The sequence below is a fragment of the Hymenobacter aerilatus genome, assembly GCF_022921095.1.
Taxonomy (GTDB): Bacteria; Bacteroidota; Bacteroidia; order Cytophagales; family Hymenobacteraceae; genus Hymenobacter; species Hymenobacter aerilatus.
Genome location: NZ_CP095053.1, coordinates 3,428,252 through 4,350,997 on the forward strand (window position 1 = coordinate 3,428,252; position 922,746 = coordinate 4,350,997).

The following is a 922,746-nucleotide window of genomic DNA, read 5'->3' on the forward strand; positions in this document are numbered from 1 at the left end:
GAGCACGTGGCGAAAGTGCTGTTGCTGCTGGGCGTCGAGGCCCTGGCAGGGCTCGTCGAAGAGGTAGAGGGGCGGGTTGCGCACCAGGGCGCGGGCCAGCAGGCACAGGCGCTGCACGCTGGTGGCCACTTGGCGGAAGGGCGTGGCGGCGTGTTGCTCCAGGCCCAACAGACGCAGCCAGCGGCGGGCAATGGCAGCCTTATCGGGTTGGCTGGGACGGAGCAGGCCGAGCGTTTCGTAGAAGCCCGATTCGATGATGTGCAGGCAGCTTTGCCGGGCCGGAAAGTACTGGAACAGCTCCGGCGACACAAACCCAATCTGGCGCTTGATGTCCCAGATACTCTCGCCGCTGCCGCGGCGCCGGTCGAAGAGGGTAATGCGCTGGCGGTAGGCCTGGGGGTTGTCGCCGTTGAGTAGGCTGAGCAGGGTACTTTTGCCGGCGCCGTTGGGGCCGGTCAAGGCCCACCGCTCGCCGGGCTTCACTTCCCAATTGATGTGGTCGAGCACGGTTTTGTCGCCGTAGCGGATGGTCACGTCGTCGAGGCGCAAGATGGTTTGGAACTGTGAGGGCGGCGTGAGGGCCAGCAGGGCGCGTAGTTCGGCTTCATCTAGGGTAGGCAAACCAAGGGCGGAGAACTGATCGGGATGAAAATCGGCCTTTTCCACAGTTGCCGCTACCCTACCCGCTTGCAGTACCGCCACGTGCGTGATGCCCGCAGGCACTTCGTGCGGGCTCGTTGCCATTACTACTGTGATGCCCGAAGCCATGATAGCCGTCAGCAGCTCATCGAAGGCGGCGCGGGTTTGCACGTCGAGGCCGGTGAGGGGCATATCAAGTAGCAGCAGCGCGGGGTTGCGGAGCAGAGCAGCGGCCAGCAGCAGGCGGCGGGTTTCGCCGTTGGAGAGCTTGATGAGACGCTGTGTCTGCAAGTGCGTCAGGTGCAGCAGCACTACTACCCGCTCGTAGGTCCAGTGGGGGGCGGCCGCGGCCAGCGGCACGGCTCGCAGGTAGTCTTCTACGGTGGGCACGCTGTCGGTATCGGTGGCGTTGAAGCGCTGCTGGTAGTAGATTTCAGTGATGTTGGCCAGCGTGCGGAAGTTAGGCCGGGCAGGCACGAAGCTGACCAAGCGACGCCAGGTGAAGAGCGGGTCGTGAGTAGCGGTGGCGCGTGCCCGGGCCAGGGCTTCGAGCTGCGGGTAGGTGGCACGGCCGCCGGTGATGGTGAAGTGGCCGGCCAGGGCAGTGAGCAGGGCACTCTTGCCGGCCCCACTTTCGCCCACCAGTGCCCAGTGCTGACCGGGCTCTATCCGGAAGCTCAGCTCTTTGAAAAGTAGTTGGTTGAGGTAACGAACGGTGACATTTTCGAGGGCAAGCAAGGGTTCAGACATCAGCAAATACGGCAGCTACCAGATTGTTTTGAGTTGCCAGCTTACGTAGGCCCGCCAAGATTTCCTAATGCAATATCAGCGGCGCTACAATGGCCACCACCCTGTCGCAATTACCTTGCGTACATGAACGCCTACCCTACCCTGACCACGGAGCGCCTGCTGCTACGCCAGCCGCAGGCCCACGATATTGCGAGCATTGTGCAGCTGGCCAACGAGCCCGCCGTGGCCAACATGACGCTGAACATTCCACATCCGTACGCAGAAACAGATGCCATCTATTGGCTGAATGCCGCCAACCAGGGCTTTGCCAGCGGGTTGCACTGGATATTTGCCATGGAGCTACGCCAAGCCGGGCAATTCATCGGAGGCATCGGCCTCACCATCGAGCCGCGCTTCCACCGGGCCGAGGTGGGCTATTGGGTAGGAAAGCCCTTTTGGAACCACGGCTTCGCCACAGAAGCGCTGCGGGCTGTGCTGGCTTTTGGCTTCGAAACGCTGGAGCTACATAAAATATTCGCCACGCATCTGGTTGGTAATCTGGCGTCGGGCAGAGTGATGCAGCACGTTGGCATGCAGTGGGAAGCCGAGCTGCACCAGCACGTGCGCAAAAAAGGGCAATATTTCGATCTGATGCAATACCAACTCACACGCCCGGCTTATCTGGCATCACCCGCCGGTCCGACGCCGTAGGCGTCCGACCAGTATCGTAGAACGAGCCGCCTGCCACGAGCCTCTGCAACAGCAGCACGAAGCCTGTTCAGCCTCAGCAACGATACCGGTCGGACGCCTACGGCGTCGGACCGGCGGGCGACCCATGTACAAAACTATCAGAACTCGAAGCCTGCCGTGAGCTGCACGCCTTCGTACTTGAATTCCTCCACGCTGGAGCGCTGGCCTAATCCTATGTGGTTGAAGCCGCGCAGGTAGCGGGCCGTGAGGCTCAAGTGGTCTGTGAACTGCACGGCCACGCCGGCCGTACTCAGGATACTGCGTTCCTCCGTGTCGTGGGTGGTGTTGGTGGTGGTGCCAGCCGCGGTTTGCTCCGCCCGAATTAGCAGGTCGAATTGGGGGCCGGCTAGCACCCACAGGCGCGACAGCACCTGGTAGCGCACCGTGAGGGGTAGGGAAAGATAGGCGAAATTGTACTGGCTATCGGTGTTCTTATTGGCGCCGCGTATTTGGGCCAACAGGTAGTCTTGCTCCAACGCCCACTTGCGGCCCAGTGGCACGCGCATGGTCAGGCCCGCTACGGCACCCACCCGGTAGCTGGCTGCTACCGGCGCGGCAGGCCGGGGGTAGCCCCGGTTGAAATTCATATTCATCAGATTCGCCCCTGCTTTCACTCCAAACAGCACCGGCCGCCTTTCCTCATCAGCAGGCGGGGCCAGCGCTTGCTTGCCAGGGCGATGAGAAGCTAGACCAGTGGCCGGCCGGGCCATCAGTAGGGTAGGCAGACCACACAACCCGGCAAGGAGTAGCACGTGTTTCATGCAAAAAAGCAGCCTGAAAGCTGCCTCAACCGAAGCGCCAGCTGTGTGGTCTAAAGATAGATGCTCAACGCTGTTTTTTGCGAATACCGTGATTACGTATTCGTGAAATTATTCAAAATCGTCAGACCATCAGGCGGCTCGCAGCTCAGGTATGACGGCCTGACGATTTTTCGCTTTTCAGTCAGACGACTTTACCGCCTAGCTCGGCTCGTCGCCAAATTTCTCGTTGCGGCCGCTGGTGTCGGGCTGGCCGGTGAGGGCGCCTTTGGCCATCTGAAACAGGCTATTGACTTTGCCGCCGGGCTTGTCCCAGTACTCGGCCTGATGAAAATTAACCTTGAGCAGAGTGATATTCGGGTCGTCTTTGCCTTTAGGGAACCAAGCTTTCAGGCCATCGTTCCAAAGAGCATCGATTTTGGCTTTGTCCTTTTTCACCTCGGCGGTGCCGGCTAGGCTCACGTAGGTTTCGGCGGGTTCGTCGGAGTAGCTGATGCCCACGCGGTTGTTGGCCTGGATTTCTTCTACTTTGCGCGAGTCTTCGTAGGTGAAAAACCACAGCGTGCCGTCGTCGTCGAGGCCGTGCGTGTACATGGGGCGGCTATGAAAGTCGCCGTCGGCCTCCTGCGTGGTGAGGATGGCGTAGCGAATATCCTTGATTTTATCCTTGAGTGTGTCCAGCTCCTGAGGTCGGATGGCAGTTGACATAACAGAACAGTGGTTGGTGGAAGGTTTAGGGTAGAACGACCACCACTGCCGCGGGTTGAGCAACTGGCAGTATTCAACAACATTCTGTACATCAAGCACAGTTGTACTACTGAACAGGGGCTTCTTTTTGATGCCGCCACAGCCAACCACTAGCGCCCAGCATTACCAGTAGTCCTACCCCCATTGTACTTAACATCACCTTGAGAGAAACCGGATACAGCAGGCTACTACCCGCGATGGTAACTACACCCAGCCACCACAGCACTTCGGCACTGGCGAGCCCGGTGCGAAGCGGTAGTTGGTGCAGCGCGGCCGGGTTGGCGGGTGGGTAGAGCAGGAACTTCAGGCGCGAATAGTCGTGTAGCAGCAGGCCCAGCGTGAGCACCAGAAACCCCGTGACTAGGTAGGGTGTACCTACCCAGTGCTGCGACCAAGTCAGAAAGATGATGTTCAGCCACATGGGCACCAGCATCACCGCACCTAGCAAAGCAAAGCGGCCCGTGAGCAGTAGCAGGCCAATGAATAATTGCGCCACCCCGATGAACCGGGCAAAGATTTCCAGGCTGTGCTGGGCCAGGAACGCGTGGTCCATAGGCGGCCCCATCAGCCCCGGAATGTGGTTGTCGGAGAGCTTGTAGAGGCCGCCGCCTAGCATGAGCGCACCCAGCAGCAGGCGTGCCCCCACCACGTAGAGTCGCCGCAACCAGCCTCCTACCCCCAGCGCCACCGCTGTAGCTACAAGGGGTAGGAGAATGCAAAGGGCGTAGAAAACAGTTGGTGTCACGCGAGTAGAATTGTGCTGTTAATGACGCGCCAGGGTTTGCAGCGCCGAGGCGGGCAGCGTGGCGTGGGTACTGTCAGAAAACTGGTAGCGCAAGTCCGGAATGGTGAAGGCATCCAGCACAAAGGCGCTACGATGGCGGAAATCCAGCCGCGCCGCGCTAATAGTGTTGCTTTTGGTGACGTGCACCTCAGCAGTGCTACCCGGCGTGGCACCGGCCAGCACGCGCAGCTGCCCGAGCTGGTTCTGCGCCAGCTCCACCGAAGCATTTTGGTCGGCGGCAACGAGCAAACTGTCTTGACGGAAACCTTTCACCTGCACGGCAGCCGAAGGCATATCTGGGTTTAGGGGCGTTGCCGGAGGCGCTTGAGCTACCCCGGCCGCAGAGGAGTTGACGAGTAGCGTAGCCAGGCGAGGGCAGCTCACGACGACCAGATTTGGTGTCCAATGGCTGCGTTCGTTGCGGCGCTTGGCGAGGTCGATAATGCGCAGACGGTGTCCGGTTTGCACTATTTGCACCGAGTCGGCTTGGTTGTGTTGCCGCACGGCAAACGGACCGGCTTCAATCTTGACCGTTAAGCGACTGCCCGGTGCTAGTTCTACCTCATCAAAATCGCGTAGTGTCAAGGCACTATAGTCGCGGTAGGGGTTGCGGAACTCGCCGCGGTTGTATTCGGCGCGCAGGGCTACGTTGTAGGTAGCCAGCGAGACTACCAAAATCAGGACTCCGACAAGTAATAGTTTGGTGCTGGTTTTCATGGCTAAGAAGGTAGGATGGCGGCTTGCTCTTGCTGAAACCGGGCGTAGCGCTCCTGCACTTCTTCCAGGCTGATGTCGAGCAACGACACCGTTTTGAAAAACTCGGGCAGCTCCTGTTGCAGAAACCGCTCCTTGCGCAGGGCCTTTACCTGCTGCGCAGCCTCGGGGGCCACAAAAAAGCCCAGGCCGCGCTTGTTATAAATCACCTCCTGCTGTTGCAGCAAATCGTAGGTCCGCATCACCGTATTGGGGTTTACTTGTAGGTCGCCGGCCAGCTCGCGCACCGACGGAATCTTCTCGTCGGCCTGCCACTTGCCCAGCAGAATATAGTCGCTCACGTACCCGGCTATTTGCAGGTAGATGGCCTCATTGTCCTTGAATTCCATATCGATTTCCTCCTGATTACACCTGCTTTTCCCGCAGTCGGGCGTAGGCTGCTGCCCAGAAAAGCCCCGTCAGCACTGCAAATACCAGCCCTACCCATTGCGTTTGATTGTCGGGCAACCCTACCGTGTAAAACGAGTGCGGAGTACTGAAACGCAGGTCATTGAATGGGAAGCTCAGCGCCAACTCCTGCCCAAAAACCGTTTTCAATACCTGGAAGTTGAGCACCGTCAGGACTCCCAACATTCCGAAAAAGACAAAAGCGGTTTTCACAAAGTGTGCCTTCTCAAAAGCAATAGCGCCTACCAACGTCACGGCATGCAACGCCGCGTAGATATAAAAAGCGGAGTAGGGTCGGTGCTCAGCCGAAAACAGCCCCACAGCCTCATGGTAATTCTCTTGGGTATTGAACAGCAACAGCACAATGCCATTTGCCAGATAAAACACCGGCACATACACCAACACAAACAGAACAAAGGAGTACAACCAGCCCACCAAGTATTTCTCCAGGGTAGACGCGGGCAGGCAAAAGGCAGCAATAGCGCGGTTTTTGGAACCGAATTGCTGAAATATCGTGCTGGTAAAGAACGTACCCGCGCCCAGCAGAAACACCACGAAGAATATCGTTTGCACGTCGGCGTTCATAGAGCCGCCTTGTAGGAGGCTCAGCGCCAGCATGAGCACCAATATTCCCCCAAATAGCACGGCCGCGCCCATCAGGTACTCGCGTAGGTGCTCGGCGGTGTGTTTGCGAAACAGCCGCCCAAATCGTTGAAAGCTAAACAGGTTGTGCATAGGAAGGCTGTTTCAGGAATGGCAGAAGGGTAGAGCTGCCACTGGTGGCGGCGTTGAATAGCAGTTCCAGATCTACCCGGCTGTAGGCGCCGGTAGCGTTGGGCACAATGGCTTGCCGGCCGCGCACCGAGTCTTCGGCGTAGAGCACAGGCGTGGTATCGGCGGCGGGTAGGGTAGCAAAGGTGAGCTGCTCTGTTAGCTGCTCGAGGTTGTGGTTGAGGGCAATCCGGCCGTCGTGCAGCACCACCACCGTGTCGATGAGGCTGTCTAGGTCGCGCACCTGGTGGGTGGAGATAATCATGCAGCGCTCCTCCGTAAGGGCCGAGGCCATGATGCGCCGGAACTGGGCTTTGGATGGAATATCGAGGCCGTTGGTGGGCTCGTCCATCACTAGCAAGCCCGTGTTGGTGGCCAGGGCAAAAGCAATCATGAACTTCTTCTGTTGCCCGAAAGACAGCTTGCTGAGCACGGCATGGGCCGGCACCTCAAACTCGTGCAGGTAGCGCGTCAGCTCCTCGGGCCGAAAGCGGGGGTAGAAGCCAGCCGTGTTGGCCACAAACTGCGCCGCCGTGAGGGCCGGCACATACAGTTCCTCGGCCAGAAAATACACCTCCTCCAGCATCGAGGGTAGGCGCCGCTGCGCCGACACGCCGTCGATCAGGCACTGCCCCGCCTGTGGGAAGGCCAGCCCTACTATATTCTTAAGCAGCGTGGACTTACCCGCGCCATTCTTTCCCAACAAGCCATATATATGGCCTCTGGAAAGCGAGAGCTGCAAGTTGTGCAGCAACGGGGAGTGCCGGCGGTAGCCGAAACTCATGTTTTGGATTTCTACCATACCTATTGCCTTAGTGTATTACTTAACTAGTACACTACAAACATAGTCGTATTTCTATTTGATAAGCAACGATTCGTAGTTTTTATTTTTTCCGCAGCACAGCAGCACTCCATCAGGCACCAAAGCCTTCGCACTCGCTCAGCGGTGCCGAGTGAGCCCTACGCTTGAAGGGCTGCGCCCCGAATCTGTCCCCGTCGCTTGGCAACGCTATTCTACTATCAGGCAGACGTGCGTAGCAGAGCTGCTCAGGCGTGGTGCTCACCCGCCCTAGCCGAGGGAGTGCAGAAACACGGAAGCCCGTTGCACACTTCACGCAACGGGCTTTCTATCAAGAGCAATCCTTTATTTTGATTGCAGACTGCCGAACGCGCCGGGCAAGCCGTTTTTATCGGGCTGAAACTCCAGGGAGATGGAGTTCATGCAGTAACGCTTGTGTGAGGGTGGCGGGCCGTCGTTGAAGAGGTGGCCTAGGTGGGCATCGCAGCGGCCGCAGAGCACTTCTACGCGCTCCATACCATGCGTGTGGTCGGCTTGGTAGCGCACGCTCTTGGGGCGCAGCGTCTGGAAAAAGCTGGGCCAGCCGCACTCACTGGCAAACTTAGCATCGGAGCGAAACAGGGCGTTGCCGCAGGCCGCGCAGTAGTAGCTGCCTTTGCCGGTGGTGTTCCAGTACTGCCCCGTAAAGGCCCGCTCGGTGGCTTTGTTGCGGGCCACCTCGTAGAGTGCCGGCGACAACACCTTTTTCCACTGCGCATCACTCACATGCAGGTGCGCGGTATCGGTGCGGGAGTAGTAAGGGTTAGCGGGGCGCGTCACGGGTGGGGACACTTTAGCTTTTGCGGGTGCAGCCTGCCCGAAAGTAGGCAGGCTACCTACGCTCAGCAGAGCAAGTAGAAAAAAGCGAATCAACATGCAGGCAATAAAAAAAGAGGGAAACTTATCATACGTAACTGCCTCCCGGAGCGGATGCACCTACCCTTACTCAACAGCGCATTGTGGCGCCCCGTTCCGCAGCAGGGCGGTGCTGGCTTACCCAGGTCCCTACCCTAGTTAACCGAAAAATTAACTCGCACTCCCCTACCCCCGTTTGTACTACCAAACCGCAACGTATGGCAAACCCCGATCAGCCCTCCTACCCGCATCTACCCTTGTCGCTCAGCGACCGGCTGGCCCTGGAGCGTACTCGCCTGGCCAACGAGCGCACCTTGCTAGCCTACCTACGCACGGGCATGGCGCTGATTATTGGGGGTTTATCGTTGATGAATTTCTTCCGGGACTACATATACATCTGGATTGGGGCGGCCTTTGTGCCGTTGGGGGTAGCCGTGGTAGTAGGCGGCTGGTCGCGCTATCGGTTCAAGCGGCAACGCATTCACGCCAACATGCTCACGGCTCTAACGCGCCTCTAGTGCTGCGGCTGGGTAGCCCGCACCACCCGCGCCGTGACCGACAACTGTCCCACGTGGCGCATGGTATGCTCGGCAGCGTGCGTCAGCAACCCCGTTACGGTGGAGGGCAGCCCCGCCCGCCCTACCCCCCGGTACTCGGGCAGCGTAGCTTCGTCGGTGGCGCGCAGCTGGTGCAGGGCGCGGTCTACCTGCCGGGCAAAGGCGGCTACCAGCGCGGCGGGAGTAAGCGGGGTGTTGGGGTCGTCGTGGCCCTCGGCGGCCAGAGCAGCTAGCTGGGCTGGCGCGAGGGTCTCGGCGCGGGCGTAGGTGAAGATGCGGTCGAGCACGCCGGTGAGGTGCTGCAAATGGAAGCCCACGGAGGCCACGCCAGCTGGCCGCTGCCATAGCAGGACTGCCGGAAAATCAGCTAACAACTCTTGTATTTCCTCGCGGGCTTGCAGCAGCGCGTGCGCTACGGGTTGGAGTAGTGGTGGCACTTCGGGCAGAGGACCGCGCAACCATACTTCTGGAGTATCAGGCATTTGGGTGAAAGGTATAGAGGAGATAAGCCGCCGAAGCAGTAGCGTGGCCGGACACGCAGTGGCGACGTCTAGTATAACCCGATAATGGTTTTAGTTGTTGGAGCTAGTATCTTGGCAGGGGACGAAAAAATCTTTCTTCGTTGCAATCGATACCGGTAACGTTACCAACGAATTAGTCGAAAAAAAGCTGTTGGAAGCTGATTTTTTCTGTGTTCATTTGGACCCACCGGTTCCCACCACCACGGCCGATGACTATCAACCACTTGGCTCGTGGCGCCCCGGTTTCGTTACGATAGTCCACCCTTTTTCGATCTGATTTTTCACGCAATTCCGCGCCTCTGTTTCTTTTCTACTTTCTATGCCCCCCATCATTTCGCCCCAGGTTGAGTTCAATGCCCTGCTTGCGCAGGTAAAGCAGTACACACCCGAAATTTTCGACCAACAAGGTCAATTTCTGAACCTGCTGGAAGGCAAATGGCAGGAGCCGGGCAAACCACGCTCATTTGTATCGCCCATTGATGGCACGGTGCTGGGTAGCCTACCTATGCTGGAGCGCGCCACCGCGCTGCGCGCCGTAGAGTTTGCCCGCGGCGAGTTTGCCGCCTGGGCCGCCATCGACCTTGATGAGCGCCGCCGTCGCGTGCAGGACTGCCTCGACCAACTGCGCAATCATGTTGAGCTGATTGCCAAGCTGCTGATGTGGGAAATCGGCAAAACCTACAAGCTGGGCTTCACCGACATCGACCGGTGCATCGACGGGGTGCAGTGGTACAACGACAACATCGAGCAGATGCTGGGCCGCCGCAAGCCGTTGGGCCTGGTCAGCAACATTGCCAGCTGGAACTACCCCATGTCGGTGCTGCTGCACGCGGTGCTGGTACAGGTGCTGTGCGGCAACTCCGTTATTGCCAAAACGCCTACCGATGGCGGTTTCATCTCCCTGAGCTTCACCTTTGCCATTGCCCGCCGCTGCGGTTTGCCCGTCACGTTGGTGAGCGGCCCCGGCGGCGAGCTGAGCGACGTATTGGTGAAAGATCATCACATTGACTGCCTCAGCTTTGTGGGCGGACGCTACAACGGCCGCAACATCGCCGATGCCCTTGATGAGCACCAGAAGCGCTATATGCTGGAAATGGAAGGCGTGAACACCTACGGCATCTGGGACTACTCCGACTGGGACACGCTGGCCAGCCAACTGCGCAAGGGCTACGATTACGGCAAGCAGCGCTGCACGGCCTACGTGCGCTTTGTGGTGGAGCGCCGCTTGTTCCCGCGCTTCCTGGAAACGTACTGGAACGTGATGCAGTCCCTGAAAATCGGCAACCCCACGGTGGTGCAAAACGCCAACGACCCGCTGCCCGAACTGGCCTTTGGCCCCGTTATCAACGCTGGACAGGCCACCGAACTGGACCGCCTCTACCAGGATGCGCTGAAAACCGGTGCTACTCCCCTGCTGGAAGGTCACCTGCCCGACGAGCTGTTCTTGCCCGGTCAGGACCGCTCGGCCTACCGCGCGCCGCGCGCCCTCGTAAACCTGCCCCGCCAGAGCGAGCTGTACTTCAAGGAGCCCTTCGGCCCCATTGATACCATTGTGCTGGTAGACCGCCAGGAAGAGCTAGTAGGCGAAATGAACATCTCTAACGGCGCTCTGGTAGCGGCAGTGGCCTCCGACGATGAGCGGCTGGCCCAACGCACCGCCAAAGAAATCCGTGCCTTTAAGGTAGGCATCAACCAACTCCGCTCCCGCGGCGACCGGGAAGAGGTGTTTGGTGGCCTGGGCGAGTCGTGGCGCGGGGCCTTTGTGGGCGGCAAGCTGCTGGTAGAAGCCGTAACCGAAGGCGCTTCCGACCAGGCCCTGTACGGCAATTTCGACGACGCCATTCTGCTCCCCGACAATCCGTAGTTGGCTAGTCTATCACTCCAACCATACAAAAGTGCCCTGGCCAACTGGTCAGGGCGCTTTTGTTATGTAGCTGGGTAGGCGGCTCACTGCCTGCTACTGCCCACCAAAGCGCACTACCTTGTTCACATAGTCGATGGTAGTGGGCTGCTGGCGGAACATGGGGTAGCCTAGCAACCCATCCAGCGTTACTTGATCGGGCTTCTGGTTAAGGTGGCTGATGGAAGAGAAAACGGTTGGCTGATTTCGAAAGGTAGGGCCCTGCACCAGTTGCAGCTTGCGCAGCTCGCCACTCGTAACGGAACGGGCCTTTTGGTCGGTGCCGGCCAATTGCACGGTTTCACTGTTGCGCAGCTGCGAGGCAAATGCCGCGGCGTAACGAACGTCCAGCAGATTCTGCTGGGCTCCGCAGTCGAGGGCCAGGCGCAGGGTTTCGCCCGCCACGCGCGCCTCTACCACCGGCAGATGCCCGCGCATGACAAAGGGTAGACCTTCGGTCGACTTATCGGGGGTAGGCTTGCGTAGCGTAACCGTCTGCGCCGCGTAGTCCAGCGTCACGGCGTACTGGCTGAGGAGGTTGTAGCCGATGAGCCCCAGCAGCTCCGACACGCCCGCCCGACGCGCCAGATCGGTTAGGTCGAGCGTGGGCACGTCGCGGTTGTGGAAAGAGATGCCCTGCCAGTTGAAATTGGTGGCGTGGTAGTAGTCGAAGCTGGCGCCGGTTCCGTTCACGCCGCGCAGTTGGCTGGCTACTACTGTACTCCCGCTAGCAGAGGAGCCAAAGCGCATCTTGTTCAGCAGCAAGGCCGGCGCCCCCGAATCGAGGAAAAAGTCGCCCCGCTGGCCGTCTACTTCGGCCGTCACAAGTAGTAGCCCGTTTTGGATGCGCATGGGCATCACCACTTCGGCTGGCGTCGTCAGATCCTGCACACTGAGTCGGGTATCAACCTTCTTGGCTTCTGCTTGTAACAGATTTATTTCCAACAGCTTGTTGGCTGGCGTCACCAGCACATCGTATTCCTTTTCAGCACCATTTTGGGTGAGGGCAAACACGTAGCGGGTATTGGCTCCTTCGGTGCTTTGCCGTACCAGCCGGGGCGTTGCCGCGTCTTTAAAGCGGGGTAGCATCTGCGCCAGCACTTGCGCTGTGTAGGCAGCGGGCAGGTGGCTCACCCGCGTTTCGGCCAGCAGGTAGGGCTGCACCACCGCCACCGACTGCGCCTGCATAGCGGCCACCAGCTTATCAAGTGGCTCACTGCCGGTTACGGCCTGTGCCCAAGCCGGCAGCCGGAGGCTCAGCAGAAGACAAAAGCTGCAAAAGAATGTACGCATACAGGCTTGGGTGAAGATTGATACCTTTTTCGTAGATGTGCCTCCCCTTGCCGGGGTTGCTTGGTAGGGTTACGGCGTGTGGCGGTAGTAGACGTAACGTTGCTTGTTTGGCTTCTTGCTTGTATTTTCCCTGTCTTACTCCGCCGCTAACCTATTACCTTGCACGGAGTTTCTTGCAAAGCGTTTGCAGGCAAGCCGGAAAGCACGAGTTGTTATGTTGGAAATTTCGCAACGCGGGCAGCAGATGCCCATGTCACCCTACCGCAAGCTCACACCCTACGCCGATGCGGCGAAGCAGCGGGGTACGGGCGTGTATCACCTCAATATCGGGCAGCCCGATATTGAAACGCCCCCCGCCATGCTGGCCGCCGTACGCGAAGCCGAGATTAAAGTGCTGGAGTACAGCCCCAGCGCGGGCAGCGGCAGCTACCGCCAAAAGCTGGCGGCCTACTACCAACGCAACCACATTCCGGTGCAGCCCGAAGATATTCTGGTGACGGCGGGCGGCAGCGAGGCCATCTTCTTCGCCTTTATGAGCTGCCTCAATCCGGAGGATGAAGTTGTGATTCCGGAGCCGTTCTACGGGGCCTATATTTCCTTTGCCATTGCCACCGATGTGCGCATTGTGCCCGTGGTATCTACCCTCGATGAAGGCTTCGCCCTACCCCCCATCGAGGCGTTTGAGCGGGTGATTACGCCGCGCACCAAGGCCATTATGGTCTGCAACCCCAGCAACCCGACGGGCTACGTATACTCTGAGGCAGAGCTCCTGCAGCTGCTAGACCTGTGCCGGCGCCACAACCTGTTTTTCTTGTCCGACGAGGCCTACCGCGAGTATTGCTACGAGGGCTTTGCCACCAGCGCCCTGCAACTGCCCGGCGCCGAGCAGCACGTGGTGATGGTAGACACTATCTCGAAGCGCTACAGCGCCTGCGGAGCGCGGCTGGGCGCGCTCGTGACGAAAAACCCCGACGTGCAGGCCGCCGCCCTCAAGTTTGCCCAGATGCGCGTGAGTGCGCCCGCCTTGGCCCAACTGATGGGCGAAGCCGCCGCCGAGCTACCCGAGTCCTACTTCGAGCACACCAAAGCCGAGTACCGCGCCCGCCGCGACCTGATGGTACGCCGCCTGCGCGCCATGCCCGGCGTGACCTGCCCTACCCCTGGCGGTGCCTTCTACGTGATGGCCCGCCTACCTGTGGATGATGCCGGCACGTTTGGCCGCTGGTTGCTGGAAGAGTTCAGCTACCAGGGTCATACCGTGATGGTGTCGCCGGCGGCGGGCTTCTACGTAACGCCCGGCCTGGGTCGCGACGAGGTACGCCTGGCCTACGTGCTGAACCTGGAAAAGCTTGATGCGGCCCTGGATTGCCTGGAGCAGGGCTTGGCCGCCTACCCTGGCCGGCTGGTGCAACCCATAGGTGACGCAACGCCCGCGCTGGAAGCTCGTCCGTAGGGTAGTTTATTTTCTCCACTTCCCTACCCTGCTGCTATGCCCGCCTCCTCGCATAAACCGTATTCGTTGGCGCTGCGCCTGTGGCACTGGGGCAACGCGGCCGTTATTTCAGGCCTGCTCACCACCATTCTGTTCTTATTCGTCATCATCAAGACCAAAGAGGTAGGCCCGATTTTTCAGGAGATGCTGGCCAAGGACGGGCTGGACGTGACGCAGCAGCAGGCGCGGGCGCTACGCAAAGTAGTGAGCAGCCGCATCTGGGACTGGCACATCACCTTGGGCCTGGTGCTAACGGGGTTGCTGGTATTTCGGGTGGCGCTGGAGTGGCTGCAGCCGGAAGCGCAGCGTTTTTCTACTCGCTTGCGCCGCGCCCGTGCCCACTTCCAGCGCCAGGGAGCCGACGTGCGCGACGCCCGCCACTCGTTGCTGGTAAAGTGGTCCTACCTTGTTTTTTACTTGCTACTAGTAGTGATGGTGGGCACCGGCTTGGTGCTCGTGTACGCCGATGACGCGGCCTTTCTGCATGACCTCGAGCACACCTGCAAAGAGATTCACGAGGTTAACATGTACCTGGTTATTGCCTTCGTGGTAGTGCACATGGCGGGAGTAGTGTGGGCCGAAGCGACCCGTAACCGTGGCATCGTGTCGGATATGATTAATGGGGGCAACCGGGTAGAATAGCCAACCTATCGAAGAATGAGTAGCTTACAGTATCTATTCAACAACCTGATGCTCTATGCTTTATCAACCTCCTGGCTTTGTTCTATTCTTCTTATTCGGCTTCGACCTTGCCGCGCTGGCGCTCCTGTATTTTCTGGTTCGGTCGTCGGCACGCTGGGAGCGGGTGTTGCTGTATGGCTCGGCCGTACTGCTCATACTGTTCTCCTCATTCCTGAAGCTGCTGTATTCCGAGCCGGCCCCTCTTGCTTCAACTCCTAGCGATCTGCAAGTTGAGAATAGGCTAAGCAGTTCGTTTCAGACTTTCTACTATCTAGACGAGGGCAAAAACGGACATCTAGAAGCCTACTGGAAGGAACATATGCTGGGCCGCCACAAAACCCGCATGTTGGAGATGGAAGGCTTCCGGGGGCTGCTTCTTGCCAAGAAAATAGATGGACAGTGGCAGTATCAGCGCGTTTTGCCGAGCCATTTAACAGCGGTGCTCGACTCCGCGCATTTCCACCCCGATACCTCCGGCCGCGTTGCGCGCGCCGTTTGGGGCTATTTCGGCGTCGAGCTTAGTATCTACCTATCAGAGTTGCTAACGCTGGCTGCACTCTTTCTCCTGGTGTATCGCCTACCCGCCGCTTTTCGCAAGCAGCCGGATATCCCGTATATCAATGTGGTACTTACCTGATACTAGGTTTGGCTCCTGTCTTTTCCTCTCACAACGAGTGAGAACATCGTCACTGCGAGTTAACACAGGAGCGTGCAAGGCTATGGTACGCTTATTGTCTAAAGCAGAGGGTCTTAATCTCCTGCTCCATGCTTGCCTCCGAAATTCATTTCCGCGCTGCTCTCCATGAGGAGCGTTTTGCCCTGGCCGCCGTTCTGCTCTCCCAGGCAGTAGAGTCCCGTGCTTCCAAGCCATTCTCATTGGTGCAAGTAATGCACTTGCAGCGAGCCTGCCAGCTACTGCTCGCGCACCGCGAAGGGCACACCGCCGACAGCCTGTTGCAGGCAGCAGAAGACTACATGTACCACCTGTCTCCTATCCCCCAACGCACCCCGGAGCTGGTGCAGCACTAGCCCCTCCCCCACTAAAAAACGCCAGCCTCTTGCGAAGCTGGCGTTTTGCTTTTCACACAAATTCTTGACTACAAGGTCTGCAAATCAATCACGAAGCGGTAGTGCACGTCGCCTTTCACCATGCGCTCGTAAGCTTCATTGATGTCTTTCATCGGAATCATTTCAATGTCGGACATGATGTTGTGCTCGGCGCAGAAGTCCAGCATTTCCTGGGTTTCCTGAATGCCACCGATAAGCGAGCCGGCAATGCGGCGGCGCTTGGCAATGAGATTGAACGCGTGGATTTCGGGCGCTTCTGGCGGCACACCCAGCAGCACCATCGTGCCATCGAGACGCAGGGCAGCCAGGTAGGGTGTCAGGTCTATTTTGGCCGATACGGTGTTGATGATCAGGTCGAAGTAGTTGCCGGCAGCTTTCATGGCTTCCGGGTCTTTCGACACCACAAATTTGTGGGCACCCAGCTCGCGGGCATCTTTTTCTTTCGATGGCGAGGTGCTGAATACGGTTACTTCGGCCCCCATGGCGGCGGCTAGTTTCACAGCCATATGGCCCAGGCCGCCCAGACCTACTACGCCTACCCGGTCGCCGGCTTTCACTTTCCACTGGCGCAGGGGCGAGTAGGTAGTGATGCCTGCACACAGCAGTGGCGCCACGCGGGCCAAGTCTAGCTTTTCAGACACATGCAGTACAAACTCCTCACGCACCACAATGTGGCTGGCGTAGCCGCCGTAGGTAGGCGCACCGGTTTCCCGCTCGCGACCGTTGTAAGTGCCCGTGAAGCCTTCTTCGCAGTATTGCTCCACACCTTCGTCGCAGCTGGAGCAGTGCTGGCAGGAGTCGACCATACACCCTACACCGGCTAGGTCGCCTTGTTTGAATTGTTTTACGTGGCTACCTACCTCCACTACACGGCCCACAATTTCGTGGCCGGGTACCATGGGGAAGATCGAACCACCCCATTCGTCGCGGGCCTGGTGCACATCGGAGTGGCACACACCGCAGTACAGGATTTCAATGAGGACATCGTGGGCGCCTACCTCGCGGCGCTCGAAGGAAAAGGGCGCAAGAGGAGCGTTGGCCGCTTCGGCGGCGTATGCTTTGGTTTGGTTCATGAGAGGGGTATAAGAACGGATAATGAAGTTTATTAAACCGATCTGGCGCCCAAAAGTTTTAATTGCTAGCAATTTAATTTTCAGCAATCAAAAGACACAAACAACTTTCTCAGATGTCGGGCAGAGCTAAAGACTCTACACGGTAGCTTCTACTGGCGTGGGCTGCGTGGTGGGCCACGGCTCTTTGCCGTTCACTAATCCTTCTACCTGTTCTCGCATCCTTTTCAGCGACTCGCGGGCAAAGCGACGCTGCAACATGCGCCCAAACAGTCGGAAGCCTACCCAATAGATGGGGTTACGGATGCTGCCCAGTTGCGAGTAGGCGTGCACGTGAAATATTACCTCGCCCGTTGTCAGATTCTTGTGCACGGTGAATTCAATCTGACCACGCTCAAAATGGCCTTCCAGTGTGCGGTAGTTGTAGCCCCACACCTGTTCTTGTTGGCCGTCGGCAGTGGTGCGCTGCTCGTCTACTATTCCCCCGATGCGCACGCCAAACCAAAACGTGAAGAACAGGAACCGTGCCCGCAGCACCATAATGCGCTGGTCGAGCTCTGAGTCGGGCGGGAAGATGCCGGTGATGAGGTCGGGCGGCGGGAAGGAGTAGCGGCGCAGCACCACCCGAGCTGCCTCCCAGCTACCGTGCTCTTCGGGGGCGCCAGGTTGCTCGGCCAGCAAATCCTGCTGGTAATCGTCGATGCGCCAGCCGCTTTCGGCGGTGTACTCGTTGCTGCGCTCGGGGTCGAAGTTGTATTTGGCGTCTTTGTAGGCAGCTAGTCGGGCCTGTTGCTGTTCCCAGAGCGGTGGCGTGGTCTTAGGCATGAGCAGACTGGCTGGAGCCTTTTTCAATGGTTTCTACCTGCACGCTACCCAGGGTAGCGCCGCCGCTGGCCTCGGCTACCCGCTCGCAGAAGATGCGCCAGGTTTGCTCCTGCACACGCTTGCCGGCGCCCAGCTTATCGTACATGAATGCCACCAACCCATCCCGACTACGTGCCCAAGACCGAATTTCGAAGCGTAGGGCGTCGGCGCGGTCGGGGTGCGGGAGCAGGCTGAAGCGGATGTGCCCAGCCTCAGGGTGACCATCGAGGGTAGCAAACTCGAAGGAAGTAGGCGTCACCTCCGTCACGCGCACTTGCCCATTCCAGGGGCCGAGAATTTTGATGGAGAATTCGTCGTCTACGGCCAAGCTGTGCTGTTCGCCAGCGGTTTTCTCGAAATCGGCCAGCAAATCGGGCGAGAAGTGGGCCACATCACACTGAATCTGCTGCATCAGCGCGGCAGCCGTGTGGCGCGGCCGCACAATATCGATATGGTAGCGCCGCTCCAGAAAAGGGCCGCTACCGGTATGGGCAGGTTGTTCGGGTTTAGCCATCTGTGTTGAAGTTGCGAGTTAATTCATCTAAACGCAGCGCAGGCCCACAGGTTGACGCCGTTTGCGACAGACAACTCTTCTACCGGTTCGTAGTACATGGTAGTCTACCCCTTCTTTTCTATCATGTACCGCCCTTACCACCCACCCGCCGACCCAGTTATTGTGCGCGACCTCACGCAGCAGCAAAATGACCTGCGCCAGCGCGTGCGCCTGGAACCCCTGCCCGCCGCGCCGCGCCTCATTGCTGGCTGCGACTCATCGTTTCCTACCCCCGATACTATCCTATCAGTGTTTGTGGTGCTCACGTTTCCGGAGCTGCAACTCGTCGAGAAAATTTACCATCACGATACCGTGACGCTGCCCTATGTACCAGGCTTTCTGGCCTTCCGCGAAGCGCCCAACCTGCTGCGCGTGTACGAAAAGCTGCAACACAAGCCCGATGTAATCATGGTGGATGGCCATGGCATTGCGCACCCGCGCCGCATGGGCATTGCCACCCAGCTGGGCGTGCTGCTCGATGTGCCTACCTTCGGCGTGGCTAAGCAAAAGCTGACGGGCAACTACGAGGAACCGGCCCTGGAGAAAGGCAGTATCACGCCCCTCGCTGACAAAGCCGGCGAGCTAATCGGGCAGGTATTGCGCTCCAAGGACAAGATCAAGCCTTTGTTTGTCAGCCCCGGCCACCGTTGCGACCAAGCCACCGCCCTGCAATTGACGCTGGCCTGCCTGCGCGGCTACAAACTACCCGAACCTACCCGCCTAGCCGACCATTGGGCAGAGCAATTCAAGAAGGAATTGTAAAAACTAACCGTCTGTCATCCTGAGCAGAGCGAAGGACCTTCTTACGCAGGAACGAGTCGTTGGTACGCTTGTCGTTCACGCGTGAGAAGGTCCTTCGCTCTGCTCAGGATGACAGACGATTGGGAATACCCCACGAAAGTGTCGCCAACGACTCCCCCGCAGCGTCCGGCAGCCCCAGCAGCCGCGCTACCGTTGCGTATACCACCCGCGGGCTACCCGCCTCGGCCATGATGCCGCGCTGGATAGATGCCTGCGTTGACTTCGACAGCTTCTCACCGTCAGCACCGGGTAGCAGGGCGTGGTGAGCAAACTGCACGTGCCCAAATGCGGCGGTGCATTTAGCCTGACTAGCCAGCCACAATTGCGCGGCCGTGCTGGGTAGTAGGTCTAGCCCACGCACGATGAGGGTAGTACCGAGACGTATATCGTCTACCACCGAGGCAATCTGGTAGGCGGCCACACCGTCTTTTTTGCGCACTACAAAATCGCCTATATCGGCGGCTAGCGGCACGGCTACTTGCGGCTGCCATAAATCCTGGAATTCAATGGTAAGGCCGTTGGGCACGTGGGCGCGCCAGGCGGTTTCGGGCGTATCCAAGGGTAGTCGCTGGGCCTGGCAGGTGGCGTCTGGGTGCTGGCCGCCAGCGCGTTGGATGTCGGTGCGGGAGCAGCGGCAAGCGTAGAGCAAGTCGGGCACTTGGCGCAGTTCGTCCAGCAATTGCTGGTATTCTCCCAGATGATGCAGCTGGGAAAAATTTGTCTCGAAATCCTCGGGGCCGCTGGGGCCATGGTCGTAGTCGAGGCCGAGCCACTCGATGGTTTGGAAGATGTTGTCGAGGTAGGCGGGGCGCAGGCGTTGGCGGTCCAGGTCATCGATGCGCAGATGCAGGGTGCCGCCAGCGCGGCGCGTGAGCAGCCACGTCAGCACAAAATTCACGGCATTGCCTAGGTGTAGGTAGCCGCTAGGGGTAGGCGCCAGGCGGGAGACGATGGGAGCAGTGATAGAGGATAGATTCATTGATAAATTATGTCATCCTGAACGCAGTGAAGGACCTTCTCACGCGTGAACGACTATCGTAACAACGACTTGTTCTTGCGTGAGAAGGTCCTTCACTGCGTTCAGGATGACAGACTTTTTTACTGTCTACTAACCCTACTGCTTACCGGCCACCGGGAGGGCAGTTGTCCTTCAGAAACTTGGTGTAGGTAGCGGCCAAGTGTTGGCTGGTGCCTTCACCCTCGGAGATGCTGTGCGTGCGGTTGGGGTAGCTCATCAGCTGAAATACCTTGCCGTGACGCACCAGTTCGTTGATCATCTGCTCGGCGTTGTTGTAGTGCACGTTGTCGTCGCCGGTACCGTGGATGAGCAGCAGGTTACCGCGCAGTTTGCTGGCGTGGGCCAACGGCGAGTTATCCACGAAGTAGTGCTTGTCTTCGGGCAGCAAGCCCATGTAGCGCTCCTGGTAGATGTTGTCGTAGTTCAGCTGATTGTCCACGGCGGCAATGCTAATGCCGGTTTTGTAGATCTGCGGGTACTGAAACAGCAGGCTGAGGGTAGACGAGCCGCCACCGCTCCAGCCCCACACCGCTACGCGGCTGGTATCCACCCAGTTGTTTTTCAGCACTTCCTTCGCACCCAGTGCTTGGTCGCGAATATTGAGGCTACCAATATTGTGGTAGATAGCCTTGCGGAACTCCCTACCACGCGGGGCGGGTGCGCCGCGGTTTTCCAATGAGGCGTAGATGTAGCCGTCGTCGGCCATGCTACCTTGGTAGAGGCGGTTGAAGCCGGTGCCGAAACGGTCGGTCACGGTCTGGCTGGCTGGCTCGCCGTACACGTAGAACACGATGGGGTATTTCTTCTTAGGGTCGAAGTTGGAGGGCTTCACCATCCAGCCGTCCAGGGTCACGCCATCCGCGGTTTTCACTTGGAAAAACTCTGCTTTCGGTAGCTTGATGCTTTTTGCTTGGGCGGGTACGTCGCCGCCGTTTAAGCGCTGGTGAGCGGGTAGGCTCACCACATCCGACACCGGAAATACCGTGGTACTGGAGTAGTTGTGCAAGGCAATTTTGCCGTTGGGCGAGATGTCGTAGCCGTGGGTACCTGCCAGGTTTTGGGGCGTCACGCGCTCCGCTTTGCCGCCTTTCAGGGGCATTTTGTAGAGGTACTGCTGAGTGGCATTGGTGGGCGAGGCCATGAAGTAGATAGTGCCCGTAGGCTCACTAATCTGCTCAATGCTAATTACATCGTAGTCGCCTTTGGTCAGCAGCTTTTCCTTACCCTTGCGGTCTACTGTGTAGAGGTGGCGCCAGCCGTCCTTCTCGCTGCTCCACACAAAGCTCTTGCCGCCGTCAATCCAGTTCCAGCCCACGGCACCGTCTTTGGCATCAATCCAGGCCTTGTCGGTTTCAGAATAGATGGGCTTGGCCGCGCCGGTGCTGGCATTCACCAGCATCAGCTTGCTTTCGTTCTGGCGGCGGTTCAGCTGCTGCAAAATCAGCTCGCCGCTGCCCGACCACTCCATGCGCGGAATGTAGTGCTGCACGGCATCGCCGGGCACTTCCATCCACTTGGTTTCGCCGCCATTCACGGCTACCACGCCAATGCGGCAGCGGCTGGGGTCTTCGCCTACCACGGGGTACTCTACGGGCACATTGAAGGGGTAGAGCGCGTCGGTGGTGTTCAGCATCAGGTAGTTGGGCGTCTTGCGGGCGTCCAGCTGCCAGTAGGCAATGTGCTGGCCATCGGGCGACCAACGGAAACCGTCGCGGCAGTCCAGCTCCTCCTCATACACCCAGTCGAAGGTGCCGTTGATGAGCTTGTCGGTGCCGTCGGTAGTGAGGGCCTTGCTGGTGCCGCTGGCTACGTCTTCCACGTACACGTTGTGGCCGCTTACATAGGCCACTTTCGAGCCATCGGGCGAGAACTTGGCAAACATCAACGACGACGCAGGCTTGTCTTTGCCTACCTGCTTCAGCGTCTTGGCCGTTTGGTCATACACCCAATAATCGCCGCGGGTGTCGTAGCGCCACACTTTTTTGGTGTTGGTGTTGATGAGCACCTTCTGGCCATTGTCGGAGAAGGCAAAGCGGCGTACGCCAATGGGCGCCTGCTGGCCGGCGGGCGTCAGCATTTGCTTGCTCACAAGGGTCACTTTTTTGGACGGGTCGCGCAGATCGAGCTGCACAATTTCGCCGTCTTGGGCGCGCATGTAGCCGTAGCCGTCTTTGGTCCACTGGGTGCCGGGGCCTACCTGCGCCAACGTGGCGGGGGCCGCAGCCAACAAAAGCAACGCGGCCACACCGGCGCTGCGTACTGCGTGTTGAATCATTCGGGGTGTTGAGAATTTTTGAGGGGTGGAAATTAGGCTTTTTCGGCGGGAAGGCGGTAGCTGGTTTGGCGCTGCTGATACTTGGCCAGCGCTAGTGCTTACCATCGCAGGGTCGTAGGGAAGTAAAGTAAGGTTGCACGCAACTTTCATGTACCTACATAGGTTATACATACAAAGTACTATCTTGCATTCCCCTTCGACTTCATACTTTCTTTTCCTGTGAAACACGCCCCCACTACCTACCCCGTGCATGAGCTAATTCGCCAGCGCTGGAGCCCTCGTTCGTTTGCCAGTCAGCCCGTAGCGCACGACACGCTGCAACAGGTTTTTGAAGCAGCTACCTGGTCGGCTAGTGCCCTCAATGCGCAGCCCTGGCGCTATATCTACGCGCACCACGCCGATCAGGAGAACTTCCAGAAAATGGTAGACTGCCTGCTGCCCGGCAATCAGCCCTGGGCCAAAAATGCGCCCGTGCTCATCCTAGCACTCGCCAACACGCAGTTTGATAACGGTCAGCCCAATGGCGCGGCCCTCCATGACCTAGGCATGGCCAACGCCACACTATCTATTGAGGCTACGGCGCAGGGCTTATACACGCACTTTATGGGTGGTTTCGATCATGCTCGCACCAAGGAAGCTTTCCAGCTACCCGACACGCTGCAACCCGTTGCCTTTATTGCCCTGGGCTACCTCGGCGACGCAGAGCTGCTGGAAGAGCCCTTCCTGAGCCGTGAGAAAGCAGCTCGCCAGCGCAAGCCTGTTTCTGAAATTGCTTTCAAAGGCTCCCTACCCGCCTAGCGCCATGCCCCACCGGCTCACCCACGCCCACGACCGGGGTCTGAAAGACATCGGCTGGCTGCAAAGCAATTTCTCACTTAGCTTCGGCCCCTACGCCAACCCTGAGCGGGCAGGCTTTGGGTTGCTGCGCGTGTTCAACGATGATTTTGTAGCACCTGGCAATGGCTTCGGGCTGCACGCCCACGCCAACATGGAAATCATCAGTATTATGCTGGCCGGGCGCATGAACCACATCGACTCGATGGGCTACCGCGAGGAGGTAGGCGCCGATTGGGTGCAGATTATGAGTGCCGGCTCTGGCCTGCGCCACGAGGAGCACAACGTGGGCGACGACACAGTGAACTTCCTGCAAATCTGGATTGAGCCGAAGCTGCAAAACGTGACGCCGCGCTACCAGCGCCGCCACTTCCCCGCCGAAAAGCGTCGCAACCAGCTCACCACCGTGGTCAGCAACGAGGAAGGCACGGCGCACTGCTGGATCAACCAAAATGCAAAGCTCTCCTTGGGCTTCTACGATGCCGGTCAGCAGGTCTCTTACTCGCTCAACCCGCTGAATAAGTGCGTGTTTATCTTTGTAATAGAAGGCACCTTAACTGTAAACGGCCAAGCCGTGGCCCAGCGCGAAAGCCTGGGGCTGTGGGAAACCAGCGAGGTGCAGATTAATTGCGAAACAGAAAGTAAGTTTATCGTGATTGAAGCGCCGATTAACCACTAAAAGCTAAAAAACTAGTTCCCCTCCTTTTTTCAAGGAGGGCTAGGGGTGGTTCTATTCGTTGAACGATACTAGCATTAGTTTCTAGTTCTAGCAAGACCACCCCTAGTCCCTCCTTGAAAATAGGGGAGCTAGTTTTTTAGCTTTACCTCCCCAACGTACGCAGGGCCAGTAGGCATAGCGCTACCGAGCCGGAAACTTTGATAGCACCGCGCAGCACCATGCCTTCTATTTCGGCTAGGGGCACGCGCACTACCTCAATGTTTTCGGTAGGGTCGAGGTGCTGCTCGGCTACGTGGTGGGCGTTGCGGGCCAGGTAGAAATAGATGCGGTTGGTGTCTTTGGTGGGGTTGTCGATGACTTCGGAAAGCAGCTCTAGGTCGCCGGCGTAGCCGGTTTCCTCTACCAGCTCGCGGGCAGCGGCTTGCAGGTGCTCGGTTTCGTGGGCATCTACTACCCCGCCGGGCAGCTCCAGCAAAATCTCGGCGGCGGCGTGCTTGTACTGGCGCACAAACAGCACTTCATTGTCCGTAGTCAGCGGAAAAATCAGCACCACGTTGGGGCGCACGCTCACAAAGTAGTCGTCGAGCACGTGGCCGTTGGGCAGCTCCACATGGTCGCGGCGGAGCGTGTACCATTTGTGCTCAAAGACGAGTTCCGATTGCAGGGTTTTCCAGGGGGTAATGTTGATAGGCATAGAAAGTAAAATGTCCAAGGGCGCAAGGTAGCGCCGCCCGGCCATTCGTCGCTGCCCCGGTCCGACGCCTGCGGCGTCGGACCGGCAGACGTTAGAGCACTTGGTACGTCACCGTCAGGTAGTACAGCCCGCCCACGCTGGGGCCGCCCAGGAAAGAATAGTAGTATTTGTTCAGCATGTTGGTAGCACCCAGTTTAAAATTGAGTTGGGGCTTGGGTAGGGCGTAGCTTACTTGTGCATCGAGGCTGCTGAAGGCGGGCACGTAGCCGTTTACCAGGAAGGTTTGGGAGTAGTATCGGTCTTGCCAGTGGTAGTTCAGCCCGAAGCCGAAATGGTGGTAGGCATCTGGGTTGCCCAGGCTTAGGTTATAGGCCCAGCGTGGGGTATTGAAGCCGTCTTCCAGGCCGTCGCTGTTGGTGGTGCGGTCGAGGCGGGCGTAGGTGGCATTGGCGCCGGCTTGGTAGCCCTCCAGAAACGAGTAGCGTATACCGGCGCTACCACCGTAGTTATACACTTGGCTTTTGGAGTTGGTCCAGAGGCGGTAGCGGCTCTGGCTAGCGCGGGCGCTCAGGGCGGTGGCAATGGCGTTTAGGTTGTTGCCGGTGGCCGTGATGACCTCACCGGTGCCAGTGATGGGTACGTAAGCTTCTACCTGGGCAATGAAGTCGCGGTAGGCGTTGTAGTAGAAATCCACGTCCACCAGCAGCCTACCCTCTGGCAGCAGCGCCGTCTTGTAGCCCAGTTCCAACGACTTAATGTATTCGGGCTTGAGGTAGGTGTAGGTGTTCGGCTCCAGCAAACCTTGGTTTTGCGTAATGGCCTGAGAGCGGCTCAACCCGCCGGTGTTCACACCCCGCGTCACGGCGGCGTTGAACGCGTCAATGCTGGTGCGTAGATAGCTGTTCTCAAACACCCCATTCGACATCACTCGCAGGCCACCCACGCGCTGCACCTGCCCGCTGTTCACGTTGGAAAAGCCTTCAAACAAGCTCGGGAAGCGGTAGCCACTCTGGTAGCTCAGCCGGAAGTTGTGGCGCTGGGTAGGCGAGTATACGGCCGTGAAGCGCGGGTTGAAGCGGGTAGAAAAGTAATCGTTTTTGTCGGCGCGGCCGGTGGCGGTGAGGCGGACTTTATCCTGCCACAAGTGCGCGCCTACCTGCACAAAGCCGCCCGTTTTAGAGTAGGTTAGGTTGTCCTGAAGTGGGTCTTTGCCAGGATTGGGGTTGCGGAAGTAGTTGCCGTCGGGCACTACCACGTAGGTGCGGTGGTCGGCGCCGGCTAGTAGGTCCAGCCACTGCGGAAAGCTGCCGCGGGGCCGGCGACGCAGAGCTTCTGCCACATTCACCTGGCCCTCGGCATGAATCAGGTCGGACTGCACGCGCAGGGCCGCACCCCGGTCCCAGTTGTTGATGTTTTGGAGTTGGCGTAGACGGTCCTGGAACGCGGGCGTGCCGGGCTGTAGCCTACCCGCATCGGCGGCGGCGCGGGCTGTGGCGTGAGCCTGGGCTACGGTTTGGCCGGCTTGGGTAGCGGCGTTCCAGGCGGCGGTGTATTCGCGGTTCCACATGGCGTCGGGCTTGAAGCTACGCTCCAGGTTTTCGCCCATGGAGCGCAGGTTGTAGCTCCGGCCGGTATTCTCGCGGGTGAGGTAGGCGCGGGCCTGCACCACTGGGCTGTTCAGCGAAATTCCGTGCTGCTGCACGCGGTAGTCTTGCAGCCGAAAGCGGTTGGAACGCTGGTAAATGTTGTCGAGGCTGCTGAAGCGGTAGGTATAGGCCAGTTCGGTGCGACTGTTCAGCTTGTAGTGCAGTGCGCCATCTGTTTTGATGGTTTGCAGCGTGTAATCGGTCACGTCCTGCTCCCGGTAGCCGGTGCGCGCCACTTGGTAGGTTTTGCCGCCCAGCGTCAGGTTCGAGCGGTCCGACGACTCGTTGCCGTAGCTGCTCACAGGATCTTTGGCCGGATTATCAGCCCCAAACAGGCCCGTAGTCGCATTGCCATTGGGGTTGATGTCGGTGTAGTTGTCGGCCACCCAGTCGTAGCCGCGCAGGTAGGTGGCGTTTAGCTTAAAGGCCAGCTTATCAACCAGCAGCACCTTGGCGTAGCGCAGGCTGGTTTCGGTGTAGGGGTGCACGCCGGTACTCCGGTCGTTGAGGTGGTTGAGGCCGGTTTTTTGCTGCACGCTCAATCCTTCGGAAGTAAACGGGTTGCGGGTCGCGAAATTCGCCAGACCGTTAATAGCGTTCAGCCCGTACAACGCCGCCGCCGTGCCGGGCACGATTTCCACGCTTTGAATATCCAAATCGCTCGGCCCCATGGCGTTGCCAATGGGCGCGCCCAGATGCGGAGCCTGGTTGTCCATGCCATCCACCAGTTGCACAAAGCGCACGTTGGTGGTGTTCGTGAAGCCGCGGGCATTTATCACCTTGAAACCCAGGCTGGGCGTAATCACCTGCACGCCCTTCACGTGTTCAATGGCATCAAAAAACGACGGTGCGGGCGTGAGGCGTAGCTCCCGCAGTCCCAGCTTTTCCACCGTCACCGGCGACTTCAGGATGCTCTCCTGCACTTTGGAAGCTGCTACCACCACATCGTGTAGTACAATGGGTGCCTTGCGGGCGGTATCGGCCGGGGCGGGGGTAGGGCGCACTTGCTGGGCTAGCACCACGCCTGGTGCCACCAGCAACAGACTGAGGCAAACCATACGACGGCGGGAAGTAGGCTGAAGGGGGTAGCCGTTTGGGTGCATAGAACAGCGTTATATTTTGTTGAATATAACGCTTAAATCGGGTAGATGTTTAGCACTTCAGCGCTTCCGCGGTATTCTTGTGCCATAATCAGCCTATGCCTCTTGCCCCCTTACCCTAGCAGCCGCTCGGTTTCCTGCTGAATAAATTCCTGAAAACGCACCTGCGCGGCGCTGAACACTTCCAGCACCTGCCGGCCGGCCGGCGTGAGCACGGTGCCGCCGCCGTGCGAGCCGCCGGTTTGCGTGCTCACCAGCGGCGTGTTCACCTGCGCATTCATAGAATTTACCAGGTCCCAGGCTTTCTTGTAGGACATGCCCATGGCCTGCGCGGCTTTGGAAATAGAACCCGTTTCGGCAATGTGGCCCAATAGCTCCAGCCGACCAATGCCCAAGAACCGGTCGGCGGGGCCTTGCAGCCACAGGCGGCCGTCTAGGCGGAAGCTTTCGGGGGTAAGTAGCAGCTCTTTCATGGCCTGAACATACGTGCATTACGCCGACATTGCCCGTTTGGCCTTGCTTCCTGCTCAGGCTAGCGGCTCAGGCAGAAGCCCTTCCGCAAAAAGAAGTAGGGAGTGGCGCCGTGGTTTTCTATCTTTACCAAGCCTATAGTGTCTGCAAGGGCTTCTTTGGCCGGTGGCTTCGCCACTGACTTCTCTTCCTTTCCTGCTTTTCAATTTGCTATGAAATTGCACCTACTCACTACCCTGGTTTTGGCGTGTGGCACGCTGACGGTGGCGGCCCAGGAGGCCTCTTACCAGCTACCTCCCAAGGCCATTGTGGATCTGGTGGAGGCCCCGCCCACGCCCCGCGTTAGTTTTTCCTCCAATGGGCAGTGGATGCTGATGATGAGCGTGCAGGACATGCCCACCATCGACGAGTTGTCGCAGCCGGAGCTGCGCATTGCGGGCCTGCGCCTAAACCCGCGCACCAATGGCCCCAGCCGCGTGAGCTACTCTACCAGCCTGCGCCTCAAGCGCCTACCCGATGGCAAGGAGTTGCTGGTACAGGGCCTACCCAAAACGGCCCGCATCAGCGAGGTAGGCTGGTCGCCGGACAACACCAAACTAGCTTTCACCAACACCACCGACAAGCACGTGGAGTTGTGGCTAGTGGATGTAGCTGCCGCCTCGGCCCGCCTAGTGCCCAACCTGTTTCTGAACAGTGCCTTCGGCGACTCCTACACCTGGACGCCCGATAGCAAGTCGCTGCTGGCCACGGCGGTAGTAGGCGGCCGGGGCGAGATACCCGCTTCCAACGTGGCCCCTACCGGCCCTACCGTGCAGGAAAATGCAGGCCGAAAAGCGGCAGCCCGTACCTACCAAGACCTACTGAAAAACCCCGCCGATGAACGTCTGTTTGACTACTACGCCACGGCGCAGGTAGTGAAGGTGGACGTAAGTGGTCGGATGCAGCCATTGGGCTCACCGGGCGTTATCGAGTCGGCCAGGCCCTCACCCGATGGCCGCTTTGTGCTGGTGAAAACCCGGCATCGCCCCTATTCCTACACCTTGCCCGTGAGCAGCTTTCCGCAGCGGGTAGATGTGCTGAATATTGACGGTACGCTGGCCAAAAACCTCGTGGATTTGCCCCTGGCCGACAACGTACCCATTGCTTTCGATGCCGTGCCCGTTGGGCCGCGGGGCCACAACTGGCGCGCCGATGCGCCGGCTACCCTGTATTGGGCCGAGGCTCAGGACGGCGGCAATCTTAAGAAAGACGTGCCAGTACACGACAAAGTGTTTATGCTGGCGGCGCCTTTCGATGGCACCACGCAGCTACTGGCCGAGCTACCCCTGCGCTACCGCGGCATCCAGTGGGGTACCAACACGCTGGCTCTGGCCAACGGCTACCGCTGGGCCGACCGCAAGGAAATGACTTGGGTAGTGAACCCCAGCGCGCCGGCTACCGCCCCCACGGTGCTGTTCGACCATTCCTCGCAAGACACCTACCACGACCCTGGCTCGCCGGCCCAACACCGCAATGCAGCCGGCTACCCGGTGCTGTTTACGGGTAAAAACAGTGACGTTATTTACCTGATGGGCCAAGGAGCATCGCCGGAGGGCGACCGGCCCTTTGTGGATGCTCTGAACCTCAAAACCCGCAAGACGGAACGCTGGTGGCGCTCAGCGGCGCCCTACTACGAGGTGCCCGTGGCCATGCTAAGCGCCGACCGCCACGAGTTTGTCACCCGGCGCGAATCGGCCACGCAGCCAGCCAACTATTACCTGCGTCAGAACAGTCGCCTAACGCCGCTCACCAGCTTCCCCAATCCGTACGCGGCCATTGGCTCTCTGAAAAAGCAGGTGCTGCAATACAAGCGCCCCGATGGGGTAGCCCTCACAGCCAACCTCTACCTGCCACCTAACTACAAAAAAGAAGATGGCCCCCTGCCTACCCTCATGGAGGCCTACCCCCGCGAGTACAAAGACAAGAACGACGCCGGTCAGGTGAGCGGCTCGCCCTACACGTTCACGCGGTTCGGGTGGTCGTCGCCGGTGTTTTGGGTGACGCAGGGCTACGCCGTGATGCAGGGCGTGAGCATTCCGATTGTGGGTGAGGGCACCAAGGAGCCCAACGACACCTATACCGAGCAGCTGGTGGCCTCGGCCAAAGCCGCCATCGACGAGGGCGCCCGCCTGGGCGTGGTAGACCCCAAGCGCGTGGCTGTGATGGGCCACAGCTACGGCGCCTTTATGACGGCCAATCTGCTGGCGCACTCCAACTTATTCAGGGCGGGCATTGCGCGCAGCGGGGCATACAATCGCACCCTCACGCCCTTCGGTTTCCAGGCCGAGGAGCGCACCTTCTGGCAGGCACCGCAGGTGTACCAAGCCATGTCGCCCTTCAACTACGCCGACAGAATCAAGACGCCGATTCTGTTGATTCACGGCGAGGCCGACAACAACTCCGGCACTTTCCCGCTGCAAAGCGAGCGGTTCTATAATGCCCTGAAAGGCCACGGCGCCACCGTGCGCTATGTGGTCCTACCCTACGAAGCCCACAGCTACGCCGCCCGCGAAAACATCCTGCACATGTTGTGGGAGATGAATAGCTGGCTGGATAAGTACGTGAAAAGCCCCGCCCCTGCGTCATCATCTACTCAAAACACGGGCGACGTGGGCGCAACCAACGGGAAATAGATTCCGCGGCTGACGTACCCGAACGTCATTTCGACCATTCTGCGCATCGAGCAGAGAAGAGAAATTTCGTGTACTGACATTTGAACGTCATGCGGAGCTTGTCGAAGCATCTCTACCGCTTTGTCTGATAGTAGTCAGATGACGCACGGTAGGGATACTTCGACAAGCTCCGCATGACGTTCTGCTTTATTGGCGTTATGTTCTTTTATACCGCTTACCTCCATCTGCATGCAGCTTTCGGCCCTATACACGCTTCTTTTCCTCGAAACCCTATCTTGCAGCCACTAACCTACCCTATTCCCTTGTCCATGAAAAAATATTTGCTGCCCGTCTGCTTGCTTTTGTTGAGCAGTCCACTATTCGCCCAAAAAACCGCAACCGCTAAGAAGCCCAAGACCAGCAACACGCAGCAAAAGCCTGATCAGCGGGCCGGCAATCCTATCTTCCCCGGCTGGTATGCCGACCCGGAAGGCGCTATTTTTCAGAAGCAATATTGGGTCTACCCTACCTACTCAGCGAAGTATAAAGAGCAGGTTTTCTTCGATGCCTTTTCCTCGCCCGACCTCGTGACGTGGACCAAGCACCACGCCATCTTGGACACTGCCCGCGTAAAATGGGCTAAAATGGCCATGTGGGCGCCCGCCATCATCGAAAAAGATAAGCGCTACTATCTGTTTTTTGGGGCCAACGACATCCAGAACGACCAGGAGCGCGGTGGCATTGGCGTGGCCGTGGCCGATAAGCCAGGCGGACCCTACAAAGACTACCTGGGCAAGCCTCTGGTAGACAAGTTTTACAATGGCGCCCAGCCTATCGATCAGTTTGTGTTCAAAGATCCCAAAGACGGGCAGCATTACCTGATTTATGGCGGCTGGAAGCATTGCAATATCGCCAAGCTGAAGAACGACTTCACGGGGTTTGTGCCGTTTGAGGACGGCACCACGTTCCGCGAAATCACGCCCCAGCAGTATGTAGAGGGCCCATTTATGTTTGTGCGCAACAACAAGTACTACTTTATGTGGTCGGAGGGCGGCTGGACCGGCCCCAACTACTCGGTGGCCTACGCCGTAGCCGATTCGCCATTCGGGCCGTTTCAACGGGTAGGCAAGATTTTGCAGCAAGACCCCAGCATTGCCACCGGCGCAGGGCACCATTCCGTGATGCAGGTACCAGGCAAGGATGAATGGTACATCGTGTACCACCGCCGCCCACTGGGCGAAACCGACGGCAACCACCGCGTCACCTGCATCGACCGCATGGAATTCAACGCCGATGGCACCATCAAACCCGTGCAAATGACCAATACCAGCGTGTCGGCTAAGCTCCTCCGTTAACAACGCAACCGGGCCGCAGGCGAGGTCGTTAAAGGCTCTAGAAACACAATTTTCTAACCTGACTTGAACGACCATGAAATTCTTCAAATTCTTCCTTGCTAGCCTGCTGGTATTTGCTCTGTTAGGCACTACTATTTCCACCGCGCAAGCGCAAGACAAGCCTAAGAAAGGCTGGAGTAAAAAAGCCAAAGGTGCCGCTATCGGCGGTGGTGCGGGCGTAGTAGGCGGTGCCCTGCTGGGCGGTACCAAAGGCGCTATTATCGGCGGTGCTGCTGGCACGGTAGCCGGTGGTGCCGTGGGTCGCAACAAAGACAAGAAGAAAGACCCCGCTCGCTACCGCAAGTACAAAAACAACTAAGCTGAGCTTACGCTCCACAAAACGCCCCGACTACCTAGCGTAATTGGGGCGTTTTGATTTGTCATCATATTAAATTGTCTATCATCCTAAGCGCAGCGAAGGACCTTATCACATTAGCACGACAATCGTCAAAAAGACTTATTCACACGTGAGAAGGTCCTTCGCTGCGCTCAGGATGACAGACGATTTTGTAAAGTCTAATAATATCACTGCGTCACCCAAGTCACCTTTTCGGCGATGGGCTTGCGGGTACTGCGGGCGGTGGCGCCTTCCTTGGGGTAGCCAAGCCAGAAGATACCTAGCAGACGGTCGGCTGGCTCTAGGCCGAAGAAGGGCTTGGCCTCTTCAATGTAGGTGACACCACCGCTACCCCAAAAGCCAGCCAGGCCGTAGGCAGTAGCCGTAAGATGCAGGTTTTGCACGGCGCATGCTACGGCCTCTACCTCTTCTACCTCGGGCACTTCGTCGGTTCGTTTCAAACCAATGGCAATGGCGTGCGACGACAGCAGCGGCATCTGCGCCAGCTTTTCGTACTTGGCCTGCTGAAATTTCTCGCCGGCGTGCCGCTTGTAGGTTTCGCTCTGGAAGGTAGCCAGCCGTTGCAAGCCCGCCCCGCTGAACACCACAAAACGCCAGGGCTCAGTACGTTTGTGGGTAGGCGCCCAGTTGGCGTTTTCGAGTAGTTGCTGGATGATTTCGTCGGGAATGATGCGACCCGGCGCGAACTGGACGGGTTGCAGGCTGCGCCGCTCGTGCACCAAGCGGTTGATTTGCTCAACATCAAAAGGGAAGTCGGAAGCTTCTGCCATTGGATTACGGGGTTGTTTACAGGTAAAGTCGTTGCTTTGGTCAGATGTTTCGGGCAGATTTTCGTTAGAATACCTTCCACTACCCTTCTTTTCTAATGCACCTTTTTGTTTATACCCCACTCACCGAGCCCGAGCGGCAGCGCCTCCTCGACCAACTTCCCGCCGATATTCACGCCGTATTCCGCTCTCTATTAGACAAGTCGGAAGAAGCTGCTGCCTTCCAGAAAGCCGAGCTACTGTTGGGCAACCCACCGCCCGAGTGGTTCGCGGAGCACGAGCCCACCAACCTGCAGTTCTGGCAAATAGACTCGGCAGGCTTTGAGCGTTACCAAGCCCTGCGCCCCACCTACCCCGTGGCCAACATGGGCGACTACTTTGCCTGGCCCTGCGCCGAGACGATGGTAGCCGGGTTGCTGGCGCACTACCGCCATCTACCCGAGCTGCTAGCCCTACAAGGCCGCCAGGAGTGGCACCGTGGCTCCTGGCAGGGCCGCCTGGGGCTATTGCGCGAGAAGCGCGTGATTATCCTGGGCTCGGGTACCATTGGGCAGGCGGTGCAACAGCAGCTTACCGGCTTCAATTGCCACGTGCAACTGCTGGCCCGCACCGATCCACGTGCGCAGCTGCACTCCAAGGAGGAATTGCGCGCCGCCCTACCTGACACCGATATTGTGGTGAATTGCCTACCTGGCAGTGCCGACGGTTTCTTCTCGGCTTATCTTATTGAGGCCATGCCCCCGCACAGCGTATATGCCAGCGTGGGCCGCGGCAACACCACCGACGAGCCCGCCCTCATTGCCGCGCTGCGCGCCAACCGTCTCGCTGGCGCCGTGCTGGACGTAACGGCCCAGGAGCCCCTACCCGCCGACAGCCCCCTTTGGACCCTGCCCCACGTCATCCTGACCCAGCACACCGGCGGCAACCAACCCGGCGAAAACGACGCCAAGGTGGACCAGTTCCTGCGCAACCTGCATCGGTTTCAACGGAAAGAAGAGCTGGAAAACCCGGTGGACGTGTCGAAAGGGTATTAGTGTCTGCTACGCAACATTCTAGGCGGCGGTGTAACGGATGATGGTCACACCGTGCAGATGATTCAGACCCAAGCACGGCCACGTGCAAAGGCCATACACCGCCCCTAGTAATATCCTGGCTAAGTGAGAGCGGACTTTCGCGTCCGTTTTTACGGGTTTCGCTGAGTCGTCCGCTGCTACCTTCGAGCATACGCCTGAAGCCACATGAAGCGGTATTAAGGCGACGAAGCTGGTGGATTAAGTGCAACATAGCGCCTCACCCCCGGCCCCGCTCTTGTGTTGGAAAAGGGCCGGGAGGCAAGGTACCCCTCCACGCAACGCCTACCCTACCCAGGTGTCTCTACCTTGCCCACTACTAACCCTTCCGTCTTGCGCCCTACCCCCCTCGCCTCCTGCCGCTTGATTCTGCTACTACTTGTGCTGCTGGGAGGGGTAGGAACGATGCCAACGGGCTGGGCACAACCGGCGCTGTCCCTTATTCCGCGGCCGGTGCAGGCGACTACTACCGGGCAGGTGTTCGTACTCAGCCGGCACACGGCGTTGCAGGTAGGCCCTGGCCTATCGGCTGAGCCGGCTACCCGCTTTCGGCAGTACGTGCAGCAGATGAGCAGAGTGGAAATAGGGCTGAAGTCGACAAAGCGTCGCACCGACGTGTTGGTGCTGCAACTAGATAGCACCGCCGTGCCGCAACCCGAAGGCTACAAGCTGACGATAGATTCGCGCCGTGTGACGGTAACCGGCCACGACGAAGCGGGCGTGTTCTACGGCTTGCAGACGCTGAGCCAACTGGTACCGCCTGGTAAGGCCGACCGCGTAGCGCTGCCAGGCTGCACCATCACCGACTACCCCCGCTTTGCCTACCGTGGCATGCACCTCGACGTGAGCCGTCACCTGTTTCCGGTTGACACCCTTAAGAAGTGGCTGGATGTGCTGGCGTTTTACAAGATCAACACGTTTCACTGGCACCTCACCGACGATCAGGGCTGGCGCATCGAAATCAAGAAGTACCCACGCCTGCAAACCGTAGCGGCCTTTCGCGACGAAACCCTGATCGGACATAAGCGCGACCTACCCCACCGTTTCGACGGGCAACGCTACGGCGGCTATTACTCCCAGGAAGAGGTGCGCGACCTGGTGCGCTACGCCGCCCAGCGCCACATCACCATCATTCCCGAAATTGAACTGCCAGGTCACGCCTCGGCGGCGCTGACGGCCTACCCCGAGTTGGGCTGCACGGGTGGCCCCTACCATACTGCTACCTTCTGGGGCGTGTTCGACGACGTGTATTGCGCCGGCAACGAGGCCACGTTTGCGTTTCTCACCGATGTACTCGATGAGGTAGCGGCGCTGTTTCCGGGCCAGTACCTGCACATTGGTGGCGACGAATGCCCCAAAACTCGCTGGAAGGTTTGCCCCAAGTGCCAGCGCCGCATACAAGAGGAGCATCTGCGCGATGAGCGAGAATTGCAGAGCTACTTCGTGCGGCGCATCAGTCGGCATTTGGCTACATTGAATAAGCGCCTGCTGGGCTGGGACGAAATCCTGGAGGGCGGCCTACCCCCTGCGGCTACGGTAATGAGCTGGACCGGCGAGCAAGGCGGCATAGAGGCCGCGCGCCTGGGCCACGACGTGGTGATGACGCCCGAAAAACAGGTATACCTCGATTACTTCCAAACCCTCTACCCCACCGACTCGCTGGCGGCCGGCGGCTACACGCCTCTGCGCCGACTCTACCGCTACGAGCCCGTACCGGCCGAGCTGACGCCCGCCCAGGCCCGCCACGTGCGGGGCGTGCAGGCCAACGTCTGGACCGAGTACATGCCCACGGCCGGCAAATTGGAGTACATGGTATTTCCGCGCCTATTGGCCTTGTCCGAAATTGCGTGGTCGCCACGGGCAGAACGTGACTACCCCGCGTTTTTGCAGCGTGTGCGCACCCACGACCCCGTACTGCGCCGTCGGGGCGTAGCGCCCTCGCGCACCTACGACTGGGTGAACGACTCGCTTTGGGCCGGTCCACGAAACCTACCCCAGCTACAACTACGCACCACTGCCCCTACTGGCGTGCTGCACTTCACCACCGATGGCAGTGCGCCTACCCCACAAAGCCCGGTGTACCAAGCGCCGCTGTCCATCGACAGGAGCTGTGTGGTGCAGGCAGCTGTGTTTGAGGGGGATACCCTGGTGCAGCCCATCTACCGCCGGGAGTTTACCATCAGCCTCGCCACTGGCAAGCCCGTCACGCTGGCCCACCCGCCAGCGGGTAGCTACCACCAGGGTCGTTCGCTGTGGGGCATGGTGGATGGGGCGGCGGGCAGCCCCCGCTACAACGAGGGGCAGTGGTACGGCTTTAGCGGCACCGACCTAGAGGCGACCCTAGATCTGGGCGCTGTGCAGCAGATTCGTACCTTGGGCACCCACGTGCTCAACTACCACTGGCAGAAAATGTGGCCCCCTACCGCGTTGGTTTTCGCTGTCTCTACTGATGGCGTGCACTACCGCGAGGTGTACCGGCAAACCGCGTTTCCTGCGAACGGCATCAACCTGGTGCGCGCTACTATTGCGCCGGTGTCGGCGCGCTATGTGCGCGTGACGGCTCGCAACCAAGGCGTTGTTCCGGCCGGGGAGTACGGGGCAGGCGGGAAGGCCTGGCTGCTGGTAGACGAGTTGTATGTAAACTAAGACTGCATGACCATCACGATTGTTCTGCTCTGCATTGTAGGCCTGGTGCTGCTGATTGCCCTCGGCAAAATCAACGCCTTTGTAGCTTTTCTGCTGATTTCGGTGGTGGCTGGTGTGCTGCTGGGCATGCCCCTGGCTGACATTCCCAAGTCCATTGAGAAGGGCATGGGCGACACGCTGGGCTCGTTGGTGATTATTCTGTGCTTTGGGGCTATGCTGGGCAAACTGCTAGCCGAAAGCGGAGCCGCTGAGAAGCTGGCCGCCGCCCTCATGCAGGCCTTCGGCCCGCGCTATATCCAATGGGCTATGGTGGTGGCCGGTTTCGTGATTGGCATTCCGCTGTTCTACGGCATCGGCTTTGTATTGCTCGTGCCGCTCATTTTTTCGGTGGCGTATCAGTACAAGCTGCCCGCCATCTACATTGGCTTGCCCATGCTGTCGGCTTTGTCGGTCACGCACGGCTTCCTACCCCCGCACCCTTCGCCTACGGCCCTGGTGGTGCAGTTTGATGCCAACATGGGGCAGACTCTGCTCTACGGCTTGGCCGTGGCTATTCCGACCATCATCATTGCCGGGCCGCTGTTTGCCCGCACGCTCACCGGTATTGTGTCGCGGCCGTTGCAGGCGTTTGCCGCCACGACACCCGCCGCCAACCCGCCCGGCACGGCCAACAGCTTTTTCACGGCCCTGCTGCCGGTGCTGCTGCTGATGCTGGCCGCCGGCTACCCCTTCCTCACCGGCCTACCCTTCCAGCGCGTAATGGCCCTGTTGGGGCAACCATCCATCGTGATGCTGCTGGCTGTAGCCTACGCCACCTACTCACTGGGGCTGAAGCAGGGCCGCACCATGCCGCAAATTATGGCCATCTACGCCGATGCGGTGAAGGACATCAGCATGATCTTACTCATCATTGGGGCCTCCGGGGCACTCAAGCAGGTGCTCACCGATAGCGGCGCCAGCCTAGCCATTGCCGAGCAGCTGCAGCACGTAGCCCTACCCCCGTTGGTGCTGGGCTGGCTGATGGCGGCCATCATTCGGGCGTGCGTAGGCTCGGCCACCGTGGCGGGTCTCACTACGGCCGGCCTCATTGCCCCGCTGCTCCAGCAAACCCATACCAACCCCAACCTGATGGTGCTGGCCGTGGGCGCGGGCAGCCTGATGTTCTCCCACGTCAACGACTCGGGCTTCTGGCTGTTTAAGGAATACTTCAACGTGAGCGTAAAAGACACGCTCCGCTCCTGGTCGGTGATGGAAGCCCTGGTGGGCGGCTTGGGCCTGGTAGGCGTGTTGTTGCTGGACCTGTTCGTGTAGAAACAACCACACCTATTAGTCCTCTTGTTTGCACGACATTTAACACTTAAAACTCAACATTTCTCTGATGTCAACTCCTTCCGAAAACTTCGCTGCCACTGGTCTAAACCTGCCACCCGCTCCTACCCCGCTAGGTGTGTACAAGCCCTACCTCATCGATGGAAAGTACCTCTATGTATCGGGTCACGGACCGGTGCAGGATGATAAGAGCCTGATTATCGGCCGCATCGGCGACGCCCTGGATATGGAGCAGGGCAAGCTGGCCGCCCAGCAAGTGGGCCTCACCATTCTCTCTACCATCGCCACGCACCTAGGCAGCCTGGATAAGGTGAAGCGCGTGATAAAGGTATTGGGCATGGTGAATTGCACCCCTGATTTTGAGCGTCACCCCTACATCATCAACGGGTGCAGCGAGCTATTTGCGAAGGTGTGGGGCCCCGAAAACGGCATCGGCGTGCGCAGCGCCGTGGGCTTCGGCTCGCTGCCGGATAATATTCCGGTGGAAATTGAAGCGCTGTTCGAACTGGCATAAGCGCCTTCGAGGACCCCACTCCCTACCTCCTCCCCCAAGAGAGGGTAGGGAGTGAGATAACCGCCTACCGTCATTTCCCTACCCTTCCTCATTATGGAAAAGGAAGAAAACTGGTTCACCCTCCAAAATGCCGACCAGCTGGATACGCCCGCGCTGGTGGTGTACCCAGAGCGAGTGCGCCGCAACCTGGCCCAGCTCACAGCCTCCATCGACGATTTAGCCCGGCTACGGCCCCACATCAAAACGCACAAAAGCGCGGAGGCGGTACAGCTGACGTTGGCCGCTGGCATCCGTAAGTTTAAGTGTGCGACCATCGCCGAAGCCGAGCTGCTGGGCCAGTGCCTGGCTCCCGATGTGCTACTGGCCTACCAGCCTATAGGACCCAAGGCGCACCGCTTCGTAGAGCTGGTGCAGCGCTACCCCCACACCACATTTTCCTGCCTAGTTGACCACTACGCAGCAGCCGAGCAGCTCAACGCCCTGGCTGCCGCAAGCGGGCTGCACATCGCCGTATTCCTGGACCTGAACGTGGGAATGAACCGCACGGGTATCGACCCGACGGCGGCATTGGCGTTGTATCAGCAGTGCGCTGCCCTACCCCATTTGCACGTGCTGGGCCTGCATGCCTACGACGGCCATATTCACGAATCCGACCTTGCCGAACGCACGGCCCGCTGTCACACGGCGTTTGCCCCAGTGGAGAAGCTGATCGAGCAGCTACGGGCAACGGGTTTGCAACCAGTAGTGGTAGTAGGTGGCACGCCTACCTACCCCATCCATGCGGCGCGGACGGGGGTAGAGTGCAGCCCCGGCACGTTTATTTACTGGGACGGAGGCTACGGCAGCGCCTTCACCGAGCAGCCGTTTGAACCGGCAGCCTTGGTGCTCACGCGAGTTATTTCACTACCTACCCCTACTACCTTGTGCGTGGATTTGGGGCACAAAGCAGTAGCTTCCGAAAGTACACTAGACAAACGCGTGACCTTTCTAAACGCCCCCCAACTGCAGCCCATTGGGCACAGCGAGGAACACTTGGTACTGGAGGCTGGGCCCGGCCACGGCTTCCGGGTAGGCGACCTGCTCTACGGCTTGCCTCATCACATTTGTCCCACCGTGGCGCTTCACGCGCAAGCGTATACCATCGACAACCATCTGGCTACGGGTACGTGGCCTACCGCGGCCCGCAACCGCACTCTAACCATCTAAACGTATGCTGCTAGTAGACGCTCACCTGGATTTGAGCATGAACGCGCTGGAGTGGAACCGCGACCTAACTCAGCCCGTGGCAACCCTCAACGCCCGCGAGGCCGGCCTCACCGACAAGCCCGACCGCGGCAATGCCGTGGTGAGCCTACCCGAGCTGCGCCGGGGCCACATTGGGCTGGTGGTGGCCACCCAGATTGCCCGCTTCGTGGCTCCCAACAATCCCCTACCCGGCTGGCACTCGCCGGCTCAGGCCTGGGCCCAAACCCAGGGCCAGCTAGCCTGGTACCAAGCCATGGAGGCGGCTGGCGAGATGGTGCAGGTGCACGACCTCCCTACCTTGGAACGGCACTTGGCCCTGTGGGCTGATGATTCACCCGTTGATACAAAACCCATCGGCTACATCCTCAGCCTGGAAGGAGCTGACTCTCTCATCAGCGTAGACTACCTGGAGCAGGCCCATCGTGCTGGTCTGCGGGCCGTGGGGCCGGCTCACTACGGTCCCGGCCGCTACGCCCAGGGCACCGATGCCACCGGCCACATGGGGCCGGCCGGTCACGCACTGCTGCGCGAGATGGAACGGCTCAACATTATTCTGGACGCCACGCACCTCTGCGACGATAGTTTCTGGGAAGCCCTCGACCACTTCAACGGCCCGGTGTGGGCCAGCCACAACAACTGCCGCGCCTTGGTAAATCATAACCGTCAGTACAGCGACGAGCAACTGAAAGCCTTGATAGCCCGCGGCGCTGTGATTGGCGGCGCCTTAGATGCCTGGATGATGGTGCCCAACTGGGTGCGGGGCGAGTCGACGCCCGTGGGCATGGGCTGCAACCTGGAGGTGGTAGTCGACCACCTGGACCACATCTGCCAACTGGCCGGCAATGCCTTACACATCGGCATCGGTTCCGACTTGGATGGTGCTTTCGGCCGCGAGCAATGCCCTTACGATTTGGAAACAATTGCCGACTTGCAACGCCTACCCGACCTACTCACCAAGCGTGGCTACTCCCACCAGGACATCGAGAACATCATGCACGGCAACTGGCTGCGGTTTCTGCGACAGGCGTGGGCCTAGCATAGAAACGGAGATATGCCAACCCTGCGACCGGCCAGGCAGTACACAGAGGTACTTGGCCACTCCGGCCGGAACGCCTTTCTCCCTGCATGATGCAAGAAATCCGCACGTTTTCCGCTCCCTCTGAAGATATGTTGTGGCAGCAAGTAGCCGCCGATATGAGCCAACAACCCGATTTGCTGGAGTATCGGGCCCGCCTAGTGCTACCCGATTTTGAAGCGGTGCTGTACCTGGACATCGATCTGGGTGGCGGTTTTGAGGGTGGATTTGCTACTACCAGCCTCGTGGCGATGGTGCCACCCACTACTACCCTGCGCTTTGCCCTGCACGAGCAAGACTGGGTACACGAAATCGGGAAGCTGTTCGGGATGGAAGATGCCCAATTGGGCTACCCCGAAATCGATGATGCCTTCATCGTGAAGACCAACGATGCGCCCCAACTAGCGCAGTTGCTGGCCGCGCCGGAAGCGCGCATCACGCTGGTGCGCCACCCCAAGGCTCGCATCACCCTGGCCCCCACCGACGAAGACGAGCCGCCCTACCCCGGCGCGCTGGTGCTGCGCTTCGAGCAGGACGAGGCCATTACGGACCCAACAACGCTACGCGATATTCACTGGCTGCTGCACACGCTGGCCCGCCCCGCAGGCCCGGTTACGTTCTAGAGTTGAAGCATTACCTCTTCGGTGCCATCCTATACTTTAAATTGTCATCCTGAGCGCAGCGAAGGACCTTCTCACGTGAGAAGGTCCTTCGCTGCGCTCAGGATGACAACGATTTTATACCTCCCCTACCATGTTCAAAATCCCGAAAGACCCCGAACTACCGGCCTGGGTGTTTCTGGCGTTGCGACTAGGTTCGCTACTGTTGGTAGCCATGGTAGCGTGGCTGGTGTGGAAGTGCAGTTAACCTCACCCACCAATAAGCTGCTGCATCTGCCGGGCGTTGCCAATAGCCGACGCGTCGATGTCGTTGTTGAAGTAGAGGTAGGCTTCTCGCACGTGCGGCGCGGCTTGGATTTCGTCCTCCACGCGTTGCAGAAACGCCTCGGGGTAGGGCGACTTATACAGCTCCGGCACCCCATGAAAGCGGTAGTACACGAGCCCGGTGTTCGTCACCACTTCATCGGGCAGTTCGGGGTGGCTCTGGCCTACGAAGGCAATGTTATTTCGGGCTAGTGCTTGGTACACGTGCCCCATCCACCAACTGGGGTGCCGAAACTCCACTACGTTTTGGAAGGTCGAATCTAGACTATCAAGGATGCGCTCCAGACGTTCTTCGGAATAGCTTAGCCGCGGCGGCAGCTGAAACAGTACGGGGCCTAGCTTTTCGCGCAGCCCTTCCTGGGCCGTGCCGTAGAAATCGGCGAGTAGCTGTGCGGTGTCGTGAAACTGCTTGTAGTGCGTAATCAGGCGGGGCGCTTTCACCGAAAATCGGAACTCGGGCGGGCTCTGCTGGTACCAGCTTTCCATGAACGACAGCTGCGGAAAGCGGTAAAATGTCACGTTCAGTTCCAACGTGCGGAAGTGCTGACTGTAGAACTCGAACCAGCGCCGTTGCGGGAACTTGTCGGGGTAGAATACGCCTTTCCAGTGTCGATAGTGGTAGCCAGAACAGCCAACGTGCCAAGTAAGCATACGCAGAGAAAGAAGTGCCTGGTGTAGCATACGCAAGCCAGCGGGCCATCGGCGAAAGCCAACAGATCATTATCTTGATGCCCCGTGCAGCTTACTTGCCACTGAGCCGTTGCACGATTTTTTGCCTTCGGGGTCACCCAATGCCGGTTCTTTCTTTTAGCTGCTACTCTATGAAACACCTTACTACCTCACTGGCTGCGCTCCTGCTTAGCACATCCGCGTACGCCCAATACAGTCAGACTGCCATCAAAACCTTACCCTACCCTCAGACCAAAAAGGTCGATACCGAAACGACCTACTTCGGCACCAACGTGGCCGACCCCTACCGCTGGCTCGAAGACGACCAGGCCGCCGACACCAAAGCCTGGGTGCAGGCCGAAAACAAAGTAACGCAGAACTTTCTAGGCCAGATTCCTTACCGCGAGGCCATCAACAAGCGCCTCGAAACGCTGTGGAATTATGAGAAATACGGCGCGCCGTTCAAGGAAGGCAAATACACGTATTTCTCGAAAAACACGGGCCTGCAAAGCCAGTCGGTGCTGTACCGGCAAATAGGTAATGGCGCGCCCGAAGTGTTCTTGGACCCCAACCAATTCTCGAAAGACGGCACCACGTCGCTGGCTGGTCTCAACTTCAGCAAAGACGGCAGCCTGGCCGCCTACCAGATTTCGGAGGGCGGCTCCGACTGGCGCAAGGTCATCGTGCTGAAAACCGCTGATAAAGCCATTGTAGGCGATACGCTGAAGGATGTGAAGTTCTCGGGCCTAGCCTGGAAAGGCAACGACGGCTTCTACTACAGCAGCTACGACAAGCCCAAGGAGGGTAGCCAGCTGGCTGGCCTCACGCAGTACCACAAGCTCTACTACCACAAGCTAGGCACGCCACAGAGCCAAGACAAGCTCATCTTTGGCGGCGATAAAACGCCCCGCCGCTACATCGGCGCCTACCTCACCGAGGACGAGCGTTTCCTGGTTATCACGGCGGCCAACACCACCACCGGAAACGAGTTATATGTACAGGACCTGAGCAAAGCGGGAAGCGCCATTGTGCCCGTAGTAGCTGACGAGAAAAACCAGAACAGCATTGTGGAAAACGTGGGCAGCAAGCTCTACATCCACACCAACCTGAACGCACCCAACTTCCGACTGGTGACCGTGGACGCGGCCAAGCCTACTTCTGCCAACTGGAAAGACCTGATTGCGGAGACGAAGAACGTGCTGGACATTTCCACCGTGGGCGGCAAACTCTTCGCGCACTACCTCAAAGACGCTACCTCGCTGATTGAGCAGTACGACCTCAATGGCAAGAAAGAACACGCCATCGACCTACCCTCGGTAGGCTCGGCGGGCGGCTTCGGCGGCAAGCGCGAGGAGAAGGAAACGTACTACACGTTCACGTCCTACATCTACCCGCCTACCATCTTCAAGTACGACATTGCCACCGGAAAATCGACGGTCTACAAGAAGCCGAACGTGCAGTTCGACCCCACCAAGTACGAGTCGAAGCAGGTGTTTTACCCTTCCAAGGATGGCACGAAGGTTCCGATGATTATCACCTATAAAAAGGGCACGGTGATGAACGGCAAGAACCCTACCCTGCTCTACGCCTACGGTGGCTTTGGCGTAAACCTGACGCCGGCCTTTAGCACATCCAACATTTTGCTGCTCGAAAACGGCGGCATCTACGCTGTACCCAACCTGCGCGGCGGTGGCGAGTACGGTGAGACCTGGCACCTGGCTGGCACCAAGCTCAACAAGCAAAACGTGTTCGACGACTTTATTGCCGCCGCCGAGTACCTGATGCAGAACAAGTACACGTCGAAGGACTACCTCGCCATTTCGGGCGGTTCTAACGGCGGCTTGCTTGTAGGGGCCGTGATGACGCAGCGCCCCGACCTGTGCAAAGTGGCTTTCCCGGCGGTAGGCGTGCTGGATATGCTGCGCTACAACAAGTTCACGGCCGGCGCCGGCTGGGCCTACGACTACGGCACCGCCGAAGACTCGAAAGAGATGTTTGAGTACCTCTACAAGTACTCGCCCTACCATGCTCTGAAGCCAGCGTCCTACCCCGCCACCATGGTCACCACCGCCGACCACGACGACCGGGTAGTACCCGCGCACTCATTTAAGTTTGCCTCGCGCTTGCAGGAAATGCAGAAAGGCTCGGCCCCGGTGCTCATCCGCATCGAGACGAAAGCCGGCCACGGCGCCGGCCGCTCCACGGCCCAGGTCATCAGCGAGCAGACCGATAAGTGGGCGTTCATGTTCTACAACATGGGCGTGCCGTACAAGGGCGCGCAGTAAGCACTCATCAAAAGCCAAAGAGGCAACCCTACCGTGGTAGGGCTGCCTCTTTGGCTTTTATGCTTGATACTAGAAAGCAATGTAAGTCGTAGTCGTTTTTGTTGTAGAAGTTACATCAAGTCGCCTTACAACGGTAGTCGTACGAAGTTGCATTGTCGTGGATGTCAGCTGAAGTAATTCTGCTTTTTCTGTATGATCGGTGCCATTCAATTTTCCTGAAACAGTCAATTCTGTTTCATCAGCATTCAACGACCATGTGAATATCTGTGTCTGAGGATCTGTTGTGGAACACTTTGTAGCTCCCTCGTCAGCAACTATAGTTTTATCTATGTTATACTTTGCAAAATTGTCTTTTTGGCAGCTTGTGAGTCTTGTATAGCCATCGAAACCAGTTGCTATAGGTGATATTCCCTCGGCAGTTACCGTTCCCGTTGCTGATATAGCTGTAATACGCCAGTTTTTAGCTGTCAGCATTGTCTCTTTCGCCGTAAGCTTGGATGTGGGTGCTGCTTGATCAGCATCTTCTTTGGTGCAGCCAACCATTAATAAGGCTGCGCACAGCCCGATTGTGTACGCGTAAAATTTAGTCATGAACTAAAAGGAATTGTATAAAATGAAATCACATGGTGTGCATAAGCCAATATGTTGCCGTAAAATTGTATATTTTTAATAAATATAACCTGAACCTGTTTCTTACATATAGTATCTTTGGTTAACCCTATTTACTACAACATCCGAATTAGGAATTTGGTCGATTAGGCTAAAACACCTACATCAGACTGTATCGATTCGCTACCTGCACTCCCTACCTTTTGCCGCGCTACGGGCTGCACAAATCGCCCACTCCGTAGTTCCTGCCGCAGCTGCCATAGTTCCTCGTGTAGTGCCGCAATCCGTGCCGGCCACTTCGGCGTCGCAATCATCCGTATCGCGTTCGATGAAAAACGTGGCCAGGGTAGCCGTGAAGTAGCCGAACACCGTGAAGCCGTACAGCGCCAGCAAGAAGCACAACGCGCGGCCTTCGGGCGTGCGGGGCCAGTAGTCGCTGCCCAGGCTGATGAGCACCATGGCCGTCCACCACAGCGCCTCGGGGTAGGTGGTGAGGCCGCCGGGCTCTTGGTTTTCGAAGGCGTACATGCCGGCCGCGCCCAGTAGCAGCACCACTACCGTTACACCCAGCACATATCCTACCCCGCGCTGCCCGAAGCTGCTCGACAACGCCCGCATCCCTCGGTTCAGGGAGCCCACTACCTTCACCAGCCGCAGCCCGCGCACCGCCCGTGCCGCCCGAAACACCCGCGCCAGCCGAAACAGCCGCAGCGCCGGCGCCAGCAGTGAAATCAGCGTGATGACGTTATTTTTCAGAAACGGCAGCTTCTGGGGAGCCAGCGTGAACTTGAGCAGGAAATCCAGGATGAACACCACCCAGATGCCGTTGCTCAGGATTTGCAAGGCGGGTGTGAGGCCCCAGATCAACTCAACCCCCAGCAGCACCAACTACACAAAGCCCAGCACCAGCATGGGCGTTTCCTGCCAGTCCGTTATTTGCGCCAGTAGCTCGTGGCGCTCCTGTTGCAACTGTTCCTTTTCGGTGGGAGGGGTAGGCATGCGAATGCCAATGGTGTGCGTCTATTCCATACGCGGCGAGGTAGAGGGAGTTGGTTTGCTAATAGCCACCTCACCGTGTAGCAGCCAGTCGCCGCGAGCGAACTACAGAAAGTGGCAGGGCGCTGCTTTTAGATAGAACCAGACGCCTGCTCCAGCGTCATCCGCCAAGGCATTATGATGTCTTAAATAAATTTTTACGCATCAACTTTGAAATACAAAGTTCTTTCACATCCTTTGTATCGCACATCGCTACGGAGCCTCTCTCAAGCGTGGCATCCTGAATAACAGTATGTTTCACTTCTAATTTCATCACTACAACTCATCTTCTTATGTCACTCTCCAAAAGCCTTCTTCTCGTTGCCTTGGCTACCGGGCTGCTCCTGCTGATTCCGTTAGTAGCGATGCAGTACACTGCCGAGGTAAACTGGACCTTCTCCGACTTTGTGTTTGGCGCCGTGGTGTTATTTGGAGCGGGCTCCACGTTCGTCTTAATTGCCCGAATGGGCAGCAACGGCACGTACCGGGTGGCTGCCGGCGTGGGGGTGGTAGCGGGGCTACTACTGGTGTGGGCCAATGCAGCTGTGGGCTTAGTAGGAAGCGAGGATAACCCCGCCAATCTGCTCTACGGCGGCGTGCTAGCCGTTGCCCTACTTGGGGCTTTCGTTGCACGGTTCCGCCCATTGGGCATGTCCAACGCCATGTTTGCGGCGGCGCTTACCTATGTGCTCGTCACGGCCATTGCGCTGTTTGTATGGACACCCTCGGGTGAGGCGGCCGAACCGCAAGTACGCCTACTGAATGTGCTGGTCGCCAACGGCGTGTTTGCCGCTATCTGGGCCGTTGCGGGCGTGCTGTTCCGCCGCGCCAGTGCCGTGGGTTCCGCTCCGAACCGGCAATTGGCTTAGCCCACGTGCTCTACCCTACCTCCTCCTTCGTTTAGCACTACCCATATGGCTCTCAGTAACCGTACTTTTCCGCTAACCCTAGCCGCTCTGTGTCTGTTGTCTATCCCCTTCGTGGTAGCTCAGTTTAACAATGGAGTCGTATGGACTTTGGCTAACTTCATCATTGCTGGCATCCTGCTACTAGGCGCAGGTCTTTTGTATCTCTTGGTTGCAAGCACAGCCCGCAATGGCACTTACCGGCTAGCGGCTGGGGTAGCGGTGGCGGCAACGTTCCTGCTCGTGTGGGGCAATTTGGCCGTGGGGTTTATTGGGAATGAGAACAACCCCGCTAACCTACTGTACATCGGCGTGCTGGCCGTTGGTTTCATTGGGGCCGTTGTAGCGCAGCTCCAGCCACTGGGTATGGCCAAGGCTATATTTGCCGCAGCTCTTACCCAATTTGCCGTTCCGTTTGTGGCCCTATCCATCTGGCGGCCAGAGCTTACCCTAGGGGTCTTGTGGGTGATTGTGCTGAATACATTGTTTGCTGGAATTTGGGTAATGTCGGGGTGGCTGTTTCGGCGAGCTGGAGCCATTGGTACTAGGACAAACTAGATGGTGGATGTTTGGTAACTGTCCCGCGTGCCCGCCACTGAAGGAACTACAGCTTCTTTGTAGCTTGCGACTATTTCTGCCAAGGTTTATCTTCAAGCATATTTGTGGTTACTAGTATACTAAAATTATTTAGCTCATTAATACTTAATGGCTTTGCACATTATAATCTCAATAATCGAATTGAATATTTTAAGCTTAGGTTGAGGTGGCATAACCCTCCTGAAGTCAAGCGTGTAGTTGATAAACCAATATATATACGTCAGACATTCGTTTTGTCACTGAAGACTAGCTTAAATAGAAGGGCGATTTTTAAGAACAGGTTTGATAATGAGAATCTTAAATATGTTATCATTGATGGCTTCACTGGACTCGATGCTTATATATTCCCAAATGCAATTAGTGTAAGGTCAAAACAATACCTTTCTAAAGGCAGTATTGGCTGTTGGCTTGGGCACTATTCAATCTGGATGGAAGCAGCTAACCAAAAACTTGAGTATTCAATGATATTTGAAGATGATGTAATTCTTACTAAGGATTTCAATAATTTATTAAGCTGCGCATTCGATAAAGTTCCATCTGACTTTGACATATTATTTCTAAACTCTGGAAACAACTATCCTCATAACAAACGTTTTATTGTAAATGAACTTTTTTTTACTCCTTATCAAATTAGGAATGGAGCCTATGGTTACATTATTAGTTATAACGGAGCAATAAAGCTTTTAAATATGATACCAACCGTACAAGTAACACGAGGCGGAGTTGATTCGGCTATTGGGGTATTAATCAGGAATAAGAGGATAACAGCTTACCATCTTAATGAGCCGCTCTGCTGGGTTGATTTTTCATTTATTAGTAGTATCAAGTAAAATTAATGGAAAATTTCTTCACAAGTGAATCTATCGCCTTGTTGGCATTAGGCCTAATTATCGTTGGGATTATTAAATTTATTTATTATTACAAAGCATTCAATATTGCAATTTTAAGGTATATAGAATCATCGGAAATACTGGTGTTATTCGCTGATAATATTTCAATAGCAGCTGCAGTAGTCTTACTTCTTTTACCACCGTATATGTACTCTATATTACCTTATGTACAAAGTGAGGCAAATGTTAACTATTCTTTTACTGAAAGGTTGAGCAACTATTGGAGTGTGCTTTCAACACACTTTATTTATCAATCTATAATAGCTACAGCAGGCATTATATTCACTTTTATTCGCAAAAGAATAACAAAATATGAACGTTGGACTTATCTCCCTTTGTCAGTATTTATTATCTTCATTCTACCTTTATTAACCATTGAAGCTGGTTATTGGGCTATTCCTGTTATAAAGCCTGCTAACGTTGTTATGCTTGGACTTGTATCTAATTTCATTGTTCTGATACTCCTTGCTACTCACAATGAAATATATAAGGTAAAAAAACGAGGATTTTTTAACAAAATGTCGTTTGAGTTTGAAGATAATACAGTTATTCCTAACGATGCGTACTTTGTAGGCAAGGTAAAATCTTTTATTTTCTTTTATAACCCTATCAATAATGAATCAATTACTTACTCTACAAGCAAACTAAAATGCGTAAAATATAAACCAAATTAAACGAAGACTTTTCACAGGATTAAGACTAGCATTGACAAAAAGGCATATTTTATATTTGATTGATTAATCAATTCAGACAAAACGTCAGACAAAATCCCCTAGCACCTCGTTTGCTATGTTCTGCGTAGAACTTCCTAACCCGAAGCACCTACTAAGACTCTAGCAATCATGAACTTTAATAACTATACCATCAAGGCGCAGGAGGCCGTGCAAAAGGCCACCGAGATTGCCGGCGCCAACCAGCAGCAGGCCATTGAGACGGGGCACTTGCTGCAGGGAATTCTGCAATCGGATGAGAACGTGGTAGGTTTCCTAACCAAGAAGTTGGGTGCCAACCAAAACCTGCTGACCCAACGCCTGGATGCCATTGTGAATGGCTACCCTAAGGTGAGCGGAGGCTCGCCCTACCTCGCCAACGATGCCAACGCGGCATTGCAGCGGGCTACGGGCTTTTTGAAAGAATTCGGCGACGAATACGTGTCGATTGAACATATGCTGCTGGGTATCCTGGGTGGCAAAGACAGCACGGCCACGTTGCTGAAAGATGCGGGCTTCACGGAGAAAAACCTGAAGGCTGCTATTAAAGAACTGCGCGGAGGCCGCACCGTGAACAGCCAGTCGGCCGAGGACCAGTACCAAAGCCTGAACCGCTACGCCATCAACCTGAACGAGCGGGTGCGCACCGGCAACATGGACCCGGTGATTGGCCGCGACGAGGAAATTCGGCGGGTGCTGCAGATTCTGTCGCGCCGCACCAAGAACAACCCGGTGCTGCTCGGTGAGCCGGGTGTTGGCAAGACCGCCATTGTGGAGGGTCTGGCCCAACGCATCGTGGCCGGCGACGTGCCCGAAAACCTTCAGGACAAAACCATCATGTCGCTCGACATGGGCCTGCTCATTGCGGGCGCCAAGTACAAGGGCGAGTTTGAGGAGCGCCTGAAAGCCGTTATCAAGGAAGTGACTGACTCGGAAGGCCAGATTGTGCTATTCATCGACGAGATGCACACCTTGATTGGCGCTGGCGCGGGTGGCGACTCCGCCATGGACGCCGCTAACTTATTGAAGCCTGCCTTGGCTCGCGGTGAACTGCATGCTATTGGCGCCACTACCCTCGCCGAGTACCAGAAGTACATCGAGAAGGACAAAGCTTTGGAGCGGCGCTTTCAGGCCGTGACGGTAGACGAGCCCACGGTGCCGGATGCCATCAGCATCATGCGTGGTATCAAGGAGAAGTACGAGCTGCACCACGGCGTGCGCATCACCGACGATGCCGTGATTGCCGCCGTGGAGCTGTCGAACCGCTACATCACCGACCGTTTCCTACCCGACAAGGCCATCGACCTGATGGACGAGGCAGCCGCCAAGCTGCGCATTGAGCTAAACTCGATGCCGGTGGAGCTGGACGAGGTGCAGCGCCGCATCATGCAGCTGGAAATTGAGCGGGAGGCCATCCGGCGCGAGGAAAACCACGACCGCGAAGCCGTGCTCAACAAAGAACTGGCCGACCTCGGCGAGCAGCGCGACTCGTTGAAAGCTCGTTGGGAATCGGAGAAATCGGTACTCACGGACATCCAGACGCAGAAAGAGAACATCGAGCGCTTTAAGGTAGAAGCCGAGCAAGCCGAGCGCCAGGGTGACTATGGCCGCGTGGCGGAGCTACGCTACGGCAAAATCCAGGAAGCTGAAGCCACGCTAAAAACCTTGCAAGAGCAAGCCAACGCCAACAAAGACGGTGGTTCGATGCTGCAAGAGGTAGTGACTAGTGAGGACATTGCCGAGGTAGTAGCCAAGTGGACCGGCATTCCGGTGAGCAAGATGCTCGCCAGCGACCGGGAGAAACTCTTGCACCTGGAAGGTGAGCTAGGCCGCCGCGTAGCGGGTCAGACCGAAGCTATTGCAGCTATTTCGGATGCCGTGCGCCGCTCGCGGGCTGGCTTGCAGGACCCACGTCGCCCGATTGGCTCGTTCATCTTCCTGGGTACGACGGGGGTAGGGAAAACCGAGCTGGCAAAGGCTCTGGCTGAGTACTTGTTCAACGACGAAAACGCCATGGTGCGCATCGACATGAGCGAGTTTCAGGAGCGCCACGCCGTATCGCGTCTCATTGGGGCACCTCCCGGCTACGTGGGCTATGATGAGGGTGGTCAGCTGACCGAAGCCGTGCGCCGCAAGCCCTACTCCGTAGTGCTGCTCGACGAGATTGAGAAGGCGCACCCCGACGTGTTCAACATCTTGCTGCAAGTGCTCGACGATGGCCGCCTCACCGACAACAAAGGCCGGGTGGCGAACTTCAAGAACACCATCATCATCATGACTTCGAACACGGGGGCCGATATCATCCAGCGCAATTTCAAGGAGCTGAATGAGTACAACGCTGAGGAAGTGCTCGACCGCACCCGTGAGGAGGTAGTCGACCGCCTAAAGCAGCACATGCGTCCCGAGTTCCTGAACCGGATTGACGAAATCATCATGTTCGAGCCGCTGAAGCGTAAGGAAATCCGCAAGATTGTGGACATCCAGTTCAAGCAGATTCAGCAGCGCTTGGAAGAAGCTGGTATCCGCCTGGAAGCCACCGACGAGGTGCTTGACTACCTGGGCGAGGCCGGGTTCGACCCGCAGTTCGGCGCCCGCCCGCTCAAGCGCGTGCTCCAGCGTCAGATCCTGAACGAGCTGTCGAAGGAAATCCTCGGCGGCCAGGTGTCGAAGGATTCGGTAGTAGAAGCTGTGCTGGAAGATGGTCACATCCGCTTCGTGAACGTGGAGCTGCCGACTGTGGAGTAAGCTGGTTTCGACTGTAAGTAGAAAGCCCCGTCGGCACTGTGCCGATGGGGCTTTTGCTCTATTATTTGAAGTGCTTCGATTTCAAACGCTTCTTAACATATGGTGGTAGAATGCCTGATTTCTCATACAGCGCCACTACCTGCTCTTCTTTCGCATAGCTGAAACGCGTGAGCTTGCCTACGCCAATACTCACTGGTATCCCTCCAAGTATTGCTGCCCCGATGATTGTTCCGCCAGTAGAACTACTGAAGGCAGCCGAATTATTATTGGTTGCCACAGAAGCAACACGACCAGCGAGTATAGCGCCAGCTGCCGCCCATATCCAGCCACCAGTCTGGTGTTTGCTAAATACACGTTGCACGGCGCGTATGGTATCAGAGTGGGAGAATGTAGCAGGTGGTGCTACTGGTACACTGGTCGATTGCGCGTATAATTCACCGCCAAATAGCAGCATGCTACTTACAGCGAGTACCCGTTTAGTCATTGCGTGATAGATATAGAGTAAGACGGATTAAAGCTAGTCAAACGACAATGCCCTTATTTCTATTTCAATACTTCACATCATAAATGCGTTGGTAAAAGCCGTACTGGAAGACGACCACATCCAGCTCGTGAACATGGAGCTGTCTACTGTTGGTAGGCGATTTCAGCATAGATGAAAAAGCCCCGCCAGAACAATGCCAGCGGGGCTTTTGCTTACGACTTGAAGTGCTTCGTCTTTAGCCGCTTGCTGATGTAACGTGGCAGTACGCCTGTGTTTTGATACAGCGATAGTACCTGTTCTTCTTTCGCGTTGCTGAAACGCACCAACTTACTGATGCCAATGCCAGCTGGTACCCCTCCACCTACAACTAGACCGGTGATTGTCTGACTAGCAGGGGTAGGAAGAGGATCAGAGCTATTGCTAATTGCTGCAGACGCGACGCGGCCGGCAAGTATGGCCCCAGCAGTCGTCCATATCCAGCCACCAGCCCGATGTTTGCTGAATATGCGCTGTACAGCTTGTACAGTGTCAGCGCGGGAGAAGTTGGTCGTGCGCAATTCAGCTTTTTCAGCCGATTGAGCCTGTATTTTACCGCTAAGTAGCAGCATACAGCTAATAACAAGTACACGTTTGGTCATGGAGTAATAGGAATAGATAAGTGAACCTGCTAAAGCTAATAAAACCTATTGATTCTTCTATTACTCCAATAATTTGAATAGCAAGAGGATGTCCGTTACACAGCTACCGCACCTGGGCCTGCGGGTGGCGCTGGTCGTATTCCATCTGTTCGCGGAGCAACATTCGCATTTGGGCTGCCTCCTCGAAATGTACCGGCTTCAAACGCCGCCGATACTTGGCGGGTATTGGCTGCCCAGCGGCATAGGCTTGGTCTACTGCTAGTAAATGCTTCTTATTATACGTATTTGCGTGCAGGATAAAGCCCACTATCGTACCGGCCAGAATAGGCACGCCCAGCGGTGGCGCAATGGCTTTCTCGGCTGTTACCTGCTGGCCATAGCTGTCGGTAGTGGAGATGGGTAGGGACAAGGACACGCCCACGATAAAGGGAATAGTATACACATACCCACCCCGCCGCTGCCGCCGAAACATGGAAAGCAGGGCGCCCGTTGTGTCGGCTTCGGCACCGGTTGGCTGGTAGCGTGGCAGGTACCAGCCATTAAATAGCAACACCGCTCCCGAGTCGGCAGGAGACTGGTGGCGAGGCAGCGGAGACCCAGAAGTTACTGACTGGGCCTGCAAGGTGCTGGCACAAAGCATTGCCAGCCCCAACATGAGAATCAATCGCATACGCTAAGCAGCTTTGTATTTAACAGCTTTATAGGGCACCAGAACCTGCTTAAAAAATCGCGGCTTAAGGCGGTGACGCACATTTGCGGGTAGCGGCTTGCCAGCCCGCACATCTGCAATAAGAGCCGCTTGCTTCGCAGCGCTAAAACGGGCCAGCTTGCTCGCACCATAGGCATCAAACAGCAACATGATGCCTATGCCAGCCGCTATACCACCTGTACTAGCCCCATCGTTTACCACCGCCGTGCCATAGGAGCCAGAAACTGTCTTTTTCTGACTGGCAGCCGTCAGCACCCGGATGCCGCCCAGGGTACTCCCGGTAATCCAACTGATGCCGCCTACCCGTCGGCGCGAGTATAGGGTAGTGAGGGCATGCACGGTATCTTCGGCGGCAGCCATCGGACCATCGGCAGCGGGAATCACATCGTTGAAGGGACGACCGGACAGAGGCAGTTCTTCAGAGGCTGGTGCGGCTGGCTTTTCGATGGGGGGTAGGGTCTCCGTTTGGGCGTAAGCCGCACTGGCGCTCAATAGCCAAAAAGCAATAAGGGGTAGCTGTAACTTCATGAGGTAGAGTTTAGTAGGAAATAAAGCCAAGCAACCTACTACAACTTTAGCGCAGAAAAAACACAGTTAGGCTATTTTAAAGATAGGAGGCTACTTTTTCCACGTAAAAGTCCAAGAGTAGCCTAATCAATGGGACGTTGTACTACCTGCCCGTATCGCTTGGATCGTCCTGCTCCTTACCTCACAGAAGCACAACTGTAGCGCTCATAAGTAGTGGGTTACTTGGGTTGCGGCAAGCCCAGCCGTAGCAACTTTCGGCTAATGCGGGGAGTAGAACAGGGGAATGGAAGTAGCCCTACCCTGTGTTGTTGCGCTTCCTATGCCCAGCTGTTTCAGCCCGTTAGCCCAACTGCTCTATCGTTCTGAAACGCCACTAGCACATCACAGAAGCAGGCTGGATTATGCTGACGGCGCATGGCCGATTGCCAACGATAAGCTGACTACATGGAAAACATAGACATCTGGGGTGGTGTGGAGTGCACCTGCCGACGAGTGGGCGACGCGTACTCCGATCAGCTTACGCGTAGCGGCCACCGCAACCGGATTTCGGATCTGGACCGGTTTGCGGAGTTGGGTTTGCGCACCTTGCGCTACCCGGTTTTGTGGGAGCATGTGGCGCCTACCAGCCTGGACCAACTTGATTGGCGCTGGCCCGACGAGCGCCTCACGCGGCTGCAACAACTGGAGATAGAGCCAATTGTGGGCCTGGTGCATCATGGTAGCGGGCCGCGCTATACCGCCCTCGATCAGCCGGGTTTTGCTACGGGCTTGGCTCATTATGCCGGCTTGGTGGCCGAGCGCTACCCGTGGGTACGCTACTACACACCCGTCAACGAACCTCTGACTACAGCCCGCTTCAGTGGCCTCTACGGGTTGTGGTACCCGCACGGCACCCACGACAATGTATTTGTGCGGCTGCTTTACCATCAGGTGTTGGCTACAAAGCTGGCTATGCAGGCCATCCGACGGGTGAATCCCGCGGCGCAGCTTGTGCAGACCGAAGACCTGGGCCAAACACACCACACCCCTACCCTGGCCGCGCAAGCCGAGTTTGAGAACCACCGCCGCTGGCTGAGTTTTGATTTGCTTAGTGGCACCGTTACACCCACGCATCCGCTGTGGTCGTATCTGCGCCACCACGGCCTGAGCGAAGCGGAACTGAGTGTTTTTCAGGAGTCGCCACTACCGCCCGATATTCTGGGCATCAACTACTACGCTACCAGTGAGCGGTTTCTGGATGAGCGAGTAGAGCAATATCCGGGACACGGCGTCATACCGGCTACCGATAACCATCCGGCGTATGTGGATGTGGAGGCCGTGCGCGTACCCGATGCCGAAATGACGGGGCTGGAAGAGCTGCTGCGCCAGGCCTGGACGCGCTACCGTCGCCCGCTGGCCATCACCGAATTGCACCTGGGTTGCACCCGCGAAGAGCAGATGCGCTGGCTTCAGCAAGCCTGGGAGTCTGCCAACCACCTGCGCCGCACGGGCGTGGACGTGCGCGGCCTGACGGTGTGGTCGCTGCTGGGCGCCTTTGATTGGGACAACCTGCTCACCCACGATGGGGCTTCGTATGAAAGCGGCGTTTTTGATGTGCGCAGAGGAGAGCCCCGGCCCACAGCACTTTTCAAGATGGTACGTAACCTCATCCGGCACGGCCACCACCACCACCCCGTTTTGCAAAGCCCGGGATGGTGGCAGCGCCCCATCCGTTTCTATTCAGCTGCTTGAATTCACCTACTATGGACAACCTTGATATATCAGCGGCGATGCCACCCCTACTCATTACGGGTGGCAACGGCACGCTGGGCCACGCTTTCCGCCTGATCTGTGGGATTCGGGGGCTGGCCACTATCAGCTTGGGTAGGGCTGAACTAGATATTACGGATGCCGAAGCCATTGCGGCAGCTTTGCGGCAGTACGAGCCTTGGGCTGTGGTGAATGCGGCCGGTTACGTGCGGGTAGATGCCGCCGAAACCGAGAGCAGGCAGTGCTACCAAGAAAACACGCTGGGCCCTACCCTGCTAGCGCAGGCCTGCGCTGCCCAGCATGTGCCGCTGCTTACCTTTTCTTCCGATCTGGTCTTTGATGGAAAGCAGCGCCGTGCTTACCTCGAACACGACCCCGCTCGCCCCCTCAACGTGTATGGGCATAGCAAGCTGCAAGCCGAGCAAGCCGTACTAGCGCATCACTCCAAGGCGTTAGTGGTACGCTCCAGTGCTTTTTTCGGGGCCTGGGACGAGCACAACTTTGTGCACCACGCCCTGACGGCTGCCCGGCTGGGCCAGCCTTTTGCGGCCGCCGCCGATGTGGTAGTTTCCCCTACCTACGTGCCCGATTTGGTGAACACTGCTTTGGATTTGCTACTGGATGAAGAGCGTGGCATCTGGCACTTAGCCAACGACGGTACCTGCACCTGGGCCGAGCTAGCGCGCCTAGCCATCGAAACTGCAGGTTTGGACTCAGGTGGCGTAGTATCCCAGCCGGCGGCCTCGTTTGGGTGGGCTGCCACGCGTCCGAATTTTAGTGCTCTAGGCAGTCAGCAGGGCATGCTGCTGCCCAGCTTGGAAAGCGGATTGCACCGCTACCTGGCCGACGAGCAGCTAGTACGCTCGACCCATCCACCGGCTTACCTAGTAGCTTAAGACACTATGTTGTGCCCTACCGCAACTTACTTCGGCTACAACATCACTACACCAGTGGAACTTGCCGTACCTTTTGGTTCTGTATCACCTCGTAAAGAAAATACGCGTTTTCCCGACGGGGGAATCCGTGTTTCTGACGCCACCCACGGCTTTTTGCACCGTACACTAAATTGAGTCTATCCTTACGGCAATCCGTATCGACGGACTGGGGCGTGGGCTGGGGCGCAGGGCGTTGTTACCACCCCCACATGTTGTGGCACGCTCCCATGCACTTATAATTGGTGGGAGCGTGCCTATGGCATATCGCCCTTCTTTAAGAAACTATTGGCGTTACTACTGAACGGTGTAGAGACGCAAGGTTGCGTCTCTACACTCTACACTGTTTCGGCTACCTCGTTAGCTAACGCAAACAGCCTCTAAATAATCGACGTTATGCTTCCGCCCATTTGTAGCGGCGCTCCTTCCACTCGATGGGGTGCGGCAATACTGTGTAGACCAGTACGGCTAGCGACATAAGTGGCAGGTAGAATTCATAGAGCAACAGCACCGGCAGCCGCTCGCGGTGCCCCGCCTGCCGGAGTGTGATAGTCAGAAACAGCGTCTGGCAAACCACCTTCGCAGCCCATATGCTTCCGATGGCAGCAAGCGGCAACAGGCCCGGCCAGCCAAGTACCGTGTAAAACAAAGCGTAGGACCCAAACAAGACACTGAGCTGCCAGGGTAGGTGCGCGGAGCCCTTCATCCAACGTTTGCGTTGGCGGAGCAGGTGCCGCACAGTAGGTTGCGCCACCGATATACCCAGCGCAGTGGGCACCACCAGATTGCGAAACTGCCACCCCTGCGCCACTACCCGCTCAAACAGTTGCAGGTCTTCGCTGATGCTGAAAGCCAGGGCCTCGTAGCCCCCAATGGATTCGTAGGCCGCACGGCGCACCAGCATATTGTTGCCAACTGCCGTTACGGGCACTCCCCAATCGGTGAGTAGGCGAATCAGGTTGAGTCCGAACAGCCAGTCGAGCCCCTGCAAGCGCCCAAACAGCGAGCCGCCCGCCGTGGTAATGCCCGTGACGATGCCCACGGCCGGGGTAGTGGCGGCTAGCATGGTGTGCACCCATTCGGGCGAAAGGGCCATATCGGCATCGGTAATCAGGAAATAGTCGGCGGTAGCGGCGCGGCAGAGGTGGGCCAGCACGTTGCTTTTACCACGGGCTGTACCCAGGCGACGCCGGATGGATAGCAGCCGAAACTGCGGCTTATCAGCAACGAAACGCTGCACTACCACCCGCGTTTCGTCGGTAGAAGCGTCGTCGCCAATCAGGATTTCCAGTAGTTCCGTGGGGTAGTTTAGGGCCGCCAGTGCCTGTAGGCACCGCTCAATGGAGGCTTCCTCGTTGCGTGCTGCCACCAGAATACTCACGCGCGGGTAGCGCTTTGGTAGGTGGTGGGTAGGGCGGGGCCACAACAGCACGAGCAGCACCAGCACATACAATCCGAAGAATGCGCCGAAGAACAAGGGTGCAAAAGTCATAGTTATTCTGTCTCGTCACGTCAATAATTCGCTCTCTTACCTGTATATAAGCCAGGCGGAACCTGGCTTGCTTCTGCACTGCTTTCACAGCACGTCCAGGCTTCGCGACTACTTGCTATACGCCTTGGCTGCAGCGTACTACTACCCATAAAACCCGTAATTTAACCCGAGTAAACAGGGATTTTACCCTACGTATTTCCCGCGTTTTCCTTCCTTCGCGTCTTTCTACCCTTGCTGTCAACGAGCATCCTTGCTCCTACCCTCCGCCTGCGTGTAACTCGCAGGGAGTATACGCAAGTACATCGGCAGCTACAGGAGGTTTTGATTTGGGGAGGCTGTAGCCCCCATCCCATTGCTCAGCTATATGCCAACGGCCGTATATGCGCTAGTTTGTTAGCTTTGCCAGATGTCGTCCGTCTTCCAGACCTACTTCCAGCTCGGGTTTTTCCACATCTTCAACCTGCAGGCCTACGACCATCTGGTGTTCCTGCTGGCCTTGTGTGCGCCGTATGTACTCAGCGACTGGCGGCGGGTAGTGGCGCTGGTCACGAGTTTCACGGTGGGCCACAGCATCACGCTGGCCCTAGCTACCCTGAACGTGGTACAGTACAGCCCAGCGCTGATTGAGAAGCTGATTCCGGTGACGATTCTTATCACCTGCATCGTCAACATTGTGCAAGCTGGCCGGGCCAATACCCGCCCCATCAGTGCCCCTACCCGGCGCGAGCCGCTGGTCCTTACCCTGCCCAACCTGCTGGCAGCTAGCTTTGGATTAATTCACGGGCTGGGGTTTTCGAGCTACCTGCGGGAGCTGTTGGGCAAGCAAAGCAAGCCGGTGCTGGAGCTGCTCAGCTTCAACCTGGGCGTGGAGGTAGGACAACTGCTGATTGTGGGCCTTATTCTGCTGCTGGGCTTCCTAGTGCTGCGCGGCTTCGACGCCGTGCGCCGTGATTGGGTACTAATTACCAGCGGGGCCGCCCTAGGCATTGCCCTTGTGCTGCTAATAGGGTAGGCGCTTTGGCCGTGCAACGCTCGGTAGCTGCCTTTTGTCTTTACGGGCGCAGCTACGCGTGCTTTTGAGTATATTTGTTTCCCCTCCTTTTTTCTTGTTTCCTTCCTGATTTTCATGCTGAAACACTACCTGCTTCTGACGGCTGGCGTAGCGATGCTGACGGCAACCGCCCCGGCTCTGGCCCAGAGCACCAACTCTGGCACCGATAAGTTTGCCCAGCTTGGCCCCGAGTTGCCGACGCCTAACGAGTACCGCACGGCCAGCGGTGCCCCCGGTCACGCCTACTGGCAGCAGCGCGCCGACTACAACATTCGGGTGAAGCTGGACGACGAGAAGCAGGCCATTACGGGCTCCGAGGACATCACCTATACCAACCTCTCGCCCGACGAGCTGCCCTACCTCTGGGTGCAGCTCGACCAGAACATCATGGACAAAAACTCCATGACCACGTCCACCCAAACCAGCCAGTTGCAGACGCGCATGCCATTCCAGGCCCTCGACTACATCGAGCGGTCGGACTTTGATGGCGGGTTCAAGATTGAGTCGGTGAAGATGAAGGGCACAGCGCTGAAGCACACCATCAATCATACGATGATGCGCATCGACCTGCCTACCCCTTTGAAGCCTAAGCAGTCGGTGACGTTCAGCATTGCCTGGCACTACAACATCAACGACCAGCTGAAAATCAACCAGCGCTCGGGCTACGAGTTTTTCCCCAAAGACGGCAACTACCTCTACGAAATTGCGCAGTTCTATCCCCGTATGGCCGTATACTCGGACTTTCAGGGCTGGCAGAACAAGCAGTTCCTGGGCGCGGGCGAGTTTGCCCTACCCTTCGGCGACTATCGCGTGAGCATCACCGCGCCTTCTGACCACGTTGTGGGCTCTACCGGCACACTGCAAAACCCCAATGAGGTACTGACCAGCAAGCAACGTCAGCGCTTGGCTAGCGCCCAGGGTGCCAGCAAGCCCGTGCTGATTGTGACGCAGGCCGAAGCCGAGCAAGCCGAAAAAGGCAAGCCCAAAGGCACCAAAACCTGGACCTACGTCGCCAAAAACGTGCGTGACTTCGCCTGGGCGTCGTCGCGGAAGTTTATCTGGGATGCCATGGGCATCAAACAGGACGGCAAGAACGTGCTGTGCATGAGCTACTACCCCAAGGAGGGAAATCCGCTGTGGGGCCAGTACTCCACGGAGGTAGTGGCGCATACCATCAAGACCTACTCTAAGTTCACGATTCCTTACGAGTACCCCGTAGCTATTTCGGTGCACGGGCCGGTGGGCGGCATGGAATACCCTATGCTTTGCTTCAACGGTGGCCGGCCCGAGGCTGATGGCACGTACTCGGCAGAGCGGAAATACGGGATGATTTCGGTGATTATCCACGAAGTGGGCCACAACTTCTTCCCGATGATTGTGAACAGCGACGAGCGCCAGTGGACGTGGATGGACGAGGGCTTGAACACCTTTTGCCAGTACCTCACCGAGCAGGAGTGGGAACGTAATTATCCCTCGCGCCGCGGTGAGCCGCGCAACATGGTCGACTACATGAAGTCGGACCCAAGCGTGCAGACGCCCATTATGTCGAACTCCGAATCGGTGCTGCAACTCGGCAACAACGCCTACGGCAAGCCCGCTACGGCCCTGAACGTGCTGCGCGAGACGGTGATGGGTCGTGAGTTGTTCGATTACGCCTTCAAGCAGTACGCTACCCGTTGGGCCTATAAGCACCCCGAGCCTGCCGACTTCTTCCGCACCATGGAAGACGCCTCGGCCGTGGACCTCGACTGGTTCTGGCGCGGCTGGTTCTACACCAACGACCACACTGATATCAGCATCGAAGGCGTGAAGTCCTACACCGTTGACTCGAAGAACCCCGAGGTAGAAAATGCTCTGAAGCGTCAGCAGATCAACGCTGCGCCCAAGAGCATTTCGGACATGCGCAACCTCCAGGACATCCCCAAAACACTGGTGGACAAGAAGCCCGAGCTGAAGGACTTCTACAACAACTATGACCCGCTGAACACCACCGCCGCCGACAAGCAGCGCTACCAGCAGTACGTGAAGGCGCTGAAGCCCGAGCAGCAGCAGCGCCTCAGCCAGGGCCTCAACTTCTACGAGGTAGACCTTAAGAATATTGGTGGCCTGGTGATGCCTGTGATTGTGGAAATGACTTACGCCGATGGCAAGAAGGAAATCGTAAACATTCCGGCCGAAATCTGGCGCAAGAACAACGCGCACGTGACGAAGGTGTTTGTGACCGAGAAGCCCGTGACGGCCTTCGTGCTGGACCCCTACCAGCAAACCGCCGATACCGACCTCTCGAACAACGCCTACCCTCGCCAGGTAGCACCCTCACGCTTCGAGCTGTTTGAGTACCAGCAGCGCCAGCAGCAGAACCCTATGCAACAGCAAGTATCGATGCAGCAGAAGGAAGACAAGCCAACGAACACCAGCGCCGGCGGCACGAACTAATCTGTACCATTTTCACGTACCACAGAGAGCCGGGCCCCTGCGTCCGGCTCTTTTCGTATCTTAAAATATCGAAAACGCTGCCCCCCGTAGCATACTACTAAATAATCTCTCATGGGACTACTCGACGGCCTCCTCGGCAACGCTTCCGAAAAAGACGCGCAGGAACTACAGCAGCAACTCAACCGCATCCTGGCTTCCGGCGAGCGGATTGAGCATGCCTATGCCGTCATTCGCGACCAGATTATCTTCACCAACAAGCGTTTGCTTCTGGTAGACAAGCAGGGCATGACGGGCAAGAAACAAGAGTTTCTGAGCGTGCCCTACCGCAGCATCGAGCGATTCTCGATGGAAACGGTGGGGCATTTCGACCTCGAGTCGGAACTGAATATCTGGGTGCGCGGGCAAGTTGAGCCTATCCGCAAAACCTTCCGTAACGACAAGAGCGTGTACGACATCTACCGCGCCCTGGCCGACTACGCACTGTAGCGGACGACACCGCGCTGCCTAGGCAACCTCACCACACGTACGTGCCCGCCGCCCCTGCCTCCAGGGTAAGACTTACAAGTTTGCCTTTGTAGCGAATACTGAACGTCTGCGGCGTTTTCTGGTCATTTTGTACCAGTACTACAATTTGGCCGGCAGGGGTGCGGAATGCCACATTGGGCAGCGTGCCTGTTGCCGTGGAGGCAATACGCACCGAGCCCGGCCGCACAAACTTGCTTGCATGGGCTACCACGTAATAGGCCACATTGCGCTGCACCTGGTTGCCATCGAGCGTGAGGGCACCCAGGCACTCGGTGCAGCCGCCCGGCGTGTGAGGGTTCTGCTGAGGGTCGGCCGCCAAGTTCCATTCCAGCACCGTTTTGGCCCAATTGCGGGTAGCGCCAATCATCAGCGTTTTCATGTGCCAGCCTAGGTTATCCTCGAACTTCGACTTCGCCCCTACCCACTGCTCAGTGAAGTAGATGTTCTTATCGGGGTAGGCCTCGTGCACCTTCGATAGCGCCTCTATGGGACCCGCATAGAGATGAAAAGCCGACCCATCGACGTACTTGCGCGCCTCGGGGTCGTTGAGGATGGCGAGGGGGTAGTCGGGGCGGTCGGCGTTGTGGTCATACACAATGATTTTCGTGTCGATTTTCGCGGCTATGAAAGCCGGCCCCAGGCTGTTCTTGATGAACTCAGCCTGTTGCTCGGCCAGCATCAGCAGGCTGGGGTTGTTGCCGGGGTGCAAGGGCTCATTCTGCACCGTAATGGCATCTATACGAATTCCTTCGGCCTTCATGTCCTGCACGTACTTCACAAAATACTGCGCGTAGGCATTGTAGAACGCTGGTTTTAGGGAGCCGCCTTTGCTGTTACCATTGGTCTTCATCCAGGTAGGCGGCGACCAGGGGGAGCCCAGGATTTTGATGTTGGGGTTGATGGCCAGAATCTCTTTCAGCGCCGGAATCAACTCCTTACGGTCAGGGTCGAGACTGAACTTGGTGAGTTGCGGGTCAGTCTGACCTTCCGGCATGTCATCGTAGCTGAACACCACCGGGTCGAGGTCTGATGCGCCGATGCTCACGCGCAAGTAGCTCACCCCAATGCTGCCCGCGGCTTTTGGGTCAAATAACTCTTTCAGCAAAGCTGTTCGCTCGGCCTGGCCCATCTGCAGCAGCAGGGTAGCGCTACCCCCCGTAAGGCAGTAGCCAAAGCCGTCGATGGTCTGAAATTGCTGGCTGTCGTCAATCTCAATTACAGAAGCACTAGCCTCAGTGCCAGCTACAAACTCCAGCGTAGTTGGCTGGCGCTGAAACAGCTTGGTTTGATCGGGCGTGGTGACCCACTGCACTACACTAGCGCCGCTGCCGATGCTGGTAGTAAAAGACTGCTGGCAACTGGTGGCGCTCATCAGCAAGGCCGCGCTCAGCGCTACCAGTTGCCATATCTTCTGGAAGTGAAGCTGCATACAAGAATAAAGAACAGAGCCGTATACCAATGACTTGGCGCTTTGTGCGCACAGTAGTTTGCTAGATAATGATTTTACGATTCCATCCAGTAAAAAAGCTCCGTGGCTATACTGTGTGCCACGGAGCTTATCCTGGTGTCGCTATTTGGCTATCGGTGCCTGCAAGGCGGGCGGGGTAGGATTGTATTGTGGCGTGGCATTGAGGTGCTCAGCCGCCGATTGGCCGCTGTGCTTTTTGTAATCGCGTCGTTTGTAAGGCCGAATGATGAGACGTAGCGCCTTATCGGAGCTGAAGTAGCTGATGGCCCAGCTAATAAGTGTCACGACCTTGTTGCGGAAGCCTACTAGCGTCATCAGGTGCACAAATAGCCAGGTCAGCCATCCGAAGAAGCCCCCAAAATGGATGTTTTTAGGCAGGTCGACCACTGCCCGGTTGCGTCCCACAATGGCCATGGTACCTTTGTTGGTGTAGTCGAAGGGCTGGAGCGACTCGTTTTTCAGGCGGCGGCCTAGGTTGGCAGCCAGTTGCTCGGCCTGCTGAATGGCCACTGGTGCTAGCATGGGGTAGCCCTTGGGCATAGCATCCGTCACCATGTTGGCCACGTCGCCGATAGCGTAGATGTTGGTGGTGCCCATCACCAGGTTGTAATGGTCCACGTTGATGCGCTTATTGCGGGTCACTTGGTGCTCCGAGAGGCCGGGTAGGGCAGCACCGTTCACGCCCGCTGCCCAAATCAGGTTTTCTGTCCGGATAAAATCAGTATCGGAGAGGTAGGCTTTGCCGTCCTCAAACCGCTTGGCCGAAGTATTTAATCGAATATGAATACCCATGTCATCCAGGTACTTATGCGCCGTCTGCTGCGCTTCCTTCGACATGGGTCCCAGCACGGCCCCACCTGCCTCAATGAGGTAGATTTCCATCTGTTTCAGATCCAGCTCGGGGTAGTCCTGGGGGAGCACGTCTTTGCGCATTTCGGCCAGCGAGCCGGCAATTTCCACGCCCGTAAGACCAGCACCCACAATCACCACGTTCAGCAGCGCCTGCCGCTTTTCGGGGTTTTCTTCCAGTACGGCACGCTCGAAGTTCTGAAACAGGAAGCTGCGCAGATTCAGAGCGTTCGGCACGCTTTTGATCTGCATCCCGTTTTTCTCGATGGTGTCGAGGCCAAAGAAATTGGTGACCGAGCCCGTAGCCAGCACTAGGTAGTCGTAGCTGATTTCCCCAATATCGGTGACGATGGTATTGCGGTCCAGCTCCACACGCTGCACATCGGCCAGGCGGTAGAAGAAGTTTTGCTGGCCCGCAAAAATCTTCCGGATGGGGTAGGCAATGCTGTCGGCCTCCAGCGCGCCAGTGGCTACCTGGTAGAGCAGCGGCTGAAAATTATGGTAGTTGTTGCGGTCTACTACCACCACCTGCACGGGCTGGTCGGCTAGTTCTTTGGCCAAACGCAGTCCTCCAAAACCACATCCTACAATTACGACGCGCGGCAGCGACGAGGTAGGCAAATTCGTGTTCATACAGTAAATCGTAGGGGCGCGTGGCACGCGCCCAGCGTTGCAAAATTTGGTTGCGCACACTGCGCCTACCAGCCATCAACTCGCTGGTACGCATCTCCTAACATTTGGACGATGCTTGGGTTAAAAAATCGGTGTATTTCAACTAGAAACTAAACGAAAACGCCCTTTCTCCTACTGCGGAAAAAGGACGTTCTACTTAGGCTATCTAACGTGCGAAAGCCTAATAATCCTCACCGGCTTTCTTCTTGAATTCACCGCTCTTCACTTGGTTGATTAGCTGCAACCAGCTGAAGGGGTTCAGCAGCGGGTTGTTGGTATACGGCGTAGCGCCCATACCCATCCGGCGCTGCTGGTCGTACTGCTGCATCTGCATGGTTTGGCGGTAGTTCGACATACTGGAGGTAGGCATGGCGGTAAATAGCCGGCGCATCACTTCGGGACTTAGGTTGGCAGCAGCCGAAGAGCCTTTTTCATCGGGTAGGCGTAGGGCCAGGAAGGCTTCTTTAAATGCCTTCTCGGTAGCATATGGGAATATGCGCACCTCTGGCAGCACGGTAGCATCTTCCTTCAACTGGATAATTACGGAGTAGCTCTGCCGCGGATAATCGGGTGGAATCACCACCCATTGGTTGCCGTAGCCCAGCGCCCGAATCACGATGCTGTCGCCGGCCAGCACGGGCAGCGAGAAGTAGCCGTACTCGTTGGTGAGGGTGCCCCTACCCGCCTTGGGCACAAATATGGCCGCACCCGGCACGCCCAGCAGCGAGTCGCCGGTGGCAATGATGCCGGAGAACTGCACCACCCGCCGCTGGCCCTGGGCCTGCGCAGCAGATCCTGACAATAGCAGGAGCAGCACCATTGCTACCCCGGCAAAAGCGGTACGGAAAGAGAAAGAAACAGACATATAATGAATTACAGACTACAAGTATACGGCAGATTGAAGGTAGGCGCCCGGATTGACGTAAATTTGTCGTACCGCTCCTTACCCCCTTCCTTCCAATTCAAACAAAAGATGCGCCTAAAACACTTCACCGTTGCATTAGGATTACCCATTTTTAAAGCATTTGGCGACGAAAGTCGACTTCGCATCCTGCATTTGCTGTGGCGTAATCAGGAAATGTGTATTTCTGACCTAGAACAGGTGCTGGATTTCACCCAAACCAAAACCTCCCGCCAATTATTGTATCTGAAAAATGCCGGGATGGTCAACTTTCGTCGGCTCGACAACTGGGTATTTTACTATATCAAAGATGAGGTAGGCGACGTGGTGCAGCAGCTCCTGGGCTACCTGGAACGCGATGCTCAACTGCGCAACGACCAGGAAACCTACCAAACACTGTGGTCGAACCGGGAGTTGGCGGCGTATAAGCTGCAAAACCGCCGCTGGAAAGGCGAAGCAGAGGTTAAATAATGAGTGCTGAAGTGTGAGTAGTGAAATGGTGAAGCAGTGAACTTCTACCTCTTTCTCCATCACGCCAACTTATCAGACGCCCCAACCGTTTGCACTTCACTACTCACCATCTCACCACTCCCGTGTACGCCCACCATATTTTCGTTTGCACCAACCAGAAAAGCGGCGTCGGCGACGACGTGGCCAAGACGTTTAAAAAAGAGCTGAAAAAGCAGGACCTCAAGAAACTGCTTAGTGGTGGTAAAAAGCGAAAAAACCGCGTGCAAACCACCGGCTGCCTCGACGTGTGCAAGCACTGCAAGAAAGGCAACGGTGCGGCGGTGGTGTTCTACCCCGAAAACATCTGGTACGGCGACGTGCACCCCAAAGACGTAGCCGATATTGTAGCCGAGCACCTTGGCGAGGGCCGGCCTGTGCAACGCCTGCGGCTGGAGTAGTTCACTCTTGTACGCGTCCTCTCTGCTATTCAATTTTAATTGCCTACCCCACTTGAAAACGTATCGCCACCTGTTTTTCGACCTCGACCACACGCTTTGGGATTTCGAAACAAATTCCGAAGAGGTGCTTCGGTTTCAGTACGACGACCATCGGCTGGCGCGCTACGGCTTCACGGTAGAGCAGTTTATGGCGTATTACAGCGAGGTGAACCACGCACTGTGGCGTATGTACCAGGGCAATAAGATCACGCAGCAGCAACTGCGCACCACCCGTTTTGCGCGCACGCTCACCAAGCTGGGCGTGCCCGAGGCTGAGGTACCAGCTGATATTTCGGACCAATACACCTCTCTCCTACCCCACAAAACGGCCGTCTTCCCCTATACTTTTGAGGTGCTGAACTACCTGCAAGCCAAGGGCTACACACTGCACCTGCTCACCAACGGTTTCCGGGAAATACAGTACGTAAAGCTGAATGCAGCCCACCTGACGGATTATTTTCGGGAAATTGTCACCTCCGAGTGCAGCGGCTGCTTGAAGCCCGATGGCCGTATGTACCAGCACGCCCTGGACCGCGCCGGCACTACCGCCGCCGACAGCCTCATGATTGGCGACAACCTGGAATGCGACGTGCTGGGCGCCGCCAACGCCGGCCTCGACCAAGTGTATTTCAACCCTGCAAAGCGCCGCCACTTCGCGCAGACGACGTATGAAATTGCGTGTTTGAGTGAGTTGAAGGAGATTTTGTAAAACCAGAACTGTGTGTCATCCTGAGCGCAGCGAGGGACCTTCACATCCGAACGACACGCGTACTAACGACTCGTTTAACCGGTACCAGGTCCTTCACGCTGCTCAGAATGACAGACGGTTTTGGTTTTAGCTACCTTTGCCCTAGCCTACCTCGGCCAAAAACCGAAAAACATTATCGAAAAATCACCCGCTATGGCCAACGCCTTTTTCAACGTTCCTACCCCCATCAATGAGCCTGTGAAGGGCTACGCGCCTAACTCGCCCGAGCGCATCGAGCTACTGAAGATGCTGAAGGAGCTGAAGCAACAGGAGCGCGACATTCCGATGCACATTGGCGGTCAAGAAGTTCGTACGGGGAAAACCCTACCCATCAACCCGCCTCACGACCACCAGCACACGTTGGGCTTTTTCCACGAGGGCGACGCTTCGCACGTGCAGCAGGCCATTGACGCCGCCTTGGCTGCCCGCGAGCAGTGGGCTGCCCTACCCTGGGAGCAGCGTGCCGCCATTTTCCTGAAAGCCTCCGATTTGCTGGCTGGCCCCTACCGGGCGCGTATCAACGCGGCTACTATGCTGGGCCAAAGCAAGAATGCGTTTCAAGCTGAAATTGACGCCGCTTGTGAGCTGATCGACTTTTTCCGCTTCAACGTGCACTACATGCAGGAGCTATACCGGCAGCAGCCGGAGTCGGCGCCGGGTATGTGGAACCGCTTGGAGCACCGCTCGCTGGAAGGCTTCGTGTTTGCCCTCACGCCGTTCAACTTCACTTCTATTGCCGGTAACCTTCCTACCTCGGCAGCCATGATGGGCAACGTGGTGGTGTGGAAACCAGCTTACACGCAAATCTACTCGGCGCAGGTGCTGATGGAGCTGTTCAAGGAAGCCGGTGTGCCCGATGGCGTTATCAACCTGATTTATGTGGACGGTCCCGTGGCCGGCAACGTCATTTTCAATCACCGCGACTTTGCCGGTATTCACTTCACCGGTTCCACGGGTGTGTTCCAGACCATCTGGAAAACCATTGGTGAGAACATTCCGAAGTACCGCAGCTTCCCGCGCATTGTGGGCGAAACCGGTGGCAAGGACTTCATTGTGGCACACCCATCGGCCCATGCCAAAGCCGTAGCCACGGCCATTACGCGTGGGGCGTTTGAGTATCAGGGGCAGAAGTGCTCGGCCGCGTCGCGGGTGTACCTACCCTCCAACTTGGCCGACGAAATCCTGGGTTATGTGAAGGAAGACCTGGCTTCGTTTAAAATGGGTGATGTGGAAGACTTCTCCAACTTCATCAACGCCGTTATCAGCGAGGTGTCGTTTGATAAGCTCGCCAAATACATCGACGGTGCCAAGGCCGATGCCGACGCCGAAATTGTGGCTGGTGGCGGCTACGACAAGTCGAAGGGCTACTTTGTGGAGCCTACCGTCATCGTGACCAAAGACCCGCAGTACGTAACCATGCGCACCGAGCTGTTTGGCCCGGTAGTGACGGTATACGTCTACGACGCCGACCAATTCGAGCAGACGCTGGAACTGGTGGACTCTACCTCACCTTACGCTCTCACCGGCGCCATCTTCTCGCAGGACCGCTACGCCATCGACCTGGCCTCGAAGAAGCTGGTGAATGCCGCCGGCAACTTCTACATCAACGATAAGCCCACCGGCGCCGTGGTAGGCCAGCAACCCTTCGGCGGTGCCCGCGCTAGCGGTACCAACGACAAAGCCGGCTCTATCCTGAACCTGCTGCGCTGGGTGTCGCCGCGCGCCATCAAGGAAACCTTCGTACCCGTGACGGATTACCGTTACCCTTTCCTGGGCTCGGAGCCGCAAGAGGATCTGAACCGCGACAAGGGTCTGTAGAAAAAGCTTCTGTCTTTAGGCCTTCATAAAAAAGCCGCTTCAGTATCCTGAAGCGGCTTTTTTATGTTACTCTTTTTCAAACCCTTCTCCCGGAAGAGGCTTATCCGTGGTGGAAAGCTGAATGTTAAGTGATCCGTAAATATCACCTACCCTGATACGTAGTGCCAATTCAAGTAACTCCAGAAATTCATCGTGAATGAGTACCCGATGCGTCCAGAGAGCCTCTGCGGAAGCGCGTTGGTACCACTCTACAGCCTGATACTCCTGCGAAATCAGCAAGTAGTGCCGCAACGAATCGAGCCGCTGGTACCGCAGCATCTTCCAGATTCGGTCACGCTCGGCAGTAGAAGGCGACAGAACCTCCGCCAGCAGCAATGGGTGGTGCATTTGCCGTTCGGCAGCTATATCGCCGGGATGACAGGTCACCATCACATCGGGATACGTATAGTACAGTCCTTGCGACACTGCCAACTGCACGCTTTCAGCAAACACTCGGCAGCCGCGTGGTTGTGCACCTGCCCGTAACAACATCACTAGGTTTAATACCAATTCGTTATGATTGGCTGTGCCTCCTGCCATCGCAAACACCTCTCCGCGGTAATACTCATGGCGCATTTCTGATTGCTCCTCCAATGCGAGATATTCTTCCACTGAATAAAAACGCGAGGCGGATTGCTGCTGTTCCATCAAAATAGCGTGTGGTAATACTTCCAAATATACCCCTTTCCACCCTCGTCCTATTCATCTTTGTTCCAAACTACCGAAACCCTACCTTTGCTACCTACTGCCCTTTTGCAGGGTCTACTTTTTAGTCCATGACTATGCTTCTCGCTGTAAACACCATCAACTACCAGCCGGTCGACTATTTGCCGATGCTGGTTCAGTTTATCCTGGCTATTGCCTTCGTAGCCTTTGCCATGGTAGTATCGCACCTGGTAGGTCCTAAACGCCACAGCAAGGTGAAAGACGCCTCCTGGGAATGTGGCATTGAATCGGTAGGAAACGCCCGCACGCCTATTTCGGTGAAGTACTTCCTCACGGCCATTCTGTTTGTGCTGTTCGACGTGGAAGTTATTTTCATGTACCCCTGGGCTGTGAACTTCCGCAAGCTGGGAACCTTCGGTTTCATTGAGATGGTAGTGTACCTGGCTTTGGTGATGGCAGGCTTCGCCTACGTGATTCGGAAAGGCATCCTGAAATGGAGCGAAATCCCTACGGCACAGCCAAACTATAAATAAGCCGTTGGTGTTGGCTTTTTGGGTATATCTCCCTCACGAACTGACTTTCACGCATGGATACTAGAGTTCCCGAAATCAAAACCGTTCCGGCTCCTGAAGGCATTGAAGGCGCTGGTTTCTTTGCTACTTCCCTGGAAAAGGTAGTGGGCATTGCCCGCGCTAATTCCCTGTGGCCCCTCCCCTTTGCTACCTCCTGCTGCGGCATCGAGTTTATGGCTACCATGGGCGCCCACTACGATATTTCCCGCTTCGGCTCCGAGCGGCCCAGCTTTTCGCCACGCCAGGCCGATTTGCTGATGGTGATGGGCACCATTGCCAAAAAGATGGCCCCTATTGTGAAGCAGGTGTATGAGCAGATGGCCGAGCCTCGTTGGGTGCTGGCCATGGGCGCCTGCGCATCATCGGGCGGCATTTTTGATACTTACTCTGTGCTGCAGGGCATCGACCGTATCATTCCGGTTGACGTGTATGTACCCGGCTGCCCACCTCGCCCAGAGCAAGTGCTCGACGGCCTGATGCGCGTGCAGGATCTAGCCAAGAATGAGTCGCTGCGCCGCCGCAACTCGCCCGAGTATCAGGCGCTGCTGGCATCGTATAATATTAAATAAACTGTTCGCTACTGGCCGTTCGCTGTTAGCCTTTCCGGAGGTCGCGGCGAAAAGGGTAGTAGCGAACAGCCAATAGCTAACAGCTACACTATGGCTGACCCCATTGAAGAATCTGCCGCTGCTCAAGCCACTGCCGTTGCGCAGGAAGACCCCAACAAGCTCACTAACGCAAAGATTCTTGCGCGCCTGCAAGAACTCTTCGGCGCTGAGACCTTCACTGATGTGGAGGAGCCGTATGGGTTGCTGACGGCTACTACCACCCGCGAGCGGATTCACGAGATTATTCAGACGCTGGCTGGCGAGCAGGATTTGAAGATGCATTTTCTGACTACTATGTGTGGCGTGCACTTTCCTGAGAGCGAAGGCAAGGAGCTCAGCATGGTGTATCACCTGCACAGCCTAGTGAACAACGTGCGACTGCGGCTGAAAATCTTCTTTCCTATTGCTGATCCCGTGGTGCCTACCCTTACCGATGTATATGCTACAGCCAATTGGATGGAGCGGGAGGCGTACGATTTCTACGGCATTATCTTCCAGGGGCATCCGAACCTTATCCGCATTTTGAATGTGGAGGATATGGACTACCACCCTATGCGGCGCGAATACCCGCTGGAGGATGGTACCCGAGAAGACAAAACTGACCTGTTCTTTGGTCGCTAACTCATAAGTATTCCCCCACCCTATAATGGCCCCGTCTGGCTCCCCCTCTCCCCAAGGAGAGGGGGCCGGGGGGTGAGGTAACAATGGCAGTAAACGACACGCTCGACGGCACACATAAGATTATAGAAGAGGCACGTGACCAGAATTTTGGTATGAACGTGCCGATGCTAAATGACTTCAGCCAGGAGCTGACGACCCTAAACCTAGGGCCAACACACCCGGCTACGCACGGTATTTTTCAGAACATCCTGCAAATGGATGGAGAGCGGATTGTATCGGGTGTGCCTACCATCGGCTACATTCACCGGGCATTTGAGAAAATTGCCGAGCGTCGGCCGTTCTATCAGATTACGCCCCTAACGGACCGTATGAACTACTGCTCGTCGCCCATCAACAACATGGGCTGGCACATGACGGTAGAGAAGCTATTGGGTGTGACGGTACCCAAGCGCGCCCAATACATGCGCGTGATCATGATGGAGCTGGCCCGCATTGCCGACCACTTAGTGTGCAATGGCATTCTGGGGGTGGATACGGGTGCATTCACCGGTTTCCTTTATGTATTCGAGGAGCGCGAAAACATCTACGAAATTTACGAGGAAGTCTGCGGCTCGCGCCTGACCACCAACATGGGTCGGGTAGGCGGCATGGAGCGCGACTTCTCCGATGTAGCCATTCAGAAGCTGCGCACGTGGCTGAAGCGCTTCCCCGATGTGATGCGCGAGTTCGAAAAGCTGTTCAACCGCAACCGCATTTTCATGGACCGTACCATTGATGTGGGCGGCATCACGGCGGAAAAAGCGTTAAATTACGGCTTTACCGGTCCCAACCTGCGCGCTACCGGCGTCGACTACGATGTGCGGGTAATGAACCCTTACTCTTCCTACGACGATTTTGATTTTGAAATTCCGGTAGGAACCAAGGGCGACACCTATGACCGCTACCTAGTGCGCAATGCCGAAATCTGGCAGAGCCTGCGCATTATCGAGCAAGCCTTGGAAAACCTACCTGAGGGTCCCTTCCACGCCGACGCACCGCACTACTACTTGCCTCCCAAACAGGCTGTCTATAAAAACATGGAGGCGCTCATCTATCACTTCAAGATCATCATGGGTGAGATTGAAGCGCCTGTGGGTGAAGTGTATCACTCCGTGGAGGGTGGCAATGGGGAGTTGGGTTTCTATCTGATTTCGGATGGGGGCCGCACGCCGTACCGCCTGCACTTCCGGCGCCCTTGCTTCATTTATTACCAGGCTTATCCCGAAATGGTGGTGGGCCAGTCGCTCTCCGACGCCATCCTCACGCTGTCGTCGATGAACGTAATTGCCGGCGAGCTAGACGCCTAGTATGCCGTTGAATCTGACTGATATGGAACCTACGAACGCCCCTGCCAAGCCTCAGTTTTCGGCGGCTGCTCAGGACGAAATCAAGCGCATCATCACGCATTACCCCGAGGACCGCAAGAAATCGGCACTACTCCCGGTATTGCACATTGCCCAGGCTGAGTTTGGCGGTTGGGTAAGCCCCGAGGTACAAACACTGGTGGCCGAAACGCTGGACCTCAAGCCTATCGAGGTGTATGAGGTAGCCACGTTTTACACTATGTTCAACCTAAAGCCAGTAGGGAAGCACGTGCTCGAAATTTGCCGCACGGGTCCCTGCATGCTGCGTGGTTCCGATGAGCTGACTGCTCACTTGGAGCGCCTGACCGGCGCCAAGGTAGGCGGCGAGACCTCGCCCGATGGCTTATTCACCTTGAAAGAAGTGGAATGTCTGGCCGCCTGCGGCTTTGCCCCCATTGTACAAGTCCGCGAGAAATATTACGAGCAACTCGACACGCCCGAAAACGTGGACGCTATGCTCACGGAGCTGCGCAATATGGTGCATCGCCCCATCCTTCCTTGGGAAGCACTGGCGCAGAATTAATCGGGCAGGAAAATTAGACGATTGGCGAATAGCTACTAGCGCACAGTATCATGGGACGCAAACTGCTGACTGAACATATTAACGTTGAAGGCATTGACACCTTTGAGGTATACCGCAAACACGGCGGCTACCGCTCGGTAGAGAAGGCTCTAAAGACGATGACTCCCGATGAGGTAGTAGAGGAAGTGAAGAAGTCGGGCCTGCGTGGGCGCGGCGGCGCTGGCTTTCCTACCGGCATGAAATGGAGCTTTTTGGCCAAGCCAGAAGGCATTCCGCGCCACTTGGTATGCAATGCTGACGAATCGGAGCCGGGCACATTCAAGGACCGTCACCTGATGTCGAAGCTGCCGCATTTGCTTATCGAGGGTATGATTACGAGTAGCTACGCGCTGGGGGCCAACACCAGCTACATCTACATTCGCGGCGAGCTGTTGTACGTACTGCGCATCCTAGAAAAAGCTATTTCAGAGGCATACGCCAATGGTTTCCTGGGCAAAAACATTCTCGGCTCGGGCTACGACCTGGATTTACACGTGCACCCTGGTGGCGGCGCCTACATTTGCGGTGAGGAAACTGCACTACTCGAGTCGCTGGAGGGCAAGCGGGGCAACCCGCGCAATAAGCCGCCGTTCCCGGCTGTGCAGGGCCTATACGCTCGCCCTACGGTAGTAAACAACGTAGAGTCGATTGCGGCGGTGGTACCCATCATCAACGACGGCGGCGACGAATATGCCAAGCTAGGGGTAGGCAAGAGCACCGGCACCAAGCTATTCTCGGCCTGCGGCCACCTCAATAAGCCCGGCATCTACGAAATAGAGTTGGGCGTGCCAGTCGAAGAATTCATTTACTCGGATGAATACTGCGGTGGCATCTGGAAAGGTAGGGAGCTAAAAGCGGTGGTAGCCGGTGGCTCATCCGTACCCATCCTACCCAAAGAGCTGATCCTGAAAACCGCAGCCGGTGAAAACCGCCTGATGACCTACGAATCCCTCTCCGACGGTGGTTTCGTAACGGGCACTATGCTGGGTTCGGGTGGCTTCATCGCCATGGACGAAACCACCTGCATCGTGCGCAATACCTGGAGCTTCTCGCGGTTCTACCACCACGAAAGCTGCGGCCAATGCTCGCCTTGCCGCGAAGGCACAGGCTGGATGGAGAAAGTGCTGCACCGCCTGGAGCACGGTCACGGCCACATGGAAGACATTGACCTACTCGTGAGTGTAGCCAAGCAGATTGAAGGCAACACCATTTGCCCGCTCGGCGAAGCCGCTGCATGGCCGGTAGCCGCCGCCGTGCGTCACTTCCGCGACGAGTTTGAGTGGCACGTGACGCACGCCAAAGAAGCCGCCCGCCCCGGCGCGGTGTACCCTGGTAAAGCAGTGCTGGCTTAACTGTCATGCTGACGAAGGAAGCATCTTATCGTGGCTGCTTTCGTCAAATTCACTAAACTATTGCGGCGCTGATGTGATAAGGTCCTTCGCCCCGCTCAGGATGACAAACAAATGGCTAAAATAACCTTCGACGGCATTGAGATTGAGGTTCCCGATGGAACCACAATCATGAATGCGGCTCGTACCGTGGGCGGTAGCATTGTGCCACCGGCCATGTGCTACTACACGCCGCTGAAAGGCTCGGGCGGCAAGTGCCGTGCCTGCCTAGTGAAAGTAACGGCTGGCTCTACCAAAGACCCGCGTCCCATGCCCAAGCTGGTGCCTTCGTGCATTACGTCGGTACAGGACGGCATGGTAGTCGAAAATACTGTGAATCAGCAGGTGCTGGATGTGCGCAAGGGCATTGTGGAGATGCTGCTCATCAACCACCCCCTCGATTGCCCCGTGTGCGACCAGGCAGGTGAGTGCGATTTGCAAAACTTTGCTTTTGAGCACGGCGTGAGCACTACGCGCTATACTGAGGAGCGCCGTACGTTCGACAAAATCGACATTGGGCCGCTGATTCAGCTGCACATGACGCGTTGCATCTTGTGCTACCGCTGCGTGTACACCGCCAACCAAGTAGCCGGCGACCGGGTACACGGCGTGCTGGGCCGCGGCGACGCCGCTGAAATTGGCACCTACATCGAAAACATCATCGATCAGGACTTCTCCGGTAACGTTATCGACGTGTGCCCAGTAGGCGCCCTCACCGACAAAACATGGCGCTTTAAGTCGCGCGTGTGGTTTACGAAGCCCGTGAATGCCCACCGCGACTGCCCCAAATGCTCAGGCAATGTGCTGCTGTGGTACAAAGGCAAAGATGTGCTACGCATAACCGCTCGTAAAGATGAGTATGGAGAGGTGAAGGAGTGGATCTGCAACGAGTGCCGCTTCGAGAAGAAAGAAACCTCGGACTGGACTATTGAAGGCCCTGCTCACATCGACCGCTCTTCCGTGATTTCGGCTAACCATTACGAGCTGCCAGTGCTTAACCATTCCGTAGTAGCCGACCTACCCGAAAGTACCCAGCGCGAGTTGGAGAAAAATCCACCGCTGAAATTAGGATCGTAAATTGAGCTGTTAGCTCTCTGTGCTTCACTATTAAAACAACAGCTAGCAGCTAACAGCTGATAGCTATCAGCTAAAAAGAATGCTAGAACTTCCTGCCCTCGGCTGGCAATCCATCGTCATCTTCGTAGTCTTTGCGCTGTCGTTGTTGATTGCTACGTATTGTACCTACGCCGAACGCGTAATTGCGGCCTTTCTGCAAGACCGGGTAGGCCCGGACCGTGCCGGCCCCTACGGCTTGCTTCAGCCGTTGGCCGATGCCGTGAAGATGTTCACCAAGGAAGAATTTTTCCCCAGTGGTGCCAATACGGCACTATTCATCTTTGGCCCTTGCCTGGCCATGATTACGGCGCTGATGTCGTCGGCAGTTATTCCGTTTGGCAACGTGCTGGAGTTCGGTTCCAACTACTTCTTTCTGCAAGGCATCGAGGTGAATATCGGGATGCTGTGGGTATTTGGCGTAGTGTCGCTGGGCGTGTACGGTATCATGATTGGTGGCTGGGCTTCCAACAACAAGTTTTCGTTGCTGGGCGCCATCCGGGCGGCTTCGCAGAATATCAGCTACGAGCTGGCCATGGGCATGTCGCTGATTGCGGTGCTGATGATTTCGGGTACTCTGTCGCTGCGCGAAATCACCTTGCAGCAGTCGGTAGCTGGCGAGTGGCATTTCTGGAATATCGTGAAGCAGCCCTTGGGCTTTATCATTTTCCTGGTGTGTGCTTTCGCTGAAACCAACCGTACGCCCTTTGACTTGCCCGAGTGCGAAACCGAGCTGGTAGGGGGCTACCACACCGAGTATTCGTCGATGAAACTGGGTCTGTATCTATTTTCTGAATACGTGAACATCTTCGTGGCCTCAGCCGTGATGAGCGTGCTGTACTTCGGTGGTTTCAATTTTCCTTTCCAGTACGAGCTGCGCGACTGGTTGGTGAGCAACCAAGACTGGACATTGGCCGGCGCGCAAAACCTGATTACCATTCTGGGTACCGTACTGCTATTCGGAAAGATTTTCGGTTTCATCTTTTTCTTCATGTGGGTGCGCTGGACCCTACCCCGCTTCCGCTACGACCAGCTGATGCGCCTGGGCTGGACCATTCTTATCCCCCTATCCATTTTCAACATCCTACTCACGGGCGGATTGATTTCGTTTGGTATCATTCAGTAGGTTTTTGATCCGATTTTATGCAACCCCTTAGCAATAGAGCCAAGCAAGTCGACAAAAAGCCCATGACGCTGGCCGAGCGGGCTTACCTGCCGGCTATCTTTCAGGGCCTGAGCATCACGATGCGGCACTTCTTCATGAAGAAGCCTACCATTCGCTACCCCGAGGAGCAGCGGCCATTTTCGCCGGTGTTCCGTGGCCTGCACGTGCTAAAGCGCGACGAACAGGGTAGGGAGCGATGCACTGCCTGTGGCCTGTGCGCCGTGGCCTGCCCTGCCGAAGCTATTACGATGGTAGCCGGCGAGCGGAAAAAGGGCGAAGAAGGCCTGTATCGCGAGGAGAAATACGCCGTCAGCTACGAAATTAATATGCTACGGTGCATATTCTGCGGCCTTTGCGAAGAAGCCTGCCCCAAAGCAGCCGTCTACCTGCAAGCCGATAAAATGGCTCCACCCCGCTTCGAGCGCGATGAGTTCATTTATGGTAAAAACCGCTTGGTAGAGCCTGTTTCACCAGACAACCGCTCGAAGCGGGGCATCCAGCTCACCGAGGAGCAAGCCCAGCAGCTACGTGCTAAAATGGACGCTCAGCTGGCGTAAGTACGACAACTCCCCTCCTCATCTGAGGAGGGGTTGTTCAACCTTTCGGTTGAATTGGGGCGGTTGATTCGATGCTGATGTTGTCTATATAGCACCACCCGTTTCATACCACCCAAATCACTTCTAGTATCTTGTCTTAGCTTTGCCCTATGTCCCCACTTTTTCTCTTCCTGTCGTTTCTGGCGTTGCTGAGCGCGCTGGGCGTGGTTATCGCCAAGAATCCCGTGCACAGCGTGTTGTTCCTGATCCTGACGTTCTTTGCCTTGTCGGGGCACTACCTGATTCTGAACGCGCAGTTTCTGGCAGCCGTGAACATCATCGTGTATGCGGGTGCTATTATGGTGCTGTTCCTGTTCGTGATTATGTTTCTGAACCTGAACGCTGAAACAGAGCCTAAAAAGCCTTTGCTGGCACAGATAGCCGCCGTCATTGCGGGTGGCTCTTTACTGCTCGTGCTGGTGGCTGCGCTTCGCAACGTAGAGCCAGTAGGCTACGATGCTGCTACCTTCGACTCGCAGATTGGTATGGTGGACCGCCTTGGCCTGATCTTGTACGATCAGTACTTACTGCCTTTCGAATTGGCTTCTATCCTGTTCCTAGCTGCTATGGTAGGCGCTGTGATGCTGGGCAAACGCGAAACGGGCGAGCGGAATTTCTAAGTTTGTTTTCAACAAAAGCAAAAGCGGCAGCTGAAATTTCAGCTGCCGCTTTTGCTTTTATACTTCCGTTTGGGTGGCCATCGGCTCCTCACCAAACTTGCGGCGCATCCAGGCCGGGCCACAAGCACTCTGCATTTTCTGCCGAAATTTTTCCTGTTCCTCAGGTGTCATAGTCGCCATGCGGCCGGCAATCTTTTGTTTCCAGGCATTGCGGCGGCGCGCCCAGCCAGCACCGCCCCTACCCCATCCGCCAAACAGAACGCGCGAGAGCAACAGCAGGCCCAAGCCTTGCCAGAAACTGATGACCGGCCCATTGAATAGTTCGGGCACCAGTTTGTTCCACAGAATCATAAAGAACTGACCGACTATTGCAAGAAATACGACGGCGAAGAGCAGGAATTTTAGGCCGCGTAGCAGCCAGGAAGAGCGGTTCATTGTTGAAATACTAATGAGTTGATTGGCTGCTGTGCAGCCATGTTCTTGTAATGTAGAAAAACCCGAACGTTAATTCGTGAACAGTTCGGTATACAGTTTTTGCAGGCGCTTGCGTAGGTGTTGCACGGCGTAGTGCTTGCGCGAAATCAGAGTTTTGAGCGGCACACCGGTCTCTTCCTCCATCTCACGAAAGCTTTTCTCTTCCAGCTCGTGCCAGATGAACACCTGACGCTGGGCCGGCGGTAGTTCCTCCAAAGCAGCAGCCAGGGCTTCCATAAGTGTTTCGCGGAGCAGGCGGTTTTCAGGCGCGTCGTCGGGGGCGGGTAGGATGTCGGCTAGTAGTAGCGAGTCATCGTCTTCGGTGCCCGTGGCGTGCAGTTCCTCTTCCAGCGAAGCGGTTTTCTTACGACGGTACAGATCGGTGATGCGGTTGCGCGCCACCCGAAACAGCCATGCTGCGGCTTGCTCTACGGGCTTCAGCAGCCGGTAGCTTTCCACTAGCTCGGCAAAAACATCCTGCAGCACGTCTTCGGCCTCGGCCTCGTCGGGAATACGACGGCGGATGAAGGCCAGCAGCCGGGTCCGCTGTTCGCGTACGGCTTGCTGAATCTGCCGGTCCTGGTGGCCTGCATCCATGTAGGCATTATCGAGCATGAGGGGTAGCGTTTCCATTCTGCTACGGCAGACGGATCAAGCTCAAAAATACTTCAACAGCACGCTACATTTTCTTTAGAATAAGAACAGATGCAGTAGTAATTGGCTGCTTCTCTCCTACCGGGAAGCAGGATCATTGACAGCGGGTAGGTTAGACTGGTTCCAAATCACGTTTTACCGTAGGGCTTTTCCATTTTTCCGATACCTTTGCCACTTATACTGTACAGCCCCCGTCGGCCAACCCCACCGCATGGACCAGACCATTCCGGAAGTAATCCGCACCGTACCGCTTCAGTACTACGTGTTTTTCGCCACGGCCCTGTTTGCCATCGGAGTTACGGGCGTACTGATCCGGCGCAATGCCATCATCATTTTCATGTGCGTAGAGCTGATGCTGAACGCCGTGAATATCCTCCTAACGGCCTTTTCTGCTTACCGCGCCGATGCCAACGGACAGGTGTTCGTGTTCTTCATTATGGCCGTAGCCGCCGCCGAAGTATCGGTAGGGCTAGGCATCATTGTGATGATCTACCGCAACTTCCAGAGTACCGACGTCAACCTGCTCAGCCGACTAAAGTTTTAAGCCTTAATGGCTATATGGTTAATTGGCTAAATGGCTAGTCGTGCTGATTCTTTATTGAACGACAACCATTGAGCCATTCAGCCATTCAACCATACACCACATGCAAGAAACTGTACTACCCGCTCACGGAGCCCCGCACGCCACCTTGCTGTACGTGCTGATTCCGCTGCTGCCGTTTCTGGGATTTCTACTCAATGGCCTGATGAACCGGCGTTTGTCGGGCACGGCAGCTGGGGCGCTGGGCAGCCTCACAGTGCTAGGCTCGTTTCTGATTTCGTGCTACCTGCTTGCCACCTTTGAATACCAGTACACGGTGCCGCTGTTCGATTGGATTTCGGTGGGCTCGATGCAGATTCCGTTTTCCTACCAAGTCGATCAGCTAAGCCTGATTATGCTGTTGCTGGTGACAGGGGTAGGCTTCCTGATCCACGTGTACAGCATCGGCTACATGCACCACGACGAGAACGTGGGCAAGTTTTTCGCTTTCCTGAACCTCTTTGTGTTCTCGATGCTGGTGCTAGTATTGGGCAGCAACTTCGTGATTTTGTTTGTGGGCTGGGAAGGCGTGGGGTTGTGTTCCTACCTGCTCATCGGTTTCTGGAACAAGGAAACCGCCAACAACAACGCCGCCAAGAAAGCCTTCATCATCAACCGGGTAGGCGACCTGGGCTTCCTGCTCGGCATCTTCCTGATTTATCTAACCTTCAACTCGGTACAGTACGCCGAGGTTTTCCAGAAAGCCAGCCTAGGGCAGTTTGGTCCCTACTCGGTGGCAGTAGTTACAACCATCACGCTGCTGCTGTTTGTGGGCGCAGCCGGTAAGTCGGCCCAGATTCCGCTCTACACCTGGCTACCCGACGCCATGGCCGGCCCTACCCCCGTTTCGGCCCTTATCCACGCCGCAACCATGGTAACGGCGGGTATCTATATGGTGCTGCGCGCCAACGTGCTGTTCACGCTGGCTCCCGAAACGCTGGAGATTATAGCAGTCATTGGGGCCGCTACGGCGCTGTTTGCGGCCACCATCGGGCTGGCGCAAAACGATATCAAGAAGGTACTGGCTTACTCCACGGTGTCGCAGTTGGGCTACATGTTCCTGGCGCTGGGCGTGATGGGCTACTCTACCTCGCTGTTCCACGTGCTCACGCACGCGTTTTTCAAGGCGCTGCTGTTCCTAGGTGCTGGTTCTGTGATTCACGCCATGAGCAACGAGCAGGACATTCGCCGTATGGGTGGTTTGCGCAAAGCCCTACCCATCACCTTCGCTACCTTCCTCATCGGATGCCTGGCTATTTCGGGTATTCCGCCGTTTTCGGGTTTCTTCTCGAAAGATGAAATCCTAAGCCATGTGTACGAGCACAGCAAGGTGCTGTACGCCGTAGGCTTGTTCACGGCTTTCCTGACGGCTTTCTACATGTTCCGTCTGCTATTCCTCACATTCTTTGGTGAGTTCCGCGGCACGGAAGAGCAGAAGCACCACCTGCACGAGTCGCCCGCCAACATGACGCTACCGCTGATTGTACTGGCTATCTTGGCAGCCGTGGGCGGTTTCATGGGGGCGCCCATGCTGCTCGGCGGCAAGCACTACCTCGCTGACTACCTCGCCCCTATCTTCACTTACTCCCAGCGTCTCAATCCCGCCGCGTTCGGCCAGGAGCCTGACCACAACAACGAGTTGATGCTGATTGGCCTATCGGTAGCGGCAGCTGTGCTGGGCATTGTGCTGGCCTACGTGCAGTACGTGAGCCGTGGCGCCCGCCCCGCCGAGGACGATGCCCAGCGCTCGGCCCCCGAGAGTCTGGTCTACCACAAATACTACATCGACGAACTGTACAATGCTCTGTTTGTGCGGCCCATCATGTGGCTCTCGCGTGGCCTTTACCGCTTCGTAGAGCAAAGCATCATCGACCCCATCGTGAACGGTTTTGGTCGCATCACCCTCGGCGGCAGCCAACTGCTACGCTACGTGCAAACCGGCTCGGTGGAAACCTATCTGATACTAATGGTAATCGGAATTGTGCTGGTACTAGTGCTGAATTTCGCGCGCTTCTAGCCTGCTCATCTACGAGTACTATCACGTAGCTTTTTTCGCTTCGCATAGTAGTAAACTACCGACTTACCGCTCCTTATTTCCGAGCGCCCCAAGAACAATCTGATTAGCTAATGCTCACCGTCTTTCTCCTACTCTGGCCCGTGGCGGCTGCTCTACTGCTGCACTTCTTTAAAGGGGGCGCGGCTCGCGTGGTAGCCCTGGGCGCGGCGCTGGTTGAACTGGCAGCAGCCATTTTTGCGGCTGTTATCTCGCGTGGCAACGTCAGTGGGCAGTTCGATGTCAACTACCCATGGGTAGCCTCGGCTGGCATCAACTTCCACGTGGGCATGGATGGCCTGAGCGTGCTGCTGGTGCTACTCACAGCATTCCTGGTGCCCGTGATTCTGCTGGCCGCCTTCCGCCGCGAGTACGAAAATCCCTCGTCGCTGTATGCGCTGGTGCTGTTTATGCAAACCGGCCTGATCGGTGTATTCGTGTCGCTGGATGCGTTCCTGTTCTACTTCTTCTGGGAAGTGGCACTCATTCCAATCTACTTCATTGCCGGCGTATGGGGCGGCGAGCGGCGCGTGCAGGTCACGTTCAAGTTCTTCCTCTACACCATCATCGGCTCGCTATTTATGCTGGCGGGCTTCGTGTACCTCTATTTCCAAACTGGTCCGGCCGCGTCGGGACTGGCGCAGCATACGTCGGAACTATCGGCTTTCTACAACCTGAACCTGAGCAGCAGCGAGCAGTCGTGGCTGTTCTGGCTGATTTTCGCGGCCTTCGCCGTAAAGATGCCCATCTTCCCTTTCCACACCTGGCAACCCGATACGTATACGGAGTCGCCCACCGTGGCTACTATGCTGCTTTCGGGCATCATGCTGAAAATGGGTGTGTACGGCGTAATTCGCTGGCTCCTACCCATCGTACCCTACGGCGTGAGCCAGTGGCAGCCGCTGGTACTCATCTTGTCGGTTATTGGGATTGTATATGGTGCCATCATTGCCATTCGCCAGCAAGACATCAAACGTCTGATTGCTTATTCCTCGTTTTCGCACGTGGGTCTGATGGCAGCGGGCATATTCTCGCTCACTCAAACAGGGATGCAGGGCGCTGTAATTCAGATGCTGGCGCACGGCGTGAACGTAGTTGGGTTGTTCTTCGCGGTTGACGTGATTGAGCGCCGCACCGGCACCCGCAACATTGCCGACCTGGGCGGCCTCACACGCCATACACCGCTGCTCACCGTTACCTTCCTAGTGATGCTGCTGGGTTCGGCGGCCCTACCCCTCACCAGCGGCTTTGTGGGCGAGTTCCTACTGCTGGCCGGCGTATATGAGTACAATGCCTGGCTAAGCGCAGTAGCAGGTCTCACCGTCATTTTTGCGGCGGTGTACCTACTGCGTATGTTCCAACGCGTAATGCTGGGCCCAGATTCAAGCTTCACCACTACTATCACCGACCTCACAGGTGCCGAACTGGCCGTGATGGTGCCGCTGGTGGTGCTGGTGTTTTGGATTGGCTTGTTCCCCAATACCTTCCTGCACATCTCGGAGCCAGCGGTGATGCAACTGCTGAATGTCGTGAAACGATAGGTACTTTTTGGCTGCTGGCCACTCGCTGTTAGCTGGTAGCTAACCGTGCAACGACAAAAGCTAGCAGCCAACAGCTAATAGCTAATAGCTTCTCATCCTATGATTTCTCTCGTTATACTTTCCGTTTTTGGTATCATCAACCTGTTTTTGGGCTTTCTGCGCTCAAACAAGTTGCTGTTGCCCCTGGCGATGCTGGTGCTGGCCATTGTATTTGGGGTCAATGCCTACGACTGGAGCTTGGGTACGCAAAGCTTCTTCAGCGAAATGCTGGTGGTAGACCGCTATGCGGTAGCCTTCACGGGCATCGTGGTCCTCACTACGCTGCTGCTCCTACCCTTCTCCGAGAAATACGTGCGCGAGGGCGAAGCCAACCTGGCTGAGTACTACTCGCTGCTGCTGTTTGCACTGGTAGGCGCCATTATGATGGTGGCTTACAACAACATGCTGATGCTATTTATCGGCATTGAGATTCTGAGCATCTCCATGTACGTGGTGGCTGGGGCCGACAAGCGCAGCGCCCGCTCCAACGAAGCAGCGCTCAAATACTTCCTGATGGGGGCCTTCGCCACGGGTATCCTGCTATTCGGGGTAGCCTTGGTGTACGGTGCCACGGGTACGTTCTACCTCTCCGAGCTGGGCGCGGCCGTTGCTAATCCGGCCAACGCGGAGTTTGCACCGCTGCTCTACATCGGTATTCTGTTGGTCATCATCGGCATCAGCTTTAAAGTAGGCGCGGCGCCCTTCCACTTCTGGACCCCCGATGTATACGAGGGCAGCCCTACCTTCTTCACGGCCTACATGAGCACGGTGGTGAAGACAGCTGGCTTTGCGGCATTCTTCAAACTGTTGTTCGTTGGTTTTGGTGGAGCACAGTCGTTTTGGTTGCCTACGGTGCTGGCCATTACCATCCTCACGCTGCTGGTTGGCAACCTGGGTGCAGTGGCGCAAACCAGCGTGAAGCGCATGCTGGCCTATTCCAGCATTTCGCACGCCGGCTACCTGTTTATTGCGCTAGTAGCATTCGACCAGAGCTTATCGGCCAACGGTATTTTCTTCTACTCGCTGGCCTACTCAGTGGCTACGGTATCGGCTTTCGCAGTGCTGAAGCTGGTGGCCGATCAGCGCCAGCGGGAGGACTACGACGGGTTGGGCGGCTTGTACCGTACCAATCCGCTGCTGGCTGGGTGCCTCACTTTATCCATGCTGTCATTGGCGGGTATTCCGCTTACGGGAGGCTTCTTCGGTAAATTCTTTGTGTTTTCGGCTGCTGTTAACCAGGGCTATATTGGGCTGGTGGTGTTTGCCGTCGTGATGTCGATGATTAGTATTTACTACTACCTGCGGCCCGTTATTGCGGCCTACCTGCGGCCGTTGCCAGAGAATGCGCAGCCCGTGCAGGTTAGCAGCCTGCAGTCGGTGATGCTGGTGGTGCTGGCGCTGCTCACGGTGGTGCTCGGCGTATTGCCTGGCTTGGTAAGCGGGTTGTTGTAGTATTATAAGAGCACAAAAAACCGGCTGTCATCCTGAGCAGCGCGAAGGACCTTCTCACGTGTGAACGACTGACGTAACAACGACTCGTTCTACCGTGAGAAGGTCCTTCGCGCTGCTCAGGATGACAGCCGGTTTTTTGTGCTTACGCCACTTGCATTTTCACGTCGGGCCAGGGCATATGGGTAAGCTGCACCGTCGACCATAGCTCCCGTTGCCCATTGAGGTGCAACAGCACGCGGGCCGTGGTTTCCACGTCTTTCTGACAATAGGTAACGATGCGCGCCAGGTTCTTTTCTCGCCAGTACACCTCCCCTACCTGCGAGCCGTCGATATCATCTTTGGGTGATGGAATATTGAAGGCACCAGCCAATAAGGCCAGCGACGTGTACCCTTTGTTGTCGCCAAACTTCCACATGTCCATCGTATCGAGCAGGTGAGGCAGGTCCCAAGGCTTATAGCCGGCAATGTCGAGCATGGGGGGTAGGGAGATGCCGCAGATGACCATGCGGCGGCCTAAGTAGGCGTAATCAAACTCGCGGCCATTGTGGGCGCACAGGAAATAGCCATCGGGCGAAGCGCCGGGGAAACGGCTGCGCAGGTCGCCGAAGGGTTTGTGGCGGTCCAGCAAGTCAGCAAAGCCTTTCAGCACCACGCATTCGTCATCGTCGGCGAAGGACTTCACCCGAAACTCCAGTGTTTCATCGGGCAGCATCCGGAAGAAGCCTACTGAGATGCACACGATTTTGCCAAACTCAGCGTATAGCCCGGCGTTGCCAAATAATTCACTGGTTGTTTTGCCCTCCGTAATTTCGCGCTGGTGCCTCTTGCCACAAAACGTATCCCATAACGCTTGCCGCTCGGTGCTTAGCTTGCTGTGACAATCTTCGCAAGGAACCGTTTCTATATCAACAAGAAAGACCTTTGTCAGGTCGACGTGACGGAGGGCATTCATACCAGCCGGAAATTATTGGGTAGGGAGACTACTGCCGAAGATAGGAGTTTCGGGCTGATCCATCCCAAAATGTCCATTACCCTAGTGTCTTCTCTTGTTGGCGGTACACGGCGTAGGAGTACCCATAAGTGATGACCACCGAAGTTAGAATGAAAGTGACCAACAGAATATTAGCGACTCTAGCAGATACTATCACTGTAGCCACCATTGCTATCATTCCTGACCAGAAAAACAACCGCCCGCCCAGCCGGTGGGTTTTCTCCCATATCGCAGGAAATTCCAGTGCCCACGGCGTCCGGATGCCCACAAAGTAGTTGGGCCGAACTGTTGTGAGATAGTTGCCGAGCAGTGCGAAGAAAATGCTTAGTGCCAGCGCTCCTCCTTTTCCCATCATTGTACCAGGATGCAGGGCTGCGTATAAGCTCATGCAGACGAATACGCTCAAACCAGCTACCAAAGTCAGGCGGAGTTTCTGAAAGTTAGTAGCAACGCTATCTACGCGCCGCTTTGGGTCAAAGCGTGGCAACCACGTCAGCAGCAGATAGATGCCAAGCGGCATTGCTGCACACAGCCACCACATCGATTCCTTGGCGGTAAAGCCATTTGGCAACCCGTTTATATCGAAGTGGGTAGGGATTTGCGCGGGCAACTCGCTCCATACCACTACCAGATAAATAGTAGGCAATAGCAGTAATACCAACGTCAGCAAATGCCAGAAGGAAAGGTTTGTTTTCATAGAAGAGTTAGGATAGTATGTAGCAATGACAAGAACAGATTATGCTTTAAACTGCATCAGCCACCCGATAATCTCATCAAACACCGTCATGTTCAGCGTATAGGTCACGAACTGGCCCTGCTTGTCGCTGGTGACGAGGTCGGCTTGGCGGAGGAGGTCGAGGTGGTGGCTGATGGTGGGCTTGGAGAAATGGAAAGCCTCAGCAATGTCGCCGGCCGTACGGGGACCTTCGCGGAGCAGCTCCAGAATGGCGCGGCGGGTAGGGTCATTAAGAGCTTTGAAAAGAGCGTTCAAGTAGCAGTTTTATATTTAGACAAATATCTAAATATAAAATCGGAAGCATAGCCTTTTAAGAAAAAGTTTCTTGTAGTCTGACGCATTGTACTGCGTACGGACAATGTTCGGGTTTGCACGCCCCTACCCTGAATCCATGTGAGGCCGTAGCGGTTTCGTACTCAAGCTGCTGCTACCACATCGATTACATCCAGCTGCATATCAAGTATAAAATACTATATAAATACATTTTAATTTCTTTTTAATGCCTTGTAATCAATAAGTTAAACGCATTATCGCGCTAAACCAATCTGAACAGCAAAAGGTACCGTAAGGCTGGAGTAGTACTATAAACCCTAGCACAATGAAACATTCCTTTCTCAAAAACCTTGGTACACTGGCGCTTCTAGTTGGCCTATCGGGCGCTTTCACGTCCTGCAACGACGACTCAGACGACCCTAACGTCAATAAAATTGACCTCGGCTTTCAGGCACTTACCGACAACAACCAGCTATTGTCGCTGAATGCCAATGATGCTGACGAATCGCCTACCCCAGTTACCATCACGGGCCTGCAAAGCGGCGAGAAAATCATGAGCATCGACTATCGCCCCGCCACCGGCCAACTATATGGGTTAGGTAGCACCAGTCGCCTCTACGTCATCAACCCTGCTACCGGCGCAGCGCGCGCCATAGGTAGTGGGCCGTTTACGCCGGCTATTAACGGCACGATGGCCAGCATCGATTTTAACCCTACTGTAGACCGCCTGCGTTTGGTAACGAACACCGGCCAGAATCTGCGCTTGAATCCTGAAACTGGTGGCGTAGCGGCAACCGACGGTGCTATCAACGGAGTAACCAACGCGGCTATTTCGGCTGTAGCCTACACCAACTCGGTGTCGGGAGCCAGCGAAACGGTGCTCTACGACATTGACCCAGCCACGGATCGGCTGTACCGTCAAGACCCGCCCAACAACGGCACGCTGGTAGCCATCGGCGACCTGGGCGTGAACGTGACGGGCATGAGCGGCTTTGACATTGCAGCCGGCACTAACGATGCTTTTGCCGCTCTGACAGTCGACAACCGTTCGGGTCTGTATAAGATTGACCTGACTTCGGGACGCGCTACGCGCTACGACGACTTTGACGATGACAACAACATCATCGGGCTGGCTATTCCTACCCAAGCGGTGGCTTATGGTGTAGATGCCAACAACAATTTTATCACTTTTAACCCTGCCAGCCCCCAAACGCAGGTGTCGAAACCGATTACAGGCGTGCAGAGTGGCGAGCAGATTGTGGGCATAGACATGCGTCCTGCTAACGGTCAACTCTACGGCTTGGGTAGCACCAACCGACTGTATACCATCAATATGTCGTCGGGGGCAGCTGCGGTAGTAGGTACGGTACTCCTACCACTCACCGGTACAGAGTTCGGTTTTGACTTCAATCCAACTGTAGACCGCATCCGCATTGTGAGCAATACAGGCGTAAATCTGCGCGTGAATCCAGCCGATGGTGTAGCTACAGTAGACGGTGTACTGAACCCAGGCACGCCCAGCATAACGGCTGCTGCTTATACCAACAACTTTGCTGGCGCTACGACCACGGTGCTATATACCATTGATTCAAATACTGACCAACTTCATCGCCAAGAGCCACCCAACAACGGTACGCAGGTACCAGTGGGCGCGCTGGGTGTGAACACCACCGGCGTGAACGGCTTTGACATTGGTGGCACCAGCGGCACTGGTTTCGCTGTGCTGACGGTAGGCACCAGCGCCAGCGTGTACACCATCAACCTGACCAGCGGTGCCGCCACCAAAGGCGCCGACCTCCCTACCCCCCTACGGGCTATGGCTGTGGGCTTGGGCTTCTAAGCTAGACACCCATATAGAAAAGGGGCGCCTGAAGTATCAGGCGCCCCTTTTCTATTATAAGGTAACCCCTACTTCCCCGTTACCACATCCGTCTTAATACTCAACTCCTTCAGCTGCGCCTGCGAAATCTCGGAAGGCGAATCAATCATCACATCCCTACCCGAGTTGTTTTTGGGGAAGGCGATGAAGTCGCGGATAGAATCGGCGCCGCCGAAGAGGCTGCAGAGGCGGTCGAAGCCGAAAGCAATGCCACCGTGGGGCGGGGCGCCGTACTCGAAGGCGTCGAGCAGGAAGCCGAACTGCGCTTGCGCTTCCTCGGGGCTGAAACCGAGTAAGGAGAACATCTGAGCCTGCACGGCGCGGTCGTGGATACGGATGGATCCTCCTCCTACCTCTACCCCGTTGATGACCATATCGTAGGCGTTGGCGCGGGCCTGGCCGATGGTTTCGGGGTTGTTGAGCAGGGTCATGTCCTCAGGCTTAGGCGAGGTAAAGGGGTGGTGCATGGCGAAGTAGCGGCCTTCTTCTTCGATGTATTCGAGCAACGGGAAATCGACTACCCACAGCGCCGAGAAAGTATCTTTATCGCGCAGGCCGAGGCGCTGGCCCATTTCTAGGCGCAGCTCGCTTAGAGCCTTGCGGGTTTTGTCGGCAGGGCCGGCCAAGATCAGCAGCAAATCACCTTCGTTGGCGTTGAAGGCCGCTTTCCACTTTTGCAGCTCTTCCTGCGAGTAGAACTTATCTACCGACGACTTCACGTTGCCGCCGGCTTCTACGCGGGCGTATACCAAGCCGGTAGCACCTAGCTGGGGGCGCTTCACGAATTCCGTCAGCTCGTCTACCTGCTTGCGGGTGTAGGCGGCGCAGCTCATGGCGTTGATGCCCACCACCAACTCGGCATTGTCGAACACCGGGAAGCCCTGGCCTTTCACCACGTCATTCAGCTCTACAAACTTCATCTCGAAGCGCGTGTCGGGCTTGTCGTTGCCGTAGTAGCGCATGGCATCGGCATAGTCCATGCGGGGCAGTTTGCCAATTTCTAGGCCTTTCACCTCTTTGAAGAGGTATTGCACTAGGCCTTCGAAAGTATTCAGGATGTCTTCCTGCTCTACAAATGCCATTTCGCAGTCGATCTGCGTGAACTCGGGCTGACGGTCGGCGCGCAGGTCTTCGTCGCGGAAGCACTTCACAATCTGGAAGTAGCGGTCGAAGCCCGACACCATCAGGAGCTGCTTGAAGGTTTGGGGCGACTGGGGTAGGGCGTAGAACTCGCCGGGGTTCATGCGCGAGGGCACCACAAAGTCGCGGGCGCCTTCGGGCGTGCTTTTGATAAGCACGGGGGTTTCTACCTCGATGAAGTTTTGCGCATCGAGGTAGCGGCGCACGGCCTGGGCCATGCGGTGGCGCAGCATCAGGTTCTGGCGTACGGGCGTGCGGCGCAGGTCCAAGTAACGGTACTTCATGCGCAGGTCGTCGCCGCCGTCGGTGTCGTCTTCGATGAGGAAGGGCGGCAGCTTAGCCGGGTTCAACACCTCCAGGCTCTCCACCCGAATTTCGATGTCGCCGGTGGGCATCTTGTCGTTTTTGGAGTAGCGCTCGGCCACCTTGCCCGTCACCTGAATCACGAACTCGCGGCCCAACTCACGGGCGGCTTCGCGCAGCGTTTCGGCTTCCTGGCCTTCTTCCAGCGTGAGCTGGGTGATGCCGTACCGGTCGCGCAAATCAATCCAGAAAATGCCGCCTTTGTCGCGGGTGCGCTGCACCCAGCCCACGAGTGTTACAGTTTGACCAGCATTTTCGAGGCGAAGCTCGCCATTGGTGTGCGTACGAAGCATGAGTTCAAGTCGATAGTTTCGGAATACGAAGGTAGGAAGGTAGCGCGGAAAAGGTGATATGAAGTTGCGGCATCGTCATTTCAACCAGCAGAGAAATCTTGCGTGTTGATGTGAGGTAGCAACTCTCATGCTGCGCACGGTCGAAGCATCTCGCCCGCTTCGTTGCTGGCAGCGCATTACTACTAAGCGAGATGCTTCGACTGCGCTCAGCATAACCTTCAACGTCAGCACACGAGTTTTTTCCGTGGGTCGATGAGTGCATTTAAATATCCTTCACCCAAAGCAACTTCCATAGTGTTTTTCCTATCTTATCCGCAGCATCCCTATTCCTTACCAATCAGAAAACAGAGCCATGGAGCTTGTTATCGAGAACTTATCCAAAACGTACGGCAACGGCGTGCGCGCCTTGCAAAACGTGTCGTTGCGCATCCCAACGGGCATGTTTGGCCTGCTAGGCCCGAACGGCGCCGGCAAATCGTCGTTGATGCGCACCATTGCTACCCTGCAAGAGGCCGACAGCGGCAGCATCCAGCTGGGCGACATTGACGTGTTGCGCGACAAAGACGCTGTGCGGCGGGTGCTGGGCTATTTGCCACAGGAGTTTGGCGTATACCCGAAAATTTCGGCCGAAGAGCTGCTCGACCATTTTGCCGTACTCAAAGGTCTGAGCGACAGCAAGCAACGGCGTGAGATAGTGCATGGCCTGCTCCAGCGCACCAACCTCTACGAAGTGCGCAAGAAGAACCTGGGCGGCTACTCCGGCGGTATGAAGCAGCGCTTTGGTATTGCGCAGGCGCTACTGGGCAACCCGCGCCTAATTATCGTGGATGAGCCCACGGCTGGCCTAGACCCCGCCGAGCGCAACCGTTTTCATAACCTGCTAGCCGAAATCGGGGAGAACATCATTGTGATTCTGAGCACGCACATTGTGTCCGACGTGAGCGACCTGTGCCGCAACATGGCCATCATCAACAAAGGCCAGGTGCTGCTCACCGGCGACCCGCTGCTGGTGATGCAGGAACTCACCGGCCAGCTCTGGCGCCGCACCATTGATAAGGAGCAACTGCCCGCTCTGCAACAGGAGCAGCAGGTGATTTCGACGCGCCTGTTTGCCGGCCGCACCATCGTGCACGTGGTCAGCGACGCGCAGCCAGGGCCAGACTACGAAGGCATCACCCCTACCCTGGAAGATGTGTACTTCGCCCGCATCGCGCAGGCCGAACGGAAGGTAGCCGTGGCAGAGAGCTAAACACTAGCTTCCCTCCTTCTTTAAGGAGGAAAGCTAGCTCCTAGCTTTCTTTCTAGTCACTCTCCTTTCGACTTTCCTCTTCCATGTTTCTCGCTATTCTCAAGTTTGAACTCTGGTACCGGCTCCGACGGCCGGCTACGTATATTTATTTTGCTATCCTACTCGCTATCAGTTTACTACTGATGCTGATGACGGGCGGTTTCTTTGAAGGCGTCACGGCTTCGGTGGGCAACAGCAAGGTGTACATCAACTCGCCGTTTGCGCTGAACGGCTTGATTAGTGTACTCACCATTGTGCCGGGTGTGCTGATTATCTCGGCCATGTTTGGGCCGGCTGTGCTGCGCGATTTCGACAGCCGCATGCACCCGCTGCTTTACACGGCGCCTATTAGCAAGGCCGGCTATTTGGGCGGACGCTTCTTCGGAACGCTGCTCGTTACGTTGTTGGTACTCAGCGGCATTGGGGTAGGCCTGTGGATTGGCACGCTGTTTCCGGGCATCAACCCGACCAAGGTAGGACCGTCGCAGGTGGGTGCCTACCTGATGCCCTACCTCACGTTTGTGCTGCCGAATACGTTGTTTGCCGGGGCCATTTTCTTTGTGCTGGCTACCCTCACGCGGCAGGCGCTGAGCACCTACGTGGGCAGCATCGTGTTTCTGGTGCTCTACTTCACGGCCCAAAGTCAGCTCTCCGACCTCGACAACAAAACCCTGGCGTCCCTACTCGACCCCATGGGCAACGGGGCGCTGTCCCTGCTCACGAAGTACTGGACGCCCGCCGAGAAAAACACCCGCCTAATTGCGCCTACCGGGCTACTGGGCCTCAACCGCCTGCTATGGTTGGGCGTGGGGCTGCTGCTGGTGGCATTTTGCTACCTGCGGTTCCGATTTGGGCAAAGCGTAGACACAGTACGCTTGCGCCGTCTGCGGCCCGAAGAGGTGGGCCAAGCGGTGCAGCCGGTGGGCACACTGGTACTACCCCAGGTGCAGCAGGATTTCGGCACCAGCCAGCACCTGCGGCAGTGGGCCCGCCTGACGTGGCAGGAGCTGCGCGACGTGCTGCGCAGTCCTTACTTTATTGCTATTGTGGTGGCGGGCTTGGCGTTTCTACTCGCCTCGGCCCTGCAAATCGGCAAGATCTACGACACTCAGACGTACCCTGTAACGGGCCAGGTAATCGAGATTTTATCGGGCTCGTTTACGCTGTTTCTGCTGGCTATCATTACCTTCTACGCCGGGGAACTGGTGTGGCGCGAGCGGGATGCCCACATGAATCAGCTCTACGACGCCCTACCCATTCCGAACTGGGTGCCGCTGGCCTCGAAGCTGGTAGCGCTGCTACTCGTGCCGGTGGTATTGCTGGTGGTGGTGCTGGTGTTTGGGGTGCTCACGCAGCTTTCGTATGGCTATTATAACCTGGAAATTGGGCTGTACCTGCGCTGGCTGTTTGGGCTGAAGCTGCTAGACTACTGGCTGCTGGTGGTGCTAGCGGTGGTGGTGCAAGTTGTTGTCAACAACAAGTACCTGGGCCACCTCGTGATGATACTCTACTATATGTTCGTGGCCTTTGTTGCCGGGCAGGTAGGGCTAGAGCACAACCTGCTGCTCTACGGCTCCGACCCCGGCGTGCGTTACTCGGCGCTTAATGGATTTGGGCATTTCATTGGGCCGTACTTCTGGTTTAAAAGCTACTGGGCGGCGCTAGCCGTGGCCCTGGCGGTGGGGGCCAACTTGCTATGGGTGCGCGGCACCGAAACCACCTGGGCTACCCGGCAGCAGCTTGCGCAACGGCGTTTCAGCACTCCGGCCAAAGTCACGCTCACACTGGCGCTGCTGGCGTTTGTGGGGCTGGGCGCGTGGATTTTCTACAACACCAACGTGCTCAATAAGTACCGCACCGGCAAGCAAGACGAACAAGACCGCGTAGCTTATGAAAAGCAGTACAAGCGCCTCCAGCGCCTACCCCAGCCGCGCATTGTGGCCGTGAACGTGCAGGTCGATTTGTTTCCGGAGCGACAAGAGGCACGAGCGCACGGGCAATATTGGGTGCTCAACAAAACCCAGCAGCCTATTGACTCAGTGGTGCTGGATGTACTGAACACGGCCCGCATCCGGAAGCTGCAAGCCGGCCCCGGCGCCCGCAACGTACTGGCCGACTCTATCCAGGGCCTCTACGTGCAGCGCCTACCCCGCCCCCTGGCTCCCGGCGACTCCCTCCCCCTCTCTTTCGACCTGTACTACGCCGCGCCGGGCTTCGAGAATAGCACGCGCCGCACCAACATTGTAGAGAATGGCACCTTTATCAATAGTGGCATGATGCCCCACCTGGGCTACAGCGAAGGCAACGAGCTAAGCGAGGAAGGCGCCCGCAAAAAGTACGGCCTCCAGCCTAAGCCGCGCATGCGCGCGCTGGGCGACACGGCCGCCCGCCAGAACACATACATTGCCCACGATGCCGACTGGGTGCGCTTCACAGCTACCGTCAGCACCACGCCCGACCAGATTGCACTGTCACCGGGCTACCTCCAAAAGGAGTGGCAGGAAGGCGGCCGCCGCTACTTCCGCTACGCTATGGACGCGCCGATTCTGAATTTCTACTCGTTTCAGTCGGCGCGCTATGCGGTGCGCCGGGCCAAGTGGAACAACGTGGACATTGCCATCTATTACCAGCCTGGCCACGAGTACAACCTCGACCGCATGATTCGGGGTGTGAAGGATGGCTTGGCCTATTATTCCAAAAACTTCAGCCCCTACCAGCACCGGCAGGTGCGCATTGTGGAGTTTCCGGGGTACAGCAGCTTCGCGCAGTCGTTTCCCAACACTATTCCGTTTTCGGAGGGCATCGGCTTCATTGCCAAAGTGGATACCACCAACCCCGACGACGTGGACTACCCCTACTACGTGACGGCCCACGAGGTAGCGCACCAGTGGTGGGCGCACCAGGTAATCGGGGCCGATGCGCAAGGCTCGACGCTGATGGTGGAAACGCTGGCCCAGTATTCGGCTCTCATGGTGATGAAGCAGAAGTACGGCGAGGCCATGATGCGCAAGTTTCTGAAGTACGAAATGGACAGCTACTTGGGCGGCCGCGCCCAAGAGCGCATTGCCGAGCAGCCGCTGTATAAAGTAGAAAATCAGCAGTATATCCATTACCGCAAAGGCTCGGTGGTGATGTACGCCCTGGCCGACTACATTGGCGAGGACAAGGTAAACCAAGCGCTTTCCGACTACATCAAGGAGGTGCAGTACCAGGAGCCGCCCTACACCACCTCGCTAGATTTGGTGCGCCACCTGCGCCAAGTCACGCCCGATTCGTTGCAGTACCTCATCACGGATATGTTCGAGCGCATCACGCTGTATGAGAACCGCGCCGATTCTGTGACGGCTCGCAAGCTGCCTAACGGCCAGTACCGCGTAGACATGGTATTGAGTGCCAAGAAAGTATACGCTGACAGCCTTGGCAACGAAACGCCCGCGAAGAACATGGATGACCTGATTGATGTGGGCGTGCTGGCCCGCAAGAAAATCAACGGCCAATGGCAAGACGTGACGCTCTACCGTCAGAAGCGCCGCTTCCGCCCCGGCACGACCCGCATCAGTGTGACGGTACCTGAGAAGCCCGCCAAAGCCGGCATCGACCCTTATAACCTATTGATTGACAGAACGCCGAGCGATAATCTGAAGGATGTGACGGTTGAGAAGTAGGGGAAGCGTTTGTTTTTCTGTCATCCTGAACGCAGTGAAGGACCTTATCACGCGAGAACGAGTCGTTGTTACTCAAGTCGTTTACATGTGATAAGGTTCTTCACTGCGTTCAGGATGACAGGCGGACGGTAACAGCTGGGTAATAACAAATAATGCTTGGATAAACCACATTTGGCCCAACTTCTGCAAGTAGCCGGGAAACGACTTTGTTTTCCCGGCTACTTCTGTTTTTCCCTACCCATGAAACGCTCCGCCTTTCTGTCTCTCGCCGTTGCCTTCCTCACTATTTCAGCTGCCCAGGCTCAAACTCCCACCAAAGTCAAAACCAAGACGAAGGCCGAAAACGGCACCGTCGTCAAAGCGAAAACCGACGTGGAGCCCATCGTGCTCGATGGCCCTATCAAGCGCGTGGAGACTCTATCGGGCATTGATATATTCCCTACCTCTGACGGGCAAACGATTATGCTCAGCTTCACGCAGCAGTTCACCAAGCCCGGTACGCTGGTGATGACCAACTACCGGAATCAGCCTATTTACACCACAGCTCTCGATCCGCAGAACAACACAGGGCAGCCGGTGTCGCTGGGTCGTATTCCGGCGGGTACGTACCTAGTGGAGGCCAAAACCGGCAACTACGTCTACTGGAAGAAGGTGCGCGTGAAGTATCCTACCCTGGCAACTACCAAAAAACGGCGCTAACAGAAACGGCGCGGCACTAGTGCCGCGCCGTTTCTGTTCTTACCCTACTTTTGTCTTCATATGATGCAAGCAACTCGTTTTCTTGGCCGTCTGGCTCCCCTACTCTTTCTCGTGGTACTTACGGCCTTCGTTTCGCCGCCCAAGCTGCGCAAAACCACCATCGCCAAGAACCTGACGGTAGGCGTGCCCGACACGTTCGCGCCTCTCCCCGACGACGGTATTGCAGCTAAGTTTCCGGCCCAGCGCCGCCCTTTGGGCGCGTTCAGCAACCCCAGCGGCCGCGTCGATTTCAGCGTGACACAGAAGCCTACCTCCTTCAGCAACCGCGACTACGCCCTGCTGGTGAAGATTTACAAGGCCAGCATTCAGAATATGTACTCCAAGGTGCAGTTCCTGGCTGAGGATATCCGCACCATCAACAAGCGCGATTTTGTGGTGCTGGAGTTTGTCTCGACGGTGAACGACACGCGCCGGGGTAGCAACATGGCGCCCATTCGGCGCTACCAACTGGTGCAATACGCCATTGAGGGCGACCAACAGTACATCTTCACCTTCACCGCTCCCGCCGACGAGCAGGCCCAGTGGCAACCCACCGCCCGCGAGGTGATGGAAAGTGTGGCCTTGAAGTAACCTTTTTCCCGCAGACAGCGCACAAAAAAGCCACTCCTTTTCAGGAGTGGCTTTTTTGATGTGTGCATCAGAATGAGAGAAACTATGCAGCAGCTTCTACTTGCTTGGCAAACTGTACGCTGATAACCAGCTTGATATCTTCGCCTACTACAATGCTGCCGGCTTCGGTTACGCCGTCCCAGGTCAGGCCAAACTCTTTGCGGTTGATTTTGCCGGTTACATCAAAGCCAGCTTTCAGGTTGCCGTAGAAGTCGGTGGCGGTGCCGCCGTGCTCTACGTCCAGCGTTACGGGCTTGGTTACGTCTTTCACCGTGAGGTTGCCTTGCAGCTTATACGTGTCGTTGCTGGCTTTTTTGAAGGAAGTCGACTCGAACTTGATGTTCGGATACTGCGCAGCATTGAAGAAGTCCTCGGCCTTCAGGTGCTGGTCGCGAGCCTCCTGGTTGGTATCGATGCTGTTTACGTCGAGCGTGAAGTTGATTTTGGCATCCTCGAACGTGTCGCCTTCGGTTACCGCCGAACCTTCGAACTTCTTGAAGTTGCCAGTCACGGTAGAGATAACCAAGTGCTTTACTTTGAACTGCACTTCAGAGTGCATGGGATCGAGGGTCCAGTTGGTCGTAGCCATAATAAGAGGGATGAGAATGTGGATTGCGATGTTGACGCAACAAATGTAGGTACATATTTCAACAAATCAATGTACCTACATATATTTTTTTTCTTTTTGCTCTGCGCACCGGTTTTACTTTTGACGCCATGACGCTTTCCCTGCTCAACGACGACCACTACATGCGCGAGGCACTCAAGCAAGCCCGCTATGCCTTAGCCGAGGATGAAATCCCGATTGGCGCGGTGGTGGTGCTAGAGCGCCAGATCATTGCCCGCGCCTACAACCAAACCGAGAAGCTACGCGATGTGACGGCTCACGCCGAAATGCTAGCCCTCACGGCCGCCGCCAACCACGTAGGCAATAAGTATCTGGCCGATTGTACGCTCTATGTGACGGTGGAGCCTTGCGTGATGTGTGCCGGCGCCACGGCCTGGGCGCAGGTACGGCGCGTGGTGTACGGCGCCGACGAACCCAAAGTAGGCTACCGCCGGCACGGTCACCTATTGCACCCCCGCGCCGAAGTAGTAAGCGGCGTACTGGCCGAGGAAAGCAGCCAGCTGCTACGCGAATTCTTCGCTCGCAAGCGTAAATCTTAATCGCACTATATTTGACCGCGCTAGTAGTGCCGGGGGTCTTTTTTTGTAACCCCCTACCCTATCTGGCGGTTATGATAGTGGAAAGCCGCTCGGCCTTCCGCATTTTTTCACACCCAATCCTACTCCTATGGCTTTTGAACTGCCCGCACTACCCTACGCCTACGACGCGCTGGAGCCTTCTTTCGATGCGCAGACGATGGAAATCCACCATACTAAGCACCATCAGGCCTACGTAACCAACCTGAACAACGCCATTGCTGGCACCGAACTGGAAGGCAAGTCGCTGGAAGACCTGATGCAGAACATTGCTACGGCTCCTATCGCGGTGCGCAACAACGGCGGCGGCCACTGGAACCACTCGCTGTTCTGGACCATCCTGTCGCCCAACGGTGGCGGTGAGCCCACGGGTGCTGTAGCTGAGGCTATCAACAAGGCATTTGGCAGCTACGAGAAATTCAAGGAAGAATTCACTAAAGCTGCTACTACCCGCTTCGGCTCGGGCTGGGCGTGGCTGTGCAAGCAGGCCGATGGCTCGCTGCAAATCTGCTCTACCCCCAACCAGGACAACCCCCTGATGCCCGACACCGGCTGCAACGGCACTCCCATCCTGGGCCTCGACGTGTGGGAGCACTCCTACTACCTGAAGTACCAAAACAAGCGCCCCGACTACATCGCGGCCTTCTACAACCTCATCAACTGGGATGAAGTGAACAAGCGCTTCTCGGCTGCTAGCTAAGTAGTAGCCTGGTTAGTTATTCTATAAAAAAGCCCTTTTGCGTAATGCAAAAGGGCTTTTTTCTTTTCCTACCTATGTCGTGCCCATTATTAGGAGACTGTGCAGGTAGGGTCATTGTAGGTTAGCTTTGAAAGTAGCAGAGCTACCTCGTTCTCGGCATCTGGCAGGCCTTGCTGCCGCCATAGCTCCACGCCTTGCCGCACCAGCACGCACGCGGGCAGCTGCTGGGCATGGAAGCTGTGCACCACCGCCGGATGCGTGGCTTCGTCGATTTTGAGCACCCGAATAGCCGGGCTGAGTTGCTGCTGCAACTGCTCCAGAGCCACCCGAATTCGGTGCTGCTGCCGACTATCGTTGGTAGTGATTGGGAGCAGCACCAGCAGCACGGCAGTGTCGGTGGTGTGCGGCGGCGGAGAGAGTTGAGAAACGAACGTCACGGCAGAATGCTAGATACTGCCGTAAAATTGCGTCTACCGTCTACCCTTTCTCCTGAGGGTGGTCAGCTGGTCACCTGATATTTGTCATGCAGCTTCCACCCAATTTATGCTGAACTTTGACCTGCTGAACATTGACCCAAATAGCATATAGCAGGACATTATTTCGGCTAGTGGCCGAAATAATGTCCTGCTGAAATAACGACCTTGTAGCAATACAACTGCCTACCCTAGCCCACCTTCCTACCCTATGCTATCAACCTCCTTTACACCTATTCTGACGGATATTCTGTTCAACCAGGCCAAGGAATTCGTGGGAGTATATGACGTGGCGCTCGGCTGGTTTGTGCAGGTTAATCCGGCGGGGATACACTTGTTGGGCTACCCCTCGGAGCAGGCTCTGCTAACTGCCTCAGACTCTTCTCAGCCGCTGGCTGCCGTAGACTGGCAGCACTTACAGGAAATAGCTCAGCGGCAAGGCCACTACGAAATAGAAGCAGAAATCAGCCGTCTGCAGGGCACTTCGTTCTGGGCGCGTATTGAGCTAACGGCTTTCATCTCTGAGCAAAAGCCCTACCTATTGGTGCGCCTCATGGAGCAAAGCCGCTTGCATCAGGCCGAGCGCGAACTGGCCCAGAGTGTGCGCCGCTTCGAGGCGGTGGTAGCCAACGCCACCATCGGGATTATCATGTGCAATCGGGCGGGCGAAATCGTGTCGGCCAATCGTACTTCCCATCAGCTGTTTGGGTATCCGGAGGATGAACTGCTGGGCCAGCCCATTGAGGTGCTGGTGCCCCACTCCGTAGCCCACCGACACGAGCAGTTGCGCCATTCTTTCAACGCCCAGCCCTCGGTGCGGGCGATGGGCGCCCACCGCGGCGACCTGCTGGCCCGCCGCAAAGACGGCAGCGAGTTCCCTACCGAAATCAGCCTCAGCTACTTCTACCTGGATGAGGAGCTGTACGTAGTGTCCTACATCGTCGACATCACCTTTAAAAAGAATGCCGAGCGCGAGCTGATTGCCCAGCGCCAGTACGTGGAGCGCCTGAACACGGAGCTAGAGCAGAAGGTAGCCGACCGCACCCACGCCCTACTAAACACGTTGGAGCAGCTAGAGCAACGTACCGACGAGCTGACCCGCGCCCTGGCCGCCGAGCAGGAGCTGGGCGAGCTGAAGTCACGCTTCGTAAGCATGGCTTCGCACGAGTTCCGCACCCCGCTCACGGCCGTACTCACCTCGGCTACCCTCATCGAGAAATACCCCCACACTGACCAGCAGGACAAGCGCCAAAAGCACTTGCAGCGCATTCGCGGCTCGGTGCGCCACCTCAACGATATTCTGGAAGAATTTCTGTCGGTGGGCCGCATTGAGGAAGGTAGGATTGAGGCCAAACCAGTGCGCCTGCTGCTCGACGCCCTCCTCACCGAAACCATTCAGGACGTGCAAGGATTGCTGAAAGCCGGCCAAACCGTGCAGACCGAGTTGCACTGCGCCCAACCCATTTGGCTGGATACGTCGCTGCTCCGCAAGATTCTGGTGAATCTGCTTTCCAATGCCATTAAGTATTCCGGCGAAAACTCGGTGGTGACGGTGCAGGCCGTCTGCGTGGGGAACCAGCTCACGCTCACGGTGCAGGACCAGGGCATGGGCATTTCGCAGGAAGACCAGGAACACTTATTCGAGCGGTTTTTTCGCGCCCGCAACGTCACCAACCTGCCCGGCACTGGGCTGGGGCTCTACATTGTGGCCAGCTACCTACAGCTGCTGGGCGGCACCATTGCCCTGCACAGCGAGCTGCACGTGGGCACCACAGTCACGCTTACTATTCCCTATGAAAACCATTCTGCTGATTGAGGACAACGAGGCACTACGCGAAAACACGGCCGAGATTCTGGAGCTGGCGGGCTACGCCGTTGTCACGGCCGAAAACGGCAAGGTAGGCGTAGAACAGGCCCTAGCTACCAAGCCCGATCTGGTGATTTGCGACATTATGATGCCCGTGCTGGATGGCTACGGAGTGCTGCATATCTTCAACCAGAATCCGCAGCTTTCGGGTGTGCCATTCATCTTCCTGACCGCCAAAACCGAGCGTACCGACCTGCGCCGTGGCATGGAGCTTGGCGCCGACGACTACCTCACCAAGCCCTTCGACGAAACCGAGCTGCTGAGCGCCATCACAAGCCGCCTGAACCGCTTTCAGCACCTCAAAGCCGAGTACAACCTACAAGCCGAGGGCCTGACCGAGTTCCTGAACGATGCTCAGGCGGTAGGCAACCTGGAAAGCCTGTCGGCCGACCGGCGCGTGCACACCGTGCGCCGCAAGCAGGATATTTACGTGGAAGGCGACGAGCCTATTCGGCTGTATTTCCTGAAAGCGGGTAGAGTGAAAACGGTAAAAACCACCAACGCGGGCAAGGAGCTGATTACGGGCCTCTACCACCCCGGCGACTTTTTCGGCTACCTGTCCCTACTCACGCAAACCGCCTACGATGACTCGGCCGTAGCCCTCGACGATGCCGAACTGGTGTATATCCCGAAGCACGACTTTCTGCAACTGCTCACCCGCAATGCCGAGGTAGGGCAGCAATTTATTCGCCTGCTGGCCGGACGCGTGAGCGAGCGAGAACAGCAGTTGCTGGACATGGCCTACAACTCCATCCGCCGCCGCGTGGCCGACACGCTGCTGCACCTGCACGAGCAAACCACCGACAGTGCCCCGCTCATCCAACTCTCCCGCGACGACATGGCCGCCATGGTCGGTACCGCTTCTGAGTCGCTGATTCGGACCCTAAGCGAGTTCCGCCAATCCGGCTATGTGGACCTGACGCCCCAAGGCATTAGGGTAGTGCAGCCCGACAAGCTGCGGACGGCCAATTGGTAACCAACGCGCACCCCTGACAGGCGCTTAAAGCTCTGCCAGGGGTGCGTCTTTTTATTGCCAATTAACTGGTTATAAGCTTACGCCACCGGTCAGTTCGAGGCGCTGGCCGTTGAGCCACTTCGCGTCTTCGGTGCACAGGAAAGCCACTACCCCGCCTACGTCGTCGGGCAGGCCTGGCCGGCCGAGGGCAGTCATCTGGGTCACGTACGCCCGTATTTCTGGCGTGTCGGTCATGGCCCCGCCCCCGAAGATGGCCCCCGGTGCTACCACGTTCACGGCAATGCCCCGCGCGCCTAGCTCTACGGCCATATATCGCGTGAGCACATCCACCGCGCCCTTCATAATAGCATACGCCGATGCGCCAGGGTAGGAAATACGCGTGGTGGCCGACGACATATTGATGATGCGCCCGCCATCCTGGAGCAACGGCAGCGCCTTCTGCGTGAGGAAGAATACGCCTTTAAGGTGAATATTCAGCATCTCATCAAACTGCGCCTCCGTGGTATCGGCAAAGGGAGTTTGCAGGCTGGTGCCAGCGTTGTTGATGAGAAAATCAAAGCGCGTAGTGCCGAAAGTGGCCTGCAAGGTCTCCGGCAATTGCGCGAAGAAAGCGTCGAAGCTGCTGACGTCGGCGGTGTTGAGTTGCAGGGCCACGGCCTTGCGGCCCAGTGCTTCTATTTCGGCTACCACGGCGGCCGCGTCGGCTTGCTGGCTGTGGTAGGTGAGCAGTACGTCGATGCCTTTTTGCGCCAGGCTCAGCGCAATGTTTTTGCCTAAGCCCCGGCTGCCGCCGGTTACCAAAGCTATTTTGGAAGTTGTCATCTGATGGAGTTGACGTGTTGAATAGAACACGACAAAGGTCCGGCAGCCACCCCTACCCCAACTTGCGCAAGGCAATCTATTTTATGTAGAAATCAAACTACTTCCAAGCCTCGGAACGCGCCGGGCGTTACCAATGTGTGGCGCTTAAAGAAATGGGAGAAGTGAGCCACGTCGGTAAAGCCTAGGCTATCCGCAATTTCTGCCATCGTCCAGTGCGTTTGCCGCAGCAGGGTTTGCGCCTCCTGCGCAATGCGCGTCCCGAGCAAGTCGGTGGTGGTGCGGCCGGTGGTTTCCTTCAGTACTTTGTTGAGGTGGTTGACGTGCACGGCCAGGTGGTCGGCGTAGTCTTTGGCTGTGCGCAGGCGGAGTTGCTGCTGCGGCGTTTCGAGCGGAAACTGCCGTTCCAGCAGCTCCGCAAACAACGAGGAGAGGCGAGCCGCCGCACTATGCACGGGGTGCAGCGCGGTGGCCGGTTGCAGCTTCTGCCCCAGATGAATCAGTTCAAGCACGTAGGTGCGCAGCAGGTCGTACTTATAAGCGTAATCGGAAGCCATTTCCTCCTCCATTCGCTGGAAAACCGACTGCACGCGGGCCCCTACCTCCTCCGACAGTTGGAAAACGGGGTAGCCTTCTGCTTTGAAAAGCGGCAGCTCTTCGAGCACTACCCCGCTTTTGGCCGGCAGCAGAAACTCCGGCGTGAACACGCAGAAATACCCGCTTTGTCTTTCTTCTGGCAACCAGTAGTGCGGCGTTTGGGGGGCAGAGAAAAACAAGGTGGACTGCTCCAGATCGAAGCTTTTGTCGGGATAGTCTACCCGACTGCGCCCGGTAAGCAGGCTGATCTTGTAAAAGGACCGACAGGCATACGGCACCGCGGGTTTTTCGCGCGCGGGCTGCCATAGTTCGTCTAGGTTAAACACGTTGAAGTGCCCTACCTCCTGCTGAATGCCGCTGGGTAGCAGTGCATTTAGGTCGGAGCCGGTGCAGGTGGTAAGTTCCTGGTAAAACTCGGTGAGCAGAGGAGAATGCATAGCTGACTGCCTTTGTATAAATCAAAGGTACTGCTATTTAAAGGCAACTACGCTAACCCTTTGCAACCCCTCATCCTGACTGCGCGCTGGGCTACAGAATCGACAGCGAGTTGTACTGCCGAATGCGGTACTCAAATACAGTGGCAATACTCAGCGCCCGTTGCTTGGCTTCGTCGGCCTTCGGGCCAGCGAAATGCTCGTCTACCGTGGCACGAAACAGCGTGAGCCAGCGCTGAAAATGCGTGGCATCGACGGGCAGTGGCAGGTGCTTGGGAAACGGCCGGCCGCGGTAGCGCCCGGTGCCCAGCAGCAGGCTGCTCCAGAAGTCGTACATGGTGGGCAGATGGGTAGCCCAATTCACGTGCGCCACGCCGTTGAAAATGGGCGCCAGTAGCTCATCCTGGTTTACTTTATCATAGAAGCTGTCGATGAGCAACTTGATATCGGCTTCGGTGTGAATATCGGCTAGAGTGGGCATGGCGCGAGAAAAAACGAGTTGAGGCCAAGGGTAGGCGCACAACTCTCCTACCTCTTACAAAGTTCTTAAAAAACTAAGCAGCGTGCGTGGTTGGCGCTTGTACTCAAACATCCGCGCGATTTCCTGCGCTTTGGCCTTGGCAGCCTCAGCAATGGGTCCGTTGAAGTTATCTTCTACGGCGGCTAAAAACAGCTGCCGCCACCGCTGGAAATACTCGCCCGTGTTGGGTAGCACCAAGCCGCCGGGAAAGGGCCAGCCATCGGCGCCACCGGTGTTCAGCAGCACCCTTTTCCAGAAGGCCTGCATGGTGAACAGTGGCTGCGGCCAGTGCACCTGCGCATCGGCCTGGAAGATGGGGCCGAGCAGCTCGTCGAGCCCTACCTTTTCGTAGAAAGTGTTGATGAGCGTGGTGATGTCGGCTTCGGTGCGGATGTCGGGAAGGGTTTGCATAGCCATGAGGGTAGGGAATAAGGTGAATCCGTTGTGGCCGCCTGCAAGCGTCCAACCGGCAGGCGTCAGCCACAAACCAAAGGTCAGCGAGTAAGCCAGTTGCTCCCATGACCTTACTCATCTCCTACCCTGACGTTTGTCATCTGCAAAGCACAGCCGAAGCAGGACCTTTGGTTTTCTTCTGCCTGACTCGCTTTGCGCATGAATGCTGTTGCCCCCGAAGTCCCTACCCACGTTGCCTGCACCCATTGCGGCGATGAATGCTCCAACGACGCTATCCTACTCGATAAGCAGCCGTTTTGCTGTGCCGGCTGCAAGGCCGTGTACGAGTTGCTGCAAACCAACAACCTGTGCGCCTACTATGCCCTCAACGAGCGGCCCGGCCAGAAGGTAAAAACGCTGGAGCTGCCCGGCCGTTTCGACTACCTCGATTCGGAAGCCGTACAGGCGCAGCTACTCACGTTTCGGTCGGATACGCTGGCCCGGCTCACGCTCACGGTTCCACAGATGCACTGCGCCTCGTGTATCTGGCTGCTGGAGAAGCTCTACCAACTGAATCCGGGTATTCTGGAGTCGCGGGTGAATTTTCTGCGCAAGGAAATCAGTATCAGTTATCAACCTGAAAGAACATCGCTGAAAGAGGTAGTGAAGCTGCTCACGGCCGTGGGCTACGAGCCGCAGATCACGCTGGCCGAGCTGGGCGCCCAGCCTCATCACCACAACCGGCGGCTGTACTACCAACTCGGGCTGGCGGGCTTCTGCTTCGGCAATGTGATGCTGCTGGCTTTTCCCGACTACTTCAGCTTCACGGAGCAATTGCAGGGCGAGTTTGGGCGGTTTTTCGGCTACATCAGCCTGCTGCTGAGCTTGCCGGTGCTGCTGTATAGTGCGCGGGGCTTCTTCCAGTCGGCGTGGCAGGGTGTGCGGCAGCGCTACATCAACCTCGATTTCCCGATCAGCCTGGGTCTGAGCGCGTTGTTTTTGACCAGCGTATTCGATATTCTGACGCAACGCGGCCCCGGCTACCTCGATTCGTTTACGGGCCTGGTGTTCTTTATGCTGATTGGCAAATGGGTGCAGCAGCGCACCTACGACGCCCTGCGCTTCGACCGTGACTTCACCTCCTACTTCCCCGTGGCCGTCACGTTATTGACTCCTATTGGCGAGCAGTCAGTATCGGTGAAGGAACTGAAGGTAGGGCAGCGCATCCTGGTGCGCCACCAGGAGGTAATTCCCGCCGATGCCATGCTGATGCGCGGCACAGGGCAGATCGACTACTCCTTTGTATCGGGCGAGAGCGTGCCGGTGGCGAAGGTGGCGGGCGAGGTGGTGTATGCCGGCGGCCGCCAAACCGGCGAGGCGGTGGAGTTGGAAGTAGTGCGCGAAGTGTCGCAGGGCTACCTCACCCAGCTCTGGAACAATCCTGCCTTTCAGAAAACCGAGAAGCAAACGCTGGAAACCTACGCCAACACGGTGGGCCGCTACTTTGTGGCCGCGACGTTGCTGCTGGCCGCCGGCGCCGTAGCGTATTGGTACCCACGCGACCCGCAAATGGCGCTACGGGCGTTTACTTCGGTGCTGGTCATTGCCTGTCCCTGCGCCCTGTCGCTGGCTACGCCGTTTGCCCTGGGCGCGGCACTACGCACGTTTGGGCGGTTGAAGTTCTACCTCAAAAACTCGGGTGTGGTCGAAACACTAGGCCGCGTCGATACCATCGTGTTTGATAAAACCGGCACGCTCACTGAGGTAAAACGCTCGACGGTAGAGTACCTCGGCCGGCCGCTGACCACCACTGAAACGCAGCTGGTAGCGGCTGTAGTGCGCCAATCGACGCACCCGCTAAGTCAGCGCCTGGCGCGGGAGCTGAGTCCGGCAAGCTATGCCGTTCACAACTTCACCGAACTCCCCGGCCAGGGGGTGAGCGGGGTAGTAAACGGCGTGCAAGTGAAGATAGGCTCGGCGGCTTTCGCCGGCGACCAGCGCCGTGCACCGGAGGCGGCCGAAGAAGTTGACCAGCTTCAATCCCGCGTGTACGTGGCCCTGAATGGGGAACCGCTGGGCTGCTACGTGTTCCGCAACGTGTACCGCGACGACCTCCAACCCATCCTCGCCGACCTCAGCCAGCGTTACCACTTGGCGGTGCTGTCCGGCGATAATAGCACCGAGCGCGACCGGCTGCGCGAACTGTTCGGGCCGAAGGCGGAGTTGCGCTTCCACCAGTCGCCCCAAGACAAGCTCGACTACGTGGCCGCCCTGCGTCAGCAAGGTAGGCGCGTGCTCATGGTAGGCGACGGATTGAACGACGCCGGCGCCCTGCAACAAGCCGACGCCGGCATTGCCCTCACCGATACCCTCACCAATTTCTCCCCCGCCTGCGACGCCATTCTGGACGCCAGCAGCTTCGGCCGTTTCGCCACGTTTCTGCGCTTTTCGCAGGACTGCCTGCAAATCGTGCTGGCCACGTTCGTGCTATCGTTCTGCTACAACGGCATCGGGCTGGGGCTGGCGGTGCAGGGCAAGTTTACGCCCATCGTCTCGGCCATTCTGATGCCCATCAGCTCCTTGAGCGTGATGATCTTTTCGACGCTGCTAGTGCGCTACGCAGCCTACAAACGCACATTATGAACATCATTTTCATTCTGATTGGCGTCAGCCTTACGGTGGCGCTCACGTTCCTGGGTGCCTTCCTGTGGGCCGTGCGCTCGGGACAGTACGACGACGACTACACGCCCTCGGTGCGGGTGTTGTTTGAGGAAGAGGCGGAGTAACCCCTACCCCTGGCAGGGGCTTGAAGTCCCGTCAGGGGTAGGGCAACAACCATCAAGTACCGTTGCTTTTTTCTTACGGCACAGTATCAATGGCCTTTTGGAGGAAGTACGCCATATTAGGATGGTACTGTGCGTGAAACACTACTTTTCCTTCCCGATCCAATACCAGATTTGTAGGGTAAGATTTGATACCGTATCCCTGTGCTACGTAGCGCCCAGCTGGAATTAAGGCATAGTCGTAAGGGTACTGCTGCACGAAGTCTTGGATATCAGCACGCTCGTCTAGCGCAACGGCCAAGAACACAACATCTTCTCGGCCAGCATATTGTTTTACTAGTGTATTGAGTTCGGGAATCTCCATCCGACAGGGGCCGCAACGGATAAACCAGAAGTTCAACACCACAATTTTTCCCTTTAGCTCTTTGCTATCAAACTTATGCCCGTTCACATCGCGCAGTTTGAAGGGCGCGATGGTGTGGCCAGTCATGAAGAAAGGGCTTTCCTGTGGGGCCGGCAGTTGCGACAGATATTGCTCGCGCTCGGCAGGCGTGCGCTGCACTACCACAAACACCGGGCTGGTAGGCGAGAAATCGGGGGCTGTTTTGAGTGTGTAGTCGCCCGTGCCTACCATCTGGCGCCACACCACATAGGGTAACAACGAGCCGCTGGCGTTCTTCACCACCGACTGCTCGTTGATCTGAATCCGATTTTGCACTGGCGGGGGTTGTGGGGTTGTTTGCGCGTGTGCATTACTAATTGCAAGGCTTGCCACAAAGCCCGCAGCACTTAGAAGCTGCTTCATAGTGATAAGTAAAGAATGATAATAGGGCCTCAAGCTAAGAAGATAGCAGCTACTTGTAGCTGATGGGGCTGTGTCTTTTTTGTTACCGTTGCTGCAGCACCGGTAATGGCCTACCTAACATCAATCACCCCCGCACCTGACATTCGTCATCCCTTCTGGGTCAGCCATACAGGACCTTTGGAGTAGTAAATCACTCACTACTCCACGTTATGGAAGTCGAACAGAAACCGCTTACGACAGCCCCGGCCGCGCCGCCCCAAGTGGTGCCGGGTTTCGTGAAGACGGTCGACACCTTTTTTTACGACAACAAGATTGTCCGTGATTTTGGCATGGCCACCGTGTTTTGGGGCGTGGCCGGCATGCTGATTGGGGTAATTATCGCCTTCCAACTGGCCCGACCCGAGGTGAACATGGGCACGCCCTACACCACCTTCGGGCGGGTGCGGCCGCTGCACACCAACGCCGTGATTTTCGCCTTCGTCGGCAACGGCATTTTCATGGGCGTGTACTACTCGTTGCAGCGCCTGTGCAAGACCCGGATGTATTCCGACGTGCTCAGCAAAATCCACTTCTGGGGCTGGCAGCTCGTAATTCTATCGGCCCTCGTTTCCCTACCCCTGGGCCTTACCACCAGCAAGGAATACGCCGAGCTGGAGTGGCCCATCGACATCCTGATTACGGTGATATGGGTGGTGTTTGGCTGGAACATGTTCGGCACCATTGCCCGGCGGCGCGAGCGGCACCTGTACGTGGCCATCTGGTTCTACATTGCCACGCTGCTCACGGTAGCGGTGCTGCACATCGTCAACTCGATGGAGGTGCCCGTGAGCTTCATGAAAAGCTACTCGGCCTACGCCGGGGTGCAAGATGCTCTGGTACAATGGTGGTACGGCCACAACGCGGTGGCTTTCTTCCTGACCACGCCCTACCTGGGCCTGATGTACTACTTCCTACCCAAGGCAGCCAATCGGCCGGTGTATAGCTACCGCCTGAGTATCATTCACTTCTGGTCGCTGATCTTCATCTATATCTGGGCCGGACCGCACCACTTGCTCTACACCGCCCTACCCGACTGGGCACAGTCGCTGGGCGTGGTCTTCAGCATCATGCTGATTGCGCCAAGCTGGGGCGGCATGATCAACGGCCTGCTGACCCTGCGCGGCACCTGGGACAAGGTACGCGAGGAGCCGGTGCTGAAGTTCATGGTGGTAGCCATCACGGCCTACGGTATGGCCACGTTTGAAGGGCCGATGCTGTCGCTGAAAAACGTGAATGCCATTGCCCACTTCACCGACTGGATTGTGGCGCACGTGCACGTAGGTGCGCTGGGCTGGAACGGCTTCCTGACCTTCGCGGTGCTCTACTGGTTGTGGCCGCGCCTCTACAAAACCGAGCTGTATTCCAAGAAACTCGCCAACACGCACTTCTGGCTGGGCACGCTGGGCATCCTGTTCTACGCCCTACCCATGTACTGGGCCGGCTTCACGCAGGGCCTGATGTGGAAGCAGTTCAACAATGAAGGGCTGCTGCAATACCCCAACTTTCTGGAAACGGTGCTCCAGATTGTGCCCATGTACTACCTGCGCGGTATTGGCGGGGTGCTTTACCTCAGCGGCGTGTTGTTGATGGTGTTCAACCTAGTAAAAACGGCTAAATCGGGCCAACTGTTGTCCAACGAGAAGGCCCAGGCCGCGCCCCTTACCCCGCTCTACCTCACCAACAACGCAGCCGACCAGCACACCGACGGCTACTGGCACCGTTGGATTGAGCGCCGGCCCACCCAAATGGCCATCTGGGCCACGGTGGCCATTGCCATCGGCGGCGCAATTGAGATGATTCCGACGTTCCTGGTGAAATCGAACGTGCCTACCATTGCTTCGGTGAAGCCCTACACGGCGCTCGAACTCGAAGGCCGCGACATCTACATCCGCGAAGGCTGCTCCAACTGTCACACCCAGATGGTGAGGCCGTTCCGCTCCGAAACCGAGCGCTACGGCGAGTACAGCAAAGCCGGCGAGTTTGTGTACGACCGCCCCTTCCTGTGGGGTAGCAAGCGCACCGGCCCCGACCTGCACCGCGTGGGCCAGAAGTACCCACACTCCTGGCACTACAACCACATGATGGACCCCACCAGCATGTCGCCCGGCTCCATTATGCCGCCCTACCCCTGGCTGCTCGAAGATGATATCGACTACTCGCACACCGCCGACAAAATCCGGGTGCTGCGCAAGTTCGATACGCCCTACCCTGCGGGCTTCGAGGATGTGGCCGTGGCCGATGCCCGCAAGCAAGCCGATGGCATTGCCCGCGAGCTGAAGAAGGAGGAAATCGAGGTGAAGTCAGACAAGGAAATCGTGGCCCTGATTGCCTACCTCCAGCGCCTGGGCACCGACATCAAGGTGAACCCGCAGCAGGCCGCCGCTTCGGCGCAGTCCAACGCGGCTGAGATATCCCATTAGCCTTCAGCTTCCCTACCCCTATTGTCATGGATAAGAACGTTTTGCGCGCCATTGCGGGCGTGGAAATCTACCCGATTATCTCCTTCGTCATCTTCTTCCTCTTCTTTCTGGGGCTGCTGGCCTACGTGTTCGTCGTGAACCGCCAGCACGTGCATTCAATGAAAAACCTGCCGCTGTTCGGCGGCGAGGATGAAACCTCTTCAACCACTTTTAATTCCAACCTGCCATGCTAACCAAGCGCACTCTCCTCCTGACTTTGACAGGCCTTCTCACTGGCTATGCCGCTGCTGCCCAATCTGCTACACCTACTACGGCCGGACCTCAACCCACCGACGTCCTGAGCTGGCTGGCCTGGGGCCTGGCAGCCGTGGTGCTCCTTTTTGGAATGATGACTGCTAGCTCGCTGGCCTCGGCTGTTGCTTACTCGGTGCAGGAGAAGGATACGCCGGAAGAAGCCACTTCAACAATTTCTGAGGCTACTCCGGTCGCTACTACAGTGACGTCGGTAGCGCCTACCCCCACCCTTCCCGTTGAGCAGAAAGTTGCCGCATGAGCCTACCGCGAAGAACTCTGTACGGCGCCAGCGCCGGTGTACTCGCCCTGCTAGGCAGCTACCCGGTGTTGGCCCAAACGGCGGAGGCGCCAGCTACGGCACCTACCTCCGGCGCTTCTGATAGCAAGATGCTGCTGTTCTGGTTTCTGGTGAGCACCTTGGCACTGGTCGTGCTGCTAGGCTTGCTGCTAGTCACGGCCTTGGTCGTGAAGCTGCGGCCCCAACTGCGCCGGGTATACGATATGCCTACCGTGCGCCACAGCTGGAGCGGCAAGGTACTGGGCCTGCTTGTGGGCGACCCGGTACTAGTAACCGGCACCGTGCGCGACGAAGTCATTGCCAATCACGACTACGACGGCATCCACGAGTTCGACAACGACCTGCCGCCGTGGTGGAAATACGGCTTCGTGGTTAGCATCATTTTCGCCGTGGCCTACTTCACCTACTTCCACGTAGCCGAAGCCGGCCAGCTAAGCCACGCTGAGTACGAAACGGAGATGCAACAGGCGGCCCTACTCGTATCGGCCGGCTCCGATGACCCCAACCAGCTCACGACCTACCAGGCCCTACTCGCGCCCGCCGACCTGGGCGAGGGCAAGACCATCTTCACTCAAAACTGCGCCGCCTGTCACGGGGCCAGCGGCGAAGGCAAAGTAGGCCCCAACCTGACGGATGACTACTGGCTGCACGGCGGCGAAATCAACCACGTGTACCGCACCGTCAAGTTTGGGGTGCAGGGCAAAGGCATGATAGCCTGGAAGGGCAAACTCTCGGCCAAGCAACTGCTGCAAGTGTCCTCCTACGTGGTGTCGCTGCAAGGCACCAACCCACCCAACGCCAAAGAGCCCCAGGGCGAAATCGACCCCACGGCTAAGAAGCTGGCACCGAATAGGTAACGGGCGGCGAACCTCACCCCCCAGCCCCCTCTCCTCGGGGAGAGGGGGAGCCAGACAACAACGTGCTGTGAGCCATCTTATTCACTCGTTATTGCTCCTCGAGTGGTGCTCTCGGCTCCCCCTCTCCCCGAGGAGAGGGGGCCGGGGGGTGAGGTGCGCGTCTGCAACCTGAATCCCATGAAAACTCCCACCTCAACCGAAAGCTTCCGCGACTCCATTGCTACGGTGGATGCTGAGGGCAAGCGCGTCTGGCTTTACCCGAAGCAGCCGAAGGGCGCCCTCTACCGTGCCCGCACCTGGATCAGCTACGGGCTGCTGGCCCTACTCTTCGCCGGTCCCTGGCTGCGTATCAACGGCTTGCCGGTACTCCTGCTGAACCTGCCGGCGCGGAAGTTTATCATCTTCGGGCAGATCTTCTGGCCACAGGATTTTTTTATTCTGCTGCTGGCGATGATGACGTTTGTGGTGTTCGTGATTCTGTTCACGGTAGTATATGGGCGGGTGTTTTGCGGCTGGGTTTGTCCGCAGACCATCTTCATGGAAATGGTGTTCCGCCGCATCGAATACTTCTTTGAGGGCGATGCGCCCCAGCAAAAGGCGCTCGACAAAGCCGAGTGGAACTGGAACAAAACGTGGCGCAAAACCGGCAAGCATGCGGTTTACCTTCTGATTTCCTTCCTGATTGCCAACACGTTCCTGGCCTATATCATTGGCAGCGAAGAGTTGGTGAAGATCATCACCGATACACCTGCTGAACACTTGGGTGGCCTTACCTCCATGGTACTGTTTACGGGGGTGTTCTACGCGGTATTTGCCCGGTTCCGGGAGCAGGTGTGCACCATTGCCTGCCCCTACGGCCGCTTGCAGGGCGTGATGCTCGATAAAGACAGCCTAGTGGTCGCCTACGATTACCAGCGCGGCGAGCCCCGCGAGAAGATGCGCAAAAACAAAGTGCGGACCGCTGGCGACTGCATCGACTGCCACCAGTGCGTGCAGGTGTGCCCCACGGGCATCGACATTCGCAACGGCGCCCAGCAGCTCGAATGCACCAACTGCACGGCCTGCATCGACGCCTGCAACAACATCATGGCGATGGTGAACCTGCCGCCGAATCTGATTCGGCACGCTTCGGAAAACAACATCGCCACCGGCACTAAATTCCGGGTCACGGGCCGCATCAAAGCGCTGTCGGCGGTGCTCACGGTGCTGCTGGTGGTGATGACGGGCCTGCTGGTGTCGCGGGCCAATGTGGCAGCCACGGTACTGCGCACGCCGGGCCAGCTGTTCCAGAAAACCGACCACGGCACCATCACCAACCTCTACAACATCTCGGTCATCAACAAAACCAACCAGCCCTACCCTATCGAGCTACGGATTCTGGAGCCAGCTAACGGCAACATCTCACTCGTGGGCACCGATGGCCTGAAGCTGCCGGCCCAAGGCATTACGGAGGGCGTGTTTTTCGCTGAGCTACCCGCCAGCGAACTGCACACCACCAGCTCCAAGATTCGCATTGGGGTGTTCAGCGGCGGCAAGCTGATTACGGAAGAGAACACCAAATTCCTGGCCCCGCCTCAGTAAAGCCGCCTACCCGGTCGGACGGCTGCGCCGTCCGACCGGGTGCCGCCTGATGCTGTAGGACAAGCTTCGTGCGGACGTTGCAGATGCCAAACCACGCGGCGCAATCGTCAGCGCACGGCAACCGGTCGGACGGCTGCGCCGTCGGACCGGAACCATTAACCCAACCACCCCATGACAACAACTCCCACCCGCACGCTCTGGCCCTACGCCATCATCACGGCTTTTCTGCTGTTCGGCAGCTACATCGGCTACATGGTGAGCCAGACGATGCGCACCACCGTGGACTTAGTGAGCCCCAACTACTACCAGCAGGAGCTGGCCTACCAGAAACGCATGGAATCGGTGGCCCACGTGGCGGCACTGCCCGTGGCTGTTACCGTAACGCACGATGCGGCGGTTTCGCAGCTCCAGTTGCAGCTGCCGCCCTCGTTTATTGGCAAGCGCCTCGAAGGACAACTGCACTTCTTCCGCCCTTCTGATCTGCAACTGGATTTCACCCTACCCCTGCAACCTGGCTCAGACCTGGCCCAACGCATCAGCACCCAGAAAATGGCCAGCGGCTTCTGGCGCGTCCGCATAGATTTCACCGCGGATGGACAGGCGTATTTTGTGGAGAAGGATTTGACGATTTAGGGCTTAATACAGCCATTAATACTATCGCCCCACTGTAGCCTTCTAATTAAGAAGGCTACAGTGGGGCGGCTTTTTGTATTCGCTTACTACACGTTGCGGTAGCTTCTGCTGGCTGGGCTACGCGTCTCGGCCGTTTTTTATGGCGCAGAGTACGCAGACCTCCTGAGCCGATTGGCAGCCGATACCCTAGCCTCTCTAGTCGCGTTGCAGGTGCTTCATGATGGCAATCACGTCTTCTTCGCCCAGGGCGGGCTCGGCCCGCTGGAAGGTGTCGTGGACTACTTCGCCCAGAGGCGTGTTTAGTCCTTCGGCTTTCGCCAGGCGCAGGTCTTTGGCCAGGTGCTTCAGGGCAAAGGCGGCCTGGTAGTTTTCGGCCAGTATCGCTTCGCCTTTGATCTTGGAGAAAACATTGCCCATAGCGCCATTGGCAATAATGGTCTGCATATCCTCGAGTTTCAGGCCGTGCTGCTGGGCAAACAGGAAGGTTTCGGCCAGTCCCTGCGTGTAGAAGCCCAACAGCGTATTGATAGCAAGCTTGGCGCGGTTGCCGCTGCCGGTAGGGCCGAGGTGAAGTGCCAGCTTGCCCAGGTGCTCAAACAGCGGCTGCGCTTGTTGAAACGCCGGCTCGTCGCCGCCTACCATAATCACTAGTTGGCCGGTTTCCGCCTGTTTCACACTGCCAGAAACCGGCGCATCGAGGTAGGTGTGGCCTTTTTGTTGGCTGAGGTTCGCCATTTCTTCGCTGATGCCGGGCGACACGGTACTCATGTTGATGAGTAGCTTACCATTCGTTTGGGCTTGTAGCAGTCCGTCGGGGCCGGTGAACAGGTCGCGCACAGCCTGGTCGTCCGACACCATCATGAACACCACGTCGGCCTGCTGCACCAAAGCAGCCGGCGAATCGGCCGTGGTGGCCCCGGCGGCGCGCAGGGCTTCTTCTTTGTCTTTGTTGCGGTTATATACGGCCACCGGGTAGCCGTCCTCCAGCAGTCGGCCCGACATAGGGTTGCCCATATTACCGAGGCCAATCCAGCCGAGTTGAGGTTGTGCGTTCATAGGTAGGAATTAAGTGATGTAGAGTGGGATGCGGTATCTATACCACGAAGGGCAGAATTGGTTCGTTTTGCAGGCGAGCCTCATCCAAGCAAAAGTCACCCCGCCACCTGATTTTTATCATGCCGACGGCGGCGGTTTATGGCCTACTTGCTTCCCAATTCGAACACGCGCTTTTCGCCGATGCTCTGGGCAGGTTTCATCTTTGGTCTTTTGGGTAGTTTCCACTGCGTGGGCATGTGCGGCGCCATTGCGCTGGCCCTACCCGGCCAGCTGGATGCGGCCGAGGCTCACTGGCGCTACGTGGGTGGGCGGCTGCTCTATCATCTCGGCCGCGTTACCACCTACACGCTGCTGGGCGTGGCGGTGGGCGCGGTGGGGCAGTCGCTACGGCTGGCGGGGTGGCAACAGGGCCTTTCCATTGCATCGGGCCTGCTAATTCTGCTGCTGGTAGCGGTGCCCGAGCGCCACACTAGTCGCCTTGCCGCCGCTCTCTACCTCGACCGCCCCCTGGCTTACCTGAAACAAACGCTGGCCCGCTTCTTCCGCCGGCAGGAGTTGTCGGCGCTGTACGTTACGGGTATGCTGAACGGCTTGCTGCCCTGCGGCCTGGTGTATCTGGCGCTGGCTGGCACGCTGAGCGCGCCGGGGGTAGGCGGCGCGGCCGCTTACATGCTGCTATTTGGGTTGGGCACGCTGCCCCTGATGCTGGGCCTGTCGCTCACGGGGCGACTAGTGCCGCTGGGTTGGCGCATCCGCATGCGACAGGCCGTGCCCTATGTGGCCACGGTGCTGGCCGTGCTGTTCATCCTGCGTGGGCTGGGGCTAGGGGTTCCCTACCTCAGTCCGCAGCTGGTGCACGCCGCTCCTACCGCGCATGCTGCTCAGCCTAGTACAACACACTACTGTCATTGATTAGCTATAGCTGTGCGCTATTGGCTGATAGCTTTTCAATCACCAGACTACAACCTTCAACGCTATCAGCCAATAGCGCACAGCTAAATAAAGAGCCCATGAAAACCATCCTCGTCCCTCTTGACCTCACAGCGGCCTCGGAGCACGCATTGTTGTATGCCAATAAGCTGGCCGTGCGCTGGCCGGCCGAAATCGTGCTGCTCTACTGCCACCACGGCCCTACCCCCACCACCGAGGAGATACAGGTGCTGGAGCAACGGCTGCGCACGCTGGCCGAGCGGCTGCGCTACCAGCAGCTCACGCGCCAGGATGGGCGCCGCATCCGCTACCACTATCGGGTGTTGGCGGGCTGCCTGCACGACCACGCCCAGGCCGAAGTAACCCGTTGCGCAGCCGATTTGCTGGTGATGAGCTTGGAGCACATCGACTGCGGCCGCCCCGATGTGGCCGGCAACCACGCCGCTGCTATCATCGACCTCGTGACGTGCCCCGTGCTGGTGGTGCCGCCCGGCCGCCGACCTTTGCCGAGCAGCGCCGTTTTCTCAGCTGATTTCGACAAGCTGGGTACCAACCTCCTACCCCGCTTGTCGGCGCTGGCGAAGGCATTTCCGGCGCCGTTGCAGCTGGTGCAGTTCTACTCGCCTCTGCACCGCCCCGACCGGATGCGCCTGAAGCGCGCCCTGGAAAAAGCCCGCCCCCAGCTCACCTGGCCCGACATTACCACGCACCTGCTCGAAGACGACGACCAGCTGGAAGGCACCAGCGAGTTTTGCGCCCGCACCCAGGCCCAGCTGCTCGTTGTGGCACCTACCAGCAGCGCCTTGCTTCGCCGCCTGTTTGATGCCTGCTATACCACTACTCGCGCCTACCACACGCAGATTCCGGTATTGGTACTGCGCCAGCCCCAGCCTACCACAGTGTGCTGTGAGCGGTGCGCCCGGCAGGCTGAGCGCGAAGCCGTCCAACAAGCTCTGGCTGTTCACTAGCCCACTGCTTGTTCCTACCTCTTACAGGGCTTTAAGCCCCTTTCAGGAGCAACTGGCTGGTTACCATCTTCTTCAACAAAGTCATTCTTCACCTCACTCATAACGCTCCTTTCGTTATGCCTACTGTCCTCACCGCCACTGACTCTTTCACTCGCGCTGCCGCCGAAATATGGATGCGGGGCTTTCAGCAGCGACTGTGTCGTCAACTGGAAACCACCGATGGTGGCACTACCTTCCAAACCGATGCCTGGGAGCACGAGGGTGGTGGCGGTGGCCTGTCGAACGTCATCCAGCACGGGGCAGTGCTGGAGAAAGGCGGGGTGAACTTCTCGGCGGTATGGGGCGAGATGAGCGAACCAGCCGCCCGCAATTTGCTCATGCCCAACCCCGAGTATTTTGCCACGGGTGTATCGGTAGTGCTGCACCCGCGTAGCCCCATGGTGCCCATTGCCCACATGAACGTGCGCTATTTCGAGGCTGGCAACGGCGAAGCCTGGTTTGGCGGGGGCATCGATCTGACGCCTATCTATGTAGTGGAGGAGCAGGCACGCTGGTTTCACCAGCAGCTCCAGGCTGTGTGCCAGCGTCACGACCCAACCTACTACCCCCGCTTCAAGCAGTGGGCCGACGACTACTTCTACCTACCCCACCGCCAAGAAACGCGCGGCGTGGGCGGTATTTTCTTCGACCGCCTCACGGTAGGGAAAGACGGCTCGTTCGAGGACCTGTTTGCCTTCGTGCAGGACGTGGGCGACGCTTTCGGCCCCATCTATACCGAGTTGATGCGCCAGAATCGCACCCTACCCTACAACGCCCCCGAAAAGCAATGGCAGCTTATCCGCCGCGGCCGCTACGCCGAGTTCAACCTGGCCATCGACCGGGGCACCAAGTTCGGCCTCGAAACCGGCGGCCGTACCGAGAGCATCCTTATGAGCCTACCCCCAGAGTGCGAGTGGCATTACAACCAACGCCCCGCGCCCGACTCGCCAGAGGCGGCTACCCTAGCGTGGCTGCGCAAAGGGGTGGAGTGGGTGTAGTAAGGTGGTAAGTTAAAAAAGGCCTGTCATCCTGAGCTTGCGAAGGACCTTCTCACGCGAGAACAGGTCGTTGTTGCGAAAATCGTTCACACGTGAGAAGGTCCTTCGCAAGCTCAGGATGACAGACGCTTTTGCTATTCACAACTTCACAAACTAACCATTTCACAAACTCACCCTTTCCCCACTCCATCATTTCCTCACTCCTAAGTATCTTTATGGGTTAATTTCATTCGCTGCGCTTTAAAATAGACCTGCATGAGTACTAAGCTGCGTCTTATCATCCTGAGCTTTTTACAGTTCTTTATCTGGGGCTCGTGGCTGATAACCATCGGAGCCTATTGGTTTCAAACCAAACAATGGTCGGGGGCGCAGTTCGGCGCTATCTTCTCTACTATGGGCATTGCCTCCATTTTTATGCCCTCGCTGATGGGCATTGTGGCGGATAAGTACATTAATGCGGAGAAGCTGTACGGCGTGTTGCACCTGCTGGGCGGGGCCGTACTCTTCACTATTCCGTGGGTTACAGACCCCGGCATGTTCTTCTGGGTGATTCTGCTGAACATGATTTTCTACATGCCTACCCTGTCGCTGTCCATTGCCGTGTCGTACTCGGTGCTGAAGCGCGAGGGGCTGGATGTGGTGAAAGACTACCCTCCTATTCGGGTGTGGGGCACTATCGGTTTCATCGTGGCCATGTGGACGGTGAGCTTGCTGGGCTTCGAGAAATCGGCTAACCAGTTCTACGTGGCGGCCGGCGCAGCGCTGCTGCTGGGGTTGTACGCTTTCACCCTACCTAAGTGCCCACCCACAGCCCAGGATGCGCCCAGTCGCTCTTTGGTAGAAATACTGGGCTTGAAGTCGTTTGCCCTGCTGCGCGACACCAAGATGGCAACCTTCTTCCTGTTTGCCTTGCTGCTGGGTGCGGCCTTACAGCTCACCAACGCCTACGGCGACACCTTCCTGCATGATTTCGACCAAGTACCGGCCTATCAGAACACGCTCACGGTACGCTACCCGGCTATCATCATGTCGATTTCGCAGATTTCGGAAACGCTGTTTATCCTGGCTATTCCCTTCTTTTTGCGGCGTTTTGGCATCAAGCAGGTGATGTTCTTCAGCATGATTGCCTGGGTACTGCGCTTCGGGCTGTTTGCCTACGGCAACCCCGGCTCAGGCCTTTGGATGATCATCCTGTCGTGTATTGTCTACGGCATGGCCTTTGACTTCTTCAACATCTCCGGCTCCTTGTTCGTGGAAACGCAAACGGCTCCAAGTATCCGAGCTAGTGCGCAAGGTTTGTTTATGATGATGACCAACGGCTTTGGGGCCGTGCTGGGCAGTTCCATCAGTGGCATCGTGATTCAGAAGTACTTTACCGCAGCCGATGGCACTAAAGACTGGCACAGCATCTGGATAACATTTGCGCTCTATGCGCTGGTTATTGCCGTGCTGTTTGTGCTGCTTTTCAAGCATAAACACGACCCGCAGGCAGTTGGAAATGAATATTCTGAGCCGGCAGTAGCAGCATAACATCGTTCTTCTTTTATCTCTTGCTCATTTATGGCCTCTACTCCGTCCTTGACGGTTAACCGTGACCTTTCCTCCAGCTTCGATAATTACGGCGATTTTATACCTACTGCCTGGTTTTACGCGCGCTATTACGAGCTACCTCACCGTGAGGTATATCAGCTAGCTAAAACGGAAGACCGACAGGCTATACTTGATGCCCTTACCTCAACAGAAGACCAATCTGCTGTATGCGAAACAGTGGTTATCTCAATGGACGTAGAGAGCATTAATAGTTCCCCTACCTGGATTTATTATGGGTTGTCTTTAGGAACGCATCTACTGCTCTATTTTGAGCGGCACGGTCCTTATGGTGACCAAGGAGCACAGCTTTTTTATTCAGCTAGTACTGATGATATTCTGCTGAACAAAGTACGTTCGCTCCTCACTGCTCACTTAGCAGATGAAAAAGCAGAACGAAAACGCATTCAGGTATTCAGGCTGAGTGGTAAAGCTTTAGACTTCTCGCCCCTACCCCTTAAAATTCCTGAGCTCGATCTTACCGCCAACTATAACGACGACTTGCTGCCCGCACACGAGGCCATTGTGAAGCGTTTGCAGAAGCCTGACGATAAAGGACTCGTTATTCTGCATGGCCCACCTGGCACTGGCAAAACCAGCTACATCCGGCACTTATGCAGCCTCACTGATAAGCCCAAGCTATTCATCCCGCCCAATCTGGCATTGCGCATTGCCGATCCAGAGTTTATCAATCTATTACACGATAACACCAATTCCATTCTGCTCATCGAGGATGCTGAGGAACTACTAACCAAACGCGACGCCACTGGCAGTAACGCTGTGAGCAATTTGCTTAATCTTAGCGATGGGTTACTATCGGATGGCTTTCATATCCAGATCATTTGCACTTTCAACGCCGACCTAGCCTGCATTGATAAGGCACTGCTGCGCAAGGGTAGGCTTATTGCCTCCTACGCCTTCGAGGCGCTGGCGCAACCCAAGGCTCAGGCGCTGGCTACCTCACTCGGTCAAACTACGCCCGTAACGGAGCCTATGACGCTGGCTGATATCTACAACCGGGAAGATGAGACGTTTGTCAGCGAGCCAAAAGTAACTGGTCGCATTGGCTTCGGGAGCAACAGATAACTGCTCGACAGTATAAAATAAGTTTATTTTTAGCCTAAAAGTAGTCCATCAAAAAAACCCGCATTACAACCTGTAATGCGGGTTTTTAGTGTTGCTGCGCGAGTGAGCTTAGAATTGCTCGTCGGCAGGGAAATAGAAGTCGCCTTCGATCTGAGCGTTTTCGTCGGAGTCCGAACCGTGTACGGCGTTGGCTTCGATGCTCTTAGCGTACTTTTTCCGGATGGTGCCTTCCTCAGCGTTGGCGGGGTTGGTAGCACCAATCAGCGTGCGGAAATCAGCCACAGCGTTGTCTTTTTCCAGGATAGCCGCCACAATGGGGCCCGACGACATATACTTCACCAGATCCTGGTAGAAGGGACGCTCCTTATGTACTTCGTAGAATTTGCCGGCGCGCTCGGGCGTCAGCTGTACTTTCTTCAGGGCCACAATGCGGAAGCCACCGGCTTCAATCATTTGCAGGATGCCACCAATGTGGTTGTCCTGCACGGCATCGGGCTTAATCATGGTGAACGTGCGGTTGGTTGCCATACGATTCAGGGTCAAAGGGTAAGGGTAGGAAAGTAGAAAACCGCCACGGCGGTTTGTGGGCGCAAAAGTAGAAGTATCTAGCGAGAGTTGCGGAGCTGCACCGAATAAATCCTGCGGGGCACCTTTTACGTAGCGGCGGCGTTTGACCGTATCCGACACGCTCAGGCGCTCCTATTTTGAGAGTCGGGCGGGCCGTTTCGTTGCAATTCCGGAATTTTTCCGACTTTTGCCGCCTTGTTTACGTCGTAAAATACCGACTTTCAGCCATCTAGTAGTAGGCAATGTCCACAATTACCGCCCTGCAAGAGCTGCTCGCGCAACCCCGGCAGATTTTCATTACGACCCATCATAAACCCGACGCCGACGCCCTAGGCTCGTCGCTGGCCATGATGGGGTATCTTCGCAAGAAAGGCCACCACGTCACGGTGGTTACGCCTTCCGACTACCCCGATTTCCTGGCTTGGATGCCCGGCAACGAGGATGTCATCATCTACGAGCGGGACCAGAACGACGCCCAGGTGCGCGACCTTATCAACAAAGCGGAGGTGATTTTCTGTCTGGATTTCTCCTGTCTTAACCGCATTGCGGAGATGGGCGAGTACATCCGGCACGCGCCCGGCACCAAGGTGCTCATCGACCATCACCAGGAGCCCGAGAACTTCGCCGATCTGGATTTTTCTAATTCCAGCGCGGCAGCAGCTTCGGAGCTGGTGTTTGAGGTAATCCGCGACCTAGGCGACCAAGATTTGATTGACGTGGGTATTGGCGAGTGCCTGTATGCGGGTATCATGACCGATACGGGCTCGTTCCGCCACCCCAGCACTTCGCGCAATGTGCACCTGATTATTGCCGAGTTGCTCGACGCTGGCATCGACCTTTCGGCCGTACACCGCCGCATCTACGACTCGCACTCCGAAATGCGCCTGCGCTTCCTGGGCTTTGTGCTAAAGGACAAGCTCACGGTGCTGCGCGAGTACAACACGGCCTACATTGCCATCACGCAGGACGAGCTACGCCAGTACCAGTCTAAAACCGGCGACACAGAAGGCCTCGTCAACTTTGCCTTGAGCATCGAAGGGGTAGTATTCGCTGCCATTCTCATTGATCGGGGCTCAGCTGTGAAGATTTCCTTCCGCTCAGTGGGCGATTTTTCGGTCAGCAACTTCTCACGCCAGCATTTTGGGGGTGGCGGCCACCATAATGCTGCCGGTGGCGTCAGCTACGACTCGCTCGATAACACCGTGCAGCGCTTCATCGACTTATTGCCGCAGTATCAGGCTCAACTAGTGACGGCTCCTTTAGTAGTTGCGCCCCGTTCGGCGTAACTTGCCCGAAATTCTCTTTTCTAACTCTACCTTACTCAATGCTTTCTCAACGCATTTCTTTGAGTCTGGCCCTGGCGGCCGGCTTTCTGGGCCTCGCCTCCTGCAACAAGGGCGGTGGCGATTTTCAGAAGACCAAGTCTGGTATCGAATACAAAATCTTCAAGAAGGTAGGCAACAAGTACGAGCCCCGCGAAGTAGCCGTTACCGGCGACCCTACCTACAAAGAGCGCATTGGCAAGATCATGGGCTTACACATTGAGTACCGTACTGCCAAAGACTCGGTGCTGATGAGCTCGCGCGTGCAGCGCATGGGCATCCCCGCACCGTTCCCGCTGGACTCGGTGCAGCAGAAAGGTGCTGAGGCCGAAGCCTTTGCTATGCTACAGCCCGGCGACTCGGCCGTATTCAAGTTCAACGCCGACACGCTGGCGATGAAGAACTCGGGCCGTCCGGCCCCGCCTTTCATCAAGAAGCAGGGCAACACCATTACGATGCTGGTGAAGGCCGAGAAGGTGCAGACTCGCGACGAGGCCATGGCCGACCAGCAGAAGCAGATGATGGATGCGCAAGTGAAAATGCAGGCGCACGCCAAAGAGCAGTTGAAAAAGGATGATGTAATTCTTCAGGAATACATCAAGAAGAACAACCTCACGGCCGAGCGCGACACTTCGGGCGTGTACTATGTTATTACGCAGCGCGGCAGCGGTGCCAAGCCCAGCACAGGTCAGACCGTATCGGTGCAGTACCGCGGCACGTTGCTCAACGGCAAAGAGTTTGACTCTTCTGCTAAGGGCAACGGTGGCAAACCGATTGAGTTTCCGTTGGGAGTAGGCCAGGTAATTCCGGGCTGGGACAAGGGCATTGCCCTGCTGCCCAAGGGTACCAAAGCTGTATTGCTGATTCCCTCGTCGCTGGCCTACGGGCAGCGCGGCGCAGGTGCCGACATCCCCGCCGATGCGCCGTTGCGCTTCGATGTGGAGTTGGTAGATGTGAAGCAACAATAGGTAAATAACCGCCGCCGGATGCAACCCGGCGGCGGTTATTTTTCTCTTACTGGTATGATGACTACATTTTCTTTCTTCCGCGCCTCGCGCTTTGTACTCGGCTTGCTGGTGTTGCTGCTGAGCGTTTCGTCTTGTTTGAATAACAACAATGACAACGACGATTATCTGGCTGATTTGGAACGCCAGGCTGCCCAAGCCAAGATAGACGACGAAGCCACCATTCAGAAGTATCTGGCTGACAACAAGATCAAAAAGTTCGACAAGCGCACTTCGGGTTTGTATTTTGTGCAGGACAGCACGGCCCTAGGCACCGGCGACATGCCAAAGGCTGGCCAAACCGTATCGGTACGCTATACAGGCTACTTCTTCAGCACGCCGCCCAAGGCATTCGATGCTTCTGGCTCTACCCCCTTCCAATTCACGATCGGCATCGGCCGGGTAATTGCAGGCTGGGATGAAGGCATTGCGCTGATGCGCAAAGGCAGTAAGGCTACCCTGCTTGTGCCGTCGGCGCTGGCTTACGGGGTGTTTGGTTACTCTACTATCCCGCCAAATACGCCGCTGCGCTTCGAGGTAGAGCTGATTGATATCAAATAAGCCCCTACCCCACTCATTTATTTTGTTTTTCCAGATGATACGACATTTCCTGCATCGGTTGTTGTTCTGTGGTGCGCTGCTGGCCTCTGCCGGCAGCGCTACGGTGCTTTCCGGCTGCAACACCACGCCCAGCTACCTCAAACAATACGAAGAGCACCGCGAGCAGCAGAAGACGCTGGATGATGCTTCGATTATGAAGTATCTCACGGACAACAACATCAAAAACTACACCCGCACCGAATCGGGTTTGTATTTGGTGCCAGTTACGGACGCTCCCGCCGGTGCAACCACGATTGAAAAAGGCCAACGGGTAGAAACGCAGTACATCGGCAAGTTTATCAACGACGGGGTGCTGGGCACTACTTTCGACAGCTCTTACGATAACCGTACGCCTTGCCAGTGCTTTCAGGTGGTGGCCGGTGATGGCAGCGTAATTAAAGGTTGGGATGAGGCATTGCTGCTCATGAAGCCCGGCGACCGGAAGCTCTTGCTGATTCCTTCTGGATTAGCCTATGGGTTCAACGATGGTACCAGTGCGCCTCCGGCCAACATTGGTCCCGACCGGGTACTACAGTTTGATATGATTGTAACCAAGCGCATCAACTAGCAGCGCATGGTAGCACGGTGTTGGTGGGGCTATTGGTTGTGCCTAAGTCTGTTTTTTAGCGTTCAAGCCGTTGCAGCCCAAGCGCCACTGGCTGATACAGTACGAACTGCTAGCGGCTTGCGTTACCTGATTACAACTCCCGGTGCCGGCCTTACCCCTCAACCTGGCAATAAGCTGGTAGTGGAATACTCTGGCTTTTTGCCCAACGGCAAAGTGTTCGATTCTTCGGCGGTAGATGGGCATCCGTTGCGCCTGCGGGTAGGGCGCGGCGAGGTCATCAGGGGTTGGGATGAGGTGCTTTTATTATTACCCGCTGGCACCCGTGCCCGCGTTTGGATTCCGGCCGCGCTGGCCTACGGTGCCAAAGGAGCCCGCGACCCCGACGACGATACCCGTTACCTCATCCCGCCCAACACTGACTTGGTGTTTGACCTGACAGTGGTGAAGGTGCGGTAACGTAAACCTGTCCTCCTGAACGCAGTGAAGGACCTTTTCACGGCAGAACGACTGACGTAATAACGACTCGTTCTACCGTGATAAGGTCCTTCACTGCGTTCAGGAGGACAGGTAGTTTTTACTCACTACTTACCATTTCACTATTTTACCGTTTACTCCGCCAGCACTTCCGATAGCACAGCCAGGGAGCGGACGTCGCCTAGGTGCTCGATGTGGAGCTGATAGTAGCGAATAAGCAAGTTGAGCAACTCACGGCGCACCCGGCCGTTGGGTACGGAAGCATTTGTAGGGTCGTGCAGTAGCTCATCGAAATACTGGTCGAACTCCTGGAAGCGCAGAGCAGTGGGCGTGCTGGTGCCACCACTGGTAGCCGGTGCTGCCGAGGCAAACGCTACCTGCGTGGTAATCTCCTGCCCCGACTCTATCCCAAATCCTAGGTAGGAAGCTAAGCGCAGCAGAAAAATAAGGGCAAAGTTTTCGTAGCCAGTCTGTTGCTCATCAAAAGCCAGCAGGGCATCGTGTAAGAAATGAAACAGTGGCTCGTTTTCCTCCTCCTCCTGCACTACCCGCCCCACAATTTCCGATAGTACTAAGGCCACGCTGCTCTTTTGCACCTCGAACGGAATGCTACGGTAGGGCTCGGCGCAGCGGTATTCCGAAAGGCGCGTGAGGCCTCCCTGGCGTGAGGTATAGGCTACCAAATCCAGCAACGTGAAAGGCTGAAACAGCGCAATGCGCCCAGGCGGCTTGGCCTTACGCACCCCATTCACTACATACGACTGCAGCCCCAATCGCTCGGTGTATACCCGCGCAATGATGGACGTTTCGCGGTAGCGTAGGTAATTTAGAACGATACCGCGGGTTTTGATGAGCATGGGTTTGTTACTTAAGAAGTATGAATTAGAAAAATAGGAATTGAGTGGTGCGACGCGAAAAGCTGTACACTTTATTCCTACTTCATATTCTTATTTGAACACGTGAGCATCTAAAGAAGGTCCTACTTCCTAATTCTCTACCACTGCAATTTTACTGATACAGCCGTTTTTGCCGTCGGCATCAGATGAGAGGACCAAGTACACACCGGACTGCACACGGCGGTTGTTGCTGTCGAGTAGGTTCCAGGTGACAGTGCCGCCGTTGGCGCGGGTTTGGTAGACAAGGGCACCAGTTACGTCCGTTATTTTCACAATGGCATCGTTCACCAAACCCGAAATGCCTACCTCACCCGTGAAGCTGGTGCGCACGGGATTGGGGGTCACCTTCGCGCAGTCGGGCTTGCCTTCTGTCACGGTGGCCGAGCCGCGGTATGTTACCAGACCCGCATCAGTCGCCACGAATACCTCGCCGGTGCGGTCGTTCACCGACACGTCGTTGATGTGATTGGAAGGCAGCGGGCTGTTGGCGGTAGTAAAGTGCAATAGCGCCTCGTCGGCATCGGCGTTGAACAACCACAAGCCATTATCGGCCGTGCCGAACCACTTGCGGTTGGCCCCATCCGTGGCAATGCACAGCACCGTTTGGCCGCGCAAGACCGGAAAGCCAATATCCGTCTCACCTTTGCGCAGCAACGGCACCCGAAAAGTTGCGCTGGGGTCGAAGCCTTGATTGGGGTCGTCGAAGACGGCTACGCCTACCTCCTGGCTGCTGCCGCTGGCCACCCATATGGCGCCCCGCCGATCCTTCACCACATCGTAGAGGTTAATCAGACCCGGCGTAGAATTATCGGGAGCAGTAGCACTCGTGAAATAGCGCACGGCGCCGGTAGCAGGGTCATAGGCCACCAAGCCCTGTCCGCCCTGGCGGGCTTGTGTGGCCCAGGCCACGTTGTTGTCGTCGAGGGCGAGGCGGTCGAGGTTTTCGGAGCCGGAGAAGTAGGGTAGCGTGCGCCAGGCGTTGTTGGTAGGGCTGAAGACAAACAGGCCCGAAGTGTTGGTGCGCTGGTGGCGGTTCACTACCCACACGTCGCCATTACCGTCCTGGACCACGTCTGTGATGCGGGCGTAATTCGGATTGGCAATGGCGCTCAGAATCGGGCTGTTGCCGTTGGTGGGGTTGAACAACCGGAAGTTGCCCGCGCCTTTCCACTCCAGGAGGCCCTGCCCGTAGCTGCCCACGTAAAGGGTGCCGTTGGTGGTGCGTACGCCGCGGGTGAGGTCTTTGGGGTTGGGGTACTGTGCGGGGTCGGGTAAGCTAGCCGAGGTGATATTGGTCCAGCGGCCATCTTGGTACTCGTAGAAACCTGCGTATAGCTCATTTTGCAGGTAGCGGTCTTGGTAGCCCCCGCTAAATACATCGGTGACGCCGCTACGGGCATCACTATACACACTAAAACTAAGAACAGTGGCCGGAGCATTGGTTACGAAGCTTTCGGCCTGTTGCCCATCGGCAGCCAGCCGGACGAGGCCATTGCGGTAATCGGCCACAAAATAAGCGCCATCCCGCGCCCGCACCACTGCCCTTGGCCCCTGAATGGCACTGGCGGATAAGGCGCGTACCTGCCCGGCAGCAGTCAGTACGCTCACCTTTTGGTTATCCGTAATCAGCAGGCCAGCCGCCGAAGACGCGAGTTGGTAGAACGCCCCGGCGCTGGTACCCGCCACAGCCTCCCAGCTTTGGCTGGCTGGCAGGAAGCGGTAGAGTTGGTCGCCATTGACGCCGGCGTATACCGTACCAGCCTGCGTAGCCAGCGTGCGGTAAGGGTCGCCGGCGCGCGCAGGTAGAACCGCCGTCCAGGCACGATAATCGAGCAGATTGGCTGCCAACGAACCACGCAGAATCCCACCAGAGGTAGCGGCCAGCAGGTAGCCATTGGCTATGGCAGTGGCATATACCTGCACGGCCGCCCCACCGGCGCCAATGTTGGTGTAGGTTTCGCGCACTTCCAACCGCGTCATATCCAGCACCAGCAGCCCGAAGCTGCACGATAGGTAGGCCAGCCGGTTGTTGAAGGAAACGCCGTAAATGGCCTTAACGCCCGTAATTTGCTTGCGCAGAATATCGGTCAGATTCTGAATGGAACCATCTGGTTGCAACACATCGAGGTTGCCATTGGCGTAGACCACCAGCGTCTGGCGCGTTAAGGAGTCGTAGGCCACGGTTTGCACATTCACGTCGTGCAGACCGTCGCGGCGCGAGAGTAGGGCTGTGGTATTCAGCTCCTTATCATAGTAAAAAAAGGCATCTTCGGCGGCTACGTACACACGGCTGCCAGCATCAGCCAAGGCCTTGGCGCGGTTGATGGGCAGGTGCAGCTGCCAGTCGCCATACCCCACACCCGACTGTGCCCACGCGGGCGGCAGACTCGTGAGCAACAGCAGTATACAACACAGGGTGGGTAAGAGGTGGCGCATACGGAACAAGGTACACACTACGCCTTTAGCTTGTAGCTATCAGCCGTGAGCTTTTCTATCGGTCGGCCAACTACCTTTCCTGCCGGGCAGTTGGGCGAGGTACCACAGGCGTTTTCTCCTGCATACCGGCCTGAAAACACGGCCGGCAGCGTGCCTCATAGGAATCAGTTTCTCCCAGCAGCACCTGCGCCTCCGATGCGGCAATGCGAAAAGAATAGGCTGCCACCTCACCGCAGCACACGCACACGGCGTTTACTTTGGTCACAAACTCGGCCACGGCCATCAGGGCCGGCATGGGGCCAAAGGGCTTGCCGGTGTAGTCCATGTCGAGACCAGCCACAATCACACGGGTGCCCTGGTTGGCCAGCTGGTTGCACACATCTACCAGCGAGGCATCGAAAAACTGCGCTTCGTCAATACCTACTACGTCGCAGCCGCTGGCGAGCAGCAGCATTTCCTCGGGTAGCTGCACGGGTGTGGAGCGGATACTGGTGGCGTTATGCGACACCACGTCGTGCTCGTGGTAGCGGGTATCGAGGGATGGCTTGAAGATTTCGACCCGCTGACGGGCAATTTTGGCGCGATTGAGCCGGCGGATCAGCTCCTCGGTTTTACCCGAAAACATGGAGCCCGCCACTACTTCGATCCAGCCCCGGTGCGGTGCTTCGCGGCCATTGCCAACGCGAGGTTCGATGAACACAGTGGGTAGGGAGTGACTGAGTGATTGATTGACTGAGTGCGTTTGCCCAGAGGCAAAGGGTCAAATTTACAACTTTGGCCGGCAGGGGCAACAGGGTAGGGAGGTGTGAGGGTAGGATGACATACTTCCTACCTTCCTACCTTCCTACCCTCCTACCCTCCTACCCTTCTCCATACTGCACGTGCGGAAGCTTAGTGGCTTCGGGCACGCGCCCAGCTACCTCGCCGGCGGGGAGGCGGGTTTGGCAAGTGAGGCGTTCGTGGTTGAGTAGACGGCCGGCGCGCCGGTAACGCAATTCTGCGTCCGTAGGTGGCGTTAGTAGTTCCAGCCCCTTCGTCACTTGGATACGGCAGCTGGTGCACCGCCCACGGCCCCCGCAGGCGTGCATCCAGTCGTGACCGGCAGCGTGTAGCGCGGCCAGCAACGTAGCGTCGGCCGGTACCGGCACGGCCGCGTCGAATAGATTTTGCACGGTCAGAATGGGCATCTTTCCCTAAATTGCCATTGAATAAGGCTTTCAATGAAGGATAACTATAGCTCCGCGAAACGCGAACAATACGGCTGCCGCCTGGCGGCGCACCTGTGCAACCAGCACTTCCTTGCCCAGCCCGACGCCACCCTGGACGGTCCCGCCGTGCTGCAATTTACGCCTATCCGGCAGATCAATCTGTTTGTGGTACAGCAGCTCCTGGGGCAGTGGACCCAGGAAATGGCCCGGCTGCGCAGTCCCTACTTTGATTTTGAGGCGGCCGATGTACGGCAGGCCCTTACACAGTTCATGAACGTTTTGTCGCGGCGCATTAAGTTGAGCCGGGCCACGTTCGAGCCATTGCTGGCTACGGCCGTGAGCGATACGCTGGGCATTGCCACCGATGCAGAGCAGATTTTTGAGGGTAAAATCTTGGGCACTACCCCCAGCGTAACGGTGGAGCAACTGCGCGACGCGCTGCGCTACATTGATGTAGACAAGGCGTGGTTCCAGACGTTTATCGACTCGCTGGTGACGGGTGCGCCGCTGGAGCGCAGCTTTGTGCTGGAGCGGTTTCGGCAGTACCAGCAGGCCAACCATGCCCGGCAGCGCCCTCTAGATAAGCTGGTGGAGGAGCTAAGCAACCTGCTACCCCTCACGGCCGCCGACTTGCGCGAGGACGGTCCTGTGGCGGAAGCCCCGGCCCGGCCCGTTACCCCTGTCCCTATGCCGGTTGCCCCTGTTGCCCCTACCCCCGCGCCGGCTGTCACCCCGCCGGTAGCCCCCCCAGCCCTGCCTACCCTGACAGGTGCAACCGAGGGGCCGGCCGGCCGCCTCTACGACAAACTCAAGAGCGAGCAGCCGGCACCAGCTAGCCTGAGTGCCACGCTGCGCCCCGAACGCGGCGCAGCCACGCTAGCCGAAAAACCCACCAAAGTGGAATCGTTGCGCGAGGCTATTTCCATCAACCAGCGGTTCAGCTTCATCAACGAGCTATTCAGCGGGGAAAACATGGAATACCACGCGGCTATTCAGCACCTCGATACCTTACCCGATGCCGACGCGGCCAAGCGCTACGTGACCGAGACGCTGGCCAAATCGCACGACTGGACTCGCAAAGAAGAACACGTGGGCCGCTTGCTGAAGCTCATTGACCGCAAGTTTGCCTAACAATGTGCTGTTAATGCCCCACTGTGTAGCAAGGCCTGGTTGATTTCCGCATGGACAACCGGGCCTTTTTTGTGTACACCTGCGTGAGGGTCCAACGCCCCTAACACGAGTGGCCACTATGCTTAGCACTTTATATGGCGAAGACACTGGTGCCGACGTAGGGGCGGGCTGCTTATGTTTCGCACGTGCTTGCGCCACGGGGCCTCGCCGCACGCGACACTGCCGGCTAGTACAGTGGTATTGCTCAGCCATCGGGTGCTATAACCTCTACCCTGGACCATCATTACACTCCGCTTCTACCGCTGTCACTTACCGAACCAGGTCCTGCTTGCGGTAGGCATCAATGGCCAGCAGAATAAACAGCAGGATGGTAAACGACCAGAGCGAAGAACCCCCATAGCTGAAAAACGGCAGCGGAATGCCTACTACCGGTGCCAGCCCAATGGTCATCCCGATGTTCACGGCGAAGTGAAAGAAGATGATGCTGGCCACGCAGTAGCCGTAGGTACGCCCGAACACCGATTTTTGCCGTTCGGCTACGTACACAATGCGCCATAGCAGCGTCATGAACAGCACGATGGTGACGATAGAACCAAGCCAGCCCCACTCCTCGCCTACGGTGCAGAAAATGAAGTCGGTGCTTTGGGCGGGCACAAAGTCAAACTTGGTTTGCGTGCCTTGCAAAAAGCCCTTGCCCACTACCCCACCCGAGCCAATGGCAATTTTGGCCTGCGTCACGTTCCAGCCTACCCCCAACGGGTCGGCCGAGGGATTGATCAATACCTCAATACGCTTGCGCTGGTGGTCCTGCAACATAGAATTGAAGAAGAAATCAACACCGAATACCATTCCGATTACCACCAGCCACACACCTATTGAGAGCGGCAGATGGTGGCGCAATACCCGATTGTTGAATACCAATACCAGCACCAACAACACCGTAAAAAACCCGATCAGCCAGAGCTTGGGTACCAATAGCGCCAGAATGAGAATAGCGCCACCTGCCACTAGCAACAGCAAAATCAGCGGCGACATACCTTCCCGAAAGTAGGCCAGCAGAAATGCCCCGAATACCAGAGCCTGGCCGGTTTCGTTTGCTGCAATGATGAGCAACGGGGGTAGGAGCGTAAGGAAGGCCAAGGCCAACTGGTCGCGGAAGTTCTGGTGGCGCAGGTTGATGCCCGCCATGTAGCGCGATACGGCCAGGGCCGTGATAAACTTGGCAAATTCGGCGGGTTGCAGGCGCACGGGTCCTAGCTCCAACCACGAGCGGGAGCCCGCGATAGGCCGCGCAACAAAGGGCGTGATAATCAAAAGCAGAATCATGCCCGCGTAGAGCGCGTAGGCAAAGGTGTCGTAGGCTTTGTAGTCGATGACGAGCAGGACCACAATCATGAGCACGGCCGTCCCGATCCACAAAATCTGCTTGAACCAGTTGAAGTTCATCAGCTCCCCAAAGCTCAGACCAAAGACGTGGGTAGGCGCATCGGGCGAGTAGCTGGCCGCATACACGTTCAACCACCCCACGAACACCATCAGCAGATAGATGCCTACGGTAACCCAATCAATGCTGCGGGAATAACGAGCGGGGGTTTTCAATTAGAAAGTAAGAATTAAGAATGCCTTGATGTTGTGTCATGCTGAGCAGAGTCGAAGCATCTCTACCACATGGTGATTCTAATCAGCCGGAACTACTCACCGTCGAGATACTCCGCTGCGCTCAGCATAGTATTCTACCTATACTAATGGTGGCGTTTCACGAAACGGTCGGCGGAGCCAGGTAGCCACTCTTCCCATTTCTTGCGCACTACTTTGCCGCGCAGGTAGCGCTCCACCATCAGCGAGGCGAGAGGAGCCGCCGAAGAACCACCGAAACCAGCATTTTCAATAAACACAGCAATGGCAATCTTGGGGTCTTCTACCGGGGCAAAAGCTGCAAAGGTAGCATGGTCGGCACCGTGGCGGTTTTGTACAGTACCGGTTTTGCCGGCCATAGAAATACCGAACTGCTCCAGGCTAGCTAGGTTGGCGGTGCCACCCCTACCCACCACCATCTGCATCCCCGGGATAATCTGCTCGAAATAGCGCGAATGTACGCTGGTGGTGTGGCGCTCCTGAAATTGGGGTAGTGGCCCGCTCTGCCCAATGCTGCGCACGAAATGCGGTGTGTAATAATAGCCTCGGTTGGCAATGATGGCCATGATGTTGGCCATTTGCAGGCTCGTTACCTGCACCTCGCCTTGCCCAATACTCAACGAATACACCGTTTTGTAGGTCCAGCGGTGGTGGCCGTAGCGCTTGTCGTAGTATTCGGGCGACGGGATTAAGCCTTTTTTCTCGCCCATCAAATCCACGCCCAGCTTTTCGCCTAGTCCAAAGCTTTGCACGCTGCGCTTCCACTCGGCCAGCCCCAGCCGCGAGTCCTCAAACCGATTGCGCGAGCGGCCACGCAGCACCATGGCCTGCATCACTTGGTAGAAATAGGGGTTGCAGCTTTGCTTGATGGCAATGCTCACGTTGCTGGGGTACTCGTGGTTGTGCGTGCAGCGTACCAGGCGCTGGTTGCAGGGAAAACCGGTGTTGGCCGATACGGCGCCCGACTGCATAGCCACTAGCTCGTTTACTAGCTTAAATACCGAGCCCGGCGAGTAAATAGCTGTGAGGGGCCGGTCGATGAGGGGGCGCTCGGGGTTGTTGAGCAGCTCCATGTAGCGGTTGCCCAGGCCCTTGCCTGTGAGCATGGCCGGATCGTAGGCCGGCGCCGACACGAACGCCAAAATCTCGCCGGTTTTGGGGTCGATGGCGACTACCGTACCGCGTTTGCCAGCCATCAGCATCTCGCCGTACTGCTGCAAGTCAATGTCGATGCCAGTATGCAGATCCTGACCGGCCACGGAGAGCGTGTCGAACTCACCGCCCCGGAAGGCGCCTTTCTCAATACCGCGTACGTTCACCATGCGGTATTGCACGCCCCGGCGCCCCATCAGCTCCTTCTCGTAGAACGACTCTAAGCCGCTAATGCCCAGAAAATCGGTAGGACGGTACTTGGCGTATTTTTCTCTGTCTACCCAAGTGGCAGGGATAGGCCCCACGTAGCCCAGGGCATGAGCCATGCTCTGGGTACCATAGGCGCGGGCCATGCGCGCCTCAATGCGAAAGCCCGGAAAATCAATCAGGTTGTCCTGAATGGCAGCCAACTCAGAAGTGCTTAGGTTTTGCACCAGCGGTGAGGCCTTCACGCGCGAGTATTTTTTGGCAGCCAGCAGGCCGGCGCGCAGGTCTTCTATGGGCAGTTGCAGCAGCTGGCAAAAGCGCGCCGTGTCCAGCTGTTTCACCTCGCGGGGCACCACCAGCAAGTCGTACACTGGCGTATTCTGCACCAGCAGTTTGCCGTTGCGGTCGTAAACCAGGCCTCGGTAGGGAATCTTCACGATGCGCTGCAACGTGTTGCGGTCAGCGGCCAGCTTGTAGCTGCCATCCAGCACCTGAATGTAAAAGAGCCGACCCGCGAACAGCATTGCCACGGCCAGAAAAATGGCCTGCACCACGTATTTGCGTCCTTCTAGATATTGCAAAGCAAAGAAAATCTGAATATTAGACTACACCAATGCATAGTGTAGCGGCACCGCAAAGATACAAACCATTAGGCGGTAAGAATCAGTTAAACTGTGCAACTGCACAGATGAGTTACCCGCCTACCCCAAACAAACGGAGCAAACCAAGCCAGTCAGCAGATAGTTTCTCGCTTCGACGCCACGGACGGCAGATGGAGCATATTCACTCCTCCTATCCTAGCGCGAGCGACGACGGGTGGGGAAGAATACCAGTTGCACAATCAGCATCACCAGCGTAGTGTAGAGGGTGCTGACCAGGATTTTGGCCATGGTGAAGCCCAGCGACAGAAAGCTGCCCAGCTCCAGCAGAAAGAAGGCCACGTGGTGTAAGGCTATCAGCAGTATTAGATAGACCATCATCCACTGCCAGCCCATCTGGTGAATATTCACCGAGTCGGCAGCGTCGTAGCCGTCGCGGGGGGTAAGCAGGCGCAATACCCACGGCCGTAGATAGGCCGTAAAAACAGCTGAGGCGGTGTATAGTCCACCTGTATCCTGAAACACATCCACTGTGAAGCCCAGCACAAACCCCAACAGTAGCTGTACCACAATGGGCGTTTCGATGGGTAGGAACAGTAAAAAGCCTAGGTAGAAGAAGTTCCAGCCCAGGTCGAACAGCACGAAGTTGCTGTTGTTGAGCAACAGCACATACAGCCCCACGAAGAGCGTGAAGCGCACCAGCTGCCACCCAATGGTTCCAACTATGCTCATGGCCGCTTCCCTCCTCCTACTACAGTGCCCGTGTGCGTTTCCAGCGTGTCGCGCTCGGCCTGGGGCCGGCTGCGCACCACGTACACATAGGTCAGGTTAGAGAAATTGACCGACAGCCGTACCCGCACCGTCCAGAAGTTCTTGTCGGGCTCCTTCGTAAACGTGTCGATAGTACCTACCATCACCCCTTCCGGAAAAGTAGCGTTGTAGCCGGAGGTAATTACCGTGTCGCCGCGCACCAGCTTGTTTTGGCGCGGAATGTAGTCAAGCAAAGCGTGGGTAGGGTCGTCGCCCTGCCATTTGATACTGCCAAACGTACCATCACGCTGAATCTTAGCCGAAATGGCCGTTTTAGAGTGCAGCAATGACGTGATGCGGGCATAGTGCTCGCTCACCGACTGCACCCTACCCACTACCCCAGCTGCCGCCAGCACGCCCATGCCCGGCCGCACTTGGTCGGCCGTTCCCACATTCAGTGTCAAGTAGTTATCCACGTCGCGCAGGCTATTATTCACTACCCTTGCGGGAATCAGGGGGTAGCTAGGGTCGTTGTTGGTGAGGGCCTGGTTGCCTAGCACCAGCGAATCGGGGCGGCCTGTGCGCAGCAGACGCACTTGCGAGAGGCTGTCGCGGCGGATGGGTAGGCTGTCGGCCACGCGCCTACCCAGGTCCGACAGGTAGAGGCGCTGGCGCAGGGCCGCGTTTTCGGCCGCCAGGCTCTGGTTCACCTCGGCCAGCTCAAAGTATTCCGATACGCGGGTGCGCCACTCCAGCAGCTGCCCGGCATAAGCATTGGCTGAGTTGAAAAACGCCGCCCGCTGGTAGGCGCTGTTTCGAATCAGCAAGTAGATACTCAATACCTCCAGCAGCGCAAACACGAGGATACCCCGGTAGCGAAACAAAAAGGCAAAGAGGTTTCTCATTGTTGAATTAGGAATTAAGAATTAAGAATTAGGAATTGTAGCCTGATGCAAAGCTCTACCATCATTCCTAATTCATAATTTCTAATTCTTAATTAAGTAAGCAGTACGCTCTTAAAAGCCTGAATATTCTTGATGGCGGCGCCGGTACCGCGCACCACGGCGCGTAACGGGTCTTCGGCAATGTGAATGGGCAACTTAGTCTTGGCAGCCAGACGCTTATCGAGGCCGCGCAACAGGGCGCCACCGCCGGTGAGGTGAATGCCGTTTTCGTAGATATCGGCCGACAGCTCGGGCGGAGAGATTTCCAGCGCCTTCAATACAGCTTCCTCAATCTTGGCTACCGACTTATCGAGGGCAATGGCAATTTCCGAGGAAGTCACTTTGATGACCTTCGGAATACCTGTCATCAGGTCGCGGCCGCGCACTTCAAAGTCGGCGGGCGTGTTTTCCAGCTCGGTTAGGGCGGCGCCTACCTCAATCTTGATGCGCTCGGCCGAGCGCTCACCAATCAGCAGGTTGTGCTGGCGGCGCATATAGTCCAGAATGTCCTGGTTGAACACGTCGCCGGCTGTTTTGATCGACTGGTCGCATACAATGCCCGACAGCGCAATGACGGCCACTTCAGTGGTGCCGCCTCCAATATCGATGATCATGGAGCCAATGGGCTGTTCTACATCAATCCCGATACCAATAGCGGCAGCCATGGGTTCCTGAATCATCCAAACCTCCTTGGCGCCGGCGTGCTCGGCCGAGTCGCGCACGGCGCGCTTCTCTACCTCCGTGATGCCCGAGGGGATGCAAATCACCATGCGGTGCGAGGGTTGAAATAGACGCGTGCGGGTGTCAATCATCTTGATCAACCCCTTGATCATTTCCTCGGCGGCGTGGAAATCGGCAATTACACCGTCTTTCAACGGTCTGATAGTCTTTATGTTATCATGGGTCTTCTCGTGCATTTGCTGCGCCTGCCGACCCACGGCAATTACTTTATTGGTAGTCCGATCTTTGGCAATGATACTAGGCTCATCCACCACCACTTTATCATTATGAATGATGAGTGTGTTGGCCGTGCCCAGGTCCATGGCGATGTCGCTGGTCAGAAAATTGAAGAAACCCATTGCGTGACGGCAAGTAGATGAAACCGGGCGGCTTGCACCGGAAAAAGTGGGGCAAAAGTACAGAAGTTTCTGCGAAGCCCTACTATACGTGGTGCATTGCCTTACTGCATGCCCACTCGATTAATTCATTTTTATACTCGAATTCTTCTACGCACGCAGCCCCTACCCCCGCGGGGGTAGGGGCTGTGCCTACCTGGTTCAGCAAGCTGAACCGCGAGCTATGGTGCCTAGTGTTTGAAGTGACGCACGCCGGTCATGACCATGGCCATACCCAGCTGGTTGCAGGCCGCAATGCTATCTTGGTCTTTGATAGAGCCGCCGGGTTGCACCACCGCCCGAATGCCGGCTGAGCCGGCAATTTCCACGCAATCGGGGAAGGGGAAGAACGCATCGGAGGCCATCACGGCGCCTTGCAGGTCGAAGCCGAACGCGTGCGCTTTTTCGATGGCTTGCTTGAGAGCGTCTACGCGGGAGGTTTGTCCTACCCCGGAGGCCAGCAGTTGCCCAGCACGGGCCAGCACAATGGTGTTGCTCTTGGTGTGCTTGCACACTTTCAGGGCAAATTCCAAGGCTTCAGTTTCCTCAGGGGTAGGCGCCGAGTCGGTAACGGTTTTGAAGTCGTCGGCAGTTTCGATGGCGCGGTCGAAGTCCTGCTCAATCACACCATTCAGCAAGGTTTTCACCTGCTTCTGCGGGAAATCAACAGGCTTCTGGCGCAGCAGAATGCGGTTTTTCTTGCTTTGCAGCACCGTAAGGGCTGCCGCATCGAACTCGGGCGCAATCAGCACCTCGAAGAACAGCTTGTTCAGCTCCTGGGCCGTGGCTTCATCCACGGGTTTATTCACGATAATCACGCCACCAAACGCCGAAATCGGGTCGCAGGCCAAGGCGTTGAGGTAGGCCGTGTGCAGGGTATCGGCCTGGGCCACGCCGCAAGCGTTGGTGTGTTTGAGAATAGCGCAGGCAGGTTTCCCCAGCTGAAATTCCTGCATCAACAGTACGGCCGCGTCTACGTCTACCAGGTTGTTGTAGCTGAGCTGCTTGCCGTGCAGTTGATCAAATAGCGCATCCAAGTCGCCGCGGAACGTGCCAGCCTGATGCGGGTTTTCGCCGTAGCGCAGGGGCGTAGCGGGTTGGTTACTAGTTGCTGGTTGCTGGTTGCTGGTTCCGTTTTGCGCGAAGTAGTTGAAAATGGCCGTATCGTAGTGCGAGGTAGCCGCAAATGCGGCGGCGGCGTACTGGCGACGGTCTTCAAGGTCGGTACCGCCGTTTTTCTCCGTCAGCAGTTGCGTCACGGCTTCGTACTGGTCGCGGCTGCTTACTACCAGCACGTCGCGGAAGTTTTTGGCGGCGGCGCGCAACAGCGAAATGCCGCCAATGTCAATTTTCTCGATAATATCCTGTTCGGGTGCTCCCGAGGCCACCGTTTCCTCAAAGGGGTAGAGGTCAACTACTACCAAGTCGATGGGCGGAATCTGATGCTGCTCAGCTTCCTGCAAGTCGCTGGTCTCGTGGCGGCGGTGCAGGATGCCACCGAACACCTTAGGGTGCAGGGTTTTCACGCGGCCACCAAACACCGCCGGGAAGCCCGTCAGGCTCTCCACAGCCGTTACGTCGGCGCCCTGCTCCTCGATGAACTGCTGGGTGCCCCCCGTAGAGTAGATGGTCACGCCGTGCTGCTTGAGCAAGGCCACCAGTGGCTCCAGGCGGTCTTTGTAATAGACAGAAACGAGAGCGGAACGAATCGGCTGCGACATGGTAAGGTTGGTTGCGGACTGTATGAATGACGCCACGAAGGTAGCCACGGCAAGCGGGCACCCCGGCCCTGCGTGTGTTACGGAATTGTTAAGCAAATGATAACACCTTCGTAATCAACAGCAAATTTGCTTCATCAATGTATTTCAGCGCCTTCATTGCTTTCCACACAACACCCCGGATTCAAATACAGTACATGTTCTCTACCACGCTATTCCTGTTGCATGTCTGCTTCCCTACCCTCTCCTACTATCCAAGCAACCACGCCGGCCGAAGACGCCGCTGCCCAACTAGCCCCACGCCTAGCTGCTCAGGCATCTGCCTCCGATCAGGAAGGCAGCTTTCCAGAACAGGAATTTGACTGGCTACACGCGGCGAGTTTACTCACGGCTCCCCTACCGATCCACCTGGGTGGTCAGGATCTGGCAGCGGCTTCACAAACGCCTTCTTTGCTGCGCACACTACGACACATTGGCCGCGGCAATCTAGCGGTAGGGCGCGTCTACGAAGGTCACACCAACGCCTTGCAGCTAGCCCAACGCTTTGGCCGCACGGAGCAAGTAGCACGTTGGGCCGAGGACGCAGCAGCCGGGCATTTGTTTGGGGTTTGGAACACGCAAGCGCACGACGGCGTGCAACTGGAACCGCTTCCCGATGGCCGCTACCGCTTGCGGGGTAGCAAGACTTTCGGATCGGGCGCCGGCCACGTCACGCGCCCGTTGCTCACCGGCGCCCTACCCGATGGCGGTTGGCAAATGCTGATCTTGCCGGCCGATGTGCAAGTGCCGCAGCTAGATAAATCGTTTTGGCAGCCGCTGGGCATGCGGGCATCGGCTAGTTTTCGGGTCGATTTTACAGGGCTAGAGGTAGGCGCCGACGACCTGCTGGGCCAGCCCGGTGACTACTACCGACAGCCGTGGTTTAGTGGGGGCGCCATCCGGTTTGCGGCCGTGCAGCTAGGCGGGGCCGAGGCGGTATTCGACGAAACCCGTCTCTTTCTGCAAAAGACCGGGCGTACCGAAGACCCCTATCAGCGCCAGCGCCTGGGCGAGCTGGCTATCCTCATTGAAAGCGGTCAGCACTGGCTGCGCGCTGCTGCCGAACACGCCATGCGCCCCCAGGCCACCGAAGACGCCGACACCACCGTGGCCTACGCCAACATGGTACGCACAGCCATCGAAGAAATTTGCTTGCGCACACTTCAGTTGGCCGAGCGGTGCGTGGGTGCCCGCGGCCTGCTGCGCCCCGAGCCCTTCGAGCGCCTGCACCGCGACCTGACGCATTATCTGCGCCAGCCTGCTCCCGATGCGGCCCTGGCCGATGCGGGCCGCTTCGCACTGGCTTCTACCTCGCCAGCTTATACACTATGGCATGACTGAGTTTTCGTTTGACTTGTTGCCGGTACGACCGGCTGACTTTGCCCCTACCCTAGGCCCAACAGTAGTGGTAGCCCCCCACCCCGATGATGAGTCGTTGGGGTGCGGCGGGCTGCTGGCGCTCCTGCGGCGGGCAGATGTGCCAGTGCATGCCGTGCTAGTGAGTGATGGCACGATGTCGCACCCTCATTCAGTGAAGTTTCCGCCCGCGGCCCGGCAGGCACTGCGCGAAATGGAGCTGCGCGAGGCGCTTACGCTACTGGGGGTCGATACAGACGACCTATTGCTTCTGGGCCTACCCGATAGCGCCGTGCCCGGACCCGAGCAGCAGGGTTTTGCGGAGGCAGTGGCTACCCTACGCGCCTACCTCCAACGTGTGCAGCCAGCTACGGTACTGGTACCCTGGCGCCGCGACCCTCACCCCGACCACCGGGCTACCAGTCAGTTGGTGGCAGCGGCCATAGAGGGCCTACCCATTCAAAGGGTAGAGTATGTGGTGTGGGCGTGGGAGCGTGCTGCCCTAGAAGATCTGCCGCAGCCGGGCGAAGCCATAGGCTGGCGCCTGGATATTGACTCTGTGCTACCTCAAAAACAGGTAGCCATTGCGGCCCACCGTTCCCAACTTGCCCCTGGTATCATCGACGATGACCCTACTGGCTTTTTGCTATCGGAGCAGATGCTGGCCCATTTTGCGCAGCCTTTTGAAGTGTATCTTGAATCATGACGCTTCCCGCAGAGGTTCCACGAGTTCTATCATCTCTACTTAACAAGCTTCCGCGAGCATTATCATCCTACCGCTATGAATCCCAATCAGCCGAATACGCTCCCCCCCGCCTACTTCGATGATGTGTACCGGGCCAACGCCGATCCGTGGCAGTTTGAAACTAGCCCCTACGAGCGGGAGAAATACGCTACCACGCTGGCTGCCCTACCTCGCCCGCACTACGAGCGTGCCTTTGAAATTGGCTGTTCGCTGGGCGTACTCACGGAGCAGTTGGCGCCGCGGTGCGGACATCTGCTGGCCATAGATGTAGCAGATGCCCCACTGGAACGTGCCCGGCAGCGGTGTGCGCAGTTGCCGCAAGTGGAGCTCCGGCTGATGCGGATACCAGAAGAATTCCCGCAGGGACATTTCGACTTAATTCTGGTATCAGAAGTAGGCTATTATTGGTCGCCCGAGGACTTAGCCCGCGCTACTAATCTATTACTAGAAGCCCTACCCTCCGGCGGGCAATTACTACTAGTACATTGGACACCTCCTGTGCACGACTACCCCCTCACTGGCGACGAGGTGCACGAGTTTTTTCTGCAAAAAGCCGAAGCCACTGGCCCCTTACGCCACGTGCACGGCCAGCGCCAGGAAACCTACCGGCTGGATTTGCTGGAGAAGCGGTAGAGCAGCTACGCAGGTAGCGTGCTCTCCACTGCTGCCAGTGGGGTGTATTGTTTCAACAATGCCCGCAACTCAGCCACCGCTACCGACAGCGCCACCGGCGGCCACCGTTGTACCCATTGCCGACGGGCAGCCTGTTCCTGCTGCACGCGCTGCCACAAAGCACCAAATGTAGCTGCTTGCTCTATGGCCCGCCGCAACGCCTGTTTGGTAAGACCAAGCACACTGGCTACCCTGCCACTGACAGCGTGCAGAGCGGGACTAAGCACAGCCCCTGTTATGTGACCATCGGCTTTGATTGTTTGCCAGAGCTGCCGCAGTTGCCGACGGGCCTGCCATTGCGTGGCTAGTTGCGGGCCGCTAGCCACCAATGGTTCCCGTAATTGCTCACTCAGGGCAGCCCATTCCCGCAATTGCCACGACAGCCCCACCGCCACGCGCCCTTCCTGCCTGGCCGAGGTGATAACCCGCACGTCGGGGCTGTGCCGCACACGCAAATCATGATAACATAGCGCTTGGTATAGCGCTTCGTCCTCCAAGTAGGGAACTACAGGTAGGCCCCCTACCTGCTCGTAGGCCGAAACAGTCAGAGCAAAGCTGGCCCCAAAGTGCTGGTGATGGCGTGGCCAAGCATCCGCTGGGCTAGGGTCAATCAAGTGTTCTAGCTGCGCCGCCAGCAGGCGGTAGGCCGCATCACGCAAGTGGTAGCGTCGCACCGGGCAGTTGCGCTGTGCCGACGCTTCAGTCAGAATACGCCCACCTACAGCATCGGCACCCGCAGCTATTTCGCCCGCAATGTCAGTCAGCCAAGTAGGCGTCACACGAGTATCGGCGTCGGTGCTGGCAATAATGCCGTGCTGACGCCCTACACTGCGTAGGCGGCGGGAAGCCTCATCCATCAGTAAGCGACGTGCCTTCCCCACATTGGCCTCGGCGGGCGGTAGGGTGCGTTCTACCACGTGCAACACCAGTTGCGGATATACCAGTGCCATTTGCCTGGCCACGTGTGCGGTGGCATCCTGGCAATTGTTTGCCAATACGATTACCTCATAGCTGTACGGAGATAAAGCCTTCCCCTGCTTGTCTACTTGTGCGGCCAGTGCAGCCAGCGTAGCAGGTAGGTTTTCGGCTTCATCTTTAGCCGGAATAATAACGGAGCAAAGCAGTTCGGGCCGGGGGGGAATTACCACCAAGCTACTATCGGATAGCAGTGGTGCAGCGGCTGCTTCGCAAGCCGCATGGAAGCGCGAGGGTAGGACAGATGCCATGGCTTCCCTCTACGCGAATTGTTCGGCTAGGGCTACAAACCAAAGCGGCTTTCCTATTGGTAGGAAAGCCGCTTTGGTTTGTAGCCCTGAACTTGTTACTAATTAGGTGTTATTAGACCGTTAGTCACAGTTTCGGATTGTGGAATAGGCCACACATAGTTCGGGCTAGAAGGTGGGATGGCTGGCACTGAGCTTTTCGCAGGAATTGTAGCGTTTAGACGCATAATATCAATATTCCGAATGCCCTCACCTAAAAACTCTATTCGACGTTCTAACAGTACCGCGCCTACGGCTGCATCTGTTGAAGCAAAAGAGGTATAGGCTGCGCCTTTAGAGCGTGTGCGCACCGCATTTAGTAGCGCTAAGGCACGAGCATCTGCGGGGCCATTGTTGCGGAATAATGCTTCCGACAGGCTTAACAACACTTCTGCATAACGCATCACGGGCGCCTTATCTATATAAGGCGTACCACCGCGGTACTTGGCTAAGTAGGTATTACCTCCACTTGTAAGAAAAAAACCTACCCGGCGGTCATCAGTAGCGGAGAGGGCGGTGGTATTAGCTAGAATTCCGGTAGGATTCAAATAATATTCGCCGCCACCAGTAGGCCCACCAGGATTCTGCGGAGGCAAATAATAGAAACCTAGCTGGTTCTGAGTGCCCGGAGTATTTTGTGCTGTGAAAGGAAAGGACAGAATGCTTTCAGCGTTTTCAGTGCTAAATACAGCGGCAATTGAAGCATTCAAGCTGTGCGGTACACCGCTAGAAGCGGTGAAGGGTGCCGCAGTTGGAACAATTTTATTAGCCTCTGTAACAACGTTGCTGTACTGCCCCATCGTCAGATACACCCGCGTTTTCAGCGCGATAGCTGTATTTCGGTGCGCCCGCGTTGAGTTTGTGGCTAGATCAGCAGTTGCAGTGCCGTAAGTAAGTGGCAAATTCTGCTCAGCGAAAGTCAGATCGGATAGAATCTGCGCGTATACCTCAGCTACTGTGCTACGAGCCAAATCATTGCCGCCGGCACCAGTTTCGGCTTGCAGTCGTAGCGGCAATCCTGGACGACTTCCCGCGCCATCGATATACGGGCGGGCGTATAATTGTAGCAGAGAGTAATAACTCAATGCTCGTACAAAGCGTGCTTCAGCCTGGTATTGAGGCACTGTTACAGTAGCGAAATCAGCAGGAAAAACGGGCGCCACATATTTAGCTGTATTTGCCTCAAGGCCAACTAAAAAAACATTCGCTTGGTTGATAGTCTGATAAGCAATTCCCCACAGACTAATTACGTCGTTTGAGGAAGTTTCTGTCAGAGTATGATTCCAAACCTGAGCTGCTGTAACACTATTGGACGTACGGTTGATAAAATCGTCCGCACGCACATCACCATATACTTGGTAACGCCCCCCTAAGAAGCTACCTGACTTAGCATATGCGTACAGATTATTGATCTGCAATCTAATACGAGTTGGTGTATCAAATACTACTAAATCCGAAATAGCAGTTTTGGGTACAGGGTTTAGTTGTTCGTCAACATTACAGGAGGCCACTCCTATTGCTAGAAGCAACGTGCCTAATGTTACTGTAACTGTATTTGTTAGTGAAATCTTCATCAGAAAGCTGTGTTTAGAAACCAATGTTGAAGCCGACAGTATAGGTACGAGCCTGACCTACCGAGTTGCGGTCAACGCCAGCACCCGTATTGCTAGCACCGTTCGACGAAATCTCAGGGTCGATACCCGAATACTTCGTGAGCAGCGCGGCGTTCTGCACTTGCGCGTAAACGCGAGCACTTGCAATACCTATCCTATTAGCTAGAGTTGAGTTAAGTGAGTAACCCAGAGTTACATTACGCAGACGAGCGAAATCACCTTTCTCCACATTAGACGACATGATTAGCCCTGAACCGTTCGATATGTTGTCGCCATATACAACTCGCGGCCATTTAGCATTAGCGTTTTCATTGGTCCAGCGGTCCAGAATATCGGTTTCATTATTCCAGAAGCGCTGATCATGCAAACCTGCTTTAGTACCATTGTAGATATAATTCCCACCTGAGTACTGAATAAAGAAGTTTAGGTCGAATTGTTTGAATCGGAACGTATTATCAATACCACCATACCAAGTTGGTAGTACTGGGCCGTAAAAAACACCATCTGTTACTTGGTTCGGAGCAGTAGTGGCCTGACCATCTAAGGTAGTCCAGCCTGAACCTAAGTGATCATATTGGACTACCGTACCATTCGCTTTTTGGATCATTCGACGTCCATTGGCGGGATTCACACCTAATGATGGAATTGCTAGAATTTCGCCCACCGAACCACCTACCCGTGTGAAGTTCACGGTTTCTAAGCCAGATGTAGCCGTAGGAATCTGCTGGCCTTCTGTTACCAGAGCCAGTACTTCATTGCGCTGTGTTGTTATGTTGCCGCTTACTACCCAACTGAAATCCTGCTTTTGAAATACATTGGCTTTCAAATTGAATTCTATGCCTTGATTACGCATCGAGCCAATGTTAGCGTCGATAGAGTTACCAGGAACTCCTTTTGAGGGAGACAGTGGTACAGCCAGAATTAATCCATCAACGGTGTTACGATAATAAGAGAAGTCACCAGTTAGTTTATCTTGTAACAAACCGAAGGAGAAACCAACATCCAATTTTTTACTTGTTTCCCAAGTCAAATCTCTGTTACCAGCATTGCTATAGCCTAGTGTAGCATTTGAACCATACAATCCTGAACTGTACAGAGAAAGGGTAGTGAAGTCTCCGACGCCTTGACTATTACCAACCTCACCGTAGCTACCCGTAAACTTCAGGAAGCTCACTGCATTTGCTAACCCTGAATTTTTCCAGAAGTTTTCTTCTGTAATAATGTAACCCAGACCACCACCATAGAAGTTACCCCATTTTTCATTGCCCCATGCCGAGTAACCATCACGACGCGCATTAAATGAAAGCAGGTATTTTTTTCCAAAGTCATAGCTCAAGCGACCGAAGTATGATAGCAAGTAGTTCTCTCCTTGCGCAATACCAGCTACAGAAATATTGGTAAAGTTGCCTAGGTAGGTATCAAAGAAGCTATCGGCTACTTGCGTACGTTGGGCTCCCCAACGCTCCACATTTGTTTTCTGTTGCTCTCCACCTAAAAGCAAGGACACATTGTGGTCACCGAAGGACCGGTCGTACTGGGCTGTGTTTTGCCAGTTCCAGCGTTTGTTCGTACGATAGTAATTAGTAGCATTACCACCCGTACTGAAACCATCACCTGCCAGCGCGGTATAGAATAACTTATCCTCAAACCCTAGGTTATCGATACCATAATTTGTACGTACGTTCAAGCCCTTCAAAATTTCCCAGTTAGCATATACGCTACCCTGTATTTGGTTGCTCTCTGACGTAAAGTAATTGTAATTCAAATCAACTACAGGGTTAAAGTAACTTGGTACTAGAGCGGAATTTGGTGGAGCCGGATTAATGTTAGCGCCTGGTCCTACGTTAGCACCATTTATGGCGGGGCTACCATCAGCATTATATGCTGGAATGTTTGGTGGTAACACCAGTGGTGCACGGCCCAGGCCAGCTACGCTAAAAGCAGATCCAGAAAGAGAACCTGAGTTGGGGGCGCTATTGTAATTATTGGAATAGCCAATGCGGGCACCAACTGTAAAGTTTTTGTATACTTTATGATCAACATTCACACGTGCGGAGGTACGCTTAAAATCATTGTTTTCCAGCATGCCTTTCTGCTTCGTATAACCGACCGAAGCGTAAAAACTAGTTTTTTCTGTACCTCCGGAGAAATTAATTGTATTGGACGTGGAAAAGCCCGTACGATAGATGTAATCGTACCATTTCGTATCTATTAGATTGCCATTGGCATCATAAGATGGCCGAAAACCTTCTGTTTGGACTGGAGGTGGTGTTCTGCCAGCGGCAAGCGCAGCTTCAAGTTGATTTGCATTCAAGTTGCGTACTGCCTCATTCTTAATTGTCATGTAGTCCTCGGCACCCAATACGTCGTATAGACGTACTGGCTTTGTCCAGCCAGACCAAGAGTCGAGTGATACTTTGCTTTGGCCCTTTTTGCCGCGCTTAGTGGTCACGAGGATAACACCACCGGCAGCACGCGAACCGTAGATGGCTGCTGCGGCTGCATCCTTCAGTACCTCAATGCTTTCAATATCATTTGGGTTGATATTGCTTAGCGGGTTGTTGGGGGCGTTGGTAGCCGAGTTATCACCACTGTATGTAGGAATACCATCGATTACATACAAAGGCGACGAACTGAGCGAAATAGAGTTTACACCCCGAATCCGCACTACTGGTGGGTTGTTTAACACCCCATTAGGCGTAGTGATGTTCACGCCGGGCGCTTTGCCCTGCATAGCCTGCTCGAAGCTCTGCACCGGACGTTGGGCTACATCAGAACCAGAAATAGTAGCTACAGAGCCCGTCAGTTCGCGCCGAAGCTGCGTGCCATATCCCACTACCACTACTTCATCGAGACCTGTAGTATTGGCTGCCAGTGTTACATTAATGGTAGACTGCCCACCAATAGCGACTTCCTTGCTATCATATCCAATGAAAGAATATACTAGTGTGTTCGCAGCGGCCGGTATAGATAGGGAGTATCCGCCTTCAGCGTCAGTAGAGGTGCCTTGACCACCTCCTTTTACTACAACGGTGACACCCGGCAATGCCGCGCCATCCGAGCCTAGTACTTTACCGGTAATAGTCCGCACTTGCGCCCACAGATCATGGGTTGACAATACGAATACGGTAAGTAGAAACAAGAGTAGTGTTTTCCTCATGTGTACTTGTGTGAGTGGTTAAGAGTATTTCAATGGATGCGTCTAATAAACAACATAATCCTAACATCACAATAGATTAACAAACATTTTTCCTATACAAAAGCTAAATATTTATAAATCTGTTCTACAAACTATACAATTACTATCTCCCTTTATAATGCATATAAAGGCTATTTTAATGATAGTAATCCACTTTCACAAGCATATTCAGTCAATAGTGTACAATTAATTTATCAACCTTTTCAGTTGCACAATACGAAGTATTTCGTAAAACAAGTCTTAAAAAGAATAGCGCCTTTCCACTAGATGGAAAGACGCTATATGCTTATATTCAAATAATAGGTTTTTCTTAAAAAGCTTCTCCAACGGCGAAGATGATACCGGAGTTACCGCCCGAGCCTACCCCATAATCGAGGCGGATATTTAGCCGGTCGCGGCGGTTGAAGCGGAAGCGTGCCCCTACCCCACCAGCTAGTTTCGTACCATCGAAGCTGTAATCTTTCAGGTTGTAGCCTACCTGACCGGCGGCAATGAATGCGGCGATATCGAAGCGCCAGAAGAGCTTTTGGCGGATTTCGGCCTGCGCTGTGGTAAACTGACGGTCGCGGAAGCGAGCTTCGTAGATGCCACGCATCAGGTAAGCATTATTATAGATAGCTCCACCCAAGGTAGCACCCATACCACCTAGCTCTCGGAAAGGCACATCACCGGAATGGTACTGGCCTACAAACTGCAAAGCCAGAATGGTATTGTTGGATCCAAACAGAGGGTTGAAGTGGCGCGCATCGATCTGGTAGCGGGTAAAGCGGTAGTCGCTGCCTAATGCGCCGCCGTTGAACAAGATGTGTGCATCTACAAAGTTGCCGCGGTACGTGGCCAGTACATTGTCGCGGCCATCGTAGAGCAAAGCAGGTCCTACCCCAGAGCTGATGGTGCCGTTGCGCTGTTCGCCTAGCCCCCGAAAGTTTTCACCAGCGCCTAGCTGCGCATACACAGGCGGTACGCTCTGATACTTTTCTGCCTCACGAAGCTCCACATCACCTAAGTTAGTGAGGCGGTAGCGGACACCTACGAATAGGTTGGGAGCAGCCTTCGCCAGGGCTTTTTCGTCAAACACAAACAGCGGGTACTGAATACTTACCTTATCGCTTTTGCGCGTATTGTTACCAATACCGAAGTAGTCGAAGCGTAGATCATAGTAGCTTAGCTCACCTGAGAAGTAGAACTTCTCGTCGGGGGTAAAGATGGTGTGTGTGAGCTGAATGGTGGTTTGCTTTTTCTGGCTGAACCATGCAATAAGCCGCACATTCGACTTACGCACAGTAGTATCGGTACCGAAGCGCCATATTGGTAGAATAGCAGCTCCCACGGCAAAACCCGTCTCCTGCTGATAGAATGCAATAGGCACCGGAATGAAACTTGGCTTATCGCTGGGGCTGAAATCCAGCTTACGCGTAGGCACACGGCGGGGCGTTAGCAGAGACGTAGCGGGCTGGCGGTCGGCCAATAGGCCCAGGGTAGGCGCCGGCGCTGCCGCGGGTTCCGCTGCTGAGGCCAGGAGGGTAGTAGGGGGCGACGCCACTACAGAATAGGGCGCCGTAGATTGAGCGGCCGCAGACAGAGCCAGTCCGGATAAGACCAGCGGCAAGTAGAGAAAGCGCATAAAAATGCCAGGCAGAAAAAGGTGGAAGTCAGGAAGTCTGGTGGCCCAAAAGCACGGCGCCCCACAACGCATCTGACTAAGATTTCTGCACTAACGCAACAGAGCCTGCTACGGTTTTAGGCAATAGCCGATAACGGAATAGATAGCACGCCGGCCAGCATAATCCACTTGCACCACGCGCTGAGCTGCGCAAAATGTCGCCGACGGTCGGCGCGCCGCAGCCGGTACCCCATTCCAAGCATAGGCAACAGGCAAAATACTACCAGCCAGCCTCCTAGCCACAAGTACCCCGTACGAAACGCTTCCAACGCCACCCCACCGGTCAGGAGTAGCAAGCACAGCAGAAACGCTCCAGCTACCCATTTCGCCCGGCTTACGCCCCACAGAATAGGTAGGGTGCGGCAGTCGTGCTGCGCATCGCCGCGCATATCTTCCACGTCTTTCACTATCTCGCGCACCATTGTGAGCAAGAAAGCCGCCAGCGCATAGCCCCACGGACCCGATTGCCCTGTACGAGCCTGCAGCTCGGGTAAGAGCACCAAGGCCGCTGTGAGCGTGGCAATGCTGGCGTTTCCAGCCAGCGCCACTCGCTTAAACCGCACCGAGTAGCCCCATAGCAACAGCGCCGACCCCACGTGCACCAGCCCCAGCAACGGCGACAGTACCCCCGCCACCACAATGCCGATGCCCGACAGAATGAGGTGGGCCATCATGGCGTGGCGCCGGTTGATGAGGCGGCCGATAACGAGCTGGCCGGGCCTGTTCACAGCATCAATCTTCACATCGTAATAGTCGTTAATGATGTAGCCGGCCGCCGACACACATAGCGTAGCCAGCACCAGCAACGCAAACGGCGACGCTACTACTACCCGCCAGGAGGCTGTGGGTAGCAGCGTTGCCCGCACTAGCAGCAGGCATAATCCCATCAGCAACAAGTTGGGCAACCTGATTAGGCGGGCTAATTGCCGGCTCCTTTCAACCCAAGACAGGTTCCCAGCGGGTGTTGATGGTTCCATAAAAGATACACGGTGAGTCATGAAAACACAGAACCGATACTAAAGTAATCTATTGTAAATCAGCAGTATAATTTCAAAACAAAGCTGTGCAGGAAGTATGCCGTCGTCCTATCTACTACTTGCCCGGTTTACGGTACTGGTATAGCGCAGGCAGGGGTATTGGCCTCTGCAGAAATGATACACTCCACCTTCTTTTATCTCCTGCGCAGGTTTATTTATCACTTCTTTCTATGCATAAAAAGAAAGCCTCTCCGACTGTGGAGAGGCTTCTTTACTAAGGTAAGATGCCAGTGGATCGGGTGACCCTACAGTTTCTTTACATTCACGGCGTTTACGCCTTTGCGACCTTCCTGGGTATCAAATTCCACGCGGTCGTTCTGTTGAATCTGGCCCCCGTTAAGGCCGGTAATGTGGACGAAGAAATCTTCCTTCGTGCCGTCTTCCGTAATGAAGCCGTAGCCCTTCGACTCATTAAAGAATTTTACGGTTCCTGTTTTCATGAAAAAAAGCAAATGGGGTGAATGGATGAGCGGGTAAAGTTAGAGGGATTTCGCAAAAACGCAACCCCTCTACTACGCGTCCTTTCAAAAAGATAGCGCTTTTACGATAAAGGCTCATAGCCACCCCTTTTGTGCCTACCAGGTGCCCTGGCTTTTCATGGTTGCCTCCAGCAACTCCCGCACAGCCCCGCGGCCACCGGCGCGCTGGCTCACATAATTGCTGATGGCAAGAACATCCGGGGTAGCGTCGGCGGGGCAGGCGGCTACGGCGCAGCGGCGCATGGTTTCCACGTCGGGCACATCGTCGCCCATATAGGCAATATGGGTAGGGTCGATGCGGTGCAGGTTGATGTAGGAGTTGAAGATCTTCATCTTGTCATCTACCCCTAGGTAAATGTCATATACATCCAACGACTCCAACCGACGCCGCACGCCTTCTTCCTCGCGGCCCGAAATTACCACCACACGGTACCCTTTGCGCAACGCATGCCGGATGGCGTAGCCGTCGTGAATGTGAAAGGCCCGGGCCTGCTCGCCCGAGCTCAGAGCCAACATGGTTCCGTCGGTCATCACCCCATCCACATCCAACACAAACATCCGAATGGCAGTCAGATCAGGCGTATTCGTTATTTCCATAAGGTGAAATGGTGAGATGGTGAGATGGTGAGATAGTGCGGTATTCCTCCTACCCTATCTGAACAGCTAGCGCTGACGGAGAGGCCAGAACGATAATCGCACCATTTCACTATCTCACCATTTCACTACTTTATTGATTATCGCGCCACTCGTAGACCCACTTGGCTTGAATTTGCTCTAAGTGGCCTTCGTTGGCTTGTTCGCGGGTGCCCTCGAAGTTGGGCAGGGACAGTACCCAGTCGATAAGTTCGGTGAAGCGGATGCGATAGATCTTCGCCTCCGTGAAATCGTCGCCGAACTTCTCGTAGAGGGCCATGGCCACGTCTTCGTGGTCGCTCCACTTCATGGGTGGCTCAAAATGATTCATTTTGGAAGTATTGAGTGTTGAGTTTAAGTATTGGATTTTAAGTGATACTGAAATGAGCCATTTGCAAACAACTCAACATGCACCGCTTAAAACTCAACACTTCATTAGTGCCCCAGGAAATTTTGGGTAGGAATCAGGACCTCCAGCTCGTCGGTAGCGGCTTGCACCACGCACTGGCAAGCCAGGCGCGAGTTGATGCGGGGGTTGATGGCACGGTCGATGAAGTCCTCTTCTTTGTCCGAAATTTCGGGTAGAGAATCTTCGCCGCGCTGCACGTACACGTGGCACGTGCTGCACCCGCATACGCCACCGCAGTTGTGCTGCAGCTGTACGCCATTGTTGAGGGCCACGTCCAGTACCGACTCGCCCTCAACGGCTACGTGGGTCTGATCGGGCTGCCCGTCCTGAAACTTGAAATGTATATTGACGACTTTCACGGGAAGTGGCTAGGTAATTAGCAAAGAGGGGCAAAGGTACGGATGCCTCCCCCCGAATCAAAACCAGCCGGCTGCCGGCCTGCTTGCTGCTCCTGAATGCTGCGGGATACGGCTGCATACACTTCCTGCCACGTAGGGTGGGCGTGCAAAGCGGCCTGGTGCCGGGCAAGGGTAGGCGCATCGTGCCGGGCCGCTGGGCCGGTTTGCACCGTGAAGGGGGGGTAGGCTAAGGCTTTCTCTACCGTCTCGCGCACCAGGGGCGCCACCAGCTCGAACGGCAACCCAGCCTCCTGCAGCAGCGCATGACTGATGCCGAGCACGTGATTGGTGAAATTGCCGGCAAACACAGCCGCCGTGTGCAGCAACAGGCGCTGCTCGGTGCTGAGCAACCGCACGTCCTGGCTCAAGGTATGCGCCAACGCCAGTAGCGTGGCTTGGCTGGCGTCGTCGGCAGCTTCTATGCAGAGGGGCAGCGTGACCCATTCTACCATCCGGCCGGGGCTGAATGTTTGCAGGGGGTAGAACACGCCTCCACGCAAGTGGGGGTAGGGCGCAAACACCGCTAAGGGCAACGCCCCGGCTGTGTGCGCTACCAGCGCATGAGCCGGCAGTTGCAGCTGGGCCAGCAGTGGCTCTACAGCGGCATCGGGCACGGCTAGCAGCACCACTTCCACTTCTAGCTGGCGCAAATCGGTGGTGGTGGTAGAGTGGGCACCGGACAGTTGCTCGGCCAGCACCGTGGCGCTGGCTGCCGTGCGGCTCCACACAGCACTAACTATATGACCGGCCCGCAACAAGGCTGGTCCTAGTTGGGTGGCTACCCGACCAGCACCCACTAAGCAAATACGCATGTAGAAATGAGTTTAAAATGGTAAGTCGTTGTCAGCTATAGACAACTGCACCCAGCAGCGCGACGACGTAACGTCGCAATATTTCTGCTGATGATACTATCTTAAGCATAGAAAGCACGTAGTGTTTACTGCTTTGTTTTCCGGTAGCCGTTCGGGCTGCTGTAACTTCCTCTTACACTGGCCTCAATACAAACGCTTTTTTACTGAAACACTTTCTACATGCAACACTTATACACTACCCCGGCAACGCGCCCCGCGCGGCGTGGACTGGGGCGCCTGCTGGGGCTGTGCGCGCTGGCGCTTGGCTTGCAGCTGCCTGCTCAGGCCCAGCTTGCCTATAATCAGTATACCAGTGAAAATGTAGCCGGTACGTACACAGACTTGGGTAGCGCGGGTACGGCTATTGCCACTGCCAACACCGACGATGCCAACTCGACGGCCCAGAATATTGGCTTCAGCTTTCGGTATAATGAGCAAAATTTCACGCAGTTTGTACTGAACACCAACGGCTACCTGCGCCTGGGTAGCGCGGCGCCTTCTACCACGTATTTTTTCAGCGACCCGGATAATTTCAGGGGTGGCCCGCTGGACAGCAACAATGCAGCCGACGTGAACCTGCTCCTACCCTTCAACGAGGACCTGACGGCGGGCACCAGCCCTACGGAGTACCGTGTAGCTACCACGGGCACGGCCCCTAACCGGGTGTGTACCATTCAGTGGAAAAATGTGAGCGATAAAGCTCGCGGCAGTAATGCCAGCCAGTACGCCAACCTGTCGTTTCAGGTGAAGCTCTACGAAACCAGCAACACCATTGAGTTTGTGTATGGCCCGGCCACAGGCGGCTCTACACCAGTACCGTACAAAACCGTTGCTATTGGCATCAAAGGGAACAACGCTGCAGGCAGCAATAGCGCAGCCGACGTGCTATCGCTCTACAAAGAAGCTAGTACACCCTGGGCGCAGGCACAGTTTGTGGGATACGTTACCTTGTTCGATATTGTGAATACAGTGGTGCCTACTGCGGGCCGTACTTTCCGCTTCAACACACCGAAAGCCAACGACGCAGCGGTAACGTCCGTTTTCACCTATGGGCAGATTTCGGCACAGGCAACGCCCCATGTTCCGCAGGCTCTGGTATTAAATACGGGTACGAATACGTTGGCCAGCGTGTCCGTCACGCTGACCGTAAGTGGCGCTACTACCTTTACGGCCACCAGGACGGTCACCAATCTACCGAAGGGAGAAGTGGCGCTAGTAACCTTCCCCTCCTACCCTGTGCCTACCAGCGGCACCAATAACCTCACGGTGAGCATCGGCAACGACGCCATCAATGGCAACAACCAGCAGTCTGTTTCGCAGGTTATCACCACCAATACGCTGGGCTACCAAACGCCCAACCAGCCCTCGGAAGCATCGTTCATAGACGCTGGCGCCAATAGTGAGATTGCCTCTAAGTACCGCATCAACCAATCGACGACGGTAAGTCAGGTGAAACTGAACTTCGCACAGGCTAATGTTGCCTACCCTTACCAGGTAGTGCTTTACGACACACTGGGTGTAGGCGGCGGCCCCGGCAATGTGTTATATACTTCCACCACGCAAACGCGCCCAACAGCCGCTGGTCCTGTTACGGTTGCCATTCCGAATACAGTGGTCAACTCGTCGTTCTTTGTAGCGGTGCGCGCCACGCAAGGGCCCCTGGGCCTGGGCGCACAGATAGAAGAACCATTCGTGCGACCCACTACCTTTTATGTCACTGCACCAAGTATAGGAATTACTACGTGGGAACCGCTTGAAGAAGATGAAGACTTCTATTATCTGCGGCCGGCCATTGATGTAGTATTCGGCGCTGTACCACCCTGTCAGACGCCTGTTAATCTCCGGTTTGCTAATGTCACGACTACTTCAGCTAATCTTACCTTTACGGCTTCGGCTAGCACAGGACCGTATGTAGCTGAATACGGCCCCGTAGGTTTCACACCAGGCTCAGGCACTACGGCTGCCAGTGCTACCTCACCTATCTCGCTCACGGGCCTTGCCGCCGCCACTATATATGATGTATATATCAGTAAAAACTGCGGCGGCACAGCCGGCACCAGCGCCCGCTACGGCCCCCTGAAGCTGACTACCGCCTGTCAAACTGGCTCCGGCACGATACCCTATGCGGAGACGTTTGACCAACTAGCTACTATACCTTGTAATATTTCCGTACTAGATGCTAACCAAGATGGTTTCAGCTGGAGATTGGTGGGTATTACGGGCGGCTCCAACGCTGTATTGTACGAATATAACTCTAAGAATACCTCTATTGGAGCCGATGACTGGATTTTCACGCGGGCACTGCCACTTGTAGCTGGACAGCCGTACACGGCTGGGTTCCGGTATTTTGTTGGTACGTTCAACAATACGGTGTTTCCGGAAGGGTTGGAAATCAAATACGGTACGGCTCCCAATCCGGCAGCCATGACCAATACTGTTTATTCCAATACAAACCTCACGGCAACTACCTTCACTACCCAAACCAGCCAGCCCATTGTGCCGGCCACCAGCGGGCAGTACTACATTGGGTTTCATGCCATCAGCGCTCCGAACTCCTTCTATCTAGTGTTGGATGATCTGACGGTGACAGGACAAGCAACCCTACCCGTAAACCAAGCCCTTTCGCGCGCTATTGAGGCCTACCCTAATCCCACTACGGGCTTGATACGGCTGAACCTGAGCGCTAGCAACGCCCGCCAACGGAGCGCTACCGTGTTCAACACGCTGGGCCAGGTAGTACTCACGCGCCCGCTCAATACGGCTGCTGAGCAGCAACTCGACCTCTCTACTCTTAGCAACGGCCTCTACACAGTGCAGCTACAGTTAGACAATGATCTAGTGGTGAAGCGGGTAAGCGTGCAGAAATAAAGTCGAATTATTGCTGTCTTTCCCTACAAAAGGACGGTCCGAAGGGACTGTCCTTTTGCATATCTACCTCATGCTGATAACGAAAAACAGAACATTGTTTCTGCCGCAGAAAGAGCATTTTGCAGTAGCGCTTTCCGCTTGAGGAGCGTTACCTTTTCGAAGAAATTCGGCATCTTGACAAGGTGTTTCCTTTGCCTACACGCGCTTTTTTACCTCTCATTCCTACTTCTATGACGCAACCTTACTCTACAGATACACGCAGAACTCGCAAGCGACACTGGGCACTGGCTGCTCTGCTAGCGCTGGGCGCCACCAGTGTGCACGCACAAAGCTTTACTTACCGAAGTGCAAGCATCCAGAGCCTGATAGGCACTTATACCGACTTGGGTACCGCCGGCACCGTCATCACCACGGATAATACAGACGATGCAAACTCCGCTGTTCAGACTATTGGGTTCACTTTCAACTACAACGGGCAAAGCTTCACGCAGTTTGTACTGAACACAAATGGCTATCTGAAGCTGGGCAGCGAGGCTCCTTCGGCGGCTCTCTATTTTGATGGCTCGCAAGTGACAACGGGTGGCCCGTTTAACAGCACCGCTGCTACCGACGTGAACCTGCTGGTGCCCTTCAACACCGACTGGCTGGGCACACCCACTACCGAGTACCGGGTAGCCGTGACAGGCACCGCGCCTAACCGCGTATGCACTGTGCAGTGGAAAGACGTGAAGGACAAGGCCCGCGCTACTACGGCCACCGGCACAACTGTACTGGACGAGCAATTCGCTACGGTTTCGTTTCAGGTGAAACTGTACGAAACGACAAATAACATCGAGTTCACTTACGGCAATGCCACCGCCGGCGCCGGTACGGACGCTGCTAAATATGGTGCCGTTGGGGTGAAAGGCTCCAGCAATGCCAACGGGCAGCTCATCACACTCGTGAAGGGCTCGACCACCGCTTGGCTGAATGCTTCGCCGCAAGACGCTAATTATCCGGTGGCAAACAGCAATGGCTTCAATTTTCGCAAGACCGTTTTGCCAGCTACAGGCGCTACGTTCCGCTTCCGGCCTACCCCGCCAAATGACGCTGCGGTGGTAGCCATTCATACCCTGAGCCAGTTACCCATTCCCAGCGCTACGCCTCATGTGATGCAGGCCGTCGTCCAGAATCTGGGCTTGAACACCCTCACAAATGTACCGGTGACGGTAGCAGTGACGGGCGCCAACACCTTCAGCAACACCAAGACGGTGGCTTCTTTGCTACCAGGCCAAACTACCATAGTTGCGTTTGATGCCTTTACACCCACGGTTACTGGTACTAATACCGTGACCGTGACCCTTCCCGCTGACGGTATTATCGATAATAATACCTTGACCACTACACAAGCAGTAAACAACACAACGTATTCTTATGCTACGGCCGGGCCGGCTGCACTAAGCCTCGGTGGACTCGTAACAACCCCACAAGCGTTCTTGGCCCGCTATACGGCCAGCACACCGCGGTTACTAACCAGCGTCAATATTGACCTGGAGGGTGGCGCCAGCGCAGTAGGACGTAACGTATACGCCATCGTAACGGATAAAGCCGGCCGAGTGCTCGGACGTTCGGATGCGTACACTATTGCAACGAGCGACATTGGCAAGTACCACGCGTTTGCCCTTACCGCCCCTGTAGTGGTAGGTACTCAGACCACGGAGTTTCTGGTGGGCTTGGTTCAACAGTCACTGGCTGCATCGGCCACAGACACGTATTTCCCGCTAGGTGTGCAACGTGAAACGCCTACACGCCGTGCTACCTTCTTCCGGTTGACTCTGGGTGACAATTCAGCGCCTGCTGATCTGGCTATCAATAACTATGGCAAGTTTATGATTGAGGCGGTGACTACGGCAGCCACTTGCCTACCCCCCACCGCTTTGGCAGCCACAGCTACTGCACCTACCGCAGCCAGCGTTAGTTTCACGCCGCCAGCCGGCGTTAGCAATTTCAGTGTTGTGTACGGTCCTACGGGTTTTGACCCAGCTACTACGGCAGGAACTACGGTATCAGCAACAGCATCTCCTGTTGCTCTCACGGGTCTTACGCCGTCTACGGCTTATCAGGTGTACATACGCAGTGCATGCAGTGCCACCGACCAAAGTGTAGTTGTTGGCCCGGTGGCTTTCACTACGCCTTGCACGCCTCCGGCCCCATTGGCAGCATTTCCTTATAACCAAAACTTTGATGGTGTAACGGCTCCCGCCCTACCCTGCGGCTTTACGGTAGTCGATGCCAATACGGATGGTTTCACCTGGACCAACGGTACTGCTGCTGCCCGCAGTCCGGCTAACGCCCTCACGTACAACTTTAACAACCAGAGCCTGACCACGGCCGCCGACGACTGGGTGTTCACGCCGGCACTGTCGCTCACAGCAGCGCAGCAGTATTTGTTGTCGTTCTACTACCGGGTGGGTAGCGCCACCACGCCCGAGCGCCTGGAAATAAAGGTAGGCAACGCGCCTACCGTGGCCGGCATGACAACCACGATTTACACCAACAACAACCTCACGGCCACTGCTTTCACGCAGGCAACGGCCCAACCCATCCGGGTGGCAACGGATGGCACGTATTACGTGGGCATGCACGTGACCAGCGCCGCCAACTCGTTCCGTTTGTCGATTGATGACGTGACACTTACGGCCGGCCCCCTGGCGGTCAATCAAGCCTTGTCGCAGGCTGTAGCAGCCTACCCCAACCCGACTACTGGCCTACTAAACGTAGACCTGCGCAGCAGCAAGGCACGTCAGGCCTACGCTACCGTGGTTAATGCTTTGGGCCAGACAGTCATGACCCGCATGCTTTCCACCAAACAGCCTGACCAACTAGACTTAGCTACCCTGGCTGCCGGCATCTACACCTTGAAGCTGGAGCTAGACGGCGAAACTGCTGTAAAGCGCATCAGCGTACAGAAATAGGTTGCTTGTTACTTACAGTAAAAAAGCCGGGCTGCCTTGAAAGCAGCCCGGCTTTTTTGTGTCGGGTTTAGGTTTGCATTACGCCACCTGCCGTGGGCGCTGTACGGGCCGTGCCCGCAGCGGCTTAGCCTCGTCGTCGGTGGCCGGTAAAACGGCGCTGGTGTCGCGGCGGCGCTTCACGAAGGCCATTCCAAAGCCCAGCGCCATCAGTAGCGTGCCACTCCACAACAGGTTGATGAAGGGCTTCTCCATAGCTTTCAGGATGATGTAGTCCTTTTGCGCCGTGCTTACACCAAAAGTAAACTTACCGGCTGTGGGGTCCACATTCAGGAAGGAGAGGCGCAGGCCCAGGTCTTCCGACTGATCGGGTACACGGCCTACCATGCGGTTGCGCACCACAAACATGGGGTGAATATGATACTGACGCTTCTCACCATACACAATAAAGTCGCCCTGAATAGCCAAATCACCCTCTTTCAGGCCCAGTCCAGCCGTTTGATGGGCGGGCTCCACGGCGCGCAGCACCGCAAAGTAGTCGTTGAGGTAGATGGTGTCGCCTACGCTCAATACGTGCTCTGTTACCTCGCTCCAGTCGGGGCCGGTGGCAGGAGGGGTAGCACTTACGTGCGAGTAGATGTCGTGGTCCCAGAACTTCTTGATGTCGGGAGAAGCTAGCAGGCCGCCCATATCCTCGTTGGCCTGAGCACGCGGGAACAGTTCAAAGGTTTTACCTGTCTTCTTGTTCTTGTACTCGACGCGATAGTAGGTGTTCTCGGGCACAATTTCCAACGTGTCGCCAGCCTTATAATACACCGTATTGGCGCGCTTGATGTTGCCACGAGCTACTACCTTGTACTCATCATCGGTACGGAACAGCAGCTCTTTGTTGACGTAGCCGGGCACGCCGGGCACATCAAAATACTGACCGGTGTAGCTCACCTCATACGGCCCCATAGGCGCCGACTCGTTGCGCCACAACAGTACGTTGTCGCGGTTCAGCTCATCGGTAAACTCCTTGGAGTACACCAACCCCGACACGTTGCCGGAAATGATAGTAGAGTAGCCCGCGGAAGCCAGAATACCCAGCAGCATCAGGGCTACCCCGATGTGTGCTACCCCACCGCCCGAGAGGCTTACCTTGCGGCGCATCAGCGTAAGGACCATGCTCAGGTTGGCCAGCACGCCAAACAGCGCTGTGGTGAGCAGCACAATATATACGGCCGAAATTTCCAGCTTATTGTAGCGCACCAGTAAGATAGCCAGCGCGGCACCCAGCAGCGTGAGTATGCCGGGAACGGTGAGCGAGTTGGTAAGACTTTCTTTGTCGTTTTTCTGCCACCACATCACCTGCGCCAGCCCCGACAGGAAGGCCACGCCTACCCCCATCCACAGTTGAATTTTGGTGTAGTGGCCAATCTGGTCGGCAGGCAGGGCAAGGTTAGACTTGATGCCGATGAAACCCAGGAAAGCATTGTATACCGGAATGCTGGTGGTCACCAGCACCTGAAACGCCCCCAGACACAACACCGTGGCACCCACAAACACCCACAACTCAGGGTTATAAGTGGTCAGTTCCTTCTCCGAAACCGGAATAGAGCGCCAGCGTGCTACCAGCAGCACCACCGACAGCACAGCAAAAACGCCCAGGTAAATCAGCAACTGGCCCGACAGACCTAAATCAGTAAAGGAGTGTACAGAAGCATTGCCCAGCACCCCGCTACGCGTCAGGAAAGTAGCGTACAGCACCAGCACAAACGTGGCAATGACAAGCGCAAACGAGGTGCGCAAACCAGTTTTGCCGCGCTTCCACAGGATGAGGCCGTGCAAGGAGGCCACCAGCACCAGCCACGGAATGTACACGGCATTTTCCACGGGGTCCCAGTTCCAGTAACCGCCAAAGTTTAGGGTTTCATAAGCCCAATAGGCGCCCATCATCACCCCTACCCCTAGTACCAGGCCACCTACCAGCGTCCAACGGATAGCAGGCTGCACCCAAGCAGTCAACTCACGCTTCCAGAGGGCAGCAATGGCGTAGGCGAAAGGCACCAGCGTGAGGGCAAAGCCCAAGAACAGCGTGGGCGGGTGAATAACCATCCAGTAGTTCTGGAGCAAAGCGTTCAGACCGGTGCCATCCTGCGGAATAAAATTGGGGTCGGTTTTGAAAACCGGAATATCGAGGAAGTCGCGCAGCAGAATGAATGGTGAAGAGCCAATCTTCACGTCGCCTATCACTACCCCCAGAATCATGGAAACCAGGAACAGCTGCACGCCCGCAAACACGGCCATCACCGGCGCTTCCCATTTCTTGCTGTACTGAATGATGAAGATACCCAACACTACCTGCCAGAAAATCCAGAGCAGAAACGAGCCCTCCTGGCCTTCCCAGAAACAGGAAATCATGTAGTACACCGGCAGGTGGTTGCTGCTGTGGCTCCAGGCGTAGTAGTACTCGTAGTGGTGCCCGTGAATGATGGCAAACAGGCTGGCAATAACCGCCAGCACCGCCGCTCCGTGCACAAAAAAGGCACCGCGAGCCAACCGCTGCCAGCCCAGATCGGCAGCGCCCAGGGGTTGATCTTTGGCCGCCATATAGTAGGAATAAGCCGCCACGCAGGCCGCCGCAAACGCTACAATGACACTTGCGTGTCCTAGGTCGCCGATGAACGTGTTTAGCATAAACTATGTGTTGAAAAGACTTGCTTTGCTGTGTAGTGGTCGAAAGAATGCCCTACTTCCTTTTTCCGGTGGTAGACAAATGCTTCAAGCGGGCTTGATGCTGCCGTCGCTGCCACTGTACCATGGTTCGTGAGTCGCGCTGCCGGCTGGTGGCCTGCCTGCTAGTACTTGTGGGCATCCGCTGCACATAGGCCACCCATTGCTGTTGCAACAGCGTGGGCGGGGCGTTGTTGGGAGCTTCAGCTACTACCTGGTAGAGGTAGCGACCGGGAGCCGTAAGCGTGTCGGTGTAAGAGTAGCTTTGGTCGCTGGTGCCGTAAGTAGTGCGGCCCACCTCCAGTGTGGCCAGCGGCTGACTGCGAAACTGAGCCGCCTCGCGGCGCACCACCCGAAAACGGTTGACGCTGCCCAGAGAGTCGGGTAGGGTCCAGTGTAGTTGTACAACCTTGGCATCAGTAGGCGCTACACTACTCAACGGAGGCTCGTCGGCAGCGGGGCGGCCCTGCGGCCGTTCGCTGACAGCCAGGGCAAACTGGCAAAAGTCTTTCAGGTAGCCATCTACTTCTAGCAAGTAGGGCTGCCCAGCCTGCAAGCTGTCCAACGTCACAAACACATCATCCTGACTGCCCAGTGAGGTACAGGATAGCACCCGGTAGGTAGCAGGCTGGCAGGGTTTGCCCGTGAGTACTACCAGCTGCACGCCCCGCGTATCGCGGCACTGCTGCCCGCCAATATTGACGTAATAACGCCCCGAAACCAATGGAGTGAACTCAAACCATTGGTCGTTGTGATACTCAATGCACTTGCCCGTCAGCTGCTTATCCACGCAGGCCCACTGTACTGTGCAGCCCGTTGTGGTAGAAGTTATCTGCTCGTTGAGGCGTAGCACACGGCGCTGCTCAATGTCGTCGTTGGGTACCTGTGCTTTCGTACTCAATGATTGCGAAATAAGAAGTAAGAATGCCACGTGAAAACGCAGCACACACGGCCGAAAGCGAGTTTTCGCTATCATCTCCCCGTATGCTGCATTCCATGCATCACTCATGCTTACTTCGCAATTACTTAATTAACAGATGCTGTGGCGCCTTGGATATCCTTCTCCACGTATTTCGAGGGGCACTTCAGCAGAATTTTATCGGCCACGAACACGTCGTTGCGCATGGCACCGGTAATCACCACCTGCTCCGACTTGTCGAAATCCTGGGGTTTGGGGTTGAAATACACCACGCGCTGAGCCACCCGATTGGTATCCACCAGGGTGAAAGCAAAGTAGTTAGGATCGAGGGTAGGGTTATACTCCAGGCCCATAATCTGCTGCCCGCTGCGGGGCAGGCGACCCACCACGTGCACTTTGGTGGTTTTGCCCTCGGCGGCTAGCTCGCGGGCCTCCTTAAACGAAACGTACTGGCTGACATCGGCAGAGGTGGTCATCAGAATACCGATGGCGGCGGCAATAACAGCCAGAATGAGAATGTGCGATTTCTTCATGGGTGAAAAAAGCGGAAGACGCGTTGCTACCAAAAACCGACAGCAACGGTGAAACAAGAAAATCGGGTGGAAAAGTCCACAACAAGCAAAAAGCGTGAGCTTAAATCTGTTGCCTGCGGCAAAAGTACGCACGCAATCGGCAACTATTGTTGGCGAGTGCTCGTACCGGGGCGCTTAGTCGCGTACTTCCTTCTCCAGACGACCGATTTTGCGGTCCAGCGAAATCAAAAAAAACAGCAGTCCGGCCAGTACCACGGTAATGACGGCCACTACCACGTAAATTTTGCCACTCTGGCGCAGAGCATCGGCCATTTCCGGCTCGTCGGCGGTTTGCGCGGCGGCGTGTAGTACCGGCAGCAGCAGCGCAATAAGCAGCGAAACCATCCGCATCCCCCTACCCTTCTTCATCCATCCAAGACCCCAAGGTCTTAAGCTCCCAAAACCCTTATTAAGCAAGCTGTTTGTCATATACTTTTTGTTTGAGAAAGGCCACACGGCTAGCGAGTTGCGCCAACCAAAATCCCAGCAGGGTCCAGCCAATCACGGCGGGGTAGAACACCAGACGCATGTTGCTGTCCAGGTCGTACTTGGCAAACGCCGGGTTGCCGCCCGCACCGGGGTGCAGCGAGGCCGTGAGGCGCGGCAGGATGAAGAATAGCGGCATAGCCGCCGCAAAAGCGAAGATGTTGTAGATGGCCGAAATGCGGGCGCGCTGCTGCTCATCTTGGAAAGACGAACGCAACACCAGGTAGGCGCCATAAATCAGCATGGCAATGGCGGCCCCGTTAAGCTTGGGGTCGTTGGTCCACCAGGCACCCCAGGTATACTTGGCCCAGATGCTGCCCGTAGCCAGCCCCACAAAGCCCATGTAAATACCCGTTTTGGCAGCCTCATTCGAGAGGATATCCAACTGTGGGGTAGGCGTGCGCAGGTAGCGCACGGAGTAATACACCGAAGCCGCGAGCACTGCCGTCATCCCAAACCACATGGGCACGTGGAAGTAGAGGTTGCGAATGCTCTCGTTGAGAATCGCCAGCCGGGGCACCGGCAATAGCAGCCCCGCCACCGCCACGTATAGCAGCAGTAGCACAGCCAGGCCTTTCCACCAATTATTTTTCATAAGCTATTTACTGCCACGCACGAGGGTGGTAGTCTTTAGTGAACGAAAAGAAATAGCATACAATTTCCTGCTATACCACATTAATTCTACATGAAAAGGTATGCCTGCTACGAGCGCCACAGAAAGGGAAAGAGCAGGTAGGAAACCGCACCCACTATCATATTGAGCGCCACCAACGTGAGCAGGGAGCTACTACTGGCCTCAAACTCCAACCCATCCAGCGCATTTTTGGAAACTTTGATGAGCAATAGCAACATCGGAATCATCAACGGGAAACCCAAGATGGCCATCAGCGTGTGGCTGTTGGTGGCTTTGGCCGCAATACCCGATACCAGCGTGAGCGTGGAGGCAAAGCCGATAGCCCCGAGTGCCATATTTAGCAGAAACAGAGGCACATCCTGCACGGGGTTGCCTAGCACCAGCGCATATAGCGCAAACCCTACCCCACCCAAGCCCAGCAGCAGCAGCACGTTGTAGCCAATCTTAGCCAGAATCACGGCCTGTGGGCGTACCAGCGCGTAGTAGTAGAGCTGCCGGCCACGGCTTTCCTGCAAAAAGCCTTTTGCTACGGCATTCACGGCCGTAAATAGCAGGATAATCCAGAACAATGCATTCCAGGCCGGCGCAGGCAGCTCGCCCCCGCGCAGCGCAAAGCTGATATAGCACACAAACACGGTGCTACCCACATACAGCAGCATACCGCTGAGGGTAGCACGCTGCCGCCATTCCAGACGAAAGTCTTTCTGCATCAGATAGCCAATCTCACGAACGAGCTGCATGGGAAGCGGGGTAGGAAGCGGACTACAAAGATACAGCACGCAAGTTTAGGATGAGGTGCTATGAAACAACTTCGATTGGCAAGGCTACCCAAAAACAACAGCCGCCGCGATGTATCGCGGCGGCTGTTCTGCTAGTAGCTTCTAAGTGCGGAGACGTTAGAAGTCGTACCCCAGCGTGAAGTAGAACTTCGGCCCGGTGCGGTTGTAGTCTTCCTGTCCCCAGGCAATATCTGCTTTGCCGTAGAAGCCCAGGATGGTAGTCCGAATGCCGCCGCCGTAGCCAATCAGCAAGGGGTTGCCGAAGGTGGTAACCGTGCCGGAGAAGGCGTTGCCGCTTCCGCCAAACTCCTGTGTATTATAGGAGTTGTTGGTATTGAAAGGATTGACGCCGGAATAAGCTGAGCCCCCATCTACAAAGCCGGTGAGTTGCAAATTGCGGAAGAAGCCGGAGTAAATCGGCTTGTTGGAGAGATACTGAATGATGGGCACGCGCAGCTCAGTGTTGAACAGGATGTATTTCGGACCGTTGCGCTTGCTGTAGTTGAAGCCCCGGAGGTTGGTCACGAACTGCTGGTAGAACAGTTGGGTAGGGTCGTAGTTGGACGAGGCTACAGTCGAAGGTTGAAGGCGCTGGGTTTGGGGCAGCGCCGGGTCGTTTTCGAACTTGTTGTTTAGCCAGTTGTCCATGCCACCCAGACGGTATACCGACTGTGCTGGCCCGAAGAATTGCCCATGACTCACGCGGGTAGCCCAAATGATAGACCGGTGGATTTTCTGATAGTGCCGTAAGTCTACATATAGGTTACTCAGGTTCAAATCATTGTTGTCCAGGCTAGACAGCTTCTGGTAGCCCACCTTCATGCGGGTGCCTTGCAGCATGTTTACGCCGGTTGCAATGGCATTATCAAAGATCAGTTCGCCATTGAAGCCTACGTAGCTCCGGGCAACGTCCTGCTCACCCGGCAAATCATCTAACGATAAGCGGCTGATATTCACGTAGCTAGGACCACCGCGCACGCTCAGATTGTGCGTGAGAGGGTAGGCAATGGTAGGCGCAATTTCGTGCCGGCCATAGCGCGTCAGGTAATTCGACCGATCTGGCACGTACAGGAAATAGGCCTGCTTTTGGTACCGAATGCTCCAGTCGTAGCGGTGCGTCAGGTTGGTGTACTCCGCGTACATATTACTGGTTTTCAAGTCAGTAAGCGCGAAAATACTAGCCCGAATCCGGTGGTTCTCAAACAGATCCGACATGTTGACCTGCCCTACCAAGCCGAAACCCAGCAGCGGATCCACGTACAGCGACGACACCACATTATCGATGCTGAAGCGGTTGTCGTAGCGATAGGGACCATTGACAGCCAGCGCGTTGGCTGGCTGCGGGGTTGGTGCAGCCGTTAGGGCCCTGGTGGTAGCCGAGGGCGTGCGCCGTGGCTGATTGGGATTCGTGCGGGCCGTCGACATTGGAATGTCTTCGTCGAATTTATAGTCGTTGACGTTCACCTGCTGGGTACGGCGGGGCGCAGTGGTAGCCGGGGTAGCGGCTACCGGCGCTGCGGTCCGGTTCGTGGTGTCGGGTGCAGCAGCAGGAGGTGTCACCGCTAAGGTAGAGTCAGGGGTAGCGGGTACCGGGGCCGGCTCTCGCACCACAGCCGGCGTTGCGGGTCGCCGCACGGGGGGTGCTAGTTTGGGACGCGAGCGGTCTTCCAGCGTTTCCTGGCGGGCCGTTTTGAAGAGCTTCACGCCCTCGGGCAGCGGGTAATTAGGGTAGAGAAATACCGCATCGCGGGCGCGGTCGGTCGTAACAAAGCCCAACGCGTTGGTGGTAGCGTTGTAGTCGAAGCTGCGGATGTCTACTGGGAAGCTGGTAACAGCTGCGCGCTGTCGTGTGGTTAAGTTGAACCGGTACACACTCCGAATCCCACTTTCCTCACCTAAATACATGATTTCCGAATCGGAAATAACGCGGGGCGTGCTCTCGTTTGAAATAGTGCTTACCAGCGACTCCATCGGCCGCGGCCGGCCGTCGAGATGGTACAGGAAAAGGTCGTAGTTGTTGACCACGGAGCTAAAATCGCCCCGCGCCGTGCCGGTGCTGTCAAGCCAGCGGTTGGAGCTGAACACGATGCCCTGCCCATTGGGTAGGAACACCGGCTCTACGTCGTCGAACACATCGTCGGTCAGCTTTTCGGGCCGGCGGCTACCAGCACGTAGCAGGTAGAGGTCGTTTTGGCCATCGCGGGCTGCACTGAATACGAGCGATTTACCATCGGGCGAGTATGCCAGGCTCATCACCTGCGTAAACTGCCGGAAGATAGACTCATCCTTCCGTCGGAAAGGTAGGGCGTCGAGCAGGCGCTCCAAGGTGTTAGCGAAGCCGCTGCCGCCGGCTTGCCGTAGGCGCAGGGTCATGTAGCCTTTGTCCATCTCAGCCACGGCCACTTGGTTGTTGCCGCGCCACGCCAGCACTGGCAAGCGCGTTTCCACCTGTTGGTCGGGCGTGCGGTAGCCGTTGCGGTGAATGACGTCGCGGTGCGAGCCATCGCGGTTCACTACCATCACGCGGTAGCGGCCGCCTTCGTTAGCCACATAGGCCAGACGCTGGCCATTGGGGCTGAGCACCGGCTGCGAATAGATAATGCTCTTGCGGTTGTTGCGCGAGGTCAGCTGTGCCTGCTCATTCAACGGCACAAACGCCGTTTGGGGCTGGGCGTTTAGCTGGCGGTAGTATTGCAGCCAGTCGCGTAGGAAAATCTTGTACGGCACATTCAGCGACGAGCTGATACCTACCTCCACATCGCGCGTGATGCGCGTGAGGTTCAGAATGTTCTGAATGGTGGTGTAGCCGTAGCGCTCCGCAATGTAGTTCCAGATGCTTTGGCCAGCTAGCTGCGGGTTGCGCAGAAAAAACGGCGCCGTGCGCGTGCCCTCGTATTGCTGGGTCATGTCGCGCATGTAGTTGTCCATCTCCACGCTCCAGCCCTCGGCCGCATAAGCCGAGGCCCCACCGATAAACCAGTCGGGCAGTTGCAGCAGGTAGGTGCTTTGCAGCACTTCCTTCAACGAGCCGCCGTACATCATATCATTGAGCAGCACGCGTGTTACCTGGTAGCTTACATCGCGCTTAAACTGCGTTTGCTGGCCCTGGTAGGCAATCTGCACCTTGGTCATGCGCAGCAAGGAAGTCTCTCCGCCCATCTGGTACTTGTCCTGATCCAGCCCAATGTTGCTCTGCCGCAGGTCGCCCACGGAGTTATAGAGCATGATGGTGGTTTTGGAATAGGGGTAGTAGCCAATGAGGGAAGTGATGCGCTGCAACTCCTTCTCGGCGTACTCGGCGGCGCGGCGGGCCGCAATTTCGCCCCCAGCGTAGTAATAGATATTGAAGTTCTGCGTGCTCAATTGCAGCCAGTCAAACTTCTTGTATTGCAGACGCACCCTTCCAAACGGCTCCTGCGCGGTTTGCGCCACAGCAGCGGAGGGGGCCACCCAGAAAGAACCCGATAACAGCAGCACAATAAGTCCCAGCAACCGGCCTACCCGGCGGGGTAACAGTAAGGAGTAGTGCTTCATATAGGAACCAGAAAGAAGAGTTCAGGAAGAGATAATAGTGGCCGACGAAGCGGCTGTATACAACGCGTGATATCGGGAAATATTGACCTCTGGCCATAGGGCAGAAGCACTATTTTCGAGGTGGTTGGCCAGTTGGGCAGCCAGCCCCGGCGCTAGGAGTACGCCTTTGGAACCGAAACCGTTAAATATACTCAAAATAGGCTGTTCTGGATGCCGGCCCAGCAAGGGTTTTCGGTCTCGTACGGCGGGGCGCACGCCGGCCCGCTGCGCCGTAATGGTGAAGGGTAGCGTGGTCATCTCCTGCAAGCGCTGGCTCAGCTCGGCGGTGGCTTCCGGCGTGATGCCTTCTGCAAACGGCGGCCAGCGGTAGGTAGCCCCTACCCGAAACTGCCCATCACCCAGCGGCACCACGTAGGCGCCTTTGTTGAGCACCTGCTCTTCGGGCAAATCGGGACAAGCCACGTCCAGCACTTCCCCCTGATTGGGTGTGAGTGGCAGCCAGCTAAAATACGGATTTTGGGTAGCCCCTACCCCCTCGCAGCACACCACTTGCCGGGCACGTACCTGACCGGGTGCGTATGTCGCACCGTCAGCATCAAACACCACTTGCGACCAGTCGAAAACCTCCTGCCGCAGCTGACCGTGCGCCTGCGCTTCCTGAGCCAGCGCAGTCAGTAGCTCGCGCAGCCGCACGTAGCCGCCATGCTGAATCTGAATACCGCCAAACTCCTGCCGCACGCCCGGCAAGGGGGGTAGGGCGCCGGTTACCTCCGCCACGTAGTGCCGCCAGGGTGCGTCGGCGCTGCGGGTCACCACCGTGTTCTGCTCCGCCACCGATGAAAACAGCTTTTGGATAGGCGTTTGGATGAAAAACGTTGCACCGTAGTGCTGCTCCATTGCCTGGTAAAAAGCAGTGGCCGCGGGTAGCAACTCATCTATCTTCCAGGCCAGCGCGAAACGCTTGCCAGCCACGGGGTTAATCAGTCCGGCTGCTACGTTGGAGGCCGAGTTAGGGTGGCCGGGGTCGTAGACCAGCACCGTGCGGCCGCGCTGGCGCAGAGCGTGGGCCAGGGTAGCCCCCGCCAGGCCGTGCCCAATCAGCAGGTAGTCGTAGGTTGTCATGCGGGGGTAAAGTAACGCGAAAATGCCGGCGTTGGGCGTGGGTAGCTGCCCACAACAAGCCGCGGCAGGCTTCGGTTCGCGCCAACTCTCGTAACTTACCTCCCCAATTTCATCCAGCAGCCGCTGGTTTCTTTTTCTTTGCTTTATGCTAGTTGCCGGCTTCACGTTTAATACCTTTTCGGAGAATACCTACCTGCTCATTGATGAGGCCACGCGCCAGTGCGCCATCGTAGACCCCGGCTGCTACGACCGCGCCGAACAGCAGGCCCTGCGCGAGTACATCGAGACCGAAAAGTTACAGGTGGTCCTGCTGCTGAATACGCACGCCCACATCGACCACGTGCTAGGCAATCAGTTCGTCATCGACACCTATAACGTACCCTACCTGCTGCACGAAGCCGATTTGCCGGTGCTGCACGCCGTCCCTACCTACGCGTCCAATTACGGCTTCCCGGCCTACTCACCTGCCGAGCCCACGGGTAAGCTCACGCCCGGCGAGGTTGTGCGCATCGGCGAAACCGAGTTGGAAGTACGCTTCGCACCGGGCCACGCGCCCGGTCACGTGGTATTTTACCACGCCCCTACCCATACCGTCATTGGCGGCGACGTACTGTTTCGGGGCAGCATTGGCCGCACCGATTTGCCCGGCGGCAACCACGCTACACTTCTGCACAGCATCCGCACGCAGTTGTTCACCCTACCCGATGAAACCGTGGTATACCCCGGCCACGGCCCCGCCACTACCATTGGCGACGAGCGCCAGTCCAATCCGTTTTTGAAATAAAGGGCTTGTTTTAAACGTCATTTCGAACGCAGTGAGAAATCTCGCGTGCTGATGTAGGGTAGTAATTACTATCAAGCGAGATTTCTCACTGCGTTCGAAATGACGTTTAAAACAAGGCTCCCAGACTCTCTACCCCTTATATGAAAAGACATATTCCTAACGCGGTTACCTGTCTCAACCTGTTTTCTGGCTGCTTAGCGGTTAGCCAGATTTTTGCCGGACGGTTGGATCTGGCGGCTTATTTTGTAGCCCTGGCGGCGGCGTTTGACTTTGCCGATGGTCTGTTGGCCCGCGCTCTGCACGTGTCGTCGCCGATTGGCAAAGACCTAGACTCGCTGGCCGATATGGTATCGTTTGGGGTAGTACCGGGCGCCATGCTGATGCAGCTGCTAGTACGCGGCGGCACCGACCTTCCCGACTGGCTCCCTTACCTGGGCTTTGTAGTAACGGTGTTTTCGGCGCTGCGCCTGGCCAAGTTCAATAACGACACTCGCCAGAGCGACTCGTTTATTGGCCTTCCTACCCCGGCGTGCACGCTGGTAGTAGCCTCTCTTCCCCTCATCCTGCTTGACGACCGGTTCAACCTGGCCCACCTGATTCTGAATCCGTGGGTGCTGTTGGTGCTTACGGCTATCTTGTCGGGCTTGCTGGTAGCTGAGCTGCCGCTTTTTGCGCTTAAGTTCAAGCACTTCGGGTGGGCGGGTAATGCGCTACGGTTCGTATTTTTAGGGCTAGCAGTGGTGCTGTTGTTTTTGCTGCAAGCGGCCGCTGTGCCGCTCATTATTCTGCTGTACGTTTTACTGTCCATAGCACGGCCGGCGCGAAGCTGAACCCAATAGTGCTATTGTATACTACATCTAGAGCTATTGCTGCTATTCTTCTTGCCTCGCTTACGCTCCTACTGAACCGAGCGGGTAAACGGCGTGTTTCACGTCCACTTTTAGTTTACTGCTACTCCAGCTGCTCCTGATTTGATTCGAACCTCTATGCGCTTGCTTCCTTCGCTTTTGCTCGCGTGCTTACTGGTACTGGGTGCGCTGGTGCCGGTCCGGGCGCAGACGGTTGTTTCGCGACAGATTACTTGGGAAGGTTACACTACGCTCACCAGCCCCAACGGACAGGAGCGCCGCGTGCCTACCTTCCGCGGTGCCGCATACGAGCCGGGTGCACGGGCAGGGCTGTATACCTTGCGCATTAATGGTCGCGTGAGCGAAGGGCAGGTAGAAAATGCGGTATATGAGCCTTTCACTGCCGCCGATGCGCGCGTTTTTGAAGGTGCGACCTTTCCTACTGCCCCTACCCTACGCTTCGGCACGGCCAACCGGCAGCCCATCACATTTGTGGAGTTGCCCGCTGTGCGTCGCAATGCGCAGTCGGGCCAGGTAGAAAAGCTGGTTTCATTTGATTACCGTTATATAACGGGAGTCACGGCCAATCGGCCGGCGCGCACGCAGCGCACTCATGCTGCTGCCTCTGTGCTGCGCCAAGGCACTTGGTACAAAATAGGTGTGCCAGAAGGTGGGGTATATAAACTCGATAAAGCCCTGCTGACCGCCATGAGTATTAATGCGCAGAACACCGATCCACGCCGGATTCAGGTGTTCGGCAACGCAGCCGGCGGCATGCTGCCTCAGCTCAACGGCGCCCCGCGTCCCGCCGATCTGGAGGAGCTGGCGCTAGGCTTTGTGGGTAACACCGACGCCGTATTTGACGACAACGAGTACCTGACGTTTTACTCCCGCGGCCCGCACGTGTGGGAGCGTGACCCCGCGGCTCCTACCCCACGATTCCGCCATGTACAGCATCTCTACACCGATACTGCGTATTATTTCGTGACGGTAGGCACCAGCGCGGGGCGGCGCCTCACTACAGCCCCTACTGCGGCCGCACCTACGGCTACCATCACCACCTTCGCCCACCGCGACTATTACGAGCGTGACATCGTGAATATTCAGAAATCAGGGCGGCAGTGGTTGGGTGAGCCACTTGAAAGGGGTACAATGGAAGTGTCATTTGCGGTGCCCAACGCGGTGCCGGGCGCCGTGGTGCAGCTTACTTCGTCGGTGGCTGCTTCCAGCAGCACTGTAAGCACCGTGCAGCTGGCCCTCAACGGGCAGAATGCCGGTGCGCAGTCGGTGTTGGGTCGCTCGGCGTCTTCCTACCCCGAGCGCGCCAATACGGCCCTTACCACACTAACTGCCACACCTGCTTCCTTAGCTACCGATACCCGCGTGCGGTACACGTTCAGCAGCGGAGACGCTAATGCCCGCGCCTGGCTCGATTACCTTGAGTTGAACACCCAGCGCCAGCTGCGCTATGTAGGCGGCCGTCAACTCGACTTTCGTTCCTTCAGCAACATCGCACCGCAGGCCGTCAGCCGCTTCACCTTAGACAATGCTGGCAGCGCCACAGTATGGGAAGTAACGCATCCAGCACGCCCCGTGGCCTACCCCCTCAGCAACGGCAGCTTTGCGGTACCCACCGACTCCCTGCGGGAGTTTGTGGCCTGGCAAGAAGCTGACTTGTACACACCGCGCTTGTTTGGCCGTGTAGGCAACCAAAATCTGCACGCCCTCAACCTAGATGGCAAGACTGATCTGGTGATTGTTACGCACCCGTTGTTCGTGAGCGAAGCTGAACGCCTGGCGGCACACCGCCGCACCCACGATGGCCTCACGGTGCAAGTGGTTACTACCTCACAGGTCTACAACGAGTATAGCGCCGGTGGGCAGGACATCACCGCCATCCGCGACCTGATGAAGCAGTTCTACGACCGCGCCCCCAGTGGCAAGCACCTCTTTCTGCTGCTGTTTGGCGATGCCTCGTTCGACTATAAATCTGACCCGACCAATGACCTTACCAAGGTTCCTACCTGGTGGAAGTCGCGCTATTACCTCGAGCCCCGCACGTTAGCTGTTACCAACAGCACGCCCGATCAGGCCAACCAGAACTACGTGCCGGTATACGAGTCGCGCGAGTCCTTTGCTATTGTGTCGCCCCGTAGTGGGCAGCAGGGCGTCACCTTTTCCACCGACGACTACTTTGGCTTACTTGATGATGACGAGGGTGAGCTAAACGAGAGTTACTCGGCCACCGACGAGCTAATGGACATTGGCGTAGGACGCCTGCCGGTGCGGGTGTCTTCTGGTACCAATACGGCGGCTCTCACTGTAAGCAAGCTGATTCGGTACGACGACCCCACGACGTACGGCAAATGGCGCAATCGCCTCACCTTCGTGGCCGACGATGGCGACTACAACCTGCACACGCTGTATTCAGCCGAGCCTTTGGCAAATGCGCTGGTTGCCAACCAGCCAGCTTACAACGTGCACAAGGTCTACCTCGACATGTACCTGCAGATTTCAGCTTCGGCCGGGCAACGCTCACCGGCGTGTGTGCAGGCCATTGATCAGTCGTTGGAGCAAGGCACCCTCATCATGAACTACAGCGGCCACGGTGGTCCTGAAGGGTGGGCTGACGAGCAAATTCTAACCCGTGCATCCATCCAAGCGCTCCAGAACCGTCAGCGCTTAGCCTTCCTGCTCACCGCTACCTGCGACTTCAGCACCTACGACGACCCCGACCGCACTTCGGCCGGCGAAGAAATGCTGACCAACGTTGAAGGTGGTGCCGTGGGTCTGCTGACTACTACTCGCCTAGTATTCTCCAACAACAACCAGGCGCTGGCCGAATCCTTCTACGCAGCGGCCTTCACGCCCATCAACGGCGCCCTACCCCGCATGGGCGACATCATGGCCGAGACAAAGAACAACAGTGTCCGCTCAGTCTACAACCGAAATTTCTCTTTTTTGGGCGACCCGTCCGGCCGCCTCGCCTACCCCGAGCAAACCGTGACTTTGCGCAGCATTAACGGCCATGCTTTCACTACTACCCCTTCCGACACACTCAAATCTCTCTCGCGGGTGCAGCTAGTGGGTGATGTACGGGCGGGCGGTGCCATCAATGCCAGCTTTAACGGCACCACGCGCGTAACGGTGTACGAAAAGCCCGAAACCATCCGCACGCTCGGCAGCGACCCTACCGATGGCCCGCAGCCCATTCAAGTACAAGAAAACATCCTGTACGACGGGCAAGCAACAGTGCGCAATGGTCAGTTCTCTGTGCGCTTTGTGGTTCCGAAGGATATCAATTATAATTTCGGTCTCGGCAAAATCAGTTTCTACGCCGCCGACTCTGTACGCCGCGTAGATGCCCACGGCGCTACCCGCACGGTAATAGGTGGCCTCGATGCCACCGCCGCTTTGGATACTATCCCACCTACCATTCGGCTGTTCATGGACAATGAGTCGTTTGTGTTTGGTGGCCTCACGGGCACCTCGCCTACCCTATTGGCCCACCTTGCCGACTCCAGCGGCATCAACACGGCCGGCTCTGGCATTGGTCACGAAATTACGGCTACCCTTGATGGCGACGCCAGCAAGCTGGTTATTCTCAACGATTTCTACACAGCTGACGTCGACAAATTTCAGTCCGGCAAAGTGCGATACCTGTTCAAAGAGTTAAGCACAGGTCCGCACGTGCTACGTCTCAAGGCCTGGGATACGTTCAACAACTCCGGTGAAAAGGAAATCGAATTCATTGCTGCTAGCACCGAAAAACTGGCTTTGCAACACGTCCTCAACTACCCTAATCCATTTTCCCAAAACACTACCTTCCATTTCGACCACAACCGTGCCGGCGATGAGCTGGACATTCAAGTACAGATTTTTACGGTATCAGGGAAGTTGGTGCGTACTTTGCGAACCACCGTGTTTGGTAGCGAGTCGCACTTAGCCGCCCTCTCGTGGGATGGCCGCGACGAATATAATGACCAACTTGCACGTGGTGTATACGTGTACCGCGTAAGCGTACGTTCTATGCGCGACCGTGCTACTGCTTCAAAATTTGAGAAGCTCGTTATCCTAAATTAAGTTTTTCTCCACGCTGTTTTCACTTCCTTACCGGCTCACTTCTCCTCTTCTGTATGTCACTTAAGTCTAAGACGCCGTTGCGCTTCTTTTTCCTGTCGGGTTTGCTGGGCTTGGCAGGTACAGCTACTGCCCAGTTAAATCCCAATAAGACGATTACAACGGCTGTTCCGGTCCTGACCCTGAGCCCCGATTCACGCTCCGCCGCGCTAGGTGATGCTGGCGTAGCCCTCAGCCCCGACGCCAACTCTGCTTATTATAATGCTGGTAAGTTGGGTTTCGTACCCTTCAACTACAGCATTTCCCCTTCCTACTCACCATGGCTGCGCGGCATTACCGACGATATGGGGATTGCGCACCTTTCTGGTTACGCGCGTCTTAACCCACGAGCCGCTATATCCGGCTCCCTGTCCTATTTCGATTTGGGCCAAGTACAGTTCCGTGATTCGAACAATGGTGACCTGGGCAATTATAACCCGAAAGAGTATGCCGTTTCAGTTGCATATGGTCAAAAGCTAAGCGACAATTTCGGCGTGGGTATTGCGGCCCGCTTTATTCGCTCTAACCTCACCGGTGATGGTTTCGATGCTCGTCCGGCCAATGCTGCCGCCGTCGACCTAGGCGCTTACTACAATAAAGACCTGACAATTGGTGCAGGCCAGTATAACTTGGGCCTTGGTGCTGCCATCAGCAACATTGGCAATAAAATCACTTACACCAATGCCACCCAAGCAGACTTTCTACCTACTAATCTGAAGCTAGGCGCCGCTATAACCCGCGAGTTGGACGCGTACAACAAAATTACATTCACTGTTGACGCTAATAAACTGCTAGTACCATCGCCCTACTACATTCAAGGCGATACAACTACAGCACTAGGCCAACCTAGCATAGGCAAGCGCATCAACCAAGTAAACGCCGACCGTCGCGCTAAAGGGGTAATAGGTGGCATGCTCAGCTCGTTCTCGGATGCCCCTGGTGGTTTTAAGGAAGAACTACAAGAAATCCGTCTTTCCGCTGGTGTCGAGTATTGGTACAACGATTTGCTGGCTGCTCGTGTAGGGTATATGTACGAAAATGAGGAAAAAGGCAACCGGAAATACTTGAGCTTCGGCTTAGGCATCCGCTACCAGGTTTTTGGCGTAGATGGTGCCTACCTTGTGCCAAACAGTCGCCAAAACCCACTTGCTCAAACTATTCGCATATCCTTACACTTTAACTTCAATAAGGCCGAAGAAGCTTTCGGCCCATCCAACAACTAATCCGCTTTCATGCTCGACCGTACCGTCGCTCCTTCCGTTCAGCCGCTGGCCAGTGTCACACTGCCCGCGGCTGACGTGCTTTCGCTCCCCAACGGTGCTCGTTTGCACGTACTGCGCAACAGCGCCCAGCCCGTCGTACGGCTGCAAATCGTTTTTCCAGCTGGTAAGTGGTACGAATCTGGTCCAAGTATTTCGCTGCTGGCAGCCCGCATGTTACTAGAAGGTACTCGCACCCGTACCGCTCGCCAGATAGCCGACACAATAGCTTTTTATGGTGCCTCCCTAGAATGTGAGCAGGGGTTTGATCGTGCCACGCTCACATTGTATTGTCTCACCCGCCACCTCGAACAACTACTACCCCTTGTACTGGATGTAGCAACAGAAGCGGCGTTTCCCGAACCTGAATTTAACCTACTCAAGACACGCACTATCCAAAATGTGCGTGTTGAGCGGCAAAAGAACAGCTATTTAGCGGCAGAACGCTTTTCTCGCAACTTATATGGCAGTGCATATCCGTACGGCACTGCATTCGATGGGGAATTGTTTCAGCAAACTTCGGTAGAAGCCGTTCGGGCATTTTATCAGACCGCCTATCGCATGCCAGAGGCTGAGTTATTTCTCTGCGGCGACATAAACGACGCTCAGCAACAACTAATTGTCAATCTATTCGGGAAAATTCCAGCGCAAGCAGATGCACCTATCTCATCTGCACCTGTATCGCCCGTGTCCGCTCCGTTGCAAGATCAAGTAGTTGTAGCTGACAGTTTGCAGTCATCGCTGCGAATTGGACGTCTTTGGGTTCCACCTACACATCCAGACTATCACTCTCTGCAGGTTCTGGTGAAAGTATTAGGCGGTTATTTCGGCTCGCGCTTGATGAAGAATATCCGAGAGGATAAGGGGTTCACATATGGCATTCATGCTAGTATTAGCCTTAGGGAGCACGCCTCTAGTCTTGTTATTGGCACTGACGTAAACGCAGCTAGCACCAAAGCTGCTATTCGGGAAGTACACCATGAGCTTACTCAATTGCAACAAGAACTTATTCCTAAAGAAGAGTTACAAACAGTGATGAACTACATGATTGGTAAGTTTGCCAATGAGCTAAGCACCGTCTTTGAGCAATGCGATAAGTATAAAGCATTAGTCTTTCTTAATCTGCCAACCACATACTACACAGATTTCCTCGCTGCCGTTAACACAGCAAGCAGCATCCAGTTACATATTTTGGCTCAACAATACTTATCTCCCGAAAACATGGTTGAGGTAATAGCAGGACCAGAGCAGTAAGAAGGAATCCGTACCAATAAGAAAGGCCACAAGAAAATTCTCGTGGCCTTTCTTATTGGTACGGATTCCTAAATCGGAGTATAGCTCATCACTATGTCTACTCATAAACAAACAGCCCTTTTGAGCCCTACAGATACTCAGGACTAGCACGTCCACAGGGAGAGGTAACATTAAGCACGCCGCACGCAGGGAGAGAGGATAATCACGGGTGGTAGAGCAGCGATGGGCTGAAATGCGGGAGGCCCCGGCCGCATCCTGTCAGTCAGGACGCGGGCCGGGGCCTCGCGACAGTAAATAAAGTTGGCGGCGACCTACTCTCCCGCCGGTGAAGGCAGTACCATGGGCGCTCCGGGGCTTAACGACTCTGTTCGGAATGGGAAGAGGTGAACACCCGGGCTACAGCCACCATTGCTGGTGTGGTTGGCTCGTGTTCAGTGAGCACAACAACAAAATCGTTGACGCAGGTAACGGGTAAGAAGAAAACAGGTGAGCTTGCTTTGCAGAAGCGCTCGAGTCATTAGTACGCCTCAGCTTCGCTATTTCTAGCCTTAGACCTGGCGCCTATCCACGTGGTCGTCTACCACGACTCTTCTATTGGGAGATCTCATCTTCAGGTGAGTTTCGCACTTAGATGCTTTCAGCGCTTATCTCATCCCAGCGTCGCTACCCGGCGCTGCAGCTGGCGCCACAACCGGTGCACGAGCGGCTGGTCCATCCCGGTCCTCTCGTACTAAAGACAGGTCCTGTCAAATCTCCAACGCCCACCACAGATAGGGACCGAACTGTCTCACGACGTTCTGAACCCAGCTCGCGTGCCACTTTAATCGGCGAACAGCCGAACCCTTGGGACCTTCTCCAGCCCCAGGACGTGACGAGCCGACATCGAGGTGCCAAACCTCCCCGTCGATATGAGCTCTTGGGGGAGATCAGCCTGTTATCCCCGGCGTACCTTTTATCCTTTGAGCGATGGCCCTTCCATGCGGAACCACCGGATCACTATATCCGTCTTTCGACCCTGCTCGGCTTGTAGGCCTCACAGTCAAGCCCGCTTCTACTATTGCGCTCTACAGCCGGTTACCAAGCGGCCTGAGCGGACCTTTGAAAGCCTCCGATACTCTTTTGGAGGCGACCACCCCAGTCAAACTACCCACCAGCCACTGTTTCCGTTTCCAGATTAGGCACCGACGAACACAAGGGTGGTATTTCAACGTTGACTCCCCGATACCTAGCGATACCGGTTCACAGTCTCCCACCTATCCTACACATGTGTTAGCCAGCGTCAATGGCAAGCTATAGTAAAGGTGCACGGGGTCTTTCCGTCCCGTGGCGGGTACTCGGCATCTTCACCGAGACTACAATTTCACCGAGCTCACGGCTGAGACAGCGCCCAGATCGTTACACCATTCGTGCAGGTCGGAACTTACCCGACAAGGAATTTCGCTACCTTAGGACCGTTATAGTTACGGCCGCCGTTTACCGGGGCTTCGATTCAGACCTTCGCCTTGCGACTAAGTCCCCCTCTTAACCTTCCGGCACCGGGCAGGTGTCAGGCCTTATACTTCCGCTTACGCGTTCGCAAAGCCATGTGTTTTTGTTAAACAGTCGCCTGGGCCTTTTCACTGCGGCTTCTTGCATTGCTGCAAGGAAGCGTCCCTTCTCCCGAAGTTACAGGACCATTTTGCCGAGTTCCTTGGCCGTGATTCACTCGAGCCCCTCAGGATGCTCTCCTTGACTACCTGTGTCGGTTTGCGGTACGGGTTATCTTACAGTAAACGCTTAGTAGGTTTTCTTGGCAGTCTGATTAGGATGACTATCCCGTTGGCCGAAGCCGCCAGGTACTATCATGTTTCGGCAAAGTCGGCGGATTTACCTACCAACCCTATACCTACGCACTTTAACGGGCACTTCCGTCCGCCCGCGCATCTTTCACTCCTGCGTCACTACATCACTCCATAAAATAAGTGCTGGAATATCAACCAGCTGTCCATCGACGTAGCCTCTCGGCGTAGCCTTAGGTCCCGACTAACCCTGCTCCGATTAGCGTTGAGCAGGAAACCTTAGTCTATCGGGGGGCGGGTTTCGCACCCGCCTTATCGTTACTCATGCCTACATTTGCTTTTCTAGCTGCTCCAGCAACCCTGACAGGTCACCTTCACCGCGGCTAGAATGCTCCCCTACCACTTGCACATAATGCAAATCCATCGCTTCGGTACCGGACTTGATGCCCGCGTATTATCGATGCCCTCTCGCTCGACCAGTGAGCTGTTACGCACTCTTTAAAGGAATGGCTGCTTCCAAGCCAACCTCCTGGCTGTCAAAGCAAGTGGACCTCCTTTGTTCAACTTAGTCCGAATTTAGGGACCTTAGCGGATGGTCTGGGTTCTTTCCCTCTCGGCCGGGGACCTTAGCACCCCAGGCCTCACTGCCGGTTATATTACGTGGCATTCGGAGTTCGTCAGGATTCGGTAGGCTGTGACACCCCCTAGTCCTATCGGTAGCTCTACCTCCACGTAACTCTACACCGACGCTGTACCTAAATACATTTCGGGGAGTACGAGCTATTTCTCAGTTTGATTGGCCTTTCACCCCTACCCTCAGGTCATCCAAATCCTTTTCAACGGAAACTGGTTCGGTCCTCCAGTTGGTGTTACCCAACCTTCAACCTGCCCAAGGGTAGATCACAAAGTTTCGCGTCTACCCCCTCTGACTCTGCGCCCTATTCAGACTCGCTTTCGCTGCGGCTCCGTGCCTTCAGACACTTAACCTTGCCAGAGAGGAGTAACTCGTAGGCTCATTATGCAAAAGGCACGCTATCAGGGAACGAATCCCCTCTAACTGCTTGTAAGCACACGGTTTCAGGTTCTTTTCACTCCGGTATTCCCGGTTCTTTTCACCTTTCCCTCACGGTACTAGTTCACTATCGGTCTCTCAGGAGTATGTAGCCTTAGCGGATGGTGCCGCTGGATTCAGACAGGGTTTCTCCGGCCCCGCCCTACTCAGGAATCTTCTACCGTGAATTACCAGCTCGCCTACGGGATTCTCACCCTCTCTGATCGACTTTCCCACGTCGTTCGGCTAAAGTAACTCAATCGGATGTTGAAGTCCTACAACCCCGCGCTGGCCGTAACCAACCCGGTTTGGGCTCCTCCCCGTTCGCTCGCCACTACTAGGGGAATCATATGTTATTTTCTGTTCCTGCGGGTACTTAGATGTTTCAGTTCCCCGCGTTTGCCCCTATACTACTAAAAGTATAGGCCCTAGCACTGCATGCTAGTGGGTTGCCCCATTCGGAAATCCACGGATCAATTGGTATGTGCCCATCCCCGTAGCTTATCGCAGCTTATCACGTCCTTCATCGCCTCTGAGAGCCTAGGCATCCCCCGTGTGCCCTTTGTTACTTCTGTAACAACTACCTAAAAGGTAGTTGAGCTCCGGTCAGATATGCACTTGGCACATTGACTTTCTTTTTCTTCTTACTCGTTACACTACGTCAAAGAACGTCTGACTTCCTATTGAAGTCAATGTAGTAGCCGTCTGTTACCAGCGCGGATACTTGTTTAGTATACTCTCGCCACAACGCTTCCATTTGAAGCTATTGCTTATTGGTGGAGAATAACGGATTCGAACCGTTGACCCCCTGCGTGCAAGGCAGGTGCTCTAGCCAGCTGAGCTAATCCCCCATTCCGTCACTCAGCAGGTACATCCCGCTGCGGCAGTGGGCCTGCCTGGACTCGAACCAGGGACCTCTACATTATCAGTGTAGCGCTCTAACCACCTGAGCTACAAGCCCGGGTCGACTCGATCAGTCGAATCCGAAATACTTTTGAACGGCAGGAAAGACAAATGGTGTGTACAAGCGCACCAGACGCGTAGTAACTCAGTCACCGAGTCAGATCTGCTCCAGAAAGGAGGTGATCCAGCCGCACCTTCCGGTACGGCTACCTTGTTACGACTTAGCCCCAGTTACTTGTTCTACCCTAACTGGCTTCTGTGACGAGCACCAGCTTCAGGTCTACCAAACTTCCATGGCTTGACGGGCGGTGTGTACAAGGCCCGGGAACGTATTCACCGCGTCATTGCTGATACGCGATTACTAGTGATTCCAGCTTCACGGAGTCGAGTTGCAGACTCCGATCCGAACTGAGAACGGTTTTTCGAGATTGGCATCATATCGCTATGTAGCAACCCGTTGTACCGCCCATTGTAGCACGTGTGTAGCCCTAGGCGTAAGGGCCATGATGACCTGACGTCGTCCCCGCCTTCCTCACTGCTTGCGCAGGCAGTCTGTTTAGAGTCCCCGGCATAATCCGCTGGCAACTAAACATAGGGGTTGCGCTCGTTGCGGGACTTAACCCAACACCTCACGGCACGAGCTGACGACGGCCATGCAGCACCTTGCTTTGTGTCCCGAAGGAAAGGCTCATCTCTGAACCGGTCACGCGCATTCTAGCCTAGGTAAGGTTCCTCGCGTATCATCGAATTAAACCACATGCTCCACCACTTGTGCGGGCCCCCGTCAATTCCTTTGAGTTTCACTCTTGCGAGCGTACTCCCCAGGTGGGATACTTAACGCTTTCGCTAAGCCAGTAACACTCTATCGCTACCAGCGAGTATCCATCGTTTACGGCGTGGACTACCAGGGTATCTAATCCTGTTCGCTCCCCACGCTTTCGTGCCTCAGCGTCAGTGCCAGCCTAGTCAGCTGCCTACGCAATCGGGGTTCTAGATGCTATCTATGCATTTCACCGCTACAGCATCTATTCCGCCAACCTCGTCTGGACTCAAGCCCGCCAGTATCCAGGGCAGTTCCACTGTTGAGCAGTGGGCTTTCACCCCGGACTTAACGGGCCGCCTACGCACCCTTTAAACCCAATAAATCCGGACAACGCTCGCACCCTCCGTATTACCGCGGCTGCTGGCACGGAGTTAGCCGGTGCTTATTCCTCAGGTACCGTCAGTTGAGGACGCATCCCCTTTTTCTTCCCTGAGAAAAGCCGTTTACAACCCAGAAGGCCTTCATCCGGCACGCGGCATGGCTGGGTCAGCCTCTCGGCCATTGCCCAATATTCCCTACTGCTGCCTCCCGTAGGAGTCTGGCCCGTATCTCAGTGCCAGTGTGGGGGATCAGCCTCTCAGCTCCCCTAGTCATCGTCGCCATGGTGAGCCGTTACCTCGCCATCTAGCTAATGACACGCAACCCCATCCGAAACCAATAAATCTTTAACCACTAGCCGATGCCAGCTTATGGTCTTATGCGGTATTAATCCGCCTTTCGGCGGGCTATCCCCCAGTTTCGGGTAGGTTGGTTACGCGTTACGCACCCGTGCGCCACTAACGGTATTGCTACCGTCCGTTCGACTTGCATGTATTAGGCCTGCCGCTAGCGTTCATCCTGAGCCAGGATCAAACTCTCCATTGTATAAATACTTTAAGCTTACCCGCAGGTAAACCGATGTCAAGTGCTGATCCGACTCGCTTTGTGACGAGTTGTCTTTCGTCTGTTACGCTTGTCGTGAGCCGCTCGAAAGCGGCCCTTACCATTTGTCTTTTCCTGTCATTCAAAGAACGTGTGCCTCACCCTGTTGGTGAAACCGTGTGCCACCTAAACCGTGGCTCCTGTTTTCCGTTTCTCTCGAAGCGGGCTGCAAAGGTAAGCAGCTTTTCGCTAGAAGCAAGCTTTTTGCAAAACTTTTTTTCTGGCCGGCTTTCTTCGTTACCCCTTCCGGTTGAAGCGGGCTGCAAAGGTAAGCAACTTTTCTCTCGTTGCAACTACTCGGTGAAAACTTTTTTTTCAGTGTCCTCGTAGCAACCGCTTCCGGGTGAAGCGGGGTGCAAAAGTAAGAAGCTTTTCTGATGAAGCAAGCTTTTTGAAAAGCTTTTTTTTGCCACCCAGCTCCAAGAGCCAAGGCACTACCGCAAAAGCTATCGACTCGCTTGTCAGCTTCCCCACCGCGTTTCGGTTTGGGAGTGCAAAAGTGGGGCTTGTCTCGCAACTTTCCAAATACGTTTGCCTCTTTTTCTCGATGCATAAATGCATTTGCTTCCATCGCGCTGGTTAGTAACTCATTATTCTATTCCGATAGTTCATTCATATTCATTTTTTTCAGCTGCTATCATGCTGGATTAATAGGTGCGATGCTTTTCGTACGAGTAGATTGTTTGACCAAGCTGTTGTAAAAAGGGTAATCCGACAGATGTATACTCATAAGTACCATCGTTTAGAACACCGTTTTTGTTTACATATACAAGTGCGCTTAGCATAAACTCGACATGTGCTGTAGTATCTATAAAGTATGCGACGTCGGCCAAATAACCGTGCGACATACCTACTACATTATATATACGTAAGCCTACTTGGCTGGGAATTTTAGCTTGTCGGCCATAGAAGAGATACTTCTTGTAGGCATCGAAAAAGCTAGAGGCTGTGTAAAGGTTGTAATGAGAGTCGTGCGGCGTACTATATAAGTACTGCCGAATAAAAGCGTAATCGTTGGGTGTTAGGATGAATCGCTGTGATGCAGGCACTGCATCTGGAAATAGAATAGCCTTCAGTATAGCTGTCGCATCCTGTAAAGACAAAAGATTGGCGGTAGTGAAATCGTAAGGATGCTGAATGAGGCGTCCACCACTTTGGTAAGCTCTACCCTTACTAATACGGCCTAATGGAAAAGAGAAAGAGCACCGATTTACGACAGCTGGCTGATGATAGATAATCTGACCGGTGGTGGTATTATAAAAATCGATTGGGTTAGTGTGACGATTAGCCGCTGTATCGCAAGGGGCGAAACGGCGGGTGATGCGGGCAGAAGGGTAACCTAGCTGCCAGAGCCGTTCATTGAGTTGTTGCTGCCCTAAAAATTCATAGAGCCGGTTGTAAGCGTTATTGTCGCTCACCAGCAACATGCGCTTTATGTAATTTCCTACCGTATTCACTCGGTCGGAATCGGCAGAGGGATGGTAGGGAGCAGCCGTTTGGCAACGGTAGGCAACGCTAGTTGCCATTGGACTGTGGCGCGTAAGATCAGGCTGATGTAAACGGTTAATCTTTTCGAGAGCCAACGCGGCCGTTGGCAACTTTACAAGGCTGGCAGGATTGAAATACTGCTTATCGCTGAGACGAAATGTGTGCTGCGTAAAACGAGGCTGATTTTGATTGTCGCGGTCAATCTGGGTGTACAGTATTTGCACCTCATATGCATCAGCATGTTGGAGCACAGGTTGCAACAAAGGATTGGTGTGTAGCAGACTATCCAGCAACGGACTATCTGGCGACGATAAGGATATGGACGCTTGTACCGCCACTGATGACGTATCCCCTACCCTACCCTCCGAGTTGCCAACAGCCAGCATGGCTAGTAGCAAGCAGATGCCGTTACTACTTAGTATTATGTTGCGGGAGCTACTCATACCAGATTACTTACTCCACTACGGCAGTTTGGCGTTGGGCAAGCAGTAGATTGGAATCGTTTTGCCGCCAATTATAGCCTGTTCCAAAAGGTAGAGGGCGCGGAGCATGCACCGAATCAGAGTAGGCGGCTGTCAGCTCGGGCTGATAATGTCGCGCAAATAGGTTGATAGGGCGCTTATAGGTGCCGTAATACGTAAACTGCCACTCCGCGGGACGGAAATACTTCATGGCAATACCCGAGTCATCTTGCAGTACGAAGTTGCTACGCGTCAAAACCAGATTACGCACTTTGCTGAAGTAAGCTTTGTGCATAAGATAGGTGGCCGACTTCACATAAGTGGTCAGTGGCCCAAGGCTACGCACGTATTGTAATGCCGCTGCTTTGGTATTTCCTACCTTCCAGTCGCTGAGATCGGCCGAGAAATAATAAACTTGCTGCTCTTGCCCAGCTTTGTTGCGCATCGTCAGCTCGACACCAGGAATGATTTTAGGGCCAGGATGATGTATAGTAGCCGTATCTGCTTCCGTAAGCTGACCTTGCGTATCGAGCTGCACATAACGCACTTGCTTTACCAGATGCTCTGTGCGCGTAGCAAAGAGTAGAAGCAACGGCAAAGCGCCATCCAACTCCACTGACTGCAGATTAACAGCCATATCGTTGGTCCGGAAAAAGCTGAAATTCAATACAGACCAGAGAGAGGCTTTGATAGCCGGAAATAGTGAGGGATTTTCGAGGGTAGCGCGCGCAGGGATGGTGCCAACTGGCTCTAATCCTACAAGCACATATTTCTGACTATTCGGAAATACGGTGACAACGTTGAGTAGATCAGGACCACTGAATGGATAGAAAATAGTAGTGCTACGCTTTCGCACAGAATCTAGCTCTGTGGCCGCCCATTGCTGAATTTTTTCGGTTCGGGTTTGGTGGTATTTAGCCCAGCTTTGCGCTTGATTAGCGGCAAAAGCCTGCCAAACAGGTTGCGTCGTAAGGGGTTGCAGGTCGCTACCCTGGCTGACATGCTGACCAGCAAGGTAGGCCGCCACATTTTGCACAGCAGTAGTATCGGGGGCTGGTGGTGAAGTGGGGGTAGTGGCAACCGTATCGGCAACGGGAGGAGGCGCGGTAACCGTGGGCGCCGCTTGCTCGGGGGCAAATGATTTTTGCTCAGAACACGCTGCTGCCAGAAAACACAACGACACAACGAAAGGAACTACGCGAATACGCATGGGATGCTAGTAGAGAAAGTCAAAGACAAGTAGTCGGCAAGTTATTCGCCTACGCTGACTTTGAATAAAGAAAGCACAGCCATGCTGTGAGTTCTCAGCGGCTATGCAATTCTATACATTAGGCAGAAGCTGTAGACTGCCGGCGACTGAGGAAGTACACCCCTACCCCACCGAGGAGCGTTAGAAGGCCATAGAGTGACTCAGTAGGCTGGTCGCGCAGCAGAAATAATAATGTCCAGCCACTAAGTAGCAAGAATAGCAGGGGTGTGAAGGGGTAGCCCCAGGCCCTATAAGGGCGTAGCAGAGTGGGTTGCCGCCAGCGTAGCACAAACAGCCCTAGCACCGTGAGGAATGTGAACAGATTGAGTACAAAGCCAGCATAGACAAGTATCTGCTGGAAGCTGGATAGCAGGATAAACAGTAACGTAAGACTTGTTTGTAGCAGCATAGCCCGCACTGGTACTCCGGCCTTGCTTACGGTTGCTAATCCACGCAAACCGGCCAAGTCTTCTCCCATCACCTGCACAATGCGGGATCCGGCAAAAATCATGGAGCTGATGGTAGAAACCAACAGGACAGCAATAAGGCCACCCATGAGCCGACCGCCATTCGTACCGAACAACTGGGTGGCCACTACAAACCCTACCTCTACTTGCCCCTCCAGCTTAGCAAGTGGCGTAACGTAGAGGAATACGAAATTCAATGCTATATATAATAAGAGTACGATACTAGTACCTGTTAGCAGGATGCGGGGCAAGTTGCGCTGGGGCTGCGCGACCTCACCGGTTAAGTATACCGCCGCATTCCAGCCAGAATACGCGTACGACACATAAATAAGTGATACAGCAAAAGCAGGGCTTAGCAGCAGACGCCAGTCGCTGGGTTGGGGCACAAAGTGAATGGGCTGGGGCTCCGCTACTGCTACCCCTACCCCCACAAACGCCACGAGCACCACCACCTTCACTACCGTTACGAAGACTTGCAACCGACTGCCGGCCCGCGTGCTGATGGCATGTACCGCCGTGAGCAGCAGTACTACTGCTATCGATAAGGCTTTGGGCGATATATTAGGCCACACGCCGGCCGCGTAGCTACCCAGCGCCATAGCTGCTAGAGCAGTAGGCGCCGCGAAGCCTACCGTAGCCGATGCCCACCCTGACAGAAAGCCAAGGAGTGGATGATAAATACGGGACAGATAATGGTATTCGCCACCCGACCGGGGTAGGGCAGCAGCCAGCTCGCCGTAACTGAGCGCTCCGCACAACGCAATTAACCCGCCTATGGCCCATAGCGCTAGGAGCACAAAGCCACTTTGAATATTTACTACCTGAAAGCCCAGACTAGTAAAAACGCCTGTGCCTACCATATTGGCTACTACAATAGCAATACCGGTAGTAAAGTTAATTTTATAGGAAGACGGGGTAGAAGAAGTCATTAGCAGAATGTCCTGCCTAAAGATGCAGAATTAAAAAGCCCGCGCTGTCGGGCGTGACAGGCGGGCTTGCAAGAGTACGAGGAAAGAAAGGGGGCTGTTGCTACGCCACCACTTTCGGGCGCTTGTAAAGAGGTACGGTGCTGCACGGTTCGCCATACATAATGCTGCTGGCTACGGGCAATAGTCGTTGCATAATGGCTACGTAGGCATATGTGGGCACTTCCTTCTCGCCGCAGCCTTTGATTACCAATTTGGCGTCGCGGTAGTCCTCGGGATTAACGGTAGCAATAGCTGCCTGAAAGAGCGACTGTTCTAGCGCAGCCAAATCGCCAAACACGTAGTGATGGGCGTGGCCTTGCAGCTTCGCAGCCAGCACCATGTAGGCCCAAGTAGGCACAATGGCATCAGCCGAACAAATGATGGCCACGTTTTTCCCATCGTACTGCGACCAATCGTGGTTTTTTACGAACTCGCGAAAGTCCTTCTCGCGCAGCATCAAGCCGTGGAACAGGTTGTCTTTGATATCGTAGACTACCCGCTCGCCGGGGTGCAGCAACTCTTCCAGATTGAAGGTAACCAAGCCACTCTGGGCCACGCGGTTGATAATTTCTTCCATGCTAGTGCGCCAGAGCTACACTCTGGGTTTGGGCGTTGTGGTATAAACTTCTTTTAAGTAGAACGGCTCGTAGTACGCTACATCCCGAAACTCCTGCCGCTGGTAGGCTTCGTGAGCCAGCACCCCCACCGCAATAGCCGACGGCTGCACACCGGTCAGAAACTGCACCTGGGAGCTGGCCTCTACCAAAGGTTGGAATTTGCTAGCGCCGCTACCAAAACATAACAACTGATGGTGGGCTAATTGTTCGGCGAAGCTGTGCTCGTCGAGGATGAGGGGGGTAGGCGCTAGGACCGTTTCGGCTGTGTGCATGTAAAGCGCTGTGTATACTTCCATGCGGCGGGCATCCAGCATCGGGCAAAACAGATAGCACTCGGGCTGCGCCGTGGTGGCAGCTACTTGCACAGCTAGGGCTTGCAAGGTACTCACGGCCAGCAGAGGTATATCGAGGGCGAAGCACAACCCTTTGGCAGCGGCCGCTCCAATACGCAGGCCCGTGTAGGAGCCAGGCCCATCAGACACAGCCACAGCGGCTAAGTCGCGCAGGGAGTGTCCGGTATTTTCTAGGAGCTGATTGGTCAGCACGCTCACGTGCGAGGAGTGCGACTTTTCCAACCGCAGCTCCGACTGGCCTACCAACTCACCGGCACGGTGTAAGGCCACAGAACAAATGGGCGAAGAGGTTTCGAGGGAAAGAATAAGCGCGGACATACTGCAAAGGTAGGGCAGATGACCGGCCTGCACTATAGGCAGTGGACAAAGCCACCCACTGGTGTGGTGGTATCGATTTCCCTGCTACCACATGCAACCTAAAACTACCAAAAAAAAGAGGCCCGCTACCTACCTCGTTGGCAAGCGGCGGAGCCTCTTTAGTATTGATTATTTATTTCCCGCTCTTCTTCGCATCTGGGCGAGTTTTGCTTTCTGGGGTGCCGGGTTTTAGCAGAGCCTGGTAACGAGGCTGGTCGTTGAGGACGTTCATCGCCATCAGGATATCAGGGTCATCGTCGAAAGTAGCCTCAATCTGGCCTTTCTGAAAGTAGTAGCGCGACACGATTTCCTGCTCCAGCATCTCTTTGATTTCGGGCTTGAAGCGCACCAAGTCGTTGGCTTTATTGGTGGATACCTTCTTGCGCATGGCCTCCAACTCAGCTTTTATATCATCGTAGTGCTTCTCGGCTTTGGCTTGCTTGGTGAGGGTAGCCAGGCTTTTCTCCATATCGGTGGAATAATTGATATCCTTGGCCGACACGTACTGCACAAACTTTTGGTAGTCCGCATCCGACATCTTGAATTGTCGCGCCGCGGCAATAGTTGGGTGCTCGGCGCGGTAGCGCGTAGCATAATCAAAAAGGTAGCCCTTCTGAATTAGTACCCGTGAAATATCGGCAAGAGGTTTGTCTTCCACAGCTACATCGGGAGCCACGCCGCCGCCATCGTACACCACCCGGCCGGCCTGAGTTTTAAAGGCCGTGCGCAAAGAGTCGGGCACTTTGCCCAACGTGCCATCGTCGGCGCGGTGCGAGTAGTCGATTTCCTGAATGCAGCGGCCGCTGGGAATGTAGTACTTGGCGGTCGTCACCTTCAGCTGCGAATTGTAGCTGAGCGGGCGCGTGGCCTGCACCAAGCCCTTGCCAAACGTACGCTCCCCTACCAGCACGGCACGGTCATAGTCCTGCAACGTACCCGACACGATTTCCGAAGCCGAGGCCGAGCGGTTACTGGTGATGACTACGATTGGAATTTGCGTGTCCAGGGGCTGATCCAGCGCTTTATAAGTTTTATTCCAATCGGTCACCTTGCCTTTGGTGCTCACTATATCGAGGCCGCGGTCTACGAATAGATTTGAGATGTTCACGGCTTCGTTGAGCAGCCCGCCAGGATTATCGCGGATATCGAACACAAGTTTTTTGGCGCCCATCTCTTTGAGCTTGGTGACAGCTGTACGCACCTCACGGCTGGCATCTACTGTAAATCCGGAAAGTTGGAAATAGCCAATGTCGTTGGAAAGCATGCCGTAGTAGGGCACGTTTTCCACCTGTATCCGGTCACGGGTGATGCTGATTTCGGCAGGCTGCTCCTGGCCGTAGCGCGTCACAATTAGCTTCACGACCGACTGCGCTTGCCCTTTCAGCAGCTTGCTGATATCACCATTTGACTTCTTATCGACGTTGACGCCGTTGATGGTCAGGATTTCGTCACCGGGCAGGAGGCCAGCCTTTTGGGCCGGGAAGCCTTCGTAAGCAGCTTGCACTACCGTTTTGCCATTACGCTTTACTACTACGGCGCCAATGCCGCCATACTGCCCGCTCACCATCGTCCGAAAATCCTCGATATCGTCTTCCGGAATGTAGTTTGTATACGGGTCCAGCGACTTCAGCATGGCGTCAATACCCGTTTTCACCACCTTCGCAGGCGTAATCTCGTCCACGTAATAGGTATTCACCTCTTTGAACAGCGTGGCGAAGATGTCCAGATTCTTGGCTATTTCGAAATAACGCTCATTGTCGGGGGCGCGGAAAGCCGCCAGAGACAGAGCACCGCTCAGGGCCAAGCCCGCAGTATATCGTTTGCGCATAGGGTAGTAGCAGCGAAGATAGAAGACCTACGTACCCTACCCTACCGGTGCGGCAGTCGGGTGCGCGTCGCTCAGCAAACGCTCTAGCCCTGAAATTAATTTTTTTTCGACCAGCGCGAAAGGCTTTTTTTCTTTGCCGGTATAGATAATAGCTAGCCGATCCACTAAATGGCCGCCCTCAGCCTCCAGGAGTCGGTATTTGTTTAAACGATAGGCCTCGCGCAATAAGCGCTTGAGGTAGTTGCGGTCCACGGCGCGCTTGAAGCTGCGCTTGCTTACACTCACCAACACTTGAGGTGGGCCGGCCGTGGGCGCAGCAGCAGGCAGCCACACCAACCGGAGGGGGTATAAACCAAAAGAAGAACCCCGGTCGAAAAGCTCTTCAATGAGCTTTTTACGACACAGATGTTCTTCTTTCGGAAATCGGTAGGAACGCACGTCCGGCTTTGTAGTATTCATCGGCGGCGTGGGCCGGCTTCAGCCGGCAGCGGCTTAGCGCTTATGACGACCTTCGTCAGATACGGTCAGGCGCTTGCGGCCTTTGGCACGACGACGGGCCAGCACGTTGCGGCCGTTAGCGGTTTCCATGCGCGAACGGAAACCGTGCTTGTTACGACGCTTGCGCTGCGAGGGCTGAAAAGTACGTTTCATGATATGGGTAAGTGACTCAATGACAGGTGTAAGGCCGGCAAAGGTACAAGGTTGATTTGTAAAAGGCAATGCCCAACCGCTTTTTCTACCAAATCATCACCTTTCCAATGCTAAAATCCGTAGAATTTACCCATCTGTTTATCCTGCTATTTCCTGCAGATAAGCGTAGTTTTACAACCATATTCCGCTCTTAGCACGTGGGGCTGCCTGCATGATTCACTACTACCTTTCCTTTGAAAATCCGCTGACATCCTACCTCCAGGTGCAACTTACGCTGGAAGTACCTACTGATGCGTCCCAACCGCTGGAATTGCAGCTGCCAGCCTGGCGACCGGGCCGTTATGAGTTGCAGAATTTTGCCCAAAAGATCCAGCGCGTAGAAGTGGAAGACGCGCAGTCGGGCGAGGCCCTACCCTACCGCAAAACCACTAAGGACCGCTGGACGGTAGCCAACACGGCCGGCCGCACGGTGCGGGTGCGCTATAACTTCTACGCCCACCAAATGGACGCCGGTGGCTCCTGGCTCGACGAAAGCCAGCTCTACCTAAACCCAGTGCAGGCGTTGCTCTACGCAGAAGGGCGCCAACAGGAGCCCTGCCAGCTTCAGCTGGCTCTACCCACTGCCTGGCATATTGCTTGTGGCCTACCCCAGAGCGCGCCCAATACGCTAACGGCCGAGTCGTTCGACCAACTGGTTGATGCGCCACTGATTGCCAGCCCTACCCTGTTGCAACGTACCTACGAGGTGCAGGGTATTCCGTTCCATATCTGGATTCAGGGTGCATGCGTGCCCAACTGGCAGCAGATTATCAAGGATTTTGAGGCTTTCACGGAAGAGAATCTGGCCGTGTTTGGCGATGATTTTCCGGTGAGCGACTATCATTTCCTCAACCAGATCCTACCCTATAAGCACTACCACGGCGTGGAGCACCACAACTCCACCGTGATTACGCTGGGACCGGCAGAACTGCTCATGACGCCGGGCTTATACAAGGAATTGCTGGGCGTGAGCTGCCACGAGTTGTTCCATACTTGGAACGTGAAGAGCATCCGGCCGGCCGAGATGCAGCCCTACGATTTCACCAAGGAAAACTACTTCCGCACCTGCTACATTGCTGAGGGAGTCACTACCTACTACGGCGACTATCTACTTGCCCGGTCTGGCGTGTTTTCGGCGGCGCAGTACTTCATGGAGTTAAACGGCGTGCTGCACAAGCACTTCGACAATTACGGCCATCAGAATCTGTCGTTGGCCGATGCGTCGATGGACTTGTGGCTGGACGGCTATAAGCCCGGTGCACCCGACCGCAAAGTGTCGGTGTATCACAAGGGCGCGCTGGTGGCCCTGCTGCTTGACCTCACTTTGCGGCAACTAAGCCAACACCAACGCAGCCTAGATGATGTGATGCGGCGCCTCTATGAAGATTTCGGCAAAACTGGGGTAGGCTACACAGAGGAAGACTACCAGCGCGTGGTGCGCGAGGTAGCTGGCCGCGATATGCAAGCGTATTTCGACAAGTTCGTGTACGGCACTGCCCCGCTAGAAGAGTCCCTCAACAAGGCTCTGCGCTTTGTGGGCTGCACACTGCGTATGGTTGAAAACGGCTCTGTATCAGAAGGCTTATTTGGTTTCAGAACCGCAGTTCGCAACGAGCACACCGAAGTTACCGACATCCTACCCGGCACTCCGGCTGCCAGCGCCCTAGCCCTGGAGGACGAAGTAGTGGCGGTGAATGGTCGTCGGGTGTCGCAGAACCTACAAACGCTGCTGAGCACCGGCACCGGGCGCTACGAGCTGGCTGTGTTCCGGCAACATGAACTACGTACCGTTACGCTGATGACCGACGGCACCGAATTGTACTGGGCGAAAAGAATGGTCGAGAAATTGCCTGATGCAACGGCTGAGCAACGCGCCAGCTTCCGGCAGTGGCTGAAACAGGAATTTTAAGTCCGTTGAGCTGAATTGAGTAGTACCATGAGTTGGCTGCGGGCCTTTTTGTTAGTAGGGCCGTTTGTATTGAGCACTGCCTGTACCCTTATGCCACGCCAGGAGCGAGGGCATCCGGCTACGCCGTTTCCTTTACCTACGTCGGGCCCCTACGCCCAGCCGGTACTACGCCAGCCTAGTATCTACAAACGCGCTTACCTAGACACGCTGATTTTACCAGCGGGACGAGTGCTTACGCTTTATCCTGCCCAGCGCCCTACCTATGATGGTTTGCCTACGCCCGCCTGGCTGCGCCCTACCCCTTCGGCTGCTGACGAAGAGCTGGACCTGACTGCCGAGGAGCGGGCCCGTCTGCGCACTGCCGGCCGTACTGCCCAGCGCGTGGGCCGTACGCTCTGGCTACGCCCTAGTGCCGCACCGCCTGTGCGCTTCGTCGATAATCCGGTGGAAAGCGAGGATAACGTTGCCTACGAATACGTGGCGGCTATTCCGGCCATTCATCAGTGGCTAGTTTCGGTACATCTCTATGAGGGTGGCTATTTTCTACTGGTGGACCAGCGCACGGGCCGCCGTACAGAAGTATGGAGCCCCCCTTCTATTTCGCCCGATGGGCTACATTTCGTGTGCGGCAACTCCGATGTACTTGCTCACTACGACCCCAGCGGTCTACAATTGTGGGCTGCGGATGGGCCACGCTTGCGCAAATTGTGGGAGCGGCAAGTGGAATGGGGCGTGTCAGGTCCGCGTTGGCTCGACAACCGTACAATTCTTTTTGAGCAGGATTACCTGGAAAAAGGCGATGTAGAAACTCGTTTGGTACGGCTCACAATAATGCCTTAGCGATACAATAAGACACAAAAAAGCTCCGTATTGCTACGGAGCTTTTATTACGTTCAGCTAAGCGAGCTAGCTTTTATCACTCCCATTGCCAGCCTTGCTATTGCCGTCTACTGACATCGGCTTATTATTCTGCGGGTTTCTACGAATCGGAGTTGTTTTTTTGGGGTCAGCTGTGGCCTTGCCATCCGTTGTGTTGCCTTGTTGCGACACATACGTCTTATCCAGGTTTTGCACCATTGTAGTTGTGCTATTGGTATTAGGACGCGGGTCGATATTGGTCTTATCTGTTTCAGCCAGTTGGGCAGCAGCTATTTCGCTCTTTTTCATCGTCGTAATGCTTTAGGGTGGATTACTCCTATGTTTTACCCCTTGCAGGAAGAAAGAGTTGCCGAAAAGTTACCCTACAAAAAAGGCCGGCACTGCATGAAGCGGTGCCAGCCTTCTAATTTAGAAGCAAAAGCAATTACTCTACTACCGATACGGCTGGTACATTTACCAAGTCAGCAAATTGCTGCTCGCGGGCTTCAATTTCCTCCTGCGTCAGGTTCAGCAAACGTTCTGTACCAAACTTTTCTACGCAAAACGAAGCCATGGCCGAGCCGTGAATGACGGCGCGCTTCATGTTGTCGAAGCTGATGTCGTCGGTAGCGGCGAGGTAGCCGATGAAGCCGCCCGCGAAGGTGTCGCCAGCACCAGTGGGGTCAAAGACTTCCTCCAGGGGTAGGGCCGGCGCGTAAAACATCTGCGCCTTGTTCCCTTTCTTGCAGAATAGCAGCGCGCCATGCTCGCCTTTCTTGATAATCAAGGTTTTAGGCCCCATACCCATAATCACCTTGGCAGCTTTCACCAACGAATATTCGCCGGAAAGCTGGCGGGCCTCTTCGTCGTTGATGCTAAGCACGTCCACCATCTCAATGGTCGTTTTCAACTCTTCCAGCGCCACATCCATCCAGAAATTCATAGTGTCCATCACAATCAGCTTAGGCCGATTGACGAGGCGTTGAATCACGAGGCGTTGAATCTGGGGCGTCAGGTTGCCCAGCATCAGGTATTTGCAGTCTTGGTAAGAGTCGGGTAGCACGGGGTCGAAATCGGCCAGTACGTTCAGTTCCGTCGCCAGCGTCTCGCGCGAGTTGAGGTCGGTAGAATACTTGCCCGACCAGAAAAACGACTTCTCGCCTTGCTTGATCTGCAGACCTTCGGTGTCGGCACCATGCTCTTCGAGCAACAGAATATCCGACTGTGGAAAATCATCGCCCACTACGGCTACCAGCTTCACGGGCTTCACCGAGTAGCTAGCCGACAAGCAAGCGTACGTGGCGGCGCCACCAATGATTTTGTCGGTTTTGCCGAAGGGCGTTTCCAGGGCATCGAAAGCCACCGTACCGATAACAACCAGACTCATAAGCAGAGAGGATTAAAAGTGATTCATGCGAAAATATGCCCCTGAAACGATGCAATTCATAAAAAAAGTCCCCGAAAAAAAATTTCCGGGGACTTTCTGCAAAAACGGTGGGTAAATAATGGGGCTCGAACCCACGACCTTCGGAATCACAATCCGACGCTCTAACCAGCTGAGCTATATCTACCGTGTTGGGTATTGATGCCACAAAAGTAGCAGGTTGATCGAAACTTTCAATCACTTGACGAGATTTTTTAAACAAGTTTTTCCTAACTATTTGTTGCTCTGACAGCAGCGTTGCCTTTTCAAGCAGCGTCTCGCCCAGCTATTCCACGTACCTTTGTGGTTCGTTTATTCATACTACCATGTCCGACACGCCCCACACGCCGCTCACCTTCGCCGATTTCAAGCTGAACAAACAGTTGCTGAATGCTGTGGCCGAGGCAGGCTTTACGGACCCTACCCCCGTGCAGGAGCAAACCATTCCGCTGCTGCTGGCTGGGCACGATGTGCTGGGCATTGCCCAAACGGGCACTGGCAAAACAGCTGCGTTCGGCTTGCCGCTACTCATGAAAGTGAAGTACGCACAGGGCACCTACCCGCGTGCGCTGGTGCTAGCCCCTACCCGCGAGCTGGCTATCCAACTAGAAAAGCACCTTGTGCAGCTGGCCACCCACACCGATCTACGCATTTTTGCCATCTACGGCGGGTTGGGACCCAAAACGCAGATTGAGACCATTGCCCAAGGTGTGGATATTCTGATTGCTACCCCCGGCCGCCTGCTGGAGCTATACCTGAAGGGCGACTTGATGCTGAAAGACCTGAAAACCCTGGTACTCGACGAGGCTGATAAGATGATGGACATGGGCTTCATGCCCCAGATCCGGCGAATTCTGGAGGTGATTCCGCGCAAGCGCCAGAACGTGCTGTTCTCGGCCACTATGCCTGATAAGGTGACCACGCTGAGCGAGGAGTTCCTAGAATTTCCAGTACGCGTGGAGGTGACCCCGCCTGCCCAGCCTGCCCAGACCGTGACGCAGGTGCTTTATGAAGTGCCCAACCTGCTTACCAAAATTAACCTACTCGACCACCTGCTGCGCGACGAGGAGACGTTCAGCCGCGTGATGATTTTTACGCGCACCAAAACCCACGCCGACAACGTGGCCAGCTTCTTAGAGCGCAAAGTTGCACCGGGACAAGTACGCGCCATCCACGGCAACAAAGGCCAGAACGCCCGTCTCAACAGTATGGATGCCTTCCGAGCCGGAGAGGCGCGCTTCCTGGTGGCTACCGACGTAGCGGCCCGCGGCATTGATGTGCCGCTGGTGAGCCACGTTATCAACTTCGACGTGCCGCTGAACTACGATGACTACGTGCACCGCATTGGCCGCACAGGTAGGGCGCAGCATACGGGCGCGGCCCTCACCTTCGCCAATGAGGCCGAAATGCACCACATTGAGCAGATTGAAGCGCTCATCAAGCAAACCATTCCACTCTTACCCCTTCCTGCGGAGGTAAAGGTGATGGAGACGCCTTTTGAGGAGCAGCAAAATATGAACCGCGAGATGGATGAGCGTCGCCGCCGCGAGGACCCTACCTTCCAGGGAGCGTTTCATGAGCGCAAGGAGTGGGTAAAGCCCGGCGTGACTATTGACAAGCGTACGGGCAAGGCTTATGTAGAAGGACCCAACCGCAGCCAGAAAGGCCGAAAGGTAAACCCTTCGAAAGGCAAATCATCAGCCCCAACCGTGAAGGCCGTGAAAGCCGCTAAAGCACGGGCGCGGGGTAAGCGGAAATAAATGGAGAGGTTGTGAATAACCCCACAGCTGTCATCCTGAGTGCAGCGAAGGACCCTATCACGTGTGAACGACAAGCGTATCAACGACCCGTTCAACGAACATAAGGTCCTTCACTGCGCTCAGGATGACAGCTGTGGGGTTATTCACAACCTCTATTTCGGAGCGAGGTGCTGAAATATTTCCAAGTGACTGAAGCGCACAGCTACCATCGTGAAAGCGGCGCCCCAGAGCAGTGCGCTCCAAAACATGTGCAGCATAATGCGCCAGCGGGGCACGTGCAATTGCGTGGCAATGACGGTACCTCCTACCGGACTAAACAAGATAGGCGTAAGGAAAGCAATGCCCGGCATGCCGAAACGCTTGTAAATACGCACTACCCCTCGGCTGCGTCGACTGAATAGTGGCTTGCCCTTGGCAGTGCGTCGGGCCCGCAAATGCATAGCCCACATCCGTCCTAGCCCCGAAATCAGGAGGACACTAGTCATCATGCCCGCCACTGATAACCCCCAACACAAGGCCCACGACAAGCCCGCCAGCACCCCCGCAATGGGTGCTGCTACAAACTTGACCATGCCGAGCAAGAAAACAGAAGCGTATTTGAGGAGAGCAGGAAGCACGTGACAAGCTCGAATGCAAACGATAAAAAACGTGACACAAGCTGTCTGGGCAGCCGGTATCATAACGATATGCAGCCGGTCAGGTTCAGTTACGCCCCGTTAAACTTTCAAAATTCGGGCCGTAGATTCACTTCTGCTCTGCGTTATTACAGCTTACTGCCGTACGATAGGTCGCCAGCATCACCGAGGCCGGGCACAATGTACGCCTGTTCATTGAGACCCTCGTCTACGGCTGCGACCCACAGCGTAGCCTCCGGAATTTCACGGGTTACATAGTCAACGCCTTCGGGCGACGCAATAACGGCAGCAATGTGCACCTGCCGGGGCGTACCAAAGCGCAGCATCGCCCGGTAGGTTTGCACTAACGATTTGCCCGAGGCCAGCATGGGGTCAGCCAAAATCAGGACCCGCTCATCTAAGTCTGGCGCCGAAAGGTAGTCGACTTGTACCTGCACTTGCGCCGTACCTTCGATGCGATAGGCTGCCGCAAACGCAGAGGGCGACTGATCGAAATAATTCAGGAAGCCTTGGTGAAAGGGTAGGCCGGCGCGCAATACGGTAGCTAGCACCGGAAAATCCTGAAGCAGCTTTCCATTGGTTTCGCTTAGGGGCGTCGTGATTACCTGATCGGTATAACTGAGTTGAGAGCTGATGCGGTAGGCAATGATTTCGCCCAGGCGCTGCAGGTTCCGGCGGAAGCGCAACGAATCACGCTGCTTGCTTACATCGCGTAGCTCGGCCAGAAAATGGTTAGCCACGGAGGGCTCGGCACATACAATGCGTACACGCTCGGGAGCGTAGGGCGTGGGGGTAGTGTTCAGCGCATCCATTGCAGATACCAGGGTCGGGAAGTTAAGGTGAAAGTGCCGTAAGGTACGGGCTGGGCGCCGAAGTTGGCAAAAAACCGGGCAATGGATGGGATGACGCTTCCTTCAAAATCCAGTACTAAACCGGGTGTACCAGCATGTTGCGCTATTACATGGCTCAGCAGCAAAGTAGGCGCCGATAGTTGTCGTCCATGCGGCGAGGCGGCTGCAAACAGGTAAATCAGGCTATTACGCTCCCTGATGAATAATGACGCTGCCAGGAGCTCGGCATCCGGCTCTGGCGCCCGAACCTCATATAGCAGCGCCTGTCCGCGTTGCTGAGCGGCCTCAATCAGCCGCCGCAACCGCATATAGTGCCGAGCAGAAAGCCCGGCTGCCGGTCCTTTTGTCTGCTTAAATAAGGAAATCAGAGGCTCAAAAGCTGTAACCGCTTGTACCACTAAGGGCGTCGGACGCGCCTGGTTTTGACGCAGACGGCGCTGAGTGCTGGGGTCATATGCCCGTAGCAAATTAGGAAAGGTGGGAGTTAGTGAAAGATGATAGGTTACTCGCTGGCCCAATTTGTAAGCAGAAGCGGTGGATAAGAGCGAGTTATCCACATTTAGCTGTTGATAACCCGGTGTATATTGTCCACTTATCAACAAAAGATACTTATCAATGTCTCTGTACCGGCTGGTGGCAGTTGTCAACAAGCCAAGTTGCTGGGTGAAAACAGGTTGAATCAACTCTTTACCCCACGGCCGATGCTTATAGGGCAATGGCAACACCGAACGGTATTCTCCGGTTGGGCCTACTTCTACCACAGCGTCCCAATGGCCCACCACGATATGCAACCACCACGCGTAGGCGTAGGGTAGGGCTGGCCGAGCCTCGTGTACACAGATGTCCCAGGCAGCAAGATCTAAAGCAGCAAAAGGCAGGTAGCGGAGCGACACGTGAAGAAGTGACAGCGTATGGCAATTTATTTGATGAACCTACGTGTTCGTAGCTGGCAAACAAAAATCCACCTATTTTTCCTACCCAAGCAGGCCTGTTTTTTGTCGGCTACTCCGCCCTACCCCAACCACAAACTACGTAGGTTTGTACTGACCGCCAAACGCGCTGCGGCTGCTATTCCTGCTTCTATGACCCATCGTTTACTACTGCTGGCTTTCCTGAGCCTATTTGCGGGCCGCACACTGGCTCAGACTACAGACTCAACTACCACCTCTAGCCCTACCTGGCTGATATACGATCAATCGGCACCCAAGCCAGCGCCGCCACACCAATCCGGCCAGGGCACTACCTATGTGCCACTCGACCATGATGTATACCGTCTCATCGACCGATATGCTATTAAATACGGTCCTGACTCGTTGAACGACCCGCATACTTCCGTGCGGCCCTACACCCGTGCCAGTGTGGCTCGTCTGGGCCAACGGATGCTACTCGACAGTATGGCAGCTGGTACGTTTTCCCGCGCCGACCGCTTCAACGCACGCTATTTGCTGCGCGACAACTGGCCCTACACGGTGGAACTATTAGCGCAGAATACCAGTCGCAAGCCTATTCTCAAGCACTTCTACCGCAACACCACTGATCTGTTTCACGTCGAGAAGCCGGACTTCACGCTGCGTATTAGTCCGGTGGCCTACCTTTCGGCGGGGCGCGACTCGCGGCTGGGTGGCTTGCGCTACCTCAACACCCGCGGTATTCAGGTAGAAGGGACCATCGATAAGCGCCTGGGCTTTTATACCTTCCTGGCCGACAATCAGATGGCCGTGCCCGGCTACGTGCAGGACCGCATTCAGCGCGACGACATTGTGCCGCATGAGGGCTACTGGAAGTTTTTCAAAACCGTGGGCGGCTCGCAATACGATTTCCTGTCGGCGCGGGGCTATATCACCTATGCAGCCAGCAAGCACATTAACGTTCAGTTTGGGCACGACCGCAACTTCATTGGCAATGGCTACCGTTCGCTGATTTTATCCGATTACACTTCGCCCTACCTCTTTTTGAAGCTGAATACGCGCATCTGGAAGTTCAACTACCAGAACCTGTTTACAGAAATGACCGCGCAGCGCCAAAATGCCGACACCTTGTATCAGAAGAAGTACATGGTGCTACACCACCTGAGCCTGGATGTGACCCCCAACTTCAATATTGGCGTGTTTGAGTCGGAGGTGCTGGGGCGGCGGCGCGGCCGCTTCGAGCTACAATACCTGAACCCGATTATTTTTTACCGCGCTATAGAGCAGCAGCTTGGCTCCCAGGACAACGCCTTGCTGGGCCTGGATTTCAAATGGAACATCAAACGTCGCTACCAGCTCTACGGGCAGTTTGTGTTAGATGAGCTGCGGGTAGGCGAATTGCTGAGTGGTGATGGATGGTGGGGCAACAAGCAAGCCATTCAGCTGGGGGCCAAGTACCTGGATGTAGCTGGTATTCAGAATTTTGATTTGCAGGGCGAGTTCAACTACGTGCGGCCCTATATGTACCAGCACGAAGACATCTACCGCAATTACCAGCACTACAATCAGCCCTTGGCTCATCCTATGGGGGCCAACCTGTACGAATTCATTGGTATTGCCAGCTACCAGCCCTCACGCCTACCCCGCCTGAATCTGGTGGGCAAAGCCTTCTACTCGGTACAGGGCCTTGATATTCCGCCCGTGCCTAACTACCCTCTCACGGGCGGCACCAACAACTACGGCGGCAATGTGCTCTACCCTTATGGCGAACGTCCTCTGAACGGCGATGGTACCACCCGCCAGTACGGCTTCCAGGTAGGCGACGGTAACCGCAGCAAACTTCTACACCTCGATCTGACGGCTAGCTACCAATTGCGTCAAAATCTCTGGCTCGATGCCAAGCAGATTGTCCGCCACCGCAGCTCGCAGTATGCACTTCCGGCCGATGGCACAGAAAGCTACACCTCAGTGTCGTTGCGCTGGAATATCGCGCAACGCCTGCACGAGTTTTGATGCGCTAGCGCATCGTACTAGAACGTCATTTCGAGCGAAAGGAGAAATCCTGCGTGCTGATGCTAGATACTGTTCTACGTCAGCACGCGGGATTTCTCCTTTCGCTCGAAATGACGTTCCTTGACGGTTCATCACTCTAAACTATATGCGGCATAACTCGCCTACCCTGCTGCTCTATTGTCCTGTAACTCAGCAGGAGCTAGACGCTATAGCCGCCGCTCATTGGCTGGCGCTTCCGGTGGGCCTGTTGCGGCAGCCTGCTTTCTACTTCACACCAGAAGAAGCAACTGCCGCCTTTCTCGCACAGGCCAGCGCTACGGAAGTTGGCTACTTGGTGCGTTTTGCCAGTGACGCAGACTACGCGGCAGAATTCCCGACGCACTCTCCCAAAGGCGGCCCTTCCTCTATGCGAGTTCCTGCTGAGGAGATGGTGGAATTCAATTACCACATTATGGGCCAGATCGAGGTAGTCGGCTTTTTAAGCGACTAGGCTTCTACCCTTCTTACCCCGCCCGAATGCCCTACCTTTGCGGATCTTATGAAGATTTACCTCCGCATTCTGCAATACGCGCGTCCCTACGCCGATTTCCTACCTCTGTACATGGTGTACACGGTGCTGAACATTTTCTTCGGCATCGCCAACTTCGCCATGCTGGTGCCTCTGCTCAATGTGCTGTTTGATACCACACACACGATGGAGGTGCCCACCGCACTACCTGCTTTTTCCTTCACGCTGGAATATATAAAGGAGGTCTTCAACTTCTATTTTTCGCACGTGCTGGCTGCTGAAGGCAGGTTGGGTGCCTTGGCGTTTGCCTGCGGCGTAGTGGTGCTGTCGGTGCTGCTGAGCAACCTTTTTCGCTACCTCAGCCTGCGCATTTTAGCGAGGGTGCGGGCGCGTGTCATTCGCACCCTGCGGGCCGATTTGTACCAGCACGTGACGACGCTTCAGCTCGGCTACTTTTCGCAGGAGCGCAAGGGCGACCTGATGTCGCGCTTCACCAACGACGTGCAGGAGGTGGAAAACTCGGTGGTGAATACGGTAACAGCCGTGCTCCAGGAACCGCTGAAGATTATTGCCTACTTCGCGGTACTGTTTGCCATGTCCGTAAAGCTGACCCTGTTTACGCTGGTGTTGCTGCCTATTTCGGGCGGGCTGATTTCGGGGGTAGCCAAGCGGCTGAAACGCCAGGCGCAACAAAGCCAGAGCACGCTAGGCACCATGCTTTCCGTGATTGACGAGATGTTGGGCGGTGTGCGCGTCATCAAAGCCTTCAATGCGGAGGGGTATATGCAGGAGAAATTTCGGGAGCAGAACGACTTGTACGCCCGCACGGCCCGCCGCATTGACAATACCCGCGACCTGGCCTCGCCATTTTCCGAGTTTGCCGGTGTATCGGTGGTAGCGGGCCTGCTGTACTATGGCGGTACGCTGGTGCTGGGCGGCCAGTCCGACCTGTCGGCGTCGGTGTTCATCACCTATATTATTCTGTTTTCGCAGGTACTGGTGCCGGCCAAAGCCCTGTCGTCGGCATTCAGCAACATTCAGCGCGGGTTGGTAGCCGGCGAGCGGGTACTGCGGGTGATTGACACCGCGCCTACCATTCAGGATCAGCCCAATGCAGCTATCCTACCCAGCTTCCAGCACCAGATTGAGCTGCGCGACGTGCAGTTCGGCTACGGTGAGCAGTCGGTATTGCAAGACATCAACCTGACCATTGGCAAGGGCAAGACTGTGGCGCTGGTAGGCCCATCGGGCGGCGGCAAAAGCACGTTGGCCGACCTCCTACCTCGCTTCTACGACGTGACGGGCGGCCGTATTCTGATAGACGGCCACGACGTGCGCGATGTGACCATTCACTCCCTGCGCGACCAAATGGGCATTGTGACCCAAGAGAGTATTCTGTTCAACGATACTATCTTCAACAACATTCGCTTCAACACCCAGGCCACCGAAGCCGAGGTGATAGAGGCTGCCAAAATTGCCAACGCCCACGACTTTATTACGGCCACAGCCAACGGGTACCAGACTGTCATTGGCGACCGGGGCGCGCGCCTCTCAGGCGGACAGCGCCAGCGCCTGAGCATTGCACGGGCTATTTTGCGTAATCCGCCCATCCTTATTCTGGATGAGGCCACGTCGGCCCTAGATACGGAGTCGGAGAAGCTGGTGCAGGAGGCCCTCACGCGCCTGATGCAAAGCCGCACGTCGCTGGTCATTGCCCACCGCCTCAGCACTGTGCAGCACGCCGACGAGATTATTGTGCTGCAAAACGGCCGCATTGTGGAGCGTGGCACGCACCAGGAGCTACTCCAGCAAAATGCAGGGCTGTATCAGCGCCTCAACCAGTTGCAGGGTAGCGGCGCGCTGGTGTAACGCCCCAACGCAAGGCATACTCGTTGCGTTATATAGAAGCTGATAAGTATAGAAGTCGCGCTCTGCACCCGAAAAATTTTATATTTCGCGTCAGAAGCTGCACTGTACGCTTTTCTACCATGGTTCCACGCTCTGCCTTACTTCCTATATGCTCTTTCTGAAACGCCTGACTACCATTCTGGTAATGATTTATCTGCTGCTGGCGCTGCTCTTTATTTTCAGCCCGGCCGCCCGCGACACGTTTGCTTCGTCAATTGGTTTAGGCACTGAGCCCTCGGCTTTCTACTATACCTTATTTGTAACGGGCGTTGTGTTGCTGGCTGCACTGCTGCTTGTAGAAAACATTGACAGCGTGCTGTTGCGCCGCAGCGTGACGCAGCAGGAAGGCAAAATCAACGAACTGAAGGCTCGGCTCTACGACCACCAGATAGAGCAGCGCGAGCGGGATTTTCAGCAACGGCCAGGCACGGTGCCCGGTACCACCACTTACCCCGATACGCCCCTGACTCCTACCCCGCCGGCTTCTACGGGTCCTGCTGGTTCTATTCCACGGCGAACAACGGTGTATCCGTCCGACGAGCCGACGCCCGGCACCGATAATTCGCCAACCCGTTAATTTCACGACGTGACCAATACTCCACTATCCGACCTCATCCGGGCTGAACTGACCAGCGCCCGCGACCTGCTGGACCGCTTCTTGACCGATTCAGCCAACCTTGCGGCCATTGAGCAAGCTGCCCGCCTGATGGCCGACGCCCTTCAGCACGGCGGCAAAATCCTGACCTGCGGCAATGGCGGTTCCCTTTGCGATGCCCAGCATTTGGCCGAGGAGCTATCCGGCCGTTACCGCGCCGACCGACCCGCTCTGGCTGCCATTGCCCTTACCGAAGCCTCGCACATGACCTGCGTAGCCAACGACTACGGCTTCGACCATGTGTTTAGTCGCTTCGTGGAAGCATTAGGCAGGCCCAACGATGTACTTGTGGCTATCAGCACCAGCGGCAACTCGCCCAATATCCTGCGCGCCGCCGAAGCCGCCAAGGCCGCTGGCTTAAGCGTAGTGGGCCTCACGGGCAGAGACGGTGGCAAGCTGGCTACCCTCTGCGACGTGGAAATCCGCGCCCCCCACACCGGCTACGCCGACCGGATTCAGGAAGTCCACATCAAGGCCATTCATATCATGATTATGCTGATTGAGCAGTTGGTATTTGGGAAGTAACGGGAGAGTACTCTTTAGCAACGCACTATAACACTACGGCACGTTTTTCGACAACACAAACGCCAGCTCTACGGGGCTGGCGTTTGTGTTGTCAACCTTATTTTTCTCCTATTCCCAATGCTTACCAAAACCTACGGCTCGGCCGTGCAGGGTGTAAATGCTACTACTATCACCATTGAAGTTGTTGTATCACAAGGCACTAATTTTTACGTAGTTGGCCTACCCGACAATGCTATCAAAGAAAGTCAGCAGCGGGTAGAGGCGGCTTTGAAGTTTCGGGGGTATCGGATGCCACGCACCAAGGTGGTCGTGAACATGGCGCCGGCTGATATTCGCAAAGAAGGCTCGGCGTATGACTTACCCATTGCGCTGGGCATTCTGCACGCATCGCAGCAGCTTACCACAGAGCAGTTAGGCGAGTACATCATCATGGGCGAGCTAGCGCTGGATGGTGGCTTGCGGCCTATTCGAGGTGTATTGCCCATTGCCATTCAGGCGCGCAAGGAAGGTTTTAAGGGTATTATTCTACCCAAGGAGAATGCGCAGGAGGCGGCCATCGTCAATAACTTGGATGTGATTCCCGTGGAGACCATGCAAGAGGCCATCGACTTCTTCGAGGGTAGGCAGACCATTGAGCCAGTGCAGATGGATACGCGTCACGTGTTTCAGCACGAGGCCAACCGCTACGCCGCCGACTTTGCCGACGTGCAAGGCCAGGAAAATATCAAACGGGCGCTAGAAATTGCGGCGGCCGGCGGCCACAACGTCATCATGATTGGGCCGCCCGGCGCGGGCAAAACCATGCTGGCCAAGCGCCTACCCAGCATCCTACCCCCACTGAACATGCATGAGGCGCTGGAAACCACCAAGATTCACTCGGTGGCGGGCAAGCTGGGCAGCAATGCCTCGCTGCTGACGACGCGGCCGTTTCGCAGCCCGCATCACACGATTTCAGACGTGGCGCTGGTAGGCGGGGGCGGCAACCCGCAACCAGGTGAGATTTCACTTTCACACAACGGGGTGCTGTTTCTGGACGAGTTGCCGGAGTTTAAGCGCACGGTGCTGGAGGTGATGCGCCAGCCTTTGGAGGAACGCCGCGTAACTATTTCCCGCGCTAAAGTCAGCATCGATTTTCCAGCCAACTTCATGTTGATTGCCAGCATGAACCCGTGCCCGTGCGGCTACTACAATCACCCCGAAAAGGAATGTGTGTGCGGCCCCGGCGTGGTGCAGCGCTACCTCAACAAAGTCAGCGGTCCGCTGCTCGACCGCATCGACCTGCACGTAGAAGTAACGCCCGTGACGTTTGACCAGATGACAGAAACACGTAGGGCCGAGAGCAGCGAAGGTATTCAGCGGCGGGTAGAGAAGGCCCGGCAGGTACAGGCCGTGCGGTTTGCGGAGTTCCCCGAAATTCACTCCAATGCCATGATGCCTTCGCAAATGGTGAAGGACATCTGCCAGATCGACCCGGCCGGCCGCACGCTTCTCAAAACCGCCATGGAGCGCCTCGGCCTCTCGGCCCGCGCCTACGACCGCATCCTGAAAGTAGCCCGCACCATTGCCGACTTGGCCGCCGCTGACGCCATCGGCCTCGACCACTTGGCCGAAGCCATCCAATACCGCAGCCTAGACCGGGAAGGCTGGGCGGGGTAGATGTGAAATTACGAGATGGTGAAATGACGAATGCAAAAGTGTGCGTCATCCTGAGCGCAGCGAAGGACCTTCTCACGGCAGAACGAGTCGTTGTTACACCGGTCGTTCTAGCGTGAGAAGGTCCTTCGCTGCGCTCAGGATGGCACACTTTGTCTTACTCACCACTTTACCACTTCACGAACTCACAACTTCACCATTCGTCACCATCTTTGTACCGCCATGTACAAAGCCTTCCTTAAGCCTGCGCTCTTTCAGCTCGATGCGGAGCGGGCACACCATTTCATCTTCGATAACCTGAAGCGCGCCTACCGGCTGCCGGGCACGGCGTCCCTGCTGCGCGGGTTGTACAACTTTCAGCATCCGGGCTTGGAGCGAGAGGTTTTTGGGTTGAAGTTCCGGAACCCGGTAGGGTTGGCGGCAGGGCTCGATAAAAACGCTGTGCTGACAGACGAGCTGGCAGCGCTGGGTTTTGGCTTCGTAGAAATTGGGACTGTAACGCCGCGGCCGCAACCAGGCAACCCTACGCCACGCTTGTTTCGACTGCCACAGGATGAAGCGCTGGTCAACCGCATGGGTTTCAACAACGAAGGCGCAACGGCAGCAGCCCAGCGGCTACGACAGCGGCGAAACCGGCAGGCCATCATTGGCGGCAACATTGGCAAGAACAAGGACACGCCCAACGAGCAGGCCGCTCAGGACTACGTAGCCTGCGTGGAAGCATTGCACGAGGTAGTCGACTATTTTGTGGTGAATGTGTCGTCGCCGAATACGCCGGGGCTGCGGCAATTGCAGGAGCGCGAGCCACTGATTCAGTTGCTGCAGCAGGTGCAGGAGCGCAACCGTGCCCTACCCCAGCCCCGCCCGTTGCTGCTCAAAATCGCGCCCGACCTCACCGACTCGCAGCTTGACGACATCCTGCTCATTGCCCGCGAAACCAGCCTGAGTGGCTTGGTGGCCACTAACACCACCATCAGCCGCGCCGATTTGCGCACCAACGCCACCCATGTGGATAGCCTGGGCGCGGGCGGCCTGAGCGGCAAGCCACTGCGCCAGCGCGCCACCGAAGTGATTCGCTACCTGCACCAGCGCACCAATGGCGGCCTACCCATCATTGGGGCGGGCGGCATCCACTCGCCGCAGGATGCGCAGGAAAAGCTGGCTGCTGGCGCTACGCTGGTACAGCTTTACACGGGTTTCATCTATGAGGGTCCAGCCTTGATAGGGCGCATCAATCGGGCGCTGGTGTAAGAGCACCCTGCAACGCACCCCTACCCTCCGCGCAACGCTTCCACCCGTGCGGCCCAGTGCTGGCGGGCAAACTGCTGCTTGTAGCGACGCTGCACCCACACCATAGGTGGCACAATCAGCAGGGTAGGCCACAGAAAGTTAACGGGCCACGGAATAAATGTGAGGCTAGTGGCCGAAAAAGCAGACACAGCCGCAATATAGGCGCCCACAAATCCCGAAATATGGTTGAGCAGCCATTGTCCTGGCGCGGGCGGTGCTACTCGCACATACGACCACAACTGCCGCCCGGTCAGCATCACGCCAATAGCCCCAAACACGATGGATGGCACTACGCCGCCCAGCACGCCGTACAGTAATGTGCCGCCAAATACCAGCAAGCCGGCCCCTACCCCCAGCCAGTCGAGCAGGGTAGGGCGCTGGCCGTGACCCAGCTGTTTGAGGTAGAGCGAACGGTAGCCAAAGCACGCCAGGTAGAGACTGAAAATACCAGTCAGCAACAAAAAGGTGAGTCCTTTGACGCTGGCCAGTACCAAGGCCGTGAGGCCCGCTACTACCATGGCCCAGAAAAACACCTGCCCCCAACGCCGGTGCGCTGGTCCGCCCTTACGCACCCACATAGCCACGGGGGCCACAAAAAAACCCGTAAATCCGGCCGCGATGTGTAGCCAGCGCGTGAGGAGCAGCAACGTTTCCATGGTGATACACTCTGAAGTGGTGAGCAATAAGCGAAAGGTAGCCGCTTATAGCACCGCCCGCCAGCGCACGTTACTCAACTGTTGGCTGAACCGGATGAAGTGTTGCGTAGCACTACCCACTTACAACTTCACGCCTACCCGTAGCTCCAGGGCGTCGGCGGCGGCACGGTGTACTTTCAGGTCTACATTACCAAAGACGCGCTTGGTAAAGTGGTATTTCAACCCCAGCCGCTCGTAGTAGTAGGGGTTGGATTTGTAGGGATTGTAAATGTACACGCCCAAGTGCGAGACAAACGCCAAGCGCCCAAATAGCAGCTCGTGGCCTACGTATATACCCGCCTTGCGTATGTCGGGCAGGTTACTGCCCGCTCGGGCCGTGTCGCGTTGCGCAGCCCGCAACGACTGATCTTGGAAGCCCTCTAGACCCAGCATCAGGTTACTTTTGCGATTGAGGCGCCGGCCTACGGCTACCGTGGCCGAGAAGGCGGAATAGCGCCGATTGGTCCACTGGTCTGTTTCGCGCAGCTGCTTAGACGCGTAGCTGGCACTCAGGTTCACGAAATAATGCCCTATATCGTCTGGCTTGGCGACCATGGCATCGGGTTGAGGCCGAAAATTTCGCAGTTGATGGTAGTTGACCCCCAACACCACGGAGGGTAGGTTGATGCCCCGGTTGGGCTTGGTAGTGGCCCCGTTGGAGTAATGGTTGAATGCTACTCCTAGCAGCAGCCCCAGGTGGTCAGTCAGCGCCACATCATACTCCACTCGCGCTTGTAGCGTAGCAGTCAGGCGCGACCCAATCATAATATTTTTATTGTTGGTGTAACGGTCGTAGCTGGTGGTGAAGTAACCCAAACCAGTACCCAGTCGGAAGTTCAGCTCCTGCCGGGCGGTGCGCCAGATGGCCTTATTGATGTAGCTAGTGGCGGCAAAAGATTGGCCCAGCATGGGGTTGTGGTAGTCGTAGTACACCAACGCCAATCCTATTTTGGGGTAGCGGTACCAGGCGTGCCAGGGGGCAGTGCCAGTGGTCTGCCGCTGTATATTCACCTCCACTCCCGTGGGGTGCGACACGGCCAAATGTGCCACGGCCGGCGTATGCGCCATAACGAAACTTCCCTGCGCGTAGGCCCCCACCACGTAGGGCGCCATCGGCTCTACCTGCTGTGCCCGCACCCCGATAGCGCACCCTAGCAGCATTACTAAACACCCCCAGTTTTGCCCTACCCACCGAGAACCAGGCGGCGAAGCACGCTGCAAATACCGAGAATTATTCAACCACTCCTCTGAGAAACGCTTACGATATGAGCGCGAAGGCAAATAGCTGATTAGCCATCTTTTAACTAGAAACAAACTCATGAATACTTTTTTATTGCAGCTCGCTACATACTAAATAGTAGCCAACGGCTGTAACCTTCCCTACCCTTAAAGCAGTATGAGGCCCTAAAATTAGTTGATTAGTTGTCAAGCAGTTTGACCACTATACGCTCAGGCCTTAAATCTGACTTCCCATGAAAAAAATCGCACTTCTTTCGCTTGCCTTGGTATCGGCTGCTTCAGTAGCCCAGGCGCAATCTGGTCCTCGTCTCGGTATCCGGGTAGGTGGTACGCTGGCAAACATCAACGGCAAAAACCGTCTCGACGTAGGCGGCAACCAGGGTGACTCTAACTTCAAGCTGGGCTACAACGCCGGTATTTCCTACCAAATTCCACTGAGCAGCGACGGTTTCTGGACACTGGCTCCTGAGTTGTTGTACAACCGTAAGGGTTTCGAAAACAGCTACGAATCGAAAAATGCTAGCAGCTTTGCTGGCAACACAGATATTGATCCTGCTCGCCGGGCAAATCTGGAAAAATTCAAATACGAGAACAAGCGTACGCTAGCCTACATCGAGCTGCCAATCCCCGTGCGGATCAACACTGCTCCCGGTGGTTCGGGCCTATATTTTGAACTTGGTCCACAAGTAGGCTACATGGTGACGTCGGAGCAGCGTGTGACCAAAGAGTATAAGTACACAAGCACCAGCAACACAAGCGACTTCAAAGACAAAGGTCCTAAGAATACAGCGAAGGAAGATCTGCAGAGCTTTGACATTGGCGCGTTGGCCGGTGTTGGCTATCAGACAGCCGGTGGCTTCAGCCTGGGTGTGCGCTACACGCAGGGTATCAAATCGATGCTGAATGACCAAAAGGCTTTCAACCAGTCGTTTACTGCACAAGTTGGCTACCTAGTGCCTTGGGGCAAATAGGCTCCGATAAATAAAAAAAAGAGTCAAGCACTTCTCCACAAGGTGCTTGACTCTTTTTTTATTGAATTACCCCACCCATTTACCCGCATTTTCGTTTACTAACCCAACTGGCTCATGCCTGGTAAGCTGAGCCATACCACCTACCTTTTTTCATAAAAACCATGAAAAAGTCTTTTATTATTGCTGGTTCACTGGCTATTGCAGCGGCGTTTGGAGCCCAGGAGTCGCGGGCACAGGGCGTGCGTGTGGGCGTGAAAGCCGGTGCCAACCTTTCTAACCTAGCGGGCGACGTTACCAACGAAGACCGTTTCGAAAACAAGTTTGGCTTTGTGGGCGGCGTGATGTTGAACGCCCCCCTTATTGCCGATGGATTTCTGTCTATCCAGCCGGAGCTGCTGTACTCGCAGAAGGGCTATAAGAACAACAGCTCGTCGGTATTTGGCACCTACAAGTATGAAGGTCGTGCCAACTACAACTACCTCGATCTGCCCGTGCTGGTTAAAATCAAAGCGGGTGGCTTTTTCGTAGAGGCTGGTCCGCAGTTCAACTACCTTCTCAACCGCAACGACAAAACGGTACGCACCAACAACGTAACGGGCACGCGCGCCGACTACAACTCCGGTGACTACGACCTGAGCAACGTGAACCGCTTTGAAGTAGGCTACGCCGCTGGCTTGGGCTTTCAGTCTGAAAACGGCTTGATTTTGGACCTGCGCTACAACGGCTCGTTCACGGATTTCACTAAGGATGGCTACCAGGGCAACGACCTGCGCAACGCCCGCAACTCCTTGTTCCAATTATCACTGGGCTACCTGATTACCTCGCGGTAAGCAACTCCTGCCCCTCTCTTTTCAGATGCCTACACTGCTTTGCCGGTGTGGGCATTTTATTTTTATATGAATAATACGTGAAGTAAGGCAAGACTATTGCTATGCTGCGGCGGCGCAACATCGCGCATTACTTATATTATTTTTTACTCTTTTCAGTATGAAAAAAGTTCTATTATCTGTTCTTGTAGCGGCTGGCCTTTCCACTACCGCTGCTCATGCACAAGGCGTGCGGTTGGGTGTGAAAGCCGGCGCTAGCCTCACTAGTTTTACCGGTAAAGACGTAGAAGGCCTAGATTACAAATTTGGCTTCCACGGTGGTGGGGTAGCCGAATTAGGGCTGACCGATAACTTTGCTATTCAACCGGAAGTACTATTCTCGATGAAAGGCACCAAGGCCAGCGAAATGGACGAATTGCGCATCAACCAAAGCTACATTGATGTTCCCGTACTGCTGAAGTTGAAAGCTGATGGATTCTTCTTTGAATTAGGCCCACAAGTTGGTTTTCTAGTGGGCTCAAAACTGAAAGTTGATGAGGTTTCGGTAGATGCCAAAGAATCTTTCAAGAAAGTTGACCTTGGTTATGCAGCAGGCTTAGGCTATCAGGCGGCTAGTGGCCCTATGATTGGTCTGCGCTACAACGGGGGAATTAGCAACGTAGGCAAAGACTCGTTCGATATTGAGGATGGTAAAGTGCGCAACAGCGCTTTCCAACTCTATGTAGGCTATATGTTCGGCGGCAAGTAAAACCGACTGTTACAAACAAAGAAGCCCGGTTCCTACCTCTGGAATCGGGCTTCTTTATTACCTGCATGCGTTACTTCGCCTTTTCCAGCGCCGCGTAGTTCTGGTAGAACAGCGGAATGGTTTCGATACCCTTCAGGAAGTTGAACACGCCGTAGTGCTCGTTGGGCGAGTGAATGGCGTCCGAATCCAGCCCAAAGCCAAACAGCACCGAATCGATACCCAGCTCCGATTTGAACATGGCCACAATAGGGATAGAGCCGCCGCCGCGGGTAGGCACCGGGCGCTTGCCGAAGGTAGTTTCCATGGCCTGCGCGGCCGCCTGGTAGGCTACCGAGTCGGTGGGCGTTACAACAGGTTCGCCGCCGTGGTGCGGGCGCACCTGCACCGTTACGCCTTCGGGAGCAATACTCTCGAAATGCCGCTGAAACAGGGCCGTAATTTCATCGGAAGTCTGGTTAGGCACCAGGCGCATTGAGATTTTGGCGAAGGCTTTGGAGGCAATGACGGTTTTGGCGCCCTCACCGGTGTAGCCACCCCAAATGCCATTCACATCGAGGGTAGGCCGAATGCCAGTGCGTTCTACAGTGGTATAGCCGGCCTCGCCGTAGGTGGCGGGTAGGCCAATGCTTTGTTTGAATTCCTCGTCGGAGTGGGGCACGCGGTTTAGCTCGGCGCGTTCCTCAGCGCTCAGCATAGCCACGTTGTCGTAGAAGCCAGGGATGGTAATGTGATTGTCCTCATCGTGCAGAGAGGCAATCATCTTGCACAGCACATTGATGGGGTTGGCCACGGCGCCGCCGTAGAGGCCGGAGTGCAGGTCGCGGTTGGGGCCGGTCACTTCCACCTCGTGGTAGCTCAGGCCGCGCAGCCCTACCTCAATGCTGGGCAGGTCGTTGGCCAAGATGCCTGTATCCGAAATCAGAATGACATCGGCCTTCAGTTTTTCTTTGTTGTTCTTAACGAAGATAGCCAGGTTGTTGGAGCCGATTTCCTCTTCGCCTTCAATCATAAACTTCACATTGCAGGGCACGCCACCCTGCTGCTGCATCACCTCGAAGGCCTTCACGTGCATGTACACCTGGCCTTTGTCGTCGCAGGCACCACGGGCGTAGATTTTCTCATCCTTAATCACCGGCTCAAACGGCGGCGAGTCCCACAGCTCGTAGGGGTCGGCGGGCTGCACGTCGTAGTGGCCGTAGACCAGCACGGTGGGTAGGGCGGGGTCTAGCAGCTTCTCGCCGTAGACGATGGGGTTGCCAGCGGTCTGGCATAGCTCCACGTTATCCACGCCGATTTCTTCTAAGCGCTGTTTCAGGAAATCGGCGGCTTGTAGCACATCGCCGTGAAACTTGGGGTCGGCGGAAACGCTGGGGATACGGAGCCAGTCGATGAGCTCGTGAATGAAACGATTTTGGTTTTCTTGGAGGTAGTTAGCCATATCGTATGGGTAGGGGCGCCTTGCAGGCGCCCGACGTTGGAAAATCAGTTGGCAGTGCGAAAGTAGGCAAGTTCGGCAAGGGACTTCTTATCCGTTGGTTGTTTGTAGTTTGATTTGAATACCATTTAGGGCCGACTAGGCCCCAAAGCTTTCCTATTTTTGCGGTTGCACGTAAGATACCAGAGTTGCTTACGCGTTGCCGGCCACCAAGCTGCACGCTCTTTATATCTATCTGTTTGCGTATGTCTGTTATTGCTCCGCTTGCCTGCGTCATTATCGACGACAACGAAATCAACCGTTTTACACTGGAGCGCGCCGTGCAGCGACACGACCAGCTGACGCTGGCCGCGTCTTTCCCGGACGCCGTGGAGGCGCTGACCTACCTGCGGGCCGGCAACCCAGTGGATGTGCTGCTGCTCGACATTGAAATGCCCCACATCAGCGGGCTGGAGCTGGTGAAGCTGCTGCCCGACCCCAAGCCTGCCGTGATTCTGGTGACCACGCACGCCACCTTTGCCGTGGATGCCTTCGAGCTGCGTGTGCTTGATTACTTGGTAAAGCCCGTCAACTACGCCCGCTTCTGCCAAGCCATCGACCGCGTCACAGAACAGTACCGCGCCGCGCCGCCCGCTTCCCCTACCCCCGCCGCGCCCACCATACCCACTGACCTCTCAGCCCAAGGCACCGATTTGTTTGTGAAGACCAACGGCCGACTGCTACGCATCAATTTTGAGGACGTGCTGTTTATCGAGGCGCTGTCGACATACGTGGTACTAGTGACTGACAAGCAAAAGCACATTGTGGGCGGCACACTCAAAAATATGGAAGAGCGCCTACCCTTCCGTCATTTCGTGCGTGTGCACCGCTCCTACATTGTGAACCTGCACCGCGTAGAAGCGCTGGAAGACAATATGCTGAAGCTCGGAACGCACGAAGTACCCGTGAGCCGCGCCTACCAGGACGAGCTTGTGCAGCGGCTGCAAGCACTGTGAGCATCGCTGTTTCCTCTACAAGGGTTGCTGGGACGATGTAAAGACGCAAGGATGCGTTCTCTGCATTAGGTAATAAACTGATGCCAGTAGCTCTTAAGCGACAGTTGCCATTTCGGCGGCCAGCTCACTCACTACCTGCTCCACCTGCCGCACCAGCTGCTGCACAGCGGCAACCCGACACATTTGATCATCATCACCCGGCCGGGGCGGGTCTATCAGCAGTTGTAGAGGCTGCGCAATGCTCGCTACCCCAAACTGAATAAGATTGGGCTTGATGTGGTGTACTAGCCTAGCCACTTCCGCCCAGTGCTCGGCGGCGGCAGCAGTCTGCATCTGGTGCAGGCTGGGCGGTATGTGCAGCAGAAAGGAGCGCACCATGCGCTGCACAAAGGTTTTTTCACCATCGGCCAACTCATATATCTGCGCTAGGTTATAAGGAGCAGACGGTAGTTGCAGTAGCGCAACCAACTTGTGGTAAAACTCCTCTTCCTTGAAAGGCTTGGTGAGACAGTCATTGATGCCAGCTTTAAGGTAGCGGTCTAGGTCGGAGCGGAAAGCGTTGGCGGTGAGAGCCAGCACCGGCACTTGCGCCCGCGTCGGGTCGGGGTGCCGCCGAATGTGCGCCGTAGCTTCGGCCCCGCTCATGCCCGGCATCTGAATATCCATCAGCACGGCATCGTATTGATTTTCTGCGTGCAGGCGTAACGCCGTGGGGCCGTCTTCGGCCTCGTCTACCACCCCACCCCACCCTTGCAACAGCCGGCGCACCACTTCACGGTTGATACCGTTGTCTTCTACCACCAGCACGCGACGGTTGCGCAGCGCCCCGGTATCCGTCAGCACTGGGCGCGGCGTAGTTTCGACGCCCTTGGCGCGCGGCAGCGTCACAGTGAACTGAAAGGTACTGCCACTTTCTACCTGGCTTTCTACCTGCATGGTGCCGCCCATCTGCTCCACCAATGCCCTCGCAATGCCCAGCCCCAGTCCCGTGCCGCCGTAGCGCCGGGCCGTGTCGGTACCTGCCTGCACAAAGTCCTCGAAGATATGGTCGAGCTTGTTCTCGGGAATGCCAATACCCGTGTCCGTGACGCGAAAGCCGGCAGTCAGGTGCGTATCGGTTTGGCTAAGCAGGTAGCCTCCCACAGAAATACTACCACCGGCCGGCGTGAACTTGATGGCGTTGGAAACTAGGTTGATCAGTACCTGATTGAGTCGGTAGGCGTCGCCCATCACGCGCGGTAGGGGTTCGCGCTGAAGCAGCAGGGTAGCATGAAACAGCAAGCCTTTCTCGGTGGCCTGCACGGCCAGCGGCTGCAGCGCCACTTCCATCGATTCCCGCAGATCAAACGACATCTGCTCTAGTTCCAGGCGCGCCGAGCTGATCTTGGTCATGTCCAGCACTTCGTTCAGCACCGCCAGCAAATGCTCGCCCGAAGTCTGAATGATGCGTAGTAGCTCCTGCTGGTCCTGGTCGAGCGGCGTTTTGGTGAGTTGGCGCGCCATGCCCAGCACCCCGTTCATAGGTGTACGGATTTCGTGGCTAAGATTAGCCAGAAAAGCTTCTTTGGCCTGCGCTGAGGCTTCCGCTTTTTCTTTGCTACGGCGCAATTCGGCCGTGGCCTGCATCTGCTCCGTCACATCAAGGGCGCACAGCAGCACGTAGGGCGTCTGGCCCGGCGGGTCGAGGCGCTGGGCGCGGTACAGCAGCTGCCGGGGCGGCTTGCCGGCAACGGGTAGCAGAGGTAATTGCCCCGATACCGGTTGGCCCGGCCTGCCTACCTGCCCCAGGTACATGGGCAACTCGGTGGTGGGCACTACCTCACTCAGTAGCTGATCGACCAGGCTAGCCATAGGCCGTTGCACCAGCAGGGCAAACGCCAGATTGCAGAACAGCAACTGCCCATGCAGATCGTGTGCGGCCACGGGAGCCGGCAGGTCATAGAGCAGTTGATTGGTGCCGGGCGCAGTAGCTCTATTGCCTATGGCGACGGTTTCGGCTAAGCGCCGCTCTGCGGCAGTGGCCCGTTCGTTGGCGGCTTGCAGCGCTTGTTCCAGCGCCGCAATACGCGCCGCGGCCTCGGCAGGGGCTAGCACAGGCTCAGAGGTAAACGTCATAGAAAATCCGGCAGAAAAAGCGTGACCTCAACCAGAATAGTCCCTTGCAGAGTTCCGGCCGACCTGGAGCAGGCGCCGGAAATCTACGAAGCAATCATCTTTCAAACGCGAAGCCGAACCGTGGCCGCTGCGTTTCATTCACTCTAATATCAGGGCTATTCACTACAAAAAGCGGCCCATTCGGCGGAAATACCAGCGGCCGGTCAATATCCGCAGTACTCTTGTATGGTCAACAGCGCAACAAAGCCAACACGACCCGCTACTTACACTGCTTGATATTCTGACTCTCACTTTTTCTACGAAACAAGCTTACCTATCACCCCTCCTCCCCTCACTCTCATGGCATACTCTACCTCCTCCCCCGCTGGCCAAACTGTACAAGAAATCATCAACTCGCTGCCCGGCCTGATGGCTGTGGCCGTAGTAGATGTGCAATCGGGCATGGCGCTGGCCTCGCACTCCAACACACCCAGCCTGAACCCCGAAACAGCCGCTGCCTACAACACCGAAGTGGTGAAGCAGAAGCAAAAAGCCATGGCTGCTCTGAAGCTAGCCGGCGAGAAGATCGAAGACATTCTGATGACGCTCAGCAATCAGCTGCATTTGATTAGGCTGGCCGAGGATGGCAAGAAATTCATCTACTTGGTTGTAAACGCCCGCGACACAAACCTGGCTATTGCCCGCGACGTGATGCGCCAAGGTGCCGAGCTGCTGAAGTAGGTTCAAGCTAGCACAGCCTTCTGTCTCAACCGAAGCCGGCCCGGCGGCGGCCTACCCTGGGGTAGGCCGCCGCCGGGCCGGCTTCGGTTTATCACCCATTTATTTCTTATCCCAGGGCATAGGCACGCGGCTTTCGGTGCCGGCACGCAGGCGGCCGATGTTGGCCCGGTGCGTGTAGATCAGCAGCGCCGCCAGCACAAACCCGAACCACAGCAGCAGTTGGTTGTCGGGCCGAAACCCGGGTAGTAGCTGCAACACGGCAAACGCCACACCCGCCGTCATCGACGACAACGACACATAGCGCGTGAGCAGCAGCATGGTGATGAATACCAGAATGCATATGCCTACCGTGGCGGGAGCAATGGCCAGCATCACGCCCAAAATAGTAGCCACGCCCTTTCCTCCTCGAAATTGCGCAAATACTGGGTAGATGTGCCCCAGCACGGCTAGCACCCCGCAGGCCAACTGGAAGTAGAGCAGCTGCCCCGGCGCAATGGCTTGCTGACTTACCAGCCACGCGGCCAGGGAGGTAGCCAGCCATCCTTTCAGCACATCCACGGCCATCACAAAAGAGCCTGCCTTTTTGCCCAGCACTCGAAACGTGTTGGTAGCGCCCGAGTTGCCGGAGCCGTGCTCCCGAATGTCGAGGTGGTAGAAGCTGCGCCCTACCCACAACGCCGTAGGGATAGATCCAAGCAGATAGGCACCCAGCAGCGCGCCCAGTATGTAGAGAAAGTGCATAAGGAAGGGGGTAGGAAGTCGGCCAAAGATACAGGCTTTGGTAAGGTTGCCTATTCCCTAATAGTTTCTAGCTGCAGATGACAGGGAATCGAAATCACCTGACACGAAACAGCCCTACCCTGGTAGCTAGGGTAGGGCTGCTTGCTTAGTCTTCGCCGAAGGGGTCGTTGGCAGCGCGTTTCTTTTTCTTCTTTTTAGTGTCGTCCGCCGTAGGCTCGTCAGGCTTGGCTTCGGCGGCGGTTTCCTTTTTCTTCTTGTCTTTCTTCGATTCCTCAGCAGGCGGAGCATCGGCAGTTGTTGCCTCGGTTGCTACCTCTTCTTTGACCTTTTTCTTCCTTTTACCAGTCTCCTCTGCTGGGGCCTCCTCGGCAGGCTGGTTGCCATCGGTGGCTACTTCCTCCTGACCCTTCTTCTTTTTCTTCTTCTTGCCGGGGTCTTCCGCGAAGTCTAAGTTGCCAGTAGTACCCGACGACTGCACCACCTTGCGCTTACCGGCTTCGCCCAGATAGTCTTTGCGGAAATGCGCCAGGAAGCTTTCTACCTCCATATCATCGCCCAGGAAGAAGCCGTAGGAGGTAGCCGTATTGTAGTCGCCCTTGGCTTTCTGCCCAACCAATTCGTCGTATGAGCCGTGCTGGGCTTTGGTAAGGAGCAGGTTGTTGGAGTATTTGAGGTAGTACCAGGTTTGTGGCTCTGCTTCGAGGTATAGCTCTACAACGTCGCCGTTCTCATCCTTGCGAATTTCCACGTAGCCGTCAATCAGCACGTTCAAATCCTTACTCATGATATTGGCCACCCCAATCTTACCAACCGAGTACCACGCCCGCTGCTTTTCCGACCATACCAGGTTCACCTTATTCAGCAGAATGGTATACGTAAACTTGTTGGATACTTTCAGCAGCGACGCATTATTACCCTTGCGCGTATCGAAAGCCACGGCTGCACTGTTGCCAGCAAACTCCCCTATTTTGTATAGGTCCTCTCGGGAGCCATCCAGAGCCTGGGGCGCGAATTTGGCGTTTTTGGCAATATCGTCGGCCATGGCCTGCACAGCCTTGTCGGGCATGTTGATATCGAAGCCCAACATGGTATTCAACTGGTAGATGCCACTGTCAGGCTTAGCATAGCCTAACCCAGCGGCTACAAGCGTGTAATCCTTGTTAGAGTTAATCAGATTCAGCTTACCCCGGAAATTCATGGCCGTTGTGGTATCGTTGAAGGTCAGCATGTCGCCTTCGTACATATCCGTAGCGGCTGGATCGTGGCGACTGATCGTAAAGTCACGCTTCTTGCTATTGTAGCGCAGGTCACCATCCACCGCAAACAGGTTCAGGTCGTCGGCACTAGGCTTCGCCGCCACAAAGAGCGGGTAGATTTTAGAAGAGCCACTGGACATAAACAACCCGGTGAACATGGGCGTACCATCCTCCGTCTTGGGTTCATTGAGGTGAATACGTACATCTTTCGGGTCGATACTATCCTTCACCGCAAACCAGTCGGAGGCGCCGGGCGTCTGGCTGAACTGCAAGCGGGCCTGCCCGTCAAACGTGAAGCCTGGCTGCTGCGAGTTCATAATCATGCTGCCCCGGTAGGCAATACGCGGCGCCAACAAAAACTTATCGGATGCCTGAATACCACCCACGGCAATTGTTGGTGGTGAAGCCGGACCGGTGTTCAGCGCATTCTTATTGCTGCGTAGCTTACCCAGCACACCACCCGTTTTGGCCGTAGTAGCCAGCGTCCCGCGCATAGCGGTAGAGTCGGAGTGGAAATTAGAGAACTTGATAGCAAACGAGTCGGCAGCAGTCTGGTACTTGAACATGGCATTGCCGCTGAATGCCGTGCGCGACTGAATGGTGATAGCGCCCTGATACAGATTGTGGTATTTGGCCAGCGTGTCCATCACAATACCCGCGTTCTGAAACGGCCGCATCTGCGCGTTGGCCAGGATATACACTTTGCTCGAGTCGGGCGTAATCCAGGCATCGGCAGAAGCAATGCGGGGCACCCCGCCGGCCACCAGGCGGTAGCGGCTCAAGTCGTAGCTACCCGTGTTGGCCCGGAACTTCAAGCCGTTTTGCTCGGGCTTAGTGGAGTAGAAGTAGGAGCGCGACGAGTCGGCGCCGGGTGCCACGCGCATCTGCACCAGCTTTTTCTGAAAGTCCCAGCGGCCGCCACTCAGCGTCGTGCGATAGTCAGAATAAGGTAGTTCGATGCTGGCCTTGCTACCCTCCTCACGGGTGAAATCGGCAAAGCCTTTTTGCAAGTCGTACTCGAAGGCTACCTCATTGGCAACCAGCGCCGGCTTGTTCGGCTCTGCCGATTTAATACTCAACGTTGACCGTTTGCCGGTGTAGTTCTTGGTTTTGAAGGCTAATTGTGGCGAGCGGATAAATGACTGGGGGCCGTCGAGGCCACCGTTGCCGTAGAGCCCCCCAGGCGTGAGTGTAGCCGTACCCTGAAACTTATAATTACCATCGTAGAAGCGCATGGCATCACCTGCCCCCTGCGTACTCAAATACATGGAGTCGCGCAGTACGGCCCACTTCATTTGGTAGCCGGGTTGTAGTGTTACTTTGGCAAACTCTACCCCCTTTAGCGGCCCCGGCGTAATTGTACCGGTCTTGCCTACCGTCACCACTGAGTCTTTATAGAAGATAAACTGGTCGCTACTGAAGTCGCCGGTCAGGTATTTAATGTTACCCTTTGCCAGCAACCCACGGTTGCTCATGTTCACCTTGTTAAACAGCACACCCTTGCCACCATAGAGCGGGAAACCTTCTTTTGGCACGTCGTAAGTGAAGCCCAGCGCACCGTCTTCCTGCAAGCTCAGCTTGGTCTTGAAATCGGGCATGATGCCGCCCGAGTGAAACGTGCCCGTGAACCCGACTGCCGAGCGGTTTCGGTTATTGAGCGAATCAATACGGAAGGGCGGAATATCGAAGTACATGGTACTATCATAAGCGCCCCCCAATACGTCGGGGTTATTGAAGAACACGGCTGCGCCGGTGCTGGCGTCGAAAGCAGGGTAGGCGCCCAGCTTCTTGCGGCCCGACTTGTTGTCGGGGCTATTGATGTATAGCTTACCCGCTGACTCGCCCTTTTGGTTGGCAATGCTGAAATCGCGCACACGGGCCTTCATCACCGAGCCTTTGGCACCTTTGCCCTTCACGATAATGGAGTCAATCTTGGTCAGGTCGATGTAAAAGCCGTCGTAGTCGAATTTGAACTGCTGCCCCTTGAACACAAAGGCCGAGGCCACTACTGTACCATTAAACACCACCCCCCGGTTTTTCTGGATGCGGATAATCGAGGAGTCCGGCTTCACATATACCGTTACGGAGTCGTCGGAGAAGTTGAAACGCTCCACCCCGCGCACCAGCAAATCGTTGGTTTTCAGGTTTAGGGTAGCGTTGTTGCCCTTCGGCGCCAACGACTTAATGGCGAGGTGGTCGTAGTCCTTCTTATTGCGGGCCGAGTTTACGTAGTGCGTGGCTTTGGGCAGCACCACAATTTCGTCGGTTTCGGGGCGCCAGCGTACGTAGCTGTCGCGGGCTAGGCCGGCGGCGGCGGTGCGCACGTTGGGCTCCTTAATATTCAGCTCCTGCGCAATTTCCTGCACCGTAATCAACTTCTGATTGTTGTGGCGCTGGCTGTAGCCGACCACCATCTGCAAGGGGTGCAGCTTGTTGATGGCTTTAATTTGTTGGTAGCGCGTATTGGTATAAAACTCACGAGACTCGAAATCGGCCGTCACCTGGTTTTTGGCCGTCAGCATCGAGAAGTTGATGTCGGGCGAATTCAGCGGCCACGTCACCAGCTCTGTTCCGATTTCCATTTGGTGGTAGGAATCGTAGTACGGAGTATTTTTGTAAAGCCCTTCCTCACGGGTGAGTTGCAGCAGTTGGCGCGACTTCGAGAACTTCATCTTCACGCCAGGGTGGGTGAGCGAATCGGTTTTATCCTCAAAAATGGTAACTGCTGCCCGCGCCGCCGAAATCAGCGTGTCGCCCAGCACGTAGGCTTTCGAGGCCGCCCGAAACTTTGGCTTGCCATCGGCATCCACCAGAATGTGCGACAAGCTACCGTCCAGCGAGGCCGACAACATGCGCGAACCTGCCAAAGAGAAACCGCCGTAGTAACGGATGTTCTGGCCCAGGTCTTTCACGCGGGCATCGTTGGTAAGGGAGATAAAGCGTGGGTAGCCGGTTTCGGTAGCGCCCGGCTTTTTCTTGATCAGCTTATAGGACAAAGCGCCCAAAATGGGCTCCTCCAGCACAGCGGCGTATGTGAAGCGTACCGGCTCGGCTTTAAACTCGGGCTTGTTGATATCGAAATCGTACGGCCCCAGCACGGCAGTAGCCGGGCTGTTGTTCACCGTCCAGGCAAACTCGCCGTTGCCGCCCACAAAGTGGTGATTCGATGACATCACCGCGCCGCTGGTTTTGCGCAGCACCACCGAGTCGCCCCCGCTGGCCATATACAGGTCCACGTCCTTCAGCACCAAGGCTGGCCCTTTGGTACTCGGCGCCATGTACGAGTCGAATACGTAGGGAGTGGCAGATGAAATTTCGGGCTCGGGTTCAGGCTCTGGGGCAGGCGTAGCTTGAGTTGGAGTAGGCTTGGCCGTGGCAGCCGGCTTGGCGGGCGCCTTTTTTTTGACGGGGGTGCCCCAGCCGTCGTCGGAATCGCCCCAGCCGCTGCCGTCGCTGCTGCTCCACAGGTCGCTGGTGTCCCAGCCGCTGCTCACTTTCTTTTTGGGAGCCGGCTTTGCCGCAAGTTTGGCTGCTGGCTTGGCCGCGGCTTTGGCAGGAGCGGCTGGCTTGGCCGCGGCTTTGGCAGGAGCGGCCGGCTTGGCGGGCTCTGGCTTGGGTGCTACGGGCTTGGGGGTAGGGCGAAGCGTTTCGGCAAAGGCCGGCATATCGCTCTCATTGTAGGCAAAGCTGAATGAGCCGCCATCGGCGCGCAGTGTGCTGTAGCGTGAGTGGTAGAGGTAGCGGGTTTCAACGAACTGCGTGGTGGCCACCAGGAATTTTTCCGCGTCGCGGGGGTCATCCTTGTCTACAGTTTTCGTCAGCACGTCCAGCAGCTCGTCGGTTTGCTGGTCGGAGAAACTTTGTTTGGTTTTGGCTGCTACTAGCAGGTCATACAGCGTTTCGAGGTGAGGGCGCGGCTTAAATTTTTTGGCCAGCATCTGCTGCGACAACGCCACTACCTTGCCTTGCTGCGTGGCCGTGAGACGGTTGCTGGCCCACAGCTCCTGCAAGCGGGCAGCCGAAGCTTTGGCCGCCGCATTGTTGGTCGAAGCCATCATCACCTGCACATCCTGCATGAACTGCGCCGGGTCGGAGGAGAGCTTGCCTACAAATCGCGGCGCTGCCGTAGCTGCTCCTGCAGCCGGGCGGGTTTGCTGCGCCCAGGCCGGAAAGCTCACGCCCACCATCACCGCACAAAGCCAGCCAAGAACCTGTTTTTTCATACTGATACCGTCAAAACCCACTAAACAGGCTACAATTTCGTAAAAATTGCCGAAACCCAGTTATTCTTCGTTCTATTTGACTGATAGGCTAATCCCTGCTTCTTAGCCTCCTCTTGAATCTTGGATAAATCCTCTTCATAGAATCCGCTGAATATAATGGGGCAACCAGCCGGCAGCAGGGCAGCGTAGGCGTGCATATCTTCCAGCAGTACGTTGCGGTTGATATTAGCCAGGATAATGTCGAATGGGGCCTCGCCTGTCAGCACCTCTACCCCGCCCAGGCGACATTCGGCCTCGGGAAAGCCATTGTCCTGCACATTGTCGCGGGCGTTTTCTACGGTCCAGGGCTCCACATCCACAGCCAGAATTTCGCGGGCGCCCAGCATACCGGCCATAATGGCGAGGATGCCTGTGCCGCAGCCCATATCCAGCACACGCTTGCCCTGATGGTCTACCGTCAGCTGGTTTTCAATCATCAGCGCGGTGGTTTCGTGGTGACCGGTGCCGAAAGACATACGCGGCATAATCACAATGTCATAGTCTACGCCATCGGGCTTGGGGTGGAACGGTGCCCGGACCGATACCTTATCGGCAATGATGAGGGGCTGAAAGTTCTTCTCCCACTCGGCATTCCAGTTTTGGCGGGTAATAACGCGGTGGTCGTACTCGATGACGTCGGTACCCTGGTAGCGACTCATGATTTCGGCTACGTCGTCGGGGTTGAACACGTCTTCGGTGGTGTAGGCGCAAAAGCCTTCGTCGTTGTCTTCAAACGTATCGAAGCCTACCTCGCTTAGCTCGGCAACCAGAATGTCGGCCAGCTCGCGGGGGGCCTGAACGCGTACTTCTACAAAATCCATAGTGTGGGGAAAGAATGGGCGGAGGCAAAAAAAATGCCGCCCGTGTTGGTTCGGGCGGCAAGTTCGCAGGAAAATCTGCGGTGGTTGGTGGAGTGCGCCCTACTGCGGCCGGCAGCCAGCATAAGAACGCACGTCGGTATAGTGAATTGTAAAGTCGGCCAGATTCCGGTTTTCCGTTACAAAAATGCGGTAGTCGGCAAAGTCGCGGGCATCGGTGAAGGCCCATAGCCCGGCTTGGTCGGCAAAGAGCTTGTTGTCTTCTTTGTACACCATTAGGTTAGTAAAAGCCGTTTCTGGCTCTACATACACTGTGGCAAAACACTGGTTGCGACGGCGCGGATCGGTTTCGAGAAAGATGGAGCCGTAGATACGGCAGGGGTCCACGCTGCCCAAGGTTACTACCCTGGTGGGCGCGGCAAATGGCACCCGTGCGGTGGGTGGTGCGAGTGTCAGAAAACCAGCAAAGAAAAGTTCAGCAAGCATCATCACAGAGCAGACAACAACCTAGCCGGCTTTGGTTTCATCCTTTATTATCGTGTCATCCTGAGCGGAGCGAAGGACCTTCTCACGCTAGAACTATAATCAATCGTATCAACGACTCGTTCTAGCGTGAGAAGGTCCTTCGCTCCGCTCAGGATGACACTATAATTAAATCGACAGCCTATACCTTAAAACGACTTGATAATCTCCGTGAAGTCGCGGGACTTGAGGGAAGCACCGCCGATGAGGCCGCCGTCTACGTCGGGCTGGGAAAATAGCTCGCGGGCGTTTTGAGCGTTGGCTGAGCCACCATAGAGAATGGTAGTGTTGTCAGCTGCCTCGGCGTCGTAGGCACGGGCAATCTGCTCGCGGATGAAAGCGTGTACTTCCTGCGCTTGGGCGCTGGTGGCAGTTTTGCCGGTGCCAATGGCCCAGATAGGCTCATAGGCAATAACTACCTGGGCAAACTCCTCATTGGAGAGGTGAAACAAACCGTCTTTCAGCTGCTTACTGATGAAGTCGAAGGTTTCCTCGGCCTCGCGAGTCTCCAACGACTCGCCGATGCAGAAAATCGGTTTCAAGCCGGCGGCCAAAGCAGCTTTCAGCTTTTGCGAGAGCAGAAAATCGTCTTCCCGGAAATACTGACGCCGCTCGGAGTGGCCCAGAATCACATACTCTGCTCCTACTGATTGCAGCATCTTGCCCGACACTTCGCCGGTATAGGCGCCGCTTTCCTTGTCGGAGCAGTTTTGAGCGCCCAGGTGGAAGTTGCTACCCTCGGGCAGTTGCTTACCTACACTATACAGAAAGGGAAATGGCGGGCAGATCACCACTTGCACTTGCGAGCCGGTCACCTCATCGGCTACCATGTTGGTGATTTCAGAAACCAGGGCCAAGCCATCCTGGAGCGTGAGGTTCATTTTCCAGTTGCCGGCAACAATGTTTTGGCGCATAGCGAAAGAGCGTAGAGTTGAGGATTTCGTCTGCAAGTTAGGAGTTGTGCGTTGCCGGCAGCCAGTTGCGAGTTGCAAATTGCTAGGAAAAGCACCTGCCTCGGCTGCAATGTGGGTTCATAGCCCTACCGCCACTTGTAACCGCCGCCGCGACAGTATCAGGCCGCCCACCGCTACCACCACGGCGCCGCCCCAGGCCACCCACATCAACTCGGGGTAGGCACTTTGCCGGGCCACGCCAATGGCTACCAGCGCCCACGCCACTACCAACGGAAATGCCGCCTCCCGAAACGAATAGGCCACCAACAACCCCAGCGCTACCACCACGGCCAGCAGTAGTGCCGTAAGCAGCACGCGCACATTTTCTTCGCCGTGCCAGCCCCAACTCCATAGGCCCAGCGTCACGTTGATGACCGTTGCCACCGAAATCCACCCCAGAAACAGCGCGAAGGGTAGGCTGCTGAGCGCGGGACTTTCGCCGGCCAGTACCAGCCTCCGTGCCCTACCGTATACCAGTATCAGGCTGAGTAGAATACCCAGCATGACCAACGCACTCAGAGCCAGCCGCTCGTAGGCAAATACGACCAACCACAGCCCCGTGAGCAGATTGGCCAGCGTAAGGGGTAGGGCCACCGCGTCGGGGAGTGGGTTGCGACGCTGGGCCGGCAACAGCTGCCACGCGGCATACAGTAGCAGACTCAAAAAAATCAGGCCCCAGATGCTGAATGCGTAGCCCGCTGGGGTGAGCAAGGTAGGATACTTGCCAGACACTGCGCCGTTGGTCTGCCCATTGAACGGGTAGGCCTGCGACACATAATTGAGGGCAATATTGCCCACGATGCTGGCCGCGGATATCCACCGCCACTGGCGGCCTGGCAGCACAGCATCAGGGGAGGAAAAGGGGGTAGAAAGTGCAGGCATGGTGCAAGACGGAATATGAGTGAGTAGCCGTCCGGCCCTGCTGGTGCCGGACCTACCAGCACTTATTCTTTGGGTAGCTGCGGTTTGGTTTGGTCGGTGGATAGTGTGGCCGAGGCCAGCGCGTCGGTTTTTGCTTTGATCAGGAGCGCCTGAATCTGCTCCAGTACGTTCTCGTCCTCCAGCTTTTCGATGAAGGCAATCAGCTCTTTCTTTTTGTGGACTGGTATCATAGCAGATGCAGATTTAAGGTATTCGGCAAAAGGGTAATGGAGGCTATACGCAAACGCCCCGAATGGTTGTCCATTCGGGGCGGGTAGGGTGCAAGTGAGGCGCTGATTACTACAGTTTCTCGGCCAGGAAACGTGCTGTGGAGTTGGTATCTTTCAGCTTTAGCATTTCCTCGGGCGTACCCTCAAACAGAAGATGGCCGCCGTTGATACCACCCTCGGGGCCAAGGTCAATAATCCAGTCGGCACACTTGATGATGTCCATATTGTGCTCGATGATGAGGACCGAATTGCCCTGTTCCACCAGCGCGTTCAGGGCCGTCATCAGCTTGCTGATGTCGTGGAAGTGCAGGCCAGTGCTGGGCTCGTCGAAGATGAACAGAATCTTGTCCTGTTGCAGGGTAGCACCTTTGGTCAGGAATGAAGCCAGCTTCACGCGCTGGGCCTCGCCGCCGGACAGCGTGTTGGCCGATTGCCCCAATCTAATGTAGCCCAGCCCTACCTCGTAGAGTGGCCGTAGGCGCTCCACAATCTTGGGCTGGTCGGCGAAGAACGTTACAGCGTCTTCCACCGTCATTTCCAAGATTTCATCGATGCCTTTCTCCTTGTACTTAATTTCCAGAATGTCCTGCTTGAACTTATGGCCATTGCAGGCTTCACAGGTCAGGTAGATATCCGCCATGAACTGCATTTCAATCTTCACCTGGCCCTCTCCCTGGCACACCTCGCAACGTCCACCTTCCACGTTGAACGAGAAGTGTGAAGGTTTCAGACCGCGAGCCTTCGCTAGTGGCTGCTCGGCAAATAGCGAGCGAATAGCATCGTAGGCTTTCACGTAGGTCACTGGGTTGGAGCGGCTGCTCTTGCCAATGGGGTTCTGATCCACAAACTCCACGTGCGACACCTGTCCCTGCACGCCTAGCAGGCGGTCGAATTTGCCAGTGGCCTCGCCCGCACCGCCGCCGAGCTGCTTAAGCACGGCCGGCGCCAGGATGCGCCGAATCAGCGTGGACTTGCCCGAGCCCGACACGCCCGTTACCACGGTCATCACGTTCAGCGGGAATTTCACATCGAGGTTTTTCAGGTTGTTTTCGCGGGCGCCAGTAACTTCTAGGGCGTTGCGCCACGGCCGCCGCGTGCGGGGCACAGGTACTTCCAACTGGCCACTGAGGTAGCGGCCGGTGTAGGAAGCCTCGTCCTGCAACAGCTCATCGTAGCTACCCTGGAACACCAGTGTGCCACCGCCCGAGCCAGCCTCCGGCCCGATGTCGATGATCTGGTCGGCCTGCTCCATCATCTTGTCTTCGTGCTCCACTACCACCACTGTATTGCCGAGCTGCTGCAAGGAGCGCAGCACGCCAATAAGCTGCTCGGCATCCTTGGGGTGCAAGCCAATGCTAGGTTCGTCCAGAATATACATGGAGCCCACCAGCGCCGAGCCCAACGAAGTAGCCAGCGAAATACGCTGCGATTCGCCACCCGACAGCGTGCTGCTAAGGCGGTTGAGCGTGAGGTAGCCCAACCCTACCCTATTCAGGTAGCTCAGGCGATTGGTCACTTCCGTTACCAGGCGCTCAGCTACCTTGGCCTCGTGCTCGGTCAGGTTGAGGTTGTTGAAGAACTCCACTGCCTCCGAGATGGGTAGGAGCACTAGGTCGGTGATGCTGCGGCCGTCGATTTTGACGTACTGCGCATCGTGACGCAGGCGCGTGCCGCGGCAGTCGGGGCAGGTGGTACGGCCTCGGTAGCGACTCTGCAGCACACGGTACTGAATTTTGTGCGTCTGCTCCGACACCCATTTAAAGTACTTGTCGAGGCCATCGAAGTACTTGTTGCCTTTCCAGAGCAACTGCTTTTCGGCCTCACTCAGCTCATTGTAGGGCCGGTGAATGGGGAAATCGAAGCGGATGCCGTTTTTCAGCAAGGGCTTCAGCCACTCGCTTTGTTTGTCGGTACGCCAGGGCGCAATGGCCCCTTCGTATACCGTCAACGACTTATCTGGAATCACCAAATCCTCGTCAATGCCCAGCACCGAGCCGAAACCCTCGCAGGTTTTGCAGGCGCCATAGGGGTTGTTGAAGGAGAAGAAATTGACATTTGGCTCCTCGAACACGATGCCATCCAGCTCAAACTTGTCCGAAAACGTGCGCCGCTCGTTGTCGAGCTGCACAATACATGCGCCATGCCCCTCGAAGAAAGCCGTCTGCACCGAGTCAGAAAGGCGGAATTGCAAATCTTCGTCGCCAGGCCGAATCACGGCGCGGTCAATCATGATGTACACGTCGCCCTTCACCTCGGGCTTGCCCTCACCAATGAGGTCCTCGATGAACTCGGTTTCGCCGTTTACTACCACCCGCGAGTAGCCTTTTTGCAGCAGCAAATCCAGCTCCTTACTCATGGGCCTACCCTCTTCCGAGGGGAGTAACGGGGCCAGCAGCATCATGCGCGTACCGTCGGGTAGGGAGAACAGGGAATCGACCACGTCGGCCACGGTATCTTTGCGCACCTGCTCGCCGCTTACGGGCGAGTATGTGCGCCCTACCCTGGCAAAAAGCAGTTTGAGGTAGTCGTACACCTCGGTGCTGGTGCCCACCGTGGAGCGGTTGTTCTTGATGCTGACCTTCTGCTCGATGGCAATGGCCGGCGAAATGCCACGGATGTAATCCACATCGGGCTTGTCCATGCGGCCCAGAAACTGGCGGGCGTAGCTGCTCAGGCTCTCCACGTACATGCGCTGTCCCTCGGCATACAGGGTGTCAAACGCCAACGACGACTTGCCCGAGCCCGACAAACCCGTGACGACGATAAACTTATTGCGCGGCAGCGCCACGCTGAGATTTTTGAGGTTATGCACCCGCGCATTCTTAATCAGAATAAAGTCGCGTGGGTCGAGTTGGTCAATAGGGTCCGCCGCGGGGGCGGCTACTTGCAAGGAGTCTTGGGCCATAGAGCGGTAAACAGCCAGTACCGGGGGTTTGGTTTCCGGTGGAGTAGGGAGTTTACGAAGGTACGGACAGGCCGCCTTAGATGCTTCGCGCAACGGCTCGCGGGCTACTCTTTTGTCGAAGTGCGTTGTTGGTTAAAAATGATTTAGCGAAGTTGCAACCGCGCAAATCAAAGATTAGCAATAGTGCAAAATATAAATTCGTATAAAGACAAAGCAAGATCACATATTATCATCAACGATAATTAGAAGCACGCATATAAATATTTTTTCATTATACGATCATTTAGCTCAGCAGCACTAGTTGAATACTACAGTAAAATCCGAATAATGAAAAATTATACGCTCGGTAAAAAACCACATTATAAAATACTAGATGGCCTTCGAGGCGTAGCAGCTATTATCGTTGTGTTCTTTCACCTCGCCGAACCACTTGCTACTGGCCACCTCGATAATATTGTAAATCACGGGTATCTGGCAGTTGATTTTTTCTTTCTTCTATCTGGCTTTGTACTTGGCTACGCCTACGATGACCGATGGACTACCTTAACCTTTGGCGGTTTTCTTCGCCGCCGAGTAGAACGGCTGCAGCCACTTGTCATTTTAGGCATGACGCTGGGTGCCCTTACTTTTTACTTTACCGATTCAACTATATGGCCGCACATCCATACCGTTCCGGTATGGAAACTACTCGTAGTTATGTTGATAGGCTATACCCTACTACCCCTTCCGCTTTCGATGGATATACGCGGCTGGGAAGAAATGCACCCGCTCAATAGTGTTGGCTGGTCGTTGTTTTTCGAATACGTAGCCAATATTCTTTACGCGCTAGGGCTAAGAAAATTATCGAATAAGGCCTTGGCTTGCTTTGTAGCAGTAGCCGGAGCAGCGCTTGTACACTTAGCTGTTACAAGTCCAAACGGTGACGTTGCCGGTGGCTGGACGCTCAATGTCGAACACATGCGTATCGGGCTGACACGGGTACTATTTCCGTTTTTCGCGGGGTTACTTTTATCACGAGTAGCACGGTTCATTCCTATCACAAATGCTTTTTTCTGGTGTAGCTTATTGGTTGCAGCTATTTTGTTTATGCCGAGAATAGGTGGTGCAGAACACCTTTGGCTGAATGGTTTATATGAATCTTTTTGCATTATTATTCTCTTTCCGCTGGTCATTTATATGGGCGCCAGTGGCGTGGTTCATAACCAGCTAGAAAATAAAATTTGCAAGTTCCTTGGTGATCTTTCCTACCCTTTATATATGACGCATTATGTGCTTGTATATTTTTATGTAGCCTGGGTGAGTAATCATAAAGGAATTACATTGCAACAAGCCTGGCCCTATGCTTTGCTCACGTTTTTGGGAGCCGTTGTACTGGCTTATGCAAGCTTGAAATTATACGATGAGCCAATTAGAAACTGGTTACGAAGAAAATGGAGGCCGAGAGAATACCCACTAAGCGCCGCGAGTTCAGCACAGCCCACCCACTAGCGTAGATACCAGCTACGCCGCGCTAAACTCGCGCTACGGAAGATTCGTTGTTGACTGAAACGCTGCCATGAACTCTTCCAACAACCCCTTCCCACCCAACACCTTCCGCCGCCAGGACGAAACGCCGGACGCCAATTTCTACCACTTCCCGCGCTTCGTGACGCATATTGATGAGGGCGCCATTGCGGCCGTCACGCAGCTGTACCGCGAGTATCTGCCGGCCGGCGGCGCGGTGCTGGATTTGATGAGCAGCTGGATCAGCCACTTGCCTGAGGAGGTAGCGTATGGGCGCGTGGTAGGACTGGGCATGAACGAGCAGGAGTTGCGCGCCAACCCGCGCCTGAGCAGCTACGTGGTGCAGGACCTTAACCACGCCCCTACCCTCCCCTTCGTCGACAACGAGTTCGACGGTGCCAGCATCTGCGTGTCTATCGACTACCTCACGCAGCCCGTGGCAGTGCTGCGCGAACTGGCCCGCGTGCTACGCCGCGAAGCGCCGCTGGTTATTACGTTTTCCAACCGCTGCTTCCCCAGCAAATCCATTGCCGCCTGGCACGCCCTCGACGACCGTGGCCACCTGCAGCTGGTAGCGCAGTACCTCCAAGCCTCAGGCGGTTGGCACCAAGTAGAGCTGCTCGACCGCAGCCCCAATGGCTACCAGTCTGATCCGCTTTTTGCGGTGGTAGGGCGCGTGGCCCTTTGATCTGTCGTTTTGAGCGAGCCGAGAAATCTGGGTGAACTTATTTGCTCTCAGATTTCTCGCTCCGCTCGGAATGCCATCGAAGCTCTTTAAGAAGTAGATCAGAACGTCCTGCTGAGCTGGTCGAAGCATCTCGCGTGCTGACGACAGATAGTATCTACCATCAACACGCGAGATGTTTCGACCAGCTTAGCAGGACGTTCAGTCTCCTGACTTCCTATAATAGCCTCATCTTCCAGTCCATCTTGCTTCCAGCTTTTTAGTGCCAAAAAGTGTACTTCTAAGCCGGCCCTGTTTGCGGGGTTTGGCAGGGTATTTACTAGAATACGCTTGCTGGGAATCAGGCCCAATGGCACGCTAAGCAGCAACAACCGCCTACGCACACATCAGGCTGCAGCGCACCAAAACGCAACTTTTTGGTCTTTGTGGGCGCTATTTTGGGAGGTATCACTGTTATAGAGAAGGTACTGAGGAGTAACACGACGGCTCTTAGGTAGGCTTTCCTTCTTACCTTTTTCCTTTTTGAACACCCTGCGGGGCTCTTACTTACTGTATGCGTTTTTCTTCTTTTGGTAGTCTACTGGTTGCCTTACTCGGCGCCTATTCGGCTTTTGGGCAGCGGCCCACGTCCAATCTTTCTGGCCAATGGAACGGCAATCTGCGCATCCCTACCGGGGCCACGCTGCAGTTGCAAATGAACGTGCAGGACCAGGGTGGCCGCCGCACGGCTACCCTCGATATTCCTACCCAGAACGCGCAGAACATTGCCGTAGACCGGGTAGAAACCAAAGGCGACAGCCTGCTCCTCACGGTGTCGGCCATCCGGGCGCGCTTTGCCGGGCAGGTAGCACCCGATGGGCGCCTGCTACGCGGTTTCTGGCGCCAGAACAACGCCAAGCTGCCCCTCACGTTTCAGCGTACTTCTACTGCTGCGGCTCCAACTGCTGCTGGCCCCTCCGCTAAGCGTGGAGGCAAAGCGGGTAGGCCACAGGAGCCGCAGGCACCGTTTTCGTATCAGGCCGAGGAAGTGCGCTTCACGAACAAAAGCGCTGGCGTTACATTGGCCGGCACGCTTACCCTGCCGCCCGGCAAAGGACCGTTTCCGGCGGCCGTGCTACTCACCGGCTCCGGCCCTCAAGACCGCGACGAAGCCGTGTTCGGCCACAAGCCTTTCCTCGTGCTGGCTGACTACCTTACCCAGCAAGGCATTGCCGTACTGCGCTTCGATGACCGGGGGGTAGGCAAATCGACCGGCAACGCCACCACCACTACCCTCACCGATTACACCCAGGATGCGGAGGCAGCCATGGCCTTTCTGCGCAGCCGGCCCGATATCAACGCCAAAAAAGTAGGCCTGGTTGGGCACAGCGAGGGCGGCACTGCCGGCGTGCGGGCGGCCAGCCAAGCCCAGCCACCAGCCTTTTTGGTGCTGTTGGGTATGGCCGGCGTACCGGGCAGCGAGGCAGTGGTACAGCAGGCTTTGGCCAATGCTCGCCTAAAAACCAAAGACCCCAAAATCCTAGCTGGCGTAGAGCAGCGCCAGCGTGCCCTCATTGCTATCAGTCAGCGCGTGGCCGATGCCCAGCAAGCACAGCAACAAATGATAGCCGTACTGATGCCTGATATTTCTCTACCCGCGGAGCAAATGAACCAGCTCCGCGCCGCCGCTGCCGGCCAAGCAGCCGCCATGACGACCCCCGCGTTCCGGGCCCTGCTGAGCGATAATCCTGCCCAGACGCTGCGCACCGTGAAATGCCCGGTGCTGGCCCTAGGCGGCGCCAAGGACATGCAGGTAATTTCCAGTACCAACCTCCCTGCTATTGAAAAAAGCCTCAAGAGCAGTGGCAACCGCGACGTAACCACGCGGGAACTGCCTGGCCTCAATCACATGTTCCAGACCGCCCCCACCGGTGCTATTTCCGAATACAGCCAGATTGAGGAAACCTTCTCGCCAACGGCTATGCAGGCCATTAGCACCTGGATTCTGTCCCGTACAAAGTAAGTACAGGAATAGCGAAAAGCCCTCGCGCCAGAACAGGTGCGGGGGCTTTGCATTTATATGTGATTTTAATTTCCTGGTAGAGGTAGGCAAAACGGACGTCCAATCAACAGATCACTACTTTTTTAGGTAGGGTTTCAGTTGCTTGGTCCAGATGGCGTAGCCAGCGGGCGTCATGTGCAGACTATCAGCTAGGTATAGCTCTGGGCGTGGGCGGCCGTTTTTGCCGAGCATGGCAGGGCCGAAATCCACGAAGCGCAGGTGCTGCGGGTGGCGGTCGATGTAAGCTTTGATTTTGGCGTTGGCCTGCTGCATCTGCGGGTAGAGATTCCAGCGCGACGGGCTCGGCTTGATGGCCAGATACACCAGCTCCACACCGGGCAGGTCGCGGCGCATGCGGCTCTCAAAGGCCAGAAAGGCCTGGTATACTTCGTCTACTGTATTGCCCGCGTTGATGTCATTGTCGCCTTCATACAGTACCACCTGCTTGGGCTTGTACTGTAGCACGAGCTGATTGAAGTAGTGTACTGCATCTGGGAAGCGCGACCCACCGAAGCCCCGGTTGAGCACTGGGTAGTCAGCAAAATCACGCTTCAGCGTTTCCCATTTGCGTACCGACGAGCTACCAGTGAAGACGATGGGTGCCGCAGGCGGCTTTTGCAGACTATCCTGCCGGGCAAAGTCCTTGATTTCGCCTACCCACTGCCCAAAGTTGAGCGGTGCAGCCCGGCGCGGTGTCTGCGCCCACGCCACAACAGGCAAGCATACGACAAGTAGTAACAACAAACAACGGGAGCGGGTGGAAAGCATACAGTACAGCAAACAGAGGGATGAAAAATGAATACAAGGGCCAACATACGCAGATACGCGCATACATGGTGAAGCTGTTTAAGAAGTCGGAAGACTGAACCGACATACCAGATGTATAGAAACGCATCGTGTCGTCAGCGCCACCTATGGTTCAGCGCCGAGACGCCGAGAGATATGCTATTGACACGGTTTGGCGAACTGCTAGTGAGATGCTGTTCACCTCTGTACCTACATCGAGTAAATAGCTTCTCTGGTAGCTTCTGTCCGTTGCCTGGTCGGAATAGACCAAGTGCGCGCCTATATAGGTGGCACGTTGGCAAGATTCTAGCATTTATCACTTTTTCAAACATGATACGCCTCTGTCGCTCCTATTCGACAGTTGCTTTTTCACTTTATGCCCAAAGCTTTACGTTTCGCGGTCTTTCTACTTCTGTTTTTACCGTATGCCTTACGGGCAGCCGACACCCCTTTGAACGGCCAATGGCAAGGTCCTCTTACTGTGCCGGGCGGCTCCCTGGACCTATTAATTACACTGGTACCACTTTCCAATGGCTCCTACTATGGCGCGCTGGATGTGCCCAAGCAGAAAATCAGCCGCATGCCCGTGGAGGTAGAGCTGAAGGGTAGCGACATCACTCTGAAAATTGACCAAGCAGGCAGCAGTTTTACGGGGCAAGTGTTGGAAGGCGGCCGGGTACTGAAAGGTACTTGGAAGCAGCCCGGCCTCACGGCGCCGCTTACGCTGGAACGCCGTGCCATGCCTACCGCCTCGGCCGCTGCCCTCACCCGCCTAACTCCGCCCTACCGCGAAGAAAACATCAAGTTTAATAACTCAGCGGCCAACGTGAGCTTGAGCGGCACCCTCACGGTGCCAGCCGGCCCGGGGCCGTTCCCGGCCGTGGTATTAGTATCAGACAGTGGCCCGCAGGAACGCGACGCGGCAGTGCAGGACTACCGCATGTTTGGTATGCTGGCCGACTACCTCACCCGCCGCGGCGTGGCCGTGCTGCGTTTCGACGACCGGGGGGTAGGGCAGTCGGGTGGCCGCTACTTCACGACGACCACCGCCGATTTGGTAACTGATGCACAGGCGGCTATGCAATACCTGCGGGCGCATAAGCTCATCAACCATCGTGAAATTGGCCTGATTGGGCACGGCGAAGGGGCCAACGTGTCGTTGCTGGCCGCCACGCAGCCACAGCCGCCTACCTTTGTAGTGGCCCTGGCCGGCTACGGGCAGCCGGGCCGCGAGGTGCTGCTGCACCAGCAATTGGAAATTATGCGCCTCATTGGGGCCGACCAGACTCAGGTGAAAGCGGCCATTGAGTTATACGAGCGCATGGTGACGATTATTCGGCAGACGCCCAACGACAACCAAGCCCGCGGCAAAGTGGCTGGTACGCTACGCCTCAACAACACCAACATTGACCCGACCATGGCCCGTGCCCGCGCCATTCAGCTCACCTCGCCCTGGTCACGCTACTTCCTCGACTTCGACCCGCTCCGTTCCTTACCCGACGTGCGCTGCCCTGTGCTGGCCCTCAACGGCGCCGACGATTTGCAGGTAGGCGCGGCTACCAACCTGCCACTGCTGCAAAAAGGTCTCAAAAACAACCGCGACGTGACGGTAAAAAAGCTTCTCGGCGTCAACCACCTGTTTCAACCCGATCCGCAGGACTGGCCTCTCGTAAATGGTCAGCAGCAGCCTAACTTCTCGCCCAAGGCATTGGATACCATTCGGGAATGGATAGTTAAACGCACCACCGCCGCACCCTCGGCTGCCGCTCCGGAGAAGCCAGCTGCTAGCAAAACCAAGGGCAGCACGGCCGGTAAGTAATGCGGTCTACTCGGCTGGTGCGGGGGTAGGCGCTGGGGTTAGGTCGAGGCGACGGAGCTTGTCAGCTTTGAAGGCCGTTACCAGCACCACCACAATCGTCATGCCCCCGCCGAAAACTACCGAGCGCACCACGCCCAGCAGCCGCGCCATCGCGCCCGACTCAAACGAGCCGATTTCGTTGCTGGAGCCTATAAAGATATTGTTGACCGCCGACACCCTACCCTTCATATACTCCGGCGTGAAGGTATGCACCAGCGTCTGCCGCACAATCACGGATACGGAATCGAATACGCCCGTCATAAACAGCAGAAACAACGACAGCCAGATGTTAGTGGACAAAGCAAAGCCGATGGTGGCGACGCCAAAGCCCGCCACGGCCCACAGCAGCTTGCGCCCAGCTTTTTGGTGTAATGGGAAATACGTGAGCACCGCCGCCATCAGCACCGAGCCGATGGCCGGGGCTGCCTCCAGGTGACCAAGCCCGTCGGCACCTACCTTCAGAATATCTACGGCAAACACCGGCAGCAGCGCCACGGCTCCACCAAATAGCACCGCAAACAAATCCAGCGACAGCGCAGCCAGCACCAGCTGATTGCCCCAGATAAAGCGCAGGCCACTCAGCACGCTTTCCTGCAATGTTAGCTTGTTGCCCTCCAAAGGGGGTAGGGGCCGCGAGGCAATCAGCGAGAACTGCGCCAACGCCAGTACCAATAGCCCTGAGGCTACGGCGTAGGAATTGGCCACACCCAAATGAGCGATAAGATACCCCCCGATGGCCGGCCCCAGCACCGCCGCCCCCTGGTAGGTGGTGCTGTTCCAGGTGATGGCATTGGAGAGCCGCTCGCGGCTGGGTAGCAGCTGGGGCATAAAGGAAAACAAGGCCGGCCCCAAGAAGCCACGCGCAATACCGCTCACAAATATCACCGCGTACAGGGGCAAGGTACGGAGCGAGCCAGGCGCCAGAAAATTCAGTCCCCAGGGCGAAGCAAAAAACCAAAGCGCCAGCGCGCACAGCACCAGCACGGCTACCCCAGCCACTATAATGTTCTTGCGCCGCACCGAGTCGGCCACGTGCCCTGCATAAAGTGACACCCCAATGCTGGGAATGGCCTCCGAAAGCCCAATTAATCCCAGCGCCAGCGGGTCGTTGGTGATTTTGAAAATCTGCCAGCTCACTACTAGGCCCTGCACACGGGTAGCGATGGTATAACAGATACGAGCCGAAATCAGCCGGCGAAAATCCGGAATCCGCAGCGCGGCATATGGGTCGTGGAGGGGTGCCGACATGCAAGCAAATCAAGGGGAAACAAGCAACGAATATCAAAAGTAACCCGAAACCCTGGCAGCCTCCTTCCTGGTCAATAGCGGCTGCCCCTTTTGCGCTATCTTTTTTAACATTTTCTACTATATATAAATCATAATATTATCTGATCACCTTTATACATTAGAACGAGCGCAGAGTACTATCTCATCTTTTTCGGGTGCTCCATGTGTGAATCAATTAGTTGGATAATCGCGCTTTACGCGCTTTCAAGCGCCACTATGATTGGATAGCTCGATCATGAACATAATTTTTTATAAAACTTAAAATATTTGATATACTATATAAAATATTAAGGTTTCATAATACACAAAAAAATATTCGGCTAGCAGAGTTCAAGCGTTGCGTTTGGTACAACCATTCTTTACATTTGATCTTCATCCGTTGCTCATTTTAAGCGCTGCTTTCTTAACACTCATCCGGTAACCCCCCTCTATGGCCTGAAGCTCTACGTTCCCTAACTCGTAGCCTTTATGGAAACCATGCAGCCGAGCGATTCCGCTCTTATATCCCTTTACATTACCGGTAAAGAATCAGCTTTCGAAATTTTATTGGAACGGCATAAAAGCCGGGTGTTTACCACGATTATGCTGATCGTGCGCGATGAAGATGTGGCCGATGACTTGGTGCAAGACACCTTCATTAAGGCCATTCATACGATGAAAAGCGGGCGTTACAACGAAGAAGGGAAGTTTTCTTCCTGGATCTGCCGTATCGCGCATAACCTGGCCATCGACTTCTTCCGGCGCGAAAAACGTAGCCCTTTATTGAACCTGGATACAACAAGCCATGCCTTCAATTCGTTAAGCCTTGCGGAAGAGGGCGCGGAAGCGCAGCTCACCCGCGAGGAGACGTACGCCCGGCTTCGGGAGTTGATTCAGGACCTGCCAGCGGCCCAGAAGGAAGTGCTCGTTATGCGTCATTACGGCGACATGAGCTTCCAGGAAATAGCCAATGCCACGGGAGTCAGCATCAACACCGCACTGGGTCGTATGCGCTACGCGCTGATCAACCTGCGGAAGAAGATGGCCGCGCAACCCGTGTTCTATGATCAAAACCTTTACACAAGAGAAGCTGCTCCAGTACGTGTACAACGAGCTGCCAGCGAATGAACAACACGCCTTAGAGCAAGCGCTCCAGCACGACCCCGAGCTAGCCGCCCAGTGCGCCGACCTCCTCTCAACGCTACGTGCCCTCACGGCGGCGCGCAAGGCGCCCAGCGATGCTGCCACGCAAAACATTCTGCGCTACTCGCGCACATTTCCGCACTCTTCCTAAAGGCTACCCCACCGAGCTACGTTTAGTTGCTGCATTTTAAAGCAGGACTGGACGTAGCTCGGCGCGGTTATGTACTTTTGACCGATGTTTTTCACCGGTCCATCTTTCTATGCGCAAGCCTGAGCGGTATCGTCGCTTTCTGGAGTATTTCACTACGCACTTTCCGGCTCCTCAAACGGAGCTACACTACGCGAATCCGTACGAGCTGATTGTAGCCGTGGTCTTGAGCGCACAGTGTACCGACAAGCGCGTCAATCAAGTGATGCCGGCGCTGCTTCAGCAATTTCCTACCCCGGCGCATCTGGCAGCAGCTTCGGCAGAAGACGTTTTCCCATTCATCCGCAGCGTTTCCTACCCCAACAACAAGGCGAAGCACCTGGCGGGCCTAGGCCGGATGCTTGTGGCTGATTTTGGGGGCGAAGTACCCAGTACCATTGAAGAGCTACAGCGCCTACCGGGGGTAGGACGCAAAACGGCCAACGTGGTAGTATCGGTGATATACAACCAGCCCGCTATGGCCGTGGATACGCACGTGTTCCGGGTATCGCACCGGCTGGGGCTCGTGAGCCGCACGGCTACTACACCGCTAGCTGTGGAGAAGGAACTGGTGAAGTACATTCCGGAGGAGCTAATTCCGAAAGCGCATCACTGGCTGATTTTGCACGGCCGCTACATCTGCGTCGCTCGCTCACCGAAGTGCAGCAGCTGCCCGCTCACCGATTTTTGCCAGTATTATGCTACGCAAGTAGCACCCGCAGCTGGTACTACAAAAACTACTTCAGCGCTGAAATCTCCTAGTAAATCTGCTCTTTAGTACAACTTAGTCTAAAACTAGTATCTGGTAGCACAAACACCCATTAGGGTTGTTTCGCGCTCTGTTCCAGAATGTTCTGCATAGCTGAGGCTAATTCTTGACGGTCGAAATATTGCGGTGCTACCCGTTGTCCGGCTTGACCAGCCGCTGAGATGATACTAGGTTCTGCAAGTAGCTTGGCTATATGTGTGGCCAAGGCCGCAGCATCACCGGCTGGCACATACCAGCCGCAACCCTCTGTTTCTACCAACTCTTTCGTCCATCCGGGATTTGTGACGATTACCGGCGTGCCTACCGCCAAGCTGTCGTAGAGCTTAGCCGGCGAATTAGCATCTAATACCGGTAGCCCCAAGAAGGATACTATCGATACATCGGCCAATCGAAACCACGTGAATACGGCATGGCGGGGTTGGGGCGGCACCAGCCGAATAGCGGCGCAACGCGCCGCCGCGGCATGCACTAGTGGCTCATCGTAGCCGTGTCCCATAAACAGCCACACTAAATCCGGATGATTAGGAGCCAATTGCTCGGCCGCCGCCAGCAGGGTAGGAATATCGTTGGCCCTCCCAAAGGTACCAGCGTACAGCACTACCCGTCGGTTTTGCCACTTGTTTGCCTGCCGAAGTGCGGCTACAGCTTCGTCGGTGGCCAGGGCAGCCAGATCCAGGTCGGTACCATTGAGGATAGTCGTTATTTTCTCCTGGCTAAACTGCCAGCCCTTGCCTTTCGCTAATCCTACCCCAGCGACGTAGCTGCTCATATCTGGCGAAAGCGTTACAATGTGCTGCGCTGAGCGGTACAGATTACGTTCTAAAGCGTACAGCCGCCGTTGCGCCCATTGGTTAGGCACCGCGTCCATGGCAATTGGAAAAGTGGGCCATAGATCCTGCACCTCAAATACCCACGGTACTCCCCGCAACCGCGCTACCTGCGCAGCGGCCCATGCAGCTGTTAGCGGAGTTGATATTCCCCAGATAACGTCGGGTTTATCGATGCGCAGCCCTTCGCGGATGGCGTAGGCGGCGTAGCGCCCAAAGGATAGCAACCGTTGCCCTACCCCCATCTTGTTCTCATATGCCACTGCTGCCGTGCGCACCTCTACCCCTTCTGGTAACCAAGGGTAGCGATGCGTGAGGCGCAGTCGTTCCCAGGTGTTCGTCGTAATCAGTGTGATGCGGTGCGTACGCGCCAAATGAGCCAGCAACGTGTAGTGCCGGCTGGTAGCCGGACAGTCGGGGTTGGTGTGGTGCTGGCTGAATACGGCGATGTGCAAGAGGAATATTGAGTTTTAAGTGTTGACTGAGTTGATTTCATACTTCAGCACGCCTTCTTCACCTTATCACAAGATAGACCAACATCAAAACTTCACAGTTTTTCTATTTCCTCTTCGGCTTATAGTGCGAGTCGTTGAGGATACGCTGGGCGTCGCGTTGGGCCATAAGCTGCGGCAGCGTTGTTTCGGGGTGCTGCTCCATGTATTTGCGCACAATCTGCCAGCCTACCCACACGCCCAAGCGGCCGGGAGCAGTCTTATCGATTTCGGGCGTACTAGGCCGCTCGCCGATATATTTTTTAATTACAAACGGGTCAGCCGTATACAGTAGATTCTTTTCGATGAAGTGTGCCCAAATCTTCCCTTCGTTGAACTGTACGCCAGCCAACTCCTTATTCGTATAGCCGATCAGCAACGAATCGGGCATGCAGGGCAGCATCTTTTCGGCAAAATAGAGGCTTTTACCAAACTGCACCATATCGCGCAGCATGGTATGGTTGCCGGTCAGGCCACGATTGTACTTACTGGAAATAGTAAGAGCCAGCGCCGGCAGCACGTGCGTGGGCGTATAGCGCCGGTTGATATAGGCCGGCACATCGGCGCGGTAGGAGGCAGTTGGCCCCACAAAAAAGTCCAGACTGAGCACAATCAGACTGTCGTTAGCAAACAGTGCATCCTTGCTTGGTTCCTTACCCAGGCCGCTCACAAACGTCTTCACTGGCGGCACCCGAAAACTGGGGTAGTAATAGCGCACGTGCTGAAACAGACCACGTAGTTCCTGTTGCAAGCTGTCCGTATTTTGAAATGCCGCTTCCGTCTCTCGTCCTAGCTTTTGCAGGCCGACATTGGTGGCCAACTGTGTCATGGTTTGCGTCAGCTGCTCCGCTTCGTAGCGCCCTGCCAACAAATACTGGCGTGCGAACAAAGGATGCTGCTCTATGAAGCGCTGGGCTTCGGCCGGGTTTTTGATTTGAAAAAACGGTTTTTCCAGCCGCTCTAGCTGCACTGGTGCCTCCACTTTGGCTATGTCAGGATTCTGCTCGCAGTCGGCACCAGTGGAGCAGGCCGTAAGCAATAGCCAGCCCAACAGGGCTGCTACTACAGAACGTATCGGAATTAGGTTGTCCATCACACGTATATTTGAGGCGAAAATAGCCAAAAGCAAACGCTGCGCCGTTTGCTTCTTTTCTTACTGCCGATAGTTCGGCCCGCTTTATGAAAAAACTTCTGCTTGCTCTGGGTGCCACCCTTCTCACTATCAGCGCAGCTTCGGCTCAGGTTGAAATTGGTCTGAAGATTTCACCCTCTATCACCAGCTTGCGCGCCGATTCGCCCCGTAACGGCACAGGAGCCACCGGTTTCAAAAATGAAAAATCGAAGCTGGGCTTTGGCGGTGGCGTTATCATCGACTATTTCTTTGGCCAGAACTATGCGTTCAGTTCCGGTTTGTTTTTAACTGGCAAGGGAGGCACCGTGTCTTATTATGATACAGCCCTAGGACGCCGTCAAGAGCAAAAGATAGGCGTACAGTATTTGGAAGTGCCCGTTTCGCTAAAGCTTTTCACCAACGATATTTCTGAGGGTACCAAAGTGTACTTTCAGGTAGGTGGCACACTGGCCGGCGCCATAGCCGCGCGCATCAACGGTGAAAAGTATTACACTGACCCTGGCATCAGCAATGCCGAAACTCGGGCCAGCAAACACGTCATTATTCCTGATGTAGGACTATTAGGCGGCGCTGGAGTAGAGTATCTATTGGGCCAGAGCACCCGCCTGATAGCCGGTATCTCCTACCACCACGGCATCGTTAATATCGACCGGTATTTTGATAACACCCGCAAATTCAGCAACGTAACACTGAAAAACAGTGAAGTAGCGTTGGATCTAGGTATCAAGTTTTAAGTTGCGCGTTAAATGCGTCTGCATTCTACGCCTGCGGAGGACCTTATGCTAGTTGAACAAGTCGTTGTTGTGTAAGTCGCTCTGCCGTAAGTAGGTTCTTCACGAGTTCAGGAGGGCAAACCCATTTAAAGGCGCCACTGAAAAGCCCGCCCTACTCCCTCGGAGTAAGGCGGGCTTTCTTCTTATTCAGGGGAGATTTTCGCAGAAAAATCAGTCCGTTATTTCCACTTCGCGGTCTTGCATCCGGCTCATGGCCGCCGCGGCCGAGTGCAGCTCGATGTCCTCGCCGTGCTCGTCTTCGATGCGGTAGTCGGTGAGGCCCAGACTAGTGTCTTTCATCACCTTCACCCACTTATAGTATTTCAAGTACCACTTCATCTGCCTCGATACCAAACCTTTGGTATAGTAGGCATGCAGGAAGGGATGTACGTAGAGCGTAATTCCCGACTGATTTTGCGTCAGCAGCAAATCATCTATGCTGTTGTCGATTTCGTCGGTAACCAAGATAGAGGCCGATATTTTGCCGGTGCCGCCGCAGGTAGGGCACACCTCACCCGTGACGATAGCCTCAGCAGGACGTACCCGCTGTCGCGTGATTTGCAGCAGCCCAAACTTGGTAATGGGTAGAATGGTGAACCGTGCTTTGTCGTGCTTCATCACGTCGCGCACAGCGTCTTCTACCTTCTTACGGCTCTCCGGCGACTTCATATCAATAAAGTCGACGACGATAATACCGCCCATGTCGCGCAGGCGTAGCTGCCGGGCTACTTCTTTAGCAGCCAGCATGTTAATCATGAGAGCCGTAGCCTCCTGGTCGCCTTCCTGGTTGCTTTTGTTGCCCGAGTTCACGTCGATAACGTGCAGGGCCTCGGTGTGTTCAATCACCAGGTAGCCTCCCCCAGGCACCGATACCGTTTTACCAAACAGCGTCTTCAACTGCTTTTCGATGTTGTGCTGCTCAAACACTTTCACCTTACCGGTGTGGAGCTTGAGCAGCCCTAGCTTATCGGGAGCAATTTTCTGGAGGTAGCCACGCATCTCGTCGTGCAAGGCCGGCGAGTCGACGATGATAGAATCGAACGACTCGTTGAGCATGTCGCGCAGCATAGAGCTGCTCCGGCCCAGCTCACCCAAAATCTTATCGTTCGGCTTTGCCTTACGAAGCGTTTGGAAGAGCTGCTCCCAATTATCGATCATGCTTTGCATGTCCTTATCCAGCTCGGCCACTTCGCGCCCTTCAGCTACGGTGCGGATGATTACCCCGAAATTATCGGGCTTAATGGACTGGATAAGGCGCTTGAGCCGGTCGCGCTCTGTGCGGCTCACAATTTTCTTGGAAACGCTGATAACGTTGGAAAACGGCACCAGCACTAGGTAGCGACCTGCCATCGAAATATCGGTAGACAGGCGCGGCCCTTTGGTAGAAATAGGCTCCTTCACGATCTGCACCAGCAGCTGCTGGCCTTTCTTGAGCGTGTCGGCTACCTTTCCTACCTTATCAAGTGGCCCCTCAAACTGAAACGTTTTGAGCGGCCCAACGGTAATTTTCTGCGATTGTACGCCTTTCACCCATTTATTTAGCGACAGGAAATTTTCTCCCAAGTCGCCGTAGTGCAGAAAAGCGTCTTTTTGATACCCGATATCAATGAACGCGGCGTTCAGACCGGGCATAACTTTCTTGACCGTACCCAGGAAGATGTCGCCAACAGAATAGTTGGTATCGTTGCGGTCGAAGTGGTATTCGAGCAACCGCTTATCCTGAAGTAGAGCAATTCGTTCTCCCTCCTGAGTAGAATTAATGATTAATTCGTTACTCAATGGATTAGGTTAGTTAAGCAACTCCCTGACTGGCGGACCCTTGCACCACCCGAAACCCGCAAAGGGAAGCCAATGCGCACGGCACCAGCTTCCCTTTCAAGCCACGGGGAAAGTATACGGCTAACCACTCTCGGGGAATTTATATGAGAGATAGACGGATGCTTCTTATAGCAGAAACAGCCGACAGCAGACCCCGGAAGGCTTACTTCTTCTTATGACGATTCTTGCGCAGACGCTTCTTCCGCTTGTGGGTGGCAATCTTATGACGCTTTCTCTTTTTACCGCAGGGCATGAGTTGATGGGTTAAGGGTTAAAACTTGAATTATGTGTACTTTAGGAAACCTCGTACCAGCCGAGGGACGGCAAAGGTACGGATTTCATTTTGTAGCTCCTTTATTGTAATTTCTGCAGCTGTTCGGCTACTGAGGCAGCCAGACCAGGGTCGCTGCTGAGGCTCTTTGCCTTGGCAAACGCTGCTTTAGCCTCTTCTTTGGCGCCGGTTTGCGCCAAGGCAACGCCCAGGTAAAACTGCCCTTCCACGTTGTTGGGATGAGCAGCCGTTAGCTCCCGGAAGCGCTCCACGGCTTTATCGTACTGATTACTCTGCATGGAGAGCAGTCCGAGGTTGTAAAGCGCTTTTTCGTTTTTGGGGTCGGTAGCAATTACCTCCCGCAACAACGTGACGCCCTGCACGGGGTTGTCGCTGGCCATATAGGCCATGCCTAAATTGGTTTTGGCATTCAGGTTATCGGGATTATTCTTAAGCACCCGCTCGTACAACTCCCGTGATTTGGCACCCAGCATCTTGCCCCGCTCAGCGGTAGCAGCAAAGCTGAACGCCTCGAAATACTCGTCGGCAGCGCGCTGCCAGGCCTGCTCACCGGGGCGGGCTACTGCTACCTGTTCGTAATAGTAGCCAGCGCTATCAAATTTCTCAACGGCCTTATACTGCTTAGCCAGATCGGTAGCTAGGCGCAGCTTGGTATTGCGGTCGGTGGTAGCATTGTATTGCACCAGCAAACCGTTGATGCTGCTGCGCTGCTGCGCCGTGAGGGCCATGTGTGGCTGCTCGGGAGTAGCACCGGCCGGCCGGCCGTCGGCTTCTACCGACGCTGTAGAAGGTGCCGCAGCACCCTGGTCACGGTTGGCCGTGCGGGCGGCTGTTTGAGCCGTCAGTTCGCTTTTGCCCTGTTTGGGCTTTACAATCACTTTCGGCAACAGAAATAAGGCGATAACCAGGGCAACGGCTACGGCAACAACGGTGAGCTGGTGAGACGATTTTGCTTGGGCCATGCAGAAAAAGCAGGCCGTCGGGTAGTTGCCCAGAAAGGGCGCCCGACGGCTCCGCTACAATAGTACAACAGAAAGTTAGGCGTTAGCCGTTTCTTTGATTTTCTTGCTGTTTTTGATTTTACCGATGAATGTTTTCGACGGCTTGAAGCTCGGAATAAAGTGCTCGTCGATGATGATCGAGGTATTTTTTGAGATGTTACGGGCCACTTTCTTTGCCCGTTTTTTGTTTACGAAGCTACCGAAGCCGCGCACGTAGATGTTGTTGCCTTCGGCCATCGAATCCTTAACTACTTTAAAGAAGGCTTCAACGGTTGCGGACACGTCTGCTTTCTCAATGCCAGTTTTGTCGGCAATTTCGGCGATTACTTCTGCTTTAGTCACGCTGGTAAGTGTACTATGGGGTGAAAAAATGTACTGGGCAAGTTCCCGATTCAACACGTAAGCCTTTGCCCATTAGGCTGTTCGCTTCCGAATTGGGGCCACAAAGGTAGGTTGCTTTTTTGGTTTTCCAATTTTTTTCCCACAATCCCGGCCTCTGTCCTATTCTTTGACAAGTCTTTCTGACTCACTGCTTTGAACAACGTTCCTCCCGCTTCTGTTCATTCTACTTTTGCAACCGCCCTGCTTAGCTGGTACCCACGCCACCGTCGTGACCTGCCTTGGCGCCACACTCGCAACCCGTATGCCATTTGGCTATCGGAGGTGATTTTGCAGCAAACCCGCGTGAAGCAGGGCCTGCCCTACTACCTCGATTTTATTAGTTCCTACCCTACTGTGCATGACCTTGCAGCGGCACCAGAAGACGAGGTGCTGCGCCACTGGCAGGGTCTAGGCTATTACTCCCGTGCCCGCAACATGCACCACACGGCCCAGCAGGTGGTGCGCGAGTACGGTGGCCAATTCCCAACTACTTATGCTGAGTTGTTGAAACTACGCGGGGTAGGCCAATACACAGCCGCTGCCATTGCGTCCTTTGCTTTCGATGAGAAGGTAGCGGTGCTGGACGGCAATGTGTTTCGGGTACTGAGCCGTGTATTTGGGCTCACAGAAGATATTGCGGCACCAGCCAGCCGCAAAGTGTTTCAGCAACTCGCCGATACGCTGATTCCGGCCGACGCGCCGGCAGAGTTCAACCAAGCTATTATGGAATTTGGGGCTATACAGTGCACCCCTGTGAAACCAGACTGCCTGTTTTGCCCATTGCAGGCGCAATGCTATGCCTTCCAGCACGGTATGGTAGCGGAGTTGCCCATTAAGAGCAAAGCCAAAGCAGCCCGCACACGCTATTTTCACTACTTGGTGTTGCGCCACGCCGATACGGTCTATATGCGCAAGCGCACAGGCAAAGACATCTGGCAAGGGCTGTATGATTTCGCCCTGACAGAAACGGATTCAGATGAGCTGGCGGCTGTGGAAGTACTACGACAGGTAGAAGCTTTAGGTGGTACGGTTGCGTCAGATAGAGCTGAAGAACCTTCAGCGACCTACCGCCATGTGCTCAGCCATCAAAAGCTAGAAGCTCGATTTTATCCCGTACGATTAGAAGCAGCCCTACCCGTTGAGGCACTGCAGAAACTGGGATTGGCGGCTTTTAACGCTGCCGAAATAGAGGCCTTACCAAAGCCAATTCTTATCACTAACTACATTAGCAAAAAGTGAATTATTTAAGCTAAAAAACTTGGAATATGTATTTTTATCTATTATCTTTAGATCAGTAAAGAATATGTCACACAGAACGAAAAAGTAACACTATGGCAGGCATCAACAAAGTCATCCTGATTGGCAACTTGGGCAAAGACCCGGAGATTCGGCATCTGGAAGGCGGCGTCAGCGTCGCGAACTTCACCCTAGCCACCAACGACTATTACAAAGACAAGCAAGGCAACCGCGTGGAGCGCACCGAGTGGCACAACATCACAGCGTGGCGCGGATTGGCCGAGATGGCGGAGAAATACTTGAAAAAAGGCCAGCAAGTGTATGTAGAAGGCAAGCTTCGCACGCGCCAATACCAAGACAAGGACAATCAGACGCGCTACATCACCGAGATTGTAGCCGATGAGCTAACCATGCTGGGCGGCCGCCCACAGGGTGATGATACTACCCCCGCGGCGGAGCAATCCGCCGCGGCTACGGTCACATTCCGGCAAGAGCCGGAGCTTGACCAATTGCCGTTTTAATCTTTTGCCCTACCCGGCTTTTATGAGCCTCGGCACGCTGCCGGGGCTTTTTGCGTTTTATAGAGGCGACTGGCAACCGCCCATCGTTGCTGACATTGTTTAGGAGCAGCAGAATGCCCAATAGCTACCAACATTATCTAAAACTAGCAAACAACAGGAGGCCGCAATATGCCTCTACCGCCTTATCTACTACCTTTACTACGTGAACTCTGCCTTGCTTTGTATGCCCGTTTCCGCTTCCCTACGTGGCCTTGGTGCCGCGCTGAGCTTTTTGCTGCTGGCAACCGGCTGCTCGTCGGCACCCGATTACACCCCGAAGCCTAAAGGCTACAACCGCATCGACTTGCCACCCCACAGCTACCAGCAGCTGGCACCGGGGCACCCGTATACATTTCAATATTCGCGGCAGGCAAAGATTCTGCGTGACTCGTCCTACCTGGCACAGCCACACTGGCTGAATATTTATTACCCCCAGCTGCATGCCAACGTGCAGATTACGTACGCCGACCTTAAGGGCAACCGCCAGCTCTATAATAAGCTGCTGGAAGACGCCCGCAAGCTCACCAGCAAGCACGAAATCAAGGCAACGGCCATTGATGAAAACACAATGCAAACGCCAAACGGTATGCGCGTCTCGGTGTTTGAGTTACAGGGTGAGGTACCTAGCCAGTTTCAGTTTTATACTACCGACAGTACCCGGCACTTCTTCCGGGGTGCACTGTATTTCCGTACAGCTACCGCCAACGACTCGCTGGCGCCAGTGATTGAATACGTGAAGCAGGATGTAGTGAAGCTACTAAATACATTAAAGTATCAGTAAGTTGGCTGTCAGCGACTAACTGTTGCTGTTAGCTTTCTGCACCTTTTTTTGAAACGAATAGCTAACAGCCAACGGCTAACAGCTAGTAGATGAGTAATTTCTTTCAGACTAAAATAGAGTACCTGCGGGGCGTGGGCCTGCAACGAGCGCAACTGCTGCAGAAGGAGTTGGGCATCTTCACCTACGGCGACCTGATTCAGCGCTACCCCTTCCGCTACCTCGACCGCACGCAGTTTTACAACATCGTGGACCTGCACGACGACCTACCTTTTGTGCAGGTGAAAGGCATTTTGCGCAACCGTGAGGTAGTGGGTGAAGGCCCCAAAAAACGCATGGTAGCCAAAGTGGCCGACGAAAGCGGCGAGTTGGAGCTGGTGTGGTTTAAGGGAGTGAACTACCTGGAGAAGATTATTAAGAATCACCAGGAGTACATTGTGTTTGGTAAGCCCACCATGTTCAACGGTCGGCCGCAGATGGCCCACCCGGAACTAGAGGAAGTGACGGAGCAGAAGGCCGGGCAGAGCTTTTTGCAGCCGGTATACAACACCACCGAGAAGCTCAAAAACTACCACCGCATCGATAGTAAAGCTATTATGCGTATGGTGGCTGATTTGCTGAAGCTGGCCCTACCCCAGGTAACGGAAACCCTGTCGCCCTACCTTATTCAACAATATGGCCTAATGAGCAAGGCCAATGCGTTGCAGCAGATTCACTTTCCGCAGAGCACAGAGCTGTTACAAGCTGCTCGTTTTCGCCTGAAGTTTGAAGAGCTGTTCTACGTACAGTTGAAACTTCTGCGCCAGCGCGACCAGCGCAAGGTGGAGCTAGCCGGGCAGATCTTTAAGGAGGTGCCATCGCTGGTACATTTCTATAAGAACGTGATGCCTTTTGACCTCACCGGCGCACAAAAGCGGGTTATTCACGATATTTATAAGGATTTTTGCTCGGGCAAGCAGATGAACCGCCTACTACAAGGTGACGTGGGCTCGGGCAAAACCATTGTGGCATTTATCTCCATGCTGATGGCCGCCGACAACGGCGCCCAAAGTTGCCTGATGGCGCCCACTGAAATTCTGGCCGACCAGCACTATACTGGCCTGAAAGTGTACGCCGATATGCTGGGCCTGAAAATTGGCCTGTTGACGGGTAGCACGCGCACGGCCGCGCGACGGGTGCTGCACGAGCAGCTACGCTCGGGCGAGATGCACATGCTGGTAGGCACCCACGCGCTGCTAGAGGATGTGGTGCAGTTCCGCAACCTGGGCCTCACCATCATGGATGAGCAGCACCGTTTTGGGGTAGCGCAACGCTCGAAGCTATGGCAGAAGAATCCGCACGTGATTCCGCACGTGCTGGTGATGACGGCCACGCCCATCCCGCGTACGCTGGCCATGACGCTCTACGGCGACCTGGACGTGTCGGTGATTGACGAGCTGCCGGCTGGTCGCAAGCCTATTATTACAGTGCACCGCTACGACGCCAACCGCCTGAAAGTCTTTCAATTCCTACGCGACCAGATCAACCTGGGCAGGCAGGTATACATTGTGTACCCGCTGATTGAGGAAAGCGAAGCCATGGCCGACTATAAAGACCTGATGGACGGCTACGAAAGCATTGAGCGGGCTTTTCCGGAGTTTCAAATCAGCATTGTACACGGCCGCATGACCGCCGGCGAGAAGGACGCCGAAATGCAACGCTTTGTGGAGCGCAAAACTCAAATTATGGTAGCCACCACCGTGATAGAGGTAGGTGTGAACGTACCGAATGCCTCGGTGATGGTGATTGAAAGCACCGAACGATTTGGCCTCTCGCAGCTACACCAGCTGCGCGGCCGGGTAGGGCGCGGCGCCGACCAAAGCTATTGCATTCTGATGTCGGGCTACAAGCTCAGCAAGGAGTCGCGCACTCGCATTGAAACCATGGTGCGTACCAACAACGGTTTCGAAATTGCCGACATCGACCTGAAGCTGCGCGGCCCCGGCGACCTGATGGGTACCCAACAAAGCGGCGTGCTTGACCTCCTGATTGCCGATTTGGCGAAGGATGCCCGAATCTTAACAGAAAGTCGGGCTGCTGCCAATCAACTACTCCAGGAGGACCCTACCCTACAATTGCCCCAAAATCAGAATATCCGGCACCATATTGAGTCGCTGCCAGCTACGGCTGTCAATTGGAGTCGTATCAGCTAGACTCCTTTGGTGCGACTATGACACCAAAAAAAAGACGGCCTAAGGGGCCGTCTCAGAAGCACTATTTATTGATTGACTACCTCATTGGTAGTGAAATACGCGGGAGTAATCCGCCACGGTTGCTGGTTAGCCTGCACACTCACTACGCGGGGGTATAGTTGACGCGTGAAGAAAGAAATGGGCTGGGTAGAAGTTGCTTCTAAAGCTAACGAATCGGGGGCGATAGTAATAACCGCTTCGGGAGACTGTTGTTTCACTAGCTTACCAGCTACCAGCAATCCCGAGAGCAACAATGATTTTACTAAGAACTTCATAAAGGAAAGGTATTTGCAGTCTGTATGGCACAAAGTTGAGGCCAACCTTTGTATACCACCTGTTTTTTGTATTTACCCAATTCTACTTTCCTGTATAGCGCCGCTCATTGCCATCTTTTGCGCTACACATTTTGCCTCTTACTTGCTGTATCCGAGTGCAAAGTAAAGGCATTTTCAACAAACAGCAGTTAAACAAACCATTAAGCTTCTGTGAAAGTTAGGCTTCTCGCAAGCCTATTTTTACTAATCCGGCTCATATACGTAGACATCTGATTATTGATCATTTTTGCGCGTCATTTTTTTCCAATGACGTCTTGTTCTTTCCTTAACTCTCTTTCTCTGTGCGATTTACTTTTTTATCATCGACCATCTTGTTAAGTGTGATTTTGCTGACACCGAGGGTAGGGCAAGCACAGAAAACGAAAGCGGTATCGTTTGCATACCTACCCGAACAGTCATACGATCGGTACAATCAGCGTGTACCTCAAAAGACCCTTTCGCAACCAGACGGCGGTTTTGTGATTTTAGCACATAAATCAGTTGCCGGCTATGCAGTCGAGCGATACGATGGCGAGTTGAAACGCGTGTGGAGCACCGATTTACCCCTCACAGCTGAAGAAAGCATCGAAGGATTTGCGCAAAGCAGCCAACAGGCTACCGTAGTCGTATACCGCAAAACCAGCGCGGCCCAGCAGCTTATAGCCTATTCGCTCGACCTGAAAACCGGGCAGAAAAGCGCGGGAAAGAAGCTGACAGAAGCCGGCCTGCGCGACCGGCGGCCGGGAGTAGCCTTTTCTCCGGATGGCACCCATACAGTAGCATGGCGCTACCTCACCCGCGACCAGCAGATTAAGGCTATCCAGGCGGCTGTGTATGACATGCAATTAATGCAAGTGAAGGAGCGCACATACGATTTTCACGACCAGGGCGCTTTTTTTTCCACTACTGTGAGCGTGGGCAATGATGGCGCACAGTACGTCACGCTCCTCAGCGACGAGATGAAAAAGCTAAGTGTACGGCGTTACCTCAATACCAGCACCGAAGTGAAAGTGATGTCGGTGGCCCTGGGTGGCGTGTTTGGCGGGCAGGAAGTGATGGTGTTCGACGCAAAGTTTAGTCTACAAGCCAACAACACATTATATGCCGCTGCTATTTGCACGGAGCGCAAAACGGGGCTTTATCATAGTCTAAAGGCGGTAAAATTTGATTTCACCGGAGAGGGCGATATGAAGTTTGCGCCGGAAGTAAAATTCTCACCCGAGTACTTAGCTGAAACAAACAAAGCTACGCAAGGCACCAGCAAGCGTTTAGAAGATATATACTTGGCGCAATTGCTACTGAATGAGGACAAACAGTTGGTTATTATCGCGCAGAAGCAATACGAGGAAGGCGGCGAGAACTCACCGATTCATTCGCGGGAATTGCACCTGTTTGGCTACAATGAGTTTTTGGCACCGCGCTGGCATACCATTATAAACAAAAGCCAGGTAGCCCCGCCCGCTGAGGCATTCACCAGCATTGGCTTCCGGGCCGCCGTATTCGGTCCCGACCTGCAACTCCTAACAGAGGAAACTATCAAAGGAAAGTCTGATCTGTACGTGCGCCACGTTGATATGACAACTGGCGTAGTACAAGACCCCAAAGGATTAGGCCTGAAAGTAGCCAACGACCAAAATCTGGCCTATGTGAAGGATTTCACCACTTGGGCCGATGCCAAAACCATTATCGGCGTGAGCCGCCCTAGCAAGAAATCCGCTGCGCTGATGTTGAATAAAATTGTGGTGAAGTAAGTCTGAGCTACGGATTCGCTCGGATGCCACGGATTTTGTGGATAATTCGTTAGGCGTTTTCATCTTGTACCGAAAACAAAGAAGGCGGCCCATCTGGGCCGCCTTCTTTGTTTTTTCAATCGTCCACAAAATCCGTGGCATCCGACAAATCCGAGCGGATCCGTGGTTCAGATATTAATATACGTATTCGTTGGCTTCAATCAGCTTGGCGGCAATGCGGCGGCGGGCTTCTTTAGCGTTGAAAAGGTCTACTTTGGTGAAGCGCTTGAGGCCCAGTGACAGGAGGCGTTGCTCATCGCCCTCTACCATAGAGGCAATGGCATCTTTCCCAGCTTTGTTCACAATGTCCACCGCATCGGCTAAGTAAACGCGGGCAATGTCGATTTGCGTAGCCAGAGCCTCTTCGCCTTTCTCGGCGGCTTCTTTCTCTACCCGCAGCAGGGTGCTTTCGGCCACATAGGTCTTGATGGCCATATCGGCAATGTTCATCAGAATTTCCTGCTCCTTAGCCAGCGAGTTCATATACTTCTGCACGGCTGTGCCGGCCACCATCAGAATAGCTTTTTTCAGCTTCTGAATGGTCTTTTTCTCGGCAGCAAACAGGCCAGTTTCCTCTTCTACGTTGAAGTCGGGAATAGCCATCAGTTCATTTTGTACGTCCTGGGCCGGACCCATCAAATCCAGCTCGCCCTTCATGGCCTTCTTCAAAATCATGTCTACGGAGAGCAAGCGGTTGATTTCGTTAGTGCCCTCAAAGATGCGGTTGATGCGCGAGTCGCGGTAGGCGCGGTCCATGGGGTAGTCGGCTGAGAAGCCGTAGCCGCCGTAGATCTGCACGCCTTCATCTGTCACAAAGTCTAGCACTTCCGAGCCTTCTACCTTCAGCATAGCGCACTCCACGGCAAACTCACGGGCGGCGCCCAGCAGTGCCTCATTGGCACCCTGACCCTGCGCCAACAGTTCCTGCTCGGTGCGATAGATATCCATGCCGGCGCGGTATATAGCCGATTCTACGGCGTATATGCGCACGGCCTGCTCAGCCAGTTTCTGCCGGATGGCGCCAAACTTAGAAATCGGCAGGTTGAACTGCACACGCTCATTGGCATACTTCACGCTCAAGGTAGCGGCCATTTTGCAAGCGCCCAGGCATGCCGCTGCCAGCTTGATGCGGCCAATGTTCAGAATGTTGAAGGCAATGAGGTGGCCTTTGCCAATCTCGCCCAACACGTTTTCCTTGGGAACCTTCACATCTGACAAGAACACCTGTCGGGTAGACGAGCCTTTGATACCCATCTTATGCTCCTCGTTGCCGAAGGTGAGACCGGGCGTGTCGCGCTCCACAATGAAGCCGGTGAATTTTTCGCCATCGATTTTGGCAAACACGATGAATACGTGTGCAAAACCGGCGTTGGTGATCCACATTTTCTGACCGTTGAGCACATAATGCTCCCCATCTTCGGTCAGCACAGCTTTGGTTTTCGCACCCAGCGCATCGGAGCCAGAGCCGGGTTCGGTGAGGCAGTATGCCCCTACCCACTCGCCGGTCGTTAGCTTTGGAATGTATTTCTGCTTCTGCTCCTCGGTCCCGAAATACAGAATTGGCAGCATGCCGATGCCCGTGTGCGCCGCAAACGCCACCGGAAACGAGTGGCCGCCCCCTACCCCTTCCGTCACCAGCAGGGCCGTGTTGAAGTCCATGTCGTAGCCGCCGTACTGCTCGGGAATGCTCACCCCAAACAGGCCCAGCTCCCCGGCTTTCTTCATCAGGTCTTCCATCAGGCCTTCCTCATGATTGTCGAGGCGTTCTAGCAGGGGCTGCACCTCGCTGGCAATAAAGTCCAGGCAGGTTTGGTGCATCATGCGCTGCTCTTCCGAGAATTCAGCGGGCGTGAAAACGTCTTGGGCGTTGGTTTCTTTGATAATGAATTCGCCGCCTTTGAGGGATTTCTGCGTTACTTCCATGGTCGGGTGCGGTATGTTCGTGGTGAGTGAAAATTCAGATAAAGTTAATACAAGTAGTCGGCATGCAGCGTATTTATACGTGTATGTGGTCTACTCCCTGGTTGTATCGAAAGGTACAAAAATTTGTTATGCTTGCCGAGTAATTAACGAAAAGAAAACCCCGATTGGTTCGGGGTTTCTATTGTCATTCCGAGCAGCGCGAGAAATCTGAGTAAACACTGCTAATAGTCTGATTCAGATTCCTCGTTTCACTCGGCATAACAAACTACTTCAGCAGCTCATAAATACCTGCCACGCCCTGGCCGCCGCCTACGCAGGCTGTCACCATACCGTACTTCTGGCCGCGTTTGCGCAGCTCATCGAATAACTGAATAGACAGTTTGGCGCCGGAGCAGCCTAGTGGGTGGCCTAATGCAATAGCGCCGCCGTTCACGTTCAGCTTGTTGGGGTCGATACCCAGCTCGCGTTGCACGGCGATGCTCTGGGAAGCGAAGGCTTCGTTTAGTTCAATCAAGTCGATGTCTTCGAGCTTCATACCAGCTTGCTTGAGCACTTTCGGTACGGCTTTTACAGGGCCCATGCCCATGATGCGCGGATCTATCCCTTCGGTGGCGTAGTTCACCATACGGGCTACAGGCTCTAGGTTCAGCTCTTTCACCATGCGCTCCGACATCACTAGCACGAAAGCTGCGCCGTCAGAAGTCTGTGACGAGTTGCCGGCCGTGACGGTGCCGCCCTGGGCAAACACTGGCCGTAGCTTAGCTAGCGCTTCCAGAGAAGTATCGGCCCGCGGCCCCTCGTCGGTATCTACCACATAGGAGCGGGTTTTCTTCTTGCCACTGGCTGCATCCACGTAGGTTTCCTCTACCGTGATGGGCACAATCTGGTCTTTAAACTTGCCTTCTTCCAAAGCTTTGAGAGCCTTTTGATGCGAGTTGTAGGCAAACTGATCCTGGTCTTCGCGAGAGATGCCGTAGTCCTTGGCCACGGCTTCGGCCGTGAGGCCCATACCCATGTAATAATCAGGGTGGGCTTTGGCTAGCTTGTAATTAGGCACCGTTTTCCAGCCTACGGTGGGCACCAAGCTCATACTTTCTGCCCCACCGGCCACGATGCAATCGGCCATACCGGCGGCAATTTTGCCCACGGCCATAGCAATGGTTTCTACACCAGAGCCGCAGTAGCGGTTCACAATAAGGCCCGACACATTGAGGGGTAGGGAAAGCAAAGAAATCAGACGCCCCATTTGCAACCCCTGCTCGGCCTCGGGCACGGCATTGCCTACTATTACATCATCAATGCGAGTAGGGTCGAGGGCAGGCACAGAGGCAACGAGGTGCTTGATGACGTCGGCGGCGAGGTCATCGGTACGAGTGAAGCGGAAGCCGCCGCGCGGGGCCTTGCCCACGGCGGTTCTATATCCAGCAACTATATAGGCTTGTTGAGACATGGTAGTTTCTTTTGTCATCCTGAGCGCGGCGAAGGACCTTATCACGCCCGCGCCGCTGGGAATATGAGTGCCGACGAAAGCAGCCGTGATAAGGTGCTTCCTCCGTCCGCATGACAAACGATTAGTTTCTGAGTGGCTTGCCCGTCGTCAGAATCGACTGAATTCGTTCTAGCGTTTTCCGCTCGCCAGTCAGGCTTAGGAAGGCTTCACGCTCCAGGTCTAGCAGGTACTGCTCGCTCACTTCGGTAGGCGCCGACAGGTCGCCGCCACACATCACATAGGCCAGCTTGTCAGCTATTTTCTGATCGTGGGCCGAGATATAGTTGCCCTCTTTCATGGCAAACACGCCGGTGTTGAACATTGCCAGCGCGCCACGACCGTGTACTTTAATGTTGGTTTTGGGTACGGGCTGGGTGTAACCGGCATCGGCCATTTCGAGGGCGGCGGCTTTGGCTTGCGCAATCACACGGTTGCTGTTCACCACAATTTCATCGCCGCGGCGTAGAAAGCCTAGGTCGAAGGCTTCAGCGGCGGAGGTAGAAACCTTGGCCGTGCTGATGGTCATGTAGGTGTTGCGCAGCAGGTTGTATTCCGGCTCGCCTTCCTCGTATTTAGCGGCGGTCCGCAGGGTCATTTCTTTTGTGCCACCCCCGCCGGGAATTAGCCCTACCCCAAATTCTACGAGACCCATGTAGGTTTCGGCGGCGGCTACTACTTTGTCGCAGTGCAGGTTCAGCTCGCAGCCGCCACCCAATGCTAGGCCGTGGGGCGTGCCCACCACCGGAATGCTGCTGTAACGCATGCGCATCATCGCCTGCTGGAACTGCGCAATCATCAGATTCAGCTCGTCGTAGTCCTGCTCCAGGGCAAACATGTACACGAGCCCCAGGTTGGCGCCGGCCGAAAAGTTGGGTGCGTCGTTGCCGACTACCAAGCCGCGGTAGCCTTTCTCGGCCATGTCCACGCCCTTCAGCAGGCCCTGAATCACATCGGAGCCCATGGCGTTCATCTTCGAGTGGAACTCCACGTTCAGGATACCGTCTCCGAGGTCGAGGACCGAGGCACCGGCGTTTTTCCACAGCACTTTACCAGCAGCCCGCAGGTTGTCAAGAATGATAAAGTTCTCTACCCCCGGAATAGGCTGGTAGGATTTCGATTCAAGGTCGTAATACTGGCGCGTGCCCTTCTCGTCTACTTTATAAAAGGTAGTATGGCCGGCGGACAGCATCTCGCCTACCCACGGCGCCATGGTTTTGCCTTGGGCCTCGGCTAGCTCTACGCCTTTCTGCACGCCCAGCGCGTCCCAGGTTTCAAACGGCCCTAGCTCCCAGCCGAAGCCAGCACGCAAGGCGTCGTCAATCTTGTAGAGGGCGTCCGTAATTTCGGGGATGCGGTTGCTGACGTAGGCAAACAGCCCGGCAAACGACTTGCGGTAAAACTCGCCGGCTTTGTCTTTGCCGCCTACCAGTACCTTGAAGCGGTCAGCAAGCCTTTCGATGGGCTTGGTGGCCTCTAGGGTGGCAAACTTAATTTTCTGGCTTGGCTTGTACTCCAACGTGTTCAGGTCGAGGGCCAAGATTTCGGTTTTGCCGCCCGCACCTTTGGTTTTCTTGTAAAAACCCTGACCCGTTTTGTCGCCCAGCCACTTGTTCTCGCTCATTTTCTGCACGAAGTCGGGCAGCGTGAACACCGCTTTGGCTTCGTCATGGGGTAGGCTCTGGCCGAGGCCCTTGGCTACGTTCACGGTAGTATCGAGCCCTACCACATCGGAAGTGCGGAAGGTAGCCGACTTGGCGTGACCAATCACGGGGCCGGTCAGCTTGTCTATCTCTTCCACCGTCAGGCCCAACTCCTGCATCACATGCATGGCATCGAGCAGACCGAATACGCCTACCCGGTTGGCAATGAAGCCGGGTGTGTCTTTAGCCAATACCACGGTTTTACCCAAGTACAGGTCACCGTAGTGTTGCAGAAAATCCACCACGTCCGGCTTGGTATCAGGGGTCGGGATGATTTCAAGCAGCTTGAGGTAGCGCGGCGGGTTGAAGAAGTGCGTGCCGCAGAAATGCTGCCTGAAGTCCTCGGAGCGACCTTCGGCCAGCAGGTGAATCGGGATGCCGGAAGTGTTGCTCGTAATCAGCGTGCCAGGCTTACGAAACTGCTCTACCCGCTCATACACGCTCTTTTTGATGTCGAGCCGTTCTACAACTACCTCAATCGTCCAGTCGCAGCCGGCAATGTCTTTCAGGTTATCCTCAAAGTTGCCGGTCTTGATCTTCGACACATCCTGCTTGCGGTAGAGCGGCGAAGGGTTGGCCTTCACGGCAGCTTCTAGTGCGCTATTCACAATGCGGTTGCGCACGTGGGGCTTATCCAGCGTCAGCCCTTTTTTCTCCTCATCGGGGGTCAATTCTTTCGGCGCGATGTCGAGTAGCAGCACCTGCACACCAATATTGGCAAAGTGGCAGGCAATGCGCGAACCCATCACGCCGGAGCCCAGCACCGCTACTTTCTTGATATTTCTATTCATAAGTAGGTGAGTAGAGGCGCCTTGCAGACGCCCATGAAGTAGAGTATGTAGTTGCAAACGAATAGCCCAACAAGGGACTCTCTAAGCAGGCATTTCCTTGCGCGATGGTTTCACCATAAAGTCATCGAAAAGCGTTTTGCCCTCGATCATCCCCGTAATCTGCCCTATTACCTTAAAGAACACATCGAGTTGGTTTTGCGGAATCTGCTCGCGCACTTTCTGGTTGAAGTGACGTACGGTTTGGCGGGAGATTTCCTTACCGCGCAGGCCCTCTTCGGTCAGAAAAATGCGCACCGAGCGCTTGTCGTGGGCATCAGCCTGTTTGTAGATCAGGCCCTTTTCTTCCATGCTGCGCAGAATGCGCGTAAGCGAGCGGGTTTCCAGACCCAGTAGCGGCGCTATCTTGGTAGCGGGCGTGCCGTTTTCCTGATCGATGTTCAGCAGCACAAAGCCGATGCTTGTAGTGATATCATGCTTAGCGGCCTGCGCATTGTACATGCGCGAAATGGCGTGCCAGGCTACTTTGATGTTATAATCGACGGTTTCTTCCGGTTTCATGGGCAAGGTGAAGTCTGGTAAACATACGATTATTTGTTATGCTTGCATACTAAGTGAGGGCAAAAAATTTGACAGAGTAGGGAGGCAAGTACCCCCTACCCTGCCAAGTCTATCGCTTCTCGTTGAACTCGTAGATGCTTTCGATTACATCCTTCATGTTCTCGGAAATCACCTTGCGCTTCAGCTTCATGGTAGGTGTCATCTCGCCGGTTTCTACCGACCACTGCCTGGGCACCAGCACAATTTTCTTGACCTGCTCCCAGTGTGCAAAATCGTTGTTGTAGCCGTGTATGAGGTTGTTGTAGAGCTTGATTACTTTCTCGTTCTGCACAGCGTCCGCTAGCGAACCAATCTCTACGCCATTCTTCTTTCCCCAGCTTTTCAGCTCATCCATGGCCGGCACTACCAGGGCAGAGGGAAATTTGCGGCCGTCGCCTACCACCATAATCTGCTCCACCAGCGGCGACTCCTTCACCTTGCTCTCAATCACCTGCGGGGCAACATACTTGCCGCCCGAGGTCTTGAACATCTCTTTCTTACGGTCTGTGATTTTGAGGAAACGATTCTGCACAAACTCCCCAATGTCGCCGGTGTGGAACCAGCTGTCGGCGTCGATGGCCTCGGCGGTTTTTTCGGGCTGGTTATAGTAGCCCTTCATCACAGAGGCCGAGCGGGTCAAAATCTCGCCGTCGGGCGCAATTTTCACCTCAATGTTGTCGATGAGTGGCCCTACCGTGCCAATCAGGTTGTTCTCGGGCTCAAAGCCTCCAACGGCAATAACGGGCGAGGTTTCGGTGAGGCCGTAGCCCTCCATCACCCGAATGCCACCGGCCCAAAATACCCGCGCCAGGCGTGGCTGCAAGGCACCACCACCGCTCACAATACAGCGCAGATTACCGCCCAGCGCCTCGCGCCACTTGTTGAAAATGAACTTGTTGGCCAGCGCCAACTGCGTATTATATAGGAACCCCTGGTCTTTCTGGGTATCGTATTTCAGGCCCAGATCTAAGGCCCAGAAAAACAGCTTCTTGCTGACACCTTCCAGCGTGTGGCCTTTCGCTACTATCTTCTCATACACCTTCTCCAGCAAACGAGGCACGGTAGTGAAGATTTCAGGCTTCACCTCACGCAGGTTGTCGGCAATGGTTTCCATGCTTTCGGCGTAGTAGATGCTCACGCCGTGCGTCATGTAAAGGTAGGTCACCATGCGCTCGAAAATGTGGCAGAGGGGTAGGAAGCTCAGGGCCTTATCCTTAGGCCCTACCGGCACAAAGGGCGCAGCACTGCGCAGGTTGCTGAGCAGGTTGTCGTGGCTGAGCATTACCCCTTTGGGCTTACCCGTGGTGCCAGAGGTATAGATAAGCGTGAGCAAATCATCGGGTTGCACGGCGGCTTTTAGCGGCTCCAGGTCGGCGGGGTTGCCCTCCCTACCCATATCCAGCAGCTCCGAAAAGTGCCGGGCACCGTCAATCTTATCGAAGCTGAAAATATGGTCGTGGGCGATGTTCATGCCTTCGGTGGCAGCCAGTACCTTCTCGTGCAGCTTCTCATCCGACACCAGCACGGCCTTCACATCGGCGTCGCTGAAAATATGCTTGTAGTCCTCTATCGTGATGCTGGGATACATAGGCACCACCACCGCACCAATCTGCGAGATGCCGGAGTCGGCCAGCATCCACTCGGGCCGGTTCATGGCAATAAGGGCCACTTTATCATCTTTCTTTAAGCCCAGCTTCACCAACCCCAGGCTCACTAAGTTGATCTGATCAATGGCTTCCTGGGTACTCATTTTTTGCCAGCTGCCGTCGCGCTTAGCGGCCATGCAATCGGCTTTGGGAAATTTTGCCTGCTGAGCAGGTAGAATATCAAATGTGCGACGAATGTCCATAAAGAGAGCAGAAGGATGGGAAATGCTGCTTAAATAACCGGATTTTTCATAGAAAAGCTATGGGCTAGCAGATTGGCTGTAGGCTAACTTGCTGACCACCTACTTTCTACTACGCAAAAAGCCCTTGGGTAGTGCCTTTTGCGTAATTTTGGGCCTCTACGCTTTGCTTGCACTCATGAATCTGGGTATTTTTTTTGATCCGCTTCGGGAAGAGGTGGTGGCCCCACCGGCTGCCCCTACGGCCCTGGCGGCGTACATCACCCCGTTTGTGCACACGTTTCCCGATTGGCGCTCGGCCGACCTGGCCCTTATCGGTCTCGACGACTGGCGCGGCACCGCCGCCGGGGCGCCTACCCACCACGGCGCCGATGCCGTGCGGCAGCGCTTCTACCACTTGCAGCGCGGCGTGCGGCCAGCCAAGTTGGTAGACTTAGGCAATCTGCGGCCTGGCCTCACGCTGGAAGACACCTACCTGCGCCTACGCGAAATAGTGGCAGCTCTGCTAGAGCACAATACGGTAGCCATCCTGCTCGGCGGTGGACCCGATCTGGACTACGGGCAGTTTCTGGCCTACGAAACGCTGGACCGTCCCATCAGCTTTGCCTCCGTAGATGCCCGCGTAGACATGGCCGAGTACGACTGCGCCCCGGCCGAGGAGGCCCACCTGCGGCGCATGATCATTCACGAGCCCAACTTCCTGTTCAACTTTGCGCAGCTAGGGCACCAGCAATACCTGGTGGCGCCCGACGTGCTAGCGGCCCTGGAAAAACTGCACTTTGAAACGATGCGCTTGGGAGCCATCCGTACTGATGTGCGCCAGGCCGAGCCCCTGCTCCGCCAAGCCGATTTCGTGACGTTTGACGTGGCCGCACTCCGCTGGACCGAGGCGCCGGGCTACTACCCTGCCAATTCCTTCGGGCTTAGCAGCGAAGAAGCTGCGCAGCTGTCTTGGTATGCCGGCCACAACGATCAGCTTACATCCTTCGGCCTTTACGGCTACCGCCCCGACCACGACACGCACGGCCTGGCGGCTGGCACGCTGGCTACTATGCTGTGGTATTTTGTGGAGGGCTTCTACCACCGTTGGGGCGAAATGGATTTTCAGAGCCGACGCTTTATTCGATATGCAGTGGGACTGCCTGGCACACCGGCCAAGCTGGTGTTCTACAAAGCCAAACGCACCGAAAAATGGTGGCTGGAAGTGGAAAGCCTAGCCGATAGCGACATCAAGCGCATTGTGCCATGCAGTTACGACGACTACATCCGCGCCGCCCAAGGCGACCTACCCAACCGCTGGATTCTGACGCAGGCGCTACTGGGATAGTGGTTGCCGCAGGGAGGTTTAGCTAGTTCGCTAGTTATTTGCTGTATCTATGAGCGAAACGCACGCAAACTCATCTGCCCAAGATAGCCTACCCTTGCCGGTAGACACATTGTTGCCTACCTACACGCGCGCCCAACTAGCCCTGCGCAATGGGCAAGACCGGGACGAAATATGGGTGGCCTACCAGGGCAACATCTACGATGTGAGCCGCTCCCGGCTATGGCGGCGCGGCAACCACTACGAGCATTGGGCCGGTCAAGACCTCACCCGTGAGCTAGACCATGACGCCCCCCATACGCCCAACGTATTCGACAATTTTCCGATTATTGGCCGGTTGGCGGTCAGTGCTTCTCCGAAGAAGTAAGCTGATTGTACACCCATAATTGTTGCATTCCCTACCCTGTTTCTTACCGCATGAAGGCATTTATCTTCGATTTGAACGGCACCATGATTCATGATATGGAGTACCATACCAAGGCGTGGCGCCACATTTTCAACCACGAGCTGGGCGGCAATTTCACCTGGGACGAAGTGAAGCCGCAGATGTACGGCAAGAACGGCGAGGTGCTGGTACGCATGTTCGGGCCGGACCGCTTCACTGCCGAGGAAATCGAGGAACTGTCGGTAGCGAAGGAGCAGCGATACCAAGACGAGTTTCGGCCGTACTTGCAGCTGCTGCCGGGGTTGGCGGAGTTTCTGGAGCGCGCCTACCAGCTGGATATTCCGGTGGCCATTGGGTCGGCGGCTATTCCGTTCAATATTGATTTTGTGCTGGATACGCTGGATATCCGGCGCTATTTCCGCGCTATCGTCAGCGCCGACGATGTGACGCTGAGCAAGCCGCACCCCGAAACCTTCCTGAAAGCCGCTGCTGAGTTAGGCGTCGAGCCCACCGATTGCATAGTGTTTGAGGACGTGCCCAAAGGCGCCGAAGCCGCCCACACTGCCGGCATGGATACCGTGATTCTCACCACTACGCACCAGCCGCACGAGTTTACGCACTTGCCCAACGTGCTGCACTTTGCCGAAGACTTTACTGATACCTTTATCCGTCAGTTACTCTAACCTCCTTCGCCCCTACCCCATGAGCACCACCGAAAGCGCCTCCCTGTTCAATAATCTCGAAACGCTGTCGACCCACGAGCTACTGGCTGGTATGAACAGCGTAGACCAAACCGTACCGCAGGCCGTAGCAAAAGCCCTACCCCAACTAGAGGCATTAGTAGAAGCCACCGTGGCGCGGCTACAACAGGGCGGCCGGTTGTTCTACATCGGGGCGGGTACCAGCGGGCGGCTGGGCGTGGTTGATGCCTCGGAGTGCCCGCCTACCTTCGGCGTGCCGCACGGGCTGGTAGTGGGCATCATTGCTGGCGGCGACACCGCCATTCGCAAAGCCGTAGAAAACGCCGAAGACGACGCCCAGCAAGCCTGGCGCGACCTACAAGCCCACAATATCACCGACAAAGACATCGTGGTGGGCATTGCCGCCTCGGGCCGTACGCCCTACGTGATTGGCGGTCTGCAACGGGCCCGGCAGCACGGACTGGCCACGGGCTGCATTGTGTGCAATGCGAGTTCTGCGGTAGCGGCCGCAGCCGAGTTTCCGGTAGAAGTAGTAACCGGACCGGAGTTCGTGACGGGCAGCACCCGCCTGAAAGCCGGCACCGGTCAAAAGCTGGCGCTCAACATGCTCACTACCGCTACCTTCATTCGGCTGGGTAGGGTGAAGGGCAACAAGATGGTAGACATGCAGCTCTCCAATGCCAAGCTGGTAGACCGCGGCGAACGGATGCTGATGGACGAGCTAGGTATCGAGCAGGATGAAGCCGCTCAGTTACTAAAGAAGCACGGCTCGGTGCGGGCAGCACTAGAGGCGCGCGGGTAGGGACTATAATTGAGCAGTTACTACTCCACTCCGAACACTTCAATTCGGTCTTGCGTTAGGTAACGGCGGCCTACGCATGTAAGGCCGGTTGTTGTACCTCTAGCTATACCTGCGTGCATACCATCGAGCCACACTACGCCTGGATCGACCAGTACTCGGCTTCTGAAGACCCTCGCTCCCCCCTCCACGGCGCCGAGAACAGCCTCGACAGCTACGTGAATACCATCTACGGCTATTACATTCATCCGCAGTGGGACAGCTTTGGGTCGGATACCCTGTTTATCAAGATTTTATTTGTTGACTACGAGCAGCAGTCGGCCATTCTGGAGTTTATCGGAGAATGGAATGATGCCATTGAAAACGACATCATGCAGCTCAAGCGGGAAATCATCGACCCGCTGCTACACGAAGGCATTGCCCGTTTTGTGCTCGTAGGCGAAAACGTATTCAACTTCCACGGATCCGATGATTCGTACTACGAGGAATGGTTTGAGGATGTAGAAGACGGTTGGATTGCCGGCGTTAACTTCCAGGAGCACGTCTCGCGCGAAATGCGCCAGTACAACCTCGATAGCTATATCAACTTTGGTGGCCAGCTCGACGAGCTACCGTGGCGCACGTATTCACCCAAAAAGCTTTTCAAAGTCATAGACGGCCTGTTGCAGCGTCGCCTGGGGTAGGCACTATTTGCTCTTGCGCCACAAACAAAAAGGCCTCCCGGTGTGGGAGGCCTTTTTGTTATATCAGACGTTGCTGAAATTACTGAGCAGTCGTGCCAGTGGTAGCAGGAGCAGTAGTAGTAGGAGCGTCGGTAGCGTCAGCTGCATCTTCCATGTTGTCAGCCTTAGCGTCGGCCGAGTCACGTACTGCGTCAGCTTGCTCTTCCATAGCGTCAGCTTTGGCTTCGCCAGCAGCTTCTACGTTGTCAGCAGCTTGCTCAGTAGCGTCTTCTTTTTTGCTGTCGCAAGAAGCGAACGAGAACGAAGCGGCAGCCAGAGCGAGGAACAGAACTTTTTTCATGATGGGGGTAAGTTGAAAAATGAAATTTCAGGTTTGGTGAGTTTCGCGGGTTCCAGCCGAGCCGGAGGCGAAATTCGGGGGTTTATACCTACATCAGCAGAAGGTAACCCGACCTACCCAAAAAAATTTCAGTTTTTTTCTGCTTTACTTCTTCCGGAACACAATACCAATCGGAACGCCTTGAAAACCAAAGTTTTCACGCAGCCTATTTTCCAAGTAACGCGTGTACGATTCCTTCACATACTGCGGTAGGTTGCAGAAAAACGCAAATACCGGGTTGTGGGTAGGCAACTGTGTCACGTACTTTATACGTACCATTTTGCCCTTAGTGGCGGGCGGCGGCGACTTTTCAATCTCGCGCAGCATCACCTCGTTGAGCTGGGAGGTAGGGATTTTGTGCATCTTATTCTCGTACACCTGAATGGCCGTTTCGATGGCCTTGTGCACGCGCTGCTTATTCAGCACCGAGATGAATACGATGGGTGGGTAGGCAATCGGCGCAATCTTCTCGCGGATTTTCTCCTCGAATTCCTTGGCGGTGTTGGTTTCTTTGTCCTCGATGAGGTCCCATTTGTTCACCAGAATCACGATGCCTTTGCGGTTCTTGTCGGCCAGGGAGATGATGTTCACGTCCTGCGCCTCAATGCCACGGGTAGCATCCAGCATCACCACACACACATCCGACTCCTCCATGGCCCGAATGGCGCGCAACACAGAGTAAAACTCCACGTCCTCCTTCACCTTGGTTTTGCGGCGCAACCCGGCCGTATCTACCAGGATAAACTCGTTGCCAAACGCGTTGTAGCGCGCCGAAATAGAGTCGCGGGTGGTGCCAGCAATATCCGTCACGATGCTGCGGTCGGTGCCTAGCAGCAGGTTCACAAACGACGATTTGCCAGCATTAGGGCGACCTACTACGGCAATTTTAGGCACGCCGGCATCGGGCTCTTCCTCACCTTCTTCCTCGAAGTGGCTTACTACCGCATCCAGCAAGTCGCCGGTGCCAGAGCCGCTTTGCGAGCTGACGGAATAGATTTCGCCGTCACCCATACCCAGGGCGTAGAACTCGCCAGCGGCGTGGGCGCGGGCGTTGGTATCGGCCTTGTTAGCCACCAGATAAATCGGCTTTTGGCCCTGGTAGCGGCGCAGTACGTTGGCAAACTCCTCGTCTAGCGGGTGCAGACCAGCGTCTACGTCCACCATAAACAGCACCACGTCGGCCTCATCAATAGCCAGCTTTACCTGCTTATTGATTTCCTCCTCGAATACGTCCTCGGAGTTGTGCACGTAGCCACCGGTGTCAATCACAGTGTAGTACTTGCCAATCCAGTCGCCGTAGCCGTAGTGCCGGTCGCGCGTTACGCCCGACTCGTTGTCCATGATGGCTTTGCGCTGCCCCACCAAGCGGTTGAACAGCGTGGACTTGCCCACGTTGGGGCGGCCCACAATTGCAATGGTATTTTTCATTTGTCTGACTCCAGCCGCCAGCCCGACCAGTTTTGGCAGTGCCCGGAGTAGTTAAGTAGGTTGATGTGGTCGGAGTTGTTTTAGGGAGGGTAGGGAGGTGTGAGGGTAGAAAGTGATGTTTCGTAAACTTCTACCCTTACACCTCCCTACCTATCCTACTATTGATAGCCGAACCGGCTCAACGCTTTGGGGTCAGTGCGCCAGTTTTCGTTGACTTTCACGTGAATTTCGAGGAACACTTTTTTCAGGAAAAACTTCTCCATTTCCTCCCGTGCCCAGGTGCCTACCTTCTTTAGGGCCTCGCCGCCTTTGCCGATAATAATACCCTTCTGACTGCTACGCTCCACGTAAATCGTGGCGCGCATCCGGATAATATCGTCCTCTTCCTTGAACTCCTCGATGCCTACCTCGCAGGAGTAGGGCACCTCTTTTTTGTAGAGCTTGAAGATTTTCTCCCGAATCATTTCGGCGGCAAAAAAGCGCTCCGGCTTATCAGTTAGCTCGTCTTTGGGGTAGTAAGGCGGGTGAATCGGCAGCTTCTCTAGAATCAGATCGAGCAGCTCGCCGGTCCCGAATTTCTCCAGCGCCGAGATAGGTAGCACGCGGGTGGCATTGGGTAGGTGCTCCTGCCAATACGCTACCTTCGCCTCTACCTCAGCCTGATCGGCCTGGTCGATTTTATTGACCAGCAAAAAGATAGGCGTATCCTGCATTTTGCGCAGACGCTCCACCACTGGTTCTTCATCGTGCTTCTCGTAAATATCCGTCACGAACAGTACCACGTCGGCGTCTTCCAGCGACGAGTACACGAACGACATCATGGCGCTGTGCAGCTCGTACTTGGGCTGTATGATGCCGGGCGTATCGGAGTACACCAACTGGAAATCGTCGCCGTTGAGAATGCCCAGGATGCGGTGGCGCGTGGTCTGGGCCTTGCTGGTCACAATGCTGAGCCGCTCACCCAGCAGCGCGTTCATCAGCGTGGACTTGCCCACGTTGGGCTTGCCGATGATGCTCACGAAGCCGGCGCGGTGCGGTTTTGGTTCGGTATTCACGGGTTGTCAGGGAATTAGCCCGCAAAGGTACGATTTTTCGGGCGGCTTCGGAAGCTTGGTCAAATAAGTAGTCCTTCCTCTATGGCCTGCCTACCTTTGCCCAGATGCCACTTACCACTCTCCTCTTCGACCTCGACGATACGTTGTTCGACCACGCCGGTACGGCCCGCGCTGCCCTGCAAGCCAGCACAGTACAGTTTTCTAGTCTCGCCACTGTGCCATTGGACGACCTGTATGCACGTTACAGCGAACTGCTGGAGGAAATGCACCCACGTGTTTTGGCCGGTGAGATACACTACCTTGATGCCCGCCGCCTGCGGTTTCAGCAGCTACTGGCGCCCTACCACGTGCTAGACTCCGAAACTGCCACTGAAGAATTTGTTGGGCTTCATTATGACCACTACCGCCGCCTGCGCCGACCAGTAGCTGGCGCTGTGGCACTGCTTGAGGCCCTAAAGCCGCGCTATCAGATTGGTATTATCACCAATAACCGCACTGCCGAGCAGCAGGATAAACTGGCTTTCTTGGGACTGACGAACCTTGTAGATGCCCTCATCACCTCCGAGGATGTGGGTGTGCCCAAGCCCGACCCGCGCATTTTTCAAGCAGCGCTGGAGCGACTGCACGCCCTACCCGAAGAAACCGTGCTGGTAGGCGACAACTGGACTGCCGATGTACTGGGCGCACGGGCCGTGGGCATCCGGCCGGTATGGCTGAAACGATTCGGCACTTCTAGCCCCGATCCTACCGTAGCCGTACTAACAGGACTAGAGCCGCTGCCGGAGGTGCTGCGCGTGCTGGAAAGCACCGTGCCTTAGCAACGGACATGGGAGCGTAAGCACAGCTAGAGAATCCAGCGAAAAATCCTGGTTTCCCTGCAAACCTCCCGGCCCCTACCTTTGTCTTGCTACGGATTAGCCGTTTCCTACTCATGCCTACCCCCGCCACTTCCAAACGCCGTGTTGGCGTCCTGCTCGTCAACCTCGGCACGCCCGACTCGCCTCGCACCCCCGACGTGCGCCGCTACCTCAACGAGTTCCTCACCGATGGCCGCGTGATTGATATGCCAGCCGCCGTACGCTACCCTCTTTTTCAGGGGCTGGTAGTACCGTTGCGGGCGCCCAAATCAGCCAAGATTTACCAGCAGCTCTGGGATACGGAGCGCGGCTCGCCCCTGCTCTACCATGGCCTGGATCTGCAAAAGCTGGTACAGGAGCAACTCGGCTCCGACTACGTGGTGGCCTTTGGGATGCGCTACCAGAATCCTAGCATCGAAAAGGCGCTGGAGGAGCTGCGCGACGCCGCTGTAGAACGCATTATTGTGCTACCCTTGTTTCCGCAGTACGCCGCGGCCAGCACCGGCTCAGTGCAGGAAAAGGTGATGGAGATTGTGAGCAAGTGGTGGATTGTGCCCAGCGTAAACTTCATCAGCACGTTTACCGATGACCCCGGCTTTATCGGCACTTTCGTGACGCTGGGTAAAGCTGAAATGGACAAGCACGACTACGACCACGTGCTGTTCAGCTACCATGGTATTCCGGAGCGTCATGTGCTGAAGGGTAGCTTCAAAGGCTACTGCCAGCTGGGCAAGTGCTGCAACACGTATAATAAGAACAACCGCTACTGCTACCGGGCGCAGTGCTTCGAGACCTCGCGCCTGCTAGCCAAAGGCCTCGGCCTGCGCGACGACCAATACACGGTAGCCTTCCAGAGCCGCCTGCAAAGCCGCCTGCGCGACCCATGGCTGCAACCCTACTCCGACGAAGTGCTGAAGGAATTCCCAAAAAAAGGCATTCAAAACGTGCTGGCATTCTCTCCCGCTTTCGTAGCCGACTGCCTGGAAACCACTATTGAGGTAGGCGTGGAGTTCAAGGAACTGTTTGAAGAAGCCGGTGGCAAGCACTGGCAGTTGGTACCTTCCCTAAACTCGCACCCCCAGTGGGTAGAAGGCGTGGTGAACATGATTCAGCAGAATTAAGGACACCCTATTTACTACCACTCCAAGAACCTTTTCCACTCTCGTTAGTTATATCCGACCTGCTACGTATAGCGGGTCGGATATTTTTTTATTTGTGTTTTTCGGCGCTGTGTCTTTACCTTTGTGCCACCAATTCTTTCCCTTTAAAGGATTGTTTTTATACAGAGGCGTGGAGAGACAGGCTCGACGAAACGCCGGCAACCTCCGCTTATCGCGGAACGGTGCCAAGTCCTGACCATATAAAAACAAACAACCGTGGTCCATTCCAACAACTTCCGCACCCTTGCTTCTCCTACCCTCTCCGGCCGTGTAGCCGCTTGTATGGGTATGATGTGCTGTGCCTGTTGTTGTTGAAACGACCGGGAACTCGTTCCCTTTAACCTGAGTCTGACTGCCCGAAGTGCCCCCGGCACGGCCCCGACTCGCAATCCGTACCGTGCGTAAGCAGCCAACGCTGCCGCCGGCTACCCTTCCGCGGCCTCGTCCGCACTTCTCCTTTAGATTTTCTTCGTTTATGGCTACTTCCCTCGAATCGCGGGTTTCTGACCTACGCCAGCAGTTTGCTATCCAGGATGCATTGGATATCCTACGCACTGCGGTAGAAGAGGCTCCCGGCAAAGTCACTTTCTCCACTTCTTTCGGGATTGAAGATCAGATTATTACGCATCTGATTTTTGCACACGACCTGCCCATTGAGGTATTCACGCTGGATACAGGCCGCAATTTTCAGGAGACCTATTCCACCTGGAGCAAAACCATTCTGAAATATCAGAAGCCTATCAAAGCTTACGCTCCGCAGACGGCCAGCGTGCAGGCGCTGGTAGAGGCCAAAGGCCCCAACAGCTTCTACGAGAGCATTGAGAACCGCAAGGAATGCTGCGGTATCCGCAAGATAGAACCCCTAAATCGGGCGCTGGAAGGCCAGCAAATCTGGATTACTGGCATCCGGGCCGAGCAGTCGCAGAACCGCCAGACCATGGAGCCGGTAGAGTGGGACGAGCCGCATCAGCTTGTCAAAATACACCCCCTGTTCAATTGGACCTGGGAGCAGTGCTGGGCGTTTGCCAAAGACAACGGCGTACCTACCAACCCACTGCATCAGCAGGGCTTTGTGAGCATTGGCTGTGCCCCGTGCACCCGCGCTATTAAGCCGGGTGAGGACTTCCGGGCCGGGCGCTGGTGGTGGGAAAACGCTGATGCCAAGGAGTGCGGCCTACACGCCACCCACAATGGCCCCGACCCGGTGGTGGAACAGGTGCCGGCGTAGAAGGATAGTAGAACGCCATGCTCCGATAAGCTCAGCATGGCGTTCTACTACCCCGCGCCCATATCACAAACAACGGAATACAGACAACTCATTCATATGCCTACCCTTGATTACCTGGACCGGCTCGAAGCCGAAGCCATTCACATTCTGCGCGAAGTAGCAGGCCAGTTTGAGCGGCCGGCCCTGTTGTTTTCGGGCGGCAAAGATTCGATTGTGCTTACCCGTTTGGCTGAAAAAGCGTTCCGGCCGGGCAAGTTTCCGTTTCCGTTGGTACACGTAGACACAGGCCACAACTTTCCTGAGGTGCTGGCCTTCCGCGACGCGCTGGCTGCGCAACTCGGCGAAAAGCTGGTGGTACGCAAGGTAGAAGACACCATTAAGCAAAAGGGCTTGCAAGACCCAACCGGCAAATACCCCAGCCGCAACCCGCTGCAAACCTACACGTTGCTGGATGTGATTGAAGAGTTTGAGTTTGATGCTTGTATCGGCGGGGCGCGCCGCGACGAGGAGAAGGCCCGCGCCAAGGAGCGCATCTTTTCCGTGCGCGACGACTTTGGCCAGTGGGACCCCAAGCGCCAGCGCCCCGAGTTGTGGAACATCTATAACGGCAAGATTCAGAAGGGCGAGAACGTGCGCGTGTTCCCTATTTCCAACTGGACTGAGTTGGACGTGTGGAACTACATCCGCCGCGAGAACATTGCCCTACCCGAAATCTACTTTGCCCACGAGCGCCAGTGCGTGGTGCTACCCGGCGGGCAGCTATTGGGTCTCACAGAGCACCTGCACCTCGATGCCGACGATGAGATTGTGAGCCGCCAGGTGCGCTTCCGTACCGTGGGCGACGCTACCTGCACGGCTGCCGTGGCCAGCGACGCCAGCACCGTGGAAGACATCATTGCCGACATCATCCAGGCCAAAGTGAGCGAGCGGGGCGCTACCCGCCTCGACGATACCATCTCGGAAACCGGCATGGAAGACCGCAAACGCAACGGCTATTTCTAAATGGTGAAGTTGTGAAGGGTGAAGTTGTGCATTGCATATACACTTCATCCACACGACAAACTCACAATTTCACAACCTCACCATTTCACCATCTCATCTCATGGATTTACTTCGATTTATTACGTGCGGCAGTGTAGACGACGGCAAAAGCACGCTGATTGGCCGGTTGCTATACGATTCTGATTCGGTGTCGCTGGATATTCTGGCGGCGCTGGAAAGCCGTGGCGCGGCCCAAGGCAACGTAGACTTAGCGTTGCTAACCGATGGTTTGAAAGCCGAGCGCGAGCAGGGCATCACCATTGATGTAGCCTATAAATATTTCACCACGCCGCGCCGCAAGTTCATCATCACCGATGCGCCTGGCCACGTGCAGTACACTCGCAACATGGTGACCGGCGCCAGCAACGCCGACCTGGCTATTGTACTGGTAGACGCCCGCCACGGTGTGATTGAGCAAACGCGTCGCCACAGCATCATTGCAGCGCTGCTGGGCATCAAGCACTTTGTGCTGGCCGTGAACAAAATGGACCTAGTGGGCTACGACGAGCAGGTATTCCGCAAGATTGTAGCCGATTATCAGGACATCACCAAGCTGTTGAAGCTGACCGACGTAACGCCGATTCCGATGAGCGCCTTGCAGGGCGACAACATCGTGCGGCGCTCGGAACACATGACGTGGTACACCGGCCCCAATCTATTGGAGCACCTCGAGGCCGTACCTGGCGCCGAGGAAACCAAGGCCGAGCCCCGCTTCCAGGTACAGTATGTGGTGCGCCCTCAAACCGCCGAGCTGCCCGACTACCGCGGCTACGCTGGCCAGATCCAGAGCGGCACCTACCGCCGTGGCGACAAGGTGCAGGTGCTACCCTCCGGTCTGGCATCGACCATTAAAGCCATTGAAATCAACCAGCAAGAGGTAGAACAAGCCGTGGCTCCGCAGGGCGTGATTATTCGCCTAGCCGATGACGTAGATATCAGCCGCGGCGACACGATTGTACCGGTGCAGCATGTACCGCACCTCACGCGCGAGCTAGAAGCCACGCTGTGCTGGATGGCCGAAACGCCGTTGCGTGCCGGCCGGCGCTTCTTGCTCCAGCACCATGCGGCCCTGGTGAAAGCCTCGCTGCCTACCATCCTCTACCGCCTCGATGTGCAGAGCCTTACGCACCTGGGCGCCGAGGAAGCTCGCCTGAACGACATTGTGCGGGTGCGCCTGAAAACTGCTGTGCCCCTGGCCGCCGACATCTACCGCGACAATCGGCAGTCGGGCTCTTTTGTGTTGGTAGACGAGCAAACCGGCAATACTGTAGCGGCTGGCCTTATTGAAGCTGTTGACCCGGACTATTTCACTGTGGCCGAACCCGGTGCCGTGGCGTTTTCTATTTAGTAGAGGTGCGGTGCACACGCCCGTCGTTGCAAACCTGTCTCTGACACCTACCGCGTAAAGGGCGACTACAAGCCGCCCCTACCTCGCCCTATCTCATTCTCTCAACCCATGCCTACCCTCCCTACCCCTCGCCTGACTGTAGTAGGCGCCGGCCCCGGCGACCCGGAGCTGCTGACGCTAAAGGGCGCCCGCGTACTGGCCGAGGCCGACGTGGTGCTCTACGACGCGCTGGCCAACGACGAATTGCTGGCCTATGCCCCCACTGCCTTACAAATCTTTGTGGGCAAGCGACGGGGAAAGCGCGCCTACTCGCAGGATGAAATCAACGCCCTCATTGTAGCGCAAGCCCGTCAGCACGGCCACGTGGTGCGCCTGAAAGGTGGTGACCCGTTTGTGTTTGGGCGAGGCCGGGAGGAAATGCTGTATGCTGAGGCGCACGGCTTGGCCACGGCCTACGTGCCCGGTATTAGCAGCGCCGTAGCGGCGGCGGGTAGCCTGGGCATCCCGGTTACGCACCGGGGGCTAAGTGAGGGCTTTCGGGTACTTACGGCCACTACATCTAGTGGGGAGCTGTCGGGCGAGGTACTGGAGGCGGCACGGGCCAACGCTACCACAGTGATTCTGATGGGATTGAGCCGGCTGGAAGAAATTATGCAACTGTTTGCCCGGTACGGGGCCGCCCAACGGCCGGCGGCCGTGGTGCAGAATGGCACCCTGCCCAATGCCCGCCTCGTGGTGGGTACGGTGGCTACCCTGGCCACACAAGCTGCCGCGGCTGGCATTGGCGCACCAGCTATTATCGTGGTAGGCGATGTGGTGACACTGGCCACCGCCCAGGCTACGCCCCAGCAGGCGGCCACTATTCTTTATCAATACGCTCAAGTAGCCTAAGGGCTTTCTGCATGTCAACTCCAACCAACTCCCTACCCTTCGGCCTCGACCCGGCCAGCCTCGACCAGCAAAGCGCCACCCTGAAGCCGGAGCAGTTGCTGTGGCTGAGCGGCTACTTCTATGGTCGCTACGCTGCCGCTGGTGCTGCGCCCGCAGGTGCGCAAACGGCAATGGCTCCGGCAGCCGTACAGGCCGCGCCGGCTGCGCTGCCACCCATCACCATTCTGTATGGCTCCCAAACCGGCAACGCCAAGAAAGTGGCGCAACTGGCCCTGGAGGCTGCCACAGCGAAGGGGCTGCAAGCCGTGGTGAAAGACATGAACGACTACGCCCCACGCCAACTGGCGCAGGAAAAGCTGTTGTTGGTGGTCGTGAGCACGCAGGGTGAAGGCGAACCACCCATTTCGGCGGAGGAGCTACACCGCTTTCTACTCGGCAAGCGGGCTCCCCAACTGCCTGAGCTGCGCTACGCCGTATTGGCCCTCGGCGACCAGAGCTATCTGCAATACTGCCAGACCGGCAAGGAGTTCGATGCCCGTTTGACGGAGCTAGGCGGCCAACGCCTGCTGGATCGGGTAGATGTGGACGTGGCGTTCCTACCCCCCTCGAAACAGTGGATTGAGGAAGTACTGACGAACATTGCCGCAGAAGCTGCGCCGGCAGCCAGCACGTCGGCCGCTGCGGTCGTAACGGGTGGCGCACCCGCACCTACGGCCCCGGTATACTCGCACGATCATCCGTTTGAGGCTCGGGTGCTGGAAAGCATTCAACTCAATGGCCGCGGCTCGACCAAGGAGACCTACCACCTGGAGCTGGATCTGACCGATTCGGGCTTGGTTTACCAGCCCGGCGATGCGCTGGCCGTAGTTCCCATCAACGAACCGCCGCTGGTAGAGCACACGCTTCGTGCTGCCGGCCTGGGCGAAGGTGACACCGTGCAACTCGATGGCAAGACCCTACCCTTGAGCACAGTCCTTACCGAGCACCGCGAGCTGTCTACCCTCACACGCGACGTGCTGGAGCGCTACGCCTCCCTCACCGAGCGTACCGAACTGCGTGAACTGCTGGCCGATAAAACCAAGCTGCAACCCTACCTCTACGGCCGCGATGTGGCCGACTTATTAGCCGAATATCCCACGGAACTATCGGCCCAGACGCTGGTAGACACGCTGCGGCCGCTGCCTACCCGCGCCTACTCCATTGCCAGCAGCCTGCTGGCCCACCCCGATGAGGTGCACCTTACGGTAGGTGCTGTGCGCTACGAGGCTTTCGGGCGCAACAAGCAAGGCGCCTGCTCTACCTTCCTGGCCGACCGCGTGCAGCCCGACGATATCGTGCGCGTGTTTGTGGAGCAGAATGAGTACTTCAAGCTGCCCCAAGACCAGGCTACCGATATCATCATGATAGGAGCCGGCACAGGCGTGGCGCCGTTCCGGGCCTTCGTAGAGGAACGTGTAGAGCTGGGCGCTACCGGCCGCAACTGGCTGCTGTTCGGCAACCCGCACTTCACTACCGATTTTCTGTACCAGACGGAGTGGCAGCAATACCTGAAAAAAGGTGGTCTGAGCAAGCTGGATGTGGCCTTCTCCCGCGACCAGGCCGAGAAGCTCTACGTGCAGCACCGCCTGCTCCAAAACTCTCGCCAGGTGTATGAGTGGCTGGAAAACGGCGCCCACTTCTACGTGTGCGGCGACAAAGCCCGCCTTGGCAATGCCTTGCAACTGGCCCTCACGGAGGTAGTGCAGCGCGAGTCGGGGCTCAACCAAGAAGCCGCCACCGACTACGTGCGCAACCTGCGTAAGCAGCGCCGCTACCTGGAAGACGTGTACTAAACTATTAACATCATCATTCTCAATGCATTGCTATCCTCGAAGCTGCTGTTGTTGTAGGTAGCCGTGGCTCTCTTGGCCGCGGCCCCATCTCCCCGACCAGTACCCCCACCCCTTCCTTCTTCTTTGCACTTCATAAGACAGCGCACGCATTGTCATGAGACAACTATATCCTTTTTTCTGGCTTTTCAGCTTCTTGCTTTTAACTGCCCGAGCGGCCGTGGCGCAAGACCCCATCATTGCAGTGAGCGGCAACGTGCGCGACAACACCCATCAGGCTCTACCTGGCGTCACCATCAGCGTGAAGGGCGGTAGCGTGGGCACACAAAGCGACGCCGATGGCAATTTCATTTTAAAAGAGCGGTTGCGTTTCCCCTTCACGCTGGTGTTTAGCGCCATTGGCTACGATACACGAGAAGTGGAAGTGGCCCGCGCCAGCAGCCGCCTGCAAGTGTCGTTGGAGTCGAAAAACATGCTGATGAACGAGGTGGTGGTATCGGCTTCTAGGGTAGAGGAAAGCCGGCTTCGCTCGCCGGTGGCTATTGAAAAACTCGACATTCGGGCCATCAAGGAAACGCCCGCGCCCAGCTTCTACGATGCCCTAGAAAACGTGAAGGGCGTGCAGATGACCACCAGCAGCCTCACGTTTAAAGTGCCTAACACGCGCGGCTTCAACATTCCGAACAACTTCCGCTTTATGCAGCTAGTGGATGGTGTGGATATGCAGGCGGCTACCCTGGGTGTGCCTTTGGGCAACGCCATTGGTCCCACCGAGCTGGACATTGCCAGCGTGGAAATTACGCCGGGCGCCGCCTCGGCCCTCTACGGGATGAACGCCATCAACGGTATGGCCAACCTCACTACCAAAAACCCCTTCACCTACCAGGGCTTGAGCGTGTATCAGAAGTTGGGCGTGAACCATGTAGATGGCATCGACCGCGACCCGAGTGTGCTAACTGAGTCGGCGGTACGGTGGGCGCAGGTGGTAGGCCCTAGCCAGCGCTGGGCGTACAAGGTGAACCTGTCCTACCTGCGCGGTACTGACTGGCTGGCCAACACCCAGACTGACCAGAACCCTCAGACAGCTTCCTCAGCTAACCCACGCTTTCCGGAGCTGAGCGGTGCCAATAACCCCGCCGCCGACCTCTGGAACCGCTACGGCGACGACAACGCTGGCAACGTGTCCATCACGATTCCCTACAACGGCCGCAACGAAACTTTCAACGTGCGCCGCTCGGGCTACTACGAGCGGGACTTGGTGAATCCCATTGTGCGCAACATTAAGGCCGACGCCAGCCTGCACTACAAGCTAACAGATAAGCTGGAGTTGAGCTACGGCTACCGGTTTGGGTTGATGGACGGCGTGTTTCAGCGCGGCAACAAGATTCAGCTGGATGGCGTGACGGTGCAAAACCATAAGCTAGAGCTGCGCGGCCAGGATTTTACGGCCCGCGCCTACATGCTGATTGAGAATACTGGCGACTCTTACAACCTTAATCCGCTGGCGCTGAATCTGGATTTGCAGAACGGCTCCAATGCCGTGTGGGGCCGTCGGTTTCAGACTGCGCTACAAAGCCAGATCGGCGAAGGCGCCAGCCTTGCCGACGCCATGCGCCAGGCCCGCGTAGTGGCCGATGCTGGCCGCGCCGTGCCGGGCACCGCCGCGTTCAACGACCTCAAAAACCAGATTGTGCACACCAACAACTGGGACAGCGGCGTGAACGTACCGGGCGCTCCTATTCCGGGTGGTGCGGCTCTTACGCAGCGCAGCCACACCTATCACGCCGAGGGCATCTGGAACCTAGGGCAACGTGTCAAGTTTGCCGACGTGATTGTGGGCGCTGATGCACGGGTATACGCCGTAATTCCAGACGGCAACAACTTCGTGGATTTTGGCCGCCCGATTAACGAGCGTACCCAGCCCGGCGGTGACAATCAGTACTACCGGAAGGTAGGGGGCTTTGCGCAGGCTACTAAACTCTTCTTTGCTGACCGCTTAAAACTTACGGGCTCTTTGCGCCTCGACTATAACCCCGAGTTCAACCCGAAGCTGAACCCACGGATTGCGGCTGTCTACACGGCCGCCGAGAAGCATAGTTTCCGGGCGTCGTACCAGAACGGCTGGCGCTTCCCGAGCTTGTTTGAGGCACTGTCGTTTGTGAACAATGGTAACGTGCGGCGGGTAGGCGGCTTAGCCCGCGTGAACGAGGGGCTGAACTACCTCGGCAATTCTTACACGCTGGCGTCCATCTCTACCTTCAATGCGGCGGTAAATGCTTACGTAGCCGCCAACGCAGGTGCCACTGCCTCGCAGGCCGCACTGCGCCCCGAAATCCGTAGCCTCCTGACTGTTGGCAACCTACCCACCGAACAACCCGAGCAAATCAACGCCTACGAGGTAGGCTACCGCAGCGTACTGTTCGACAACCGCTTGTCGATTGACGCAGATGCCTACTACAACATCTACTCGGGTTTCCTAGGGCAAGTAGAAGTGAGCGTACCCAAAGACGCCGATGGCAACCAGGTGCAGGTAGGCTCCGACGATGCAGTACTGGCTGCCCTGAACAGCAATCGTGCAGCGCGGCAAGACCGCTACCGCGTGTATACCAACGCCCGCAACAAGTATCACAGCTACGGCTCTACCTTGGGCCTGACGTATAATTTCTACCAGAAATTCTCGATTGGCGGCAACGTCAACTTCAACAACCTGTCGGCCAACGACGAAGCCGACATCTTCGTGACGGGCTTCAACACCCCCAAATGGGCGACCAACGTTACCTTCGGCAACCGCGAGATTGTGCGCAATGTGGGCTTCAACGTAGTGTGGCGCCGGCAAACCAGTTTCCTGTGGGAAAGCCCCCTGGCCAATGGCCGGGTGCCCGCCTACCAGACGGTAGACGCGCAAGTAAACGTGCGCGTGCCGAACCTGAAGACCACCATTAAGGTTGGAGGAGCAAACGTCTTCAACAACCGATATATCCAGTACGCTGCGGGTCCTACCATCGGGGGCTATATTACGTGGCCCTAACGTTTGACAATACTGTGCTGCGCTAGTGCCAGCCTTCCTAAACGATTCCATCATGGCTGACCAACCAAAATTATCTGACGTTGAACGTATTAAGACTGCCAGCAACTACCTGCGCGGCACGCTTAAAGAAAGTTTGGCTGACCCCATCACCGGCGCTATTGCCCCCGACGATACCCAGCTCATCAAGTTCCACGGCTCCTACCAGCAAACCGACCGCGACCTAGAAAGCGAGCGGAAGCGCCAGAAACTGGAGCCGCTGTACTCGTTCATGATTCGGGTGCGGGTGCCGGGTGGCGTAGCTACCCCGGAGCAGTGGCAGCGCATGGATGCCCTGTCGGATGCTTACGGTAGCGGGGCCCTCAAGCTCACCACGCGCCAGACGTTTCAGCTGCATGGCATCCTGAAGCGCGATTTGCGGGCTACCATTCAGGAGTTCAACGATGTGCTGATGGACAGCATTGCGGGCTGCGGCGACGTAAACCGCAACGTGATGTGCGCTGCCAACCCGCACGAGTCGGCCCTGCACAAGGACGTGCACGCGGTGGCGGCGGCCATTAGTGCCCACCTTACGCCCCGCACTACCGCTTATTGGGACTTGTGGCTAGATGGTGAAAAGCGTTACTCGAGCTTGGTGAACGATGGCGAGAAGGAAGACTTCGAGCCGATTTATGGCGCTACTTACTTGCCGCGCAAGTTCAAGATTGCACTGGCTGTGCCGCCCCAAAACGACACCGACATCTTCTCCAACGACATTGCCCTGACGGCCATTGCCGAAAACGGTGTGCTGCAAGGCTTCAACGTGGCCATTGGTGGCGGCATGGGCATGACTTTCGGGATGCCCGAAACCTACCCTCGCCTGGCCGACCTCATCGGCTTCGTGCCCACCGATAAGGTAATAGATGTGTGTGAGAAGGTAGTCACCATTCAGCGCGACTGGGGCAACCGCGAGAACCGCAAGTTCTCCCGTCTCAAATACACCATCGACCGGGTAGGGCTGCCCGCGTTCCTGACCGAGCTGCGTCTGCGCCTAGGCTACGAGCTAGAAGAAGCGCGCCCCTACCAGTTCACCGGCTCCGGCGACTCGTTTGGCTGGAGCCAAGGCGAAGATGGCAAGGAGCACCTGACGCTATTTGTGGAAGGTGGCCGCGTGACCAATAAAAACGGTGTGGAGCTGAAAACCGCCCTGCGCGAAATTTCGGCTTTTCATACCGGCGAGTTCCGCCTAACGGGCAACCAAAACCTAGTCATTGCCAACATCGACCCCAAGCATCGCCAGCGCGTGCAACAGGTCTTAGAAAATCGGGGGGCCTGGGCCCAAACCCAGCAGCAAACTGCCCTGCGCCTTGGCTCGCTGGCCTGCGTGGCTCTGAACACTTGCTCCCTCGCCTTTGCTGAGGCCGAGCGCTACCTTCCCCACTTGCTCGACCGCCTCGATACCGTTATTCAGGCCAATGGCCTCAGCGACGAGGGTATTCTGATTCGGATGACGGGCTGCCCCAACGGCTGCGCCCGCCCCTACCTCGGCGAGATTGGGTTGGTGGGCCGCTCCATTGGGCGCTACAACCTCTACCTCGGCGCCGACCACTCTGGCCAGCGCATGAACAAGCTCTACAAGGAAATGCTGGATGAGGAAGGCATCGTGGCTGAGCTAACCCCACTGCTGGAGGCCTATGCACAAGACCGTGAGCCCCAAGAAAAATTTGGCGACTTTGTGATTCGCCAGGGCCACGTGGCTGCTACCGTTCAGGGTCTGGACTTCCACGCTTAACTCAGTGGCAAGTTATGAGTGGCTGGCCACTCATAACTTGCCACTCACACCTGACAACTCATTCCATGGAATCTCGCCATGCTACTTATACGCCTACCGAACCGGCCCCGCCAACGGGTACGACGTGGTGGCGCCGTTTGGCACTGGGAGCATTAGCAGCCGGTGTGCTCCTGCTGCTGCTGCATTTTGCTGCTACTTATTTTGCTCAGCAATCGGTCTGGGCCTTTCTGAGCACGTCCAAAACCTTCTACATCTTTGTAGCCATTGGCTTTGGGGCGCAGCTGATTGATGGGCTACTGGGCATGGGCTACGGGGTAGTCACGGCCATCAGTCTGATGTCGATGAATCTGAATCCGGCGGCCGTGAGTGCCAGCATTCATACGGCCGAGATGTTTGCCAGCGGCGCATCGGGTTTCAGCCACTACCGGGCCGGCAACGTCAACCGCCGTTTGTTTAAAGCCCTATTGATTCCGGGTATTCTGGGCTCGGTGAGCGGGGCATTGCTCCTTACCTACTTCGGCGAGCATTACGCCAACTACATCAAACCGGTACTGGCTGTATATCTGCTGTTACTGGGCATTCGCATCATCAGCAAAGCCTTCAAACAGGCCACTGAACGCCGAAAAAAGGTAAAACACGCGGGTTGGCTAGCAGGCGCCGGTGGTTTCCTCGATTCGTTCGGCGGTGGCGGCTGGGGTCCCCTGGTTACGAGCACCCTCATTGCCAATGGCCGCACGCCACAATACGTTATCGGCTCGGTGAGCCTCACAGAGTTCTTCGTGACGTTTGCCAGCGCCCTGACCTTCTTTGCTACCCTAGGCGTCACGCATTGGCAGATTGTGCTGGGCCTGATTGTGGGCGGCGTCACGGCAGCGCCCTTCGCAGCCCGCTTGGCCGGCCGCATCCCCATCCGCGGCATGTTTATCGGGGTAGGGCTCATGGTCATCTTCTGGAGCCTCTGGACCCTGAGGAAGCTGATCTTTTAAGAATAGTGAAATGGTGAGTTGAAAGTATCTGTCATCCTGAGCACAGCGAAGGACCTTCTCACGCATGAACGAGTCGTTGTTACGATAGTCGTTCTGCCGTGAGAAGGTCCTTCGCTGTGCTCAGGATGACAGCTGCTTTTATTACTTCACAACACTACTATTCTTACCTCGGCCGACGATTGGCATAAAACTGCTCGTCGTTGTAAGAAGGCTGATCGTAAAAATTGCCGCTGGTATTCTGTGGCAAGGCCAGTTTCAGACTACGCAGCATAGCTTCTTCGTATTCGCGCGTAATCTGGATTTCGGTGTAGGGCGGATAGTCCAGTACACTTTCCAGGGTCAACGATGGTACAAATACATTATCGGCGTCCTCGTCAATAGCGGCTGCTCCAATGGGCAACAGAATGTGCCGCTCCCATTTGTCAACCTGCAACGAGGTATCCAGTTCCACATCGAGGTAGCGCACTTTCAGGGTTTCTACTTCTACTATCAACTCGTACACGTCGCCAAACTTTTTGCCGTCGCCGCCGCGCACCGACCAGCCGCGCACGTCGGGGTTGCCATCGGCTACTTCAAACTCGGTTAGGTCGCGCAGGCGACGTAGATGCATATGTTGGCCCGAGGGCACGGGCGCAGCGGTAGTTTCCATATGTGTGGAAGATTTCGGTTAGTTGCTTCGGCCTACGAAGTGGGTCCGCCCATCGTTTTCATCAGCTGTGCAGCGTGCCTGAAAAAGTTCTGCACCCACTCGCGTTCCTGCACCGTGCCTGTGCGGCCGCTAAACTGGCTGGCTTGCAGGCTCAGGTCGTTGGCGGCAAACTCCTCGTTGGGGTAGGCTTTTTGCTGCATCGCCTTCAGCAGCGAAGCCACCGCCAGAAAGCCCGGCCGCAAGCTGGTACCCTCCTCATCGATGCGGGCGGTAGCGCTGGTAAGCTGGTCGCGCTGCTCATTCACATTGGGGTCCCGAAACTCGGCGCGGTCGGCCATGCGCACCAGCGTTGCCGTGAACCGACGCAAGCCCTCCCGTGCATACTCAGGCTGCGCAGGATCGGTGGCTGCGTAGGCCTCCAGTTCCTCAGGGGTAGGCGGCAGTTCATCGGCTGCTGCCATATCGGCCACGGCCTGCCCGTCGGCAGCCGGCATAGCTTTGCTGGCGTTCAGGTCGGTAGGGGTAGAAGCACCGTCGCTGACTACTGGCGGCAGCGGAGGTGTCTCGGCGGTATCATTCCGGAAAACAAAGTAGCCAGCCACTGCCAGCGCCAGTGCCACCAAAATAACTATCAGCCAAGGGCTGGGAGAAGATTTCTTGCGTTGAATATTGATTTCAGCCATAAAAGCAAGTAGCTAAACGGAGGGTAGTGGTACAGCGTGGAGGTACTGCATACGGAATGGCGCGGAGTTAGTATGTTTAGTTCGCTCATCTTCTCCCTACCCCCTGTGCAACCTACCGATTTTGTAGCCGAGCTCCGCGCCCGGGAAGTACTAACAGAAGCCCAAGCCGAAGCCATCTACGAGTATGAGCGTACTCGCCCGTTTTCTTTGCACTACGAGCTACGCACCTTGCTCTACCTGGGTATTGTGCTGCTCACCGGTGGCCTGGGCGTTTTGCTGTACCAACACGCCGACGACATCAGCCACAGCCTTATTGTAGCCGCCCTGGTGTTGCTGATGGCCGGCAGTTTCGGCTACGCGGCGCGGCATCAGCCGCCCTTCACGTGGCAGCAGGCCCCTACCCCCAGCGTACTGCCCGATTATCTGCTGCTTCTAGGATGCCTGTTATTTCTCTCGCTGGAGGGCTACTTGCAGGCCAAGTATACTTTTTTTAGCAACCGCTACGGGCTGGCTACGCTGCTGCCGGCCCTGCTGTTCCTCCCCCTCGCCTACCGCTTCGACCATCGGGGCGTGCTCTCGATGGCCATCACGGCATTGGCAGCATGGGTAGGGCTGAGCGTAGCGCCGCTGTCGGTTTTCAGCAATCAGTTTCTCACGGCTGCTATTTGCCGGGCTGCTATTGGCTTGGGTATGTTCTTGCTGCTGGTTGCTTGGCAAAGCGAAAAGCGCCGCCTCAAGCCGCATTTTGCCTACACCTATTTGCTATTGGGTAGCAACTTATTGCTGGCGTCCGCCACGGCCGCCATGTCTCAGGAGCTGTTGCGGCCACTGGTGTTGCTGTTCCTGCTTATTCTAGGGGTTTGCGCTTATCTGTTCCTCTACGCCCGCCGCACGCATTCCTACCTTTTTATGCTGCTGAGCGTGGGGTATGGCTACGTAGCCGTTACGTATGGTTTGTTCTCGCTGCTAGAGTATACTCATGGTGATATTGTAGGCCTCTTTATATTTTATATCATCTGCTCCGTAGCCGGTATCGTCTGGTTTTTGGCTAACATTCAGAAAATAGTAGGTACTGATGATCGGCAAAGCCTATAACCCGACTTGGGCGCGCAACGAAGTTCTCCGCACCGACGTCCGGCGCTGGCACCAGGCAGGACTCCTGACGCTGCCGCAGCTGGAAGCAATCCAGCAGTCCTATCCGCTGAATTTCTACCGTCCGCCGCTCTATCTCCGTCTCTTGCTGTTTGTGCTGACGGTAGTAGCGTGGCTGTTGGCAGCCGGATTGGGATTCTTCTTTTTCCTAGGCCCACTAGCCCAGGCATCAAGAATCGATTTGCCTGAGACGATTATTATCGGGGTAGGCTTTGAGTTATACGCGCTTGGGAGTTGGCTGATTTTGGAGAATTTCATTCGCGCTAACCAGCTGTATCGTGCGGGCCACGATGTAGCACTGTTGTACATGACGCTTGGCTGTGCCAGTGCGGCCATGTTTTGCCTCCTGAGCCCTCTCCTACCTAGCTCCAACCTGCTGGCGCTGACTTCACCCCTCCTACCCTTGTTTCTGCTACCCGTCCTGGGTATCCTACTGGTAGCCATCATCCGCTACGCCGATGCGCTGGTAACCGCCGCGGCCTATGGGGTAGTATTGGCGCTCTTGGCCAATGCACTGCTGCGTTTTGAGGCAGGTCGGCTCCTGTTGCCGTTTGCCGTGATGTTGTTGTCGGTGGGCTTGTACCAGTTAGGCCAGCGCCTCGCTCGCCGTACCGACTACCTTTACTATCAATACTGTTTTCTCACCTTGAAGACGCTGGCGCTGGTCACCTTCTATCTTGGGGGTAATTATATGGTAGTGCGCGAAGGCAATGCCGCTATCAGCGGGGACTTAGTTTCCCAACAAATACCTTTTGCTTGGGTCTTTTATCTTTCTACAGCACTTATTCCGCTATACTATATCTACCACGGTCTGCGCCGTCCCGACCGGGTATGGCTCCTGACAGGCTTGGTGGCCGTGGCTTTTTCGGGCTATACCGTGCGTTTCTACCACTCGGTACTACCACCCGAGGTAGCCAGTACATTACTTGGGGCGGCGTTGGTGGCTCTCACTGGAGCGCTGCTTCGCTACCTGCGCACCCCGCGTCATGGTCTCACGGCTGCAGCCGACACGGCCCACTACTCCGGTCTCAACCTAGAAGCCCTCGTTACTGCCGAAACTGCTGCCCGCCAGGGCCACACACCAGCCTCCCACTTCGGGTTCGGGGGTGGCCAATCTGGTGGCGGCGGCGCTACTGGTCAGTTCTAGGTGAGGTAGACAAGAGTACAGACTGCTGCTCACGGAGTATCAGCCCATCGCAACCCAACAAGCAACGCGCTACCCTATAGGCTGTTTTTGATACATCTTTGCCAGCTGCTCCACGGCGTAGTCTACTTCCTCGGGCGTATTATACTTGCTCATGGAGAAACGGATGGCCCCCCGGTCTGGGTCGCAGCCCATAGCGGTGAGTACATGCGAGCCGGCATTGGCCCCGCTGGTACACGCCGAGCCGCCCGACACCGATACGCGGTTGATATCGAGGTTGAACAGCAGCATCTCATTTAGCTCCGAGGGTGGTAGGCTCACGTTCAACACCGTATACAAGCTTCGGTCGGCTTCTGCCGAGTGGCCATTGAACTGCACGTCTTCAATACCGGCTCGCAACTTTTCAATGAAACGGTCTTTCAGGCCCTGTATGTGCTGCTGGTGTGCGGCCATGTCGCGGTAAGCAATTTCCAACGCCTTTGCCAAGCCCACAATGCCGTATACGTTCTCGGTACCCGCCCGCACGTTCCGCTCCTGCGAACCACCGTGGATAAGCGGCGTCACCTGCAATTCCGGATTGCGATACACAAAGCCTACCCCCTTCGGTCCATGAAACTTATGGGCTGACCCAACCAGGAAATGCGGCTTCAGCTGCTGTACATCGTGGCGGTAGTGTCCCATCGTTTGCACCGTATCGGTGTGAAATACGGCGTGGTGCTGACGGCAGATGTCGGAAATAGTCTTTACATCGTTGAGGTTACCAACTTCGTTGTTGCCGTGCATCAGGCTCACCAGTGTGCGGGGCTGTCCGGCCAGTAGCTCTTCCAGATGCGCCAGATCCAGCGTCCCCTGCTCATCGTGCCGCACGTAGTGCAGCATAATCGCGCCCGATTTTTCCAGCGCCTGCAACGGATGCAGTACCGCATGGTGTTCCAGCGGCGACGTAACGGCCCGCGTCAGGCCCAGTGTGTGAATGCTCCCAAAGATGGCATAATTGTCTGCCTCCGTTCCGCCCGACGTGAACGTAATTTCGGCCGGCGCGGCATTAATCAGGTGAGCAATGGTTTTGCGGGCATTTTCCAACACTGCTCGCACCTTGCGCCCGTGGCCGTGAATACTGCTGGGGTTGCCGTAGAACTCACGCATAAATGGCAGCATAGCCTCCAGCACCTCCGGGTCGAGCGGCGTGGTTGCAGCGTTATCAAAATACACAGTGGTAGGGGTAGCAGAAGCAGGCACCATGGTAGCAAAGAGGTTACAAGACAACCGCGCGTGGCACGCGCGGCCAAAACAAACGGGTATACAAAAATAAAGGATTCCGGCGCGCCCCCCGGAATCCTTTGCTCATACAGCCATACAGTTAGCTGTTGCTATAATGTGCCAGCAGGCGGCAACACAACAACAAAACAGACCGATAACTTGCATGTGATTTTTTAGAAAAAGGCTACGCTTTTTGAGAGATGATTTCCTTGATGTCGCCAATAATCTTATTGGCCAAGTGGTCGGCAGTAGCGTTTGATGCCGATTCGGCGTAGATGCGGATAATGGGCTCTGTGTTTGATTTGCGCAAATGCACCCACTCCTTTTCAAATTCTATTTTCACCCCATCAATCGTATTGATAGGATGCTGGGCGTAGCGCTGCTGCATTTGCACCAGCACCTGATCCGTATCAATGTCCGGCGTCAGCTCAATCTTGTTTTTTGAGATGAAGTAATTAGGGTAGGACGCCCGCAGCCGGGTCATGGTCACATCCGTTTTGGCCAGGTGCGTCAGAAACAGTGCAATGCCAACCAGCGCGTCGCGGCCGTAGTGCAGCTCGGGCAAGATGATGCCCCCGTTGCCTTCACCACCAATCAGCGCGTTGGTTTCTTTCATCTTGTTCACCACGTTCACCTCACCCACGGCAGCTGCGGCATAGGTACCACCGTGCTTCTCCGTTACGTCACGCAGGGCACGGGTACTGCTCAGATTACTTACGGTATTACCACCACCATTTTCTTGGAGCAGATAATCGGCCACGGCTACCAGCGTGTACTCCTCACCAAACATTTCACCGTTTTCGCATACCAGCGCCAGCCGATCCACATCGGGGTCCACCACAATGCCCAAATCGAAGCCACCGTGCGACAGCACTTTCGCAATATCACGCAGGTTTTCGGGTAAAGGCTCCGGATTATGGGCAAAGTCGCCGGTAGGCTCACAAAATAGCTTTTCCACTTTTTCCACCCCCAGCGCTGCCAGCAGTTGTGGCACGGCAATACCACCCGTCGAGTTTACGGCGTCTACTATCACCCGAAAGTTTTTAGCTCGAATTGCCTCCACATCTACCAGCGGCAGGGCCAGCACGGCATCAATGTGCACTTGCAGAAATGTATCATCGGTGCTATAGCTACCCAGTTTGGTAACGGGCGCAAAGTCAAACGCTTCCGCATCAGCCAGGGCCAGCACCTGCTGCCCTTCTGTGTCCGAAATAAACTCCCCCTTAGAGTTTAACAGCTTTAGCGCGTTCCACTGCTTGGGGTTGTGCGAAGCCGTAAGGATAATACCGCCACCTGCTTGTTTAGCGGGCACCGCCATTTCCACAGTAGGTGTCGTACTCAGGCCTAGGTCAATCACATCAATTCCTAGTCCTTGTAAAGTAGCCGTCACCAGCTTGCTCACCATATCGCCTGAAAGGCGGGCGTCACGACCGATTACAATACTATTCTGAGAAGAGTTAGCCAAGACCCAGGTGCCGAAAGCAGCAGCGTATTTAACTACGTCGAGGGGCGTCAGGCCTTCGCTGGGAGCCCCACCAATGGTGCCCCGAATACCTGAAATAGATTTGATAAGTGCCACGAGTACGGGTTTGTTTTTAAAGAGCGCAAAAGTAGAGAATCATGGCTGCTTTCCCTAGGATAGGCAAGTGATGCACTAAACTCTACATAGGAATAAGAGGAGCCTGCCCTAGGGTGAGCATCCGTTGCTCGTATGGCAACGAAGCAGAATGTCTTTGTATATTTGGCTGAATGGATACTACTTCTTCCTCTGCTCGTGCAGCTCAGTTGGCTGCCTTTGGCCGTCTGCTCGACGTGCTTGACCGCTTGCGCGCCGAGTGTCCTTGGGATCGTAAGCAAACAATGCAAACGCTGCGGCACCTCACGATAGAAGAAACCTACGAACTAAGCGACGCGATTTTGCGCAACGATCTACCTGACGTACGCAAGGAACTGGGCGATGTGATGCTCCACTTGGTTTTTTATGCCAAAATAGCTTCGGAAACAGGCCAGTTCGATATTGCTGATGTATTGAATGCTCAGTGCGAAAAGCTTATTTTCCGCCATCCTCATATCTACGGCGATACCAAAGCCGATACAGAAGACGAAGTGAAGCGCAACTGGGAACAGCTGAAGCTTCAGGAGAAAGGCAATACATCGGTACTGGGTGGCGTTCCGGTATCTCTTCCTGCTTTAGTGAAAGCAATGCGTATTCAGGAGAAAGCCCGCGGCGCTGGCTTCGACTGGGAGCATCCTGAGCAGGTTTGGGAAAAGGTGCAGGAAGAATTACAAGAATTTGGTGAAGAATATTCGGCACCTAATATCTCTGACACGTCTCGCCAGGAGCGTGCTACTCAAGAGTTTGGCGACTTATTGTTCTCGCTGGTCAATTTTGCCCGGTTTGCTGGCATAAACCCTGAGGAGGCATTGGAACGTACCAACCGAAAGTTTATCCAGCGCTTCCAGTTTTTGGAAACCGCCGCAGCTCAAGACGGCCATCGGCTAGCTGATTTAACGTTACCTGAGATGGACGTTTATTGGGAGACAGCCAAAAAAGCTCTATCTTTTGCTGCTAATTCTGCAAACCAAGAATAGATTTTTTTAAGCCTGAAGGCTTTTTAGACCGTTTAAACGCATTTTTCTTTTGGCTACCCATTGCTTTTTCATTAGGTTTGCCAAGGCTATGTTGCCCTTACAAGAAGGATAACAGGCACGGTCAATCACTTTGCTTCTCCTTCTCAATTTTTGGGCCAACTACTTGAACGAACGGCACTTTTACTACATTTCTAAACTGTCCCAAACGTTTTACATTTTTCAACCTTTCACCAACCTCCCCTAATTTTCCGGAACAATGGAACAAAAGAATGCCACGAACAAGAACGTGCGGCCTGCCGCTCCCGCTGCCCCTAAGGGTGAATCGAAAGGCGGCTCTGCGTTCGCCGCCATCGTTATCCCGCTGGCTTTTGTAGTTGCTATCGTTATTTACAAATTCGTTTTTGGTAACCCCGCTAACTTCCAAGGCGGTAATAACGAGAACCTACCATTGCCCGGTAACTACATGGGCACGATATACGCCGGCGGTCCTATTGTACCAGTGCTGATCACCCTGCTCATCCTGGTTATTACCTTCTCTATTGAGCGTTTCCTCACCATCAACAAAGCAAAAGGCACTAAGAGCATTGAGAGCTTTGTGCGTTCAATCCGCCAGAAGCTGAATGTGAATGACATTGCAGGTGCTCTTGCAGTATGCGACCAGCAGAAAGGCTCTGTAGCCAACGTAGTGAAGTCTGGCCTGTTGAAATACCAGGAAATGGCTCGCGAGCGTGGCATGGATAAAGACCAGAAAGTTCTGTCGATTCAGAAAGAAATCGAAGAATCTACGGCTTTGGAACTGCCTATGCTGGAGAAAAACCTAGTTATCATCTCGACTATTGCTTCGGTTGCTACCCTGGTAGGTCTGCTCGGTACGGTATTCGGTATGATCCGCGCCTTCGCCGCTCTGGCAAACGCTGGTGCTCCTGACACCGCTGCCCTGTCGACGGGTATCTCGGAAGCCTTGATTAACACGGCTCTGGGTATCGGTACCTCGGCTATTGCCATCATTGCTTACAACTACTTCACCAGCCAAATCGACGTTCTTACCTACAGCATTGATGAAGCTGGCTTCAGCATTATTCAAACGTTTGCTTCGCAGCACGGCGAAACGGAAACTTATCCTGCCTAAGTTGCGGTTTACGCACTAAAGCATAGTTTCTCAACGTTTTGAATTTCGCTAACTAACGCTTTCAGCAATGCCTAAAGTAAAACCTCACAGAACGTCCCCCTCGTTGGATATGACTCCGATGGTGGACTTGGCATTCCTGCTGGTGACTTTCTTCATGCTCACGTCTAAGTTTGCGCCGCAAGAAGACGTAGTAGTAGATACCCCTGCTTCCATCTCCGAAATTCGCTTGCCCGAGAGCCACGTAATGGTTATCTCGATTGACAAAGACAAGCGCGTGTTCTTCGGGCTAGACGATGCAAAAGTGAAAGAGGATCTGCTTACTAGCGTAGGTGCAAAATACAGTGTGGGCTTCACGGCGGAGCAAGCCAAAAAATTCACTGGTCTGGCGAGTTTTGGAGTACCCGTGCAGCAGTTGCCTAGCCTGCTAACTCTCTCTACCGAGGAGCGGCAGAAGGCATCGCAACCCGGTATTCCTATCGACTCGGTGAACAACCAGTTGATTGAGTGGGTTACTGCTGCCCAGCGCGCCGAGTACAAGGCTTTTGGTAAGCCAGCGTACATTGCCATTCGTGGCGACGGTTCTGCTGACGTACCGACCGTGAAGAGAGTCATCAAGATTCTGCAGGATAAGGATATCAACCGTTTCAACCTGATTACCGACTTGGAAGGTAAGCCGGTAGCTGGAAACTAACCGACCTTAGAAACATGGCAGAAATACAACAACAAGCCGACTCCGGCGGAGGTGGGAAGAAGCGGGCCAAAAAGATGTCGACCAAAATCGACATGACCCCGATGGTAGATTTGGCCTTTCTCCTGCTCACCTTCTTCATGCTCACTTCCACGTTCAGCAAACCTACCGTAATGGAGCTGAACATGCCTGTAAAGCCTAAAAACGAACAGGAGCAAACGGAATTGAAGGCATCTGATGCTTTCACTGTACTGCTCGGTGCGGATAACAAGCTTTATTACTACGATGGTCTGCTGGACAATAATGTGAAACCAGACATTAAGTCCTCGGATTATAGCGCAGATGGCATCCGCAAGATCCTGTTTGATCGTAAGCAGCGTAACCCGAACGTGGTAGTGATGATCAAACCAGATGACAACTCCTCCTATAAAAACATGGTGGATATTCTGGATGAGATGAACATTACGGGGCAGAAAAAATATGCTCTGATGGATATTTCGAAAAACGATCAGGACTTAATTAAAGGCTCAGGGTTATGATGGATAACGCACAACTGGCCAAAGCTTCTCTCAATGATATCGTCTTTGAGGGTCGTAACAAGGCCTATGGAGCCTACGTGCTCCGCAGCTTGTATAACAAGCACGTTACCCGGGCTCTGCTGATTGCCGTTGCTTTCTTCGCACTCGTTGTGAGCATTCCAACCATTGCGAATCTGCTAAAGCCTGAAGAGGAGATAGTGGAAGCACCGAAGAATCTGCAGACTGTAGAGTTGATGGCACCGCCACCACTCGATCCGACTACACCGCCACCACCGCCACCGCCACCGCCACCACCGCAGGCTCCCCCACCCCCACCACCAGTGGTTTCGACTATCAAGTTTACTCCTCCTGTTGTGAAACGCGACGAGGAAGTACGTAAGGTAGAAGAGGTGCCAGACGTAGATAAGCTGTCGACGGCGGCTATTTCGACGGAGACGGTTAAAGGTACTACGGATGTGCCCCCACCACCAGACCTAAACGGTATCGAAGGTGGTACTGGCAAAGAGCCAGTAAAAGAGGTAATCGACACTAAGGTATACAACTACGTGGAGCAGATGCCAGAGCCTCCAGGAGGCATGAACGCACTGCTGCAGTACATCGGGAAAAACATCAAGTATCCCGCTATGGCACTGCGAAACCAGGTAGAAGGCAAGGTGTTCGTAAACTTCGTAGTAGGTCCAGATGGCTCTATCTCTGGAGTAAAAATTCAAAAAGGCATTGGTGCCGGTTGCGACGAAGAAGCAATGCGGGTTATCAGCGGCCTACCCAAATGGACCCCGGGTAAACAGAACGGTCGGAACGTAAGCGTATCCTTTACTGTACCTGTAACCTTCGCTATCAAGTAAGCATTAATTGCTTTTTATAGCATCCAAACAACAGAAACCCCGGACCAAGCAATGCTTGGTCCGGGGTTTCTGTTTTACAGCCTCTCCGCAGGCTATTGCACCTTCATTACGCTGCATGGTTGCTAATACAACTGCATTGCGACTAGGCTGTGTAAACATCAATAAAAAGGACATTATGCCTAATCTGACGTCTTAGAAACTTTAAAATCCTTTTCATTACTGTCCACAGGCCCTAGTTCAGCCAAAATAAAAACTCACTATATACCATTTACAAAATAATTACCGTTGGTAAGATGAAAGCAGAGGCGTACTAGCCTATTGGCTGTAGCCTGCTTGGGTAATGCGCATTACGGATATGGTTTCACTGTTTAACCCCTCTGCCCATGAATACCCTACACCTCCCTACCGCCACCTTAGACGATATTGTCTTTGAAGGTCGTAACAAAGCCTACGGAGCTTTTGTCCTTCGTAGGCTCTATCATCAGCACCTCACACGGGCAGCGCTAATTGCCTTCTCGCTGTTTTTATTGCTGGTGAGTGTCCCGCTGCTTGTGAATAAGCTATGGCCAACCGTAAGTGCAGATATACTTCCACCAAGCGCAAGTAAGCCGATTAATGAGCTCATCAATGTAGTCCTACCCCCACCTACTGAGCAACCCGAGGTAGCAGCAGCGCCACCCGCACCAGTTATAGTGACGACTATACGCGAAACAGTACCCACTCGTGTTGTACCCGACGACCAGGTGAAGGTAGAACCTCTAAAAGAAACCTCTCCCACTACGCTTACCGATGGTATACTCGGTGAAGTTGAGCGCCCGGGCGTACTGGGAGGCAGTGCCACCGGTGAGATAAACGCCACCGGAAACGCTACCATTGGGAATAACGATTCGGGCAGAACAGCAGCTGCTCCTCCGGCTCAACCATTTGAATACGCCGAGGTGATGCCAGAATTTGCCGGCGGCCCCGATGCGTTGCGTAAATTCATGCAAAAGAATTTACGCTACCCTACCCAAGCGCTATCCAACAATATTGCCGGTAAGGTCTACGTCTCGTTTGTTGTGAATACCGATGGGTCTATCACAAACGTGGAGATTGCAAAAGGCCTAGGCTATGGCACAGATGAAGAAGCTATGCGGGTGATACGCAAAATGCCAGCCTGGACGCCTGGCCGACAGAATAGCCGTTCTGTGCCCGTGCGCTATACTATGCCGATTACTTTCCGTTACGAGTAATCATATTTTCCTATATACTAGCAATCAGAAACAGCCAACGGAGTTTCCGTTGGCTGTTTTTTGGTATGAGGTGGTACGCTTTCCCTGTACTATCATGTATAATGCGAACAAAACACCTCCTCTTTAACGTTAAAATATAAAATCTTCTTTCCTTAATACTTTCGTACATGCATCGCCCTACCACGGAAGAGCGGCTGGGCCGCTCCACTTCTTCTTCGTCTCTCACCCGATACTTTTTACTATTGATGGCCGTTATCTACTTCGGCCTTGGCATTTACTTAGTAGCGGCACCCAATGGCGCCTTCAATCTACCGTTAGGCCCCCGTCGAATACTGGGTGGAGTATTCATATTTTACGGAATTATTAGATTTGTTCGGATTTATCGTCAGCACTTTCAAAAAACCTATGATCATGATGCGCGCTAGTCGGTGGGTGCTGGGGAGTATAGTGGCTCTTGCTGGTATGACTGCAAGCTGCAATCGGCCTAATGACAAAGGCGAACTGGAAGTAAATGATACCCCTACTTCTGGCAAGCTGACCATTAGCGTAGATGAGACGTTTGAGCCTATTGTAAAAGCTGAAACGGATACATTTCAGGAACTTTACAAGTATGCTAAGGTTACATCCAGCTATAAGCCTGAGCAAGATGTAGTGCAGGATTTGTTGGCTAATCGGTCGCGCGTGGTGGTTTTGTCACGTGAGTTAACTGCTGATGAGCGGGCTACCCTAGGCAAGGACAAGATCATCCCGGAAGAAGTGCGGGTAGGCACGGATGGGCTAGCGATTATTCTGCACCCTTCCAACCCGGACACTCTATTGACGATGGACCAACTGCGGGACATTTTTACAGGTAAAACTACCCGCTGGGACCAGGTCAGTGGTAAAAAGACATTGAATGCTATTAATGTAGTATTTGACGCCAACCGCTCAAGCACTACCCGATTTGTGCAGGACTCTATTACCCGAGGCGCTGCGCTTACTTCAAAGATTTATGCTTCCAAATCGAACCCTGCTCTAATCGACTACGTTGCTAGTCATCCTAACGCCATTGGAGTAATCGGCGCCAATTGGATCAGCGACCGGGACGACAAAACTGTAGAGGCCTTTTTGGATAAAATTCGGGTGGCAGCTATTGCTCCGAAAGTATCAGCTAATCCTGATGACTATCTGCAACCCTACCAAGCCTACCTAGCGCTGAAAACGTATCCTTTACGGCGCAATTTGTACATCATCAGTCGGGATGCCCGCACTGGTCTGGGCAAAGGGCTGGTTGCTTTTGTAGCGGGCTCTAAAGGCCAGCTGATTATTCTGAAATCCGGCCTAGTACCAGCTATTGGGCAAACCCGAATTGTTAATACCGCAGCTCAGTAGTTGCGCATTCTTTCGCTCTTTCACCAAATTTTTGATTTATGACTCTCAAGCCCTGGAAGCTTTCCCTCCTCGCTGCTTTGTCGGTATACGGCTCGTCTGCCGTTGCCCAAAATGTCCAGAGCGCGCAGAAAGCTATTGAACTTGAGCGCTACGGTCAGGCTCGTGCCGATCTGTTGCGCCAGCCACAGTCCGTTGAAGCAAATTACGAGCTTGGTCGTTTGTACCAGTTCCGCGATATGCCGGACTCGGCTGCTTACTATTTCAACAAAGGTGCAAACGACCCCAAGTCGGCACTATCGATGGTAGCAGCTGGCCGGGCCGCTCTAGCGCAAGGCAAAACCGCGGAAGCCGAAGCCCATTTTGATGAGGCTGTTAAGAAAACCAAGAGCAAGGACGCCGATGTTCTGACCAAAATTGCGCAAGCATATGCTGAGTCGGATGAGAAGAATATCACCAAGGCGCTGACGTACGTAGAGGCTGCGCACAAAGCCAACAAGGAAAAAGATTCGCCCGCGCTGATGGTAGCCCGTGGTGACATCTACCTGAAAACGGCTGAAGGTGGTGGTAACGCCTCGGGTAGCTACTCGCGCGCGTTGCTGGCCGACCCGAACAATGTGCAGGCATACTATCGTCAGGGCCAGCTGAACGTGCGTGCTCGTAACTACAACGAGGCGCGTACTGCTTTCGAAAAGGCCATCAGCCTCGACCCGAACTATGCACCGGCCTACCGCGACTTGGCCGAGACATACTATTATGCTGGTCAGTATAAACTGGCGCTAGAGACGTTTCAGAAGTATATCGACCGCGCTGAGCGTACTCCCCAAACCAATGCAACGTATGCGGCTTTCCTATTCCTGACGAAGGAATATCCTAAAACCATTGAGGAAGCCCGGAAAGTACTGGCCGTGGACCCCAACAATGTGGCCATGAACCGCTTGGTCGCTTACTCGCTTTACGAGGATAAGAAAAACGATGAGGCCATAGCAGCTATGCAGAAATACATGTCATTGGTACCAGCCAACAAGCTGATTGCTGACGACTATGTATACCTGGGCAAAATGCAGGCAGCTGCAGGCAAGTATGATGAGGGTATTGCCTCTATCAAGAAGGGTATTGAAATGGACCCACAGAAAGCCGGCGACCTACAGAACGACTTGGCTCAGGCCTATCTGACCAAGAAGGACTACCCCATGGCAGTGGCTACCTATAGAACCAAAATTGCTAATCAGATCAAGGCAAATGGTAGCGCTGAGTTGACGGACCAAATTCGTTTGGCCAACGCATATGAGTACAACAAGCAGTATCAGCAAGCGGATAGCCTGTATGCTGGCGTACTGACTGCCCGTCCTGAGTATGCTGCTGGTTATTTGATGCGTGCCCGTGTAAACTCCAACCTCGACCCCAACTCGACGGAAGGGAAGGCTAAGCCGTACTATGAAAAGTTTTTGGAGATGATGAAGGCTAACCCTGAGGATGCCGCTCGTTACAAAAACGAGGTGCTGACAGCCAACAAATATCTGGGCTACTATTATTTCCAGAAAGGCGATAAAGCAACTTCGCTACCCTACTGGCAGGCTGCCTTAGCTCTTGACCCGAATGATAACCAAGCCAAAACTGCTGTGAACAGCATTTCGGGTACTAAAACTGCTCGTAAGTAGTTCTTAGATTATCAGAATACGTAAAAAGGCCCGCTATCAAGCTTGATAGCGGGCCTTTTTTGTTTGATTGACTACTTTCCTACCCCTCAGCACTAGCATACTCGTCCCAGGCAGCTAATACCGCTGCAAAATCGGCGGGCAGTTCAACCTCAAACTGCATCGGGGCACCAGTGACAGGATGCACGAACCCAAGCGATTTGGCGTGTAATGCCTGGCGAGGCATCAAACTAAAGGCCTTCTCGACAAAGGCCTTGTATGCTCCCGTACGCTGCCCATAGAGCACCTTGTCGCCACCATAGGTGGCATCCGAGAACAATGGGTGACCAATGTGCTTCATGTGCGCTCGAATCTGGTGCGTACGACCTGTTTCGAGGTTGCATTGGAGCAAGGCCACGTGCTGGTAGGTGCGCAGCACTTTATAATGCGTCACGGCGTGCTTGCCTTGCTCTCCCTCGGGGTAGACAGCCTGTACCTTACGATCTTTTAAGCTACGTCCTATATGGCCCGTAATTGTTCCTGCCGGCTCTTTGGGCACACCCCACACCAATGCCAGATAGGTGCGCTCAATCGTATGGTGAAAAAACTGCTGCGACAAGTGCGTCATAGCCCATTCTGACTTGCCAATCACCAGCAAGCCCGATGTATCCTTGTCGATGCGGTGCACCAGGCCCGGTCTGATTTCGCCGTTGCGGCCGGTAGGTAGGTTGTGCAGGTGGTAGGCCAAGCCATTCACCAACGTACCGTTCCAGTTGCCAAACGCCGGGTGCACTACCAAACCAGCTGGTTTATTCACGAGCAGCAACGATTCGTCCTCGTAGCGGATATCCAGCTCCATGGGTTCAGGCACTACCTTAAACTCACGTGGCGGCTCAGGCAGCGTTACCGTCACCACATCCAAGGGCTTTACGCGGTAGTTGGCTTTGGCCGGTTTGTCGTTCACCTGCACTGCTTCCGCCTTGATAGCATTCTGGATGCGAGTGCGCGATGTACTAGGTAGGCGGTTGAGCAGAAACTTATCCAACCGCAGGAGCTCCTGTCCTTTATCGGCTCGGATGCGGTGGTGTTCGTAGAGTTCATCTCCCCCTTCCGCTTCATCATCGGGCGGAATGGGTAGGGCGTCGTCGGGCGAGGGTAGCATACTGTAAAGGTAGGGGCATACAACAGAAAAGCCGGAACCCATGGGTTCCGGCTTTTCTGTTGTCCCGCTAAAGCGGATAGTATTACTTCTTCTTCTTGCTTGGGGTAGCAGGTGCAGCAGCGGACTTAGGCGCAGCGGCAGCAGGGGTAGGAACAGCAGAAGCGGCTGGTGCAGCACCCGGAGCAGGCGGTGTAATACCCATTTTCTTCAATACGATATCCGAGATATTACCGTCTTCGGGGCCATGCAGTAATACAGGGCTGTCACCGTCCGAGTTCAGTACATACGTGTAACCTTGCTCCTTAGCAACATCGTCGATTGCCTTTTGCAGCTTATCGAGAGCGGGCTTCAGCAGAGTCTGCTGACGCTGCTGTAAACTCTGGTCAGCATTACGCTGAAACTCCTGAATAGACTGCTGGATATTTTGCAGCTCCTTTTCTTTATCAGCGCGCACGACATCAGACATAGTGCTAGCACCCTTCTGATACGCTTCGCCCTTAGTCTGGTACTCAGTGTACTTTGTTTTCAACTGTGCTTCGAGCTGACCGCTATACGTTTTCAGCTGAGACTCAATTTGCTTGCTTTCGGGCATTTGAGCCAACACATAGGATACGCTAGTGTAGCCAATCTTGAGGGGAGCCTGGGCCAGCGCGGAAGTAGCCGTAGCAACGGTAAGCACAACGGCAGCCAGGGCGAGGCGAATCTTGTTCATGGTGATCATTAAAGGGGAAAAATCAGTGATGGAGTAGGGCAAAGGTAAGAATTTCAATTTTTTGGCTAAGGCCGGCCACTTGGCCTTGTTCGGGTAGGAGCGGCTTGCGGTGCGCTAGGCTCCGTATCGGGGCTACCGGCGGGTGTTTGTGGGGGCGTTACAGTACGCGTAGCACCGGGCTGTGCCGGTTGATTACGGTCGGAAGAAGCCAAACCTAATTCCTCCAAAACAAATTCCGTGTAGTCGTGCACGGGATTGGTGTAGAGCATGGTCAGGTCGCCAGATTTATCAAAAACAATAGCCAATTGCTTCTTCTTCGCTACTTTTTCTATTGCCTCAAACACTTGATCTTGCACAGGGCGAGTTAGTTCCTGGCGCTTTTTAAACAGTTGACCCTCGTAGCCAAAAATCTTGTTTTGGTAGGCCCGCACATCCTGTTCTTTCTTAGTAATCTCGTCCTGGCGCTTCTTTTTCTGCGCCTCAGTCAAGAGTACTTCTTCGGCGCGGTACGTGCGGTACATCTTATCCAAGTCCTGCTTCTGCGCTTCAATATCCTTCTGCCAGTTCTGCGATAAGGTATTGAGCTCCTGCTGCGCCTGGGCGTAAGCGGGCATCTTGCCCATCACAAACTCGGAATCAACATAGCCAAACTTTTGGGCCAGCGCAGCTGGCGCCAGCAATAGCACCAGCGTCAGTACCAGCAAACTATACCGAAGTGCTTTCATATAAGATGAGGTGATTAGCGAATTTGCTGACCAATGATGAAGTGAAAGCGACCTTTCGGGCCAGTACCAGGATTGGTAAGGGTAGCCGGAACCGTATCGAAACCATAGCCGTAGTCGAAGCCAAGCAAACCGAACGCCGACATAAACACGCGGGCGCCTATACCTGCTGAACGGTACAGCTTATAAGGGTTGTACTGCGAATAAGTATTGAACGCGTTACCAGCCTCCGCAAAGCCCAGAACATAAACCGTAGCGGCCGGGTTCAACGACACTGGATAACGCATTTCCATTACAAACTTATTGTAGGCTATACCACCGTTATCAGCTTGTTGTGCCGTCGGAATGGCCTCTTGGTCGTTCGGGTCAGCGTAGCCCCGCAGACCGATGTATTCGGTACCCACAATGAAGTTGGCGGCCCCACCATAACCCAGGCCCGAACCACCCAGTTTAAAGCGCTCGAATGGCCCCAAGGCGCGGTTGCTGTTGTATGCCCCTAGGAAACCGAAGTGAGCACGCGAGTTGAGAACCAACTTGCCTACTAGTGGCGTGAACCACGAGGCATCGAACATCCACTTATGGTATTCCAACCATTGCGTGGAGTTGGGGTGCGCTCCAGGGAATAAGGAATACGGCGGCGTCAGCGACAACGACAGTGACAGCGAAGAGCCGCGCCGCGTGTACGTCGGATTGTCGATGCTATTGCGGGCTAATGTGGTGTTAAATACAAAGTTATTGGCATCACCTGTCGTCAGCTCCGACACTGCACTGTTCCGAATGTTCAGCGGATAGTTTTGAAACTTATACTGCGTTATCGAAATCGAATTACTGAGCGTAAAGTAATCATCCGGGAAGCGCAGGCGTCGGCCCAAGGCTATCGAAGCGCTGTTCGACTTGATAAATTGCCCGGTGGTAGGGTCAAAGCTGGTGCCGAAACGTGAAATCGTCTTGTTCAAGCTGAACGAGAACGAATTGGGCTTACGACCACCCAGCCACGGTTCCGTGAAAGAGAATGAATACGCCTGGTATTGCAGACCGTTGGCTTGCACGTTGAGTGCTAAGCGTTGACCATCGCCAGCCGGCACGGGCCGCCAGTTGCTAAGCGTACCAGCCTTGCGCAGCGAGAAGTTATTAAATACCAAACCTACTGTACCAATAAAGCCTGCATAGCCACCCCAGCCACCCGACAAGGTGATTTGGTCAGAGGGCTTTTCTGCCACTGTGTAATTGATATCTACAGTACCATCCGCCGGATTGGGTACAGGGTTCATCCCTACCTTCTCTGGGTCAAAATAGCCCAGACCAGACAGCCGTTGCTGCGTACGAATCAGCAATTCACGGTTGAATTTATCGCCCGGCAAGGTTTGAATTTCTCGCCGAATGACGTGGTCACTGGTTTTGGTGTTACCGGCAATGTTGATGTCTTTCACCCGCGCCTGCACACCTTCATTAATACGCATCTCGATATCAATCGAGTCACCCTCAATCTTCGTTTCTACCGGCTCGATGCTGAAAAACAAGTAGCCGTCGTTCATGTAGAGTGAGGTGATATCCTGACCAGTTGGGTTATAGTTTAGGCGTTTGTCCAGCGTTTCTTTGCTGTACGCGCTACCCTCCTTGATGCCCAGCACCGAAGCTAACGTCTTATCATCGTAGAGATAGTTGCCGCTCCAAGTAATGTTGCGGAAGTAGTATTTAGGACCTTCATCTACTGTGATACGTAGCGCCAGCCCATCATCCTTCCGAATCAGTGTATCCGAGACAATAATGGCGTCACGATAGCCCTGAGCGTTGTAGAAATCGAGCAGTTTCTGCTTGTCTTCCTCATACTCTGTCCGCTGAAATTTGCCAGAGGTCAGTAGCTTGTAAGGCTTCTTCTCCTTTGTCTTCTTGAGCTTACCCTTCAGCTTCCGGTCCGAGAAAGCCTCGTTCCCTTCAAAGGCAATATCACGCACTCTTATCTTATCGCCTTTATCCACGTTAATTACCAATACCACGCTGTTCGACAGAGCCGAATCGGGCCGTTGCGTGATATTTACCTTCACATCAAGGTAGCTCTTATTGGTGTAGAACTTCTTAACCTGCGTGCGTGTGTTGTTGAGCAAGGCATCTGTTACTACCTTTCCGCGAATCAGCTTGATCTTATTCTTTAGCTCATCCGCCTGACCTTTACCAATACCCGTAAACTCAAAGCGCGATAAGCGGGGCCGTTCCTTCAGATTAAAATCAAGGAAAATCTTGTTGCCTTCAATCTTCGTGGTCGACACACTCACGTCGCCTAGGATGCCCTGATCCCACAGTTTGCGAATAGCCTTACCAATTTCTTCGCCTGGAATGGCAATTGGGTCACCTATTTTTAAACCTGTCAGTGCAATCAGCGTATTGTTATCCAAGTAACGTGCTCCGCTCACTGTAATACCACCCAGCACGAAGTGTTCTGCTCCATCATTAGGAGGGGCAGTTTGTGCCTGTGCAGGAGTGCCAACCGCAGCACCGCCGAACAACACTAATAGCACAGCTAGCCAGCGAAGCTGGTTGAAAAAAGAAGTCATTCGAAGAAATTACGAAACGGTTAACTGCTCACTGGTTTTCCCAAAACGCCTTTCGCGGCGCTGATATTCGCGGATAGCCTCATAAAAGTGCTCTCTCCGAAAATCCGGCCAAAGCAAATCTGTTATATATAACTCAGTATAAGCTAGTTGCCATAGCAAAAAATTGCTGATGCGTTGCTCTCCACTTGTCCGGATTAGTAGTTCCGGATCCGGCATTGTGGCGGTACTCAGATACCCGGTGATAGTTTGTTCTGTTACCTCTGCAGCACTAAGCTTGCCAGCTGCTACATCGGCACCCAGGCGGCGAGTGGCCTGTACTAAGTCCCACCGACCACTGTAGCTTAACGCCAAGACCAACGTGGTACGTTCGCCCTTTTGCGTTAGCTCGATGGCTTCAGCCAGTTCTTTTTGGCAGCTTCTAGGCAGGCTATCCAGCTGACCGATTGCTTGCAGCCTTACCCCATTTTTCAACAGAGTGGGCGTTTCCTGCCGAATGGTATGTACTAGCAGTTGCATCAGGGCTGTTACCTCATGCGCCGGACGCGCCCAGTTTTCGGTGGAAAACGCATAAAGCGTTAGAAATCGTATGCCTAACTCTGCAGCGGCTTCTACCGTTTCGCGCACAGCTGTAATGGCACTCTGATGCCCAAAGATGCGTAAGCCACCTTTTTTTTTGGCCCAGCGGCCGTTGCCATCCATAATGACGGCAACGTGAGCGGGTAATCTCTGAAGGTCAATTTCGGACCGAGCGGTCATTGTTGTTCTTTGCGTATAGGAGGCTGCAAGTTACGCAAATGGTTGCATACCCTCCCTTTACAATTAGATGCCCGGTCTTATACCCTATTTATTTACTGCCCTTCAGGACAGCGAATCTTGTAGAATGTGTAAGAAAGGCTGATACCATTATAGAAATACCAATCCTGCGTATGCCGGTTGATTAACAAATCGCGCTCAGAGCTGGCATTAAGCTGCGTGTTTTTCGTGCTCAGGTGATCTAGATTATCCGTAAAGGTCTTACGAGCACCAACCTCTGCGCCTAAATTCCACCGCGGTGAAATAGCATATTTTATCCCTACCCCGGCCGGAATAGCAAAGCCCAGCATTGACCCGCTCCTGTCTATTACTGGTGCCAACGACGCATTAGCTGTGCTGACGCGGGTATTGGCATAAAATCCAGCAATACCGGCGAATAAATAAGGGGTGAAGTGAATTTTATCTTTTCGATTATGGTAGTCGAAAAAATTATACTCCACTATGGCAGAAGCTTCCAATAAGCCCCCTTTTAGTCCGGCTTGCCTGTATCCAGGCAAAGGCAGTGGCGCGTCATTGTCGCCTTTTTGGTTGATATCGTCGGCACGCAGCATACCATAAGTAAGGCCTCCTCGCAGCGTAACCGGATTGGTAATGTCTTTTCGGTAAAAAGCGGTTATGGCCGGTCGATTGTTGCGGAATTGATATGATGTAGCAACTTCACCGCGGTAGACGGCGCCACCGACGCCAATACCCAACTCACTAGTATTCTGGGCCGCGGCGGTAGCGGCAAAAAAAACGCTCCCTACCGGTATACCACAGGTAAGGAGCGTTTTGAAGAGGTGCGATTTAAACATTTAGGCGGGCTGTGTCAAAAGTAGCCAGCCTAAGTTGCATAGGCTAGCGGAATTTGGGGTTCTTTACGCGAGGAGCAAGAATGTAGTTGACGGTAACCCCTAAGGTAGTATACCAATCGTTCCCATCCTTACCACGGCGAGCGTCATCCGCGGTGAAGCCAGGAAAATCATTCGTACCATTTCGGATACTGTTCGTAATACCGTACCCGAAGTATTGAGCAGCACCAGGAGCTAAGGTGCTAGGATCTGCGTATGTGCCGCTCACATCATCTAGGTAGTCGGTAAAAGTCTTGCGGGTGATTAACTCCAGCCCAATATCAAAGCTTTTATTTATCCGGTAACGAACACCACCACCAAATGGTATAGCAAACTGCGTAAGACTGTAGTCTACACCTTCCGTTTGCAATGGTTGTAGGTTCACGTAGTTTCCATTGGCATCGGCGCCTTTTGGATTATGGCGAAATACAGCAACACCAGCTGTGAGGTAGGGAACAAAGTCGGGGCGCTTCAGGTAGTTGTTGCGGTTCTCGATCAAATCGAAAACTGCCATACCGGATAGTTCCACAATATCATTGCGGAAATTCATGTTCCGGTTGTAGCGGTAGCGCGATTCGGCGCCGTTTGGATCAGCCGTTTTGGAGTCATCACCGGAAATACGACCATAGCTTAAGGCAGCCTTCCCGGAAAAACGCGGGGAGAAGCGCCGCATATAGTATATGCCAACGTTCGGGCGCGTAGCTGCGGCACGGAAGCTGGGTAGGCTGGTTTTCGGTACAATGTCACCGAAATAGTTCATCGCATTCAGGCTTAGCCCAATGGAGTTATATTGCTTCCGCTTGCTGAACTGTTGCGCGTTGGCTTGGGTAGCTACCAGCCCCATGAGCAGTAGTGAAGCCAGCGTGTGAGTGAAGAGTTGCTTCATAAGTAAGCGAAAGTTATGATATGCAGGTCCAGAAGAAATGTGACAAAACCGTTAGGGCGCAGTTGTAATCAACAACAAAAGTAGAGGTTACGAGGAACTTAAAAAACAAAAATAATTATTTATCAATGTTTCAGACCGGAATGCCAGCTGGGTTACGGCGGTCTAACCCCCAGTTCAACTTACTACGCAAAGTGCTCAAAAAGTTAACGTGGTTCAGCTTTACCAAATGCGCGTTGAAGGTTTCGCGGCGCACGGCTATCTGAATGCCAGCATCGACGGTGACGGAGCGTGAATCCAGCGAGAGTAGAAAGTTGTTGCTACGCCCTTCTATCTCAAATGAAATCACGCTCTCATCGGGTACGATGAGTGGCCGAACATTCAGGTTGTGCGGACATACGGGAGCAATGACAAAATTGTTGGTTTGTGGCAACATAACCGGCCCCCACAGCTCAGTGAATATCCCGTAGAACCAGTCGGCGTCGACACAATCAGGCCATCGGCCCAATAGGAATTTAAGTATTCGCCATCGATGTATGTGTGCACCACAATCATAGATGAAGTGTCGCGCTTCAAAATAGAAAACTCGTTGAGCCCAAAATTGATGCCACTAAAGACTTCGGGGTCAGTGTCTACCCTGATCAGGCTACGCTCTTCGATGATGAAATGACCTTTGAATAGCGCATCTAAAGCCTGCGCAATTCGCTCGGGATTGATGGTGGCCAAGAAGCCTAGTCGCCCAGTATTGATACCTAGAATCGGAATTTCTAGGCTACCTACGTAAGTTAAAGTGTCAAGTAAGGTGCCGTCGCCCCCGATGCTGAGGACAAACTGCACGCCCTGCAGAGAATCGCCACGCTGAAAACACGTTGTATTACCGGGTATCTGCAGGTGTTCGCGCAGGTAGTCGCAAAATCGTGTTTCAATCAGTACCTCAGCCTGACGATCGGCTAGATCATTAAGCAATGCCTGCAAATATGGTGCGGCTTCATCATTGAACGGTTTACCTAGAATAGCAATTTTCATAGATGATGCTCATTTGTGAACATCCCTACCCTGCTTTATCAAATAGGAAAGGATGTACGGAAGAAAAAGCCGGTTTCGCCCCGACCATTGAGAGTATACTCTGCTGTGAATACCCAGTCGTAGTACGTTACCAGATGCAGCCCGATGCCTGCTGATGCTAGCAGTTGATTGGGTAGCTGGTTCTGAAAACGCTCTGCCACGGCAGCGCGCCCTAGTACGTAACCCGCGTCGGTAAAGGTATTCAAATAAAAAACCAGCGGAATGCTGTTGACTTTCGGATTGGCGATACCGTGGAGGCGTAGGCGGCCTAAATCGAGTAGGCGATACGATAGCCCCTGCCGAGCCAAGCCGTAATACCGCCCGTCTATTACGTAGGCGTCGTAGCCTCGCACCAAGGACTCGTAGCCGAAAGCGTGATTGTCGGGGTAGGCAATGCGCTGGGCAAACCGGGCGCGTGCTTGTACGCCCACGCTGTAGTAAAACCCATGCCCCAGCGACAGGTAGCGAGCGTACGTACCATACAGGGTAGTGATGCTGGGACTACCCGAGCGCAGGAATACCCGTTGGCTGGCCATCAGCTGCACGAAGCGGCCCGTAAGAGGGTAGGCAAAGGTGTTACGCTGATTCAGAGTAGTGCTCAGCGTAAAGTCGAGATAATCACGGCGGTTGCTACCCAAATAATAGTTAGGGTTAAGCTGCGTCACCTCTAGCGCCACATGTTCGTGGTGATACGACACATCGAAAGCTGACAGGCGTTGCACGGTGTGGCGCCAGCGCAACCCGGCCAGAAAATACTGCCGCTGTAAGGCGAAACCATTCTCCGCGCGGTAGTTTACCAGGCGGTCCTGCACCGTGGCATAGTCCAGAGCGCGGCTTTGGTAATAGGAGGCGGCTAGGCCTAGCCCCAACCGACGACGCCTGCCGTAACCGGGGGCCTCATAAAACAGTTCGTATTTGCGATTGAAGCCTAATTGCAAATTGGCTATCAATTGCTCGTTGCGGCCCCGAAAGTTATTACGAGTAAGATGAATACCGTAGTCTACCCGGCGCCAACGGTCGGGACGGTTGGCCCACGACCGGAAGTTACGGTCGGCCAGCGAAAAAATGGGTACCGGAAATGTATACCACCGCTCTTGCATGCCAAACAGCACAGTGATGCTACCATCTCGGCATACCATCTGCAGGGCCACCTCATGGAAAAGCTGCAGATTATAGATGCGTCGTCGATTGGCCTCGAGGCGCTTCCCTAGGTTATTTACAGACAGCGAGTCGCCCTCCCGAAAATCCAGCTCGGCGCGTAGAATACGCTCTTTGGTCTTGGCGTTGCCCACAAACAGCACCTGCTCTACCCGCACCCGTGTATAGCCAGGGCATTGTGCCCGGAGCGTACTATCGCTACCTATGGTAGCCCGGGTAGTATCGGGTAGGGAGCTGGCAGGGGCTGGTACTGGTAGCCAACTCAATAGAAGGGCAAGTAAGCAAGCCAGCAACTGTTGTTGAGGTAAAAAGTCGGAGAAGGGGCTATGTAGCCAGCAGGTAATAGCATTTGCCACTGCCAAGCCACTGGGTGCGGCTCCACATCAACAATCAGGCCGCCGGGTGCTCGTCAGGGGTAGCGCAAGCTACTGCCTTTTTTGCGGCTATGCTTTGCCCTGGCTACAAGCTCAAATATTTCAACAGCGCATCGTAGCGCTCTTGGTCTTCCGGCACTGTGTCTTCGGCCCCGCTGAACTGCGCTGTAATCACAAAGCCAAACCGCTCAAGCGTAGCCACGATGCGTTGAATCTGGGGCGTATTGAGCTTCAGCGTAAGCCGAATCTTGTAGCTATCCTCTTCATCCTGCGCCACGTGGGCGCTGAGAATTTTGGCGTTGTTTTCCTCTACATAGCGACTGATCTGCGACAAGGAGTAGTCGCGCTCATTCATCGACAGCACCAGAATACCGCCGCGCCCAGCTACATCGAGGCTTTGCCCGAAGGCGGCCAGCACATCACTAATGGTGACAACGCCTAGGTACTCGCGCTGGTCGTTGAGCACGGGCACGAGTTGAATCTTATGTTGTACGGCTGCTTCCATGATATTATAGAAATGCTGGTGGCGCTGCACGTAGGCGGTAGCATAGCCCAAGGGTAGGACAGCCAGCTGATGTGCAGGATGCTCGTAATTGGTTACGTCGCTGTCGGTTACCAAGCCTATATAGTGGCGGCCATCCAAAACGGGCAGCTGGCTCACATGGAATTCTTCCAACCACTTGGCGGCTTTCCCAGCGGTATCCGACACCTTGAGCGGCGGAATCATTTGATTTAGTAAGTCTTCGGCTGTCATCGAAAGCATCGGCGGGAAGAACTGATCAGAGGTAGGGAAAGCAACGCGGGCAGTAAACGGAACGGCCGGGCATTCTCTTATTTCTGAAGCCCGGCCGTTCGTTTTGGTATAATACGTAATTAATCGACAGGTTGGGGTTGGGTTCGATAGAGAAATTGGCGAAGTAGCTGATTAAATGCTGCTGGGCGCTCCATCATAGGAGCGTGGCCGCAGTGGTCGAGGAAGCGTAGCTCCGCCTGGGGTAGTAGCCGGTAGAACTCGTGCGCCACCATGGGTGGCGTGATGGTATCGTTCAGCCCCCATACCAGCAGCACCGGCATTTGAATATTATGCAGTTCCTTGCTTAGGTTGTGGCGCTGCGCTGACCGCGCAATACTAATGATGCGCAGGCACTTCGCGTTGGAGTTTGTGACGTTGAATACTTCATCTACCAGTTCCTTGGTGGCAATGGTGGGGTCGTAGAAGGTGTAAGCTACCCGCTGCTGCACGAAGTCATAATTGCCACGTTTGGGGAAAGAGCTGCCCATCGAATCCTCGAACAGGCCACTGCTACCTGTAAGCACCAACCGCCCCACGCGGGTAGGGTTATGCAGCGTGTAGACTAGCGCCACGTGCCCCCCCAGCGAGTTGCCGAGCAACGTCATGGGCTCCGTTAGGCCCAGTTCGGCCAGGAAATCCTCTACAAAGTTCACCAGGCCCGGCACGCCGGCCTTCAGCAGGGGCATGTCGTAGATGGGGAGTAGGGGAATGATGACGCGGTAGTCGTTGCGGAAGCCGTCTACCACGTCGTGCCAGTTGCTGAGCGCACCGAATAGGCCGTGCAGCAACAGCAGAACCTCGCCGCTCCCTTCGTCAATGTATTGAAAATGATTACGTTCCTTGATCTGCAGCTCCATCGTCTCAAAGGATAGTGTAGTCGGTAAGTGGAACTTCTACCCCACCGTTCTTTGCAATGATACAATACTTGACCCAATTGCGAAGCATGGCGCCGCCGTGGGTGGTCAGCAGAGCCTCGGGATGAAACTGCACGCCGCGAATGGGCAACGTAGCATGGCGAAAGGCCATTAGCTCCTGAGTAGAGTCTGTGGTATGGGCCAATGGTTGCAAGGCAGGTGGTAAGTCCCGCAGCACCAACGAGTGGTAGCGCGTGACAGCTACTTGTGCGGGCAAACCCATTTGCAGGGGTTCTGCCTCCCCTACCCACCGCACCTCAGACACCTTGCCGTGCATGGGCCGGGTGGCTCGTCCCAGCTTCGCCCCGAAGAACTCGCCCAGCGCTTGGTGGCCCAGGCACACGCCCAGCATGGGCATGTGCTGGTGGTAGAATTCGATAACGGCCGGCATCACACCGGCCGCTGCCGGTACGCCCGGCCCCGGCGACAACACGATGCCCTCGAAGTCGAGCTGCCGGATGGCAGCCAGCGGCACGTCGTTGCGCACTACCTGCACCTCGGCCCCGGCCTGGCACAGGTAGTCGCGCAGGGTGTAGGTGAAGGAATCGAAGTTGTCGAGCAGCAGCAGGCGCATCCGGTGAAGTGGTGAGCTTGTGAATTTGTAAAAAACAGGCGCTTGTTAGCTGCTATGCTATTTTACAACTTCACAAACTCACAATTTTACCTTTTAACCTAAAACACGCCCCGAAGTTTTGCCAGCAGGGTACCGGCGAAGGGCATCACCCATGCTACCACTTGCAAAGCCAGTGGCGTAGCGCGTTGCACCACGGGTAGTACCTGTGAATCGTCCACGAGTTGGGGCGAGAGCAGAGAGATGCCCGAGAGCGAAAGTCCGTAGATCAGCAAGCTCAGACCTAGCAACCACTTCAGCAGGCCGGCTACGCCGCCTAGTAGGTGGTCGAGCATGCCTAAAGGTGTCAAATGTACGGCCGTTCGGATGAAACCACCCAGCAGGTGCACGCCCCACATGATGAGCACAAACACCAGCAGAAACGCTACCAGTGGCAACATGCCGAAAGCCTCACCCACATAGTGACGCACCAGCGGAATCACATCGTGCAGCAGGGCCAAGCCGCCAATTACGCCCAGCACAAAGGCCAGTAGCGAAACCGCCTCCAGCACCAATCCGCGCCGGAAGCCCTTCACGGCCCCTACCCCCAACGGAATTAGCAGCAGAATATCAAGGCCAGACATGGGAGTGGAATGGTGAAGTGGTGAAATTGTGATTTTTAAAAAGCGCGTGTCATCCTGAGCTTGCGAAGGACCTTCTCACGCATGAACGAGTCGTTGTTGCGCTTGTCGTTCACGCGTGAGAAGGTCCTTCGCAAGCTCAGGATGACAGACACTCAAAATGACAGATGCTTGCCTATTCACAAACTCACCACTTCACAACTTTAAAAATTTGTATTGTTAAGCAGGTGGCCGACGGTTTGGGAAATCAGGCGGCCATCGGCTTGGCCGGACAGCTCGCGGGCCGCAATGCCCATCACCTTGCCTAGGTCGGAGGGTCCGGTGGCGCCCACACGCTGGATGATTTCGGTGAGGCGGCCTACCAGCTCCGCTTCGGAAAGCTGTTGGGGCAGGTACTCTTCAATGATAGCCAACTCAGCCAGTTCGTTTTCTTCCAGATCGGAGCGGAACTGCTTCTGGTAGGTGTCGGCGGCTTCGCGGCGCTGCTTGGCAGATTTGGTGAGCAGCTTGATTTCGTCGGCCGGGGTGAGGGCCGCGCCGTGGGCGCCCTCGGCGGTTTCGGCCAGCAAAATCTGAGATTTGATGCTGCGCAGCGTGGTTAGGCGCACTTTGTCTTTGGCCAGCATGGCCTTTTTAATATCGGCGTCGATGGTTTCTTTCAGAGCCATTTTTTGGGAGGAATAAGGAATGACAGTGGGTGAGGTAGCGGCCAGACGAATCCGTGGACCGCTACGCGGGCAAAACGTAACTTTGGCCGGTTACGATGGGTTGTATACTCGTATTTCTTCTTTTTTCTGATGACGAAGCTAAGCGTAAACATAAATAAAATCGCCACGCTGCGGAATGCGCGGGGCCACAACCGTCCCGACTTGCTCCAGGCTGCCCGTGATTGTGAGCGGTTTGGCGCCGAGGGCATCACCGTACACCCGCGCCCCGACGAGCGCCACGTGCGCTACCAGGACGTGCGCGACCTAAAGCACGTAGTAACGACGGAACTGAACGTGGAGGGCAATCCTACCCCCGATTTTCTGGATCTGGTGCGCGAGGTGCGCCCCGAGCAAGTGACACTGGTTCCTGATGCGCCCGATGCCATTACCTCCAACGCTGGCTGGGACACCATCAAGCACCAAGCCTACCTGATTGGGGTAGTGCAGGAGCTGAAGGCGCTAGGCTGCCGCGTCAGCATTTTCCTCGACCCCGATCCGGCTATGGTGAAGGCCGCCGTGGACACCGGCACCGACCGCATTGAGCTGTATACCGAAGCCTACGCCAGCGGTTACGCCACTAATCCTGCCGCCGCCCTAGCGCCCTACCGCCAAGCCGCCGAACTGGCCCAGGAGCTGGGCCTAGGCCTCAACGCTGGCCACGACCTCGACCTCGATAATCTTGCCTATCTCCACCAACACCTACCTGGCCTAGCCGAAGTCAGCATTGGCCACGCCCTCATCTGCGACGCGCTGTATCTGGGCCTGGAGAATACGATTCAGCTGTACCGACGGCAGTTAAACAAGTAAGAATGAATAATTAGAGTTGAAAAGCGGACCTCATAGCAAGCCGTTTTCATTCGCTCCTACCCTTTTAATTATTCATTCTTACTTATTTAATCGAAAGCATGCCCCGCCTCGCCCTACCCGACTTTTTGCAACTACCCGAAGACCTACCTATTCTGGATGCGCGGGCGCCTACTGAGTTTGCCCAGGGGCACATTCCGGGGGCGGTGAGCTTTCCGTTGTTTTCGGATGAGGAGCGGGCGCGCATTGGCACCACCTACAAGCAGATCAACCAGGAGCGTGCCGTGCTGCTGGGGCTGGATTTGTTTGGGCCGAAGATGAGCCAGATGGTGAAGCAGGCGCAGAAAATAGCGCCCGGCCGGGCCGTGCGCTTGCACTGCTGGCGGGGCGGCATGCGCAGCGGGGCCGTGCAATGGCTCTTGGAGCTGGCTGGTTTTCGGGTAGAGCTGCTTGATAAAGGCTACAAGGACTACCGCCGCTGGGCCTTGGCGCAGTTCACGGAGTCCCGACCGTTGCGCGTACTGGGCGGCCTCACGGGCTCCGGCAAAACCGACGTGCTACAGCAGCTAGCCGCCCGCGGTGAGGCTACGCTAGATTTGGAAGGCGTAGCGCACCACAAGGGCTCGGCGTTTGGCAGTATCGGACAGCCCGCCCAGCCTACCCAAGAGCAGTTCGAAAACGACTTAGCCCTGTTGGTAGCCGCCCTACCCCCTACCCTACCTGCCTGGGTAGAGGATGAGAGCCGCACCATCGGCGGCGTGCATATTCCGCCACCGTTGTTCACTCAACTGCAGGAAGCGCCGTTGGTGGTGCTAGAAATTCCGAGGGCGGTACGGGTACGCAAGTTGGCCGAAGAATACGGCCGCCACGATGCCGGCGCGCTGGCTACTGCTGTGCTGCGCATTCGCAAGCGGCTGGGCGGGCTGGCTACTAAAGAAGCCCTGGCCGCCATCGGCGACGACGACATGGAGAAGATGGTGAGCTTGGTGCTGGATTATTATGATAAAACTTACAGCTACGGGCTGGAAGGTAGAAAATTTACGCGCGTTGTTTCTGATACTTGCGACCCAGTGGTGAATGCGGAGCTGGTGCTGGCGGCTACGAAACTAATGTAAGGTTATGCATAACATCTATTCACGCAGCAGAATAGTTTACGTATGTGCGTTGTTACTATTAGCAGGTTGTTCATTCCCGCTCCTTGCATTCATCCGAAACACTAGCAATCATCCCGTTGTCATTTACTTAAGTAAATCAGACGATAGGGAGTTGCAAGCCTCTTATCTGCAATATGCGCCGCATCTGTATAACCCCTCTTACAGGATAGTGCGACAGTTAACAGATACGCTCGTCACGCAGCAGCAAGACAAGAAGCTCGTTTTTACGTTGCCCGCCCATTCTACTTGTCTGCTAAACGTCAGTGGCTTCACAATGTACAACGCTCAACTTAGCTTAAAAATGCAGCGGATTGATGGCAGCATATTACAACTGAGTAACTCTGATTTAACACAAAAAGCGCATTATAAGTCATGGGGAGGTCATCGGATATGGCTCGACCTGCAATAATGACCAATAATCTTATGAATACTCCTGAACCCACCCCCGACCAAATTCGTCTTACCCAATACAGCCACGGCGCGGGCTGCGGCTGCAAGATTGCGCCTGCCGTGCTCGACCAGATCCTGCACACCACCATTGCCCAGCCCCACGACGATAAGCTACTAGTAGGCAACGGCTCCCGCGACGACGCGGCCGTATACGACATTGGCAACGGGCAGGCGCTCATCAGCACCACCGATTTTTTCATGCCCATCGTGGATGATGCCTACGATTTTGGGCGCATTGCCTCGGCCAACGCCATTTCCGATGTGTATGCCATGGGTGGGCGGCCGGTGCTAGCCATTGCCGTGCTGGGCTGGCCCGTAGAAAAGCTGGTGCCCGAAGTAGCCCAGCGTGTGATGGAAGGCAGCCGCAGCATTTGCCGCGAGGCGGGCATCCCACTAGCCGGCGGCCACAGCATCGACTCGCCGGAGCCGATTTTCGGTCTGGCCGTCACTGGCATGGTGGATATTGCGCAGCTTAAGCGCAACGATACCGCCACCGCTGGCTGCGAGTTGTACCTTACCAAGCCCCTGGGGGTAGGGATGCTGACCACCGCGCAGAAAAAGGGTATTCTGCGCGACGAAGACGCCCACCTGGCGCCACAGTCGATGATGCAGCTCAACAACATAGGGGCGGAGCTGGGTCAGCTGGAGACCGTACGCGCCATGACCGATGTAACGGGGTTCGGCCTACTAGGACACCTCGCTGAGGTATGCGAGGGTAGCAACCTAACCGCCGAAATCGATTTTGCGCAAGTGCCGCTGCTAGCCGCTGCCGAGCCCTACCGACAACAGGGCGCTGTACCCGGCGGCACCAGTCGCAACTGGGCCAGCTACGGCCATAAGGTAGGCCCGCTTACCGACGAGCAGCGTCAGTGGCTTTGCGACCCGCAAACCTCGGGCGGTTTGCTGGTGTGCGTATCGCCGGAGGGTAGGGAAAAAGCCCAGGCAGTTTTTCAACGGCATGGCCTGCACCTCGCGCCGTTTGGCACGCTACGCCCCCACGCATCGGATGAACCGTGGATAACTGTTCGGTAGATGAGTCGCTTTCTGACCTTTTTGCGGCCGCTACTAGAAGCTACCTTTGCCATTCTGGTGATGGTGGTAGGCTTACGGTTTATCACGAGTTTTTTCAGCCAGAATAGCAAGGTTTATCAGCCTACCTTCTTACGGCAGTTTTACCTACTGTTCTGGCCGTTGCTATGCCTGTGCGTAGGGCTACCCTTCCTGATGTCCTTTTTCTACCTGGGCACACTATCGGTGGTAGAGGTGGTGCTGGCGGTAGCGCTGGGAGCCGTTATACTAGGCTTTTCGGTGCCGTCGCTGGTGCTGCACGCACAATATTACGCTCGCAACTTCAGCACCACACTGGTATTCGATGCCAAGCAAAACCGGCTAGAAGTATACGAGCAGCGGGTGCGTATTCCCTTCAGCCGTACCGATCTGGTGCGAGTGGAGTACGTGACCTGCGTATCGCGGCACGTGTTCTGGAATAAATACGAGTATGTGCGTCTGCACCTGGCCAGCGGCGAGGCGCTTACTATTACCTCTATTCTGACCGATTTACCGCCACTGGCCGAGTTTCTACGCAACACACATTTGGAGCAGCGTCGGCAGTGGTTTTGCTTTTTGTGAAATAAAAACGAATTTTAATTCTATCGTTTTGTTTACCGGCAATCCACTGCTCCGCTGATGAAAGACTCGGCCAGGATTGCTGGCTTCCATCTATTTCTATCCCTACGCTGTGTCATTCTCCGGTTCACTCAAGCAACTATGGCTCTGCCTGTTGCTAGTTAGTGCCACCGGAGTTTCGGTTGCCCGTGCCCAGGACTCGCTGGCCGTGCAGCGCATGCATCGGCTATTGGCCATTCTGCCGCCTGATACCAACCGCGTGCGTCTCCTGGATTCGCTGTGCGTGCAACACTACAACAACGCCCCGGAGCAAGGTATCGTCTACGGCCGTCAAGCCCTTGCATTGGCCCGGCAGCTGCACGACCGGCGGGGGCAGCTGATGAGCCTGCTTAGCCTGGGCGTGTGCTACAACAACCTCAGCGACAGCCAATACGCTCTCACGCTCTATAAGCAGGCTATGTCGTTGGCCCGGCGGTTCAATTCTTACGACAACATTGTGCGCAGCTACTGCCACATGGCCAGCGTGCATTCGGCCCGTGGCGATACGGCCACTATGTGGCGCCTGTACCGGCCAGCACTGGCGCTGGCCTACCACAAGGGTGTGCAACACGCTACTCAGATTGCGTTGTTTGGCGACGTAGGCGTACTGCTATTAGCAATGCACCGCAACCAGCAGGCATTGCGCTACCTACACCGTGCCCTCCTGATGGCCCGCCGCAGCAAAGATGTGCTGGCGCAGGCGCAGTATACGGCCAATTTGGGCACATACTATCAATCGATAGCGCAGTATGCGACAGCCGAAGGACTACTGCACAACGCCGTGGGCCTAGCTCAGCAACAACACAACTCCAAAGTGGAGACCAGCACTTTGCTGCAACTAAGCCACGTGCTATTAGCTCGTCAGCGCCCCGCCGAGGCAGAGGTTCATGCCGCACGTGCGTTGGAGCTGGCGCGCGCGCACCGCCAATTTTCCTACCTGCTCGATGCGTATGGCACGCTGGCTAAGATTGAGGCGGCGCGGGGCAACTTTGCCCAGGGCTATGCCTGGCAGCAGCGCTACCTACTGCTCAACGACACCATCAACAACCACGACCGGTTGGTGGCGCTAGCAGCGCTACAGCAGCGCTACGAAACCCAGGATAAGGAACAGCAGATTGCTCGCCTCACCGCCAACGAGGAATTGCAGCGCCTACTCAATCGGCAACTCATTATCACCATCGTCATTCTGGCTGCTGGCCTGGCCGCTTTCACTTTTATTTACTTACAGCTACGCCGCAGCAGGGCTGCGCTTTCCAGCAACCACCAGGCTTTACAGGAAACCACGGCAGAATTGCAGCGTATGGCGGCCTCCAAAGACCGTCTCTACTCCATTGTAGCGCACGATTTGCGCGGGCCGGTAACTTCCCTTGCAGGCGTCACAAAATTGATTGAGTTCTATCTCAACAACGGCGACGAGGCCGGCTTACGTCGCCTGCCTACCCTGGTGCATCAAACTACAAGCAGCATCAACCACCTGCTCGACAACTTATTGAGCTGGGCCGTGAACCAGAACGGAGAATTGACCTTCCGGCCGGAGACGCTGCCCGTGACTGAGCTATTTGCCGAAATTGTGGAGCTCTACCAGACCACTGCACAGGCCAAGCAAATTCAATTGCTAACCAACGTTCCCTCTCAGCTCACGCTATATGCCGACTACAACATGACGCGTACCATTTTGCGCAACGTGCTGAGCAATGCGCTGCGGTTTGCGCCGGTGGGTAGCATCGTGCGGCTGGGCGCCTACCCCGTGGCCGGCTCTACAGCTGTGGTGCTTACCTGTACGGATAATGGTCCTGGCATGCCAGCCGACCAGGTAGCCACTCTGCTGCACCCGAACTCCGTGGCGCAGCCTACCCATTGGCAACGGCGCGAGGGCACCGGACTGGGCCTAGTATTGTGCCGTGCCTTTGTGGCCCGGCAACACGGCCACTTGCGTATTCATAGTGCGCAGGGACAGGGCACAACCATTGAAATTGAGCTGCCCAGCGCTATTCTGGAGCCGTTGCCGACGTAATACCTAGCTTCTTCCGACCTTTACGGGCACTATGCAACTACACTACCGCGAACTGGGCCAGGGCGAGCGCACCCTGGTTATTCTGCACGGCCTCTTTGGCACCCTCGATAACTGGCAAACGCTGGCCCGGCGTTGGGCCGAGCACTACCGCGTAGTACTGGTAGATTTGCGCAACCACGGCCGCTCGCCGCACGCGCCCGAGCATACCTACGAGCTGATGAGCGAAGACGTGCGTAAGCTATTCGAGCAGCTACAGCTCCCCGCCGACCGCACTACCCTGATGGGCCACAGCATGGGCGGCAAAGTTACCATGCGCTTCGCCCTCGACCACCCCGATTACCTGGCGCAGGCCGTGGTGGTAGATATTGCACCTGCTTTTTCGGATATGCGCCATCAGGATGATATTCTGGCTGGTCTGCACGCGGTTGATTTCACCACCTGCACTTCCCGCCAAGCGGCCGATGAAGCACTGGCTCAGCATATTCCGCAGCCCGATGTCCGGCAGTTTCTGCTTAAAAACCTCTACCGCCGCGAGGACAACTCCTTCGCCTGGCGTCCTAACTTGGCTGTATTAGATGCCGAAATGGCACAGATTGGCGAGGAAATCACGAGCGATACGCCTTTCCTGAAGCCTACCCTGTTCATCAACGGAGGCCGCTCCAATTATATCACGCCTGAGGACAAGCTGCACGGCATTCCGGCCCTGTTTCCAAATAGCCACATTGCCACCATTCCCAACGCCGGCCACTGGGTGCACGCCGAGGAACCTGATCAGGTATTTGAGTTGGTAGAGGCCTTTGTGAAGCAAGGAGGGTAGGCAAGGGTAGGCAGGCTGAACCACGTATAGGTACTCACAGTAGCTATAAGCCCCCACCTTGCCTATGCATTCGGCCCCTCGTACCGCACTCTGTTTTACTTTTTAATTCTCAACTTTCCCTTGACTTCCGGTACGCTCTACCTCCTCCCTACCGTGCTGGCCGACGATACGGCCACGCAGGTGTTGCCGGCTCAGGTGCCCGCGCAGATTGCTGCGCTGCGGTATTTTCTAGTCGAAAATGCCCGCACGGCGCGGCGCTTCATCAAGCAGGTAGCACCCGAGCAGATTATTGAGGATCTGCGCCTCACGGTGATTGACAAAGACAGTACGGAAGCACAGATTCAGGCAGCACTGGCACCGGTGGCGGCAGGCCAGGATGCAGGTGTGCTCTCCGAAGCAGGTTGCCCCGGCGTAGCCGACCCTGGAGCCGAGCTGGCCCGGCGGGCGCACCAATTAGGCATTCGGGTGGTGCCACTGGTAGGCCCCAGCAGCCTGCTACTGGGGCTGATGGCCTCTGGCATGAATGGGCAGAGCTTCACTTTTCACGGCTACTTACCCATCGACCGGGGCCGGCGTGCCGCCGCCGTAAAGCAGCTGGAGCGTGTAGCCCTGGCCCAGCATCAAACCCAGCTCTTCATCGAAACGCCCTACCGCAACATGCAGCTTCTGGAAGATTTACTACAGCAGTTGCAGCCCTCTACCCGCCTGTGCATTGCGGCCAGCCTCACAGCACCCAACGAATACGTGCGCACCGATACGGTAGCTGGCTGGAAGAAGCACGGCTTTCCCGAGATTCATAAGCAGCCCGCGGTATTTTTGGTGGGGAGGTAGGGGTGAAATGGTGAAGTTATAAATAACCCAATGGCTGTCATCCTGAGCGCAGCGAAGGACCTTATGACGGTAAGAACGGGGTCGTTATGACGCCTGTCGTTCACACGTCATAAGATCCTTCACTGCGCTCAGGATGACAGCCATTGGGTTATTTATAACTTCACCAATTACGATCCCAACTGATACACTAGCAGCGAAGCCCCGTAAGCTAGGCCCGTCATGTATACAGCTTGCAGGATGGGCCACTTCCAGCCTTTGGTTTCGCGGTAGGTAACGGCCAGCGTGCTCATGCACTGCATAGCAAATACGTAGAATACCAGCAGTGACAAGGCGCGTACAGGCGTAAAAAATGGTTGGCCTTGGCTGTCGCGGGCGGTGGCAAGCTTCTGCTGAATGGTGCGCGTGTCGGCATCCTGCCCTACGCTATAGATAGTGGAGATGGTGCCCACAAACACTTCACGGGCCGCGAAGGATGTAATCAGCGAAATCCCGATTTTCCAGTCGAAGCCCAGCGGGCGGATGCCGGGCTCCAACAGGTGCCCGATTGTACCCGCATAGGAACTTTCGAGCTTAGCCGAAGCCACCGCGTTTTCAGTTTCTTCGGCGGAGAGCTGTTGCTGAGTGGCTACTGCGCGTGCCTGTTCCTCTGCCTGGGCCAGTTGGTCGCCGGGGCCATAAGAGGCCAGCACCCACAGGATAACAGAAATAGCAACAATCACCTTACCCGCCTGAAACACAAAGGTTTTCACCTTCTCCACAATGGTGATGCCCACGTTTTTCCAACGCGGCCAGCGGTACACCGGAAACTCCATAATAAAGTAGCTCCGCTCACGGGTTTTGAGCAGAAACTTCATGGCCAATGCCGACAGAATAGCCGCAAAAAATCCTAGCAGGTACAAACCCATGAGAGCAATACCCCGCAGGTTGAAAATGCCCAGCACCGGCACATCGGGTACCACCAACCCAATGAGCACGGTGTATACCGGAATACGCGCCGAGCACGACATCAGCGGCGTGACGAAAATGGTGATGATGCGGTCTTTCCAGTTCTCGATGGTGCGGGCGCTCATAATAGCCGGCACGGCGCATGCCACTCCCGAAATCAGCGGTACCACGCTTTTGCCGTTTAGCCCGAACTTGCGCATGATGCGGTCCATCATGAACGTGACGCGGGCCATGTAGCCAGTTTCTTCGAGTACGGCAATGAAGGCAAATAGCAGCGCAATCTGCGGAATGAAGATCAACACACCGCCCAGGCCAGCCAATACGCCCTCGGTGAGCAAGCTGATAAGCGGCCCCTCAAAGTTGGTTTGCACCAGTTGGTTGATCCAGGCTACCCCCTCGTCAATTAGCTCCATGGGGTAGCTGGCCCAGGCAAACACAGCCTGAAACATCAGGAACAACACACCGAAGAAAATGAGGTAGCCCCACACTTTATGCGTCAGCACCCGGTCGATGCGGTTGCTGTAAGGCTCAGCCTCCTCAGTGCGCGTCACCTCTACCACGTTCAGTAGCAGCTCGTTGATGCGGGCGTAGCGGTCAATGGTTTCCTGGGCTTGCTGCGCGGTAGGCTCGAAACCGTACTGTTGCACCAGCTCCCCAATGTAGGCCTGCTCGTCGGCAGTCAGGAAATTGATGCGCTGGTACTGGTGCGCGTAGTGCAGCGCCAGATAATCATTGTGCAGATTGAAATAATAGCGAATCTGCCGGATCATGGGCAGCAGCTCCTCACTAGGCTCGTAGAAACGCACGGTAGGAGCGGCTAACTGCTGGCCCATCACAATCTTGAGAGCGGCCACGCCAATACCTTTGCGGGCATTCATGGGGATGACGGGTACGCCTACTTCCTGCTGCAACGCCGCCACATCTATCTTAATACCGTGCTGCTCGGCTGTATCCATCATGTTGAGGGCCAGCACAGCGGGCAGGCCCAAATCGGCTAGCTGACTGAACAACAACAGATTGCGCCGCAAATTGCTGGCATCGGCCGTTACCACCACAAAGTCTGGATATTGGGCCGAGGTTCTATCGTAGAGCAGGTCGGTAATTACCCGCTCATCGAGGCTTTTGGGGTAGAGCGAGTACGTGCCCGGCAGGTCAATGATTTCGGCGCGCAACAGGGGCGTAATTTGCGCTACGCCGGTTTTGCGGTCCACCGTTACTCCCGGAAAGTTCCCTACCTTTTGGTTGAGGCCGGTGAGCTGATTGAACAAAGACGATTTGCCGGAGTTGGGGTTTCCAATCAGCGCAATGCGCGTGAGAGTGCCCGGCAGCCTCGGCGAAGCTGCCTCCAATGTAGTTGCCGACACGCCGGCACCCGCTCGTGTTATCGTAACATCAACGCTACCCATCTACCTACCTATTCGTACTAATCCCGCAACATGATGGTGGCGGCCTCGCTCATGCGCAGCGACAAGGTATAGTCACCATTGCCGAGCACCAATGTAACGGGACACCCCAGCGGCGCCTTACTATTCAGACGCACTTCTGTGCCCGGAATGCAACCCATTTCCAACAGTTTCAGAGCCATTTCGGGGTCATTCAGGCAGCAGATAGTACCAGATTCACCCAAGCGCAGATCTTTCACGCTGCGGGCGGTGGAGGTGGGAGCAGAAGTAGAAGGCACGGGCACGGCGGTAATTTCTATTTAGATTCTATTCAAACAAAGGTACCACCCTTTTATGTTTCAGCCAAAGGCTAGATTTATACTAAAAGTTGGTGCCATTATATCCTTTATACGCGCAGTATCACTATTCCAAAATCAAATTGCATAATTATGAATATAATAAGATTATCCGACGATTACGGCACGATTTTTTGTAGTTTTGGAGTATACAAGCGTACTATATTATGCTCAAACGACTACTCCCTCTCCTCGCTTTTGCTCTCTTCCTGCCCGCACTGAGCTTTGCTCAGGACCAAGCGGCAGGGCAGTTCCGAATTTCCGGTCGTGTTGTCGACAAGGAGACAAAGGAGCCTATTCCTTTCGCGTCTTTAGGACTCAAGGAAGAACAAACCGGTGCACTCACCAATGAGTTCGGTTTTTTCCAGATGGCCGCGCCCGAAAAGGCGCAGCAAGACTCACTGATTATTCTGGCGCTGGGTTACTACCGCAAAGCTGTTGCCATAAAACGCGGTGTAAACGTGCCTGACATGATTGTGGAGATGCCCCGCCGCGTGGTGGAGCTGGCCAACGTAACGGTGAAAGGCGCTAAAGTGAAAGACTTGTCGCTGGGGTCGCGCAATAACACGCCCGGCGAAGGCATGATCCAGGGGATGCCCGGCAGCCAGTACGCCTTCTTTGTGAAGAACGATAAGAACAAAAAGCTCGGCAACGTGCGCTCGGTGTCGTTCTACATCGGAGAAAATGGTTTCCCCCGTGAGCCGTTCCGCGTGCGCATCTACCGCGCCGATGGCAACTACAACTCCCCGAACAGCGACCTGCTCACTGAAAACGTGGTGGTATCGGCGCCCAAGGGTGGCGAGTGGTACACCATAGACCTCACTACCTATAATATTGAGGCACCCACGGAAGGCTTCTTCGTGGCGATGGAGTGGATTGTGAGCGGTGACAAGTTTTATACTACCAACTTCATGGACACTTACACGCCCTATGGCCAGATTCTGCGTCCTACCTTCGAGTTCAAAGAAAGCCGCACCTGGAGCTATACCATGGGCAAAGGTTGGAGCCTGCTGACCCTGGCCAGCAACGGCCAACGCTACAATGCCATGATTCGGGCGGAGGTAGACATGCTAAAGGATTAGAGATTTATACTACCTACATACGAAAAGAGCCCGCGCTGCATAGCACGGGCTCTTTTCGTATGTAGTAACAAGCTTTACTTCAGTACCGCGATTTCAACGCGGCGGTTTTCCTGGCGACCGGCAGCCGTTGCGTTGGAAGCTACGGGAGCTTTTTCGCCCATCGGCTCTAAACTGATGCGGTCAGCCTTCATCTGGCCGTTCTTCACCAGCCAGTCTTTGACGGCCGCGGCACGTTGGGCGCTCAATTCACGGTTGTAATTTTTGTCACCGCGCGAGTCGGCAAAGCCCAGAATCCGGACATCCTTACCGGCATAGCGACGACCAATCGACGCGCTGATTTCAGATAGTGCACGGGTAGCCGACGGCTTTACGACTGCTTTGTCTGTATCGAAAAGAATTTTCTCTTCTAAGCCATACACACTGTAGCGCTCATCACCGCGCACAGTAATTTCGGGTAGGTCAATCTCTTCGAGTTTGGTATCAGCCAGCTTTGCCTTGGTCATATCCCAGGCATTTTCGATGGCGTTGCCGGTTTTAGTGGCTGCATTCTCAATGGCGTTGCCAGCAGAATCAGCCATTGCGCCCGGTGTTTCCCCATTGCGGTAAACTACCGCCGTGTCGGCGGTGGCTTCCTGCGGCTCATCCTTGGCTTCCGGTTTTTTCAGGTCATTACACGAGGCCAGCAGAGCTGTAGCAGCAAACAGGCTGAGAAATTGCTTTTTCATTGTGGAGGTAAGGGATAGTGTGAAGCCTGTTTACGGTGAATATAGAAGTAGGTCTATTTCAATATCTACCCTAGGCAAACTTCTTACTCCGTTACAAACACACGCTTCACCCGCTCACTCACGTTGGTTAGCAGCTCGTAGGGAATAGTGCCGATGTGCGCAGCCAGCTCCGTGAGGGGTAGTCCTTCGCCGAAAAGCACAGCCGCATCGCCGGCCTGGGCGCCGGCAATGCCCGTCACGTCTACCATACACATATCCATACACACATTCCCGATGAGCGAGGCACGCTGCCCGCGCACCAGCACCTCCCCTACCCCGTTGCCGAAGCGCCGGTCGTAACCATCGGCGTAGCCAATGGCTAGGGTTGCAATGCGCCGGTCATGGTCGGCGGCTTGGCCGCGGCGGCCGTAGCCCACGGTTTCGCCGGCAGGTAGGGTTTTGATCTGGGAGATGGTCGTGCGCAGCGTGCTGACCGGGCGCAGGGCGTCGGGCTGCTGGCCGGTGGCTTCTACCCCGTATAGCCCAATGCCCAGCCGCACCATATCGAAATGCGCCTCTGGAAACCTAATAATGCCGGCTGAGTTGAGTGCGTGCTTGAGAATGGAGTAGCCCAACGCGGCTTCGAGGCGGGGCGTCATGCGTTGAAAGGCGGCAAGCTGGCGCTGGGAAAAATCGTTGTGCTGCGCTTCGTCGGCGCCGGCCAGGTGGGTGAGGGCGCTGGCCACGCGTAGGAAAGCGGCATTGCGTTGCAGCACCTGGCACAGCTCGTCCAGGTCTTCCTCGCCGAACCCCAGGCGGCGCATACCCGTGTCGAGCTTGAGGTGAATGGCGGGTAGGGGCTGCTCCTGCGCCGCCCGCAGGTATTCGCGTAGGCGCTCAAAGGAATATATTTCCGGCTCCAGGTGGTACTGACGCAGCTTTTGAAAGCTATCGGGCGAGGGATTCATCACCATCAGGGGTAGGCTAATGCCATGCTCGCGCAGGTCTACGCCTTCGTCGGTGTAGGCTACGGCGAGGTGGTCGGCCCGATGAAACTGAAGCAGGTTGGCTACCTCGTAGCTGCCGCTACCGTAGGCAAAGGCCTTCACCATCACCATCAGCTTGGTATCGGCGGCGAGGCGCTGGCGGTAGAAGTTGAGGTTGTGCACCAATGCATCGAGATTCACTTCCAGCACCGTACCGTGAATCTTCTGCTGAAACGCCGCAACAATACGCTCGAAGCCGTAGCGCCGGGCACCCTTCACCAGAATAGTTTCATGGTGAAAGTCATCAGCCTGAAAGCCCGCTAGAAAGGCTTCCGTATCGGGATAGAATTCCTGCTCGGCGCTGCTGAATACGCCCTGGTGTGCACTAAGTTCCGGCCCAATGCCCACCAGCCGCTCTACGCCGTGGGTGGTTAGCTGCCGGGCCACACGTCCATACAACTCATCAGCTTTCAGACCAGATTCTAGGACATCGGACAGGATGAGGGTGCGGCGTCCCCGGCGTGGCTGACGGGCCAGCATATCCAGGGCCAGCGTGAGGCCGGCCAGGTCGTTGTTGTAAGTATCGTCGAGCACGTAGCAGTCGTTGAGGGCCTGCTTCATTTCCAGGCGCATGGCCACGGGCTGCAAACGGTCTAAGCGGCGCTGAATCTCGGACGCGGGCACCTGCCGCCACAATAGCACCGTGAGGCAGTGCAGGACGTTTTCTACCGAAGGTTCGTCGGCGAAGGGTAGGGTGAAGGTATGCTCCTGCAACAGGGGCCGCTGCATAGCCAGGCGCACGGTGGTGCGGTCGGCGGCCGATTCCAGTAGCGTGACGGCTACATTCGCCTCATAGGGGTGAAATCGGCTCCAGCAAAACCGCCGCACAGCGCTAGGCAGCTGCTGGGCGGCGGCGTGCACCAGCTCCTGGTCACGACAGTAAAACAGCATATCTGCATCGGCAAACAACTGCATCTTCTCCGCTACTTTTTGCTCGGGCGAGGCAAAGCCCGCATCGTGAGCCGTACCGAGGGTGGTGAAGATGCCTAGCGTAGGTTGAATTACGCGGGCTAGCCGCGCCATCTCACCCGGCTCCGAAATACCCGCTTCGAAGATGCCCAACGTGTGCGTGGGGTTCAGTTCCCACACGCTCAGCGGCACGCCCACTTGCGAATTGTAGCTGCGCGGACTCTTGCATACCAGCTCATCGGGGCTAAGCAATTGGGCCAGCCATTCCTTCACAATGGTTTTGCCATTAGACCCCGTGATGCCGAAAACGGGTAGGCGAAACTGCCGTCGGTGGGCCGCCGCCACAGCTTGCAGGGCCACCAGACTGTCGGGCACCAGCAGTACGCCAGCCTCTGGCAGGGCTGGCAGGTGGTCGGGCTGATCGACTACAAACAGGCGCACGCCGCGCTGGTAAGCATCGGCGAGGTAGCGGTGGCCGTCGTGCTGGATGCCGCGCAAGGCAAAGAATACGCCGCCCGCCTGCGCATCGGCTCGGCGGCTATCCAGCAGCAAGTGCTGTACGGGAGCGGGCGTGAGGGGAGCCTGGAGGAGGGTGCCGCCCGTGAGAGCAGGTAGATTGAGGAACTGAAGCATAGCGAGCAATACAACCGCTACAAAGGTAGAACGGTTGCGGGTGGCCGGGGTGCGGCGGCGTATCTTTGCAGCTATTCTCCTCCATATGAAAACCTCCCGCTACTACGTAGCCGCCCTCGCTGCTTTTCTGATCTGGGGCTTCTTTCCCCTACCCCTACGCCAGCTCACGGTATACCCAAGCGGACAGATTCTGCTGTTTCGCGTGTTGCTCTCCGTCGTGTTATTGCTGGTGCTGCACGCCGTGGGGCGCGTGGGCGTAGTGCGTGCTACCCTGCGGCAGTACCGGTCGGCCTCGCGGACAGAGCAGTGGCGCGTGGCGGGCGGCACGGTGATAGGCGGCCTACTGCTGATGAGCAACTGGCTGCTGTTCATCTACGTCATCAACCAGGTGAGCGTGCAGGCAGGCTCGTTTGCCTACCTCATCTGCCCCATTTTATTGTCGTTGCTGGGGTTTCTGCTGCTACGCGAACGGCTGCGGCTGCCGCAGTGGCTGGCCGTGGGCCTGAGCGCTTTAAGTTGCACCCTACTCATTACCGGCGACGTACGCTCCCTGCTGATGAGTTTGGTGGTGGCGGTTACCTATGCGCTCTACCTCATCACCCAGCGCATCGTACAGGGCTACGACCGGCTGGTCTTATTGACTATTCAGCTGCTATTATCGACCGTCGTTCTTTTACCCGCCGCGCCCCTACTCGGCGCCGACCTTGCCGCCGGCTTTGCCGATACGCACTTGCTAATCTTCGCCGGTATTCTGAGCGTAGGTTTCACCATTCTACCTCTATTTCTGAACCTCTACGCGCTCAATGGCCTCACTTCCGGCACGGTAGGCATCATGATGTACCTGAACCCGGTGGTGAGCTTTGTGCTGGCGTTCTGGTATTTCGGAGAGCAGCCCCGGCCGGTGGAGCTGTGGGCGTACGCGGTTATTTTAGTGTCAATTGTGCTGTATAATGTGCGAGGCAGGACATCTCAGCAAGTCGATGCCGTACCTTCACAGGGCTAAAACCCAAGCCCAATCCGCACGCCCGTCCCTACCCTTTTGCCCGATTGCAGAGCCGTGTACCCGTCGATGCGCAGGATGTTGAAGATGTGCTCGATGCCCACACCCAGCTCCAGGTAGTGTCCGGCGGCGCGAGTGTGCAAGTAGTTCACCGAGGCAACTTCCTGCCACTTCAGGCGGCGCAGCAGCGGGACTTTGTTGAGGAAGAAACCGTTGAAATGCTGGTTGTAGTGCGCCTCTAGGTAGGCGCGGCGGGTACTGTACTGGTAGTAATCAAGCAACTGAAACTGGGAAAAATTGCCTGTGAGGATGGTCTGGTTGCCGGCAAAATGGCGGTAGTCCATGAACTGCAAGCGCGGTGAGCCGAGGTAGCCGCCGCCCGCCACGTCGTAGGTGCCGGTGCCCAATAACCCCATCTGAATACTCTGCCGGATACCTGCCGCCAGGCGCGTGTAGCGCACATCAGACCCAAACACGGAGGGCACGCCCTGCAAAAACGTGAAGCGGAACTGCGGCTTGCGGGTGTAGAGGTTCACCTTGCCATCGGGGCGCGAGAGGTAACGCTGGCCGGGTTGGTAGGTGGCGGTCAGCTCCAGCGTGAGGGCCTGGCTCCGGCCAAAGCCCGTATCCACCAGCTCGGCGTTGGCAGGCGTGTTAGGCGTGAAAGCGCGGCCGGGCACGTCGATGAGCAGATTGTAAGTATTGTTGAATAGCTCGCGCCGGTCGTAGTAGTTCACGGCGCCGCGCACAGTCAGGCCGTTGGTAATTTCGGTGAGGTAGGCCACCTCGGCTCCGCGCCGCTGGTAGAGCTTGGCGTAGTTGCGGTTGCGCAATAGCGTATAGGCCGAGTTGATGAAGGGCGTGAGTTGGGTGTTTTCGGCAAAGTTCTCCACTGTGCGTCCTACCGAAATGGTCAGACGGCGCAGCACCACAGGGTCCAACTGCCAGTCGATTTGCGCCGAGGGGCTCAGCAGCTTCCCAGCAAAACCATAGCGTAGCACGGGTGTGAACTGGAAGCGCCGCCGGTCGTCGGTGTCTTGCGTGTAGGTGGCTTCGGCGTTGGCTACCACGCCCTCTACCGTGTTGTATTGCAAGATATTGAACACGGGCCGCACATACAGCCGCCGCTTGGCAAACGTGTTGTTGTGCGTATAACCGCTGAGCAATAGTTTCCCTACCCCCAGCTCGTTGCGCTTGCGGTCCAAGGAGTCCTGGTAGGGTCGCGAATTGCGCACTACCTCAGTGCTGTCTTTCACATGGTAGTCGAGCTGCTCTTCTGCGGTGAGCGGCACCGGGCGCGCCTCGTTCCAAAAAGCAGAGTCGCGGTTGGTGGCGCCGGCCTCTACCCGCTGAATCTCGCCCCGGCGCAGGGGCTCCACAATACCCAGCGCGGTGTTGATGGAATCGGCGTTGCCGCGGCGCAGCTGCCGCTTCACCTTCTGGTTGAGGCCGCGCAGGGTAGGGCGCTGCTTGCGTACGTCGGCCACGGTTTCGCGCTCCACGGGCGCGTTGGCCACCGGCTCCGGGGCGGGTGGCGCGGCCACTTGCTGGGGCGTGGAGTAGGTAGGTACCACGCTGTAGTTCGACAGCACCGCCGTGGCGTTGGCGCTACCCTTAAACCCAAACGCCTCGAAGGTAGCCGTAGCTTTCTGCGACTGAATCACCCACACGCCCGACGCACCCGGTGCAGGCATAAACTGCTGCTCCAGGTGCACGTGGTCAACGTATTCCAGCTGGGCACTCTTGTTGAGGTCGAGCGACACAGAGTAGAGCCGCCACGTGCCGTCAATGAGATAAATAAAGCCCGAAAATGCTGGGTCGGCACGGCGGCGTGGCTTGACGCGGATTTTATGAATCAGCAAATCGCCCTGCTGGGTAGAGCCTACCAGCTCATACTGGTAGAACAGCATAGCGTTGGAGGCAATCGGCGACACAAAGCCGCGCTGTGAAAAGCTACTTTTCAGCAGGTTGCTGTAGAAATTCAGTCCCTTGCCGGCGCTGGCAATATTGAAGCTCACGCGCTTGGAATCGCCACTCACTCTACTCGACAGCATCTTTTCCTGGATGACGTTGGGCTGGCGAAAGGTGATGTCGGAAATAGTTTCGGAGAGGTAGAAGATGCCCGGCTTGATGTCCGGACCGATCTTCACGAGTCCCAGCACCTTGCCTGGTACATCAGAGAGGCGGCCTAGGGCTTTCACGTAGAGGCGTGCGCGGTAGGCGGCCACCTCCCGCTCGTGGTAGCGCCGCCAGTTGATGGCCTGCTGCACTAGGGCATAGGCCGGGTCGCGGTCGGAGGCGCGCACCACTACCTCGTTGAGCTGGTAGTTTTCGGGGATGAGCTGCACGTTGAGCACCGTGGCGGTGTCGCCACCGGCTACACGTATGGTTTGCAGGCGCGGCTTAAAGCCCACGTACTGAAATACCAGCTCGTACTGGCCCGGCTCCAGGCGCAGTTGGTAGCGGCCCTGCTCGTTGGTGGCGGTGCTGGTGGTCGTGGCGCGCACGGCTACGTTAGCAAAGGCCAGGGGTTGGTTTTGCGCGTCAGTCACAAGGCCACGCACAATGCCTGCCCGCGCCGACAACTCACTCACAATCAATAAAACAAGTAGCAGGTAGCGCATCAACTTTTGCAATAAACACGGGAACTGTGAAGATAGAGGGATTTTACCCGGCAAAGGTTGCCTGCCGTTCCCGCGCTGCCCGTTTACGTGTCAGGCCATTGTTACGTCGGAACGCGGTCCGTACTATCCTCGTTATCTTACCAATTCTTATTCTTCTGCATGTATCAACCCGATAAGAAACCGAAAACCTATACGCCCGGCGAGGCGCTGCACAAGATTGCTGCCTTTTGCGCTTACCAAGAGCGTACCTTCAAAGAAACTGAAAGCAAGCTGCGCAGTTACGGCCTAACTGAAGATGAGGCCGGCGAAATCATCATCCGTCTCAGCCGCGAAAACCTGCTCGATGAAGAACGCTACGCCCGCAGCTACGTGCGTGGCCACTACCGCCAGAAGAAGTGGGGCCGCCGCCGCATCACGCAGGAGTTGAAGCAGAAAGGCTTATCTGACTACTGCATCAAAGCGGGACTCAAGGAAATCGATGGCGACGAGTACTACCAGAATCTCACCGATTTACTGGAGAAAAAAGACGCCCAAGAAAAAGAGCCGAATCCGCGTAAGCGTCGCCTCAAGTTCACGCAATACCTTACGCTGAAAGGCTACGAATCAGACTTGATCCGTATGGCGCTGGACGACTTAGGTGCGGCTACGGACGAGGACGAGTAAGGTCGGGCGTCATGCTACGCTCAGCATCAACTCTCTCTACCCTACCGCCGAACGGGCGCTTGCGGTGGAGCTGTTTGCTGCGTGAGCACCACGCGCCGCCCTGTGAGGGTTTCCAGCATAGGCCGCAGAATCTGCTGAGCGTTCTGCTGGGTTTGAGCTAGAATACCCGATTGCAATGCGGCACGGCGCACATTGGTTTCGGCGTATTTGTAGGCCGCATCTACCAACTCGGCATCCTGGAAATAGCCGTTTTCGACAGAATACACTTTGCTCTTGGTATGATCTATCTGCCAGGTGCAAAGCTGCGCCGGGGGTAGGGCCACCCGCACAATGGAGTCGCCAATGAACACTACATCTTGTGAGCGCACCTTTTGCAAATCGAGGCAGCCGATAGCATTGCCGGCTACGATAAGCGCTACTTTGGCATTGGGCAGAAAGCGGGAATACTCTTTTTTGTACTCCACTACATCTTTGAACTGATAGCGCACCAGCTCCAAGCGGCCTAGTCCCTCAATCTTTTCCAGCACTGTGTTGTGCGTCACGGTGATTTTGGGCTCCATCTCCAGCGGGTTCTTGCCCCAGTCGGAAAGGGTAGGCCGTATCTTTTCCCACAGAAACCAACCCAACGCCAGCAAAAACAACAACGGCAACAGGCGACGAAACAAACGAATCATGCGGGAGCGAATTTATAACTACGGTTGCGCTAGTAACGCGAATTCTGGCAGAAAGGTCCAGAATAGCGCGTAAAGCAGCTTGGCAGATTGCGCCCACAGCCCACTATAAAAGGTAGTTGTCAGCTCAGCAAACCGATGACTCCCTACCCTACCTCCGGCCACCACGCACTACGGTGCGCAAACCGTTGCCGAAAGCCCTGCCAGCCCTGCAACCCGCCCGTATGCACGGCTACCACCGTACTGCCCGGCGCGAAATAGTCCTGCGTCAGTAAATCCAGCACCGCATAGAGCAGCTTGCCGGTATACACAGGGTCGAGCAGCACCCCATGCCGCGCCTGAAACTGCTGGATGAACGCCATTAGCTCGGCAGAGTAAGCGGCGTAGCCCCCCAGATGGTAGGCGGTTTGCAGCTGCCAGTTGGTATACGTAGTGCCCGCGCTGGCAAGCGTCAGGGCTTCGATGTCCGCCCGCAGGAAATCCGCGTTTTTCAGCACAGCTACCCCCACGGCTTGCCGCGTGCCGGCCAGGCCAGTAAGTAGTCCTGCGAGGGTGCCGCCTGTACCGCAGGCCACGCAGAGGTAGTCGAAATCCGTCTCAGCGGCCAGCTCCGTTACCAATTCGGCGCAGCCAGGTAGCGCTAGTGTATTGGAGCCACCTTCGGGGACTACGTAGGCTGGGCCTACCTCGTGCAGCAGTTCGGCCACTACCGCCGGCTCGGTTTTACGCCGATACGTGGCGCGGTCGAGGTAGCGGAGCTGCATGCCGTGGGCCTGCGCCTGTGCCAAGGTAGGGTTCAGGGGGAGCGTTGGCTCGCCGCGCACTACTCCTACCGTTCGGAAACCATGCAGTGGTCCGGCCGCCGCCACGGCGGCCATGTGGTTGGAGTAGGCGCCGCCAAAAGTCAGCAGCGTATCGTGCCCGAGGCGGCGGGCTTCCAGTAGGTTATACTTGAGCTTGCGCCACTTATTGCCGGGTAGGGCCGGGTGCGTCAGGTCGTCGCGCAGCAGCAACAGCCGAATGTTGCGCTGGGCTGCGGCTGGCTCCAGGAGTTCCTGGAGAAGAAGAGGCGAAGTATAAGCGTCTGTCATCCTGAGCTTGCGAAAGACCTTCTCACGTTAGCACGAGTCGTTATTTCGCCTGTCGTTCTGTAGTGAGAAGGTGCTTCGCAAGCTCAGGATGACAGCCATGTTTTCACTCACATTCTCACGATTTTACCATTTCTACGCCATCAGCAAATCATCCGATACCGCATCAGGCACAGGTTGGCGGCGCACGGCGTACACAACACCGCCAACTACCAATACTAGTAGCAGGATGGATGAAATCAGCGAGATGGTATTGCCAATAGAATATTCGCTTGGCTCGAATTTAAACTCGATGGTGTGCTGACCTGCCGGCACCTGCATGGCACGCAGCACGTAATTGGCGCGCACGTAGGGTGCAGGCTTGCCGTCAATAAACGCGTCCCAGCCATCCTTGTAATAGATTTCGGAGAAGACCACGAAGCCCGGCTGAGTAGCGTTGTAGGTGTATTTTAGCTCGTCGGGCGAGTAGGCGGTGAGCTTGATAGTAGAGCCTGCCGTGAGGTAGGATTTTTCTGCCAGCGGGAATTTGCTCACATCTACCACGGCCGTAGTGGCCGGATTGAAGCTGCTAAGGGCGTTAATTTCCTGGTCCGGTGACTGCACTTTCTCGATGTCGCTCACAAACCAAGCGTTGCCCAGCGCGGCGGGGTTGCGCTGCACCTGCTCCGTTTGCCCGGCTTGCTGCGGCGGCATAATGATGTAGCGCGTGTTCAGCATGTTGAGCACCTGAATGTTGTTGCGCGCAATCTGCCACTCATACAAATCCTGGTAGCGGCGCAGCTTGGCGCCGTGGTAGCCCCCAATGCTCTTATGGAAATACGATGTATTGGCCTCTTGGAAAGGCGCTTGCAAGTTGAACACCCGATAGCTCAGGTCTTTGTCTTGCAAAATTTGTTGATCGGCGGTGGTAGGAATGAACTGCTGGGCCACGGTACCACGCTGGAAATTGCCGTCGTTGAGGTAGCGCTTATCGGCACCCCACAGGTCGATGAGGGTGAGCACGCCCACCAGTGCTGCCGCTACCGTAGCCGTGATTTTGCGCTGCAAGAATAGCCACAGTGCCCCGCCCGCAAAGGCGATGAATAGGATGGAGCGCAATACATCGGTGTGCATCAGCGAGGCGCGGTCCTGGCGTAAAGCATCCAGCGGGAAGCCTTGCTGCTGCAATTGCGCATCGATAGGCGCCGAAAAGTCTAGTCCCAGTCCTACCAGGTAGGCTAGTACGCACAAGCCAATGGTGCCACCCACGGCATAGAGGAGCTTGCGCTTGAGGTCGGCAGTTTCGGGCGTGTCTGCCGTGGGTTGTGGCAAGCCGGGGCGGGTGGCCGCTGAGGCTGCCACGCGGGCGCGCAGCACCCGAGCCAGCGCCAGCACGGCTAGCAGCGGCATCGCCAGTTGGGCAATTACCAGGGCCATACTCACCGAGCGGAACTTGTTGTAGGCCGGGAAGTAGTCGAACATCAGGTTATTGAACGTCTCGAAGTTCTTTCCCCAGGCCAGCACAATGGATACAATGGTAGCTACCAGCAGCCAAGTGCGCGTGCGGCGGTCGGCCACAAACAGGCCCAGCACAAACAGCATGCACACAATGGCACCCACGTACACTGGTCCACTGGTGATGGGCTGAGCGCCCCAATAGAGCGGTAGTTGCTGCAAATATTCGCGCAACTGCACGGGAGGCACACCCAGGCCGCTCAGAGCTTGGGCCGTAGCCGAGCTTTCGCTCAGTGAGCCTGACGAAGCGCCACCGTAGTAATTGGGAATCAGCAGAGTAATGGTTTCGCCTACCCCGTAACTCCACCCAAAGGCATAGTCACGGTCGAGGCCGGAGCCACTGGGGGCATCCTCACCCGCGGTGGCCTGGCCGGGCGCAGTGGGCGGCGCCTTCGTCAGCTCCGATTTGCCACGAATGGAATATTTGCCATACTCGGCCGTGGTGTAGAGGCGGCCGAAGCTGACGCCTACCGCCAGCAGGGCCGCCGCGCCCAGCAGGGCCGTGCGAGTCAGGAAGTCTTTTAGGCGGTTTTCCTTCACAGCAGCTATCAGCTCTACAATGCCAAACACCAGCACCAGTAGCAACAGATAGTAAGTAATTTGCAGGTGGTTGGAGCGCACATTCATGGTCAGGCCCAGCGCAAACAGCCCGGCGCCCAGCCACTTGTTGCGCCGAAACGCTACCAACAAGCCCGCTAGCACCAGCGGCGCGTAGGCCAGCGCCAGCGACTTGGTGTTGTGGCCAGCGGCTAGAATAATCAGGTTGTAGCTGGTAAAACCCAGCGCAATGGCCCCTACCGTGGCCACCAAGGGCCGCACGCCCAACGCTATAAACAGCACGTAGCCGCAGAGCAGCGTCAGGAACAGGTTGGCCACTACCGCCGGCAGGCCCAGCGTAAATACCTGGTGCAGGTAGATGGATAGGTCGCCGGGAAAACGGGTGCTGATGAGGTAGGTAGGCATCCCCGAGAACATGGAGTTCGTCCAGAGTGCCTCTTTGCCTGTCACCTCGCGGTACTGCGCCGCCTCGTGGGCACCGCCCTGAAACTGCACAATGTCGTGCTGCGCTAGGCTCTTGCCTTCAAACAAAATTGGGGCGAAGTACACGGCTACCAGAGCCAGAAAGAACACCACCGCCAGCAAGTGCGGCAGTACGCGGCGCCACAACGGCGCGGGAGCGGGAGAAACAGTAGTCATCCGAGGAAGAAAGAAGCCTGATGCGCCCGCCCGGCCCCCCGGCCCGGCGAAGCAGCCCCGAAGGTAGAATGTTTATTTCATTTAATACGAACCGTGCCCCCGCCAACAACCGGTTTTCGGTTGCCAGCGGGGGCACGCGGCTACATATCAGCTAAGGGGCTAGTCAGCTACTTCACTTCTTCAAAATCAACGTATTCGCCGCCTTTAAACTCTTTGTCGCCTGCTTTGGTGGCTTTCGGCGGCACGTAATCGACGCGTACCTGGCCGGGCGCGGGTGGGGGCGACGACGGCCGGGGCTGCCCGAATGGGGCTTGCTGGCCAAACGCGTCGCCGTAGCGGCGGGCTTGCTTTTGCAGGAAGCGGCCCACTACGAAGCGCAGCACCAGCGGCACTACATAACGAACCAGGAAAAAGAAAATGAAGAGGAAAAGCAGGAATTTGCCCATCAATACAAAAACACCCGGCTATGCCGCCGTGGGGGTAGGTTGAAAGTAAAAATCGGCCGTGACGGCGCTGTTGAGCTGCGCCGCCGAGCACGGTACCAATTCCAAACGCTCGGAGAGCACAAATGGTTTATAGCCCAGGCCCGCCAGCACGGCTACCACCCTCTGGCGGTTTTCCAGGCCGTTTAGCTCCGTTTGAATTAAGGGCTGAAAACGGCGCAGCGTGGCTTGCAAATGCGTAAAAACTTCTGATTCAAACCCCTCGACATCACATTTCACAAAGTCGAGGCGAGTGAGGTCGCGCAGTAGCTCGTCGGGTACGCGCATGGGTACCTCATAGGTGCGGGCATAGTGCTCGTGAGGGTTGCTGCTGGCTACCTTGGTCATGCCGTGGTGCAGCAGGCCGTGGCGCTCGGGCGTACCCATCTGCACCATCTGGTTTTGCCCGCCCAGGGCGTAGGGTAGCAGCGTGAGGTTATCGAACCCGCTCAGCCGCACGTTGTCTTTCCAGATGGCTTGAAAATCGGGAATGGGTTCCACAGCCAGCACCCTACCCTCTGGACCCACTAGCCGCGACAGGGCCACAGAGTAGTAGCCCAAGTTGGCGCCGATATCCAGGCATACAAAGCCGGGCTTGATGAGTTGTTGCAGGAAAAACAACTCTGGGTACTTCTTCCTACCCCACCCTGCGCCCACCAGCCGCAGGTACACGCGGCTTACCAGACGAATGTAGCGCTCGAAGCCCAGCGCCCGCACCAGCAGTTTACGGAGTTGTTTCATCACGCCGCAAACGTAAGAAATGTTGAGGGGTGAATTCTATATGTGGAATGTTGTGCAACGAAGTCACCCGCTATTCAGCACTTTTTGCACTCCACCACCGCGATACTCCAGCGGCTACTACCCCGCCTACCAGGTACCACACTACCGTCATAGCTTTGGTTTGGGGCGTGCGGTTGCTGGGGGCTTTGCCCAAACCCAGCGGGCCGGGCAGCACCACGCCGCCTACCCCTGCGGCTGCACCCAGTGCTATACCACGCCACCACGTGCCCTCGCCCCTACCCACCAGGCTGTAATAGAGTCCGTTGCTAAGCAAGTCGCCGGCTAAGGTGAGGTAGTAAGCCGATTCTTCGTCGGGCTGGGGGGCATCGGCTTTACGCAGGAGTTTGCGTAGCCCTCGTTCGCCGAGCACGTCCATGCGCGGCGCATCGGCGGGACGCAGGTGGCGCACGGTTTCGTGTAGCACGTTTACGGCTACTGCGCCGGCCAGGCCGCTACCGAGCGCCTGTAGTAGAGCAGAAGATTTGCTTGTATTCATATGCGTGAGAAATCAGACAGGGTATTGGCTACCACTGAGTAGGGCAGCACAGGTATCTTTCCAACGCCAAACCACAACCCGGGGTTATGCGCGCTTTTTCTCAGCAGCAACTATATTTTTTACCTTTATGAGTTGCGTATTTTCTTGACGTGTGGCTATCTTTGCAGCCCTTGGCAGCGCCGGCTGTCTTGGATAATGCCTTCTTAGCTCAGTTGGTAGAGCAGCTCATTCGTAATGAGCAGGTCGCAGGTTCGAGTCCCGTAGAAGGCTCTTAACGCACAGCGCCCCGATGAAACTCTTCATCGGGGCGCTGTTTTTTTTGTGCGTGAGGCACGTGTTATTCTAGTATGGTGTCGCCGGCCAGGCCACTACGGTAGCTGGTTACTGGTTGGAATTGCTCGTCAATTTCCGTGCGGTTGGCGCTACCCCAGGGGCGGGCGCTCGTAACGGCATCGTACGACGAATCGTCGGAATTGGCGCTGTTGTTTTTAGCGCGCCACGACAGCCAGCCAATACCGCCCAGCAGCAAGGCACTGCCCACTACCTTTTGCGTGGTACTCAGGCTGCTTACTTGGTCTACTGCTTTGTTGCTCCACTCTTTCACCTGTTGCGGAAGCTGATTGACGCCCTCAATCCAAGAATTGCGTGGGCGAGCAGCGAGGTTTGGGTTGAGGTCCAGGTCCTGCGCTGGGTTGGAGTCGTCGTGGCGGTAGCTGCCGGGGTCGGTGTGGCTGCTGGCGCCCGTAGATACTACGCCGGCCGAAATGCCCGAGGTAGGAGAAGTGGAGTTGGTGCTATGAATAGGCTGCTGATTGCGGGTTTTGTTTGCCATGATTGAAACAGAGCTTAAAGACAGATAAAAGAAGCGCGCAACGGCTCGGCCGCTACACGGACAGCGAATTTGCGCTGCCTTCTTTTTTCGTAAAAGCCTTGTGTTTAGTTGCATCAGCAGGCCGATTAGCTTCGGCAGTTGGCTTACCTTGCCTGTATACAACGCCGGGCATCTACCCTCATGCCTCGCCGGCACCCTTGTGAGAATGCGCGCGCGATGGCACAGGGCGGCCATTGGCGTAAAGGTGCGCCTCTTGGTCGCCGGCCAGGCGTGCTTCCGCCTCGAAAGGGATATTGTAGTAGCCGTAGCGCAGCCAGTCGCGCAGGTAGCGGCGCAAAAAGCCTACCCTACCATACTGCTGGTATTGCCGGATGTGACACATCTCGTGCGCTACCCAGCGCGGGTCGCGCATAAACTCCTCTTTCGTGGCCCCACTCAAGTGAATGGTACCTCCCAAAACCATGGCGACACTGCGTGATTTGAGTACTACGCGGGCGATGCGCGCAAAAGGAGAATTTTCGATGATAGGCGCTATTCTCATGTGTAAAATTTAGGCCGCACTATACGGCACACTCCAGCCTGTGGTTTCCCGATTTGTATAATTTATCATGCCAATCATTGCACTAAATACATAAAATAGAAATAAAATCTGGTCTTTATTTGGATAGCTAGTGTATCACGGTTTAGCTTTAAAAATCTGGTACCCTACCAATAGTGGGATTTTGCCAGGTTCATCACTCCTTTTTGCTTCCTTATTTTTTGCCTTACGGCACTGTTTTTATCGAAGTACCTTTTTTCTGCTAGTGTGCCTTTCTTATCGGCCACGGCCTTTCGCCACCCCTACGACGGACAATGAACAACAGAATACTGTATTGCCTCGCCGCTGCCTCGATGGCGCTTTCCTTTTTCTTTGAGCATACTCCCGAAACAAGCACTTCGGCTCCTATCATAGCCCAAGCTTCGCTTCTCCCCGATTTTTCTGGTTTTGCAGATGGCACCGCGCTGCCTGTTTTTGCCAACGATTCTGTGGCCTATGCTCACTACGAGCAAAAGCTCGGCGTGGCACTCGACCACACCGAAGACAAAGATCTACTGGAAACCGTGCTCGACTGGTTGGGCACGCCCTACCGCTACGGCAGCAATAGCAAGCGCGGTACCGATTGCTCGGGCTTCGTTACGCGGGTGTTCAAGGAAGTATACGGTATTACACTGCAACGCAGTTCGCGCTCCATGTTCCAGAACGTGAAGCATGTGGCGAAAGACGAAATGCAGCCCGGCGACCTGGTATTCTTCCGTCGTGGACCGGGCCAACCCATCTACCATGTGGGCATCTACCTCAACGACAGCAAGTTTGCCCATTCTGCTACTAATGGCGGTGTAATGGTAAGCTCACTGAAGCAAGCTTATTATCAGCGCAATTTTTACGCTGCCGGCCGGGTAGCTCTCAACTAGGGTATTGGCTTTTCCTGCTGCCTTTCTACAGCCCCGTTCTCACGAACGGGGCTTTTTTTTACCTTCGTTTCAGCTACAACTATTTCTGATTGATCTAGTATGTAGCATCGGTAGCGGTTGCGAATAGCCGTTGCCCTGTATTTTCTCCTACTCTCCTACCCTATGGCTACGAAAGCACCCAAAGGCGAACATGTTGCCTCCTCTCCCTTCTTCAAGAAGTTTCTGGGCAAAGCCGAAGAATACCTGAATAAGCCCCTGCGCATCAAACAGCTCTTGAACGATGCGTACCACAAAGCCCGCGAGAAAAATGAGTTGGGCAACCTGGCTCACGAAGCCTGGGAAACCGTGCAAACGCTGATCCGGCTGGTGCGCTCGGCCAGCTCGGGCGAGTACACCGGCCTGCCCACATCTTCCATCCTGGCGGCTGTAGCGGTGCTCATCTACTTCCTAAGCCCCATCGACGTAATTCCCGATTTCATTCCGGTGATTGGGCTGCTTGACGACGTGGCCCTGATAGCCTGGTTTACCTCCACACTCAAAGAACAGCTCGACAAGTTTGCGGAGTGGGAGAAAACCCAGCCAGTAGTGGTAGAAGACAGCCCGGCCGCAACGGGTTTCAGCGCTACCGTAGACAGTACTGCCCGTGTGCAAACGCCGGCTCAGGCCGCGCCCGCTGCTGCCCACGCGCCAGCACAGGAAGCTCCCGAGTCGGCCAAAAAGGCGGGTACAACAGACCTGAGCAACGACGATACCGCCCCGCACCTCCATACACAGACCGATGTAGCGGCGACTACCACCAGTAGCAGCCGCCAACCCAACACGGCTACCCCCGACACGGGAGGCAATGTTCGATAAGTAGGGTTTCCCTACCCTATCAGCCCGAAGGCCCGCCACACAGTTGTGTGGCGGGCCTTCGGGCATTTAGTTGAACGCTTATCAGTCTAAGCGGCCTGGTTAGCTGCTTCGGGCGTGTGCTCGGCTACGTAGGTCACAAAGTCGCTCACGGTCGTAAGAGGTACTTCATCGGGAATGACAATGTGGAAGCTCTGCTCCAAAGCCAGAATGATGTTGACCACATCCAGTTGGTCGAGGCCCAGCTCGTGGTTGAGGCGACTGCGCAGCCGAACGGGACGCATAGGACGGCGCTGGCTGACAATACGCAACACTTGTTGCTCAATAGATTTAACGGCTGGGGTAGAGGTAGGTAGCATAAAAAAAGAGAAAGAAACACCGCAGTTCCAGCAACCGGCAGCGGTCGGGGCCGTTTCTTACCGGCCGTTACCTGTTGGAGCAGGCAACGGCCAGTAAGGTTGGTTACGCTGGCGTGAAATTACTGTGAAATAATGATTATGCTTCAGCCAGCACTGGTGGCCGGGCGGCCCGCACCTCCTCGGCATCGGCTGGGGCCTCGCGTGGGGCATCGGGGTCGATGCCCGTAATCTTGGCCCGCAGCTGCTCGTTGAGCAAGTACATTACCGGGACTACCAAAAGAGTGATAATGGTTGCAAATACCAACCCGAAAATTATCGTCCACGCCAGCGGCCCCCAGAATACTACCGACTCACCACCGATAAAGAAGTTGGGGTGCCCAGAGTTGAATAGCTCGTAGAAGTCAACGTTTAGGCCAATAGCCAATGGAATCAGACCCAGCGTAGCAGCCGTAGCCGTCAGAATTACGGGGTTGAGGCGAGTGCGGCCGGCCGTGGCAATGGCCTCACGCAATGGCATACCCTGCGAGCGGAGCATATCGGTAAACTCCACCAACAGAATCCCGTTTTTCACCACGATGCCCGCCAGGGCAATAACCCCTACCCCCGTCATCACGATGCTGACATTCATGCCCGTGATGGCCAGGCCCAGCATTACCCCAATGATGGAGAAGATAACCTCCGTCAGGATGATAATGGGCTTGCTCACGGAGTTGAACTGCGTTACGAGCACCAAGAAAATCAAGCCAATGGCCCCGATGGCGGCCACGCCCAAGAAGTTCGAGGTTTCCTGCGTGTCTTCCTGGGCCCCGCCCATCTTGATGGTGTAGCCGGGCGGCGTTGGGTACGCCCGCAGCGCTTGTTCAATCTGCTGCACCACCGTAACGGGGGCGTAGCCGTTGAGCACGTTGGAAGAAATGGTAATCACGCGCTTGGTGTCTTTGCGCTTGATACCGCCGTAAGTACTACCGTACTTCACGTCGGCCACCGCCGACATGGGCACCTGGCGGATGGCACCGGTAGCGTCGCGGAAGGTGAGTGGCGAGTTCAGGATAGCATCTACGTCGTCGCGGTAGGGCTTGGCGTAGCGTACCTGAATCGGATATTCATCGTCGGAGGTCTTGAATTTGCTGGCCTCGAAGCCGTAAATAGCCGTGCGCACCTCCGAGCCAATCTGGGCCGTGCTGATGCCCTCGCGGTTGGCACGGGTCCGGTTGATGTTGACGGCAATTTCGGGGTTGCGGTCTTCCAGGTTGGAGCGCAGCTGCTCCACGCCACCAATGTTCAGTGAATCGACATAGCGGGTTACTTTTTTGGAGAGCTTGGCCAGAGTCGGGTAGTCGTCGCCGGCTACTTCAATAGCAATGGCTTTGCCCACGGGCGGACCGCTGGCTTCCTGGTCCACCGAGATTTCGGCGCCGGGAATTCCTTTCACCACTTCCCGGATTTTATCCATGTAGGTGCTGGTGGCCGGACCAGTCCGGTCGCTGGTTTCCTTGAAAGCCACGGCAATCTTGGCCAGATTCGACTGCGACACGCCCGTAGCGGTAGCCTCGCCGGGGTCGTTGGCCCCAATGGCTACGTTGGTAATCACCGATTCCACGTCGTGGTTTTCGCGACCAATCACGCCATAAATGCGTTTTTCCAGCATGCGGGCCACAGAGTCGGTTACCTCTACCCGCGTACCCACCGGCATTTTCAGGTAGGTGTAGATAAATTTCGGGTCGCCCGAGGGAAAGAAGTCAATTTTGGGTGAGCGGGCACCTAGTGCCATAAAGGCTACCACGAAGAGCACTACCATCGACAGCATGATGGTGATGGGCCAGCCAATTGCCCAGTGCACCAGCCGCTCGTAGCCATGCTGGAAACGGGGCAGCACTTTGGTCTGGAAGCCCGCTATCAGGTGCACGAACACGAACTTATCGAGGAAGCACAACGCGATAATGGTCACGAACAGGTTGCCCACAAACGTAGAGCCCGCGAAGTAGCCAATCAAAGCAATCAGCAACAGCACGCCCATACCAATCAGGAAATTGCGCGTGAGCTTGGGCTTGCGGTCTTCGGCGTGGTGGTCTTCTCGCTCCATAAACGACACGGCAAACACCGGGTTCATGATGAAGGCTACCACCAGCGACGACATCAGCGTCAGGATCAGCGTAACGGGTAGGTAGAACATGAACGAGCCCACAATGCCGGGCCAGAACATAAGCGGCACGAAGGGTGCTACCGTTGTGAGCGTACCGGCCAGCACAGGTATAAACACCTCACCAGCAGCATACTTGGCCGCTTGCGCCGTAGTTAGCTCGGGGTGCTCATGTAGCAGTCGGTGGGTGTTCTCAATTACCACAATGGCATCGTCGACCACAATACCCAGCGCCAGCAGGAAGGCGAAGAGCACAATCATGTTGAGCGAGAAATCGAAGGTCGGCAGCAGCACGAAAGCCAGGAACATCGACAGCGGCACCGACAGCCCCACGAACAGGGCATTGGTGGTGCCCATGAAGAACATCAGAATCACCGTCACCAGCAGGAAGCCGATGATGATGGTATTGATCAGGTCGTGGAGCGTAACGCGGGTATCGTTGGAGGTGTCGCCCGTTACGGTGATAGTCAGCTCCTTGGGCAGCGTTTCCTCGGCTTCTTCGATGATCTGCTTGATCTTATCGGAGGCGTCAATCAGGTTTTCACCCTGGCGCTTCACCACGTTTAGCGTGATGGCAGTTTTGCCATCGAGGCGGGCATATGACTCCCGGTCCTTGAAGGCATCCTGCACGGTGGCAATGTCGCCGAGGCGCACGGCCGCACCGTTCAGGTTTTTCACCTGAATGTTGGCAATATCAGCGGCATTGGCGTACTGACCAGCTACCCGCACGGCGCGTTTCTGGTCACCCACATCCACCGAGCCACCCGAAATGGTGATATTCTCGCGGGCAATGGCATTGCTGATATCCGTAAAGCTCAGGCGGGAAGCACGCAGGCGGTTCAGGTCCACATCCACGTTCACTTGCTGCTCCAGCGCGCCCACAATATCTACCCGCGTAATTTCGGGTAGGGCCTCAATCTGGTCCTGAAAGTCATCCGCATATTTTTTCAACTGGCTGAGGGGTAGGTTGCCTGCCAGGTTGATGTTCATAATGGGTAACTCGGAGATGTTTACCTCCTGCACAGTAGGCTCGGAAGGCAAGTCGTTGGGCAGTTCGGAGCGGGCTTTGTCCACGGCATCCTTGATGAGCTGCTTGGCATACTGCACATCCACGCCAGAGTTAAACTCCACGTCCACAATGGCGTAGTCCTGGTTGGAGGTGGAGTTGATTTTCTTCACCCCGTTCACCGACTTGATTTCCTTTTCCAACTGGCGCGTCACCAGGTTTTCGATATCCGCCGGCGACGTGCCGGGGTAAATCGTGGCCACGATGATGCGCGGAATCACGATGTCCGGAAACTTCTCCTTGCCGAGCTTGATGTACGCAAACACCCCTGCAATGCACAGGATCAAGGTGATGATGTAAATGCTCGTCTTATTGTTGATGGACCAACTGGTAGGCCCAAACTCTTTTTCTATATCCTGCATACTGGTAGGCGTAAGGGCGGCTGGCCGCTCATCATTATTTATTCGCACGTATCCATTCTACCGACCTTCGTTTTGCGATAGGCGGCTGCAAGCCGGCCCTACAGTGAAACGACCTGGCCTTCATTTAAATTCTGATACCCCGCCGATACTACTTGGTCGTTGGGTTTCAGGCCGGTGGTCACTTCTACTTTGCCGTTGTACGTAGCGCCGGTTTCGATAATGCGCTTGGCAGCTATTTTCTGCTGGCCTTTGTTTTCTACCACGTACACGTAGCTATTCTGCTCATCACGCTGCACCAGGTCTACGGGTAGTACAGTGGCGTTCTGGCGGTTGTAGTTCTGAATGCGCACGGTAGCCACCATGTTGGGACGCAGCTTCACGGCAGCCGAGCCATTCAGGCGCAGCTCAATGGTGAAGGTGCGGCTGGTGGGGTTGATGATGCTGCTCACCGTGCGTACCGTGGCGGCAATATTCTCCTCGCCCATGTCGGGAATGCTCACTAGGGCCTTGTCGCCGGGCTTGATGCTATTGGAATAGGCTTCCGATATATCGGCCACAATCTTGCCGCTGGAACCGCTTACCAGGCGTACTACCGGGGTGCCAGGCCCCGACGACTCCCCTACCTTGGCCGGCACATCATCGACGGTGCCCGCAAAGGGCGCGCGCACGTTGTACTGGTCGCGCTGGCGCTGCTGGGTAGAGAGGTTATTTTTCAGCGCGTCGTAGTTGCTTTTGGCCTGCAGGTATTGAATTTCAGTCCCAATTTCCTGGTCCCAGAGGCGCTTTTGCTTTTCGTAGAGCACACGGGCCAGCTCCAAGCGGGTGCGCAGCTCGGCAATTCCGGCTTCCAACACGGCCGCATCCAGGGTAGCCAGCACCTGGCCTTTGCTTACCCGGTCGCCGCGCTGCACGCGGATGTTGGTGATGGTGCCCGGTGCCCGCGGCGACACGTTGGCATTCTCGTCAAAATCAGCCCTACCCTGCACTTCCAGGTAGCTGGCAAAGCTCTCGGGCTGCACATTCAGTACCGATACCGGCACGGCCTGGGCAGCAACATTGGCTTCCTTGGTGCCGGCTTTGGCTTCCAGGTCGGCAATCTTGGCTTGGGTAGCGGCTTGTTCTTTTTTGAGTTCCGCCAACTGGGCGGCCGGATCTTTATCGCCCTGACCGCAAGAAGCGGTAAGCAAGCTGATAGCTAATAGCTGGTAGCTGATAGCTTTGAAAGAGGAACGTTTCATATGAACTGAGGAGAGTATCTGGGAGAAGAGCTAATAGCTAGTAGCCATCAGCTAACAGCTTTGGTATAACTTATTTCGTGTACAGCGTGCCGCTGGCTTTGTCGTAATCGACTTTGGCTACCAGCGCATCGTAGAGCGCCGAGTAATAGTTGGTTTGAGCTTGGCGCAGGTCGGTTTCGGCCGTAATCAGCTCCACGTTGGAGCCTACCCCCTCCTGAAACTTGACTTTGGCTACCCGTGCTACTTCCGTAGCCAGCTCCAGGTTGGCGCGCTGGTTGGTCAGCACATCCAGATCGTTTTGCAGCGTTGTCTGGCTCTGGGTGCGTTGCAGGTCGATGCTCTGCTGCAGGGTAGTAAAGCCGGTGTTGATTTGTTTCAGCGTCAGCTTGGCCGACTGTACCTGATACTTCTTACGAAAACCGTCGAATACCGGGATTTGCAGCTGCAAGCCCACGTTGCCAAAGGCAAACCAGTTCTGGTTGGGGAAGTTCGTAACGGGGTCTATTGAATTAGGACCACGCAGCTCTAGCAGCGTTGGCAGCGAGCGAGCGGACCCCAGGAAGCCGTATGCCCCTACCAAGTTGAGGGTAGGCAGGTAACCAGCTTTCTGATTGCGCACGTCCAGCGCAGCCAGGTCGCGCTGGGTTTCCAGCACCGAGTATTCGATGCGGTTTTGATAATTGAACTCAGCATTGGCCTGAGCCAGGCTCTGCTTGAGGCGCTCGGCATCCAGCACGGCGGTGCTTAGCGAGTCGGTGAGCTGCACGGGCTGACGCTGGTCGAGGCCCATCTGAAACTTCAGCAGCGCTACGCTCAACTCAATCAGGCGCTCAGCGTTTTGCTGCTCAATGCGCAGATTGTTGCGCTGCACTTGCAGGCGCTGCACATCCAGCTTTTCCGCAAAGCCGGCTTCAAACGTCTTCTGCGTTTGAAACAGCAACGTATCCAGGCGCGCTACGTTACGCGACAGTAGCTCCAGCCGCTGTCCGGCTACCAACGTGCTGTAGTAGGCTTTCGACACCTGCTCTACCACGTCGATTTCGCTCTGCTTGGTTTGCTTCACCGAGAGCTGCTGGTACACCTTAGCTGCTTTCAGCCCCAAAAGGTAGGAGCCATTGAACAACTGCTGCGAGGCCGAAGCTGAGGCATTGCCTTGGTATTGAAAACCCAGCGCCAGCGCAATAGGAGGCTGGGGTACTGGCTTATCATAGGCAGGTTGCAGCGTTACAGCTTGGCCGCCTTGCGCCGCAGTTATGTCACTGGGGGTGAGAGTAGCACCAGCTAATTCTCCTCGCCCCCCACCAATAGCACCGAAGTCAACCAAGGAGCGTTGTAGCTTGTAGTTGTCTGTCACGGAAGCTGCAACGTTTATCTGCGGCAGCCCCTGAGACTTCACCTGTCCTACCTGCGCGGCGGCCAGCTCCTGGTCTATGCGCGAGGACTGAAGCGTAGATTTGTTTTTAACAGCATAATCGATGGCCTGGGGCAGTGACAGGGCCATGGGCGCACTAGTAGCTACGGGCTGGCCAGTAGCCGGCGTTTGGGCGAGCATCTCATGCAGGCTCAGGAAACCCAGCACTGCAAGTAGCAGTAGTAGGCGGCAGATGTTTTTCATATAGGAAAAAAGCGAGAGGACAAGATGAAAAGGCTATTCGGCCTCTGTTACCTGGCGGTATTGGTTGATAAGTCGATGACCTTTCAGGGAGGAAATACCCAGTAGAAAATGCTCCAGGCATACCGTGTGCAGCTGAATCAGCTCAAACTGCCGGTGCGGAAAAATATCGGAGTTGAAACACAAGTCTATTTCAGCCAGGCGCAGGCGCCCCAGCACGTCTAGGTCCAGATCCGGGCGGTACACGCCTTCGGCCATGCCACGCTTCAGGTTGTCAATTACTTTCTGCAGCATAAAGGTTTTTTTATGCTCCTCGAATAGTGCCCAGGCCTGCGGATGATACTTCTGCAAATCATAGAAGATACTGGGGTGCAAGTCACTCAGAAACTGTCGGTGCCACTGCATCAGCTGAAACATTTCTTCCAGTGCATTAGCAGCATCACCGAAAGGCGCTTCGCAGGATGCCTCCTCTATCAAATGCTGCTGAATGGACGTGTGCACAATCTCATCCTTGTTGCTGAACCACTTATACAAGGTCTTTTTCGACATGGCCAAGTGGTTGGCAATGTCATCCATCGACACGCTTCGGATACCGTTGCGCATAAACAAGTCCCTAGCAGCGTGCAATATTCTGTCTTTCGTCTCCGTACTCACGCCACAAAGATACAAGGGAAACTTTAATTGATTCCAAAGTTTCCATTCATTTTTTCAGATACTTTTTCACCGCCTGTGCAGACGCGCAGCCTTATAGAATACTTTAGCCTCCTCGCACTTTTTTTCTGTCCGGCGCTGACGTCGTCAGAGTCTGGCATGGGCCGTATCTTGGGCCTTCATTTTCCATTCCCTGCATTTCCTATGAAAATCCGAACTGGCTTCGGCTACGACGTTCATCAGCTCCGCGAGGGCCTACCCTTCTGGCTCGGCGGCATTCAGGTGCCGCACACGCACGGCGCGCTGGGCCACTCCGACGCCGACGTGCTCATTCACGTCATCTGCGATGCGCTACTGGGCGCGGCCAACCTGCGCGACATTGGCTTTCACTTCCCCGACACCGACCCGCAGTACAAAGGCATCGACAGCAAGCGGCTGCTGGCTGAGGTAGTGCGCCTGTTACGCGAGAAAAACTACCAGATCAGCAATATTGATTCTACCATCTGCCTAGAAGCGCCCAAGGTGAACCCGCACATCCCGGAGATGCAGCGCGTGCTGGCCGAGGTACTGGGCATCAGCGCAGACGATATCAGCATTAAGGCCACCACCACCGAAAAGCTGGGCTTTGTGGGCCGCCGCGAAGGCGTGGCTGCTTACGCTTCGGTGCTAATTGTACAGGCATAAGCTTAGCTACAGGAACGCCTGAACACCATTTTGACTCTACCCACCTAGCTTCAACACCCTTTAGAATGAACAAACCCTCTCTCCTAACCCTGCTGTTGGCAGCGTGCTGCACTACAGCCAGCCTGGCGCAGCAGCCCAAGAAAGTTAAAGTAAAGCACAAACGCGGCGCCCAAACGGAGGCGCCTACCACCCCGCCGCAGCAGTCAGCACCACAGGCAGTGCTACCCACCGGCTCTGACCTGGCCGCTACCTACGCCCAGACCATTACACAGGAAGACCTGCGCAAGCACCTGAGCATTCTTGCCTCGGATGAATACGAAGGCCGCGAAACCGGCGAGAAGGGCCAGAAAATGGCCGCCGAATACATTGCCAACCGCTTCAAGGAATTAGGTCTGAAAGGTCCAGTGCAGGGCTCCGACAATCCCTACCTTCAGCATTTTACGATGGAGCGCAGCATGTGGGCCGACGGTGCTACCCTGAAAGTAGCCGGCCAGACCTACCAGTGGCTCCAGGATTTCTACGGCATGGGGGCATCGCCCTTCCAGCAGGAAACCATGGTGCAGCCGGTATTTGTGGGCTACGGCATCGAGCAGGACGGCTACTCCGACTACACAGGTCTCGACGTGAAAGGCAAGGACCTAATTATTCTGATTGGGGAGCCAACCAACGCTCAGAACCAGCCACTGTTAGGCAAAGATGGCAACCCCAGCAAATGGGGTACCGACTACCGGGCCAAGGCGGCCCTAGCCATCCAGAAAGGTGCGCGTAGCGTGTTTTTTGTGGATTTCAATCCCAACAGCAACTTTCAGAAACTAGCTAGCCGCATGTCGGGCCGCATCAGCCAGCCCAGTATTGCGTTCAAGGAAGCCCAGAAAACGCCGCGTACCACCATGTTCTTTGTGTCGCCGCAGGTGGGGTACAAGATGCTGGGCACTACGGCTGCGGCTGTTACCAAGTATCAGCAGAGCGTAACCAAGGCCGGCAAGCCGGTGGTAGCACCGTTTAAACCCGCTAAATTCGCGATTAAGGCCCCCCGCAAAACAGAGGACTTCACCACCGAAAACGTGCTGGGCTACCTCGAAGGCACCGATAAAAAGGACGAACTAGTGGTGCTTTCGGCGCACTACGACCACATCGGCATCATCGACGGCCAGGTGCATAACGGCGCCGACGACGACGGCTCAGGCACGGTATCGGTACTGGAAATGGCTGAGGCTTTCACGAAAGCTAAAGCTGATGGGCACGGCCCGCGTCGCAGCATTCTGTTCCTGACCGTAACGGGCGAAGAAAAAGGCCTGTTAGGCTCGGAATACTACACCGACCACCCCGTGTTCCCGCTGGAAAGCACGGTGGCTGACTTGAACACTGATATGGTAGGCCGCACCGATAAGGAACACGAAGGCCAGCCTACATACGTGTACGTGATTGGCTCAGACAAACTGTCGTCGGAGCTGCACACCATTTTGCAGGAAGAAAACCAGAAGCACGACAACATCAACCTAGACTTCCGCTTCAACGACCCCAACGACCCCAACCGCTTCTACTACCGCTCTGACCACTATAACTTCGCTAAGCACAAGGTTCCGGTGGCGTTTTTCTTCAACGGCGTGCACGACGACTACCACGGTGCTGGCGATGAGGTAGATAAAATTGAATTTCAGAAAATGGAGCCCCGCGCCCGCCTGGTGTTCTACACCGCCTGGAATCTGGTCAATCGGGACAAGCGGATTGTAGTAGACTCTAACAAGCCGTAGGTTTCATTCGTTGGATACCCGTCCTCCTGTGCCTAAGAAGGACCTTCTCACGCTGAACGATACTCGTAGCACGACTCGTTCTGGCGTGAGGAGGTCCTTCTTAAGCACAAGAGGACAGACGTTTTTCCCTTTGCTTTTCCGCATATGAAGTTCAATCAATTCCTGACCGATTCGGAGTCGAAGGCCTTTGACCTGGAGCACCGCCGTAAGATTCGCTTCAACATTGGCAAGTACAACGCCGCCGTGCAAACCGGCTTGGGGTTCTACAACGACCATGAACTGGCGCGGGAACGAGCATCCTACCTCAAGGCCAAGGTGATGAACCACCTCGACGAGTACTTGCTGGAGTTCGAGCGCAACTTCACGGCGCGAGGCGGCAAGGTGATTTGGGCGCAGGATGCCGCCGACGCGCTCCGGGAAATAGGTAAGATTATGGCGCGGCGCAAAGCCCGCACGGTGGTGAAAGCCAAAAGCATGACCACGGAGGAAATCCATTTGAACGATTTCCTCGGCAAAAACGGCATCGACTCGCTGGAAACCGATTTGGGTGAGTACATCGTGCAGCTGAACGGTGAGCGTCCCTACCACATCGTGACGCCGGCCATGCACCTAAGCAAAAAGGACATTGCCGATATTTTCGTGAAGCACCTGGGCATTGCCCCCACCGACGACGCTCAGCAACTGGTACTCACGGCCCGCCACCTGCTGCGCGACAAATACACCACGGCTGAGGTAGGCGTGACGGGTGGCAACTTCCTGATTGCGGATACCGGCGCTATTGCAGTCACCGAAAACGAAGGCAACGCCCGCCTCTCGGCCACGTTTCCGCGCACCCACATTGCCATTGTGGGCATCGAGAAGATGATTCCAAAGTTGCAGGACCTGGACTTGTTCTGGCCTTTGCTTAGTACCAGTGGCACCGGTCAACAGGTGACAGTGTACAACACCATTTACACCGGACCGCGCCAGCCCCTGGAAAAAGACGGCCCCGAGGAAATGTACGTGGTGCTGCTCGACAATGGCCGCACCAACCTACTGGCCCAGCCCGATAAGCGCGAGGCCCTGCACTGCATCCGCTGCGGCGCCTGCCTGAATGTGTGCCCTGTATATAAAAATATTGGCGGCCACACCTACGAGGCTACCTATTCTGGTCCCATCGGCTCGGTAATTACGCCCCACCTGAGTGGCCTAGCCGAGAACAAGCACCTGAGCTATGCGTCGTCGTTGTGCGGGGCCTGCACGTCGGTGTGCCCGGTGAAAATCAACATCCACAATCTGCTGCTCAAAAACCGCCAGCAAAGCGTGCAGCAGGGTCTGGCCGACTCGGAAGAACAGCGCGCCATTTACTTCTGGAAGCTGACGATGCTCAACCGTCGCCTGCTCAATTTGCTACCTGCCCGCGCCAAGAACTGGGCCCTGTTCCGGATGCTGACACTAGTAGGCTGGAATAAGCGCCGCGAGGCGCTGGAAGTAGCGCCCAAGTCCTTCAATAAGCTCTGGAAGGAGCGGCGGTAGTATTTCGCTACTTCAAACGGGTGGTAACTATCGTCGACAGCCCCTTTTGATCCGCAATTAAGTGGCGGATCAGAGGGGCCTGTTGCTTTTATATAAAAGCATTTCAGCATCTGGGTGCAGTCTAATTATCTAGCACCTCGGATAAAAAAATGGGTGAGTGTCGGCGCGACAATAACCCAAATTGATATGCTAAGCTCGAATCTGCTCTGTCATAGCTGGAGAATTAAAAGATTATACTATTCCCTTTTTATATAATAAAATTTATAATATAATACTAATTATTATTTTAATATTTATATTTATGCTGTACATTTCCTACAGCTTATAAAAGGCATATAGCATATGGATAATCATACGTTTTTGTCCGAGCACAACAACGACCGCATTCCTTCGCATCCCCCCCGCATAGCACCCGTAAGCAGTGAGGTGAAGCGTTTCCAATGGTCGGTTATGATTCCTGTGTACAATTGTATCGACTACTTACCTCATACAATTAACAGCGTGCTTGCCCAGGACATGGGACAAGATGCTATGCAAATCGAGGTAATTGACGATTGTAGCAGTGATGGGAACGTAGAGGAGTTGGTATATCAATTATCGAAAGGCAGAATTAAGTACTATCGACATAGTAAAAACGTTGGAAGCTTACGAAACTTCGAAACGTGTATTACTAGAGCGCAAGGTAATTGGGTACATATTTTACACGGGGATGATGTAATTAAGCCCAATTTCTATCAGGAAATACATTCTTTGTTTACTCTTTTTCCCGAAGCAGGTGCAGCCTTTACCAATAGCCACTTTATAGATGAGAAAGGAGAGGTATTGTGTGATAAAGTTCCTCTGTCTAAAGAGCCACGCATTTTAACCGATTTTCTATTTGACAATGCTAAATATCAACATCTCGATCCTCCTTGCATTGTAGTAAAGAGGAAAGTATATGAGCAGATAGGAAGCTTCTACGCCGTACAATATGGTGAAGATTGGGAAATGTGGACGAGAATTGCCGCAAACTTTCCAGTAGCGTATTCGCCAAAATGCTTGGCCGCCTACCGTGCGTTACAAAACGAGAACATCACATCAAAAGCATTTGCGTCTTGTAGAAATATTACAGACACAATTAAAGTAATTGATATTATACAATCTTATTTGCCTGATGACAAGAAGCATGAGTGCAAGCAAGTAGCGCTGGATCGAGCTTCAATTTATATCGCCCATATGGCTAATAGTATATATTTAAATGATAAGCATACTGCTTTTCTCCAATTAAAAGGCGCATTAGGAATAAGCAGAAACTCAAAAACTATATATTTGGCAGCTAAATTATATTTTAAACATATTATTAATTATAGATTCATAAATAAACATATAATTAACAAGAAGAAAGTAGCGCACAAGCTTAGAATATTAAAACATACCTTCTTCAATAAAGCTACATCACTTTAGCAGGAAACAGTACACTATCATCACGTAATATGGTGGTTTAGATCAAGGTGATATCAAACCTAACTCTATTTGAAAAGGCATCTTTTCAATAGTAAAATGAGGTGCTTTCACTTTGAGTAAGAAGACACTATCACTTCGCTTTGAACCACCAATTTATACCATAACTCGTCATGCTATATGTAGCTAGGCCGGTCAACTCATGCAGCGCTTGGGACTGCTGCATGAGTTGACCGATCCTAGTATGCATCAAATAATGATGACCACTACCTCCCCCACCAAACCGCCCAAGTAGTAGGTAGTTGCGCCTGAGGCACCTACCACCTATCTTGTTTTAGTAGCCACCCACGGCCATAGCTAACGAGGCTTTCGCTCAACGAAAGCGCAGTCAATGGCCCTACTGCTCTTTTTAGTTGTAAAGCTGGTGTTGTTCTCGCAGCGTAGCAAGCCCATGTTTATACGTTTGATTGGCTACTGGTAGTAGTTTTTGAGCCTATCCTGTGCTCCTACGTGCTCGGTATTTAGCACGAAATCCACCATTCATTAGCTTTCATCGTGCCTTGTAGTTGCGTCGTCTTAGATGCAGGCTCATCCTTAGCACTCCAAGCAAACACCGGTGGAGCGTAAAAAGAAGTTTACGCAGATCAAAAGCTAGTGAGCCAGCAGCGGTTTAGAATATAATAATAGACATAGCACTTGCCGATTTATTGGAGGTTTGACACTTTTAGTGGTAATTACCCAGTTGCTTTGCAAGCGGTTATCAGCAAACCTGAGTTCTTTTACTTTACCCGGCCCTAGCTATATAATAACGCCAGTACGATTATCAAAAACAAATATGTCCACAAAAACCAATACTAAGTGGGATTGGGAAATCAGCGGTAAGAGTAGCTGGTGGGGAAACAGTTTCAAGGAGTTGTGGCTGTATCGGCACTTGGCCATAGGATTTGTACGCCGGGATTTCTTGCTGATTTATCAGCAAACCGTGTTGGGGCCACTGTGGGTACTGCTGCAGCCTATTCTTACCCTGTTCACGTATGTGCTGGTTTTTGGTAAGGTAGTCGGTATTTCTACGGGCGGGCTGCCACCAGTGCTCTTCTACTTAGCAGGTATTGTGCTCTGGAATTTATTTAATGACACCTTTTTGGGAATCGCCTCCACATTCCGGGAGAATGCCCAATTGTTCAGCAAAGTGTATTTTCCGCGGCTGATTGTACCCTTTGCACGTCTGAGTGGGTACCTATTGCATTTTAGTATTCAGTTTGGGCTACTTCTATTGGTATTGCTTTATTATTTAATTTTTCAATCTATTACCCTACCCCCTGTAAGCGACTTAGTACTGGTACCGGTTTGCATTGTCCTGACCGGGCTCTTAAGTCTTGGACTTGGCCTGCTGTTTTCTATCATAACTGCCAAGTATCGGGACATCAGCTATATCATTAGCATGGTTATTCGTTTATTCATGTTCCTGACTCCTGTTATTTATCCAGTAAGTTACGTCTCCGAAAAATGGCGCTGGTTGGTCGAATTAAATCCATTGACTCCCCTTTTTGAGTTATTTCGTTTGGCTTTACTCGGAGAGGGATTGATTACAATTACACAGTTTGTGTACAGCAGCATTTTTACGCTTGCAGTGCTTTTTATTTCTCTACTTATTTTCAATAAACAAAGCGATAAGCTTATCGACATTATTTAAGAGGCATGACTGAAACTGTTATACAGGTTGAGAATTTATCGAAATTGTACCGACTTGGCGCAATCGGTACAGGCTATTTTCTACAGGACATCCAGCGCTGGTGGACGACTAACATACGCAAGAAGCACGACCCGTTTTTTGGTATCGATGCCAACAACCCTACTTCCAGCCGCAATGGTCTATGGGCGCTGCACGATGTTTCGTTTGAGGTGAAGCGAGGCGAAGTGCTCGGTATAGTGGGGCGCAACGGGGCCGGCAAATCCACGCTGCTCAAGATTATTTCGCGCATCATTCGACCCACGCAGGGTGTTATTCGGGGTAAGGGGAGGGTGAGCAGCCTGCTGGAGGTAGGCACGGGCTTCAACCTGGAGCTGACGGGGCGGGAGAATATTTTCCTCAGTGGCTACATACTGGGCATGACGAAGGCAGAAATCCGCTCTAAGTTTGATGAGATAGTGGCCTTTGCTAACCTGGAACAGTTTCTGGATACACCCGTAAAACGCTATTCTTCAGGTATGTATGTGCGTCTGGCGTTTGCCGTGGCTGCCCACCTCGAACCCGATATTCTGATTCTGGATGAGGTGCTGGCCGTAGGCGACGCTGAGTTTCAGAAGAAGTGCCTGGGAAAAATGAATGAGGTGTCCCGCAACGAAGGCCGCACGATTCTCTTTGTGAGCCACAATCTGCAAGCCATTCTCAACATCTGCGACACGGGGCTGTGGTTGGAGAAAGGCAAAGTGAAGCAACTGGGGGCCATTTCCCAGGTAGCCAATAGCTACCTGACCGATGCCCAGCAGTTTAAATTCAGCCAGCAGTGGCAAACACCCAACGAGGGCCCTGGCAATGAGCTCATCCGCTTCAAGAAGGTAGAGCTGGTGCCCCAACTGCCACACCCGGATGCCCCGCTGGATATCCGCACTCCTCTTACCGTGAAGTTTCAGTTTTGGAACCTCAGCGGTGAGGCGCACCTCAGCACCAATCTGGTGCTGTTCTCCTACGGGGGCGAATGCATTTTCGACCTGGCCTCGCCCAATGTTCTGTGTCAGGAGGGCGTGGTGGAGGGCGAATGCACCATTCCTGGCAACTTCCTGAACGACGGCTCCTACTTCATCTCGCTCTACGTGGTGAAAGACACGGCTACCCCGCTCTACACCTATGAGGAGTGCTTGTCGTTCGATCTGGAAGACTACCGGGGCGATATTCGCTGGTATGGCAAGTGGTGGGGAGCCGTGCGGCCCATTTTCCCGTTCCGTCTGGCGCAGGCTGAACCTGTGCTCTATTAGGCTTACCCCTCTCTACCTACCGAAGCCATTCGCTATTGTATTATCCCTACCCTACCTGCTTGGTGAATGAGTTCCTACCTTCCGCCGTGTTGCCTGTGGTTTCGGTGATAATCCCGTGCTACAACCAGGCGCACTTTCTGGGCAAAGCCCTGGCCAGCGTGCAGCAGCAAAGCTACCCCGCCGTCGAGATTGTGCTCGTCGACGACGGCTCCACCGACGCCACCCGCGCCGTGGCCCTGGCCCACGCGCCGGCCCTGCGCTACGTCTACCAAGACAACCAGGGCCTGTCGGCGGCACGCAACACGGGCATACGCCACAGCACGGGCACGTACCTGGTCTTTCTCGATGCCGACGACTGGCTCTACCCCCAGGCCCTGGCCCTGAACGTGGCCTACCTGCAACAAAATCCCCACGCTGCCTTCGTCTCCGGTGCATTTATGTGCGTGTTCACAGGCGAAAACATCATCAGTTTAGTGAAGCGCACCATCGACGCCGACCACTACCTACATCTGCTGCGCGGCAACTACCTGGGTATGCCCGCCGTGGCGCTTTACCAACGATGGGTGTTCGATGATTTTCTGTACGACACGGAGCTGAATATTTGCAGCGACTACGATTTATGCTTGCGCGTGGCGCGGCATCATCCTGTATTGCACCACACACAGCCCGTAGCCGCGTATCGCCAGCACACCACCAATATGTCGGGCAATGTTGTTCCGATGCTGAACGCCGTGCTGCAAACGCTATATCAGCATAAATCCCAGCTACGCACGCCGGCAGAGAAGCGCGCTTATCGAGACGGCATTCGACAGTGGAAAAAATACTATGCTACTAATGTATATAACCGGTTGCGCGCCCGGCAACTGGCTCTATCGGTTCCTGTAGTGCAAACTTTGCTAAAGCATCATCCTGCCTCCCTATTAAAGTTTTTTATTGCTACCATCTACCGGCCCACGCTAGCACCCAGTCCACACAGCTAGTTTACCCGCTTTTTTCGCATACTTCGTCACTTTCCTGCCCTGCCTCTATGTATGCTGCCCCGGCCACCTTCGCCGCGTTGCCTGTGGTTTCGGTGATAATTCCGTGCTACAACCAGGCGCACTTTCTGGGCAAGGCCCTGGCCAGCGTGCAGCAGCAGAGCTACCCCGCCGTCGAGATTGTGCTCGTCGACGACGGCTCCACCGACGCCACCCGCGCCGTGGCCCTGGCCCACGCGCCGGCCCTGCGCTACGTCTACCAAGACAACCAGGGCCTGTCGGCGGCACGCAACACGGGCATACGCCACAGCACGGGCACGTACCTGGTCTTTCTCGATGCCGACGACTGGCTCTACCCCCAGGCCCTGGCCCTGAACGTGGCCTACCTGCAGCAGCATCCCCACGCTGCCTTCGTCTCCGGCGCGTTCACGCGCGTATTTGTCGACGAAAGCCGCCTGCAATACGAGGCCAAGCCCATTGAGGCCGACCACTACCTGCACCTGCTGCGCGGCAATTACATTGGCATGATTGCCTCGGTGTTGTACCAACGCTGGGTGTTTGAGGAAGTCCTGTATGACCCTACCCTCCGGAATTGTGAGGACTACGATATCTATCTGCGCGTGGCCCGCCGCCATCCTGTGCTGCACCATACGGCATTTATTGCGGCCTACCGCTTGCATACCACCAACATGTCGGGCAACATACCAGCCATGCTGGAAGGTATCTTGAAGGTGCGCACTGCGCAACAACCCCTACTTACCTCTGCCCAGGAAAAGGCCGCTTATGCCTATGGCAACAAGTTTCTTCGGAATTTTTATTGTCTGGAACTACTCATCAAGGCCAACATCAAGAAGCAACCTCTCGGCGCGGCAGAAATAACCATGCTTCGCCGGGGCAACAAACTATTCTACCTACGCTATTTAAAGCACCGTATGAAATCGACATTACGCCAAAAAGCCAGTAAATTCAAGAATAAGCTGTTGGGCAGAAAAATCACCCCTGCTATTGGCGATATACAGTTCGGCGATTTTGATACCCTTACTCCGTTCAGCAATTCGTTTGCCTATGATCGGGGAGGGCCGGTAGACCGCTACTACATCGAAAACTTCCTGCAAAAAGAGGCCACGCATATTACCGGGCGCGTGCTGGAAATTGGCGACAACGAGTACACCATGCGCTTCGGTAAAGGCCAGGTCACGCAAAGTGATATTCTGCACGTAGATGCTTCCAACCCATTGGCTACGTTTGTAGGCGACTTGTGCGATGCGCCGCAACTACCCGATGCGGCGTTTGACTGCATTATTCTGACGCAGACCTTGCAGCTTATTTACGACTGCCGCGCCGCCCTGGCTACGTGCGAGCGAATCCTGAAACCCAACGGCGTGCTCCTGCTAACGGTGCCGGGCATCACGCCCCTGGCCGATATTACCTGGAATGAGTTCTGGTACTGGTCTTTCACTAACAAAGCCGTCCGGCAACTGCTGCAAGACACGTTTCCGACGGCCGAAAAAGAAGTTACCTCGTTTGGTAACGTCATGTCGGCGGGGGCTTTCCTGTATGGGGTAGGGCTGCCGGAACTGCCTAAGGACAAGCTGGATTACCACGACCCCAGCTATCAGTTGATTACGGCGGCTAGGGTAGTGAAGCAGTAGGCACATGGCACCATGGCACCGCTACAATCCGTTCCGCTGGCTTCGTAAGCAAGCCGTCATTCTGATGTACCACCGGATAGCTACCCCTACCCTAGACCCGTGGCAACTCGCTGTATCACCTGCTGCTTTTGAGCAGCACCTGCGCGTGCTACGGGCTCACGCGCACGTAGTGCCCCTCGCGGAGCTAGTCGATAGAATCAACGGAAATAAGCTGGACAAAAACTACGTAGCCATTACGTTTGATGATGGCTACATCGACAATTACGAAACAGCACTACCCTTACTGGAGCACTACGCACTGCCTGCTACCTTTTTTATCACCCACAAAAATATCGACACGTTTGCTGAATTCTGGTGGGACGAGCTGGCTGGTCTTCTTCTAGAAAGCCCTACCCTACCAAACAAGATTACGTTGCCTGGTGCAGAAACTACTTTTCACTTCGATCTAGGAAACGATACTTTGCTCACGGCGGAAAAACGTGCGCAGTACCGCACGTACCTTGCCTGTGCGCCAGTTGATGCGCGCACGCAGCTTTATTTGAAGCTGTGGGAATACCTTAGTCCACTGCCCGACGCGCAGCAACAGGCTACTTTGGCTGCCATCAGGCAATGGGCGGGGGTAGGGCCGTTGCGTAGAGCAGCCTATCGAAGCGTAACGGCACGTGAACTGCAGCATCTCAGCGTCAATCCGCTGGTCACGATTGGAGCGCACACGTCATCACACCCGGCCCTGACGTGTCACTCGGCGCAATACCAAGAGCACGAGATAAGCAGCAACAAGCAGTTTCTGGAGCAGCTACTGCAGCAACCGATACAGTTATTCGCCTACCCTTCGGGCAACTTCAACGCGACGACCACCGCACTTGTCCAGCAACTAGGCTTCTCGGCAGCTTTTACTACGCGAGCCGAAAGCATCACCCCGCAGACAGCCTTGGGCACGTTGGGGCGCTTTCAGGTGAATGAGCAGACCGGTGAGGAATTTCGCCAGGCACTGGTGCATTGGTTCGACTCCTGAGCAGGGTAGGAAAGCTGGCCTACCCTTCGTCTTCGTCCGGCAAAATCTGCACGTCTTGCACCAGCACCATACGCTCTATTTCGCGGCCGCGGGTGGTGTTGGCCAGCCCGCCCAGGGCCGTTTCTTTGTAGCGAGTTTCCATGCTTTGCCCTACCTCGCCCAGCGCCGCTACGCACTGATCCACGGGAATAACGGGGTCAACGCCCGCAATGGCAATCTGGGCCGAGCTGAAGGCAATGGCCGCCGCCGACGCGTTGCGCACCACGCAGGGCACTTCTACCAAGCCCGCCACTGGGTCGCACACCAAACCCAGCATGCATTGAATGGTGATGGCCACTGCCGCAAATACCTCGGTCACCGAGCCGCCCAGGCAGTATACAATGGCGCCGGAGCCCATAGCCGCTGCGCTACCCGTCTCAGCCTGACAGCCGCCAACGGCTCCGGCCAACGAGGCATTTTGCTCGATAATGAGGGCTATGCCCGCTGCCACTAGCAGCCCTTCCAGAATCTTTCGGTCGTCTAATTGATGCTGCTCTTGCAGGGTAACCAGCACGCCCGGCAAGATACCTGAGGCGCCGGCCGTGGGCGCCGCCACCACTCTACCCATGCACGAGTTTACTTCCTTGGCACCCAGCGCTCTAGTCACCAGCTGCTTGAACTCGGGCGAGAGTACCGTAACGGGCGAGGCGGCAATCTTACGGGCACCGTTGTTGACCATGCCCGAGCGCGACACCATGTTCTGTGTCAGGCCGGTCTGCACGGCGTCGCGCATCACATCGTAGGCCCGTTGCAGGCCGGGCCAAATGTCGGCTTCGGCGCGGCTTTTTTGCTCTACTTCATAGGCCAGTACGGGTTGGTAGAGAGGCTCGCCAGTTGCATCGCAGTGCGCCTGCCAGCTGGCAAAATCAGTGAATAGGAGCGACATATGTTGGAACTGACGGGTGGGGAATAGCTAAGATCTGAAACTAGGCAAGCAGCGGCATTTTTCCGGCCGTCGCATACAACCTGCCCTACAAAATTCAGCAGAATTTTTCACCAAAAACAGAGAGCAGCCGGGTTTTGCGGCTGCTCTCTGGGTAGGGCAAGAAGTGCAGCAGTTAAGCGGCTGTTTCCTTGGCTTCTACCAGCTTAATGGCGGCTGAGTTGATGCACAGGCGCAGGCCGCTTGGGGCTGGGCCATCGGGGAAAACGTGACCCTGGTGCGCATCGCACACATTACACAGCACTTCCACGCGCACCATACCGTAGCTAGTGTCTTTCTTATACTTAATAGCGTTTTCTTCTACAGGCTGGGTGAAGCTGGGCCAGCCTGTACCCGACTCGAATTTAGTGCGCGAGTCGTAGAGCGGAGTGCCGCAGCACACGCAGGCATACAGGCCGGCTTCGTGAGCCTCGCAGTACTCGCCGGTGAAGGCGCGCTCGGTGCCGTGCTCGCGGGTTACGTGGTATTGCTCGGGCGTAAGTTGCTCGCGCCATTCGGCATTGGTTTTCTCCACGCGCCGGGGTGGGGTAGGGCTTCCGTGGTTAGCCAGCCGGATAACGTCGTTCCAGGTTTGCATATGGGTTGGTTTTGAAGTTCAGGACGGAATGTACAGGTGAAAACGCGGAAGGTAGGCGCGAAGTTTAGTTTCGGCCCGCCACGGTGCCTTTTTGTGCGTAAGACGCAGGATAGCCTTTTTGCCCTGCTTTCTTCCTCCTTCGCCTCATGAAAATTCTTAGCGCCGATCAAACCCACGCCGCCGACCAGGCTACCATCAAAACCGACCGTATTTCCTCCCTCGATCTGATGGAACGCGCCGCCACTGCGCTAGCCGACTGGCTGATGAATCGCCTTTCTCCCAGTGAAGCGGGCGAAGCACACGTGCTGTGTGGCCCCGGCAACAACGGCGGCGACGGGCTGGTGCTGGCGCGTCTGCTCCACCTGGCCGGCTACGCCGTGCGCGTATGGCTTCTGCCTGCTGACAAGCGCTCCGCCGACTGCCAGGCCAACCTCGACCGCCTCCCCGCTAATATACCACAAGCCGAAGTAGCCGAAGACGCCCTCCCTACCCTACCCGATGGCACCTTGGTGGTAGATGCTCTGTTTGGCACTGGCCTCAGCCGACCTTTGGAGGGCGTGGCCGCGGCGCTGGTCCGCCACCTCCACAAAGCCAAGGCACGGGTACTGGCGGTGGATATTCCCTCTGGCCTGTTCACCGACGCGCCTCAACCCGCCGACAGCGTAATTGTCCGCGCCTACCATACCGTTAGCTTCGAGCTGCCTAAGCTGGCCTTCCTCCTACCCCACAACGCCGAGTACGTGGGCCAGTGGCATCTGGTCCCCATTGGTCTCGATGCAAAGTTTCTTGCCAAGGCAAAGGTCGAGCACTACTTTGTAGATGCCGCTTTTGTGGCGGGCAAGCTACCGCGCCGCGCTATGTTTTCGCACAAGGGAATGTACGGTCACGCCCTACTACTGGCGGGTAGCAACGGTAAGATGGGGGCCTGCGTGCTAGCTACGCGCGCCTGCCTGCGCAGCGGGGTAGGGCTGCTCACGGTGCGCACACCTGGCATCGGCTACGATGTGCTGCAAACCACGGCGCCCGAAGCCATGGCATTAGTTGACCCTAATCAGGACCACCTCACCGAGCTGCCCGCACTGAAATCGTACGACGCCGTGGGCATGGGGCCAGGCATGGGGCAGGAAGATGCAACGCGGGTTGTGCTCGAACAATTGCTGCGCGAAGCTGGCGAGCAGCAACTGGCCTTGGTACTAGATGCCGATGCCCTCAACCTACTCGGCACCCACCGCGAGCTGCTCGATTTACTTCCCCCCGACACGGTGCTGACGCCTCATCCCAAGGAGTTTGAGCGCCTCACGGAACCCGCCCGCGACGACTACCACCGCTTGGAGCTGCTTCGCAACTTCTGCCAGAAATACCGCTGTTACTGTGTGCTGAAAGGCGCCTACACCTGCCTGGGTACACCAGATGGCCCCTTGTATTTTAATAGTACTGGCAGCCCCGGCATGGCCAGCGGCGGCTCCGGCGACGCTCTTACAGGCGTACTCACCGCCTTGCGCGCTCAAAGCAAGCACCTCAGCCCACTTGATGCTTGCCTACTAAGTATCTATGCCCACGGCCGTGCCGGCACCCTGGCCGCCGAGGCGCTGGGCGAAGCCAGCAGCCTTGCCCACGACCTCATCGAAAAGCTAGGTCTCGCTTTCCAAGAGCTAACCGCACCGGAGGAGTGGTGAAATAGTGGGTAGTGAGTAAAAGGAGCATCTGTCATCCTGAGCGGAGCGAAGGACCTTATATCAGTTGAACATGTATTGTAAAAACGACTTGTTCTTCCGTAATAAGGTCCTTCGCTCCGCTCAGGATGACAGATGCTCTTTTTACTTCATAACTATCAACACTACACAACTTCACCCTCTCACATCGCCCAGTACACCGCCAGGAAATACACAATCATAACACCGTCAGTGAGCAGAGCGAAGTAATAGTCCGGACGAGTTTCGTCGGCGTACCAGATGACGGCGGCGGCCAGAGCGGCGGGTAGCAGCAGCAGCAACCCTTGGTAGAGGGTGAGGTTGTGTGGCAGCAGCACGCACGATATCAGCAACGCCGCCAATGCCACCCACTTGGTAGCGCGCACGCCGAATACGCCCGGAAAGGTGTACGTACCCGTTAGGCGGTCTTTGGTGTAGTCGCGAATGTCGAATACAAAGGCTAGCGCAAGAATCAGGAAAAAGCGACGGGCGAAGAGTAGTTGCAATTCGGGGGTGCTCAGCGGCACACCCAGGTACAGCGCCGGCACCCATACCGTTACGGCGGCCCATACATAAGCAATCAGAAACACCTTCAGCAGGGGTAGGTCGCGAAGGGCACGCCAACGCCCCCGCACCCGCACCAAGGGTAGGGAATATAGAACCGAAATCAGCGCCAGATGGCTTAGAAAGCCGGTCAGATGCAACCAGCCATCGTACCAAAACAGGGCTCCTGCTCCGACCAATGCTACCAGGGCCAGCCCGAACAGCTCACGCCGGTGTTGTCTCATCCACAGCTTGCGCTCCGACAACACTAGCTTCTGACTGTATTTGTAGGGTAATACGCTGTCGAGATTATACAGGAAGAGGGTGGCCGCGAAAATCAGCCCTGCCAGCCGAGGCGGGATGTGCACCCGCCAAAACAAAAACGACGCCCACGTAAGCGCCACAGCAGCCAAGGCTAGCCACGTGCTGCTGTAGAGCAGCGCATTAGTAGCGCGCTTCAGCGCGGTAGGCCAGGTAGGCGCGTGGGTAGTGGGAGAATCGCGCATGCGGAGAAAACAAGGAGCCAACGGCAAGATACACCGTCTCGGTGTGAGCAAGGTAGGGCCGTTGCATATAACAAGAAACCCACCGGTGGACCGGTGGGTTTTGCAATTTCAGCGTAAGCAGCGAAAGCTAGGCGCTAGGCGAAGTTTCGGCTACAGCGCCTTCTTTGTTGAAAGTAGTATTGTACAGTTCAATGCTTTCCTCAATAATACGGTAAGCCTGCTCGCGGCCCATAAAGCGCTCTACGGTCACGTGTTTGTGCTCTAGGGCTTTGTAATCCTCAAAGAAACGCTGCATTTCCAGCAGCGTGTGGGGCGGCAGGTCTTCTAGTTCATTGAAGTGGTTTACAGAAATATCGTGGGCGGCTACGGCAATGATTTTGTCATCTTCCTCGTCACCGTCAATCATCTGCATCACGCCAATTACTTTGGCTTCTACTACGCACATAGGCACTAGGTCTACGGAGCACAGCACCAGAATATCCAGCGGATCTTTGTCGTCGCAGTACGTCTGCGGAATGAAACCGTAAGCGGCGGGGTAGTGTACAGCCGAGAACAGCACACGGTCCAGCTTTAGCAAGCCGCTGTCTTTGTCCAGCTCATACTTTGCCTTTGAGCCTTTCGGGATTTCGATGATGCCGTTTATTAGCTGCGGAGCATTTTCGCCACGCGATACGTCGTGCCAGGGGTTAAACTTAGCCATTGAGGGTAAAAAGTCTTGTTGTAAGAGGTTGTTCGGTAAAAAGTACGCAAGTAGTGACAGACGTTTTCACAAGCCTAGGGCTTGTGTGCGGGGCTAGCCTTCCCAAGATAGCTTTATACGGCACCAAAACGAAAACCGTCACTACTTTTCTGCAAGCAGCTACCAGCTGAGCACTTCCCGCAGCGGCTGACCAGTGCAGCCATCGGGCTCCTGAATGTGTAGAAAACGCGCAATGGTAGGCGCAATATCGGGTATTACGGCTGCGGCCGACGACTTGCCACGCCGCACGTGCCAGCCCCAGAACAGCAGCGGCACGTGCGTGTCGTAGGCTGAGGCCGAGCCGTGGGTAGTGCCTTTACTGGGTTTGGGGTAAGACGATGATTCCAGCCAGCCTGGCTCCAGCACCACCAGCACGTCGCCAGAGCGCTTCGGAAAATAGCCATTTTCCAGGTACATCAGCATGCCGCTTTCCCAGTGCGACTTCTGCACGTCGTCGGCCGTGATAGCGCGCGTAACGCCCGCAAACTGTAGCATGATGCTGGCTACCTCGTCCTGCATCAGGCGCAAGTCCAGCTTTTTCTGGGCAATAAGCGGCCGGTTGAGGTACACTTGCTGGTTTTCGTAGGTAAGTACCCAATTGCCGGCGCCGTGCCGGCGCACCAACTCGTGCTGTACCGAGTCGCGCATAAACTTGGGCCCTACCGAGCCGGCAGGCACTCGCTTATCAATTAGGTATTCGGGCGAGTGCGCCGCGCCGTGGTCGGCCGTCAGAAACACCAGGGTGTTGCCTTTGCCCAAGGTTTTGTCGAGGTAGGTTAGCAGGCGGGCAATATCCTGGTCCAGACGCAGGTAGGTATCCTCAGCCTCTATTGAGTTCGGCCCAAACTGGTGCCCCACATAATCGGTAGACGAAAAACTGACCGGCATGAAATCCGTAATGCCGCGCTGTCCTAGCTGTTCGGCACGCACGGCTTCCATCGCCAGCTCAGCTACCAGCGTGTTGCCAAAGGGGGTAGAGCGCACCACGTCTAAGTTTGTAACAGGCACTGGCTCCCCTGCATCACGCAATTTAGTGGCCACCGATGCATCGGGTAAGCCGCTCAGTTGGGGCAGGTTGTGCGGAAATACCGGCTTGGCTTCTCCCCTAAAAGCACCTTCCCACGGCATGTCGTCGGGTGTACTTTCGGTATACTGCTCAATGGGTAAGAGCGTCTGCCACGGTTTGCTCAGGTATTGTGCCGGCAGCTTGCGGTCGTTAAAGGCCTTTACCCACTCGGGTAGGCTATTCTGATAGAAGGTGCTTGAAATGAAGGAGCCGGTTTTACCATCGTACCAGTACGCCGCGTTGGCCGTGTGTCCGCCTGGTAGCACAGAGCCGCGGTCTTTGATGCACACGGCAATGGTTTTGTTGTGAAAGTTGGTAGCCAGCCGCAGCTCATCGGTAATAGTCGTCGTCAGCATGTGGCGCGGCGACTGTTGCCCCACGCCCCCCGTGCCGCCTACTGCCTCCACAGTTTTGTCTTCGGTCACGTAAGTGTTTTTGCCTGCTTCACGCTCGTACCAATCGTTGCCAATAATACCGTGCACGGAGGGCGTAGTACCGGTATAAATGCTGGCATGGCCCGGCCCGGTATAGGTAGGCACGTAGTTGTAGTGTGTGTTTTCGTAGCTGAAGCCTTCGCCCAGCAAGCGCCGGAATCCGTCTTTGCGGTACTTGTCCCAGTAGCGGTAGAGGTAGTCGTAGCGCATCTGGTCTACCACAATGCCCACTACCAGCTTCGGACGCTCTAATTTTTGAGAAGATTTCTTTTGGGCTGCGGCTGGTAGCGCCAACGCGGCTGCCAGCAGCAAAGACAGACTTTTTTTCAAATCACAAAGCACAATGCAGGTGCCACGGCACCACGGTTTATGCGGGTAAAGATAGACCCTGCGCCGCAAAATGTTGCTTTGCCCAGTCAAAAGTGGACTGTTTGCGTAAGTCAATCCACGTTATATTTTGATTACCTCCTTCCTACCCTACCGTATGGCTACTGCTTCCGACTACGCGCTCATCTTCGATATGGATGGCGTGCTGGTGAATAATACCGACATCCAAGCCCATGCTTTTCAAATGCTCTTCCGTGATCTGGGCTTGACTACTAACGCTCACCAACTACTCCTACGCCTGAACGGTATGCCCGCTGGCGCCATTCTGCAGTCGGTTTTCCGGCACGCTGTACCCGAGGAAGACATTGAGCGCTACACCAACCAACGCGAATTTCTTTATCGCACGCTGTATTGGGACGACCGCCAAGAAGTACCTGGCCTCACCCCATTTTTGCAAGCAGCCCGCGCTATGGGGTTTCGCATTGCGCTCGGCACAGGCTCCGGCAACGACACTATTGGCTACATCATCGACCACCTCGACCTGCGTCGTTATTTCGACGAGGTCATCACGAAAGACGATGTTGATCGAGGCAAACCTCACGGCGACACATATTCCGTGGCGGCTGAGAAGGTAGGCATACCTCCTGAGCGCTGTTTGGTGTTTGAAGATGCGATTATGGGAGAGCAAGCTGCCTACAAAGCTGGTATGCGCTGCCTTTGTCTCAGCACCAGCATCCCCGCCGACAAATTCCAGGCACCGATCCGAGTCATTCAGGACTTCACAGAAATTACGCCTGCTGATGTATTGAAGCTGCTGGATCAGAATACACCTGTGCCTACCCCCAGCAAGGAGCTAGCCAGCCGCCAGTACGCCCAAGATGCGTAAGCTGGCATTATGAATGTAGTGCAGAATGACAACCCTTTAGTATTTAGAAAGAAAAAAGGCCTGCTTCCATTCTGGAAACAGGCCTTTTTGTATTCATTGCAAAGTTGCTTACCCAGCGGCCAGCGCCTCGGCACCACCCACGATTTCGAGAATCTCGGTGGTAATGGCCGCCTGACGCGTCCGGTTGTAGGTTAGCTTCAACGACTTCAGCAGTTCGCCAGCATTATCGGTGGCTTTGTCCATGGCCGTCATGCGGGCACCGTGTTCCGAAGCGTTGCTTTCCAACACAGCTTTGTAGAGCTGAATCTTCAACGATTGCGGAATCAATGTCTGCACAATTTCTTCCTTCGATGGCTCGAAGATATAATCCACGTTGGAGGTAGCCACTTCCTCAGCAGCTTCGGCAGGCACCAACGGTAGCAATTGCTCCGTGCGGACAATCTGCGTGGCCACATTCCGGAACTCGTTGTACACCATCACTACCTGATCGAAGTCACCGTTACGGAAACCGTCCATGGCTTGCTCTGCCGCTACCCGCACCGTGTCGAACGACAGCTGCGTGAAGACGTGGCCGTAGCTGCCCAGCGTGGGTAGGCGACGGCCGAAGTAATCCTGCGCTTTCCGGCCAATGGCCATTACAGTTACGTTGCCAGCAGCGGCCTGCGCGGCGTACTGCTCCCGTAACAGTGCATTCACACCTTTGAAGATGTTGCTGTTGAACGCGCCAGCCAAACCACGGTCGGAGGTGACGGCAATAACCAATACACGGCGAACCTCACGTTGCTCTGCGTACTCGCTCACCATTTCGCCGCCGGTCAGGCCTGTCAGATTCGCCAGAATACCGTTGAGGCGCTGCGCATAAGGACGCATCCGCAAAATGTTATCCTGCGCCCGGCGCAGCTTAGCAGCCGCCACCATTTTCATGGCTTTGGTAATCTGCTGCGTACTCTGCACCGATACGATGCGGTTGCGGACTTCTTTTAAGCTAGCCATTTTGTTAAAATAAGTTGTCAGTTGCTAGTTGTCGGTTGTCAGTTTGGATAAGCTTTCGCCTTGTCCTGACAACTGACAACCAACAACTGACAGCTAGATAATTACTTCGAAGCGTATACCGCTGACAAGTCGCGGGCTACCTGACGGATAGCGTTGGTTACGCTGTCGTCCAGTTTGCCAGCTTTCAGGGCTTGCAGGGCCTCAGGATGACGGGTGGTCATTACCTGTACGAACTCCTTTTCGAACTCACGCACCTTGTTCACGGGCACTTGGTCAAGCAGACCGTTGGTAGCAGCGTAGATAACGGCTACCTGATCTTCCACGCGCTGGGGAGAGAATTGCGGCTGCTTCAGGATTTCGAGGTTGCGACGGCCGCGTTCAATGGTAAGCTTGGTCGAAGCATCAAGGTCAGAGCCGAACTTGGCAAAGGCTTCCAGTTCGCGGAACTGCGCCTGGTCCAGCTTCAGCGTACCGGCTACCTTCTTCATCGACTTGATCTGGGCGTTACCCCCTACCCGCGACACCGAAATACCTACGTTGATAGCCGGGCGCACACCCGAGTTGAACAAGTTGGTCTCGAGGAAAATCTGGCCGTCCGTAATCGAAATTACGTTGGTCGGGATGTACGCCGAAACGTCACCAGCCTGCGTTTCAATGAGCGGCAGGGCCGTCAGCGAGCCACCACCTTTGGCGATGTGCTTGATGCTTTCGGGTAGGTCGTTCATATCGCGGGCAATCACGTCGGAAGCGTTGATCTTCGCGGCCCGCTCCAGCAAGCGGCTGTGCAGATAGAATACGTCACCAGGGTAAGCCTCGCGTCCGGGAGGACGACGGAGCAGCAGCGACACCTCACGGTAAGCTACAGCCTGCTTCGACAAGTCATCGTACACTACCAGGGCCGGACGGCCCGTATCGCGAAAGAACTCGCCGATGGCAGCACCCGTGAAGGGAGCGTAGAACTGCATAGGAGCCGGATCCGAAGCCGAAGCCGATACTACTACCGTGTAATCCATAGCGCCGCCACGTTGCAGGGCGTTTACTACCTGGGCTACCGTAGAAGCTTTCTGACCTACAGCTACGTAGATGCAGAATACCGGCTCGCCGCGGTCGTAGAACTCGCGTTGGTTCAGGATGGTGTCAATAGCTACCGTCGACTTACCCGTCTGACGGTCACCAATGATCAGCTCGCGCTGACCGCGGCCAATCGGAATCATGGCGTCGATGGCCTTGATACCGGTTTGCAGCGGCTCGTTTACGGGCTGACGGTAGATAACACCAGGAGCTTTGCGCTCCAGTGGCATCTCGTAGGTTTCACCTGTGATAGGACCGCGGCCGTCGATGGGCTGGCCCAGCGTGTTTACCACACGGCCAATGATGCCCTCACCTACCTGGATAGCAGCAATCTTATTGGTACGGCGCACCGTAGCACCTTCCCGGATATTGGAGTAGTCGCCGAGCATTACGGCACCTACGTTGTCCTCTTCCAGGTTCAGCACTAGGGCTTGCAGGCCGTTTTCAAATTCAAGTAGCTCCCCCGACTGGGCTTTGCCCAGCCCGTAGATGCGGGCTACACCGTCGCCTACCTGAAGCACCGTGCCTACCTCTTCGAGTTCAGCTTCGGTCTTAAAGTTCGACAATTGCTCCCGCAGAATAGCGGATACTTCATCCGGACGTACTTCTGCCATGACTTATAGTTGGGATTGGTAGGGGTTCTTAGAAAATTCGGTCCGCAATTTTTGCAGGCGGTAGCGTACGGAATCGTCGATGAGTTGGTCGCCTACCCGCAGCACGAAGCCGCCGATAAGGGCCGGGTCTACTTTTTCCGTTAGCTGCACCTCTTGCGAGCCGGTTTGCTGTTGCACCAGCGTATTCATGCGGGTGCGCAGTTCAGCTGTGAGCGGAGTAGCCGTAATTACCTCGGCCACTTGCACGCTTTTCAATACATTATACTGCTTAATGAATTCTGGCCCGATGAACTCCAGCGCGCTTTCGCGATTTTTCTGGGTTATAATGGACAGAAACTTCATTGTCAGATCCGAGACTTTGCTCCCAAATACAGCTTTTAGGATAGCCAGTTTCTTATCGTGATTCACGATAGGGTTGCGAAGCAACAGGCGCAAGTCGCGGCTCTCGTCCAGCGTCTGGCTGAACAGGTCCATATCAGCCTTCACGGCTGCCAGATTACCCTGCTCTTCTGCCAGATCCAGCAGCGACTTAGCGTATCGGGAAGCAACTCGTTGTTCAGACATTTTTTTTAGCTGATAGCTGATGGCTGATGGCTAGTAACTCCTGTCGTGCTTGTAAAAGCCAACAGCTAACTGCCATTAGCAAACAGCTTAGTTAAGCTTTACTTCTTTCAGGTAAGAATCCACTAGCTGCTGCTGGGCGGGGGCGTCGGTCAGTTCGCGGCGCAGAATACGCTCAGCCACGTCGATGGACAGCTGAGCAGCAGTGTTCTTCACCTCGGCCAGCGCCATATTCTTTTCCTGTTGGATAGCTTCGCGGGCTTGCGTAATCATACGGTTGCCTTCCTCCGTTGCCTTATTCTTGGCTTCCTCAATGTGCTGGGTAGCAACAGCCGAGGCTTCTTTCAGAATACGGTCGCGCTCCAAGCGGGCTTCAGCCAGCAGCTTTTCATTGCTAGCTTTCAACTGCTGCATTTCCAGCTTGGCCTGGTCGGCCATGCGCAGCGCGTTTTCGATAGAGGTTTCGCGCTCCTTCAGCGAGCTGAGGATGGGGCGCCAGGCAAACTTGGCGAGCAAGAACAGTACGATGAGGAAAATCACCGTCTGCCAGAAAATCAGGCCTAATTCGGGGGTTACGAGATTCATGGGAGGGTCGTCAGTCAGCGATACATCGTACTGCGTAAGCAAAAAACAGGTAGGTAGGTGCAGTAAGAAAGAAGCGGCATCTTACGCAATGCCACCTTCCTATAACTCCCTACCTGAAAGCTGAATCAGCCCGCTACGCCGTGCGCCGAAGCGAAGCGCAGCGGGCTGCTCCATCTACTGCTCTACCTTATTGGGGCGACAGGTTGAGGGAAATCAGCAGGCAAACTACCACTGCGAACAGGGCCAGACCTTCAATCAGGGCGGCTACAATCAGCATAGCAGTTTGGATCTTGCCCGAAGCCTCCGGCTGACGGCCGATGGCTTCCATTGCCTGACCACCAATACGGCCAATACCCAGACCAGCGCCCAGGGCTACCAGACCAGCACCGATACCGGCACCGAATACAGCCAGACCAACCGAATTGGCAACCTGCAACAACAAAGAGAGAAGCATAATAAAAGAGGTTTGTGGGGAGTGTGAAAACAAAAAAAACAGAGTCGTGAAACTTTAGTGAGCGGCCGTGGGAGCCACATGGTCGCCCTCCATCTGGTAGTCCGCCTCATCATGATGATGCTCTTCCACTGCACCGCCGATGTACATGGCGGTGAGCAGTGTAAAGATGTAGGCTTGCAGGATAGCTACCAGTAGTTCCAGAATATTGATAAACAGGCCGAAGGCCAACGAAGCAGGGCTGATAGCCAAGCTGCGGAAGATGAAAATCAAGCTAATGAAGCTCAGCGTTACGATGTGGCCGGCCGTCATGTTGGCAAACAAACGAACCATCAACGAGAAGGGCTTCACAATCACACCAATCAACTCCACCGGAATCATGATGATCAGCAGCGGCTTGGGTACACCGGGGGTAGCGAAAATGTGCGCCCAGTAGTTTTTATTGCTGCTGAACAAGGTGATGAGCAGCGTCATGGCAGCCAGTGTGAACGTCACGGCAATGTTGCCGGTGAGGTTGGCGGCGCCCGGCGTGAGGCCCAGCAGGTTGTTGAACCAGATGAAGAAGAACACTGTGAGCAGGTAGGGCATGTACTTCTCGTACTTCGGCCCAATAGACTTCTTGGCTACCTCATCACGAATAAAAATGATGATGGGCTCGAAGAATGATTGCAACCCGCGGGGCGCTTGCCCGTGGCGCTTCTTGAAGCCGTTGCCGACGCTGATAAATAGAATCAGCATAAGTACGCTGCTCAACAATAGAGCAAAAGCGTTTTTCGTTAAGGAGAAATCGTACACCTTGCTGCCGTCCTCGGCTACCAGATGCTCGTGCTCCAGCTTCAGGCCGTTGTAGGTTTCACCTTCAGCCAAGTGTTTCGACGAAAACACCTCTACTCCTTTGCCGGATTGGTAGGCAATGATGGGAAGATAGGTAGTGAAATGGTCGTTGTCGGTAGAGAACCAATGCCACTCGTGCGAGTCACCAATGTGGTGCAGAATCATCTCGCCTGGCTTGAAGGCTTCCGAGTCCGAAGCCTCCGTCATGGTGTCGGCTGTGTGCTGCGCGAAGACGGGAAGCGAAAGAATGCAGAAAAGAGCTATAAATAAACGCTTCATTCAGAAAGGCTTAGTGTCGTGTTCACAAAAACTTCATGTAATAGTTACACCCCGTTTTGAAAACGGGCGCAAGTTACTCAGAACAGTCCACACTTCAAATCCGGCAAAGAGAAAATAGAGGATAAAAAAGGCACCTAGGAAGGTCCACCGTGCGTCTCCTTCACGGGCGCCACCCCGGTAGAGATACAGCACAACCAAACCTAACGACAAAAGCAGCCGCAAAATCATGGAGCCAAAATAAGCTGCCATGAAGTTATCGGGGCTGATTTGTACCAGTCGTTGGGTAATCCAGTATGTAATGATGGTAATCAGAACGAAGAAACCAAAGATATATCCTGCTAAGGGGTGCACTAGGGTGGTACCATACTGCGTGTGCAATGCATAGAGCACGGCGCCGATGAGCAAAGAGAAGATCAACAGCTGACGAAAAAACTGTAGCATATATTTTTTGTAAGCGACAGAAGCGCTATTTATCCTGAGTAACGGACCGAATTACTTGGTACATGGCGCTAATTACTCCAACAAGCACAAAAGCCACAGTCCACCACGGTTTCTTGGTGTTTAAGTAGTCGTCCAGCTTTATTCCGATGAATGTGAACACCCCAATAATACCCAGCATTTGAAACCCCAGCCCAGAATATTTGGCTAGTGCACGCAAGCGGCTGTCGCTATCGGAATCAGGCTCGGGAGGGGTAGGAACGGCCATAGAAAAGGCGTTGGGGGTGCGAAAGTATTGATTTTCGGCGTACTACCTGTTTCCTTACGGAAACTCCTGCCAGCGCGTCGGCCCATCGGCGCGGAAAATCCCGTAATTTTACCTGTCTGACGGCGTTGTGTGGAAAGTACGTGCAGTATAGCCGAACAAATTGGCTGATAGCGCACGTTTTAATTGCTCTGTACCGCGTCATTCTGCCTGTGCCTTTGACCACTCTGCTACCTTTCCGTCTGCCCACTGCCTTGGTTGGCTGCTTGCTATCGGGCGCACTACTCACGGCCTGTTCTTCCGAGAACCGCTCGCTGGTGGGCCATGCCTACGACAACGTAGTGGCCCGCGACAACGCGTATTTTCTGGCGCGGGAAAAGATGCGTGCCGTGGAGGCAGATCTGTACAAGGCTCGCGTGAATGACTACAACCACGTGCTGTCGTTGTTTCCTACCCCCGACGAAGCTACAGCCACGCGCCTGGCCGCTGACCTCGACGACATCATTAAGAAGGCCTCCCTACCCATCCAGCACCGCCCCGGCAGCGACTGGACCGACGATGCCTACCTGCTGGTGGGCAAAGCGCGCTTTTATAAGATGGAGTTTGAGGATGCGGTGAAAACGTTCCGCTTCATCAATACCACCAGTCCGGACATCAATACGCGACACGCAGCCCTGATTTGGCTGATGCGCTCCTTTTTGGCAATGAAGGAGTATGAAAGTGCCGCCGCCGTTTCGTCGGTTCTAGAGCGGGAAGAAGGTACACCGGCGAATGCCAAAGACCTGTTTCTGACCCGCGCCGATTATTACTTGGCGATGAACGAGCCACAACGGGCTATCGATAACCTGGAGCGGGCGGTACCTCTGGTTGAGCCAAAGAACGAGCAGTCGCGCACGCGTTACATTCTGGCCCAACTCTATCAGCAGGCAGGCGAAAACAAAAAGTCCTATGCTGAGCTGAATCAGATTTTAAAGCGCAACCCGCCCTACGAGCTGGATTTCTACTCCAAACTGTTGCTGGGCCAGGTATCGGAGTTGGAACAAGAAGATCGGACGCGGCTGGATAAATACTTTGCCAAGCTCCTCCGCAATCCTAATAACAAGGAGTATCGGGATAAGATCTACTACGAGATGGCGCGCCTCAATTACCGGCAGCAGCGCTACCCCGAGGCCTTGGCACTTTTACAGCAATCGGCTAGGGCTGGGGGTAGCAACCGGGCACAGAAGGGCTACACGCAGTTGCTCGCTGGGCGTATTTATTACGACAACCTGCAGAAATACCGTGCTGCCGCGGCCTACTATGATAGTGCTGTGCAGGCCATGCCCCGCGAAGTACCCGAATATGCCGTGACGGCTGAACGCAGCGAAGTGCTGCAACAGTTTGCCCAACAGATTACTATCGTAGAAACGCAGGACAGCCTGCAAGCCTTGGCCAAGCTTTCGCCGGCGGATCTCGACACTCGCCTAAATGTCTACGCCCAAGCGGAGCTGGACACGCGGCGCGAGGCAGAAGTACGCGCCAAACGGGCAGCGGAAGCACAGAACAGACTGCAAACAGCTACTGGCCTTAGTCCTGAGCGGTCTGGCAATGTAGGCACCGACCCTGATTTATTTGCCAGTACTAGCACTGGCGCGGGCTGGTATTTCGACAACCCTACTTCCATGAGTACTGCCCGTGCCGATTTCTTGCGGAAGTGGGGCAACCGACCATTGCAAGACAACTGGCGCATTGTAACGCAAGCCAGCAACGCTCCTGTGAATGACCAAAACGGGGGCGCACCGGCTGCAGCAGTAGTTGCGGGCACCGCTACCGTTGTGAATGGTGCTCAATTGGGCGCAGCACCAACAGCCGCGCCTACCCCAGAAGCTCAGTTGCAAACGCTGGTAACGCAATACCGCCAGAGCATTCCGCTCACCGAGCCGCAATTGCAAACCTCACAGTTGCAGGTAGAGGAAGCTTTGTTCGCGCTGGGAGCCATTTACCGCTTGCAGTTGCAGGAGCCCACTAGCGCTATCGAAACTTACGAACAACTACTAACACGCTTCCCAACTACCAAGCACGCACCCGAGGCATACTACAGCCTATATCTATTATATAAAGATCAGAAAGACCAAAAGGCCGAGGTATACGCGAAGAAGCTGCAGGCGCAGTTCCCCAATTCATCGTATGCCAAGTTGGTAGCAGATCCGGAATATTTGCGGCGTGTATCTGTCACCAATGAGAAAATGGGGGTGCAGCTAGACTCCGCATTTGCGCAGTATAAGCGGCAAGCTTTCGTGCAAGCGTCAGCTACTCTAGCTCAGGCCCGCAAACAGTATCCCGACACCGACCTCAACGACCGGGCAGCTTACCTGAACACGTTGCTCACCATCCGGACTCAAACGCCACCTACCGCCAAAGCAGCGGTGGAAAAGTTCATCAAGGATTACCCGGAAAGTCCGCTGGTAAGTGAAGCTACTACTTTGCAGGCATCGTATCAGAAGTATGAGGCGGGACAGCTACCGGGCGCACTAGCCAGCACCGACAAGCCAATTGTTTCTAATTTCAGGCCTGGCGAGGTAGATACCAGACCACGAGCGTACTACCAGGCCAAAGTACCCGTGGCGCCGGTAGAGGTGTACCGACCAGAGCGCCCGGCACCTACACCAGCGCCTGCGACAGTGCCTACCTCAGCTGCTACTCCTGCCTTACCAACTGGTACCTCCAATCCTGTACCAGCCCCGTCATCATCAGTACCTACGCCAGTCCCCGGTCAAGCATCTACCCCAGGTACTGTGGCGCCTCCTACTGCCGGCACTACTCCTGCGACTACGGCAGCAGAGCCGGTCAAACCGGCTACCCCCTATAGTGTTGCCCCTGCTTCTACGCACGCTATAGCATTGGTTTTTTCAGCCGATGCTACCCTACTCTCGGAGCTACCCAAACAGCTAGAGGCGTACAACGGCCGTTTCTACCGCGCCAAAAATCTAGTGGTGCAGTCTGAAGCACTGGGCAATGCACAGGTATTGGTGGTTGTGAACAGCTTGCCTACCCTGAAGGAAGCTCAGAGCTACGCACTTAAACTACGCGGCCCGCAGTCCCCCTTAAGCAAGTTGCGCGGCGCAGGCTACCAGACTGTTGTGATTAGCACAGAAAACCTGCCACTGCTGCGCCAAACCAAGAACCTGGATGAATACCAGCAGTTTTACGACAACAATTTCCGCTAATTTTGAATGAAGTTTTACAGGAAGCGCTCCGTTAATCTGTTGCCGTTTTCCATCTGTAAATCAGCTATTTGAAAAGCTTGTGATTTACTTTTTAATGCTTCATTATTAATTCCTAATTCTGTTTCTCCCATGGCCTACCCTGCCACGAAGAATAAACCATCCTCGCGCAAACCCCAACGGAGCCACCGCTTTCAGGGCATTACCCGGACGCTGTGGGTACTGTTTGGGGGCGGGCTGGCGTTGTTTGTTCTGTACGTTTGGGCTGTCAGCGTCAATTTCCTGAACCTGTTTGGGCGCATGCCTAACCTGAAAACGCTGGAAAACCCTAGAAGCGAACTGGCCTCCGAAATCTACTCGGCCGATGGCGCGCTGATGGGCAAGTATTTCCGCGAAAACCGCACTCCCGCCGAATACAAAGACCTACCCCAGAATCTGATTGACGCCCTCATTGCTACTGAAGATGTACGCTTTGAGGCCCATTCAGGTATCGACCTGAAAGCCATGGGCCGTGTGGCAAGCGGTATTCTCACGGGTAGCAAAGGCGGCGGCGGCTCTACCCTTACACAGCAATTGGCCAAGCTTCTGTTTCGCACCCGCGAGGATTTGAACGATGGTCTGTTGAACGACACGAAGGGCCTGCGCGTGCTTATTGTGAAAACGAAGGAGTGGATTATGGCCGTGCGCCTGGAGCGCAACTACACCAAGCGCGAAATCCTGCGCATGTACCTCAACCAAGCTGAATTTGGCTCGAATGCTTTCGGGATTAACGTAGCGGCAAAAACCTTTTTCAATAAGAAGCCCAAGGATTTGAAATTGGAAGAGTCGGCTTTGCTGGCGGGCTTGGTGAACGGGCCTTCTTGGTTTAATCCGGTGCGCAACCCAGAGCGCTCCAAGCGCCGGCGAGACTGGGTGCTCGGTCAGATGCAAAAGTATGGTTACATCTCAGAGCCTGAGTATTCGAAGGCCGTGGCCACCAACATCAAGCTGAACTACAGCGTTGAGAATCAGAACAAAGGCATTGCGCCGTATTTCCGTACGGAGCTGGGCAAGCAGCTCTTGCAGTGGGCCCGCGAAACCGACCACGACCTGTACGCCGATGGCCTGAAAATTTATACGACTATCGACTCGCGTATGCAGAAATACGCTGAGCAGGCCGTGGCCGAACACATGACGCAGCAGCAGAAGCTGTTTGACCGAGTGTGGAAAGGCCAGCAGCCCTGGCGCGATGAGAACGGCCGCATCATTCCAAACTTCCTGCAAACTGCTATCAAACGCACTGGCCGCTACCGCTCGCTCAATAACCGCTTTGAGGGCAACAAGGATTCCATCAACTACTACCTGCGTAAGAAGTACAAGATGACGGTCTTTACATGGCAGGGTGAAAAGGAAGTAACCATGTCGCCGATGGACTCGCTGGCGTATTACAAGCGTTTCCTACAGACCGGCTTTATGGCCATGAACCCGCTGAACGGGCAGATCCGGGCGTGGGTGGGCGGCAACGATTTCCGCTATTTCAAGTACGACCACGTGAAGCAGGGTATGCGCCAGCCAGGCTCTACCTTCAAGCCCTTCGTGTATCTGGCAGCCATCGACCAGGGCTACTCACCCTGCTACCAAGTGGCCGACGTACCCGTTACTTTCCCTGCCGAGGCTGGACGTCCCGCTTACACGCCTAGGAACTTTGAAGGCAAATACTCTGGCCAGATGTATACCATTCGGCAGGCACTGGCGCGGTCGATGAACTCTATTACCGCTTTCTTGGTGCAGAAGGTAGGCCCACAGACAGTGGTAGAATACGCCAAACGACTAGGCATTACGTCTCCCATCGAAGCAGTGCCAGCCGTGGGTTTTGGATCTAGCGATGTGAGCGTATTTGAGTTGTGCGGCGCCTACGGCACGTTCGTCAACAAGGGTGTGTGGACAGCTCCTATGATGGTAACGCGGATTGAGGACAAGAATGGCAACACGCTGATTGAGTTTGTGCCCCAAACCCGTACGCCCATCAGTGAAGAAACCGCCTACCTGATGACGTATATGCTACAGTCCTCTACCACGGAGCGCGGTGGCACTAGCACCATCCTGAAAACTGGCTTCAAATTTCCCTACGAAATGGGCGCTAAAACCGGCACCACCAGTAACTATTCCGATGGTTGGTTTATGGGTATTACGCCCGATTTGGTGTGTGGTATGTGGGTAGGCGGCGAGGACCGCAGCATCCACTTCCGCTCTGGCCGCGATGGCCAGGGCGCCCGCATGGCCCTACCCCTCTATGGCTTGTTTATGAAGAAGGTGTATGCCGATAACAAGAATATCGGCATCAGCACCGGCCCATTTCCGAAACCAGCTAAGCCGTTAACGGTAGAAATTGATTGCAGCCGTTACTATGGTGCCGGTCAGCGCGATACGATTCCGGATGACCAGAAGCTTAATCAGGTGAAACTGGAAGATATTCGCAATCAGGATATCTAAGGTATATAGGTCAGGGAATGTGTCATCCTGAGCAGTGCGAAGGACCTTATCACGTGTGAACAACGGGTGTAACAACGACTCGTTTTACCTTGGTAAAGTCCTTCGCTCTGCTAAGGATGGCACATTTTTGCATTTCTAACACCTGCGCACTAACCACCGCTTATTTAGTAGAAATACTACGCTGCGGAAATTCCTCACTGAACCTCTGTGTTCTACCTCTGCGTATTTCCGCAAAGAACTCATTTGTCTATTCTATGGCCGCCAACGCCCACCTGCAAGAACAAATCCGCCACTTGCCGCATCGTCCTGGTATCTACAAATACTTTGATGACGAGGGCATTATCTATGTTGGCAAAGCAGTGGACATCCGTAAGCGGGTGAGCAGCTATTTTACCAAGCAGGACCACAACAAGAAAACGCAGCAGCTGGTCAAAAACATCAAGCGCATTGAGTTCACGATTGTGGACAATGAGTCGGAGGCGTTTTTGCTGGAAAACAATCTCATCAAACAGCATCAGCCCAAATACAATATTCTGCTGAAGGACGGCAAGACATATCCCTACCTGCTACTGACCAATGAGCGGTTTCCGCGCCTCATCCCTACCCGCAACAAGAAGCCAGGCGATGGTCGCTACTATGGTCCATATGCCAACTTGACGGCCATGAACGTGGTGCTAGAGTTGATTAGGGCGCTCTACCCGCTGCGCACTTGCACTTATAACTTGTCGCCCCAGAATATAGAGGCTGGCAAATTTAAAGTTTGCTTGGAGTATCACTTGGGCAACTGCAAAGGCCCCTGCGAAGGCTTGCAGGACGAGGAAACGTACAACCAATACATCGCGCAGATCCGAAATATTCTCAGCGGCAACCTGACAGTAGCACGTGCCTATTTCCGCGAAAAGATGACGGCGGCGGCGCAAGAACAGCAGTATGAGTTGGCGCACCAGTTCAAGCAGAAGTTAGATAAGCTTGAAGAATTTCAGGCCAAATCGACGGTAGTAAATGCGTCCTTGTCAAACATCGACGTATTCAGCATTGCCTCCAACGAAAAGTCGGCGTTTATCAACTACCTCAAGGTGATGAACGGCTCCATTATTCTGACGCAATCATTGGAGGTCGTGAAGAAGCTGGATGAGTCGGATGCAGATATTCTGGCACCGTTAGTTATGCAGATGCGTGAGGAGTTCGAGAGCCAATCCAAAGAAATCCTAACCAACGTTCCCCTTCCCGATTTGCCTCTACCTGGCGTATCAGTAGCGCAGCCCCAAATTGGCGACAAGCGCAAACTGTTGGAGCTTAGCATCAAAAACGTGCTCTATCTGCGTAAGGAAAAGGAAAGCATGAACGATCGTTCGAAAGATCTGAACGAGGTGCGCATCATGGAAACTATCAAGAAGGATTTACGTCTCACGGAGCTACCCAAGCACATCGAATGCTTCGACAACTCCAACTTTCAGGGCGATAATCCGGTGGCAGCCATGGTATGCTTTCGCAATGCCAAGCCCAGCAAGAAAGACTACCGTCATTACCACATCAAAACGGTAGTTGGCCCCAACGACTTCGATTCGATGTATGAAGTCGTAACGCGTCGCTACCGCCGTTTAGTAGACGAAGGCGCCAGCCTACCCCAGCTCGTCATTGTAGACGGTGGTAAAGGTCAGCTTAGTATGGCTGTTAAAGCCTTGAAAGACCTGAATCTGTGGGGGCAGATGGCCGTCATCGGTATTGCTAAGCGCTTAGAGGAAATCTATGTCCCCAACGACCCCCTACCCCTATACATTGATAAGAAGAGCGAGTCATTGCGCTTATTTCAACGCATGCGCGACGAGGTACACCGCTTCGGCATCACCTTCCACCGCAGCCGCCGTGACGCTGCTACCCTCAAGACAGAGCTTACCGACGTAAAGGGCCTGGGGCCAATTACAGCAGACAAGCTACTTTCAAAATTTAAATCTGTTAAAAAGATTAAAGAACTCACTGAAAATGAACTAATAGCAGAGGTAGGAAAAGCTAAGACTAAAGTATTGCTTACTTATTTCGCAGCGCAGGAATCTGCTACGTCAGAATAGCTTCTTTAATTGATGTATCATATATACGCAAAAAGCCCCAACCAGCAACTGGTTAGGGCTTTCACATAGTCAACTGCTTAATTATGAAATCTGCGTAATCCGTTAGAATACGAGCTAATTCGTGGCCCTAGAAGCTCCACAGGTTATACTCATACTCGATTAGGTCAGCTGCGGCTTGCTGCGAGGCCAGAATACCTTGCTGCTGCCCACCGTAGATTTCGTCGAGGCGCGCATTGTTTGGGTTCGACACACGCACGATGTACGAGTTGAACAACCATAACTCAAACGCGTCAGCTAGGTTCTTGTGTTGGGCGTCGTTCTGGGGATTAAACCAGATGGCACTAGCAGGATTGTTACGGAATACTCGCACCAAGTCACTATACTTGAACGTACCAATTGGCTTCTCGATTCCCGATGCGTTGGAAGGCAGTGTAGATGGAACTACTAGTGTAATAGACTTGATGTCATGATACATCCGCGACCGTTTCTTATCGAAGATCATATCTTCCCTTAACTCCATTTGGTATAGGTCTTTGGGACGATACTCGTAGCTGGGTGGAGCAGCAGGTTTTGGTGGGGCAGCAGCTACCTTTTTGGTAGTTTTCGCGCCCTTTTTAGTGCTCTTCTTAGCGGGAGCACCCCAACCATCACCACTAGCGCTTCCCCAACCGTCGTCGCTTCCACCACCTAAATCAGCATCTGTGAAGCCAGCAGCTTTCTCAGCATCCGTGAGACCTTGCGTTTCTTCTACGTAAGAAGCATTTGCCTGTACTTGAGCTGGTGTTAACGTACGAGTTAAGGAATCGTTGGCATATGCTTGTAGTTCACCACGCTTCACTGCATCTAAGATAACCCGGCTAATTTCCTTACCCTCGGCAAACATCGGCTTGTTCTGCTTCTCCCGCAGGTCGACAGCGCGCCAGATAGTTTTGCTGAACATGATATCCGAATTCGGAATCGGACGGTACGAGCCATTGCTGCTCGCGGTAGTAGCTTGTTCCTGTGCCGAAGCTGCTACCGACAGCGTGAGGCCTGCTGCCAGGGCAGCCAAGGAGAGAATCTTGTTCATACCGTAGTAATCAGTAAATCGCCGCGTTTCGTTCAGTTAGCAAACGCTTAGATGAGCGGAATATTGAACTGCTTGCCCATATTCACTTCTTCCTGCTGGCCTTGGAAGTTCATGCGCTTCACTTCTTTCACCTGAATATAGAGACGGTCACCTGGCTTAGCGGTATTCACCACATCACTTAGGTTAGCATCGGGGCCACTGATAGTACGAGAAGGCATTACAGGGCGAGGACCACGTACCAGTGTTACTTCGTAGCTAGTCACCCGATAACGAGCATCTTCAGGTAAGAAGTTGGCGAAGCTGGCATCTGGAATAGCACGTAGCGACAGGTTACGCACAGCAGTGATAGGGGTACCCTGCTTTTCATTAGCTTCACGGCCACCGACCACGCATTTGATATCAGGTTTCGGAACTGGGCGCACTTGGAAAATTTGCGAGCCGATAGCATTGCCGCTGCTGCTCACATTCAGAGTAACTTCACGCGAGTTAGGCACCAACATCACTTCACCGGTTTTGGAGCCGGGGATGGCCGAAGCGCCTGAAGCTGAGAAGCTAGGCTTGTATTGAGCACCCAGAGCAGGTACTTGCACGCTCAGCTTATTACCGCATTTGAAGTACAATGCCTGTACCGAAGCCGACTGAATCTGCATTACCGGCTTGGTTACGGTATAAGGAACCGTTACCTTAAAGGTGGTATCGCGGCCATTCTGCTTGAAGCGAATCGCACCTGACCAGCTTTTCTTGGCGTTACCAGCAGCATCGAAGCCACCAGGCGTAGCCGTGAACTCAATCTTACCACGGCCGTTGGCATCCACTGATAAAGGCGAACCGTTCAGGGTCATGCTCGGCTTCAGACCCGAAGCCGAAGCCGTCAAGAACATCTCTGCCTTATACTTGGTGCCGGCAGCTACCGTATTTGACTCAGCACTAGCGAACGCACCTACTTTGTCGAATACGATGGTAGTACCACCCACTTTAGCAGCCTGTGCGGCCAACGCATCCGACTCGTACTTCAATACTTCAGCTTCTTTCTGCGAAAGCACGGCTAGTGCAGCCACGAGAGGAGTCTTTTCGAAGTTTAGTTCGGCGAAGTCTTTAGTCTTCTGAGCTGGGTCGGCAGCTGTCAAAGGATCTTCCTTGGCGTCTAGCGCCAATGGGGTAGCACCAGGTACAAAACCTTTGATGTAGTTAGCGTACTCATTCAGTTTGCCTTTCAAAGGATATGCCAAACCATTTTTATTCTGGCCCAACATGGTGTTTGCTACCTTATCGTTCGCATCCATGTTGTTGTACGAGTTCTGGCCCTTCTTATTTTCAGTGGCCGTCACTAGCTTATCACGAATATCGTTCAAATAAGCTACCATTGCCTTGCTACGCTCCCGAATCTCTTCGCTTTGCTTCAGCACAGCTAAGTCGCTGGCTTGGTTGCGGTTTTTCTCAACCTGCGCCTGAATGCCTTTTACAGCATTACCGTTTGCCTTTTCTACCTTTTGGTTGATGCCAAACAATGCATCATCCAAGAATTTAAATTTCAGCAGAATTGCTGAGTCTACTTGCAGAGCCAGAAGAGCAGTCAGTACCAAGTACATCATGCCGATCATCTTCTGCCGTGGGGTTTCTTTTCCTCCCGCCATCTTGTCTTCCTAGTAAATATATAGTGGGGACAGAATCTCTTATGTGGTTCTAGTTACCAAATTAGCTGGTAGCACGCATGGCGTTCAACATGTTGCCGTACACGCGGTTCAGCGAGGTCAGATTGGTAGTTAGACCGCTGATTTCCTGCTTGAACTGCTCGGTTTCTTTACCTGCTTCGGTCAGGTTTTCCATTGCTTGGCTCAGGGTGCCGTAGAACTTGTTCATCGACTTCAGGTGCGTATTAGCATCCTGCAGTTCCATTTCGTACACTGCATTCAGAGCGCCCAGGTTCTTGGTTACGTTCTGTACTTGTGCGTGGTATTCTTTTGCGTCCGAGGTAGCATCGGCCATAGCAGTCATTGCCTGGGCAGTGTTAGCATATGCTTCATTGATGCGCTCCAGTGACTGCGCAGCGCCACGTACTTTAGTGGTATACTCTTCAGTAGCGTTAGTAGCGTCGCCCAGCGTCGACAATTGTTGCGTGGTAGTGCTCAAGCGGTTCAGACCAGCACCCAGCGAGCTAATAGCTTCGGGAGTTACGTTAGCATCCTTCAGCATATCGTCCAGTTTGCGGGTTAGGCCAGTGCTGCCGTTGTCGGCAATAGCGTTGGTCCGGAAGCTAGCGTTGCCAGTAGAGGGGTCATACCCTTCGCTCAGTTCGGGATAAACGAGCGACCAGTCTACCTCTTTCGGATTGGGTTGGAATGCACTTAAAAAGAAGATAATTGCCTCAGTGCCCAGACCTACAATCAGCATCTCGTTAGCGCCGGGTAAGTGTAGAATTTTGAATAGTGCACCAATGATTACGACTGCAGCTCCAATACCGTAGATTTTCGGCATTACACTGTCGAAGAAAAAGTTACCTTTTGCTGCCATTGTTGAAAAGAAGATTGGAAATGATGAGGGTTGGTGAGGTTAATGCGTTGGCCACCTGGCCTGATTAATTGAAAGCAAAGTTTGAATTAGCGGGAGTTGCGGCCGATTTGGATCATGGCGCAACGGAAACCAATGTAGGAGCGAGCAGAATCTTGGTATTCGAAATTACGGGTACCTGTTTCGAGGAAATAAGCAATGTCTTTCCAGGAACCACCACGTACTACTTTGCGGGGCTCGTTATCGTCGGGGTTGGTAGGGTTCATATCCCATACTACTGGTACTGAGGCTTCCATGTAGGCATCATCGCACCATTCGGCTACGTTACCCGACATATCATACAGGCCAAAGTCGTTAGGGAAGAAAGCTCCTACTGGCGAAGTGTAAGCATACCCGTCAGAAGCGTAGTCACCACGACCGGGCTTGAAATTAGCTAGCATACAGCCGTGTGAGTTGCGTAGGTAAGGACCACCCCAAGGATAGGTAGCGAGGTCGCGCCCACCGCGAGCTGCATATTCCCACTCAGCCTCGGAGGGCAAGCGGAAGTTAGGGGTAGGCGCTAAACCAGCCTCTTCATTGGCAGCGTTTTTATTCTTGGTGCGCCAGTTGCAGAAATACTTGGCGGCAAACCAGTCTACCCCTACCACTGGGTAATCGTCGAACGCTGGGTGAGTGTAGTAGTACTCCATCAGCGGATCACCCATATGGTAAGTGAAGTCGCGCACCCATACAGTGGTATCGGGATACAGCTCCGTCATCACGTACTCTTCGCCCAACACGTCAATAGAGTCCTGACGGATAGCGTTCATGAATTGACGGTACTCATTGTTGGTGATTTCTGTCTCGTCCATGTAGAAGCCGGCAATAGTTACCTGCTTGTTCATGTTCACCATGGAAGCTGAGATGTCTTGATCGGTTTGGCCCATGTGGAATGTACCACCGGGGCAAGGCACCATGCCAAAAGGGACCTCTTGCGGGTTGTATTCGGGACGGTCCTCCGCCCCCACCAGGTCGCCCTGCGGTCCTTTGCCAAAGCCACAGCCCCCCAGAAACAATGCCGAAAAGGCAACCAGAGGTAGTAGAAGTAACTTGTTCATGAGGTAGGTGTAGAAAAGGCTGATTGGGCGGCAATACCCAAGGATTACAATTTTATGGAATGGCAAATTTACTCTCTGAAGTGTACGCGCACAAGCCTTTCCTCTGGCGCGTCGGGAAGACCGCAAGAAGATGCAACATTCGGTGAAACAGGCGGATAGCTCCTCATGGTTCCCTACGATTGTCCTCTTCGTCTTTCTTACTCACCTAAACCGCGAAAACCCTGCCAGATATGGAGGCTAAAAACTATAACGAGGCGTACGGACTGCTGGACGCGTAAAAATTCCGGGTTTAGGTAAACGGTAGGATAGCATAAGCTCAACAGAACTCAAAGCCCTTGCATCTTGGTTAAATGCAACAAGGTCATAAGCTAGTCCAACGCGTGCAGCGTTGTCTTTTCCAAAACTGAATCCTACCAAGCCAGTAATGGATTCATCATAGCGGTAGCCTAGACCAGCCCAATACCGGTCATTGACAGTAGCACGAACTCCAGCTTCGTAAGAATTATTCTTGAAATTAAATTTATTGCTGTCGCCGAACTTACCTGGTAGCACCATTTTCATCAGTACGGTGGGCGTCACTACAACGGATGAAGATGCCTCAATATTGTAGCCTGCCGTCAGGTACGAATGGTTTTCATTCAGATACTGCGCCGTTTCAGAAAGAGGCGCGGTAGGGTCTATAGGTTGCGCTAAATAGCGGTAACCATTTGCCCGTAGCAAGTTATTTACACTTATACCAGCATAAAATTTAGGTGCCTCATACCAAACTCCTGCACCTATGTCAAATTTAGCGTCAGAACCTTCGACAGGAACACGTGGGTCGTTCGGGTCGACGGGACGATAACCGCCTTGGCTTACGTGGTTGTAAATGCCCTGAATGCCTATTCCTAATCTGGCTTCGCCAATTTTGAAATGCTTGGAATAGGAAAGCTGTGCGTTGGTAGTTTTCAGTACTGCCACTACATCGCGATATACTTGAAAACCAATACCTCCACCTATAGCAGGCACTGGCAACGAAGCAGAAAGCAAATAGGTTTGGGGGGAACCACCATCATCGAAACTGCCACTATAGCCGAGGTATTGATAACGGCCCAGCGCGGTGATTTCACCTTGCCCTTTAATGCCTGCATACGCAGGATTTAGGTAGAGACCAACGAACGGGTAATGCGTGAAATTGGGCTGTTGCTGGGCAAAGGCGGTACCAACGCAGGTGAACAGGAAACCGGCAAGTAAAATTCGCTTCATATAGCAACAGGTTTGACGGAGCGTATGCCTTATACCGGCTACGCGGGTACGTTTTCAAATGTAGAAAAAAAACTCGGTCGCATCCTTGCGCTAAAACGCTTCATTAGCGGATTAAGTGTCTACCCACCTTTATGTTTTTACTTGCTTAAATACACCTACAGCCCTGATACGGTTACTGATTTTTGTTGATAAAAGAAAAACCCCTTTCCCCACAACTAATTGCTGGGAAAGGGGTATATGCTGCAATTTTTACTGGTCTTCTACCTGCCGTTTTTAAGCGCGGCTGCAGCCTCGGCGTTCCGGCGGATGTATTCTTCAATAGCCCCCGTCATGGATGGCGCATTAGGCATAGGAGCTTCGATATCTAGCTCTAGGCCTGCGTCGCGCACAGCTTTGGCAGTGGTAGGGCCAAATGCCGCAATACGTGTGCCGTCCTGCACGAAATCAGGGAAGTTGACGAAAAGCGAGCTAATACCTGAGGGGCTAAAAAAGGCCAAGCAGTCATATTTCACGTCGCTCAGGTCTGATAAGTCACTGGCAACGGTGCGGTAGATTACTGCTTCCGTGAACTTGTAGTTATTAGCCCGCATGAACTCCGGAATATCGTCCTTGCGAATATCAGAGCACGGATACAGGAATTTTTCGCTCTTGTGCTTTTTGATAACTTCAAACAGATCAGATGCTGTCCGAAGCCCTACAAACAGCTTCCGTTTACGCAGCACAATATACTTCTGCAGATAGTTGGCCGTTTGCTCCGAAATGCAGAAATACTTCATTTCGGCAGGCATCTCAATTTTGGCTTCCTGGCAGATTCGGAAGAAATGGTCGACAGCGTTACGGCTGGTGAAAATAATAGCCGTGTGGTCGAGAATATTTACCTTTTCCTTGCGAAAGTCTTTATATGAGACTGGATCAACTTGGATGAACTCACGGAAATCAACTTTGATACCGTACTTCTCCGCAATGGTAAAATAGGGTGATATATCCCCGGTGGGCTTAGGCTGCGTAACGAGGATGCTAGCAATGCTTTTGGCATGCCGGCCCGTTCCCGGTTGATCTTTGCTTTCGGCCATAGGTAATCGAGTAAATCTAGCGTAATCGCAGGGTATGAAAGTGCTTCAAACCCGCAAGAGCGCGGTATCAGTAAGTAAAAACGATTATTTTAAGCAGAATGATGAGGGGAATCACTTCTGTGGCGCAAAGGTACGAAAACAAATGCAGATTCAGTAACGAAGCCCGACGGTGCAAGGTGCGAGCTATCCGAAATACAGACCCTAGTAAAAGCAAGGAAACCACCCCATTAGACACCCACAATACTGTTTCAGGCAAGGTCTGATTAAGTCCTAAATAGAGCAGCATAACAAGCGGAAGAAACAATCCCATAAAGAGAATCGTGCGAATAAATTCCCGATACTGGACTACCACCAATGCCGTTACATCAAAGATGTAACCCATCAGTTCAAGAAAAATGTATTTTCCTAATACGAAGGCGGCAATCAGGCTGGTATAAAACAATACTCTCAGTACAATAGCAGACTCGGGTACAGCGAATAAGCGCCGTAGAATTACGATGCTTTGAATATTGGTATGAATGGCAACAAGCAGCAGTGCAAAGGACAGCGAGAATATCAGAACAAGTAGGATGTTGAGCCATGTGATAGTAGGCTTCACCAAAAAATCGGGTTCATTGTTGCCGCGGCGCCATAACTGCTCAAATTGGTAGATGCGGGCGAAGCCTGGCTGATAAGACGCCCGTAGTCCTCCATACAGCAGCCCAATTAGCAGCAGAAAGCCAATGAATACTGTTTGCCCTTGGTGCCCTCGGGGCCGCGGAAGCGCTCTGGCTATTGTGGAGGGCGATTTGCCAGGAGCAGCTGATACATCTGGAGTAGCATTCGCAAACGATGACAAATTAGGCACTGCATCGGCGTGCCACACGCACAGGAGGCGCTGACCAGCCGGTGCCGAAGGAGGTAGGAACGTAGCCAGATCCAGCGTGTAGGATGCAGCAGCCGGAGATTTGAAAATCAGTTGATTGTCTAGAAACAAGCACTCATCCTGACGCGCTACAAACGTGATAGGTAGGGGCCGGCCAGGACGCAGGTTTACCCACTGGTAGTAAGCGTGCGCTGGCGCGTGGTAGCCAGGCAGATACAGCGTCAGCCGGTTACGGGACGCGCTATAAATCAGCCAATCATTCGATAAGCCATTTTTAGCGGATGGTGGCAACGGCCGGTACTCAGCTGCACTAGCAATTGTAGGCGAGGTCAGCCAATAAAGTAGCCACACCATTACCCAACGCCACGAACCATATGTGGTAACGGGTTGATTGCGCCTCATATTACTCAGCAAACTCAGTGTTTTACTACGATTGCGATGCCACCCGGCGCTGCACGCCCCGCCGACTGTGATACACACCCAAGAAAACACTTAGCAGTACCGAAAAAGCTACCAAAGCAGCAATCAACAGCGTATTGCCTAGAGTAGCGAAATTGATGACGAACAGAATGACTACTACGTTGAGTAGTCCTAGCAACAACACTGTGCTAATCTGTTGAAAGCCCATGGCTAGGATTCGGTGGTGAATGTGGTTTTTATCGGGAGAGAAAGGCGAGCGACCTGCTAGCATCCGGATAATGAACACCCGTAGGGTATCAAACAACGGCACAAATAGAATGCCTACCGCCACCGACGGCGACGAGGCTCCGAACGGCTGCCCTGTGGTAGCTCCCATCTCTACAAACTGAATGGTGAGCACCGACACGATAAATCCACATACCAACGAGCCAGTGTCGCCCATGAAGATGCTGGCACGGTGAAAGTTGTAGCGCAGAAAACCTACAATCCCCCCAATCAGACAGATAGCCACGTAGGCGTAGTTGCCATAAGAAGGACCGCCGTAGCGCAGAAAATAGTAACCAAACGTAGCGGAGATGATGCTCACAATGGTACCGGCTAAACCATCAAGACCATCGATAAGATTAATAGCATTCGTAATACCTACAATGGCGACGAAGGTAATGGCGTAGCTTACCCCCATAGGCAACTCATGAATGCCTAAGATGCCTTGGAAACTAGTGATGCGAATTTCTATATCGGGCATCACCATGATGATACCAGTTGCCAGCAGCTGACCAATAAACTTTTTGGTAACGGAGATAGTCACCAAATCGTCCTTCAACCCTACAAAGAACAGCACAATACAGCCCGCTAGTAGTTGCTGAATGCCATTTTCGAGGGGTGCGAAGATGGTAAGCGCCGACATAAAGCCTGCGAAAATGGCTACTCCGCCCAAGCGAGGCGTAAGCGACTCGTGCACGGTACGCACGTTAGGCGTGTCGAGCATATTCTTCAGGTGAGCGATGTAGATAATGGACGGCACGGCAAACAGCGCCACCAAAAACGACCACAGAGCCGACAGTACCAGTTTTACTCCGAGAACGGGCATCGTAGTGTCAAAATCAAATTGAAAGGGGTAGGATAAGGCACAAGGAGCACACTAGCTATGTAGTACGCCCTCTTGTTCAAGCAGCGCAATATGTGTCAGATTGGCGGGCACAATAGAATCGGGAACGAAGATGAATTTCTTATCGAAAATCTGCGCCCCCCGGTAGTAGCTGAGCCAATATTGGTTGTTGAGGTGAAAAAGAGCCGGATCAATAGGTTCGATGGGAACGGCGCTGCGGGGCCCTACCTCCGGCAAGGCATGACGCAGGGTAGAGGTGCGTACTGGCTCGCCCTGTGCAGTGGTGCCATAACCGTTGGAGCTGACGATAACGTTGCTGAGCGGAAAGGAATTGTAGTTCAGCAAATACACGAGCCAGCCGGGCTTGCCGTCTTCTACGGCCGCTTCCTGCTTGGGCACAACAGCAATAGAGACGCCTTCTACCGGTTCAAAGAGAATATCTTCTTTCATAATACAGACTGAAGTAAATAAGGAGGATTCTCTGGCTCAGTTATTCTTCCGTTGGCGTAGCCCTTAGCAAGGCCATCAAATGAGGCACCAGCCGGGCCGCTACTTCAGTCAGCGGCACAGCGCGCCCCAACTCCTGCTGCAACGACGCAACGGCTTTATCATCGATGCCGCAGGGAATGATATGGCTGAAATAGCTGAGGTCCGTGTTGACGTTGAGCGCAAAGCCGTGCATGGTCACCCAGCGGCTGCACTTCACGCCCATTGCGCAGATTTTTCGGGGGTTGGGTGCACCTTCCTTCCAGTCGAGCCACACGCCGGTGAGGCCGGCAATACGCCCCGCCGAAACGCCAAAATCGGCCAGTGTGAGGATAACAGCTTCTTCCAGTACGCGCAGGTAGCGGTGAATGTCGGTGAAGAAGTTGTCGAGGTCGAGGATGGGGTAGCCCACCAGTTGGCCAGGGCCGTGGTAAGTGATGTCGCCACCGCGGTTGATGCGGTGGAAGGTAGCGCCGTGGTGCGCCAGACCGGCCTCGTTGAGCAGAAGGTGCTCGGGCTTGCCACTCTTCCCTAAGGTATACACGTGCGGATGCTCGCACAGCAACAGGTAGTTAGGGGTAGGCACAGGAGATTCACCTCGCTCGATGGCGTCGCGGTTTTGCTTTTTGCGTTCCAGCGTATCGGCTAGCACACTCTCTTGGTACGCCCAGGCTGCCTCATACGGCTGCACACCCAGATCACGTACTTGCAGGGCACGATTTTGCTGGGGTGTAGCAGCGGGTGCGGCAATGGGCAATAAAGTGTCCGGAACCGACGCGATGCAAGAAGTAAGCACTGTATCCATCCTGATAAAAAATATGGTGTACAAAAAGTAAGCTGCGCCGGCTCCTTGTTGCACCCTTTCGGCTTGTCAATAACAGTCAACTGCAACTCTGACAATGGGTAGGCACGCAAACCACTTCAAAGGTACTAGATTTAGCACCAACCCATCCGCGCTTCTCCCTACCCACTTATGCTTCTCCCCGCACACCAACTTGGCCAAGACAGCGAAGACGCTGCTGCTGCGTACCTCACGGCGCAGGGATACACCATTGTGCAGCGTAATTACCGCTACCGCCGCGCCGAAATCGACTTGATTGCCCGGCTAGAATCTGCGTTGCTGGTATTTGTAGAAGTGAAGGCCCGCTCTACCACACAGTTTGGCTACCCCGAGGCCTTCGTGACGGAGCGCAAGCGGCAACTATTTCGCTTAGCGGCTGAACAGGTACAGGAGGAATTGGACTGGCACGGCGACATTCGCTTCGACGTATTAGCCGTGACACCCGTAGCCGCCGGCTTTCGGATAGAGCACTTTGAAGACGCGTTTTATTGAGGGTAGGCCCTACCCCCCTATTTCCGGCGAGTACTGCCTGGGCGGCGACGGTCTACGGGGTCGGCGCTGGCGTCGGCGGTACCGCGCTTGTCGTAGCCTTTTTCTTTGTCGAAGACGAGCACGCCGTTGCGGTTGTATTCCATCACCAGCTCCGGCGTGGCTACCTCCGGCTCATAGCCCGATTCGCCATAGGCATACACATAGTGGCGACGGTCCTTCAGATTGCGAAAGCCCCAGTAGTTAACCCACAGGCCTACCTTTTTACCATTCTCAAACTGGCCGTCCCACTCGCGTTGGCCATTTTCGTTGTAGCGTACGTAGTCGCCTTCCAGCTCCCCGTTCACGTAGGGAATCACTTCTTTCAGTTGCTTGTGCTCGGCGTCGTAATAAGAAATAACGGCGTCGCGGGGGAAACCCATTTCGTAGTGCACTTTGTCGCGCAGGATGTTGTCGGCGGTGGTTTGCTCCCAGCGCAAATGGCGCGTACCCACGGCAAAAAAGCCCGTTTCTATCACCTTACCGCCTTGTAGCTTCTTGTACGGGCCATGCAGCACCAAACTCTTTGGGTCTAGCTCGCCAGGACCAGCTTTGTAAATACGGTGCTTACCTGCATCGTAGATATAGCGACCAGGCGCGTAGAGATTGGGCTGCTGAAAATTTTTCAGGTAGTAGAATATCTCCACCACCTGCTTTTTCCCCTTCGGCCCCGACTTCGCATAGCCCTTTTTAATGGGCTGACCCATGAAGATGTTTTTCTTCTTTTTAGGTTTGCGCTGTTCCGCTTTGGCTTTCGCCTTGGCTGCCTTCTCCTGCTCTTTGCTCAGGGCGGCTACGCGCTTGTTGGTGAGCGAAGGCGCGCTGGCCGTGTCATTGGCAGTAGTCAGAGAATCGGTGGTAGCCAGCAGGGTAGCCGCGTCGGGCTGACTGCTAAACGAGACGGTTTTGCGGGTACAGGCCTCCGTCAACGGCAGCAACAGGGCCAAAAGTCCGACAAAGGGTAAACGGGTACTACGCATGCAAACAGGGTAGGAAAGGTAGCCAAAGAATATCCCAGCCAAACGTAAAGATACACCGCTTTGGTGCCCGGCGGTGAGTAATGAAGTTGTGAAATGGTGAGTAGTCAGACGCCGTTGGGCATAAGCTACTTGCACACTATACTCATGTATTTCACACAAAACAAAAAGCCCGCCGACCTTATGACAGGCAGCGGGCTTTTGTACTGTTTAAGACTTCTCAGACTTTCTTATACTGAGCAATCACGATTATTCGGCCGTTAGGAGCTCAGCACTGCGTTTCACGAAAGCCGTCAATGCTTCACCTTTCAGCATACCTTGGCTGAGTAGGGCCAGATCGAAGGCTTGCTTAGCGAGTTTCTGGCCAGCTTCACCTTCTTGTGCTAGCACGCGCTGAGCCACGGGGTGGTTGGCATTCACGCTCACGGTGTAGCTGTCGGGTAGGGAACCGAACATCTGCATGCCTCCACCGCCGCCCACACGTTGCATATCTTTCATACGACGCATAAACTCGGGCACCGTCACAATCACCGGCGCATCCTGCGGCGACAGGGCTTCTACCTGCACCTGCATGTGCTCGTTGTTGATGGCGGCTTTGTACACCTCTGTCAGCTTGGTTTTGTCGTCGTCGCTGAGCACGCTTTCGGTCGTCTCATCCTTCTCGATGAGCTTGCCTACCGTGTCGGCGTCCACACGCTTAAAGGTTACTTTCTCCAGCTTCTGCTCCAGCTGCCCGATAAAGTGCGGGTCGAGCACGGCATTCAGCTTCAGCACCGAGTAGCCACGGTCCAGGGCTGCTTGCACGTAGCCGTGCTGGGCCTCTGGGTCGGTGGTGTACAGGATAACCGTTTGGTCGTTCTTGTCCTTCTGGTTGGCCTGAATGTGCTCCTGGTACTCGTTCAGCGTATAGTACTTGTCGGTAGTGTCCTGCACCAGCACAATGTCCTTGGCGCGGTCGTAGAACTTCTCATCCGACAGCATGCCGTACTTCACGAACAAGCCGATATCCGACCACTTCTGCTCGTAGCCAGCGCGGTCTTTGCGGAACAGCTCGGCCAGCTTGTCGGCTACCTTTTTAGTGATGTAGGTGTTGATCTTTTTCACCGCCGCATCGGCTTGCAGGAAGGAGCGCGACACGTTCAGGGGAATGTCCGGCGAGTCAATCACGCCGTGCAGCAGCATCAGGAACTCGGGCACCACGTCCTTCACCTCGTCGGTAATGAACACTTGGCGCGAGTAGAGCTGAATCTTGTTGCGCTGCAATTGCAGCTCGTCCTTGATTTTGGGGAAATACAGGATACCCGTCAGGTTGAAGGGGTAATCCACGTTCAGGTGAATCCAGAACAGCGGCGGCTCCGAGAAGGGGTACAGCTCCTGGTAGAACTTGGTGTAGTCCTCGTCGGTCAGCTCCGAGGGCTGCTTGGTCCAAATAGGCGCCGTTTGGTTGATTACCTCACCCTCGAACTCAATCGGGATGGGTAGGAACTTGCAGTACTTGTTGAGGATGGCTTTTAGACGAGCTTCTTCCAGAAACTCATCCGAGTCCTCGGCCACGTGCAGCACTACGTCGGTGCCACGCTCGGCTTTTTCGTGCTCCCCGGTGGGCTCGTCCAACGTAAACTCGGTGCTACCATCGCAAGTCCAATGGGCAGTCAGTGTGTCGTCTTTATACGACTTCGACCAGATTTCTACCTCCTTGGCGACCATAAACGCCGAGTAGAACCCCAGACCAAACTGCCCGATGATCTGGTCTTTGGTGGCGGCATCCTTCTCCTTGTATTGCTCCACAAATTCGGTGGCGCCGGAGAAGGCAATCTGGTTGATGTACTTCTTAATTTCCTCGGCCGTCATGCCAATGCCGCGGTCGGAGATGGTGATTTTGCGGGCTTCCTTGTCCACCGTCACGCGTACTTTCAACTCGCCTAGCTCTCCTTTGAACTCGCCCAGTTGGGCTAGGCTCTTGAGCTTTTGGGTGGCGTCCACGGCATTGCTCACCAGCTCGCGCAGGAAGATTTCGTGGTCGGAGTACAGGAATTTCTTGATGATGGGGAAGATATTCTCGGTGTGAATCGAGATGCTACCTTTCTCTTGCATAACGGGAGTATTAGAGTGGACAGACGAATTCAGGCGCCAGGCGGCGCAACAGTTGGCTGTCCTCAAAAGATATTCCACGAGTCTTCTGGCTGCCAGTTTGACAGCGCTTGACGCCGTCCTACCCCCAATCTCCGCCTATACGGCGGCCAGCCACTCCTGCTGTAGCTGCGTTGCGCAGTCCTCATCCATCAGCGACAGCCAATCCAGCGCGGCCAGCACATCCGAGAAATACTGCATATCGCAACGCCCCGCGGGTAGGGTATCAGCCACCAGGTTTTCCAGCACCAACTGATTGTGTAAGGTAGAAGGAAGCAGTACAGCCAGCGCCTGAATATGCAACCGCCGATACTGAGGCAGCCAACTTTCGCTGAGCCAGTGCTGGTGCATGGGGCTTACAGTCGGCAGGCTGCTGACATCGGCCAGCCAGCGGAAGGGCTGCAGCTCGTCGGAAAGCTGCAACAACTGCTCAAACGCTTCCCGGAGTGCTGTATCGTCGGGCTCGCCGGTCCATTTCCACCACAGCAGCCGTAGGCTGACATCGAAGAGCACCGTAATAGAGGGGAACCGATAAATCATTGGGCTATTCCGGCAAAATCACATTGCGGAATAGTTAAACTTACTGTTGTGCTTGCGAAAAGGATTCGTGTTTTCGACCGTCGGAAAGCTTAGCCCGGCGAATGGATTATTTCAGGCGTTACACTCCTTCGTCAGTTACACGAACAGCATTTCCGGTATATCGTTGGCAACAGAAGGTGGAGAGCCCGCCGGGCGCAGTAGTCCTGAGAGCAAATGCAGCATCTTTTTCATAGCAGTAGCGTGTAAACAGGTTGACTACTACAAAGATGCAGCGCTAGTACTACCGCATTATTATGAGCATGTTATGCTTAGATAATGCTTACCGTGCGATGCTGAGGGTGCCGTGTTAGGGCGATTCCATTCCTGCTGTATCGCTGGCAATAACGACGACTCCCCAGTAACCCAATCGAGCGCGTCTTTCGTTTCGGAGAAAAACTGAATGTCAAACCGGATGAGCGCCTGCCCCATCCATAGGATGCTGTCTACTACCATCTGGTTGTAGAGACTACGAGGCGGCATTACCAAGGCCACTTGCTGCAGTGACTGGTCTGTCATTTTTGGAAACCAAGTCAAACTGATCCAAGCCTGCTCCATGATGCTGATATCTGGCAGGTCGTGCAGGTCTAACAGAAGATGTGTGACTGCGTGCTTTTCTGTTAATTCTAATATACGCGATAAGCCCTGCCGAAAATGCTGCAAGGAGTGTCCAGGCCTCCATTGAGCACGCAGCAACCGCAGCTCATCGGTATACTGGATAAACATATAATCTAAATCATATAGCATGATGTGAACAAAGATATGTTTTTTTCTATTAATATATGAATTATACAAAATAAATTTATTCAGTTCTGATTTGTAGAGACGTATTCCACAAATAAAACAAACTTATACGCCATCCAAAAAGCTACTAATCACTCTAAAAAAAGCTTATTTATCGACAATAAAGAGGGCTAAGCTTTTCATAACGATTACCTAGTCCCATACTAAGACTGATACCCACTACAAATAGTTCAATAACTGTTATTAGATAATTTAATTGAACTATTATAATAAATCACTACAATAAAACATGCCATTTAAGCAATGCATGACTTTCTACTACTTTTGAGAGAATAAGACGCTGCCCTACGAAAGTCAAAAGGACATAGGTATCCTCGTAAGCGTTGTCTTTTGCTGCTGTACATGACACGCTACTATCTACTATTTGTCGGCCTTCTTGCCCACAACGCCATTGCTCAAACCCTGCCGGTAGCACCCACTCCCCGCGCTACAACAGGCTCATTCGTTACGGGGCGCGTCGTAGACGCCGACACGCACGAAGCCCTACCTGGCGTGACGGTGTTGTTTCAGGATTTGCGTCAGGCAACTGCCACTGGCCCCGACGGCACTTTTCGCTTTACTACTCTACCCCGCGGGCGGTTTCTGGTGCAGGTACGCTCCTTGGGTTACACTACCCTGGTGCGCACCATCGATACAGGCAGCGGCCAGCCGCTGGAACTGGCCCTCACGCCGGCTACCACCGAGATAGGGCAAGTGGTAGTGACAGGCGTATCGGCGGCTACGGAAATGCGCCGCTCGCCTATTCCTACTACTATTATCAGCAACAAGGAGCTGAGCCAGCGGGCCAGTACCAACGCTGTAGATGCGCTGGCCCATACGCCCGGCGTGGCCCAGATTACTACCGGGCCAGCCATTAGCAAGCCCATTATTCGGGGGCTGGGAGCCAACCGTGTAATTACGCTGAACAACGGCGCCAAGCAGGAGGGGCAGCAATGGGGCGACGAGCACGGCATCGAAATCGACCAGTATTCGGTAGACCGGGTAGAGATTATAAAAGGTCCCGGCTCGCTGCTCTACGGCTCCGATGGTATGGCGGGCGTTATCAACTTCCTACCCGCCGACCCCGTGGAGGAGGGCAAAATACTGGGTTCGGTATCGGCCAACTACCAGACCAATAACCACCTACAAGGCTATTCGGTGATGAACGCCGGCAACCGCAACGGCCTGAACTGGTTGGTACGCGGCACGGGCAAGATTGCCGGCGCCTACCGAAACTCTTACGACGGCCGGGTATTTAATTCCGGGTTTCGGGAGCTGGATGCCAATGGCTATGTGGGACTGAATAAGAATTGGGGCTTCTCGCACCTCACGTTCAACTCCTTTAACCAAGAGCTAGGCCTCACCGAAGGCGACCGGGACGAAACTACCGGCCGCTTCCTGAAAGATGTGGGGGTAGGCGGCGATGCTGTGGTGGCCGTACCCGTTAGCAGTAGCGACTTGCGCGGCTACGACCTATCGGTGCCGCGCCAACGGGTGAATCACCTGCGCATTGGTACCGACAACAACTTTATCCTAGGCCAGAGCCGCCTGACGTTGAACGTGGGCTGGCAGCAAAACCTGCGCCGCGAGTTCGGCGACGTGCTGGTGCCCGACGAGCCTGAGCTATACTTTCAGCTGCACACCGTAGACTACGCCGCGCGCTATTTCTTACCCGAAACAAACGGATGGAACACGACGCTGGGGGTGAGCGGGCAGGTGCAGCAAAACCACAATAAAGACGTAGAGTTTTTGATTCCGGCCTACCGGCTGTTCGATGGCGGCGTGTTTGGCGTCACCAAGAAAACTATCGGCAAGCTCGACCTGAGCGGCGGTCTGCGCTACGATGTCCGGCGCATCAAGGCCGATGCGCTCTACCTGAACGCCGACGAGCAGCCCGTACCGGCCGATACCCCTGGCGCCGAAAACAAGTTTGGCCGCTTCACCAGCACCTTTCGCAATGTATCGGGTAGCGCGGGTGGGGCCTTCAATGCTACCGACGACCTGACCTTGAAGGCTAATGCGTCGCGTGGGTTTCGGGCGCCCAATATTGCCGAGCTGGGCTCCAATGGGCAGCATGAGGGCACCATTCGCTACGAGGTTGGAGAGCCGAACCTGCGGGCCGAGGTGAGTACGCAGCTAGATGCCGGTGTGAGCTACACTACGCAGCACATCAGCCTGAATGTGGATGCGTTTCATAACCGCATCAACCACTACATTTTTCCCAGCCGCTTGGCCACTGCTTCAGGAGCCGATTCTATTGCTGTAACTGGCGACCCAGTATTTCGGTACGGGCAGGGAGATGCTCGGCTGGTAGGTGGCGAGGTCAGCCTTGACATTCATCCCCACCCACTGGACTGGCTGCATTTCGAAAACACCTTTTCGATGGTGCGGGCCACTCAACTACACCAGCCCGACAGCACGCGCTACCTACCTTTCATCCCGGCCAACCGGTTTCAATCGGAGCTGCGAGTGAACTTCCGGAAAGTAGGCCAAAGTCAACATTTGGCTAATTTGTACGCCAGCTTTCTGGTAGAGCACACCTTTGCGCAGGACCGGTTTTACTCGGCCTACTCCACCGAAACCCGCACGCCGGGCTACACCCTCTGCAACGCTAGCTTGGGCGCCGACGTGCGCAATGCCAAAGCGCAAACGCTGTTCAGCCTCTACCTGGCTGCCAATAACCTGTTTGACGTGGGCTACCAGAGCCACCTGAGCCGCTTGAAGTACGCCGACGTCAACAACGTGACCGGCCGGCGCGGCGTATTCAACATGGGCCGCAACGTGAGCGTGAAGCTGGTAGTACCACTGGCGTTCAACTAAGTGGCCGAGTAATTCCTAACCCGCTTGTCATCCTGAGCGGAGCGAAGGACCTTTTCATGTGAGAACGACTGACGTCACACCGTCTTGTTCACACGTGAGAAGGTCCTTCGCAAGCTCAGGATGACAGACGGTTTTTTCTCCTCCCGCATGGCACACCACCACGACCATTCGCACGACCATAGCCATAGCCACGGCGGCCACAGCCACGGCATTCCGGCCGATGGCAATTTTGGAAAAGCGTTTGGGTGGGGCATTGGGCTGAACCTGGTATTTGTGGCGGCAGAGGCCGCTAGCGGCTTCTGGGGCAACTCGGCGGCGTTGCTTTCCGATGCTGGCCACAACCTCTCCGATGTGCTCAGTCTGGCGCTGGCTTGGGGTGCGGCGCTGCTGGCCAAGCGGCAGGCCTCGGCACGCTATACCTATGGGTACAAGAGCGCTACCATTCAAGCCGCGCTGGTAAATGCTGCCCTGCTATATGCCGCGCTGGGCTTTATCCTGTGGGAAACCATCGACCACCTGCGCCACCCCGAGCCAGTAGATAGCAAGCTGGTGATGTTGATGGCCGGTGCGGGCATCATCGTAAACGGCTTCACGGCCTGGCTGTTCAGCAGCGGGCAAAAGGGCGACGTGAACATACGTGGCGCCTACCTACACATGCTCACCGACGCCCTGGTATCGGTAGGAGTAGTAATAGGCGGGGCACTAGTGTACTTCACCAACTGGCTTTGGCTCGACCCGGTTATCAGCTTCCTGATTCTGGGCATCATCGCCTACGGCTCGTGGGGGTTGCTGCGCGAAACGGTGCAGCTCAGCCTGCAAGCCGTACCCGATGGCATCGAGCTGCCCGCCGTGCGGCAGTTCTTACTAGATCAGCCGGGCGTGACGCAGGTGCACGACCTGCACGTGTGGCCCCTCAGCACTCAGGAAACGGCCCTTACGGCGCACCTAGTACGCCCTGCTACCGGCCAGGACAATCAGTTTCTAAGCTATTTACAGACGGAGCTGTGGGAGCATTTCAACATCGGCCACATCACGGTGCAGCTGGAAGACACCACGCCCGTGCCGCACGAGGACAGCTGCCACGGCTGCGAGGCGGCGCAGCAATCAGTCGCGGCGGCAGGATAGGTTGCGGCGGGTAGGCGGAACTGCTTACATTGTTGCGGTCAACCTTTTCCTACCCATGCACTCCCCTACCCCCTCTCCCAAAACGGCTTCTTTGTTTAGTGCCGTTGTTATCGTGGCCTCACTGGGCTACTTCGTGGATATCTACGACCTCGTGCTCTTCAGCATAATTCGGGTGCAAAGCTTGAATGGCATTGGCATCACCGAGGCCAACGCCGTGACGGAGCAGGGCCAGTATCTGCTGAGTATGCAAATGGGCGGCATGCTGCTGGGCGGCGTGCTCTGGGGCGTGCTAGGCGACAAACGAGGGCGGCTGTCGGTGTTGTTTGGCTCCATCCTCATGTACTCCCTGGCCAACATTGCCAACGGCTTCGTGCAGACCATCGACCAATACGCTTGGCTGCGCCTGATTGCGGGGGTAGGACTGGCCGGAGAGCTGGGCGCCGGCATCACGCTGGTAACCGAGAGCCTACCCAAAGAAAAGCGCGGCTACGGCACTATGATAGTGGCTTCGGTAGGCGTGTCGGGCGCGATGGTGGCCTATTGGATAGGCGCAGCTTTTGGCTGGCGCAACGCCTACTTTATTGGTGGCGGGCTAGGGCTGGCCTTGCTGGCCCTGCGGGTAGGCGTGTTTGAGTCGGGTATGTTTGAGCAAGCCAAGCGCGAAGGCGTAGAGCGCGGCAATTTCCTGGCCCTGTTCAGCAACGGGGAGCGTTTCGGGCGCTACTTGCGCTGTCTGTTTCTGGGCGTGCCGTTCTGGTTTCTGATTGGCATCCTCATCACGCTGGCCCCAGAGTTTGGGCGAGAGTTTAAGCTGACAGGCCCCGTTACAGGCGGTCTGGGTGTGTTCTGGTGCTACTTCGGCCTCACGCTGGGCGACTTTACCAGCGGTGGCCTCAGCCAATTATTGCGGAGTCGCAACCGCACCTTGCAAGCCTTCATTGCGGCCAGCGCCGTGATGGTGGGCGTGTATTTGTTTGGCCTGCGTGGGGCCTCGCCTACCCTCTTCTACGGGGTCTGCTTTCTGATTGGCTTCGCGGGCGGATTTTGGGCGCTGTTTGTGACGGTGGCGGCCGAGCAGTTTGGCACCAACCTGCGCTCCACTGTGGCTACCACGGCGCCCAACTTTGCCCGCGGCGCCATCGTGCTCATCAACCCGGCGTTTCTAGCACTGCAGCCGAGCCTGGGTATTGTGGGCGCGGCTTTAATAATTGGCGCCGTTACGTTGTCGCTGGCGTTTTTCGGGGCAGCTACCCTACCCGAGAGCTACGGCAAAGACTTGGACTATGTGGAATAAATAAATTGAGCGCCGTTCAACTGGGCACGACCAATGCCGTATAAGGCGGTATCATCATCCCTCTGACAATGAAAAAGATATTTGGCCTTTTGGCAATAGCTGGCGCCGCGTTTTTCGCTACCCCAGCCCAGGCACAAACCACCACCGATGTGCAAACGCAGCAGCAACGTACGACTGATGCGAAAGCGGCGCTGCGCGAACAAAAGCAACAATCGGCGGCCAGCCGCGATGCGTTGCGTGAGAGCAAGCACGAGATGCAAAATCAGCGAAACGCCATGAAAGCGCAAAAAGCGCAGATGAAAGAACAACAGTTGGTTGCGAAGCAGGCTAAGCAACAAGAGAAAATGGCCCGTCAGCAGGCACACGCCGAAAAACAGGCGCTAAGCGAGCAGAAAAAAGCGGCGCGTGCCGAGAAGAAAGCCTCTTCTATGTAGCAGGCGGCTTTTTCCCGCGTTTCTCCGTAAAGAAAGCTCCGGCCCAGTGGTCGGAGCTTTTTCTTTTATTTTCTATCTATCTCCTACCCCTGCCTTCGTCCATGGCTGCCTCTCCTACTAAAAACACGGTTATGTATTATCCCTGGCATCACTTTGTGCTGTTGCCGGCGGCTTTCATTCTGGCAGCCTATGGCGTGCGGCGCTATGTGGATGTGGCCGGCAACGACTCGGAGGATTCGCGGTTATGGTTTACGGTGGCGGCGCTGGCGGTGGTAGGGCTGGGCGTGTTGCTGATGCTGCGCCAGCACTATGCCATCACGCTGCAGGACCGAATTATCCGGCTGGAGCTGCGCCAGCAGTATTTTGAGGCTACGGGCCAGAGCCTGCGGCCGCTGGAAAGCCAACTCACCCTACCCCAGATCCTGAGCTTGCGCTTTGCCGGTGACGCCGAGCTGCCGGGACTGGTGCAAGCTGCCGTGCGGGAGAAACTGTCGCCCAAGGATATTCAAGCTCGCATTCAGGATTTTCACTTCGACCACATGCGGATTTGAGTGGTAGCTTTGCCACTATGTTTTTACTTTCTCTCACCTATCTGGTTCCTTTTGAGGAGATAGAGCCACTGATGGCCCCGCACATGACGTGGGTAGACACGCACTATCAAAACGGTACTTTCTTGCTTTCGGGCCGCAAAGTGCCACGCACGGGGGGCATACTCCTCGCTCGCGCCGCCAGTCGGGAAGCCATAGAAGCCATTGTAGCTGCCGACCCGTTTACGCAGGCCGACGCCGTACGCTACGACATCATTGAATTTACCCCTACCCGCGTGGCGCCCGGCGCCAACGAGGCGTGGCTGGATTAACTTTTTACTTTTCCCGAATGATTTTATACAACGTAACTAGCAGCGTAGACCCCGAAGTAGCTGAGGAGTGGATGGAGTACGTCCGCGATGTGCATATGCCAGAGGTAATGGCCACGGGCTTCTTTGTGAAGCACCAGCTCTGCCGCCTGCTCAACGAAGAAAACGACGGCTATACCTACGCCGCCCAGTACTACGCCCTCGACTTAGAGCAACTCGAGACCTTCCAAGAAGCCTTTGCACCTGGCCTCAACGCTACCCTGGAAACCCGCTTCCCCGGTCAGTTCATCTCCTTCCGCACAGTGCTGGAGGTCATTAACTAAGGAGTAACTGAGTGGGAGAGTGACTGATAGGGCATTGCAAAACCGCGTGTCATCCTGAGCATTCCGCGCATCAAACGGCAGCGAAGGACCTTCTCACGGTAGAACGAGTCGTTGGTACGTCGGTCGTTCTACCGTGAGAAGGTCCTTCGCTGCCGTTTGATGCGCGGAATGCTCAGGATGACACGCGGTTCTGCAATGCCCTACTCACTCACTTTCAGCCACTATTGCCACTCCCGTAGCTGCTCGGCTGATAGATTACCGTTGAACCATTCGGGGTCGAGGTGGGCGCCTAGCTTTTGGTAGAAGCCAATGGCGGGCTCGTTCCAGTTGAGGACCTGCCACTTCATGCGTTGGGCGCCAGTGTCGCGAGCTTCGGCAACTACGGCGCCAAACAGCGCCCTACCTAGGCCCGTACCGCGGGCGGCTTCGGTCACTACCAAGTCTTCCAAGAATAGCATCTTGCCTTTCCAGGTAGAGTAGGCTGTGTAGTAGAGCGCTATACCGAGCAACTCGTGGGCGGTGTTTTCTGCCACGAAAAATTTAAAAATCGGCTCCGGGCCGAAGCCGTCGCGCTGCATATCGGCCAGCGTATTGGTGACTTCCTGCGGGGCACGCTCGTATTCAGCTAGCTCCCGAATCAGGGCCAGCACTTGCGGTAAATCGGCTTCTACGCCCCGCCGAATGGTGATAGAGGACGGAATAGACATTGGAGAAAATGGTGAAGGGTGAAAACGGCAACGCCCGGTCTGGCAAGAGGCCATAACCGGGCGTTGGCACAGGCCAAGCGGCGCGAATTACATCTGCGGCTGCATTTTCTTGATGTCCTCCGTCGCATTGGCCGCGTTGATTTCGCGGGTTGCGGGGTTTTCGGGGGCTTTTTTGCCGCCCGTAGTATCGGGCTCGGGTGGCAGCGGGGGTAGGGGCTCTACGGCCACGTTATCTTCTCTCTTATAATCGGGGTTGCTGCACGAGGCAATCGACAGCAGCGAGGCACCGGCCAGCAGACCGATCAGGAGCGTATTCTTCATAGTAAACCGAAATGACACAGGCATTGACGTTTGGTGGCGCAAGATACGGTGAGATGGTGAGACAGTGAAATAGTGAGTTTGACGTTCTGTCATCCTGAGCATTCCGCGCATTGAGCGGCGACGAAAGACCTTATACCAATTGAACGAGTCGTTGTGACGTTTATCGTTCATACGTAAGAAGGTCCTCCAAGCTCAGAATGGCACACGTTTTTTACTTCACACCCTCACTATCTTACTTCCCATACGGATTTACACCCATGTTTTGGTAAGCAAAGGTCCAAATGTCGGTCCATTCGTCTATTTGAAGCTGAGTGCTCTTGCCCGCGCCATGGCCAGCATTGGTGTCTACCCGGATAAGCTGCGGATTGGAGCCGGCATCAGCGGCTTGCAATGCAGCGGCAAACTTGTAGGAGTGCGCGGGCACTACCCGGTCGTCGTGGTCGGCGGTGGTAATGAGGGTAGCGGGGTAGTTGGTACCGGCCTTCAGATTGTGCAGAGGCGAGAATTTATATAGGTTCTGGAACTGGTTGTAGTTGTCGGAGGTGCCATACTCAGGTATCCAGTTCCAGCCGATGGTGAATTTCTGGTAGCGCAGCATATCCATCACGCCTACCGCCGGGAAGGCCACACGGGCTACGTCGGGGCGCTGGGTCATAGTGGCGCCTACCAGTAGGCCGCCATTGGAGCCGCCCGCAATGGCCAGGTGCGCCGGGTTGGTATAGCCCTGAATAGTTAGGTATTCGGCCGCCGCAATAAAGTCATCGAACACGTTCTGCTTGTGGGGAGTCATGCCAGCCTGGTGCCATTCCTCGCCGTACTCGCCCCCGCCGCGCAGGTTCACCACAGCCAGAATACCACCGTTTTCCAGCCACAGCATCCGGGCCATGTTGAAGGAGGGCGTGAGGGAGACGTTGAAGCCGCCATAGCCATAGAGGTAGGTAGGCACCTGACCGTTCAGCTTCACCCCCTTTTTGTGTACAACAAACATCGGAATCTTAGTGCCATCCTTGGAGGCGTAAAACACCTGCGTGGTCACGTAATCGGCCGGATTCACCTTGGCAGTTGGCGCCTGATATACGGTGCTGGTATTGGAGGCCAAGTCGTACTTGTAGATGGTAGTAGGGTAGGCAAACGACATGAAAGCGTAGTACACTTCTTTGTCGGTGCGGTGCCCCTCGAAGCCGGTGGCAGTGCCCAATGCGGGCAGTTCTACCTCGTGCAAGGCTTTGCCCTGCTCATCATACACCTTCACGGCGCTGCTGGCATCTTTCAGGTAGGTAGCAATCAGCCGGCCGCCAGCTTGGCTCACACTTTCCAGCTTTTGCTCGGCTTCGGGCAGTACGTCTTTCCAGTTGGCAGCCTGCGGCCGTCGGGGGTCTACCAGTACCAGGCGGTAGCGCGGCGCCTTGTAGTTAGTACGTACCAATAGCTTGCCTCCCTTAGTACCTACCACGTTGTTGTGGTAGGAGTAGCTGGTAACTAAGGAGGTAAACTTCGTGGCTTGCTTAGAGTCGGTGAGGTCGCGCACCAGCAGGCGGTTGCCGGGCGCCTTGCCGTTGGTGAGGTGCAGCACAGCAAACCGCGCATCATCGGTAGTGGTGAGGTAGCGGAAGCCCAGCGGCATCCGGCGGTCCTCATATATCAGCTTATCTTGGCTCTGCTTGCTGCCCAGCTTGTGGTAGTATACCTGCTGAAACTGATTCTGACCCGCCAAGCGGCTGCCGTTGGCTTTCGGCGCCTCATAGCGGCTGTAGTAGAACCCATCCTTGGCCCAGGCTGCCCCCGATACCTTCACCCAATTGATTTCGTCGGGCAGCGTTTTGCGCGTTTTCAGGTCAACCACACGGATTTTGTGCCAATCGGATCCTGCCCCGGAAGTAGCGTAGGCTAGGTAACGGTGGTCAGGCGAGAAGTAGGTGCCGGCCAGCGCCGTGGTACCGTCGTCGGAGAGCTTGTTGGGGTCGAGCAGCACTGTGGCCTCGCCGCCCTTTACGGGCTGCATATACAGCACAGCTTGGTTTTGCAGGCCGTCGTTTTTGGTGAAGTACAGGTAGTCGCCTTCCCGCTGCGGCACACCGTGACGCTCGTAGTTCCACATAGCCGTCAGCCGCTCTCGGATCTGACCCCGAAATGGAATCTTGCTGAAATACTCCGCCGTCACCTGGTTTTCGGCTGCTACCCACTCCTTGGTTTCGGGTGCGTCGGCGTCTTCCAACCAACGGTAGGGGTCGGGCACGGGTGTGCCGTGGTAGTCGTCTATCCGCTCGCCCTGCGGGGCCGTGGGGTACTGCACCGGAATACGGGGCGCCGTCTTCGCATTGGCGGCCTTCGGACTAGCCGCCATAAAGCCTCCCTGCGGCTCCGATGAGCGACAGGCGGCAACAGCAAGCAATGTACTGAGCGAGAGGGTAAATTTATTCATGAAGACTCGCGTGAGGAGAAGGCAACGAATACATCAACCGAATGCATTTCAATCTTGTTATAGTGAAATCACTATTCACAAAATCTTATACACTAGCCAACGTCTACCGGCTGCTTCGCATCCTCCCTACCTTCGGAATCACTTGAATCAAAAAGCGTTTGTTATCGCCCTCACGGCGCCCAGCGTAGCGACCGGTACCATAGAAACCGCTGCCACCAATCACCAGTTCAATGCTGCGGTCCTGGGTGAAGTCGAGGCCGTTTTGCTTCCAGAAGTTGAGTAGGCTCAGGGCGCGTCGGTAGCTGAGCTGGTAGGTCAGTTGCTCCTCACGGGCGTTGCGTGGGTCGCCTTGGGGGTAGCGGGCGGCCATGCCTTCCACAATCACGAGGTAGCGCACAGGTTGTTCGGTTTTGATGCTCTTAAGCAACGTGCGCAACGTGCGGCCCGCTTGTAGCAAAGCCGGCTTATAGCGCTCCTCAATCACATCCTGTCCCGCTCTAAACTGCACTGGCACCAGCAGTTCGTGGCGCTCATTGGCGGGGTCGTACTTGAAATACTTACCCTCCAGTTGCTGCAACGACTGCTTGATCTTGTTGATCTCCTCTAACTCTTCAGCTTTAGCTTTTAGCTCGCCGTTAGCCTGCTTCAATTCCCCTTCACGGTCCTTGAATAGCTTGAAGCTGTACACAAACAGCACTAGCATCACCACAAACAACGACGTCATCAGGTCCACGTAACTGGGCCAGAAGAAGTCAGAAGATTGTTGACGGTTTGACGAATTATTCATTACACCGGCCGCACGCCTCCAAATAGCTTATCCATAAACCGCTGCCAACGGTTCTTAGAAGTGGCCTTCACCAATACCGTATTCAGTGCTGACAGCTCCGCAAGCAACTTGGCGTCTACTTGCGAGTCGATTTCTATTTTGCGCAGTAGCTCGCGTTGGGTAGCCGTCACATCGCGGAACAGGGCTTGCTGGTTGGCTTGCACGTCTTTCAGTGGGTCGAGCTGCTTGAGGATGCGCTCGAACACGTTGTCTTGGTTGAGGCGGCGGAAGTAGTCGCCCCATTTTTCGTAGGCTTGCTGGGCGTCGCGCTCGTGTTGGGCGAGGCGCTGCTGCATGAGGTCGGTGAGGCGCAGGGTAGCCGCGTCGAAGTATTGTTCGGTTCGGGCAGCCAAGTTGTCCATTTCCTTCTGGTGGCGGCTGAAGAACTCTAGCTGATGCTGCACCACGTTGTTTTGCTGCCCAATGTACTGCCCCACATTATTGATGCCGCGCTCAAAGCCCGTGAGACGATCTAGAATACTGCTTACTTGCTGGGCGGTGGCGGCACCGTCGGCCAGCATCTTATTCAGTTGCTGCTGGTAGCCCGTAAACTGCCCAAACAACTCCGCCGACTCGCGCACTTTATCAAACACGGCAATATTGGCCCGCGCCATTTCGTCGTATCCAATCTTGTCCAGCGCCTCCAGAAAGCGGCTCTGCACCTGAATATTGTTGGTGAGCTTGTCCATGATGGGCTCAAACAGCGTCACCTTGCCTACAAAATCTTGGTTGAAAGCGTCCAGCACGCCTTTCAGTGTGCTCAAGCTACTCGACATATCATCATGCAGAATAGGGAGTAGGCGGGCTTGTAGGAACGTATAGTACTGGTTCTGATTCTGATCGAGCAGTTGCCGGGCGCGGCGCACTACCTGGTTGCCGAGCAGCGTGAGCAGCAAGCCCACAAAAGAGCCCGTCATGGCAATGAGTACGCCAGTGAGGAAAGGCGTCAGGGCGTTATCGTCTGACACGCCATTGCGGGCAATGCCTATCAGGCCGAGAATCACGCCGAGAAAGGTACCCAGCAGACCGAGGTAGAGCGGGGTAGCCACGTTAGCCTGGGTAGCGTTGTCGAGCACCTGGGCCTGACGGGCGGCAATATCCTTGAGAATGTCGAAGTTAGCCGCAGCACCTTTGTTGTGATAAAGGTAGGCGTTGGTATCACGCAGAATATCTGTGAATTCCGGTGAAGCCGTGTCCGCCTTGATCATGTCGACGGGGTAGGCGCCGTCGGGTGCGTCGGCAGCGTAGTCGGGCAGGTCACGGCCGTCGGGAAGCAGCAGACGGCGCTCCAGGCGCAACGTATGCCGCTCGGGGTAGAGCTGCCCAAGCCGGGTAGCTTGGGCTTTAGTTGATAGAAACGTGCGGATTTGCAAACCCACTACTACCAACACCACCGCTATTTCAAGGATAATTTCGAGCATGAAGAAAGGAAGAAGCAACGAATAGCTAAAGCTATAAACAATCTGTCATCCTGAGCGCAACGCAGTGAAGCGAAGGACCTTCTCACGTTGAACGACCGTTATAAAAACAACTTGTCGAACGTAAGAAGGTCCTTCGCTTCACTGCGTTGCGCTCAGGATGACAGCCAAACCTATTTACTCGAAATGCACAACGGCCTTTTGCTCAATCTGCCAGGCGCCACCTTGTTTGCGCAGCGTACCCGGCTCGTCGTTGATAATGTACGACACGGGGCCACCCGGCTGAGGATAGCGGCAGGCATCGCGCAACGAGTATTGGGCGCTCTGGATGGCATATGCGTGCACACTGGGGTCGGGGTTTACCTGGAAGGTAGCCGTGTCCGGTTTGTTGGCATCGAGCGTGATTTCGTAGATGCTATCGTGCTGCGGATCTTCCTGTAAGTCGTACTCATTGAAGGTGCCATTTACGGGTACTTTAGCGTAGACGTAACGCACCGAAGCTGGCGCTGCCGCCACCGACGCATACGACTCCGGGGCGGGAAGCTGCACCGGCGGTACTAGACTATCAAACTCATCACGCGACGCAGCCGACGGCGGACCAGCCGGAATTGGCGTTTCCAGGTGCGGGGCCGCGGGCGGCGAGTAGGCCGAGGGTGCGGAGGCTATGTTTTCAAACGATGAGGCAGCAGGCGCGGGGGCTTCTGTGGTAGTGGTAGGCGCTGGTGTAGGTGGCGCAAGCGCAGGCGTTGCAGGCTTCCCAGGGTTGAAACCCTGGGCTACGAAACGGTTATCAGCGACTGGTGGCCGCTCAGTTGGTGGCGGCGTTTTTTCAGGCACCGCTGCATAGCCCAGGGTTTCAACCCTGGGACTTTCGGGGCTTTCGGAACTCTCGGGACCAGCTTGCCCTAGCTCCTCCGCTACGCGTTGCTGCACTATGCGTTCTATTTCAGCGCGCAGCTCCGGCGTGAGACGCTTGGAAGAAAACGTACCACCGGACGACGTAGACACACTCTGCCCAGCTGATTTCAGCTTTTCCAACTCGTCGCGGTGTCGGTCCATGCGGGCGTTTAGGTCGCGCATGCTGCTGCGCAACAGCCAGAACAGTACCAGGCTCAACAGAGCCACAATGAACGCAATGGGCGCAAATAAGCTGCTCATAACACCTTCTTTATTGCCCGTGGGAGCGGGCGTGGCATAGTTAGGATTCTCTTCGGGGCCAGCATCGGCAGGCGCAGCGGCAGTGGCTTCGTCGGTGCTGGTGTCGGGTGTAGCTTCTGCGTTGAGGCTGCTTACATCGCCAGGCGGGGTGCCGTTTTCTACGTAGCTGGTCAGCGACGCGGCCAGGGCATCCACGGCCTGCATGCGGGCCGGGCTACCCTTCCGGCTCGGCGAAGCCTTCAGCTTGTTGATGATTTCATCCCTCAGCTTTTGCAGGCGTGACTTGTCCGAGCCCAGGCCTTTGTACATAGTCCCCCTACCCTCCAGCGGCTGGTAGAGTAAGCTATACACCTTCTGGCTGTCGGCCTTGATGCTGTTTTCCAGCTGCTTCAGCGAGCCGCCACAGTTCATCTTGCTCTTGAGGTTAGGCCGGCCGGTGTCGTCGTACACAAATTTTATCGCTGCACACCAGATTTGCGCCTTCTGTTCATCTAGGGTAGGTTGGCCGAGTTGAGTTTGGGCGTGGGTGAGAGCGGCAGAAAGAAATAGGCCAGTGAGTAGGACAGCAATACGGCGGGAGAAAGTCATAGGCTAAAGGAGGTAAAGAGATTAAAGCTAGAGCTAAACTGGTTTCCTTGCTTTGGTGAGGGAAACCGGTTTAGCTCTAGCTTCTAGCTTGGGTTCTGAAGTTCCCGACTCAAGTTATACAGCGCTTGCTTCAAGGGGTAGAAAAACAGCGTTTCCGGCAGCGTCTCATCTTGGCTCAACTGGCGGTCTAGCTGGTGCAGGCCGAGGCTGAGGCTGTCGTCGATTTCGCGCAGGAGCAGATCTTCCACTCGCTTGCGGTCCACATCCACGCCTACCTCGCGCATCAACGGAGCAACTTCGTCGCCCTCCAATACCAACTTCAGGAATTTGCGCACGTTGTCGAGCACATTCGACTTTAGGTCGGCATCTACCTGCGGTAGCTTCAAGCGTTGTTCGTCGATGTCGGCACCTTGGTCGGCGCCGTTGAGTTTCACGGTGCGCACCGCGTCGAAATCGGCGCGGCTGGAGCTGCTTTCTTCGAAGAGCACACCACCGTTGGTGGTGGCTTCCTTGGGGTTATCGGCCAGAATCACGCGGAAATTTTGAGGCGGTTCCTGACCGGTTACGCCCTTGAATACGGCTTTCGTAATCTTTTCGATGGCTGCTAAGCTGCTGCCACCAGCCAGCAGACGCAGGTAGAGGCTACCCTTGCCGGAGAAGCAGATGTAACGTGGCGTTTTGAGGTTGAGCTGCTGCGTTAGCTGCGCCACGTGGTAGATAATGGACGTGTAGTGCAGGTAGAACAGCACCCGCAGTTGCCGTCCTTTGCCCAGACCGAGGCTCTGCGAGAAGCGCAACTTATCGTCGTAGGCGAAGAGTAGGCTAGTCACGTCGGCCGAGCCAAAATCGGGGTTTTGCAGGGCGGCGCGCAGGTAGCCTTTGTACTCCTGATTTTCCTCCGAGTCGGGTAGGCTTTCCACGTGCTGCACACCCAGGCGGAGCAGACCGTTTTGCTTGGGCGCACCCTGCACGCGGGCGTAGCCGTCGCCCCACAGGTCATCGCCGGCAAAGCGGAACGACGAGCTGAACGCCGGGCGCTGGTCGGCAAACACCAGCAAATCGGTGGTGCCGCCACCAATGTCAATGTTCACTACGTTCTCGTCGCGGTTGGGCACTACCTGGTTGGTAGCCGTGAGGTAGTAGTAAGGCGCTACTGATTCGGAAACGAACTGCGTATTGCGCCGACTGTGGAAAACTTGTTGAAAAGCCTCGTCCCACACTTGCTGGAACTGGTTGCGCAGGAAGGCATCGAAGCTAAGCGGTGCAAACCACACCACGCGCGTATCTTCCAAAATACCCCCGTGCAGCGCTGCTTTGTGGCGCATCAAGAGCAAAATCTCTTTGAAAAACGCCGCAATGCGTGATACGCCCTGCGGGTCCAACTCCGCTGACCACTTCAAGTTCGTCACAAAACGGTTCTGCGGCGGCTGACCAGTCTCGGTGTTGATGCTGAAACCAATATTAATGTTGCTCAGCACTTTACTCGGCTCGTTGGCGTAGGTGTTCGTCTCGCACACGGCCGTCCGAATCGGGAATTCATACACCGACTGCTGCTCGCCGATGATGCTTGGCACAAACTCGCGGTTCTGAATCAGCGGCACATCGAACAATTGGCCAGGGCCGCGCATGTAGCGCTGATAGGCCGAGTAGCCGGTGTCGGGCAGCGGAGCATTCAGTAGCTCTACCTGCACATCCTGTTCGCTGATGATAAACGGCCGCGGATGCGCCGACGGTCCATCGGCGTAGGCCACGTGCGTGTTGCTCGTACCAAAATCGACAGCGAAGGTGAAGCGGCGCGTGCCACGGTCTACCTCGCGCCAACGCGGCACGATAAGGCCACGGGCCGGCTCGCCGTTCAGCACGGCCGGTGGGCAAGTCAGCTCGGCTAGGTCGAAGTGCGTGCCGGTAATTTCGTAGTACGTGCTGCCGGCTGTAGACACGCTTTTCTGCGTCCGCTCGAAGCGGGTAGCGCGCTTCGAAGCGCCTTGTTCGCTGATGCCCGCGCCGTCCACGAAGAACTTCAAGTCGTAGCGACGGCTCACCATGGTAGGCGAGTTGTCGGCATCTACTAGCATCACCTTGTAAAAATCGTTGTACTCGGGCTGCGAGCGGTGCTTGTAGAATGGGAACACGCCCAGCCCGATGTTGGCTTTCACGATGCGGCCCTTCTCTAAAATTTCCCTACCCTGCGCATCCTTGGGGTTCTGCGGATTGGGGTAGTAGCTGCGCTCGAAGGTGATGAAGCGTCCCGCCTGCACCGGAATCCTCAGCTGCACGCGCACGTGGTTCAGATCGATGGTGAAGGTAAGCAGCTCGGCCAGCTCGTTTTCAGTGAAGTACTCGAAAAACGTTTGCCGGAGCGGCAGCAAGTACGGAAACCGTGCCCTACCCTGCGTATCGGCGCCGTACTGAAACGACACTTTGCCAGTATGGAAGCGTTGGGTATTCAGCTCGTAGGGCAGTTCCACCAAGGCGTCTTCTAGGAAGTCGCCTACCGTGAGGTAGGGATATTTGAAGCCTTTGCCGGGTAGCACGCGGTTTTCCAGCGCTAGCTCGTCGAGGTAGGGCACCACGGTGCGGTCGTCCCAGGGCTGGCCGTTGAGGTAGTTGGCGCCGGGCATAGTCAGATTGGGCCGCAGCACCAAGGGGCGCGGGCCGTTTCCCACCGCTGCCCGCGTCGGCTGAATAAACAAGTCAGAGCTCGTCACGGCCGACTGGTCGGCGCGGCCGGGTAGCGGCACGTTCTTCACCCCCGCCGGATTTCCCTGAATATCCGCTAACGACGGATACTTAGCGGCAAACTGCTGTGCCGTATGCTCGCCCTGCATCTGCATCTGGTTGATGCGCCCACGGTCCAGAGCAGCGTACACTGCGCCGGCAAAGTCGCGCCGCTGCAGTTGCGGGTAGGCTAGAAACAGCTCGTACACAAACTCCTGAAACTGCGGCGAGCGGTCGGGCAGCAGCACAATGTTGTGGTCGAAGTAGTGGCCGCGGGCCTGGGCGCGTTCCAGCTCCAACGGCTGCGTGCCGGGCGCGGTGAAGAACAGCGTCAGCGGCGAGGTACCACCCAGTAGGCGCGGTCCGCCTGGCAGCTCTGGCGACTCGTAGAACACCAAATACATGTCCGAAAAGTCGCGGAACCGCTCGTCTTGCAGGAACAGCTGCAAGGTTTCGCCGAGTAGGCGCGTACCTTCGTCGACGCGCATGCGCTGCACTTCGGCCGCCGCGTTCCAGCGTCGCAGCGTGATTTTGCGCCCGGCCTGGGTGTAGAGGTGGTAGTTGTAGAGCAGCTCAAACAGGTCCCAGAAGTGCGTCACCAGCTCGTGGTACACCGATTTGGGGTTGCGCTGCCCCTCCCGGGCCACGAAATCAAACGCGGCCTCAAACAGGTGCATCCGCGCAAATGGCGTCGGGATGGACACGGCCACGTTGCGGGCTTTGCTCCCCGTCGGGTCCGTCACGGTATTGATTTCGGTGCTGGTGATGGGCGCGGTTTTCTGCCAGCCTTGGATTTGCTGGGAGCCGTTGTTGTGCAGGCGAAGGACTTTGGGCATAGTAGGACCCCACTATCTAGCTTTTCAAAAGAAGCCAGACATACGTGGGTTTAGCTAGAATTAATACTTACTAGAAACTACGATTAGTATCTAGAAAACTAGAAGCTAGTTCCCCTCCTTAGTTAAGGAGGGGCTAGGGGTGGTTACAGTCGTTGCTTTCTCCGTCATCCTAAGCTTGCGAAGGACCTTATCATGTCTAGATTACTACCGAACGACAATCGTTCTTACTTGATAAGGTTCTTCGCTGTGCTCAGGATGACAGGGGAAACAAGTAAACAACATCAGCAACGACACCAACCACCCCAGTTCAGCCTTTCGGCTGAACGTCCCCTCCTTAGCTAAGGAGGGGAGTCTCATTCTGACTTACACTACTTTCACCTTCTCCTCAAACCCCTTCTCCGTCACATCATAAAACAGCGCCAGCAGTTTGCGGAAGTTATCCGGCTCGGCGTTGCTCTTGGAAGCGTCGTTGAGTTTGTTGAGGAAGTAGTTGTGGCTAAGGCCTTTGTTGAAGAACTCACTCCACTTCTTCTCTACTGGTTTACCGAGAATCATGGCGTTGAAGTCGTCGGTACTGAGGTCGAAGGGGCGGAAGGCGCGGCGGTTTTGGGCCAGCTCTTTCAACCACTCATCTACCCCAAACTCGGGGCTGTGGAGGAAGGTGTTCAGCTCCTTGAAGATGGGCTCGTTACGCAGGGCGTAGTCCAGGTTCAGGGTATCGAAGTAGGGCGCCTTGTCGGTGGGCAGATGCTGCTTGTGGTAGCGCGTGAAGTAGAGCAACTGCGTGAGGCGCTCGGCCACGATTTCGCGGGTTTCGGTAGGCAAGTGCGCAAACTGGATTTCCGGCGCGTCGCTTTCCAAGCCATACTCGTGGAAATGCGGGCCGGAGCGCAGCTCAGCCGTGGGGTAGCGCATAAAGTCCACGATGCTCAGAGCCGCCAGCAACTCAATGAGGTGCGCTTTGTTGCGCTGCTGGGTGCCACCGGGCTGGTTTTCGTAAGGCGTATCGGGCGTATCGGCGAGGTAGTAAAGGGCGTCGAGGCCTTGCAGGTTGTGCTCGTAGTAGCTAAGCGCCGCCTTGGTTTTCGTCAGGAAGTTGTTGGACTCTATGATGGCGTTGTCCTCCGATTGCAGGGCGAAGTAGGGCATCACCGTCACGGCGCCGGTGGGCGCGTCGCGCAGGTAGCGGGCGTTACTCAGGCGCGTGTTGTTGTCTTTCAGATTCTTGAGTAGCAGTGGGAATCCCGCCGCGCCCGTGCCGCCAAAGATGCTCGACACAAAAAACACCCGGTCGCCCTCCTGAAAGTTATCAGCGAAGTAGCGGATTTCCGGCGACTCTACCACTTTGTTTAGTACTACCGAGCCCACGTTAGGCGAGCCACGGAAACCAATCGTCAGCGGGCTTTCCAGATTGTCCTGCGTAAACAGCAGCTCCACCAGCGCCTTCGAATCGACGGACAACTGATCATAGTGCAGATACTGACGGAAGCTCTGGTTGATGCCACCAAAATCAAACACAAACGTGTCCTTCACCGACCCATTCACATCCTGCGAAATGCTGCTGAGCGTGCTAATGTTGGTGCGGAAAAATCCCTCATCACGCTGACCTAAACTATTGTAAATCTGCTGATAGCTTTTTAGCAAAGCCACCGTGCGGTTCATATCGCCATTGTGCGCGTCGGGGTCGATGATGATGGGCACTACCCGGTCGCAATTGGGTAGCTCTACCCCCGCCGCCAGCAGCATCGTGAGCGAGCGAATGACGCGGGAGCCCGTACCGCCAATACCAAATAAAAAGAGTTTAGCCATAATCATGAAAGTCGTTGAACGAAACTCCCCTCCTTAGTTAAGGAGGGGACGTTGCCGCTTTAGCGGCAACTGGGGTGGTTGGCGCCGTTGCTGATGTTGTTTACTTGTTTCCCCTGTCATCCTGAGCGCAGCGAAGGACCTTATCACGTTAGGTCAACAGTCGAACGGCAATCGTTCTTCCTTGATAAGGTCCTTTGCTCAGCTCAGGATGACAGGAGCAACAACCCCTAACCCCTCCTCAAAAGAGGGAAGCTGGTTTTCTATCTAAAACGGCGTTGTACTCGCATTGCGCGAGCCACCTTTCAGAATAACAGAGAACAGGAAAAACCACAGCAGCCCGTAGAACGCGTTGAACGTGGCCAGCCAATAGATATAGGAGTGCGACGCCACCGCCTGCGCATTGGTCTGCCAGATGACTACCCCGAAAGCAATCAGCGCATTCAGAACCAGGAACAGCACCCAGTTACCGGTTTTATTGAACGTGGCCACGCCCATCGCGCGGTTGATGAGGTAGTAGAAAATCAGCACCAGCGCCAGCGATACGCCTATGTTAATAAGACCAATGTTGGGGAAAATCACGTCACGGTAAACGGGAATTTCCGAGGGCGGCTGCGGTGTGCCGATGAGTTCGTAGAGGAAGCGGAAGAGGCTTTTCATAGAGTAGCGCGAAGCCTATTTGTGTTTCGTTGAATGATAAGGGTAAAAGCGGCACAGCAGTCAGTAACGCCGCGCGAAGCCCGAGCTTCGCGGTACGGAGCCCTACTCGCCGGGTTGTAAGGTAAACGGAATCGTGAATACGGGCGCTTCGGCTTGCTCGTCGCTCGTTACGGCGGCCACGCCGTCGAGGAGGCTGCTGAGGGCAAAGGTTTTGGCGCCTACTTGGTTGATGTTACTGTCGTTTGGGGTGGTCCACTGCCCTACCCAGGCCGGGCGGCGGTGGTTAAGCAAGAGCTGCAATGGGCGGGCGGCGCGGGGTTGCCGCGTGAGGCGCACCTTTACGAAGTGTGAATACTGGTTTTCGGGGCCGCTGCTGCCTTGGGTTTGTGCATTGGCGGCAAATACGTCGGCCACTTTCGCATCCGTATCTTGCCCAACGAGTTGCAGGTTTTGCTTGAGGTAGGCCACGTCGCGGTAGGCGGCAGGTAGGGTGTTTAGATCCAGGCCTACCACAAACTCCACCGGCTGCGCTGCCGAGGCTTCCTGCACCGCTACCGTGTGGTAGCTAGCGCCAGCCGCGCGCTTGCTGGCGCCAGCATCACCGTAGTACCACGCCCCTTTGTTCTGGAAGCGGCTGAGCAGGGATGAAGCGGGGGTAGGATAATTCACCCCGAAATGCGCCTGCTGCCCCGGTTGCTTCGTGAGCAGCGTCGCGTCAAACTGCCGCACAGCATCGGCCGGGCCGACTATCCAGATATAGTAGGGAATCGGTGTGTCGCAGCAATTATTGATGCGCTTGGCACCGGTTTTCAGCGCGGGGTAGAATGCCCCTTTAAAATCAGAGGTGAAACCGTAGACCGACACAGCTAAGTCAGGGTGGCCGGTACTGTTCAGGGCATCGGTGATGTCGGTTTTGACATAGGCTTGGTCGCCGGTGCGGGGCGGAGCGTAGATGAAGTCCGAAATCAGCACGCTTACGGCGCCCGGCTGGTAGTAGTGACTCACCAATGTATCCAGAATGGCCGGGATGCTCGTGCTGCTGGCCGCCTCCCGGATACCGCCGCGCACGGTCTGGGACAGTTGCTGGTAGGAGTCGCGGTAGGGCTTCTCCTTGATGCGGTAGAAGTTTTTTTGCCGCACCGCCGAGCTGCGGTTCAAGTCGGACAGGAACTGTGCTACGTGCTGCTGAAACTGTGTATTCTGCGCATCGGCGCCGGTTTTGGGCATAAAGCCTTCCATCGAGCCTGATACTTCCAGAAACACGTTGGCCTGCGCCAGCGGCTGGGTAGGGGCCGGAGCAGACGATTCGGCGGCGGCTGGTGCTTCGGAAGTAGCCGGCTTTTCAGCAGTGACCGGGACTTTGGCGCTACTGTCGCTTTTCATGTCCTCGCGAGAGTAACAGCCGGCGAGCAGCAGCGTGGCGCCTAGCAGCGCTGGGAGTAAGCGGGGAGGGAGAGGTAGGTGCATCGAACCAAGGTAAAGACTGTCGGCCGAAGCCGCAACCTTGCGTACTGCCACAGCTAGCAGCAGGTTGTGTAGGAACGATGTGCAGGGCAGAAAATTTTACAGTGCCTACGTGCTCATTTCTACATCATCCCAGTCGGCTGCCCGGTTGAATATCCATTCAAGGGCTTTACGCCGTTCGTATACGATACCTTCCTGCACCACTGCCTCGCGGCCGTGCAGCCGCTCGTCCACGCAGTACCAATGCAAGCGGTAATGAAAATCCAGCATCTGGTAGAGTTTCTCTGGGGGCCGTAATGATTGCAGTTGCGCCAGCTTTTGGTTATCCTCTCCCTGTTCCAAGTTCGGCAGCAAGGAGGCCATATGGTCGCCTACCCACTCGGTTGGCGAAAGGTCGTCAATCATCCCAGTGGCCCACATCATGGCCCACAGACTTTCCAGGCTCCAGCGTAGATTGATGAGTTCTTGCTGGGCCAGATCGTCGTTATCTTTTGTTAACAGTTCTTCTTCCTCAGCCGAAAGGAATACTTCCAACCCGTGCCTTTGTATCCACTCCCGAATAACGGCGATAGGTGCTTCAAAGGAGATGTTAATGAGTGCATTCAGCACACTCATGCGGCCTTTCACCTCCTCTATGTCGCGCAGCGCTGGCTGGTCTAGGTATGGTAGCCAATCGTTGATGCGCCCGCCTAAGGCTATTACCTGTGCTTCTGAAAGCAATTTGGTTTGCTCCTGAAATTCTTCTTGCATAAGAAATAGAAGAGAGTGTGCCTTTAGCTTACGTAATGGCTGGGCTAACTGTAGTCAATCTCCGTATTGTCCCCAATGTTCAAACTATGGTTCACGCCCCGAAACGACGAGTCGCTGCCCACGATGCAGTCGTGCATGACGGCTTGGCGTAGCTCGCTGTATGACCCAATAATGGAGTCGCTGAGGACGGTGTGCTGAATGATGGTTTTGTCGCCGATGGCCACGTTGGGGCCAATGATGGAATTGGAAATCTGACAGTCCTTACCGATGCTAACGGGCGGGATGATGATGGTATTGGCAAACTCGGGGTACTCGCGGCGGCGCATGGCATCGGGACGACGCAGCAGACGGGCGTTGGCTTCGAGCAGGGTGTCTTTGCGGCCGCAGTCAAACCAGCTGTCTACCGTAGCAGTCGTCATCTCCTCGCCCTGCTGAATCATCAGCATCAGCGCATCCGTGAGCTGAAACTCGTCGTAAGTACGCAGGTTTTCGTCGATCAGGCGCTCCAGGGCCACGGCCAGCACCTCGGGATGGGCCAGCTTATAGAGCCCTACCATGGCGTAGTTCGACTTGGGGATACGGGGCTTTTCTACCACCTTCAGCACGCGGCCGCCAGGACCGGTTTCCACCAGACCAAACATAGAGGGCGTTTTCACCTCCTGCACGGCCAGCACCGAGCCAGGGTCTTGCAGAATGGCTTTCAGGTCGACGTCTACAATGGTGTCGCCGAGCAGGATCAGCACGCCGTCAGTGTCGTGGCGGAACTGCTCGCGGGCCAGCCACAGAGCGTGGGCAATGCCCTCGCGGGGGTCTTGCACCACAAACTCGGCGCGCAACTCGGGGTGGTAGCGGCGCACATAGTGCTTGATTTTCTCGCCCAAGTAGCCAATTACAAACACAAACTCTTCGACGCCCGCGGCCACTACCCGGTCAATAATATGCCCTAAAATGGGCGTACCGGCCACCGGCACCAGCGACTTAGGCTGCGTGTGCGTGTGCGGACGAAGGCGCGAACCAATACCAGCAACAGGAATTACGGCTTTCATGTAGATGGGAAAAAAGCGTGCAGTTCGCAAATTAGCGAACTGAATGGTAGCACAGCGCGGCAACTGCTAAGAACCGAATGCGTACGTTGCACCAACTTACGGTTCGTGAGGCAAACCGCTGCCCCCTACCCTAGGTTTCACGTTTCAGTTGTCTCTCCTTTTTTTCATCTTACCCCCTACCCTCTATGAAACGCCTTTTAATTTACCTCTTCGGCCTGGTGGTGCTGCTCTCGCAGTCGTCGTGCGGCTACAATAGCATGGTTGAGAAAGACCAGGCTGTGAAAACACAATGGGCGCAAGTGCAGAACAGCTACCAACGCCGCGCCGACCTAATTCCTAACCTGGTAAACACCGTAAAAGGTGCTGCTAACTTTGAAAAATCAACTCTGACCGACGTAGTAAACGCCCGTGCCAAGGCTACTAGCGTGCAAGTGTCAGCTGATAATCTCACACCTGAGAAGCTGAAGCAATTCCAGGAAGCCCAGAGCCAAGTAAGTGCCGGGTTAGGTAGGCTGCTTGCAGTATCAGAAAACTACCCCGATTTAAAAGCTAATGCCAACTTTCAGGAATTGCAGGCGCAGATTGAGGGTACTGAAAACCGCATCAATGTGGAGCGCAACAAGTTTAATACAGTAACCCAGGACTATAACACCTACATCCGCTCTTTCCCGCAGAACCTGTTTGCAGGGCTGTTTAAGTTCAGCGAAAAACCGTATTTCGAAGCTGACGCTGCTTCGCAAAAAGCGCCTACCGTACAATTTTAGATTGGTTTTTAGTTTTTTGGAATTGGTTTTTGGTGACGATGTGCTTCGACGCCAACAACCAAAAACCAATACCCATAAACCACTGCCATGACCACCCCACTCACCGCGGAGCAGGAAGCCAGCCTGATTGCCGCCATTCAGCAGGCCGAGCGCACCACCTCGGGCGAAATCCGGGTACATCTAGAAGACACCTGCCCTACCCCCGAGCCGCTTGATAGGGCCGCGCAGGTGTTTGCCGAACTGGGCATGCACAAAACGGCTCAGCGCAACGGTGTGCTGTTTTATCTGGCCTGGAAAACCCGGCAGTTTGCCGTTATCGGCGACGCGGGCATTAACGCCACCGTGCCCGACGATTTTTGGGAAACCACCAAGGAGGCCGTGCTGGAACAGTTTCGGGGCAAGCATTTGGCGGCGGGGCTGGCCCGCGGTATTCAGCTGGTAGGCGAGCAGCTGCACCGCTATTTCCCGTATGACGCCGCCACCGACCAAAACGAGCTGGACGATTCCATCTCGTATGGTTCTTCTACCTCGCCACCGCACGCATGACCTATCCTACCCCTACGCTATTTCTTTCGCGTGTATCGGCCGCCGTTGCGCTGCTGCTCCTACTGTGCAGCTGGCTGCCGGCCGCGGCTCAGACCATTCCGCCGCGCCCCAATCCGCCGCGGCTGGTAAATGACTTGGCCGGTATGATGAGCGCCGATGAGGTAGCCAGCCTGGAACGCAAGCTGGTGGCCTACGACGACAGCACTTCCTCGCAGATTGCTGTGGTAACGGTGCCCAACCTCGACGGCGACGACATTGCCAATTACGCCCAGCAGCTCTACGAAAGCTGGGGCATTGGCCGCAAGGGCAAAGACAATGGTATTTTGGTGCTGGTGGCCGCCCAGGAGCGTCGCGCCCGCATCCAGACCGGCTATGGCCTGGAAGGCGCCGTGCCCGACGCCCTGGCCAAGCGCATCATCAGCAATACCATTGTGCCCGCCTTCAAGCAGGAGCGCTACTACGAGGGCCTCAACACCGCCACCGACGAGCTAATTGCTCTGGCCAAAGGTGAGTATAAAGCCGACCCCAAAGAGCAGCGCCGCAACCGCGACTCGTCGGGCTCGGGCTTTCCGTTTTGGCTGATCATCCTGGCCCTAGTGCTGTTCTGGTTCCTGAGCCGGCGCGGTGGCGGCGGGGGTAGGGGCGGCCGACGCAACCGCGGCAGCGGCGGCATGTTCATCCCGCCCGTCATCTTCGGCGACTTCTCCGGCGGCCGCGGCACTTTTGGCGGAGGCGGTGGTGGCTTCGGGGGCGGCGGCTTTGGCGGTTTCGGCGGTGGCAGCTCCGGCGGCGGCGGCGCCAGCGGCAACTGGTGAGTAGTGAAATAGTGAGATGGTGAGTTTGACGTTCTGCTGGCGCTACTGGCGTAATCTGTGAAGAAAGTGCGGCCAGAACGTCAAACTCACCATTTCATCATCTCACTATTTCACCATATAAAACGGCCTTAACAGGCGCACCACATCCAGCGCGTCTGCCAGCGCCTCGTGTGCTACGGTATCGTCCTCAAACTTTGCGCGGGCCTTGCAGATTTGCATAGTAGGCAGGCGCGTGTCTTTGTGCCAGTTGAGGTAAAACGCGGCCGGGTCGAGGGTAGCGGGCTCCGTGCGCACCAGCGTGCCGTAGCCGGGTAGGCGGCGCAGAAACGGCACGTCGAACACCGCCACGTTTTTGCCGGCAATAGTGAAGGTGACGCAGTTTTTCTTGTCGGTTTTGAAGCCTTGCGCCAGCAGAAACTCGCGCAGTTGCGGCAGTAGCTCCTCGGGCATGCACAGTTCGGGGTTGGGCTCTTTGCGGGCTAGCTCTTCCAACAGCCGGGCGTTTAGGGCCAGCGCGCCGGCCGAGCCCACATACTCGGGGTGGCGCACCACCCGCCGGAAGCTGGGCAGTTCGGCCAGGGGTAACAGGTGTTTGGTGTCTTCTACTACGGCGGCCAGCTCCAGAATCTGGTGCCGTTCGAAGTTGCCGCCGGTGGTTTCGAGGTCGAGGGAGACGTAGCGCATGGTAGGCGCTTACGGGTAGGGTAGGCAGCGCGTTGGTTTCGCAGTGCCTTCATCCTAACTCCGCCTGCCTACGTACCTTTGCTTTACTATGACCGACACCGCCGCCCCCGCCAAAAAGCTTTTCTTACTCGACGCCTTCGCCCTGATTTACCGCGCCCATTTTGCCTTCAGCAAAAACCCGCGTGTAAACTCCAAAGGTCTGAATACGGGCGCCATCTTGGGCTTCACCAACACGCTGGTGGAGGTGCTGCAAAAGGAGCGGCCTACCCATATAGGCGTGGCGTTTGACGCGGCCAAGAAGACCTTCCGGCACGAGCAGTTTGCCGACTATAAGGCGCAGCGCCAGGCCATGCCCGAAGACATCGGCTTGGCTATTCCGTATATCAAGCAGATTATCAAGGCCTTTCACATTCCAATCCTGATGGTGGAAGGCTACGAGGCCGACGACGTGATTGGCACGCTAGCCCAGCGGGCTGAAGCTCAGGGCTTTGGCGAGGTGTATATGATGACGCCCGACAAGGACTATTGCCAGTTGGTGACGGACTGCGTGAAAATCTACCGCCCCGCGTTTATGGGCAACGCCGCCGAGGTGCTCGATGTGGCCCATGTGCTCCAGCGCTTCGAGATTGAGCGGGTAGAGCAGGTGATTGACATTCTGGGCTTGCAGGGAGACGCATCGGACAATATTCCGGGTATTCCGGGCATTGGTGAAAAAAACCGCTAAGAAGCTGATTCAGGAGTTTGGCTCAGTGGAAAACCTGATTGCTAACGTGGACAAGCTCAAGGGCAAGCAGCAGGAAAATGTGCGCAACTTTGCTGAGCAGGGCCTGATGAGCAAGGAGCTGGCCACCATTCATGTGAATGCACCCATCGAGTTTGAGGCCGAAAAGCTGGTGCTGGACAAGCCCGATGAAGACGAGCTACGTCGTTTGTTTGATGAACTGGAATTCCGGCAGCTGTCGGCACGCGTACTCAGTGGCCCTACCCCAGCCACCTCTACCCCGCCACCCAGCCGCGGTGCACGCCGTCCTGCCGTACCGGCTGCCCAGCAGTCGTTGTTTGATGGGCCCGGCATTACGGCCAGCAGCGCCGAGCTGGCCGAGCTAGAGCCCACCAGTCCGCGCCGTACCCTGGCCGACGTACCTCACCACTACCACCTCATCGATACGCCCGAAGCGCGTAAGTCGCTGCTCAAGCACCTGCTACAGCAGAAAGAAGTCAGCTTTGATACCGAAACCACTGGCCTCGATACCATGACGGCGCGGCTGGTCGGGCTGTCGTTTTGCTGGCTGCCGGGCGAGGCCTACTATGTACCGGTGCCTCACGCCGATGCTGTGGCTGCGCAGGCGCTGGTAGACGAGTTCTGTCCCTTCTTCGAGGCCGAGCATATCCTGAAAATTGGTCAGAACATCAAGTATGACCTCACCATCCTCAAGCACTACGGCGTCGAGATTCGCGGGCAGCTGTTTGATACCATGCTGGCGCATTACCTGCTGGAGCCCGACATGCGCCACAACATGGATGTGCTGGCCGAAACCTACCTGCACTACACGCCAGTTAGCATTACGGAGCTGATCGGTCCCAAGGGTAGGAACCAGAAGACCATGGCCGACCTGCCACCCGCCGAGGTGTCGGACTACGCTTGCGAAGACGCTGACGTGACGTTGCAGCTTAAGCACGTGTTCGAGCCCAAGCTGCAGGCACTCAACCAGCTTAACCTGCTGAACGAGGTGGAAAATCCGCTGGTGCCGGTGCTGGCTGCCATTGAGTATGAAGGCGTGAAAATTGACTCACACGCCATGGGCGAGTACTCGGCTGAACTGCAAGGCTACATCACGGAGCTGGAGCAGCAGATTTTTGTGGCGGCCGGTGAGGAGTTCAACATTGGCTCGCCCAAGCAGTTGGGCGAGGTGCTGTTTGACCGAATGGGCCTGGGCGGCAACAAAATCAAGAAGACTAAAACCGGCCAATACGCTACCGGCGAGGAAATATTAAGCCAGTTGGCTGCCGAAGCGCCTATTGCGGGCCTCATCCTGGAGCACCGCCAGCTCACCAAGCTGCGCTCCACTTATGTGGAGGCCCTACCCCAGCTGGTATGCGAGCTGGATGGGCGCGTGCACACCTCCTTCAATCAGGCCGTAACAGCCACCGGCCGCCTCAGCAGTACCAACCCCAACCTGCAGAACATTCCTATCCGTACCGAGAAGGGTAGGGAAATCCGAAAGGCCTTTGTGCCCCGCGACGCCAACCATGTGCTACTCGCTGCTGACTATTCGCAGATTGAGCTGCGCATCATGGCCGATTTTTCGGGTGATAAGACCATGATTGAGGCTTTCCGCCTGGGACAGGATATCCATGCCAGCACGGCCAGCAAAGTGTTTGGGGTAGGGCTGAACGAGGTAGACGGCGAGATGCGCCGCAAAGCCAAGACTGTCAACTTCGGCATCATCTACGGCATATCGGCCTTCGGCCTGGCCCAGCGCCTAAGCATTTCGCGCAAGGAAGCCACCGATATCATTGATGCCTATTTTCAGGAATTCCCGGCCGTGAAGCAGTTCATGGACGACAGCATCAATAAGGCCCGCGAGTTGGAATATGCCGAAACTCTCCTGGGTCGCCGTCGCTACCTGCGCGACATCAACTCGCGCAACGCCACTTTGCGCGGCTACACAGAGCGCAACGCCATCAACGCCCCCATCCAAGGCACCGCGGCCGACATCATCAAAAAGGCCATGATCGACATTCACCACTGGCTGGTGGACCAGAAACTCGGTACGCGCATGATCCTGCAAGTACACGACGAACTAGTGTTCGATGTACCAAAAGAGGAATTGGCTGTTGTGACCCCTAAGGTTCAAGAACTAATGGCTACGGCCCTGCTACTACCCCACGGTGTCCCATTAGAAGTGGAAGCCGGCACGGGCAGCAACTGGTTGCAGGCGCATTAAGAGCACCTATTTACCAAAAGTAGAATGCAGTGTTTTAGCTTCCGTAATCGTTTGCAGAAGCCGAAATAATGCCATGTATTCGGTATATACTATCTAAATTTCGCAAAAAGATTATATTTCTTTGCGAAATTGAATAATATTGTTGTTTTTTGTAAATATTTCTCCTCCACAAAGTAGCATTAGATGCTGCTCTCACGCTTTTGCTTGCCGTTCGCTGCGCAGTTCTGTTGATCGGCTAACAAAAATGCTAGCCCTCCGGCTATAAAATTCCCAATTAGAAACACTCTTTTTTCCCGGTACGGTCATCGACAACATGATTATCACACTATTCAGCAACAGGGCGTACCTGCGTTTATTGTCTTTTATAGCTGTACTGATTGCCGTCAGTGGCTGTGCAGCTGACCGTAATTTGGTGTATTTCAGCAACCTGAAAAACTCTGATGAGTTTCAGGTTCCAGTCACGAGTGTAGTCTCTCCTAAGATTCAGCCTGACGACCTGTTGTCCATTACTGTTAGCAGCCTGAATCCAGAGTCGAATGTCTTATTCAATAATGGCGTGATTCCTTCTACTAGCGGCAATCTTCCCGCTACTCCTACCCGCATAGACAATGGCTACTTAGTGGACGCTAATAATAATATTAATTTTCCTGTACTAGGATTAATTAAGCTCGGCGGCCTCACTAAAGAAGAAGCTACCACCAAATTAACCGATGCCATTCGGATACACGTCAAAAATCCTATCGTAAATATCCGCTTCCTAAATTTTAAGATTACAGTAATCGGTGAAGTTACGCGCCCAGCTAGTTTCACTATCCCAACAGAGCGCATTAATATTTTAGAAGCGCTAGGCTTGGCCGGCGATATGACAGCCTACGGAAAGCGAGAAAATGTGCTGATCATTCGCGAAAAGGATGGCTTGCGCACTACTACGCGCGTGAATCTGAACGATAAAAATATATTGAGCTCGCCTTATTTTTATCTGCAACAGAATGATATCGTTTATGTAGAACCGGACAAGGCAAAGGCGCTTCAAGTCAGCACTAGAACCTATTATTTACCTATTGTTTTAACTGCTATTTCTGTTATAAGTATTCTGTTCACTGCACTTAAATAATTCTTACTTTGATGAATACCAAGGAGCTATTTCCACTGCAGGTTGAGCAGCCCGAGGCGAAGAGCCTAAAGAATATTTTGTCGTATTATCTAAGGTACTGGTACCTTTTTGCTTTCGGTATTGCATTAGCATTGGGCGTTGCTTTCGCCTATCTCCGATATTATGCGATTCCCCGCTATCAGATTACAAGCACCGTATTGGTGAAGGATGATGATGGTGGCGGAACAGCTATGTCCAGCGGGGCTATCGATCTTAACGTTTTCAGATCTTCTAAAAATCTGAACAACGAAATAGAAATTCTAAAGTCTGCGGACCTCATGCACCGTGTAGTGAAGGAGTTGGACTTAGGTACCACTTACTACGTGGAGGGCAGATTCCGAAATGATGAATTGTATAATAGTGGTAATCCTATTCGCACAATTGTCAGCAAGTTGGACACCAATATTGTCAACAAAGACATTTATTTGGTTGCAAAGTCAAACATTGAATATCAGCTATTCGACAATAATGATGAACAGGGTATTACCTACCGTTTTGGCCAGTTAATCCATAAGCCCTATGGTTCTTTCACAATTGTTGCTAACAATAATACCTTATTGAAAGAATATTTAAATAAAAAGATAATTATAGGATTGCACGATACACGCGACGTAGCCGAAAATTTCAGTAGTGGCTTAACAGTATCTCCTATAAAGGAAGATGCTACTGTGCTACGCATTGGTATCACAGATGCTATTCCTTCAAGAGGAGTTGATATTGTAAATAAGCTGGTTCAAGTATATAACAAAGAGGCCCTAGAGGACCGGAATATAACGGCAACAAATACCATTGCTTTTCTGGACGACCGGTTGAAATATATCACCGGTGAGCTATCGGATGTAGAGAAGAGCGTTGCGCAATACAAAAGCTCTAATGAGCTAACCGACGTGACAACGCAGGCCTCTAACTATGTAGAGCAAGCGAGTGATTATAACAAGCGCTTATCTGACTGGGCTATTCAAATTGATATTTTAGAATCAATTGAGAGCTATCTGAAGCAGAACAAGGGTCAATATAAGATGGTGCCTAGTACGCTCGGCATTCAAGATGAGACGCTGTTGGGCCTGATCAACAAGTTCAACGAATTACAATTAGAACGTGAACGTATGTTGCGCACTACGGAAGTAGATAATCCGCTTGTGCAAAACTTCAATGAGCAATTGAATAATCTGCGGGCTAATATTCTTGAGAACTTAGGTAATATAAAGAGAAGCCTCGTTATTACCAGCAACAGTTTAAAAGCCAGTTCTGGTCAATTTAAATCAAGAATCCAACGTGTTCCTAAAGTAGAAAGGGAATTGCAAGAGATAAACCGTCAACAAGAGACTAAGCAAAAGCTCTACCTATTCTTATTACAGAGAAGAGAGGAAGCTGCTATATCGCTGGCCTCTACTGTTTCCAACTCAAGGATAATTGATACGGCTACTAGCACTAATTATCCCATCAGCCCCAGTAAACAGATTATTTATCTGACCGCTTTGCTGCTAGGCGCTCTTGTACCTTTTGGCATCCTGTATACCAAGGATTTGCTGAACGACAAAATTCGCACGCAGCAGGATGTAGAGCGTTTAACAAACACGCCTATTCTGGGAGAATTAGCGCATAATTCGTCTGGTACTCTTGTCGTAACTAGAGAGAACAAATCAGCTTTGGCTGAGATGTTCCGATTAATTCGCTCTAACCTCAGCTTCGCGGCTGGCAACGCCGAGAATGGAAAAGTTATCCTAGTAACGTCCAGCATGAGTGGCGAAGGAAAAACATTCTTCACCATCAACTTAGGCGCCTCGCTTGTATTGGCAGGCAAGCGTACGCTGCTGATAGAATTAGATCTACGCAATCCTAGTTTATTATTCGAGCTAGGTGAAAAAGTTACGACAGGCTTAACGGATTATATTCAGTCAAACGAGGTACGCATTCAGGACATTATCCGTCCTATTAATAGTATTCCCGATCTAGATATAATTGGAGCCGGTACCAGTTTGGCTGCAAACCCAGCTGAGCTAATGATGTCTGATAAGCTCCAGTATTTAATCAGTGAGTTAAAAGATATGTACGACCACATAATTATTGACACAGCTCCTATTGGTCGGGTTTCGGATGCTTTTAGCTTGCGCACATTGGTTAATCAAACCATTTATGTAGTGCGTTACAACTACACTGATAAGAGACAAATAAATATAATATCGAACATCTTCAATAATAATTTATTACCCAATCCAATGATTGTGTTGAATGATGCTAAAAAATCAAATGAATATGGCTACGGACATGGCTATGGTTATGAAGTTAAGAAGAAAAGAACTCTGCTCACCAAGTAGAGCCTTACACCCTTAAACCCATAATTTCAGCATGGTACGTATTACCATCGTTATTCCTACCTACAAACGGCCAAAGTTTTTGGCGGAGGCTGTCAACACCTGTATACAGCAGACGTATCCTCCGCACGCTATACTAATTGGGGATGACTCGCCTGACACCGTAACGCAGGATGTAGTAGAGGCTTTGCAGGCCACCACTACTATTCCTATTCACTATATCCATCATCAGCCCCCATTACGGCAGGCGGGCAACGTGAATGCCTTGATGCAGCGTGTAGAAAGCGAAAAGCTTATGCTGCTGCATGATGACGACGCGTTGCTGCCTACCGCGCTTGAAACATTGGCAGCCGAGTTTGAGCGCGACCCGACCATTGAGGTAGCGTATGGGCAGCAATACATCATTACAGACGACGGAGAAATTTCCTACCCCCGATCTGTCTTATTTAATGAGGCGTTCTACCGCACGCCTCCGTATGCCGGCTCTACCCTTACCTCATTGGAGGCGGGCATGGTTCAGCAGTTTCCTAACAACGCGTATGTGATGAACACCGAGCTGGCCCAACGGGTAGGGTACCGGGAGGTAGGTGACGTATGCGATTTTGACTTTGGCTTTCGGGTTGGACAAACAGGTGCGAAAATTCACTTTGTGCCAACATACACAGCCAAATACCGCATCTCAAACTCTGCTGTTTCTACCGGCAAACAAAATGATGCTGGTCTGGCTTCCTACCTAATGGTGAAGGAAGTGCCGGTTCCAGCGCAATCGGCACAGCTAAAAAAGAAGTGGCTGAAAAGCCGAGCTGCCGTAGCTGTAGGACAAGCCATTGCCAATAAGCGTTTCAAAACGGCTATTCGCATCTATTTCAGCGAAGATCACCTGAGCAAAATTCCTACCCTGGGTGGTATCAAGCGGTTGCTGAACATTCTTTTGCTTGGGCATCTGCCCATCTAAATTTCCGCTTTCGCACCTACTGCATGAAAGTACTTACACAACGTATCCAAACCAGTTCAAAAGCGGCCAAGCTACTCGAATGGGGAAAGCTAGTGACCGTTATGGGCTCAGCGCAAATTGCATTACAGGCACTGGGATTTGTTGGGGGCATTTTGGTAATACGTCTTCTCCCCACGCAGGAGTATGCATTGTACACGCTCGCTAATACAATGCTTGGTACGATGGTTCTGTTGGCCGACGGAGGTATTTCTACCGGCGTGATGGCCCAAGGAGGCCAGGTATGGCAAGACCGTGAACGGCTAGGAGTTGTGTTGGCGACTGGCATGGACTTACGTCGCAAGTTTGCCATAATCAGCTTGTTAGTCGCAACACCTGCTTTAATCTATTTGTTGCGACACCAGAATGCAAGTTGGCTATTAACTATTTTATTAACGCTGTCGTTAATCCCAGCCTTTTTTACAGCACTCTCTGGCACTCTGTGGGAAATCGCTCCAAAACTGCATCAACGCATTGGCTTGTTGCAATCAATTCAAGTAGGGGCCTCAATAGGAAGGCTTATTCTATTAGGAGCTAGTCTCTTTCTCTTCCCATGGTCATACATTGCAGTATTAGCAGCTGGTATACCTCAGATATGGGCTAATTTTCGATTGCGTAAGCTAGCCCATACTCTTGCTGCACCTAATCAGCCCATTGACCCTGTTATCAGACAAGACATTCTGAACAAGGTTAAGCGCCTGTTACCTGATGCTATCTACTATTGTTTTTCTGCTCAATTCGCAGTTTGGGTAATGTCGATTTTCGGCTCCACTACAGCAGTTGCTTCTTTAGGAGCATTGGGCCGATTGGCTGTAGCCTTGAGCTTATTCACAGCAATGTTCTCCGCATTAGTCTTGCCGCGTTTTGCTCGTTTGCCATACGATAGTGCTTTATTAATGCGTCAATTCAGTCGCATTATCACAGGTATGCTTTTGCTATGCGCAGCTATAGTTGGCGGGGTCTGGCTATTCTCTACACCCATCCTATGGGTATTGGGCAGGCAATACGCTAATCTGGAAAGCGAGATTGTGCTTATGATGATTGGCAAATGCATCGGGTTGGTAGCTTATTCAGCATTTTCGCTTTGCACAAGCAAAGGCTGGGTTATCAATCCTATAGTGTCTATTTCGCTTAGTATGGCATCTATTGTCTGTGGTGCCTTCTTCGTTGATGTGACCTCTCTACGCGGCATTTTCATACTTGACATTTTCGTGGCCGCTGTGCAACTGATCATGCACCTCGTGTACGGCTACTTGCAATTTCACAGTGCAAAACCTGTTTCTGAGCTTTCAGAAATAGAGTAAACATTACTTACTGATCTCCTTGTTGCAGCCTTCCTGGTTAGCGTATGAAAGACAAAAAAACCAAGTTGCTTATTGTCGGGGCCACACAGGGCGGTTATGGTGGTATCGAGGCTTTCATGATAGCAATGGCTGAAGCCGCTGCGGCATGGCCTGAATTTGACGTTCGGCTATGCTTCAAAATCGTGAAAGGCGCCACTTTCAAAGATGACCTTCGAGCACTAGCTGAGAATGTTTGCTCGCAGGTGTATTATGTAGAACGTGGTTCGAAAGAGCTAGGAGCGTTGGTATCGTGGGCTGATGTATTGCATGTTCAAAATATGCCACCCGACATTGTACTTCCCGCGAAATTATTAGGTAAAAAAATCTTTCTAACCGTTCATAATCGACGCATTCCAACGGCCAGTCTACATAATGCTATCTGGGCTTTCACTATTAAGTTAGCGAAGCAGCGTTGGTATAACTCTAACTTTGTATGGGGAACTTGGGAGCCGAATACTAAATCAGCTAATAGCGCATGTGTTCCTACTGTATGCCGCCTACCGCATCTGCAATACCCCATTAATCAACGCCGTGGCTTCCTGTTTGTGGGACGCTGGATTAATCACAAAGGATTGGAAGAAATCTTGCATGCTTATGCACAATGTAATTTTGATCCAGCCGAATGGCCGCTCACTATATTAGGTGACGGCCCACTGAAACCTACAGTATTAGCGCTTCAACAAGAGTTGAACCTGCCACAAATCCATATGCCTGGTTTTGTAGATGATAATAGCAAGCAACATTATTTAGCATCTGCCCGCTGGTTGTTAGCTCCGGCCCGTACCCAGGAAGATATGGGTCTAACACCGATTGAAGCACGTAGTGTTGGCGTACCTGCTATCGTCACACGTGATGGAGGATTACCGGAGTCAGGTGGACCAGCAGCTCTGCTCGCTGAACCTGGTGATATTGCAGGTTTAGCTGATTGCATGCGACAAGCAGCTGCTATGACAATTACCGAATACACAGAGCGGAGCATGCTCAGCCTTGATTCACTTGCCAATTATTTAAAACCCATGGAATTCTACAGGAATGCTTTCCGCAACTAGTAGTTTTCAATGACTGAAACTCCTTTAAAAGCTCGCTTTTAAACTAATGTGTGCTTACTAAGCTGATTGTGAAACCAACAATAATATATGTCAGGTTGGCTCCATTTTACAAAAAGCAACATCATAAAGGACACACTTTAATGTTTGTTTGGTTGGATGCGTTCGCCAATATCTTTCCTGTCATAGGCGAGCTTTGAACTTTGCGTTTAAACTCTATGCCAGCAAGATTAATAGAACGTCTACAGTACAGCACTAGTGATAATAGCTTGTAGCTAAAATTTCACTAAACATACTGTATCTGCATAGCAGCAAGCAATACATAGTTCTTATCTATTCTGTCGTCAATAAATAGCAGAATCACCAGCATCTACTCTCTTCTTCGTCATGAAATTTGTACTCCTGCATCCTACTGGCAACCGTAATGTGAGAGCAGTGATGACCGCAATGTACGAGGCTGACATGCTTGCGGAATTTGCTACTACTTTGGCTGTTAATCCAACTGCTACATGGCTAAAAATGCTTCCAGAGCGTTTACGTCAAGAATGGTTGCGCCGGACCTTTCCAATACCTGATAATTTCATTCGCTCCTATCCAATTCGAGAGGTAGCGCGTATGCTGCTGCCTCGGTTAGGCATGCATACTTATGTACAGCACGAACGTGGCTGGGCTAGTGTAGATGCGGTATACCAAAATCTAGATCAAGAAGTAGCAACGCGCTTACCTCGTCTGCAAAAACAGGGGGCTTCGGCCGTGTACGGATACGAAGATGGTGCGCTAGCTACTTTCACCAAAGCCAAAGCTTTGGGGATGCAATGCGTGTACGACTTACCCATTGCATACTGGGAGACTGGTCGCCGACTTATGTTAGAAGAAGCCGAGCGATTACCAAAATGGGCACCGACCCTCGGTGGGGGGATACAAGACTCACCCGCCAAGCTGGAACGCAAGACGAAGGAATTAGAACTTGCTGATATGGTAGTAGGCCCAGGTAAGTTTGTAATGGACTCCCTCCCGACATGGGCACGTACGAAGCATATGGTTATGTCGCCTTTTGGATCACCTGTTAGCACAACGCGTTCATCAGCCCAGGCCTCCCCTACTAAACGTCCGTTGCGCGTACTGTTTGTAGGGGCTTTAGGTCAGCGCAAAGGACTAGGTGATTTGTTTGCAGCCGTTCGGATGCTGAATTGCCCTGATTTGGAATTAGTTGTTTTAGGCACTCCCTTAGCTCCTATGGAATTCTATCGTGGTGAGTTACCTACCTTCACATATGAAGCTGGCCGTCCTCACGACCAAGTACTCAGCCTCATGCGCTCCTGCGATGTCTTCTGTCTACCTTCTATTGTAGAGGGTAGAGCCTTAGTAATGCAAGAAGCTATGAGTCAAGGGTTACCACTTATCATAACACCCAATACAGGCGGTGAAGATCTGGTGAAAGAAGGGGAAACAGGTTTTCTGGTACCTATTCGTTCTCCTCAAGCCATTGCCGAAAAACTACAGTGGTTTCTCGATAACCGAGCACAACTACCTCGCATGATTCAGCAAGTGCAAGCGCACGCAGCTAGCTATACTTGGCAGCAATACGGCACAGATGTACTGAATGGTATTTTACACATGGCTTAGGCATATTTTATTACTAGTACTAAGCATATGGCAGCACTCCCTATCTTACCCTATCGATTGACATCATCGGTTGCTTCGGTTTCCAATGCTACTGCTGTTGATCCAAATCGTCGTATCAAGCAAGGGATATGGCTGTATTTCTTATTACTCATTTTTGAAGGCGGCCTACGAAAATGGGTGCTGCCAGGCCTTGCTACCCCCCTACTTATTGTGCGGGACCCTGTTGCAATCTGGCTGATATTTGCAACATGGCGCAGGGGTTTACTACCTGCTAACATTTACCAAACTGCCGTTATAATCGTTGGTATTGCAGCAACTTTCACAGCCCTGCTGCTTGGCCACGGTAGCTTGGCTGTAGCCTTATATGGAGCACGCATCCTGCTTTTCCATTTCCCTGTGATGTTTGTCATCGGCAGAATCTTCAACAGGGCCGACGTGGTGCAGATGGGTAAAGCACTCATTTGGATTTCCATTCCCATGGCGGTGCTCATTACCATGCAGTTCTACAGTCCACAATCGGCACTGGTGAACCGTGGGGTAGGCGGCGACATGGCCGGCGGTGGTTTCGATGGTGCCATGGGTTTCTTCCGTCCACCGGGCACCTTCTCCTTTACTAACGGCGTCCACCTGTTTTTCGGCTTGGCAGCTTGCTTTGTCTGCTACTTCTGGATCAATAACGAAAACGTAAATAAGTTGGCCCTGATTGCCGCTACGGTAGGGCTGCTGGCTGCTATTCCTTTTTCTATCAGCCGCAGCCTGCTGATGTATGTGGCTGTGGCTTTTATGTTCGGCGCCATCGGTATGGTGCGCAAACCCGAATACGCTGGTCGAATTATTATCATGATTCTACTGGGTGTAGCCCTAATGGCTGTTCTGAGCCAATTAAGCTTTCTGCAGACACCTATCAAAGCCTTCACCTCCCGCTTTGAAAACGCAAGTGATGCAGAAGGCGGTTTGAAAGGATCGTTAGGTACACGCTACTTGGGTGGCATGGCAGAAGCCGTAGCAAGCTCCTCGCAGCAACCCTTTTTCGGCTATGGTCTAGGCATGGGTACCAATGCTGGTACTAAGCTGCTCACTGGCGACACCGTAGGCTACCTCATCTCTGAAGGTGAGTGGGGTAGGCTTATCGGCGAAATGGGGCCGCTGATGGGGCTGACCATCATTTTTATCCGGTTGAGCTTGTGCGTGAAGATTGCAGTGGCCGCCTACCGTCGCCTCACTCAAAATGACCTATTGCCCTGGATTTTACTAGGGTATACTCTTCTTATTATTCCTCAAGGACAATGGGCTCAGCCCACTACCTTGGGCTTTTCTACCCTGATAGGAGGACTCATTTTGGCGGCTATGCGGCCCGGTGCCCGAGTAGCACCGGTGCTGCGCCCACCTCTTTCCGCTGCTCAGGCCGCTTAACGTATGCGTATAATTTTACTCGGTAATTACCCGCCCGACGGCCAGGAAAGTATGGAGCGCTTTGCGCAGATGATGCAGCAAGGCCTGCATCAGGCAGCGGTGCAGACGGAGCTGTGGCGACCCATTCCGGTCTTTGGTGCCGGCGCCGGCTCTACCACTTCAGGCTTTCGGAAGTGGCTCGGCTATTTGGATAAGTGGATTGTCTTTCCGCTGGTAATCCGTTGGCGTTTGCGGCAGCAGAAACTACAGCAGAGCGACGTCTACTTTCACATCTGCGACCATTCCAACGCGCCTTATCTCGCCCATTTGCCAGCAGCACGGGCGGGCATCACCTGCCACGATGTACTGGCTATTCGGGGTGGACTGGGCCACAGCGATGCCTATGTACCTGCTTCTCGTTTCGGACGTATTCTACAGCAGTGGATTTTTGGGCGGCTGCGGCGTGCCCAGCGTCTCGCCGCTGTCTCGCAGCTTACCCTCGATCAGCTGCTGGAGCTAGATGGCCGCGCCGTTGCGCAGAAGCCCGCCAAGTGGCAGGTCATTCATAATGCATTCAATGCACCGTTTACTGCCCTACCCCCAGCCGAGGCAACTCCGTTGGTGCACCAAGCCGGTATTCCGGACGGGCAGCCTTTTTTGCTGCATGTAGGCTCTGGCCTAGCCCGCAAAAACCGCGGGCTACTGCTCAAAATGGCGCACGCGCTGGGCACCCGCTGGTCGGGGCTTATTTGCTTTGCCGGCGAAGCTCCCGACGAAGCGCTGCTGTCGCAAGCAGCCGCACTAGGCCTTTCCCAGCGCGTGGTGGCCGTAGCGCGGCCCGATCATCAGACGCTGGTAGCGTTGTATAGCGCTTGCGCCGCGTTCATTTTTCCGTCGTATTCGGAAGGCTTTGGCTGGCCCGTTATTGAAGCCCAGGCCTGTGGTGCCCCAATTATTGCCAGCAATATTGCTCCTATGCCCGAGGTGAGTGGGGGTGCTGCGCTGCATGCCTCACCCGACGATGCCGTCGCCTTTGCCGAGGCATTTCTTACGTTGCAGGATCCTGCAACACGCCATGATCTAGTGCAACGCGGCTTTGCGAATTGCGCCCGTTTCGAACCCGCCCACATGACGGACGCTTACCTGCGCCTCTACGATTTGGCTTAGTACCTCCCTAACCCCCTGCTGTTTTGCTGCTCAAAATCCTTTCTTTTCTCCTACCCTGGTCCCTTCGGCGCCGGGCATTGATACGGTGGTTTGGTTACGATATTCATCCTACTGCCCGCCTGGGCTACGCATGGGTGTTTCCTACCAAGCTGATCATGGCCGAAAAGAGTCGTATCGACCACTTCACGGTAGCTATTCACCTGGATTTGGTACAGCTGGATGCTGAAGCTACTATTGGCCGCAGCAACTGGATTACCGGCTTCCCATCAGATAGCGACTCGCCTCATTTTCGCCACCAAGCTTCTACCCGGCGGGCTGAGCTGCGACTAGGCAAGGCCTCGGCAGTTACCAAAAACCATCACTTAGACTGTACCAACAGCCTCACCATTGGCGCTTTTGCTACGGTAGCGGGATACAACTCGCAGTTTCTGACACACTCGATTAATGTGCTGGATAATCGGCAAGACAGTGCCCCCATTCATATCGGCGCCTACACGTTCGTGGGTACCAATGTGGTGGTGCTGGGCGGCGCCGTCCTACCCGACTACTGCGTGTTGGGTGCCAAGTCGTTGCTAAATAAAGCACACACCGCCGAGTGGACGCTCTACGGCGGAGTGCCAGCCCGCGCTGTGAGCGAGCTACCCCGCACCGCGGCCTATTTCAACCGTTCCGAAGGCTTTGTGTATTAAGCCTACTTTCCGCTTCGCCTCACTTGCCTCTGCTGCATGAATATTCTCTTCGTTGTTCCTTCGTATAAGCCTGCTTACACCTACGGTGGCCCTATTGTGGTTATTGCCTTGTTGGCTGAGGCATTGGTTCGGCTTGGGCACACTGTAACAGTGTATACTACCACTGCCAATGGCAAAGAGGAACTGGCTGTGCCCGTTGGACAGCCGGTGAGTGTGGATGGCGTGCAGGTGTACTATTTCAAGCGCGTAACCGGCGACCATACCCATGCCTCGCCAGCCTTGTGGCAACACCTATATAAGAAGGTTCGCACCTTTGATGTGGTGCACATGCATTCCTGGTGGAACCTGCTCATTATCGGGGCGGCCTGGGTATGCCGCTTACGCGGGGTGACGCCGGTATTGTCGCCCCACGGCATGTTCAGCAATTACATTCTGGACACCAACAACGCGGGCAAGAAGAAGTGGCTACACCGGCTGCTGGGCAAACGCCTATTGCAGGGCACGTTCCTGCACGTTTCTACCCTTATGGAGTGGCAGGAGTCGCACCGCGTGATTCCTAACTGGCCAGGTGCCATCATCCCCAACCCCGTTACGCTGGCACAGCAGGAACATCCCCGCAAGCAGCCTTCTTCGGAGCTGGTGATTGGCTTTCTGTCGCGCCTTGACCCTAAGAAAGGACTGGATGTGTTGCTACGGGCCCTGAGCAACGTGACGTTCCCCTTCCGCCTGCGCGTGGCCGGTGACGGCGACCCGGCCTATGTACAGTCGCTAAAGGAGTTAGCCAGTTCGCTGGGCCTAGCCGAACGAGTGGAATGGGTAGGGTGGAAAAAAGGCGAAGACAAATTTGCTTACCTGGCTGGGGTAGACCTGTTTGCCCTCACTTCGCACAGCGAGAATTTCGCCATTGTGGTCATTGAGGCGCTAGCCGTGGGTACTCCTGTGATGGTGAGCGACCAAGTAGGCCTGCACAGCTTCGTGGCCGAACATCAATATGGCTGGGTAACGTCAATGGATCTATCCACTATTTCCCGTACGCTCACTACTATCGCGCACGATGCCACGGCCAGGGCCCGCATTACAGCCACGGCGCCGGCCGCCATCCGGGCAGCATACGACGATGCCCACCTCGCCCAGCAATACGTGGACCTCTACCAGAAGGTAGCCCTCTAACTCTCTCCCCGCTGATGAACGCTATTACGGTTATTCTACTAACCCACAACGAAGAAAAGCACATTGCGCGCTGCCTCAAGAGTCTAGCGCCTATTGCAGCGGCAGTATTCGTTATCGACAGCTTTTCCACCGACCGCACCTGTGATATTGCCCGTGAAATGGGCGCCCAAGTATTTCAGAACCCGTGGGTGAACTACAGCACCCAGTTCAACTGGGCTCTGCAAAACTGCCCCATCCAGACGCCCTGGACCATGCGCATGGACTGCGACGAGTATCTGCTACCCGAGCTCATCACAGAGATTCAGCAGAAGATTCCTGTTGCGCGCCCCGAGGTAGGCGGCTTCATCATCAAGCGGCGCGTGTATTTTATGGACCGCTGGATCAAGCATGGTGGTTTCTACCCGCATCGGCTGCTGCGCATCTGGCGCACCAATACGGCTACCCTCGAGGACCGTTGGATGGATGAGCACGTGGTGCTGGAAGCTGGTACTACAGAGGCCCTCACGCATGATATGGTAGATCATAACCTAAATGATCTGACATGGTGGATCAACAAGCACAACCACTACGCTACCCGCGAAATGCTGGATTTGCTTGCTATCCACAACAAGACCACTTCGGCCCAGAACGTAGACGTTTCTCTCAGCGGCGAGCAGTATTCCCGCAAGCGTTGGGTGAAAGAGAAGCTGTACAGCCGGATTCCACTGTTTGCAGGACCTTTCTTTTATTTCCTGTACCGCTACTTTCTACTGCTGGGCTTTCTAGACGGGAAGCCGGGTCTTATCTGGCACTTTCTGCAAGGCTTCTGGTACCGCTTCTTGGTCGATGCCAAACTGTATGAACATCGGCTACGCGCGCCCAAATCATAGTTCCTACCCTAGCCTTACCTCTGCATGACAACGACTGATCTATCCACCTTCAGCGTAGGCACCTACCGGGCTGGCCCAACTTGGAAGGTAGCACTGTGGTATCCTATCAACTACTTCATTTTCGACACTGCTATACCGTGGCCATATAGTATAAAATCGGCATTGCTCCGCTTGTTTGGGGCGCAGGTAGGCGAAGGACTCGTAATTAAGCCTAACGTGCGCATTAAGAATCCCTGGCGCTTGCGTATTGGACACCACTGCTGGATCGGCGAGTCGGTATGGATCGATAATCTAGCCAACGTTACCATTGGCAACCACGTCAGCATTTCGCAGGGAGCTTTACTGCTCACCGGTAATCACGATTACACGCGTAGTAGTTTCCCCTATCGTCTCGGCCCTATCACGCTGGAAGATGGTAGCTGGGTAGGCGCCCGGTCGGTGGTCTGCCCTGGTGTTACCTGTTATTCCCACGCTATTCTAACGGTCAATTCTGTTGCCACACGCTCGTTGGATGCGTGGGGTATTTATGCTGGCAATCCGGCCTCTTTCATTCGACAGCGCGTGATGCAACAATAAGCACATATCTTTTCTACAAAATTTTGCACGGCCCGGTCGCAACACAACCTATTAGGTGTTGCGACCGGGCCGTGCAGCTTTATCAACTACTCTCACAGGGCCATTTCGGGGGCTTTATTTAATGGGGTATGAAACCTATTTATCAGAGATTAATCAAATAGACCTCGCTTTCCAGAAATTGTAACAAAATATCTACATGTGTTTATGCTAATAGGCGCATATAGCCTAATTAATTAGAATATAGAAGACATTAAAATTATTAAAATTGAATAAAAACATGTGTACGCACATTATTATCAGTTGCTATCGCAGGTAAATATTCTTCATAATATTATATTTTTTGTTACAAACTCACATTGAAATTATACTCATAACAAACTATCCGTCAGTATATTTGCCTAAACCAATCAATCTCAAAAATAAACAATATTCAATGTTTAGGAGATTTACGCCACTTGCGTTTCACGCATTTTTATTAGCATTATTTATAGCTAATAAATCAGCCGCTCAGACTAAAATACAATTTGCGTTAGGACAAAATTCTATTACCAGTGCTGGAGCTTATGCACCAGATGGTACTTTAATTCGAACCTTGTGGAGTGCTGTTCCGTATCCAGCCGGCAATCAAACCGCTTTCTGGGACGGGAAAGATGACAATGGTCAAACTGTGGCCAAAGGCTCGTATGAAATACGAGTGCTGTCGCACAATATGCAGTATCGGTGGGATGGTGCAATTGGCAACACTTCGTTGGCGCAATCCGGACCGCGCGTATTTCAAGGCTATTTGCCTATCCGCGACATTGCCGTTACGGATACAGCGGCTTATTATGTTACGGGCTTTAATGAGGGACAAAGTAACTTACACCGCTTCTCACATAACAATACAAGAAGCCAATACAATTTAGGTAGGGTAGATGGCTTTACTGCATTCACTCTATTAGATACTGACGGTACCAATCTATACATGGCCAACAATGAAGGTGGTGTGTATGATGGTGGCCGTGTTTCGTTTGTATATGCTCGCCGAATCAGCGACAATACAGAAGTACGCTTTGCTGCTGGAAGGGAAATACGATTGAATGCTAATGCTACCAACCAATACTATCCTAGCGTATTAGACTTAGATGCAACCAGCCCCTCTTTTTCTCCCTCGGGCGTTACAGTTTTATCCAATGCAGCAACTGGTTTGGCTGTTCAGAAGAAAGGGCAAATTTTAGCTGTAGCACACCGCAACCAGCATGTTATCCGTCTATTCGATAAAACCAGTGGACAATTACTACGAACTATCAATATTGCTTACCCCGGATCTCTGAGTATGACCCCTACCGGTGATTTGTGGGCAGTGGCGGGTAACAATGTAGTCCGGTATACTAATCTGAGCAGTAATCCTACTGTAGCAACTACCATCACAGGTCTAAACAAGCCTTTGGCCATTGCCACAGACCCCAGCAACGATGATATCGTATTAATTGCAGATGGAGGTACAAGCCAACAAGTGAAGGCTTTTTCCGCCAATGGTGGCATGCTTTGGACTTATGGCCAGGCTGGAGGATATCTGCTGAATGGAAACGAGGTACGCAATGACAAACTGTGGTTTCATCATTCGATGCTAGGAGAAACCACTTTCATTACTGTATTACCAGACCACTCCTTTTGGGTTGGTGACATTGCCAATAGTCGTTGCTTACATATCTCAGCTGCTCGTACATACCAAGAGCAGATCATGTACCAGCCTCACTCCTACGCTACCTCAGTTGATGCAAATAACCCTTCGCGGGTTTTCAACGAGTTTTTAGAGTTCAAGGTTGACTACAGCAAGCCAATAGGTGAATCATGGACCTTAATAAGAAATTGGCGGGCAGGCTTATCAACTGATTACGTCGGGTTCTTTCAAGGTGTTCGACAGGTAGCTACGCTTTCTAATGGCCGTACGTATGCCCTGCTTCGCAACGTAAAGCAGGACTTTATTGAGCTAGCCGAATTAACGGGCATCAAGCTACGCCCTACAGGCATCCGACCGGCTCGCACAACTGATGAGGCTGCCAGCCTCATGCCCGATGGCTCCCTCAATCTCGCTCCTTTCAATCCGCGCCCAGGCACTACTGTTACTTGGTATACTCGCCCATTAAGCGGTTTCGACGGGGCCAATAACCCACAATGGGCTACCCCAATAGCGTTAGCCAGCGCTCCGGCAGGCTCTACCGATCCAGTATCACGCACGGGTGGTATTGGCGATATTGCTACTCCTGTTACTTCTTCCAAAGTCGTGGTATCGCTCGATTATTCGAAAAATAATGGCTGGCACCTGGGTGGTTTATTGCAAGGAAGCAATAAGTGGTTGTGGAAGGCCAGCCCTACAGGGCCCTTGAATGGCAAAGGCAACTACGACATTGGCAACGGTGTGCAGTATGGTGGTAACACGGTATTATCTACTGGCCGTCATATCTTGTATGGCTACCATGGTGAGTTCTGGAATAATGCGCAAGCAGGCCAGTTTATGCACTTCTACGATAATGGTCTCTTTGTTGGTCAGTTCGGCGAAACCACCAAAAACCATGATTCTCGTGAAGGAATAATTGCCGGAGCAGCAGGCAATGCTGTTTCTCCAGATTTGGCATCCGTAAATGGAGAAACTTACTTGTGGGTAAACGATGAAGGTGGTCATGGCCCACAACGGTGGCACTTGGTTGGTACCGGCACGGTACTAGAGGCCAAAGGCACAGGAGAAGTAGGAGGTACCATTATAGTAACAGCACCTTCCGCTACCTTCCCTCAACAGCTAACAGCCACACCAAGCGAATCGAGATTACAGCTGAGCTGGCAGCCAGTACCTGGCGCCACTAGCTATACCGTATCTTATTCCACTACTCCCGGTGGGCCTTATAATACCGTTTCCCGCATTGGTAGCACTGGCTACACGCTTCCAAACCTGACAAACGGTATTCCTTATTATGTATCGGTGGCAGCACAACTAGCCTCAGGTGCTGGGCCATCTTCAGCAGAAGTAATGGCCACGCCACTTGCCGCAAACGCAACTGTGCAAGCTGTTGGTCATCAGGCCAGCAACAATACCGAGTTTGTGGTAGATCCTTCGGCGCCTAGCAAGAACAATCCTTCTTTGCAATTACAGGCACCTCTTCGATATGCCTCGGAGCCATTGGCTTTCAGCAAGGTAGGCCGTAAAGGCTACATACTTTTCAATTGGAATAGCGATGGTAGCGACAACACCAATGTGCAGGCTCCTTTCAAAATAAATAAGGGAACCGGCTGGCGGGTAGATAGCTACCTTAAATTCCAGTTCCGGGTGAATGGCGCTTTGGGCAAAGACGCCGGCTTATACAGCAGCCCCGCAGGCAAAATCACCATTGATGTAGCAGATAACGAGTGGCACTACGCTACAGTATTCTGCCCCGCTCGTTTCGACGACGCCCGTAGTTTTTCTGTATCACTGACCCCGGTTTCCCAAAGTGGCCCTGCTGCAACCTACACGGTTAAAGAAACTATGGGACAAAACCACGTTTTCCAATTCCGCTTTAAGGGGGCCATGGTACTAACCGTTGATAACGGTCAAACTGGAGCTATTGGCATTGTGCAGGCCATTTTCCTGGATAATGATACAATAGCCGCTGCTGTGCCTATCCCTGTGACAGCGCCAGTAGCTACACCAACTCCTCCACAGCTCACCAGCTTCACTCTGGTAAATGCCGATAACGCCCAAGACATCAAAACACTGACTACCGGCGAGACATTAGACTTAACAGCCTTGCCTACTAAAAACCTGGCTATCAGAGCCAACACGAGTTCCTCTACGGTAGGTAGCGTTGCCTTCAAGCTTACAGGAGGCCTTGCAAAAGAGATGACAGATAATGCAGCAGTCTATACTTTGTTTGGCGACGACAATGGACGCTACACGCCTTGGGTTCCGCAGGTAGGCACCTACTCGCTCACGGCTACGGCCTACTCGGCTGGGCAGGCCAGCGGCACAGCCAGCGCGCCCCTCGCCGTTAGCTTCAGTGTCGTGAACAAGGTGGCCGCTCCGGTTACAGCACCTGCTCCTACCCCTGCGCAACAGGTTGTGAGCTTCACCCTAGTGAATGCCGACAACTCGCAGGATATTAAGACGTTCATAAATGGCGAAACAATCAATCTAAGCACGCTACCTACTAGGAATCTGGCTATTCGGGCCAATACCAACCCGGTTACGGTGGGTAGTGTAGTGCTTAGGATGAGTGGTACATTGAGCAAGCAGGTAACGGAAAATATTCCTTTTTACACCTTATTTGGCGACAACAACGGGCGCTATACGCCCTGGGTTCCGCAGGTAGGCACCTACTCGCTCACGGCTACGGCCTACTCGGCCGGGCAGGCCGGCGGCTCAGCCAGCGCGCCTCTCGCCGTTAGCTTTACGCTTACAAATACGGTGGCCAGACCTACCCAAGGCCTCACAGCCATCAGTGTTCCTACTACGAACACAGATGCTGCGGTATATCGTATCAATGCTGGTGGAAAGCAATTATCCACTGATCGGGGTGTGTTTATGGCCGATAAATACTACACGTCTTCTCCTAGCAATACGGCTAACGTCAAGGGAAAGATTGCCGGCACCAACAACCACGAGCTGTATCAAACGGAACGCTATGGTACTAACGGCACCTTCCGGTACGCCCTCCCTGTAGCCAACGGACAATATACCGTCGTGCTACACTTCGCTGAAACCTTTTGGTCGGAAGCCAGCAAGCGTGTGTTCGATGTGACGTTGGAAGGGAAAAAGGTGCTTGACGATTATGACATTTACCGTAAAGTAGGTCGCTTTGCTATGAAGACTGAGAGCTTCACAACTACGGTAAAAGACGGCTCACTCAACATCGATTTTAGTTCCTTGAAATCGGACGGTGGTTCAGATCAGCCACAGGTATGCGCCATTGAGGTGCTATCGGCTAGCACTACCCTAACGGCCACTGCTAGCACGCAATATGCTGTGGCCGCCGAGCCCGCTTCGGCTGCTACACCGGTTTTGACTGCCATTTCACTTTCGGCCTACCCTAATCCTACCCCTGATGGACAAGTGACTGTTACCCTAGCTGAGCCGCAGACCGGCGACGTATGGTATACCTTGTTTTCGGCCACGGGCAGCGCTGTATCGGGAGGCAAAGCTTCGTTGGGTGCCTTCGGCAGCGAGCTGAAGCTGGACCTGGGCCGCGGTATGAAGCTACCAGGTACGTACTACCTCTGGTTGCAAAGCAAAACCTGGCAGTCGCGCTTCAAGATTGTGCGTCAGTAACGCTCTGTATTTCCCCCACATACACTCTACAGAGAATATGTGGGGGAAGTAGAAACAGTTCGGGCCTGCTAGTGGTATTGAGTGTAGTATGCACGAACCAACTTCTTCCTTCGATACTGTTGTAATAGGCGCGGGCCCGGTAGGGCTGGCGTGTGCTCTTGAAATACAGCGCCGGGGCTTCACCGTGTGCGTAGTGGATAAGGGTGCCTTAGTTAACTCCCTGGTAGGCTACCCCAACCAGATGGAGTTCTTCTCTACCCCAGAGCTGCTGGAAATTGGAGGCTACCCCATGCCTACCAATCACTACAAGCCACTTCGCGAAGACGCCCTCGATTACTACCGCCGGGTAGCTCAGGCCGAAAAGCTGACACTGCGACTATACGAGCGCGTGGTACGGTTAGAAGGCGAAGCGAACCACTACGAAGTAGTGACCACCAAGGGACGCATTGCTACCCGGTTTGTAGTGGTGGCCACCGGTTTTTTCGATGTGCCGGTAAAGATGAACGTGCCGGGCGAGGACCTGCCCAACGTCAGCCACTACTACAAGGAGCCGTACACGCACGTGGATCAGCGAGTGGTGGTGGTAGGCGCTAAGAACTCCTCGGCCAAAGCGGCTTTGCAGTTGCTGCGCGCCGGTGCACACGTAACGCTGGTGGTGCGTAGCGCCGAATTGTCGCCCTCGGTGAAGTACTGGATACGGCCGGACCTGGAGAATCGTATCAAGGAGGGGCGCATCAAGGCTTACTTCAACTCAACCATTCAGGAAATCCGGCCTACCGAAGTAAATTTGGCCACGCCGGAGGGCTTGGTTACCCTACCCACCGATTTCACCTACGCCCTCACCGGCTACCGTCCCGACTACTCCTTACTGGCGGCCTTAGGCATTACCACGCAGGATGATGCGGCGCGTACGCCTACCCATGATCAGGAGACGTTTGAAACCAACCGGTCCGGCGTCTATATAGCCGGCACCGTATGTGGCGGCCTGAACACCAGCCGCTGGTTTATTGAGAATGGCCGCTACCATGCGGCTGTTATTGCGGCTCACCTGGCCGGTGAAGCAGCTCCCGCCACGCCACAGATTATCCAGCCAGTGCAGTTGTCGAAGTAGCCGCACCATCCAGCTAAAAAAGCCGGTTCCAGCAATCTGGAACCGGCTTTTTTAGTTGCTACGCGCTGTTGTTAGTTAGGGAACCGAACACCCCGATAATCCAGCGGATTTAGCTGAGGTACGCTTGCGTTATACTTCGCATTGATGACTTTAATCATCTCATTGGCCACAATGGCATAGCCGCGGGGCGTGAGATGCACGCCATCCAGCGAGAATAGGTTGCCACTCACAAATCCAGTTGTATTCTGCACACCATTCACCACAATGCCGCCAGCTGCCACCCGGGCAAAGAAAGCGTTAATGTCGAGTAGGGCCAGGTTTTTCTCGTTGGCTTTTACCGCTATGGCGTTGTTGAACGCTGTTGTAGCTGTACGAACCAAACCCTGTTCTACATCATCCAGCACGAAAAGACTAGGGATAGGGTTGGCGGCACTCGTTCCAAACGTTGCGGTGGTGTCGATACCATAGGCGGCCAGGAAGAGTGGGAAACCAGCAGCAGGCTGGCCGCTTTGACTGTAGACAAACCGCCAGGCCCGTCCCGTACGTTGGTTGATCAGGCGGACGTAGGGTGACGAAAGTAGTGTAAACAACTGCCGCCCGGTACCGGCAGCATCCCGTATGTCGGTGGTTGCAATTTGTTTGCGGTTAGAAGAAGTTGGGCCACCAAACGCAGAACCTGTTTGGATGATCAGACCCGGCACACTCGCCGCTGTCAGCGTGGCTTTCAATACTGGCCCTACCGTCGTAAAGAACGGTACAGTAGTTACATCAGGAATATTAACTACGAGCCCTTTCGCGCCATTAGCGGTTAGGGCATTCACGAGTTTATTGTTTTTATCCGTGAAATCAGTTGTGGCTGTGATGTTGCTAGCCGCGCCGCCCGCCGTAGCATAGCCCAACACATCGTTGTTACCTAGCCAGTTGGTGAAGAAGGTAGGATTAGAAGCAGCTGCTCGCGCTAAGTATGTCTGCGTAGCCTGTGCATCGGGAGTGATTCGCTCAAAATACGGATTACCCTGCGTGCTACCATATCCGGCCGTTTCGATATCTGAAAGGCGAATACCGGGCACACCCAAGTTATTAACCGGGTCGGTGTATTTGGTGTAAAGTGGGCGTGCGGCAGTGGCGCCGGAACGCAGGGCCAAGTTAGTGGTCACGTTGCCCGTAACCGGGGTTCCGTCACTGGCGAAACCCGTTATGCGCAGATAACCCGACCCGTTTTCCTGGCCCGCGGCGAACAGCGGCTGCGCGAAGTCGCCGCCGCCAACTGCCCGGAACTGTTGAGCCAGCATAGAGGGGTAGGAATTCTGCTGACCTTCCAGGTACAGGCCTCCATCGGCAAAACCAGCCGTGAGGGAGTTGCCTACGGCAATGTAGCGGGAGAAGTCGGCGGTGCCGGCGCTGGTTTTTACTTCATCTTCCAGGTCGGGCTGGCAGGCAGAGAGGCTAAGCCCTAGTAGCGCCAGAAACGGCACTACTTTACGAAAAGTAATTGTATACATGGGTTGAAAGCGGGGGATGGGAAATTAGAAAGTGTAGTTCAGGCCCAGGCCCGGAATCACGATATTGGTTTTGTAAGTGCCCGCTACCCGGTCGGTGGTGCCGTTGTTGAGCAAGTCGGCTTGGGTTTCGGTCCGCTTCAGGATGCGGATAAACTGCCCCGACAGGTCCAGGCTGAACTTACCGAAGGCATAAGAGGCGCCTACGGTGCCACTCACACGGTCATTGTCGGGCGTCTCGGGGGTTACGTAGCCGTCGGGTACGGGCGTCATGTCATACGAGCCGCCGGCACGTACCGTCAGGCCGCTGGTGAGTTTATACTGGCCACCTAGGCGGAACGTCAGGGCATCTTCGTAATTGCGCTTGGAAACGCTGGTAGTTTGCCCGTTGATCTGCTGGTCGAAATCGAAGCGTAGCTCGCGGTACTTGCTCCACTGTACAAAGTTGACATCGAAGCCGATGGTCAGGTTTTCATTGGGCATCACGCCAATACCCACCGAGGTGGTAGCAGGCAGCGGCAGGGTAGCGCCAAACTTGGTAGCCTGAAAGCGCGACTGGAACGCCGTCGGGATGTTAGAGAACGTCACGTCGCCGTCGTTGTCTACTACAGCGTCTAGTTTGGAGCGGTGGCTGATACCAATGCTCAGCTTATCGGAAGGCTTGTAGTAGATGCCCGCGTTGAAGCCCAGCTTGGTTTTGGCTTTGCCATCCAGCTCCACGTGACCATAGGAGTCGGGTAGGGCGATGTCGCGCTGGAGGTTTACGGCGCCGTAAGCCAGCACCACTAGGCCAGCGCCCACGCTCAGCTCGTCGGTAATGGCGTAGCTGAAGGTAGGCTGCACGAAGACAGATTTCAGATCAATATCCGTGAGGGCGGTGCGCCCTTCCCAACCGTTGGCATATTGCAGCTTGCTGCCGAAAGGCGTATACACGGCAATACCCGCCCGAAATTTACCCTCGGCTGGGCCGAAGCCCGCATACAGGCTGAAGGGCGTTACCACGCTGTTGCGCAGCTCGCGTTGCATGTTGCTCCCCTCTGCCACGAAAGCGCTACGGGCAAGCGTTATGTTACCGCCTAGCTGCACGCCCCGCTCCCGCACCATGGCCAGTGCGCCAGGGTTGTAGAACATAGCGGCCTGGTCTAGCGACAGGCCTACCCCTACGCCGCCCATACCATTGTTTTTGATACCAGCCAGCGTTACCTGGTAGCCACCGGCCACAGCACTGCCAGTACCAGCAAGCAGCGCACCACTCACGAGGAGTAAAGATTTAAGCTTCATAGAGGAATAAAAAGGTGAGATTTTAAGGGAAGCAGAGACGAGATTCAACGCAATTAAATGTAGAAAGAAAACTCGGATAAAGTATGCTTGCCGAGTAGTTTACGTTTTGTCGCAATCGTTTCCACTATTGGGCTGCAAAGCAACAAAAAGCCTACCGTTCTTGCTATACTTTCCTGACCTCGCTTGCGCGTATATCAAGGACTTGTCCCTGCACTAGTACATGCACATGCAGGTTGAGCATACTCACGGGCTCGCCCTGCTCAATCTGCTCCAGGTTGTGGCTGTGCAGGTGCTGGCCATCTAGCACCACTACTTGACCGTACCCAAACACTTCGGCCTGTTGCCCCTGGCGTATAATGATGCCCGTCTCCTCACCTACGCCCAGGCCCAGACAATGGGCGTGCGCAAGCAGAGCATGCGCCAAGCGCCCAAACCGACTACGCTCCACAAAATGCTGATCAATAAGCAGGTGCGGTAGCAGCCCCAGTCCCGGCAGCACCTCAATACCGCCCTTGCGCAGCGCCCGCCACCCTTGCCCTCCTACCAGCATGTAGGCGGGTAGGGCTGCCGCCCCGGCGCTGGTGCCCGCCACCAGAAATGCGGCATCCGTCTGGAAACGGTGGCGCAATACACGCAGGAATTCGGTATCGGCCAGAAAATCGGTGATGCGCTCCTGGTCGCCGCCCGTGAAGAACACCAGCGCCGCCTGGTGCAGGCGGCGCAGGGTAGCGGGGTGGTCGGCGGGGTGGTGCTCGTCGATGGCCAGATGGTGTACCTGCTGGCAGCCCAGCTCGCGCAAGGCTTGCTCATAGGCTGCCGCTGTAGCGGCTACATCCCGCGAGGCTGTGGTAATGATTTCGACGGGTAGCGCCGGCGAAGGCAGCAGGGCGCACAACTGGACCAACAGAACGTCATCGTCGCCTCCACCAAAGGCAACGATGGTTCCGAGCGGAAAGTCAGATGGAAGCATTCAGGGCGGATAGAGAAGGCCTACAAGTAGTAGGCAACAAAATAAAATAAAGCGTCGCCCACCGGCAGCAACAGGACCAACCCGTCTGTATTGCTGCGGCAAGCTGCCGGGAAGTACGCGAAGCACCGGCCGAAGGACGTACGATTCGTAAAAAAATCGGTATCGATGCTGCCAAACGCCACAGTTAACCGGCCGTATTCTTCTACTTTTGCGCGTTCAAGTGTACCAAATGTCGTTGCCTAGCGAAAAACACCTCCCGTAGTTATTGTATGAATCAGCACCCGACCACCGAGTTCATCACGTCCCTGATTCAGGAGGGCGAGTTTTTCAAACTCAAGGAAGTATTAAAAAAGTTTGAGCCGGGCGAGGTAGTAGAGCTGATTGAGGAGGAAGAAGAGCGCGAACAGCTAATTATCTTTCGCTTGCTGCCCTTGCAGTTGGCCACGCAGGTATTTGAGTACCTCGACCTGGATATTCAGCGGCACTTTCTGGCCAACTTGGCGCAGGACAAGGTTACGGACATCCTCAACGAGATGTCGCCCGACGACCGCACAGCCCTACTGGAGTTCCTACCCGATGAGCTGGTGCGGGAGCTAATTCAGACGCTCTCGGAGCCGGAGCGCCGGGTGACGCTGGAACTGCTGGGCTACCCTGAGTACTCGGTAGGCCGCCTAATGACGCCCGATTACATTGCCATTCGCGAGAACTGGACTGTGCAGCAGGTGCTCGACTACATTCGCCGCCACGGTGGGCAGTCGGAAACGCTGAGCGTGCTGTACGTGACCGACAGCCGCGGCCGACTTATCGACGATATCCGCATCCGGGAGTTTCTGCTGGCCGATCCGCAAACCCGCGTGAACGAGCTGATGGACAACCGCTTCGTGCATCTGCAAACCATGCAGGACCAGGAAGAAGCCATTGAGGTGTTCCGGCGCAACGACCGCGTGGCCCTACCTGTGGTGAACAGCGACGGTATTCTCTACGGCATCGTGACCATCGACGATATTCTGGACATTCGGGAAGAGGAAGATACCGAGGACATCCAGAAGCTGGGCGGTTCCGAAGCCCTGGACGAGCCCTACCTCACCATCTCGCTCACCAAGATGATTCAGAAGCGGGCCGGCTGGCTGGTGGTGCTGTTTTTGGGTGAGATGCTGACGGCCACGGCCATGGGCTTCTTTGAAGGTGAGATTGAGAAGGCGGTGGTACTGGCGCTGTTTGTGCCGCTCATTATTTCCAGCGGCGGCAATGCTGGCTCACAAGCTACCTCGCTCATTATCCGAGCCATGTCGCTGGGCGAGCTGACGGTGGGTGAATGGTGGAAGGTGATGCGCCGGGAGTTGCTTTCGGGCGCGTTGCTGGGCGGTATTCTGGGCGCGGTGGGCTTCCTGCGTATCCTGATCTGGCAGCAAACCGGCTTCTATGATTATGGCTCGCACTGGTTTCTGGTGGGCTGTACAGTAGGGCTGTCGTTGGTAGGCATTGTGCTGTGGGGGTCGTTGTCGGGCTCCATGCTGCCGCTGCTGCTCAAGAAGCTAGGCTTCGACCCGGCCACATCCTCAGCACCGTTTGTGGCGACGTTGGTCGACGTGACGGGGCTGATTATCTACTTTTCGGTGGCTACGCTGTTCCTGAGCGGCACGCTGTTGTAAGGCAGTGTAGAGACGGCTTGCAGACGCCATCGGTGACAGAGTATGCGTCCCAAGGATTTCCCTACCTTGGCAACCTATGCGTATACCTCTGCTATTCTGCCTGTTACTGTCGGTCGCCTGCCATACCACAGACCCGCCTATTACGGACACGCAAACAACCGGCTGGCAGCCCATTCTCACCGAAAACCGCCGCTTTGTATACGCAGCCCGCTGGTACGCACCGGGCGCTACCACAGCCACGCTGGATACAGTGGTGCTGACGGCCTTAGGGAAACCATTGCCTGAGTATACTCCTCAAATGGCATATGACTGGACGTTCCGGCATTTAGATACCACAACGACTTCCACGCAAAAGGAAAGGGTAGGCGCCTTTGACAGATCCGATAAATTTTGGCTGCACCCGCCACGCCGTGCGCAGTACCGCATTCTGGAGCTAAATCCTTTTCCGGATATTGAGCTTCCAGCCAAGCCAGATAAGACATGGCTTTGGACTGTATTCCCACCTGATATATATGCAGATTCGGCGTGGGTGGTATGGAAGGGTGTATTGACAGTCAATCACCGCTACCAAGTTATTGACTCCACTCAGCTCTCTACCCCCCTTGGCCGCCTACCCTGCTACCACGTGCAAGCCATTGGCACCTGCAAACTGGGAACTACTGCCCTAGAATCGTATTTCAACCCTACGTACGGCTTTGTCCGCCTGAACTACCGGAATATCGACAGTAGCCGCTTAGAGTTGCAAATGGTATCTGTCACCTCGCGGCCCGTTTTAGACAAAGCCATGTTTTTGGGGTCTTCTTTATAGCTTATTACCTGTTTGCTGTGGTTGCACGCACAATTTCCTACCTGTACCGAGCCTGCTGCTACGCTACCCTATTGCTGCTGCTAAGCGGCTGCGCCGCTGTAGGCCGCATTGCACAATTGGAAGATGGCTGGTACCACGTGCCCCACCTGGGCGGTAACGATTCGCTGGCGCAGCAGCTCCAGCAAGCACCTAACGGCTTGGTGTATGTGGAGCAACATGCAGACACTCTGCTGCTTTCGCCCTACTCCAAGCAGCCTACGCCCATCACGTACCGATACAAGCTGCTGCCCAACCACCACACGCTGCTGCTCGGCCGCCACTTCGACCTCGACGTGTTTACGCTGCCCGTGAAGGCCCGCTTGCCGCGGGCTGGCGTGCCGGTGCAGCTCAACACTACCTTCAACGCGGCCTTGTACGTGGGTCGCCGGCTCGACTTTTACTACCTCCACAACCACCTGCGCACCCCTTGGCAGCAAACGCCGCGCATTCGGGCCACGGGACTGGGTTACGGACTGTTTTTCGGCATGGGCTCCACAATCATCACCAGCGACGTGACCCGCCAGCGCCCTGGCCCCGAATACGAAGGCTTTGTACTGCACGCCGGCGCTGCTACCATCTACGACGCCCGTATTTTCAACATCGGTCTAGCCATGGGGTTCGACAACCTGCTAGGCCCTGACCGTACATACTGGATTTACCAACGGCGGCCTTGGCTTGGGCTGCTGTTTGGTTTAGACTTGAATTAATGGATACATCTTTTTTTACTAATTTATTTAGCAAATAAATAACTCTAACCTTCTTTATCCCATTTTCGTTAGTAGTGTATATCTCCTAAATACTGCACTCATGAAAATTCCTGTCGAAAAAGGCCAAGACAAAGGTTTCCTACCCGATGGCCGTTATAGGGTTGAAATAACTGACATCGAAGAAGGCACCAGTGAACACCAAAACGTACCCTACTTCGCTGCCCGCCTCGAAAATGAGCAAGGATTCGTTACCCAACGCTTCTATACCTCTCAAGCCGGCATGCCTATTTTACTGAGCTTCTGCGAGGCAGCCGGTGTGCATCCCGAAGAGGGCAAGGACATTGATACCAAGCAGCTGATTGGTAAGAAACTATCAGTAGAAGTATCGGACCACTCCTACGCCGACCCTGCCACTGGCAACGAGCGCACCATCAAGCAGGCTACCGGCTTCCGGACAGCCTAAGCGGCATCACCAAGTAACTATTGAAAGCCAACGGCTTCCTCAAAAATCGAGGCGGCGGTTGGCTTTTTTGTCGCTGTGGCGTTTCTTCTCTTCCAAGCGTTTGCGCACGGCACCAGCACTGGGGCGCGAGGCTTTGCGCGCCTTGGGTTGCTGCAAGTCCTCCCGCAGCAGCGCGTAGAACTTGCGTAGTGCGTGTTCTTTGTTGCGCAGCTGGCTACGGTCTTCCTGCGCTACCACCAGCAAGTAGCCGTCGGTGGTGATGCGACCGGCCAGCTTTTCCTGCAAGCGTAGCTTTTGCTCGTCGGTGAGCAGGCGCGAGGTGGCCAGGTGAAACCGCAGCTCCACCCGCGACTCTACCTTGTTCACGTTTTGACCGCCGGGGCCGCTGCTGCGGCTGGTTTGCACCTGCAGTTCGGGCCAGAAATAATCGGCGGGGGGTAGGGGCATTAGGAAGCAGATGAGGGTAGGGAAGATAGCTAAAGTCCTGAACTAGTGTCTACGCAAAAATACCCTGCCAGCGACAAGCCAGCAGGGTATTTTGTATTGAAATCAGAGGAATATTAATGCGCAGTCGCGGCGGGCACTTTGCGCACCAGCCCCGTGATACCGCCACGTTGCAAGCGCTTGCGCACGGCATCGGCTGTGGCCCAATCGGCAAACTCGCCTACCACTACCCGGTTCAGCGAGCGGCTAGCTACGGTTTCGGTGGCAACCGTAACGGACAGTTGCTGGTCTACGGCCAGAATTCTGGCTTGCATGGCAGCCGCGTTGCGCGCATCGCCAAACGTACCCGCTTGTACCACATAGGTTGGTTTTAGCACTACCGGAGCAGTCTCGGCGGGCACTTCCACAGCTACTTCCACTGTTTCCAGGGGCGTGCTCAGCGCCAGCGAATCGTCTTCTACCAGAGCGGCAAGGTCGGCGGGGGCATCAATGGGACCCAGGGGCGTAGTATCGGGCACTACCTCCGCCACTACATCAGCCGAGCCGTGGGTGATAACGCCCAGGGGTCGGGCCGCTACTTCGGCCAGATCCAGAATGCGGGCGTGGCGGAATGGGCCGCGGTCAGTTACGCGCACCACCACGGCCTGGCCGTTATCGGGGTTCGTTACGCGCAAGCGGGTGCCGAAGGGTAGGGTCTTGTGGGCGCAGGTGTACTTATGACGGTCGAACCGCTCGCCGCTGCTGGTGCGGCGGCCTTGGTGCTCCCGGCCGTACCAAGAGGCGCGGCCACGCAGCACGGCAGTGCGGTGAGAGGTAGCAGTCAGAGCTTTATCGTCGTCGCTGAGGCGGGTGGCCTGGGTGGTCTGCGGCAGTGCCAGAAGCACGGCAAAGAGTACTGCCAGAAGAGAACCAGAAACACGCTGTCGGAGAGGCAACTTCATTCAAACACGAATTGGTGAATCTGACAAATCTATAGGCCCTTAGCCAAATCAATCCTTCATAAGCTACTCTCTCTGCGAATGCATCTACCTATTAATTGCATTTTTTGAATAAAATTTGCATTAAAATAATTTGATGTTTGCATAGCTAAACCAAGCTAAAACCGCCATTTGTGTTTAGTTAAGACGACTTTTGGCGTATTATAGGACAAAATAAAGAAGACAGGAGAAATAAGATTATCCGGTTCCAAAAAAAATATGATCTTCGCTTGTCCCATCTCGTATATAGCAGGTTGCAAAAGTCCAAACTATTGCGTATACCGCACGTCTGGGCAGACTTCGTTGTTCTCTGTGTGCTTCTATGGATTTTGGCCGCCTTTCTGATCTGCGCTACGTTGACTTTTCGTTGCCACCCGACCATCCTGCTACTGCCGCTGTGTTGGCCCGAACCACGGCTACCCCGGTATCTCCCGCGGTATATGTGGGCTGCCCTATCTGGACCAACAAGGCATGGCTGGGCTCCTACTTCCCAGCCGGCATCAAGGATGCGGACTACCTGCACTATTATGCCCGGCAGTTCAATAGCATTGAGCTGAATACTACCCACTACCGCATTCCCGACGCGCCTACCGTGCGGCGCTGGCGCGATGCGGTACCACCAAGTTTTCGCTTCTGCCCCAAGCTGCCCCAAAGCATCAGCCACGACCGCGCCCTATACAATGCTGATGACCTTACGCTGTCGTTTTGCCGCAGTATAGGCGAGTTGGGCGAGCGGCTGGGCTGGGCCTTTCTGCAACTGTCGCCGCACTTTGGGCCTGAGAACCTACCCCGCCTGGAACGCTACCTGCTTGATTTTCCGGCAGAAATTCCGCTGGCCGTGGAGCTACGCCACCCCGCCTGGTTTGCCCATGCGGAGCTGTTTGCTACCGTATCGGCTATGCTGGAAGCGCTGGGCAAAACATTGGTGCTGAGCGATGTGGCCGGCCGCCGCGACGTGCTGCATATGCGCCTGACCACGCCCACGGCTTTCATTCGTCTCAACGGCCACGGCCTGGTGCCTAGCGACTACCAACGCGCCGACGCCTGGGCCGAGCGCCTGGCCGCGTGGCTCGGCACTGGCCTGCAAACGGCTTACGTGTTCATTCACCAGAAAGACATCATGCACTCGCCCCTCTGGACGCAGCACTTCCTACAGCGCTTGCAGCAACTCACGGGCATAGCCGTAGAACCACCCCGCGTGATTCCGCAGCCGGTGCAGGGGAGCTTGTTTTAGAAATGACAACAGCAACAAAAAAACCCTGACGGGGCTTAGAGTGCTGTCAGGATTTTATAAAGGAAACTTTCTTGATTAATGCGCGAGGCTAATGCGGGCGTTCAGTTCCGCGATGAGGCCGGGCAGGCGCTTTCTGCTTTCGGTACGAGTGGTATAGTCATAGGTGTATTTGATATTGTTATTTCCTACCCCAATGCCTATCCCACCATCAAATAAACCCCAGCTGCCTATCCGGCGTTGCATGCCCCATTGTGCCATAATACCGGAGTAGTCGTATCCGTAGTGGCGCCGTGTATCCACTATATCATACGACTTGTAGCTATACCAGTCGTTGGTGAGTTGCAGGGCCAGATAGTTGCCCACAAAAGACCCGTGTGCACGGCCGCGCTGCTCTCGCTTCGCTTGATTATAGTAATCGGGCTCCAAGATCCGTATTGATGCCACGTAGCTGCGCAAATGGCCTATCTCTATCCCAGCTGTAGCCGCGGCCACCTACCCAAAACAGTGGAGACAGATTACCATAAACAGAAAACTTAGGCATAAGCTGATGCTCCACTCCTAATGTAATCGGCAATGCTAGCCCACCATAATTGCTGTATTCAGACTTACGGCTTATGCCCGTACCTAGCTTAAAGAGCGTGTTAGGTAGCCACGTATCAGAGGGGGTGGGCGTAGCGGCCACTGGTGGGGTACTATCCGTTTCGGTTTGCGCAAACGCGATGCCCGGCAGTAGCAGAACAGCAGTTGCGGCTACTTTTAGGATTATCTTCATAAGATACTATATATAAGGTAGAGAAAAGACGCAGATAACTAGCAAAGCATCAAGAATACGAATACGTTGGCTCGAGTCCTAAAAAAAGTTTGCCACGGCTGATACGAAAATCCGTACTTGTGCGTGATACACCGTCTACGCCACTGTTTATGCTCTTCTCCCGCGCTACCCGGCTACTGCTGGGCATTGCCTTTTGCGGCCTTGCGCTGCCTACCCGTGCTCAACTCGCTGCCCCTACCCCTACCGACGAATTGCACTGCCTGATGCAGCCCCTCGACCCCGCACGCCGGGCCGGGCAGGCCAGTTTAGTAGTAGAAGGCGAAGTGCTTGACTCGAAAGGTTTTTGGGATGCCGCTCACCAACACATCTACACGGCCCACCGGGTGCGGGTGTACCAGGTGTTTAAAGGCGCGGCGGCCTCTGAAATTACGGTGGTAACAGAAGGCGGAACTGTGGACCTCGACCAGCAACGCCTCACGAACACCCTCACCCTCAGTGCAGGCCAGCAGGGAGTACTTTTTCTGTACCCGGCGCCGTTTGCGGGGCTGGACGCCGTAGCGGGCACCGCCTGGGCGGCGTATGGCAGCGAGCAGGGCTTCATTCAGTACGACTTGGCCACGGCCACCGCTACTGAATCGTTTCGCTCCTACCCTACCCTCGACGATACATTCTACGCTTCCCTGACCAACCTGACTGGGCAGGCCCGGCGTGTGGTACAAGCCAACCCCGCTCTGACCACCGCCCGGCGGCGCGTCGGCACGGCCGCCCGCGGACAAGCGCCGGTTATTGCGGCACTGTCGCCGCTGACGACTACTGCCGGCACCGAGTCGGTGCTGACGATTACGGGCACCGGTTTTGGCGCCACACGGGGCACAGGCTTCGTGGAGTTCAGAAATGCTGATGACGGCGGCGCCACCTTCACACGGCCCTTGGATACGGATTACGTTTCCTGGAGCAATACCAGCATTCAGGTGCGGGTGCCTTCCTACAGCGCCGATGAGCACCCAGCTGGCACCGGCCAGGTGCGCGTGACCAGCAGCAACCAGACAACTGCCACCAGCACCCAGGTGCTCACGGTGGTATACGCCATCAGCAACGTGCAGGAAACCATCGGCAAGCTCACCTACCGCCCCGGACACATCAACCAGAACGACAACGGCGGCTACACCTTTCGCTTCGACCCAAACTTTGCGGCGAATGCCGCCGCATCGGCGGCTTGGCAGCGGGCGTTGGAGAACTGGCGCTGCTCCTCAGGCATCAACTGGCAGGTAGGCGACAACCGCACCACCAACGGCGTGGCCGACGACGGGCAGAATTCCGTGGGCTTCGACCAGTCCAGCGGCACTACCTCTGGCGCTACCCTACCCGTGAATGTACTGGGGCGCACTACCAGCTACTACAGCGGCTGCCGCAACGCCAATGGCAGCATTGTGTTCTACGTGCGCGAGATTGACATGCTATTTTCCAACTCGGCAACGTGGCAGTTTGGTCCTACCGCACCTAGCGCCCAGCAGATTGACTTTGAGACGGTAGCCGTGCACGAGTTAGGCCACGCCCAGCAGCTTTCTCACCTCATTCGGCCATCTGCCGTAATGCACTACGCTGTGTCGCGCGGGCAGGTGAGCCGTACCCTGAGCACCGTGAGCGACATTGCCGGCGGGCGCCTGGTGTTACGCACTAGCAGCTTCCCCCGGACCAGCTGCGATGAGCCTGCCATGCTACCCGCCCCGCTCACCCGCTTCAGCGCTACCGGCCCCATTCTCACCTGGACCACCCGCGACGAGTGTTTTGTGCAGGAGTTTGTGGTGGAGCGCACCGGCGCTGATACCACGGCCCGCAACTGGCAAACCCTAGCCACCATTGCCGCCGGTGCAGCCGGTAACAACTACGGCTATGCCGATGCCCAAGCGCCCACCAGCAGCCTGCTCTACTACCGCCTACGCATACGCCGTCCCGATGGGACGTTGGACACGACTACGCCCATTGCTACCACCTCCGATGCCTCGGCCCTCACCGGCCTGGCGCTCTACCCCAATCCGTTGAGCAGCGGCCCCCTGCAGTTTCAATACAATACTGGCACAGCTACTACCTTGCGGCTATACGTCTATGATGCGCTTGGGCGATATATCCAGGGTAGGGCCGTTTCATTGCAAACTGGCCTCAACTTGTTTTCGCTGGGCGTAGACGGCCTGCACCCCGGCTGGTACGCCGTGCGTTGGACCGATGAAACCGGCCGCAAAGGCACCGTGCGCTTTATTCGGCTGTAAAACAGTTATACACGGACAAAAAACGTCTGTCATCCTGAGCACAGCGAAGGACCTTATCACGTGAGAACGAGTCGTTGCTACGATGGCCGTTCCACTGGCATAAGGTCCTTCGCTGTGCTCAGGATAACAGACGTTTTTCCGCCTACTTATAAGCTCAACTCACAACCTATTTCTCGAGCAGCATGGCGCCGTAGGAGTAGCCGCCGCCGAACACCGTAATAACTACCCGGTCGCCCTGTTGGAGATTGGGCCAGGTATCGGCCAAGCCGATGGCGGCGCCGGCGCAGCCCGTGTTGCCCAGAAACTGAATATTGGATACGGCCCGGTCTTCGGGGAGACCTAGCTGCTCCAGCACGTTGCGCGTGATGCGCAGGTTGGCCTGGTGCGGAATCAGGTAACGCACATCATCAACGCCCAGCGTGTTGCGCTCCAACAGCTGTGTGGTTACGCGGGCCATGTACTGGCAGGCGTGGATGAATACGTCCTTACCGAAGGGCATCACAATGCCTTTTTCCACCGGCTTCAAGGTCACGGCGGTACTGGCTTTGCCGCGGGTAGCGGCACCACCGGTTACCACATCCACAATGCGAATGTCGTCTGGGCTGAGGCGCTCTTTGCTGATAAGCAGGGTAGCGGCGCCATCACCCCAGAGGTGGCCCGCCATGGTGTCCTGCTCGTTGTTGTAGGCGGTGTTGTGTTCCGATACTACCACGAGGGCGCGCGAGGCTTTACCCATTGCAAAGTAGCCTTCCACGATTTCCACCGCGTTCAGCAGCGAAGAGCAGGCTGAAGAAATACTCACCGTCGGAATATCATCGACGCCCACGGCTATCTGCACGGCGTGCGCTACCGTGAAGATGGTGTCGTGGGGTGTGTAGGTGGCACCCACAATAAGGTCGAGGCCCTGTGCGAAATCCGGGGCAGCGGCCAGGGCGCGTTCAGTAGCCGCCACAGCCATGGTGTTGGTGTTTTCGCCGGGGGCCGCTTTGCGTCGCTCCCGAATGCCAGTGCGCTCAATGATCCACTCATCCGACAGCCCGTTGAGTTGAGTGAAATGCTCGTTGGTTACTACTTGCGTCGGTAGATACGTGGCTACCTGATGAATATACACGGGAAAGGAACTAGGGGAAGCAAGAAAATAAAGAAGGGGCCACGCATCACATCAGCGCCAGAACAGCGTTTCGCCGAAGCGGCCCGTACTTTGCAGGCGCCGCCCCACCAAACGCCACTCCCTGGGCGGAGTTCACGCTTTGCCGTTACAAGATTATGACTTTTCCCGCTTTCCCCCCGCGTATTGCCCTAATTCTATTCATGCTACTGCTAGGAGTGGCCCCAGTGGCGCGGGCACAGAAATACCGCACAGCGGCCGGTGTGCGCCTAGGCGCCGGCAACTATGGCCTTACCGTGCAGCAAAAAGTGTTTGAGAAGACAACACTGGAAGGGCTAGGCCTGGTAGGCAGCCGCGAAGTGAGTGCCACGTTGCTAGCCGAGCGTCATTTTGGCATCCTGGGTCCCAGCCTCAACTACTACCTGGGCGCGGGTGGCCACGTGGGCACGCACAAAGACGATGGCGCCTTTGGCGGTATCGATGCCATTGTGGGGCTGGAGTACAAGCTTCCTATCACCCGCTTAGTACTGTCCGCCGATTTCAAGCCTAGCGTAGAGTTCGGCTCCAGTGACTGGGCGCGTTTTCCCACGGCTATTTCGGTGCGCTATATTTTGATCAAGGAAAAGAAAACCGGCTTCCTCAATAATCTGTTCGGCGGCGACAACGACCGAAAGAAGAAGAAAAACAAACAGAAAAGCGACACTCGCCGCGGCCTGTTCGATTTTTAGTGGGCTAATACAAAGATAAAGACCGTCATACTGCGTTACGCTCAGCATGACGGTCTTTCTATTCCCCTACCCTTAGCTGCGGTGCACGCGGCCGCTGCCAGCCACGGAGCTGCTTACCTGCGGATTGCCACTCACGTACACGCTGCCCGAGCCGGCAATGCGGGCGTCCAGCGTTTTGGATGCATATACACGGGCGTTGCCGGAACCTGCAATGCGCACGCCACAGGTTTCGGCGCGCAGCTTGGTGGCCTGGATGCTGCCCGAGCCGCTGATGCTCACATTGGTGTCCGTACTAACGCCGGCCACGTTCACATTGCCGGAGCCCGAGATAGAAATATCGGTTTTGTCGGCCTGCATTTCGGGTAGCTCGATGTTGCCCGAGCCGCTGACGGACAACGCCAGCACGTGACTTTGCACATCGGTGAGGGCTTTGATGCTACCCGAGCCGCTCACGGCCAGCGCGTTGATGTCAGGCATGGTGATGTAGACGGTGATTTTGCCCTGATAGTCGCGGCCGCGGAAGTTGCTTTCTGGCTTGCGCCGGATGCGCAGACGCTTACCTTCCACTATGGTTTCGAGACGGGCCACGTCCTCCGTGCTACCCTCTACTTCCACCTTCTGGGGGCTACCCTGGCGCAGAATCACGTTGGCTGAGCCGCCCAACCCAATTTCAGAAAAAGCGCCTACCTGCCGCGTTTCGCGGGTATCGGCTAGCACCGATTGAGAAAAGAACAGAGCACATACAAACAGGCAAAAACCGATCAGCGTTTTCATGGGAGTGCGTTTAGTGGTGAGGTGTACTGTGGTAGATGTCAGAACACACGCGACAGTTGCCTGGCTTTCTTATAAATCCAGAGCGAACGTACCCTAGCCTAATTGCTACTGTTCCTACTCTCTAAAACGCCACGTGCGCACGCACAGCCAGCACGTGCACTGGGCCCCGGTCTCGGTTGTAGGCTGGGTGGAGCACAAACTGGTAATCGGGGCTAATGGTGGCGTGCTGGCGCGTGAAGTTGAAGCTGTAGTATGCCTCGCCGATGTACTCGGGACGGTAGTTGAGCCGGCCGTCGCCGATGATAAAGCCGTAGCCACCGGCCGCCAGATACTCGCGGTGCGGCTGCGAAAGGCCGTTGGCGAGCACGGCCACACCCAGACGGTCGTCGGGACGGTGCCAGCGAGAGCCAGCACTTACGGCCCCCAACGAAGCCGACCGGTCAATTTCGGTGAAAGCCCAGGTTTCGCGGCGGCCGTCGTTGTAGCTCACACGGGCAAACAGGCCCAGGTCGTCGCTGATGTGCTGCTCGGCGTTCAGCCCCACACCAGTTTTGGTGCGGCCAGCTTGGCGGGTTTGGGCAATGTCTACATCAGGCCGTTGCGTGGCCGTGCGGTAGTCGCCCATACCGGCCACCGTGCGGAAACCCAGCAGGCGCACCGTACCCACGTGGCCGCGCAGGTTGTAGATATGCGTCAGTTCTAGGGTTTCGGAGTGCGCCCGGCCGTAGTGAAAGTTGAGGGTAGGGCCGTTGGCCTCGGTGGGCGTAAGAGCAGAAGCTGCCCGAATAGCCAACTCTGGCGTCACGTATTCCAATACGCCGCTGATGGTGTAGCCACGCGTGTTGGCGGGGTAGTCCCAGGCGCCGGCGCTCATCAAGGCCCAATTAAAGAACTGCGTGCGCGGGTCATGCGAGTAGCTATTTTGGTCGAAGTAATCGGACAGACTGAACTTACCCACATTCAGCGCCAGGAAGTGGTCGGGCACGGGACCGGCCACCTGGTTGGGGCCGTCGTCGTTCACGGTCTGCGAGGTACCTTGCCGGGAGTCGCTCAGGGCCCACACCTGCCGGAAAAACAGTCGCGCCACATAGAGCTTGGGCGCGGGGTCGCCGATGCGGAAGGTTTCGCCGTTGGTGAAGCCCGCAATGCCCCGCGCCGCGCTCAGGCCACTACCACCCGCCAACTCCGGATTGAAGTAGATACTGGCACCCTTCCACAGTCGTCGGCCAATAAAAGCCGTGCTGGTAAGCGACGTTTTGGCTTTCTCGCGCGGTTGCAGGCTGAACTCGCCGGTGTAGGGTGCCGCAAAGTTGGCGTGCCACTGCGTAATCACGGTTTGCTGAAAGTGCAGGCTCCAGCCCGAGCGCTGGGTAGAATCGGGTGCGGGGCGGGCGTCGGGACCTATGGGCGGGGCAGCCGGCACGGTGCTAGTAGCTGGTGTGGTAGACTGACCAGGTACGGTTTGCGCTTGGCTAACAAAGGGCACACAAACAAGCGCCAACAACGGCAAGCGGAGCGAGGTACGCATCGGAAACGGACTATTGGGAGAAGAAAAAGTCTGCGAAGCAGCAGGCCGCTGGGTGTGGAACGCGTGAATTTTGGGCGGTATTCCCGTGCCTACCGTATCGGGGTTATGTCCCACCAGCCTGGGATAATAACTGGTATCAAAACCTACTTCACTCTCATCGTGTCCCTCCCTACCCTGTTGCTGCTTAACGTGGCCCTCACGGCCTACCTCACTGGCGTTATCTGGACGGTGCAGCTAGTCGTCTACCCTGCTTTTGCTGAGGTGGCGCCGGAGCGGTTTGCGGCATTTCACCGGCGGCACTCCACTCGCATTAGCTGGGTAGTGATGGGGCCGATGGTGGCCGAACTGGGGTTGGCCGCATGGCTAGCGTGGCAGGGGCGGACTACCCTAGGCGTGACAGGCTGGGTAGGGCTGGCGCTGGTGGTAGCCATTTGGGCGGCTACCTTTTTCGTGTCGGTGCCATTCCATGAGCGACTAGGGCAGCATGGATACAATTACGTAGCCATTGACGGACTAACCCGTACCAACTGGCTGCGCACGGTGCTGTGGACCGTACGGCTGCTGTTACTGGGGTGGCTGCTAGCCGAGTGGTTGCGTTAGGTGGCTGTGCGGCGGGATTTATCGCGTCACTTCCCTACCTTCCGCTGCCTAACTCGCCTGCTATGGTTTTCCGCTGGATCAAGTTTGCCGTTGCCTTCGTCCTCACCGTCGCCCTCACGTGGGTGCTGCATACCAGCCACGGCACGGTGCCGCCGTTTGGCAAATTTCTGAGCCCATATGTGGGCTTCTGGCGCGACGGCGAAACGGCTGCCGACTTTCCCAAGCGGCAGGAGCTGGCCCTACCCGCTCTGCAACAGCCCGTGCAAGTGCGCTTCGACGACCAGCGCGTGGCCCACGTGTTTGCCCAGAACGACCACGACCTGTACTACACGCAGGGCTACCTCACGGCCCGCGACCGACTCTGGCAAATGGACTTCATGACCCACGTAGCAGCCGGACGATTGTCGGAGATTGTGGGGCCGGAGCGCCTAGAGATGGACCGCTTTTTCCGGCGCATGGGCATGGTCTACGGCGCGCAACGCTCCCTCGACTCCATGATGGTAGACCCGCGCACCCGGCTGGCCCTCACGGCCTACTCCGATGGCGTGAATGCGTACATCACCTCCCTCAGCCCCAAAGACTACCCCTTCGAATACAAGCTCTTGAACTACGCGCCCGAGCCGTGGGAGCCCCTGAAAAGTGCGCTGTTGCTCAAGCTGATGGCCTTTGACCTGAGCGGCCGCTCCGACGATTTGCGCCTGAGCAACGCCCTGGGCAAGTACGGGCCGGAGGTGGTGAAAGACCTGTTTCCGGACTACCCGCGGCTGGAAGACCCAATTGTGCCGGTGGGCTCGCCGCGCACTTTTACGCCGGTGCCGCCCCCCCCTACCCCGGCTGGGTTTGAAGCGGCCATGTCGGGGAAGGTGCCGCAGAACGAGCCGGCGCCGGATTTGGGCTCCAACAACTTTGCGGTAGGTGCGGGCAAGTCGGCTACGGGCTACCCTATCCTGGCCAACGACCCGCACTTGCAATTAAATTTGCCCAGCATTTGGTACCAGATGCAACTGTCGGCGCCGGGTTTGAACGTGTACGGCGTGTCGATTCCGGGGGCGCCTACCCTTATCATCGGCTTTAACCAGGATGTGGCATGGGGCGTGACCAATACCGGCGCCGATGTGATGGACTGGTACCAAATCAAGTTCAAAGATGCCACCAAGCGCGAATATCAATACGCCGGGCGCTGGTTGCCGGTGCGGCGCGTAGTAGAGCGCCTCAAGATAAAAGGCCAGCCCGACCGCCTCGATACGGTGCTCTACACCCGCCACGGCCCCATTGTGTACGACCACGACGAGAAGCCCTTCTCGCCCCAAACGCCCGTACACCACGCCCTGCGCTGGACCGCGCACGACGGTGCCAATGAGGTGCTGACCTTCTACCTGCTCAATCGCGCCCACGCCTACCCCGACTACCTGGCGGCCCTCACGCACTATGGCTCGCCGGCTCAGAATTTCATTTTCGCCAGCAACCAGAAGGATATTGCCATCCGGCCCAACGGTCGTTTTCCGCTGAAGTGGAACGACCAGGGCAAGTTTATTCTGGATGGTACCGACTCGGCTTACGATTGGCACGGCTGGATTCCGGCCGCGCAGAATCCGTTGTCGCACAACCCGAAGCGGGGGTTTGTGTCGTCGGCCAACCAGACGCCGGTAGGGCCGGAGTATCCCTACTACCTGGGTTGGCAATTTTCGCTCTGGGACCGGGGGCACCGCATCAACGAGCGGCTAGCCCGCATGCGGCGCGCCACCCCCGACAGCCTGCGCCTGTTGCAGCTCGACAATTTCGGTATCAATGCCCAACTGATGCTGCCACGAATGCTGGCGTTGGTGGCGCCTACCCAGCTGAAACCCGCGGAGCAGCGCGTGTACCAAGAGTTGCAACGCTGGCGCTACAACTATGACCCCGACGAGCTGGGACCGAGCATCTACGAACTGTGGTACAACCAGCTTATCAAGCGCATTTGGGAGGATGATTTCGGCAAGCAAACCGGCCTGGAGATGCGCTACCCTAACCGCGACCGGACCAACACGCTTATTCTGCACCAGCCCAACTCGCCGTGGATCGACGATAAGCTGACGCCCGAAAAGGAAACCCTACCCGACCTGGCGTTGCAATCGTTGCGCTGGGCCACCGACTCGCTCACGCGCAAGTTTGGCCCCCTGAACGACGACTGGCACTGGGCCAACCAAAAGAGCACCGACATCTTGCACCTGGCCCAACTCCCCGGCTTCGGCCACCTAGATTTGAACGTGGGCGGCGGCGTGGGCATCGTGAATGCTATTACGGAGCGCAATGGCCCTTCGTGGCGCATGGTGGTGGCCCTGGGGCCACAGCCCAAAGCTTACGGCTTGTTTCCCGGGGGGCAAAGCGGCAACCCTGGCTCCCGCTACTACGACAACATGATTGCCCCCTGGGTGCAAGGCGAGCTGCCAGAGCTAGTGTTCTTGCAAAAACCCAACGAACGCAACGAACGAATCCGCGCCGCCTGGAAACTGACAACGAAATAAGATGGCTCTCTTTCTCCTGATTTTAGTAGTGGCCGCCGTGGCGCAGGTTTTCCTACCCTGGTGGTGCATTGTGCCCGTAGCCTTCTTGCTGGCAATGCTGGTAGGGCGCACGGGTGGCAAAGCCTTTCTGGCGGGTTTTTTTGGGGTAGGATTGGGTTGGCTGATATTGGCTATCTGGCTGAATGGGCAGAACAATAGCGTACTGGCGCGGCGCGTGGCTGAACTGCTACCCCTCAGCGGCAGTATCGCGCTGCTGCTGCTCGTAACGCTGGTAGTGGGCGGGCTGATAGGCGGCCTGGCGGCGCTATCGGGGTGCTGGTTACGGCAGGCCACATGGCCACTAAAGCCGCAGGCATCACCGGCTCCTACTGCAGAAGCAACATAGCAAAACCTAAATTTTTCTGTGGTTTCAGGCTTTACATCGCTCGCTTCAAAATCAAACGGATTTCCGCCGCTTAGCGCCGTTCATCAAACACCTGAAACTCGGCAATAGAAGGTTGGTGGTCGTAGCCTTCTATGTTCATGCGAACCTTACTACCCCACACCCGCCCGAAGCGGTGGAGCTTGATGCGGTTGCCATTGGTGCCCTTGAAAAGCGGCTGCCACGCCACGCCGTTCCAATACTCCAGTGCGTAGTTGGTGATGTTGGGCTTCTCCTCAGCCACTACAATCGTATTGAAGCCACGCTGGTTTTTGAAGTCGATTTCGTACCACGGTTGCTTCACCATTTTGTTGGATTGCCAACTGGAATGGTAGTCGTCGTCGTTGGCGAAGTCCATAATGTTCATGTCGTCGCTCCAACTGGAGTTCGCCGCTGCATTTTTAGCTAGGTTGCTGGCAATAATAGGCGGCTCTAGTGCCGACAGCTTGGTGGTAGGCCCTGTATTTTTCCAGAGCTTCCCAATTTCCTTTAGCCCCGCCAAGGCATTGTCGTCTATCAAACCGTCGCGGTTGGGTGCCACGTTCAGGATAAAGTTGCAGCTGTTTTCGTTCAAGGGCACCAGCGTTTCCTGCACCAGTTTGGCGGGGTCACGCACGGGTACGGTAGGGAAGTTGGTCTTCCAGAACCACGAGCTGTTGATGGGTAGGCACGCCAAGGACGGCATGCGCTTGCTGTCGGGCGACAAGCGTTGGCCGGCGCCCATTTCATAGGTTTTAATGTCGGTGTAGTACAGGCCCTCGGCCGGGTATTTGGCGCCATTCAGATCCATCACTAGGCACTCGGGCTGTAGGGATTTCACCAGTGTGTAAATATCCTCAAATGGCACATCGTCGTAAGAAATGCGCGACCAGGGCGCGTCCCAGCCGTCAATAATTAGCGCATCTATCTTGCCGTAGTTGGTCAGCAGCTCCGTAAGCTGTGTTTTGATCATGGCGATGTGGGCAGGAGTAATCTGATTGGGTCGCAGCTTGTGGTGGGTGTCCAGAATAGAGTAGTAGAGCATCACCTTCAACCCATTGGCCCGAAACGCATCGGCAAACTGTTTCACCACGTCCTTCTTGTACGGGCTCTGCATCACGTTGTAGTCGGTGCTTTTGGTGTCCCAGATGCAGAAGCCGCTGTGGTGTTTGGTGGTGAGGCAGCCGTAGCTCATGTTGGCCGATTTGGCCGCCTTTGCCCATTGCGTAGCGTTGAGTTTTTTCGGGTTGAACAGCGCCGGCGAAGCCTCCGGATCAGGCCAATCCTGATCCATGTAGGTCGGGATGTTGAAGTGAATGAACATACCAAAACGCAGATCCACGAACTGCTGCTGCAACTGCCCTAGATTGGGGGCACTGTTTCCGGGCGTAGCTGGCTGCGCACTAAGCAGCGCTGGCCCAACCAGACTTAACAATAGAAATACGGCAAGCAGGCAGGGGCGAAAGCGCATGATGAATAGCGTTAGGTAGAGAGAAAGGGACCGATAGGTGAGCGACTAGGTTACCGAAAAGAGTACTAACGGCAGGTCTGGGTTGCGCCGGCCTGGCACATGGCTTCTGGTTACTTCGGGTTCTTCACATTAGCCTCCTGCACATCGGACACCCATGGTTGCTGAATACCCCAGCTTTTGTTCGGGTTGTCGCTGGCCACAAACACCAAGGTACCGCCCGCCGACAGCTCTTGGTGCGTGAGCCAGTTGCGCTCTAAGGGTTTGCCGTTCAAGCGCGCGCTCTGAATGTAGCGGCGGGTAGGCGCGTAGTTTTCTACCTGCATGGTTAGCTGCTTTTTAGCCGCCATTTGCAGCTTCATTTCTCGAAACAACGGCAGGTTGAGGTAGTACACGGGCTGGCCCACGCAGGCAGGCATCAGGCCGCAGGCCGTCAGCACGTACCACGCCGACATGGCGCCCGCGTCGTCGTCCATGGTGCGGAGGTAGGCCTTGGGCTGGTTCTGGTAGATGCGGCCCACGTAGGGATCTATGCCGCGGCTGTTGTCGTTGAAGTAGTGCTGCACCACCGTATCGACGGCCAGCTGGTGCATGAGCGCCTGCGACTGCCAGGGCTGCCGGGTGGCGTTGTAGAGGGTAGGCGCTTGCAGGTCGGTTTCGTTGGCGTGGTTGTAGTAGTCGCCGCCGAAGAACGTATCGAGTTGCTGACGAAACTCCGCCTCGCCGCCTACCATCTCCTGCAAGCCTTTAATATCATAGGGCACGTTCCAGCGATACTGCCAGATGGTGCCTTGGTACATGCCGCGCGCGGGTAGGCGGTCTACGTCGGGGCGGGTCATATCCAGAAAATCTTTCTTCCAATACTGTTTGTATTCCAAAGCTTTGCGCCGGTACTGGGCGCTCAGGGTTTTGTCTTTCAGAATACCCAGGATTTCGCTCAGCGCCCACGCGTCGTACGACGACTCCAGGGCTTTATCGGGATGCGCGTAGTCGAGGCGGTCTACTTCGCGGATCAGCGAGTCGCGGATGCCGCGCAGGTCTACCCGGTAGCCTTTGCGCACGGCGTCCAGCAGCACCACAATGGCGTGCTCCGTACGCACGGTAGGCGAGGGCTCGTGCTGGGTGGCAAAGTCCTTCTTGCCGTAGCGATACAAGCCAGCTAACGACGTGGCTACGTCCTGGAACTCGGTGGGGTAGGCCAACGAAAACAACGGCAGCTGCGTGTGGTAGTTGTCCCAAATAGCCCACCCGTTGTACACCGGCCGCTTCGATTTCTGCACCGAGCCATCAGTAGCCCGGTAGCGCCCATCCAGCTCCGACACCACGTACGGCGACTGCAACGTGCGGTAGAGCAAGGAGTAAAACAGCTTTTCGCGGTCGGCATCACCTTGCACCTGCACGCGGGTGAGCAGCGCATTCCAAGCCTGGCTGGCGGCGCGGCGCACCTCCGCAAACGACGCCTGTGCCTGCTGCTGCACCGTACTCCGGGCATCGTTTACGCTCACCGAAGAAAAAGCCACGCGCACCTCCACTTCGGTGGCGCCGGTGCCGGGTAGGCGGGCTATCAGCTGATGCTCTTTAGTGGTTTCCCATTGCACGGGTTGGTTGATTTCGAGGTAGTAGTAGAGCCGGTATTTGCCCGCGCCGCAGGTAGTACCAGCCTCAATCCAGCCGGTGAGGGTAGCGTTTTGGGTGGTGTGTTCTTCCTGCTTGAAACCGTTGGCGAAGGAGTGTGCCAAGTTGAAGAACAACCCGTGGGCCGCACCGGCCGGGAAGTGGTAGCGGTGCAGACCAAAGCGCTGCCCTACCGTCAACTCAGCCCCTACCCCATTGCCAAACGTGACGCCGTAGTAGCCGGGCTCCGCTTGTTCCGTCTTTTTCAGAAGCTGGGTTTGTGCCGGATCGGCACCCAAAAAGGGCTTCACCAGCAGGTTGCCGCCCGCGCCCTGGCACCCTACCCCCTCAAACCGCGTGTGCGTGAACCCCAGGAAGGTGCGAGCCAGGTGCTCGTAGCCGGTGTGCAGATTGGGGTAGGTCTGCGGCCCCAGGCTCAGCATAGAAAATGGGTAGGAAGCTGCTGGCGACAATTGCCCGTGGTCGCCGGATGAACCCAGAAAAACATTGACCTGCTCGGTTGGCTTTTGCGCCAATACTGGCAGAGAGGAAAGAGCGAAAAAGAGCCAAAATAGGTGCTTCATGCGGGAAAATTACGCGATACAGGGTTATATACTGGTTGTCAGCTTATGGATCGAGTGGGTCGAACGGGTTGGGCTGGCGGGCCTCGGGCACCGGCAGGTAGCTGTTTTCTGTATCGGAGAGGCGTTGTAGGTCGCGGTAGGGCACATAGCCCAGCTCGCGGCGGCAGCGCTCGGCCATGTTCAGGATGTAGCGGCTCTGGCTGGCGTCGGTGACGGTCAGCACGGGCTTATCCGTGGGGAAGCCAAAGGCATAGAGCATCCGGCTAACGTTGCGCAGATTGGTTGTGGTGTGGCGGGCATGGGGCTCGATGAACACCGCCGCATCGGGCAGCCCCAGCGTTCCGACCATGTATTTCTTCATCTCCACGGCCTCGCAGAAGGGCGTCTTGTTGGGGTGCACATGCCCGCCCGACACCACCACAAACGGCGCCTGCCCCGCCCGGTAGCGCGCCGCCGCCATGCGGCACCGCAGCACACTCATCGAATCCAGCGCTACGCCGGGCTGCTCGGGCCCCATGCCCGGCACCAAGATCATGGTGTAGGGGAAACGTGCCCACTCGGTGCCGGCCACGGCGGCACGAGGAGCGGCGTTGAGGCCCGCGCCAAGCGGCTCATAGCGGGCGGCTTCGTCGCGGCCGTTCAGGCGTAGGGCGGCCAACGCAGCGCGTAGAGGCACCTCGTAAAACGAAGCGGGCGGGCGGCGTTTCTGCAACGGTAGTAGCTGTTGCTGTAGCGCCTGGGCAAACGCAGCATCCTGCCTCGGAAAGCTGATGGAGTCGATGACGGGGTAGCGCGGGCGCATGCTGGCCACGTACACCCGCAACGTGCGGTTGAGGCCCTGCGCGGCATCTTGCCAAGCCAGGCGCAACGCGGCCGTATCGAGTTGGGCGGCGTAGAGCGGGTAGCCTCCACCGGAACCAAGCAACGGCTGCACCGCCGCTTTAAACGCCTTATTGGCTAGGTATAAACGCTGTAGCTCCTGCCCGATAGCGCGAATCTCCCGCGACTTCCATACCAGCGAATCGACGTAGCGCTGCACATTGGCGGGGCGCACCGTGAGCAGCGGGTAGCTGCGTTGGGCCTGCCGTTGCGCCACGCGCTGCAACATCTTATCGGCTTGTACTATTTTTCGCAGGGGTGATTTTGCCTCCAGCAAGGCCAGCAGCGGGTAGGTTTTCGCCACAAGTACCGAGTCGGTACGCTGGGCTGGCGGCGGTGCCTGGCCGTGGCCGAAGTGGTTGAGCAGCATCAGCAGTAGCAAGGCAGAAGGTAGTCGCCACATCATCAAGAACCGTTTTTAAGTTGCGTTTCACGCCTTTCTTAGTAAGCTAAAACGTCATGCAGGGAGCTTCCCTGCATGACGTTTTAGCTTACATCAAAGATGCTTAGTTATACCCTGGATTCTGCGTCAGCTGCCCTTTGCTCAGGTTAATTTGCGACTGCGGAATAGGCCAGTATTCGTGCGTGCCTTTGATGAAGCGCGCCGTGGACATAAACGTGCGGCGGGTTTTCTCGCGGTTGAAGTGGTCGTTCATCACCTGATCGGCAATGCCCCAGCGCACCAGATCGAAGAAGCGGTGACCTTCCAGCGCCAGCTCTAGGCGGCGCTCAGTGCGTACGGCCTGGCGGGCAATGGCCGGGTCGGTCCAGGGAGCGGTGTACTCGGCCACGTTATAGGTAGCAGCGGGTGTACCGTTGGCGCTCAGTACTTTGTCATTGTTGGCCCGCCGCCGAATCTGGTTTACAATGGCGCGGGCGCCTTCCAAGTTGCCGGTTTCCACCTGGGCTTCGGCCTTCAGCAGCAGCACATCAGCTAGCCGGATGATGTCGTAGTTCAAGGCGCTCACCCACGGAAACTGGTTGAGGTAGAACGTGGAGCGGGAACTCACCATGCGCTTCTTGAAGCTGAACACGCCGTAGGTACCCGCGTCGCGGGCCCAGCTGGCAGCATACGGCGCCAGGTCCAGAAACTGAATACCGGGCCGGGCCACGGCGTGGTCGAGGCGCGGGTCTACAGAGTCAGTAGCGCCCACGTCCGACTTATCGGTTTGGGGTAGGCCGGCCGCGGTAGTTTTGAAGGCATTCACCAAGTCCTGGCTCGGCATATCGAAGCCGTACACGGGGTAGTAAGGGCCGCCGGGGTTCAGGAGGCGCTCATCCAGACTGCCCCGGAAATTGCTAGGCGTACCATCGCGGATGGAGCGCTCGATGGCAAACAGGCTCTCCGGGCCGTGCTCTTTGGTGGGGTCAAAGTTGTCGTGGTAGTTGTCGTTGAGGCGGTAGCGGCCCGAGGCCAACACCGCGTCAGCAGAGGCAATCACCTTAGGATAGTCTTTGGTGAAGGCGTAGAGCTTGGCCAGGTAGGCTGTAGCAGCGCCTTTGGTTGCGCGGCCCAGGTCGGTTTGTGTGGCGGGCAGGTTGGTTTGGGCCAGCAGGAAGTCGTTTTCGATGTTCTTCCACAGCTGCGCGTCCGAGAGGTTGTTCGGAATGTCATATTCCGTAATCTCCCGCGCCGTTTCGTCTACCCAGGGTATGCGGTTATAGATCTTTTTCAGATCGAAATAGTAGTGGCCGCGCAGCAGGTGCAGCTCACCCAGCCGAATCTTTTTCAGGTCTTCGCTCATGCCCGCAAACCCATTCACGGCCCGAATGGCGCGGTTGGCGCGGGCAATGCCCTCGTAGCAGGCACGCCACTTCCGGTCCACATCAATGATGTTGGAGTTCGTGAGGAAAATCTCCATCAGGTGCATGCCGTTCTGGTCGCCTACCCCGCCGCCGCCTTTGTAGGCGTCGTCCGACACCACATCGCCAAACGTCCAGTTGGTACCGGGCGAGTTGAAGGCATTGTTAGCGTCGTCAATCTGTCCGCCCAGCGGTGCGTAGGCAGCCGTGATGAGGGCTTCCACCGCGGCCAGATTGTTCAGGTCCGTAGAGGAAAGGCTGGCCCGAGGCTGTTCGTCCAGGAAATCTTTATTGCAGCTAGCCAGCGAAGTTGCCAGGGCCAGCAGGAGTACTTTATTTTTCATGACAAAGGAAAGGAGCGTGGAAGGTTAGAACCGGGCGTTGATGCCGAACAGCACCCCACGGGGCTGCGGGTAGTAGCCACGGTCCACGTTCTGGTCGAGGTTGCGGTCCACGGCGCTGTAGTTTTGCAGATTCACCTCGGGGTCCATGCCCGTGTATTTGGTGATGGTGAAGAGGTTCTGCGCCTGCACGTACACCCGCACGCTGCTGGCCCGAATGGCCGAGGTCCAGGCAGCTGGGATGGTGTAGCCCAGCTGAATGTTTTTCAGGCGAGCGTAGGAGCCATTCTCAACGAAGTAGGTAGAAGGCCGTAGCTCGTCGTTGGAGTTGGTTTTGCTGAGTTGGGGCAGCGAAGCTCCGGGGTTCTCGGGCGTCCAGGAGTCCAGGATGCGCGTGCTTTTGTTGAAGGGGTCGAAGGCAAAATCAGTGTTGTACTTGCTGAAGTTGTAAATATCGATGCCCTGCACCCCTTGGATGAAGAAGCTCAGATCGAGGTTTTTGTACGCAGCGTTGAAGTTGATGCCATAGGTCAAGTCAGGCTGAGGCTTGCCAATCTGCTGTTGGTCCTGCTCGTTCACGGTGCCGTCGCCGTTCAGGTCCTGGTAGCGCCAGCGGCCCACGGCTTTGCCGCGCTGGGCCGGCGCCGCGTCTACCTCGGCCTGGTTCTGGAAGATGCCATCCACCACGTAGCCGTAGAAATACGCCACCGGCTTGCCTACCTCCGTGCGCGAGAGCGACAGGCCCCGCGTGAGGTTGTTGCTCACGTAGCCCGGAATGAAGAGGTTGCCCTCGCCCAACGACAGCACCTTGTTGCGTATCACCGACCCGTTGGCCGACACGCCCCAATGAAAGTCCTTGCTGGCATCGCTCTGGTAGCTGGCCTGGAACTCCAGGCCACGGTTGCGAATGCGGCCGGCGTTTTCGTAGGGCACCAGCACCTCACCCGCCAGGGCCGGGCGCGGCACACGCACCAGCACATCTTTGGTTACTTTATCGAAGAAGTCAACGCCGAAATTCAAACGGTTGCCCAGCACACCGAAGTCCAGTCCAATATCGGTTTGAGTGGAAGTTTCCCACTTCAGGTTGGGGTTGCCAATGGCGCGGGCCGTGTAGCCGGTTTGCACCGTACCGTTGCTACCCGTGATGGGGTAATTGGTGTTGGTAGGGCTGATGCCGTAGATATCGAAGGCCGGGTAGTTACCGATTTCTTGGTTGCCGCTCTGCCCCCACGAGGCGCGCAGCTTCAGGTTGCTCAGCCAGTTCACGTCTTTCAAGAACGCCTCCTCCGACAAGCGCCAGCCCGCCGAGAAAGCCGGGAATACGGCGTAGCGGTTGTTGCTGGGGAAGCGGCTGGAGCCGTCGCGGCGCACCGAGGCCGAGGCCAGGTACTTGCCGGCAAAGTTATAGTCGAGGCGGCCGAACTGCGAGAACAAGGCCCAGGCCGAGCCGGTGCCGCTGTTGGTTTGCAGGCCCTGGCCCGCATCGAGGTAGCGGAAGTTGGGGTCGCTGATCAGGAAGTTTTCCCGGTAGGCCGCAAAGCCTTCGTTGGTATTCTGGATGGCTTCCGTACCCACCACCGCGGCCAGATTATGCTTTCCAAAGTCGCGGCTGTAGCGCGCAATGTTGGTCCACGTCCAGTTGATGGTATAGGCGTTGTTGACGTTCAGGTTGGCAATGGGGTTGTTGGCGATGCCCTCGGTGTAGCTCGGCGAAAAGCCCCGGAAGTTGCTCGACAGGTAGTCGATGCCGATGGACGAGCGCACGAACAGGTTGTTGAGTACTTCCAGCTCGGCGTAGGCGTTGCCCAGGGCGCGCAGGTTACGGGTGGCGTTGTCGCGGTTGTTGTAGAGGGCGCGCAGCGGGTTGCCGGCGTCGCCCAGGCCCGCAGCCGGACCGGCAAAGTTGCCGTTCTCGTCGCGCACGGGCACAATGGAGGGTAGGCGGTATGCGTCGTAGATGATGCCGCCATTCACAGCGTTGGAACCCGCCTGCACCGAGCGGGAGTAACTAGCCGTGAAGTTCTCCCCTACCTTCAGCCGCTTCAGCACCGTGTATTCGGTGTTTACGCGTAGCGACACGCGTTTGAAACCCGTGTAATCCAGGATACCATCCTGCCCAAAGTAAGTGAGGTTGATGGCATGGCGGCTGGTTTCGCTCCCGCCCGACAAGCCCAGCGAGTAGTTCTGGATAGGCGCCGTGCGGAAGATGGTTTTAAACCAGTTGGTGCCGGCCACGTTGGCTCGAACATCGGGGTTGCGCTGCAAAAACTCGGGCAACACGGGTTGCGCGCCATTGCCATACTGCGGGTGGGTAGGCGTTTGGCCGCTGTTGCGCTGGGCATCGAACTCCAGCTGCGCCAACTGGGTAGGCGACACCATGTTGGGCAGGTTGTACACCGATTGCAGCCCGTAGTAAGAATCGAAAGTCAGTTGCGTCTTGCCCGATTTGCCTTGCTTGGTGATGATAACCACGACGCCGTTGGAAGCCCGCGCCCCGTAGATAGCTGTAGAAGAAGCATCCTTCAACACCTGCAACGACTCAATATCATTGGGGTTCAGTTGGTTGATACCGTTCTTAGTAGGCACACCGTCGATGATATACAGCGGGTCGCTGTCGCCGAGCGTGCCCAGTCCGCGCACCCGCACCACGGCACCGCCGCCAGGTGCGCCATCGGTACTTACCTGCACGCCGGCCACCTGGCCTTGCAGCAGCTTTTCGGGGCTGGCCACGGGGAAGTTCCTTACCCGATCCAGTGGCAGCACGCCCACGGCGCCGGTTACGTCTTTGGCTTCCTGCGTGGTGTAGCCTACTACTACTACCTGATCCAGCGCGGTGGTGCTTTCGCGCATCGTTATGGCCAGGGTAGTCTGGTCGCCTACGCGCACTTCCTGGTTTTCGTAGCCAATAAAGGAGAACACCAGCGTGGGCTGTCCTACCTCATCGGGAATAGTGAGCTGGAAGTTACCCGTGGCATCCGTCACGGTACCTTGCGTGGTACCTTTCAAGGAGATAGACACACCCGGCAAGGCTTGCCCATTGGTGTCCTTCACCTGTCCTTGAATGGCGCGGGCCACCACGGCTGCGGGACGCACGGCATGGGTGGCAGTGAGCAGGATGGGCTTGGCCGTGGCGAGTGTGGTCCAGCTTAGCGCCAGCGCTACCCCGGTTAGGTAATAGGGCCGGCGGCGTCCGGCAAGTTTGGGTAGGGAGTGTTGCATGCAGGGAAAGGGTTTTGGTGGTGGAAGAAAGCAGCTGCGCAACCTGTAGGAAAGCGTGCGCCTACCTAGAATTGATAAATGCGCACCCAACATCAGTCTGCGAATAGCAGCTATAAGTTGCACGATTATATCCAGTAAGTGCGCCGCCGATTTGGTTGCTGGTTGGTTGCCACGTGTTGGCCACTACCGCACTACTGGCTGTAGACAGCCCGCTCTTGCGTGTTCACTTTGTCTCTACAGCTGCCTGGTTGGCTATTGGCGGCACAAAAAAAGCCTGTTTGGTTTTCGTTATTGTTCCCAGCATGTTACCAAACTATTACCATGACTTATAAGCGTAGTTCTGCTTCTAGCATGCTCGCATCAAGAAACTGTACAACTATTTGATATTCAAATCCTAAATTATTACTTGACGCTACACTATCTTTCGCCCGTATGAAGCAGAAAATACTACTCTTCCTGCTGCTTGGCCTGGGCTACCACGCCGCCGCCCAAACGGGCTGCACCGACCCGCGGGCCACCAACTTTGCTCCCGCCGCTACCCGCAACGACGGCTCTTGCCGCTACGCTGCCACTACGACTGCCCTACCCAGCCGCGCTACCCTACCCGCAGAGGTGAACGAAACCTCCGGCCTGGTGTACACTAATCAGCAGTTGTGGACGCTCAACGACAGCGGCAACGAGCCCGTGCTTTACCGTCTCGATGCGGCCACTGGCGCCGTACAGCAGCGCGTGCGCATCAGCAACTTCCCCAATGTAGACTGGGAAGACCTCATCGCCGATGACCGGTACCTGTACATCGGCGACTTCGGCAACAACGCCGGCAACCGGCGCGATTTGCGCGTGCTGCGCGTCCCAAAAGCGGCCATTGGTACGGCGTCCGAGGTAACGGTGGCGGCAGAGGCCATTGCGTTTTCCTACCCCCAGCAAACCAACTTTCAGCCCGTCGTCAATCAGCATAATTTCGATGCCGAGGCCTTTTTCGTCGCCAACGACTCGCTCCACATTTTCACGAAGAACTGGGCCGATCAGCAAACCAGCTACTATACCGTTCCGGCCGCACCGGGCACCTACGCGGCCCGCTACCGCGCTACCTTCAACGTGAATGGCCTCGTGACCGGGGCCGCGCTCAACACTGCGGGCACCGAGGCCGCCCTGCTGGGCTACACTACTACAGGCGCCGCATTTGTGTGGCTGCTGTTTGATTTTCCGGCGGGGCACGTGCTGCAAGGCAACAAGCGCCGCCTGGAGTTGCCATCGGCCTTGCTGGTAGGGCAGGTAGAAGCTCTTACGTTCACGGGCCGCTATTCGGTGCTGGTTTCTAATGAGCGCTTTCTCACGTTGCCACCCCGCCTGTATGCGCTCGGCCTCAGCGAGTGGCTGGCACCAGTGGCTACCACCAGCAGCCAGGTGGCCGGAGCGGCCCAATTTGCCTTGTACCCCAACCCGGCGCGCCACGTGCTGCGTGTACAAACGCTGGCCCTTACCCGCGAGGACGCCCAACTTACGCTGCATGACCCCAATGGCCGTCTTGTACTAACGACGAAACTGCACGCCCGCAATCAGACCCACGAGTTGAACCTCGCGCAGCTGGCGCCCGGCTTGTACTTCGCGCGCATCGTCTCGGCACACGCTACCTACTCGCAAACTATATTGATTGAGTAGCGGCTACCTACCCCCAGCTCACCTCGCTTGATGCGCGACATCCTCCAGGGGCAGGTTCTTAAAACAAAACGTCATCCCAACCAGTGGCCAGGATGACGCTTTTAGCAACAACTATTCTACCCCTTAATACTGCGCAATGAATGCGTACGCGGCCAGTGTGTAAGCCGCTGCGGCAGAGAAATGGTTAGCGCCTTCGATGGGGCGTAGCTCCACTTGGGTAGCGCCGCGGGCGCGCATAGCTTTGTAGGCGTCTTCAGAATTGAAAAACGGCACGTAGTCATCGGCGGTGCCGTGGAACAGGGCCACGGGGGCGGCGGGCTTCCAGTCGTAGATGTCGTTGTCGGTGAGGGTAGCGGCCAGGGGCGCGTCGTTGCCGCTGAGCACTGCGTCGCGGAAAGCGGTAGTAAAGAGCTGGCTGGGCAGCCCAGGCACAGCACTGAACTGATCGGCCTTGAGCTGCGCAGCGTAAGGTGCTTTATAATAGTAGTCGAACGGCCGGTTCAGCTTATACACCCGGTCGTAGGTGCTCAGCACCCACACATAAGTACTCAAGAAATTCAGGCGTTGGTTGCTACTGAGGATGTAGCGCGCAAAGGCCGATTTGTGGTAGGCACCCGCGCCCGGCGCGCTGGCCGTCACGGTAAACTCCTGGCTGTTTTTCTCCTCGATAAGCTTATGCAGGGCCATGGTGGCAAAGCCCCCCTCGGAATAGCCCACCAGGAAGTTTTTGTCGTTGCGCTGGATTTTCTGCTGGGCGCAGAACTCTCGCGCGGCTCGCAGCATATCCAACGAGGCAGAGGCCAAAGAAGCTGCATGCTCGTAGGGGTGCGGCAGATTTTTACTGGCCCCGTAGCCAATGTAATCAGGGGCCGCCACAATGTAGCCTGTAGAAGCCAGCACCGACACCGCCGAGTACACCTCGCTGCTGGGGCTGTAGTAAGAAGGCGCGTGGTCTTCGTCGGCGGGGCGTAGGGTGCCGTGCTGGTAGCTGAGCAGCGGCAGGGCCACGGGGGCCGTGGGCACCAGCAGCGCCCCGGAGGCCGTAACAGTCTGGCCATCGGTATTCTGGGTGGTGTAGGTGAGTCGGTATACCTTGATAGGGTACTTGGCCAACGCCCCCACCAGCGGCACCTGCGCCACACGCCCCGCCAGGGTTTGTACGCTATACTCACCAATGAGCTTGCTGCCAACCAGATGTGTGGCGGCAGCCGGGGCCTCGGGGGTGTCGGTGGAAGTGGTGGGGGTAGGCGAATCGGAATTACAGCTGGCGGCAGCACCAGCCCCTAGCACAACGCCGAGAAAACCAGTGAGCCACGCCAAACGGGTAGCAAGCTTAGGAAAACGCACGATAGAAATAGAATGAATGGAAGGTCATTGTATAACACCATGGCCGCCGAAAAATTCGATTTCACCGACTATCTGAATCACGGATTCGCTCGGATTTTTCGGATTAGTCGGATTTCGTGGACGAGCCTTTCCCAAGGGTGAAGCCCTGGGCTAATCAGTGGAAAGAAGCAGATAGCAATAAATAACGCTACGTAACCCAGGGCTTCAGCCCTGGGGAAGGTTGAATGATAATCGTCCACGAAATCCGACTAATCCGAAAAATCCGAGCGAATCCGTGATTCAGACAACATATCTAAAAAATTAGTTGTATAACTAAAATATTAGTTATACCTTCCTCTCCTTAACCACTGCTTATGGAAAATTTACCTGAACTCACCCGCGCTGAGGAGCAAGTCATGCAAGTGCTGTGGCAGCGGGGGCCGTCGTTTGTGAAGGACGTGCTGCCGGAACTGCCCGCGCCTACCCCGGCCTATACCACAGTGTCTACTATCATCCGCATTCTGGAGCAGAAGGGCTTTGTGGGGCACGAGGCCTTTGGGCGCACGCATCGCTACTACGCTCTGGTGGCGCAGGATGCCTACCGGCGCTTTTCGCTTACCAAGCTGCTGGGCGGCTATTTCGGTGGGTCGTTCAGCCGGTTGGTGAGCTTTTTTGCCCAGGAAGAAAACCTGGATGCCCGGCAACTCGATGAGCTGCTGCGCCACGCCCAGCAGGACCTACCCCCTACCCCAACCGACTCGCGCGATGACGACGACCCAACCACTTAACTGGCTTCTGCTGAGCACTCTCACGCTAGGCGTGCTGTGGCTGCTCTACCACGTAGCGTTGCGCCGCGAGCGGTGCTTTCAATACAACCGCACGCTGCTTCTGCTAGCTCCGCTGCTGGCAGTCTTGCTACCCTTGGCCCACCTGCCTGCGGCCTGGCTTCCAGCGGCCTCCACAGCCCAGACACCCCTGCGCCTGCTGTTGCCGGCCGTCACGGTAGGCGCTTCGGCTACCAGTGCCTCCGCTACGCCGCTGCTGTTTTGGGTGTTGCTACTATATGGTGCCGGTGTGGGTTTGCTGTTGGGTAGGCTGGGCTGGCAACTGCTGATGCTCTGGCGCTTCACGCGCACCCTACCCACCGAGCAGCATGCAGACTACACGTTGCGTCGCACCAGCGGCCTGCGCCCTACTGGTTCCTTTGGCCGGACTGTGTACTGGGACGATACCGCGCCACTTTCCGCCGCCGAGGCCGCCCAAGTGCTGCGCCACGAGCTGGTGCACGTGCGTCAGCGTCACACCCTCGACCGGCTCTGGCTGCGCGTGTGGCAGGCGCTACTTTGGCCCAACCTCTTTGTGCATCTGCTCCCCCGCGCCCTCGATCTCACCCACGAGTACCTCGCCGACGCCGCCGTGACACCCGCTACTTCTATGGAATACATCCGCCTGCTGGCCCGCCAAGCTACTGGCTGGCTAGGGCAGGCCCCTACCCTCGCGCATTCCTTTTTTTCATCTTCCACCTTAACCCGTATTGCCATGCTGAACCATTCGTCTATACCTCGCCGCTGGAAGCAGTGGCTCGCTCTGCCTGTGTGTGCTGCACTGTTGTTTGTAGTTGCTTGTGAGAAGAATACGCCGGCTGATGAGGCTGCGCTTTCACAGACTGCTACTCAGGCCTCTTCCATGCCAGTGCCCCCCCCGCCGCCACCGCCTATGATTGATGGGAAATATTTTACAATTGACTCAAAGGGTGATAAACTGTATCACTATGTCGAACAAATGCCAGAGCCACAAGGCGGTATAGGTGGCTTATTGAAATATATTGGCGAAAACATTCGGTATCCAGAAGCTGCTATAGCACAGCGCATAGAGGGCAAAGTATTTGTCAGCTTCACTGTCACCAAAGACGGCAGTATAGAAGATGTGCATCTTATGAAAGGGATTCAGCAAAAATTGACTGTCAAGCCAGTAAAGGGTGAGTCTCCCTTAGTCACTACTGTCACCACGCCACCTATGCTGGCGATGAATGAGGAGGCGTTGCGCGTCGTCAAAGAACTGCCTCGCTGGACACCCGGCAAGCAAGAAGGTAAGCCAGTAAATGTGTCCTTCACTATTCCAGTCACTTATGTTTTGGAGAAGTAATTAGTCGCCCGCTACCCTATCTGCGCACGCAGGGTAGCGGGCATTTTTCCTACCTCCCGGAACGTCCTTTCGGCCCGGCGCGTATCTTTAGCTTCCACATCACTTGAGGATTCGCGCGTCTGTGGCTTCTATTCGGCTTTTTCGTCTTTTGCCTACCCGCTGGTGCTGCGCGGTAGTGTTGTTACTACTCAGCGTTAGCTGCTCGTCGCCGCAGGAGAAGCGGCCGCAGCCTACCCCCGCCGAGCTGGCGCGTGCCCGGCAGCAGCAGTTGCACCAAGATTCGTTGCGGGCCGATTCCGTTGCCAAAGTACACGGCGAGTTGCCCGGCGCCATCCTGCCCGATTCGCGTATTGTGGCCTACTATGGCAACCCTCTGCACAAGCGCATGGGTATCTTAGGCGAGTATCCGGCCGATGAGATGCTGCGCCGCCTCGACGCCCAAATAGAAGAGTGGGAAGCCGCCGACCCCAAGCGCCCCGTGCGCCCAGCTTTGCACCTCACCGCCATTATCGCCCAGCGCGACTCCGGTGCTGATGGCAAGTACCGCGCCCCCCTACCCGACAGTACCATCCGGCGCATGATAGCGCTGGGCCAACAACAGCACGCCCTGGTGTTTCTGGATGTGCAAGTGGGCCTAAGCACCCTACCCGAAGAGCTACCCCGCCTGGCACCCTACCTGCGCCTACCCTTCGTGCACCTGGGCATCGACCCGGAGTTCTCGATGAAATCGGGCCGGCGGCCGGGCACGGAAGTAGGCGAGTTTGATGCCCAGGACGTGAACTATGCCCGCCGCTTTCTGGCTGATATCGTGAGCGAATACCAACTGCCGCCCAAAGTGCTGGTGGTGCACCGCTTCCGCCAGGATATGGTGACCAACTACCAGGACATTAAAACCGACCCGCGCGTGCAGATTGTGATGGACATGGACGGCTGGGGCACGCCCAAAATCAAGCGCGGCTCCTACCGCAAGTTCATCAAGCAGCAACCCGTGGAGTTTGCCGGCTTCAAGCTGTTCTACAAAAACGACCGGCGCCCCGGCTCCCGCCTCATGACCCCCGCCGAAGTAGCCGCCCTGGACCCAAAGCCGCTGTATATTCAGTATCAGTAAAGGGTGAAGTTGTGAGTTTGTGAAATGGTGAATTAAAAAAGGTTGTGTCATCCTGAACGCAGTGAAGGACCTTCTCACGCTAGAACGAGTCGTTGTTACGAGTATCGTTCACATGTGATAAGGTCCTTCACTGCGTTCAGGATGACACAACCTTTTCACTCCTACTCTACTGGCATAAAAAAGCCCTTACACCTGCATCAGTCTAAGGGCTTTTTTATGCCAATAGGGTTGCTCTTGCAAGACGAATGGCTTAGCTCGTCCGTAACCGGCGCGTCACGGCAACACCCTCAGCCACTTACCGAAGACACATATCCTTATTCCATGATTAATAGAATTTTTGTTAGTGAACTTCCTAGCTTTATGGCCCATAGCCCTATCATTTTACCTTAACTACTCGCTGTGCCTGCATTTATATCTCGCCCAATTTTACCTGCGTTCTTTGCTAGCTCCGGTTTACTACTTGCCTTAATTGGCTGCGGCTCCCGTCAGGAACGCGCCAACCCTGATGCTGCTTCTACGGCCAGCGTAGAACAAGTAACCTCTGCCCCACCACCCGTCGACTCGCTGCAACTAAAGCTGGAAGCCATGCGCCGCGACTCGCTCTGGGCCGACTCCGTGGCCCGCGTGAATGGGCAGCTGCCAGGCGCTATTCTGCCGGGGCACCGCATTGTGGCGTTCTACGGCAACATCCGGGCAAAAGGCATGGGCATTCTGGGCCGCGAGCCCAAGGAGCAAATGCTGCGCAAGTTCGACGGGGTGCTGAAGGAGTGGCAGGCCGCCGATACTACCCTACCCGTGATGCCGGCCCTGCATAGCGTGACCATCACGGCCCAGGGCGCGCCGGGCAAGGACGGTAAGTACCGCCTGATGAACTCCAAGGCCACCATCGAGGAAACCATGCGTTGGGCCAAGGAGCGCAACGCCATTCTGTTCCTGGATGTGCAGGTAGGCCTGAGCGACCTGGAGCACGAGCTGCCCAAGCTAGAGCCCTACCTCAAAGCCCCCACCGTGCACCTGGGCATCGACCCGGAGTTTGCCATGGCTACCAAGGGCGTGCGGCCGGGTAAGAAAATCGGCACCTACGATGCCAAGGATGTGAACTACGCCATCAAATTTCTCACGCGCATCGTGCGCGAAAACAAGCTGCCGCCCAAGATTCTGATGGTCCACCGCTTCACGCAGGGCATGCTCACGAACTACCAGAACATCAAGCTCGATCCGCACGTGCAGGTGGTGATGCATATGGATGGCTGGGGCAACCCCATCCTGAAAAAGGACTCTTACAAAGCCTACATCCAGAAGCAGCCCGTGCAGTACACCGGCTTCAAGCTCTTCTACGAGTACGACCCCCGCCCCGCTCCTCACCACATGATGACGCCTAAGGAGGTCCTAGCCGAGCTTACGCCGAAGCCACTGTACATTCAGTATCAATAAGTTTCGTTGAGCGACTGAGTGAGTTTGTAAAGTCGTGAAACAGAAAAAAGGCGTGTCATCCTGAGCAAAGCGAAGGACCTTCTGACAGTGGAACGAGTCGTTGTTACGATGGTCGTTCTTATTGTAATAAGGTCCTTCGCTTTGCTCAGGATGACACGCCTTTTTTTAACGCGTCCTCTTCAACGCGCCTTCTTCAAAATCCTCTCTTCACTACTCACTCGTTAGTGCGCTGCGTTCAGGTCTACTTTCTCGCCGGGCTTGGCGCGCTTGATGAACAGCACCAGAGGCACGCAGATGAGGAAGAAGCCGCCAATCATCAGGAAGATTTCGGCGTAGGTGATGATGGAGGTTTGCTTGATCAGGGTGCCTTCGAGGGCGGCGTAGGCCATTTGCTGGGCCTGTACCAGGTCGGCACCCTTGGCGCGGAAGTTGGCAATGAAGGCGTTCAGGCGGGTTGCCGTCTCGGGGTTGTACAGCGAGATGTGGGGCAGTAGCGCGTTGCGGTTCTGGAAAATAGCGCGTTCCAGATACGTACCTACCAAAGCTACCCCAAACGAGCCGCCTAGCTGCCGAATCATACCCGTAAGACCAGCCGCCTGCCCAGCATCCTTCCCGCTCAGACCCGCCAATGACATGGTGGTGATGGGTAGGAACAGCATGCTCAGGCCGAACCCACGCAGCATCAGCGGCCAGAAAAAGTCGCCCTCGCCGGCTGTGGGTGTGAGGCGCACACTCATCCAATAGGAGAAGATGAAGAAGACCAGGAAGCCCACCGGCAGGATAAACTTCTGCGAGATGCCCCGCTGAATCATTTTCCCCATCACAGGCATCATCAGACCCGATACAATGGCACCGGGCAACAGAATCAGGCCAGTCTGCTCAGCCGAAAAACCCAGAATGCGCTGGCAGAAAATGGGGAACACGAATACCGAGGCAAACAACCCGAAGCCCAGCACAAACGACAGAAACGCCCCAATAGAGAGGTTGCGGCTCTTGGTCAGCACGCGCAGATCCACGATGGGGTGCGTGGCCGTCATCTCGCGCACCACAAAGCCTACCAGGCCAACGATAGCCAGGACAGTACCTATCACGATGTAGGGAGTTTCAAACCACTCCTCCCGCTCGCCCTGCTCCAGCACCAGCTGCAAAGCCCCAATCCCGATAATCAACAGCGCAATACCTGCCCAGTCGATCTGGCGCAGGGGCCGCGGAATCGCATTCTTGATGCGCTCGGGGTCCCGGATGAACAGGATGGTGAAGATGCTGGCCAAGATGCCTACGGGTACGTTCACGTAGAAAATCCAGGGCCAGTCGTAGTTGTCTACAATCCAGCCACCCAGGGTAGGGCCGATGGTAGGGCCGATAATTACGCCCATGCCAAACAGCGCTTGGCCCAGGGCCAGCTCTTCGGGCGGAAACGTATCGACCAGGATAGCCTGCGAGGTAGCCATGAGGGCGCCGCCTCCTACTCCTTGAATGAAGCGGAAGGCCACCAGCTCCCAAATGTTGGTGCTCTGCCCGCAAGCCATGGAGGCAATGGTGAACAGAATAACGGAGGCGAGGTAGTAGTTTTTGCGCCCAAACTGCTCGGCCAGGAAGCCGGTCATCGGAATCACAATTACGTTGGCAATGGCGTAGCTTGCCACCACCCAGCTCACCTCCTGTTGCGTGGCCGAGAGGTTACCCATCATCTGGGTCAGGGCCACGTTCACGATACTGGTATCAATCAATTCCAGCAAGCAGCACATCACCACCGTAATGACAATGATCCACTTGGTAAATCCGGTTTCCATATATTGAAAGGGTAGGAAGGTAGGAGGGTATGGGGGTAGGAAGTAGAGATGGTACAGGAGAATTTAATATCTTCCTGTTTGAGGCTCAGGGAAAGCAACTATGTCATCTGGCAACCACTCCAACTTTGATTTTGCCGAGGAATTCCGGCAACGCACCAAATCCTTTGCCCTGCGAATAATGAAGTTGGTAGATCGGCTACCGGTTACACCTTCTTGCCGGGCAGCGGGTGCACAGCTGGTTCGATCGGGTACATCTGTTGCAGCTAATTACCGGGCAGCCTGTCGCGCCCGTTCCCACCGGGAATTTGTATCCAAACTGCACATTGCGCTCGAAGAAGCTGATGAATCCGTACTGTGGTTGGAGTTGTTGAATGAAGCAGGCAATCTGCCTGCGGGCAAACTAGATGAGTTGCTCCTAGAAGCAAAAGCTATATTGGCCATTATTGGCAAAGCCGAGAAAACCGCTCGGGATAAGAGTAAGGAAGGAGCAACAGAAAAAAGATTTTAGTCGCTAACCCTTCCTACCCTCTTACACCCATACCCTCCTACCCTATAAATCTATTTCACCGCTACCGTAGCAGTCACGCTCATGCCGGCGCGCAGGGGGTGTTCGGGGTCTACTTTATCGAGGGCGATTTTGACAGGTACGCGCTGCGTTACTTTCACAAAGTTGCCAGTCGAGTTGTCGGGGGGCAGCAGGGCGAAGCGGGCGCCCGTAGCCGCCGATAGTGACTCCACGTGGCCTTCAAACTCCTCGTTGGGGTAGGCATCTACCTCAATGTTCACCTTCTGGCCCACTTTCATGTTTTCCAGCTGGGTTTCCTTGAAGTTGGCTACCACCCAGGTACGGTCGCTGGCGACCAGGCCAAACAGCTGCTGGCCGGGTGCTACCACTTGGCCGGGCTGCACGTTCTTGCGGCTCACTACCCCATTGGCGGGCGCCGTGATGGTAGCGTAGCTCAGTTGCAGCTTGGCATTGTCGAGGTCGGCTTGGCGTTGCTTCACCACGGCTTGCGCCACGGCTACCTGCTGCTCGGCCGAGGCTACTTGCTGCCGGGCTACAGCTACCTGCTGCTCGGCGGTAGCGCGCTGGGCGGTAGTGGCTTGCAGGTTGGCTTGTACGGCATCATAATCGCTCTGCGGGATGATATCCTCCTTGCGCAGGAAGGTGCTGCGCTTCAGGTCTTTTTCGAGGCGGGCGCGGTTGGCCGAGCTTACCCCAATGGTAGCCTGGGCAGCGCGCACGTTGGCTTGCGCCGTGCCAATAGCCGTGCGAGCAGCCGTTACGTTGGCCTGAGCCGCAGCCAGAGCGGCCTCGGCGGCATTCACGCGCTGTTGGTAGTCGGCGGGGTCGAGGGTAACAACCACATCACCTTTTTTCACTACCTGGTTGTCGTCAATTTTCACGTCGAGCACGGGACCACCCACGCGCGGAATCACGGGGTACACGTCGCCCTCTACCTGGGCGTCGTCGGTTTCTTCGTGGGCCTGGCCAAACTGATAGCGCTGGTAGCCAAAATAGCCCCCCACCAGCAGTACCAATGCCAGAATGATAAAAATAATCGGGCGTCGCGAGCCGCTTTCCGGCTGCTCGCTGGTAGGCGTTACGACGGTGGCGTCTTGTTGAACAGAAGTTGCCATTAGAAAAGGGAGCTTAGAATGAGTAGTTGAATACGAGTTGGAAAAGGGTAGGCCGGGCTTTTAAGTAACTGGCCACCCCGGTATTTTTTAGGCCGATTGTCGGTATTCGTCAGCCTGACAGTTCTTTACGAGAAGCGTAGCGCAAGGTGCGGTACGCACGACGGCTTCGGCCGTGCTGCCCATCAAAAAGCGCGTGAGGCCGGTGCGGCCGTGCGCCCCAATCAGGATCAGGTCGGCGGGGTAGCGCCGGGCCTCCGCCACGATTTCCGTAGCCGCGTCGCCCTGCACAATGGTCGTGCTGACCGTTACGCCAGCCTGCTCCGCCTCTAGCCGGTAGCTGGCCAGTTGCAAGGCAATATCCAGGTCAAGCGGGCGCGACAACCCGGCCACGGGCAGCTCCGGCTGGGCCTCCAGCACGTGCAGCAGCCGCAGCTCGGCACCGGTGGCCGCCGCCAGCGTAGTAGCATACCGCACCAGCGGCGCCGAAGCAACCGAGAAATCAAGCGGACACAAAACAGTGGTGAGGGTCATCTGGTGGGATAGTGAGATGGTGAAATGGTGAGACAGTGAGATGGAGAGATAGTGAGTTTGACTTTCCGATGGCGCATATTGTGCAAGCAGCGCAGCCAGAACAGCAAACTCACCATCTCACTATTTCACCGCTTCCCAAATCTGCTCGCCAGTGGCACGGCGAAGCTGGTATTGGCCGATGGTGTAGTTGTAGATGGCTTGCAAGCGGGAGAGGCGCGACTGGGCCAGCTGCGTTTCAGCATCCAGCACGTCGAGGTTGTTGCCTACCCCGTAGCGGTAGCGCGATTTGGCGCGAGTGAGGGCGTCGGTGGCCTGTCCAATCTGCACCTGGGAGTTGTCGTAGCGGGCGGTGCTGGCCTGCATGTTGTTCACCGCTTGCAGCACATCGGCACGCACTTGCTCCTGCGTGTCCTGGGTGCGAGCCTGCGCCCCTTTCACGGCCGACTGCGCACCTACGCGCTGCGTTTTATTGCGGTTGCCATCGTAGATGGGCACGTTCAGCTGCGCGCCCAACACCGTATTGAAGCGCATCCGCTCGATATTAGGTAGAATGTACCCGTTTTTGGCGCCCGCCTGGCCCAGCACGTTCAGGCTGGGGCGGTTGCTGGCTTCCACTACGCGCTGCTGGGCAATGGCGGTTTGCTCGGCGTCTTTGGCCAGCTTCACTTCGGGGCGGTTTTCGGAACCGGCCGCCAAAGCCGCCGCCACGTCTACGGCCTGCGGGTTGTATTCGAAGCGGCCACGCACCGGCACTACCTCACTCTCGGGGCGGTGCAGCAGCCGGGCTAGCTGCACTTCCTGGTTTTGCAGTTGGTTTTGCAGATCAATTTTGGTGTTCTGCGCCTGCGCAATGCGCACTTTGGTGGTCGTCACGTCGAAGCTGGTGCTTACGCCTCCTTCCACGCGCTTTTCCATTTCGCGCTGGTGTTGCAGCAGCGAGGCAATCTGAGCATCCTGCACCCGAATCGCCTCACGGGCAAACAGAATACCGTAGTAGCTTTGGGCCGCTGAGAAAGCCAGGTCGCGCCGCGTAACGGCAATCTGGTCGGTAGCCGACGCAATGCGGCTTCTCGACAGATCAATGTTGGCGCGCGTGCGACCCATATCCAGTACCGTGTACTGAGCAGCCACGTGCACGTCGTAGTTGTTGTTGGGCGCAAATTGCAGCACCTGGCCATCGAAGGGCAGCTTCACTACCGGATCGATGCGGGTGTAGCTGGCGTTACCATTCACCACCGGTTTCAGGTAGGTGCGGGTTTCGGCCAGACTAGCCTGTGCCCGGTTCACTTCCTCCTGCAACGCATTGATGGAAGGGTTGGCATCCAGCACCGAGCGGATAGTGGTTTCCAGCGACAGTGAGTCGCCGGCAACAGCGGTAGATATAGGTACCTGCGCATAAGCGGCGCTACCTACCAGCAACCCTAAGGTTGTGAGGAACGGCGCGGCAAAGGTTGGTCGGAGATGCATAAGAAAACAGCGTATGGATGCTGCTCCCTATCCGAAAGATGTGCCAAGCCATTCTACCTTTCACAATGCCCTCCAAAAACTGCTTTATTTGCCCATAAACGGGATTTTTGCATAAAATATGCCGTGCCAATACGCAGATAAGCCACCTCTGTTTTCCCTATATTTCAGGAATACCTTATTTTTATTTCCTCATATATAAGGAAATGTCAGCCGTTATTTTGTTGTTGCTTCGGTTATTTCCCCCTCCATCATGCCCCAGCCCAACAGTCAGGATGAGTCGTTGCTGCTCTACCTCAACGATGCTATTGCTACCACGCGCAGCAAGGAAGCGCTGTTTCAGACCGTCACGGAAAAGCTGCGGCTGATTTTTCCGTTCGACGCTATTACCATCATCACCCTCGACAACGAGCAGCAGTATCGGCGCGTGTTTCTGCGCGACTACCTAGGTGAGATGCTACCTGCTGTGCCTCATGCCAGCAAGTCCATTCCGGGTTCGCCTATTGCCGAGTTTGTAAGCAGTTCTACCCAGCTCCGGCAATACGACCTATCGGAGCTGTTGCCACGCTACAACAACTACGAGCCGCTGGCTCAGATGTTGAAAAAAGGCCTACGCTACTTTACGGTGGTACCGCTGCGCACGGGCGGACGGCTGATTGGGCTGCTGTCGTTGGTGGCGCGGCGCCATCCTGCCTTCTCGCCCGAGGATGTTTCGCTGCTCGAAAAGATTGGCAGCCTGGTGGCAGTCGCCGTCAATAACACCCTGGCGTTTGAGGACGTGGCGCGGCGGGAACAGGAGAAAAGTATGCAGCTGGCGCTTACCAATGCCCTACTAACCATTAAGGAGCGGGGGGAGCTGTTTCAGCGTATTGCCACCGAAATAGACCGCGTGGTACCGTGCACCTACTTCGGTGTGCGCGTGCAGGAAGCCGATGGTCCGATTCAGGCATTTGCTGAGTTCATGAAGCAACCCGACGGCACCTTCCTCCCCACCGACCCTACCCGCTGGGACTACCTACCCGATTACGCTCAGCTGCAACAGCAAATTGCGCCGCTGTTCTCCAAGCCAGGCGTGTATGCCGGGGCTGAGTTTCAGGCCATGGCGGCGCGCTACCCGCTGCTACGCCACATTTGGGAGCAGCGCGGCACCCGTGCTATTTTATGCATGCCGCTTTGGGTGCGGGAAGATCTAAGCGCTACCCTCATCTTATCAACCAAACAACAGGAAGACTCGCTCTCGGAGGATGACTTGCAGCTGATTCGGCTGCTGGTGCCCCAACTCACGCTGGCCATCCAAAACGTGTTTGCCTTCGAGCAGATTGAGCACCTGCGCGCCCAGTTGGAGCGGGAGCGTACCTACCTCATCGACGAGATTAACACCACCGCCGCCGCTCGCTTTGCCGATTTTGTGGGCGGCAGCGAGGCCATGCAGGGCGTATTTCAGCGCATCATGCAGGTAGCCCCCACCGACTCTACTGTGTTGGTAACCGGCGAAACCGGCACCGGCAAGGAGCTGGTGGCGCGCGCCGTGCACCAACAGAGCCCGCGCCGGGCACGGGCGCTGGTGAAGGTGAACTGCGCCGCCCTACCCGCCCAGCTGATTGAGAGCGAGCTGTTTGGCCACGAAAAAGGCGCTTTCACGGGCGCCATAGACCGGCGCATCGGCAAGTTTGAGGTGGCCGACGGAGGGAGCATTTTTCTGGATGAGGTAGGCGAGCTGCCCTTGGATTTGCAAGCCAAACTGCTGCGGGTGTTGCAAGAAAAGGAGTTTGAGCGCCTGGGCGGCCAGCGGGTACTGAAAGCCGATGTGCGCGTGATTGCGGCTACCAACCGCATGCTGGAAGACGAGGTAGCCGCCGGCCGATTCCGCGCTGACCTTTACTACCGTCTCAATGTGTTTCCGGTGCGCCTACCCGCTCTGCGCGAGCGGCCTGAGGATATTGAGCCCCTGATGCGCCACTTTTTAGAGCGCTTCACCAAGCAGATGGGCAAGCCCGTGCGCGGCCTGCGCGAACAGGATTTGCGGGCCTTGCAGACGTACTCCTGGCCCGGCAACGTGCGCGAGTTGGAGCACGTGGTAGAGCAGGCCGTGATTGTATCCAGCGGGCCCTTTCTGGATTTTGGCGGCTTTGCAACGATCCTGCACCCCACCGCGCCCGATGCCGTGCCCCCACCCCCTGTCAGCGGCCAACCCCTCAAGACCCTGAAAGACCAGGAGCGCGACCATATCCTGGCGGCGCTGCACCACACCGGTGGCCGCGTGAGTGGCCCCAGCGGTGCGGCCATACTCCTCGACATCAACCCCAAAACCCTGGAAGCCCGCATGAAGAAGCTGGGCATTCGGCGCACGGTGGGGGTAGGGTAGGGCAGCGTGCCGCACACCTGTTTTGCCGATTATCCGTAGAAGAACTTCGCCTTTTCACCTGCTTTAGCCACAAGACGCATGCGTAAACCTTACTTCCCGCTGGGCGACTGGCGCCGCAACCTATTGCTGACGGCCGCTGCCGCTAGCCTGGGCCTGGCCCTGCCCGCTTGCTCCGGCAACACAGAATCGGACCGCGCCACCACCGAAACCGGCAGCTGGGACAATGCCGCCGACTCCTACTCCCAAGGCGTTATCACGGAGCTAACCGAGGTGCAGCCCGACAAGTGGCAGATTACCGCCGAGCGCCCGGCCGGCAAAGAAGAAGTAGCAGCTATTCTCAAGCACTTCGACGGAAAAGTAGACACCCTACAAGGCCAGGCCCTACAGCAGCAGATGCGCCAATACAGCCAGCAACACCCCGAAAACCAGACGGTGAGCAGCGGCGGCGGTGGCCTCATGAACATTCTGATGTGGAGTAGCTTGGGCTACATGGCCGGACGGTTTCTCACGCCTCAGCCCGCTGCGTACGCCAATCCTGGAGTGTTGCAGCAAAACCGGGGCTGGCGTAGCCAGGTAGCACGAGAGCGTGACCAGGGCCGCAGTTTTTTCGGGCGGGGCTTTAGCGGCACGCGCACGGCCATAGGCAACAGCGGCATTCGGCCCAGCAGCAGCGTAGTGCGCTCTACGGGTACCAGTGGGCGCAGCAACATACGCACAAGTGCCCCTTCGGGCCGGAGTTCTGGCTTTGGCAGCCGTGGCTACGGCGGCCGCGGGTTTGGTGGGTAGGCGAGCCGCTTCCCTCATTTCTCCCTGTTTCCTACCCTCTATATATGCCTACTATTCATACGGTGCCGCTTGCCGGTAACATTGCCCCTACCCTGCACGACTTAGGCTGGGACTGGGCCGTGGAAGACGTGTGCCAACACTACGTAGCGCAAGAAGCTGTGCAGCTCCCAGAGGAGCAGGCCGATGCCCTGCTAGAAGCCGCCGACACGCTCTACGACATGCTGGTGCAAGCCATACCCGACGAGCTGCCCGACGACTTTTTGCGGCGCCTAGCTATTCCGGAGGTGCTGTGGGGCGCCGTAAGGCACTCCTGGTCCGATGACCGTCACTGGCACCTCTACGGCCGCTTCGACCTGGCCCAAACGCCCGACGGCCCCAAACTCCTCGAGTTCAACGCCGATACGGCTACTAGCCTACCCGAGGCCGCCGTGGTGCAGTGGGCCAGCCTGGTAGCGGCTGGCCTCAGCGAGGAAGACCGCCAGGCCAATGGCTTGTTTGAGTGTTTGCAGAATCAGCTCACACACTGGCTGGAGCTGAACGACGACCTAACCCCTACCCTCCTGCTGGTGCACTTGCCGGGCAGTGAGGAAGATGCTGCCAATTGCGCCGTGGTAGCCGAGGCTGCGCTGGCCGCCGGTTTCGAGCTGGCCCACTCTTGCGAAGCCGATGCCATGACGGTTTCCGTAGCCGGTGCCGACCGTGGCGCCTGGGCCGAGGTAGAACCCGGCCAGTGGCAAAAGTTTGATTTCGTGTTTAAGCTGGTGCCCTGGGAAATCTTGGCTGAAGAAGAACCGGAGCTGACCACCGACCTCACCCAGATTATGCAGTCGCGGGATGTGGTGGTGGCCAACCCCGCCTATTCCCTCCTTTTCCAGAGTAAAGCGATGCTGGCTTGGCTGTGGCAGGAGTTTCCGCACCACCCGCTGCTGCTGGAAGCTTCGTTTGAGGAGCTAGCTGGCCACAGCGTGCGCAAGCCGGTATTTGGGCGCGAGGGGCAGAACGTAACGGAACTGAGCGCCGGCCAACCCGGCCAGACAATAGAAGGCGACTTCGCCCAGCAGCCCCAGATATACCAACGCTACGCCGCCCTACCCCAGGATGAGCAGGGACGCTACTATCAAGCAGGCGTGTTCTGGGCCGGCCAGGGCTGCGCCATCGGCTACCGCCGCGACACCGGTTTCATGACCAACCTTTCTGAGTTTGTGCCTCATGTATTAGTATAAGAAGCTAGTTGCGCTACTTAGTACAAAAGGGCCCTGACTCACATAGTCAGGGCCCTTTTGCTACTCGCCGGGGTAGTGCACGCCTAGCTGTTGCCGGATGTCATCGAGCGTTGCTATCAGCTTTTCGCTGAACGCCAGCGGCACTAATGGGCTTTCCGTGAGGCCCTGCGCTAGGCACTCCTGCACGTGCTGAGCTTCGTGGCGGTAGCCGTAGCCGGCCTCCTCGAAGTGGAAATCTTGTGGCTCCTCGCCGGTGCGGTGCAGCGTGATGCGCTGGGCGTGATGAAACTTGTGGTGGAGGTGCAGCTTGCCCTCGGTGCCGTAAATAGTGCAGGTAGTATCGGTGGTGGCGGCCAAGGTAGAGTAAAGGCTGGCTGTGGCCCCGCTAGGGTAGGCCAGCGCCATACTACACGTCAGGTCAACGCCCGTTTCGGTAAGGGCGCCTACGGCTTTCACCTGGGTAGGCTCGCCTAGAAAAAACTTGCTGAAGAACACCGGATAAATGCCAATATCCAGCAACGAACCGCCTGCCAGCCCTGGGTCAAACAAGCGACTGGCCGGATTATACTCGGCCGCAAAGCCAAAATCGGCTACTATGTGCACGGGGCGACCGATGGCGCCGGCCCCTACCAGCTCCAGAGCTTTATGAGTGGCGGGCATGAAGCGCGTCCAGAGAGCTTCCATCAGAAACACCTGCTTTTCGCGGGCCACGGCTACCATTTCGGCTACCTCGGCGGCATTGCGGGCAAAGGCTTTTTCGCAGAGCACGGCCACGCCGGCCCGCAGGCACAGCAGCGTGTGCGCGTGGTGCTCGGAGTGCGGGGTAGCCACGTACACGGCATCCAGATCGGGCAGTTGCACCAGTTCTTCGTAGCTACCGAAAGCGTGCGGCGCGTTGTATTGCGCGGCAAACTGTTGCGCTTTCTCTAAAGTGCGCGAGGCCACGGCGTGCAGACGGGCGCCCGGCACCAGGGCTAGGTCTTGGGCAAACTTGTGGGCAATCTTGCCAGGGCCAATGATGCCCCAATTCGTGTTTTTCATAAGATGCGGATTCGGGAACGATGCGCCCGCGTAGAAGTACGCAAACAGTATACAGAAGGTCTTGAGGAAGCAAGAAGGGTATTGCTAGCGGATATCAAAAAGCCCACTGCTCTTGTGTCACGTGTGCTTCCTGATTACTACAGTAAACTACATAGCCGAGCCCTCTCCCCTTTTCACCGGAAATCGGCCTTACTGGCAGCACCGCTTAGCCTACCCCCGCAAAGTTGCTCAACCCGTCCCATTGATCCAGCCGCAACCTTTCCTGTCAACTATTCCGTTAGCTTTACACACTTCACCACCATGCGGTAAGCTCCTGACTGCATTCACCCTATGTACACCCCACCGCCTTCGCACCACGAGCAGCGCCACGACGATGACGCAGCCTTGTGGCAGGCGTTTCGGGCGGGGCAGCAGGAGGCATTGGGAGCGTTGTTTGACCGATACGCCCAACAGCTCTTTGCCTACGGTCACCACCTGGCGCACGACGCGGAAGTGGTGAAAGATGCCATCCAAACCGTGTTTGTACACCTCTGGATACGGCGCGACCACCTGGGCGACGTCACAACGGTGAAGTTTTACCTCTACCGCAGCCTCAAAAACGAGCTACTGCGGGTAGCCGGCACGGCCCGTGCAGCAAAAGAGCGGGTTGTGGAAAACTACGAGCCTTCCATTGAGCAGACGTTGGTTGATACCGAGGAGGAGCACCAGCGCGCCGTGCGCCTGCGGCTGTCGTTGGCGCAGCTGTCGGGTAGGGAGAAAGAGATTATCAACCTGAAATACTTCAGCAACTTCAAGATTCGGGAAATTGCGACCATGCTGCAACTCAGCGAGCAAACCGTGGCGAATCTGTTGTCGCGGGCGCTCAAAAAGCTGCGGCAGTCGTTGCTGGTGAGTGTGCTGCTGTGGCTGCTGGGGTAGTAGGGTGTTTGCTATTTATTGTCATCCTCTTTTCCACCTGTCATCCTGAGCGCAGCGAAGACCTTGTCACGCATGAACGACTGTCATAGCAACGGCTCGTTCATGCGTGAGAAGGTCCTTCGCTGCGCTCAGGATGACATAGCTATTTTTTATTGCGATTATAATCATCTATAGATCGGATGTATAAATTAAAAATAACGCTCTAACAAAAAATATTTCTCGATAACGTAGTAGTAAACCTCTAATAGTCCCTCTTCTATATACTACCACCTACCCCCATGCCCGACTACCTACAGTTCTGCGCCGAAGAGTTTGCCCAAGACGAGTTTTTCGTTCGTTGGGTGCTGCGGCCCGATGCAGAGACGGAGGCGTTCTGGCAGCAGTGGCTCTCCACGTTTGCGTTCCGGCGCGATGAGGTAGAGGCGGCGCGCCAGTTAATATTGGGGCTGCACCAGTTGCCTCAGGCCAGGCTGTCGTCGGCGGAGAAGATGGCGTTGCGCCAGCGCATCTTTGCGGAGATAGAAACCGCGGGCACAGAAGCCAAAGAAGTTGCTGTGCCAGCCGCGCACCATCGGTGGCTGGTTCCTACCTGGCAATGGGTGGCGGCGGCCAGCGTGTTGCTGTTCCTGCTGGGGGTTGGGCAGTTGTGGCAGTTGCAGCAGCCTACTTCCGTACCGGGCTATCGGGCCCTGCTGGCGCAGGCCCGGCGCGACGTTGGCACCCTGCGCGACATCGACAACCCCTCGATGGCCACTCGCTTAGTATCGCTACCTGATGGCAGCTCCGTGCTACTAAGGCCGCACAGTAGGCTAGCGTTTCCGGCGCGTTTTGTGGGCGCTACCCGCCCGGTGTATCTGGAGGGGAGTGCCTTCTTTGAGGTAGCGAAAGACCCACAGAAGCCTTTTTTTGTGAACACCACCGCGCTGGTAACCAAGGTACTAGGCACCAGCTTCGAGGTACAGGCACCGGCCAAGTCGCCCCGCGTGGTGGTGACGGTGAAAACCGGGCGCGTATCGGTGTATCCGCAGGGTGGGGAGCAAGCCCAGCAGCAGGCCCGCACACCGCGGCTGGAAGGCCTAGTGCTGACGCCCAACCAGCAGGCTACCTACGGCCTTGCCGACCATCAGCTTACGCGCACGCTGCTGGCACAACCTGCCCTGGCGGGCGGCGCAGCCGCTGTATTTGAGTACGAGGAAACGCCTATCCGCGAAGTATTTGCGCAGCTGGAAGAGGCCTACGGCGTGTCCATTGTGTATGATAAGGCTGCCCTGGGCAACTGCCCGCTCACGGCGTCCTTCACCGACGAGCCTCTTTTTGAAAAGCTCCGCCTGATCTGCAAAGCAGTGCGTGTCCGCTACGAGGTACTGGACGCCCGGATTGTAGTGACGGGGCCGGGTTGCCAATAACACCGTTTCGCTTTTTCAGCCGCTCGCCCGCAAACGATTTCGGCTCTCCTATACCCACGGTTTCCTACCCTGCAACAGGGTAGTGGCTTCGCGTCTCTGTCCTACCCCTAACCTCCTACCCTATGCTTCCACTCCTACCGTACCCGATTTGGCAGCGAGGCGTTGCGCGGCTCTTGTGGCTGACCGTCCTCGTGGTGGTTTTCGGCGTTAGCCAAGCCGTGGCAGCGCCCCCTACCCGCCAGGACCCCGCCCAACGGCGCATTAGCGTGCAAGTCAGCAACCAGGCCCTGAAAACGGCCCTGCACCTGATTGGGCAGCAGGCCAGCGTGAAGTTTGTGTATAGCCCGCGCCTGATTGACTCGCAGCAGCGCGTGACGCTACGAGCCCACGAGCAGCCTCTCCCCCACGTGCTGCAACAGCTCCTCGTCCCCCTTCACCTCGATTTTGAGATTCTGCAAAAGCAGGTGGTCATCAGTCGGGCAGTGGCTACGGGCGCTGTGCCGCCGCCTACCCTGGAAGCGCGCAATGCCCGTCCCGTACCGCTTGAAACCACCATTACAGGCCGCGTGACGCAGGCCGATGGCCAGGGCCTACCCGGCGTGACGGTGGTAGTGAAGGGCACCACTAACGGCACCACCACCGACGCCAACGGCACCTTTACGCTCAGCCTCCCCGATGCCTCGGGTACGCTGGTGCTTTCGGCCATTGGCTTCATCTCGCAAGAAGTTGCCTTGCAGGGCCGTACGCAAGTGAGCGTGGTGCTGCAGACTGATGTGAAGTCGCTGGACGATGTGGTGGTGATTGGCTATACCACCCAGCGCAAGGCCGACCTCACGGGTGCCGTATCGCAGGTGAATCAGGCGGATATCAACGGCCTACCGGTAACGGGACCCGCCCAGATTTTGCAGGGTAAGGCGGCCGGCGTGGCCATTACGCAAGCCACCGGCGCACCCGGCGAAAACATTGCCGTGCGCATTCGGGGGGTAGGCACCATCAACGACAACGACCCGCTCTACATCATCGACGGGGTGCCCACTAAGACCGGCATCAACCAGATTTCGCCGAATGATATTGAGAGCATCAACATTTTGAAAGATGCTTCGTCGGCGGCCATCTACGGGGCGCGGGCTTCCAATGGTGTGGTGATTGTGACCACCAAGCGGGGCAAATCGGGCAAGCCACGCCTCACGGCCAGTGCCTACGCGGGCGTGCAAACGGCTTCTAACCTGATTACGATGGCCAACACCAGCCAGTACGTGGCGGCCTACAACGTGGCGGCGCAGAACGACGGCCGCGCGCCCATTCCCGCCGATGTGGCGGCTATCCTACCCAACGTGAACTGGCTGAAGGAAGTGCTGAAGCCAGCCAAGCAGTACAACGCCCAGCTCGACGTGAGCGGGGGCACCGAAACCTCGCAGTATATTGTATCGGGCAGCTATTTGAAGCAGGATGGCCTGATTGACAACTCGGCGTTTGACCGCTACAACCTGCGCACGGCGGTGAATACCACGCTGTCGAAGTTTGTGAAGATTGGTACCAACGCCAACCTCTCCTACAACAAAACCCGGCAGGTGGGCACCTCCGGCGACGGATTCGGCGACGGCAACCCCGGCGCCAGCATCGTACGCTTTGCCTTGTTCCGCACGCCCGGCACGCCGGTGCGCAACGCGCAGGGGCAGTTTGTAGATCTGCCTACCCTCCCCGACGGCACCCAGGCCACGGCTTTTCTGGGCGATGGCATCAACCCCGTAGCCCTGGCCGACGCCACGGACCGCAACTTCAACCGCTACTCGGCGCTGGGCAATGCCTACGTGGAGCTTACGCCCGTGAAGGGCCTGCGCATCCGCTCCGATTACGGCATCACGTTTCTGATTACCGACTACAAGCAGTTTTTCCGCACGTTCGGCATCGACCGGTCGTTCAACTCGCCGGCCCAACTAGCGCAGTCCAACACCAAGGAGTTCAACTACAACTGGACCAATACCGCCGTGTACGACCTACCGGTGGGCAAGAGCACCTTCAGCTTTTTGCTGGGCACGGAGGCTATCAAAAACAACGTGACGGCCATTTCGGCCTCGCGCCGCGGCTACGTGGATCAGTCGCCTACCTTCCAATACCTCGACAACGGCACGGGCATACAGCAGAACGGGGGCGGCGAGGCACGCTCGGCGCTGTTTTCGGGCTTTGCTCGCGTGAGCTACGACTACGATAGCCGCTACCTGGCCAGCTTCAACTTCCGCCGCGACGGCTCCTCGCAGTTCATTCCGGGTAGGCGGGCCGAGAGCTTCTATTCAGGTTCGTTGGGCTGGAACTTGGCTCAGGAGAGCTTCTTGCGCGATGTATCGGCGTTGTCGCTGCTGAAGCTGCGCGCCAGCGTGGGACAGTTGGGCAACTCGTCTATCGGCAATTATCCTTATGCCTCGCTAGTAGGCGGCAACTTTTACTATCCTTTCGGCGGGGTTTCTACCCAAGGGCTGAGCGTGGTGAGCAAGGGCAACCCCAACCTGCGGTGGGAAACCAGCACCCAGACCGACGTGGGCCTGGACATTGGCTTGTTGCAGGGCGCTTTGCAGCTGACGGTGGATTATTTCGTGAAGAATACCTCCAACGTGTTGCTTTTCCTACCCCAGCCCAGCAGCGCTGGCAACGGCGGCAACCCGGCCGTGAATGCCGGCAAAATTCGCAATCAGGGCTTCGAGCTGGAGTTGTTGTACCGCAACACCATCGGCAAGGACTGGAGCTACAACCTGAGCGGCAACCTGGCTACCCTACAAAACGAGGTGCGGACCCTGGGCGGCGCGCCGCCCATCGTGGGCGGCCGCATCGACAACAACTACTTTGCTACGCTCACGCAGGTGGGCCACCCCATCGGCGCCTTCTACCTGTTGCAGGCCGACGGCATTTTTCAGACGGCTGAGGAGGTGTTTACGCACGCCTACCAGGGCCCCGGCATCCAGCCTGGCGACGTGAAGTTCAAAGACATCAGCGGCCCTAACGGCGTGCCCGATGGCGTGATTGATGGCAACGACCGCACCTTCGTGGGTAGCCCCATCCCCAAGCTCACCTACGGCCTCACCGGCAACTTGCGCTACAAGAGCCTCGACCTAAGCCTATTCTTCCAGGGCGTGCACGGCAATAAGCTCTACAACCAGGTAAACACCGACATTGAAGGCTTTTACCGGGCCTTCAACCTGACGGAGCGGGCGGCCACCAACTATTGGACTGGCGCGGGCAGCACCAACGAGTTTCCGCGCTTGTCGTGGGTAGGGGCTTCCAACAACAAGCAGCCTTCCACGCGCTTTTTGGAAGACGGCTCCTACCTGCGCCTCAAGAACATTCAGCTAGGCTACACCTTCGGCGACAAGCTACTCTCGCCGCTGAAAGTATCGTCGGTGCGGCTGTACGTGAGCGCGCAGAACCTGCTGACCTTCACCAAGTACACCGGCCTCGACCCCGAGCAGGGCACCAACAGCAACTCCCTCGGCGACGGCGTGCGCGCCACCGGCATCGACTTCGGCACCTACCCCTCCGCCCGCACCTTCACGGTGGGGATTAACGCGGGGTTTTAGGTGGGTTGCCAGTTGCCAGTCGTGAGTAAAAAACGCATGTCATCCTGAGCTTGCGAAGGACCTTCTCACGCATAAACGAGTCGTTGTGAAGATGGTCGCGCAAACGTGAGAAGGTCCTTCGCAAGCTCAGGATGACAGACATAGCAGACAACTAGTAACTGCAAAGAACGCCTGGCTCCCCCTCTCCCCGAGGAGAGGGGGCCGGGGGGTGAGGCACCCCTCCCGCGCCACATAAACATACCGAAACCACCTTACCCTATGAAACGCAATCATATCATCATAAGCGCAGTAACTGCCCTCCTACTCACCACGGCTGGGTGCGACAATTTCTTGGACCAGCCGGTGCTGGGGCAGTACGAGGCAGGGCAGTTTTTCACGTCGGACACCAACACCATCCTGGCCGTGAATGCCGCCTACGTGCCGCTGTCGTTCCGCGATGCGGGCTCCAACACCATCTGGGTGCTGGGTGATGTGGCTTCCGACGACGCCGTGAAGGGTAGCAACCCCGGCGACCAGGCCGACTTCGAGAACATCGACCAATTCAACATCACCCCCATCAACTCAGCCGTGGAGGCGCAGTGGCGCCGCGACTACGACGGCATCTTTAAGTGCAACGTGGTGCTGGACGGCGTGCCCGAGAGCAATACGAGCATCAGTGCTGCTGTGCGCCAGCAGGCGCGGGGGCAGGCGCTGTTCCTGAGAGCGTATTATTACTTCGAGCTGACCAACCTCTACGGCGCCATTCCGCTACGCGTGAAGGTAGAAACGCCCGAGGAGCTGCAAAGCCCGGCCGTGCCACAGGCGCAGATCTACGCCCAGATAGAGGCCGATTGCCAAGCCGCCGCCGACGCCCTACCCACCTCCTGGACCGGCAACGACGTGGGCCGCGCTACCAAGGGCGCGGCGCTGGCCCTACTCACCAAGACCTATCTATTTCAGAAAAAATGGCCGCAGGCTGCTCAAACTGCCCAGGCTGTAGGTGCGCTAGGCTACAAATTGCAACCCGTGTTTGCCGATAACTTCCGGGCCGCCACCGACAACAATCAGGAAATCATTTTCTCGGTGCAGCACACCACCGGCCTCAGCCCCAACCAGGGCAGCGGCCTGAATCAGTGGTTTGCCCCGCGTCCGCAAAACGGCTACGGCTTTTTCCTGCCTACCCAAAGCCTAGTCGATAACTTCGAACGGACCTCAGGTGGGGTGGTAGACCCGCGCCTGGACTACACGCTGGGTAGGGCCGGGCAGTCGTTTTTCGGGGTGGCATTTGATGCCAGCTGGACTTCTACGGGCTACGTGTCAAAGAAGCATTTGCAGCCGCTGACGGAGGTTCCGGCCACCATCAAGGGTGACGGCGGCCTGAACTACCAGGCCCTACGCTACGCCGATGTGCTGCTGATGCAGGCCGAAGCTCTGAACGAATCGGGCAACAGCAGCGGGGCGCTGGCCGCCCTCAACCAGGTGCGCAAGCGCGCCCGCGAGAGCTACCTCTACGACACCTCCCTACCCAACGCGGGCACCGTACCTACTGGCCTGTTGCCCGACATCACCACTACTGACCAAGGCCAACTGCGCGAGCTGATTCGGCGGGAGCGGCGCTCGGAGCTGGCACTGGAGTTTCACCGCTTCTTCGACATCATTCGCTACGGCGAGACCTATGCGCGGCAGGCCCTTGCCGACCGGCCCAACTTCAGCTACGCCCGCAATCAGTTCTACCCCATTCCGCAGAGCGAGCGGGACACTAACCGCAACCTGGGCTTGTAGCCGCATCGCTGTCTTTTTCCTACCCTCTTTGTATCACTCGATTATGAAAAGGCACTTTCTTTTACTGCTCCTACCCTGGCTGCTGGGGGGCACCGCAGTGCTATCGGCCTGCTCCGATTCCGAAGACGACACGCCCCAGGTGGCCGCCGATACCAGCCGCCTGGCCGCCCTCATAGACTCCGTGACGGTGGGCTACAACGCCGCCACGGAAGGCAACAAGCCCGGCAATTACGCCACCGGCTCGAAAGCGCCCCTGAAAACGGCCTTGGACTTAGCTACTAGCACCCGCGGCAACGGCCAGTACACCCAGCTACAAATCGACAATGCCACGGCCAACCTGCGCCGCGCCGTGACTGCCTTCCGCAGTACGCTTATCCAGGACGTTTCGGTGGCCAACTTAGTGGCGCAGTGGAAGTTTGAGGGCAACGCCAACGACGCCACCGCCAACGGCCACAACGGTACTGTCAAAACCGGCCCTATCGGTCCTGGTACCGCCCCCGGCGACGGCGCTACCCTCCCCAAGCTGGTAGCCGACCGCTTCAACCGCGCCAACCAGGCCTACGAGTTCACCAACGGCGCCTACATTGAGGTGCCGTACGCAGCGGCCCTCAACCCACCGGCCATGACCATCAGCCTGTGGTGCAAGCGCTTCGATTCCAACGACGCCAATTATTTGTTGTCGCTGAACCGCTGGAATGGCTTCAAGTTTCAGCTGCAAGGGGCCGGCAAGCCCTTCCTGACGGCCACCACTACCACTGGCATCTTTGATCGGGACGCTGAATCGGGTATCGTGGCTGTGAACACCTGGACGCACGTGGTAACCAGCTACGTAGACGGCACCCTGAAATTCTACCTCGACGGCAAGCTGGTGAAAACTTGGACCAACACGCAAGGCCCAATGAAGACCATTCCCGAGCCCGTGAACCTGGCTATCGGGCAGCAGCTACCCAAAGAAGTGTACAACCGCGCCCCCACCGCGGGCCAGGCCGCGGGCTACTTCGAGTACTATGGCCCGGCCTTTTTCAAGGGGCAAATCGACGACATCCGCTTCTACAACCGCGCCCTGACGGATGCGGAGGTGACGTCTATTTATACGATTGAGAGTACGCTGTAACCTCACCCCCCGGCCCCCTCTCCTTGGGGAGAGGGGGAGCCAAACGAACTTCTTTTTCTTCCTAATACGATTCTACAAACACACCCCCCCGGCCCCCTCTCCCCGAGGAGAGGGGGCCGGGGGGGTGAGGTCCACCAACAGAACGATATGACATTCCGCCCCTACCCTCTCGCCCTGCTCCTGGCTGCCCTGGCCGGCTGCAACTCCGCCGACAAAGCTGATACCACGGCCACTCCTCCCACCAAACCCAAGGCGTGGAGCATGCTCAACTTCACGAAGGTAGACAGCGCCAACCCGATTATGGGGCCGAGTACGGTAGGCGTATTCACGGACCCGATTCTGATGCAGAAGGTACAGTGGGAAGAAAAAGACGTCTTTAACCCGGCCGTAGTGGTGCGCCATGATACCATTTACATGCTCTATCGGGCCGAGAACGTGGTGAAAGGCGCCGTGGGCAAAGCCTCGCGTATTGGCCTGGCTTCCAGTACCGACGGCATCCACTTCACGCGTCGCAAGGAGCCGGTGCTCTACCCCGACAATGATGAGCAGAAGAAATACGAGTGGCACGGCGGCACCGAAGACCCACGCGTGGTGGAAGACGCCAACGGCGTGTACTTCATGACCTATACTGCCTACGACGGCGACAAAGCCCGCCTGCACGTGGCTTCTTCGCCCGACCTGGTGCATTGGACCAAGTACGGCAACGCCTTCACCGGGGCCAAAAACGGCGAGTACGTACCCAAGTGGAGCAAATCGGGCGCTATTGTATCGCGCTACGAGCCGGATGGGCGCATTGTGGCCACCAAAATCAACGGCAAGTACTGGATGTACTGGGGCGATGCGCAAATCTGGGCAGCTACTTCCGACGACCTCATCCACTGGACACCCATCGAGATGGCGCCCGGCGAGAAGCCGCCCGTGCCTCTGCGCGCCCAGGCCCAAACGCTCCCCAACCTGAAGATTGTGCTGCCTACCCGCGAGGGCAAGTTCGACAGCGACCTGGTGGAATCGGGCCCACCTGCCATGCTCACCGATCAGGGCATCTTGTTGATCTACAACAGCCGCAACATTCCCGCCATCGGCGACAAATCCCTACCCGAAGGCACCTACACCGCCGCCCAGGCCCTGTTCGACAAGAACGACCCTACCAAGCTGCTGCTCCGCACCAACACGTATTTTATGCGCCCCGATAAGCCCTACGAAACCACTGGTCAGGTAAACCAGGTGGTATTTCTGGAAGGTCTGGCCCGTCTGCGCAACACCTGGTACCTCTACTACGGCACCGCCGATTCCAAAATTGCCGTAGCCACCCGCCCTGTGGACTGATGCCTTGGCTATTGGTTTTTGGTGGTTGGTTTTTAGGTAGAGGTTGGCAGTTGTCAGAATAAACCTAACTTCCTCACTGATAAGCCTCGTCTAACAGCTGAAAACGGTCAGCCAACATCCAAAAACAGCCACAAACTAATCCCTTCCCACCGCATGCAATCCACCGCTCCGGCTACTATTACAACCACTTCAGCCCCCTTCACCGAAAAACGCTACCTCGTCACGCTGGTGTTCGTCACCTCGCTGTTTCTGCTCTGGGGCGTAGCCATTACCATGGGCGACGTGCTGAACAAGCACTTCCAGAATGTCCTCAACGTGAGCAAGGCCGACTCGGGGTTGGTGCAGTTTTCCATTTTCGGGGCGTATGCCGTTATGGGCATTCCGGCGGGCTTGTTTATGAAGCGGTTTGGGTATAAGAATGGGGTGCTGCTGGGACTGGGGCTGTATGCGCTGGGCGCATTTCTGTTTGTACCGGCCGCCAATGCGCAGTCGTTCAACTTCTTCCGTGGGGCGCTGTTTGTGCTGGCGTGCGGCCTAGCTACTCTAGAGGCCGTGGCGCACCCCTTCATGGGCGCCCTCGGCCACCCCGTTACCAGCGACCAGCGCATCAACTTTGCGCAGTCGTTCAATGGGTTGGGGGCCGTGATTGGGCCGCTGCTGGGCAGTTTTTTCATTCTGAGTGGCGTACACGCCGACGGTGATTTGTCGTCGGTAAAAACGCTTTACCTTATTATTGGCAGCGTTATTCTGTTGATAGGGGTATGCTTTGCTTTTGTGCAGGTGCCTGCCTTGCAAGATGCGCACGCCGTTGAGGTAGTAGCCGAGCCAGAAGCTGGTTTCTACAGCGGCACGGCCGAGGAAGTACCGGAGGCTAAAGGGTTGCTGAATCGCCCGCATTTTGTGTGGGCCGTGGTGGCGCAGTTTTTCAACGTAGCAGCGCAAGGCGGCACCTGGGCCTTCTTCATCAACTACGGCGCCGAGAAAATGGGCCTAACTGATGCCGTAGCCTCGCGTTACTTCGCTCTGAGTATGGTAATGATGATGGTAGGGCGCTTCGTGGGCACGTTCCTGATGCGCTTCATCGCGCCTAACAAGTTGCTGGCTACGTTTGCTTTCGCCAACATTGTGCTGTGCCTGATCATTGCCCAAAGCTGGGGCTGGCCGTCGTTCATTGCCTTGCTGGGGCTGAACTTCTTCTTTAGCATCATGTTCCCCACCATCTTCTCGCTCGGCCTCAAAGACCTGGGCGCCAAAACCCAGCAAGGCTCTTCTTTCCTAGTGATGACAGTAGCTGGCGGTGCTATTTTCCCCTACCTCATGGGCAAAATTGCCAACGAAGATGTGGCCCACGCCTACTACCTACCCATCATTTGCTACTTCGTCATCTTCCTGTTCGGCGCCCGGTTGTATAAAGTGCGGTAGAGGTGAAAGTGTGGGAAGTGTTGTCGACCTCCACGCGGCGCCTCACCCCCCGGCCCCCTCTCCGAAAAAGGAGAGGGGGCCGGGGGGGGTGAGGCGCAACGGCCGCGCCGCGAGAACATAACGACTCCGAAAGCCGGGAGGCCCAACATCAGCGAACCGCCAGCCCCTCCGTAACGTTTTGCTTGTATCTTTTGCTTGCATGACGGCCGATCCTACCCCTCTTCCTTTCCTTCCCGAGCACCTCACCCACGCGCATGTGCTGGACGCCCTGCGCCACATCGAGCAGAATGGCTTGCGCCTGACGCCTGGCACCGTGTATGACTTGGTTTTTGAAAGTCGGCGCTACCCGCCGCGGGCCGTAGCGCAATTGGCCTACCGCTTGGCCAGCCAACAACCCGATGCCCGCTGGCCCCTGGCCAGTGGCACGCCCACCAACTCCCTGCTCGAGCGCCTCAACTTCACCATTGCCACCAAGCGCCCTACCCTGGCCAACTCTCCGCAGGATGGCAACGTGGCCGAGCAGGACCAGCTGCCTGCCAACCTCTACCCCGGCCGCCCCGCCGAAAAGCCTACCCCCGGCAAGCCCACTCCTGCCGATGCCCCTGCCACACCGGCTATAGCCGCCGAGCCGACTGCCTCCTACCCTACCGCGTCTGCGCCTCGGCCCTACGCTCGTGCACAGGCGTTGGCCGAGTTGTTTATTGATGAGGAGCAGTTGGATGCGGCACTGGCAGCCCTACGGCGGCGCAAGAACCTCCTGCTGCAAGGTCCGCCTGGCACGGGCAAAACGTTTCTGGCTCAGCGTTTGGCGTGGTTGGAGCTGGGCGCCGTAGACGAAAGCCGCATTGAACGAGTGCAGTTTCACCCGAGCTACAGCTATGAGGACTTTGTGCAGGGCTTCCGACCCGATGCGTCGGGTACGTTTCGGTTGCAGGATGGGGTGCTGGTAGACGTATGCCGCCGCGCTGCCGCCGTGCCCGACCAGCTCTTCTTTTTGCTGATTGACGAGCTGAACCGCGGCCACGTAGCCCGCATTTTTGGGGAGTTGCTGTTGCTGCTGGAAGCCGACAAGCGTGGCCCTGCTCACGCCGTGCGCCTACCCTACTCGCCTGCCGAAGCGCCCCGCTTTTTCGTACCCGAAAACCTCTACGTGATCGGCACCCTGAACACGGCTGACCGCTCACTCACGCCCCTCGACTACGCCCTGCGCCGCCGCTTTGCCTTCGTAGCGCTGGCCCCGGAGTTTGGGCCAAAGCTGCAAACCTTCCTACTGGAAAGAGGCCTGCCCACTGCGCTGGTAGAGCAACTAGCTGCTCGCCTGAATGCCCTCAACGAAACCATTGCCGATGACCCCGAACTGGGCGCGGACTTCCGCATTGGGCACAGCTACTTCTGCCAGCCGCCTGTTGGGACTGAAGCCAAAGTATGGTTTCAATTGATTGTGGAACAGGAAATTGGGCCGCTGCTGGAAGAGTACTGGCAGGAAGACCCCGCCAAAGCCGCTGCAGAATTGAAGCGGCTACTGACGAAGTGGTGAGTGAATAAAACGGGTGTCATCCTGAGCGCAGCGAAGGACCTTATGCTTACAGAATGACTGTCGTAGCAACGACCTGTTCTAAGGTGAGAAGGTCCTTCGCTGCGCTCAGGATGACACCCGTTTTATTCATTTACCACTTCACCATCTCACAACTTTACGACTTCACTTCTTCTCTATGATTCCGATTCACAACCTTTACTATCTGCTTTGCTACGCCTGGCACCGGCTGCCGGATCCAGCGGAGGCGCAGGCAGTGGAGGCACAGGAATTTCATAGGCCGCTTGCGCTGCTCACGCATTTGTTGCTGCACGCCACCCGGCGGCAGTTGCGACGTGGCCTGGCGGTGGGGTATACTGAGCAAGAAGCCGAACTGACAGAGCTGCGCGGGCGGGTGCAGCTGGCCCCTACCCTTGCCCGCGACCTGCTGCGGCGGGGCCGTGCTATGTGCACTTACGACGAGCTGAGCGCCAACACGCCGCTCAACCAGCTGCTGGCGGGCACGCTTGCGCAGCTAAGTCGCACTCGCACCCTACCCACCGCCATGCGCCAGCAGGTGCGGCAGGTGCTGGGGCGCTTTCCCGAGGCGGTGCGCCCTACCTCACCCACCGGCCATACCCTCAGCCTGCTACGGCGGCAGCGGTGGCCAGGACCACAGGCATTTCTGCTGCACCTTTGCGACTTGCTGCATCAGTGCGCCTTACCCGTACCCGATGAGAAGGGCCGCCACCGCTTCCGCGACTTTCGCCGCGACGAGGTGCTGATGGCGCGGCTGTTCGAGCAATTTGTGCGCAACTTCTACCGCCTGGAGCAGCGCCGCTACCGAGTGCGTTCCGAAACCATTGCTTGGCAGGCCGCCGCCGAGCAGCCCGAGCACCTCGACCTGCTTCCAGCCATGATAACGGATACCTCCTTGGAAGCCGCCGACCGCAAAATCATCCTTGATACGAAGTACTACGCTACGGCGCTACGCACCCGCCACAACCGCCAGCGGCTGATTGCGCCTCATCTGTACCAGCTGTATGCCTACCTCCAGAATCAACCAGCTGCACTAGGGCAGCAGTTGGAAGGCATACTGCTCTACCCCGCCGCCATGCAGGAAGTGGATGTACGCTATACTTTGGGCGGCCACCCCGTGCGCTTGGTCACCATAGATCTAGCTCAGCCATGGCCTGATATTGCGGCCGCGTTACAGGCATTGGTAGCTTAAGAAATTCGATAACAATAATTAGTCTAAATAAAATTAGGAAAATGATGGTGCCCAACTGAACTTTGCAGTCTAGTTAGCACCTTTTATGACCTCTCCTCTACCCTCTTCTCGCTTGGCAACGCACGCGGCGTTGTTCTTTTTTTTCTTGCTGCTGGGCCACTTGGCGCAGGCCCAAACGCTCCTCTCTGGCCGGGTAACCAATGCGGCCGGTGAGCCACTCTCGGGTGCCTCCGTTGGTGTGCAGGGCACCGCCCTGGGTACCGATACTGATACCAATGGCAATTATTCTCTCCCGCTCAGCCAGGGTGGCTCCTATGTGGTGGGCGTACGTCTGCTAGGCTACCTCAACCAGGAACACCGCGTAACGGTGAAAACCGGCGACAAGCAAACGCGCAACTTTATCCTGACCCCAGGCGACCAGCAGCTAGACGAAGTGACCGTGCAGGGCGACCGCACCAATCGGTTTTCCCGCAAATCGAGCGAGTATGTAGGCAAAATGCCGCTTTCGAACATCGAAAACCCGCAGGTATACGCCACCGTGGGCAAGGAGCTCTTGACGGAGCAGCTCGTGTTTTCCGTGGACGATGCTACCCGCAACGCGCCGGGTCTCCAGAAAATGTGGGAGGCCACGGGCCGCGGCGGCGACGGCGGCTCCTTCTATGCCGCACGGGGCTTCGTGACGCAAAGCCAGCTGCGCAACGGCGTGGCCGGCAATGTGACCGGCGACATCGACGCCGTGAACCTGGAAAAGCTGGAAGTTATCAAAGGCCCCTCGGCCACACTATTTGGCTCGGCCCTAACCTCGTACGGCGGTTTGCTGAACCGTGTAACGAAAAAACCGCTCGAAACCTTTGGCGGTGAGGTGAACGTGGCGGCCGGCTCGTATGGCTTCCACCGTGTGAGTGCCGACGTGAATCTAGTAGATCAGAACGTGCCCACCGATCAGCCTAAAACCTTCGGTTTTCGCCTGAACACGGCCTACACGTACGAGGACAACTTCCAAAATAAGGGCTACACTGGCTTCAACAAAAACTTCGCAGTAGCTCCCAGTCTGCAATGGCGCCCCTCCGACCGGCTGACGGTAAATCTCGACGCCGAAATCTACAAGGGTCGGGGTACGGGCAAGCAGTTCATCTTCATGTACTTCACGCCGGACGTGCTGGGCTTCAATCGGGCCGACAAGTCGCCGTTTGATTACCGCCAGTCGTACATGGGACCGGGCCTGATTCAGGACTCGCGCAGCACCAATCTGTTTGGGCAGGTGCAGTATAAGATTTCGCCTAGCTTCACGTCTACTACATACCTGACCAGCAGCAACAGCTACTCGAACGGCAACTCGGCGTACTTCTACCTGACGCCCTCTACCCCCGCTTTCCGCAACCGTCGCCCCGATCTGCCCGAAGCCGACAACTATCTGGTGCGGGCCGACCAATCGACAGATAACAGCCAGCGGCAGCTGTGGGAAGTGCAGCAGCTATTCAACGGTGACTTCCAGGTAGGCAATATGCGCAACCGCGTGGTGCTAGGCTTAGATTACCTGCGCATCAACTCGGACGTAAACTTTCTAGGTGGCAACTTCGACACAGTAGCGTTGTCCTCGCCGCGGCCGGTGCTGGATCAGTTCAACGGAACCAACATGAATGCCGTGTACGCTGCCGGTGGCGGTGGTCGCTACTTGATTACCACCAAATCGAACACGTACAGCGCATTCGTATCAGATGTACTGAACCTGACCGAACAGCTGAGCGTGCTGGCTGCTCTGCGCGTCGACCACGTTGACAACAAAGGCGGGCTGTACTACTCGCCGGTAGCAGCCTACAAGCAAACTACCTGGTCGCCCAAGTTTGGGCTGGTGTATCAGCCGGTGAAGGACCGGGTGAGCGTGTTTGCCAACTACCAGAACAGCTTCAACAACCTGGGCCTCTACCTGGCAGCCGATGGCAGCCGCCCGCTGGCCAAGCCGGAACGCGCCAACCAGTGGGAAGGCGGTGTGAAGCTGGATGCTGCTGCCGGCCGTCTCAGTGCCACGGTAAGCTACTACAACATTCGGGTGCAGGACCGACTACGGTTGTTGGGTTACTCCCCCACTACGTTCGAGGCCATTAATGCCCAGGACGCTACCCAGCGCAGCGAGGGCGTAGAAGTGAGCGTGGTGGCCAACCCGGTGCGCGGGCTGAACATAATCGGCGGCTTCGCCTATAACGACTCGAAGTTTGAGGATTCGCCAGAAGATGTGAACGGCCGCCGGCCCAACAACGCGTCTTCGCCTTATTTAGCGAATGCGTGGGTGAGCTACCGCCAGCCAGAAGGAGTTCTGAAGGGCTTGGGAGCTGGTTTTGGCGGCAACTACGCCAGCGAAAACAAAGTGCAGAACGCCGTGAACAACGTGTTTATCCTGCCTAGCTACACGGTATTCAACGCCTCTGTGTTCTACGACCAGCCGAAGTACCGCATTTCGGCCAAGGTAGACAACCTCACAGATAAGCAATACTGGACCGGTTACACCACCATGAACCCGCAACGGCTGCGGAGCATTATCGGCAGCATCGCGTATAAATTCTAACCCCAACACTCCCGCCTATGACGGTTAAGCAGCTCGTTGGCAAAGCACACCTCTGGCTCGGACTCGCGTCCGGGCTGGTTGTGTTTATAGTGAGTCTTACCGGCGCCATCTTTGTTTTCCAGGATGACATCCGGGACCTGACGGAGCCCTGGCGCAAGGTAGAGGCGCAGGCCACCCCCATGGCCCTACCCTCGCAGCTGCAAGCCGCCGCCTTGGCCCCACACCCCGGCCAAGCTACCCCGGCCGATACCTGGGTGACGTACTTCGGGCCGGAGCGCTCGGCTACCGTGTTCTTCACCGACAAAGCCGGCAACCCGATTCAGGTGTATCTGAACCCCTATACCGGCCAAGTACTGAAAGAACAGAACCTGCGCACACACTTCTTCAGCATTGTGCAGGAAATCCACATGCACCTGCTGCTGCCAGAGGCTATTGCCAAGTGGGTGGTAGGCGGCTCGGTCATCATCTTTGTGGTGATGCTGCTCACGGGCATTGTATTGTGGTGGCCCAAGCGCAAGCACGAGCGTAAGCAACGCTTCACCATCAAGTGGGGTGCCCGCTGGCGGCGCGTCAACTACGATTTGCACAACGTGTTGGGCTTTTATGCAGCTAGCATTGGGCTGGTGCTGGCGCTAACGGGCCTGGTTATGATTTTCCCCGGAATGCTGGAATCGGTGCAGGTGGCGGTGGATGGTGGCAAAAAAGCCCCGCCGGAAATTATGGCCACCCAGCTCGACACCCTGCAAACCGTGTCAGCTGCTACCCAACCCTTAACTGACATAGTGTACCATACTGCCCGCCGCCTGTCGCCTACTCACGAAATGATTCTGATTGCGCCAACCGGCACTGGCAAAACCCCAGCGTTCTGCTGGACCTACCGGAAGGCCCTGCACTACTACCACCGCGACGAGTACGCCCTGCACCCGATTTCGGGCAAGCTCCTGGACTCCCGCTTTCACGCTACCAAGAGCGCCGGCACCAAGCTTTCCGATATGAACTACGACTTGCACACGGGCCAAATTCTGGGGTTTGGGGGCAAGTTGGTGGCTTTTCTGGCTAGTTTGATTTCAGCCAGCCTACCCGTTACGGGTACTGTTATCTGGTGGGGTAGGCGCCACAAGAAAAGCCCGCATAAGCGCCCCGTGCGTGTGGCCGTAGGCTAGCTTGATTCTTTCTGGTGAACTATAAAAAAGTAACGCCGCAGCCTATAGGTTGCGGCGTTACTTTTTTGTGAAGATTAGATGAATATCGCGTGCAGCCCGGCCCGGCTACGTGCGTCCTTCTTGTGAAGTTTCACGATTTATTGGTAAACTTCCGATCAACCTATCACCAAAACCACAACCTGCTTGAAAAGACGTGACTTTGTGGGCTTAACCGGCCTGGCCACCGGTGCCCTGTTCCTACCCTCTATTCCGGGCTTTGGCAGCACGCTGGTAACGCCAGAGCGGCTGCTGGAAACCGTGGACGTGGCCGTAAAAAAACGCCTAGCCGACGCCGCCCTGAATGCTGCCAAATCGGCGGGGGCCAGCTACGCCGACGTACGCATCGGCCGCTACCTCAACCAGAGCGTGTTCACGCGCGAAAAGCAGGTGCAAAACATTGCCAGTGGTGAAAGCCAGGGCGCGGGCGTGCGGGTTATTGCCAATGGCACCTGGGGCTTTGCTGCTACCAACGACCTCTCGGAGGCTGGCCTGGCCAAGGCTGCCCAAACAGCTACGGCCATTGCCAAAGCCAACAGCAAGGTGCAGAAGGAGAAGGTGATTTTGGCTCCGCAGAAGGGCTTCGGCGAGGTCTCCTGGAAAACACCTATCGTGCAGAGCGCCTTCGAGGTACCCATTGCCCAGAAGGTAGACCTGCTGCTTTCAGCCAACGGCAAGGCACTGGAGGGCGGTGCGTCGTTTGTAAACTCGGCTCTGTTTCAGATCAACGAGCAGAAGTACTTTGCTTCTACTGACGGCTCCTACATCGACCAGGATATCCACCGCATCTGGCCTACCTTCACGGTATCGGCTGTGGACCGCAGCTCGGGCAAGTTCCGCTCGCGGCAGGCCCTGAGCGCGCCCATGGGCATGGGCTACGAGTACCTGGTACCCAAGGCCAAGGATAAGATTGCGGGGCCAGCCGGCTCGGGCCTGGTAGGCTACAAGATGAGCTACGATTTGCTGGAGGATATTACCGCTGCTACCCGCGAGGCCAAGCAAAAAATCATGGCCAAATCGGTAACACCGGGCAAGTACGACCTCGTGCTCGACCCCAACCACTTGGGCCTCACCATTCACGAGAGCATTGGCCACGCCACCGAGCTGGACCGCGTATTGGGCTACGAGGCCAACTACGCCGGTACCTCGTTCGCTACCCTCGACTGGAAAAAGCAAAACAAGCCCTACGGCTCGAAGGTGGTGAACATTGTGGCCGACAAAACGCAGCCCGGCTCGCTGGGTGCCGTGGGCTACGACGATGAGGGCGTGAAAGCCGGCCAGTGGGACATCATCAAGGATGGGATGCTGGTGGACTACCAGAAAATCCGCGACCAGGCGCACATCGTGGGCCAAGACCACTCCGACGGGTGCTGCTACGCGCAATCGTGGGAAGATGTGCAGTTCCAGCGCATGCCCAACGTGAGTTTGAAACCTGGTAAGGCCAAAATGAGCGTGGACGATATGGTGAAGAACGTGGACAAAGGCATCTACATTGCCGGCCGTGGCTCGTTCTCCATCGACCAGCAGCGCTACAACTTCCAGTTTGGCGGCACCGTGTTCTACGCCATCGAGAAGGGCAAAATCACGGGCATGCTGGAAGACGTGGCCTACCAGGCCAACACCCAGGAATTCTGGAACTCTTGCGCTGCCACCTGCGACCAGTCGGATTATCGCATGTTTGGCTCCTTCAACGACGGCAAAGGCCAACCTGCGCAAAGCTCGGCCGTGAGCCACGGCTCGGCTACTACCCGCTTCAACGGCGTGAACGTGATTAACACTGCCCGCAAAATTGGGTAGGGGCGCCTGCCTCTACCCTTTACCATTCGCAACATCAGCAACGATGGGCGCTTGCAAAGCGCCCCTACTTCACTTCATACATGGCAATTCTCTCCCAATCAGAAGCACAGGCCATTCTGACCAAAGTGCTCAGCTTCAGCAAGGCCGATGAGTGCGAGGCGTCGCTCTCGGGCAACGTCGGCGGCAACGTACGCACGGCGCGCAACACCATCAGCACCAGCGGTGCCTCCGACAACGTGTCGCTGGCCGTGGAGTCGCGCTTCGGCAAGCGCTCGGGCGTGGCTACCTGCAACCAGTTCGACGACGCTACCCTGCGTAGCTGCGTGCAACGTGCCGAGGAAATCGCACGGCTGGCCCCCGAAAGCCCCGAGTACATGCCCCTGCTCGGCCCGCAACAGTACGTGGCCGCTCCCGAGTCGTTCTCGCAACGCACAGCCGCCATCAACCCCGACTACCGTGCCACGCAGGTAGCCGCCGGTATGCAGATCTGCGACCAGCAAAAGCTGTCGTCGGCTGCCTTTCTAGAAGACTCGGCTGGATTCCGGGCCGTGCGCAACAGCAAGGGCCTGCAAGCCTACCAGCAGCGTAGCGGCGTAACGTATAGCGTGACGGTGCGCACGCCCGACGGCACTGGCTCGGGCTACGCCACCGCCGACTACAACGACGCCAGCAAGCTCGACACTAGCGCCCTCACGACCACAGCCGCCAAGAAAGCGGCTATGTCGCGCGAGGCGAAGGCCATTGAGCCCGGCAAGTACACTGTGATTATGGAGCCCGCCGCGCTGGTCGCCAATACCGATGCTTCGTTGCTGGCTGCGCTGATGGGTGCCCTCGATGCCCGCTCGGCCGACGAAGGTCGCTCGTTCCTGAGCAAAAAAGGCGGCGGCAACAAGAAAGGCGAAAAGCTCTTTGACGAGCGCGTGACCATCTACTCGGACCCTACCAACCCCGAAATTGCCGACCTCACCTTCTCCGGCGACGGCCGCCCACACCAGAAAACTACCTGGATTGAGAAGGGGGTAGTGAAGAACCTGTATACCTCGCGCTACTGGGCCCAGAAAGCCGGCATTCCAGATATTCCGCGCCCCAATGGCTGGATTATGGAAGGCGGCACGCAGAGCCTGGAAGACATGATTAAGGGCACGCAGAAAGGCATTCTGGTGACGCGCCTATGGTATATCCGCCCCGTAGACCCACAAACGCTGCTTTACACCGGCCTGACCCGCGACGGAACCTTCTACATCGAGAACGGCAAGATCAAGCACCCAGTGAAGAACTTCCGTTTCAACGAGTCGCCTATTATCATGCTGAACAACCTGGAGGCCATTGGCAAGCCCGTGCGCATGGGCGGCAACCTGGTGCCCCCGCTGAAAATTCGTGACTTCACCTTCACGAGCCTGTCGGACGCGGTGTAGGTGTAAGTGTTGAGTTGAACAGAGTGTCATGCTGAGCGCAGCGGAGCGAAGTCGAAGCATCTCTACCGCTTCGTTGCGAACAGCTGAAATTACTTACGGTAGAGATGCTTCGACTTCGCTCCGTCCCTTGCTCGATGCGCAACATACTCATCATGACAGACAAGTTAGGACGCGTGCACTTCCTACCCTTCCTTCTATCGCCTAACCCCTACCCCTTTGAAACGTCGTGATTTTGTGGGACTGACTGGCCTCGCGGCTGGCTCCCTTTTACTACCCAGCATCCCCGGTTTCGGCAGCGGCTTGTTGGTGTCACCGGAGCGCCTGCTGGAGCCCGGCCTAGACGTGGCGCTGAAAAAGCGCCTGGCCGATGTAGCGCTGAATGCCGCCAAATCGGCGGGGGCTACCTACGCCGACGTGCGCATTGGTCGCTACCTCAACCAAGGTATTTTCACCCGCGAAAAGCAGGTGCAGAACATTGCTAGCAGCGAAAGCCAAGGCGTTGGCGTGCGAGTTATTGCCAATGGCACCTGGGGCTTTGCCTCTACCAACCAGATAACCGACGAAGGCATTGCCAAAGCCGCGCAACTGGCCGTAGCCATCGCCAAGGCCAACAGCAAGGTGCAAAAGGAGCCCGTGAAGCTGGTGCCGCAGAAAGGCTACGGCACGGTGTCGTGGAAAACGCCCATCACGCAGAATGCTTTTGAGGTACCCATTGCCCAGAAGGTAGATTTGCTGATGGAAACCAACGCCAAGGCCCTGGCCGGCGGCGCGTCGTTTGTGAACTCAGCGCTGTTTCAGGTGAACGAGCAGAAGTATTTTGCTAGCACCGATGGCTCCTACATCGACCAGGATATTCACCGCATCTGGCCTACCTTCACTGTTACGGCCATCGACCGGGCTTCGGGCAAGTTCCGCTCGCGGCCTTCTATGAGTGCGTCGATGGGCCTGGGCTACGAGTATCTCACGCCCAGCGCCAAGGAGAAAATTGCCGGGCCAGCCGGCTCCGATGTAATTGGCTACAAGCAGCGCTACGACATTCTGGAAGACGTGACCAATGCCACCAAACAGGTGAAGCAGAAGCTCACGGCTAAGTCGGTGACGCCCGGCAAGTACGACCTCGTACTCGACCCCCACCACTTGGGCCTGACCATTCACGAATCGGTAGGGCACCCTTTGGAGCTGGACCGCGTGCTGGGCTACGAGGCCAACTATGCCGGCACCTCCTTTGCCGACCTCCAGTGGAAAGCCAAGAACATTCCGTACGGCTCGAAGGCCGTAAACATTGTGGCCGATAAGCTGCAACCGGGCTCGTTGGGTGCCGTGGGCTACGACGACGAAGGCGTGAAAACTAAGCGCTGGGACCTGATCAAAGAAGGCAAGCTGGTAGATTACCAGAAAATCCGCGACCAGGCGCACATAGTGGGCCAGAACGAGTCGGATGGGTGCTGCTACGCGCAGTCGTGGCAGGATGTGCAGTTCCAACGCATGCCCAACGTGAGTTTGAAACCCGGCAAGGCCAAGCTGAGCGTAGACGACATGGTGAAGGGTATCGACAAGGGCATTTACATTGCCGGCAACGGTTCGTTCTCCATCGACCAGCAGCGCTACAACTTTCAGTTCGGCGGCATTGTGTTCTACGCCATCGAGAAAGGTAAAATCACAGGCATGCTGGAAGACGTGGCCTACCAGGCCAACACCCAGGAGTTCTGGAATAGCTGCGCCGCCAGCTGCGACGAGTCGGACTACCGCCTCGTGGGCTTCTTCAACGATGGCAAAGGCCAGCCCTCGCAAAGCTCGGCTGTGAGCCACGGCTCGGCCACTACCCGCTTCAACGGCGTGAACGTGATTAACACCGCCCGCAAAATTGGGTAGAACTAAAAGCTAAAAAACTAGCTCCCCTCCTTTTCCAAGGAGGAGTTGGGGGTGGTCTAACTAGAGTTAGAAAACTAGAACTAGTATCGTTCTAACAACAGAAACCACCCCCAACCCCTCCTTGAAAAAAGGAGGGGAGCTAATTTTTTAACTTTTAGTTTTAATTATATTTAAATCCCTATATACCCCTCACAGCCTATGCGTCGTCGTGATTTTGTGGGGCTGACTGGTCTGGCGACCGGGGCCTTGTTCCTACCCTCGCTGCCTGGCTTCGGCGGCACACCCGTAGAGGTAGAGCGTCTGTTGGAAGGCGTAGACATAGCAGTGAAAAAACGTCTGGCCGACGCCGCGCTGAACGCGGCCAAATCGGCGGGGGCCAGCTACGCCGATGCACGGGTAGGGCGCTACCTGAATCAGTACGTGTTCACCCGCGAGAAGCAGGTGCAGAACATCGTGAACACCGAAAGCTATGGGGTAGGCGTGCGCGTGCTGGTGAACGGCGCCTGGGGCTTTGCGGCCACTAATAACGTGACAGAGGCCGCCGTAGCCCAAGCTGCCCGCGAAGCCGTAGCCATTGCCAAGGCCAACGCCAAAATTCAGAAAACGCCCGTGCAGCTGGCCCCGCAGCGTGGCTATGGCGAAGTGAGCTGGAAAACGCCCATAGAGCAAAACGCTTTCGAGGTACCGGTGAAGCAAAAGGCTGATTTCCTGCTGGCAGTAAATGCCAAGGCCATGGACAACGGCGCGAGCTACGTCAACTCGAACCTATTTCAGGTGAACGAGCAGAAGTACTTTGCCAGCACCGACGGTTCCTACATCGACCAGGACGTGCACCGCATCTGGCCTACCTTCGACGTGACGGTGATTGACCGCGCCTCGGGCAAGTTCCGCTCGCGCGACTCGCTAGGCACGTCTATGGGCATGGGCTACGAGTACCTCACACCTCGCGCCCAAGACAAGGTAGCCGGCCCAGCTGGCTCTGGCGTGATTGGCTACAAGCAGCGCTACGATATGCTGGAAGATGCCGCCTTGGCTGCCAAGCAGGCCAAGGCCAAGCTTACGGCTAAGAGCGTCGTACCAGGCAAGTACGACCTCGTGCTGGACCCGGACCATCTGGGCCTGACGATTCACGAGTCAGTAGGGCACCCCTTGGAGCTGGACCGCGTGCTGGGCTACGAGGCCAACTATGCCGGCACCTCTTTCGCTACTCTCGACAAGCTGAAATCGGGCAACTTCAAGTACGGCTCATCGGCGGTGAACATTGTAGCCGACAAGCTGCAACCCGGCTCACTGGGTGCTGTGGGCTACGACGATGAAGGCGTGAAAACCGGTGAGTGGGACCTGATAAAGGGCGGCGTGCTGGTGAACTACGAGAAAATCCGCGACCAGGCGGGGGTAGTCGGCCAAGACCACTCCGACGGCTGCTGCTACGCCGACTCCTGGAACAACGTGCAGTTCCAACGGATGCCTAACGTGAGTCTGCGCCCCAGCGCCAAGAAGATGAGCGTGGATGAGATGATTAAAGGCGTCGACAAAGGCATTTACATTGTGGGCGCCGGCTCCTACTCTATCGACCAGCAACGCTACAACTTTCAGTTTGGCGGCAAGTTGTTTTATGCCATTGAGAAGGGCAAAATCACGGGGCAGATTGAGGACGTGGCCTACCAGTCGAACACGCAGGAGTTCTGGAACAGCTGCGCCGCCACCTGCGACCAGTCGGACTACCGTTTCCTGGGCACCTTCTTCGACGGGAAAGGCCAACCGCCGCAGGTATCGGCTGTGAGCCACGGTTCCGCTACTACGCGGTTCAATGGCGTGAATGTGATTAATACGGCGCGGAAGATTTAACAATGTGTGCCTCACCCCCTAGCCCCCTCTCCGAAAAAGGAGAGGGGGACTAATTTCTAGTTTTCTAGAATTAAAAAAGCTAGAATCTAGTCTAAAGCTAGTTCCCCCTCTCCTGCTCGGAGAGGGGGCTAGGGGGTGAGGCGCCACCAGAACGACACAAACTACCATGGCAATCCTCTCCCAAGAACAAGCCCAGGCTATTCTGCAAAAAGTCCTCAGCTTCAGCACCGCCGATGAGTGCCAGGCCACGCTATCGGGTCGCTCGGCGGGCAACATCCGCTACGCCCGCAATGCTGTGAGTACGGCGGGTAAGTCCGATAACGTGTCGCTGGCCGTGGAGTCGCGGTTTGGCAAGCGTTCTGGCGTGGCTACCTGCAATCAGTTTGACGACGCTACCCTGAAACGCTGCGTGCAGCGGGCCGAGGAAACCGCCAAACTGGCCCCCGATGACCCCGAGTACATGCCCCTGCTCGGCCCGCAACAGTACCTCACGCCCAACGCCTTTGCCGCCAGCACCGCCGCCGATACGGCAGATGCCCGCGCGCAAGCCGCCGGCGACAGCATCGCGCTGTGCGAAGCGCGCAAGCTCACGGCCGCTGGCTTCCTGGAAAACAGCAGCAGCTTCCGGGCCCTGCGCAACAGCAAGGGCCTGCAAGCCTACCAACCCGATACCTACGTCGACTTTTCGGTGACGGTGCGCACAGCCGATGGCCTAGGCTCGGGCTATGCCGTAGCCGATTTTACGGACGTGAAGCAGTTCGACGCGAAGGTGCTGACGGAACGCGCGGCCAGTAAAGCGGCTGGCTCGGTAGGCGCCCGCGCCATCGAACCGGGTAAGTACACCGTGATTCTAGAGCCCGCCGCGCTGGTGTCGGACGAAGGTCTGCTCAACAACCTGATGTACTCGCTCGACGCCCGCTCGGCCGACGAAGGCCGCTCGTTCTTGAGCAAGAAAGGAGGCGGCACCAAGAAAGGCGAAAAGCTCTTCGATGAGCGCGTCACCATCTACACCGACCCCACCAACCCCGCCGCGCCCAGCGGCGTGTTCGACGGCGAAGGCCTCCCCGTGAAGCGCATCAACTGGATCAACAAGGGCAAGGTCGACAACCTATACTACTCGCGCTACTGGGCCCAGAAAAACAACGTGGCCCCTACCCCCTTTCCCGGCAACTTCATCATGGAGGGTGGCACGCAGAGCCTAGAGGAAATGATCAAAAGCACGCAGAAAGGCATCCTAGTAACGCGCCTGTGGTATATCCGCGGCGTAGACCCGCAGACGCTTCTCTTCACCGGCCTGACGCGCGACGGTACGTTCTACATCGAAAACGGCCAAGTGAAGTTTCCGGTGAAAAACCTGCGCTTCAACGAGTCGCCGGTGATTATGCTGAACAACTTGGAAACCATTGGTAAGCAGCAGCGCCTGGGCGGCAACCTCGTACCGCCGCTCAAGATTCGCGACTTCACCTTCACGAGCCTGTCGGACGCGGTGTAACGAAAAGCCCCGCACCCTACCCGGGGTGCGGGGCTTTTCTGAGGTAGGGGGTGTAGAGACCTTTACTTATCCTTCACGCCAAAAAGATACCCCAGCGAGAATTGAGCGACGCGGTTGTAGAGGCCACCTATACTTAGCTGCTGCCGGAACTGACGCTCGTCGGGGTCGCGGTTGATGTCGGTCAGGCCATAGTTGTAGCGCACATCCAGAAAAAAGCCCGACACAAACTCGACGCCTACGCCACCCACCGCACCCGCTTCCAGCTTTTGGAAGCTAGCACTACCACTGTCGCTGGCACCGAGCATGATACCCAGTTGTGGGCCCACATTTACGTACACATGCTTCCCAATGTACTGCCGCAGCAGCACCGGCACATTCAGGTAGCTAATGCGCCGGCTGGCCGTGTGGGGCTGCCCCGAGGTATTTCGTGTTCCGGTGGTCTTGACTCCCTGAAAGCTCAACTGCAACTCCGATTGCACAGCAAATCCCTGGCTACTAGGCTTGAACCGCACCACCGTACCAAACACAGGCCCCACGCAAGCACGTGGCTCGCTGTTGATGGTGCCCGACAGCGTAGCGCTATTTAGGCCTACCCTCAGGCCCAGGCGAGTACCACTTACCTGAGCGTGTGCGGTTGCACCTGCCAGACTGCACGCGCCCAGCACTATACTGGCTATATACTTACGCATCATCTTCAGAAAATGTAGAAACTAGCGCCCGCCGAAAGCATAGCCCACCGAAAACTCCAGCACGCGGTTGTGCAAGCCACCTATGCCGTAGGCCTCGCGTAGTTGCCGAACGTTCTCGTCTTTCACAATATCCGTGAGGCCGTAGTTGAGGCGGGCCGCCACCAGCAAGCCACTGGGCAGGTCGATGCCCACGCCACCGCAGAGGCCCAGGTCGCTTCTGTAGCTTTTGGCAACATCCATGTCCGATGTGGTGTAGTAGCTGCCGCTGCCGGAAGACGTGTAGCTGGTTTGCCCTTTCAAGCGGCCGCTCAATAGAATGCCTACCTGTGGCCCAAACTGCACGTTTACCACATTACCCAAGTATATCTTGGCCAGGATTGGCAGGTTGAGGTAGGCTAGGTTGGTTTTGTTGGTCAGGTCTACCGGTCCTACGGGAATAACGTTCTTTGAGCCTTGCGCTGAGTAAGTTAGCTCGGGCTGCACAGCAAACCGCGCCGATGGTTTCCAACGCAGGAAAGCGCCAATACTAGGGCCGGCTTTAAACTCCGTTTCCTGATTGAGGGTGCCGTCCAGCACGGCCATGTTCAACCCTACTTTTGCGCCTACCTGGGTAGTTGGTTGATTGTAGCTTCTGCGGTGCTGCGCCTGTACGGCTGTGCTACCCATCATCACTAACAATGCCAGCGTTGTAATACTTTTATTCATAAATAAAGGAAAGGGTAAAATGCGTGAAGTGGCGCTGTCAGCAACTTTTCCGCCAAAAAAGCCCTGTTTCCTTCATTTATCCTGGCTATAACGAAAGAAAGTCCCGCCGCACCAGCTAACACCGACACAACAAGACTTTCACTATTTAGAGAAACCACCTATAAGTATCTCTTCCCTACCCACCTAGCTGATAACTCACTGATGCTTGTGCTACTTGGTTCTTTAGGCTGCCGCCGTAGGTATCTGGCTCAAGCTTGCGGCTGATGGAAATGAAACCAGCTGAGTAGCGCAGACCTATTGCGAAACCACCTGGCAGCTTCACGCCTGCGCCGGCACACGCGCCCACATCGAACCGTTGATAATGGTCAGTAGCGGCTTGATCGAAATTGCTTGGGCCTTGATGATGGCCAATATTGAAAACAGATACTCTTCTCTCGTACCCTTTTTCGTGTGCGGCGAATAATAAACCTCCTTGCGGCCCCGTCTCTAAGTAAAACCTTCCTAACATCACTCTGGCCACCACGGGTACATTCAGGTAGTGCAGCGTAAGGCGATAGTCAGCGTAATAAGCATTGTCAGGAATAAGTCCATTGGATACCGTTAAGTCGGAAGCCTGACGACTGTATTGCAACTCCGGCACCAGCGACAAACGGCCGACTAACTTTTTCTCATAGAATACGCCTACCTGATAGCCTATCCGCCCCTTGGCATTAGTTTGGCCTTCATAATAGGTACGCGTCCTACCATTCTCTTTGGTAGCCAGCGTAGCGTAGTGCGCCCCAGCCTTTACGCCGAACTGGGCCTGCGCGGCGCTTGCTAGCAGTACGCCCGCAGCAAGGAATAGGAGTTGTTTCATATAGATGGATATGAGTGGTAAAAACAAACGAGCTGTCTCTTTGCAGAGACAGCCCGTTGCCTAAACGTTGCATATCCGTCGTTCTGAAGCTGCTAATGCCCGAGCTGCAACGCTACATAGCCTTGAAACACACGGTTTTTGAGGCGGGCGTCGTTCACGCCGGAAAGGTTGTCCACATCGTTTATGTCGTTGAGGCCAGCGTTGAAGCGGGCACCGATGAGTAGGGCCGAGAACTTCAGCCCTACCCCAGCGCACAGGCTGAAATCGCCGCGCTTGAAGTCGCCGGTGGCGCCGCGCTTGTAATCTTCGTAGGATGCGGCACCGCCTGTACCTTGCACGCGTTGGGTCCCATCTTTGGTCGCGTCAAGCAGGAACGAAAACTGCGGGCCGGCTTCCACAAATACGGGCCCTACGTGCACTTTCGCCAGCACCGGCACCGTGAAGTAGTGCATTTTGGTGTCGAAGTCTTCAAACTGGCTTTTAAAATTACCGCCCTGCGACGAGTACAGGAGCTCCGGCTGCACCGACAGCGGCCCGATCAGCTTGGCCTCGTAGAACACACCTGCATGGTAGGAAGTCTTGTAGTTAGTGCTTCCGTCGATGTTTTCACCGTTGAGCACAGATTGGTTGATGCCGGCTTTCACGCCGAGTTGGGCGTAGGCGCCGCTGCTCAGCAGCAGGCCAAACAGCAGGAAGAAGAACTGTTTCATGACTGGTAGAATGGGGTTGTCGCGTTTGTTAAGGTGAACTGCCCCTTTAAACGTTACTCAGGCCGCGCAGTATATCCCGCCGCCTATTATTTTGGCAGGCACCACCAGCTAGGGCGTACATTGCGGCTAGGGAATAGCATCTGTTGCAACAGACATTCGGTTTTTTTGCGTTTTTAGCAAAAACGGATGCCACCCTCTGCCTGTTTGTCGCGTCCTTTCCTTGGCTTCGGCTTCTTTACTTCTTAATTCTTACTTCTCCCTTGCCTACCCCTTTCACGTTCGTTCGGCTCAGCTACCACTCCGGCGACTGGGATGCCGTGGATGAGCGAATGCCCAGCAACTTGCTGCACTCGCTAGTACAGTACACCACAGTACCCGTAGACCAGAAGGAGAAAGTGGTGGCGCTGGACTCGCCAGAGCTGTTTCGCTACCCCTTTTGCTACCTCTCGGGGCACCGATTGGTGCAGTTCAGTGAAGCCGAGAAGAAGAACTTCACACAGTATGTGCGCAACGGCGGCTTCGTGTTTGTAGATGACTGCAACCACGACATCGATGGGCTATTTGCGCGCTCTTTTGAGGAGCAGATGCGTGTGTGCTTCGGGGCGGGCGCCCTCAAAAAGCTACCCAAGACGCACCCGATTTACTCGCAGTTCTTCAAGTTTCCGGATGGCCCACCGCCTACCGGCTTCGAGCTGAACGGCTGGGGCGACGACCTGGTGCACGACTACCTGAAAGGGGTAGAAACCAACGGCCGCCTGGGCGTGCTCTACTCCAACAAAGACTACGGTTGCGAATGGGACTACGACTTCCGGAATAAGCGCTTTCTGGCTGAGGACAACACCAAATTTGGCGTTAACATTCTACTGTATGCCCTTACGGCGTGACGGGTAGGGGCGCCTTTCAGGTACCACTCATGGAACGACGAGCTATATACTTTCTACTCCAACACAACCTCAGCAACGACGGGCGCCTACCGAGCGCCCCTATAATATGACCGAACAAGACGTAAAACGCCTGCTTGCCAAACTGCCGCCCCTGCGCGAGGAAATTGCCAAAGTCATTGTGGGGCAAACGCAGGTGCTGGATGAGGTGCTGGTGGCCCTGCTGGCCGGCGGCCACGCTCTGTTGGAAGGCGTGCCGGGCCTGGCCAAAACCCTGTTGGTGCGCACGCTAGCCTCGGCTACTGATTTGCCGTTCCGCCGCATTCAGTTCACGCCTGACCTGATGCCGACAGACATCCTTGGTACCGAGGTGCTGGAAGAGGACCACGGCACGGGGCATCGCTCGTTCAAGTTCAACGAAGGCCCCATTTTTGCTAGTTTGGTGCTGGCTGATGAAATCAACCGGACGCCGCCCAAGACGCAGGCGGCCCTGTTAGAAGCCATGCAGGAAGGCCACGTGACGTACGCCGGTCAGGAACACGCCCTACCCAAGCCGTTCTTTTTACTAGCCACGCAGAACCCCATCGAGCAGAGCGGCACCTATCCCCTGCCCGAGGCCCAGCTCGACCGTTTCCTGCTCTACATCCGCATAGGCTACCCTACCGAGCAGGAGGAATTGGCTGTGCTGAGTGGCACCACTGGCATCAATAAAGCCCAAGTGCAGCCCGTGCTGGGCGGCGATGATATTCGGCAGTTGCAGCAGCTGGTACGCCAGGTAAGTCTGAGTCCGGAGCTGCTGAGCTTCGTAAACCGATTGGTGCGCGCTACCCGTCCGGCCACCTCGGAGGTGAAGTTTATCCAGGATTATGGCCGTTGGGGTGCTGGTCCGCGTGCTGGGCAAGCCCTTATTCTGTGCGCTAAAGCCCGTGCGTTGTTGCAAGGCCGTTTCGCGGCTACCCTCGACGATATCAAAGCCCTGGCACCTGCTGTGCTGCGCCACCGCGTGCTGCTGAACTTCAACGCCGAAGCCGAGAATCTGACGCCGGATAATGCGGTGCAGGAGCTGCTGAAGGCCGTGGCGGTATGATTTCACCTGTCATCTTGAGCATAGCGCAGGATGGCATATAACATTTCAACTAAACCATGCTCAGCCCCGAACAACTCTACGCCCTGCGCAACCTCCCGCTGGCCGCCAAGCAGGTGGCCGAGGGCTTTTTGCACGGCCAGCACCTGAGCCGGCGACGGGGCGTGGGCATGGAGTTCAGCCAGTACCGCCCCTACCAGCCCGGCGACGACCTGCGCCGCTTGGACTGGCGCCTGGCCGCCCGCTCCGATCGTTACTACATCCGCGAATCGGAGGTGGATACCAGCCTCACGGTGCACCTGCTGCTGGACGCCACCGCCAGCATGAACCACCGCGACGACAACGGCCTCAGCAAGCTCGACTACGGCCGACTGCTGCTGGCGGCGCTGGCCTACCTGGCCGTGAACCAGGGCGATGCCGTGGCCCTCACCATCTTGCGCCCCGATGGCCTGCAACACCTGCCGCCCCGTGCTGACCCCAGGCAACTCACGCGCATTTTTCATACCCTCGAAAACGCGACTGCCACCGGGCGCTTTCCGGCGGCGGCCGAGCTGGCACCCCTTACGGCCCGGCGCCAACGCGCCCTCACCATCTGCGTGAGCGATTTGTATGAAGAAGATGGGGAGATTGACACGCTCCTGACGCGCCTGCGCACCACCAGTGGCGAGGTACTGCTGTTGCACCTACTGGCTCGCAACGAACTGGACTTCACGTACCGCGGCGCCGTGACTTTTGAAGATCTAGAAACCGGCCGCACGCTGCAACTCAACGCCGATCAGCAGCGCCGCACTTGGCAAGAACACCTGCACGGCTGGCTGCGCGAAGCCGCCACCCAGGCCCGGCGCCACGGCTTCGAGTATGCCCAACTCAGCACCGCTGAACCGCTGGACCGAGCTCTGCGCGAGTTTTTGAAGCGACGGTAATCATACGGGGCTTTCTTTTCTGACATCCACTTCGCCTATGCTTGCACTGCCACTATCAGCGTTTCACATATTGCACCCCACGGCCGGCTTGCTGGCGCTGTTGGGGTTGCTGGTGCCGCTGTTGGTCTACCTCTGGAACCGGCGTCCTGCCCAGGTGGTACAAGTAGGCAGCCTACGTTGGCTGGAAACGGCCGCCAACCGCCGTCTGCGCCGCCTGAAGCCCGAGCAGTTGCTGTTGTTCTTGTTGCGGGCCGCGCTGGTAGGCGTGCTGGCTTTGGCCGTGGCGGGCCTGAGCTGGCAGGAGCCCGCGCCACCCGTGCGAGGGCAAGTGTTACTAAGCCCTGACCTGCTGACCTCACCGGTCCTGGCCGCCGTGCGCCCCAGCATTGATTCGCTACGCCAGCAAGGCTACGAGCTGCGCCAACTGCGGCGCGGCTTTCCGCAGGTGCCTGCTCGTACCTGGGCGCGCCTGGCGTCGCCTACCCCTTCGCTCACCGATTCGCTCCGGGCACTGCTTCCGGCTGATAACCTGTGGATGCGCGCTCAGCAAGCCGCCGATTCTTTTCCAGTCCGACCTCTACGCGTGTTTTCAACGGCTGCACTGCGGCGGTTTGAGGGCCCACGTCCGGCATTACCTGCCAACTTACAATGGCAGCTGGTGCCTACCCCTGACTCGGCCCGTTGGCTCCAGGCCGCGGCGCTGGTCGGTACCGATAGCCTGCGCCTGCTACTAGGACGCAGCACCGAAGACGGCACCACCTTCCGCCGCCTGACGGTGCAGCGCCCCGCCAATGGTGCTGCTGTGCGAGTGGCAGGCCTAACGGGTATTTCTTATCAGACCACAGCCAACGGCGCCCAGCTGCGCACAGCAGATTCTACTATGGTGCCGGTGCGCACAACGCCGGTGCGCGTGTGGCTGCTCACGGATGCCACCTATGCGCCGGAGGCTTGCTACTGGCGGGCGGCAGTGCAAGCCGTATCCGTTGGGTTGGCGGCTCCGTTGCAGCTCACGGCTGCCACCCAAGTGCCCGCCGGGTCGCTGCCCGATGCTGTTATCTGGCTGAAAGACGCGGCGCTGCCTGCTGCCTGGCAACAGGCTACCACACCGGGTACGCAGGTGTGGCAGGTAGGGCGCGGTAGTGGCCGGGCTGTTAGTAGCACGTTTGTTCCTACTAATACGCAAACAGCCGTTGCTATTCAGCGCCTCGACTCGCTGACGACGGTAGCACGGGCTCAAACCATCTGGCAAGATGCCGCGGGCCGGCCGCTCCTTACCCGGCAAGCGCTGGGCGCAGGCACCTTGTATCACCTGCACACCCGACTGCATTCCAATTGGAGCGCACTAGGCGAAAGTCCGGCTTTGCCGGGGCTGCTACTGCCGCTGCTCCAGCCACCCGTAGCGCCTACCCACCTGCTGGCTCACGACCAGCGCACCCTCGACCCGCATGAGCTACTAACTACCGCTGCGCCGACTGCTATACCTGTTTCCGCTGCTTCCACTCCTCCACCCGCTACCGATCTACGGCCGTGGGTGGTGCTAGCGGCCCTGCTCCTGTTCGGGTTAGAGCGGGTCGTATCTCTGCGCGCTACCGGGCGTCTTTCCACTGCTACTGCTTCCGTATGAGCCCTTCCGTAACTTCTGTTGCCGCTGAGCCGGGCCTGTTGCGCCGCGTAGCCCGCTCGTATGCTGGGCGCCGCACGGTGCAGATTCTGCTACCCTTTTTGGCGGCCAGCGGCGCGGCGCTGGTAGCCACCGAGCGGTGGCCGCAGCTTGGCCCGGCCTTGCTAGTGCTGTTGGCTGTGGGCGTTATAGCACTGGTGGTGTGGTTGATACGCCTATGGCAATTCCGACCCGAGCTATTGGCCCGTCGTCTCGATCGGGAGTTTCCGGGACTGGAAGACAGCACCGGTCTGCTCCTACGCCCTACCTCCGACCTCAACCTACTAGAGCAGCTGCAACAGCAGCACGTAGCCGAGCGCCTGGATGTGCTGACGGCCGCTACCCCAGCCCTGCTGCCTACCCCCTGGCGCCCCTCATTGGTAATCAGCGGCCTGCTAGTGGCAATAGCCGGCGTGCTCTGGCTACTGCCAAAGCCAGCTATGCGGCCAGAAACCACGGTAGCCACGGCCCCCGCCGTACCCTTGCGGTTTGTGGGCAAGCCTGCACCCGCCAAAGCTCCGCGCATTCAGGAGCTGAAAGTGCTGGTGACGCCGCCCGCCTACACGCGGCGAGCGGCTTTTGCAGCGGCACAGCCATCGTTTCAGGCGCCGGCTGGGTCGCGGGTACGGTGGCGGGTGCGCGTGAGCCGGCGAGCCAGCGCGCCGGTGCTAGAGCTAGGCAAGCAACAGCTGACTCTCCGAGCTGTGCCCGACGATTCGCTGGCATTTGAGGCCGAACAGGTAGTGAATAGCTCGGCGCTCTACCGGCTGCGCTTTGTCGGGCAAACCTCTGAGGATTATGCTATTGATATTATCCCTGACCGGACGCCTACCCTCCAGCTCGTCACCCCTAAGCCTTATACCCTGGTTGAGTTTGGGCAGAAGCCGCAAGTGGGAGTGCGCGTGACCGTGCGCGACGACTACGGCCTAAGTCGGGCCCGCCTGGTGGCCACCATAGCCAAGGGCGAGGGCGAGGCCGTGAAGTTCAGGGAAGTTGCTACCGACCTCAGTGCCCAGTTGCGCGGTCAGCCTACCCAGCACCAGCTCACCTACACCCTGCAACTGCGCCAGTTGGGCCTCACCTACGGCGACGAGGTGTACTTCTACGTGCAGGCTTGGGACAACCACCAGCAAATGGCCCGCACCGATACCTACCTAGTGCAGTGGGAAGACACCACCGTGGATGCCTCTGGGGCAGATATTTCGCTGGGGGTGAATGTGGTGCCGGCCTACTTCCGCAGTCAGCGCCAAGTAATTATCGACACCGAAAAGCTACTATCGGAGCGCAAAGGACTGAATCAAACCACGTTTGCCGGCCGCGCCAACGAAATCGGGCACGACCAAAAGGTGCTGCGGATGCGCTACGGCAAGTTTATGGGCGAGGAGTTTGACGAAAGCATTGGCCAGGCCGACGCCATACCAGAAGGCGAAAAGGAAGAACACCACGAAGGCGACGGGCACGACCATGGCCATCAGCACGGCGCACCTTCCACGGATGCCAACCCCTCGTCGCTGGAAACCACGGCCGCCCTGATGGACCCATACATGCACAAGCACGACGACGCCGAAACCGCCGATTTTCTGGAGCCCGCCGTGAAAGCCAAGCTCAGCGTGGTACTCAGCCAGATGTGGGAGGCCGAGTTGCGCTTGCGCACCGCCCGCCCCGCCGAGGCCCTACCCTACGAGTACAAAGCCCTGCGCCTGCTGAAGGAAGTGCAGCAGCAAACCCGCGTCTACGTAAAGAAGGCCGGCTATACGCCGCCGCCCATGCCTGAGGCCACCGTGCGCCTCACCGGTGAGCTGGCGGGTGCCGCTACGCCCCAGCGCCGCGCCGATGTAGCCGCACCGGCTGCGCAGCCCGCCGTGCGGGCCGCCTTGGGCTTGCTGAGTCGCCTGCGCCGCGGCCAGCCCACCACCGCCGCCGATGCGGTCTTGCTCGACCGTGCCGGGCCGGTGCTGGCCCAGGCCGCTCTACAACACCCCGGTGCCTACCTCACCGCCCTGCGCGACCTGCGCCAACTGGGTGCGGCCCTGCGGGCTGGGCAGCCTGCCCCCTGCCCCGAGTGCCTACCCGTGGTGGAGCGTACCCTCACCGCCCTGCTACCTGCTCCCGCCCCCGCGCCTACCCCTGCACCTACCCCCGACCGCCTGGCCCGGCGCTATTTGCAAGCACTGGGGCAGCCGTAATGCGGCTTTTCACTTGGTTTGATTATTTGCCTTTACTTCTGCTCCTTGTCTGCTTTCACCTCTGAGTTTCTATTCTACGCGCTGCTATTCCTCTGCCTATTGCTGGCCGTTGGGCTGAGTGTGGCTGCCTGGCGCCGCCCCAACCGGCAACGGCTGGTCTTACGCCTGGTAGCGGGCCTCGTAGCCGCCGCTGCGCTGTGGCTGATAGCCTACCCGCCTACCCGCGCCGTGCCCGGTAGCCGTCAGCAGGCTATTTTGTTAATGCCTGGCTATCAGCCTGACTCGCTGCAAGCTGTGCTGCGCCAACTAGGCGAGGGCACGCAGCTGTGGCGCTACGGCGCAGCCCCTACCCCCGACACCCCTACCCTGCACAGCTTGGTAGCCCTGCGCGAGCAGTTACCCCACCTCCGGCAACTGCATGTGCTGGGCCGGGGCTTACCGTCCGATGCTGCCGTCGTAACCGACTCACTTCATTTAATCAGGCACGGCAGCGCGGCCACTACTGGTTTTCGGTCGGCGCAATGGCCGCGGCAGCTGGCACTAGGCAAAGAGTTGCAGGTGAATGGTTCGTTTGTGGCTGCCGGGGATAAAACGCCGGTATGGGTAGGACTAAGCGCCGCTGGCAAAACCCGCGACTCGGTGCAACTGAAAGGCGGCCGCGGCGCTTTTCGGCTTCGATATGCACCGAAAGCCACTGGCTTGGCGGAGTACGAGCTGTGGGTCCGCCGCGGGATGCAGCTGGTAGCCCATGAGCCAGTGCCCGTGGAGGTTACCACTGTTTCACCCCTGCGCGTGCTGCTGCTGACCACTACGCCCGGCTTCGAATTCAACTTCCTCAAAAACTATCTGGGCACGCAGCAGCACCGCGTGGCCCTGCGCACGCAAGTCAGCAAAGGCCTCACCCAAACGGCCTTTCTCAACCAACCTACCCACAACCTGAGCCGCCTCACGCCCGCCCTGCTGGCTCGCTACGATGTGGTAGTGGCCGACAACGGCACGCTCACTAGCCTAGCATCTGCCGAAGCCCAGGCCGTGCGCGTAGCTGTGCAAAACCAAGGAGTGGGGCTGCTTCTGCTGGCTGAGCCGGGCGCCCTACCCCGTGCCCTACCCGGCCGGGCTGCCTTTAGCCTGCTACCTCGCCCCACTGGCGCCGACCTTCCCCAGCCCGTGCGCTGGCCCAATGCGCCGTCCTCGTTGGCTGCTCCGCTCGCCGCCGAACTGCGGCTCCAGTCAGGCAGTGCCGCTCTAGCTACGGATGCTCGACAACGGCCCGTGGTGGGCGTAGCGCGGGTAGGGCTGGGGCATGTGGTAGTGAGTACGCTGGCTGCCACCTACCCTTGGCAGCTACAAACCACCGCCGCGGCCGGCTATGCCGCTTTCTGGAGCCGCTTGTTGGCTGCTGCGGCCCGGCCGGCGCCAGCCACAGCCCAGTGGCAGGTAGTAGAGACCTGGCCCCGCCCACACCAGCCCACTACCCTACGTCTGGAATCGACGACGCTACCGACTGCTCCCCCTATCGTGACTACGGCCCAACAGCCCGCTGTGCGCCTACCCCTGCAACAGGATACGCGCCTACCAGAGTGGGCTACAGGGCAGTTTTGGCCTGCCACAGCGGGTTGGCACCAAGTGCAAGGCCCTGGCACCACGCGGCAATGGTTCTACGTATTTGCGCCCACCGCCTGGCAGGCCGCCGAGCCCGAAGCCTATCTGGCGTCCACCACAGTTGCAACCGACAACCTACCACCTGCTACCACCCGGCAGCCATGGCCAGTGGGCTGGTTTGTGGCGCTCTTTGTGCTGGCAGCTGGCACACTCTGGCTAGAGGAAAAACTGTAGCACCCTACCTCCTGCCCAGCTGCTTTCCTGCGTAAATGCTACTTTTGCGCCTGCTTGGGTAGGCTACAACAAAAAGGTCCGTACCCTCCCGAAGGAAGATACGGACCTTTTGCATTGCCGGCGTTGTGGATACAACGCTAGCAAGAAATATAGGCTACTGAGCCGTTGTGGTAGTAGTCGACATGGTCGAGGTCGTGTCGGTCATCGGAGCACCTTCTTCCATCATAGCGGTGGTGTCGTTGCCCATCATGGGAGCCGTCTCGGTGGTCGTGGTTTCGGTAGTGGTAGTAGTTTCAGCGGGCTTCGACTCGCACGAAGCGAGGCCAGCAGCGAATACGATAGCTAGGGCAGATACTTTCAGAACGTTTTTCATTTTTGGGGTTGGGTTGATATTGTCATCTAAAAACGCTCTTAATACCTGCTTCAAAGAAAAGTAACCCAGTGGGAGAATATTTATTTTTGATGGGTTACGTTAGGAGCCCACTCCGTATTAAATCAAGAAGTATAGCGAATGGGTAAGGGACTTCCTTCCTACACCGATGCAGAGTTCGTGGCGGCCATCCGCCGGGGCGACGACCGGGCGCTGGCGCAGCTCTACCGCGTGCACCTCCCCATGATTCTTCACCTGGTACAGCAAAACAGCGGTACCGAGGATGAGGCCAAGGATGTGTACCAGGAGGGCGTAATGGTGTTCTACGAGAAGGTGCGCGACGGCTCTTTGGAGCTCAGCTGCCAGATCAAGACCTACCTCTACGCCGTGTGCCGCCGGTTGTGGCTGAAACGGCTGGCCGAGAAAAACCGCTTTGGCGGCAGCCTCACCGACCACGAGCCCTACCTCGAAACGGGGGCCGAGCAGGATTTGCTCGACGCCCAGGAACGCGACCGGCGGTTTGCCATGATGGGCGACGCGCTGGAACGCATCGGGGAGCCATGCCGTTCGTTACTCGAAGGCTTCTACCTGCTGGATAAGTCTATGCAGGAGCTTACGGCGGAGTTTGGCTACACCAATGCCGACAACGCCAAGAATCAGAAATATAAATGCCTGGTGCGTCTGAAAAAGTTGTTTTTCACTCATTATCAGGAGGAAGAATCATTTTAGCAGCGCTTACCTCGTGACCCCGGCGGACCTAACCCAGCCGCCTCCTGTATGAAAACTGAAGCTGATTACTACGCGCTATTTGAATCCTATCGGGCCGGCGAGTTGGCTGCGCCTGCGCGCCAGGAGTTGGAGCGCCGCCTTGCCGCCGACCCTAGCTTTGCCCAGCAGCTCACCGATTATGACTTGCTGAGCGGTACCCTGCGCGGCTACGGCGAGCGGCTGAGCACACGCCGCAAGCTGCAAGCCTTCCAGGCCACATTAGACGCCGAAGCCACCGCCGAAGAAACTTATCAAACCGGCAACCCGCTGATGCCAACGGTGCATATCTCGGGGGTAGAGCGCACCCTCCGCGAGTTCTGGGGTAGCCACCGGGCCACCATTGCCGTAGCCGCTTCAGTGGCCATTATGGCCGTATTCGGCACTTTGCTGGGTATTGAGTGGTGGAAGGCGGCCCAAAAGCCGGCTCCTACCTATGGCTATACCATGCTGCGCCGAGAGGTGGAGCGCATCAAGCGCACGCAGCGGGCTATGAACCGCGCCATCACCCAGATTGACGGGAACAAAGCAGAAGAAATAAATCCCGGCAAATTCAGCGGCACGGGCTTCGCGCTGTCGCCCAACGGCTACCTGGTCACCAGCTACCACGTGATCCAGGGCGCCGACTCGCTGCTGGTGGAGAGCCGCACGCACGAGCACTACCGCGCCGAGCCAGTCTTCACCGATGTGACCCGCGACCTGGCTATTCTGCGCATTGTAGACAAAGACTTCCGCGGTTTCGGTCGCCTGCCCTACTCCTTCAAGCGCACCACCGCCGACCTAGGCGAGCGGGTGTATACGCTGGGATACCCCCGCGAGGACCTCGTATTCAACGACGGCTCCCTGAGTGCCCGCTCTGGCTTCGAGGGCGACACGGGCTTCTACCAGATTTCGATTCCGGTGAATCCCGGCAACTCGGGCGGCCCGGTGCTGGATGATCGGGGCAACCTGATTGGCATCGTCAGCGGCAAGCAGTCGGATGTGCAGAGCGCGGCCTTTGCCACCAAGTCGTCCTACCTCACCCGCCTCGTCGATTCACTGCAAACGGCGGCCGTGGCGCACCCCATCACCCTACCCCGCGCCAATTTGCTGACCGGCTCTTCCCGCCCCCAGCAAATCCGGAAATTGCAGAACTACGTTTTTGTAGTGAAGGTGTACGAATAAAAAAGACCCCTCCAAGGTTTTGGAACCTCCGCCGTTCGGCGGAGCTTTTTTTTGCTATCCGCAGAAATCAGCAAAAAGAGGCAGCCTGCGCCCGCCTTTTCCCGTAGGAGTACCGGTAACGTCCTTCGGGGCACACCACTTGGTTTCCCGTCACTTTTCTCTCTACTCTTTCCTATGGCCAACGACATCCAATCTCTCGACAAAATTACGCCCGAAGACATCGCCCGCACGTTTGAAAGCGCCTACCACGTATTCCAGGGCGACCACGACCACATGGAGGACTTGTTCAAAAACGGCGCTTCCTTGCTTCAGAAATCAGCGCAGAAGTTCACGTCTACCCAATTGGTACTGGGCATTGCGGCCCTCGCCGGGGTAGCCATCTTCTTCATCAACCGCGCCGACAAGAACTAGTCGTTCTGCTCTTCGCAAATACAAAAAGCCCCGATTACAACACGTAATCGGGGCTTTTTGTATTAGAAGGGTACGCGCCTGGTTGGTTGTACTTCGCTCAATATGACCAATAACTCCTTGTCGCGCTACTCCTCGCGCAACTCGTAGCCACAGTGAAAGCAATGGTAGCGAATACCGCGCAACGAATAAATAAGGCGGGTGAAGAAGCGCGGGGCGGCCGGGGCGCCGGGGCGCACCTCAGCGGTGGCAATGTCGGGGGAGCCGCAACGGGCACAGGTAAGCACAGCGTCCTCCTGCGCATCCGGGTCGGGTAGGATGGTCATAGGTACGGTTTCTTCCAATAGCGCCGTGCGCGCCGCCTCGGCATCCTGCTGGCGCACGTGCAAGCGCACCCCACCCGAAATAGGACCATAGGGGCGGTTTTCGTTGCTTACAAAGCAAGGAATTTCTTCGGCGTCGAGGCGGCTCTTGGCTATGTGCGCGGCAATGGAATCCGGGAAGGAAGCCAGCAGAATGATGCGGTCGGCAGAAGGAACAACGGAAGACATAACAGGGAAATGCGAGGCGGCAGCAAATAACAGAAAAGCCAAGGAAGAAGCGTGCTTGATGTGCAACTACCCTACTTGGCTAAACAAAAAGCGCACCCGGAGAGTGCGCTTTTGTTTGCGTGTTATTCGCTAGCTCAGCTGTTGAACAGGGCCAGCGCTTTAATGAACGTCTGAGAAATGCCCCAGAGCAGGGGCACCCCTACAAACAGCCAGGACAAAACAAGAGAGCCACCGCTGGAAGTGGTTTCGGGGGTGGAGGTGTTGCGTGAATCCATATTAAGGTAGGAAGCAAAGGTGGGGACTAGACCGGCTTAGTGGCCGCCGGCTTCGATGGTAACAGGGCCTTTCTCGTAGTATTCTTCTTTTACGGGGCGCACGGCCAGGTTGGCCAGCAACCCTACTACCAGCACGCCAGCCATAGTGTAAAATACGTTTTGGTAGGCCGCAGCGCCTGTTAGGTTTTGCTCTTTGGCGTGCTCACTGAGCGTATGTACAATCAGTGGACCCAGTACCCCAGCCGTGCTCCAGGCCGTGAGCAAGCGCCCGTGAATGGCCCCTACCTGGTACTTACCGAACAGATCGGAAAGGTAGGCGGGCGCAGTAGCAAAGCCGCCTCCGTACATACTGATAATCACGCAGGCCGCCACCACGTACAGCGTCAGCAGCAGGCTCGCGCCCAGAGTCGGAATGAGGGCGTAGAGGATGATGCCCAGGATAAAGTAGATGGCGTAGGTGGTTTTGCGTCCTAGCTTATCAGAAGCCGACGACCAGAAAAAGCGACCGAGCAGGTTGAACAAGCTTAGGAGCCCTACAAAACCCGCCGCCGCGGCTGCCGTCACGCCCCGGCCTGCACCCATTGCCCCATCCGAGAAGGTGTTCTGAATCAGGGGTGAAGCGGTTTCGAGCACACCGATACCGGCCGTTACGTTGGTGAGCAGCACCACCCACAGCAACCAGAACTGCGGGGTTTTGATAGCGTTATCGGCCGATACGTTGCCGGTGGTTATCATGGCGTTGTGCTCAGTGCTCGGCACGTAGCCGGCCGGGGCCCAATCGTCGGCGGGCACCCGAATGGTCCACACGCCGAACTGCATGAACAGCAGGTAGATGATGCCCATTACAATGAAGGTAGGCGCCACGCCCTGCGGTGCCGAGCCTTTGAAATGGTCCATGAGGGCCACGGCCAGCGGGGAGCCAATCATGGCGCCGCCGCCAAAACCCATAATAGCCATACCCGTGGCCACGCCCTTGCGGTCCGGAAACCACTTAATCAGGGTGCTCACCGGCGAAATATAGCCGATACCCAGACCGATGCCACCCACAAAGCCGTAGCCGAAATACAGCAGTGCCAGCGAGTGCAAATGCACCCCCAGCGAGCCAATCAGGAAGCCGCCGCCGAAGCACAGGGAAGCGGCCATCATGGCTTTGCGTGGCCCTACCCTTTCCAACCATTTGCCGAATACGGCCGCCGAAAGACCCAGCAGCACAATGGCAATGGAAAAGGTCCAGCCGATCTGGCCGGGCGTCCAGTCGTCGGGGGCGGGGTTGGCGGGGTCGCCGCTGATGAGGGAGCCCAGCGGCTTGTTGAATACGCTGAAGGCATAGGCCTGCCCGATAGCCAGGTGAATAGCCAGCGCCGCCGGCGGAATCAGCCAGCGGTTGTAGCCCGGGCCCGCTATGGTGCGGCTGCGGTCCAGTAGAGAAGATTCTGCCATACGAGGGGTAGGAATTTGGGTGAGAAGGGGGAAGAGTACTGCAACCATTTCGCTTCCAATAGTCTGCTGAAATGGTACGCACCAGTAAATAGCTGCTTTTACGCGCCAAAATCAATTTGACACGACTATTTTTTGCTAAATACCTATAGCCCGTATTTCCACCGGCAGCTACTGTATAGCTGGCTTCCCAAACAGCCAACCTTTCAGGCCCTTGGCCCGTGTGCCGCGCACAAAATCCTGGATGCCCACTGCCATACGCGCAGCCATTTCCTGCTGAAACTTGGGGTCAATCAGGCGCCGCTCATCATCAGGATTAGAAACAAAGGCTGTTTCGACTAGGGCATTGGGGTATTCAGTGGGACCATTCAGGCCAAAGTTGAAGCTACCTACGTTGCCGGCCCCGCGCAGACCAGTACGGCGCATCTGCGCATACAGCGCCTCCGACAGCGGCCGAAATACCACGTAGCGGTAGTAGGTGCTGGTGCCCTGCGTGGCGGCGTTGCCCGAGGAGTTGACGTGAATACTCACCAGCAGATTGGGTCGCGCCCGCCGTAGCTGCCGCACCCGGTCACTGATTTCGAGGCTGGCGTCGTCGGTGCGCGTCATCACCACGCGGGCACCACGGCGCTCTAGCTCCCGTTGTAGCTGGCGGGCAATGGCCAGGGTCAGGTCTTTCTCGCGGGCGCCGGTGCTACCCGTAGCGCCCACGTTAGTGCCGCCATGGCCGGCATCCACGGCCACTACCAGCCCGCGCAGTCGTAGCTTGGCCGGCGGGCGGCGCACTTGTATTTCCAACGTATTGCCTTTGTAGCCAATGTGGTACCCCCAGCTTTGCGGATGCTTCAGAAGCAACACCATCCGAAACACATCGGGCGCCACTTGCTCGTAGTGCACGTCGCCGAGGGCTTGCAGGCCTTCGCGTTGGGTTATCCAGTTGGTATTAGAAGTAGCTCCAAAAACATCCACTTCCAGGCGGGCAGGGTTGGTGAGAAGCTGCGAGCGGTAGGGTAGGCGGGCCGTGAGGGGCACCCGTACATAGTCGAGCACCGAGTCGCCGCGCACGTCCCAGGAGCCGGTGAGCGAGGTAGGCACAAAGCCGCCGGGCGGCAGTAGCTGCACCTGGTCCTGCGGTATCCAGGCGGTTTGGGTTTCGGCTAGGCGCACGCGGTAGAGGTTGCCTACCCTGCCCGTGAGGTGCAGCACCACGGCCGAGTCGAGGTAGCCGATTTTGGCTCCGCCCAGTCGATCTTCGCCTAGGCCGTAGTTGAGGTAGGAAAGGTTGGAGGTGGTTTGAGCCAACTGCGGCTCGTTGGGGTTTAATAGCCGCACCCGGTTTTTGCTGCTGGCCGTGGCGCGGGTGCTATCGGTAGCCACCAGCTGAAAGGTGACAGGCCGGTTGGCCAGCGTGTCGCCGGGCTGCACCACGTACGTGGCCTGGTAGGTGCCGCGCTGGTTGGGAAGCTCTGTCAGGCGCTGGCCGCGGTAGAACGTAACGCGGCTGCCTGGCCTACCCTTGAGGCGCACTTGCAGCCGGTCGCCGGGTTGCAGCCATTGGTCAGCAGCGGGTACCAGGGTAGCGCTTTCAATCAGTTGTTGCGCCGGGGCCAGCAAGGGTAGCAACCAAAATAGGAATAGCGCGAAACGTGCAGAAAAGGAATGTAGCATGAGCGGTAAGCAACGGAATTTCAATAGAAAAGCCTCGTCATATGGCGAGGCTTTTAGTAGAGGTAGTTTGAGAGTTATTCCTCGCGTTATGTTGGAATAACCCACCGAACAAGTGTTCAAAATGACAGGCTCAACCTACTGCTTATTACCCACAGCCTTACCTAGATCCTTCACGTCGCGGCCGGTTTCCAGGGCTGTAAATTCAGTCTGCAGCGCCCGGATATGAATTTCGTCGCGGCCTTTTACATCCAAGCGCACGGCCCGCAGCTGTTCGTTCAGACGACGGTAGATGGCCGTGGCGTAGTCCCAGTCGCGCTGCGTCCAGGTGCGACGTTGGGCACGCACTTGCTGCAAAAACTGTTTGTAAGCCGGCTCAATGGTGGTAGCCGTCAGGGCACCTATATCTGTGTAGGTGCCCAGCAGTTGCGTGGTGAAGGTAGCCTCCGCGGCAGGGTCGAGGGGCTGGCGGTTGCGAACCCGCGCCGCAGAGTCGTAGCGGGCGGCGCGGCCAGCGGCGGCATTTATTTTATTACCGGCGCGGTTGGCTATAGTATCCAGCCGGTTCACGCCTTTTTCCAGAGCCGCCTGCCGCTCGCGGGGCGTACTGTCGCAGGCCGTTAGGAGGCTGAGGGGTAGGGCCACCAGGGCCATGGCTTTGCGTAGGGTACGGAGTAGCATCATGAGCGCGTGTACGCAGGTAAGTGGCCCCAAGTTGAGTGCAACAACGGCCGCGTCTGGCACTACTCGCGCAGCTTATCTACAGACAGCAGCACATACACCATTGGCACCAGACAACTGTGCTTTCAGGCCAGACTTCATTCGTTCCAAATTGTGCGGCACGCTCCTGGAAGCTCATCAGAAATTCAGCTGTCTAGTTGGTCGCGCAGGTCGCGTAGTTCTTCCTGCAAGCCGGGCCAGTGCGGGCACAGCACTTCGAGGCGGCGTAATACATGCAATGCACCCCGGTGGTGACCAAGTTGACGCAGAATCATGGCCCAGCCACTCAACGCTCCAAAATGACGTGGCTCACGGCGCAGGGTTTCCTCAATATCGGTGAGGGAAGCGCGGTACTCGCCCCGCATAAAGTAGGCGGTGGCGCGCTTGTTCCAGCCCTCGGCCCACTCGGGGCGGGCGGCAATCAACTCGCTGAAGTAGGCAATGGCCCGGGTATACTCCTCGGCGGCCAACGCCCGTATTCCTGCCTCTAGCTGCTTGTCCAGCTTCTGCTCACCGGTTGTCAGCCACAGCTGCCAGATGCCGTCGCGCAAGGCTTCAATCTCGGCTGGCGCCGTGGCCACGCGCAGCTGCGCAAATAACTCGTCGAGGGAGGTCAAAAGGTAAACTGGTGAGATGGTGAAATAGTGAGTTTGACGTTCAATGACCTTTGTACGGCATGCGCCGCCAGCACGTTAAACTCACCATTTCGCCATCTCACCAGTTCACCACTTAAAACAGCGCGGCGGCTACTTTGCGCACGGCCTCCGATTTGCCCATACTGTAGTAGTGCAGGCAAGGCACGCCGTGAGCCATCAGCTCGCGACTCTGGTTGATGCACCACTCGATGCCGATCTGACGGGCAGCGGCATTATCGGGGGCCAAGTGCACGGCCTCGCTCAGTTCCTCGGGGATGTTGAGGTAAAACGAGCGGGGTAGGGCCGTGAGCTGCCCTTTAGTGGTCAGGGGCTTCAGGCCTGGAATGATGGGCACGGTAATACCCGCCGCCCGGCAACGCTGCTCGAAGTTGAAGAACTGCTCGTTGTCGAAGAACATTTGCGTCACGATGTAATCGGCGCCGCGGTCTACCTTGTGCTTAAGGTAGCGAATGTCGGCGCCCGAGTTGGGCGACTCAAAGTGTTTTTCGGGGTAGCCCGCCGTACCGATGCAGAAGTTGGTGGCCGAGGTTTCATCCTGTTCCTCGTCCAGGTAGCCGCCTTTGTTCAGGTCGGCTACCTGCCCAATCAGGTCGCAGGCGTACGCGTGGCCATCGGGCTCGGGCTTAAACTGGCCTTCACTCTTGATCGGGTCGCCGCGCAGAGCCAGCACCGTGTCGATGCCCAGGAAGTGCAGGTCGATGAGGGCGTTTTCAGTTTCCTCCTTAGTGAAGCCCCCGCATATCAGGTGCGGCACGGTATCCACATCGAACCGGTTTTTGATGGCCGCGCAGATGCCTACTGTACCCGGCCGGCGGCGCACGGTGTGCTTTTCCAGCAAGCCGTTGGTGTGCTTGCGGTACACATACTCCTCGCGGTGATAGGTAACGTCGATAAATGGCGGCTTGAACTCCATCAGCGGCTCGATGTTGGAGAACAGAGTCTGAATATTTTCGCCCTTTTTGGGTGGTAGCACTTCAAAGGAGAAGAGCGTTTTGCCGGTGGCCTTCGCCAGGTGTTCGGTGACTTTCATGGGTAGCGACCCAACGGGCCCAGGGTTGAAACCCTAGACTACGAAGCGGGTAAATGAAGCGAAAGAAATAGGATGACACGCAGAGGCGCTGCGTAGCCCAGAGCTTCAGCCCTGGGACGTTGTGGAATTACAGCGCCGTGACCGGCACGGCGGTCGGGTCGTAGTTCAGGTTGGGGGCCAGCCAGCGTTCCAGGTCGGCTAGTGGCATGGCTTTGCGCTCGGCAATGTCTTCTACCTGGTCTTTGCCAATGCGGCCCAGACCGAAGTAGCGCGAGGCCGGGTGGGCATAGTACAAACCGCTTACCGACGAGGCCGGGTACATAGCCAAGTTTTCGGTGAGGTAAATGCCGGTTTTATTTTCCGCGTCGAGCAGCTCGAACAGCGTAATTTTCTCCGTGTGGTCGGGGCAGCCGGGGTAGCCGGGAGCGGGGCGCACACCACGGTACTGCTCCTTGATGAGGTCTTCGTTCGAGAGCTTTTCGTCGACGGCGTAGCCCCAGAACTCCTCCCGCACGCGCTGGTGTAGGCGCTCAGCAAAGGCCTCGGCCAGGCGGTCGGCCAAGGCTTTGATCATGATGCTGGAGTAGTCGTCGTGGTCTTTCTCGAACTGCTCCAATAGCTTTTCGATACCCAGGCCGGCCGTGACGGCAAAGCCGCCAATGTAATCCTGCCGGCCGGTTTCCAACGGGGCCACAAAGTCGGAGAAGGCCAGGTTGGGAATGCCAGGCCCTTTCTCGCCTTGTTGGCGTAGGGTGAAGAACTCCGTTTGCACCTGCTCCCGCGAGTCGTCCTGGAACACCTGAATGGTGTCGTAGCCGACGGTATTGGCCGGCCAGAAACCAAATACGGCGCGGGCCGTCAGCAGCTTTTCGTCAATGACTTTGCGCAATAACGCCTGCGCATCTTCAAACAGCTTGGTAGCGGCCTCGCCTAGCGTTTCATCTTCCAGAATGCGCGGATAGCGGCCCTTTAGCTCCCAGGTGTGGAAGAAGGGCGTCCAGTCGATATATTCGGCCAGCTCGGCCAAGTCGTAGTCCTCTAGCACCTTCGTTCCCAGGAAGGTAGGCTTGGTAATAGGCGTTTCGTCCCAATCGGCCTTAAAGCCGTTTTCGCGGGCCTGCTCGATGGTGAGGTAGTGCTTCTCGCGCTGACGGCCGGCGTAGTCGTGGCGCAGGGTGTCGTACTCGTCGCGCACGGTGCGGGCGTAGGTTTCCTTAGCCGAGCCCAGCAAGCCTGCCGCTACCCCCACCGAGCGCGAGGCGTCGTTGACGTGCACTACAGGTCCAGTATAGGCAGGCGCAATCTTCACGGCGGCGTGCAGGCGCGAGGTAGTAGCGCCGCCAATGAGCAGCGGCGTTTGCAGGCCGCGGCGTTCCATTTCCTGGGCCACGTACACCATTTCATCCAGACTCGGCGTAATCAGCCCGCTCAGACCGATGATGTCTACCTGGTGGGCGGCGGCTTCGTCCAGAATTTTTTCCAGTGGCACCATCACGCCTAGGTCCACAATGTCGAAGTTGTTGCAAGCCAGCACCACGCCCACAATGTTTTTGCCAATGTCGTGCACGTCGCCTTTCACCGTGGCTAGCAGTATTTTACCAGCGGTTTGCCGGTCGCCGCTTTGCTTGTCGGCCAGCAGGTAGGGCTCCAGGTAAGCCACGGCCTTCTTCATCACCCGAGCCGATTTCACGACCTGCGGCAAGAACATTTTGCCAGCGCCAAACAGGTCGCCTACCACGTTCATACCGGCCATCAAGGGGCCTTCAATCACCTCCAGCGGGCGCCCTACCTGCTGGCGCACTTCCTCGGTGTCTTGGTCGATGAACTCCGTGATGCCGCGCACCAGGGCATGCTGCAGACGCTCCTGCACCGGCAGGCTGCGCCAGGCGTCGACTACTACTTCTGCTTTGTCTTTTTGCTTCACCGTCTCGGCGAATTCCAGCAGGCGCTCGGTAGCATCGGGGCGGCGGTTGAGCAGTACGTCCTCCACCAGTTCTAGCAGGTCTTTAGGCACTTCATCGTACACCGCGAGCTGGTTGGGGTTCACGATGCCCATATCCAGCCCCGCCTGGATAGCATGGTAGAGAAAGGCCGCGTGCATGGCCTCGCGCACCACATCGTTGCCGCGGAAGGAGAAGCTGATGTTGCTGACGCCGCCACTGGTCAGCGCCCCCGGCAGGGTAGCCTTAATCCAACGCACCGCCTCAATAAAGTCGATGGCGTAGTTGCGGTGCTCCTCCATGCCGGTACCCACAATGAGGATGTTGGGGTCGAAAATAATGTCTTCGGCCGGGAAGCCGATGCTCATCAGTAGGTCGTAGCTGCGCTGGCAGATTTCCTTCCGGCGTTCCAGTGTATCGGCCTGGCCCTCCTCATCGAAGGCCATCACCACCACGGCCGCGCCGTATTGGCGCACCGTGTGGGCGTGGACAATAAATACCTCTTCGCCTTCTTTCAGGGAAATGGAGTTGACAATGCTCTTGCCCTGCACGCATTTCAGGCCAGCTTCCAGCACGTTCCACTTCGAGGAGTCAATCATCACCGGCACACGGGCAATGTCGGGCTCGGAGGCAATCAGGTTGAGGAACGTGGTCATGGCCTGCTCCGAGTCGAGCATGCCTTCGTCCATGTTCACGTCGATGACCTGCGCGCCGCCCTCTACCTGCTCGCGGGCCACGGCCAAGGCGGCTTCGTAGTTGCCGGTGCGAATGAGGCGGGCAAATGCGCGCGAGCCGGTCACGTTGCACCGCTCACCCACGTTCACAAATAAGCTCTGCTCGGTGATGCCAAACGGCTCCAAGCCGCTGAGGCGCGTAGCAGCCGGCACCTCGGGTAGGGTACGTGGCTTGTATTTGTCGGCCAATCGGGCCAGCTCGCCGATATGCTGGGGCGTGGTGCCGCAGCAACCGCCTACCACCGTCACGATGCCATCGGCGAGGTAGCTTTCCACCACGCCCGCAAACTCCTCAGCCGACTCATCGTAGCCCCCAAACGCGTTGGGTAGGCCGGCATTGGGGTAAGCGGAAATGTGCACGTCGGCAATGCGGCTCAGCTCTTTGATGTAGACTTTAAGCTGATCGGCGCCCAAGGCGCAGTTAAGGCCCACGCTGAGTAGGGGCAGGTGACGAATGGAGTTCCAAAACGCCTCTACCGTCTGGCCCGAGAGGGTGCGACCCGAGGCGTCGGTGATGGTACCGGAAATCATGACGGGCACCTGGCGGCCACCTTCGTCGAAAAACTTCTGCACGGCGTACAGGGCCGCTTTGGCGTTCAGCGTGTCGAAGATGGTTTCGATGAGCAGGGTATCGGAGCCGCCGTCTACCAGGCCGCGCACTTGCTCGAGGTAGGCGGTGGCCAGCTCGTCAAACGTCACGGCGCGGAAGCCGGGGCGGTTCACATCGGGCGAGAGGGAAGCGGTGCGGTTGGTAGGGCCAATGGCGCCGGCCACGAAGCGCGGCTTGCTGGGGTCTTGGGCCGTAAACTCGTCGGCTACCTCGCGGGCTAGCCGCGCCGATTCGTAGTTTAGCTCATATACCACATGTTCCAACGCATAGTCGGCCTGCGCGATGGTAGTGCCAGAGAAAGTGTTGGTTTCCACCATGTCAGCGCCGGCGGCAAAGTACTCGGCGTGAATACTTCGGATGATGTCGGGGCGCGTGAGCGAGAGCAAGTCGTTGTTGCCGCGCAGCGGGTGCGAGTGGTCAGCAAACCGTTCCCCCCGAAAATCCTCCTCCGTCAGCGTGTAGCGCTGAATCATGGTGCCCATGGCGCCATCTAAAATCAAGAGGCGGCGTTGAAGGATGTCGTAGAGCGGGGAGTCGGGGCAGGTCGTCTTCATGGATTTTCCGTCGGGAAAGCAGCGGGTACGAAAGCTTATCCAGAAAGAGAAAACCGCCGAAGCAGGTTCCTGTACTTATCTTCTTCCGCCCGACAAGCGGAGCGAAATGGGAGTTGGCACCTTGTAATATGTCAGGTTGCCAAGACGTCACAGGGCCCAATCCCTCGGTCTTTCTGGATAAGTAATACGCAAAGATACAGTGCAAAGCTCAGATTACAACCGCCATGGTTTTTCGGCTGGAGCAGTTGCCCAGAGCGAGCTTGGTAGATCGGGAATCTTGCTTGGTGGGCAGGACGCGGCACTCGGTTGAAAAAAACGTCGTGGCTCTTTTATCCGGAGCACTTTGCCGCATCAGCGGCCAGCTCATCCATCGGCTGTTACCCCGCTGATGCTTACAGTTATGACATTTACGAGGGTTTTGTTACTGCTTATCGGCTTCCTGCGCAGCAGCGTTTCGCTTGCACAGGTCGTTATGCCGCCCACTGTCGGCACAGGCTTGCAGGGGCAGTACTACGTTGGCCGGGAGTTTGACAAGCTGGTGCTCACTCGCCTCGATCCGACTATCGATTTCAATTGGAGTTACGGTCCGCCTACCCCCGGTCGGACGTCGGAGCGGTTCGTCTCGCCAGGACCGGGCGTGCCGGGGGAGGTGTTTTCGGCGCGCTGGACGGGCTACCTCTACGCGCCGGTTTCGGGTACCTACACCCTGCATATCACCACCGACGACGGTATGCGCGTGTGGCTGGGTAACCGCTTGCTGCTAGACGGCTGGCACGACCAATGGGTGACCACCTATGCCACCCGCATATGCCTTACGGCCGGCCGCTACTATCCTTTGCGGCTAGAGTACTACCAAGTGCATTTCGACACGCGGGCCCTGCTGGCCTGGCAAACGCCCCCACTCACTGCCCCTTCGGCCTGGGACAAGCTGCTAGCGGCTGTGGGACTGGACGACACCGACCCCGCGCCCATTCCGACCCGCTACCTCTACCCTCCCCGGCCGGCTGCTTCGCCCCGCCCTACCCCGCCAGCGCCGGTAGTCGCCGCTGCGCTTAGTGCGCTACCCTCCGCACCCGTACCCAAAGCGGCACGCGTGATTCCGCCCCGGCTAGCTCAACCCACTATGCGTCGTCGGTCAAGACCGCAGCCCCTGGCGGCGCTACGTCCCCAGACCACTACCACCGATACAGCTACGCCGCCTCCTACCCTACCCACGCTGCGCACCCTCACCAAAGGCGAAACGCTGACGCTGCCTAACCTCTACTTCACCCGCAGCACGGCCGCGCTGCTGCCAACTTCCTACCCTACCTTGAACACGCTGGCCCGCACACTACAGCAGCAACCTGCCCTGCGCCTGACCATCGCCGGCCACACCGACAATGTAGGAGACGCCCAACTCAACCAACGCCTTTCCGAACAGCGCGCCCGCGTGGTGCGCCGCTACCTGGTGCAGCAGGGCATCGACTCACTGCGGCTCGCGGCAGTGGGCTACGGCGGCACCCGCCCCGTAGCCGACAACCACGACCCGCGCCAACGGCCGCGCAACCGGCGGGTAGAGGTGATAGTGGAGTGAGGTCAATCATCAGCGCTTAGCCACGGCGGGCGCCGCTCCAACCTCCACGGCTTTCACATTGTCCATGTAGTGGCGGTCGATGAGCTTGTGGTAGGGGTCGAGGCCGGCTTTGGCGGGTTGCTTATCGACTACCAGCACCAGCTCGGTTTTGGGCTGGGTGAGGTGCACCTTGCGCAGGTACAGAGGTTGGCCGGTAGCGTCGTAGTGCTCAGTATCCGGGAGCTTGTCGGGGCCGAAGATGCCGACGTCGACCCAGTCGTTGAGCTTCACGGGCGTTTCGTTGCCAAGGCTGTCGGCGCGCATTTTGGCGGCTTCCAGGGTGAGGCGCACGGTGTAGCGGCCGTCGGGGCGCTTGGTGTAGGTGGCGTTTTCCACCCGATTCTCGAACAGTGTAATCGTCTCGAACATATCGTGCAGCAGGTACTGGAGCGAGTCGGGTGTGGCGCGGCGCAGGTAGCCCATAAAAGTGGCCGTGTTGGGGTAGGGCTTAGTCTGGTACCGGTTGGCCGTTAGATAGCGACGGATGGCGGCGTTCAGCGTGTCTTCGCCCAGGTAGTCCTGCAGGGCGTAGAACACCATGCCGCCCTTGTAGTAGTGAATGTAGGGCTGATTTTCGACCAGCATCAGCGGTAGCTCTTTCTTACGCTCGTCGCGGCGGCCTTTCAGGTAGCGGTCCAGCTCGCCGCGCATAATGCGCTGCATCTGAGCGCCCGTGAAGGCGTGTTTGCACGTCATCAGAGCTGAATACTCCGCCAACGACTCCGACAACATGCTACTACCCTGCACATTGCCGCCTACCACTTGGTGCCCCCACCACTGATGGCCCAGCTCGTGGTTGGTGATGAAATACACCATATCTGGCCTATTCTTATCACGCAGGTCTTCCACAAAACCGGCGCTTTCGGAGGTGGAAATGGTATTGGGAAACGACTGCGCAAACGCCTTGTAGCGCGGAAACTCCAGCACGCGTACCTGCCGAAATTGGTATGGACCAAACGCCTTGGTGTAGTAGGTGAGGCCCTGCTTGAGGGCGTCGGCCATGTGGGCCACATTGTAGGGGTGCTGCGCGTCGTGGTAGATTTCGATGGCTACCGGGCGGCCGGTGGTGGGGTCATGCCACTGGGCGCGGTGTACCTGGTAGCGGGCCGAGAGGATGTTGAACATATTGGACATGGGCGCATCCATCTGATAATGGAAGTAGCGCCGCCCATTGGCCAGCCACGTTTTTTGGAGGTAGCCGGGGGCCACGGCCGTTTGGTCGGGGTCGGTACTCACGGTGATGTCGAAGCGAGTGTAGTCAGCATCCAGGGTAAAGCCATGTTGCTGACGCCCTACGGCGTCGTTTAGCTTAGCAAAGCGCTCCTTAGGCTTGAGGTGGTTTCGCTCGCGTACGTCGTCGTCTTCCAACTCCAAGCGCGCATCATAGCCCAACGATACGCCGGTGCCATCGAGGAAGGTGCCGTTGGCCGTGAGGCGGTCTTCGGGCGAGATATTGGCCCAGCTGAACACGCCCGTATCCTGCGGGCGGCTGCTGAAACCACGGGCGGCATAGCGCATATCCAAGTGCAGTTGCAGCGAGTCGCCGGGGGCGAGGGGCTGGGCCAGGCGGTAGATGCGGAAGCCATTCTCGGGGTCGTCGAGCAGTACGGTGTTAGGGCGGCTCAGCGTGAGGTTTTTCTGCACGCTGTGGCTGTTGTCGTAGTTCACCAGCAGGGTGTCGAGGGGGCGGGCGGTGCGGTTAAGCAGCGTAAGGGCACCGCGCATGTGGTAGCCGCGGGGCGTGGCCGTGGGGTACAAATCGACCTGCAACTCGGTATTCACAATTTTGGGCTGGGCCACGCGGGCCAGGTGCTTGTACTTGGTTTCCCAACCCGCCCGCCGACCTTCTATCAGCTTGGTCGTCAAGTATTCATTCTGAAGGTTGGTATTCCAGAACACGTAGCCGCCTACCCCCAGCACGGCCGCCACCGCGGCCACTGCGCCCCAACGAGCTGCGGGCACTAGGCGCTGCCCAGCCAGTCGGCTGCGGTGGCGCACGCTGGTTTCGGTGCCGCGCACCCACAGCAGGTTGCACACCACGGCCAGCAGCACGGCCCAAGCCAGGTAGTAGAAATTCACCCAGAACAGCGGCCCCACGAAGTGGCCGTAGCCGTTCATGTCGGAGTAGGTGTAGGGCACGTAGCCGTCGTACTTCAGCATGACGTGGTGCAGGCCCAGGGCATCGGGGGCAATGTAGACGAAGACGTAGAACAAGATCATGAGCGTGTAGCCCACGTATTTGTTGTTGGCCACGGTTTGCACCACCATCGCCAGCACGCACAGTTCCACGATAAAAGCGAGCTGCAACACGAAATCCTGCGCGTACAAAAGCGGCTGCACGTGGTCGTAGCTCTTGTAGAGTTGAATGAGCACGCCCATCGTCACAATGACGCCGTAGAGCACCACCTGCACCAGCACCAGGGCCGCGAGCTTGCTGGCAAACGGCACCCAGTTGGGCATGGGTAGCACATCAAATACCTGATGCAGGCGCAACTCTCGCTCACGCCATACCACCTCGCCAGCATACAGCGTAATGATAATCAGGAAGAACAAATTAAAGTTGTTGTTCAACAGCGCCAGCACATCGTAGGTGACGGGGTAGTTGGCGCCATCGTTCTTCCAGCGGTAGTAGGCCCCAAACAAGATATTGACGACGCCGAACAGCACCAGCGCCAGGAAAGTCCGCGACTTTACCACGTTCAGGAATTGCACCTTCGTCAGTTGCCACCACTGCCACCAACTGGTGCCGGCCCCAAACACCTGCGGCGAACGGCGAATAACCACCTGCTGCAAGGCCGGCACTGGCTCCAGCGCGGTAGGTTTGCCCGAACTGGCCGGAGCACTCATCCGAAACGCCACAAACGACACCGCCAGCAGCGCCAGCCCTATCCCCGACCACAGTAGGCGGTTTTGCAGGAACTCGCCATGCAAGGGCACTAGCAGCGTGTTGCGCTCTGCAATAGTCCAGTACTTGGTTACCACGGCGCGCGTGTCTAGCCCAAACGGGTCGAGCAGGGCGGCTAGGTGCTCGTCTTTGTTTTGGGTGGTGAACAGCCCTGCGATGTTGTAGAGCAAGAACAGCACGATGCCGCCCAGGTATACTACCAACGCGTTGCGCGTGAGAGCATAAGCGGCAAAGAAGATGCAGCCGGCAAAAAAGGCATTCACGAAGGCGCCCCACAGCAGCGGCTGCCAGTAGGCCTCAAACCGGAAGGGACCGTATTTGGTGGGGTCGAGCCAGGGCATCATGGAGCCCAGTATAGCCCCTACCATCAGCCCGCTCATAATCAGCCAGATGATGAATAGGGAAGCCAGGAACTTACCGCTCAGGTAGCTGAATTTTCCCAGCGGCGTGGTGTAGAGCAGAGGTGAAATGCCGCTGTTCACGTCGCGGTACACGGGTGTGCCCACAATGGCCGCCGTGATAAACATGGCCAGCGTAGAGCCGCCCAGCATGAAGTTGGCCAGTGTATCGGGCGCGTTCTTGAAGATTTTGCCCCCGGTGCTCGGCCCAGCAAATGTTTCCTGCACCGACAAAAACACAAACGCAATGGCGAACAAAATACCGAAGTAGATGTAGGTGCTGGGCTGCCGCAGCCGGTAGCGCAGCTCAAAGAGAAGGACGTTGCGGAACATGATTTCTGAAGATTTCAACCATTAAATCCCATCTGTCATCCTGAGCATGTGGTGCATCAAGCCAGTGTCGAAGGACCTTCTCATGACAGGAAAGGCGTTGGCGCATCAATCTTTCATGCGTGAGAAGGTCCTTCGCAAGCTCAGGATGACAGATATATTCTTCTAAGCTCCTACCATCTCCTTCCGCGCCAAGCGGTGGAAATACACATCTTCCAGCGTGGCTTCTACCGGCGTGAACTCGCCGTTGATGGGCGTTTCGCTGAACACTCGCACCACGGGGCTGCCGGCTACCAGCTTGGTGGAAATAACCTCGTGGGTGGCGCGCAGCGTAGGTAGGGAGGCTTTTTCGGTGCGGGTGCGGTAGACTTTGCCCCGGATTTCGCCAATCACGTCGGTGGGGCGGCCGGTGGCGATTACCTCGCCGCTGGCGATGATGGCCATGTTAGAACACAGCTCCGTGACGTCCTCCACGATGTGCGTGCTCAGAATCACAATCACGTTGTCGCTGATTTCGGAGAGCAGGTCCAGGAAGCGGTTGCGCTCGGTGGGGTCGAGGCCGGCCGTGGGCTCATCTACAATGATGAGCTGGGGCGAACCGAGCAGGGCCACCGCAATGCCGAAGCGCTGCTTCATGCCGCCAGAATAGCCGCCCAGATTTTTCTTGCGCGCCGCCCACAGGTTGGTTTGCTGCAGCAGGCTTTCCACGGTTTGTTTGCGCTCTTGCGCGTCGCGGATGCCTTTGAGGCCGGCAAAATAGTCGAGCAGCACGTCGGCCGAGATGCTGGGGTAGAGGCCGAACTCCTGGGGCAGGTAGCCTAGCACCTGGCGCACGGCTTCTTTCTGCGTCAGCACGTCGAGGTTGCCTAGCCGGATACTGCCGCTATCGGGCTCTTGCAGGGTAGCAATAGTGCGCATCAAGGATGACTTGCCAGCCCCGTTTGGACCCAGTAAACCGAACATGCCGCTGGGGATGGTAAGCGAAACGTTGTGCAAGGCCCGCACGCCGTTGGCGTAGGTCTTGGATAGATTGGTAATCTGCAATTCCATAGGCGTTGGCTGTGAGTAAGGAGGGATGGGAAACAGCCAATCAATCTACATATAAATATCTGAAAATAAGAATCTTATAAACATTATGCAATCACTATACAAAAGATACAACAACGACTTTGTAGCGAAAAAAAGACTCCCCGGCAGGTACCGGGGAGCCTGTTGCTAGATAGCTCGTGGGGCTAGTCCTTCTTCACGCAGTTCGGGACGGTTTTGCCCTCTTTCTTCTTGGTGCCTTTCTGCTCGTAGCCTTTCCAGCACGGGTCTTTCTCGTCTTTCGACGCGGATGCTTCTTTCTCAGCCATGACGTTGGGATGTATAGGTGAAGTTCTTACGCTGAAGTAGATATCTATGTAGTACGCGGAGGCATGGCTCAGGTTTGAACAGCTTTTTGTGGGGGTAGGTGAGGCCGATGTCGCGGGGCTGTGCCCCGTGCCGACTATGCGCAGGCCTCTGGCCTGCACCCGTTCGCGCCGTAAGGGTATCCATCCTCAAATCGTCTGGCGGTGCAGGCCGGAGGCCTGCGTATAGTCGGCACGGGGCACAGCCCCGCGCCATTCCAGCATCGCACCTCCGCAGAAACAAAACATTCGTGTACAAACACAAGTTGTAGGCCGCAGCCCGGCTACACTGCTGGTTGCTCAACCTCTACATACATGAACCAAGATCAGCATTTGTTCACCCCCTTCATCGTGGGTGCTACGTCTCTCCCCAACCGCCTTGTGATGGCGCCCATGACGCGCAGCCGCGCCACCAACGCCGAGCACGTGCCCACCGATTCGGTAGTGGAGTACTACGTGCAACGCGCTTCGGCCGGCCTCATCATCACGGAAGGCTCACAGGTTTCGCCGCAAGGCGTGGGCTTCATCAACACACCCGGCATTTACTCCCAGGAGCAGGTAGCCGCCTGGAAAAAAGTAACCGACGCCGTGCACGCCGCTGGGGGCCGCATCTTCATTCAACTGTGGCATGTAGGCCGTATGTCGCACCCCTTCTTCCACAACGGCGAGCTGCCCGTAGCCCCATCGGCTATCAAGCCGGCAGGTGGTAAGGCCTTCACCGACAAAGGCATGGAAGACGTGCCCACGCCCCGTGCCCTGGAATTGAGCGAGATTCCCGGTGTGGTAGACCAGTTCCGTCAGGCTGCCCGCAATGCCAAAGCTGCTGGCTTTGACGGGGTCGAAATTCACGGTGCCAACGGCTACCTGCTCGACCAGTTTCTGCAAGACGGCAGCAACCAGCGCACCGACGAATATGGCGGCAGCCTGGAAAACCGCAGCCGCTTTGTGCTGGAAGTGGTGCAGGCCGTGGTAGACGAACTGGGTGCCGACAGTGTGGGCATCCGCTTCTCGCCCCAGGGCAGTACCAGCATCAGCGACTCTGATCCGGTAGCAACCTTCAGCTACGTAACTGAGCAGCTGAACAAGTTCAACCTGGCATACCTGCACGTGATTGAGGCGCTGCCCGGCCACCCCATGGCCCGCCCCGACCAGCCTGCTGTGGCCGCCAAGCTATACGAAATTTTCAATGGCGCCTTCATCCTGAATGGTGGCTACACCCAGGAAACCGCCGAGGAAGCCCTGGCCAACAACGAAGCCGACCTCATTGCCTTCGGTGTGCCCTTCATTGCCAACCCCGACCTGGTAGAACGATTCCAGCAGGGTGCCGCCCTCAACAACCCCGACCCCAGCACCTTCTACGTGCCCGGCGACAAGGGCTACATCGACTACCCTTCGCTGGAGAAAGCCCGCCAAGCAGCGCAGGATATCGAGCAAGACTAACGAGCACCTGTTACCAGCCTATAGCTGAATTGAAAACGCCTACTGCCATTGCAGTAGGCGTTTTTGTTTTGTTGACGGCCTATGATTATTGCCCCTTGTTTGCTTTGGGTGGGTAGTGCAGCCGGCAACCAATCCCAACAACTTTTTGGCCTCTTGCTGACCTTCGGTCCTACCCTGCGTATCCCTTACCAACCTAAACTATTCTGACAATGAGCACTGATCCGAACGAACCTCGTCCTACCAATAGCGAAATCAACCCCAAGCCTACCTCCTACCCTACCAGCGAAGAAGGCATGGATGTGAAGCCCGACTGGGATATGTCGAGCTATCATCCGGCCAATAAATTGGCCGGCAAAGTGGCCCTTATTACGGGCGGAGACTCCGGTATTGGCCGGGCCGTAGCGCTGGCCTTTGCCATGGAAGGCGCCGATGTGGCCGTTGTGTACCACACCAATGCCGAAGACGCCGAAGTAGTAGGCGAAGCCGTGCGCGCCCAGGGTCGCAAGTTTTTGTCGATCCAGTGCGACGTGCGCTCGGCCCAGGCCTGCCGCGACGCCGTGCGCCGCACTCACGCCGAGTTGGGCGGCTTCAATATTCTGGTAAACAACGCTGCTTACCAGATGGGCTACGAAACCTTTGAGACAATACCGGAGGAGAACATTCACATCACCTTCGATACCAACATCAAGGGCTACTTCTTCATGGCGCAGGCGGCTATTCCGTTCCTGAAAGAAGGCGACTCCATCATCAATACAGGTAGCATTGTAGGCTTGGTAGGCACGCCGCACCAGATCGACTACGCTTCTACCAAAGGCGCTATTCACACCTTCACCAAAAGCCTGGCGCAATACTTAGGCGAGAAGCAAATTCGGGTGAATGCGGTGCTACCTGGCCCCATCTGGACGCCCTTTATTCCCGGCGGTATGCTGAAGGAAGACCTGAAGACCTTCGGCGACTCTACTATGCTGGGCCGCCCTGGTCAGCCCGAGGAGTTGGCTCCGGCCTATGTGTATTTCGCTTCCACCGATGGCAGCTACTCCACTGGTAGCCTGCTAGAAGTAACCGGCGGTATGCCTAAGGGCGGCTGAGCCAACGTCAGCCACATAACTCAACCAGAAAAAAGCTTCCGCCGGCTACGCTGGTCGGAAGCTTTTTTCTGTTGGCAGTTTTCGCCGCACTGTCGACTCTTACGTATTCCAAACCCTACCCTTCCTACTTAACCTGAACTCCTATGAGCACCGAATTTCGTCCTACTTCTGATGACATGAAGGCTGAAAAACTGCCCTACCCGGCCAAACAGGCCGATATGAAGCAGCAGCCCGACTCCGACCTCTCCTACTACAAACCCGCTGGCAAGCTCGAGGGTAAAGTAGCCCTCATCACCGGGGCCGACTCCGGCATTGGCCGGGCCGTAGCGTTGGGCTTTGCCATGGAAGGCGCCGACGTTGCCATCCTCTACAACGAAAACGACGAGGACGCCGAGAAAACCCGCTCGATGGTGGAAGGCACCGGCCGCCGCTGCCTGGTGCTGAAATACGACGTGCGTGAGCCCGAAAACTGCCTCTCGGCCGTGCGCCGCACCCGCGACGAGCTGGGCGGTTTGAACATCTTGGTAAACAACGCCGCCTACCAGATGTCGCAGGAGAAGTTTGAGGACATTCCAGTAGAGCAGATCCGACGCACCTTCGAGACCAACATCATGGGCTATATTTTTATGGCCCAGGCCGCCGTACCGCACATGCAAAAAGACGACTGCATCATCAACACGGGTAGCATTGTGGGCCAAACCGGCAACAAGATTCTCATCGACTATGCTTCGTCGAAGGGTGCCATCCATGCCTTTACCAAGTCGCTGGCCTTGAGCCTGGGCGAAAAAGGTATTCGGGTGAATGCTGTGCTGCCTGGCCCCATCTGGACGCCCAACATCCCCGGCACCATGCCCGCTTCCGAAATCGACAAGTATGGCCACGAAGTGGCTTTGCAGCGCCCCGGCCAGCCTGAGGAGTTGGTAGGCGCCTACGTACTGCTGGCCTCGCAAGACGGCTCGTTTATGACGGGCGCTTTCATTCCCGTAACGGGTGGTAAAACTAGCAGCGACGAGTAGCTTTTTGTATGCGCTACCACGTAGCACGAGCCCAGGCAGTTGCCTGGGCTCGTGTTTTTTATGACGCTACGCGCGCCATATTTCTGTTGCTACATATATTTTTCTATTGTTTAGCTTAGAAAGGCAAACCCCTGTTCAGCTTTCCACCGTAGACAGTTGAGTTACGTGCACGGCCTTGTCTGGCCGACACCCTTCTCCTCTCCTATGGCTTCTCCTCACTATCCGGAAGGCACCGTGCGGGCCTTGCTGGCCACGGACCTCGTGACCGATGCTACCCGCAACGCCTTACAGGCCCGCCTCGACGCGCCACTCTACGAGCCACAGTACCTCGATGGGGCCACCTACGAGTTGCTGCGCGCGGTGGCGGCGCGCCTGTTTCCGCAGCCCGACCGCCCCGACAACCCCATTGAACTGGCCCCAGCCGTAGATAAGCGCCTGCTGGAAGGCGCTTCCGATGGCTGGCGCTACGACGCCCTGCCCCCCGACCGTGAGGCGTACCGTATGGGCTTGGGGGGCATCCGCGACAGCGCCGAAACCATGTTTGGCCAGCCTTTTTTATCGCTCAACGATGAGCAGAAAGACCAGGTACTTGCGGCCGTGCAGCAGGGTACTGCTCCTGGCCACGTGTGGCAGGAGCTACCGGCCGTGCGCTTCTTTGAAGAACTGCTGGCCGAACTCACCGAGAACTACTACGCCCACCCCTTGGCCCAGGAAGAAATAGGCTACGTGGGTATGGCCGACGTGCCCGGTTGGCACCACATTCAGCTCAACCAACTAGACCCCCGCGAACCGGAAGAGGTGAAATAGTGCGTTGGTGAGATGATGCTTATGCTGTTTTACCTGCACGACTTGCACACGTAGCGCCGCTAGCGTCAGCACGCCATTAAACGCACTATCTCACCAGCTCACTGTTCCCCATGTACCATATCACCATTTCACCACTATGCCCGAAGAAGAAGTAGCGGAAGAAGGTGTTTTGAATCCCCTCCAACCCGAGATTCAGGATCCGCTTCTCAAGGAAATAATCGAAGAAAACGACTTGCAGGCCGACCCCAGTCGCGACCCGCTAGAGCAGCCCGCTCCCCTACCCGACCCCGACGAGGTAGTAGACTGCGTGGTGATTGGCACTGGTGCAGGCGGCGCCCCGCTGCTGGCCCGCTTGGCCATGGCCGGCTTGAAGGTAGTGGCCCTAGAAGCCGGCCCCTGGCATGACCCGCGCAAGGATTTCGCCACCGACGAAAAAGCGCAGGCTTTTTTGTTCTGGAACGACGAGCGGCTGTCGGCTGGCCAAGATCCACTAGCATTCGGGCGCAATAACTCCGGCATCGGGGTAGGCGGTTCTACCCTGCACTATACCGCCTACACGCCTCGCGCCCAGGACGACGACTTCTACCTGCACCGCGACTTCGGGGTAGGCGTCGATTGGCCGTTTGGCTACGACGAGTTGGAGCCGTACTACGATGAGCTAGAGCAGTTTTTGGGCATTTCTGGCCCCGAAAACTATCCTTGGGGTCCTACCCGCAAGCATAAATACCCGCTGGCTCCGCTGCCGCTGAATGGCGCCGCCCAACTGATGCAGCGCGGGTGCGAGCAACTGGGCATCAAAACCTCGCCGGCGGCCAATGCGGCGTTGTCGGCGCGGTACTACCAGGAAGGAATTGGCTGGCGCGAGGCCTGCCAGAACCGGGGCTTCTGCCAGGCCGGGTGCAACATCGGCGCCAAGGCTAGCATGGACGTGACGTTCCTACCCCTGGCTGCCAATCACGGTGCCGACATTCGGCCAAACAGCTACGTAACGGAGATTGAGCGCGATGCCAGCGGTGCCGTTACGGGCGTGGTGTACGAGCAAAACGGCATTACGCTGCGCCAGAAATGTCGTAACCTGTTTTTGTGCGCGGGCGCTATCGAAACACCACGCCTGTTGCTGCTGAATGAGTTGGCGCTTACTAGCGGGCAGGTAGGGCGCAACTTCACGGCACATACCGGTGTGCAGGTGTGGGGCACGTTTCCGGAGGATGTACGGCCCTACAAAGGCATTCCTGGTGCGCTGATTTCAGAAGACACACACCGACCCAAAGATGCCGATTTTGTGGGCGGTTACCTCTTGCAAAGCATTGGCGTGATGCCCGTTACGTTTGCCTCGCAGGCGGCGCGGGCGCGCAAGCTCTGGGGCCAGGCCGGCCGCGACTACATGCGCAACTACAACCACATTGCCGGCATCAACATCCTGGGCGACTGCCTACCCCACGAGAGCAACTATATGGAGCTAGCGGAGGAAAAAGATGCGCGCGGCGTGGCTAAGCCACGCATTCATTTCACGGCCCAGGAAAACGAAAAGCGCATGACGGCCCACGCCGAGAACATCATGCGCCAGATCTGGGAAGCGGCCGGCGCCACCGACATCTGGGCCTTTCCGCGCTACGCCCACACCATTGGCACGGCGCGCATGGGCTTGAGTGGCGACGACGCCGTGGTGAATGCCGATGGCCGCGCCTTCGACGTACCCAACCTCTACATCTGCGATAATTCTGTGTTTCCGAGTGCGTTGAGCGTCAATCCGGCCCTCACCATTATGGCCTTGAGCCTACGCACCGCGGATAAATTTTTAGAGAAAGCCCGGTAGGGGCGCGTTGCACGCGCCCGTCGTTGAACGTCTGCGTTGAACGGCCCCGATTCACTGTTCAACCACGGGCGCGTGCAACGCGTCCCTACCCTTCCACGACGAGCGCCCGCACGGCGCCCCACCCTTTATGGCACAAGACTTTTTAAAGCTAATTAAGAAGCAATTCGGCGACGGCACGTACGAGGGCGACCAGTTTGGGGGCGCCAACGGCCGCGACGGCAGCGGCTTACCCACCAAATCGCCCCGCAACTTCATGTTCGCCACGGGCGTCGAGTGCTCCTACCCTACCATCGGCCACGGCAAAATTCGCCGCGACCTGCTCGAAGAAACCGACCACTATAACCGCTATAAGGAAGACCTAGCCCTGGTGAAGGAAATGGGTCTGAACGTGCTGCGCTACAACCTGCCGTACTACAAGATTCAGAAGGCTCCTGGCAAGTATGACTGGGAATTTGCCGATGCTGCCATGGCTGAAATCAAGCGCCTAGGCATCACGCCTATTCTGGACCTGATGCACTTTGGTGTGCCCGATTGGCTGGAAAACTTTCAGAACCCCGAGCTGCCCGTGCACTTTGCCGAGTATTGCGGGGCCGTAGCCCAGCGCTATCCTTGGGTGCGCTTTTACACGCCCGTCAATGAAATCTATGTGACGGCCCGCGCCAGCGCAAAAGATGGTATCTGGAACGAGCAATTGAAGTCGGACAAAGGGTTTGTGACGGCCATGAAGCACTTGGTGGCGGCCAGTATTATGGGCAACCATCAAATTGCCAAATACCGCCCCGATTGCGTGATTGTGCAGAGCGAATCGGCGGAATATGTGCACGAGATGCGCACGGTGGAAACCCCTGAAATTCGCCTTACCAATAAGTTGCGCTTTCTGTCGCTCGACCTACTCTACGCTCACACCATCGATGCCGAGGTGCTGCTGTATTGCCTCGACAACGGCATGACCCGCGAGGAGCTGAAGTGGTTTATGGCCGGTGAACCTCCCGGATACCAAATCATGGGCAACGACTACTACGGCCGCAACGAGAAGATTATCAAGCCCAACGGCGACCTGTGCTCGGCTGAGGACGTGCTGGGCTGGTATACCATGACCAAGCAGTACTACGAGCGGTACCGCAAGCCCGTATTCCATACTGAAACCAACACCTTTAATGCACAGGATGCCGAATGCTGGCTCTGGAAGCAATGGGTGAACGTGACGCGCATCCGTCAGGACGGTGTGCCAGTGGTGGGCTTCACGTGGTACTCCCTACTCGACCAGATTGATTGGGACATCTCGCTGGCCGAAAAACGTGGCTTTGTGAACCCCTGCGGCCTCTATGACCTCAACCGCAAAATCCGTCCTGTGGGCGAAAGCTACAAGATGCTACTCAAGGAATTCGGCCAGATTACGATGGTACCTCACGGCGAAATCTTCCAGGTGACAAAACGCCCGGCGGAGCTGAAGGTAGAGGTATAAGCCTGTCAGCCAGAGAGTGCGGGAGCAATGCTATTATTCACTCAACTGATGCAATGTCATGTTAGCATAGGCAGCTAGTATATTTGTGCATGACCTTGCAGCAGTTGGAATACATTGTGGCCCTCGACGCGCACCAGCAATTCGTACTGGCCGCCGACAAGTGTTTCGTGACGCAGCCTACCCTGAGCATGCAGGTGCAAAAGCTGGAAGAAGAGCTGGGTGTGCTGCTCTTTGACCGCACCCGCAAAGGGGTAGTGCCTACGGCCGTAGGCGCCAAAGTGATAGAAAAAGCCCGCGAAATTTTGCGCACTTCTCAACAATTGCGCGAGGTAGTGCAGGTGGAAAAGGGGGAGCTGGTAGGCGACTTGCGCCTGGGCATCATCCCTACCCTGGCGCCCTACCTGGTGCCGTTGTTTCTGGTGGAGCTAGTGGAGCGCCACCCCCAATTGCGCGTGCAGGTAGAGGAAATGCAGTCGGCCGACATTATGCAGCGGCTCAAGGAAAACCAGTTGGATGTGGGCTTGCTCGTGACGCCCCTCGACGACCGCCAGCTGCGGGAAATTCCGCTGTTGGAAGAGCCTTTTCTGGGTTACGTATCCGAAGGCCATAGCCTCTATCCACAGGCCACCATCTGTCCCACCGACTTGGGTGCACCAGGCCTCTGGCTGTTGCAGCAAGGCCACTGTTTCCGCCACCAAGTGCTCAATATCTGCTCGCCCTCGCCCGTAGCCGATAGTCAGCCGTTTGCCTACGAAAGCGGCTCCATCGAAACCCTGAAGGAGCTGGTGCGCCGCAACCACGGCTACACGCTGGTGCCGGAACTGTCGGTGCTAAGTGAACTGGACAACCCCATGGTGAAGCGCTTCGAAGCACCCGAGCCGGTACGTGAAATCAGCTTGGTGGTGCACCACGGCTTTGTGCGCCTACCCCTGCTGCACAGCCTGCGCGAGCTAATCCTGGCCAAGGTGCCCGCCCGCCTGCACGCAGGCCAGGCGGGCCGCAAGATCCGGTGGCGGTAGCGCATTCGCCTACCCTACTTCATCTTCACAAACAGCCATACCCCCAGCACCGATACGGCCAGTACCCCCGCTGCCGCTAGCATGGTGATGGCATCGCGCACGTTTTTGCCCAGGCTGCCCACTGCATGGTACTTGTGCAGGAAGGCGAAGCTTAGCCCTTCGTACCGGTCTGCGTTTTCCACCCGCGCTGCCAAGCGGCCGGTAGCTGGCTCCACGTACAGGGCGGTGTTGTGCGGCGTGTGGTAGGCTACTTTCACCACAGGTAAGCGCTTGTTGATGAAGCTATACTCACCCCCAAAGTGGTCTACCAACTCGGTTTCCGTGATGGGTGGCGCTGGCTGCCCATCGGCCTGCTGCATGAAGGCATTGGCCAGTGCCGTGGCGTACTGGGTAGGGGCATTGGGTAGCACCTCGCCAGTGGCGGCGCTGTAGTACGTAACAGATGGCGGCCGCACTGCTTCAATGGGCTGGCCGGTGCTGGCCGGGGTAGGGTGGCCCGCTTCGGCCGGCAGTTCCGTTACCTGATAGTACACCTGGCCGTGGAGCTCCGCCAGTGCCACGTTTTGCACCTGCGCCCAGTTCAAAGGGAGTTGCGTTAGATCGATTGGGAGTTGTGCGGCTGCCAGCATCGGTGCGTGCTGGAAGCGTAGGCGCTCATCGGGCCGTAGCTTCAAAAATGCGTGAAAAGCACCGCTACCGGCAAACGTGAACGTGACAAACGCCACGGCCAGCCCTACCACCCGGTGGTACTTGCGCAGCCAACCCACCGGGTTACTACCTGTGCGGGGCGTACGAAACTTACTCCACAGCAATCCATAAATTAGGAGGCCACTTAGGGTAGAAGCTATGATGATGCCCAGCAGCATCAGCATCACCACCACGCGCACTGTATTGTTAGTTAGCAGTTCCAGCCAGCTCCAACTGTGCAGCAAGCTAAAAAATTGCAGAAATGCTGCCCGGGTAGGATTGTTGAAAGTAGCTAGGCGAGCGGGCATCGTCTCCACATACACCGTGCTTACCCCGGCCCGCGCAAACGTCAGCTTCCAGACCGGCAGCAAGCGGTTGACGAACGGATAATCGAGGGTGAAGTGTGTGATGCGCTCCGCCGACACCAAGCGTGCGGTAGAGTCCTGCGTGAAGTAGCGGGCCAGTTGCTCGGCAAATTGCTGGTCGGCAGCGGCAGGTAGGGCGGCACCAGTGGTAGCGTTGAAGTAGCGGGGTACGGCCGTGGGGCTATCAGCTGTCAATACCTGGTAGGCCGGCTGCTGCTGCCAGCGCACCAAGCGCACAGTACGCAGGTGGGTGAGGTGGTGCTGGGCCAGCACCGCCGTAAGGGGTAGGACCGGGCGTGGGGCAGGCTGCGCGGGCAGCAACTCGTTGGCAATTTTAGGCCGCAGCCAGTTGCTCATCAGCGGGTGCAATAACCCGCTTAGCGTCCAGCAGATGACGGGCAGCAGCGTGAGCAACCCCAGGATGCGGTGCCAGCGGTACATATTGCGCTGGACGTAGCGGCGAACCGGCCCCGTGCGGACCGGCGCCGCTGGGCGTGGCGTGGTAGTTTCCATGGAAATAGGGTTGTAGCTGCCGCCGTTTCGGGCGGCAGTGCACAGGCGTTTATTTCTTACCGATGAAATTGTATTGCACCCCTACCGCCACCGTGCGGGGTGCGCCGGGCGTGTAGGTAGATCGGTCGGTGAGGGCGTTGCCGCGCGTGGCTGCCGTGGCGTAGCGCTCGTTGGTCACGTTCAGCACGTTCACGAACAGCTCCAGCGTTTCGCGCCAGCTATACCCTGCCCGCAGGTTGAGCACGCTCACGCCCTCAGCCCCAAACAGGCCCTTGTCGGCGTAGCGCACCGTGTTTACCTGGTTCTGGTACCAGGCACTGATGCGCTGATATTCAGCAGCCGCCCGCAGACCGGACAGCCACTGGGGCTTGTAGGTCAGCTCGGTATTGGCTACCCAGCGCGGCGCCTGGGGCATTTCTTTGCCGTTCACGTTCTGCACGACATCGGTAGCGCGGGTGCTCAGCACAAATTCCTCGTAGCGATGCACGGCATTGGTACCCCCAAATCGGAAAAACAGTTCTTTGGTCGGCTTGTACGTCAGGCTGTATTCTACGCCCCGGTGAAGGGTTTTGCCGGCGCTTTGGTAGTCGGTGGAGTTATCGGGCTGCCGAATATTGAGCAGCTCGTTGCGCCCATCCAGCTGATACAGGGCCACATCTACGTACACTTTCTCGTCGAGCAGCGAGGCCCACCCACCCACTTCGCGGTTGTAGAAGCGCGCGGGTTGCAGATTGTAGTAGAACTCGGCCGGAGCGCCGGCCGGTGTATTAGGTCGCCGGCGGAAGATGGCCGTCAGGCCAGGCGGCGAGAAGCCCTGCGAGTAGTTGGCGTACAAGCCCCTACCCTTGCCCAGATCGTAGGTGAGGCCCACCTTGGGGGTAGCCTGCTGGTACTGCTTCGAACCGCTAGACTGATCGAGGTAGTTGTCGTACCCAAATGCCAGCCGGTCGAAACGGCCGCCCACAGTGAGTTGCAGCGCCGGTAAGCTGGGCACGGGGTGCAGGTCGAGTTGGGCATACACGGCCGAGTTGCGCAGATCAGTATCGTAATCAGCAATCAGCAGATCGGGGCGGTCAGCGGTGACGGTATATTTCTCCACCGACTTTCTATCGGCCCGCAACTGCGCCGCTAGGTCAATCTGATGGGCATCGTATTGGGTAGGTGAGTAGTCGAAGCTAGCTCCGCCCAATAGCTTTGCCCCCAACCAGTTGAACTGCACACTATGCTGAGCAATGACGCCGTAACTCTTGAAAGCACTCACGTTCACTTCGCCCCGGGCCGTGGGGGCGCCACTAGTCCAACGGATACCGTAGCTGGGGTTTTGCCCAACACGGTTGTCGCGGAAATAGGTGGTTAGCGTGGTGGCGTTGCGGGAGTTCCACTGGTGCTCGGCTGTCAGGCGGGCACGCAGGGCGTAGGTGTTGCGGTACGTGAAATCGGAAGTGGAGCTGTATTCGCGCCGGTAGTACGCCACGCTATCCACCGCGCTACTGGTTTCCGAGTCGTAGTTGTTGTAGGAAACGGCGGCCGTCAGGCGCGTACGGTCGGTGAGCGTATACTCCAGCCGCCCGTTCACCGACTGCTTATCGTAGTCAGACTGCGTTTGCCAGCCGTTGCGCTGCCGGGCCAGGTAGCCGCTCACGTAGGCCCCCAGCTTGGGCGTGAGCATACCGCCGCCCCCAAACTGCACCCGTCGGTAACCATATTGGTCGCCTTGCACACCCACACTAAGAGTAGGCACGCTGGTAGGCCGCTTGGTGAGTAGGTTGATGGCCCCGCCCACGGCCTCTGGCCCGTAGAGCGAAGAGGCCGGCCCCTTCACCACCTCAATGGAGTTGATAGCCAACGGATTGGACTCCAGCAGCGCATTGTGGTTGAACACGCCCATGGGCCGCAGCGGAATCCCATCTTCCAAATACAGAAAGTAGGCACTGGTACCAAACGGCTGCCGGATGCCCATGCCGTGCTGCTCGTTGCCGTAGTTGAGCATCACCACACCAGGCACTTTGTTGATTAGCTCCGTGAGTAGGGTAGGCTTGGTGTCCTGAATAACGGTAGGAGCCAGTTTGCTGATGGCTACCGGCACATCGGTGCGGAGTTGGGCCTCACGGCTGGCTGTTACTACCACCGTTTGCAGGTCTTGCACGGCGGGCGTTAGGCCCACGCGCAGGGCTTTTTCATCGCCCGTCGGCGTGAGGGTGAGCGTTTGATACCCAATGGCCGACACCTGCACCTGCGCCGCGTCGGTGGTGAAGGAGAAAAAGCCGGTGGTGTTGGTGGTAGTCCCTACTTTGCCATCGGTGGTGCGTACGGTGGCGCCCACCAGGGGCTCTTTGGTGGCATCGTCGAACACACGCCCCGATAAGGTACGCTGCGCCAGAGCCACCTGGCTCACGAGCAGAGCCAGGGGTAACACAGAAAAAGCTTTCACAGAGAAAAGAATAGGCTGATGAATAGCCGCTCTCTGCCGGTGGCGCTACCTACAGGGGCACGCCAAAACCAGCTCAGGCCGAGCGGCCGGAACTCACGAAAAACGAGGAGTCATCAGCCCTTCTGCGGGCGGGTAGTCGGGACTGGGATGGTCCCAGCCGTAGGGCTGCACACGCAGTGCGGCGTAACGCAGAGCTACTCCAAACAGGGCGGGCGGCGTGAGTTGCACGGGCAGCACGGCCGTGCAAAACAGGGTGATTTCCTGAAAAGCCTGTTTCTCTCTTAGCGGTTGCTGCTTCTGCTCAGCAGCATCGGCGGCGCGTAGCTGCTTGGCTAGGTGGCATTTGCCATTGCACTGCAGTTGCGGCTTGTCGCGGTTGATGCACAATACCTGGGCTACGTAGTCGCGGTTCAGCCACCATTTTGCCACAATACCCAACCGCCCGGCACAGTGCACCGAAAGCGACATGAGCAGTAAAATGGCGATGGTTTGACGCATACAACGGCCCGGTTGAAGTACCGGCAGCACGGCGCAAAGGAACAAGCGAAACGCCGAAGCACCAAACAAAACAGTTTCTAGTTAGACCTAATGAAACTGTTTTCATTCGCGCGATGCGTTTGCTAGTCTCTCCTACCTTTGCTTATGCGTTCGTCCCGCCTACGTTTTTTCCTTGATTGGCTGCCGTGGCTGGTGCTAGCGGCCGTGGTCTGTATTCCGGCCCTGCGCGTGCCGGTGGTGGGCACTTTGCAACGCGGCTTGCTGGCTACCGGCATCATGCGCCCTACCCTGCCCGAAACGTCACCCGCTGCACCGGCTCAACCCACTACCGCTACGGGCGCCGTGCCCTACCCTGATGTGCCCCTACTCACGCTCGACGGCCGCCCTACCAACCTGCGTGCTTTGCGTGGCAAGGTGGTTTTTCTGAATTTGTGGGCCACGTGGTGCCCACCGTGCGTGGCCGAGTTGCCGAGCATTCAGGCACTGGCGGCACGGGTAGATACGCAGCGCGTAGCCTTTGCGCTGGTGTCGCTGGATCGGCAGCCACGCCGCGCGCAAGTGTTTGCGCGGCGGCAGGGACTTACGCTGCCCATCTACTTCCCGGCCGCTCCCCTACCCGCCCCGTTCGAGACAGACGCCATACCCGCCACTTTCGTGGTCACACCCGACGGCCGCGTGGATTTCCGCCACGAAGGCATGGCCGATTATGACTCCCCGAAAGTGAAGTCATACTTGGAGGGGCTAGCTCAACCGTAGCGACGTTACAAAAGCCAGCGCTTTGCACGTAGTTGTCGTACACAGGCGGAGTCGTCACACAGGCGGCTGCTAATCGTTGCGCAATGGCTCCCTCTTCTCATCCTACCCTTGTTTACCTGCATTATTGGGCAGGCAGCAGCCACGCCTGGCAGGGCGTAGCCGCTGCGCTCGGCCCCGAGTATCCTTCCCTGGCGCCCGACTTAGGTGGGTTTGGCGGATCACCTGCGCCAGCCGGCGGCTACTCTGTGGATGCCTACGCCGATTCAGTAGCCGCGTATATCAAAGACAAACAATTAACGCGCTACGTACTGGTGGGCCATAGCATGGGCGGCAAAATTGCGCTAGCGCTGGCAGCACGACAGCCCACTGGTCTGGCAGGCGTGGCGTTGTTGTCGCCCTCGCCACCTACCGCCGAGCCCATGACTGAGCAGGACCGCCAGGATAGCCTAAAGGCCTACGGCAAGCCTGCCGAGGCCGAAAAAACCTTTCATACCATCACAGCCCGGCCGCAGTCGCCGACCAACAAGGAGCTGATTATCCAGGACAACCTACGCAGCAGCAAGGGTGCCTGGGATGCCTGGCTGCTACACGGCAGCCGCGAGAATATTGCGGCCCGCATGTGCGACGTGCAGGTACCTTGCGCCATCATCGCCGGCGACCAGGACCAGATTATGTCGCCCTCGGTGCACGGCCTGGAAACCCTACCTCTGCTACCCGACGATACTCCCCTGGAAATCATTGGCGGCGCCGGTCACCTGCTTCCCTACGATGCCCCAGCGGAAGTAGCCGATTTACTGAGTGATTTCGTTTCGCGCCTACCTTTGCGGTAGACAGCACCAGCAGGACGGCCTTTTCCCTACCCTTACCTATCCCTCTTCATGCAGAACTTCACCTCCTTCGCCGATGCGGGCGACTACAAAGCCCTCCTCGCCAAGGCGCTCGAAATCAAGCAGAATCCATACGGCTATCAGCACATCGGTAAGAATAAGACCGTAGGGCTGATTTTCTTCAATCCCAGCCTACGCACCCGCCTGAGCAGCGTAAAAGCCGCCTACAACCTGGGCGCGCAAGCCTGGGTACTAAACGCCGGCGCCGACTCTTGGACGCTGGAAATGGCCGATGGCGCCGTGATGAACGGTGGCACCCAGGAGCATATTAAGGAGGCCATTGCCGTGATGAGTCAGTACTGCGATGTACTGGGCGTGCGCACCTTCCCTACCCTAAAGGACCGCGAGGAAGACTACAACGAGGTGGTGTTCAAGAAGATTATGCAGTATGCTACCGTGCCCGTGGTGAGCCTGGAAAGCGCTACGCTGCACCCCTTGCAGTCGTTTGCCGACCTGATTACCGTAGCCGAGCACAAGCAGAAGGAGCGCGTGAAAGTGGTCCTGACCTGGGCTCCGCACGTGCGCGCCCTACCTCAATGCGTACCCAATTCCTTTGCCGACTGGTTTTCGGAGATTGACTGGGTTGATTTCGTGATTACCCACCCCGAGGGCTACGAACTAGACCCCAAGTTCACAAAAGGCGCCCGTATCGAGTACGACCAACAGAAAGCCCTGGAAGGTGCCGACTTCGTGCAGGCCAAAAACTGGAGCAGCTACCAAAATTACGGTCAGGTCATCAGCAACGACCCCAGTTGGATGCTCACGCCCGAGCACATGGCCGGTACCAACGACGCCAAGTTCTTGCATTGCCTACCCGTGCGCCGCAACGTAGAAGTATCAGACGCTATCCTGGATTCACCCAACTCCTTGGTCATCCAAGAAGCCGGCAACCGCGTCTTCTCCATGCAAACCGTGTTGCACGAGTTATTGAAATAGCGAAGTGGTGAGTTTGTGAAGTTGTGAATGCAAAAATGCCTGTCATCCTGAGCTCCGCTCAGGATGACAGGCATTTTTGCATTCACAACTTCACAAACTCACCACTTCACCACCTACAGCGGATCGGCGGTTACTTTGAAACGAGAGTCAGCGCGGATGGTGATGTCGCGGGTAATGGCTTTGGCAATGGTGGCCTTGGTAGTCAGCGTGTAGCTATCGGCTTTGATGTAGCTGTCGAGCTTGGCTTTGGTTGGTGTGAGGGCGATGCTCTGCACACCCTTGGGCACATTGCTAAGCGAAGCCAGCAGAATTTGGTCGTTGCCATTGCCGGTGCTGATGTAGATTTCGATGCTGCGCAAAAAATCGAAGTTCTCGCTGTTTGGGTCGGCAATCGTAAGCGCAAGCCGGTCCAGGCTGACGTCCTTCACCAGATCAGCGCGGGTGTTATTGTTCTTAAACTTGGAGGACGACTGCGTGGGCACCGCCACCGGTGACAATGGGGCGGCTACCCCTACCGGAAAGCTGGACGCAATCTTGATGTTTTGACTATCATCAAAGTAGAAGGTCAACAGTTTGTCAATCTCCTTGCAGCCAACGACAAACAGACCTAGAAACAGGGTAGCGAGTAACAGGACTTTTTTCATGTAAGTTGAATTTTGTCCGGAACCTACGCAACCACTACGCCAAACAGATTGCCCGTTTCACCCCCGCCCGAAATTATTTTGGGCACTCCTCCCGGGTCAGCTGCTCATTGATGACAATGCCAGCTTTGGAGCCCTCAGCTGCTGCCATAATTGCCTGTTGCTGACCGGGCGTAAGGTCACCGGTAGCGTAAAGACCGGCTACGGATGTCTGCTGTTTTTTATCGACCCACACGGCACCTTTCTTAGTGAAGCGGCATCCCAGCTGCTCGGCAAATGGAGCGCGCTGGTGCTGGGGCGCATGCAGAAAGAGCGCATGGCATTCTAGCGGCTCACCCGTTTCAAATTCTACGCAACGCAGCATACCATCAGGCCTACCCACCAACTGGCGCACGCATTCCTCGCGCACGTCAATACCCTGTTGGCGCAGGCGCCGCCGGGCATTTTCGGTAAGGTGGCCCGGCCCGTCGGTGCACACCGTTATATGGCTCGACCACCGGCTGACCAGCAGCGCTAGCCCCGTAACAGTTTTGCCGCGGCCGTAGATAGCCAGCGGCTGGTTGCGCACTTCCCAGCCGTGGCAGTAAGGGCAGTGCAGCACGCCCCTACCCCAAAACTCGCGCATACCATCCAGAGGGGGCAACTCATCCTCCACACCCGTGGCTAGTATCACCTTGCGCGCCGTTGCCACGGTGGTGCGGTTGGCCTCAGTGTTAGCCTCTACCCGAAAATGGCCGTCTTCTTTCTTGATGGCCGTTACGCGCAGCTCGCGCACCTCCACCGAGTCGTAGGGCGTGAGCTGACTGCGGCCTATGCGCAACAGCTCCGTGGGGGCGGTGCAGTCGCGCGTGAAGAAGCCTTGCACGGCGGGCGAGGTCACGTTGCGCGGGGCGCCGGCATCACATACCAACACGCGGCGCATACTACGCCCCAGTATCAGCGCCGCACTCAGGCCGGCACTACCGGCACCCACAATCACCACATCATAGTCGGTAGAAGTTAGCAGCTGGCGGGCTGGGCGTACGGTGGCAATGGTTGGCTTCATGAAACAAATAAAATAACGCCTTGCTTTCCGGCAGCGCAATGGCGTTGGCATATCCGCAGGAGCGGACAACGCACAAAAAAGCTCTCCCAGCAGGAAGAGCTCTATGTACCGATGTTTCGGTTAATTAGTTTTTGAAGATACACGTAGCGCAGCCACTGCTTATTGGTTCCTATAGTAGCAGACTCGCGCCTAGCTGTTGACCGACAGTCCTACCCACAGCTAAAACAAAAGGCCTCTCCAGTCGGAGAGGCCTTTTGTTTTAGCAGAAGCGTTAGCCCAAGGCTTATTGCTTCACCAGACGCAGCACATGGCGCCCGTTGGTGCCTTGCACCAGTACCACGTACGTGCCTACTGGTAGCTGCTGCACGTCCAGCGACGACTCCAGGCCACCGCTCACCGAGTAGCTGGCTACCGTGCGGCCGGCCATGTCTACTACGCTTACCTGGTAGCTACCAGCTGCCAGACCGCGCAGATCCAGCGTAGTACGCGTGGTGGTGGGGTTCGGGTACAGGGTAGGCGCCTGGGCTACTACCTCGCCCGTGAACACCACCGTGCGTACTGGCGACAGCGACTCCGTACCGTCCTGGTCTACCTGACGCAGGCGGTAGTACACTGTGCCGGTGTGTGGCACTTTGGCATCTACCAGCCCGTACACATGGGCCTGGCTGGTGCTACCCTGTCCGGCCACCCGACCTACTGCCGTGAAAGCCGAGCCATCGAAAGAGCGCTCTACTACGAAGTAGGCGTTGTTCTTCTCCGAGGCTGTGCTCCAGCTCAGCACAGCGTTCTGCTGTACTCGCTGCACTGAGAAGGCCACCAACTCAACCGGCAGCGGATTCACTCCAATGCCGAAGGTTTCTACCACCGTGTTAGTACCACCATTCACATCCGTGGTGGTGATGCTCACGGAGTAGGTGCCGGACCGCAGCTTGGTACGGTCTGCCACGAACAGCTGACCAGTAGCAGGATTCAAACCGATACCCAGGGCATCCAACTGCGCAGCGGTCAGCGACGACGAACCCGCGACAACAGCATTGGTACCCGTCGAAGCCAAACCGTTGCTGGCACCGGCGAGCAGCGCGCCTGTGGTAGCGTTGTATACCAGTGCCGAGCCACCTGTAGCTGGCGTCACGTAGCGCGCGCCGTTGGTGTCGATGATATACGTCAGCACGTCACCGTTCTGGTAGGGGCCACTGCCGCCAATACCTTTGGTTGGCGTAGCCGCGTAGGCCGAGTTGACGTCGGAGCCTACCTGAATCGTGTACTGCGCTACGTTTGAGGTAGCAGGTACCGTGGCATTGTCAACAGCCGTGTAGCTGAAGATGGCATTGCCCACAAACCCGGTAGCGGGTAGGAAGCGCAGCTGGCTGGCCTGAGTAGCAGTCAGAACGGTTGCCGTTGTAACCGGCGTCACACCATCGGCCAGGTACAACGTACCTGTGGCGGCAGCCGGCAGTTCCGTTACCCGGTAGGTCAGCGTAGTATTGCCATCTGCATCAGCAGCTGCCAGCGGTGAGATAAACAGCGCCGAGGTAGCCGTGTTGCCTTCCGGCGACTGCAGACTGTTCACCACGTTGTAGGCCACCGGAGCACGGTTGGCAATTGTTGTCACGCTAGCCGAATTGTTGTTCGGGTTCGTGTCAATGCTCGAGGTCACAGCACCTGCTACTGTTACCGACGTGGCCGTAGCCGGCGTCGTGAACGATACGTAGTTGGTAACGGCATTGACCGATCCGGCAGCCAGCGAAGCAACCGTTGGGAAGGTAATAACGATGTTGCTACCCGACACAGTAGTGGTGCTACCAGCCGGGAACGTCAGGTCCGTTACCGTATTGGGTACCGTTACGGTCTGCACCACGGTGGTGGCAGGCGACGTGCCGAGGTTGGAAGTCGTCACGGCATAGGTCACTTTCGAGCCAGGCGCGGCCGATACCGGACCACTCACACTAGTCGTGGCATTCGCCTGCGACGTCACGTTCACTGTGGCCAGCGCCGTGTTGTTCGCGAGCACTCCATCAGAAGTTGCAGAGGTAACAGATGCCACTGCATTCACCGGACCCGAAGCCGGCGCCGCGAAGCTTACACTGTACGTACCAGGTACAGTAGCACCACTAGCAACAGATGTCACAGCGGGGAACGTTACGATGCCCGTTGTGCCGTTGTAGGTACCTGCACCAGCACTTACGTTGCTCAGACCAGGTATGAGCACAATCTGTGGTACCACATTGGTAGCCGTGCCGGTACCCGCATTGCTGAAGGTAGCCGTCAAAGTGGTGTTTGCACCGGCATTCACTGTTGCCGTAGCCGGCGTGAACGATACCACGCGCAGGTCAGCGGTGGTAGCGGTAGCGGCTGCTGGCGTAGTTGCTACGCTGGCGTAGTTGTTATCCAGGTTGGTATCGTAGCTGGTCGTTGTTACACGTGCTACGCCATTCAGCTGGGCCACATCGGGCATCACTACGGCTACCTCATTGGCAATGCTGCTACCGCTGGGCAGCGTGCTCATCGTTGGGAAGGTCACCAGACCTGTAGTGTTATCATATGTGCCCGTACCGGAGCCGGCCGGGAACGTTACGTTAGTTGCACCCAGGCCAGCGGGAAGTTGCAGCGTAGGCACTACACCAGTAGCGGCTGCCGCCCCATTGTTGGTGGTGCTTACTACGTAGAGCACCTGGTTGCCTACCACTGCCGAAGCTGGTGCCGTAGCGCTGACAATTACATCTGCAGCGGGTGTCACCGTAGTGGTTACCGTTGCCGTATTGTTGGCAATGGCCGTTTCGCTGGTGCTCGTGCTTACCGAAGCCACAGCGCTGAAGCTGGCCATGCTGCTTGGGGCCGAGAACGTGATGGTATTCGTCTGGCTGAAGCCCATCGACAGCGCATCAACGTAGCTGATTGTCAGAATACCCGTTGTAGCGTTGTAAACTGTTGAGCTAGCAGTTACATTATTCAGCATCACGTCGGTTAGACCAGCAGGCAACTGCACCCGCTCTACTACGTTGCTGGCTGGAGCCTGACCATTGTTGGCCGTTGTCACGGTATAGGTCAGCAGTTGTCCAGGCAGAGCCGAGGTAGGGCCAGCCAGAGTGGTAGCCACATCGGCAAGAGGCGTTACAGTTACTCTGGTCTGCGCTACGTTGTCGGAAGCTGTCAACTCAGGGCTGGTAGTAGTGACGGTAGCCGTTGCCAGCACTGTCCCTTGCTGCGGCGCGTTGAACGCTACAGTATACGTCTGGCTGGCACCCACTGCCAGGCTGCTTGTCAGCGCCGGGAACGTCAGTACACCTGTATTTGGATTATAGGTACCACCGCCCAGAGTGGTGAAGGTCAAGCCCGTGGGTAAAGACACGGTTTGCTGCACACCCGCCGCAGCGACCGGACCAGCATTGCTAGCTACAATGGTCAGATCGATGTTGCCACCAGGGGCTACGTTCGTGTTGGTAGCCGAAATAGACGTGTACACGTTGGTAGCAGGGCCGGTACCAGCCGTTACAGTCACCGTCGAGCCGGCAGCTGCACCGTTCAGCTGCGCTGTGTTGTTGTTCGTTCCTACCGTTGGCGAGTTCAGGTCGTTGGCATTGTTGCCACTCGGGCCCGAGGTAACAGTAGCTATTGGCGCTGCAAAACTGCTGGTAGGCGCTACGAAGCTAATCGTATTCACTTGCGTCTGACCAGGCATCAGCAAATCAATAACCGGGAAGGTCACCGTGGTGGTGTTGTTAGTTGAGCTGAAACTCACTGTACCACCATTCGAAGCATAGATGCCCGTTATATTACCAGGTAGCGTCACGGTCTGCTCCACGTTGGCCGCTGGCGACACCGAGTTGGGATTAGTGCCCGTAGCTACGTTGCGCGTTACCACGGTATAAGTTACCTCATTGCCGGCCGTTACGCTGGCAGGACCGGTAATAGCGGTCGTAGCATCGTAGCGGGGTACAACGGTCGTTGTCACTAGGGCCGTATTATCCGTCGTAGTCGTTTCCGTACCACCGTTGCCGCTGATGCTTGCCGTTACAGTCAACGGGTTGCTGCCCGGAGCCGGGAAAGCAACGGCTGTTGTCACCGAGCCAGTGTTGGCAGCCAGGTTGCCAATGTTCAGCGTCAGCAGGCCCGTATTTTGGTTGTAAGAGCCCGTCGGGAAGGTGATGACGCCATTGCTGAGCGTACCCGTGCTACCACCTACCGTGAAGCCAGTAGTGGCGAGACCCGCAGGCAATTGTACGGTTTCTGTTACGCCGGTAGCAGCTACCGACCCAGGGTTGCTCGATACTACGCTGTAGGTAGCTGTAGCGCCGGCATTCACCGAAGCTGGGCCCGTAACAGTCGTAGCCAGGTTGAAGGTCGTGCCTTTCACCTCTACCGAAATATACGCCGTGTTTGAGGGCACACCCGAGGTATTGTTCACAGTATACGGTACCGTAGCAATGCCTGTGAAACCAGCAGCAGGCGTAAACCGCACTTGGCCGTTGCTCAGGAACTGGAACGTGCCACCTGTTACCGTTACCGACGTAGTGCTGCCAGCAACTTGGCCGCTCAGGGCTACCGTGGCTGGGTCAATGCTGTTCTGGTCATTGTTCGTCACCGTCAGCGTCACGGCTGTACCAGGCGTGGTGGTAGCGAAGTCATTCACAGCAACCGGAGCGTTGATCAACGGAGCATTGCCCGAGAATTCGGAAGTACCCTGGTTACCATTAACAAGTGCTACTTGGGTAGCCGTAGCTGTCAGTCTAACTCCGTTAGCGGTCAGAGCAGTTTGCTGAGCAGCCGTCAGCGAGGAAAGCGGTACTGAGTAGGAGAAGCGGTTTTGGCCCGTTTCCGCACCCTGGTTGAACCCATTGATGTTGCCGCTATAGTTGTCGGTAGTGGCATCCAGGTCGTTGGTGCCTTCCGTACGAGTGAACAAGTAGGTTTGCCCCTGTCCAAAGTTAGTATTACCTACACCAGTCGATGTACCTACGTTGGCAATAAAGAATTCCAAGGTAGCGCCAGGGCGTGAGAAGCCTGTTAGCAGCAGGTTGCCATTACGGATGGTAGCTGTGGTGATTACCGGCATGTTGGTAAGGCCGTTGCCACCCGTGTCACCGTCGCCGTCGTCGTTCAGCGTCACGTTGGTGGTAGTGCCAGTCAGACCATTGTAGGTATTAGCAGCAGTATTGGCTTCTGTTGTGCTCAGCAAGTCAATGCCCAGGCGGGTATTGCCAGACATGCTATTCTGAGAAATATTCACTTGACGAGCTGTCGACATCACCAGTACCCCCGAGCCATTGTTACCGGTCAGTACGTTTTTGCTGATGGTCGTTGCGTTGTTCGCACCGTACACGCGCAAGCCTGAGCCTTCTGCGCCAGTGCCCTGCGCAACGCCCTGCCCGTTGTTACTAATGGTATTACCGGAAATAGTGTTACCACCAATAGCATTGCCAAATGAGTCGATACCGTGGCCAAGGTTGGCCGTAATCAGGTTGCCTGATACGGTGTTGCCCGTGCTGAGTCCCTGTAGTTCCAGACCATCGAATACCAGACCTTCTGGATCAATTATCACTTCCTGGGCATTCCCACGAATCTCATTGTTGGTAATAGAGTTGTTGTTAGAGCCGTCGTTGTTATTACCCAGTGCCCAAATACCCATACCGCCGTTAAATGCAATCAGGTTATTCCGAATTATACCATTATCGGAGCTATTGAGTGCTACACCTTGCTCTGTGGTACGCGCGTTGCCAGGGTCTGTGAAGCTGGTAGCCGAAGTGCCAATGACGTTCTGTTCGATCAAAACGTTAGCAGCATTAGCAGCAACGCTGATGCCGCTCACAAATCCATAAATACTCAACCCGCGGAAAGCTGCATTGGTTGCTGACGTTGTCAGACCGTTAAAAGCGCGCGTGCCTACCAGCTGTACCTCTGGGCCATTTACCCTATCTAGAGTCAGTCCATCCGTACCTACCGTACCACCGGTTCCAAGCACCGCCGTGTTGGTGTTTCCAACATTTGTAGTTTGTGTCGTACCATCGATGCTGGTATTTGCATCTGTGATAGTAGGCAGCTCTGCGGTAGGCCGTATAACGGCTACACCGTTGGTAAGGCCAGACACCAAGCCTGCACGCAAACCAGTTGTGGCCGAGTTGGTCGGAATCATGAAAATGCTGGTTTCTTTACCGGCTGTCTGCCCGCTCTGTGCCAGGTTGGCATTCGTCAAGGCGTTGGAGTTCAGAATGAACTGCCGCAAAGAGCCCTGCCCTGCATTGTTGGTGTTGGTCACCACATCGAAGTTGAAGCCAAAGTCCACGTTCGACGTGCCCGCATTAGGCACCGTAATGCTGGTGATGGATTGTGGCGTGAGCGTGCCGCTGGTCAGAGCAGCCAGGGTTTGGCTGCCCGTGTTGGCGGCGGCATCCTGCTTCTCGGGTGCCTCACCGCCTACCCGGTCGGTAGCAGCATTAGCAAGTGTCTGCACAGGTAGCAAGCCCGCTACACTGCCCGGACGCGCTGACGTCACGGTGGAGTTGACTACGCGCACCGTATAGGTAGCTGGCGCCACGTTGAATGTGTAAGCACCGGTAGCATTCGTGGTGGTGGTAGCCACCAGGGCACCGCTTGCGTTGTACAATTCAACCGTAGCACCCGGACGACGGATAGCACCACTGGTGAAGCCCGACGCAGTGGCCGAAGTGTTTGCAGCAGCATATGTGCGGCCAGCACCGCCACCATAGTTTACGTCTTCGAAGATTGTACCGCTGATAACTGAGAATACCGGAATGGTATAGGTAACAGTCTGGCTAGTGCGCCCGGCATTATCCGTAGCAGCGTAGGTGAAGGTAGCATTGCCCGTATAGCCACTGGTCGGGGTAAACGTCAATTGATTCAATTGAGCAGGCGAAATGGCCTGACCAGCTACTACCGCTACCCCATTGAGACTTAAGGTCCCACTGGTAGGCAGTGTCACAATGTTGTAGTACGCTAGTGAACCATCCGTATCCGTACCCGATAAGTTGGGTGACAACGCATTGGCCGTTGAGTTGGGTGCTACTGTCGCGTTTGTAACGTTGTTGGCTACGGGGGGCGCGTTGGTAGCAGCAGGACCCGCACACAGCACCGAAGCCGGTACTACCTGACGAGCCAAGCCGGCAGCGGCGCTGGCGTACTCCCACCGTAGGTTATTATCGCCGCCTTGCTCGGCGTATAGAATCAGCACGTCGTGCAACCCTGCGGTTAGCGTTACTGTTGCAGATCGTTCCTGTATGCTGTGTGCTCCACCATTGTTGATGGTTGCATTTGAGGCGTTAGGAACACTAGCCAGCGCGTTGCCATCGAGCCACATGTAAGAGGCATCGTCGGAAGTTAAGTAGAACGTGTAGCTACCCGTTACCGGAATATTGATGCTACCCCGATACCGTGCACTAAAGTTGTCGGGGTTGGTAGTCGTGCCCGCCGCAAACACCGTAACGGGCCAAGAGTCGTTCGTAGTGTAGTTGAGCGTTTGGTCATTGCGACGCTGTGGAGACGTACGCTGAAAGAATGTAATGGCATTCTCGTTGAAGCCAACTTCCTGATAGAAGGTTGTAGGATAATACTCCGCCGTCAGGCCGTTAGAAGCCGTGCTGTTGTCTAGGAACGATGGCTGGCAGCTTGGAGCAGTCTGCACCGTTGTCACGTTGGCGTTGGCGGCTGTGCCGTTGTTGTTGGCAGGCGTGTTGTCCAGTGTATTGGAGGTGCTGGCAACCCTACCTGCTACATTTCCAGAGGCAGGCATTGTGAAGACTACCGTGTTGCTCACGCTTGCACCCGACGCCAAAGAGGCCGTAGCAGCAAACGTCACAACTCCACTGGTAGCATCATAGCTGGCCCCAGCTGGCAACGTAACGTTAGCGGCCGGCAAGCCCGGAGTTAGCGTTAGGGTAGGCACTACGTTTGGGGCTGCTTCAGGGCCATTGTTCGTAGTAGTGGTAGTATAGATAACACGGTTGCCAGCGCTGGCGAGAGCCGGGCCAGTGAGGGCTGTTACGACGTCTGCTGCGGGGGTAAGGGAGGAAACACCTATCAACCACCGTTCACCTATGTGCTGTGTGTCATTACTCGCTCCTGGTTGTGGATGCCAAGTTGTTCCGCCGCCGTCTCCTCGCAGATACACTCGAAATACGAGTGTGGTAACACCAGAAGAAGGCGTAGTGACTAGCACCGAGCCGCTGGCTCCACCAGTACCAGTAGCAGCCGTGATAGTACTAGCGTTGTTTAAGACTTGAGTCGCATTTACTGTTAATGCATCAGAGCCGTTTAATTTAGATAGAGTTACACCAGTACTTATTAAATCAAATTCACCACTGAATCCAAGAGTACCGTATTGCCCCCCTAAACCTGTGAAGTGCAACACTGGGTTCGTTACCGCCCGGTTAAATGTGATTGTTAAATCAGCATATCGGTATCGACCAGAAGTGCTGATATCGAACGGTAGAGCCTGCGCAGAGAAGAGGACGTTAACACTACGGTTTGCGGCTACTGAGATACCACTGTTTACCCCATTAACTGACGAATAATTATTGTCGGCAGAAGAGCCAACATCATTCATTAGAGGGAAGAGGTTCGCAGCCACCGCAGCAATACCAGTGGAGTTAATCCCAGCACCAAAACTCACACCAGTACCCGTACTTATTCGAGTGGTAGGAACAGTCGTAAACTGCTGATTGCTCAGCGAAAACGTAGCCGTGGTAGTAGGCGTGTACGCTGTAGGCACGTTATCATTCGGGTTATTCAGGTTATTCTGAAATGTGATAACCTGGTTGGCCACGGTTGGACCATTCGCTGTGGTCGCGGGGTTGCCGGCCCCAGAGAAAAACTCCAGGGTGGGCGTCTGTGCCTGTACTACAGCGGGAAGTCCTAAAGGCACCAGCCCTAGGACCCACGCTAAAAATCGTAAGGTTGTTTTCATATAATAGAATGTGAGGTGTGACTTTTTGAATGAGTGGTTTAGAGAAGCTATCAAGCAGTTAGCGTTGAGATAGATGGTATAGCAAACCTACTTCCGATACAAAAGTAATTTGGCACATTTTCGATAAAACGGCATTTTCTCTCGGCAAATACTTATTTTCATTTAGGGACACTTTTTCCGTTAATCGGAAAATACATGATCTATGCCAAAAATAGCCCTATTAGCTTTTAAAGAGACGTTTAGCTATACGAATCTGATACCGGTCTGTATTTACACTTTATAAAAAACACAAATTAAAGCCATCCATTCGAGGTAGTTTTTTTTATAAATATATCAATATTATATATGAATTATGAAATGTATTATTTCTAATTTCCTACCTCTTGGCCTATATCCTAATCCTTTCCATGAGCGGGGCCGATTCTACCTATTGTCTTATTCTACACTTCAGCTTTCAGCAGTGCTGTAACTGCTCTATACAACCATTTTTTGTGCATACATAAAGGGCCCCTCTACATCAGAGGGGCCCTTTATGTATGCCAGAATGGGCTATGTTATTCTTTTATGAAGCGCAGTGTATAATGTACTGCTTCACTCCGTACATCCACCATATAGGAGCCCGCTGGCAGTTGTGCCACTGGCAGTGTGGCCAGAGTGCCACCACCTACAGAGAAGGAAGCTACCGCACGACCCGTCATGTCCAGCACGCGCACCTGATAATTACCAGCGGTCAGACCACGTAGATCCAGCGTCGTACTACTAGAGGCAGGGTTCGGGTATAGGGTAGGCGCCACTGTAGCAACTGCCGCAAACTGCACCGTCCGCACGGGCGACAACGACTCTGTGCCGTCTTGGTCTACCTGCCGCAGACGATAGTGCAGTTGCTGAGCCACCTGGGCAGCACCTGCATCCTTCAGGTGATAGTCGTGTGCGGTGGAGGTAGAGCCGTTGCCCTTCACCGTACCAACTGGCACAAACGACAGACCATCTACGGAGCGCTCTACCACGAAGCGGTCATTGTTTTTCTCTGAAGCCGTACGCCAGGTCAGCAGTGCATCTTGCTGTGCGGTTTTCGCTACAAAGCTCACTAGCTCTACCGGTAGCGGCTGTGCGCCAATAGCGAATTTTACTGCCTGTGCTGTGATACCTCCGTTTGCATCTGTGGTGGTGATGTTGGTGGTGTATTCGCCAGCCCGTAGCCTATTCCGGTCCAGTACATAAAGGCGTCCAGTGGTAGGGTCAAGCGCTACTCCTAGTGCCGTGAGCTGGTCGGTGCTGGTTTGATCAGTGGTTACGGCCTGCCGCACGCCATTGTCAACTATGCTTTGCGGCGTGGCCACATTGTACGTACCGCCATTCACATCAAAGGCAGATGCAATCACGTCGTTGTTCTGGTAAGGGTTGCTTCCTCCCTTCACAGCGGCGGGGGTATAACTCGCAGCATTATCACGCCCTACTACCATTTGGTACATGGCCGGCGCCGATACAGCGCTTGCTGCATCTGTGGCAGTATACGTGAAGAATACGTTGCCAACGTAATCAGCAGCCGGGTCGAAGGTGAGCTTTGTTGCATCAGAAGCCAAAATCAGTTGGTTGTTCGCCACCGGATTGCCATTCAGATACAATATTCCTTGCGTAGCCATTGGGCGTGAGGTGATGGTGTAGAAGGCTATTTGACCGTCCGCATCGCGGCCACTCAGCTCCGAAATAGCCAACTGCCCAGCAGTATTGCCAACGGGCGTCCGCGAGCGGTTTACAACCATATTCGCCACGGGCGCCTGGTTGGCCAGCGTAGTGGTTTGCGTTGAGGTATTGTTGCCAGGGTTTACATCCACCGTAGCCGACGATACCGAACCCGCCACGTTGAAGCTCGGCGCAGGTGCCGTGAACGTGATGCTGTTGGTTACCTGACCCGCTACCCCAGCTGCCTGCGAGGCAATGGTAGGGAAGGTTACTACCTCACCGCTCTGAGTGGCACCAATTGGCAACACCACATTGGTAGCATTGGCCGGCAGCGTTACGGTCTGCACTACATTGGCTGCCGCCGATGGACCATTATTCAGTGTTACAATGCTGTAGGTAACTGTGGCGCCGGGCAGCGTTGTAGCCGGACCGCTCACTGTGGTAGCCACATCTGCCCGGGGAGTAATGATTACGCTTGCCGTAGCAAAGTTGTTAGCCGGTGTTGCGTCGGGGTTACCAGTTGATACGCTGGCGCGAGCAACCAGCGGACCAGCCCCAGGTGCATTCACCGTAATGGTGCGGCTGCGGGTGGTACCGGCTGCCTGCGTGCTCAATGTTGCAAACGTCACCACGCCCGACTGCGGATTGTAGGAGCCATCCTCTACCGTTACGTTGGTCAGCCCGGCTGGTAATGCTACTTGTTGCACCACGTTGGAAGCATCTGTTGTAGTGCTGGCATTAGTAGTATTCACCGTGAACACAATGGGCTGACCCGCCGTCTGAATTGTTACATTGGCCGCAATGGTTGTTTGCTCGTCTACTTGCGCCAGTGCGGCAGGAGCTACTGAGGTGCTGCTTACCGATGTATTGTTGCCTAGGCTAGGGTCGTTGGTACCCACTACAGTTGCAGCGTTGGCCGACACCGTTAGCTGCGCCACATCGGGCACCAGGAACGTAAGGGTATTCGTAACGCTACCCGCAGCCCCAACTGCCTGCTCCGTTACCGTTGGGAAGGAGACTATCCCTGTGGTGTTGTCGTACGTGCCACCACCCGTAACGGCTACCGTACCTGCTCCCAAACCAGCGGGCAATTTCACGGTAGTGGTTTGCCCACCCGCAATCGACGACCCATTATTGGTAGTTGTCACGGTATAGGTTATTGGGTTGCCTGCTACAGTGGCAGAAGGCCCCGACAGAAGCACGGCCACATCGGCATTGCGTTGGGTAGCGGTTGTGACGGAGGCCGTGTTGTTGGCTTGCACTGCATCGGGCGTGGCAGCGCTTACGTAGGCAGTGCTGGTAAACGAACGAGTGGCCGGCGCAGTAAAGGTGATGGTATTGGTTATCGTATTGCCGACTACTTGGCTGGCAATTGTTGGAAAAGTAACGATACCCGTTGCAGCATCATAGCTACCCGTACCGGCATTCACCCCTACCAAACCAGCCGGAATCTGCACGAGTTGCGACACGTTGGATGCTACCGCAGCACCGTTGTTGGAGGTGGTTACGGTATATGTCACCGACTGACCGGCTACAGTTGACTGCGGCCCCTGCAGCGTGGTAGCCATGTCGGCCTGTGGGGCCACAACAGCCGCCACGGAAGCAATATTGTTGGCTGGCATGGGATCTAAAGCAGCCGAATTGAGGTTAGCCATAGCTATTACATTACCAGCGGCTGGCGCAGGCAGCGTAATTGTCTGCGAGATAGAAGTACCACTAGCTAAGCTGACGGGCGCAAATGACACCATGCCCAATGTGCGGTCGTAGCTCCCGTTGCCGGTTGCTTGTACGCTGTTTAGCCCAACCGGCAACGCTACCTGTTGCACCACATCGGTAGCCATGGCAGGGCCGGCGTTTCCCGTAGTCAAGGTAAAAACAATGGCATCGCCGGGCGCTACATTTGTTGCGGGCAGTGAGATGGTCGTGTACAAATTGGTCTGCGAACCACTGGCCGGCGTTACGGTAGTAGGTGGCGCGGCCATGCTGTTATTGCCTGGGAATAAGTCGCCAGTGGCAGGAGTTACATTGGCTGTAGCTGTAAAGCCTGTTGCAGGAGTAGTGAAGCTAATGGTATTGTTCACGCTCACCCCGTTGGCCAGCGTTGCCAGCGTCGGGAAGGTTACAATACCGGATGCAGCATCGTAGGCCCCGTTATTCGACACAAATACGTCGCTTAGTCCGGCTGGCAACTGCACGAACTGCGTTACACCGCTAGCGGGCGAAGGACCGGCGTTGGTTGTAAACACCATGAAGGTAGTGAGTGTGCCCGTCATGGCAGAGGCAGGGCCCCACACCATGGTAGACAGATCGAAGGCCGGCGTGATATTGAGTGTGGTAGCCGCTACGTTGTTGGCCGTTTGCCCGGCCTCGTAGGTGGTCGTACCAATAGTGGCCGTGGCCGTTACTGGTCCCGTAGCAGGCGCCGTGAACGTAATAGCCGAAGTAGCTGCAAAACCGCTGGTCAGGGCTGCATTGCTGTTGGGGAAAGTATAGGCCACAAGACCCGTAGTGGGGTTGTAGGTACCGGTCACGCCATTTGTACCCGTCACGCTCACTCCTGTCAGCCCGGCGGGCAGTTGCACCTGGGCTACGGGTGCCGCCGCTGTATTTGTTCCCACGTTAGACAGCGTCACGTTGAACGTACCCGTTTGCCCAGCCGTCACCGGATTGGTGGGCGTGGCCACTGTTATGGCCACATCGGCAGCCATGTTCAGGGTAGCCGTTAGCGTAGCCTGGTTGGCAGCGGCATTGATACCCTCACTTGTTGTCGTCCGCACGTTGCTGGTCAGCACCAAGTCGCCAGTCTGTTTAGGCGCCGTGAAGCTGAATTGATACGTATTGCTGGAGCGGCTACCGAGCGTGTTGCCAGCAGCACTGACAAACGTGATAACACGTGTTACAGGATCATACGTCGCGCCATCGGGCCGCTGCACGCTTGTTACTCCTGCGGGTAGCGTCACGGCTTGCTCCAGGCCGTTGGCGGGAGCCAAGCCCACGTTGGTAAACGTCACGGTATAGCTGCCCGAAGGCTGCCCGGGATTCAGGCGGGTAGGCCCGTCCAGGGTCGTTGTTACGTCGGCGGCACAAGTCGTACCCACTGTGCTGTTTGCAATACTGCTGCTGATTTGGGTGTTGCTCACGCCTGCTGAGCCGGCCGTGGCGCCAAATGCCACGCCGCCTACAGTGGTACCATTTGCGCCGGCCGCCGTCGACACGGCTGCTACTGCGCCGTTTGCCAACGCCACACCGCCGCCGCCGCCGCCGCCTGGGCCGTGGTAGCCGGTGGTACCGCTACCGGTGTTGGTGCCACCGTTACCGCCATTCGCTGCGAGCGTCACTCTGGTGAGGCCAGCCGTATTGACGGCCGTTAGCAGGATAGACCCGCCGCCGCCGCCGCCGCCGCTACCATCATCTCTCACCGCGTTGCTAGCCGAGGCGCCGTTGGCTACCAGTGTGCCTGTGCCGCTTACAGCGCCTGTGCGCACCATGATAATCCCGCCGCCATTGGCGCCACTGCTGGTTGTACCATCCGTGGCGTTGGTATTCCCGTTGGTAGTACCGGCACCGCCGCCACCGCCCAGCAATAGGCGGCTGCTGCTACCCTCTACTACGGCAGCACCCGGCTCGCCTCCAATGGCTTGGTTACCGGCAAAGTTATTACCGCCACGGCCACCAGTTCCACCATTGGCACCACCGCCACCCCCGCTGTTATCTAAATTGTTGTTGCCGCCGCCACCTGCGTTGCCAGGTGCTCCGCGGCTGCTGCTGCCACTGGGGTAGCCATCTACTGTATTGGTTGTTAGCACAGCGCCGTTGAACACATATTGCGGAGTACCGGCAATACCCTCGCCTTTCTGCGCATTGTTGTTGGAAGCGGCCGTAGTAACGTACGATGCATCGTTGGCATTACCAGTAGTTTGCACCCGACCTGCACCACCCCGGAATCCGGCTCCCGTGGCACTCAGCGTGAAGCTGTTCAGGTTCAGCGTGCCCGCTACATCGAGGGCCAGAATACCACCTGTGCTGCCGTTCCAGGGTAGAGCAGAAATCGTAGCCCCCAGCGTCAGATTTCCATACTGCGGCACCCGCACCACCTGGAAGCGCCGCTGACCCGCGGCACTGGTAGCAGCAGCGTTCAGATAGCTATTTTTGAGAGGAGTGGCCAACTGGATAGTACCACCCGCCGTCGTTACGTCGCTTTGCGCCACCACGTACTCGTAGGTACCCGCCGTGAAGCTGGCATTGCGCAGGTATCCGCTTGCTCCACCGCCCACTACACCGTCACCGTATGCATCGGTGTTACTAGCGTCGATATCCGCACCTTGCATCTGAATAATGAGCAGCAAGTCACCAACGGCAATATTGGTTTTGGTATCGCCTGTTGCGGCTCCCACCACAATGGCCGTAGCTCCGCCTTGCAGTCGCTGTTCTAGTTGGCTGGGATAGTACGTATCGGGATTCACGGTTAAGCTGGCCACCGAGCCATCTTTGGCCGGATTGGCGCAGGGCGCCGGGGTACCGCTGGCCCCGGTAGGGATTACCGGAATGGTATAGGTAGCCGGGGTAGGGTCCTGCACATCGGCATCGTCTATGGCGGTGTAGGTGAAGCTCACCGGCCCCGGTGCCGTCACGGCCGGGTCGAAAGTGAGTTGCGTTGCCTGCAAGGGTGTTAGGTTTTGTCCGGCAGTGGCTATTGCACCATTCACGTACAAGGTTCCCTGCGTTGGCAGCGGAACCGATATCAGCTTGTACCCCTTGAGCGTGCCATCTACCGTAGCACTCAAGCCACTAATGGGTAGCGTACTCGCACCATTGGACATAGTAGCCGTGGTGATGTCGTTTGCAACGGGCTCGATGCGGCACCACGAAATACTCGGAATGCTGATGGATTGCGTTTCTGTAAGTGGTAAAAGACCATTTGCTGCGGTGGTATTGCGGTACACGATTGTGAACGACTTTACCGGAACGTTGAATGCCACGTCTACCGAGGCACCATCTACGGTCGCATTACCACCTGGCCCTACCTTAGCCGTAGCTGTGGCTGTAGTAGCCGTATTGCTTAAATTTATATAGGTAGCACTGCTACCAACCAGCGTTAGGGTAGGCCGCACCGTTGTGTTAGCCGCTGTGATACCGGAGATTGTTACCTCATCAGTATAGCCGGAAGTTAGTAGAGCATTTAGTACACCTACATTATATATCGCATCAATGTCCCGTATGCGCATCGACAAGCCCGACACGGCTCGGTTAAATGTATACGTAACGGTGGATGAGTTGTTAGCCAAATAAGTAGCACTCCACACCAAGCCCTTTTGGCCATTGAGAGAGGCTACAGCTAGGATAGTAGCATTGTTATCTGTTGATTCATAACTGGTACCCACCTGCGTGAAGGAAGTGGCGCTAGGTACTGCCTCAGCAGTGCGGTTTTTCCAGCTTTCGTTGTCTGTGCGTGTGGCATAGTTTAGTGAGACGGGGGCAGTTGTACACGTTTGTCCCCAGGCCGGCAGCAGTCCCGAAGAGGCCAAGACTGTTAGTAAGCCCAGTAAGCGTAAGGTTGCTTTCATATAATAAGAAAATCCTGTGAGATGCGAGCAGAAGAGGAGAAATTACCTTATTGAGTATTCTATTAGATTTAATACCCGATATATCAAAATGGGAAGTTTATACCCGGGTGCTATTCGCTGCTGTTCACTAAGGGCGAGACGTGCCAGATGAGTTGTTCGGGCGTATTGCAGGTATCCTTTGAAAACAATTCGATATATATCATCGGAAATAATTAAATACAACATTTCCATTTTTGATTCATGTCATATCATTTTAGGAATGCTGATTTATGGCAAGATGAATAGCTTCTATATTAGTCACTAAAGCTACCCCACTCTTATATAAAATTCTTTGCTTCAGGTCTCTATACTATAATTTCCGTCCTCTAGCTTTGCTAATATTACGCCAATACACCTTTACAAAAGGCATCTAAACCGCTTATCTGGAAGAATCATATTCTAGTACTATTTCTTTACCGCAGCAATGCGTTTAAATATTATTCTAATTAATTTACGTTGTAAGTAGTACTTCAAAAAGTATAATATTATTCACTATATATATTTACTTCAAATTATTATCTACGCTCGAGCTTGATGAGCTATTTTATAATTTTTACAATATGTTCTATACGCAAAAGCCCCGCTCCACATATAGTGGAGCGGGGCTTTTGCGTATAGGGCCAGTAGCTACGCTACAGAGGGCTGCGTTGGTACGCCATTTATAGTAAGGACCGACTGCGTGCAGCCATCAACTCCTGCAATTCGTGGTTGAAATCAGTGGCACGGTTCAGATCTTCCAGACTCAGGTGCAAGCGGTACTTCCAGAAGTGCTGTGGGTTGGCCGGCACGTTGATTTGCTCGTCTTGCGGGTTCTCACGACGCAGTTCAGAGCTAAGGGCCAGCAAATCCTGGAGTGGGAAAATAGCCCACATGGCGGGCGAGTGTAGGTGTTGCGCCACAATTTCGCGGGCTACCCATGGCTCGCAGTAGTACGGCGCCTGCTCGCCCCAATGGCCCAGCGTGTTCTCGAAGAAGTGCTGGGTTTTCTGGCGGTCTTCTTCCCACCAGCCGCGTAACGTACTCATGTCGTGCGAGCCGGGGCTGACCACGGAGAGGTAGGGCGCCGCATCGGGGTGGCCGAACTCCACCTTGGGGTCGGAGGGCATACGCTGGATGTTGAGGCCCAGGATACCGAGCTGCTTCATCACGCCGGGCACTGAGGCGGGCACCATACCCAGGTCTTCGCCGCAAATCAGCATGTTGGTGGCGTAGCGCACGGGTGGCAGCTTGATGAGACCTTGCTCGCGCCAGAACTCCTCGTTGCGGCCGTAGAAGAAGTCGATGTAGATGTCGTCGTACAAGCGACGACGAGCTTCGTCGCCGTCCAGCTCGCGGAAGGAGTAGGTTTTGTTGAGCGTAATGCGCGGGTGGTAGTAATCGTTGCCGGCGGGCAGGAACAGCACCTCGTTCACCAACTGGTACAGCCCCGTGCGCAGCCACTTGTAGTGGTCGGCGCTGTGCGGCTCTCGGGCAATCTTCTCATCAATATACGCCTCTATCTGCCGCTGCGAAGCTACGTGCGGCTTCAGCTGAATGGCGCCATAGCCGGCATCGTCCATGTACTCATCAAACACGCTTTGAGCTTGGTCGTGGAAGATGTCTTGCAGCATGTGCCAGCGGATGTAGGGCATGCACAGGCGGCCGTAGTCAAACCAACCCAGGCGACGCTCAATCTCGTCGCGGTGCAGGGGTAGGGCTGGCGCAAAGTGGCCCAACAAGCCCTCTACGGAGTTGCCGGGCATCTCCCAGATGCGGAAGAAGCCCAGGATGTGGTCGATGCGCAGGGCGTCGAAGTAGCGGGCTAAGTGTCCCATGCGTTGCTTCCACCAAGCGTAGTCGTCCTCGGCCATCCGCTCCCAGTTGTAGGTAGGGAAGCGCCAGTTCTGGCCAGTGGTGGAGAAATCATCTGGTGGGGCACCGGCCTGGCGGTCCATGTGGTACAGCTCAGGCTGGGTCCAGGCATCCACGGAGTGGCGGTAGATGCCGATGGGTAGGTCGCCTTTTAGCACCACGCCCCGCTCGCGGCCGTAGTTCACGGCGTCGAGCAATTGCTTATCGAGGTGAAACTGCGTGAAGAAGTGCACGCCAAACTCGTCGAAGTCGGGCTGGGTTTGGGCCGTGAGGGACTCCAGGTCGTGCGGGGCACGGAACTCCAGAGGCCACTGCTGGAAGTCGGCCGTGCCAAACCGGTCGCGTAGAGCTGAGAAGGCCGCGTACGGCACTAGCCAGCTGTGCTGCTCCTGCAAAAATGCCTTGAAGGCCGGATCGGCCAAAAACCGCTTCTTTTCTTGTTGGTAGAGTTTGCGAATAAACGTCCACTTGGCGTTCATCACCGGCTCGTAGTCCACAAAATCCTTCGCGTTCAGTTCCTCGCGCAGGCGGTCCAGCTCGGCACGGTCGGCGGAGTCTTGCAGCTCGGCCACGGCATCCAGATTCAGGTACTGCGGGTGCAGGGCAAACACCGAAATGGCGGCGTAGGGGTAGCTATCCACCCAGGTATGAGTAGCGGTGGTGTCGTTGATGGGTAGCACCTGCACCAGCTGCAGATTGGTACGCACGGCCCAGTCTACCAGCAGCTTCAGATCGGGGAACTCCCCTACCCCCAGCCCCTGCTGGCTGCGCAGGGCAAACACGGGTAGGGCCACGCCGGCCCCGCGCCAGTGGCCACTGGTGTAGCGAAAGTTTTCGTCAGCGCGCACGCGCAGAGTGTGTTCCTCTTCAGAGGGTGGCAGCACGCGGTCTTCACCGGTTTCCATCTGCACCATGGTTTGGGTGGCCGGGTCCCAGATACCATACTTATATAAAGCAATGCGGTCGGGCTGGGCCAGGGTCACATCGGCGTGCCAGGTAGGGTAGTCGGCATCTGATAGCACCAAGGCCTGCTTGGCATCCCAGGCGCCCAAGGCCGCATCAGAGCCCAGCACGCACACCTGGCACCCCGAGGGTACGCGTGGCGCCGCCAGCTGGAAGCGTACTGCGTTGCTGCTGGTTACACCCGCTGTGGCGGCCTCGGCCGGCGCGGGGGTAGGGCGGCGCATCAGCGCCTCCGTAAAAGCAGCCGTAAACAGCTCATTTTCGGGCTCGGCGGGTGCCCGCCAGAAGTCGTGTAGCAAGATGCGCTGGTACTGCCCCGACTGATAGTCGATGGTGCGGTTGGGCCCCCACTCCCACTGCTGGCTCCCGTCCTGCTGATTCAGCAGCACATACTTATAGGTGACGGTGCCACTGGCGGCATCGGGCAGGGTAATTTCCTGACTCCAAGTGCCCACCGCGGGGTCGAAGTGCAGGCCCAGGGCCTGGTCGAGGTTCCAGTTGCCCAAGCTGGGCTCGGAGCCGCATACCACCAGGCGTTGCCCCCAAGCGGTGAAGTAGGGAATAGAAAAACGGAGAATCATACGCAGCGCGTGAGGTAGAGAAGAATGCGAAGTGTAGTAGGGTGTACGGCCAAACCGGGTGCGAAGCTACGATTGATTACCTGTTCGTTTATCGGCAGTGGCTCTGAGCTTTTCGCCGGGAAGCTGAGCGGCATCAGCTATAGGTCAATTGCCTTTAAGCCAACCTAAGCAGGTAGTTTTGCGTTGGTTATCTCGATTCAATCTCTATTTGCCTATTTCCCTTGCCTACGTTCGCCCGTCGTATCCTTTATGGAATCCTTGGTCTATTGGCTTTTATACTGCTCCTTATTATAGGTGTAGTCGTAGCCTTACAGTTTCCGGGGGTGCAGGATTTTGCTGCCAATAAAGCCGCTTCCTACCTGCAAAATAAGATTGGCACGGAAGTGCGCATCAACAAGTTTCGTACGGACTTCAAGCACGCCATCAGCCTAGATGGGGTGTATCTGGAAGACCAAAAGGGCGACACCCTGGTATCGGTGGGCCATCTGGGCGTCGACCTGGATTTATGGAGCCTCACCAAGTCGCAGATTAATCTTAGCTCATTGGAGCTGAACGACGGCACCGTGCACATCACCCGCACCGAGCCCGACAGCGCGTTCAATTTCGACTACATCACGGCGGCTTTTGCCTCAGGCGATACCGCTACTACTACCCCCGCCGATACCACGGGCGGCTTCACGTACAACATCGGCGATGTTCGCCTCACCAACATCTTCCTGACCTACCAGGACCAGGTAGACGGTATGAATGTGCGCAGTCGGGTAGGCGAGTTGGCCGTGAACATGGACGAGGTAGACGTGGACAACTCCATCTACCGCGTCGACAATGCCAGCCTGAGCCGCGCCAGCTTCAATATTCGCAAGACCAAACTAACACCGGATACGCCCTCCGAGCCGCTTACCCTCACCTTCGACATGAATAAGGTGGCACTGGATGCCGTGAGCCTGGTGTACCAGGACGACCCCGCGGGGCAGTACATCAACACAAAAATTGGGCAGGCTGAAGTAACCGCCGACAACATCGACTTGATTAATAGCCGGGTGGCATTGAACTCGTTGGTGCTCAAGAACAGCAGCTTTGCCTACGCCCAAAACCCGGACGTACCCACCGAGCAACGCACCATCAATCCGGCCGAGGCTGTGCGTGACCTGGACAGCGCTGTGACGCAAGCCACCGGTGACTCGACCAGCTGGGCCGTGACGCTGAAAAAGTCCGACATCAGCGGCCTAGATGTGAAGTTTGACAACTTCAACGAGCCTAAGCTCCGGTCGCGCATGCCGGCCATGGACTACAACCATTTGAGCTTCACGGACCTGGCTCTGAACACCGACAACCTAGTCTACACCGAAAACAGCACCACTGGTCGCATCAACGAGCTGAAAGGCAAGGAGCAAAGTGGTTTTCAGATCAATCATGCTGAGGCTGACGTGATATTCGATTCGGTGCAGACGCGTTTGGACAACCTTGACCTAGTGACGCCTAACACCCGCATCCGGCGTACGCTGGCGATGGGTTACCAGAGCCTAGGCGGCATTGCCGACGACATTGCCAACCTCAAGATTGAGGGCGACCTGCGCGACACCCGCATTGGCTTCCGCGACGTTATCTACCTCTACCCCGACATTGCCAGCACCCCACCCTTCACCACCGGCCCCAACCAGTCGGTGCTGATTAGCGGACAGGTGGATGGCCGCGTGGGTGACCTGCGCATTCGCAACCTGAACTTTGTGGGCTTCCGCAACACGCAGGTGGTTGCTAGCGGCCGCATCCAGGGCTTGCCCGAAACGGACCGCCGCCTGTACACCGATTTTGACGTACAGAAGTTCACGACTACTGATGCCGATATCCGGAGCCTAGTGCCGAAGAGCACTATTCCGGCGGGCTACTCCCTACCCCCCAATATTGCCGTATCGGGCACCTTCAAGGGTAGGCCCACGGCCATGGTGTTTGATACTGATTTAAAGGTACAAACCACCTACGGCAACGCCACAGCTGTGGTGAACATGCAACCCGGTCCGGCCGGGCAGGAGCCAGTTGCGGCCCGCTTCAACGTACAAAACTTCAACGTAGGTAAGGTATTGCGCGACCCCACCATTGGTAGCGTTACGGCAAACGGCCGCTTCAACGGCCGCGGCCTCGACCCTGCCACCATGCGTGGCAAACTGATAGCCAACGTGCAGCGCGCCGGCTACCAGGGCTACGTCTACCAGGATATCAACGCCACCGTCGATATCGACCGCAACAAATACGACATTACGGCCCGCAGTGAGCGGGACGCCAACTTGGCCTTCAACCTGGATGCCGTGGTGAACCTGCGCAATGCCAATGTGCCAGCCTACTCGGTAGATGCCAACATTCAGGGCGCCAACCTGACCAAGCTGGGCTTCTATACTGGCGGCGACCTGCGGGTGCAAGGCAACCTGCGCGCCAACCTTACGGGGGCCGATGCCAACACCATCAATGGTACCTTCTCGGGCAGCAAACTGGCTATCGTGCGCGACAATCAGCCCATTGTGATTGATACATTGAGCGGCAGTCTGGTGCAGCAGCCGGGCCGCACGGAGCTGGCGTTCAACTCTAATCTGGCGTCAGCCAACCTAGCCGGCAACACGCCGCTGGGTGACGTGGCCACGGTGCTCCAGGAGCACATTGACCGGTATTTCGACCTGCCGGGCGTGCGCTATCGGGCAGGTGGCCCCAACCGGGAATTTACGTTTGATGTGAGCCTGCTCGACCCGCGCATTGTGACGGCTATGGTGCCTGATCTGAAGCAGCTTTCACCCTTCAAACTGACGGGCGGGTTCAACAGCGAAACAGCCAACCTGTCGATGAATGCTAGCATTCCGGTGATTGAATACACAGGCTACCGCCTGGACTCGCTGCGCCTGAACGTGTCGTCGGACCCGCAGAAGCTGGACTATGCCGTACGCCTCAACCAAATAGCGCAGGACACTACCTTGCGCCTACCCAACCCTACCCTCAAGGGTAGCATAGCTGACAACAAGGTAGGCACCCACCTGCGCATTGCCGAACGCGACAGTGCCACCAAGCTGGATCTGGCCGGCATCCTACAAGTGCTCGAAGAGGGCGACGCCTACTCCTTTAGTTTCGACCCCAAGCTGGTGCTGAACAATCAGCAGTGGACCGTGGCGCCCAACAACTCCATTGCCTACAATTTGAACAGCGGTGCTATTCGGGCCGAAAATGTGAACCTAAGCCAGGGCAACCAGCTGATTGCCCTGCAAACCCTACCCGGCGCCGACTACCCTCTGCAAGCCCGTCTCCAAAACCTCGACCTGAACATGCTAGCGACGGCCGGCGGCTTGCAGGACTCTTTGGTGGGCGGCCTGCTGAACGGCGAAGCCGTGGTGAAAGCCATCGGTCAGCCCACGATGGCCTTCACGGCAGATGCCAACCTTAGCCAGCTGGCCTACAATAAATCGGTGATTGGGGACGTGTCGCTGAAAGCCACCAACCCTACCGCCGACCGCTACGAAGTGGATGCACGCCTGACGGGTGGTCCCAACAACAACGACGTGCGCGCCACCGGCGCCTACCTCGCCAGCGGCGCGCTGGACATTAACGTGAACGTAAACCGCCTGAACCTAGCTACCGCTGAGCCCTTTGCAGCCGGCGAAATCAGGGATATGAGCGGCTACCTCACAGGCCAAATGAGCATCAAGGGCACTACCGATGCGCCGCAGATTCGGGGTAGCCTGAACACCAACGATGCGGGCTTCCGCATCACCCAGCTTGGCTCGCCCTTCACCCTACCCAACGAAAGCCTGGTGTTTGACGACCGGGGTATTCGTTTCGACAACTTCACCATTCTGGACTCGCTGCGCAACACGGCTGTGGTGAATGGCTACGTGCTCACGCAAAACTACATCGACGACTACCGCTTCCAGCTGCGGGCCGTAACCGACAAGTTTATTGCGGTGCAAAGCAATGCCAAAGACAATGAGCTGTACTACGGCAAGCTGGTAGTAGACTCCGATACGCGCATCACCGGCGACCTGAACCTACCCCGCGTGCGGACGACAGCCACGGTTATCGAACCATCGGCCCTGACGGTGGTAGTGCCCAACGACGAGGCCGACAAAGTAGAAAGCGAAGGCATTGTAGAATTCATCGACAGAAGCGCCCCGCTGGATACCATGCTGGCGCGACAGGTGAAAGTCGATTCGGTGAAGACAGCCTCGGGTTTTGATATTGCCGCTACCATCACCATCACCGACGAAACGCCCTTCACGCTGATTATTGACCCTATTTCGGGCGACAACCTGCGGGTACGGGCCTCGGGCACGCTGAACACGGCCATTGACCCTGCGGGCACCATCACGCTGAGTGGGGGCTTAGCTGTGAAAGAGGGACAATACCACATGTCGCTTTACGACTTGGTGGAGCGCGACTTTGAAATTGCGGAGGGTAGCACCATCACCTGGAGCGGCGACCCGTACAACGCCCAGCTTGGCATTTCGGCCATCTACAACATCCGGGCTGCACCGGCTGAGCTGCTGTCCTCGCAGGGTAGCAACGACGAAAATCTGAAGAATTTGGCTCGCAACACCCTACCCTTCCAAGTGTTCCTGAACGTGAGAGGTGAGATGCTAAAGCCTGCTATCGACTTCAACATTGAGCTGCCAGAGGATGCCCGTGGAGCAGACCAGCTGCGGACGCCCATCGAGAACCGTCTGGCTCAATTGCGTCAACCCAGCAGCACAAGCGAGCTAAACAAGCAGGTGTTCTCGTTGCTGGTGCTAGGTCGCTTTATGGCCGATGACCCGTTCCAATCGTCGGGCGGCAGCATTGTGGAAGATCAGTTGCGCGGTTCGGCTAGCCAGGTACTCACCCAGCAACTCAACAACCTAACGGGCAGCTACCTCTCCAACCTGGGCGTAGAGCTTGGGGTGAACTCGCAGTCGCAGTTCAACGAAAATGGCACCCAAGGCAGCCGCACCGACCTCAACGTGGCCGTGCGTCGCCAGCTGCTCAACAACCGCCTGACGGTGCGCTTGGGTACCGATGTACCGCTGGCGGGTGGCAACCAGGCCTCGCAGGGCCAGCAAAACGTGAGTGCCTTTGCCGGCGACGTGAGCGTGGAATACAACATCCTCGCCAATGGGCGCCTGCGTCTACGCGCCTACCGCAACAACGCCTATGGCGACATTGACGGGCAATATGTGCGCAATGGTGCCTCGCTGATTTTCCAGCGCGACTACCAAAACCTGGCTGACCTGTTTAAGGGCATCGACAAGGATGTGAAAGCCGAAAGCAAGCAGCGCCGCCGTCAGGACAAGGAAAACAAGAAAATGGAGCAGGACTCTACCCGTCGGACCGTGGCGCCCCAGCGCCGCGACTCCACGCGTACCGTGGCGCGCCGCGACTCGGCCGCCCGTGCGCGGTAGCTTGGTGGACAGTTTGCCCCTCCCGTTTAGTAGTATTCACCGCATTTTATTTCTGTGCTTTTGAGTAATCATTCTCCGCGCTCTAGTCGTTTTTGGTGGCCGCTCCGCGGGAGTATGGTGGCTTTCGGACTTTTTGTGGCCAGTTGCAGCGGCACCAAATACATTCCCGAAGGTGCCAAGCTCTACACGGGCAGTACCGTCGAGATGAAGTCGGATAGCAAAATTCCGAACGAAGACGCGCTGCAAACTCAGCTCACCAGCGTTATCACCCCCAAGCCCAACAGCTCTATTCTGGGGATGCGCCCGAAGCTCTACTTCTGGCACATGGGCGAGGGCAAAACCAAGGGCTTGGGCCACTGGTTGGCCAATAAGTACGGCGAGAAACCGGTGCTGCTGACCCAGGTAGACACCCAGCGGGTGCAAGACCTGATGGCAAACCGCTTGAACAACAATGGCTATTTCAAGCCCGTTGTGCACAGCAAGGTGAAGGAGAAAGGGCAGTTGGCTTCGGTAGACTATACTGCTTATGTAGGCAAGCCCTACCTCATCAAGGAGATTCACTTTCCTGAGCGCGAAGACATGCTCGACGCAGCCATTCGGGCCACGGCACCAGGCACGCTGCTGAAGGTAGGCGACCCCTACAACCTGCAAACCTTCATTAATGAGCGTACCCGCATTGATGCCGCGCTGAAGAACAACGGCTACTACTACTTCTCGCCCGACTACATTTTGTTTCAGGTAGACAGCACCTTGGACAACCAGGCCAACGTGTACCTGAAGGTGAAGGACACCACGCCGCCCAACGCCTCAAAGCCCTATGTTCTGAACCGGGTGAGCCTGAATACCGACTTCAACCTGGCGGATACCACGGACCGCAAACCACCCATTATCTACCGGGGCTACCGGTACTACCCCGACGAGGACGTGTTTAAGGCGAAGTCCATTGTCAACACCGTCTTCCTGTACCCCGACAGCGTGTACCGTCGTCGGCGCTCCGACCAGACGCTAAGCCGCCTAATGAGCTTGGGCACGTTCAAGTACGTAGACATCACGTACCGCCCTACCCGCAACGTACCCGACTCGGCGGGCTACGGGCACCTGAACTCGCTGGTACGCATGACGCAGGTAGCGAAGAAGTCGCTGCGCGCGGAGGTGCAGATGAATACGTCCAACATCTTTACCGGGCCGGCTTTCGTGCTGCAATACCGCAACCGTTCGGCACTGCGTGGGGCCGAGCAGCTGCTCATCAATGCCAATGCTTCCTTCGAAACGGGGCAGGGCGCGTTGTCGGGCGTTACTTCCACGCAGTTTGGGGTAGACGCCCAGCTGCTGGTGCCGCGCCTCATCACACCACCGTTTAATATCCGTCTAGTCAACTCTGATTTTCAGCCGCGTACCTTCTTCAACGCGGGCTATAAGCGAGTGATACGCACCAAGTATTTCCAGCAGGACGTCTTTAACCTGGGCTACGGCTACACTTGGAAAACTAAAATTACCAATGAGCAGCAACTGCAACCTATCGACCTGCAATACAACCGCCTGAGCAACACGCAGGATGTATTCCAGCGGCTTTTGGAAGAGCGGCCGTTTCTGGAGCAAAGCTTCCGGCAGCAATTTATCCTGGGTAGCAGCTACCTCTACACGTACAACCAGCAAGTGCTCGAAAAGCGGCGCAATCAGTTTTACTTTAGCGGCGGGATAAACCTCTCGGGCAATCTGGCATCCCTGATTCAGAGTGCCACAGGAGCATCTAAAACCGATCTGCCTGGGGGCCAGCGCGCGTACACCCTGTTCAACCAGCCCTATTCGCAGTACACGCAGGTGAATCTGGAGTTCCGCAACTACTACCGCGTCGCTTCCAGTGCCACCAGCGGCAACAAGCTGGCTACGCGCCTACTCATTGGGGTAGGCATGCCCTATGGCAACTCCAATGTACTCCCCTACCTCAAGCAGTACGGTATTGGTGGCCCCAACAGCGTGCGCGCCTTCAACGCCCGTGGCGTGGGCCCGGGCACTTACCGCACTACTGCTGAAGAAGCTAGTGGCTTCTATGACCAAGTGGGTGATATTAAGCTGGAAGCTAACGTAGAATACCGTCAGGATTTGTTCCCGTACGTGAAGGGCGCTGTGTTCGTGGATGCCGGTAACGTGTGGTTGGTCAATGCCGACCCCAGCCGCCCTACCTATGACAGCAACGGCAACCTGGATGGGCAGAACGGACAGTTTCAGTTCAACTCCTTCCTCAAGCAAATGGCAGTGGGCGCCGGTGTGGGTTTGCGCGTTGATGTCCAGTTTTTTGTAATTCGCCTGGATGCGGCCTACCCTCTGCGCTACCCCTACAGCAACGTGGATATAAAGCTAGATCCTAATGACCCAAACATAGATCCTAATGACCCAGACAGTGCATTTAGGTATCGTAGACAGGAACCGGGTTTCAAAGCCGCTAGGCTGAATATTGCCATTGGGTATCCGTTCTAAGCCTCCTACCCTACACAACAAAGAGGCCCGACCGTGAAAACGGTCGGGCCTCTTTGTGTTTACTAAATTCTATCTACGCCTCTACCGTTTCCGGCTTGGCCTTTTGCGACTTCTGACCCTACCACCCTTACCACCAGGCATTTGAAGGAAGCGTGTCTTGCTTAGTACAGGATTACTTCAGCAGACGATACCCTACATTCAGGCCGTAGATAGAGCTTGGCCCGGCTCTTTCCAGGCTGACGAAGGACACTCTGGGCGCTAGCGTCAGGTGTTTCGTAATGGCGTATTCGTACTCGATGAGCACATTGAAGCCATAGTTGACTTGCTCTTCTGTATGCCATTTCACTTGCAGATTAGAAATACTCCCATCTGAGCCGATGGTGAATCTTCCGCTATCAAGTATTTGATCTTTTCGGTACCATAAGGAGGGACCAACGCCTATTCTGAAAGCGTGACGCAATGTTTTCAGAAAGTCAAAGGACAGCGTTAAGTCGCCCGTCACTCGCTTTCGGCGCTTTCCATCGACGAAATAATCATTCATAGGGAGATTGCGTCGATTCAAAACACTCATGTAGCCTAACCCAGCCTCTACCATGAGTCGGTTTTTGGCTAAATGCCGGGCGTAACGTCCCAAATAGCGGTTACCAATGTCATCAGGAGCGTCCAATCCTACTCGTTCGAAACCAATGCTTACGGAATGTTGGTAGGCAGGAAGTTGGGCGTACGCGTTAATGCTTAACAGCGTTAATAATAAGGATGAAAGATACAGCAACTTCATATATAGCGAATTTCAAGCACGCTAATATAAGCTGTGTTACCTCACGGTAATCTGTCGAAATTCAGTTTTACACTTATTGTATAAAAACAAGAAGCCCGTCCACACGATGCGTGGACGGGCTTCTTATGAGTCATTCTTACGCCTCTACCGCTTCCGGCTTGGCCTTTTGCGTTTGCTTCACCGCTTCAGAGGCTACTACCGTTACCACCACGTACTTGGAGGTAGGCGTGTTGCTAACCTTAGCCACGCTGGCCACGGGTACCAGCGGGTTGGCCTCAGGGAAGTAGGCCGACACGTTGCCACGTGGAATGTTGTATGGAATAGCCAGGAACTTCTCCACCGTGCGGGTGTCACCTTTGTAATGGCTCGTGATGTCGATGAGCTGCTTGGCCTCCAGGCCGCGGTCGGCCATATCCTGCTCGTTCATGAACAGCACGCGCCGCTCGCCGTGGATGCCCCGGTACCGGTCGTTGTAGTCGTAGATAGTGGTATTGAACTGGTCGTGGCTACGCACGGTCATCAGCACCAGCTGGTCGGGCTCCAGGTGGTATTTCTCCAACTCCGTTTTGGTGAAGTTGGCCTTACCATTTTTGGTCGTGAACTTCCGGTCGCGGGGGCCATTGGGGAGGTAGAATCCGCCCGGACGGCGCAGCTTCTCGTTGAAGTTCTCGAAGCCCGGAATCACACGGCTGATATGGTCACGGATAACATCGTAGTTCTCCGTCATGGCCACCCAATCGTCGATGTTGATTTTGCCGCCGAAGGTAGCAATGGCCACACCGCACAAGATGGCTACTTCGCTCATCATCTGACCTGCCAGCGGCACCAGGATACCCTTGTTCTGGCTGACCACACCCATCGAGTTTTCGCAGGAAGTCATCTGGTGACCCGATTTCTGCATGTCGATGTCGACGTGCGCGAAGGTAGGGAGCAGCAGACTGGTCTCGCCAGTGGTGAGGTGGCCGCGGTTGAGCTTGGTACCCACAAACACCGTGAGGCGCTGCTTGCGCATCCCTTCGGCAATAACCTCCGTGTCAGGCCCCGCCGCCAGCAAGTTGCCGCCCAGGCTGAAGAACACCTTGCTTCTACCATGATACATAGCCTTGATGCTGTCCACGGTATCGAGGCCGTGCTCGTAGGGCGGCTGGAAGTTGAACTCCTTCGCCAGCGAATCCTGGAACTCCTTGGTAGGCTGTTCCCATACGCCCATGGTCCGGTCGCCCTGCACGTTGGAGTGGCCGCGCACCGGGCAGGTGCCTGCGCCAGGTTTGCCAATGGCACCTTTCATCAGGAGCAGGTTTACCAGTTCCTGAATGGTTTGCACACCCTGGCGCTGCTGCGTGAGGCCCATGGCCCAGCAAGCAATAATCTTCTTTTTGTGCGCCAACAAGTTGGCAGCTTCCAGCAATTGCTCGCGCGAGCAGCCGCTCAGCTCCTCAATATCCTCCCAGCTGGTGTTCCGGATATTTTCCACCACGGCGTCGTAGCCCTCGGTGTATTTGGCAATGAACTCGTGGTCGACCACCTGGCCCGGATTCAACTCCTCGGCGGCCAGCAGGTGCTTCATCAAGCCGCGTAGTAGGGCCATGTCGCCATCCACACGCACTTGCAGAAACACGTCAGTGATGGGTGTGCCGTTGCCGAGCAACGCCCCCAGCGCCAGCAGCGGATTCATGAAATCCTGCGGGTTCTTGAAGTGGTTGAGGCCCGCTTCCAGCAAGGGGTTTACGCTGATAATCTTGGCACCATTGCGCTTGGCCTCTTGCAACGCCGATAGCATACGCGGGTGGTTGGTACCGGGATTCTGCCCGATAATCATAATTACCTCCGCTTCGTGAATGTCATTCAGCGTAACAGAGCCTTTGCCTAGCCCAACGGTAGTAGACAGAGCCGCGCCGCTGCTCTCGTGGCACATGTTGGAGCAGTCGGGCAGGTTGTTGGTGCCCAGCATTTTGGCAAACAGCTGGAACAAGAATGCTGGCTCGTTCGGAATCTTACCCGACGTATAGAAAATAGCCTCGTCCGGCGACTCCAGCGCGTTTAGCTCCTGGGCTATGATATTGAACACTTCGGGCCACTCAATGGGCTCGTAGTGCGTGCCGCCGGGGCGCTTTATTAACGGGTGCGTGAGGCGGCCGGTGTTGTTCTGGTCGCGGTCGGTCATACGCGAGAGTTCGGCCAGGCTGTGTTTGGCAAAGAACTCAGGGCCGGCAGCTTTGTCGTCGGCGTCGGAGGCGGTGGCTTTGGCGCCGTTCTCGCAAAACTCCGCCACCGAGCGGTGGTGGTCTGGGTCGGGCCAGGCGCAGCTAGAGCAGTCGAAACCGTCTTTCTGATTGAGGCCGAGCAGCGCCTTGGTGCCGCGCCCTACCCCGCCTTCGCTCCAGCTAAACTCCATCGATTTGATAACGGCCGTAACGCCCGCCGCTACCTTCGATGGCGCATCCAGCTTCAGGCCCGTGAGGGCTTCGGGTGGCTGGGCCAGAATAGGATGCTTGAACTTAGCGCCGGCTACATCGGGGGCAGGGATGGGCGTCTGGTCCCGTTCGCCCTGGGGGTCGGGGCGGTAGTGGTCGGGAGCAGGTGCCTCGCCCTGGTCCGGACGCTCGCCACTTTTGGGGGCATTTTCGGCCTTCTGTTGCTCGCTTTTGCCAGCCTTCGCCGGGTTGCTTTTCGGTGATTCTTCCATTACAATCTTGGGTGGTTTAGATTCAGGTAGGTAGGAAAAGCCGCCCGCGCGCTAGTGCCGACAGCCCAAGTCCTTCTCTACTAATATACGCAACTCGACAGCATCGGCTACATGTAGGGTAGCAGAAAGACTGATTTCTTCGGACGCAACCCAATTGCGCGCTATTGTTTCGGGCACCAATACCGTGAGGTGGCCGGGTAAGTAAGCCACACGCAGGGCTTCCGCCGCAGCCGTGGAGTCGTCGGAGGCTCGTTGCAAGGCGTAGGTGAGCGTACCTTCAGGACCGGGTGCCAGCGGCACATGCGATACTAAATGCCCGCTTTCGCCAAAGGCCGCTACCTCTTCCGCCGAAAGGCGCAAACGCAGTGTATTATCTTCAAAACGGAGCTTCATGGGTGGAAAGGGTAAAGTGGTGAGCAGCGAGTGGTAGAGTAGTAAGGTGGTGAAATTGTAAATAGTGTGTTAAAAGCGTCTGTCATCCTGAGCGGAGCGAAGGACCTTCTCACGCTAGAACGAGTTGTCGGTACGATGGTCGTTTTAACGTAAGAAGGTCCTTCGCTCCGCTCAGGATGACAGATGATTTTTCATTCACAACTTCACTACTCATAAGTTCATTTCACTTTTAATCCGCCACGGGTGAGAGTAGATATTATATCGCTGCTGGCGTACGAAGCCCAGTAGCGTCATGCCGAAGTTGTGGGCCGCTTGCACGGCCAGGCTGCTGGGGGCGCCCACGGCAGCCAGCACTGGGATGCCCGCTACGGCGGCTTTCTGAACTAGCTCGAACGAGGCCCGGCCGCTTACTAGCAGCACGGTATCGTGCAGGGGCAGTTGCTCTGCGAGTAGGGCTGCCCCAATAGCTTTATCGAGGGCGTTGTGGCGGCCCACGTCTTCGCGCAGCAGGCGCAACTCGCCAGTGGGCGAAAACAGCGCCGCTGCGTGCAAGCCGCCCGTTTGCTCAAATACTTCCTGCGCCGCCCGCTGCCGCTCGGGCAATTCGTGGATGATGCTGGCCGCCAGGTAGGGACCATCCGTTGGTAGCACGGGGCAGCTACTGGCGTGCACTGCGTCGATGCTGGTTTTGCCGCACACCCCGCAGCTGCTGCTGGTGTAGAAGTGGCGCTCCAGGCGCGGCAGATCCACAGGTACGGAGGTAGCCAGCTCGGCGCGCACCACGTTTTCGCGCTCCTCCTCCTTGGTCACATCGGGGCAGTAAAGCACGCCGTTCAGTTCCTGCCGGCTCCGGATGATGCCCTCGGTGAGCAGGAAACCCGCAGCCAGCTCGAAGTCGTGGCCGGGCGTGCGCATGGTAATGGCCAACGTGCGGTGCTCACGGGCATCCGTCGGCCCATAGCCTACCCTGATTTCCAAGGGCTCTTCGGCGGCCAGCACGTCGGTGGCAGAGGTGATGCCGTGCCCGGCCGTTACCTTCTGCACGGTTGCGTACTCGTAGCTGGTGGGGGGTAGGAAGGCTTGCACGGGGTGAAGGGGTAGGAAATGATGCGTGTAGTATCCTAACCTCTTTTACCGGGCACAAGTTTGCAGATTTTCCGCTGTTCGAACGCTTCCAGTATCGGACCAACGGACAACCTGCGGCGCTAGCTCGTCAGCAACAGTTGCTCGTAGCCGCGCATCACTCCTTCCAGCGACAAGTGCTGCTCGGCGTAGCGGCGGGCGTTTTGGCTGTACTGGGCGGTATCCTGAGCTATAGCCGCGGCAATACCATCGTTCAGGGCTTGTTGATTTTCAGCTTCTATCAGAATGCCCATGTGATGCTCTTGCACCAGACCATGCATGCCTGAGCCGGGGTTGGAGGTGATGACGGCCACGCCTCCCACGGCCAGCACCGTGGTGAGCTTAGAAGGCATCACTAGGTCGCCGGCGTTGGCTTTCTGAATGATGAGGTGCACATCGGCGGCGTTCAGGAACTGGTTGAACGTTTCGATGGGCTGCAAGGGTAGGAAAAACAGGTTGTGCAGCTGCATCTGCTCGGCCAGCGCCTGTAGCTTCGCCTTGTAGGGTCCCGAGCCGCAGATGATGAACTTCAGCCGGGGCTGCGCCCGAAACTCATTGGCTGCTTGCAAGATGGCTTCCAGACCTTGTTTTTCGCCAATGGCGCCCGAGTAGAGCAGCAGCTGGTCGTTGGCAGCAAAGCCCAGGGCCTCGCGCAGGGGGGCCTTGTTGGGTAGGGGGTAGAAGCGGGTGGTATCGGTCCAGTTGAGGAACAGGTGCACGGGCTTGTCGGTCTTCTCCTGCACCTTGCGCACCATGCCTTCACCCACGCTGGTAATCAGGTCGCAGCGCCCGAAGATGTAGCGCTCCACGCCAAACAGCAGGTCAATCACCTTCGGCGACTTGATCATCTGCAGGTCGCGGGCGGCCTCGATCTGCAAGTCCTGAATGTGGTAGGCCATCTTGCCCCCCCGAATTTTCTTGTAGAGCACGCCCAGCAGCCCAAACTGAAAGGAGGGCACCACCGTCACCACGTAGTCAAACTTCTTCCCGAAAAGCAGCTGCACCACCTTGGCGCCGGCCGTCAGTAGGAAAGAAAAATCAAGCAAAATGCGCTTAAGGCCAGTAGGTTTGGCGGGCACATACATGGGGCAGCGGTGCACCGTAAGGCGGCTGCCTTTGTCGGTTGTCTCTTGCTCAGTTTTGTACCAAAATCTGTTTTTCACATACGGCTCCTGCACCTGCCAGTAGGGATAGTAAGGGTAGGCCGTTACCACAGAGCAGTCGTAGCCATTGTCGGCAAACCACGCCATCATCTCCCCACTGTACTTACCGATGCCAGTGGGTTCGGGGGCGTAGTTGTACCCAATCAGGAGAATTCGTTTGTTCATACCAGGCAGATGAAAAAGGCGCCGCTACCCTGCGGTCAACTTTACACCCGCAAAGATGCCTGTATTCAGCATATCTTCTATATAAAATTCTACTTATTCTCTGTTTGCTCCACTTCTAAGGCGTGCAAATCGGGTGAGATGGTGAGGCGTGCCAGATACTCCACGGCTTCGCGGTAATGCGTGCGCAGTTGCACGTAAGCCCGCCACGCCGCGTCCTCATCCGCCACGATGGGTATGCCTACCTCGCGCAGGCGCACCAAGCTTTTGCGGTAGCTTTCCTGATCGGGCGGCGTTACGGGCTGTTCGCCCTTGATCCAGGAAGCCGTATGCGTGTTCGATTGGTCGCGAAAATACCGCATAATCCGATTGAGAGAAAGGCACCCGGCCCGGAAGCACAGATCCTGGTAGCGGCTGGGCTTGCGCTCTACGGCACTCATCATCAAAGCCGCGGCATCCAGAATGATATCGGCGGCCGTGACCCAGGAGCGCCCCGGCTGCGGCGACCGGAAAAACGTGAGCATGGGCAACGAGGTTTGTTGTTCTTCCAACGCCAGAAACCACTGCGCCCACGTGTTCCACTCCGTGTCGTTGTCGCTGGGCTCATCGGCGCGCTCCAGCCAACACACCAAGTCCGTGGCCGACCGGTTGGTGCCCGCCCGCAGTTCCAGTTGCGCTACCACCGATTCGCGCTCTGAAAACGCCTGGTACATGGTAGGAATATAGGAAATCAGCAAGGTGATGAGCAGGAGCCCCAGCGCAGCCTCGGAGTACGAGAGCGTACTGATCAGCAGAGACTTGGGCGGATTGCTGGTACCCAGCGTGAGCAACACGTTGTTGCTCAAACGGAAGCAGGTAGCTACATCGCCCCTACCCAGTGCCCAGTACATGGCGGTGTACCCGGCGGCCACCAGTGCCAAGCACACCAGCGGAATGGTGATGAGGCCCACTGGTGCATACAGCGCCATTACCCGGTCGCGCTGGGCGTACGTTTTGCCGAGGGCAGCTACTGTATCAAACAGGTAGCGCACCAGCGCCAGCGCCCATTTGTTGATGCGCACCGACTCGCTACGCGGCAGCACAAACGAGCGGATGGCCGCCTGTACTGTACTGATTACCACAAACAAACCCAGTAGAAAAACTGGCACTCGATACCATAAATCCGTCATAGGCTGCAGCGGCTAAGCATGAAACAGAGTAGGTGTACTCCTACTTGGGTGCAGAAGTTGGCCGAGCTGCTTGCCGCGCCGCGCCACATCACCATAGCCTTTGCATAAGAAGAAAAGGGCGCCGTTGATTTCGGTTGGTGAACGAGCACTGTGTATCCGGGCAAACGCCGCTATTCCCGTTCGCTCTAAAAACCCGACCGTTCGCTGCAAAAAAGGCGCAAGTCAGCAAAAAGGCGTGCTGGGCGGGCCGGCACGGCTTCATCCTTGCATGAGCCTATGCAGCAGCAGAAAAGCAGCCTAACCCGCTGATTCAGAACGCTGCCGGTCTTCATCTCACCTTGTTTTTCACTCACATTTCAGGTAGCATACTATGGCTTACTCTACGAACACTCCTGCTGGTCAATCGGTACAAAGCATCCTCGACTCGCTACCTGGCCTGATGGCCGTTGCCGTTGTGGATATTCAATCGGGCATGGCCCTGGCGTCGCACTCCAACACGCCCAACCTGAACCCCGAAACGGCTGCTGCCTACAACACCGAAGTGGTAAAGCAAAAGCAGAAGGCCATGACGGCTCTGAAGCTGTCGGGTGAAAAGATTGATGACATCCTCATCAGCCTCACCAACCAGCTGCACCTGCTCAACATCACGGAGGATGGCAAGAAGTTTATCTACTTAGTAGTAAACTCTCGCGACACGAACCTGGCTATTGCCCGCGATGTATGCCGGCAGGCCGCTGAGGTGCTGAAGTAGGCACTGCGTTCTTATACTAACAGAGCCACTCCGCTTGGAGTGGCTCTGTTGTTTTGGGTGCTGATGGATTTTGGGCAGTATTGCCTTCACCCTACCCCCCAATGGTCGACATCGACTCGAAGCTGAGCTGGTGCAGGGGGCGCTGGCTTTCGGCCTCGAAGCCGTTGGCGGCGCGGTAGCGGAAGGCGTTGGTGAGGGCCGCTACGATGTCAGCATCGGAAGAGCCGCCGCGCAGCATAGCCCGGATGTCGAGCACGCCTTGGTCGTAGAGGCAGGTTTTGAGACCGCCTTCGGCCGTGAGGCGGATGCGGTTGCAAGTGCCGCAGAATGTGCGCGAGTAAGCCGCAATGATGCCAATAGTACCCTGATGGCCGGCCACGCTATATTCGCTGGCCGTGGCGCCCACGGGCGTAGGCAGCGGCGTGAACGCGCCAAAATGCTGCTCCAGATGCTCCCGAATGCGGCGGTGGTTCCAGGGAAGGGTAGCGGCGTGGCTGCCGCCATTGAACGGCATTTCCTCAATGAAGCGCATTTCCACGGGTAGGTCGCGGGTCAGCTCGGCCAGTGGCACCAGGTCCTGAATGTTCTGCCCGTCCATCACCACCGCGTTGATTTTCACGCGAATACCCGCGGCCAGCAGCGCGTAGAACGTATCCAATACCTGCGGCAGCTCGTCGCGGCGCGTAATTTGGTGGAAGCGCGCACGGTCCAGCGTGTCCAGGCTTAGGTTGACGGCGCGCACGCCCATACGGGCCAACTCCGGCACGTGCGGTGCCGTAAGCACGCCGTTGGTGGTCAGGCTGATATCGTTGATACCGTGGATGTGCGTGAGCTGCTCGATGAAGCCCATCAAGCCGCGCCGCACAAATGGCTCGCCGCCGGTGAGGCGTACTTTGCGCACGCCCAAGCCGGCCAGCAGCGTTACCAGGCGCGTCATTTCCTCATAGGTCAGCAGCTCCTGGCGGGGCACGTATTGGATGCCTTCTTCGGGCATGCAGTAGAAGCAGCGCAGATTGCAGCGGTCCGTTACGGCCAGGCGCACGTACTCCAGCGGCCGGCCGTGCGAATCGTAGAGAACAGTAGGAGTAACGGACATGAAGGAATGCGAAAACGCCTCGCCGATGCCGACAAGGACAACTATTGGAACAAAAAGCGGGTAGGCTTCTTTTGCAGGTACTAGTTAAGCAACAAAACAGTTGCTTTGTTCATTCTTTCGCCCAATGAAATTAACCATTGCCCTCTTCGGCATCACCCGCGAGATTGTGGGCCGGCCTACCCTGGAGCTGACCACGCCTGACGGCAAATCGGTGCAAAATTTACTTGCGGAGCTGCGCCAGCAGTACCCCGCGCTGGGCAAGCTCAGCAGCCTGGCCGTGGCCGTGAATAACGACTACGCCACCGACGACACCGCCCTGCACGAGCGCGACGAAATTGCTTTGATTCCACCCGTGAGCGGCGGGTAAGCAATATCTTTATCTGGACACTACCTACACCCAAATGCACATCGACCTCACCGACCAGCCCATTGACATCACTAACGCTCTGCAACTGGCCGAGGACGACGGTGCCGGGGCGGTCAACTCCTTTATTGGCACGGTGCGCAACCAGAGCACCGGCCGCCGCGTGGTGCGCCTCGATTACGAAGCCTACGACAGCATGGCCCTGCACCAGCTGCGCAAAGTAGCCGAGCAGGCCCAGGAAAAATGGCCCATGTTGCGCCAGGTGGTCGTCATCCACCGCAAAGGCACTCTGTACATCGGCGACGTGGCCGTGATTGTAGCCGTGTCTACCCCCCACCGTGCCGAGTCGTTTGCTGCCTGCCAGTACATCATCGACACGTTGAAGCAGGTGGTACCCATCTGGAAGAAAGAATTTTACGAAGATGGCACCACGTGGGTAGCAGCCCACCCGTAGGTAGGGTAGGAGAGTAAGGGGGTAGGAGGGCAAGAAGTGAAAATTCTTGCCCTCCTACCCCTATCTTTCTGAGCACAGCGAAGGACCTTCTCACGGTAGAACGACCATCGTACCAACGACTTGTTCTACTGTGAGAAGGTCCTTCGTCGCCGCTTGATGCGCGGCATGCTCAGGATGACATAGCCATGAGCGCTACCCAGCCGTTTCAATCAGCTGCACGGCTCTTTCCAGCAGTTCGTCCCTACCCTCTTTGATACCTTGGATGGTGGGTTTCACCTCGATATCGGGCACAATGCCAACGCGTTGGGTTTCGCGGCCATCGGGGTAATACACGCCCAGACCGGTAATCCAGGTAGAAATGCCGCCAGGCAGGATGATGGTGGACACGTTGCCGTCGGCGCCAGCCGTAGTGCTGCCGATAACAGTGGCATTGGGGGCCGTGCGCAGGGCCATAGTAGTATACTCGGCCTGACTCTGCGAGATTTCATTGACCAAGACAACCACCTTTCCGGGGTAGAACTGGCCTATTCCCGACCGTACATATTCCGGTTGCGCGATAGGAAAACGCCCCGGATACGTAACATCTGGCCCACTGAAAAACGCAAATGGTGTGGATTTACGGACCAGGTACTGCGACAAAGGCGCCACTACAAACTCAGCCGGGTAATTACGAATATCGATAATGAGACCTTTGGTTTCCTTAGCAGCCCGCATAATTTCCGGCAGCTTACTTTTCTTTATGGTACCCAGCGCGAGGTAACCAATGTTGCCCGGCAGCAGGCGCCAAGCCGAGGCCTCTGTGTCCGGCGTGCCCCAGTCCATCTTCAAATTGAGCTTTGCGCCCTCGTAGCGGGTGATGGTCACCGGAAATTCCTTGCCGTCGCGGCGCACAACTATAGGCACCTTTTCGGTATGCCCGCGCAGCAGTAATTTAGCAATGTCGCGCAGTTGGGCCGACTCGTTGGAAGCTGGGGCAATAGGTTGCCACTTTTTTATTAGTTCTGGCACCGGCACGCCGTCGATTTTCACCACCACGTCGCCCAGTTGCAGACCTGATTCCTTTCCAAGGGCAGCATTGTAGTAGTCAGTCACCACAGCTTGGTTTTCCACGAAGCGAAGACGAACCGGCGCATATAAGTTGCCTTTGTACTCGTTCAACACCTTATCATTTTGGATACCAGCATGCGAATCGTGGATGCGGGCAATGAGTGCCTGTAAGGTGAGGCGATATTGCTCGGCCGTGCTGCTGCTGGTCAGCTTGGGTATGAACTCCGGCAGCACTTGTTGCCAGTCTTCCCCAATGGCATAGCGGTAGGGAAAGAAATAGTCAACCATGTTCCAGAAGCGGTAGAGTGCCAGCAGGCGCAGCCCGGCATCGGGGGTTTCGACGCGCTCATATGCTGTTTCGTGCTGAAATACCGGATTGCCTACGTTCGGAGCCGTATTTATGTAGTAGTGCGCGCCCTGGTTGCGGTTTTGGCGCAGGTAGGCGAGTTGGGTACGCAACTCCTTGCCGAGCTGCTTTTCATCCGTTAGCCACGCCAGATCGGGTTGCAGGCGCACCTTATCGGCGGGCAGCTCCTTGCACGATTTGCACGCGGGCACTGCACCAAACTTGGTTACCCAAGCACTCAGCAACTGGCTACGGGTTTTCTCGTTGGGCGCCACCAATACGGAAGGTAGCACCCGAAACAGCTCGACATCCATGTTGAAGTTGCCGGCCGCCACGGCCGGGTGGTAATACTTCACAAAGCCCCACACCCGGCCCAGTACTGCCAGATTTTCTACCTGCTGTTGCGTGAGCTTGTCGGGAAACGTGATGCCGGAACCACTCAGAAACGCAGTGTCTTGCGCCGCGGGCTTGATAGCCGCAGTTCGTGTGGCAACAGCCGGTAGGGGTTTACCATCAATGGTCAGCTCCAGGTCATCAAACCACGCGGTGCCGGTACCCGCCAGGATACCACCGAACAGGATATATTCGGCTTGTTCGTCCAAGGGCAGCGTGATGCTGAACTGCTTCCAGTCAGAAGTGCCCCGCGTGCGCTGGTCCTGGGTGTTTTTGAAAGCCACGGAGCCGTTTGGGCCATCTTCCCGCAGCCAAATTGCCGCAGAGCCCTGCTCCGACACGCCCTCCGTTTTGATAAAGCCCTTCAGCGTAACCGATTTACCCGCGTATTGCGCCGGGATGCGCAACGTAGCCACGCCGAACTGACCTTCCTTGGCTTGGCTATCCTGCATCCGCAGCGCATACTTGCCTTGGTGGCGCACCGCCGAGTCGAGCGTGACGCGGTAGCCTTTACCGTCGTTGGTGTACCACGTAGCAGGCAACCGCCCGTTGGCATACTCGAAGTCATAGGTGGAGGCTGGCGCCGTTGTTTGCGCCAGAGAAGTGGTAGCGCAGCCTAAGTGCAATGCCAGCGCGAGGTAGGGTAGCTTCATAGAAAGAAATGAATATAGGTATGCTACATAGAGTCAGGAAGATAGTAGAAGGTGACAGATATACTATACTTTTTATAGAGCAGCCTGTCGCCTGCACTGGGTAGAGATACCAAGCAACAGGCCCTGTACTGATGAGACAGCTCACCAGTACAGGGCCTGTTTTAGCAAACTAAATCTTACAACAGTAGACGCCTATAAGGCGCCCCTACCCTAGCTCGCGCTCGGCGGCTTCGCGTTCTTGGGGAGTATTGATGTTGCGCAAATCCTGCGGGGCAGGAGGCATTAGGAGCTGAATTTCGCTGTTGATGAGCGCCTTGCGTGGGCAAGAGTAACCCAGCGCCAAAAACTGCAACAGCACAGCGTAGCTGCGCGGCTCCCAAATGGTGATGAGCGGCTCGGGCCACTCGTTGTGCGGACTTTGGTAGGCCGTGGCCACGCGGCCGGCGTGGCGGTGCGATACTAGGTGGCGCAGGGTTTCAGTGGAGAGAAAAGGCAGGTCGCAGGCCACTACCAGCCAGGCGGCATTGGGGTCGTGGCGGAAGGCGGTGAGGATGCCGCCCATAGGGCCGAGGTCCAGGAACTGATCGGGTAGGGGCGTGAGGCCGGTGGGTAGAGTGTTGGCCTGGTCGGCGCGGCACGACACGAACACGTCCTGGCACACCTCAGCCAGCAGGCCAGCGGCATACTGGCGCTGCTCCTGGCCGTGGTAGCGCAGCTGGCCTTTATCGGTTTGCATGCGCTGACTGTGGCCGCCGGCCAGCACCAAGCCGCGCAGGGGCGGCGCACTGGCCTGCCACCACTGCTGCACCCAATCGGCAATGGCAACGGTGTCGTCGAGGGCCAGAATAGTGGGCTGCCGCTCGCCCAGGTGCGCTTGTAGGTAGGGGGGCAGTTCTGTTTCGCCTTCGCTCAGCAAGAGTAGCTGCACATCGGTGAGGCGGTCGAGCTTCTTTTCCAGCGGCTTTTTCGTGCTGATGATGGCAATCTGCTGCTGTGCGCGGAAATGGTTGCCGTTGACAAACACCAAGCTTTGGGCACCCAGCCAGTGCTGCTGCGCAAACTTGTCCAGACCGCGCTGCGCGTCGAGGCGGCGGAAGTGAATTTTGTCGGTTAGCTCGGCGCTGGCGCCTACTGTTAGCAGCGTGTCGGCGGGGGCAGCTTCGTCGCCGGTGGCGTGGTCGGCATCCACGTAGGCGGCGTGCAGGGTAGGCGACAGGTGGGGCAACAGGCGCGCTACCAAATCTTTAATCACACCACAGGGCGCGCCCAGAATGGCCAGCTCCTGGCGGTTGAACTCGCCGGTGGCGGGGCGGGCCAGGGCGGCGTGCTTGGCGTGCGGGGCGGGTAGGCCCTTGTCAGACGCAGTGTTAGTCGGCATGATGAAAATCCTGTTTGCCGCCCGTCTTTTCCAGCAGGCGCGTTTCCTGAATGATGATGTTGTGCGACAAGGCTTTGCACATGTCGTAGATAGTGAGGGCCGCTACGGAAGCACCGGTTAAGGCTTCCATCTCCACGCCGGTTTTGCCGGTTACGGAGGCCGTGCACTCAATAATAACGGCGTCGGGCTGCTGCACCTCTATGCGCACCTGGCAGTCGTCGAGGCCCAGCGGGTGGCACAGCGGAATCAACTCCGAGGTGCGCTTGGCTCCCATGATGCCGGCCAGAATAGCCGTTTGAAATACGGGACCTTTGCGGGTAGGCAGGTCGCCATCCTGCACCAGTTTCAGGATTTCGGAGCCTACCACCACGATGCTGCGGGCACGGGCCACGCGGCGGGTAGCGGTTTTGCCACCCACATCAACCATAGCCGGCTGACCAGCTGCGTTGAGGTGGGTAAGTTTAGATGAATCGGACATAGCATGGACGCAGCACGTGCTGCCGCGGTTTATAACGAAAGTTGAACAACTAAAAAAGCAGTGCCGGGCCAGGGCTTCGCGCTGCCTGGCAGACCTTGCGGGTAGGAACCAGTATAACCAAACCAAACGCAAATCGTCTGGTTCTACCATTGTGCTTGCTGCACAGGGTCTATCACCTATACGCGAAGTAACGCTTCGCGCTTCATCTCTGCCCCATGACGACTGTTGAAGAAGCTACTCGCCTGGTCCTGTCCACTGTTCGCTCACTGCCAGTGGAGCGGCTGCCTCTTCCCGATGCACTCGGTCGGATACTACGGGAGGCCGTAACCGCTGACCGCGACTTTCCGCCCTTCAACCGGGTGGCAATGGACGGCATTGCGCTCAGCTACGCGGCCGTTGCGCAGGGCCAAACGCAGTTTGAGGTAGTGGGGATGCAGTTTGCCGGTCAGTCCCCTACCCCTCTCACCAACCCCGCTACCACCCTCGAAATCATGACCGGGGCCATGCTGCCGCCCGGCGCCGATACGGTGGTGCGCTACGAGGACGTAGACATAGCCGAGCACACCGACGGCCGCCGTGTGGCTACTGTGCGCGTGCTGCCACCCAAAGCCGGACACAACGTGCACGTCCAGGCGTCCGACCGACACCAGGGCGACGTGCTGCTGCCTGAGGGCACGCTGCTGGGACCAGCCGAGGTGGCCGTGGCCGCCACGGTAGGCGCTACCCATCTAGTGGTGGCGCAACGCCCGCACGTGGCCGTGGTCAGTACTGGCGACGAGCTGGTGGAGCTGGACCAGGCACCCCTACCCTACCAGATCAGGCGCTCCAACTCCTATATGCTGCAAGCGGCCGTATGGCAGGCCGGCGGCCGGGCCGAGCGGTTTCACTTCAATGATGACCCCGAAGCCTTGCGCCAGGGCCTGCCGCCACTGCTGCACCAGTACGACGCGGTGCTGCTAAGCGGCGGCGTATCAATGGGCAAAGCTGATTTTCTACCCGCGGCGCTGGCCGAGGCAGGCGTAGAGCAGCTGTTTCACGGCGTGCAGCAGCGGCCGGGCAAGCCGTTTTGGTTTGGGCAGCACCCACAAGGGGCGGTGGTGTTTGCATTGCCCGGCAACCCGGTTTCTACATTCGTGAACTATTGCCGCTACGCCGCGCCGTGGCTACGGGCTGTGCAGCAGCCTACCCTACCTCAGCTAGAGGCTACCTATGCTGTGCTGGCCGCTGATTTCACGTTCAACCCGCCTGTTACGCATTTTCTGCTCGTGAGTCTGCATAGCACCTCCGATGGCCGGCTACTGGCCACGCCCGAGCGCGCCCACGGCTCCGGCGACTTAGCCAGCCTGCTCCCCAGCAGCGGCTTTTTAGAGCTGCCAGCCGCGCAGAGTGTCTTTCCAGCCGGTACGGTGCTGCCGGTGTGGCGCTTTCGGTAGCTGAGACTATTCGCAAATACTCAAGCCATCTGTCATCCTGAACATTCCGCGCATCAAGCGGCACGAAGGACCTTATCACGCGTGAACGACTACCGTACCAACGACTCGTTCACGCGTGATAAGGTCCTTTACAGCGTTTAGGATGACAGTCGGAATGGCGCTCGAATCGTGTATTAAGAAAACTTAATAAAGCTCTAAACTGCGTGAAAAGGCAATTATTACCTTTTTGATAAAATTTTATACATAACCTATATCAATAAACTATTCAATATTCTATATACTTGCTACACACTTAAGCAAGTCACATTTTTTCCAATTATAATTCAACTGTATGCGCGTTTTTTACTCTCTCCTCCTTTGCCTTCTTATGAGCGTTGGTTCGGCCGTAGCAGCCAAAGGGCCTAATAGAAAACCAGATTCGCACCGTCGCCGCACAGTAAGCGACATGTTTAAGCCCCGCATGAGCCACTTCGGAACCGGCAAGCCTCTGGTGCCTATGCATAAGCGCGTAAAACACGCCAAGGAAAAGTCGTTGACCTTCTAGGGGTAACCGCCTCATTAGAAGAGCCCGCTGCACTCTGTGTAGCGGGCTCTTCTGCGTTATAGTATCCGTAAGCGCTAGGCTGCTTCCAGCACCTCGGCGTCGTTGTGCGCGGGCGAATTCACGCGGGTTGTCACTGTGTACTCTTTCATGCCATCGGTGGGGTAGGGCACCAGTAACTGCTGATGGTCAGCGGGGCTGAGGGTATCGGCCAGCCAGGCCTGCTCGGCTTCCGGGCCAGGTAGCACCACGGGCATGCGCGTGTGCAGGCGGGCCATCAGCTCATTGGGCTCGGTGGTGATGATGGTGAAGGTAGGCAGCACCTCCCCGGTTTGGCGGTCCAGCCACTCGTCCCAGAGGCCGGCAAAGGCAAACGGCTGCTCGTCTTGCAAAAGAATGCGGTGCGGCACCTTGCCCTGGGGCGTCTGCTGCCACTCATAAAACGAATCGGCCAGCACCAGGCAGCGCCGCCGCTGGAGCAACTGCCGAAACGACGGCTTGTCGACCAGGGTCTCGGCCCGGGCGTTGATGGGCTTCACCGCCTTTTTCAGGTCCTGCACCCAGCCTGGTATCAGCCCCCACTGCACCAGCTGAATCTTGTCGGGCGCAGCGTTGGTGATGATGGGCAGGCGCTGTGAGGGAGCCGCGTTATAATTCGGCTCGTTGGGCTCTGTGAGGGTAGCGCCAAAGCGCTTAGCCAGACCTGCGGCGGGCGTGAGGGTAGTATAGCGGCCACACATAAGTGAAGGGGAAAAGAAGGAGAGAATCAGCAAAAGACTACTCTAAAACGCGTCAGCGTCGGGTAGAGTTCTTGATTACCGACACGTTTTACAGCGACTTATTTACGGAGTTGCTCCCGCTCGTTCAGCAGCTTCAGCAGCACCCCATTCGTCCAGCCAAAACCGTCTTGCAACGGATATTCACCACCGCCAGCGGTTTTTTGCATATCCTCCACGTTGTACTTTTCCAGCAGCTTGCCGGTCTGCTGAAACACGCGGTTGTTTAGCGCAATCCAGCGGTTGGCAACCGTATCGGCCAGGGTATGCTGGTGGTAGCGGCGCAGGCCCTGCACGGCCACGTATTGCAGGGGTGCCCAGGCGTTGGGGGCGTCCCACTGCTGCCCGCTCTCATTACTGGTAGTAAGCAAGCCACCGTCGCGCAGAAACTCACTTTCGAGGCGGCGGGCAGCTTTGCGGGCCTGCCCGGCAGTGGCCACCCCGTAGGCCAACGGAAACACGCCCGCTAGGGTATGAATGCTGGCCCGGCGCCGCTCCGGCAAATCGTAATCCACATACCAGCCGGCCTGTTGGTCCCAGAAATAGCGCTGGATGGCCTTTTCCCGGCTTTTTGCTTTCTGCTGATATAGAGCAGCCTGGGCCTTATTGTCTTCCTGCTTATAAGCACGGGCCAGGGTTTGCTCCAGCACCAGCATCAGGCAGTTCAGATCAACAGGCACCAAGTTGGTGGTTTCGATGGTGCCCATGGTGTTGGCCGGGCCAAACCAGCGCGTACTAAAATCCCAGCCCGAGGCGGCAGCAGCGCGCACGTTGCGGTAGAACTCCGGCAGCGGCTGCCGCGTGAGCTTACCCGCCGCTATGTCCTCGGCATAAGATTCTTCGCGGGGCTGGTCGCTGCTGTCCCAGTAGCGGTTCAGCAGCTCGCCCTTGGGCATCCGCACCACGCAGCGGGTAGCGGTGCCGGGTTGCAGCGAGTCGGCGCCGGCCATCCAGTAGGCGTACTCTTTTTCGAGCTGCGGGCGGTATCGGGCCAGGGTAGCGGGTGTGCCTTCGGCCTGGGCCAGCAGCTGCACCATCTGGGCAAAGAAGGGCGGCTGCGAGCGGGTGAGGTAGTAGGTGCGGTTGCCATTCGGAATGAACCCTACCTTGTCGATGAGGTAGGCGAAGTTATCCACCATGTCGCGCACCTGCTGGGTGCGGCCCGCCTCTTGCAGTCCTAGCATCGTAAAGTAAGAGTCCCAATAATATACCTCCCGGAAGCGCCCGCCCGGCACCACGTAGGACTTAGGCAGCGCCACCAGCGACGAGTAGGGTGCCGCAGCAGGCTGGGCCGGGCGGCGCAGCACCGTCCAGAGCGTGTCGAGGTGGGACCGGATGCCGGCAGCCGTGTTGCTGTGGTAGGAGCCCGTATCCTGGGCAGGCAACACAAAGTAACGCCGGCTAAAAGCCTTGAGGTCGAAGCCGGGTTGGTCTTTTTCGCGCTGGTAGGCGGCCAGTATCTCGGCCGGCGGTACGGTAGGCAGCAGGTCTACAAAAGTCTTGTTGTCGGGGTAGATGCGGCCTAATTGCACTGCCTCAAACAACCCAGGGTAGAGCTGCTTGGGCGAGGGCTGGGCGTAGGCAACGCTGGTAGCCAGAAGCAGGCAGCATAGGAAGATTCTTTTCATGGATACAACAGAAAGTACTCTTACAAAAAACGCAGCTGCGCCGGGGAGGTTCGCCTATCGTGCTTCTACACAGATTGCTTGCTGCCGCTGCTTCTTAGTTGAGCCGCTATTCTGTGCACAAACTCCGGTGTTGGTTGGTTGGGCTGTTCTTTCTCTTATTAAAGGCAACCCCACTCCTGGAAAGGACGTTTTCACTCCGATTGACACCTGCTTCGCAACGACCCTTTTCCGGCCTACCTTCTCTGTATATGTCCGCTGATTTGCTGCTGACGGTTGCGCACAGCTTTCGGGTGCCGGGGCTGGGCGTGGTGGCCCTACCCGCCGAAGCAGCCCCACGCCTCCTACCCCTCGATCTGCACACCCCACTGGCCGTAACGGTCGTTTTCCCAGATGGCCGTATGGAAACCGTAACAGCTACCGTGGAGGAGATTGAGCACTTGGGCACTGCCCGGCGCGGGCTTTTGCTGGAATTTACTATCCCTACGCTCCTACCCTCCGGCACGCACGTTGTATCAACGGAAGCTATGCTGGTATCGAATAATTCAATGGGAAAACCGTACCTTTTCTAAACTCAAGTCAGTTTATAGCAGTTATTTCGGGGCACCAAAACCATCCAACCAATACCACTATGGCAGACGAAACCCACAACGGCCAGCACACGCCCGCCGACGGTACCGGCACCGCCGTGAACGGCGTAGGCACTTCGCACGACCAGCGCACCGCTGACGGCGAAAATGCCCAAACCCTGACCACCCGCCAGGGCCACCCGCTGACCAACAACCAGAACCTGCGCACCGTGGGCAACCGCGGTCCGGCTACACTGGAGAACTACCAGTTCATTGAGAAAATCAGCCACTTCGACCGTGAGCGGGTTCCTGAGCGCGTGGTGCACGCCCGCGGCGCCGGCGCCCACGGCGTATTCGAAGCCTACGGTAAGGTAGGCGACGAGCCCATTGAGAAATACACCCGCGCCAAGCTGTTCAACACCAAGGGCAAAGAAACGCCGGTGTTTGTGCGCTTCTCTACGGTAGGCCACGGCGGCCACTCGCCCGAAACTCTGCGCGACCCGCGCGGCTTTGCGGTGAAGTTTTACACCGAAGACGGCAACTGGGACCTGGTAGGCAACAACCTAAAGGTGTTCTTCATCCGCGACGCGATGAAGTTCCCAGACCTGATTCACTCGCAGAAGCCCGACCCCGTGCACAACCGCCAGACCGGCGAGCGGATCTTCGACTTCATCTGCAACACGCCCGAGGCTATGCACATGGTGTCGTTCCTGTTCTCGCCCTGGGGCATTCCGGCCAACTACCGCCAAATGCAAGGCTCGGGTGTGAACACCTATAAGTGGGTGAACAAAGACGGCGACGCCGTGCTGGTGAAATACCACTGGGAGCCCCTGGAAGGCGTGAAAAACCTGACCGCCGGCGAAGCCGAGAAGATTCAGGCCAAGAACTTCAACCACGCTACCCAAGACCTGTACGAGAACATCAAGAAGGGCAACTTCCCCAAGTGGGAGCTGCGCGTGCAGATCATGTCGGACGACGAGCACCTCGAGTTAGACTTCGATCCGCTGGACGACACCAAGATTTGGCCTGAAGACCAGTTCCCGCACCTGCCCGTGGGTATGATGACGCTGAACAAGAACCCCGAGAACTACTTCGCTGAGGTAGAGCAGGCGGCGTTCGGTACCGGCGTACTGGTAGATGGCCTCGATTTCTCGGACGATAAGATGCTGCAAGGCCGCACTTTCTCTTACTCCGACACGCAGCGCTACCGCGTGGGTGCCAACTACTTGCAGCTGCCCATCAACGCACCTAAGAAGCATGTGGCTACCAACCAGCGCGATGGCCAGATGACCTACCACGTGGACTCGGCTCCTGGCCAGAACAACCACGTGAACTACGAGCCATCTTCGCTGAACGGCCTGAAGGAAGCCCCCCGCTCGGCTCCCGACCACATGCCGCAGTACACTGGCCGCCTGGTGCGTCAGACCATCGACCGCGAAAACAACTTCAAGCAAGCCGGTGAGCGGTACCGCCTGCACGAAGATTGGGAGCGCGACGACCTGATCAGCAACATGTCGGGTGCGCTGGCCGATGCCGCCGAGGTGATTCAGAACAAGATGATTGAGCTGTGCACCAACTGCGACCCAGACTGGGGTCAGCGCTTGCGCGAAGGCATTGCCGAGAAGAAAAGCATGATGAAAAAGGAGGAAGAAGCCGTGCAGCAAGCCGAAGAGCTGGCTCACGACGCCAAGCCATACTAATTCATTCGTAGCTTGAATCGAAAAAGGGGGCGCTGACAGTGGTCAGCGCCCCCTTTTTTTGTAACCAACCGCGTCTATCATATATTAATCGTCTGTCATCCTGCGCTTGCGAAGGACCTTTTCGCGCTAGCACGACAAGCGTCACTACGGCTCGTTCTTGCATTCATCGCTTGCACTTGAAAAGGTCCTTCGGCACTGGCTTGATGCGCCACATGCTCAGGATGACAGACGGTTTTACTTTATAACATCACTCCATCGGCTGGATGAACACGTGCTTGATGTGCGGTAACTGTTGCTGCACGGCCGCCTGCACGCGCGCTACTGCCACCGCTACCTCCTGCGCTGACAGTTGAGGCTGAAACCGTACGCGCACCACAATCAGCAGCTCTTCCGGCCCCAAGTAGCTCGAAAGGGGCTCTTCAGCTGCCGCTACGGCTTCGTCGGTACATACTACCGTCGTTACGTGTTGCAGCACATCTACCTCGGCGGGTTCGCCCATCAGCAGACTTTTCGTTTCGCGCAGCAATAGCGTAGCCACCGTCAGTAGAATCAGACCAATACCCAAGGAGGCGACGCCATCAAGGGCAGGCATGTTGAGCGTGTGGCTGAGGTAGACGCCCAGAAAAGCCACCGAGAGGCCCAGCAAGTCGGCAGCGTCTTCGAACAGCACTACAAAGGTGCCGGGGTCTTTGCTGCTGTGGAAGGCTCGCCAGAACCCTACCCCCCGGCGCTGGGCGTTGAAGGTGCGACGGGCCAGCAAGAACGAGCCCCCATCGAGCAGAAACGCAATGCCCAGCACCCAGTAGTTCCAGGTAGGGTCTTGCAAAGGCTCGGGGTGGCGCAGGTGCTCCACGCCCTCGTAGAGCGACACGCCCCCGCCAATCCCGAAAATGCACACTGATACCACAAAGGCCCAGAAATACAGCTCGCGCCCGTAACCGAAAGGCCGGCGGGCATCGGCCGGACGCTGGCTGCGGCTCAAGCCCAGTAGCAGCAGCCACTCGTTGATGGTATCTACCAGGGAGTGAATACCTTCCGACAGCATAGCCGAACTGCCGGTGAAGTAAGAAGCCACAAACTTGACGACAGCAATGGCCAGGTTGGCCGCCAGCGCCCCGAAAATGGCAACTTTGGAAGACGGCTGCTCGGGCGCAGCACTAGGAGGGGTAGCAGATGGCACAGTGTGGAGGGAGAAAGTTGGGAGCTTGTATACGCATAGCTATTCGCAACAGCCACTGCTATTTGCAACAGGAACCCGCGCTTTCCGGTATAGGACTAGTGCATTTGCTTTTGTTTCTGACCCTTTGAGTACCACGATGCAAGATTTAGCGAAACTGGAAGACCTTGGCAAGCCGCGCGTGGTGATTGTAGGAGGTGGATTTGCCGGACTAGAGCTGGCCAAAACCCTGCACGACGCCCCTGTGCAGGTGGTGCTGATTGACAAACAGAACTACCACGCCTTTCAGCCCCTACTCTACCAAGTAGCCACGGCGGGCCTGGGTGCCCCCGATATTGTGTCGCCCTTTCGCAAGATTCTGAACAAGCAGAAGAACTTCTATTTCCGCATGGCCGAGGTGCAGTCGGTGGATGCGGAGGCGCAGATGGTGCACACCTCCATCGGGCTGATTAAGTACGACTACCTGGTGATTGCCACAGGCGCCACCACCAATTACTTCGGCGACGAGCAGATGCAGCACAATGCCACTGCCATCAAATGTCTCGAAGATGCCATTGAACTGCGCAATACAGTGCTGTCGAACTTCGAGAAAGCCCTGCAAACGAACGACAATGAGCAGATCAACAGCCTGCTCGACTTTGTGATTGTAGGCGGCGGCCCTACCGGGGTAGAGGTGGCCGGAGCCCTAAGTGAACTGCGCAAGCACGTGTTTCCGTACGACTACAAGGAAATCGACTTCAAGCAGATGGACATTCACCTTGTGCAAAGTGGCCCGGTGCTGCTGAAGGGCATGTCGGAAGAAGCCTCGGCCAAGTCACTGGAGTATCTGAAAGAATACGGCGTGCAAGTGTGGCTGAACGTGCGCGTAAAATCCTACGACGGCTATACCGTAACGCTGAGCAACGGCCAGACGCTCATCACCCGCACCCTCATCTGGGCAGCCGGCGTCAAAGGGGCACCCATTGCGGGTTTGAAACCCGAAGCTCTCCTGAAGGGCAACCGCTACCAGGTAGATGCTTACAGCCGTGTGACGGGCTACGAAAACATATTTGCCCTCGGCGACATTGCCGCCATGCAGCTACCTGACTACCCCGAGGGTCACCCGATGGTAGCGCAGCCTGCTCTGCAACAAGGGCAGCACCTGGGCAAAAACCTACCCCGCCTGCTAGCCGGACAACCGCTGGAGCCTTTCGACTATAACGACAGAGGTGCCATGGCCACCATCGGCCGCAACCACGCCGTAGCCGACGTGAAGCTGCCCGGTGGCAAGGAATACCGCACGCAGGGCTTTTTTGCCTGGCTGATGTGGACGTATGTTCACGTCGTTTCATTAGTCAGCTTCCGTAACCGTTTCGCAGTATTCCTCAACTGGACCTGGAGCTATTTTTCCTACGATAAAGGCCTACGCTCCATCATCGGCAAAACCAAAGACCCGCTCCGGGTAAAGGTAGATGAGCACTCCAACGAGCCAGAACTAGTAGCTCCGCTGAAGGAGTAGTGAGTCTGTGCGTCTAAAACCATGTGTGTCATCCTGAGCGCAGCGAAGGACCTTCTCACGGTAGAACGAGTCGTTGTTATGACTGTCGTTCAGCCGTGAGAAGGTCCTTCGCTGCGCTCAGGATGACACGCGTTTTATCTTACTCACTCCCTACTCCCCTACCCTCACTATCTCACCATTTCATACTTCCGGCGCGGGTTGTGGCGCGGGGTTGGGGGTACCGTCGGGCAGCACGCGGGGCCAGCCGTTTTCGTAGACTACCCGGCTTAGCAGCATCACGCGCCGGGAGTAACCTTGTTCGTCGTTGATGGCATCGAAGGTAGGCTGGCGCGGATCGATGGCGTGGTAGGCCAGCCAGTCCTGGCCGGCTGCGTCAGTGATGAGGCAGTTGTGGCCCGGTGCGTGCCAGTGCGCGTTTCCTACCAAGATAGTACTATCGGGGCGGCCGGTGGCCTGGGCTAGCGTTTCGAAGAGGCCGGTGGCATGGCGGGCGCGGGCTACCATCACGCCATAGTGCGCATCGGGGCCGCAGCAGTTGTTGCCAGAGTAGAACAGGTAGTACCACTCATTGCGCAGCACCACCCAGCTACCCTCAATTAGGTGCTGGTATTCGTCGGCGCCGCCGTCGGGCTGCACCAGCTGTACTTCTTCGCTATCTGGTGCAAACGACAGCCTATCGGGCGTCAGTTCCCGCACCCGCAGCGGCCCGAAGCCGGAGCCCCAGTACAGCAACCGCTGGCCAGTAACGGGGTCGTCGAACGCCATGGGGTCGATGGCCTCGAAGCCTGCGCCGCAGAGTAGCGGCTCGCCCTTGTCCGCAAATGGTCCGGTGGGATGCTCGGCGGTGGCTACAGCCAGACAAAGCCCACCTCCGCCGTTAGGCTGAGCCGAGTAGTAGAGGTAATAACGGCCGTCGATTTCGCTCACGTGTGGCGCCCAAAGCCGTTGGGTGGCATCGGCCCAGGTGGGCTTGTGGGGTAGGGCTTCGCCCAGCCATTCCCAATGTACCAAGTCCTGCGAGCGGGCTACTTGCAAGTTAATAATCACTCCGTCGCGCTTGGTTTGCGTACCGTAGGCGTAGTACCAGCCATCTACCGCCCGAATAATGGTAGGGTCCGGAAAATCGTCATCAAGGATAGGATTGGTGTAGGTAGGCATAATGGTGAAGTGGTGAGGTGGTGAAGTTGTGAAATAATACGGCTGTCATCCTCTATCTGGCGTCCGCCTGCGAAGGACCTTATGCCCGTAGAACGAGTCGTTGGTACGCTTGTCGTTCTAACGTGATAAGGTCCTTCGCAGGCGGACGCCAGATAGAGGATGACAGCCGTATTATTTCACCATACCTCAATTCACCACTTCATCTTTTCCACCGGGCAGTGGGTATCGAGCCACGTCATGGCTGCTCGCTCTTCCAGAAAACGCCCTATCTGGTAGGGTAGGGTATCGAAGTAGGATAGCGGTAGGAGCGACGTATCAGATTCCAGCGCTTGCAAATGCATAGGTGCCAGCAGAAATGCTAGAAATACCCGCCCCTCCAACCGGCTCGCCAGCTGCGGATAAAAGACTTCTATCATCCACGGAATACCGCTTTGGTTGGCATGGTCGCGGCGGCGGGCGTCGATCAACCAGCGCACGCAGCCATGAGTAGCGGCCGCGTTCAACATCAGATTGTAGCCGTGCTGCATCTCTGCTACGCTGGGGTGGCGCATCCAACGGCTCACTAGCAGATTCAGATCGGCTCGGTACGTTAGGTCTAGATACTCCGGCGACGGTAGCTTCTGCATACGAATAGGGTAGGGAGATAGTGCGATATAACAGTTGGCGGCAGAACACCAAAAATGCGGCCAACCAGCACTATTTCAAGAAGCCTATCGATCTAAAACACCTCCCCCACATTAAACGTCAGCGCCCGCGAGCCATCAAACCCAAAGCCATAGTCGATGGCCAGATTGGTGCGCGAGAGCTTGTTCAGGGCCACGCGTAGCCCTGCCCCCACAGCGGGCACTACCTTATCTAAGTGGTTGGTGCCGGGCTCCGACGCGGTTTGCGCATTGCCGAACGCCACGCCGCCCAGCAGCCGGTTGCGCGTGATGCGAAACCGGTATTCGGCTTCGGCATACAGCATATTTTTGCCCCGAAAACGGCCCTGAATAAAACCACGACCAGTGTTGTTGTACATGTCCCAGCCGGTGCTAGGCAGGTCGAGGTAGGGCGGCGTGCCTTGCAGCGTGATGTTGTTGTACGACCACAGGGCCAATGTATTGTTGGAGCCTTCGCGCAGGCGCAGGTAGCGGCGGGCCTCCAGCAGCAGCGTTTGGTAAGTACTGGTGCTACCCAGCAGCTTCAGGTTGGGGCGGTACAGTAGATTCACATAGGCGCCGCCCGGCTGAGGGTTGATGGCATTGCCGCGCGAGTCGTAGAGCAGGTTCAGGGCCACCCCCGACGACACCGACGAGCCCGTAACGCCCCGCTCGTAGCCCGAAATGTGCGCTACCTCCTGCCCACCGTTGGTGCTCACAATGCCCCAGTGGTAGTCGAGCTGATAGCCCAGGCCGCCGTAGAAATTGGGCAGGATGCGGCGCAGCATGGTTTGGTGGATGCGCAGGTAGTCGAACTCCATGTTCACCACGCCGCGGCGGGTGCTGGTGTGCGTGCCCAGGCCGTAGGTATTCTGAGGGTAGTGCATCAGGCGCCAGTCGCCAAGCCAGTTGATGCGGTTGCCGGGCGTCCAGATGGAGGACGTAGCCGTCAAGATCACCTGCTTGTTCTGCGTCACGGCCAGGGCCGATACCAGCGTGGAGATATTAGCATTGGGTTTCTGATACGCCACATTGCCCGCCACTTGCAGCAGCCCGCGGGTTTGCAGGGTGTAGCTCACCACAGGGATGATGGAGACAAAACGGTGGCCACTTTCCAGCGTGGCGGTGGTGTCGCGGGTGGCGGGGCGCAAGCGAGGGAAGAAGTACGTGAGCACGTCGCCTAGGTCGCGCCGGTCGTCGTCGGAAGCGGCCGAAGAGGGAGTGGCAGGCCGTTGCTGTACGGTATCCGTTTGGGCACGCGCCGGCGTCATAGTCACCAGCAACAACCCACTCAGCACCCACCACCAGCGCAAAAACAACGGCAACCCCATACGTGCAAATCAAACAAAAACTACGCCCTACGCTTCCGCTTCCCCGGCGCTTCGTCCCATCAACCGCGCCGCTACCCGAAAGTTATGTACCACTTGGGGCCGTTACTTTTCAACCCATGCCCGTACACCCTTTCTATACCCTGTCTTCATTTCATCTCCTCCTCTATGTCTATCACCAACGAATTATTGAACACTGTGCTGCGCGAAGCCAGGCGGGAAGTGTCGCGCAAGGAGTTTCTGAACCTGGCCGGCCGGGGCCTGGCCGTGGGCGTAGCGGCCGGCACCCTGGCCAGCTGCCAGGATAAATCGGGTGCGGCCAGCGGTGGCGGCGCGGTGGCAGCTACCGTGCCCACCACGGGCACGCCGGCCTCGCAGGTAGACGCCTCTACCACCTACACTGCTCCTGATGGACAGAAAATCCCGTCGTCGGAAGCCGTGTCGCCGCCCGCCAAGGTACCCACCGATGTGGAAAAGCCCATTGAGCTGGAAGCCTGGAAGTCGGACGTAGACCCGCAATCTGGCCCTACCCCTACCCCCCTACCCCCCGACCGTCGGGTAGGCTACGCGCTGGTGGGCCTGGGCCACCTCACGCTGGAGGAGTTGTTGCCTGCATTTGGGGAATGCAAGAAATCGAAGCCGGTGGCGCTGGTGAGCGGCTCGCCGGAGAAGCTGAAGAAGGTAGCCGCGCAGTACGGCATCAAGCCTGAAAGCTGCTACAGCTACGAGAACTACGAAAAGCTGAAGGACAACCCCGAGGTGAAGGCCATCTACATTGTGCTACCTAACTCCATGCACGCGGAGTACGTGATTCGGGGGGCGCAAACCGGCAAGCACATTCTTTGCGAAAAGCCCATGGCCACTTCGCCCGAGGAGTGCCAGGCCATGATTGACGCCTGCAACAAGAATAAGGTGAAGCTGATGATTGCCTACCGTATTCAGTACGAGCCTTATAACCGCCAAGTGCGCGACATGATACGCGATAAGAAGTTTGGCGAGGTGAAATACATTCAGGCTCAAAACAGCCAGAGCTCGGCCAACCCCGACCACTGGCGCCACAAGAAAGCCCTGGCCGGCGGCGGCGCCCTCCCCGACATTGGCCTGTATTGCCTGAACACAACGCGCTTCTTGCTAGGTACTGAGCCTACTGAGGTATTTGCCTATAGCTACAGCACACCCGGCAACCCGCTGTTTAAGGAAGTAGAGGAGATGATGACTTTCCAGCTGCGCTTCCCCAACGGCATTATTGTCGACAACATCACGCACTACAACACCCACGACTCGCGCTTCTACCGCGTGAATACCGAGAAGGGTTGGCTGCACCTGAACAATGCCTACGCCTACACCGGGCAGCAGCTGCAAACCTCACACGCCGAGGGCAAGGCCAAGATGGAAAACCACATCACCATCCCGGCCAAAAACCAGTTTGCCGCCGAAATGGACCACTTCTCGGAGTGCATTCTGGACAACAAAAAGCCTCACACGCCCGGCGAAGAGGGCTTGCAGGACCACCGCATTATGGCGGCCATCTACCAGTCGGCCCGCGAGGGTAGGCCCGTGAAGCTGGCCCCCGTGCAAGGCACCGACGTATTCCGCGGCCCCGAGCCGAAGGAAGCGTAAAGAAATATTGCGTGCTAATGATGGCGCGGGACTATGCCCCGTGTCTACTACTAGCAGGCTGCTGGCCTCCGTCGTCTGCGCTACCAAGAGGATTGTTCTAGCGGTGCAGGCCAGAGGCCTGCTAGTAGTAGACGCGGGGCATAGTCCCGCGCCATAGCATGCGTACAACTAACGCGCTATTGTTTTCTCATTTACCCTACTACCATGTTTATCCTTGAGCAAACCGGATTAGCCATTGGCGTTTGCCTGCTGGCCATGCTCTGCTGGGGCTCGTGGTCGAACGGGCAGAAAATAGCCGCCCGCGACAAAGTGCCCATCACGCTGTTTTACCGCGACTACGTGCTGGGCATTGTGCTATGGGCAGTGGCGGCAGCTTTCACGCTGGGCAGCCTGGGCGAAGACGGGCGGCCCTTTCTAGAAGATGTACGCAAAGCCGACTGGGCCATGTTGGGTCTGGCGCTGGCGGCGGGGGTAGCCTTCAACCTAGGCAACCAGTTGCTGGTGGCGGGTATTCAGGCGGCAGGACTGGCCATTGGCATGCCCGTGGGTTCTAGTATTGCGCTGGCCTTGGGCTTGGTGGTGAACTATATGGCCGAGCCTGAAGGACACGTGGCCTTGCTGGCCGCCGGTGGGGCCGTGGTGCTGGTATCCATTGCGTGCAGTGCCTTTGCCTACCTCAAGAAAGAAGCAGACAAGCCGGAAGATGATGACGCAAAAAGCGGCAAAACCCGCGGCCTGCTCATTGCTGGCTCAGCTGGCCTCGCCAACGGCTTTTTTTTCTGGATGATTACCACCTCCATGGCTTCTGACTTTGCCTACCCTGAGCGCGGTCAGCTCACGCCCTACACGGCGCTGGTGGTATTTGCGGTCGGCATGGTCATCAGCAACCCGCTGCTTGAGCAGATCCTGCGGCGCTTTGCCGATACGCCCGAAGCTGCCCAGCTCCGCTATCGCGATGTGACCACCCGCCACCACTGGGTAGGCGTGGGCAGCGGCCTGCTTTGGGGCCTGGGCATGACCTCCTTGCTGGTGGCCTCCACCGAGGCCGGCAACGCCATTTCTTTCGGCATCAGCCAGGGTGCTACGGTGGTCGGCGTGCTCTGGGGGTTGTTTGCCTGGAAAGAATTTAAGGGCGCTCCAGGCCCTGCTTACCGCTGGCTGTGGGCCATGGGCGGCACCTACGTGCTAGGCGTCGGGCTGATTGTAGCGGCGCGGCTGGGCGGCTAACCAGAACTCAGAGGGTAGGGGCTGCACGGTGCGGCTCGCCTCTGCGCAGGAAATGCTGTGCAGAAAATCAGCTCATCATTCCACCCTCAGTACGCTTAGTGCAATACCATAGCATAAATATATTCATACTATATATTTTGTAAATACCAGATTATAGGTATTGCCAAGGCCTCTGCAATACCGGAATTTTAACCATTCCACCGTCGGCAACGGCCTATGCTGCTTGCTCGAACTAGCGCCTTGGTTCCTACCTTCCATCCCTAACCAGTCAGATGGTTATGGCTCCTTCCTCTCTTTCCGTTTTGGTGGCGGCTACGCCTTCTTTGCAGCGCCATGGGTTATTGGCTACCCTGCACGAGGCCTGGCCCGACCTTACCACCGACACCACCTCCGATGCCAGCCAGCTGGCGCAGCTGGTGCGACACCACAACTACGCCCTGGCGATTATAGACGGCCTTTTGCCCGGCCTGCGGTTGCCCGAGCATTTGCTGCCGCTGTGGCCCCGGCTGCCAGTGCTGCTGCTTACGGGCAGCCGCTTGCCCGCTGCCGTGCGCCAGCAGTTGTTGCAGGCCGGCACGGTGGCGTTGCTGCCCTACCATACCACGCCTGCCCACATCGTAGAGGCGGTAGAGCGGCTCCTGCGCGACCTGCGCAGCGCGTTGCCCGTTGCCCCCCCGGCTACACGTCGGGCTGCGGCGCCGGCCACGGCCTTCAGCCGCCGCGAGCTTGAAGTGTTGCGGCTGGTAGTGGCCGACTGCTGCAACCAGGAAATTGCCGACCGCCTATACCTGAGCGTGCGCACTGTGGAAAGCCACCGCCGGGCGCTCTTGCAGAAAGCCGGCGCCAAAACGCTGGTAGGCCTGGTGGTACAGGCCGTGCGCGAGGGGTGGGTAGCAGTGGCCTGATGCGCCGCCGCTAGGCTGGGGCAGTTTACGGGGAGCGGGAATGCGAGTAGCGTTTTTGCCGGGCAGCGCCTACCTTCCGGCTTCGCACGCTCGTCTCCTCCCTCCTCAATGCTCCCCGACAACTTGCACGCTACCATTCTGCTTATTCTGGGCCTGCTGCTGGCCATGCTCCTGCTCGTAATGCTGGGGCAGAAGCTGCGCATCTCCTACCCTATCTTTCTGGTACTGGCCGGCTTGGCGCTCAGCTTTGTGCCAGGACTGCCGCGCGTCGTCATCGACCCCGACCTGATCTTCCTGATTTTCCTACCCCCTTTGCTCTACCAGGCCGCCTGGGAAACCTCCTGGAAAGACTTCTGGCGCTGGAAACGACCTATTCTGCTATTGGCGCTCGGGCTGGTCTTTTTCACCTCTACCCTGGTGGCCTACGCCTCGCGCCGTCTGATTCCGGGGTTCACGCTGCCGCTGGGCTTTTTGCTGGGCGGCATCATCTCCCCGCCCGATGCCGTGGCGGCCACCTCCGTGCTACGGGGCGTGCAGGTGCCGCGGCGCATCACCAGCATTCTGGAAGGCGAAAGCCTCATCAACGATGCCAGCAGCCTGATTGTGTTTCGGTTTGCGCTGGCTACAGTGTTGTCGGGCACGTTTGTGTGGCAGGAGGCTATTAGCAGCTTCTTGCTGGTGAGCGGTATGGGCGTGGTGGTGGGTTTGGTGATGGCACATGGCTTCTACCTCATGCACCGCTACCTGCCCACCACGCCCAGCATCAACACGGTGCTCACCTTCATTGCACCCTACGGCATGTACCTGGTGGCCGAGGAGTTCCATTTTTCGGGGGTGCTGGCCGTGGTGAGCGGGGGGCTGCTGATGTCGTTTCGCTCGCACCGGGTGTTTGATGCCGATACGCGCCTGCAGGCCAATAGCGTGTGGGCCAGCGTGGGCTTTGCGCTCAATGGCCTGGTGTTCATCCTGATTGGGCTGGAGCTACCCCAGGTGGTGGAGGGGCTGGGCTCCTACTCCCTACCCCAGGCCATCACCTACGGCCTGCTTATCAGCGCCCTGGTCATATTGATTCGGTTGCTGTGGTTATTTCCGGCAGCGTTTGTGCCGCGTTGGCTGAGTGCCGGTATTCGGCGCCGCGAAACCAGCCCCGGTTGGCAGGGGCCGGTGGTGATAGGCTGGGCCGGTATGCGGGGCGTGGTGTCGCTGGCCTCAGCGCTGTCGGTGCCCCTGCTGCTCGCCGATGGGCAGGCGTTTCCGCAGCGCAACCTGATCTTGTTTATCACCTTCGTGGTGATTTTGGTGACATTGGTATTTCAGGGCCTTACCCTACCCCTGGTCATTCGCCTGAGTGGCGTGGGCCAGCTCGAAGAGCACATACCCGCCGAGGAGCAGGAAGCCGGCATCCGGCTGCGGCTGCGGCGCGTGGCCCTTGCGTATATGGCCGAGCACTACACGGCCGACGTGCAGCACAACGAGCTGATCAGGGCCTTGCAGCAGCGCATGCAAGCCGAGGCCCAGCGCACCGGCAACTTGCTCGAAGCCCTCGACTACGACGAAACCAAGCGCCAGGCCCTGCAACGCTACCACCAAGTACTGCTGCAAGTGCTGCGCGTGCAGCGCGAGGAGCTGTTTGTGCTGCGCCGCGAGGATGTATTCGACGAGGAGATGCTGCGCCACCAGGAAGCCCAGCTCGACCTGGATGAGGCCAAAATCAGCCACATGCCGCATTAAGCGAGCGGGCAGGCGTTTTGTAGGTGAGATGCAGAAGTTGAGATATAGATAGGTGCAGACGACGAGACGCAAGTAGGCGTCTCGTCGTCTGCGCCGCTAGGAATCGTTTAGGCGCCAGTAGTTCAACGATGAGACGCAAGTATGCGTCTCTACGCCGTGCCAGGAGTAAGGCAGACCGCTTCGCAAGCCTAGGCTATTGCTTTATATACTGAGCGTGTAAAGCAAGGTATTTTCAGATACCTCCTTGATGCTCAACCTACAACAGCAAAAAGACGTTTAGGAATCAACTCATCACTCAGCCTATCTCACGTTGCGGCACACAGCATCACGAAAAGCCGCTTCCCTCAACCAACCTTATGGAGACTATCCTTCAACCCGACTCCGTATTTGAGCCCTCGGCCGTGCTGGGGCAGCAGGCGCTGCTGGGCAACCTTAGCCGGGCAGTGCTGCCCATCACCACCCAGGCCGTGCGGATGAGCCTAAAGTCGGTGTTCATCAACCGGATTCGGGAGTTGGGAAAAGGCGAGATTCAGGTGATTAGCGTGGTGACGGATGGCGTATCGGCGGAGCCCATTCAGCTATGCTCGGAAGTGTACCGAAAGGTGAGGAAGCGCACCGACCTACCCATTGGTCCCGGCGGCATTACGCTCTACCGCACCCAGTCCGCAGACAAGATTCCGCCCTTTTTAGACTACCGCATCCTGGTGATGGAGCTGGACGACGACGCCCGCCAGGCCGGCGACTTGCTGGATCAGGTACGCCAGGACAGTCAGTTTCAGAGCTTCCGGGATTCGCTGTTGCAGGTGACCACCTTCACGGCCCCGCAGATTGCCCTTATCGGCGCCGCCACCGACTTCACCCTCAACATCATCGCCAAGCTCCTCAAAGCCAATAAGGACGACCAGCTGTATCTGCTACGCGGCTCCTTCGACAATGCTTTCGACGACCTGGGCGTGGGCTTTGGCGAAATCACCCAGGGCAATCGTAACGTGACGGTGAAGTATCAGGTGGAGGCCGTGTAGCGCCCCGCCCTACCCTCGCTGTCTCCGCAGGTTCTCCTGCTCCGGCCACCACGCCTGCTCCGAGGGTAGGCGCAGCTGCTGGCCCGCAAACTGCCGGATGCCGTGCTCAACTCCGCTCAGCTCCCCAAAATCGTCGGCTACCTGCACGCGGTAGTCCGCATCCACCCAAAACAGCTTGCGGTCGAAGGCGCGGTGCAGGGTAGGCGTGAGAGCCAAGCCGTTGGGCAGCGTGTCGTTGTGGCTGATGGCCCAGGGCACAATATGGCAGGCATCGAGCAAGGGCGATAGGGCACCACGGGTACTCACCAGCTTCAGCCCCGACACGGCGCAGGTGTGGTCGTAGGCTTCTAGCACCACGCGCTTAAACAAGCCGCTGCGCACGGCAGTGTCCAACTCATCGGCGGGCACCACGCGGCGCTGGTACACAGCGGCGGGCTCCTCCAGCATCTGCCGCCGAATGGCCTGCACGGCCTGGGTGCCGGCCGCCGGCTGGTAGCGAAAACGCGTTTGCGGGAAGTAGCGCACTAGCAGTGCCTGCCGCAACGCTTCGCGGGCGGCGGGGTCTTGCAGCAACGTCCACAGCTCGGCATCCAGGCTGGCGCAGTCCACGGTGTCGCGCAGGCTGCGGAAGCTTTTCACCGAGCGCGAGGCCGTGAGCAGCACTTCTAGGCCCGGCAACGTGCGCAAGTGCCAGAACCCGTCGCCGGTGAGGTGATAGAAGGGTAGGGAGAAATCGTTGGCCCGAAACAGCTCGGAGGTACTCAGGGCGCGGCAGAGGCTGCGGAAGCTGGCCAGCAGCTCCGGCGTGATGTAGATGCGGTTGTCGAGGATAGAGCCGTCGTCGATGCCTTCGAGCACGGCTAGGAGTAGGGCAGGCTTGTAGGGCGCTTCGCCGTGCTGGCGGCTGCGCGCCACGCGCAGGTGGGTGAGGCGTTGGCGGTAGTGGTCGAAGGTCTCCATGAAGGCAAAGCTATGACCGAATTTCAGTGCCAACACTGATTCACTAGACTGCTTTATCGGCCAGTTTTGAGCTGTTTTCTCACTTGGGCTTGTGCTATATGCCCCACTTCTACCATCCACTCTGCTCTTGGCATCATGGGACAACTTAGATTTCTACCATCTACAACCCATGTCCGTGTTTGGGTATTCTTCTTGATTCTACCGACTATATCGGCCAAGGCACAGCGCTTTGTGGGATACAGTAGTCAAGTACAGAAAGCTAATCTGGCGAACACCCAGCAACGGTTACGTGCAGAAAGATGGAATACAGATGCTACTAAGAAAGACAACCCTTTTAAACCCAGTGGCAAAATCACGTGGCAGGCGGCACTATTAGCTGACGGAGATTTTAGCAAGGCACTCAGCGCGGAAGAAGGAGCTACCCCCAAAACAGGTTCACTGGGTGCAAGCTTTACACGCATAAAACAGTGGAAGCGAGAAGTAGGCGGAGACTCTGTAGAATTCCCGAACTTCCAGGGCAACTTTGTAATTTCTCTAGGTTCACAAGGCGATACGCTAAACGTACAACCTAATGTTGCTGGGATTGAACGAGCTGCCAACCAATATAATTTTGGGCAGGCGCTGCTTTTGCCAGGCAGCAATGCCAAAGCAGCGCGCTCTTTAACAGGTAGCGTGCAGTGGTATCCACACGCGCTTACGAAGAGCTCCTTTATGCAGAGCTTAGGTTATAATGCTTTCCTTAATATTACTCAGACACGCTGGGGATACCAGAATAGAATTGAGGATGTTCGCTTGCTATTTATGTCGGCGGGGTTACTGTACACAGTATTTGATATACCGACTAGCGACGATAGCAATTCGCTGAAGCTGGAATTGTTACTCAACTATTCGCTACGCCACATTGCTGGCGACATACGCGAGGAAAAGGAGGTTTTACAGCAGGCTTTAGGCACCACTCGCTACTGGTATAGTGGTATAGAGCCAGGAATGGTTTTTACCGTCAACTCATTACGAGTTTCCGCTTATTTCCCTTTCTATCAAGGCAACATAAAAGGTTTCTCTAATGGGCAGTTTGTAGCAGCATTAGGTTTCAGCACCGCTCTAAATCTGACTAAATAAAAAACCTTACCCAGCTGCGCCCCACGCGCAGCTGGGTGAAGCGGTGGCGGTAGTGGTCGAAATTCACACTCGAAAAATAGTGTGTTGTATAATAAAATGTGAGCCGCCTACCCCGCCACCCTACTATACTTCTCCCGGTACTGCTTCGGCGACAGACCTGTTACTCGCTTAAACGTCAGCCGAAAGGCTTTCGGGTCAGTGTAGCCCACGCGGTACATCACCTCATTCACGTGGTCGGCCGACGATTCCAGGCTGCTTTTGGCCGCTTCCATTTTCACCCGCTGAATGTACTCGGCTACCGAGTTATGGGTGGCGCGCTTGAAGCGCCGCTCCAGGTTGCGGCGGCCGAGGGCTAGCTGGTCGGCCAGTTGGTCCACGGTGATTTTGTCTTGGTAATGCGTTTCGATGTAGGTCTGGGCCCTCTTGATCAACTCGTCGGCGTGGTTTTTCTGGCCATTGAACACCACAAATGCCGATTGGCTCACCCGCGCCATATCAATCTGAAACACCTTGGCGCAAAGCACGGCCACTTCGCGCCCCGCATATTTCTCTACTAAGTAGAGCACCAGGTTGAGGTAGGAAAACGCTCCGCCGCTGGAGTAGATGCCGTGCTCGTCGGTGAGGAGGCGGTCTTCTACCAACTCCACTTCCGGAAACATGCGCCGAAAATCGGCGGCCGCGGCCCAATGTGTGGTGCACTGCCGGCCCGCCAGCAAGCCAGTGGCAGCCAGCAGAAAAGCCCCCAAGCATAGACTCGCTACCTCGGCCCCGCGCTGGTGCTGCTGCACCACCCAGGGTAGGAAAGCCTTGTTCTGTTCCAACACCAGGGCCAGGTCGCCGTCTACGGCCGGAATGATAACTAGGTCGGTGTGCGCTGGCTCGGGTAGGAGGTGGTCGGCCGTTACGGTATAGCGGCCGCCGCATACAGGCGTGGCGGCCTCCAGTCCTACCAGCCGCACGACAAACAATGCCGGGCGCCCCATGCGCTGTAGCAGGGCATTCACCTCCGAAAACACTAGCCGGGGGCCTTCTATGCTCCCCAAAATAGCTCCCTTCGGAACCAGAATCGAAATGTGCTTCATGGTGCGCGCTATAGCGGAGCAACGTCGCAATTGCCCCTGATTTAGTCGGAATTACCCCCGCAAACACGATGGTCGTTTTACTAATTTTGTTGGCAACAACGGCGGAAATATAGCCAAATTTCCACACTTATTAGTAGAACATTCCTCAAAGCTTATATTTTAACCTCTTACTTCACAATACCATGCACCAGCTCCAACTTCACCCTTACCTTGTTTTTGATGGTACTTGCCGAGAAGCCATGAACTTTTATCAGCAATGCCTCGGCGGCGAACTGATGGTACAGCCTTTTACCGGCACACCAGCCGCCGAAGGCCTCGACGCGGCCGTGGCAGCAAACACCGTATTACACGCCAGTCTGAAAAAAGACAACCTGCTGCTGATGGCCTCCGACGCGGGTATGCAACCCGTTGTCCAGGGCAATAGAGTGTCGTTGTCGCTGCAATGCACCAGCGAGGAGGAAATCAACCGGTTGTTTGCTCAGCTCTCGGCCGGCGGCACTGTGACGATGCCGCTGGAGCGGGCATTCTGGGGTGACACCTTCGGCATGTTCACCGACCGGTTTGGTATAGATTGGATGCTGAATTTCAACCACTCGGCTGCTTAGCACCACGGCGTAACCAGTACATAAGCCTGCCCCGGCTTACCCTACTGGCATGTCCCTACCCTCCTACCGTCGCATCCTACGTGCGCCTACCCTTTTCTGGCAAACCAACCAGCCCGGTATGCTCTGCCCCACGCAAGCCCTTCGTGTTATGATAGAAGTTTTCAAAACCAACGTCCGCACCCGACGCCACGCCCAGCAGCTGGTGCACCAGATCCACACCACGTTTGCGCACTACCGCGCCAACTTCGATCTAGATGATTGTGACCGAATCCTGCGAGTGGAATGTGCTAGCGGCTTCGTGCTACCCTCCTGCCTCATTAAGCTGCTGCGCGACGCCGGCTTTCAGGCCGAAGTGCTACCCGAGTAAACAAAAACGCACTACCTAATCAGGCAGTGCGCTTTTGTTTACTGAGTTCACACAGCCTACCCCAGGCTGCGGTAGCGCACGCGCTTGGGCTCTACATCGCCCAGGCGCTTCTTCTTGGCCTCCTCATAGTCCGAGAAGTTGCCCTCGAACCATACCACTTCCGAGTCGCCTTCGAAAGCGAGAATATGCGTAGCGAGGCGGTCCAGGAACCACCGGTCGTGGCTGATGATAACGGCGCAGCCGGCAAAGTTCTCTAGCGCGTCTTCCAGGGCCCGGATGGCGTTTACGTCCAGGTCGTTGGTGGGCTCATCAAGCAGCAGCAGGTTGGCGCCTTGCTTGAGGGTAGTAGCCAGGTGCACGCGGTTCCGCTCGCCGCCCGATAGGCTCCCTACCTTCTTCTCCTGGTCGCCACCGCGGAAGTTGAAGTTACTTACATAGGCGCGGGCATTCACGGGGCGGCCGGCTAGCAGCATGGTTTCCGTACCGCCCGAAATCGACTCGAATACCGATTTGGTGGGGTCCAGCGTGTCGTGCTGCTGGTCTACGTAGGCCGTTTGCACGGTAGGGCCTACCTCGAAAGTGCCCGCGTCGGGTTGCAGCTGGTCGGTGATGAGGCGGAACAGCGTGGTTTTGCCGGCGCCGTTTGGCCCGATGATGCCCACAATGCCGCCCTGGGGTAGGGAGAAGCTTAGATTCTCGAACAACAGCTTGTCGCCGAAGGCCTTGGTCAACCCCTCAGCCTCAATCACCTGAGCACCCAGGCGCGGGCCGTCGGGGATGAACAGCTCCAATTTCTGCTCTTTTTCTTTGGCGTCTTCGCTCACCATTTTGTCGTAGCCGGCGAGGCGGGCCTTGCTCTTAGCCTGGCGGGCCTTGGGGGCCATGCGCACCCATTCCAGCTCACGCTGCAAGGTTTTCTGGCGCTTGCTTTCAGTTTTTTCCTCCTGAGCCAGGCGGTTGGATTTCTGCTCCAGCCACGAGCTGTAGTTGCCCTTCCACGGAATCCCCTCGCCGCGGTCCAACTCCAGAATCCAGCCGGCCACGTTGTCGAGGAAGTACCGGTCGTGGGTTACGGCTATCACGGTCCCTTTGTACTGCTTGAGGTGCTGCTCCAGCCACAGCACGCTTTCGGCGTCGAGGTGGTTGGTGGGCTCGTCCAGCAGAAGCACGTCGGGCTCTTGCAGCAGCAGGCGGCACAGGGCCACGCGGCGCTTCTCGCCGCCCGAGAGGTTGCCTACCACGGCATCGGCCGGGGGCGTGCGCAGAGCGTCCATGGCGCGCTCCAGCTTGCTATCTAGGTTCCAGGCGTCCAGTTGGTCGAGGCGTTCCTGTACTTTTCCCTGCCGTTCGAGCAGTTTATCGAAATCTGCATCCTCGGCACCAAATGCCTCGTTAATTTCGTCGAACTCCTTAAGGAGGGCCACCGTTTCGGCCACGCCCTCTTCCACTACCTCCTTCACCGTTTTGGAGGCATCCAGTTGCGGCTCCTGCTCCAGGTAGCCCACCGTGTAGCCCGGCGACCAGACTACTTCGCCCTGAAACTGCTTATCAACGCCGGCAATGATTTTCAGCAAGCTCGACTTACCGGAGCCATTCAGACCCAGCACGCCAATTTTGGCACCGTAGAAAAAGGAAAGATAGATGTTCTTGAGAACCTGTTTCTGGGGCGGAAACACCTTGCTGACGCCCGCCATCGAAAAGATAATCGTCTGGTCGCTCATGTGACTAAAAAAAGTGGAAATGAAACAAACTACTCGTGGTATCGCAGCGCCGGATTTTCAGCCTAGCCATCGGCCGACAGACACAGCCACAGCTGGGTTTTATCCCTACCGCCGACAGATGTATACTACAGATACCCTATTTTGCGTATGGTTGATTTGAAACAATAACATGATAGGAGGTTTTCTTCCCCCACACTTCACCTTATCTACGGTTCTACAAGTTCTGTTTGGCTGTCCGGTAGTACCTTGCCGGCTCGCTCCCCGGTAGGGCCGGAGCTACCACAAAGGTAGCGGCCTGCATGGCTTTCTGCTCTACATTATACTAAGCACATGGGCATTTTTGCCCAGCATACCGTAAACTTGTGCACTCCGACTGAGTTCACAATCTGCTTGCTCCTCCACTTATTCGCTTCCGCACTATCCTACATTATGGAACAACACGACCACCTCCTCGCTACCGCCCGCCAATATGGCTACGTCGAGGGTGACCAGGTGTGGCTCCGTCCGTTTATGACCCTACCTGCCCGCCGGGTAGGCCAGGTCAAAGACTCCCCCGACACCTCCCTTGTTTACTTCGCCCAGCGCTTCGAGCTATTTCGGACTAAGGTAGAAGACCTACTGGCCAAAATGGCCGACTCTGACAACAAGGGCTCCTTCCTGATGAAGGCGCTGCACCTGAAAGAGCAAATAGCCAGCTACGACGGCCTGGGTGACTTTGAGAGCCTCCACCACCGTCTCACCGAGGCCGAGGAAGGCATCAATGTGACCATTGCGCAGAACCGCGAGAAAAACATGGCCACCAAAATGGGTGTGCTGCAAGAGCTGGAAGCGCTACGCGATACCCTGGACTTTCAGACCGCCACCGAGCGGGTGAAAGCGCTGCGCCAGATCTGGATCAAGACGGGCCCCGTGGAGAAAGAGCAGATAGAGCCGATGGAAGCCCGTTTTCGGGCGGCCGTAGATGCCTTTATGCAGCGCAAGCGCGACTTCCTGGCCGACAAAAAGGCCATGACCAACCGCGTGCAGGACAAGTACATGGCCCTGATCCGGCAGTCGGAAGTGTTGCAAGAGTCCGACGATTTCGAAAACACCACCCGCAAGCTCAAGCAGTTGCAGCAGGAATGGAAGGACATTGACGCTTCCCTACCCCGCAAGCAGGCCAACGACCTATGGACGCGGTTCCGGGCGGCGCACAACCATTTCTTTGAGCGCCTGAAGGTGCACATCAACACCAAGCGCGCCGAAAATCAGCCCGAAGACAACCTGGCTCGCAAGCGCGGCCTGGTAGCCGAGGCCGAGGCCCTGCTGCACCGCCCCATGTCGGAGGCCGTGACCCGCGCCAAGGAGCTACAAGCCGCCTGGAAGAAGGTGGGTCCCGTGCGCGGCGAGGAGTCGGACCGGGTGTGGGAGCAGTTCATTGCTGCCTGCGACAAGGTGTTTGAGCTTAGCTCGCTGGAGCACTACATCCGCAAGCGGCACGGCGGTGCCCCCGAGCCCGGCACCCGCGACGAGCGGGTAGGCACCCGCGTGCAGGCCCTGCGCGAGTTCGTGAAGAGCGACCGGCAGGAGCAGTTGGTACTGGAAGAAAACCTGAGTAAGCTGACTGTGTCTCCCGGCAACGAGGCCTTCCGAACCATGCTACAAGGGAAAATCAGGGCATTTGAGCGGAAAATCCGCACCAAAAATCATTTAATTGATCTTCTGCAAAAAGGTGCGCTTGTATAAGCAACCTTCGGTTGTATTTTACGTTGTCGGCAAAGAGCAACGTTTTGCCGGCCTCCGTGTCTACCTTCACATCGTCGGAGGCCACTGAGCTTGCGACGTGCCACCTTTTGCCAACCTTTTTTTATAGTACACTACTATGTATTGGACGCTGGAACTGGCTTCCTATCTGGAAGATGCCCCCTGGCCTGCCACCAAGGATGAACTCATCGACTACTCTATCCGCTCAGGCGCTCCGATGGAAGTAGTGGAAAACCTGCAGGCCCTGGAAGACGACGGTCAACCCTACGAGAACATCGAGGAAGTATGGCCCGATTATCCGACCAAGGAAGACTTCATGTTCAACGAGGACGAATATTAGGATTGATGGTTAAATGATTAACTAGCTAAATGGCTGAAATTCTACATACACAAACAGAGAATCAGCCATCTAGCCATTCAGTTATTCAGCCATTACTCATCGAGAATCTGGTTGCGGGGTATGAACAGCGCGTTCTACTCCGCAACCTTTTTTTTGCGGTACCGGGGCCGGCTTTCGTGGCCATTGTAGGGCACAACGGCTGCGGAAAAACCACGCTGTTTCGGGCGCTTACGGGGCGTATTCCGTACCAGGGCACCATCCAGGTAGCGGGGCGCGACCTACGCACCGTGGCGCGGCCAGCTGCCGAGGGCCTGCTGGCCTACCTACCCCAGCGCACCACCGTGGGCTTCCCCATTGCCGTGCGCGAGCTAGTGGTAATGGGCCGCTACCGCCACCACCGTTTCCTGGGTGGCTACTCCACCAGCGACTATGCTCTGGCTGACCAGGCCTTGCAGCAGGTAGGCGCCGCCCACCTCGCCATGCAGGATTTTACGCTGCTTTCTGGCGGCGAGCAGCAGCTAGTGTGGCTGGCCCAGCTCTCGTTGCAGGAAGCTGCGCTGTATTTGCTGGATGAGCCTACCCAGCAGTTAGATGTGTACTACCGCCGCCGCGTGTTTGCTCTGCAACAGCAGTGGGTAGCCGAGCAGAGCAAGACCATTCTCTGCATCACCCACGACCTCGACAACCTCACCAGCTTCCCACCCGGCGGCTACCTGCTCAACCTCTCCCGTACTACCCCTACCCTACTCCCCCTCACGCCAGAGGTAGTTTTGGCTGAAAAAGCGTATTTGGAGAGTGAGGAAAGCTTTGTGAGATGGTAAGTGGTGGATGGTGAGATAGTGAGTAAAAAAAGCGTTTGTCATCCTGAGCTTGCGAAGGACCTTCTCACGTGAGAACGACAAGCGTAACAACGACTCGTTCAACTGGCATAAGGTCCTTCGCTCCGCTCAGGATGACAGACGCCTTTTCTTCACCACTTCACCATTTCACCGCTTCCCCGGTCGGCCGCGAAGCACATGCCAGATAGAGCGCAGAAACGGCCACGGCGGTACCGAATTCATAATCTGGAAATTTTCCCACCACGAGGTCCGTTCATCCAGGAACCGAAGCACGCGCTCTAGGGGGTTGTTGGTAAACAGGTCGGAGAAGATGCGACTAGTGGCTTCGCCGCGGCGCTGCATAATGTCGAGCAGCAGGGTATCGAACCAGTGAAACTGCCACCGGTCGCCGGTGGGGTCGTGGGGCGGGGCGCCTGTTTCGGCCAGGGCCGCCACCAACCGGGCCGTGTGCGCCTGAATGCGCTGGAAAGCATAGCCAGTACTGGGCTTGGCCCGCCCCGCGCGCGTACCCAGGTTGATGATGCGTGCACCGGCCCGCGCTGGTAGCGGATGGTCGGTCATTGGAATGGCGCCTATCTCTTCGGCTTCAATCTGGAAGCTCTCTACCCCCAGCGTATCGCGCAGGTAAGCACGCATGGCTTCTTCGTACTCGGCTTTGGGTAGGATTTCGGCAGAAAACAGCGTGTACTCTACTAGCGCTTTGGTAGTACTAAAGGGCAGCACGTAGATGAAGCGCGCCTCTTGGTGTTGCGCTCCCCGAAAATCCATGAACTCCACCGTAGCTGGGTCGAAGACGGCGCGGTCAGTGGTTACTTCCCACCCTACAAAGTGCTGGAACAAGTAACGGTGCTTATCGGGCCGGCGCGTGAGGGTAGGCGGGCGACTATCGAAAGCGTAGCGAGCCGTGAACTCGCCGGCCGTGGTGGTGGCGTGTACGCCGGTGGGCAACTCCGTGAGGGTTTCTACTCGGCCACGCACCTGTGTCACCTGTGAAGCGGCAGCCAAAGCGGTCCGCGTGAACTGGTAGAAATTCAGCCCCCTAATCATCTTGTAGGTATACTCTTTCAGCGGAAACACCCGGTTCAGCCAAGGGCTACGAAAGGCCAATTGCCGCCACTCGTGGGCCACAATCTCATCGAAGGGGGTAGGCGCAGCCGCCCAGAACGACCACGTGCGGTCATTCTGGTCTTTGGCTTCGGGCTCAATCAGCAATACCCGCTTGCCGCGGAGGCGCGGCTCTTGTGTGATGGCATAGGCCAGGCTAAGCCCGGCCGCGCCGCCACCCACCAGCATGTAGTCGTAATCAGAACTTTCCAAACGCAAACGGCGGCCGGAGTAGACCGGCCGCCGTTGCAAGTTAGACTTCCTGACGTAACTACTACGCCATCATGGGGTGCAGCTTGAGGCCACCGGCCAGGTCGCGCACGGCATCGCGCACATCCAGGTCCAGTTCGGAGCTGAAGTGCTGCCGGCCTGATAAGATGCTCACCTGCGACTGGAGGCGCTCCACCCACAGCTGCTCGTTTTCTTTGTAGCCAGAGGTGTAGGGGTCGTCGTCGGAAAGTAATACCATCAGCTTGTCCTCCGGAATCAGGGTGCGGGCAGCCTCATAGTCGACGGGGGCGTGCATCCAGTTCAGAATATCCTGCCAGGGGCTATCTACTGAAAACCAACCGGCTACGCACAGCACGCCACCTATTTTGCGAGGTTTCTCTTCTTCCTTCGCCACGCTGGCCAGGTAGTGCAGAATGGCCAAACAGCCCACGCTGTGTCCTACCAGAATCACGTTTTCGTTGAGTTGAGCGGGGGGTAGCACTTCGCGCAAATAATCTACGGCACGCTCAATGACAGGCAAATCCCAAGCTGGCATGTTTAGCGCCCGCACTTGATAGTTGATGCCATCCTCTTCGGCAGCGGCGGCCAATTGGCTGCCTAACCAAGGATACCAGTCGTTATCGGCAGCGCCCGCCCAGCGCGGAACGATGTAAATGGTCTTCGTAGTGGAAGTAGTAGTGGGCATGGTGGGTAGGATTTGTTTAGAGAATGTATATACTACAAAAGCAGTGTAGCTGGATTCCCGCTTTGCAAAAAAGATTCCATTTTTGAAATGAAGCTTACACTATACACACCCTTTTAAAATACCACCACTCATCTTCGTAACATATCAAAAACACAGTTTTATATGTCTTATAAAGTATTTTATATAATTTTACTCACCATAACCCGCTTTCACCTTCTTGTAAAAACAATAAAACCCACCACTTCCTCAGAAGAGAAAATAGCAGGTTTTATCCTATAACGAGAAAATCGCTTCAGCTTAGAAGTTGGGCGACAGCAAGTACTTGGAGTAGAAGTCGTCGATAATCTTTACCGCCGATTCGGCGTCGTCTACGATCTGCACCAGTTGTAGGTCTTCGGGCGAAATGTTGCTTTCCTCGTGCAGCATCACATCCTCAATCCACTTAAACAAACCGTTCCAGTAGGCCGAGCCGACCAATACGATGGGGAAACGCCCGATTTTCTTGGTCTGAATTAGCGTCATGGCTTCAAACAGCTCGTCGAGGGTGCCGAAGCCGCCGGGCATCCCGATAAAGCCCTGCGAATACTTCACGAACATTACCTTGCGCACGAAGAAGTAATCGAAGTTGATAATCTTATCGGAGTCGATGTAGATGTTGTGGAACTGCTCGAAGGGCAACTCAATATTGAGGCCCACCGACTTACCGCCTTCGGCGCGGGCGCCTTTGTTACCGGCCTCCATAATGCCGGGGCCGCCGCCCGTGATGACGCCGTAGCCGTGGCGCACCAGCTTGGCCGCAATTTCCTCGGCCATCTTGTAATAGGGATTCTCGGGTTTGGTGCGCGCCGAGCCGAAGATGCTTACGCACGGTCCGATTTTGCTCAGCTTCTCGAAGCCCTCCACAAACTCGGCCATTACTTTGAAGATCTGCCAGGAGTCGGCAATCTTGATTTCGTTCCAGTCCTTATCTACAAACGCGCGCCGGATGCGCTGCTCGTCGTCGAGCTGCACGGTACGCTGGCCGTGGGTTTGCTCACGGATGTCGCTGATGGTCTTGGCTTTGTTATCATTGGCGTCGGGACGCACAATGGTTTTGCCGCTGCCCGCATTCAGGGTTTCATCGGCAATCTTGGTTTTGCTGTTCTTGGTAATTTTTGACATAGCCTGTACTGAAAAAACCATCGGATCGGGCTCACTCGACCGGACGGCAAAGGGGTAAAATAAAAACCGCCCGCACTGGGGCGGGCGGCCAAATGTAGGCCCGGCCAAGTTAACAATTTGTTAACAATAGGTAGTGGATTTGTTATGGGTAAGGACACCCGTAGTTGGACGTCATGCTTCAACTCCGCTATGCTCAGCATGACGTTCTTCTACCCTACCCTGCTCTGGGTGCGTACAACGCGCCCCTACTTCGCCCGGATGGCAATAACGGGGTCTAGGTTGGCAGCTAACACGGCGGGAATGATGCCGGCCAGCATGCCAATAACCACCGACACCGTGAGGCCCAACGTGATATTGCCAGCCGATAGGAACAGCGGCATGGCATCCTGCGGAATGGCCGTTATCAGGAACACCAAGAAAATGCCGGCCCCGCCGCCCAATAGGCACAGAAATACGGCTTCAAACAGAAACTGAAACAGGATAAAGTAGTTTTTGGCGCCCAGCGACTTCTGAATACCGATGATGTTGGTGCGCTCCTTCACCGACACAAACATGATGTTGGCAATGCCAAAGCCGCCTACCAGCATGGCAAAACTGCCAATTACCGCTCCCGCTACCCCTATCACCGAAAACAACGACGTAATGGCGTTGGCCAGCATTTCGGGACGGTTCAGAGAGAAGTTGTCTTCCTGCCGGGGCTTGAGGCCGCGGATGGTGCGCATCAGCCCCTGCACTTCCGATTCGAGGTTGAGCAGGCCGGGGTCGGCGTCTACCCCCTTCACGCCGATGGTAGGCGTGACGCCCCCACCGCCGCCACTGGCAATAGCGAATATTTTGGTAAACATGCCAAACGGAATCAGGCAGTTGGCGTCGTTGCTGGGCGTATCGAGCAGCTTCTTGCCTTCCTTCTGCAACACCCCAATCACCGTGAAGGTGAAACCTTTAGCTTTAAACGTTTGCCCCAGGGCCGACCGATTGGGAAACAAGTTTTCGGCAATATCAGCACCGATGATGGCCACGCTCCGAGCCGACTCCACCTCCTGGGGCGTGAAGTAGCGCCCCTCGGCTAGCGGCACGTCCGACACAACGTAAAAATCATAGCTGACGCCCTCCAGGCTACAGCTCGTCATGCTGTTGCTACCCGCCTTAAAGGTGTTGCCGCTGGTGTTGGCAAAGATGGCTACTCCTTTGTTGCTGCTAGGGCTAAGGCTGCGCTGCAAGGCCCGAAACTCGCGCACGGTGGGCACGGGGCGGTTGAAATATTTCCACCACGGGGTGCCCGGCCCAAAAGACCACGGCCACTTATTTACATAAATCACCTTATCGCCCACAAAGCTCATGCTCTGGCGCACGTTGGCCTCCAGCGAATCCACCACCGCAAACACTGAGATAATGGAGAAGATACCTACTGTAACACCCAGCAGCGACAGAACAGTGCGCAGCAAATTCCCCTTCAGGGCATCCCACGCAAAACGGAAACTCTCGAAGGTCAGACGCAGGGCTTTCATGGGATAAAAGTAGAGTAGGAGGCAATAAAAAATAAAGATGGGTCCAAGGAATGAATTTATTGCACAAAGTAGCCCACGTGCGTGTTGATTATAGTGCAGCTCAACTGGCCGCAGCCAGAAAAGCCGAAGCCTTTCTCACTGAGCTACTGCTTATCCGGCGAATTTATGTACTTTTGCCGGCTCAAATTTTCGTTACTTCCCCTACTATTGCCCATACCTGCCCATGAAACTTTCTGAGTTCAAGTTTGATCTGCCCGAAAACCTGGTGGCGCAGCATCCGGCCAAAAACCGCGACGAGTCGCGCCTGATGGTGCTACACCGCGACAGTGGCAAGATTGAGCACCGCGTTTTCAAGGATATTATCGAGTATTTCGACGAGGGCGACGTATTTGTACTCAACGACACCAAAGTATTTCCGGCACGCCTATATGGCAACAAGGAAAAGACGGGTGCCAAAATAGAGGTGTTCCTACTGCGCGAGCTGAACCAGGAAATTCACCTGTGGGACGTGCTGGTGGACCCCGCCCGCAAAATCCGGGTAGGCAACAAGCTGTACTTCGGCGAGTCTGACATGGTGGCCGAGGTGATTGACAACACCACTTCGCGTGGCCGCACCATCAAGTTTCTGTTTGATGGCTCCGATGAGGAATTCTACAAAGCCCTGCACGACCTAGGCGAGACGCCCCTACCCCGCGAAATCATCACGCGCGACGCCGATGCCCAGGACAAGGACCGTTACCAGACCATCTATGCCAAGCACACGGGTGCCGTGGCTGCTCCGTCGGCGGGTTTGCACTTCACCCGCGAGGTGCTGAAGCGTCTGGAAATCAAAGGCATCGACACGGCGGCCGTAACGCTGCACGTGGGCCTGGGCACCTTTCGCCCCGTAGATGTGGAAGACCTGACCAAGCACAAGATGGATTCGGAGAATTTCATCGTGCCGCAGGAGGCTGCTACTATTGTGAACAAGGCGCTGGATGCTAAGAAGCGAGTGTGCTCGGTAGGTACTACCACCATGCGGGCACTGGAGTCGTCGGTGTCGGCGCACGCTCGTCTGAAGGCCAACGAGGGCTGGACCGACCGCTTCATCTTCCCTCCCTACGAGTTTAAGATTGCTACCTCGCTGCTGACCAACTTCCACACGCCGGAAAGCACGCTGATGATGATGGCTTCGGCCTTTGCTGGCCACGAGTTTCTGATTGAGGCCTACCAAACGGCTATCAAAGAGAAATACAAGTTCTTCAGCTACGGCGACGCCATGCTGATTCTGTAAGTGGGTCATCGTAGGTTCAAGATTTCAGACTTATTGTTCTGATTCCTTAACCCGACTTATATTCCGCCTGTCATCTTTCGCTCCGAAAGATGACAGGCGTTTTTTATTTTCGCTACCCTACCTCTTCCATGCCCGACGATAACCAAGACCCCAAGACCCAAAGCAACCAAGACTTACGCGAAACACCCCGATTTGCTATCCTCGTGGCGGGTGGTAGCGGCACGCGCATGGGCGCTGCTAAGCCTAAGCAGTTTCTGGATTTGCTGGGCGAGCCGGTGCTGTTGCACACGTTGCGCCGATTCTCGGAAACACCATTGCGGGTGCAGCAGTGCGTGGTGGTGCTGCCCGCCGAGCAATTCTCTACCTGGCACCAGCTCTGCGCCGAACACCGGGTGCAACTGCCCCACGCCGTAGTGGCGGGCGGCGCTACTCGCTGGGCTTCGGTGCGCAACGGCTTGGCCTACCTCGCCGACCAGAGCAGTGGTACCGTAGCTGTGCATGATGGTGTGCGGCCCTTGGTGCCGGCCTCGGTGATTGAAGAGTGCTTTGCTACAGCCGAGGCGCATGGCACCGCCGTGGCCGCCGTAGTACCCAAAGACTCGGTGCGCAACTTATCGCAGCAGGGCTCTTATGCCTTGGACCGTGCCCGTCTGCGCCTCGTACAAACGCCGCAGTGCTTTGAATTAGAGCTGTTGCGTCGTGCCTACCAGCTTCCCGAGCTGCCTACCTTCACCGACGATGCCAGCGTGGTAGAGGATTTGCACCCCATCCAACTCGTGTCCGGCGACTACCGCAACCTCAAGATTACGACCCCCGAGGACTTACTATTGGCCGAAGCCATTCTGCGCAGCACTACGTAAGTGGAGGCACCATCATTCTATGTCTCGTCGTTGCTGAACTGATGCTGTTTGTCCGAACGGCGCAGACGTAGCGCTCAACGCTGATGCACAAAATGCTGTGCCTCTATGCCGTATACAGTCTCAACCGTTCTCCGCCATGAAAAAGCTGCGCGAAAAACATCCGTTGGCTATCCGCTGGTTTCACTGGATCAACTTTCCGGTGCTGGCCGTGATGATGTGGAGCGGTCTGCTCATTTACTGGGCCAACGACGTATACCGCATTGGTTGGGGTGATACGACCGTATTCAAGTTTTTCCCGCAGTCGTTTTATGAGGCGCTGCACGTGCCATTTCAGCTGGCGAAGGGCATGGCCTGGCACTTTGTGGTGATGTGGTTGTTTGTGCTGAACGGCATTGCCTACGTGCTTTACACGCTGATTTCGGGGGAGTGGCGCTACCTAGTGCCAGGCCGCCATGCCCTGCGCGAGGCGTGGCAAGTGGTGCTGCACGATTTGGGCATCCGCAAGGCACCGCTGCCCGCACGCAAATACAACGCCGCCCAGCAAATTGCCTACTCTGCCGTGGTGCTGATGGGGGTAGGCTCGGCCCTCACAGGCTTTGCTATTTACAAGCCCACTCAACTGGCCGGACTTACTACCCTGCTGGGTGGCTACGAGTGGGCGCGGGCCGAGCACTTTATCCTGACGCTGGGCTACGTATTGTTCTTTGTAGTGCATGTGGCGCAGGTAGTACGGGCCGGCTGGAACAACTTCCGCTCGATGGTAGCTGGCTTTGAATTGGTAGACACACCCGCTTCTTCCTCCAACTCTACCCGCCCATGAGCACTCCTCAACGCCCTACCCCCGACGACGCTGTAGAGCAGGAAGCGTCCCGACGCTCCCGCCGGGCTTTCCTGACGGCGGGCTTAGCCTCACTGGCTGCGCTGGGCGGCTGGCGCTGGCTTGCAACGCGCCCCACCGACGACGGTGCCCTGTGGCCCCTACGCAGCGTGCTGGACGCGAACGGTAAGATTTCCAGAGAGTTTCTGAGCAATGCCGATTTGGCGCCGGTGTTTCCGCGCAGCCGCGCCAAAGCGCCCCGTGTGAATGGCAAGCTAGGGCTGAAAAGTCCGCTGGACGCGGCGGCGTGGCAACTACAGGTGCAGGGCCTGGGCCCCAATGGTCCTACCCCGGTACGCACGTTTTCGCTGGCTGACATCCGGGCCCTACCCCGCGTGGAGATGACCACCGAACTGAAGTGCATTGAGGGCTGGAGCGTGGTGGTGCACTGGGTCGGGGCGCGCTTCTCTGATTTCGTGACGCACTACCAGTTGGCCTCAGCCACCGACTTGGCGCCCTACGTACACCTCGTGACGCCCGACCAACAATACTACGTGGGCCTAGACATGCAGAGCGCGCTGCACCCCCAAACCCTGCTGTGCTACGAGATGAATGGCCAGCCACTAACGTCGGAGCACGGCGCCCCCCTGCGCTTAGTAACGCCGCTAAAGTACGGCATCAAGCACATCAAGCGCATCGGCAGCATTGCTTTTACGGCTCAACGACCAGCCGATTATTGGGCGCAGCGCGGCTACGATTGGTACTCAGGCCTGTAGAAGCCCGACCGTAGCAAACGGCGTCCATTTTACCCGACTAGCTTAAACCAAACTACCACCCCGGAGGGCGCGTATAGCAGGGCATGGCTCTCCCTACCCTCCTCCCAGTCTACCGCCGTTTGCTGCCGCTGCTCATGGCAGGTGGCTGCACGTTGCTGCTGCATGCTTGCTCGCCGGGTGCCAACAGCGACGACCCCGTAGCCGCCGCTCTAGCACAAAACGAAAAGCGCATCGACGACCTCGACATCACTAAAAAGCAAAAACAGGATGCCACGTTTATGGTGAATGCCGCAGCCGATGGCATTCTCAACCAGCAACTAGCCACCGTGGCCCTGCAACGCGCCGCTACCCCCAGCGTGCGCAACCTGGCCCAGAACCTGCTCAATCAGTACATCAAAATGACTGGGGAACTGAAAACGCTGGCCGGTCGGAAGGGCATTACGCTACCCGAAGCATTAGGGGCCGAACGCCAGGAAGTGTACAAGAACCTGTCGGCTCTTACGGGCACGACCTTCGACAAAAAATATAGTGCGGCGATAGTCGATGGCCAAAAGAAAGCCGTAGACTCCTTCAAAGACCTCAGCGAGGACGCCTACGATGGCGACATCCGCGGGTTTGCCGCCAAATATTTACCTGTGTTGCAGCAGCAAGTGGCTCAGGCCCAGCAAGTGCAAGACGAGGTTGAAAAACTGCCTTAACACTACTCTCCCCTCCGCTCTTTTCCACACCATTTCACTTTTCTTTTCTGATGACGTATCGTATTCTGACCGGCCTGACTCTGGCCGCCGCTCTATCCCTCTCGGCTTGCAGCAACGCCGAAAAACGCACTGATGGCACCGCCGGCGAAGCGGTAAGTGACATTGATAAGGCTGCTGAAGAAGGCGGCGTGCAGGCCGATGCTGTAGTAATCGACAATAACGCTGGTCCTACCGTTACACCCTCCGCCGCCGACTCAGCCGCGCTGGATAAGAGCGCTACTACTCAGCCTTAAGCTCCTCTTTCCCCTCCACCCTATCCTTTCTTTCTGATGAAACGCATGCTGTTTGCCCCGCTATGCGCGGTGGCGCTGCTAGCGGCTACAACCAGCTGCACATCCAACGGCGACTCCGTAGATCAGGCCCAGAAAACCAACGAAGCCCGCCACGAAAACGCCACCGCCAACACGGAAATGGGCGACGTAAAGCAGGACAAAAAGGATTTTGACTCCGACTTTATGACCAAAGCTGCCAGTGGTGGCATGCTGGAGGTAGAGCTAGGCCGCTTGGTAGCGCAGCAAGGTGCTACCCCCGAGGGCAAGCAGTTTGGCCAGCACATGGTGGACGACCACAGCAAAGCCAACGAGGAACTGAAAGCCCTAGCTGCCCGCAAGAACATGACGCTGCCTAGTACGCTTGGCGAAGACCACCGCGAAGTGCTAGATGACGTGACGGACGAAAAAGGAGTGGATATGGACAAAAAGTACCTCAAGGAAATGGTGAAAGACCACGAGGAGGACGTGAAAGAATACACCGAAGCCTCGGTCCGTGCCAGCGACCCGGATATCAAAGCCTTTGCGGCCAAGAATGTCCCCATTCTGAAAGAACATTTATCGATGGCACAACGCATGCAAGCGGCCGTCGAGCAGCGCAAGTAACTCTACCCTTTCTCTTTTTATTTTTTGTCTTCTTAATTCCTGTTCTTCCACATGAAAGCTTCTCTTTTAACACTCGTATGCGCTGGCGCTCTAATGGCATCTGCGTGCGGCAACAATGAATCGGCTGCTACCTCCGATTCGGCTATGAACGCCGATAACAGCACCATGGCCGACAACAACACCATGAACGATACCAGCGCAATGGCCGCCGATGCCCCAGCCATGAACATGGCCTCTGATACGGCTACTGCACCCCACGCCACCGACGAAGAGTTTATGAAATCGGCTGCGCACAGCGACCAGAACGAAATTCAACTCAGCAAATTGGTGCTTGAGAAAGGCGTAACAGGCATGGCGAAGGACCACGCCAACCAGATGGTGACCGACCATACTAAGTCGACTACCGATCTGAAAGCTATTGCGCAGAAGAAAAATGTGACCCTACCCACCGACATGGATGCCGCGCATAAGGCTATAGCTACTACTATGGGAAAGCTCTCAGGCAAGGACCTGGAAACGCAGTATATGCAGCAGATGGTGTTAGACCACCAGAAAACGCTGAACACCATGCAGGCCCACGACAAGATGACGCAGGACGCCGACTTGAAAGGGTTCATTTCCAAAACGTCGCCCGTGGTGCAGAGCCACTTGACTATGTTTAAGCAACACGCTGGCGGTGCTATGTAAAGCTGCTTAGCTGATTATTGGAAAAGCCGCTACCCTTCGGGTAGCGGCTTTTCTGTTGTAAGGGTAATATAGTTAGCCAATGCAACCCATCCTATTGCACCATAAATAACTAACGAATAACTATTTATAAGCTACATAGGCAAATCATGTTGCAACATATATTGACCACAATCAGTATAGCACAACAACTAGATGCTACTATGCTGGTAGCATCGCATCATGCTCACTGTCTATGAAATCGACTACAACATATCTTCTTGGAGCCTTACTGGTTGGTTCTTTTTCACTAGCTACCGCGCCACCTGCCCAAGCACAGAAGAAGCCCGTGAAAGAGGCCGAAAAAATCAATAAAAAGCGCAACAAGCTACAAGCCGATTCCTCACCTTACTCCAAAGACCAACTGCAATATGATGCTGAATTTGCCGTAGCGGCCTCTAGTAGCAACATGCTGGAAATAGCACTTGGCAAGTTGGCCCAGCAAAAGGCCATTGCTATGGAAGTGAAAGAGTGGGGTAAACGTATGGAGCAGGAGCACGGCCAGGCTGAGCAGCAACTCCAAGCCATTGCCGAGCGCGCCCACATTGCCCTACCCCAGATGATGGGCAAGGAGGACCGTGACATCTATGATGACATCGACGACCGGAAGTACTTTGGCTTCGATAAGAAATATATGCGCGACCTACAGGAGCTACACAAACGTACCATCGCCCGCTTCGCTGATGCCGCCGCAAAAGCCTCTAACCCAGAGCTGCGCACCTACGCCACCGAGATGCTGCCCAAGCTACGCGAGCACGAGGAAATAACAGCCCAGCTGTTTGAAAGAGCTAGTGATAGGAAGTAGCATATCGTTAGCGATAACCAAATCGGTAGCGCAATCCAAAGGTGAAGCCACCCGCCAGGAAAGAGCCGGACTGTAAATAAGGAGAGTTTGGCTGCAAATCCTCTTGGCTTGTCCGGAAGCCAGTACGCAGATCCTTGTTGAGCATGATTTCAGTGACGGCCTGCACCCGGCGGCGGCGCCCGAAAGCATAGCTAGCATCGAGGCCCAGCGCGGCGTGCACGCCAAATGCCTGGCGCCGAAACCCGAACGTTTCTTGACTCGTGACCTGTCGGTTGACAATAGCGTACTCGCGGAAGGTAACTGACGACCACACGGGTATTATGCCGCCTAGTGCATCGAACTGTAAGCGGCGCAGGAAGTCCGGTGTGAGCGAATAGCGAACTAGCACCGGTAAGGCAAAACCCCGCTCTTTCACCCTTTGGTTGGGCACGCTGATTGTGTCGCTGGGGGTAGCAAAAACAGTTCCCACTGGTTCATCATTAAACGTTTCGCCATACTGAAACCCGAGTTGGACAGCCCAGCGCGGTGCCACGTAGTAGCCGGCATACATATAAGGTATTGGGCCCGCCGATACATATTGTGCATACACGCCATACCCATCGCGGTAAGTAGTGGGGTAGGTAGTGGTTTGGGTTTCGGTAGGCGTCGTTTTGATGACAGTGGTGGGGTAGGGCGTTTTCTTAGAGTAGCGCACGCGGTAGAAGTTGCCGCCTATTTCGGCACCCGCATAGAACCGAGGGCGCAACGTGGCAACTTCGCTGGCTTTTGATCGGGGCTTGCTGTATGAAACTGGCTGTGGTCCTAGCGCGAGACCTATACGCACACTACCGCTTATACCTACCTTAGGTTTATCCACCAACAGCATAGCTACCCCCATGTTGGCATCTACAAAGCCTCGATGGCCCAGGCGACGTTGCAGGCCGTAGAGCAGCGCCACATCAGTAGTTACAAACCGCTGTTCGTCATTGCGGTACAGGAAATAAGGTGTTTCGCGGGCTCCCTTACCCACCCCAGCGCCCACTGCTAGAGCTAAATAATTAGCCGAAAAATTACTGACGTTCTTACCCTGCAATAAGCGACGCTCTAGGTTGTAGTAATAACGCCCGGTTGCTTGCAGGCGAAGATCGAGACGCCGCTGGCTTTCGGCAGTAGCATTGGGGCGGTAGGAACCAAGAGCCGGACTGACCTCGCCCAACACCGACCACGCTGGGTCATGTAGCTTATGCTCGTAGGCTACGTGCAGACCATAGCGGGTGTAGCGTGTGCCTTCCTCAAACACATGGTGGTAGGCCATAAAATTATTCAGGCCTAGTTTCCAAAGACTACGCTGCTCTTTCGGCACTTGCAATGGCGCATTGGCCGGTGGTGGGGTGGCTATTTCCTCGCTGTAGCGCAGACGTGTGGTATCGGGCGCTGGTTGTTGGGCCGCAGCCTCAAACACAGGTCTAACCAGTAGAGCGGCCCAAAGCAGGAGCTGCCACCCACGAAAACAATATAGAGCAGTCATAAGAAGAAAGCTTTAGGCTTAAAATTGAGTGGAAAGCAACTGAGTTTGTAAGATCAGGGAGGAGTAGGAGGTACTTGCCCGCACCAGAGGCTGAGTGCCAGACGCCGGTTTGGTGGTGAGGGAGGCACGGCTGGCAGCTCCTTTTTTGGCAGCAGCGTAGGCAGGCGGCACCACGAGCTGCCCTTGCAATACATTGAGCTGATAGGCAAATAGCGCGGGCTCAGCTGCACTAATGATAACCTTTGTGCGGTCGGCCTCTACTGTAAGCTTGCGTAGCTCCGCCGCAGGCTGCACCTGTATACTGCCGTAGTAATTGCGCACGAAGCAGCTTCCTCCCAGCCCCAGCAGCTGCACCGCCGATTTATTGGCTTCGCAGATGAAATCGGCGTGTACATTGGTGGCCACCAAGTCGGCGTAGCGGATGGTGGCGGAGAGTGAACCGCGCAGGTCACGCAGAGAAATCTGCCCAAAGTTTTGCTCCAACTTTTGTTCCCCATTGAGACCAGCCAAGGTAGTTTGCCCATATGTATTGGCGGCTTGTAGCGGATTACTGGCAGGCATCATCACCGTGTATTCAGCGCGCAGGTCGCTTTGCACAGTGGGCGCCCCAGAGGGTAGGGAAAAGAAGTTGATCAGGTTGATGGCACTCGCATTTTCCTGCAAGCGGTATTGCGCCGCGGCTAAGTCACGCTCGGCTACGGCGCGGTCGGGGTGGCGGGCGCTTAGGCGCAGCACCACTTCCACAGTAGGTTTATCCCAGCCCTGCACGCGTAAAGTGGCCTTCTCAGCCTGAATACGTACCAGCATATTGGGTTTGCCTATCCACCGCTGCTCTAGTGTGCGAGTTACCACTTGCACTTTTTGCTGTGCCTGAGTTCCGAGACAACTCAGTAGCCAGAGCAACATCAGCAGCATACCCGCACGATAGCGGTTTCGTACTATCCTGTTCATGAGATAAGAAGTTGAACCAACTCGCGGGTGAGCGTGGCGCGTAGCGTAGTTAGTTGCACTTGTTGCCGCACTAGGGCCGGTGACGCACCAAAACGCTGCGCATCCTGCCGGAGCTGCCGCTCCTGTTCTTCTACCTCCGATAGTTGCGCCCGTAGCTCCCGAAACTCATCCGACTGACATACGGTAGGCAGCGAGGTACAATGCGCATCAATGAAATCCTTACCCTCCTGCGCTAGTGGATCAGAAGCTGGAGCAACCCACACAGCGGGAAACGGCGCAGCCACCTCTTCTTCGCTAAACGTGACTGTTTCGTGGGGAACTGCTGCTACCCGTTTGGTAGGGGCAATAGGCCGCAGCCACCACACACCAAGTAGCAGCAGGATAACGGCGGCTATACTTGCTACCCGGCGCCACACATTTGTAGGCCACAACGGCCGGAATACCACAGCGGCTGCTGGTGCTTCAGCTTCATCGAGCCGACTGGTAATAGCGTTCCACAACGCATCATCAGGCTCGTGTGCTGGCAATGTGGGTATGGCCTGGGCAATAGCTGCTTCAGCATCTAGTTGCGCCGCAATATGCAGCCAGGTAGCCGCTTCAGGCTCGTGCGAGGGTAGGCCGGCTACTGCCCGGCGCAGATGCTCGCGCCCGGTTTCTTCGGGTGGTATGGGAAAATCACTCATCGGTACAAATGCTGAAGTTTGCGTTGCAGCAACCGCTTAGCATGATATAGCTGCGACTTGCTGGTGCCCTCCGTGATACCGAGCAGTTCGGCGGCCTCGCGATGGGAGTAGCCTTCTACCTCCAGCAGGCAGAAGGTGGCGCGGTAGCCAGCTGGCAACTCGCCGATGGCCTTTTCCAGCGCCTCGCCGGTTAGGCTGTCGTGCCAGGCTACCAGCGGCTCGAGGTGGCTGTCGGGGTCGTAGAGTTCCATGCGCTGCTCGCGCCGGAGCGTAAGCAAAGCTCGCCGCACCACAATGGTGCGAATCCAAGCACCCAGCGTGGACTGTTGCCGGAAGCTGCCCAGTTGCTGAAACACCTGCACGAAAGCGTCCTGCAACGCATCCTGCGCCAAATCCCGACTGTTCAGAATGCGCAGGGCACACGAGAACATGGCGATTTTGTAGCGCTGGTACAGCTGGTACTGCGCCTGCCGGTCGTGCGCCAGGCAGGCAGTGAGCAACTGTTCGTCGGTGAGCGGCAAGGTAGGAGAAGCTAGCACAGAGTGGATAGTTGCCCTAAAGTGCTGCGCCGCCGGGAGAAGGTTGGTTGAGGTAAGAAAATTATTTTAAAACTTGCTTTTTTGAAGCAACATGCGACCAATTCCAGAAGAGTAGTGGACATAAAAAAACCGTCACACACTTCTGCATGACGGTTTCATATGGTTTACTTGTTTTACTCTACTTCCGCATATTTACTTGTTTTCAGCTCCTCTGCCAAAAACTTACCGGTATAGCCCTTCTTCGACTTGGCTACCTGCTCAGGCGTGCCCTGTGCCACGATGGTACCGCCACCGGCGCCACCTTCTGGGCCGATGTCGATGAGGTGGTCGGCTACTTTGATCAGGTCGAGGTTGTGCTCGATGATGAGGACCGTGTTGCCCTTGTCGACCAGCTTTTGCAATACGTCGGAGAGGTGGTTGATGTCCTCGAAGTGCAGGCCAGTGGTTGGCTCGTCGAGGATATAGAAGGTTTGACCAGTGTCTTTCTTGCTGAGCTCAGTGGCCAGTTTTACGCGTTGGGCTTCGCCCCCGCTGAGGGTAGTCGCCTGCTGACCCAGCGTGAGGTAGCCTAGGCCCACGTCATTCAGCGTCTGAATCTTACGCAGAATGCGCGGCTGATACTCGAAGAACTCCACAGCTTTTTCCACCGTCATATCGAGTACGTCGGTGATGCTTTTGCCTTTGAAGCGCACTTCCAGCGTTTCGCGGTTGTATCGGCGGCCTTTGCAGGTTTCGCAGGGCACGTGCACGTCGGGCAGGAAATTCATTTCGATGGTGCGCAGGCCCGCGCCCTCGCAGGTCTCGCAGCGGCCACCCTTCACGTTGAAAGAGAAGCGGCCCGGTCCGTACCCGCGGATTTTCGCCTCCGGCAGCTCGGCAAATAACTGGCGGATTTCGGTCATCACGCCGGTGTAGGTGGCCGGGTTGGAGCGCGGCGTGCGGCCAATTGGCGACTGGTCTACCTCAATCACCTTGTCGATAAAGTCCAGGCCCTCAATGCTGTCGTATTTCAGCGGTTCGCGCTTGGCATTGAAGAAGTGCTGGTTGAGGATAGGGTAGAGCGTGTCGTGGATGAGCGACGACTTGCCCGAGCCCGATACGCCCGTAACGGCAATGAGCTTGCCCAACGGGAACTTGGCCGTCACGTTTTTCAGGTTGTGGCCTTTGGCACCTTTCAGCACCAGTTCTTCGCCGGTGCCTTCGCGCTTTTTCTTGCGCAACTCAATGTGTTTCTGCCCGCTGAGGTATTGCGAGGTGAGGGAGCCAGAGTTGAAAATCTCCGTGGGCGAGCCTTCGGCCACAATGCTACCACCATGAATGCCCGCGCCGGGGCCAATGTCCAGCACATGGTCGGCGTGCATGATCATGTCCTTGTCGTGCTCCACCACAATCACCGAGTTGCCGATGTCGCGCAGATGCTGCAAGGCTTTGATTAGCCGTTCGTTGTCGCGCTGATGCAGACCGATACTGGGCTCGTCCATGATGTACAGCACGCCTACCAGCTGGGTACCAATTTGGGTAGCCAGACGGATGCGTTGAGACTCGCCGCCCGAGAGGGTGCGCACCGAGCGGTGCAGGTCGAGATAATCAAGCCCTACCTCCAGCAGAAAGCCAATGCGCTTGCGGATTTCTTTCAGCAGCTCGCGGGCTATCAGGTTCTGGCGGTCCGAGAGGCGGTCTTCCAGACCTTCAAACCACGCCGATAACTCCTTCACGTCCATCACCGACAGTTCGCCGATGTGCTTATCCGCAATTTTGAAGTGCAGCGACTCCTTTTTTAGACGGTAGCCATGGCACTCGGGGCACTCCTTGGCCTGGGTGTACTGTTGAATCCAGTCCCGAATGTTATCGGAATCAGAATCCATTTGCCGGCGCAAGAAGGGGATGATACCCTCAAACGGCTCTGTGTAGTTGGCCTTCGTGGTATCGGCGTCATCGTCTTCCGGGATGCCGTGAAGCAGGCGTTGCACCAAGTCTTCGGGCAGCTTCTGGATAGGCGTGCTCAGCGAAGCCTTGTGCTTTTTGAGAATGAGCTGGAGCTGCTGGAAAATCCAGATGTCGCGGTACTCGCCCAGCGGCGCAATACCGCCCCGGCTGATGCTCAGCTTCTTGTCCGGCATCACGGTTTCCTCCGTAATTTCCTGTACCTCACCCAGGCCGTTGCAAACAGGGCAGGCGCCGTAGGGCGAGTTGAAGCTAAAGGTGTTCGGCGCGGGGTCGTCGTAGGCGATGCCGGTGGCCGGGTCCATCAGGAAGCGGGAGAAGAACTGGGTGTTGTCCTTCTTCTTATCGGGGTCGAGTACGAGCATGGTGCCTTTGCCCTGGGTAAGGGCGTTCTGCACCGAGCCAGCCAAGCGGTGGCGGTCGTCAGCCTTCACCACCAGCCGGTCAATCACGATTTCGATGTCGTGAATCTTGTAGCGGTCCACCTGCATTTTGGCCGTGATGTCGAGCAGTTCGCCATCCACGCGCACTTTGGTGAAGCCCAGCTTGGCTACTTGCTGGAACAGCTCGCGGTAGTGGCCCTTCCTACCCTTCACCACGGGCGCCAGCACTACCAGCTTCTTGTTGTCGTAGTGCTTGAGGATGTAGTTGATGATCTGGTCGTCGGACTGCCGGATCATTTTCTTGCCCGTCACGTAGCTGAACGCCTCGGCGGTGCGGGCGTAGAACAGACGCAGGAAGTCGTAAATCTCGGTGATGGTGCCGACGGTGGAGCGCGGGTTGCGTGAGGTGGTCTTTTGCTCGATGCTAATCACCGGCGACAAACCCTCAATCTTATCTACATCGGGCCGCTCCAGGCCGCCCATAAAGGAGCGGGCGTAGGCCGAAAACGTCTCCATATAGCGGCGCTGGCCCTCGGCATAAATCGTATCGAACGCCAGCGACGACTTGCCCGAGCCGGAAATGCCGGTGAACACTACTAGCTTGCCCCGCGGAATCTGAATGGAAACGTTTTTCAGGTTGTGCTCCCTCGCGCCGTACACTTCAATGAAGGGCGCTTCGGCGGCAGCCGGGTTGGGATGGTCGTGGCCGTTGGCGGGTAGGGCTACGGCTGCGGCCGTCAGCTCGGCCTCCGCCGTGGCTACTTGTGAAAGAGGAGAAATCGTAGCGGCCGCAACGGCCAGGGCTTTTTTCTTAGCCATGCAAAGCAAGTCAGAATAAGTCTGCAAAGGTACGTAAAACGCAACCGGATGGCTACTCCGAATAGCTTCTTTGCCAGCGGCTTTAGCGCCGAATGGCAAAGAAGCTTTTAGAGCAGATAAGGTGTAACAGCGGAAACCGATGGTTTGTGCCCGCAACCTAGAAGATGCTTTTGCCTCTACCTATCTTTACCCGATATTCTTACCCTTATGCTTCGTCATTTATCCGCTACTGCTTGTGTTTTTTTATTATGCACGGCGCTATTGGCAGGAAATAGCTATGTATGGCTTGTAAATCATGTCCCGAACGGCGACGCAGTTCATTATCTGCTGATGGCCGAAGGGCATTTCGAGCGGGTGAACTCGTTCCACCGCTACCGAGTACTTGTGCCGATGTTGGCCAATGCGCTTGCACAAATTATAGTATGGACGCGCACTATTGGAGGCGGCACATCTACCACTCTCGCTCTCGGTTTTTCTTTTTATGTGCTTAATACGCTATTGCTAGCCAGCGCCAGTACCTTCATCTACCGCACAGCACGAATAGGTGGAGCATCTTTTACCTCTGCATGCTGCGGGGCTCTTGCCGTTATAAGCAGTGGCATGGCCATGTATATAACCGGCTCTGCCCTGATAGATAGCCTAGCCATATGCACTGTCGCTGTTCTTTTCTACGCGCTGACAGCTCGGCATAAATGGTTACTATTCTGTTCTATAGTTATTATGCTGCTCGCAAAGGAGCAATTGGTCGTTCTTCTACCTGTGGCCTTTTACTATGGCCGCTTCGCAAGTTGGATGCAGCGAATAACTGCTATATCCTTATCCTTTCTGCTACTCTTTGTATGTCGTTATCAGCTAGATATCTTATATCCTATAACCCCGCAATCGCCCTCATCGGGTATTGTACAAGTCATGGTATCTCATATACAGGACCACGTGCTATCTACGTGTATATATCTATTCACATGGAAAGGCCTCGGTGATATACTGGTGGCTTTCGGCGGATTTACTCTCCTTATACCGATAGGCTTCACAGGAGGAAAGGCTAGCCGTCGCGCCTGGCTTTCACACATGCCAGCAGTGTCAGGCCCCTTTTTGCTCTGTGTGGTCATCTTCGTACTACTCTCCGGAGATGTTGCCCGTATGACGTTTTATGCAGCGCCATGCTTCGGGGTAGCCATAGCATTGATTTTGCAGTATCATCCCGCCTTCATTGCTCTGAGGCGGCGCCTACTCGCTTCTATTGCATAATCACGCTATTCTATATTTCAAATTTTGCGCGTCTGATAGACAAGTAAGACCTGACAACCGCATACTCGGCACAGATAGGACACCCGCACCGGTTCTGTAATTCGTGCGTTGCTATCTGCTGCCACGTGGTATCGGCGCTGATGCCGGCGGGGCCGGCATTGTATTAGCTGCCAGAAGGGCTTCAATGTAAATCATATCGGCGTCGTGGTTCATGCCAGCGGCAGCTTTCACTTGCCTATCCTGTACGTAGAACGCCAGAAAATCCTGCTTGGCTACATCGCCCACATAGCGGATGTTGTCCCACCTTGCTTAAAAGTTCTTCATGAGTCTGTAGTAGGATTATGCTGTGGTAAACTTGGCCTCGTTCTTGTCAAAGGCTTACAAAATTGATGTATTCTCTCCTACCCCACCGCTCATGAAACGATTCACAGCTTTTGCCTTTTCGGCGCTCCTAGCTTTGGCCTTTACGGGCCCAGCTGCGCAGGCCCAACAGGTTACGGTCAACATCAACCCTCCCTCGTGGGGGCCAGCAGCCCCGGCCGGCACGCAGTACTACTACATCCCGGAGGTAGGCGGCTACTACGATCTGCGCGACCAATATTATGTGGTAGAGCGCAAGGGCAAATGGCAGCGCCTGAAGTCCATCAGCGGCTACACGCCTAGCAGCTTCCACCCTGTGGTGATTGATTACCGCGGCGCGCAACCCTGGGTACAGATTACCCGACACCGTCAGCTCTACCCGGTGGCCCTCCCCCCTGGCCAGGTGAAGCGCTTGCAAAGCGGCAAGGGCCTACCCCCCGGCCAGGCCAAGAAGCTGTATGGCGGCCACGGGCACGGGCACGGCAACGGCAAAGGCAAGCACTAACCCGCGGCGAAAGAAGAAAAGGCCGGCACGAAGCGTATACTTCGTGCCGGCCTTTTTCGATTATTGCGTGGCAAGCTGTTGCCAATTGGTTTCCTCGCTGATAGTGGCAGGGGCCGGCATTGTATTAGCCGCCAGCAGGGCTTCAATGTAGATCATATCGGGGTCGTGGTTCATGCCAGCGGCAGCTTTCACTTGCCCATTCTGTACGTAGAACGCTAGGAAATCCTGCTTGGCTACATCGCCCACATAGCGGATGTCGTCCCACTCGTCGGCGTGACCAGCGTAGCGTAGGCTCTTGCCGTATTGCTGGGTCCAGAAGTAGGGAGCGGCCGTGTAGGGCACCTGTTGGCCCAGCAGGTTGCGGGCGGCCACCCGGCCGTGTTGCTGAGCCACGCGCCAGTGCTCAATGCGCAGCGTATTGCCAGTAGTGGCCGGAAAATGGGCAATGTCGCCGGCGGCGTATACGCCGGGTGCGGCTTGCAGATATTCGTCTACTTGCAGGCCACCGTCTTTTTCCAGCTGGAAAGCTTCTTTCAGGAAATCGGTGGCGGGGCGCACGCCTACCCCCAGCACTACCAAGTCGGCAGGTAGTTCTTTGCCGGATTTCAGCCGCACGCCCGACACGGTACCGTTCTGGCCAGTCAACTCGGTCACCTCGGCTTCGGCCTCAAACTGCACGCCTTTTTCCTGGTGCATGGTGCGGAACATCTTGCCTACTTCCGGCCCCAGCACCTTCTCAAACGGCTCCTTTTCCTGCGCAATTACCGTTACCGTGCGGCCGTCTTGGCCGATGAGGCTGCTGGCCGCTTCCATCCCGATGAAACTGGAACCAACGATGACCACGTATCGGGACTCTTTGGCGGCCTCTACGAGGGCATCGGCATCGGCTTGGGTACGGAGGAGCAGCACGTGTTGTAGGTCGTGGCCGGGTAGCTTGGGGAGAGAGTTGGGCGTGCCGCCGGGAGCCAGCAGCAGTTGGTCGTAGGACAGCGGGGCCGCATCGGCCAGCAGCACCTGTTTTTTCTCCAGGTCCAGGCCGGTGGCGCGGGTGTTGGTTAATAGCTCGATGTGGTGCTTCGCGTAGAAATTCTCTTCGCGCAGGGGTAGGCTTTCGGGCTTAGCCTTACCTGCCAAGTAGGCTTTGCTGAGTTTGGTGCGGTCGTAGGGTATGGCTGCATCGGCCGATAGCAGCACCACACGGCCGGCAAACCCTTCTTCGCGCAGCGTTTGCGCGGCCATCTGCCCTGCCGCGCCTCCGCCTACTACCGCAATAACATGTTGATTTACAACCGCAGACGAAGCAGCGGGCAACGGCGCGCCACCTACCTCGGCGGTGGGTGTTTCATCGGGCTTGTCGGTGCTGGCAGGTGGGTTGTCGGGCACCGACACATACACCCTACCCTCGGCCTCGCGCACCGCAAAGGTGGGTAGGGCATCGAGGGCGGGCGGCTCGCATAAGTTGCCATCGGTGGCGTTGAAGCAGGCATGATGCCAGGGGCACACAATCTGCCCGTGTACTACGCGGCCTTTTTCGAGGGGGGCACCGTAGTGCGGGCAGTGCGCGGCAAAGGCGCGGTACTGTCCCTGGTGCCGCACCAACAGCACCTCGGGGCCATCGTGGGGGGTAGGGAAAGCGCGCAACTCGCCTTCTTGCAGCGCGTCGAGCGGAGCCAGGTTGATTTCCGTGGACATAGTGTGGAGCTTGATCTGCTTTTCACAACGCACGCCAGCACAGCCGGGTTGGCCTTGTGCCACGTATGTATTAGAACAAACTGTTTTTCCACCCTTTTCTATTTCGTATGGCTACGCCTTATATCCCCATCAGCTGCTCGTTTTATGATGAGCTGGAAGCCCTGGCTACCACCCGCCAGTCATGTCAGCTTGTGTACCGCACGCAGCCCGATTCGCCTCCGGTCACGTACCGAGGCATTATTGCCGACCTCTTCATTGAGGATAAAGTAGAGTACCTGCGCCTCACCGACGGCTTCACGCTCCGCCTCGACAACCTTCTGGCCGTAGACCAGAAAGAACGCCGCGACGTGTGCTAGGTGGTGAAATAGTAAGATAGTGAAATGGTGAGTTTGCTGTTCCAACGGCGTTGCTTGCGCGAACTGCACCGCCAGCGCCAGCAGAACGTCAAACTCACCATTTCACCATCTTACTATTTCACCAACTTAAATAAGTGCGGTGTGCTGGTGGGCGCGTAGCGGCCGAAAGTAGTGGGGAGCTTGTAGCGCAGCTCGGGCAGCAGGTTGTGCTCGTCGATGAGGTAGGCCGGGGGCTGACGCATGTTGTGCGCCAGCCGAAAAATGGCGGCGTACTCGTTGAGATGGCCAAAATCATGCTGTGCCAGCCGCCAATCGAGGTAGGGCGTGGCTAAGCGGTTGGTAAGGTAGGGGCGCCGGTCGGTACCCAGCACCAGGAGCGTCTGGTTGTGCACACTGGTATAGGCCGGGTTGGGCTGCACGGCAAAGGATTCCTCGGCAGGAATGGGTAGCAGGTTGCCGAAGGGTAGCACACTCCGGTAGCGGATGCCCACCACGGTGCCAATCAGCACCAGCAACAGTAGCTCCAGCAGCCACGGCCGCGGCGCCCGCTGCCACAAAAATAACCCGAAATACGTGAGCGGCGGCAGCGCCAGCACCAACGTACCGGGTGCCCGCCCATCACCGACAAAGATGACAGCAATAGTAACCACCAGCCATACCAGCATCAGCTGCAGAAACTTCACTTGAAATACCAGTCCCAGCGAGGTAGCAAACGTGCGCAGCAAGGCCGCTGCCAGCAACACGCCCGGCAGAATTAGCAGACGCAACTGCACTAGGCGGGGCATGCCATCGGCGCCGGCCGTGAAGCCCGCCAAGGTAGGGCGCAGGTGAAACTGCGAAAACGCCGGCAACGCATCGGCATACAGCAGCACCGTGCCCACCACCACGTACGGAAAAAAGAAGCCGCACAACAGCAGCAAAAAGCTCCGAAACGAGTTGGCGGCGAAGATGATAACCGCAAACAGCGCCAGCAGCAGAAACAGCGCCAGCGGGAGGTAGAACAGCGCCGCCAACCCCAACAGAAACCCCGCCTGAAACAGGCGCCGGTTGTCGTAGCCCTCGCGGGAGGTAGGCAGTAGCGCACTGAGCGCATATACCACCAGTGTGTGCCCTACCAGCAGCGGCGACAAAATATCCAGGTCGGACGTGACGCTGGCTACCAGCAGGTACGTCAAGGCCGCTACGTAGCCGCGCTCGGGGTGCACATCGGCGCGGTTGAGGATGCGGTTGAGGCGCACGGCCTGCATCACCAGCAAGGCCAGGGCCAGCGCCCGGTACAGCCACAGCGGCCGACTGCCTACGGCTTCGAGCAGCCCATAGAGCGTGCTGGCTAGCGGGGCAGTGCTGTCGTACAGGTCGCGGTAGGGCATGGCGCCACTGTGCAACCGTTCGCCTATCAGAAAGGCGTGCAGCTCCACGGCCGACAGTGGCACACCCAGCCACAACAAGGGTAGGCGCACAGCCAGCACCAGCAGCAGTAGCACCACCAAGCGTGAGGAAAGCGGACTTTTGAAAAACTGGAGCAGGATCTTAGGGGCTTAGGGGCTTGGGGGCTTGGGGGCTTGGGGGCTTGGTTGATACTCGGACAATCAACTATACCCTGGTTTGCAAAAGTAGCAGGTACAAGTCCACTGGTTCAACCAACTCAACGCCTAAAGTCGATAGGCCCACGTAGAACGGGGTAGGAATCCGGGTTTTAAAAATAAAATTCAAGCTCCTAAGACCCCAAGCCCCTAAGACCCTAATCACCTATCTTTGCCTGTTCTATGGAAAGCAAACGACAGCAAAAAGTAGCCAGCTTGCTTCAGCAAGAATTGGCCGCCGTATTTCAGCGCGACCTGCCGCACTTATTCCCGGGCCTGGCACCCGGCATTAGCACGGTACGCGTATCGCCCGACCTGGGTATTGCCCGCGTGTATCTGAGCCTGTTGCTGGTAGGCGACGGCCAGGCCATGCTGGAACAAGTGCGCGACAGCAGCAAGGAAATTCGTCTGGCGCTGGCTAAGCGCATCCGCCAACAACTGCGCGTGGTGCCTGCCCTCAGCTTCTTCCTCGACGACAGTGCTGCCTACGCTGCTCACATGGACCAAGTATTTGGTGGCCTCACCATTCCGGCTGCCAGCACCGACGCACCCACCGAGGAGGACGAATCCCCCAAGCCTACCCCTCCCCGCCCCCGCCTCTTTGCCGACGAAGACGAGTAGTGAGGTGGTGAGATGGTGAAATAGTGAGTTTTTCCACTGACTATCGTGCTATCTGACCAATAAACTCACCATTTCACCATTTCACCATTTCACCACTTGCATTACGACCCGATTAAACGCTCCCTGGGCAATGTGTTTAACCGCACCCCGTGGTTGCGGCGTCTGTTCTACCACCTGCTCGACTTGTTGCTACTGCGCACTTGGCACGTGCACCGCGAGCTGCGCCAATGGGCTAAAGGCCGCACCCAGGAACCGCTCACCATCTTAGATGCCGGCGCCGGCTACGGCCAGTATACCTACTGGCTGAGCAGCTTGGGCCCCAAGTGGCAAATCCTGGCCGTGGATGTGAAAGAGGAGCAGGTGGCCGACTCCAACAACTTTTTCCGGCAGATTGGCCGGCCGCAGGTGCAGTTTGCCGTGCAGGATCTGGTGCTGTACCAAGAGCCCAACAGCTTCGATCTGGCGTTGTCGGTAGATGTGATGGAGCATATTCTGGAAGATGTGGAAGTGTTTCGCAACATCCATACCTCGCTCAAGGATGGCGGCATGCTGCTCATCTCTACCCCCAGCGACCAGGGTGGCTCCGACGTGCACGGCGACGGCGAAACCAGCTTCATTGAAGAGCACGTGCGCGACGGCTACAACATTCACGAGATACAACAGAAGCTGCGCACGGCTGGTTTCGAGCGCATTGAGGCCCGTTATAGCTACGGCGAACCGGGTCAGGTTTCTTGGCGCCTGAGCATGAAGTACCCCATTCTGATGCTGGGCAAGTCGCGGCTGTTCTTCCTTCTTTTGCCGTTTTACTACCTCCTGGTGTTCCCCTTCTGCCTGCTGCTGAACTGGTTTGATGCCCGCACCACCCACGAATCCGGCACTGGCTTGATTGTGAAAGCCTGGAAGTAGCGGTTTTGCGTGGGGTAGCGTATCTTGGGATCGATTCTTACGCCGTAAGATGATGGAAGGAGAAAATGATATGGCAACATCCCCAGCCGATATGCACCACTGCTTAGACTACTTGCAAGTGCACTTCAGACAGAACACTGTGTTTGCAGATTCTAAATCCATTCAAAAGAGATAATTCAAGACCACGAAGCGCCTGCGCCGCCCCGAAGGATTTATGCGGCGCGCCAGCTAACTTTACTTTTATCCGCCTCCCGCTTCGCCCTACCCACGCCCGCACGTGAACGTTCCTTTGCTCATTGCCCGGCGCTACTTTTTCTCGAAGAAGAAGCGCAACATCATCAGCATCATCTCCAACATTTCGATGGTAGGGGTGGCTGTGGGCACCATGGCGCTCATCATTGTGCTGTCGGTGTTCAACGGGCTGGAAGACCTTGTACGCGGCCTCTACGGCAAATCGGACCCCGATCTGATGATTTCGGCCGTGCAGGGCAAGTCTTTTCCCGTAGACAGTGCCTTCATCGACCGCATCACGGCCGTGCCAGGCGTGGCGCTTGTTACGCAGGTGATTGAGGATAATGCCCTACTGCAGTACCACGACCGCCAGATGGTGGTGAAAATGAAGGGCATGAGCGAGAACTATTTCGCCCAGAGCAACATCGACTCGGCTATTGTGGAAGGTGACCACCGCCTCGTGCGCGACGGCCAGGACTACGCCTTGCTGGGCGCCGGCGTGCAGCACGAGCTCAGCATTGCCCTCGACAACCGCCTTTCGCCCCTGCGCCTGCTCTACCCCCGCAACACGGGCAAAAAGCTGCTGTCTATGAACCCCGAAACGGCGTTCAACGAGCAGGCTATCCTGGCCGGCGGCGTGTTTTTGATTGAGCAGCGCATCGATGACAGTTACATCTTTGTACCTCTGGAGTTTGCTCGCGACCTGCTGCTCTACGGCAACCGCCGCACCTCGCTGGAAGTACGCGTGGGCGACCAGCACTACGTAGACGACGTGAAGGAGGAGCTGCGCCAGCTGCTCGGCCCCAAGTTCCAAGTGCTCAACTCCGACGAGCAGCACGTGAGCCTGCTGAAAGCCATCAAGGTAGAGAAGATGTTTGTGTTCATCACTTTCGCCTTCATTCTGCTCATCGCCTCGCTCAACATCTTCTTCTCGCTGTCGATGCTGGTGATAGACAAGAAAAAGGACGTGGCCATCCTACGGGCTATGGGTGCCACTACCCAGCTGATTCGCAATATCTTCTTGCTGGAAGGCGCCATTGTGGCCATGGTGGGCGCCATAACAGGGCTGGTGCTGGGGGTAGGAATTTGCTGGCTGCAACAAACCTTCCACCTCGTTTCGATGGGCATGGCCACGGCCGTAGTAGATTCCTACCCCGTACAAATGCAGGCCATGGATATTGTGCTGACGGGCCTCGCTATTATTGTAATTACCGTTTCGGTATCTATCCGGCCGGCGCTGAATGCGGCGCGCTTAGACGTGCGCGACAATTTGTAACCTACTTTTTGCGGCTGTAGTATCGCTACTACTACCTGATTTTGCCACAAGCAGAACAGTAAGGAAATCCTATGGTTTTATATAATTATTCTAATAATAAATTATCAGAATAACCAGATTCTACCATTTGTCCTTACTTTCATCTTTGCATCTCTGCCGCCAATCATGAAAGTCTCTACGTTACAGCCCTTTCAGATCGTTTACTCGCTGCTCGAACACGAATATTTAGGGTACTTATTTGAGTCGTATGTAGTGCAGCGCAACGCGCGCGGCCAGCTCACCTTGCAGCACCAGACGGTATCGGCCAAAAACGCCCCGGAGTTTGCAGATGGCTTAGATGAAACCGATTTTGAACTGGTAGGACTCACAGATCAAATTCAGCAGGATGTAGTGATTAAGGAGTTCTGGCCCAAGAAGAAAACCTCACCCGCCGACTTCTTCCTGAAAATATTTGACGCGGAAAAAGGCGATAAGAACCTACAAAACGCCATTTGCGCCTACGTGCAGGAGCGCATGGCCCAGATTCTGGAGCGGCTGGCAGGTAAGCAGGTGTTTATTATGGGCAAAGACGGCGAGCCTACCTGGCATGAGATTGAGGTAGCCCCGGAGCCAGCCAACGTGCTCTTCCACTTTCGCCGCAACGAGGACAACACCCACTATTTTCCTACCATTCAGTACCAGGGCCAGAAGCTCGACTTTCAGTATAAAAATGCCGTGATTGTGTGCGCGCAACCGGCTTGGCTGCTTCTCAACGACCGGCTCTACTATTTCCGTAGTGAGGTAGATGGCAAGAAATTGCAACCCTTTCTGAATAAGAAGTTTATTGTGGTGCCGCGGCAGGTAGAGGAAAGCTATTACCAGCGCTTTGTGGCCCCCTTGGTAGAATCGTTTGACGTGCACGCCCGTGGCTTCGATATCAAATCGGAGCGCTTCTTGGCGCGGCCCCGCCTCACGTTTTCGGATGTAGCCACCGCTGTAGTTGTAGAGCCGGAACCGCCTACCCGCGGCCCTGGCCGGCGGCCAGCGGCCGTGGCACCCGCCGCACCCGCCGTAGCGGCACCCAGCAGCCATATTCACTTTGATCTTTCCTTCCAGTACGGCGGCCATACCGTGCCCCGCGGCCACGACAAGAAGGTGTGCGTGCGGCTGGAAAAAACGGCCGACAGCTACGTGTTTCACCGCTTGATTCGTAATCTGGAGCGGGAGCAGGAGCTGATTCGGGCGCTGCAAGACCGCGCCTTGGAGATGCGCGACGGCCACGCAGTGCTGGACAAGGCCACGGCCTTCCGCTGGCTGCACCTGCACGCCGACGACCTTGCCCGCCTGGGCTTTACGGTGCAGCAGGGTGACACGTCAAGCAAAGATTATTTTATTGGCGAGGTGACGGTGCAGGTGGGCATCACGGAAACCAACGACTGGTTCGACGTGCATGGCACTGTGCATTTTGGTGAGTTTGAGGTACCGTTTATCAAGCTGCGGCCTTATATTCTAAATAAGCGCCACGAGTACCGCCTACCCAACGGCCAAATTGCCATCATTCCCGAGGAGTGGTTTACGCAGTATCTGGAGCTATTTGCTTTTGCCGAGGAGCACGAACTGGGCCTCTCCCTGCGTAAGCATCATCTGGCTCTGGTAACTGACTTGCAGAGCGGCAACCTGGCTGAGGTGACCATGACCCGCAAGCTGGAAAAGCTGCGCGAGTTTGAGGCCGTAGAAGACAGGCCCATGCCCAATGGCTTTCGGGGCACGCTGAGGCCCTACCAGAAGGCGGGCTACAACTGGTTGCATTTTGTGCAGGACTACCATTTCGGTGGCTGCCTGGCTGATGATATGGGGTTGGGCAAGAGCGTGCAAACGCTAGCTTTGCTGCTTCAGCGCAAGGAAAGTGGGGCGGCCAGTGGCGCGGCCACGCTGCTCGTGATGCCTACCTCCCTGATTTACAACTGGCTCGGCGAAGCACAAAAATTCACGCCAGCTCTGCGCGTGCTCACTTACACGGGCACCTACCGCGACAAAAACGTGGAGCAGTTTCAGGACTACGACCTTGTGCTGACCAGCTACGGCATTGTGCGCCTGGATATTGACTTGCTGCGAACCTACAAGTTCGACTACGTGATTCTAGATGAGTCGCAGGCCATCAAGAACCCCAGCTCCACTACCTCGCAGGCCGTGCGCGGACTACACTCGCGCCACCGTCTTATTCTGACGGGTACGCCGGTAGAAAATAGCACCATGGATTTGTGGTCGCAGATGTCGTTCATCAATCCAGGCTTGCTGGGTACGCAGCACTTCTTCCGCAAGGAGTTTCTCAAGCCCATCGAGAAAGGCAAAGACGAAGGCAAGATGCGGCGCCTACACACGCTTATCAAGCCCTTTATTCTGCGCCGGCATAAGGCGCAGGTAGCCACTGAGTTGCCTGAGAAAATCGAAAACCTCAGCTACTGCCCCATGACCGAGGAGCAGCAGCAGTGCTACGAAGAAACCAAGAGCTACTACCGCAACAAGATTCTGCAAAACATTGAGGAGCATGGCACGGCCAGCACCCAGTTTATGCTGTTGCAGGGCCTCACCAAGCTGCGCCAGATTGCCAACCACCCGCGCATGGCCCACGAGGACTACGAGCACGAGTCGGGCAAGCTGCGTGAGGTTGTACGCATGCTCCGCAACGTAGTAGCCGAGGGGCACAAGGTATTGGTGTTCAGCCAATTTGTGAAACACCTGGAAATTATACGCCATGCGTTGGACGAGAAGAGCCTACGCTACGCCTACCTCGACGGCAACACCCGCGACCGGCACAAGGAGGTAGCCCGTTTTCAGGAAGATGAGAAGCTGCGCATTTTCCTGATTTCGTTGAAAGCGGGCGGCGTCGGCCTCAACCTCACCGCCGCCGACTACGTGTTTATCCTCGACCCGTGGTGGAACCCGGCCGTAGAAGCCCAGGCCGTAGACCGCGCCCACCGCATCGGGCAGGAGCGCACAGTATTCACCTACAAGTTCATCACCAAGAACACAGTAGAGGAGAAAATCCTGGCCCTGCAAAACAAGAAAATTCAGCTCGTCACGGACCTGATTACGACCGACGAGGCCATCATCAAGTCCTTGACCAAGGAGGACATTGAGGAGCTATTGGGGTAGGGAGATGCTCTACCCCAATAGTGCATCAGGACGGCGGTAGGTGCCGGTTGAAATACGTTTTCAGAACGCCCTCTACTTTCTCTTTAGTCAATGGCTTACTGAGAAAACCATCGATGTTCAGTTTTTGCACCCGTTCCATATCCTGTGGGTGCAGAGAGGTAGTAAGCATTACAATGATGATGGCTTGCTTCTGGGGTAAGGGCAATTGCGCGTAGGCTTCCAGAAACTCAAAGCCATTCATCACGGGCATCTTCACGTCCAGCAAAATCAGGGCGGGGCACGAGGGAGAGGCATCCTGGCAATGCTCCTTCACCAGATTCAGCGCCTCCTGCCCATTGAGCGCAATCAGCAGCTTATCTGTTACCTGTAGCCGCTTCAGCAGCAATTGATTGAGGTAATTATTCGTCTGGTCGTCATCCACCAGCAAGGCACAGGTTAGCTTTTGCATATGTATGGCTATATAGGATATGTATTAGCGGCGGAAATAAACCGAAAACGTAGAGCCTACGCCGACCTCACTCTGCGCCTCAATGTATCCACCGGCATTCTCCATGATTTTCTTGACCATATACAGCCCGATTCCGCTACCCTCCACGTGGGTATGAAACCGCTCGAACATCGCAAATAGCTTGTGCTGGTGGGTGGTCAGGTTCAGGCCTAGCCCGTTGTCCTGCACCGCCAGCATCAGAAAATCGTCTGTGGCCTGGCACCATACCCGCACATGCGGCATCCGCTCCGGTGCCCGGTACTTGAGGGCATTGCTCAGCAGGTTATAGACAACGCTGCGCAGGTTCTTTTCCGAAAACAGTATGGGCGGGCAATCGGCTACGGCTACTTCCAGCTGGACACCCAACTCCTGTATCAGTGGAGCTAAGTCCAGGCAGACATCCTGAATAGTAGCCGCTAACGGCAGCAACGAGGTTGGCGCCGCATACTCTTTCTGCAATTTGGTGACTTCCGTGAGGTGGTCGAGCGTGCGCTTGAACCGGTCCACCGAGTCCTGCATCATCGTCAGCAGTACCGCTACCGGCTGCTCGGGTTGGCTGTTGCCGGTGGCGGGTAATTCTTCCAAAAGCGCGTGCAGCAGTCCTTCGATGTTGCTGATGGGTGCTTTCAGGTCGTGGGAGGCGGTATAGATGAAGTTGTCCAGGTCGACGTTAGCGCGTTGGAGCTGGGCGTTGTTTTCCCGCAGCTGCCTTTGGGCCTGGTCGATGCGCGCCTGTGTCAGCTTGTGCTCGTGGATATCCGTGCAGGTGCCAATCCACTGCATCAGCTCGCCCCGCTCGTTGTAAGAGGGTAGGGCGCGGCTGAGCATCCAGCGGTAATTGCCGGCACGGTCGCGCAGACGAAACTCTGCCTCGAACACGTGGCCGCTTTCCAGGCTTTGCTGCCAGCAGTTGGCAGCGGCTTCGCTGTCTTCTGGGTGTTGATAATCACGCCACCACACCTGCTCCAGTTGGGTATGGTCGCGGCCTGTGTAGTCGAACCAGCGGCGGTTGAAATAGGTGGATGTGCCCTGCGGATTGGCGGTCCAGGCAATTTGTGGAATACCTTCCAGCAGGCGGCTCACTTCAGCGGCGGCCTGCTCGATGCGCTGCTGGGCAGCTTCCTGAATCCTTAGTGCCTGCTGCTGCCGGCTGATTTCCGCATTTTGCTCCGCCACCAGCGCCCGAATGGCTTTGATTTCGCGCTGGGCCGATAAGTCGGTCAGAATGCAAGCCAGCACCAGCCCGCCGTTGAACTGTAACACGTTGGCTGATAGCGCCAACGGCAGCAGCTGCCCTTCCGGGGCCCGGAGCGGCAGCTCGCCTTTGCTTTTCCCTGCGTCCCAGCCCTTTGTAAACACTGCCTGCCACAACGCCTGAAAGTCTGTGGGCACGAACGAAGCGAAAGCAGTACCGATGATATCCTGCAGCCCTTGTTGCAGCAGCTCGGCCAGGGCCGCGTTGCCGTACAGAATCACGCCTTCCTGACTTAGCAGCATGGCGCCTTCGTTCATCTGTTCAATCAGGGTGCGGTAGCCCTGGTCGGCGCCTTCCAGCGTAAAGATGCGCGGCCCATCGGCACCCTGGATGGCCAGCGCATCTACGGCACCCGTGCGCACGGCCGAAATAAGGTCTTCTGCTTCCTGCAAGCGCAGGCGCAGCTCCTCATTTTCGCGCGTCAGCGCTGTTACGGTCACCTCATGCTCAGGCATCCACATCGTTGGTTGAGGGTGGGTTGGGTAGGCCCAGCACGGTTAGTACTCCAGCCCGCTCCGACAAATCGCCAATCAGGCGGCGAACCGGCAGCGGCCGTTTGCGCACCAGGGTAGGCGCTGCAATAATCTGCTCTTGTTTTGCTAGCAGCGGCTGCTGGTAAATATCTATTATCTGCAACTCATAGCGCCCTGCCAGATACTGCTCGCAGATGCTCTTGAGGTTGCGCACGGCGCGGGTAGAATTGGGCGTAGCCCCGGTAATAAACAGTTGGAAAACGTACTCAGCCTCGGCAAGCGTCGGCGGTTGGTCGGCCCCCATCCTATTGCTCGGGGCTTTCCAAGGGCCGGATGTCCAGCCCTACCAGCACCCGCTCCTGATTCGACAGGTCGCCGATGATACGACGAATAGGCGAGGGCACTTTGCGCACCAGGGTAGGAATGGCCAGTATCTGGTCGCCCTCCGCCAACTGCGGATTCTTTAGTAAATCAATCACTTCCAACTGATAACGGCCTTTCAAATACCGCTCACAGTATTTATGTAGATTATTTAGGGCGGTTACCGATTTGGCGGTTTGTCCGGCTACGTAGAGGCGCAGCTCCCAGGTTTCCTTCTCCATGCTGAGGGTAGTGGCAACGAGTGCATTTTCCACGGGTAACGGCTTACGGCTGATCGTCGGACGGGGTGGAAATCCGACCAATGGAAAGACTGGCAATGTGCTGCCGACCCTTGTGCAGGGCTTCGCGGCGCGTCGCTTCTTCGTCGTTGATTTGCCGCAGCTCCTCCTCCACCGACTCAAACTCGGTGCGCAGATTGGCTATGGTTGCCTCTAATACGCGACGCTTGCGTTCCAGTTCGCGGTCTTTGCGGTCCAGCTCCTGCTGGCGGCCAATGGCCTGCGCCTGCTCCTGCAATTCCTGGGTGAGGCGCCCGGCACCAGTCACAATGCCACTGGGCCCGATAATCACGTCGAGCAGCTGGATGCCGTTGTCGGTTACCAGAAACTCGCGTACTTGGTTGGAGTGCCCCATGCCGCGCGATTTCAGAATACTCAGGCCCCGGTTTCGCTCCCCTACCCCTTCCAGGTCGCGCACGTTAATCCACGTATCTACCAGCGACGAAACGCCTTCTTCCGTCATTTCGCTTTGCCCGTTGCGGGGGCTGGTCAGGGCCGTAAACAGCGCCGTGATGCCATGTACTTTCAGGTAGTCAATCAAACGTGTGAGCATGCTGCGCACTTCCGAGAGGCTACCTACTGATATTAGGTTGGTGATGGGGTCGATGACCACCGTTTGGGGCTGATGCTTGTTGATGAGCTTATGCACCGTGACCAAGTGGCGCTCTAAGCCGTTGAGGGTAGGCCGCGAGGCCTCAATATACAGTAGGCCCTGATCCAGGAACGGCTGCAAATCCAGGCCAACGGATAGCATATTGCGCACTAGCTGCCTCGGCGACTCCTCGAAGGCAAACAGTAAGCATTTCTCACCGCGGCGGCAGGCTTCAGCAGCGAAGGCCGACGCCAGCGTGGTTTTGGCCGTGCCGGCCGTGCCGGTTATCAGCACGCTGCTGCCGCGGTAGAAACCACCACGGCCAAACATCTCGTCCAACGCTGCTACCCCCGACGACACAATATCGTTGGATACCTCGTGCTGCAGGTTCAGCGAGGTGATGGGTAGCACTGAGAAGCCTTCCTCGGTGATGAGGTAGGGATACTCGTTGGTGCCGTGGGTGCTGCCGCGGTATTTCACGATGCGCAGGCGCCGGGTGGTAATTTGGTCGATAACGCGGTTGTCGAGCAGAATCACGCAGTCCGACACGTATTCTTCCAAGCCCTGGCGCGTGAGCGTGCCCTCGCCGCGCTCGGCAGTGATGATGGTCGTCACGCCTTTGTCCTTCAGCCAGCGAAACAACCGCCGAATCTCAGAGCGCAGCACGGCCTCGTTGGGGAAGCCCGAAAACAGTGCCTCCACCGTGTCCAGCACCACACGCTTGGCCCCAATGGAGTCGATAGCGTAGCCTAGGCGGATAAACAATCCTTCGAGGTCGTACTCGCCGGTTTCCTCAATCTCGGAACGGTCGACGTGCACGTGGTCGAGGCGCAGCATTTTGTTGGCCTGCATCTGGGGCAAGTCGAAGCCCAGCGACGCCACGTTAGACGACAGCTCGGCGGCGGTTTCCTCAAAGGTCATCAGCACGCCTGGTTCATTGTAGTCGAGAATACCGCGCACCAAGAACTCAATGGCCATCAGGGTTTTGCCACAACCGGCGCTACCACACACCAGGGTAGGCCGTCCCTTGGGCAAGCCACCTTCTGTAATTTCATCCAAGCCATCAATACCGGTCAGCGACTTGGGCAGGGTAGGCAATAGTGGCAAAGAAGCTGAATCCTCTTGCATGAACTTGGTTTTCTAACAAAGAAATCTTGCACAAGATACGGTTTGTTTATAGAGAACGGCTTGACTGCTGCTACGATTTATACCATGTAGCGCGGGGATTTTTGGTTCCTAACCAAACCAACGCTGCGTCCGTTTGGCAGATATGCATCTTCTTCTTCGCACCCGGGTAGCGCAGCCGCCAGCCCGCGTACTTGCTGGTTTCGACCGCACGCTGTTTAAAGCCCTGGCACCTCCTTTTCCCAGGCTGCACCTGCTGCGCTTCGACGGTAGCCGCCCCGGCGACCGGGTGGAAATTGAGCTGGCGGTGGGACCCAAGCGCTGGCGTTGGACTAGCCTCATCACAGAAGCTGGCCAGCTGCCCGATGGCAGCCAGTATTTTATAGATGAAGGCCAGGAGTTGCCCGCACCGCTACGCTACTGGCGCCACCGCCACCTGATAGAACCCAATCCGCGCGGGCTGGGCAGCGTGATTGTGGAGGATATCACCTACCGCACCGGCTCACGCATAGTAGATGTGCTGCTCTACCCCGCTATGTGGGCGCAGTTTGCTTACCGTCGGCCAGTGTACCGGCGCTTCTTCGGCAAGCCTTTGAGATAGGCACATGCCTGTCATGCGTGTGGCAACAAAGCGCCATCTTAGTACAGCCGCCGTATACGCCTGAACCACCCGTTTCTTCGCCTCCGTCAATTGCTGATTCTAATGCTGACTGCTACCCTCTGCCGCTTGCGGCTGCTCACTACGTTGCTTGTTCCTATCGCACTGCTTGCTTTGGCGGCAGGTTGCCAGAGCGCCCGGCCCACGCCTATAGTTTACCAAGTGCGGCTGACCGAGCCATCTACGGCGTCTACGTCGCCCAAGCCTACTCTCCCTCCTACCACACTGGTAGGCACGGCGAAGCCTTTGGCCGCCACTGCCCCTGCCCCACCGCAGCCCCACGCCAAGGCACGTATGCCCAGGCCAGCAGCAGCCACAACGCCGAAGGCTACCCGCAATCCTCGGCCACAACAGCTGGCCCGAGTGGCACAACGTATTGCTCCCCGCATGATGGACGCGCACCCTAACACCACCGAAGTAGGCCTGGGCACTACCGTACTGGGCGTGCTAGGGTTGATTGTGGCGCCCATTGCCTTGATTGGTCTGCTCATCTGGGGTGGGGCAGTTTGGGCCGTTCTACTGGGCCTGGCCGCGCTGGCCGTGCTCATTGCCTACCTAGACCCTTTTTGGTAGGCCCGATGCAGGAGCAGCCAGAACAGGTTACCTTTGTGGTCCACTTGTTTGTCTCAGCTCATGCCATCTGCTACCATCACGCTCAAACCCGGAAAAGACCAATCCTTGCGCCGCCGCCACCCGTGGGTGTTTTCGGGCGCCATTGCCCGCTTGCAGGGTGAGGTAGTGGAGGGCGAGGCCGTGATGGTGCTGGCCCACGGCGGCGAAGTGCTGGGGGTAGGGCACTACGCGCCCGGCTCCATTGCCGTACGAATGCTGGATTTTGGCCCCGATGCGCAACTGCCCGAGGCCGCCTTCTGGGAAGACAAGCTCCGCAATGCCTACCAGCTGCGCCAGAGCCTGGGCCTGACCGGGCAAGGCAACACCAACGTTTACCGCTTGGCCCACGCTGAGGGCGATGGACTACCCGGCCTGATTATAGACGTGTATGGCGATGTGGCCGTGGTGCAGGCGCACAGCGCGGGCATGTACCGTGCCCGGCCGCACATTGCGGCGGCTTTGCAGGCGGTGGTGCCCGGTCTGCGGGCTGTGTATGATAAGAGCGCCGAAACGGTACCTGCCAAGGCTGCGCCCGGCGCGCAAAACGGCTATTTGTTTGGCCAAAGCAGCGGGCAGGAGCACATTGTGAACGAAAACGGCCATCGCTTTGCAGTTGACTGGGAAACGGGCCAGAAAACCGGCTTCTTCATCGACCAGCGCGACAACCGTAGCCTGCTGGCCCGCTACGCCCCCGGCCGGCGCGTGCTAAATACGTTCTGCTATACCGGCGGCTTTTCCGTGTATGCCCTCGAAGCCGGCGCCGAGTTGGTGCACTCCGTCGATTCCAGCAAAAAAGCCATTGAGCTGACCGAGCGCAACGCAGAGCTCACCCAGCACGCCAACCGCCACGAGGCCTACGCCCAGGACGTATTTACGTTTCTGAAAGACCGGCACAATCAGTACGACCTCATTGTGCTCGATCCGCCGGCGTTTGCCAAGCACCTCTCAGCCCGCCACAATGCCCTGATGGGCTACAAGCGCCTGAACGTAGCCGGCATTCGGCAGATTGCGCCGGGCGGGTTGTTGTTCACCTTCAGCTGCTCGCAGGTAGTGAGCATGGAGCTGTTTGAGGGCGCCATCATGGCGGCGGCCATTGAGGCCGGGAGGCCGGCGCGCATCCTGCACCGTCTCACCCAGCCCGCCGACCACCCCGTGAGTCTCTTCCACCCAGAAGGCGAGTACTTGAAGGGGCTGGTGCTGGCTGTGGAGTAGGGAGAGACTGAGTAGCAGAGCGAATGGTGTGAAACTTGTGCAATGATACCGCAGTCGACCTGTATTTGGCCGTCGACTGTCTTCATGCGTGCACCCTTCTTCGTGCTGTTTGTTGCCTGCACTCTACTTGCTTGCGAACAACAGCGCCCCACTACCCAACCCGTAGCCACCAGCTTAGCTACTGACAGCACCGCAGCCGCAGCCCGGCCCACGGCCCTACCCTCCCTGCCACCCGATACCACCGACGTTAGCCGTACCCACCTGGGCTACCAGACGGGCCACGACACCACGTTTTCTATTGGGCAGCAGCGCTACCGCCTATTGTTACGCGCTGAATCCGATTCGACAAAACCGCTGGTAGTCGTGTCAGAGGGTACGGTGGGTAATTTGTTTGCCGACGACAGCAGCACCTTTGCCCAAACCCGGCGCGTGCGGGGCTACGAGGGTAGGCAGCTGATTACGCTGCTAGATGCAAATGGGCGGCAGGTATTTCGGCGGCAGCTGCGTAAGCAGAACTTTTTTGGTGTCGCCAATCGGGATATTGTAACGGTAAGTATACCGGAGCGGCCACGCTTCCTCGGCTACCACGCTCCTACCCAAACGCTGGCTTTCGCTCTGCTTATAGCTATTCCGTACAGCGACGTGGCGCAGCAGGTGGTCATCGTGCTGGGCTTTGATGGGCAGGTACGCCGCTTAGTCATCAGCTACTTGTCTAACTGGGAAGCGCCTGACTGCGAGCCACGCCTCCTCCCCGACGGCACGGTGCTGACTTGTCAGGACCTACTACCACCCGGCGGCAAACCCGTGCACCTGCTAAAGCCCAAATCGGAGCTTGTAGCGGCTTTCCCGCTCACCGATTCTACCCTATTTACCGCGTACCGGTACGGCGAGTACCGCCCTGTCGCTTCTGAAGGGAATGATCAGGCCGACGTGAGTGCAGCATTTAATGCCCCCGAATGGGTAGCCGACCCACGCAAGCGCAACGCGCCTAACGCTTTCATTATCAACCGCCAAGGCCTCGTTTTACAGCAGTTTCAATATGCTGGGCACGAAGGCGTTATTGGCTACAAAGTGCCGCGCCGCTACGTGTGGCAAACGCATACTTACTACCTTCTGGACGAGCAGCGCGGCCTGTACCTGCTCGATAAGCACAGCCCGAAAGCTGTTACGGAAGTGGCCTTTCAGCAGATGCAACCGTTCCGGAAGCCGCAGCGTCCGGCTGAAACTCGCTTTATCATTACCACAAAAACGGCAGCTTTCGCATTTTATATTGATCTGAAGCAGCCTACCCAGCTGCGGTATGAGCGTTTGCAGGTAGATGCATGAAACAGTCTTCACTCTCTCGCCAACTCAACCGCTGCACTGAACATACATAAGCCGTCTACCTTACACTTACTACCGTCTGGCAAACGGAAAGTAGCGCAATCCTTCTTCCATCAACCGCTCCGTAATGCCGCCTAACGTTGAGTAGCCCACAAACGTAGTGCCTCTATTATTGTATTTCCAGAGGAGCTGTCCACGCTGGTCATAGAGTGATAAGTCGAGCATCACTTCATTATAGGATGACACAGAGGGCGCAGTGTTGGTAGTAGTAGTAGCTGCTGGGCTCTGCACCGAAATAGTAGAAGCTGCCACTGCCTGTAGCCGTTGGGTGCGGTATAGCCGAGCTACCAAGATCGACTCAACCCCAAATTGCTGAGTTAATGCACTGAATGACAACAGCGAGTCAGTAGGCAGCTGACGACGTTCTACGTTGCGAATAGTCAACTGCTTCGTTCGCCCATGTTGCAATAAGGTAGCGAAGAGCATCTCCTGCAGCATAGATTCTTCCCCAGATGTGGCGGTGCGTGCGTAGTTTCGGTTTCCGGGGATATCGTCTACCACCGAAATCAACTCTAGCGGCACAATGGCAACCGAACGTGGCCGTTGCTGGGTTTGGTGCGCTGCCGGACTAGTATACAGGCGCGCTGGCATACTGCACCCCGTTAAGAACAGAAAACCTAGATACACTGTTACACGATGCCACTGCTGCCTCAAAAGGGTAAACATAACGAAGGTATAAGAGTAGAAAAATGATGTTATATATTCAAAATCTACTATCATGCCATATTACTGGCAGCACCGATTTCTAAGACTTTGCATACTACCTCACACAACGAAAGGCTAGGAGCTTCTGCTCTCATCATCGGCGCCGGCATTGCGGGAATTGCCACGGCTGTGCGGCTGGCGGCGGCTGGGCACCCAGTCACGGTACTAGAGGCCCAAGAGTCATTTGGGGGGAAGATGCATCAGCTGACGCTGCCCGGCGGCTACCGCTTCGATGGTGGGCCGTCGCTATTCACCCTACCCCATTTGGTAGACGAGCTGTTTAGGCTAGCTGGGCGCAACCCGCACGACTACTTCCGCTACGAGCGCCTCGACCCGATTACGCACTACTTCTTCGCCGATGGTGCCTGCGTTACGGCCTGGGCCGATGAGGATAAATTTGCGCAGGAAGTAGAAACCAAGCTAGGCACGCCTGCCGCCGAGGTGCGGCAGTTTCTGGCGCAAAGCGGCAAGTCTTACCGCGCTACGGAGGGCACATTTTTGCATAAGTCGCTGCACAAGGCTGGCACCTACCTCAGTCCCGAGGTGCTGAAGGCCGTGGCAGCCCTACCCCAGCTGGGCCTGCTCAGTACTATGCACCAGCACCACGCCCGCGCTTTCCCGAAAGACCCGCGCCTGGTGCAGCTCTTCGACCGGTTTGCTACCTATAATGGTTCCGACCCCTATCAAGCCCCAGCTACTCTCTCCCTGATTCCGCACCTAGAGCACGGCATTGGCGCTTACTATCCCGAGGGCGGCATCTATGCTATTGCCGAAAGCTTGGTGCGTCTGGCAGAGGAGTTAGGCGTGCAGTTTCGTTACAACGAGCCGGTAGAGGAAATTCTGGTGACGAATGGCCGCGTAACCGGCGTACGTACGGCGCAGAGCCAGTACAGCGCAGAACTGGTGGTCAGCAACATGGATGTAGTGCCTACCTATCGCAAGCTGCTACCCACGCAGCCCGCCCCCGAGCGCACCCTGGGGCAGCCCCGATCATCCTCGGCCCTTATCTTCTACTGGGGGGTAGGCACGGAGTTTCCCGAGCTAGGCGTACACAACATCTTCTTCTCCCAAGACTACAAACAGGAGTTCGACGCCATTTTTCAGCAGAAAACCATCAGCCCCGACCCAACCGTTTACGTCAACATCACTTCCAAAAAAACGCCCACCGACGCACCCGCGGGTCACGAAAACTGGTTTGTGATGGTGAACGTGCCCCACGACCAGGGTCAGGACTGGTCCGCGCTGGTAGATCAAACCCGCGCCGCTGTGTTGGCTAAAGTGAGCCGGGCGCTGGGCCAGGAGGTAGGGCCACTTATCCGCGCCGAACATGTGTGGGACCCGCCGGGCATTGCCCGCCGCACGTCGTCGTTTGGCGGAGCTTTGTACGGTAGCTCCAGCAACAACATGCTGGCAGCCTTTCTGCGGCATCCTAACTTTGCACGGCAGCTGCCAGGGCTGTATTTCTGCGGGGGGTCGGTGCACCCGGGGGGCGGTATTCCGCTGTGCTTGCTCTCGGCCCGTATTGTGGCCGATCTGGTGGCACAAGCCAACTAGACTACGCCACTATGTAATTTTTTCCGGCGTGGCGGCTGGGCAAGCGGCTGCCAGGCTCTATCTTCGGCGACTCAACCTTTGCTGGCTGCCGGCCGTTTGCTTCTGATACTGCCTTAGCTACCCGCTACGGTTACTCCCTCCATCATGCCTCATACCGATCCTACCTACTCGCCGCCCGCTGCACCGGTTGTAGATCCGGCCGCCCGGCGCCGTCGTTTGCGGCTCGCACAGGGCGTACTGCTGCTATTCTATACCACTGGTTTTTTGGGTCTGGCTTTCTCGCAAGACCCCTCCTTTTTTCTCCAGTTTGTACCGCTGAACTTATTGCTGACGGCCGCGCTGCTGTTTGCTTTTCAGCCTAGAAAGGATGGTGTTTTTATTGCTTTCACCATCACGACGGCCATAGTAGGCTTCTTAGTAGAAGTACTAGGCGTGCGCACCGGCCTTCTGTTTGGAGAATATACATATGGCGCAACACTGGGCTGGAAGGTACTGGAAACTCCCCTGATGATTGGCGTTAACTGGTGGATACTCACGTATATGGGCACCGTGCTTAGCCGCTATATACCGGCCCCCGAGTTCATACGGGCCTTGCTGGCCGCCTTGCTGATGGTAGGGCTAGATATATGCATTGAGCCGGTGGCCGTGCGCTTCGACTTCTGGGAGTGGCGCTACAACGTGATTCCTTTTCAAAATTTCAAGGGCTGGTTTGCCGTTGCCCTCATCCTGCAAGTGTATGCCAACCGCACTAGCTTCACAAAGCGCAACGCTCTGGCACCTTTCGTGTACCTGCTGATGCTGCTATTCTTCTTCGGGCTAGGCTTCTTTTTGAAATAGTGAAGCAGTGATATAGTGAAATAGCGAATAAAAAAACGGCTGTCATCCTGCGCAAGTGCAGGATGACAGCCGTTTTTTTATTCGCTATTTCACCATTAATTAATCGACACGCGCACTTTCTTCGTGTATTCGCGCAGGGCGGTTTTGAAGTCGGCGCCATGGTCGCGCATGTGGTTGAGGATAAAGATGGCCGCGAATACGTGGGTGAGCTGTTCCCCTTCGTCTTCGCCTTCTACCTCAAAGTCGGGCTGGCGCTCGTCTAGCAGCGCTTCCTCCGCTTCCACTAAAGTTTGCAGCGTCTGGGTTTCTACCAACTGCTTGATAACGGGCATTTTCATGGCAAGGGTACGCTAGTTGAGGCGGCTAATGAGGCCGGCAACGGCCTCCTCTTTGCTGGCCGATACGGTTTCCAGCAGTTGGCCGTCCTCGAATACGGCGAAAAAGGGCAGCGTGGTTACGTTGGCACGCTTGCGGGCCTCGGGGCTGTGCTCGGCATTCACATCCAGGAACAGAATATCCTGATTCTGCTCGGCTTCCGAGAGCCGCTTAAACTTAGGTGAGAACAAGCGGCAATTGCCGCACCAGTCGGCGTAGTACTTCACTACCACTTTCTTATTTTCTGTCAGCAGCTGCTGAAAATCGGCGTCGGTTGCTTTCGTTACGGGCATTGTGTATCTGGTTAAGGAACCACAAAGGTAGGCACGGATTTGCAGACACGAATTCTGTGGGGTAGCCCCTGAACGAAAAACGCCCTTGTTCCAGGCAGGAACAAGGGCGTTTTAACAGAACCGTTATTTACTCACTAACGCCTTGATTGGCAGCCAGCTCGGCATTCAATTTCTTAGTGGCATCACGGCGCACACGGCGGGCAATGTGAATGCTTAGCTCATAGAGCAGCAGAATAGGAATTGTAACGATGATTTGCGACGTGACTTCTGGCGGCGTGATGACGGCTGCTACGATCAGAATGATCACGATGGCATGCTTCCGGTATACCGTCATAATCTCGGCGGTAATCAAGCCGGCCTTGGCCAGGAAGAACACAATCATGGGCAGTTCAAACACCAACGCGCACGAAAGCGACATGGTCGTGAGCGTACTCATGTAGCTCTGCAAATCAATCTGATTCTCAATACTCGGGTCTACATTGTAGGCCGCCAGAAAGTTAATGCTCAGCGGCGCGGCAATGTAATAGCCGAATAGTAGGCCTGTCATGAACAGAGCAGACACAAAAAATACCGCTCCACGCGAGTTTTCTTGCTCCTGGGGGTAGAGACCTGGCTTAATGAAGCGCCACAGCTCCCAGAACAGATAGGGGAAACCCAGCACCAACCCTACCATAAAGGAAGTGCTGATGTGCATAGCCAACTGCCCGCTCATCTCACGGTTCTGAATATCGAAATTAATTTTATCGATACACAGATCGGGTGCCCCTATTGATTGTCCCAACTCACAGAACTTGCGGTAAGTCCAGAAATCCGGCCGCGATGGGCCCAGAATCAAATCGTGAAAAATAAAATCCTTGGCAAAGAAAGCACCCAATGAAAACACGACCACCGCAATGGCTGCCCGAATAATATGCCAGCGCAGCGCCTCTAAGTGGTCTATGAAGGACATTTCCTCCTCGGCCTGCCCTGATTGAATATAGTGTTGATCCACGAACTAATGAATGAGTGAATGAGTGGATGATGGCGTATGCCGGCTACGGAACCGTGAAAGACAAACGAAAACGGCCGTCGTTAGGATGTTGACGGCCGGTTTTCTCTCATGATTTATCTTTTCAACCCGCACGCATCCCCTAAAATTAGGCAAACAGCGGAAATTGCTGCATCCACTCGTTTATCTCGCCGCGCACTCGTGTCAGGTAGGTATCGTCGGCGTTGTGCATCAGCACAGTGTCGATAAAGTCGACGATGCGGGCCATATCCGGCTCGCGTAAGCCACGAGTAGTCACGGCAGCCGAGCCAATGCGCATGCCGCTGGTCACGAAGGGCGACTTATCATCGAAGGGCACCATGTTTTTGTTGATGGTGATGTCGGCCTTGATGAGGGTGTTTTCGGCCAGCTTACCGGTCAGCCCCTTCGAGCGTAGGTCGATAAGCATTAGGTGGTTGTCGGTGCCTCCCGAAATAATCTGGTAGCCGCGCTCCAGGAAGCCGTTGGCCAACGCCTGAGCGTTGCGCACCACCTGCTGGGTATAGTCAGCGTAGGCATCGGAAAGAGCTTCGCCGAAGGCCACGGCTTTGGCGCCAATCACGTGCTCCAGCGGACCGCCCTGCGTGCCAGGGAATACGGCCGAGTCAAGCAAGGCCGACATCATCCGGATTTCGCCCTTAGGCGTCTTCAGCCCAAATGGATTTTCGAAGTCCTTGCCCAGCATAATCAGGCCGCCACGAGGGCCACGCAGGGTTTTGTGGGTAGTGGTAGTTACGATGTGGCAGTGGTCGAAGGGGTTGTTCAGCAAGCCCTTGGCAATGAGGCCCGAGGGGTGCGAAATGTCGGCCAGCAACAGGGCGCCTACCTCGTCGGCAGCTTCACGCAGGGTTTGGTAGTCCCAGTCGCGGGAGTAGGCCGAGGCTCCACAAATAATCAGCTTGGGCTGCTCGCGGCGGGCGGTTTCCTTCACTTTCTGCCAGTCGATGAGGCCGGTTTCGGGCTCTACCCCGTAGAACGACGGCTGGTAAAGCTTGCCCGAGAAGTTGACCGGCGAGCCGTGCGTGAGGTGGCCACCGTGCGAAAGGTCGAAACCCAAAATTTTGTCGCCGGGGTTGAGTACAGCCAGCATTACGGCGGCGTTGGCTTGTGCGCCGGAGTGCGGCTGCACGTTCACCCACTCCACCCCAAACAGCTGCTTGGCCCGGTCGATGGCCAACTGTTCGATCTGGTCGACTACCTCGCAGCCGCCGTAGTAGCGCTTGCCGGGTAGGCCTTCGGCGTACTTGTTGGTGAGGATAGAACCCTGCGCCCGCATCACCTGCTCCGACACGTAGTTTTCGGAGGCAATGAGCTCGATGCCATGGGTCTGGCGCTCTTTTTCTTGTTGAATCAGGTCGAACACCGTGGTGTCCTGGGCGATGGCGGGGGCTTTCGTTTCCATAGCCCAAAGGTAGGACGAAGCCGGGGAACTAGCAGCACCTTGGCGGGCAGCAATCTGGGTAATGCTGTATCGATGCCAAAAAGCTATTTTTGAACAGCACAGTTTTTGCCTACAGCCGTTTATTATTGGTACGCACTCTGCGTCTACCCTTCGTCCTTCGCTTATGGCTCAACCACTGGCCGACATTCTGCCTCAACTCCGCATCGGGAATCAAGCCGCGCTGGTTGATTTCTACCGGCAGCACCGCGCCCATTTTGCCCGGTGGGCGCAGCAACAGCAGCAGCTCACGCCCGAGCAGGCGCACCAACGCCTACGCAACGCCCTGCTGCTGTTCTACGACCAAGTAGCCGATGGCCGCCTCACCAAAGCTCCAGACGACTTGCGTACCCACCTGTATGCGCTGGCGCTACAAACACCAGCTACAGAGGCCGATACCGCCCCCGAGCTACTACCGGCCGCCGAGGCCGGCCGCCGCCGCCGCCTGGTGCTATTTTTCCGCCAGCTTAGCGCCGATAGTCAGCGCGTGCTGATGTACTTTTATTTCCGGGGCTATAATTTCACGAAGGTAGCCGGCAAGATGGGTTACCCTAATGCAGCTGTAGCGCGTCAGCAGAAGCTCAGCAGCTTGCGTACGCTGGCCGATTTGCACCAGCGTAGCCGCGGCGCTACGCCGGCCTAACTATTCATTCGTCCGCACCTATTCTGCGTACTTTTAGCACCTGCCCCTTTCCTACCCGTTTCGTCTCTCCTGTCTGCTATGCCTTCTTCCATCGACCTGCGCCTGTATCTGGACGACCTGGAACGCTTTTCTGATGGGCAAATGACTGTGGCCGAGCAGGAAGCCTTCGAGGAACGCCTGACGTACGATGCTGATCTGCAACGGGCCTATCAAGCCTACCAGCAACTCACGGCCGATTTGCGCTGGGTAGCGGGCCACGAAACGCTGCGCCTACGTCTGCTCAACCTCGACAAAACCCTCGACGAGCGGGAAGCCGCGCTAGTTCGGATCAAGCAAGACACCCATCGTCGCACGCGCTGGGGCGGCATTGTGGCCGCCGGGCTGGTGCTGGCCGCCGCTGCAGTGGCCTACCTGCTACTACGCCCGGCCCCTACTACCACCTGGGCACGCTACTACGTACCCGACCCTGGTCTCACCGATTCGACACGGCTGTTTGCACGCCGGCCATTGCTGGCCGAGGCCATGTACCAGTACCGCCACCAGCAATACCCCGCAGCCTTGCGGGTGTTACGCCGAATTTCCACTGAGCACTTGGGCCAAGACACCTTGCTGTATTTCAACGGCATTTTTTTACTGCGCCAGGGACAAGCCGCGCAGGCTCGGCCCTACCTTCAGCGCGTGAGCGAGCAGTCGGAATCCAACCTGGCCGGCAAGGCGCTCTACCATCTTGGCATGGCCACCTGGCAAGCCGACCAGCCCATCGAGGCCCGCAAGCTACTCACCCAAGTAGCTGCTGACTCGCTTAACCCTTACCAAGAGGTGGCGCAGCAAATCCTGCGTGCTAAGGTGATAGGTAGGGAGTGAGATGGTGAAGCGGTGAAGTTGTGAGCAAAAATATGTGTGTCATCCTGAGCTTGCGAAGGACCTTCTCACGTGAAAACGACCAACGTATCAACGACCGTTCTACGGGCATAAGGTCCTTCGCTCTGCTCAGGATGACACACGTCTTTTTTGCTCACAACCTCACACCCTTCACCTTATCTCACCGCAATAGGGTAGGGATTCTCCAAATTGGGCTGTAGCGTGAGTTGAAATGACTCCAACTCCAGCACGGCGAGGTGCGCCAACTCGGGGTTGTGGCGGTAGACGCAACCGGTATCCAAGCCAATACTTTCCTGCTGATGGCGCACGTGACGCTCCACCTCGGCGGTGGGCGTGGGCACGTGGCCGTGCAGCAGGCGGCGCCCCTGCATCCGCGACGCATCGAAGGTGAATTGCTTGATGGTCATCATTGTATGATGGTCGGCGCGCATCTTGTCCGGGGGCTGGCGAAAGTCAAAGCCGGCGTGCACGAGGGTGTAGTCGGGGAGGTCGTGCTGAAAGGGTAGGGCGGCCAGCCAACGCAGGTACTCGGCCGGGATGTCGCTGGGCTGCGCCACACCGAAGCTTTGCAGCGTCAGGTGGTAGTCGGGGTCAGAAGCCCACTTTACCTCGCCTTGGCCTGTGGCAGCATCCAGCAAGTCCTGGTCGTGGTTGCCGCGCAGGCACAGCACTTGGTAGCCCTGCTGCGGCAACTGCATCAGATAGTCGAGCACACCCTTGGTGTCGGGCCCTTTGTTCACGTAGTCACCCAATAGATACAACTCGTCGGTAGGGCGCAAGCGCAACACGTTTTCTACCAGATGCCGCAGTGTGGCAGCGCAACCATGAATATCCGTTGTGACAAAGCGAGCCATACTAGTTAGTGTAGCCTATAAGTGTTTATATAAAAAGCACCCGTGGCGGTTGCTACGGGTGCTTTTCATGTTATGCAATGATGCGTTTTGGGCTTAGCTATAGCTGCCTTTGCCCGCGTCGCCTTTGTTGGTATTGCGGTTGGGATTAGACTGTGGCGCATCCTGGGCTTCTTCGGCCAGACGCTTCTCCGTTTGCTCGTCTCGTTCGTTTACGGGCAGATTGCCAGCGCCTTTTTCTTGGCCTCCACCAGCAGGTGAGCCTTGATGCTTAGCCGACTGGGAGCTGATTTCATTTCCTTCTTTAGCCATGATTTCTACGATGTTGAGTTGAGTGATTCGACAAGCTCTTTGTAGACTGCCTTAGCTATACGGCGGCTTATCCAAATCGGGCTTTTCGTAATTGCGGTTAGGATTGTTCACCAAATGGGCGGGTACCTCGTCCAAGCCGTCATTGGTGTACTCGTCGGCTAGGCGTTGCTCCTCGTCTAGGTTTTCTACGGGTAGGTCGCCCGAGCCTTTCCGCTGTTCCGACTGCGAAGGGCTACCGTGGTTTTCCTTCGACTGCTGATTGGTGTTATTGCTATTGTATGCCATCTCAGTTAGTGTTTAGGTGAATAATAGGCTGCGTTTCGTAACAGCTGTTATACTTCCAGGCCAGAGTCCTGGGCGTTGCGGTCCAGCAGGTCGGCGTTGGTTTGGGGGGTAGCCTCGTTGGGAAAGTCGCCACCGCTACTAAGGCCGGGCGCTTTCGGCTCCATCTGGCCCATGCCTACCCGCGAGTCGGGGTCTTCCATCTCGTCGGGGCCTTGGCGCATGTCGTCGGCCTCCAGCTCATCGGCGGGGCCATTGTTCACGCGGCGGTGGTCGGTATCTTTAGGATCAGGCAGGTCTTGGTCGGCGCGGCTCGAGCGACGCTCGTCTTCCGTGAGCATATTGTCGCCGGTGGTGCGCAGCTGGTCTTCGTCCTCATTCATCGAGGTAGCCGTAATGCCGTTCGAGCTGTCGGTACCGTAGCCCTCCTTGCCTTCGCGGTTGCCAAAGCCACCCCGGGCGTCGGCATTCTTGGGTGGATCGGCACCGGGTGTGATGTTGCTGGCCAGCAGTTCTTGCTCGTCAATTTGCTCGTTGGGTTCCTGCCGTACGGGGCGGTCTTTCGGGTCGATAGCCATAGGATGGTTGGTTGCAGGTGATGGGGTGGAATTCTACTGATATGTACTTGCTTTCTGAAAACAGGGTTGTATTCTACCAGCTTCCGATGCATTTCGGCGGCCTGATGCCCACACTCCGTACCTTTGCAGTATGTCTGACGCTGCTGCTACCCCTACCCTACTCTACCTCGTGCCCACGCCCATTGGCAACCTGGAGGATATCACCCTCCGGGCCATTCGGGTGCTGGGCGAAGTAGATACCGTTTTGGCCGAAGACACCCGTACCAGCGGCCGGCTATTGCAGCATTTGGGTCTCAAAAAACCCATGCTCAGCTACCACCTGCACAACGAGCACCAGCAAGTACAGCGCCTCCTCGACCGCTTGGCGGCAGGCGAGCGGATGGCCTTAGTGTCGGATGCTGGCACGCCCGGCATCTCCGACCCCGGCTTTCTGTTGGTGCGCGAGTGCCTGGCGCGGGGCCTGAAGGTAGAGTGCCTGCCCGGCGCCACGGCCTTTGTGCCGGCCCTGCTCAAGTCGGGCTTTGGGGCCGAGCGGTTTACGTTCGAGGGCTTTTTGCCGGTGAAGAAGGGTAGGCAAACGCGCCTCCAGGAATTGGCCCAGGAAACCCGCACCATGATTTTCTACGAGTCGCCGCACCGTATTGTGAAGACGCTGACGCAGCTAGCCGAAACGTTTGGCCCCGACCGCCTGGCCTCCGTGAGCCGGGAGCTGACCAAGCTATTCGAAGAAACCGTGACCAGCACCCTGGCCGAGCTGGCCGCCGACTTCGGCAGCCGCACGGCTATCAAAGGTGAGATTGTGCTGGTGGTGCAAGGCGTCAAGATTGAGAAGCCTAGCAAGTCAGATCGATATGAGGACGAGTGAGTTGCGAGTAGAAAACGCCTGTCATCCTGAGCTTGCGAAGAAGCTCCTCACGTGTGAACAACGGGCGTAACAACGATTCGTCCTCACATGCATAGTTGCAGCGTGAAAAGGTCCTTCGCAAGCTCAGGATGACACCTACTTTTCATCTATAACTTCGCAACTTCACAACCTCACGACTACTCATTAATCACTGATTCCTTACGGTATGCCTACCCAAACTGCTCCTACCACCGCTCCCCTGCGCCAGCCAGCGGCTGTGCCGGCTTGGCAACCCGCTTCGCTGGCGCTGTTGAGTGCTGCTTTGCTGTGGGCTGGCTGGCCTGTGCATGCGGCTCCGTTGGCGCTGCTGCTGCTTGTGGGCTGGGTGCCCTACCTGCGCATGGAGCAGCTACTGGTGCGCAGCGGCAGTAGTGGCTGGCGGGTGTTTCGCTACACCTACCTCACGTTGGTGCTCTGGAATGCCTTCACTACCTGGTGGGTGAGCTACAGCACCCTGGGCGGCGGCATTGCGGCTGTGGTACTCAACGCCTTGCTGATGTGCCTACCCACCATGGCCTTCTACCACACCAAGCGCCTGGCCGGGCCGGTGTTGGGCTATCTATCCTTACCTATCTACTGGATTGCTTTCGAACAGCTGCACCTGCATTGGGACCTCACCTGGCCCTGGCTGACGCTGGGCAATGGCTTCGCCGAGGCCAACCAGTGGGTGCAGTGGTACGAATACACCGGCTTTCTGGGCGGCTCTTTGTGGATTTGGGTGACAAACTTATTGGTATTCCGGGCGTGGTTTGGGGGAGCAAAAACGGTAGCCCCGTGGTCGTCTGGGCCGGAACGCTGGCGATGGACAGCACCCGTATTGGCGGTGGTAGTGCCAATGAGTATTTCATTGAGTATCGGCCGCAACTACCAAGAGAAAGGCAAGGTGGCAGAGGTATTGGTGATTCAGCCCAACGTAGACCCCTACAACGAAAAGTTTTCTGGTAATCCCAACTTCATCCCGTACGACCAGCAGCTTACGCGCCTGCTCACGCTCACCGAGCAAAACCTGACGCCTCAGACTCGCCTAGTGCTGTGGCCCGAAACCTCGCTGGAGGAGCACTACTTTGAGGATGCGTTTGATGCCAATCCTAAGATTCAGCGCCTGCGGCAGTGGCTGGGGCAACACCCCGGCGTGGAGCTGATAACGGGCTACACCGGCGTGCTGCGCTATGCCGGCGAAGCCACCCCCACCGTGCGCTACCGCGACGATATAGGCTGGTACGACGTGTTCAACGCGGCGGTGTTTCTGCCAGGCCCTACCGGTGCGCCTACCTTCTACCACAAGTCGCGGCTGGTGCCAGGCGTGGAGAAAATTCCGCCAGCGCTGACTAAAATTATTTCGCACATCGATTTGGGTGGTACAGTAGGCAGCTACGGCAGCCAGGACGAGCGCACGGTGTTTCGCTCGGCGCAGGATACAGCTTTGCGCGTGGCCCCCCTGATCTGCTACGAATCCATCTACGGCGACTTCACGGCCGAGTATGTGCGCAACGGTGCTACCCTGCTGGGTATCATCACCAACGACGGCTGGTGGTCCGATTCGCCCGGCCACTTGCAGCACATCCAGTATGCTACCCTACGCGCCATTGAAACCCGCCGCGACGTGGCCCGCTCGGCCAACACTGGTATTTCAGGTTTCATCGACCAGAAGGGCCAGCGCGTGAGCAGCACCGACTGGTGGCTGCAAACCGCCCGCCGGTACCCTGTACACCTCAATACCGAAGAAACCTTCTACGTGCGCCACGGCGAGTTGCTCGGCCCGCTCATGCAAATCCTGACGGGGTTGCTATTAGCCTGGACCATCGTGGCTGCCGTACGGCGCAGGGGCGCCTCGCAGGCGCCCATCGTTGACAAAGCAGCTTACTAATTACACCACTGGGCACCTATAAGGCCCTCCTAACTTTACAACCAAAAATGGACGCCTGCGTGGCATCCCTACTACCCTCCTCATGGACTTCAACCACCTTAGCCTACAAGTAGCTGATATTGCCCGTCGGGCCGGTCAGTTTATCCGACAGGAAGCCGCCAACTTCGACCGCGGCCGCGTCGAGAACAAGGGCTTGCACGACATGGTATCGTACGTAGACCAGCAAAGTGAGCGGCAGTTGGTAGCCGAGCTGAGCGCCCTATTGCCCAAAGCTGGTTTTATCACCGAAGAAGGCACTACTACCATTGGCCGGACCGAGGAGTTCAACTGGATTATCGACCCGCTGGACGGCACCACCAACTTCATTCACGGGCAGCCAGCCTACTGCGTGAGCGTGGCTCTCATCCAACGCGATACGCTGGTAGTAGGCGTGGTCTACGAAATCAACCTCGACGAGTGCTTCCGGGCGGCGCGGGGTGCGGGGGCCTTCTGCAACGAAAAGCCTATTCGCGTGTCGTCGGCCGATGATCTCCACGACTCGTTGCTAGCCACGGGCTTTCCCTACTACAAGTTTGATCAGCTCGATAACTACCTGAAAATCCTAGCTTCCTTCATGCAGAACACCCACGGCCTGCGCCGGGTAGGCTCGGCGGCGCTGGATTTGGCCTACGTGGCTGCCGGACGCTTCGATGGGTATTTCGAGTTCAACATCAACTCCTACGACGTAGCCGCGGGCATCCTCCTAGTGTTGGAAGCTGGTGGCCGCGTGACGCAGTTCTTGGAAGACGGCGACCCGATTTTCGGGCGCGAAGTGGTAGCCAGCAATGGCGCCCTGCACCCGGCCATGATGGCGACGGTAAAGGAATATTGGGGAAAGTAAGGCGCTGTAAACCACCTGTCATCCTGAGCTTGCGAAGGACAACAGAAACAGAACAATTAACGACTCATTCCCACGTGAGAATGTCCTTCGCTCCGCTTAGGATGACACGATGAATACAGGGCAACGCTTGCAAACTTTTCCTACCCTGCCTTAGTTACATACTCACTATGCTTCTGACTATCACCTCCGTCGAGATTCAGTATTTCATTATTGCGGCGCTGTTTGTGGCGGCGGCGTTCTATGTGGGGCGTATTTTTTGGCGGGCCTTCTTCACCAAGAGCACAGCCGGCTGTGCCAAGGGCTGCGGCGCGTGCAGCACCATTGATGTGGATGCGCTGCAACGTACCATCGAAAAACGACAGGCAATCAGCCACTAACGCACCAACACACGAGTTTCTGATCGTTTGCAACAACCTGCCCCTGCCTTGGCTGCGTATAGCCGGGGCAGGGGTTCTTTTTCTACCCCTTGTCTACACTCTCTCTACCAGAACTCCTACTCCTATGCAAGACAAAGAAGAAGAACGCTCGTTGACCTCCGTTGAAAGAAAGCTGAATCAGGAAGGCTACACCGCTGATTTTGTGGTAACGGATGGCCGTCTGCACGCCATGAGCGACGATAAAAAGACCTACGCCCCCGAGGACGTGACCATCGTAGACTTCTACCGCTTCGAGGGTGAAAGCAACCCCGACGATATGTCGATTCTGTACGCCATTGAGGCCAAAGACGGCGTGAAGGGCACTATTTCCAGCGCTTTCGGCACCTACGCCGATACCGACGTAGATGAGTTTCTAAAGAAAGTAGAAGACCTGGGCAAAAACCTGGTAAAAGGCACCAAGTAGCCTTCTATAGTGCTTCTCATAGATACAACAAGAGGCCCTCTGAAATAATCAGAGGGCCTCTTGTTGTATCCCTACCCTAGTATGCGCCTTTCACACGCATGGACAGTTTGTAGATTCCTTTAGAAGCTGTGATGAACAGCATTTTGCGGTCTTTGCCGGCAAAGCAGATGTTGCCGGTCCACTCTTCGGGCACGTCGAAGTGAGCGATTTTCTGGCCGGCTGCACTGTACACAGTCACGCCGTGGCCGGTGAGGTACACGTTGCCTTTTTCGTCCAGGGTCATGCCATCGGAGCCCATCTCGGCAAACAGCTGCTTGTCGGTGAGGCGGCCATCGGAGCCGAACTGGTAGCGGTAGGTTTTGTCGCCATCAATGTCGGCTACGTAGAGGTAGCGGCCGTCGGGGGTGCCGATGATGCCGTTAGGCTTGCGCATTTGGTCGTCTACCACTACCGGCTGGCTCTGGCCGGGCGTTAGCAAAAACACCTTCTGTCCTACCATATCGGGGCTGGTGTGCGTCCAGTAGTCGCGCTGGTAGTAGGGATCGGTGAAGTAGATATTGCCGGTTTTGGGGTGCGCCCACACGTCGTTGGGGCCATTCAGGCGCTTGCCGTCGACGTCTTTTACCAGCACTTGCACCTTCTTGTTTTCGGGGTTGATGGACCAGAGCTGGTTATGTTCGTCGGCGCAGGCGAGTAGCTGGCCTTTGGCGTCGAAATACATACCGTTGGCCCGCCCGGCATCGGCCATAAACAACGACAGCTTACCCTGGGTGTCGTATTGCCAGATGGTATTGTTGGGCTGATCGGTGAAAAATACGTTGCCCTGGCGGTCTACGGCTGGTCCTTCCGTGAACTTGAATTGCTGGGCAATAAGCTGGGGCGTGGCAGACTCGGCCACCAACTGCGTGGTTTGGTTGTCGGGTGTATCCATAGGTATAGTATCCGTAGCTAGCGTGCGTTTGGTTACGGCGAAGGCCGACAGCGCCAACGAGACAACCACTACAGCAACCGGCAATAACCTACCGTTTTTTGTCCATTTCATATGCAATATGTCAGGATTTTGTAATTCATTCGGAGACTTCTGAGCGACATTTACCACATCATTCTACACCCAATACGTCCCCAGCTTTTGCTTGGCCGCTTCGCTCAGGCGCACGGCTCAGCGCGCAGAGGGCAAAGAGCAGCACATAGGTGAAAACGCCTTGGAAGTCGGGTAGATGCTATATACCATACCGCAGCAAGTCAGTTGCCTGAACATACAAGAAACCTGCGAAATTGATCAAGTGCGACGTGCCTAGCGCCTACCCTAACCGTTCCGCGTATCTTTAGGGCATGACGACAGCTTCTCCTATCCAAACGGGTTTGCTGGCCTACGGTATGTCGGGCCAGATTTTTCAGGCGCCTTTTGTAGCCGCTCATCCTGGTTTTGTGCTGCGCGCTGTAGTGGAGCGCCACCAGCAGCGTGCCACCCAGGCCTACCCTACCCTCCAGAGCTACCCTAGCGTAGAGGCCATGCTAGCCGACCCGGCGTTAGAACTGGTGATTGTGAACACGCCCAATAATACGCACGTGGACCTAGCTACCCAGGCCTTGCAAGCAGGCAAACACGTGCTGGTAGAAAAGCCAGTGGCCATCACCACCGCCGAGCTGGAAGGGCTCCTGGACCTGGCGCAGCAAAAAAACCGGCATTTTCTGGCCTACCAAAACCGCCGCTGGGACAGCGACTTTCTGGCCGTGCGGGACGTGGTGGAAAGCGGGGAGCTAGGCAAGCTGCACGAGGTACATTTTCGCTACGACCGGTTCAGAACGCCCCTCAATACCAAGACATTCAAGGAAGAGCCTGGTCCTGGCGCCGGCTTGTTTTACGACCTGGGGCCGCACCTGCTCGACCAGGCTATCAGCTTATTTGGAGCGCCGCTTAGCTGCACCAAGACTCTGACTAGCCACCGCCCCCACTCCCGGGTAGACGACTACTTTCACCTGCACCTGCGCTACCCTGAGGGGCTGGAGGTGTTTCTGACCAGCGGCCTGCTCGTTGCGCAACCGGGCCCAGCGTTCGTGTTGCATGGCACGCGCGGCAGCTTCAGCAAGATGCGCGCCGATGCACAGGAGGCCCAGCTCCAAGCCGGTATGGGCCCCACCGAGCCCAGCTTTGGTCATGAAGTACCCGAGCACGCCGGCCGTCTCACGCTGGCCGCTCCCGGCACCGACAAGCTTACGACCACCCCCTACCCCAGCCAGCCAAGCAATTACCTGGGCTTATTTGAAGCCGTTTTTCAGACCATTCGCAACGGTGCTCCCTACCCCGTTCGGCCCGAAGAGTTGCGCACTCAATTGGCCTTGCTAGAGCAGCCGGCCAGCTAAGCAGCAAACAGCTCAGCAAAGCTTCCCCCTCTTCTTTTTTGGAGAGGGGGAAGGGAGTGAGGCACCCCGGTCTTACAATTAAAACAGCAGGCCGTGTAAAACATTTTGCCCAGTATATTTGTAACCTATATTGTTACACACTTTATCATGAACACCCGCTTCGTTGTTGCTACGCATATTTTGGCCTATCTGGCCCGCGCCAATGGGCAGCCGGTCTCCTCGGAGGTAGTGGCGAAGAGCGTGGGCACGCACCCCGTGGTAGTGCGCCGCCTGCTGGGCGATTTGCGCCGGGCTGGCCTGGTGCGCACGCAGCTGGGCACGGGTGGCGGCGCCCTGTTAAACCAGCCATTGGAGCGCATCACGCTGCTGGATGTGCTGCACGCCATGCTAGAGCCCGAAGCTGATCTGTTTGCCGTCAACAACACCAACCCCAACGCTGGCTGCGACGTGGGCCGCGTTATCAGCGACTCGCTTGATGATTTGCTCGGCCCAGCAAAAAAGGCCATGCAAGCGGCCCTGGCGGCTGTACCGCTCACAGAAGTAATCCGTCAGATACGCCTGCGCCTCGCCGATGAAGGCTGCGGCTGCTCGGCAGAGCCCGACAACTGATGACCATTTTCAGTGTTTTAGCCCCTGCGGTAAAGTAAATGCCGCTCCTAAACGTCAGCCTAGTTGTAAGGTGCACATACCCCTTGGTCCTGGCTACTTATTGCCTCTAACTGTAACCGTTATGATTACGGTTATCCTTTTTCCCCACATTATGAAAAAAACTCTGGGGTTCTTCTTTATCCCGCTGGCCGCGATTGGCAGCCTTACCCTACCCCATTGGCTACATCCTCATGCGGCTGTGCCGGCGGCTACAGTCACTGCTACTCCGGCCACTATGCCCCTGGTGGCTACAGGACAAGCCATTGCAGCAGGCGTACGAGGCCGTTTGTGGCAGCTCTACGTGGTACCGGGCCAGCATGTGCGCCGGGGCGAGGTACTCGCCAAGATGGCCTCTACCCTACCCACGCAGGGCTCAGCACCGGCCGCTCTGGGCTTCGAGTACGTGGTAGCACCCACCGATGGCACCATTGCCGCTACCCTAGCCGAAACCGGCACCTACCTCGCCGCCACCGAAACAGTGCTATTGCTGTTACCCACCAACTAACGGAAGCAAACACGTCACTTTTTCAACCGCGACTATACCAAACCAGTACTTTCCGGGCGTTACATACCCGCTATTTGTTTACCCTTTTCTTGCTTTTCTGATGGAACAACTTGTCCGCCAGCAAGTAGAGCGCCTGCTTCGTCGGAAGGGGCGCCGCACTACCCAGCCCTTGCTCCCTACCTCCCGCCTGGCCGAGGATATCGGGCTGGACTCGATTGAAACCGTGGAGCTGGTGATTGATCTGGAGCACCGCTTTCATATCCAGATACCAGACCCCGAGGTGGAAACCCTGCGTACTGTGCAGCACGTGCTGGACTGCGTAGACCACCACCTGAGCAGCCACCACCTAGCCGTAGCCTAACGCCGCGGCAAACTGACCCGCCCGCGGCTACTCCGGGCGGGTCAGTTTGCTTTCGGGGTAGGCAGGGTCCATCTCCGCCAGGGCATCGCGCAGGGTGCGCGCCACCTCGTAGGCGGTATACCATTTTTGATCGGCGGGTAGAATGTGCCACGGACACGTAGGCGGGCTGCACTGGCGAAACACATCCTGATATACGCGACGGTACTCGGGCCACTGCTTGGTCTTTTGGTCGTCGCCGGGCTCGTATTTCCACTGTTTGCTGGGGTTGCTCACGCGGTCCGCCAAGCGCTCCTCCTGTTCCTTTTCGGATACATTCAGGTAAAACTTCAGGACCGTAGTGCCGGCCTGCTGTAATAGCTTCTCGAAGTGGTTGATAGCCTCGAAGCGTTGTTTGGCTGTGGCGTCGTCTATCAAGCCCACTACGCGGGTGATGAGCACGTCCTCGTAGTGCGAGCGGTTGAAAACGTGCACCATGCCATGCCCGGGGGTACGCTGATGGATGCGCCACAGAAAATCGTGGGCCAGCTCTTCTTTAGTGGGCTCCTTGAAAGAGTAGACCCGCACGCCCTGGGGATTGATACCGCTAAACACGCGCCGAATCAGGCCGTCTTTACCGCTGGCATCCATGCCCTGCAAGACTACCAGAATACTGCGCTTATTCTCGGCATATAAGCGCTCTTGCCACTCCACCAGCTCCTCCCTGATTTTGCGCATCTCGCGCTTGGTTTCAGCCTTATGCATGTGCTTGGGGGCGCGGGTAGGCAGCTTGGTCAGGTCGACGTCGGGAAGGGTAGAACTCATGGCGGGGTGCTTGGGTGGAAAACGGGATGGCAATTAAAGGCTTCAGCGCAACGGGGTAGTGCTACCCAGCGCGGCCAGCGTTACGGGTCCTTCCGACACGTATTGCAGCCGCGCTGGTAGGCCGGCTTCGTCCAGGTCGTCGAGCAGCGCCCGCCCATCGGCTTCCAGCTTATACGAGTCGATGGTAGTGGCGATGACCGTGACGGGCCGGGTCGGCAGGGCTTTGAGGGTAGCGCGACGGTCTATTTCGGGCGGAAATACGGCGGCGTACAGAATCAGGCGGTCATAGTGGGTGCGCTGGCCGGCCAGCCAGCGCGCCGCCGCGGCACCGCCGTGCCCGCAGCCCAGCACCGTGATGGTCACATCGGGCGGGCATGCAGCCAGCACCTCCGCCGCCAGCGAGTCGAGGTAGTTGCTCAAGTCGGTCAGGTCGGGCATCAGGTCGCCCACCGCAAACCAGTCGGCCCCAATGCGGCGCGGCCCTTGTCCGTCGGAGGGCAACCCGTAGCGCGACAGGGCCTCGGGCAGCACCAGCAGGCGCTCGGGCGTGTCGAGGGCCACTAGCTGCGCGACCAACTCCGGCACCGGCTGGTTTTCGCCGTGCAAGCAAAACCACACTTGTTGAATAGCAGGGCCTGACTCGCCCAACAGATAATAGCGTGCCGTGCGGGGAGTAGTAAACGTGATAGGCTGCATAGGCAGTGAAAATAGCGCAGTAGAAAGCAGAGCGGTAGTCGATTGGCGTTGGACTTGTATTGCTATTCAAGACCAGCAGATTGCAGGAGCATCAGGGCCAAACCTTGAGGCCTATACGCAAAAATGGCGGTAACTGATAAGCTGAAGCATATAGTTTACCACCTCCAATAACCGCCAATATGGCATTATGAGAAAACAAAAACGGATCCGCAAGCGACATTATGGCTGCTTTATGCAGATTTTACGGATCTTATCCGGCTGGTATACCGTTTGATTATAGAGTATTGAAACTTAGAGAGAGGAAAACACCATGAATCTGATAAACAAAGAATTTATTCATAACATCGCCCCGCAACTCGACCTGCTCAATACAATTGGCGGTGGTATTGCGCAGGCCATGCTGCGGGTAGATAAGCGCGAAAAGGGCGTGGTTATTCGGGTAGCGGCTCCTTCCATCAGCCCCGAAAACTTCCACGTGCTGCTGAACGACCGTAACCTGACCGTTTTCTGTGAATACCGTCATCAGCCCGACGACCAGTTGGCCGCACCGCTGTTCAACCAAACCCTGACCATCCCCACCGGCCTGGACCTGGAGCGCATTGACGCCGTGCACGAAGGCAACGAGCTGCGCATCCGCATCCCATACAATAGGGACAACGCCACCAAGCGGCGCGAAATCGACATTAAAATTCGCTAGTACTCACTCCCTACCCTTACCAAAAGCCACCCCTACGGGTGGCTTTTTTGTTTTAGTCTTACCCAAACAGCGGAATCAGCAACACGAAGCCCATCAGCAGCGACAGATAAAACCAGCCCATCAGCTGGCCCCGGTAGCGGCGTGGCAGCTGATTACTCAGCACCAGCACGGCCACTACCACCAGCAGCAAGTGTAGCAGCAGAAATACCACTGTCTTCACCCAGTTGCTGACAATGGTGTTTTCGGGCTGTAGCTGGTTGCTCTCACCCAGGCCCGACGTGGCAAACCGCAGCAGGTAGTACACTACCACCTCAAATGCCACGAACAGCCCAAGGCCCGCCAGCCACGTCAGAAAGCCGTTTTTTTCGGTTACATCAGCCATGGGATGTGAGTGGTGAGTAATGAAATTGTGAGTAAATATACGTGTGTCATCCTGAGCGCAGCGAAGGACCTTCTGCTCACAGAACGACCATCGTAACAACGACTCGTTCTGTGAGCAGAAGGTCTTTCGCGCTACTCAGGATGACGGACGCTTTGCAATTCACCACCTCACAACTTCACTATTTCTCACCACTCACCTCTTTCGTGCGGGTGCGGATGTAGAGGTCTTCTACCTTGGTGCGGGCCCAGGGGGTGCGGCGCAGAAAGGTGAGGCTGGACTTGATGCTGGGATTGACGGCAAAGCAGTTGATGCGGATGCGCTCATCCAGCCCATCCCAGCCGTAGCGCGCTACCAGGTACTCCAGAATCTGGGCCAGCGTAACGCCGTGCAGTTCCCGGATGAGGTGGCCGTTTTCGTCGCGGGCTTCAGAGGAGGATGACATAGGCATAGCAGTGCATAGGAAAGGCGCACTGACCGAAAGATACGCACCCAAGCAAAAAAACGCATTTTTTACCCGCTGCCGGGTACCACCGCGTCGAAATCCTGCGTTACTTTCGGTGTGGCTACCCTCACCAACAATCGTTCTCGCCGGGCTACTGCCGCGGCTGCCCGCGCCGCCAACATCCGGCGCACGTGGCGGCTGGTGGTGGTATTGCTGCTGCTGGGAGCGTTGGTGCTGTATGTGCGCTACCACCGGCAGCTGCACCGCTACGTGCGCCACACGTATGCTACCCTCACCACTAGTCGCCTCACGGGCCTGGAGGCCACGCCCCTACTGGCCGGCTACTCCGTGCACGGTATCGACGTATCATCTTACCAGGGCAAGATCAACTGGCGACTGGTAGCGGGGCATCAAGTACAATTTGCGTTTATCAAAGCGACGGAGGGTATTACGTTGCGCGACCCACGCTTTCAGGCCAACTGGCGGGGCGCCCGCCGGGCGGGCGTGTACCGGGGTGCCTATCACTTCTTTCAGCCCAACTACGATGGCGCGGCCCAGGCCAACCTGTTTACGCGAACTGTGCCTTTGCAAGCCGGCGACCTACCGCCCGTGCTCGACGTGGAGGCCCCCGATTTTCACGACGTAGCTACCATGCGCCGCAACCTAGCTACCTGGCTGCGGCTGGTAGAGCGACACTATGGGGTGCGGCCCATTCTCTACTCCAACTACGGCTTCTACCGGCGCTACCTAGCTGGGCATTTCGATGAGTATCCGTTGTGGCTGGCGCACTACGAGGTGGACACCCCCCGCCTAGCCGCCGACAAGTGGATTATCTGGCAGCACTCCGACGAATCGTACGTACCCGGTATCCGCGGCACCGTCGATTTCAACGTATTTCAGGGCAGTTTCGAGAAGCTGCGCAGCCTGCGTATTCCGGCTCGGCCGCGCCCTACCCCAAAGGGCCACCATTAGGCAGTTACCGCTTTTCGCCTACTTTCGCGCTATGCCAGTACCTCTTTTTTTCCGGTCTTGCGTACGTTGCGCCGGGTTGTTTTTGAGTAGCACGCTATTGCTTTCGGCCTGCGGTGGTGGGCGCAATGCCTTCACTCAAACCGGCAAAGCTTCTTACTACGCCGACAAATTCAACGGCCGCAAAACGGCCAGTGGTAGTACCTACCGCCCTGGCCGGCGCACGGCGGCGCACAACACCTTACCCTTCGGCACGATAGTGCGCGTCACGAACCCTAGCACCCACCGCTCCGTCAAAGTTACCATCACCGACCGGGGGCCACACGTCAAAGGCCGTGTTATTGATCTGTCGCGTAAGGCGGCTCGTAAGATCGGGCTGCTGGACGCCGGCGTGGCGCCTGTGCAGCTGAAAGTAGTGCGCGCCGTCCGTTAACCCTGTTCCTACCCCTACCTTATGCGTATCCGCAAAAAAGTAAAATGGTCGTTCCCGACGGCCGTTTCCAACCGCTTCACTACCCTAGGTACCTTCGTGAAAGCGGCCGAAGCCCAGCACTGGTCAGAAGCCGAAATCCAGTTTGTCATTGACGAGGTGGTAGAAGCCAAAGACGAGGCCGAGGCACTCGATATTCTGCGCGACTACTCCGAGTAGGATTGATGTGCTGATGTGCTGGCGGGTTGATAGGCTAATGAATGAAAACCGCTCTACAGCTTGCTCAACTCATCAATACATTAGCCTAATTCCGTTTGCTTTTCTTGCCCTTGGTTTTGTCCATGGCCACGCGCATCAGGCTATCCTGAGCAGCCATAGAAGCTGCCGTGGTGAGGCGCCCGGTGGGCGATACCATATCTCCCTCTTGCAGCGTAACGGTACGGCCGTCGGTGGTGGTAAGCGTGCCATTAGCAGCTACTTTGGCGCCGCTGGGTAGGGTCACGTCTTCGCGCAGTGGATTGGTGGCGCCGCTTTGCGTACGCATCACCTGGCCCTCTTTCACGGTGAACCCCTCCTTCATGGTGGCTCCTTTGGGCATCACACGGGGTTTGGGCTGCACAGCTTTGCGAGCGGGCGGCGTGGTTTGGGCCTGAACCATTAGGCTGGCGCTGGCCAACAACAAGGCGGCGAGCAGAGGGGTGGTTTTCATGGGGTACAGATTGAAATAAAGAAGAATCAGACGGGGTGCAGGTAACAGGCACGAGGGCAACTACATGCGCCATCGGTGCATTGGTAACCAGAAGGCACTGCCACTCGTTTTCGGTAAGAAATACGGATGTTTCTCCTCTACGGATCTACTGACCTTCTACTCTCCCACAGCCATGAGCACAGCCTCCAACGACACCGAAAACGACAAAGTATACAAGCAGTTCAAAGACCAGGTAAACATGACCGCTTCTGAGCTGGAGAAGTGGCTGAAAACCGACGAATCGAAGGAAGTAGGCCAAGATAGCGGCGACGGCAAAAGCATTGGGCAGAAGTCGGGTGAGCACATCATCAAGATTCTGCACAAGAAAAAAGCCGACCTCACCGACGACGACTACGCGCACATGCACAAGGTGCACAGCTACATCAGCCGCCACTCGGCCCAGGTCCCCGAGAAGGACAAAGAACATTCGCGCTGGCGCTACTCGCTCATGAACTGGGGCCACGATCCGATGAAATGATTTGTGATTTGTTGGTTTCTGCGTACTGCTTTCTAGTTGAGTATCACATATAGACTTTGCCAAGTCACAACTAGTTATCACCACAATAGAAATCAACACATTAATAATTGACATATCAACTCATCAACTGCTTTGGACTACAAGGATTATTACAAGGCCTTGGGCGTAGACAAGAACGCAACGGCCGACCAGATCAAGAAAGCCTACCGCAAGCTGGCCCGCCAGTACCACCCCGATGTGAACCCCAACGACCCCGAGGCGGAGCGTAAGTTTAAGGAGGTGAATGAGGCCAACGAGGTGCTCAGCGACCCGGCGAAACGCAGCAAATACGACCAGTTGGGCGCCGACTGGCAGCGCTACCAGCAAGCCGGCGCCGGTGGGCCTGGGGGTAGCGGCGGGTTTGACTGGTCGCAGTACGCGCAGGGTGGCGGGTTTGGTGGCGGTGGGGAGGATCCGTTTGGCGGAGCCGATTTCTCCGATTTTTTCGGTAACATTTTCGGTGGGATGGGCGGCGGCCGTACTGGGGGTACCCGCGCCCGCGCCGGTCAGGACTACCAGGCCGAGCTGCTTCTGACACTGGCCGAAGCCTACCAGGGCGGGCCGCGCACCATTACGGTGAATGGCAAAAACCTGCGTCTCAATGTGAAGCCAGGTGTGGAAGATGGCCAAACCATCCGGCTGCGCAACCAGGGCGGGCCGGGGCTCAACGGCGGCCCGGCGGGCTCTCTGTACCTCACGTTCCGCATCGAGCCCGACCCGCGCTACGCCCGCACCGGCCACGACCTAACCCAGGAAGTGCCCGTGAGCGTGTATAAGGCCGTATTGGGCGGCGAGCAGGTAGTGGAAACGCTGTCAGGTAGCGTCAAAATCAAGATAAAGCCCGAGACGCAGAACGATACCCGCCTACGCCTGCGGGGCAAGGGCTTTCCGGTGTACGACCAGCCCGGTCAGTTCGGCGACCTGTATCTGCGCCTTACCCTTAGCCTACCCCAGCAGCTCACTGACCAAGAAAAAGACCTATTCCGGCAGCTGGCCGCTTTGCGCAATGACTAATTGCATTGCCTGTTGCGAGTCTATTTTGGCAACTGGCAATGCACCACCCGCTACTCATCCTTATGGAAACGCACGTCATCACGATTACTTATCACGATTGCGCCGTCACGTATGGCCTGCGCGAACAGGACTTACGCGAGTTTGTGGAGTTAGGGCTGGTGCAGCTTGCACCTGGCGCCCCTGACACCATCCGCGACGAGCCCGAGCATCTGGCCCGCCTGGCGCGCCTGCAACATGAGCTCGGCCTGAGCACCACCGCCATCGACGTGGTATTGGCTATGCGTCGACGCATGCAGCAGCTCCAGCAAGAACTGACACAGCAGCGGGCCCGCGCCTTGCAACTGGAGCAGTTTGTGTACGGCAGCGGCCGTACGCTGGAAGCAGACGACTATCTGTGAACGGGCGCAAAAGTGACCGGATATACGCCGTCCGGTTTCTGCAAAATTCTCTCACTGCGCATATTAACTTCGGGTAGAGACGCTAGGCTTGATGTTGTCTACCCTTTGATACCGCATGCTGCCTAACCACGCAGCAGGCTGCCTACGGTACAACCACAGCTACTACTCTCTTACAGCAGGTCGACGGCCAGGGCCAGCAGCGCCCCAGTTAGTGTGGCAACCAGCTTGCGGATATTCAGGTGATGCTCGGGGCTGGTTTCAAATAGGATAGTGGTGGATACATGCAGAAAATTGCCGGCTACCAAGCCCAGTAGCGCGGCGTACCACCCACTATGTACTAGCTGCTCCAGCACCACATAGTTGCTGAACACAATACCCGCCGGCGCCGCTACTGCAAATAGCAGCAGGTAGGGCAGTGCCCGCCGAAAAGTGCCCAGTTGCAATAGCAGTGTACCCATGAGCGCAAATGCCGCCGGAATATGGTGCAGGATAATGCCGACTAATACCGCATACAGATTACTGCCGACCTCCCCAACTTGCGGCGCTTTCACCAGAATACTACCCTCCAGGAAGGAGTGCAGCACCAAGGCGCCCAGCAGCGCATAAGGCACCCGCCTTGGTTGCCGTTCCTGCTTGTGGGCGTGCACGTGCCCATGCTCTACCCCCTGCGAAAACACTTCCAGCAACAGCTGACCGAAGAAACCCGCCAGCACATAATACCCTACCTGATGAGGCTGCCCAGGGAGAAGCAACAACGCTTCCGGCAGCAAGTGCATTATCGTGAGCGTGAACAGATAAGCGCCTCCAAAGGCCAGCAGTGGCTTCAGCCAGACAGTGTGCAGGGTAGGCACTAGTCGGGTAAGCAGCCCTGCTCCCAGTACCGTCAGAAACAAACTAAAAATGGCAAGCCACATACAACACGCTAAGAAGGAAAAAGGCCTGCTACATTCAGGCCCGAAAAGAAAGGGGGCGCTATCCGCGCCCCCTTTCTTTTCGGGTACTCAACAGACATTTATTTGAAACAAAGTTGCAAATAAAAAGTTTGAGCTTACTCTACTTATCAGCCGGTGTAGCGGCTGGTTGGCTAGCTACCAAGTCCATCTCACATACAGGACATTTGCCTGGCTTGTCGCTCTCACTACCCTGGCAGCCCATAGGGCATACGTAGGCAGCGGTATGCACAGGCGTAGTTGCGCTGGTAGCGGCGGGTGTGGCAGTGGTAGTGGTCGGCTCCGACTGGCAAGCCGCCAGCAGCAGTACAGCAGCCAGTAGCAGCCCCGTTACCGGGCGAAGCACCAAGCGGCCCAATGAAAAACGCCTCATTATTGGTGCGAGTCGTCGTCCTGCACCGAACGGGACCGAGCTTTAGCTTTTTTCTGCGCCGCTTCTCCCTGCTCACGACGTACTTCCGGATCATTGGCCGATACGGTTTCCTGCGCGTTAGGCATGGCGCGCTCGTCGAGGGTTACTTCTGAATTGATGGGGTGCGGAATAGCGGCACCATTGGCTTGGGTTTCCTCGTGGTTGGCTTTCACATCAAACACCTGGGAAGAGCGCGTGCCGGGCGCAACCATATCCAATGATACTTTCTTGTCCGGACGCCAATCCGAAGGCTCGCTGCTGCACGCATTCAGCGCGAGGGTGGCCAAGGCAAGGCCGGAGAGCAGAAGTTGTTTGGTCATATCAATAAGGAAGAAAATGCCGAAGCGAACTACGTAAAAAAAGAAAGCTTACCTGCTTATGCGCGCAAAGGTACGCACAGATGTACCCGCGGCGCCACCGAAATGTTACGCGGCCTTGGTTTCGGCAGGCAGCAGGTTCTTGCGCCGCAAAATAGCTTCAAACAGCTTGATATCGTTGGGCGAGTTGAAGATGCGCGACGGCAGTAGCATAAATACCGGCACATCGAAGGTGCGGGCCACCCAGCGGCGCCAGCTCGCCAGCTCCTGCGGGGCCTCCCCCTGCTTCAGATACAGCATGTAGCCATCGGGGGCCAGGCGGGCACGTCCAATCATTTCCCAGCCAATGTTCATGCCCTGCTTCTCATTGAGGCGGGCAATCAGCTGACGGTTGTCAATTTCGTAGCTCACGCGCTCAAACAGCGGCTTGCTCTGCTCCATCTGCGTCACACCGGTAATCTGCGCCGAGCGCAGCAGCACGTACAAAATAGTAAGCACTACCCCCGAAATCAACCACCACCACGAGGGCCAGATAAGGGCTGGCAGCACGCCCACCGCAAAAGGAATAAGCGCGTACCACCACTCCTTTTTCCAGACCTGCGCCATGGCCAGGCGCGTGTAGGTATTGGTATCGAGCTGTGTTTTTTTCGTGCGAATCGCAAGGGGCGAAGGTTGTTGCGCCTGCCGCATCCCCCGCTGATTAGGTTGTTGCATATTGTTGATGTGCTGATATTTAATGGGTTGGTGCGCTGATTTTCACTGAGTTGCTGTGCTAATTCAGATGTAAAGAAGCTAGCACAGCAACTCAGTGAAAATCAGCGCATCAGAATGCTTTCAGGCTCATGTCCAGCGTACCGGCCGAGTGCGTGAGGGCACCCACCGAGATATATTCTACCCCAGTAGCGGCCACAGCCGCCAGCGTTTCTTCCGTAATGCCACCCGAGGCTTCCAGCTCGTAGCGGCCGGCCACCAGCTCCACGGCCTCGCGCATCTGGTCGGGCGTCATGTTGTCGAGCATGATGCGCGAGATGCCGCCCGTATCCAGGGCTTCCTGCACTTCGGCCAGGTTGCGGGTTTCAATTTCGACGGGTAGCGTGCGGCCGGTGCTGGCTAGGTAGGCGTGCGTGGCCTCAATGGCTGCCCGAATACCGCCCGCATAATCCACGTGGTTGTCCTTCAGCATAATCATGTCGAACAACCCGTAGCGGTGATTCACGCCGCCGCCAATTACCACGGCCCACTTCTCGCAGATACGAAAATTGGGGGTAGTCTTGCGCGTATCGAGCAGGCGGGCTTTGGTGCCGGCCAGCAGCTCGGTGAGACGGGCCGTGAGAGTAGCAATGCCGCTCATGCGCTGCATACAGTTGAGCACCAGCCGCTCAGCCGTGAGAATACTACGAGCGGGCCCCTCTACCACGAAGGCTACGTCGCCGGGCCGGATGCGGCTGCCATCGGGCAAGTCAACGGCTATCTGCAGGGCCGGATCCACTTCCCGAAAAATCAGCTGGGCCAGCTCTACGCCGGCAAGTACGCCTTCGCCTTTCACCAACAAGCGGGCACGCTTGCGGGCTGCAGCCGGAATGGCAGCCAGCGAGGAATGGTCCCCGTCGCCTACGTCTTCGGCCAGCGCCGTGCGGATAAACGTCGTCAGGGCGTCCGGGGTAAGGTAGGGGCTATTTTTCACGGTGCAAAAATAGAAAAACGGGCTGATATAATGGTGTCAGCAGGCCTTTATGCGCAACGCCGCATGCACGTTCCACCACGGCCTGCATGCACGAAGCCCCCGCAGCGCAAGCTGCGGGGGCTTCGGATGCTTTATCTGCACAGAGATGAAACGCTTCTTACCGCCTCATCTACTCTTTGGTAAACTCAATTGTGTCGATTTTGATGGCGCCGTTGAAGGACTTCATCTTTACAAATACCCGGTAAGAGCCGCTTTTGCTGGCATACTTACCAATGGCGTAGGGTACGCCCTCGGGGCTGGCACCTTTGTGAATATATTCGAAGCCGCTACTGGCATTTTTAGCAAAAAAGTCTTTCATCACAAACTCAGCCTGCGTGGCGCTGTAGCTTTGCTTGTCTCCATCGAAGCCCAGTTCGACGGTAGTGGCAAAATATTGGGCCAAGTCGCGCGAGGAACCGTTGCTGATGGCCGCACGGGCAGCCAGTAGGGCGTCGCCTTGGGCGTACGCGGCCAGCGTACTGAGCGTGAGCCACAGGAAGAGGAAAACCCGGGTAAAAGTGCGTTTCATATTGGAAAAAGAATACTTCACCTCCGATTGCTAAAATTATGCCAACAGCTGCCTCCTGGATTGCGTATGGGATGCGGTTTCTTTCCGGAGGGAAGAACACAACAAATTGTGCCTGGTCCGGGCTAGGTACGTTATCTTTGCCGCATGAACAAACAGGTATTGCTGGTCATTTTGGACGGCTGGGGGCTGGCCCAGAACAAGGAAGTATCCGCCATTGACAAGGCGCGTACGCCCTTCCTCGACTCGTTGTTTCAACGCTATCCGCATAGCAAGCTGCAGGCTTCAGGTGAGGCCGTTGGCCTTCCAGAAGGGCAAATGGGCAACTCGGAGGTAGGCCATATGAACATTGGTGCGGGCCGCGTGGTGTACCAGGACCTGGTACGCATCAACAAGGCTATCCGCGACCGGAAGCTGGGCGCCATCCCGGCCCTGGAAAAAGCCTTCGAGTATGCTCGTACCAACCAGAAGCCAGTACACCTGCTGGGCCTACTATCCGATGGCGGCGTACACTCGCACATCGACCACCTGAAAGCCCTCTGCACCCTGGCCCGCGACCAGGAGGTGCACAACGTGTTCATCCACGCTTTCACCGACGGCCGCGACACCGACCCTAAGGGCGGGGTAGGCTACGTGAACGAGCTGGAGCAGCACCTGCAGCGTGGGGCCAGTGGCCGCATTGCCTCCATTGTAGGCCGCTACTATGCCATGGACCGCGACAACCGCTGGGAACGGGTGAAAATTGCCTACGACTTGCTGGTGAACGGCAAAGGCACGCCCTCCCAGAACCTGATTCAGAGCATGCAGGACTCCTATAAGGAGGGAATTACCGATGAGTTCTTGAAGCCGATTGTGAAGGTAGGCGCCGACGGGCAGCCGCTGGCTACCATTCAGGAGGGCGACGTGGTGCTATTCTTCAACTTCCGCACCGACCGCGGCCGGGAGCTGACCGAAGCCCTTACCCAGCAGGACCTGCACGCCTACGAAATGCACCGCCTGAACCTGCATTTCCTGACCATGACCACCTACGACGCCTCGTTTACGGGCGTCACGCCGATTTTTGAAAAGGATAACCTCGAAAATACCCTGGGTGAGGTGCTAGCCACTAACAACAGAAAACAGATTCGTATTGCCGAAACCGAAAAGTACCCCCATGTGACTTTCTTCTTCTCGGGGGGTAGGGAAAACGAGTTTGAGGGTGAAACCCGCATCCTGCGCAACTCGCCCAAGGTAGCCACTTACGACCTGCAACCTGAGATGAGCGCCTACGAGCTGCGCGACGCGCTGGTGCCGGAGCTGCAAGCCAACTCAGCAGATTTTGTGGTTCTCAACTTCGCTAACCCCGACATGGTGGGCCACACCGGCGTATTTGAAGCCGCTGTGAAGGCCGTAGAAACTGCCGACATCTGCGCTCAGGCGGTGGTAGAAGCAGCCCAAGCGGCCGGCTATGCCAGCATCATCATAGCCGACCACGGCAACGCCGACATGATGGTGAACCCCGACGGCACACCCAATACCGCCCACACTACAAACCTAGTGCCCTGCATCTTGGTTGATAACGACTACCAGGGCACCCTGGCCGATGGCAAGCTCGGCGACATTGCACCTACTGTATTGGCACTCATGGGGTTGGCTCAACCCGCCGAGATGTCGGGGCAGTCGTTGCTACGCGCGGCGGGCACTATTCCTACTCATGCGTAACGTTTTTGCTTTTTTATTCGGGGCGGGGCTATGGGCCGGTGCCACGGGCTGCGGCTCGTCGGCAGAGGCCGATAGCCCCGCTTCCGGTACCATGATGCGGCCAGCGTATTTTCCACTTAAGGAATACCTCGATGCGCAAGCTGCCCGCCTCACCCAGCAGCAGCCCGCCGTGGAGAAGCGCGTGACCCTGCGCGACTCCACCCCGGAAACCGCCCGCGTCCCGAAGGTTGATTGGGCGCAGGAATTACAGGTTTTCTACCAGGCCGACATCAACAAGCCCGCCCTGCGCGGCGCCTACGCCGTAGACTCTGCTTCCCTACCCAACGGCACCCAGCGCATCACCTACACTCGCAAGCCCGGCTTCGACAATGCTGTAGTGCGCCTGGCCGTAGTGCGCGACGCGTCCGGCGTACGCACCGTAGATGCTACCCTGCAACAGAACAATCCGCTGTTCTACTCCGAAAAGAAGCTGCAACTGCAAGGCGAAGCCGGTACCCTGGCCGCCTACCAGGTACGCGGCGTGCAGAAGCTGGTACTGTTTGATACGCTGCGCTACGCGACGAATGCGCAGGTGGTGCGGTAGAGCGGCCCAAGCGTAGATCCTGCAGAATCAGCGCTGTGCATAGGCCGCAGTGGTGAGAGACTACATCTATAATCGGATTGCAATCAAACACCGCAGTAAAGCCAACGAACTTGAGCTAGTCTAGCTACGCAGACTACTCTTGGCCAAGCAGATAAGCGGACCCTTCAGAAATTTCTACTTGCCCACTCGCGGGTACATGGGCAGTTGCCGGGGAGCTGCCAGGGAGGGCGTTGGCAGTGGCGCCCGCACGCCCGTAAGCAGGAGGTTATCGAAATACGGGGTGCTCAGCTGTTTTTTGTCGCCTCCCGCTAGCAAGCCGGCCATTCCGTGCGCGTAGAGGGTGTCCACCACCTGTAGCACCGGTTTGTCGTCTACTAGGCCGGTGATGGTGGTGCCCTCAAAGCGCAGCTTTAGCCTGTGCCATTGTTGGGGCCCGATGGCGGACAACTGCACCGTGCCTAGCACCTTCTCGCCGCCTTCGCTGGCATCATTCTGCGCACGAATCAGGGCCTGCTGCTCAGCATCGCCAATCAATGCCTTCTTTTCTTGCTTGCCCCGCACCACCACCAGGCTACAGCGCCCGTCGTCGGCTAGCTGCAGGTAGTAGCCTTTGGGAATGATGCCGTAGCCAGTGCCCACATGGTTTACCCGGCCCATGACGCCACCCGCATCACCTGGGTTTAGGTAGAGCTCGGCGCTTACCTCGTAATCCTGCCAGCTATCCTCCCCCAGGATGGAGTACGGCCGCCAATCCGGTGCCCAGGAGATGGTGGATTCCGGCACTACCTGACGCAAGCAGCGCCCCTTTTTATCGGGCCGGTCGGTGAGTTCGAACGCGTCGATGATATCGGCGGTGTAGCGCGGCAAGTAGCCCCACTGCTGAGGATTCGTGTACTGCTCAAACGTTTCGTAGTACGGCAGCGGGAAGGCAGTAGGCGCAGGAATGGCGGCAAACGTTCCTTTCTGCTGGCCGCGGGTGGTCGAGAGGGAGTACACCGCGTTCGGCTCCAGCGTCAGCGTCACGATGCCATTCACCGGCTTGATGCCCGCCTGCTGCACAAACTGCTCCTGCTCGGTGCTCCGCCACACGCACAGCTCCTTCGTCGATAGGGCACCCTGCAGCTGCAGCCGCAACTGTTGGGGCGCACGGGCCTTCTTCGTTTCGATAATCAGGCTGTAATCCTTGCCGGGCGACTTCAGGGTGACCACGCTGCCCCCGCCCGGCAGGGCTGCGCTGCCGCCGCGTAGATACTGCCAGCCCACAGCCGAAAACTGCCCGTAGTGGGCGTAGCCCCACAGGGCCTCCCGCACTTGGTAGTGCCCGCTCCAGGGCCAGCGCGCCACCACCGCCACCGGGTCTTCGGCGTACGGCTCAATGGGGTAGACGCCGCCTATGTCGTACCAGTTCACGCACTTGGTCGCGCCGTGGTCGATAAAGTTGCGGTTGAAGCATTCCACGATGCTGATGAGGCAGTCGAAGCCCTTCTTGTACACGTGGTCCTCGGTATTCCAGATGGGTTTGCCCCATTCGGTGGCCAGCGCCTGCACCTCGGGCGGGGCCGGGGAGCCATCGTATAGGACGTGGGCACTAATGATGTCGATGGACTGGCGCAATGACTCGTCGGTGCGCATGTCGCGCACGAAGTCGAATTTGGTGTTGTCCCAGTTATCGAAGGCGTGCAGCTTGACGCCGGCAAAACCATTGGTATTTAAGGTCTGCCGCAGTTGCTTGGCAAAGTCATAGCTCTTGCCCTTCTCGTTGCGGCAGCCGATGGCGTCCAGCTCCAGGCGGTACACTGTGCGCAGCCCCTGCAGCCACTTCACGTAGTAGCCCGCCGCATCCTGCGACCAGAAATTGCCACCGCCTACCCAGCCGGGCGCACTCCAGGCCGTGGCATCGAGCGACAAGGCGGGGTTGCGCTTTTTGGCCTCCCGCAGCACCCACCACGTATAGCCGCGGGAATAGTTCAGGTCCTGGCGCGTGTGCATGTGGCTGGGCATGGAGCCTTGCGTAGAATTGCCGTCGCCGGGAATCTCCACCAGCAAGGTACTGACCGAAGCCCCGAATTTGGGCTTGTAGAGCAAGTCGAGAATCTGCTGGCGCTGCGGCTCAGGATAGTCCTTGAGCAGCACCGAGGTGGCTCCCCCGCCATTAACCACGCCAATGCCATCGAAGCGCTTGCCGCCTGCGTCGCCGCGCAACTCGAGGGTGAGGGGAGGTGTCGTGGGCGACGGGTTTGGCTGCGCCAAAGCAATACGGCAAACGCTCAGAAACGAAAGCGACAGAACGATTTTAAGCATTGCTTGCATAAAAGATCCTGGTTTTACAGGTAGTGCGGGCGAAAAGGTGGTAGTAAGGTAAGAAAAGCTATATAAGCAGGTTGGTTCGGGGCCGTCGCTCCATGTACTACCCAGGACGCACCCGGCGCATTATCTACACCCGTAGGCTCGGCTTCAGGAATCCGGTGGTCCGCGATGCGGCGGGCGCCTCGTAGATGCTACCCTGCAACAGAATACCCCCCTATTCTACTCCGAAAAGAAGCTGCACCTGCAAGGAGAAGCCGGTACTCTAGCTGTCTATTAGATACGCGGCGTGTAGAAGCTGGTGCTGTTTGATACGTTGCGCTATGCGACGAGCACACGGATGGTACAGTAATTTATAATTCAGCTACTTGGAGGCAGTGGTAACACAATCGGCCCGCCATGACAGCGGGCCGATTGTGTTACCTACTTAATATTGAAATATCTCCTGCAGCCGGTCGCAAACCGCCTGCGCGGTAGTTTTAGGCAGCACACCCAGGCGGCGTACCAAGCGGGTCTTATCAACTGAGCGGATACGGTCAAGCGCTACCTGCCCCTCCTTTTCCTGGAAAGTACAGTCCACTCTGGAGGGGTAGTCGCGTTGGGTGCTGGTCAAGGCCGCAATAGTTACCGTGCGTAAGTAGCGGTTCATTTCGTCGGGAGAGAGCACTACACAAGGGCGGGGCTTGCTGATTTCGCTGCCTTGGGTAGAGTCAAGGTTGACGAGCCACACCTCGAAGCGCTGCGCAGCTACCACTGCCATTCCGTTTCCTCGAAAGCTTCATCCGAAAATCCCTCTAGCAACTCACCCTCTGGTGCCTGGCCTTGAGCAATGGCCTGCTGGAAACGTTCGTCCCAACCTTGGCGGCGGGGTTTCGCCACTGGTTTGATGAGTAGGCCCTCGGGCGTAGGCTGTAAGTCTACCTCACCGGCGAGTTGGTATTGCTGCAATAACTTCTTTGGCAATACAATCCCCTGGGAATTGCCCACCCGAATCAGGCGCGTGTTCATGAAAGCAAATGTACGTACAATGTAAGTACATTTGCTTGCTGCCGTTGGCTTCATAAGCTGAAAAGCTGCACCTTCAAAACCACTATCTGACCATTAGTATTCTACCTGAGAGAAAGAGGCTGTGTAAATGATGGATTTCCTGCTACAACGCAATGCTAATCCGGAGGAAATACGGTCGGCATTGGCAGCCTTTTACCATGCCAAGAGACGCCTTGATTTGGAATCATGGGTAGAAAATGAGAACTACCATACCATTGCCCTTACCGGAGATGTTGCTCTGCTTCTCTCTGTATATGATAACTCAAATGATGAATTAGCATTGGCGCGCTACTTGGCCCATACCTTACGTATGAAGCTAATTATCAGCGACTATTCGATTAACCCATATACTTGGATACTGATTGATGAAGAAGGTAAGCAGCACCCAATCTATCAGGACACTGCAGAGCAGCCAGAAAACACCTTTGTTGTAGACAGTCGTCATAAACACTTGCTGCAGCTAGAATAAGAAAGCCCCCAAACTTTGTCGTTCCTCCAAGCTAGCTTACTGCTTAGAGAATACGACAAAGTTTGAGGGCTACCTATTCAGCAAACTATCGTTTCCTGCTCTTGCCTACCGCACCGATGAGGTAGACGTTTCCAGTCCCCAATTCCTGCCCTTTTCCACAGCGGGCACGCCGCGCTCCAACCATACGGGGGCGGGGGCGCCTTTCAGGTAGTGGTCGAAGAACTGTAGCTCGCGGACGGAAATATCCTTGCGGTTTTCGCGCTTCACTAGATTATGAGCTTCGCCGTTGTATTGCAGCAACCACACAGGCTTGTTGAGGCGGCGCAAGTCCGTGAACATCTCAATGCCCTGGTACCACGGTACGGCGCCGTCGGCGTCGTTGGCCATGATAACTACTGGCGTCTGTACCTTAGGCAGGAAGAACAAGGGCGAGTTGCGGATGTACAAATCCTGGTTTTCCCACAGGGTAGCGCCCAGGCGGCTCTGCGTGCGCTCGTACTGAAACTGCCGGCTCATGCCCGACTCCCACCGGATGCCACCGTAGGCCGAGGTCATGTTCACGACGGGCGCGCCGGCCCAGGCGGCGGCGTACATGGGTGTCTGGGTGATGAGATAGGCCACCTGGTAGCCGCCCCAGCTCTGCCCCTGAATGCCAATATGGGCACCGTCTACCCAGGTGTTTTTCTTCAGAGCTTCTACCCCCGAGTTCACAAACTCCACTGCCGAGGCACCTGGCTCGCCGATAGTATAGCTGATATCGGGCGTGAATACCAGGTAGCCGTTGCTGGCAAACATGGCAATATCGAGGCGGGAGGGGGTAGGCGCGGGCGCATTGTAGCGGTAGAGGCCGTCGGATACCTTTTCGTAGAAATACGCCACCATGGGGTACTTCTTATTCGGATCGAAGTTCTCGGGCTTGTAGAGCACACCGGTGGCAGCGTAGCCCTTGGGCGTGGTCCAGTGTACCAGCTCGGCCGTAAACCAGTTGTAGTCTTTCTGCTGCGGGTTGATATTGCTGAGCTGGGTTTCCTTACGCAGGTCGCGGCTGACGTAGAGGTCGGTGGGGTTCTGCACACTCGACTTGGTGTACAGGAACACAGGGGCGTTTTTCGCCCGCATCAGTTGGGAGTAGGCTATGGGCGCCACCACCACGCGCTGCGGCGCCTTGGTGCTGTTGATGTTCTTGGTATAGTAGCCCCACTGCTTGGTGGTTTCATCCTGCACTTGCAGCCACAGCTCGTCTTTGGGCTCGATGAAGTCCTGCTTGGCTACCGGTATTTCGTAGCGGAACCGCAGCTTCTGCTGGCGCCCTACCCCGTTGGTGAAGTTGGTGGCCGTGCCGGTTTTGGGGTCTACTTTCCAGATGTCGTACCGGTCGTAGAGCAGTACGGCATCGTCGTTTTTGGTCCAGGCGGCAATGCCGTAGGGCTGGGGCTCGGTAGGCGAGTCGTTCTCCTCATCCGTAAAGTCTACCTTGGCTTTGGCCGTGAGGTTGACGGCCTTGCGCGTGGCGGGCGAGTAGGCAAACCAGGCCTTGGCATCGTAGTCGTACCACACGGCGTACTGCCCGCTGGGCGAGAGCTGAAAACGGCTCTGGCTGGGGCGGGCGTTGATGGGCAGCCGCTCGCCGGTGCGCGTCGAAATCAGGTAGGCGCGCTTAAACGTGCTACCCTGCCACTGCATGGCTACCCGGTTGGCGGTGTCCGTCACGGCCAGCACGTACTCGGCGTTGTTTTTATCGGCCATGTAGGCGTCTTGCAGGTAGGCATCGGCCAGCTGCATAAACTTGCCGCCTTTAGGGTAGACCACCGCCAGGTAGCTGCGCTGCAATTCCCGTTTCAGGTTTTTCAGCTGCATGGGTTGCAGGTAGTCGTCTTTGTAGTGCCAAATGTCGAGTTTGGCGTGCTCAAAGTCTACCAGGGTCGTGTCCTGCGGAATCAAGTCGGGCGCGGTGCCGAAGAACAGCTTCTCGCCGTTTTCACTGAATGCTACCTTCCCAAAGCCGCTGGGCGACCAGCCTTTCTTCAGCCCGTTGGCACCGGGAGCCATCAGCACGCGGGCGCTATCGGCAAAATCCGAATAGTAGAGGCTAAACGGCTTGTTTAGCGCTTTCGTGGGGTATTTTTCGGCGGTAAAAGCTAGCTGCTTGCCAGCATCATCAAACGACAGGTTCTTGTACGTGCCCTTGCCGGCACTGAGCTGGCGCACGTTGCCGCTGGCTACATCGTACACAAACAGGCCCGAGCGCAGGTTTTTACTACCCTTGGGCGCGGCTACCGCAAACGCCACCTTGTTGCCCGACTTGCTCACCTTGTAGTCCGTGACAGCCTCAAACGTGCGCGGCTGCCCTTTGTCGAGATTGAGAATGGTGAGCACGGCCCCGCCCTTCTGCGTTTCCAGCAGCTTGTCGGTGATGCGCTTCACCGTATCGACAGGTGCTTTTTTGAGCGTATCTTTCAGCAAGGGCTTGGTCGCCAGAAAGGCCAGAACGGCGCCCTCCTCGGCTAGCTGAAAGGATTTCACGTCACCGTATTTGGCGAGTTTGCCCGTCGTTAGCGCGTACACGCCCAACGAGTCTTTGGGCATTTGGTCGGGCTTTTTCTTCTTGATGCGGGCCTGCCGCACATCCTGGTAGCGCGGGCTGATCTTGAACACCGCATACTTGGAATCGGCTGAGAACATGGCCGAGTCGCCCCGGCTGATCTGGCGCAGCGTTTGGTTACCAGCAGTTTTGAGGTAGAGGGTGCCATCGCCCTGTTGGGGCCGCACCTGCAACAGCACATACTTGCCGTTGTGGCTAATGCGCTGGCCCGCTACGCTTTGCCACTGGTCATATACCGAGTGGTCGAGGGGCTTTTTGGGCGCTTGCTGCGCTACGGCCGGCACAGACAGCAAGCCGGTAAACAAAAGAAGAGAAGAACGCATGTACACGAAAGAGTAGCAGAAAGACAATAGTTGCGTAGCTCCAAAGGCACAACTAGTGGCTATAAGGTTGCTTCTCTGCAGGTAGGGGGTGGCTCGCAGCCGCTCGCAGAGCAGTTTGGGGGCACCCTGTTACATCACCATTCATCTCCGTCGCTCACTAATTCGGGCGCGTACAACGCGTCCCCTACCCCTAATCCACGTAATACTGCACCTGAACGGCGCTGAGCTGGCCTTTGTGCAGGGTCATGGCCACGGTGTTGAGGCGGTTGGAGTCGCCAATACGGAGGCTGTCGCAGTTGCCGGTCTGGCGGGCGTAGCGAGTGCGGTAGGCGGCCCCTAGCTTTTGTTGCAGTTGCTGCCCATACTGCGGGGCAAAATCTGTCACAGTCACTTCGCGCAACAAATCCTTCTCGGCGGCCCGGTAAAACTCAAACTGATTGCCATGGTGGCGCAAGGTCAGAATGGTATCTACCTGGTTGCGCTCATGGCGGTTGCGGAACGGCTTGCGCGACACAATGGTAGCGCCCGCCTGCTGCAACTCGGCCACCGTAATTTCGGCGCCGAAGGGGTCCTCAGCCACTTCATCATCTACCAGTGAGCAGGCAGTTTTTGCGGTTTTGGGCGGCACCCGGGTGGCTGGTGGTGCCGGGGTAGGGCGCGGCCGGGCAACGGGTGGTGCCGAGGCTACGGGTTTCTTTTCCTGGCAGCCCGTAGCCAGCAGCAAACCACAGCTCAGCGTGAGGGCATGGCTGCCAAAGCGCGAGAAGCAGGTAGCGAGCAGAAGCATAGGCGTGAGGGTTAGCAGAGTTGTTAAGTATACGCAGAAAGCAGTGTCATAGCTCGGCTTCTGCGCTATTTCTCCGCTTTTTTACCCATCAGCGTGGCCACTACCCAGCGGCGGCCGCCGTGGTTGCGGTGCTCGCCTAGGTAGATTCCCTGCCAGGTGCCCAGAGCCAGCTCGCCCCGCATCACGGGCACCGTAACGGAGCTACCCAGCAGCACGGCTTTCAGGTGAGCCGGCATATCGTCGGGGCCTTCCTGGGTGTGCTGAAAGTAAGCTGCGTTTTCGGGTGCTACGCGGTTGAAGTACTCCTCCATATCGCGGCGCACGGTGGGGTCGGCGTTTTCGTTGATGGTGAGGCTGGCCGATGTGTGCTGAATAAAGAAGTGCGCCGTGCCCATCTCCATCTGCTCCAGCTCGGGCAGCTCGGCCGTCAGCAAGTCCGTTATCAGGTGAAAGCCCCGGCGCACAGCCGGCAGGCGCAGTCGTTTCTGAATCCAGAGCATGTAGTGAAATTATGAGTGGTGAGTGACAAAATACGTTTGTCATCCTGAGCTTGCGAAGGACCTTCTCATGCGTGAACGACGGTCGTACCAACGACTCATTCAACTGGCATAAGGTCCTTCGCAAGCTCAGGATGACAAACGTACTTTATATCCTTCTACGGCGCGGCGCGCTCATAGGCGCCCATGTCGGGGGTGCGTGGGTCGCGGGGGGCGTTCAGCAGGTCGTGCGTGAGGGAGGGTAGGGGCGCGGCTTTATTGCTGGCCGGCGACGCGGGACCGAGGCGGTAGTCAAACCGGTTGGGGTAGAGATTGGGCGTGCGCCGGAATTTGGGGTCTTGGTTGAGAACGTTACCGCTGTTGCCGAAGCCCAACCCAGTAGCCGTGCTGGTAGCCGCCTTGTAACGTTCTGTTTGCAACAAGCTATTCTGAATAGCTACCTGTTGGTACTGCGCACCATTTATCAACAGCAACTCATCCCGCAACGAGCCCCATACAATGGAGTTGCGCATGGTCAGGCGCAGGGGGTAGGGCCCTTTAGCTACCGTGCTGGGCGCTTCGTTGCTGAGCGTCAGCGACTCGGTAGAACGGTTGAAATTACCCCGATAGTTGGCGATGGTGCAGTAGTCAAATGTGAAATTGCCGCCGCCTACCCCCAACACTGCATACTCGCCGCAGTTCGTAATCAAGCAGTTGCGCATCTCCACGTCTCCCGATAGGCTCAGCACCCCGGCACCGGTGGGTAGGGTTTGGGCCGCGCTGGCAAAATTGATGCTCTGCCCCGAAATATTGCGGATAACGGTATTCTCTACCCGCACCGCCGGTCGGGGTAGGCGGTTGCGATAGTTGAACACCAGCAAGCCGTAGGCAGCATTCTTGATTTCGGCGTAGCGCACCACGTTGTCGTGGCTGCTGGCCAGAAACTGAATACCTGCCCACTGGCCCGGAATGTTGTCGTAGAAGGGCTCCAGCCGGTCGCCGGCAAAGCGCACAATGTTTTCGTTGTTGGCTTCTATGGAGTCGGTACCCGGTTGGAAATCAGGGTTGACGCGCAACGTGCCAGCCACAATCAGAATAGAACCTGCGTGCGAGTACACGCGCGTGCCCGGCTGCATGGTGAGCGTGCACGTCGAGTCGACCCGCAGTGAATTATAGATGACGTGGGGCTTGTCGTTGGTCCAGGTGGTGTTGCAGGGTAGGGTTTCGCCGTTGTGGAAGTAGGCGTTTTGCCCGTAGGCTACCAGCGATACTTGCTGATCGTTGCCGTTGGTACGAAACCGCAGCTCATCCGTCACGATAAACGGTTTGACGTCGCCAGGCGTTGGGTCGATGGTAGCGCGCACCAGCACCAACAGGCTGTCACGCCCCCTAATTTCCACATTGTTGATGCCGGGACCCGCATCGCCGCCCACCAGCAAGCGGTAGGGCGAGGTGGCGGGGTTGGCCAAGGTAATTTGCTCCACACGCACGGCGCGGGGGTTGCGGTTGTATACCCACAGCCGCCGCGTAGCCGTGCCCGTGCGCACAAACACGGTATCGAACAGCACCGTATCCCGCGAGAACTCCAGCCGCGCACTGCTATCCGTCGTCACGATATCGGCCTTGGGCTCACAGCCGGGTAGCAGAAGCAAGGCGAAGCTCAGCAGGAAAAGCAGGGGCAGGAGGTAGCGCATGAGGCTACAAAGGTAAGGGGTTTTGAGGGTGTGAGGGTATGGGGGTAGGAGGGTAAGAAGTATGTCATCCTACCCCCATACCCTCACACCCTCCTACCCTCAAACACTGTTTACGGCATGTACTGGCGTACTACCTCCACGAAACGGTGTAGCTTCTGGCTATCCAGCTGCCCATCGGAGCGGACGCCGCTGCACACGTCTACCCCAAAAGGGCGCACGGTTTCGATGGCCTCGCGCACGTTCTCGGCGTTCAAGCCGCCGGCCAGAAACACCGGAATATCCAGCGCCTCGCGGATACGGCGGCTGATGTCCCAGTTGTGCACCCGACCGGTGCCACCCAGCTCCTTCACGGGTAGCTTGGGGTTGCCCGAGTCGAGCAGGATGCCATCTACGTGCGGAGCTACGCGCTTGGCTTCGTCAAACGCCTCGGAGCCATTCACGTGAATGACTTGCACCAGACTGATGCCGGGTAGGGCCGTGCGCAGGTCTTTGTAGGTGCCGTCGCTCAGAGCATCCACAATTTGCAGCGTGTCGGCGCCGGTACGGCATTGGTGCGCAATAATGGCCTGCGTAGTGGTTTCGCTGGTGAGCAGAAACGACGCCACTGAGGGCGGCGTGCGGCGGGCCAACTCCCGCACCAGGTCATCGGGGATGATGCCGGGGCCCCTGGGCATGCGGGCCACCAGCCCCAGGGCGTCGACGCCCAATCCCACAGCTATTTCCAGTTCCTGCCGCGTGCTGATGCAGCAGATTTTGATGCGCGGACGCAAAGTAGGCTTCATACCCTGAGTTAGCGTAACTATTCGGGATTAGAAAGGATTACGCTGATTTTTTGTAGAAAAGGCTGCACGGTCCCATCCGGCTGTCGTCCTCTCTCCCATCCGTCATCCTGAGCGCAGCGAAGGACCTTATCACGGCAGAACGACAAGCGTAACAACGACTTGTTCTAAAGTAAAAAGGTCCTTCGCTCCGCTCAGGATGACGGATGGGAGAGAGGATGCAAGAAAAAATCCAAGAAGTTCTCCTAAAACCGCCGCTTAAATATCTTTCGGGTTTTCATGGTGTAGAACTCTGCGATGCCCTGGCGGGTGAACTGCGCGCTCCATGTTCCCATGGCCTCGCCTACCCGGTAGCCTAGCGGCACGCGGGGGTAGCGCTGCCGAATCAGGGCCAGATCGGTCGGCGCCACATCCGTTTCGGTGCCGTGGCAGCGCAGGCAAGCAGCATCTGTAACCAGCAACGCCCGTTCGTAGGTGAGCACTTCGCCTGAAGTTCGCTTCACTGTTCGGCTGGTATCGGCAGCCTGGCTGGGGCTGGTACCGGGGGTGCGGCGTGTATGGCTGAGCGTACCCTGAAGCACCCGCGCCACCGAATCGGTAGCGGCAAAGGCAGCACCGTGGCCGGCGGGTAGAGCCTGGGCCACGGGGCCAGCTTGCAGCAAAGCGGCCACCTGCTGGCGTAGGGCACGGTCGGCAGTGCGCGTGAGCGAATCGCCGGCCCAGCGGGTAGCGCGCAGCAGGTCGGCGGGCAAAATGCGCTTCACCTGGTGATTTTCGGCCTCCACGGCCAATTCTTTCGTGTTCGAGAGGTGCTCTACCTGGTCGGGACGACAGGCTGACAGCAGGAGCATCCCTACCCCACCCCACATTCGCAAACGCATACGCACAAGGCTATAAGAATCTACTGCAAGATACGAAGCTGCTCCGGGTCCCCTACCCTATCGGTTCAGCAAAAACTCCCGTAGCGCTGTGTATTCTGCCGGCAGTGGCACCCGCTCGATGGGGCGCTGCATGAGCGGCTCCAGGGCTGCCGGGAGCGGCACGGCCTCACCCAGCAAGGGCTCCACTACCTCCCGGAACTTCACCGGGTGTGCCGTTTCGAGCAAAAAGCCGCCTTGGGGCGTGGGGTGCGCTGCCAGATGGCGTTGTAGCGCGTTATACGCTACGGCCCCGTGCGGGTCCAGCAGGTAGCCGGTTTCGGTGTGTACTTGCTGGATGGTTTGCTCCGTTTCGGCATCTGTGATGGAGTAGCCCGTCATCAGCCCAGTGATGCGCGTGTGCTCTGCCTCGAACAGCGCCAGAATACGGCCGAAGTTGCTGGGGTTGCCCACGTCCATGGCATTAGAAATAGTGGCCACGGCTGGCTTGGCCGCGTACTCGCCGCTGAGCAGGTAGGCAGGCACCGCGTCGTTGGCGTTGCAGGCTGCCACGAAGTGCGCCACCGGCAGCCCCGACACGTGCGCCAGCAGCCCGGCGCACAGGTTGCCGAAGTTGCCGCTGGGCACTGCCACTACCGGCGGTAGTTGCGGTTGCCACTGTTGCCAGGCCAGGCAGTAGTAAATCTGTTGGGGCAGCCAGCGCGCCACGTTGATGGAGTTGGCCGACGTGAGGCGCTGCTGTTGCATTAGGTCCACATCGGCAAAGGCCTGCTTCACAAGGCGCTGGCAGTCGTCGAAGTTGCCCTGAATTTCGAGGGCCGTGATGTTCTGGCCCAGCGTAGTAAGCTGGCGCTCCTGCAAGGGGCTCACTTTACCAGCGGGGTAGAGAATGACCACTTCTACCCCTTCCACGCCCAAAAAGCCATCGGCCACTGCTCCGCCTGTATCACCAGAAGTGGCTACCAGCACTGTTACGGGCGCCGTTTCCTGCCGCGAGAAGTAGCCTAGGCATCGGCTCATAAAGCGTGCCCCCACATCTTTGAAAGCCAGGGTAGGCCCATGAAACAGCTCCAGCGCCGCAATCTGCTCCGTGATGGGTGCCAGCGGAAACGGGAAATTGACCGTTTCGGCGCAGATGCGGCGCAGCTCCTCTTCCGGAATGGCGTCGCCCACGTAGGGCGCCATCACCTGGTAGGCTACTTCGGCGGCGGGTAGGGTTTTCAGCGTCAGCAGAAAATCAGCCGAGAAGCGCGGAATGGTTTCTGGGAAGTATAAGCCGCCGTCGGGCGCCTGACCCTGGATGGTTGCCGTGCGGAAATCAACGGCCGGCGACTGGTGGTTGAGACTATGGTAGTGCATATTCAATTCAACGTTCAAAATAGTGGGATTTCAACCTGCTCGGTGGACCTCACCACCCGCACGCCCTCAGTGTTCATGCGCGTGACGTAGGTGAACTGCGCGATGCTCAGCCGGTCGTACACGGCTTGCATGGCGGCGGCCACGGCGCGGGCAGTGGCTTCTTCCTGGCTCAGCATGAAGATAGATGGACCCGAGCCCGAGATGCCGCCGCCTAAGGCCCCAGCTTCGCGGCTGGCGGCTTTCACCTCGGCAAAACCCGGAATCAGAATGCTGCGCACGGGCTCCACGATAAAGTCTTCCAGGGCGCGACCTATTAAATTGTAGTCTTGCAGGCAGAGGCCGGCCACCAGCCCGCCCACGTTGCCCCATTGCCGGATGGCGGTGGGTAGGGGCACCTGCCGCTTCAGAATGGCGCGGGCATCGGCGGTTTTCACTTCAATCTGCGGGTGCACCACCGTTACCCACAACGGGGGGGTAGGCAGCGGCACAATATCGAGCGGGGCGGTGCTGCGGATGAGCGTGACGCCCCCGTACAGGCACGGCGCAATGTTGTCGGCGTGCTGCACGCCCGAGGCCACTTCTTCCCCAAACATGGCAAATCGCACCAGGTCTTCCTTGCTGAACCGATTGTTTAGCAGCGCGTTGGCCCCTACCACTGCACCCGCCGCACTGGCCGCGCTGGACCCGATACCGCTGCCCGGCCGAATGGCCTTGTTGATGCGTACCTCTATCCCTACCCCCGGTGCTTCGCGCAGCAAGGCCAGCAGCGCCCCGCCCGCCACGTTGCGTGTGGGCTCGGTGGGCAGGTCGAAATCGTCTTCGTTGATAATGGTAACGCCAGGTGTGTCGGTCAGGCGCAGGTGCATAGTGTCGGCGGGCTCGGCCAGGGCAAAGCCCAGCACATCAAACCCGCAGACCATATTGGCCACGGTGGCCGGAGCCAAAACGGTAACAGACATTTCTTGAAGGGTTGAAGGTTGAGTTGGGAGGGTTGGGGTGAATTATGCAGAACGCCCTGCTGAGCTTGCCAAAGCAGCTCTACCGTGAGTAATCCCTGTCGATTTAGAAGTATCGCCACGGTAGAGATGCTTCTACTTCGCTACGCTCAGCAGGACGTTCTAAACTCAGTCCTTACTACTGTCGCGTGGCGCGCATGATGTCGGCGAAGACTCCAGAGGCGGTTACGTCGGCGCCGGCGCCTGCTCCCTTCACCACCAGCGGCTGCTCGGGGTAGCGGGCGGTGTAGAATAACACGGCGTTGTCTTTGCCTTGCAGGGAGTAAAAATCGTGGTCGGGGCCGACGGCTTGCAGGCCCACGGCGGCGGCGCCATCAGTATAGCGAGCCACGAAGCGGAGCTGCTTGCCGGCGGCGGCGGCCTCGCGGTAGAGACGCTGGAAGTGCGGCTCCTGGTGGGCCATTTCCTGGTAGAAATCCTCTACGCTACCTTCCATACACGAGGCAGGCAGGAACGCTTCGTTTTCGATGTCGCTCATTTCCAGCTCCTGCCCGGCTTCGCGGGCTAGAATCAGAATTTTGCGGGCCACGTCTACCCCGCTTAGGTCGAGGCGCGGGTCGGGCTCAGTGTAGCCCTCGTCCTGGGCCTGGCGCACCACGTCGGCAAAGGGCCTCGACGCATCATAGTGGTTGAACACGAAGTTGAGCGTACCCGACAGCACAGCCTCAATGCGTTGCACTTCGTCGCCGCTGCGCGTGAGGTCGTTGAGTGTACCAATGATGGGTAGGCCCGCGCCCACGTTCGTTTCAAACAGAAACGACGCCCCAAACTCCCTCGACAACCGTTTGAGCTGCTGGTAGTAGCTCAGCTCGGCCGAGCCGGCAATTTTGTTGCACGCTACCACAGCCGCGCCCCGGCTCAGCAGCTCAGGATAGCAGCGGGCCACCTCACCGCTGGCTGTCACGTCCACAAAAATGGTGTTGCGCAGGTTGCGGTTTTTGATGACTTGCAGGAAGTCGGCCAGCTTGCCTTCTTCGCCCTGAGCCAGGGTGTCACGCCAGCTACTGAGCTCCAGGCCTTGCTCGGCAAAGGCAAACCGGCGGCTGTTGGCCACGCCCACTACCCGCACTTGCAGACGCAGGTGGCGCAGCAGGTAGGCCCGCTGCCGCGAGAGTTGCTCCAGCAGTTTGCCGCCCACGTTGCCGGTGCCCACCACAAACAGGTTTACCTGCTTGGTCTGCACCTCAAAGAATGACTCGTGCAGCACGTTGATGGCCTTGCGCACGTCCTGCGTCCGCACCACCACCGAAATGTTCTTCTCCGACGAGCCCTGCGCAATGGCCCGAATATTCACCCCATTGTTACCCAGCGCGTTAAACAGGCGCCCGCTCACGTTGGGGTGGTCCTTCATCTTCTCGCCCACCAGCGCTACGATAGCCAAGTCGGCCTCTACGACCAGCGGCTCTACCTTGCCGGAGCCTATTTCAAAGGCAAACTCGTCGTCGGTGGCGGCTTTGGCGCTCACGGCATCGGCGGTGCGCACGGCCACGCAAATGCTATACTCCGAGGAGCTTTGGGTGATGAGAATGACGTTGACTTTCTCCCGTGCCAGGGCCGCAAACAACCGCATCGAAAAGCCCGGAATGCCTACCATGCCGCCGCCCTCCAGCCGCAGCAGTGTGATTTGCCCAATGCTGGAAAGGCCGCGTACCACCTCGCCAGTAGCGGGTGGCGCCACCTCTACGCGGGTGCCTTCGTCGGCGGGTGCAAAGGTGTTTTTGATGAGCAGCGGAATACCGCGCTGCCGCACCGGCTGGATGGTAGGCGGATACAGCACCTTGGCCCCGAAGTGCGACAGCTCCATGGCTTCCTGGTAGCTGATGCGCGGAATGGGTCGAGCCTGGCGCACCAGGCGTGGGTCAGCCGTCATCATGCCGCTCACGTCGGTCCAGATTTCCAGCACTTCGGCTTCCAACGCGCCGGCCAGGATGGCAGCCGTATAATCGGAGCCACCGCGACCCAGGGTGGTGGTAGCGCCTTGCGCATCCGAAGCAATAAAGCCCGGCAGCACATACACCGCGTGCGGGTGGTTGCGCACGTAGGTCTGGACTTGCCGGTTGGTGGTCTGAAAATCTACCAGCGCATTGCCGAAGTTGCTATTCGTGCGGATCAGCTCGCGGCTGTCGTGGCAAACGTGGTCAATACCGCGCACCTGCAAATTGGCCGCCACCAGCCGCGCCGACAGCAGCTCCCCGAAGCTCATGAGGCGGTCCAGCGTCCGCACCGACAACTCACCCAGCGCAAACACGCTGTCGCAGAGCGTTTCCAGGTCGTTGCATTCCTGCTTCACCCGGCTCAGCAGACTGCTCTGGCTGGTGACGGGCGCCAGCTCCTTAGCCGCCTCCAAATGGCGCTGCTCAATGGTTTGCAGCAGCTGCCGGTAGCTTTCATGCCCAGACGCCGCTTGCTGGCCGGCCATAATCAGCGCATCGGTGGTGCCACCCAGCGCCGATACTACTACCACGGTAGGACCGCGTTGCGCGGCCTGCGCTACCAGCTCGCCTACTTGTTGGATGGTCGCCGCCGTGGCTACTGAAGAACCACCAAATTTCAGAATCTGCATGTTGGGTAAGGGTCTTGGGACTTGGAATCTTAGGGTCTTGGTTTGCTAAGACGGTCGGAATGGATGAGTATACATGCGAAAAAGCAGCGCTTCGGGAGGGTGGCAACCTCTTGTCAGGAGGGTGGCACCGGCGAAGGGCTGCTCAGGAAATGTAGAAAGTGAGAGGTAGAGCAGCCCCGCTAACCGGTAATAATACCGGTAGTGGCTGTCGGTGTCATGGTAATGACCGTCAGGGTAGGAAAAAGCGGACCGATGGCGGCAGAAGGACGCATGCGTGCTCTAAGGTTCGGGCCAAAGCTAGAAAAGATTTGTTACCAACCAAATTCACGATTCGTCGTCCCTACATTTTCCAACAAACCACGAAGGGAACAACCCCGCTGGTTCCGCGTGTTAGTTTATGTACCTTTGCGTATATAAATATAATTCTCTGACAGGCAGATGCTAGATAAACTGGAGGCCATCCAACAGCGCTTCAACGACGTGAGCGAGCAACTCACGCAACCTGAAGCCATGAGCGATATGAAACGCTTCAAGGCCCTCAATAAAGAATACAAGGACCTGGGCAAAATCGTGACGGAGTACAAAGCCTACCAGCAGGTACTCAGCAACATCGATAATGCCAAGGAGGTAATTGCCACCGAAAAGGACCAGGACTTCCGCGAGATGGCCAAGGCCGAGATGGACGAGCTGCTGCCCGAGCAGGAGCGCCTGGAAGCTGTTATCAAGGAGCTGCTGATTCCGAAGGACCCCAACGACTCCAAGGATGTGATTATGGAAATCCGGGCCGGGGCCGGGGGCGACGAGGCGGCCATCTTTGCCGGCGACTTGCAGCGCATGTACATGCGCTTCGCCGAAAAGCAGGGCCTGCGCATGGACCTCATCGACGCTACCGAGGGCACCTCAGGCGGCTACAAGGAAATTGTGCTTTCGCTGAAAGGCGAAGACGTGTACGGCAAGCTGAAGTTTGAGTCGGGTGTGCACCGCGTGCAGCGCGTGCCGGCCACCGAAACCCAGGGCCGCATCCACACTTCGGTAGCTTCTATTGTAGTGATGCCGGAAGCAGAGGAGCTAGATATTGAGCTGGATATGAACGACATCCGCAAGGACTTGTTCATGTCGTCGGGCCCCGGCGGGCAGTCGGTAAACACTACCTACTCGGCCGTGCGCCTCACCCACTTGCCTACTGGCATTGTGGCGCAGTGCCAGGACCAGAAGTCGCAGCTCAAGAACTTCGACAAGGCTATGCAGGTACTCCGCTCGCGCATCTACGAGATTGAGCTGGCCAAGAAAAACGAAGCCGAAGGCGCGGCCCGCAAGAGCATGATTGGCGGCGGCGACCGTTCCGACAAAATCCGCACGTATAACTACCCTCAGGGCCGCGTAACTGACCACCGCATCGGCTATACCGTGTACAACCTACCCTCGGTGATGGACGGCAACATCGATGATTTTGTGGAGCAGCTGCGCCTGGCCGAAAGCGCCGAGCGTCTGAAAGAAGGCGTAGCGTAATATAACACTTAGCTGTTGGCTACTAGCTGTTAGCAGGTAGCTTGGTTTTGCTCCCTGAACTGGGCTAAAAGCAAGCTACCTGCTAACAGCCAGTAGCCAACAGCTATTTTATGCCAACCTTACGGCCTCTTTTGGAGTTTGCCGGGGTATGGCTACTTCCTCTGCATCCCTACCTGTTATTATTATTGGCGCTGGTATGGCTGGGCTCACCTGCGCCAACTACCTGTACCGAGCCGGCAAACCCGTATTAGTGCTGGAGGCCGCTGACGCTGTAGGCGGCCGCGTACGCACCGACATCACGCCCGAAGGCTTTCGCCTTGACCGTGGCTTTCAGATCCTGCTCACGCGCTACCCCGAGGTGCAGCGCCTCATGGACTACGGCGCTCTGGACCTACGGGCTTTCCAGTCGGGCGCCGTTATTCAGTTGCACAATGGCCGGGAAACCACATTGATAAACCCGCTGCGGAAGCCGTTAGCAGCGTTTGAAGCCTTGACTTCGCCCATTGGCTCCCTCGCCGATAAGCTCCGCATTGCAAACATGGTGCGGCACGTGAGCAAGTATACCGCCGGCCAGCTTCTTAGCCGCAATTCTTCCAACCAGGAAGACACTCTAGCCTACCTGTGTCGCAACGGCTTTAGCGAACGAATCATTGATACTTTCTTCCGCCCATTTTTCGGCGGGGTATTCCTGGACCGGCAACTGCGCACAGCTGCCAACTTCTTTGAGTTTGTCTTTCAGCAATTTGTGGTAGGCGATGCTGCTGTACCTAACCTTGGTATACAGGTCATTCCGGAGCAGCTGGCGGCCCGCCTACCCACCGGTAGCGTGCGTCTCAACTCGCCCGTATCGGCTGTTGAGGGTACCCACGTACGCCTCTGGACAGACGAGGTACTAGAAGCCTCTGCCGTGGTAATCGCCACCGATGGCGCAGCGGCGCAGCAACTCCTACCTACCTCAAGTCCTAGTACGCCTACCTCTGAGTGGCGCAAAACTACTTGCACGTACTTTGCTGCGCCCTACTCCCCCGGCCACGGCGATAAACTTTTGCGACTCAATGCCATGCCGGGCGCACTGGCACACAACGTGGTGTTCCCCAGCGATGCAGCGCCCGGCTATGCTCCTACCGGTCAAACACTGATTTCGGTGAACACCCACGGCGCACACGGCCTCACAGAAGAAGAGCTACTGAATAGGCTGCGGGCCGAGTTGGCTGCTTGGTTTGGGCCAGCCACGGCCCAGTGGCAGCACCTGCGCACCTACGAAATTGTGCATGCCCTTCCCGCCTACCCGGCCGGGCAGCCCTACCGCCAGAGCCTCCGCCTAGCCGATAACCTCTACCAGTGCGGCGACTACACCGCGTATCCGTCGTTGAATGCTGCCATGGCCACCGGCCGCGAGGTGGCGGAGATGTTGTTGGTATAGGCTACCCTACCCTCACAAACTACCCGTACGGCCGCCATCCACCGCCAGGTTGGTACCCGTGACGTAGCCGGCGGCCGGCGAGGCGAAGAATACGGCCGCGGCGGCTATTTCTTCAGCCTCACCAAAGCGCCGGGCGGGAATTTGCTGTTTGGCGGCAGTTTCTACCTCAGCCACTGACTTGGTAGCTGCGGCAGCTTGCTTTTCTAGTAGGTTTTCCAGGCGCTGGGTTTGCGTCATACCGGGCAGCACATTGTTGACCGTGATACCATCGGAAGCCAACTCATTAGCCAGCGTTTTGGCCCAGTTGGCCACCGCTGCCCGGATGGTATTGGACACACCCAGCCCTGGGAGCGGCACCTTCACGGAAGTGCTGATGATATTGATAATGCGCCCGTACTGCCGCGCCCGCATAGCCGGCACCACGGTTTGCACCAGCAAGTGGTTGCACACTACGTGCTGCTCAAATGCCGCCCGAAAGGCATCGACGGACGCCTCAATGATAGGACCACCGGCTGGGCCGCCGGTATTGTTAATGAGCACGTGAAAACCAGCCGGATGCGCCTGTAGGTATTCCGCCACCCGTGTGGCTACTTGGTCGGGCTGGGTGAAATCGGCTACAATGTAGTCGTGCTGCTGGTTAGTGGGCGTAGGTAGAGTGGCAGCCGTTTCGCGCAGCGCGGTTTCGTTGCGGGCTAGCAACGTAACGGTGGCACCTTGCCGGGCTAGCTCTTCCGCAATGGCTCGGCCAATACCCTGCGTGCTGCCGCTCACTAAGGCCTTTTGATGGGAGAAGGGTGCAGTGAAACTCATAGTAGTAGAAACCGGTACAGAAGCCGATGTTTTGAGATATTTGTTGAAATCCAGTGCAGGCTTGTTACTGAGCCACGTAATTACACGTCCTTTCCCTTACCTCCCTCTTCAAAACCGCACCACATGAATCGACCAATCAACCTGCAGAAATGGGTGGATGAGCACCGCCACTTGCTAAAGCCACCCGTGGGCAATCAGCAGGTATTCAAAGACAACAAAGATTTTATTGTGATGGTGGTAGGTGGCCCCAACTCCCGCAAAGACTACCACGTGGACGAGGGCGAGGAGCTGTTTTGGCAGCTGGAGGGCGACATTGTGGTGAAAATAATAGAGAATGGCCAGCCGGTAGACATCGAGATTAAAGCTGGCGAAATGTACCTGCTACCTGCCGGCGTGCCCCACTCGCCGCGGCGGCCGGCCCATACCATTGGCTTGGTGGTGGAGCGCTACCGCACGGCCGGCGAGCTAGACGGCTTTCAGTGGTACTGCGAAAACTGCGGCCACAAGCTCTACGAGGAATTTGCCGAAATTACCGACATCGTGGCGCAGTTGCCACCCATCATGAACCGCTTCTGGCAAGATGAGCACAAGCGCACGTGCCGCGTGTGCGGCACCGTGATGGCCCCACCCGCCCCGGCCCCGGCTTCGTAAGTACCTGCTGGCGGCCCTCGCCTCCGCCCCCTACCTTTGCCTGCATGACCTTTGACCCCACCCCCGCGTTTGCCGCTCACCTCGATGCCCAGGACCCGCTGCGCGACTTCCGTAGTCGCTTCCTGATTCCGCCCGCGCCGGGTGGTGGCGAGAGCCTCTATCTGTGCGGCAACTCGCTGGGCCTGCAACCCCGCGCCGTGCGCGCCGCCTTGGACCAGGAACTGAACACCTGGGCCGAGCTGGCCGTGGATGGGCACTTCGATGGCCCCTCGCCGTGGATGCACTACCACGAGACCCTGGCCGAAACCGCGGCGCTGGTAGTAGGCGCCAAGCCCATAGAGGTGGTAGTGATGAACAACCTGACCACCAACCTGCACCTACTGCTTACCACCTTCTACCGCCCTACCCCTACCCGCTATAAGGTACTGATGGAAGGCGGCGCGTTTCCCTCGGACCAATACGCGTTGGAAACACAGGTGAAGCTGCATGGCCTGGAGCTCGATGATGCCATTGTGGAGCTGGTACCCCGGCCCGGCGAGCACACCTTGCGCACGGAGGACATTGAGGCGAAAATTGCCGAGCTGGGCGATTCGCTGGCGACCATCCTGATGGGTGGCATCAACTACTACACCGGGCAAGTGTTTGATATGGCAACTATTACGCAGGCCGGACATGCTGTAGGCGCTACCGTGGGCTTCGACCTAGCCCATGCGGCTGGCAACGTGGAACTACACCTGCACGACTGGGATGTAGATTTTGCCTGCTGGTGCACCTATAAATACATGAACTCGGGGCCGGGTAGCGTGGGCGGCGCCTTTGTGCACGAGCGGTTTGCCCACCGCCCCGATTTGCTGCGCCTGGCCGGCTGGTGGGGCCACGATGCTGATGAGCGGTTCAAGATGCAGAAGGGCTTTAAGCCTATGGCAGGAGCCGCCGGCTGGCAGTTGGCCAACGGCAACATCCTGACTCTAGCGGCGCACCGGGCGGCGCTGGCACTGTTTGCCGAGGTAGGGGGCATGGGGCCGCTTCGCCGCAAAAGCGAGCAGCTGACGGCCTACCTAGAGTTTCTCATCCACCGCCTGGAGCTACCCGCATCTCGGCTGGAAATCATTACGCCCACCGATCCGGCCGCCCGTGGCTGCCAGCTTTCGTTGCTGGTGCACCAAGGCGGACGCGAGTTGTTCGACCACCTCACGCAGGCCGGTGTGGTAGGCGACTGGCGCGAGCCCAACGTGATTCGGCTGGCCCCGGTACCCTTCTACAACTCGTTTGCCGACGTGCAACGGGTAGGCGAAGTACTGGCCGCCTGGGCCGCCCAGTAGCATGAGCGCAAGAAAATTCAGGCATTTGTTACCAATTCAGCCCAACTTGCGTTCAGTGTATTAGCAACTTAGCCGTTGCTTTTTGGCGTGAAACAGCTGTAAAAGCCACTGCACGCCGAGTTGAGTTTATCCTTTTTACTTACCCGTTTTCACTACCCCAATGGCTGAAGACTACGCGGCCAAGATGGGCCGCAAAACCGACGCCGAACTGCGCCAGTACGTCGACCATTACTCTGATTACCAGGAGGAAGCCGTATTGGCCGCTCTCGACGAGCTGGAACGACGCGGCCAGGAAGTGGCCGCCGCCGGCGCCATTCGCACGGACGTACAGCCTGTAGTGGCGCAGCGCGCCGCCGAGGCAGCTACCATTCGAGCGGCCGAGGTAGCCGCCGTGGCAGAGCCAGAACAAGTGGCGGGCCCCGAGCTGTATTCACCGGCTACTATTGCCATCTTCTCCGTCATGTTTTCTTTTCTGGCGGGCGGAATACTGCTGGCCATCAACTTGTTTAAGCTGGACAAGCAGAGCAAGGCGTTGCGTCTGCTGTTGTTTGTTGTGCTGTACCTGCTGGGCAGCTCCTATTTGCTGCAGTGGGCGGTGTTGCAATTTGGCGAGAGTGCCAAGTGGATCAGTGCCGCCGTTAATCTGGGTGCGGTAGTAGCGTACCTATGGTTTTTTTGGCCCCGCTACGTGGGGCAGCGCTCCTACCTTAGCCGGGGCTGGCTACCGGCACTGGTGGTGTGCTTGCTGGTTTTTGGGGCCCTGTATTGGCTGATGCTACCGCTGATGGGGCAAATGAGTGGCGCTACGCTACCATAGCAGTTCCAACGAGCCGCTTTATGCCCCTTACCCTGCTTCCTTTGCCGCACGCCGAAATCTGGCTCGACGAGCATTTCCTACCCCCTGCTACCGCCGATGCCTTGTTGCACGAGTTGGAGCACACCATTGAGTGGCGTCAGGAAGCTATCCGGCTTTATGGCCGCGAGGTGCTCCAGCCGCGCCTCACGGCCTGGTACGGCGACTCTGCTGCTACCTACTGCTACTCGGGCTTGCAGCTTACCCCCCAGCCCTGGACGCCGGTGTTGCAACAGGTGCGCGTGCAGCTGGAAGCTGCTACCAACTCTACCTTTAATAGTGTGCTGCTCAACCTCTATCGGTATGGCCAAGACAGTATGGGCTGGCACGCCGACGACGAGCCAGAATTGGGCCAGATGCCCGTTATTGCCTCTCTGAGTCTGGGCGCTACCCGCCGTTTTCGGCTGCGCCCCCGCGATGCTCGCATTACACCCCACGCTCCACTTTCGCTTGATTTGCCCTCGGGCAGCCTACTGGTGATGCGCGGCCCTACCCAACAATACTGGCTGCACGCCGTGCCGAAAACTGCCCGGCCCGCAGGTGCCCGCCTTAACTTAACCTTTCGGCTGATTGTGCCTTCTACAATGCCTTTGCGCTAGTACCGTATTTCGGGGTGCCCAAAAAGGTTTATGTCCACATCCTGGCCAATGCTATACGCACCTATTTGTAGTTGCTTATCCATCGTTTGCGGGTGTATAGTTGGCACCACTGCCGCAGTCGATGCTTGCTCTTCCATCAGCAACGCTGTCCAGATAATAGCCGACCACGTGAGGTAGGTGGCAGCAGCCAACGATGAATATGCCTGCGGTACAGACTGATGCGGGAAGGAGGCAACTGGCTGAGTAGAAACTGACATAGGAACAGGATTACAGGTTCAATCTATACCGTAACCGTACGACATACCCCAGCTACCCGGATTTCACTTATGCCCAAATAAATTGTACTACTCGGTGAGTACCATTTCTTACCCGACAAACGACGCTATTTCATAACCTTTTACCTTCACCGCTCCATTCCATTTTTTCACTGCCTGTATGTCCGCTCCTGCTTTTGCTGCTTCCTCCGAACCACTTACTATTATTGGCGGCGGCTTGGTCGGCTCTTTACTTGCCCTCTACCTGGCGCGGCGTGGCCATCAGGTAGCCATCTACGAGCGGCGGCCCGATCCGCGCTATCAGGAAGCTGCAGAGGGACGCTCCATTAACCTGGCCCTCTCCGACCGGGGCTGGCGGGCATTGGAAGGCATTGGCGTGCAGGATGATGTTCGCCGGGTGGCCCTACCCCTCTACAAGCGCGCCATGCACAGCATAGATGGGCAGCTCACCTATCAGGCGTATGGGCGGGAAAACCAAGCCATCTACTCCGTCTCGCGCGATGGGCTCAACCGCACCCTGCTCGACCTGGCCGAGGCGCATCCCAACATCACGCTGCATTTCAACCAGCGGTGCCTGGAGGTAGACCTGCACCAGCGCCAACTAACGATGCGCGACACCACCACCCAGCAAACGCACGTGCTTACCTACCACCGGCTGTTTGGTACCGATGGTGCTTTCTCGGCGGTGCGCGGGGCCATGCAGAAAACCGAGCGCTTCAACTACTCCCAGAGCTATCTGGAGTATGGCTACAAGGAATTGCAGATTGTGGCCGGTACCGCTGGTAAGTGGCAGCTCGACAAGGAGGCCCTGCACATCTGGCCGCGCGGGCAGTACATGATGATTGCCCTACCCAATCTCGACGGCTCTTTCAACTGCACCCTGTTTTTCCCCTACGAAGGCGAAACCTCCTTTGCGGCCCTGCAAACCCCGGCACAGGTGCAGGCCTTTTTTGAGCGCGTGTTTCCCGATGCGGTACCGCTCATGCCCAATCTGCTACCCGAGTTTGCTCAGCACCCCACCAGCTCACTCGTCACGGTGCGGTGCTACCCCTGGTCGTACCAGGGCGAGGTAGTACTGATTGGGGATGCCTCGCACGCCATTGTGCCCTTCTACGGTCAGGGTATGAATGCGGGCTTCGAGGACTGCACTGTACTCGACCAGCTCCTGACGGAGTTTGCCGGCGATTGGGACACGGTTTTTGCCGAGTTTCAGCGCCGCCGCAAGCCCGATGCCGACGCCATGGCCGACCTGGCCGTGTACAACTTCCAGGAGATGCGCGACCGGGTGGCCGACCCGCGCTTTTTGCTGCAAAAGAAAATCGAGAGTAAAATTTCGGCGCAATACCCCGACCAGTGGCTGCCGCTGTACTCGCAGGTCACGTTTTCGCACACCCCCTACGCGGAAGCGCTGGCCAATGGCACCCGCCAAGAGCAAATTATGCAGCGCCTGATGCCGCTCATTCACACCGAGGCCGACTACGACACACCCGCCGTGCAGGCGCTGGTGCAGCAGGAAATGGCACAGCTGGCCTAGCAAATCAGCTTGGTCTTTCTCTTCTGCAGACATAGCTACGGTTGCCGTTTTTAGCCGTAGAAATACGCTATTGCATATAATTCTGGCCGGTTAATTGCAACTACACGCTGTGAATAACGATGGGTTTCTCGGCGAAATAATATTTTCTATAGGCGAATTGTACCTTTACCTAGTCAAACGTTAGCCGGCTCGTTAGGCCGTCCATAGTTTTTTGTGTATGCCTACTACTCCTACCCTTTCCTGTCTTATTGTAGATGATGACCCCGTCAACCGTCTGACGCTAGAGCATTACATTTCTCTCACAGACTCACTCTCGCTTACGGCTTCGCTTACTGACGGGCTGGAAGGCCTCACCTTTTTTCGCACTGGAAATCAAGTAGATATATTATTTCTAGACGTGCAGATGCCTCAGCTTAATGGCCTAGAGCTGTTGCGAGTGCTGCCCGACCCACCGCTGGTTATTCTGACTACGGCGCACGAGGATTTTGCCGTCGATGCTTTCAACCTGCAGGTGACGGACTACCTAGTGAAGCCGTTCGATTACGCCCGTTTCAGCCGGGCCGTGCAGCGTGCGCAGCAGCAGGCCGGCACTCTTGCTCAAGCGCCTACTACCCAAGCTTCGGCTCTGCCTGATTCCGACCTATTTGTGAAGGTCAACAACAAGATGGTCCGCATCAATTTTGATGATGTGCTCTATGTAGAGGCACTTTCCGACTACGTTATCATCGTGACGGACAAGCAGAAGCACATTGTCTATACCACGCTCAAGGCCTTTGTAGAGCGCCTACCCTTCGACCACTTTGTGCGCGTGCACCGTTCCTACATCCTGAACCTACGACGGGTAGAGGCCATTGAAAACAACATGGCGCTGATGCCCGGCGGTCAGGAAGTGCCCATCAGCAAATCGTATCAGGACATCGTTTTCCGGAAAATCAACCGCATCTAGCAAACCGGATTCTACCCAAGCAAAGGCCCGTTTCATCGCAATGAAACGGGCCTTCTGCTTAAACGAAGCTGTATATACTTAATAACCAGCGGCCAGCAACTCCGCTACAACCGTCGCAGTAGTATCGAGAAGCGTGGCAGTTGCCGCTTGCAGAGTTGCTTCCGCAGGACGGTCGGCGGGGGAGGCATGGGGGTAAGACTCCAGCAAGCGTACCGATTCCTCGGTGGTGGTCACGGCCAGCAGTTTCAGCGTGGGTTTTAGGCGATGCGCTATTTCGGCGGCCGTGGTCCAGTCGGATACGGTGGCAGCGGCCTCCAGCTGCTCCAGGGCCGGCGGGGTATGCTGCAGGAAAGTGGCCAGGATTTTCCGCACGAAGTTTTCGCTGCCGTGGGCTGCTTCCTGCAGCTGTCCCAGATGGTAGAGCGGCGCGGTGGGTGCGCTGCGTACGGCGGCCATCTCGGCTGCCGCTTCCACGGTGCGCCCCAGTTGGGCCGCAATCTTCAGGAACAAGTCGCGCTCTTCAAAGGGCTTGAGCAGGTAGTCGTTGATGCCGGCTTTGTGGTATACCTCGTGGTCGGAGCGCATGGCGTTGGCCGTGAGGGCAATAACGGGCAGCACGGCCTTTAGCGGGTCGGCGTGCTGCCGAATCAGGCGGGTAGCATCCAGGCCGCTCATGCCGGGCATCTGAATGTCCATCAGCACCACGTCGTACATGTGCTGGTCCAGGAGGGCCAGCGCTTCCGGGCCGCTGTCGGCGGCGTCTACCTCAAAGCCCCAACCCTGCAGAATCAACAGGGCCAGCTGCTGGTTCACGGGGTGGTCTTCCACCAAAAGCACCCGTGTGCCGTGCAGGGTAGCATAGTCAGGTAGGGCGGGCTCGGCGACCAGGGCCAGTTGCTGGGCTTTGGGCAGCGTGAGCACCAGGAAAAACGTGCTGCCACGGCCGGGCGTGCTTTCCACCCACAGCCGCCCGCCCAGTTGCTCTGCCAGGCGCCGGCTGATGGTGAGGCCTAGGCCCGTACCTCCGAAACGGCGGGTGGTATCGGTGTAGGCCTGCCGGAAGCTCTCGAAAATAGCTTCCTGCTTTTCGGCCGGAATGCCAATACCGGTATCCGTCACCTGAAACTCGATGCTGAGCTTCTCGGGCGTGTCGTGCAGCACGCGGCCAGTCAACTCCACAAAGCCCCGGTCCGTGAATTTGATGGCGTTGCTGAGTAGATTCAGCAAGATCTGATTCAGGCGGAATGGGTCGCCTACTACCACGGGCTCGGGCAGGGTAGGCGGCTCTACAAAGAAGCGGATGCGCTTCTCCTCGGCTTTATACGCCAGTGTTTGAGCCGCCCCACGAATCGATTCGATGATATCGAAGGGGATTTCTTCCAGATGCAGTTGGCCCGACTCAATCTTAGCAATATCCAGCACATCGTTGATAACCGCCAGCAAGTGCCGCCCCGAGCTTTGAATAATATTGAGGTGGTCGCGCTGCGTTGTTTGCAATTCTGTTTTGGCCAGCAGCCCGGCCATACCCAAAATTCCGTTGATGGGCGTGCGGATCTCGTGGCTCATGTTGGCCAGGAAGTTTTCCTTGGCTCGCGCCGATTCCTCTGCCTCTTCTTTGGCCCGCTTCAGCTCCTTTTCTATCAGGATGCGGTCTGTTACGTCTTGCCCATACACAATCACGTAGGGCTCGTGGCCGGCTTCGTCTACCCGGGAGTTGCTGTAGAGCATAAAGCGCCGCTCGCCCGTTTGCCCCATCAGCGTCATCACGCCGCGCTGCTCGCGCTGCTGCGTCATGACGGCCAGGTAGGCGTCCATCTCGGCGTGCAGCTCCAGCGGCGACACCAGGTGCAGGCGCTTGCCCACCAGCTCGTCGGCGGGGTAGCCGGTCATGAGCGCGGCCGTGGGGTTAAGCGTCAGGATGCGGCCTTGCAGGTCGTGCGTGCAGATGAGTGCCTGGCTGAATTGCATCAGGTCGCGGTACTGCTTTTCGCTGCGAATCAGCGTTTCGCGGGCCAGGCGTGCTTCCGTGATGTCCGTACTCACGCCCAGCACGCTAACCGTACCATCGGCCCGGCGCAGGGGGCGCTTCACGGACCGCAGCCAGCGAGTTTCACCGTTCCGCAGCGTTACGGACACTTCCACGGTTTGCTCTTCCTCCGTCTCGATAATCCGCAAATCGTCCTGCGCTACGCGCCGCAGCTCGCGCCAAATTATCAGGTCTTCTGGCGCCACTTCCGCTTCTGTAAGGCCCACCAACTCGATGTGTTTGGTGGTTTGCAGGAAATCCTTCATCGATTGGTTCATGAAGGAAAGATGGGTGTTGATGTCGCGCACGAAAATGTAATCGGGCACCGTATCTACCACCTGTTGCACAAAGGCCTGCTGCTCTTGCAAGCGGGCTTCGCTTTCCCGCAGACGGTTTTCGGCCAGGTAGCGCTCCGTAATGTCGAGGCCGTAGCCCAGTAGCAGGCGCAGGGAGCCGTCGGGATTATAGGCGGGCAATACGTTGCGTAGCGCCCGTCGCTGGCCCCGGCTACCTTCCACCGATTCTTCCCACTGCACAATCTGCCCCGTAGTGAGGGCCTGCTCGAAACGTGCCTGGCGCTCTTCGGCCAAAGCCATGGGGCGCTGTCGATATTGGCAGAGCTCGAAGTCGTTGCGGCCAATCACCCACTCGCGCACTTCCTTGCTGGCAATGGCCGCAGGGTTCACAAACAGGTAGCGACGCTCTGGGTCGAACACGGCTATATCTACCGGCAGCAGATTCAGGATGGTTTCGTAAAACTCGCGCTGCTGCTGCATCTGCCGCTCGGCATCTTTGCCTTGAGTGATGTCGGTGAGGTAGGCATCAGCATACTGCTCGTTGCAGGAGGGCACCACAAACAATAGGTAGTGATGAGCGTCCAACACAATTTCCTGCTGCACTACCTTATCGCTGGCCAGGGCCTGCGCTACGGCTTGCTGCATTAACTCTTCCAGCTGCGGCAGGCAGCCGGCTTCCTCCGCCCGCTGTCGTAGGGTTTTGGCAGCGCGGTTCAGGAAGAGCGTTTCGGCGGCGGCGCTGCGGCGCCACACCGGATTGGGGTTGAGTTGGGGAAGCTGCCCCAGGTCGAGGGCAGAGGGAGCGGTAGCGCAGAGTTGCTCCAGCTCAGCTACGCGTTGTTCGGCACGTTGGCGGGCAGTGCGCTCCTGCTCCAATTGTGCCAGTAGCTCGGCCGTAGTAAGGTCAGAAGTAGACGAAGAAGCCATAGGCAAACGGTAGACAAATACCGCGCCCGGAGGCAAGTCCAGACGCAGGTTTCAGGGATTATAACCTATCGGAGGGTAGGCGAAGCCACATATACCTACAGCACATCTACCCTTGTCTAAAGCTACGGTCTTGGTAGCATTTTCTGCTTTCCAGAGCCGCATTTACAAGTGGCAATGCCCTTTTTCCTACCCTTTGGGCCACGCCACCCCCACGCCTACCCCTACCACTAAGCTTATGCCCAGTGCCAGCCCCGCCCATACCTGAGCGGGCGTATGAGACTGGAGCTGCAGCCGGGCGCTAAGCACGGCGCCAGCTAGCAGGATGCTACCCAACAGCCACCAGAGAGCTTCCTGATCGGCAAGGCCGCTGAGTTGCAACAGGGCCAGCAGGCCTACAGCGCCCCCCACCCCCACCGCGTGGGCGCTAATTTTCCAGCGCAAAGAAATCAGTAGCGTCAGTAGCACGGCCATAGCCATGCCAGCCATCATATAGCGCAGCAACGCATCTACAGCGAAGCCAGTGCGCAAAAACAGCCAGGCCGCTACCCCAAAGCAGACAGCAGCCGCCAGAAAGGGCAGCGTGCGCTGCCGCCTGTCATACAGTTCCAGCGAGTCGATAACGCCTGCCCAGTACAAACCGCTTGTGCAGAGGGTAGGCAGCAGAAACGTAAATCCGAAAGCAACCCCTACTACCAACCATCGGTCGGGCAGTAGTGGGTAGAGTACTACGCCTGGCAACTGGTAGCAAACAATATAGTATAGATATGATGGCACCAATAGCGGGTGAAAAATCACCGATAACGCCAAAGCCAGGAAATTCTTCACGGAAGCCGGATTAAAGCCGAACACGAATGTACAGCTCAAATCCTAAAAAAACAGGATAAAGTACATTAGACAAAATAGTGAGGTGGTGAAATGGTGAGTTGGTCGTTTTGATTGCGCAATCAAAACGACCAACTCACCATTTCACTATTTCACCATCTTACAACTCTTTCCGTAGGCGGGCTACCGGGATGTTGAGTTGCTCGCGGTATTTGGCTACCGTGCGGCGGGCAATATTGTAGCCGCGGGCGTTCAACATTTTTTCCAGCTTATCGTCGGAAAGGGGGCGTCCTTTGCTCTCGCCGTCGATAATTTCCTTGAGAATGTGCTTTACCTCGCGTGAGCTGGCATCCTCGCCCGAGTCAGTAGCAATGCCTTCTGAGAAGAAGTACTTGAGGGGGTAGATACCAAACTCCGTCTGCACGGCCTTCGAGTTTACTACCCGGCTCACAGTGGAAATATCCATCCCGATTTCTTGGGCAATGTCCTTTAGGATCATGGGGCGCAGGCGACCTTCGTCGCCCTCGGCAAAGAAGTCCTGCTGGTAGCGCACAATGGCATCCATAGTGCGCAGCAGGGTTTGCTGGCGCTGCCGGATGGCATCAATAAACCACTTGGCCGAGTCGAGCTTCTGCTTCACGAAGGTGACGGCCTCCTTCATCTTTTTGTCCTTCTTAGAAGCCTTGTCGTAGGCTTGGAACATCTCCGTGTAGGCCGGCGACACGCGCAAATCCGGCGCGTTGCGAGCATTCAAGGAAAGGTGAAACTGACCGTTGTCGTTGGTCAGAATGAAGTCGGGGATGATGTATTGCACCTTGCCCATGCCTACCGGGCCGGAGCCGCCGGGCTTGGGGTTCAACTTCAGAATCAAAGCAATAGCATCCCGGATTTCCTCATCTTCCAGGTCCAGCTTCTGCTGAATACGGGCGTAGTGCTTCTTAGTGAACTCCTCGTAGGTTTCGGCCAAGATGCGCTCGGCGTTTTCCACGTCGGGGTCGGCGGGGCGGCGCTCCAGCTGCAACAGCAGACACTCCTGCAAGTCGCGGGCGCCAATGCCGGGCGGGTCAAACGACTGAATCAGGCGCAGCACGGTTTCAATCTCCTCGGTGCTAGCCTCCATGTTTTGGGAGAAAGCCAGATCGTTGGCAATGGCCGAGAGGTCGCGCCGGATGTAGCCGTCGCTGTCAATGGAGCCAATGAGTTGAGTACCGATAATGCGCTGCTTGTCCGAAACGGCTACAAAGCCCAGCTGGTCCAGCAGGCTATCCACCAGCGACGCCCCGTTATCGGCCAGGGGCATTTCACGGTCCTCGTCGGCGTCACCGGGGCCGTCGCCCTGCATTTTGTAGCCAGCTATTTCGTCGTCGTTGAGGTAGTCGCCCAGATCCACGTCGTCGCTGGTATCTTTTTCGGCCGTGGATTCTTCTATCTGAGGGAGCTCCAGCTCAGGCTGCTCCTCGGCCCGGTCGAAGTCCTCGTCAAGGGTGTTATCGTCGTTGTCGAACTCGGCGTCGGGGTCGTCGAAATCATCGTCGGCGTCGTCCTCGTCCCGGTCCTGCTCCTCGAAGTCGTCATCGGCATCGTCGCCCTCTTCCAGCGCCGGGTTCACCTCCAGCTCTTCTTTGATGCGGGCTTCCAGCTCGGCAGTCGGGATCTGCAGTAGCTTAATAAACTGTATCTGTTGGGGGGACAGCTTCTGCGAAAGAAGCTGTTTCATATCCAGTCGTTGCATACTCTTTCAGAAGCTTTCTTATCCTCGGCACAATGCTTGTGGCAGCTGTCAAATATATGCCTTTCTGTACTTTGGCATAGCCAAAAAAGTTGTGTTGGCTACCGCTATAGGATCATTCGGATTCTGCTCAGGACTTTGAGTAGAAAGCCCGCCGATAAGCCAAAATTTTACACAACGGCAGCGAATATGCTGCCTCGTACTGCTACCGCTGCTAAAACTTCTACCTTTGCGGCTCAGAACTTTAACCTGAATCTGAGTCCCGATGACTGTAAGAAGAACGAGCGTACAGACGCTGCTCGGCAGCCAGGAGCTGGAGCGCGAAGTAGTAGTGAATGGCTGGGTGCGCACGCGCCGCGGCAATAAATACGTGCAGTTCATCGCCGTGAATGACGGCTCTTCCATCCACAATATCCAAGTAGTAGCCGACGCCGAGAAATTTCCGGAGGAGTCGCTGAAAGACGTGACCACGGGTTCGTGCGTGGCCGTGCGCGGCCAGCTGGTAGCCTCGCAGGGCAAAGGGCAGGCCGTTGAAATTCAGGCCGCCGATATAACGGTGCTCGGGAAAGCCGATGCCGAAACCTACCCCTTGCAGAAGAAAGGCCACACGCTGGAATTTCTGCGCGAAATTGCGCATCTGCGCCCCCGCACCAACACCTTTGGAGCGGTGCTGCGCGTGCGCCACGCGCTGGCTTTTGCCGTGCACCAGTACTTCAACGACCACGGCTTCTACTACATCCACACGCCCATCATCACAGGTTCCGATGCTGAGGGTGCGGGCCAAATGTTCCGCGTGACCACTCTACCCGACCAAAACCCGCCTCTCACGGAGGATAAAACCGGCGTAGATTACAAGCAGGATTTCTTCGGTAAGCAAACAAACCTCACCGTATCGGGGCAGTTGGAAGGCGAAGTGGCCGCTATGGCGTTGGGGAAAGTATACACCTTCGGGCCTACTTTCCGGGCTGAGAACTCCAACACGGCCCGCCACCTGGCCGAGTTTTGGATGATAGAGCCGGAGATGGCGTTCTATGATTTGCAGGACAACATGGAGCTGGCCGAGGACTTCTTAAAGTACCTCGTGCGCTACGCCTTGGAGAAGTGCTCCGATGACTTGCAATTCCTCAATGACCAGTACGACAAGGAGTTGCTGGAGCGTTTGCGCTTCGTAGTAGACAATGATTTCCAGCGCCTCACCTACACAGAGGCGGTAGAAATTCTGAAGTCGGCCAAGAAGAAGTTTGAATTCCCGGTAGACTGGGGTACCGATTTGCAGTCGGAGCACGAGCGGTACTTGGTAGAAAAGCACTTCAAGAAGCCCGTTATCCTCACCGACTACCCAAAGGATATCAAGGCGTTCTACATGAAGCTGAACGACGACGACAAGACCGTGCGGGCGATGGACGTGCTGTTTCCCGGCATCGGTGAAATTATCGGCGGCTCGCAGCGTGAGGAGGACCTAGAGAAATTACGCGCCCGCATGGCGGCCATGCACGTGCCCGAAGACGAGCTGTGGTGGTACCTGGAGCTGCGCAAGTTTGGTACGGCGCCGCACGCCGGGTTTGGGCTGGGCTTCGAGCGTCTTATCCTATTCGTGACGGGCATGGCCAACATCCGCGACGTAATTCCTTTCCCGCGCTTCCCTAAAAACGCGGAGTTTTAGGTCACGTATTATCTTGATTTACAGCGTATTTCACGAATTTTGCAGACGATTATTAGCAGGCGGCTTCCTTCCGGGGGCCGCCTGTTTTATAATAACTCTACGAGGCTACTTTCTGGCTACTATCGCGCGCCAATATTTATTGATGTACCGACATAGGATGGCACCAATCCGGGTCGTACGCTTGTTTATTAGCTATGCAGAACATCATCTTTTTCGGCGACAGCCTCACGGCGGGCTACCAGCTGCCCGGTAGTGCTGCCTTCCCTTCTTTGATTCAACAGCGCCTCGACGCGCTTTCCCTACCCTATAAAACCTTTAACTACGGCGTAAGTGGTGAAACCTCTGCTGGTGGCCGACAACGCATTGGGAGTGTGCTGGCGCGGCAGCCCGTGGATGTATTTGTGCTGGCGCTGGGCGCCAACGACGGCCTGCGCGGTATTCCGCCCCGCGACACCATGCAGAATCTGCAGTTTATCCTGGATGAGGTGCACCGCCGCTATCCGCAGGCGCGGCGGGTGCTAGCGGGTCTGGAGTTTCCATTTGATCTGGGGCCCCTGGGTGGACACCAACTGGGCGCGTACGCTACGGAGTTTAAGGCGCTGTTCCGCACCCTGGCCGAGCGCAACCAGCTGGCCTTTGTGCCCTTCCTGCTGCGGGGTGTGCTGGGCCACCGCAACCTGAACCTCCCCGACGGCGTGCATCCGAATGCCCAGGGCCATAAAATCCTGGCCGATAACGTGTGGGAAGTGCTGGAGGAAGTGGTGAAATAGTAAGATGGTGAAGTAAAAAGCGCGTGTCATCCTGAGCTTGCGAAGGACCTTTTCACATCAGAACGATAATCGTTGTTACGACTCGTTCTCACTTGATAAGGTCCTTCGCTCTGCTCAGGATGACAAACGCTTTTTATTGCCTTACAACTTCACTATTTCACCTTATACAGCTTCTCGTAATACTCAGCAGCCATACGGTTTGACCCGAAGGCGGGCTCTACCTCGCGCATGGCGGTTTTCACGATTTGCAGGAATTTCTTCGGCTCTTGGTAGTACGTGGGTAGGGCTTCCTGCTCCAGCACATCAAGCAGGGAAGCAGCTTCGGAGTCGTCTTTCACCTTCTCCTCATTCTGCATATCCGCATGGGGAATCACAAAGCCGTTTTCGCCGTGGCGGATGAACTCTGGAATCCAACCGTCGGCGATGCTCAGGTTCACCGAGCCGTTCATGGCGGCCGTCATGCCGCTGGTGCCGCTGGCCTCGCGGGGGTAGCGCGGGGTGTTCAGCCACAGGTCCGAGCCCTTTTTCAGCGCCGCCGACAAGCCTAGCTCGTAGCCCGTGAGCACCGCACAGTTCTTGAACTGTCGGGTGGTTTTGATGATGTTGTTGAAGATGCCGATGGCCCCGAAATCTTTAGGGTATGGCTTGCCGGCCCAAATCACCTGAATGGGCTTCTCGGTATTCTCAATGATAACGCGGAACCGCTCAAAATCGCGCAGAATCAGGTCGGCGCGCTTGTAACCGGCGAAGCGGCGGGCCCACACCAGCGTCAGCACCTCGGGGTCAAAGAGGTTACCGGTCTGGTCGGCTACAATCTTGAATAGCTCCTGCTTTAGCTCTTTTTTGCGGGCTAGTAGGGCCTCGTCGTTGTCGGCTTCCAGGGCCGCGTGCAGGGCCTTATCGCGCCAGTAGGTGCCATTTTGGGCGTTGGTGATGGAGGTGATGGGGCAAATGCCCTCGTAGTGCCCCCACATTTCGTTGGCCACGTCGCCGTGCACTTTCGACACGCCGTTGGCAATGCGCGAGAAGCGTAAGGCCGTGAGCGTATAGTTGAGCTGCCCGTTTTCGACGCCCGCTACGCGCACCACCTCCTCGGTGGGCACGGGGCCAAAGAAACTCATTTTGGAAAGCAACGCTACAGGGTGCTCCTCGTTTCCAGCCAACTCGGGCGTGTGCGTGGTGAACACCAGGCGCTTTTGCACTTCCTCCAGGTTGCGACCAAACTTTTCGTAGAGGTAGAACGCCAGCGGCAGGCCGTGGCCCTCGTTGAGATGATACACATCCACCTTACGCTCAATGATATCCAGCAGCTTGCCGCCGCCTACCCCCAGCAGAATGCTTTGGGCCACGCGGGCGGCCGTGTCGGGGTCGTAGAGGTGGTGGGAGATGGTGCGCGAGAGGTAGTCGTTTTCCTCAATATCGGTAGTGAGGAAGAACATGGGCGCCGTACCAAACGTGTCGGGGGCCAGGTAGTAGGCCTTCACGTGCACGTCGGCATCGTGGATGGTGATGGGGAATACGATGCCCGTATCCTGCAAAAAGGAGTAGTACTTGTGCCGGAACTCAGCCTGCATCAGCTGGTTTTGGTCGCGGGTCTGGTCGTAGTAGCCATCGGTCCACAAGATGGCAATGCCTACCAGGTTCTGCTTCAGCTCATACACCGAGCGCATGTGCGAGCCGGCCAGGAAGCCCAGGCCGCCGGAGTAGGTTTTTAGCGCCTGATCGAGCGCAAATTCCATGGAAAAATACGCCGCCGAAGTTTCAAACTCGGGGTTAACAGGGTACATGTTCAGGTCAAAAGCCATGAAGAGAAAGTCAGGTGAAAGGGAACAGCCGTTTACCAACTGGTATAATCGGCGCGGCTAATATCTACAGATTCTGTTCAATAAAAAGCGGAAGTCAATCGATAGAATTGACTTCCGCTCACAACGGGAGAATAACCCGTAGGGTTTACGGGTGGCTTTGGCCACCCATGCTTTTGAGCTTATTATAGGTTTGTTGCGAAGCTTGGTACTGACGCTCTACGGCTTGCTGTACCGGTTGGGGTAGGTCGCCGCTGTCGAGCGCTTCTTTGTAGGCTTTCAAGGCCCATTCTTCGCCGTACACGTTGGAATCGAGGATGGCCTTTTCGTCTTTGCCCGTCACTGCCGACTTCACGTCCATCCAGCCACGAAAGAACTTGCCTTTGGTGGTGGTGCTGTCCTCGGCGTCGCCACCGTAGCTGCGGGCAAAGCCATTCAGCTCGTCGGCAAACTGCTGGCTCTGGCCTGCCAGCTGCTGGTAGTACGACTTGTGCTGCGAGTCTTTGGTGTCTTCGGCGGCAGTTTTGTATCCTTCGATGCGGTCGTTGACAAATTCGGTCAGCTCGTTGAGCGTGCTGGAAATATTGGAAGTCATAAGAACCAAAAGGTTAGCGGTGAGAAATTTAGAATACACCCTACCCTGCAAACTGCTGGTATTACGGGTAGGTTGAGACAACCCACAATCTTGTATTTAGCACAACAGTAGCCGATTGGCTTCCTTGGCTGCGATACCGAAACAACAGGTGCTGCCCATGGAACTACGTGCGCCTCTATGGGAAGCAGTATCTTGCATTGTAATTTCCCACACTGCATGAAAATTTCCCACCTACTCCTCGCTGCCCTGCTCTGTAGTAGCGCTGCCCCAGTGGCCTCCGCCGCTACTGTTACTGTGGAAGCAGCCAAGAAGGCCGCTCCCATTTCCCGCATCGACCCTACCTTTTGGTGGGTAGGGATGAAAAATCCCAAGCTGCAACTGCTGGTGCACGGCCCCGGCATTGCCGATAGCAAAGTAGCCCTGGCCGCCTACCCCGGTGTGACGATGGACGGCTTTCAGCGCTTGGAAAGCCCAAACTATTTGCTCATCAACCTCACCATCAGCCCCGAGGCCAAGCCTGGCAAGCTGAAGCTGAGCTTTGATGGCAAAAACAAAACGAAATACGAATACGAGCTGCGCGCCCGCGAAACCGATAAAGGCCGCGTACAGGGCGTAAATAGCTCCGACTTTATTTATTTCCTGATGCCGGACCGCTTCGCCAACGGCGATACGAAGAACGACGTCATCAAAACGGCCCGCGCCCGCACCATTGCCCGCGACTCAATGTATGCCCGCCACGGCGGCGACCTAAAAGGCATTGAGCAGCATTTCGACTACCTGAAGTCACTGGGTGTGACGGCCATCTGGCCTACTCCGGTGGTGGAAAATGACATGCCCAAGGCCAGCTACCACGGTTACGCCATGACGGACTATTACCAGGTAGACCCGCGTTACGGCACCAACGAGGAGTACGTACAGTTTGTGCGCAACGCGCACAAGAACGGCCTGAAGGTGATTCACGACGTGGTGCTCAACCACGTGGGCAGCCACAATTACCTGTTCCTCGATCAGCCGGCCAAAGACTGGTTCAACCGCTGGCCTAGCTTCACGCGCAGCAACTACAACTCGCAGGCCCTCAACGACCCCTACGGCTCGAAGCGCGACCTAGACCTGTATAACCGCGGCTGGTTTGACACCACCATGCCTGACGTGAACCAGAGCAACCCGCTGGTAGCCACCTACATCATTCAAAATTTCTTGTGGTGGCTGGAGTATACGGGCCTCGACAGCTACCGTATCGACACCTACCCCTACTCCGACCCGCAGTTCTTGATGGCCTGGAACAAGGCGCTGCTGGACGAGTACCCCCAGCTAGGTATGTTCGGCGAGGCGTGGGTAGGCAGCACGGCGCAGCAGGCATTTTTTGCTCAGAATATCTTCGAGCCGGTGGATGGGTTTAAGTCCAACCTGCCGGGCGTGCTGGATTTTCAATCACAAGGCGCTATCTGGGATGCGCTGAAGGAGAAAGGCAATGTAACCAAGCTATATGATGCCTTGCAGGGCGACTGGATGTACCAGGATGCCACCCGCAACGTGGTGTTCATGGATAACCACGACATGAGCCGCGTCTACTCTGTCATCGGCGAAAGCCTACCCCGCCTGAAGATGGGCTTTGCCTGGCTGCTGACTACCCGCGGCATTCCGCAACTCTACTACGGCACCGAGATTCTGATGAAGAACTTCTCGAACCCCGACGGTTTGGTGCGCTCCGACTTCCCCGGCGGCTGGAAGGAAGACAAGCGCAACGCTTTCACGCAAGCTGGCCGCACGCCCCAGGAAAACGAGGCCTACGAGTACGTGCGTACGTTGGGCACCTACCGTAAAACGCACCCCGTGCTGCAAACAGGTAAGCTGATGCAGTTTATACCACAGGACAACATCTACACCTACTTCCGCTACGACGACCAGGGCAACACTGTGATGGTGATGCTGAACGGCAACGACAGCGAAAAATCTGTGGACCTGACCCGCTTCGCGGAGCGCCTAAACGGGTATTCTGCTGCCTCGGATATCATGACGAAGGCCACTGTTTCAGATTTGAAATCGGTGAAAATTCCGGGATATACGGCGCTGGTGTGGGAGTTGAAGAAGTAAGCTTTAACCTGATTTTTTTAACCCGCAGAGGGCGCAGAGGGAAACGCAGAAGACGCTGTGATGCACGAAAATGATATTTCGTTTGAAATTCGGAAGGCAGCTTTTGCCATTCATACTGCATTGGGGCCAGGGCTATTGGAGTCGGTGTACGAAACGCTGATGCACCACGAGTTACGCAAGGTTGGGTTGGACGTAAAAACGCAAGTAGCACTACCTGTGCTCTACGATGGCCTGAAGTTAGAAAACGGTTTTCGGATGGATCTATTGGTAGAAAACAAAGTAGTGGTAGAGCTAAAGTCAGTGGAGACGCTTTTGGAAGTTCATCATATGCAGCTGCTCACCTACCTGAAACTGTCTGGACACAAGCTAGGCTTACTCATCAACTTCAACGTACCCTTCATCAAAGCCGGTATCTTCCGCAAAGTGAACGGCCTGTAAGCACACTGCGTCCTCTGCGTTTCCCTCTGCGCCCTCTGCGGGCTAAAAGTTGTTAGAACAATTGCCTTGCAAATACACTCCTCATGAAAACCCTTCTGCCAGCTCTGATCCTTACGCTCAGCCTGGCCGCCTGTTCCGCCTCTCAATCGCCTCAAGTTACCGAGCCTGTGTCTACAACTATCGACTCCAACACCACTGAAGAAACGCCCCAGGATCATAAGCTCATCATTTACCAAGTGATGACGCGCCTGTTCGGCAACAAGAACACCACCAATAAATTCTATGGCTCGGTGGAGGAAAATGGGGTAGGCAAGTTCAACGACATCACCACCCCAGCCCTACAAGCTATCAAGCAACTAGGCGTAACGCACGTGTGGTATACCGGCGTGCTAGAGCATGCCACCATGACCGACTACACCCACTACGGCATCCCCTTGGACGATGCCGATGTGGTGAAGGGTAGGGCCGGCTCACCCTACGCCATCCGCGACTACTACGACGTGGCCCCCGACCTAGCCGTGAATGTACCCCGGCGCATGCAGGAGTTTGAAGCCTTGGTGCAGCGCACCCACCAAAACGGCCTCAAAGTCCTCATCGACTTCATTCCCAACCACGTAGCGCGCAGCTATAAGTCGGATGTGCGGCCGGCGGGGGTAGTAGACTTGGGCGAGCACGACGACAAAACGCAGGCATTTAGCCCCAGCAACAACTTCTACTACATCCCGGGCCAGGCGTTTCGGGTGCCGGCAGGTTACAATCCGCTGGGTGAGTTGAAAGGCCCCGGCGAGGATAAGAAGTATCAGGAAGTACCCGCTAAAGCCACTGGCAATGACGTATTTTCGGCCACGCCTACCATCGACGACTGGTTTGAAACCATCAAGCTGAACTATGGCGTCGACTACGCCAACAACCGTCAGACGCACTTCGAGCCCATACCCGACACGTGGCTGAAGATGCGCGATATCCTGCTGTATTGGGCCAAAAAGGATGTGGACGGCTTCCGCTGCGACATGGCCGAGATGGTACCGGTGGAGTTCTGGGGCTGGGTGATTCCGGAGGTAAAAAAGGTGAAGCCTAGCATCATCTTCGCCGCCGAGATCTACAATCCGAAGCAATATCAGCACTACATCGAAGCCGGCAAGTTCGACTACCTCTACGACAAGGTAGGACTCTACGACGGCCTACGTCGCCTGATGTCCGGCCAGGGCACCACCAACGACATTACGCACGTGTGGCGGGAGGAAAGCCGTGGCTTTGCTGGTCACATGCTGCGCTTTTTGGAAAACCACGACGAGCAACGCATTGCCGCTAAGGAGTTTGCCGGCAACCCTCGCGCCGCCATCCCGGCCATGACCGTGACGGCTACCCTCGCCAACGGCCCCGTGATGCTCTACATGGGCCAGGAGGTAGGCGAGCCGGGCCGCGGCGCCAGCGGCTTCAGCTCCGACGACGGCCGCACCACCATCTTCGACTACTGGGGCGTGCCCGAGCACCAGAAATGGATGAACGGCGGCAAGTTCGACGGGGGCCAGCTCAGCGAAAGCCAGCGCCAGCTGCGCAGCTTCTACCAGCGCCTGCTCACGCTCACCAACCAGAGCGACGCCATCCGGCGGGGCCGCTTCTACGAGTTGCAGCAGGCCAACCAGAGCAGCCCCGGCTACAACCCGCAGCAGCTCTACGCCTACCTACGCTACACGGATAAGCAAAAGCTCTTGATTGTGGTCAACTTCAGCTCCAGCCAGAGCGCTCAAACGCAGGTGCAGATTTCGGCGGCGGCTATGCAGGCCATGGGCCTGGATACCAGCAAGTCTTACACCTACACCGACCTGCTCAATCAAGCGCCTTCCCTCGACAACCTAACGCTGACGCTGGCTCCGCAAAGCGCCCGCGTACTCGAAATAAAGGCGAAATAGCAATTTGCTATGCTCATATACTGTATGCCGGCTTTCTGCCTTCGAAGCAGAAAGCCGGCATTTTTGCGTAAAGTGTGTACCTTCAAAGTTGTGTTTGCAAACGATTTCGCGCAGCTTTTCACCCCCTTCAATTTTTATGGCTGGTAGCACCGCGGCGGCCCCTTCCGCTACCCACAACAAACCCCGACTCTCCTTCTGGCAGATCTGGAACATGAGCTTCGGCTTTCTGGGCATTCAATGTGGCTTTGCGCTGCAGAACGCCAACATGAGCCGGATTTTTGAAACAATGGGCGCCAATCCCGATGACCTGGCTTTTCTGTGGCTGGCGGCGCCCATCACGGGGTTACTGGTGCAACCCGTGATTGGTTACCTCTCCGACCGCACTTGGAGCCCGCGCTGGGGTAGGCGCCGGCCTTTTTTCCTGATTGGGGCCGTGCTGGCCTCGCTTTCCCTGCTGGTGATGCCCAACGTGTCGGCGCTGTGGATGGCCGCGGGCATGCTGTGGATTATGGATTCCAGCATGAACATTTCCATGGAGCCGTTCCGGGCACTGGTGGGCGACTTGCTACCCTCGGAGCAGCGCACGGCCGGGTTTGCGTTTCAAACCTTTCTGATTGGTATTGGGGCCATTATCGGCTCTTCCCTACCCTGGGTGATGACGCATTGGTTCAACGTATCGAACGAGCCGGTGCCGGGACACATTGCGCCGTCCTTGAAATACGCCTTCTACATCGGCGGCGCCATCTTCCTGCTGGCCGTGCTCTGGACGGTGTTCAACACCAAAGAATATCCGCCGGAAAACCTGGCCGAGTTTGAGGAAGAAAAGCGCCGCACTGCCGGATTTGCCAACGGCTTCCGCGAGTCGTTTATGGGCATCTTTCACATGCCCCACACCATGAAACAACTGGCCCTGGTGCAGTTCTTTACGTGGTTTGGGCTCTACGCCATGTGGATCTACACCACCCCAGCCGTCACCAGCCACATCTACCACACCACCGATACCAGCTCCAAGCTCTACAACGAAGGCGCTGACTGGGTAGGCATTTGTTTTTCGGTATACAGCGGCGTTTCGGCCATTTTTGCGCTGCTGCTGCCCGTGGTGGCGCGGTCTACCAGTCGCCGCTTCACGCACATGGTTTGCCTGCTGGCTGGTGGCGCTGGCTTGATTTCCATCTTCTTCATTCAGAACCCTACCCTCCTCATTCTGTCGATGATAGGGGTAGGCATTGGCTGGGCCAGCATCCTGTCGATGCCCTACGCCATGCTGGCCGGGGCCCTACCCGCCAACCGCATGGGGTATTACATGGGTGTCTTCAACTTCTTTATTGTGATTCCGCAGAGCATTGCCGGTCTTGTGCTGGGGCCACTTACCAAGCACCTGTTTCACGGCGAAACGGTGTATACGCTGGCACTGGGCGGTGCCTCGTTGCTGCTGGCTGGTTTGCTGTCGTTACGCGTGGATGATGCCGATGACATGCGTACCGTCGACGCAGAGCCCGTAACCCTACCCGCCACTGCGTACGAAGCGCCGGTAGAACTTGACCCGCGCACGTAATTCGCTAGTTTTACAGCTATTAAGTATACCAAAGAGCCCGACCTTTCACTTACTGAAAGGCCGGGCTCTTTGGTATACAGTTGCGCTTGCAGCCCTACGGGGTAGGATGTGTCTGTTTACCTTGTATCTTCCGACTGACTTTTAGAACATTCATTCCTTATTCTCTCCTGCATGATTCGCAAACAGCTTTGGCTACTGGGCCTGGGCGCTACGCTGGCCATCCAGCCGGCCGTGGCCCAGAAAAAGACACCCGTCACGACCCCCAAACCGCCTACCGTGAAAGCACCTGCCAAGGCTACTGCTGGCGGCGCCAAGCTGGTAGAGAAAGTGACCCGCAAAGGTTCCGAGCTGGTGATTCCCTACGAGAAGTACGTGCTGCCCAACGGCCTGACGGTGGTAGTGGCCGAAGACCATTCCGACCCACTGGTGCACGTGGATGTGACCTACCACGTGGGCTCGGCCAGGGAGCAGATTGGCAAGTCGGGCTTTGCGCACTTCTTTGAGCACATGATGTTTCAGGGTTCCGACCACGTGGGCGACCAGCAGCACTTCAAGCTGGTAACGGCTGCCGGCGGTACCCTCAACGGCTCCACCAACCGCGACCGGACCAACTACTACGAAACCGTGCCCAGCAACCAGCTCGAAACCGCGCTGTGGCTGGAGGCCGACCGCATGGGCTTCCTGCTGGATGCGGTGTCGCAAAAGAAGTTTGAGATTCAACGCGCTACCGTGAAAAACGAGCGTGGCCAGAACTACGACAACCGCCCCTACGGCTTGGCCCAAGAATACATTGCCAAGACGCTCTACCCCTACGGTCACCCCTACTCCTGGCTCACCATCGGCTACCTCGAAGACCTGGACCGCTCCGACGTAAATGACCTGAAGAACTTTTTCCTGCGCTGGTACGGCCCCAATAACGCTACCCTGACGGTAGGCGGCGACGTGAAAGCGGCTGAGGTAGTAAAGCTAGCCGAGAAATACTTTGGCCCCATCAAGCGCGGCCCCGAGGTGCAAAACCAGAAGCAGCCCGCTCCCGTGCTCACCCAGGACCGCTACGTGAGCTACGAGGACAACGTGCGCTTCCCGATGCTGCAAATGGTATTTCCTGCCGTACCCCAGAATCACCCCGACGAGATTCCACTAGATGCGTTGGCCGAAATTATTGGGCAAGGTAAGACCTCGTTGCTCTATAAAAATTTGGTGAAAGCCCAGAAATCTGTACAGGCGCAGGCCTATAATAGCACCTCAGAGCTGGGCGGCGAGTTTGTGATGATGGCCATCAGCTACCCTGGCAAAGGCCTGGACAGCACGCAAGCTATCTTGCGCAAAACGCTAACTGAGTTCGAGAAAACCGGCGTAACCGACGAGCAAATAGCCCGCTTCAAAGCCAGCAGCGAGGCCCAGGCCATCAACGGTCTGAGCAGCGTGGCTGGCAAGGTAAGCCAGCTGGCCGCCTATCAGACCTACGAAGGCAACCCCAACCAGCTGCCCGAGCAACTGCGCCGCCTACGTGCCCTCACCAAGGCCGATGTACTACGTGTGTACAACAAGTACATCCGCAGCAAAAATGCCGTGATTCTGAGCGTATTGCCTAAAGGGCAGATGGCTCTAGCCGCCGCAAAAGACAACTACACTGTATCGCAAGCTGGCTACAAAGCGCCCAACTACGGGTATGAGGGCCTAAAATATGTGAAGGCTACCGACACGTTTGACCGCAGCAAACAGCCTGGCGCCGGCGCCAACCCTGTGGTGAAGGTACCCGCTATCTGGCAGGATCAGTTTGACAATGGCCTGCGTTTGATCGGCACCAAGAATACGGAAATTCCAACCGTGACCATGCTGATGACCATTCGTGGCGGACATCGTCTGGAGCAGCAGAACCGCAATAAGGCTGGGGTAGCAGCCCTCACGGCCCAAATGCTGAACGAAGGCTCGGAGAAGTATACCAGCGAGGAATTCTCAGCTGCCCTCGACCGCCTGGGGAGCACCGTGAGCGTAAATTCTGGTGACGACAACACCACGGTGTACGTGCAGTCGCTCACCAAAAACCTGCCCGCTACCATGGCTCTGTTGGAGCAGCGCCTGCTGCACCCGCGCTTCGACCAAGCCGATTTTGACCGCCTGAAAAAGCAGACGCTGGAAGGCATTGCCAACCAGACCACCCAGCCCGTAGTCATTGCCAACAATGCTTACGCCCGCCTACTCTATAGCCCCGGCGACATTATGTCGGTGCCGGTGAGCGGCACCACAGCTACTGTTTCAGAGCTGACGCTGGACGACGTGAAGCAGTTTTACCAGCAGAACTATGCGCCCAACGTGAGCTATGTGACAGCAGTAGGCGACGTGGATCGGGCAGCGGTAGAAAAGTCGTTGGCTTTCCTGAAAACCTGGCCGCGCAAAGGTGTCACAATTCCGGCCGGCGAAAGAAACCAGCAGCCCGATAAAACCCGCATCTACTTCATCAATAAAGATGGCGCGGCACAGTCGGAAATCCGGGTGGGCTACCTCACGCCCCTCACCTACGACGCTACCGGCGACTACTACCGCGCCTACCTAGCCAACTACCTGCTGGGCGGTGCTTTCAACTCGCGCATTAACCTGAATCTGCGTGAAGACAAAGGCTACACCTACGGCGCCCGATCGGGCTTCTCGGGCACCCGCTACATTGGCCCCTACACAGCCTCGGCCGGTGTGCGCGCCGATGCTACGGCAGCCTCAGTAAAGGAGTTTATGAAGGAAATCACCAACTACCGCAACGGCATTACCGATGAGGAACTGGCGTTCCTGCAATCCTCGGTAGGCCAGAGCGATGCCCTGCGCTACGAAACCGGTCAGCAGAAAGCCGGCTTCCTGTCGCGCCTGGTGGAGTACGACCTGGCGCCCGACTACGTGACCAAGCAGAGTGAAATCCTGAAAAACCTGACCAAAGAAGACGTGCAGGCCTCGGCCCAAAAGTACCTGCCTGCCGACAAGATGTACATTGTGGTGGTAGGCGACCGGACCAAGGCTTTCCCTGGTCTGGCTGAGCTAGGCTACGATGTGGTGGAGTTGGATGCCAACGGCCAGCGCGTGACGCCTGCTGCTACTCCTGCCCCTACCGCCGAGGCTCCTACCGCTGCACCAACGGCCGCTCCTACGGATATAACCGTGAAAGACGGCCGCCGCAAGGCCAAAGCCAAGGATGACAAAGGCCGCAAAGTGAAAGTGAAGCACAAAGCCGGCGACGAGAAAACGGATACTGGGCAGTAAGTAGCTCGGCCAACAGTATGACCGCATAACACAAGCGCCCGGTTCCTCAGGAACCGGGCGCTTGTGTTATATACTAAAGCCTGCCCAACGGTCACTTTCTCAAATCAGGTTCTGTTGCCTTCCACTGCTACAGCTGGCGGTGTGGTACCAGCAACCAGCAACACCAAAAACAACGACGTGAATATACCAACTGAGGCCAGGTAGCTGTACGGAACCTGAATAAACGCATAAAACGTAATCAAATACAGCTTTAACACTAAGATAGCATACACTCGGTAGTCAGTACGAGGTGCACGCTGGCGCCAATACAGCCAACCGGCTCCCAACGTAATACATACAACTAGCACGAGATGCACCTTCTTGAGCAATCGTATGCGGTCAACTAGCTCGCCAGTACCAAAACGGTAGAAAAAGTTACCCAGGCCTACTCCATTATACAGATGGTAGGGCTTCCCCTGATTATTTAGATGAAGCCATTCGCCCACTGCCACATCCGTGTAAGCAGCCTGTACCCGCATAAACAGCCCCCAATCGTGCGACATAAAAGGCACTACATAGAACACGAGTATGCCAGCCGCTACTGTGCCCAACAGCAGTAGCGCACGTTGCCGGGACTCTTGAAAAAAGAGCAGGAAAAAGTAAAGCGGCCCCCAGACAACCAGCGAGAAGCGTGATAAAAGGCATAGTATAAGGGCGACGGCTTGCAAAGGCCATGAACGTAGTAGAATGCCCGTTAACAACAGAAAATAGTAGCCAATAATCATGCACTCTACCGTGAAGCCGAAAATGGAGGCCTCGGTACGTATGGTGGCGTAGGTGAGCACGAAGGGCAATGAAGCCAGTATGGCCGTGTTGTAGGCCGACTCGCGCAGCCGCGCTACTACTACCAGGTAGCCCGCTATGCCTACTGCGAGCAGGGCGCTACTCATCCAACGGTAGTCAAACCGCAGCCACTCAGGTAGCAGGTAAGGAAACCATGTTGCGGGCAAGTAGGTAGGCAAGGCAAAATAGCCCAGTTCCTGTGTAAAGGGTGTGTACACCTCCTCGTGCTGTAGAAAGCGCTTGGTATAGATACTGAGCGCCGGAATAATATCAGACGACGAAATCTGAATGAGATAATTATGAATTGCCTCCTGAACTTTGGTAGCGCAAAGCCACATGCCCAGACCAGCCACTATGGCTATTACCAGCCAGGAAGAGCGACCAGAAACGCTCGTCTGAGGCAACGACAGATTCCAGGGGCGGTGCCGCGTGTAATAATAGGTTGCCGCACAGGCCACTACGCCTGTTGCATACAGCAGCACTGGACTCAGGTAATAGCCAAATTCACTGCGCATCACAGTGAACAAGGACAGCTCAGCGGCCAGCAGCCAGTAAATCAGACGCCTCAGATTGGCAGGGTATTGTACTATCGAAAGCATAGGCACAGGAAAAGCAGAGTGAAGTAGGCGGCCTGCCTTGCATGATGCCGCCAGGGATGCACGCGCAACTGGGTAGTTTCTTTTGCCTCAGTAAGTAGTGCAAATGTTTTATCCGAAAACCGTCGGTTGTCAGTATGTATCTGGGCACCCATACCCCATCCCAGTGCGGTTGCTACCCATTAGGATGACGTATCCATAGTATGGTACGCACTCGCCAGTACGCAGCCCCAAGCCGATACCTGCGAAGATTGCGCGGCTCTGGCTAAAAGCACAGACTACTCAGCGCACGGCTGTTAGCTCCAAATCATCTAGGTAGGCCAAGTGGAATTTGCGCGCCACATATAAAAGAGCAGCTGGTTATCTGAAGTGATGTCTGCTGGCAGCGTTACCTCTTTAGACACTTTTACCCATTGATTGGGGCTGGTTACTAGTTCAGCCAAGTCAATCTGCTCAAAAAACAAGACGGTATCATCCTCCGCCGAGCGCACCACTTTAAGGCTCAGGGTCACGTTGCTGAGCTGCGTCAGGTACACCCAGCCCGAGAGCCGGACTTTAGAGAAACGACCGGCCGACAAAGTCTCCAATGTATTAGTATATGTTAGACTGTACTCATTCTGCTGATCAGTTTTTATCGACCACTGGCCGGAATGGGCTCTTTCTTTGGTCAGGCTGGAGGTAGCCGGCAGCCACCCCGACAACGCCTCAAAATCATTGAAAATAAGCTGATTTCTATCCTGCTTATCAGTATCAGACACACAAGCAGTAAATAGTCCTGCCAAAGAAACCATCAGTAGCAAACAGCGCATACTTCCCAACATAAAAAACACAGGATAGTCAGAAATGCAAATATAGAGGAGAAACCCACGCCGGTCCGTTTCGGAGCCAATGGGCTGAATAGCGTAATTTTGACGAATCTATCCATTCCTACCATCAACAGCTGCGCTACCTAGCCAGCTGTCTATTCAGATAGCTGTACTTTTTCTGCATGAATAACTTTGGTTATAGCGCACGCTGGCGCGACCTACTTAGCGTAGGCTTTCTGTCCTTTCTGCTCATCGCGGCGCTTTTTCCGTTCGTTCTAGCCCACCCCAATGACTACTTTTTCCTGACGGGTGGTGATGCACTTCAAAGTCATTATGCCACGGCGTTCTACGCGCTACATGATCATGGCGTACGGTTTACGGGCATGAATTATCCGTACGGCGAGCATTTCAATTACCCCAACCTGCAGCCGCTGATTGCGCTAGTGATGAACTGGCTACAGCAAGCAGGCATTCCGGCGGCGCGGCATACGGTAGCCATTACCAATCTAGTGGCGTTGCTTGGGGTAATGGTAACTCCCGTAGTCCTCTTCTCTATTCTGCGGCGGTTGTCGCTCCCGGTGGGGTATGCCATGCTAATGGCTTTATTGATAGGTTACCTATCCCCGCAAATTGATAGGCTGGGTGGGCATATGTCACTGAGCTATACCTGCTTTGTGCCCATGCTTTGGTACTGCATCATCCGAATGCAGGAAAACCCCTACCAGTGGCGCTGGTATATACTCTTCGGGATAGGTAGTATACTGATGGGATTAGTGATGCTGTATTTTCTGGCGTGCGGCAGCTTTTTCCTACTCGGTCATATAGCAGTGCTCTACTGGCGCCAGCCACGTGCTTGGGTGCTGCTGCGCCGTATGCTGCTGGCAGCCTTACTACCCTTGCTGCTGTTCAGAGGGTGGTTGTGGCTTACGGATACTGTTGCCGACCGCCCCCCCAATCCGTATGGTCTCTTCACTTATGTAGCCACGCCATTAAGCGTATTTTCACCCATTTTACCCCCCTGCGCAACTGGTGGCAGGCCATTTTTCATACGTCAGATCCGCATTTTGAGGGGTGGGGCTATGTGGGTCTTGTAGCCACGGGCGTCTTTCTGGTCTGGTTGCTACAAGTGCTGTTGCGGGTCATTCGTCGACGGCCCATGACTTTCGCTACTTCTACAACGCCGCTTTTCCTGCAAAATGGCTTGTGGGCAGCCAGCTTGCTTTTACTGTTATCGTTTGGGCTGCCATTCATCCTGCCAGGTTTTAGATGGCTGGTAGACTACTCTGGACCATTCAAGCAGTTCCGCTCGTTAGGTAGGTTTGTCTGGCCGTTCTACTATGTGTTCACTACATATACTGCTTATTATATATATCAGCTGTATAGCAGGCAGAAACAGCGCCAGCCGCTGCTAGCAACCGCGTGGTTGGCAGCCCTGCTGCTGGTTTGGGCCGGTGAAGCCTGGATAAACATCAACACCAAAGCCGAGTCCGTAGCGCAGGGTTCTGGGGCCTTCACTTTTCTGGACCCTAGCACTAGTATCACGCAGGGCCTAAGCTGGGCACACCGCCAGCCGTCAGACTTTCAGGCTATCCTGCCCCTACCCTACTTCAACATGGGAAGCGACAAGATTGATCTTAGTGGCTCCCCCACCTCCATTTTTCAGGCCGATAAAATTTCGTACGCAACGGGCCTACCCCAGCTCTCCAGCTATGTTTCGCGGGCCTCGGTGGGCCAGGTGCTCGAGCACACGCAACTATTCAGCTCTCCCCTTATTCCAAAAGCCCTGCTGAAAAAGTTTCCTTCTCAAAAACCTATTCTATTGGTAGTTACCGCCACCGATCTGCCTCCAGCACAAAGACGCTTGTTGAACGTAGCAACACCACTGGTGAATGTGAAGGAAGGAATGCTTTTTGAGCTTCCCCTGGAGGTGCTGGGTGCCACCACGTACGAGCAGGAGTATCAAAAAGCGCTAAAGCTCTGGCCAACACTACGCACTCGCCCCGATGGGTTGCGCACTACCACTGGCCGCGCTGTACTCTATCAGCCCTTTGCCAATGGCACGTCCCAGCAGGGGCGCCTGGCAGCTGGTGCCTTTTGGGAGCCGCTCGATAAGTTTTCTGTGCTGTATGATGGTCCTTTTCCGAGCCCAACCGATACGGGCAGGTATGAAATCAGCGTTTGGGTGAATGGTAAAATGGAGTATGGCCTCGGGAATATGCAGGTCAAACAGTTTGGAGCTGCTAATGAAGTGCTCGATCATCAGGTTGCAGACGGACGGGTATGCACCGAAATAGATGGCGACTGGCTACGTATGGCAATTCCTGTGCAACGGCAGCCGGGAACACAGCGCTTGGAGGTGCTTTACCAGAGCCGCGATTTGCTGGCCGATGACCTACTCATCCGTCCCATGGATACAGATGTATACTGGCGCGACCCCAGCGGCAAGCTGATTATGAACGGGTATCGGCTGCAGCGCTAACACGATACTCCTGAAGCCATGAACCATCTGTCTGACGTGGTGCTGGCGTGCGTTTACTTACTGTTATTTGCCTGAGCACCCGTATTTTTCCTTCTGCTGTGGACCTCTCGATTATCATCCCTATTTACAATGAGGAGGACAACATTCAAATGTTGTACAACCGGCTGAGTGGGGTGCTGGCTCTGCTTGAGCGTTCCTACGAGCTGATTTTTGTGAATGACGGCTCCCGCGACCAGTCGCTGCGCCTGGTTAAAGATCTTTCGGAGCGCGATGCCCGCGTGCGCTTCATTGATTTCAGCCGCAACTTCGGGCACCAGATTGCCGTCACGGCTGGGCTGGATTTAGCGCAAGGCGAAGCGGTAGTGATTATTGATGCCGATTTGCAGGATCCGCCCGAGCTGATTCCGCAACTCTACCAAAAACTGCACGAAGGCTATGAGGTAGTATATGCCCGTCGCCGCTCACGCCAGGGCGAAAGCATTGCTAAGAAGTTCACCGCCAAGCTTTTTTATCGTATTCTGGCCAGCATCACCAGTATATCCATTCCCGTAGATACCGGCGACTTTCGCATTATATCCCGCAAGGTGGTAGATGCCCTCAAGCAAATGCCGGAACAAAACAAGTTTATTCGCGGGCAGATTTCCTGGATTGGCTACCGCCAAACCTACCTCGAGTATGATCGAGCCGAGCGGGCCGGCGGTGCTACCGGCTACACCTATAGCAAAATGATTCGGCTGGCACTAGACGGCATCACCGGTTTTTCTAATGCCCCCCTGAAGTTTGCCACTATCAGCGGGTTCGTAGTATCGGGTATTGCCTTTATAGTAATGCTTTACACACTCTACGAGCGGTTTGTAGCGCACGACTACCAGCCAGGCTGGGCTTCGCTGATGGTGAGCATTCTGTTTCTGGGTGGGGTGCAGTTGATTGCGGTGGGTATTATCGGAGAATACTTGTCGCGGCTGTCGGCCAACGTGCGCCAACGCCCACTCTACATTATTTCTGATACCAACATCCCAGCTACCAGTATCGCGCCTGCGGCTAACCCTGCCACGCACCCCGGTCCCGTATTTCCATCGTAGCGAGTGGCCGGCTATTCGTTCATTCCAGTTCCTGTACCAGCTTTTCCAACTCGGCCAGCGTAGTTTCGCGGAAGCTGAGCGGCTCATTGCTGTGGCGCCCCGTCGTGATTTCCCGTACTGCCACATAGGGTGTACCGCTCATGTAGCGAATTCCCAGAAGGGCGGCTTTTTTGTTGGCGGGCACGTCTACAAACTCATAGCCTGTCTCAGTGGGTTGCCCCAGCACAATGGTTGCCGCATCGTGTAGCACCAGCCGTACACTGGTATGCGTGTCGGGCTCCACAGTGGCCGTGAGGGTAGTCACGGATTCGGCTGCGGGACGCGGCCGTGCAGCTGCTACCCATCCCAGCTGCCCTACCCGAAAGGCCTGCCGATCAGTGGCTGGTATTTCGGCGTCGGCTTCTGGGGTCGTTGGCGCGGGCGCACTAGTGGAGTCGGCGCTGGCCAGCAAATCGGGTGCGTCGGGTAGGGTAAAGCGGATGGGCACCAGCATTTTCACCTTCACAAAGCGGCCCTCCCGCTGACCGGGCGTCCAGCGGCCCGAGCTTTGCCGCAGCACCCGCAGGGCTTCTACATCGAAGGCGCTACCCAGACCACGCAATACTTTGGGCGTCAGTACCCGCCCGGCCTCGTCAATCACTGCCGATACATAGACGGTGCCCTGCGTGTGGCTGTCGGCCGCAGCAGTAGGGTAGCGTACTAGCTTGTTCAGGGCCGCCGGGCCGCTCTCATACATAGGCATGGGTTGGGCTTCGGAATAAATCTGATTGTCCACTACCGACTCCGGGCCGGCGGCCACCCACCGGATAGGCTGACGACGCCCGCCGCGCCCATGATACAGTTGCGCAGTTGCTCTGGTTGCCGCGGGCAACTCCACTTGCACAGTGTGCCCCTCGGCCAGGTGTAGTGGTTGGCCACTACCCGTAACATGCACCAAGACTGCCCCACCCGGTATCATCAGCTGGTCATCGGTGGTTTCGGATACGATGTTGGAGAGCAGCCTATCGGCCAACCCGTAGCACTCCTTTAGCTCCACGAACACAGGCCCACGGGCAGGCTCCCCACGCGAGTTGACCAGTGCACCCGCCGGAATACGCACTACGGTACCTTCCCTACCCCGCACTTCGGCTAGCTGGGTAGGGTCTATCTTATGATATTCGCTAGCCTTAAGGGTAAGGTCGTAGAGGCGTGCTTCGGCAGGGGGCGGAGCAGCCGTATCGCGGGGAGCCACGGTGCGGCGCCCGGCACCAGGCCGTATGAGCGGCGCATTGGCTTGCGTGGGGTGCTCTACCCGGTGCCAAGTCAGCGCATCAGAGCGGCGGGGCGTAGAAGCAGGCAGCGTATCAACGGGCGCTGAAGTTTCGGTGCTGTCTGCCTCTGTGTGGGACGATGTATCGGATTGACAGCTAGGCAACAGCAAAGAAGCGAAGCAGCCAAGTAGCAATAAATGACGAAGGGTAGGCATCGGGCAAAATAACGGCTTCTGTAGCTATTCTAATATAAACGCAGCAAACATGTTGGCCCAAGCAGGTACAGCGCCCGGCAGACTACCCGGCCGTTTTGTGCGTTAAGGGTCGGCAGGCTAGCTCCTTGCGCCACGGTAGCGTAAGTCTGCGCGCTGCTGCCGACCTTTATACCCGTTATGCTTCTACGCTTTTCTTCATGGCTGATGCTGGGCACGCTGCTCACCGCCTGCCAGCCCGATCTGGAGTCGGGACCATTGCTCGATTTTGTGGGTGGCTCTCGCTACACGGCCTACACGCGCGTCATCAATACGCCAGCCGATACGCTCACCTTTAAAATCTTCGCGGCTACTACCAAGGCGCAGGGCAATGATACCACGAAGGCGCCTAAGCTTACGAACATGAAAATTTTGGTGACGTACAGCCCACGCATTACGCCCATTGACTATCAGAACCTGACAGCGCCTAACCTCCAGTATCCGTATGGTGACCCTACTACCCTCACCGTATTCGATCAGAAGATAGAACGCCGCACATTTGCGTTTCAAAACACGTTCAGCACGCGCTCTACCCCTGGTCGCGAAACCTGGAGGTTTGATAGTACAGATGATGAAGGACATACAAGCACTACCAGCTTCCAGATTACGGTGCGGCCATCTACCAGCGACTCTACCCTCACTTACCACCGCTACACGGTAGGATTGCAGGCGCCGCGTACATTCACCAGTCGTTCCTACCTGGCTTTACTGCCGGGCCTCACGTTTCCGCGCTATATCGGCTCTGGTACCGATTCTCCTGGGACTGCTTATTCGGATATATACAGGCTGATTGATTTAGTCTACCTTCCCGGAGCCGATAACTCCATTGTATTGGCTTCGCCCTCGGCAGTGCCTACTCAACTCAGTCCGTTGTGGCCAACGGATAGCACAACTCGCCGCACCACGCGTCTGCGCAATACGAACCTAAACGCCAGCACCTTTGCTGCAGCTGCCTCGCCCGCCGACCTCACAGCCGCTTACACTGCGGGCACTTCTCCTGCCGCCACCCGTACCGAGAATTTAGTGAAAGGGCGCGTGTATGCCTTCCGAACCCAAGGCGGCCAGTTTGGACTGATTTATGTGGAAAATATAATCACCACGCCTATCCCGGCAGCTAGGCTACAGGTACACATCACGAAATAACAAAAAGGCCGCTGCGAATATCGCAGCGGCCTTTTTAATACTCTTGTAGCCCCACCCTTAGAAGGTCGTTCCGATGGTGAGGGAGGTAGTGAACCGGTTGGAATCAATGCTTACGACAGGCTGGTCGCCGGCATTGAGCACGTAGGGCGAGTAGTAGGTATTGGCCGATTTATACACGCCGGCTACATCCAGAAAGAAGTTTTGCTGCCGCAGTCCTAAACCTACCGTGTAGTAGTTCTGCGTACGGTCGAAGTCGTTGGCGCGGTATGGGTCGCCGTAGCGGGCATAGCCTAGGCGGAACCGGAATGCTTCGTAACGCGCCTCACCCCCAAACCGCAGGTTGACGGTGGAGCGGTACAAGTCACTGATGTATTGGTTGGTACCCGAGTAGTCGTAGCCAGCTACGGTACCGTTGGCAGTGGCATTATCGCGGAAACGAGGTTGGGAGTAATCGACATACTCTATATCACCCGTCAGGAAGCCGTACTTACCTAGTAGAACTGCTACCCCACCATTTGCCCGGAAAGGCGTCGTCAGGTTATAGGAGAACTGCTGACTACCCGTTTGCGCATCGCCCCGAGAAATGGTTCGCACTACGTTTCCGTTGTTATCCAACTCAGACAGTGGCGGATTAAACTGCGCACTTAGCTGTGTGCTGTACGTGTCTGTCAGTCGGTACCAGGTAGGCGTTTGCACCGATGCCCCGATGCGCACTCTATCCGTAGCACGATAGATAGCTCCAATGCGAGCATTGAAACCGGTACCGCGTGTTTGTATAAAGTCGCGCAGATCGACATTTACGTCACTGGTCGTTTCGTAGAAGTTGCGCGTCATGTCGTAGCGCGTACTCACCACCCCAATTGCGCCACCAATGTATAGTTTGTCACGGTAGCTGGCTCCGTAAGCAAAATCATACTGCGACTGCGAACCGGTGGTCTGCGTAGTTTCCCGCTGCACAATCGGACCAGTACGGTTGACGGTAGACACACCATCATTATTCTCCAGGTTCGTTAGATAAGCCCCATACGCCAACCCATCCAAGTCGACGTAGGCATTATCGACGAACTGATCATCTATTTCCTGATTGGAAATGCGTGATTCCCGCAACCGTTGAAACAGTGACTGTTGGTCACCGATAGTGCCGGAATAGACAGAGTTCTGGTTGAAGTCGTTGATGCGGGTAACGCCTATACCAAAAGAGCCTGCCCGCCAATCTGAGGTATTGTCGCTATCAGGACGTCGGTTTGTAAAAATCAGTCCTACGTTTCCAATGTGCAGGCTATTACGGGAATCGGTGAGGCTGCCGCTACCCTGCAATGCGCTGCTGGTGTTGCCAACCCCAAATCCGGGCGTGAAGCTTACTTCTGAACGCTGGAATAAGCCCAGACCGGCCGGGTTGCTGCTCAGGTTACCAATATCTGCTCCCAATGCTACGTTGGCACCACCGATTCCGAGCGTACGGGCGCCGCCGCCAAATTGCAACTGAGAATACCGCAAAGCGTCAATTTCGCTTTGGGCAAAAGCGTGGCTGGCCCAGCCCATAAAAGCCAAGCCTAACCAATATTTCGCGTTTTTCATTCAGGAAAGAAAGGAAAATGAGATACCTACACGCGTAGGCTCGGATATACTAGCGGACGCGTCCGCGGCTGCCGCCGCCACCACCGCCACCAAACGAACCGCCCCCGCTGGAAGACCCTCCAAAGGAGCTACGGGAAGGCGACGGTTGGCTGAACGAGCGGGAAGGCTGCTCGTACGAGCGAGCCGGCTGGCTGTATACCTGACGTTGGGCTGCTTGCCCATCGCCATTAAACATACGGTTGCGACGGGGTTGCGCTACGTTTCCTTGATTGTTGTATACGGCTTGGCTACCACCATCGGCGCTGCGCCACCGCCGGCCCGAACGACCATCCAGGTTTGGTTGGTCGGCGGGTACATTCACCACGTTCTGTTGACCAGTGCCTGCGGCACCGCTGTTCATAACACGGCCACGGCTCCAGCCGCCATTGTTACCGTTTACTACCGTGCCACCAGCTCCATTAGACAGGACTGCGTTGCCACCCGAGCGACCTGTGCGGATAGCACCACCGTTCGGAGCCGACGACAGCGCCGCGGCACTCCGCTCACGCCGTGGCTGGTAATTGACACGGCTGCGCGTGTCGCTATAACCGCCACCGTAGACAGGGTAGCCATAGCCCCAACCGCCGTAACCCAACCCATAGCCCAGACGTGGTCCATAACCGAATCCGCCGTAGCCCAAACCACCATAGAAGGGGTCATACAACCCGCCATAGCCTAAACCACCGTATCCCAGCCCATATGGCCGATAGAAGGAGCCAAAGCCCAGGCCCAGCCCAATACTCATGCCCGAACCGTAGAAGGGAGAGTAGAAAGGGCTGTACATTGAGCCAAAGCCGTAGGGGCTATAGCCACCATACCAAAAGGGGTCGGTGTAAGCAAGGCTGGAATAGCCCAAGCCACTGTAGGTGGAGTTGTTGAAGCGGCGCAGCCGGGAAGCGTAGCCGTAGTCATCGTCGTAGTACTCCGTGGCACCTACTGCATCTTGTTCGGTACCATCACCAGCATATTCCGGATTCACATCACCCGCTACGGCGTAGCCACCGTTGGTCTGCTCCTGCCCGTAGCGGGCATCCAGTGCCTCCTGGGCGGCAGGAGTTAGTGTAGTTTTGTCCTTCGAAGTATAGTACACTCCGTCGTTTTCGGTAGAGCTAGTAAGGGCCGATGTGCCCGCGCACCCGCCGAGCGCCAGCGCGCTCAAAGCAGATAGAATGAAGGTGGAATATCTTTTCATGATTATGTAGAGAAAGGAGCTATGGAAATGAGAATCAGGCGAAGTTAGGGGGCATCTGCTACCCGCTTCACCTGCCGGGCGGGATGCTTCGTTTTAATAACGTAATTTGAGGCCGAAACGGTGCCCTAGTGGCGGACAAATGTTATACCACTATTTCGGACTTTTTTTGCACTTCTACTTCCAAAGATACTCCAAAACATGAGCAAAAGTTTGCCGAAGCGTAGCGAAGATTACTCTTTATGGTACAATGAGTTAGTGAAGCGCGCGGGCCTAGCTGAAAATGCCGCCGTACGGGGCTGCATGGTCATCAAGCCGTATGGCTACGCTATCTGGGAAAAAATGCAGCAGACGCTGGACGGGATGTTTAAGCGCACCGGCCACCAGAATGCTTATTTTCCGCTATTCGTCCCCAAAAGCCTATTCGAGGCGGAGGAGAAGAATGCAGAAGGCTTTGCCAAGGAGTGCGCCGTGGTAACACACTACCGACTCCAAACAGACCCCGAAAAGCCCGGCAAGTTGCGCGTGGACCCCAACGCTAGGTTGGAAGAAGAACTGGTGGTGCGCCCTACCTCCGAAGCCATCATCTGGAGCACCTATAAAAACTGGATTCAAAGCTACCGCGACCTGCCGCTGCTCATCAACCAATGGGCCAACGTAGTGCGCTGGGAAATGCGCACGCGCTTGTTCCTGCGCACGGCGGAGTTTTTGTGGCAGGAAGGCCATACCGCCCACGCCACCGCCGAAGAAGCCTTGGCCGAAACCCGCCAGATGCTGGACGTATACGCCGAGTTTGCCGAGGAGTGGATGGCCCTACCCGTGGTGAAAGGCGTGAAATCGGAGAACGAACGGTTTGCCGGTGCCATCGAAACGTATTGCATTGAGGCCTTGATGCAGGATGGCAAGGCGCTACAGGCTGGCACCTCGCACTTTCTGGGGCAGAACTTCGCCAAAGCATTTGATGTGCAGTTCCAAAGTAAAGAAGGCACGCTGGAGCACGTATGGGGCACCAGCTGGGGAGTGAGCACCCGCCTGATGGGCGCCCTGGTGATGGCGCATTCCGATGATGAGGGCTTGGTTCTACCCCCCAAACTGGCACCTATCCAGGTAGTGATTGTGCCTATTTATAAAACCGGCCAGCTCGACGAGCTGCTGGAGCGCATCCGGCCCATGCAGCAAGGCCTGCTGGAGCGCGGCATCTCCGTAAAAGTAGATGACCGCGACACCGAGCGCCCCGGCTTTAAGTTTGCCGAGTGGGAGATGAAAGGTGTGCCGGTACGCCTTGCCGTGGGCATGCGCGACCTGGACGCTGGCACTGTGGAGGTAGCCCGCCGCGACACGAAGGAGAAAATGAACCTGCCGCTGGCTGACATCGTGCAAAGCGTAGACCAGCTACTCCAGGATATCCAGACCAACATCTACAGCAAGGCCCTGCGCTACCGCGAGCAGCACACCACCCGCGTAACCACTTACGAGGAGTTCAAGCAAGTGCTTGATACCACCGCGGGCTTCGTGCTGGCCCCTTGGGACGGCACCCCCGAAACGGAGGAACGCATCAAGGAAGAAACCAAAGCAACCATCCGCTGCCTGGCCCTGAACGAGCCCGACGAGGACGGGGTAGACATGCTGACGGGCAAGCCCTCGGCACGCTACGCTTATTTTGCGCGGGCGTATTAATCCCGCATTGTATCGAACGAACACAGAGGGCGACTATATAGTCGCCCTCTGTGTTTCTCATTATTAAGGAGTACCGAAGGCTAGCTACCTTATCTTCTTTCTCCCGACTTTCTACGTATCTTTCTTTACCACCCTTCTAGCTTTCTACTTATGGACTGGCTCACGATTGCTACCCTTCTGCTATTTGGCTTGCTGTTCGTAGCGGCCGAAGTGATTTTTATTCCGGGCACCACGTTTGTAGGCTTTGTGGGCTTTGTGCTGCTAGCCGTAGGCATCTGGTTCAGCTACCGCGACCTGGGCACGCCTACTAGCCACTTCATCCTGGGTGGCGCGGCCGTGCTCACGGCAACGCTGGTATATATCGGGTTGCGCCCCAAAAACCTGAACAAGTTTGCTCTTACGGAGGTACACAACAACTACGTGCACGATGCCCGCCGCCCCGACGTACAGCCCGGCACTGCTGGTCGTACTATCTCGGCTCTGCGGCCGGCCGGCACAGTGTTGTTTGACAACGACCGGCGCGAGGCTACTACCCGCGGCGAGTTTATTGCGGCTGGCACGCCGGTGCGGGTGCTACGCATCGAGCAAAACCGCATAGTGGTAGAGCAAGCCTAAGTGGCCGGATCAGTTTTTAGTTGTTAGTTACACGGTCTTTCGCCATCATCTCTCTGCCTACCCTATGGATTTTCCGATTCTACCTATTGCTGTGGCAGCCATCGTGCTGCTGGTGTTACTGTATTTTTTTCCGATCAATCTGTGGATAACGGCCATATTCTCCGGCGTACGTATCAGCCTGTTGCAGTTGGTATTCATGCGCGTCCGCAAGGTGCCACCGTCGTTGATTGTCAACTCGTTGATTACGTCTTCCAAGGCTGGGCTGCAAATCACAGCCAATGAGCTGGAAACGCACTACTTGGCCGGCGGCAATGTACCCAGCGTCATCAAAGCGCTGATTTCGGCTGATAAGGCAAACATTCCGTTGGATTTCAAGCAGGCCACTGCCATCGACCTTGCGGGCCGCGACGTATTCGAGGCCGTTACAACGTCCGTTAATCCCAAAGTCATCAACACGCCCAACGTGGCCGCTGTAGCGCAGGATGGTATTCAACTCATTGCCAAGGCCCGCGTAACCGTTCGCGCCAACATCACCCAATTAGTAGGCGGGGCCGGCGAGGAAACCATTCTGGCCAGGGTAGGCGAAGGTATTGTCACGAGCATTGGCTCATCGCTCTCGCACAAAGAAGTACTCGAAAACCCCGACAAAATCTCGAAGCTGGTACTGCAAAAAGGGCTGGACGCGGGCACAGCGTTTGAAATCCTGAGCATCGATATTGCGGACGTCGATATCGGCGAGAATATTGGTGCCAAGCTGCAAACCGACCAAGCATCTGCCGACTTGAAAGTGGCCGAGGCCCGCGCTGAGGAGCGCCGCGCCATGGCTGTGGCCATGGAACAGGAATACCGCGCCAAAACCCAGGAAGCCAAAGCCCGCGTGGTAGATGCCGAAGCCGAAATTCCGAAGGCTATGGCCGAGGCCTTCCGCTCCGGCAACTTAGGTATTATGGACTATTATAAAATGCGCAACATCCAGTCCGACACTGACATGCGCGACTCCATTGCCAACCCCGACGGTCCAAAGCCGAGTTAGTGACCGAGTAGTAAAGCTGTAAAAACAAGCGCGTGCCCTCCTGAGCTCAGGAGGGCACGCGCTTGTTTTTACAGCTTTACTATTTCTTCGTAACCCGGAATTCTACGCGGCGGTTGAGCTTGCGGGTCTCTTCGTCGTCATTGCTGGCAATGGGCTTGGTGTCGCCGTAGCCTTCGGTGGTGATGCGGGCACCAGCAATACCCTTCGATACCAAGTACTTCTTCACCTCGTTCACGCGGTCCTGGCTTAGCTTCAGGTTCAGGGCCGGGTCGCCTTGGTTGTCGGTGTGGCCTTCTACCTTAATCTCTACCTCTGGGTAGTCCTTCAGGATACGCACCAACCGAAGCAACTCAGGGTAGGAGTTTTCGCGCAGGTAGTACTTGCTCTGGGCAAAGAAGATGTTGTTGAGCTTGATGGTAGACCCTACCGCAAAAGGCACCAAGAACAAGTCCTGCGTCACCTCGGAGTAGTTCTGCCGGTCGGTCACGTCCAGGTTGTCGCTCTCGGCCAGGTAGTTGGTCGCCTCGGCGCGGTAGCCATACTGCACGCCAGAGGGTAGCACAATGGTGTAAGAGCCATCCTGCGGATTCACCTCCGCCACGCCCAGTTCTTCGCCCGTCAGCAGGTTTTCGTAGTGAATGACAGCGGCAATGGGCTTCTTGGTCACAGCATCCAGCACCTGCCCCCGAACAAGGGTCACGGTTTCGGGCTTGAAACGAGGGGTGAGAGCAATACGAAAGATATCTTTGGAACCACCTATTCCATTGCGGGCCGATACTAGGTAGGCGTCTTCACCGGCCGCCGACACAGTATAGTAGGCATCGAAATCGGGGGAGTTGACGTTTGGGCCTAAGTTGCGGGGCGGGCTCCATTTGGTCCAGCTTTCATCCAGGCGCTTGCTGTAAAAGATGTCGCTCTTGCCATAGCCGCCGTGGCCCTCGGAGGCAAAGTAGAGTGTCTTGCCATCGGCGGCCAAGAAGGGCGCGAACTCTGCTTTCTTCGTGTTTACCGTCGGCCCTAGGTTACGCGGGCGGCTCCAGGTCTTACCATCTTCATTCAGAAAGCTGACGTAGATATCCTGGCTACCCTGGCCGTCTTTGCGCTGCACGGCCATCAGCATTACTTTACCCGACGTACCCAGGCAGTAATCCACGTTTTCGGGGTCGTCGTTGTAGTAGTCTTCAATCACCACTGGCACGGGCTTGCTCCAGCCCGTTACGGTGCGGCGCGAGGTGCTGGGCCCTTTGGGCTCCAGCGTCCCGTCGGGACGATATACGCCAATAACAAGCAGTTGCTGCCCGTTGGCCGACACCGCTGCTACCCCATTGGGGTCCTTGGGCGTGTTGATAGGCCCACCCAGATTTTTGGCGGGGTTCCAGGCTTTGGTGTTCGCATTGTTGAGGGTAGCATACCACACGTCCTGCGCATCGCTGGCGCCGCCTGTATTCTGCGGGCTCTCTTGCCGGGCAAAGTACAGCGTGCGGCCATCGGGCGAGATGATGGGGTGCGTATCAACGTACTTGGAATTGACGTTCGGCCCCAGATTCACCATGGTAGAGTCGAACTTAGCCGCGTTGGGGTCTGCTTTGAATTGCTGCTTCACCATGGTCTCGGCCACGTCGGCAATACCGATGGCGTCAATCTGGTTCACCCCGTTCACTTCCTTGGTGTTCATGGTCACCACTACCCCAATGGTACGGTAGGTACCTGGTGAGAAGGTTACCTGTAAGGAGCGGAATGCCTCGCCCAGTGTACCAGGCTTATTGTTTTCATATACCTGGTGCTTACCACCGCGTGTGTCGACCAGCTCAATTTTTGTAACCGAGCCCGGATTGAAATTCTCAACCACCGTCACTTGCTTGGCTACCAGCGACTTGCTGAACCGCACTTCGATAAATTCGTCTTTTCCTTCTTTTTTCGGAATCCAGGCTTCGTTGCTAATCTGTCCCAGTGGCAGCGCATTGGGCTCACCCAATACCTTTTCTGGCGAGAAAGCCTCTTTGCCACTCGATCTTTGCGACGACACAGCAACCACTTTAGCAGCCCACACGGCGTGCTGTGCCTGTGTTGCGCTACCCATTCCTATCAGCAACCCCAAGGAAAGAAAGAGTTTCCTCATCATTCTTGTACTAAATCTGCGAATAAATGATGTGTCGACCTGCCGACGTATCAACCCAGTGCTCCACCGACCCCAACAGGTACCCATACGGGCTGGGTAGTAGCTCCGGCGCTCCGCGAAAGCCGCGCCAAATTACTACCAAACACATAGTTGGCTGGTTATTTTTTGAATAAAACCCAGAACGGTATGGCAGGTAGTAACACCCTTCACCAGTTCAGGATAAATGGCAAAAGCCCGGTCGCACTGGTTGCAGCCGGGCTTTTGCCATGTAGTATCGCACAGTTAGGGTTGCAGCGTGAACGTGCGCGTAACTGAATTATACGGACCTGGTATTAAATTTCCGTTGTTGTCGACCAGCTCCAGCTTCACAGTATTTTGTCCCATTGGTAGACCTTCTATTGTGTATGGCAGCCACTGGCTCAGCATGAACTCGGAGCCGTTGATGGTAGCACGCACTTTATTGCCTTCTGGCGAGAGGGTGGTATTCACCAAGTAAAAATCCAGCATCACCTTCTTGGCATCGTTGCCAGAATAGGCATCCTTTGGGCGGCTATAGAACATATGCGGCGCCGACAAATCAACGTTCAGGGCCTGTGCGGGGGCCGTTCCTACGTTGAGAACACGCAAGTCGTAGGCCCCGCGGTGTTTCAGGCTTTCGTGGTAGGAGCGCGATAGGAAAGACAGCACCACGTGCTGACCATCTGCTATATTTTTGGTAAACTCCGTGGTGTAGTGCGCCGTGTAAGGCTGGTTGTCCACGATGTTGTGAATGTGCTGACCTTTCTCTGAAACGGCCATTTCATTGCCAGTCATACCGCTGCTCATCTTCGTGAGCACAAAGTTGGTCAGATCGTAATCGAATGCCACGGCGCCCGAGGCTACAGTTGCTCCCGAAGGAGGCGTTTTCAGGCGCAATTGTGCTTCGGGGTATTTTGGCGAGTCGTCGAACGGAGTCAGGCGAATGCCGTTTTTCTCCATTGCCGCCATGGTAGGGGAAGTAACCGTTTCGGCCGTGCTCTGCGAAGTGCCCTCCGATTGCTGGCGAGTCGTGTCGCAGGCGCCCAATGCGAGTAACAGAGAACCGCCTAGTAGAAAAGCAGTTGCTTTCATAGGTGAAATGGTGATAATATTAGAAACTGCCGGACCGTATATCCGGCTGCGCCCCACCCCGGGACGACGTGCCATTTTTTTAAGTACTTTGCGCAAGTACGTAACGATTGCTCAAAAGTATATTAATTTTCCGCTATGGACCCAACATTGCTGGAAGAAATTCCATCGCTCGACCTGGCTGATTTTCGTTCTGGCGACCCAGAACGCAAAGCCCGCTTCGTGCAGCAGCTCGGTGAAGCCTACCAAAACATCGGCTTCGTTGCGCTCAAAAACCATGGCCTGACCGACGAGCAGACCACCAAGCTGTACGACGATGTACAGGCTTTCTTTTCCCTACCCGACGAGGTAAAGCAGCGCTACGAAAAGCCGGAACTGGCCGGGCAGCGGGGCTACATTGGCAAAGGAAAAGAACACGCCAAAGGCCGCAACACCGGCGACCTGAAGGAGTTTTTTCACGTAGGCCAGGAAGTAGACGACCCCACCGACCCGGTAGCTCAGGAGTACCCCGACAACATCTGGCCCGCCGAAGTTCCCGGCTTTGCCCAGCACACCACCGCTGCCTACAAAACGCTGGAAGCGGCTGGCAAAGACGTACTGCGCGCTATTGCGCTCTACCTGGAGCTACCCGAGACGTACTTTGATGACAAGGTGAAGAACGGCAACAGCATCCTGCGCCAGATTCACTATTTCCCCATCGAAAACCCAGATGCGGTGCCCGCTGATGCGGTGCGGGCCGCCGAACACGGCGACATCAATCTGATTACGCTGCTGATGGGGGCCTCGGCCGACGGCTTGCAGGTGCTGCGCCGCGATGGTAAGTGGATTCCCATCACAGCCCTACCCGACCAGATTGTGGTGAACGTGGGCGACATGCTGCAGCGCCTCACCAACGGCGTGCTCAAGAGCACCATCCACCGCGTGGTGAACCCGCCCCGTGAGAAGATGAACTCTTCGCGCTACTCGGTGCCTTTCTTTATGCATCCGCGCTCTGAGATGAGCCTGGCCGCGCTGGAAAGCTGCGTGACGCCCGACAACCCAAAGCAGCAACCCGACGTGACTGCTGGCGAATTTCTGAATGAGCGCCTGATTGAACTCGGCCTCAAGAAGAAATAAGCGTCTGGGCTACCTAGTGCAGTTGCCAGTGAGCAGAGGATTACCAATCTACTCACTGGCAACTGTTTTTTAGCCCAAATAACTTTCCCCGCTTTTCATTCGAATAAGGCACCACGTGTAACGCATAATCCGGCACTGCATTGGAAGAGGTTCAGCTGGCACCACCCCCGCGCCGCGGCCAACGCACCCGGCGCGTACGGGGCCTTATTTTTTTGAAAGACGTAGCCGCCCTCAGCTTATCGTCGTTTGGTGGACCACAGGCGCACATTGCCATGATGATGCGCCTGCTGGTGGAGAAACGCCGCTACCTCACCACCGCCGAGTTGCTGGAAATCTCGGCGCTGTGCCAGATTCTGCCGGGTCCGGCGTCTACCCAGACCATTACGGCTATTGGCTTTCGGCTGGGTGGTCCCAACCTGGCCTACCTGACTACCCTCATCTGGATTCTGCCCTCCGTAGTGATTATGACTATGGCAGGCCTCAGCATCAGCTACTTAGATAAAGATCTGGTAACTAGATTGATGCAATACATACAGCCGGTAGCGGTGGGCTTTGTGTTTTACTCAGCCTATAAGATTGGGCGCAAGGTAGTGCAGACCAAAACCTCCACAGCGTTGATTGTAGCGTCGGCGCTGATAGCCTACTTCTTTCAGCTGCCGTGGGTGCTTCCTCTACTGCTGCTGGCAGGCGGACTGATTACCACTTTTCGTTACCGCAAGCTGCCGCAACAAGAAAAAAAGCCTCTGCACATCAAGTGGGCTAATGGCATTCTATGGCTGGCAGTCTTATTGGTAGCAGCTCTTGTGGGCTCGTATACCAAACTACTGCCTGTGCGCCTGTTCGAGAACTTTTACCGCAACAGCAGCCTGGTTTTTGGTGGCGGTCAAGTACTGGCCCCGCTTTTCTACGCCGAGTTTGTGGAGTTTAAGCATTACCTGAGTGGCCCTGAGTTTCTGTCGGGCTATGGCCTGACCCAGGCGCTGCCCGGCCCCAATTTCTCGCTGGCTGCCTACATTGGCGCGCTGGCCATGCGCACCGGGGGCTATGGCCTGAGCGGGCAGTTGTTGGGCGCAGCCGTGGGCACAGTAGGCATATTCCTACCCGGTACACTTCTGATTTTCTTCGCTATCCGCTTCTGGGACCACCTCAAACAGTATCGTGTGGTGCAGGCTTCGCTGGAAGGTATCAATGCAGTAGCAGCAGGGCTGGTGTGGGCAGCCGCTCTCCTCCTCTACCACCCCCTACCCGATACTACCGTCAACATCGTACTGGTAGCTGTCACCTTTCTGGTGCTGCTATGGGAGAAAATACCCTCTTATGTCCTAATCGGGGTAGCCTTAGTAGCTGGGGTTCTTATTTGAGCTTACTCAGAATAAAATCCAGCTTTTCATTGGTGCTGATCTGACCGGCTTTCAGTCCGGCAACATCTACCCTCATTTCGGCAACGTCCGTTTTCAGACCAGCAACGTCCGCTTTTAGCTCTGCAATAGCTATCTTCATTACTATCTGCTCACGCAGGATGAAGCTGATATTGCTGCTTTGCACAGTAACTATTTCCGTCAGTTGACCTACCGCAGCGCTGAGCTGTTTGAGCTGAGCCGTGTGACGGTCCAGGATGGTCATAGCCTCGGCTATCATGGGCTCAAGCTACTCTAGGCGCTGGTCAGGTGTCATAGCGAATTAACAGGGTAGAACTTACAACAAAGCGTAAACACAATTCCCTCAGCCGAAAATACACAACTTTCGGCTGAGGGAAAAGGACTGAGGTTGGCGTATACCGAACTACAGCAGCTCGGGCAGATTCAGCAGGTAATCGCCGTAGCCGCTCTTACGGAGTGGGGTGGCAATAGCGCGCAGCTGCTCGGCATCAATAAAGCCTTGACGGTAAGCTACCTCCTCAATGGCGCCTACCTTCAGCCCCTGGCGCTGCTCAATAACACGCACAAACTCGCCGGCCTGCATCAGGCTTTCAAACGTACCCGTATCGAGCCAGGCTGTGCCGCGCCCCAGGATGCCTACCTTCAGCTTACCGCGCCGCAGATACTCCTGGTTGACGTCGGTAATTTCATACTCGCCGCGTGGGCTGGGCTCTAGGTTTTTGGCAATCTCTACCACGTCGTTGTCGTAGAAGTAGAGGCCGGGCACGGCGTAATTGCTCTTAGGATTGGTCGGCTTTTCCTCAATGCTAAGCGCTTTTTTGCTTTCATCGAACTCCACCACACCGTAGCGCTCAGGGTCGTGCACGTGGTAGGCATACACCACGCCGCCATCGGGGTTGTTGTTCGACTTCAGCAGTTCCTCCATACCCTCACCGTAGAAGATATTATCGCCGAGCACCAGGGCCACTTTATCCTGCCCGATAAAATCGGCACCCAGCACAAATGCCTGCGCCAAGCCATTGGGCACCTCCTGCACCACGTACTCGAAACGACAGCCAATGCTTTGCCCGTCGCCAAGCAGCTTCTTGAACTGTGCCTGGTCGTGCGGCGTGGTAATAATCAGGATTTCCCGTATTCCTGCCATCATCAGCACCGACAGGGGGTAGTAAATCATGGGCTTATCATACACGGGCATCAGTTGCTTGGATACGGCCAGTGTGAGCGGGTGCAGACGGGTGCCGGAGCCCCCGGCGAGAATAATACCTTTCATCGGGTGAATGGTTGCTTGTTTTGCGCTGGAGCGGCTAGCCCTCCGGCTATTTAACAATTAGTTTCTTTCTGCTATAAACTCTTGGTGCGTTCTAAACCACGCCAATGTCTGTTGCAATCCTTCCCGAATACGAACCTGCGGATCATACCCAAGTAAGGTTTGGGCTTTGCCGATATCAGCCAGAGAGTCGCGGATGTCGCCGGCACGGTCGGGACCATACTCGGGCGTGATGTCGGAGCCCGCTTCTTCTTTCAGGATGTTGAACAAGTCGTTGAGCGAAGTGCGGTCGGCTACGGCAATGTTGTAGACCTGATTCACGGCTGCCGGATTCTGCACCAGCGCGGCCTTGATGTTAGCCTGCACGCAGTTTTCCACAAAGGTAAAGTCGCGCGTCTGGCCACCATCGCCATTCATGCGAGGCGGGCGGCCTTCCAATACAGCATCAATAAACAGCGGAATCACAGCGGCGTATGCCCCGTTGGGGTCCTGGCGCGGGCCGAAGATATTGAAGTAGCGCAGGCCGATGAGCTCCATGCCGTACGTCTTGCCGAAGACGTCGGCATACAGCTCGTTCACGTACTTGGTTACGGCGTAGGGCGAGAGGGGCTTACCAATACGATCTTCTACCTTGGGTAGGGCTTTATGGTCGCCGTAGGTGGAGCTGCTGGCGGCATACACAAACCGTTTCACGTTGGCCTCTTTGGCAGCTACCAGCATATTCACAAAGCCCCCCACGTTCACATCGTTGCTGGTGATGGGGTCGTTGATGGAGCGCGGCACTGAGCCCAGCGCCGCCTGGTGCAGCACAATATCAATTCCTTTGCAAGCATCGCGGCACGTCTCCGGGTCGCGAATGTCCCCCTCAATGACGCGCAGGGTAGGGTTGTCCTGAAACAGCGCTACGTTTTTGCGGAAGCCGTTGGAGAAGTTATCCAGCACGCGCACCTCTTTGGCGCCGTATTTCAAGAGGTATTCTACCAGGTTGGAGCCGATAAACCCGGCACCGCCTGTTACCAGAAAGGCAAGAGTATCAAGCGGCTGTTCGTGGAAAGGATGATCGTACACGTTGTTGATGTGCTGATGGTGGATAAATTGATGTGCCGATTGATGAAACGTACAGGTGCTAAGACCAGCACGTGCACTCATCAATCATCAGCACATTAGCGTGCTGCGTACTGCGTGCGGTAGTAATCCTGATACGCGCCGCTGGTCACATTGTCCAGCCACCCCTGGTTTTCGAGGTACCAATCTACAGTCTGGCTCAGGCCCTGCTCAAAGGTCACGGAGGGCTTCCAGCCCAGCTCGTTCATTATTTTGGAGCTATCGATGGCGTAGCGCAGGTCGTGGCCAGCGCGGTCGGTTACGAAAGTGATGAGCTGGCGCGACGTGCCTTGTGGCTTGCCGGTTTTTTCGTCCAGCGTGTCGCAGAGCAGATGAATCAGCTCGATGTTCTGCCACTCGTTCACACCACCAATGTTGTACGTCTCCCCTACCTGGCCTTTGTGGAAAACCGCGTCGATGGCCGTGGCATGGTCTTTCACAAACAGCCAGTCGCGCACGTTTTCGCCCTTGCCGTACACGGGCACCGGCTGCCCCGTCCGGATGCGGTGGATAGCCAGCGGAATCAGCTTCTCGGGGAAGTGATTAGGCCCGTAGTTGTTCGAGCAGTTGCTCAGTTTCACAGGCATATGGTAGGTGTGGTGCCAGGCCCGCACAAAATGATCCGACGACGCTTTGCTGGCCGAGTAGGGCGAGCGGGGGTCGTAGCTGGTATCTTCCGTAAACATCTCCGGTCCCATTTCCAGCGAGCCATATACTTCATCGGTGCTCACGTGGTAGAACACGTTGCCCTCATATCCTTTGGGCTTCCAAAGGTTTTTGGCGGCGTTTAGCAGGTGTACCGTACCCAGCACATTGGTTTTCACGAAAGCCAGCGGGTCGGTGATGCTGCGGTCTACGTGCGACTCAGCCGCGAGGTGAATGACAGCGTCGGGTTCCTCCGTAGCAAACAACTGGTCAACAAATGCCTGGTCAGTGATGTCACCTTTTACCAAGCGGTAGTTGGGCGCGTTTTCAATGTCGCGCAGGTTTTCCAGGTTGCCGGCGTAGGTCAAGGCGTCCAGATTCAGGATCTGGTACTCCGGGTATTTGGTCACAAACAGCCGTACTACGTGCGACCCAATAAAGCCGGCCCCGCCGGTGATGATGATTTTCATAGTTTCAATAAGGGAATGGATGCATGAGCGAATAAGTGAATGATGATGCGTGAACGGTATAACAGAATTACCATTCCTTCACCCATTCACTTATTTACCCATCGATAATTGCCACTTCCAGGCACTAGCCAGTGCTTCTGCCAAGGTAGCTGTGGTTTGAAAACCCAGTTCGGTGGTGGCTTTGGTTACGTCGGCGTAGATGGCGGGCACGTCGCCGGCACGGGCCGGACCGATGCTATAGTTGAGCTCCACGCCGGTAGCCTCTTCAAACGTTTTTACTACCTCCAGCACCGAGTTGCCACGCCCGGTACCCACGTTGAAGACCTCTACATTGTCACCAACACCATCCAGCAGGCGCTGCACGGCCACTACGTGGGCCTTGGCCAGGTCTACCACGTGCACATAGTCGCGGATGTTGGTGCCATCGGGCGTGTCGTACGTGTCACCAAAAATTGTGAGCTTCTCGCGGATGCCGGCGGCAGTCTGGGTGATGAAGGGCACCAAGTTGTTGGGTACCCCCAGCGGCAGCTCGCCAATCTTGGCCGACTCGTGCGCGCCAATTGGGTTGAAGTAGCGCAGTAGAATGGTGCGCAGCGTGCTACCCGGCGCGGCGGCCGTATCGGTCAGGATATCTTCGCAGATCTTTTTGGTATTGCCGTAGGGCGAGTTAGCATCCTTACGAGGGGTTTGCTCCGTTACAGGTAGCTGATCAGGAATGCCATACACCGTGCACGACGACGAGAACACCAAATTACTCAGTCCGAATTCCGCCATCACCTGCAACAGCGTCACCAGGGAGCCCACGTTGTTGTGGTAGTAGGCCAACGGCTTCTGCACCGACTCGCCCACGGCTTTGAACGCCGCAAAGTGAATCACTCCCTGCACGTCTTTCTCCCGGTTGAATATGTCGCGCAAGGCGTCGGCATCGCCGCAGTCGATGCGGTAGCTGGGAATGGCTACCCCCAGAATCGACTGAATACCATCCAGCACCGACTCCTGCGAGTTACTGAAATCATCAGCGATAATCGGCTGATAGCCGGCATTATACAGCTCTACTACCGCGTGCGAGCCAATGTAGCCCGCGCCGCCCGTTACGAGTATTTTGGCGCGCATATGGTGAAAATGGTGAAGTGGTGAGCAGTGAAGTTGTGAATAAGTAGTTGTAAACACACTGTTTTGATTATATAATCGAAGCAAGCTGATTCACAATTTCACTACTCACAACTTCACCTTAAAGGCTCCAGTAAGTCAGGTCCTGAATTTTATTGCGGTAGAGGCCTTTGAGGTCAACCAGTACGGCGTTGTCGGCGGTAATGGACTGGAAGTAGGCCTCATCTTTGGAGAGGTAGGGCTTGTGGCTGACGGCCACAATTACGCCATCGTAGTCCTGGCGCACGTCGGCTTCGGGGGTAAGGCGGAAGCCATATTCGTGGTTTAGCTCCTCGGAGCTGGCGTGTGGGTCCACGATGTCCACGTTCACCGAGAAGTTTTTCAGCTCATGGATGACATCCGCTACTTTGGAATTGCGGATATCCTCCACGTTTTCCTTGAAGGTAGCGCCCATCACCAGCACCCGGCTCTTCGATACATCTTTGCCCTGCCGAATCATCATCTGCACCGTTTTGCGAGCAATGTAGGCCCCCATGGTATCATTGGTGGTACGGCCACTCAGAATCACCTTGGCGTCGTAGCCCAGCTCTTTGGCCTTGTAGGTCAGGTAGTATGGGTCTACGCCGATGCAATGGCCGCCTACCAGGCCGGGGAAGAACTTCAGGAAGTTCCACTTGGTGCCGGCCGCCTCCAGTACCTCATAGGTATTGATGTTCATGCGGTCAAAAATCATCGACAGCTCATTCATCAACGCAATATTCACGTCGCGCTGAGTGTTCTCGATGATTTTGGCGGCCTCGGCTACCTTGATGCTGCTGGCGCGGTGCACGCCGGCCGTTACCACCAGCTCGTAGAGTTTGGCAATTGTGTCCAGCGACTCGTCATCACAGCCCGATACCACTTTCACGATGCGGGCCAGGGTGTGCTCCTTGTCGCCGGGGTTGATGCGCTCGGGCGAGTAGCCCACCTTGAAATCCTGCGGGAACGACAAGCCTGACAGCTTTTCCATCACTGGAATGCAGTCTTCCTCGGTGCAGCCGGGGTACACGGTGCTTTCAAACACCACATAGTCGCCTTTCTTCAAGACTTTGCCTACCGAGGTAGAAGCGCCTAGCAGCGGCTTCAGATCGGGCTGGGCGTGCTCGTCGATGGGGGTAGGCACGGCCACGATAAAGAAGCGCGCCTCGCGCAGCACATCCAGCGAGTCGGTGAAGGTGATGTCGCAGCCTTCAAAGTCGTTCGCTTCCAACTCCCCGCTGGGGTCGATGCCGTTGCGCATCATTTCCACCCGACCAGCGTTGATATCAAAACCAATTACGCTGAGCTTGCGGGCAAATTCCAGCGCGATAGGCAACCCTACGTAGCCAAGGCCAATAACAGCCAGCTTAGCTTCTTTACGGAGTAGTTCGTCGTACACTCTTGGGAAATATTAAGTAGTGAATTAGTCGGAATAGTCTTCGGCCCAAACTTCCGTTTTCGCCTGATTTAACTCGTAGCCCTGAAAAGACTCGGGGCACCGGGCAAAGCCGCTTTGATCGAAATGCAACCGGTGGCCGTGGGCACTTATCCAGCCATGCTGCCGGGCCGGGTTGCCATATACCAGAGCAAACGCGGGCACGTTGCGGGTGATAACGCTACCCGCACCCACAAACGCATAGCGGCCCAGCCGCACGCCGCACACCAAGGTACTGTTGGCCCCTACCGTTGCGCCGCGCTCCAGCACAGTAGGCAGGTAGTGGGCCTCGCCGCGGCGAGGAACCGCGCTCCGTGGATTCCTGATATTAGTAAACACCACTGACGGCCCCAGAAATACATCATCCTCGCAGTGCACGCCGGTGTAGAGGCTCACGTTGTTCTGCACTTTCACGTTGCGGCCCAGCGTCACGCCGTCGGCCACAAACACGTTTTGGCCCAAGCTACACGCCTCGCCCAGCACGGCCCCCGCCGATACATGCGTGAAGTGCCAGATGCGGCAGCCGGCACCCACGCGGCAGCCCTCGTCGAGGACGGCAGTCGGATGGGCGTAGTAGGCAAGCTGATCGGTCATGCCGGAAGGAAAGGGAAGCGCGGGGTAGCAGGCGGCAAAGGTAGCGGTTTTCGCGGGGCGCTCAGCACAAACCGGGCCACGCGGCTGGTGCTATGGCACTCACAAACCGGTCTTTGCCGAACAAATCGGGGTGTACGCAGGCTTGCTGGTAACCTGCGGCGGCCAGGGCGGCAGCTACAGCGTGCATATATTGCTCGTTGCCTTCTAGGTAGAGCGTACCGCCGGGTAGGAGGAATTGGCGCCCTACCTCGGCCAGGCGGTGGTAGAATAGCAACGGGTCGTGGTCGGGAACAAACAAGGCCGTAGCGGGCTCGTGGGCCAGCACGTTGAGGCGCATCAAAGCCTTTTCTTTTTCAAGTACATAGGGTGGATTGCTGACCAACACATGCAGAGAATGAGGTTCCATCTGCGGCAGCTCGCACAGAATATCCACTTGCTGAAAATCAATAGCAGCCCCGTACGCCCCTGCATTCCGATGGGCTACGGCCAGGGCCTCTGCTGAAATATCCACCGCTGTGAACTGGGCACCGGACAGGTGCTGACTAAGTGCTATGGGAATGCAGCCGCTCCCTGTGCCCACGTCCAGAATCCGCAGGCCGGGCTGCCCGTGGTGCGCCCGAATAATAAGTTGCACCAGCTCCTCCGTTTCGGGGCGCGGAATGAGGGTAGCGGGCGTCACGGCCAGTGTCAGATCGTAGAAGTGCGCCTGGCCTAGTACGTACTGCACGGGCTCGTGGCGGAGCAAGCGCGCCAGCAGGGTAGGCACCTGCTCGGCCACGGCGGCCGGCACTTCTGCGGCAGCCTGCATCCGGCGCTGCAACGGGCTCAAGCCGAGCAGGCTTTCTATGACCAGCGCAGCTATAGCTTCAGCTTCCGGCGCCGGGTAAAGGACCGAAAGTTGGGCTGCGAGGTCGAGGGTGAGTTGGCGAAGGGTAGGGACAGACACGGAAATAACAAACAGCTAGATAAGCGCAAATATCTACAATCTGATTGGGAGCCGCCCAAGCTCAACGGTAGCATCTCCGGTTGGATCTGCCTACCTTGCTCCTGCTCTCCCCGCCCTGCTTGCCACTACCCACCCTGTTTCGCATGACCACTCAGGCTTTGTCTACCACTCCTTCCTCTTTCTCAGCATTTGACCACTTGATGATGCGCCGGGCGCTGGACCTGGCGCGCCTGGGCACTGGTTACACGCGCCCCAATCCGCTGGTAGGCTGCGTTATCACCCACAACGGCCGCATTATTGGGGAGGGCTGGCACCGGCAGTATGGTGGGCCGCACGCCGAGGTGAATGCGGTGGCCTCCGTTACGGAGCCGCACTTGCTACCCCAGAGCCGCGCTTACGTCACGCTGGAGCCCTGCTCGCACTTCGGCAAGACGCCGCCCTGCGCCGACTTGCTGATTGCCAGAGGCATTCCTGAGGTGGTGGTCTGCAACCTCGACCCCAACCCGTTGGTGGCGGGCCAGGGCGTGGCCAAGCTGGAGGCGGCCGGCATTCGCGTCAGCGTGGGCTTGCTGGCCGAGCAGGGCCGCTGGCTGAACCGGCGCTTTTTCACGTTGCAGGAGCAAAAGCGGCCCTATGTGGTGCTGAAATGGGCCGAAACGGCCGATGGTTTCCTGGCCGGGCGCTTTCACCAGCCGGTGCAGATCAGTGGGGAGCTGGCAAGCTTAGCTGTGCACCAGTGGCGGGCCGAGGAGCAGGCTATTTTGGTTGGCACCCGCACGGCCCTGCACGACAACCCCCAGCTGAGCGTGCGGCACTGGCCCGGTCAGAACCCGCTGCGCATCGTTATCGACAAAAACCTGAGCCTCCCCCCTACCCATCATCTGCTTAACTGCCAGCAGTCTACCCTGGTATACACTTACCGCCACCGCGATACGCGCGGCAACTTGGGCTACGTGACGCTCTCCGAGGCCGACGACCTGTTTCCGCAGATTATGCAGAACCTGTACCAGCGCAACGTGCAGTCGGTACTGGTGGAAGGCGGGCCCACGGTACTGGAGTCGTTGATGCAGGACGGCCTGTGGGACGAAATCCGGGTGATACGCAGCCCGAAGCGGCTGGGGGCCGGCGTGGCAGCCCCGCGCCTGGGTTTTGTGGGACTGCACGAGCAGTTTCGGCTGGGCGAAGATGAAGTGTTCGTTTATTTGCGGCAGCCGAAAGCCTAGTATTGCTTCTCGCAGAGGTTTGCGGAGGTAGGCGCTGAGGTTCGCAGCATAGGCTCTACCCTATTTACATTTCAACACTCAACACTTTCAACCGTGGCCGAAGAACTTCACCTTGATACGACGCTTAGCAAAGCCGAGCAGTACCGCCAGCTCCTACCCCAGATTGAAGCCCTGACCGCTGGCGAGCCCGACCTGACCGCCAACTTGGCCAACACTGCCGCCGCCCTGCGCCAGGCCTTCGGGTTCTTTTGGGTAGGGTTTTACCTGGTAAAAGGCGACGAGCTGGTCCTGGGTCCATTTCAAGGGCCGATTGCCTGCACCCGCATCCGGCGTGGCAAGGGCGTATGCGGTAGTAGCTGGGCTGAGGCCCGCACCTTGCTGGTGCCCGACGTAGAGCAGTTTCCCGGCCACATCGCGTGCAGCTCCGATTCGAAATCGGAAATCGTGGTGCCCGTGCTGAAAAATGGCGAGGTAGTAGCCGTGCTCGATGTGGACAGCGACCAACTCAACGACTTCGACCACGACGACCAAATGGCGCTAGAGAAGTTGATGCAGCTGGCAGCCAGATGGTTTTAAGTTAAATAGACCTGTTGGTCTTTTCCTGATGCGCAAAGTCATTTTCTACATTGCCACCAGCCTCGATGGCTATATTGCTTCCTCTGATGGCTCTGTGGAATGGTTGCCTGCGCCGCCTCCAGGGGAAGATTATGGTTACGCCAGCTTTCTTTCGACAGTAGATACCACGCTGATGGGTCGTACCACCTACGAGCAGGTGCTTACTTTCGGCGAATGGCCGTACGCAACACTTTCTAATTACGTGTTCACCCACACGCCTCCCGAAGCGAAACCGGCTTCTGTGCAGTTCGTGTCGGATGATGTAGTAGGGTTTGTGACGCAGCTCCGCCAAGCATCTGGGCAAACCATCTGGCTCATTGGAGGTAGCACGCTGGCAGCGCCTTTGTTGGCAGCCAATTTAGTCGATGAGTTGATGCTGTTTGTAGTTCCTAGGCTTCTAGGATCGGGTATTTCTTTGTGGCATGGGCAGGATGCTGCTGGTCCCTTAACTCTCTTACGAACACAAACATGGCCCGATGGCATGGCGCTTCTGCACTATCGAATTAAAAGGAGTATATAGGTTATTGTGAACTCCTATTTATAGTATAAGGCTATAATATGTTACGCTATAAGTATAGATACATATCGAAGATTTATAGCCTTTTACCTTTTATATCACTGCTTGCACCTTGTGCTGGTTATGCTCAAGCATCTGTAGTTGTCGGCACTGTGCAGGATGTAGGCACAAAGGCGGCCGTACCATTCGCTGTTGTCGAAATTCCTACCTATCATCTTGGTGTGCAGGCCGATCAGCAGGGTCATTTTTCGCTTTCTCTACCCTCCAACCTCGCCCCAACCGATTCGCTGACTGTGTCGGCGCTGGGCTATCAGCGGCGGCGTGTGGCCTTAGCAGCAGCTTCACACATTACGTTGCAGCCCCTACCTATTGCATTGCGCGAGGTAGTCGTACACGGTACTAAATCGGCGCCGGTAGTACTGGGTCCACAAAAAAAGGCTGGGTGGAGCAGTGGCTTTGGTGAAAGCGGCCTGACAGCCGATAAGCGCGCTGGCTGGCAGGTAGCGTACTTTTTTGCACAGCCCCCTACCGGACAGCTAACAGCTGTACGTTTTTATGTGAAGCGTGGGAATCAACGTCGCTGTGCCGCGCAATTGCTTCAGGCACCGTTTCGGGTACGCGTATACGCCGCCGACGGCCCATCTGGTGCACCAGGCACCGATCTACTCACCGAAACCGTCCTAGCTGCTGCCTCGAAGCCAGGCTGGCTAACCGTGAGCCTTACCTCCTTCAATCTTCCGACTTCGGCTGCCGGCTTTTTCGTGGCTATGGAATGGCTGTATACAGATGCGCGCTACCTCTGCCAAACGACAAGCGTAAATCACACTACCAAAGAGCGCAAAGCAATTACTCACTACGGGCAACAGTTAGGTGGCTATCATCAGGAACAGGATCAAAAAGCAGCGTGGTATCTGAGTGCCGGTTACCCGTGGCAGCAAATGCCTTCTTTTACAGCGGCCGGTAAACTTCCTTTATTCAGTGAGCCAGCTATTCAAGCCATCATTCAGCCCTAAATCAAAAAGCGCCACAGCCTCCCGAAGAAGCTGCGGCGCTTGTGCTAACAAGCCTGTTCTATCTAGCTGAACAAACCCGGCTGCGCTACTTTCAACTGCGCAATAACGGTTTCGCCGCCTTTCACTTTCTCCCCTAGCCCTACCTTCAGTTCGGTGTCCAATGGTACGAAGATATCGACGCGGGAGCCGAACTTGATGAAGCCGAACTCCTCACCCTGGTTCACTTCGTCGCCTTCGTTCACGTACCACACAATGCGGCGAGCCATGGCGCCGGCAATCTGCCGGAACAGCACAAACGGACCTGCATCCGACTCCACTACCACCGTGGTGCGCTCGTTTTTGGTGCTGCTCTTGGGGTGCCACGCCACCAGGTAGTTGCCGGGGTGGTAGCGGAAGTAGCGCACAATGCCCGAAATAGGATTGCGGGTGATGTGCACGTTGATGGGCGACATGAAAATGCTGATTTGCTTGCGCATGTCGTCGAAATACTCACCCTCGTGCACATCCTCAATTACCACTACTTTGCCGTCGGCGGGGGCAATAAGCAGGTCTTCGTGGGTGAGCAGGTTGCGGTAGGGGCTGCGGAAGAATTGCAGCAGCAACAGAAACACAATGACAGAGATGCCCGCAAAAATCTGGTTGAACAGCAGGTGTCGCTCGTTCACGCGGAAGAGCAACAGGTTGATGGCCAGCAGGGCCAGCAGGGTAAAGAACAGAATACGTCTTCCTTCTTTGTGAATCTTCATATCAGCGCAGATTGTGCGGCTTGGCCTACTGTTGCCGTACTGGCGGTGGCAGGCCAACGGAGGGGGCAGCGGGTGTTTGGGGGGTAGAAAATGAGAGAGCGGAGCAAAATAGATTAAATCCTTTACAAAGATAGCCCGGCCGAAGCGGTCCGGGCTATCTTACACACAAATATAATGGTGTCGCTATAGGGACGGAGGCACAGCACCGAAGGTTGCGTCTCTTCTGAAGACTATCCGAGCAAACAGACCTAACAGCAGAACGTCATTCCGAGACAAGCTCGGAATGACGTTGGATTCTGACACGCTTAATACGCGCCGCGGAACTTGTACGTTTGAGCTACCTTATCGATGGCCACTACGTAGGCCGCAATGCGCATGGGTACTTCATACTTCTGCGCCACGGCGTATACTTTCTCGAAGGCATCGTTCATGATGCGGCCGGCGCGCTCAATCACCATCTGCTCGCTCCACTTATAGCCTTGGCGGTTCTGAATCCACTCGAAGTAGGAAACCGTGACGCCGCCGGAGTTGGCCAGGATATCGGGCACCACCAAGATGCCTTTCTCATTGATGATAGGGTCGGCGGAGGCCGAGGTAGGGCCATTGGCGCCTTCTACAATTAGCTTGGCCTTGATGTCGTGGGCGTTGTGCTCGGTGATGACGTCCTCTACAGCGGCGGGCACCAGCATATCCACGTCCGAAATCAGCAGGTCATCGGGGTCCATGGGGGTAGCGCCCGTGAAGCCTTCCAGGCGGCCCTTGTGCGCATTTTTGTAGGCAATGGCCTCGTCGATGTCAATGCCGTCTTCGTTCCAATAGGCGCCGCTAATGTCGCTTACGCCTTTGATTTTCACCCCTTTCTCGTTGAGCAGCTTCGCGGCCCACGAGCCCACGTTGCCGAAACCCTGCACCACAGCAGTGGTGTTTTCGGGCTTCATGCCCAGCTTGCCCAGCGCCGCAATAGCCGATACCATCACGCCGCGGCCAGTTGCTTCTACGCGGCCCAGCGAGCCACCCAGTACCAAAGGCTTTCCCGTGACAACAGCCGGCGAGGTCTTGCCGGAAGTTTTGGAGTATTCGTCCATCAGCCACGCCATTTCGCGGGGGCCAGTGCCCATGTCGGGGGCCGGAATGTCTTTATCGGGGCCGAACACGTCTTTCAACGCCAGCGTGTAGCCGCGGGTCAGGCGCTCGATTTCGCCGGCGCTCATGGTGGTAGGGTCGCAGATGATACCACCTTTGGCACCGCCGTACGGAATGTCTACCACGGCGCATTTCCAGGTCATCCAGGCGGCCAGGGCTTTTACCTCATCGAGGTGCACGTGGGTGTCGTAGCGGATGCCTCCTTTGCTGGGCCCCAGGATGGTGTTGTGCACCACGCGGTAGCCTTCAAATACGCGCACCTGCCCGTTGTCCATCGTCACGGGAATGCTGACAATCACCTGCTTGTCAGGCGCTTTCAGTACGTTATAAGTTTGTTCGTCGAGCCCGAGGATGTTGGCCGCTACGTTGAAGCGCGACATCATGGACTCTAGGGGATTTTCGCGGTCCACAATCGGGGCCGGCTCTTTGTACACCGTGGTCAGAACTGCCATGGAAGTAAGAAAAAAAGGGTGGGTGGGTAGGAAAACGGGACGCCTCGTTGCTGGGGGCTGAGACGACACGGGGCAACAATAAGGCCGCAAAGGTAACGGAATGATGAAGCCGTAAAAGACATACGAAAAGCGCCGGGCGGGGGGATTATACAACTCCTCCGCCCGGCGCTTTTACAGTCAAGTAGTTACCCGAATAGGAGCTGCACCACCACCAATACCGGCACCACAAATAAGAAGGCATCGAACCTATCCAGCAGGCCGCCGTGGCCGGGCATGATACGGCCGGAGTCCTTCACATCCACACTGCGCTTGAGCATGGACTCGGCCAAATCGCCCAGCGGCCCGAATACGGCTACGATGGCGGCGGCCACAAGGCGGGTAGTCAGCGGCATTTCGGGTAGCAGGAAAACCAGCGCCCAGCCCATAACTAGCGTCAGCAGAAAACCGCCCGCAGCACCCTCCCAGGTTTTGCCGGGCGAAATCTTGAGTGCCAGCTTGTGCTTGCCGAAGGTTTTGCCGGCGGCATAGGCGCCAATATCGGAACACCACACCAACAGCAGTAAGCCAAAGATGCGGCGGTAATCGTAGCCGTTGTCACTGAACGCCAATACGTTCAGCAAACTCATGGGTAGACTCACGTAGAGCAAACCGAGTAGAGCCACCCCTACGTTGGCGAAGGGCGCTAATTTATTCTCACGCGGCCACGAATACATCTCACGCAGAATGAGGATAGTAGGCAAAAGAATGGCTAAGCTTAATAAAACGTTTTGCGCAATCTTCCCTATCCGAAAAGCCTGAAACCTTGCTCTAAACTGCTCTATTGTCTCAACTGCTTCCGTATTAATATGAGACGCAGTATAGTGATGTGCGTCCGCTACTAAATATATAGCGCCAAAAAGCATCAGGCTAATACCTCCACCTAGCAACGCCGCCGGCTTATACCCCGCTTTGCGCATCATGCGGTAAAACTCCCACAGCATCCGCATCTGCACCAGTCCGAAAAACACGGCAAACGTCCAGGCGCTATACCAGATGCAGAACAGCAGCACAACGGCGCCCAACACTCCGTAGAGGATGCGTTGCGTGAGGTTGGACATCGGTTTTTTGCCGATGGGAGCGGTAGGAGAAGGGGTAGCGTCGGCCAAGGGTAGGGAGAGGTAAGGAGAGGAGTAGCCGTCGGCTAAGCAAGAATGGTGCGCGAGAATGGCTCGCAGCGAATATGTCCTAGTCGCGGTAGCGGCCCACGTCTACGCCGTCGCGGCCCAGGGTACGGGCGGCAGCAGGCGGCAGTGGAGCTTCGGGTAGGCTAGCCGCTACCCCCTTGCCCCCCAGCGTGCGCAGCTGGGTAGGACCGGTTTCGGTGTCATCGGTCAGGTGCTCGTGCAGCCAGTACAGCAAGCCAGCCGTGACGAGCAGCGAGGATAGCACCCAGGGCCAGGGCATGGCCTCGTTGGCGTCGGGGTCCAGCTCGGGGCTCACCCACTGGCGCTGCTGCCAGTAGAGCAGAAGCAATTGAGTGAAATTTTGGGTGAAGTGCGCCGCCATGGGCACCAGAATATTGCCGCTCCACTCATATAAGTATCCCAATAGCAGACCCAATACGAAGCGCGGCACGAAGCCAAAGAACTGCACGTGAATGGCGCTGAAAATAAAAGCTGCCACCCACACGCCCACGTGGCGCGACGTGAAGCCCTGCACCAAATTGCGCTGCACTACCCCCCGGAACACCAACTCCTCGCTGATGGCCGGCACCACAGCAATAACCAGCACGCCTACCCAAAAGCGAAGCGGCGAGTTGAAGTCGGTGAGTGCTTTGGTGAGCGCCTGGGCCTGATCTTCCTTTTCCCTGGCCCATTCCTCTACACCGCGCAACGCATCGGGTAAATGCAGTTGGGCATTCCAGGCAATGAGGGTCGTCATGAGGGGTAGGCTGGCAATGATGAGCAACGCCGCCATCAGCAGCCACAAGCCGGGCACCGGGCGACGCGGAGCAAAGTAGTCGGCAGCACGGTATCCGGTGAACTTCACCAGGGCCAGCGCGCCCCCCGCAAAGCCCACAAACAGGAGCACCCCCTGTGAGAGCATAGACAGTGCCCATCCCTGCGGGTGTTGCGTTGGGTGCTGCGTCACGTTGCCGATTTCCTGCAACCCTACCCCAAAAAACAGATTGCCCAGCATAGAGATAAAAAAGCCCGCTACACAGAAAGCGGCTAGCAGCGACACTAGCAGCAAGATCAGAGTAACCAGCGGATGCAAGCGGTTAGAAACGAAACCTTTCATAGCAATTGAGGGTCTGGAAATCGTAGAGACGCCTGGCAGGCGCCCGTCGTTACATGTTTTTTGTTGAATGACACTGATTACTCCGCGTCCGTCGGGCAACGATGGGCACCTGCCAGGCGCCCCTACAACCCTAATAGTCGTAAATTTGCGTAAAATCCTGCTATAGCTACCGTGGTACACATTCGCGACCTTGCCCTCCCTGATTTCCCGTTGCTGCTCGCCCCAATGGAGGACGTATCGGACCCGCCGTTTCGGGCCGTGTGCAAGGCCAACGGGGCTGATTTGATGTATACGGAGTTTATCTCGTCGGAGGGGTTGATTCGGGATGCCGCCAAGAGCCGGCAGAAGCTCGACGTGTTTGACTACGAGCGGCCCATTGGTATTCAGCTGTTTGGCTCCGATGTGGATACGATGGGCGAGTGCGCCCGCATCAGCACCCACGCCGGCCCCGACCTCATCGACATCAACTACGGCTGCCCCGTGAAGCAGGTGGCCTGCCGCGGCGCTGGCGCCGCCCTGCTGCGCGACATCCCCAAAATGGTGGAAATGACGGCCGCGGTTGTTAAAAACACGCCCCTACCCGTGACGGTGAAAACCCGCCTGGGCTGGGACGACACCACCAAGAATGTGGAGGACGTGGCCGAGCGCCTGCAGGATATTGGTATCGAAGCCCTTACCATCCACGGCCGCACCCGCGTGCAGATGTACAAAGGCGAGGCCGACTGGGAGTTGATTGGCAAAATCAAGAACAATCCGCGCATCAAAATTCCCATCTTCGGCAACGGTGACATCGACTCGCCCCAGAAAGCCGTGGAGTACAAAAACCGCTACGGCGTAGACGGCGTAATGATTGGCCGCGCTAGCATCGGCTACCCCTGGATTTTCCGTGAAATCAAGCACTATATCGCCACCGGCGAACTGATGGCTCCGCCCACCGTGGAGGAGCGCGTGGCCATGTGCCGCATGCACTTCGAGAAAAGCCTAGAGTGGAAAGGGCAACGGGCCGGCATCTTCGAGATGCGCCGCCACTACGCCCAGTATTTCCGCGGCCTGGAGGGTGCCAAGCAGTGGCGCACCCGCCTGGTAGATACCAACGAGCCCGACGAAGTGCGCGCCATCATGGACGAAATCATTGCCGCCGAGCCGGTTTTGGTAGGGTAGCGTTTCATCATTTGTCATCCTGAGCGCAACGCAGTGGAGCGAAGGACCTTGTCACGTTGAATAGCTTGCAGCAGATAACATCTACCGCCTGATTGTTCTACCGTCATAAGGTCCTTCGCTCCACTACGTTGCGCTCAGGATGACACTTTTTCTCTACTCATGCCCTCCCCTACCCCGCCCGCTACTATAGCCGCCCCGGCTCCACCCGCCACCTCAGCGCCGGAGCCGCCTATTTCGCTGTCGGCGTGGGGGTTGTTGCTCGTGTTGGCTGTTATCTGGGGTACGTCGTTCATTCTGATGAAGAAGGGGCTGGCGGTGTTTTCGCCGCTGGAGCTGGGCGCTACGCGCGTGACGGTGGCGGCCTTGCTGCTCCTACCCTTCGCGCTGCGGCACGTGGGCCAGGTGGAGAAGTCGCGCTTTAAGTGGCTGCTGCTAAGCGGCGTAGTTGGCACCTTACTTCCGGCCTTCTTGTTCGCCTACGCCGAAACCAAGCTGGCCTCGGGGTTGGCGGGCGTACTCAATGCCCTCACGGCGGTGTTCACGCTGGTAGTAGGTGCGCTGTTCTTTGGGCAGCGCCTTACGGGGCTGCGGGTGTTGGGCATCGGGCTGGGGCTGGCTGGCACGGTGGTGCTGATGCTGCTAGGCGGCAGCGGCGGCGCGGCTACCCCGGCGGGCGTCGGCAACGCGTGGTATGGGCTGTACATTGTGCTGGCCACCGTTGGCTACGGTGTGAGCGTCAACGTAATCAAGCACTACTTGCAGGGTATTCCCCTGGTGGCCGTTACGGGCCTGTTGCTGTTGTTTATTGGCGGGCCGGCTGTGGTATTTCTACTGTTAGGCACCGATTTTCTGCATAAGCTAGCCACAGTATCGGGCGCCTGGACTGCCTTTGGTTACATTGCTCTACTGGCGACTATGAGCACGGCCGTGGCCATGGTACTGTTCAATAAACTCATTCACCAGTCTACGGCCCTGTTTGCTTCCTCCAATACCTACCTCATACCTGTCGTAGCGCTGGGCTGGGGCGTGCTCGATGGTGAGTCGTTCAACCTGTGGCATGTGCTGGGCATGGTGATTATTCTGGTGAGCGTGGCCATTATTCACCGGGCAAGGTAGGTGGGTGAGGAGGTAAGGGGATAATAGGTTGATAACTGACAGTGCTGTTTCCTGCCTGTCATCTCCTTATCCAATTTATTTTAACTCCTTCCAAACACATACGGCCAGTCGTGGAACCGCTCGGGTAGTTGCAGGCGCCGCGGGTGCGCCAGCAGATACGTCTGCACACGGGCCAGCTCCTGCTCGTCCCGTATCGGCAGCTCGTGGAAGCCGGTTTGCCAGAAGTCGGCCTCGGATGGGAGATGCCCGCGTAGCAGGCGGCGGGCCTGGGCGGCGGTGCGTTGGTGCAGCAGGTCTATGGCTTTGTAAAGCGAGAGGCCGGAACCCACCGGCAGGCGCAGTACCGCGTGCAGGTGGTTGGGCAGCAGCACCAAACAAGGCACTTGCAGCCCCTGCTCCTCCAGCATCAGCAGCTCGCCGGCTATGGTTTCGGCTAGCTTCTCTTTTTCCAGATAGTCCGGCCCCACAGTACGCGCGTCCAGCAGGGCATCGAAGGCGGCGAACCATTGCTTCTCGGCGCGGCGGTGAGCTTCGGGCGAGTCGGCGGCTTGCTGAGCGGCTACGCGTCGGGCGTGCAACTCATGGCCGGCCCGCGCCGGAATGGAGCCGGCCAGGCGCAGGGTGAGCAGAATGGTTTCGCCTTCGGGTGGCAGCATATAGATTTAGCCCGCAGAGCTATTTTGTCAGGCAGCCGGTTTCAAAATACCGTTCATTTCCGCCAGCTCACCCCGCTCCAACAGGCCTGCCACAACCACCTCCAGTTGCTGGCGCATATCGTCTGATAAGCGGGCGAAGCCGAGCAGGCGAACGGTAGGTAGAAATACAGCTTCGCGAGGTAGGGCGAAGCTTTGCTCCACCACCGTGCGCAGGGCCAGCGCCATCTCCTCGGGGGCCACGAAGCCCAGCTTGCGCGACACGGCCGGCAGCTGACTTCGGTCGCGGAGCGGAGGCTGCTGCATGGCATTGTCCCAGAGGAAGTCGCCTACCCGGCGCAGGTGCCGCAGGTTCTGGGCCAGCAGCGCCGCATCTTGCCCGACCTTGCGGATGCGGGCCCCTACCTGCGTGGCCCCGCTGGCCTGTGCCAGTCGCCGGGTGGCCTCCTCAATATGCACCGGGCTTTCGACGCGGACGATTTGCGTGAGCCAGTTGGCCAGCTGGCCCAGGCTATGCTGGTGCAGCTCGCGGTGCCCGACGGCGGCCGGCAGTTGCGCTACCTGGTAGGGCTCAGATAAGGAAATGGGCATAGTGGACGCTTCTTCCCGCGCAATGCCGGAGGGAGCGTCCGTACCTAAAGCAGGGGCCTCTTCTTCCGGCTCGTCGGCTTCGTCGAGGGCAGCGAGGTGGCGGGCGGCTTCAATGGCCTGCACGGCACGCTCGGTTTCGGCGGCGGGGTCCCGGAACCAGTCGGTGCTCCAGATGCGGTGCAGGCGCCAGCCCACATTTTCCAGTACCTCCTGCCGCAGCCGGTCCCGGTCGCGGGCCGAGCGGGCGCTGTGGTACATGGCCCCGTCGCACTCGATGCCCAGCACGTAGCGGCCTGGCTGGTCGGGGTCGACCACGGCCAAATCGATGTAGAAGCCCTGCGAGCCAATCTGGGGGCGCACTACGTAGCCACGGGCCGTGAGGGCGCGGTGCACGGCCTCTTCAAACGGCGACTCCATGGCCCGACCGGTTTCCACGTTCTGATTCAGGCGGCCGTGCTGCGCGAAACCCAGAAACGTTTTGAGCGCCGCCACGCCCCGGGCACGGGTGCGGCTTAAATCCAGGTCGTCGGCCGTGAGGTTGGTGAAGACTTCGCAGCGCTGCTTGGCTCTGGTGATGAGCACATTGAGGCGCCGCTCCCCGCCTTCGCCGTTCAGCGGCCCGAAGCTCATGCTCAGGTAACCTTCCCGGGTGCGGCCGTAGCCAATGCTGATCAGAATAACGTCTCGCTCATCACCCTGCACGTTTTCCAGGTTTTTCACGAAGAACGGCTCGTGCGGATGGCGGTTGAAAAACTCTTCGGTTTCGGGGTGCTGGCGGCGCAGCTTTTCCAACGCATCCTGAATGGCCTGGCGCTGCGCCGTGCTGAAGGCCACCACCCCCAGCGTGAGGCGCGGCGTGGTGCGGGCGTGGTGCAACACGGCCTCGGCCACAGCTTGCGCCTCCTGCGGGTTGGTGCGCGTAGTGCCCCGCTCGTAGTGCGTGCCGGGCAAATGATGGTAGACCAGGCCCAACTGCCCCTGCCCGCCCGGGCTCGGAAAAATCACCAGCTTGTCGTCGTAGAACAGGTGGTTGGAAGCCGCAATCAGGCTTTGGTGCAGGCTGCGGTAGTGCCAGCGCAGCATCCGCTCGGGCATCTGGCGGGCCTTGCACAGCTCCAGAATACTCTGGATGTCGGCCGTCACATTTTCCTCGTCGGCGTCTTCGCCGGCTCCGGTCAGGGAGTCGAAGAACGAGGTAGGCGGCAGCTGCTTGGAGTCGCCGACTACTACCAGCTGCCGGCCGCGGGCAATGGCCCCCAAGGCTTCCACCGGCTTCACCTGGCTGGCCTCATCAAAAACCACCAAATCGAACTCCACGGCGCCTGGCGGCAGGTAGCTGGCCACCGACAGCGGCGACATCATAAACACCGGCTTGATGGCCTGCACCGCCCGCCCGGCCTGCTGCATGAGCTTGCGCAGGGGCAGATGGCGGGTTTTCTTGGCGAATTCGTTGCGCAGCAGCAGCATCTGGCCGCCGGCCTGCTGGTGGGGCAGCTGCCCGAAATGCTGTTGCATGGCCCGTACCCGGTTGTGGTAGAGCGAGTCCCGGTCGGCCTGGCGGAAGCGGGCGGCTACTTCCTCGTGCCCGGCCCGCTCGAACTGCCGCAGGGCCGGATGCTGCTCGTAGGCCAGCTTCTGCAAATACTCCAGCCAAGTCTGCCGCACGGCCGCTACCAGGTGGTGGGCGGCCGGCTCCCAACGCTCGGCCAGCAACAGCAGCTCTGGCAAGCCTTCAGTCTGTGCGGTGGCGGCCACGTTATTCCATTCGGTGGTAAGGCGCAGGGCCGGCAGGTCGGCGGCCCAGGCGGAGAGAATAGCCAGCTGCGCGGCAAAGGGCTGAAACTGCAGGCGGCCATCGGGACCGAACTGGCGAGCTTCGTTGAGCTGCAGGGCATCGGCGGTGGCTTGCAGCGCGGTGCGGTGCCGGGTCAGGGCTGCTTCGAGAGCAGCCAGCAGCGGGGCCAGCGTTTCGGGGGCCGGCTGCCGGGCCAGGTAGTCGAGCAGCGCCGTGGGCAGTTCCTGGCGGCTGATGCGTTGGTGGGTGAGCGTCAGATAGTCGCGCGTTTTCGTCAGCATCGGCCACTCCGAGCGCACGTCCTGCCATGCCGCCCCGAACAAGCCACTCATCAAACTATGGGCTCCGGTGAGTTGCTGCTCGTGGCGGGCCGTTTCGTGGATGGCATCAATGGCCCTGATGACGGAAGCAGTTTCGGCGGGCAACGGGCCGCGCCAGAGGCTTTGCAGGCGCTTTTTGGCGTTGCGGTAGTCGCCATTCAGGAATTTCCACCACTTGTCGCCATAGCTCATAAAGGCGCCGCGCTCCGGCAGTAACTGCTGGCCCCAGGCTTCCGGTAGCAGCGTGGCCTCGTGCTGCTGACGCAGGGCCGTATGGGCAGTGCCAGCCGTCAGGGTTTCGCTGATTCGGCCAGCTTGCTCCAGCCAGGCTCTATCTGCTACGGCTGCTCCAGACAGCCTAGGAGCTAGCAGCGCGTGGCGGGCAGCCGGCAGCAGGGCCTCGACAGCGGCGCGATCTGTGGGGAGGGGCTGGAGACCAAGATGCCCGGCTAGGGCTTCGGCAGCAGCCTGCAGCGCCTCCACAGCTTCTTGGGCTTCGCGCAGGTACTGTGTCAGCTGCTGTTGCGCAGCAGGCAGCAGTACGGTCAGCTCGCTGCCCCAGAACAGCAGGTCTTTCGGCCGCCCGACTTTCTGCAAGGTAGCCTGCAGGCGGGCCGCCAGGGTTTCGGCGTGGGCAGCATCGGTGTCGTTCCACTCAGCAAGGTGGGAAATAGCAAGCCGGGGCAGCTCTACCGCGCCGCGCGCCTCCTGCAGGCGGGCCAGCTCGCCAACCACCTGCTGGGCGGTGCGGCGGCTACGGCCCAGTGGGGTATTTACGGCCAGGGCGTAGTCGTTGAGGGCGGCGCGGTAGCGGGGCAGCTGGGCCATCTGGTCTTCTACCAGCGCCGCGGTGGCCGGCCGGCCGAGGCTCAGCGTCTGCTTCAGCTCGTCGTGCAGGGCTTTCTTGTTGGCTTTGTTGCTGTGCAGTTCTAAGCAGGCCACGCCCAGCCCTAGGTTGTCGAGGCGGCGCTTTACCACTTCCAGTGCGGCCATTTTTTCAGCTACGAACAGCACCTTCTTGCCCGCCCCAATGGCTTCAGCCAGCAGGTTGGCAATGGTTTGCGACTTACCGGTGCCGGGCGGTCCCTGAATCACGAGGTTGCGACCTTCCTGCACGGCCAGCAGCGCCAGCAGCTGCGAGGAGTCGGCGTCGAGCACCTGGTGCAACTCGGCGGCCGGACTTTCGGTGTCGAGGAAGGCCGTGTCGCCAACGGTGGGGGCGGCATCCCGGAAGCCGGTATCGGTGCCCAACAGTGCCGCAATAGCTGGATGGTTGAGCAACGGGGTTTCAGAGGGCCAAAGCGCGGGGTCCAGGTCGCGGTAGAGCATAAACTTCCCGAACGAAAAGAAGCCCAGCGCAATGCTGTCGGGCTGCACCTGCCAGCGCGGCAGGCCGGCTATGGCTTCGGCCACGGCCGCGAGGTAGGCGGCCACTCCGGTTTCTTCGTCCCACTCCGGCAAACTCAGCCCAAAGCTGGCCTTTAACTTAGCCTGTAAGGAGAGGTTACTTTCGATTTCGGCGCCGGTGTGGCGCAGCCGGAACCGCTCGGCGGCGGTACCGCGCTCCAGCAGAACCGGCAACAGCAGCAACGGGGCGTAGCGGGTCTCCTGGCTGCTTTCGGCCTCAAACCAAGTCAACTGCCCCAGTGCCAGATACAGGATGTTGACGCCGGTTTCTTCCAGGCTGGTGCGGGCCGTATAATAAGTGTTGAGCAGCCGGCTTTCGAGCTTATCTGCCGGGTCGTCGGTTTGCAGCTTGTTGTCGGTGAGCAGGGCAGCCCGCTCCGCTTCCGGAAGGTCGGCCGGCATAGGCACCGGCTCCTGGGCGGCCTTATAATATTCGTCGCGCCGAGCCTGGGCTTCGGTGGCACTGAGTTCGGAAGCGGCAGCTTCCAAGTGCGTGAAGCCGCTCATGAGCTGCACTGAATCCGGGGATTTTATGGCCTTGCGCGAGCCGGGCGCACCCTGGAAATACATGGTTTTGCCTTGCCGCACCAGCACTTCATATATGGCCGCCGACTGCTCGCGCACCACTGTTACGCCCCGCGCCGACGAGGGCCGGAAGTTGAGCAGTGGGTTGCGCAACCCCAGGTCCAGCAATTCCTGGCGGGAGGCTTCGAGGCGGGCGGTAAGTGTTGCAGAAGTAACTAATGAATCAGTAAAAGATTCCATAACAGATATGAATAAGCAGGTATAGTACTCAGCATATCAAGCATATAGATTAGCTGTCTCGCATGCAAGAAGGTCCAGCCCAACGACGGGATTCCCACTGATGATGGGCCGGTTAGAAACGCTTGCTCTATTGTTTATATCCTACCCTGGTGTTCAGCTTGCTGTGCTTGTTGCTGTAGCCGAAGTAGATAGCCAACCCGATAATCAGCCAGCCGAAGAACAGCATCCAGTTGCTGATGCCCAGTTGAGTCATTAAGTAGAGGTTGGTGAGCAGGCCCAGCACCGGCAGCAGCGACAGGCGCTTGGTGAACGACACCACTGTCAGCCCCACGCAAAACAGTAGGAACACGAGCATCGGAATCTGGTGGCGAAACTGCTCGTAGTCGCCGCTGCTCACGGCCTGCCAGAACTCGCTGATGGCCGAACGGTTATACTGCCACAGCGCCACGGCAGCCGCTAATAGGATCAGGCCCACGGCGTAGCGGCCGCTGAGGTAGGGCACCTTGAAACGGGCGTCGGACTGCCCGTGGGGGTCGATGATGAGGATGCCGCCGCACACCAGTGCAAACGCGAACAGGGTGCCGATGCTGGTGAGGTCAATCACCAAATCCATATTGAGCAGCAAGGCCGGCACGCCCACAAACAGGCCCGTGACGATGGTACTGAACGAGGGCGTGTGAAACTTGGGGTGCACCTTGGCAAACACCGGCGGCAACAGCCCGTCGCGGCTCATCGTCAGCCAGATACGTGGCTGTCCAATCTGGAACACCAGCAGCACCGAGGTCATGGCAAATACCGCCGACACGGCCACCACGCCTGCCAGCCAGTCTACGCCTACCTGCTTGAATACGAAGGACAGCGGGTCGCCTACCCCTAGCTCGGTATAGCTCACCATGCCGGTGAGTACCAGCGTAATTATCACATACAGAATGGTGCAAATCACCAAGGCATAAATCATGGCGCGGGGCAGGTCACGCTGGGGGTTCTTGCACTCCTCAGCCGTGGTACTGATGGCGTCGAAACCGATATAGGCAAAAAACACCGCTGATACGCCTTTTAGTACGCCACCAATGCCGTTGGGTGCGAAGGGTGTCCAGTTGGCGGTTTTTACATAAAACGCTCCTACCACAATTACTACCCCTACTACGGCTAGCTTCAACAAAACCAGCAGGTTAGAAGCCGTTTTCGATTCTTTGATACCGATGTATACCAGCGCCGTAACGAGCACCGTGATGATGAAGGCGGGCAGGTCGCAGACCAGCTTGAAGTCGCCGAACAGGGTAGGCGCCGCGCTCCAGATGCGGTAGGCTTCTTGCTGAGCAGCAGTGGCCTCTGAGAGTGGTCGGCCAGCCAGCATCAAGTCCAGCACGGCGTGGTAGCCGGCATAGGCGCTTTGGGTTCCAAGGGTTAGATAATCAGGAATATGCAACCCTACGCCATCCAGCAAACCGGTAAAATAATCTGACCACGAAATGGCTACCACAATGTTGCCCACGGCATATTCCATAATCAGCGCCCAGCCGATAATCCAGGCGGCCAGCTCGCCAAACGAGGCGTAGGCGTAGGTGTAGGCTGAACCCGACACCGGGATGGTAGCCGCAAACTGCGCGTAGCACAGCGCTGAGAAAGCGCAAGCAATGGCCGTGAAGACAAACAACAGCGACACGGCCGGGCCGCCGTCGTGCGAGGCGTTGCCGATGGTGCTGAAAATGCCGGCTCCAATCACAGCCGCAATGCCCAGGGCCGTGAGGTCGCGCACGGAGAGGTGGCGGGCCAAGTGGCCGTCTTGCTCGCCGCCTACCCCGGCGTGGGCATCGGCGGGCGGGTTCGACTGAAGTTGGGCTATACTTTTGCGCCGGAACAAGCCGGCCGTGCGCGTAGGAGGTAGCGGAGTAGGCAATGCGGTAGAATCGGTTTTGGAGGGCAAAAGATACTGAATAAATGCGGCGGACGCGGCGCATTCTCGCTGATGCGGCTGATGGTCAACGGGAAAAGTATTTTTTGTAACGGCGTGTGGAATGTGACAACCAGTGGCATCTACCTAGCAACAGCCGTTTTCAACTTCTCTGCCTATGCTTGCCCCTACCCTATCCGTCCCTACCCCCTGCCACGAGAACTGGCAACAGATGACACCTGCTACAAACGGTCGCCACTGCGCCGCCTGCCAAACCGTGGTAGTCGATTTCACCCACTTCACCGATGCCGAACTGCTGGCCTACCTCGGGCAGCACGCAGGCCAATCTACTTGCGGACGGTTCCGGGCCGAGCAGTTGGGTCGACCGTTGCAACCCACCACTGCGGCTACTGTGGGAACTGCACGGTGGCGAACATGGCTAGCAGCGGCCGTGGCAGTGTGGGGGCTACGGGAAGTAGCCGCGCCGGCCGTGCGGGCACAAGTGCCGTTGGAACAGCGGGAACCAACTCCTACGCTTGCGCCCATCACACTGGGCTTAGTAGCCCCACCGCCGGTGACGGTACACGGTGTCGTTACGGATGCAGATGGGCCGTTGCCGGGCGTTACCGTCTTACTACCGGGTACACAACTTGGTGCAGTGTCTGACACAAATGGCAGGTTTGAATTGACCGTACCGCCTGCAGCTGTAGCAATGCACCTACAGCTTACCGTTTCTTATATCGGCTATCAGCCGCAGCACGTAGCGATACCTACCTCCCCAAATCAAACGCTACACGTAGTGTTGACGCCTGATGTAAAAGGCATGTTGAGCGGTGAAGTAGTTGTTGTAGACGGTTATTCTTCCTCTCCTTGGTACACGCCCCGCGGCTTGTGGCAGCGGGTGAAGCGGCCGTTTCAGCGGTGGTAAAGTAGTGCTTGCACCAAACCTTTTCCCCCGAAAAATCCTTTATCTGGGGATGAAGAACTTGCTGCTCGCTACCCTACTCTTATTCGGCACATTGTCTGGCTGTGCCGTGAAGCCGACCAATAAACACGACGTTTTCACCGAAACCGCCCAACTGCCTCAGGAAGAAGCGCCGCACGAGCGCAATTCTTTGGAATGGTGGTATTTCACTGGCCACCTGCGCGACAAGAATACTGGCGAGGAGTTCGGCACGGAGTACGTATTCTTCCACTTCAACCTGAACGGCAAGCAAGACTGGCAGATGGTCAACTTTTCCGTGACCGACCCTAAGGCCCAGCAGTTTCGCTACGACTATAAGGTGCGCAAGCTGCCGGAGCTGCTCACTGCTACCCTACCCCTCAACCTGAATATGCAGAAGCAGGCCCAGCAGTGGCAGCTTACGGGCCAGGAGGGCCGCTACCACTTGCAGGCGCGCATGGCCCGCCACGCTGGCACGGCTATCAACCTGACCACCACGCCCGCCAAACCCGTGCTGCTGCACAGCGGCACCGGCTACGAAAACTACGGTGGCAAGGCCACGGCCGGCTATTACAGCTACCCGCGCCTGATGGCCAGCGGCACTATGGAAGTGAATGGCCAGCGGCACGAGGTAGAAGGTGAGCTGTGGTACGACCGCCAATGGAACTGCAACTCCGTGATGGCTAAGGACGCCGGCTGGGACTGGTTCAGCGTTCAGCTGGACGAGCCGAAAGAGGACTTGATGCTGTATCAGCTATTCAACCGTGCCACCGGGGAATACGTGGGCGGCGGCTCGCACTACTCGGCTACTGCGCAGAGCACTCACCTCGGCGAAGACGACTTCCAGCTCGAAACCCTGGCCGAGTGGACCAGCCCGCACTCCCGCAAAACCTACCCCAATAAGTGGCGCGTGCGCATCCCCAGCCAGGGCTACGATTTGGTGATAGAGCCGGTTATGCAGGATCAGGAGTTGAGCATCAAGCTGCTACCCGGCATCAAGATGAGCTATTGGGAAGGTATGTGCCGTGTATCCGGCACGCACTACGGCAAACCTGTGACCGGCCGCAGCTACGTCGAAATCACCAACCGCAAGGAAAAGCAAAAGGTGAAAGAAGCCGTAACGGCGAGGAAATGATGAGTTGACAAATAGAAAAAGTGCGTGTCATCCTGAGCTGCGCTCAGGATGACACGCACTTTTTCTACCTAGCAGCGCCTTAACTCACTACTCCCCATTCAGCACGATGCGGAAGGTGGTACCCTTCCCTACCTCAGACCACTTCACGAAGAGCTTGCCTTTGTGATAGTTCTCGATAATGCGCTTGGCCAGCGCCAGCCCCAGACCCCACCCGCGCTTCTTGGTAGTGTAACCGGGTAGGAATACCGACTCCATCTTATTCTTCGAGATGCCCTTGCCCGTGTCCGTGATGTCGATGGCAATCTGGTTTTTGCTGCGCACCGGCCGGCGCAAGTGAATATGGATGCTGCCCCGACCATCCATGGCATCCACGGCGTTTTTGCAGATGTTTTCTACCACCCAATCAAACAGCGGCACGTTTACCTGCGCGGGCATATCGGTGGGTAGGGAGGTGGTGATGGTGAAGATAACCTTGCGCGACACCCGGCTTTGTAGGTAGGCAATGGCGTTTTGGGTCACCATCAGAATATTCTCGTCCTTAAGCACCGGCACCGAGCCGATGTTGCTGAAACGCTCTGTAATAATTTCCAGCCGCCGGATGTCCTTGCCCAGCTCCTCCACAATCGGCTCGTCCTTAAAGCGTTCCGACTCCCGCAAATACGCCTGCCAGCCCACCAGGCTGCTCAGTGGCGTGCCCAGCTGGTGGGCCGTTTCCTTGGCCAGCCCTACCCACACGCGGTTTTGCTCGGCCCGCCGCGACGAGCTGAATGAGAAATAGGCAATAACAGCTAGGCAGCTTACCACCGCCAGCTGCACCAGCGGGTAGGTTTGCAGTCGATCGAGCAGTTCAGAGTTTTTATAATACAGATAGTTACGCAGGCCAGCACCCAACTCAATCACAATGGGTGGGTGCTTTTCTTTCATTTCGAGCACCTGCTTTTTCAAGAACACCTGACGCTGCTCGTCGTTCAGGCCTTTAGGTACATCTACGTACTTGTAATCCACTACGTCGCCGTCGCTGTTTACCAGCAAAATCGGGATGGTCTTGTTTAGCTGAATAATTTCGTCGAACACGAAGGTGGTGTTGGCATCCTCCACCTCCGTATTAATCAGGAAGCGCATGGCCTTAGCGTAGAGGTCTATCTGCTGCTGTTCGCGCTCGGCCAAGTGGCGCACCAAGATATTGGTATACAACACAGTGGCCACCGCAATCAGCAAAGCACTGGCCAGCACTACCAGCTTGCCACGGGATTTTTGGTCGTAGATCGGAATCAAGGAAAAGCGATGGAGCCAAGCTCCGGGTAGGTGAGACAACGAAGGTAGGAACTCGGCGCGGGTCGTGCGCAAGGAAGCCACGGGCCATGCCGGCCTACCCCTGTGGCGCTATCCAACCAAAACCTGACAAAAATCATCCACCAACCGCCCTAGAAAAGCACCGTCACCGGCTCCTTCTGCTCTAAAAAGCCGTTATACAGCTGTTTTATGGCAGGTAAACTGTTTAGAATAAAATAAATATGCCCTGTAAGCAGGCTTATATATTTCCGAAAAAGGCCGTTTTGCGGGGTTATACCCCCATCTTTCACAGAACTTCCTTTCTCCCGAACCTCTCCTACCTACTCGCTGTTTTCAATCTATCGAATTGCGCCGTAATTTTGCGCCCTACGCTCCGCGTTAGTACCTGCTATGCTCCACCCGTTTAAAGCTGTCAGCCTCTCCTATAAAAAAGCGCCGCTGGAAATCCGCGAGCTTATTGCCCTGGACGAGGCTGCTTGCCGCCGCTTCCTGCACACGCTCCACCACGACCTGCACTTGCAGGACCTGCTGGTGCTGAGCACCTGCAACCGTACCGAAGTCTACTACGCCGCCGACCGCGACCAGAGCCCGGCCATTATCGAGGCCCTGGCGCAGCTCAAGCAGCTCCCCGATGCGACGGCCTACTACGCGTACTTCGATATTCTGGACACCTACGAGGATGCCGTGCAGCACCTGTTTGAGGTGAGCATGGGCCTCGCCGCTCAGGTGGTAGGTGACCTGCAGATCAGCAACCAGGTGAAGATGGCCTACCAGTACTCGGCCGATGCGGATGCCGCCGGGCCGTTTCTGCACCGGTTGCTGCATACTATCTTCTTCACCAACAAGCGGGTGCAGCAGGAAACTGCCTTTCGCGATGGGGCAGCCTCTACCTCCTATGCTGCCCTGGAGCTGGTAGAGGAGTTGACCACCGATATAGCCAACCCGCGTGTGCTGGTGGTCGGGCTGGGTGAAATTGGCGCCGACGTGTGCCGCCACCTCGGCGACAGCCGCCAGTTCTCCGACGTGACCATCTGCAACCGCACCCGCCACAAGGCTGAGCAGCTCGCCGCCGAGTGTGGCGTGAAAGTACTTGACTTCGAAAACCTGACCCAGGGCCTGCGTGAAGCCGACGTGGTGATTTCCTCCATCGCCCGCGACACGCCCTTTTTCACCCGCGAGCTGGTGGCACACATGGATGTGCTGAGCTACAAGTTCTTCATCGACTTGTCGGTGCCGCGCAGCATTGAGGCGGAGGTAGAGACGGTGCCCGGCGTGCTGGTATATAATATCGACGCTATTCACAGCAAGACTTCGGCGGCGCTGGAGCAGCGCTTAGCAGCCGTGCCACAGGTACGCGCCATCATTGCCGAGAGCATTGCCAGCCTGGGCGACTGGGCCAAAGAGATGATGGTGTCGCCCATCATTCAGAAAATCAAAGGAGCCTTAGAAACGCTGCGGCAGGAAGAGCTGGAGCGCCACCTCAAAAAGGCTACCCCCGAGGAAGCGAAGCGCCTTGAAGACGTAACCCGTTCCTTAATGAACAAAGTGCTGAAACAGCACGTGCTCCAGTTGAAAGCCGCCTGCAAGCGTGACAACGCCGACCAGTTGGTGGACGCCCTCACAGAACTGTTCGACTTAGAGAATCAGCCAGCTACGGCGTGAGGTAGTAAAACGGTGACTCCTCACTTTCCTTAAAACACGAAAAGACTGCCCTCGAGCAGTCTTTTTTCTTGTCCCTCCATGCAGGAGGCCTCAAATTGCGTCGCAGCAGTCTTCCAGCGAGTCTATTACGTCCAGCAGTTTGGGGATGGAGAGCGAGTAGTAAATCTTGGTTCCTACTTTGAAAGACGACAGGATGCCCCGGTCTTTCAGGGTGATAAGGTGCTGAGAGGCAATAGCCTGAGGCAGATCGAGCGAGCGGTAAATTTCCGTTACAGTCATCTTGTCCTCTTTGCCCAGCAAGTCAACGATGGCGAGGCGCTTGGGGTGAGCCAGCACTTTCAGCATCGCAGCGGCCTTATCTACTTTCTTGGATTCGACGCGCGAGAGCAAAGGTTTCATAGTATGGAGTAGAACGTGGATCGGGCAGTTCATCACAAGGTCGTTGCCCGGAATATGCGTAATACGCTATTTCCCCCTTGCAAAGTTCCTCAGAAAGCAGTACGTGACGGAAATTTGTACATCGGTGGCACCCAGTGGCCGGAGTAGCCTTTTTTATTTTGCTCTCGGCTCCCAAACTGGTCTACATATTCGGTACAGATGATTCGGCTGAAGTAGCTATTTCTTTTGTTTTGCGTAACGCATTAGCAGGTTGCGTTTTTCTATAGGATACAGTTGCGTAACGGCGCTTGTGTCTGCCAGTACTTTTTGCCTATGACTCTTTCTGAAATTTTGCAGTACCGTTTTCTGGGCAACAGTGTCCAGACGTATCTTATAGCGCTGGGAATCTTGCTGTTTGGCTTGCTTTTCAAGAACTTGATGTCCAAGCTATTAACCAAGCTATTATACCGCTTTGTGCGGGGTAAGTCGGAGGGCGTTACGGAGGGGCAGTTTCACGATTTGCTGATTCAGCCCGTCTCGCTGGTCATCTTTCTTACCAGTCTCTATTTAGCTTTTCAGGTTCTGAATATCCCGGTGCGCAGCGCCGAGCTGGCTCGCTCCGACCCATGGTATGAGGTGGCCATTTTTCGGTTGTATCAGATCTGTATCATCTCCAGCATCGCCTGGATTATCACCCGCTTCATCGACTTCTTCGTGCTGGTGTTTCTGCGACGGGCGGAGGCTTCGCCGCGTGTGGCCAACCAGTTGGTGCCCTTTGCCCGCGACCTGCTCAAATTTCTGGTAGGCGCAGTGGCTTTCCTGATTGTACTAGGCAAAACATTTGGGGTAGACGTTACGGCCCTTATCGGTGGTTTGGGCATTGGTGGTCTGGCCGTAGCTTTTGCTGCCAAGGAAAGCCTGGAAAACCTGCTGGCTTCGTTCACCATCTTCCTCGACCGCCCCTTCATCGTGGGCGATTTGGTGAGCGTGGGCGACATCACCGGCACTATTGAACAGATTGGCTTCCGTAGCACCCGCCTGCGCACCGTAGAAAAAAGCTACGTGACGGTGCCTAACAAGTCGATGATTGATAAGCCACTGGATAATCTTTCGCTGCGCACAGCCCGCCGGGTGTTCTTCATGATGTCGCTACAGCAAAGCACCTCTAATGAGCAACTGCACAATGTTGTCAATCAAGCATTTGAGGCCATCAACTCCCACCCGCTTATTCAGCCCGATGCGCAGGTGAAATTCACATCGCTGACCTCCAACTCCAAGGATATCCGCATTCAGTACTACATAACCACCGACAGCTACGACGAGTATTTGAATGTGATGGAAGAAATTAACTTCAAGCTGGTAGATATTGTAGAGCGCAACGCAAGCGCCTTTGTGGATACCACCCGGCTTACTACTACCTCTTCGGGCGCCAGCTCGCAAGCCCTACCCCGCAGCCTACAGCCCAATCCTGATGGTTCGTCGGTAGCTAGTTCGTAAGCATCAATTATAAGAGCAGATAGCCGGGGATTATAAGGTGTTTGGCTTTGAAAACCAATACCTTATAATCCCCGGCTATCTGCTTTTATAACTGGTGCTAGTCTATCGGTTGCCGTTCAACAGGCCGCCTAGTACGCTACCCATTTTGCCACCGAGCAGGCTACCTAGCCCGCCGCCGCCCGCGCTCCGGGGTGCCGAGTTCGGTTGTTGACCCAAGCCGCCCAGAATAGAAATCAGAGAGCCCAGGCCGCCGTTGCCAGCGTGTGAGCCTTGGCGGGGTAGGGAGCTAGTATCGTAAGGACGGGTCACGTCGCTCATAGAGCCTCCCAGCACGTTGCCCAGCAGCGAGCCTCCCATCAGGCCCCCCAGGATATCGCCAAAGCTGCTACCTGCTGTGTTGCTGTTCATTAGGTCGCCTACCGTACCCGAGGAGCCAGCGGCAGCACCCGACGAACTACGGCTCATTACCTTCGACAGAATCATGGGGGCCACTACCCCTAGTAGGCCCGACAGCAGCGCCCCCTTCGGAATACCGACATTGGATAGCTTATCGGAAAGGCCGCCCAGGAAGCTCTGTTTGGTTGGGTCACCGGCGTCGTGTGGCACGCGTTCGGCCTGGTCTACTACCTGCTCCAGTACTTGCTGCTGACCGGCATTCACTTGCAGGTAGGAGGCGATTTTGTTGATCATAATCTCCTCATCATCAGTATACGACCCATCGGAACGGGCGAAGCTGATGAGGTCGGTGATGAGCGAGAAGCGCAGGTCGCTGCCGCGCAAGGCATCTAGGTTTTGCTGCACGCTCTGGTTGGTAGCGTCTTTGGCCGACGCCAATACCTGTTGGGTACTTGCCTCACTCAGGCCAGCGGCTTTGGTAAGCTGTTGCAGAAAATCCTGCTCAGTGGCGGATGCCTCGCGGTCGGCCGAAGATAAACTGGCAATAATAGCCAGATAAGCTGTTTTTTCCGGCTCAGAATAGTTTTGCAGAAGTTGAGAGTTGCTCATGAGAAGACAGGGAGAAGATAAATAGCAGAGAAAATCCTTGCTATCCTCAAACGGGAATAATTAGATGCGAGTTATACGAAACCAGCTGGACGCTGCTGGCGGCATCTGCTCTCCCAAGCAGCCCAAAATCCCGTTGCCTGATGAATGCAGAACCGGTCCGTTCCTCTGGGGAGCAGCACGAAAGAACTTCACTCTGCCTTCCTACCCCCCTCAAAACTCGAAATACTCGCCGGGCTGGGGCTGAGTGGCAGGTTTGGGTGCAGGCTTCCTGGGTGCTGGAGCGGGACGAGTATTGACCGTTCCTTCGCTAGAGCGCACTGGGGGCGACAGAATGCGGCCCAGAATGCCCGGACGCGTGGCGGCAGGTGGGCGCGTGGCTGGAGCCGCCGATGGGCTACCCGTCTCGGGTCGGGCACCGGTAACCAGCTGCGCGCGGGCCCGGTCGTAGCGCACCGTAAAATCCTGCTCGTTGCCGCGCACGGCCAACAAGAGGCGTGGGCCAGTGGGAGTGCCCCCGGCCGCATCGGGGCGGCGTAGCAAGCCCGGCAACAGCGGAATGCTGAGATGGTAGTCCATCTGCTGATCGAAGGTATGCGTGCCCGTTACCTGTATCAGCGAGGCCGTGCGCACGTTGGACCGGATATCCATCTCCGGAATATAGACCGTGCGGCTCTGCACGTAGAGGCTGTTTTTCAGTTCCGCAAAGCGCAGGTGACGTAGCTGTTCCCGATTAGCCACCATCGAGAGTTTTTGCAGGGGCGCAAAGTTGTTTAGCTCACCGTTGCGGACAGTGGCCTTCACCTCGGCCTCCAGCCGGTCGGTGAGAGGGTAGAGCGCTCCATCGAGGTACACATCGGACTCGATCTGGGCCGTGAGCTGCCCCCGCAGGTGCCGCGCCGTGATAAAGCGCTGCCCGAAGTCCTCGAACACATAGAACAGGCTATCGAGTGGTACCTGCGTGCAAGTGGCGGTGGTACTCACCTTCACCAGATTGGGCCGGCGCACATCAACAGTACCGCGGATACTGGCCCGCCCACCCGCCGCCCGCACCGACAGCGCCGGCGAAGACACAATCTGATTACGCAGCCGCACCGTACCGCGCAGCTCGCGCCCGCGCAGCCGACGGAAGCGTAGGTGGCGCACGTTGGTTTGCACATCCAGGGCCAAGGTAGCGGGCAGCTCCAGGGCGTACTCGCCACCGGCGCGGCCACCTCGCCGGGCAGGGGTAGGCATGGCCGTGGGTAGGCGCAGCAGCTCATCAAAATCCCACAAATTAGAATTCATCTGCGCTTGAATCAGCAGCGTTTGCCGCGGGGTGAGCAGCCAGCTCACAGCGTTTTTCAGCGTTCCATTCACTCGGAAATCAGAACGCCCCAGGTAGCCCTTCAGGGACTGCATGGTGATATTATTACCGCGCAGCTCCAGGCGGCCATTCAAGCGGCGCAGGGGCTGCGAGTAGGCCCGCAGCTGCACGGCTACATCACGCAAGGTTAGCTCACCGCGGGCATTTGCGGCACGGCCAGCCCGCAGGTGCGCCACGGGTCCGGCCACCTGTAACGAAAGCTGCGCCGTGCCCGTGGCCCCACGCACAGCGGCCACCGGAAAAAACCGCGTGGCCCGCGCCATGTCCAAATCGGCAGCTAGTTGCAGCTGCACGGTGGGCTCCTGAAAATCGGTATAGCGCAGGCTACCGCTAAAAGGCCGCCCACCCAGCTGGCCGCGCACGTTGCGCAGGTCGAGCATAGCCGTCCGGACTGAGTGGGCGGTGCCATTGGTGAAGGTGCCAGTCAGGAATACGTGCTCTATCTCCTGTTGGTACTGAGGGTGATAGAACGCCGCATCGCGGCAGCCAAACTGAACATCCAGCCGGGGGTTGACTTTCGTAGAAAACTCACCGCGCACTGTGCCCCGGAAATACACATCGCCGCGGCTTCGGTAGCCGGCCAGCCGGTGGTTGAGGCGGGGCGGCAGCAGCGCCAGCAACGACTGCACATCGGTTTGCCTACCCTCCAATCGCAAATCCAGCAACGTAGCCGGGTGGTAGCCAATGGTACCGGCCACCCCATAAATAGCCGGCCCAATCCGGATTTCCGAAGGCAGCACGGCAATCTGCTGGGTCTGGCGGTTGATGCGCAGGTGAGTGGTCAGCAGCAGGTCTTTTTCCTGAAAATACGCATCATCCATCACGCGCAGGGCCTGCACGTGTGTTTCGCCTTTGGCCCGTACAGTTACTTCGTCGCCCTTTACGCTTAGGGTAGCCTGCATCTGGGGGATGTGGCCCGCAAACTGTTGGTGCCGGCTGGCATCTGCGTACGTCACCCCCATGCGGCCCAGCTGAATGCCCTCCAGGTCGAAGGCAAAAGGTTCGTCGGTTGCGGCGGCGGCAGTATCCATCCGTAGTACGTCGTAATTGGGCTGCCCTTGCGCATCGAGGCGCACGGCCACCTGCCCATCGGTGAGGGTTACGGCCCGCACGCGGTAGCGCCGGATCAGCAGGTCCCAAGCATCGAAGGCGAAGTACAGGCGGCGGGCACGAGCCAGCGCGGTAGTATCATGGGGTAGGGAGCCAGTCACCACCACTCGGTGCATCGTGATAGCCACCCGCGGAAACTGGTCGAACAACGACAACTCTATCTTTCCTACCTGCACGGGGGTGCGCAGGTAGTGATTTGCCTGCTGCACAAACAATCCAATGATGCGTTCTTGTCCCCACCACAGAGCCGCCGCAACGCTTCCCAACACCAGAAAACAGCTTACGAACAAAAAAATGAAAAATTTTTTCAGGCGAACCGACACCACAAATTTTCTGACAATGAATCGTTTGAGTGTTTTTCTAACTCAAAACCTAAAAAAATCTTACCCGAAGTTCGGAAAATATGTTGTGTAATCGAAAACGACCCGCCATATTTGCAGCACCAAACGGCACAACGCCACAAGGGAGATTAGCTCAGCTGGTTCAGAGCATCTGCCTTACAAGCAGAGGGTCACTGGTTCGAACCCAGTATCTCCCACTAAAAAGGACAGTCAGAAATGACTGTCCTTTTTTATTTTCAGCAGTACTCACGTCCGGGCTACACGGTGCCTACTGGCACTAGCGCGCGCCGTTTGCAGCCGGTGCCATACTATCAGCGGAAAAAGCAGCAGCGCTGGCTCCGCAAAAAAGCGCCACCGGAACCCGGGAAAAAATACCAGGCTTAATACCCACGCAGTAACCAAGGGGGTGAGCAACAGGGCATCATGGCGTTCGAAGCGTAAGCCTTTATAATGCACCATTGTAAGCAACAGGGCTCCAAAAAATGCGAGGTGCACAAGGGCTGTGAAAGGACTCCAGGATGTCCACAAAGCATCTGCAACGAAATTTTCGGGAGAAAAGAAGATTGCCGTTTTGCGTAGTATCAGCCGCATTTCGGCACTAGGATGCTGCCACGCCCATTGTCTTGCTACCTGCGCGCGGGCCTGACTTTCCTGGTACTGATTCAATGAATCTAGCTGCGGGATGTGGGCGCGCACGAATTGGTTGAACGGATTATCCCTGTTGTCCCAGCCAAACATAAAACGACCTACCGTTACTGGGTTGTGTCCTTGCAATAGCTCAAAGCCTGCTTGATTGCTGAGCACATAAGCCCCAAACATGCTATGATTTTTAACTAGAATTGGTACGTGTGCCACTCCCGTCGTTAGCAAGAGCCCAGCACTCAGCAGCCAGGCTTGCCAGCGCCTGCGGGCAGGCAACGCACGCCTGATTGATATGAGTGTCAGGAAAACTCCGAATAGTATACCGTAGATGGCCAATAGATAGCCTCGTAGCAAACAGGATAGGACTACTGCCCCTATAATTATCAATGCATCCAGCCAGTGCAGCGCGCGGCCGCTATACAGCCGCAACAATTTGTATAGTACTACAATAAGCAAAGGCAGCGTCAGGTTTTCAAACCACCAGAAGGCACCAATGTAGTACACTACGCCTGGCGACACAGCCCATAGGCAGGCGCCGAGCCAACTCGCACCAGGGGCTAGCCCAAAATAGCGCAACGTACGCTGTACATATAAAGCACCCAGCAGGTAGCAACCGGCGGCGGCGGCGTATACCAGCAAGGTGAAATAGTGCTTGGGCAATCCTAGCCGACTCCACCCCACATACACAAATACGGGAAAGCTTGCATGAAAAGCGTCGGGGAGTAACTGCTCGTGCTCGGGCAACACATTTACGTAGCCTCGTCCTGCTAAATAGTTATCTGCAATGCGGCCGTTGCGGCGTTCATCGTAGTTCCACTCTAACCCCGGATTTAAGTGCAGATTCAGAAACAGGCGCAGGACCAATAATAGCCCAGCGACGGGCCATATGAAGCGAGGAATAGTACGCCACATGCTGAAAGGAGCAAAATATTATCACTGAATTATCGAATTTAGCCTGATTAACTTGATTATATCGCTACACTTCCGCTCCTGTCTTGAATTATTAAGCTTACTCTTTTGCTGGTCAACCGCTTTTATTCTCTATTTCTGAAGCCTCAGCGCATTGTACCACTGCTCTTTTTCGGGCTGCTATTGGTACTCGGTCTGGTGGTGCACCGCGATTATGGCGTGTCGTGGGATGAGCCGACGGACCACCTCAATGGCATGGTCAACGTGAAGTACATAGCTGAACTGCTAGTCCCGGCAAAGGTCGCGCAATATCCGGCAGCTCAACTTATTCCGGAGTTTCAACACTACCGCGACAATGACCACGGGGTGTTATTCGAGATTCCGATGGCTCTATTAGGCTATGTGCTCACCCACCACGACTCGCGGTCCTATTATTTTTTACGCCATTTCTGTATTTTCCTGGTATCCGTATCGGGCGTTTGGGCTACGTATCGCATAGGTACGCACTGGCTGCGGGATTGGCGTTTGGGCTTACTAGCGGCAGCATTACTGGTGCTTTCGCCACGCCTGTTTGCCGAATCCTTCTTCAACGGTAAAGACATCGTGTTTACCGCCTTGTTCGCCTTAGCTATTCATACTTTAATGCGACTACTAGAGGCTCCTACCCTGCCACGCGCTATTTGGCACGGAGTAGCATCTGCCGCGGCTATCGATGTACGTCTTTTAGCCATCATTCTGGTCCCCTATACGCTGAGTTTGTTGTTGCTTGCCTTCACGCAGGCATCGTCAAATCGCACTGCTCTATTACGAATTCTAGGGCTGTATCTGCTTACTACCGGCGTCGCTACCATAATTGGGTGGCCCTATTTATGGGCGCATCCCTTGGATAATTTTATAGCTGCGTTTCAGAATCTCAGCCATTATCCCTGGATTTTCACCAACCTGTATAAGGGGCAATTTCTGGCGGTCAAGGAGTTGCCTTGGCATTATGCGCCTGTTTGGATTTTCATCACAACTCCTTTGCCTTATTCGCTGCTGGCGTTTGTTGGCATTGTTGCATCAGGCAAGCAGTTGTGGAACACCGGCTGGCGTGGCATCAGCCTACTCCACAACCGCTTCAACGTATTACTGATAGGTTGGCTACTAGGCCCTCTAGTTGTAATCGTTGTATTGCACTCCGCGCTGTATGATGCGTGGCGACACGTCTATTTTGTGTATCCCGCATTTGTACTCCTCGCTGCGCGAGGTGTACAAATGCTGATAACCTGGGGGAGCGTTTCACGCCCTACTTTGCTGCATCGACTAGCGCTCTTCCTACTCCTGGTGGCAGGCCTTGAAACCATCCGTACTGCTATTCGCATGGTGCGTCTACATCCTTATGAGCATTTATACTACAGCTTCTTACCAGCCAAGACTATAGAGCAGCAGTTCGAGCGTGACTATTGGGCATTATCATTCCGGCAGGGGCTAGAATGGCTATTGGCACACGATTCCTCTGCGCAGGTAGGCGTGAGTGTTACCTGGCCCCATGTGCATCCACTATACAATAACGGGCTGATTCTGCCGGCCGCTCAGCGTGCCCGCATAGTGTATGTGCCGAAGCCACAACGCGGCCGCTATCACATCACAACTTACCGTTGGCACCCCCAGCCATATGCTGATAGCCTGGGCCGGGAAATCTATTCCATTCGGGCAGAAGGCATTACGATCTTGTCCATTTTTGACCGAGAGGCTCACTAGATGCATTCCTTTCTTACTCGTTGGTCCAACTCTCCCTGGTTTGAACGGATAGTAGTTGGTTTATTTTTTGGCTTACTGCTGCTGTTAGGTCTGTACGTTTACCGCGACTACGGCGTATCGTGGGACGAGCCGGTAGACCGGGACAATGGCGCTGTTAACCTGAAGTATGTGTTGGAGCGAGTGGCACCACAACTTATTCATCAGCAACGCACGACGTATGCTTCCATCCCGCCTCTCACCAATTATCCTGATAATGACCATGGTGTAGCTTTTGAACTACCCTTGGCAGTGCTGGGAGTACTCGTTGCCCGTGGTGATTCGGCGGCCTATTATCACCTGCGCCACCTGTCAATATTTTGTGTGTTCTGGGTGGGCTGTTGGGCCTTATATGGGTTGGCACGACACTATTTTGGCAGTTGGCTTTGGGCGCTGTTTGCTGTAGGTCTGCTTGTGCTCTCTCCCCGCTTTTTCGCTGAGGCCTTCTTCAATGGCAAAGACATTGTGTTCATGGCCTGCTTCATAGTAGCAATGTTTACCCTAGCTCGGCTACTGGTCTGCGCTACGGTAATACGTGCTACACTGCATGCACTGGCTACTGCCGTGGCAATTGATGTACGGGTACCGGGTTTATTAATCGTAGGCTTTACGGTCGCACTATTGGCTTGGCAACTGCTGCTACGTCCTTCCAAAAGGCTACTATCCCTGGGGTTGCTATACGTCCTGCTGACTACTGTGTTCATGGTTATTGGCTGGCCTTTTCTATGGGATGCGCCCATCGCTAACTTTTTGTGGTCTTACCAGCACCTGAGTCATTACCCATGGCAAGGGCAGAATCTATACTTCGGACAGCTCATTGATAGTCAAGTACCCTGGCATTATCTGCCTGTTTGGATACTTATCACAACTCCTACCCCCTATCTGTTGGCCGCACTGCTTGGCGTAGCTGTAAGTGGCCGCCGTTTAGCAAGGCAGCGCTTCGCCCAGATAGAGCTTGTTGGCTACCTTACCCTTCTAGTGGTGAGCTGGTTGCTGGTTCCGGTAGTGCTGGTAATTATTTTGCGCTCTAGATTTTACGATGGTTGGCGGCACTTATATTTTATATACCCCGCGCTAGTACTAGTAGCTGTGCAGGGTATTCGCTGGCTGGTACAAGCAACCCGTCGGCCTCACCCCGCGCGCTACTTGGCTCTGGGTGTTCTACTGCTAAGCGCTGTTGAGACGATGCGTACAGCCATCCGCATGGTACAAATGCACCCTTTTCAGCAAGTATATTTCAGCTTCATACCCGCACAAATGGCAGAACGCCTTTTTGAGCGCGATTATTGGGGCCTGAGCTATTACCAGGGCTTACAATGGTTATTACGCCATCATCACAGTGCAGAACTCCTATCTGTTAGTGCCCCAGTGGTTACTCCCGTCGTTGCAAATAGCCTGTTATTTACTACCTCCAAGCAAGCGCGTCTTGCTATTCACCGAGAGCCGCAGAAAGGCCGATTTTTCATTACTAACTACCGCTGGCATCCCCAGCCGTATGCCGATAGCCTGGGCCAGGAAATCTACTCTATTCGGGCAGAAGGCATTACAATCTTGTCCATCTTTGACCGAGAAGCTTCTCCTACCCGTAGCGCACCGTAGCCATTCTCCTACGATCTTTGTTGTCGAAGCGCGTGCATAATTCACTCGTTTCCCGCTAGCTTTTTCGCCGATGCCTTTATTTGAAGTACACAACTCGCAGCAGGTACGCCAGTTTTTGGAGTTACCCGTCCGCCTTTACCAGCAGTATCCACAGTGGATCTCGCCGCTCGACAACGAGATTGAAGCGGTCTTCGACCCTAAAAAAAACCGCTTGCTGCGCGAGGGTAAAGGGGAAGTGGTACGCTGGATTCTCACTGACGACACGGGAACTGTAATTGGTCGGGTGGCGGCCTTCACCAATAGCACCCTACCCCAAGAAATACCCAATCTGCCGGTAGGCGGCATGGGCTTCTTCGAGTGCATTGATGATCAGCAAGCTGCCAACACGCTCTTTGACGCATGTCGCACGTGGCTGGAGGCCCGCGGCATGGCGGCGATAGATGGCCCCATTAACTTCGGGGAGCGGGACCGATTCTGGGGGTTGCTGGTGGATGGCTTCACGGAACCCAACTACGGCATGTTCTTTCATCCGCCCTACTACCAGCAACTCTTTGAGCAGTACGGGTTTCAGGTGTATTTTAAGCAGTACACCTACGATATTCCGACGGATATTAAGCTACATCCCAACTTTGCCAAGGTAGCCGACCGCTACACCCGCGAGGAGCCCGATTACCGCTTCACTTACGCCGATGCCAGCGACCCAGAGAAGCTAGCGCGTGATTTTCAGCACGTGTACTCCCTTGCCTGGGCGCGGCACTCTGGCGTGAGCGGTATGTCGCTGGATCAGGCGCGCAATATTGTGCGTGAGATGAAACCCGTGCTGGATGAGCGCCTGCTATGGTTCATCTACTACCGCGATGAGGCCGTAGGATTTTTTATCTCCCTACCCGAGCTGAATCAGATTTTCAAGCACGTGGGCCGCAAGCTAGATACGCTGGGCAAGCTGCGTTTTTTGTGGGAAAAATATCAGTACCAGCGCAGTCAACCCAAAAAGGCGTTCGGGGTAATTTTTGGGGTAGTACCCGAGCACCAAGGCAAAGGCGCTGAGTCAGCCATGATTGTGCATGCGCAGTCTGTATACCAGGCTGCTGGTTACACTAGCCTGGAAATGAACTGGATTGGCGATTTTAACCCGCGCATGATGGCCGTGTGCCGCTCCATTGGCGCCCGTATCGTGAAGACCCACATCACTTACCGCCTCCTTTTCGACGAAAACCGTCCCTTCGAGCGCTGCCCCATTATTAGGTGAGTGGTGAATAGTGAAGTTGTGAGATGGTAAAGGCTGCTGTCATCCTGCGCTTGCGCAGGATGACAGCAGCCTTTACCATCTCACAACTTCACTATTCACCTCCAGTACCTGAGGAATGAGCAAGTGTTGATCATCGTTGTAAATCACAAAGTCAGCGCGTTGGAGCTTTTCTTCCTCACTGAGTTGCTTGCTGATGATGGCCTGCACATCCTGGGCGGTGCGGTGCGGGTCGCGGCGCAGCACGCGGGCCTCGCGAATGGGCTGCGGGGCGAATACTGTGATGATACGATCGAGTTGCCGGTAGGCACCCGACTCGTACAGCAATGCTGCTTCTTTTAGCACGTAGGCGTGGCCATCCTGGGCCTGCCGGGCAGTCCACTCGGCAAAGTCGCGGCCCACGTGGGGGTGCACCAGGGCATTGAGTCGGGCCAGTTGGGTAGGGTCGTGGAAAGCCAGCCGGGCCAGGTAGGGCCGATCGAGTTGGCCAGTAGCATCGAAGGTAGCGGCTCCAAAGGCAGCTTGCAACTCCGCTCGTAGGGCTGGGTCGTGGGCCATTACCCATTTGGCGCGGGCGTCTGAGTCGTATACGGGTACGCCCAGCACCTCAAACAGGCGGCATACCACACTTTTACCGGACCCAATACCACCGGTAATTCCGATCTTTTTCATTCGCGTACCATCGATACTTTCACCTGCGACGTGATGATGCGTGCCCCACGTGCCTGCTCTGGCGTTTCTACCAGCATCGGCGTCAGCACAGAATCGGGCCCTATCAGTTGCCCAAAGTACAGGGCCACGCGCAGGCGCTGCAGATCTAGGGCGGCCGTGTCTTCCGGGAAGCTCTGGAGCTGCACCTGCACCGTGGCCGGCTGTAGCCGAAACCGCCGCTGCACCGGAAAATCGCGTAGTTCGGGGGTAGTCCACACCGGCACGGTTACGACGGGCCGAGGGCGCAGCCGCACGCGCACATCACGCACGTTGATTTTCACCCTCTCCGGTCCGCCAATGGGTACGCTGATGCTGCCGGAACTGCTGCCTGCCGGCGCCTGAGGTAAATGCACAGGGTAGGGACTCGCCAGCGCATTCACAATACTGGCGGGTCCTTCAAACGAAATACTAGCTGGCTCAAACTGTGCCGCGTAAGGCAGTGCCGAGCCATCGGCGGCGCGGCTGAGGGTAAGCGGTACGCGTCGCCGCACCAACCTATCAAACTCAATCCAAAGCGTATCACTGAGCAGGTAGTTGAGCTGCAAGCCATCCATGGCATTTTGCAGCGCTGGCCGCAAGGCCGACGAAAGTACGTAACGCTGCCTAGGCAGGCGCGTCAGGCGTACTTCGGCGGGACGTACGTCGGGCATAATGTTCTTGCGCAGCAGCTTCCAGCCCCTACCCGTCACGTTCACCGCTACCTCCGGGGGTAGCTCTTGCACAGGCACATAGCGGGCTGCATCATATACCCACTCCACAGGGTAGGAAATGCGCGTGGTGTAGGTTTTGTTGAGCGCATTGAGCAGCCAGATGGTAGACGCCGCTAGAAAACACACCAGCACCGGCCGCCAATAGCCTTGCTCCGACCCATAGAAGGGACGGGCAAACCAAAACAGCAGACGTTGGGGGCGGGAGGTTTTCAAGATGGTTTTAGTTAGTGGCTTTTGGTCGTTTGCTCCTGTTTAGCGCACCACAAAGGACTTTGCCAACTGCTACCAGAACCAAGAACAAACAACTAAAAACCGCAGAAAACAACTTAAATCTGCCGGGCAATGGCCGTGCGGTCAAACGTGAGGCGGGTGCCTTTGTCTACCTCTATTACGACGGAATTCTCGGCCACGTCTACGATTTTGCCGTGCAGCCCTCCAATGGTCACCACATTGGCGCCTTTTGTGAGCGAATCGCGCAGGACTTTAGCTTCTTTAGCCCGCTTCTGCTGCGGCCGAATCATGAAGAAGTACAGCACCACAAACATGGCGCCTAGTAGCAGAAACTGGGTCATGCCCCCGCCAGCGGGGGCTTGGAGTAAAAGAGTAAGCAGCATATGGAGAAGTAAAAAAGGACAACAGCACTAACAGACGGGAAGCCGCCCGGGCTGTAGGCATAGTACGTATACTTTCCTACCCAGACGGCTTCCCGCACTAGCGTGCCAGAAAAGACTATCGTACGGGACCGTTAGCGCCGTCTGACAGGATATTGGCTTTGATGGCAATCTGAGTGATGCTGGGCTGGGTGTTGGCCCGAACGGCTATCTGCTTGTTCTGCATCCCGGTTTTACCGTGGCTGTCGAACTGCACTTGCATGGTGCCTTTGGCACCGGGTGCTACGGGTTCTTTGGTCCACTCGGGGGTAGTGCAGCCGCAGCTGGCCTGGGCATTCTCAATCACCAGCGGTGATTTGCCGGTGTTCGTAAACTCGAAGGTGTGCTTTACCACGTCGCCAGGCTTGATGTCGCCAAAGTCAAACTCCTGCTCCGTGAAAGTCATTACTGGCGCGTTGGGATTTGGCGCTTCTGTTTCACCCATCACGTTGGGGTTGTCCACGGTGGGGTTGGCGGCAGCGTTGGCATCGGCGGCGGCCGCATTCATGCCCTCGGTGCCTACCTCAGTTGGCTTGTCTTGGCCGCAGGCTCCCATCAGTAGGGTAGCAGCCAGCAGCGCAGTTGAAAAAAAGGTGCGTTTCATACAGATAAAAAACAGCTGCTGGGCAGCTTACAAAGTAGCGTAAACTCAAAAATACGACTTTCTCCCGGCATTCGGCATTCAGACCAGCGCCGGCAAAAGCTGCGTATTGCTAGGCCAGATTATCAATGATAGTATGTGCAAACTCGCTGGTAGACGCTTTACCACCCAGGTCGCCGGTCAGCTTCTCAGGCTGTTGCAAAGTCTTGTTCAACGCGTCTTCAATACGGGTAGCATGGTCTTTCTCACCTAAGTGCTGCAGCATCATCAGGGCCGAACGCAGTAGGGCGGTAGGGTTGGCTTTGCCTTGACCCGCAATATCGGGGGCCGAGCCGTGCACGGCTTCAAAGATGGCCGCGTCGTCGCCCACATTGGCGCCTACCACTACGCCCAAGCCGCCTACCAGGCCAGCACACAAGTCGGAGAGAATATCGCCAAACAGGTTGGTAGTCACCACTACATCGAACTGCTCAGGCCGAATCACCAGCTGCATGCACATGTTGTCGATGATTTTGTCCTCGTATGTGATATGCGGGTACTCAGCCGAAATTTCCTTACCAGCGTCCAGCATCAGCTTGCCGGCTAGTTTCAGGATGTTGGCTTTGTGTGCCAGCGTCACCTTCTTGCGACCGTGTTTATCGGCGTAGGCAAAAGCGGCACGCACAATCTTGTGGCAGCCCTCTACCGTCACGCGCGAAACAGAGTCGGCAATACCCAGGCGGTCGTCATAATACTCCAGACCCGAATAGAGGCCCTCAGTATTTTCCCGAAACAGTACCAAGTCCACGTTCTCGTAGCGCGATTTGATGCCGGGCGTGGTTTGGGCCGGACGCACATTCTGGTACAGATTGTATTTCTGGCGCAGCGTGATGTTGATGCTGCGGAAGCCTTTGCCTACCGGCGTGGTGAGGGGGCCTTTCAGCGCCACACGGGTTTTGTCCAGCGAGTCGAGCAGGGCCTGGGGCAGCAGCTCGCCCGAAGCTTCGAAAGACGTCAGGCCGGCGTTGTGCTCTTCCCAGGTAACGGGCACCTGCGCCGCCGCAAAAATATCGGTTACAGCTTTCGTGATTTCGGGACCAATCCCGTCGCCGGGGATAAGAGTGACAGTGTGCATTAGAGAAGGTTAGGTTAGCATGGGTAGGGCACGCGGCCCGGCAAGCTGCCAGACCGGCCGGTGGTTAGCCGGATTACCTACCAGGTTAGGGGTAGACACAAAGAAACAAAGGAGCGGATGAAGGAACGAGGAAGGCAGGCAGTCGTACCGGTTTCTCGTTCTTTCATCCACTCCTTTTGTAGGGTAGGGCGCTTAGATACCTTTGCGCGAGTTGATTTGATTGATTAGCTGGTCGACGTCGCCAAGCAGTTGTTCAGCCTTGGTTTTGGCGTCCTGAATCACGCGTTGACCTTCCGATTTGGCCGACATTGGGCCGGCGTCTACCCGGCTGGTCACCAGGTTTTCGGTGAGGTCGGCCAGGGTTTCGCGGTAGCGCTCCAGCTGGTAGCTGAACCAGCTGCGCACTTCGCGGCCTTTTTCGGGGGCGTATAGCAGACCAAACACGGCGCCGGTGAGGGCACCGCCGGCAAAGCATAAAATACCAGTGGTGGTTTTGCTGCTCATATCAGGTAAGGAATGGGAGTAGAAGGGTGGAAAAAGCGATGTTTTGCTTTCTGTTAGTACGAAAAACGTAAACTTAACGATGGGATTACGACAAAAAACGTGCGCCCCTCGCTTTTTTTGGTTCTCCTCCGCAGAATCTATTGGTTATCAAGCAGGCCCCTACCCGACTTGCGAATGGCGCCGCTAGCCGTGAGGTCCTGCGCCAGCTTGTCCAGGATGCCGTTCACGAACTGCTTGCTCTTGGGCGTGCTATACAGCTTGCTGATTTCAATGTACTCGTTGATGGTCACCTTCACGGGAATGCTGCGGAACAGGTGCATCTCGCACAAGGCCATTTTCAGGATAATCTTATCCAACAGGGCCACGCGCTCTACATCCCAGTTCTGCACCGATTCGGCAATCAGCTTCTCGTACCGCTCGTCCTCGTCCAGGGTGTGACGGTAGAGCGTCTGGGCAAACTCCTTATCGTCCTGCCAGTTGGCCGACAACGACATCAACTCCAGGTTCTCGTCGGCGGCTTCGTCCAGCATTTTCACTGTCTTCAGCGTCAGGTTTTTCACCACCGGGCGGTTTTCCTCCCAGTTCAGATCATCCTCTTCCAACTGGCGCGGCAGCTCTTCCCCCTTGAACACGTAGGTCTTATAGAGATACTTCAGAAACTCCTGGTCGGCGGCATAGTCGCCGGCCGGAGCGGCCAGGTAACTCAGCACCTCCGCATCCTGCTTTATTTCGTTGCGCCAAGCTGTGCGCAGGGCTTCCATCTCCTCCTCGCCGTTCCATAGCAGCTTGCGCCGGATGGTCAGGTCTTGGAGCTGCTTGTTGTTGATGAGCTTCTGGATGGCCTGGTTTTGCTCTAACCGGGTTGTGTCCAGCGGGGCGTCTTTGGGCGCCGTGAAGCGGCGGTTGCTGCGCTCCTGTTCCTCTTCCAGCACCCGCAGCAGCGCCGCCGGCAGGTTAAGCAGGTGAATATATTGGTCGTGAATGCTCTCGGCATTGTGCACCAGTTGGCCGCCATAGAAGTTGCCATCCTTAGTTTTCTGCTGCTGGTAGTACTTCATGGCGTCGCGCACGGCCTCGTGCACGTCGGCATCGTCGGGCTGCTGCTCCGGCTCGCTGCCGGTTTTGTGCCACTCCCGGAAGATAACTTCGGCCAGCTTGCGCTGCCCTTGTAGCTTACGCCGGTCCTGGGGCTCGGGCGAGTTCAAATCGGGCGCGAAGGCCTCCGCGATGCGGTCATTTGCCAACAAAAAATCAGATCCTACGGCCTGGTGGTAGGCGTACAGGGCCTGCATGACTTTAATGCGGAGCGTGCGTCGGTTGAGCATTGTATGAAAATAAAATCAGCACCATTTATGCTGATCTTGATGAGATGGAGAAGCTGAGCGAAAAGCGGGGTAGGGTTGGTATCTTTGGGCGGTGAACTGCCCGGAGCAACTAACGCAACGCCTACCCAAATCGTGCGGCCATCTGCTCCCAGCGTAGGGTAGCAAATGTACATAACGTGGAGGTAGGGGCACCCCGCAATTCGGGCGCAAAAGTACCGTTTTTTTCTGAGCAAGGCTAGTCTACGCGTATCTTTCCTAGCTGTTTAGGAGTTTGGCAGCTAGCTGATTAGCACCCGTTCTATGTCAATTAGTCCACATCCCGAAAACCGTTTGCCTGCTTTTTAACTTTCTATTACTCAAACTGCTAAACCACTTCCCTCCTATCCCGTGAGTGCCCTCTCCGCTACCAATAAGTATTTGTTTCGCTACAAATGGCATTTCCTCGGCGGCGTGCTGTTTGTGGCCTTGAGTACGCTGTTGGCCATTTTCCCGGCCCAAATTGTACGCTACGCCTTCGACCTCGTGAGCGAGGGCATCGACCTCTACCATCTCTACGCTGGCACCGAGGCCCAAAGCAGCGTGTATAAGCTGTTTGGGCGCAACGTGCTGCTCTACGGTGTGTTGATTATTCTGCTGGCCGTACTGCGCGGCATCTTTCTATTCTACACCCGTCAGACGCTCATCGTGATGTCGCGCTTGATTGAGAACGACCAGAAAAACGAAATCTTTCAGCACTACCAGTCCCTACCCCTCTCGTTCTACCGTCGCCACAGCACCGGCGACCTGATGTCGCGCATTTCGGAAGATGTGGGCCGCGTGCGCATGTACATCGGGCCGGCCATCATGTACTTCTTGCAGTTGGTTATCCTATTCGTGCTCATCGTGCCGCTCATGTTGATGGTGAACGTAAAGTTGACCGTCTACACGCTCCTACCCCTACCCATCCTCAGCGTCAGCATCTTCTACATCAACAACATCATCCAACGCAAATCCGACGAAATCCAACGCTCCCTAGCTGGCATGACTACCTTCGTGCAGGAGGCATTTTCGGGGATTCGGGTCTTGAAGTCGTTTGTGCGCGAGGAGGATTCACACCAACAGTTTACGGTAGCCAGCGAGAATTATAAGGAGAAGTCACTGAGCCTGAACTTCGTGAACTCGCTGTTTTTCCCACTGATTCTGTTTCTAGTGGGTCTTAGCACCATCATCACTGTGTGGGTAGGCGGCCAGGAAGTAATTCGTGGCACCATCACCACGGGTAGCATCGCGGAGTTCCTGATTTACGTGAACCTACTTACCTGGCCTGTTACGGCCCTGGGCTGGACGTCGTCGTTGGTACAACGTGCGGAGGCTTCGCAGGCCCGCATCAACGAGTTTCTGCACCAGAAAACGGACATTGTTTCGCACCGCAACGTGGAGCGCGCTATCCAGGGTGACATTGTGTTCGACCACGTATCGTTTACTTACCCTGATACCGGCATTCAAGCCCTCCGCGATGTGTCGTTCCGCATTCGGCCGGGGCAGACGCTGGCAGTTATTGGCAACACGGGCTCGGGCAAAAGCACAATAGCGGCCCTACTCTGCCGCCTCTACGACGTGACGCAAGGCACCATTACGGTAGACGCAACTGATGTGCGCGACTATGCTCTCACCTCCCTACGCAGCCAGATTGGTTATGTGCCGCAGGACGTCTTCCTGTTCTCCGACACCATCCGCAACAACATCAACTTTGGCCTCGACAACCCCAGCGAGGAGCGCATGAAGCAAGCCGCCCAGGATGCCAATGTGTACGATAACATCGTGCAGTTTCCCGAAGGGTTCGATACCAAGCTAGGCGAACGAGGCATTACGCTTTCGGGCGGGCAAAAGCAGCGCGTGAGCATTGCGAGGGCACTGGTGAAGGAACCGCGTATCCTGATCCTGGACGATTCGCTTTCGGCTGTAGACACCAACACCGAAAACGCCATTCTCAACAGCCTCCAACGGGTGATGGAAAACCGCACCAGCCTGATTATTTCTCACCGCGTCAGCTCTGTGAAATTAGCCGACGAAATTCTGGTGCTCGACGACGGGCAGATTGTGCAGCACGGCACCCACGAAGCTCTTATGGCCGACACTGATGGCCTTTACCGCGCCTTGTACGAGCGTCAACTGCAAAGTGAGGAAGCGTAAAAACAGTGAAGAGGTGAGTTAAAAAGCATGGAACATTCCACGCTTTTTAACTCACCTCTTCACTGTTTTTCTTTACTGGCCCAGGTGCACGCGGCGGACACCACTTCGCTCACCGCTGGTGCAGCGCACAATGTAAAAACCAGAGGGTAGGCGGCTCACATCAATGTTAGCAGCCTTGTCGCCCGAAATCATATCCTTAGTCAGCACAGGACGGCCTTCATCATCGTTGACTTCTACCCGCACCGGACCAGGTATGTCGGTGCGCACAGTCAAACGCTTGCTGACGGGATTTACCTCTGCCTTCACCTTGACGGCGTCGGACGAGCTAGCAGGAGTAGTCAATTTGTCTGTTACCAAGGCAATCGTTTCGGTCGCAGGCTTTGCTGTAACTGCTACCTGACCACTAGCAGTTTGTGCATTAGCAGCAGTAGCTAAGGCTATGCATAGCACACCTGCTAGCATCGATATAACTATTTTCATATCATTTTTACATTTACTATGTTCAAAAGATGTATTAACAGCAAAAATACGAATTGCATTTATTGGTGATGCAACATCTGTTAGGTTGCCTTAAATAGAAGCAAAACAACTGCCAAGAATAAGCTTATAGTGAACTATCTCTCCTATGCATGTCCACAGCCAATATGTCCTCCTGTACAGAAATAAATATTTATTTTCTTCTACCTATTGTGGATATATCAAATCTTCTCTTACCTTTGCAGCTCAATTCTATCGGGGTGTAGCGTAGCCTGGTATCGCGCCAGCATGGGGTGCTGGAGGTCGTAGGTTCGAATCCTGCCACTCCGACAGAAGAGCTTCCGGCTCGAAAAGCCGCCGAACTTTGGTTCGGCGGCTTTTTTCGGCCGATAGCGAAAATTTTCCTGATCCGCTGTGTGCGCAGGCTGCACCAGCAACTCGGGGTGTAGCGCAGCCCGGTAGCGCGCGTCGTTCGGGACGACGAGGCCGTAGGTTCGAATCCTGCCACCCCGACTTTTCTTTGATTCAGGCTATAAAAAACGGCCCGCTGAGCTTTGTGCTTAGCGGGCCGTTTTTGTTGAAAAGGTTAATCCTGCCCGTAGTGATTATTTCACCACCGCTAGCACCTCTGCCGGTGCGTCAGTAGGAAACTGCTCTAGGTAGGTTTTGGCAGAAGTTAATTTCTGCTTCTGCATGAAGTTTTTCACGCCCGAGTAGAGCTTATCCGGCGCTACCATATAGCTGGCCTCTATACGCGCTTGCACCACGCGCTGGCCAGCCGGGAATGTGCGGTAGCGGTAGTCAGCGGGTAGCTTCTGAGAAACTGTATCGGCAACCACTAGGCCTATAAAAGCCCGCACGGTGTCGTCGGAGGCTTCTGGGTCGCTGTAGTAGATGTTGCCTAGCGAGCCACGCAGCTGGCCGTTGTCGAGCACCTGCTGGGCTTGCCGAAACAGCGGGCCGAACTCGGCGCTGCTGGCTTTACCCTCGAAATAGCGACCCGCTAGGTAGATGGGCTGCGTAGTAGTCGTGAGTTGTACATATGGATTGCGGAAACCGCCTAAATAGGCATACCACACGGCCACGCTTAGCGATACAAGTAACAATCCTAAGAAAAGCCAACGAGTCATAGATAGTGGATTTGTGAAGTGGTGAAATTATGAAAGCTTAGGAGAGAAGCGACGTGCGATGAATCGATACGCAATTCACAACTTCACCATTCACAAGTTCACTATTCATTTACATACTGCATCTGGTAGAGCTGGGCGTAGAAACCGCCGCGGCGCAGTAGCTCCTCGTGCGTACCAGATTCCTGAATCTCGCCCCGATCCAGCACAATGATCCGGTCGGCTTTTTGGATGGTGCTAAGGCGGTGGGCAATGACCAGCGATGTACGGCCTTCCATCAGCTTATCAATGGCAGCTTGGATCAGCTCTTCCGTTTCAGAATCGACAGAAGAAGTAGCCTCGTCTAGAATGATGATGCGCGGCTGGTAGACCATAGCGCGCACGAAGGAAATCAGTTGGCGCTGGCCCACCGAGAGAGTAGCACCGCGCTCCATTACTTGGTAGTGCAAGCCACCGGGTAGGCGTTCGATAAAGCGGCGGGCCCCCACTAGCTCAGCGGCTTCCCATATTTGCTCCTCCGTAATATCCTTGTTGCCGAGCGTGATGTTATCGGCAATGGAACCCGCAAACAGGAACACATCCTGCAGCACTACCCCAATCTGCTGGCGTAAGGCCTTCAGGTCGTACTCTTGCAGATCGTGCCCATCAATGCTGATGGTGCCTTTGTTGATATCGTAGAAGCGGGAGAGCAGGTTGATAATGCTGGTCTTGCCCGCGCCGGTGGCGCCCACAAACGCAATAGTTTGCCCAGCCTGCACTTCAAAGTTGATATCCTTAAGCACGTAGTTTTCCTCGTTGTAGGCAAACCACACATGGTCGAAGCGCACATCGCCGCGCAAGGTAGGCGGAGCGTAGGTGCCATTGTCGGCAATAAGTTCTTTGCTGTCGAGCAGCTTCAACAGGCGCTCCGTGCTTACAAGGCCAAGCTGCAGGGTATTGAAACGGTCGGCAATCTGGCGTATTGGCCTAAAAAACAAGCCATTATACAAGATAAAAGCAATCAATGCTCCTTTCGTGATGGTACCCTCAATTTGTCCCTGTGCCGCATACCACACCAGCAGGCCGATGCCTACGGCGCCCAATACCTCGGCCACCGGATAGTACACCGAGTAGTACAGAACAGACTTAATGTTGGCCCGGGTGTGTTCTTGGTTGATCTTCTCGAACTTTTGCAGCTCGCGGTCCTCGTTGTTGAAGATCTGTACCACACTCATACCCGTGAGGTGTTCCTGCACAAAGGAATTGAGGCTGGCCACGGCCGTGCGTACCTCCTGAAACGACTTTTTTACTTTCTCCTTGAACACATAAGTGCTGAACAGCAACGGCGGAATCACGGACAAGCTTACCAACGTGAGGCGCCAGTCGATGTAAAACATGAAGCCGATGATGAATACCAGCTGCAGGATGTCACCAATCATGGCCGCCAGTCCCTCGCTGAACACATCGGATAATGTTTCTACGTCGGAAATATTGCGCGTCACAAGCACGCCGATGGGCGTACGGTCAAAGAATTTCAGGCGCAGGTCGAGAATGTGCTTATAAAGGTCTACCCGAATATCGCGCACGATATACTGGCCTAGCCAGCCGCCATAATAGGTTTGCAGATAGCTTACAATAGTGTGCGCCACGAGCAAGCCAATCAGCCAGATAAACATGCGGTTTACGCCTACCATGTCGCCTTGGTCGATGCTCACATCGACCATTTTCTGAATCAGGAAGGGGCGCAAGGTGCCCAAAGCCGCTGTGGCAATGGTTAGGAAGATCAGAAAGTAGAAGACGCGCCGGTAGGGCCGTACATACGTCATCAGCCGGCTCAGCACCTGCCAATCGAAGATATTGCCGGTTTTGGTGGCAGTAGTGGTTTGCTCCACGGAATATAAACTTGAAGGGGAATCGATTAGCTAACCACTAGTATACGGGGAAGGTTATGGGTATCGACTGCTGATTATGCTGGAACTGTCTTCCTGAGCGAAGCAAAGAATGACCGACGCATTTTAACCGCCCTACCCCGCGAAATACGGCAGACCCGTGGGCAGTAACTCCGTAGGCACCAGTCCCGCCGGGTACTCTACCCGGCACAGAAACAACCCCTGCGCCTTAGCCGCGCCGCTAGCGTGTACTCGGTTCAGCGACGCAAACACCTGCCGAAACTCTTCAGGAGTCAACTTGCCTTTGCCTACCGTGAGCAGGGTGCCTACCACCAGCCGCACCATACCCCGCACAAAGCGGTTGGCCCTGATACGGAATACCACACCGCCCGGCGCGGGGTGCCAGCCAGCCTCGTAGCAGAGGCAGCGGTAGTGCTTTTCGCTGCCGCCTACCTTGGAGAAGCTCGTAAAATCATGGTCGCCGATGAGGTAGGCTGCGGCCTCGTTCATAGCGGCTACATCGGGGGCACGGTCGAGGTAGAGAGCGTGGGGTGCGGCAAACGGGTCGGGCACGAGGCGCACATGGTACTCATAGGTGCGTACGCGCGCATCAAAGCGGGCGTGGGCCGTGGGCGGCACCGGGTGCACTAGGTAGCCGCGCATATCGGCGGGTAGGGCGCGGTTGAGACGGTAGAGCAGGGTATCGAGGTCGAGGCCCGTGGGTAGCTCTGCGTCGAAGTGCGCTACTTGGTGGCTGGCATGCACCCCCGAGTCGGTGCGGCCACTACCCAGCGAGTACACCGGCTGCCGCAGTATCTGCGACAAGCACCGATCCAGCTCCTGCTGCACCGTGAGCGTGCCCGGCTGGATTTGCCACCCGTGAAAGCGCGTGCCGTCGTAGGCAAGGTGAAGAAAGTAGCGCAAAGGATAAATTGTTGAATGATTGAAGGTTGAAGGGTTGCTGTTGGTTTGACAGCACTAGTTGAGTTGTGGTAATCGAACGATCCAGCAATCAACCATTCAACCTTCAATCAACTCACTTACAGCTTCTCATAAATAGCCGCAGCCCCCTGCCCTACCCCTACGCACATAGTTACGAGGCCATACCGAGCGTTTTCGCGGCGCTGCATCTCGTACAGCAGTGTGGCCGTGATGCGGGCGCCGGCGCAGCCTAGCGGGTGCCCAATAGCAATACTGCCGCCATTGACGTTCACTTTAGCCGGGTCTAGCTCCAGGTCGCGCATGCAGGCAATGCTTTGGGCAGCAAAGGCTTCGTTCAACTCAATCAGGTCGATGTCGTTCATGGTCAACCCAGCGCGCTGGAGCACTTTCTGAGTAGCCGGCACCGGCCCGATACCCATATAGGCCGGGTCGACGCCCGCCACAGCTGAGGCCACAATGCGGGCCATCGGCTTCAGGTTATAGCGCTTTAATGCCTCTTCGCTCACCACCAGCACGGCGGCAGCACCGTCGTTGATGCCTGCCGAGTTGCCGGCCGTAACAGTGCCATTCTCAATAAAGGCTGGTTTCAGAGTGGCCAGCTTTTCCATGCTCGACAAACGTGGGTGCTCGTCGGTGTCGAACAGCGCCGTGTCGCCTTTGGGCTGAGCAATAAACACAGGCGCAATCTCCTTGCGGAAACGCCCCTTTTCGTAAGCATTCTTGTATTTGCGCTGCGTGTCGTAGGCAAACTGGTCTTGCTCTTCACGCGTGATGCCGTACTTAGCAGCCACGTGCTCAGCCGTTTCGCCCATAGTGTAGGGCAAGTGTTTGGCCGAGAGCTTGGGGTTCACGAAGCGCCAACCCAGAGTAGTATCGTGAGCGGTGAAGTCGCGGCCGAACGCCGTAACGGATTTTGCCATTACGAAGGGCGCCCGCGTCATGTTTTCAGAGCCACCAGCCAAATACACGTCGCCTTCTCCGGCCCGGATAGCCCGAAACGAATCCATAATGCTCTGCAAGCCGGAGGCACACAGGCGGTTCACAGTGTTGCCGGGCACCGATAAGGGTAGGCCGGCCAGCAGCGCCGCCATGCGGGCCACGTTACGGTTGTCTTCGCCGGCCTGGTTGGCAGCGCCCATAATTACGTCTTCGACGGCGGCAGGGTCTACGCTTTTGTTGCGGCGCATCAGCTCGCGCAATACGTGCGCGGCCATATCATCGGGGCGGACACTGCTGAGCGCGCCGCCAAATTTACCAATCGGGGTGCGGACGGCGTCCACGATATATGCTTGAGACATCAGAAGGGTTAGAAGTGCGGTTATTCCGGTCGTTGTTGGCTACTTTTGCGGCTTCGGTACCTGTTAGCACCAGCCCAAAACTGTTCAACTACAAAGATGATACAAAGAATTCAAAGCGTATTCCTGCTTTTGCTGGCCTTAGCGATGGGCAGCGTTTTATTTCTGCCTATTTGGAGTAAAACCGACCCTACCACCGGGCAGCACCTCGTGCTCACAGCCTTCGAGTTGGGCTATGCTCCCTCCGACCCAGGCATGTCCGTCTCAACCGGCACGTGGCCTATTGCCGCGTTGGCCGCAGCGGCCACTGTGGTGGCGTTCATCGAGATTTTCCAGTACCGTAGCCGTTTGCGGCAGTTGCAACTGGGCCTGCTGAACCTACTCTTCATGCTCGGCACCATCGGCACCAGCTTCTACTATTCCACTCTGGGCGAGCAAATGCTGAACCTGAAGCTCACGGGCAGTTTTCATGCCGGCTTCTACCTCCCTACCCTTGCCTTGCTGCTGAATATCCTGGCCAACCGCTTCATCCGCCGCGACGAACAGCTGGTGCGCAGCATGGACCGCTTGCGGTAGATGGCGAATAGTTGTCATTCCGAGCGTAGCGAGGAATCTGAGCAAGTTGTAGCAATGTGTAAACTCAGATTCCTCGCTATGTTCGGAATTAGTATCAACAAGAAGGGCTTCCGCGCATTGCGGAAGCCCTTCTTGTTGATACTAATTTCCTACCTCACCGCTGTTGAGTAGCACCATTCAATCGTTGCAGCTCCTGGATACTAGCTTCAAAATCGAAGACATCGTAGACGCAGCTGAAGTTCTGTGGATCGGCCACGTAGGGGTAGGCGTATTTGGCCAACGTCAGGCGGGAGCCTTCCATGCTGAGCGTTTGTAGTAAGCGCACCAGGTCGTTGGTCTGGACGCTGGTTTGGTTGATGGCCTGACGGGCTAGGCTCAGTCGAGTTTCGTCGGAGGCCGTGCGCTGCATCGACTCGGCGAGGCTTGTTATTTCCGTGGGCGTCAGCGTACGGAAACGGGTGGTGCTGTTGTAGCTGCCGTTGCCTGGGTAGTTGGGCGCGGGGCCACCCATCTGGTTGGGGTAGGAAGCATTTGGCGCTGGATACGAATCAATAGGCTGATTGCCTGCATTTGGGGGGTAGCCGTGGCCGCCAGGGTAGGCCGCGCCTGGCACGGGTTGCGGCGCGGGGCTAGCATTCGGGTATGCACTGCCGTTGCGGCGGTAATCATAATCGTCGGGGTATTGACCGTAGGGTACAGCGGGTGGGTAGGGCATTGTCTCTCCCATGCCGTAGCCGCGCCGAATAGGTGCCTCAGCTACTTTGCGCAGCTGCAAGCCGTAGCCGGGCCGAGCTAACAGTACATAGCTACTCTCTAAACCGGGGTCGAGCAGCACGCGGGTACGGTAAGCGACTACCCGCCCGTAGCCAGTCGGAATCAGAAACTCGGCCCAGTGAAAGCCCGCCGTCAGGCGGTCGATGCGCACGGCGCGGGCACCGGGCTGCGTAAGCGGGCGACCATCAAAAATCAGCTGAAATGCCACGCCGCGCTCCGACGAGAAGTTAACTACGGCCGGCGCTGCGTGTAACTCTCCGCCTAATAATAGGAGCAGTAGCAAAGCAAAAGCAGAGAGAAGCTTTTTCATGGCAGTAGAGATTAAGGAGGGGAGAAGGAAGAGCAGACTGCAGAACAATTACGTTCTATAAAAGCCAAGTATTGTGCCAAAAGCAGCTTTCTTTTTCGCCGCTGCCTTGTAGCCTTTCCTTGCCTTACAGTTGAACTAAAATACAAAAAGTCTCGGCAGTTTGCCGAGACTTTTTTTCTGACAGTGAGCCACTTACCTCCTACTCAGCAATGCGCGTCACCTTAAACTCGGTGCGGCGGTTTTGCTGATACTCGGCCTCCGTTTTGGCATTCTTGATGACGGGTCGGGTTTCACCGTAACCCTTGGCCGTCACGCGGCTGGCCTCAATGCCCTTCGACAAGATATAATCTACGGCCGATTGCGCCCGACGCTGCGAAAGCGCTAAGTTATAGGCATCCTTACCCCGCGAGTCGGTGTGGGAGCTGAGTTCGATGGTAATTTTGGGGTTGTCTGTCAGTGTCTCCACCAGCTTGTCCAGCTCCACAGCCGCATCAGGACGGATATTGGCTTTGTCGTAGTCGTAGAAAATGTTTTCGACCACGATGGCCTTATTCTTCACAATCTCAGTAAGCGTGAGCGTCACAGGGATGCGAATTTCCGTTAGGTCGTTGGTGAGCTGGCTCTGCGGGGGGCGCTTGCCTATTGTCTTCACGCCCTGACGAGCTGTGAAATATCCTGTGCGCTCAGCTACCAACGAATACGCTGTGGCTGAGTCCAGCTTCAGGCTGAACTTGCCGTTGGCATCGGCCGTCACATCCTGCAACTTCTGTCCTTTCGAGTACACTGCTACCGGTTCGCCACCGAGGGGCCGTACGGCGCCGCCGCTAGCTGGACGCGTCTGCACGGTGCCATCCACGAAGAAGACCACCTCCTTAAACATGTTGCGTTTAAAGGAGTAGAGGTCGTCGGCCCCTTGCCCGCCGCTGCGGTCTGAGGCAAACAGGCCCGTCGTGTTGGTGAGTAGGTAGGGTGCGAAGTCGTCGCCCGCGCTGTTGATGGGTGCGCCCAAGTTCTTCACTTTACCCTTCTCCACCACAAAAATATCGAGCTTGCCCAGGCCGGCATGTCCATCTGAAGAGAAGTAAAGCGTGCCGTCGGGTGCTAGAGCCGGAAAGCTTTCGTTGCCGGGCGTATTGATTTGCTCACCCAGGTTTTCGGGCGGCGAGAAACGACCATTTTCGCTTAGCTCTGCCTTATACAAATCGGTACCGCCCTGGCCGCCGCTGCGGCTGGATGCGAAGTAGAGTGTTTTACCATCGGGCGAGAACATGGGCGAGAAATCGTCGGCCGAACGGCTGTTGAGGCCCCGCGCCAGTTCCGGTTCCGTCCAAGCCCCGTTCTGGTAAGCCGACATATACAAATCGACGCTTTGCAGACCGAGTTTTGCTTGTTTCTTGGTGCCGTTGTTGGAGCGCGCAAACACCATAAAGCGTCCGTCGGGTGTGAAGGTGGCGCTGGCCTCGTGCATGTCGGTGGTGTTGATGGGAGCCGTCAGCTTGCGCACGGTGCCGCCAGTCATCGCCTGGTCGTCGTCGAACTTAATGGCATACAGGTCATTAAATCCTAAACCATTGCCCAAGTATGTTTTCCCTTCCCTACCCGACGCAAAGATTAGCTCCTTGGTTTGGGGCATGAAGGTGGCACCAAATTCGGACGAAGGTGAATTCAACTGAGCCACGGGTTGCACCTCGTCGCGGGTGCGAGTAGCGGCCAACTCCTGGCTTAGCTTGCTGTTTTTGGCTTCCAGCTCGGCGCGGGCTACCAGTGTGCGGTTGCTGCCATTTTCGGCGTAAGCCGCGAAACGTTGCGCGGCTTCATCGTAGTTGCCGTTGGTTTTCAGGGCTAATGCGTGGTAAAACGGAGCATCGGCGCTGCGTATTTTGGCGTCAAGAGCGGCCTTATAATACGGCTCTGCTTCGCCTATGCGGTTGGAAAGCCGATACGCCTCGGCAATGCGCAGATTGGCATAACCCGCATTGCGGCCCTTGGCTAAGTCCTTTTTATATAGCTCAATAGCCGGCTCGTATTCGCCGCGCGCAAAACGCTTGTCGGCCTTGCTTCCACCGCCCGCCGTAGCACAGCCCCCCAACAATCCCGCCGAACCGGCCACAGCACATAAGTAAATAAGTTTTCGCATGGATAGATTGCAGGTAGGCAAGGAAGAAGGAAACCCGGCCGGTTGACGCGGCTCAGACAAGTATACTAGGTTTTGAGAGAAATAGTGCGGCGGCAGCCCCGTGTTTCAGTGCTTTACAGTCGTATTATTTCCCCGCAAAATACCGCGCCAGCCAGGTTTCGGCGGCTGGTGCGGGCCAGGCCTGTGCCAGTTGGGCGTGGCGGGCAATGGTGTTGTCAAAGTAGGGCGTATCGGGCTGGAGCTGGCCTTCGGCTACGGCTGTGCGCAACTCGCGCCGGTCGAGCAAACGTACTTCGCCATCCACCAAGAAAGCCAGCCGCGACTTCTCCAGTAGCTCTACACCGAGAGACGTCTCCAACTCCCGCACAAACCGTACGGAAGCATCTATGGAACAGCCGCTGGCATCGGCCATGGCTTCATCCAGACCAATAACCAGAAATTGGTGGTGCAGAATAGCCGCCGAAGCGTGCAAAGTGCGGCCGTGGCTGGTCCAGGCGGCGGCAAACTGCGCCAGTGCAGGCTGCACACGCGTTAGCTCGGTATCGGTCAGGGGCCGGTTGGCCTGATATATCCAAATGCGCGCCTCGGGCGGCAATTGGTCGAAAGAAACGTACATAAGTGAAGTAGCAAAAACGGTATACCTCTAACGTACACCGCTTGTTTTTATTGACAAAGTAACAGCCCCGACGGGAAGTTCCGCCGGGGCTGTGAAAGAGGGGCACATTCCAAGCGGAGACGAGGAGTCTGTGCTTTATCATGCCTGCTATTTTAAACTCAGATTCCTCGCTACGCTCGGAATGACAGTCTACGCATTCAAGCCTTCAGCTGAGGCCACCAGCTCCGCTAGGTCAAACACCTGCACGTTGCTTTCGCGCTCTTTATTTTTCACGCCATCGGCCATCATCGTCATGCAAAACGGGCAGCCTACCGCAATGATGCTACTCTGGTCGTTTTGCTTGGGGGCGGGGGTAGCGCCTTCATTACCGCTTTCTTTGCCCTGAATGCGGGCCAAGGCTTCGGCGTTGCCGTCGAGGGTAGCCAGGGCCTCTTCGGTGCGCTCAATGTTCACGTCTTTCTTGCCGGGTTCAGGCTCTTTCCACATCTGGGCACCGCCGGCACCGCAGCATAGCCCATTGGCTTTGCTACGCTTCATCTCTACCAAGTCGGCGTCTAGGGCTTCTAGCACAGCGCGGGGCGCTTCGTAAATGTTGTTGGCGCGGCCCAGGTAGCAGGAGTCGTGGAAGGTGATACGCCGTCCTTTGTACGCCTCGCCCCCTTCCAGTTTCACCCTACCCTCATCGATAAGCTGTTGCAGGAAGGTGCTGTGGTGAATCACCTCGTAGTTGCCGCCCAGCGCCGGGTACTCGTTTTTGATAGTGTTGAAGCAGTGCGGGCAAGCCGTCACAATCTTCTTCACGTTGTAGCCCTCGAACGTGGTGATGTTCTGCATAGCCTGCATCTGAAACAGGAACTCGTTGCCAGCCCGTTTGGCAGGGTCGCCGGTGCAGGTTTCTTCCATGCCTAGCACAGCATATTTCACACCCACGTGCTCCAGAATGCGCACAAAGGCCCTGGTTACACGCTTGTACCGGTCGTCAAACGCACCGGCACAGCCTACCCAGAACAGCACTTCGGGTTCCTCGCCACGGGCGGCGAAGTCAGACATCAGCGGTACAGTTATTTGGCGTTTGGCAGTTTGTTCAGCCATATTGTTGGGAAGCTGTTAGCGAAAGGCTGTTAGCTATTCTTTTTTATAGAAGGATTGATTTCGTCCGTTGTTGGTCGTTAGGGCTAACGACTAGCGGCTAGTAGCAAACAGCTATTTTTCAGCCACGTATAGCTCATCGGCCCAGTTGAAGCGGTCGGAAGGCGAGAAGGCCCAAGGCGCACCGTTGTTTTCGATGTTCGAGAACATCACGTTCAGCGAGTTAGGCGCTGCCGACTCTTCTAGTACCAAGAAGCGGCGCATCTCAATGATGCTCTCCAGCGGGTTGATGTTCACGGGGCAGGCCTCTACGCAAGCATTGCAAGTGGTGCAGGCCCACAGTTCCTCGGGTGTCACGTAGCCGCGCAGCAGCGTGTGGTTTTCCTTGTCGAGTTGCTCCTGTGGCTCGTGCTTGGCAGCGGGACCGTAGAGCGCCGGATCGAAAATCAAAGGCGAGTTATACTTCTCCTCCATCCGGTCGCGCGTGTCCATGATGATTTTGCGCGGAGAAAGTAGCTTACCCGTCAGATTGGCCGGGCACACCGAGGTACAGCGGCCGCATTCGGTGCAGGAATATGCATGCAGTAGATTGGTCCAGGCCAAATCGTTCACGTCCTTCGCCCCAAAGGTGGTAGGGGCTGCTTCGGCTCCCTCAGAGGCTGGGGGGGTAGGCACTTGGTAGGTAGGGTCCATCATGGCTTTCACCTCGTGCGTAATGCTATCCACGTTCGAGAACTGCCCCTGCGGCATCAGTCGCGAGAAGTACACGTTCGGGAAAGCCATGATAATGTGGAAGTGCTTACTACTCGGTAAGTAGTTCAAAAACAGCAATATGCCCACGATATGCACCCACCAACCCAAGCGCTCCAGCACTAGCAGCGTGGTGGCGTTATCCGGCAATAGCCCCGTAAGCAAACCGCTGATGGGGTAGGCGCCCGGCAAATAGGCATTTTCCACCTGGTGCAGCTTCAAATCGGCAGTGTTCATCAGAAACAACGCTACCATCAGCGCTGCCTCTATGTAAAGAATGAGGTTGGCATCGAGCTTTGGCCAAGCACGCATCTCAGTGCCACGGAAACGCCGTACGGGCTCGGTGCGGTTGCGCCGCCACCAAAACGCCGCCACAGCAATGATGACCAGCGCGCTCAATATCTCATTGGTGGCAGTCAGGGCATTATAGAAACCGCCCGTGAAACCCAGTATTCGGTGCGTGTTGAACAGGCCATCAATGACAATCTCGATGACTTCAATGTTGATAACCAGAAAGCCGACATACACGATAAGGTGCAGAAGCGCCGGCGTGATACGCTTAAACATCTTCTGCTGCCCAAAGGCCACAAGTAGGGTTTTCTTGAGTCGCTCGCCTACGTCTCCGGACATATCCCGGTCGCGGCCGTGAGAAATATTAGCGCGAATCTTTCGTACCTGCCACGCAAACAGCCCAAAGCCGGCGAGGACAACGAGAAGAAAAATAATGTTCTGGATGGTCACGGAATGGAAGTAGAGTTGGTGGGACCGAAAAATACTCGTTATGCCTAACAAATTTACCCTTTTCGCCGGAAAGATTTTTCGGCAAAACAGTGCTAGCGCTTTTGAAGTACGTAAACTTACTTGAGAGAACTAGCCGCGCATATTTTTTTTCTAAGTGCTTGTATTCCTCAATCTCTTTACTACTTTTGTGCCTCCCAAGGCGCACACCGCTACCGGGAAGCTGGTAACATAGCTCAGTTGGTAGAGCACAGCACTGAAAATGCTGGTGTCGTTGGTTCGATTCCAACTGTTACCACAACAAAAAAGGCCTCGCTATGCAGCGAGGCCTTTTTTGTTGTGGTAACAGGTTCGCTACTGGCACTCCTGCACTGCTTCCGACGCGTAGAGGTAGCCTAGACGCAATGCTCGGCGGAAAAACTCGCATGCAGCGCCAGTATTTCCTTCCTGCTGCGCCAGCCTACCCAGTAGGAAGTGTACTTGCCCATTCTGCGGGGTAAGGAGCAGCACCTGCCGGTAGTCGGTGCGGGCGGCAGCATAGTTGCCTTGCTTGTAGTAAGCCAGCCCGCGGTAGGTCAGCGGCTTCACATCTACTGACCAGCCCACGGCGGCTCGTTGCCGCAAGCCCGTAGAAAAATCCCGAATGGCGCCCACAAACTGCCGCTGCTCAAACAATCGGATTTCGCCTCGCAGCAGGTAGGCGTCGCTCAATAAGGAATCTTGTTGTATGGCCTGAGTTAGGCTATTAGCTGCAGCTGGCGAAAGGCCCAATTGAAACTCGCACTGGCCTAACCGCATCCATAACGCCGCCGCGCCTTTACCCGCGGGCTCTTCCGTTAGCGCTACCTGATAATCGGCGCGGGCGGCGGCATAGTCGTGGTTGATGTACTGCGCAATCTCGCCACGGCGTCGGTGTGCGGCGGCGTAGGTAGGGCGAAAAGCAATGGCACTGGTAAAATAGCTGCGCGCAATTTTCCATTGCCGGTTGGTGTAGGCGCGTAGACCGTAGCGGTAGTTGCGCGTAGCCGATACATAGTCCAGCGTTACTTTCACTGACAAGCAAAACAGCACCAGCCCCACAATGAAACCTGCCAATAGCCACGCGTCGCGGCGAGTGAAACGGCGGCGCTTAGGAATGGGACGGTAGTAGCGCTCGGCTGCGCCGGCCGGCCGCCGGGTGCGCAGAGGTGCGGGCGGTGGCATGGGTACGCCATACACGTGCTGGCTGTGCGCGCGGTAGTGTTGGGCGCGGCGCTGCTCATCGGCCCGGCGCACGGCCATGCGCAGCTGGTGGTCGTAGGTGGCCCGCCGGCCGGGGTCCGATAGTACCTGATATGCCGCGGCCACTGCTTTAAACTCCTCCTCAAACTGCGCGCTTCCACCATGCATGTCCGGATGATACCGCACTGCCAGGCGCTTGTACGCTGCTTTTATTTCCTGCGGCGTGGCCGTGGCCGCCACACCCAGCGTGTGATAGTGATTCTGACTCAAAGTGCGGGGGTTATCAGTAAAAATAACGCAAACTTCAGACGTGATAGTTGCTTTTGCGTATGACAAACCATTTGGCTCAGCCGCTTTTCTTAACGGCTAAAACAATCTTTTGCTGTTAGCTTTATCTATCTGACCCTCTTTTTCTTCGCCGTATGGCCTTCGACAACGACGCTAAAACACCCCGCAACGACAGTCTTTTTGGTAATCTGAAAGGCTACCTCGATACACGCATCGATATTCTTCGGCTGGAAGCTCAGGAAAAAGCGAAAACAGCTTTCGTGGGCGCGGCCCACGGAATTACGATGGCTGTCATCGGCTTATTCTTTCTCATTTTCGTGAGTGTTTTTGCAGGGTTGGCGCTCAACTCGGCGCTCGACAGCTCTTTCTGGGGCTTTGGTATCGTAGCAGGTTTCTACCTTCTACTGCTTATCATTTTCCTAGTTGGCGTCGATAAAAAGGTGTTTCAGGGAGTGGCCGATAAGCTGCTGGACAACACGATCTACAAATCCGATAAGCGTCAAGCATAACGCGCATGGCTGAGCTACATAATCCGTTATTTGAGAACGAAAGAGAATTTCTGGAGCGCCAGAAATTGGAATACGAACGTGCCCTGATGGGTGACGTGGAAGAAATCAAAGTCAAAACCCAGAAGGTAGGCAAAATAGCCTTAATTGGAGTAGGGGTAGCTAGCGGCGTGTGGCTACTGAGCAAGGTATTTGGTAGCAGCAAGTCATCGGCCAAAAAGTTGTCTGCTGGCTCTAAGGGCCGGAAGAAAAAGAAACGCCTGAAATCTAGCGCTCCACTAGGGGTAGGCGCTGTAACGGACGATCTAGGCTTTGGCAGCGCCCCACTCACGGCAGCGCACAGCCACAGCCACGGCCGCCCGGCCCAATTGGCCCCCGATGTGTACCACACCGACGCACCCGACGCCGACCCGTTTCCTCCGCTTCCGCCACAGCCTAACCGGTTCTCGGCACCACACTACCATGCTACAGAACCAGAAGAGGAGGGCTCTGGCTTCTCGTCTATTCTTGCCGATGGCGTGCAGGCCTTTTTGAAGTCTGATACGGGCAAGATGCTGATGGCGCAAGCTACGGCTGTAGTAATGGCCTACGCGGCGAAAAAGGTAGGAGAGTACTTGCCTCTGGTCAAAAATCCCGACCTTGCCACTCCTCCCGAGCCAGAAACCCGGGATATTGACTTTACTTACCACCACGACGACGCGCATGCGCCTCGACCCGCTGTATGATACGTTTGTAACCCGTCGTCTGCGCGGCCAGAAAGCGCTGGCCGTTCTCCTCGACCCCGACCAGCTGGATCAAGCCGGTTGTGAGCGGTTGCTGACGCTAAGCGAACAGTATCCAATAGATTACTTTTTTGTGGGTGGTAGCTTGGTGACGACAACGCACCAGGCTACCCTCATTCATTTTATAAAGCATCGTAGCTCGGTACCGGTGCTGTTGTTTCCAAGCCACAGCCTGCACCTAGATGCACAGGCCGATGGAATTTTACTGCTGTCCTTGATTTCGGGCCGTAATCCAGAATTCCTGATCGGACAACACGTCATTGCGGCACCAGTGCTTCGGCAAAGCGGACTGCAAATCCTACCTACCGGCTACATGCTCGTTGACACAGGTAGGCAGACTACAGCCAGCTATATGAGCGGCACCACTCCCCTACCCTACGATAAGCCCGCTATTGCGGCCTGCACGGCTATGGCCGGCGAGCAGTTAGGCTTGCGCTTGATCTTTCTGGATGGTGGCAGTGGTGCCCTCCACCCCATCGCACCGGCTATGATCAGTGCCGTACGGGCAGCCGTTGAAGTTCCTGTTGTTGTAGGCGGCGGCATTAATACCACTGAAAAAGCCCGTGCTGCCTTCACCGCCGGTGCCGACGTGCTGGTAGTAGGCAACCAGATCGAAAAAGACCCTAGCTTTTTAGCCGATATGGCTCAACTCGTGCATAGCTTCAACGCTACCCTAGCAGGGTAGGGATTACATAAGAGTTATTTACAGACACGATATCAGTTCCTACCGCTACAACGCAACAACGCCCGACCTAAGGCCGGGCGTTGTTGCGTTGTATACTGGTCGTCTACGAAATCTGTGCTTAGATGTTCATGGCCGACTCGCGGCGACGCATCTTACCAGCTGGAATACCAAACATCATCTTAAAACGGCGGCAGAAATACGCGGTATCCTTGTAGCCTACCTCTTTGCCGATGTCGCGGATGCTCTTCTTGGTGGTGCGCAGCAAGAACACAGCACGTTCCATGCGCTGGTACTCGATGTAGTCTTGCGGGTTGATGCCGGTCAGCATTTTGAAATACTGACCCACGTAATCTTCGCTCACGTTAGCCACGCCCGACAGCACTTTATTAGACAGGTCACCCCCGATGTTCTCCTTAATATAGTTGAACAGGTCGATGAGACGTGGGTCTTTAAAGTAGGTGCTGTTGGTAGCAAGCTGCTCCACAAACATCTTGTTTTTCAAGATGTAGCGTACGATTTCCACCACAATATTCTCGGTGTAAATCGTAATCAGCCGCTCGCGGCCGGGAAGATCCTGCAGACTTTCCTCTACTACCTTGATGACCAGATTAGCCAGCTTAGAGTTGTTGGAAATGACGAAAGCCGGCACATCCAGCGAGGAGAAGAAGTTAACCGAGTCGAACACCTTGGCTTCGAAGCTCACGAAGCTGTGGCTTTCCTCAGCGTCGCCAATCAAATCAAGGTCGGAGTTCGAATGGAAGAACTTGTCTTTGTTGGTAATCAGGTCGTCGTTGCTGATGAGCTTCCCGCCGCTTTGGCCATAGCTCACCCGCGTAGCCCGACCACCTGGAATAAACAACATTTCGCCTTCTTCTATCACTTGTTCCTCATCACCAAAAGCGATGCGGCCCTTATGTAATAGAATAAGGTTGTTCCCCATATCATAGGAATTACGAACAGTGAAAGGCTGCTGCAATACCAGATTTTTCGCTTTGATGTAACGAACTCCCAGTGATTCAATCACTTTATTGTAATCTTCCATTTCTTAGGGGAGGTGGTATATTGTGTTAATGCCAGACGTAACTAGGTCTTTTTCTAGACAATGCAAATAAACATATAAAAATTCACAAAAACGAAAACAAAAACTTATTATCACTAAGTTTTGTACAATAAATCCCGAAATTAGACAATATATATGGTTATTTTAATAGTTCGCGTGAGATTACAATTTTCTGTATCTCGGAAGTTCCCTCATAAATCTGCGTAATTTTTGCGTCCCGCATCATGCGCTCTACGTGGTATTCCTTAACAAAGCCATACCCACCGTGAATTTGTACTGCTTCTACTGCCGCATCCATAGCGGTTTTAGAGGCGAAGAGCTTTGCCATAGCGCCCGATTTGGCGTAGTCCTGCCCGTTGTCTTTATCGTTAGCTGCTTGCAGGCACAGCAAGCGGGCTGCATCAATATTTGTAGCCATTTCCGCCAGTTTGAACTGAATGGCTTGGTGCTTGGCAATCTCGACACCGAATGCTTTACGCTCCTGGGCATACTTCAACGACAACTCCAGCGCGCCCGACGCAATGCCCAGCGCTTGCGCAGCAATACCAATGCGGCCACCAGCCAGCACCTGCATGGCAAACTTAAACCCGAAGCCATCTTCACCAATCCGATTCTCTTTGGGCACGCGCACGTCTGTAAACATCAGTGAGTGCGTATCGGAGCCTCGAATGCCAAGCTTGTTCTCTTTGAGACCCACCACAAAGCCCGGCGTGTCTTTCTCTACTATAAAGACATTGATGCCGCGGTGTTTTAACTCGGGGTTGGTTTGGGCAATAACTAAGTAGACCGAAGCCGACGACCCATTGGTAATCCAGTTTTTAGTACCGTTCAGCAGATAATAGTCGCCTTTGTCCTCGGCGGTAGTGCGCTGCATGGTAGCGTCAGAACCAGCTTCGGGCTCCGAAAGGCAGAAGGCTCCTATTTGCTCACCGGTAGCCAGCTTGGTCAGGTACTTTTGCTTTTGCTCTTCGGTACCGTATTTCTCTAGCCCCCAGCATACCAGCGAGTTGTTCACTGACATAATGACGGAGCAAGAAGCATCTACCTTGGAAATTTCTTCCATGGCCAGCACGTACGATACCGTATCGAGGCCGCTGCCACCGTACTCGGGGCTTACCATCATACCCATAAAGCCCAGTTCACCCATCTTCCGGATTTGCTCGGCAGGGAATTTCTGATGCTCATCGCGCTCAATCACGCCGGCCCATAGCTCGCTTTGGGCAAACTCGCGGGCGGCAGCTTGTACGGCTAGCTGTTCTTCGGTTAATTGGAAATTCATACTTGTGTAATGTGGGTGGGGTGGAATTTAGAAGTCAAATTTACTCTGCAAACGTTAGCAGTACGGCTTGCGACCTACATTTTCTCCTATTTATACTTTAAGAGAAAACAATAGGCACTAAAAAACCCTCCGCGGGAGGCGGAGGGTTCCATTAGACTATGCTGGGCAATGCCTACCCTAGCGCCGGTCGCGGCCACCCATAGCAATGCTTACATAGTAGAGAAGAGTAGCCAACGAAGCCAGCGCTGCTACCACGTACGTCATGGCGGCCCACCAGAGGGCATCTTTGGCCATGGCGTGCTCCTGCTGCGTCACAATGCCGCGGCGGTCAATCCAAGCCAGCGCCCGGCGCGAGGCGTCAAACTCTACGGGTAGGGTCACGAAGCTAAACAGGGTAGTAAGCGAAAACAGCGCAATACCAATCCAGAGAGGTATGGCCGTGGTTTGCAGCATGAAAATACCTGCCAGCAGAATCCAGGTCATGTATTTAGAAACGGAGCTGAGCACGGGCACCATCGCTGACCGAAACTGCAGGGCAGAATAGGCCGTGGCGTGCTGCACGGCATGGCCGCACTCGTGGGCCGCTACGGCGGCGGCGGCGGCGCTACGCTCCTCATACACGGCTTCACTCAGGTTCACCGTTTTATCGGTAGGATTATAGTGGTCGGAGAGCTTGCCGGGAGTGGAAATCACGCGCACATCGGTAATACCGTGGTCTTGCAGCATCAGCTCGGCAATCTGCCGCCCCGATAGGTTGGATTGCAGGCCTACCTGCGCATACTTGGCAAATTTGCTGCGCAGGCGCCATTGAATCAGGCCACTCACAATCATGGCCAAGATGATCAGGAAATACATTGGCGTTATGTGGAACATTGTACAGGAGAGACGTTAGGGTTGAAACTGTTGGCGGATGCGCTCGACGATACGGGTAGTGCTGTAGCCTTCTACCAACGGTACGGTACATACCTCGCCACCGTTTTGTAACACGGTTTCGTGGCCCACAATTCCACTGATAGTGTAGTCGTCGCCTTTCACTAGAATGTCGGGCTGCAACTGCTCAATCAGAGTCAGCGGGGTAGGCTCGTCGAAGAGCACCACGGCATCCACAAACAAAAGCGACGCCAGGATGCGCGCACGTGCCATTTCGTCCTGTAGCGGCCGTCCGGGCTTTAAGTTGCCTACCGATTGATCGGTATTGAGGCCGATTATCAATGCATCGCCCAAGTGCCGAGCCTTTTCCAGGTAGTCGACGTGGCCTAGGTGCAGCAAGTCGAAGCAGCCATTGGTAAACACTACCCGGCGGTTCTCAGCGCGCCAGATCGTACGCTGGGCTACGGCTGCCTCCAGGCTCAGAATTTTATCTTTACTCCACAACATGCGCGGGGGCTTTTACGGCCAGCGGCTCTGCGCCTACCCGGCGGCCCGCCCGGCCCGATTGTACCATACTCAAGGCGAAGCTGATGCCGCCCATCAGCACCACCAGCAACGTTTGCGAACCGTGCACTACCAGGGCGTACACAATACCGTCTTCTTTTGATATGCCATAGACCAGCAATGTACTCTGTACCAGCACATGGTACACGCCAAACCCGCCCTGCACCGGGGCAGCCATGCCGAATGTACCGAATGTGAGAACCGCCAGCGCTGCCACCAAGCCTAGGTGCTGGGTAGCCGGGAAGGCGAAGAATGCCAAGTAGCCCATCAGGAAATACACCACCCACGTGAAGATGGTATGCAGCAGAAAGGTGCCTTTGTGCTGCATACGGCGGATGCTAAAAATACCAGCCAGCATTCCTTTCACAAAGCTGAGCACCTTACCAAATACCCGATGCTGCCGCAGCCGCTCTAAGTTGCGCCACAGCAGGTAGACAGATATAAGGCTCAGCCCGAGCCCAATTACGGCCAGCGCAATCAGGGTTTGTTTGCTCTGGCCCAGCGTATCGTACTTATCAGTGACCAGCCCGGTAGCGAAGCTCCAGAACTTATTGAAAGCCAGTAGCAATGTGGCGCCCAGAATCAGCCCCAGCACCACCACATCGATAACACGCTCCGTAATCATGGTGCCTACCCCCACCTGCACCGGCACCCCGCTGGTGCGGCGCAGCACCGAGCAACGCAGCACTTCGCCCAAGCGGGGTAACACCAAGTTGGCTAAATAGCCTACCATCATGGCGTGGTATACCTCCCAATAAGATGGGTGGTGGCCGGTAGCATCAATCTGCATTTTCCAGCGGTAGGCTCGGCTGAAATAACCCAGCGCTGATAGAACCAGCGTTAGGCACAGCCACCAATAGTTGGCTTGCCGAATAGACTCGCCTACCCTACTCAAGTTCAGGCCACGCACCGCGTACCACATCATGGCCGCCGAAAAGGCCAGCAGCAGCGCGTATTTCAGAACATTAAGTAGTTTTTTCATTAAGCAGGATCTGTAATATGAGCTGCGAGTTACTAATTATCAGAAAAAAGAATGTCATCCTGCGCTTGCGAAGCATCTTACCAGGCCAAAACAACAAGCGTACGTAACGACTCGTGTTAGCCTGGTAAGATGCTTCGCAAGCGCAGGATGACAGTTGTATGGTACCAACACACTTAGGCTGTCAACCTCAGCTCAAGCGGTTGTGCTGATCGGGAAAAACAAGGGTAGGCTTGTGAGCGCGAGCTTCCGCGAAATCGATAAGAGCGTAAGAGAAGATAATCACGATGTCGCCTACGGCTACGCGGCGAGCGGCCGGGCCATTCAGGCAGATCATACCCGAGCCCCGCTCCCCGCGAATGGTGTAGGTTTCAAACCGCTCCCCGTTGTTCACGTTTACGATAGTTACCTTCTCGTTTTCTACCATGTTGGCCGCATCCAGCAAGTCTTCGTCAATGGTGATGCTACCCACGTAGTGTAGCTCCGCCTGTGTGACTTTGGCGCGGTGAATCTTCGACTTCAGAACCTCAATATGCATGGGTGAAAAGCGGGTGGAATTATATCCCGCAAAGATACGGAAGGGAAAGCTGGTAGGGAGTAGTAAAAAGGTGAATCACAATTTCACCTTTTTACTACTACATTATCAATCAGGCGCACGCTGCCCAAGTGTGCTGCCAAACATAAGGCCACATCGGCTTGCCCTTGCCAAGGTCCCGCCAAAGATTGTAGCGTTTGCGCGTCAGCCACCTCTATGTATTCTAATGAAATGGTTGGGGTAGCCGACAGATATTCGGCCACGGCAGCTTGCACGGCAGCGGACTTGGCACCAGATTGCACCAGCTCAGCAGCCAAGCGGAGCGCCTTGTATAGGCGCGGCGCCACGGTCCGCTCGTCCGGCGAGAGGCGCCGGTTGCGCGATGACATCGCCAGTCCGTCTTCTTCCCGTACGGTAGGGAACACCACCAGCTCCAACGCAAACGATAAGTCGGCTACCAACTGCCGGATAATGGCTACCTGCTGCAAGTCCTTCTGCCCGAAGTAGGCGCGGTGCGGCTGACACAAATGAAACAGCTTGCTGACCACCGTGGCTACCCCGTTGAAGTGACCCGGCCGGTGGGCACCCTCCATCACGCGCTCCAGGGCACCAAAATCAAACCGCAACACGGTAGGCGCTGGGTACATTTCTTCTACAGAGGGCGAAAACAACGCCGTGCAGCCCGCCGGGCCCAGCAAAGCAGCATCGGCCTCGGGTAGGCGGGGGTAGAGCCGGAAGTCGTCGGGGTTGTTGAACTGGGTAGGATTGACGAAGATACTCACCACTACCACGTCGTTGTCGGCGGCAGCAGCGCGCACCAGTTGCAAGTGTCCTTCGTGCAAAGCACCCATCGTGGGCACCAGTCCAATACGCTTGCCTGCCTGCCGCCACTGCTCCACTTGGGTGAGCAGGGAGGCCGCCGTGTAAAGTATGTCCATGAAACAAAAAGCCCGCTATTTACGATGCCCAGGCCGGATTAGTTGAAATTTTGCTTAAAAATGTTTAATTTTGTGCATCCCAAAGTGTTGCCCTTTCCCAATCACCAACATAAACACTATGTCTAAGTTGAGAATACTCTATGCTGCCACGGAAATCAACCCGTTTTTGCAGACGACCAAGGTAGCGGAGTTTCTGCGCATGTTGCCGCAGGGAATGCAAGAGATGGGGATGGAAATCCGCATTTTCGTACCCCGATTTGGTATTATTAACGAGCGTAAAAATCGCTTGCATGAGGTAGTTCGGTTGTCGGGCATCAACATCGCCGTGGGAGAAGAGGAAAAGCCGCTGGTCATTAAAGTAGCGTCGATTCCGAATGCGAAGTTGCAGGTATATTTTATCGATAACGAGGATTATTTTCACCGTAAATCGGTGCTGGTCGACAAGAATGATAAGTTTCACGCCGACAATGACGAGCGGGCTATCTTCTTCTGCAAGGGTGTACTGGAAACTGTGAAGAAGCTAGGCTGGGCCCCGGACATTGTGCACTGCAACGACTGGATGACGGGCCTGATTCCGATGTACCTGAAAACGACCTACAAAAAGGATCCGATTTTCAAAGATGCCAAATCGGTATTCACCATCTACAACAATGAGTTCAAGCACAAGTTTGGGCAGGACATCATTGAGAAAGCCAAGATGCTGGACATCGACGACGAGATGCTGGCGGCGCTGAAGTCGGCCGATTTCGGGGGCTTTATCAAGGTAGGGATGGAGTACGCCGATTCGGTAGTGAAGTCGGATGAGGATTTCAGCGACAATCTAAACGCGCTGTTTACTGAGTACTCACAGAAATGCCGCATCGGGCAGGTAGGTGCCGATCAGGATTTGCTGACTTCTTACTACGATCTATATAATGAACTGGCCAACTAAGGCCCTGCGCCGCTGGTCGGCGTGCCTGCTTTCCGCACCGGTACTCCTGCTGACAACCGGCTGCGAAGATCCTAACAGCATAACGGTGGAACTGCCTGGCAGTGCTACCACTACTACCGAGTACCGCGACTTACCCGTAACAGCATACACCGTACGACGGGATTCTTTGCCTACCCTTAATGCAAGCCAAATATTGGTGGGTAGAGTGCGCGACAACAATACGGGTATCGTGACAACAACGCGGGCTTATACCAACCTGCAAGTTACCTCCGACCCGCTGCCTGCTACGTTTGCCGGCGCACAGCTCGATTCCGTTACGCTTATCATGGCGTATACCCGTGCCTATGGTACTACGGCGCAACCAGGCCGGTTCAGCGTGCTCCATTTGCAGCAAAAGCTTGACGAGCGGGTGGCGTATAACTCTAGCACCAGCGCAGCCGTAGGCATACCCTTGCTACGCGATGTAGCTGTATCCTATGGGCCAGAGCGGCGGGAGCGGCAGCCAGCATCTCCTTCCAGCACCACCGATACGGTGACAACGGTAGCCACTATCCCGCAGGCACTGAATTTTCGGATTGCAAAATCTGCCTCTTTCAGCACGGGCTTGTTTGCCCTACTGCAAAAAACAGACTTCTCGCAGGCGAAGCTTGATGCGTATATAGCCGGTTTGGCTATAATACCAACCGATGAGTATGTAGGCGCTGTTGCCAGCGTTAATCCTTCATACACGATACTGGCTGTTTACTACCACGACCCAGCCCGGCCTTCTATGCGGCGCGTATACCGTATAGCCAGCAACGTGAACAACGACGCCCGTTATTTTACGCAGATCACGTCCGATTTCAGCGCGGCTGGCCCGCTGGCAGTGGTAGCTAATAAGCAGCAGTCTGTACCTGCCGCCGCTACCAATGGCGTAACCTATATCCAGGATGGCGTAGGATTGGCTACTAAATTGGTCATTCCTGGGTTGGAAGACCTACGTAAGCAGTCAGGCGTCACGATTAACCGTGCTGAGCTATTGGTACCGGTTAAGCCATTCAGTAATAGTGTGTTCCCCTATCCTGGGTACCAATCACTGAACGATGCTACGAAATCTGCCTCTATAAATAAGACCTATCTCTACGAAGCAAACAACGAAAACAACCGCGTTTTGCAACGTACCATTCTGGCAAATCCGGTGAACCGTCTTGTGCAGGCAGATGGGTACAACGCTCAGAGTCAGTCCCTCGACAGAACAGGCGCAGGCTCGCAGGCCGAAGGCACGCTGTACAGCGTGGATGCTTCTACCTTCTATTATAGTATGCTGATGACTAGCTACACGCAGGCCTACCTTCTGAATCAGCTAGGCGGCGAGTTGCCTTCGGCTTTTCTGTTTTCGCCTACCCTGTCGTTGTCAAAAGCCTATCAGCCTACTGTAAATTTATCGCTGAACCGGGCAGTGCTGGATGCCAACAACATAAAGCTGCGCGTTTACTTTTCTAATAGGCAGTAGGCTCGTTCTGCGCTTACACCTTGTATGTTCCGGCACGCACTTTGCCGGCCAACTCTCCTTTCCATTTTATCAGCTTTTTTCTGAACGTTATGTGCGGAATCGTTGCGTATATCGGGCACCGCGAGGCTTGCCCTATTATTCTAAAAGGATTGCATCGCCTCGAATACCGGGGGTACGATTCGGCTGGCGTGGCCTTGCTTAATGGCACGTTGAACGTGTACAAAAAGAAAGGCAAGGTAAACGACCTCGAAAATTTCATTGCTGGCAAGGATTTGCACGCGCAGATAGGTATGGGCCATACCCGCTGGGCTACCCACGGGGAACCCAACGACGTGAATGCCCACCCACATTATTCTACTTCGGAGCGGATTGCCATCATTCACAATGGCATTATCGAAAACTACGCGTCTCTGAAGACGCACTTGCAGCAGCAAGGCCATGTATTCCATTCCGATACCGACACAGAGGTTTTCGTTAATCTGATTGAGGAAATTCAAAGCAAAAACAACTGCTCTTTGGAAGAGGCCGTCCGCCTGGCCCTACACGAAGTAGTAGGCGCCTATGCTATTGTGGTTCTGAGCAAGGATGCGCCTAATCAGCTGATTGCGGCCCGCAAAGGCTCCCCATTAGTTATTGGGGTAGGCCAGAATGAGTTTTTCTTGGCCTCGGATGCTACTCCCATCATTGAGTATACCAATGAAGTAGTATATGTGAACGATTACGAAATCGTGGTCATTCGCGACGGTAAACTCGATATTCAATCCAAAGAAGCTGTACAGCAAACGCCTTACATCCAAAAGCTGGAACTGGCGCTGGATAGCATTGAGAAGGGTGGCTACGAACACTTCATGCTGAAGGAAATCTTCGAGCAGCCCCGTTCTATCCTTGACTCTATGCGCGGGCGTCTGGAATTGAGGTCCGGCCATTTGAACATGGCCGGTGCGCGGGCCTACGAGCAAAAGTTCATCAATGCGCACCGGATTATTATTGTGGCCTGTGGCACTTCCTGGCACGCCGGTTTGGTAGCCGAGTATCTGCTGGAAGATTTGGCGCGCATCCCTGTGGAAGTAGAGTACGCTTCGGAGTTCCGCTACCGCAACCCCGTGCTCACGGAGCGTGATATCGTCATTGCGATTTCGCAATCGGGTGAAACAGCCGACACGCTGGCGGCCATTGAACTGGCTAAGTCGAAGGGCGCTACCATCTTTGGTATTTGCAACGTGGTGGGCAGCAGTATTGCCCGTGCCACAGACGCTGGCGCCTACACCCACGCGGGTCCCGAAATTGGTGTAGCCTCGACGAAAGCCTTCACTGCTCAGGTAACGGTACTCACCTTGCTGGCCATGATTGTAGGTAGCAAGCGCGGTACCCTCACCGACACCAAACTGCGCGAGCTGATGGTAGAGCTGGACAATATTCCGGCGAAGGTAGAGAAGGCGCTGCAGCTGGATACCGAAATCAAACAGATTTCCGAAATCTTTAAGGACGCTAGCAATTTCCTATATCTAGGCCGGGGCTATAACTTCCCGGTAGCCCTGGAAGGCGCTCTTAAACTAAAGGAAATCAGCTACATTCATGCCGAGGGCTACCCTGCCGCCGAGATGAAGCACGGTCCTATTGCCCTAATCGACGAAAACATGCCGGTAGTGGTTATTGCTACCAAAGATCAATCGTACGAGAAGGTAGTTTCCAACATTCAGGAGGTGAAGGCGCGCAAGGGCCGCATTATTGCCGTAGTGACCGAAGGAGACGAAGTAATTCCGAAGATGGCAGAGTTTGTCATTGAGGTGCCTGCTACGTCTGATGTACTGATGCCGCTGGTATCGGTAGTACCACTACAATTGCTCTCGTACTACATTGCCGTGATGCGTGGTTGCAACGTAGACCAGCCCCGCAACCTGGCAAAGTCTGTGACAGTGGAATAGTAGATAGAACAACCGCTCCCTGCTCATGAAAAGCCGCTCCGGTACCCGGAGCGGCTTTTCTGTTTTACATTTATGTCTATCAAAACTTCTTTTCTTTCACAAGCTCACTTTACTATTATGGCTCATTCCGTCATTTTTTCGCCCAATGCTCCTGCGCCCATTGGGCCCTACAGCCAAGCCGTGCAGGCTGGTGATACGGTATATGTTTCGGGGCAGATTCCGCTGGATGCAACGGGGCAAATGGTAGGCGACGGTGATGTGGTAGCCGAAACCCACCAAGTAATGCGCAACCTACAGGCTGTACTAGAAGCCGCTGGCCTTACGTTGGCCAACGTAGTGAAGTGCAGCATTTTTGTGAAGGATCTACACAACTTTGGCCGTATCAACGATGTGTACGGCAGCTATTTTGGTGCGGACTATGCTCCTGCACGCGAAACAGTAGAGGTAACGCGCTTACCCAAAGATGTGCAGGTAGAGATTTCCTGTATTGCCGTTCGGTAATCAGCATTAATACAAAGCCCACTCAGCCACAGCGTTGCTAGTGGCTGAACTTATTCCGCGAAAACAAGAAAGCCCCTGGTCTTATAAGACCAGGGGCCTTCTTGTTTAAATGCAAAATTTATTCCCTTTCTCAACACTACAATCAGTACAATTTGCACAAATCCTACATCCTTTAAGATGGTATTTATAAAGTACAATAATGGCATCAATATTGAAATTAAAAGTGCAATTATTTAGTGTTTAGCAGCTTAAAAAACATAATACCGCTAGTAATAATAGAATCGCATAGGCTTATAGTATAGATACAATACAAATTAAGAGTGCTAAAACGACTCCTATTTTAAATAGCCCTTCTTTCCTCAGGACCATTTAACAGTAGTGTATGCGATTTTTCTACAGCCTTCTGCTTTGCCTGCTGACCGTACTTGCTACCCAGGCGCAAACCGTGCCTGCAGTTACGTACACAGAGCCAATTGTTATTACGCGCGGCGGAACATATACAGGTAATTACCGCAGTTTGGACTCGAAAGTGCCGTGCATAGCCGTCTATACCTCGGAGCCGGTAACGCTGGTAGACTGCACCCTGGTAGGGGCCGGCGACCTGATTAAAACGGGCGGAGGCGTGGATCTGACGGTGCGCAACTGCCGCGGCTATGGCCTGACACCGACTGTAGACAACCGCACCCGGGGCCGTTTTCTGGATGCCTATCAGGCAAAACAGCTAACCGTTGAGCATAACTACATGGAGCACACAGCCGGCATGGTAGTGAACCGCTGGAGCGGCAACGGCTCAGCAAAGCAAACCCTGACGGTACGCTACAACCAAGGCTTGAACTGCGACGGTCGTTACCGCAACGGCGGCAAAGAAACCCGCAGCTTTGTGCAGCTCAACACCGTGCAGCAGTTGGCAGGCATCGATATCAGCTACAACGAGTTTCGCAATGAACCCAACGAAAGTGCAGTGGAAGATAATATCAACTTCTACAACTCGTCGGGCACGGCACAGAGCCCCATCAAAGTACACGACAACTACGTGGAAGGCGCCTACCCTTACCCTGCCACTGAGCTGTCCTTTCATGGTACCGGTCTTACCACCGATGGCGACGGTAGCACGCCGACCACGACGGCCGCTTACATTGAGGCTTACCAAAACCAGTTTGTGAGCACCTGCAACGCGGCCATGAATATTGCTGCTGGTCATCACATTCGCTTCTACAACAACCGCATGGTGACAGACGGCCTGCTACCAGACGGCACAAAGCTAAAGGCCACGTATGCTGCCACGGCCGTTTTCAATTATTACAAAAAGGACGCTGCTACCTTCAACAATAACTCGATCAGCAACAATACCATTGGGTATGTGAAATGGGGTTATAACAGCCCGTATAAAGACCGCCAGGATCTGAGCGCCGGTAACTGCGCAACTTGCACCGAAACCACACACTTGCCCAATCCCATTACTCCTGATATGGAGCAGAGTGAGTGGTCACGGTGGGAGCAGAAGCTACAGCAGGAGAAAGTGACAGTGGGGGTGCTACGCGCCGCTAGCAGCGGAGGCGGTACGGTCCTACCCGTTACGTTGGCTCGATTTGAAGCCAAATACGCAGATGCTCGCTTGCTGGCTACCTGGACCACTGCTCAGGAAATTAACAGCAGTTATTTTGAAGTGCAGCAGAGTGCTACGGGGCTGGAGTTTTCTTCAGCGGGTAAAGTGCGGGCGGCCGGCAACAGCACTGGAGCCCGCACCTACTTCCTGGCGCTACCAGTTAGCGCCGAACGGGTCTACCTACGCCTGAAAATGGTAGATAGTGATAGTAGCACCCGGTATAGCGAGGTTATCAGCTGTCAGTCTTCGGCCGGAAACGCAACAATCCGAGCTTCTGAGCACACGTTGTATAGCCTAACCGGTGAGCAGCTATGGCGCCGTCCGGCCTCTGAAGATGGCCCCGATTTACGTAGTGTACGCCCCGGAATCTACGTACTCCGAACGCGTCAGACTGATGGCACTCAGGTGAGTAAGAAAATACTGATACAATAGATTATATATGTATTAGCCTAGCATCAGGAATTGTCAAAAATCACCATAATTACTTATAAGCAAACAACATACACAACATCTATTTTCCTCCTATATGAAAGAACTTGGGTTGGGTCTGTTTCTACTCGGTCTGGTATCATTGGTACTCCCGCTGCTAGGCATGAAATTCATCTTTCTAACCTGGATTGAGCAATGGGGGCCCGCTGTATCCTGGGCTATTCGAGGGGGTATTACGTTACTGGGGCTTATTTTCTACCTCAGTACCCGCAACCGGGACTAGGTGGTGAGTTTGACGATTTGATTGCACTTACTAGCGCAGTTTGCGCAAGCGGCGTAATCCAGAGCGTCAAACTCACTATTTCACCACCTCACCATCTCACCGTTCGTATCTTTGCATAGTGCTGCAGTCTGGCGGCACTACGAACTATTGTTTCTTATGGAAAGAGAAGTACGGGTGCGCTTTGCCCCCAGCCCTACCGGTCCGCTGCACATCGGCGGCGTACGCACTGCGCTGTATAATTATTTGCTGGCCCGCAAATTGGGCGGCAAAATGCTATTGCGCATCGAGGATACTGACCAGAACCGCTTCGTGCCCGGCGCCGAGCAGTACATTCAGGATTCGCTGGCGTGGTGCGGTATCGAGCTGGACGAAAGCCCGTGGAAAGGTGGCCCGCACGCGCCCTACCGTCAGAGCGAGCGGAAGCCTATGTATATGCAGTATGCCTTGCAGCTCATCGACTCGGGCCACGCTTATTACGCTTTCGATACCCCCGAGGAGCTCGACGCCATGCGCGCCCGCCTGACGGCTGCCAAGGTGCCTAATCCGCAGTATAACGCTATTACGCGCAGCCAGATGCGCAACTCTACTACTCTACCCGAGGATGAGGTGAAGCAGCTGCTGGAATCGGGTGTGCCCTATGTAATCCGCCTGAAGGTGCCGCGCAAGGAGGAAATCCGCTTCAACGACCTGATTCGCGGCTGGGTAGTGGTGCACTCTTCGGCTGTAGACGACAAGGTATTGATGAAGTCGGATGGCATGCCTACCTACCACCTGGCCAACATCGTGGATGACCACCTGATGGAAATCACCCACGTGATTCGGGGTGAGGAATGGCTACCCTCGGCGCCGCTGCACGTGCTGCTGTATCGTTACCTGGGCTGGGAAAGCACTATGCCGCAATTTGCCCACTTGCCGCTGCTACTCAAGCCCGACGGTACTGGAAAGCTGAGCAAGCGCGACGGCGACCGGCTGGGTTTCCCAGTATTCCCACTGGAGTGGCACGGCAAAGACGCTGAAACCGGCGAGCCAACCGTAAGCAGCGGCTACCGCGAAAGCGGATACCTGCCCGATGCCTTCATCAATTTCCTGGCTTTTCTGGGTTGGAACCCCGGCACGCAGCAAGAGCTCTTTTCGATGGATGAGCTGATTGAGGCGTTTTCTATTGACCGCGTGAGCAAGTCGCCGGCCCGCTTCGACCAGCACAAGGTGCGCTGGTACAACGAGCAGTACTTGCGCGCCAAGCCCAACGCCGAGCTAGCGCAGTACCTCCTCGACGCCCTGCACGAGCACGGCGTGGACTGTACCCGCGAGAAAGCCGAGCAGATTGCCGGCGTCATGAAAGAGCGCGTGGCCTTCCCGCAGGATTTCTGGCAGGAAGCGCAGTATTTCTTCCAAGCTCCGGAAAGCTACGATGAGCAGGTAATCAGCAAGAAATGGAATGCCGCTACGGCCAACGCGCTGGCCGCGTTTGCAAAGGAGCTGCCCGCCGCTGCCCCCACTACTCCCGATGACATCAAAACTCTACTCACACAGGTGCTGGAACGTGAGGGCGTGAAGCTAGGCCAGGTAATGCAGGCCCTGCGCGTAGCCGTAACTGGCGCCGGCGCCGGCCCCGACCTCATGGAAACCATGCATATCCTGGGCAATGAGGAAATCAGCCAACGTATTCTGACGGCCGTAGAGCGCCTGAGCACTCGCGCTACGGCCTAGACTCACCGTCGCTGTAAGACATCCTGAACAAGGGCCGCCTCGTACTAGCTACGGGGCGGCCCTTTGCGTTGCTATGGCTTGCACCCTACCCTGTACGACGAAGCACTACGACGATGGCTAAGAAACCAGTAAGCAAAAAAAAAGTAGACCCCGATAAGAAAGCGCGGGTACACAAAGAATTGGATGGCTTTGAAATCAAAGTAAATCCACTGGGCGAAATCACTTCCAATTATTCCATCGAGGACATCAACAAATTTCTGAACCGCCACGTGCGCGACAAGAAACTGGTGAACCGCGACGGTCAGTTTGGTGGCAACGACGAGGACGACCTCTACCCAGTGGAGGAAGGTAGCACCGAGGTAGAAGAATCGGAGGAGGACTTTATGGCGCGCACCAGCAAGCCCACGCCCAAAAAGCCTACCCGCAAAGGCAAGCCTGCTCCAGACGATGAAGAAGACGAGGAGTTTGACACCAGCCGCGAGGACGACGAATAGGAGCGAAGGAACGGGTTGATTTCAGCAGCCAATGTGCTATACTTGTGCCCGTTCCTCTCCCCTACCGCCATGCACTCTCACGACGTCGACTACCGCATTTTTGGCCACGATATTCAGGTTCTGGAAATAGAGCTGGACCCGAACGAAACCGTTATTGCCGAAGCGGGCGCTATGGTGTACATGGAGGAAAGCATTGCTTTCGAAACCAAGATGGGCGACGGCTCGGAACCCGATCAGAGCGTACTGGGCAAGTTGTTTTCGGCCGGCACGCGCCTGCTTACGGGCGAGTCGCTGTTCATGACGCACTTCACCCACCGGGGCAGCTATGGCAAAAGCAAGGTGGCCTTTTCGGCACCCTACCCTGGCACTATCATCCCTGTTGATCTTAGCACACTGCCTCAGGGCCTGATTGTGCAGAAAGACGGATTTCTGGCGGCGGCACGCGGCACCAAAATCAGCATTCATTTCAACCAGAAGCTAGGCACGGGCTTTTTTGGCGGTGAAGGCTTCATTCTGCAAAAGCTTACCGGCGACGGCAAAGCCTTTGTGCACGCCGGCGGCACCATTATCGAGAAGCGCCTCACCAACGAGCTACTGCGTGTAGATACCGGCTGTGTGGTGGCCTTCGAGCCAGGTATTGATTTTAGTATCACGCGGGCCGGCGGGCTTCGATCCATGATGTTTGGCGGCGAAGGATTGCTGCTGGCTACCCTACGCGGTACCGGCCGCGTGTGGCTGCAATCGATGCCCGTGAAAAAACTGATACAAGCGCTGGCCCCTACTGGCAGCAATGCCAGCAAAGAAAGTGGGGGCTTGTTTGGCAGCTTACTGGATGAGTAAGCTCGCTGATAACTTAGCCGAGCAGGTTTACCACAATAACCAAGAGACTAACTACAAAAGCGGCTCCCAAAGCACCTAAAACGCCTAGCACAGCTTTATTGCCTAGCCGCGGCAGGAAAGAAAATGTCCGGCGACGTTTGCGGCGGGTATATACCCCCCGGTGGCGCGTGTGAGAGCGGGACGACGAAGACGCAGAATCAGCGGAACTGAAAGTAGTGGGCATGGGCGGGGTAGGGTTAGAGCGTAGTAGTCCTAATGTACCTTTTATGCTAAAAGGTTCGTCCGTGAAGTCGACTAACATACGCTTTCTACCGACGAGTTGGATTGCGCACACGTTATTCACTTATAGCGCATTATGCAAAATAGAGGCCACACCTTACTCCCTTACTGTTGAGTCGCTACTTACTCGCACGCCTACTTCGTATGTTTCTATTTTCGTTACCCTACCCTGCGGATCAAGGTAGTGCCACGGCCCAAACCAATAGAAATGCGGTCCATCGGGCTCGTTGACGTAGCGAGCCTGCCCATGGCGGTAAAGCTTGCCGGCTAGGTCGTAGTGACGGATGGAAACCAGGCCCGCAGGAGTGCGGTGGTACCGCTCCCATTTCTCCCGCTGCCCATTGAAGGTATAATAGTGCCAGCGTCCCCGTGCGTAGTTGTGTCGAAAGCGTCCTTTAGCCGCCACGTGCCGCTCGGCATCGTCATAGTACATGCGCCAGGGCCCTTGCCGCTCCAGCTTCGCGTTGTAGCGGTTTCGCGACCAAAAACCAACGGGTTTGTGTACGGCAGTGCAAGCTGCTGAGCTTAGACCCAACAGTAGAATTAATTCGAAAGAAGGAATATAACGCATCGTATATAAGTGAACAGAGCTCTTGATAATGACTCCGTTAACTTACAACTAAATTTTTAGTTATACTAGTTCTTCTGGTAGCTGTCGTAGGACTTCTTCCAGCAGCTCGCGGGAGTTGCTGAGGCGCGGTACTTTGTGCTGCCCACCCAGCTTGCCTTTACCGGCTAGCCACTGCTCAAATGTGCCAGGCGGTGCTACTGTCAGCACGGGGCGTACCAGAGCAAGGTCGCGGTGGCGCTTGGCATCGTAGTCAGAGTTGAGTTGGCGCAGTGTGTCATCTAGCACAGCTATAAACCTATCTGTATCAACGGGCTGCACATTGAACTCGACCAACCACTGATGACCACCCCGCGAAGCATCAGCAGCGTTGAAATAGATGGGCGCAGCTGTGAAATCGCGCACGGTGGCGCCAGTTGCCTGGCAGGCCGCGGCAATAGCAGCGTCGGCGTTTTCGATAACTACCTCTTCGCCAAAGGCATTGAGAAAATGCTTGGTACGGCCCGCAATGCGAATACGGTAGGGCGCCAAGCTGGTAAAACGTACTGTGTCGCCGATGTTGTAGCGCCACAGACCCGCATTGGTGCTCATGATGAGGGCGTAGCGCGGCCCGATTTCTACCTCTTCCAGCGTGCAGGCCCGCGGGTGCTCCTGCCCTAGCTGATCGAGGGGTAGAAACTCATAGTAAATACCATGGTTTAGTAGCAGCAGCAGGTCTTCTGAGTTAGGCTCATCCTGCAACGCCAGGTAGCCTTCAGAAGCGTTGTAAATTTCGAGGTAGTGCATCTGTTTCCGCGGAATTAGCTGCCGAAACAACTCGCGGTAGGGTCCAAAGGCTACTGCGCCGTGTAGAAACAAGCTCAGGTTGGGCCATACCTCTGTGATGTTGGCTGCGCCAGCCAGTTCTACTACCCGACGCAGCAGCACAATCATCCAGGTAGGCACACCGGCCAACACAGTCACGTCCTGCGTAAGCACGTGGCGGGCAATACGCTCTATTTTCTCCTCCCACTCATCCAATAGAGCTAGTTCTAACGGCGGCGTGCGGATGTACTCGGCCCAGGCCGGCAGGTTCTGCATAATCACCGCCGATACGTCGCCGACGCGGGAATCAGGATCAGCTGGGCGAAACGGATTAGGCGCGTGTGTGCCGCCCAACGACAGTGTTTTGCCACCCAACACTTTGCACTCGGGGTAGTGATAGGTAGCCAGCGCGGTCATGTCGCGGCCGGCCCGGTAATGCCCTTCCTGCAACGACTCCTGGGTAACAGGAATGTACTTGCTACGCGCATTGGTGGTGCCGCTGCTTTTGGCAAACCACTGCACTCGGCCGGGCCATAGCACATTGGCCTCGCCTTGCAGTACGCGCTCCAGCGCCGGGTAGAGCTCCTCGTAGGTGCTGATGGGAACCCGCTGCGCAAATTCGGCAGCCTTTAGTCCGTCACCGAAACCGTATTTCCTACCCCATTCTGTATCCTGAGCTGTGCGCAAGAGCATGCGCAAGACCTGCGCCTGCGCCTCGTGCGGATAGTCCCGAAACTGCGCGATATCACTTAATCGCCGCTGTACTGCCCAAGAGAGAATGGAGTTTAACACGGCAAGCAAATTAATACACGTGCTTCAATCTGGCACTGGCTTTCGCTACCACAATCGCCCGCTATATTTTACGCTTCAGCTCGAAATGCTTGCCTAGATACACGCGGCGCACCATTTCATCGGCGGCAAGCTCCTCGGCAGTACCGGCTTTCAGGAGCTTGCCTTCGAAGAGCAGGTAGGCACGGTCGACGATGCTGAGCGTCTCGTTCACGTTGTGGTCGGTGATAAGAATACCGATATTCTTGTGTTTGAGCTTGGCCACAATGCCCTGAATTTCCTCCACCGCAATGGGGTCGACGCCAGCGAAGGGCTCGTCTAGCAGCACAAACTTAGGATCTACGGCCAGGGCGCGGGCAATTTCGGTGCGGCGCCGCTCGCCGCCGCTGAGCACACGGCCCAAGTTTTTGCGCACGTGCGTGAGGCTGAACTCATTCAGCAGCTCTTCTACCTTATCGCGCTGGGCTTGCTTGGGCTGGCCGGTCATTTCCAGCACCGACAGGATGTTTTCCTCTACCGTCAAATCCCGAAATACGGAGGCCTCCTGCGCCAGGTAGCCAATGCCACGGCGTGCGCGCTGGTAGATGGGCAGTTTCGTGATTTCCTCATCGTCTAGAAATACCTTGCCGGCGTTAGGCTTCACCATGCCTACCGTCATGTAGAACGACGTGGTTTTGCCGGCACCGTTTGGTCCTAGCAATCCCACAATCTCGCCCTGCTCCACGTGCAGCGACATGTCGTTGACGACCGTGCGGGCTTTGTATTTCTTGAATAAGTGCTCAGCGCGAAGAATCATACGGCAAAAATGGTGATTTACTGGCTCAATGGCTTCAGCACCTGCCCACGCAAGGCTACCTGGGCGGGCGTGGCGGCGGGGTCCACCCGCAGTACGTTGTGCAGCTTTACGTCGAAGGTGCGGGGCGCGGCCGTACGTTCTTTGGGCTTGGCGGTAGCCGATGCCTGAAAACGCACCGTAACGGGCTCGGCAGAGGTAGGCTCTACCAGCGGCCGCAGTAGCTGCTCGGCATTGGCCATTGTCACGGGTTGGTCGTTCACTGCTACTATGATGCTGCCTTCTTCCAGGCCAAAAGCATTTTCGGCGGCTTTGGTTTGGGTGGCTTTGAACTGTTCCCGGGCGCTGTCGTAGCTGAAGCCGATATTACCGAAAGCCAGCGTTTTGCCTTCCTCGTTGGGCGCGTAGTGCCAGCCTATCTTCTGGAAATACTCGGCGTAGGGTAGCGGCTCGTTGCCAATAACGTAGCGGTCGAAGAAATCCTGCATTTGCGGATTGGTGAGGGCCACAAACTCCGGAATCAGGTCTTTATCCTCGAAGGAGCGGGTAGGGCCGTACTTCTGCCGCAGGGTCAGCAGCACGTCGCGCAAGCTCTGGCGGCCTTGGCTCAACTCCTGCAACCGGATGTCCAGCAAAAAGCCCATGAGCGCGCCCTTTTCGTACACGTTCTGGTACATATCCTTGTAGGGCGCGTCTAGAATCTGCCGGCTCATGGTGGTAAACGACACATTGGGGTACTTCTCCGCGTTGTCGATTTTCTGCTTGATGTGCTGGCGGAACTCGTCGGGCGTGTTCAAGCCGCCGCGCACCTGCACCAGCTGGGCAATGTACTCCGTTACGCCCTCGTAGAGCCACAAATGCTGCGACATCTGCGGGTCGCGGAAGTCGAACTCACCGATTTCGCGGCTGTGAATGTTCAGTGGCGCCAGCATGTGCAGAAACTCGTGCGAAGCTACTTCTTGCACCATGCTCTTCACGCGGTCCGGATCCGGTATTTCGGGTAGGAAGTAGACCGAGGAATACGAGTGCTCCATGGCCCCATACCCGCCGTTTTTGCTGTTCAGCGGCGAGTTCATCCCCGGAAAATACAGCAGAAACTCGTAGTGCTCTACCGGCATCTGACCGCCAAAGTACTGCGCCAGCGCCTCGGCCATGGGCCGCATGATCTCGCGTATCTGCGCGGCCTTCACTACTCCGCTTTCTGATACTACCGACACGCCAATGCGCGCCCCTCCCGCCGCGAAGCTCGCCGTATCGGGGTGGCTGTAGAGGATGGGGCCGTCTGAAAGCGTGACGTAGCTAGGAGCCGTGTATACGTCCTCGGTAGCCGAGGGGCTTTGTTTGGGTAGGGCGGTGGCACCGTAGAGGTCGGCAGGTTTGCGAACGGTGAGCTGGTAGGGCATCATCTTTTGCCCATCGAGGTAGCCGTAGAGGCCGTAGTGATTAAGCACGAAGCTGCTACCTGCTTCAAAGTTGGTGCCGCCGGGCTGGAAGATGAAGTTGTCGTCCTGCCGAGCATCCCAGGTGTCGTCTACGAAGTATTCGAGGCGAGCCAGCGTGCGGGCCTTGTCGATAACGAACAGGTTGGGCGAAGGGTGTTTCACCTTCAGCTTGCGTCCCTTGGCATCCAATGCCGTGAAACCAGACACAAAGCGGCCGTAGTCCTTGCGCGCGTACGAGCCGGGTATCACCGAAGGCATGATGTAGGTGGCCTGGTCCTGGGTAGGGGTAGGCGGCTGTACCACCACCTTCACGCGGTCGTTGGCAACCTGTTGCAGGTCAAGCGTAATCTGGTATCCAGCAGGTTGTTGGGCGAAGGCAACACCTGTGGTCAGCCCCATAGCAAGGGCCAGGAAAGCAAATTTCATAAGAAAGGAGAAAGATAGAACACGCGCACAGGCAACGAATGAGCCAAGGTACACATTGCCCTACCCAAAACCCGGTCGGGGTGCCCTCCGTTTCTACCCTACTCTCCTACCCTTGTTGCATGTCGCGCCGTAGTCGTACCCTTAGCCTTTCTCTGATGGCCCTGCTTTACGTGGGGGCCGGTGTGATGCACTTCGTAAAGCCGAAGGTCTACACGAAGATTGTTCCGCCTTACCTGCCCGCGCCCCTCACGCTGGTATACGTGAGCGGTGTGGCTGAGCTGGCGGGCGGCCTGGGCCTGCTACTGCCCGCTACGCGCCGGCCAGCCGCCTGGGGGCTCATTCTACTGCTGGTGGCTGTGTTCCCAGCCAATGTATATATGGCCCGCCACAACGATGAGCTGTTTCGGCTGCCTACCTGGTTGGTATGGACCCGCCTCCCCCTGCAGCTAGTACTCATTGGCTGGGCATGGCAGTTTGCCCGGCCCCCTCAACGGCTTGCAACGTTGTAAGCCGAAGGCCGTTACAGACTCATCACTCATTTTTCTCGCAATATGGCAGCTACTACTTCTACCCCTACCTATTCCGCTACCTGGATGCCCCGTTTGCTGAGCGTTTTGCGTATTGTGGCGGGCTTCATGTTTATGCTACACGGCACGCAGAAGCTGTTTAATTTTCCGGCTGGGGAGCATGGCGCCGCCGAGCTTTTTTCGCTCATGGGCTTAGCTGGTGTGCTGGAGGCGCTGGGAGGCTTGCTGCTTATATTAGGTCTGTTCACGCGGCCCGTGGCATTCGTCATGTCGGGCCTCATGGCTGTGGCCTACTTTATGGCGCACGCACCGCAAGCGCCCCTACCCATCCAGAATCAGGGCGAGCTAGCGGTGTTGTACTGCTTTGTATTCCTGTTTCTGGCCGTTGCTGGCGCCGGCGAGTGGAGTTTAGATGCCTGGCGGCAGCGGGTAACCCGATAATCTGAATACAGAATATAGGATAACTGAAAAGGCGCTCTTACTTTCGAGCGCCTTTTTATATGCTGTATTCTGTGCTTTCTACCCGTTATTACCTCAGTGCTGCGGTTGGTCTCTTCCTTTTTGCTGGTTCCGCTCAGGCACAGCTCATTACAGATTCGGTCCAAGCCACCGCAGCCCGCGATACACTGTTTCATCACGCTGATATGCTGCGCGCAGTAGCACAGCAAAACACCCCTAAGTTCACCACCAATCGGAAAGGATTAGCTCAACGGCGGCATGTGGTGAAAGGTCGTTCGGCGGAACTTACCAGTAATACGACGAATACGGTGCCGCTCTCAAACTCTGCAAAATCCAGTAAGTGGAGTCACAGAACTATCTATTGGTATAGCGGTAACACAGAGGAGCGCTTTAAGCTAAAGCAAGCAGGCCGCACCGTATTGCGTGAGCAGCGGATAAACGGCGTGGTTACGTGGCTTCAACTACAGCCATTGCTATATCGAAAGTCTCACGCAGGTTCTTATCTGAAAGAAGGCTACGTAGTGCTAGACGGCAAACCCTACCGTCTTGCAGAAGCTACGCAGTAGGAGCTTATTCCCACCGAATATCCTTTAAGCGCAGCTGAAGTGTGCGCACGCCGCGGTATTCATTCATCTCTACGTTGTAGCACACGCTGAATGGCTCGCCCTGCTGCATCCGGTCGTAGTACTCCCCTAGTCCGAAGCCGATGGCGTCTACCACATGGTAGCCGTCTTGAGTAAGGGCTACCTTCAAGTGCGAGTTGCCAACGATGCGGGCAGAGTCCGGGGCGGCATATACACCCCGCGACTCGAACACCGGGTTTGGGTTGCCCGGGCCAAACGGCTCCATCTGGCTCAGCAAGCGGTAGAAGCCATTGGTGATGTCGGTAAGTTGTAGCTCGCTGTCAATTTCGACGGGCGGAATCAGCTGCTCCGGCAGTATGCGGCTAGCAACGATCTGCTCAAACTTCTTCTGAAACGCGGGCACGTTTTCTACGGCCAGTGTGAGCCCAGCTGCGTACATGTGTCCGCCAAACTGCTCCAGCAAGTCGGCGCATTCTTCTATAGCCTGGTGCACATCGAAACCCGCCACCGAACGCGCCGAGCCAGTAGCCTTGCCGTTACTCTGGGTGAGGATGATGGTAGGACGGTAGTATTTATCGAGGCAGCGTGAGGCCACAATACCCACAACGCCCTTGTGCCAATCTTCCTTATAGAGCACCGTGGAGCGGGCATTTAACAGCCGGCTGTCATTCTCAATCATTTCCAGCGCCTCTTTGGTGATACTGGTGTCGAAGCCGCGACGCTCTTGGTTGGTTTTATCAACCACACCAGCACGGGCAATGGCGTCTTCCTTGGTTTCGGCCAGCAGCATGGCTACTGAACGCTTGGCATCGCCCATGCGCCCGGCTGCATTGATGCGAGGTGCAAAGCCAAATACCAAGCTACTGATATTCAACCCAAAGCGTAGCCCAGCTAACTCTCGCAGGGCGTCGAGGCCAGGGCGTTGCGGACGCTCGGGGTCATTGAGCAGGCGCAAACCGTGGTAAGCCAGAATCCGGTTTTCGCCGTAAATGGGTACAATATCAGCCGCAATACTCACAGCTACTAAGTCCAGCAGCTCGTACAGTGGCGCTTCGCTCAGACCTTGTGCCTGCGTAAAAGCCTGCATTAGCTTGAATCCTACCCCACAGCCCGACAGTTCCTTGAAGGGGTAGGGACAATCGGCACGCTTAGGGTCCAATACGGCTACGGCCTGCGGGAGCGATTCGCCGGGCAGGTGATGGTCGCAAATAATAAAATCGACCCCTTTGGCGGTGGCATCGCCTACCTTTTCCACAGCCTTCACCCCGCAGTCGAGAGCAATGATGAGCGCATAGCCGTGCTCGGCGGCATAGTCAATACCCGCATCGGACACGCCGTAGCCTTCCTTATAGCGGTCAGGGATGTAATAGTCGATGCGCTCGGGGCCGAAGAACTGCCGTAGGTAGGAATATACTACCGCCACAGAGGTAGTACCATCTACGTCGTAGTCGCCAAATACCAGCACCTTTTCCCCTGCGTGCAACGCGTGGGTCAGGCGTTGCACGGCCCGGTCCATATCGCGCATAAGCAGTGGATTAGGCAGGTCGGCCAATGAGGGACGGAAGTAGGCTTTTGCCTCCTCAAACGTGCACACGCCGCGCTGGCATAGCAGGCTGATAATGGCTTCGTTGACGCGCAAGGCATCTGCCAACTGCCGGACATTAGCGGGGTCCGGCGAAGACTTACGAATCCATCTTTTTTCCATACTAGGCGGGGTTGACAGCAAAGGGCGCTATCTTCAAAAGTAAGAAGAAAACCGCTTCTATCCCGCTCTCGCTTCGCTATTGCAACTCATCCCCATCATTTTTCTTTCAGGTCTTATGCAGTAGTTTACGTGGTAAGTGCCTGTCATACTTTTACCAAGCTCGTCCTTATTGCATAAGTTAGAATTAGAGGTTTAGTCTTATAGGTTTTAAGTTTCTCGGCAACGCAGCGCATAGATTTTAGTATACTCTCACTTATAGTAAAGCAACTTTATTTTGCTTCTGCAGCAATTTCAGCGTACAGATTATAATACATCTCACCAATTCTGGCTATATCATATCGCTTAATATTGTCAAACCCTTTTTTTATTAACTCATCTCTTAAACCGTCATCATCAATTAGTTTTAAAATTCCGTCACGAATATCTGCTACTGAATACGGATCAACTAACAACGCCGCGTTGCCCGCTACTTCTGGCATAGAGGATGTATTGCTGGTAATAACCGCCCTACCCACCGCCTGCGCTTCTAAAATAGGCATACCAAATCCCTCAGCAGTAGATACAAAACACATTATATCACACTGCTGATATTGTTCCCGCACTTCTATATCCGTTAGATTTTGCTTCCATTCATAACTTATTTGTTTAGATAGCAATAGTTCTTCTATATTTTTATTGTATCTCCCGACAATCACAAGCGTGCAGTTAATATCCTCGACGGCTTCAATCAGCCGCTCTAGATTTTTATTGGCGCTAGTACCTATCTGCAGTAAAACTGGTTTTTCTTTATTAAATGGTTTTTCAAATATCTCGTAAGCAGGATCATAGAAATTAGGCACTACTCGTATTTTATTTTTAAAAAACGGCACATACTCAAGCACTTCCCTTTTAGTCTGTTCGGAAACGACTGTTACTATTTTGGCTTTCGCTATCGGAATTAAAAGAGAAAAAATATACGGTTCTACTAATTTTAAATAATTCCTCCTCTTCATAAAATTGACATCATGAATGGTTAGCACTGTGGAAGCACTAGCCAAGCCCAACGCCACGTAATGAATATCGCCCGTGATATGATTAATAGACCCGTTGTTTTTTCTTGACCACAGGACATTTTTATATTTATATTCTAATCTATCACAAAAAAAAGGCATTTCTTTTCTTTCTACCTCTACTTCCTTTTGCAAATAGCTGCTCACTGCATCGAAAATTCTTTCGATGCTAAAATGAAAATGAGGTATCGGCTTGCGATAGAAATAAGAAACCTTCATGTCAGGAATTTATCGTTTTTTTTGTAAGCTACTGCTTTCTTTTGTCTTACACAGTAGAGCTCTTACACTTTAAACACCATCCCCGCGTAACGACCGGAACCGCTTACGAGCCTCTGCTACATAAATACTACCCGGATACTTCACCAGCAGTTGATTATAGAGCTCTTTAGCCTTGTCTTGCTCCTTGAGATTTTCCTCATAGATGCTGGCCATCAGAAAGAGTGCATCGTCGCTGAGCACATCATATTTTGGGTTGGCTGTAATTTTGGCAAGCGTCGCTACGGCAGCCGGATAGTCGCCCATGCGGCGCTGGAGTTGGCCTTGCAGGTACCACACCTCATCTGTGAGAGCGTGACCAGGATATTTGGTCACCAGCGTTGTGAGGCTGCGGCTGGCTTCAGCTAATTTATTCTGAAATACCAGGAGCTCAATGGCTGCATAATCACGCAGGGCTACTCCAGCCGTATCCATGGCCGTATTATCAGAGATGAGCAGACTGAGTTGCATAGCATCGTTGGCAATTTCGCGGCTGGTGGCTTGCTTGAGTATATCCAGGTGGCTCTGAGCCAGTTTGAAGTCGCCAGCGTAGTAGCTGAGGCGGGCGTTGCGGAGCTTGGCCTCGTAGCCAATGGGCGAGTCCTTATGGTCTTTCTCTACCTGTGAGTAAAGCAGGGTAGCCTCCCAGGGCTCGCCGCGCAGCAGGTAAATATCGGCTAGGTTGATTTTGGCATCGGCCACCGTGGTAGGGTTAGCACGGGGCATAGCAATTACCTCCTGCAACAACTGAATGGCCCGCGGTTTGTCGTCGAGCTGAAAGGCATACAGCTCGGCCATATTGGTCAGGATAGACGCCGTTTCGGGTGTGCGCCCCAGCTCTTGCAATACCTGCTCGTACTCGGTTATCAGTCCTTGGATTTTGGCCGGCTCTACGGGGTACGTCGTGCGCACCTGCTCCTCGCGGGCTTCTACCAGCCGCTGCCGCGAAATGGCGTAGAGCGGTCCGCCTTTGTACTCGCGCAACACGTATTGATAGCCCGCAATGGCGCTTTCGTAATCGTGGTTGTGCTGGGCAATGGCGGCCACCTCCAGCACGCGGCTGCCATTGGTTCGTTCGCGGCGGTCGAGGGCCTTGGCTTGCACTAGCGCGCCTACAAAGTCGTGACGCTGCACCTGTAGCCATAGCAGCAGCTCGCTATACACAGGCTGCTCCGGGTATTTCTGCACATTACTAAGCAGTTGCTTTTCGAGCGCCTCAAAGTCTTTTTCTTCCCGTAGCGAGTTTTGTAGCATGTTGCGCACAAAGGGAAGCTGCCGCTCGTCTTGCTGCACCAGGCGCAACGTTTCGGCCATTAGTTGCTCTGTTTGTCCACCTTGGGTATAGAGCTGAATAAGTTGAGGGGCAAATTCCGCGTCATTTTTTGTCAGCTCCCTACCTCGCAAGTAGGTTTTCTCGGCCCATTCTGGCTGCTGGCGACGCATAAATTCTGTGGCAACGGGTATGATTTGCTCGCTGGTCAGGCGTGCCAAGGCTTGATCGTATTGCTTTATAGCAGCGGCTTGGTTGCCGGCGGCAGTGTATACTTCCCCTAATAGCACGGTATATACTGGCTCGGCAGCATGCTGCTTAGCCGCCTTACGAGCCACTTTCTCCGCTTCCTTGTAGTTGTGCAGGGCCTGCAAGGCATTCAGGTAGTCGGGCAATACATCAGGGCGCTGCTGCTCGGCGGTAGGTAGGCGACTGAACAGGAAAGTAGCCTTTTCATTCTCGCCTTTGCGGGCGTACTCCTTGGCCAGCGCTACATCGCCTCCCAGCATAGATTGGGCTGCCAACGGGGCCGCTGGCAACATTAGCATCAGAACAGGCAGTAAACGACGGGAAAAGCGCATACTAAGGATAGTTACGAATTACAAGCTGTAGGTTGCCAGGTGCCGGTGTCTTATTCCAACCTCCTACCCTTGCTCAACTTTCTGAACGACTCACCATTCAGAATCATTTCAAGATAGCCACAAAAACCTGTTGGCCATTGCGAGTACACCAAAGGAAAAGGCCACTCTTGCGGAGTGGCCTTTTGGTAAGGGGATGCTACAGGGTAACAGAACCTACAGGTTCGGGAATTTTACCCGTTCGTCTTTTACGTTGGCGTTGGCTTTCACAGCTTCGTAGAGCAAGCCGTCGGCGCGGGCGGTGCGCTGTTCGGTAAGTTGCTTGCGGGTAGCGGCTACGTCGCCGGCCTCCGTGGGCGTATTAATGGCCGTGGGCTCTACAATCAGTACACCTTGCTCACCCTGAACAGGCGCCGACTTCTGCCCGACTTTCAGGCCGAAGATTTTGCCAACTGCCACTGGCTCGGCCCCCAGACCGGGCAGCACACCCGACCCGAGCACCACGTTATCGGCGGTTTTCACCTGCGCCGACGGACCGTAGGCAGCAGCCAGTTGCTCCAGTGTGCCGGTCTTACCTTTTAGCTTGTTCATGATCTGCTCTGCCTTCATGTCGTTGCGCACCTGGGCAGTCAGTTCGGGGCGGATGCTGGCAATATCGGCCGTTCCTTTGTCGCGGGTACCAGTGAGCACGGCTACCACGTACTGGTCGCCAACTTCCAGCACATCCGACACGTCGCCTACCTTCGTGGCTTTGCCATTGTTGCTGTAGTACGCCCAGCGTACCAAGTCGCGGGCATTTTGCAGGTTGTTTACGTTGCGGTCGGCCGAGCCAATGCCCTGCGCTTCTTGCTTCTGCAACGACTTATCGGCGGCTATGGCTTTGCGGAACGATTCTACGTCCGTAATCTGGCCTTTCAGGTCCTGAGCACGCTGGTAGGCGGCGTCGCGAGTAGCGTCGGTGGCCACAATGGCTTTCTGTACAGCTGCTACCTGGTAGGTCTGGTTGGTTTTGGGCTGGGTTATTTTGATGATGTGGTAGCCAAACGAGGTTTCTACCGGCGCGGGTAGCAAGCCTTTCGAGTTGGTACCAAATACGGCCTTTTCAAACTCGGGTACCATACGGCCTTGCGAGAACCAGCCTAGGTCGCCGCCGGTGGCAGTGGTACCATCGGTGCCGTACTGGCGGGCCATAGCGGCAAAGTCGGCGCCGCCTTTTATTTTGTTCAGGATGTCCTGGGCTTTGGCCTTGGCAGCAGCTTTGGCTTCGGGAGTAGTGCCTTCTGGTTTGATGAGGATGTGGCTGGCACGGGCAGCAGCCTGCTCACCTTTCTTTTCGCCGGTTACTTTGAATAGCGAGTACACGCCATTCTCAGCGTAGGGGCCGTACACTTGCCCTACCGTGAGGGGTAGGTTTTCGCGCAGTTTCTCGGGCAGGTCGGCGGGTGAGAGGTAGGCGCCATTATAGGGCTGCTCCGAATTCAGCTTCACAAACAACGAGTCGTTGGGTGCACTCTGAAACTGAGTAGCCAGTTGGTCGATGGTGCTACGCACGGCGCTGCTGTCTTCCACCGAAGCTGCCACCGGAATGGTCACGTACTCAATGCTGCGTCCCTGCTCTACCTTGTAGCGGCTCTTGTGCTTGTCGAGGTAGGCCTGCAACTCCGCGTCCGTTACCTTCACCGACGAGTCGGATACGGTGTAGTAGGGCACCAGCAGGTAGCGGGCGTTGGCGGTAGTAGCTTGGTTGGTGAGGTAGTTCTTGGCCTCCGCGCTGGTCACGTAGGTCGAGAACTTCATCAGGTTATTGTACTTGTTGGCCATGCGCTCAATGGGCAGGTTGGCTTCGAAGTTTTCGAAGGCAGCGCGGGCCTGTGGAGGCAGCTTGTCGAGGTTGCGCAGATAGTCAAGCAGCTTGGCGCGGTCGAATTGACCGGTCTGCGGGTCGGTGAAAGCTTGGCGAATGCTGGGGCTAATGTTTTTACCCTGCACCATATCCACTACCTCATCATCCGATACTTTCAGCCCCAGCTTTTCAAACTCCTTTTGAAAGGCAATGCGGTAGATAGTCAGGTTCCAGGCCTGGTCGCGCAGGTAGCCCATCACTTGCTCGTCGGCGGGGCGACCTTGCTGGGCGGCAAAAGCCTCTTTTTGCTGTTCCAGCGTGTTCTGAAACTCGGCTAGCTCTACTTTCTCGCCAGCTACCTCGCCCACAGTTGTATCGTTGCTGCTGAACAAACGGTTGTTTCCGCCTATTAGGTCGCCGCCCACGATGAAGAGCAGCATACCGATGGCCACCGTGCCAACGGCCCAGCCGGATTTTTCCCGAATCGTGTTAATTAAAGCCATTTACTTGAAAAAAAGCACCGTATAAAAAAGGAGAAGGAAGCGCAAAATAACCAGAATCCGCCCGACATTCAAAGCTGCCTGCTAGTGGTAGGGTAGGAAAGGCGTATTTCGATGATATTCAGTATCGTAAATACCCTCTTTGCTGGCAAAAAAGAAGCAGCCTTACTTACGCCGCTTGCTTTTTGACTTACTCGCAACTGACTTTGCGCCGACTTTAGCAGCGGTGCCCGGGCGGGTAGCCGGCGTGTCTTTGGTAGCGGCCTTATCGTCCAATCCTAAGTAGCGAAACCACATCACGCACACAAACGACACCATGTATAACTCGTAGTTTTTACCGATGCTGTTTTGCAGAATGGTCTGGTACACAGCAATGATAAATGACACTACGGCCACCGAAAACAAAACTGTTCGTCCCAGCGACTTATCAAATCGAAAGGCCATAACTTAGGGGGTAGTCGTCTCGGTGATATTGCTGAATATACCAGTCACACGCTTCAACTTATAACGAGAAAAATTTTGATCGGCTTCCAAGCCGTAGCCGTCTACCTTTTCCGTCGGCGTTTCGATGTGTACAAACATCTCGGGCTGCGTATAGATCAGCAACCGCTGCTGATCGTAGAACAGTTCTTCCGTTTGCAAAGTCTGTTGCTTGGGTTCGTTTTTTACCCGCACGTGGCCGCGTAAGGAATAGACACCTTTGCTCTTTTCCTGCTTGCCGTAGTCGCCGCTGATGGTGTTGACTACCGTTTGGCCGTCCTTGCTATAAAATAGCAGCTTCACGCCTTTCGGGTAAATCACATCGCCCGACTCAAACTGTTGCTGCAACGGTGAAGTCAGCTTTACCTGAAGCTTGGCCGAGTCGCTAACGAAGGTCAGAACGTTGGTAGTTTCCATAATAGGACCCTCGTACTTGACCTTCTTTGTTGGATCAGCTTCTTGCTTCTGACAACCAACCAAGGCGAGCCCCACCCCTATCCAAATACGTAACTCTCGCATGTTCTTCTCCTTCCCCTACCTTACTCAATACGCCGTTTGATAAACCAGCGGTTGTTGAGCGAAACTCCAACCTGCATCCGGATATAATTTTCCTTTACGTTGCCGCTGGGGCTATCAATAGTTACGTTGTTGTTGCCGCGCTGCCCATAGGTAAAGGCCAAACTCAGGGTAGTAGCATCCAGCGGTGTAGCGCCGGGTATCGGGAAGCCAAAGCCCCAACTTACGGCCCGGTCGTAGAGACGCTGACCACCGGGACGGTAGGGAACCTCCGCGAGGCTGATGCCGGCCCGATACACCACGCGCTTAAAGTAGTTGTCGACGTTAGTGGGGTCTGGCGCCCACTCGCCGCCTAGTCCTACCCGATATGTGTCGCTCAGCGGCACGTTGGCAGCGCTGGTTACGCCCGCCAGCGTTGGCACTTGAAAGCGCGACCATTGCTGCCGGGCCAGGTCTAGGCTGGTACTCCAGTTGCGGTTGTTATCGAGGCTGATGCCGAACTGTGCTAGGGTAGGCACACGGGCTTCGCCTTTCTGACCGCTCACCAATACAATGCTGGTGTTAGCAATAGGCGCGCCGGTCAACGTGCGCTGCTCCTGCGTCACATCGTACGTGCCGTTCAGGTTGGACTGAAAGCCATATACGGCTGCCAGGTTGTAGTTGAGCTTGTCCGTTAGCTTGCTGCGGTAGTGTGCACCAGCTCGGAAAATAAAATCTGAATAGCGGACGTGCTCTAGGCGCACAGTGCTCTGTGCGTTTGAATTGTCGCCGGAGGTTATAACCGTGGTGCCGGAAGTAGCGTCGATAGTGCCAAATACATAAGAGGCCGTGCCCCCTACTGTCAGGCCTTTCGCCAGACGGAAGGCGTGCGCCATATACGCCTCCGACAGCCCACCATCACCTGTAAAGCGGTTGATGGATTGCGCGTTGGGGTCGCCCGCTACGCTGTTGCTTGTGGTGCTCTCGTAGTCGACGGCCGTATAGGGCCGCAAGCCGGCCGCCGCTGCCCAGCGCTTGGAGATGGGAAAAGCCAGTGCCAGGTAACCTAGCGTGCCGCTACCATCGCGCTGCGAATTGGTGCGGTTGCTGATGGTTTTGAACTGCCCGGTTACGGCTACCTCGTAGGTAGTGCGAGAGGTGTAGTACACCAGAGCCGGGTTCAGCTCATTCACATTGGTACCGTTGGGCGCGGCCAGCCCTACCCCTCCCATTGCCATTTGCCGGACTCCACCCGTGTTGATATAGGCGTCGCCCAGACCCAGGCGCGAATAAGGCGAGTTTCCCAGACCTTGTGCATGCGTTTGTGCAGCGCTCAGCCACCCTAGCAGCGACAACCCGGCCAGGCCGGCAAATTTAGTTTTCAACATTATGCACTAATATTCGATGGAGCCCAAGTAGCACAAGCTCCGGAATGGCAAAGATATAGCCTTTCAGCCGTGGTTGAAAAAAACCGGCATCACCACCTGTTAGCAACACTGCTAACCCAGGATATTGGGCACGGTAGGTATCAATGAGGCCGTTCACCTCGGCGGCAGCCCCGTTTAGCACGCCGCTCCGAATAGCCGACTGCGTATCGTCTCCAATCAAGGGTACGGCCACCGAGGGAGCGTTGGGCACTTCCAGTAACGGCAGGCGGCCCGTAAACGTATGCAGCGCCTGAAACCGCAGCCGCAGCCCTGGCCCAATGCTTCCCCCCCGAAAGGTGTGGCCACCCTCTACAAAGTCGCACTTAATGGCAGTGCCAGCATCAATCACCAGTACATCCTGCTTGGGGTGCAGCCACGCTGCCCCTACTGCTGCGGCTAGCCGGTCGGCGCCTAATGTGTGAGGCGTAGCGTAGCCATTGCGCAATGGGAGTGGTGTGGTAGCAGGTGCCAGCTCTAGCACGTGCCCCGGTATAAGTGGTCGGAGCGCAGCGGCCCAGTCAGTAGTAGGCTCTGCCACCGAGGCTACAATAGCATGAGTAGGCTGATGCAGTTGCACCAATGCTAACACTTCGGCCAACGTTTGTCCCGTCGCCCGATACCGCAACTCATTGCCCTCAAAGTACCCGTACTTCACGGCCGTGTTGCCAATATCGAGGGTAGCGGTACACATGGAGGTGAAATAGTAAGCGGTGAAATAGTGAGCAGTGAAATGGTGAGTTGATATTCCGTTACAGGGACGAATCGCGCAAACGGAATCAGTAGAACATCAAACTCATCATTTCACAATCTCACAACTCACCTCTAAGAGCCCCGCTGTTGTCAGGGGGTTGCGTGCTACATAAAGTATTTCAGGCGGATAACCTCTTTTTCCGTCAGGAAGCGCCACTTGCTGCGGGGCAGGTCCTTTTTGGTGAGGCCAGCGTACTGCACGCGGTCCAGCGTGACTACCTCGTAGCCTAGGTGTTCAAAGATGCGGCGCACAATGCGGTTACGCCCCGTGTGTAGCTCAATGCCAACAAAATGTGCATTGCCGGCTACCACGGCTACATCGTCTACCTCTGCTTTGCCATCTTCCAGCTCCAGGCCTTCTGAAATGCTGCGCAGGTCAGCTTCCGTAAGTGGCTTGTCCAGTTCTACCTGATAAATCTTCTTGTTCTTGTTGGAAGGGTGCGAAAGCTTCTGCGCTACTTCACCGTCGTTGGTGAAAAGCAGCAGACCCGTCGTGTTGCGGTCGAGGCGGCCTACTGGGAAAATGCGTTCCTTGGAAGCACCTGCCACCAGATCCATTACCGTTTTACGGCCTTCCGGGTCATCGGTGGTGGTGATGAAATCCTTGGGCTTGTTCAGCAGCACGTACACCAGCTTCTCGCGGTTGAGGTTGGTTTTGCCGTACTGCACCGTATCCGATGGCTGCACCTGGTAGCCCATTTCGGTTACTACCTCTCCATTCACCCGAATTTCGCCAGCAGCAATCAGCGCATCGGCTTCCCGGCGCGAGCAGATGCCCGCGTTGGCGATGTAGCGGTTCAACCGAATTAACTCCGCCCCAAACTCCTCCTCGTTGCGACGGCGCTTGTTACCACGGTTCGGGTCCTTTTCGTAGTGTTTCAGGTTTTTGTAGTCGGGTGCTTGACCAGCTACTTCGCCGCGCTTTAATTTACCAGCACGGTGCGCATTGGCATCGGGCGCAGACTTTTTATCGGTGGCAGTGTCACTACGACGCTCACGCGTTTCGTAGGCGCGGTTAGCCCGCGTCTCGCTAAAGCTGCGGCTACCTCCCCCAAAGTTACGTTCTGCCCGATCACCATATGACGGACGACCTTCGCGCTGCCTACCGAAGTCACGCTTGCCGAAATCACCCGTTGATTTTCGTTCGCCGTAGCCACTCCGATTGTCGCGGCGGTCTTCGCCACCGCGCTCAAACGCACGGGTAGGCCGCTCACCACGCGTATTGCCCTCTTCAGGCTTGCCGCGGTAGTCGAACGGACGTGCTGCCCGGATGGGACGGTCAGTTCCCGTTGCCTCGTTGCGCTCAGGGCGGGTAGGCGCTTCCGGCTGTGGCCGGTAAGCAGAAGCTTCCGCATTGGGGTTCACCTTCTGAAACTTACGGTTTCGCTCACCCGGCGCGCCGCGTGGTACCGTAGGTTTACCTTCCTGACGATAGGGCTGGCCACTCCAGGTTTCTCTTGATTCGTAGGCGCGCACGGGCCGGTTGTCGGGCTGCTCCCGCTGGCTGTAGCCCTCATTGCGGCTGCTGCCAGCGCGGCGGTCATTACCACCGAAATTTCGGTCTGTGCCAGCGCGGCGGTCGGCACCGCCAAAATCTCTACCCCCACCCGGGCGCCGGTCATTACCACCAAAGCCACGGCCACCGCTGTTGCGGTCTTCCCCGAAGCTACGGTTGCCAAAGTCCCGGCTGCCACCAGGGCGGCTACCCTGCCCCTGTGGCCGTCCAAAGGATGGACGAGAAGTAAAGCCTTCGCCCCGACGCTCATTGTCCCGGCCGAAGCTATTACCAGTAGGGCGGTCGTTGCGACGCGGTTTTGCATCGCGGCCGCCCTCCCTGTTATTGTCGTTGAAAGAAGTGCGACCACGACGGCCGGCGGGTTCATCGGAGAAGTGTTTCTTGCCCATAGTTGCAAGGATTAGCGCCGTATCGCTACGGTGCGACATGAAAAAATCAATAGTTGATAGTAAACTGAGACTCCCAACACCTAGCCTCAGAAAACAGTGCCCGGACCGGCGGTCGGGCGCTTTGCAGCTTCCAACCAACCCGCCCGGGCACATTCAAATCGTCGGCTACCGTTAGTCGCGGCGAGCCATTTTTGCTTCAATCGAGTGCTGCGTGTGCGGCACAGCACGCAGGCGTTCTTTCGGAATCAGCTTGCCTGTACCGATACACACACCGTACGTACCGTTCTTGATACGGATCAGTGCGTTTTCCAGCTGCTGAATAAACTTCATCTGGCGCGAAGCCAATTGGTTTAAGCTTTCCTTCTCGGCAGTATCAGCGCCGTCTTCCAGTACCTTCGACGATGACGCCGTGTTATCGGTACCCGAATCGTTGCGCCGGCTCAGGGTTTCCTTAATAAAGCTCACTTCTTTCCGAGCAGCAGTTAGCTTATCCTGAATAATCTGCTCGAACTCAGCTAGCTCTTCCCTGGAATAGCGTAGGTTGTCGTCACTCATGTTGGGCAGGGAAAATATGATAAAGGGGTGATTGATTGCCTACCAGCATAGCCTTCTCGGTCATTTACTGGAATAGCCGGTCAACAGCAGCTTCTATAAATAAGTTTATAAGGCACTGTGTAGGGTTATATCCAGCCAATCAGCCGACGCTGCGCAAGGCTTTTCGGCCGCAAAGCTACGTCTTTGTCAATTAATTAGCTAACCTGCTTTTCCCTTCCTACCCCACCTAGTGTCTGCTTTTCAGAAGCCTAGCATATGAATGGCAGCCACGGCGCCTTCTACCCCTTTATTGCCGTGCTTGCCACCGGCCCGATCCCACGCTTGCTCCAGGGTATTGGTGGTAACCAACCCAAAGATGACGGGTTTATTAAACTTCAATCCCACGTTGGTGATGCCTTGTGCCACAGCATGGCATATATAGTCATCGTGCTTCGTTTCACCTTTGATAACCACCCCTAGGCAAATCACTGCATCTATTTCCTCGTGCTGAGCTAGTAGTTGGGCACCCAATGTCAACTCGAAGCTACCTGGTACGGTGTTGCGGTAGATGTTTTCCTCTTTTGCTCCGTGTTTGAGCAAGGTTTCATATGCGCCTTGCGCTAGTGTATCCGTGATTTCACGATTCCACTCGGCTACTACCAAGCCAAACCGCTTATCACTGATATCGATGAAGTGGTCAGAAGTGTAGTCGCTGAGGTTTTTGAGAGCAGTTGCCATGTAGCGCAGAGTTTAAAGATGTAGAGGTTTTGTAGTTGTGCAGAGTAGGGAGTAGCAGTTGCTACCCGTATTCATAAAAAAAGGACGGTACCGGACCGTCCTTTTTTGTAGTAGTTGCTGAAACAGCGAAACCAACACAGGGTTTTACTTGCCTGCTAATGCTTCGTCGCGGGCTTTCAACTGACGAGCTTCGTTTACTTGCTGAGCGCTCTGGTAGTCATTAATGATTTTATCATATGTCTCCACTGCGCCGCTGTAATCTTTCGCCATTTCCTGCGCCGTTGCTTTCTTCATTAGATACTCAGGCGAGAAATACTCATTGGACTTGTAGTTGGCAGCCTTGTCGTAAAAATCAGCGGCTTCCTTGTACTTGTTCAACTCCATGTTGGCATCACCTATCAAAGAGTAAGCACGGGCCTGCACCAGCAGATCATCGGAGCTAAAGTCTTCCAGATAATCAATAGCAGCCTGATACTTACCCTGCTTCAGCGCAGCTACTCCAGCATAGAAGCTAGCCAAGTTGCCGGCTTTTGTGTTGCCGTATTCCGACGCAATGGTAGTAAGACCGTCATATTGTCCATCGCCTTGCATGGCTTTGTTCAAGGAGTCGGCTTCCCAGTAGTTGACGGCCTGAAACATGGCAGTCTGCGCTTTCTCGTCTTGCGACGAACGCCACATATAATAGCCTATAGCGCCTACCACGGCTAGTACCACTACAGCCAACAACCCCAGCAGCAGATTTTTATTACGCCGCACAAAATCCTCCGACTCAGCCAAACGGATAGCTAGCGCATCCGGATCTTCAAGTAACGGGTGCTCAGGCGTGCCATAGCGCCCTTCGTTGGTTGTGGGCTGCAACGGGTCGGCAGGCACCCGTTGCGGGCGATTCTGTGAACTATTGCGCGTATAAGGAATCTTAGACATACTACAAGTGGCTTTTACAAGCCGCAAAAGTGCTTATCAATGACTGGCCGTACTATTCGCGGATGAATGGATAATCTTCCTCCACGTATACGTCGCGGTAGAGTTCTTCCGGATCGGGGAAGGGCGAGTTTTCAGCGAAATCAACCGACTCCTGCACCCGACCTTTGATATTCTCGTCAACGGCGTTGAGTTCATCTTCCGTCGCAAAGTTGTGCGTCAGAATCGTGTGGCGCACGGCTTCAATGGAGTCGCGCGAGCGGAAATCCTCTAGCTCTTCTTTAGTGCGGTATTTTGCCGGGTCACTCATCGAGTGGCCTTTGTAGCGATAGGTCTTGAACTCTAACAGGGTAGGACCTTCGCCGGCGCGGGCACGCTCGGCGGCGCGGGCTACGGCTTCGTGTACATCCTCTACGTTCATGGCATTCACTGGCTCCGAGGGCATGTCATACGACAGTCCTAGCTTGTACAGCTCAATCACGTTGGAAGTACGCTGCACGGAAGTACCCATAGCGTAACCGTTATTTTCGATAACGAAAATAACGGGCAGCTTCCACAGCATTGCCATGTTGAAGGCTTCATGCAAAGCGCCCTGGCGCACGGCTCCGTCGCCCATGTAGCAAATGCAGAGGTTGCCCGTCTTGTTGTATTTCTCAGCAAAGGCAATACCAGCGCCCAGCGGAATCTGACCGCCAACAATACCGTGGCCGCCAACGAAGTTCACCTCTTTATCGAAGATGTGCATGGAGCCACCTTTGCCCTTAGAACAACCCGTAGCTTTTGCAAACAGCTCGGCCATGATGGCATTAGGCGAAGTGCCCAGGGCCAGAGGGTGGGCGTGGTCACGGTAGGCCGTAATCCACTTATCGTCTTTGGTGAGGGCCGATACGGCACCTGCTACGCAAGCCTCTTGTCCAATATACAAGTGGCAGAAGCCTTTGATCTTTTGCTGACCATATAGCTGCCCTGCTTTTTCCTCAAACTTGCGCATGAGCTGCATCTGCTCATACCAAGATAGGTACTGCTCTTTGGAAAACTCTGGGTTATCCGGAGTCGTAGCCTTAGGGGCGCCGGTAGCCTCTTTCGCCTCGGGATTGGAGGCCGGCGCACCCGAATCGGGTTGCTGAACCGTTTCCGTCAGCTCCGTTGCTTCTTGCGCAGCTTCGGAAGGTTTGGCCTTGCCGCTAGGGGCATTTTTCGTTTTAGCTGGCTTGCTCTCCTTGGAAGCTTTGGGGGCAGCCTTTACTTTCGTCTCCGCCATCGTGCTCTTGGTTGTTCGCGTTTGGGATGCGAAAGTACGTAAAAGGATTGCAATTCCGAACCCGAATGAATCTTGAAACTCTGCACCTTCTCTTCTTCAAAAACTACGAAGAAGTCAATCTACGCCTCTCGCCGCACATTAATTGCTTCATTGGCGACAATGGTAGTGGCAAAACCAATCTACTGGATGCTATTCACTATTTATCACTTACTAAGAGTGCTTTCAACGCGGCTGATACGCAGACAATTAAACACGGTGAAGAGTTCTTTGTAGTGCGTGGCCGGTTTCATGCTCTTTCTTCTGACCATGCCGATGAGGTTATCCAATGTAGTCTGCGGATGGGCCAGAAGAAAACCGTTACGCACGACAAACAGCCCTATGAGCGGATATCCGACCACATCGGGCGCTACCCTGTTGTGTTGATTTCGCCTTATGATACAGACCTAATTCGGCAGGGTAGCGAGGACCGGCGCCGCTACTTTGATAGTTTGATGTCGCAGCTCGATCATACGTATCTAGAGCTATTAATTTCTTACTCACATTTGCTGCGCCAACGAAACGCGCTGCTCAAAGCTGCTAATGGCCAAGCGTACGACCGGGATTATCTATTGGTATTAGATGAACAATTAGCGCCCCTCGGAGAGCAACTAGCTCAGCTTCGCCAGCAATTCTTGGATGAATTTACACCGCTTTTTCAGAAGCACTACCAGCAACTTTCCGACGACCGGGAGGAAGTGACGCTTACTTATAAGAGCCAAGTACCAGCCACTGACTTTCTGAAAGTACTGCGTCTCAACGAACGCAAAGATCTGTTACTTCAGCGTACCCACGCCGGCCCACACCGCGACGATTTCGTTTTTCTGATGAACGACTTACCTGTTAAGAACTACGGCTCGCAGGGTCAGCAAAAGTCGTATGCCATTGCTTTAAAACTTGCGCAGTTCGAGATACTAGCCATCCGTAAGCAGCAAAAACCCATTCTACTGCTAGACGATATTTTCGACCGATTAGATGAGAAGCGCATTACCCAATTAATGCGCTTAGTGGCTGACCATACTTTCGGCCAGGTTTTCTTAACGGATACTCACCTCGACCGGACTGATCGAGTCTTATCAACGCTATCTGAACAAATCAGCCGCTTTCGTGTAGAGAACGGCGCAGTCTCTCCGTTATAGCTAATGGGTTGCGTACCTTTGTATACTCTTCATATTTTGAGTATTCGCCCGTCCTTACACAATTTCAGTGAAAAAACATAAGTCTTCAGAAAATTACCGACAGGCAGATATTATTCCTTTGAAGGACGGTATTAGTGCTTTGCTGAAGGCTTACCGCATACAGGGCAAACTGAATGAGGTGGTTGTCGTTTCCAGTTGGGAACGGGTGATGGGAAAGGCTGTGGCCTTAAAAACACAAGAAGTATTTGTGAGTAAAGGAAAACTGTTTGTCCGTCTCACTTCTGCCCCTCTCAAGCATGAGCTCGTGATGGCCAAGACAAGAGTACTGGAGATTATCAACGCAGAGGTTGGCGAGGAGATAATTAAAGAAGTAGTCTTTCTATAAGGGCACTCTGCTTCCCCTACCCTCATCTCAATACTTAATTGAGCGCATCACTGCCGCACTTCGGCACAGCAGGCAACAACATCAAGATTGTGGATTGAATCCTCTCTTGCATGGCCGGTGTTTATACCTCTCATTTTCGCTCGCTATTCGTTCCATATTTAGCTTTCGTGCTCAAGCGATTTTGTCGGTAGAGTAATATATAGTTCTTCTCTTAGCTGAAAGAACCAGCTACAGCCGTAGTGGCTATTTCAGGCGCTGTAGTACTAAGACAAATTGCCTCCTCCATTATCTGGTTTATGTTATTGAAGTTGCCACTTCAACAAAACAAAGTTCTCAGTCTACACTAAACGTCGTTTCTCAAAAGCATCTGCTATGGCATGCGCTTGCTTTAGGGTCGCTAGAAGAAATATAGCACCTACTTCATAGGGTTAGTTGCCCGAAGTAACAGAGCTTATACCGACCGATCTAACCGGCTCTCTATACTTTCAGTTGAGAAGCTAATTATCTATTTACGGTTCTTAAGCATATGTGCTATTGCTCAGTGGCGCAGTAATGGTGTGACCCGTTTCTTATTGGGCACTGAACAGAGTCTGCTGAACTATCCGACAAATTGGTTGCTAACTCTATTTCTTATTAGGCTGAGTTGCTATATAGCTATAAGCTTAACAGCAATCAGTACATCCTCTTTTGGCCTATACTTGTTCACTGCGGTATTGAACTATTTGACAAAAATGTTTCACGTGGAACATAATTGTTATTTAGGACCATACACTTTTATCAATAGCTCATTATAAGCTTCGAGTAAAGCAATGTACTTGGTTTGGAGAGCTAAAAGCTGTTCTGTTTGATCCTGAGAAGATGTTACAGGGGAGGTGTTACGCTGTAAAGCAGAAGGACTAGACACTTTTGTAGGGGCGTTCGTTACAAATGACAGAACAGACTGATGACTTTGTGTAAAGTCTTGAGAGAAATCATGCCCAATAATGTCACCTATTTTTTTTACAAAGTCGTAATCAAGTGTATCATCCTTGAATTTACGATAGATTGTAGGTCGTGTAATACCTAGTTCGTCAACAATGCGCGTGATAGAAATACCACTGTTTTTAATAGCATTTTGCAGTATTTCTCCTTGATGAGGCATATCCTGAGCATTGTAACTACTGTATGTAAAGTTGTAAACATTGATACAATAAAGCAAATACAATTACAAATATAAACAATGAACTGTAACACTGTAAATAATTACATTGTTACAGCATAGTTACACACATTACAAGTTAATACAAGTCGTTACAACCTTACATATTACGTAACATAATCATAAAAGCGGTACATAAATAGCGTGTATAGCCATATGATAATCTAAAAACGGCTCCAATACATGTTTTAAAACAGTGTTACACTGTAATAGGTGTAATAGTTATTTAGGTACAGTAAAACCGTGCTGATCCTTTATCTAAAAAACTGTCAAGGATGAAATCAGATGGAGTGAATGATACACAAGCTAGAGTAAACGGAGATGATACAGTTTGTATCCGTTGAGCTGTAGTTATCAATTGCATTACTGTGCCTTTGAATGCGCTCAGTGGAAAGAAATAGTATACAGGCTAAGGGAGTTTGCACCCTACCCTACCCTACCCTACCCTACCCTACCCTACCCTACCCTATACCATGCTTCATGACTCTCAATTAGGTCATCGCCTGATAATAAACTCTTGCCTTATAAGAGAATTTGAGGTTCACCACACTATAGCTGAACAGCGACAGCAGGTCACTTTATCTATGCGTGGTAGTGCCAGCCTTCTGGATAGCCAATCAAAATGACATTCGGTTTGTGTATATACTATTGCGTACTGTGAGTTTAGAGTTGATCTTGTAGATAGTGTACTCAAGTAGCACGCTCCAGTCAGTGCGAGAAACCTGCGTAGAAAAGCTTTCAAAGCAACGAGCGGTAGCGGCACATAGGTTGCCTCAGTTACAGGGAGGTGGGATAGGTTAGAGCTGCTAAGGAAATACTTGATACCAGCAGTCCTTTCTCAATAGCGTATGTCATTGCATCTTCTTACTCCTGCCTTTCTATATGACCCGTCTTTTCAGTTTGTTTATAGAATACTCTACCATGAAAAAAGCTTTTTTACTTGTCACATTGCTCTCTGTGCTGATAGGCGGCTATTGGTATTACCGCACTACAGCAGCAGGCCCGAAATATTCTCTATTGAAGGCAGCAGCCGCAGTACAATCACACGACGTAGCGGCATTCGAGCAATACGTAGACGTGGAAAGCATAGCAAGTGATATAGTAGATCAAGTAACTACCCAGCGTACTACCCTGAAATTACTGAACCCAGGTGGTGTCGCTTTTATGAGTAGCCTACGATTACTTAAGCCACAACTAGCCGCAGCTGCGCGCGAGGAAGTACAGCGCTATGTAGAAACTGGCTCCGTAGAAGCTGCAACAGCCGCTCAGTCAAAGCGTCCGCTCAACGTATCGATACTAGGCTTGGCTGGTAAGATGGTGAGTCCCGACAGCAAATTCAAAGACGTAAAATATGTGAAGGAAGAAAGTAGTGAGCAGGCTTTGGTTGGGCTGGAATTCACGCAGCCTGCATACGACACTACTTTGGTGCTGGAGTTGAAGATGATCAAGCGCGATGACCATTGGCAAGTAACGCAAGTGACCAATACAGATGAGCTAATACGCCACGTGGCACGATTGGAAAAGCAACGAATGCTTAGAAAGTAAGTCTGACGCTATACACACACAAACAAAGAGAGGCCCGGTTGCATGTGCAACCGGGCCTCTCTTTATAGTAGTGCTGGAGATTTTTTAATTATTGATTTTCAAACTTAAATTTCTGAATATCAATTACTTAAAACAAATATTGTTGTATTTGCTGAATGAAGTAAGGGCCAATCTGTGGAATGAAAACCAACGTGAGCACTACCCCATATAAAGCCCCGTAGAAGTGCGCATCATGGTTGATATTATCGCCCGACCGACGGCCCATATAGTAGGAATAGCCAAGGTAGAGAAAGCCGAAAATGAAGCCGGGAATGCTAAATGGAATCGGGAAGATGTGAATACCACCAATTGGCTGGAACAGGATACCTGAGAAAATAACAGACGCTACCCCACCGGATGCACCCAGGCTACGGTAGTCGGGGTCTTGGCGGTGACGGAGGTAGGTGGGGATATCAGAAACGATGATGCCGCCCAGGTAGAGTAATAGGTAACGCCATAGGCTGCCTTCAACCCCGAAAATCTGCTCGAATCCGCCTTGCACCAACTGCCCGAAGGAGAAGAAGGCAAACATGTTGAAGAGTAAGTGCATCCAGTCGGCGTGCAGAAAGCCGGAAGTGAGGAAGCGGTAGTATTCCTGCCGCTTGGCCACTAGGAAGGGACTCAGAATCCATTTGTCTAAGAAGGTCGGGTTCGACCAGGCGTAGACGGAAACGATGGCCGTTAGGACGACCAGAATGAGGGTAATGTCCATAGAGGAAAGTGAAATCAGAAAGTGGAAACGCGACTAGCTTTCACGCTCCATCAGTTGGAGCGCTAGTCGGTGGAGGGGCTCTTTGCGAGCTGCTAGTACCGCCACCTGCTCCAGATGGGCCAGCGCTGCTTCGAAGTATTCGTTGATAAGCGCCTCGGTTTGGGCACGAATGTTTAGCTCGTCATATACAGCCGTTACTGCCTGTACTTTGCGTTCGGCATCAAATACCGGCTGCCCGATGTGCTGCTGCAATACGGCTTGTTGCGCAGCACTAGCTTGCGCCTGGGCTGTAAGTAGTAGGAACGTTTTTTTATCAGATACAATGTCGCCCCCTACCCGCTTGCCGAAGGTAGCAGCGTCCCCATACACATCCAGCAGGTCGTCGCGGAGTTGAAAAGCTATGCCGATGGCCGTTCCGAACTGCCGCAGTTGGTCGGCTTCGGAAGCGGGTGCCCCGCCGAGCAGGGCGCCCAGCTCTAGCGCAAAGCCGAGCAAGACAGCTGTTTTCAGCCGGATCATATCAAGGTACTGCGCAATGCTTACCTCAGAGTCGATTTCAAAATTCATATCCCACTGCTGTCCTTCACATACCTCGGCGGCGGTCTGGCTGAAGCGACGCAATACGGTAGGAAGTAGCGCAGCCGGCACGTCGAAAAACAGCTCGTAGGCCCGCACCAGCATTACGTCGCCACTCAGGATGGCCACGTTAGGGTTCCACTTTTCATGCACAGTAGCCTGGCCACGGCGCAGGGGGGCCTGGTCCATCAAATCGTCGTGCAGAAGCGTGAAATTGTGGAATACCTCGGTGGCCAGCGCAGGCTTCAGAACAGGCGTTAAGTCGTCGGTGAAGAGCTGGGCGCCGAGGAGCGTGAGCAGCGGCCGGATACGCTTGCCGCCAAGGGCCATGATGTAGCGAATTGGCTCGTATAGCGACGTGGGTTGGTCGCCGTAGGACAGGAGGGCCAGTTGGTCGTTTATCGTGCGTGTAAGGGCAGAAATATCCACAGAAGGTAGATGATAGAATGAGGTAGGCAAGGTACAACGGAAAGACGGGTAGGGCGACAGTATGGATAGAACGAAAGAACGTCATGCCGAGCGGAGTCTGAGCATCTCTACTGGGAGTAGATGTATTATCTACAGTAGAAATGCTCAGACTCCGTTTGGCATGACGTTCTTTAAACTTCGGCGTTCCTACCGGCGGCGCTTGCCACCACCCTTGCCCGGCTTGCTGGAGCTTTCTTTGCCACCACCGTGGCGGCTGCCCCCGCGGTTGCCACGCTTCTCATCTTTCTCGCGGCGCTTCACGGCATCAGGCCGGCGGTCTACTAGGTCGAAGTCGATGGTGCGGTCGAGTAGGTTGGCAGATTTCACTACCACCTGCAGCGGGTCGCCGAACTGGATGACGCGCTTGGTTTTCTTTCCTACCAGGCGATAGTTGTCCTTATCCAGTTCGAAGTAGTCACCGGGAATGTCGCTGATGCGAACCATGCCCTCGCACTTGTTCTCCTCGATTTCCACGTACACGCCCCACTCCGTGAGGCCCGATACTACACCGGTAAATTCGGCCCCGATTTCATCGGCCATATACTCTACCTGCTTGTACTTGATGCTGGCACGCTCGGCAGTGGCGGCGCGTTTCTCGCGTTCCGAGGAATGCTTACACTCCTCTTCTACCGGCTCCACGGGCACGTTCTTACCGCCTTCGAGATAGTGCTCCAACAGGCGGTGCACCATCATGTCGGGATAGCGGCGGATGGGTGAGGTGAAGTGCGTGTAGTGCTCGAATGCCAGACCGAAGTGCCCGATGGGCTCGGTGCTGTAAATAGCCTTCGACATGGTACGGATGGCCAGCGTCTGGATGACGTTCTGCTCGGGCTTACCAATTACCTCCTCCGACAAATCATTCAGTTCGGCACTGAGCTTTTTGGGGTTAGTGAGGTCTAGCGTGTGGCCAAACTTCTGGGCGAATAAGGCGAAGTTTTGCAGACGGTCGGGGTCGGGTGCTTCGTGAATACGGTACACCATCGTCATGCGCGGCTTGCGGGCTTTGATCTTGAACACGAACTCCGCCACCTTACGGTTAGCCAGCAACATGAACTCCTCAATCATCTTGTGGGCATCCTTGCGCTCCTTCACATACACGCCCACTGGCTTACCGTTCTCATCCAGCCGGAACTTCACCTCCTGCGTTTCGAAGCTGATAGCGCCTTTCTTGAAACGCTGCTCGTTGAGCTTTTTGGCAATGCTGTTCAGCAGATTCACCTCCGTAGCAAAGTCGCCTTCTTTGCTTTCGATGCGCTCCTGAGCCTCTTCGTAAGAGAAGCGACGGTCGGAATGAATGATGGTTTTGCCATACCAGGCATCATACAGCTTACCCTTTTCGTCTAGCTCAAATACAGCTGAGAAGGTCAGCTTGTCCTCGTTGGGGCGCAGCGAGCAGAGGCCATTCGAGAGGCGCTCGGGTAGCATCGGAATCACGCGGTCGACCAGGTACACGGAGGTAGCCCGGAACTCGGCCTCCTTCTCTAGCGCCGTATCGGGGCGCACGTAGTGGGTCACGTCGGCTATGTGCACACCTATCTCCCAATGCCCATTTTCCAACTGGCGCAGGGATAGGGCGTCGTCGAAGTCCTTAGCGTCGGCGGGGTCGATAGTGAAGGTAGTCACGTCGCGGAAGTCGCGGCGACGCTCGATTTCCTTGGCCGAAATCACATCCGGAATAGCTTCCGATTCGGCTTCTACTTCGGCCGGGAATTCAAACGGCAACCCAAACTCCGCCATGATGGCGTTGATTTCGGCTTCGTTCTCACCGGCTTGGCCGAAGCTGCGCACCACCTCGCCTACCGGCTGGCGGCCGGGGTCCTCGGGCCATTCCGTAATCTTCACCAATACCTTCTCGCCGTCGCGGGCTTCGTGCAAACCATCAGTCGGCACAAACACATCGAAGTAGAGCTTACGGTAGTCGGGCTTCACAAAGCCGAAGCCCGCATTCTGCGTCATCAGGCGACCTACCACGGTGTCTTTCTCGCGATTCAACACTTCTACCACGTCGCCTACTGGGCGACCATCACGCTGGCCGCGCAGACGCACGCGCACCGTGTCGCCGTCCATCGCGAACATGAGGCGGTCGGTGAACACGCGCACGTCTTCCTCCGATTCATCACTCACTACGAAGGCAAATTTTTGGGTAGCCAGATCTACACGGCCGGTGATGTACTCGCCGGGACGCTCGGTTTCGGCGGCACGCTCGGGGCGACGCTTCTTCTGGTGGCGCACATCGCCGGCATGGTCGAAGCCGGCCTCGCGGCGGCGGTGAACCACGGGGTCTTTGCCGAACTCGGCTTCTACCGGGCGGCCTTTAGAAACCGCTTCGTCTTCCTCCTGGCTTGTCGATTGCTCGGGGGTAGGCTCCTCGTTCTGGCGCTGCTTGGCAGTAGCGTACTTCGATTTTTTGCTACCCTTGGCAGCGTCTGGGGTGAGCTCAGTGGCTGCTACTTCGGGCGCAGCAGCGGGTGCCGGGGCGGTCGAATCGGTACCGGCCAGGCGGTACTCGTCGTTGCCGACCAACTCCAGCTGCCCGGTTTCGCGCAGGGTACGCAGGTGACCAAATAGCACCTCGCGCTGCTCCTTCGTAGTCACACCGAGACGGCGTGCCAGCTGGCGGTAGGGAATTAAGGTTTCGTTGGAAGTGAAAAATTCGCGGGCTACCTGATTGATGGTAACCGAAGCGGTGGGGGCACTCGCTTGTTGCGGAGTGCTGGCAGCCTTCGCGCGGGAGGCGCGGGGAGCGGCGGAATCGTCTTTTCTTTTCATTAGAAAATAGGAGCCGCCAGTGGTTGTCTTTTTCGCAGGCGGCGGGTGTAAAATGGGACCGGGCGCAACGGCGCCGCAGTCGGAGTAAATGGTAAGTTAGATGGCGCTACTAGCAGCGGCCTTAAAACAGTAAAACAGCCGGGGTAGGAATAATACGGAATATATCGGCAAACAACTATGTGGGGTTGTCTGAACCACGGATTCGTCCGGATTTATTGGATTGCGCGGATTTAGTAAACCAGCTATACGTTAGGGTAGGCGGTTACACTCAATCTGACGTCCGCTTGCCGAAGCATGACGGACGTCAGCACGCGAGACTCCTCGCTGTGCTTAGAATGACAGTTGAAGGCATCTACAAAATCCGTATCATCCAATAAATCCGGGCGAATCTGTGGTTCAGACTTTCTCGCGACGGGCTACAGCGGCCCGGATGTCATCGGGTTCGTCTTTGGGAATAGCGGCCAACAGCGTGCGGGTATACTCGTTTTGCGGGTCAGCGTAGACTTCGGCCGCAGGGCCACTCTCTACAATCTTACCCTTGCTCATCACCAGCAGCCGGTCACTCATGAAGCGGGCCACCGACAGGTCGTGAGTGATGAACAGGTAGGTGATGCCAAACTCGCGCTTAAGATCATTGAGCAAGTTGAGCACCTGCGCCTGCACCGACACATCGAGGGCCGAAACCGACTCGTCGCAAATGATGCACTTGGGCTGCAAGGCTAGAGCCCGCGCTATACAAATGCGCTGACGCTGGCCGCCGCTGAACTCATGGGGGTAACGCAGAAAGTGTTCTTCGCGCAGTCCTACCGTACGCAACAACTCCAGCACGCGCGCCTTTTGCTCGGCTTTGGTGCCGCCTACCCCGTGCACTCGCATGGGTTCCAGAATGGCCTCGCCAACCGTCATGGTCGGATTGAGCGCGGCGTATGGATCCTGAAATACCATCTGAAACTCGCGGCGGCGGCGGCGCAGCTCCCCGGCTGGGAGCGTCGCCAGATCTATGCCATCGAACAGAATACTACCGCTGGTTGGTTCCACTAGACGTAGCAGCGTACGGCCTAGGGTAGTCTTGCCGCAGCCCGACTCCCCTACCAGCCCTACCGTCTCGCCGGGGTATATCGTAAAGCTGACATTATCCACGGCCCGCACGAACTCTGTGGTGCGCCGGAAAAAGCCTTTCCGAACAGGAAAGTACACTTTTAAATTTTCGACCTGGAGAAGGGGAGCTTTAGGTTTCGAGGTCTCAAGGTCTTGGACTGAAGAAGGACCAAGATTCGATTTTTGTAGCGCTGGAAACGACGCAGCTTCGACAGACGGATTTTTTGTAGAAGCTCCATTTTCAGTGGCATCAACGTCTTGCTCTATCACACTGGCGGCCGCTTCCGGCAGCAATTGCCCCGATTCCAATGGGGCTATTTCCAGATTTCCTATATCGTCTCTGGAACGTGGAACGCTACTATGTTCCACGGGGAACGTTTTGGTAAATTCATTTCCACTTTGAGGAAATACACCGCTTTCGTTAGCAAGCAGTTGCGTAGGGGCATTTGAAGTAGGAAGTATGCTTCCATCGGGCATTTCCTGCATAAAATCGGCCACTACCGGAAGTTTTTTGTGGCCAATGGAAAGTTTTGGGCGGCATGCCAGCAAGCCGCGGGTGTAGGGGTGCTGGGGATTGGTGAAGATGTCGAGCACCCTACCCTGCTCTACCACCTTACCCCGGTACATCACCATAATGCGGTCAGCAATTTCAGCTACCACGCCCAAATCGTGGGTGATGAACAGGACGGCCGTCTGGTGCTCCCGGCGCAGGTCGTCGATGAGCTGGAGCATGCGTGCCTGCACGGTCACGTCGAGGGCAGTGGTAGGCTCGTCGGCAATCAGAATGGCGGGGTTGCAGGCCATAGCCATGGCAATCATCACGCGCTGCTTCTGACCGCCGCTGATTTCGTGAGGGTAGCTGCTGAATATTTTCTCCGGGCGCGGCAGTTGGGCCATCGTAAATAGCTCCACAGTACGGACCGCGGCTTCCTTCTCATTGAGGGTAGTATGTAGGCGTAGCGCCTCTACCACCTGGCTGCCGCAGGTATACACTGGGTTCAGAGACGTCATCGGCTCCTGAAAAATCATGCTGATGTCGTTGCCGCGGACTTGCTGCAGCTGTTTGTCGGTGAGCCGGAGCAAGTCTACCTCGCCCAACGCCGGCGACTGAAATAGTGCCGCGCCGCTGCTGATTTTGCCGGGCGGCAGCGGAATCAGCCCCATCAGTGCCAGCGACGTAACCGATTTCCCCGAGCCCGACTCGCCTACAATGGCCAGCGTCTCGCCCCGGTGTAAGTCAAACGAAACGTTGGCTACGGCCCGCGTATCGCCACGATGCGAGGAAAAGTCGATAGTCAGGTCGCGGACGGAAAGCAGTGGCTGAGGCACGGAGCAATGGGAAATGGAATAGAAGGAAGCAAGTAAAGATAAAGAGCCGCGCCGTAGCAGGAAGTACGCTCGTTGCGTATGAGAGTAGTACGTCATGCTGAGCAAAGTCGAAGCATCCCGCTTGCATTGTTGAGTTAGTGATGCCAACGTCAGTACGCGAGATGCTCCGATAAGCTTAACATGACCACTCCTTTCTGACTGAAATCAACACTCAATCACCTACTCCCTACCCTATGCAACATCGCACCCTTGGCAAAACTGGCTTTTCCATCTCCGAAATCAGCTTGGGCACCTGGCAGGTAGGCGGCCGCTGGGGCGAGCCGTTCAGCCACGAAAACGCCGATGCCATCCTGAACGCCGCTGTAGATGGCGGCATCAATTTCATCGATACCGCCGATGTATACGGCGACGGCGAGAGCGAGAAAGCCGTGGGTCGTCTCGTGCGTAATCGTTCGGAGCGCATTTATGTGGCTACCAAGTGTGGCCGGCAATTGCAGCCGCACACCAACGAGGCGTATCAGACCAAAGCCCTGCGACAGTTTGTGGAAAACAGCCTGCGCAACATGCAGCTGGAAGCACTGGACCTTATCCAGCTCCACTGCCCACCCACTGATGTATACTATCGTCCCGAAATTTTCGAGCTGTTTGATCGGTTGAAAGAAGAAGGGAAAATTTTGAATATGGGCGTAAGCGTGGAGCGCGTAGAAGAAGGCCTGAAAGCGCTAAACTTCCCGAACGTAACCACTATTCAACTCATCTTCAACATGTTCCGGCAGCGGCCCACTGAGCTATTGTTTGCCGAAGCCAAGCGCAATGATGTAGGCTTGATTGTGCGCGTACCGCTGGCCAGCGGACTGCTCACGGGCAAATTCACACCCCAAACCACCTTCGCTCCCGACGACCACCGCCAGTTCAACCGCCACGGCGAGGCCTTCGACAAAGGCGAAACCTTTTCCGGCGTGGACTACGAAACCGGCTTGGCCGCTGTGGAAGAGTTGAAACAGCTATTTCCCGATCAACCCAACCTTGCCCCTATTGCGCTCCGCTGGGTACTGATGTTTGATGAAGTGAGCTGTGTAATTCCCGGCGCCTCCAAGCCCGAACAGCTCGCCTCTAACCTGCAAGCCGCCGAGCTGCCGGCCCTCACGGAGGAGCAAATGCAGGCCGTGCGTGCCGTATACGACCAGAAAATCCGGCCGCAGGTACATCAGATATGGTAAAAGGTCGCCTGCTGGTTAGACATCTCCGGTGCCCAACCAGCAGGCGACCTTGTAAAGCAACAAGGCCCGCGGTAGCAATACCGCGGGCCTTGTTGTATAGAGCGAAATTTGCGTTTTTAAACCACCTCTGAAGCCTCAGCTGGGTCGCGGTGGATGGGTTGCACCGGATGCGCCTCGTACGTGTGCTCAGCGAAGAAGCGGCCCTGGAAAATCAGGATCAATACTACGCCTACGAAGATGGCAGAGTCGGCAATGTTGAAGATAGGCCACAGCGAGAGATGCATACCACCTATTAGAGGCCACGATTCGGGTAGGAAGCCCTCGTAGATATCTACGTAAATCATGTCGATTACCTGGCCGTGCAGCCAGGGGGTAGGCGCATTGAAGGGCGCATTGTCGTACACCACGCCGTAGAAAATCGAGTCTATTAGGTTGCCGATGGCCCCACCCAAAATCAGGCCGCCGCAGGCCAACAGGCCCGACGCCGCACCCAGGCGCCAGTACTTCCTAATCAGATAGATAATGAAGCATACGGCTACAATGCGGAAGCTGGTAAGCAGCACCTTACCGTAGGGCGGCGGCAACTCTACTCCGAACGCCATACCTGGATTCAGTGTGTAATGCAGCTTTAGCCAATCGCCAATGAGCGGGATTTCGCCGGGCATACCGGGCTGCATGTACGTGTGCACGGCCCACTTCGAGAGCTGATCGACGAGGATGACCAGCAGGGCCACCAAGTAGTATTTCCAATACTTCATAGAGTACAAAGAGACGCTGATTTTTTGACTTTGCCGCACGGCCGTCCTACTGCAGCTTCCGGGTAACAGTATATAAATTTCGGGCCGTTTGTGCCCTTTTGAACCAGATCTGGGAGGATTTAGGCGATTACATACGCCCTACCCCGCCCTTTGGACGCCGTTGTGCCTACCGACTTTTTCAGGAGCCGGTAGGCACTTCAGCATTAGCCGTTTGCAACTTCCAGCCGTACCGGCACTGAGTAGTCGTCGAATTCCAGCACCGAGCCGCCATTTACGTCCGAAGCAAAGTCCAGGGCCACGGCCTGCACTTCGGTGCGGATGTAGTCGCCGAACGACTGCACGGCGGCTTTTAGCTCGAGCTGATCGGCGCCAAGCGTCACGCGGATTTTGTCCTGCACCTCCAGACCCGAGTCTTTGCGCAGGTTCTGGAGGCGGTTCACCAACTCGCGGGCCACGCCTTCCTGGCGAAGCTCGTCGGTCAGGGTCACGTCGAGGGCTACAGTCAGCGGGCCGTCGGTGGCTACTAGCCAGCCGGGCAGGTCCTGAGTGCGGATTTCTACGTCGTCTGGCGTCAGGGTATAGGCTTCGCCGTCGATTTCTACGGGTAGGGAGCCGGTTTTTTCCAACTGGCTGATTTCCTCGGCTGTCATCTGCTGAATGCGGGCACCTACTACCTTCAGCTTTGGGCCATATTGCTGGCCGAGGCGTTTGAAATTCGGTTTCACCGACTTCACCAGTACACCGCTCGTGTCGTCCAGAAACTCCACGTGCTTTACGTTCACCTCAGCGCAAATCAGGTCTTCTACCTTCCCTACCTGCTCGCGTGTTGTCTCGTTGAGTACCGGCACCAAGATACGCTGCAACGGCTGGCGTACCTTCAACACCGACTTTTTTCGCATGGAGTGCGTAAGCGACGAAATGCGCTGCGCCAGTTCCATGCGCTCTTCCAAAGCCGTGTCTATCAGCTCCGTTTGGGCGGCTTGCAGCAGCGTCAGGTGCACCGATTCGGGCTTCTCCCCTACCTGAGCGCTGGTTAAGTTCTGGTACAGCCACTCGGCGAAGAACGGCGCGATGGGGGCCATTAGCTGCCCCACAGCATAGAGGCACTCGTAGAGCGTATCAAAGGCGGCACGCTTGTCGGCGGTCAGCTCACCTTTCCAGAAGCGGCGACGTGACAGGCGCACGTACCAGTTCGAAAGCTGATCAGTCACGAAATCCTGCACGGCGCGGGCGGCTTTCGTGGGGTCGTAGCTGTCGTAGTGGCCGCCTACCTCCTGGATGAGCGACTGCAACTTGCTCAGCACCCAGCGGTCCAATTCGGTACGCTCGGCGGCGGGCACGGCCTGCTCAACAGAGTAGGTATACTGGTCGAGGTTGGCGTAGAGCGAGAAGAACGAGTAGGTGTTGAACAGGGTGCCGAAGAAGCGGCGCTGCACCTCCGTTACACCGGCTGGGTCAAACTTGAGGTTGTCCCATGGTGGCGCGTTCACAATCATATACCAGCGCGTGGCATCCGGGCCAAACTGGTTGATGGTCGCAAACGGGTCAATGGCGTTGCCGAGGCGCTTGCTCATCTTGTTGCCGTTCTTGTCCAGCACTAAGCCGTTGGCCATCACGTTCTTATAGGCCACGGAGTCTTCCAGCATCACGGCCAGCGCGTGCAGGGTGAAGAACCAGCCGCGGGTTTGGTCCACGCCTTCGGCAATGAAATCGGCGGGGAAATTCTTCTGAAATTTCTCCTGATTCTCGAAGGGGTAGTGCCACTGCGCGTAGGGCATGGCGCCCGAGTCGAACCATACGTCGATAAGGTCGGCTTCGCGGTACATCGGCTGACCGTTGGGCGACACCAAGAAGATGTCGTCCACGTAGGGCCGGTGTAGGTCGATTTTTTGGCCGTTAGCTCTTGGCTGTTGGCTATCCGCTTGTTCGTTGGGCGACGTAGTGGGTAGGCCTTCTTGCAACGGATTCTTCGTCATGATGCCAGCTGCCACCGCCTTATCAATCTCGGCGCTTAGCTCGGCAATGCTACCGATGCACAGTTCCTCCGTGCCGTCCTGGGTGCGCCAGATGGGTAGGGGCGTGCCCCAGTAGCGCGAGCGGCTTAGGTTCCAGTCCACCAGGTTTTCCAGCCAGTTGCCGAAGCGACCAGTGCCGGTGCTCTCAGGCTTCCAGTTGATGGTTTTGTTCAGCTCGATGAGGCGGTCTTTCACGGCCGTGGTCTTGATGAACCACGAATCTAGGGGGTAGTAGAGCACCGGCTTGTCAGTGCGCCAACAGTGCGGGTAGGTGTGCTCGTATTTCTCTACTTTGAACGCCCGGCCGCGCTCCTTCAGCCGTACGCTGATGTCTACGTCCAGCGTGCGGTAGTCGGCGGCCGATTCGTCGTGGCCATCATAGTTCTTCACCCAACGGCCGCCAAACTCGCCCATTTGCTGCACGTAGCGGCCGGTACGGTCCACGATGGGGCCAAGCTTGCCCTGGTCGTCGGCCACCAGTAGGGCGGGCACGTCGTTCTGCTGGGCTACCTTAAAGTCATCGGCGCCGAAGGTAGGCGAGATGTGCACGATACCGGTACCGTCTTCGGTCGTCACGAAGTCGCCGGGGATAACGCGGAAGGCTTTTTCCTCGCTTTCGAAAGCCGGGAAACCGGCTTCATGGCCGAACAGTCGCTCATAGTGGATGCCTACCAGCTCAGCGCCGCTAAACTCGCCTACTTGCTGCCACGGCAGCACCTTGTCACCGGCTTTGTAGTCTTCCAGCGACGCCTGCGCGCCTTTTTCCGTGAAGTAGCGGTTTACCAACACTTTAGCCAGCACAACTACCTGCGGCTCATAGGTATATGGATTGAAGGTACGCACCACCGCATATCGGATGTTCTTACCCACCGCCAAACCCGTATTGGCCGGCAGTGTCCACGGCGTGGTCGTCCAGGCCATGATGAACACCGGTAGGTTATTGGCTAGCGCAAACAGCTTTTCCGATTGCTCATCGCGCTTTACTTCGAACTCAGCCACAATGGTCGTGTCCTTTACGTCGCGGTAGGTGCCGGGCTGGTTCAGCTCGTGCGACGACAGGCCAGTACCCGCCGCCGGCGAGTAGGGCTGAATAGTGTAGCCTTTGTAGAGCAAGCCCTTGTCGTAGAGCTTTTTGAGCAGCGCCCAGCAGCTTTCGATGTACTCCGGCTCGAAGGTGATGTAAGGGTCGTTCAGGTCGACCCAGTAGCCCATCTTCTCCGTCAGGTCGTCCCATTGCGCCTTGAAGCGCATCACGGTTTCGCGGCAGCGCTGGTTGTAGTCCTCAATGCTGATCTTCTTCCCGATATCCTCCTTCGTGATGCCTAGCTCCTTTTCCACCTGTAGCTCAATGGGTAGGCCGTGGGTGTCCCAGCCGCCTTTGCGCGGCACTTGCTTGCCCAGCATGGTGTGGTAGCGGCAGAAAATGTCCTTCACGGTGCGCGCCATCACGTGGTGAATGCCGGGGGCACCGTTAGCCGAAGGCGGACCTTCGTAGAACACGTAGGTGGGCTGCCCTTCGCGGCTGCTCACGCTCTTTTCGAAGATGCCGTTCGCCTTCCACCAAGCCAGGATATCCTGTCCGACCTGGCCGTAGTTGAGCGGCTGCTTAAATTCGGGGTAGTTCATATATGCGTTGTGGGGAGCGTATGCAAAACTGTCGTTTGGAGCTTGCCAAAAGCCTTTTCTTAACAGATAGCACCTATCTGCTATGTGGTAAAGGTCCTTGGCAAGCTCCCGATAACAACTACTTTTAAGGGGTTAACTGTTCAACCGTTTCACCTGCATTTTATCCAGGTTCAGTTCCACGTCGTCGTCTTCCTCGTGGTACTGGTCGTCGTAATGGCGCAGGCTGGAGCGGTCAATTTCCTCGTCTACCCCGTGCTCAAAAGTAACCAGCAGGGCAGGCATCAAAATCAGGTTTGAGAAGTTGGTAATCAGCAAGCTAGCCGACATCAGCATACCCAAGGCCTTGGTTCCACCGAACTCGCTGAATGCAAACACCGCGAAACCCAGAAACAGCGTGATGCTGGTGTAAATCATGCTCGTGCCGGCCTCGCGCAGGGTAGTGCTAATGGCAGCCCGCACATGGCGGCCATTGGCCGCCAGCTCCTGCCGGAACTTGGCTAGTAGGTGAATCGAATTGTCGCCGTCGATACCCAGTGCAATACTGAAAATAAGCGCTGTACTGGGCTTTAGGGGGATGTTGAATAAGCCCATTAGCCCACCCGTCAGAATAAGCGTGACTAGGTTAGGGAGTAGCGTAAAGAACACTGCCCGCACCGAGCGAAACAGGATTAGCACGACCATACCTACCAAGCCAAAGGCCCACAGCAGGCTTTCTTTGAGCGTGCTAATCAAGTATTCATTTCCCTTGGTAAAAATGATGGTCGTGCCCGTCAGGTTCACGTCCATACCCGTGCCATTGAAGATTTCCTTGATCTGCGGGCGAATTTTATTGTCGAGCAGCGTGTCGAGATTGCGCGAGCCGATGTCGGCAATCTTGAGGGAAATGCGCGCCTTGCGGCTCGTAGAATCCACGAAGGAATGCAGCAGTTTGCTGTTCATGGGGCCGCCGTTGCCCTGCGAGCGAGCCAGGTAACTCAGAATAAAATTTTTCTCTGAGTTGTCGGGCAGACGGTAGTAGCTTGGGTCGCCGTTGTAAAAGGTTTGGGTAGCGGCTTTCAGGAAGGTTACGATGCTGACGGGGGCCGTTACCTCGGGCTGGGTGCGGAGGTAGTTCTCCAACCGATCCATGCGCTCCAGGTTTTTCAGGTTTAGGATACCACGTTTCTTCCCCGTATCCACCTCAATTTCTAGTGGCATAATGCCGTTGAAATGCTGCTCAAAGAAAGCCAAGTCGGAGTTGACAGACGAATCCTTGGGCAAGTCATCAACCATATACGACACGGCCTTGATGCGCGTGATACTAAGCAACGACAGGGCCACCAGCACAGCACCCAGCACATACACCGTGCCCCGGCGCTCTAGTACCAAGTGCTCGAAGAACTCCAGCAGCTTGGTTAGAGGCTTGGCGTCTAGGTGTTCGAGTTGCTTGGGGGTAGGCGGTGGCAGGTAGGTGAAAATGGCCGGAATCATAATGAACGAGATGACAAAGGCCGCGAAGATGTTAATCGTCGCTACTAGTCCGAACTCGTACAGAATGGCAATGTTGGTGAAGCAAAACACGAAAAAGCCTACTGCTGTGTTCGTGTTGTTCATCAGCGTCACGAGGCCAATTTTGCGCACTACCCGCGTCATGGCCAGTACCTGGTTACCCGATTTGCGGTAATCGTAGTGATAGCGCGAGAGTAAGTAGGTACAGTTGGGAATGCCGATTACGATCAGAATACTCGGAATTAGTCCCGTCAGCAGACTGATCTTGAAGCCCAGCAACACCATCGAGCCCAGGCACCAGACCACCACAATGAGCACGATTAGCAGCGGAATTAGCACGGCGGCCCACGAGCGGAAGAACATGAGCAGGGTAGCGCCCATCATGATGACCGTCAGCAGCACAAAAAACTTCATCTCACCGGCTACCTTGGTGGTCATGGTAGCGCGCACGTAGGGAATACCGGCGTAATGCAGCCGGATGCTCGTTTTCTGGCTAAACCGCTCGGCGTGGCCCAGAATCTCGTTCATCACCCCTTGTCGCCGGCTGGAATTCAGGTACTTCGGGTCCATCGTCAGGGCCAACAGGGTAGCCCCCGTGCGCGGCGAAATCAACTGCCCTTTGTAGAACTCTTGCCGATTTACAATCTGCATGAGCGAGTCTAGCTGCCCCTGCGTTTGCGGAAACGTGCGAAAAATGGGCGCTGCCTGAAACTGCCGGTTTGCCGTATCCTTATCGAGCTTGATAAGCTTAGTGATGCTAAGCACCCCATTTACGCCCTCTACCTTACTCAACGTATCAGTCAGGATACGCAACTCATTGAAGTTGCCCAGCTTGTATACGCTACTATCCTGCAGGCCTATTACTAGCACGTTGCCATCCTCCCCAAACGTCTTCTTGAACTCCTGGAAGTATAGCATGTCCGGGTCATCGGGCCGGACTACCTGAGCAAAGTCGTAGGTCATCTCTACGTCTTTGGCTTTCCAGGCCATGAATCCTGTAATGACCGCCAGCAGCAAAAGTAGCAGCCGCCGGTTCTTGATGATGAATAAGGCGAGTTTACTCCACATAGGCCGCTAAAATGGAGCAAAGGTACGCAAAGCAGGGCAGCTAGGCTACGCAACAAAGAAATGCACTAAACCTTATGCACATGTGTTTACTGAAAAAATACAGCTAGATACGTAAAATTATATTTTAAATATAGTCATCTTTGTTGGCCGATTATATAGTTATAATACAATTATAAATCTAATAAAAGGCTTTTAACGTACTTCGCAATGGTATCAATACTATTGCATACTTCCCCTATGATTCTGTTTCAGGCACCCGAGGTCTTACTTACCTACCATCATCAGGCCGATATGCTTCAGCTTACATACAGTGCCACTACACTGTCTATGTCGTTTGGGGAAGCCTACCAATTGGCACTGGAAGAGATGCTGCGCAAAAAGGTAGGCAAGCTGCTGCTGGACCTCAAGCGCAACGCGCCCCCTACCGACGACGAGGAGCATTTGCTGGCACCCCTGTCCCGCACGTTTCCCCCTACCCTCGACTGGCCGGTGTACATTGCTGCTGTGCTATCAGAGGGCCAGTACCAACACCAGATTGGCAGCTACCTGATGGGCAATACCACTCTGACGCCCGCGCAAGTAGAGTTCAACTACTTCACCTCCCGCCACGAAGCCAACGCCTGGCTGAGTGATAATTGATGCTTCTACCCCCTGGTGACAACAAAAAACGGCCCCGATTGCTCGGGGCCGTTTTTTGTTGTCACTCAACTCAACCGTTCTACAGCTTCTCGAAAATCCGTGCGAAGCTCACGGCCTGCCCAATGTAAGCGCGCAGCTCGCTGATGGGCATACGGGTTTGCTCACGCGAGTCGCGGTGACGGACGGTTACGGTCTCATCTTCCAGCGTTTGGCCATCTACCACAATGCAGAACGGCGTGCCGATGAGGTCCTGGCGGGTGTAGCGCTTGCCAATGGCGTCGCGCTCTTCCATAATTACAGGGAAGTCGAAGCGCAGGCTGTTGAAGATTTCCTCAGCTTTCTCGGGCATGCCGTCTTTCTTCACCAGCGGGAAAATAGCGGCTTTAATGGGCGCTAGCGCTGGGTGCAGTTTCAGGAAGGTGCGGGTTTTGGTTTGCTCCTTCTCGCCTTCGCCTTCGGTGATGGTCTCTTCCTGATAGGCTTGGCAGAGGGTAGCCAAGAACAGGCGGTCGGCACCCACGGAGGTTTCTACCACGTAGGGCACGTAGTTGCCGTAGGGCTTGCCGGTTTCAGGATTCACATCGTTGTCGAAGTACTGCTGCTTCTTGCGGCTCAACTCCTGGTGCTGGGTCAAGTCGAAGTCGGAGCGGGAGTGGATGCCCTCAATTTCTTTGAAGCCGAAGGGGAATTCGTACTCAATATCCACAGCGGCCTTGGCGTAATGGGCCAACTTATCGTGGTCGTGGAAGCGCAGCTTTTCAGGGGCCAGGCCCACGGCTTCGTGGAAACGGCGGCGGGCCTGCTTCCAGTTGTTGTACCACTCCTCCTCGGTGCCGGGGCGCACGAAGAATTGCATTTCCATCTGCTCGAACTCGCGCATCCGGAAGATGAACTGTCGGGCTACAATCTCGTTGCGGAAAGCTTTGCCAATCTGGGCAATGCCAAACGGCACCTTCTGCCGCGCCGATTTCTGCACGTTCAGGAAGTTCACAAAGATGCCCTGGGCCGTTTCGGGACGCAGGTAGATCTGGGCGGCGTCGCCCTCCACGGCCGAGCCCTGGGTGGAGTACATCAGGTTGAACTGGCGTACATCGGTCCAGTTACAGGTGCCGGAGATAGGGCACACAATCTTTTCCGAAACAATCAGCTCCTTCACGCCAGCCAGGTCGTTGTCGGTGAGCAGGCGGCCGAGGGTAGCAAGCAGATCGGCGGCGCGGTCTTGTTGGCCAGCGGCTTCGTACTCGGCAGCTTTATCCTCCACCAGCACGTCGGCGCGGTAGCGCTTCTTGCTATCAAGGTTATCCACCAAGGGGTCGTTGAAGCCGGCTACGTGGCCCGAGGCAACCCAGGTTTGCGGCGCCATAAAGATGGCCGCGTCGATGCCGACCACATTCTGGTGCAGCTGCGTCATGGCCTGCCACCAGAGGCGCTTCAGGTTGTTTTTCAGCTCCACGCCGTTAGGGCCATAGTCGTACACGGCAGCCAGGCCGTCGTAGATTTCACTGGACGGGAACACGAAGCCGTATTCCTTGGCGTGGCTGACAATATCTTTCAGCTGGGTATTCTCGATGGATGCTTTCTGCGGGGCGTTGCTCATAGCTGCAAAAGTATCACGGATTAGCGCGGATTTTAACGGATTTCACGGATTTTGTGGCTAGTACAGGTTTCGTACAACTGCAAATGGCGCGGGGCTTTGCCCCGTGTTTACTAGTAGCAGGCCTCTGGCCTGCTGTCGTCTGTGCCACTAGGAACGTTTGAGTACATTGTTCTGGCAATGCAGGCCAGCGGCCTGCTACTAGTAGACACGGGGCAAAGCCCCGCGCCATCGCCCTATCTCTTTATCTCTGCCTTGCCCTACCCAACTGTCTGGTCCATCAGTTCCTTAGCTCCTTAGGTTACCCAAAAGTTACCTGATCGTCAATTCCAGTAACAATTTCATAATCTTGCTACCCTTTGGGGTACCTGTACCTTTGAATGCTGAAATCTGTTTTTTCACCAACCACCCTCCTATGTTCGGCTTAGAGCCTCACGTGCTGCTGCTACTGCTGATCTGCTTGCTGGCAGCCTGCGCGTTCGAATTTGTTAACGGTTTCCACGACACGGCCAACGCCGTGGCTACCGTCATTTACACCAACACGCTACGGCCCTGGGTGGCCGTGGTATGGTCGGCGTTTTGGAACTTCATTGGCGTATTCTCCGGTGGCATTGCCGTGGCCATGGGTATCATCTACCTGCTGCCCGTAGAAAGCCTGGTCGACCAAAACGTGTACCACGGCATTGCCATGGTAGGCGCGCTTATTCTGGCGGCCATTATCTGGAACGTGGGCACGTGGTACTACGGCCTACCTTCCTCCTCGTCGCACGCCCTCATTGGGTCCATCCTGGGGGTAGGCATTGCATTCAGCCTGATTTCGGGTGACAATGGCTCGGGCGTAAACTGGGGCAAGGCAGGCGAGTCGGGCATTGCCTTGCTGGTAGGGCCGCTGTTCGGCTTCACGCTCACTATCTTTCTGATGTACCTGCTCAAGCGCTTCGTGAAGAGCAAGGCCATCTTCAAAGAGCCACACAAGCGCAAGCCCCCACCCCTCTGGATTCGCCTGACGCTGGTAACGACTTGTACGCTGGTGAGCTTTTTCCACGGCTCCAACGATGGTCAGAAGGGCGTGGGCCTGATTATGCTAATTCTCATCGGCATCGTACCTACCTACTTCGCCATCGACCAAACCCTAAACCCGCTGGATATGCGCGAGTCGTTGCAGCGGGTAGAGTTGGTGATGAACAAGGTGAATCCCGATGAACTGACCGCCGAAAACCGCCAGAACCTGGCCGCCGTGAGAGCCCAAACGGCTACCCTCGACAGCATTTTCAATGGCAAAACTGATGTATCGCAGCTGCCCCAGGCCGAGCGTTTCCGCATTCGCAAAGCCATTCTGCTCACCTACAGCCGCGCCAAGAAAATTGTGGGCAGCGACAAAGTGAGCCTGAGTACCAACGACCGCAACACCTATGAAGCCGCCATTACCGACATGCGCCGCTTCACGGACTACGCCCCGTGGTGGGTGCTGCTGATGGTGTCGTTGTCGCTGGGCATTGGTACAATGGTAGGCTGGCAGCGCATCGTGAAAACTATTGGCGAGCGAATTGGCAAAGAACACTTGACGTACGCGCAGGGAGCTTCCTCAGAGCTGGTAGCGGCTGCCATGATTGGCGGCTCCACGTGGTTTGGCCTACCTTCCTCTACCACGCACGTGCTGTCGTCGGCCATTGCGGGCTCTATGGTGGCCAACCGCGGCGTGAAGAACCTAAACCCACAGATGGTGCGCAACATTGCCTTGGCTTGGGTGCTCACGTTGCCGGTTACCATGTTCCTGGCTGGTGGCCTGTTCCTGCTATTCCGGGCGCTGATTTAATTAAACTGTCAGTTCCTTTCTGGGTCAACAACACAAAAGCCGCTCCCATTGTGGGAGCGGCTTTTGTGTTGTTGATAACTACATTGACAACTCGTTGCTAATAGGATTGGATTAGCAAAACGAGCCGAATTCTATAGAAAACCAAGGAGTTATCCACTTATCCACACTGTTTTGGCTACATTTTGTGGATAACTCTGCCTTTAGGCAGGCCATTGTACCTCCATGTCGTCGTTTATGAACACGCCGAAGTTGACAAATTGCAGTTCGCCCTCGTCGAAATACAGGTCAATCATCTGATCTTCATAGGAAAGACGCATCTCACCAGTGTCCATTTTTTCCACTTCTGGGTCTTCCACGTTGTTACGGCGCATCAGATCCTGAATCTCCTCTACCGATTTGCCGTGGATAGACTCGCCGAACAAACGCATGGCAGGGTAGTCGGTCTCGATGCAGCTCAGACGGTAGTCGTCCTCACGGTCGAAGTATAGGGAGTAGCCCTCGTCGAGGTAGTTCCAGGCTTGGTGTTCGAACTCGTCGTCGTCGTCCGACTCTTCGATTTCCTCTGGCTCGCCCATCAGCTGGCGCACCTCTTCGCGGGTGGCGCCAAACTTCAGAGGACCCATGCCAGTGCCCAGAATAATTTCGTGTTCTTCCAGGGTATCGTCGGGAGTGTTGGGTGTCGTTTGCATAGGGGGTAGGGGTTTGGTGAAGGAGCGTAAAGGTAGTTCAGTTGTGAGTTGCCTGTTACGAATGATGAGTGGCGTGTTGTTGATACGTGGCTTTTATCCACACTGGTACTCCACCATTCATTTCCCGTAGCGCTGCTCGAAGCTGGCTTTCTGCTCTTGGTAGGGAGGGTAGGCGCGGGCTGCATCCCATTTCTCTTTAAATATGCGGGCGGCCTCGGCTTTGGTAGCGTCTTCGGGGGCACGGAGCAGCTCGGCGCGTCCGTGGGCGCCGCTCTGCCCTTTTTTATCGGTTGGCACGGGGCCATCGTACTTCTTGCCGCCGCGGTGGTTGGCGTAGCGCCGGGCGCGGGTGTAACCCATTTGCAAAAACTTGCGGGCCATATCAGCACCCACAAAGTCTTCATCGCGCAAATACGCCTCAAACAGCGCGTAAATCTTCTCCGACGACTCCTGGGCCACCTCGGGCGTACGGAAGCGCCAGTGAGGCAGAATCTCCGACTTATAGGGCTCTACCAGTAGTACGCCCTGCTCGCCTTTGCCCACACGGTACAGCTCGGGGTGCTGCCGGAAGTCGGTGTGGTGGAAATCCAAGGTGTAATCGAAAGGCATGGTACGGATAGGAGGTCAGTAAAATGTATACGCTGAAAACCGGCAAGCGGCTATTTGCACTACTTATCCACCTACCCCACCATTGGGCCGTGGATAACTGCCGCTTGGCGCCGCCTGTGTGCGAAGCCCAGCCCAACCTCGCCTCCTGAACGAAACCCAGCTCTGCCTACCTGCTCGAACAGAGCCTTTCGCTTTTCCACAGGGTTAATAACTTTTTAAATTCATTTTTTTAAATTTTTCTCTTTTATCCCTGTCGTTAGGGGTGTGTATAAGTGGATAAATCGGAAGGGTTATCAACAGGGCGGATAACTTGTGTATAAAGTAGCGGTTATCCACTGCCTATCAACAGGGTATGTGGATAATAAATGGTTATAAATGAGTAGATTATATCGATTATTCACAATCCACAGGCTTGTCCACAAATCCACAATTTACATCCCCACACCAGTGTGGATTGTGGTTTTTTTCGGGGATAGTTATCCACCGTTGTCCACAGTTGTTTTGCCCTGTCGGCGTTATCTACCGTGCAAAAAAACTTATCCGCTTTTTATCCACGGGTTATCCCCACGTTTCCACCATATTATCCACAGATTATGTGCGTTGCGCAGCAGGCCGTGGATAAATATGTGGATAAGATTTCGCGTACTGCTCTACAAGCTTGCAAAGGCACTTTTGGGTGTGAATAACTCATATAGCCAACATTCTATGCCAGGCTATAGGCCCGAAAACAGGGTAGGCAGCAAAAAGTAAGGCCTGACTTTTCAGTCAGGCCTTGCGCTATAAGGGGGTAAGGAAACGGTGGACTTATGACGGTGACAGGTCTTTGTTGGCGGGTCCCATCAGCAGCTTGCCGTACGCATCGAAGCGGGAGCCGTGGCACGGACAATCCCAACTGGTCTCTAGGTCGTTCCAGTGCACCACGCAGCCCAAGTGAGGGCAAATAGCCGAGCACTCGTGCACCTTGCCTTCCTGATCTTTATACACGGCCACTTTCGAGACGCCCTGCCGTAGCACGGCGCCGCTGCCCGGCGCAATGTCCTCAGCGGAGGATACGTCGCCGCCCGTGAGTAGGTCGGTGTAATCGGCTACCACGCGGGCATTTTCGCGGGCAAATTCCTTCAACGACTCGGCCTTGAGTGTTACACGGCCGGGGTCGTAGAGCTGCTCCCAGGGGTTGGAGTGTTCTAAGATGAGGTCACGCAACAGCATAGCACCCAGCGTGCCGTGCGTCATACCGTGGCCCGAGTCGCCAGTGATGATGTAGACGTTGGGCTCGTCCAGCGGATTGCGCCCGGCGTAGGCCAGGCTGTCGTTGGGCTCCAACACCTGCCCCGACCAGCGGAAGTCGATGCTGCTAATAGCCGGAAAATGTACCCGCGTCCATTCTTCCAGGCAAGCCAACCGGGCCTCCGGATCATCGTGCCCCACTGAATGGTCTTCACCGCCCACAATCAACAGATCATGCGAATCAGAATCGGGTACTGGCTGCACGCGGATGTAGTGGTACGGATCGGCCATATCCCAATACAAGGCAGTGGTAACAGAACCGCGCGGAATTTGAGCGCCTAAGGCGTAGGTGCGGTAGGCGCCCTGTTTGGTATGCATCACCACGCGGTCGATGCAGGGCGTGTTGGTGGCCACTACCACGGCCTGGGCACGCACTTCGAAGCCTTCGGTGGTGCGTACTAGCGCCGTGTCGCCGCCTTGCACATCGGTAACGTGCGAGTGCGTGAAAATCTGTCCGCCCTGCGCTACAATAGCCTTCGTTACTCCGCGCAGATATTTCAGAATATGAAACTGGCCTTGGTTGGGAAAGCGCAGGCATTCGCCGGTCTGGAAACCCGTGGCACCAGCATCAGACAGCCACTCTACCCCGGTAAGGCCGGCGCGGTGTGCGGCGTCGCGCTCGTCCAGCAGTTCTTGGGGCGTATTTTCTTTTGCTAGAAACAGGTAGCCATCTAAGCGGCTGAAATCACAATCAATCTGCTCGGCGGCTACTATTTTCTCGATTTCGTCGATGGCGGCAGTGTGGCTTTCGGCAGCTAAGCGGGCGCCTTCTTGCCCGAATAACTGCTCCAGCGTGGTGTAGCGGTCATCCAAGGCATTGGAAAGGTGCGCCGTGGTGCGGCCGGTTTCGCCGCTGGCTATTTCGCCATCTTCCAGCACCGCCACTCGCTTGCCGGCTTTGCCCAGCAGGTAGGCCGTCGTGAGGCCAGCAATGCCCGCACCCACTACTACCACGTCTACTGTGAGGTTTTCACGCAGGGGCCAAAAGGTAGGTAAGGCATCGGTGGTGGCAAACCAGGTAGACTGCGTGGCGCCGGAGGTGTGGGTAGGGTCAATGGTATCGGACATGGCAAAGGAAGTAAGGTACTCCAGCACGTACGGCCCATAATCCATGGTAGTTAACGACGAGCTTGCGCTCTATCTACGTATGGCACTAGCCATTCACCGAAAAACCAGCGGCAAAAAAAGACCCCTACCGAGAGCTGGCAGGGGTAGTAATTGGACGGAAATTACGTCAGAAAACCAGTGGAATATCTTCCTGATCCCATCCGGCCCGCACAGGTTGCAGCACAGGGCCGAGGTACACCGGCTCGGGCAGAAGTTGCAGGTTTGGGTCGCTACCCTGCCAGATGCCATCATTATTGGCGTCAATAAGTACCCGCAGGCGGTAGGTACCGGGTGGTAGGTTGTCGAAGCGGAAGGTCTTTTTGGGGCTTTCGAGCACTGCTATGGGCTGGGCGTTCTGGTCGATTACCTGCACCTGGTAGCTGGTGTACTTGGTCTGGATGGTACCGGACAACGACCCGGACGCCGGCTGCTCGCTCACGCCCAGCTTCAGCGGCCGGAACCCCAACGACTGCCCCGTAACGGCCTGGATAGCGGTGCTATCGAACTGAAAAACCAGCGTTTTTTCGGCCTTGGTATCTAGGTTGATGATTAGTTCCGTGCGGGTATCGTTCAGGCGGCCATCTTTGGGAAGACGCAGAGGACGCTTGGCCGCGGTGGAGTCTTCGGTAAGGGTAGCGAAGGGCTTGTCGGGGGCAATGCGTACGGGTACTGCAAACTTCACCCGCACCTGGCCTTGGCGGTACACCTGCTGCGGGTTGCCTTCCACCGCATAGCCTACCGTGCGGCGCGTGGACTCTTTGCCTTGGAAACGTACATTCAAGGTGTCGCGACCCACATTGCCGGCGCTGTCGGTGGCTGTAAGCAGGTAGCGGCCCTCCGCAAAAGCTGGTGTTTTGAAGACCAGTAAGGTTTTGCCCTGCTCAGCCAGCAGCACGCCCTGGTTGAGCAGCGCCGTATCGGGCCGGGCGGCGGTACCAGACAGCGGAGCCAAGCGCGCCCGGCGCACCCCCTCATTGAAGGCTACCTTATACCGGGTGGGCTCCGGCTGCTGACTGGTGATGATGGCACGGCGGGCGTCGGGGCGCACCAGCTGCAAACGCACCGAGTCGAGCGTTTCGCCTACCTGAATAGGCTCGGGTAGGTAGGCAATCTTCTCCCCTTCTTCGTAGCGGAAGCTCTGGTTTTTATCTACTAGGGCATACAAGCGGTACGGACCCGCCTTCAGGTTTTCGAGGGTGAAGGCCCCCGCTTTGTCGGTGCGAGCAAGGTAGTAGGGCCGGCCTTTGCGCACCGAGAAGGCGGTGTCGTTGGCGGGGTACAGCATCACGGAGGCATTTTCGGCGGGCTTGGTCGTGAGCAGGTCCATCACCACGCCGCGCACCATGCCCGAGTCGAGCTGGGGGCCAGTGCTAAAGGCGAGCCGCACATTCTTGGCTTTGTTTTTCTCCGTGATATCCACCACGGCATCCCCAAAGTTGAAAGAGTAGGTGGTGTTCGGCGCAAACGGCTTATCGTAAATCAACGAAATAGCCGTGCGGTCCTCGCGCACTTTGTAGCGGTTGTCGTCCGGAATCAGCGGGGCTACAATCAGATTTTTGGCTAGATCCTGGAGCTGCACTTCCTCCGAAAATTCCAGCCGAATGGTTTGTGTCTTCACATTGCGGGCACCCTGCTCCGGGGAAATACTTACCAGCTCGGGTGGAACGGTGTCGCGGGCACCGCCATCGGGCGAGGCAATGGTAGCACAGCCGCTCAGTAACGCCATTCCGGCCACCCACCGCATCCAACCAGCACGCACAAATTGCATCATACAGAAACAGACAAAAGCAGCGACAGCGGCACGAGGCTTGGGCCTCTCTTTGCGCCGCTCACTAGCACTCAACTTACTACTCAGGTACATAGCCCCTCCCCTACCCCACCGGGGAACAGGCTCAGCGCCGAGTAGCTACGTAAATCAGGCTGGAATATTGCCCGCCGTGCTGGGCAGCGTAGCGGTTCGACTGGTAGCCGGCTTTCAGCACGGCCAGCATGCCCTTGCCCTGCTCGGCGCGGTGTTTCTCGCTGAGCATGCTCACGTAGTAAGCATCCAAGGCCATGGGTAGGGTTTCGCGCACCTGCATTTTATACTTTTTCAGCAGCTGACGCATGGTATTGGGCGCGAAATGATAGAGATGACGCGGTACGTCGTAGGCAGCCCAGTCCTGGCGGTAGTGCTGGGCGTCGAGGCTTTCCACGTTGGGCACCGCAAGAATGAGTACACCTTCGGGCTTCAAGAGCTGGATGAGCTGGCGTAGGGTTTCATTCAGGGTATGAACGTGTTCTAGCACGTGCCACAGCGTAATGGCATCGAAAGAGCCAACCGGTAACTTGCTGAGGTCTTCGGGCGTACCCACGTTGGCCCCTACCCTACCTATGGCTTCCTCGCGGGCGCGCGGGTTGGGTTCCAAGCCGTGTACCTGCCAGCCGTCGGCCTTGGCAGCCGCTACAAAGTGTCCCGTGCCGCAGCCGTAGTCCAGCAGCTTGCCTTTGCGGGGTACCAGCCGGTTTAGCAGGGCCACTTTGCGCCGCAGCGTGAAGAAGCGGGCTACCTTATAGGCTTGGTTGATGAGCCCGGCCGCGCCGCTGTTGTGCGACACATACTCATCCGACTCGTAATACCGCCCGATGTGGGCCGCGTCAGGGCGAGGATTAGTGAACTGAAATTTGCACGCCGTGCACTGCTGAATAGCGAAGCTCTCCTTGCTAACTGATTTATCCTCAACTACCAGCTTGTTCTGGAAGTCCGATTTCCCGCACACCGGGCAGGCTTCTAATCGTTCGTACACTGTGTTTAATTATGAATTATGAATTAGAAACTAGGAATTGAGTTCAACCAGCATGCTGCTGTTATCCTATCACCCCCCTACTTCCTAATTCATAATTTCTAATTCATAATTCTCAATTACCTCCCAAGGTACACCATCAGCACCGAAACGTCGGCCGGTGAGACACCGCTGATGCGAGAGGCCTGACCCAGCGTCTCGGGCTGAATCTTGAGCAGCTTCTCGCGGGCCTCGTGTGAAAGGGCAGGCATGGCTTTGTAGTCCAGCCGGCCCTGAATCACGAAGCTTTCCAGCTCCTGCACGCGGGCGGCCTGCTGGTGCTCCTTGGCTAGGTAGTTTTCGTACTTCACCAAGATGATGGCCTGCTCCAGTGCCTCGGCGCGGTAGGGCGCTAAGGCCAGCGTGAGGCCGGGCAGTACACGGGTGAGGTCAGCCAGCTCCACGTTAGGGCGGCGCAGCAGATTCACGGCGCGGGTTTTCTCGTGTATGGTAGCCGAACCCAACTCCTCCAGCAGGCTGTTGATTTCATGGGGCTCAATAGCAAACTTGCCCAATAGCGTCAGCACTTCTTGCGTTTGCTGTTCCTTCTCACGCACCAGCTGCATACGCTCCTCCGAGGCCAAGCCCAACTCATAGCCCAGTGGCGTCAGGCGGAGGTCGGCGTTGTCTTGGCGCAGCAGGATGCGGTGCTCGGCACGGCTCGTGAACATGCGGTAGGGTTCGTCGGTACCTTTGTTCACAAGGTCGTCGATGAGCACACCGATATAGGCTTCACTGCGCTTGAGCACAAAAGGAGCTTTGCCATGCACTTTGTTGTGCGCGTTGATACCGGCCATCAGGCCCTGGCACGCGGCCTCCTCGTAGCCCGTGGTACCGTTAATCTGGCCCGCGAAATACAGGTTCTTAACCAGCTTGGTCTCTAGCGTGAGGCTGAGCTGGGTAGGCGGGAAGAAATCGTACTCGATAGCGTAGCCAGGACGGAACATCTTGGCATTCTCGAAACCCGCAATCTTGCGCAGGGCGCGATACTGCACGTCCTCGGGTAGGGACGAGCTGAAACCGTTCACGTACACTTCTACTGTGCTCCAGCCCTCAGGCTCCACAAAAATCTGGTGGCGGTCCTTATCGGCAAAGCGGTTGATTTTGTCCTCCACACTTGGGCAATAGCGCGGCCCCAGGCCTTTGATGCGGCCCTGAAACATGGGTGACTTCTCAAATCCTTCGCGCAGGATTTCGTGTACCTCGGCGTTAGTGTAGGTGATGTAGCAGGGGCGCTGCTTAGCTAATGCGGGCGTGTCGAGGTAGGAGAATTTGCTAGGTACCTCGTCGCCGGCTTGCTCCTCCATTTTGGAGTAGTCCAGCGAGCGGCCATCTACGCGAGGCGGGGTGCCGGTCTTCATGCGGCCAGCCTCGAAGCCCAGCTCCTTTAGTTGCTCTGTGATGCCGGTGCTGCCGCGCTCAGCGGCCCTACCCCCACCAAAGTTTTTCTCGCCGATGTGGATCAGGCCGTTCAGAAAAGTGCCATTGGTAAGCACCACTGCCTTGCCCCTAAACTCGATACCAAGCTGCGTTTTTACACCCACTACCGTATCATTTTCTACTACCAAACCCAGCACGGCTTCCTGCCAGAAGTCTACGTTGGCAATGCCTTCTAGCGTGAGACGCCACTCTTCAGCAAAACGCATCCGGTCCGATTGCGCCCGCGGGCTCCACATGGCGGGGCCTTTGGAGCGGTTCAGCATCCGGAACTGAATCATGGTTTTGTCGGTGATGATGCCCGACTGGCCACCCAGAGCGTCTACCTCGCGCACAATCTGCCCCTTGGCAACCCCGCCCATAGCCGGGTTGCACGACATCTGCGCGATGGTGTTCATGTTCATGGTCACCAGCAGCACTTTCGAGCCCAGGTTGGCGGCAGCGGCGGCGGCCTCGCAGCCCGCGTGGCCCGCGCCTACCACAATCACATCGTATTCTTCTTGCTGAAACATGCCTTCTTAATAGAATTTTTTCGCCCGGAGTTCACGCAAGCCTGAAAAGCGAATTGGAGGGTATTATAGACCCCGCAAATACACTTGCTTGCGAGTGTATACCCCTCGCTGCGAAAAGCGTGTGCAAAGATACAATTCAGGCAGTTAGTCTAGTTCCTGCTCGTCCCAATCAAGCATCAGCTCAGTGGCTTGCCGGTTCACCTCATCCCAGGAAAACGGTAGCCACTGGTCGCGCAGGCAGTCGAACACCTCCGTGGCAGGTAGACAGGGAAATAGCTTGTAGTCAAACTTGGGGTAGTCGTGTACCAGGTAGCCGGGGTAGTAATACTGCATGTGCTGGCGGCGGGCGTAGTCTATTTTCAGCAACATCAAGTACTTGCCCAGGCTGTTTTTGCGGTAGGCCGGGTCGTAGAAATTCATGATGCCCGCTAGGCTGCGGGTGCCGCTGTCGAAGATGCCGGCTGCAATCAGCTGGCCGTTGTCGCGCACTTCAAGCACTGCGGTGGTGAAGATGTTGTGGGTAGCACCGGCCAGCAAAAACGCCTCCACAGTAGGCGGCGCGTCGAAGGTGATGGAAGCGCGGTACTGCACGTAGAGAGTTTCGTATTCATCGGTAAGTCGGAATGGCCGGATGGAAACGCTAAACGGCTTGTTCAGACGCAATAGGCGGCGCTGCTCTGGTCCCCATGTCACGTTGTCGAGCACCAAGCGCAGCCAATGTACCGTGTGCAAGGTGTCGTTGATGGGTAGGAAACGACACGTGAATAAGTCCTGATGCATCCGATAGTAGCCCTGCCCCAGGTAATAGTCCAGCATGTTGCCCGGAATAATAGGAAACGGATGGGGCGTAGCAGACATATGCAGAGTAGCGTAGGTAGGGATATCATTCTAAGCAGCGCAAGGAATGACTAGGGGTAGGCAACAATACAGAAAACGCCCGCATTTCGGCGGGCGTTCCTGAAAAATCAATCAGCGAAAAGCAAATACAAACTTCTTAGAACGTGCGTAGCAACAGGCAGTCGTCTTCCTTCTTGCGCATAGCCGTTTGGCTCAGCAGATCCTTATCGGCGTAGCCCAGCAAGTGTAGCACGCCATGAATCATCACGCGATGCAACTCGTCGCGGAAGGTCACGCCCAACTGCTGGGCATTTTCCCGGATGCGTTCCACTGAGATAAAGATGTCGCCCTCAATCACGTCTGAGGTATCCGAGTTATCGAAGGTGATAACGTCGGTGTACGTATCGTGGTCGAGGTACTCCACGTTCACTTGGTGCAAGTACTCGTCGGAACAGAAGATATAGGTCAGCTGAACGATTTCGTGTTCGTGCACGGCCGCAATCCGCTCAATCCAGGAAGTCAGCTCGGCGGCGTCAGCCAGCTCGAAGTCTACTTCCTCTACGATAAACTCGATGCCGGGCGCTTCGTGGCGTGGCTCGTCGTGCAAAAACTCGTCGTGTTCAGCTGTGTTCATACCGAGGCTTAGGCCGTGACATGGTTGGATGGCGAATCGGAGGTAGCGGGCGCAGGCGTGAGCAGGAACGTGAGCTGCACGTTGCGGCCATCCTGGGTGAACTCCACCTCGTCGGCAAGGTGGCGAATCAGGAAGATGCCGCGGCCACCGGGATTTTCCAGGTTTTCGGGGGCCGTGGGGTCCAGCAGATTGTTATAATCAAAGCCTTCGCCTTCGTCCTGTACCTCAAACTTGAGGCGGTCCTGATCTACGTAGAGCGACAGGAATACGTTCTTGTCCTTGTCGAACTTGTTCCCGTGCCGGATGGCGTTGTTCACCGCTTCGGTGACGGCCACCATGATATTGCCGTAAATGTCGTCTTCAATATGGAAGGTATCCTTCGAATTGTCGATGAAACTTTCCACTACTCGGATGTTCTCGACCAGCGAAGGAATTTGAATTTTAACCTGCTTCATAAGGGGTTGGTAAGAGGGGCAGCGGCGGTAAAAATAAGGAGAGCTATTTCATTTTTTGAAAATATTCACTGACCTCGCGCTGATAATAGGGCGTGAGGGCAGGCGGCACTGTACGGAGCAGCTCCGTTTGCCGGGTTTTCTGCTGCTTGTATTTTTCAAAAGCAGGCGGAAAAACTGGCGGACGATTCTGCGCCGTTTGCGCTTCGCGGCGTTCTTCCTGGTCGCGCTCTTGGGCCGATTTCTCGGCTTCCAACAGTCGAGTCAGGATTTGTTGCTGGCGCATGATAGTTTGCTCCGTCAGCCGCTTATTTACGAGGTCGGTTTCGGTTTGTTCCATCATTTTTTTCAGGTCGCCGGTACCACCGCCGCCATCTTGGCCTTTGCCTTCCTTACCGCCGGGTTTCATCTTGTCCATTTTCTGCAAAGCATCGCGCAGCATTTGCTGCTGCCCAGCTAGTTTAGCAAGCTCTTCTGACAGCGCCCTACCCGATTTGCCGCTCTGCTGGAGTTGCTGAATCTGCTGGTTGAGCTGCTGCTGCATGCGGCCCAGCTGACCTTCGCCGGCGCTGTTACCCTTCTTCTTTTTGCGGCCGGGCTTGCCGCCGCCCTGTTGCTGTTGCTGCTGGCTCTGGCGCTGCTGTTCCTGCATTTGCTTCAGGGCGTCGTTCAGCATCAGGGCCAGGTTGTTCATGCTGGTCATGGCCTGCTGCTGGCTGGCGGTGGCGCGGCGCACGTCGCGTTGCTGGATGTGGTTCATCGACTCATCCATGCGGCCGTTCATCTCCCCTACCTCGCGCGTCACGAAGCTCTGGAGCTGGAATACTTTTTTGGCTAGCGCATAGAGCGAGTCCTGTACCACGCGGGCGTCGTCGCGGAGCTTGCGCTGCTGCTGGCCCAGTTGCACAAAGCGCGGGTCCTGCTGATCTACCTGCCGGAACTGCTTCATCACGTTTTCCTCGTCGAAGCTCAGCTTGAGCAGATTTTCCAAGATGTCGCGCAGTCCATCAATGTTCTGCTGCTGCTGGTCCTGCTCCTCTTGGTCCATCTGCTGCTGCATTTCCTGGGCCATCTGCTGCATCTTCTGGGCCGCTTGCTTCTGGGCCTGGCTAGCCTTTTGGTTCTGGTTTTTCTGAAGCTGCTGCTGGCTTTCCTGCATCTGCTGGTCTACCTGTTGCTGCTCCTGCTTCATCTCATCGGCTTCGTTTTCGCCGCCCAGCTGCTCGTCCATTTTCTTCAGCTCCTGCAAGTCCTGCTTGATTTCTTCAAACTGCTCCTTGGCCTGTTGCTGCTGCTGTTTCAGCTCCTCATTCTTCTGCTTCTGCTGCTCGTTGCTGAGCTTGTTGTCTTGATTGTTCTTATCGTTTTGCTGGGTTTGCTCGGCCAACTTCTTTTGCTCTTCAGCTAGCTTTTGGAGCTTGTCGAGGGCGGCGTCCTGCTTCTGCTCAAACTGCAATTGCTTGAACATCTCCAAGGCCCGCTCCAGCTCTTTCTGCAAGGTTTGCTCTTTGTTTTCGAGCTTTTGCAGAAGCTGCTGCATATCCAGCTGATTGTGGTCCTGCTGGTTTTCTAGGAGCTTTTGCAGCTCTTCGTAAAGCTTCTTGGTTTCAGGGTCCAGCAAGGTTTCCATCAGCTTTTGTAGCTCCTGGGCTTTCTCAGCTAGCTCCTGGCTTTTGGGGTCCAGCTCATTTTGCTGCTGCATCATCTGCTCGAAGGCCTGCTTCATGTCGGCCAACTGCTGATCTACCTGCTTTTTCTCTTGCAGCATATTCTGCAACTGCTTGCGGTCCTGGAAGCTCAGCTCGCGCTTAGTTTTTAGCTTGTTGTCGGTTTTAGCCATTTCGCGCTCTAGCTGCTTGCTCTGCTCGCCAGCGCGGCTTAGCTGGTTCTGCACCGCCGCCGATTGTTGCGCCAGCTGCTCGCGCTGTGCCGCCCGCGAGGGTAGGCGGTACTCGACCTGCCGCGTGCGCGCCGATTTGGGGCCATGTACGCCGTCGTTGTCCCACACCTGCACGAAGTACTCCAGTCGGTCGCCGGGTTTTAGGTTGAGGGCGCGCACATCCCACTGATAAGCATAAGCCTGAACCGCGCCGCCTTGCAGGGGTAGGGCACGGGTTTTATAGGGCGCGCCGGGGTTGCCGCCCGCCACGCGGTAGTGCAGTTGCAGGCGCGAGAGGCCGTAGTCGTCGCGCACGGTACCGCCCAAGGCCAAGAACTGCCGAGCCGTGGTATCGGCAAAGGTTTCTAGAGTGATGTCGGGCGCCTGGTCGGGTAAGGCTGTAAGCTGGTATTGGATGGGGTCACGGTTGAGGCTGGCAGGGTTGCGCAAGCGCACCAGGTAGGGTTGGCTGCGCATCACCCGCCGCGAGGCCGTGAACTCGTCGCCATCGGCGGTGGCCGTCACGGTTTCATTAGGGTTTTGGAAAACGAGTTGCAGCTCGTCGGTGGCTTCAGTAGCGAAATTCCACTGCACGGTGCTACCCTCCGGCACGGTCAGGTTGCCGGTATTGCGGATAGTTTCGGCAGGCTTACCCAGGTAAGCGGGGTAGGAAACCTGCACTGAAAAATCACGCAGATCGGGACGCTGGCGTACGCGTAGGTCATACTCATCAGAAGTGAAACCCGCTGCGGCCAGCTGGAAGGATACGTTCTTTTGCAGTTGCTTGAACTCGTAGCGGTAGCGGCCGTTGGCCTGCTTGCTCAGGTGCCGCTCCCGGCCATCGTAGCGCACCGTAATATCGTTGGGTAGGGCGTCGCCTTCTACCACTACTTCCAAGGCAAAATCTTCGCCCTTAAAAGCTTGCAGATTCTTGTTCTCTACCACAAACCGAAACGGCGCAGGTGGCGAGTATGCGCGGTTGTAGTGCAGAATGCGCTCCGTGCCCTGCACAAACAAGGCAGGGTATACCAGCAGCAACAAGGCAATAATGCCTGCCGGCACGGCCACGTATTTCCACAGCGGCCGCGTCTGAGTTTTCAGGTCGATGCCCTTCGTGAACTCGAAGCCGGCGAGCTGCCCAGCACGCTGCTCCAGGCTGGCGGCAATCAGAGCGTTTTCGCGGGCCTGACCTTGCAGCTGCAAGGCATTCAAGAGCTTGTCTTGTACTTCCGGAAACAGCTCCCCTACCCTACTGGCGGCTTGCTCATCGGAGAGCAGGCGGCGCAGGTTAGTGAGGGCGGCCAGAGGCTGCCAAATCCAGCGAACAAAGGCGTAGACTACCAATCCCAGGAAGCCAAAGAGCAGTCCGCCTCGTACCCAAGTAGGTAGGTATAAGAAATAT

The 922,746-nt window shown here is 56.2% G+C and carries 767 protein-coding genes, 8 tRNA genes, 3 rRNA genes, 4 pseudogenes and 2 riboswitches (2 of these 784 only partly in view); of the genes and pseudogenes, 376 read left to right on the plus strand and 406 right to left on the minus strand.

Translation table 11 applies throughout. From position 1 onward, the window contains the following. Positions 1–1,389: the 5' portion of an ATP-binding cassette domain-containing protein gene (locus MUN82_RS14315; RefSeq protein WP_245091479.1), read on the minus strand. 120 nt of this gene lie to the left of the window's left edge; only the first 1,389 of its 1,509 coding nucleotides appear in the window; its start codon is at positions 1,387–1,389; its stop codon lies beyond the left edge, outside the window. A gap of 123 nt (positions 1,390–1,512) precedes the next feature. On the opposite strand from MUN82_RS14315, the gene MUN82_RS14320 reads away from it, so the two are divergent. Beyond that, positions 1,513–2,079: a GNAT family N-acetyltransferase gene (locus MUN82_RS14320; RefSeq protein WP_245091481.1), complete on the plus strand. Its 567-nt coding sequence runs from the start codon at positions 1,513–1,515 to the stop codon at positions 2,077–2,079. Positions 2,080–2,216: 137 nt separating this feature from the next. On the opposite strand, the gene MUN82_RS14325 is transcribed toward MUN82_RS14320, so the two are convergent. The 8 genes from MUN82_RS14325 to msrB (MUN82_RS14360) all read right to left on the minus strand — a co-directional run bounded on the left by MUN82_RS14325 (position 2,217) and on the right by msrB (MUN82_RS14360) (position 8,053). Next, a complete protein-coding gene (locus MUN82_RS14325; protein WP_245091483.1) occupies positions 2,217–2,879 on the minus strand; it encodes a porin family protein in 663 nt (220 codons plus the stop codon). Between the two features lie 198 nt (positions 2,880–3,077). Then, positions 3,078–3,584 carry a pyridoxamine 5'-phosphate oxidase family protein gene (locus tag MUN82_RS14330; protein WP_245091485.1) on the minus strand — a complete coding sequence of 169 codons (507 nt, stop codon included), beginning with the start codon at positions 3,582–3,584 and terminating at the stop codon, positions 3,078–3,080. Between the two features lie 106 nt (positions 3,585–3,690). Continuing rightward, a complete protein-coding gene (locus tag MUN82_RS14335) occupies positions 3,691–4,368 on the minus strand; it encodes a DoxX family membrane protein (RefSeq protein ID WP_245091487.1) in 678 nt (225 codons plus the stop codon). A gap of 18 nt (positions 4,369–4,386) precedes the next feature. After that, a complete protein-coding gene (locus MUN82_RS14340; protein ID WP_245091490.1) occupies positions 4,387–5,124 on the minus strand; it encodes a hypothetical protein in 738 nt (245 codons plus the stop codon). A gap of 2 nt (positions 5,125–5,126) precedes the next feature. Beyond that, the gene (locus MUN82_RS14345; RefSeq protein WP_245091492.1) at positions 5,127–5,510 is read right to left on the minus strand and encodes a GntR family transcriptional regulator; all 384 of its coding nucleotides are present in this window, start codon (positions 5,508–5,510) and stop codon (positions 5,127–5,129) included. Positions 5,511–5,526: 16 nt separating this feature from the next. Further along, on the minus strand, positions 5,527–6,303 hold the full coding sequence (locus tag MUN82_RS14350) for a hypothetical protein (protein ID WP_245091494.1): 777 nt from the start codon (positions 6,301–6,303) through the stop codon (positions 5,527–5,529). Next, on the minus strand, positions 6,287–7,141 hold the full coding sequence (locus tag MUN82_RS14355; protein ID WP_245091496.1) for an ABC transporter ATP-binding protein: 855 nt from the start codon (positions 7,139–7,141) through the stop codon (positions 6,287–6,289). The genes MUN82_RS14350 and MUN82_RS14355 overlap by 17 nt, the downstream gene beginning before the upstream one ends. A gap of 342 nt (positions 7,142–7,483) precedes the next feature. Further along, a complete protein-coding gene (gene msrB, locus MUN82_RS14360) occupies positions 7,484–8,053 on the minus strand; it encodes a peptide-methionine (R)-S-oxide reductase MsrB (RefSeq protein WP_245091498.1) in 570 nt (189 codons plus the stop codon). A gap of 197 nt (positions 8,054–8,250) precedes the next feature. On the opposite strand from msrB (MUN82_RS14360), the gene MUN82_RS14365 reads away from it, so the two are divergent. Further along, on the plus strand, positions 8,251–8,550 hold the full coding sequence (locus MUN82_RS14365; protein ID WP_245091500.1) for a DUF202 domain-containing protein: 300 nt from the start codon (positions 8,251–8,253) through the stop codon (positions 8,548–8,550). Here MUN82_RS14365 and MUN82_RS14370 read toward each other — a convergent pair. Beyond that, complete coding sequence (locus MUN82_RS14370; RefSeq protein WP_245091502.1) at positions 8,547–9,071, minus strand: DinB family protein; 525 nt, start codon at positions 9,069–9,071, stop codon at positions 8,547–8,549. The genes MUN82_RS14365 and MUN82_RS14370 overlap by 4 nt on opposite strands. Positions 9,072–9,429: 358 nt before the next feature. On the opposite strand from MUN82_RS14370, the gene MUN82_RS14375 reads away from it, so the two are divergent. Then, positions 9,430–10,974, plus strand: a complete 1,545-nt coding sequence (locus MUN82_RS14375) for an aldehyde dehydrogenase family protein (RefSeq protein ID WP_245091504.1) — start codon at positions 9,430–9,432, stop codon at positions 10,972–10,974. Positions 10,975–11,067: 93 nt separating this feature from the next. Here MUN82_RS14375 and MUN82_RS14380 read toward each other — a convergent pair whose 3' ends face one another. Further along, positions 11,068–12,303: an aspartyl protease family protein gene (locus MUN82_RS14380; protein WP_245091506.1), complete on the minus strand. Its 1,236-nt coding sequence runs from the start codon at positions 12,301–12,303 to the stop codon at positions 11,068–11,070. 214 nt (positions 12,304–12,517) lie between these two features. Between MUN82_RS14380 and MUN82_RS14385 the strand changes: the two genes are divergently transcribed. From MUN82_RS14385 to MUN82_RS14400, 4 genes are all read left to right on the plus strand, one after another. Continuing rightward, complete coding sequence (locus tag MUN82_RS14385; protein WP_245091508.1) at positions 12,518–13,756, plus strand: pyridoxal phosphate-dependent aminotransferase; 1,239 nt, start codon at positions 12,518–12,520, stop codon at positions 13,754–13,756. A gap of 36 nt (positions 13,757–13,792) precedes the next feature. Then, on the plus strand, positions 13,793–14,437 hold the full coding sequence (locus tag MUN82_RS14390; RefSeq protein WP_245091510.1) for a cytochrome b/b6 domain-containing protein: 645 nt from the start codon (positions 13,793–13,795) through the stop codon (positions 14,435–14,437). 55 nt (positions 14,438–14,492) lie between these two features. Then, on the plus strand, positions 14,493–15,113 hold the full coding sequence (locus MUN82_RS14395) for a hypothetical protein (RefSeq protein ID WP_245091512.1): 621 nt from the start codon (positions 14,493–14,495) through the stop codon (positions 15,111–15,113). A 128-nt stretch (positions 15,114–15,241) separates the two neighbouring features. Next, positions 15,242–15,505, plus strand: coding sequence for a hypothetical protein (locus tag MUN82_RS14400; protein ID WP_245091514.1), 264 nt, complete (start codon positions 15,242–15,244; stop codon positions 15,503–15,505). A 68-nt stretch (positions 15,506–15,573) separates the two neighbouring features. Here MUN82_RS14400 and MUN82_RS14405 read toward each other — a convergent pair whose 3' ends face one another. The 3 genes from MUN82_RS14405 to MUN82_RS14415 all read right to left on the minus strand — a co-directional run bounded on the left by MUN82_RS14405 (position 15,574) and on the right by MUN82_RS14415 (position 17,992). After that, positions 15,574–16,617 (minus strand): NAD(P)-dependent alcohol dehydrogenase, encoded by a 1,044-nt coding sequence (locus tag MUN82_RS14405; protein WP_245091515.1) that lies wholly within the window; start codon positions 16,615–16,617, stop codon positions 15,574–15,576. A 135-nt stretch (positions 16,618–16,752) separates the two neighbouring features. After that, positions 16,753–17,439, minus strand: a complete 687-nt coding sequence (locus MUN82_RS14410) for a DUF1990 domain-containing protein (protein WP_245091516.1) — start codon at positions 17,437–17,439, stop codon at positions 16,753–16,755. Beyond that, positions 17,432–17,992 carry a DUF1990 family protein gene (locus tag MUN82_RS14415; protein ID WP_245091517.1) on the minus strand — a complete coding sequence of 187 codons (561 nt, stop codon included), beginning with the start codon at positions 17,990–17,992 and terminating at the stop codon, positions 17,432–17,434. The genes MUN82_RS14410 and MUN82_RS14415 overlap by 8 nt, the downstream gene beginning before the upstream one ends. Positions 17,993–18,115: 123 nt before the next feature. Here MUN82_RS14415 and nfi point away from each other — a divergent pair, with 123 nt between their 5' ends. Then, the gene (gene nfi, locus MUN82_RS14420; RefSeq protein WP_245091518.1) at positions 18,116–18,793 is read left to right on the plus strand and encodes a deoxyribonuclease V; all 678 of its coding nucleotides are present in this window, start codon (positions 18,116–18,118) and stop codon (positions 18,791–18,793) included. Between the two features lie 103 nt (positions 18,794–18,896). Here the strand turns inward: nfi and MUN82_RS14425 are convergent, their stop codons facing one another. Both MUN82_RS14425 and MUN82_RS14430 read right to left on the minus strand, forming a co-directional pair. After that, positions 18,897–19,811 carry a glutamate--tRNA ligase family protein gene (locus tag MUN82_RS14425; RefSeq protein ID WP_245091519.1) on the minus strand — a complete coding sequence of 305 codons (915 nt, stop codon included), beginning with the start codon at positions 19,809–19,811 and terminating at the stop codon, positions 18,897–18,899. A gap of 142 nt (positions 19,812–19,953) precedes the next feature. Then, a complete protein-coding gene (locus MUN82_RS14430) occupies positions 19,954–22,125 on the minus strand; it encodes a S9 family peptidase (RefSeq protein ID WP_245091520.1) in 2,172 nt (723 codons plus the stop codon). A gap of 219 nt (positions 22,126–22,344) precedes the next feature. Here MUN82_RS14430 and MUN82_RS14435 point away from each other — a divergent pair, with 219 nt between their 5' ends. Both MUN82_RS14435 and MUN82_RS14440 read left to right on the plus strand, forming a co-directional pair. Further along, a complete protein-coding gene (locus MUN82_RS14435; RefSeq protein ID WP_245091521.1) occupies positions 22,345–22,923 on the plus strand; it encodes a nitroreductase family protein in 579 nt (192 codons plus the stop codon). Between the two features lie 4 nt (positions 22,924–22,927). Further along, positions 22,928–23,638, plus strand: a complete 711-nt coding sequence (locus tag MUN82_RS14440) for a pirin family protein (protein WP_245091523.1) — start codon at positions 22,928–22,930, stop codon at positions 23,636–23,638. 142 nt (positions 23,639–23,780) lie between these two features. Here the strand turns inward: MUN82_RS14440 and MUN82_RS14445 are convergent, their stop codons facing one another. From MUN82_RS14445 to MUN82_RS14455, 3 genes are all read right to left on the minus strand, one after another. Beyond that, positions 23,781–24,332: an NUDIX hydrolase gene (locus MUN82_RS14445; RefSeq protein ID WP_245091525.1), complete on the minus strand. Its 552-nt coding sequence runs from the start codon at positions 24,330–24,332 to the stop codon at positions 23,781–23,783. Positions 24,333–24,423: 91 nt separating this feature from the next. Beyond that, positions 24,424–27,036: a TonB-dependent receptor gene (locus MUN82_RS14450; protein ID WP_245091527.1), complete on the minus strand. Its 2,613-nt coding sequence runs from the start codon at positions 27,034–27,036 to the stop codon at positions 24,424–24,426. Between the two features lie 155 nt (positions 27,037–27,191). Then, positions 27,192–27,551 (minus strand): winged helix-turn-helix domain-containing protein, encoded by a 360-nt coding sequence (locus MUN82_RS14455; protein ID WP_245091529.1) that lies wholly within the window; start codon positions 27,549–27,551, stop codon positions 27,192–27,194. A 210-nt stretch (positions 27,552–27,761) separates the two neighbouring features. Between MUN82_RS14455 and MUN82_RS14460 the strand changes: the two genes are divergently transcribed. From MUN82_RS14460 to MUN82_RS14470, 3 genes are all read left to right on the plus strand, one after another. Continuing rightward, positions 27,762–30,221: a prolyl oligopeptidase family serine peptidase gene (locus tag MUN82_RS14460; protein WP_245091531.1), complete on the plus strand. Its 2,460-nt coding sequence runs from the start codon at positions 27,762–27,764 to the stop codon at positions 30,219–30,221. A 308-nt stretch (positions 30,222–30,529) separates the two neighbouring features. Beyond that, on the plus strand, positions 30,530–31,555 hold the full coding sequence (locus MUN82_RS14465) for a glycoside hydrolase family 43 protein (protein WP_245091533.1): 1,026 nt from the start codon (positions 30,530–30,532) through the stop codon (positions 31,553–31,555). A 73-nt stretch (positions 31,556–31,628) separates the two neighbouring features. Beyond that, positions 31,629–31,913, plus strand: a complete 285-nt coding sequence (locus MUN82_RS14470) for a YMGG-like glycine zipper-containing protein (protein WP_245091535.1) — start codon at positions 31,629–31,631, stop codon at positions 31,911–31,913. Between the two features lie 206 nt (positions 31,914–32,119). Here the strand turns inward: MUN82_RS14470 and MUN82_RS14475 are convergent, their stop codons facing one another. Next, positions 32,120–32,722 (minus strand): nitroreductase family protein, encoded by a 603-nt coding sequence (locus MUN82_RS14475; RefSeq protein ID WP_245091537.1) that lies wholly within the window; start codon positions 32,720–32,722, stop codon positions 32,120–32,122. Between the two features lie 95 nt (positions 32,723–32,817). Between MUN82_RS14475 and MUN82_RS14480 the strand changes: the two genes are divergently transcribed. The 7 genes from MUN82_RS14480 (at position 32,818) to MUN82_RS14510 (ending at position 41,221) form a co-directional block, all read left to right on the plus strand. Further along, complete coding sequence (locus MUN82_RS14480; RefSeq protein WP_245091539.1) at positions 32,818–33,753, plus strand: D-2-hydroxyacid dehydrogenase; 936 nt, start codon at positions 32,818–32,820, stop codon at positions 33,751–33,753. A gap of 345 nt (positions 33,754–34,098) precedes the next feature. Then, positions 34,099–36,435, plus strand: coding sequence for a glycoside hydrolase family 20 protein (locus MUN82_RS14485; RefSeq protein WP_245091541.1), 2,337 nt, complete (start codon positions 34,099–34,101; stop codon positions 36,433–36,435). A gap of 6 nt (positions 36,436–36,441) precedes the next feature. Then, positions 36,442–37,746: a GntT/GntP/DsdX family permease gene (locus MUN82_RS14490; RefSeq protein WP_245091543.1), complete on the plus strand. Its 1,305-nt coding sequence runs from the start codon at positions 36,442–36,444 to the stop codon at positions 37,744–37,746. Between the two features lie 67 nt (positions 37,747–37,813). Next, complete coding sequence (locus MUN82_RS14495) at positions 37,814–38,278, plus strand: RidA family protein (protein WP_245091545.1); 465 nt, start codon at positions 37,814–37,816, stop codon at positions 38,276–38,278. Between the two features lie 93 nt (positions 38,279–38,371). After that, a complete protein-coding gene (locus MUN82_RS14500; protein WP_245091547.1) occupies positions 38,372–39,484 on the plus strand; it encodes a D-TA family PLP-dependent enzyme in 1,113 nt (370 codons plus the stop codon). A gap of 4 nt (positions 39,485–39,488) precedes the next feature. Next, a complete protein-coding gene (locus MUN82_RS14505) occupies positions 39,489–40,559 on the plus strand; it encodes a dipeptidase (RefSeq protein ID WP_245091549.1) in 1,071 nt (356 codons plus the stop codon). A gap of 89 nt (positions 40,560–40,648) precedes the next feature. Then, complete coding sequence (locus tag MUN82_RS14510; protein WP_245091551.1) at positions 40,649–41,221, plus strand: hypothetical protein; 573 nt, start codon at positions 40,649–40,651, stop codon at positions 41,219–41,221. Positions 41,222–41,467: 246 nt separating this feature from the next. Here the strand turns inward: MUN82_RS14510 and MUN82_RS14515 are convergent, their stop codons facing one another. Beyond that, positions 41,468–42,193 carry a DUF72 domain-containing protein gene (locus MUN82_RS14515; RefSeq protein ID WP_245091553.1) on the minus strand — a complete coding sequence of 242 codons (726 nt, stop codon included), beginning with the start codon at positions 42,191–42,193 and terminating at the stop codon, positions 41,468–41,470. A gap of 170 nt (positions 42,194–42,363) precedes the next feature. On the opposite strand from MUN82_RS14515, the gene MUN82_RS14520 reads away from it, so the two are divergent. Beyond that, on the plus strand, positions 42,364–44,496 hold the full coding sequence (locus MUN82_RS14520; protein ID WP_245091555.1) for a prolyl oligopeptidase family serine peptidase: 2,133 nt from the start codon (positions 42,364–42,366) through the stop codon (positions 44,494–44,496). A gap of 69 nt (positions 44,497–44,565) precedes the next feature. Here MUN82_RS14520 and MUN82_RS14525 read toward each other — a convergent pair whose 3' ends face one another. Both MUN82_RS14525 and MUN82_RS14530 read right to left on the minus strand, forming a co-directional pair. Further along, a complete protein-coding gene (locus MUN82_RS14525) occupies positions 44,566–45,087 on the minus strand; it encodes a hypothetical protein (RefSeq protein WP_245091557.1) in 522 nt (173 codons plus the stop codon). 201 nt (positions 45,088–45,288) lie between these two features. Next, complete coding sequence (locus MUN82_RS14530; RefSeq protein ID WP_245091559.1) at positions 45,289–45,990, minus strand: ion transporter; 702 nt, start codon at positions 45,988–45,990, stop codon at positions 45,289–45,291. Positions 45,991–46,433: 443 nt separating this feature from the next. Between MUN82_RS14530 and MUN82_RS14535 the strand changes: the two genes are divergently transcribed. The 5 genes from MUN82_RS14535 to clpB all read left to right on the plus strand — a co-directional run bounded on the left by MUN82_RS14535 (position 46,434) and on the right by clpB (position 51,987). Further along, entirely contained in the window at positions 46,434–47,009 is a 576-nt protein-coding gene (locus tag MUN82_RS14535) for a hypothetical protein (RefSeq protein ID WP_245091561.1), read from the plus strand. 45 nt (positions 47,010–47,054) lie between these two features. Beyond that, positions 47,055–47,603, plus strand: a complete 549-nt coding sequence (locus MUN82_RS14540; RefSeq protein WP_245091563.1) for a hypothetical protein — start codon at positions 47,055–47,057, stop codon at positions 47,601–47,603. A 272-nt stretch (positions 47,604–47,875) separates the two neighbouring features. Further along, positions 47,876–48,472 carry a glycosyltransferase family 25 protein gene (locus tag MUN82_RS14545; protein ID WP_245091565.1) on the plus strand — a complete coding sequence of 199 codons (597 nt, stop codon included), beginning with the start codon at positions 47,876–47,878 and terminating at the stop codon, positions 48,470–48,472. 5 nt (positions 48,473–48,477) lie between these two features. Further along, entirely contained in the window at positions 48,478–49,206 is a 729-nt protein-coding gene (locus tag MUN82_RS14550) for a hypothetical protein (RefSeq protein WP_245091567.1), read from the plus strand. Between the two features lie 168 nt (positions 49,207–49,374). Then, the gene (gene clpB, locus MUN82_RS14555; RefSeq protein ID WP_245091569.1) at positions 49,375–51,987 is read left to right on the plus strand and encodes an ATP-dependent chaperone ClpB; all 2,613 of its coding nucleotides are present in this window, start codon (positions 49,375–49,377) and stop codon (positions 51,985–51,987) included. Positions 51,988–52,048: 61 nt separating this feature from the next. Here the strand turns inward: clpB and MUN82_RS14560 are convergent, their stop codons facing one another. The 4 genes from MUN82_RS14560 to MUN82_RS14575 all read right to left on the minus strand — a co-directional run bounded on the left by MUN82_RS14560 (position 52,049) and on the right by MUN82_RS14575 (position 54,346). Then, positions 52,049–52,441: a hypothetical protein gene (locus tag MUN82_RS14560; RefSeq protein ID WP_245091571.1), complete on the minus strand. Its 393-nt coding sequence runs from the start codon at positions 52,439–52,441 to the stop codon at positions 52,049–52,051. Positions 52,442–52,683: 242 nt separating this feature from the next. Then, entirely contained in the window at positions 52,684–53,109 is a 426-nt protein-coding gene (locus tag MUN82_RS14565) for a hypothetical protein (RefSeq protein WP_245091573.1), read from the minus strand. A gap of 103 nt (positions 53,110–53,212) precedes the next feature. Beyond that, entirely contained in the window at positions 53,213–53,779 is a 567-nt protein-coding gene (locus tag MUN82_RS14570) for a hypothetical protein (protein WP_245091575.1), read from the minus strand. A 3-nt stretch (positions 53,780–53,782) separates the two neighbouring features. Next, the gene (locus MUN82_RS14575; protein WP_245091577.1) at positions 53,783–54,346 is read right to left on the minus strand and encodes a hypothetical protein; all 564 of its coding nucleotides are present in this window, start codon (positions 54,344–54,346) and stop codon (positions 53,783–53,785) included. Positions 54,347–54,790: 444 nt separating this feature from the next. Here MUN82_RS14575 and MUN82_RS14580 point away from each other — a divergent pair, with 444 nt between their 5' ends. Both MUN82_RS14580 and MUN82_RS14585 read left to right on the plus strand, forming a co-directional pair. Beyond that, positions 54,791–56,077, plus strand: a complete 1,287-nt coding sequence (locus MUN82_RS14580; protein WP_245091579.1) for a family 1 glycosylhydrolase — start codon at positions 54,791–54,793, stop codon at positions 56,075–56,077. 11 nt (positions 56,078–56,088) lie between these two features. Further along, positions 56,089–56,991, plus strand: a complete 903-nt coding sequence (locus MUN82_RS14585) for an SDR family oxidoreductase (protein ID WP_245091581.1) — start codon at positions 56,089–56,091, stop codon at positions 56,989–56,991. 430 nt (positions 56,992–57,421) lie between these two features. Here MUN82_RS14585 and MUN82_RS14590 read toward each other — a convergent pair whose 3' ends face one another. After that, positions 57,422–58,519 carry a glycosyltransferase gene (locus MUN82_RS14590; protein WP_245091583.1) on the minus strand — a complete coding sequence of 366 codons (1,098 nt, stop codon included), beginning with the start codon at positions 58,517–58,519 and terminating at the stop codon, positions 57,422–57,424. A gap of 406 nt (positions 58,520–58,925) precedes the next feature. Here MUN82_RS14590 and MUN82_RS14595 point away from each other — a divergent pair, with 406 nt between their 5' ends. The 3 genes from MUN82_RS14595 (at position 58,926) to MUN82_RS14605 (ending at position 62,492) form a co-directional block, all read left to right on the plus strand. Then, positions 58,926–59,531: a HupE/UreJ family protein gene (locus tag MUN82_RS14595; protein WP_245091585.1), complete on the plus strand. Its 606-nt coding sequence runs from the start codon at positions 58,926–58,928 to the stop codon at positions 59,529–59,531. 114 nt (positions 59,532–59,645) lie between these two features. Further along, on the plus strand, positions 59,646–62,006 hold the full coding sequence (locus tag MUN82_RS14600) for a M1 family metallopeptidase (protein WP_245091587.1): 2,361 nt from the start codon (positions 59,646–59,648) through the stop codon (positions 62,004–62,006). Positions 62,007–62,117: 111 nt separating this feature from the next. Then, on the plus strand, positions 62,118–62,492 hold the full coding sequence (locus tag MUN82_RS14605; protein WP_245091589.1) for a PH domain-containing protein: 375 nt from the start codon (positions 62,118–62,120) through the stop codon (positions 62,490–62,492). A gap of 28 nt (positions 62,493–62,520) precedes the next feature. On the opposite strand, the gene MUN82_RS14610 is transcribed toward MUN82_RS14605, so the two are convergent. The 3 genes from MUN82_RS14610 to MUN82_RS14620 all read right to left on the minus strand — a co-directional run bounded on the left by MUN82_RS14610 (position 62,521) and on the right by MUN82_RS14620 (position 66,385). Then, positions 62,521–63,960: a glycoside hydrolase family 30 protein gene (locus MUN82_RS14610; RefSeq protein ID WP_245091591.1), complete on the minus strand. Its 1,440-nt coding sequence runs from the start codon at positions 63,958–63,960 to the stop codon at positions 62,521–62,523. A 141-nt stretch (positions 63,961–64,101) separates the two neighbouring features. After that, a complete protein-coding gene (locus MUN82_RS14615) occupies positions 64,102–65,481 on the minus strand; it encodes an NAD(P)/FAD-dependent oxidoreductase (RefSeq protein WP_245091593.1) in 1,380 nt (459 codons plus the stop codon). A gap of 220 nt (positions 65,482–65,701) precedes the next feature. Continuing rightward, positions 65,702–66,385 (minus strand): carboxypeptidase-like regulatory domain-containing protein, encoded by a 684-nt coding sequence (locus MUN82_RS14620; RefSeq protein WP_245091595.1) that lies wholly within the window; start codon positions 66,383–66,385, stop codon positions 65,702–65,704. A gap of 108 nt (positions 66,386–66,493) precedes the next feature. On the opposite strand from MUN82_RS14620, the gene MUN82_RS14625 reads away from it, so the two are divergent. The 4 genes from MUN82_RS14625 (at position 66,494) to pruA (ending at position 69,934) form a co-directional block, all read left to right on the plus strand. Then, positions 66,494–66,892 (plus strand): ArsR/SmtB family transcription factor, encoded by a 399-nt coding sequence (locus MUN82_RS14625; RefSeq protein WP_219157732.1) that lies wholly within the window; start codon positions 66,494–66,496, stop codon positions 66,890–66,892. Positions 66,893–66,981: 89 nt separating this feature from the next. After that, positions 66,982–67,329, plus strand: a complete 348-nt coding sequence (locus MUN82_RS14630) for a (2Fe-2S) ferredoxin domain-containing protein (protein ID WP_245091597.1) — start codon at positions 66,982–66,984, stop codon at positions 67,327–67,329. A 52-nt stretch (positions 67,330–67,381) separates the two neighbouring features. Next, positions 67,382–68,077, plus strand: coding sequence for a YjjG family noncanonical pyrimidine nucleotidase (locus MUN82_RS14635; protein WP_245091599.1), 696 nt, complete (start codon positions 67,382–67,384; stop codon positions 68,075–68,077). Between the two features lie 192 nt (positions 68,078–68,269). Then, entirely contained in the window at positions 68,270–69,934 is a 1,665-nt protein-coding gene (gene pruA, locus MUN82_RS14640) for an L-glutamate gamma-semialdehyde dehydrogenase (RefSeq protein ID WP_245091601.1), read from the plus strand. 66 nt (positions 69,935–70,000) lie between these two features. On the opposite strand, the gene MUN82_RS14645 is transcribed toward pruA, so the two are convergent. Continuing rightward, positions 70,001–70,621, minus strand: coding sequence for a Uma2 family endonuclease (locus tag MUN82_RS14645; RefSeq protein ID WP_245091603.1), 621 nt, complete (start codon positions 70,619–70,621; stop codon positions 70,001–70,003). 134 nt (positions 70,622–70,755) lie between these two features. On the opposite strand from MUN82_RS14645, the gene MUN82_RS14650 reads away from it, so the two are divergent. From MUN82_RS14650 to MUN82_RS14695, 10 genes are all read left to right on the plus strand, one after another. Beyond that, a complete protein-coding gene (locus MUN82_RS14650) occupies positions 70,756–71,172 on the plus strand; it encodes an NADH-quinone oxidoreductase subunit A (protein WP_245097577.1) in 417 nt (138 codons plus the stop codon). 53 nt (positions 71,173–71,225) lie between these two features. Further along, the gene (locus tag MUN82_RS14655; RefSeq protein WP_216859179.1) at positions 71,226–71,780 is read left to right on the plus strand and encodes an NADH-quinone oxidoreductase subunit B; all 555 of its coding nucleotides are present in this window, start codon (positions 71,226–71,228) and stop codon (positions 71,778–71,780) included. A 90-nt stretch (positions 71,781–71,870) separates the two neighbouring features. Next, complete coding sequence (locus tag MUN82_RS14660) at positions 71,871–72,440, plus strand: NADH-quinone oxidoreductase subunit C (protein ID WP_245091605.1); 570 nt, start codon at positions 71,871–71,873, stop codon at positions 72,438–72,440. Positions 72,441–72,592: 152 nt separating this feature from the next. Beyond that, complete coding sequence (gene nuoD, locus MUN82_RS14665) at positions 72,593–73,786, plus strand: NADH dehydrogenase (quinone) subunit D (RefSeq protein ID WP_245097578.1); 1,194 nt, start codon at positions 72,593–72,595, stop codon at positions 73,784–73,786. A gap of 22 nt (positions 73,787–73,808) precedes the next feature. Continuing rightward, complete coding sequence (locus MUN82_RS14670) at positions 73,809–74,366, plus strand: NADH-quinone oxidoreductase subunit NuoE family protein (protein ID WP_245091607.1); 558 nt, start codon at positions 73,809–73,811, stop codon at positions 74,364–74,366. Between the two features lie 50 nt (positions 74,367–74,416). Beyond that, entirely contained in the window at positions 74,417–75,757 is a 1,341-nt protein-coding gene (gene nuoF, locus MUN82_RS14675; protein WP_245091609.1) for an NADH-quinone oxidoreductase subunit NuoF, read from the plus strand. A gap of 111 nt (positions 75,758–75,868) precedes the next feature. Continuing rightward, positions 75,869–76,870 (plus strand): NADH-quinone oxidoreductase subunit G, encoded by a 1,002-nt coding sequence (locus MUN82_RS14680; RefSeq protein ID WP_245091611.1) that lies wholly within the window; start codon positions 75,869–75,871, stop codon positions 76,868–76,870. 79 nt (positions 76,871–76,949) lie between these two features. Continuing rightward, positions 76,950–78,032: an NADH-quinone oxidoreductase subunit NuoH gene (gene nuoH / locus MUN82_RS14685; protein WP_245091613.1), complete on the plus strand. Its 1,083-nt coding sequence runs from the start codon at positions 76,950–76,952 to the stop codon at positions 78,030–78,032. A gap of 17 nt (positions 78,033–78,049) precedes the next feature. Next, positions 78,050–78,628: a NuoI/complex I 23 kDa subunit family protein gene (locus tag MUN82_RS14690; RefSeq protein ID WP_245091615.1), complete on the plus strand. Its 579-nt coding sequence runs from the start codon at positions 78,050–78,052 to the stop codon at positions 78,626–78,628. A 149-nt stretch (positions 78,629–78,777) separates the two neighbouring features. Further along, entirely contained in the window at positions 78,778–79,287 is a 510-nt protein-coding gene (locus MUN82_RS14695) for an NADH-quinone oxidoreductase subunit J family protein (protein WP_245091617.1), read from the plus strand. A 57-nt stretch (positions 79,288–79,344) separates the two neighbouring features. On the opposite strand, the gene MUN82_RS14700 is transcribed toward MUN82_RS14695, so the two are convergent. Together MUN82_RS14700 and MUN82_RS14705 are read right to left on the minus strand one after the other, a co-directional pair. Continuing rightward, on the minus strand, positions 79,345–79,722 hold the full coding sequence (locus tag MUN82_RS14700) for a hypothetical protein (protein ID WP_245091619.1): 378 nt from the start codon (positions 79,720–79,722) through the stop codon (positions 79,345–79,347). Positions 79,723–79,791: 69 nt separating this feature from the next. Continuing rightward, positions 79,792–80,394, minus strand: a complete 603-nt coding sequence (locus MUN82_RS14705) for an RNA polymerase sigma factor (RefSeq protein ID WP_245091621.1) — start codon at positions 80,392–80,394, stop codon at positions 79,792–79,794. 232 nt (positions 80,395–80,626) lie between these two features. Between MUN82_RS14705 and nuoK the strand changes: the two genes are divergently transcribed. The 4 genes from nuoK (at position 80,627) to MUN82_RS14725 (ending at position 86,080) form a co-directional block, all read left to right on the plus strand. After that, on the plus strand, positions 80,627–80,959 hold the full coding sequence (gene nuoK / locus MUN82_RS14710) for an NADH-quinone oxidoreductase subunit NuoK (RefSeq protein ID WP_245091623.1): 333 nt from the start codon (positions 80,627–80,629) through the stop codon (positions 80,957–80,959). A gap of 100 nt (positions 80,960–81,059) precedes the next feature. Beyond that, positions 81,060–83,012 (plus strand): NADH-quinone oxidoreductase subunit L, encoded by a 1,953-nt coding sequence (gene nuoL / locus MUN82_RS14715; RefSeq protein WP_245091625.1) that lies wholly within the window; start codon positions 81,060–81,062, stop codon positions 83,010–83,012. 110 nt (positions 83,013–83,122) lie between these two features. Next, the gene (locus MUN82_RS14720) at positions 83,123–84,589 is read left to right on the plus strand and encodes a complex I subunit 4 family protein (protein ID WP_245091627.1); all 1,467 of its coding nucleotides are present in this window, start codon (positions 83,123–83,125) and stop codon (positions 84,587–84,589) included. Positions 84,590–84,688: 99 nt separating this feature from the next. Further along, positions 84,689–86,080 carry an NADH-quinone oxidoreductase subunit N gene (locus MUN82_RS14725; protein WP_245091629.1) on the plus strand — a complete coding sequence of 464 codons (1,392 nt, stop codon included), beginning with the start codon at positions 84,689–84,691 and terminating at the stop codon, positions 86,078–86,080. Between the two features lie 142 nt (positions 86,081–86,222). On the opposite strand, the gene MUN82_RS14730 is transcribed toward MUN82_RS14725, so the two are convergent. The 3 genes from MUN82_RS14730 to MUN82_RS14740 form a co-directional block, all read right to left on the minus strand. Continuing rightward, positions 86,223–87,032 carry a 3'-5' exonuclease gene (locus MUN82_RS14730; protein WP_245091631.1) on the minus strand — a complete coding sequence of 270 codons (810 nt, stop codon included), beginning with the start codon at positions 87,030–87,032 and terminating at the stop codon, positions 86,223–86,225. A gap of 76 nt (positions 87,033–87,108) precedes the next feature. Then, entirely contained in the window at positions 87,109–87,768 is a 660-nt protein-coding gene (locus tag MUN82_RS14735; RefSeq protein WP_245091633.1) for an SdpI family protein, read from the minus strand. Between the two features lie 39 nt (positions 87,769–87,807). Beyond that, positions 87,808–88,062 carry an autorepressor SdpR family transcription factor gene (locus MUN82_RS14740; protein WP_245091635.1) on the minus strand — a complete coding sequence of 85 codons (255 nt, stop codon included), beginning with the start codon at positions 88,060–88,062 and terminating at the stop codon, positions 87,808–87,810. Between the two features lie 343 nt (positions 88,063–88,405). Here MUN82_RS14740 and MUN82_RS14745 point away from each other — a divergent pair, with 343 nt between their 5' ends. Further along, the gene (locus MUN82_RS14745; RefSeq protein WP_245091637.1) at positions 88,406–89,920 is read left to right on the plus strand and encodes a DUF4394 domain-containing protein; all 1,515 of its coding nucleotides are present in this window, start codon (positions 88,406–88,408) and stop codon (positions 89,918–89,920) included. A gap of 68 nt (positions 89,921–89,988) precedes the next feature. On the opposite strand, the gene aspS is transcribed toward MUN82_RS14745, so the two are convergent. Next, on the minus strand, positions 89,989–91,755 hold the full coding sequence (gene aspS, locus MUN82_RS14750; protein WP_245091639.1) for an aspartate--tRNA ligase: 1,767 nt from the start codon (positions 91,753–91,755) through the stop codon (positions 89,989–89,991). A gap of 352 nt (positions 91,756–92,107) precedes the next feature. On the opposite strand from aspS, the gene MUN82_RS14755 reads away from it, so the two are divergent. The 4 genes from MUN82_RS14755 (at position 92,108) to MUN82_RS14770 (ending at position 98,037) form a co-directional block, all read left to right on the plus strand. Next, on the plus strand, positions 92,108–93,004 hold the full coding sequence (locus tag MUN82_RS14755) for an ABC transporter ATP-binding protein (protein WP_245091641.1): 897 nt from the start codon (positions 92,108–92,110) through the stop codon (positions 93,002–93,004). Between the two features lie 83 nt (positions 93,005–93,087). Continuing rightward, on the plus strand, positions 93,088–96,708 hold the full coding sequence (locus MUN82_RS14760) for an ABC transporter permease/M1 family aminopeptidase (protein ID WP_245091643.1): 3,621 nt from the start codon (positions 93,088–93,090) through the stop codon (positions 96,706–96,708). A 240-nt stretch (positions 96,709–96,948) separates the two neighbouring features. Then, entirely contained in the window at positions 96,949–97,407 is a 459-nt protein-coding gene (locus tag MUN82_RS14765; protein ID WP_245091645.1) for a hypothetical protein, read from the plus strand. Positions 97,408–97,467: 60 nt separating this feature from the next. Beyond that, the gene (locus MUN82_RS14770) at positions 97,468–98,037 is read left to right on the plus strand and encodes a hypothetical protein (protein WP_245091647.1); all 570 of its coding nucleotides are present in this window, start codon (positions 97,468–97,470) and stop codon (positions 98,035–98,037) included. Between the two features lie 82 nt (positions 98,038–98,119). On the opposite strand, the gene MUN82_RS14775 is transcribed toward MUN82_RS14770, so the two are convergent. Further along, positions 98,120–98,665 carry a YceI family protein gene (locus tag MUN82_RS14775; RefSeq protein ID WP_245091649.1) on the minus strand — a complete coding sequence of 182 codons (546 nt, stop codon included), beginning with the start codon at positions 98,663–98,665 and terminating at the stop codon, positions 98,120–98,122. A 128-nt stretch (positions 98,666–98,793) separates the two neighbouring features. Between MUN82_RS14775 and MUN82_RS14780 the strand changes: the two genes are divergently transcribed. Both MUN82_RS14780 and MUN82_RS14785 read left to right on the plus strand, forming a co-directional pair. Beyond that, a complete protein-coding gene (locus MUN82_RS14780) occupies positions 98,794–99,243 on the plus strand; it encodes a nucleoside deaminase (RefSeq protein ID WP_245091651.1) in 450 nt (149 codons plus the stop codon). 127 nt (positions 99,244–99,370) lie between these two features. Further along, positions 99,371–99,979 carry a superoxide dismutase gene (locus tag MUN82_RS14785; protein WP_245091653.1) on the plus strand — a complete coding sequence of 203 codons (609 nt, stop codon included), beginning with the start codon at positions 99,371–99,373 and terminating at the stop codon, positions 99,977–99,979. An 89-nt stretch (positions 99,980–100,068) separates the two neighbouring features. Here the strand turns inward: MUN82_RS14785 and MUN82_RS14790 are convergent, their stop codons facing one another. After that, the gene (locus MUN82_RS14790; protein ID WP_245091655.1) at positions 100,069–100,416 is read right to left on the minus strand and encodes a YbbN family protein; all 348 of its coding nucleotides are present in this window, start codon (positions 100,414–100,416) and stop codon (positions 100,069–100,071) included. Between the two features lie 247 nt (positions 100,417–100,663). Here MUN82_RS14790 and MUN82_RS14795 point away from each other — a divergent pair, with 247 nt between their 5' ends. Further along, entirely contained in the window at positions 100,664–102,268 is a 1,605-nt protein-coding gene (locus tag MUN82_RS14795) for a sensor histidine kinase (protein ID WP_245091657.1), read from the plus strand. Then, the gene (locus MUN82_RS14800) at positions 102,246–103,295 is read left to right on the plus strand and encodes a response regulator (RefSeq protein ID WP_245091659.1); all 1,050 of its coding nucleotides are present in this window, start codon (positions 102,246–102,248) and stop codon (positions 103,293–103,295) included. Before MUN82_RS14795 ends, MUN82_RS14800 begins: the two co-directional genes overlap by 23 nt. Positions 103,296–103,364: 69 nt before the next feature. Here MUN82_RS14800 and MUN82_RS14805 read toward each other — a convergent pair whose 3' ends face one another. The 4 genes from MUN82_RS14805 to MUN82_RS14820 form a co-directional block, all read right to left on the minus strand. After that, the gene (locus MUN82_RS14805) at positions 103,365–104,117 is read right to left on the minus strand and encodes an SDR family NAD(P)-dependent oxidoreductase (protein ID WP_245091661.1); all 753 of its coding nucleotides are present in this window, start codon (positions 104,115–104,117) and stop codon (positions 103,365–103,367) included. Positions 104,118–104,209: 92 nt separating this feature from the next. After that, positions 104,210–105,148, minus strand: coding sequence for a helix-turn-helix domain-containing protein (locus MUN82_RS14810; RefSeq protein WP_245091663.1), 939 nt, complete (start codon positions 105,146–105,148; stop codon positions 104,210–104,212). 91 nt (positions 105,149–105,239) lie between these two features. Beyond that, on the minus strand, positions 105,240–105,626 hold the full coding sequence (locus MUN82_RS14815; protein WP_245091665.1) for a group III truncated hemoglobin: 387 nt from the start codon (positions 105,624–105,626) through the stop codon (positions 105,240–105,242). Positions 105,627–105,680: 54 nt separating this feature from the next. Beyond that, entirely contained in the window at positions 105,681–106,076 is a 396-nt protein-coding gene (locus tag MUN82_RS14820) for a group III truncated hemoglobin (protein WP_245091667.1), read from the minus strand. A 201-nt stretch (positions 106,077–106,277) separates the two neighbouring features. Here MUN82_RS14820 and MUN82_RS14825 point away from each other — a divergent pair, with 201 nt between their 5' ends. Together MUN82_RS14825 and ccoS are read left to right on the plus strand one after the other, a co-directional pair. Next, positions 106,278–108,701, plus strand: coding sequence for a heavy metal translocating P-type ATPase (locus MUN82_RS14825; protein ID WP_245091668.1), 2,424 nt, complete (start codon positions 106,278–106,280; stop codon positions 108,699–108,701). Beyond that, positions 108,698–108,844: a cbb3-type cytochrome oxidase assembly protein CcoS gene (gene ccoS, locus MUN82_RS14830; protein WP_245091669.1), complete on the plus strand. Its 147-nt coding sequence runs from the start codon at positions 108,698–108,700 to the stop codon at positions 108,842–108,844. Before MUN82_RS14825 ends, ccoS begins: the two co-directional genes overlap by 4 nt. 73 nt (positions 108,845–108,917) lie before the next feature. On the opposite strand, the gene MUN82_RS14835 is transcribed toward ccoS, so the two are convergent. Further along, positions 108,918–109,559 carry a TlpA family protein disulfide reductase gene (locus tag MUN82_RS14835; RefSeq protein WP_245091670.1) on the minus strand — a complete coding sequence of 214 codons (642 nt, stop codon included), beginning with the start codon at positions 109,557–109,559 and terminating at the stop codon, positions 108,918–108,920. A 296-nt stretch (positions 109,560–109,855) separates the two neighbouring features. On the opposite strand from MUN82_RS14835, the gene ccoN reads away from it, so the two are divergent. The 6 genes from ccoN (at position 109,856) to MUN82_RS14865 (ending at position 115,768) form a co-directional block, all read left to right on the plus strand. Further along, positions 109,856–112,105 (plus strand): cytochrome-c oxidase, cbb3-type subunit I, encoded by a 2,250-nt coding sequence (ccoN, locus tag MUN82_RS14840; RefSeq protein WP_262922821.1) that lies wholly within the window; start codon positions 109,856–109,858, stop codon positions 112,103–112,105. A 26-nt stretch (positions 112,106–112,131) separates the two neighbouring features. Next, positions 112,132–112,338: a hypothetical protein gene (locus tag MUN82_RS14845; protein ID WP_245091671.1), complete on the plus strand. Its 207-nt coding sequence runs from the start codon at positions 112,132–112,134 to the stop codon at positions 112,336–112,338. Between the two features lie 23 nt (positions 112,339–112,361). Continuing rightward, positions 112,362–112,658, plus strand: coding sequence for a hypothetical protein (locus MUN82_RS14850; protein ID WP_245091672.1), 297 nt, complete (start codon positions 112,362–112,364; stop codon positions 112,656–112,658). Next, complete coding sequence (locus MUN82_RS14855) at positions 112,655–113,554, plus strand: cbb3-type cytochrome c oxidase N-terminal domain-containing protein (RefSeq protein ID WP_245091673.1); 900 nt, start codon at positions 112,655–112,657, stop codon at positions 113,552–113,554. Before MUN82_RS14850 ends, MUN82_RS14855 begins: the two co-directional genes overlap by 4 nt. Before the next feature lie 177 nt (positions 113,555–113,731). After that, positions 113,732–115,135 (plus strand): cytochrome c oxidase accessory protein CcoG, encoded by a 1,404-nt coding sequence (gene ccoG, locus MUN82_RS14860; protein ID WP_245091674.1) that lies wholly within the window; start codon positions 113,732–113,734, stop codon positions 115,133–115,135. 171 nt (positions 115,136–115,306) lie between these two features. Continuing rightward, positions 115,307–115,768 carry a FixH family protein gene (locus tag MUN82_RS14865; protein WP_245091675.1) on the plus strand — a complete coding sequence of 154 codons (462 nt, stop codon included), beginning with the start codon at positions 115,307–115,309 and terminating at the stop codon, positions 115,766–115,768. A 195-nt stretch (positions 115,769–115,963) separates the two neighbouring features. Here the strand turns inward: MUN82_RS14865 and MUN82_RS14870 are convergent, their stop codons facing one another. After that, a complete protein-coding gene (locus tag MUN82_RS14870) occupies positions 115,964–116,824 on the minus strand; it encodes an NAD(P)-dependent oxidoreductase (protein ID WP_245091677.1) in 861 nt (286 codons plus the stop codon). Positions 116,825–116,962: 138 nt separating this feature from the next. On the opposite strand from MUN82_RS14870, the gene MUN82_RS14875 reads away from it, so the two are divergent. The 5 genes from MUN82_RS14875 to MUN82_RS14895 all read left to right on the plus strand — a co-directional run bounded on the left by MUN82_RS14875 (position 116,963) and on the right by MUN82_RS14895 (position 122,432). Further along, positions 116,963–117,736 carry a sulfite exporter TauE/SafE family protein gene (locus MUN82_RS14875; protein ID WP_245091679.1) on the plus strand — a complete coding sequence of 258 codons (774 nt, stop codon included), beginning with the start codon at positions 116,963–116,965 and terminating at the stop codon, positions 117,734–117,736. Positions 117,737–117,834: 98 nt separating this feature from the next. Continuing rightward, positions 117,835–118,722 carry a universal stress protein gene (locus MUN82_RS14880; RefSeq protein ID WP_245091681.1) on the plus strand — a complete coding sequence of 296 codons (888 nt, stop codon included), beginning with the start codon at positions 117,835–117,837 and terminating at the stop codon, positions 118,720–118,722. 116 nt (positions 118,723–118,838) lie between these two features. After that, positions 118,839–119,759: an oxygen-dependent coproporphyrinogen oxidase gene (gene hemF, locus MUN82_RS14885; RefSeq protein WP_245091683.1), complete on the plus strand. Its 921-nt coding sequence runs from the start codon at positions 118,839–118,841 to the stop codon at positions 119,757–119,759. 255 nt (positions 119,760–120,014) lie between these two features. Next, a complete protein-coding gene (locus tag MUN82_RS14890; protein WP_245091685.1) occupies positions 120,015–121,289 on the plus strand; it encodes a nucleoside permease in 1,275 nt (424 codons plus the stop codon). Positions 121,290–121,319: 30 nt separating this feature from the next. Further along, positions 121,320–122,432: an AAA family ATPase gene (locus MUN82_RS14895; RefSeq protein WP_245091687.1), complete on the plus strand. Its 1,113-nt coding sequence runs from the start codon at positions 121,320–121,322 to the stop codon at positions 122,430–122,432. A gap of 108 nt (positions 122,433–122,540) precedes the next feature. Here MUN82_RS14895 and MUN82_RS14900 read toward each other — a convergent pair whose 3' ends face one another. Beyond that, positions 122,541–122,960 carry a nucleoside-diphosphate kinase gene (locus tag MUN82_RS14900; RefSeq protein ID WP_245097582.1) on the minus strand — a complete coding sequence of 140 codons (420 nt, stop codon included), beginning with the start codon at positions 122,958–122,960 and terminating at the stop codon, positions 122,541–122,543. A gap of 281 nt (positions 122,961–123,241) precedes the next feature. On the opposite strand from MUN82_RS14900, the gene MUN82_RS14905 reads away from it, so the two are divergent. The 5 genes from MUN82_RS14905 to MUN82_RS14925 all read left to right on the plus strand — a co-directional run bounded on the left by MUN82_RS14905 (position 123,242) and on the right by MUN82_RS14925 (position 126,949). After that, entirely contained in the window at positions 123,242–124,285 is a 1,044-nt protein-coding gene (locus MUN82_RS14905; RefSeq protein ID WP_245091689.1) for a DHH family phosphoesterase, read from the plus strand. Between the two features lie 38 nt (positions 124,286–124,323). Further along, positions 124,324–125,289 carry an FKBP-type peptidyl-prolyl cis-trans isomerase gene (locus MUN82_RS14910; RefSeq protein ID WP_245091691.1) on the plus strand — a complete coding sequence of 322 codons (966 nt, stop codon included), beginning with the start codon at positions 124,324–124,326 and terminating at the stop codon, positions 125,287–125,289. A gap of 54 nt (positions 125,290–125,343) precedes the next feature. Beyond that, positions 125,344–125,886 (plus strand): FKBP-type peptidyl-prolyl cis-trans isomerase, encoded by a 543-nt coding sequence (locus MUN82_RS14915; protein WP_245091693.1) that lies wholly within the window; start codon positions 125,344–125,346, stop codon positions 125,884–125,886. 34 nt (positions 125,887–125,920) lie between these two features. Further along, entirely contained in the window at positions 125,921–126,493 is a 573-nt protein-coding gene (locus MUN82_RS14920; protein ID WP_245091695.1) for an FKBP-type peptidyl-prolyl cis-trans isomerase, read from the plus strand. 117 nt (positions 126,494–126,610) lie between these two features. Further along, positions 126,611–126,949, plus strand: coding sequence for an FKBP-type peptidyl-prolyl cis-trans isomerase (locus MUN82_RS14925; RefSeq protein WP_245091697.1), 339 nt, complete (start codon positions 126,611–126,613; stop codon positions 126,947–126,949). Between the two features lie 152 nt (positions 126,950–127,101). On the opposite strand, the gene recO is transcribed toward MUN82_RS14925, so the two are convergent. From recO to MUN82_RS14945, 4 genes are all read right to left on the minus strand, one after another. Further along, positions 127,102–127,824, minus strand: coding sequence for a DNA repair protein RecO (gene recO / locus MUN82_RS14930; protein ID WP_245091699.1), 723 nt, complete (start codon positions 127,822–127,824; stop codon positions 127,102–127,104). Between the two features lie 129 nt (positions 127,825–127,953). Then, entirely contained in the window at positions 127,954–130,299 is a 2,346-nt protein-coding gene (porZ, locus tag MUN82_RS14935; RefSeq protein ID WP_245091701.1) for a type IX secretion system anionic LPS delivery protein PorZ, read from the minus strand. Positions 130,300–130,369: 70 nt separating this feature from the next. Continuing rightward, the gene (locus MUN82_RS14940) at positions 130,370–130,999 is read right to left on the minus strand and encodes a thymidine kinase (RefSeq protein ID WP_245091703.1); all 630 of its coding nucleotides are present in this window, start codon (positions 130,997–130,999) and stop codon (positions 130,370–130,372) included. Positions 131,000–131,159: 160 nt separating this feature from the next. Then, the gene (locus tag MUN82_RS14945; protein WP_245091705.1) at positions 131,160–131,486 is read right to left on the minus strand and encodes a 2Fe-2S iron-sulfur cluster-binding protein; all 327 of its coding nucleotides are present in this window, start codon (positions 131,484–131,486) and stop codon (positions 131,160–131,162) included. Between the two features lie 33 nt (positions 131,487–131,519). Here MUN82_RS14945 and MUN82_RS14950 point away from each other — a divergent pair, with 33 nt between their 5' ends. Continuing rightward, the gene (locus tag MUN82_RS14950; protein ID WP_245091707.1) at positions 131,520–132,638 is read left to right on the plus strand and encodes a DUF8457 domain-containing protein; all 1,119 of its coding nucleotides are present in this window, start codon (positions 131,520–131,522) and stop codon (positions 132,636–132,638) included. Between the two features lie 309 nt (positions 132,639–132,947). On the opposite strand, the gene rodA is transcribed toward MUN82_RS14950, so the two are convergent. The 6 genes from rodA to purH all read right to left on the minus strand — a co-directional run bounded on the left by rodA (position 132,948) and on the right by purH (position 140,761). After that, positions 132,948–134,237: a rod shape-determining protein RodA gene (rodA, locus tag MUN82_RS14955; protein ID WP_245091709.1), complete on the minus strand. Its 1,290-nt coding sequence runs from the start codon at positions 134,235–134,237 to the stop codon at positions 132,948–132,950. Positions 134,238–134,380: 143 nt separating this feature from the next. Next, positions 134,381–136,213, minus strand: coding sequence for a penicillin-binding protein 2 (gene mrdA, locus MUN82_RS14960; RefSeq protein WP_245091711.1), 1,833 nt, complete (start codon positions 136,211–136,213; stop codon positions 134,381–134,383). A 216-nt stretch (positions 136,214–136,429) separates the two neighbouring features. After that, the gene (locus MUN82_RS14965) at positions 136,430–136,963 is read right to left on the minus strand and encodes a hypothetical protein (protein WP_245091712.1); all 534 of its coding nucleotides are present in this window, start codon (positions 136,961–136,963) and stop codon (positions 136,430–136,432) included. Then, positions 136,960–137,886 carry a rod shape-determining protein MreC gene (gene mreC / locus MUN82_RS14970; RefSeq protein ID WP_245091713.1) on the minus strand — a complete coding sequence of 309 codons (927 nt, stop codon included), beginning with the start codon at positions 137,884–137,886 and terminating at the stop codon, positions 136,960–136,962. Before mreC ends, MUN82_RS14965 begins: the two co-directional genes overlap by 4 nt. Before the next feature lie 92 nt (positions 137,887–137,978). Continuing rightward, positions 137,979–139,004: a rod shape-determining protein gene (locus MUN82_RS14975; protein WP_185282419.1), complete on the minus strand. Its 1,026-nt coding sequence runs from the start codon at positions 139,002–139,004 to the stop codon at positions 137,979–137,981. A 227-nt stretch (positions 139,005–139,231) separates the two neighbouring features. Next, positions 139,232–140,761: a bifunctional phosphoribosylaminoimidazolecarboxamide formyltransferase/IMP cyclohydrolase gene (gene purH / locus MUN82_RS14980; protein WP_245091714.1), complete on the minus strand. Its 1,530-nt coding sequence runs from the start codon at positions 140,759–140,761 to the stop codon at positions 139,232–139,234. Between the two features lie 222 nt (positions 140,762–140,983). On the opposite strand from purH, the gene MUN82_RS14985 reads away from it, so the two are divergent. The 3 genes from MUN82_RS14985 to MUN82_RS14995 all read left to right on the plus strand — a co-directional run bounded on the left by MUN82_RS14985 (position 140,984) and on the right by MUN82_RS14995 (position 143,531). Beyond that, complete coding sequence (locus MUN82_RS14985) at positions 140,984–142,138, plus strand: acyl-CoA dehydrogenase family protein (protein ID WP_245091715.1); 1,155 nt, start codon at positions 140,984–140,986, stop codon at positions 142,136–142,138. Beyond that, positions 142,131–142,859, plus strand: coding sequence for a PIG-L deacetylase family protein (locus MUN82_RS14990; protein ID WP_245091716.1), 729 nt, complete (start codon positions 142,131–142,133; stop codon positions 142,857–142,859). Before MUN82_RS14985 ends, MUN82_RS14990 begins: the two co-directional genes overlap by 8 nt. A 75-nt stretch (positions 142,860–142,934) precedes the next feature. Next, a complete protein-coding gene (locus MUN82_RS14995) occupies positions 142,935–143,531 on the plus strand; it encodes a class I SAM-dependent DNA methyltransferase (RefSeq protein ID WP_245091718.1) in 597 nt (198 codons plus the stop codon). A gap of 5 nt (positions 143,532–143,536) precedes the next feature. Here MUN82_RS14995 and MUN82_RS15000 read toward each other — a convergent pair whose 3' ends face one another. From MUN82_RS15000 to MUN82_RS15045, 10 genes are all read right to left on the minus strand, one after another. Further along, positions 143,537–144,796, minus strand: a complete 1,260-nt coding sequence (locus tag MUN82_RS15000; protein WP_245091720.1) for a glycosyltransferase family 2 protein — start codon at positions 144,794–144,796, stop codon at positions 143,537–143,539. Positions 144,797–144,894: 98 nt separating this feature from the next. Continuing rightward, positions 144,895–146,406: a RagB/SusD family nutrient uptake outer membrane protein gene (locus tag MUN82_RS15005; RefSeq protein ID WP_245091722.1), complete on the minus strand. Its 1,512-nt coding sequence runs from the start codon at positions 146,404–146,406 to the stop codon at positions 144,895–144,897. Positions 146,407–146,419: 13 nt separating this feature from the next. Continuing rightward, positions 146,420–149,563, minus strand: a complete 3,144-nt coding sequence (locus tag MUN82_RS15010) for a SusC/RagA family TonB-linked outer membrane protein (protein ID WP_245091724.1) — start codon at positions 149,561–149,563, stop codon at positions 146,420–146,422. A 391-nt stretch (positions 149,564–149,954) separates the two neighbouring features. Then, positions 149,955–151,268 carry a BamA/TamA family outer membrane protein gene (locus MUN82_RS15015; RefSeq protein WP_245091726.1) on the minus strand — a complete coding sequence of 438 codons (1,314 nt, stop codon included), beginning with the start codon at positions 151,266–151,268 and terminating at the stop codon, positions 149,955–149,957. Between the two features lie 116 nt (positions 151,269–151,384). Then, positions 151,385–152,194: a geranylgeranylglycerol-phosphate geranylgeranyltransferase gene (locus MUN82_RS15020; RefSeq protein WP_245091728.1), complete on the minus strand. Its 810-nt coding sequence runs from the start codon at positions 152,192–152,194 to the stop codon at positions 151,385–151,387. A gap of 395 nt (positions 152,195–152,589) precedes the next feature. Continuing rightward, on the minus strand, positions 152,590–152,784 hold the full coding sequence (locus tag MUN82_RS15025) for a cold-shock protein (RefSeq protein ID WP_110978692.1): 195 nt from the start codon (positions 152,782–152,784) through the stop codon (positions 152,590–152,592). A gap of 135 nt (positions 152,785–152,919) precedes the next feature. Beyond that, positions 152,920–153,420, minus strand: coding sequence for a KdsC family phosphatase (locus MUN82_RS15030; protein WP_245091730.1), 501 nt, complete (start codon positions 153,418–153,420; stop codon positions 152,920–152,922). A 130-nt stretch (positions 153,421–153,550) separates the two neighbouring features. Beyond that, positions 153,551–153,787, minus strand: coding sequence for a Fe-S cluster assembly protein IscX (gene iscX, locus MUN82_RS15035; protein WP_245091732.1), 237 nt, complete (start codon positions 153,785–153,787; stop codon positions 153,551–153,553). 104 nt (positions 153,788–153,891) lie between these two features. Beyond that, positions 153,892–154,224, minus strand: a complete 333-nt coding sequence (locus MUN82_RS15040) for a 2Fe-2S iron-sulfur cluster-binding protein (protein WP_245091734.1) — start codon at positions 154,222–154,224, stop codon at positions 153,892–153,894. Positions 154,225–154,241: 17 nt separating this feature from the next. Beyond that, entirely contained in the window at positions 154,242–155,075 is an 834-nt protein-coding gene (locus MUN82_RS15045) for a Rossmann-like and DUF2520 domain-containing protein (protein WP_245091736.1), read from the minus strand. A gap of 219 nt (positions 155,076–155,294) precedes the next feature. On the opposite strand from MUN82_RS15045, the gene MUN82_RS15050 reads away from it, so the two are divergent. Continuing rightward, positions 155,295–157,982 (plus strand): T9SS type A sorting domain-containing protein, encoded by a 2,688-nt coding sequence (locus MUN82_RS15050; protein ID WP_245091738.1) that lies wholly within the window; start codon positions 155,295–155,297, stop codon positions 157,980–157,982. A 230-nt stretch (positions 157,983–158,212) separates the two neighbouring features. Then, the gene (locus tag MUN82_RS15055) at positions 158,213–160,936 is read left to right on the plus strand and encodes a T9SS-dependent choice-of-anchor J family protein (RefSeq protein ID WP_245091739.1); all 2,724 of its coding nucleotides are present in this window, start codon (positions 158,213–158,215) and stop codon (positions 160,934–160,936) included. Positions 160,937–161,014: 78 nt separating this feature from the next. Here the strand turns inward: MUN82_RS15055 and ccsA are convergent, their stop codons facing one another. The 8 genes from ccsA to MUN82_RS15095 all read right to left on the minus strand — a co-directional run bounded on the left by ccsA (position 161,015) and on the right by MUN82_RS15095 (position 171,694). After that, the gene (gene ccsA / locus MUN82_RS15060) at positions 161,015–163,612 is read right to left on the minus strand and encodes a cytochrome c biogenesis protein CcsA (RefSeq protein ID WP_245091740.1); all 2,598 of its coding nucleotides are present in this window, start codon (positions 163,610–163,612) and stop codon (positions 161,015–161,017) included. A 52-nt stretch (positions 163,613–163,664) separates the two neighbouring features. Next, on the minus strand, positions 163,665–164,549 hold the full coding sequence (locus MUN82_RS15065) for a hypothetical protein (protein ID WP_245091741.1): 885 nt from the start codon (positions 164,547–164,549) through the stop codon (positions 163,665–163,667). A 125-nt stretch (positions 164,550–164,674) separates the two neighbouring features. After that, positions 164,675–165,100: a cytochrome c maturation protein CcmE domain-containing protein gene (locus MUN82_RS15070; protein WP_245091742.1), complete on the minus strand. Its 426-nt coding sequence runs from the start codon at positions 165,098–165,100 to the stop codon at positions 164,675–164,677. Positions 165,101–165,274: 174 nt separating this feature from the next. Continuing rightward, positions 165,275–165,484, minus strand: a complete 210-nt coding sequence (locus MUN82_RS15075; protein ID WP_245091743.1) for a CcmD family protein — start codon at positions 165,482–165,484, stop codon at positions 165,275–165,277. A 64-nt stretch (positions 165,485–165,548) separates the two neighbouring features. Next, positions 165,549–166,220: a cytochrome c biogenesis protein gene (locus MUN82_RS15080; protein ID WP_245091744.1), complete on the minus strand. Its 672-nt coding sequence runs from the start codon at positions 166,218–166,220 to the stop codon at positions 165,549–165,551. Between the two features lie 107 nt (positions 166,221–166,327). Continuing rightward, the gene (locus MUN82_RS15085; RefSeq protein ID WP_245091745.1) at positions 166,328–166,999 is read right to left on the minus strand and encodes a heme exporter protein CcmB; all 672 of its coding nucleotides are present in this window, start codon (positions 166,997–166,999) and stop codon (positions 166,328–166,330) included. A gap of 156 nt (positions 167,000–167,155) precedes the next feature. Continuing rightward, positions 167,156–170,572 carry a hypothetical protein gene (locus MUN82_RS15090; RefSeq protein WP_245091746.1) on the minus strand — a complete coding sequence of 1,139 codons (3,417 nt, stop codon included), beginning with the start codon at positions 170,570–170,572 and terminating at the stop codon, positions 167,156–167,158. 21 nt (positions 170,573–170,593) lie between these two features. After that, entirely contained in the window at positions 170,594–171,694 is a 1,101-nt protein-coding gene (locus MUN82_RS15095) for an NAD(P)/FAD-dependent oxidoreductase (RefSeq protein ID WP_245091747.1), read from the minus strand. Between the two features lie 145 nt (positions 171,695–171,839). On the opposite strand from MUN82_RS15095, the gene MUN82_RS15100 reads away from it, so the two are divergent. From MUN82_RS15100 to MUN82_RS15120, 5 genes are all read left to right on the plus strand, one after another. After that, positions 171,840–172,478, plus strand: a complete 639-nt coding sequence (locus MUN82_RS15100) for an MBL fold metallo-hydrolase (protein WP_245091749.1) — start codon at positions 171,840–171,842, stop codon at positions 172,476–172,478. A gap of 140 nt (positions 172,479–172,618) precedes the next feature. Then, positions 172,619–173,308 (plus strand): CDP-alcohol phosphatidyltransferase family protein, encoded by a 690-nt coding sequence (locus MUN82_RS15105; RefSeq protein WP_245091750.1) that lies wholly within the window; start codon positions 172,619–172,621, stop codon positions 173,306–173,308. Between the two features lie 156 nt (positions 173,309–173,464). After that, entirely contained in the window at positions 173,465–177,409 is a 3,945-nt protein-coding gene (gene porU, locus MUN82_RS15110) for a type IX secretion system sortase PorU (protein WP_245091753.1), read from the plus strand. A 53-nt stretch (positions 177,410–177,462) separates the two neighbouring features. Next, positions 177,463–178,668: a type IX secretion system outer membrane channel protein PorV gene (gene porV, locus MUN82_RS15115; protein WP_245091755.1), complete on the plus strand. Its 1,206-nt coding sequence runs from the start codon at positions 177,463–177,465 to the stop codon at positions 178,666–178,668. A gap of 9 nt (positions 178,669–178,677) precedes the next feature. After that, entirely contained in the window at positions 178,678–179,958 is a 1,281-nt protein-coding gene (locus MUN82_RS15120) for a M16 family metallopeptidase (RefSeq protein WP_245091757.1), read from the plus strand. A gap of 298 nt (positions 179,959–180,256) precedes the next feature. On the opposite strand, the gene rrf is transcribed toward MUN82_RS15120, so the two are convergent. The 13 genes from rrf to rpmH all read right to left on the minus strand — a co-directional run bounded on the left by rrf (position 180,257) and on the right by rpmH (position 193,873). Then, positions 180,257–180,368: ribosomal RNA gene (gene rrf / locus MUN82_RS15125) — 5S ribosomal RNA — on the minus strand. 87 nt (positions 180,369–180,455) lie between these two features. Next, a 23S ribosomal RNA gene (locus tag MUN82_RS15130) occupies positions 180,456–183,362 on the minus strand. Positions 183,363–183,561: 199 nt separating this feature from the next. Then, a tRNA-Ala gene (locus MUN82_RS15135) sits at positions 183,562–183,638 on the minus strand. 36 nt (positions 183,639–183,674) lie between these two features. Beyond that, positions 183,675–183,748 (minus strand) — tRNA-Ile (locus MUN82_RS15140). Positions 183,749–183,862: 114 nt separating this feature from the next. Then, positions 183,863–185,377: ribosomal RNA gene (locus MUN82_RS15145) — 16S ribosomal RNA — on the minus strand. Together the 16S, 23S and 5S rRNA genes with 2 tRNA genes alongside form the textbook arrangement of a ribosomal RNA operon. Before the next feature lie 704 nt (positions 185,378–186,081). Beyond that, entirely contained in the window at positions 186,082–187,185 is a 1,104-nt protein-coding gene (locus MUN82_RS15150) for a serine hydrolase (protein WP_245091759.1), read from the minus strand. A gap of 190 nt (positions 187,186–187,375) precedes the next feature. Further along, positions 187,376–188,593, minus strand: coding sequence for a hypothetical protein (locus MUN82_RS15155; protein ID WP_245091761.1), 1,218 nt, complete (start codon positions 188,591–188,593; stop codon positions 187,376–187,378). Between the two features lie 118 nt (positions 188,594–188,711). Next, on the minus strand, positions 188,712–190,028 hold the full coding sequence (locus tag MUN82_RS15160) for an APC family permease (protein WP_245091764.1): 1,317 nt from the start codon (positions 190,026–190,028) through the stop codon (positions 188,712–188,714). A gap of 100 nt (positions 190,029–190,128) precedes the next feature. Further along, positions 190,129–190,644, minus strand: coding sequence for a DUF2480 family protein (locus MUN82_RS15165; protein WP_245091766.1), 516 nt, complete (start codon positions 190,642–190,644; stop codon positions 190,129–190,131). A 15-nt stretch (positions 190,645–190,659) separates the two neighbouring features. Next, positions 190,660–191,355 carry a tRNA (adenosine(37)-N6)-threonylcarbamoyltransferase complex dimerization subunit type 1 TsaB gene (gene tsaB, locus MUN82_RS15170; protein ID WP_245091768.1) on the minus strand — a complete coding sequence of 232 codons (696 nt, stop codon included), beginning with the start codon at positions 191,353–191,355 and terminating at the stop codon, positions 190,660–190,662. Positions 191,356–191,527: 172 nt separating this feature from the next. After that, positions 191,528–193,222 carry a S41 family peptidase gene (locus tag MUN82_RS15175; RefSeq protein ID WP_245091770.1) on the minus strand — a complete coding sequence of 565 codons (1,695 nt, stop codon included), beginning with the start codon at positions 193,220–193,222 and terminating at the stop codon, positions 191,528–191,530. Positions 193,223–193,258: 36 nt separating this feature from the next. Continuing rightward, positions 193,259–193,681: a ribonuclease P protein component gene (locus tag MUN82_RS15180; protein ID WP_245091772.1), complete on the minus strand. Its 423-nt coding sequence runs from the start codon at positions 193,679–193,681 to the stop codon at positions 193,259–193,261. A 33-nt stretch (positions 193,682–193,714) separates the two neighbouring features. Next, positions 193,715–193,873 carry a 50S ribosomal protein L34 gene (gene rpmH, locus MUN82_RS15185; RefSeq protein WP_086596110.1) on the minus strand — a complete coding sequence of 53 codons (159 nt, stop codon included), beginning with the start codon at positions 193,871–193,873 and terminating at the stop codon, positions 193,715–193,717. Positions 193,874–194,084: 211 nt separating this feature from the next. On the opposite strand from rpmH, the gene MUN82_RS15190 reads away from it, so the two are divergent. After that, entirely contained in the window at positions 194,085–195,821 is a 1,737-nt protein-coding gene (locus MUN82_RS15190) for a M61 family metallopeptidase (protein WP_245091773.1), read from the plus strand. 90 nt (positions 195,822–195,911) lie between these two features. Further along, positions 195,912–196,661 (plus strand): hypothetical protein, encoded by a 750-nt coding sequence (locus tag MUN82_RS15195; protein WP_245091774.1) that lies wholly within the window; start codon positions 195,912–195,914, stop codon positions 196,659–196,661. 66 nt (positions 196,662–196,727) lie between these two features. On the opposite strand, the gene MUN82_RS15200 is transcribed toward MUN82_RS15195, so the two are convergent. From MUN82_RS15200 to MUN82_RS15210, 3 genes are all read right to left on the minus strand, one after another. After that, a complete protein-coding gene (locus MUN82_RS15200; protein ID WP_245091775.1) occupies positions 196,728–196,988 on the minus strand; it encodes a hypothetical protein in 261 nt (86 codons plus the stop codon). A 136-nt stretch (positions 196,989–197,124) separates the two neighbouring features. Next, a complete protein-coding gene (locus tag MUN82_RS15205; protein WP_245091777.1) occupies positions 197,125–198,066 on the minus strand; it encodes a PfkB family carbohydrate kinase in 942 nt (313 codons plus the stop codon). Between the two features lie 110 nt (positions 198,067–198,176). After that, positions 198,177–198,250: transfer RNA gene (locus tag MUN82_RS15210), tRNA-His, on the minus strand. Between the two features lie 178 nt (positions 198,251–198,428). Here MUN82_RS15210 and MUN82_RS15215 point away from each other — a divergent pair. Beyond that, entirely contained in the window at positions 198,429–199,862 is a 1,434-nt protein-coding gene (locus tag MUN82_RS15215) for a DEAD/DEAH box helicase (protein ID WP_245091778.1), read from the plus strand. Positions 199,863–200,014: 152 nt separating this feature from the next. Here MUN82_RS15215 and MUN82_RS15220 read toward each other — a convergent pair whose 3' ends face one another. From MUN82_RS15220 to MUN82_RS15230, 3 genes are all read right to left on the minus strand, one after another. Next, positions 200,015–200,434 carry a hypothetical protein gene (locus MUN82_RS15220; RefSeq protein WP_245091779.1) on the minus strand — a complete coding sequence of 140 codons (420 nt, stop codon included), beginning with the start codon at positions 200,432–200,434 and terminating at the stop codon, positions 200,015–200,017. A gap of 191 nt (positions 200,435–200,625) precedes the next feature. Continuing rightward, the gene (gene upp / locus MUN82_RS15225; protein WP_245091782.1) at positions 200,626–201,309 is read right to left on the minus strand and encodes a uracil phosphoribosyltransferase; all 684 of its coding nucleotides are present in this window, start codon (positions 201,307–201,309) and stop codon (positions 200,626–200,628) included. Further along, positions 201,297–202,241 carry a GNAT family N-acetyltransferase gene (locus MUN82_RS15230; protein ID WP_245091785.1) on the minus strand — a complete coding sequence of 315 codons (945 nt, stop codon included), beginning with the start codon at positions 202,239–202,241 and terminating at the stop codon, positions 201,297–201,299. Before MUN82_RS15230 ends, upp begins: the two co-directional genes overlap by 13 nt. 189 nt (positions 202,242–202,430) lie before the next feature. Between MUN82_RS15230 and MUN82_RS15235 the strand changes: the two genes are divergently transcribed. The 7 genes from MUN82_RS15235 (at position 202,431) to MUN82_RS15265 (ending at position 210,769) form a co-directional block, all read left to right on the plus strand. Further along, entirely contained in the window at positions 202,431–204,269 is a 1,839-nt protein-coding gene (locus MUN82_RS15235; RefSeq protein WP_245091787.1) for a hypothetical protein, read from the plus strand. Positions 204,270–204,414: 145 nt separating this feature from the next. Next, complete coding sequence (locus MUN82_RS15240) at positions 204,415–204,759, plus strand: hypothetical protein (protein WP_245091789.1); 345 nt, start codon at positions 204,415–204,417, stop codon at positions 204,757–204,759. 48 nt (positions 204,760–204,807) lie between these two features. After that, positions 204,808–206,646: an ABC transporter ATP-binding protein gene (locus MUN82_RS15245; RefSeq protein WP_245091791.1), complete on the plus strand. Its 1,839-nt coding sequence runs from the start codon at positions 204,808–204,810 to the stop codon at positions 206,644–206,646. A gap of 148 nt (positions 206,647–206,794) precedes the next feature. Further along, the gene (locus tag MUN82_RS15250; protein ID WP_245091793.1) at positions 206,795–207,262 is read left to right on the plus strand and encodes a hypothetical protein; all 468 of its coding nucleotides are present in this window, start codon (positions 206,795–206,797) and stop codon (positions 207,260–207,262) included. A 9-nt stretch (positions 207,263–207,271) separates the two neighbouring features. After that, positions 207,272–207,865: a D-sedoheptulose 7-phosphate isomerase gene (lpcA, locus tag MUN82_RS15255; RefSeq protein ID WP_245091795.1), complete on the plus strand. Its 594-nt coding sequence runs from the start codon at positions 207,272–207,274 to the stop codon at positions 207,863–207,865. Between the two features lie 117 nt (positions 207,866–207,982). After that, positions 207,983–209,521: a YifB family Mg chelatase-like AAA ATPase gene (locus MUN82_RS15260; protein WP_245091796.1), complete on the plus strand. Its 1,539-nt coding sequence runs from the start codon at positions 207,983–207,985 to the stop codon at positions 209,519–209,521. Between the two features lie 219 nt (positions 209,522–209,740). Then, positions 209,741–210,769 carry a quinone-dependent dihydroorotate dehydrogenase gene (locus MUN82_RS15265; protein WP_245091798.1) on the plus strand — a complete coding sequence of 343 codons (1,029 nt, stop codon included), beginning with the start codon at positions 209,741–209,743 and terminating at the stop codon, positions 210,767–210,769. Positions 210,770–210,789: 20 nt separating this feature from the next. Here MUN82_RS15265 and MUN82_RS15270 read toward each other — a convergent pair whose 3' ends face one another. Together MUN82_RS15270 and MUN82_RS15275 are read right to left on the minus strand one after the other, a co-directional pair. After that, on the minus strand, positions 210,790–211,464 hold the full coding sequence (locus MUN82_RS15270; protein WP_245091800.1) for a DUF2306 domain-containing protein: 675 nt from the start codon (positions 211,462–211,464) through the stop codon (positions 210,790–210,792). Positions 211,465–211,584: 120 nt separating this feature from the next. Next, complete coding sequence (locus MUN82_RS15275; protein ID WP_245091802.1) at positions 211,585–212,664, minus strand: acyloxyacyl hydrolase; 1,080 nt, start codon at positions 212,662–212,664, stop codon at positions 211,585–211,587. Positions 212,665–212,975: 311 nt separating this feature from the next. Between MUN82_RS15275 and MUN82_RS15280 the strand changes: the two genes are divergently transcribed. From MUN82_RS15280 to MUN82_RS15290, 3 genes are all read left to right on the plus strand, one after another. After that, positions 212,976–213,713: a porin family protein gene (locus MUN82_RS15280; RefSeq protein WP_245091804.1), complete on the plus strand. Its 738-nt coding sequence runs from the start codon at positions 212,976–212,978 to the stop codon at positions 213,711–213,713. Between the two features lie 161 nt (positions 213,714–213,874). Next, on the plus strand, positions 213,875–214,543 hold the full coding sequence (locus tag MUN82_RS15285) for a porin family protein (protein ID WP_245091806.1): 669 nt from the start codon (positions 213,875–213,877) through the stop codon (positions 214,541–214,543). 157 nt (positions 214,544–214,700) lie between these two features. After that, positions 214,701–215,288: a porin family protein gene (locus MUN82_RS15290; protein ID WP_245091809.1), complete on the plus strand. Its 588-nt coding sequence runs from the start codon at positions 214,701–214,703 to the stop codon at positions 215,286–215,288. A 70-nt stretch (positions 215,289–215,358) separates the two neighbouring features. On the opposite strand, the gene MUN82_RS15295 is transcribed toward MUN82_RS15290, so the two are convergent. Next, positions 215,359–216,726, minus strand: coding sequence for a dipeptidase (locus MUN82_RS15295; RefSeq protein WP_245091811.1), 1,368 nt, complete (start codon positions 216,724–216,726; stop codon positions 215,359–215,361). A 242-nt stretch (positions 216,727–216,968) separates the two neighbouring features. Between MUN82_RS15295 and MUN82_RS15300 the strand changes: the two genes are divergently transcribed. After that, positions 216,969–217,718 carry a LytR/AlgR family response regulator transcription factor gene (locus tag MUN82_RS15300; RefSeq protein WP_245091812.1) on the plus strand — a complete coding sequence of 250 codons (750 nt, stop codon included), beginning with the start codon at positions 216,969–216,971 and terminating at the stop codon, positions 217,716–217,718. A 93-nt stretch (positions 217,719–217,811) separates the two neighbouring features. On the opposite strand, the gene MUN82_RS15305 is transcribed toward MUN82_RS15300, so the two are convergent. Then, the gene (locus tag MUN82_RS15305) at positions 217,812–219,833 is read right to left on the minus strand and encodes an ATP-binding protein (protein ID WP_245091814.1); all 2,022 of its coding nucleotides are present in this window, start codon (positions 219,831–219,833) and stop codon (positions 217,812–217,814) included. Positions 219,834–220,172: 339 nt separating this feature from the next. Here MUN82_RS15305 and MUN82_RS15310 point away from each other — a divergent pair, with 339 nt between their 5' ends. Next, entirely contained in the window at positions 220,173–220,553 is a 381-nt protein-coding gene (locus MUN82_RS15310; protein WP_245091816.1) for a hypothetical protein, read from the plus strand. A 99-nt stretch (positions 220,554–220,652) separates the two neighbouring features. On the opposite strand, the gene plsY is transcribed toward MUN82_RS15310, so the two are convergent. The 8 genes from plsY to uvrA (MUN82_RS15350) all read right to left on the minus strand — a co-directional run bounded on the left by plsY (position 220,653) and on the right by uvrA (MUN82_RS15350) (position 233,161). Next, the gene (gene plsY / locus MUN82_RS15315; RefSeq protein ID WP_245091818.1) at positions 220,653–221,294 is read right to left on the minus strand and encodes a glycerol-3-phosphate 1-O-acyltransferase PlsY; all 642 of its coding nucleotides are present in this window, start codon (positions 221,292–221,294) and stop codon (positions 220,653–220,655) included. A gap of 145 nt (positions 221,295–221,439) precedes the next feature. Next, positions 221,440–226,773 carry a hypothetical protein gene (locus MUN82_RS15320; RefSeq protein ID WP_245091820.1) on the minus strand — a complete coding sequence of 1,778 codons (5,334 nt, stop codon included), beginning with the start codon at positions 226,771–226,773 and terminating at the stop codon, positions 221,440–221,442. A gap of 29 nt (positions 226,774–226,802) precedes the next feature. Beyond that, a complete protein-coding gene (gene prmA / locus MUN82_RS15325; RefSeq protein WP_245091822.1) occupies positions 226,803–227,633 on the minus strand; it encodes a 50S ribosomal protein L11 methyltransferase in 831 nt (276 codons plus the stop codon). A 99-nt stretch (positions 227,634–227,732) separates the two neighbouring features. Continuing rightward, a complete protein-coding gene (locus tag MUN82_RS15330; protein WP_245091825.1) occupies positions 227,733–228,119 on the minus strand; it encodes a 7(1) septoil knot domain-containing protein in 387 nt (128 codons plus the stop codon). Between the two features lie 182 nt (positions 228,120–228,301). Continuing rightward, positions 228,302–229,066, minus strand: coding sequence for a triose-phosphate isomerase (gene tpiA, locus MUN82_RS15335; RefSeq protein WP_245091827.1), 765 nt, complete (start codon positions 229,064–229,066; stop codon positions 228,302–228,304). Positions 229,067–229,183: 117 nt separating this feature from the next. Next, positions 229,184–229,987, minus strand: a complete 804-nt coding sequence (locus MUN82_RS15340) for a TspO-related membrane protein (protein WP_245091830.1) — start codon at positions 229,985–229,987, stop codon at positions 229,184–229,186. Positions 229,988–230,049: 62 nt separating this feature from the next. Continuing rightward, complete coding sequence (locus tag MUN82_RS15345) at positions 230,050–230,217, minus strand: hypothetical protein (RefSeq protein ID WP_245091832.1); 168 nt, start codon at positions 230,215–230,217, stop codon at positions 230,050–230,052. Between the two features lie 109 nt (positions 230,218–230,326). Then, positions 230,327–233,161 (minus strand): excinuclease ABC subunit UvrA, encoded by a 2,835-nt coding sequence (gene uvrA, locus MUN82_RS15350; RefSeq protein ID WP_245091835.1) that lies wholly within the window; start codon positions 233,159–233,161, stop codon positions 230,327–230,329. Positions 233,162–233,488: 327 nt separating this feature from the next. Between uvrA (MUN82_RS15350) and MUN82_RS15355 the strand changes: the two genes are divergently transcribed. From MUN82_RS15355 to MUN82_RS15365, 3 genes are all read left to right on the plus strand, one after another. Further along, positions 233,489–234,649, plus strand: a complete 1,161-nt coding sequence (locus MUN82_RS15355) for an acyltransferase family protein (RefSeq protein ID WP_245091837.1) — start codon at positions 233,489–233,491, stop codon at positions 234,647–234,649. A gap of 67 nt (positions 234,650–234,716) precedes the next feature. Next, a complete protein-coding gene (locus MUN82_RS15360; RefSeq protein WP_245091839.1) occupies positions 234,717–235,352 on the plus strand; it encodes a class I SAM-dependent methyltransferase in 636 nt (211 codons plus the stop codon). 550 nt (positions 235,353–235,902) lie between these two features. Beyond that, a complete protein-coding gene (locus tag MUN82_RS15365) occupies positions 235,903–237,351 on the plus strand; it encodes an alpha/beta hydrolase (protein WP_245091841.1) in 1,449 nt (482 codons plus the stop codon). A gap of 114 nt (positions 237,352–237,465) precedes the next feature. On the opposite strand, the gene MUN82_RS15370 is transcribed toward MUN82_RS15365, so the two are convergent. Continuing rightward, positions 237,466–238,158, minus strand: coding sequence for an SGNH/GDSL hydrolase family protein (locus MUN82_RS15370; RefSeq protein WP_245091844.1), 693 nt, complete (start codon positions 238,156–238,158; stop codon positions 237,466–237,468). 394 nt (positions 238,159–238,552) lie between these two features. Between MUN82_RS15370 and MUN82_RS15375 the strand changes: the two genes are divergently transcribed. Beyond that, a complete protein-coding gene (locus tag MUN82_RS15375; RefSeq protein ID WP_245091846.1) occupies positions 238,553–239,995 on the plus strand; it encodes an alpha/beta hydrolase family protein in 1,443 nt (480 codons plus the stop codon). A 6-nt stretch (positions 239,996–240,001) separates the two neighbouring features. Here the strand turns inward: MUN82_RS15375 and MUN82_RS15380 are convergent, their stop codons facing one another. Then, on the minus strand, positions 240,002–241,282 hold the full coding sequence (locus MUN82_RS15380; protein WP_245091848.1) for an MFS transporter: 1,281 nt from the start codon (positions 241,280–241,282) through the stop codon (positions 240,002–240,004). Positions 241,283–241,789: 507 nt separating this feature from the next. Between MUN82_RS15380 and MUN82_RS15385 the strand changes: the two genes are divergently transcribed. From MUN82_RS15385 to nth, 3 genes are all read left to right on the plus strand, one after another. Continuing rightward, positions 241,790–242,428, plus strand: a complete 639-nt coding sequence (locus MUN82_RS15385) for an RNA polymerase sigma factor (protein ID WP_245091850.1) — start codon at positions 241,790–241,792, stop codon at positions 242,426–242,428. After that, complete coding sequence (locus MUN82_RS15390; protein ID WP_245091852.1) at positions 242,364–242,594, plus strand: anti-sigma factor; 231 nt, start codon at positions 242,364–242,366, stop codon at positions 242,592–242,594. Before MUN82_RS15385 ends, MUN82_RS15390 begins: the two co-directional genes overlap by 65 nt. Before the next feature lie 109 nt (positions 242,595–242,703). Further along, on the plus strand, positions 242,704–243,408 hold the full coding sequence (gene nth, locus MUN82_RS15395) for an endonuclease III (RefSeq protein WP_245091855.1): 705 nt from the start codon (positions 242,704–242,706) through the stop codon (positions 243,406–243,408). Positions 243,409–243,451: 43 nt separating this feature from the next. On the opposite strand, the gene MUN82_RS15400 is transcribed toward nth, so the two are convergent. Together MUN82_RS15400 and gldB are read right to left on the minus strand one after the other, a co-directional pair. Then, positions 243,452–244,681: a glycosyltransferase family 4 protein gene (locus MUN82_RS15400; protein WP_245091857.1), complete on the minus strand. Its 1,230-nt coding sequence runs from the start codon at positions 244,679–244,681 to the stop codon at positions 243,452–243,454. Positions 244,682–244,784: 103 nt separating this feature from the next. After that, positions 244,785–245,810 carry a gliding motility lipoprotein GldB gene (gene gldB / locus MUN82_RS15405; protein ID WP_245091859.1) on the minus strand — a complete coding sequence of 342 codons (1,026 nt, stop codon included), beginning with the start codon at positions 245,808–245,810 and terminating at the stop codon, positions 244,785–244,787. A gap of 86 nt (positions 245,811–245,896) precedes the next feature. Between gldB and MUN82_RS15410 the strand changes: the two genes are divergently transcribed. Continuing rightward, complete coding sequence (locus MUN82_RS15410; protein WP_245091861.1) at positions 245,897–246,583, plus strand: porin family protein; 687 nt, start codon at positions 245,897–245,899, stop codon at positions 246,581–246,583. Between the two features lie 210 nt (positions 246,584–246,793). Here MUN82_RS15410 and MUN82_RS15415 read toward each other — a convergent pair whose 3' ends face one another. From MUN82_RS15415 to MUN82_RS15425, 3 genes are all read right to left on the minus strand, one after another. Next, positions 246,794–248,401, minus strand: a complete 1,608-nt coding sequence (locus tag MUN82_RS15415; protein ID WP_245091862.1) for an Rne/Rng family ribonuclease — start codon at positions 248,399–248,401, stop codon at positions 246,794–246,796. A 393-nt stretch (positions 248,402–248,794) separates the two neighbouring features. Then, complete coding sequence (locus MUN82_RS15420; protein ID WP_245091864.1) at positions 248,795–249,694, minus strand: tetratricopeptide repeat protein; 900 nt, start codon at positions 249,692–249,694, stop codon at positions 248,795–248,797. Between the two features lie 75 nt (positions 249,695–249,769). After that, entirely contained in the window at positions 249,770–250,075 is a 306-nt protein-coding gene (locus MUN82_RS15425) for an HU family DNA-binding protein (protein WP_185282339.1), read from the minus strand. A gap of 192 nt (positions 250,076–250,267) precedes the next feature. Between MUN82_RS15425 and mutY the strand changes: the two genes are divergently transcribed. The 4 genes from mutY to recG all read left to right on the plus strand — a co-directional run bounded on the left by mutY (position 250,268) and on the right by recG (position 254,880). Further along, positions 250,268–251,353: an A/G-specific adenine glycosylase gene (gene mutY, locus MUN82_RS15430; protein ID WP_245091866.1), complete on the plus strand. Its 1,086-nt coding sequence runs from the start codon at positions 250,268–250,270 to the stop codon at positions 251,351–251,353. Between the two features lie 92 nt (positions 251,354–251,445). Next, a complete protein-coding gene (locus MUN82_RS15435) occupies positions 251,446–251,871 on the plus strand; it encodes a single-stranded DNA-binding protein (RefSeq protein ID WP_245091868.1) in 426 nt (141 codons plus the stop codon). A 223-nt stretch (positions 251,872–252,094) separates the two neighbouring features. Next, the gene (gene gldD, locus MUN82_RS15440) at positions 252,095–252,691 is read left to right on the plus strand and encodes a gliding motility lipoprotein GldD (protein ID WP_245091870.1); all 597 of its coding nucleotides are present in this window, start codon (positions 252,095–252,097) and stop codon (positions 252,689–252,691) included. 89 nt (positions 252,692–252,780) lie between these two features. Then, positions 252,781–254,880 (plus strand): ATP-dependent DNA helicase RecG, encoded by a 2,100-nt coding sequence (gene recG / locus MUN82_RS15445; RefSeq protein WP_245091872.1) that lies wholly within the window; start codon positions 252,781–252,783, stop codon positions 254,878–254,880. A gap of 65 nt (positions 254,881–254,945) precedes the next feature. Here the strand turns inward: recG and MUN82_RS15450 are convergent, their stop codons facing one another. After that, the gene (locus MUN82_RS15450; RefSeq protein WP_245091874.1) at positions 254,946–255,194 is read right to left on the minus strand and encodes a hypothetical protein; all 249 of its coding nucleotides are present in this window, start codon (positions 255,192–255,194) and stop codon (positions 254,946–254,948) included. Positions 255,195–255,712: 518 nt separating this feature from the next. On the opposite strand from MUN82_RS15450, the gene MUN82_RS15455 reads away from it, so the two are divergent. Beyond that, positions 255,713–256,984, plus strand: coding sequence for a hypothetical protein (locus tag MUN82_RS15455; protein WP_245091876.1), 1,272 nt, complete (start codon positions 255,713–255,715; stop codon positions 256,982–256,984). A 174-nt stretch (positions 256,985–257,158) separates the two neighbouring features. On the opposite strand, the gene MUN82_RS15460 is transcribed toward MUN82_RS15455, so the two are convergent. From MUN82_RS15460 to MUN82_RS15480, 5 genes are all read right to left on the minus strand, one after another. Next, positions 257,159–258,946, minus strand: coding sequence for an acyl-CoA dehydrogenase FadE (locus MUN82_RS15460; RefSeq protein ID WP_245091878.1), 1,788 nt, complete (start codon positions 258,944–258,946; stop codon positions 257,159–257,161). 265 nt (positions 258,947–259,211) lie between these two features. Then, positions 259,212–260,396, minus strand: a complete 1,185-nt coding sequence (locus tag MUN82_RS15465; protein WP_245091880.1) for a thiolase family protein — start codon at positions 260,394–260,396, stop codon at positions 259,212–259,214. A gap of 121 nt (positions 260,397–260,517) precedes the next feature. Next, positions 260,518–262,926, minus strand: a complete 2,409-nt coding sequence (locus MUN82_RS15470; protein ID WP_245091882.1) for a 3-hydroxyacyl-CoA dehydrogenase/enoyl-CoA hydratase family protein — start codon at positions 262,924–262,926, stop codon at positions 260,518–260,520. An 81-nt stretch (positions 262,927–263,007) separates the two neighbouring features. Then, on the minus strand, positions 263,008–263,484 hold the full coding sequence (locus tag MUN82_RS15475; RefSeq protein WP_245091885.1) for a MarR family winged helix-turn-helix transcriptional regulator: 477 nt from the start codon (positions 263,482–263,484) through the stop codon (positions 263,008–263,010). Between the two features lie 109 nt (positions 263,485–263,593). Continuing rightward, a complete protein-coding gene (locus MUN82_RS15480; protein ID WP_245091887.1) occupies positions 263,594–265,372 on the minus strand; it encodes an AMP-dependent synthetase/ligase in 1,779 nt (592 codons plus the stop codon). A 175-nt stretch (positions 265,373–265,547) separates the two neighbouring features. Between MUN82_RS15480 and MUN82_RS15485 the strand changes: the two genes are divergently transcribed. The 5 genes from MUN82_RS15485 (at position 265,548) to MUN82_RS15505 (ending at position 269,261) form a co-directional block, all read left to right on the plus strand. Further along, entirely contained in the window at positions 265,548–266,696 is a 1,149-nt protein-coding gene (locus MUN82_RS15485; protein ID WP_245091888.1) for a formimidoylglutamase, read from the plus strand. Positions 266,697–266,808: 112 nt separating this feature from the next. Then, positions 266,809–267,060 carry a cytochrome b5 domain-containing protein gene (locus MUN82_RS15490; protein WP_245097584.1) on the plus strand — a complete coding sequence of 84 codons (252 nt, stop codon included), beginning with the start codon at positions 266,809–266,811 and terminating at the stop codon, positions 267,058–267,060. A 50-nt stretch (positions 267,061–267,110) separates the two neighbouring features. Next, entirely contained in the window at positions 267,111–267,761 is a 651-nt protein-coding gene (locus MUN82_RS15495) for an HAD family hydrolase (protein ID WP_245091889.1), read from the plus strand. Between the two features lie 19 nt (positions 267,762–267,780). Continuing rightward, a complete protein-coding gene (murQ, locus tag MUN82_RS15500) occupies positions 267,781–268,581 on the plus strand; it encodes an N-acetylmuramic acid 6-phosphate etherase (RefSeq protein ID WP_245091890.1) in 801 nt (266 codons plus the stop codon). A 113-nt stretch (positions 268,582–268,694) separates the two neighbouring features. After that, the gene (locus MUN82_RS15505) at positions 268,695–269,261 is read left to right on the plus strand and encodes a hypothetical protein (protein ID WP_245091891.1); all 567 of its coding nucleotides are present in this window, start codon (positions 268,695–268,697) and stop codon (positions 269,259–269,261) included. Positions 269,262–269,340: 79 nt separating this feature from the next. Here the strand turns inward: MUN82_RS15505 and MUN82_RS15510 are convergent, their stop codons facing one another. The 3 genes from MUN82_RS15510 to era all read right to left on the minus strand — a co-directional run bounded on the left by MUN82_RS15510 (position 269,341) and on the right by era (position 272,123). Continuing rightward, positions 269,341–269,601: a hypothetical protein gene (locus MUN82_RS15510; RefSeq protein WP_245091893.1), complete on the minus strand. Its 261-nt coding sequence runs from the start codon at positions 269,599–269,601 to the stop codon at positions 269,341–269,343. A gap of 144 nt (positions 269,602–269,745) precedes the next feature. After that, a complete protein-coding gene (gene der, locus MUN82_RS15515; protein ID WP_245091895.1) occupies positions 269,746–271,068 on the minus strand; it encodes a ribosome biogenesis GTPase Der in 1,323 nt (440 codons plus the stop codon). A gap of 158 nt (positions 271,069–271,226) precedes the next feature. Then, complete coding sequence (era, locus tag MUN82_RS15520; RefSeq protein WP_245091897.1) at positions 271,227–272,123, minus strand: GTPase Era; 897 nt, start codon at positions 272,121–272,123, stop codon at positions 271,227–271,229. Between the two features lie 104 nt (positions 272,124–272,227). On the opposite strand from era, the gene MUN82_RS15525 reads away from it, so the two are divergent. The 10 genes from MUN82_RS15525 to MUN82_RS15570 all read left to right on the plus strand — a co-directional run bounded on the left by MUN82_RS15525 (position 272,228) and on the right by MUN82_RS15570 (position 286,259). Then, positions 272,228–272,941: an HAD family hydrolase gene (locus MUN82_RS15525; RefSeq protein WP_245091899.1), complete on the plus strand. Its 714-nt coding sequence runs from the start codon at positions 272,228–272,230 to the stop codon at positions 272,939–272,941. A 113-nt stretch (positions 272,942–273,054) separates the two neighbouring features. Beyond that, a complete protein-coding gene (gene hemH / locus MUN82_RS15530; protein ID WP_245091901.1) occupies positions 273,055–274,101 on the plus strand; it encodes a ferrochelatase in 1,047 nt (348 codons plus the stop codon). A 154-nt stretch (positions 274,102–274,255) separates the two neighbouring features. After that, a riboswitch (SAM riboswitch) is annotated at positions 274,256–274,347 on the plus strand. A 268-nt stretch (positions 274,348–274,615) separates the two neighbouring features. Then, positions 274,616–275,368: a phosphoadenylyl-sulfate reductase gene (locus tag MUN82_RS15535; RefSeq protein WP_245091903.1), complete on the plus strand. Its 753-nt coding sequence runs from the start codon at positions 274,616–274,618 to the stop codon at positions 275,366–275,368. A gap of 96 nt (positions 275,369–275,464) precedes the next feature. After that, complete coding sequence (gene cysD / locus MUN82_RS15540) at positions 275,465–276,370, plus strand: sulfate adenylyltransferase subunit CysD (protein ID WP_185282316.1); 906 nt, start codon at positions 275,465–275,467, stop codon at positions 276,368–276,370. Positions 276,371–276,470: 100 nt separating this feature from the next. Further along, positions 276,471–277,757, plus strand: a complete 1,287-nt coding sequence (locus MUN82_RS15545) for a sulfate adenylyltransferase subunit 1 (protein WP_245091905.1) — start codon at positions 276,471–276,473, stop codon at positions 277,755–277,757. Between the two features lie 108 nt (positions 277,758–277,865). After that, positions 277,866–278,648: a uroporphyrinogen-III C-methyltransferase gene (cobA, locus tag MUN82_RS15550; RefSeq protein ID WP_245091907.1), complete on the plus strand. Its 783-nt coding sequence runs from the start codon at positions 277,866–277,868 to the stop codon at positions 278,646–278,648. 11 nt (positions 278,649–278,659) lie between these two features. Beyond that, positions 278,660–280,480 (plus strand): assimilatory sulfite reductase (NADPH) flavoprotein subunit, encoded by a 1,821-nt coding sequence (locus MUN82_RS15555; protein WP_245091908.1) that lies wholly within the window; start codon positions 278,660–278,662, stop codon positions 280,478–280,480. Positions 280,481–280,673: 193 nt separating this feature from the next. Further along, a complete protein-coding gene (locus tag MUN82_RS15560; RefSeq protein ID WP_245091910.1) occupies positions 280,674–283,505 on the plus strand; it encodes a TonB-dependent receptor in 2,832 nt (943 codons plus the stop codon). A 52-nt stretch (positions 283,506–283,557) separates the two neighbouring features. Next, on the plus strand, positions 283,558–285,273 hold the full coding sequence (locus tag MUN82_RS15565) for an NADPH-dependent assimilatory sulfite reductase hemoprotein subunit (RefSeq protein ID WP_245091912.1): 1,716 nt from the start codon (positions 283,558–283,560) through the stop codon (positions 285,271–285,273). Positions 285,274–285,338: 65 nt separating this feature from the next. Beyond that, the gene (locus MUN82_RS15570; RefSeq protein WP_245091914.1) at positions 285,339–286,259 is read left to right on the plus strand and encodes a sulfite exporter TauE/SafE family protein; all 921 of its coding nucleotides are present in this window, start codon (positions 285,339–285,341) and stop codon (positions 286,257–286,259) included. A gap of 163 nt (positions 286,260–286,422) precedes the next feature. Here MUN82_RS15570 and MUN82_RS15575 read toward each other — a convergent pair whose 3' ends face one another. Together MUN82_RS15575 and MUN82_RS15580 are read right to left on the minus strand one after the other, a co-directional pair. Next, positions 286,423–286,908 carry a PRC-barrel domain-containing protein gene (locus MUN82_RS15575; protein ID WP_245091916.1) on the minus strand — a complete coding sequence of 162 codons (486 nt, stop codon included), beginning with the start codon at positions 286,906–286,908 and terminating at the stop codon, positions 286,423–286,425. A 32-nt stretch (positions 286,909–286,940) separates the two neighbouring features. Continuing rightward, positions 286,941–287,591: a hypothetical protein gene (locus MUN82_RS15580; protein ID WP_245091918.1), complete on the minus strand. Its 651-nt coding sequence runs from the start codon at positions 287,589–287,591 to the stop codon at positions 286,941–286,943. A gap of 72 nt (positions 287,592–287,663) precedes the next feature. Here MUN82_RS15580 and MUN82_RS15585 point away from each other — a divergent pair, with 72 nt between their 5' ends. Continuing rightward, positions 287,664–288,686, plus strand: a complete 1,023-nt coding sequence (locus tag MUN82_RS15585; protein ID WP_245091920.1) for a DUF2157 domain-containing protein — start codon at positions 287,664–287,666, stop codon at positions 288,684–288,686. Then, positions 288,667–289,890 carry a hypothetical protein gene (locus MUN82_RS15590; RefSeq protein ID WP_245091922.1) on the plus strand — a complete coding sequence of 408 codons (1,224 nt, stop codon included), beginning with the start codon at positions 288,667–288,669 and terminating at the stop codon, positions 289,888–289,890. The genes MUN82_RS15585 and MUN82_RS15590 overlap by 20 nt, the downstream gene beginning before the upstream one ends. A 69-nt stretch (positions 289,891–289,959) precedes the next feature. Here the strand turns inward: MUN82_RS15590 and MUN82_RS15595 are convergent, their stop codons facing one another. Next, complete coding sequence (locus MUN82_RS15595; protein ID WP_245091924.1) at positions 289,960–291,129, minus strand: cysteine desulfurase family protein; 1,170 nt, start codon at positions 291,127–291,129, stop codon at positions 289,960–289,962. Between the two features lie 202 nt (positions 291,130–291,331). After that, positions 291,332–292,726: a phosphoglucosamine mutase gene (gene glmM, locus MUN82_RS15600; protein ID WP_245091926.1), complete on the minus strand. Its 1,395-nt coding sequence runs from the start codon at positions 292,724–292,726 to the stop codon at positions 291,332–291,334. Positions 292,727–292,896: 170 nt separating this feature from the next. On the opposite strand from glmM, the gene mazG reads away from it, so the two are divergent. The 8 genes from mazG to MUN82_RS15640 all read left to right on the plus strand — a co-directional run bounded on the left by mazG (position 292,897) and on the right by MUN82_RS15640 (position 301,201). Next, the gene (gene mazG / locus MUN82_RS15605; protein WP_245091928.1) at positions 292,897–293,739 is read left to right on the plus strand and encodes a nucleoside triphosphate pyrophosphohydrolase; all 843 of its coding nucleotides are present in this window, start codon (positions 292,897–292,899) and stop codon (positions 293,737–293,739) included. A 256-nt stretch (positions 293,740–293,995) separates the two neighbouring features. Further along, positions 293,996–294,868, plus strand: a complete 873-nt coding sequence (locus MUN82_RS15610) for a MotA/TolQ/ExbB proton channel family protein (protein ID WP_245091930.1) — start codon at positions 293,996–293,998, stop codon at positions 294,866–294,868. Positions 294,869–294,935: 67 nt separating this feature from the next. Continuing rightward, positions 294,936–295,559 (plus strand): ExbD/TolR family protein, encoded by a 624-nt coding sequence (locus MUN82_RS15615; RefSeq protein WP_262922822.1) that lies wholly within the window; start codon positions 294,936–294,938, stop codon positions 295,557–295,559. Positions 295,560–295,573: 14 nt separating this feature from the next. After that, positions 295,574–296,095 carry an ExbD/TolR family protein gene (locus MUN82_RS15620; protein ID WP_245091934.1) on the plus strand — a complete coding sequence of 174 codons (522 nt, stop codon included), beginning with the start codon at positions 295,574–295,576 and terminating at the stop codon, positions 296,093–296,095. Further along, on the plus strand, positions 296,092–296,940 hold the full coding sequence (locus tag MUN82_RS15625) for an energy transducer TonB (protein WP_245091936.1): 849 nt from the start codon (positions 296,092–296,094) through the stop codon (positions 296,938–296,940). The genes MUN82_RS15620 and MUN82_RS15625 overlap by 4 nt, the downstream gene beginning before the upstream one ends. 383 nt (positions 296,941–297,323) lie before the next feature. Beyond that, a complete protein-coding gene (locus tag MUN82_RS15630; RefSeq protein WP_245091938.1) occupies positions 297,324–298,172 on the plus strand; it encodes an energy transducer TonB in 849 nt (282 codons plus the stop codon). A 462-nt stretch (positions 298,173–298,634) separates the two neighbouring features. Then, entirely contained in the window at positions 298,635–299,543 is a 909-nt protein-coding gene (locus MUN82_RS15635) for a PstS family phosphate ABC transporter substrate-binding protein (RefSeq protein WP_245091940.1), read from the plus strand. Positions 299,544–299,581: 38 nt separating this feature from the next. After that, positions 299,582–301,201, plus strand: a complete 1,620-nt coding sequence (locus MUN82_RS15640) for a tetratricopeptide repeat protein (RefSeq protein ID WP_245091942.1) — start codon at positions 299,582–299,584, stop codon at positions 301,199–301,201. Between the two features lie 79 nt (positions 301,202–301,280). Here MUN82_RS15640 and MUN82_RS15645 read toward each other — a convergent pair whose 3' ends face one another. From MUN82_RS15645 to MUN82_RS15710, 14 genes and pseudogenes are all read right to left on the minus strand, one after another. Further along, positions 301,281–302,339, minus strand: a complete 1,059-nt coding sequence (locus MUN82_RS15645) for an RluA family pseudouridine synthase (RefSeq protein WP_245091944.1) — start codon at positions 302,337–302,339, stop codon at positions 301,281–301,283. Positions 302,340–302,421: 82 nt separating this feature from the next. Continuing rightward, positions 302,422–303,051, minus strand: a complete 630-nt coding sequence (locus tag MUN82_RS15650; RefSeq protein ID WP_245091946.1) for an OmpH/Skp family outer membrane protein — start codon at positions 303,049–303,051, stop codon at positions 302,422–302,424. A gap of 65 nt (positions 303,052–303,116) precedes the next feature. Continuing rightward, entirely contained in the window at positions 303,117–303,776 is a 660-nt protein-coding gene (locus tag MUN82_RS15655) for an OmpH/Skp family outer membrane protein (protein ID WP_245091948.1), read from the minus strand. Positions 303,777–303,790: 14 nt separating this feature from the next. Then, on the minus strand, positions 303,791–306,325 hold the full coding sequence (gene bamA, locus MUN82_RS15660) for an outer membrane protein assembly factor BamA (protein WP_245091950.1): 2,535 nt from the start codon (positions 306,323–306,325) through the stop codon (positions 303,791–303,793). Positions 306,326–306,334: 9 nt separating this feature from the next. Then, a complete protein-coding gene (gene uppS / locus MUN82_RS15665; protein ID WP_245091952.1) occupies positions 306,335–307,081 on the minus strand; it encodes an undecaprenyl pyrophosphate synthase in 747 nt (248 codons plus the stop codon). Positions 307,082–307,173: 92 nt separating this feature from the next. Further along, positions 307,174–307,932, minus strand: coding sequence for a type IX secretion system protein PorG (gene porG / locus MUN82_RS15670; RefSeq protein WP_245091954.1), 759 nt, complete (start codon positions 307,930–307,932; stop codon positions 307,174–307,176). A gap of 43 nt (positions 307,933–307,975) precedes the next feature. Then, positions 307,976–308,854, minus strand: a complete 879-nt coding sequence (locus MUN82_RS15675) for a DUF6089 family protein (protein ID WP_245091956.1) — start codon at positions 308,852–308,854, stop codon at positions 307,976–307,978. 130 nt (positions 308,855–308,984) lie between these two features. After that, positions 308,985–309,877 (minus strand): annotated as a pseudogene (locus tag MUN82_RS15680) (NAD kinase). A 38-nt stretch (positions 309,878–309,915) separates the two neighbouring features. After that, positions 309,916–311,340, minus strand: coding sequence for a POTRA domain-containing protein (locus MUN82_RS15685; protein WP_245091958.1), 1,425 nt, complete (start codon positions 311,338–311,340; stop codon positions 309,916–309,918). 193 nt (positions 311,341–311,533) lie between these two features. Next, positions 311,534–312,211, minus strand: a complete 678-nt coding sequence (locus MUN82_RS15690; protein ID WP_245091960.1) for a CBS domain-containing protein — start codon at positions 312,209–312,211, stop codon at positions 311,534–311,536. Between the two features lie 110 nt (positions 312,212–312,321). Further along, positions 312,322–313,098, minus strand: coding sequence for an alpha/beta fold hydrolase (locus MUN82_RS15695; protein ID WP_245091962.1), 777 nt, complete (start codon positions 313,096–313,098; stop codon positions 312,322–312,324). A gap of 4 nt (positions 313,099–313,102) precedes the next feature. Continuing rightward, the gene (locus MUN82_RS15700) at positions 313,103–313,729 is read right to left on the minus strand and encodes an anthranilate synthase component II (RefSeq protein WP_245091964.1); all 627 of its coding nucleotides are present in this window, start codon (positions 313,727–313,729) and stop codon (positions 313,103–313,105) included. Positions 313,730–313,827: 98 nt separating this feature from the next. Continuing rightward, positions 313,828–314,349 carry a CvpA family protein gene (locus MUN82_RS15705; RefSeq protein ID WP_245091966.1) on the minus strand — a complete coding sequence of 174 codons (522 nt, stop codon included), beginning with the start codon at positions 314,347–314,349 and terminating at the stop codon, positions 313,828–313,830. Between the two features lie 200 nt (positions 314,350–314,549). Next, the gene (locus tag MUN82_RS15710; RefSeq protein ID WP_245091968.1) at positions 314,550–315,014 is read right to left on the minus strand and encodes a GatB/YqeY domain-containing protein; all 465 of its coding nucleotides are present in this window, start codon (positions 315,012–315,014) and stop codon (positions 314,550–314,552) included. A 129-nt stretch (positions 315,015–315,143) separates the two neighbouring features. Here MUN82_RS15710 and MUN82_RS15715 point away from each other — a divergent pair, with 129 nt between their 5' ends. The 7 genes from MUN82_RS15715 (at position 315,144) to MUN82_RS15745 (ending at position 322,788) form a co-directional block, all read left to right on the plus strand. Beyond that, complete coding sequence (locus tag MUN82_RS15715) at positions 315,144–315,860, plus strand: pyridoxine 5'-phosphate synthase (protein WP_245091970.1); 717 nt, start codon at positions 315,144–315,146, stop codon at positions 315,858–315,860. 98 nt (positions 315,861–315,958) lie between these two features. Next, complete coding sequence (gene mnmH, locus MUN82_RS15720; RefSeq protein ID WP_245091972.1) at positions 315,959–316,972, plus strand: tRNA 2-selenouridine(34) synthase MnmH; 1,014 nt, start codon at positions 315,959–315,961, stop codon at positions 316,970–316,972. 462 nt (positions 316,973–317,434) lie between these two features. Beyond that, on the plus strand, positions 317,435–318,493 hold the full coding sequence (selD, locus tag MUN82_RS15725) for a selenide, water dikinase SelD (protein ID WP_245091974.1): 1,059 nt from the start codon (positions 317,435–317,437) through the stop codon (positions 318,491–318,493). Beyond that, on the plus strand, positions 318,494–319,090 hold the full coding sequence (locus tag MUN82_RS15730; RefSeq protein ID WP_245091976.1) for a PH domain-containing protein: 597 nt from the start codon (positions 318,494–318,496) through the stop codon (positions 319,088–319,090). Positions 319,091–319,199: 109 nt separating this feature from the next. Beyond that, positions 319,200–321,140, plus strand: a complete 1,941-nt coding sequence (locus MUN82_RS15735; protein WP_245091978.1) for an ATP-binding protein — start codon at positions 319,200–319,202, stop codon at positions 321,138–321,140. 31 nt (positions 321,141–321,171) lie between these two features. After that, positions 321,172–321,957, plus strand: coding sequence for an alpha/beta fold hydrolase (locus MUN82_RS15740; protein ID WP_245091979.1), 786 nt, complete (start codon positions 321,172–321,174; stop codon positions 321,955–321,957). A 120-nt stretch (positions 321,958–322,077) separates the two neighbouring features. Next, positions 322,078–322,788: an SAM-dependent methyltransferase gene (locus tag MUN82_RS15745; RefSeq protein ID WP_245091980.1), complete on the plus strand. Its 711-nt coding sequence runs from the start codon at positions 322,078–322,080 to the stop codon at positions 322,786–322,788. Positions 322,789–322,955: 167 nt separating this feature from the next. Here MUN82_RS15745 and feoB read toward each other — a convergent pair whose 3' ends face one another. Continuing rightward, positions 322,956–325,139, minus strand: coding sequence for a ferrous iron transport protein B (gene feoB, locus MUN82_RS15750; protein ID WP_245091981.1), 2,184 nt, complete (start codon positions 325,137–325,139; stop codon positions 322,956–322,958). Positions 325,140–325,156: 17 nt separating this feature from the next. After that, entirely contained in the window at positions 325,157–325,414 is a 258-nt protein-coding gene (locus MUN82_RS15755) for a FeoA family protein (RefSeq protein ID WP_245091982.1), read from the minus strand. A 224-nt stretch (positions 325,415–325,638) separates the two neighbouring features. Here MUN82_RS15755 and MUN82_RS15760 point away from each other — a divergent pair, with 224 nt between their 5' ends. Continuing rightward, positions 325,639–326,553, plus strand: coding sequence for a carboxypeptidase-like regulatory domain-containing protein (locus tag MUN82_RS15760; protein WP_245091983.1), 915 nt, complete (start codon positions 325,639–325,641; stop codon positions 326,551–326,553). 74 nt (positions 326,554–326,627) lie between these two features. On the opposite strand, the gene MUN82_RS15765 is transcribed toward MUN82_RS15760, so the two are convergent. Next, complete coding sequence (locus tag MUN82_RS15765; RefSeq protein ID WP_245091984.1) at positions 326,628–327,278, minus strand: OmpA family protein; 651 nt, start codon at positions 327,276–327,278, stop codon at positions 326,628–326,630. Between the two features lie 83 nt (positions 327,279–327,361). Continuing rightward, entirely contained in the window at positions 327,362–329,845 is a 2,484-nt protein-coding gene (locus MUN82_RS15770; RefSeq protein ID WP_245091986.1) for a bifunctional UDP-N-acetylmuramoyl-tripeptide:D-alanyl-D-alanine ligase/alanine racemase, read from the minus strand. A gap of 85 nt (positions 329,846–329,930) precedes the next feature. On the opposite strand from MUN82_RS15770, the gene MUN82_RS15775 reads away from it, so the two are divergent. Beyond that, the gene (locus MUN82_RS15775) at positions 329,931–330,848 is read left to right on the plus strand and encodes an EamA family transporter (protein ID WP_245091988.1); all 918 of its coding nucleotides are present in this window, start codon (positions 329,931–329,933) and stop codon (positions 330,846–330,848) included. Here MUN82_RS15775 and MUN82_RS15780 read toward each other — a convergent pair. Next, positions 330,845–333,469, minus strand: a complete 2,625-nt coding sequence (locus MUN82_RS15780; protein ID WP_245091989.1) for a DUF5686 and carboxypeptidase regulatory-like domain-containing protein — start codon at positions 333,467–333,469, stop codon at positions 330,845–330,847. The genes MUN82_RS15775 and MUN82_RS15780 overlap by 4 nt on opposite strands. A gap of 159 nt (positions 333,470–333,628) precedes the next feature. Here MUN82_RS15780 and MUN82_RS15785 point away from each other — a divergent pair, with 159 nt between their 5' ends. Next, entirely contained in the window at positions 333,629–334,132 is a 504-nt protein-coding gene (locus tag MUN82_RS15785) for a regulatory protein RecX (protein WP_245091990.1), read from the plus strand. 41 nt (positions 334,133–334,173) lie between these two features. Here MUN82_RS15785 and MUN82_RS15790 read toward each other — a convergent pair whose 3' ends face one another. The 6 genes from MUN82_RS15790 to MUN82_RS15815 all read right to left on the minus strand — a co-directional run bounded on the left by MUN82_RS15790 (position 334,174) and on the right by MUN82_RS15815 (position 340,340). Continuing rightward, positions 334,174–334,806 (minus strand): DUF4230 domain-containing protein, encoded by a 633-nt coding sequence (locus tag MUN82_RS15790; protein WP_245091991.1) that lies wholly within the window; start codon positions 334,804–334,806, stop codon positions 334,174–334,176. 143 nt (positions 334,807–334,949) lie between these two features. Continuing rightward, positions 334,950–335,894 (minus strand): 1-aminocyclopropane-1-carboxylate deaminase/D-cysteine desulfhydrase, encoded by a 945-nt coding sequence (locus MUN82_RS15795; protein WP_245091992.1) that lies wholly within the window; start codon positions 335,892–335,894, stop codon positions 334,950–334,952. Between the two features lie 132 nt (positions 335,895–336,026). After that, positions 336,027–338,582 (minus strand): YfhO family protein, encoded by a 2,556-nt coding sequence (locus tag MUN82_RS15800; protein ID WP_245091993.1) that lies wholly within the window; start codon positions 338,580–338,582, stop codon positions 336,027–336,029. 167 nt (positions 338,583–338,749) lie between these two features. After that, positions 338,750–339,028: a DUF4834 family protein gene (locus tag MUN82_RS15805; RefSeq protein WP_245091994.1), complete on the minus strand. Its 279-nt coding sequence runs from the start codon at positions 339,026–339,028 to the stop codon at positions 338,750–338,752. Positions 339,029–339,046: 18 nt separating this feature from the next. Beyond that, on the minus strand, positions 339,047–339,805 hold the full coding sequence (locus MUN82_RS15810; protein ID WP_245091995.1) for an FkbM family methyltransferase: 759 nt from the start codon (positions 339,803–339,805) through the stop codon (positions 339,047–339,049). A 70-nt stretch (positions 339,806–339,875) separates the two neighbouring features. Continuing rightward, a complete protein-coding gene (locus tag MUN82_RS15815) occupies positions 339,876–340,340 on the minus strand; it encodes a hypothetical protein (protein ID WP_245091997.1) in 465 nt (154 codons plus the stop codon). 197 nt (positions 340,341–340,537) lie between these two features. Here MUN82_RS15815 and MUN82_RS15820 point away from each other — a divergent pair. Beyond that, a tRNA-Thr gene (locus tag MUN82_RS15820) sits at positions 340,538–340,610 on the plus strand. A gap of 67 nt (positions 340,611–340,677) precedes the next feature. On the opposite strand, the gene MUN82_RS15825 is transcribed toward MUN82_RS15820, so the two are convergent. Next, complete coding sequence (locus tag MUN82_RS15825; protein ID WP_245091999.1) at positions 340,678–341,172, minus strand: hypothetical protein; 495 nt, start codon at positions 341,170–341,172, stop codon at positions 340,678–340,680. A gap of 178 nt (positions 341,173–341,350) precedes the next feature. Further along, on the minus strand, positions 341,351–341,713 hold the full coding sequence (locus MUN82_RS15830; protein ID WP_245092001.1) for a hypothetical protein: 363 nt from the start codon (positions 341,711–341,713) through the stop codon (positions 341,351–341,353). Positions 341,714–342,024: 311 nt separating this feature from the next. Between MUN82_RS15830 and MUN82_RS15835 the strand changes: the two genes are divergently transcribed. Together MUN82_RS15835 and MUN82_RS22485 are read left to right on the plus strand one after the other, a co-directional pair. After that, positions 342,025–342,624, plus strand: coding sequence for a C40 family peptidase (locus MUN82_RS15835; RefSeq protein WP_245092003.1), 600 nt, complete (start codon positions 342,025–342,027; stop codon positions 342,622–342,624). A 162-nt stretch (positions 342,625–342,786) separates the two neighbouring features. Further along, on the plus strand, positions 342,787–343,479 hold the full coding sequence (locus tag MUN82_RS22485; protein WP_375374077.1) for a YkvA family protein: 693 nt from the start codon (positions 342,787–342,789) through the stop codon (positions 343,477–343,479). An 86-nt stretch (positions 343,480–343,565) separates the two neighbouring features. Here MUN82_RS22485 and MUN82_RS15845 read toward each other — a convergent pair whose 3' ends face one another. The 5 genes from MUN82_RS15845 to MUN82_RS15865 form a co-directional block, all read right to left on the minus strand. Further along, the gene (locus tag MUN82_RS15845) at positions 343,566–343,835 is read right to left on the minus strand and encodes a phosphopantetheine-binding protein (protein WP_245092005.1); all 270 of its coding nucleotides are present in this window, start codon (positions 343,833–343,835) and stop codon (positions 343,566–343,568) included. Between the two features lie 136 nt (positions 343,836–343,971). Continuing rightward, positions 343,972–347,403 (minus strand): efflux RND transporter permease subunit, encoded by a 3,432-nt coding sequence (locus tag MUN82_RS15850; protein WP_245097586.1) that lies wholly within the window; start codon positions 347,401–347,403, stop codon positions 343,972–343,974. 98 nt (positions 347,404–347,501) lie between these two features. Beyond that, positions 347,502–348,641: an efflux RND transporter periplasmic adaptor subunit gene (locus MUN82_RS15855; RefSeq protein WP_245092007.1), complete on the minus strand. Its 1,140-nt coding sequence runs from the start codon at positions 348,639–348,641 to the stop codon at positions 347,502–347,504. A 70-nt stretch (positions 348,642–348,711) separates the two neighbouring features. After that, positions 348,712–350,256, minus strand: a complete 1,545-nt coding sequence (locus MUN82_RS15860) for a TolC family protein (protein ID WP_245092009.1) — start codon at positions 350,254–350,256, stop codon at positions 348,712–348,714. A 33-nt stretch (positions 350,257–350,289) separates the two neighbouring features. After that, positions 350,290–350,907 carry a TetR/AcrR family transcriptional regulator gene (locus MUN82_RS15865; RefSeq protein ID WP_262922823.1) on the minus strand — a complete coding sequence of 206 codons (618 nt, stop codon included), beginning with the start codon at positions 350,905–350,907 and terminating at the stop codon, positions 350,290–350,292. Positions 350,908–351,108: 201 nt separating this feature from the next. Between MUN82_RS15865 and ispF the strand changes: the two genes are divergently transcribed. From ispF to MUN82_RS15910, 9 genes are all read left to right on the plus strand, one after another. Further along, on the plus strand, positions 351,109–351,588 hold the full coding sequence (ispF, locus tag MUN82_RS15870) for a 2-C-methyl-D-erythritol 2,4-cyclodiphosphate synthase (RefSeq protein WP_245092013.1): 480 nt from the start codon (positions 351,109–351,111) through the stop codon (positions 351,586–351,588). Between the two features lie 65 nt (positions 351,589–351,653). Next, positions 351,654–353,342: a M28 family peptidase gene (locus MUN82_RS15875; RefSeq protein WP_245092014.1), complete on the plus strand. Its 1,689-nt coding sequence runs from the start codon at positions 351,654–351,656 to the stop codon at positions 353,340–353,342. A gap of 144 nt (positions 353,343–353,486) precedes the next feature. Beyond that, entirely contained in the window at positions 353,487–354,857 is a 1,371-nt protein-coding gene (locus MUN82_RS15880; RefSeq protein WP_245092016.1) for a LutB/LldF family L-lactate oxidation iron-sulfur protein, read from the plus strand. 342 nt (positions 354,858–355,199) lie between these two features. Further along, complete coding sequence (locus MUN82_RS15885) at positions 355,200–356,300, plus strand: glycosyltransferase family 2 protein (RefSeq protein WP_245092017.1); 1,101 nt, start codon at positions 355,200–355,202, stop codon at positions 356,298–356,300. Positions 356,301–357,132: 832 nt separating this feature from the next. Continuing rightward, entirely contained in the window at positions 357,133–357,990 is an 858-nt protein-coding gene (locus MUN82_RS15890; RefSeq protein ID WP_245092018.1) for an ABC transporter permease, read from the plus strand. A gap of 44 nt (positions 357,991–358,034) precedes the next feature. Then, positions 358,035–359,273: an ABC transporter ATP-binding protein gene (locus tag MUN82_RS15895; protein ID WP_311136402.1), complete on the plus strand. Its 1,239-nt coding sequence runs from the start codon at positions 358,035–358,037 to the stop codon at positions 359,271–359,273. 35 nt (positions 359,274–359,308) lie between these two features. Next, a complete protein-coding gene (locus MUN82_RS15900; RefSeq protein WP_245092021.1) occupies positions 359,309–360,253 on the plus strand; it encodes a glycosyltransferase family 2 protein in 945 nt (314 codons plus the stop codon). Between the two features lie 47 nt (positions 360,254–360,300). Further along, entirely contained in the window at positions 360,301–361,902 is a 1,602-nt protein-coding gene (locus MUN82_RS15905; RefSeq protein WP_245092022.1) for a glycosyltransferase, read from the plus strand. Positions 361,903–361,906: 4 nt separating this feature from the next. After that, complete coding sequence (locus MUN82_RS15910) at positions 361,907–362,917, plus strand: polysaccharide deacetylase family protein (protein WP_245092024.1); 1,011 nt, start codon at positions 361,907–361,909, stop codon at positions 362,915–362,917. Positions 362,918–362,936: 19 nt separating this feature from the next. Here the strand turns inward: MUN82_RS15910 and sdaAA are convergent, their stop codons facing one another. Both sdaAA and msrB (MUN82_RS15920) read right to left on the minus strand, forming a co-directional pair. Beyond that, positions 362,937–363,842: an L-serine ammonia-lyase, iron-sulfur-dependent, subunit alpha gene (sdaAA, locus tag MUN82_RS15915; protein WP_245092026.1), complete on the minus strand. Its 906-nt coding sequence runs from the start codon at positions 363,840–363,842 to the stop codon at positions 362,937–362,939. A 172-nt stretch (positions 363,843–364,014) separates the two neighbouring features. After that, entirely contained in the window at positions 364,015–364,476 is a 462-nt protein-coding gene (gene msrB / locus MUN82_RS15920; RefSeq protein WP_245092028.1) for a peptide-methionine (R)-S-oxide reductase MsrB, read from the minus strand. Positions 364,477–364,622: 146 nt separating this feature from the next. On the opposite strand from msrB (MUN82_RS15920), the gene MUN82_RS15925 reads away from it, so the two are divergent. Then, positions 364,623–366,152, plus strand: coding sequence for an NAD(P)H-hydrate dehydratase (locus MUN82_RS15925; RefSeq protein WP_245092030.1), 1,530 nt, complete (start codon positions 364,623–364,625; stop codon positions 366,150–366,152). A 179-nt stretch (positions 366,153–366,331) separates the two neighbouring features. Here MUN82_RS15925 and MUN82_RS15930 read toward each other — a convergent pair whose 3' ends face one another. The 3 genes from MUN82_RS15930 to pafA all read right to left on the minus strand — a co-directional run bounded on the left by MUN82_RS15930 (position 366,332) and on the right by pafA (position 369,785). After that, positions 366,332–367,216: a UbiA family prenyltransferase gene (locus MUN82_RS15930; protein ID WP_245092032.1), complete on the minus strand. Its 885-nt coding sequence runs from the start codon at positions 367,214–367,216 to the stop codon at positions 366,332–366,334. Between the two features lie 127 nt (positions 367,217–367,343). After that, positions 367,344–367,916: an inorganic diphosphatase gene (locus MUN82_RS15935; protein WP_245092034.1), complete on the minus strand. Its 573-nt coding sequence runs from the start codon at positions 367,914–367,916 to the stop codon at positions 367,344–367,346. A gap of 159 nt (positions 367,917–368,075) precedes the next feature. Continuing rightward, on the minus strand, positions 368,076–369,785 hold the full coding sequence (gene pafA, locus MUN82_RS15940) for an alkaline phosphatase PafA (RefSeq protein ID WP_245092036.1): 1,710 nt from the start codon (positions 369,783–369,785) through the stop codon (positions 368,076–368,078). Between the two features lie 154 nt (positions 369,786–369,939). Here pafA and MUN82_RS15945 point away from each other — a divergent pair, with 154 nt between their 5' ends. Beyond that, the gene (locus tag MUN82_RS15945; RefSeq protein ID WP_245092038.1) at positions 369,940–370,668 is read left to right on the plus strand and encodes an HAD family hydrolase; all 729 of its coding nucleotides are present in this window, start codon (positions 369,940–369,942) and stop codon (positions 370,666–370,668) included. Between the two features lie 108 nt (positions 370,669–370,776). Here MUN82_RS15945 and atpG read toward each other — a convergent pair whose 3' ends face one another. The 8 genes from atpG to MUN82_RS15985 form a co-directional block, all read right to left on the minus strand. Continuing rightward, the gene (gene atpG / locus MUN82_RS15950) at positions 370,777–371,661 is read right to left on the minus strand and encodes an ATP synthase F1 subunit gamma (RefSeq protein WP_245092040.1); all 885 of its coding nucleotides are present in this window, start codon (positions 371,659–371,661) and stop codon (positions 370,777–370,779) included. Positions 371,662–371,762: 101 nt separating this feature from the next. After that, positions 371,763–373,346 (minus strand): F0F1 ATP synthase subunit alpha, encoded by a 1,584-nt coding sequence (atpA, locus tag MUN82_RS15955; protein WP_245092042.1) that lies wholly within the window; start codon positions 373,344–373,346, stop codon positions 371,763–371,765. Positions 373,347–373,349: 3 nt separating this feature from the next. Further along, entirely contained in the window at positions 373,350–373,910 is a 561-nt protein-coding gene (gene atpH / locus MUN82_RS15960; RefSeq protein ID WP_245092044.1) for an ATP synthase F1 subunit delta, read from the minus strand. An 87-nt stretch (positions 373,911–373,997) separates the two neighbouring features. Further along, entirely contained in the window at positions 373,998–374,492 is a 495-nt protein-coding gene (locus tag MUN82_RS15965) for a F0F1 ATP synthase subunit B (protein ID WP_185282241.1), read from the minus strand. Positions 374,493–374,679: 187 nt separating this feature from the next. Continuing rightward, a complete protein-coding gene (gene atpE, locus MUN82_RS15970; RefSeq protein ID WP_185282240.1) occupies positions 374,680–374,946 on the minus strand; it encodes an ATP synthase F0 subunit C in 267 nt (88 codons plus the stop codon). A gap of 54 nt (positions 374,947–375,000) precedes the next feature. Continuing rightward, positions 375,001–376,056, minus strand: coding sequence for a F0F1 ATP synthase subunit A (atpB, locus tag MUN82_RS15975; protein WP_245092046.1), 1,056 nt, complete (start codon positions 376,054–376,056; stop codon positions 375,001–375,003). Between the two features lie 33 nt (positions 376,057–376,089). Further along, entirely contained in the window at positions 376,090–376,497 is a 408-nt protein-coding gene (locus MUN82_RS15980; protein WP_245092048.1) for a hypothetical protein, read from the minus strand. A gap of 25 nt (positions 376,498–376,522) precedes the next feature. After that, on the minus strand, positions 376,523–376,762 hold the full coding sequence (locus tag MUN82_RS15985) for an AtpZ/AtpI family protein (RefSeq protein WP_245092050.1): 240 nt from the start codon (positions 376,760–376,762) through the stop codon (positions 376,523–376,525). A 215-nt stretch (positions 376,763–376,977) separates the two neighbouring features. On the opposite strand from MUN82_RS15985, the gene porW reads away from it, so the two are divergent. From porW to uvrC, 3 genes are all read left to right on the plus strand, one after another. Then, on the plus strand, positions 376,978–379,965 hold the full coding sequence (porW, locus tag MUN82_RS15990) for a type IX secretion system periplasmic lipoprotein PorW/SprE (RefSeq protein WP_245092052.1): 2,988 nt from the start codon (positions 376,978–376,980) through the stop codon (positions 379,963–379,965). A gap of 129 nt (positions 379,966–380,094) precedes the next feature. Next, the gene (locus MUN82_RS15995) at positions 380,095–382,434 is read left to right on the plus strand and encodes a penicillin-binding protein 1A (protein ID WP_245092054.1); all 2,340 of its coding nucleotides are present in this window, start codon (positions 380,095–380,097) and stop codon (positions 382,432–382,434) included. Between the two features lie 254 nt (positions 382,435–382,688). Continuing rightward, a complete protein-coding gene (gene uvrC, locus MUN82_RS16000; RefSeq protein WP_245092056.1) occupies positions 382,689–384,503 on the plus strand; it encodes an excinuclease ABC subunit UvrC in 1,815 nt (604 codons plus the stop codon). A 127-nt stretch (positions 384,504–384,630) separates the two neighbouring features. Here uvrC and porN read toward each other — a convergent pair whose 3' ends face one another. The 10 genes from porN to lipB form a co-directional block, all read right to left on the minus strand. Then, a complete protein-coding gene (gene porN / locus MUN82_RS16005; protein WP_245092057.1) occupies positions 384,631–385,572 on the minus strand; it encodes a type IX secretion system ring subunit PorN/GldN in 942 nt (313 codons plus the stop codon). Positions 385,573–385,619: 47 nt separating this feature from the next. Next, positions 385,620–387,206, minus strand: a complete 1,587-nt coding sequence (gene porM / locus MUN82_RS16010) for a type IX secretion system motor protein PorM/GldM (RefSeq protein ID WP_245092059.1) — start codon at positions 387,204–387,206, stop codon at positions 385,620–385,622. Positions 387,207–387,267: 61 nt separating this feature from the next. Then, entirely contained in the window at positions 387,268–388,047 is a 780-nt protein-coding gene (gene porL, locus MUN82_RS16015; protein ID WP_245092061.1) for a type IX secretion system motor protein PorL/GldL, read from the minus strand. A gap of 122 nt (positions 388,048–388,169) precedes the next feature. Further along, on the minus strand, positions 388,170–389,177 hold the full coding sequence (porK, locus tag MUN82_RS16020; protein WP_245092063.1) for a T9SS ring complex lipoprotein PorK/GldK: 1,008 nt from the start codon (positions 389,175–389,177) through the stop codon (positions 388,170–388,172). A gap of 237 nt (positions 389,178–389,414) precedes the next feature. Further along, the gene (locus tag MUN82_RS16025) at positions 389,415–390,422 is read right to left on the minus strand and encodes a PorP/SprF family type IX secretion system membrane protein (RefSeq protein WP_245092065.1); all 1,008 of its coding nucleotides are present in this window, start codon (positions 390,420–390,422) and stop codon (positions 389,415–389,417) included. A 260-nt stretch (positions 390,423–390,682) separates the two neighbouring features. After that, the gene (locus MUN82_RS16030; protein WP_245092067.1) at positions 390,683–391,495 is read right to left on the minus strand and encodes a uroporphyrinogen-III synthase; all 813 of its coding nucleotides are present in this window, start codon (positions 391,493–391,495) and stop codon (positions 390,683–390,685) included. Positions 391,496–391,562: 67 nt separating this feature from the next. Continuing rightward, on the minus strand, positions 391,563–392,471 hold the full coding sequence (locus tag MUN82_RS16035; protein WP_245092069.1) for a DUF4271 domain-containing protein: 909 nt from the start codon (positions 392,469–392,471) through the stop codon (positions 391,563–391,565). A gap of 316 nt (positions 392,472–392,787) precedes the next feature. Beyond that, on the minus strand, positions 392,788–393,870 hold the full coding sequence (locus MUN82_RS16040; protein ID WP_245092070.1) for an MraY family glycosyltransferase: 1,083 nt from the start codon (positions 393,868–393,870) through the stop codon (positions 392,788–392,790). Between the two features lie 51 nt (positions 393,871–393,921). Then, positions 393,922–394,338: a hypothetical protein gene (locus MUN82_RS16045; protein ID WP_245092072.1), complete on the minus strand. Its 417-nt coding sequence runs from the start codon at positions 394,336–394,338 to the stop codon at positions 393,922–393,924. A gap of 40 nt (positions 394,339–394,378) precedes the next feature. Then, positions 394,379–395,179 carry a lipoyl(octanoyl) transferase LipB gene (lipB, locus tag MUN82_RS16050; RefSeq protein WP_245092074.1) on the minus strand — a complete coding sequence of 267 codons (801 nt, stop codon included), beginning with the start codon at positions 395,177–395,179 and terminating at the stop codon, positions 394,379–394,381. A 168-nt stretch (positions 395,180–395,347) separates the two neighbouring features. On the opposite strand from lipB, the gene MUN82_RS16055 reads away from it, so the two are divergent. After that, positions 395,348–395,707 carry a YraN family protein gene (locus tag MUN82_RS16055; RefSeq protein ID WP_245092076.1) on the plus strand — a complete coding sequence of 120 codons (360 nt, stop codon included), beginning with the start codon at positions 395,348–395,350 and terminating at the stop codon, positions 395,705–395,707. 17 nt (positions 395,708–395,724) lie between these two features. Here MUN82_RS16055 and MUN82_RS16060 read toward each other — a convergent pair whose 3' ends face one another. From MUN82_RS16060 to MUN82_RS16075, 4 genes are all read right to left on the minus strand, one after another. Continuing rightward, positions 395,725–396,723, minus strand: a complete 999-nt coding sequence (locus MUN82_RS16060; RefSeq protein WP_245092078.1) for a toxin-antitoxin system YwqK family antitoxin — start codon at positions 396,721–396,723, stop codon at positions 395,725–395,727. Positions 396,724–396,969: 246 nt separating this feature from the next. Beyond that, positions 396,970–398,814, minus strand: a complete 1,845-nt coding sequence (htpG, locus tag MUN82_RS16065) for a molecular chaperone HtpG (RefSeq protein WP_245092080.1) — start codon at positions 398,812–398,814, stop codon at positions 396,970–396,972. A 135-nt stretch (positions 398,815–398,949) separates the two neighbouring features. Next, positions 398,950–399,390, minus strand: a complete 441-nt coding sequence (locus MUN82_RS16070; RefSeq protein WP_245092082.1) for an STAS/SEC14 domain-containing protein — start codon at positions 399,388–399,390, stop codon at positions 398,950–398,952. Between the two features lie 291 nt (positions 399,391–399,681). Further along, positions 399,682–400,173, minus strand: coding sequence for a hypothetical protein (locus MUN82_RS16075; RefSeq protein ID WP_245092083.1), 492 nt, complete (start codon positions 400,171–400,173; stop codon positions 399,682–399,684). Positions 400,174–400,572: 399 nt separating this feature from the next. Here MUN82_RS16075 and MUN82_RS16080 point away from each other — a divergent pair, with 399 nt between their 5' ends. The 7 genes from MUN82_RS16080 to MUN82_RS16110 all read left to right on the plus strand — a co-directional run bounded on the left by MUN82_RS16080 (position 400,573) and on the right by MUN82_RS16110 (position 407,061). Continuing rightward, positions 400,573–403,029: a TonB-dependent receptor gene (locus MUN82_RS16080; RefSeq protein ID WP_245092084.1), complete on the plus strand. Its 2,457-nt coding sequence runs from the start codon at positions 400,573–400,575 to the stop codon at positions 403,027–403,029. A 147-nt stretch (positions 403,030–403,176) separates the two neighbouring features. Then, positions 403,177–404,154, plus strand: a complete 978-nt coding sequence (locus MUN82_RS16085) for a cation diffusion facilitator family transporter (protein ID WP_245092085.1) — start codon at positions 403,177–403,179, stop codon at positions 404,152–404,154. A 55-nt stretch (positions 404,155–404,209) separates the two neighbouring features. Further along, the gene (locus tag MUN82_RS16090; RefSeq protein WP_245092086.1) at positions 404,210–405,448 is read left to right on the plus strand and encodes an MFS transporter; all 1,239 of its coding nucleotides are present in this window, start codon (positions 404,210–404,212) and stop codon (positions 405,446–405,448) included. Between the two features lie 68 nt (positions 405,449–405,516). Then, entirely contained in the window at positions 405,517–405,882 is a 366-nt protein-coding gene (locus MUN82_RS16095; protein WP_245092087.1) for a hypothetical protein, read from the plus strand. Positions 405,883–405,983: 101 nt separating this feature from the next. After that, a complete protein-coding gene (locus MUN82_RS16100; RefSeq protein ID WP_245092088.1) occupies positions 405,984–406,433 on the plus strand; it encodes a DUF6526 family protein in 450 nt (149 codons plus the stop codon). Between the two features lie 17 nt (positions 406,434–406,450). Further along, positions 406,451–406,741: a YciI family protein gene (locus tag MUN82_RS16105; RefSeq protein ID WP_245092090.1), complete on the plus strand. Its 291-nt coding sequence runs from the start codon at positions 406,451–406,453 to the stop codon at positions 406,739–406,741. Positions 406,742–406,758: 17 nt separating this feature from the next. Continuing rightward, a complete protein-coding gene (locus tag MUN82_RS16110) occupies positions 406,759–407,061 on the plus strand; it encodes a DUF4286 family protein (protein WP_245092092.1) in 303 nt (100 codons plus the stop codon). 221 nt (positions 407,062–407,282) lie between these two features. Here MUN82_RS16110 and MUN82_RS16115 read toward each other — a convergent pair whose 3' ends face one another. The 12 genes from MUN82_RS16115 to MUN82_RS16170 form a co-directional block, all read right to left on the minus strand. After that, the gene (locus MUN82_RS16115; RefSeq protein ID WP_245092094.1) at positions 407,283–407,768 is read right to left on the minus strand and encodes a GNAT family N-acetyltransferase; all 486 of its coding nucleotides are present in this window, start codon (positions 407,766–407,768) and stop codon (positions 407,283–407,285) included. Positions 407,769–407,855: 87 nt separating this feature from the next. Continuing rightward, the gene (locus tag MUN82_RS16120) at positions 407,856–408,089 is read right to left on the minus strand and encodes a hypothetical protein (RefSeq protein WP_245092096.1); all 234 of its coding nucleotides are present in this window, start codon (positions 408,087–408,089) and stop codon (positions 407,856–407,858) included. Positions 408,090–408,321: 232 nt separating this feature from the next. Beyond that, positions 408,322–410,511, minus strand: coding sequence for a prolyl oligopeptidase family serine peptidase (locus tag MUN82_RS16125; RefSeq protein WP_245092098.1), 2,190 nt, complete (start codon positions 410,509–410,511; stop codon positions 408,322–408,324). 103 nt (positions 410,512–410,614) lie between these two features. Beyond that, positions 410,615–411,298, minus strand: coding sequence for a hypothetical protein (locus MUN82_RS16130; protein ID WP_245092100.1), 684 nt, complete (start codon positions 411,296–411,298; stop codon positions 410,615–410,617). After that, positions 411,298–412,758, minus strand: coding sequence for a hypothetical protein (locus tag MUN82_RS16135; protein WP_245092101.1), 1,461 nt, complete (start codon positions 412,756–412,758; stop codon positions 411,298–411,300). Before MUN82_RS16135 ends, MUN82_RS16130 begins: the two co-directional genes overlap by 1 nt. A 174-nt stretch (positions 412,759–412,932) precedes the next feature. Continuing rightward, positions 412,933–414,501 (minus strand): hypothetical protein, encoded by a 1,569-nt coding sequence (locus tag MUN82_RS16140; protein ID WP_245092102.1) that lies wholly within the window; start codon positions 414,499–414,501, stop codon positions 412,933–412,935. Between the two features lie 83 nt (positions 414,502–414,584). After that, positions 414,585–418,055 carry a hypothetical protein gene (locus MUN82_RS16145; RefSeq protein ID WP_245092103.1) on the minus strand — a complete coding sequence of 1,157 codons (3,471 nt, stop codon included), beginning with the start codon at positions 418,053–418,055 and terminating at the stop codon, positions 414,585–414,587. Between the two features lie 363 nt (positions 418,056–418,418). Further along, positions 418,419–419,864 (minus strand): FtsZ/tubulin family protein, encoded by a 1,446-nt coding sequence (locus MUN82_RS16150; RefSeq protein WP_245092104.1) that lies wholly within the window; start codon positions 419,862–419,864, stop codon positions 418,419–418,421. A 264-nt stretch (positions 419,865–420,128) separates the two neighbouring features. Continuing rightward, positions 420,129–420,521 (minus strand): hypothetical protein, encoded by a 393-nt coding sequence (locus tag MUN82_RS16155; RefSeq protein WP_245092105.1) that lies wholly within the window; start codon positions 420,519–420,521, stop codon positions 420,129–420,131. A gap of 102 nt (positions 420,522–420,623) precedes the next feature. Beyond that, complete coding sequence (locus tag MUN82_RS16160) at positions 420,624–421,988, minus strand: hypothetical protein (protein ID WP_245092107.1); 1,365 nt, start codon at positions 421,986–421,988, stop codon at positions 420,624–420,626. A gap of 105 nt (positions 421,989–422,093) precedes the next feature. Continuing rightward, complete coding sequence (locus MUN82_RS16165) at positions 422,094–422,735, minus strand: DUF4272 domain-containing protein (RefSeq protein WP_245092109.1); 642 nt, start codon at positions 422,733–422,735, stop codon at positions 422,094–422,096. 44 nt (positions 422,736–422,779) lie between these two features. Further along, on the minus strand, positions 422,780–423,781 hold the full coding sequence (locus MUN82_RS16170) for a sugar phosphate nucleotidyltransferase (RefSeq protein ID WP_245092111.1): 1,002 nt from the start codon (positions 423,779–423,781) through the stop codon (positions 422,780–422,782). Positions 423,782–423,966: 185 nt separating this feature from the next. Here MUN82_RS16170 and MUN82_RS16175 point away from each other — a divergent pair, with 185 nt between their 5' ends. The 3 genes from MUN82_RS16175 (at position 423,967) to MUN82_RS16185 (ending at position 425,906) form a co-directional block, all read left to right on the plus strand. Then, the gene (locus MUN82_RS16175) at positions 423,967–424,545 is read left to right on the plus strand and encodes a LemA family protein (protein WP_245092113.1); all 579 of its coding nucleotides are present in this window, start codon (positions 423,967–423,969) and stop codon (positions 424,543–424,545) included. An 87-nt stretch (positions 424,546–424,632) separates the two neighbouring features. Beyond that, the gene (locus MUN82_RS16180) at positions 424,633–425,091 is read left to right on the plus strand and encodes a TPM domain-containing protein (protein ID WP_245092115.1); all 459 of its coding nucleotides are present in this window, start codon (positions 424,633–424,635) and stop codon (positions 425,089–425,091) included. Next, on the plus strand, positions 425,088–425,906 hold the full coding sequence (locus MUN82_RS16185; protein WP_245092117.1) for a TPM domain-containing protein: 819 nt from the start codon (positions 425,088–425,090) through the stop codon (positions 425,904–425,906). Before MUN82_RS16180 ends, MUN82_RS16185 begins: the two co-directional genes overlap by 4 nt. Before the next feature lie 105 nt (positions 425,907–426,011). Here the strand turns inward: MUN82_RS16185 and MUN82_RS16190 are convergent, their stop codons facing one another. Continuing rightward, the gene (locus MUN82_RS16190) at positions 426,012–426,590 is read right to left on the minus strand and encodes a 3'-5' exonuclease (protein WP_245092119.1); all 579 of its coding nucleotides are present in this window, start codon (positions 426,588–426,590) and stop codon (positions 426,012–426,014) included. 88 nt (positions 426,591–426,678) lie between these two features. On the opposite strand from MUN82_RS16190, the pseudogene polA reads away from it, so the two are divergent. The 15 genes and pseudogenes from polA (at position 426,679) to MUN82_RS16265 (ending at position 450,267) form a co-directional block, all read left to right on the plus strand. Next, positions 426,679–429,538: pseudogene (gene polA, locus MUN82_RS16195) on the plus strand (DNA polymerase I). A gap of 313 nt (positions 429,539–429,851) precedes the next feature. Next, on the plus strand, positions 429,852–430,652 hold the full coding sequence (locus MUN82_RS16200; RefSeq protein WP_245092120.1) for a polysaccharide biosynthesis/export family protein: 801 nt from the start codon (positions 429,852–429,854) through the stop codon (positions 430,650–430,652). 11 nt (positions 430,653–430,663) lie between these two features. Next, positions 430,664–433,009: a GumC family protein gene (locus MUN82_RS16205; protein ID WP_245092122.1), complete on the plus strand. Its 2,346-nt coding sequence runs from the start codon at positions 430,664–430,666 to the stop codon at positions 433,007–433,009. A gap of 31 nt (positions 433,010–433,040) precedes the next feature. Next, complete coding sequence (locus tag MUN82_RS16210) at positions 433,041–433,961, plus strand: glycosyltransferase family 2 protein (RefSeq protein WP_245092124.1); 921 nt, start codon at positions 433,041–433,043, stop codon at positions 433,959–433,961. A gap of 23 nt (positions 433,962–433,984) precedes the next feature. Continuing rightward, on the plus strand, positions 433,985–435,301 hold the full coding sequence (locus tag MUN82_RS16215; protein ID WP_245092126.1) for a lipopolysaccharide biosynthesis protein: 1,317 nt from the start codon (positions 433,985–433,987) through the stop codon (positions 435,299–435,301). A gap of 44 nt (positions 435,302–435,345) precedes the next feature. Next, positions 435,346–436,389, plus strand: coding sequence for a glycosyltransferase family 4 protein (locus MUN82_RS16220; protein WP_245092127.1), 1,044 nt, complete (start codon positions 435,346–435,348; stop codon positions 436,387–436,389). Between the two features lie 384 nt (positions 436,390–436,773). Next, a complete protein-coding gene (locus MUN82_RS16225; RefSeq protein WP_245092128.1) occupies positions 436,774–438,012 on the plus strand; it encodes a glycosyltransferase family 4 protein in 1,239 nt (412 codons plus the stop codon). Positions 438,013–438,408: 396 nt separating this feature from the next. Further along, the gene (locus MUN82_RS16230; protein ID WP_245092129.1) at positions 438,409–439,425 is read left to right on the plus strand and encodes an O-antigen ligase family protein; all 1,017 of its coding nucleotides are present in this window, start codon (positions 438,409–438,411) and stop codon (positions 439,423–439,425) included. Between the two features lie 3 nt (positions 439,426–439,428). Next, a complete protein-coding gene (locus MUN82_RS16235; protein WP_245092130.1) occupies positions 439,429–440,571 on the plus strand; it encodes a glycosyltransferase family 4 protein in 1,143 nt (380 codons plus the stop codon). A 23-nt stretch (positions 440,572–440,594) separates the two neighbouring features. Beyond that, positions 440,595–441,260, plus strand: coding sequence for an acyltransferase (locus tag MUN82_RS16240; RefSeq protein ID WP_245092131.1), 666 nt, complete (start codon positions 440,595–440,597; stop codon positions 441,258–441,260). 36 nt (positions 441,261–441,296) lie between these two features. Then, a complete protein-coding gene (locus MUN82_RS16245; protein ID WP_245092132.1) occupies positions 441,297–442,430 on the plus strand; it encodes an XrtY-associated glycosyltransferase XYAG1 in 1,134 nt (377 codons plus the stop codon). Between the two features lie 14 nt (positions 442,431–442,444). After that, a complete protein-coding gene (locus tag MUN82_RS16250) occupies positions 442,445–443,299 on the plus strand; it encodes a glycosyltransferase family 2 protein (protein ID WP_245092133.1) in 855 nt (284 codons plus the stop codon). 24 nt (positions 443,300–443,323) lie between these two features. Continuing rightward, positions 443,324–443,875 (plus strand): WcaF family extracellular polysaccharide biosynthesis acetyltransferase, encoded by a 552-nt coding sequence (locus MUN82_RS16255; RefSeq protein ID WP_245092134.1) that lies wholly within the window; start codon positions 443,324–443,326, stop codon positions 443,873–443,875. Positions 443,876–444,215: 340 nt separating this feature from the next. Then, positions 444,216–449,156, plus strand: coding sequence for a malectin domain-containing carbohydrate-binding protein (locus MUN82_RS16260; protein ID WP_245092135.1), 4,941 nt, complete (start codon positions 444,216–444,218; stop codon positions 449,154–449,156). A gap of 88 nt (positions 449,157–449,244) precedes the next feature. Then, complete coding sequence (locus tag MUN82_RS16265; protein ID WP_245092136.1) at positions 449,245–450,267, plus strand: YpdA family putative bacillithiol disulfide reductase; 1,023 nt, start codon at positions 449,245–449,247, stop codon at positions 450,265–450,267. A 71-nt stretch (positions 450,268–450,338) separates the two neighbouring features. On the opposite strand, the gene MUN82_RS16270 is transcribed toward MUN82_RS16265, so the two are convergent. The 3 genes from MUN82_RS16270 to MUN82_RS16280 form a co-directional block, all read right to left on the minus strand. After that, positions 450,339–451,769 (minus strand): SGNH/GDSL hydrolase family protein, encoded by a 1,431-nt coding sequence (locus MUN82_RS16270; RefSeq protein WP_245092138.1) that lies wholly within the window; start codon positions 451,767–451,769, stop codon positions 450,339–450,341. 24 nt (positions 451,770–451,793) lie between these two features. Continuing rightward, on the minus strand, positions 451,794–453,047 hold the full coding sequence (locus MUN82_RS16275; protein WP_245092141.1) for an OmpP1/FadL family transporter: 1,254 nt from the start codon (positions 453,045–453,047) through the stop codon (positions 451,794–451,796). A gap of 163 nt (positions 453,048–453,210) precedes the next feature. Then, positions 453,211–454,017 (minus strand): cyanophycinase, encoded by an 807-nt coding sequence (locus MUN82_RS16280; protein ID WP_245092143.1) that lies wholly within the window; start codon positions 454,015–454,017, stop codon positions 453,211–453,213. A gap of 269 nt (positions 454,018–454,286) precedes the next feature. Here MUN82_RS16280 and mgtE point away from each other — a divergent pair, with 269 nt between their 5' ends. The 4 genes from mgtE to MUN82_RS16300 all read left to right on the plus strand — a co-directional run bounded on the left by mgtE (position 454,287) and on the right by MUN82_RS16300 (position 457,686). Beyond that, on the plus strand, positions 454,287–455,669 hold the full coding sequence (mgtE, locus tag MUN82_RS16285; RefSeq protein ID WP_245092145.1) for a magnesium transporter: 1,383 nt from the start codon (positions 454,287–454,289) through the stop codon (positions 455,667–455,669). 76 nt (positions 455,670–455,745) lie between these two features. Next, positions 455,746–456,477, plus strand: coding sequence for a hypothetical protein (locus tag MUN82_RS16290; protein WP_245092147.1), 732 nt, complete (start codon positions 455,746–455,748; stop codon positions 456,475–456,477). Between the two features lie 17 nt (positions 456,478–456,494). Beyond that, on the plus strand, positions 456,495–457,223 hold the full coding sequence (locus tag MUN82_RS16295) for a hypothetical protein (RefSeq protein WP_245092149.1): 729 nt from the start codon (positions 456,495–456,497) through the stop codon (positions 457,221–457,223). A gap of 100 nt (positions 457,224–457,323) precedes the next feature. Beyond that, on the plus strand, positions 457,324–457,686 hold the full coding sequence (locus MUN82_RS16300; RefSeq protein ID WP_245092151.1) for a hypothetical protein: 363 nt from the start codon (positions 457,324–457,326) through the stop codon (positions 457,684–457,686). 39 nt (positions 457,687–457,725) lie between these two features. On the opposite strand, the gene arfB is transcribed toward MUN82_RS16300, so the two are convergent. Together arfB and MUN82_RS16310 are read right to left on the minus strand one after the other, a co-directional pair. After that, positions 457,726–458,133, minus strand: a complete 408-nt coding sequence (gene arfB / locus MUN82_RS16305; protein WP_245092153.1) for an alternative ribosome rescue aminoacyl-tRNA hydrolase ArfB — start codon at positions 458,131–458,133, stop codon at positions 457,726–457,728. Between the two features lie 113 nt (positions 458,134–458,246). After that, positions 458,247–459,014: a septal ring lytic transglycosylase RlpA family protein gene (locus MUN82_RS16310; RefSeq protein WP_245092155.1), complete on the minus strand. Its 768-nt coding sequence runs from the start codon at positions 459,012–459,014 to the stop codon at positions 458,247–458,249. 415 nt (positions 459,015–459,429) lie between these two features. Between MUN82_RS16310 and MUN82_RS16315 the strand changes: the two genes are divergently transcribed. Then, positions 459,430–460,341 carry a DUF72 domain-containing protein gene (locus MUN82_RS16315; protein ID WP_245092157.1) on the plus strand — a complete coding sequence of 304 codons (912 nt, stop codon included), beginning with the start codon at positions 459,430–459,432 and terminating at the stop codon, positions 460,339–460,341. 75 nt (positions 460,342–460,416) lie between these two features. Here the strand turns inward: MUN82_RS16315 and MUN82_RS16320 are convergent, their stop codons facing one another. Further along, positions 460,417–460,785, minus strand: coding sequence for a hypothetical protein (locus tag MUN82_RS16320; protein WP_245092159.1), 369 nt, complete (start codon positions 460,783–460,785; stop codon positions 460,417–460,419). A 477-nt stretch (positions 460,786–461,262) separates the two neighbouring features. Here MUN82_RS16320 and MUN82_RS16325 point away from each other — a divergent pair, with 477 nt between their 5' ends. Then, the gene (locus MUN82_RS16325; protein ID WP_245092161.1) at positions 461,263–463,380 is read left to right on the plus strand and encodes a matrixin family metalloprotease; all 2,118 of its coding nucleotides are present in this window, start codon (positions 461,263–461,265) and stop codon (positions 463,378–463,380) included. Positions 463,381–463,546: 166 nt separating this feature from the next. Here the strand turns inward: MUN82_RS16325 and MUN82_RS16330 are convergent, their stop codons facing one another. Continuing rightward, positions 463,547–464,491 (minus strand): 3-oxoacyl-ACP synthase III family protein, encoded by a 945-nt coding sequence (locus MUN82_RS16330; RefSeq protein WP_245092163.1) that lies wholly within the window; start codon positions 464,489–464,491, stop codon positions 463,547–463,549. Positions 464,492–464,646: 155 nt separating this feature from the next. Between MUN82_RS16330 and MUN82_RS16335 the strand changes: the two genes are divergently transcribed. Then, complete coding sequence (locus MUN82_RS16335) at positions 464,647–465,216, plus strand: hypothetical protein (RefSeq protein WP_245092165.1); 570 nt, start codon at positions 464,647–464,649, stop codon at positions 465,214–465,216. 72 nt (positions 465,217–465,288) lie between these two features. Here the strand turns inward: MUN82_RS16335 and MUN82_RS16340 are convergent, their stop codons facing one another. Then, positions 465,289–465,990, minus strand: a complete 702-nt coding sequence (locus tag MUN82_RS16340; RefSeq protein ID WP_245092167.1) for a head GIN domain-containing protein — start codon at positions 465,988–465,990, stop codon at positions 465,289–465,291. A 121-nt stretch (positions 465,991–466,111) separates the two neighbouring features. Continuing rightward, entirely contained in the window at positions 466,112–467,632 is a 1,521-nt protein-coding gene (locus MUN82_RS16345) for a carbohydrate porin (RefSeq protein WP_245092169.1), read from the minus strand. On the opposite strand from MUN82_RS16345, the gene MUN82_RS16350 reads away from it, so the two are divergent. From MUN82_RS16350 to MUN82_RS16360, 3 genes are all read left to right on the plus strand, one after another. Further along, positions 467,624–468,118, plus strand: a complete 495-nt coding sequence (locus tag MUN82_RS16350; protein ID WP_245092171.1) for a hypothetical protein — start codon at positions 467,624–467,626, stop codon at positions 468,116–468,118. The genes MUN82_RS16345 and MUN82_RS16350 overlap by 9 nt on opposite strands. Before the next feature lie 62 nt (positions 468,119–468,180). Beyond that, a complete protein-coding gene (locus MUN82_RS16355; protein WP_245092173.1) occupies positions 468,181–470,622 on the plus strand; it encodes a penicillin acylase family protein in 2,442 nt (813 codons plus the stop codon). Position 470,623: 1 nt separating this feature from the next. Continuing rightward, positions 470,624–471,007: a hypothetical protein gene (locus tag MUN82_RS16360; RefSeq protein ID WP_245092175.1), complete on the plus strand. Its 384-nt coding sequence runs from the start codon at positions 470,624–470,626 to the stop codon at positions 471,005–471,007. A 70-nt stretch (positions 471,008–471,077) separates the two neighbouring features. On the opposite strand, the gene MUN82_RS16365 is transcribed toward MUN82_RS16360, so the two are convergent. From MUN82_RS16365 to MUN82_RS16385, 5 genes are all read right to left on the minus strand, one after another. Further along, the gene (locus tag MUN82_RS16365; RefSeq protein ID WP_245092177.1) at positions 471,078–472,493 is read right to left on the minus strand and encodes an alpha-L-fucosidase; all 1,416 of its coding nucleotides are present in this window, start codon (positions 472,491–472,493) and stop codon (positions 471,078–471,080) included. A 110-nt stretch (positions 472,494–472,603) separates the two neighbouring features. Next, entirely contained in the window at positions 472,604–474,688 is a 2,085-nt protein-coding gene (locus tag MUN82_RS16370) for a glycoside hydrolase domain-containing protein (RefSeq protein ID WP_245092179.1), read from the minus strand. Between the two features lie 43 nt (positions 474,689–474,731). Continuing rightward, the gene (locus MUN82_RS16375; protein WP_245092181.1) at positions 474,732–475,973 is read right to left on the minus strand and encodes a YdcF family protein; all 1,242 of its coding nucleotides are present in this window, start codon (positions 475,971–475,973) and stop codon (positions 474,732–474,734) included. Positions 475,974–476,073: 100 nt separating this feature from the next. Next, positions 476,074–477,714, minus strand: a complete 1,641-nt coding sequence (locus tag MUN82_RS16380; RefSeq protein WP_245092183.1) for a RagB/SusD family nutrient uptake outer membrane protein — start codon at positions 477,712–477,714, stop codon at positions 476,074–476,076. Positions 477,715–477,738: 24 nt separating this feature from the next. Then, positions 477,739–480,930: a SusC/RagA family TonB-linked outer membrane protein gene (locus MUN82_RS16385; protein WP_245092185.1), complete on the minus strand. Its 3,192-nt coding sequence runs from the start codon at positions 480,928–480,930 to the stop codon at positions 477,739–477,741. 432 nt (positions 480,931–481,362) lie between these two features. Between MUN82_RS16385 and MUN82_RS16390 the strand changes: the two genes are divergently transcribed. Beyond that, complete coding sequence (locus tag MUN82_RS16390; protein WP_245092187.1) at positions 481,363–482,592, plus strand: T9SS type A sorting domain-containing protein; 1,230 nt, start codon at positions 481,363–481,365, stop codon at positions 482,590–482,592. A gap of 123 nt (positions 482,593–482,715) precedes the next feature. Here the strand turns inward: MUN82_RS16390 and MUN82_RS16395 are convergent, their stop codons facing one another. Continuing rightward, positions 482,716–483,939, minus strand: coding sequence for an alpha/beta hydrolase family protein (locus tag MUN82_RS16395; protein ID WP_245092189.1), 1,224 nt, complete (start codon positions 483,937–483,939; stop codon positions 482,716–482,718). A gap of 353 nt (positions 483,940–484,292) precedes the next feature. Here MUN82_RS16395 and MUN82_RS16400 point away from each other — a divergent pair, with 353 nt between their 5' ends. The 4 genes from MUN82_RS16400 (at position 484,293) to MUN82_RS16415 (ending at position 488,605) form a co-directional block, all read left to right on the plus strand. After that, positions 484,293–484,706 (plus strand): BlaI/MecI/CopY family transcriptional regulator, encoded by a 414-nt coding sequence (locus tag MUN82_RS16400; protein ID WP_245092190.1) that lies wholly within the window; start codon positions 484,293–484,295, stop codon positions 484,704–484,706. Beyond that, a complete protein-coding gene (locus tag MUN82_RS16405; RefSeq protein WP_245092191.1) occupies positions 484,684–486,063 on the plus strand; it encodes a TonB family protein in 1,380 nt (459 codons plus the stop codon). The genes MUN82_RS16400 and MUN82_RS16405 overlap by 23 nt, the downstream gene beginning before the upstream one ends. A gap of 148 nt (positions 486,064–486,211) precedes the next feature. Beyond that, positions 486,212–487,171, plus strand: coding sequence for a hypothetical protein (locus tag MUN82_RS16410; RefSeq protein WP_245092192.1), 960 nt, complete (start codon positions 486,212–486,214; stop codon positions 487,169–487,171). 399 nt (positions 487,172–487,570) lie between these two features. Beyond that, positions 487,571–488,605, plus strand: coding sequence for a hypothetical protein (locus MUN82_RS16415; protein WP_245092193.1), 1,035 nt, complete (start codon positions 487,571–487,573; stop codon positions 488,603–488,605). A 221-nt stretch (positions 488,606–488,826) separates the two neighbouring features. On the opposite strand, the gene MUN82_RS16420 is transcribed toward MUN82_RS16415, so the two are convergent. Further along, on the minus strand, positions 488,827–490,398 hold the full coding sequence (locus MUN82_RS16420) for a DHA2 family efflux MFS transporter permease subunit (protein ID WP_245092194.1): 1,572 nt from the start codon (positions 490,396–490,398) through the stop codon (positions 488,827–488,829). 100 nt (positions 490,399–490,498) lie between these two features. Between MUN82_RS16420 and MUN82_RS16425 the strand changes: the two genes are divergently transcribed. Further along, on the plus strand, positions 490,499–490,906 hold the full coding sequence (locus tag MUN82_RS16425; RefSeq protein ID WP_245092195.1) for a four helix bundle protein: 408 nt from the start codon (positions 490,499–490,501) through the stop codon (positions 490,904–490,906). A 50-nt stretch (positions 490,907–490,956) separates the two neighbouring features. On the opposite strand, the gene MUN82_RS16430 is transcribed toward MUN82_RS16425, so the two are convergent. The 3 genes from MUN82_RS16430 to MUN82_RS16440 form a co-directional block, all read right to left on the minus strand. Continuing rightward, entirely contained in the window at positions 490,957–492,039 is a 1,083-nt protein-coding gene (locus tag MUN82_RS16430; protein ID WP_245092196.1) for an HlyD family secretion protein, read from the minus strand. 87 nt (positions 492,040–492,126) lie between these two features. Then, positions 492,127–492,570 (minus strand): universal stress protein, encoded by a 444-nt coding sequence (locus tag MUN82_RS16435; protein ID WP_245092198.1) that lies wholly within the window; start codon positions 492,568–492,570, stop codon positions 492,127–492,129. 120 nt (positions 492,571–492,690) lie between these two features. Continuing rightward, positions 492,691–494,037: a TolC family protein gene (locus MUN82_RS16440; RefSeq protein WP_245092200.1), complete on the minus strand. Its 1,347-nt coding sequence runs from the start codon at positions 494,035–494,037 to the stop codon at positions 492,691–492,693. Positions 494,038–494,287: 250 nt separating this feature from the next. Here MUN82_RS16440 and MUN82_RS16445 point away from each other — a divergent pair, with 250 nt between their 5' ends. The 3 genes from MUN82_RS16445 (at position 494,288) to MUN82_RS16455 (ending at position 498,408) form a co-directional block, all read left to right on the plus strand. Then, positions 494,288–496,399 carry a sigma-54-dependent Fis family transcriptional regulator gene (locus MUN82_RS16445; protein WP_245092201.1) on the plus strand — a complete coding sequence of 704 codons (2,112 nt, stop codon included), beginning with the start codon at positions 494,288–494,290 and terminating at the stop codon, positions 496,397–496,399. 78 nt (positions 496,400–496,477) lie between these two features. Next, entirely contained in the window at positions 496,478–497,185 is a 708-nt protein-coding gene (locus tag MUN82_RS16450) for a Cj0371 family chemotaxis-regulating polar lipoprotein (RefSeq protein ID WP_245092203.1), read from the plus strand. Between the two features lie 44 nt (positions 497,186–497,229). Beyond that, complete coding sequence (locus tag MUN82_RS16455; RefSeq protein ID WP_245092205.1) at positions 497,230–498,408, plus strand: glutathionylspermidine synthase family protein; 1,179 nt, start codon at positions 497,230–497,232, stop codon at positions 498,406–498,408. Between the two features lie 60 nt (positions 498,409–498,468). Here MUN82_RS16455 and MUN82_RS16460 read toward each other — a convergent pair whose 3' ends face one another. Further along, the gene (locus MUN82_RS16460; RefSeq protein ID WP_245092207.1) at positions 498,469–499,449 is read right to left on the minus strand and encodes a Gfo/Idh/MocA family protein; all 981 of its coding nucleotides are present in this window, start codon (positions 499,447–499,449) and stop codon (positions 498,469–498,471) included. 330 nt (positions 499,450–499,779) lie between these two features. Here MUN82_RS16460 and MUN82_RS16465 point away from each other — a divergent pair, with 330 nt between their 5' ends. The 16 genes from MUN82_RS16465 (at position 499,780) to MUN82_RS16540 (ending at position 525,895) form a co-directional block, all read left to right on the plus strand. Next, positions 499,780–500,367: an RNA polymerase sigma factor gene (locus MUN82_RS16465; protein WP_245092209.1), complete on the plus strand. Its 588-nt coding sequence runs from the start codon at positions 499,780–499,782 to the stop codon at positions 500,365–500,367. Positions 500,368–500,645: 278 nt separating this feature from the next. Further along, a complete protein-coding gene (locus MUN82_RS16470; RefSeq protein WP_245092211.1) occupies positions 500,646–501,773 on the plus strand; it encodes a FecR family protein in 1,128 nt (375 codons plus the stop codon). Positions 501,774–501,895: 122 nt separating this feature from the next. After that, positions 501,896–505,342, plus strand: a complete 3,447-nt coding sequence (locus MUN82_RS16475) for a SusC/RagA family TonB-linked outer membrane protein (RefSeq protein WP_245092213.1) — start codon at positions 501,896–501,898, stop codon at positions 505,340–505,342. Positions 505,343–505,600: 258 nt separating this feature from the next. Next, positions 505,601–507,103, plus strand: a complete 1,503-nt coding sequence (locus MUN82_RS16480; RefSeq protein WP_245092215.1) for a RagB/SusD family nutrient uptake outer membrane protein — start codon at positions 505,601–505,603, stop codon at positions 507,101–507,103. A gap of 43 nt (positions 507,104–507,146) precedes the next feature. Then, complete coding sequence (locus MUN82_RS16485; RefSeq protein ID WP_245092217.1) at positions 507,147–508,217, plus strand: LamG domain-containing protein; 1,071 nt, start codon at positions 507,147–507,149, stop codon at positions 508,215–508,217. A gap of 147 nt (positions 508,218–508,364) precedes the next feature. Then, the gene (locus MUN82_RS16490; protein ID WP_245092219.1) at positions 508,365–509,543 is read left to right on the plus strand and encodes a glycoside hydrolase family 130 protein; all 1,179 of its coding nucleotides are present in this window, start codon (positions 508,365–508,367) and stop codon (positions 509,541–509,543) included. Positions 509,544–509,696: 153 nt separating this feature from the next. Then, a complete protein-coding gene (locus tag MUN82_RS16495; protein WP_245092221.1) occupies positions 509,697–510,965 on the plus strand; it encodes a sugar MFS transporter in 1,269 nt (422 codons plus the stop codon). 199 nt (positions 510,966–511,164) lie between these two features. Next, entirely contained in the window at positions 511,165–512,502 is a 1,338-nt protein-coding gene (locus MUN82_RS16500; protein ID WP_245092223.1) for an AAA family ATPase, read from the plus strand. A gap of 175 nt (positions 512,503–512,677) precedes the next feature. After that, positions 512,678–513,709 carry a 5-methylcytosine restriction system specificity protein McrC gene (locus MUN82_RS16505; protein WP_245092224.1) on the plus strand — a complete coding sequence of 344 codons (1,032 nt, stop codon included), beginning with the start codon at positions 512,678–512,680 and terminating at the stop codon, positions 513,707–513,709. An 85-nt stretch (positions 513,710–513,794) separates the two neighbouring features. Further along, the gene (locus MUN82_RS16510; RefSeq protein ID WP_245092225.1) at positions 513,795–516,272 is read left to right on the plus strand and encodes a TonB-dependent receptor; all 2,478 of its coding nucleotides are present in this window, start codon (positions 513,795–513,797) and stop codon (positions 516,270–516,272) included. A gap of 17 nt (positions 516,273–516,289) precedes the next feature. Continuing rightward, positions 516,290–517,435 (plus strand): PepSY-associated TM helix domain-containing protein, encoded by a 1,146-nt coding sequence (locus MUN82_RS16515; protein WP_245092227.1) that lies wholly within the window; start codon positions 516,290–516,292, stop codon positions 517,433–517,435. A 183-nt stretch (positions 517,436–517,618) separates the two neighbouring features. After that, positions 517,619–519,268 carry a TldD/PmbA family protein gene (locus MUN82_RS16520; RefSeq protein WP_245092228.1) on the plus strand — a complete coding sequence of 550 codons (1,650 nt, stop codon included), beginning with the start codon at positions 517,619–517,621 and terminating at the stop codon, positions 519,266–519,268. A gap of 80 nt (positions 519,269–519,348) precedes the next feature. Continuing rightward, entirely contained in the window at positions 519,349–520,683 is a 1,335-nt protein-coding gene (locus MUN82_RS16525; RefSeq protein ID WP_245092230.1) for a TldD/PmbA family protein, read from the plus strand. 216 nt (positions 520,684–520,899) lie between these two features. Further along, positions 520,900–522,555 carry a TldD/PmbA family protein gene (locus tag MUN82_RS16530; RefSeq protein ID WP_245092231.1) on the plus strand — a complete coding sequence of 552 codons (1,656 nt, stop codon included), beginning with the start codon at positions 520,900–520,902 and terminating at the stop codon, positions 522,553–522,555. A gap of 198 nt (positions 522,556–522,753) precedes the next feature. Next, positions 522,754–524,403, plus strand: coding sequence for a TldD/PmbA family protein (locus MUN82_RS16535; protein ID WP_245092233.1), 1,650 nt, complete (start codon positions 522,754–522,756; stop codon positions 524,401–524,403). Between the two features lie 166 nt (positions 524,404–524,569). Next, on the plus strand, positions 524,570–525,895 hold the full coding sequence (locus MUN82_RS16540) for a TldD/PmbA family protein (protein ID WP_245092235.1): 1,326 nt from the start codon (positions 524,570–524,572) through the stop codon (positions 525,893–525,895). A 62-nt stretch (positions 525,896–525,957) separates the two neighbouring features. Here the strand turns inward: MUN82_RS16540 and MUN82_RS16545 are convergent, their stop codons facing one another. From MUN82_RS16545 to MUN82_RS16560, 4 genes are all read right to left on the minus strand, one after another. Then, positions 525,958–526,587, minus strand: coding sequence for a porin family protein (locus tag MUN82_RS16545; RefSeq protein WP_245092237.1), 630 nt, complete (start codon positions 526,585–526,587; stop codon positions 525,958–525,960). An 18-nt stretch (positions 526,588–526,605) separates the two neighbouring features. Then, complete coding sequence (locus tag MUN82_RS16550) at positions 526,606–527,289, minus strand: porin family protein (RefSeq protein ID WP_245092239.1); 684 nt, start codon at positions 527,287–527,289, stop codon at positions 526,606–526,608. Positions 527,290–527,464: 175 nt separating this feature from the next. Then, complete coding sequence (locus MUN82_RS16555) at positions 527,465–528,145, minus strand: porin family protein (protein WP_245092241.1); 681 nt, start codon at positions 528,143–528,145, stop codon at positions 527,465–527,467. Between the two features lie 92 nt (positions 528,146–528,237). After that, positions 528,238–528,855, minus strand: a complete 618-nt coding sequence (locus MUN82_RS16560) for a porin family protein (RefSeq protein ID WP_245092243.1) — start codon at positions 528,853–528,855, stop codon at positions 528,238–528,240. 260 nt (positions 528,856–529,115) lie between these two features. Between MUN82_RS16560 and MUN82_RS16565 the strand changes: the two genes are divergently transcribed. The 6 genes from MUN82_RS16565 (at position 529,116) to MUN82_RS16590 (ending at position 537,425) form a co-directional block, all read left to right on the plus strand. Continuing rightward, a complete protein-coding gene (locus tag MUN82_RS16565) occupies positions 529,116–529,739 on the plus strand; it encodes a DUF4159 domain-containing protein (protein ID WP_185282138.1) in 624 nt (207 codons plus the stop codon). Positions 529,740–529,845: 106 nt separating this feature from the next. Further along, positions 529,846–530,823, plus strand: coding sequence for an AAA family ATPase (locus MUN82_RS16570; RefSeq protein WP_208307620.1), 978 nt, complete (start codon positions 529,846–529,848; stop codon positions 530,821–530,823). Positions 530,824–530,879: 56 nt separating this feature from the next. Then, positions 530,880–531,743, plus strand: coding sequence for a DUF58 domain-containing protein (locus tag MUN82_RS16575; protein WP_245092245.1), 864 nt, complete (start codon positions 530,880–530,882; stop codon positions 531,741–531,743). 37 nt (positions 531,744–531,780) lie between these two features. Beyond that, positions 531,781–533,367 carry a BatA domain-containing protein gene (locus tag MUN82_RS16580; protein WP_245092247.1) on the plus strand — a complete coding sequence of 529 codons (1,587 nt, stop codon included), beginning with the start codon at positions 531,781–531,783 and terminating at the stop codon, positions 533,365–533,367. Then, the gene (locus tag MUN82_RS16585) at positions 533,364–535,589 is read left to right on the plus strand and encodes a DUF4175 family protein (protein ID WP_245092249.1); all 2,226 of its coding nucleotides are present in this window, start codon (positions 533,364–533,366) and stop codon (positions 535,587–535,589) included. The genes MUN82_RS16580 and MUN82_RS16585 overlap by 4 nt, the downstream gene beginning before the upstream one ends. 45 nt (positions 535,590–535,634) lie before the next feature. Beyond that, positions 535,635–537,425 carry a hypothetical protein gene (locus MUN82_RS16590; protein WP_245092251.1) on the plus strand — a complete coding sequence of 597 codons (1,791 nt, stop codon included), beginning with the start codon at positions 535,635–535,637 and terminating at the stop codon, positions 537,423–537,425. Between the two features lie 154 nt (positions 537,426–537,579). Here the strand turns inward: MUN82_RS16590 and MUN82_RS16595 are convergent, their stop codons facing one another. Further along, positions 537,580–537,798: a hypothetical protein gene (locus tag MUN82_RS16595; protein ID WP_245092253.1), complete on the minus strand. Its 219-nt coding sequence runs from the start codon at positions 537,796–537,798 to the stop codon at positions 537,580–537,582. Between the two features lie 138 nt (positions 537,799–537,936). Between MUN82_RS16595 and MUN82_RS16600 the strand changes: the two genes are divergently transcribed. The 3 genes from MUN82_RS16600 to MUN82_RS16610 all read left to right on the plus strand — a co-directional run bounded on the left by MUN82_RS16600 (position 537,937) and on the right by MUN82_RS16610 (position 540,135). Next, positions 537,937–538,524, plus strand: a complete 588-nt coding sequence (locus MUN82_RS16600) for an RNA polymerase sigma factor (protein ID WP_245092255.1) — start codon at positions 537,937–537,939, stop codon at positions 538,522–538,524. A 48-nt stretch (positions 538,525–538,572) separates the two neighbouring features. After that, positions 538,573–539,724, plus strand: coding sequence for a S1 family peptidase (locus MUN82_RS16605; protein ID WP_245092257.1), 1,152 nt, complete (start codon positions 538,573–538,575; stop codon positions 539,722–539,724). Positions 539,725–539,898: 174 nt separating this feature from the next. After that, positions 539,899–540,135 (plus strand): hypothetical protein, encoded by a 237-nt coding sequence (locus MUN82_RS16610; protein ID WP_187318694.1) that lies wholly within the window; start codon positions 539,899–539,901, stop codon positions 540,133–540,135. 125 nt (positions 540,136–540,260) lie between these two features. On the opposite strand, the gene MUN82_RS16615 is transcribed toward MUN82_RS16610, so the two are convergent. The 8 genes from MUN82_RS16615 to metH form a co-directional block, all read right to left on the minus strand. Then, positions 540,261–540,683, minus strand: a complete 423-nt coding sequence (locus tag MUN82_RS16615; RefSeq protein WP_245092259.1) for a putative signal transducing protein — start codon at positions 540,681–540,683, stop codon at positions 540,261–540,263. Between the two features lie 134 nt (positions 540,684–540,817). After that, complete coding sequence (locus MUN82_RS16620) at positions 540,818–540,958, minus strand: MFS transporter small subunit (RefSeq protein WP_245092261.1); 141 nt, start codon at positions 540,956–540,958, stop codon at positions 540,818–540,820. 36 nt (positions 540,959–540,994) lie between these two features. Further along, positions 540,995–542,398 carry an L-lactate MFS transporter gene (locus tag MUN82_RS16625; protein WP_245092263.1) on the minus strand — a complete coding sequence of 468 codons (1,404 nt, stop codon included), beginning with the start codon at positions 542,396–542,398 and terminating at the stop codon, positions 540,995–540,997. 168 nt (positions 542,399–542,566) lie between these two features. Then, positions 542,567–544,063 (minus strand): N-acetylmuramoyl-L-alanine amidase, encoded by a 1,497-nt coding sequence (locus MUN82_RS16630; protein WP_245092265.1) that lies wholly within the window; start codon positions 544,061–544,063, stop codon positions 542,567–542,569. Between the two features lie 135 nt (positions 544,064–544,198). After that, complete coding sequence (locus MUN82_RS16635; protein ID WP_245092267.1) at positions 544,199–544,744, minus strand: hypothetical protein; 546 nt, start codon at positions 544,742–544,744, stop codon at positions 544,199–544,201. A 182-nt stretch (positions 544,745–544,926) separates the two neighbouring features. Further along, the gene (locus tag MUN82_RS16640; protein ID WP_245092269.1) at positions 544,927–545,397 is read right to left on the minus strand and encodes a tetratricopeptide repeat protein; all 471 of its coding nucleotides are present in this window, start codon (positions 545,395–545,397) and stop codon (positions 544,927–544,929) included. Between the two features lie 112 nt (positions 545,398–545,509). Beyond that, complete coding sequence (gene metF, locus MUN82_RS16645; protein WP_245092270.1) at positions 545,510–546,466, minus strand: methylenetetrahydrofolate reductase [NAD(P)H]; 957 nt, start codon at positions 546,464–546,466, stop codon at positions 545,510–545,512. Between the two features lie 127 nt (positions 546,467–546,593). Beyond that, complete coding sequence (gene metH / locus MUN82_RS16650) at positions 546,594–550,304, minus strand: methionine synthase (protein ID WP_245092271.1); 3,711 nt, start codon at positions 550,302–550,304, stop codon at positions 546,594–546,596. A 72-nt stretch (positions 550,305–550,376) separates the two neighbouring features. Then, a riboswitch (SAM riboswitch) is annotated at positions 550,377–550,488 on the minus strand. Between the two features lie 288 nt (positions 550,489–550,776). On the opposite strand from metH, the gene MUN82_RS16655 reads away from it, so the two are divergent. Then, on the plus strand, positions 550,777–551,877 hold the full coding sequence (locus MUN82_RS16655; protein WP_245092272.1) for a PA14 domain-containing protein: 1,101 nt from the start codon (positions 550,777–550,779) through the stop codon (positions 551,875–551,877). A gap of 9 nt (positions 551,878–551,886) precedes the next feature. Here MUN82_RS16655 and MUN82_RS16660 read toward each other — a convergent pair whose 3' ends face one another. From MUN82_RS16660 to MUN82_RS22295, 3 genes are all read right to left on the minus strand, one after another. After that, on the minus strand, positions 551,887–555,552 hold the full coding sequence (locus MUN82_RS16660; RefSeq protein WP_245092273.1) for an ABC transporter permease/M1 family aminopeptidase: 3,666 nt from the start codon (positions 555,550–555,552) through the stop codon (positions 551,887–551,889). 162 nt (positions 555,553–555,714) lie between these two features. After that, a complete protein-coding gene (locus MUN82_RS16665; RefSeq protein ID WP_245092274.1) occupies positions 555,715–556,599 on the minus strand; it encodes an ABC transporter ATP-binding protein in 885 nt (294 codons plus the stop codon). A gap of 182 nt (positions 556,600–556,781) precedes the next feature. Further along, entirely contained in the window at positions 556,782–556,904 is a 123-nt protein-coding gene (locus MUN82_RS22295; RefSeq protein WP_262922824.1) for a hypothetical protein, read from the minus strand. 351 nt (positions 556,905–557,255) lie between these two features. On the opposite strand from MUN82_RS22295, the gene MUN82_RS16670 reads away from it, so the two are divergent. The 7 genes from MUN82_RS16670 (at position 557,256) to MUN82_RS16700 (ending at position 565,591) form a co-directional block, all read left to right on the plus strand. Continuing rightward, positions 557,256–558,380 (plus strand): alkene reductase, encoded by a 1,125-nt coding sequence (locus MUN82_RS16670; protein ID WP_245092275.1) that lies wholly within the window; start codon positions 557,256–557,258, stop codon positions 558,378–558,380. Positions 558,381–558,589: 209 nt separating this feature from the next. Next, positions 558,590–559,468 (plus strand): SDR family oxidoreductase, encoded by an 879-nt coding sequence (locus MUN82_RS16675; RefSeq protein ID WP_245092276.1) that lies wholly within the window; start codon positions 558,590–558,592, stop codon positions 559,466–559,468. A gap of 143 nt (positions 559,469–559,611) precedes the next feature. Continuing rightward, a complete protein-coding gene (locus MUN82_RS16680; protein WP_245092277.1) occupies positions 559,612–560,484 on the plus strand; it encodes an SDR family oxidoreductase in 873 nt (290 codons plus the stop codon). A gap of 204 nt (positions 560,485–560,688) precedes the next feature. Further along, positions 560,689–561,291, plus strand: a complete 603-nt coding sequence (locus tag MUN82_RS16685; RefSeq protein ID WP_245092278.1) for a gluconate 2-dehydrogenase subunit 3 family protein — start codon at positions 560,689–560,691, stop codon at positions 561,289–561,291. A gap of 136 nt (positions 561,292–561,427) precedes the next feature. Then, entirely contained in the window at positions 561,428–563,107 is a 1,680-nt protein-coding gene (locus MUN82_RS16690) for a GMC family oxidoreductase (RefSeq protein WP_245092279.1), read from the plus strand. A gap of 127 nt (positions 563,108–563,234) precedes the next feature. Continuing rightward, positions 563,235–564,572: a family 1 glycosylhydrolase gene (locus tag MUN82_RS16695; protein ID WP_245092281.1), complete on the plus strand. Its 1,338-nt coding sequence runs from the start codon at positions 563,235–563,237 to the stop codon at positions 564,570–564,572. An 89-nt stretch (positions 564,573–564,661) separates the two neighbouring features. Then, the gene (locus tag MUN82_RS16700) at positions 564,662–565,591 is read left to right on the plus strand and encodes a hydrogen peroxide-inducible genes activator (RefSeq protein WP_245092282.1); all 930 of its coding nucleotides are present in this window, start codon (positions 564,662–564,664) and stop codon (positions 565,589–565,591) included. Positions 565,592–565,605: 14 nt separating this feature from the next. On the opposite strand, the gene MUN82_RS16705 is transcribed toward MUN82_RS16700, so the two are convergent. The 3 genes from MUN82_RS16705 to MUN82_RS16715 form a co-directional block, all read right to left on the minus strand. Beyond that, positions 565,606–567,156: a PepSY domain-containing protein gene (locus tag MUN82_RS16705; protein WP_245092284.1), complete on the minus strand. Its 1,551-nt coding sequence runs from the start codon at positions 567,154–567,156 to the stop codon at positions 565,606–565,608. A gap of 49 nt (positions 567,157–567,205) precedes the next feature. Then, the gene (locus tag MUN82_RS16710) at positions 567,206–569,587 is read right to left on the minus strand and encodes a TonB-dependent receptor (RefSeq protein ID WP_245092286.1); all 2,382 of its coding nucleotides are present in this window, start codon (positions 569,585–569,587) and stop codon (positions 567,206–567,208) included. 93 nt (positions 569,588–569,680) lie between these two features. Next, positions 569,681–570,085, minus strand: a complete 405-nt coding sequence (locus tag MUN82_RS16715; RefSeq protein WP_245092288.1) for a hypothetical protein — start codon at positions 570,083–570,085, stop codon at positions 569,681–569,683. Between the two features lie 144 nt (positions 570,086–570,229). Between MUN82_RS16715 and MUN82_RS16720 the strand changes: the two genes are divergently transcribed. From MUN82_RS16720 to MUN82_RS16730, 3 genes are all read left to right on the plus strand, one after another. Further along, positions 570,230–570,841 carry a TlpA family protein disulfide reductase gene (locus MUN82_RS16720; RefSeq protein ID WP_245092290.1) on the plus strand — a complete coding sequence of 204 codons (612 nt, stop codon included), beginning with the start codon at positions 570,230–570,232 and terminating at the stop codon, positions 570,839–570,841. A gap of 83 nt (positions 570,842–570,924) precedes the next feature. Continuing rightward, positions 570,925–571,671 (plus strand): alpha/beta fold hydrolase, encoded by a 747-nt coding sequence (locus MUN82_RS16725; protein WP_245092291.1) that lies wholly within the window; start codon positions 570,925–570,927, stop codon positions 571,669–571,671. Between the two features lie 48 nt (positions 571,672–571,719). Next, positions 571,720–572,664: an N-acetylornithine carbamoyltransferase gene (locus tag MUN82_RS16730; protein ID WP_245092293.1), complete on the plus strand. Its 945-nt coding sequence runs from the start codon at positions 571,720–571,722 to the stop codon at positions 572,662–572,664. Positions 572,665–572,777: 113 nt separating this feature from the next. Here the strand turns inward: MUN82_RS16730 and MUN82_RS16735 are convergent, their stop codons facing one another. The 5 genes from MUN82_RS16735 to MUN82_RS16755 form a co-directional block, all read right to left on the minus strand. Then, positions 572,778–573,308, minus strand: coding sequence for a hypothetical protein (locus tag MUN82_RS16735; protein WP_245092295.1), 531 nt, complete (start codon positions 573,306–573,308; stop codon positions 572,778–572,780). A 73-nt stretch (positions 573,309–573,381) separates the two neighbouring features. Beyond that, positions 573,382–574,350: an NAD(P)/FAD-dependent oxidoreductase gene (locus MUN82_RS16740; RefSeq protein WP_245092297.1), complete on the minus strand. Its 969-nt coding sequence runs from the start codon at positions 574,348–574,350 to the stop codon at positions 573,382–573,384. A 283-nt stretch (positions 574,351–574,633) separates the two neighbouring features. Then, positions 574,634–583,267 carry a T9SS type A sorting domain-containing protein gene (locus MUN82_RS16745; protein ID WP_311136403.1) on the minus strand — a complete coding sequence of 2,878 codons (8,634 nt, stop codon included), beginning with the start codon at positions 583,265–583,267 and terminating at the stop codon, positions 574,634–574,636. A 554-nt stretch (positions 583,268–583,821) separates the two neighbouring features. After that, positions 583,822–590,514: a T9SS type A sorting domain-containing protein gene (locus tag MUN82_RS16750; RefSeq protein ID WP_245092299.1), complete on the minus strand. Its 6,693-nt coding sequence runs from the start codon at positions 590,512–590,514 to the stop codon at positions 583,822–583,824. A 698-nt stretch (positions 590,515–591,212) separates the two neighbouring features. After that, positions 591,213–593,948, minus strand: coding sequence for a 4-alpha-glucanotransferase (locus MUN82_RS16755; RefSeq protein ID WP_245092301.1), 2,736 nt, complete (start codon positions 593,946–593,948; stop codon positions 591,213–591,215). A gap of 266 nt (positions 593,949–594,214) precedes the next feature. Between MUN82_RS16755 and MUN82_RS16760 the strand changes: the two genes are divergently transcribed. Together MUN82_RS16760 and tamL are read left to right on the plus strand one after the other, a co-directional pair. Then, positions 594,215–599,356, plus strand: coding sequence for a translocation/assembly module TamB domain-containing protein (locus MUN82_RS16760; protein ID WP_245092304.1), 5,142 nt, complete (start codon positions 594,215–594,217; stop codon positions 599,354–599,356). Positions 599,357–599,470: 114 nt separating this feature from the next. Then, positions 599,471–601,834 (plus strand): translocation and assembly module lipoprotein TamL, encoded by a 2,364-nt coding sequence (tamL, locus tag MUN82_RS16765; RefSeq protein ID WP_245092305.1) that lies wholly within the window; start codon positions 599,471–599,473, stop codon positions 601,832–601,834. 172 nt (positions 601,835–602,006) lie between these two features. Here tamL and MUN82_RS16770 read toward each other — a convergent pair whose 3' ends face one another. From MUN82_RS16770 to MUN82_RS16795, 6 genes are all read right to left on the minus strand, one after another. Next, the gene (locus MUN82_RS16770) at positions 602,007–602,612 is read right to left on the minus strand and encodes a hypothetical protein (RefSeq protein ID WP_245092306.1); all 606 of its coding nucleotides are present in this window, start codon (positions 602,610–602,612) and stop codon (positions 602,007–602,009) included. Positions 602,613–602,748: 136 nt separating this feature from the next. Beyond that, on the minus strand, positions 602,749–605,298 hold the full coding sequence (locus MUN82_RS16775) for an FdhF/YdeP family oxidoreductase (protein WP_245092307.1): 2,550 nt from the start codon (positions 605,296–605,298) through the stop codon (positions 602,749–602,751). A 51-nt stretch (positions 605,299–605,349) separates the two neighbouring features. Further along, positions 605,350–605,691 (minus strand): DUF7009 family protein, encoded by a 342-nt coding sequence (locus MUN82_RS16780; protein WP_245092308.1) that lies wholly within the window; start codon positions 605,689–605,691, stop codon positions 605,350–605,352. A gap of 210 nt (positions 605,692–605,901) precedes the next feature. Beyond that, positions 605,902–606,777, minus strand: coding sequence for a formate dehydrogenase accessory sulfurtransferase FdhD (gene fdhD, locus MUN82_RS16785; RefSeq protein ID WP_245092310.1), 876 nt, complete (start codon positions 606,775–606,777; stop codon positions 605,902–605,904). Between the two features lie 119 nt (positions 606,778–606,896). Next, positions 606,897–608,141 (minus strand): WcaI family glycosyltransferase, encoded by a 1,245-nt coding sequence (locus tag MUN82_RS16790; RefSeq protein ID WP_245092312.1) that lies wholly within the window; start codon positions 608,139–608,141, stop codon positions 606,897–606,899. Positions 608,142–608,230: 89 nt separating this feature from the next. After that, the gene (locus MUN82_RS16795) at positions 608,231–609,286 is read right to left on the minus strand and encodes a hypothetical protein (RefSeq protein ID WP_245092314.1); all 1,056 of its coding nucleotides are present in this window, start codon (positions 609,284–609,286) and stop codon (positions 608,231–608,233) included. Between the two features lie 391 nt (positions 609,287–609,677). On the opposite strand from MUN82_RS16795, the gene MUN82_RS16800 reads away from it, so the two are divergent. After that, a complete protein-coding gene (locus MUN82_RS16800) occupies positions 609,678–610,058 on the plus strand; it encodes a hypothetical protein (RefSeq protein ID WP_187318730.1) in 381 nt (126 codons plus the stop codon). A gap of 91 nt (positions 610,059–610,149) precedes the next feature. Here MUN82_RS16800 and moaA read toward each other — a convergent pair whose 3' ends face one another. Further along, positions 610,150–611,154 (minus strand): GTP 3',8-cyclase MoaA, encoded by a 1,005-nt coding sequence (moaA, locus tag MUN82_RS16805; RefSeq protein WP_245092316.1) that lies wholly within the window; start codon positions 611,152–611,154, stop codon positions 610,150–610,152. A 124-nt stretch (positions 611,155–611,278) separates the two neighbouring features. On the opposite strand from moaA, the gene moaD reads away from it, so the two are divergent. Further along, a complete protein-coding gene (moaD, locus tag MUN82_RS16810) occupies positions 611,279–611,521 on the plus strand; it encodes a molybdopterin converting factor subunit 1 (RefSeq protein WP_245092318.1) in 243 nt (80 codons plus the stop codon). A gap of 34 nt (positions 611,522–611,555) precedes the next feature. Next, the gene (locus MUN82_RS16815) at positions 611,556–611,972 is read left to right on the plus strand and encodes a molybdenum cofactor biosynthesis protein MoaE (RefSeq protein ID WP_245092320.1); all 417 of its coding nucleotides are present in this window, start codon (positions 611,556–611,558) and stop codon (positions 611,970–611,972) included. A gap of 192 nt (positions 611,973–612,164) precedes the next feature. Here MUN82_RS16815 and MUN82_RS16820 read toward each other — a convergent pair whose 3' ends face one another. The 3 genes from MUN82_RS16820 to moaC all read right to left on the minus strand — a co-directional run bounded on the left by MUN82_RS16820 (position 612,165) and on the right by moaC (position 616,267). Further along, positions 612,165–614,411 (minus strand): S41 family peptidase, encoded by a 2,247-nt coding sequence (locus MUN82_RS16820; protein WP_245092322.1) that lies wholly within the window; start codon positions 614,409–614,411, stop codon positions 612,165–612,167. A gap of 205 nt (positions 614,412–614,616) precedes the next feature. Then, the gene (locus MUN82_RS16825; RefSeq protein WP_245092324.1) at positions 614,617–615,789 is read right to left on the minus strand and encodes an NTP transferase domain-containing protein; all 1,173 of its coding nucleotides are present in this window, start codon (positions 615,787–615,789) and stop codon (positions 614,617–614,619) included. Continuing rightward, on the minus strand, positions 615,779–616,267 hold the full coding sequence (gene moaC, locus MUN82_RS16830) for a cyclic pyranopterin monophosphate synthase MoaC (protein ID WP_245092326.1): 489 nt from the start codon (positions 616,265–616,267) through the stop codon (positions 615,779–615,781). The genes MUN82_RS16825 and moaC overlap by 11 nt, the downstream gene beginning before the upstream one ends. A gap of 215 nt (positions 616,268–616,482) precedes the next feature. Between moaC and MUN82_RS16835 the strand changes: the two genes are divergently transcribed. Further along, positions 616,483–617,700 carry a molybdopterin molybdotransferase MoeA gene (locus MUN82_RS16835; RefSeq protein WP_245092328.1) on the plus strand — a complete coding sequence of 406 codons (1,218 nt, stop codon included), beginning with the start codon at positions 616,483–616,485 and terminating at the stop codon, positions 617,698–617,700. A gap of 618 nt (positions 617,701–618,318) precedes the next feature. Here MUN82_RS16835 and MUN82_RS16840 read toward each other — a convergent pair. Then, positions 618,319–618,981, minus strand: a complete 663-nt coding sequence (locus MUN82_RS16840) for an SOS response-associated peptidase (RefSeq protein ID WP_245092330.1) — start codon at positions 618,979–618,981, stop codon at positions 618,319–618,321. A 98-nt stretch (positions 618,982–619,079) separates the two neighbouring features. Next, entirely contained in the window at positions 619,080–620,645 is a 1,566-nt protein-coding gene (gene treA / locus MUN82_RS16845; protein ID WP_245092332.1) for an alpha,alpha-trehalase TreA, read from the minus strand. Positions 620,646–620,893: 248 nt separating this feature from the next. Between treA and MUN82_RS16850 the strand changes: the two genes are divergently transcribed. Together MUN82_RS16850 and MUN82_RS16855 are read left to right on the plus strand one after the other, a co-directional pair. Further along, a complete protein-coding gene (locus MUN82_RS16850) occupies positions 620,894–621,214 on the plus strand; it encodes a hypothetical protein (protein WP_245092334.1) in 321 nt (106 codons plus the stop codon). 59 nt (positions 621,215–621,273) lie between these two features. After that, positions 621,274–622,911 (plus strand): catalase, encoded by a 1,638-nt coding sequence (locus MUN82_RS16855; protein ID WP_245092336.1) that lies wholly within the window; start codon positions 621,274–621,276, stop codon positions 622,909–622,911. 247 nt (positions 622,912–623,158) lie between these two features. Here MUN82_RS16855 and MUN82_RS16860 read toward each other — a convergent pair whose 3' ends face one another. After that, positions 623,159–624,091, minus strand: a complete 933-nt coding sequence (locus MUN82_RS16860; protein ID WP_245092338.1) for a cation diffusion facilitator family transporter — start codon at positions 624,089–624,091, stop codon at positions 623,159–623,161. A 136-nt stretch (positions 624,092–624,227) separates the two neighbouring features. On the opposite strand from MUN82_RS16860, the gene MUN82_RS16865 reads away from it, so the two are divergent. Next, positions 624,228–625,586, plus strand: coding sequence for an NAD(P)/FAD-dependent oxidoreductase (locus MUN82_RS16865; RefSeq protein WP_245092340.1), 1,359 nt, complete (start codon positions 624,228–624,230; stop codon positions 625,584–625,586). A gap of 180 nt (positions 625,587–625,766) precedes the next feature. On the opposite strand, the gene MUN82_RS16870 is transcribed toward MUN82_RS16865, so the two are convergent. The 3 genes from MUN82_RS16870 to MUN82_RS16880 form a co-directional block, all read right to left on the minus strand. Beyond that, positions 625,767–626,744 (minus strand): glycoside hydrolase family 43 protein, encoded by a 978-nt coding sequence (locus MUN82_RS16870; RefSeq protein WP_245092342.1) that lies wholly within the window; start codon positions 626,742–626,744, stop codon positions 625,767–625,769. Between the two features lie 191 nt (positions 626,745–626,935). Next, a complete protein-coding gene (locus MUN82_RS16875) occupies positions 626,936–627,370 on the minus strand; it encodes a hypothetical protein (protein WP_245092344.1) in 435 nt (144 codons plus the stop codon). Between the two features lie 92 nt (positions 627,371–627,462). Further along, a complete protein-coding gene (locus tag MUN82_RS16880) occupies positions 627,463–628,716 on the minus strand; it encodes a BamA/TamA family outer membrane protein (protein WP_245092346.1) in 1,254 nt (417 codons plus the stop codon). Positions 628,717–628,881: 165 nt separating this feature from the next. Between MUN82_RS16880 and MUN82_RS16885 the strand changes: the two genes are divergently transcribed. The 5 genes from MUN82_RS16885 to MUN82_RS16905 all read left to right on the plus strand — a co-directional run bounded on the left by MUN82_RS16885 (position 628,882) and on the right by MUN82_RS16905 (position 635,218). After that, on the plus strand, positions 628,882–630,333 hold the full coding sequence (locus MUN82_RS16885; protein ID WP_245092348.1) for a Gfo/Idh/MocA family protein: 1,452 nt from the start codon (positions 628,882–628,884) through the stop codon (positions 630,331–630,333). Positions 630,334–630,537: 204 nt separating this feature from the next. Then, positions 630,538–631,560, plus strand: coding sequence for a GRP family sugar transporter (locus MUN82_RS16890; protein ID WP_245092350.1), 1,023 nt, complete (start codon positions 630,538–630,540; stop codon positions 631,558–631,560). A gap of 278 nt (positions 631,561–631,838) precedes the next feature. Beyond that, entirely contained in the window at positions 631,839–632,465 is a 627-nt protein-coding gene (locus MUN82_RS16895) for a LuxR C-terminal-related transcriptional regulator (RefSeq protein ID WP_245092352.1), read from the plus strand. A 108-nt stretch (positions 632,466–632,573) separates the two neighbouring features. Continuing rightward, positions 632,574–634,196, plus strand: coding sequence for a Na+/H+ antiporter (locus MUN82_RS16900; RefSeq protein WP_245092354.1), 1,623 nt, complete (start codon positions 632,574–632,576; stop codon positions 634,194–634,196). A 356-nt stretch (positions 634,197–634,552) separates the two neighbouring features. Further along, positions 634,553–635,218, plus strand: coding sequence for a hypothetical protein (locus MUN82_RS16905; protein ID WP_245092356.1), 666 nt, complete (start codon positions 634,553–634,555; stop codon positions 635,216–635,218). A gap of 9 nt (positions 635,219–635,227) precedes the next feature. Here the strand turns inward: MUN82_RS16905 and MUN82_RS16910 are convergent, their stop codons facing one another. After that, a complete protein-coding gene (locus tag MUN82_RS16910; RefSeq protein ID WP_245092358.1) occupies positions 635,228–636,178 on the minus strand; it encodes an HNH endonuclease in 951 nt (316 codons plus the stop codon). Between the two features lie 135 nt (positions 636,179–636,313). Between MUN82_RS16910 and MUN82_RS16915 the strand changes: the two genes are divergently transcribed. Beyond that, entirely contained in the window at positions 636,314–637,297 is a 984-nt protein-coding gene (locus MUN82_RS16915) for a hypothetical protein (RefSeq protein ID WP_245092360.1), read from the plus strand. A 107-nt stretch (positions 637,298–637,404) separates the two neighbouring features. Here the strand turns inward: MUN82_RS16915 and MUN82_RS16920 are convergent, their stop codons facing one another. Beyond that, the gene (locus MUN82_RS16920) at positions 637,405–638,379 is read right to left on the minus strand and encodes a GlxA family transcriptional regulator (protein WP_245092362.1); all 975 of its coding nucleotides are present in this window, start codon (positions 638,377–638,379) and stop codon (positions 637,405–637,407) included. A 182-nt stretch (positions 638,380–638,561) separates the two neighbouring features. On the opposite strand from MUN82_RS16920, the gene MUN82_RS16925 reads away from it, so the two are divergent. Beyond that, positions 638,562–638,984, plus strand: a complete 423-nt coding sequence (locus MUN82_RS16925; protein WP_245092364.1) for a VOC family protein — start codon at positions 638,562–638,564, stop codon at positions 638,982–638,984. Between the two features lie 49 nt (positions 638,985–639,033). Continuing rightward, positions 639,034–639,351 (plus strand): hypothetical protein, encoded by a 318-nt coding sequence (locus tag MUN82_RS16930; RefSeq protein ID WP_245092366.1) that lies wholly within the window; start codon positions 639,034–639,036, stop codon positions 639,349–639,351. A 56-nt stretch (positions 639,352–639,407) separates the two neighbouring features. On the opposite strand, the gene ettA is transcribed toward MUN82_RS16930, so the two are convergent. Continuing rightward, entirely contained in the window at positions 639,408–641,072 is a 1,665-nt protein-coding gene (gene ettA / locus MUN82_RS16935; protein ID WP_245092368.1) for an energy-dependent translational throttle protein EttA, read from the minus strand. A 429-nt stretch (positions 641,073–641,501) separates the two neighbouring features. On the opposite strand from ettA, the gene MUN82_RS16940 reads away from it, so the two are divergent. The 3 genes from MUN82_RS16940 to MUN82_RS16950 all read left to right on the plus strand — a co-directional run bounded on the left by MUN82_RS16940 (position 641,502) and on the right by MUN82_RS16950 (position 643,976). Beyond that, the gene (locus MUN82_RS16940; protein ID WP_245092370.1) at positions 641,502–642,797 is read left to right on the plus strand and encodes a DUF349 domain-containing protein; all 1,296 of its coding nucleotides are present in this window, start codon (positions 641,502–641,504) and stop codon (positions 642,795–642,797) included. 136 nt (positions 642,798–642,933) lie between these two features. After that, positions 642,934–643,155 (plus strand): DUF2795 domain-containing protein, encoded by a 222-nt coding sequence (locus MUN82_RS16945; protein ID WP_019948259.1) that lies wholly within the window; start codon positions 642,934–642,936, stop codon positions 643,153–643,155. Between the two features lie 29 nt (positions 643,156–643,184). Further along, on the plus strand, positions 643,185–643,976 hold the full coding sequence (locus MUN82_RS16950; RefSeq protein WP_245092372.1) for an ABC transporter ATP-binding protein: 792 nt from the start codon (positions 643,185–643,187) through the stop codon (positions 643,974–643,976). Positions 643,977–644,141: 165 nt separating this feature from the next. Here MUN82_RS16950 and MUN82_RS16955 read toward each other — a convergent pair whose 3' ends face one another. The 4 genes from MUN82_RS16955 to MUN82_RS16970 all read right to left on the minus strand — a co-directional run bounded on the left by MUN82_RS16955 (position 644,142) and on the right by MUN82_RS16970 (position 648,683). Further along, a complete protein-coding gene (locus tag MUN82_RS16955) occupies positions 644,142–645,311 on the minus strand; it encodes a lycopene cyclase family protein (protein ID WP_245092374.1) in 1,170 nt (389 codons plus the stop codon). A 61-nt stretch (positions 645,312–645,372) separates the two neighbouring features. Further along, complete coding sequence (locus MUN82_RS16960; RefSeq protein ID WP_245092376.1) at positions 645,373–646,014, minus strand: RBBP9/YdeN family alpha/beta hydrolase; 642 nt, start codon at positions 646,012–646,014, stop codon at positions 645,373–645,375. Between the two features lie 297 nt (positions 646,015–646,311). Continuing rightward, positions 646,312–647,175 carry an LOG family protein gene (locus MUN82_RS16965; RefSeq protein ID WP_245092378.1) on the minus strand — a complete coding sequence of 288 codons (864 nt, stop codon included), beginning with the start codon at positions 647,173–647,175 and terminating at the stop codon, positions 646,312–646,314. A gap of 245 nt (positions 647,176–647,420) precedes the next feature. Then, positions 647,421–648,683: an ABC transporter permease gene (locus MUN82_RS16970; RefSeq protein ID WP_245092380.1), complete on the minus strand. Its 1,263-nt coding sequence runs from the start codon at positions 648,681–648,683 to the stop codon at positions 647,421–647,423. Between the two features lie 223 nt (positions 648,684–648,906). Here MUN82_RS16970 and queA point away from each other — a divergent pair, with 223 nt between their 5' ends. The 9 genes from queA to MUN82_RS17015 all read left to right on the plus strand — a co-directional run bounded on the left by queA (position 648,907) and on the right by MUN82_RS17015 (position 655,570). Then, entirely contained in the window at positions 648,907–649,956 is a 1,050-nt protein-coding gene (queA, locus tag MUN82_RS16975; protein ID WP_245092382.1) for a tRNA preQ1(34) S-adenosylmethionine ribosyltransferase-isomerase QueA, read from the plus strand. A gap of 89 nt (positions 649,957–650,045) precedes the next feature. Further along, positions 650,046–650,816 carry a 2-C-methyl-D-erythritol 4-phosphate cytidylyltransferase gene (locus MUN82_RS16980; protein WP_245092384.1) on the plus strand — a complete coding sequence of 257 codons (771 nt, stop codon included), beginning with the start codon at positions 650,046–650,048 and terminating at the stop codon, positions 650,814–650,816. A gap of 136 nt (positions 650,817–650,952) precedes the next feature. Then, entirely contained in the window at positions 650,953–651,636 is a 684-nt protein-coding gene (locus MUN82_RS16985; protein ID WP_245092386.1) for a cytochrome b/b6 domain-containing protein, read from the plus strand. Next, positions 651,633–652,409 carry a molybdopterin-dependent oxidoreductase gene (locus tag MUN82_RS16990; protein WP_245092388.1) on the plus strand — a complete coding sequence of 259 codons (777 nt, stop codon included), beginning with the start codon at positions 651,633–651,635 and terminating at the stop codon, positions 652,407–652,409. The genes MUN82_RS16985 and MUN82_RS16990 overlap by 4 nt, the downstream gene beginning before the upstream one ends. 83 nt (positions 652,410–652,492) lie before the next feature. Beyond that, positions 652,493–653,107 carry a DUF4142 domain-containing protein gene (locus tag MUN82_RS16995; protein ID WP_245092390.1) on the plus strand — a complete coding sequence of 205 codons (615 nt, stop codon included), beginning with the start codon at positions 652,493–652,495 and terminating at the stop codon, positions 653,105–653,107. Positions 653,108–653,157: 50 nt separating this feature from the next. Then, positions 653,158–653,400 (plus strand): hypothetical protein, encoded by a 243-nt coding sequence (locus MUN82_RS17000; protein WP_245092392.1) that lies wholly within the window; start codon positions 653,158–653,160, stop codon positions 653,398–653,400. 36 nt (positions 653,401–653,436) lie between these two features. Beyond that, positions 653,437–654,042: a DUF4142 domain-containing protein gene (locus tag MUN82_RS17005; RefSeq protein ID WP_245092394.1), complete on the plus strand. Its 606-nt coding sequence runs from the start codon at positions 653,437–653,439 to the stop codon at positions 654,040–654,042. Positions 654,043–654,135: 93 nt separating this feature from the next. Beyond that, a complete protein-coding gene (locus MUN82_RS17010) occupies positions 654,136–654,729 on the plus strand; it encodes a DUF4142 domain-containing protein (protein ID WP_245092396.1) in 594 nt (197 codons plus the stop codon). A 232-nt stretch (positions 654,730–654,961) separates the two neighbouring features. Continuing rightward, entirely contained in the window at positions 654,962–655,570 is a 609-nt protein-coding gene (locus MUN82_RS17015) for a DUF4142 domain-containing protein (protein WP_245092398.1), read from the plus strand. A gap of 7 nt (positions 655,571–655,577) precedes the next feature. Here MUN82_RS17015 and MUN82_RS17020 read toward each other — a convergent pair whose 3' ends face one another. The 5 genes from MUN82_RS17020 to uvrA (MUN82_RS17040) all read right to left on the minus strand — a co-directional run bounded on the left by MUN82_RS17020 (position 655,578) and on the right by uvrA (MUN82_RS17040) (position 662,396). Then, positions 655,578–657,077 (minus strand): hypothetical protein, encoded by a 1,500-nt coding sequence (locus MUN82_RS17020; RefSeq protein WP_245092400.1) that lies wholly within the window; start codon positions 657,075–657,077, stop codon positions 655,578–655,580. 18 nt (positions 657,078–657,095) lie between these two features. Next, complete coding sequence (locus MUN82_RS17025; RefSeq protein ID WP_245092402.1) at positions 657,096–658,028, minus strand: hypothetical protein; 933 nt, start codon at positions 658,026–658,028, stop codon at positions 657,096–657,098. Next, positions 658,025–658,711 (minus strand): hypothetical protein, encoded by a 687-nt coding sequence (locus tag MUN82_RS17030; RefSeq protein WP_245092404.1) that lies wholly within the window; start codon positions 658,709–658,711, stop codon positions 658,025–658,027. Before MUN82_RS17030 ends, MUN82_RS17025 begins: the two co-directional genes overlap by 4 nt. Beyond that, positions 658,708–659,250 (minus strand): RNA polymerase sigma factor, encoded by a 543-nt coding sequence (locus MUN82_RS17035; protein ID WP_245092406.1) that lies wholly within the window; start codon positions 659,248–659,250, stop codon positions 658,708–658,710. Before MUN82_RS17035 ends, MUN82_RS17030 begins: the two co-directional genes overlap by 4 nt. A gap of 173 nt (positions 659,251–659,423) precedes the next feature. Next, the gene (gene uvrA / locus MUN82_RS17040) at positions 659,424–662,396 is read right to left on the minus strand and encodes an excinuclease ABC subunit UvrA (protein ID WP_245092408.1); all 2,973 of its coding nucleotides are present in this window, start codon (positions 662,394–662,396) and stop codon (positions 659,424–659,426) included. A 207-nt stretch (positions 662,397–662,603) separates the two neighbouring features. Between uvrA (MUN82_RS17040) and MUN82_RS17045 the strand changes: the two genes are divergently transcribed. Beyond that, positions 662,604–663,644 (plus strand): hypothetical protein, encoded by a 1,041-nt coding sequence (locus MUN82_RS17045; protein ID WP_245092410.1) that lies wholly within the window; start codon positions 662,604–662,606, stop codon positions 663,642–663,644. A 415-nt stretch (positions 663,645–664,059) separates the two neighbouring features. After that, positions 664,060–664,509, plus strand: coding sequence for a hypothetical protein (locus MUN82_RS17050; RefSeq protein ID WP_245092412.1), 450 nt, complete (start codon positions 664,060–664,062; stop codon positions 664,507–664,509). Between the two features lie 60 nt (positions 664,510–664,569). Here the strand turns inward: MUN82_RS17050 and MUN82_RS17055 are convergent, their stop codons facing one another. Next, on the minus strand, positions 664,570–666,201 hold the full coding sequence (locus MUN82_RS17055; RefSeq protein ID WP_245092414.1) for an FAD-dependent oxidoreductase: 1,632 nt from the start codon (positions 666,199–666,201) through the stop codon (positions 664,570–664,572). Positions 666,202–666,308: 107 nt separating this feature from the next. On the opposite strand from MUN82_RS17055, the gene MUN82_RS17060 reads away from it, so the two are divergent. Then, positions 666,309–666,557 (plus strand): hypothetical protein, encoded by a 249-nt coding sequence (locus tag MUN82_RS17060; RefSeq protein ID WP_245092416.1) that lies wholly within the window; start codon positions 666,309–666,311, stop codon positions 666,555–666,557. Between the two features lie 113 nt (positions 666,558–666,670). Here the strand turns inward: MUN82_RS17060 and MUN82_RS17065 are convergent, their stop codons facing one another. Next, positions 666,671–668,044: a hypothetical protein gene (locus tag MUN82_RS17065; RefSeq protein WP_245092418.1), complete on the minus strand. Its 1,374-nt coding sequence runs from the start codon at positions 668,042–668,044 to the stop codon at positions 666,671–666,673. 279 nt (positions 668,045–668,323) lie between these two features. On the opposite strand from MUN82_RS17065, the gene MUN82_RS17070 reads away from it, so the two are divergent. The 4 genes from MUN82_RS17070 (at position 668,324) to MUN82_RS17085 (ending at position 674,309) form a co-directional block, all read left to right on the plus strand. Next, positions 668,324–668,761 (plus strand): ribosome-binding factor A, encoded by a 438-nt coding sequence (locus MUN82_RS17070; RefSeq protein WP_245092420.1) that lies wholly within the window; start codon positions 668,324–668,326, stop codon positions 668,759–668,761. A gap of 96 nt (positions 668,762–668,857) precedes the next feature. After that, the gene (locus MUN82_RS17075; protein WP_245092422.1) at positions 668,858–669,667 is read left to right on the plus strand and encodes a class I SAM-dependent methyltransferase; all 810 of its coding nucleotides are present in this window, start codon (positions 668,858–668,860) and stop codon (positions 669,665–669,667) included. A gap of 277 nt (positions 669,668–669,944) precedes the next feature. Next, positions 669,945–671,174 (plus strand): FtsX-like permease family protein, encoded by a 1,230-nt coding sequence (locus MUN82_RS17080; protein WP_245092424.1) that lies wholly within the window; start codon positions 669,945–669,947, stop codon positions 671,172–671,174. 165 nt (positions 671,175–671,339) lie between these two features. Next, the gene (locus MUN82_RS17085) at positions 671,340–674,309 is read left to right on the plus strand and encodes a DEAD/DEAH box helicase (protein ID WP_245092426.1); all 2,970 of its coding nucleotides are present in this window, start codon (positions 671,340–671,342) and stop codon (positions 674,307–674,309) included. 25 nt (positions 674,310–674,334) lie between these two features. On the opposite strand, the gene MUN82_RS17090 is transcribed toward MUN82_RS17085, so the two are convergent. From MUN82_RS17090 to kaiC, 5 genes are read right to left on the minus strand one after another with little or no spacing between them, the layout of a single operon-like run. After that, positions 674,335–674,757 carry a response regulator gene (locus tag MUN82_RS17090; RefSeq protein WP_245092428.1) on the minus strand — a complete coding sequence of 141 codons (423 nt, stop codon included), beginning with the start codon at positions 674,755–674,757 and terminating at the stop codon, positions 674,335–674,337. A gap of 24 nt (positions 674,758–674,781) precedes the next feature. Further along, a complete protein-coding gene (locus MUN82_RS17095; RefSeq protein ID WP_245092429.1) occupies positions 674,782–676,506 on the minus strand; it encodes a sensor histidine kinase in 1,725 nt (574 codons plus the stop codon). Beyond that, the gene (locus tag MUN82_RS17100) at positions 676,499–676,828 is read right to left on the minus strand and encodes a circadian clock KaiB family protein (protein WP_245092430.1); all 330 of its coding nucleotides are present in this window, start codon (positions 676,826–676,828) and stop codon (positions 676,499–676,501) included. Before MUN82_RS17100 ends, MUN82_RS17095 begins: the two co-directional genes overlap by 8 nt. Before the next feature lies 1 nt (position 676,829). After that, positions 676,830–677,159 carry a circadian clock protein KaiB gene (gene kaiB, locus MUN82_RS17105; protein WP_245092431.1) on the minus strand — a complete coding sequence of 110 codons (330 nt, stop codon included), beginning with the start codon at positions 677,157–677,159 and terminating at the stop codon, positions 676,830–676,832. Positions 677,160–677,169: 10 nt separating this feature from the next. Then, positions 677,170–678,903, minus strand: a complete 1,734-nt coding sequence (gene kaiC, locus MUN82_RS17110; RefSeq protein WP_245092432.1) for a circadian clock protein KaiC — start codon at positions 678,901–678,903, stop codon at positions 677,170–677,172. Positions 678,904–679,045: 142 nt separating this feature from the next. Between kaiC and MUN82_RS17115 the strand changes: the two genes are divergently transcribed. Then, positions 679,046–679,501, plus strand: coding sequence for an SRPBCC family protein (locus MUN82_RS17115; protein ID WP_245092433.1), 456 nt, complete (start codon positions 679,046–679,048; stop codon positions 679,499–679,501). Positions 679,502–679,713: 212 nt separating this feature from the next. On the opposite strand, the gene MUN82_RS17120 is transcribed toward MUN82_RS17115, so the two are convergent. After that, positions 679,714–679,875 (minus strand): hypothetical protein, encoded by a 162-nt coding sequence (locus MUN82_RS17120; RefSeq protein ID WP_245092434.1) that lies wholly within the window; start codon positions 679,873–679,875, stop codon positions 679,714–679,716. A gap of 46 nt (positions 679,876–679,921) precedes the next feature. On the opposite strand from MUN82_RS17120, the gene MUN82_RS17125 reads away from it, so the two are divergent. The 3 genes from MUN82_RS17125 to MUN82_RS17135 all read left to right on the plus strand — a co-directional run bounded on the left by MUN82_RS17125 (position 679,922) and on the right by MUN82_RS17135 (position 682,708). Further along, the gene (locus tag MUN82_RS17125; RefSeq protein ID WP_245092435.1) at positions 679,922–680,131 is read left to right on the plus strand and encodes a hypothetical protein; all 210 of its coding nucleotides are present in this window, start codon (positions 679,922–679,924) and stop codon (positions 680,129–680,131) included. Positions 680,132–680,191: 60 nt separating this feature from the next. Beyond that, positions 680,192–681,382, plus strand: coding sequence for a class I SAM-dependent rRNA methyltransferase (locus tag MUN82_RS17130; protein ID WP_245092436.1), 1,191 nt, complete (start codon positions 680,192–680,194; stop codon positions 681,380–681,382). 84 nt (positions 681,383–681,466) lie between these two features. Next, the gene (locus tag MUN82_RS17135) at positions 681,467–682,708 is read left to right on the plus strand and encodes a hypothetical protein (RefSeq protein ID WP_245092437.1); all 1,242 of its coding nucleotides are present in this window, start codon (positions 681,467–681,469) and stop codon (positions 682,706–682,708) included. 69 nt (positions 682,709–682,777) lie between these two features. Here the strand turns inward: MUN82_RS17135 and MUN82_RS17140 are convergent, their stop codons facing one another. Next, positions 682,778–683,356: a hypothetical protein gene (locus tag MUN82_RS17140; protein WP_245092438.1), complete on the minus strand. Its 579-nt coding sequence runs from the start codon at positions 683,354–683,356 to the stop codon at positions 682,778–682,780. Positions 683,357–683,518: 162 nt separating this feature from the next. On the opposite strand from MUN82_RS17140, the gene crtD reads away from it, so the two are divergent. Both crtD and MUN82_RS17150 read left to right on the plus strand, forming a co-directional pair. Beyond that, positions 683,519–685,024, plus strand: coding sequence for a 1-hydroxycarotenoid 3,4-desaturase CrtD (gene crtD / locus MUN82_RS17145; protein WP_245092439.1), 1,506 nt, complete (start codon positions 683,519–683,521; stop codon positions 685,022–685,024). A 144-nt stretch (positions 685,025–685,168) separates the two neighbouring features. Next, positions 685,169–685,861, plus strand: a complete 693-nt coding sequence (locus MUN82_RS17150) for a carotenoid biosynthesis protein (protein ID WP_245092440.1) — start codon at positions 685,169–685,171, stop codon at positions 685,859–685,861. A gap of 95 nt (positions 685,862–685,956) precedes the next feature. On the opposite strand, the gene MUN82_RS17155 is transcribed toward MUN82_RS17150, so the two are convergent. The 4 genes from MUN82_RS17155 to glyA all read right to left on the minus strand — a co-directional run bounded on the left by MUN82_RS17155 (position 685,957) and on the right by glyA (position 688,958). Next, a complete protein-coding gene (locus MUN82_RS17155; RefSeq protein ID WP_245092441.1) occupies positions 685,957–686,199 on the minus strand; it encodes a DUF6952 family protein in 243 nt (80 codons plus the stop codon). Positions 686,200–686,211: 12 nt separating this feature from the next. Continuing rightward, positions 686,212–686,529 (minus strand): thioredoxin family protein, encoded by a 318-nt coding sequence (locus MUN82_RS17160; RefSeq protein ID WP_245092442.1) that lies wholly within the window; start codon positions 686,527–686,529, stop codon positions 686,212–686,214. Positions 686,530–686,656: 127 nt separating this feature from the next. Then, positions 686,657–687,520: a twin-arginine translocase subunit TatC gene (tatC, locus tag MUN82_RS17165; RefSeq protein ID WP_311136404.1), complete on the minus strand. Its 864-nt coding sequence runs from the start codon at positions 687,518–687,520 to the stop codon at positions 686,657–686,659. Between the two features lie 145 nt (positions 687,521–687,665). After that, the gene (gene glyA / locus MUN82_RS17170) at positions 687,666–688,958 is read right to left on the minus strand and encodes a serine hydroxymethyltransferase (RefSeq protein ID WP_245092443.1); all 1,293 of its coding nucleotides are present in this window, start codon (positions 688,956–688,958) and stop codon (positions 687,666–687,668) included. A gap of 163 nt (positions 688,959–689,121) precedes the next feature. Here glyA and MUN82_RS17175 point away from each other — a divergent pair, with 163 nt between their 5' ends. Beyond that, a complete protein-coding gene (locus MUN82_RS17175; protein ID WP_245092444.1) occupies positions 689,122–689,637 on the plus strand; it encodes a hypothetical protein in 516 nt (171 codons plus the stop codon). Between the two features lie 78 nt (positions 689,638–689,715). Continuing rightward, positions 689,716–690,501: a hypothetical protein gene (locus MUN82_RS17180; RefSeq protein WP_245092445.1), complete on the plus strand. Its 786-nt coding sequence runs from the start codon at positions 689,716–689,718 to the stop codon at positions 690,499–690,501. A 173-nt stretch (positions 690,502–690,674) separates the two neighbouring features. On the opposite strand, the gene MUN82_RS17185 is transcribed toward MUN82_RS17180, so the two are convergent. From MUN82_RS17185 to MUN82_RS17200, 4 genes are all read right to left on the minus strand, one after another. After that, positions 690,675–691,373: a metallophosphoesterase gene (locus MUN82_RS17185; protein ID WP_245092446.1), complete on the minus strand. Its 699-nt coding sequence runs from the start codon at positions 691,371–691,373 to the stop codon at positions 690,675–690,677. Positions 691,374–691,466: 93 nt separating this feature from the next. Then, positions 691,467–691,682, minus strand: coding sequence for a hypothetical protein (locus tag MUN82_RS17190; protein WP_245092447.1), 216 nt, complete (start codon positions 691,680–691,682; stop codon positions 691,467–691,469). Between the two features lie 51 nt (positions 691,683–691,733). Beyond that, positions 691,734–691,967, minus strand: a complete 234-nt coding sequence (locus MUN82_RS17195) for a hypothetical protein (RefSeq protein ID WP_245092448.1) — start codon at positions 691,965–691,967, stop codon at positions 691,734–691,736. Between the two features lie 47 nt (positions 691,968–692,014). Next, on the minus strand, positions 692,015–692,542 hold the full coding sequence (locus tag MUN82_RS17200; protein ID WP_245092449.1) for a hypothetical protein: 528 nt from the start codon (positions 692,540–692,542) through the stop codon (positions 692,015–692,017). Positions 692,543–692,672: 130 nt separating this feature from the next. Here MUN82_RS17200 and rsmI point away from each other — a divergent pair, with 130 nt between their 5' ends. The 5 genes from rsmI (at position 692,673) to MUN82_RS17225 (ending at position 697,033) form a co-directional block, all read left to right on the plus strand. Further along, on the plus strand, positions 692,673–693,407 hold the full coding sequence (rsmI, locus tag MUN82_RS17205; RefSeq protein WP_245092450.1) for a 16S rRNA (cytidine(1402)-2'-O)-methyltransferase: 735 nt from the start codon (positions 692,673–692,675) through the stop codon (positions 693,405–693,407). Between the two features lie 205 nt (positions 693,408–693,612). After that, positions 693,613–695,313 carry an apolipoprotein N-acyltransferase gene (gene lnt / locus MUN82_RS17210; protein WP_245092452.1) on the plus strand — a complete coding sequence of 567 codons (1,701 nt, stop codon included), beginning with the start codon at positions 693,613–693,615 and terminating at the stop codon, positions 695,311–695,313. An 82-nt stretch (positions 695,314–695,395) separates the two neighbouring features. Continuing rightward, the gene (locus MUN82_RS17215) at positions 695,396–696,193 is read left to right on the plus strand and encodes an inositol monophosphatase family protein (RefSeq protein WP_245092454.1); all 798 of its coding nucleotides are present in this window, start codon (positions 695,396–695,398) and stop codon (positions 696,191–696,193) included. Positions 696,194–696,360: 167 nt separating this feature from the next. Further along, on the plus strand, positions 696,361–696,570 hold the full coding sequence (locus tag MUN82_RS17220; RefSeq protein WP_245092456.1) for a FeoB-associated Cys-rich membrane protein: 210 nt from the start codon (positions 696,361–696,363) through the stop codon (positions 696,568–696,570). Between the two features lie 124 nt (positions 696,571–696,694). Beyond that, positions 696,695–697,033 (plus strand): hypothetical protein, encoded by a 339-nt coding sequence (locus MUN82_RS17225; protein WP_245092458.1) that lies wholly within the window; start codon positions 696,695–696,697, stop codon positions 697,031–697,033. A gap of 76 nt (positions 697,034–697,109) precedes the next feature. Here the strand turns inward: MUN82_RS17225 and MUN82_RS17230 are convergent, their stop codons facing one another. Then, positions 697,110–698,075 (minus strand): SMP-30/gluconolactonase/LRE family protein, encoded by a 966-nt coding sequence (locus MUN82_RS17230; RefSeq protein ID WP_245092460.1) that lies wholly within the window; start codon positions 698,073–698,075, stop codon positions 697,110–697,112. Positions 698,076–698,365: 290 nt separating this feature from the next. Here MUN82_RS17230 and MUN82_RS17235 point away from each other — a divergent pair, with 290 nt between their 5' ends. The 4 genes from MUN82_RS17235 to MUN82_RS17250 all read left to right on the plus strand — a co-directional run bounded on the left by MUN82_RS17235 (position 698,366) and on the right by MUN82_RS17250 (position 700,911). Next, positions 698,366–699,397 carry a Gfo/Idh/MocA family oxidoreductase gene (locus tag MUN82_RS17235; protein ID WP_245092462.1) on the plus strand — a complete coding sequence of 344 codons (1,032 nt, stop codon included), beginning with the start codon at positions 698,366–698,368 and terminating at the stop codon, positions 699,395–699,397. Between the two features lie 147 nt (positions 699,398–699,544). Further along, positions 699,545–700,006, plus strand: coding sequence for an Rrf2 family transcriptional regulator (locus MUN82_RS17240; protein WP_245092464.1), 462 nt, complete (start codon positions 699,545–699,547; stop codon positions 700,004–700,006). A gap of 151 nt (positions 700,007–700,157) precedes the next feature. Beyond that, the gene (locus MUN82_RS17245) at positions 700,158–700,550 is read left to right on the plus strand and encodes a biotin/lipoyl attachment domain-containing protein (protein ID WP_245092466.1); all 393 of its coding nucleotides are present in this window, start codon (positions 700,158–700,160) and stop codon (positions 700,548–700,550) included. A gap of 100 nt (positions 700,551–700,650) precedes the next feature. After that, positions 700,651–700,911: an acyl carrier protein gene (locus MUN82_RS17250; RefSeq protein WP_245092468.1), complete on the plus strand. Its 261-nt coding sequence runs from the start codon at positions 700,651–700,653 to the stop codon at positions 700,909–700,911. A 27-nt stretch (positions 700,912–700,938) separates the two neighbouring features. Here MUN82_RS17250 and MUN82_RS17255 read toward each other — a convergent pair whose 3' ends face one another. Next, complete coding sequence (locus tag MUN82_RS17255; RefSeq protein WP_245092470.1) at positions 700,939–701,712, minus strand: PPK2 family polyphosphate kinase; 774 nt, start codon at positions 701,710–701,712, stop codon at positions 700,939–700,941. Positions 701,713–701,754: 42 nt separating this feature from the next. Next, on the minus strand, positions 701,755–702,408 hold the full coding sequence (locus MUN82_RS17260; RefSeq protein WP_245092472.1) for a hypothetical protein: 654 nt from the start codon (positions 702,406–702,408) through the stop codon (positions 701,755–701,757). A gap of 310 nt (positions 702,409–702,718) precedes the next feature. Between MUN82_RS17260 and MUN82_RS17265 the strand changes: the two genes are divergently transcribed. Beyond that, a complete protein-coding gene (locus MUN82_RS17265; protein ID WP_245092474.1) occupies positions 702,719–703,105 on the plus strand; it encodes an Hsp20/alpha crystallin family protein in 387 nt (128 codons plus the stop codon). Positions 703,106–703,163: 58 nt separating this feature from the next. Here MUN82_RS17265 and MUN82_RS17270 read toward each other — a convergent pair whose 3' ends face one another. Next, positions 703,164–703,487, minus strand: coding sequence for a hypothetical protein (locus tag MUN82_RS17270; protein WP_245092476.1), 324 nt, complete (start codon positions 703,485–703,487; stop codon positions 703,164–703,166). 178 nt (positions 703,488–703,665) lie between these two features. Then, positions 703,666–703,929 carry a VF530 family protein gene (locus MUN82_RS17275; protein WP_245092477.1) on the minus strand — a complete coding sequence of 88 codons (264 nt, stop codon included), beginning with the start codon at positions 703,927–703,929 and terminating at the stop codon, positions 703,666–703,668. Between the two features lie 117 nt (positions 703,930–704,046). Between MUN82_RS17275 and MUN82_RS17280 the strand changes: the two genes are divergently transcribed. From MUN82_RS17280 to MUN82_RS17290, 3 genes are read left to right on the plus strand one after another with little or no spacing between them, the layout of a single operon-like run. Further along, positions 704,047–704,901 (plus strand): glycoside hydrolase family 25 protein, encoded by an 855-nt coding sequence (locus MUN82_RS17280; RefSeq protein ID WP_245092478.1) that lies wholly within the window; start codon positions 704,047–704,049, stop codon positions 704,899–704,901. Positions 704,902–704,932: 31 nt separating this feature from the next. Beyond that, positions 704,933–705,331 carry a septal ring lytic transglycosylase RlpA family protein gene (locus MUN82_RS17285; protein WP_245092479.1) on the plus strand — a complete coding sequence of 133 codons (399 nt, stop codon included), beginning with the start codon at positions 704,933–704,935 and terminating at the stop codon, positions 705,329–705,331. Between the two features lie 21 nt (positions 705,332–705,352). Then, positions 705,353–705,547 (plus strand): hypothetical protein, encoded by a 195-nt coding sequence (locus MUN82_RS17290; RefSeq protein WP_245092480.1) that lies wholly within the window; start codon positions 705,353–705,355, stop codon positions 705,545–705,547. Between the two features lie 85 nt (positions 705,548–705,632). Here the strand turns inward: MUN82_RS17290 and MUN82_RS17295 are convergent, their stop codons facing one another. Next, positions 705,633–706,037, minus strand: coding sequence for a DUF6799 domain-containing protein (locus MUN82_RS17295; RefSeq protein WP_245092481.1), 405 nt, complete (start codon positions 706,035–706,037; stop codon positions 705,633–705,635). Positions 706,038–706,209: 172 nt separating this feature from the next. On the opposite strand from MUN82_RS17295, the gene MUN82_RS17300 reads away from it, so the two are divergent. The 3 genes from MUN82_RS17300 to MUN82_RS17310 all read left to right on the plus strand — a co-directional run bounded on the left by MUN82_RS17300 (position 706,210) and on the right by MUN82_RS17310 (position 708,005). Beyond that, on the plus strand, positions 706,210–706,554 hold the full coding sequence (locus MUN82_RS17300) for a DUF3140 domain-containing protein (RefSeq protein WP_245092482.1): 345 nt from the start codon (positions 706,210–706,212) through the stop codon (positions 706,552–706,554). A gap of 132 nt (positions 706,555–706,686) precedes the next feature. Beyond that, on the plus strand, positions 706,687–707,607 hold the full coding sequence (locus MUN82_RS17305) for a DnaJ C-terminal domain-containing protein (protein WP_245092483.1): 921 nt from the start codon (positions 706,687–706,689) through the stop codon (positions 707,605–707,607). A gap of 62 nt (positions 707,608–707,669) precedes the next feature. After that, complete coding sequence (locus MUN82_RS17310) at positions 707,670–708,005, plus strand: chaperone modulator CbpM (protein WP_245092484.1); 336 nt, start codon at positions 707,670–707,672, stop codon at positions 708,003–708,005. 170 nt (positions 708,006–708,175) lie between these two features. Here MUN82_RS17310 and MUN82_RS17315 read toward each other — a convergent pair whose 3' ends face one another. From MUN82_RS17315 to MUN82_RS17340, 6 genes are all read right to left on the minus strand, one after another. Then, positions 708,176–708,919 (minus strand): ZIP family metal transporter, encoded by a 744-nt coding sequence (locus MUN82_RS17315; protein WP_245092485.1) that lies wholly within the window; start codon positions 708,917–708,919, stop codon positions 708,176–708,178. A 139-nt stretch (positions 708,920–709,058) separates the two neighbouring features. Next, a complete protein-coding gene (locus MUN82_RS17320) occupies positions 709,059–709,301 on the minus strand; it encodes a heavy metal-binding domain-containing protein (protein ID WP_245097591.1) in 243 nt (80 codons plus the stop codon). Positions 709,302–709,327: 26 nt separating this feature from the next. Continuing rightward, positions 709,328–709,687 (minus strand): hypothetical protein, encoded by a 360-nt coding sequence (locus MUN82_RS17325; RefSeq protein WP_245092487.1) that lies wholly within the window; start codon positions 709,685–709,687, stop codon positions 709,328–709,330. 105 nt (positions 709,688–709,792) lie between these two features. Beyond that, positions 709,793–710,398, minus strand: coding sequence for a hypothetical protein (locus MUN82_RS17330; protein WP_245092489.1), 606 nt, complete (start codon positions 710,396–710,398; stop codon positions 709,793–709,795). Positions 710,399–710,507: 109 nt separating this feature from the next. Continuing rightward, positions 710,508–711,368: a carboxylating nicotinate-nucleotide diphosphorylase gene (gene nadC / locus MUN82_RS17335; RefSeq protein ID WP_245092491.1), complete on the minus strand. Its 861-nt coding sequence runs from the start codon at positions 711,366–711,368 to the stop codon at positions 710,508–710,510. Positions 711,369–711,537: 169 nt separating this feature from the next. Further along, positions 711,538–711,936 carry a DUF4783 domain-containing protein gene (locus MUN82_RS17340; protein WP_245092493.1) on the minus strand — a complete coding sequence of 133 codons (399 nt, stop codon included), beginning with the start codon at positions 711,934–711,936 and terminating at the stop codon, positions 711,538–711,540. A gap of 144 nt (positions 711,937–712,080) precedes the next feature. Here MUN82_RS17340 and gpmI point away from each other — a divergent pair, with 144 nt between their 5' ends. Both gpmI and MUN82_RS17350 read left to right on the plus strand, forming a co-directional pair. Then, complete coding sequence (gene gpmI, locus MUN82_RS17345) at positions 712,081–713,634, plus strand: 2,3-bisphosphoglycerate-independent phosphoglycerate mutase (protein ID WP_245092495.1); 1,554 nt, start codon at positions 712,081–712,083, stop codon at positions 713,632–713,634. Then, positions 713,627–714,217: a hypothetical protein gene (locus MUN82_RS17350; protein WP_245092497.1), complete on the plus strand. Its 591-nt coding sequence runs from the start codon at positions 713,627–713,629 to the stop codon at positions 714,215–714,217. The genes gpmI and MUN82_RS17350 overlap by 8 nt, the downstream gene beginning before the upstream one ends. 174 nt (positions 714,218–714,391) lie before the next feature. On the opposite strand, the gene MUN82_RS17355 is transcribed toward MUN82_RS17350, so the two are convergent. The 3 genes from MUN82_RS17355 to MUN82_RS17365 all read right to left on the minus strand — a co-directional run bounded on the left by MUN82_RS17355 (position 714,392) and on the right by MUN82_RS17365 (position 717,529). Then, positions 714,392–716,518 carry a 3-keto-alpha-glucoside-1,2-lyase-like domain-containing protein gene (locus MUN82_RS17355; RefSeq protein ID WP_245092499.1) on the minus strand — a complete coding sequence of 709 codons (2,127 nt, stop codon included), beginning with the start codon at positions 716,516–716,518 and terminating at the stop codon, positions 714,392–714,394. A 430-nt stretch (positions 716,519–716,948) separates the two neighbouring features. Further along, a complete protein-coding gene (locus MUN82_RS17360; RefSeq protein WP_245092500.1) occupies positions 716,949–717,281 on the minus strand; it encodes a type II toxin-antitoxin system PemK/MazF family toxin in 333 nt (110 codons plus the stop codon). Beyond that, entirely contained in the window at positions 717,269–717,529 is a 261-nt protein-coding gene (locus MUN82_RS17365; RefSeq protein WP_245092502.1) for an AbrB/MazE/SpoVT family DNA-binding domain-containing protein, read from the minus strand. Before MUN82_RS17365 ends, MUN82_RS17360 begins: the two co-directional genes overlap by 13 nt. Positions 717,530–717,656: 127 nt before the next feature. Between MUN82_RS17365 and MUN82_RS17370 the strand changes: the two genes are divergently transcribed. Next, the gene (locus MUN82_RS17370) at positions 717,657–718,037 is read left to right on the plus strand and encodes a hypothetical protein (protein WP_245092504.1); all 381 of its coding nucleotides are present in this window, start codon (positions 717,657–717,659) and stop codon (positions 718,035–718,037) included. Positions 718,038–718,142: 105 nt separating this feature from the next. Here MUN82_RS17370 and MUN82_RS17375 read toward each other — a convergent pair whose 3' ends face one another. From MUN82_RS17375 to thrA, 9 genes are all read right to left on the minus strand, one after another. Next, on the minus strand, positions 718,143–720,962 hold the full coding sequence (locus MUN82_RS17375) for a S9 family peptidase (protein ID WP_245092506.1): 2,820 nt from the start codon (positions 720,960–720,962) through the stop codon (positions 718,143–718,145). 190 nt (positions 720,963–721,152) lie between these two features. Further along, positions 721,153–721,749 carry a hypothetical protein gene (locus tag MUN82_RS17380; protein WP_245092507.1) on the minus strand — a complete coding sequence of 199 codons (597 nt, stop codon included), beginning with the start codon at positions 721,747–721,749 and terminating at the stop codon, positions 721,153–721,155. 65 nt (positions 721,750–721,814) lie between these two features. Then, positions 721,815–722,249 carry a secondary thiamine-phosphate synthase enzyme YjbQ gene (locus tag MUN82_RS17385; RefSeq protein WP_245092510.1) on the minus strand — a complete coding sequence of 145 codons (435 nt, stop codon included), beginning with the start codon at positions 722,247–722,249 and terminating at the stop codon, positions 721,815–721,817. A 155-nt stretch (positions 722,250–722,404) separates the two neighbouring features. Continuing rightward, a complete protein-coding gene (locus tag MUN82_RS17390; protein WP_245092512.1) occupies positions 722,405–723,919 on the minus strand; it encodes a right-handed parallel beta-helix repeat-containing protein in 1,515 nt (504 codons plus the stop codon). Between the two features lie 110 nt (positions 723,920–724,029). Continuing rightward, positions 724,030–724,701: a phosphoribosylanthranilate isomerase gene (locus MUN82_RS17395; RefSeq protein ID WP_245092514.1), complete on the minus strand. Its 672-nt coding sequence runs from the start codon at positions 724,699–724,701 to the stop codon at positions 724,030–724,032. 242 nt (positions 724,702–724,943) lie between these two features. After that, complete coding sequence (locus MUN82_RS17400; protein WP_245092515.1) at positions 724,944–725,579, minus strand: c-type heme family protein; 636 nt, start codon at positions 725,577–725,579, stop codon at positions 724,944–724,946. A 57-nt stretch (positions 725,580–725,636) separates the two neighbouring features. Continuing rightward, positions 725,637–726,935: a threonine synthase gene (gene thrC / locus MUN82_RS17405; protein ID WP_245092516.1), complete on the minus strand. Its 1,299-nt coding sequence runs from the start codon at positions 726,933–726,935 to the stop codon at positions 725,637–725,639. Positions 726,936–726,949: 14 nt separating this feature from the next. Continuing rightward, positions 726,950–727,894 (minus strand): homoserine kinase, encoded by a 945-nt coding sequence (locus MUN82_RS17410; RefSeq protein WP_245092517.1) that lies wholly within the window; start codon positions 727,892–727,894, stop codon positions 726,950–726,952. Between the two features lie 175 nt (positions 727,895–728,069). Beyond that, positions 728,070–730,514, minus strand: coding sequence for a bifunctional aspartate kinase/homoserine dehydrogenase I (gene thrA / locus MUN82_RS17415; RefSeq protein WP_245092518.1), 2,445 nt, complete (start codon positions 730,512–730,514; stop codon positions 728,070–728,072). 438 nt (positions 730,515–730,952) lie between these two features. Here thrA and prfA point away from each other — a divergent pair, with 438 nt between their 5' ends. Further along, positions 730,953–732,023, plus strand: coding sequence for a peptide chain release factor 1 (prfA, locus tag MUN82_RS17420; RefSeq protein ID WP_245092519.1), 1,071 nt, complete (start codon positions 730,953–730,955; stop codon positions 732,021–732,023). 148 nt (positions 732,024–732,171) lie between these two features. Continuing rightward, the gene (locus tag MUN82_RS17425; protein WP_245092520.1) at positions 732,172–733,446 is read left to right on the plus strand and encodes a protoporphyrinogen/coproporphyrinogen oxidase; all 1,275 of its coding nucleotides are present in this window, start codon (positions 732,172–732,174) and stop codon (positions 733,444–733,446) included. A 12-nt stretch (positions 733,447–733,458) separates the two neighbouring features. Here MUN82_RS17425 and MUN82_RS17430 read toward each other — a convergent pair whose 3' ends face one another. Beyond that, positions 733,459–734,256, minus strand: coding sequence for an SDR family oxidoreductase (locus MUN82_RS17430; RefSeq protein ID WP_245092522.1), 798 nt, complete (start codon positions 734,254–734,256; stop codon positions 733,459–733,461). Between the two features lie 123 nt (positions 734,257–734,379). On the opposite strand from MUN82_RS17430, the gene MUN82_RS17435 reads away from it, so the two are divergent. The 4 genes from MUN82_RS17435 (at position 734,380) to MUN82_RS17450 (ending at position 737,681) form a co-directional block, all read left to right on the plus strand. Next, positions 734,380–734,907 carry a 3-hydroxyanthranilate 3,4-dioxygenase gene (locus tag MUN82_RS17435; RefSeq protein ID WP_245092524.1) on the plus strand — a complete coding sequence of 176 codons (528 nt, stop codon included), beginning with the start codon at positions 734,380–734,382 and terminating at the stop codon, positions 734,905–734,907. A 44-nt stretch (positions 734,908–734,951) separates the two neighbouring features. Further along, positions 734,952–736,229: a kynureninase gene (gene kynU / locus MUN82_RS17440; RefSeq protein WP_245092526.1), complete on the plus strand. Its 1,278-nt coding sequence runs from the start codon at positions 734,952–734,954 to the stop codon at positions 736,227–736,229. A 160-nt stretch (positions 736,230–736,389) separates the two neighbouring features. Beyond that, entirely contained in the window at positions 736,390–737,046 is a 657-nt protein-coding gene (locus tag MUN82_RS17445; protein WP_245092528.1) for a hypothetical protein, read from the plus strand. Between the two features lie 20 nt (positions 737,047–737,066). Then, entirely contained in the window at positions 737,067–737,681 is a 615-nt protein-coding gene (locus MUN82_RS17450; RefSeq protein ID WP_245092530.1) for an alpha-ketoglutarate-dependent dioxygenase AlkB family protein, read from the plus strand. Here the strand turns inward: MUN82_RS17450 and MUN82_RS17455 are convergent. Then, positions 737,678–737,938 carry a hypothetical protein gene (locus tag MUN82_RS17455; RefSeq protein WP_245092531.1) on the minus strand — a complete coding sequence of 87 codons (261 nt, stop codon included), beginning with the start codon at positions 737,936–737,938 and terminating at the stop codon, positions 737,678–737,680. The two genes, MUN82_RS17450 and MUN82_RS17455, sit on opposite strands and share 4 nt — an antisense overlap. A gap of 178 nt (positions 737,939–738,116) precedes the next feature. On the opposite strand from MUN82_RS17455, the gene MUN82_RS17460 reads away from it, so the two are divergent. Both MUN82_RS17460 and MUN82_RS17465 read left to right on the plus strand, forming a co-directional pair. Next, entirely contained in the window at positions 738,117–739,490 is a 1,374-nt protein-coding gene (locus MUN82_RS17460; RefSeq protein WP_245092533.1) for an FAD-dependent oxidoreductase, read from the plus strand. Positions 739,491–739,707: 217 nt separating this feature from the next. Further along, on the plus strand, positions 739,708–740,436 hold the full coding sequence (locus MUN82_RS17465) for a LytR/AlgR family response regulator transcription factor (protein WP_245092534.1): 729 nt from the start codon (positions 739,708–739,710) through the stop codon (positions 740,434–740,436). 78 nt (positions 740,437–740,514) lie between these two features. Here the strand turns inward: MUN82_RS17465 and MUN82_RS17470 are convergent, their stop codons facing one another. The 3 genes from MUN82_RS17470 to rpoN all read right to left on the minus strand — a co-directional run bounded on the left by MUN82_RS17470 (position 740,515) and on the right by rpoN (position 746,239). Continuing rightward, positions 740,515–743,685, minus strand: a complete 3,171-nt coding sequence (locus MUN82_RS17470; protein ID WP_245092536.1) for a PAS domain-containing hybrid sensor histidine kinase/response regulator — start codon at positions 743,683–743,685, stop codon at positions 740,515–740,517. A 186-nt stretch (positions 743,686–743,871) separates the two neighbouring features. After that, positions 743,872–744,549 (minus strand): hypothetical protein, encoded by a 678-nt coding sequence (locus MUN82_RS17475; protein WP_245092537.1) that lies wholly within the window; start codon positions 744,547–744,549, stop codon positions 743,872–743,874. A 118-nt stretch (positions 744,550–744,667) separates the two neighbouring features. Then, the gene (gene rpoN, locus MUN82_RS17480) at positions 744,668–746,239 is read right to left on the minus strand and encodes an RNA polymerase factor sigma-54 (protein WP_245092538.1); all 1,572 of its coding nucleotides are present in this window, start codon (positions 746,237–746,239) and stop codon (positions 744,668–744,670) included. Positions 746,240–746,501: 262 nt separating this feature from the next. On the opposite strand from rpoN, the gene asnS reads away from it, so the two are divergent. Both asnS and MUN82_RS17490 read left to right on the plus strand, forming a co-directional pair. Further along, the gene (gene asnS, locus MUN82_RS17485) at positions 746,502–747,899 is read left to right on the plus strand and encodes an asparagine--tRNA ligase (protein ID WP_245092539.1); all 1,398 of its coding nucleotides are present in this window, start codon (positions 746,502–746,504) and stop codon (positions 747,897–747,899) included. Positions 747,900–748,093: 194 nt separating this feature from the next. Further along, the gene (locus tag MUN82_RS17490) at positions 748,094–748,669 is read left to right on the plus strand and encodes an arylesterase (RefSeq protein WP_245092540.1); all 576 of its coding nucleotides are present in this window, start codon (positions 748,094–748,096) and stop codon (positions 748,667–748,669) included. Between the two features lie 152 nt (positions 748,670–748,821). Here the strand turns inward: MUN82_RS17490 and glgP are convergent, their stop codons facing one another. Next, positions 748,822–750,474: an alpha-glucan family phosphorylase gene (glgP, locus tag MUN82_RS17495; protein WP_245092541.1), complete on the minus strand. Its 1,653-nt coding sequence runs from the start codon at positions 750,472–750,474 to the stop codon at positions 748,822–748,824. A gap of 145 nt (positions 750,475–750,619) precedes the next feature. Then, on the minus strand, positions 750,620–751,066 hold the full coding sequence (locus tag MUN82_RS17500; protein ID WP_245092542.1) for a ferritin-like domain-containing protein: 447 nt from the start codon (positions 751,064–751,066) through the stop codon (positions 750,620–750,622). Between the two features lie 216 nt (positions 751,067–751,282). On the opposite strand from MUN82_RS17500, the gene MUN82_RS17505 reads away from it, so the two are divergent. The 5 genes from MUN82_RS17505 (at position 751,283) to MUN82_RS17525 (ending at position 760,315) form a co-directional block, all read left to right on the plus strand. After that, entirely contained in the window at positions 751,283–753,160 is a 1,878-nt protein-coding gene (locus MUN82_RS17505; RefSeq protein WP_245092543.1) for a glycoside hydrolase family 13 protein, read from the plus strand. Between the two features lie 60 nt (positions 753,161–753,220). Further along, positions 753,221–753,598, plus strand: coding sequence for a GxxExxY protein (locus MUN82_RS17510; protein WP_245097593.1), 378 nt, complete (start codon positions 753,221–753,223; stop codon positions 753,596–753,598). Between the two features lie 83 nt (positions 753,599–753,681). Further along, positions 753,682–755,511, plus strand: coding sequence for an alpha-amylase family glycosyl hydrolase (locus MUN82_RS17515; protein WP_245092544.1), 1,830 nt, complete (start codon positions 753,682–753,684; stop codon positions 755,509–755,511). A gap of 136 nt (positions 755,512–755,647) precedes the next feature. Further along, positions 755,648–757,066, plus strand: a complete 1,419-nt coding sequence (locus MUN82_RS17520; RefSeq protein ID WP_245092545.1) for an MFS transporter — start codon at positions 755,648–755,650, stop codon at positions 757,064–757,066. A gap of 171 nt (positions 757,067–757,237) precedes the next feature. Further along, on the plus strand, positions 757,238–760,315 hold the full coding sequence (locus tag MUN82_RS17525; RefSeq protein WP_245092547.1) for a M16 family metallopeptidase: 3,078 nt from the start codon (positions 757,238–757,240) through the stop codon (positions 760,313–760,315). Between the two features lie 104 nt (positions 760,316–760,419). On the opposite strand, the gene MUN82_RS17530 is transcribed toward MUN82_RS17525, so the two are convergent. Then, on the minus strand, positions 760,420–761,736 hold the full coding sequence (locus MUN82_RS17530) for a DUF2079 domain-containing protein (RefSeq protein WP_245092549.1): 1,317 nt from the start codon (positions 761,734–761,736) through the stop codon (positions 760,420–760,422). A gap of 308 nt (positions 761,737–762,044) precedes the next feature. After that, positions 762,045–762,491: a carbohydrate binding domain-containing protein gene (locus MUN82_RS17535; protein ID WP_245092550.1), complete on the minus strand. Its 447-nt coding sequence runs from the start codon at positions 762,489–762,491 to the stop codon at positions 762,045–762,047. Positions 762,492–762,721: 230 nt separating this feature from the next. Here MUN82_RS17535 and MUN82_RS17540 point away from each other — a divergent pair. From MUN82_RS17540 to MUN82_RS17550, 3 genes and pseudogenes are all read left to right on the plus strand, one after another. Further along, positions 762,722–763,399 (plus strand): annotated as a pseudogene (locus tag MUN82_RS17540) (DUF6311 domain-containing protein); the annotation flags it as partial. A 59-nt stretch (positions 763,400–763,458) separates the two neighbouring features. Further along, the gene (locus tag MUN82_RS17545; RefSeq protein ID WP_511184977.1) at positions 763,459–765,018 is read left to right on the plus strand and encodes a DUF6311 domain-containing protein; all 1,560 of its coding nucleotides are present in this window, start codon (positions 763,459–763,461) and stop codon (positions 765,016–765,018) included. A 98-nt stretch (positions 765,019–765,116) separates the two neighbouring features. After that, positions 765,117–766,100 (plus strand): glycosyltransferase family 2 protein, encoded by a 984-nt coding sequence (locus tag MUN82_RS17550; RefSeq protein ID WP_245092553.1) that lies wholly within the window; start codon positions 765,117–765,119, stop codon positions 766,098–766,100. Between the two features lie 19 nt (positions 766,101–766,119). Here the strand turns inward: MUN82_RS17550 and MUN82_RS17555 are convergent, their stop codons facing one another. Then, complete coding sequence (locus tag MUN82_RS17555) at positions 766,120–767,565, minus strand: energy transducer TonB (protein ID WP_245092554.1); 1,446 nt, start codon at positions 767,563–767,565, stop codon at positions 766,120–766,122. A 177-nt stretch (positions 767,566–767,742) separates the two neighbouring features. Between MUN82_RS17555 and MUN82_RS17560 the strand changes: the two genes are divergently transcribed. Then, on the plus strand, positions 767,743–768,744 hold the full coding sequence (locus MUN82_RS17560; RefSeq protein WP_245092555.1) for a hypothetical protein: 1,002 nt from the start codon (positions 767,743–767,745) through the stop codon (positions 768,742–768,744). Positions 768,745–768,801: 57 nt separating this feature from the next. Here the strand turns inward: MUN82_RS17560 and MUN82_RS17565 are convergent, their stop codons facing one another. Together MUN82_RS17565 and MUN82_RS17570 are read right to left on the minus strand one after the other, a co-directional pair. Further along, complete coding sequence (locus tag MUN82_RS17565) at positions 768,802–770,322, minus strand: OmpP1/FadL family transporter (protein WP_245092556.1); 1,521 nt, start codon at positions 770,320–770,322, stop codon at positions 768,802–768,804. Between the two features lie 49 nt (positions 770,323–770,371). Beyond that, positions 770,372–771,553 (minus strand): YgdI/YgdR family lipoprotein, encoded by a 1,182-nt coding sequence (locus tag MUN82_RS17570; protein WP_245092557.1) that lies wholly within the window; start codon positions 771,551–771,553, stop codon positions 770,372–770,374. Positions 771,554–771,751: 198 nt separating this feature from the next. Between MUN82_RS17570 and proS the strand changes: the two genes are divergently transcribed. From proS to floA, 3 genes are all read left to right on the plus strand, one after another. Then, complete coding sequence (gene proS / locus MUN82_RS17575; protein WP_245092558.1) at positions 771,752–773,227, plus strand: proline--tRNA ligase; 1,476 nt, start codon at positions 771,752–771,754, stop codon at positions 773,225–773,227. A gap of 150 nt (positions 773,228–773,377) precedes the next feature. Beyond that, positions 773,378–773,842, plus strand: a complete 465-nt coding sequence (locus MUN82_RS17580) for an NfeD family protein (RefSeq protein ID WP_245092560.1) — start codon at positions 773,378–773,380, stop codon at positions 773,840–773,842. Positions 773,843–773,906: 64 nt separating this feature from the next. Beyond that, positions 773,907–774,875: a flotillin-like protein FloA gene (gene floA, locus MUN82_RS17585; RefSeq protein ID WP_245092562.1), complete on the plus strand. Its 969-nt coding sequence runs from the start codon at positions 773,907–773,909 to the stop codon at positions 774,873–774,875. 79 nt (positions 774,876–774,954) lie between these two features. On the opposite strand, the gene MUN82_RS17590 is transcribed toward floA, so the two are convergent. Together MUN82_RS17590 and MUN82_RS17595 are read right to left on the minus strand one after the other, a co-directional pair. Further along, positions 774,955–776,997 carry an OmpA family protein gene (locus MUN82_RS17590; RefSeq protein WP_245092564.1) on the minus strand — a complete coding sequence of 681 codons (2,043 nt, stop codon included), beginning with the start codon at positions 776,995–776,997 and terminating at the stop codon, positions 774,955–774,957. Between the two features lie 279 nt (positions 776,998–777,276). Beyond that, entirely contained in the window at positions 777,277–778,104 is an 828-nt protein-coding gene (locus tag MUN82_RS17595) for a hypothetical protein (protein ID WP_245092566.1), read from the minus strand. Positions 778,105–778,239: 135 nt separating this feature from the next. Between MUN82_RS17595 and MUN82_RS17600 the strand changes: the two genes are divergently transcribed. Continuing rightward, on the plus strand, positions 778,240–779,217 hold the full coding sequence (locus tag MUN82_RS17600) for an isopenicillin N synthase family dioxygenase (protein ID WP_245092568.1): 978 nt from the start codon (positions 778,240–778,242) through the stop codon (positions 779,215–779,217). Positions 779,218–779,357: 140 nt separating this feature from the next. Continuing rightward, a complete protein-coding gene (gene chrA / locus MUN82_RS17605; RefSeq protein ID WP_245092570.1) occupies positions 779,358–780,578 on the plus strand; it encodes a chromate efflux transporter in 1,221 nt (406 codons plus the stop codon). On the opposite strand, the gene MUN82_RS17610 is transcribed toward chrA, so the two are convergent. The 8 genes from MUN82_RS17610 to prmC form a co-directional block, all read right to left on the minus strand. Next, positions 780,571–780,855, minus strand: a complete 285-nt coding sequence (locus MUN82_RS17610) for a hypothetical protein (protein WP_245092572.1) — start codon at positions 780,853–780,855, stop codon at positions 780,571–780,573. The two genes, chrA and MUN82_RS17610, sit on opposite strands and share 8 nt — an antisense overlap. 144 nt (positions 780,856–780,999) lie before the next feature. Next, positions 781,000–781,866 carry a glucose-1-phosphate thymidylyltransferase RfbA gene (rfbA, locus tag MUN82_RS17615; RefSeq protein ID WP_245092574.1) on the minus strand — a complete coding sequence of 289 codons (867 nt, stop codon included), beginning with the start codon at positions 781,864–781,866 and terminating at the stop codon, positions 781,000–781,002. 57 nt (positions 781,867–781,923) lie between these two features. Next, on the minus strand, positions 781,924–782,931 hold the full coding sequence (locus MUN82_RS17620) for an SDR family oxidoreductase (protein WP_245097594.1): 1,008 nt from the start codon (positions 782,929–782,931) through the stop codon (positions 781,924–781,926). A gap of 95 nt (positions 782,932–783,026) precedes the next feature. Continuing rightward, entirely contained in the window at positions 783,027–784,082 is a 1,056-nt protein-coding gene (rfbB, locus tag MUN82_RS17625) for a dTDP-glucose 4,6-dehydratase (protein ID WP_245092576.1), read from the minus strand. A 90-nt stretch (positions 784,083–784,172) separates the two neighbouring features. Then, positions 784,173–785,195 (minus strand): UDP-glucose 4-epimerase GalE, encoded by a 1,023-nt coding sequence (galE, locus tag MUN82_RS17630; RefSeq protein WP_245092578.1) that lies wholly within the window; start codon positions 785,193–785,195, stop codon positions 784,173–784,175. Positions 785,196–785,313: 118 nt separating this feature from the next. Continuing rightward, positions 785,314–786,609, minus strand: a complete 1,296-nt coding sequence (locus tag MUN82_RS17635; RefSeq protein WP_245092580.1) for a nucleotide sugar dehydrogenase — start codon at positions 786,607–786,609, stop codon at positions 785,314–785,316. A 24-nt stretch (positions 786,610–786,633) separates the two neighbouring features. Next, entirely contained in the window at positions 786,634–787,239 is a 606-nt protein-coding gene (locus tag MUN82_RS17640; RefSeq protein WP_245092582.1) for an acyltransferase, read from the minus strand. Positions 787,240–787,300: 61 nt separating this feature from the next. Next, a complete protein-coding gene (prmC, locus tag MUN82_RS17645; RefSeq protein ID WP_245092584.1) occupies positions 787,301–788,185 on the minus strand; it encodes a peptide chain release factor N(5)-glutamine methyltransferase in 885 nt (294 codons plus the stop codon). A gap of 143 nt (positions 788,186–788,328) precedes the next feature. Between prmC and ribD the strand changes: the two genes are divergently transcribed. From ribD to MUN82_RS17665, 4 genes are all read left to right on the plus strand, one after another. Beyond that, the gene (gene ribD / locus MUN82_RS17650; RefSeq protein ID WP_245092586.1) at positions 788,329–789,408 is read left to right on the plus strand and encodes a bifunctional diaminohydroxyphosphoribosylaminopyrimidine deaminase/5-amino-6-(5-phosphoribosylamino)uracil reductase RibD; all 1,080 of its coding nucleotides are present in this window, start codon (positions 788,329–788,331) and stop codon (positions 789,406–789,408) included. Between the two features lie 93 nt (positions 789,409–789,501). Next, positions 789,502–789,984, plus strand: a complete 483-nt coding sequence (gene msrC / locus MUN82_RS17655) for a free L-methionine (R)-S-oxide reductase MsrC (protein WP_245092588.1) — start codon at positions 789,502–789,504, stop codon at positions 789,982–789,984. A gap of 28 nt (positions 789,985–790,012) precedes the next feature. Beyond that, entirely contained in the window at positions 790,013–790,543 is a 531-nt protein-coding gene (locus MUN82_RS17660) for a dihydrofolate reductase family protein (protein ID WP_245092590.1), read from the plus strand. A gap of 38 nt (positions 790,544–790,581) precedes the next feature. Further along, entirely contained in the window at positions 790,582–791,553 is a 972-nt protein-coding gene (locus MUN82_RS17665) for a carboxypeptidase-like regulatory domain-containing protein (protein WP_245092592.1), read from the plus strand. Positions 791,554–791,615: 62 nt separating this feature from the next. Here MUN82_RS17665 and MUN82_RS17670 read toward each other — a convergent pair whose 3' ends face one another. From MUN82_RS17670 to MUN82_RS17685, 4 genes are all read right to left on the minus strand, one after another. After that, positions 791,616–792,299, minus strand: coding sequence for a phosphatidylserine decarboxylase family protein (locus MUN82_RS17670; protein WP_245092594.1), 684 nt, complete (start codon positions 792,297–792,299; stop codon positions 791,616–791,618). Positions 792,300–792,604: 305 nt separating this feature from the next. Further along, entirely contained in the window at positions 792,605–793,894 is a 1,290-nt protein-coding gene (locus MUN82_RS17675) for a Glu/Leu/Phe/Val family dehydrogenase (RefSeq protein ID WP_245092595.1), read from the minus strand. A 185-nt stretch (positions 793,895–794,079) separates the two neighbouring features. Beyond that, on the minus strand, positions 794,080–795,039 hold the full coding sequence (locus tag MUN82_RS17680; protein WP_245092597.1) for a phosphatidate cytidylyltransferase: 960 nt from the start codon (positions 795,037–795,039) through the stop codon (positions 794,080–794,082). A gap of 79 nt (positions 795,040–795,118) precedes the next feature. Continuing rightward, positions 795,119–796,174: a CPBP family intramembrane glutamic endopeptidase gene (locus MUN82_RS17685; RefSeq protein WP_245092599.1), complete on the minus strand. Its 1,056-nt coding sequence runs from the start codon at positions 796,172–796,174 to the stop codon at positions 795,119–795,121. A gap of 171 nt (positions 796,175–796,345) precedes the next feature. Between MUN82_RS17685 and dusB the strand changes: the two genes are divergently transcribed. Further along, positions 796,346–797,335: a tRNA dihydrouridine synthase DusB gene (gene dusB, locus MUN82_RS17690; RefSeq protein WP_245092601.1), complete on the plus strand. Its 990-nt coding sequence runs from the start codon at positions 796,346–796,348 to the stop codon at positions 797,333–797,335. 159 nt (positions 797,336–797,494) lie between these two features. Continuing rightward, a complete protein-coding gene (locus MUN82_RS17695; protein WP_245092603.1) occupies positions 797,495–798,451 on the plus strand; it encodes a DMT family transporter in 957 nt (318 codons plus the stop codon). 80 nt (positions 798,452–798,531) lie between these two features. On the opposite strand, the gene MUN82_RS17700 is transcribed toward MUN82_RS17695, so the two are convergent. The 3 genes from MUN82_RS17700 to MUN82_RS17710 all read right to left on the minus strand — a co-directional run bounded on the left by MUN82_RS17700 (position 798,532) and on the right by MUN82_RS17710 (position 805,846). Then, on the minus strand, positions 798,532–799,107 hold the full coding sequence (locus tag MUN82_RS17700; protein ID WP_245092604.1) for a hypothetical protein: 576 nt from the start codon (positions 799,105–799,107) through the stop codon (positions 798,532–798,534). A gap of 27 nt (positions 799,108–799,134) precedes the next feature. After that, complete coding sequence (proA, locus tag MUN82_RS17705) at positions 799,135–803,982, minus strand: anti-phage protein ProA (RefSeq protein WP_245092606.1); 4,848 nt, start codon at positions 803,980–803,982, stop codon at positions 799,135–799,137. Positions 803,983–804,109: 127 nt separating this feature from the next. Beyond that, the gene (locus tag MUN82_RS17710) at positions 804,110–805,846 is read right to left on the minus strand and encodes an amino acid permease (RefSeq protein WP_375374098.1); all 1,737 of its coding nucleotides are present in this window, start codon (positions 805,844–805,846) and stop codon (positions 804,110–804,112) included. A gap of 208 nt (positions 805,847–806,054) precedes the next feature. Here MUN82_RS17710 and MUN82_RS17715 point away from each other — a divergent pair, with 208 nt between their 5' ends. Together MUN82_RS17715 and MUN82_RS17720 are read left to right on the plus strand one after the other, a co-directional pair. Next, positions 806,055–806,804, plus strand: a complete 750-nt coding sequence (locus tag MUN82_RS17715; protein WP_245092608.1) for a carboxypeptidase-like regulatory domain-containing protein — start codon at positions 806,055–806,057, stop codon at positions 806,802–806,804. A 49-nt stretch (positions 806,805–806,853) separates the two neighbouring features. Further along, entirely contained in the window at positions 806,854–807,954 is a 1,101-nt protein-coding gene (locus MUN82_RS17720; RefSeq protein WP_245092610.1) for a lipocalin-like domain-containing protein, read from the plus strand. Positions 807,955–808,041: 87 nt separating this feature from the next. On the opposite strand, the gene MUN82_RS17725 is transcribed toward MUN82_RS17720, so the two are convergent. Continuing rightward, entirely contained in the window at positions 808,042–809,310 is a 1,269-nt protein-coding gene (locus tag MUN82_RS17725) for an ATP-binding protein (RefSeq protein ID WP_311136405.1), read from the minus strand. Between the two features lie 327 nt (positions 809,311–809,637). Here MUN82_RS17725 and hemA point away from each other — a divergent pair, with 327 nt between their 5' ends. Further along, positions 809,638–810,909: a glutamyl-tRNA reductase gene (gene hemA / locus MUN82_RS17730; RefSeq protein ID WP_245092612.1), complete on the plus strand. Its 1,272-nt coding sequence runs from the start codon at positions 809,638–809,640 to the stop codon at positions 810,907–810,909. A gap of 90 nt (positions 810,910–810,999) precedes the next feature. Here the strand turns inward: hemA and MUN82_RS17735 are convergent, their stop codons facing one another. Beyond that, a complete protein-coding gene (locus tag MUN82_RS17735) occupies positions 811,000–811,308 on the minus strand; it encodes an ArsR/SmtB family transcription factor (protein ID WP_185281918.1) in 309 nt (102 codons plus the stop codon). A 312-nt stretch (positions 811,309–811,620) separates the two neighbouring features. On the opposite strand from MUN82_RS17735, the gene MUN82_RS17740 reads away from it, so the two are divergent. Next, complete coding sequence (locus tag MUN82_RS17740; protein ID WP_245092614.1) at positions 811,621–812,784, plus strand: mechanosensitive ion channel family protein; 1,164 nt, start codon at positions 811,621–811,623, stop codon at positions 812,782–812,784. A 102-nt stretch (positions 812,785–812,886) separates the two neighbouring features. Here MUN82_RS17740 and MUN82_RS17745 read toward each other — a convergent pair whose 3' ends face one another. Then, positions 812,887–813,789, minus strand: coding sequence for a TerB family tellurite resistance protein (locus tag MUN82_RS17745; protein WP_245092615.1), 903 nt, complete (start codon positions 813,787–813,789; stop codon positions 812,887–812,889). Positions 813,790–813,999: 210 nt separating this feature from the next. Then, positions 814,000–816,531: an AsmA-like C-terminal region-containing protein gene (locus MUN82_RS17750; RefSeq protein ID WP_245092617.1), complete on the minus strand. Its 2,532-nt coding sequence runs from the start codon at positions 816,529–816,531 to the stop codon at positions 814,000–814,002. A gap of 194 nt (positions 816,532–816,725) precedes the next feature. On the opposite strand from MUN82_RS17750, the gene MUN82_RS17755 reads away from it, so the two are divergent. Next, positions 816,726–816,800, plus strand: a tRNA-Val gene (locus tag MUN82_RS17755). Positions 816,801–816,849: 49 nt separating this feature from the next. On the opposite strand, the gene MUN82_RS17760 is transcribed toward MUN82_RS17755, so the two are convergent. Next, positions 816,850–817,884: a hypothetical protein gene (locus MUN82_RS17760; RefSeq protein WP_245092618.1), complete on the minus strand. Its 1,035-nt coding sequence runs from the start codon at positions 817,882–817,884 to the stop codon at positions 816,850–816,852. Positions 817,885–818,262: 378 nt separating this feature from the next. Between MUN82_RS17760 and MUN82_RS17765 the strand changes: the two genes are divergently transcribed. The 3 genes from MUN82_RS17765 to MUN82_RS17775 all read left to right on the plus strand — a co-directional run bounded on the left by MUN82_RS17765 (position 818,263) and on the right by MUN82_RS17775 (position 822,778). Next, positions 818,263–819,894 carry a glycosyltransferase family protein gene (locus MUN82_RS17765; RefSeq protein ID WP_245092620.1) on the plus strand — a complete coding sequence of 544 codons (1,632 nt, stop codon included), beginning with the start codon at positions 818,263–818,265 and terminating at the stop codon, positions 819,892–819,894. Beyond that, positions 819,895–821,529, plus strand: coding sequence for an ArnT family glycosyltransferase (locus tag MUN82_RS17770; protein WP_245092622.1), 1,635 nt, complete (start codon positions 819,895–819,897; stop codon positions 821,527–821,529). It begins immediately after the preceding gene. Between the two features lie 70 nt (positions 821,530–821,599). Further along, the gene (locus MUN82_RS17775) at positions 821,600–822,778 is read left to right on the plus strand and encodes a hypothetical protein (protein WP_245092624.1); all 1,179 of its coding nucleotides are present in this window, start codon (positions 821,600–821,602) and stop codon (positions 822,776–822,778) included. 72 nt (positions 822,779–822,850) lie between these two features. Here the strand turns inward: MUN82_RS17775 and coaE are convergent, their stop codons facing one another. The 7 genes from coaE to nusB form a co-directional block, all read right to left on the minus strand. After that, positions 822,851–823,447: a dephospho-CoA kinase gene (gene coaE, locus MUN82_RS17780; RefSeq protein WP_245092626.1), complete on the minus strand. Its 597-nt coding sequence runs from the start codon at positions 823,445–823,447 to the stop codon at positions 822,851–822,853. After that, entirely contained in the window at positions 823,444–824,409 is a 966-nt protein-coding gene (locus MUN82_RS17785) for a YbbR-like domain-containing protein (RefSeq protein ID WP_245092628.1), read from the minus strand. Before MUN82_RS17785 ends, coaE begins: the two co-directional genes overlap by 4 nt. Positions 824,410–824,522: 113 nt before the next feature. Beyond that, positions 824,523–824,810 carry a preprotein translocase subunit YajC gene (gene yajC, locus MUN82_RS17790; protein WP_245092631.1) on the minus strand — a complete coding sequence of 96 codons (288 nt, stop codon included), beginning with the start codon at positions 824,808–824,810 and terminating at the stop codon, positions 824,523–824,525. Between the two features lie 115 nt (positions 824,811–824,925). Beyond that, positions 824,926–825,450 carry a DUF1573 domain-containing protein gene (locus MUN82_RS17795; protein ID WP_245092633.1) on the minus strand — a complete coding sequence of 175 codons (525 nt, stop codon included), beginning with the start codon at positions 825,448–825,450 and terminating at the stop codon, positions 824,926–824,928. Positions 825,451–825,559: 109 nt separating this feature from the next. Continuing rightward, positions 825,560–826,561 carry an isocitrate/isopropylmalate dehydrogenase family protein gene (locus tag MUN82_RS17800; protein ID WP_245092635.1) on the minus strand — a complete coding sequence of 334 codons (1,002 nt, stop codon included), beginning with the start codon at positions 826,559–826,561 and terminating at the stop codon, positions 825,560–825,562. A gap of 192 nt (positions 826,562–826,753) precedes the next feature. Next, positions 826,754–827,065: a YtxH domain-containing protein gene (locus MUN82_RS17805; protein WP_185281906.1), complete on the minus strand. Its 312-nt coding sequence runs from the start codon at positions 827,063–827,065 to the stop codon at positions 826,754–826,756. A 137-nt stretch (positions 827,066–827,202) separates the two neighbouring features. After that, positions 827,203–828,390 (minus strand): transcription antitermination factor NusB, encoded by a 1,188-nt coding sequence (gene nusB / locus MUN82_RS17810; protein ID WP_245092637.1) that lies wholly within the window; start codon positions 828,388–828,390, stop codon positions 827,203–827,205. A gap of 387 nt (positions 828,391–828,777) precedes the next feature. Here nusB and MUN82_RS17815 point away from each other — a divergent pair, with 387 nt between their 5' ends. Next, positions 828,778–830,562 carry an ABC transporter ATP-binding protein gene (locus MUN82_RS17815; RefSeq protein ID WP_245092639.1) on the plus strand — a complete coding sequence of 595 codons (1,785 nt, stop codon included), beginning with the start codon at positions 828,778–828,780 and terminating at the stop codon, positions 830,560–830,562. Positions 830,563–830,634: 72 nt separating this feature from the next. Here MUN82_RS17815 and MUN82_RS17820 read toward each other — a convergent pair whose 3' ends face one another. Then, positions 830,635–830,904 (minus strand): T9SS type A sorting domain-containing protein, encoded by a 270-nt coding sequence (locus MUN82_RS17820; protein ID WP_245092641.1) that lies wholly within the window; start codon positions 830,902–830,904, stop codon positions 830,635–830,637. Between the two features lie 391 nt (positions 830,905–831,295). Here MUN82_RS17820 and MUN82_RS17825 point away from each other — a divergent pair. Next, positions 831,296–831,369, plus strand: a tRNA-Pro gene (locus MUN82_RS17825). Positions 831,370–831,478: 109 nt separating this feature from the next. Continuing rightward, positions 831,479–831,552 (plus strand) — tRNA-Pro (locus MUN82_RS17830). A 92-nt stretch (positions 831,553–831,644) separates the two neighbouring features. On the opposite strand, the gene MUN82_RS17835 is transcribed toward MUN82_RS17830, so the two are convergent. The 4 genes from MUN82_RS17835 to MUN82_RS17850 all read right to left on the minus strand — a co-directional run bounded on the left by MUN82_RS17835 (position 831,645) and on the right by MUN82_RS17850 (position 836,274). After that, positions 831,645–832,169, minus strand: coding sequence for a hypothetical protein (locus tag MUN82_RS17835; protein ID WP_245092642.1), 525 nt, complete (start codon positions 832,167–832,169; stop codon positions 831,645–831,647). Positions 832,170–832,270: 101 nt separating this feature from the next. Beyond that, positions 832,271–833,971 carry an ABC transporter ATP-binding protein gene (locus tag MUN82_RS17840; RefSeq protein WP_245097599.1) on the minus strand — a complete coding sequence of 567 codons (1,701 nt, stop codon included), beginning with the start codon at positions 833,969–833,971 and terminating at the stop codon, positions 832,271–832,273. 198 nt (positions 833,972–834,169) lie between these two features. Next, positions 834,170–834,958 carry a tRNA pseudouridine(38-40) synthase TruA gene (gene truA / locus MUN82_RS17845; protein ID WP_245092644.1) on the minus strand — a complete coding sequence of 263 codons (789 nt, stop codon included), beginning with the start codon at positions 834,956–834,958 and terminating at the stop codon, positions 834,170–834,172. A 116-nt stretch (positions 834,959–835,074) separates the two neighbouring features. Continuing rightward, positions 835,075–836,274: a thiolase family protein gene (locus tag MUN82_RS17850; protein ID WP_245092646.1), complete on the minus strand. Its 1,200-nt coding sequence runs from the start codon at positions 836,272–836,274 to the stop codon at positions 835,075–835,077. 96 nt (positions 836,275–836,370) lie between these two features. On the opposite strand from MUN82_RS17850, the gene MUN82_RS17855 reads away from it, so the two are divergent. Next, positions 836,371–836,847, plus strand: a complete 477-nt coding sequence (locus MUN82_RS17855) for a DUF4293 domain-containing protein (RefSeq protein ID WP_245092648.1) — start codon at positions 836,371–836,373, stop codon at positions 836,845–836,847. 154 nt (positions 836,848–837,001) lie between these two features. On the opposite strand, the gene MUN82_RS17860 is transcribed toward MUN82_RS17855, so the two are convergent. From MUN82_RS17860 to MUN82_RS17880, 5 genes are all read right to left on the minus strand, one after another. Continuing rightward, entirely contained in the window at positions 837,002–837,931 is a 930-nt protein-coding gene (locus tag MUN82_RS17860; protein WP_245092649.1) for a proline and serine-rich protein 1 family protein, read from the minus strand. 199 nt (positions 837,932–838,130) lie between these two features. Beyond that, positions 838,131–840,068, minus strand: a complete 1,938-nt coding sequence (locus MUN82_RS17865; protein WP_245092651.1) for a CHU_0125 family OmpA-like outer membrane integrity protein — start codon at positions 840,066–840,068, stop codon at positions 838,131–838,133. A gap of 124 nt (positions 840,069–840,192) precedes the next feature. Then, positions 840,193–840,684, minus strand: a complete 492-nt coding sequence (locus tag MUN82_RS17870; protein WP_245092652.1) for a hypothetical protein — start codon at positions 840,682–840,684, stop codon at positions 840,193–840,195. A gap of 189 nt (positions 840,685–840,873) precedes the next feature. Further along, on the minus strand, positions 840,874–841,734 hold the full coding sequence (locus MUN82_RS17875; RefSeq protein ID WP_245092653.1) for a (Fe-S)-binding protein: 861 nt from the start codon (positions 841,732–841,734) through the stop codon (positions 840,874–840,876). Positions 841,735–841,887: 153 nt separating this feature from the next. Beyond that, entirely contained in the window at positions 841,888–843,264 is a 1,377-nt protein-coding gene (locus MUN82_RS17880) for a 4Fe-4S dicluster domain-containing protein (RefSeq protein ID WP_245092654.1), read from the minus strand. 222 nt (positions 843,265–843,486) lie between these two features. Between MUN82_RS17880 and MUN82_RS17885 the strand changes: the two genes are divergently transcribed. Then, positions 843,487–843,559: transfer RNA gene (locus MUN82_RS17885), tRNA-Phe, on the plus strand. A gap of 56 nt (positions 843,560–843,615) precedes the next feature. On the opposite strand, the gene MUN82_RS17890 is transcribed toward MUN82_RS17885, so the two are convergent. Beyond that, positions 843,616–844,752 carry a J domain-containing protein gene (locus MUN82_RS17890; protein ID WP_245092655.1) on the minus strand — a complete coding sequence of 379 codons (1,137 nt, stop codon included), beginning with the start codon at positions 844,750–844,752 and terminating at the stop codon, positions 843,616–843,618. A gap of 152 nt (positions 844,753–844,904) precedes the next feature. Here MUN82_RS17890 and MUN82_RS17895 point away from each other — a divergent pair, with 152 nt between their 5' ends. The 3 genes from MUN82_RS17895 to MUN82_RS17905 are packed head-to-tail and all read left to right on the plus strand — an operon-like array spanning position 844,905 to position 846,743. After that, positions 844,905–845,279 (plus strand): phage holin family protein, encoded by a 375-nt coding sequence (locus MUN82_RS17895; protein ID WP_245092656.1) that lies wholly within the window; start codon positions 844,905–844,907, stop codon positions 845,277–845,279. Positions 845,280–845,284: 5 nt separating this feature from the next. Then, entirely contained in the window at positions 845,285–846,001 is a 717-nt protein-coding gene (locus tag MUN82_RS17900; protein ID WP_245092657.1) for a hypothetical protein, read from the plus strand. Beyond that, complete coding sequence (locus tag MUN82_RS17905; protein WP_245097601.1) at positions 845,979–846,743, plus strand: geranylgeranylglyceryl/heptaprenylglyceryl phosphate synthase; 765 nt, start codon at positions 845,979–845,981, stop codon at positions 846,741–846,743. Before MUN82_RS17900 ends, MUN82_RS17905 begins: the two co-directional genes overlap by 23 nt. 118 nt (positions 846,744–846,861) lie before the next feature. Here the strand turns inward: MUN82_RS17905 and MUN82_RS17910 are convergent, their stop codons facing one another. The 7 genes from MUN82_RS17910 to panC all read right to left on the minus strand — a co-directional run bounded on the left by MUN82_RS17910 (position 846,862) and on the right by panC (position 852,968). Then, positions 846,862–847,785 carry a helix-turn-helix domain-containing protein gene (locus tag MUN82_RS17910; protein WP_185281889.1) on the minus strand — a complete coding sequence of 308 codons (924 nt, stop codon included), beginning with the start codon at positions 847,783–847,785 and terminating at the stop codon, positions 846,862–846,864. Positions 847,786–847,942: 157 nt separating this feature from the next. Beyond that, positions 847,943–849,082 carry an acyl-CoA dehydrogenase gene (locus tag MUN82_RS17915; RefSeq protein ID WP_245092658.1) on the minus strand — a complete coding sequence of 380 codons (1,140 nt, stop codon included), beginning with the start codon at positions 849,080–849,082 and terminating at the stop codon, positions 847,943–847,945. Between the two features lie 177 nt (positions 849,083–849,259). Further along, positions 849,260–849,937, minus strand: a complete 678-nt coding sequence (locus MUN82_RS17920; protein WP_245092659.1) for a zinc metallopeptidase — start codon at positions 849,935–849,937, stop codon at positions 849,260–849,262. A gap of 33 nt (positions 849,938–849,970) precedes the next feature. Further along, the gene (rfaE2, locus tag MUN82_RS17925) at positions 849,971–850,459 is read right to left on the minus strand and encodes a D-glycero-beta-D-manno-heptose 1-phosphate adenylyltransferase (protein ID WP_245092660.1); all 489 of its coding nucleotides are present in this window, start codon (positions 850,457–850,459) and stop codon (positions 849,971–849,973) included. Continuing rightward, complete coding sequence (locus MUN82_RS17930) at positions 850,446–851,498, minus strand: lysylphosphatidylglycerol synthase transmembrane domain-containing protein (RefSeq protein ID WP_245092661.1); 1,053 nt, start codon at positions 851,496–851,498, stop codon at positions 850,446–850,448. The genes rfaE2 and MUN82_RS17930 overlap by 14 nt, the downstream gene beginning before the upstream one ends. 187 nt (positions 851,499–851,685) lie before the next feature. Continuing rightward, positions 851,686–852,033: an aspartate 1-decarboxylase gene (gene panD / locus MUN82_RS17935; protein ID WP_185281884.1), complete on the minus strand. Its 348-nt coding sequence runs from the start codon at positions 852,031–852,033 to the stop codon at positions 851,686–851,688. A gap of 83 nt (positions 852,034–852,116) precedes the next feature. After that, positions 852,117–852,968, minus strand: a complete 852-nt coding sequence (panC, locus tag MUN82_RS17940) for a pantoate--beta-alanine ligase (RefSeq protein ID WP_245092662.1) — start codon at positions 852,966–852,968, stop codon at positions 852,117–852,119. Positions 852,969–853,086: 118 nt separating this feature from the next. On the opposite strand from panC, the gene MUN82_RS17945 reads away from it, so the two are divergent. The 9 genes from MUN82_RS17945 (at position 853,087) to MUN82_RS17985 (ending at position 863,179) form a co-directional block, all read left to right on the plus strand. Continuing rightward, positions 853,087–853,899: a glycogen/starch synthase gene (locus MUN82_RS17945; protein WP_245092663.1), complete on the plus strand. Its 813-nt coding sequence runs from the start codon at positions 853,087–853,089 to the stop codon at positions 853,897–853,899. Further along, on the plus strand, positions 853,883–855,391 hold the full coding sequence (locus MUN82_RS17950) for a DUF4270 family protein (protein ID WP_245092664.1): 1,509 nt from the start codon (positions 853,883–853,885) through the stop codon (positions 855,389–855,391). Before MUN82_RS17945 ends, MUN82_RS17950 begins: the two co-directional genes overlap by 17 nt. An 89-nt stretch (positions 855,392–855,480) precedes the next feature. After that, positions 855,481–857,316, plus strand: a complete 1,836-nt coding sequence (glmS, locus tag MUN82_RS17955; protein ID WP_245092665.1) for a glutamine--fructose-6-phosphate transaminase (isomerizing) — start codon at positions 855,481–855,483, stop codon at positions 857,314–857,316. 117 nt (positions 857,317–857,433) lie between these two features. Then, the gene (locus MUN82_RS17960) at positions 857,434–857,817 is read left to right on the plus strand and encodes a RidA family protein (protein WP_245092666.1); all 384 of its coding nucleotides are present in this window, start codon (positions 857,434–857,436) and stop codon (positions 857,815–857,817) included. 517 nt (positions 857,818–858,334) lie between these two features. After that, positions 858,335–859,855, plus strand: coding sequence for a hypothetical protein (locus tag MUN82_RS17965; protein ID WP_245092667.1), 1,521 nt, complete (start codon positions 858,335–858,337; stop codon positions 859,853–859,855). 94 nt (positions 859,856–859,949) lie between these two features. Next, complete coding sequence (locus tag MUN82_RS17970; protein ID WP_245092668.1) at positions 859,950–860,135, plus strand: hypothetical protein; 186 nt, start codon at positions 859,950–859,952, stop codon at positions 860,133–860,135. 156 nt (positions 860,136–860,291) lie between these two features. After that, a complete protein-coding gene (gltX, locus tag MUN82_RS17975; protein WP_245092669.1) occupies positions 860,292–861,845 on the plus strand; it encodes a glutamate--tRNA ligase in 1,554 nt (517 codons plus the stop codon). Positions 861,846–861,958: 113 nt separating this feature from the next. Beyond that, the gene (locus MUN82_RS17980; RefSeq protein ID WP_245092670.1) at positions 861,959–862,339 is read left to right on the plus strand and encodes a hypothetical protein; all 381 of its coding nucleotides are present in this window, start codon (positions 861,959–861,961) and stop codon (positions 862,337–862,339) included. Positions 862,340–862,408: 69 nt separating this feature from the next. Continuing rightward, complete coding sequence (locus MUN82_RS17985; RefSeq protein ID WP_245092671.1) at positions 862,409–863,179, plus strand: TIGR00266 family protein; 771 nt, start codon at positions 862,409–862,411, stop codon at positions 863,177–863,179. A 376-nt stretch (positions 863,180–863,555) separates the two neighbouring features. Here MUN82_RS17985 and MUN82_RS17990 read toward each other — a convergent pair whose 3' ends face one another. From MUN82_RS17990 to MUN82_RS18005, 4 genes are all read right to left on the minus strand, one after another. Beyond that, complete coding sequence (locus MUN82_RS17990; protein WP_245092672.1) at positions 863,556–863,891, minus strand: hypothetical protein; 336 nt, start codon at positions 863,889–863,891, stop codon at positions 863,556–863,558. Between the two features lie 198 nt (positions 863,892–864,089). After that, the gene (locus MUN82_RS17995) at positions 864,090–865,631 is read right to left on the minus strand and encodes a GH3 auxin-responsive promoter family protein (RefSeq protein ID WP_511184978.1); all 1,542 of its coding nucleotides are present in this window, start codon (positions 865,629–865,631) and stop codon (positions 864,090–864,092) included. 52 nt (positions 865,632–865,683) lie between these two features. Then, a complete protein-coding gene (lptB, locus tag MUN82_RS18000; protein ID WP_185281871.1) occupies positions 865,684–866,415 on the minus strand; it encodes an LPS export ABC transporter ATP-binding protein in 732 nt (243 codons plus the stop codon). A gap of 17 nt (positions 866,416–866,432) precedes the next feature. After that, on the minus strand, positions 866,433–868,280 hold the full coding sequence (locus tag MUN82_RS18005; RefSeq protein WP_245092674.1) for a M61 family metallopeptidase: 1,848 nt from the start codon (positions 868,278–868,280) through the stop codon (positions 866,433–866,435). 119 nt (positions 868,281–868,399) lie between these two features. Here MUN82_RS18005 and MUN82_RS18010 point away from each other — a divergent pair, with 119 nt between their 5' ends. From MUN82_RS18010 to MUN82_RS18020, 3 genes are all read left to right on the plus strand, one after another. After that, positions 868,400–868,789: a DoxX family protein gene (locus MUN82_RS18010; RefSeq protein WP_245092675.1), complete on the plus strand. Its 390-nt coding sequence runs from the start codon at positions 868,400–868,402 to the stop codon at positions 868,787–868,789. Positions 868,790–868,831: 42 nt separating this feature from the next. Further along, complete coding sequence (locus MUN82_RS18015; protein ID WP_245092676.1) at positions 868,832–869,248, plus strand: DoxX family protein; 417 nt, start codon at positions 868,832–868,834, stop codon at positions 869,246–869,248. 71 nt (positions 869,249–869,319) lie between these two features. Next, positions 869,320–869,832, plus strand: a complete 513-nt coding sequence (locus MUN82_RS18020; protein ID WP_245092677.1) for a hypothetical protein — start codon at positions 869,320–869,322, stop codon at positions 869,830–869,832. 4 nt (positions 869,833–869,836) lie between these two features. Here the strand turns inward: MUN82_RS18020 and recJ are convergent, their stop codons facing one another. From recJ to pdhA, 13 genes are all read right to left on the minus strand, one after another. After that, the gene (gene recJ, locus MUN82_RS18025; RefSeq protein ID WP_245092678.1) at positions 869,837–871,555 is read right to left on the minus strand and encodes a single-stranded-DNA-specific exonuclease RecJ; all 1,719 of its coding nucleotides are present in this window, start codon (positions 871,553–871,555) and stop codon (positions 869,837–869,839) included. 269 nt (positions 871,556–871,824) lie between these two features. Then, complete coding sequence (locus MUN82_RS18030; RefSeq protein ID WP_245092679.1) at positions 871,825–872,823, minus strand: glycosyltransferase family 4 protein; 999 nt, start codon at positions 872,821–872,823, stop codon at positions 871,825–871,827. A 69-nt stretch (positions 872,824–872,892) separates the two neighbouring features. Continuing rightward, the gene (locus MUN82_RS18035) at positions 872,893–874,710 is read right to left on the minus strand and encodes a tetratricopeptide repeat protein (RefSeq protein ID WP_245092680.1); all 1,818 of its coding nucleotides are present in this window, start codon (positions 874,708–874,710) and stop codon (positions 872,893–872,895) included. Between the two features lie 213 nt (positions 874,711–874,923). Next, entirely contained in the window at positions 874,924–877,053 is a 2,130-nt protein-coding gene (locus MUN82_RS18040) for a peptidylprolyl isomerase (protein WP_245092681.1), read from the minus strand. A 162-nt stretch (positions 877,054–877,215) separates the two neighbouring features. Continuing rightward, on the minus strand, positions 877,216–877,494 hold the full coding sequence (locus tag MUN82_RS18045; protein ID WP_245092682.1) for a hypothetical protein: 279 nt from the start codon (positions 877,492–877,494) through the stop codon (positions 877,216–877,218). A gap of 3 nt (positions 877,495–877,497) precedes the next feature. After that, positions 877,498–878,049: an LPS export ABC transporter periplasmic protein LptC gene (lptC, locus tag MUN82_RS18050; RefSeq protein WP_245092683.1), complete on the minus strand. Its 552-nt coding sequence runs from the start codon at positions 878,047–878,049 to the stop codon at positions 877,498–877,500. Positions 878,050–878,069: 20 nt separating this feature from the next. Then, positions 878,070–879,413 (minus strand): BamG family beta-barrel-assembly machinery protein, encoded by a 1,344-nt coding sequence (gene bamG / locus MUN82_RS18055; protein ID WP_245092684.1) that lies wholly within the window; start codon positions 879,411–879,413, stop codon positions 878,070–878,072. Beyond that, positions 879,400–880,143 (minus strand): type III pantothenate kinase, encoded by a 744-nt coding sequence (locus MUN82_RS18060; protein WP_245092685.1) that lies wholly within the window; start codon positions 880,141–880,143, stop codon positions 879,400–879,402. The genes bamG and MUN82_RS18060 overlap by 14 nt, the downstream gene beginning before the upstream one ends. A 164-nt stretch (positions 880,144–880,307) precedes the next feature. After that, positions 880,308–882,107 carry a pseudouridine synthase gene (locus MUN82_RS18065; RefSeq protein WP_245092686.1) on the minus strand — a complete coding sequence of 600 codons (1,800 nt, stop codon included), beginning with the start codon at positions 882,105–882,107 and terminating at the stop codon, positions 880,308–880,310. A 171-nt stretch (positions 882,108–882,278) separates the two neighbouring features. Then, complete coding sequence (locus MUN82_RS18070) at positions 882,279–882,662, minus strand: TraR/DksA family transcriptional regulator (RefSeq protein WP_185281860.1); 384 nt, start codon at positions 882,660–882,662, stop codon at positions 882,279–882,281. A gap of 240 nt (positions 882,663–882,902) precedes the next feature. Next, on the minus strand, positions 882,903–883,379 hold the full coding sequence (gene ribH, locus MUN82_RS18075; RefSeq protein WP_187320559.1) for a 6,7-dimethyl-8-ribityllumazine synthase: 477 nt from the start codon (positions 883,377–883,379) through the stop codon (positions 882,903–882,905). A gap of 144 nt (positions 883,380–883,523) precedes the next feature. After that, entirely contained in the window at positions 883,524–884,303 is a 780-nt protein-coding gene (locus tag MUN82_RS18080) for a tetratricopeptide repeat protein (RefSeq protein WP_245092687.1), read from the minus strand. Positions 884,304–884,355: 52 nt separating this feature from the next. Continuing rightward, the gene (pdhA, locus tag MUN82_RS18085) at positions 884,356–885,561 is read right to left on the minus strand and encodes a pyruvate dehydrogenase (acetyl-transferring) E1 component subunit alpha (RefSeq protein WP_245092689.1); all 1,206 of its coding nucleotides are present in this window, start codon (positions 885,559–885,561) and stop codon (positions 884,356–884,358) included. 65 nt (positions 885,562–885,626) lie between these two features. Between pdhA and recF the strand changes: the two genes are divergently transcribed. After that, positions 885,627–886,736: a DNA replication/repair protein RecF gene (recF, locus tag MUN82_RS18090; RefSeq protein WP_245092691.1), complete on the plus strand. Its 1,110-nt coding sequence runs from the start codon at positions 885,627–885,629 to the stop codon at positions 886,734–886,736. 67 nt (positions 886,737–886,803) lie between these two features. Then, complete coding sequence (locus MUN82_RS18095) at positions 886,804–887,121, plus strand: DciA family protein (protein ID WP_245092693.1); 318 nt, start codon at positions 886,804–886,806, stop codon at positions 887,119–887,121. A gap of 754 nt (positions 887,122–887,875) precedes the next feature. On the opposite strand, the gene MUN82_RS18100 is transcribed toward MUN82_RS18095, so the two are convergent. Beyond that, a complete protein-coding gene (locus MUN82_RS18100) occupies positions 887,876–888,262 on the minus strand; it encodes a helix-turn-helix domain-containing protein (protein ID WP_245092694.1) in 387 nt (128 codons plus the stop codon). A gap of 939 nt (positions 888,263–889,201) precedes the next feature. On the opposite strand from MUN82_RS18100, the gene MUN82_RS18105 reads away from it, so the two are divergent. Further along, on the plus strand, positions 889,202–889,864 hold the full coding sequence (locus MUN82_RS18105; RefSeq protein ID WP_245092696.1) for a DUF2939 domain-containing protein: 663 nt from the start codon (positions 889,202–889,204) through the stop codon (positions 889,862–889,864). A gap of 127 nt (positions 889,865–889,991) precedes the next feature. Here the strand turns inward: MUN82_RS18105 and MUN82_RS18110 are convergent, their stop codons facing one another. The 4 genes from MUN82_RS18110 to MUN82_RS18125 form a co-directional block, all read right to left on the minus strand. Next, on the minus strand, positions 889,992–890,615 hold the full coding sequence (locus MUN82_RS18110; protein ID WP_245092697.1) for a rhomboid family intramembrane serine protease: 624 nt from the start codon (positions 890,613–890,615) through the stop codon (positions 889,992–889,994). Between the two features lie 33 nt (positions 890,616–890,648). Further along, positions 890,649–891,620, minus strand: coding sequence for a polyprenyl synthetase family protein (locus MUN82_RS18115; protein ID WP_245092698.1), 972 nt, complete (start codon positions 891,618–891,620; stop codon positions 890,649–890,651). A gap of 186 nt (positions 891,621–891,806) precedes the next feature. Beyond that, on the minus strand, positions 891,807–894,428 hold the full coding sequence (rnr, locus tag MUN82_RS18120) for a ribonuclease R (protein ID WP_245092699.1): 2,622 nt from the start codon (positions 894,426–894,428) through the stop codon (positions 891,807–891,809). Positions 894,429–894,824: 396 nt separating this feature from the next. Beyond that, positions 894,825–896,855 (minus strand): ABC transporter ATP-binding protein, encoded by a 2,031-nt coding sequence (locus tag MUN82_RS18125; protein ID WP_245092700.1) that lies wholly within the window; start codon positions 896,853–896,855, stop codon positions 894,825–894,827. A 233-nt stretch (positions 896,856–897,088) separates the two neighbouring features. Between MUN82_RS18125 and MUN82_RS18130 the strand changes: the two genes are divergently transcribed. Continuing rightward, entirely contained in the window at positions 897,089–898,075 is a 987-nt protein-coding gene (locus MUN82_RS18130) for an aldo/keto reductase (RefSeq protein WP_245092701.1), read from the plus strand. A 116-nt stretch (positions 898,076–898,191) separates the two neighbouring features. Here the strand turns inward: MUN82_RS18130 and MUN82_RS18135 are convergent, their stop codons facing one another. The 3 genes from MUN82_RS18135 to MUN82_RS18145 all read right to left on the minus strand — a co-directional run bounded on the left by MUN82_RS18135 (position 898,192) and on the right by MUN82_RS18145 (position 905,030). Further along, positions 898,192–898,833, minus strand: coding sequence for a lipoprotein signal peptidase (locus MUN82_RS18135; RefSeq protein ID WP_245092702.1), 642 nt, complete (start codon positions 898,831–898,833; stop codon positions 898,192–898,194). Between the two features lie 203 nt (positions 898,834–899,036). Beyond that, positions 899,037–902,474, minus strand: coding sequence for an isoleucine--tRNA ligase (gene ileS / locus MUN82_RS18140; protein ID WP_245092703.1), 3,438 nt, complete (start codon positions 902,472–902,474; stop codon positions 899,037–899,039). Positions 902,475–902,606: 132 nt separating this feature from the next. Beyond that, entirely contained in the window at positions 902,607–905,030 is a 2,424-nt protein-coding gene (locus MUN82_RS18145; protein WP_245092704.1) for an efflux RND transporter permease subunit, read from the minus strand. Between the two features lie 237 nt (positions 905,031–905,267). Between MUN82_RS18145 and MUN82_RS18150 the strand changes: the two genes are divergently transcribed. Continuing rightward, the gene (locus MUN82_RS18150; RefSeq protein ID WP_245092705.1) at positions 905,268–905,669 is read left to right on the plus strand and encodes a hypothetical protein; all 402 of its coding nucleotides are present in this window, start codon (positions 905,268–905,270) and stop codon (positions 905,667–905,669) included. Positions 905,670–905,748: 79 nt separating this feature from the next. Here MUN82_RS18150 and MUN82_RS18155 read toward each other — a convergent pair whose 3' ends face one another. After that, complete coding sequence (locus MUN82_RS18155; RefSeq protein WP_245092706.1) at positions 905,749–907,266, minus strand: glycine--tRNA ligase; 1,518 nt, start codon at positions 907,264–907,266, stop codon at positions 905,749–905,751. A gap of 412 nt (positions 907,267–907,678) precedes the next feature. On the opposite strand from MUN82_RS18155, the gene MUN82_RS18160 reads away from it, so the two are divergent. Continuing rightward, a complete protein-coding gene (locus MUN82_RS18160; RefSeq protein WP_245092709.1) occupies positions 907,679–909,079 on the plus strand; it encodes an inorganic phosphate transporter in 1,401 nt (466 codons plus the stop codon). A gap of 200 nt (positions 909,080–909,279) precedes the next feature. On the opposite strand, the gene MUN82_RS18165 is transcribed toward MUN82_RS18160, so the two are convergent. Next, positions 909,280–909,768, minus strand: coding sequence for a hypothetical protein (locus MUN82_RS18165; RefSeq protein ID WP_245092710.1), 489 nt, complete (start codon positions 909,766–909,768; stop codon positions 909,280–909,282). Positions 909,769–909,885: 117 nt separating this feature from the next. Then, positions 909,886–910,377, minus strand: a complete 492-nt coding sequence (locus MUN82_RS18170) for a DUF4385 domain-containing protein (RefSeq protein WP_245092712.1) — start codon at positions 910,375–910,377, stop codon at positions 909,886–909,888. Positions 910,378–910,400: 23 nt separating this feature from the next. On the opposite strand from MUN82_RS18170, the gene MUN82_RS22300 reads away from it, so the two are divergent. After that, a complete protein-coding gene (locus MUN82_RS22300; protein ID WP_262922826.1) occupies positions 910,401–910,526 on the plus strand; it encodes a hypothetical protein in 126 nt (41 codons plus the stop codon). Positions 910,527–911,181: 655 nt separating this feature from the next. On the opposite strand, the gene MUN82_RS18175 is transcribed toward MUN82_RS22300, so the two are convergent. The 8 genes and pseudogenes from MUN82_RS18175 to MUN82_RS18210 form a co-directional block, all read right to left on the minus strand. Then, positions 911,182–912,732, minus strand: coding sequence for an FAD-dependent oxidoreductase (locus MUN82_RS18175; protein ID WP_245092713.1), 1,551 nt, complete (start codon positions 912,730–912,732; stop codon positions 911,182–911,184). Between the two features lie 1,417 nt (positions 912,733–914,149). Continuing rightward, positions 914,150–914,632: pseudogene (locus MUN82_RS22490) on the minus strand (Ig-like domain-containing domain); the annotation flags it as partial. A 31-nt stretch (positions 914,633–914,663) separates the two neighbouring features. Next, a complete protein-coding gene (locus tag MUN82_RS18185) occupies positions 914,664–915,557 on the minus strand; it encodes a class I SAM-dependent methyltransferase (protein WP_245092715.1) in 894 nt (297 codons plus the stop codon). A 116-nt stretch (positions 915,558–915,673) separates the two neighbouring features. Then, positions 915,674–917,542, minus strand: a complete 1,869-nt coding sequence (mnmG, locus tag MUN82_RS18190) for a tRNA uridine-5-carboxymethylaminomethyl(34) synthesis enzyme MnmG (protein WP_245092716.1) — start codon at positions 917,540–917,542, stop codon at positions 915,674–915,676. Positions 917,543–917,686: 144 nt separating this feature from the next. Further along, entirely contained in the window at positions 917,687–918,400 is a 714-nt protein-coding gene (locus MUN82_RS18195; protein ID WP_245092717.1) for a GNAT family N-acetyltransferase, read from the minus strand. A gap of 136 nt (positions 918,401–918,536) precedes the next feature. After that, a complete protein-coding gene (ybeY, locus tag MUN82_RS18200; RefSeq protein ID WP_245092718.1) occupies positions 918,537–919,013 on the minus strand; it encodes an rRNA maturation RNase YbeY in 477 nt (158 codons plus the stop codon). An 8-nt stretch (positions 919,014–919,021) separates the two neighbouring features. After that, entirely contained in the window at positions 919,022–919,468 is a 447-nt protein-coding gene (locus MUN82_RS18205; RefSeq protein ID WP_245092719.1) for an ATP-binding protein, read from the minus strand. Between the two features lie 43 nt (positions 919,469–919,511). After that, positions 919,512–922,746, minus strand: partial view of a DUF4175 family protein gene (locus tag MUN82_RS18210; RefSeq protein WP_245092720.1) — the 3' portion only. The gene runs 164 nt beyond the window's last position; the window shows 3,235 of its 3,399 coding nt (coding positions 165–3,399); the start codon falls outside the window, past its right edge; the stop codon is at positions 919,512–919,514.

Bases quoted from the DNA above. Each gene is read 5' to 3' on its own strand.
- MUN82_RS16400 (WP_245092190.1), top strand. From the start codon at position 484,293: ATGGAAAATTTACCTGAACTCACCCGCGCTGAGGAGCAAGTCATGCAA.
- MUN82_RS15810 (WP_245091995.1), bottom strand. From the start codon at position 339,805: ATGAAACAACTCCGTAAACTGCTGGTGCGGGCGCTGGGCTTCGAGCGC.
- MUN82_RS17270 (WP_245092476.1), bottom strand. From the start codon at position 703,487: ATGGCTGATGTAACCGAAAAAAACGGCTTTCTGACGTGGCTGGCGGGC.
- MUN82_RS17850 (WP_245092646.1), bottom strand. From the start codon at position 836,274: ATGTCTCAAGCATATATCGTGGACGCCGTCCGCACCCCGATTGGTAAA.
- MUN82_RS16965 (WP_245092378.1), bottom strand. From the start codon at position 647,175: ATGTCAAAAATTACCAAGAACAGCAAAACCAAGATTGCCGATGAAACC.
- pdhA (WP_245092689.1), bottom strand. From the start codon at position 885,561: ATGGCGGAGACGAAAGTAAAGGCTGCCCCCAAAGCTTCCAAGGAGAGC.
- mreC (WP_245091713.1), bottom strand. From the start codon at position 137,886: ATGAGAAACCTCTTTGCCTTTTTGTTTCGCTACCGGGGTATCCTCGTG.
- MUN82_RS17020 (WP_245092400.1), bottom strand. From the start codon at position 657,077: ATGACTGCTCTATATTGTTTTCGTGGGTGGCAGCTCCTGCTTTGGGCC.
- MUN82_RS14505 (WP_245091549.1), top strand. From the start codon at position 39,489: ATGCTGCTAGTAGACGCTCACCTGGATTTGAGCATGAACGCGCTGGAG.
- MUN82_RS15175 (WP_245091770.1), bottom strand. From the start codon at position 193,222: ATGCGCAAACGATATACTGCGGGCTTGGCCCTGAGCGGTGCTCTGTCT.
- MUN82_RS18160 (WP_245092709.1), top strand. From the start codon at position 907,679: ATGTTCGGCTTAGAGCCTCACGTGCTGCTGCTACTGCTGATCTGCTTG.
- MUN82_RS14510 (WP_245091551.1), top strand. From the start codon at position 40,649: ATGATGCAAGAAATCCGCACGTTTTCCGCTCCCTCTGAAGATATGTTG.
- MUN82_RS17350 (WP_245092497.1), top strand. From the start codon at position 713,627: ATGCGTAACGTTTTTGCTTTTTTATTCGGGGCGGGGCTATGGGCCGGT.
- MUN82_RS16695 (WP_245092281.1), top strand. From the start codon at position 563,235: ATGGCACAAGACTTTTTAAAGCTAATTAAGAAGCAATTCGGCGACGGC.
- MUN82_RS16265 (WP_245092136.1), top strand. From the start codon at position 449,245: ATGCACGAACCAACTTCTTCCTTCGATACTGTTGTAATAGGCGCGGGC.
- MUN82_RS14880 (WP_245091681.1), top strand. From the start codon at position 117,835: ATGAAAACCATCCTCGTCCCTCTTGACCTCACAGCGGCCTCGGAGCAC.
- MUN82_RS16680 (WP_245092277.1), top strand. From the start codon at position 559,612: ATGAGCACCGAATTTCGTCCTACTTCTGATGACATGAAGGCTGAAAAA.
- MUN82_RS17100 (WP_245092430.1), bottom strand. From the start codon at position 676,828: ATGGGGGCCGACCAACCGCCGACGCTTGCCGAGGCTGAGTACGTTTTC.
- MUN82_RS17155 (WP_245092441.1), bottom strand. From the start codon at position 686,199: ATGAAAATGCCCGTTATCAAGCAGTTGGTAGAAACCCAGACGCTGCAA.
- MUN82_RS18015 (WP_245092676.1), top strand. From the start codon at position 868,832: ATGGCAGCTACTACTTCTACCCCTACCTATTCCGCTACCTGGATGCCC.
- MUN82_RS15070 (WP_245091742.1), bottom strand. From the start codon at position 165,100: ATGAAGAAATCGCACATTCTCATTCTGGCTGTTATTGCCGCCGCCATC.
- nth (WP_245091855.1), top strand. From the start codon at position 242,704: ATGCGCAAGCCTGAGCGGTATCGTCGCTTTCTGGAGTATTTCACTACG.
- MUN82_RS14985 (WP_245091715.1), top strand. From the start codon at position 140,984: ATGTCTGCTTCCCTACCCTCTCCTACTATCCAAGCAACCACGCCGGCC.
- MUN82_RS16745 (WP_311136403.1), bottom strand. From the start codon at position 583,267: ATGAAAACAACCTTACGATTTTTAGCGTGGGTCCTAGGGCTGGTGCCT.
- MUN82_RS17560 (WP_245092555.1), top strand. From the start codon at position 767,743: ATGCTTCTACGCTTTTCTTCATGGCTGATGCTGGGCACGCTGCTCACC.
- MUN82_RS15860 (WP_245092009.1), bottom strand. From the start codon at position 350,256: ATGAAAAACATCTGCCGCCTACTACTGCTACTTGCAGTGCTGGGTTTC.
- MUN82_RS16190 (WP_245092119.1), bottom strand. From the start codon at position 426,590: ATGCGCTACGTCTCCCTCGACCTCGAAACCACCGGCGGCAACTTCGAA.
- MUN82_RS16555 (WP_245092241.1), bottom strand. From the start codon at position 528,145: ATGAAACAACTCCTATTCCTTGCTGCGGGCGTACTGCTAGCAAGCGCC.
- MUN82_RS14470 (WP_245091535.1), top strand. From the start codon at position 31,629: ATGAAATTCTTCAAATTCTTCCTTGCTAGCCTGCTGGTATTTGCTCTG.
- MUN82_RS18040 (WP_245092681.1), bottom strand. From the start codon at position 877,053: ATGGCTTTAATTAACACGATTCGGGAAAAATCCGGCTGGGCCGTTGGC.
- MUN82_RS15525 (WP_245091899.1), top strand. From the start codon at position 272,228: ATGCCACTTACCACTCTCCTCTTCGACCTCGACGATACGTTGTTCGAC.
- MUN82_RS15930 (WP_245092032.1), bottom strand. From the start codon at position 367,216: ATGCGCGATTCTCCCACTACCCACGCGCCTACCTGGCCTACCGCGCTG.
- MUN82_RS18065 (WP_245092686.1), bottom strand. From the start codon at position 882,107: ATGGGCAAGAAACACTTCTCCGATGAACCCGCCGGCCGTCGTGGTCGC.
- MUN82_RS14385 (WP_245091508.1), top strand. From the start codon at position 12,518: ATGTTGGAAATTTCGCAACGCGGGCAGCAGATGCCCATGTCACCCTAC.
- MUN82_RS17860 (WP_245092649.1), bottom strand. From the start codon at position 837,931: ATGAAAAAGCTTCTCTCTGCTTTTGCTTTGCTACTGCTCCTATTATTA.
- MUN82_RS16960 (WP_245092376.1), bottom strand. From the start codon at position 646,014: ATGCCCACTACTACTTCCACTACGAAGACCATTTACATCGTTCCGCGC.
- MUN82_RS17185 (WP_245092446.1), bottom strand. From the start codon at position 691,373: ATGGCTCGCTTTGTCACAACGGATATTCATGGTTGCGCTGCCACACTG.
- MUN82_RS16475 (WP_245092213.1), top strand. From the start codon at position 501,896: ATGCTTCCACTCCTACCGTACCCGATTTGGCAGCGAGGCGTTGCGCGG.
- MUN82_RS17675 (WP_245092595.1), bottom strand. From the start codon at position 793,894: ATGGCAGTTCTGACCACGGTGTACAAAGAGCCGGCCCCGATTGTGGAC.
- MUN82_RS15025 (WP_110978692.1), bottom strand. From the start codon at position 152,784: ATGAAAACAGGAACCGTAAAATTCTTTAATGAGTCGAAGGGCTACGGC.
- atpE (WP_185282240.1), bottom strand. From the start codon at position 374,946: ATGCTTCTCTCTTTGTTGTTGCAGGTTGCCAATTCGGTTGGTCTGGCT.
- MUN82_RS17200 (WP_245092449.1), bottom strand. From the start codon at position 692,542: ATGGCTATCGACCCGAAAGACCGCCCCGTACGGCAGGAACCCAACGAG.
- hemH (WP_245091901.1), top strand. From the start codon at position 273,055: ATGCCTACCCCCGCCACTTCCAAACGCCGTGTTGGCGTCCTGCTCGTC.
- MUN82_RS15300 (WP_245091812.1), top strand. From the start codon at position 216,969: ATGTCTGTTATTGCTCCGCTTGCCTGCGTCATTATCGACGACAACGAA.
- kynU (WP_245092526.1), top strand. From the start codon at position 734,952: ATGACCTTTGACCCCACCCCCGCGTTTGCCGCTCACCTCGATGCCCAG.
- MUN82_RS17225 (WP_245092458.1), top strand. From the start codon at position 696,695: ATGCAAGACAAAGAAGAAGAACGCTCGTTGACCTCCGTTGAAAGAAAG.
- MUN82_RS16980 (WP_245092384.1), top strand. From the start codon at position 650,046: ATGACAGGCGTTTTTTATTTTCGCTACCCTACCTCTTCCATGCCCGAC.
- MUN82_RS15345 (WP_245091832.1), bottom strand. From the start codon at position 230,217: ATGATACCAGTCCACAAAAAGAAAGAGCTGATTGCCTTCATCGAAAAG.
- MUN82_RS17835 (WP_245092642.1), bottom strand. From the start codon at position 832,169: ATGACTCGTTGGCTTTTCTTAGGATTGTTACTTGTATCGCTAAGCGTG.
- MUN82_RS15535 (WP_245091903.1), top strand. From the start codon at position 274,616: ATGGCTACTTCCCTCGAATCGCGGGTTTCTGACCTACGCCAGCAGTTT.
- MUN82_RS15280 (WP_245091804.1), top strand. From the start codon at position 212,976: ATGAAAAAAATCGCACTTCTTTCGCTTGCCTTGGTATCGGCTGCTTCA.
- MUN82_RS16705 (WP_245092284.1), bottom strand. From the start codon at position 567,156: ATGGAAACTACCACGCCACGCCCAGCGGCGCCGGTCCGCACGGGGCCG.
- MUN82_RS16185 (WP_245092117.1), top strand. From the start codon at position 425,088: ATGACCTATCCTACCCCTACGCTATTTCTTTCGCGTGTATCGGCCGCC.
- recO (WP_245091699.1), bottom strand. From the start codon at position 127,824: ATGCTCATCAAAACCCGCGGTATCGTTCTAAATTACCTACGCTACCGC.
- MUN82_RS16055 (WP_245092076.1), top strand. From the start codon at position 395,348: ATGCTTCTCCCCGCACACCAACTTGGCCAAGACAGCGAAGACGCTGCT.
- MUN82_RS17465 (WP_245092534.1), top strand. From the start codon at position 739,708: ATGCCTACTACTCCTACCCTTTCCTGTCTTATTGTAGATGATGACCCC.
- MUN82_RS16150 (WP_245092104.1), bottom strand. From the start codon at position 419,864: ATGGCTAAACTCTTTTTATTTGGTATTGGCGGTACGGGCTCCCGCGTC.
- ribH (WP_187320559.1), bottom strand. From the start codon at position 883,379: ATGGCAACTGCTCTCAAAAACCTCAGCGACTACACTTCTGACCACTTC.
- MUN82_RS14825 (WP_245091668.1), top strand. From the start codon at position 106,278: ATGAATGCTGTTGCCCCCGAAGTCCCTACCCACGTTGCCTGCACCCAT.
- MUN82_RS14390 (WP_245091510.1), top strand. From the start codon at position 13,793: ATGCCCGCCTCCTCGCATAAACCGTATTCGTTGGCGCTGCGCCTGTGG.
- MUN82_RS18135 (WP_245092702.1), bottom strand. From the start codon at position 898,833: ATGAAGTATTGGAAATACTACTTGGTGGCCCTGCTGGTCATCCTCGTC.
- MUN82_RS16355 (WP_245092173.1), top strand. From the start codon at position 468,181: ATGGTTTTCCGCTGGATCAAGTTTGCCGTTGCCTTCGTCCTCACCGTC.
- selD (WP_245091974.1), top strand. From the start codon at position 317,435: ATGAATACTCCTGAACCCACCCCCGACCAAATTCGTCTTACCCAATAC.
- MUN82_RS15370 (WP_245091844.1), bottom strand. From the start codon at position 238,158: ATGCTTTCCACCCGCTCCCGTTGTTTGTTGTTACTACTTGTCGTATGC.
- MUN82_RS17030 (WP_245092404.1), bottom strand. From the start codon at position 658,711: ATGAGTGATTTTCCCATACCACCCGAAGAAACCGGGCGCGAGCATCTG.
- metF (WP_245092270.1), bottom strand. From the start codon at position 546,466: ATGAAAGTCACCGAACACCTGGCGAAGGCCACCGGCAAAACGCTCTTC.
- MUN82_RS16515 (WP_245092227.1), top strand. From the start codon at position 516,290: ATGACGGTTAAGCAGCTCGTTGGCAAAGCACACCTCTGGCTCGGACTC.
- MUN82_RS17230 (WP_245092460.1), bottom strand. From the start codon at position 698,075: ATGAAATGGACAAAAAACGGTAGGTTATTGCCGGTTGCTGTAGTGGTT.
- MUN82_RS15710 (WP_245091968.1), bottom strand. From the start codon at position 315,014: ATGGCTCTGAAAGAAACCATCGACGCCGATATTAAAAAGGCCATGCTG.
- MUN82_RS16165 (WP_245092109.1), bottom strand. From the start codon at position 422,735: ATGCAAGAAGAATTTCAGGAGCAAACCAAATTGCTTTCAGAAGCACAG.
- MUN82_RS14450 (WP_245091527.1), bottom strand. From the start codon at position 27,036: ATGGTTTGCCTCAGTCTGTTGCTGGTGGCACCAGGCGTGGTGCTAGCC.
- MUN82_RS15905 (WP_245092022.1), top strand. From the start codon at position 360,301: ATGTATGCTGCCCCGGCCACCTTCGCCGCGTTGCCTGTGGTTTCGGTG.
- MUN82_RS14775 (WP_245091649.1), bottom strand. From the start codon at position 98,665: ATGGCTACGACCAACTGGACCCTCGATCCCATGCACTCTGAAGTGCAG.
- MUN82_RS16625 (WP_245092263.1), bottom strand. From the start codon at position 542,398: ATGGCAGAATCTTCTCTACTGGACCGCAGCCGCACCATAGCGGGCCCG.
- MUN82_RS17370 (WP_245092504.1), top strand. From the start codon at position 717,657: ATGATGGATTTCCTGCTACAACGCAATGCTAATCCGGAGGAAATACGG.
- MUN82_RS16215 (WP_245092126.1), top strand. From the start codon at position 433,985: ATGAAAGTACTTACACAACGTATCCAAACCAGTTCAAAAGCGGCCAAG.
- rsmI (WP_245092450.1), top strand. From the start codon at position 692,673: ATGTCTGACGCTGCTGCTACCCCTACCCTACTCTACCTCGTGCCCACG.
- plsY (WP_245091818.1), bottom strand. From the start codon at position 221,294: ATGCACTTTCTCTACATACTGGGCGCGCTGCTGGGTGCCTATCTGCTT.
- MUN82_RS14455 (WP_245091529.1), bottom strand. From the start codon at position 27,551: ATGAAAGAGCTGCTACTTACCCCCGAAAGCTTCCGCCTAGACGGCCGC.
- MUN82_RS16505 (WP_245092224.1), top strand. From the start codon at position 512,678: ATGATTCCGATTCACAACCTTTACTATCTGCTTTGCTACGCCTGGCAC.
- MUN82_RS16085 (WP_245092085.1), top strand. From the start codon at position 403,177: ATGGCACACCACCACGACCATTCGCACGACCATAGCCATAGCCACGGC.
- MUN82_RS17265 (WP_245092474.1), top strand. From the start codon at position 702,719: ATGAATCTGATAAACAAAGAATTTATTCATAACATCGCCCCGCAACTC.
- MUN82_RS17130 (WP_245092436.1), top strand. From the start codon at position 680,192: ATGCCATCTGCTACCATCACGCTCAAACCCGGAAAAGACCAATCCTTG.
- MUN82_RS15390 (WP_245091852.1), top strand. From the start codon at position 242,364: ATGATCAAAACCTTTACACAAGAGAAGCTGCTCCAGTACGTGTACAAC.
- ybeY (WP_245092718.1), bottom strand. From the start codon at position 919,013: ATGAACACAGCTGAACACGACGAGTTTTTGCACGACGAGCCACGCCAC.
- MUN82_RS16575 (WP_245092245.1), top strand. From the start codon at position 530,880: ATGCTCAGCCCCGAACAACTCTACGCCCTGCGCAACCTCCCGCTGGCC.
- MUN82_RS18155 (WP_245092706.1), bottom strand. From the start codon at position 907,266: ATGAGCAACGCCCCGCAGAAAGCATCCATCGAGAATACCCAGCTGAAA.
- MUN82_RS15690 (WP_245091960.1), bottom strand. From the start codon at position 312,211: ATGCTTTCGATGACAGCCGAAGACTTACTAAATCAAATGATTCCGCCG.
- MUN82_RS17775 (WP_245092624.1), top strand. From the start codon at position 821,600: ATGCCTTTATTTGAAGTACACAACTCGCAGCAGGTACGCCAGTTTTTG.
- galE (WP_245092578.1), bottom strand. From the start codon at position 785,195: ATGCGCGCCAAAATACTCGTAACGGGCGGCGCGGGCTACATTGGCTCG.
- MUN82_RS18170 (WP_245092712.1), bottom strand. From the start codon at position 910,377: ATGCCTTTCGATTACACCTTGGATTTCCACCACACCGACTTCCGGCAG.
- moaC (WP_245092326.1), bottom strand. From the start codon at position 616,267: ATGTCCGATTCATCTAAACTTACCCACCTCAACGCAGCTGGTCAGCCG.
- MUN82_RS16140 (WP_245092102.1), bottom strand. From the start codon at position 414,501: ATGACTTTCTCCCGCCGTATTGCTGTCCTACTCACTGGCCTATTTCTT.
- MUN82_RS14890 (WP_245091685.1), top strand. From the start codon at position 120,015: ATGAGTACTAAGCTGCGTCTTATCATCCTGAGCTTTTTACAGTTCTTT.
- MUN82_RS14780 (WP_245091651.1), top strand. From the start codon at position 98,794: ATGACGCTTTCCCTGCTCAACGACGACCACTACATGCGCGAGGCACTC.
- MUN82_RS18205 (WP_245092719.1), bottom strand. From the start codon at position 919,468: ATGAAGCAGGTTAAAATTCAAATTCCTTCGCTGGTCGAGAACATCCGA.
- MUN82_RS15465 (WP_245091880.1), bottom strand. From the start codon at position 260,396: ATGTCTCAACAAGCCTATATAGTTGCTGGATATAGAACCGCCGTGGGC.
- MUN82_RS14745 (WP_245091637.1), top strand. From the start codon at position 88,406: ATGAAACATTCCTTTCTCAAAAACCTTGGTACACTGGCGCTTCTAGTT.
- MUN82_RS16365 (WP_245092177.1), bottom strand. From the start codon at position 472,493: ATGCGCTTTCGCCCCTGCCTGCTTGCCGTATTTCTATTGTTAAGTCTG.
- MUN82_RS16105 (WP_245092090.1), top strand. From the start codon at position 406,451: ATGTTTTTACTTTCTCTCACCTATCTGGTTCCTTTTGAGGAGATAGAG.
- MUN82_RS15340 (WP_245091830.1), bottom strand. From the start codon at position 229,987: ATGCCTGCACTTTCTACCCCCTTTTCCTCCCCTGATGCTGTGCTGCCA.
- MUN82_RS17450 (WP_245092530.1), top strand. From the start codon at position 737,067: ATGCCCCTTACCCTGCTTCCTTTGCCGCACGCCGAAATCTGGCTCGAC.
- MUN82_RS15880 (WP_245092016.1), top strand. From the start codon at position 353,487: ATGAAGTTCAATCAATTCCTGACCGATTCGGAGTCGAAGGCCTTTGAC.
- MUN82_RS17260 (WP_245092472.1), bottom strand. From the start codon at position 702,408: ATGCAGCCTATCACGTTTACTACTCCCCGCACGGCACGCTATTATCTG.
- MUN82_RS17240 (WP_245092464.1), top strand. From the start codon at position 699,545: ATGAACACCCGCTTCGTTGTTGCTACGCATATTTTGGCCTATCTGGCC.
- porN (WP_245092057.1), bottom strand. From the start codon at position 385,572: ATGAACAAGATTCTCTCCTTGGCTGCCCTGGCAGCAGGCCTCACGCTG.
- MUN82_RS15410 (WP_245091861.1), top strand. From the start codon at position 245,897: ATGAAAAAACTTCTGCTTGCTCTGGGTGCCACCCTTCTCACTATCAGC.
- MUN82_RS16420 (WP_245092194.1), bottom strand. From the start codon at position 490,398: ATGGAAACCGGATTTACCAAGTGGATCATTGTCATTACGGTGGTGATG.
- MUN82_RS15590 (WP_245091922.1), top strand. From the start codon at position 288,667: ATGATCGGCAAAGCCTATAACCCGACTTGGGCGCGCAACGAAGTTCTC.
- MUN82_RS16080 (WP_245092084.1), top strand. From the start codon at position 400,573: ATGACACGCTACTATCTACTATTTGTCGGCCTTCTTGCCCACAACGCC.
- panC (WP_245092662.1), bottom strand. From the start codon at position 852,968: ATGGACATACTTTACACGGCGGCCTCCCTGCTCACCCAAGTGGAGCAG.
- MUN82_RS14755 (WP_245091641.1), top strand. From the start codon at position 92,108: ATGGAGCTTGTTATCGAGAACTTATCCAAAACGTACGGCAACGGCGTG.
- MUN82_RS16440 (WP_245092200.1), bottom strand. From the start codon at position 494,037: ATGCATCTCCGACCAACCTTTGCCGCGCCGTTCCTCACAACCTTAGGG.
- MUN82_RS15640 (WP_245091942.1), top strand. From the start codon at position 299,582: ATGACTCTCAAGCCCTGGAAGCTTTCCCTCCTCGCTGCTTTGTCGGTA.
- MUN82_RS15105 (WP_245091750.1), top strand. From the start codon at position 172,619: ATGAAAAGACATATTCCTAACGCGGTTACCTGTCTCAACCTGTTTTCT.
- MUN82_RS16540 (WP_245092235.1), top strand. From the start codon at position 524,570: ATGGCAATCCTCTCCCAAGAACAAGCCCAGGCTATTCTGCAAAAAGTC.
- htpG (WP_245092080.1), bottom strand. From the start codon at position 398,814: ATGCAAGAGAAAGGTAGCATCTCGATTCACACCGAGAATATCTTCCCC.
- MUN82_RS16685 (WP_245092278.1), top strand. From the start codon at position 560,689: ATGGCTTCTCCTCACTATCCGGAAGGCACCGTGCGGGCCTTGCTGGCC.
- MUN82_RS15200 (WP_245091775.1), bottom strand. From the start codon at position 196,988: ATGAAAAAGAGCGAAATAGCTGCTGCCCAACTGGCTGAAACAGATAAG.
- MUN82_RS16890 (WP_245092350.1), top strand. From the start codon at position 630,538: ATGTTTATCCTTGAGCAAACCGGATTAGCCATTGGCGTTTGCCTGCTG.
- MUN82_RS14590 (WP_245091583.1), bottom strand. From the start codon at position 58,519: ATGACTTTTGCACCCTTGTTCTTCGGCGCATTCTTCGGATTGTATGTG.
- coaE (WP_245092626.1), bottom strand. From the start codon at position 823,447: ATGAAAAAGATCGGAATTACCGGTGGTATTGGGTCCGGTAAAAGTGTG.
- nuoF (WP_245091609.1), top strand. From the start codon at position 74,417: ATGGGACGCAAACTGCTGACTGAACATATTAACGTTGAAGGCATTGAC.
- MUN82_RS17365 (WP_245092502.1), bottom strand. From the start codon at position 717,529: ATGAACACGCGCCTGATTCGGGTGGGCAATTCCCAGGGGATTGTATTG.
- MUN82_RS15770 (WP_245091986.1), bottom strand. From the start codon at position 329,845: ATGCTTCAGTTCCTCAATCTACCTGCTCTCACGGGCGGCACCCTCCTC.
- MUN82_RS16315 (WP_245092157.1), top strand. From the start codon at position 459,430: ATGGATTTTGGCCGCCTTTCTGATCTGCGCTACGTTGACTTTTCGTTG.
- MUN82_RS14720 (WP_245091627.1), top strand. From the start codon at position 83,123: ATGCTCACCGTCTTTCTCCTACTCTGGCCCGTGGCGGCTGCTCTACTG.
- kaiC (WP_245092432.1), bottom strand. From the start codon at position 678,903: ATGCAAGAGGATTCAGCTTCTTTGCCACTATTGCCTACCCTGCCCAAG.
- tpiA (WP_245091827.1), bottom strand. From the start codon at position 229,066: ATGCGCCAAAACATTGTTGCCGGCAACTGGAAAATGAACCTCACGCTC.
- nuoH (WP_245091613.1), top strand. From the start codon at position 76,950: ATGCTAGAACTTCCTGCCCTCGGCTGGCAATCCATCGTCATCTTCGTA.
- MUN82_RS16970 (WP_245092380.1), bottom strand. From the start codon at position 648,683: ATGAAAGCCCTGCGTCTGACCTTCGAGAGTTTCCGTTTTGCGTGGGAT.
- MUN82_RS16985 (WP_245092386.1), top strand. From the start codon at position 650,953: ATGAAAAAGCTGCGCGAAAAACATCCGTTGGCTATCCGCTGGTTTCAC.
- ccoN (WP_262922821.1), top strand. From the start codon at position 109,856: ATGGAAGTCGAACAGAAACCGCTTACGACAGCCCCGGCCGCGCCGCCC.
- MUN82_RS16170 (WP_245092111.1), bottom strand. From the start codon at position 423,781: ATGAAAGCCGTAATTCCTGTTGCTGGTATTGGTTCGCGCCTTCGTCCG.
- lnt (WP_245092452.1), top strand. From the start codon at position 693,613: ATGCCTACCCAAACTGCTCCTACCACCGCTCCCCTGCGCCAGCCAGCG.
- MUN82_RS14730 (WP_245091631.1), bottom strand. From the start codon at position 87,032: ATGAATGCCCTCCGTCACGTCGACCTGACAAAGGTCTTTCTTGTTGAT.
- MUN82_RS14705 (WP_245091621.1), bottom strand. From the start codon at position 80,394: ATGGAAACGCTACCCCTCATGCTCGATAATGCCTACATGGATGCAGGC.
- MUN82_RS14625 (WP_219157732.1), top strand. From the start codon at position 66,494: ATGCGCCTAAAACACTTCACCGTTGCATTAGGATTACCCATTTTTAAA.
- MUN82_RS14760 (WP_245091643.1), top strand. From the start codon at position 93,088: ATGTTTCTCGCTATTCTCAAGTTTGAACTCTGGTACCGGCTCCGACGG.
- MUN82_RS14400 (WP_245091514.1), top strand. From the start codon at position 15,242: ATGCTTGCCTCCGAAATTCATTTCCGCGCTGCTCTCCATGAGGAGCGT.
- MUN82_RS17300 (WP_245092482.1), top strand. From the start codon at position 706,210: ATGAGCACAGCCTCCAACGACACCGAAAACGACAAAGTATACAAGCAG.
- MUN82_RS15385 (WP_245091850.1), top strand. From the start codon at position 241,790: ATGGAAACCATGCAGCCGAGCGATTCCGCTCTTATATCCCTTTACATT.
- MUN82_RS14525 (WP_245091557.1), bottom strand. From the start codon at position 45,087: ATGACTAAATTTTACGCGTACACAATCGGGCTGTGCGCAGCCTTATTA.
- MUN82_RS14515 (WP_245091553.1), bottom strand. From the start codon at position 42,193: ATGCTTACTTGGCACGTTGGCTGTTCTGGCTACCACTATCGACACTGG.
- MUN82_RS18070 (WP_185281860.1), bottom strand. From the start codon at position 882,662: ATGAGTGACGACAACCTACGCTATTCCAGGGAAGAGCTAGCTGAGTTC.
- clpB (WP_245091569.1), top strand. From the start codon at position 49,375: ATGAACTTTAATAACTATACCATCAAGGCGCAGGAGGCCGTGCAAAAG.
- MUN82_RS17360 (WP_245092500.1), bottom strand. From the start codon at position 717,281: ATGGCAGTGGTAGCTGCGCAGCGCTTCGAGGTGTGGCTCGTCAACCTT.
- MUN82_RS14800 (WP_245091659.1), top strand. From the start codon at position 102,246: ATGAAAACCATTCTGCTGATTGAGGACAACGAGGCACTACGCGAAAAC.
- MUN82_RS17960 (WP_245092666.1), top strand. From the start codon at position 857,434: ATGGCTCATTCCGTCATTTTTTCGCCCAATGCTCCTGCGCCCATTGGG.
- MUN82_RS16715 (WP_245092288.1), bottom strand. From the start codon at position 570,085: ATGCGTCAAACCATCGCCATTTTACTGCTCATGTCGCTTTCGGTGCAC.
- MUN82_RS14380 (WP_245091506.1), bottom strand. From the start codon at position 12,303: ATGCGTACATTCTTTTGCAGCTTTTGTCTTCTGCTGAGCCTCCGGCTG.
- MUN82_RS14410 (WP_245091516.1), bottom strand. From the start codon at position 17,439: ATGCCTAAGACCACGCCACCGCTCTGGGAACAGCAACAGGCCCGACTA.
- MUN82_RS15265 (WP_245091798.1), top strand. From the start codon at position 209,741: ATGTACAAAGCCTTCCTTAAGCCTGCGCTCTTTCAGCTCGATGCGGAG.
- MUN82_RS16275 (WP_245092141.1), bottom strand. From the start codon at position 453,047: ATGAAGCTTAAATCTTTACTCCTCGTGAGTGGTGCGCTGCTTGCTGGT.
- msrB (WP_245091498.1), bottom strand. From the start codon at position 8,053: ATGTTGATTCGCTTTTTTCTACTTGCTCTGCTGAGCGTAGGTAGCCTG.
- MUN82_RS16690 (WP_245092279.1), top strand. From the start codon at position 561,428: ATGCCCGAAGAAGAAGTAGCGGAAGAAGGTGTTTTGAATCCCCTCCAA.
- MUN82_RS15020 (WP_245091728.1), bottom strand. From the start codon at position 152,194: ATGGGATTATGCCTGCTGCTAGTGCGGGCAACGCTGCTACCCACAGCC.
- MUN82_RS16070 (WP_245092082.1), bottom strand. From the start codon at position 399,390: ATGATTTATCGGTTCCCCTCTATTACGGTGCTCTTCGATGTCAGCCTA.
- MUN82_RS16380 (WP_245092183.1), bottom strand. From the start codon at position 477,714: ATGAAAAATAAAGTACTCCTGCTGGCCCTGGCAACTTCGCTGGCTAGC.
- MUN82_RS15275 (WP_245091802.1), bottom strand. From the start codon at position 212,664: ATGCTGCTAGGGTGCGCTATCGGGGTGCGGGCACAGCAGGTAGAGCCG.
- MUN82_RS14765 (WP_245091645.1), top strand. From the start codon at position 96,949: ATGAAACGCTCCGCCTTTCTGTCTCTCGCCGTTGCCTTCCTCACTATT.
- MUN82_RS17245 (WP_245092466.1), top strand. From the start codon at position 700,158: ATGAAAAAAACTCTGGGGTTCTTCTTTATCCCGCTGGCCGCGATTGGC.
- MUN82_RS15565 (WP_245091912.1), top strand. From the start codon at position 283,558: ATGGCTGACCAACCAAAATTATCTGACGTTGAACGTATTAAGACTGCC.
- MUN82_RS15855 (WP_245092007.1), bottom strand. From the start codon at position 348,641: ATGAAACGTTCCTCTTTCAAAGCTATCAGCTACCAGCTATTAGCTATC.
- MUN82_RS14910 (WP_245091691.1), top strand. From the start codon at position 124,324: ATGCTTTCTCAACGCATTTCTTTGAGTCTGGCCCTGGCGGCCGGCTTT.
- MUN82_RS17295 (WP_245092481.1), bottom strand. From the start codon at position 706,037: ATGAAAACCACCCCTCTGCTCGCCGCCTTGTTGTTGGCCAGCGCCAGC.
- MUN82_RS17505 (WP_245092543.1), top strand. From the start codon at position 751,283: ATGAAAATTTCCCACCTACTCCTCGCTGCCCTGCTCTGTAGTAGCGCT.
- der (WP_245091895.1), bottom strand. From the start codon at position 271,068: ATGAAAAATACCATTGCAATTGTGGGCCGCCCCAACGTGGGCAAGTCC.
- MUN82_RS17510 (WP_245097593.1), top strand. From the start codon at position 753,221: ATGCACGAAAATGATATTTCGTTTGAAATTCGGAAGGCAGCTTTTGCC.
- MUN82_RS16770 (WP_245092306.1), bottom strand. From the start codon at position 602,612: ATGAAGTTGCTGTATCTTTCATCCTTATTATTAACGCTGTTAAGCATT.
- MUN82_RS14915 (WP_245091693.1), top strand. From the start codon at position 125,344: ATGATGACTACATTTTCTTTCTTCCGCGCCTCGCGCTTTGTACTCGGC.
- MUN82_RS16615 (WP_245092259.1), bottom strand. From the start codon at position 540,683: ATGTCTTCCGTTGTTCCTTCTGCCGACCGCATCATTCTGCTGGCTTCC.
- MUN82_RS15050 (WP_245091738.1), top strand. From the start codon at position 155,295: ATGCAACACTTATACACTACCCCGGCAACGCGCCCCGCGCGGCGTGGA.
- MUN82_RS17045 (WP_245092410.1), top strand. From the start codon at position 662,604: ATGCTTCGTCATTTATCCGCTACTGCTTGTGTTTTTTTATTATGCACG.
- MUN82_RS14945 (WP_245091705.1), bottom strand. From the start codon at position 131,486: ATGCCCATTCTGACCGTGCAAAATCTATTCGACGCGGCCGTGCCGGTA.
- MUN82_RS16930 (WP_245092366.1), top strand. From the start codon at position 639,034: ATGTCCCTACCCTCCTACCGTCGCATCCTACGTGCGCCTACCCTTTTC.
- MUN82_RS17250 (WP_245092468.1), top strand. From the start codon at position 700,651: ATGGAACAACTTGTCCGCCAGCAAGTAGAGCGCCTGCTTCGTCGGAAG.
- MUN82_RS16635 (WP_245092267.1), bottom strand. From the start codon at position 544,744: ATGATGCTACTCCGTACCCTACGCAAAGCCATGGCCCTGGTGGCCCTA.
- uvrA (WP_245092408.1), bottom strand. From the start codon at position 662,396: ATGGCTAAGAAAAAAGCCCTGGCCGTTGCGGCCGCTACGATTTCTCCT.
- MUN82_RS16835 (WP_245092328.1), top strand. From the start codon at position 616,483: ATGACGACTGTTGAAGAAGCTACTCGCCTGGTCCTGTCCACTGTTCGC.
- MUN82_RS15045 (WP_245091736.1), bottom strand. From the start codon at position 155,075: ATGCGTATTTGCTTAGTGGGTGCTGGTCGGGTAGCCACCCAACTAGGA.
- MUN82_RS15800 (WP_245091993.1), bottom strand. From the start codon at position 338,582: ATGACTACTGTTTCTCCCGCTCCCGCGCCGTTGTGGCGCCGCGTACTG.
- proA (WP_245092606.1), bottom strand. From the start codon at position 803,982: ATGGAATCTTTTACTGATTCATTAGTTACTTCTGCAACACTTACCGCC.
- MUN82_RS15985 (WP_245092050.1), bottom strand. From the start codon at position 376,762: ATGGCCGTTCCTACCCCTCCCGAGCCTGATTCCGATAGCGACAGCCGC.
- asnS (WP_245092539.1), top strand. From the start codon at position 746,502: ATGACTGTAAGAAGAACGAGCGTACAGACGCTGCTCGGCAGCCAGGAG.
- atpB (WP_245092046.1), bottom strand. From the start codon at position 376,056: ATGAAGCGTTTATTTATAGCTCTTTTCTGCATTCTTTCGCTTCCCGTC.
- MUN82_RS16145 (WP_245092103.1), bottom strand. From the start codon at position 418,055: ATGCCCAAAGTCCTTCGCCTGCACAACAACGGCTCCCAGCAAATCCAA.
- MUN82_RS15495 (WP_245091889.1), top strand. From the start codon at position 267,111: ATGAAGGCATTTATCTTCGATTTGAACGGCACCATGATTCATGATATG.
- MUN82_RS17425 (WP_245092520.1), top strand. From the start codon at position 732,172: ATGGCTACTTCCTCTGCATCCCTACCTGTTATTATTATTGGCGCTGGT.
- MUN82_RS15575 (WP_245091916.1), bottom strand. From the start codon at position 286,908: ATGGAAACTACCGCTGCGCCCGTGCCCTCGGGCCAACATATGCATCTA.
- MUN82_RS15235 (WP_245091787.1), top strand. From the start codon at position 202,431: ATGACCCATCGTTTACTACTGCTGGCTTTCCTGAGCCTATTTGCGGGC.
- MUN82_RS14855 (WP_245091673.1), top strand. From the start codon at position 112,655: ATGAGCCTACCGCGAAGAACTCTGTACGGCGCCAGCGCCGGTGTACTC.
- MUN82_RS16870 (WP_245092342.1), bottom strand. From the start codon at position 626,744: ATGCCTACCTACACCAATCCTATCCTTGATGACGATTTTCCGGACCCT.
- MUN82_RS17070 (WP_245092420.1), top strand. From the start codon at position 668,324: ATGGAAAGCAAACGACAGCAAAAAGTAGCCAGCTTGCTTCAGCAAGAA.
- MUN82_RS15360 (WP_245091839.1), top strand. From the start codon at position 234,717: ATGAACTCTTCCAACAACCCCTTCCCACCCAACACCTTCCGCCGCCAG.
- rfbA (WP_245092574.1), bottom strand. From the start codon at position 781,866: ATGAAAGGTATTATTCTCGCCGGGGGCTCCGGCACCCGTCTGCACCCG.
- uvrA (WP_245091835.1), bottom strand. From the start codon at position 233,161: ATGGCCCAAGACTCCTTGCAAGTAGCCGCCCCCGCGGCGGACCCTATT.
- MUN82_RS16160 (WP_245092107.1), bottom strand. From the start codon at position 421,988: ATGCACCTACCTCTCCCTCCCCGCTTACTCCCAGCGCTGCTAGGCGCC.
- MUN82_RS16675 (WP_245092276.1), top strand. From the start codon at position 558,590: ATGAGCACTGATCCGAACGAACCTCGTCCTACCAATAGCGAAATCAAC.
- MUN82_RS17085 (WP_245092426.1), top strand. From the start codon at position 671,340: ATGAAAGTCTCTACGTTACAGCCCTTTCAGATCGTTTACTCGCTGCTC.
- MUN82_RS15080 (WP_245091744.1), bottom strand. From the start codon at position 166,220: ATGAAAAATAATTGGTGGAAAGGCCTGGCTGTGCTACTGCTGCTATAC.
- MUN82_RS17865 (WP_245092651.1), bottom strand. From the start codon at position 840,068: ATGCGAAAACTTATTTACTTATGTGCTGTGGCCGGTTCGGCGGGATTG.
- prmA (WP_245091822.1), bottom strand. From the start codon at position 227,633: ATGGATTTTGTAGAAGTACGCGTTCAGGCCCCCCGCGAGCTGGCCGAC.
- MUN82_RS15160 (WP_245091764.1), bottom strand. From the start codon at position 190,028: ATGACTTCTTCTACCCCGTCTTCCTATAAAATTAACTTTACTACCGGT.
- MUN82_RS14375 (WP_245091504.1), top strand. From the start codon at position 9,430: ATGCCCCCCATCATTTCGCCCCAGGTTGAGTTCAATGCCCTGCTTGCG.
- MUN82_RS14520 (WP_245091555.1), top strand. From the start codon at position 42,364: ATGAAACACCTTACTACCTCACTGGCTGCGCTCCTGCTTAGCACATCC.
- iscX (WP_245091732.1), bottom strand. From the start codon at position 153,787: ATGAATCATTTTGAGCCACCCATGAAGTGGAGCGACCACGAAGACGTG.
- MUN82_RS16090 (WP_245092086.1), top strand. From the start codon at position 404,210: ATGCACTCCCCTACCCCCTCTCCCAAAACGGCTTCTTTGTTTAGTGCC.
- MUN82_RS15305 (WP_245091814.1), bottom strand. From the start codon at position 219,833: ATGACGTTTACCTCTGAGCCTGTGCTAGCCCCTGCCGAGGCCGCGGCG.
- MUN82_RS18035 (WP_245092680.1), bottom strand. From the start codon at position 874,710: ATGCGCTTTTCCCGTCGTTTACTGCCTGTTCTGATGCTAATGTTGCCA.
- MUN82_RS14430 (WP_245091520.1), bottom strand. From the start codon at position 22,125: ATGATTCAACACGCAGTACGCAGCGCCGGTGTGGCCGCGTTGCTTTTG.
- MUN82_RS17055 (WP_245092414.1), bottom strand. From the start codon at position 666,201: ATGTCCACGGAAATCAACCTGGCTCCGCTCGACGCGCTGCAAGAAGGC.
- recJ (WP_245092678.1), bottom strand. From the start codon at position 871,555: ATGGAAAAAAGATGGATTCGTAAGTCTTCGCCGGACCCCGCTAATGTC.
- MUN82_RS16630 (WP_245092265.1), bottom strand. From the start codon at position 544,063: ATGCTACATTCCTTTTCTGCACGTTTCGCGCTATTCCTATTTTGGTTG.
- MUN82_RS14995 (WP_245091718.1), top strand. From the start codon at position 142,935: ATGAATCCCAATCAGCCGAATACGCTCCCCCCCGCCTACTTCGATGAT.
- MUN82_RS16665 (WP_245092274.1), bottom strand. From the start codon at position 556,599: ATGGAATTGCAGATTACCAATCTATCCAAGACCTACGCCAACGGCGTG.
- MUN82_RS15085 (WP_245091745.1), bottom strand. From the start codon at position 166,999: ATGCAGCTCGTTCGTGAGATTGGCTATCTGATGCAGAAAGACTTTCGT.
- MUN82_RS15460 (WP_245091878.1), bottom strand. From the start codon at position 258,946: ATGGAAGTAACGCAGAAATCCCTCAAAGGCGGCGAATTCATTATCAAA.
- nuoK (WP_245091623.1), top strand. From the start codon at position 80,627: ATGGACCAGACCATTCCGGAAGTAATCCGCACCGTACCGCTTCAGTAC.
- nuoL (WP_245091625.1), top strand. From the start codon at position 81,060: ATGCAAGAAACTGTACTACCCGCTCACGGAGCCCCGCACGCCACCTTG.
- MUN82_RS17695 (WP_245092603.1), top strand. From the start codon at position 797,495: ATGCCCTCCCCTACCCCGCCCGCTACTATAGCCGCCCCGGCTCCACCC.
- MUN82_RS16920 (WP_245092362.1), bottom strand. From the start codon at position 638,379: ATGAAGCACATTTCGATTCTGGTTCCGAAGGGAGCTATTTTGGGGAGC.
- queA (WP_245092382.1), top strand. From the start codon at position 648,907: ATGAAACTTTCTGAGTTCAAGTTTGATCTGCCCGAAAACCTGGTGGCG.
- MUN82_RS15885 (WP_245092017.1), top strand. From the start codon at position 355,200: ATGGATAATCATACGTTTTTGTCCGAGCACAACAACGACCGCATTCCT.
- MUN82_RS17920 (WP_245092659.1), bottom strand. From the start codon at position 849,937: ATGTATTTCCTGATCATCTTGGCCATGATTGTGAGTGGCCTGATTCAA.
- MUN82_RS15015 (WP_245091726.1), bottom strand. From the start codon at position 151,268: ATGCGCTTTCTCTACTTGCCGCTGGTCTTATCCGGACTGGCTCTGTCT.
- MUN82_RS18175 (WP_245092713.1), bottom strand. From the start codon at position 912,732: ATGTCCGATACCATTGACCCTACCCACACCTCCGGCGCCACGCAGTCT.
- MUN82_RS14575 (WP_245091577.1), bottom strand. From the start codon at position 54,346: ATGAAGTTACAGCTACCCCTTATTGCTTTTTGGCTATTGAGCGCCAGT.
- MUN82_RS15285 (WP_245091806.1), top strand. From the start codon at position 213,875: ATGAAAAAGTCTTTTATTATTGCTGGTTCACTGGCTATTGCAGCGGCG.
- MUN82_RS14465 (WP_245091533.1), top strand. From the start codon at position 30,530: ATGAAAAAATATTTGCTGCCCGTCTGCTTGCTTTTGTTGAGCAGTCCA.
- rfbB (WP_245092576.1), bottom strand. From the start codon at position 784,082: ATGAAAATCATCATCACCGGCGGGGCCGGCTTTATTGGGTCGCACGTA.
- MUN82_RS15195 (WP_245091774.1), top strand. From the start codon at position 195,912: ATGCCACGCCAGGAGCGAGGGCATCCGGCTACGCCGTTTCCTTTACCT.
- MUN82_RS16405 (WP_245092191.1), top strand. From the start codon at position 484,684: ATGACGACGACCCAACCACTTAACTGGCTTCTGCTGAGCACTCTCACG.
- MUN82_RS14350 (WP_245091494.1), bottom strand. From the start codon at position 6,303: ATGCACAACCTGTTTAGCTTTCAACGATTTGGGCGGCTGTTTCGCAAA.
- MUN82_RS14725 (WP_245091629.1), top strand. From the start codon at position 84,689: ATGATTTCTCTCGTTATACTTTCCGTTTTTGGTATCATCAACCTGTTT.
- MUN82_RS16550 (WP_245092239.1), bottom strand. From the start codon at position 527,289: ATGAATAAAAGTATTACAACGCTGGCATTGTTAGTGATGATGGGTAGC.
- MUN82_RS18110 (WP_245092697.1), bottom strand. From the start codon at position 890,615: ATGGACATTACCCTCATTCTGGTCGTCCTAACGGCCATCGTTTCCGTC.
- MUN82_RS15510 (WP_245091893.1), bottom strand. From the start codon at position 269,601: ATGAAAAAAGTTCTGTTCCTCGCTCTGGCTGCCGCTTCGTTCTCGTTC.
- MUN82_RS15965 (WP_185282241.1), bottom strand. From the start codon at position 374,492: ATGAATCTCGTAACCCCCGAATTAGGCCTGATTTTCTGGCAGACGGTG.
- MUN82_RS14845 (WP_245091671.1), top strand. From the start codon at position 112,132: ATGGATAAGAACGTTTTGCGCGCCATTGCGGGCGTGGAAATCTACCCG.
- ispF (WP_245092013.1), top strand. From the start codon at position 351,109: ATGAAAATCCGAACTGGCTTCGGCTACGACGTTCATCAGCTCCGCGAG.
- MUN82_RS16120 (WP_245092096.1), bottom strand. From the start codon at position 408,089: ATGAAGAATACGCTCCTGATCGGTCTGCTGGCCGGTGCCTCGCTGCTG.
- MUN82_RS14660 (WP_245091605.1), top strand. From the start codon at position 71,871: ATGGCTGACCCCATTGAAGAATCTGCCGCTGCTCAAGCCACTGCCGTT.
- MUN82_RS14565 (WP_245091573.1), bottom strand. From the start codon at position 53,109: ATGACCAAACGTGTACTTGTTATTAGCTGTATGCTGCTACTTAGCGGT.
- MUN82_RS17870 (WP_245092652.1), bottom strand. From the start codon at position 840,684: ATGTACGTTTCTTTCGACCAATTGCCGCCCGAGGCGCGCATTTGGATA.
- MUN82_RS17895 (WP_245092656.1), top strand. From the start codon at position 844,905: ATGGCCTTCGACAACGACGCTAAAACACCCCGCAACGACAGTCTTTTT.
- atpG (WP_245092040.1), bottom strand. From the start codon at position 371,661: ATGGCTAGCTTAAAAGAAGTCCGCAACCGCATCGTATCGGTGCAGAGT.
- MUN82_RS14500 (WP_245091547.1), top strand. From the start codon at position 38,372: ATGGAAAAGGAAGAAAACTGGTTCACCCTCCAAAATGCCGACCAGCTG.
- MUN82_RS16200 (WP_245092120.1), top strand. From the start codon at position 429,852: ATGATTATCACACTATTCAGCAACAGGGCGTACCTGCGTTTATTGTCT.
- MUN82_RS14650 (WP_245097577.1), top strand. From the start codon at position 70,756: ATGCTTCTCGCTGTAAACACCATCAACTACCAGCCGGTCGACTATTTG.
- MUN82_RS22485 (WP_375374077.1), top strand. From the start codon at position 342,787: ATGGCTACGAAAGCACCCAAAGGCGAACATGTTGCCTCCTCTCCCTTC.
- MUN82_RS16360 (WP_245092175.1), top strand. From the start codon at position 470,624: ATGGCTCTCTTTCTCCTGATTTTAGTAGTGGCCGCCGTGGCGCAGGTT.
- MUN82_RS15705 (WP_245091966.1), bottom strand. From the start codon at position 314,349: ATGTCTGGCCTTGATATTCTGCTGCTAATTCCGTTGGGGGTAGGGGCC.
- MUN82_RS15470 (WP_245091882.1), bottom strand. From the start codon at position 262,926: ATGAATAGAAATATCAAGAAAGTAGCGGTGCTGGGCTCCGGCGTGATG.
- MUN82_RS15555 (WP_245091908.1), top strand. From the start codon at position 278,660: ATGTCAACTCCAACCAACTCCCTACCCTTCGGCCTCGACCCGGCCAGC.
- MUN82_RS16110 (WP_245092092.1), top strand. From the start codon at position 406,759: ATGATTTTATACAACGTAACTAGCAGCGTAGACCCCGAAGTAGCTGAG.
- glyA (WP_245092443.1), bottom strand. From the start codon at position 688,958: ATGGAAACGAAAGCCCCCGCCATCGCCCAGGACACCACGGTGTTCGAC.
- MUN82_RS16670 (WP_245092275.1), top strand. From the start codon at position 557,256: ATGAACCAAGATCAGCATTTGTTCACCCCCTTCATCGTGGGTGCTACG.
- MUN82_RS16570 (WP_208307620.1), top strand. From the start codon at position 529,846: ATGACCGAACAAGACGTAAAACGCCTGCTTGCCAAACTGCCGCCCCTG.
- MUN82_RS16490 (WP_245092219.1), top strand. From the start codon at position 508,365: ATGACATTCCGCCCCTACCCTCTCGCCCTGCTCCTGGCTGCCCTGGCC.
- rpmH (WP_086596110.1), bottom strand. From the start codon at position 193,873: ATGAAACGTACTTTTCAGCCCTCGCAGCGCAAGCGTCGTAACAAGCAC.
- MUN82_RS15655 (WP_245091948.1), bottom strand. From the start codon at position 303,776: ATGAAAGCACTTCGGTATAGTTTGCTGGTACTGACGCTGGTGCTATTG.
- MUN82_RS17220 (WP_245092456.1), top strand. From the start codon at position 696,361: ATGCTTCTGACTATCACCTCCGTCGAGATTCAGTATTTCATTATTGCG.
- MUN82_RS16245 (WP_245092132.1), top strand. From the start codon at position 441,297: ATGAATATTCTCTTCGTTGTTCCTTCGTATAAGCCTGCTTACACCTAC.
- MUN82_RS15650 (WP_245091946.1), bottom strand. From the start codon at position 303,051: ATGAACAAGATTCGCCTCGCCCTGGCTGCCGTTGTGCTTACCGTTGCT.
- MUN82_RS16485 (WP_245092217.1), top strand. From the start codon at position 507,147: ATGAAAAGGCACTTTCTTTTACTGCTCCTACCCTGGCTGCTGGGGGGC.
- MUN82_RS16325 (WP_245092161.1), top strand. From the start codon at position 461,263: ATGCTCTTCTCCCGCGCTACCCGGCTACTGCTGGGCATTGCCTTTTGC.
- mgtE (WP_245092145.1), top strand. From the start codon at position 454,287: ATGAATCAGCACCCGACCACCGAGTTCATCACGTCCCTGATTCAGGAG.
- MUN82_RS15290 (WP_245091809.1), top strand. From the start codon at position 214,701: ATGAAAAAAGTTCTATTATCTGTTCTTGTAGCGGCTGGCCTTTCCACT.
- MUN82_RS17460 (WP_245092533.1), top strand. From the start codon at position 738,117: ATGTCCGCTCCTGCTTTTGCTGCTTCCTCCGAACCACTTACTATTATT.
- recG (WP_245091872.1), top strand. From the start codon at position 252,781: ATGAGTAATTTCTTTCAGACTAAAATAGAGTACCTGCGGGGCGTGGGC.
- MUN82_RS16130 (WP_245092100.1), bottom strand. From the start codon at position 411,298: ATGAATAATTCGTCAAACCGTCAACAATCTTCTGACTTCTTCTGGCCC.
- MUN82_RS16205 (WP_245092122.1), top strand. From the start codon at position 430,664: ATGAATACCAAGGAGCTATTTCCACTGCAGGTTGAGCAGCCCGAGGCG.
- MUN82_RS17255 (WP_245092470.1), bottom strand. From the start codon at position 701,712: ATGAGTTCTACCCTTCCCGACGTCGACCTGACCAAGCTGCCTACCCGC.
- arfB (WP_245092153.1), bottom strand. From the start codon at position 458,133: ATGCCCCTACCCCCCGCCGATTATTTCTGGCCCGAACTGCAGGTGCAA.
- MUN82_RS17290 (WP_245092480.1), top strand. From the start codon at position 705,353: ATGCGTATCCGCAAAAAAGTAAAATGGTCGTTCCCGACGGCCGTTTCC.
- MUN82_RS15945 (WP_245092038.1), top strand. From the start codon at position 369,940: ATGGCTACTGCTTCCGACTACGCGCTCATCTTCGATATGGATGGCGTG.
- MUN82_RS16820 (WP_245092322.1), bottom strand. From the start codon at position 614,411: ATGAAGCTACCCTACCTCGCGCTGGCATTGCACTTAGGCTGCGCTACC.
- MUN82_RS17930 (WP_245092661.1), bottom strand. From the start codon at position 851,498: ATGAAAAAACTACTTAATGTTCTGAAATACGCGCTGCTGCTGGCCTTT.
- MUN82_RS14365 (WP_245091500.1), top strand. From the start codon at position 8,251: ATGGCAAACCCCGATCAGCCCTCCTACCCGCATCTACCCTTGTCGCTC.
- MUN82_RS16030 (WP_245092067.1), bottom strand. From the start codon at position 391,495: ATGGCCGAAAGCAAAGATCAACCGGGAACGGGCCGGCATGCCAAAAGC.
- MUN82_RS15155 (WP_245091761.1), bottom strand. From the start codon at position 188,593: ATGCGTATTCGCGTAGTTCCTTTCGTTGTGTCGTTGTGTTTTCTGGCA.
- MUN82_RS16655 (WP_245092272.1), top strand. From the start codon at position 550,777: ATGCCGCCCACTGTCGGCACAGGCTTGCAGGGGCAGTACTACGTTGGC.
- MUN82_RS15545 (WP_245091905.1), top strand. From the start codon at position 276,471: ATGGATTTACTTCGATTTATTACGTGCGGCAGTGTAGACGACGGCAAA.
- metH (WP_245092271.1), bottom strand. From the start codon at position 550,304: ATGAAGACGACCTGCCCCGACTCCCCGCTCTACGACATCCTTCAACGC.
- MUN82_RS16815 (WP_245092320.1), top strand. From the start codon at position 611,556: ATGCACATCGACCTCACCGACCAGCCCATTGACATCACTAACGCTCTG.
- MUN82_RS16255 (WP_245092134.1), top strand. From the start codon at position 443,324: ATGACAACGACTGATCTATCCACCTTCAGCGTAGGCACCTACCGGGCT.
- glgP (WP_245092541.1), bottom strand. From the start codon at position 750,474: ATGGCTTTTGACCTGAACATGTACCCTGTTAACCCCGAGTTTGAAACT.
- upp (WP_245091782.1), bottom strand. From the start codon at position 201,309: ATGGATGCGCTGAACACTACCCCCACGCCCTACGCTCCCGAGCGTGTA.
- MUN82_RS17570 (WP_245092557.1), bottom strand. From the start codon at position 771,553: ATGAAAAGATATTCCACCTTCATTCTATCTGCTTTGAGCGCGCTGGCG.
- MUN82_RS14600 (WP_245091587.1), top strand. From the start codon at position 59,646: ATGCTGAAACACTACCTGCTTCTGACGGCTGGCGTAGCGATGCTGACG.
- MUN82_RS16340 (WP_245092167.1), bottom strand. From the start codon at position 465,990: ATGAAAACGCTGATCGGTTTTTGCCTGTTTGTATGTGCTCTGTTCTTT.
- lipB (WP_245092074.1), bottom strand. From the start codon at position 395,179: ATGGATACAGTGCTTACTTCTTGCATCGCGTCGGTTCCGGACACTTTA.
- MUN82_RS14680 (WP_245091611.1), top strand. From the start codon at position 75,869: ATGGCTAAAATAACCTTCGACGGCATTGAGATTGAGGTTCCCGATGGA.
- MUN82_RS18105 (WP_245092696.1), top strand. From the start codon at position 889,202: ATGACCCGTCTTTTCAGTTTGTTTATAGAATACTCTACCATGAAAAAA.
- MUN82_RS16560 (WP_245092243.1), bottom strand. From the start codon at position 528,855: ATGAAACAGTTCTTCTTCCTGCTGTTTGGCCTGCTGCTGAGCAGCGGC.
- MUN82_RS16045 (WP_245092072.1), bottom strand. From the start codon at position 394,338: ATGAAAGAAGATATTCTCTTTGAACCGGTAGAAGGCGTCTCTATTGCT.
- MUN82_RS15220 (WP_245091779.1), bottom strand. From the start codon at position 200,434: ATGGTCAAGTTTGTAGCAGCACCCATTGCGGGGGTGCTGGCGGGCTTG.
- MUN82_RS15190 (WP_245091773.1), top strand. From the start codon at position 194,085: ATGATTCACTACTACCTTTCCTTTGAAAATCCGCTGACATCCTACCTC.
- MUN82_RS17160 (WP_245092442.1), bottom strand. From the start codon at position 686,529: ATGCCCGTAACGAAAGCAACCGACGCCGATTTTCAGCAGCTGCTGACA.
- MUN82_RS17385 (WP_245092510.1), bottom strand. From the start codon at position 722,249: ATGCTCTGGATTCAGAAACGACTGCGCCTGCCGGCTGTGCGCCGGGGC.
- MUN82_RS15260 (WP_245091796.1), top strand. From the start codon at position 207,983: ATGCTTACCAAAACCTACGGCTCGGCCGTGCAGGGTGTAAATGCTACT.
- MUN82_RS15475 (WP_245091885.1), bottom strand. From the start codon at position 263,484: ATGAAACCGGAAGAAACCGTCGATTATAACATCAAAGTAGCCTGGCAC.
- MUN82_RS15450 (WP_245091874.1), bottom strand. From the start codon at position 255,194: ATGAAGTTCTTAGTAAAATCATTGTTGCTCTCGGGATTGCTGGTAGCT.
- cysD (WP_185282316.1), top strand. From the start codon at position 275,465: ATGCCTACCCTTGATTACCTGGACCGGCTCGAAGCCGAAGCCATTCAC.
- MUN82_RS15785 (WP_245091990.1), top strand. From the start codon at position 333,629: ATGTATCAACCCGATAAGAAACCGAAAACCTATACGCCCGGCGAGGCG.
- MUN82_RS16895 (WP_245092352.1), top strand. From the start codon at position 631,839: ATGGCTCCTTCCTCTCTTTCCGTTTTGGTGGCGGCTACGCCTTCTTTG.
- mnmH (WP_245091972.1), top strand. From the start codon at position 315,959: ATGCCCCGCCTCGCCCTACCCGACTTTTTGCAACTACCCGAAGACCTA.
- MUN82_RS14875 (WP_245091679.1), top strand. From the start codon at position 116,963: ATGGCCTACTTGCTTCCCAATTCGAACACGCGCTTTTCGCCGATGCTC.
- recF (WP_245092691.1), top strand. From the start codon at position 885,627: ATGAATCTTGAAACTCTGCACCTTCTCTTCTTCAAAAACTACGAAGAA.
- MUN82_RS15420 (WP_245091864.1), bottom strand. From the start codon at position 249,694: ATGGCCCAAGCAAAATCGTCTCACCAGCTCACCGTTGTTGCCGTAGCC.
- MUN82_RS17115 (WP_245092433.1), top strand. From the start codon at position 679,046: ATGCATCTTCTTCTTCGCACCCGGGTAGCGCAGCCGCCAGCCCGCGTA.
- MUN82_RS18165 (WP_245092710.1), bottom strand. From the start codon at position 909,768: ATGCAAACGACACCCAACACTCCCGACGATACCCTGGAAGAACACGAA.
- MUN82_RS17740 (WP_245092614.1), top strand. From the start codon at position 811,621: ATGACTCTTTCTGAAATTTTGCAGTACCGTTTTCTGGGCAACAGTGTC.
- MUN82_RS17375 (WP_245092506.1), bottom strand. From the start codon at position 720,962: ATGCGTTCTTCTCTTCTTTTGTTTACCGGCTTGCTGTCTGTGCCGGCC.
- MUN82_RS14990 (WP_245091716.1), top strand. From the start codon at position 142,131: ATGACTGAGTTTTCGTTTGACTTGTTGCCGGTACGACCGGCTGACTTT.
- MUN82_RS16855 (WP_245092336.1), top strand. From the start codon at position 621,274: ATGGCAGACGAAACCCACAACGGCCAGCACACGCCCGCCGACGGTACC.
- ccsA (WP_245091740.1), bottom strand. From the start codon at position 163,612: ATGCTAAACACGTTCATCGGCGACCTAGGACACGCAAGTGTCATTGTA.
- MUN82_RS16040 (WP_245092070.1), bottom strand. From the start codon at position 393,870: ATGCCCGTTCTCGGAGTAAAACTGGTACTGTCGGCTCTGTGGTCGTTT.
- MUN82_RS16730 (WP_245092293.1), top strand. From the start codon at position 571,720: ATGCAGAACTTCACCTCCTTCGCCGATGCGGGCGACTACAAAGCCCTC.
- MUN82_RS15795 (WP_245091992.1), bottom strand. From the start codon at position 335,894: ATGACAGACGCTTATACTTCGCCTCTTCTTCTCCAGGAACTCCTGGAG.
- MUN82_RS17140 (WP_245092438.1), bottom strand. From the start codon at position 683,356: ATGCCAGCGCGCCTGTATACTAGTCCGGCAGCGCACCAAACCCAGCAA.
- MUN82_RS15165 (WP_245091766.1), bottom strand. From the start codon at position 190,644: ATGGAAGAAATTATCAACCGCGTGGCCCAGAGTGGCTTGGTTACCTTC.
- MUN82_RS17515 (WP_245092544.1), top strand. From the start codon at position 753,682: ATGAAAACCCTTCTGCCAGCTCTGATCCTTACGCTCAGCCTGGCCGCC.
- bamA (WP_245091950.1), bottom strand. From the start codon at position 306,325: ATGACTTCTTTTTTCAACCAGCTTCGCTGGCTAGCTGTGCTATTAGTG.
- MUN82_RS14815 (WP_245091665.1), bottom strand. From the start codon at position 105,626: ATGCCCACTCTAGCCGATATTCACACCGAAGCCGATATCAAGTTGCTC.
- MUN82_RS16620 (WP_245092261.1), bottom strand. From the start codon at position 540,958: ATGGATTCACGCAACACCTCCACCCCCGAAACCACTTCCAGCGGTGGC.
- MUN82_RS17470 (WP_245092536.1), bottom strand. From the start codon at position 743,685: ATGGCTTCTTCGTCTACTTCTGACCTTACTACGGCCGAGCTACTGGCA.
- MUN82_RS17325 (WP_245092487.1), bottom strand. From the start codon at position 709,687: ATGACCAAACAACTTCTGCTCTCCGGCCTTGCCTTGGCCACCCTCGCG.
- MUN82_RS15435 (WP_245091868.1), top strand. From the start codon at position 251,446: ATGGCAGGCATCAACAAAGTCATCCTGATTGGCAACTTGGGCAAAGAC.
- bamG (WP_245092684.1), bottom strand. From the start codon at position 879,413: ATGTTGAAAACTAAATTTGCCGGCCTGGCCGGGTTGTCGCTGCTAGGG.
- MUN82_RS14475 (WP_245091537.1), bottom strand. From the start codon at position 32,722: ATGGCAGAAGCTTCCGACTTCCCTTTTGATGTTGAGCAAATCAACCGC.
- MUN82_RS14330 (WP_245091485.1), bottom strand. From the start codon at position 3,584: ATGTCAACTGCCATCCGACCTCAGGAGCTGGACACACTCAAGGATAAA.
- MUN82_RS14395 (WP_245091512.1), top strand. From the start codon at position 14,493: ATGCTTTATCAACCTCCTGGCTTTGTTCTATTCTTCTTATTCGGCTTC.
- ccoS (WP_245091669.1), top strand. From the start codon at position 108,698: ATGAACATCATTTTCATTCTGATTGGCGTCAGCCTTACGGTGGCGCTC.
- MUN82_RS15825 (WP_245091999.1), bottom strand. From the start codon at position 341,172: ATGGCAAACAAAACCCGCAATCAGCAGCCTATTCATAGCACCAACTCC.
- MUN82_RS15595 (WP_245091924.1), bottom strand. From the start codon at position 291,129: ATGGTGCCTGCTTCTGCTACCCCTACCACTGTGTATTTTGATAACGCT.
- MUN82_RS15055 (WP_245091739.1), top strand. From the start codon at position 158,213: ATGACGCAACCTTACTCTACAGATACACGCAGAACTCGCAAGCGACAC.
- MUN82_RS17565 (WP_245092556.1), bottom strand. From the start codon at position 770,322: ATGAAAAACGCGAAATATTGGTTAGGCTTGGCTTTTATGGGCTGGGCC.
- MUN82_RS16235 (WP_245092130.1), top strand. From the start codon at position 439,429: ATGCGTATAATTTTACTCGGTAATTACCCGCCCGACGGCCAGGAAAGT.
- MUN82_RS18060 (WP_245092685.1), bottom strand. From the start codon at position 880,143: ATGTGTACCGCTACCCTCGATATTGGCAACACGGCCGTGAAGTACGGG.
- MUN82_RS14900 (WP_245097582.1), bottom strand. From the start codon at position 122,960: ATGGCAACCAACCGCACGTTCACCATGATTAAGCCCGATGCCGTGCAG.
- moaD (WP_245092318.1), top strand. From the start codon at position 611,279: ATGAAATTAACCATTGCCCTCTTCGGCATCACCCGCGAGATTGTGGGC.
- MUN82_RS16800 (WP_187318730.1), top strand. From the start codon at position 609,678: ATGGCTTACTCTACGAACACTCCTGCTGGTCAATCGGTACAAAGCATC.
- tsaB (WP_245091768.1), bottom strand. From the start codon at position 191,355: ATGTCCGCGCTTATTCTTTCCCTCGAAACCTCTTCGCCCATTTGTTCT.
- MUN82_RS16875 (WP_245092344.1), bottom strand. From the start codon at position 627,370: ATGCAGAAGCTACCGTCGCCGGAGTATCTAGACCTAACGTACCGAGCC.
- MUN82_RS17660 (WP_245092590.1), top strand. From the start codon at position 790,013: ATGCGCAAAGTCATTTTCTACATTGCCACCAGCCTCGATGGCTATATT.
- MUN82_RS14770 (WP_245091647.1), top strand. From the start codon at position 97,468: ATGATGCAAGCAACTCGTTTTCTTGGCCGTCTGGCTCCCCTACTCTTT.
- MUN82_RS17900 (WP_245092657.1), top strand. From the start codon at position 845,285: ATGGCTGAGCTACATAATCCGTTATTTGAGAACGAAAGAGAATTTCTG.
- MUN82_RS16725 (WP_245092291.1), top strand. From the start codon at position 570,925: ATGGCTCCCTCTTCTCATCCTACCCTTGTTTACCTGCATTATTGGGCA.
- MUN82_RS17735 (WP_185281918.1), bottom strand. From the start codon at position 811,308: ATGAAACCTTTGCTCTCGCGCGTCGAATCCAAGAAAGTAGATAAGGCC.
- atpH (WP_245092044.1), bottom strand. From the start codon at position 373,910: ATGTCTGAACAACGAGTTGCTTCCCGATACGCTAAGTCGCTGCTGGAT.
- MUN82_RS15485 (WP_245091888.1), top strand. From the start codon at position 265,548: ATGAATCTGGGTATTTTTTTTGATCCGCTTCGGGAAGAGGTGGTGGCC.
- MUN82_RS16100 (WP_245092088.1), top strand. From the start codon at position 405,984: ATGGCTGCCTCTCCTACTAAAAACACGGTTATGTATTATCCCTGGCAT.
- MUN82_RS17770 (WP_245092622.1), top strand. From the start codon at position 819,895: ATGCATTCCTTTCTTACTCGTTGGTCCAACTCTCCCTGGTTTGAACGG.
- MUN82_RS14615 (WP_245091593.1), bottom strand. From the start codon at position 65,481: ATGAACACGAATTTGCCTACCTCGTCGCTGCCGCGCGTCGTAATTGTA.
- MUN82_RS16500 (WP_245092223.1), top strand. From the start codon at position 511,165: ATGACGGCCGATCCTACCCCTCTTCCTTTCCTTCCCGAGCACCTCACC.
- panD (WP_185281884.1), bottom strand. From the start codon at position 852,033: ATGCATATTGAGGTTCTGAAGTCGAAGATTCACCGCGCCAAAGTCACA.
- MUN82_RS15715 (WP_245091970.1), top strand. From the start codon at position 315,144: ATGACGAAGCTAAGCGTAAACATAAATAAAATCGCCACGCTGCGGAAT.
- MUN82_RS16465 (WP_245092209.1), top strand. From the start codon at position 499,780: ATGTACACCCCACCGCCTTCGCACCACGAGCAGCGCCACGACGATGAC.
- MUN82_RS17715 (WP_245092608.1), top strand. From the start codon at position 806,055: ATGCTTGCCCCTACCCTATCCGTCCCTACCCCCTGCCACGAGAACTGG.
- glmS (WP_245092665.1), top strand. From the start codon at position 855,481: ATGTGCGGAATCGTTGCGTATATCGGGCACCGCGAGGCTTGCCCTATT.
- MUN82_RS17190 (WP_245092447.1), bottom strand. From the start codon at position 691,682: ATGGCTAAAGAAGGAAATGAAATCAGCTCCCAGTCGGCTAAGCATCAA.
- MUN82_RS16370 (WP_245092179.1), bottom strand. From the start codon at position 474,688: ATGAAGCACCTATTTTGGCTCTTTTTCGCTCTTTCCTCTCTGCCAGTA.
- MUN82_RS14325 (WP_245091483.1), bottom strand. From the start codon at position 2,879: ATGAAACACGTGCTACTCCTTGCCGGGTTGTGTGGTCTGCCTACCCTA.
- MUN82_RS16435 (WP_245092198.1), bottom strand. From the start codon at position 492,570: ATGACCCTCACCACTGTTTTGTGTCCGCTTGATTTCTCGGTTGCTTCG.
- murQ (WP_245091890.1), top strand. From the start codon at position 267,781: ATGAGCACCACCGAAAGCGCCTCCCTGTTCAATAATCTCGAAACGCTG.
- yajC (WP_245092631.1), bottom strand. From the start codon at position 824,810: ATGCTGCTTACTCTTTTACTCCAAGCCCCCGCTGGCGGGGGCATGACC.
- MUN82_RS16455 (WP_245092205.1), top strand. From the start codon at position 497,230: ATGCCTACTATTCATACGGTGCCGCTTGCCGGTAACATTGCCCCTACC.
- hemF (WP_245091683.1), top strand. From the start codon at position 118,839: ATGCCTACTGTCCTCACCGCCACTGACTCTTTCACTCGCGCTGCCGCC.
- MUN82_RS17500 (WP_245092542.1), bottom strand. From the start codon at position 751,066: ATGACTTCCAATATTTCCAGCACGCTCAACGAGCTGACCGAATTTGTC.
- MUN82_RS14490 (WP_245091543.1), top strand. From the start codon at position 36,442: ATGACCATCACGATTGTTCTGCTCTGCATTGTAGGCCTGGTGCTGCTG.
- MUN82_RS17285 (WP_245092479.1), top strand. From the start codon at position 704,933: ATGCCAGTACCTCTTTTTTTCCGGTCTTGCGTACGTTGCGCCGGGTTG.
- MUN82_RS16900 (WP_245092354.1), top strand. From the start codon at position 632,574: ATGCTCCCCGACAACTTGCACGCTACCATTCTGCTTATTCTGGGCCTG.
- MUN82_RS15925 (WP_245092030.1), top strand. From the start codon at position 364,623: ATGAAAATTCTTAGCGCCGATCAAACCCACGCCGCCGACCAGGCTACC.
- MUN82_RS14570 (WP_245091575.1), bottom strand. From the start codon at position 53,779: ATGCGATTGATTCTCATGTTGGGGCTGGCAATGCTTTGTGCCAGCACC.
- MUN82_RS16905 (WP_245092356.1), top strand. From the start codon at position 634,553: ATGGAGACTATCCTTCAACCCGACTCCGTATTTGAGCCCTCGGCCGTG.
- MUN82_RS14605 (WP_245091589.1), top strand. From the start codon at position 62,118: ATGGGACTACTCGACGGCCTCCTCGGCAACGCTTCCGAAAAAGACGCG.
- MUN82_RS16750 (WP_245092299.1), bottom strand. From the start codon at position 590,514: ATGAAAGCAACCTTACGCTTACTGGGCTTACTAACAGTCTTGGCCTCT.
- feoB (WP_245091981.1), bottom strand. From the start codon at position 325,139: ATGGGTAGCGTTGATGTTACGATAACACGAGCGGGTGCCGGCGTGTCG.
- MUN82_RS15845 (WP_245092005.1), bottom strand. From the start codon at position 343,835: ATGCTACCTACCTCTACCCCAGCCGTTAAATCTATTGAGCAACAAGTG.
- MUN82_RS16940 (WP_245092370.1), top strand. From the start codon at position 641,502: ATGGAACAACACGACCACCTCCTCGCTACCGCCCGCCAATATGGCTAC.
- MUN82_RS16825 (WP_245092324.1), bottom strand. From the start codon at position 615,789: ATGCCGACTAACACTGCGTCTGACAAGGGCCTACCCGCCCCGCACGCC.
- nfi (WP_245091518.1), top strand. From the start codon at position 18,116: ATGTACCGCCCTTACCACCCACCCGCCGACCCAGTTATTGTGCGCGAC.
- porU (WP_245091753.1), top strand. From the start codon at position 173,465: ATGCGCTTGCTTCCTTCGCTTTTGCTCGCGTGCTTACTGGTACTGGGT.
- MUN82_RS16865 (WP_245092340.1), top strand. From the start codon at position 624,228: ATGCAAGATTTAGCGAAACTGGAAGACCTTGGCAAGCCGCGCGTGGTG.
- MUN82_RS16180 (WP_245092115.1), top strand. From the start codon at position 424,633: ATGACCACCCCACTCACCGCGGAGCAGGAAGCCAGCCTGATTGCCGCC.
- MUN82_RS17000 (WP_245092392.1), top strand. From the start codon at position 653,158: ATGACGTATCGTATTCTGACCGGCCTGACTCTGGCCGCCGCTCTATCC.
- purH (WP_245091714.1), bottom strand. From the start codon at position 140,761: ATGTCGCAGCCGATTCGTTCCGCTCTCGTTTCTGTCTATTACAAAGAC.
- MUN82_RS18030 (WP_245092679.1), bottom strand. From the start codon at position 872,823: ATGAAGGTTTCTTATTTCTATCGCAAGCCGATACCTCATTTTCATTTT.
- MUN82_RS15850 (WP_245097586.1), bottom strand. From the start codon at position 347,403: ATGCAGGATATAGAAAAAGAGTTTGGGCCTACCAGTTGGTCCATCAAC.
- MUN82_RS17410 (WP_245092517.1), bottom strand. From the start codon at position 727,894: ATGTCTGTTACCGTTTTGGCTCCGGCCACCGTGGCCAATATGGTCTGC.
- MUN82_RS15980 (WP_245092048.1), bottom strand. From the start codon at position 376,497: ATGCTACAGTTTTTTCGTCAGCTGTTGATCTTCTCTTTGCTCATCGGC.
- MUN82_RS16735 (WP_245092295.1), bottom strand. From the start codon at position 573,308: ATGAAAAAAGTCCTGTTACTCGCTACCCTGTTTCTAGGTCTGTTTGTC.
- MUN82_RS15245 (WP_245091791.1), top strand. From the start codon at position 204,808: ATGAAGATTTACCTCCGCATTCTGCAATACGCGCGTCCCTACGCCGAT.
- MUN82_RS17390 (WP_245092512.1), bottom strand. From the start codon at position 723,919: ATGCGCTACCTCCTGCCCCTGCTTTTCCTGCTGAGCTTCGCCTTGCTT.
- MUN82_RS14700 (WP_245091619.1), bottom strand. From the start codon at position 79,722: ATGAACCGCTCTTCCTGGCTGCTACGCGGCCTAAAATTCCTGCTCTTC.
- MUN82_RS14425 (WP_245091519.1), bottom strand. From the start codon at position 19,811: ATGAATCTATCCTCTATCACTGCTCCCATCGTCTCCCGCCTGGCGCCT.
- MUN82_RS17175 (WP_245092444.1), top strand. From the start codon at position 689,122: ATGGCTCAACCACTGGCCGACATTCTGCCTCAACTCCGCATCGGGAAT.
- MUN82_RS16755 (WP_245092301.1), bottom strand. From the start codon at position 593,948: ATGATTCTCCGTTTTTCTATTCCCTACTTCACCGCTTGGGGGCAACGC.
- MUN82_RS15005 (WP_245091722.1), bottom strand. From the start codon at position 146,406: ATGAAGATTTCACTAACAAATACAGTTACAGTAACATTAGGCACGTTG.
- MUN82_RS15760 (WP_245091983.1), top strand. From the start codon at position 325,639: ATGCTCAAACGACTACTCCCTCTCCTCGCTTTTGCTCTCTTCCTGCCC.
- MUN82_RS14550 (WP_245091567.1), top strand. From the start codon at position 48,478: ATGGAAAATTTCTTCACAAGTGAATCTATCGCCTTGTTGGCATTAGGC.
- MUN82_RS16210 (WP_245092124.1), top strand. From the start codon at position 433,041: ATGGTACGTATTACCATCGTTATTCCTACCTACAAACGGCCAAAGTTT.
- MUN82_RS15805 (WP_245091994.1), bottom strand. From the start codon at position 339,028: ATGGGCAAATTCCTGCTTTTCCTCTTCATTTTCTTTTTCCTGGTTCGT.
- MUN82_RS14895 (WP_245091687.1), top strand. From the start codon at position 121,320: ATGGCCTCTACTCCGTCCTTGACGGTTAACCGTGACCTTTCCTCCAGC.
- MUN82_RS17310 (WP_245092484.1), top strand. From the start codon at position 707,670: ATGGAAACGCACGTCATCACGATTACTTATCACGATTGCGCCGTCACG.
- MUN82_RS17455 (WP_245092531.1), bottom strand. From the start codon at position 737,938: ATGTCAGTTTCTACTCAGCCAGTTGCCTCCTTCCCGCATCAGTCTGTA.
- MUN82_RS16595 (WP_245092253.1), bottom strand. From the start codon at position 537,798: ATGAAAAACGTTCTGAAAGTATCTGCCCTAGCTATCGTATTCGCTGCT.
- MUN82_RS14355 (WP_245091496.1), bottom strand. From the start codon at position 7,141: ATGGTAGAAATCCAAAACATGAGTTTCGGCTACCGCCGGCACTCCCCG.
- MUN82_RS16910 (WP_245092358.1), bottom strand. From the start codon at position 636,178: ATGGAGACCTTCGACCACTACCGCCAACGCCTCACCCACCTGCGCGTG.
- MUN82_RS14540 (WP_245091563.1), top strand. From the start codon at position 47,055: ATGGCTCTCAGTAACCGTACTTTTCCGCTAACCCTAGCCGCTCTGTGT.
- MUN82_RS15585 (WP_245091920.1), top strand. From the start codon at position 287,664: ATGTTTAGTTCGCTCATCTTCTCCCTACCCCCTGTGCAACCTACCGAT.
- MUN82_RS16350 (WP_245092171.1), top strand. From the start codon at position 467,624: ATGTCCCACCAGCCTGGGATAATAACTGGTATCAAAACCTACTTCACT.
- MUN82_RS14975 (WP_185282419.1), bottom strand. From the start codon at position 139,004: ATGGGTTTCTTCAATTTTCTGACCAGCGACATCGCCATGGACCTGGGC.
- MUN82_RS15675 (WP_245091956.1), bottom strand. From the start codon at position 308,854: ATGAAGCAACTCTTCACTCACACGCTGGCTTCACTACTGCTCATGGGG.
- MUN82_RS16990 (WP_245092388.1), top strand. From the start codon at position 651,633: ATGAGCACTCCTCAACGCCCTACCCCCGACGACGCTGTAGAGCAGGAA.
- aspS (WP_245091639.1), bottom strand. From the start codon at position 91,755: ATGCTTCGTACGCACACCAATGGCGAGCTTCGCCTCGAAAATGCTGGT.
- thrA (WP_245092518.1), bottom strand. From the start codon at position 730,514: ATGCAGATTCTGAAATTTGGTGGTTCTTCAGTAGCCACGGCGGCGACC.
- MUN82_RS17970 (WP_245092668.1), top strand. From the start codon at position 859,950: ATGAAAGAACTTGGGTTGGGTCTGTTTCTACTCGGTCTGGTATCATTG.
- MUN82_RS17600 (WP_245092568.1), top strand. From the start codon at position 778,240: ATGGACCCAACATTGCTGGAAGAAATTCCATCGCTCGACCTGGCTGAT.
- MUN82_RS16425 (WP_245092195.1), top strand. From the start codon at position 490,499: ATGTCATCTGGCAACCACTCCAACTTTGATTTTGCCGAGGAATTCCGG.
- MUN82_RS17090 (WP_245092428.1), bottom strand. From the start codon at position 674,757: ATGCAAAAGCTAACCTGTGCCTTGCTGGTGGATGACGACCAGACGAAT.
- MUN82_RS14585 (WP_245091581.1), top strand. From the start codon at position 56,089: ATGGACAACCTTGATATATCAGCGGCGATGCCACCCCTACTCATTACG.
- MUN82_RS22300 (WP_262922826.1), top strand. From the start codon at position 910,401: ATGTATACGCTGAAAACCGGCAAGCGGCTATTTGCACTACTTATCCAC.
- MUN82_RS17685 (WP_245092599.1), bottom strand. From the start codon at position 796,174: ATGAAAGGTTTCGTTTCTAACCGCTTGCATCCGCTGGTTACTCTGATC.
- rpoN (WP_245092538.1), bottom strand. From the start codon at position 746,239: ATGCAACGACTGGATATGAAACAGCTTCTTTCGCAGAAGCTGTCCCCC.
- MUN82_RS16225 (WP_245092128.1), top strand. From the start codon at position 436,774: ATGAAATTTGTACTCCTGCATCCTACTGGCAACCGTAATGTGAGAGCA.
- MUN82_RS16095 (WP_245092087.1), top strand. From the start codon at position 405,517: ATGAAAAAGATATTTGGCCTTTTGGCAATAGCTGGCGCCGCGTTTTTC.
- MUN82_RS15610 (WP_245091930.1), top strand. From the start codon at position 293,996: ATGGAACAAAAGAATGCCACGAACAAGAACGTGCGGCCTGCCGCTCCC.
- mnmG (WP_245092716.1), bottom strand. From the start codon at position 917,542: ATGTTTCAGCAAGAAGAATACGATGTGATTGTGGTAGGCGCGGGCCAC.
- MUN82_RS15700 (WP_245091964.1), bottom strand. From the start codon at position 313,729: ATGCGCCTGCTGCTGCTCGACAACTTCGATTCCTTCACCTACACCCTG.
- MUN82_RS17235 (WP_245092462.1), top strand. From the start codon at position 698,366: ATGACGACAGCTTCTCCTATCCAAACGGGTTTGCTGGCCTACGGTATG.
- MUN82_RS15215 (WP_245091778.1), top strand. From the start codon at position 198,429: ATGTCCGACACGCCCCACACGCCGCTCACCTTCGCCGATTTCAAGCTG.
- MUN82_RS16060 (WP_245092078.1), bottom strand. From the start codon at position 396,723: ATGCGTAGTACCCGTTTACCCTTTGTCGGACTTTTGGCCCTGTTGCTG.
- MUN82_RS14670 (WP_245091607.1), top strand. From the start codon at position 73,809: ATGGAACCTACGAACGCCCCTGCCAAGCCTCAGTTTTCGGCGGCTGCT.
- MUN82_RS14535 (WP_245091561.1), top strand. From the start codon at position 46,434: ATGTCACTCTCCAAAAGCCTTCTTCTCGTTGCCTTGGCTACCGGGCTG.
- MUN82_RS16780 (WP_245092308.1), bottom strand. From the start codon at position 605,691: ATGAAGCTCCGTTTTGAAGATAATACACTGCGTTTGCGCCTTTCGGCG.
- MUN82_RS15620 (WP_245091934.1), top strand. From the start codon at position 295,574: ATGGCAGAAATACAACAACAAGCCGACTCCGGCGGAGGTGGGAAGAAG.
- MUN82_RS14340 (WP_245091490.1), bottom strand. From the start codon at position 5,124: ATGAAAACCAGCACCAAACTATTACTTGTCGGAGTCCTGATTTTGGTA.
- MUN82_RS16775 (WP_245092307.1), bottom strand. From the start codon at position 605,298: ATGGAAGAATCACCGAAAAGCAACCCGGCGAAGGCTGGCAAAAGCGAG.
- MUN82_RS15270 (WP_245091800.1), bottom strand. From the start codon at position 211,464: ATGGAAACGTTGCTGCTCCTCACGCGCTGGCTACACATCGCGGCCGGA.
- MUN82_RS17355 (WP_245092499.1), bottom strand. From the start codon at position 716,518: ATGCTTAAAATCGTTCTGTCGCTTTCGTTTCTGAGCGTTTGCCGTATT.
- MUN82_RS16220 (WP_245092127.1), top strand. From the start codon at position 435,346: ATGAAAGACAAAAAAACCAAGTTGCTTATTGTCGGGGCCACACAGGGC.
- MUN82_RS16270 (WP_245092138.1), bottom strand. From the start codon at position 451,769: ATGTATACAATTACTTTTCGTAAAGTAGTGCCGTTTCTGGCGCTACTA.
- MUN82_RS14795 (WP_245091657.1), top strand. From the start codon at position 100,664: ATGCTATCAACCTCCTTTACACCTATTCTGACGGATATTCTGTTCAAC.
- MUN82_RS16480 (WP_245092215.1), top strand. From the start codon at position 505,601: ATGAAACGCAATCATATCATCATAAGCGCAGTAACTGCCCTCCTACTC.
- MUN82_RS14695 (WP_245091617.1), top strand. From the start codon at position 78,778: ATGTCCCCACTTTTTCTCTTCCTGTCGTTTCTGGCGTTGCTGAGCGCG.
- MUN82_RS16025 (WP_245092065.1), bottom strand. From the start codon at position 390,422: ATGAAGCGAATTTTACTTGCCGGTTTCCTGTTCACCTGCGTTGGTACC.
- MUN82_RS14690 (WP_245091615.1), top strand. From the start codon at position 78,050: ATGCAACCCCTTAGCAATAGAGCCAAGCAAGTCGACAAAAAGCCCATG.
- MUN82_RS16995 (WP_245092390.1), top strand. From the start codon at position 652,493: ATGGCTCTCCCTACCCTCCTCCCAGTCTACCGCCGTTTGCTGCCGCTG.
- MUN82_RS16600 (WP_245092255.1), top strand. From the start codon at position 537,937: ATGGGTAAGGGACTTCCTTCCTACACCGATGCAGAGTTCGTGGCGGCC.
- hemA (WP_245092612.1), top strand. From the start codon at position 809,638: ATGCTCCACCCGTTTAAAGCTGTCAGCCTCTCCTATAAAAAAGCGCCG.
- MUN82_RS17380 (WP_245092507.1), bottom strand. From the start codon at position 721,749: ATGCTTCTGCTCGCTACCTGCTTCTCGCGCTTTGGCAGCCATGCCCTC.
- porV (WP_245091755.1), top strand. From the start codon at position 177,463: ATGTCACTTAAGTCTAAGACGCCGTTGCGCTTCTTTTTCCTGTCGGGT.
- proS (WP_245092558.1), top strand. From the start codon at position 771,752: ATGAGCAAAAGTTTGCCGAAGCGTAGCGAAGATTACTCTTTATGGTAC.
- MUN82_RS16290 (WP_245092147.1), top strand. From the start codon at position 455,746: ATGCGTATACCTCTGCTATTCTGCCTGTTACTGTCGGTCGCCTGCCAT.
- MUN82_RS15075 (WP_245091743.1), bottom strand. From the start codon at position 165,484: ATGGTTTCGCTGCTTATTGCGCTGCTGCTGCCGGTACTACACGCCGCC.
- MUN82_RS14965 (WP_245091712.1), bottom strand. From the start codon at position 136,963: ATGAGCATAGTTGGAACCATTGGGTGGCAGCTGGTGCGCTTCACGCTC.
- MUN82_RS16385 (WP_245092185.1), bottom strand. From the start codon at position 480,930: ATGCAACACTCCCTACCCAAACTTGCCGGACGCCGCCGGCCCTATTAC.
- cobA (WP_245091907.1), top strand. From the start codon at position 277,866: ATGCCTACCCTCCCTACCCCTCGCCTGACTGTAGTAGGCGCCGGCCCC.
- prfA (WP_245092519.1), top strand. From the start codon at position 730,953: ATGCTAGATAAACTGGAGGCCATCCAACAGCGCTTCAACGACGTGAGC.
- MUN82_RS17180 (WP_245092445.1), top strand. From the start codon at position 689,716: ATGCCTTCTTCCATCGACCTGCGCCTGTATCTGGACGACCTGGAACGC.
- MUN82_RS14805 (WP_245091661.1), bottom strand. From the start codon at position 104,117: ATGACAACTTCCAAAATAGCTTTGGTAACCGGCGGCAGCCGGGGCTTA.
- MUN82_RS15295 (WP_245091811.1), bottom strand. From the start codon at position 216,726: ATGGCTAACTACCTCCAAGAAAACCAAAATCGTTTCATTCACGAGCTC.
- MUN82_RS17990 (WP_245092672.1), bottom strand. From the start codon at position 863,891: ATGTACTATGACGATGCCGAGCGGCACGTGGCGGCTAAAGGACGCTTT.
- MUN82_RS15780 (WP_245091989.1), bottom strand. From the start codon at position 333,469: ATGCGCTACCTGCTACTTGTTTTATTGATTGTGAGTGAGTTGTCGGCG.
- MUN82_RS15205 (WP_245091777.1), bottom strand. From the start codon at position 198,066: ATGAGTCTGGTTGTTATCGGTACGGTGGCTTTCGATGCCCTGGAAACG.
- MUN82_RS15695 (WP_245091962.1), bottom strand. From the start codon at position 313,098: ATGGAGCTGCAGATCAAGGAACGTAATCATTTTCAATACATTGACGAA.
- MUN82_RS16155 (WP_245092105.1), bottom strand. From the start codon at position 420,521: ATGAAAAGCCTCTTCCGCTTCCTCTACGAACTCATCGGCACACCGCAG.
- MUN82_RS15615 (WP_262922822.1), top strand. From the start codon at position 294,936: ATGCCTAAAGTAAAACCTCACAGAACGTCCCCCTCGTTGGATATGACT.
- gldD (WP_245091870.1), top strand. From the start codon at position 252,095: ATGCCCGTTTCCGCTTCCCTACGTGGCCTTGGTGCCGCGCTGAGCTTT.
- MUN82_RS15790 (WP_245091991.1), bottom strand. From the start codon at position 334,806: ATGATTCGTTTGTTTCGTCGCCTGTTGCCGTTGTTGTTTTTGCTGGCG.
- MUN82_RS15030 (WP_245091730.1), bottom strand. From the start codon at position 153,420: ATGGAAATAACGAATACGCCTGATCTGACTGCCATTCGGATGTTTGTG.
- MUN82_RS17590 (WP_245092564.1), bottom strand. From the start codon at position 776,997: ATGATGAGGAAACTCTTTCTTTCCTTGGGGTTGCTGATAGGAATGGGT.
- MUN82_RS17805 (WP_185281906.1), bottom strand. From the start codon at position 827,065: ATGAGCAGCAAAACCACCACTGGTATTTTATGCTTTGCCGGCGGTGCC.
- MUN82_RS17840 (WP_245097599.1), bottom strand. From the start codon at position 833,971: ATGACGTATGTACGGCCCTACCGGCGCGTCTTCTACTTTCTGATCTTC.
- MUN82_RS18150 (WP_245092705.1), top strand. From the start codon at position 905,268: ATGATTCTGTTTCAGGCACCCGAGGTCTTACTTACCTACCATCATCAG.
- MUN82_RS17640 (WP_245092582.1), bottom strand. From the start codon at position 787,239: ATGACCGATCAGCTTGCCTACTACGCCCATCCGACTGCCGTCCTCGAC.
- MUN82_RS17555 (WP_245092554.1), bottom strand. From the start codon at position 767,565: ATGCCTACCCTTCGTCATTTATTGCTACTTGGCTGCTTCGCTTCTTTG.
- MUN82_RS14495 (WP_245091545.1), top strand. From the start codon at position 37,814: ATGTCAACTCCTTCCGAAAACTTCGCTGCCACTGGTCTAAACCTGCCA.
- MUN82_RS15765 (WP_245091984.1), bottom strand. From the start codon at position 327,278: ATGAAAAAGCAATTTCTCAGCCTGTTTGCTGCTACAGCTCTGCTGGCC.
- MUN82_RS14905 (WP_245091689.1), top strand. From the start codon at position 123,242: ATGTCCACAATTACCGCCCTGCAAGAGCTGCTCGCGCAACCCCGGCAG.
- MUN82_RS17095 (WP_245092429.1), bottom strand. From the start codon at position 676,506: ATGCCTGAGCATGAGGTGACCGTAACAGCGCTGACGCGCGAAAATGAG.
- thrC (WP_245092516.1), bottom strand. From the start codon at position 726,935: ATGCACTACCATAGTCTCAACCACCAGTCGCCGGCCGTTGATTTCCGC.
- MUN82_RS15635 (WP_245091940.1), top strand. From the start codon at position 298,635: ATGACTGCAAGCTGCAATCGGCCTAATGACAAAGGCGAACTGGAAGTA.
- MUN82_RS17610 (WP_245092572.1), bottom strand. From the start codon at position 780,855: ATGATAGCCGAGGCTATGACCATCCTGGACCGTCACACGGCTCAGCTC.
- lptB (WP_185281871.1), bottom strand. From the start codon at position 866,415: ATGATTCTTCGCGCTGAGCACTTATTCAAGAAATACAAAGCCCGCACG.
- MUN82_RS14735 (WP_245091633.1), bottom strand. From the start codon at position 87,768: ATGAAAACAAACCTTTCCTTCTGGCATTTGCTGACGTTGGTATTACTG.
- MUN82_RS17665 (WP_245092592.1), top strand. From the start codon at position 790,582: ATGTTACGCTATAAGTATAGATACATATCGAAGATTTATAGCCTTTTA.
- MUN82_RS16175 (WP_245092113.1), top strand. From the start codon at position 423,967: ATGAAACGCCTTTTAATTTACCTCTTCGGCCTGGTGGTGCTGCTCTCG.
- MUN82_RS16580 (WP_245092247.1), top strand. From the start codon at position 531,781: ATGCTTGCACTGCCACTATCAGCGTTTCACATATTGCACCCCACGGCC.
- MUN82_RS15730 (WP_245091976.1), top strand. From the start codon at position 318,494: ATGAGTCGCTTTCTGACCTTTTTGCGGCCGCTACTAGAAGCTACCTTT.
- MUN82_RS17340 (WP_245092493.1), bottom strand. From the start codon at position 711,936: ATGAAACGCACTTTTACCCGGGTTTTCCTCTTCCTGTGGCTCACGCTC.
- MUN82_RS16525 (WP_245092230.1), top strand. From the start codon at position 519,349: ATGGCAATTCTCTCCCAATCAGAAGCACAGGCCATTCTGACCAAAGTG.
- MUN82_RS16740 (WP_245092297.1), bottom strand. From the start codon at position 574,350: ATGAAGCCAACCATTGCCACCGTACGCCCAGCCCGCCAGCTGCTAACT.
- MUN82_RS17010 (WP_245092396.1), top strand. From the start codon at position 654,136: ATGGCATCTGCGTGCGGCAACAATGAATCGGCTGCTACCTCCGATTCG.
- MUN82_RS16250 (WP_245092133.1), top strand. From the start codon at position 442,445: ATGAACGCTATTACGGTTATTCTACTAACCCACAACGAAGAAAAGCAC.
- MUN82_RS14810 (WP_245091663.1), bottom strand. From the start codon at position 105,148: ATGCATTCTCCTCTGCTCACCGAGTTTTACCAGGAACTTACCACCTGC.
- MUN82_RS15355 (WP_245091837.1), top strand. From the start codon at position 233,489: ATGAAAAATTATACGCTCGGTAAAAAACCACATTATAAAATACTAGAT.
- MUN82_RS14370 (WP_245091502.1), bottom strand. From the start codon at position 9,071: ATGCCTGATACTCCAGAAGTATGGTTGCGCGGTCCTCTGCCCGAAGTG.
- MUN82_RS17330 (WP_245092489.1), bottom strand. From the start codon at position 710,398: ATGCAACAACCTAATCAGCGGGGGATGCGGCAGGCGCAACAACCTTCG.
- MUN82_RS18130 (WP_245092701.1), top strand. From the start codon at position 897,089: ATGCAACATCGCACCCTTGGCAAAACTGGCTTTTCCATCTCCGAAATC.
- MUN82_RS16135 (WP_245092101.1), bottom strand. From the start codon at position 412,758: ATGCTCGAAATTATCCTTGAAATAGCGGTGGTGTTGGTAGTAGTGGGT.
- MUN82_RS14560 (WP_245091571.1), bottom strand. From the start codon at position 52,441: ATGCTGCTATTTGGCGGTGAATTATACGCGCAATCGACCAGTGTACCA.
- MUN82_RS15330 (WP_245091825.1), bottom strand. From the start codon at position 228,119: ATGATGCTTGCTGAACTTTTCTTTGCTGGTTTTCTGACACTCGCACCA.
- MUN82_RS15320 (WP_245091820.1), bottom strand. From the start codon at position 226,773: ATGAAAAAACAGGTTCTTGGCTGGCTTTGTGCGGTGATGGTGGGCGTG.
- MUN82_RS15180 (WP_245091772.1), bottom strand. From the start codon at position 193,681: ATGAATACTACAAAGCCGGACGTGCGTTCCTACCGATTTCCGAAAGAA.
- MUN82_RS18005 (WP_245092674.1), bottom strand. From the start codon at position 868,280: ATGAAATTTGCTTTCCTGGCCCTTGCTATGGGGCTGACCACAGGTGTT.
- porL (WP_245092061.1), bottom strand. From the start codon at position 388,047: ATGCCGAAAATCTACGGTATTGGAGCTGCAGTCGTAATCATTGGTGCA.
- porK (WP_245092063.1), bottom strand. From the start codon at position 389,177: ATGAACAAGTTACTTCTACTACCTCTGGTTGCCTTTTCGGCATTGTTT.
- MUN82_RS17720 (WP_245092610.1), top strand. From the start codon at position 806,854: ATGAAGAACTTGCTGCTCGCTACCCTACTCTTATTCGGCACATTGTCT.
- MUN82_RS15815 (WP_245091997.1), bottom strand. From the start codon at position 340,340: ATGAATACAAGCAAATCTTCTGCTCTACTACAGGCGCTCGGTAGCGGC.
- MUN82_RS17520 (WP_245092545.1), top strand. From the start codon at position 755,648: ATGGCTGGTAGCACCGCGGCGGCCCCTTCCGCTACCCACAACAAACCC.
- MUN82_RS17795 (WP_245092633.1), bottom strand. From the start codon at position 825,450: ATGAAACGCACCTTTTTTTCAACTGCGCTGCTGGCTGCTACCCTACTG.
- MUN82_RS17490 (WP_245092540.1), top strand. From the start codon at position 748,094: ATGCAGAACATCATCTTTTTCGGCGACAGCCTCACGGCGGGCTACCAG.
- MUN82_RS15375 (WP_245091846.1), top strand. From the start codon at position 238,553: ATGCCCAAAGCTTTACGTTTCGCGGTCTTTCTACTTCTGTTTTTACCG.
- atpA (WP_245092042.1), bottom strand. From the start codon at position 373,346: ATGGCAGAAGTACGTCCGGATGAAGTATCCGCTATTCTGCGGGAGCAA.
- MUN82_RS16535 (WP_245092233.1), top strand. From the start codon at position 522,754: ATGCGTCGTCGTGATTTTGTGGGGCTGACTGGTCTGGCGACCGGGGCC.
- MUN82_RS14440 (WP_245091523.1), top strand. From the start codon at position 22,928: ATGCCCCACCGGCTCACCCACGCCCACGACCGGGGTCTGAAAGACATC.
- MUN82_RS15570 (WP_245091914.1), top strand. From the start codon at position 285,339: ATGGAATCTCGCCATGCTACTTATACGCCTACCGAACCGGCCCCGCCA.
- MUN82_RS16605 (WP_245092257.1), top strand. From the start codon at position 538,573: ATGAAAACTGAAGCTGATTACTACGCGCTATTTGAATCCTATCGGGCC.
- MUN82_RS15250 (WP_245091793.1), top strand. From the start codon at position 206,795: ATGCTCTTTCTGAAACGCCTGACTACCATTCTGGTAATGATTTATCTG.
- MUN82_RS16335 (WP_245092165.1), top strand. From the start codon at position 464,647: ATGACTTTTCCCGCTTTCCCCCCGCGTATTGCCCTAATTCTATTCATG.
- MUN82_RS17430 (WP_245092522.1), bottom strand. From the start codon at position 734,256: ATGAGTTTCACTGCACCCTTCTCCCATCAAAAGGCCTTAGTGAGCGGC.
- MUN82_RS16125 (WP_245092098.1), bottom strand. From the start codon at position 410,511: ATGAATAAATTTACCCTCTCGCTCAGTACATTGCTTGCTGTTGCCGCC.
- MUN82_RS14655 (WP_216859179.1), top strand. From the start codon at position 71,226: ATGGATACTAGAGTTCCCGAAATCAAAACCGTTCCGGCTCCTGAAGGC.
- mazG (WP_245091928.1), top strand. From the start codon at position 292,897: ATGGATACTACTTCTTCCTCTGCTCGTGCAGCTCAGTTGGCTGCCTTT.
- MUN82_RS16445 (WP_245092201.1), top strand. From the start codon at position 494,288: ATGCCCCAGCCCAACAGTCAGGATGAGTCGTTGCTGCTCTACCTCAAC.
- MUN82_RS17985 (WP_245092671.1), top strand. From the start codon at position 862,409: ATGCACTCTCACGACGTCGACTACCGCATTTTTGGCCACGATATTCAG.
- MUN82_RS16545 (WP_245092237.1), bottom strand. From the start codon at position 526,587: ATGATGCGTAAGTATATAGCCAGTATAGTGCTGGGCGCGTGCAGTCTG.
- porZ (WP_245091701.1), bottom strand. From the start codon at position 130,299: ATGCGCCACCTCTTACCCACCCTGTGTTGTATACTGCTGTTGCTCACG.
- MUN82_RS17395 (WP_245092514.1), bottom strand. From the start codon at position 724,701: ATGAAGCCTACTTTGCGTCCGCGCATCAAAATCTGCTGCATCAGCACG.
- MUN82_RS18080 (WP_245092687.1), bottom strand. From the start codon at position 884,303: ATGTCTAAGATTCCTTATACGCGCAATAGTTCACAGAATCGCCCGCAA.
- MUN82_RS14345 (WP_245091492.1), bottom strand. From the start codon at position 5,510: ATGGAATTCAAGGACAATGAGGCCATCTACCTGCAAATAGCCGGGTAC.
- MUN82_RS17530 (WP_245092549.1), bottom strand. From the start codon at position 761,736: ATGCTTTCGATAGTACAATACCCTGCCAATCTGAGGCGTCTGATTTAC.
- MUN82_RS16840 (WP_245092330.1), bottom strand. From the start codon at position 618,981: ATGTGTGGCCGCTATACTACCCTCACGCCCGCCGCAGGTCTGGCTAAG.
- MUN82_RS16945 (WP_019948259.1), top strand. From the start codon at position 642,934: ATGTATTGGACGCTGGAACTGGCTTCCTATCTGGAAGATGCCCCCTGG.
- MUN82_RS17580 (WP_245092560.1), top strand. From the start codon at position 773,378: ATGGACTGGCTCACGATTGCTACCCTTCTGCTATTTGGCTTGCTGTTC.
- MUN82_RS15995 (WP_245092054.1), top strand. From the start codon at position 380,095: ATGGCCTACCCTGCCACGAAGAATAAACCATCCTCGCGCAAACCCCAA.
- MUN82_RS16610 (WP_187318694.1), top strand. From the start codon at position 539,899: ATGGCCAACGACATCCAATCTCTCGACAAAATTACGCCCGAAGACATC.
- MUN82_RS15310 (WP_245091816.1), top strand. From the start codon at position 220,173: ATGGCATACTCTACCTCCTCCCCCGCTGGCCAAACTGTACAAGAAATC.
- MUN82_RS15380 (WP_245091848.1), bottom strand. From the start codon at position 241,282: ATGTCGGCACCCCTCCACGACCCATATGCCGCGCTGCGGATTCCGGAT.
- MUN82_RS14870 (WP_245091677.1), bottom strand. From the start codon at position 116,824: ATGAACGCACAACCTCAACTCGGCTGGATTGGCCTCGGTAATATGGGC.
- MUN82_RS14920 (WP_245091695.1), top strand. From the start codon at position 125,921: ATGATACGACATTTCCTGCATCGGTTGTTGTTCTGTGGTGCGCTGCTG.
- MUN82_RS17025 (WP_245092402.1), bottom strand. From the start codon at position 658,028: ATGAACAGGATAGTACGAAACCGCTATCGTGCGGGTATGCTGCTGATG.
- nusB (WP_245092637.1), bottom strand. From the start codon at position 828,390: ATGCTCAACCGACGCACGCTCCGCATTAAAGTCATGCAGGCCCTGTAC.
- MUN82_RS17135 (WP_245092437.1), top strand. From the start codon at position 681,467: ATGCGTGCACCCTTCTTCGTGCTGTTTGTTGCCTGCACTCTACTTGCT.
- MUN82_RS17215 (WP_245092454.1), top strand. From the start codon at position 695,396: ATGGACTTCAACCACCTTAGCCTACAAGTAGCTGATATTGCCCGTCGG.
- MUN82_RS16950 (WP_245092372.1), top strand. From the start codon at position 643,185: ATGGCTGAAATTCTACATACACAAACAGAGAATCAGCCATCTAGCCAT.
- MUN82_RS15935 (WP_245092034.1), bottom strand. From the start codon at position 367,916: ATGGCTAAGTTTAACCCCTGGCACGACGTATCGCGTGGCGAAAATGCT.
- moaA (WP_245092316.1), bottom strand. From the start codon at position 611,154: ATGTCCGTTACTCCTACTGTTCTCTACGATTCGCACGGCCGGCCGCTG.
- MUN82_RS14405 (WP_245091515.1), bottom strand. From the start codon at position 16,617: ATGAACCAAACCAAAGCATACGCCGCCGAAGCGGCCAACGCTCCTCTT.
- MUN82_RS16280 (WP_245092143.1), bottom strand. From the start codon at position 454,017: ATGCTTCCATCTGACTTTCCGCTCGGAACCATCGTTGCCTTTGGTGGA.
- porM (WP_245092059.1), bottom strand. From the start codon at position 387,206: ATGGCGGGAGGAAAAGAAACCCCACGGCAGAAGATGATCGGCATGATG.
- MUN82_RS17700 (WP_245092604.1), bottom strand. From the start codon at position 799,107: ATGCTGCCACCCGAAGGCGAAACCATTCTGCTCACCCTGCGCCTGGCC.
- MUN82_RS15000 (WP_245091720.1), bottom strand. From the start codon at position 144,796: ATGGCATCTGTCCTACCCTCGCGCTTCCATGCGGCTTGCGAAGCAGCC.
- MUN82_RS15835 (WP_245092003.1), top strand. From the start codon at position 342,025: ATGAACAACAGAATACTGTATTGCCTCGCCGCTGCCTCGATGGCGCTT.
- MUN82_RS14480 (WP_245091539.1), top strand. From the start codon at position 32,818: ATGCACCTTTTTGTTTATACCCCACTCACCGAGCCCGAGCGGCAGCGC.
- MUN82_RS16885 (WP_245092348.1), top strand. From the start codon at position 628,882: ATGTCTATCACCAACGAATTATTGAACACTGTGCTGCGCGAAGCCAGG.
- MUN82_RS14620 (WP_245091595.1), bottom strand. From the start codon at position 66,385: ATGTCTGTTTCTTTCTCTTTCCGTACCGCTTTTGCCGGGGTAGCAATG.
- ribD (WP_245092586.1), top strand. From the start codon at position 788,329: ATGACCACTCAGGCTTTGTCTACCACTCCTTCCTCTTTCTCAGCATTT.
- uvrC (WP_245092056.1), top strand. From the start codon at position 382,689: ATGGCCGCCAACGCCCACCTGCAAGAACAAATCCGCCACTTGCCGCAT.
- MUN82_RS16915 (WP_245092360.1), top strand. From the start codon at position 636,314: ATGGGACAACTTAGATTTCTACCATCTACAACCCATGTCCGTGTTTGG.
- MUN82_RS15480 (WP_245091887.1), bottom strand. From the start codon at position 265,372: ATGGACATTCGTCGCACATTTGATATTCTACCTGCTCAGCAGGCAAAA.
- MUN82_RS14415 (WP_245091517.1), bottom strand. From the start codon at position 17,992: ATGGCTAAACCCGAACAACCTGCCCATACCGGTAGCGGCCCTTTTCTG.
- MUN82_RS17015 (WP_245092398.1), top strand. From the start codon at position 654,962: ATGAAATCGACTACAACATATCTTCTTGGAGCCTTACTGGTTGGTTCT.
- MUN82_RS16300 (WP_245092151.1), top strand. From the start codon at position 457,324: ATGAAAATTCCTGTCGAAAAAGGCCAAGACAAAGGTTTCCTACCCGAT.
- MUN82_RS16850 (WP_245092334.1), top strand. From the start codon at position 620,894: ATGTCCGCTGATTTGCTGCTGACGGTTGCGCACAGCTTTCGGGTGCCG.
- MUN82_RS15910 (WP_245092024.1), top strand. From the start codon at position 361,907: ATGGCACCATGGCACCGCTACAATCCGTTCCGCTGGCTTCGTAAGCAA.
- MUN82_RS14320 (WP_245091481.1), top strand. From the start codon at position 1,513: ATGAACGCCTACCCTACCCTGACCACGGAGCGCCTGCTGCTACGCCAG.
- lptC (WP_245092683.1), bottom strand. From the start codon at position 878,049: ATGCGAGAGTTACGTATTTGGATAGGGGTGGGGCTCGCCTTGGTTGGT.
- MUN82_RS17915 (WP_245092658.1), bottom strand. From the start codon at position 849,082: ATGAATTTCCAATTAACCGAAGAACAGCTAGCCGTACAAGCTGCCGCC.
- treA (WP_245092332.1), bottom strand. From the start codon at position 620,645: ATGAAAAGAATCTTCCTATGCTGCCTGCTTCTGGCTACCAGCGTTGCC.
- MUN82_RS15630 (WP_245091938.1), top strand. From the start codon at position 297,324: ATGAATACCCTACACCTCCCTACCGCCACCTTAGACGATATTGTCTTT.
- MUN82_RS14595 (WP_245091585.1), top strand. From the start codon at position 58,926: ATGTCGTCCGTCTTCCAGACCTACTTCCAGCTCGGGTTTTTCCACATC.
- MUN82_RS17435 (WP_245092524.1), top strand. From the start codon at position 734,380: ATGAATCGACCAATCAACCTGCAGAAATGGGTGGATGAGCACCGCCAC.
- MUN82_RS16720 (WP_245092290.1), top strand. From the start codon at position 570,230: ATGCGTTCGTCCCGCCTACGTTTTTTCCTTGATTGGCTGCCGTGGCTG.
- MUN82_RS17855 (WP_245092648.1), top strand. From the start codon at position 836,371: ATGATACAAAGAATTCAAAGCGTATTCCTGCTTTTGCTGGCCTTAGCG.
- MUN82_RS16510 (WP_245092225.1), top strand. From the start codon at position 513,795: ATGACCTCTCCTCTACCCTCTTCTCGCTTGGCAACGCACGCGGCGTTG.
- MUN82_RS17950 (WP_245092664.1), top strand. From the start codon at position 853,883: ATGAACTGGCCAACTAAGGCCCTGCGCCGCTGGTCGGCGTGCCTGCTT.
- MUN82_RS15875 (WP_245092014.1), top strand. From the start codon at position 351,654: ATGAACAAACCCTCTCTCCTAACCCTGCTGTTGGCAGCGTGCTGCACT.
- MUN82_RS15775 (WP_245091988.1), top strand. From the start codon at position 329,931: ATGAAAACCTCCCGCTACTACGTAGCCGCCCTCGCTGCTTTTCTGATC.
- MUN82_RS15365 (WP_245091841.1), top strand. From the start codon at position 235,903: ATGCGTTTTTCTTCTTTTGGTAGTCTACTGGTTGCCTTACTCGGCGCC.
- pruA (WP_245091601.1), top strand. From the start codon at position 68,270: ATGGCCAACGCCTTTTTCAACGTTCCTACCCCCATCAATGAGCCTGTG.
- floA (WP_245092562.1), top strand. From the start codon at position 773,907: ATGGATTTTCCGATTCTACCTATTGCTGTGGCAGCCATCGTGCTGCTG.
- MUN82_RS17800 (WP_245092635.1), bottom strand. From the start codon at position 826,561: ATGCACACTGTCACTCTTATCCCCGGCGACGGGATTGGTCCCGAAATC.
- MUN82_RS15100 (WP_245091749.1), top strand. From the start codon at position 171,840: ATGCTAGTTGCCGGCTTCACGTTTAATACCTTTTCGGAGAATACCTAC.
- MUN82_RS17875 (WP_245092653.1), bottom strand. From the start codon at position 841,734: ATGTCTGACTTCGCCGCCCGTGGCGAGGAACCCGAAGTGCTGTTCTGG.
- MUN82_RS15625 (WP_245091936.1), top strand. From the start codon at position 296,092: ATGATGGATAACGCACAACTGGCCAAAGCTTCTCTCAATGATATCGTC.
- MUN82_RS17195 (WP_245092448.1), bottom strand. From the start codon at position 691,967: ATGGCATACAATAGCAATAACACCAATCAGCAGTCGAAGGAAAACCAC.
- MUN82_RS15645 (WP_245091944.1), bottom strand. From the start codon at position 302,339: ATGCTACCCTCGCCCGACGACGCCCTACCCATTCCGCCCGATGATGAA.
- sdaAA (WP_245092026.1), bottom strand. From the start codon at position 363,842: ATGTCGCTCCTATTCACTGATTTTGCCAGCTGGCAGGCGCACTGCGAT.
- MUN82_RS16495 (WP_245092221.1), top strand. From the start codon at position 509,697: ATGCAATCCACCGCTCCGGCTACTATTACAACCACTTCAGCCCCCTTC.
- MUN82_RS17595 (WP_245092566.1), bottom strand. From the start codon at position 778,104: ATGAAAGCAACTGCTTTTCTACTAGGCGGTTCTCTGTTACTCGCATTG.
- MUN82_RS18195 (WP_245092717.1), bottom strand. From the start codon at position 918,400: ATGTCTGCTACGCCCCATCCGTTTCCTATTATTCCGGGCAACATGCTG.
- MUN82_RS22295 (WP_262922824.1), bottom strand. From the start codon at position 556,904: ATGGCTGAGAAAGAAGCATCCGCGTCGAAAGACGAGAAAGACCCGTGC.
- MUN82_RS17980 (WP_245092670.1), top strand. From the start codon at position 861,959: ATGGCTAAGAAACCAGTAAGCAAAAAAAAAGTAGACCCCGATAAGAAA.
- MUN82_RS14950 (WP_245091707.1), top strand. From the start codon at position 131,520: ATGAAGGATAACTATAGCTCCGCGAAACGCGAACAATACGGCTGCCGC.
- MUN82_RS14785 (WP_245091653.1), top strand. From the start codon at position 99,371: ATGGCTTTTGAACTGCCCGCACTACCCTACGCCTACGACGCGCTGGAG.
- MUN82_RS16470 (WP_245092211.1), top strand. From the start codon at position 500,646: ATGCCCGACTACCTACAGTTCTGCGCCGAAGAGTTTGCCCAAGACGAG.
- MUN82_RS14460 (WP_245091531.1), top strand. From the start codon at position 27,762: ATGAAATTGCACCTACTCACTACCCTGGTTTTGGCGTGTGGCACGCTG.
- MUN82_RS17445 (WP_245092528.1), top strand. From the start codon at position 736,390: ATGGCTGAAGACTACGCGGCCAAGATGGGCCGCAAAACCGACGCCGAA.
- rnr (WP_245092699.1), bottom strand. From the start codon at position 894,428: ATGAAAAGAAAAGACGATTCCGCCGCTCCCCGCGCCTCCCGCGCGAAG.
- MUN82_RS18145 (WP_245092704.1), bottom strand. From the start codon at position 905,030: ATGTGGAGTAAACTCGCCTTATTCATCATCAAGAACCGGCGGCTGCTA.
- MUN82_RS18100 (WP_245092694.1), bottom strand. From the start codon at position 888,262: ATGCCTCATCAAGGAGAAATACTGCAAAATGCTATTAAAAACAGTGGT.
- MUN82_RS15120 (WP_245091757.1), top strand. From the start codon at position 178,678: ATGCTCGACCGTACCGTCGCTCCTTCCGTTCAGCCGCTGGCCAGTGTC.
- MUN82_RS17945 (WP_245092663.1), top strand. From the start codon at position 853,087: ATGTCTAAGTTGAGAATACTCTATGCTGCCACGGAAATCAACCCGTTT.
- MUN82_RS15580 (WP_245091918.1), bottom strand. From the start codon at position 287,591: ATGGCTGAAATCAATATTCAACGCAAGAAATCTTCTCCCAGCCCTTGG.
- MUN82_RS16880 (WP_245092346.1), bottom strand. From the start codon at position 628,716: ATGGGGTTGCCGTTGTTTTTGCGCTGGTGGTGGGTGCTGAGTGGGTTG.
- MUN82_RS15890 (WP_245092018.1), top strand. From the start codon at position 357,133: ATGTCCACAAAAACCAATACTAAGTGGGATTGGGAAATCAGCGGTAAG.
- MUN82_RS15830 (WP_245092001.1), bottom strand. From the start codon at position 341,713: ATGAGAATAGCGCCTATCATCGAAAATTCTCCTTTTGCGCGCATCGCC.
- MUN82_RS16700 (WP_245092282.1), top strand. From the start codon at position 564,662: ATGACCTTGCAGCAGTTGGAATACATTGTGGCCCTCGACGCGCACCAG.
- porG (WP_245091954.1), bottom strand. From the start codon at position 307,932: ATGTTTAAATCGCACCTCTTCAAAACGCTCCTTACCTGTGGTATACCG.
- MUN82_RS17400 (WP_245092515.1), bottom strand. From the start codon at position 725,579: ATGCGTTTGCGAATGTGGGGTGGGGTAGGGATGCTCCTGCTGTCAGCC.
- MUN82_RS15095 (WP_245091747.1), bottom strand. From the start codon at position 171,694: ATGACAACCTACGACTACCTGCTGATTGGGCACGGCCTGGCGGGGGCT.
- MUN82_RS16660 (WP_245092273.1), bottom strand. From the start codon at position 555,552: ATGTTCCGCAACGTCCTTCTCTTTGAGCTGCGCTACCGGCTGCGGCAG.
- ileS (WP_245092703.1), bottom strand. From the start codon at position 902,474: ATGAACTACCCCGAATTTAAGCAGCCGCTCAACTACGGCCAGGTCGGA.
- MUN82_RS17910 (WP_185281889.1), bottom strand. From the start codon at position 847,785: ATGGAAGATTACAATAAAGTGATTGAATCACTGGGAGTTCGTTACATC.
- msrB (WP_245092028.1), bottom strand. From the start codon at position 364,476: ATGCAAACCTGGAACGACGTTATCCGGCTGGCTAACCACGGAAGCCCT.
- MUN82_RS16585 (WP_245092249.1), top strand. From the start codon at position 533,364: ATGAGCCCTTCCGTAACTTCTGTTGCCGCTGAGCCGGGCCTGTTGCGC.
- MUN82_RS17525 (WP_245092547.1), top strand. From the start codon at position 757,238: ATGATTCGCAAACAGCTTTGGCTACTGGGCCTGGGCGCTACGCTGGCC.
- MUN82_RS16075 (WP_245092083.1), bottom strand. From the start codon at position 400,173: ATGCTATATGATTTAGATTATATGTTTATCCAGTATACCGATGAGCTG.
- MUN82_RS16430 (WP_245092196.1), bottom strand. From the start codon at position 492,039: ATGGCAACTTCTGTTCAACAAGACGCCACCGTCGTAACGCCTACCAGC.
- ccoG (WP_245091674.1), top strand. From the start codon at position 113,732: ATGAAAACTCCCACCTCAACCGAAAGCTTCCGCGACTCCATTGCTACG.
- MUN82_RS16115 (WP_245092094.1), bottom strand. From the start codon at position 407,768: ATGTCTATTCCGTCCTCTATCACCATTCGGCGGGGCGTAGAAGCCGAT.
- tamL (WP_245092305.1), top strand. From the start codon at position 599,471: ATGGTGGCTTTCGGACTTTTTGTGGCCAGTTGCAGCGGCACCAAATAC.
- MUN82_RS15090 (WP_245091746.1), bottom strand. From the start codon at position 170,572: ATGAAGCACTACTCCTTACTGTTACCCCGCCGGGTAGGCCGGTTGCTG.
- rfaE2 (WP_245092660.1), bottom strand. From the start codon at position 850,459: ATGTTGTGGAGTAAAGATAAAATTCTGAGCCTGGAGGCAGCCGTAGCC.
- MUN82_RS16925 (WP_245092364.1), top strand. From the start codon at position 638,562: ATGCACCAGCTCCAACTTCACCCTTACCTTGTTTTTGATGGTACTTGC.
- MUN82_RS15740 (WP_245091979.1), top strand. From the start codon at position 321,172: ATGCAACTACACTACCGCGAACTGGGCCAGGGCGAGCGCACCCTGGTT.
- MUN82_RS18045 (WP_245092682.1), bottom strand. From the start codon at position 877,494: ATGGCCTTTCGATTTGATAAGTCGCTGGGACGAACAGTTTTGTTTTCG.
- MUN82_RS14445 (WP_245091525.1), bottom strand. From the start codon at position 24,332: ATGCCTATCAACATTACCCCCTGGAAAACCCTGCAATCGGAACTCGTC.
- gldB (WP_245091859.1), bottom strand. From the start codon at position 245,810: ATGGACAACCTAATTCCGATACGTTCTGTAGTAGCAGCCCTGTTGGGC.
- MUN82_RS17005 (WP_245092394.1), top strand. From the start codon at position 653,437: ATGAAACGCATGCTGTTTGCCCCGCTATGCGCGGTGGCGCTGCTAGCG.
- MUN82_RS17905 (WP_245097601.1), top strand. From the start codon at position 845,979: ATGCGCCTCGACCCGCTGTATGATACGTTTGTAACCCGTCGTCTGCGC.
- MUN82_RS17315 (WP_245092485.1), bottom strand. From the start codon at position 708,919: ATGTGGCTTGCCATTTTTAGTTTGTTTCTGACGGTACTGGGAGCAGGG.
- nuoD (WP_245097578.1), top strand. From the start codon at position 72,593: ATGAACGTGCCGATGCTAAATGACTTCAGCCAGGAGCTGACGACCCTA.
- gpmI (WP_245092495.1), top strand. From the start codon at position 712,081: ATGAACAAACAGGTATTGCTGGTCATTTTGGACGGCTGGGGGCTGGCC.
- MUN82_RS16390 (WP_245092187.1), top strand. From the start codon at position 481,363: ATGAAGCAGAAAATACTACTCTTCCTGCTGCTTGGCCTGGGCTACCAC.
- MUN82_RS17275 (WP_245092477.1), bottom strand. From the start codon at position 703,929: ATGTCATCCTCCTCTGAAGCCCGCGACGAAAACGGCCACCTCATCCGG.
- MUN82_RS17150 (WP_245092440.1), top strand. From the start codon at position 685,169: ATGCCTCATACCGATCCTACCTACTCGCCGCCCGCTGCACCGGTTGTA.
- gltX (WP_245092669.1), top strand. From the start codon at position 860,292: ATGGAAAGAGAAGTACGGGTGCGCTTTGCCCCCAGCCCTACCGGTCCG.
- MUN82_RS16450 (WP_245092203.1), top strand. From the start codon at position 496,478: ATGCGTAAACCTTACTTCCCGCTGGGCGACTGGCGCCGCAACCTATTG.
- MUN82_RS16790 (WP_245092312.1), bottom strand. From the start codon at position 608,141: ATGAACAAACGAATTCTCCTGATTGGGTACAACTACGCCCCCGAACCC.
- uppS (WP_245091952.1), bottom strand. From the start codon at position 307,081: ATGACCGCTCGGTCCGAAATTGACCTTCAGAGATTACCCGCTCACGTT.
- MUN82_RS15240 (WP_245091789.1), top strand. From the start codon at position 204,415: ATGCGGCATAACTCGCCTACCCTGCTGCTCTATTGTCCTGTAACTCAG.
- MUN82_RS14820 (WP_245091667.1), bottom strand. From the start codon at position 106,076: ATGCAAACCCTTCCCGACATCCGCACCGAAGCCGACATCACCACGCTC.
- MUN82_RS14610 (WP_245091591.1), bottom strand. From the start codon at position 63,960: ATGCAGCTTCACTTCCAGAAGATATGGCAACTGGTAGCGCTGAGCGCG.
- MUN82_RS17060 (WP_245092416.1), top strand. From the start codon at position 666,309: ATGGCTACGCCTTATATCCCCATCAGCTGCTCGTTTTATGATGAGCTG.
- MUN82_RS17670 (WP_245092594.1), bottom strand. From the start codon at position 792,299: ATGAAGATTCACAAAGAAGGAAGACGTATTCTGTTCTTTACCCTGCTG.
- MUN82_RS14865 (WP_245091675.1), top strand. From the start codon at position 115,307: ATGACAACAACTCCCACCCGCACGCTCTGGCCCTACGCCATCATCACG.
- MUN82_RS16460 (WP_245092207.1), bottom strand. From the start codon at position 499,449: ATGAAAAACACGAATTGGGGCATCATTGGCCCTGGCAAGATTGCCCAC.
- MUN82_RS16375 (WP_245092181.1), bottom strand. From the start codon at position 475,973: ATGATGTGGCGACTACCTTCTGCCTTGCTACTGCTGATGCTGCTCAAC.
- MUN82_RS18010 (WP_245092675.1), top strand. From the start codon at position 868,400: ATGTCGCGCCGTAGTCGTACCCTTAGCCTTTCTCTGATGGCCCTGCTT.
- ettA (WP_245092368.1), bottom strand. From the start codon at position 641,072: ATGAGCGACCAGACGATTATCTTTTCGATGGCGGGCGTCAGCAAGGTG.
- MUN82_RS17745 (WP_245092615.1), bottom strand. From the start codon at position 813,789: ATGAGCAACTCTCAACTTCTGCAAAACTATTCTGAGCCGGAAAAAACA.
- MUN82_RS14645 (WP_245091603.1), bottom strand. From the start codon at position 70,621: ATGGAACAGCAGCAATCCGCCTCGCGTTTTTATTCAGTGGAAGAATAT.
- MUN82_RS17050 (WP_245092412.1), top strand. From the start codon at position 664,060: ATGAAACGATTCACAGCTTTTGCCTTTTCGGCGCTCCTAGCTTTGGCC.
- MUN82_RS14580 (WP_245091579.1), top strand. From the start codon at position 54,791: ATGGAAAACATAGACATCTGGGGTGGTGTGGAGTGCACCTGCCGACGA.